At 39.8% G+C, this 922,746-nt stretch carries 969 protein-coding genes, 3 rRNA genes, 1 other RNA gene, 4 pseudogenes, 7 riboswitches and 4 other annotated features (1 of these 988 cut by a window edge); of the genes and pseudogenes, 695 read left to right on the forward strand and 282 right to left on the reverse strand.

Annotation, left to right across the window (positions count from 1 at the left end; all coding sequences use genetic code 11):
• The first annotated feature begins 39 nt into the window (after positions 1-39).
• A complete protein-coding gene (locus AC0VYV_RS03170) occupies positions 40-2,271 on the forward strand; it encodes a YhgE/Pip domain-containing protein (RefSeq protein ID WP_475374438.1) in 2,232 nt (743 codons plus the stop codon).
• Between the two features lie 49 nt (positions 2,272-2,320).
• Here the strand turns inward: AC0VYV_RS03170 and AC0VYV_RS03175 are convergent, their stop codons facing one another.
• The 3 genes from AC0VYV_RS03175 to AC0VYV_RS03185 all read right to left on the reverse strand — a co-directional run bounded on the left by AC0VYV_RS03175 (position 2,321) and on the right by AC0VYV_RS03185 (position 4,701).
• The gene (locus tag AC0VYV_RS03175) at positions 2,321-3,184 is read right to left on the reverse strand and encodes a formate/nitrite transporter family protein (protein WP_475374439.1); all 864 of its coding nucleotides are present in this window, start codon (positions 3,182-3,184) and stop codon (positions 2,321-2,323) included.
• Positions 3,185-3,372: 188 nt separating this feature from the next.
• The gene (locus AC0VYV_RS03180) at positions 3,373-4,131 is read right to left on the reverse strand and encodes a PRC-barrel domain-containing protein (protein WP_430246890.1); all 759 of its coding nucleotides are present in this window, start codon (positions 4,129-4,131) and stop codon (positions 3,373-3,375) included.
• Positions 4,132-4,191: 60 nt separating this feature from the next.
• Positions 4,192-4,701: an antibiotic biosynthesis monooxygenase family protein gene (locus AC0VYV_RS03185; protein ID WP_430246889.1), complete on the reverse strand. Its 510-nt coding sequence runs from the start codon at positions 4,699-4,701 to the stop codon at positions 4,192-4,194.
• A gap of 159 nt (positions 4,702-4,860) precedes the next feature.
• Between AC0VYV_RS03185 and AC0VYV_RS03190 the strand changes: the two genes are divergently transcribed.
• The 10 genes from AC0VYV_RS03190 (at position 4,861) to AC0VYV_RS03235 (ending at position 18,089) form a co-directional block, all read left to right on the forward strand.
• A complete protein-coding gene (locus AC0VYV_RS03190) occupies positions 4,861-7,050 on the forward strand; it encodes a transglycosylase domain-containing protein (RefSeq protein ID WP_475374440.1) in 2,190 nt (729 codons plus the stop codon).
• Positions 7,051-7,230: 180 nt separating this feature from the next.
• Positions 7,231-8,274, forward strand: coding sequence for a uroporphyrinogen decarboxylase (gene hemE, locus AC0VYV_RS03195; RefSeq protein ID WP_475366522.1), 1,044 nt, complete (start codon positions 7,231-7,233; stop codon positions 8,272-8,274).
• Positions 8,275-8,295: 21 nt separating this feature from the next.
• Positions 8,296-9,249: a ferrochelatase gene (hemH, locus tag AC0VYV_RS03200; RefSeq protein WP_194219984.1), complete on the forward strand. Its 954-nt coding sequence runs from the start codon at positions 8,296-8,298 to the stop codon at positions 9,247-9,249.
• Positions 9,242-10,654, forward strand: coding sequence for a protoporphyrinogen oxidase (gene hemY, locus AC0VYV_RS03205; protein WP_475374441.1), 1,413 nt, complete (start codon positions 9,242-9,244; stop codon positions 10,652-10,654). The genes hemH (AC0VYV_RS03200) and hemY overlap by 8 nt, the downstream gene beginning before the upstream one ends.
• Before the next feature lie 186 nt (positions 10,655-10,840).
• On the forward strand, positions 10,841-12,091 hold the full coding sequence (locus AC0VYV_RS03210) for an ATP-binding protein (RefSeq protein ID WP_475374442.1): 1,251 nt from the start codon (positions 10,841-10,843) through the stop codon (positions 12,089-12,091).
• Between the two features lie 10 nt (positions 12,092-12,101).
• Positions 12,102-12,677: a TetR/AcrR family transcriptional regulator gene (locus AC0VYV_RS03215; protein WP_194219981.1), complete on the forward strand. Its 576-nt coding sequence runs from the start codon at positions 12,102-12,104 to the stop codon at positions 12,675-12,677.
• Between the two features lie 188 nt (positions 12,678-12,865).
• Positions 12,866-15,193, forward strand: coding sequence for a YhgE/Pip family protein (locus AC0VYV_RS03220; protein ID WP_430246884.1), 2,328 nt, complete (start codon positions 12,866-12,868; stop codon positions 15,191-15,193).
• A gap of 187 nt (positions 15,194-15,380) precedes the next feature.
• Positions 15,381-16,520 carry an ABC transporter ATP-binding protein gene (locus AC0VYV_RS03225; protein ID WP_475374443.1) on the forward strand — a complete coding sequence of 380 codons (1,140 nt, stop codon included), beginning with the start codon at positions 15,381-15,383 and terminating at the stop codon, positions 16,518-16,520.
• On the forward strand, positions 16,513-17,175 hold the full coding sequence (locus AC0VYV_RS03230) for an ABC transporter permease (RefSeq protein WP_475374444.1): 663 nt from the start codon (positions 16,513-16,515) through the stop codon (positions 17,173-17,175). The genes AC0VYV_RS03225 and AC0VYV_RS03230 overlap by 8 nt, the downstream gene beginning before the upstream one ends.
• Before the next feature lie 14 nt (positions 17,176-17,189).
• The gene (locus tag AC0VYV_RS03235; protein WP_242057315.1) at positions 17,190-18,089 is read left to right on the forward strand and encodes a glycine betaine ABC transporter substrate-binding protein; all 900 of its coding nucleotides are present in this window, start codon (positions 17,190-17,192) and stop codon (positions 18,087-18,089) included.
• Between the two features lie 47 nt (positions 18,090-18,136).
• Here the strand turns inward: AC0VYV_RS03235 and AC0VYV_RS03240 are convergent, their stop codons facing one another.
• The 3 genes from AC0VYV_RS03240 to AC0VYV_RS03250 are packed head-to-tail and all read right to left on the reverse strand — an operon-like array spanning position 18,137 to position 21,114.
• Complete coding sequence (locus AC0VYV_RS03240) at positions 18,137-19,060, reverse strand: glycine betaine ABC transporter substrate-binding protein (protein ID WP_475366528.1); 924 nt, start codon at positions 19,058-19,060, stop codon at positions 18,137-18,139.
• Between the two features lie 11 nt (positions 19,061-19,071).
• The gene (gene choW, locus AC0VYV_RS03245; protein WP_194220255.1) at positions 19,072-19,905 is read right to left on the reverse strand and encodes a choline ABC transporter permease subunit; all 834 of its coding nucleotides are present in this window, start codon (positions 19,903-19,905) and stop codon (positions 19,072-19,074) included.
• Complete coding sequence (locus AC0VYV_RS03250) at positions 19,906-21,114, reverse strand: quaternary amine ABC transporter ATP-binding protein (protein ID WP_475366529.1); 1,209 nt, start codon at positions 21,112-21,114, stop codon at positions 19,906-19,908.
• Between the two features lie 334 nt (positions 21,115-21,448).
• On the opposite strand from AC0VYV_RS03250, the gene AC0VYV_RS03255 reads away from it, so the two are divergent.
• On the forward strand, positions 21,449-21,979 hold the full coding sequence (locus AC0VYV_RS03255) for a GbsR/MarR family transcriptional regulator (RefSeq protein WP_430246878.1): 531 nt from the start codon (positions 21,449-21,451) through the stop codon (positions 21,977-21,979).
• Positions 21,980-22,065: 86 nt separating this feature from the next.
• Here AC0VYV_RS03255 and AC0VYV_RS03260 read toward each other — a convergent pair whose 3' ends face one another.
• Complete coding sequence (locus tag AC0VYV_RS03260; protein ID WP_475366530.1) at positions 22,066-22,794, reverse strand: amino acid ABC transporter ATP-binding protein; 729 nt, start codon at positions 22,792-22,794, stop codon at positions 22,066-22,068.
• Positions 22,795-23,016: 222 nt separating this feature from the next.
• Here AC0VYV_RS03260 and AC0VYV_RS03265 point away from each other — a divergent pair, with 222 nt between their 5' ends.
• The 4 genes from AC0VYV_RS03265 (at position 23,017) to AC0VYV_RS03280 (ending at position 28,746) form a co-directional block, all read left to right on the forward strand.
• On the forward strand, positions 23,017-24,690 hold the full coding sequence (locus tag AC0VYV_RS03265) for an alpha-glucosidase (protein ID WP_475366531.1): 1,674 nt from the start codon (positions 23,017-23,019) through the stop codon (positions 24,688-24,690).
• 249 nt (positions 24,691-24,939) lie between these two features.
• Positions 24,940-26,940, forward strand: a complete 2,001-nt coding sequence (gene tkt, locus AC0VYV_RS03270; RefSeq protein ID WP_475374445.1) for a transketolase — start codon at positions 24,940-24,942, stop codon at positions 26,938-26,940.
• Between the two features lie 109 nt (positions 26,941-27,049).
• Positions 27,050-28,000: a sugar-binding transcriptional regulator gene (locus AC0VYV_RS03275; protein ID WP_430246875.1), complete on the forward strand. Its 951-nt coding sequence runs from the start codon at positions 27,050-27,052 to the stop codon at positions 27,998-28,000.
• A gap of 5 nt (positions 28,001-28,005) precedes the next feature.
• Positions 28,006-28,746: an MBL fold metallo-hydrolase gene (locus tag AC0VYV_RS03280; RefSeq protein ID WP_475366532.1), complete on the forward strand. Its 741-nt coding sequence runs from the start codon at positions 28,006-28,008 to the stop codon at positions 28,744-28,746.
• A gap of 283 nt (positions 28,747-29,029) precedes the next feature.
• Here the strand turns inward: AC0VYV_RS03280 and AC0VYV_RS03285 are convergent, their stop codons facing one another.
• Positions 29,030-29,224 (reverse strand): hypothetical protein, encoded by a 195-nt coding sequence (locus AC0VYV_RS03285; RefSeq protein ID WP_048313175.1) that lies wholly within the window; start codon positions 29,222-29,224, stop codon positions 29,030-29,032.
• Positions 29,225-29,394: 170 nt separating this feature from the next.
• Here AC0VYV_RS03285 and AC0VYV_RS03290 point away from each other — a divergent pair, with 170 nt between their 5' ends.
• The 10 genes from AC0VYV_RS03290 to paaX all read left to right on the forward strand — a co-directional run bounded on the left by AC0VYV_RS03290 (position 29,395) and on the right by paaX (position 37,890).
• Positions 29,395-30,384 (forward strand): lipoate--protein ligase, encoded by a 990-nt coding sequence (locus AC0VYV_RS03290; RefSeq protein WP_430246873.1) that lies wholly within the window; start codon positions 29,395-29,397, stop codon positions 30,382-30,384.
• A 244-nt stretch (positions 30,385-30,628) separates the two neighbouring features.
• Positions 30,629-32,155, forward strand: coding sequence for a fatty acid--CoA ligase family protein (locus tag AC0VYV_RS03295; protein WP_475366534.1), 1,527 nt, complete (start codon positions 30,629-30,631; stop codon positions 32,153-32,155).
• Positions 32,156-32,299: 144 nt separating this feature from the next.
• A complete protein-coding gene (paaA, locus tag AC0VYV_RS03300; protein ID WP_475367448.1) occupies positions 32,300-33,232 on the forward strand; it encodes a 1,2-phenylacetyl-CoA epoxidase subunit PaaA in 933 nt (310 codons plus the stop codon).
• 6 nt (positions 33,233-33,238) lie between these two features.
• Positions 33,239-33,580: a 1,2-phenylacetyl-CoA epoxidase subunit PaaB gene (paaB, locus tag AC0VYV_RS03305; RefSeq protein WP_303533085.1), complete on the forward strand. Its 342-nt coding sequence runs from the start codon at positions 33,239-33,241 to the stop codon at positions 33,578-33,580.
• Positions 33,580-34,356: a 1,2-phenylacetyl-CoA epoxidase subunit PaaC gene (gene paaC / locus AC0VYV_RS03310; RefSeq protein ID WP_475366535.1), complete on the forward strand. Its 777-nt coding sequence runs from the start codon at positions 33,580-33,582 to the stop codon at positions 34,354-34,356. The genes paaB and paaC overlap by 1 nt, the downstream gene beginning before the upstream one ends.
• A gap of 18 nt (positions 34,357-34,374) precedes the next feature.
• Positions 34,375-34,848: a 1,2-phenylacetyl-CoA epoxidase subunit PaaD gene (paaD, locus tag AC0VYV_RS03315; protein ID WP_194220244.1), complete on the forward strand. Its 474-nt coding sequence runs from the start codon at positions 34,375-34,377 to the stop codon at positions 34,846-34,848.
• Between the two features lie 25 nt (positions 34,849-34,873).
• On the forward strand, positions 34,874-35,194 hold the full coding sequence (locus AC0VYV_RS03320; RefSeq protein ID WP_194220243.1) for an EthD family reductase: 321 nt from the start codon (positions 34,874-34,876) through the stop codon (positions 35,192-35,194).
• Positions 35,195-35,213: 19 nt separating this feature from the next.
• Positions 35,214-35,987, forward strand: a complete 774-nt coding sequence (locus AC0VYV_RS03325; protein ID WP_430246864.1) for an enoyl-CoA hydratase/isomerase family protein — start codon at positions 35,214-35,216, stop codon at positions 35,985-35,987.
• A gap of 138 nt (positions 35,988-36,125) precedes the next feature.
• Complete coding sequence (locus AC0VYV_RS03330) at positions 36,126-36,902, forward strand: enoyl-CoA hydratase-related protein (RefSeq protein WP_430246862.1); 777 nt, start codon at positions 36,126-36,128, stop codon at positions 36,900-36,902.
• A gap of 94 nt (positions 36,903-36,996) precedes the next feature.
• Complete coding sequence (gene paaX, locus AC0VYV_RS03335; RefSeq protein WP_475366536.1) at positions 36,997-37,890, forward strand: phenylacetic acid degradation operon negative regulatory protein PaaX; 894 nt, start codon at positions 36,997-36,999, stop codon at positions 37,888-37,890.
• Positions 37,891-37,931: 41 nt separating this feature from the next.
• Here the strand turns inward: paaX and AC0VYV_RS03340 are convergent, their stop codons facing one another.
• Positions 37,932-38,456 carry a gamma carbonic anhydrase family protein gene (locus AC0VYV_RS03340; protein ID WP_475366537.1) on the reverse strand — a complete coding sequence of 175 codons (525 nt, stop codon included), beginning with the start codon at positions 38,454-38,456 and terminating at the stop codon, positions 37,932-37,934.
• Positions 38,457-38,626: 170 nt separating this feature from the next.
• Here AC0VYV_RS03340 and AC0VYV_RS03345 point away from each other — a divergent pair, with 170 nt between their 5' ends.
• From AC0VYV_RS03345 to AC0VYV_RS03390, 10 genes are all read left to right on the forward strand, one after another.
• Positions 38,627-39,595, forward strand: coding sequence for an NAD(P)H-dependent flavin oxidoreductase (locus tag AC0VYV_RS03345; RefSeq protein WP_194220239.1), 969 nt, complete (start codon positions 38,627-38,629; stop codon positions 39,593-39,595).
• Positions 39,596-39,823: 228 nt separating this feature from the next.
• Positions 39,824-40,795 carry an ABC transporter substrate-binding protein gene (locus AC0VYV_RS03350; RefSeq protein ID WP_475367449.1) on the forward strand — a complete coding sequence of 324 codons (972 nt, stop codon included), beginning with the start codon at positions 39,824-39,826 and terminating at the stop codon, positions 40,793-40,795.
• A gap of 102 nt (positions 40,796-40,897) precedes the next feature.
• Positions 40,898-41,932: an ABC transporter permease gene (locus AC0VYV_RS03355; RefSeq protein ID WP_475366538.1), complete on the forward strand. Its 1,035-nt coding sequence runs from the start codon at positions 40,898-40,900 to the stop codon at positions 41,930-41,932.
• The gene (locus AC0VYV_RS03360; protein ID WP_194220237.1) at positions 41,898-42,692 is read left to right on the forward strand and encodes an ABC transporter ATP-binding protein; all 795 of its coding nucleotides are present in this window, start codon (positions 41,898-41,900) and stop codon (positions 42,690-42,692) included. Before AC0VYV_RS03355 ends, AC0VYV_RS03360 begins: the two co-directional genes overlap by 35 nt.
• Before the next feature lie 213 nt (positions 42,693-42,905).
• Complete coding sequence (locus AC0VYV_RS03365; protein WP_475366539.1) at positions 42,906-43,301, forward strand: thioesterase family protein; 396 nt, start codon at positions 42,906-42,908, stop codon at positions 43,299-43,301.
• Positions 43,302-43,320: 19 nt separating this feature from the next.
• A complete protein-coding gene (locus tag AC0VYV_RS03370; RefSeq protein ID WP_194220260.1) occupies positions 43,321-44,427 on the forward strand; it encodes a Glu/Leu/Phe/Val dehydrogenase in 1,107 nt (368 codons plus the stop codon).
• A gap of 23 nt (positions 44,428-44,450) precedes the next feature.
• Entirely contained in the window at positions 44,451-45,515 is a 1,065-nt protein-coding gene (gene pdhA, locus AC0VYV_RS03375) for a pyruvate dehydrogenase (acetyl-transferring) E1 component subunit alpha (protein ID WP_475366540.1), read from the forward strand.
• Positions 45,512-46,507, forward strand: coding sequence for an alpha-ketoacid dehydrogenase subunit beta (locus AC0VYV_RS03380; protein ID WP_475366541.1), 996 nt, complete (start codon positions 45,512-45,514; stop codon positions 46,505-46,507). Before pdhA ends, AC0VYV_RS03380 begins: the two co-directional genes overlap by 4 nt.
• Before the next feature lie 14 nt (positions 46,508-46,521).
• Positions 46,522-47,673: a dihydrolipoamide acetyltransferase family protein gene (locus AC0VYV_RS03385; RefSeq protein WP_475366542.1), complete on the forward strand. Its 1,152-nt coding sequence runs from the start codon at positions 46,522-46,524 to the stop codon at positions 47,671-47,673.
• Positions 47,673-49,070 carry a dihydrolipoyl dehydrogenase family protein gene (locus tag AC0VYV_RS03390; protein WP_475366543.1) on the forward strand — a complete coding sequence of 466 codons (1,398 nt, stop codon included), beginning with the start codon at positions 47,673-47,675 and terminating at the stop codon, positions 49,068-49,070. Before AC0VYV_RS03385 ends, AC0VYV_RS03390 begins: the two co-directional genes overlap by 1 nt.
• Positions 49,071-49,125: 55 nt before the next feature.
• On the opposite strand, the gene AC0VYV_RS03395 is transcribed toward AC0VYV_RS03390, so the two are convergent.
• Both AC0VYV_RS03395 and AC0VYV_RS03400 read right to left on the reverse strand, forming a co-directional pair.
• On the reverse strand, positions 49,126-49,299 hold the full coding sequence (locus AC0VYV_RS03395; RefSeq protein WP_430246841.1) for a hypothetical protein: 174 nt from the start codon (positions 49,297-49,299) through the stop codon (positions 49,126-49,128).
• Between the two features lie 69 nt (positions 49,300-49,368).
• Positions 49,369-49,938: a helix-turn-helix domain-containing protein gene (locus AC0VYV_RS03400; protein ID WP_430246839.1), complete on the reverse strand. Its 570-nt coding sequence runs from the start codon at positions 49,936-49,938 to the stop codon at positions 49,369-49,371.
• Between the two features lie 111 nt (positions 49,939-50,049).
• On the opposite strand from AC0VYV_RS03400, the gene AC0VYV_RS03405 reads away from it, so the two are divergent.
• From AC0VYV_RS03405 to AC0VYV_RS03440, 8 genes are all read left to right on the forward strand, one after another.
• Entirely contained in the window at positions 50,050-50,754 is a 705-nt protein-coding gene (locus AC0VYV_RS03405) for an AzlC family ABC transporter permease (RefSeq protein ID WP_475366544.1), read from the forward strand.
• Positions 50,747-51,052 carry an AzlD domain-containing protein gene (locus AC0VYV_RS03410; protein ID WP_194220230.1) on the forward strand — a complete coding sequence of 102 codons (306 nt, stop codon included), beginning with the start codon at positions 50,747-50,749 and terminating at the stop codon, positions 51,050-51,052. Before AC0VYV_RS03405 ends, AC0VYV_RS03410 begins: the two co-directional genes overlap by 8 nt.
• Positions 51,053-51,143: 91 nt before the next feature.
• Positions 51,144-51,266, forward strand: coding sequence for a hypothetical protein (locus tag AC0VYV_RS03415; protein WP_255622949.1), 123 nt, complete (start codon positions 51,144-51,146; stop codon positions 51,264-51,266).
• Positions 51,267-51,469: 203 nt separating this feature from the next.
• Positions 51,470-52,342, forward strand: a complete 873-nt coding sequence (locus tag AC0VYV_RS03420; protein WP_475366545.1) for a Cof-type HAD-IIB family hydrolase — start codon at positions 51,470-51,472, stop codon at positions 52,340-52,342.
• Between the two features lie 132 nt (positions 52,343-52,474).
• Positions 52,475-52,726: a hypothetical protein gene (locus AC0VYV_RS03425; RefSeq protein WP_194220228.1), complete on the forward strand. Its 252-nt coding sequence runs from the start codon at positions 52,475-52,477 to the stop codon at positions 52,724-52,726.
• A 211-nt stretch (positions 52,727-52,937) separates the two neighbouring features.
• Positions 52,938-54,206, forward strand: coding sequence for a M48 family metallopeptidase (locus AC0VYV_RS03430; RefSeq protein ID WP_475366546.1), 1,269 nt, complete (start codon positions 52,938-52,940; stop codon positions 54,204-54,206).
• Positions 54,207-54,337: 131 nt separating this feature from the next.
• A complete protein-coding gene (locus AC0VYV_RS03435; RefSeq protein ID WP_404683982.1) occupies positions 54,338-54,760 on the forward strand; it encodes a YueI family protein in 423 nt (140 codons plus the stop codon).
• Between the two features lie 3 nt (positions 54,761-54,763).
• A complete protein-coding gene (locus tag AC0VYV_RS03440) occupies positions 54,764-55,300 on the forward strand; it encodes a redoxin domain-containing protein (protein WP_430246831.1) in 537 nt (178 codons plus the stop codon).
• Positions 55,301-55,357: 57 nt separating this feature from the next.
• On the opposite strand, the gene AC0VYV_RS03445 is transcribed toward AC0VYV_RS03440, so the two are convergent.
• The gene (locus tag AC0VYV_RS03445) at positions 55,358-56,695 is read right to left on the reverse strand and encodes a DUF2254 domain-containing protein (RefSeq protein WP_194220224.1); all 1,338 of its coding nucleotides are present in this window, start codon (positions 56,693-56,695) and stop codon (positions 55,358-55,360) included.
• A gap of 158 nt (positions 56,696-56,853) precedes the next feature.
• On the opposite strand from AC0VYV_RS03445, the gene AC0VYV_RS03450 reads away from it, so the two are divergent.
• Entirely contained in the window at positions 56,854-57,027 is a 174-nt protein-coding gene (locus tag AC0VYV_RS03450; RefSeq protein WP_430246825.1) for a hypothetical protein, read from the forward strand.
• A 97-nt stretch (positions 57,028-57,124) separates the two neighbouring features.
• Here the strand turns inward: AC0VYV_RS03450 and AC0VYV_RS03455 are convergent, their stop codons facing one another.
• Together AC0VYV_RS03455 and AC0VYV_RS03460 are read right to left on the reverse strand one after the other, a co-directional pair.
• A complete protein-coding gene (locus tag AC0VYV_RS03455; RefSeq protein WP_430246823.1) occupies positions 57,125-57,346 on the reverse strand; it encodes a hypothetical protein in 222 nt (73 codons plus the stop codon).
• The gene (locus AC0VYV_RS03460) at positions 57,346-57,906 is read right to left on the reverse strand and encodes a histidine phosphatase family protein (RefSeq protein WP_475366547.1); all 561 of its coding nucleotides are present in this window, start codon (positions 57,904-57,906) and stop codon (positions 57,346-57,348) included. Before AC0VYV_RS03460 ends, AC0VYV_RS03455 begins: the two co-directional genes overlap by 1 nt.
• 245 nt (positions 57,907-58,151) lie before the next feature.
• Between AC0VYV_RS03460 and AC0VYV_RS03465 the strand changes: the two genes are divergently transcribed.
• The gene (locus AC0VYV_RS03465) at positions 58,152-58,712 is read left to right on the forward strand and encodes a GNAT family N-acetyltransferase (protein WP_430246821.1); all 561 of its coding nucleotides are present in this window, start codon (positions 58,152-58,154) and stop codon (positions 58,710-58,712) included.
• Positions 58,713-58,775: 63 nt separating this feature from the next.
• Here the strand turns inward: AC0VYV_RS03465 and cls are convergent, their stop codons facing one another.
• Entirely contained in the window at positions 58,776-60,275 is a 1,500-nt protein-coding gene (gene cls, locus AC0VYV_RS03470) for a cardiolipin synthase (RefSeq protein ID WP_475366548.1), read from the reverse strand.
• 51 nt (positions 60,276-60,326) lie between these two features.
• On the reverse strand, positions 60,327-60,734 hold the full coding sequence (locus AC0VYV_RS03475) for a DUF948 domain-containing protein (RefSeq protein WP_283152996.1): 408 nt from the start codon (positions 60,732-60,734) through the stop codon (positions 60,327-60,329).
• 217 nt (positions 60,735-60,951) lie between these two features.
• Between AC0VYV_RS03475 and AC0VYV_RS03480 the strand changes: the two genes are divergently transcribed.
• The 4 genes from AC0VYV_RS03480 to AC0VYV_RS03495 all read left to right on the forward strand — a co-directional run bounded on the left by AC0VYV_RS03480 (position 60,952) and on the right by AC0VYV_RS03495 (position 63,506).
• The gene (locus AC0VYV_RS03480) at positions 60,952-61,650 is read left to right on the forward strand and encodes an AIM24 family protein (protein ID WP_283152995.1); all 699 of its coding nucleotides are present in this window, start codon (positions 60,952-60,954) and stop codon (positions 61,648-61,650) included.
• A 3-nt stretch (positions 61,651-61,653) separates the two neighbouring features.
• A complete protein-coding gene (locus AC0VYV_RS03485) occupies positions 61,654-62,424 on the forward strand; it encodes a GNAT family N-acetyltransferase (RefSeq protein ID WP_475366550.1) in 771 nt (256 codons plus the stop codon).
• Positions 62,425-62,515: 91 nt separating this feature from the next.
• Positions 62,516-62,956, forward strand: a complete 441-nt coding sequence (locus AC0VYV_RS03490) for a macro domain-containing protein (protein ID WP_194220215.1) — start codon at positions 62,516-62,518, stop codon at positions 62,954-62,956.
• 169 nt (positions 62,957-63,125) lie between these two features.
• Entirely contained in the window at positions 63,126-63,506 is a 381-nt protein-coding gene (locus AC0VYV_RS03495) for a KGG domain-containing protein (protein WP_194220214.1), read from the forward strand.
• 107 nt (positions 63,507-63,613) lie between these two features.
• On the opposite strand, the gene AC0VYV_RS03500 is transcribed toward AC0VYV_RS03495, so the two are convergent.
• The 3 genes from AC0VYV_RS03500 to ymzB form a co-directional block, all read right to left on the reverse strand.
• Entirely contained in the window at positions 63,614-63,811 is a 198-nt protein-coding gene (locus tag AC0VYV_RS03500; protein ID WP_194220213.1) for a DUF2188 domain-containing protein, read from the reverse strand.
• Positions 63,812-64,119: 308 nt separating this feature from the next.
• Positions 64,120-64,485: a DUF4870 domain-containing protein gene (locus AC0VYV_RS03505; protein ID WP_430246812.1), complete on the reverse strand. Its 366-nt coding sequence runs from the start codon at positions 64,483-64,485 to the stop codon at positions 64,120-64,122.
• Between the two features lie 107 nt (positions 64,486-64,592).
• On the reverse strand, positions 64,593-64,940 hold the full coding sequence (ymzB, locus tag AC0VYV_RS03510) for a protein YmzB (RefSeq protein WP_430246810.1): 348 nt from the start codon (positions 64,938-64,940) through the stop codon (positions 64,593-64,595).
• A 115-nt stretch (positions 64,941-65,055) separates the two neighbouring features.
• Between ymzB and mnmH the strand changes: the two genes are divergently transcribed.
• Positions 65,056-66,117 (forward strand): tRNA 2-selenouridine(34) synthase MnmH, encoded by a 1,062-nt coding sequence (gene mnmH / locus AC0VYV_RS03515; protein WP_475366551.1) that lies wholly within the window; start codon positions 65,056-65,058, stop codon positions 66,115-66,117.
• On the opposite strand, the gene AC0VYV_RS03520 is transcribed toward mnmH, so the two are convergent.
• Positions 66,080-66,544 (reverse strand): hypothetical protein, encoded by a 465-nt coding sequence (locus AC0VYV_RS03520; RefSeq protein WP_194220209.1) that lies wholly within the window; start codon positions 66,542-66,544, stop codon positions 66,080-66,082. The genes mnmH and AC0VYV_RS03520 overlap by 38 nt on opposite strands.
• A gap of 348 nt (positions 66,545-66,892) precedes the next feature.
• On the opposite strand from AC0VYV_RS03520, the gene AC0VYV_RS03525 reads away from it, so the two are divergent.
• The 5 genes from AC0VYV_RS03525 to AC0VYV_RS03545 all read left to right on the forward strand — a co-directional run bounded on the left by AC0VYV_RS03525 (position 66,893) and on the right by AC0VYV_RS03545 (position 74,108).
• The gene (locus tag AC0VYV_RS03525) at positions 66,893-69,025 is read left to right on the forward strand and encodes an ATP-dependent Clp protease ATP-binding subunit (protein WP_475366552.1); all 2,133 of its coding nucleotides are present in this window, start codon (positions 66,893-66,895) and stop codon (positions 69,023-69,025) included.
• A 359-nt stretch (positions 69,026-69,384) separates the two neighbouring features.
• Positions 69,385-70,653, forward strand: coding sequence for an ATP-grasp domain-containing protein (locus tag AC0VYV_RS03530; RefSeq protein WP_475366553.1), 1,269 nt, complete (start codon positions 69,385-69,387; stop codon positions 70,651-70,653).
• 32 nt (positions 70,654-70,685) lie between these two features.
• Complete coding sequence (locus AC0VYV_RS03535; protein WP_430246802.1) at positions 70,686-72,656, forward strand: hypothetical protein; 1,971 nt, start codon at positions 70,686-70,688, stop codon at positions 72,654-72,656.
• 137 nt (positions 72,657-72,793) lie between these two features.
• A complete protein-coding gene (locus tag AC0VYV_RS03540) occupies positions 72,794-73,090 on the forward strand; it encodes a Dabb family protein (protein WP_303533015.1) in 297 nt (98 codons plus the stop codon).
• 22 nt (positions 73,091-73,112) lie between these two features.
• A complete protein-coding gene (locus AC0VYV_RS03545; RefSeq protein ID WP_475366554.1) occupies positions 73,113-74,108 on the forward strand; it encodes a zinc-binding dehydrogenase in 996 nt (331 codons plus the stop codon).
• 52 nt (positions 74,109-74,160) lie between these two features.
• Here AC0VYV_RS03545 and AC0VYV_RS03550 read toward each other — a convergent pair whose 3' ends face one another.
• A complete protein-coding gene (locus tag AC0VYV_RS03550; protein ID WP_475366555.1) occupies positions 74,161-74,649 on the reverse strand; it encodes a hypothetical protein in 489 nt (162 codons plus the stop codon).
• Between the two features lie 167 nt (positions 74,650-74,816).
• Here AC0VYV_RS03550 and AC0VYV_RS03555 point away from each other — a divergent pair, with 167 nt between their 5' ends.
• The gene (locus tag AC0VYV_RS03555) at positions 74,817-75,485 is read left to right on the forward strand and encodes a DUF1836 domain-containing protein (protein WP_430246798.1); all 669 of its coding nucleotides are present in this window, start codon (positions 74,817-74,819) and stop codon (positions 75,483-75,485) included.
• Between the two features lie 64 nt (positions 75,486-75,549).
• Here the strand turns inward: AC0VYV_RS03555 and AC0VYV_RS03560 are convergent, their stop codons facing one another.
• Entirely contained in the window at positions 75,550-75,951 is a 402-nt protein-coding gene (locus AC0VYV_RS03560; RefSeq protein ID WP_430246796.1) for a BsuPI-related putative proteinase inhibitor, read from the reverse strand.
• Between the two features lie 237 nt (positions 75,952-76,188).
• Here AC0VYV_RS03560 and AC0VYV_RS03565 point away from each other — a divergent pair, with 237 nt between their 5' ends.
• The 3 genes from AC0VYV_RS03565 to AC0VYV_RS03575 all read left to right on the forward strand — a co-directional run bounded on the left by AC0VYV_RS03565 (position 76,189) and on the right by AC0VYV_RS03575 (position 77,794).
• Positions 76,189-76,815 carry an NUDIX hydrolase gene (locus AC0VYV_RS03565; protein WP_430246794.1) on the forward strand — a complete coding sequence of 209 codons (627 nt, stop codon included), beginning with the start codon at positions 76,189-76,191 and terminating at the stop codon, positions 76,813-76,815.
• 300 nt (positions 76,816-77,115) lie between these two features.
• The gene (locus AC0VYV_RS03570) at positions 77,116-77,319 is read left to right on the forward strand and encodes a hypothetical protein (protein WP_194220200.1); all 204 of its coding nucleotides are present in this window, start codon (positions 77,116-77,118) and stop codon (positions 77,317-77,319) included.
• Positions 77,312-77,794: an endolytic transglycosylase MltG gene (locus AC0VYV_RS03575; protein ID WP_475374446.1), complete on the forward strand. Its 483-nt coding sequence runs from the start codon at positions 77,312-77,314 to the stop codon at positions 77,792-77,794. Before AC0VYV_RS03570 ends, AC0VYV_RS03575 begins: the two co-directional genes overlap by 8 nt.
• 41 nt (positions 77,795-77,835) lie before the next feature.
• Here the strand turns inward: AC0VYV_RS03575 and AC0VYV_RS03580 are convergent, their stop codons facing one another.
• Together AC0VYV_RS03580 and AC0VYV_RS03585 are read right to left on the reverse strand one after the other, a co-directional pair.
• Positions 77,836-79,056 (reverse strand): hypothetical protein, encoded by a 1,221-nt coding sequence (locus AC0VYV_RS03580; RefSeq protein WP_475366556.1) that lies wholly within the window; start codon positions 79,054-79,056, stop codon positions 77,836-77,838.
• Entirely contained in the window at positions 79,056-79,589 is a 534-nt protein-coding gene (locus AC0VYV_RS03585; protein ID WP_475366557.1) for an RNA polymerase sigma factor SigX, read from the reverse strand. Before AC0VYV_RS03585 ends, AC0VYV_RS03580 begins: the two co-directional genes overlap by 1 nt.
• Before the next feature lie 206 nt (positions 79,590-79,795).
• Between AC0VYV_RS03585 and AC0VYV_RS03590 the strand changes: the two genes are divergently transcribed.
• Entirely contained in the window at positions 79,796-81,076 is a 1,281-nt protein-coding gene (locus tag AC0VYV_RS03590; protein WP_430246786.1) for an MFS transporter, read from the forward strand.
• Between the two features lie 91 nt (positions 81,077-81,167).
• Here AC0VYV_RS03590 and AC0VYV_RS03595 read toward each other — a convergent pair whose 3' ends face one another.
• From AC0VYV_RS03595 to AC0VYV_RS03605, 3 genes are all read right to left on the reverse strand, one after another.
• Positions 81,168-81,704, reverse strand: a complete 537-nt coding sequence (locus AC0VYV_RS03595) for a GNAT family N-acetyltransferase (protein ID WP_430246784.1) — start codon at positions 81,702-81,704, stop codon at positions 81,168-81,170.
• 84 nt (positions 81,705-81,788) lie between these two features.
• Positions 81,789-82,670: a protein-glutamine gamma-glutamyltransferase gene (locus AC0VYV_RS03600; protein WP_430246782.1), complete on the reverse strand. Its 882-nt coding sequence runs from the start codon at positions 82,668-82,670 to the stop codon at positions 81,789-81,791.
• On the reverse strand, positions 82,651-83,592 hold the full coding sequence (locus AC0VYV_RS03605) for a hypothetical protein (protein WP_430246780.1): 942 nt from the start codon (positions 83,590-83,592) through the stop codon (positions 82,651-82,653). Before AC0VYV_RS03605 ends, AC0VYV_RS03600 begins: the two co-directional genes overlap by 20 nt.
• Positions 83,593-83,797: 205 nt before the next feature.
• Between AC0VYV_RS03605 and AC0VYV_RS03610 the strand changes: the two genes are divergently transcribed.
• Positions 83,798-84,655, forward strand: coding sequence for an ABC transporter permease subunit (locus AC0VYV_RS03610; protein ID WP_475366559.1), 858 nt, complete (start codon positions 83,798-83,800; stop codon positions 84,653-84,655).
• Between the two features lie 24 nt (positions 84,656-84,679).
• Positions 84,680-85,723, forward strand: coding sequence for an ABC transporter permease (locus AC0VYV_RS03615; RefSeq protein ID WP_475373306.1), 1,044 nt, complete (start codon positions 84,680-84,682; stop codon positions 85,721-85,723).
• Between the two features lie 95 nt (positions 85,724-85,818).
• On the opposite strand, the gene AC0VYV_RS03620 is transcribed toward AC0VYV_RS03615, so the two are convergent.
• Together AC0VYV_RS03620 and AC0VYV_RS03625 are read right to left on the reverse strand one after the other, a co-directional pair.
• Complete coding sequence (locus AC0VYV_RS03620) at positions 85,819-86,448, reverse strand: hypothetical protein (RefSeq protein ID WP_475366561.1); 630 nt, start codon at positions 86,446-86,448, stop codon at positions 85,819-85,821.
• Between the two features lie 7 nt (positions 86,449-86,455).
• On the reverse strand, positions 86,456-87,019 hold the full coding sequence (locus tag AC0VYV_RS03625) for a sigma-70 family RNA polymerase sigma factor (RefSeq protein ID WP_430246772.1): 564 nt from the start codon (positions 87,017-87,019) through the stop codon (positions 86,456-86,458).
• Positions 87,020-87,238: 219 nt separating this feature from the next.
• Here AC0VYV_RS03625 and AC0VYV_RS03630 point away from each other — a divergent pair, with 219 nt between their 5' ends.
• A complete protein-coding gene (locus tag AC0VYV_RS03630) occupies positions 87,239-87,889 on the forward strand; it encodes an N-acetylmuramoyl-L-alanine amidase (protein WP_430246770.1) in 651 nt (216 codons plus the stop codon).
• Positions 87,890-87,948: 59 nt separating this feature from the next.
• On the opposite strand, the gene AC0VYV_RS03635 is transcribed toward AC0VYV_RS03630, so the two are convergent.
• Positions 87,949-88,116, reverse strand: coding sequence for a YfhE family protein (locus AC0VYV_RS03635; protein WP_084006653.1), 168 nt, complete (start codon positions 88,114-88,116; stop codon positions 87,949-87,951).
• Between the two features lie 137 nt (positions 88,117-88,253).
• Here AC0VYV_RS03635 and AC0VYV_RS03640 point away from each other — a divergent pair, with 137 nt between their 5' ends.
• Positions 88,254-88,568 carry a hypothetical protein gene (locus AC0VYV_RS03640; RefSeq protein ID WP_283152975.1) on the forward strand — a complete coding sequence of 105 codons (315 nt, stop codon included), beginning with the start codon at positions 88,254-88,256 and terminating at the stop codon, positions 88,566-88,568.
• A gap of 22 nt (positions 88,569-88,590) precedes the next feature.
• Here AC0VYV_RS03640 and AC0VYV_RS03645 read toward each other — a convergent pair whose 3' ends face one another.
• From AC0VYV_RS03645 to AC0VYV_RS03655, 3 genes are read right to left on the reverse strand one after another with little or no spacing between them, the layout of a single operon-like run.
• Positions 88,591-89,724: a Ger(x)C family spore germination protein gene (locus AC0VYV_RS03645; protein WP_475366562.1), complete on the reverse strand. Its 1,134-nt coding sequence runs from the start codon at positions 89,722-89,724 to the stop codon at positions 88,591-88,593.
• Entirely contained in the window at positions 89,721-90,809 is a 1,089-nt protein-coding gene (locus tag AC0VYV_RS03650) for a GerAB/ArcD/ProY family transporter (protein ID WP_475366563.1), read from the reverse strand. Before AC0VYV_RS03650 ends, AC0VYV_RS03645 begins: the two co-directional genes overlap by 4 nt.
• Complete coding sequence (locus AC0VYV_RS03655; protein WP_475366564.1) at positions 90,796-92,319, reverse strand: spore germination protein; 1,524 nt, start codon at positions 92,317-92,319, stop codon at positions 90,796-90,798. Before AC0VYV_RS03655 ends, AC0VYV_RS03650 begins: the two co-directional genes overlap by 14 nt.
• Positions 92,320-92,597: 278 nt before the next feature.
• Here AC0VYV_RS03655 and AC0VYV_RS03660 point away from each other — a divergent pair, with 278 nt between their 5' ends.
• The gene (locus AC0VYV_RS03660) at positions 92,598-92,798 is read left to right on the forward strand and encodes a hypothetical protein (protein WP_430246761.1); all 201 of its coding nucleotides are present in this window, start codon (positions 92,598-92,600) and stop codon (positions 92,796-92,798) included.
• A gap of 44 nt (positions 92,799-92,842) precedes the next feature.
• Positions 92,843-93,057 (forward strand) — a binding site (T-box leader).
• Positions 93,058-93,111: 54 nt separating this feature from the next.
• Complete coding sequence (gene argS / locus AC0VYV_RS03665; protein ID WP_475366565.1) at positions 93,112-94,797, forward strand: arginine--tRNA ligase; 1,686 nt, start codon at positions 93,112-93,114, stop codon at positions 94,795-94,797.
• Positions 94,798-94,827: 30 nt separating this feature from the next.
• On the opposite strand, the gene AC0VYV_RS03670 is transcribed toward argS, so the two are convergent.
• Positions 94,828-95,559, reverse strand: a complete 732-nt coding sequence (locus AC0VYV_RS03670) for a TraR/DksA C4-type zinc finger protein (RefSeq protein ID WP_475374447.1) — start codon at positions 95,557-95,559, stop codon at positions 94,828-94,830.
• Between the two features lie 150 nt (positions 95,560-95,709).
• On the opposite strand from AC0VYV_RS03670, the gene AC0VYV_RS03675 reads away from it, so the two are divergent.
• On the forward strand, positions 95,710-96,186 hold the full coding sequence (locus AC0VYV_RS03675) for a hypothetical protein (protein WP_283152968.1): 477 nt from the start codon (positions 95,710-95,712) through the stop codon (positions 96,184-96,186).
• 419 nt (positions 96,187-96,605) lie between these two features.
• Here AC0VYV_RS03675 and ctaG read toward each other — a convergent pair whose 3' ends face one another.
• Positions 96,606-97,511, reverse strand: coding sequence for a cytochrome c oxidase assembly factor CtaG (gene ctaG / locus AC0VYV_RS03680; RefSeq protein WP_194220179.1), 906 nt, complete (start codon positions 97,509-97,511; stop codon positions 96,606-96,608).
• Positions 97,512-97,800: 289 nt separating this feature from the next.
• Between ctaG and AC0VYV_RS03685 the strand changes: the two genes are divergently transcribed.
• From AC0VYV_RS03685 to AC0VYV_RS03730, 10 genes are all read left to right on the forward strand, one after another.
• Positions 97,801-98,127 carry an ArsR/SmtB family transcription factor gene (locus AC0VYV_RS03685; RefSeq protein WP_276511830.1) on the forward strand — a complete coding sequence of 109 codons (327 nt, stop codon included), beginning with the start codon at positions 97,801-97,803 and terminating at the stop codon, positions 98,125-98,127.
• Between the two features lie 114 nt (positions 98,128-98,241).
• Positions 98,242-98,364 carry a hypothetical protein gene (locus AC0VYV_RS03690; protein ID WP_276511829.1) on the forward strand — a complete coding sequence of 41 codons (123 nt, stop codon included), beginning with the start codon at positions 98,242-98,244 and terminating at the stop codon, positions 98,362-98,364.
• Between the two features lie 26 nt (positions 98,365-98,390).
• Positions 98,391-98,531 (forward strand): hypothetical protein, encoded by a 141-nt coding sequence (locus tag AC0VYV_RS03695; protein ID WP_194220178.1) that lies wholly within the window; start codon positions 98,391-98,393, stop codon positions 98,529-98,531.
• Positions 98,532-98,675: 144 nt separating this feature from the next.
• Positions 98,676-99,125, forward strand: coding sequence for an NUDIX hydrolase (locus AC0VYV_RS03700; RefSeq protein WP_475366567.1), 450 nt, complete (start codon positions 98,676-98,678; stop codon positions 99,123-99,125).
• A gap of 92 nt (positions 99,126-99,217) precedes the next feature.
• Positions 99,218-99,535, forward strand: coding sequence for an ArsR/SmtB family transcription factor (locus tag AC0VYV_RS03705; RefSeq protein ID WP_475366568.1), 318 nt, complete (start codon positions 99,218-99,220; stop codon positions 99,533-99,535).
• Between the two features lie 199 nt (positions 99,536-99,734).
• Entirely contained in the window at positions 99,735-100,307 is a 573-nt protein-coding gene (locus AC0VYV_RS03710; protein ID WP_475366569.1) for an SCO family protein, read from the forward strand.
• A 268-nt stretch (positions 100,308-100,575) separates the two neighbouring features.
• Positions 100,576-102,018 (forward strand): NADP-dependent isocitrate dehydrogenase, encoded by a 1,443-nt coding sequence (locus AC0VYV_RS03715; protein ID WP_194220174.1) that lies wholly within the window; start codon positions 100,576-100,578, stop codon positions 102,016-102,018.
• Between the two features lie 129 nt (positions 102,019-102,147).
• Positions 102,148-103,638: a spore germination protein gene (locus tag AC0VYV_RS03720; protein WP_475368403.1), complete on the forward strand. Its 1,491-nt coding sequence runs from the start codon at positions 102,148-102,150 to the stop codon at positions 103,636-103,638.
• 23 nt (positions 103,639-103,661) lie between these two features.
• On the forward strand, positions 103,662-104,756 hold the full coding sequence (locus AC0VYV_RS03725; RefSeq protein WP_475373309.1) for a GerAB/ArcD/ProY family transporter: 1,095 nt from the start codon (positions 103,662-103,664) through the stop codon (positions 104,754-104,756).
• Positions 104,753-105,835, forward strand: coding sequence for a Ger(x)C family spore germination protein (locus tag AC0VYV_RS03730; RefSeq protein ID WP_475373310.1), 1,083 nt, complete (start codon positions 104,753-104,755; stop codon positions 105,833-105,835). Before AC0VYV_RS03725 ends, AC0VYV_RS03730 begins: the two co-directional genes overlap by 4 nt.
• A gap of 40 nt (positions 105,836-105,875) precedes the next feature.
• Here AC0VYV_RS03730 and AC0VYV_RS03735 read toward each other — a convergent pair whose 3' ends face one another.
• From AC0VYV_RS03735 to AC0VYV_RS03745, 3 genes are all read right to left on the reverse strand, one after another.
• Positions 105,876-106,424: an NADPH-dependent FMN reductase gene (locus AC0VYV_RS03735; RefSeq protein ID WP_194220170.1), complete on the reverse strand. Its 549-nt coding sequence runs from the start codon at positions 106,422-106,424 to the stop codon at positions 105,876-105,878.
• Between the two features lie 135 nt (positions 106,425-106,559).
• Positions 106,560-107,207, reverse strand: coding sequence for a response regulator (locus AC0VYV_RS03740; protein ID WP_475373311.1), 648 nt, complete (start codon positions 107,205-107,207; stop codon positions 106,560-106,562).
• Between the two features lie 12 nt (positions 107,208-107,219).
• Positions 107,220-108,812, reverse strand: a complete 1,593-nt coding sequence (locus tag AC0VYV_RS03745) for a GAF domain-containing sensor histidine kinase (RefSeq protein WP_475374448.1) — start codon at positions 108,810-108,812, stop codon at positions 107,220-107,222.
• A gap of 138 nt (positions 108,813-108,950) precedes the next feature.
• Here AC0VYV_RS03745 and AC0VYV_RS03750 point away from each other — a divergent pair, with 138 nt between their 5' ends.
• From AC0VYV_RS03750 to AC0VYV_RS03765, 4 genes are all read left to right on the forward strand, one after another.
• On the forward strand, positions 108,951-110,300 hold the full coding sequence (locus tag AC0VYV_RS03750; protein WP_475374449.1) for a TrkH family potassium uptake protein: 1,350 nt from the start codon (positions 108,951-108,953) through the stop codon (positions 110,298-110,300).
• 111 nt (positions 110,301-110,411) lie between these two features.
• Entirely contained in the window at positions 110,412-110,903 is a 492-nt protein-coding gene (locus AC0VYV_RS03755) for a universal stress protein (protein ID WP_475374450.1), read from the forward strand.
• Between the two features lie 126 nt (positions 110,904-111,029).
• Positions 111,030-111,239 carry a helix-turn-helix transcriptional regulator gene (locus tag AC0VYV_RS03760; protein WP_430246735.1) on the forward strand — a complete coding sequence of 70 codons (210 nt, stop codon included), beginning with the start codon at positions 111,030-111,032 and terminating at the stop codon, positions 111,237-111,239.
• Positions 111,236-111,703 (forward strand): hypothetical protein, encoded by a 468-nt coding sequence (locus AC0VYV_RS03765; RefSeq protein ID WP_475366576.1) that lies wholly within the window; start codon positions 111,236-111,238, stop codon positions 111,701-111,703. Before AC0VYV_RS03760 ends, AC0VYV_RS03765 begins: the two co-directional genes overlap by 4 nt.
• A 3-nt stretch (positions 111,704-111,706) precedes the next feature.
• Here AC0VYV_RS03765 and AC0VYV_RS03770 read toward each other — a convergent pair whose 3' ends face one another.
• The gene (locus AC0VYV_RS03770) at positions 111,707-112,069 is read right to left on the reverse strand and encodes a YuzC family spore coat inner layer protein (RefSeq protein ID WP_430246731.1); all 363 of its coding nucleotides are present in this window, start codon (positions 112,067-112,069) and stop codon (positions 111,707-111,709) included.
• Between the two features lie 136 nt (positions 112,070-112,205).
• Here AC0VYV_RS03770 and AC0VYV_RS03775 point away from each other — a divergent pair, with 136 nt between their 5' ends.
• The 6 genes from AC0VYV_RS03775 to AC0VYV_RS03800 all read left to right on the forward strand — a co-directional run bounded on the left by AC0VYV_RS03775 (position 112,206) and on the right by AC0VYV_RS03800 (position 116,697).
• On the forward strand, positions 112,206-112,445 hold the full coding sequence (locus AC0VYV_RS03775; protein WP_194219929.1) for a hypothetical protein: 240 nt from the start codon (positions 112,206-112,208) through the stop codon (positions 112,443-112,445).
• A gap of 126 nt (positions 112,446-112,571) precedes the next feature.
• Positions 112,572-113,018, forward strand: a complete 447-nt coding sequence (locus AC0VYV_RS03780) for a GNAT family N-acetyltransferase (RefSeq protein WP_475366577.1) — start codon at positions 112,572-112,574, stop codon at positions 113,016-113,018.
• A 422-nt stretch (positions 113,019-113,440) separates the two neighbouring features.
• Positions 113,441-114,619, forward strand: coding sequence for a thiolase family protein (locus AC0VYV_RS03785; protein ID WP_475366578.1), 1,179 nt, complete (start codon positions 113,441-113,443; stop codon positions 114,617-114,619).
• A gap of 366 nt (positions 114,620-114,985) precedes the next feature.
• On the forward strand, positions 114,986-115,984 hold the full coding sequence (gene rsgA, locus AC0VYV_RS03790) for a ribosome small subunit-dependent GTPase A (protein WP_475367450.1): 999 nt from the start codon (positions 114,986-114,988) through the stop codon (positions 115,982-115,984).
• A gap of 29 nt (positions 115,985-116,013) precedes the next feature.
• Positions 116,014-116,511: a DinB family protein gene (locus AC0VYV_RS03795; RefSeq protein ID WP_430246725.1), complete on the forward strand. Its 498-nt coding sequence runs from the start codon at positions 116,014-116,016 to the stop codon at positions 116,509-116,511.
• A 63-nt stretch (positions 116,512-116,574) separates the two neighbouring features.
• Complete coding sequence (locus tag AC0VYV_RS03800) at positions 116,575-116,697, forward strand: YuzL family protein (protein ID WP_194219936.1); 123 nt, start codon at positions 116,575-116,577, stop codon at positions 116,695-116,697.
• Positions 116,698-116,817: 120 nt separating this feature from the next.
• Here the strand turns inward: AC0VYV_RS03800 and AC0VYV_RS03805 are convergent, their stop codons facing one another.
• The gene (locus AC0VYV_RS03805) at positions 116,818-118,236 is read right to left on the reverse strand and encodes an aminotransferase-like domain-containing protein (protein ID WP_475366579.1); all 1,419 of its coding nucleotides are present in this window, start codon (positions 118,234-118,236) and stop codon (positions 116,818-116,820) included.
• Between the two features lie 394 nt (positions 118,237-118,630).
• Here AC0VYV_RS03805 and AC0VYV_RS03810 point away from each other — a divergent pair, with 394 nt between their 5' ends.
• Entirely contained in the window at positions 118,631-120,331 is a 1,701-nt protein-coding gene (locus AC0VYV_RS03810) for a peptide ABC transporter substrate-binding protein (protein ID WP_194219938.1), read from the forward strand.
• An 86-nt stretch (positions 120,332-120,417) separates the two neighbouring features.
• Here the strand turns inward: AC0VYV_RS03810 and AC0VYV_RS03815 are convergent, their stop codons facing one another.
• The 3 genes from AC0VYV_RS03815 to AC0VYV_RS03825 all read right to left on the reverse strand — a co-directional run bounded on the left by AC0VYV_RS03815 (position 120,418) and on the right by AC0VYV_RS03825 (position 123,394).
• Positions 120,418-121,893 (reverse strand): amidase family protein, encoded by a 1,476-nt coding sequence (locus AC0VYV_RS03815; protein ID WP_475366580.1) that lies wholly within the window; start codon positions 121,891-121,893, stop codon positions 120,418-120,420.
• Between the two features lie 141 nt (positions 121,894-122,034).
• The gene (locus AC0VYV_RS03820) at positions 122,035-122,616 is read right to left on the reverse strand and encodes an ECF transporter S component (protein WP_242057313.1); all 582 of its coding nucleotides are present in this window, start codon (positions 122,614-122,616) and stop codon (positions 122,035-122,037) included.
• Between the two features lie 144 nt (positions 122,617-122,760).
• Positions 122,761-122,898, reverse strand: a riboswitch (FMN riboswitch).
• Between the two features lie 169 nt (positions 122,899-123,067).
• Complete coding sequence (locus tag AC0VYV_RS03825) at positions 123,068-123,394, reverse strand: c-type cytochrome (protein ID WP_430246915.1); 327 nt, start codon at positions 123,392-123,394, stop codon at positions 123,068-123,070.
• Positions 123,395-123,626: 232 nt separating this feature from the next.
• Between AC0VYV_RS03825 and spoIIP the strand changes: the two genes are divergently transcribed.
• On the forward strand, positions 123,627-124,799 hold the full coding sequence (spoIIP, locus tag AC0VYV_RS03830) for a stage II sporulation protein P (protein WP_475366581.1): 1,173 nt from the start codon (positions 123,627-123,629) through the stop codon (positions 124,797-124,799).
• A 28-nt stretch (positions 124,800-124,827) separates the two neighbouring features.
• On the opposite strand, the gene AC0VYV_RS03835 is transcribed toward spoIIP, so the two are convergent.
• The gene (locus AC0VYV_RS03835) at positions 124,828-125,400 is read right to left on the reverse strand and encodes a YitT family protein (protein WP_475366582.1); all 573 of its coding nucleotides are present in this window, start codon (positions 125,398-125,400) and stop codon (positions 124,828-124,830) included.
• Positions 125,401-126,055: 655 nt separating this feature from the next.
• Here AC0VYV_RS03835 and AC0VYV_RS03840 point away from each other — a divergent pair.
• The 6 genes from AC0VYV_RS03840 (at position 126,056) to AC0VYV_RS03865 (ending at position 135,418) form a co-directional block, all read left to right on the forward strand.
• Positions 126,056-127,972, forward strand: coding sequence for a putative bifunctional diguanylate cyclase/phosphodiesterase (locus AC0VYV_RS03840; protein WP_194219942.1), 1,917 nt, complete (start codon positions 126,056-126,058; stop codon positions 127,970-127,972).
• 408 nt (positions 127,973-128,380) lie between these two features.
• Positions 128,381-130,015, forward strand: coding sequence for a M4 family metallopeptidase (locus tag AC0VYV_RS03845; protein WP_475373314.1), 1,635 nt, complete (start codon positions 128,381-128,383; stop codon positions 130,013-130,015).
• Between the two features lie 258 nt (positions 130,016-130,273).
• Positions 130,274-131,878: a cation:proton antiporter gene (locus AC0VYV_RS03850; RefSeq protein WP_194219944.1), complete on the forward strand. Its 1,605-nt coding sequence runs from the start codon at positions 130,274-130,276 to the stop codon at positions 131,876-131,878.
• A 202-nt stretch (positions 131,879-132,080) separates the two neighbouring features.
• Positions 132,081-132,590, forward strand: a complete 510-nt coding sequence (locus tag AC0VYV_RS03855) for a GNAT family N-acetyltransferase (RefSeq protein WP_283152946.1) — start codon at positions 132,081-132,083, stop codon at positions 132,588-132,590.
• A 181-nt stretch (positions 132,591-132,771) separates the two neighbouring features.
• Positions 132,772-134,079: an ATP-binding protein gene (locus AC0VYV_RS03860; protein ID WP_194219946.1), complete on the forward strand. Its 1,308-nt coding sequence runs from the start codon at positions 132,772-132,774 to the stop codon at positions 134,077-134,079.
• A 124-nt stretch (positions 134,080-134,203) separates the two neighbouring features.
• On the forward strand, positions 134,204-135,418 hold the full coding sequence (locus AC0VYV_RS03865; protein WP_475374451.1) for a S1C family serine protease: 1,215 nt from the start codon (positions 134,204-134,206) through the stop codon (positions 135,416-135,418).
• A gap of 20 nt (positions 135,419-135,438) precedes the next feature.
• On the opposite strand, the gene AC0VYV_RS03870 is transcribed toward AC0VYV_RS03865, so the two are convergent.
• Positions 135,439-136,092: a queuosine precursor transporter gene (locus tag AC0VYV_RS03870; protein WP_194219948.1), complete on the reverse strand. Its 654-nt coding sequence runs from the start codon at positions 136,090-136,092 to the stop codon at positions 135,439-135,441.
• 1 nt (position 136,093) lies between these two features.
• A complete protein-coding gene (gene queF / locus AC0VYV_RS03875) occupies positions 136,094-136,510 on the reverse strand; it encodes a preQ(1) synthase (protein WP_226615987.1) in 417 nt (138 codons plus the stop codon).
• A gap of 192 nt (positions 136,511-136,702) precedes the next feature.
• On the opposite strand from queF, the gene AC0VYV_RS03880 reads away from it, so the two are divergent.
• Positions 136,703-137,212 (forward strand): YtxH domain-containing protein, encoded by a 510-nt coding sequence (locus AC0VYV_RS03880; protein WP_194219949.1) that lies wholly within the window; start codon positions 136,703-136,705, stop codon positions 137,210-137,212.
• Positions 137,213-137,302: 90 nt separating this feature from the next.
• On the opposite strand, the gene AC0VYV_RS03885 is transcribed toward AC0VYV_RS03880, so the two are convergent.
• Positions 137,303-137,386, reverse strand: coding sequence for a YjcZ family sporulation protein (locus tag AC0VYV_RS03885; protein WP_136948306.1), 84 nt, complete (start codon positions 137,384-137,386; stop codon positions 137,303-137,305).
• 96 nt (positions 137,387-137,482) lie between these two features.
• On the reverse strand, positions 137,483-138,208 hold the full coding sequence (locus tag AC0VYV_RS03890) for a glycerophosphodiester phosphodiesterase (RefSeq protein ID WP_194219950.1): 726 nt from the start codon (positions 138,206-138,208) through the stop codon (positions 137,483-137,485).
• A gap of 175 nt (positions 138,209-138,383) precedes the next feature.
• Here AC0VYV_RS03890 and AC0VYV_RS03895 point away from each other — a divergent pair, with 175 nt between their 5' ends.
• Entirely contained in the window at positions 138,384-138,719 is a 336-nt protein-coding gene (locus tag AC0VYV_RS03895) for a YmaF family protein (RefSeq protein WP_475366587.1), read from the forward strand.
• A gap of 95 nt (positions 138,720-138,814) precedes the next feature.
• Here the strand turns inward: AC0VYV_RS03895 and AC0VYV_RS03900 are convergent, their stop codons facing one another.
• The 6 genes from AC0VYV_RS03900 to AC0VYV_RS03925 all read right to left on the reverse strand — a co-directional run bounded on the left by AC0VYV_RS03900 (position 138,815) and on the right by AC0VYV_RS03925 (position 145,876).
• Positions 138,815-139,789: an ABC transporter permease gene (locus AC0VYV_RS03900; protein ID WP_303533234.1), complete on the reverse strand. Its 975-nt coding sequence runs from the start codon at positions 139,787-139,789 to the stop codon at positions 138,815-138,817.
• A gap of 55 nt (positions 139,790-139,844) precedes the next feature.
• On the reverse strand, positions 139,845-141,353 hold the full coding sequence (locus AC0VYV_RS03905) for a sugar ABC transporter ATP-binding protein (RefSeq protein ID WP_475374452.1): 1,509 nt from the start codon (positions 141,351-141,353) through the stop codon (positions 139,845-139,847).
• Positions 141,350-142,483, reverse strand: coding sequence for a sugar ABC transporter substrate-binding protein (locus AC0VYV_RS03910; RefSeq protein WP_475374453.1), 1,134 nt, complete (start codon positions 142,481-142,483; stop codon positions 141,350-141,352). The genes AC0VYV_RS03905 and AC0VYV_RS03910 overlap by 4 nt, the downstream gene beginning before the upstream one ends.
• Positions 142,480-143,544, reverse strand: a complete 1,065-nt coding sequence (mtnA, locus tag AC0VYV_RS03915) for an S-methyl-5-thioribose-1-phosphate isomerase (protein WP_475374454.1) — start codon at positions 143,542-143,544, stop codon at positions 142,480-142,482. The genes AC0VYV_RS03910 and mtnA overlap by 4 nt, the downstream gene beginning before the upstream one ends.
• Positions 143,545-144,756 carry an S-methyl-5-thioribose kinase gene (mtnK, locus tag AC0VYV_RS03920; RefSeq protein ID WP_475374455.1) on the reverse strand — a complete coding sequence of 404 codons (1,212 nt, stop codon included), beginning with the start codon at positions 144,754-144,756 and terminating at the stop codon, positions 143,545-143,547. It lies immediately after the preceding gene.
• A gap of 114 nt (positions 144,757-144,870) precedes the next feature.
• A riboswitch (SAM riboswitch) is annotated at positions 144,871-145,007 on the reverse strand.
• A gap of 86 nt (positions 145,008-145,093) precedes the next feature.
• The gene (locus AC0VYV_RS03925) at positions 145,094-145,876 is read right to left on the reverse strand and encodes a carbon-nitrogen family hydrolase (RefSeq protein ID WP_475374456.1); all 783 of its coding nucleotides are present in this window, start codon (positions 145,874-145,876) and stop codon (positions 145,094-145,096) included.
• Between the two features lie 108 nt (positions 145,877-145,984).
• On the opposite strand from AC0VYV_RS03925, the gene AC0VYV_RS03930 reads away from it, so the two are divergent.
• The 5 genes from AC0VYV_RS03930 to AC0VYV_RS03950 all read left to right on the forward strand — a co-directional run bounded on the left by AC0VYV_RS03930 (position 145,985) and on the right by AC0VYV_RS03950 (position 150,509).
• Positions 145,985-147,157 (forward strand): aminotransferase class I/II-fold pyridoxal phosphate-dependent enzyme, encoded by a 1,173-nt coding sequence (locus AC0VYV_RS03930; protein WP_475374457.1) that lies wholly within the window; start codon positions 145,985-145,987, stop codon positions 147,155-147,157.
• A gap of 83 nt (positions 147,158-147,240) precedes the next feature.
• A riboswitch (SAM riboswitch) is annotated at positions 147,241-147,350 on the forward strand.
• Positions 147,351-147,444: 94 nt separating this feature from the next.
• Positions 147,445-148,644 (forward strand): 2,3-diketo-5-methylthiopentyl-1-phosphate enolase, encoded by a 1,200-nt coding sequence (locus AC0VYV_RS03935; RefSeq protein WP_475374458.1) that lies wholly within the window; start codon positions 147,445-147,447, stop codon positions 148,642-148,644.
• Entirely contained in the window at positions 148,641-149,339 is a 699-nt protein-coding gene (locus tag AC0VYV_RS03940; RefSeq protein ID WP_475366595.1) for a 2-hydroxy-3-keto-5-methylthiopentenyl-1-phosphate phosphatase, read from the forward strand. Before AC0VYV_RS03935 ends, AC0VYV_RS03940 begins: the two co-directional genes overlap by 4 nt.
• The gene (locus AC0VYV_RS03945; RefSeq protein WP_475366596.1) at positions 149,302-149,925 is read left to right on the forward strand and encodes a methylthioribulose 1-phosphate dehydratase; all 624 of its coding nucleotides are present in this window, start codon (positions 149,302-149,304) and stop codon (positions 149,923-149,925) included. Before AC0VYV_RS03940 ends, AC0VYV_RS03945 begins: the two co-directional genes overlap by 38 nt.
• A 50-nt stretch (positions 149,926-149,975) precedes the next feature.
• Positions 149,976-150,509, forward strand: coding sequence for an acireductone dioxygenase (locus tag AC0VYV_RS03950; protein ID WP_475374459.1), 534 nt, complete (start codon positions 149,976-149,978; stop codon positions 150,507-150,509).
• 53 nt (positions 150,510-150,562) lie between these two features.
• Here AC0VYV_RS03950 and AC0VYV_RS03955 read toward each other — a convergent pair whose 3' ends face one another.
• On the reverse strand, positions 150,563-151,081 hold the full coding sequence (locus AC0VYV_RS03955; RefSeq protein ID WP_430246678.1) for a GNAT family N-acetyltransferase: 519 nt from the start codon (positions 151,079-151,081) through the stop codon (positions 150,563-150,565).
• 111 nt (positions 151,082-151,192) lie between these two features.
• On the opposite strand from AC0VYV_RS03955, the gene AC0VYV_RS03960 reads away from it, so the two are divergent.
• Entirely contained in the window at positions 151,193-152,074 is an 882-nt protein-coding gene (locus AC0VYV_RS03960) for an alpha/beta fold hydrolase (RefSeq protein WP_475374460.1), read from the forward strand.
• A gap of 8 nt (positions 152,075-152,082) precedes the next feature.
• Here AC0VYV_RS03960 and AC0VYV_RS03965 read toward each other — a convergent pair whose 3' ends face one another.
• Complete coding sequence (locus tag AC0VYV_RS03965) at positions 152,083-153,156, reverse strand: ATP-binding protein (protein ID WP_475366598.1); 1,074 nt, start codon at positions 153,154-153,156, stop codon at positions 152,083-152,085.
• Positions 153,157-153,418: 262 nt separating this feature from the next.
• Between AC0VYV_RS03965 and AC0VYV_RS03970 the strand changes: the two genes are divergently transcribed.
• From AC0VYV_RS03970 to AC0VYV_RS04040, 15 genes are all read left to right on the forward strand, one after another.
• The gene (locus AC0VYV_RS03970) at positions 153,419-154,591 is read left to right on the forward strand and encodes an MFS transporter (RefSeq protein WP_475366599.1); all 1,173 of its coding nucleotides are present in this window, start codon (positions 153,419-153,421) and stop codon (positions 154,589-154,591) included.
• Between the two features lie 161 nt (positions 154,592-154,752).
• The gene (locus AC0VYV_RS03975; protein ID WP_475374461.1) at positions 154,753-155,256 is read left to right on the forward strand and encodes a DoxX family protein; all 504 of its coding nucleotides are present in this window, start codon (positions 154,753-154,755) and stop codon (positions 155,254-155,256) included.
• A gap of 275 nt (positions 155,257-155,531) precedes the next feature.
• Positions 155,532-155,837 (forward strand): hypothetical protein, encoded by a 306-nt coding sequence (locus AC0VYV_RS03980; RefSeq protein WP_194219967.1) that lies wholly within the window; start codon positions 155,532-155,534, stop codon positions 155,835-155,837.
• A gap of 73 nt (positions 155,838-155,910) precedes the next feature.
• Entirely contained in the window at positions 155,911-156,252 is a 342-nt protein-coding gene (locus tag AC0VYV_RS03985; RefSeq protein WP_430246667.1) for a CHY zinc finger protein, read from the forward strand.
• Between the two features lie 271 nt (positions 156,253-156,523).
• On the forward strand, positions 156,524-157,843 hold the full coding sequence (locus AC0VYV_RS03990; protein ID WP_430246665.1) for a TrkH family potassium uptake protein: 1,320 nt from the start codon (positions 156,524-156,526) through the stop codon (positions 157,841-157,843).
• Between the two features lie 318 nt (positions 157,844-158,161).
• Positions 158,162-159,713, forward strand: a 16S ribosomal RNA gene (locus AC0VYV_RS03995).
• Between the two features lie 237 nt (positions 159,714-159,950).
• A 23S ribosomal RNA gene (locus tag AC0VYV_RS04000) occupies positions 159,951-162,880 on the forward strand.
• A gap of 115 nt (positions 162,881-162,995) precedes the next feature.
• A 5S ribosomal RNA gene (rrf, locus tag AC0VYV_RS04005) occupies positions 162,996-163,112 on the forward strand.
• Together the 16S, 23S and 5S rRNA genes form the textbook arrangement of a ribosomal RNA operon.
• Before the next feature lie 818 nt (positions 163,113-163,930).
• Positions 163,931-165,349, forward strand: coding sequence for a cryptochrome/photolyase family protein (locus AC0VYV_RS04010; protein ID WP_475368432.1), 1,419 nt, complete (start codon positions 163,931-163,933; stop codon positions 165,347-165,349).
• A 107-nt stretch (positions 165,350-165,456) separates the two neighbouring features.
• On the forward strand, positions 165,457-166,947 hold the full coding sequence (locus AC0VYV_RS04015) for a spore germination protein (RefSeq protein ID WP_475366604.1): 1,491 nt from the start codon (positions 165,457-165,459) through the stop codon (positions 166,945-166,947).
• 12 nt (positions 166,948-166,959) lie between these two features.
• The gene (locus AC0VYV_RS04020; protein ID WP_430243882.1) at positions 166,960-168,051 is read left to right on the forward strand and encodes a GerAB/ArcD/ProY family transporter; all 1,092 of its coding nucleotides are present in this window, start codon (positions 166,960-166,962) and stop codon (positions 168,049-168,051) included.
• Positions 168,048-169,109, forward strand: a complete 1,062-nt coding sequence (locus tag AC0VYV_RS04025) for a Ger(x)C family spore germination protein (protein WP_475366606.1) — start codon at positions 168,048-168,050, stop codon at positions 169,107-169,109. The genes AC0VYV_RS04020 and AC0VYV_RS04025 overlap by 4 nt, the downstream gene beginning before the upstream one ends.
• A gap of 136 nt (positions 169,110-169,245) precedes the next feature.
• Positions 169,246-170,754, forward strand: a complete 1,509-nt coding sequence (hutH, locus tag AC0VYV_RS04030) for a histidine ammonia-lyase (protein WP_475374462.1) — start codon at positions 169,246-169,248, stop codon at positions 170,752-170,754.
• 88 nt (positions 170,755-170,842) lie between these two features.
• Positions 170,843-171,337 carry an Lrp/AsnC family transcriptional regulator gene (locus AC0VYV_RS04035; protein ID WP_430243877.1) on the forward strand — a complete coding sequence of 165 codons (495 nt, stop codon included), beginning with the start codon at positions 170,843-170,845 and terminating at the stop codon, positions 171,335-171,337.
• On the forward strand, positions 171,334-172,515 hold the full coding sequence (locus AC0VYV_RS04040) for an aminotransferase (RefSeq protein WP_475366608.1): 1,182 nt from the start codon (positions 171,334-171,336) through the stop codon (positions 172,513-172,515). The genes AC0VYV_RS04035 and AC0VYV_RS04040 overlap by 4 nt, the downstream gene beginning before the upstream one ends.
• Positions 172,516-172,552: 37 nt before the next feature.
• Here the strand turns inward: AC0VYV_RS04040 and AC0VYV_RS04045 are convergent, their stop codons facing one another.
• Complete coding sequence (locus tag AC0VYV_RS04045; RefSeq protein WP_430243874.1) at positions 172,553-172,795, reverse strand: hypothetical protein; 243 nt, start codon at positions 172,793-172,795, stop codon at positions 172,553-172,555.
• 262 nt (positions 172,796-173,057) lie between these two features.
• Between AC0VYV_RS04045 and queD the strand changes: the two genes are divergently transcribed.
• The 3 genes from queD to queC are packed head-to-tail and all read left to right on the forward strand — an operon-like array spanning position 173,058 to position 174,931.
• Positions 173,058-173,534 carry a 6-carboxytetrahydropterin synthase QueD gene (gene queD / locus AC0VYV_RS04050; protein ID WP_226616375.1) on the forward strand — a complete coding sequence of 159 codons (477 nt, stop codon included), beginning with the start codon at positions 173,058-173,060 and terminating at the stop codon, positions 173,532-173,534.
• The gene (locus tag AC0VYV_RS04055; protein WP_475374463.1) at positions 173,527-174,255 is read left to right on the forward strand and encodes a 7-carboxy-7-deazaguanine synthase QueE; all 729 of its coding nucleotides are present in this window, start codon (positions 173,527-173,529) and stop codon (positions 174,253-174,255) included. The genes queD and AC0VYV_RS04055 overlap by 8 nt, the downstream gene beginning before the upstream one ends.
• Position 174,256: 1 nt before the next feature.
• Positions 174,257-174,931, forward strand: a complete 675-nt coding sequence (gene queC, locus AC0VYV_RS04060; protein ID WP_194220329.1) for a 7-cyano-7-deazaguanine synthase QueC — start codon at positions 174,257-174,259, stop codon at positions 174,929-174,931.
• Between the two features lie 128 nt (positions 174,932-175,059).
• On the opposite strand, the gene AC0VYV_RS04065 is transcribed toward queC, so the two are convergent.
• A complete protein-coding gene (locus tag AC0VYV_RS04065; RefSeq protein ID WP_475374464.1) occupies positions 175,060-176,145 on the reverse strand; it encodes a citrate synthase in 1,086 nt (361 codons plus the stop codon).
• A 115-nt stretch (positions 176,146-176,260) separates the two neighbouring features.
• Here AC0VYV_RS04065 and AC0VYV_RS04070 point away from each other — a divergent pair, with 115 nt between their 5' ends.
• Positions 176,261-177,139: a LysR family transcriptional regulator gene (locus tag AC0VYV_RS04070; RefSeq protein WP_475374465.1), complete on the forward strand. Its 879-nt coding sequence runs from the start codon at positions 176,261-176,263 to the stop codon at positions 177,137-177,139.
• Between the two features lie 140 nt (positions 177,140-177,279).
• On the opposite strand, the gene AC0VYV_RS04075 is transcribed toward AC0VYV_RS04070, so the two are convergent.
• Entirely contained in the window at positions 177,280-177,681 is a 402-nt protein-coding gene (locus AC0VYV_RS04075) for a hypothetical protein (RefSeq protein ID WP_475374466.1), read from the reverse strand.
• A 111-nt stretch (positions 177,682-177,792) separates the two neighbouring features.
• Here AC0VYV_RS04075 and AC0VYV_RS04080 point away from each other — a divergent pair, with 111 nt between their 5' ends.
• On the forward strand, positions 177,793-178,629 hold the full coding sequence (locus AC0VYV_RS04080; protein ID WP_475368439.1) for an SPL family radical SAM protein: 837 nt from the start codon (positions 177,793-177,795) through the stop codon (positions 178,627-178,629).
• Between the two features lie 54 nt (positions 178,630-178,683).
• Here the strand turns inward: AC0VYV_RS04080 and AC0VYV_RS04085 are convergent, their stop codons facing one another.
• Positions 178,684-179,847: a S1C family serine protease gene (locus AC0VYV_RS04085; RefSeq protein ID WP_475368440.1), complete on the reverse strand. Its 1,164-nt coding sequence runs from the start codon at positions 179,845-179,847 to the stop codon at positions 178,684-178,686.
• A gap of 22 nt (positions 179,848-179,869) precedes the next feature.
• A complete protein-coding gene (locus AC0VYV_RS04090; RefSeq protein WP_430243861.1) occupies positions 179,870-181,027 on the reverse strand; it encodes a zinc-ribbon domain-containing protein in 1,158 nt (385 codons plus the stop codon).
• Between the two features lie 697 nt (positions 181,028-181,724).
• Here AC0VYV_RS04090 and AC0VYV_RS04095 point away from each other — a divergent pair.
• The 8 genes from AC0VYV_RS04095 (at position 181,725) to coaW (ending at position 188,948) form a co-directional block, all read left to right on the forward strand.
• Entirely contained in the window at positions 181,725-182,309 is a 585-nt protein-coding gene (locus tag AC0VYV_RS04095) for a TetR/AcrR family transcriptional regulator (protein ID WP_194220336.1), read from the forward strand.
• 1 nt (position 182,310) lies between these two features.
• Positions 182,311-182,634: a DMT family transporter gene (locus AC0VYV_RS04100; protein ID WP_194220337.1), complete on the forward strand. Its 324-nt coding sequence runs from the start codon at positions 182,311-182,313 to the stop codon at positions 182,632-182,634.
• Between the two features lie 12 nt (positions 182,635-182,646).
• A complete protein-coding gene (locus AC0VYV_RS04105) occupies positions 182,647-182,964 on the forward strand; it encodes a DMT family transporter (RefSeq protein ID WP_194220338.1) in 318 nt (105 codons plus the stop codon).
• A 56-nt stretch (positions 182,965-183,020) separates the two neighbouring features.
• Positions 183,021-183,149 carry an RAxF-45 family protein gene (locus AC0VYV_RS04110; protein ID WP_430243857.1) on the forward strand — a complete coding sequence of 43 codons (129 nt, stop codon included), beginning with the start codon at positions 183,021-183,023 and terminating at the stop codon, positions 183,147-183,149.
• Positions 183,150-183,349: 200 nt separating this feature from the next.
• The gene (abc-f, locus tag AC0VYV_RS04115) at positions 183,350-185,206 is read left to right on the forward strand and encodes a ribosomal protection-like ABC-F family protein (RefSeq protein ID WP_475374467.1); all 1,857 of its coding nucleotides are present in this window, start codon (positions 183,350-183,352) and stop codon (positions 185,204-185,206) included.
• A complete protein-coding gene (locus AC0VYV_RS04120) occupies positions 185,203-186,009 on the forward strand; it encodes an AAC(3) family N-acetyltransferase (RefSeq protein WP_475366617.1) in 807 nt (268 codons plus the stop codon). The genes abc-f (AC0VYV_RS04115) and AC0VYV_RS04120 overlap by 4 nt, the downstream gene beginning before the upstream one ends.
• A 152-nt stretch (positions 186,010-186,161) precedes the next feature.
• A complete protein-coding gene (locus tag AC0VYV_RS04125; RefSeq protein WP_475368444.1) occupies positions 186,162-188,003 on the forward strand; it encodes a PAS domain S-box protein in 1,842 nt (613 codons plus the stop codon).
• 138 nt (positions 188,004-188,141) lie between these two features.
• A complete protein-coding gene (coaW, locus tag AC0VYV_RS04130; RefSeq protein ID WP_475366619.1) occupies positions 188,142-188,948 on the forward strand; it encodes a type II pantothenate kinase in 807 nt (268 codons plus the stop codon).
• Positions 188,949-189,007: 59 nt separating this feature from the next.
• Here coaW and AC0VYV_RS04135 read toward each other — a convergent pair whose 3' ends face one another.
• A complete protein-coding gene (locus tag AC0VYV_RS04135) occupies positions 189,008-190,120 on the reverse strand; it encodes a GGDEF domain-containing protein (protein ID WP_475374468.1) in 1,113 nt (370 codons plus the stop codon).
• 237 nt (positions 190,121-190,357) lie between these two features.
• On the opposite strand from AC0VYV_RS04135, the gene AC0VYV_RS04140 reads away from it, so the two are divergent.
• Entirely contained in the window at positions 190,358-190,858 is a 501-nt protein-coding gene (locus tag AC0VYV_RS04140; RefSeq protein ID WP_475366624.1) for a carboxymuconolactone decarboxylase family protein, read from the forward strand.
• 111 nt (positions 190,859-190,969) lie between these two features.
• Here AC0VYV_RS04140 and AC0VYV_RS04145 read toward each other — a convergent pair whose 3' ends face one another.
• On the reverse strand, positions 190,970-192,721 hold the full coding sequence (locus AC0VYV_RS04145) for an N-acetylmuramoyl-L-alanine amidase (protein WP_475366625.1): 1,752 nt from the start codon (positions 192,719-192,721) through the stop codon (positions 190,970-190,972).
• A 551-nt stretch (positions 192,722-193,272) separates the two neighbouring features.
• On the opposite strand from AC0VYV_RS04145, the gene abc-f (AC0VYV_RS04150) reads away from it, so the two are divergent.
• Positions 193,273-194,955, forward strand: a complete 1,683-nt coding sequence (gene abc-f / locus AC0VYV_RS04150; RefSeq protein ID WP_475373322.1) for a ribosomal protection-like ABC-F family protein — start codon at positions 193,273-193,275, stop codon at positions 194,953-194,955.
• Here abc-f (AC0VYV_RS04150) and AC0VYV_RS04155 read toward each other — a convergent pair.
• Positions 194,952-195,134 (reverse strand): hypothetical protein, encoded by a 183-nt coding sequence (locus AC0VYV_RS04155; RefSeq protein ID WP_098442379.1) that lies wholly within the window; start codon positions 195,132-195,134, stop codon positions 194,952-194,954. The two genes, abc-f (AC0VYV_RS04150) and AC0VYV_RS04155, sit on opposite strands and share 4 nt — an antisense overlap.
• Positions 195,135-195,266: 132 nt before the next feature.
• On the opposite strand from AC0VYV_RS04155, the gene AC0VYV_RS04160 reads away from it, so the two are divergent.
• Entirely contained in the window at positions 195,267-195,998 is a 732-nt protein-coding gene (locus AC0VYV_RS04160) for an MOSC domain-containing protein (RefSeq protein WP_475374876.1), read from the forward strand.
• 263 nt (positions 195,999-196,261) lie between these two features.
• Positions 196,262-197,953, forward strand: coding sequence for a M3 family oligoendopeptidase (locus tag AC0VYV_RS04165; protein WP_475366627.1), 1,692 nt, complete (start codon positions 196,262-196,264; stop codon positions 197,951-197,953).
• A gap of 69 nt (positions 197,954-198,022) precedes the next feature.
• Here the strand turns inward: AC0VYV_RS04165 and AC0VYV_RS04170 are convergent, their stop codons facing one another.
• The gene (locus AC0VYV_RS04170) at positions 198,023-198,304 is read right to left on the reverse strand and encodes a hypothetical protein (protein ID WP_194220351.1); all 282 of its coding nucleotides are present in this window, start codon (positions 198,302-198,304) and stop codon (positions 198,023-198,025) included.
• 171 nt (positions 198,305-198,475) lie between these two features.
• Here AC0VYV_RS04170 and AC0VYV_RS04175 point away from each other — a divergent pair, with 171 nt between their 5' ends.
• A complete protein-coding gene (locus tag AC0VYV_RS04175) occupies positions 198,476-198,964 on the forward strand; it encodes an NUDIX domain-containing protein (protein WP_242057330.1) in 489 nt (162 codons plus the stop codon).
• Between the two features lie 11 nt (positions 198,965-198,975).
• Complete coding sequence (locus tag AC0VYV_RS04180; RefSeq protein WP_303530393.1) at positions 198,976-199,383, forward strand: GNAT family N-acetyltransferase; 408 nt, start codon at positions 198,976-198,978, stop codon at positions 199,381-199,383.
• Between the two features lie 108 nt (positions 199,384-199,491).
• On the opposite strand, the gene uptA is transcribed toward AC0VYV_RS04180, so the two are convergent.
• A complete protein-coding gene (uptA, locus tag AC0VYV_RS04185; RefSeq protein WP_430243898.1) occupies positions 199,492-200,088 on the reverse strand; it encodes an undecaprenyl phosphate transporter UptA in 597 nt (198 codons plus the stop codon).
• 214 nt (positions 200,089-200,302) lie between these two features.
• Here uptA and AC0VYV_RS04190 point away from each other — a divergent pair, with 214 nt between their 5' ends.
• The 3 genes from AC0VYV_RS04190 (at position 200,303) to AC0VYV_RS04200 (ending at position 201,888) form a co-directional block, all read left to right on the forward strand.
• Complete coding sequence (locus AC0VYV_RS04190; protein WP_475368448.1) at positions 200,303-201,082, forward strand: hypothetical protein; 780 nt, start codon at positions 200,303-200,305, stop codon at positions 201,080-201,082.
• A gap of 86 nt (positions 201,083-201,168) precedes the next feature.
• On the forward strand, positions 201,169-201,666 hold the full coding sequence (locus AC0VYV_RS04195; RefSeq protein ID WP_475368449.1) for an N-acetyltransferase family protein: 498 nt from the start codon (positions 201,169-201,171) through the stop codon (positions 201,664-201,666).
• A gap of 66 nt (positions 201,667-201,732) precedes the next feature.
• Positions 201,733-201,888, forward strand: a complete 156-nt coding sequence (locus AC0VYV_RS04200; RefSeq protein WP_475366631.1) for a hypothetical protein — start codon at positions 201,733-201,735, stop codon at positions 201,886-201,888.
• Positions 201,889-201,958: 70 nt separating this feature from the next.
• Here the strand turns inward: AC0VYV_RS04200 and AC0VYV_RS04205 are convergent, their stop codons facing one another.
• Positions 201,959-202,594 (reverse strand): FMN-dependent NADH-azoreductase, encoded by a 636-nt coding sequence (locus AC0VYV_RS04205; protein WP_283152915.1) that lies wholly within the window; start codon positions 202,592-202,594, stop codon positions 201,959-201,961.
• 112 nt (positions 202,595-202,706) lie between these two features.
• Between AC0VYV_RS04205 and AC0VYV_RS04210 the strand changes: the two genes are divergently transcribed.
• The 4 genes from AC0VYV_RS04210 to AC0VYV_RS04225 all read left to right on the forward strand — a co-directional run bounded on the left by AC0VYV_RS04210 (position 202,707) and on the right by AC0VYV_RS04225 (position 205,555).
• Positions 202,707-203,282, forward strand: coding sequence for a DNA-3-methyladenine glycosylase I (locus tag AC0VYV_RS04210; protein WP_475374469.1), 576 nt, complete (start codon positions 202,707-202,709; stop codon positions 203,280-203,282).
• Positions 203,282-203,659, forward strand: a complete 378-nt coding sequence (locus AC0VYV_RS04215) for a DUF4937 domain-containing protein (protein WP_475374470.1) — start codon at positions 203,282-203,284, stop codon at positions 203,657-203,659. The genes AC0VYV_RS04210 and AC0VYV_RS04215 overlap by 1 nt, the downstream gene beginning before the upstream one ends.
• Entirely contained in the window at positions 203,656-204,258 is a 603-nt protein-coding gene (locus tag AC0VYV_RS04220; protein ID WP_475374471.1) for an SGNH/GDSL hydrolase family protein, read from the forward strand. The genes AC0VYV_RS04215 and AC0VYV_RS04220 overlap by 4 nt, the downstream gene beginning before the upstream one ends.
• Positions 204,259-204,325: 67 nt before the next feature.
• Positions 204,326-205,555 (forward strand): MFS transporter, encoded by a 1,230-nt coding sequence (locus tag AC0VYV_RS04225; RefSeq protein WP_475374472.1) that lies wholly within the window; start codon positions 204,326-204,328, stop codon positions 205,553-205,555.
• Here the strand turns inward: AC0VYV_RS04225 and AC0VYV_RS04230 are convergent.
• The 3 genes and pseudogenes from AC0VYV_RS04230 to AC0VYV_RS04240 form a co-directional block, all read right to left on the reverse strand.
• Positions 205,472-206,296 carry a helix-turn-helix transcriptional regulator gene (locus tag AC0VYV_RS04230; RefSeq protein ID WP_430243830.1) on the reverse strand — a complete coding sequence of 275 codons (825 nt, stop codon included), beginning with the start codon at positions 206,294-206,296 and terminating at the stop codon, positions 205,472-205,474. The two genes, AC0VYV_RS04225 and AC0VYV_RS04230, sit on opposite strands and share 84 nt — an antisense overlap.
• A gap of 21 nt (positions 206,297-206,317) precedes the next feature.
• Positions 206,318-206,935 (reverse strand): annotated as a pseudogene (locus tag AC0VYV_RS04235) (NUDIX hydrolase).
• 77 nt (positions 206,936-207,012) lie between these two features.
• A complete protein-coding gene (locus AC0VYV_RS04240; protein ID WP_475374473.1) occupies positions 207,013-207,390 on the reverse strand; it encodes a thiol-disulfide oxidoreductase DCC family protein in 378 nt (125 codons plus the stop codon).
• Between the two features lie 148 nt (positions 207,391-207,538).
• Here AC0VYV_RS04240 and fabG point away from each other — a divergent pair, with 148 nt between their 5' ends.
• The 3 genes from fabG (at position 207,539) to AC0VYV_RS04255 (ending at position 210,591) form a co-directional block, all read left to right on the forward strand.
• The gene (gene fabG / locus AC0VYV_RS04245) at positions 207,539-208,300 is read left to right on the forward strand and encodes a 3-oxoacyl-ACP reductase FabG (protein ID WP_475374474.1); all 762 of its coding nucleotides are present in this window, start codon (positions 207,539-207,541) and stop codon (positions 208,298-208,300) included.
• Positions 208,301-208,411: 111 nt separating this feature from the next.
• Positions 208,412-210,133: a pyruvate oxidase gene (locus AC0VYV_RS04250; protein WP_475374475.1), complete on the forward strand. Its 1,722-nt coding sequence runs from the start codon at positions 208,412-208,414 to the stop codon at positions 210,131-210,133.
• 71 nt (positions 210,134-210,204) lie between these two features.
• Entirely contained in the window at positions 210,205-210,591 is a 387-nt protein-coding gene (locus AC0VYV_RS04255) for a gamma-glutamylcyclotransferase family protein (protein WP_475368456.1), read from the forward strand.
• Between the two features lie 66 nt (positions 210,592-210,657).
• Here AC0VYV_RS04255 and AC0VYV_RS04260 read toward each other — a convergent pair whose 3' ends face one another.
• Positions 210,658-211,251, reverse strand: coding sequence for a hypothetical protein (locus tag AC0VYV_RS04260; RefSeq protein WP_475374476.1), 594 nt, complete (start codon positions 211,249-211,251; stop codon positions 210,658-210,660).
• A gap of 209 nt (positions 211,252-211,460) precedes the next feature.
• Here AC0VYV_RS04260 and AC0VYV_RS04265 point away from each other — a divergent pair, with 209 nt between their 5' ends.
• A complete protein-coding gene (locus AC0VYV_RS04265; protein ID WP_475368458.1) occupies positions 211,461-211,958 on the forward strand; it encodes an NUDIX hydrolase in 498 nt (165 codons plus the stop codon).
• Between the two features lie 73 nt (positions 211,959-212,031).
• Here AC0VYV_RS04265 and AC0VYV_RS04270 read toward each other — a convergent pair whose 3' ends face one another.
• A complete protein-coding gene (locus AC0VYV_RS04270) occupies positions 212,032-212,919 on the reverse strand; it encodes a DMT family transporter (RefSeq protein WP_194220368.1) in 888 nt (295 codons plus the stop codon).
• Positions 212,920-213,160: 241 nt separating this feature from the next.
• Here AC0VYV_RS04270 and AC0VYV_RS04275 point away from each other — a divergent pair, with 241 nt between their 5' ends.
• A complete protein-coding gene (locus tag AC0VYV_RS04275) occupies positions 213,161-213,985 on the forward strand; it encodes a DUF368 domain-containing protein (protein ID WP_475374477.1) in 825 nt (274 codons plus the stop codon).
• 37 nt (positions 213,986-214,022) lie between these two features.
• Here the strand turns inward: AC0VYV_RS04275 and AC0VYV_RS04280 are convergent, their stop codons facing one another.
• Genes AC0VYV_RS04280 through AC0VYV_RS04290 form a run of 3 tightly spaced genes read right to left on the reverse strand, consistent with a single transcriptional unit; the run spans position 214,023 to position 216,816 of the window.
• The gene (locus AC0VYV_RS04280) at positions 214,023-214,478 is read right to left on the reverse strand and encodes a GtrA family protein (protein WP_475374478.1); all 456 of its coding nucleotides are present in this window, start codon (positions 214,476-214,478) and stop codon (positions 214,023-214,025) included.
• A gap of 16 nt (positions 214,479-214,494) precedes the next feature.
• Positions 214,495-215,637: a glycosyltransferase family 4 protein gene (locus AC0VYV_RS04285; RefSeq protein ID WP_475366643.1), complete on the reverse strand. Its 1,143-nt coding sequence runs from the start codon at positions 215,635-215,637 to the stop codon at positions 214,495-214,497.
• A gap of 30 nt (positions 215,638-215,667) precedes the next feature.
• On the reverse strand, positions 215,668-216,816 hold the full coding sequence (locus AC0VYV_RS04290) for an NAD-dependent epimerase/dehydratase family protein (protein ID WP_475374479.1): 1,149 nt from the start codon (positions 216,814-216,816) through the stop codon (positions 215,668-215,670).
• Positions 216,817-217,249: 433 nt separating this feature from the next.
• Here AC0VYV_RS04290 and AC0VYV_RS04295 point away from each other — a divergent pair, with 433 nt between their 5' ends.
• Positions 217,250-218,428 carry an MFS transporter gene (locus AC0VYV_RS04295; RefSeq protein WP_475368463.1) on the forward strand — a complete coding sequence of 393 codons (1,179 nt, stop codon included), beginning with the start codon at positions 217,250-217,252 and terminating at the stop codon, positions 218,426-218,428.
• 43 nt (positions 218,429-218,471) lie between these two features.
• Here AC0VYV_RS04295 and AC0VYV_RS04300 read toward each other — a convergent pair whose 3' ends face one another.
• Positions 218,472-218,660, reverse strand: a complete 189-nt coding sequence (locus AC0VYV_RS04300) for a hypothetical protein (RefSeq protein WP_475366646.1) — start codon at positions 218,658-218,660, stop codon at positions 218,472-218,474.
• Between the two features lie 139 nt (positions 218,661-218,799).
• Between AC0VYV_RS04300 and AC0VYV_RS04305 the strand changes: the two genes are divergently transcribed.
• From AC0VYV_RS04305 to tyrS, 5 genes are all read left to right on the forward strand, one after another.
• Positions 218,800-219,003: a helix-turn-helix transcriptional regulator gene (locus AC0VYV_RS04305; RefSeq protein WP_475366647.1), complete on the forward strand. Its 204-nt coding sequence runs from the start codon at positions 218,800-218,802 to the stop codon at positions 219,001-219,003.
• Between the two features lie 8 nt (positions 219,004-219,011).
• Positions 219,012-219,380: a permease gene (locus AC0VYV_RS04310; protein ID WP_430243895.1), complete on the forward strand. Its 369-nt coding sequence runs from the start codon at positions 219,012-219,014 to the stop codon at positions 219,378-219,380.
• Positions 219,381-219,456: 76 nt separating this feature from the next.
• Positions 219,457-219,807, forward strand: a complete 351-nt coding sequence (locus AC0VYV_RS04315; RefSeq protein WP_430243802.1) for a hypothetical protein — start codon at positions 219,457-219,459, stop codon at positions 219,805-219,807.
• A gap of 376 nt (positions 219,808-220,183) precedes the next feature.
• The gene (hemH, locus tag AC0VYV_RS04320) at positions 220,184-221,119 is read left to right on the forward strand and encodes a ferrochelatase (protein ID WP_194220378.1); all 936 of its coding nucleotides are present in this window, start codon (positions 220,184-220,186) and stop codon (positions 221,117-221,119) included.
• 134 nt (positions 221,120-221,253) lie between these two features.
• Positions 221,254-221,477, forward strand: a binding site (T-box leader).
• Positions 221,478-221,533: 56 nt separating this feature from the next.
• Positions 221,534-222,781, forward strand: a complete 1,248-nt coding sequence (gene tyrS, locus AC0VYV_RS04325; protein ID WP_475368465.1) for a tyrosine--tRNA ligase — start codon at positions 221,534-221,536, stop codon at positions 222,779-222,781.
• A 37-nt stretch (positions 222,782-222,818) separates the two neighbouring features.
• Here tyrS and AC0VYV_RS04330 read toward each other — a convergent pair whose 3' ends face one another.
• Complete coding sequence (locus AC0VYV_RS04330; RefSeq protein WP_475374480.1) at positions 222,819-223,577, reverse strand: FixH family protein; 759 nt, start codon at positions 223,575-223,577, stop codon at positions 222,819-222,821.
• Between the two features lie 242 nt (positions 223,578-223,819).
• Positions 223,820-224,626: a GNAT family N-acetyltransferase gene (locus AC0VYV_RS04335; protein WP_475368466.1), complete on the reverse strand. Its 807-nt coding sequence runs from the start codon at positions 224,624-224,626 to the stop codon at positions 223,820-223,822.
• A gap of 115 nt (positions 224,627-224,741) precedes the next feature.
• Here AC0VYV_RS04335 and AC0VYV_RS04340 point away from each other — a divergent pair.
• Positions 224,742-225,422: pseudogene (locus AC0VYV_RS04340) on the forward strand (HAD family hydrolase).
• Positions 225,423-225,426: 4 nt separating this feature from the next.
• Here AC0VYV_RS04340 and AC0VYV_RS04345 read toward each other — a convergent pair.
• Entirely contained in the window at positions 225,427-225,954 is a 528-nt protein-coding gene (locus tag AC0VYV_RS04345; protein ID WP_430243792.1) for an isochorismatase family protein, read from the reverse strand.
• A gap of 175 nt (positions 225,955-226,129) precedes the next feature.
• On the opposite strand from AC0VYV_RS04345, the gene AC0VYV_RS04350 reads away from it, so the two are divergent.
• The gene (locus AC0VYV_RS04350; protein WP_194220382.1) at positions 226,130-226,549 is read left to right on the forward strand and encodes an organic hydroperoxide resistance protein; all 420 of its coding nucleotides are present in this window, start codon (positions 226,130-226,132) and stop codon (positions 226,547-226,549) included.
• An 81-nt stretch (positions 226,550-226,630) separates the two neighbouring features.
• Here AC0VYV_RS04350 and AC0VYV_RS04355 read toward each other — a convergent pair whose 3' ends face one another.
• Positions 226,631-227,470, reverse strand: a complete 840-nt coding sequence (locus AC0VYV_RS04355; RefSeq protein ID WP_475366651.1) for a transporter substrate-binding domain-containing protein — start codon at positions 227,468-227,470, stop codon at positions 226,631-226,633.
• A gap of 248 nt (positions 227,471-227,718) precedes the next feature.
• On the opposite strand from AC0VYV_RS04355, the gene AC0VYV_RS04360 reads away from it, so the two are divergent.
• From AC0VYV_RS04360 to AC0VYV_RS04370, 3 genes are all read left to right on the forward strand, one after another.
• Entirely contained in the window at positions 227,719-227,952 is a 234-nt protein-coding gene (locus AC0VYV_RS04360) for a hypothetical protein (protein WP_475366652.1), read from the forward strand.
• A gap of 197 nt (positions 227,953-228,149) precedes the next feature.
• Positions 228,150-229,739, forward strand: a complete 1,590-nt coding sequence (locus tag AC0VYV_RS04365) for a BCCT family transporter (RefSeq protein ID WP_430243787.1) — start codon at positions 228,150-228,152, stop codon at positions 229,737-229,739.
• 138 nt (positions 229,740-229,877) lie between these two features.
• Complete coding sequence (locus AC0VYV_RS04370; protein WP_303530348.1) at positions 229,878-230,231, forward strand: hypothetical protein; 354 nt, start codon at positions 229,878-229,880, stop codon at positions 230,229-230,231.
• An 83-nt stretch (positions 230,232-230,314) separates the two neighbouring features.
• Here AC0VYV_RS04370 and AC0VYV_RS04375 read toward each other — a convergent pair whose 3' ends face one another.
• Together AC0VYV_RS04375 and AC0VYV_RS04380 are read right to left on the reverse strand one after the other, a co-directional pair.
• Positions 230,315-231,124, reverse strand: coding sequence for a ZIP family metal transporter (locus AC0VYV_RS04375; protein ID WP_430243784.1), 810 nt, complete (start codon positions 231,122-231,124; stop codon positions 230,315-230,317).
• 180 nt (positions 231,125-231,304) lie between these two features.
• Positions 231,305-231,877 (reverse strand): thioredoxin family protein, encoded by a 573-nt coding sequence (locus AC0VYV_RS04380; protein WP_475366653.1) that lies wholly within the window; start codon positions 231,875-231,877, stop codon positions 231,305-231,307.
• A gap of 151 nt (positions 231,878-232,028) precedes the next feature.
• Between AC0VYV_RS04380 and AC0VYV_RS04385 the strand changes: the two genes are divergently transcribed.
• The 16 genes from AC0VYV_RS04385 (at position 232,029) to AC0VYV_RS04460 (ending at position 245,816) form a co-directional block, all read left to right on the forward strand.
• The gene (locus AC0VYV_RS04385; RefSeq protein WP_430243780.1) at positions 232,029-232,586 is read left to right on the forward strand and encodes a tyrosine-type recombinase/integrase; all 558 of its coding nucleotides are present in this window, start codon (positions 232,029-232,031) and stop codon (positions 232,584-232,586) included.
• Between the two features lie 15 nt (positions 232,587-232,601).
• A complete protein-coding gene (locus AC0VYV_RS04390; RefSeq protein WP_303530342.1) occupies positions 232,602-234,074 on the forward strand; it encodes a potassium/proton antiporter in 1,473 nt (490 codons plus the stop codon).
• Positions 234,075-234,245: 171 nt separating this feature from the next.
• Entirely contained in the window at positions 234,246-235,070 is an 825-nt protein-coding gene (gene nei / locus AC0VYV_RS04395) for an endonuclease VIII (RefSeq protein WP_475374481.1), read from the forward strand.
• Positions 235,071-235,148: 78 nt separating this feature from the next.
• Positions 235,149-236,138: a LacI family DNA-binding transcriptional regulator gene (locus AC0VYV_RS04400; RefSeq protein ID WP_475374482.1), complete on the forward strand. Its 990-nt coding sequence runs from the start codon at positions 235,149-235,151 to the stop codon at positions 236,136-236,138.
• A complete protein-coding gene (gene rbsK, locus AC0VYV_RS04405) occupies positions 236,131-237,021 on the forward strand; it encodes a ribokinase (protein ID WP_430243777.1) in 891 nt (296 codons plus the stop codon). The genes AC0VYV_RS04400 and rbsK overlap by 8 nt, the downstream gene beginning before the upstream one ends.
• Positions 237,018-237,410 carry a D-ribose pyranase gene (rbsD, locus tag AC0VYV_RS04410; protein ID WP_475374483.1) on the forward strand — a complete coding sequence of 131 codons (393 nt, stop codon included), beginning with the start codon at positions 237,018-237,020 and terminating at the stop codon, positions 237,408-237,410. Before rbsK ends, rbsD begins: the two co-directional genes overlap by 4 nt.
• Before the next feature lie 14 nt (positions 237,411-237,424).
• A complete protein-coding gene (locus AC0VYV_RS04415; RefSeq protein ID WP_194220395.1) occupies positions 237,425-238,915 on the forward strand; it encodes a sugar ABC transporter ATP-binding protein in 1,491 nt (496 codons plus the stop codon).
• Positions 238,908-239,861, forward strand: coding sequence for a ribose ABC transporter permease RbsC (gene rbsC, locus AC0VYV_RS04420; protein ID WP_194220396.1), 954 nt, complete (start codon positions 238,908-238,910; stop codon positions 239,859-239,861). The genes AC0VYV_RS04415 and rbsC overlap by 8 nt, the downstream gene beginning before the upstream one ends.
• A gap of 10 nt (positions 239,862-239,871) precedes the next feature.
• Positions 239,872-240,795, forward strand: a complete 924-nt coding sequence (gene rbsB, locus AC0VYV_RS04425; protein ID WP_194220397.1) for a ribose ABC transporter substrate-binding protein RbsB — start codon at positions 239,872-239,874, stop codon at positions 240,793-240,795.
• Between the two features lie 98 nt (positions 240,796-240,893).
• Complete coding sequence (locus AC0VYV_RS04430; protein ID WP_475374484.1) at positions 240,894-241,913, forward strand: phosphotransferase enzyme family protein; 1,020 nt, start codon at positions 240,894-240,896, stop codon at positions 241,911-241,913.
• Between the two features lie 64 nt (positions 241,914-241,977).
• Positions 241,978-242,913 carry an aldo/keto reductase gene (locus AC0VYV_RS04435; protein WP_475374485.1) on the forward strand — a complete coding sequence of 312 codons (936 nt, stop codon included), beginning with the start codon at positions 241,978-241,980 and terminating at the stop codon, positions 242,911-242,913.
• Between the two features lie 131 nt (positions 242,914-243,044).
• Entirely contained in the window at positions 243,045-243,236 is a 192-nt protein-coding gene (locus AC0VYV_RS04440) for a hypothetical protein (protein ID WP_430243771.1), read from the forward strand.
• A 6-nt stretch (positions 243,237-243,242) separates the two neighbouring features.
• On the forward strand, positions 243,243-243,665 hold the full coding sequence (locus AC0VYV_RS04445; RefSeq protein ID WP_475374486.1) for an NUDIX hydrolase: 423 nt from the start codon (positions 243,243-243,245) through the stop codon (positions 243,663-243,665).
• A gap of 145 nt (positions 243,666-243,810) precedes the next feature.
• A complete protein-coding gene (locus AC0VYV_RS04450) occupies positions 243,811-244,500 on the forward strand; it encodes a Na-translocating system protein MpsC family protein (RefSeq protein WP_430243768.1) in 690 nt (229 codons plus the stop codon).
• Positions 244,501-244,639: 139 nt separating this feature from the next.
• Positions 244,640-244,825, forward strand: a complete 186-nt coding sequence (locus AC0VYV_RS04455) for a hypothetical protein (RefSeq protein WP_194220403.1) — start codon at positions 244,640-244,642, stop codon at positions 244,823-244,825.
• A 25-nt stretch (positions 244,826-244,850) separates the two neighbouring features.
• The gene (locus tag AC0VYV_RS04460; RefSeq protein WP_475374487.1) at positions 244,851-245,816 is read left to right on the forward strand and encodes a PP2C family serine/threonine-protein phosphatase; all 966 of its coding nucleotides are present in this window, start codon (positions 244,851-244,853) and stop codon (positions 245,814-245,816) included.
• Positions 245,817-245,881: 65 nt separating this feature from the next.
• Here the strand turns inward: AC0VYV_RS04460 and chrA are convergent, their stop codons facing one another.
• Together chrA and AC0VYV_RS04470 are read right to left on the reverse strand one after the other, a co-directional pair.
• On the reverse strand, positions 245,882-247,069 hold the full coding sequence (gene chrA / locus AC0VYV_RS04465; RefSeq protein WP_475374488.1) for a chromate efflux transporter: 1,188 nt from the start codon (positions 247,067-247,069) through the stop codon (positions 245,882-245,884).
• Between the two features lie 12 nt (positions 247,070-247,081).
• Entirely contained in the window at positions 247,082-247,390 is a 309-nt protein-coding gene (locus AC0VYV_RS04470) for a PadR family transcriptional regulator (protein WP_430243765.1), read from the reverse strand.
• Positions 247,391-247,717: 327 nt separating this feature from the next.
• Between AC0VYV_RS04470 and AC0VYV_RS04475 the strand changes: the two genes are divergently transcribed.
• The 4 genes from AC0VYV_RS04475 (at position 247,718) to AC0VYV_RS04490 (ending at position 253,313) form a co-directional block, all read left to right on the forward strand.
• Complete coding sequence (locus AC0VYV_RS04475) at positions 247,718-249,202, forward strand: MDR family MFS transporter (protein ID WP_430243763.1); 1,485 nt, start codon at positions 247,718-247,720, stop codon at positions 249,200-249,202.
• A gap of 432 nt (positions 249,203-249,634) precedes the next feature.
• A complete protein-coding gene (ltaS, locus tag AC0VYV_RS04480; protein ID WP_475373342.1) occupies positions 249,635-251,593 on the forward strand; it encodes a lipoteichoic acid synthase in 1,959 nt (652 codons plus the stop codon).
• 214 nt (positions 251,594-251,807) lie between these two features.
• The gene (locus AC0VYV_RS04485; protein ID WP_475373343.1) at positions 251,808-252,629 is read left to right on the forward strand and encodes an MBL fold metallo-hydrolase; all 822 of its coding nucleotides are present in this window, start codon (positions 251,808-251,810) and stop codon (positions 252,627-252,629) included.
• 330 nt (positions 252,630-252,959) lie between these two features.
• On the forward strand, positions 252,960-253,313 hold the full coding sequence (locus AC0VYV_RS04490; RefSeq protein ID WP_475373344.1) for a cupin: 354 nt from the start codon (positions 252,960-252,962) through the stop codon (positions 253,311-253,313).
• Positions 253,314-253,389: 76 nt separating this feature from the next.
• Here the strand turns inward: AC0VYV_RS04490 and AC0VYV_RS04495 are convergent, their stop codons facing one another.
• Positions 253,390-253,590: a cold-shock protein gene (locus tag AC0VYV_RS04495; protein ID WP_098442444.1), complete on the reverse strand. Its 201-nt coding sequence runs from the start codon at positions 253,588-253,590 to the stop codon at positions 253,390-253,392.
• A 478-nt stretch (positions 253,591-254,068) separates the two neighbouring features.
• Between AC0VYV_RS04495 and AC0VYV_RS04500 the strand changes: the two genes are divergently transcribed.
• From AC0VYV_RS04500 to dhaM, 5 genes are all read left to right on the forward strand, one after another.
• A complete protein-coding gene (locus AC0VYV_RS04500; protein ID WP_475366667.1) occupies positions 254,069-254,881 on the forward strand; it encodes an STAS domain-containing protein in 813 nt (270 codons plus the stop codon).
• 319 nt (positions 254,882-255,200) lie between these two features.
• Complete coding sequence (locus tag AC0VYV_RS04505; RefSeq protein WP_194220413.1) at positions 255,201-255,836, forward strand: YczE/YyaS/YitT family protein; 636 nt, start codon at positions 255,201-255,203, stop codon at positions 255,834-255,836.
• Between the two features lie 128 nt (positions 255,837-255,964).
• Positions 255,965-256,963 (forward strand): dihydroxyacetone kinase subunit DhaK, encoded by a 999-nt coding sequence (dhaK, locus tag AC0VYV_RS04510; protein WP_475366668.1) that lies wholly within the window; start codon positions 255,965-255,967, stop codon positions 256,961-256,963.
• Positions 256,964-256,975: 12 nt separating this feature from the next.
• Positions 256,976-257,596, forward strand: coding sequence for a dihydroxyacetone kinase subunit DhaL (gene dhaL / locus AC0VYV_RS04515; protein ID WP_475366669.1), 621 nt, complete (start codon positions 256,976-256,978; stop codon positions 257,594-257,596).
• Entirely contained in the window at positions 257,596-257,982 is a 387-nt protein-coding gene (dhaM, locus tag AC0VYV_RS04520; protein WP_404682952.1) for a dihydroxyacetone kinase phosphoryl donor subunit DhaM, read from the forward strand. Before dhaL ends, dhaM begins: the two co-directional genes overlap by 1 nt.
• 55 nt (positions 257,983-258,037) lie before the next feature.
• Here the strand turns inward: dhaM and AC0VYV_RS04525 are convergent, their stop codons facing one another.
• The 5 genes from AC0VYV_RS04525 to AC0VYV_RS04545 form a co-directional block, all read right to left on the reverse strand.
• Complete coding sequence (locus AC0VYV_RS04525) at positions 258,038-261,205, reverse strand: bifunctional cytochrome P450/NADPH--P450 reductase (RefSeq protein WP_475374489.1); 3,168 nt, start codon at positions 261,203-261,205, stop codon at positions 258,038-258,040.
• A 73-nt stretch (positions 261,206-261,278) separates the two neighbouring features.
• Positions 261,279-261,851 carry a TetR/AcrR family transcriptional regulator gene (locus AC0VYV_RS04530; protein WP_475366671.1) on the reverse strand — a complete coding sequence of 191 codons (573 nt, stop codon included), beginning with the start codon at positions 261,849-261,851 and terminating at the stop codon, positions 261,279-261,281.
• 307 nt (positions 261,852-262,158) lie between these two features.
• Positions 262,159-262,638, reverse strand: a complete 480-nt coding sequence (locus AC0VYV_RS04535; protein ID WP_430243749.1) for a site-2 protease family protein — start codon at positions 262,636-262,638, stop codon at positions 262,159-262,161.
• Between the two features lie 226 nt (positions 262,639-262,864).
• Entirely contained in the window at positions 262,865-263,965 is a 1,101-nt protein-coding gene (locus AC0VYV_RS04540) for a M24 family metallopeptidase (RefSeq protein ID WP_475366672.1), read from the reverse strand.
• Positions 263,966-264,008: 43 nt separating this feature from the next.
• Positions 264,009-265,403 carry a sodium:solute symporter family protein gene (locus tag AC0VYV_RS04545; protein WP_475374490.1) on the reverse strand — a complete coding sequence of 465 codons (1,395 nt, stop codon included), beginning with the start codon at positions 265,401-265,403 and terminating at the stop codon, positions 264,009-264,011.
• A gap of 545 nt (positions 265,404-265,948) precedes the next feature.
• On the opposite strand from AC0VYV_RS04545, the gene AC0VYV_RS04550 reads away from it, so the two are divergent.
• A complete protein-coding gene (locus tag AC0VYV_RS04550; RefSeq protein WP_475374491.1) occupies positions 265,949-267,358 on the forward strand; it encodes an MBL fold metallo-hydrolase in 1,410 nt (469 codons plus the stop codon).
• A 40-nt stretch (positions 267,359-267,398) separates the two neighbouring features.
• Here the strand turns inward: AC0VYV_RS04550 and AC0VYV_RS04555 are convergent, their stop codons facing one another.
• Positions 267,399-268,562, reverse strand: coding sequence for an MFS transporter (locus tag AC0VYV_RS04555; RefSeq protein ID WP_194220423.1), 1,164 nt, complete (start codon positions 268,560-268,562; stop codon positions 267,399-267,401).
• Positions 268,563-268,745: 183 nt separating this feature from the next.
• Between AC0VYV_RS04555 and AC0VYV_RS04560 the strand changes: the two genes are divergently transcribed.
• Entirely contained in the window at positions 268,746-269,348 is a 603-nt protein-coding gene (locus AC0VYV_RS04560) for a TetR/AcrR family transcriptional regulator (RefSeq protein WP_194220424.1), read from the forward strand.
• Between the two features lie 144 nt (positions 269,349-269,492).
• Positions 269,493-270,257, forward strand: coding sequence for an alpha/beta hydrolase (locus tag AC0VYV_RS04565; protein ID WP_475374492.1), 765 nt, complete (start codon positions 269,493-269,495; stop codon positions 270,255-270,257).
• Between the two features lie 99 nt (positions 270,258-270,356).
• On the opposite strand, the gene AC0VYV_RS04570 is transcribed toward AC0VYV_RS04565, so the two are convergent.
• The 4 genes from AC0VYV_RS04570 to AC0VYV_RS04585 form a co-directional block, all read right to left on the reverse strand.
• The gene (locus AC0VYV_RS04570) at positions 270,357-270,602 is read right to left on the reverse strand and encodes a hypothetical protein (RefSeq protein ID WP_430243737.1); all 246 of its coding nucleotides are present in this window, start codon (positions 270,600-270,602) and stop codon (positions 270,357-270,359) included.
• On the reverse strand, positions 270,586-271,122 hold the full coding sequence (locus AC0VYV_RS04575) for an RNA polymerase sigma factor (RefSeq protein ID WP_430243736.1): 537 nt from the start codon (positions 271,120-271,122) through the stop codon (positions 270,586-270,588). Before AC0VYV_RS04575 ends, AC0VYV_RS04570 begins: the two co-directional genes overlap by 17 nt.
• Positions 271,112-271,477 (reverse strand): hypothetical protein, encoded by a 366-nt coding sequence (locus tag AC0VYV_RS04580; RefSeq protein WP_194220426.1) that lies wholly within the window; start codon positions 271,475-271,477, stop codon positions 271,112-271,114. Before AC0VYV_RS04580 ends, AC0VYV_RS04575 begins: the two co-directional genes overlap by 11 nt.
• 280 nt (positions 271,478-271,757) lie before the next feature.
• Positions 271,758-271,868, reverse strand: a complete 111-nt coding sequence (locus AC0VYV_RS04585; protein ID WP_475368484.1) for a PTS sugar transporter subunit IIB — start codon at positions 271,866-271,868, stop codon at positions 271,758-271,760.
• Positions 271,869-272,200: 332 nt separating this feature from the next.
• Here AC0VYV_RS04585 and AC0VYV_RS04590 point away from each other — a divergent pair, with 332 nt between their 5' ends.
• The 5 genes from AC0VYV_RS04590 (at position 272,201) to pruA (ending at position 278,656) form a co-directional block, all read left to right on the forward strand.
• Complete coding sequence (locus AC0VYV_RS04590; RefSeq protein WP_475373347.1) at positions 272,201-272,800, forward strand: hypothetical protein; 600 nt, start codon at positions 272,201-272,203, stop codon at positions 272,798-272,800.
• A gap of 296 nt (positions 272,801-273,096) precedes the next feature.
• A complete protein-coding gene (locus AC0VYV_RS04595) occupies positions 273,097-273,888 on the forward strand; it encodes an SDR family oxidoreductase (protein ID WP_475373348.1) in 792 nt (263 codons plus the stop codon).
• A 169-nt stretch (positions 273,889-274,057) separates the two neighbouring features.
• On the forward strand, positions 274,058-275,344 hold the full coding sequence (locus tag AC0VYV_RS04600; protein ID WP_430243733.1) for a PucR family transcriptional regulator: 1,287 nt from the start codon (positions 274,058-274,060) through the stop codon (positions 275,342-275,344).
• 816 nt (positions 275,345-276,160) lie between these two features.
• Positions 276,161-277,078, forward strand: a complete 918-nt coding sequence (locus AC0VYV_RS04605; RefSeq protein WP_475366679.1) for a proline dehydrogenase family protein — start codon at positions 276,161-276,163, stop codon at positions 277,076-277,078.
• Between the two features lie 30 nt (positions 277,079-277,108).
• Entirely contained in the window at positions 277,109-278,656 is a 1,548-nt protein-coding gene (pruA, locus tag AC0VYV_RS04610; protein WP_194220430.1) for an L-glutamate gamma-semialdehyde dehydrogenase, read from the forward strand.
• A gap of 291 nt (positions 278,657-278,947) precedes the next feature.
• Here pruA and AC0VYV_RS04615 read toward each other — a convergent pair whose 3' ends face one another.
• The gene (locus AC0VYV_RS04615) at positions 278,948-280,540 is read right to left on the reverse strand and encodes an ATP-binding protein (RefSeq protein ID WP_475368487.1); all 1,593 of its coding nucleotides are present in this window, start codon (positions 280,538-280,540) and stop codon (positions 278,948-278,950) included.
• Between the two features lie 217 nt (positions 280,541-280,757).
• Between AC0VYV_RS04615 and AC0VYV_RS04620 the strand changes: the two genes are divergently transcribed.
• Complete coding sequence (locus AC0VYV_RS04620) at positions 280,758-281,324, forward strand: hypothetical protein (RefSeq protein ID WP_475374493.1); 567 nt, start codon at positions 280,758-280,760, stop codon at positions 281,322-281,324.
• A 32-nt stretch (positions 281,325-281,356) separates the two neighbouring features.
• Positions 281,357-281,677, forward strand: a complete 321-nt coding sequence (locus tag AC0VYV_RS04625) for a YnfA family protein (RefSeq protein ID WP_475368488.1) — start codon at positions 281,357-281,359, stop codon at positions 281,675-281,677.
• A gap of 107 nt (positions 281,678-281,784) precedes the next feature.
• On the opposite strand, the gene AC0VYV_RS04630 is transcribed toward AC0VYV_RS04625, so the two are convergent.
• The 3 genes from AC0VYV_RS04630 to AC0VYV_RS04640 all read right to left on the reverse strand — a co-directional run bounded on the left by AC0VYV_RS04630 (position 281,785) and on the right by AC0VYV_RS04640 (position 283,719).
• Positions 281,785-282,411, reverse strand: coding sequence for a DUF2642 domain-containing protein (locus AC0VYV_RS04630; protein ID WP_475374877.1), 627 nt, complete (start codon positions 282,409-282,411; stop codon positions 281,785-281,787).
• Positions 282,412-282,681: 270 nt separating this feature from the next.
• Positions 282,682-283,140 (reverse strand): spore coat protein, encoded by a 459-nt coding sequence (locus AC0VYV_RS04635; RefSeq protein WP_475366683.1) that lies wholly within the window; start codon positions 283,138-283,140, stop codon positions 282,682-282,684.
• 33 nt (positions 283,141-283,173) lie between these two features.
• Positions 283,174-283,719 carry a hypothetical protein gene (locus AC0VYV_RS04640; RefSeq protein ID WP_475374494.1) on the reverse strand — a complete coding sequence of 182 codons (546 nt, stop codon included), beginning with the start codon at positions 283,717-283,719 and terminating at the stop codon, positions 283,174-283,176.
• A 215-nt stretch (positions 283,720-283,934) separates the two neighbouring features.
• Between AC0VYV_RS04640 and AC0VYV_RS04645 the strand changes: the two genes are divergently transcribed.
• The 4 genes from AC0VYV_RS04645 (at position 283,935) to AC0VYV_RS04660 (ending at position 287,040) form a co-directional block, all read left to right on the forward strand.
• A complete protein-coding gene (locus tag AC0VYV_RS04645) occupies positions 283,935-284,714 on the forward strand; it encodes a class I SAM-dependent methyltransferase (RefSeq protein ID WP_475374495.1) in 780 nt (259 codons plus the stop codon).
• Positions 284,715-284,747: 33 nt separating this feature from the next.
• Entirely contained in the window at positions 284,748-285,473 is a 726-nt protein-coding gene (locus AC0VYV_RS04650; RefSeq protein ID WP_475374496.1) for a class I SAM-dependent DNA methyltransferase, read from the forward strand.
• Between the two features lie 266 nt (positions 285,474-285,739).
• Positions 285,740-286,519, forward strand: coding sequence for a TerC family protein (locus tag AC0VYV_RS04655; RefSeq protein ID WP_475368490.1), 780 nt, complete (start codon positions 285,740-285,742; stop codon positions 286,517-286,519).
• Positions 286,520-286,623: 104 nt separating this feature from the next.
• Positions 286,624-287,040, forward strand: a complete 417-nt coding sequence (locus AC0VYV_RS04660; RefSeq protein WP_475374497.1) for an NUDIX hydrolase — start codon at positions 286,624-286,626, stop codon at positions 287,038-287,040.
• 54 nt (positions 287,041-287,094) lie between these two features.
• Here the strand turns inward: AC0VYV_RS04660 and AC0VYV_RS04665 are convergent, their stop codons facing one another.
• Positions 287,095-288,375: a histidine--tRNA ligase gene (locus AC0VYV_RS04665; RefSeq protein WP_475368492.1), complete on the reverse strand. Its 1,281-nt coding sequence runs from the start codon at positions 288,373-288,375 to the stop codon at positions 287,095-287,097.
• A 280-nt stretch (positions 288,376-288,655) separates the two neighbouring features.
• On the opposite strand from AC0VYV_RS04665, the gene AC0VYV_RS04670 reads away from it, so the two are divergent.
• On the forward strand, positions 288,656-289,579 hold the full coding sequence (locus AC0VYV_RS04670) for an aminoglycoside phosphotransferase family protein (protein WP_475374498.1): 924 nt from the start codon (positions 288,656-288,658) through the stop codon (positions 289,577-289,579).
• Positions 289,580-289,596: 17 nt separating this feature from the next.
• Here AC0VYV_RS04670 and AC0VYV_RS04675 read toward each other — a convergent pair whose 3' ends face one another.
• Both AC0VYV_RS04675 and AC0VYV_RS04680 read right to left on the reverse strand, forming a co-directional pair.
• Positions 289,597-290,259 carry a DUF4396 domain-containing protein gene (locus AC0VYV_RS04675; RefSeq protein WP_430243706.1) on the reverse strand — a complete coding sequence of 221 codons (663 nt, stop codon included), beginning with the start codon at positions 290,257-290,259 and terminating at the stop codon, positions 289,597-289,599.
• Positions 290,260-290,388: 129 nt separating this feature from the next.
• Entirely contained in the window at positions 290,389-291,375 is a 987-nt protein-coding gene (locus AC0VYV_RS04680; RefSeq protein ID WP_475368495.1) for a zinc-binding dehydrogenase, read from the reverse strand.
• A 199-nt stretch (positions 291,376-291,574) separates the two neighbouring features.
• Between AC0VYV_RS04680 and AC0VYV_RS04685 the strand changes: the two genes are divergently transcribed.
• Positions 291,575-291,727, forward strand: coding sequence for a hypothetical protein (locus tag AC0VYV_RS04685; RefSeq protein WP_475366691.1), 153 nt, complete (start codon positions 291,575-291,577; stop codon positions 291,725-291,727).
• Between the two features lie 30 nt (positions 291,728-291,757).
• Positions 291,758-292,156 (forward strand): NUDIX hydrolase, encoded by a 399-nt coding sequence (locus tag AC0VYV_RS04690; RefSeq protein WP_430243701.1) that lies wholly within the window; start codon positions 291,758-291,760, stop codon positions 292,154-292,156.
• 29 nt (positions 292,157-292,185) lie between these two features.
• Here the strand turns inward: AC0VYV_RS04690 and AC0VYV_RS04695 are convergent, their stop codons facing one another.
• Positions 292,186-292,602 (reverse strand): universal stress protein, encoded by a 417-nt coding sequence (locus tag AC0VYV_RS04695; protein WP_475366693.1) that lies wholly within the window; start codon positions 292,600-292,602, stop codon positions 292,186-292,188.
• A 165-nt stretch (positions 292,603-292,767) separates the two neighbouring features.
• On the opposite strand from AC0VYV_RS04695, the gene lspA reads away from it, so the two are divergent.
• Positions 292,768-293,229, forward strand: a complete 462-nt coding sequence (gene lspA, locus AC0VYV_RS04700) for a signal peptidase II (RefSeq protein ID WP_475374878.1) — start codon at positions 292,768-292,770, stop codon at positions 293,227-293,229.
• A gap of 69 nt (positions 293,230-293,298) precedes the next feature.
• Here the strand turns inward: lspA and spxA are convergent, their stop codons facing one another.
• Entirely contained in the window at positions 293,299-293,694 is a 396-nt protein-coding gene (gene spxA / locus AC0VYV_RS04705; protein ID WP_194220443.1) for a transcriptional regulator SpxA, read from the reverse strand.
• A gap of 260 nt (positions 293,695-293,954) precedes the next feature.
• On the opposite strand from spxA, the gene AC0VYV_RS04710 reads away from it, so the two are divergent.
• The 3 genes from AC0VYV_RS04710 (at position 293,955) to AC0VYV_RS04720 (ending at position 296,714) form a co-directional block, all read left to right on the forward strand.
• Positions 293,955-295,157 (forward strand): MFS transporter, encoded by a 1,203-nt coding sequence (locus AC0VYV_RS04710; RefSeq protein ID WP_430243697.1) that lies wholly within the window; start codon positions 293,955-293,957, stop codon positions 295,155-295,157.
• 85 nt (positions 295,158-295,242) lie between these two features.
• Positions 295,243-295,413, forward strand: a complete 171-nt coding sequence (locus AC0VYV_RS04715) for a hypothetical protein (protein WP_430243696.1) — start codon at positions 295,243-295,245, stop codon at positions 295,411-295,413.
• A gap of 173 nt (positions 295,414-295,586) precedes the next feature.
• On the forward strand, positions 295,587-296,714 hold the full coding sequence (locus AC0VYV_RS04720) for a M14 family metallopeptidase (RefSeq protein WP_475374499.1): 1,128 nt from the start codon (positions 295,587-295,589) through the stop codon (positions 296,712-296,714).
• A 44-nt stretch (positions 296,715-296,758) separates the two neighbouring features.
• On the opposite strand, the gene AC0VYV_RS04725 is transcribed toward AC0VYV_RS04720, so the two are convergent.
• Positions 296,759-297,058: an MTH1187 family thiamine-binding protein gene (locus tag AC0VYV_RS04725; RefSeq protein ID WP_226616259.1), complete on the reverse strand. Its 300-nt coding sequence runs from the start codon at positions 297,056-297,058 to the stop codon at positions 296,759-296,761.
• A gap of 180 nt (positions 297,059-297,238) precedes the next feature.
• Here AC0VYV_RS04725 and AC0VYV_RS04730 point away from each other — a divergent pair, with 180 nt between their 5' ends.
• Complete coding sequence (locus AC0VYV_RS04730; protein WP_430243692.1) at positions 297,239-297,535, forward strand: hypothetical protein; 297 nt, start codon at positions 297,239-297,241, stop codon at positions 297,533-297,535.
• A 79-nt stretch (positions 297,536-297,614) separates the two neighbouring features.
• The gene (locus AC0VYV_RS04735; protein ID WP_430243690.1) at positions 297,615-297,899 is read left to right on the forward strand and encodes a putative quinol monooxygenase; all 285 of its coding nucleotides are present in this window, start codon (positions 297,615-297,617) and stop codon (positions 297,897-297,899) included.
• Positions 297,900-298,053: 154 nt separating this feature from the next.
• Here the strand turns inward: AC0VYV_RS04735 and arsC are convergent, their stop codons facing one another.
• From arsC to AC0VYV_RS04750, 3 genes are read right to left on the reverse strand one after another with little or no spacing between them, the layout of a single operon-like run.
• Positions 298,054-298,476 (reverse strand): arsenate reductase (thioredoxin), encoded by a 423-nt coding sequence (gene arsC / locus AC0VYV_RS04740; protein ID WP_475366695.1) that lies wholly within the window; start codon positions 298,474-298,476, stop codon positions 298,054-298,056.
• Positions 298,477-298,503: 27 nt separating this feature from the next.
• The gene (locus AC0VYV_RS04745; protein WP_475366696.1) at positions 298,504-299,796 is read right to left on the reverse strand and encodes an arsenic transporter; all 1,293 of its coding nucleotides are present in this window, start codon (positions 299,794-299,796) and stop codon (positions 298,504-298,506) included.
• 13 nt (positions 299,797-299,809) lie between these two features.
• Positions 299,810-300,154, reverse strand: coding sequence for an ArsR/SmtB family transcription factor (locus AC0VYV_RS04750; protein WP_430243686.1), 345 nt, complete (start codon positions 300,152-300,154; stop codon positions 299,810-299,812).
• A gap of 267 nt (positions 300,155-300,421) precedes the next feature.
• On the opposite strand from AC0VYV_RS04750, the gene AC0VYV_RS04755 reads away from it, so the two are divergent.
• Positions 300,422-300,517, forward strand: coding sequence for a YjcZ family sporulation protein (locus tag AC0VYV_RS04755; RefSeq protein ID WP_142329528.1), 96 nt, complete (start codon positions 300,422-300,424; stop codon positions 300,515-300,517).
• Between the two features lie 130 nt (positions 300,518-300,647).
• Here the strand turns inward: AC0VYV_RS04755 and desB are convergent, their stop codons facing one another.
• Positions 300,648-301,700 carry a Delta(10) desaturase DesB gene (gene desB, locus AC0VYV_RS04760; protein WP_475368502.1) on the reverse strand — a complete coding sequence of 351 codons (1,053 nt, stop codon included), beginning with the start codon at positions 301,698-301,700 and terminating at the stop codon, positions 300,648-300,650.
• A gap of 163 nt (positions 301,701-301,863) precedes the next feature.
• Positions 301,864-302,110: a binding site (T-box leader), on the forward strand.
• Positions 302,111-302,156: 46 nt separating this feature from the next.
• On the opposite strand from desB, the gene AC0VYV_RS04765 reads away from it, so the two are divergent.
• Positions 302,157-303,155: a tryptophan--tRNA ligase gene (locus AC0VYV_RS04765; protein WP_475368503.1), complete on the forward strand. Its 999-nt coding sequence runs from the start codon at positions 302,157-302,159 to the stop codon at positions 303,153-303,155.
• An 86-nt stretch (positions 303,156-303,241) separates the two neighbouring features.
• Entirely contained in the window at positions 303,242-305,668 is a 2,427-nt protein-coding gene (locus AC0VYV_RS04770; protein WP_475374500.1) for an EAL domain-containing protein, read from the forward strand.
• A gap of 209 nt (positions 305,669-305,877) precedes the next feature.
• Here the strand turns inward: AC0VYV_RS04770 and AC0VYV_RS04775 are convergent, their stop codons facing one another.
• Together AC0VYV_RS04775 and AC0VYV_RS04780 are read right to left on the reverse strand one after the other, a co-directional pair.
• Positions 305,878-306,510, reverse strand: a complete 633-nt coding sequence (locus AC0VYV_RS04775; protein ID WP_475369040.1) for an STAS domain-containing protein — start codon at positions 306,508-306,510, stop codon at positions 305,878-305,880.
• 6 nt (positions 306,511-306,516) lie between these two features.
• Positions 306,517-306,720, reverse strand: coding sequence for a hypothetical protein (locus AC0VYV_RS04780; RefSeq protein WP_430243679.1), 204 nt, complete (start codon positions 306,718-306,720; stop codon positions 306,517-306,519).
• Positions 306,721-307,097: 377 nt separating this feature from the next.
• On the opposite strand from AC0VYV_RS04780, the gene AC0VYV_RS04785 reads away from it, so the two are divergent.
• Complete coding sequence (locus tag AC0VYV_RS04785) at positions 307,098-308,615, forward strand: BCCT family transporter (protein WP_475374501.1); 1,518 nt, start codon at positions 307,098-307,100, stop codon at positions 308,613-308,615.
• 122 nt (positions 308,616-308,737) lie between these two features.
• Positions 308,738-309,436, forward strand: a complete 699-nt coding sequence (locus tag AC0VYV_RS04790; RefSeq protein ID WP_475374502.1) for a Type 1 glutamine amidotransferase-like domain-containing protein — start codon at positions 308,738-308,740, stop codon at positions 309,434-309,436.
• An 85-nt stretch (positions 309,437-309,521) separates the two neighbouring features.
• On the opposite strand, the gene AC0VYV_RS04795 is transcribed toward AC0VYV_RS04790, so the two are convergent.
• Positions 309,522-310,343 carry an STAS domain-containing protein gene (locus tag AC0VYV_RS04795; RefSeq protein ID WP_430243673.1) on the reverse strand — a complete coding sequence of 274 codons (822 nt, stop codon included), beginning with the start codon at positions 310,341-310,343 and terminating at the stop codon, positions 309,522-309,524.
• A 124-nt stretch (positions 310,344-310,467) separates the two neighbouring features.
• Between AC0VYV_RS04795 and AC0VYV_RS04800 the strand changes: the two genes are divergently transcribed.
• Positions 310,468-310,797 (forward strand): winged helix-turn-helix transcriptional regulator, encoded by a 330-nt coding sequence (locus tag AC0VYV_RS04800; RefSeq protein WP_475366703.1) that lies wholly within the window; start codon positions 310,468-310,470, stop codon positions 310,795-310,797.
• A gap of 41 nt (positions 310,798-310,838) precedes the next feature.
• Here the strand turns inward: AC0VYV_RS04800 and AC0VYV_RS04805 are convergent, their stop codons facing one another.
• Complete coding sequence (locus tag AC0VYV_RS04805) at positions 310,839-312,413, reverse strand: peptide chain release factor 3 (RefSeq protein ID WP_430243669.1); 1,575 nt, start codon at positions 312,411-312,413, stop codon at positions 310,839-310,841.
• Between the two features lie 145 nt (positions 312,414-312,558).
• Between AC0VYV_RS04805 and AC0VYV_RS04810 the strand changes: the two genes are divergently transcribed.
• Together AC0VYV_RS04810 and AC0VYV_RS04815 are read left to right on the forward strand one after the other, a co-directional pair.
• Positions 312,559-312,981, forward strand: a complete 423-nt coding sequence (locus AC0VYV_RS04810; RefSeq protein ID WP_475368508.1) for a flavoprotein — start codon at positions 312,559-312,561, stop codon at positions 312,979-312,981.
• 217 nt (positions 312,982-313,198) lie between these two features.
• Positions 313,199-314,404: an MFS transporter gene (locus AC0VYV_RS04815; RefSeq protein WP_430243666.1), complete on the forward strand. Its 1,206-nt coding sequence runs from the start codon at positions 313,199-313,201 to the stop codon at positions 314,402-314,404.
• Positions 314,405-314,584: 180 nt separating this feature from the next.
• Here the strand turns inward: AC0VYV_RS04815 and AC0VYV_RS04820 are convergent, their stop codons facing one another.
• Positions 314,585-315,103: a DUF2202 domain-containing protein gene (locus AC0VYV_RS04820; protein ID WP_475366706.1), complete on the reverse strand. Its 519-nt coding sequence runs from the start codon at positions 315,101-315,103 to the stop codon at positions 314,585-314,587.
• A gap of 152 nt (positions 315,104-315,255) precedes the next feature.
• On the opposite strand from AC0VYV_RS04820, the gene AC0VYV_RS04825 reads away from it, so the two are divergent.
• On the forward strand, positions 315,256-315,921 hold the full coding sequence (locus AC0VYV_RS04825; protein WP_475366707.1) for a type 1 glutamine amidotransferase domain-containing protein: 666 nt from the start codon (positions 315,256-315,258) through the stop codon (positions 315,919-315,921).
• 76 nt (positions 315,922-315,997) lie between these two features.
• Here the strand turns inward: AC0VYV_RS04825 and AC0VYV_RS04830 are convergent, their stop codons facing one another.
• Positions 315,998-316,285: a hypothetical protein gene (locus tag AC0VYV_RS04830; RefSeq protein ID WP_194220463.1), complete on the reverse strand. Its 288-nt coding sequence runs from the start codon at positions 316,283-316,285 to the stop codon at positions 315,998-316,000.
• Positions 316,286-316,439: 154 nt separating this feature from the next.
• On the opposite strand from AC0VYV_RS04830, the gene AC0VYV_RS04835 reads away from it, so the two are divergent.
• Complete coding sequence (locus tag AC0VYV_RS04835; RefSeq protein ID WP_475373360.1) at positions 316,440-316,682, forward strand: DUF6007 family protein; 243 nt, start codon at positions 316,440-316,442, stop codon at positions 316,680-316,682.
• 44 nt (positions 316,683-316,726) lie between these two features.
• Here the strand turns inward: AC0VYV_RS04835 and AC0VYV_RS04840 are convergent, their stop codons facing one another.
• On the reverse strand, positions 316,727-317,197 hold the full coding sequence (locus AC0VYV_RS04840) for a nucleoside deaminase (RefSeq protein ID WP_430243655.1): 471 nt from the start codon (positions 317,195-317,197) through the stop codon (positions 316,727-316,729).
• A gap of 174 nt (positions 317,198-317,371) precedes the next feature.
• On the opposite strand from AC0VYV_RS04840, the gene AC0VYV_RS04845 reads away from it, so the two are divergent.
• From AC0VYV_RS04845 to AC0VYV_RS04860, 4 genes are all read left to right on the forward strand, one after another.
• Complete coding sequence (locus AC0VYV_RS04845; RefSeq protein ID WP_475374503.1) at positions 317,372-318,376, forward strand: SDR family oxidoreductase; 1,005 nt, start codon at positions 317,372-317,374, stop codon at positions 318,374-318,376.
• Between the two features lie 168 nt (positions 318,377-318,544).
• Positions 318,545-318,880 (forward strand): potassium channel family protein, encoded by a 336-nt coding sequence (locus AC0VYV_RS04850; RefSeq protein ID WP_430243652.1) that lies wholly within the window; start codon positions 318,545-318,547, stop codon positions 318,878-318,880.
• A 240-nt stretch (positions 318,881-319,120) separates the two neighbouring features.
• On the forward strand, positions 319,121-319,390 hold the full coding sequence (rpsN, locus tag AC0VYV_RS04855) for a 30S ribosomal protein S14 (protein WP_404682878.1): 270 nt from the start codon (positions 319,121-319,123) through the stop codon (positions 319,388-319,390).
• A 16-nt stretch (positions 319,391-319,406) separates the two neighbouring features.
• Entirely contained in the window at positions 319,407-319,745 is a 339-nt protein-coding gene (locus tag AC0VYV_RS04860) for a hypothetical protein (protein WP_430243650.1), read from the forward strand.
• Positions 319,746-319,794: 49 nt separating this feature from the next.
• Here AC0VYV_RS04860 and AC0VYV_RS04865 read toward each other — a convergent pair whose 3' ends face one another.
• The gene (locus AC0VYV_RS04865; protein ID WP_475374504.1) at positions 319,795-321,144 is read right to left on the reverse strand and encodes a dipeptidase; all 1,350 of its coding nucleotides are present in this window, start codon (positions 321,142-321,144) and stop codon (positions 319,795-319,797) included.
• Between the two features lie 399 nt (positions 321,145-321,543).
• On the opposite strand from AC0VYV_RS04865, the gene AC0VYV_RS04870 reads away from it, so the two are divergent.
• The 9 genes from AC0VYV_RS04870 to AC0VYV_RS04910 all read left to right on the forward strand — a co-directional run bounded on the left by AC0VYV_RS04870 (position 321,544) and on the right by AC0VYV_RS04910 (position 333,488).
• A complete protein-coding gene (locus AC0VYV_RS04870) occupies positions 321,544-322,854 on the forward strand; it encodes a glycoside hydrolase family 68 protein (RefSeq protein WP_475374505.1) in 1,311 nt (436 codons plus the stop codon).
• Positions 322,855-322,888: 34 nt separating this feature from the next.
• Positions 322,889-324,217 (forward strand): glycoside hydrolase family 68 protein, encoded by a 1,329-nt coding sequence (locus AC0VYV_RS04875; protein WP_475366712.1) that lies wholly within the window; start codon positions 322,889-322,891, stop codon positions 324,215-324,217.
• Between the two features lie 97 nt (positions 324,218-324,314).
• Complete coding sequence (locus AC0VYV_RS04880; RefSeq protein ID WP_475374506.1) at positions 324,315-325,895, forward strand: glycoside hydrolase family 32 protein; 1,581 nt, start codon at positions 324,315-324,317, stop codon at positions 325,893-325,895.
• Between the two features lie 276 nt (positions 325,896-326,171).
• Positions 326,172-328,157: a ferritin family protein gene (locus tag AC0VYV_RS04885; protein ID WP_475374507.1), complete on the forward strand. Its 1,986-nt coding sequence runs from the start codon at positions 326,172-326,174 to the stop codon at positions 328,155-328,157.
• Positions 328,158-328,259: 102 nt separating this feature from the next.
• Positions 328,260-329,132: an SMP-30/gluconolactonase/LRE family protein gene (locus AC0VYV_RS04890; protein ID WP_475373365.1), complete on the forward strand. Its 873-nt coding sequence runs from the start codon at positions 328,260-328,262 to the stop codon at positions 329,130-329,132.
• 87 nt (positions 329,133-329,219) lie between these two features.
• Entirely contained in the window at positions 329,220-331,220 is a 2,001-nt protein-coding gene (locus AC0VYV_RS04895) for a penicillin-binding transpeptidase domain-containing protein (protein ID WP_475373366.1), read from the forward strand.
• A 260-nt stretch (positions 331,221-331,480) separates the two neighbouring features.
• Positions 331,481-332,005, forward strand: coding sequence for a DinB family protein (locus AC0VYV_RS04900; protein WP_475366716.1), 525 nt, complete (start codon positions 331,481-331,483; stop codon positions 332,003-332,005).
• Positions 332,006-332,035: 30 nt separating this feature from the next.
• Complete coding sequence (locus tag AC0VYV_RS04905) at positions 332,036-332,932, forward strand: alpha/beta fold hydrolase (RefSeq protein WP_475374879.1); 897 nt, start codon at positions 332,036-332,038, stop codon at positions 332,930-332,932.
• A gap of 4 nt (positions 332,933-332,936) precedes the next feature.
• On the forward strand, positions 332,937-333,488 hold the full coding sequence (locus tag AC0VYV_RS04910) for a GNAT family N-acetyltransferase (protein WP_475366718.1): 552 nt from the start codon (positions 332,937-332,939) through the stop codon (positions 333,486-333,488).
• Between the two features lie 46 nt (positions 333,489-333,534).
• On the opposite strand, the gene AC0VYV_RS04915 is transcribed toward AC0VYV_RS04910, so the two are convergent.
• Positions 333,535-333,693: a Fur-regulated basic protein FbpA gene (locus tag AC0VYV_RS04915; protein WP_475374508.1), complete on the reverse strand. Its 159-nt coding sequence runs from the start codon at positions 333,691-333,693 to the stop codon at positions 333,535-333,537.
• A 141-nt stretch (positions 333,694-333,834) separates the two neighbouring features.
• Between AC0VYV_RS04915 and AC0VYV_RS04920 the strand changes: the two genes are divergently transcribed.
• Both AC0VYV_RS04920 and AC0VYV_RS04925 read left to right on the forward strand, forming a co-directional pair.
• Complete coding sequence (locus AC0VYV_RS04920; RefSeq protein WP_475374509.1) at positions 333,835-334,575, forward strand: alpha/beta hydrolase; 741 nt, start codon at positions 333,835-333,837, stop codon at positions 334,573-334,575.
• A gap of 13 nt (positions 334,576-334,588) precedes the next feature.
• Positions 334,589-335,086: an N-acetyltransferase family protein gene (locus tag AC0VYV_RS04925; RefSeq protein ID WP_475373368.1), complete on the forward strand. Its 498-nt coding sequence runs from the start codon at positions 334,589-334,591 to the stop codon at positions 335,084-335,086.
• Positions 335,087-335,099: 13 nt separating this feature from the next.
• Here the strand turns inward: AC0VYV_RS04925 and AC0VYV_RS04930 are convergent, their stop codons facing one another.
• Positions 335,100-335,429 carry a YciI family protein gene (locus AC0VYV_RS04930; RefSeq protein WP_430243632.1) on the reverse strand — a complete coding sequence of 110 codons (330 nt, stop codon included), beginning with the start codon at positions 335,427-335,429 and terminating at the stop codon, positions 335,100-335,102.
• Between the two features lie 381 nt (positions 335,430-335,810).
• Here AC0VYV_RS04930 and AC0VYV_RS04935 point away from each other — a divergent pair, with 381 nt between their 5' ends.
• Positions 335,811-337,400, forward strand: a complete 1,590-nt coding sequence (locus tag AC0VYV_RS04935; RefSeq protein WP_475374510.1) for a solute:sodium symporter family transporter — start codon at positions 335,811-335,813, stop codon at positions 337,398-337,400.
• Positions 337,401-337,465: 65 nt separating this feature from the next.
• Positions 337,466-337,717 carry a hypothetical protein gene (locus AC0VYV_RS04940; RefSeq protein WP_430243630.1) on the forward strand — a complete coding sequence of 84 codons (252 nt, stop codon included), beginning with the start codon at positions 337,466-337,468 and terminating at the stop codon, positions 337,715-337,717.
• 30 nt (positions 337,718-337,747) lie between these two features.
• On the opposite strand, the gene AC0VYV_RS04945 is transcribed toward AC0VYV_RS04940, so the two are convergent.
• Positions 337,748-338,620 carry an AraC family transcriptional regulator gene (locus AC0VYV_RS04945; RefSeq protein ID WP_475374511.1) on the reverse strand — a complete coding sequence of 291 codons (873 nt, stop codon included), beginning with the start codon at positions 338,618-338,620 and terminating at the stop codon, positions 337,748-337,750.
• Positions 338,621-338,850: 230 nt separating this feature from the next.
• Here AC0VYV_RS04945 and AC0VYV_RS04950 point away from each other — a divergent pair, with 230 nt between their 5' ends.
• The 15 genes from AC0VYV_RS04950 to AC0VYV_RS05020 all read left to right on the forward strand — a co-directional run bounded on the left by AC0VYV_RS04950 (position 338,851) and on the right by AC0VYV_RS05020 (position 356,178).
• On the forward strand, positions 338,851-341,106 hold the full coding sequence (locus AC0VYV_RS04950) for an alpha-galactosidase (RefSeq protein ID WP_475374512.1): 2,256 nt from the start codon (positions 338,851-338,853) through the stop codon (positions 341,104-341,106).
• Complete coding sequence (locus AC0VYV_RS04955) at positions 341,103-342,269, forward strand: galactokinase (protein WP_475374513.1); 1,167 nt, start codon at positions 341,103-341,105, stop codon at positions 342,267-342,269. The genes AC0VYV_RS04950 and AC0VYV_RS04955 overlap by 4 nt, the downstream gene beginning before the upstream one ends.
• A complete protein-coding gene (gene galT / locus AC0VYV_RS04960) occupies positions 342,266-343,798 on the forward strand; it encodes a UDP-glucose--hexose-1-phosphate uridylyltransferase (protein WP_475374514.1) in 1,533 nt (510 codons plus the stop codon). Before AC0VYV_RS04955 ends, galT begins: the two co-directional genes overlap by 4 nt.
• A gap of 173 nt (positions 343,799-343,971) precedes the next feature.
• Positions 343,972-345,381, forward strand: a complete 1,410-nt coding sequence (locus tag AC0VYV_RS04965) for a sodium:solute symporter family protein (protein ID WP_475374515.1) — start codon at positions 343,972-343,974, stop codon at positions 345,379-345,381.
• On the forward strand, positions 345,381-347,066 hold the full coding sequence (locus AC0VYV_RS04970) for a sensor histidine kinase (RefSeq protein ID WP_475374516.1): 1,686 nt from the start codon (positions 345,381-345,383) through the stop codon (positions 347,064-347,066). Before AC0VYV_RS04965 ends, AC0VYV_RS04970 begins: the two co-directional genes overlap by 1 nt.
• Positions 347,067-348,443, forward strand: a complete 1,377-nt coding sequence (locus AC0VYV_RS04975; protein WP_475373374.1) for a sigma-54-dependent transcriptional regulator — start codon at positions 347,067-347,069, stop codon at positions 348,441-348,443. It abuts the gene before it with no gap.
• Between the two features lie 138 nt (positions 348,444-348,581).
• The gene (locus tag AC0VYV_RS04980) at positions 348,582-349,811 is read left to right on the forward strand and encodes an NRAMP family divalent metal transporter (protein ID WP_475373375.1); all 1,230 of its coding nucleotides are present in this window, start codon (positions 348,582-348,584) and stop codon (positions 349,809-349,811) included.
• An 18-nt stretch (positions 349,812-349,829) separates the two neighbouring features.
• Complete coding sequence (gene pxpB, locus AC0VYV_RS04985) at positions 349,830-350,576, forward strand: 5-oxoprolinase subunit PxpB (protein ID WP_475374517.1); 747 nt, start codon at positions 349,830-349,832, stop codon at positions 350,574-350,576.
• On the forward strand, positions 350,563-351,336 hold the full coding sequence (locus AC0VYV_RS04990) for a LamB/YcsF family protein (RefSeq protein WP_475366730.1): 774 nt from the start codon (positions 350,563-350,565) through the stop codon (positions 351,334-351,336). Before pxpB ends, AC0VYV_RS04990 begins: the two co-directional genes overlap by 14 nt.
• Complete coding sequence (locus AC0VYV_RS04995) at positions 351,329-352,279, forward strand: 5-oxoprolinase subunit C family protein (protein WP_475373377.1); 951 nt, start codon at positions 351,329-351,331, stop codon at positions 352,277-352,279. Before AC0VYV_RS04990 ends, AC0VYV_RS04995 begins: the two co-directional genes overlap by 8 nt.
• Before the next feature lie 13 nt (positions 352,280-352,292).
• Complete coding sequence (accB, locus tag AC0VYV_RS05000) at positions 352,293-352,769, forward strand: acetyl-CoA carboxylase biotin carboxyl carrier protein (protein ID WP_475373378.1); 477 nt, start codon at positions 352,293-352,295, stop codon at positions 352,767-352,769.
• A gap of 10 nt (positions 352,770-352,779) precedes the next feature.
• A complete protein-coding gene (accC, locus tag AC0VYV_RS05005; RefSeq protein WP_475373379.1) occupies positions 352,780-354,126 on the forward strand; it encodes an acetyl-CoA carboxylase biotin carboxylase subunit in 1,347 nt (448 codons plus the stop codon).
• Between the two features lie 13 nt (positions 354,127-354,139).
• Positions 354,140-354,895, forward strand: coding sequence for a putative hydro-lyase (locus tag AC0VYV_RS05010; RefSeq protein ID WP_475373380.1), 756 nt, complete (start codon positions 354,140-354,142; stop codon positions 354,893-354,895).
• A gap of 172 nt (positions 354,896-355,067) precedes the next feature.
• Positions 355,068-355,262 (forward strand): hypothetical protein, encoded by a 195-nt coding sequence (locus AC0VYV_RS05015; RefSeq protein WP_430243606.1) that lies wholly within the window; start codon positions 355,068-355,070, stop codon positions 355,260-355,262.
• Positions 355,263-355,797: 535 nt separating this feature from the next.
• A complete protein-coding gene (locus AC0VYV_RS05020; protein ID WP_475373381.1) occupies positions 355,798-356,178 on the forward strand; it encodes a hypothetical protein in 381 nt (126 codons plus the stop codon).
• Between the two features lie 249 nt (positions 356,179-356,427).
• On the opposite strand, the gene dacB is transcribed toward AC0VYV_RS05020, so the two are convergent.
• Complete coding sequence (gene dacB / locus AC0VYV_RS05025; RefSeq protein WP_475373382.1) at positions 356,428-357,915, reverse strand: D-alanyl-D-alanine carboxypeptidase/D-alanyl-D-alanine endopeptidase; 1,488 nt, start codon at positions 357,913-357,915, stop codon at positions 356,428-356,430.
• Positions 357,916-358,185: 270 nt separating this feature from the next.
• A complete protein-coding gene (gene guaC / locus AC0VYV_RS05030; RefSeq protein WP_430243601.1) occupies positions 358,186-359,169 on the reverse strand; it encodes a GMP reductase in 984 nt (327 codons plus the stop codon).
• Positions 359,170-359,418: 249 nt separating this feature from the next.
• Between guaC and AC0VYV_RS05035 the strand changes: the two genes are divergently transcribed.
• The 11 genes from AC0VYV_RS05035 to AC0VYV_RS05085 all read left to right on the forward strand — a co-directional run bounded on the left by AC0VYV_RS05035 (position 359,419) and on the right by AC0VYV_RS05085 (position 367,059).
• Positions 359,419-359,850: a VOC family protein gene (locus AC0VYV_RS05035; RefSeq protein ID WP_475366738.1), complete on the forward strand. Its 432-nt coding sequence runs from the start codon at positions 359,419-359,421 to the stop codon at positions 359,848-359,850.
• A gap of 209 nt (positions 359,851-360,059) precedes the next feature.
• Complete coding sequence (locus AC0VYV_RS05040) at positions 360,060-360,458, forward strand: VOC family protein (protein WP_475373383.1); 399 nt, start codon at positions 360,060-360,062, stop codon at positions 360,456-360,458.
• A gap of 128 nt (positions 360,459-360,586) precedes the next feature.
• Positions 360,587-361,159, forward strand: coding sequence for a DUF4825 domain-containing protein (locus AC0VYV_RS05045; RefSeq protein ID WP_475368540.1), 573 nt, complete (start codon positions 360,587-360,589; stop codon positions 361,157-361,159).
• A 29-nt stretch (positions 361,160-361,188) separates the two neighbouring features.
• Positions 361,189-361,374 (forward strand): hypothetical protein, encoded by a 186-nt coding sequence (locus AC0VYV_RS05050; RefSeq protein ID WP_475368541.1) that lies wholly within the window; start codon positions 361,189-361,191, stop codon positions 361,372-361,374.
• 22 nt (positions 361,375-361,396) lie between these two features.
• Positions 361,397-361,690 (forward strand): TIGR04104 family putative zinc finger protein, encoded by a 294-nt coding sequence (locus AC0VYV_RS05055; protein ID WP_430243594.1) that lies wholly within the window; start codon positions 361,397-361,399, stop codon positions 361,688-361,690.
• A 242-nt stretch (positions 361,691-361,932) separates the two neighbouring features.
• The gene (locus AC0VYV_RS05060) at positions 361,933-362,196 is read left to right on the forward strand and encodes a hypothetical protein (protein ID WP_475374518.1); all 264 of its coding nucleotides are present in this window, start codon (positions 361,933-361,935) and stop codon (positions 362,194-362,196) included.
• A gap of 242 nt (positions 362,197-362,438) precedes the next feature.
• Positions 362,439-363,851: a M1 family metallopeptidase gene (locus AC0VYV_RS05065; protein WP_475374519.1), complete on the forward strand. Its 1,413-nt coding sequence runs from the start codon at positions 362,439-362,441 to the stop codon at positions 363,849-363,851.
• 79 nt (positions 363,852-363,930) lie between these two features.
• A complete protein-coding gene (locus AC0VYV_RS05070; protein WP_475366332.1) occupies positions 363,931-364,266 on the forward strand; it encodes a hypothetical protein in 336 nt (111 codons plus the stop codon).
• A 110-nt stretch (positions 364,267-364,376) separates the two neighbouring features.
• Positions 364,377-364,952, forward strand: a complete 576-nt coding sequence (locus tag AC0VYV_RS05075; RefSeq protein WP_303536498.1) for a histidine phosphatase family protein — start codon at positions 364,377-364,379, stop codon at positions 364,950-364,952.
• A 410-nt stretch (positions 364,953-365,362) separates the two neighbouring features.
• On the forward strand, positions 365,363-366,196 hold the full coding sequence (locus AC0VYV_RS05080) for a DUF6843 domain-containing protein (protein ID WP_475366334.1): 834 nt from the start codon (positions 365,363-365,365) through the stop codon (positions 366,194-366,196).
• Between the two features lie 560 nt (positions 366,197-366,756).
• A complete protein-coding gene (locus AC0VYV_RS05085; protein ID WP_475365790.1) occupies positions 366,757-367,059 on the forward strand; it encodes a hypothetical protein in 303 nt (100 codons plus the stop codon).
• Between the two features lie 203 nt (positions 367,060-367,262).
• On the opposite strand, the gene AC0VYV_RS05090 is transcribed toward AC0VYV_RS05085, so the two are convergent.
• The gene (locus AC0VYV_RS05090; protein WP_475365789.1) at positions 367,263-368,276 is read right to left on the reverse strand and encodes a DUF3231 family protein; all 1,014 of its coding nucleotides are present in this window, start codon (positions 368,274-368,276) and stop codon (positions 367,263-367,265) included.
• 402 nt (positions 368,277-368,678) lie between these two features.
• On the opposite strand from AC0VYV_RS05090, the gene AC0VYV_RS05095 reads away from it, so the two are divergent.
• From AC0VYV_RS05095 to AC0VYV_RS05105, 3 genes are all read left to right on the forward strand, one after another.
• Positions 368,679-368,843 (forward strand): hypothetical protein, encoded by a 165-nt coding sequence (locus AC0VYV_RS05095; RefSeq protein WP_475374520.1) that lies wholly within the window; start codon positions 368,679-368,681, stop codon positions 368,841-368,843.
• 132 nt (positions 368,844-368,975) lie between these two features.
• Entirely contained in the window at positions 368,976-369,473 is a 498-nt protein-coding gene (locus AC0VYV_RS05100) for a kinase (protein ID WP_475374521.1), read from the forward strand.
• Positions 369,474-369,676: 203 nt separating this feature from the next.
• Positions 369,677-369,871 (forward strand): hypothetical protein, encoded by a 195-nt coding sequence (locus AC0VYV_RS05105; RefSeq protein WP_475374522.1) that lies wholly within the window; start codon positions 369,677-369,679, stop codon positions 369,869-369,871.
• Between the two features lie 54 nt (positions 369,872-369,925).
• Here AC0VYV_RS05105 and AC0VYV_RS05110 read toward each other — a convergent pair whose 3' ends face one another.
• Entirely contained in the window at positions 369,926-370,264 is a 339-nt protein-coding gene (locus AC0VYV_RS05110; RefSeq protein WP_475374523.1) for a hypothetical protein, read from the reverse strand.
• A gap of 22 nt (positions 370,265-370,286) precedes the next feature.
• Positions 370,287-370,913 carry a hypothetical protein gene (locus tag AC0VYV_RS05115; protein WP_475374524.1) on the reverse strand — a complete coding sequence of 209 codons (627 nt, stop codon included), beginning with the start codon at positions 370,911-370,913 and terminating at the stop codon, positions 370,287-370,289.
• 518 nt (positions 370,914-371,431) lie between these two features.
• Here AC0VYV_RS05115 and AC0VYV_RS05120 point away from each other — a divergent pair.
• From AC0VYV_RS05120 to AC0VYV_RS05190, 15 genes are all read left to right on the forward strand, one after another.
• Positions 371,432-371,875: a hypothetical protein gene (locus AC0VYV_RS05120; protein ID WP_475366751.1), complete on the forward strand. Its 444-nt coding sequence runs from the start codon at positions 371,432-371,434 to the stop codon at positions 371,873-371,875.
• Between the two features lie 806 nt (positions 371,876-372,681).
• Complete coding sequence (locus AC0VYV_RS05125) at positions 372,682-373,767, forward strand: hypothetical protein (protein WP_475374525.1); 1,086 nt, start codon at positions 372,682-372,684, stop codon at positions 373,765-373,767.
• Positions 373,768-374,200: 433 nt separating this feature from the next.
• Positions 374,201-375,451 (forward strand): aminopeptidase, encoded by a 1,251-nt coding sequence (locus AC0VYV_RS05130; protein ID WP_475374526.1) that lies wholly within the window; start codon positions 374,201-374,203, stop codon positions 375,449-375,451.
• A gap of 210 nt (positions 375,452-375,661) precedes the next feature.
• Complete coding sequence (locus AC0VYV_RS05135; RefSeq protein ID WP_475365781.1) at positions 375,662-376,282, forward strand: VanZ family protein; 621 nt, start codon at positions 375,662-375,664, stop codon at positions 376,280-376,282.
• Positions 376,283-376,387: 105 nt separating this feature from the next.
• On the forward strand, positions 376,388-376,576 hold the full coding sequence (locus tag AC0VYV_RS05140; protein ID WP_475365780.1) for a hypothetical protein: 189 nt from the start codon (positions 376,388-376,390) through the stop codon (positions 376,574-376,576).
• Positions 376,577-376,844: 268 nt separating this feature from the next.
• On the forward strand, positions 376,845-377,588 hold the full coding sequence (gene map / locus AC0VYV_RS05145) for a type I methionyl aminopeptidase (protein WP_475365779.1): 744 nt from the start codon (positions 376,845-376,847) through the stop codon (positions 377,586-377,588).
• An 841-nt stretch (positions 377,589-378,429) separates the two neighbouring features.
• Entirely contained in the window at positions 378,430-378,984 is a 555-nt protein-coding gene (locus AC0VYV_RS05150; protein WP_257147693.1) for a sigma-70 family RNA polymerase sigma factor, read from the forward strand.
• Positions 378,977-380,542, forward strand: a complete 1,566-nt coding sequence (locus tag AC0VYV_RS05155; RefSeq protein WP_475365775.1) for a hypothetical protein — start codon at positions 378,977-378,979, stop codon at positions 380,540-380,542. The genes AC0VYV_RS05150 and AC0VYV_RS05155 overlap by 8 nt, the downstream gene beginning before the upstream one ends.
• Positions 380,543-380,567: 25 nt before the next feature.
• Positions 380,568-382,574, forward strand: a complete 2,007-nt coding sequence (locus AC0VYV_RS05160) for a peptidoglycan D,D-transpeptidase FtsI family protein (protein ID WP_475365774.1) — start codon at positions 380,568-380,570, stop codon at positions 382,572-382,574.
• Positions 382,575-382,613: 39 nt separating this feature from the next.
• Entirely contained in the window at positions 382,614-383,075 is a 462-nt protein-coding gene (locus AC0VYV_RS05165) for a hypothetical protein (protein ID WP_098444768.1), read from the forward strand.
• Between the two features lie 317 nt (positions 383,076-383,392).
• Positions 383,393-384,112, forward strand: coding sequence for an alpha/beta fold hydrolase (locus tag AC0VYV_RS05170; protein WP_475374066.1), 720 nt, complete (start codon positions 383,393-383,395; stop codon positions 384,110-384,112).
• Between the two features lie 127 nt (positions 384,113-384,239).
• Positions 384,240-384,635 (forward strand): hypothetical protein, encoded by a 396-nt coding sequence (locus AC0VYV_RS05175; RefSeq protein ID WP_194218912.1) that lies wholly within the window; start codon positions 384,240-384,242, stop codon positions 384,633-384,635.
• Between the two features lie 447 nt (positions 384,636-385,082).
• The gene (locus AC0VYV_RS05180) at positions 385,083-385,436 is read left to right on the forward strand and encodes a hypothetical protein (protein ID WP_475374527.1); all 354 of its coding nucleotides are present in this window, start codon (positions 385,083-385,085) and stop codon (positions 385,434-385,436) included.
• A 92-nt stretch (positions 385,437-385,528) separates the two neighbouring features.
• Positions 385,529-385,684: a hypothetical protein gene (locus AC0VYV_RS05185; RefSeq protein WP_404681165.1), complete on the forward strand. Its 156-nt coding sequence runs from the start codon at positions 385,529-385,531 to the stop codon at positions 385,682-385,684.
• A gap of 99 nt (positions 385,685-385,783) precedes the next feature.
• Complete coding sequence (locus AC0VYV_RS05190) at positions 385,784-385,972, forward strand: hypothetical protein (RefSeq protein ID WP_475374528.1); 189 nt, start codon at positions 385,784-385,786, stop codon at positions 385,970-385,972.
• A 1,302-nt stretch (positions 385,973-387,274) separates the two neighbouring features.
• Here the strand turns inward: AC0VYV_RS05190 and AC0VYV_RS05195 are convergent.
• On the reverse strand, positions 387,275-387,883 hold the full coding sequence (locus AC0VYV_RS05195; protein ID WP_475374529.1) for a hypothetical protein: 609 nt from the start codon (positions 387,881-387,883) through the stop codon (positions 387,275-387,277).
• 558 nt (positions 387,884-388,441) lie between these two features.
• On the opposite strand from AC0VYV_RS05195, the gene AC0VYV_RS05200 reads away from it, so the two are divergent.
• From AC0VYV_RS05200 to AC0VYV_RS05225, 6 genes are all read left to right on the forward strand, one after another.
• Positions 388,442-389,833: a M1 family metallopeptidase gene (locus AC0VYV_RS05200; protein WP_475374530.1), complete on the forward strand. Its 1,392-nt coding sequence runs from the start codon at positions 388,442-388,444 to the stop codon at positions 389,831-389,833.
• 119 nt (positions 389,834-389,952) lie between these two features.
• Complete coding sequence (istA, locus tag AC0VYV_RS05205; protein ID WP_475374531.1) at positions 389,953-391,524, forward strand: IS21 family transposase; 1,572 nt, start codon at positions 389,953-389,955, stop codon at positions 391,522-391,524.
• The gene (istB, locus tag AC0VYV_RS05210) at positions 391,521-392,285 is read left to right on the forward strand and encodes an IS21-like element helper ATPase IstB (protein WP_194221838.1); all 765 of its coding nucleotides are present in this window, start codon (positions 391,521-391,523) and stop codon (positions 392,283-392,285) included. Before istA (AC0VYV_RS05205) ends, istB (AC0VYV_RS05210) begins: the two co-directional genes overlap by 4 nt.
• 343 nt (positions 392,286-392,628) lie before the next feature.
• Complete coding sequence (locus AC0VYV_RS05215; RefSeq protein WP_475374532.1) at positions 392,629-393,198, forward strand: sigma-70 family RNA polymerase sigma factor; 570 nt, start codon at positions 392,629-392,631, stop codon at positions 393,196-393,198.
• Positions 393,188-394,261, forward strand: coding sequence for a hypothetical protein (locus tag AC0VYV_RS05220; protein WP_475374533.1), 1,074 nt, complete (start codon positions 393,188-393,190; stop codon positions 394,259-394,261). Before AC0VYV_RS05215 ends, AC0VYV_RS05220 begins: the two co-directional genes overlap by 11 nt.
• Positions 394,262-394,433: 172 nt before the next feature.
• The gene (locus AC0VYV_RS05225) at positions 394,434-394,886 is read left to right on the forward strand and encodes a VOC family protein (protein WP_394171874.1); all 453 of its coding nucleotides are present in this window, start codon (positions 394,434-394,436) and stop codon (positions 394,884-394,886) included.
• Between the two features lie 244 nt (positions 394,887-395,130).
• Here the strand turns inward: AC0VYV_RS05225 and AC0VYV_RS05230 are convergent, their stop codons facing one another.
• The gene (locus tag AC0VYV_RS05230; protein WP_475366756.1) at positions 395,131-395,730 is read right to left on the reverse strand and encodes an ATPase; all 600 of its coding nucleotides are present in this window, start codon (positions 395,728-395,730) and stop codon (positions 395,131-395,133) included.
• Positions 395,727-395,930, reverse strand: a complete 204-nt coding sequence (locus AC0VYV_RS05235; RefSeq protein WP_098443859.1) for a hypothetical protein — start codon at positions 395,928-395,930, stop codon at positions 395,727-395,729. The genes AC0VYV_RS05230 and AC0VYV_RS05235 overlap by 4 nt, the downstream gene beginning before the upstream one ends.
• A gap of 405 nt (positions 395,931-396,335) precedes the next feature.
• On the opposite strand from AC0VYV_RS05235, the gene AC0VYV_RS05240 reads away from it, so the two are divergent.
• Positions 396,336-397,253: a DMT family transporter gene (locus tag AC0VYV_RS05240; protein ID WP_475366757.1), complete on the forward strand. Its 918-nt coding sequence runs from the start codon at positions 396,336-396,338 to the stop codon at positions 397,251-397,253.
• 256 nt (positions 397,254-397,509) lie between these two features.
• Positions 397,510-397,644 (forward strand): hypothetical protein, encoded by a 135-nt coding sequence (locus AC0VYV_RS05245; RefSeq protein WP_430243909.1) that lies wholly within the window; start codon positions 397,510-397,512, stop codon positions 397,642-397,644.
• Positions 397,645-397,795: 151 nt separating this feature from the next.
• Here the strand turns inward: AC0VYV_RS05245 and ald are convergent, their stop codons facing one another.
• Both ald and AC0VYV_RS05255 read right to left on the reverse strand, forming a co-directional pair.
• A complete protein-coding gene (ald, locus tag AC0VYV_RS05250; protein ID WP_430243572.1) occupies positions 397,796-398,920 on the reverse strand; it encodes an alanine dehydrogenase in 1,125 nt (374 codons plus the stop codon).
• Positions 398,921-399,043: 123 nt separating this feature from the next.
• Positions 399,044-400,276 (reverse strand): PucR family transcriptional regulator, encoded by a 1,233-nt coding sequence (locus AC0VYV_RS05255; RefSeq protein ID WP_475374534.1) that lies wholly within the window; start codon positions 400,274-400,276, stop codon positions 399,044-399,046.
• Between the two features lie 297 nt (positions 400,277-400,573).
• Here AC0VYV_RS05255 and ppsA point away from each other — a divergent pair, with 297 nt between their 5' ends.
• The 4 genes from ppsA (at position 400,574) to AC0VYV_RS05275 (ending at position 406,514) form a co-directional block, all read left to right on the forward strand.
• Positions 400,574-402,940, forward strand: coding sequence for a phosphoenolpyruvate synthase (gene ppsA / locus AC0VYV_RS05260; RefSeq protein WP_475374535.1), 2,367 nt, complete (start codon positions 400,574-400,576; stop codon positions 402,938-402,940).
• A gap of 45 nt (positions 402,941-402,985) precedes the next feature.
• Positions 402,986-403,236: a binding site (T-box leader), on the forward strand.
• Positions 403,237-403,302: 66 nt separating this feature from the next.
• Positions 403,303-404,526 carry an MFS transporter gene (locus AC0VYV_RS05265; protein ID WP_475368544.1) on the forward strand — a complete coding sequence of 408 codons (1,224 nt, stop codon included), beginning with the start codon at positions 403,303-403,305 and terminating at the stop codon, positions 404,524-404,526.
• A gap of 314 nt (positions 404,527-404,840) precedes the next feature.
• The gene (locus tag AC0VYV_RS05270; RefSeq protein ID WP_475374536.1) at positions 404,841-405,407 is read left to right on the forward strand and encodes a copper resistance CopC family protein; all 567 of its coding nucleotides are present in this window, start codon (positions 404,841-404,843) and stop codon (positions 405,405-405,407) included.
• A 3-nt stretch (positions 405,408-405,410) separates the two neighbouring features.
• A complete protein-coding gene (locus AC0VYV_RS05275) occupies positions 405,411-406,514 on the forward strand; it encodes a copper resistance D family protein (protein WP_475368546.1) in 1,104 nt (367 codons plus the stop codon).
• A gap of 169 nt (positions 406,515-406,683) precedes the next feature.
• On the opposite strand, the gene AC0VYV_RS05280 is transcribed toward AC0VYV_RS05275, so the two are convergent.
• Positions 406,684-407,196, reverse strand: coding sequence for a DUF3189 family protein (locus AC0VYV_RS05280; RefSeq protein ID WP_475374537.1), 513 nt, complete (start codon positions 407,194-407,196; stop codon positions 406,684-406,686).
• A 129-nt stretch (positions 407,197-407,325) separates the two neighbouring features.
• A complete protein-coding gene (locus AC0VYV_RS05285; RefSeq protein WP_475374538.1) occupies positions 407,326-408,783 on the reverse strand; it encodes an MDR family MFS transporter in 1,458 nt (485 codons plus the stop codon).
• Between the two features lie 508 nt (positions 408,784-409,291).
• Between AC0VYV_RS05285 and AC0VYV_RS05290 the strand changes: the two genes are divergently transcribed.
• The 5 genes from AC0VYV_RS05290 to AC0VYV_RS05310 all read left to right on the forward strand — a co-directional run bounded on the left by AC0VYV_RS05290 (position 409,292) and on the right by AC0VYV_RS05310 (position 413,744).
• Positions 409,292-409,807: a GrpB family protein gene (locus AC0VYV_RS05290; protein ID WP_475374539.1), complete on the forward strand. Its 516-nt coding sequence runs from the start codon at positions 409,292-409,294 to the stop codon at positions 409,805-409,807.
• Between the two features lie 187 nt (positions 409,808-409,994).
• Positions 409,995-410,945: an ABC transporter permease gene (locus AC0VYV_RS05295; protein WP_475374540.1), complete on the forward strand. Its 951-nt coding sequence runs from the start codon at positions 409,995-409,997 to the stop codon at positions 410,943-410,945.
• Complete coding sequence (locus tag AC0VYV_RS05300; RefSeq protein ID WP_475366765.1) at positions 410,938-411,885, forward strand: iron chelate uptake ABC transporter family permease subunit; 948 nt, start codon at positions 410,938-410,940, stop codon at positions 411,883-411,885. The genes AC0VYV_RS05295 and AC0VYV_RS05300 overlap by 8 nt, the downstream gene beginning before the upstream one ends.
• Positions 411,882-412,640, forward strand: a complete 759-nt coding sequence (locus AC0VYV_RS05305; RefSeq protein ID WP_475374541.1) for an iron ABC transporter ATP-binding protein — start codon at positions 411,882-411,884, stop codon at positions 412,638-412,640. The genes AC0VYV_RS05300 and AC0VYV_RS05305 overlap by 4 nt, the downstream gene beginning before the upstream one ends.
• 144 nt (positions 412,641-412,784) lie before the next feature.
• Positions 412,785-413,744, forward strand: a complete 960-nt coding sequence (locus tag AC0VYV_RS05310) for a siderophore ABC transporter substrate-binding protein (RefSeq protein WP_475374542.1) — start codon at positions 412,785-412,787, stop codon at positions 413,742-413,744.
• 40 nt (positions 413,745-413,784) lie between these two features.
• Here AC0VYV_RS05310 and AC0VYV_RS05315 read toward each other — a convergent pair whose 3' ends face one another.
• Together AC0VYV_RS05315 and AC0VYV_RS05320 are read right to left on the reverse strand one after the other, a co-directional pair.
• Positions 413,785-415,293, reverse strand: a complete 1,509-nt coding sequence (locus AC0VYV_RS05315) for a PGAP1-like alpha/beta domain-containing protein (protein ID WP_475368552.1) — start codon at positions 415,291-415,293, stop codon at positions 413,785-413,787.
• Between the two features lie 260 nt (positions 415,294-415,553).
• A complete protein-coding gene (locus AC0VYV_RS05320) occupies positions 415,554-417,365 on the reverse strand; it encodes an LTA synthase family protein (RefSeq protein ID WP_475374543.1) in 1,812 nt (603 codons plus the stop codon).
• A 219-nt stretch (positions 417,366-417,584) separates the two neighbouring features.
• On the opposite strand from AC0VYV_RS05320, the gene AC0VYV_RS05325 reads away from it, so the two are divergent.
• Positions 417,585-418,031, forward strand: a complete 447-nt coding sequence (locus tag AC0VYV_RS05325; protein ID WP_430245684.1) for a DUF4385 domain-containing protein — start codon at positions 417,585-417,587, stop codon at positions 418,029-418,031.
• A gap of 227 nt (positions 418,032-418,258) precedes the next feature.
• On the opposite strand, the gene AC0VYV_RS05330 is transcribed toward AC0VYV_RS05325, so the two are convergent.
• Both AC0VYV_RS05330 and AC0VYV_RS05335 read right to left on the reverse strand, forming a co-directional pair.
• Positions 418,259-418,984 (reverse strand): Bax inhibitor-1/YccA family protein, encoded by a 726-nt coding sequence (locus AC0VYV_RS05330; protein ID WP_475374880.1) that lies wholly within the window; start codon positions 418,982-418,984, stop codon positions 418,259-418,261.
• An 81-nt stretch (positions 418,985-419,065) separates the two neighbouring features.
• On the reverse strand, positions 419,066-419,512 hold the full coding sequence (locus AC0VYV_RS05335; protein ID WP_475367460.1) for a GNAT family N-acetyltransferase: 447 nt from the start codon (positions 419,510-419,512) through the stop codon (positions 419,066-419,068).
• 203 nt (positions 419,513-419,715) lie between these two features.
• Here AC0VYV_RS05335 and AC0VYV_RS05340 point away from each other — a divergent pair, with 203 nt between their 5' ends.
• On the forward strand, positions 419,716-420,165 hold the full coding sequence (locus AC0VYV_RS05340) for a CBO0543 family protein (RefSeq protein WP_475366770.1): 450 nt from the start codon (positions 419,716-419,718) through the stop codon (positions 420,163-420,165).
• 64 nt (positions 420,166-420,229) lie between these two features.
• Here AC0VYV_RS05340 and AC0VYV_RS05345 read toward each other — a convergent pair whose 3' ends face one another.
• Complete coding sequence (locus AC0VYV_RS05345) at positions 420,230-421,429, reverse strand: cytochrome P450 family protein (protein ID WP_475374544.1); 1,200 nt, start codon at positions 421,427-421,429, stop codon at positions 420,230-420,232.
• A 480-nt stretch (positions 421,430-421,909) separates the two neighbouring features.
• On the opposite strand from AC0VYV_RS05345, the gene AC0VYV_RS05350 reads away from it, so the two are divergent.
• The 3 genes from AC0VYV_RS05350 (at position 421,910) to AC0VYV_RS05360 (ending at position 424,170) form a co-directional block, all read left to right on the forward strand.
• Positions 421,910-422,110, forward strand: a complete 201-nt coding sequence (locus AC0VYV_RS05350; RefSeq protein ID WP_475366772.1) for a hypothetical protein — start codon at positions 421,910-421,912, stop codon at positions 422,108-422,110.
• 143 nt (positions 422,111-422,253) lie between these two features.
• Positions 422,254-422,775 (forward strand): GNAT family N-acetyltransferase, encoded by a 522-nt coding sequence (locus AC0VYV_RS05355; RefSeq protein WP_430245693.1) that lies wholly within the window; start codon positions 422,254-422,256, stop codon positions 422,773-422,775.
• Positions 422,776-422,874: 99 nt separating this feature from the next.
• Positions 422,875-424,170 (forward strand): ATP-binding protein, encoded by a 1,296-nt coding sequence (locus tag AC0VYV_RS05360; RefSeq protein WP_475366773.1) that lies wholly within the window; start codon positions 422,875-422,877, stop codon positions 424,168-424,170.
• A gap of 21 nt (positions 424,171-424,191) precedes the next feature.
• Here the strand turns inward: AC0VYV_RS05360 and AC0VYV_RS05365 are convergent, their stop codons facing one another.
• The gene (locus AC0VYV_RS05365) at positions 424,192-425,025 is read right to left on the reverse strand and encodes a DUF2935 domain-containing protein (protein WP_475374545.1); all 834 of its coding nucleotides are present in this window, start codon (positions 425,023-425,025) and stop codon (positions 424,192-424,194) included.
• Positions 425,026-425,201: 176 nt separating this feature from the next.
• Here AC0VYV_RS05365 and AC0VYV_RS05370 point away from each other — a divergent pair, with 176 nt between their 5' ends.
• The 5 genes from AC0VYV_RS05370 to AC0VYV_RS05390 all read left to right on the forward strand — a co-directional run bounded on the left by AC0VYV_RS05370 (position 425,202) and on the right by AC0VYV_RS05390 (position 428,099).
• The gene (locus tag AC0VYV_RS05370) at positions 425,202-425,405 is read left to right on the forward strand and encodes a PspC domain-containing protein (RefSeq protein ID WP_430245699.1); all 204 of its coding nucleotides are present in this window, start codon (positions 425,202-425,204) and stop codon (positions 425,403-425,405) included.
• Positions 425,406-425,446: 41 nt separating this feature from the next.
• The gene (locus tag AC0VYV_RS05375) at positions 425,447-425,653 is read left to right on the forward strand and encodes a hypothetical protein (protein WP_371018103.1); all 207 of its coding nucleotides are present in this window, start codon (positions 425,447-425,449) and stop codon (positions 425,651-425,653) included.
• 193 nt (positions 425,654-425,846) lie between these two features.
• Entirely contained in the window at positions 425,847-426,695 is an 849-nt protein-coding gene (locus AC0VYV_RS05380; protein WP_475374546.1) for a MerR family transcriptional regulator, read from the forward strand.
• 129 nt (positions 426,696-426,824) lie between these two features.
• Entirely contained in the window at positions 426,825-427,532 is a 708-nt protein-coding gene (locus tag AC0VYV_RS05385) for an MBL fold metallo-hydrolase (protein ID WP_475374547.1), read from the forward strand.
• Positions 427,533-428,099, forward strand: a complete 567-nt coding sequence (locus tag AC0VYV_RS05390) for a TetR/AcrR family transcriptional regulator (protein WP_475374548.1) — start codon at positions 427,533-427,535, stop codon at positions 428,097-428,099.
• A gap of 64 nt (positions 428,100-428,163) precedes the next feature.
• Here AC0VYV_RS05390 and AC0VYV_RS05395 read toward each other — a convergent pair whose 3' ends face one another.
• Positions 428,164-429,003 (reverse strand): STAS domain-containing protein, encoded by an 840-nt coding sequence (locus AC0VYV_RS05395; RefSeq protein ID WP_475366778.1) that lies wholly within the window; start codon positions 429,001-429,003, stop codon positions 428,164-428,166.
• Positions 429,004-429,932: 929 nt separating this feature from the next.
• Here AC0VYV_RS05395 and AC0VYV_RS05400 point away from each other — a divergent pair.
• A complete protein-coding gene (locus tag AC0VYV_RS05400) occupies positions 429,933-430,712 on the forward strand; it encodes an SDR family oxidoreductase (protein WP_475374549.1) in 780 nt (259 codons plus the stop codon).
• Positions 430,713-430,764: 52 nt separating this feature from the next.
• On the opposite strand, the gene AC0VYV_RS05405 is transcribed toward AC0VYV_RS05400, so the two are convergent.
• A complete protein-coding gene (locus tag AC0VYV_RS05405) occupies positions 430,765-431,724 on the reverse strand; it encodes a sodium:calcium antiporter (RefSeq protein ID WP_430245711.1) in 960 nt (319 codons plus the stop codon).
• A gap of 243 nt (positions 431,725-431,967) precedes the next feature.
• Between AC0VYV_RS05405 and AC0VYV_RS05410 the strand changes: the two genes are divergently transcribed.
• From AC0VYV_RS05410 to AC0VYV_RS05425, 4 genes are all read left to right on the forward strand, one after another.
• Positions 431,968-432,255 (forward strand): DUF3784 domain-containing protein, encoded by a 288-nt coding sequence (locus AC0VYV_RS05410; RefSeq protein ID WP_475374550.1) that lies wholly within the window; start codon positions 431,968-431,970, stop codon positions 432,253-432,255.
• A gap of 108 nt (positions 432,256-432,363) precedes the next feature.
• The gene (locus tag AC0VYV_RS05415; protein ID WP_430245714.1) at positions 432,364-432,642 is read left to right on the forward strand and encodes a hypothetical protein; all 279 of its coding nucleotides are present in this window, start codon (positions 432,364-432,366) and stop codon (positions 432,640-432,642) included.
• Positions 432,639-432,830 (forward strand): hypothetical protein, encoded by a 192-nt coding sequence (locus tag AC0VYV_RS05420; RefSeq protein WP_226616702.1) that lies wholly within the window; start codon positions 432,639-432,641, stop codon positions 432,828-432,830. Before AC0VYV_RS05415 ends, AC0VYV_RS05420 begins: the two co-directional genes overlap by 4 nt.
• The gene (locus tag AC0VYV_RS05425) at positions 432,827-433,072 is read left to right on the forward strand and encodes a hypothetical protein (RefSeq protein ID WP_427392234.1); all 246 of its coding nucleotides are present in this window, start codon (positions 432,827-432,829) and stop codon (positions 433,070-433,072) included. Before AC0VYV_RS05420 ends, AC0VYV_RS05425 begins: the two co-directional genes overlap by 4 nt.
• Positions 433,073-433,117: 45 nt before the next feature.
• Here the strand turns inward: AC0VYV_RS05425 and AC0VYV_RS05430 are convergent, their stop codons facing one another.
• Entirely contained in the window at positions 433,118-433,993 is an 876-nt protein-coding gene (locus AC0VYV_RS05430; protein WP_475374551.1) for a LysR family transcriptional regulator, read from the reverse strand.
• A gap of 117 nt (positions 433,994-434,110) precedes the next feature.
• Here AC0VYV_RS05430 and AC0VYV_RS05435 point away from each other — a divergent pair, with 117 nt between their 5' ends.
• Entirely contained in the window at positions 434,111-434,644 is a 534-nt protein-coding gene (locus AC0VYV_RS05435) for a flavodoxin family protein (protein WP_475374552.1), read from the forward strand.
• 54 nt (positions 434,645-434,698) lie between these two features.
• Here the strand turns inward: AC0VYV_RS05435 and AC0VYV_RS05440 are convergent, their stop codons facing one another.
• The gene (locus AC0VYV_RS05440) at positions 434,699-435,127 is read right to left on the reverse strand and encodes a hypothetical protein (RefSeq protein ID WP_194220553.1); all 429 of its coding nucleotides are present in this window, start codon (positions 435,125-435,127) and stop codon (positions 434,699-434,701) included.
• Positions 435,128-435,273: 146 nt separating this feature from the next.
• The gene (locus tag AC0VYV_RS05445) at positions 435,274-436,566 is read right to left on the reverse strand and encodes an NCS2 family permease (protein ID WP_430245720.1); all 1,293 of its coding nucleotides are present in this window, start codon (positions 436,564-436,566) and stop codon (positions 435,274-435,276) included.
• 66 nt (positions 436,567-436,632) lie between these two features.
• Positions 436,633-436,733, reverse strand: a riboswitch (purine riboswitch).
• 200 nt (positions 436,734-436,933) lie between these two features.
• On the opposite strand from AC0VYV_RS05445, the gene AC0VYV_RS05450 reads away from it, so the two are divergent.
• Positions 436,934-437,104: an aspartyl-phosphate phosphatase Spo0E family protein gene (locus AC0VYV_RS05450; RefSeq protein ID WP_194220555.1), complete on the forward strand. Its 171-nt coding sequence runs from the start codon at positions 436,934-436,936 to the stop codon at positions 437,102-437,104.
• A 64-nt stretch (positions 437,105-437,168) separates the two neighbouring features.
• On the opposite strand, the gene glnA is transcribed toward AC0VYV_RS05450, so the two are convergent.
• Entirely contained in the window at positions 437,169-438,491 is a 1,323-nt protein-coding gene (gene glnA / locus AC0VYV_RS05455; RefSeq protein ID WP_430245722.1) for a type I glutamate--ammonia ligase, read from the reverse strand.
• A 335-nt stretch (positions 438,492-438,826) separates the two neighbouring features.
• Here glnA and AC0VYV_RS05460 point away from each other — a divergent pair, with 335 nt between their 5' ends.
• From AC0VYV_RS05460 to AC0VYV_RS05500, 9 genes are all read left to right on the forward strand, one after another.
• Positions 438,827-439,789, forward strand: coding sequence for an iron-hydroxamate ABC transporter substrate-binding protein (locus tag AC0VYV_RS05460; protein ID WP_475368564.1), 963 nt, complete (start codon positions 438,827-438,829; stop codon positions 439,787-439,789).
• A gap of 60 nt (positions 439,790-439,849) precedes the next feature.
• Positions 439,850-440,899: a FecCD family ABC transporter permease gene (locus AC0VYV_RS05465; RefSeq protein ID WP_430245726.1), complete on the forward strand. Its 1,050-nt coding sequence runs from the start codon at positions 439,850-439,852 to the stop codon at positions 440,897-440,899.
• The gene (locus AC0VYV_RS05470; RefSeq protein ID WP_475366784.1) at positions 440,899-441,933 is read left to right on the forward strand and encodes a FecCD family ABC transporter permease; all 1,035 of its coding nucleotides are present in this window, start codon (positions 440,899-440,901) and stop codon (positions 441,931-441,933) included. The genes AC0VYV_RS05465 and AC0VYV_RS05470 overlap by 1 nt, the downstream gene beginning before the upstream one ends.
• 12 nt (positions 441,934-441,945) lie before the next feature.
• Positions 441,946-442,947: an NAD(P)/FAD-dependent oxidoreductase gene (locus tag AC0VYV_RS05475; RefSeq protein ID WP_475374553.1), complete on the forward strand. Its 1,002-nt coding sequence runs from the start codon at positions 441,946-441,948 to the stop codon at positions 442,945-442,947.
• A gap of 15 nt (positions 442,948-442,962) precedes the next feature.
• Complete coding sequence (locus tag AC0VYV_RS05480; RefSeq protein ID WP_430245729.1) at positions 442,963-443,772, forward strand: ABC transporter ATP-binding protein; 810 nt, start codon at positions 442,963-442,965, stop codon at positions 443,770-443,772.
• Positions 443,773-443,944: 172 nt separating this feature from the next.
• Positions 443,945-444,361, forward strand: a complete 417-nt coding sequence (locus AC0VYV_RS05485; protein WP_475367461.1) for a GNAT family N-acetyltransferase — start codon at positions 443,945-443,947, stop codon at positions 444,359-444,361.
• A gap of 74 nt (positions 444,362-444,435) precedes the next feature.
• Positions 444,436-445,401, forward strand: a complete 966-nt coding sequence (locus AC0VYV_RS05490; RefSeq protein WP_475366787.1) for an aldo/keto reductase — start codon at positions 444,436-444,438, stop codon at positions 445,399-445,401.
• A gap of 118 nt (positions 445,402-445,519) precedes the next feature.
• Complete coding sequence (locus tag AC0VYV_RS05495) at positions 445,520-446,017, forward strand: SdpI family protein (RefSeq protein ID WP_475366788.1); 498 nt, start codon at positions 445,520-445,522, stop codon at positions 446,015-446,017.
• A gap of 235 nt (positions 446,018-446,252) precedes the next feature.
• Positions 446,253-447,197: a ribose-phosphate diphosphokinase gene (locus AC0VYV_RS05500; RefSeq protein WP_194220564.1), complete on the forward strand. Its 945-nt coding sequence runs from the start codon at positions 446,253-446,255 to the stop codon at positions 447,195-447,197.
• Between the two features lie 191 nt (positions 447,198-447,388).
• Here AC0VYV_RS05500 and AC0VYV_RS05505 read toward each other — a convergent pair whose 3' ends face one another.
• Positions 447,389-448,039, reverse strand: a complete 651-nt coding sequence (locus tag AC0VYV_RS05505; protein WP_475366789.1) for a class D sortase — start codon at positions 448,037-448,039, stop codon at positions 447,389-447,391.
• 61 nt (positions 448,040-448,100) lie between these two features.
• On the reverse strand, positions 448,101-448,514 hold the full coding sequence (locus AC0VYV_RS05510; RefSeq protein WP_303530082.1) for an excalibur calcium-binding domain-containing protein: 414 nt from the start codon (positions 448,512-448,514) through the stop codon (positions 448,101-448,103).
• Between the two features lie 269 nt (positions 448,515-448,783).
• Here AC0VYV_RS05510 and AC0VYV_RS05515 point away from each other — a divergent pair, with 269 nt between their 5' ends.
• Entirely contained in the window at positions 448,784-449,332 is a 549-nt protein-coding gene (locus AC0VYV_RS05515) for a FixH family protein (protein WP_475374554.1), read from the forward strand.
• Between the two features lie 86 nt (positions 449,333-449,418).
• Here the strand turns inward: AC0VYV_RS05515 and AC0VYV_RS05520 are convergent, their stop codons facing one another.
• Complete coding sequence (locus AC0VYV_RS05520; protein WP_371018191.1) at positions 449,419-450,177, reverse strand: Cof-type HAD-IIB family hydrolase; 759 nt, start codon at positions 450,175-450,177, stop codon at positions 449,419-449,421.
• A gap of 365 nt (positions 450,178-450,542) precedes the next feature.
• Here AC0VYV_RS05520 and AC0VYV_RS05525 point away from each other — a divergent pair, with 365 nt between their 5' ends.
• The 11 genes from AC0VYV_RS05525 (at position 450,543) to AC0VYV_RS05575 (ending at position 461,399) form a co-directional block, all read left to right on the forward strand.
• Complete coding sequence (locus AC0VYV_RS05525) at positions 450,543-451,970, forward strand: sodium/glutamate symporter (RefSeq protein ID WP_430244659.1); 1,428 nt, start codon at positions 450,543-450,545, stop codon at positions 451,968-451,970.
• 213 nt (positions 451,971-452,183) lie between these two features.
• Positions 452,184-453,209, forward strand: coding sequence for a pyridoxal-phosphate dependent enzyme (locus AC0VYV_RS05530; RefSeq protein WP_475366791.1), 1,026 nt, complete (start codon positions 452,184-452,186; stop codon positions 453,207-453,209).
• Entirely contained in the window at positions 453,199-454,884 is a 1,686-nt protein-coding gene (locus AC0VYV_RS05535; RefSeq protein ID WP_475366792.1) for a PucR family transcriptional regulator, read from the forward strand. Before AC0VYV_RS05530 ends, AC0VYV_RS05535 begins: the two co-directional genes overlap by 11 nt.
• Entirely contained in the window at positions 454,881-455,363 is a 483-nt protein-coding gene (locus AC0VYV_RS05540) for a hypothetical protein (RefSeq protein WP_430244650.1), read from the forward strand. The genes AC0VYV_RS05535 and AC0VYV_RS05540 overlap by 4 nt, the downstream gene beginning before the upstream one ends.
• Positions 455,364-455,412: 49 nt before the next feature.
• Complete coding sequence (locus tag AC0VYV_RS05545; protein ID WP_475366793.1) at positions 455,413-455,778, forward strand: nuclear transport factor 2 family protein; 366 nt, start codon at positions 455,413-455,415, stop codon at positions 455,776-455,778.
• Positions 455,779-455,976: 198 nt separating this feature from the next.
• Complete coding sequence (locus AC0VYV_RS05550; RefSeq protein WP_430244643.1) at positions 455,977-457,179, forward strand: M24 family metallopeptidase; 1,203 nt, start codon at positions 455,977-455,979, stop codon at positions 457,177-457,179.
• Between the two features lie 10 nt (positions 457,180-457,189).
• Positions 457,190-458,161 (forward strand): cyclodeaminase, encoded by a 972-nt coding sequence (locus tag AC0VYV_RS05555; RefSeq protein ID WP_475366794.1) that lies wholly within the window; start codon positions 457,190-457,192, stop codon positions 458,159-458,161.
• A gap of 13 nt (positions 458,162-458,174) precedes the next feature.
• A complete protein-coding gene (locus tag AC0VYV_RS05560; RefSeq protein ID WP_430244637.1) occupies positions 458,175-459,377 on the forward strand; it encodes a cystathionine gamma-synthase family protein in 1,203 nt (400 codons plus the stop codon).
• Between the two features lie 24 nt (positions 459,378-459,401).
• On the forward strand, positions 459,402-460,595 hold the full coding sequence (locus AC0VYV_RS05565) for a M20 metallopeptidase family protein (RefSeq protein ID WP_475368569.1): 1,194 nt from the start codon (positions 459,402-459,404) through the stop codon (positions 460,593-460,595).
• Between the two features lie 379 nt (positions 460,596-460,974).
• Complete coding sequence (locus AC0VYV_RS05570; RefSeq protein ID WP_427392031.1) at positions 460,975-461,172, forward strand: IDEAL domain-containing protein; 198 nt, start codon at positions 460,975-460,977, stop codon at positions 461,170-461,172.
• A gap of 71 nt (positions 461,173-461,243) precedes the next feature.
• The gene (locus AC0VYV_RS05575; RefSeq protein WP_475374555.1) at positions 461,244-461,399 is read left to right on the forward strand and encodes a hypothetical protein; all 156 of its coding nucleotides are present in this window, start codon (positions 461,244-461,246) and stop codon (positions 461,397-461,399) included.
• A 162-nt stretch (positions 461,400-461,561) separates the two neighbouring features.
• Here AC0VYV_RS05575 and AC0VYV_RS05580 read toward each other — a convergent pair whose 3' ends face one another.
• On the reverse strand, positions 461,562-462,239 hold the full coding sequence (locus tag AC0VYV_RS05580) for a DUF4352 domain-containing protein (protein ID WP_475374556.1): 678 nt from the start codon (positions 462,237-462,239) through the stop codon (positions 461,562-461,564).
• A gap of 65 nt (positions 462,240-462,304) precedes the next feature.
• Positions 462,305-463,756, reverse strand: coding sequence for an alkaline phosphatase (locus AC0VYV_RS05585; RefSeq protein ID WP_475374557.1), 1,452 nt, complete (start codon positions 463,754-463,756; stop codon positions 462,305-462,307).
• A gap of 286 nt (positions 463,757-464,042) precedes the next feature.
• Between AC0VYV_RS05585 and AC0VYV_RS05590 the strand changes: the two genes are divergently transcribed.
• From AC0VYV_RS05590 to AC0VYV_RS05605, 4 genes are all read left to right on the forward strand, one after another.
• Entirely contained in the window at positions 464,043-464,939 is an 897-nt protein-coding gene (locus AC0VYV_RS05590; protein ID WP_475374558.1) for an acetamidase/formamidase family protein, read from the forward strand.
• On the forward strand, positions 464,936-465,559 hold the full coding sequence (locus AC0VYV_RS05595) for a hypothetical protein (RefSeq protein WP_475373413.1): 624 nt from the start codon (positions 464,936-464,938) through the stop codon (positions 465,557-465,559). Before AC0VYV_RS05590 ends, AC0VYV_RS05595 begins: the two co-directional genes overlap by 4 nt.
• A gap of 164 nt (positions 465,560-465,723) precedes the next feature.
• Positions 465,724-466,707, forward strand: coding sequence for a Gfo/Idh/MocA family protein (locus AC0VYV_RS05600; protein ID WP_475374559.1), 984 nt, complete (start codon positions 465,724-465,726; stop codon positions 466,705-466,707).
• 200 nt (positions 466,708-466,907) lie between these two features.
• A complete protein-coding gene (locus AC0VYV_RS05605) occupies positions 466,908-468,287 on the forward strand; it encodes a Glu/Leu/Phe/Val family dehydrogenase (protein ID WP_475366801.1) in 1,380 nt (459 codons plus the stop codon).
• Positions 468,288-468,346: 59 nt separating this feature from the next.
• On the opposite strand, the gene AC0VYV_RS05610 is transcribed toward AC0VYV_RS05605, so the two are convergent.
• Entirely contained in the window at positions 468,347-469,753 is a 1,407-nt protein-coding gene (locus tag AC0VYV_RS05610) for an amino acid permease (RefSeq protein ID WP_475374560.1), read from the reverse strand.
• A 146-nt stretch (positions 469,754-469,899) separates the two neighbouring features.
• Between AC0VYV_RS05610 and AC0VYV_RS05615 the strand changes: the two genes are divergently transcribed.
• Both AC0VYV_RS05615 and AC0VYV_RS05620 read left to right on the forward strand, forming a co-directional pair.
• Positions 469,900-470,940: a zinc-binding dehydrogenase gene (locus AC0VYV_RS05615; RefSeq protein WP_475366803.1), complete on the forward strand. Its 1,041-nt coding sequence runs from the start codon at positions 469,900-469,902 to the stop codon at positions 470,938-470,940.
• Positions 470,941-471,091: 151 nt separating this feature from the next.
• Complete coding sequence (locus AC0VYV_RS05620) at positions 471,092-471,412, forward strand: DUF4306 domain-containing protein (protein ID WP_475366804.1); 321 nt, start codon at positions 471,092-471,094, stop codon at positions 471,410-471,412.
• Positions 471,413-471,470: 58 nt separating this feature from the next.
• Here the strand turns inward: AC0VYV_RS05620 and AC0VYV_RS05625 are convergent.
• Positions 471,471-471,701: pseudogene (locus AC0VYV_RS05625) on the reverse strand (nucleoside recognition domain-containing protein); the annotation flags it as partial.
• Positions 471,702-471,974: 273 nt separating this feature from the next.
• On the opposite strand from AC0VYV_RS05625, the gene AC0VYV_RS05630 reads away from it, so the two are divergent.
• Complete coding sequence (locus AC0VYV_RS05630) at positions 471,975-473,264, forward strand: GntP family permease (RefSeq protein ID WP_194220599.1); 1,290 nt, start codon at positions 471,975-471,977, stop codon at positions 473,262-473,264.
• Positions 473,265-473,338: 74 nt separating this feature from the next.
• Here the strand turns inward: AC0VYV_RS05630 and AC0VYV_RS05635 are convergent, their stop codons facing one another.
• From AC0VYV_RS05635 to AC0VYV_RS05655, 5 genes and pseudogenes are all read right to left on the reverse strand, one after another.
• The gene (locus AC0VYV_RS05635) at positions 473,339-474,115 is read right to left on the reverse strand and encodes a 3-hydroxybutyrate dehydrogenase (protein ID WP_430244605.1); all 777 of its coding nucleotides are present in this window, start codon (positions 474,113-474,115) and stop codon (positions 473,339-473,341) included.
• Between the two features lie 156 nt (positions 474,116-474,271).
• Positions 474,272-475,801, reverse strand: a complete 1,530-nt coding sequence (locus tag AC0VYV_RS05640) for a BCCT family transporter (RefSeq protein ID WP_475366806.1) — start codon at positions 475,799-475,801, stop codon at positions 474,272-474,274.
• A gap of 267 nt (positions 475,802-476,068) precedes the next feature.
• On the reverse strand, positions 476,069-476,497 hold the full coding sequence (locus tag AC0VYV_RS05645) for a hypothetical protein (protein ID WP_430244599.1): 429 nt from the start codon (positions 476,495-476,497) through the stop codon (positions 476,069-476,071).
• A gap of 315 nt (positions 476,498-476,812) precedes the next feature.
• Positions 476,813-477,250 carry an NUDIX hydrolase gene (locus tag AC0VYV_RS05650; RefSeq protein ID WP_475367462.1) on the reverse strand — a complete coding sequence of 146 codons (438 nt, stop codon included), beginning with the start codon at positions 477,248-477,250 and terminating at the stop codon, positions 476,813-476,815.
• A 72-nt stretch (positions 477,251-477,322) separates the two neighbouring features.
• Positions 477,323-477,553: pseudogene (locus AC0VYV_RS05655) on the reverse strand (NIPSNAP family protein); the annotation flags it as partial.
• A 286-nt stretch (positions 477,554-477,839) separates the two neighbouring features.
• Here AC0VYV_RS05655 and AC0VYV_RS05660 point away from each other — a divergent pair.
• From AC0VYV_RS05660 to AC0VYV_RS05670, 3 genes are all read left to right on the forward strand, one after another.
• Positions 477,840-478,751, forward strand: a complete 912-nt coding sequence (locus tag AC0VYV_RS05660; protein WP_475366808.1) for an ABC transporter ATP-binding protein — start codon at positions 477,840-477,842, stop codon at positions 478,749-478,751.
• An 18-nt stretch (positions 478,752-478,769) separates the two neighbouring features.
• The gene (locus AC0VYV_RS05665; protein ID WP_475374561.1) at positions 478,770-479,507 is read left to right on the forward strand and encodes an ABC transporter permease; all 738 of its coding nucleotides are present in this window, start codon (positions 478,770-478,772) and stop codon (positions 479,505-479,507) included.
• 115 nt (positions 479,508-479,622) lie between these two features.
• Entirely contained in the window at positions 479,623-480,366 is a 744-nt protein-coding gene (locus AC0VYV_RS05670; protein ID WP_430244590.1) for an SDR family NAD(P)-dependent oxidoreductase, read from the forward strand.
• A 34-nt stretch (positions 480,367-480,400) separates the two neighbouring features.
• On the opposite strand, the gene AC0VYV_RS05675 is transcribed toward AC0VYV_RS05670, so the two are convergent.
• Positions 480,401-480,796, reverse strand: coding sequence for a MerR family transcriptional regulator (locus AC0VYV_RS05675; RefSeq protein WP_430244587.1), 396 nt, complete (start codon positions 480,794-480,796; stop codon positions 480,401-480,403).
• Positions 480,797-480,907: 111 nt separating this feature from the next.
• Here AC0VYV_RS05675 and AC0VYV_RS05680 point away from each other — a divergent pair, with 111 nt between their 5' ends.
• Together AC0VYV_RS05680 and AC0VYV_RS05685 are read left to right on the forward strand one after the other, a co-directional pair.
• Entirely contained in the window at positions 480,908-481,645 is a 738-nt protein-coding gene (locus AC0VYV_RS05680) for an SDR family oxidoreductase (RefSeq protein ID WP_475366809.1), read from the forward strand.
• 437 nt (positions 481,646-482,082) lie between these two features.
• Positions 482,083-482,562 (forward strand): site-2 protease family protein, encoded by a 480-nt coding sequence (locus tag AC0VYV_RS05685; RefSeq protein WP_475366810.1) that lies wholly within the window; start codon positions 482,083-482,085, stop codon positions 482,560-482,562.
• A 59-nt stretch (positions 482,563-482,621) separates the two neighbouring features.
• Here AC0VYV_RS05685 and AC0VYV_RS05690 read toward each other — a convergent pair whose 3' ends face one another.
• From AC0VYV_RS05690 to AC0VYV_RS05700, 3 genes are all read right to left on the reverse strand, one after another.
• On the reverse strand, positions 482,622-482,972 hold the full coding sequence (locus AC0VYV_RS05690) for a glyoxalase superfamily protein (protein ID WP_430244579.1): 351 nt from the start codon (positions 482,970-482,972) through the stop codon (positions 482,622-482,624).
• A 270-nt stretch (positions 482,973-483,242) separates the two neighbouring features.
• Complete coding sequence (locus AC0VYV_RS05695) at positions 483,243-484,688, reverse strand: alanine/glycine:cation symporter family protein (RefSeq protein ID WP_475366811.1); 1,446 nt, start codon at positions 484,686-484,688, stop codon at positions 483,243-483,245.
• Between the two features lie 253 nt (positions 484,689-484,941).
• Positions 484,942-486,408 (reverse strand): flavin monoamine oxidase family protein, encoded by a 1,467-nt coding sequence (locus tag AC0VYV_RS05700; RefSeq protein WP_475366812.1) that lies wholly within the window; start codon positions 486,406-486,408, stop codon positions 484,942-484,944.
• A 215-nt stretch (positions 486,409-486,623) separates the two neighbouring features.
• Here AC0VYV_RS05700 and AC0VYV_RS05705 point away from each other — a divergent pair, with 215 nt between their 5' ends.
• The 6 genes from AC0VYV_RS05705 to AC0VYV_RS05730 all read left to right on the forward strand — a co-directional run bounded on the left by AC0VYV_RS05705 (position 486,624) and on the right by AC0VYV_RS05730 (position 493,376).
• Complete coding sequence (locus tag AC0VYV_RS05705; RefSeq protein ID WP_475374562.1) at positions 486,624-488,438, forward strand: sulfatase-like hydrolase/transferase; 1,815 nt, start codon at positions 486,624-486,626, stop codon at positions 488,436-488,438.
• 206 nt (positions 488,439-488,644) lie between these two features.
• Complete coding sequence (locus tag AC0VYV_RS05710; protein ID WP_430244567.1) at positions 488,645-489,484, forward strand: aldo/keto reductase; 840 nt, start codon at positions 488,645-488,647, stop codon at positions 489,482-489,484.
• Positions 489,485-489,682: 198 nt separating this feature from the next.
• On the forward strand, positions 489,683-489,901 hold the full coding sequence (locus AC0VYV_RS05715; RefSeq protein ID WP_194220615.1) for a DUF1659 domain-containing protein: 219 nt from the start codon (positions 489,683-489,685) through the stop codon (positions 489,899-489,901).
• 38 nt (positions 489,902-489,939) lie between these two features.
• Positions 489,940-490,158, forward strand: a complete 219-nt coding sequence (locus tag AC0VYV_RS05720; RefSeq protein ID WP_194220616.1) for a DUF2922 domain-containing protein — start codon at positions 489,940-489,942, stop codon at positions 490,156-490,158.
• Positions 490,159-490,228: 70 nt separating this feature from the next.
• Positions 490,229-490,390, forward strand: coding sequence for a YvrJ family protein (locus tag AC0VYV_RS05725; RefSeq protein WP_226616646.1), 162 nt, complete (start codon positions 490,229-490,231; stop codon positions 490,388-490,390).
• A 2,074-nt stretch (positions 490,391-492,464) separates the two neighbouring features.
• On the forward strand, positions 492,465-493,376 hold the full coding sequence (locus AC0VYV_RS05730; protein ID WP_430244563.1) for a zinc-dependent metalloprotease: 912 nt from the start codon (positions 492,465-492,467) through the stop codon (positions 493,374-493,376).
• 102 nt (positions 493,377-493,478) lie between these two features.
• Here AC0VYV_RS05730 and AC0VYV_RS05735 read toward each other — a convergent pair whose 3' ends face one another.
• Entirely contained in the window at positions 493,479-494,378 is a 900-nt protein-coding gene (locus AC0VYV_RS05735) for an ArsR/SmtB family transcription factor (RefSeq protein WP_475374563.1), read from the reverse strand.
• Positions 494,379-494,525: 147 nt separating this feature from the next.
• On the opposite strand from AC0VYV_RS05735, the gene AC0VYV_RS05740 reads away from it, so the two are divergent.
• The 3 genes from AC0VYV_RS05740 to secD all read left to right on the forward strand — a co-directional run bounded on the left by AC0VYV_RS05740 (position 494,526) and on the right by secD (position 497,139).
• Positions 494,526-495,452 (forward strand): alpha/beta hydrolase, encoded by a 927-nt coding sequence (locus tag AC0VYV_RS05740; protein ID WP_475374564.1) that lies wholly within the window; start codon positions 494,526-494,528, stop codon positions 495,450-495,452.
• 119 nt (positions 495,453-495,571) lie between these two features.
• Positions 495,572-495,778 (forward strand): hypothetical protein, encoded by a 207-nt coding sequence (locus tag AC0VYV_RS05745; RefSeq protein WP_194220621.1) that lies wholly within the window; start codon positions 495,572-495,574, stop codon positions 495,776-495,778.
• Positions 495,779-495,882: 104 nt separating this feature from the next.
• Positions 495,883-497,139 carry a protein translocase subunit SecD gene (secD, locus tag AC0VYV_RS05750; RefSeq protein ID WP_475368581.1) on the forward strand — a complete coding sequence of 419 codons (1,257 nt, stop codon included), beginning with the start codon at positions 495,883-495,885 and terminating at the stop codon, positions 497,137-497,139.
• Positions 497,140-497,263: 124 nt separating this feature from the next.
• Here secD and AC0VYV_RS05755 read toward each other — a convergent pair whose 3' ends face one another.
• On the reverse strand, positions 497,264-497,629 hold the full coding sequence (locus tag AC0VYV_RS05755) for a PepSY domain-containing protein (RefSeq protein WP_475368582.1): 366 nt from the start codon (positions 497,627-497,629) through the stop codon (positions 497,264-497,266).
• 182 nt (positions 497,630-497,811) lie between these two features.
• Here AC0VYV_RS05755 and AC0VYV_RS05760 point away from each other — a divergent pair, with 182 nt between their 5' ends.
• From AC0VYV_RS05760 to AC0VYV_RS05830, 15 genes are all read left to right on the forward strand, one after another.
• Complete coding sequence (locus AC0VYV_RS05760; protein ID WP_475368583.1) at positions 497,812-498,501, forward strand: response regulator transcription factor; 690 nt, start codon at positions 497,812-497,814, stop codon at positions 498,499-498,501.
• Between the two features lie 22 nt (positions 498,502-498,523).
• Positions 498,524-499,888, forward strand: coding sequence for a sensor histidine kinase (locus AC0VYV_RS05765; RefSeq protein ID WP_475368584.1), 1,365 nt, complete (start codon positions 498,524-498,526; stop codon positions 499,886-499,888).
• Positions 499,889-500,416: 528 nt separating this feature from the next.
• A complete protein-coding gene (locus AC0VYV_RS05770) occupies positions 500,417-500,932 on the forward strand; it encodes a DinB family protein (protein ID WP_430244550.1) in 516 nt (171 codons plus the stop codon).
• Between the two features lie 108 nt (positions 500,933-501,040).
• On the forward strand, positions 501,041-501,265 hold the full coding sequence (locus AC0VYV_RS05775; RefSeq protein ID WP_430244547.1) for a hypothetical protein: 225 nt from the start codon (positions 501,041-501,043) through the stop codon (positions 501,263-501,265).
• 34 nt (positions 501,266-501,299) lie between these two features.
• Positions 501,300-501,467, forward strand: coding sequence for a hypothetical protein (locus tag AC0VYV_RS05780; RefSeq protein WP_475366820.1), 168 nt, complete (start codon positions 501,300-501,302; stop codon positions 501,465-501,467).
• Between the two features lie 14 nt (positions 501,468-501,481).
• Positions 501,482-501,856, forward strand: coding sequence for a hypothetical protein (locus AC0VYV_RS05785; RefSeq protein WP_475366821.1), 375 nt, complete (start codon positions 501,482-501,484; stop codon positions 501,854-501,856).
• Positions 501,853-502,185, forward strand: a complete 333-nt coding sequence (locus tag AC0VYV_RS05790; protein WP_430244535.1) for a hypothetical protein — start codon at positions 501,853-501,855, stop codon at positions 502,183-502,185. The genes AC0VYV_RS05785 and AC0VYV_RS05790 overlap by 4 nt, the downstream gene beginning before the upstream one ends.
• Before the next feature lie 39 nt (positions 502,186-502,224).
• Positions 502,225-502,440 (forward strand): hypothetical protein, encoded by a 216-nt coding sequence (locus AC0VYV_RS05795; protein WP_194220630.1) that lies wholly within the window; start codon positions 502,225-502,227, stop codon positions 502,438-502,440.
• Positions 502,441-502,463: 23 nt separating this feature from the next.
• A complete protein-coding gene (locus tag AC0VYV_RS05800) occupies positions 502,464-502,637 on the forward strand; it encodes a hypothetical protein (RefSeq protein WP_194220631.1) in 174 nt (57 codons plus the stop codon).
• A 27-nt stretch (positions 502,638-502,664) separates the two neighbouring features.
• Positions 502,665-502,949, forward strand: coding sequence for a hypothetical protein (locus AC0VYV_RS05805; protein WP_475374565.1), 285 nt, complete (start codon positions 502,665-502,667; stop codon positions 502,947-502,949).
• Positions 502,950-503,090: 141 nt separating this feature from the next.
• Positions 503,091-503,948 (forward strand): SDR family oxidoreductase, encoded by an 858-nt coding sequence (locus AC0VYV_RS05810; protein WP_475366823.1) that lies wholly within the window; start codon positions 503,091-503,093, stop codon positions 503,946-503,948.
• A 298-nt stretch (positions 503,949-504,246) separates the two neighbouring features.
• Complete coding sequence (locus AC0VYV_RS05815) at positions 504,247-505,956, forward strand: ABC transporter ATP-binding protein (protein WP_475366824.1); 1,710 nt, start codon at positions 504,247-504,249, stop codon at positions 505,954-505,956.
• Between the two features lie 141 nt (positions 505,957-506,097).
• On the forward strand, positions 506,098-507,309 hold the full coding sequence (locus tag AC0VYV_RS05820; RefSeq protein ID WP_475367463.1) for a Bcr/CflA family efflux MFS transporter: 1,212 nt from the start codon (positions 506,098-506,100) through the stop codon (positions 507,307-507,309).
• A gap of 89 nt (positions 507,310-507,398) precedes the next feature.
• Complete coding sequence (locus AC0VYV_RS05825; RefSeq protein ID WP_475366825.1) at positions 507,399-507,878, forward strand: RrF2 family transcriptional regulator; 480 nt, start codon at positions 507,399-507,401, stop codon at positions 507,876-507,878.
• Positions 507,879-507,894: 16 nt separating this feature from the next.
• Complete coding sequence (locus tag AC0VYV_RS05830) at positions 507,895-508,281, forward strand: nuclear transport factor 2 family protein (protein ID WP_475366826.1); 387 nt, start codon at positions 507,895-507,897, stop codon at positions 508,279-508,281.
• Positions 508,282-508,412: 131 nt separating this feature from the next.
• On the opposite strand, the gene AC0VYV_RS05835 is transcribed toward AC0VYV_RS05830, so the two are convergent.
• On the reverse strand, positions 508,413-508,889 hold the full coding sequence (locus AC0VYV_RS05835) for a hypothetical protein (RefSeq protein ID WP_475374566.1): 477 nt from the start codon (positions 508,887-508,889) through the stop codon (positions 508,413-508,415).
• An 89-nt stretch (positions 508,890-508,978) separates the two neighbouring features.
• Complete coding sequence (locus AC0VYV_RS05840; RefSeq protein WP_475374567.1) at positions 508,979-509,650, reverse strand: hypothetical protein; 672 nt, start codon at positions 509,648-509,650, stop codon at positions 508,979-508,981.
• Positions 509,651-509,821: 171 nt separating this feature from the next.
• Between AC0VYV_RS05840 and AC0VYV_RS05845 the strand changes: the two genes are divergently transcribed.
• Positions 509,822-510,169: a hypothetical protein gene (locus tag AC0VYV_RS05845; protein WP_475374568.1), complete on the forward strand. Its 348-nt coding sequence runs from the start codon at positions 509,822-509,824 to the stop codon at positions 510,167-510,169.
• A gap of 101 nt (positions 510,170-510,270) precedes the next feature.
• Here AC0VYV_RS05845 and AC0VYV_RS05850 read toward each other — a convergent pair whose 3' ends face one another.
• Positions 510,271-510,651, reverse strand: a complete 381-nt coding sequence (locus tag AC0VYV_RS05850; RefSeq protein ID WP_430244515.1) for a carbonic anhydrase — start codon at positions 510,649-510,651, stop codon at positions 510,271-510,273.
• A gap of 423 nt (positions 510,652-511,074) precedes the next feature.
• On the opposite strand from AC0VYV_RS05850, the gene AC0VYV_RS05855 reads away from it, so the two are divergent.
• The 19 genes from AC0VYV_RS05855 (at position 511,075) to AC0VYV_RS05945 (ending at position 525,506) form a co-directional block, all read left to right on the forward strand.
• On the forward strand, positions 511,075-514,266 hold the full coding sequence (locus tag AC0VYV_RS05855) for a DEAD/DEAH box helicase (protein WP_475374569.1): 3,192 nt from the start codon (positions 511,075-511,077) through the stop codon (positions 514,264-514,266).
• Between the two features lie 162 nt (positions 514,267-514,428).
• Positions 514,429-515,280, forward strand: coding sequence for a dimethylarginine dimethylaminohydrolase family protein (locus tag AC0VYV_RS05860; RefSeq protein WP_475374570.1), 852 nt, complete (start codon positions 514,429-514,431; stop codon positions 515,278-515,280).
• Positions 515,281-515,340: 60 nt separating this feature from the next.
• Entirely contained in the window at positions 515,341-516,075 is a 735-nt protein-coding gene (locus tag AC0VYV_RS05865; protein WP_475368595.1) for a YqcI/YcgG family protein, read from the forward strand.
• Between the two features lie 554 nt (positions 516,076-516,629).
• The gene (locus tag AC0VYV_RS05870; RefSeq protein ID WP_475374571.1) at positions 516,630-517,199 is read left to right on the forward strand and encodes a GNAT family N-acetyltransferase; all 570 of its coding nucleotides are present in this window, start codon (positions 516,630-516,632) and stop codon (positions 517,197-517,199) included.
• Positions 517,200-517,288: 89 nt separating this feature from the next.
• A complete protein-coding gene (locus AC0VYV_RS05875) occupies positions 517,289-517,633 on the forward strand; it encodes a DUF4181 domain-containing protein (protein WP_475374881.1) in 345 nt (114 codons plus the stop codon).
• Positions 517,634-517,681: 48 nt separating this feature from the next.
• On the forward strand, positions 517,682-518,092 hold the full coding sequence (locus AC0VYV_RS05880; protein WP_430244502.1) for a hypothetical protein: 411 nt from the start codon (positions 517,682-517,684) through the stop codon (positions 518,090-518,092).
• A gap of 181 nt (positions 518,093-518,273) precedes the next feature.
• A complete protein-coding gene (locus tag AC0VYV_RS05885; RefSeq protein ID WP_475374572.1) occupies positions 518,274-518,462 on the forward strand; it encodes a hypothetical protein in 189 nt (62 codons plus the stop codon).
• Between the two features lie 18 nt (positions 518,463-518,480).
• Positions 518,481-518,669 carry a hypothetical protein gene (locus AC0VYV_RS05890; RefSeq protein WP_475374573.1) on the forward strand — a complete coding sequence of 63 codons (189 nt, stop codon included), beginning with the start codon at positions 518,481-518,483 and terminating at the stop codon, positions 518,667-518,669.
• A 79-nt stretch (positions 518,670-518,748) separates the two neighbouring features.
• On the forward strand, positions 518,749-518,952 hold the full coding sequence (locus tag AC0VYV_RS05895; protein WP_475374574.1) for a hypothetical protein: 204 nt from the start codon (positions 518,749-518,751) through the stop codon (positions 518,950-518,952).
• Between the two features lie 88 nt (positions 518,953-519,040).
• The gene (locus tag AC0VYV_RS05900; protein WP_475374575.1) at positions 519,041-519,463 is read left to right on the forward strand and encodes a DUF4181 domain-containing protein; all 423 of its coding nucleotides are present in this window, start codon (positions 519,041-519,043) and stop codon (positions 519,461-519,463) included.
• Between the two features lie 84 nt (positions 519,464-519,547).
• On the forward strand, positions 519,548-521,188 hold the full coding sequence (locus tag AC0VYV_RS05905) for a S9 family peptidase (protein WP_475374576.1): 1,641 nt from the start codon (positions 519,548-519,550) through the stop codon (positions 521,186-521,188).
• Positions 521,136-521,330, forward strand: a complete 195-nt coding sequence (locus AC0VYV_RS05910) for an alpha/beta hydrolase family protein (protein ID WP_475374577.1) — start codon at positions 521,136-521,138, stop codon at positions 521,328-521,330. Before AC0VYV_RS05905 ends, AC0VYV_RS05910 begins: the two co-directional genes overlap by 53 nt.
• 336 nt (positions 521,331-521,666) lie before the next feature.
• On the forward strand, positions 521,667-521,867 hold the full coding sequence (locus AC0VYV_RS05915) for a hypothetical protein (protein ID WP_475366838.1): 201 nt from the start codon (positions 521,667-521,669) through the stop codon (positions 521,865-521,867).
• A gap of 91 nt (positions 521,868-521,958) precedes the next feature.
• A complete protein-coding gene (locus AC0VYV_RS05920; protein ID WP_430244496.1) occupies positions 521,959-522,429 on the forward strand; it encodes a hypothetical protein in 471 nt (156 codons plus the stop codon).
• Positions 522,430-522,494: 65 nt separating this feature from the next.
• The gene (locus tag AC0VYV_RS05925; protein WP_475374578.1) at positions 522,495-522,923 is read left to right on the forward strand and encodes an HIT family protein; all 429 of its coding nucleotides are present in this window, start codon (positions 522,495-522,497) and stop codon (positions 522,921-522,923) included.
• 120 nt (positions 522,924-523,043) lie between these two features.
• A complete protein-coding gene (locus AC0VYV_RS05930) occupies positions 523,044-523,556 on the forward strand; it encodes a GNAT family N-acetyltransferase (RefSeq protein ID WP_475374579.1) in 513 nt (170 codons plus the stop codon).
• A gap of 40 nt (positions 523,557-523,596) precedes the next feature.
• Positions 523,597-524,151, forward strand: a complete 555-nt coding sequence (locus AC0VYV_RS05935) for a hypothetical protein (RefSeq protein WP_475374580.1) — start codon at positions 523,597-523,599, stop codon at positions 524,149-524,151.
• A 113-nt stretch (positions 524,152-524,264) separates the two neighbouring features.
• The gene (locus AC0VYV_RS05940) at positions 524,265-524,897 is read left to right on the forward strand and encodes a VC0807 family protein (protein ID WP_430244486.1); all 633 of its coding nucleotides are present in this window, start codon (positions 524,265-524,267) and stop codon (positions 524,895-524,897) included.
• 60 nt (positions 524,898-524,957) lie between these two features.
• Positions 524,958-525,506, forward strand: coding sequence for a 2'-5' RNA ligase family protein (locus AC0VYV_RS05945; protein ID WP_430244484.1), 549 nt, complete (start codon positions 524,958-524,960; stop codon positions 525,504-525,506).
• 64 nt (positions 525,507-525,570) lie between these two features.
• Here the strand turns inward: AC0VYV_RS05945 and AC0VYV_RS05950 are convergent, their stop codons facing one another.
• A complete protein-coding gene (locus AC0VYV_RS05950) occupies positions 525,571-526,644 on the reverse strand; it encodes an AbrB family transcriptional regulator (protein WP_475368603.1) in 1,074 nt (357 codons plus the stop codon).
• Positions 526,645-526,867: 223 nt separating this feature from the next.
• On the opposite strand from AC0VYV_RS05950, the gene AC0VYV_RS05955 reads away from it, so the two are divergent.
• The gene (locus tag AC0VYV_RS05955; protein ID WP_475374581.1) at positions 526,868-527,359 is read left to right on the forward strand and encodes a DUF2798 domain-containing protein; all 492 of its coding nucleotides are present in this window, start codon (positions 526,868-526,870) and stop codon (positions 527,357-527,359) included.
• Between the two features lie 320 nt (positions 527,360-527,679).
• On the forward strand, positions 527,680-528,504 hold the full coding sequence (locus AC0VYV_RS05960) for an STAS domain-containing protein (protein ID WP_430244478.1): 825 nt from the start codon (positions 527,680-527,682) through the stop codon (positions 528,502-528,504).
• A gap of 605 nt (positions 528,505-529,109) precedes the next feature.
• Here AC0VYV_RS05960 and AC0VYV_RS05965 read toward each other — a convergent pair.
• The 3 genes from AC0VYV_RS05965 to AC0VYV_RS05975 all read right to left on the reverse strand — a co-directional run bounded on the left by AC0VYV_RS05965 (position 529,110) and on the right by AC0VYV_RS05975 (position 531,027).
• Positions 529,110-529,952: an aldo/keto reductase gene (locus tag AC0VYV_RS05965; protein ID WP_194220660.1), complete on the reverse strand. Its 843-nt coding sequence runs from the start codon at positions 529,950-529,952 to the stop codon at positions 529,110-529,112.
• A gap of 207 nt (positions 529,953-530,159) precedes the next feature.
• The gene (sda, locus tag AC0VYV_RS05970) at positions 530,160-530,327 is read right to left on the reverse strand and encodes a sporulation histidine kinase inhibitor Sda (RefSeq protein ID WP_430244475.1); all 168 of its coding nucleotides are present in this window, start codon (positions 530,325-530,327) and stop codon (positions 530,160-530,162) included.
• Between the two features lie 58 nt (positions 530,328-530,385).
• Positions 530,386-531,027, reverse strand: a complete 642-nt coding sequence (locus tag AC0VYV_RS05975; RefSeq protein ID WP_475374582.1) for an HD-GYP domain-containing protein — start codon at positions 531,025-531,027, stop codon at positions 530,386-530,388.
• A gap of 11 nt (positions 531,028-531,038) precedes the next feature.
• Positions 531,039-531,122: riboswitch (cyclic di-GMP riboswitch) on the reverse strand.
• Between the two features lie 135 nt (positions 531,123-531,257).
• Between AC0VYV_RS05975 and AC0VYV_RS05980 the strand changes: the two genes are divergently transcribed.
• Positions 531,258-532,790: an FAD-dependent oxidoreductase gene (locus AC0VYV_RS05980; protein ID WP_475374583.1), complete on the forward strand. Its 1,533-nt coding sequence runs from the start codon at positions 531,258-531,260 to the stop codon at positions 532,788-532,790.
• A 25-nt stretch (positions 532,791-532,815) separates the two neighbouring features.
• Here AC0VYV_RS05980 and AC0VYV_RS05985 read toward each other — a convergent pair whose 3' ends face one another.
• On the reverse strand, positions 532,816-533,379 hold the full coding sequence (locus AC0VYV_RS05985) for a CBO0543 family protein (RefSeq protein WP_475374584.1): 564 nt from the start codon (positions 533,377-533,379) through the stop codon (positions 532,816-532,818).
• 205 nt (positions 533,380-533,584) lie between these two features.
• Here AC0VYV_RS05985 and AC0VYV_RS05990 point away from each other — a divergent pair, with 205 nt between their 5' ends.
• A complete protein-coding gene (locus AC0VYV_RS05990) occupies positions 533,585-534,004 on the forward strand; it encodes a VOC family protein (protein WP_475366849.1) in 420 nt (139 codons plus the stop codon).
• A 58-nt stretch (positions 534,005-534,062) separates the two neighbouring features.
• Here the strand turns inward: AC0VYV_RS05990 and AC0VYV_RS05995 are convergent, their stop codons facing one another.
• Complete coding sequence (locus AC0VYV_RS05995) at positions 534,063-534,593, reverse strand: YceI family protein (protein WP_283152717.1); 531 nt, start codon at positions 534,591-534,593, stop codon at positions 534,063-534,065.
• Positions 534,594-534,868: 275 nt separating this feature from the next.
• On the opposite strand from AC0VYV_RS05995, the gene AC0VYV_RS06000 reads away from it, so the two are divergent.
• The 6 genes from AC0VYV_RS06000 (at position 534,869) to AC0VYV_RS06025 (ending at position 540,351) form a co-directional block, all read left to right on the forward strand.
• Positions 534,869-535,462 (forward strand): superoxide dismutase family protein, encoded by a 594-nt coding sequence (locus AC0VYV_RS06000; protein ID WP_475366850.1) that lies wholly within the window; start codon positions 534,869-534,871, stop codon positions 535,460-535,462.
• Between the two features lie 447 nt (positions 535,463-535,909).
• Positions 535,910-536,563 carry an ABC transporter permease gene (locus tag AC0VYV_RS06005; RefSeq protein WP_276511837.1) on the forward strand — a complete coding sequence of 218 codons (654 nt, stop codon included), beginning with the start codon at positions 535,910-535,912 and terminating at the stop codon, positions 536,561-536,563.
• 16 nt (positions 536,564-536,579) lie between these two features.
• Entirely contained in the window at positions 536,580-537,572 is a 993-nt protein-coding gene (locus AC0VYV_RS06010) for an ABC transporter ATP-binding protein (RefSeq protein ID WP_303529872.1), read from the forward strand.
• 4 nt (positions 537,573-537,576) lie between these two features.
• Complete coding sequence (locus AC0VYV_RS06015; RefSeq protein WP_430244460.1) at positions 537,577-538,314, forward strand: ABC transporter permease; 738 nt, start codon at positions 537,577-537,579, stop codon at positions 538,312-538,314.
• Between the two features lie 17 nt (positions 538,315-538,331).
• Positions 538,332-539,243 (forward strand): ABC transporter substrate-binding protein, encoded by a 912-nt coding sequence (locus AC0VYV_RS06020; protein WP_430244458.1) that lies wholly within the window; start codon positions 538,332-538,334, stop codon positions 539,241-539,243.
• A 235-nt stretch (positions 539,244-539,478) separates the two neighbouring features.
• Positions 539,479-540,351, forward strand: coding sequence for a DMT family transporter (locus AC0VYV_RS06025; RefSeq protein ID WP_475374585.1), 873 nt, complete (start codon positions 539,479-539,481; stop codon positions 540,349-540,351).
• A 141-nt stretch (positions 540,352-540,492) separates the two neighbouring features.
• Here the strand turns inward: AC0VYV_RS06025 and AC0VYV_RS06030 are convergent, their stop codons facing one another.
• Entirely contained in the window at positions 540,493-541,242 is a 750-nt protein-coding gene (locus AC0VYV_RS06030; protein WP_475366852.1) for an SDR family NAD(P)-dependent oxidoreductase, read from the reverse strand.
• Between the two features lie 114 nt (positions 541,243-541,356).
• Positions 541,357-541,935: a DNA-3-methyladenine glycosylase gene (locus AC0VYV_RS06035; RefSeq protein WP_475374586.1), complete on the reverse strand. Its 579-nt coding sequence runs from the start codon at positions 541,933-541,935 to the stop codon at positions 541,357-541,359.
• Positions 541,936-542,132: 197 nt separating this feature from the next.
• Between AC0VYV_RS06035 and AC0VYV_RS06040 the strand changes: the two genes are divergently transcribed.
• On the forward strand, positions 542,133-542,900 hold the full coding sequence (locus tag AC0VYV_RS06040; RefSeq protein WP_430244445.1) for an SDR family NAD(P)-dependent oxidoreductase: 768 nt from the start codon (positions 542,133-542,135) through the stop codon (positions 542,898-542,900).
• Between the two features lie 94 nt (positions 542,901-542,994).
• On the opposite strand, the gene AC0VYV_RS06045 is transcribed toward AC0VYV_RS06040, so the two are convergent.
• Positions 542,995-543,570, reverse strand: a complete 576-nt coding sequence (locus AC0VYV_RS06045) for a DUF2087 domain-containing protein (RefSeq protein WP_475374587.1) — start codon at positions 543,568-543,570, stop codon at positions 542,995-542,997.
• Positions 543,571-544,099: 529 nt separating this feature from the next.
• Between AC0VYV_RS06045 and AC0VYV_RS06050 the strand changes: the two genes are divergently transcribed.
• Positions 544,100-545,707, forward strand: a complete 1,608-nt coding sequence (locus tag AC0VYV_RS06050) for a M4 family metallopeptidase (RefSeq protein ID WP_475374588.1) — start codon at positions 544,100-544,102, stop codon at positions 545,705-545,707.
• Between the two features lie 56 nt (positions 545,708-545,763).
• Here AC0VYV_RS06050 and AC0VYV_RS06055 read toward each other — a convergent pair whose 3' ends face one another.
• A complete protein-coding gene (locus AC0VYV_RS06055; protein ID WP_475374589.1) occupies positions 545,764-546,558 on the reverse strand; it encodes a hypothetical protein in 795 nt (264 codons plus the stop codon).
• A 489-nt stretch (positions 546,559-547,047) separates the two neighbouring features.
• Between AC0VYV_RS06055 and AC0VYV_RS06060 the strand changes: the two genes are divergently transcribed.
• From AC0VYV_RS06060 to AC0VYV_RS06080, 5 genes are all read left to right on the forward strand, one after another.
• Positions 547,048-547,191: a DUF3953 domain-containing protein gene (locus AC0VYV_RS06060; RefSeq protein WP_475367464.1), complete on the forward strand. Its 144-nt coding sequence runs from the start codon at positions 547,048-547,050 to the stop codon at positions 547,189-547,191.
• Positions 547,192-547,287: 96 nt separating this feature from the next.
• Positions 547,288-547,665 (forward strand): iron chaperone, encoded by a 378-nt coding sequence (locus AC0VYV_RS06065; RefSeq protein WP_475366858.1) that lies wholly within the window; start codon positions 547,288-547,290, stop codon positions 547,663-547,665.
• Between the two features lie 129 nt (positions 547,666-547,794).
• Positions 547,795-548,520, forward strand: coding sequence for a tubby C-terminal domain-like protein (locus tag AC0VYV_RS06070; protein WP_475374590.1), 726 nt, complete (start codon positions 547,795-547,797; stop codon positions 548,518-548,520).
• Between the two features lie 34 nt (positions 548,521-548,554).
• On the forward strand, positions 548,555-548,815 hold the full coding sequence (locus AC0VYV_RS06075) for a hypothetical protein (RefSeq protein ID WP_475374591.1): 261 nt from the start codon (positions 548,555-548,557) through the stop codon (positions 548,813-548,815).
• Positions 548,816-548,847: 32 nt separating this feature from the next.
• Positions 548,848-549,120: a hypothetical protein gene (locus AC0VYV_RS06080; protein WP_475374592.1), complete on the forward strand. Its 273-nt coding sequence runs from the start codon at positions 548,848-548,850 to the stop codon at positions 549,118-549,120.
• Between the two features lie 347 nt (positions 549,121-549,467).
• Here AC0VYV_RS06080 and AC0VYV_RS06085 read toward each other — a convergent pair whose 3' ends face one another.
• The 4 genes from AC0VYV_RS06085 to AC0VYV_RS06100 all read right to left on the reverse strand — a co-directional run bounded on the left by AC0VYV_RS06085 (position 549,468) and on the right by AC0VYV_RS06100 (position 553,305).
• A complete protein-coding gene (locus AC0VYV_RS06085; RefSeq protein WP_475374593.1) occupies positions 549,468-550,460 on the reverse strand; it encodes a Gfo/Idh/MocA family protein in 993 nt (330 codons plus the stop codon).
• A 98-nt stretch (positions 550,461-550,558) separates the two neighbouring features.
• Positions 550,559-552,094, reverse strand: a complete 1,536-nt coding sequence (locus AC0VYV_RS06090) for a multicopper oxidase family protein (RefSeq protein ID WP_475374594.1) — start codon at positions 552,092-552,094, stop codon at positions 550,559-550,561.
• Positions 552,095-552,248: 154 nt separating this feature from the next.
• Positions 552,249-552,788, reverse strand: a complete 540-nt coding sequence (locus tag AC0VYV_RS06095) for a 2'-5' RNA ligase family protein (protein ID WP_475374595.1) — start codon at positions 552,786-552,788, stop codon at positions 552,249-552,251.
• 214 nt (positions 552,789-553,002) lie between these two features.
• Entirely contained in the window at positions 553,003-553,305 is a 303-nt protein-coding gene (locus tag AC0VYV_RS06100; RefSeq protein WP_475366865.1) for a hypothetical protein, read from the reverse strand.
• Positions 553,306-553,483: 178 nt separating this feature from the next.
• On the opposite strand from AC0VYV_RS06100, the gene AC0VYV_RS06105 reads away from it, so the two are divergent.
• Positions 553,484-554,662 carry a hypothetical protein gene (locus AC0VYV_RS06105; protein WP_475374596.1) on the forward strand — a complete coding sequence of 393 codons (1,179 nt, stop codon included), beginning with the start codon at positions 553,484-553,486 and terminating at the stop codon, positions 554,660-554,662.
• 127 nt (positions 554,663-554,789) lie between these two features.
• On the opposite strand, the gene AC0VYV_RS06110 is transcribed toward AC0VYV_RS06105, so the two are convergent.
• On the reverse strand, positions 554,790-554,981 hold the full coding sequence (locus AC0VYV_RS06110) for a hypothetical protein (protein ID WP_475366867.1): 192 nt from the start codon (positions 554,979-554,981) through the stop codon (positions 554,790-554,792).
• A gap of 353 nt (positions 554,982-555,334) precedes the next feature.
• Between AC0VYV_RS06110 and AC0VYV_RS06115 the strand changes: the two genes are divergently transcribed.
• From AC0VYV_RS06115 to AC0VYV_RS06180, 14 genes are all read left to right on the forward strand, one after another.
• On the forward strand, positions 555,335-557,158 hold the full coding sequence (locus AC0VYV_RS06115; RefSeq protein ID WP_475374597.1) for a solute:sodium symporter family transporter: 1,824 nt from the start codon (positions 555,335-555,337) through the stop codon (positions 557,156-557,158).
• Positions 557,159-557,525: 367 nt separating this feature from the next.
• Positions 557,526-558,083 carry a hypothetical protein gene (locus AC0VYV_RS06120; RefSeq protein WP_475374598.1) on the forward strand — a complete coding sequence of 186 codons (558 nt, stop codon included), beginning with the start codon at positions 557,526-557,528 and terminating at the stop codon, positions 558,081-558,083.
• A gap of 240 nt (positions 558,084-558,323) precedes the next feature.
• Complete coding sequence (locus AC0VYV_RS06125; protein ID WP_430245144.1) at positions 558,324-558,587, forward strand: hypothetical protein; 264 nt, start codon at positions 558,324-558,326, stop codon at positions 558,585-558,587.
• A gap of 199 nt (positions 558,588-558,786) precedes the next feature.
• Positions 558,787-558,912, forward strand: coding sequence for a DUF3953 domain-containing protein (locus AC0VYV_RS06130; protein WP_475367466.1), 126 nt, complete (start codon positions 558,787-558,789; stop codon positions 558,910-558,912).
• 729 nt (positions 558,913-559,641) lie between these two features.
• A complete protein-coding gene (locus AC0VYV_RS06135) occupies positions 559,642-559,872 on the forward strand; it encodes a PF20097 family protein (RefSeq protein WP_283152820.1) in 231 nt (76 codons plus the stop codon).
• A 388-nt stretch (positions 559,873-560,260) separates the two neighbouring features.
• Positions 560,261-560,605, forward strand: coding sequence for a hypothetical protein (locus tag AC0VYV_RS06140; protein ID WP_430245140.1), 345 nt, complete (start codon positions 560,261-560,263; stop codon positions 560,603-560,605).
• A gap of 434 nt (positions 560,606-561,039) precedes the next feature.
• On the forward strand, positions 561,040-561,534 hold the full coding sequence (locus AC0VYV_RS06145) for a hypothetical protein (protein ID WP_430245138.1): 495 nt from the start codon (positions 561,040-561,042) through the stop codon (positions 561,532-561,534).
• A 144-nt stretch (positions 561,535-561,678) separates the two neighbouring features.
• A complete protein-coding gene (locus tag AC0VYV_RS06150; protein WP_475374599.1) occupies positions 561,679-562,104 on the forward strand; it encodes a bleomycin resistance protein in 426 nt (141 codons plus the stop codon).
• 93 nt (positions 562,105-562,197) lie between these two features.
• Positions 562,198-562,386, forward strand: a complete 189-nt coding sequence (locus AC0VYV_RS06155) for a hypothetical protein (RefSeq protein ID WP_475374600.1) — start codon at positions 562,198-562,200, stop codon at positions 562,384-562,386.
• Between the two features lie 160 nt (positions 562,387-562,546).
• Positions 562,547-562,726 (forward strand): hypothetical protein, encoded by a 180-nt coding sequence (locus AC0VYV_RS06160; protein ID WP_475374601.1) that lies wholly within the window; start codon positions 562,547-562,549, stop codon positions 562,724-562,726.
• 369 nt (positions 562,727-563,095) lie between these two features.
• Entirely contained in the window at positions 563,096-563,350 is a 255-nt protein-coding gene (locus AC0VYV_RS06165; protein WP_475366874.1) for a hypothetical protein, read from the forward strand.
• A gap of 688 nt (positions 563,351-564,038) precedes the next feature.
• Complete coding sequence (locus AC0VYV_RS06170) at positions 564,039-564,338, forward strand: hypothetical protein (RefSeq protein WP_475374602.1); 300 nt, start codon at positions 564,039-564,041, stop codon at positions 564,336-564,338.
• An 822-nt stretch (positions 564,339-565,160) separates the two neighbouring features.
• Positions 565,161-565,994: a GNAT family N-acetyltransferase gene (locus AC0VYV_RS06175; RefSeq protein ID WP_475374603.1), complete on the forward strand. Its 834-nt coding sequence runs from the start codon at positions 565,161-565,163 to the stop codon at positions 565,992-565,994.
• Positions 565,995-566,014: 20 nt separating this feature from the next.
• The gene (locus tag AC0VYV_RS06180; protein ID WP_475374604.1) at positions 566,015-566,215 is read left to right on the forward strand and encodes a hypothetical protein; all 201 of its coding nucleotides are present in this window, start codon (positions 566,015-566,017) and stop codon (positions 566,213-566,215) included.
• A gap of 273 nt (positions 566,216-566,488) precedes the next feature.
• Here AC0VYV_RS06180 and AC0VYV_RS06185 read toward each other — a convergent pair whose 3' ends face one another.
• Both AC0VYV_RS06185 and AC0VYV_RS06190 read right to left on the reverse strand, forming a co-directional pair.
• Positions 566,489-567,496: a hypothetical protein gene (locus AC0VYV_RS06185; protein WP_475374605.1), complete on the reverse strand. Its 1,008-nt coding sequence runs from the start codon at positions 567,494-567,496 to the stop codon at positions 566,489-566,491.
• Positions 567,493-568,443 (reverse strand): ABC transporter permease subunit, encoded by a 951-nt coding sequence (locus AC0VYV_RS06190; RefSeq protein ID WP_475366878.1) that lies wholly within the window; start codon positions 568,441-568,443, stop codon positions 567,493-567,495. Before AC0VYV_RS06190 ends, AC0VYV_RS06185 begins: the two co-directional genes overlap by 4 nt.
• Before the next feature lie 434 nt (positions 568,444-568,877).
• On the opposite strand from AC0VYV_RS06190, the gene AC0VYV_RS06195 reads away from it, so the two are divergent.
• The 17 genes from AC0VYV_RS06195 to AC0VYV_RS06275 all read left to right on the forward strand — a co-directional run bounded on the left by AC0VYV_RS06195 (position 568,878) and on the right by AC0VYV_RS06275 (position 581,795).
• The gene (locus tag AC0VYV_RS06195) at positions 568,878-570,077 is read left to right on the forward strand and encodes an iron-containing alcohol dehydrogenase (RefSeq protein ID WP_475374606.1); all 1,200 of its coding nucleotides are present in this window, start codon (positions 568,878-568,880) and stop codon (positions 570,075-570,077) included.
• Positions 570,078-570,101: 24 nt separating this feature from the next.
• Complete coding sequence (locus AC0VYV_RS06200; RefSeq protein WP_475373444.1) at positions 570,102-571,559, forward strand: CoA-acylating methylmalonate-semialdehyde dehydrogenase; 1,458 nt, start codon at positions 570,102-570,104, stop codon at positions 571,557-571,559.
• A gap of 164 nt (positions 571,560-571,723) precedes the next feature.
• On the forward strand, positions 571,724-571,879 hold the full coding sequence (locus AC0VYV_RS06205) for a hypothetical protein (protein WP_194220706.1): 156 nt from the start codon (positions 571,724-571,726) through the stop codon (positions 571,877-571,879).
• Positions 571,880-571,921: 42 nt separating this feature from the next.
• On the forward strand, positions 571,922-572,233 hold the full coding sequence (locus AC0VYV_RS06210) for a hypothetical protein (protein WP_475374607.1): 312 nt from the start codon (positions 571,922-571,924) through the stop codon (positions 572,231-572,233).
• A 113-nt stretch (positions 572,234-572,346) separates the two neighbouring features.
• A complete protein-coding gene (locus AC0VYV_RS06215; RefSeq protein WP_475374608.1) occupies positions 572,347-572,526 on the forward strand; it encodes a hypothetical protein in 180 nt (59 codons plus the stop codon).
• A gap of 135 nt (positions 572,527-572,661) precedes the next feature.
• Positions 572,662-573,636, forward strand: a complete 975-nt coding sequence (locus AC0VYV_RS06220; RefSeq protein WP_475374609.1) for a DUF2268 domain-containing putative Zn-dependent protease — start codon at positions 572,662-572,664, stop codon at positions 573,634-573,636.
• Between the two features lie 116 nt (positions 573,637-573,752).
• Positions 573,753-574,397 carry a hypothetical protein gene (locus tag AC0VYV_RS06225; RefSeq protein WP_475374610.1) on the forward strand — a complete coding sequence of 215 codons (645 nt, stop codon included), beginning with the start codon at positions 573,753-573,755 and terminating at the stop codon, positions 574,395-574,397.
• Between the two features lie 123 nt (positions 574,398-574,520).
• Positions 574,521-574,916 carry a VOC family protein gene (locus AC0VYV_RS06230; protein ID WP_430245108.1) on the forward strand — a complete coding sequence of 132 codons (396 nt, stop codon included), beginning with the start codon at positions 574,521-574,523 and terminating at the stop codon, positions 574,914-574,916.
• 466 nt (positions 574,917-575,382) lie between these two features.
• Positions 575,383-575,919: a small multi-drug export protein gene (locus AC0VYV_RS06235; protein ID WP_430245106.1), complete on the forward strand. Its 537-nt coding sequence runs from the start codon at positions 575,383-575,385 to the stop codon at positions 575,917-575,919.
• A 239-nt stretch (positions 575,920-576,158) separates the two neighbouring features.
• On the forward strand, positions 576,159-576,599 hold the full coding sequence (locus AC0VYV_RS06240) for an NUDIX domain-containing protein (RefSeq protein WP_430245104.1): 441 nt from the start codon (positions 576,159-576,161) through the stop codon (positions 576,597-576,599).
• Positions 576,600-577,020: 421 nt separating this feature from the next.
• Positions 577,021-577,530, forward strand: coding sequence for an RNA polymerase sigma factor (locus AC0VYV_RS06245; RefSeq protein ID WP_475368638.1), 510 nt, complete (start codon positions 577,021-577,023; stop codon positions 577,528-577,530).
• Between the two features lie 12 nt (positions 577,531-577,542).
• A complete protein-coding gene (locus AC0VYV_RS06250; protein WP_475368639.1) occupies positions 577,543-578,676 on the forward strand; it encodes a DUF4179 domain-containing protein in 1,134 nt (377 codons plus the stop codon).
• Between the two features lie 625 nt (positions 578,677-579,301).
• On the forward strand, positions 579,302-579,997 hold the full coding sequence (locus tag AC0VYV_RS06255; RefSeq protein ID WP_475366885.1) for a hypothetical protein: 696 nt from the start codon (positions 579,302-579,304) through the stop codon (positions 579,995-579,997).
• 397 nt (positions 579,998-580,394) lie between these two features.
• Positions 580,395-580,637 (forward strand): aspartyl-phosphate phosphatase Spo0E family protein, encoded by a 243-nt coding sequence (locus AC0VYV_RS06260; protein WP_194220715.1) that lies wholly within the window; start codon positions 580,395-580,397, stop codon positions 580,635-580,637.
• 189 nt (positions 580,638-580,826) lie between these two features.
• Positions 580,827-581,159, forward strand: a complete 333-nt coding sequence (locus tag AC0VYV_RS06265) for a hypothetical protein (protein WP_430245098.1) — start codon at positions 580,827-580,829, stop codon at positions 581,157-581,159.
• A gap of 62 nt (positions 581,160-581,221) precedes the next feature.
• Positions 581,222-581,407 (forward strand): hypothetical protein, encoded by a 186-nt coding sequence (locus AC0VYV_RS06270; protein ID WP_430245096.1) that lies wholly within the window; start codon positions 581,222-581,224, stop codon positions 581,405-581,407.
• Positions 581,408-581,489: 82 nt separating this feature from the next.
• Entirely contained in the window at positions 581,490-581,795 is a 306-nt protein-coding gene (locus tag AC0VYV_RS06275) for a hypothetical protein (protein WP_475367469.1), read from the forward strand.
• A gap of 218 nt (positions 581,796-582,013) precedes the next feature.
• On the opposite strand, the gene ltaE is transcribed toward AC0VYV_RS06275, so the two are convergent.
• The 3 genes from ltaE to AC0VYV_RS06290 all read right to left on the reverse strand — a co-directional run bounded on the left by ltaE (position 582,014) and on the right by AC0VYV_RS06290 (position 585,140).
• Entirely contained in the window at positions 582,014-583,036 is a 1,023-nt protein-coding gene (gene ltaE, locus AC0VYV_RS06280) for a low-specificity L-threonine aldolase (protein ID WP_475366886.1), read from the reverse strand.
• Positions 583,037-583,145: 109 nt separating this feature from the next.
• The gene (locus tag AC0VYV_RS06285; protein ID WP_475366887.1) at positions 583,146-584,327 is read right to left on the reverse strand and encodes a macrolide family glycosyltransferase; all 1,182 of its coding nucleotides are present in this window, start codon (positions 584,325-584,327) and stop codon (positions 583,146-583,148) included.
• Positions 584,328-584,546: 219 nt separating this feature from the next.
• The gene (locus AC0VYV_RS06290) at positions 584,547-585,140 is read right to left on the reverse strand and encodes a cupin domain-containing protein (protein WP_430245090.1); all 594 of its coding nucleotides are present in this window, start codon (positions 585,138-585,140) and stop codon (positions 584,547-584,549) included.
• A gap of 174 nt (positions 585,141-585,314) precedes the next feature.
• On the opposite strand from AC0VYV_RS06290, the gene AC0VYV_RS06295 reads away from it, so the two are divergent.
• From AC0VYV_RS06295 to AC0VYV_RS06350, 12 genes are all read left to right on the forward strand, one after another.
• Positions 585,315-586,406, forward strand: a complete 1,092-nt coding sequence (locus tag AC0VYV_RS06295; protein WP_475374611.1) for a YheC/YheD family endospore coat-associated protein — start codon at positions 585,315-585,317, stop codon at positions 586,404-586,406.
• Positions 586,407-586,675: 269 nt separating this feature from the next.
• The gene (locus tag AC0VYV_RS06300; protein WP_475374612.1) at positions 586,676-587,074 is read left to right on the forward strand and encodes a hypothetical protein; all 399 of its coding nucleotides are present in this window, start codon (positions 586,676-586,678) and stop codon (positions 587,072-587,074) included.
• 171 nt (positions 587,075-587,245) lie between these two features.
• Entirely contained in the window at positions 587,246-587,413 is a 168-nt protein-coding gene (locus tag AC0VYV_RS06305) for a YbaN family protein (RefSeq protein ID WP_430245084.1), read from the forward strand.
• A gap of 88 nt (positions 587,414-587,501) precedes the next feature.
• Positions 587,502-587,687 (forward strand): hypothetical protein, encoded by a 186-nt coding sequence (locus AC0VYV_RS06310; protein ID WP_475366891.1) that lies wholly within the window; start codon positions 587,502-587,504, stop codon positions 587,685-587,687.
• Positions 587,688-588,688: 1,001 nt separating this feature from the next.
• Positions 588,689-589,561 carry an HAD family hydrolase gene (locus tag AC0VYV_RS06315; RefSeq protein ID WP_475366893.1) on the forward strand — a complete coding sequence of 291 codons (873 nt, stop codon included), beginning with the start codon at positions 588,689-588,691 and terminating at the stop codon, positions 589,559-589,561.
• 562 nt (positions 589,562-590,123) lie between these two features.
• The gene (locus AC0VYV_RS06320) at positions 590,124-593,897 is read left to right on the forward strand and encodes a GH32 C-terminal domain-containing protein (protein ID WP_475374613.1); all 3,774 of its coding nucleotides are present in this window, start codon (positions 590,124-590,126) and stop codon (positions 593,895-593,897) included.
• A 239-nt stretch (positions 593,898-594,136) separates the two neighbouring features.
• Positions 594,137-594,751 carry a YesL family protein gene (locus tag AC0VYV_RS06325; protein WP_475368647.1) on the forward strand — a complete coding sequence of 205 codons (615 nt, stop codon included), beginning with the start codon at positions 594,137-594,139 and terminating at the stop codon, positions 594,749-594,751.
• 72 nt (positions 594,752-594,823) lie between these two features.
• Positions 594,824-595,798 carry a LacI family DNA-binding transcriptional regulator gene (locus AC0VYV_RS06330; RefSeq protein WP_475366896.1) on the forward strand — a complete coding sequence of 325 codons (975 nt, stop codon included), beginning with the start codon at positions 594,824-594,826 and terminating at the stop codon, positions 595,796-595,798.
• Between the two features lie 267 nt (positions 595,799-596,065).
• Positions 596,066-596,950 carry an ABC transporter permease gene (locus tag AC0VYV_RS06335; RefSeq protein ID WP_475367470.1) on the forward strand — a complete coding sequence of 295 codons (885 nt, stop codon included), beginning with the start codon at positions 596,066-596,068 and terminating at the stop codon, positions 596,948-596,950.
• A gap of 26 nt (positions 596,951-596,976) precedes the next feature.
• Complete coding sequence (locus tag AC0VYV_RS06340) at positions 596,977-597,864, forward strand: carbohydrate ABC transporter permease (protein WP_475368649.1); 888 nt, start codon at positions 596,977-596,979, stop codon at positions 597,862-597,864.
• Between the two features lie 19 nt (positions 597,865-597,883).
• On the forward strand, positions 597,884-599,488 hold the full coding sequence (locus tag AC0VYV_RS06345; protein WP_475373458.1) for an extracellular solute-binding protein: 1,605 nt from the start codon (positions 597,884-597,886) through the stop codon (positions 599,486-599,488).
• Positions 599,489-600,940 (forward strand): glycoside hydrolase family 32 protein, encoded by a 1,452-nt coding sequence (locus AC0VYV_RS06350; RefSeq protein WP_475374614.1) that lies wholly within the window; start codon positions 599,489-599,491, stop codon positions 600,938-600,940.
• A gap of 242 nt (positions 600,941-601,182) precedes the next feature.
• Here the strand turns inward: AC0VYV_RS06350 and AC0VYV_RS06355 are convergent, their stop codons facing one another.
• Complete coding sequence (locus AC0VYV_RS06355; protein ID WP_475373460.1) at positions 601,183-602,577, reverse strand: Mur ligase family protein; 1,395 nt, start codon at positions 602,575-602,577, stop codon at positions 601,183-601,185.
• Between the two features lie 192 nt (positions 602,578-602,769).
• Here AC0VYV_RS06355 and AC0VYV_RS06360 point away from each other — a divergent pair, with 192 nt between their 5' ends.
• On the forward strand, positions 602,770-604,107 hold the full coding sequence (locus AC0VYV_RS06360; protein ID WP_475373461.1) for a YheC/YheD family endospore coat-associated protein: 1,338 nt from the start codon (positions 602,770-602,772) through the stop codon (positions 604,105-604,107).
• Positions 604,108-604,272: 165 nt separating this feature from the next.
• On the opposite strand, the gene AC0VYV_RS06365 is transcribed toward AC0VYV_RS06360, so the two are convergent.
• Complete coding sequence (locus tag AC0VYV_RS06365) at positions 604,273-604,515, reverse strand: hypothetical protein (protein ID WP_430245072.1); 243 nt, start codon at positions 604,513-604,515, stop codon at positions 604,273-604,275.
• A 342-nt stretch (positions 604,516-604,857) separates the two neighbouring features.
• Between AC0VYV_RS06365 and AC0VYV_RS06370 the strand changes: the two genes are divergently transcribed.
• The 3 genes from AC0VYV_RS06370 to AC0VYV_RS06380 all read left to right on the forward strand — a co-directional run bounded on the left by AC0VYV_RS06370 (position 604,858) and on the right by AC0VYV_RS06380 (position 608,068).
• On the forward strand, positions 604,858-605,313 hold the full coding sequence (locus tag AC0VYV_RS06370) for a GNAT family N-acetyltransferase (RefSeq protein WP_430245070.1): 456 nt from the start codon (positions 604,858-604,860) through the stop codon (positions 605,311-605,313).
• Between the two features lie 593 nt (positions 605,314-605,906).
• Positions 605,907-607,337, forward strand: a complete 1,431-nt coding sequence (gene aspA / locus AC0VYV_RS06375) for an aspartate ammonia-lyase (protein WP_475374615.1) — start codon at positions 605,907-605,909, stop codon at positions 607,335-607,337.
• A gap of 554 nt (positions 607,338-607,891) precedes the next feature.
• Entirely contained in the window at positions 607,892-608,068 is a 177-nt protein-coding gene (locus AC0VYV_RS06380) for a hypothetical protein (RefSeq protein ID WP_475374616.1), read from the forward strand.
• Between the two features lie 92 nt (positions 608,069-608,160).
• On the opposite strand, the gene AC0VYV_RS06385 is transcribed toward AC0VYV_RS06380, so the two are convergent.
• The 4 genes from AC0VYV_RS06385 to AC0VYV_RS06400 form a co-directional block, all read right to left on the reverse strand.
• Complete coding sequence (locus AC0VYV_RS06385) at positions 608,161-608,313, reverse strand: hypothetical protein (protein ID WP_475374617.1); 153 nt, start codon at positions 608,311-608,313, stop codon at positions 608,161-608,163.
• 246 nt (positions 608,314-608,559) lie between these two features.
• Positions 608,560-608,883, reverse strand: a complete 324-nt coding sequence (locus AC0VYV_RS06390) for a hypothetical protein (protein ID WP_475366910.1) — start codon at positions 608,881-608,883, stop codon at positions 608,560-608,562.
• 178 nt (positions 608,884-609,061) lie between these two features.
• Positions 609,062-609,352: a hypothetical protein gene (locus tag AC0VYV_RS06395; RefSeq protein WP_475374618.1), complete on the reverse strand. Its 291-nt coding sequence runs from the start codon at positions 609,350-609,352 to the stop codon at positions 609,062-609,064.
• 146 nt (positions 609,353-609,498) lie between these two features.
• On the reverse strand, positions 609,499-609,777 hold the full coding sequence (locus AC0VYV_RS06400; RefSeq protein WP_430245042.1) for a hypothetical protein: 279 nt from the start codon (positions 609,775-609,777) through the stop codon (positions 609,499-609,501).
• A 104-nt stretch (positions 609,778-609,881) separates the two neighbouring features.
• Between AC0VYV_RS06400 and AC0VYV_RS06405 the strand changes: the two genes are divergently transcribed.
• The 11 genes from AC0VYV_RS06405 (at position 609,882) to AC0VYV_RS06455 (ending at position 617,573) form a co-directional block, all read left to right on the forward strand.
• Positions 609,882-611,279 (forward strand): Tle-like phospholipase domain-containing protein, encoded by a 1,398-nt coding sequence (locus tag AC0VYV_RS06405; protein WP_475374619.1) that lies wholly within the window; start codon positions 609,882-609,884, stop codon positions 611,277-611,279.
• 17 nt (positions 611,280-611,296) lie between these two features.
• Entirely contained in the window at positions 611,297-611,599 is a 303-nt protein-coding gene (locus tag AC0VYV_RS06410; RefSeq protein ID WP_475374620.1) for a hypothetical protein, read from the forward strand.
• A 340-nt stretch (positions 611,600-611,939) separates the two neighbouring features.
• A complete protein-coding gene (gene sigY, locus AC0VYV_RS06415; RefSeq protein WP_475374621.1) occupies positions 611,940-612,476 on the forward strand; it encodes an RNA polymerase sigma factor SigY in 537 nt (178 codons plus the stop codon).
• Positions 612,473-612,805 carry a YxlC family protein gene (locus tag AC0VYV_RS06420; protein ID WP_430245027.1) on the forward strand — a complete coding sequence of 111 codons (333 nt, stop codon included), beginning with the start codon at positions 612,473-612,475 and terminating at the stop codon, positions 612,803-612,805. The genes sigY and AC0VYV_RS06420 overlap by 4 nt, the downstream gene beginning before the upstream one ends.
• Entirely contained in the window at positions 612,792-613,001 is a 210-nt protein-coding gene (locus tag AC0VYV_RS06425; protein ID WP_159781743.1) for a transcriptional regulator, read from the forward strand. Before AC0VYV_RS06420 ends, AC0VYV_RS06425 begins: the two co-directional genes overlap by 14 nt.
• Before the next feature lie 5 nt (positions 613,002-613,006).
• A complete protein-coding gene (locus AC0VYV_RS06430; RefSeq protein WP_194220751.1) occupies positions 613,007-613,207 on the forward strand; it encodes a PLD nuclease N-terminal domain-containing protein in 201 nt (66 codons plus the stop codon).
• A 12-nt stretch (positions 613,208-613,219) separates the two neighbouring features.
• Entirely contained in the window at positions 613,220-614,113 is an 894-nt protein-coding gene (locus tag AC0VYV_RS06435) for an ABC transporter ATP-binding protein (protein ID WP_475373473.1), read from the forward strand.
• Positions 614,110-614,886, forward strand: coding sequence for an ABC transporter permease subunit (locus AC0VYV_RS06440; RefSeq protein ID WP_475373474.1), 777 nt, complete (start codon positions 614,110-614,112; stop codon positions 614,884-614,886). Before AC0VYV_RS06435 ends, AC0VYV_RS06440 begins: the two co-directional genes overlap by 4 nt.
• A 99-nt stretch (positions 614,887-614,985) precedes the next feature.
• Positions 614,986-615,501, forward strand: a complete 516-nt coding sequence (locus AC0VYV_RS06445; protein ID WP_475366917.1) for a CBO0543 family protein — start codon at positions 614,986-614,988, stop codon at positions 615,499-615,501.
• Positions 615,502-615,872: 371 nt separating this feature from the next.
• Complete coding sequence (locus tag AC0VYV_RS06450) at positions 615,873-616,616, forward strand: hypothetical protein (protein WP_475374622.1); 744 nt, start codon at positions 615,873-615,875, stop codon at positions 616,614-616,616.
• A gap of 69 nt (positions 616,617-616,685) precedes the next feature.
• Positions 616,686-617,573, forward strand: a complete 888-nt coding sequence (locus tag AC0VYV_RS06455; RefSeq protein ID WP_475374623.1) for a DUF7662 domain-containing protein — start codon at positions 616,686-616,688, stop codon at positions 617,571-617,573.
• A gap of 144 nt (positions 617,574-617,717) precedes the next feature.
• Here AC0VYV_RS06455 and AC0VYV_RS06460 read toward each other — a convergent pair whose 3' ends face one another.
• Complete coding sequence (locus tag AC0VYV_RS06460; RefSeq protein ID WP_475374624.1) at positions 617,718-618,980, reverse strand: competence protein CoiA family protein; 1,263 nt, start codon at positions 618,978-618,980, stop codon at positions 617,718-617,720.
• 288 nt (positions 618,981-619,268) lie between these two features.
• Complete coding sequence (locus AC0VYV_RS06465) at positions 619,269-620,255, reverse strand: DUF6236 family protein (RefSeq protein ID WP_475374625.1); 987 nt, start codon at positions 620,253-620,255, stop codon at positions 619,269-619,271.
• A gap of 275 nt (positions 620,256-620,530) precedes the next feature.
• Between AC0VYV_RS06465 and AC0VYV_RS06470 the strand changes: the two genes are divergently transcribed.
• The 15 genes from AC0VYV_RS06470 to AC0VYV_RS06540 all read left to right on the forward strand — a co-directional run bounded on the left by AC0VYV_RS06470 (position 620,531) and on the right by AC0VYV_RS06540 (position 640,966).
• The gene (locus AC0VYV_RS06470; protein WP_475374626.1) at positions 620,531-620,791 is read left to right on the forward strand and encodes a TIGR04540 family protein; all 261 of its coding nucleotides are present in this window, start codon (positions 620,531-620,533) and stop codon (positions 620,789-620,791) included.
• A gap of 20 nt (positions 620,792-620,811) precedes the next feature.
• Positions 620,812-621,423, forward strand: a complete 612-nt coding sequence (locus tag AC0VYV_RS06475; RefSeq protein ID WP_475374627.1) for a DUF1819 family protein — start codon at positions 620,812-620,814, stop codon at positions 621,421-621,423.
• Complete coding sequence (locus AC0VYV_RS06480; protein WP_475374628.1) at positions 621,420-621,986, forward strand: DUF1788 domain-containing protein; 567 nt, start codon at positions 621,420-621,422, stop codon at positions 621,984-621,986. Before AC0VYV_RS06475 ends, AC0VYV_RS06480 begins: the two co-directional genes overlap by 4 nt.
• A gap of 19 nt (positions 621,987-622,005) precedes the next feature.
• A complete protein-coding gene (gene brxC / locus AC0VYV_RS06485; protein ID WP_475374629.1) occupies positions 622,006-625,557 on the forward strand; it encodes a BREX system P-loop protein BrxC in 3,552 nt (1,183 codons plus the stop codon).
• Between the two features lie 18 nt (positions 625,558-625,575).
• Entirely contained in the window at positions 625,576-629,067 is a 3,492-nt protein-coding gene (gene pglX, locus AC0VYV_RS06490; RefSeq protein WP_475374630.1) for a BREX-1 system adenine-specific DNA-methyltransferase PglX, read from the forward strand.
• 83 nt (positions 629,068-629,150) lie between these two features.
• A complete protein-coding gene (pglZ, locus tag AC0VYV_RS06495; RefSeq protein ID WP_475374631.1) occupies positions 629,151-631,703 on the forward strand; it encodes a BREX-1 system phosphatase PglZ type A in 2,553 nt (850 codons plus the stop codon).
• A 17-nt stretch (positions 631,704-631,720) separates the two neighbouring features.
• Complete coding sequence (gene brxL, locus AC0VYV_RS06500) at positions 631,721-633,775, forward strand: protease Lon-related BREX system protein BrxL (RefSeq protein WP_475374632.1); 2,055 nt, start codon at positions 631,721-631,723, stop codon at positions 633,773-633,775.
• Between the two features lie 262 nt (positions 633,776-634,037).
• Entirely contained in the window at positions 634,038-635,147 is a 1,110-nt protein-coding gene (locus tag AC0VYV_RS06505) for a DNA sulfur modification protein DndB (RefSeq protein WP_475374633.1), read from the forward strand.
• On the forward strand, positions 635,144-636,163 hold the full coding sequence (locus AC0VYV_RS06510) for a DNA sulfur modification protein DndB (protein WP_475374634.1): 1,020 nt from the start codon (positions 635,144-635,146) through the stop codon (positions 636,161-636,163). Before AC0VYV_RS06505 ends, AC0VYV_RS06510 begins: the two co-directional genes overlap by 4 nt.
• Before the next feature lie 179 nt (positions 636,164-636,342).
• Positions 636,343-636,810, forward strand: coding sequence for a competence protein ComK (locus AC0VYV_RS06515; protein ID WP_475374635.1), 468 nt, complete (start codon positions 636,343-636,345; stop codon positions 636,808-636,810).
• A gap of 175 nt (positions 636,811-636,985) precedes the next feature.
• Positions 636,986-637,330, forward strand: coding sequence for a helix-turn-helix domain-containing protein (locus tag AC0VYV_RS06520; RefSeq protein WP_475374636.1), 345 nt, complete (start codon positions 636,986-636,988; stop codon positions 637,328-637,330).
• An 11-nt stretch (positions 637,331-637,341) separates the two neighbouring features.
• On the forward strand, positions 637,342-638,181 hold the full coding sequence (locus AC0VYV_RS06525) for an ImmA/IrrE family metallo-endopeptidase (protein ID WP_475374637.1): 840 nt from the start codon (positions 637,342-637,344) through the stop codon (positions 638,179-638,181).
• Positions 638,174-638,782, forward strand: coding sequence for a hypothetical protein (locus AC0VYV_RS06530; protein ID WP_475374638.1), 609 nt, complete (start codon positions 638,174-638,176; stop codon positions 638,780-638,782). Before AC0VYV_RS06525 ends, AC0VYV_RS06530 begins: the two co-directional genes overlap by 8 nt.
• Before the next feature lie 196 nt (positions 638,783-638,978).
• Positions 638,979-640,280 (forward strand): GTPase family protein, encoded by a 1,302-nt coding sequence (locus AC0VYV_RS06535; RefSeq protein WP_475374639.1) that lies wholly within the window; start codon positions 638,979-638,981, stop codon positions 640,278-640,280.
• Positions 640,281-640,642: 362 nt separating this feature from the next.
• Positions 640,643-640,966, forward strand: a complete 324-nt coding sequence (locus tag AC0VYV_RS06540) for a nucleoside triphosphate pyrophosphohydrolase (protein ID WP_475374640.1) — start codon at positions 640,643-640,645, stop codon at positions 640,964-640,966.
• A 36-nt stretch (positions 640,967-641,002) separates the two neighbouring features.
• Here AC0VYV_RS06540 and AC0VYV_RS06545 read toward each other — a convergent pair whose 3' ends face one another.
• Positions 641,003-641,914 carry a DUF5655 domain-containing protein gene (locus AC0VYV_RS06545; RefSeq protein ID WP_475374641.1) on the reverse strand — a complete coding sequence of 304 codons (912 nt, stop codon included), beginning with the start codon at positions 641,912-641,914 and terminating at the stop codon, positions 641,003-641,005.
• A 150-nt stretch (positions 641,915-642,064) separates the two neighbouring features.
• Here AC0VYV_RS06545 and AC0VYV_RS06550 point away from each other — a divergent pair, with 150 nt between their 5' ends.
• From AC0VYV_RS06550 to AC0VYV_RS06560, 3 genes are all read left to right on the forward strand, one after another.
• Positions 642,065-642,943 (forward strand): phosphorothioated DNA-binding restriction endonuclease, encoded by an 879-nt coding sequence (locus tag AC0VYV_RS06550; RefSeq protein WP_475374642.1) that lies wholly within the window; start codon positions 642,065-642,067, stop codon positions 642,941-642,943.
• Positions 642,944-643,076: 133 nt separating this feature from the next.
• Positions 643,077-644,657, forward strand: coding sequence for a hypothetical protein (locus tag AC0VYV_RS06555; RefSeq protein ID WP_475374643.1), 1,581 nt, complete (start codon positions 643,077-643,079; stop codon positions 644,655-644,657).
• A 15-nt stretch (positions 644,658-644,672) separates the two neighbouring features.
• Positions 644,673-645,086 (forward strand): hypothetical protein, encoded by a 414-nt coding sequence (locus AC0VYV_RS06560; RefSeq protein ID WP_475374644.1) that lies wholly within the window; start codon positions 644,673-644,675, stop codon positions 645,084-645,086.
• A gap of 144 nt (positions 645,087-645,230) precedes the next feature.
• On the opposite strand, the gene AC0VYV_RS06565 is transcribed toward AC0VYV_RS06560, so the two are convergent.
• On the reverse strand, positions 645,231-646,169 hold the full coding sequence (locus AC0VYV_RS06565; RefSeq protein WP_475374645.1) for a hypothetical protein: 939 nt from the start codon (positions 646,167-646,169) through the stop codon (positions 645,231-645,233).
• A gap of 165 nt (positions 646,170-646,334) precedes the next feature.
• Here AC0VYV_RS06565 and istA (AC0VYV_RS06570) point away from each other — a divergent pair, with 165 nt between their 5' ends.
• Both istA (AC0VYV_RS06570) and istB (AC0VYV_RS06575) read left to right on the forward strand, forming a co-directional pair.
• Positions 646,335-647,873, forward strand: a complete 1,539-nt coding sequence (istA, locus tag AC0VYV_RS06570) for an IS21 family transposase (RefSeq protein WP_475365777.1) — start codon at positions 646,335-646,337, stop codon at positions 647,871-647,873.
• Complete coding sequence (istB, locus tag AC0VYV_RS06575) at positions 647,870-648,625, forward strand: IS21-like element helper ATPase IstB (RefSeq protein WP_475365776.1); 756 nt, start codon at positions 647,870-647,872, stop codon at positions 648,623-648,625. Before istA (AC0VYV_RS06570) ends, istB (AC0VYV_RS06575) begins: the two co-directional genes overlap by 4 nt.
• A gap of 5 nt (positions 648,626-648,630) precedes the next feature.
• Here the strand turns inward: istB (AC0VYV_RS06575) and AC0VYV_RS06580 are convergent, their stop codons facing one another.
• Positions 648,631-649,668 carry a PDDEXK-like family protein gene (locus AC0VYV_RS06580; RefSeq protein ID WP_475374646.1) on the reverse strand — a complete coding sequence of 346 codons (1,038 nt, stop codon included), beginning with the start codon at positions 649,666-649,668 and terminating at the stop codon, positions 648,631-648,633.
• Between the two features lie 254 nt (positions 649,669-649,922).
• A riboswitch (SAM riboswitch) is annotated at positions 649,923-650,025 on the forward strand.
• Positions 650,026-650,124: 99 nt separating this feature from the next.
• Here AC0VYV_RS06580 and AC0VYV_RS06585 point away from each other — a divergent pair.
• The 12 genes from AC0VYV_RS06585 (at position 650,125) to AC0VYV_RS06640 (ending at position 660,990) form a co-directional block, all read left to right on the forward strand.
• Complete coding sequence (locus tag AC0VYV_RS06585) at positions 650,125-650,448, forward strand: hypothetical protein (protein WP_475374647.1); 324 nt, start codon at positions 650,125-650,127, stop codon at positions 650,446-650,448.
• 281 nt (positions 650,449-650,729) lie between these two features.
• Entirely contained in the window at positions 650,730-651,668 is a 939-nt protein-coding gene (locus AC0VYV_RS06590; RefSeq protein ID WP_475374648.1) for a DNA/RNA non-specific endonuclease, read from the forward strand.
• A gap of 195 nt (positions 651,669-651,863) precedes the next feature.
• Entirely contained in the window at positions 651,864-652,520 is a 657-nt protein-coding gene (locus AC0VYV_RS06595) for a hypothetical protein (RefSeq protein WP_430244973.1), read from the forward strand.
• 24 nt (positions 652,521-652,544) lie between these two features.
• On the forward strand, positions 652,545-653,141 hold the full coding sequence (locus tag AC0VYV_RS06600; protein WP_430244971.1) for a flavin reductase family protein: 597 nt from the start codon (positions 652,545-652,547) through the stop codon (positions 653,139-653,141).
• A 126-nt stretch (positions 653,142-653,267) separates the two neighbouring features.
• A complete protein-coding gene (locus AC0VYV_RS06605) occupies positions 653,268-653,789 on the forward strand; it encodes a DUF6141 family protein (protein ID WP_475374649.1) in 522 nt (173 codons plus the stop codon).
• 249 nt (positions 653,790-654,038) lie between these two features.
• A complete protein-coding gene (locus AC0VYV_RS06610; RefSeq protein WP_475366929.1) occupies positions 654,039-654,353 on the forward strand; it encodes a hypothetical protein in 315 nt (104 codons plus the stop codon).
• Entirely contained in the window at positions 654,350-656,053 is a 1,704-nt protein-coding gene (locus AC0VYV_RS06615) for an HNH/ENDO VII family nuclease (RefSeq protein ID WP_475374650.1), read from the forward strand. Before AC0VYV_RS06610 ends, AC0VYV_RS06615 begins: the two co-directional genes overlap by 4 nt.
• Before the next feature lie 13 nt (positions 656,054-656,066).
• Positions 656,067-656,489, forward strand: a complete 423-nt coding sequence (locus AC0VYV_RS06620) for an SMI1/KNR4 family protein (protein WP_475368681.1) — start codon at positions 656,067-656,069, stop codon at positions 656,487-656,489.
• A 335-nt stretch (positions 656,490-656,824) separates the two neighbouring features.
• A complete protein-coding gene (locus AC0VYV_RS06625; RefSeq protein WP_475374651.1) occupies positions 656,825-658,267 on the forward strand; it encodes an HNH/ENDO VII family nuclease in 1,443 nt (480 codons plus the stop codon).
• Positions 658,264-658,707 (forward strand): SMI1/KNR4 family protein, encoded by a 444-nt coding sequence (locus AC0VYV_RS06630; RefSeq protein WP_475374652.1) that lies wholly within the window; start codon positions 658,264-658,266, stop codon positions 658,705-658,707. The genes AC0VYV_RS06625 and AC0VYV_RS06630 overlap by 4 nt, the downstream gene beginning before the upstream one ends.
• Positions 658,708-659,092: 385 nt before the next feature.
• Entirely contained in the window at positions 659,093-660,514 is a 1,422-nt protein-coding gene (locus AC0VYV_RS06635; RefSeq protein WP_475374653.1) for an HNH/ENDO VII family nuclease, read from the forward strand.
• Positions 660,515-660,516: 2 nt separating this feature from the next.
• Positions 660,517-660,990, forward strand: a complete 474-nt coding sequence (locus tag AC0VYV_RS06640) for an SMI1/KNR4 family protein (RefSeq protein ID WP_430244964.1) — start codon at positions 660,517-660,519, stop codon at positions 660,988-660,990.
• 222 nt (positions 660,991-661,212) lie between these two features.
• On the opposite strand, the gene AC0VYV_RS06645 is transcribed toward AC0VYV_RS06640, so the two are convergent.
• Positions 661,213-661,296, reverse strand: coding sequence for a YjcZ family sporulation protein (locus tag AC0VYV_RS06645; protein ID WP_194222236.1), 84 nt, complete (start codon positions 661,294-661,296; stop codon positions 661,213-661,215).
• 173 nt (positions 661,297-661,469) lie between these two features.
• Entirely contained in the window at positions 661,470-662,054 is a 585-nt protein-coding gene (locus AC0VYV_RS06650; RefSeq protein WP_430241147.1) for a helix-turn-helix domain-containing protein, read from the reverse strand.
• 487 nt (positions 662,055-662,541) lie between these two features.
• On the opposite strand from AC0VYV_RS06650, the gene AC0VYV_RS06655 reads away from it, so the two are divergent.
• Complete coding sequence (locus AC0VYV_RS06655) at positions 662,542-663,174, forward strand: HNH endonuclease family protein (protein WP_475374654.1); 633 nt, start codon at positions 662,542-662,544, stop codon at positions 663,172-663,174.
• A gap of 53 nt (positions 663,175-663,227) precedes the next feature.
• Complete coding sequence (locus AC0VYV_RS06660) at positions 663,228-663,470, forward strand: hypothetical protein (protein ID WP_475374655.1); 243 nt, start codon at positions 663,228-663,230, stop codon at positions 663,468-663,470.
• 55 nt (positions 663,471-663,525) lie between these two features.
• Here AC0VYV_RS06660 and AC0VYV_RS06665 read toward each other — a convergent pair whose 3' ends face one another.
• From AC0VYV_RS06665 to AC0VYV_RS06675, 3 genes are read right to left on the reverse strand one after another with little or no spacing between them, the layout of a single operon-like run.
• Entirely contained in the window at positions 663,526-665,088 is a 1,563-nt protein-coding gene (locus AC0VYV_RS06665) for a SagB family peptide dehydrogenase (RefSeq protein ID WP_475374656.1), read from the reverse strand.
• 19 nt (positions 665,089-665,107) lie between these two features.
• A complete protein-coding gene (locus tag AC0VYV_RS06670; protein WP_475374657.1) occupies positions 665,108-667,054 on the reverse strand; it encodes a TOMM precursor leader peptide-binding protein in 1,947 nt (648 codons plus the stop codon).
• On the reverse strand, positions 667,044-668,975 hold the full coding sequence (locus AC0VYV_RS06675) for a putative thiazole-containing bacteriocin maturation protein (RefSeq protein ID WP_475366938.1): 1,932 nt from the start codon (positions 668,973-668,975) through the stop codon (positions 667,044-667,046). The genes AC0VYV_RS06670 and AC0VYV_RS06675 overlap by 11 nt, the downstream gene beginning before the upstream one ends.
• Positions 668,976-669,383: 408 nt before the next feature.
• Between AC0VYV_RS06675 and AC0VYV_RS06680 the strand changes: the two genes are divergently transcribed.
• From AC0VYV_RS06680 to AC0VYV_RS06700, 5 genes are all read left to right on the forward strand, one after another.
• On the forward strand, positions 669,384-669,623 hold the full coding sequence (locus AC0VYV_RS06680) for a hypothetical protein (RefSeq protein ID WP_475366939.1): 240 nt from the start codon (positions 669,384-669,386) through the stop codon (positions 669,621-669,623).
• The gene (locus AC0VYV_RS06685; RefSeq protein ID WP_475366940.1) at positions 669,601-669,921 is read left to right on the forward strand and encodes a hypothetical protein; all 321 of its coding nucleotides are present in this window, start codon (positions 669,601-669,603) and stop codon (positions 669,919-669,921) included. Before AC0VYV_RS06680 ends, AC0VYV_RS06685 begins: the two co-directional genes overlap by 23 nt.
• A gap of 410 nt (positions 669,922-670,331) precedes the next feature.
• On the forward strand, positions 670,332-671,552 hold the full coding sequence (hmpA, locus tag AC0VYV_RS06690; RefSeq protein ID WP_475366941.1) for an NO-inducible flavohemoprotein: 1,221 nt from the start codon (positions 670,332-670,334) through the stop codon (positions 671,550-671,552).
• A gap of 69 nt (positions 671,553-671,621) precedes the next feature.
• Positions 671,622-671,780 carry a hypothetical protein gene (locus AC0VYV_RS06695; RefSeq protein ID WP_194220805.1) on the forward strand — a complete coding sequence of 53 codons (159 nt, stop codon included), beginning with the start codon at positions 671,622-671,624 and terminating at the stop codon, positions 671,778-671,780.
• A gap of 153 nt (positions 671,781-671,933) precedes the next feature.
• Positions 671,934-672,488, forward strand: coding sequence for a DUF488 domain-containing protein (locus tag AC0VYV_RS06700; RefSeq protein ID WP_475366942.1), 555 nt, complete (start codon positions 671,934-671,936; stop codon positions 672,486-672,488).
• A 3-nt stretch (positions 672,489-672,491) separates the two neighbouring features.
• Here the strand turns inward: AC0VYV_RS06700 and AC0VYV_RS06705 are convergent, their stop codons facing one another.
• On the reverse strand, positions 672,492-673,523 hold the full coding sequence (locus AC0VYV_RS06705; RefSeq protein WP_475366943.1) for a hypothetical protein: 1,032 nt from the start codon (positions 673,521-673,523) through the stop codon (positions 672,492-672,494).
• Between the two features lie 343 nt (positions 673,524-673,866).
• On the opposite strand from AC0VYV_RS06705, the gene AC0VYV_RS06710 reads away from it, so the two are divergent.
• The 4 genes from AC0VYV_RS06710 (at position 673,867) to AC0VYV_RS06725 (ending at position 676,240) form a co-directional block, all read left to right on the forward strand.
• Positions 673,867-674,334: a GNAT family N-acetyltransferase gene (locus AC0VYV_RS06710; RefSeq protein WP_475366944.1), complete on the forward strand. Its 468-nt coding sequence runs from the start codon at positions 673,867-673,869 to the stop codon at positions 674,332-674,334.
• 121 nt (positions 674,335-674,455) lie between these two features.
• On the forward strand, positions 674,456-674,803 hold the full coding sequence (locus AC0VYV_RS06715; protein WP_475366945.1) for a hypothetical protein: 348 nt from the start codon (positions 674,456-674,458) through the stop codon (positions 674,801-674,803).
• A gap of 55 nt (positions 674,804-674,858) precedes the next feature.
• Positions 674,859-675,482, forward strand: a complete 624-nt coding sequence (locus tag AC0VYV_RS06720) for an HAD family hydrolase (protein ID WP_475374658.1) — start codon at positions 674,859-674,861, stop codon at positions 675,480-675,482.
• A gap of 386 nt (positions 675,483-675,868) precedes the next feature.
• Positions 675,869-676,240, forward strand: coding sequence for a DUF948 domain-containing protein (locus AC0VYV_RS06725; RefSeq protein ID WP_475366947.1), 372 nt, complete (start codon positions 675,869-675,871; stop codon positions 676,238-676,240).
• A 323-nt stretch (positions 676,241-676,563) separates the two neighbouring features.
• On the opposite strand, the gene AC0VYV_RS06730 is transcribed toward AC0VYV_RS06725, so the two are convergent.
• Positions 676,564-676,881 (reverse strand): heterocycloanthracin/sonorensin family bacteriocin, encoded by a 318-nt coding sequence (locus AC0VYV_RS06730; protein ID WP_475374659.1) that lies wholly within the window; start codon positions 676,879-676,881, stop codon positions 676,564-676,566.
• A gap of 408 nt (positions 676,882-677,289) precedes the next feature.
• Between AC0VYV_RS06730 and AC0VYV_RS06735 the strand changes: the two genes are divergently transcribed.
• The 6 genes from AC0VYV_RS06735 to AC0VYV_RS06760 all read left to right on the forward strand — a co-directional run bounded on the left by AC0VYV_RS06735 (position 677,290) and on the right by AC0VYV_RS06760 (position 682,219).
• Positions 677,290-677,817 (forward strand): DUF6773 family protein, encoded by a 528-nt coding sequence (locus AC0VYV_RS06735; protein ID WP_430241170.1) that lies wholly within the window; start codon positions 677,290-677,292, stop codon positions 677,815-677,817.
• Between the two features lie 6 nt (positions 677,818-677,823).
• Positions 677,824-678,024: a helix-turn-helix transcriptional regulator gene (locus AC0VYV_RS06740; protein WP_194220828.1), complete on the forward strand. Its 201-nt coding sequence runs from the start codon at positions 677,824-677,826 to the stop codon at positions 678,022-678,024.
• A 360-nt stretch (positions 678,025-678,384) separates the two neighbouring features.
• Positions 678,385-678,981, forward strand: a complete 597-nt coding sequence (locus tag AC0VYV_RS06745) for a DJ-1/PfpI family protein (RefSeq protein WP_475366949.1) — start codon at positions 678,385-678,387, stop codon at positions 678,979-678,981.
• A 49-nt stretch (positions 678,982-679,030) separates the two neighbouring features.
• Positions 679,031-679,486 (forward strand): GNAT family N-acetyltransferase, encoded by a 456-nt coding sequence (locus AC0VYV_RS06750; protein ID WP_430241176.1) that lies wholly within the window; start codon positions 679,031-679,033, stop codon positions 679,484-679,486.
• A 310-nt stretch (positions 679,487-679,796) separates the two neighbouring features.
• The gene (locus tag AC0VYV_RS06755; protein ID WP_475374660.1) at positions 679,797-681,194 is read left to right on the forward strand and encodes a DUF2254 domain-containing protein; all 1,398 of its coding nucleotides are present in this window, start codon (positions 679,797-679,799) and stop codon (positions 681,192-681,194) included.
• A 302-nt stretch (positions 681,195-681,496) separates the two neighbouring features.
• The gene (locus AC0VYV_RS06760) at positions 681,497-682,219 is read left to right on the forward strand and encodes a DUF421 domain-containing protein (RefSeq protein WP_475374661.1); all 723 of its coding nucleotides are present in this window, start codon (positions 681,497-681,499) and stop codon (positions 682,217-682,219) included.
• 77 nt (positions 682,220-682,296) lie between these two features.
• On the opposite strand, the gene AC0VYV_RS06765 is transcribed toward AC0VYV_RS06760, so the two are convergent.
• Positions 682,297-682,434 (reverse strand): hypothetical protein, encoded by a 138-nt coding sequence (locus AC0VYV_RS06765; protein ID WP_475368697.1) that lies wholly within the window; start codon positions 682,432-682,434, stop codon positions 682,297-682,299.
• Positions 682,435-682,659: 225 nt separating this feature from the next.
• Here AC0VYV_RS06765 and AC0VYV_RS06770 point away from each other — a divergent pair, with 225 nt between their 5' ends.
• From AC0VYV_RS06770 to kduD, 18 genes are all read left to right on the forward strand, one after another.
• Positions 682,660-683,349 (forward strand): copper homeostasis protein CutC, encoded by a 690-nt coding sequence (locus AC0VYV_RS06770; protein WP_475374662.1) that lies wholly within the window; start codon positions 682,660-682,662, stop codon positions 683,347-683,349.
• 36 nt (positions 683,350-683,385) lie between these two features.
• Positions 683,386-683,829: a hypothetical protein gene (locus AC0VYV_RS06775; RefSeq protein WP_475368699.1), complete on the forward strand. Its 444-nt coding sequence runs from the start codon at positions 683,386-683,388 to the stop codon at positions 683,827-683,829.
• Positions 683,830-683,860: 31 nt separating this feature from the next.
• Entirely contained in the window at positions 683,861-684,091 is a 231-nt protein-coding gene (locus tag AC0VYV_RS06780) for a hypothetical protein (protein WP_475368700.1), read from the forward strand.
• Between the two features lie 280 nt (positions 684,092-684,371).
• The gene (locus AC0VYV_RS06785; RefSeq protein ID WP_475368701.1) at positions 684,372-685,664 is read left to right on the forward strand and encodes an ABC transporter substrate-binding protein; all 1,293 of its coding nucleotides are present in this window, start codon (positions 684,372-684,374) and stop codon (positions 685,662-685,664) included.
• An 83-nt stretch (positions 685,665-685,747) separates the two neighbouring features.
• On the forward strand, positions 685,748-686,686 hold the full coding sequence (locus AC0VYV_RS06790; protein ID WP_226612502.1) for a carbohydrate ABC transporter permease: 939 nt from the start codon (positions 685,748-685,750) through the stop codon (positions 686,684-686,686).
• The gene (locus AC0VYV_RS06795) at positions 686,686-687,528 is read left to right on the forward strand and encodes a carbohydrate ABC transporter permease (RefSeq protein WP_226612072.1); all 843 of its coding nucleotides are present in this window, start codon (positions 686,686-686,688) and stop codon (positions 687,526-687,528) included. The genes AC0VYV_RS06790 and AC0VYV_RS06795 overlap by 1 nt, the downstream gene beginning before the upstream one ends.
• A gap of 88 nt (positions 687,529-687,616) precedes the next feature.
• On the forward strand, positions 687,617-688,633 hold the full coding sequence (locus AC0VYV_RS06800) for a LacI family DNA-binding transcriptional regulator (protein WP_430241189.1): 1,017 nt from the start codon (positions 687,617-687,619) through the stop codon (positions 688,631-688,633).
• Between the two features lie 36 nt (positions 688,634-688,669).
• Positions 688,670-690,016: a GH1 family beta-glucosidase gene (locus AC0VYV_RS06805; protein ID WP_475366956.1), complete on the forward strand. Its 1,347-nt coding sequence runs from the start codon at positions 688,670-688,672 to the stop codon at positions 690,014-690,016.
• A 135-nt stretch (positions 690,017-690,151) separates the two neighbouring features.
• Positions 690,152-690,946 (forward strand): hypothetical protein, encoded by a 795-nt coding sequence (locus tag AC0VYV_RS06810; RefSeq protein WP_475374663.1) that lies wholly within the window; start codon positions 690,152-690,154, stop codon positions 690,944-690,946.
• Positions 690,947-691,551: 605 nt separating this feature from the next.
• Positions 691,552-692,601 carry a TRAP transporter substrate-binding protein gene (locus AC0VYV_RS06815; RefSeq protein WP_322098425.1) on the forward strand — a complete coding sequence of 350 codons (1,050 nt, stop codon included), beginning with the start codon at positions 691,552-691,554 and terminating at the stop codon, positions 692,599-692,601.
• A 96-nt stretch (positions 692,602-692,697) separates the two neighbouring features.
• Entirely contained in the window at positions 692,698-693,237 is a 540-nt protein-coding gene (locus AC0VYV_RS06820; protein ID WP_475368704.1) for a TRAP transporter small permease, read from the forward strand.
• Positions 693,234-694,514 carry a TRAP transporter large permease gene (locus tag AC0VYV_RS06825; protein ID WP_475368705.1) on the forward strand — a complete coding sequence of 427 codons (1,281 nt, stop codon included), beginning with the start codon at positions 693,234-693,236 and terminating at the stop codon, positions 694,512-694,514. Before AC0VYV_RS06820 ends, AC0VYV_RS06825 begins: the two co-directional genes overlap by 4 nt.
• Positions 694,515-694,613: 99 nt before the next feature.
• A complete protein-coding gene (locus AC0VYV_RS06830; RefSeq protein ID WP_475368706.1) occupies positions 694,614-695,582 on the forward strand; it encodes a sugar kinase in 969 nt (322 codons plus the stop codon).
• 17 nt (positions 695,583-695,599) lie between these two features.
• Positions 695,600-696,256 (forward strand): bifunctional 4-hydroxy-2-oxoglutarate aldolase/2-dehydro-3-deoxy-phosphogluconate aldolase, encoded by a 657-nt coding sequence (locus AC0VYV_RS06835; RefSeq protein ID WP_475368707.1) that lies wholly within the window; start codon positions 695,600-695,602, stop codon positions 696,254-696,256.
• Entirely contained in the window at positions 696,253-697,401 is a 1,149-nt protein-coding gene (gene dgoD, locus AC0VYV_RS06840; protein ID WP_475368708.1) for a galactonate dehydratase, read from the forward strand. Before AC0VYV_RS06835 ends, dgoD begins: the two co-directional genes overlap by 4 nt.
• 6 nt (positions 697,402-697,407) lie before the next feature.
• Entirely contained in the window at positions 697,408-698,304 is an 897-nt protein-coding gene (locus AC0VYV_RS06845; RefSeq protein ID WP_194220866.1) for an AEC family transporter, read from the forward strand.
• Between the two features lie 73 nt (positions 698,305-698,377).
• Positions 698,378-698,644 carry an HPr family phosphocarrier protein gene (locus AC0VYV_RS06850; RefSeq protein WP_404682725.1) on the forward strand — a complete coding sequence of 89 codons (267 nt, stop codon included), beginning with the start codon at positions 698,378-698,380 and terminating at the stop codon, positions 698,642-698,644.
• Positions 698,645-698,738: 94 nt separating this feature from the next.
• Entirely contained in the window at positions 698,739-699,500 is a 762-nt protein-coding gene (gene kduD, locus AC0VYV_RS06855; protein ID WP_475368709.1) for a 2-dehydro-3-deoxy-D-gluconate 5-dehydrogenase KduD, read from the forward strand.
• A gap of 141 nt (positions 699,501-699,641) precedes the next feature.
• On the opposite strand, the gene AC0VYV_RS06860 is transcribed toward kduD, so the two are convergent.
• Positions 699,642-700,199 (reverse strand): GNAT family N-acetyltransferase, encoded by a 558-nt coding sequence (locus AC0VYV_RS06860; protein WP_475368710.1) that lies wholly within the window; start codon positions 700,197-700,199, stop codon positions 699,642-699,644.
• A 201-nt stretch (positions 700,200-700,400) separates the two neighbouring features.
• Here AC0VYV_RS06860 and AC0VYV_RS06865 point away from each other — a divergent pair, with 201 nt between their 5' ends.
• Positions 700,401-701,177 carry a DUF2628 domain-containing protein gene (locus tag AC0VYV_RS06865; RefSeq protein WP_475368711.1) on the forward strand — a complete coding sequence of 259 codons (777 nt, stop codon included), beginning with the start codon at positions 700,401-700,403 and terminating at the stop codon, positions 701,175-701,177.
• A gap of 127 nt (positions 701,178-701,304) precedes the next feature.
• A complete protein-coding gene (locus AC0VYV_RS06870; protein WP_475368712.1) occupies positions 701,305-701,577 on the forward strand; it encodes a hypothetical protein in 273 nt (90 codons plus the stop codon).
• A 62-nt stretch (positions 701,578-701,639) separates the two neighbouring features.
• On the opposite strand, the gene AC0VYV_RS06875 is transcribed toward AC0VYV_RS06870, so the two are convergent.
• The 14 genes from AC0VYV_RS06875 to AC0VYV_RS06940 all read right to left on the reverse strand — a co-directional run bounded on the left by AC0VYV_RS06875 (position 701,640) and on the right by AC0VYV_RS06940 (position 711,981).
• Positions 701,640-702,257 (reverse strand): sterol desaturase family protein, encoded by a 618-nt coding sequence (locus AC0VYV_RS06875; protein WP_475368713.1) that lies wholly within the window; start codon positions 702,255-702,257, stop codon positions 701,640-701,642.
• Between the two features lies 1 nt (position 702,258).
• Positions 702,259-702,945: a GntR family transcriptional regulator gene (locus tag AC0VYV_RS06880; protein WP_475368714.1), complete on the reverse strand. Its 687-nt coding sequence runs from the start codon at positions 702,943-702,945 to the stop codon at positions 702,259-702,261.
• Positions 702,946-703,138: 193 nt separating this feature from the next.
• Positions 703,139-703,948: a hypothetical protein gene (locus AC0VYV_RS06885; RefSeq protein WP_475368715.1), complete on the reverse strand. Its 810-nt coding sequence runs from the start codon at positions 703,946-703,948 to the stop codon at positions 703,139-703,141.
• A 428-nt stretch (positions 703,949-704,376) separates the two neighbouring features.
• Positions 704,377-704,721: a hypothetical protein gene (locus AC0VYV_RS06890; protein WP_283152571.1), complete on the reverse strand. Its 345-nt coding sequence runs from the start codon at positions 704,719-704,721 to the stop codon at positions 704,377-704,379.
• A 26-nt stretch (positions 704,722-704,747) separates the two neighbouring features.
• Positions 704,748-706,268 (reverse strand): T7SS effector LXG polymorphic toxin, encoded by a 1,521-nt coding sequence (locus AC0VYV_RS06895; RefSeq protein WP_475368716.1) that lies wholly within the window; start codon positions 706,266-706,268, stop codon positions 704,748-704,750.
• 15 nt (positions 706,269-706,283) lie between these two features.
• Entirely contained in the window at positions 706,284-706,562 is a 279-nt protein-coding gene (locus tag AC0VYV_RS06900; protein ID WP_283152569.1) for a DUF5344 family protein, read from the reverse strand.
• Complete coding sequence (locus tag AC0VYV_RS06905; RefSeq protein WP_475374664.1) at positions 706,559-706,927, reverse strand: YwqH-like family protein; 369 nt, start codon at positions 706,925-706,927, stop codon at positions 706,559-706,561. Before AC0VYV_RS06905 ends, AC0VYV_RS06900 begins: the two co-directional genes overlap by 4 nt.
• A gap of 56 nt (positions 706,928-706,983) precedes the next feature.
• On the reverse strand, positions 706,984-707,568 hold the full coding sequence (locus AC0VYV_RS06910; RefSeq protein WP_475374665.1) for a GntR family transcriptional regulator: 585 nt from the start codon (positions 707,566-707,568) through the stop codon (positions 706,984-706,986).
• A 298-nt stretch (positions 707,569-707,866) separates the two neighbouring features.
• Positions 707,867-708,286, reverse strand: coding sequence for a hypothetical protein (locus AC0VYV_RS06915; protein ID WP_475374666.1), 420 nt, complete (start codon positions 708,284-708,286; stop codon positions 707,867-707,869).
• Positions 708,276-709,085 (reverse strand): hypothetical protein, encoded by an 810-nt coding sequence (locus AC0VYV_RS06920; RefSeq protein ID WP_475374667.1) that lies wholly within the window; start codon positions 709,083-709,085, stop codon positions 708,276-708,278. Before AC0VYV_RS06920 ends, AC0VYV_RS06915 begins: the two co-directional genes overlap by 11 nt.
• A 29-nt stretch (positions 709,086-709,114) precedes the next feature.
• Positions 709,115-709,837 carry a hypothetical protein gene (locus tag AC0VYV_RS06925; RefSeq protein WP_371018470.1) on the reverse strand — a complete coding sequence of 241 codons (723 nt, stop codon included), beginning with the start codon at positions 709,835-709,837 and terminating at the stop codon, positions 709,115-709,117.
• A gap of 36 nt (positions 709,838-709,873) precedes the next feature.
• On the reverse strand, positions 709,874-711,322 hold the full coding sequence (locus AC0VYV_RS06930; protein WP_475374668.1) for a T7SS effector LXG polymorphic toxin: 1,449 nt from the start codon (positions 711,320-711,322) through the stop codon (positions 709,874-709,876).
• Between the two features lie 15 nt (positions 711,323-711,337).
• On the reverse strand, positions 711,338-711,616 hold the full coding sequence (locus AC0VYV_RS06935; protein WP_475374669.1) for a DUF5344 family protein: 279 nt from the start codon (positions 711,614-711,616) through the stop codon (positions 711,338-711,340).
• Positions 711,613-711,981, reverse strand: coding sequence for a YwqH-like family protein (locus tag AC0VYV_RS06940; protein ID WP_475374670.1), 369 nt, complete (start codon positions 711,979-711,981; stop codon positions 711,613-711,615). The genes AC0VYV_RS06935 and AC0VYV_RS06940 overlap by 4 nt, the downstream gene beginning before the upstream one ends.
• Positions 711,982-712,402: 421 nt before the next feature.
• Between AC0VYV_RS06940 and AC0VYV_RS06945 the strand changes: the two genes are divergently transcribed.
• The 6 genes from AC0VYV_RS06945 to AC0VYV_RS06970 all read left to right on the forward strand — a co-directional run bounded on the left by AC0VYV_RS06945 (position 712,403) and on the right by AC0VYV_RS06970 (position 715,695).
• Complete coding sequence (locus AC0VYV_RS06945; RefSeq protein WP_194220877.1) at positions 712,403-712,669, forward strand: hypothetical protein; 267 nt, start codon at positions 712,403-712,405, stop codon at positions 712,667-712,669.
• Between the two features lie 421 nt (positions 712,670-713,090).
• Complete coding sequence (locus AC0VYV_RS06950) at positions 713,091-713,618, forward strand: competence protein ComK (RefSeq protein ID WP_475374671.1); 528 nt, start codon at positions 713,091-713,093, stop codon at positions 713,616-713,618.
• A 54-nt stretch (positions 713,619-713,672) separates the two neighbouring features.
• Entirely contained in the window at positions 713,673-713,948 is a 276-nt protein-coding gene (locus tag AC0VYV_RS06955) for a hypothetical protein (protein ID WP_475374672.1), read from the forward strand.
• A 99-nt stretch (positions 713,949-714,047) separates the two neighbouring features.
• Complete coding sequence (locus tag AC0VYV_RS06960) at positions 714,048-714,245, forward strand: hypothetical protein (RefSeq protein WP_430241217.1); 198 nt, start codon at positions 714,048-714,050, stop codon at positions 714,243-714,245.
• A gap of 256 nt (positions 714,246-714,501) precedes the next feature.
• Positions 714,502-715,332 (forward strand): DUF2785 domain-containing protein, encoded by an 831-nt coding sequence (locus AC0VYV_RS06965; RefSeq protein WP_475368720.1) that lies wholly within the window; start codon positions 714,502-714,504, stop codon positions 715,330-715,332.
• Positions 715,333-715,506: 174 nt separating this feature from the next.
• Positions 715,507-715,695 carry a hypothetical protein gene (locus tag AC0VYV_RS06970; RefSeq protein WP_475368721.1) on the forward strand — a complete coding sequence of 63 codons (189 nt, stop codon included), beginning with the start codon at positions 715,507-715,509 and terminating at the stop codon, positions 715,693-715,695.
• A gap of 86 nt (positions 715,696-715,781) precedes the next feature.
• Here AC0VYV_RS06970 and AC0VYV_RS06975 read toward each other — a convergent pair whose 3' ends face one another.
• The gene (locus AC0VYV_RS06975; RefSeq protein ID WP_475374673.1) at positions 715,782-718,319 is read right to left on the reverse strand and encodes a heavy metal translocating P-type ATPase; all 2,538 of its coding nucleotides are present in this window, start codon (positions 718,317-718,319) and stop codon (positions 715,782-715,784) included.
• A gap of 11 nt (positions 718,320-718,330) precedes the next feature.
• A complete protein-coding gene (locus AC0VYV_RS06980; RefSeq protein ID WP_226612139.1) occupies positions 718,331-718,651 on the reverse strand; it encodes an ArsR/SmtB family transcription factor in 321 nt (106 codons plus the stop codon).
• A gap of 248 nt (positions 718,652-718,899) precedes the next feature.
• Between AC0VYV_RS06980 and AC0VYV_RS06985 the strand changes: the two genes are divergently transcribed.
• Positions 718,900-719,994, forward strand: a complete 1,095-nt coding sequence (locus tag AC0VYV_RS06985) for a hypothetical protein (protein ID WP_226612141.1) — start codon at positions 718,900-718,902, stop codon at positions 719,992-719,994.
• Positions 719,995-720,199: 205 nt separating this feature from the next.
• On the opposite strand, the gene AC0VYV_RS06990 is transcribed toward AC0VYV_RS06985, so the two are convergent.
• Together AC0VYV_RS06990 and AC0VYV_RS06995 are read right to left on the reverse strand one after the other, a co-directional pair.
• The gene (locus AC0VYV_RS06990; RefSeq protein WP_475368723.1) at positions 720,200-720,733 is read right to left on the reverse strand and encodes a hypothetical protein; all 534 of its coding nucleotides are present in this window, start codon (positions 720,731-720,733) and stop codon (positions 720,200-720,202) included.
• Positions 720,734-720,919: 186 nt separating this feature from the next.
• Positions 720,920-721,270, reverse strand: a complete 351-nt coding sequence (locus AC0VYV_RS06995; RefSeq protein WP_430241231.1) for a hypothetical protein — start codon at positions 721,268-721,270, stop codon at positions 720,920-720,922.
• A 179-nt stretch (positions 721,271-721,449) separates the two neighbouring features.
• On the opposite strand from AC0VYV_RS06995, the gene AC0VYV_RS07000 reads away from it, so the two are divergent.
• From AC0VYV_RS07000 to AC0VYV_RS07020, 5 genes are all read left to right on the forward strand, one after another.
• Entirely contained in the window at positions 721,450-721,785 is a 336-nt protein-coding gene (locus AC0VYV_RS07000; protein ID WP_475374674.1) for a GNAT family N-acetyltransferase, read from the forward strand.
• Between the two features lie 112 nt (positions 721,786-721,897).
• Positions 721,898-722,080 carry a hypothetical protein gene (locus tag AC0VYV_RS07005; protein WP_194220888.1) on the forward strand — a complete coding sequence of 61 codons (183 nt, stop codon included), beginning with the start codon at positions 721,898-721,900 and terminating at the stop codon, positions 722,078-722,080.
• A gap of 29 nt (positions 722,081-722,109) precedes the next feature.
• Positions 722,110-722,334 carry a hypothetical protein gene (locus AC0VYV_RS07010; protein WP_475366978.1) on the forward strand — a complete coding sequence of 75 codons (225 nt, stop codon included), beginning with the start codon at positions 722,110-722,112 and terminating at the stop codon, positions 722,332-722,334.
• Between the two features lie 38 nt (positions 722,335-722,372).
• Positions 722,373-722,726 (forward strand): SHOCT domain-containing protein, encoded by a 354-nt coding sequence (locus tag AC0VYV_RS07015; protein ID WP_430241237.1) that lies wholly within the window; start codon positions 722,373-722,375, stop codon positions 722,724-722,726.
• Between the two features lie 67 nt (positions 722,727-722,793).
• Positions 722,794-723,315, forward strand: a complete 522-nt coding sequence (locus AC0VYV_RS07020; protein ID WP_430241239.1) for a GNAT family N-acetyltransferase — start codon at positions 722,794-722,796, stop codon at positions 723,313-723,315.
• A 76-nt stretch (positions 723,316-723,391) separates the two neighbouring features.
• On the opposite strand, the gene AC0VYV_RS07025 is transcribed toward AC0VYV_RS07020, so the two are convergent.
• Positions 723,392-723,688, reverse strand: a complete 297-nt coding sequence (locus AC0VYV_RS07025) for a DMT family transporter (RefSeq protein ID WP_475366979.1) — start codon at positions 723,686-723,688, stop codon at positions 723,392-723,394.
• Positions 723,685-724,035, reverse strand: coding sequence for a DMT family transporter (locus AC0VYV_RS07030; RefSeq protein WP_475366980.1), 351 nt, complete (start codon positions 724,033-724,035; stop codon positions 723,685-723,687). The genes AC0VYV_RS07025 and AC0VYV_RS07030 overlap by 4 nt, the downstream gene beginning before the upstream one ends.
• A 141-nt stretch (positions 724,036-724,176) precedes the next feature.
• Here AC0VYV_RS07030 and AC0VYV_RS07035 point away from each other — a divergent pair, with 141 nt between their 5' ends.
• Positions 724,177-725,007, forward strand: a complete 831-nt coding sequence (locus AC0VYV_RS07035; RefSeq protein WP_475366981.1) for a LysR family transcriptional regulator — start codon at positions 724,177-724,179, stop codon at positions 725,005-725,007.
• Here AC0VYV_RS07035 and AC0VYV_RS07040 read toward each other — a convergent pair.
• Positions 725,004-727,169, reverse strand: a complete 2,166-nt coding sequence (locus AC0VYV_RS07040) for a PAS domain S-box protein (protein ID WP_475366982.1) — start codon at positions 727,167-727,169, stop codon at positions 725,004-725,006. The two genes, AC0VYV_RS07035 and AC0VYV_RS07040, sit on opposite strands and share 4 nt — an antisense overlap.
• A 193-nt stretch (positions 727,170-727,362) precedes the next feature.
• Between AC0VYV_RS07040 and AC0VYV_RS07045 the strand changes: the two genes are divergently transcribed.
• The 4 genes from AC0VYV_RS07045 (at position 727,363) to AC0VYV_RS07060 (ending at position 730,955) form a co-directional block, all read left to right on the forward strand.
• Entirely contained in the window at positions 727,363-727,707 is a 345-nt protein-coding gene (locus AC0VYV_RS07045; RefSeq protein ID WP_303529435.1) for a PadR family transcriptional regulator, read from the forward strand.
• Positions 727,694-728,647 (forward strand): hypothetical protein, encoded by a 954-nt coding sequence (locus AC0VYV_RS07050; protein WP_475374675.1) that lies wholly within the window; start codon positions 727,694-727,696, stop codon positions 728,645-728,647. Before AC0VYV_RS07045 ends, AC0VYV_RS07050 begins: the two co-directional genes overlap by 14 nt.
• A gap of 309 nt (positions 728,648-728,956) precedes the next feature.
• The gene (locus tag AC0VYV_RS07055) at positions 728,957-730,288 is read left to right on the forward strand and encodes a GntP family permease (RefSeq protein WP_194220898.1); all 1,332 of its coding nucleotides are present in this window, start codon (positions 728,957-728,959) and stop codon (positions 730,286-730,288) included.
• Between the two features lie 124 nt (positions 730,289-730,412).
• Positions 730,413-730,955 carry a CBO0543 family protein gene (locus tag AC0VYV_RS07060; RefSeq protein WP_475366984.1) on the forward strand — a complete coding sequence of 181 codons (543 nt, stop codon included), beginning with the start codon at positions 730,413-730,415 and terminating at the stop codon, positions 730,953-730,955.
• A gap of 46 nt (positions 730,956-731,001) precedes the next feature.
• On the opposite strand, the gene AC0VYV_RS07065 is transcribed toward AC0VYV_RS07060, so the two are convergent.
• The gene (locus AC0VYV_RS07065) at positions 731,002-731,922 is read right to left on the reverse strand and encodes a cation diffusion facilitator family transporter (RefSeq protein ID WP_475366985.1); all 921 of its coding nucleotides are present in this window, start codon (positions 731,920-731,922) and stop codon (positions 731,002-731,004) included.
• A 219-nt stretch (positions 731,923-732,141) separates the two neighbouring features.
• Between AC0VYV_RS07065 and AC0VYV_RS07070 the strand changes: the two genes are divergently transcribed.
• The 13 genes from AC0VYV_RS07070 (at position 732,142) to AC0VYV_RS07130 (ending at position 739,596) form a co-directional block, all read left to right on the forward strand.
• Positions 732,142-732,636, forward strand: a complete 495-nt coding sequence (locus AC0VYV_RS07070; RefSeq protein WP_475374676.1) for a CBO0543 family protein — start codon at positions 732,142-732,144, stop codon at positions 732,634-732,636.
• Between the two features lie 186 nt (positions 732,637-732,822).
• On the forward strand, positions 732,823-733,470 hold the full coding sequence (locus AC0VYV_RS07075) for a pentapeptide repeat-containing protein (RefSeq protein WP_475368727.1): 648 nt from the start codon (positions 732,823-732,825) through the stop codon (positions 733,468-733,470).
• Between the two features lie 174 nt (positions 733,471-733,644).
• Entirely contained in the window at positions 733,645-734,115 is a 471-nt protein-coding gene (locus AC0VYV_RS07080; RefSeq protein ID WP_475366988.1) for an N-acetyltransferase family protein, read from the forward strand.
• Positions 734,116-734,482: 367 nt separating this feature from the next.
• The gene (locus tag AC0VYV_RS07085; RefSeq protein ID WP_475368728.1) at positions 734,483-734,902 is read left to right on the forward strand and encodes a cytidine deaminase; all 420 of its coding nucleotides are present in this window, start codon (positions 734,483-734,485) and stop codon (positions 734,900-734,902) included.
• Positions 734,903-735,080: 178 nt separating this feature from the next.
• Positions 735,081-735,278: a DUF2197 domain-containing protein gene (locus AC0VYV_RS07090; RefSeq protein ID WP_475368729.1), complete on the forward strand. Its 198-nt coding sequence runs from the start codon at positions 735,081-735,083 to the stop codon at positions 735,276-735,278.
• Positions 735,279-735,302: 24 nt separating this feature from the next.
• A complete protein-coding gene (locus AC0VYV_RS07095) occupies positions 735,303-735,761 on the forward strand; it encodes a DUF4871 domain-containing protein (RefSeq protein WP_475374677.1) in 459 nt (152 codons plus the stop codon).
• Entirely contained in the window at positions 735,762-736,358 is a 597-nt protein-coding gene (locus tag AC0VYV_RS07100; RefSeq protein WP_475368731.1) for a nucleotidyltransferase family protein, read from the forward strand.
• A gap of 66 nt (positions 736,359-736,424) precedes the next feature.
• Positions 736,425-736,634 carry a hypothetical protein gene (locus tag AC0VYV_RS07105; RefSeq protein WP_475368732.1) on the forward strand — a complete coding sequence of 70 codons (210 nt, stop codon included), beginning with the start codon at positions 736,425-736,427 and terminating at the stop codon, positions 736,632-736,634.
• A gap of 88 nt (positions 736,635-736,722) precedes the next feature.
• Complete coding sequence (locus AC0VYV_RS07110; RefSeq protein WP_475368733.1) at positions 736,723-737,238, forward strand: nucleoside/nucleotide kinase family protein; 516 nt, start codon at positions 736,723-736,725, stop codon at positions 737,236-737,238.
• Positions 737,235-737,555 carry a hypothetical protein gene (locus tag AC0VYV_RS07115; protein WP_475368734.1) on the forward strand — a complete coding sequence of 107 codons (321 nt, stop codon included), beginning with the start codon at positions 737,235-737,237 and terminating at the stop codon, positions 737,553-737,555. Before AC0VYV_RS07110 ends, AC0VYV_RS07115 begins: the two co-directional genes overlap by 4 nt.
• Positions 737,556-737,676: 121 nt before the next feature.
• Positions 737,677-738,300, forward strand: coding sequence for a hypothetical protein (locus AC0VYV_RS07120; RefSeq protein ID WP_475368736.1), 624 nt, complete (start codon positions 737,677-737,679; stop codon positions 738,298-738,300).
• A gap of 415 nt (positions 738,301-738,715) precedes the next feature.
• A complete protein-coding gene (locus AC0VYV_RS07125) occupies positions 738,716-739,045 on the forward strand; it encodes a PadR family transcriptional regulator (RefSeq protein ID WP_430241274.1) in 330 nt (109 codons plus the stop codon).
• A gap of 5 nt (positions 739,046-739,050) precedes the next feature.
• The gene (locus AC0VYV_RS07130; RefSeq protein WP_475366995.1) at positions 739,051-739,596 is read left to right on the forward strand and encodes a DUF2812 domain-containing protein; all 546 of its coding nucleotides are present in this window, start codon (positions 739,051-739,053) and stop codon (positions 739,594-739,596) included.
• Between the two features lie 104 nt (positions 739,597-739,700).
• On the opposite strand, the gene mprF is transcribed toward AC0VYV_RS07130, so the two are convergent.
• A complete protein-coding gene (mprF, locus tag AC0VYV_RS07135; RefSeq protein WP_475374678.1) occupies positions 739,701-742,232 on the reverse strand; it encodes a bifunctional lysylphosphatidylglycerol flippase/synthetase MprF in 2,532 nt (843 codons plus the stop codon).
• Positions 742,233-742,430: 198 nt separating this feature from the next.
• Positions 742,431-745,493 (reverse strand): efflux RND transporter permease subunit, encoded by a 3,063-nt coding sequence (locus AC0VYV_RS07140; protein ID WP_475374679.1) that lies wholly within the window; start codon positions 745,491-745,493, stop codon positions 742,431-742,433.
• Between the two features lie 305 nt (positions 745,494-745,798).
• Between AC0VYV_RS07140 and AC0VYV_RS07145 the strand changes: the two genes are divergently transcribed.
• The 7 genes from AC0VYV_RS07145 to AC0VYV_RS07175 all read left to right on the forward strand — a co-directional run bounded on the left by AC0VYV_RS07145 (position 745,799) and on the right by AC0VYV_RS07175 (position 752,651).
• Positions 745,799-746,680 (forward strand): TetR/AcrR family transcriptional regulator, encoded by an 882-nt coding sequence (locus tag AC0VYV_RS07145; RefSeq protein ID WP_475366998.1) that lies wholly within the window; start codon positions 745,799-745,801, stop codon positions 746,678-746,680.
• A gap of 75 nt (positions 746,681-746,755) precedes the next feature.
• Positions 746,756-747,046, forward strand: coding sequence for a hypothetical protein (locus tag AC0VYV_RS07150; RefSeq protein WP_475366999.1), 291 nt, complete (start codon positions 746,756-746,758; stop codon positions 747,044-747,046).
• A gap of 328 nt (positions 747,047-747,374) precedes the next feature.
• Positions 747,375-748,187: an alpha/beta fold hydrolase gene (locus tag AC0VYV_RS07155; protein WP_475374680.1), complete on the forward strand. Its 813-nt coding sequence runs from the start codon at positions 747,375-747,377 to the stop codon at positions 748,185-748,187.
• A gap of 103 nt (positions 748,188-748,290) precedes the next feature.
• Complete coding sequence (locus tag AC0VYV_RS07160) at positions 748,291-748,671, forward strand: hypothetical protein (protein WP_430241288.1); 381 nt, start codon at positions 748,291-748,293, stop codon at positions 748,669-748,671.
• 640 nt (positions 748,672-749,311) lie between these two features.
• On the forward strand, positions 749,312-751,705 hold the full coding sequence (locus tag AC0VYV_RS07165) for an immune inhibitor A domain-containing protein (protein WP_475374681.1): 2,394 nt from the start codon (positions 749,312-749,314) through the stop codon (positions 751,703-751,705).
• Positions 751,706-751,846: 141 nt separating this feature from the next.
• Positions 751,847-752,191: a MerR family transcriptional regulator gene (locus AC0VYV_RS07170; protein WP_475374682.1), complete on the forward strand. Its 345-nt coding sequence runs from the start codon at positions 751,847-751,849 to the stop codon at positions 752,189-752,191.
• A complete protein-coding gene (locus tag AC0VYV_RS07175; protein ID WP_194220919.1) occupies positions 752,184-752,651 on the forward strand; it encodes an SRPBCC family protein in 468 nt (155 codons plus the stop codon). Before AC0VYV_RS07170 ends, AC0VYV_RS07175 begins: the two co-directional genes overlap by 8 nt.
• 167 nt (positions 752,652-752,818) lie before the next feature.
• Here AC0VYV_RS07175 and AC0VYV_RS07180 read toward each other — a convergent pair whose 3' ends face one another.
• Positions 752,819-753,724 carry a TetR/AcrR family transcriptional regulator gene (locus tag AC0VYV_RS07180; RefSeq protein ID WP_475374683.1) on the reverse strand — a complete coding sequence of 302 codons (906 nt, stop codon included), beginning with the start codon at positions 753,722-753,724 and terminating at the stop codon, positions 752,819-752,821.
• 209 nt (positions 753,725-753,933) lie between these two features.
• Between AC0VYV_RS07180 and AC0VYV_RS07185 the strand changes: the two genes are divergently transcribed.
• Complete coding sequence (locus AC0VYV_RS07185) at positions 753,934-755,442, forward strand: DHA2 family efflux MFS transporter permease subunit (RefSeq protein WP_475374684.1); 1,509 nt, start codon at positions 753,934-753,936, stop codon at positions 755,440-755,442.
• Positions 755,443-755,490: 48 nt separating this feature from the next.
• On the opposite strand, the gene AC0VYV_RS07190 is transcribed toward AC0VYV_RS07185, so the two are convergent.
• Positions 755,491-756,069 (reverse strand): CGNR zinc finger domain-containing protein, encoded by a 579-nt coding sequence (locus tag AC0VYV_RS07190; RefSeq protein WP_283152527.1) that lies wholly within the window; start codon positions 756,067-756,069, stop codon positions 755,491-755,493.
• Positions 756,070-756,180: 111 nt separating this feature from the next.
• Between AC0VYV_RS07190 and trxA the strand changes: the two genes are divergently transcribed.
• On the forward strand, positions 756,181-756,495 hold the full coding sequence (gene trxA / locus AC0VYV_RS07195; protein ID WP_194220923.1) for a thioredoxin: 315 nt from the start codon (positions 756,181-756,183) through the stop codon (positions 756,493-756,495).
• Between the two features lie 80 nt (positions 756,496-756,575).
• On the opposite strand, the gene AC0VYV_RS07200 is transcribed toward trxA, so the two are convergent.
• Genes AC0VYV_RS07200 through AC0VYV_RS07210 form a run of 3 tightly spaced genes read right to left on the reverse strand, consistent with a single transcriptional unit; the run spans position 756,576 to position 760,235 of the window.
• On the reverse strand, positions 756,576-757,721 hold the full coding sequence (locus AC0VYV_RS07200) for a Ger(x)C family spore germination protein (RefSeq protein ID WP_475374685.1): 1,146 nt from the start codon (positions 757,719-757,721) through the stop codon (positions 756,576-756,578).
• Entirely contained in the window at positions 757,718-758,806 is a 1,089-nt protein-coding gene (locus AC0VYV_RS07205) for a GerAB/ArcD/ProY family transporter (protein ID WP_475374686.1), read from the reverse strand. Before AC0VYV_RS07205 ends, AC0VYV_RS07200 begins: the two co-directional genes overlap by 4 nt.
• Positions 758,796-760,235: a spore germination protein gene (locus tag AC0VYV_RS07210; protein ID WP_475374687.1), complete on the reverse strand. Its 1,440-nt coding sequence runs from the start codon at positions 760,233-760,235 to the stop codon at positions 758,796-758,798. Before AC0VYV_RS07210 ends, AC0VYV_RS07205 begins: the two co-directional genes overlap by 11 nt.
• Before the next feature lie 106 nt (positions 760,236-760,341).
• On the opposite strand from AC0VYV_RS07210, the gene AC0VYV_RS07215 reads away from it, so the two are divergent.
• The 3 genes from AC0VYV_RS07215 to AC0VYV_RS07225 all read left to right on the forward strand — a co-directional run bounded on the left by AC0VYV_RS07215 (position 760,342) and on the right by AC0VYV_RS07225 (position 762,897).
• Positions 760,342-761,664 carry an NAD(P)/FAD-dependent oxidoreductase gene (locus tag AC0VYV_RS07215; protein ID WP_475374688.1) on the forward strand — a complete coding sequence of 441 codons (1,323 nt, stop codon included), beginning with the start codon at positions 760,342-760,344 and terminating at the stop codon, positions 761,662-761,664.
• 41 nt (positions 761,665-761,705) lie between these two features.
• Positions 761,706-762,023: a Rieske 2Fe-2S domain-containing protein gene (locus AC0VYV_RS07220; RefSeq protein ID WP_475368749.1), complete on the forward strand. Its 318-nt coding sequence runs from the start codon at positions 761,706-761,708 to the stop codon at positions 762,021-762,023.
• A gap of 79 nt (positions 762,024-762,102) precedes the next feature.
• A complete protein-coding gene (locus AC0VYV_RS07225) occupies positions 762,103-762,897 on the forward strand; it encodes a uroporphyrinogen-III synthase (protein ID WP_475368750.1) in 795 nt (264 codons plus the stop codon).
• A 52-nt stretch (positions 762,898-762,949) separates the two neighbouring features.
• Here the strand turns inward: AC0VYV_RS07225 and AC0VYV_RS07230 are convergent, their stop codons facing one another.
• The 3 genes from AC0VYV_RS07230 to AC0VYV_RS07240 all read right to left on the reverse strand — a co-directional run bounded on the left by AC0VYV_RS07230 (position 762,950) and on the right by AC0VYV_RS07240 (position 764,430).
• The gene (locus AC0VYV_RS07230) at positions 762,950-763,255 is read right to left on the reverse strand and encodes a DUF3243 domain-containing protein (protein WP_226612230.1); all 306 of its coding nucleotides are present in this window, start codon (positions 763,253-763,255) and stop codon (positions 762,950-762,952) included.
• Between the two features lie 374 nt (positions 763,256-763,629).
• Entirely contained in the window at positions 763,630-763,836 is a 207-nt protein-coding gene (locus tag AC0VYV_RS07235; protein ID WP_475374689.1) for a helix-turn-helix domain-containing protein, read from the reverse strand.
• Positions 763,837-763,857: 21 nt separating this feature from the next.
• Positions 763,858-764,430: a hypothetical protein gene (locus AC0VYV_RS07240; RefSeq protein ID WP_475374690.1), complete on the reverse strand. Its 573-nt coding sequence runs from the start codon at positions 764,428-764,430 to the stop codon at positions 763,858-763,860.
• A gap of 211 nt (positions 764,431-764,641) precedes the next feature.
• Here AC0VYV_RS07240 and AC0VYV_RS07245 point away from each other — a divergent pair, with 211 nt between their 5' ends.
• The 9 genes from AC0VYV_RS07245 (at position 764,642) to AC0VYV_RS07285 (ending at position 774,626) form a co-directional block, all read left to right on the forward strand.
• Positions 764,642-765,832 carry a DUF418 domain-containing protein gene (locus AC0VYV_RS07245; RefSeq protein ID WP_475374691.1) on the forward strand — a complete coding sequence of 397 codons (1,191 nt, stop codon included), beginning with the start codon at positions 764,642-764,644 and terminating at the stop codon, positions 765,830-765,832.
• Between the two features lie 12 nt (positions 765,833-765,844).
• Entirely contained in the window at positions 765,845-766,342 is a 498-nt protein-coding gene (locus tag AC0VYV_RS07250; protein WP_475373574.1) for a PH domain-containing protein, read from the forward strand.
• A complete protein-coding gene (locus AC0VYV_RS07255) occupies positions 766,339-767,835 on the forward strand; it encodes a PH domain-containing protein (protein WP_475374692.1) in 1,497 nt (498 codons plus the stop codon). Before AC0VYV_RS07250 ends, AC0VYV_RS07255 begins: the two co-directional genes overlap by 4 nt.
• Before the next feature lie 215 nt (positions 767,836-768,050).
• On the forward strand, positions 768,051-768,968 hold the full coding sequence (locus AC0VYV_RS07260) for an aldo/keto reductase (RefSeq protein WP_475374693.1): 918 nt from the start codon (positions 768,051-768,053) through the stop codon (positions 768,966-768,968).
• A gap of 95 nt (positions 768,969-769,063) precedes the next feature.
• Positions 769,064-769,531, forward strand: a complete 468-nt coding sequence (locus AC0VYV_RS07265) for a DUF2691 family protein (RefSeq protein WP_475367019.1) — start codon at positions 769,064-769,066, stop codon at positions 769,529-769,531.
• A 249-nt stretch (positions 769,532-769,780) separates the two neighbouring features.
• Positions 769,781-771,136, forward strand: a complete 1,356-nt coding sequence (locus AC0VYV_RS07270) for an arsenic transporter (protein WP_475367020.1) — start codon at positions 769,781-769,783, stop codon at positions 771,134-771,136.
• Positions 771,137-771,161: 25 nt separating this feature from the next.
• Positions 771,162-771,824, forward strand: a complete 663-nt coding sequence (locus AC0VYV_RS07275; protein WP_475374694.1) for a DUF2642 domain-containing protein — start codon at positions 771,162-771,164, stop codon at positions 771,822-771,824.
• Positions 771,825-772,034: 210 nt separating this feature from the next.
• Positions 772,035-773,543 (forward strand): M1 family metallopeptidase, encoded by a 1,509-nt coding sequence (locus AC0VYV_RS07280; RefSeq protein WP_475374695.1) that lies wholly within the window; start codon positions 772,035-772,037, stop codon positions 773,541-773,543.
• A gap of 141 nt (positions 773,544-773,684) precedes the next feature.
• Positions 773,685-774,626 (forward strand): ornithine cyclodeaminase family protein, encoded by a 942-nt coding sequence (locus AC0VYV_RS07285; RefSeq protein WP_475374696.1) that lies wholly within the window; start codon positions 773,685-773,687, stop codon positions 774,624-774,626.
• 49 nt (positions 774,627-774,675) lie between these two features.
• Here the strand turns inward: AC0VYV_RS07285 and AC0VYV_RS07290 are convergent, their stop codons facing one another.
• Entirely contained in the window at positions 774,676-775,017 is a 342-nt protein-coding gene (locus AC0VYV_RS07290; protein WP_430241315.1) for a DUF192 domain-containing protein, read from the reverse strand.
• A gap of 419 nt (positions 775,018-775,436) precedes the next feature.
• Between AC0VYV_RS07290 and AC0VYV_RS07295 the strand changes: the two genes are divergently transcribed.
• From AC0VYV_RS07295 to AC0VYV_RS07365, 15 genes are all read left to right on the forward strand, one after another.
• Positions 775,437-775,610, forward strand: a complete 174-nt coding sequence (locus AC0VYV_RS07295) for a Flp family type IVb pilin (RefSeq protein ID WP_475374697.1) — start codon at positions 775,437-775,439, stop codon at positions 775,608-775,610.
• A 71-nt stretch (positions 775,611-775,681) separates the two neighbouring features.
• Positions 775,682-776,182, forward strand: a complete 501-nt coding sequence (locus AC0VYV_RS07300) for an A24 family peptidase (RefSeq protein WP_475367024.1) — start codon at positions 775,682-775,684, stop codon at positions 776,180-776,182.
• Positions 776,179-776,553, forward strand: a complete 375-nt coding sequence (locus AC0VYV_RS07305) for a TadE/TadG family type IV pilus assembly protein (RefSeq protein WP_194220946.1) — start codon at positions 776,179-776,181, stop codon at positions 776,551-776,553. Before AC0VYV_RS07300 ends, AC0VYV_RS07305 begins: the two co-directional genes overlap by 4 nt.
• On the forward strand, positions 776,553-777,449 hold the full coding sequence (locus AC0VYV_RS07310; RefSeq protein WP_475374698.1) for a pilus assembly protein TadG-related protein: 897 nt from the start codon (positions 776,553-776,555) through the stop codon (positions 777,447-777,449). Before AC0VYV_RS07305 ends, AC0VYV_RS07310 begins: the two co-directional genes overlap by 1 nt.
• A gap of 21 nt (positions 777,450-777,470) precedes the next feature.
• Positions 777,471-778,034 (forward strand): Flp pilus assembly protein CpaB, encoded by a 564-nt coding sequence (cpaB, locus tag AC0VYV_RS07315; protein ID WP_475374699.1) that lies wholly within the window; start codon positions 777,471-777,473, stop codon positions 778,032-778,034.
• Positions 778,031-779,212: a CpaE/TadZ family protein gene (locus tag AC0VYV_RS07320; protein ID WP_475374700.1), complete on the forward strand. Its 1,182-nt coding sequence runs from the start codon at positions 778,031-778,033 to the stop codon at positions 779,210-779,212. Before cpaB ends, AC0VYV_RS07320 begins: the two co-directional genes overlap by 4 nt.
• 13 nt (positions 779,213-779,225) lie before the next feature.
• The gene (locus tag AC0VYV_RS07325; protein WP_475374701.1) at positions 779,226-780,557 is read left to right on the forward strand and encodes a CpaF family protein; all 1,332 of its coding nucleotides are present in this window, start codon (positions 779,226-779,228) and stop codon (positions 780,555-780,557) included.
• A gap of 1 nt (position 780,558) precedes the next feature.
• Entirely contained in the window at positions 780,559-781,518 is a 960-nt protein-coding gene (locus AC0VYV_RS07330; RefSeq protein ID WP_475367028.1) for a type II secretion system F family protein, read from the forward strand.
• Positions 781,519-781,521: 3 nt separating this feature from the next.
• Complete coding sequence (locus tag AC0VYV_RS07335) at positions 781,522-782,448, forward strand: type II secretion system F family protein (RefSeq protein ID WP_430241332.1); 927 nt, start codon at positions 781,522-781,524, stop codon at positions 782,446-782,448.
• A gap of 179 nt (positions 782,449-782,627) precedes the next feature.
• Positions 782,628-783,482: an MBL fold metallo-hydrolase gene (locus tag AC0VYV_RS07340; protein WP_475373577.1), complete on the forward strand. Its 855-nt coding sequence runs from the start codon at positions 782,628-782,630 to the stop codon at positions 783,480-783,482.
• A 46-nt stretch (positions 783,483-783,528) separates the two neighbouring features.
• Positions 783,529-784,347: an ABC transporter ATP-binding protein gene (locus AC0VYV_RS07345; RefSeq protein ID WP_475367030.1), complete on the forward strand. Its 819-nt coding sequence runs from the start codon at positions 783,529-783,531 to the stop codon at positions 784,345-784,347.
• 55 nt (positions 784,348-784,402) lie between these two features.
• Positions 784,403-784,780: a hypothetical protein gene (locus AC0VYV_RS07350; RefSeq protein WP_475373578.1), complete on the forward strand. Its 378-nt coding sequence runs from the start codon at positions 784,403-784,405 to the stop codon at positions 784,778-784,780.
• Positions 784,781-784,939: 159 nt separating this feature from the next.
• A riboswitch (SAM riboswitch) is annotated at positions 784,940-785,051 on the forward strand.
• Between the two features lie 163 nt (positions 785,052-785,214).
• Positions 785,215-787,038, forward strand: a complete 1,824-nt coding sequence (locus AC0VYV_RS07355) for an assimilatory sulfite reductase (NADPH) flavoprotein subunit (RefSeq protein WP_475374702.1) — start codon at positions 785,215-785,217, stop codon at positions 787,036-787,038.
• Positions 787,039-787,062: 24 nt separating this feature from the next.
• Positions 787,063-788,772 carry an assimilatory sulfite reductase (NADPH) hemoprotein subunit gene (gene cysI / locus AC0VYV_RS07360; protein ID WP_475367033.1) on the forward strand — a complete coding sequence of 570 codons (1,710 nt, stop codon included), beginning with the start codon at positions 787,063-787,065 and terminating at the stop codon, positions 788,770-788,772.
• 85 nt (positions 788,773-788,857) lie between these two features.
• Positions 788,858-790,072, forward strand: coding sequence for a threonine synthase (locus AC0VYV_RS07365; RefSeq protein WP_475374703.1), 1,215 nt, complete (start codon positions 788,858-788,860; stop codon positions 790,070-790,072).
• Between the two features lie 63 nt (positions 790,073-790,135).
• Here the strand turns inward: AC0VYV_RS07365 and AC0VYV_RS07370 are convergent, their stop codons facing one another.
• Positions 790,136-790,693 (reverse strand): MEDS domain-containing protein, encoded by a 558-nt coding sequence (locus AC0VYV_RS07370; RefSeq protein ID WP_404682635.1) that lies wholly within the window; start codon positions 790,691-790,693, stop codon positions 790,136-790,138.
• A gap of 173 nt (positions 790,694-790,866) precedes the next feature.
• The gene (locus tag AC0VYV_RS07375; protein WP_283152497.1) at positions 790,867-791,346 is read right to left on the reverse strand and encodes a site-2 protease family protein; all 480 of its coding nucleotides are present in this window, start codon (positions 791,344-791,346) and stop codon (positions 790,867-790,869) included.
• 269 nt (positions 791,347-791,615) lie between these two features.
• Here AC0VYV_RS07375 and AC0VYV_RS07380 point away from each other — a divergent pair, with 269 nt between their 5' ends.
• On the forward strand, positions 791,616-792,038 hold the full coding sequence (locus tag AC0VYV_RS07380) for a DUF1801 domain-containing protein (RefSeq protein ID WP_475367035.1): 423 nt from the start codon (positions 791,616-791,618) through the stop codon (positions 792,036-792,038).
• A gap of 141 nt (positions 792,039-792,179) precedes the next feature.
• On the opposite strand, the gene AC0VYV_RS07385 is transcribed toward AC0VYV_RS07380, so the two are convergent.
• Positions 792,180-793,436 (reverse strand): hypothetical protein, encoded by a 1,257-nt coding sequence (locus AC0VYV_RS07385; RefSeq protein WP_475373581.1) that lies wholly within the window; start codon positions 793,434-793,436, stop codon positions 792,180-792,182.
• A 320-nt stretch (positions 793,437-793,756) separates the two neighbouring features.
• Between AC0VYV_RS07385 and AC0VYV_RS07390 the strand changes: the two genes are divergently transcribed.
• The 11 genes from AC0VYV_RS07390 to AC0VYV_RS07440 all read left to right on the forward strand — a co-directional run bounded on the left by AC0VYV_RS07390 (position 793,757) and on the right by AC0VYV_RS07440 (position 807,418).
• Positions 793,757-795,898 carry a sensor histidine kinase gene (locus AC0VYV_RS07390; RefSeq protein WP_475374704.1) on the forward strand — a complete coding sequence of 714 codons (2,142 nt, stop codon included), beginning with the start codon at positions 793,757-793,759 and terminating at the stop codon, positions 795,896-795,898.
• A 15-nt stretch (positions 795,899-795,913) separates the two neighbouring features.
• Positions 795,914-797,245, forward strand: a complete 1,332-nt coding sequence (locus tag AC0VYV_RS07395; RefSeq protein ID WP_430241350.1) for a sigma-54-dependent transcriptional regulator — start codon at positions 795,914-795,916, stop codon at positions 797,243-797,245.
• Positions 797,246-797,328: 83 nt separating this feature from the next.
• Positions 797,329-798,171, forward strand: coding sequence for an ABC transporter substrate-binding protein (locus AC0VYV_RS07400; protein ID WP_475374705.1), 843 nt, complete (start codon positions 797,329-797,331; stop codon positions 798,169-798,171).
• A 571-nt stretch (positions 798,172-798,742) separates the two neighbouring features.
• Complete coding sequence (locus AC0VYV_RS07405) at positions 798,743-800,065, forward strand: lyase family protein (protein WP_475368763.1); 1,323 nt, start codon at positions 798,743-798,745, stop codon at positions 800,063-800,065.
• Between the two features lies 1 nt (position 800,066).
• Positions 800,067-801,587, forward strand: coding sequence for an aldehyde dehydrogenase family protein (locus AC0VYV_RS07410; protein ID WP_475374706.1), 1,521 nt, complete (start codon positions 800,067-800,069; stop codon positions 801,585-801,587).
• 18 nt (positions 801,588-801,605) lie between these two features.
• The gene (locus tag AC0VYV_RS07415; RefSeq protein ID WP_475373586.1) at positions 801,606-802,760 is read left to right on the forward strand and encodes a Zn-dependent alcohol dehydrogenase; all 1,155 of its coding nucleotides are present in this window, start codon (positions 801,606-801,608) and stop codon (positions 802,758-802,760) included.
• Between the two features lie 135 nt (positions 802,761-802,895).
• A complete protein-coding gene (locus tag AC0VYV_RS07420; protein ID WP_475368766.1) occupies positions 802,896-804,464 on the forward strand; it encodes a BCCT family transporter in 1,569 nt (522 codons plus the stop codon).
• 103 nt (positions 804,465-804,567) lie between these two features.
• Positions 804,568-804,795, forward strand: coding sequence for a hypothetical protein (locus AC0VYV_RS07425; protein WP_430241361.1), 228 nt, complete (start codon positions 804,568-804,570; stop codon positions 804,793-804,795).
• 161 nt (positions 804,796-804,956) lie between these two features.
• Complete coding sequence (locus AC0VYV_RS07430; RefSeq protein WP_475374707.1) at positions 804,957-806,156, forward strand: alanyl-tRNA editing protein; 1,200 nt, start codon at positions 804,957-804,959, stop codon at positions 806,154-806,156.
• 184 nt (positions 806,157-806,340) lie between these two features.
• Positions 806,341-806,667 (forward strand): PadR family transcriptional regulator, encoded by a 327-nt coding sequence (locus tag AC0VYV_RS07435; protein ID WP_430241381.1) that lies wholly within the window; start codon positions 806,341-806,343, stop codon positions 806,665-806,667.
• A 4-nt stretch (positions 806,668-806,671) separates the two neighbouring features.
• Positions 806,672-807,418 (forward strand): DUF1129 family protein, encoded by a 747-nt coding sequence (locus AC0VYV_RS07440; RefSeq protein WP_475374708.1) that lies wholly within the window; start codon positions 806,672-806,674, stop codon positions 807,416-807,418.
• 89 nt (positions 807,419-807,507) lie between these two features.
• Here AC0VYV_RS07440 and AC0VYV_RS07445 read toward each other — a convergent pair whose 3' ends face one another.
• Entirely contained in the window at positions 807,508-808,497 is a 990-nt protein-coding gene (locus AC0VYV_RS07445) for a DMT family transporter (RefSeq protein WP_475374709.1), read from the reverse strand.
• A 165-nt stretch (positions 808,498-808,662) separates the two neighbouring features.
• Here AC0VYV_RS07445 and AC0VYV_RS07450 point away from each other — a divergent pair, with 165 nt between their 5' ends.
• Positions 808,663-809,190, forward strand: coding sequence for a helix-turn-helix domain-containing protein (locus AC0VYV_RS07450; protein ID WP_475369047.1), 528 nt, complete (start codon positions 808,663-808,665; stop codon positions 809,188-809,190).
• Positions 809,191-809,228: 38 nt separating this feature from the next.
• Here AC0VYV_RS07450 and AC0VYV_RS07455 read toward each other — a convergent pair whose 3' ends face one another.
• Positions 809,229-810,680, reverse strand: coding sequence for a SulP family inorganic anion transporter (locus AC0VYV_RS07455; protein ID WP_283152483.1), 1,452 nt, complete (start codon positions 810,678-810,680; stop codon positions 809,229-809,231).
• A gap of 356 nt (positions 810,681-811,036) precedes the next feature.
• Here AC0VYV_RS07455 and AC0VYV_RS07460 point away from each other — a divergent pair, with 356 nt between their 5' ends.
• A complete protein-coding gene (locus AC0VYV_RS07460; RefSeq protein WP_098442909.1) occupies positions 811,037-811,234 on the forward strand; it encodes a helix-turn-helix domain-containing protein in 198 nt (65 codons plus the stop codon).
• A 66-nt stretch (positions 811,235-811,300) separates the two neighbouring features.
• On the opposite strand, the gene AC0VYV_RS07465 is transcribed toward AC0VYV_RS07460, so the two are convergent.
• A complete protein-coding gene (locus AC0VYV_RS07465; protein ID WP_475368770.1) occupies positions 811,301-812,641 on the reverse strand; it encodes a sugar porter family MFS transporter in 1,341 nt (446 codons plus the stop codon).
• A 194-nt stretch (positions 812,642-812,835) separates the two neighbouring features.
• On the opposite strand from AC0VYV_RS07465, the gene AC0VYV_RS07470 reads away from it, so the two are divergent.
• The 3 genes from AC0VYV_RS07470 to AC0VYV_RS07480 all read left to right on the forward strand — a co-directional run bounded on the left by AC0VYV_RS07470 (position 812,836) and on the right by AC0VYV_RS07480 (position 815,304).
• Complete coding sequence (locus AC0VYV_RS07470; RefSeq protein WP_194220975.1) at positions 812,836-813,456, forward strand: TetR/AcrR family transcriptional regulator; 621 nt, start codon at positions 812,836-812,838, stop codon at positions 813,454-813,456.
• 44 nt (positions 813,457-813,500) lie between these two features.
• Complete coding sequence (locus AC0VYV_RS07475; RefSeq protein ID WP_475374710.1) at positions 813,501-814,943, forward strand: DHA2 family efflux MFS transporter permease subunit; 1,443 nt, start codon at positions 813,501-813,503, stop codon at positions 814,941-814,943.
• 196 nt (positions 814,944-815,139) lie between these two features.
• Positions 815,140-815,304 carry a glycine zipper domain-containing protein gene (locus AC0VYV_RS07480; protein ID WP_430241371.1) on the forward strand — a complete coding sequence of 55 codons (165 nt, stop codon included), beginning with the start codon at positions 815,140-815,142 and terminating at the stop codon, positions 815,302-815,304.
• A 49-nt stretch (positions 815,305-815,353) separates the two neighbouring features.
• Here the strand turns inward: AC0VYV_RS07480 and AC0VYV_RS07485 are convergent, their stop codons facing one another.
• Positions 815,354-816,097, reverse strand: coding sequence for a MerR family transcriptional regulator (locus tag AC0VYV_RS07485; RefSeq protein WP_475367042.1), 744 nt, complete (start codon positions 816,095-816,097; stop codon positions 815,354-815,356).
• Positions 816,098-816,360: 263 nt separating this feature from the next.
• Here AC0VYV_RS07485 and AC0VYV_RS07490 point away from each other — a divergent pair, with 263 nt between their 5' ends.
• The 4 genes from AC0VYV_RS07490 (at position 816,361) to AC0VYV_RS07505 (ending at position 819,602) form a co-directional block, all read left to right on the forward strand.
• Positions 816,361-817,266, forward strand: coding sequence for an alpha/beta fold hydrolase (locus AC0VYV_RS07490; RefSeq protein ID WP_475367043.1), 906 nt, complete (start codon positions 816,361-816,363; stop codon positions 817,264-817,266).
• 34 nt (positions 817,267-817,300) lie between these two features.
• Positions 817,301-817,858 (forward strand): maltose acetyltransferase domain-containing protein, encoded by a 558-nt coding sequence (locus tag AC0VYV_RS07495; RefSeq protein WP_475374711.1) that lies wholly within the window; start codon positions 817,301-817,303, stop codon positions 817,856-817,858.
• 310 nt (positions 817,859-818,168) lie between these two features.
• A complete protein-coding gene (locus AC0VYV_RS07500; RefSeq protein WP_475368773.1) occupies positions 818,169-819,293 on the forward strand; it encodes a histidine kinase N-terminal domain-containing protein in 1,125 nt (374 codons plus the stop codon).
• 78 nt (positions 819,294-819,371) lie between these two features.
• Entirely contained in the window at positions 819,372-819,602 is a 231-nt protein-coding gene (locus tag AC0VYV_RS07505; protein ID WP_475367046.1) for a hypothetical protein, read from the forward strand.
• Positions 819,603-820,119: 517 nt separating this feature from the next.
• Here the strand turns inward: AC0VYV_RS07505 and AC0VYV_RS07510 are convergent.
• Positions 820,120-820,296, reverse strand: a complete 177-nt coding sequence (locus AC0VYV_RS07510; RefSeq protein WP_194220982.1) for a hypothetical protein — start codon at positions 820,294-820,296, stop codon at positions 820,120-820,122.
• Between the two features lie 381 nt (positions 820,297-820,677).
• Here AC0VYV_RS07510 and AC0VYV_RS07515 point away from each other — a divergent pair, with 381 nt between their 5' ends.
• The 4 genes from AC0VYV_RS07515 to asnB all read left to right on the forward strand — a co-directional run bounded on the left by AC0VYV_RS07515 (position 820,678) and on the right by asnB (position 825,018).
• Entirely contained in the window at positions 820,678-821,160 is a 483-nt protein-coding gene (locus AC0VYV_RS07515; RefSeq protein WP_475368775.1) for a DinB family protein, read from the forward strand.
• A gap of 165 nt (positions 821,161-821,325) precedes the next feature.
• On the forward strand, positions 821,326-821,931 hold the full coding sequence (locus AC0VYV_RS07520; RefSeq protein WP_475367048.1) for a peroxiredoxin: 606 nt from the start codon (positions 821,326-821,328) through the stop codon (positions 821,929-821,931).
• A gap of 190 nt (positions 821,932-822,121) precedes the next feature.
• Positions 822,122-822,682 (forward strand): class I SAM-dependent methyltransferase, encoded by a 561-nt coding sequence (locus AC0VYV_RS07525; RefSeq protein ID WP_430242405.1) that lies wholly within the window; start codon positions 822,122-822,124, stop codon positions 822,680-822,682.
• A 428-nt stretch (positions 822,683-823,110) separates the two neighbouring features.
• On the forward strand, positions 823,111-825,018 hold the full coding sequence (asnB, locus tag AC0VYV_RS07530; protein WP_475369048.1) for an asparagine synthase (glutamine-hydrolyzing): 1,908 nt from the start codon (positions 823,111-823,113) through the stop codon (positions 825,016-825,018).
• A 56-nt stretch (positions 825,019-825,074) separates the two neighbouring features.
• Here the strand turns inward: asnB and AC0VYV_RS07535 are convergent, their stop codons facing one another.
• Positions 825,075-826,460, reverse strand: a complete 1,386-nt coding sequence (locus AC0VYV_RS07535) for a DUF2254 domain-containing protein (RefSeq protein ID WP_283152468.1) — start codon at positions 826,458-826,460, stop codon at positions 825,075-825,077.
• A 223-nt stretch (positions 826,461-826,683) separates the two neighbouring features.
• Here AC0VYV_RS07535 and AC0VYV_RS07540 point away from each other — a divergent pair, with 223 nt between their 5' ends.
• The 5 genes from AC0VYV_RS07540 to ssrS all read left to right on the forward strand — a co-directional run bounded on the left by AC0VYV_RS07540 (position 826,684) and on the right by ssrS (position 829,329).
• A complete protein-coding gene (locus tag AC0VYV_RS07540) occupies positions 826,684-827,148 on the forward strand; it encodes a CBO0543 family protein (protein WP_475367050.1) in 465 nt (154 codons plus the stop codon).
• Between the two features lie 84 nt (positions 827,149-827,232).
• Positions 827,233-827,556, forward strand: coding sequence for a DUF3889 domain-containing protein (locus tag AC0VYV_RS07545; protein WP_475374712.1), 324 nt, complete (start codon positions 827,233-827,235; stop codon positions 827,554-827,556).
• Between the two features lie 131 nt (positions 827,557-827,687).
• A complete protein-coding gene (locus AC0VYV_RS07550) occupies positions 827,688-827,987 on the forward strand; it encodes a hypothetical protein (RefSeq protein ID WP_475368778.1) in 300 nt (99 codons plus the stop codon).
• 129 nt (positions 827,988-828,116) lie between these two features.
• The gene (locus tag AC0VYV_RS07555) at positions 828,117-829,031 is read left to right on the forward strand and encodes an AEC family transporter (protein WP_475374713.1); all 915 of its coding nucleotides are present in this window, start codon (positions 828,117-828,119) and stop codon (positions 829,029-829,031) included.
• A gap of 114 nt (positions 829,032-829,145) precedes the next feature.
• A non-coding RNA gene (ssrS, locus tag AC0VYV_RS07560) (6S RNA) lies at positions 829,146-829,329 on the forward strand.
• A 149-nt stretch (positions 829,330-829,478) separates the two neighbouring features.
• Here the strand turns inward: ssrS and splB are convergent.
• On the reverse strand, positions 829,479-830,507 hold the full coding sequence (gene splB / locus AC0VYV_RS07565) for a spore photoproduct lyase (RefSeq protein ID WP_475367054.1): 1,029 nt from the start codon (positions 830,505-830,507) through the stop codon (positions 829,479-829,481).
• Between the two features lie 11 nt (positions 830,508-830,518).
• On the reverse strand, positions 830,519-830,779 hold the full coding sequence (locus AC0VYV_RS07570; protein WP_475368779.1) for a transcriptional regulator SplA domain-containing protein: 261 nt from the start codon (positions 830,777-830,779) through the stop codon (positions 830,519-830,521).
• Between the two features lie 149 nt (positions 830,780-830,928).
• Here AC0VYV_RS07570 and AC0VYV_RS07575 point away from each other — a divergent pair, with 149 nt between their 5' ends.
• On the forward strand, positions 830,929-831,126 hold the full coding sequence (locus tag AC0VYV_RS07575) for a hypothetical protein (RefSeq protein ID WP_475374714.1): 198 nt from the start codon (positions 830,929-830,931) through the stop codon (positions 831,124-831,126).
• A gap of 89 nt (positions 831,127-831,215) precedes the next feature.
• Here the strand turns inward: AC0VYV_RS07575 and AC0VYV_RS07580 are convergent, their stop codons facing one another.
• From AC0VYV_RS07580 to AC0VYV_RS07590, 3 genes are read right to left on the reverse strand one after another with little or no spacing between them, the layout of a single operon-like run.
• The gene (locus tag AC0VYV_RS07580; protein WP_475367055.1) at positions 831,216-831,449 is read right to left on the reverse strand and encodes a hypothetical protein; all 234 of its coding nucleotides are present in this window, start codon (positions 831,447-831,449) and stop codon (positions 831,216-831,218) included.
• A gap of 4 nt (positions 831,450-831,453) precedes the next feature.
• Positions 831,454-832,647 carry a Ger(x)C family spore germination protein gene (locus AC0VYV_RS07585; RefSeq protein ID WP_475368782.1) on the reverse strand — a complete coding sequence of 398 codons (1,194 nt, stop codon included), beginning with the start codon at positions 832,645-832,647 and terminating at the stop codon, positions 831,454-831,456.
• A gap of 30 nt (positions 832,648-832,677) precedes the next feature.
• Positions 832,678-834,258 carry a spore germination protein gene (locus tag AC0VYV_RS07590; protein ID WP_475368783.1) on the reverse strand — a complete coding sequence of 527 codons (1,581 nt, stop codon included), beginning with the start codon at positions 834,256-834,258 and terminating at the stop codon, positions 832,678-832,680.
• A gap of 254 nt (positions 834,259-834,512) precedes the next feature.
• On the opposite strand from AC0VYV_RS07590, the gene AC0VYV_RS07595 reads away from it, so the two are divergent.
• The 9 genes from AC0VYV_RS07595 (at position 834,513) to AC0VYV_RS07635 (ending at position 842,163) form a co-directional block, all read left to right on the forward strand.
• Positions 834,513-835,004 (forward strand): CBO0543 family protein, encoded by a 492-nt coding sequence (locus tag AC0VYV_RS07595; protein ID WP_475368784.1) that lies wholly within the window; start codon positions 834,513-834,515, stop codon positions 835,002-835,004.
• Between the two features lie 57 nt (positions 835,005-835,061).
• Positions 835,062-836,147 carry a GerAB/ArcD/ProY family transporter gene (locus AC0VYV_RS07600; protein ID WP_475368785.1) on the forward strand — a complete coding sequence of 362 codons (1,086 nt, stop codon included), beginning with the start codon at positions 835,062-835,064 and terminating at the stop codon, positions 836,145-836,147.
• A 394-nt stretch (positions 836,148-836,541) separates the two neighbouring features.
• Positions 836,542-837,105, forward strand: a complete 564-nt coding sequence (locus AC0VYV_RS07605) for an HD domain-containing protein (protein WP_475368786.1) — start codon at positions 836,542-836,544, stop codon at positions 837,103-837,105.
• 26 nt (positions 837,106-837,131) lie between these two features.
• Positions 837,132-837,677, forward strand: a complete 546-nt coding sequence (locus AC0VYV_RS07610) for a phosphoglycerate mutase family protein (RefSeq protein WP_475368787.1) — start codon at positions 837,132-837,134, stop codon at positions 837,675-837,677.
• A gap of 400 nt (positions 837,678-838,077) precedes the next feature.
• Positions 838,078-838,323 (forward strand): biotin/lipoyl attachment domain-containing protein, encoded by a 246-nt coding sequence (locus AC0VYV_RS07615; protein WP_226612333.1) that lies wholly within the window; start codon positions 838,078-838,080, stop codon positions 838,321-838,323.
• A 265-nt stretch (positions 838,324-838,588) separates the two neighbouring features.
• A complete protein-coding gene (locus tag AC0VYV_RS07620; protein WP_475367061.1) occupies positions 838,589-839,779 on the forward strand; it encodes a dicarboxylate/amino acid:cation symporter in 1,191 nt (396 codons plus the stop codon).
• Between the two features lie 150 nt (positions 839,780-839,929).
• Positions 839,930-840,682, forward strand: coding sequence for a class I SAM-dependent methyltransferase (locus tag AC0VYV_RS07625; protein WP_475367062.1), 753 nt, complete (start codon positions 839,930-839,932; stop codon positions 840,680-840,682).
• A gap of 131 nt (positions 840,683-840,813) precedes the next feature.
• A complete protein-coding gene (locus AC0VYV_RS07630) occupies positions 840,814-841,269 on the forward strand; it encodes a hypothetical protein (RefSeq protein ID WP_475367063.1) in 456 nt (151 codons plus the stop codon).
• Between the two features lie 126 nt (positions 841,270-841,395).
• Entirely contained in the window at positions 841,396-842,163 is a 768-nt protein-coding gene (locus AC0VYV_RS07635) for a TIM barrel protein (protein WP_475374715.1), read from the forward strand.
• Between the two features lie 65 nt (positions 842,164-842,228).
• Here AC0VYV_RS07635 and AC0VYV_RS07640 read toward each other — a convergent pair whose 3' ends face one another.
• The gene (locus AC0VYV_RS07640; protein ID WP_430242379.1) at positions 842,229-842,912 is read right to left on the reverse strand and encodes a bacteriorhodopsin; all 684 of its coding nucleotides are present in this window, start codon (positions 842,910-842,912) and stop codon (positions 842,229-842,231) included.
• Positions 842,913-843,103: 191 nt separating this feature from the next.
• On the opposite strand from AC0VYV_RS07640, the gene AC0VYV_RS07645 reads away from it, so the two are divergent.
• A complete protein-coding gene (locus AC0VYV_RS07645; protein WP_475367065.1) occupies positions 843,104-843,730 on the forward strand; it encodes a 3'-5' exonuclease in 627 nt (208 codons plus the stop codon).
• A 47-nt stretch (positions 843,731-843,777) separates the two neighbouring features.
• Here the strand turns inward: AC0VYV_RS07645 and AC0VYV_RS07650 are convergent, their stop codons facing one another.
• The gene (locus AC0VYV_RS07650) at positions 843,778-844,407 is read right to left on the reverse strand and encodes a redox-sensing transcriptional repressor Rex (RefSeq protein ID WP_475374716.1); all 630 of its coding nucleotides are present in this window, start codon (positions 844,405-844,407) and stop codon (positions 843,778-843,780) included.
• A gap of 167 nt (positions 844,408-844,574) precedes the next feature.
• Entirely contained in the window at positions 844,575-845,237 is a 663-nt protein-coding gene (locus AC0VYV_RS07655) for a peroxiredoxin (protein WP_475374717.1), read from the reverse strand.
• A 167-nt stretch (positions 845,238-845,404) separates the two neighbouring features.
• On the opposite strand from AC0VYV_RS07655, the gene AC0VYV_RS07660 reads away from it, so the two are divergent.
• The 3 genes from AC0VYV_RS07660 (at position 845,405) to AC0VYV_RS07670 (ending at position 846,968) form a co-directional block, all read left to right on the forward strand.
• Positions 845,405-846,256: an MBL fold metallo-hydrolase gene (locus AC0VYV_RS07660; protein ID WP_475374718.1), complete on the forward strand. Its 852-nt coding sequence runs from the start codon at positions 845,405-845,407 to the stop codon at positions 846,254-846,256.
• A 68-nt stretch (positions 846,257-846,324) separates the two neighbouring features.
• Positions 846,325-846,579 carry a hypothetical protein gene (locus tag AC0VYV_RS07665; RefSeq protein ID WP_430242369.1) on the forward strand — a complete coding sequence of 85 codons (255 nt, stop codon included), beginning with the start codon at positions 846,325-846,327 and terminating at the stop codon, positions 846,577-846,579.
• 182 nt (positions 846,580-846,761) lie between these two features.
• On the forward strand, positions 846,762-846,968 hold the full coding sequence (locus tag AC0VYV_RS07670) for a hypothetical protein (protein ID WP_194221010.1): 207 nt from the start codon (positions 846,762-846,764) through the stop codon (positions 846,966-846,968).
• 84 nt (positions 846,969-847,052) lie between these two features.
• Here the strand turns inward: AC0VYV_RS07670 and thiM are convergent, their stop codons facing one another.
• The 3 genes from thiM to AC0VYV_RS07685 all read right to left on the reverse strand — a co-directional run bounded on the left by thiM (position 847,053) and on the right by AC0VYV_RS07685 (position 849,841).
• Positions 847,053-847,856 (reverse strand): hydroxyethylthiazole kinase, encoded by an 804-nt coding sequence (gene thiM / locus AC0VYV_RS07675; RefSeq protein ID WP_475367069.1) that lies wholly within the window; start codon positions 847,854-847,856, stop codon positions 847,053-847,055.
• Between the two features lie 106 nt (positions 847,857-847,962).
• Complete coding sequence (locus AC0VYV_RS07680) at positions 847,963-848,205, reverse strand: hypothetical protein (RefSeq protein WP_475374719.1); 243 nt, start codon at positions 848,203-848,205, stop codon at positions 847,963-847,965.
• Positions 848,195-849,841, reverse strand: coding sequence for an ABC1 kinase family protein (locus tag AC0VYV_RS07685; RefSeq protein ID WP_475374720.1), 1,647 nt, complete (start codon positions 849,839-849,841; stop codon positions 848,195-848,197). The genes AC0VYV_RS07680 and AC0VYV_RS07685 overlap by 11 nt, the downstream gene beginning before the upstream one ends.
• A 693-nt stretch (positions 849,842-850,534) precedes the next feature.
• Here AC0VYV_RS07685 and AC0VYV_RS07690 point away from each other — a divergent pair.
• From AC0VYV_RS07690 to AC0VYV_RS07705, 4 genes are all read left to right on the forward strand, one after another.
• Complete coding sequence (locus AC0VYV_RS07690) at positions 850,535-851,422, forward strand: diacylglycerol/lipid kinase family protein (RefSeq protein WP_475367072.1); 888 nt, start codon at positions 850,535-850,537, stop codon at positions 851,420-851,422.
• Positions 851,423-851,560: 138 nt separating this feature from the next.
• Positions 851,561-852,505, forward strand: a complete 945-nt coding sequence (locus tag AC0VYV_RS07695; RefSeq protein WP_475374721.1) for a nucleoside hydrolase — start codon at positions 851,561-851,563, stop codon at positions 852,503-852,505.
• 226 nt (positions 852,506-852,731) lie between these two features.
• On the forward strand, positions 852,732-853,340 hold the full coding sequence (locus tag AC0VYV_RS07700) for a serine/threonine protein kinase (RefSeq protein WP_475367074.1): 609 nt from the start codon (positions 852,732-852,734) through the stop codon (positions 853,338-853,340).
• Between the two features lie 9 nt (positions 853,341-853,349).
• On the forward strand, positions 853,350-854,453 hold the full coding sequence (locus AC0VYV_RS07705) for an AI-2E family transporter (protein WP_475367075.1): 1,104 nt from the start codon (positions 853,350-853,352) through the stop codon (positions 854,451-854,453).
• 43 nt (positions 854,454-854,496) lie between these two features.
• Here AC0VYV_RS07705 and AC0VYV_RS07710 read toward each other — a convergent pair whose 3' ends face one another.
• Positions 854,497-855,291 carry a peptidoglycan-binding protein gene (locus tag AC0VYV_RS07710; RefSeq protein ID WP_430242351.1) on the reverse strand — a complete coding sequence of 265 codons (795 nt, stop codon included), beginning with the start codon at positions 855,289-855,291 and terminating at the stop codon, positions 854,497-854,499.
• A gap of 252 nt (positions 855,292-855,543) precedes the next feature.
• Here AC0VYV_RS07710 and AC0VYV_RS07715 point away from each other — a divergent pair, with 252 nt between their 5' ends.
• The 4 genes from AC0VYV_RS07715 to AC0VYV_RS07730 all read left to right on the forward strand — a co-directional run bounded on the left by AC0VYV_RS07715 (position 855,544) and on the right by AC0VYV_RS07730 (position 857,975).
• Entirely contained in the window at positions 855,544-855,807 is a 264-nt protein-coding gene (locus AC0VYV_RS07715; protein WP_475367076.1) for a hypothetical protein, read from the forward strand.
• 111 nt (positions 855,808-855,918) lie between these two features.
• Positions 855,919-856,581 carry a type 1 glutamine amidotransferase domain-containing protein gene (locus tag AC0VYV_RS07720; RefSeq protein ID WP_475367077.1) on the forward strand — a complete coding sequence of 221 codons (663 nt, stop codon included), beginning with the start codon at positions 855,919-855,921 and terminating at the stop codon, positions 856,579-856,581.
• Between the two features lie 156 nt (positions 856,582-856,737).
• Positions 856,738-857,016 carry a hypothetical protein gene (locus AC0VYV_RS07725; RefSeq protein ID WP_226612359.1) on the forward strand — a complete coding sequence of 93 codons (279 nt, stop codon included), beginning with the start codon at positions 856,738-856,740 and terminating at the stop codon, positions 857,014-857,016.
• Between the two features lie 89 nt (positions 857,017-857,105).
• Positions 857,106-857,975, forward strand: coding sequence for an aldo/keto reductase (locus AC0VYV_RS07730; protein WP_475367078.1), 870 nt, complete (start codon positions 857,106-857,108; stop codon positions 857,973-857,975).
• A gap of 34 nt (positions 857,976-858,009) precedes the next feature.
• On the opposite strand, the gene AC0VYV_RS07735 is transcribed toward AC0VYV_RS07730, so the two are convergent.
• Positions 858,010-858,510: a cupin domain-containing protein gene (locus AC0VYV_RS07735; RefSeq protein ID WP_475368790.1), complete on the reverse strand. Its 501-nt coding sequence runs from the start codon at positions 858,508-858,510 to the stop codon at positions 858,010-858,012.
• A 242-nt stretch (positions 858,511-858,752) separates the two neighbouring features.
• On the opposite strand from AC0VYV_RS07735, the gene AC0VYV_RS07740 reads away from it, so the two are divergent.
• From AC0VYV_RS07740 to AC0VYV_RS07760, 5 genes are all read left to right on the forward strand, one after another.
• On the forward strand, positions 858,753-859,250 hold the full coding sequence (locus AC0VYV_RS07740) for a PTS sugar transporter subunit IIA (protein ID WP_475367080.1): 498 nt from the start codon (positions 858,753-858,755) through the stop codon (positions 859,248-859,250).
• An 80-nt stretch (positions 859,251-859,330) separates the two neighbouring features.
• Complete coding sequence (treP, locus tag AC0VYV_RS07745) at positions 859,331-860,734, forward strand: PTS system trehalose-specific EIIBC component (protein WP_194221023.1); 1,404 nt, start codon at positions 859,331-859,333, stop codon at positions 860,732-860,734.
• A gap of 92 nt (positions 860,735-860,826) precedes the next feature.
• Entirely contained in the window at positions 860,827-862,518 is a 1,692-nt protein-coding gene (treC, locus tag AC0VYV_RS07750) for an alpha,alpha-phosphotrehalase (protein WP_475368791.1), read from the forward strand.
• Positions 862,519-862,522: 4 nt separating this feature from the next.
• Positions 862,523-863,242, forward strand: coding sequence for a trehalose operon repressor (gene treR / locus AC0VYV_RS07755; protein WP_303535999.1), 720 nt, complete (start codon positions 862,523-862,525; stop codon positions 863,240-863,242).
• A 111-nt stretch (positions 863,243-863,353) separates the two neighbouring features.
• Positions 863,354-863,845 carry a GNAT family N-acetyltransferase gene (locus AC0VYV_RS07760; protein ID WP_430242330.1) on the forward strand — a complete coding sequence of 164 codons (492 nt, stop codon included), beginning with the start codon at positions 863,354-863,356 and terminating at the stop codon, positions 863,843-863,845.
• Positions 863,846-863,878: 33 nt separating this feature from the next.
• Here the strand turns inward: AC0VYV_RS07760 and AC0VYV_RS07765 are convergent, their stop codons facing one another.
• On the reverse strand, positions 863,879-864,019 hold the full coding sequence (locus AC0VYV_RS07765) for a hypothetical protein (RefSeq protein ID WP_475368793.1): 141 nt from the start codon (positions 864,017-864,019) through the stop codon (positions 863,879-863,881).
• Between the two features lie 170 nt (positions 864,020-864,189).
• On the opposite strand from AC0VYV_RS07765, the gene AC0VYV_RS07770 reads away from it, so the two are divergent.
• Positions 864,190-865,284, forward strand: a complete 1,095-nt coding sequence (locus tag AC0VYV_RS07770; protein WP_475368794.1) for an NAD(P)H-dependent flavin oxidoreductase — start codon at positions 864,190-864,192, stop codon at positions 865,282-865,284.
• 263 nt (positions 865,285-865,547) lie between these two features.
• Complete coding sequence (locus AC0VYV_RS07775; RefSeq protein WP_475368795.1) at positions 865,548-866,549, forward strand: zinc-dependent alcohol dehydrogenase family protein; 1,002 nt, start codon at positions 865,548-865,550, stop codon at positions 866,547-866,549.
• A 131-nt stretch (positions 866,550-866,680) separates the two neighbouring features.
• On the opposite strand, the gene AC0VYV_RS07780 is transcribed toward AC0VYV_RS07775, so the two are convergent.
• Complete coding sequence (locus AC0VYV_RS07780; RefSeq protein WP_475368796.1) at positions 866,681-867,532, reverse strand: glycine betaine ABC transporter substrate-binding protein; 852 nt, start codon at positions 867,530-867,532, stop codon at positions 866,681-866,683.
• Between the two features lie 132 nt (positions 867,533-867,664).
• On the opposite strand from AC0VYV_RS07780, the gene AC0VYV_RS07785 reads away from it, so the two are divergent.
• Positions 867,665-867,859, forward strand: a complete 195-nt coding sequence (locus AC0VYV_RS07785) for a hypothetical protein (RefSeq protein WP_194221031.1) — start codon at positions 867,665-867,667, stop codon at positions 867,857-867,859.
• Between the two features lie 83 nt (positions 867,860-867,942).
• On the opposite strand, the gene AC0VYV_RS07790 is transcribed toward AC0VYV_RS07785, so the two are convergent.
• The gene (locus AC0VYV_RS07790) at positions 867,943-868,581 is read right to left on the reverse strand and encodes a LysE family translocator (RefSeq protein ID WP_475367086.1); all 639 of its coding nucleotides are present in this window, start codon (positions 868,579-868,581) and stop codon (positions 867,943-867,945) included.
• A gap of 338 nt (positions 868,582-868,919) precedes the next feature.
• Between AC0VYV_RS07790 and AC0VYV_RS07795 the strand changes: the two genes are divergently transcribed.
• The 14 genes from AC0VYV_RS07795 (at position 868,920) to AC0VYV_RS07860 (ending at position 885,162) form a co-directional block, all read left to right on the forward strand.
• Positions 868,920-872,162 (forward strand): DEAD/DEAH box helicase, encoded by a 3,243-nt coding sequence (locus AC0VYV_RS07795; RefSeq protein ID WP_430242317.1) that lies wholly within the window; start codon positions 868,920-868,922, stop codon positions 872,160-872,162.
• Between the two features lie 80 nt (positions 872,163-872,242).
• Positions 872,243-872,530 (forward strand): HNH endonuclease, encoded by a 288-nt coding sequence (locus AC0VYV_RS07800; protein WP_194221034.1) that lies wholly within the window; start codon positions 872,243-872,245, stop codon positions 872,528-872,530.
• Positions 872,531-872,723: 193 nt separating this feature from the next.
• Complete coding sequence (locus AC0VYV_RS07805; protein WP_430242312.1) at positions 872,724-874,295, forward strand: glycine betaine uptake BCCT transporter; 1,572 nt, start codon at positions 872,724-872,726, stop codon at positions 874,293-874,295.
• Positions 874,296-874,510: 215 nt separating this feature from the next.
• Entirely contained in the window at positions 874,511-875,335 is an 825-nt protein-coding gene (locus AC0VYV_RS07810) for an STAS domain-containing protein (protein ID WP_475368797.1), read from the forward strand.
• 187 nt (positions 875,336-875,522) lie between these two features.
• Positions 875,523-876,236: an NAD-dependent deacylase gene (locus AC0VYV_RS07815; RefSeq protein ID WP_475369050.1), complete on the forward strand. Its 714-nt coding sequence runs from the start codon at positions 875,523-875,525 to the stop codon at positions 876,234-876,236.
• A 119-nt stretch (positions 876,237-876,355) separates the two neighbouring features.
• On the forward strand, positions 876,356-876,820 hold the full coding sequence (locus tag AC0VYV_RS07820; protein WP_430242308.1) for a GNAT family N-acetyltransferase: 465 nt from the start codon (positions 876,356-876,358) through the stop codon (positions 876,818-876,820).
• 47 nt (positions 876,821-876,867) lie between these two features.
• Positions 876,868-877,464: an LOG family protein gene (locus AC0VYV_RS07825; protein ID WP_430242306.1), complete on the forward strand. Its 597-nt coding sequence runs from the start codon at positions 876,868-876,870 to the stop codon at positions 877,462-877,464.
• Between the two features lie 179 nt (positions 877,465-877,643).
• Positions 877,644-879,206 (forward strand): fatty acid--CoA ligase, encoded by a 1,563-nt coding sequence (locus AC0VYV_RS07830; RefSeq protein WP_430242304.1) that lies wholly within the window; start codon positions 877,644-877,646, stop codon positions 879,204-879,206.
• A gap of 249 nt (positions 879,207-879,455) precedes the next feature.
• Positions 879,456-880,700, forward strand: coding sequence for a DHH family phosphoesterase (locus AC0VYV_RS07835; protein ID WP_475367092.1), 1,245 nt, complete (start codon positions 879,456-879,458; stop codon positions 880,698-880,700).
• A 342-nt stretch (positions 880,701-881,042) separates the two neighbouring features.
• Entirely contained in the window at positions 881,043-881,246 is a 204-nt protein-coding gene (locus tag AC0VYV_RS07840) for a hypothetical protein (RefSeq protein ID WP_430242300.1), read from the forward strand.
• 240 nt (positions 881,247-881,486) lie between these two features.
• Positions 881,487-882,167 carry a YknW family membrane protein gene (yknW, locus tag AC0VYV_RS07845; RefSeq protein WP_475367093.1) on the forward strand — a complete coding sequence of 227 codons (681 nt, stop codon included), beginning with the start codon at positions 881,487-881,489 and terminating at the stop codon, positions 882,165-882,167.
• A gap of 3 nt (positions 882,168-882,170) precedes the next feature.
• Positions 882,171-883,289: an efflux RND transporter periplasmic adaptor subunit gene (locus AC0VYV_RS07850; RefSeq protein ID WP_475367094.1), complete on the forward strand. Its 1,119-nt coding sequence runs from the start codon at positions 882,171-882,173 to the stop codon at positions 883,287-883,289.
• Entirely contained in the window at positions 883,286-883,978 is a 693-nt protein-coding gene (locus AC0VYV_RS07855; protein ID WP_430242295.1) for an ABC transporter ATP-binding protein, read from the forward strand. Before AC0VYV_RS07850 ends, AC0VYV_RS07855 begins: the two co-directional genes overlap by 4 nt.
• Complete coding sequence (locus AC0VYV_RS07860) at positions 883,975-885,162, forward strand: ABC transporter permease (protein ID WP_475367095.1); 1,188 nt, start codon at positions 883,975-883,977, stop codon at positions 885,160-885,162. The genes AC0VYV_RS07855 and AC0VYV_RS07860 overlap by 4 nt, the downstream gene beginning before the upstream one ends.
• 38 nt (positions 885,163-885,200) lie before the next feature.
• Here the strand turns inward: AC0VYV_RS07860 and recQ are convergent, their stop codons facing one another.
• Complete coding sequence (recQ, locus tag AC0VYV_RS07865) at positions 885,201-887,291, reverse strand: DNA helicase RecQ (RefSeq protein WP_430242289.1); 2,091 nt, start codon at positions 887,289-887,291, stop codon at positions 885,201-885,203.
• Positions 887,292-887,549: 258 nt separating this feature from the next.
• On the opposite strand from recQ, the gene AC0VYV_RS07870 reads away from it, so the two are divergent.
• From AC0VYV_RS07870 to AC0VYV_RS07880, 3 genes are all read left to right on the forward strand, one after another.
• Entirely contained in the window at positions 887,550-888,248 is a 699-nt protein-coding gene (locus AC0VYV_RS07870; protein ID WP_475367096.1) for a DUF421 domain-containing protein, read from the forward strand.
• Positions 888,249-888,264: 16 nt separating this feature from the next.
• Positions 888,265-888,444: a Fur-regulated basic protein FbpA gene (gene fbpA / locus AC0VYV_RS07875; protein WP_475367097.1), complete on the forward strand. Its 180-nt coding sequence runs from the start codon at positions 888,265-888,267 to the stop codon at positions 888,442-888,444.
• 257 nt (positions 888,445-888,701) lie between these two features.
• Complete coding sequence (locus AC0VYV_RS07880; RefSeq protein ID WP_430242421.1) at positions 888,702-888,824, forward strand: Spo0E family sporulation regulatory protein-aspartic acid phosphatase; 123 nt, start codon at positions 888,702-888,704, stop codon at positions 888,822-888,824.
• On the opposite strand, the gene AC0VYV_RS07885 is transcribed toward AC0VYV_RS07880, so the two are convergent.
• A complete protein-coding gene (locus AC0VYV_RS07885; protein WP_194222344.1) occupies positions 888,777-888,944 on the reverse strand; it encodes a hypothetical protein in 168 nt (55 codons plus the stop codon). The genes AC0VYV_RS07880 and AC0VYV_RS07885 overlap by 48 nt on opposite strands.
• A 337-nt stretch (positions 888,945-889,281) precedes the next feature.
• Here AC0VYV_RS07885 and AC0VYV_RS07890 point away from each other — a divergent pair, with 337 nt between their 5' ends.
• Entirely contained in the window at positions 889,282-889,524 is a 243-nt protein-coding gene (locus AC0VYV_RS07890) for a type B 50S ribosomal protein L31 (RefSeq protein ID WP_048310190.1), read from the forward strand.
• Positions 889,525-889,608: 84 nt separating this feature from the next.
• Here AC0VYV_RS07890 and AC0VYV_RS07895 read toward each other — a convergent pair whose 3' ends face one another.
• On the reverse strand, positions 889,609-890,091 hold the full coding sequence (locus AC0VYV_RS07895) for a sigma-70 family RNA polymerase sigma factor (RefSeq protein WP_475367098.1): 483 nt from the start codon (positions 890,089-890,091) through the stop codon (positions 889,609-889,611).
• 398 nt (positions 890,092-890,489) lie between these two features.
• Positions 890,490-891,374 carry a TetR/AcrR family transcriptional regulator gene (locus AC0VYV_RS07900; protein WP_194221049.1) on the reverse strand — a complete coding sequence of 295 codons (885 nt, stop codon included), beginning with the start codon at positions 891,372-891,374 and terminating at the stop codon, positions 890,490-890,492.
• Between the two features lie 223 nt (positions 891,375-891,597).
• Between AC0VYV_RS07900 and AC0VYV_RS07905 the strand changes: the two genes are divergently transcribed.
• The gene (locus AC0VYV_RS07905) at positions 891,598-894,762 is read left to right on the forward strand and encodes an efflux RND transporter permease subunit (RefSeq protein WP_475367099.1); all 3,165 of its coding nucleotides are present in this window, start codon (positions 891,598-891,600) and stop codon (positions 894,760-894,762) included.
• A gap of 163 nt (positions 894,763-894,925) precedes the next feature.
• Positions 894,926-895,759 (forward strand): STAS domain-containing protein, encoded by an 834-nt coding sequence (locus AC0VYV_RS07910; protein ID WP_475368801.1) that lies wholly within the window; start codon positions 894,926-894,928, stop codon positions 895,757-895,759.
• On the opposite strand, the gene AC0VYV_RS07915 is transcribed toward AC0VYV_RS07910, so the two are convergent.
• On the reverse strand, positions 895,754-896,089 hold the full coding sequence (locus AC0VYV_RS07915) for a hypothetical protein (protein WP_475368802.1): 336 nt from the start codon (positions 896,087-896,089) through the stop codon (positions 895,754-895,756). The two genes, AC0VYV_RS07910 and AC0VYV_RS07915, sit on opposite strands and share 6 nt — an antisense overlap.
• Positions 896,090-896,388: 299 nt before the next feature.
• Entirely contained in the window at positions 896,389-897,057 is a 669-nt protein-coding gene (locus tag AC0VYV_RS07920) for a haloacid dehalogenase type II (protein WP_475368803.1), read from the reverse strand.
• Between the two features lie 167 nt (positions 897,058-897,224).
• Here AC0VYV_RS07920 and lepB point away from each other — a divergent pair, with 167 nt between their 5' ends.
• Both lepB and AC0VYV_RS07930 read left to right on the forward strand, forming a co-directional pair.
• Complete coding sequence (lepB, locus tag AC0VYV_RS07925; protein WP_404682535.1) at positions 897,225-897,779, forward strand: signal peptidase I; 555 nt, start codon at positions 897,225-897,227, stop codon at positions 897,777-897,779.
• 308 nt (positions 897,780-898,087) lie between these two features.
• Positions 898,088-898,882 carry a CAP domain-containing protein gene (locus tag AC0VYV_RS07930; protein ID WP_475368804.1) on the forward strand — a complete coding sequence of 265 codons (795 nt, stop codon included), beginning with the start codon at positions 898,088-898,090 and terminating at the stop codon, positions 898,880-898,882.
• Between the two features lie 33 nt (positions 898,883-898,915).
• On the opposite strand, the gene AC0VYV_RS07935 is transcribed toward AC0VYV_RS07930, so the two are convergent.
• The 4 genes from AC0VYV_RS07935 to AC0VYV_RS07950 all read right to left on the reverse strand — a co-directional run bounded on the left by AC0VYV_RS07935 (position 898,916) and on the right by AC0VYV_RS07950 (position 903,766).
• Positions 898,916-899,590 carry a DNA alkylation repair protein gene (locus AC0VYV_RS07935; RefSeq protein WP_475368805.1) on the reverse strand — a complete coding sequence of 225 codons (675 nt, stop codon included), beginning with the start codon at positions 899,588-899,590 and terminating at the stop codon, positions 898,916-898,918.
• A gap of 313 nt (positions 899,591-899,903) precedes the next feature.
• Complete coding sequence (locus AC0VYV_RS07940; protein WP_475368806.1) at positions 899,904-900,749, reverse strand: STAS domain-containing protein; 846 nt, start codon at positions 900,747-900,749, stop codon at positions 899,904-899,906.
• Between the two features lie 208 nt (positions 900,750-900,957).
• Positions 900,958-901,986, reverse strand: a complete 1,029-nt coding sequence (locus AC0VYV_RS07945) for an SEC-C metal-binding domain-containing protein (protein WP_475368807.1) — start codon at positions 901,984-901,986, stop codon at positions 900,958-900,960.
• Positions 901,987-902,116: 130 nt separating this feature from the next.
• Entirely contained in the window at positions 902,117-903,766 is a 1,650-nt protein-coding gene (locus AC0VYV_RS07950) for a PAS domain S-box protein (protein ID WP_475368808.1), read from the reverse strand.
• A gap of 259 nt (positions 903,767-904,025) precedes the next feature.
• On the opposite strand from AC0VYV_RS07950, the gene AC0VYV_RS07955 reads away from it, so the two are divergent.
• The gene (locus tag AC0VYV_RS07955; RefSeq protein WP_475368809.1) at positions 904,026-905,060 is read left to right on the forward strand and encodes an LCP family protein; all 1,035 of its coding nucleotides are present in this window, start codon (positions 904,026-904,028) and stop codon (positions 905,058-905,060) included.
• Positions 905,061-905,203: 143 nt separating this feature from the next.
• Positions 905,204-906,055: a YihY/virulence factor BrkB family protein gene (locus AC0VYV_RS07960; protein WP_475374722.1), complete on the forward strand. Its 852-nt coding sequence runs from the start codon at positions 905,204-905,206 to the stop codon at positions 906,053-906,055.
• On the opposite strand, the gene AC0VYV_RS07965 is transcribed toward AC0VYV_RS07960, so the two are convergent.
• The 5 genes from AC0VYV_RS07965 to AC0VYV_RS07985 form a co-directional block, all read right to left on the reverse strand.
• Complete coding sequence (locus AC0VYV_RS07965; protein WP_475367108.1) at positions 906,052-906,852, reverse strand: sensor histidine kinase; 801 nt, start codon at positions 906,850-906,852, stop codon at positions 906,052-906,054. The genes AC0VYV_RS07960 and AC0VYV_RS07965 overlap by 4 nt on opposite strands.
• A 167-nt stretch (positions 906,853-907,019) precedes the next feature.
• Positions 907,020-907,226, reverse strand: coding sequence for a heavy-metal-associated domain-containing protein (locus AC0VYV_RS07970; protein ID WP_194221061.1), 207 nt, complete (start codon positions 907,224-907,226; stop codon positions 907,020-907,022).
• Positions 907,227-907,286: 60 nt separating this feature from the next.
• Positions 907,287-907,406, reverse strand: a complete 120-nt coding sequence (locus AC0VYV_RS07975) for a DUF6254 family protein (RefSeq protein WP_226612411.1) — start codon at positions 907,404-907,406, stop codon at positions 907,287-907,289.
• A gap of 58 nt (positions 907,407-907,464) precedes the next feature.
• Positions 907,465-908,310, reverse strand: a complete 846-nt coding sequence (locus tag AC0VYV_RS07980) for a polysaccharide deacetylase family protein (RefSeq protein ID WP_475368811.1) — start codon at positions 908,308-908,310, stop codon at positions 907,465-907,467.
• A 100-nt stretch (positions 908,311-908,410) separates the two neighbouring features.
• Complete coding sequence (locus AC0VYV_RS07985) at positions 908,411-909,685, reverse strand: NCS2 family permease (protein WP_475368812.1); 1,275 nt, start codon at positions 909,683-909,685, stop codon at positions 908,411-908,413.
• A 185-nt stretch (positions 909,686-909,870) separates the two neighbouring features.
• On the opposite strand from AC0VYV_RS07985, the gene AC0VYV_RS07990 reads away from it, so the two are divergent.
• Both AC0VYV_RS07990 and AC0VYV_RS07995 read left to right on the forward strand, forming a co-directional pair.
• Positions 909,871-911,169 carry a purine/pyrimidine permease gene (locus AC0VYV_RS07990; protein ID WP_475368813.1) on the forward strand — a complete coding sequence of 433 codons (1,299 nt, stop codon included), beginning with the start codon at positions 909,871-909,873 and terminating at the stop codon, positions 911,167-911,169.
• A 64-nt stretch (positions 911,170-911,233) separates the two neighbouring features.
• Positions 911,234-911,668, forward strand: a complete 435-nt coding sequence (locus AC0VYV_RS07995; protein WP_430242255.1) for a universal stress protein — start codon at positions 911,234-911,236, stop codon at positions 911,666-911,668.
• Positions 911,669-911,698: 30 nt separating this feature from the next.
• Here AC0VYV_RS07995 and rpiA read toward each other — a convergent pair whose 3' ends face one another.
• On the reverse strand, positions 911,699-912,364 hold the full coding sequence (gene rpiA, locus AC0VYV_RS08000) for a ribose-5-phosphate isomerase RpiA (protein WP_430242253.1): 666 nt from the start codon (positions 912,362-912,364) through the stop codon (positions 911,699-911,701).
• 346 nt (positions 912,365-912,710) lie between these two features.
• Here rpiA and gndA point away from each other — a divergent pair, with 346 nt between their 5' ends.
• Positions 912,711-914,123, forward strand: a complete 1,413-nt coding sequence (gene gndA, locus AC0VYV_RS08005; protein WP_194221066.1) for an NADP-dependent phosphogluconate dehydrogenase — start codon at positions 912,711-912,713, stop codon at positions 914,121-914,123.
• Positions 914,124-914,180: 57 nt separating this feature from the next.
• Here gndA and AC0VYV_RS08010 read toward each other — a convergent pair whose 3' ends face one another.
• The 3 genes from AC0VYV_RS08010 to zwf all read right to left on the reverse strand — a co-directional run bounded on the left by AC0VYV_RS08010 (position 914,181) and on the right by zwf (position 917,132).
• Positions 914,181-914,756, reverse strand: a complete 576-nt coding sequence (locus tag AC0VYV_RS08010; protein WP_475367112.1) for a hypothetical protein — start codon at positions 914,754-914,756, stop codon at positions 914,181-914,183.
• A gap of 84 nt (positions 914,757-914,840) precedes the next feature.
• Complete coding sequence (locus tag AC0VYV_RS08015; RefSeq protein WP_194221068.1) at positions 914,841-915,464, reverse strand: cyclase family protein; 624 nt, start codon at positions 915,462-915,464, stop codon at positions 914,841-914,843.
• A gap of 174 nt (positions 915,465-915,638) precedes the next feature.
• Entirely contained in the window at positions 915,639-917,132 is a 1,494-nt protein-coding gene (gene zwf / locus AC0VYV_RS08020) for a glucose-6-phosphate dehydrogenase (protein ID WP_194221069.1), read from the reverse strand.
• Positions 917,133-917,527: 395 nt separating this feature from the next.
• On the opposite strand from zwf, the gene AC0VYV_RS08025 reads away from it, so the two are divergent.
• The 6 genes from AC0VYV_RS08025 to AC0VYV_RS08050 all read left to right on the forward strand — a co-directional run.
• Positions 917,528-918,142, forward strand: a complete 615-nt coding sequence (locus AC0VYV_RS08025) for a hypothetical protein (protein WP_475367113.1) — start codon at positions 917,528-917,530, stop codon at positions 918,140-918,142.
• Between the two features lie 121 nt (positions 918,143-918,263).
• Positions 918,264-918,794, forward strand: a complete 531-nt coding sequence (locus AC0VYV_RS08030) for a DUF420 domain-containing protein (RefSeq protein ID WP_475368814.1) — start codon at positions 918,264-918,266, stop codon at positions 918,792-918,794.
• 228 nt (positions 918,795-919,022) lie between these two features.
• On the forward strand, positions 919,023-919,733 hold the full coding sequence (deoD, locus tag AC0VYV_RS08035) for a purine-nucleoside phosphorylase (RefSeq protein WP_430242248.1): 711 nt from the start codon (positions 919,023-919,025) through the stop codon (positions 919,731-919,733).
• 149 nt (positions 919,734-919,882) lie between these two features.
• Complete coding sequence (locus tag AC0VYV_RS08040; RefSeq protein WP_475368815.1) at positions 919,883-921,355, forward strand: spore germination protein; 1,473 nt, start codon at positions 919,883-919,885, stop codon at positions 921,353-921,355.
• A gap of 27 nt (positions 921,356-921,382) precedes the next feature.
• The gene (locus AC0VYV_RS08045; protein WP_475367116.1) at positions 921,383-922,471 is read left to right on the forward strand and encodes a GerAB/ArcD/ProY family transporter; all 1,089 of its coding nucleotides are present in this window, start codon (positions 921,383-921,385) and stop codon (positions 922,469-922,471) included.
• A protein-coding gene (locus tag AC0VYV_RS08050; protein ID WP_475368816.1) for a Ger(x)C family spore germination protein crosses the window boundary here: on the forward strand, positions 922,461-922,746 show its start. Its footprint extends 815 nt past the window's final position; the window shows 286 of its 1,101 coding nt (coding positions 1-286); the start codon lies at positions 922,461-922,463; its stop codon lies beyond the right edge, outside the window. The genes AC0VYV_RS08045 and AC0VYV_RS08050 overlap by 11 nt, the downstream gene beginning before the upstream one ends.

The following is a 922,746-nucleotide window of genomic DNA, read 5'->3' on the forward strand; positions in this document are numbered from 1 at the left end:
AGTTGGAGAATACATATTTTGACGAGTAGGAGCTTGTAAATGAAGAATATTTTAAGAATTTTCAAGAAAGATTGGAAGGGAATTGGAACGAATTGGGTAGCAGCGATTCTATTAGGTGGTCTCATTATTCTTCCTTCTCTTTATGCTTGGTTTAATATTGGAGCATCTTGGGATCCATATAGTCAAACGGATCAGCTTCCTGTTGGCATTGTCAATGAAGACAAGGGGGCAACCATTCGGGATAAGGAAATTGATGCAGGTGGAGAGTTAACGAAGGAATTGAAAGATAATGACAGTCTTGAGTGGCATTTCTCAAATCGAGAAGCTGCGATGGATAAGCTTGAGTATGGGGACTATTTTGCAGTGATCGTCATTCCAGAAGACTTTTCAGAGAAACTTGGGACAGTTATTAATGATGAACCCGAGAAAGCAGAGGTAGAGTACTATGTAAACGAAAAAGTAAATGCGATCGCACCAAAGATCACTGAAAAAGGTGCGAGTGTCATTGTTGATCAAATTACAAGTAACTTTGTATCGGTTGTGAATGGGACGATCTTTGAGGTATTTAATGATTTAGGAGTAGAATTTGAAAAGGATTTATCTGACATAAAACAGTTCGAGGAATATGTCTTCAAACTAGAAGAGAACCTTCCAGAGATCAATCGTTTGATTTCCGATGCCCTATCTGACTCGAGAGATGCTGAAGATGTGATAAATAAAGTTCAAGGACTTCTTCCGGAAGCTCAGCAAATTACGAGTGAAGGCATTAGTACGATTGATGAAACTACACAATTTTTAAACGAGTCAGAAGATCGCTTGAATAAGCTTGCACCGCAAGTAGAGGAAGATTTAACTAAAGCTCAACAAACAGCTGAGGATGTAAATAAGTTCTTATCGGATTTAAAATCGCCAGATATTGATTTATCCTCAGTAGAAGAAATAAGAAATCAGATAAATCAACAAGTAGATGAATCTGTTCAGCGTATTGATGATGTTGAAGTCGTATTGAAGCAAGTACAGGAAGCTAGCGATAATAACGAGAATGAGGAGTCGCAGGAAGAAGGAGAAGAATCTCCTCAAGAGCCGGTGCAGGAGCCTGCCGCTAACTCGCAGCAGCAAGAGGTTATCGATGAGGCAATCGCTGATCTTGATCAAGTTAAAGAACAGTTACAGACCATTAAAGCAGATAGTGATGAAATTGGATCTACCTTAGCTGATAAGCAAGAAGAAATAGATGATATTTTAACAACTCTTCAGGAAAAATCCGGAGAAACAGCTGATCGAATCGATTCATTCTTAAAAGAGTACAAGGAAAACATTGAGCCTCGTGTTCTTGCTGAAGTGGCAAGTGCGAAAAAGACGTTATCGAATGCTCGATCGACATTAAAAGAGGCGCAAACCACCATCCCTGAAGTGGAACGAATTCTTTCAAGTACTGAAAAGAATATCGGCGAAGGTCAGGATATTTTAGCATACATGTTAAATGAATATCCTTACGTAAATGATAAAGTGAACCAGCTTGCGGATCGAATCAGAGAGATTCAAGGAGAAACAGATATTAACGAGATCATTGATTTACTGAAGAATGATCCTATGGCAGAGCAAAGCTTTTTCGCAGAACCTATAGTGTTAAGTAAAAATTCACTCTTCCCGATTCAAAATTACGGTACAGGTATGACACCGTTCTATACTGTTCTATCGTTATGGGTAGGGGCACTTCTTCTTGTTTCATTACTTACCACTGAAGCCACTGGTTTTGAAGAAGCGTCGAATCGCCAGGTGTATTTCGGAAAATTATTGACGTTTATTAGCATTGGTTTCCTTCAGACGCTTGTTGTAACATCAGGAGATCTCTTTATTTTAAATGTAGATATCGTAAATCCTGTTCTTTTTGTACTATTTGGCATCGTGATTAGCTTTGTGTTCATGTTAATGGTTTATACTCTAGTTGCTGTATTTGGGGAGGTGGGTAAAGCGATGGCTATTGTCTTTCTTGTTCTTCAAATTGCTGGGTCAGGTGGAACGTATCCAGTTGCTTTGCTACCAGAGTTCTTTCAAGCAATCCATCCTTATTTACCATTTTCGTACGCAGTAGATTTAATGAGAGAAGCAGTAGGAGGAATTGTATGGGCACGAGCAAAAGAAGATTTATTCTTTTTGGGAATTTTTTCTGTTGTGTTCCTTCTCATAGGAGCGGTACTTAAGGAAGTTATCATTAAAAAGACGAAGTATTTAATGAAAAAGTCCAGAGAATCAGGGTTATTTCATTAATATCCTCTTTGAAGAAAAAGCAGCCTGTCAACTGACAGGCTGCTTTTTCTCACTCTGCTTCTTCTTTTGGAAGGCGTTCTTCGTTAATTTCTTCTTTAAATGCATACGTGAATGTTAGAGCAACGAGTACCCCACCGCCAATCAGGTTACCGATACTTGCTGGAACTAGATTAAAGAACAGGAATTCCATCCAAGAGTATTCAGAGCCATGAATAAAGGATGTGCTGAAATACCCCATGTTGGCTACACTATGCTGGAAGTTTCCGGCTACGAATATAATAACAGGAAGTGTAGTAGCAAGAACTTTACCTGTTAAATCACGAGCTGCAGTAGCAAGAAACGCAGCCATTCCAATAAGCCAGTTTGCAATAATACCTGAAAGAAGAATTTGAAACCACCCTACCGTTCCATGAGATAGAAATTTCATTTTGTGCTCTGTATATGTAGCTAATTCGCTATAGAATTCAGGGGATAATGATCCTGATGCAACGACAAGAGCACCTACCAGCAGGGCACCTAGTAAGTTACCAAAATAACATACTATCCAAAACTTTATTATATTCTTAGGAACCCAAAATCTTCTTTGGAGGATGTACGTAGGAAGGAGTACGTTAACTTCAGTAAAGAGAATGGCTCCTGAAATAAAAACAATCGCGTATCCTGTCACAAATCCTATTCCTGAAAGAAGATTACTAACACCTTCCGTTTCAACTCCCATAGCAATTAGAACAGAGAAAATAGCTCCGAACGTAACAAATGCCCCAGCTAGGATCGATAAAATAAATTGCCGATTCAGTGGCCTGGCGCTATGAGACTCCCCTTTTGCGATAAATGTTTCAACAATTTGCGCTGGAAAATAAAATTGTCTTTCGGGATATTTTACTTGTTTGTCTTTTTTATTAGAATTCGCCACAATAAATCTCCTATCTCTCTTTTTCTATGATTTCCCTTTTTGTCTTTGGGAATAAACTGACGAATGTGCCTCTACTATGGTGTGAATATAGGAAAGAAAGCTAATTTGCTGTCAACAAGGTAGATTTCCTGGGAAATCAACTCAAAGTTTGTCTGAAATAAGCGAGGTGGAAGGCCACCTCGCTTTCATTAAAATTTCCAGTATCCCGTTTTACCATAGTGCGTATGAAGGTCTTCTTCGAAACGGCGAGTAATGGGTTCGTTTAGACGAAATTCTGGTGATTGACGAACTTCTTCTTTTTTTATATTGACAACTACCGATCGATCCTGCCAGTGAATGTCATGAATCCATTTTGTAGAAAGCAGTACTTCTTTTCCGGAAAACCAGTTTTTAGTATCAACAATGATATATCGAAGCTGCCATGATTCTTCATCAAAAATGAAATCTTTAACATGACCAATTTCACCGTCAGTCGCCTGAATGTGGTATCCAGCTACTTCATTAGTACTTCGCAAGTGATTTTCTTCGTCTTGGTTAGAATGATGCAAAGTTGAATCAACATCAGGTAAATCATCAGCCATAAACGGTCTTGGATACATCCCGTTACCCCAAGCATTAGTTCCTACCCAATAATAAGGCCAGCTAAAATGGCGATTCAGTTCCATTTCGTGTTTTCTAGAAATAGGTTGATCGGTATCAATATCAGGGCTTTCACTTACTTCTTCAGATGTAAGCGAAACTGAAATAGCTTCATTCTCATGATTCAATTGCTCGATTGAAATCGGAGAAATCAATACCTTTCGACCAGGTAACCATTTGTGTGTATCAACAACAAGATACCGTATAGTCCAATGTTCATCATCGAAATAGAGCTCTTTTAAGACGCCTTTTTGGCCATCTTTTGTATCGATCGTGTATTTATTCACTTCACTCTCGCTTACTAACATGAGGCTCACTCCTATATGAATAATTCACTTAAGCTAAAAACTACCCGAACACGTTAAGAATTAAACCGAATCTGTTTTTTCGATTTGATAAGTTTTAAGATATGGCTTTCCTGAAAAGATCGTTTTTGGAAGTCCTTTACTTGTGTTCCGATTTTTGTGCGCTGTTTGATAAGCTTCAGAAGTTTGCCAATTCTTGAAGTCCTTCTCAGTATTCCAAAATGTGGCGACGATATATGGATCGTTATGAACTGGACGTAAAATTCGAATTCCTTGACACCCGGGTTCATTTTCCACTTTCCCAGCGCGGTTTTTAAACCTATCTTCAAATATCGCCCGTTCACTTTCCTCAACAGGTATATGGTTTAAAACAACAAAACCAGGATCAGTTACCTCGCCTTTTTCGTCCATTAATTCGTACTTCTTAGCGTTTTTGAAAAAAGTTTCGGAAGACGTTTCGTGATAAAGTGCAGCACCATCAGAATTAGAAAAAAGCTTTACATTTTCTCCATCATGATCTTCTTTTACCTTTGATAAATAGTCGTAAGTTCCATATGTAACGTAAACGTTCATCTTATTCATCCTTTCAATGAAGTGATCAGGGAGAATTGCCTGATACTTTACCCTTATTTGGCAAAAACTAAACAGAATCGTCATTGTATATAGTACAAATATAACATTATTTCATGTAAGCTTAGCTGTAATTAAGTTAATAAGGGAGTGCCTCATAGAATGAAAAAACTCGGCATAGGCTTAATCGCAACATTAGCTGTATTCCTCATTGGATTATTAGGGTATTTGGGGATATTACTGGCTGGAAACTATGTCATCGACGAAAAAAAGCTTGTGATGAATTCAGCTACCCAACTTGTTGATGAAGAGGGAGAAATTATAACTAAACTTTATTTTGAAAACCGTGAGCCGGTCTCAATAGATGATATTCCAGACCATGTTCAGGAAGCTTTCGTTGCAACAGAAGATAGCCGATTTTACGATCATCATGGTCTTGATGTAAAAGCAATTGGCCGAGCGCTTTATCGTGATATTCTTGCTGGAAAAAAAGTAGAAGGCGGAAGTACGATTACACAGCAATTAGCTAAGAATGTTTTTCTAACTAATGACAAATCTTGGTTGAGGAAAACGAAAGAAGCTGTTATCGCAATTAATTTAGAACGTAATTACAGTAAAAAGAAGATATTAGAAATGTATTTAAACCAGATTTATTTTGGACATGGTGCTTATGGCATACAGTCAGCTTCCATGTTGTTTTTTAATAAACCAGTATCAGAGTTAAGTGTTGAAGAAGGTGCCATGTTAGCTGGGCTTCCGAAAGCACCTTCAAATTATTCACCAATTAATCATCCTGAAGAGAGTAAAGAGCGTAGAGATTTAGTGCTATCTTTAATGGAGAAACAGGATTATTTAACACCAAAAGAAGCGGTTCGACTTCAAGGAAAGACGCTATCTCTTGATGTGGCAGAAGTAACAAAGGAGGCAGCTTTTCTTACGTACATTGATATGACGCTTCAAGAAGCGAAGACTCGATTTAATCTTTCGAATGAAGAAGTATTACGCGGTGGTTATAAAATCGTAGTTCCAATGGATAAAGATTTGCAGAAAGCAGCTTATGACCAATTTCAAAACGGAAAGCTTTTCCCAGGAAGTGATCCTAACAATCCGCCTCAAGGAGCTCTGACAATGATGGATGCAAAGAGTGGTGGAGTAGTAGCGGTTCAGGGAGGTCGTGATTATGTTCAGAAGGGTCTTAATCACGTGACCTCAAAGAGGCAGCCTGGATCTGCATTCAAGCCTATAGCCGTATATGGGCCAGCAATTGAGAAAAAGGAATACAGTCCTTACACATTATTAAAGGACGAAAAGACTGACTACGATGGGTATTCTCCATCTAACTATAATAACCAATACGCTGGTCAGCTCTCTCTTTATGATGCTGTCAGAGTATCTGCTAACGCACCTGCAGTTTGGTTATTAAATGAGATTGGAATTTCATATTCAAAATCTTTTCTTGAAAAAAGTGGCCTTTCAATTGAAGATAATGATTTAAAAATCGCTCTTGGAGGGATTGATAAAGGCGTTTCTCCCTTTGAGATGATGGAAGCCTATCGTCCGTTTGCTCAAGAAGGAAAGCATGTCGAACCCTATTTTATTAGTAGGTTATACAATAATGACGGCAAGGTAGTAGGTGAAGCAAAACAAGAGGAAGAGAAAGTATACTCCAAACAAACGGCGTGGTATATGACAAGAATTCTTGAAGGTGTCGTTAAGAATGGTACCGCCACAAGTGGAGATGCAGATGTTGCTATCGCTGGTAAGACTGGAACAACTTCGTATGAGGGAGTATCGGGTGGTTCGCGTGATGCCTGGTTTGTCGGTTTTACACCAGATTTGGTGGGTGCAGTATGGATGGGGTATGACCGGACAACGGATTCACAGTATCTGACGGGTGGAAGTGAATATCCGGTTCAACTTTTTAAAAAGGTGGTAAATACTTCAATCGATGAGAATAGTACTAAGGAATTTAGTAAGCCTTCAGGATTGAAAGATATGGAAAAACCTATTACCCTTCCAAAAGTGAATGATTTGAAGGCAGATTTTGATTTCCTTTATGGTCTTCCAGCCGTCAAATTGAATTGGACAGCATCCTCTGATGATCGTATTGTTTATCATATCTATGAAATGAAAGATGGGGAGAGAAAAAAGATAGCTGAAGTTGAAGGAAAAGGGGAATATACAAGAAACTCGATCTCATTCTTTGGATCTGTATCTTATCAAGTAGTTCCTTATAATCCGTTAACAGAGCAAGAAGGAGAGGCATCTAATGAAGCTTCCGTCAGTTTGTTCGATAGGTTTAAAGGTAATGAAGAAGAGAAAGAAGATAAAAAGATAGAGGAAAACAGGTAAGTGAGTGAGGATTTTCACTTAAACGCTCGGTTACTTATGGTAAAGTAGACGATGTAAACGGCTTCAAAGTTGGACGATTTTATGACTTTTTTCTTCAATATCTGTACACTGAAGCTTACGATCGCTATAGTATGTAAGGATGTAAAAAAGTACGTTTTGCAATTAGAAAGGTGGACAAGCATGAATAAAGCATCATTTAATGATCAATTTCTTCGGGCATGCCGAGGAGAAGCGACAGATCATACACCTGTCTGGTATATGAGACAAGCAGGTCGATACCAGGCTGAATATAGAAAAATCAGAGAAAAATATTCATTTCATGAAATGAACCTAAACCCAGAAGTAGCGGCTGAAGTGACGCGATTTGCCGTTGAGCAGCTTGGTGTTGATTCAGCGATACTATTTGCAGATATTATGACGCCACTTCCATCTATCGGGGTGGATGTTGAAATTAAATCAGGTGTAGGTCCTGTAATCGATAATCCCATTAAGAGTAGATCTGATATTGATCGACTAGGTGAACTTGATCCTCTGAAAGATATTCCTTATGTAATGGAAACTATTAAGATGCTACGTGAGCAATTGTCTGTTCCATTAATTGGATTTAGCGGAGCGCCGTTTACTGTTGCAAGCTATATGATTGAAGGTGGACCTTCTAAGAATTATCATAAGACTAAAGCATTCATGTATTCTGATCCAGAAGGCTGGTATCAGCTAATGAATAAGCTTGGGGATATGACAATTGCTTATCTTACAGCTCAAGTAAAAGCGGGTGCTCAAGCTATCCAGTTATTTGATTCATGGGTTGGTGCTTTAAATGATATGGATTATCAGACGTATATTGCTCCTGTTATGAATCGGATTTTCTCAGCTTTAAAAGAATTGAATGTCCCACTCTTAATGTTCGGCGTTGGAGCGAGTCACCTCATTCAGGAATGGAACAAGCTGCCTGTTGATGTAATTGGAATAGACTGGAGAATTTCAATTAAGAAAGCGAGAGAAGTTGAGGGGATTAAAAAGCCGCTCATGGGGAATCTCGAGCCTGCACTTCTACTTGCACCGTGGGAAGTTATTGAACAAAGAACAAAAGAAATTCTTGATCAGGGAATGGAGACGCCAGGATTTATCTTTAATCTAGGTCATGGGGTGTTCCCACAAGTTCAAGTTGAGACATTGCAGCGTTTAACGAATTTTGTACACGAATATACGCGTAAGAACAGATAATGGAAATGGGGGAGGTATGGCATGAAGCGAACCATTGGCCTATTAGTTATGGCTTACGGTACACCGCGAAGTGAAGCAGAAATTGAACCATACTACACACATATACGTCGGGGGAAGCGACCTACAGAAGAAATGTTGGAGGATTTGATTGAACGGTATGAAGCGATTGGTGGTATATCTCCCTTATCGGATATAACAACAAAACAGGCTCAGAAGCTAGAGGATCGTATGAATGAAGAATTTGGCGAAGAGGTAGAGTTTAAGAGCTATCTTGGCTTGAAGCATATTGAACCTTTTGTAGAAGATGCCGTTCGGAATATGCAGAAAGATGGGATTGAGGAAGCCGTTAGTCTTGTTCTTGCTCCGCATTACTCTACATTAAGTGTGAAAACCTATAATGAACGAGCGAGAGCTGAAGCAGATAAACGGGGCTTCCCCAATATCTATGCGATTGACCAGTGGTACAACGAGCCTAAGTTCATCCAATATTGGGTGAATCAATTACAATCGTGTTTAAGTCAGATTGATGCTAAGGAAAAAAAGAAAACCATTGTTATATTCTCAGCGCACAGTTTACCTGAGAGAATCTTGCAGAACGGGGATCCTTATCCTGGCCAGCTAGAAGAAACGGCAAAGCATATTGCTGAACGAGCTGGGATCGAACATTATGCTATTGGCTGGCAGAGCGAGGGCAATACGCCAGATCCGTGGATTGGGCCAGATATTCAAGATTTAACTCGAGACTTATTTGAGCAAGAAGGTTACACAGGATTTATTTACTGTCCTGTAGGATTTGTCGCTGATCATCTCGAGGTGCTATATGACAATGATTACGAATGTCAACAGATGACCAATGAGCTTGGTGCAGCCTATCATCGTCCGGAAATGCCCAATGCAACGGATGAATTTATAGAGATATTAGCCACAGTTGTGAAGCATGAACTAATAAAAAAGAAGATGATACAGTATGAGTAAACAAACAAAAAAAATCGTGATTATCGGAGGCGGGATTACTGGTTTAACCGCCGCCTATTACCTTCAAAAAGAGATGAGGAACGAAAATCAATCCTATGAAATCACGTTACTTGAAGGCAAAGATCGTTTAGGTGGAAAGATTCAAACGGATACGACAAATGGCTTTGTGATTGAACGTGGTCCTGACTCCTTTCTTGCTAGAAAGGAAAGCGCAGCACGTCTTGTGAATGAAGTGGGAATGGGAGATCAACTTGTTCCGAATTCCACTGGACAAGCCTTCGTATTAAATAATGACCAGCTCTATCCGATTCCAGGTGGAGCAGTAATGGGAATCCCAACGGAGCTTTCTCCATTTATCTCGACAAAGCTATTTAGCTTAAAAGGGAAAGCTAGAGCAGCAGGAGATTTAGTTCTTCCGAGGAGAGAACAGGGAGAGGGAGATCAGTCACTTGGACTATTCTTTCGAAGAAGACTTGGGAATGAGGTTGTTGAGAATTTAATAGAACCTTTACTGTCAGGTATTTATGCAGGAGATATCGATAAACTCAGCCTTATGTCAACTTTCCCTCAATTCTCAGAAGTGGAAAAAAAGTACCGTAGTTTAATTCTAGGGATGAAGAAGACGACACCACCTTCTCGCCGAAGCACTGGTAAGAAAAAGCCGGCTTTTCTTACGGTCAAATCAGGTTTACAGTCATTTGTTATGGGGATTGAAAGATGTTTAACAGACGTTAACATTAGAAAAAATGTTAAGGTGGATCAATTAAAGCAAAATGAGGTCGATGGATCTTACACGCTTAAGACAACAAACGGCGAGGAGTTATCAGCTGATTCTGTTATCATCACGACCCCGCATCAGCAGGTATATCATATGTTACGAGAACATCAGGAAGTAGCTCCGCTAAAGGAAATGCCTTCCACAACGGTTGCAACAGTTGCAATGGCTTTCCCTGAAGAAGCCATAAAAAAGGCAATGGACGGAACAGGATTTGTTGTATCTAGAAACGCTGATTATACGATTACCGCTTGTACCTGGACACATCGTAAGTGGCAACATTCTGCACCAAAAGGAAAAGTACTTCTTCGTTGTTATGTAGGTCGAGCAGGTAATGATGGAATTGTTGAGAAAAGTGATGAAGAAATCGTTCAGACAGTATTAAACGATCTGAATCAAATTATGGAAATTGAAGGCCACCCTGAGTTTTATCGAATTACGAGATGGAGACAATCTATGCCGCAATATGAGGTTGGCCACCGTAATAGAATTGAAACCGTCATTTCAGGAATTGAAAAGAAAATGCCGGGCGTTTTTCTAGCTGGAGCTTCATACAATGGAGTAGGTCTCCCTGACTGTATTGATCAGGGTGAGGCAGCTGTAGCATCAGTTCAAAATTTCTTCAAATAAAAAGAAGGTTCACCGAATGCGGTGAACCTTTTTTTTATTTCTCTTCTCTATAGAATACTTAATGAAGTGTATTTTGTATAAATTAACAAATGTTATACTGGAACTATTATCTATTTTTGTTAGTGCAGAAGAAATTCTAATGGTAGAATGTATATGGCAACAATTAGTAATAAAGGAGTACGAATCATGTCGGAAATGGCAAGGCCCTTACTTATTAATATTTCAATGCTCTTTTCAGTTTTATTTCTCTGGAATATGGTCATGCCATTTACAAGAGCAAGCTCGATTAACCTGAAAGAGAAAATAATTTATGGAGTGATCAGTTCCTTGATGGCTCTGCTTTGTATGCTCTTTCCGTTAGAAAAATTCGGAGATACAGTATTTGATTTGAGAGTTGTTCCTCTTATTCTTGTAACATTATATGGTGGCAAACTGCCTGGTCTCATTTGCATGATCACCATTTCTGTAACACGAACTTGGATGGGGGGAGAAAATGCTTGGGTTGGAGTACTTATTGCGATTGTTGGGTTTCTCATTGCAATTGGATTTATGAACTACTTTCAAAGATCAATCCGAAAGTGGAAAGGGATTATTTTCACAGGAATTCTATTTATCATTTCGTATATTGCCATCATTCTTATTTTCTTAGAACCGTTAAAAACCTATTTTTATCCGATCTATTTCACGTCATTTGCAATCGCCTATTTCATTATTTTCTATTTAACTGAACGACTTGTATTAATAAATATTCAACTTCAAGAAACAGTTTATCTTGAGAAACTATCAGTTGCGGGAAAAATGGCTGCTGCTATCGCTCATGAAATACGGAATCCGCTTACGACTGTTAAAGGTCTTCTGCAGTTTATTTCAGCTGATACAGCGGACACCAAAGTTCAAAATTATGCCCCATTGATGCTTGAAGAAATCGAGCGGACGAATAAAATCATTACAGATTATTTGATGCTGATCAAACCTTCAAAAAGTGACTGTGAACAAGTAGATCTGAATAAAATTGTCAGAGATACAGTTGCAATAACGGAAGTATTAGCCTCGTATTACGCGGTTAAGATTCAATATGATGAAAAAGGCGAATTTCATATATGGGGTAATCCCCAAGAATTAAAACAATGTTTAATAAACGTTATAAAAAATGCAATTGAATCAATTGAAGGAGAAGGATTGATTCATGTTGCTTTGCAATACGGAACAAAAAGAGGTACGGTAGATATCGTTATTCGTGATAATGGAGCCGGGATGAGCAAGGAAGAGCTTGAAAAGATCGGTCTACCATTTTATACAACAAAATCGAAAGGAACTGGCTTAGGTACAATGATCACGAACCGGCTAATTCGAAATATTGGTGGAAGAGTGAATTACACAAGTATACTAGGCGAAGGAACGACGGTTACAATAACACTACCAATCACAAAGCAATAGGGGGATAATAATGACGTTCGATCGAAGAAAAAGCATTTTAGAAGCAGCAGAAAAATCTTTTTCCATGTTTGGTTATAAAGCAACGACAATGGATCAAGTCGCTAAAATTGCGAATGTAGGAAAAGGAACCATATATACCTTTTTCAAAAATAAAGAAGAACTATTCAATGAAATTGTAAGAGGTATGGTGTTGGAGTTGAAGGGGCTTGCTCAAGATTCCATTCATAGAGAGGAGTCCTTTTTTGTCAATCTCCATCGTGCTCTTTATAGTGTGCTGGAACATCGGAAGGAGCACAAATTAGCTATAAAGCTATCTCAAGAAGTGCGTGAAATTGGAACGCCTGCAGCAATGGACGCCCTTGATCTTGTTGAGAAAGCCATTCTTTCTTTTCTGGAACAAGAAATCGAGAGAGGTATTTCTGATGGTGAAGTGAAGAAGTGTGATCCTTCTCTTACAGCATTTCTTATGTTTAAAATGTATATTGCACTCATTTTTGACTGGGAAAAAACTCATTCTTCATTTACGAAAGAAGAAATTGCAAATCACCTGGAATTTTATATGATGAGCGGGATTAAATTGAAGTAGCAGTATCCAAAGAAAGTGGACTACTGCTATTGCTATTCTAACGAAACGGTGTTATATTACTTTTTGTAGCAAAAAATGACCATAATTAAAAATTGGTCAATCGAGGCTTTTATATAAAAAGAACAATGCTTTTTTTTGGCTTAAAATGACCAATTGAGAAATTTGGTCAAATAGACAGGAGGACAAAAATGAAAAAATCATCTCGGCTATTTCGGTCAGAATGGTCGTCATTGTTAAAAAATAAAAAAATCTTAATTCCCGTTATTGCGGTGTTGTTTATTCCAGTAATGTATAGTGGAATGTTTTTGTGGGCATTCTGGGATCCTTATGAAAATTTAGATCAAATTCCCGTAGCTGTTGTAAATAGTGACAGTGGGGCAGATTTCGAAGGGGAACATCTTGAAATCGGTAATGAATTAGTAGATAAACTGAAAGATGAACCGGAGTTCAAGTGGGATTTCGTAGATGAAGAAGAAGCAAACAAAGGGCTTGAAGATCAAACTTATTATATGAAAATCCAAATTCCCGAGAACTTCTCTCAGAAATCGACAACTGTTCTTGATGAACACCCGGATAAACTAAACCTTGAATATGTTCCCAATGAAAGCTTTAACTTTCTAGCTGGACAGATCGGTGGAACGGCTGTTAGTGAAATTAAATCTCAAATTGCTGAGAACATAACTGAAAATTACAGTGAGCTTGTCTTTGATAAGTTCAGTGAAATAGCTGATGGTTTATCGGAAGCAACAGATGGTGCAGGTGAGCTTGCTGATGGCTCTTCCGAATTGAAAGACGGTACACAGCAGTTGAAAGACAACTTAGCCTCTCTCAATGAAGGGTCAATTGAGTTAACCAACGGCATTAGTAGTGCAGAAAACGGGTCCATTGATCTTGCAAATGGCATTAGTAAGGTAAATAAAGGTACAACCGATTTATTAAACGGTTTAAAAGAAAAACAACCAGAAGTTAGTGAGCTAGCTGATGGAGCTTCAAGAGTAAGTAATGGGCTTGGAGAACTTAGTACTAAAATGGGTGAATTTAAAGTTGGCCAAGAAGAACTTCTATCTGGTGTTAAAGAAAGCCGCGCTGGAACGAAGCAGTTAATGGCTGGATTAGATCAATCTGTTGCAGAATTAGAAAATAGTTCATTACCAGAAGTTGATACAGAAGGATTAAAACAGTCACTAACGAGTGGAGTAACGAATGCAACTGCAGTACCTAAAGAACTGCAAGGCGTAATTGAATCAATTCAAGCAAGTGATCAATATACGGATGAGCAGAAGCAGGCGCTAATTAGCCAGCTTCAACCGATTGCTGAGAAATCTGGTTCAGCGGCGAAGTCAGTTGGAGAAGTAGCAACGACATTTGCTAACGCTTCAGATAAACTTTCAGGTGTATCTTCTAAGATGAATGCTCTATTAGAAGGACAAAGGAAACTTGCTCAAGGTGCTAGTGGTCTTTATGAAGGACAAGGAAAACTAGAAGATGGACTCAGTGATCTTGGTGATGGCATTAATCAAGCAGAGTCTGGAATTGCTCAGCTTCAAGAAGGAGCAATGCGGGTTGCAGATGGTAACGATACTGTAGCGACTGGTTGGAACAGCATGATTGATAATGTTGGCACAATTAACTCAGGAATGAATGGACTATCAAGTGGTTCACAAGAGCTTGTGAGTGGGCTATCAGAACTAGAAGGTGGTTCGTCTGATTTATCATCCGGTGCAGGTCAATTAGCGGATGGATCTAAAGATCTTGACAGCGGGGCACAGAAACTCACAGATGGTACAACAGAGCTTCGTGATAAACTTGGCGAAGCGGCTGAGGAAACTTCTAATACAAATGCTGATGATGAAACGTACAATATGTTTGCTGATCCAGTAAATGTAGATACAGAAGCCGTCTCATCTGTACCAAACTATGGAACAGGTTTTGCGCCATACTTCCTTTCACTTGGTCTATTTGTAGGAGCGCTACTTATGTCCATTGTGTTCCCACTTCGTGATCCGGCTGGAAGCCCACGTACAGCAATTGGATGGTTTATGAGCAAATATGGCATTCTACTATCTGTTGGAGTGATTCAGGCGCTTGTGTCGGATGCGCTTCTATTATACGGATTGCAAATAGAAGTACAGAGTATTCCATTATTCCTACTCTTCTCTATTGTATCCAGTCTCGCTTATATGGCGTTGATTCAGTTCTTTGTAACAACGTTAGGAGATCCAGGGCGATTTGTAGCGATCATTGTTTTGATTTTACAATTAACAACAAGTGCAGGAACATTCCCGCTTGAGTTAATTCCAGAAGGACTACAAATCTTTAACACATGGTTGCCAATGACGTATACAGTTTCTGGTTTGAAAGCCGTCATTTCAAGTGGTGATTTTGACTTCATGTGGCAAAATGTATATGTTCTCTTAGGATTTATTGCGATCTTTGCTATTGGAACCATTACCTTCTTCTTTGTAGAATTGAAAAAGCGTAAAAAGCATGGCTTGGAACCAGCTATGAATGAATAATGAAACAAGGAGGCCGTCTCTATCATTTGATAGAGACGGCCTCTTTTCTTTTGATAAATGAATGGAAAAACGATACAGTAATAGTAAGAAAGTTGTGATGAAGCGCAATTGAGGGTTTCATATTAGGTTATGGAAGGGTAAGTATTATGAAGTTATGGATTTTTCGGGAGGCAGGAGAGGCGATAGAATGATTACTTTCGAGCATATTAGTAAGAAATTTGCTGATGGTACTGAAGCACTAAAGGATATTAATTTACATATTGAAAAGGGCGAGTTATTAACGCTCATTGGGCCAAGCGGCTGTGGAAAAACGACTACTATGAAGATGATTAATCGATTAATAGAGCCAAGTGGTGGACAAATTTATATTGATGGAAAACCAATATCGGATCAGGACCCGGTTGAACTAAGAAGAAGCATTGGATATGTCATTCAACAAATTGGACTTTTGCCACATATGACTATTGCTGAAAATATTGCCTTAATTCCCAAACTGAAAAAATGGGACAAAGATAAAATAGATAAGCGCGTCGATGAAATGCTTAATCTTGTAGGGTTAGAACCTTCTATTTTTCGGTCTCGCTATCCACTAGAATTGAGTGGCGGTCAACAGCAAAGAGTTGGTGTCATTCGTGCACTTGCAGCAGAACCACCAATTATTTTGATGGACGAGCCATTTAGCGCATTAGATCCTATTAGTCGAGAACAGCTTCAGGACGAGCTTGTAAAGCTACAGAAAGAAATTCAGAAAACAATTGTTTTCGTTACGCACGACATGGATGAAGCTATGAAAATCGCCGATCGTATTGCCATTATGAAAGATGGCGAAATACTTCAGCTAGATACGCCGGATCGCTTGCTACGCCACCCTAAGAATGAATTTGTCCGCAATTTCATAGGTGATGAACGAATGGCTAAAGGGCAAGCTCCAACAGCTGTCGATTTAATGATTAGAAAAGTAGCAACTGTGAAAGAAAGTAGAGGTCTTGCAGAAGCGTTCCGTCTAATGAAATCAGAGCGAGTCGATAGCCTGGTTGTAACAGGGCCAGAGCAGGAATATATCGGTGTCGTTACGCTAGAACATGTCCAAAACCATTATGGTGATGATAGGAAACGAATTGTGGATGTGATTGAAGTGATCGAGTCCATTAATGAGAGCACGCTCTACCCTGAAATAGCAAAACGATTTGCTGAAAATCAGCCGATCAGTATCCCTGTAGTTGAAGATAATAAGCTTACAGGATTAGTTACAAGAAGTAGTATGATGAGAGGGTTAGCAGGACTTGAGCAATATGATCAAAGAGAGGAGGGAAGCCTGAATGAATGACGAGAATTTTTTCATTCTATTTATTGAGACGATGCAGAATCGTTGGGATGATATACTAGTAGCACTTCAGGAGCACCTTTTCCTTTCGTTCATCTCTATTGTGATTGCGATATTAATATCTGTTCCACTTGGTATTTTTATTTCACGGAGAAAGAAGCTAGCGGAGCCATTCATTGCGGTTGCAGCTATCTTTCAAACAGTACCAAGTTTAGCCCTGTTCGGGTTTCTTATTCCATTTCTAGGGATTGGAAACATAACTGCTATTATTGCTTTAACGGTTTACGCGCTTCTTCCAATCCTCAGAAATACGTACACTGGCATCACTTCCGTAGATCATTCTTCTATTGAAGCTGGAAGAGGGATGGGTATGACGAATATGCAAATTTTGATGAAGATTGAAGTGCCTCTTTCTCTACCGGTTATAATGGCTGGTGTCAGAACAGCTACTGTCCTAACAATCGGAGTTGCCACTCTCGCTACTTTTGTAGGTGCAGGAGGACTTGGCGATATTATATATCGTGGTCTTACCTCGAATAAAGATGAGCTCGTATTAGCTGGTGCACTTCCTGCAACTATTCTGGCTCTTGGGTTTGATTTAATTCTAAAATTATTAGAAAATGCGGCAACTCCTAAAGGAGTTAAAGCAAAAAAATAAAGGGAGAGATTCGTTTGAAGAGAATTACCTTACTTTTACTAGGAGTTGTCATGGTTCTTGCTGCATGTGGAGGAGATAGCGGAAGTGAAGAAAGTGATCCGATCGTTATTTCCGGTAAGCCCTGGACTGAGCAATATATCTTACCACACCTTCTTGCGGAGTACATAAAGGCTAACAGTGATTATGAAGTAGAGGTTGATGCAGGTGTTGGTGAAGTAAATATTCTACAACAGGCGCTTATCGATGGTGATATTGACATGTACGTGGAATATACAGGTACAGGTCTTGAAGCGGTACTTAAGGAAAGTGCTGAATCAGATGAGTCAGCTGATGAGATTTTTAAACGCGTGAAAAAAGGATACAAAGATGAATATAATCTTGTTTGGCTTGAACCACTTGGATTTGAGAATGGCTACACGCTTGCTATGACTCAAGACACAAATAAAGAGGTAAATGCAAAAACGTTCTCGGACATTATCCCAGCTTCAGATGATATGGTATTTGGTGGACCACACACGTTCTACGAAAGAGAAGATGGTTACGATGCCCTAGTAGAAGCTTATGGTTTTAATTTCAAAGACGAAGTGAGTCTTGATCCGAATATCATGTACGATGCTTTAAATGAAGGTGAAGTCGATGTGATTCCTGCCTTTACAACTGATGGACGAATTGCTCGTTTTGATCTTGCAACAACTGAAGACGATAAGCAATTCTTCCCACCATATTATGCTGCGCCAATTGTTCGACAGGAAGTTCTTGATTCACATCCTGATCTTGAGAAGGTTGTGAACGAATTTGCTGGAAGTATTTCAGAAGAAGAAATGTCTGAAATGAATGCAAAAGTGGATATGGATGGAGAAGAGCCTGAGGATGTTGCAATGGAATTCTTGAAAGAAAAAGGATTGATTGATTAATAAAAAAAGCGAGATGAGGAATTCCTCATCTCGCTTTTTCATTTATGTTATTCAGCTGGTTTTAAATCTTCAATCGATTCAGCTTCAACGTATGATGGAACAACAAGTCCTGTTTTCGCACCTTCAAGGTTTACTCCAAGACGGTCCATGTTGTCACCATATTCATCTAGAAGGTCAGCGTGTGTAATTGGAAGCCATCCAGCTACCATTGCGTCAGCATCACCTTCAGAAACAGCGATGAACATAGAAGCTGCATCAAGTTGAGTTAATTTAACCTCATAGCCTACGCTCTCAAGAACTTTAGCTACTACGTTCGTACTTGCGATTTCAGAATCCCATGCTACATATGCAAGTGAGATTTCTTCACCGTCTACTTCATCAGCACCTTTAGTCCATTCTTCTACCATGTCGGAATGTTCGTCTACCCAGTTTTGTGCTGCTTCTTCAGGCTTAGCACCTTCCTGTACTTCGACCATAACATCGCCCATGTCTTCTGGAGTCCAGTTGAACTGATCAAGAATTGTATGAGCAGAAGGCTGATCTTCTTTTAACCCCATACGTGCAAAAGTTTCGATGTTTTCTTCTTCTCCATAAAGACCTTGTGGATCTTCAAGGTATTTAAGGTCGTATTTCGCGAACATCCAATGTGGTGTCCAACCAGTAACGATAATCGGTTCTTCATCATCAATTGCTTTACCAAGTTCTGCAGCCATAGCAGCTGAAGAGGACTCGATTAATTCCCAACCCTTAAGGCTATCGTACTCTTCAAGTGCAGATGTCGTAGCTTTCATAATACCAGCGCCTGGTTCAATTCCTACGATTTCGTAATCTACTGCTTCTCCAACGTTAGTACCGCCTTCGCTGGAACCTTCACTGCTATCTCCGCCATTGTTACCGCCACAAGCAGCAAGAATCAATGTGAGTGACAAAAATAGTGCAAGTCCTGTTAACCCTTTTTTAAAGTTAAACATGTAATTCCCCCTTAATTTTTTGTTTTACCTATATTTTGAGAAATCCGGTCAAGCATAATCGCTAGAATAACAATTGCAAGACCAGCTTCAAAACCAATACCAACTTTGATCTGCGTTACAGCACGATATACGTCTGCTCCGAGACCTGGTGCACCTACTAGAGATGCAATAACGACCATTGATAGTGAAAGCATGATGCTTTGGTTAATTCCTGCCATGATCGTTGGAGTAGCAAGTGGGAGTTGTATTTTAAACAACTTTTGTTTTGTTGTAGATCCAAATGCATTAGATGCTTCGATTAAATCTTCAGGCACCTGACGAATGCCGAGATTCGTAAGACGAATCGTAGGAGGCATTGCAAAGATAACAGAAGCTATGATTCCGGGTACCATACCAATCCCAAAGAATAGAATAGCTGGGATGAGATATACGAATGCAGGCATTGTCTGCATGAAATCCAATATCGGTGTGATAATTCCTCTTACACGGTCACTTTGTGATGCCCAGATCCCAAGTGGTACACCGAGAATAATCGATATGATGACCGAAGTTAAAACAAGTGCTAGCGTTTGAATAGTTGGGTCCCAATAACCGAGATTATCGATTAACAGAAGTCCAAGTAACGTGAATACAGCTATTGGCCAGCGACTAGACCACCATGCCAGAATCGTAAAGATTGCAATGAGAACAAGAGCTGGCGGGAAACCTAGTATGGAAACGATCCCTTCTACGAACCAATCAATCCCAGATGTAATACTATCGAAAACTGGTTCAAGGTTATCGGTTAACGTATCAACAATACTATCAACCCAGTCAGCTAGTGGTATTTTAGGAAAAAGTTGCATTTAGTTCACCTCGCCTTTCGTGGATTCAGTTTCGTGGCCTGCGAGTGCCCCGATAACTGCTCCTCTTACAATGATGCCTTGAAATTTATCGGCTTCATCGACAACGGGGAGAGGAAGGGATGAGTCTGCCATTTTCACAAACATATCCGTTAGTAAAGTCTCTGGTGATACAGTAGGAAGGTCTGTAATCAAAATGTCATTTATATCTTTCTTTTCCTCAATAGCTTTTGCCGTAGCATCTGCTGTAATAGCGCCTAACAGCTTTTTCTTTTTATCAACAATATAAATACTGGATAATTTTTGTTCTCTCATAAGCTCCAGCGCAACACGTGGCCCACGATCAGCTCGTAGCGTTTCAGCACGTTTCATTACGTGTGAAGCTGTTAACACTTTTGAAAGATCCACATCTTCAACGAATCGTTCAACGTAGTCATTTGCAGGATTTGTCATGATTTCTTCTGGAGAACCAATTTGAACGATAGAACCGTCTTTCATTAATGCAATGCGATCTCCAATGCGAAGTGCTTCATCGAGGTCATGTGTAATAAAGACGATCGTTTTTTCCATTGATTCTTGAAGTTCAAGGAGCTCATCTTGCATGTCTTTACGAATAAGCGGATCTAGTGCACTAAATGCTTCATCCATTAATAGTACATCTGGATCGTTCGCAAGAGCACGAGCAAGACCAACACGCTGCTGCATACCACCACTTAATTCAGAAGGAAAACTATTTTCATATCCTTTCAAACCAACAAGTTCAAGTGATTCTTGCGCTTTTTTTGCTCGGTTTTCTTTGCCAATACTTTGTACCTCTAGTCCATATTCCGTGTTTTCAAGAACAGTACGATGTGGAAAAAGAGCAAAGCGTTGGAATACCATACTAAGCTTCTTTCTTCTCACTTCACGAAGCTGTTCAGGTTTCATCCTGACGATATCTTCATCATCAATGAGAACCTGACCTGAAGTTGGTTCAATTAATCGATTGAGTAGACGAACAAGCGTAGATTTACCACTACCTGATAGCCCCATGATGACAAAGATTTCACCGGGATATACATCGAAGCTTGCTCGATTTACACCCACAGTATTTCCAGTTTCTTTAAGTATTTCACTTTTTGATTTGCCCTGATCTAATAGCTTTATAGCTTGTTTGGGCGATTTGCCAAATACTTTTGTTACGTCTTTTACAGTAATTTTGGCTTTTTCCATAGTTTCACCTCTGCCTTTATTAATAAATTTCAACGGTTAAAGTTACAAAAATCACTGAAATATGTCGAAATTTACGATAATCAGTCATTTACTAGTCTTTTTTTACCGACCTATTAAGTATAGAGCGTAGGTACTTAATACTACAAACGTCGTGAGAGCTCAAAATCAGTTAATTCAGTACATACAGAAAAAACTGTACAAACTAAACAGGTAAATGCTTAAGTATCGTCAAGGATGCTAGTATATGCTACACGGTTCACATGTAAACTTTACAATCAACGAGGTTAACACTAAACTATGAAATGACAAACGATTGGAAAAGTAGGTGCATAGTTTGCGAGATAATAGAGTAGAGAATGCGAGAGAACGTGTTATTGAATCCATCTCTAAAAATATGGATATATATAGCGTCACGCCTTCTGTGGGGCGACTATACGGAGCAATGTTCTTTGAGAAAGAGCCAATGACTCTTGATGAAATGAAGGATAAACTTCAAATGAGTAAGACAAGTATGTCTACCGGAGTAAGAACTTTAATCGACTTAAATATGGTTGATAAGGTATGGAGAAAGGGCGAGCGTAAAGATCTTTACGAGGTGAAGTCAGATTGGTATCAAACCTTTACAGATTTCTTTTGTATTCACTGGCGTAAAGGAATTGAAATGAATAGAGATGCTTGTAGAGAATCCATTTCTGAACTTATGGACGTACTGGAGAATGATATTTCTAACGAAGAAAAAATGACGGCAGAAGCAGATTTAGATAAAATGTCTTATGCGTTGGGATACTATGAGTGGTTGAATAAGGTAGTGGATTTATTTGAATCTAGAAAGATATTTGATGTTATTGATAATGAAGAAGAGTAGAGGGAATTAGCAAGATATTGCTTCATGAAAATTTTGAATACGTTCTACATAATAACAAAACGTGCAGGTTTTCCCTGCACGTTTTGTTATAGGATTTTACTTAAGAAAGCTTTCGTCCGTTCGTTTTGAGGATTTGAGAACAGTTCATTTGGAACATTTTCTTCAACGATATATCCCCCGTCCATGAAAATCACACGATCGCCTACTTCACGAGCAAACCCCATTTCATGTGTGACAACAACCATCGTCATACCTTCTTTGGCAAGGTCTTTCATGACTTCTAGAACTTCACCAATCATTTCAGGGTCAAGTGCAGAGGTTGGTTCATCGAAAAGCATAACTTTTGGCTCCATAGCAAGAGCCCTTGCTATAGCGACACGCTGCTTTTGCCCCCCTGATAGTTCCCCTGGATAATTATTGGCTTTATCTTCAAGGCCAACTTTTGCGAGAAGCTCCTTCGCCTTTTGGGCTGAGTTTTGTTTGTTATCCCCTTTGACTTTAATTGGGGCTAATGTCACATTTTCAAGTACGGTTTTATGAGGGAAAAGGTTAAAATGTTGAAAAACCATTCCAACATCCTGTCGAACTTTGTTGATATTCGTCTTAGGGTCAGCTATGTTGTGGCCGTTTACGATCACACTACCACCAGTTATTTCTTCTAATTTATTTAAACACCGAAGAAAGGTACTTTTACCTGAGCCAGAAGGACCAACGACGCATACAACCTCTTTTTCTTTTACGTCTGTATTAATATTCTTAAGTACTTCTAAATCTCCGAACGATTTCTTTAGATCTTTTACTTGGATGATGCTCATTGTTGCTCCTATCTCCTCTCGTTCTACATTCTTCCTTCGTTTGGAAGGGTTTGCCGATAAATTCTATTATACCAATCCTTGATTCATTTATAAAAGAACTTGTCCTTATTGAGGGGAAACTAGGGATTGTTAGCTGTTGTACTATAATCAGCATTCTTTTATAATAGTTAGTGAAAACGTTTGCGCAAATTAAGAAATTATCTTTTTCTAGGAGGATGCAGCATGGCACAGCAGTGGTGGAAGGAAAGCGTCGTTTATCAAATATATCCTCGAAGTTTTAATGATAGCAACGGTGATGGCATTGGAGATATTAAGGGAATTACGGAAAAGCTCGATTATTTAAAAGAGTTAGGAATAGATGTCGTTTGGCTCTCACCAGTGTATCAGTCACCGAATGATGATAATGGATATGATATAAGTGATTATCGAAACATTATGGATGAGTTCGGTACGATAGAAGATTGGAATGAGATGTTAGAAGAGATGCACAATAGAGGGATTCGTCTAGTTATGGATCTCGTTGTTAATCATTCTTCTGATGAGCACAAATGGTTTTCTGAAGCGAGGAAATCGAAGGATAATCCATATCGTGATTACTATATATGGCGAGAAGGAAAAGGGGATCAGCCTCCTAACAATTGGGGCTCCTTTTTCGGTGGGTCTGCATGGCAGTACGATGAGGAGAGTCAGGAATATTTTCTTCATCTATTTTCAAAAAAGCAGCCTGATTTAAATTGGGAAAATGAAAAATTGAGAGAAGAAGTCTATGATCTGATGAAATTCTGGCTAGATAAAGGGGTGGATGGATTCAGAATGGATGTCATTAATTTGATTTCCAAAACCCCTGGTTTACCAGATGCCGAAGTAACAGCAGATTCTCCTTATCAATGGGGAGGAGAGCATTTTGTAAATGGACCTAAATTTATTGATTATATGAATGAAATGAATGAAAAGGTTCTGAAGAAATTCAATGCTATGACTGTTGGTGAAATGCCAATGGCGACACCTGAGGATGGAAAAAGGTACACAAATGAAGACACCGGTATTGTAAACATGCTCTTTCAATTCGAACATATGGATGTGACGAGTGGACCTGGTGGGAAGTGGGATCAGCAGCCATGGAAACTCACTGATTTAAAGCGGATTATTTCAAAATGGCAAACTGAGCTACACGGAAATGGGTGGAACAGTCTTTACATGGAGAATCACGATCAACCTCGCTCAGTTTCCGTATTCGGTGATGACCAGGAATATCGAGTAACATCAGCAAAAATGCTTGCAGCCTGGCTTCATTTTCTTCAAGGTACGCCTTATATTTATCAAGGTCAGGAGCTTGGTATGACGAATGTCTACTTCAATTCAATTGAAGAATATGAAGATATAGAAACGCTTAATATGTATACAGAAGAAGTTATTGAAAAAGGAGAAACACCAGAGAAAGTTTTAGAGGCGATCCATAAAAAAGGTCGTGATAATGCGCGAACCCCTATGCAGTGGACTGAAGAGGAGAACGCTGGATTTACGACGGGTAATCCGTGGCTAAAAGTAAACGACAATTATCATGAGGTTAATGCGAGAAAGGCTTTAAGTAATGAAGATTCTACTTTTTACTTTTATAAGAATTTGATTCGACTTCGAAAAGAACTTCCAGTCATGATCCATGGTGATTATCAGCTGCATTTAGAAGAAGATGAGAATTTGTACGTGTATACAAGAAGCTATAATGGTAGAAGCTTACTTCTTGCAGCAAACTTCTCAAAAGAAACATGTGAGATGAAGCTGCCTCACACCCTAAGTGGTGGAGAGTTACTGGTTCATAATTACGAGGAAGTAAGTCATCTCTTGCAGAATGAATCGATTATGAGACCGTATGAAGTGAAAGCATATTTACTATAGGAAGAAACGTGGGCATTCGCTCACGTATTCTTTTGTACAAGCTATCATAGGCTTATTTAGTTATCATTTTATTGGTTTTAAAAGGATTGAATTCTCTGTTTCGAGGGAAGCTAATTTTGGGAAAAAGAATTTACATGAAAAGTGATCGGTTTCCTTTTTCTTTTTGATTAAGTCATGTATAATAACAAATGTACATTTGTTCATGAGTGTGTTTACTAAATTTCAATATAAAAAAAGGAGTGTATACATATGACAACGACTCAAATGGATTCACTTGCTGTTAACACGATTCGTACGCTTGCAATCGATGCGGTTGAGAAAGCGAACTCGGGACACCCTGGGATGCCGATGGGTGCTGCACCAATGGCTTATACGCTATGGAGCCAATTTTTAAATCACAATCCTTCTAATCCAGAATGGTTTAACCGTGATCGCTTTGTTCTATCTGCAGGACATGGTTCTGCTCTTCTATACAGCATGCTACATTTATTTGGTTATGATGTTTCAATGGAAGACTTAAAATCATTCCGTCAATGGGGAAGCAATACACCAGGACACCCGGAATTTGGTGAGACACCTGGAGTTGACGCAACGACTGGTCCACTTGGACAGGGACTTGCTATGGCAACTGGTATGGCGATGGCTGAGCGTCACTTAGCAGCAACATATAACCGTGACGACTTCAATGTTGTGGATCATTACACATATAGCATCTGTGGTGATGGTGACTTAATGGAAGGTGTATCTTCAGAATCAGCTTCTCTAGCTGCTCACTTGAAATTAGGTCGTCTTATAGTAATGTATGATTCTAATGATATTTCTCTTGATGGTGATCTTGATCAGTCCTTCTCAGAGAACGTACAACAGCGTTATGAAGCATATGGCTGGCAAGTTATCCGTGTTGAAGATGGTAATGACATGGATACAATTGCAGACGCTCTTAAACAAGCGAAAAGCAATACTGAGCAACCAACACTAATTGAAGTGAAAACTACAATTGGTTATGGTTCACCAAACAAAGGCGGCAAAAATACTTCTCACGGTGCTCCTCTTGGTAAAGATGAAATTGCACTTGTAAAAGAGAACTATAAGTGGACGTTTGACGAAGACTTCTTTATTCCTAAAGAAGTGAAAGGTCAGTTTGCTGAACTTAAAGAAGCTGGCAGTAAGAAAGAACAGGAATGGAATGAATTGTTTGCACGCTATGAAGAACAATATCCTGAGCTTGCGAAGCAATTAACTGCTGCTCTAAATAATGAACTTCCTGAAGGATGGGATAGTGAAGTTCCTACTTATGAAAGAGGAACAAGTACAGCATCTCGTGCGGCATCTGGTGAAGTTCTAAACGCACTTGCTAAAAACAATGCGCAAATCTTCGGTGGATCAGCTGACCTTGCATCTTCTAACAAAACAATGTTAAAAGATGAGCAGGACTTTTCACCAGCGGATTATAGCGGACGCAATATCTGGTTCGGAGTACGTGAATTCGGCATGGCTGCGGCGATGAACGGAATCGCGCTTCATAAAGGTCTTCGCATCTTTGGAGCAACGTTCTTCGTATTCTCTGACTATCTTCGCCCTGCACTTCGTCTATCTGCATTGATGGGAGTACCGGTAACATACGTATTCACTCATGATAGCGTAGCGGTAGGAGAAGATGGTCCAACTCACGAACCTGTTGAGCAACTAGCTTCACTTCGAGCAATGCCAGGTCTTTCAGTTATTCGTCCTGCAGACGGTAACGAAACGGCTGCTGCTTGGAAGCTATCCGTTGAAGAAACAAATCACCCAACTGCTCTAGTGCTTTCTCGTCAGAATCTTCCAGTTGTGACAGATTCACATGATCAAGCATACGAAGGTGTTAAGCGTGGAGCTTACGTTGTAGCTGGTGGAGAAGACGCTGAAGCGATTCTTCTTGCATCTGGTTCTGAAGTAGGTCTAGCTGTTGAAGCTCAAGAACTATTAGCAAAAGAAGGTATTTCTGCATCAGTTGTCAGCATGCCAAGCTGGGATCGCTTTGATAAGCAGTCTGCTGATTATAAGCAAAGTGTACTACCTGACAATGTAACAGCACGTCTTGGTATCGAGATGGGCGTTTCATTTGGCTGGGATAAGTATGTTGGCCAAAAAGGTGATATCCTTGCAATTGATCGCTTTGGAGCTTCTGCACCTGGCGATACGGTAATCAAAGAGTTTGGGTTCACGCCTGAAAATGTTGTAACTAAAGTTAAGACAATGCTCTCTAAATAATACAATAGGTTTTAGTTGAGAGTGAGAGGCTTTCAGAAGGCGAAAATGGTCTTTCTGAAAGCCTTTTTCTTACCAAAAGATAACCAATTTTGAATACACAGGTGTTGCTATGGAAAAGGATAAACTTACAAAGGTAGTAGAGGCCGCACGCTTATACTACCAATTAGACTATAGTCAACAGGAAATCGCTAAGAGACTTGAGGTTTCAAGGCCAACTGTTTCCCGTTTATTAAAGCAAGCGAAAAGAGAAGGAATTGTTGAAATCAAGATTCATGATCCTTCACAGGATGTGCATTTGCTTGCTACCGATCTTGCAGAAGCTTATGGACTTTTAGATGCCAGAGTCGCAATTGTTCCAGAATTTGAAGATCAACTTGTAAAAAAACATATCGGTAAAATTGCAGCTGATTATTTAAATGCAACTATTCAAGATAATGATTTAATAGGAGTTTCCTGGGGAACAACTCTGAATGAAATCGGTAAGAATCTTCGTCATCAATTACTTAAAAACGTTTCAGTTGTACAATTAAACGGAGGAATTAGTTATTCCGAAACTAACACATACGCTTACGAAGTCATTCAAATGATTGGTCGTGCCTTTCATGCTACAAGTCACTTCTTGCCTGTTCCGGCTATTGTAGATCACCTTCTTGTAAAGCAAACAATGGAAGAGGATAGGCACATTCGGCGTGTGCTTGATATGGGCCGAAATGCGAATATCGCTCTTTATAGTGTTGGAATTCCAACAAATGACTCTGTTATTGTTCAAGCTGATTATGTGTCAGAACAAGAGCTTGAAGCGATTCATTCAAAATCTGTAGGAGAAATTTGTTCACGCTTCTTTGATGAAAAGGGAATGCTTATTCATGAGGAGTTAAATGAACGAACAATCGGAATTGATCTTGAAGATCTTTCAAGGAAAGAGAAAGCAATATTAGCTGCAGGCGGTCCGAAGAAAGTTGAAGCGATTTACGGGGCGTTGCAAGGTGGCTACGCAAATGTTTTGGTAACGGATCATTATACGGCTCGTGCCTTATTAGAGAAAAAACAGGGGAGGTAAAAAGCATGAAAATCACTGTTTTAGGACCATGGGGGGGATACCCTAAGGCTGGAGAAGCGAGTGCAGGATATCTCATTCAGAGTGAAGGGTACAACCTGTTAATTGACTGTGGAAGCGGAGTTCTATCTCAACTCCAACATCATCTATCTGTAGAAGAGCTTGATAGTGTAATCATTAGTCATTATCATCCTGACCACATTGCAGATACAGGTGTTCTTTACCACGGTCGCTTAATTCAATCAAAAATTAAATCTGAGCTTCCTGTGTTGCCAATCTATGGTCATCCATATGATGAAGCTGGATTTAATAGCTTGGATCATAAGCCTTATACAGAAGCAAGGGAATATAGAGAAGAAGATATTTTGGAACTTGGTCCTTTCTCTATTACTTTTCAAAAAACAAAGCACCCAGTTATTTGTTACGCAATAAGGGTAACAGATGGAGAGCATAGCATGGTGTTTACTGCAGATTCTAGCTATATAAAAGAATTTGAAACGTTTTCTGCTGGAGCTGACCTACTCATTTCCGAATGTAATCTATACAGTGATATGGATGGCTCTCAGATGGGACACATGAATAGTACGGATGCTGCTAAAATTGCAAAAGAAGCGGATGTATCTACACTGATGCTGACACATCTTCCGCACTTTGGTGATTTATCAGAACTTGAGAAGGATGCTAAACAACATTTCGATGGTGAAGTGATGCTTGCATCTACGGGGCTCGTGTGGAATTCAGAAAAATAGTTATAGTGAAAAACCAGAACGATATTGCCGTTCTGGTTTTTTAATGGGAAGTATGCAGCGGGCAGGGTCTCGATCGCTTCAGGCCTTCATCCGAACACAAAAACCGTGTTCAAATGAAGGCCCTCCAGCGCTTGTCGAGGCTAAACGGGCGCTTCCGCTTTTCATGTCTAGCTGCAGCCTCCAGACACTTGGTCACTTCACCCTATAACTCGAACACAAAGAGCGTGTTCAAGTTATAGGGCTCCAGTGCCTGCCGTGTCTAAACGGAGGCTTCCGCTTTTCTTTATTCCCCTAATGTTGAGTCTAGTTTTCCGTTCATGTCCATTAGGAAGCCGATTTCTCGGCCGAGTAGTCTGGCTAGTTCTTTGGATTTTTTTTCGCCTTCGGATTTGATTTGTTCAATGGTTAGGCTTGAGTTTAGGTTTGATGCCCCTACGATGACAGGGATTTCACCTTTTTCGTAATAAACGATTTTCATATTGCTCCTCCTCATAGTACGTTTGTTTACAATATTCGTAGAGCGAGAGCGGGGAAAGGGTAGTGTAGGTGGGGTTTTTCGTTCTTTTGTCAGGGTGTCATAAGTATCAGGTTTTGATTCCTTACTGATATTTCATTAGAATAGAAGAAGAATAAACAGGAGGTAAGGCTATGCTTTATATAGATAATGAAAACATCATGGATGCGGGGCTTAATCTGGCAATAGAGGAATACATTTTGAAGGAGCTTGATCCTGAGGAAACGTACTTGTTGTTTTACTCGATGAATCCGACAGTGATTGTAGGAAAAAACCAGAATACGATTGAGCAGATTGATACGAGTTATATACGCGAAAATAACGTGGATGTGATCCGTCGTCTTTCTGGTGGTGGAGCCGTCTATAACGATCAAGGTAATTTAAGCTTTAGTATTATTACAAAGGATGATGGAAACAGCTTTCATAACTATAAGAAATTTACGGATCCGGTTGTGAGGGCTCTTGGTAAGCTCGGTGTCGACGCAGAGCTAAGTGGACGAAATGATTTGCTCGTGAATGGCAAGAAAATTTCAGGCAATGCTCAGTTTTCGACAAAAGGTAGAATGTATAGTCATGGTACGCTTATGTTTAATGTCAACTTAGAGAATGTCGTAAAAGCACTTAAAGTAAACAAAGAAAAAATCGAGTCGAAAGGGATTAAATCAATTCGAAGTCGTGTTACGAATATTAGTGAGCATATGGATCAGGAGATGACGCGAGAAGAGTTTAAACAAACGCTACTTCAGTATATTTTCGAAGAGAAAGAGGAGATCCCATCTTATAATCTGAAGGAAAAGGATTGGGAGGCGATTCACAAAATTGCTGAAGAGCGCTATAAAAACTGGGATTGGAATTATGGTCGTTCACCGAAGTTTAATGTTCAGCATTCCAAACGCTTTCCGATTGGTTCGATTGATGTTCGACTTGAAGTTAAAAAAGGATACATCGAACAGGCTACCATTTTTGGAGATTTCTTTGGTGTTGGTGATGTAAAAGAACTTGAAAACAAATTAGTTGGTGTTCGTTATGAACCTGGTTCATTGGAAGAAGCACTTCAAAATTTAGATGTTTCTCATTATTTTGGGAAAATAACAAAAGAAGAGTTTATCGATCTTCTTTATTAAATGAAAGAAGCTGGGAGGCCAGCTTCTTAATTTTTTTATTTCATGTGAGATTGGCTTTCTAACTAGCTTACTAAAACGAGGGAGAATTGCTTTTTAACACGATTATCACTAAAAGATACTTTTGCTGTTTTGATTTAAATTATGAACTTTGCTCTGTTCCCCTTGCTACTGAAATTTTCTTCCAATATAATATATTTAGAAAATTAAAAATGAATGATTACTCATTCACATAGGAGGAGAGCGAATGAATTTATCTCAGCAATTAACAGAGACAGCTGCCACTTATCCTGAGAAACAGGCATACATTTATCAAGATAATGCTGTATCTTACAAAGAGTTTGAGCATAAGGTTTCTATGTTTGCTGCGAATTTATCGGCAGAAGGAGTAAAGAAAGACGATCATATAGCCCTTATTTTAGGAAACTCGCCGGAATTTCTAATTAGTTATTACGGTGCATTAAGAGCGGGTGCAGTCATCATTCCAATCAATCCTATCTATACCCCTGATGAAATCGGCTATCTCCTTCATAATGGAGATGTGAAAGCAATCGTGACGTTAGAGCAGGCACTACCTCTCGTTGAAAAAATGGCCGACCAACTTTATGGTGTAGGTCTAGTTGTTTATACAGGAGAGGGAACAGAAAGTAGAATGATTTCAAACATCAAATTGAAAACGTTTACAAATATGATTGAAGATCAAGGTAGGTCACTACCGGAAATAACCATTAATGAAGATGATCTTGCTGTTATTCTTTATACATCCGGTACTACCGGAAAACCAAAAGGTGCAATGCTTACCCATAGGAATATATTTAGCAATGCATCAGATACAGGATCATATCTCCAAATCTCCTCACAGGATGTGGTGATTACAGCCCTTCCGATGTTTCATGTATTCTGCATGACTGTTTCAATGAATGCACCGCTTATATCAGGCGGAACCATTGTCATCCTTCCTAAGTTCAGTCCTCAAGAAGTTTTTCGTGTTGCTGAGAAATACAAAGCAACAATTTTCGCAGGTGTACCAACAATGTATAATTTCCTCTATCAATATCCTGAAGGCCGTGCTGAATATTTTCAACATATGCGTATTTGTATTTCTGGAGGGTCTTCCTTGCCTGTCGCCCTTCTTCACCGTTTTGAAGAAAAGTTTAACGTCCGCATTTCTGAGGGATATGGGTTATCAGAAGCGGCTCCCGTTACGTGCTTCAATCCATTAGACCGACCTAGGAAAGCTGGTTCAATTGGTCGTAACATTACTAATGTCGAAAACAAAGTAGTTGATGAACTTGGGCAAGAGCTTTCGGTAGGGATGGTTGGTGAACTGGCAGTTAAGGGACCTAATGTGATGAAGGGGTATTATAAAATGCCGGAGGATACAGCCGTTACCCTTAAAGAAGGTTGGCTCTTTACAGGCGATTTAGCAAGAATGGATGAAGAGGGATACTTCTATATAGTGGATCGCAAAAAAGATATGGTAATCGTCGGAGGTTATAACGTTTATCCAAGAGAAGTAGAGGAGGTTCTTTACAAGCACCCAGAAATTGTAGAGGCTGCAGTTGTCGGGATACCTGATCCGAATTTTGGGGAAGCAGTGCAGGCTTTTGTTGTAACGAAGCAAAAGATTTCAGAAGAAGAAGTTATGAGCTTTTGCAAAGAACATTTAGCGAAATATAAGTGTCCCACGACAATCGAATTCATTGAAGAACTTCCGAAAAACACGACTGGGAAAATTCTGAGAAAAGCTCTTAGAAAACAAATGAACGTCTAAACCAAAAAGCTGATCCTAGTGGGATCAGCTTTTTATTATGAATAATCAGAAAACGATTGATATTTGTATGACAATAAAATATAATGACGTTAAATAAACGTTATATAGGTGGTGTGTGGAATAGTGGTAACTTCAGAACATCAAATGGCTCAGTTTATGGATCGTATTGATAATGGAGAAAAGATTGAAGCGGATGATTGGATGCCAGATGATTATCGAGAAGCCTTGATTAGGTTAATTTCAATGCATGGAATTAGTGAAATCATGGGGGCGTTACCAGAGAAAGAATGGGTTCCTAAAGCCCCTACCCTTTATAGAAAGCTTGCGATTATGGCTAAAGTACAGGATGAAATGGGGCATGGACAGTTACTGCTCCGTGTAGCTGAGGATTTAATGGAACCACTAGGAAAAGGTCGCGATGACATTATGCAGGACCTTTTTTCTGGAAGGTTGAAATTCCATAATGTTTTTCATATGGAGGCACCGACTTGGGGAGATGCTGGAGTGATTGCTTGGTTAGTAGATGGAGCGGCAATTATTTCGCAAACGATGATGTTAGGAACTTCTTATGGACCGTATGGCCGTGCTCTGAAACGCATCTGTGCGGAAGAGGTGTTTCATGCTCAGCATGGGGAAAGCATCATTATGGCTCTAGCGGAAGGAACAAAGGAGCAGCGTACCTTATTACAAGATTCTATTAATAATTGGTGGCCATCTCTTCTCATGTTTTTTGGACCGAAATCAAAAGCGGATACTGGTCACACGAATCAGGATAAGAATATGCGCTATAAGCTCCGAACGAAAACAAATGAACAGCTGAGACAGGAATTTCTTACGAAGTATGTTCCAAGAGTTTGGGCCTTGGGCTTAACCATACCAGATGAGACGTTAACGTATGATGAAGCAACTGCTGAATGGACGTATCAGCAGCCGGATTGGCAAGAATTTAAGCAAATTGTTAGTGGAAATGGACCTAAATCGAAAGAGCGATTAGCACTTCGCGTGCGTTCGTATGAGATGAATAGCTGGGTAAGAGATGCACTCGGTTCAAGCGTAAAAACGAATTTAGTGAGGTGATAGGGTGTGAGTGAAGAAAATAATCAGTTTTATGAAGTTTATGAGGTTTTTAGTAAGAAGACGGATACCGCATCACTACAGCATCAGTTTAGTCTTCTTGCACCTAATCGTGAGCTCGCCTTTATTATGGCGAAAGAAAATTTTTTTAGGAGAGAGCAGGCAGCTGATATTTGGGTAGTGAAACGTGATCATATTAAACGGATGAGTCAAGAGGAACGAGAGGCAATGAAGCATCTGGAGAAGAATTATCGTGAGACTAAGGGATACGGCTATTTAAGGAAAAAGTGGCGTCAGTATGAGCAAGAACAGCTCACTGAAAAAGACATTATGGGAGGAGGCGAGGGGTAATGAAGTCTGTGGAATATCAACAATGCTTAATTGAACTAATCTATCAATTAGCAGATGATGACTTTATTCTAGCTTATCGGGGTTCAGAATGGCTCGGCCTCGCTCCTCATATCGAAGAAGATGTGGCGTTTGCATCGATTAGCCAGGATTTAATGGGGCATGCAGCACTTTATTATTCATTGTTAGAAGAGCTTGGTGAAGGCGAGACTGATGTTTTAACACATCAACGATCAAATGAGCATTTTCGTAATTCTGTGCTTGTGGAGTTACCGAATGGAACGGGGACCTATTTAGAAAATCCATCGTATGATTGGGCTTTTACTGTTGTCCGAAATTACTTTTATACTCTCGCAAAAAAAATCCGGCTTGATTCTATTAAACAAGAATCCTATGAGCCTCTTCAACACATTGTTCAAAAAATCTCTATTGAAATGAGCTACCATATGATGCACTGGGAAGTGTGGTATGAACAGCTAATGAATAGCACTTCTGAAGCGAGAATCAGAATGGAGAAGGCGATCAGCATCGTACTTGAAGATCTAAGTGGCGTTTTTTCATACGGTCGTTTAGGAGATCAAATGGTGCGCCTCTCGCTTATTGAAGGCGAGGAAATTCTTAAGCAACGTTTTATCGAATACTTAAATAAAAAAGAGTCTACTTTTACAATGGGCATGAAGCAAGGAGATGGACGAAACGGGATTCATACAACGCATTTAATGACAGCATTGCTTACTCTTTCAGAAGTCTATCAATCTGTGCCTGCAGCTGAGTGGTAAGGAGGGGGACAACATAGAATGTTTCTTAAAGAAAGAGTCATGGAGGTTCTTGAAACTGTAAAGGATCCTGAAATTCCAGTTGTAAGCGTTGTTGATCTTGGGATAATACACGAAGTTCACACCTCCAATCACCGAGTGACAATTGAAGCTATGCCGACATTCTCTGGCTGCCCTGCCCTAGATATGATCAAAAGGAATATTGAGTTGGCTGTAGAAAGTATTCCTGAAGTGGATTTTGTAACTGTCACTTTCATTCGGTATCCGATCTGGACAACGGACCTTGTTTCTACAAAAGGAAGAGAAGCGTTGAAAAAGTTTGGCATTGCTCCCCCAGAAGAACACGATGGGAAGGAATGGAGAGTACCCTGTCCTTATTGTGAATCAGTTTATACAACGATGGACAATATTTTTGGGCCAGCTGCTTGTCGAAGTATATTGTATTGCAGGTCGTGTAAGAATCCATTTGAAGCGATGAAGCCTGTGTCGATTTAATTAAAATGAGAGAGGTTGATGAAGAATGGTCAAATTAATCGCATTGTACAAACAACCGGAAAATGCTCAAAAGTTCGATGAACACTACTTTAATACACATGCTCCGATTACATCAAAAATTCCCGGTCTTAAAAAAATGGAAGTAACTAAAATAGTTGGTTCACCAATGGGGAAAAGTGACTACTATCTTATGTGTGAAATGTATTATGAAGATCACGAAGCGATGAAAGCTGGCATGAAGTCGCAAGAAGGAAAAGCCTCAGGGAAAGATTTGATGGGGTTTGCGGGAGATCTTGTCACACTAATGGTTGGCGAAGAAGTTGGAGAGACAGCAGATACAAAGTAGAAGAGGCGGTGTTAATAAGATGTTCGAAACGATTGAGTATGAAGTGAAAGATCGTGTAAGTTGGATTCGTCTAAATCGACCGAATAAATTGAATGCGTTTACATCTTTGATGAACAAAGAAGTAGCGAAAGCGGTCAATCAAGCAACAAACGATCAAGAGGTTCGCTGCATTGTTATTACAGGTAATGGAAGAGCTTTCTGTTCTGGTCAAGATTTAAGTAGCGTTGAAGAAGGTGTGGATCACGCGGAAATGCTCAGATCTACTTATAACCCAATGGTGAAAGAAATAACGTCATCAAGTAAGCCGGTGATCGCTGCTGTGAATGGAGTAGCGGCGGGTGCTGGAATGAGTCTTGCTCTAGCGTGTGATTTTCGGTTAGCTCATGAGCGTGCAAGCTTTATTGAGGCTTTTGTTCATGTTGGGCTTGTTCCTGATTCTGGGAGCACTTACTTTCTACCGCGATTACTTGGTCATGCGAAAGCACTGGAGCTTGCTATGCTTGGAGAGAAAGTAAGTGCTGCAGATGCCAAAGAGCTTGGTCTTGTGACAGACATGTTCTCAAATGAGTATTGGGAGCAAGGAATGAATCAGTTTGCCAATCGCTTAGCTAGTCTTCCTCCTAAAGCGGTGCAGCACATTAAGCAAAACTTTCAAAGAAGTTGGGAAAGTAATCTTGATGAAGTACTTGAGATGGAAGCTGTGACTCAAGGAGAAGCCGGAAAAACGAACGATCATCTTGAAGGCATTCAAGCTTTTACCGAGAAACGTAAACCAGTTTTTCACGGCAGTTAAGTTATGAGAGAAAAAAGCAGGAAAATGGGGGTAAATCAAGAATAGATGCTATAGAGTGAAAGTAGCCGTGGTGGTTGATTGCGCAATCAGCTCCCCCGGCTCTTTCCTATGCTTACAAACATAGAGGAGGTTTTTTTAATGGCTGTCGTTACATATGAAATGAAAAACCATGTGGCATACGTAATGTTAAATCGTCCAGATGTATTAAACTGTTTTAATTATGAAACACTCTCAGTTCTTCAAGGCATTGTTGATGATATTTACTCGGATCGAGAGGTGCGAGCCGTTATTTTTATGGGAGCTGGTGAAAGGGCTTTCAGTGCAGGGGCGGACTTAAAAGAAAGGCGAACACTTTCTGAGAGTGAGGTGCGGCGAAATGTGAAGAAGATTCGTGAGGTTTTCTCCTCTGTTGAATCGCTTCCCCAGCCAACGATCGCTGCGCTGAATGGTTTTGCTTTTGGGGGAGGGTTTGAGCTCGCTCTTGCATGTGATTTTCGATTTGCCGTCGAAGGAACAAAAATGGGCTTAACTGAAACGAGTCTTGGCATCATACCTGGTGCGGGAGGAACGCAACGGTTACCTCGTTTGATTGGAACAGCGAAAGCAATGGAATTAGTTTTAACTGCTCGCAAACTATCATCTGTAGAAGCCTACGACTACGGAATTTTAAACGGTGTTACGACTCGTGAGAATTTACTAGGTACGTGTGAAGAGCTAGCGAGAGAGATCTGTCAAAATGCTCCTATTGCGGTACAGCAGGCGAAATTTTCCGTTCGTGAAGGTATGAATGTAGACCGTCATACTGGTATGGCTATTGAATCTAAAGCATATGAAGTAACGATTCCAACAGAGGATCGTCTCGAAGCGTTAGATGCTTTTGCAGAGAAAAGAAAACCAGTGTTTAAAGGAAAGTAAAAGTTGCTTTGGACCAATGGCTCTGGTAGTATAACATCATATTTAAGCGACGTATTCATAACGGAATGAAGTTATGACGAGCGGGGGTATGATGATGAGTGAAGGTTTAAATACAAGATCAATGATTTTTACACTGTATGGAGAATATATCAGACATTATGGAAATGAAATTTGGATCGGAAGCCTGATTCGTCTTTTGAAAGAGTTTGGTCATAACGATCAATCTGTTCGAGCGGCCATTTCAAGAATGAGTAAACAAGGTTGGGTGGAATCCAGGAAAGAAGGTAACAAAAGTTTTTATTACTTAACAGACCGCGGTGTTAGAAGGATGGATGAGGCTGCGCGAAGAATATTTAAGCTTCAACCTTCAGAGTGGGACGGAAGATGGCGAATGTTGCTTTATAACATTCCTGAAGAGAAACGTCATATTCGCGATGAGCTGCGTAAAGAGTTAGTGTGGAGCGGTTTTGGAAGTTCTTCTGCTAGTTTATGGCTATCTCCCAACCATCTTGAAGAACAGGTGAATTTGCTAATTGAGCAGTATGATATTCGTGATTATATCCATTTCTTCATAGCCGATTACAAAGGACCGCACGAGAGCATGGCTCTTGTAGAGGAATGCTGGGATTTGAATGAAATTAGTAATAAATATCGTGAATTCATCCAAATGTATAGTGAGCGCTATGTGATTGATCGAAGTAAAATTGAAAAAGGTAAGATGAGTGATGGGGAATGCTTTGTTGAACGGGCAAAGCTGGTTCATGAATATAGAAAATTTCTCTTCGTTGATCCAGGACTTCCCTCAGAACTATTACCTGAAGAGTGGCCGGGTGAGCATGCGGCTACGTTATTTAGTGACTATTACAGAACACTTGCCCAGCCGGCTTCTCGCTTCTTTGAAGAAATCTTTAAAGAAGGAAATGAGTTAACAAACAAAGATAACGGTTATGATGCATTACAGCATCCTCTCTTAACGGATCGCCTATAAAAAGAAGGAACGGAGGATTAACCTCCAGTTCCTTCTTTTTTCTATTCTTTTATTTCGAACGAGCTTTCTTTAAATTCTTTCCCTTTTGTTTTATAAGTTTCAATGGTTAGCTTAATCAGTTCTCTATCTTTATCTGTTAGTTCACGAATTACTTTACCTGGTGAGCCAAGCACCATGCTGTTTGGCGGGATTTTTTTACCTGATGGAATGAGTGTATGTGCCCCAATTAAAGAACCTTCTCCAATATCAGCTCCATCAAGAATGATCGCCCCCATCCCGACTAGAGCACCTTTTCGAATGGTGCAACCATGAAGAATGGCGTTATGACCAACTGATACCTCATCCTCAAGAACGAGAGGATACCCTTCAAATAGATGACAGGTGCAATTGTCCTGAATGTTGCATCCTTTCCCGATACTAATCGGTGCTTCATCACCTCTTAAAACAGCGTTAAACCAAACTGTAGAGTCCTCTCCGATTGAGACATCTCCGATGATTTTTGCGCCGGGTGCGACAAAAACATTTGGAGCGAGAGTAGGTGCTATACGATTATACGAAAATAACATAGTTGCTCTCCCTTCTTTTTTAGCTTGCAAACTATTTTTTCATTGTTTCAAAATAGAAGTTTCATATTAAGCAGGAATTATGTTGATCTTCTTTGAATGTTATTAATAAGTATAACACGAATGTTTTGTTTCGTATCATTATCGTTATATGAATGAAAGGAGGGATATAAATGAAAAGAGTCTGTCAGCTATTTTCCATTCGTTATCCAATTATACAGGGGGGAATGGGGAATATTTCGAGTCCGATTCTTGCATCGGCGGTATCTGAAGCAGGAGGACTAGGAACGATTGGAACTGGAACGCTTAGTCTTGAAGAAGTGGAGAGCCTCCTTCTTGATATGAAACAGCGAACAGCTAAACCATTTGCTCTCAACATACCAATTACTGTTACAACAGATTTAAAGGGGATGTGTGAACTTGCAGTAAAACATGCTGTTCCTATTGTTTCTCTTTCCGCAGGAAATCCTGCACCTTATGTTCCCTTTCTTAAAGAGTGCGGTATAAAAGTTATTTGTGTAACAGCTAGTGTCAAACAAGCGAAAAAAGCAGAAGAATCCGGTGCAGATTTAATCGTAGGAGAAGGGTATGAAGCAGCTGGAATTAATTCTCCACTAGAGATTACTACGATGACCCTGATTCCTCAGCTCGTCGCAAGTGTGCAAATACCAGTTATTGCAGCAGGTGGGATTGGAGATGCTAGAGGGTTTGCTGCAGCCTTAGCTCTTGGGGCAGAAGGAGTACAGATGGGTACACGATTAATTGCGACAGAAGAATCGCCATATCATGAGCGATATCTAACAAAGCTTCTAGAAGCTAACGATACTGAAACAGTTATCGTTGGGAGATCTGTTGGAAAAGTGAGAAGGGTTTTGAGAACTGAATACGCAGATCAGTTATTAAAAGCTGAATTAAGTGGAGTAAAGCCTGAAGACTTTGCGGCGATGACTGATGAAGAGAAACATCGGATAGGAGCAGTAGAAGGACGACTTGGAGATGGATTTATTAATGGAGGACAAATAAGTGGGATAGTCAAATCTATTCCTTCTGTCCAGAAACTATTTGAAGACATGGTTGAAGGAGCATTACTAATTTATAAAAATAAACTGGAAGAGTTTGAGAAAATATCTATGAAGAAGTAGTCATATATCAAGTGTTATTTTTAAAATATATTAAATAATTCAAATTGTTTGAATACTCGTTGACAAGCTAGAATAGCAAGTGTACCATAACGATACGATATCCCGGTTTAGTCAAGAATTTTCAGTGGATAAAGAATATAACAACAATAAGTTTAGAAAACTTATTTGGGGGAGGACAGGCGTTTGAGATCCTGGAAAAAATGGTTAGGTATTTCTCTAGTTAGTGTGATGGCTCTTACGGGTTGCGGAACGAACAATTCCTCATCAAACACGGATTCTAGTAGTGGAGAAGCAGAGGATAAGGAGTCTTATACAATTGGCGTGACTCAAATTGTTGAACATCCTTCTCTAGATGCTGCTTATGAAGGATTTAAAATGGCGCTTGAAGAGAATGGATTTAAAGAAGGCGAGAACATTTCCTACGATGTTCAAAATGCGCAGAACGATATGAACAATAGCAATACGATTGCACAAAATCTAGTTGGAGATGAAGTGGACCTAATCTTTGCTAATTCAACACCAAGTGCACAATCTGCATTAAATGCGACCTCAGATATTCCAATTCTTTTCACATCCGTGACTGATCCAGTCGGTGCAAAGCTTGTTGAAGATTTTGATAAGCCAGGAGAGAACATTACGGGAACGACTGATACACATCCAGAAGCCATTCCGAAAACAATTGAATTTATAGCAAGTGAATTTGACGCAAAAAATGTAGGACTCATCTACAATGCTGGTGAACAAAATTCTGTTGCGCAAGTGGACATTGTAAAAGAAGCGATGGAAGGTACAGATATGAAGGCTGTTGAGAAAAGTGTCTCTACTTCAGCTGAAGTTAAACAGGCTGCAGAAGCACTTGTTGGTAAGGTGGACGTGATCTACATTGTAACTGACAATACTGTCGTATCAGCACTTGAGTCGGTAATCAGCGTAGCGAATGATAAAGATATTCCGATGTTCGCAGGAGAATTCGATTCTGTTAGCCGAGGAGCATTTGCAGCATATGGCTTTGATTATAAAGATATTGGATATGAAGCTGGCCTGATGGCTGCGAAAATTTTGAAGGGGGAAGAGACGACGGCAGATATCCCCGTTCAATACCCTCAGAATTTAAAACTTAAAATGAATCAAACAGCGGCAGAAGAAATGGGCATCGAAGTGAAGACAGAATGGGAAGAGATGGGGGAATATATCGAGTAGATCATTAGGTTCGAAAAAGAGAGAGCTTCTTTTTCGAACCTATTTTTATCAGATGGACTATGAACGTGCTTTCAAATGATAGGGAAGAGGAGGGCGCTTAAGATGGGCTCAGCAATGTTTGGGGCAATAGAATCTGGCATTATATATGCCATTATGGCACTTGGAGTGTATTTATCATTTCGAATTCTTGATTTTCCAGACTTAACTGTTGATGGAAGTTTCGTAACAGGGGCAGCCATTGCTGCTATTCTGATTGTAAACGGGACTAATCCCTTTTTTGCTACGCTTGTAGCCATTGGAGCAGGTTTCTTAGCGGGTTGTGTGACGGGTCTTCTACATACTAAGGGGAAGATTAATCCTCTTCTTGCGGGAATCTTAATGATGATTGCTCTTTACTCAATCAATTTAAGAATAATGGGGAGATCGAACGTTCCGCTCTTAAATGAAGAATCCATTTTCACAAAGATAGAAAGTTTTTTTGAGACATCGGGACTTGATTCGGTTTTAAATAATATGGCATCAGGTATTGGCTTAGGAAATCTCACTTCAACATGGGCTATATTAATAAGCATGCTTGTTGTTACGACAGTGATTAAAATTTTGACTGATCTTTTCTTACGTACTCAAATTGGTCTTGCCCTCAGAGCGACAGGTGACAATAAACGAATGATTCGGAGTTTCTCAGCAAATACGGATAGGCTAACGATTATTGGACTTGGACTTTCAAATGCACTTGTTGCGTTAGCAGGAGCGTTAATTGCTCAGTATAGTTCATTTGCAGATGTGGGTATGGGAATCGGAATGATCATTATTGGTCTTGCGTCGGTTATTATTGGGGAGGCTATCTTTGGAACAAGGACGATAGCTGTGACCACATTCGCAGTTATAGGTGGCGCAATTGTCTATCGTATTGTTGTGAGTCTTGCCCTCCGAGTGGATTTTCTTGAAACAGGTGACATGAAATTAATTACGGCAATTATCGTTATTGCTGCACTTGTTCTTCCACAATTAATTGATGGTCAGAAAGAGCGAAACCGTAAAAAACGAAAACGCCTCCAGCAAGAAGTGAAATTGAAAGAAATGAAGGAGGGGGACGAAGGGTATGCTTCAACTAAATCAAATTCACAAAGTATTTAACGAAGGGACTCTGGATGAAAAAGTAGCGTTAGAAGACATTAACCTAACCCTTAAAACCGGCGATTTTGTAACCGTTATTGGAAGTAACGGGGCTGGTAAATCGACTTTAATGAATATGGTATCTGGCGTCTTAACACCTGACGTTGGGGACATATTCATTGATGAAAAAAAGATTACAAGTTTACCAGAATATAAGCGGTCAAAATTGATCGGGCGCGTTTTTCAGGATCCGATGGCTGGAACAGCGCCATCGATGACGATACAAGAAAATTTAGCATTAGCTTATAATCGAAATCGGAGACGAACGTTAATGAAGGGCGTGACGAAGAAACTGAAAACAACTTTTCAGGAAGCGCTCGAAACACTTCACCTCGGCCTTGAAGATCGCTTATCCGCAAAAGTTGGTTTGCTTTCAGGAGGAGAAAGACAAGCGCTCTCCTTATTAATGGCGACCTTTACAGAACCAAAAATGCTTTTATTAGATGAACATACTGCAGCACTTGACCCAGCAAGAGCAGCCCTAATCACAAAACTAACCGGAGAAATTGTGGAGCGAACGAACTTAACGACACTCATGGTTACTCATAATATGCAACAAGCCTTAGATTTAGGGAACCGTTTAATTATGATGGATAGCGGTAAAATTATCTTAGAAGTAGAAGGAGAGGATAAACAGAACTTAACGATTGAAGCGTTACTTCATGAATTCCAGCGAATAAAAGGGGCCAAAATGACAAATGATCGCGCCCTGTTAGGATAGTGAAGTTAGATAATAAGAGTAAGAGCCCCCACTTAGCGAAATATGAAGTGGGGGATTTGTTCCTATAATAGCTCGTCAATTGACTCATAATCTTGAAGTTCACTTTATTGTTTTGATTTTTTTGACAATTTATTGACGGTTAATATACGCAATGTTATTATATCGTTAAATAAACGTCATATATTATAGTGTGATGTTAAAGGGGTGAAGCAGGTGAAGAGTGGTATTACGATCGGCCAAAGTACTGTTATTCAAATAGAGGTAACCCCTGACATGTATGCAAAATTTGAAGGAAAAGTAGTCCACAAGGCATATTCAACTGTTTCGATGGTTTACCATATGGAATGGGCAGCAAGACAGCTAATTCTTCCTTTTCTTGAAGAAGAAGAGGAAGGCATTGGTGGGGGGATTGAAGTAAAACATCTAGGGCCAGCTTGCGAAGGACAAATGGTCGAGATCTTTGCCGTTATCATTTCGCTAACACACAAATCTGTCATTAGTCGAGTAGACGTGAAAAGAGGATCAGAACTTATCGGGACAGGGAAAGTGATTCAGTTCATTCTTCCTAAGAACGTTATCGATGAAAAATTAGCAAGCACTAAAATGTAAGCGATTTCATAAAGGGGTGATAATCGTGTTTGATCGAATCATAGAGCATGAACAGTTACTTTTTTGTAATGATGTCGATACAGGTCTAAAAGCCATCATTGCCATACATAACACAACGCTTGGTCCGGCGCTTGGAGGCTGTAGAATGAGACCTTATGAAACGGTCGATGATGCGATAGAAGATGTGTTAAGGCTGTCAAAAGGGATGACATATAAATGCGCTGCAGCAGATGTTGACTTTGGTGGTGGAAAAGCAGTCATCATCGGGGATCCGCTAAGAGATCGAACTCCAGAGCTTTTTCGCGCATTTGGCCAGTTTGTCGAATCGTTGAACGGGCGGTTTTACACTGGTACAGATATGGGAACGACTCCTGATAATTTCGTTCATTCATTAAGAGAAAGCAGCTGCATTGTCGGTGTTCCGGAAGAGTATGGCGGAAGTGGAGATTCGTCAGTTCCAACCGCTAACGGTGTGGTCTATGGAATACAGGCTACAAACAAAACTGTGTTTGGTTCAGAAGAGCTAGGAGGGCGCACTTACGCTATTCAAGGGCTTGGGAAAGTTGGATATAAAGTAGCAGAACTGCTTCTAGAGCAAGGTGCAGATTTAATTGTTTCAGATATTAATCAGCATGCGATTGACCGTTTGATTCAAAGAGCTATTGACCTAAACCGTGGGGTGAAGGTTGTTTCTGGAGACGAAATCTATGAAGCGAATGCTGATGTATTTGTTCCTTGCGCCCTTGGAGGAATAATTAATGACCAAACGATTCATAAGCTTAAAGTACGGGCAGTTGTTGGATCTGCTAACAATCAGCTTTTAACAAATGAGCATGGTGATTTGTTAAATGAACGCGGCATACTTTATGCTCCTGATTATATAGTAAATAGCGGCGGTTTGATTCAAGTATCTGATGAGCTTTATACGCCAAATCCAAAACGAGTATTGCAAAAAACCAAAGCCATTTATGACACCTTGCTATCTATTTTTGAGCAAGCAGAGACGCATTCTTTTTCTACGATAAAAGCAGCGAATCTTTTTTGCGAAAAGCGTTTGGAAAGTAGGAAACGAAGAAATAGTTTTTTTGCACATAAGAAACCTGGAAAATGGACAGTTCGCTCTTAAAATAGAATGAAAGGTGGATGTCAATGGATCTAGCTGAGCAGTTTCCGTTGAGACAACTCGTTAATGGGGAAGGTAGGCAATTGGAAGAAAGTGAATATGTCACAGTAGAGAACGCCAGGCGCTTTTATGAGCAAATGACGTTCTCACGCATGTTTGACCGAAAAGCAGTCAATCTTCAGCGTCAGGGACGAATTGGTACGTATGCTCCATTCGAGGGTCAGGAAGCTTCTCAAATCGGAAGTGCGCTTGCTTTAGAAGATGGAGACTGGATGTTCCCAACGTATCGCGATCATGCTGCAACAGCTGCTTTCGGACATTCCCTCGTTAATATTTTTCTATATTGGAAAGGGTGTATTGAGGGGTGTGTCCCACCAAAGGGTAAACATATTTTTCCGCCATCTGTACCTATCGCATCGCAAATTCTTCATGCTACAGGTACAGCGTGGGCGGAGAGGAAAAAAGGAAGCGATCGAGTTTCTATAGTGTATTTCGGTGACGGGGCAACATCTGAAGGGGATTTTCATGAAGGGCTAAACTTTGCAAGTGTGTTTCAAATCCCAGTTGTATTCTTTAACCAAAACAACGGGTATGCGATCAGCGTTCCTCTTGAAAGACAAATGAACTCTAAGACGATAGCTCAGAAATCACTTGGTTATGATATGCCAGGCGTACGAGTGGACGGCAATGATGTCTTTGCTGTTTATAGTGAAACATTGAAAGCCGTAGAGCGAGCGAGGAAGGGCGAAGGGCCAACGTTAATTGAGGCCGTTACGTGGCGCTATGGGGCACACACGACGACAGATGAGCCTTCGAAATATCGCGATCAGGGGGAAAGTGAACGGAGAAGACAGGTGGAAGATCCAATTAAGAGAGTGGAGGAATATCTTAAAGCTCGAAATGCTTGGGAATCTGATTGGGTGGGACAGATCAAGAACGAAGCAGAAGATCGATTAAATACTGCTGTCTCGGAAATGGAAAAGACAAAGAAATCAGATGAAGCTCTTATGTTTGATCATGTGTTCGGCACTAGCGTTTGGCCAGTGCAGGAACAAAAAGAGCGCTTTTTTCACAAGGAGAGTGAAAAATGAGTATAGCGGTGAATATGAAAAAGCTAACGATGGTGCAGGCCATTACGGAAGCTTTAAAGGTGATGCTTGAAGAAGATGAGTCCGTTCTTGTGCTAGGGGAAGATGTTGGGAGAAATGGCGGTGTTTTCAGAGCCACAGATGGGCTTTATGAACTTTTTGGTGATGACAGAATCATAGACACGCCGCTTGCAGAGTCAGGCTTAATAGGAACTTCGATAGGACTTGCGATGAATGGTTTTATACCAGTTGTGGAGATTCAGTTTCTTGGCTTTATTTATCCAGGATTTAATCAAATTATGACACATGCGACGAGAATTCGAACGAGAACACAAAGTCGTTATACAGTACCACTGACGATTCGAGTGCCTTATGGAGCCGGTGTAAGAGCACCAGAAATTCATAGCGATAGTACAGAAGCGCTATTTGCTCACATACCAGGGTTGAAAGTTGTCGTGCCATCAACGCCACATGACGCAAAAGGGCTCCTTATTAGCAGTATAAAAGATCCTGATCCAGTCCTGTTTCTTGAGCCTATGAGGATGTATCGCACAGGCAAAGGTGATGTACCGACGGGAAGTTATACGATACCACTAGGCAAAGGGTACAGACGGCGTAATGGTAGTGATGTTTCTCTTTTTGCTTGGGGAGCTATGATGAAAGTGGCTGAGCAAGCTGCTGAAAAAGCAGCTTCCAATGGGATTGAGTGTGATGTGATTGACCTCAGGTGTCTCTATCCTCTTGATAAAGAATTGATCTCTGATTCAGTCCAAAAGACTGGGAGAGCGGTTATCATTCATGAAGCTGCATCATCTGGAGGAGTAGGAAGTGAAGTTATCTCAATCATTAACGATACTTCGTTTCTCTATATGAAGTCACCGATAAAAAAAGTAACGGGCTACGATGCGCCAGTGCCGTTATTTACGCTTGAAGATGATTATCTACCTGATGCTAGTAAAGTTCTGCAGGCGATTGAAGAAACAGTTCGCTTCTAAAGGAGGGATCGTATATGGACGTGAAATTGCATGACATTGGAGAAGGAATGTCAGAAGGTGAAATTGTACAGCTTCTTGTTAAACCAGGTGATCAAGTCATAATTGATCAGCCGTTGGTCGAAGTGCAGACTGATAAAGTAACCGCTGAGCTTCCATCTCCGCTAGCGGGGAAAGTAGAAAGAATTCATGTAGCAGCAGGTGAAGTAGTTGAAGTGGGGGGTACGTTATTAACCATCTCTCCAATCTCTCAACACGTGGAGCAAACGCTTATTCCAAACCGAACGAAACGAATTTTAGCTGCCCCATTCACGAGGAAAATAGCGCGAGAAAATGACGTTGATATCGAGAGGGTAACAGGTACCGGGCCAGGGGGACGCATTACAGACGAAGATGTTTTAAGACATATTGCCACGTTACAAAGTCCTCGAGAGCCTCAAGAGCAAGAAAAAGCAAACGAAACGAATCTATTACAAACTGATACCATTCCATTTTCAGCGAGACGGAAACAAATCGCAGCAAAAATGAAAAAATCCACTCTCACAATTCCTCATGTTACACATTTTGACGAAGTAGATGTGACGAATGTATTAGAGATGAAAAAGACTCTTCAAGAAAAAAGTGGCGTATCTATTTCTGTTGCTGCCTTTTATATTAAAGCAGTATGCCTTGCACTTAAGGAATATCCCATTTTCAATTCGGAATTAAAAGAAGAGGAAGGTCTCATTTATTTAAACCCTGATATCCATATTGGTTTAGCAACGGATACGGAGGAAGGGCTCATTGTGCCTGTTATTCACGACTGTGACAGACTTTCAATTAAAGGCATTCACACTAAGATGAAAAACCTCCATCAATCTGCTATGAGTAATCAGCTCAAGAGCAAAGACCTTTCATCTGGTACATTTACGATTAGTAACGCAGGACCGCTTGGTAGCACTGGGGCTACGCCGATTATTAATTATCCAGAAGCGGCTTTACTTGCTTTTCATAAAACAAAAAAAATGCCAGTTGTTACGGAAAAAGACGAAATCATTATTCGCTCAATAATGTCGATATCAATGACGTTTGATCATCGTATCGCAGATGGAGGGACATCTATGCGCTTTACGAATCGCTTTATTGAATTGATCGAACAACCTTCTCTATTTATAACGGAGCTTGTCTAATGGTTGTAGGTGAGATCATTCATGAAAAAGATGTTGTCGTGATTGGCGCAGGGCCAGCTGGTTATGAAGCCGCTCTTCGACTTGCGAAGCATGGAAGAGACGTTACTATGGTAGATCGATCTCGATCAGGTGGGGAATGTCTTCATAGAGGATGTATACCATCAAAACTACTGGCATCTTCAGCGAGAAAAATGAAGGAAACGGCTCCAGGGGTAACGATAGCTTCATCGTTTTCTATGGAAAAATGGCATAGCGAGAAAAATCGCATGATCGATTCCATGGAAAAAGGTCTTGAGATGCGCTTTAAGTCAAATAACATTGACTGTGTAAAGGGACATGCAGCGTTTTTATCTTCTGAGCGAATTGGTGTAGAACAAGGGGAGAAATTTGAAGTTTGGTCATTTAACGATGCGATTATTGCAACAGGGAGTCGACCCAAAACCCCATCCTTCATTTCAATCGGAAAAGAAAACATTTTTCCTGTAGAACAGCTCTATGCGTTATCCTCCCTGCCTAATCGACTTGTTATTTTTGGAGCAGATTATCTTACGGTAGAGGCGGCGAGTACGTTTCGCTCGCTAGGTGTAGACGTATCGATTGTGACAGACCAAGAAGCGATTCTTTCTGAATGGGATGAAAGCATTCAACGTGAATGCAAAAGGCAATTTAAAAAGCAAAAGGTTCAGGTGTTCAGAGGAGTATCTGATTGCAGTGTAAAGGACGATGGTCTTGGATTGATATTCCGTAACCAAAACGGAGAAAACGTTGAATTAGAAACAGAAATAATTGCCTATTCGATTGGAAGGATTCATAATAGTGATTCGCTTGGATTGGATCAAGCGGGAATAGACTTACAAGATGATGGATATATTCACATTTCTGAGGGATGTGAAACGTCAATACCAATGATCTATGCCTGTGGTGATGTAACTGTGGGACCCTCGCTTGCTGCGAAGGGAATTAAGCAGGCGAAGACGGCGGCGGATCGTTGCTGCGGTATAAAAGCCGCATTTACGCTCGATTGTCTTCCGCAAGTCATCCAAACTCAAATTCCGGTAGCATCTGTAGGTTTAACGGACAAAGAAGCGAAAGAAGCAGGGTATGAGTTTATGACGGCAAGTTCTTCTATGCAAGCAAATGGTTATGCAACAGTCATGGGCCATAAAGAAGGTCGGATCAAAGTCATTCGAGATCGACAAAGTCATGTGCTTCTAGGATTTCATGCTGTGGGTGCTGGTGCTGTTGAACTGATCGAAAAAGCAACGCTAGCTCTTGAGATGGGGGCAAGAGACGAAGATTTTATCTATCCTTATTCCCCGCATCCAGGATATGGTGAAGCCTGGACAGAAGCGGTTGAAATGACTGTTGAATCAGTAGTGAAAACAAAAGTTAGATGATAAAAGACCAGGCGAGCGAAAATATTTGCTCGCCTGGTCTTTTACATGGGGTAATTCAATGTTTTTTAATACTAGTCGTTCGGTTCCTTGTAAAAATAGCTAGTAAGAGTATAGCAACTAATCCTGTCATGTTGATGATTGTTTGTAGGGAACTGTTTTCGATAAAAAGGTTGATGGAGAAAGAAGCTACTACAATCAGTAGAGTCACTATAAATAAAGCTTTCCTCATCACAAAGACCTCCTAAAGAACTTTCTGAACTAAATGGGGAGAACTATATCTTCCGTATAACTCTCTGTCTTAACGTATAGAACTCGGATAGTGAATGATCATCATAGCTTTACATGATTCACTGTAAGGATTTCGATAATAATGTGGATAATTTGCAGTGAATCTTAAACTTTCTCCACTAGAAATGATGTATGACTGCGTATCAACCTCAAGGGTCATACTGCCTTCTTCAATAAATAAATATTCTTCAACACCATCAGGATGTGGATTAGAATGATAGTCACATCCTGGTTCAAGTTCAATATAAAACGTTTCAAACGATTTTCCTGGTTCCATCGGAAAGAGCGGGACCACCTTCATTTTTCCGCTTTCTTCAATTAATGGTTCGATTTCAGATCGATTGACTTTCTTGATAACAGGCTGTTCTTCATCGATGAATGCCGTGAAAGACACGCCAAGTCCATTTGCAATTTTCCATAGTGTATTAACGGTTGGGTTTGAAGCACCTCGTTCGATTTGAGCAAGCATTGGCTTGCTTACTGAGCATCGAGCGGATAGTTGATCGAGACTTAATTTATTTTCAAGACGAAGCTTTTTTAGTTTTTCGCCAATTTGTTTTGTTAGGGATTGGTTTTCCATTGAATACTCCTCTTTTAGTGTTACATATTTATCCTTATATTGAAAATTTGTTTAATATAACATACAATAAGTTTAATATATTGAACAATTTGTAGCAATAGGAGGGATAAAGTGGAGGCTATCGTAACAAAGAGTCATTCTGATTTTGTAGATGGATTAAAAGCAGGTGTAAGCATAGCGGTCGGATATATGCCGGTTGCTCTCACATTTGGCTTACTTGCAAGAACAACAGGACTAACGCTTTATGAAGCGGTCCTTATGAGTATTCTCGTCTTTGCAGGGGCTGCTCAATACATTACGCTTAGCTTAATTGCCATTGGGACAGGTGCCTTTGAAATTATTTTTACAATCTTTATTGTTAATATTCGCCACCTATTGATGAGTGCCTCTATAAATGAAAAAGTAGAGGTAGATACTCCATGGAAAAAAGCCGTTTACGCCTTCGGAATTACTGATGAAACGTTTACCGTTTCCGCAACAAAAAAAGGTGCTCTCACGACAGGTTATATGTTTGGATTATGTCTGATTTCCTACTCGAGTTGGGTCATCTTTACAGGGGGAGGATACATTGCTGGGGCAAATCTACCTGAAGTGATTCAGCAGGGTATGAGTGTTGCGCTTTATGCCATGTTTGTAGGGTTACTTATTCCGTCTGCTAAAAAAAGTCGGAAGGTGCTTTTTCTTGCAGGGTTAGCTGCAATATTTAATAGCATTCTTACGTTGGCTCAGTTTCCAACAGGTTGGGCTATCGTGATTGCCACTCTGCTGTCATCCATAATTGTTGAATGGTTTATAGGGAGGGGAACGAATGAGTAATTCTATGATCTGGCTTATTGTCGGACTTGCAGTTGTCACTTATATTCCAAGAATGATTCCACTCGTATTCTTTAATTCTGATAAAATACCGCCTGTTATTCAAAATGTACTAAAGAACGTTCCCTTCGCGATTTTGGGTGCGCTCATCTTTCCGGGTATTTTAACAATCAATGATGATATGATGTTTGGTGTTATTGGGGCAGTGGCAGCAATCGTTGCAGCATACCTTGGGGCGAATTTAATTGTTGTTGTTATGTTTGCTGTTGCAGTGCTCAGTACGTATGCCTATTTTATTTAGCAAATGTGAAATTAATTGATTTGAATTTTTTGATTTTTGTGATATAAATAAATCAAACCTAATATCGAGAGTTAAAGAGGAGGAATGAAACATGCATTTGTTTCGTATTTTGATGGTTGGGTTTTTCTCAATGACCGCTGTGTCACTCGTCTGGTTCCAATCTGTCGAAGTAATATCCTCATTCATTGACTTTTTCTTTCAAAATAAAAAGTAACGTTTTGTTAAGAGCTTTCTTGAAAGCTCTTTTTTATTTGTTTAGAGCTATATTCGATTTTCGGTTCATTCGATCGTTCGTCACAGGGGTTAAATGAGCCAAATATCAACATCGTTTATTTTTTTATACAAGCATTACGTTTGCTATACTATTTAAGAAGTTTGAAAGAAGGATTGGACCAAATAGAAAAGGATGTTGCCCTAATGAGATGTATCTCAATTGATATGGATGGAACACTTTTAACGAATGAACAAACAGTCAGCTTTGAGAATGTTAATGCGATTAGAGAGGCACAGAGTCAGGGGATAACAGTTGTTCTTAACACTGGTCGGGCCTATGATGGTGCGATGAAGCCACTTGAAGGAAGTGGATTGGAAGTTCCTGTTATTTGCTATAACGGCGCAGAGATTCGCTCTGTTGAAGGAGAGATCTTGCACGCCATTTACCTTGATCGTCAACAAGTCCAATCGATTAAACAAATACTTGATAGTGAAGAGATTTATTATCAGCTATTTACAAATAAAGGTGTTTTCACGCACGATTATGAAGGAACGATTGATTTAATCATGGATATGATGAAGAGTTCGAATCCCGCCCTAACTCCAGAAGAATTGAAGATTGGAGCAAAGCGTCAGTTCGAAAGCTTATCACTTAAAGCCATTAATGATTTTGATGAACTACTAGAAGATGAAAGCCTACATGTGTATAAATTCCTTAGTTTCTGTTTTGATGAAAGTCGATTAGGGCGAGCGGCATCTGCAGCTGAAAATGTACAAAAAACTGTGGTTACTTCTTCAGGTAAAGAAAACTTGGAAATTAATCATGAAGATGCTCAGAAGGGACTTGCGCTTGAAACATTTGTAGCGCAAATGGAGCTGGATATGAAGCAAACCGCCGCAATTGGCGATAACTATAATGACGTTTCGATGTTCAATAAAGCCTTCTATCCTATTGCAATGGGAAATGCGGACGAGCAAATAAAAAAACAGGCTTCATTTGTTACAAAAACCAATGAGCATGATGGCGTTGCTCATGCCATATATAAATTAATGGACGAAGATTTACTGTCTAATTAACCTTGTGAAAGATGTTTGATTTTTTTCACAACGGGAACCCTCTTTACAGGAAGGGATTCCCAGTTTTATTGGAGGTTTTCCGGGCCTTGTTTCTGCAGTCTTTGAATTACTCTGCTAAAGGAGCTGGAAAAAATGACATTAAAGCCAACCGAAATTGAAGAAAAAGCAACGTGTCGAATGTGTGAGACTGAGTATACGTGGTTTATTCCAATTGCAAAAGAACATGTATCTATGGAAGAACGGGTTGAGGCAACTGGAATTACGACGAAAAGTAGTCAGGCGCCAATTGTTGAACTGCAAGTTCTTGCAGAGTGTCCCGTTTGTGGGATTCTCAATCGATTTGATCACAGCTATGATAGAACGAACGCGTACGCGGAAAGCTAATAAAAGATATAGAAAGCCGACAGGTCACTCTGTCGGCTTTCTATATGGAAAGAGTGAAAGAAAGATTTGGTTAGGCTTGAAAGAGAATGGCATGTTTTGTAGAAACTACATAGAAGAGTAGTTAGTATTCGCAATCGTTAAGGGGAAAGGTTCTAAAAAGTTGTTTTGCTCGTACTATTGATAATGAGATCGTATCGGGAGGAGAATGAAGATGAAGAAACGCATAACCTGGCTCATTCTGGGATTCTCCATTTACGCCCTGATCCTGGGACTCTATTTATTTAATTGGGCGGACTTCGGGGTACCTGAAGCATACAAGGGAACAGCGGCAGATCCAGCAACATTTATGACAGACAGGCAGTTAGAATTATCGGAGGAATATTCACGCTACAGAAGCTTTCTCTCGTTTATTGCGATTCCATATGAATGGCTCATCTATCTTGGCGTTCTCTGGTTTGGATTATCAAAGCTCTTTAAACAATTCGGTGAAGGTATTTCAAAAAAACGGATAGTCGTTGTTCCGTTGTATATCATTTTATTAACGGCTTTTACATGGTTACTAACATTTCCACTGCACTATTGGGCGAGGTCTTTATCCGTTAAATATGGGATTAACACGCAATCCTTTTCGGGTTGGATGAAGGATGATATGATCTCATTCTGGATTGATATTTTGCTTACCTCCCTTATTATCGGTGTCCTTTATGCACTAATGAATCGTTTTAAGAAAAAGTGGTGGCTCATTGCGTGGGGATTAATGGTTCCGTACCTTGCTTTTATGATGTATATTCAGCCGGTCGTAATTGATCCTTTATACAACGACTTTACATCATTAACAGACAAAGAATTAGAAGAAGAAATACTCAGTATGGCTGATACGGCTCATATTCCTGCAGACCGTGTTTTTGAAGTGAATATGTCAGAAAAAACGAATGCAATGAATGCTTATGTATCTGGTATTGGCGACAATTTACGAATTGTTCTTTGGGACACGACCTTAAATAAGCTTGATGATGACGAAGTGCTTTTTATTATGGCACACGAAATGGGTCATTATGTTATGAATCATCTATATGGAAATTTAGTTGGCGCTCTAGCAACGAGTTTTATAGGGTTATACCTGGCATATCGGCTTCTCGGGAAGATGATTCGAAAATGGGGCGACTCATGGGGGATTCACTCAGAATCAGATCTTGCATCTTTACCAGCATTATTGCTTCTTTTCTCGATCATGTCTTTTATTGCGAGTCCGGTAGAACTTGCGGTTTCTCGGCATGCTGAGATGGAGGCAGATGAATATGCCATTGAAATGACCAGTGATGTGGATGCAGCGATTGGTTCCTTTCAAACGCTGACGGTTAATAGTTTAAATGAAGTAAATCCGCCTTTCATTGTGAAATATTTTAAATATGGTCATCCAACGATGATGGAACGGTTGATTATGTTGAATGACTATGAAGAAGATGCCCCCACGGAATGATGGGGCATCTTTTTGCATTGAATCATCTTTAGTTTGAGAGGGAATCCTGTTTCAAGATACATGCCTTCATTTTTAACAGAACCTTCACTTTAAGAATGAGTGGAGATAGTATAGGATGAAGGTAGAAGTCAATGAAACAAAGCAATTTACATGATGAGGTGGCAAACGTGAACGAAGATATTAAGAGAGTACTTGATGCTGGAATCTATGGTGCGCCAGAATTAAAACCGGCAGAAAAAGCGTTGTTCTTATCAACTTTTAGAGAGCGTGTATATGTTGCTCTTACAAAAAGGCAGGTTGCACAAAACAACGTATATCAAGAAGTGATTAATGAAATGAAGCGTATTCGGAATGGCATTCTATATTTAAATGGGGATTTATCTTACTCTATGCTTTCAAAATATATTAAAGAAGCGAGCAAAGCTTCCCTATCATTCACGATTGTGAATGATAAAGAAACAGATACTCCACTTGGACTTGTCCTAGCCTCAAAGCAGGATGCGATTGAACGAGAAGAGATCTTTGTTCGTGATGATCGCTTTTCGTTGGACTAGAGTATGAATAAAAAAGATCGAATGAAAATGATTAAGAAGTTTGTGCTAATCGTTCTCGCGATTGCTCTTCTATGGGGGATTTATAATACAGTTATCGCCGATCGAAGTGTAGGAACGGAAGTTGGCGATAAGGCAGCAGATTTTAACTTAGAAACCCTAGATGGAGAAGAAGTGAGTCTTTCAGATTATGAAGGGGAACCCGTTTTTCTTAATTTCTGGGCGACATGGTGTCCACCCTGTGAAGAAGAAATGCCGGATATCCAAAAATTTGCTGATGTTCATGGTGAGGAAGTAACAGTTCTATCCGTTAATTTCACTAAATACGAGCCAAAGAAAGAAGCGATTCCAAAATTTGTTGAATCACATGAGCTTCGCTTCCCAGTTCTTATGGATCGAGAAGGTAACGTAGGTGAGAATCTCTACCAGGTTATTTCTATGCCAACTTCGTTTATGATTGATGAAGAAGGAATTATTCGTGAGAAACGAGTGGGGCCTCTTACGCTGAAAGATATGGAAACATGGCTTGATCAAGTAAAATAATAGCAAAAAACGGTCTCTCTGGTGAGACCGTTTTTCTTATGGAGATTTCTAACGGGGCTATTCATGTGAGATCGGATGAAAAGCATCTTGAAAACCAGTTGCGTTCGCGAGTCGTTCAAGCTTTTCATTTATATAGCGATGATCGAACTTATCGAGCACTTTTGGATCAAAACCTCTAATTACAAACTGACCAAACTCCCATATAGTTTCGTGCGTATCATGTTTATTTCCGTCTGCTGCTAATTCTAAAGAATGAAGAATCGAGCCAAGAACGGATACATCCTCTTTGGCATAATGCCTAATTTGATAGAAACTTTTATAGAGGTACGTATCATACGTAATAGGTTTTGTGATCACCCGTAAGTTTTTCTTTTCATCATGATACAGGGGGTGTGGGATGTGTTTTTGGCCAAGACGTGATAAAACTCTCCCAAGACGGTTGATGCAATTAATGGCTGTATTGGGATCATTAATCCCAGGTGAGATCGCTCTTAATGCAATTTCAACTAATTTTTGGATGCCATATTCTATGTCTTGATCAGTTGTTCGTTCTGTTCCAAGAGATAACGTATTAAGAAGGATATGAGAATCAGGAGAAGAATCCATTGATGCCCAATAAGAAAAAATCACCGTACCTTCATCAATATATTCTCCGATATCTCTCTCGAGGCGAATGATAAAATCTTTGTTTGTAGCAACCGAAATCAAATCAGGTAAATCAATATTTTGTAGGTACCCTGATTTAGTGGATCGAATGGCAATAGGTTTTTTCATCTTAATTTCATCCAATTCCCAAGAATCCCATGAGGCGATATCACCATGATTGGCTTCTTCAAAATCTAAAAAAGTACGGTCGATTGTTGTTAACGTATTAGTAGTGATATGTTGTATCAAATTGCCAACGAGAATCCAATTCGATACGTGATGGATAAAGAAAACGAAATAGGCGACACAGACAATGGCATAGATCACAGCGAAAACAGGTGCAAGATAGACAACATCTTCTTGACTGCTTTGTTCAATTAGGAGAAGAAGAATAATAAAGTAAATAATTCCTCCAACAAAAATTCCAAGCACTCTTTTCGTAATACGATCGGTAATGAAATTCTGCAATGTTCGTGGTGAGAAGTTCGATAAATACGTTGTTAAGACAACCATAATCGTCGAAAACGTAATGGTAGTCATTGTTAACATGGAAGATACGAGCGTGCTTAAAATAGTGACGCTTGTTTCATAGGAAGCAAAGAAAAAATAAGGAAGAACCATCGCGCTACCTTGGATGATCGTTCGGTCTATAATGAGCGTGATAATAGCTGCGAGAAAAGCGCCAACACCATAAAAAGTTGGAATAAACCAGAAGCTTGATCGGATTCGCTTGAATTTATTGTGCTCCATACCCCTTTTCCTCCAAAAAAGAATGATTTTGGATAGTATGTGAAGAAGGGGCAGTGTTTCATGCATTATCATTCTAAACGTGATAAAAGTAAAATAGGTAATTAGGCATTATTTAATTAGGGTATAGTCATAGAAAGGATACTAAGGAGGAAAAGCAGATGAAGATTGATCGGACGGGCATCGTTGAAAATTTCTCCGAAAAGAGATATGAGTACTGGGTAGTTGAGAATAAAGAAGTGAAGGTAATGGCTTCATGGATTAGCTGGAGCCTTCCTCAAGAACAAATAAATAAATGGATGGAAGAGATGCAGCTATCAGGTACCTCTTCTTGAACGAATGACTCACATTGATGAGAATAGTGACTCGTTAGTTAATGCGGTCTAGAAACCTCCTCTTAGGGGAGGCATCTTTTTATGTTTTTTGATAACTTCACTCAGTTTTCTTAGAAGAAGGATCATCCACCTTTTCTAGTGATTTCTCTTTCTCCATTTTTTTCTTAACAACTTCTTTTGGTTCCCAACAGTTAAACTGGTAGGTAGGCTTCGTTTCAAAGCCGAGTCTTGCGCATCGATAGCTTGTTGTTTCTGCTTTCACCACTTCAAAATGAATGCAAGTAGCGCAACAGTGGAAACGAGAATAGAGTTGAGACATTACAATGGTTCCCCCGATAACTTAACGTTTTGAATGGATTCGATCGTATTATTATGAAAAGTAAGGCAGAAGACGTCTGGATTCCGAAGTTTCTTCCATGTGTTGAACTGATAATCTGTATTAAAATGATGCAGTATTAAGGTTAATAAATTCCCATGTGTCATGACAAGACAATATTCTTTCGTATAGAGAAGGGCGTCATTTAAAACCGCAATACTCCTAGAAATGGCTTGCTGGCTTGATTCTCCGCCTTCAATGGTGTAAGACAGATCCACAAATGTTTGCTCAAGTTCTTCTAACCAGTTTTCAATAGGAACAGCAGATAACTTTCTCTCTTCTAGCCGATCATCAATAGTAATTGGTTTATCTAATTGAAGAGCGAGTGGCTCAATCGATTGAAGGGCACGTCTAAAAGGTGAACTATATAATTTATCAAATGGAATATGTCCAAGAGATTGTGCTAATTGAGTCGCTTGATTGCGTCCTTCTGCCGTTAAGGAAGCAGTAGATTCTTGTCCTGAGGCGCTACAATGTCTGACCAAGTATATTTTTTTCTTCAATGTGATCACTCCTAGAATCGTTTGAGCGTGCTTATAATCTATTTTACCATTCAGGTAGAGTGAAGAAAATTATTCATAGAATATTGAAACTTTTAATAGCGCTTATTCGTTATAAGATAGACCCCTTTTTTAAGAGATATTTTACCCCCTGTTTGCTTAAAGAATGCCAGCCATTCTTTAAGCATTTTTTTATATGAAGTGTTATTGGGTGTAAATAATTCAAATGAGATATAGGAGTGGATGGCATGGAGATGGAGAGTTTTCCAGAACTAACTACAAATCGATTAAGATTAAGAGAATTAAGAGAAGATGATGCTCCTGTGTTATTGTCGATATTTTCGAATCCTCACACGATGAAATATTACGGAAGTGAGCAAATGAGCGGTCTTGAAGAAGTAGAAGGAATGTTAATGAGCTTTAAGAAAGGGTTTGAGCAACGGCAGGCGATGCGATTTGGAATAGAGGTTAGAGAGAGGGGAGAATTGATTGGTACTTGTGGCTTTCATAATTGGGCCAAGCGAGTCAATCGCATTGAAATAGGATATGAATTAAAACAAACTGAAGAAGGAAAGGGGTATATGACGGAAGCTTTATCAGCCATCATTCCCTTTGCCTTTCAGCAGTTAGATATGAATCGTATTGGTGCATTGATTCATCCAAACAATGCATCTTCGAGGAAACTTATAACCAAACTGGAATTCCAACAAGAAGGACTATTGCGTGATTATGTTCTCGCTGGTGGAGAGTATATGAATCTAATCATGTATTCTTTATTAAAAAGTGAATGGGAATCTTCTCGTCCATAATATCTGATTAAAATCATGCAGCTTCATAGTAATCAAATACCTCACGTTGATAGTACCTTCTCGTTATAATACCGGTGAAAACAGTCGGGCGAAAGATTCTTTTGTGCGGTGCTTAAGTCCACGCTTACTATAAGAGTCTTTTGTCACGCTTACTGAATCATTCAAATCATTTTGATAAGCTGCTACAAGGTCATGAACCGTTTTGGATTGAAAAAGAAACATATTTACTTCGAAATTTAAATTCAATGAACGCATATCCATATTTGCTGTGCCGATTGTGGCCAGATCATCATCAACAATCATAATTTTTTGATGGAGAAATCCTTTTCGATACATATAAATTTCTACCCCATAATCAAGAAGCTCTGAGAAGTAGGATCTTGTTCCGTATTGGGTAAGAAAGCCGTCACTTACTTCAGGAACAATGAGTCTCACTTCAATACCTCTCATAGAAGCCATGGCTAGAGCGGTACGGATGGCTTTGTTTGGAACAAAGTAAGGAGTAGCAATCCAAACTCTTTTTTTTGCAGAAGTTATCAAACTGAAATATAGATCGGACATAGCTCCTCGTTTTGTATCTGGCCCACTAGCCACAAGCTGAGAACCACCATCACCTTCGACATCATATGTTTCGAGGTACTTGCCATTTAGGAGTTCCTCACCACACATATAGGACCAATCCATTAAGAAAACGCCATGGAGGGCAGAAAGCACCTCTCCTTTAACAAGTAGGTGAGAATCACGCCAGAACCCCATTTGATTCATATCTCCAGCATACTCGTCACCGATATTTAAGCCACCTACAAAACCGACTTTACCATCAATGACAATGATCTTACGATGATTTCGAAAATTTATGGTTTGATTGACGAATCCATATTTAATTGGGAGAAATTGCTGTACACTTGCACCAGCTTCCCTTAGGGCTGTTTTAGAAGCTCTTGAAAGGTTATGGCTTCCGATTGAATCATAAAGAACCCTTACCTCCACACCTTCTTTGGCTTTATTAACGAGTAGGTCAATGATCGAGAGTCCGAGTTCATCCGAACGAAACGTATAATATTCCATATGTATGTACGTTTCAGCTTTTTGAATTTCATTTTTAATCGCCGTAAACGTCTCTCTACCGTTTAGCAAGAGGTCCGTTGTGGATCTCATACTAATAGGACTTGCAACCATCGTGGCAATAAGGTTTGAGAAATTTTGGTTTCGCTCACTTAGGTCATGCCATTTTTCAGAAGCTGGAAAGTTTACGTACTTCTTGAAAAATTCAAGGCCGTTCGTACGTTTCTCTTTAAATAAATGTCCCTTTACTTCTAGTTGACCAGAAAATAAAAAGAAAACATAACCTACAATGGGAAAGAAGATTAATACGTATATCCATAAAAGCGATTTGTATGGAGATCTACCTTCTAGTAAAAGTACGAATAAAATAGAAACTAGAATGGCTACATAAAGAATACCTGCAGCCCATTTCCATGATGGTGATAGTGATGTGAACAAGATGATCGAAAGTGAAGTTGTCATTAGAAGAAAGAAAATGATTTGTCTTGCTTGTTTCATAATATAGCCCACCTCATTTGAATTTGACCAAAAAAAGTAAGGGCATAGCCCTTACTCCGCATGTTTTGATTTCCGTTTTAGACGATATCTTCCCCATAAGTCAACAAGTTGATCACCAATTTCAGTTAACTGTGAATCTCTAGCTTCACGCTGCGGATTTGGCGTGTTTTTAATTGATGAAACAAGGTTTTTAAAGGGTTCAGGTGTGCCTTTGGCAACTTGAATTACGCCTTGAACGGTTTCTTTTTTCGATTGGATGCCTTCAGAAATGGTTGTAGTGGTCGCTGTTAATTGATTTGTTTCCTCAGTGATTTTATCTACTTTTTCTTGAAACCTCGCTGCGGTCTCAGATAAATCATTTAAAGATTTTTTGGTTTCTTTGAAATTTTGAAGGGCTATGTATCCCAGGTAAATAAGTGAAAGAACTACGATTGCAATACTAATGTAAACGATAACCATATGATAACCTCCTACTCGCGATTATAGTTAATGTTACCTTACCCTTAACATGATATGTGCAAACAATTTGATGAAAAAGAGATGAGTATAAGCAGAATTTACTTATTAAATACAAAAAAATGAGTAGTAAGAGTTCGAATTTTACTGAAAATTACGTAGAAAATTGAAACGTATTGCAGTAGCTATTCGTAATAGTTAATTAGAAGGAGAGATGAAAATGAATCGATACTCAATAGAAGAATTTATTCAGTCAACAGAACAAAAAGATAAAGGAGAAGGATTTTTCGAGTTAGAAACGCCAAGAATGTTAGAAGTTAATCTCGCTGGGCGTGTGTGGGCGAAATCTGGCGCTATGATTACTTACAACGGTCAGATTAAATTCGAGAGGGAAGGAATTCTTGAACACGGCCTCGGAAAGATGTTTAAAAAAGCCCTTACAGGTGAGGGAGCTTCGTTAATGAAAGCTGAGGGGAATGGAAAGTTATATCTGGCGGATTCTGGGAAGAAGATTTCCATCCTACATTTGCAACATGGTGAATCAATTAGCGTAAATGGAAACGATCTACTCGCATTTGAAGATGGCATCCAGTGGGATATCAAAATGATGAAACGGATTACTGGAATGATGGCAGGTGGATTATTTAATGTCACTTGTCAGGGTCCGGGAATGGTTGCCATTACAAGCCACTATGAACCACTAACAATTCGAGTAACTCCGGGAAAACCAGTCATTACAGATCCTAATGCAACGGTTGCCTGGTCAGGTCAATTGCAGCCGAATTTTCAAACAGATGTGTCGCTGAAGTCCTTCTTTGGAAGAGGCAGTGGTGAATCGGTTCAAATGAGATTTGAAGGAGAAGGGTTTGTTGTCGTTCAACCATTTGAAGAAGTATATATGCAAAATAATCAGGGGTAACGTATGGTTTTCTCATTGAATGAACATGAAAAACAGCTAGGTGTCAAATTACTTGATGGAAGACCTTACTACCTTTCAATCGAAGGTGTAGATAAACTCAAGCATAGTCCTGAATTTGATTTGTTACTTGATCGGTTGAATGTTGCTCTAGAATCAAAAGAGGTTCTTCACTGTACGGTAACGGTAGAAGCATCCTCCGAATTAAAAATACAGGTGCTAGAAAATAATTTTTTTGCTTTAAAGTCTGAGTCCATCGACTATTATAAAAGTTTTCAAATGGAAAAAATGCATTTTAATCACAATAGTAGTATTACTTATAAGCTAGTTGATGAGAGGGATATCAAACTCTTTCTTGAATTGTGGCAAGCATGTTCAGAGGGAACACTTAATGCTCCTTCCGCTCACCCTATCGAAATGCAGTATGAAGCGATGAAGCAAGAAATTGGTGAGCAGTACAAATCTAGCTGCTACTCTGTTTATTGGAATAAATACCTCTTAGGCGTAGTTATTCCAATTATCGAACCGGGCACGGAAGAAGAAGGTAGACTATTTTACATGGGTGTATTGCCCCAGCAGCGTGGGAAAGGATTCGGGAAGCTATTACATCAGCTGGGTTTGTTTCTTTTGCAAGAAAAAGGCGCCACTTATTATATAGGTAGTACAGGTATAGAAAACAAACCAATGCAGCAAATATTTCAATATAATGACTGTCATCCAGTTTTTCATACAGTTACGTATACAAAAGCGAGTTCAGAAGTGCGAAACTTATCATAATATGCTGAAGGAAGTAAAATATTCCTATTGAAATTAATAGAATTTTCTTTATAATCATACAAAAGGGTTCTTTACGAAGGAGAGTGCATGTATGATTCGTTTTGAAAAAGGCAACCTTCTTAAAAGTGACTGTACTGTAATTGCACATCAATGCGACTGTTTTAATGCAATGGATGTTGGCATTGCGAAATCAGTAAAAGAAACGTACCCTGAAGCCGCTAAAGCAGATGAAGACTTTCCGTTTTCTCCGAAGAAGAAGTTAGGTAAATGCTCGTTTGCTTTAAGTCGAGATAATAAGCGTATTATTGCTAATCTGTATGGACAGTATAAGCCAGCTGGACTTCAAACCAATTATCCCGCCTGGTTGAAATCATTTGAACATATGATAAAGGAACTGAAACCGTTCGAGGAAAAAGGGTTTAAAATCAAAATCGGCTGTGGCATTGATAAAGACGATTTGATCAATGTCAAAAAGTCTCTTGAGAAACTTTCTAAGAAATATGAGAAACCAATCCATGTTTACTATTCTTAATTTAAACGCTCCCAATGTTGGGAGCGTTTTTTGTCGGATAAGAACTAGTATTAGTAAGATAGAATCAAAAATGTAAAAAGAAACCATTTTCCCGTTTATCAATTGAGTAAGGTGGAATACAACAAGTGTAGCGCAAGATGTAAAAAAATTACTAGAGGAGGTTTTTTAAATGGCTAACAATAGTAATGACAAAATGAGCAGAGAAGAAGCAGGACGTAAAGGTGGCAAAAAAACATCAAGAGAACATAACAAAGAGTTTTATCAGGATATTGGAGAAAAAGGTGGAGAAAAAACAGCAAAAGAGCATGATCAAGAGTTCTATCAAGAGATAGGAGAAAAGGGCGGTAATAAAACGGCTCAAGAGCATGATAAAGAATTCTTCGAGGAAATTGGAGAAAAGGGTGGTAAGAAAACCGCTCGAGAACACGATAAAGAGTTTTATCAAGAAATTGGAGAAAAAGGTGGAAACCAAACATCCAAAAATCAAGATAAAGAATTCTATGAGGAAATTGGGAAAAAGGGTGGAAAAAAGAGCGGCGGAAACAAATAGAAACAGTAAAGAGCGAAGGGATTTCCCTTCGTTCTTTTTAATGAAATCCTATTTGAAATAAAAATAAAGAAGCCCTCCGTAAGCTACGGAGGGCTTCTTTATGTAGATTAAAATGAGCGTTCTTCTTCAACTTCATGCTGTTCATTTAAAATCAATAGGCGACTTGGAGAATCTCCTTTAGCCATTTCCTCTGCTTTTTCAATAGCTGTTGAGCGCATATCGTAGAGGTCTGTTGGAGCGACGTCCTCAATTTTAACATACCAACCTGTTACATCTTTATTTGGTGCTACTGTAAATTCCTTCATGAATAAATCCTCCTTTAAGCTGTGTATAAGGAACAATTCCCATCATATGTAGTGATGAAACCTGCTTTTAAGAGAATTAAAAAAACCAGCGCATTGACGCTGGTTTTACTGTGGACGTGAAATTATGTAGAAACCAATAACAAAAGCAATAGGAACGATCCAAACCATAAAGGCAAGTGCCCATACAGTAAAACGGTTCCATTCTTTTTCCTTAACAGCCAAGAGCAGACCCTCCACATCATAAGTTTAGTTTCATTATAACATGGACATACCTAACTTATGTGTAAACGCTTGAAATTCTTGAAAATTCAAGATACAAATCGAATGGTTAAGGGGTAGCGATATAAAGTGCCCTGATTCGACTTGACCGATGCAATCACAATAAAGATAAGGTGCATGACAAGTAGAATAGGGAGAAGGATAAGCCCTATAAGGACTAGACTTAAGATCCCAGCAATGACTAGATAGAGTGTCATGCTTATTTGGAAGTTAATGGATTCTTTTCCTTGCTCATCGATAAACGGTTCATCTTCTCTTTTAATTGACCAGAGGATGATTGGACCAATAATATGTCCCAGAGGAATTAAATAACCACTCAATGCAGAGAGATGAACATACATAGCCCATTGTCTTATTGTTTGATCAGGAACCGTTGTTACGTCTTTATTATCCATCTCAATACCTCCCTATATAGCTCATCTATGATCAGCATATTACTCATTATTTTAAGATATGCCTTTAATAAAGTAGGCAATAAAAAAAGGAACCACCTTTGGTTCCTTTAATTGGAATTGTAGTTGATGTGATAAGACGCGCGTTCTGTAAGTACGATCAGCTCGTCTGAATGCTTTTTAACATTGTTTATATCTTCTAAAGGAATTTCAAAAGTGGAGTGTGGAAGAGGGGCTGTAGCTTCGTCTGAAATGACTTTGCCCTCGCCTTTAAGTTGAAGGAGTGTCGAAGCCGTGTAATCATCGACGGTCTCCCCTCTGTGTTGAAATACAAAATCTTCGAGTTTCATGATGGTTTTATCGAGATCGTCTTGTTCTTTTTTCTCAATGATAAGATGTCCGCCTACCCATTCAGTAAGCGTGTTACGAACTTCTGTTAGCATAGTTGACGCATTCATTTTATCACCTCACTATCAAATTTCCCCATTTATACATTGGATAAACAGTACAAATGAACTTGGCAAAGAGATGATGATATACTTGTGCTATGTAAATATATAAAGGATGAATGTCATGAAAACAATAACAATCGATGAAGTTTTGGAAAGCAAGATGCTCTTATTGGATGTTCGTACACCGGCAGAATATGAAAAGTTTCATATCCCAGGTGCTGTGAACCTACCTATTTTCTCTAATGAAGAAAGAGAAATTGTCGGAACAACATATAAGAAAAAAGGAACTGAAGCAGCGAAGGAATTAGGGATTTCTCTTGTTTCGCCCTTACTTCCTGAGTTTTATAAACGAGCGAAGGAAATAACAAAAGGTAAAGAATTTGCTATTTACTGCTGGCGAGGCGGAATGAGAAGTAAAAGTTTGACAGTTATTTTTGACATGATGGGACTGCCATGCCGACAGCTAGAAGGAGGTATTCGTTCCTACAGACAAAAAGTGACGGCTGGTTTAGAATACTTAGCGAATCAGACGACACCCTATCTTGTTTTGGAAGGACTAACCGGTACATCTAAAACTGAAATACTGAATGATTTAGAAGAGAAGGGCTATCCTGTTCTTGATCTTGAGGGACTTGCAGCTCATCGAGGTTCTGTATTTGGAAGAGTTGATTTGCCTGAAAGAAGTCAAAAAGAATTTGAAGCCATGCTATACCATAGATTAGGAGAAATTGGAGAAACGTCTTATTACATCATTGAATCTGAAAGTAAGCGACTTGGAAATATTATCATTCCAGAGTTTATTTTAGAAGGCAAACAAAAAGGGACGCGTATACAAGTCCACGCCCCGCTTTCTTATCGAATTCGTACGATCTTAAATACGTATCATCCTGAACATCATCACGAAGAAATCACAGGAGCTATTAACAAAATTGAGAAGCGATTTTCGAGTGAAGATAAAGAAGTAATTGCCGATGCTCTTGCTGAGAATGACTATGCCTTGATTGTTGAACGGCTCCTGATTTATTATTATGATCCTCGTTATGAATACAAAGCATATGAGAACGAAGGTAACATTATTAACCTAACGTATGATTCACTTGAGGAAGGAACTAAACTTGTCCAGAATGAAGTAGATCGCTTCGAGATTAAGCTTCGATCAGAAGGCGAGAAAGTTTCGCTTTAATGGATTTTCTTTCTTCAGGAAGCTGTTCATTGTTATACCGTTCAATAAGGTCATCAATGCGTTTAAAATACAAGTGACTTACCCATGCGACATAGCTTCTGTAAACGGGCGACTTTAGAAAATGAATCAACATATTGTCGTCGGGGCCAAAGTAGTATGTTTTATCATCAAAGAAGGTAGAAAAGCGTCTGAAGGATAATTTGGTGAATGAGTTGTCCAATTCAAATCGAAATTTGTTGAGGGCATCCGGAATTAAACGAATTGTGAACACATCATCATTATCAAACATTTCCTTAGGCGTGGGTAAGATTAAATATGGATATTCCCGATCATCAAGGGCAATGAAGAAATCCTCAGGCGTCTCGTGACAGCTAGGCACTCGTTTGACGGTTGTTTCAACAATCAATTGATAGACTGAATCATTCATAAGATATCCTCCCTTTGTAATCTATCATCATTGTTACCGTACTAGTAAACTTGTATACCCCTTTGTCGAAAAGTAGTTATTACAATCTATTATCCAACCTCTGAAAAAATTCCTCTATTTCAAATATTACAAATATTTTTAAGAACCATATATGAATGATATTTTCCTGAGTCGTTAATCAGTTAGAAAAAAATAAAATTTGGATGAGCAAAAGACTTGAAAGTCAAAGATAGTCAAATTATAATTTGGTTACAAGGTCAAAGATAGTCAAAGTCAAAGCGAGTATCTTTCACCTTTTATCTTAATTTCATAAAATGTACGTTATATATATTATAAGGAGGCCATCATATGCTTTGTGATCATTGTCAACAAAATCAAGCATCGGTTCAACTTAATGTCCAGATGAATCAGAATAAGAAACAAGTACACCTTTGTAGTACGTGTTACGCAAAAGTGATGAATGGTCAAACTGCATCATCACCAAAAGGTCAAATGGATGAGTTCTTTCAATCCTTTATGAACCAATCAGGTCAACATGGATTTAACGCACAACAGGAGGGGCCGCAAACCGAGTTTGGAAATGGAAAAGGTGGCTTACTTGATGACTTGGGACGAAATCTTTCTGACGCCGCAAAAGCTGGATTAATTGATCCGGTTATCGGGAGAGAGAATGAAGTATCAAGAGTGATTGAGACGTTAAACCGCCGAAATAAAAACAACCCTGTCTTGATTGGGGAAGCTGGTGTCGGGAAGACAGCCATAGCGGAAGGCCTTGCTCTTCGGATAACAGAGGGCAATGTCCCTTCTAAGCTAAAAAACAAAGAAATTTATTTACTTGATGTAGCTTCACTCGTTTCAAACACAGGTGTTCGTGGTCAATTTGAAGAGCGGATGAAACAGTTAATTTCTGAGCTTCAAAGTAGAAAGAATGTTATTTTGTTCGTGGATGAATTACATCAAATCGTTGGAGCTGGATCTGCTGAAGGCTCAATGGATGCAGGTAACATTTTGAAACCAGCGTTAGCTAGAGGTGAACTTCAGTTAATTGGGGCAACCACTCTCAAAGAGTATCGCCAGATTGAGAAAGACGCAGCGCTTGAGCGTCGCTTCCAACCAGTTATGGTTAATGAGCCAACGGTAGATGAAGCCATTGAAATATTGAAAGGTTTGCAGTCTAAGTATGAAGACTATCATGAAGTCAAGTACACAGATGAAGCCATTAAAGCATGTGTAACATTGTCTAATCGTTTCATTCAAGACCGCTTCTTGCCAGATAAAGCGATCGATTTAATGGATGAAGCAGGGGCGAAATTGAACTTAACGTTTGCAGAGTCTAGCCACGATGAAATTCAGCAACGTCTAACAGAAATAGCTGCTGAAAAAAATAAAGCAGCCGAAGCAGAAGATTATGAGCGTGCTGCCAAGTTAAGAACTGAAGAATTACAGCTTGAGGAGCAGCTTGAGCAATCGCTGAAAAATAAATCAAGTGTGAATCATTTAGTGTCTCTTGAAGAGATTCAACACATTATAGAAGGAAAAACAGGTATTCCAGTACGTAAACTTCGCGAAGATGAACAAACGAAAATGAAAAATCTTGCGGATCGACTTAATGCGAAAGTAATTGGTCAGGAAGATGCCGTAAATAGAGTCGCTAAAGCGATTCGCAGAAGTCGTGCCGGATTGAAACGTCAAAATCGTCCAATAGGTTCCTTCCTATTCGTTGGACCAACAGGAGTCGGTAAAACAGAGCTATCCCGATCACTTGCAGAAGAAATGTTTGGTGATCGTGAAGCCATGATCCGTCTTGATATGAGTGAGTATATGGAGAAACACTCTGTATCTAAGTTAATCGGCTCGCCTCCTGGTTATGTTGGTCATGAAGAAGCTGGGCAATTAACCGAGCGAGTAAGACGTAAGCCATATAGCATCATATTAATTGATGAAGTTGAAAAAGCTCATCCTGATGTTCAAAATATGTTCTTACAAATTCTTGATGATGGACGATTAACTGATAGTCAAGGTAGAACTGTTAGCTTTAAAGATACGGTTATTATTATGACAAGTAATGCTGGAACGTCAGAGCGCAGAATTACAGTTGGTTTTGAATCAGCTGAAAGCTACACGGATGTGATGGAGAGTCTTGGTGGTTACTTTAGACCTGAGTTCTTGAATCGCTTTGATGGAATTATTCCATTTAAATCACTCGAACAATCCAGTCTCGTTACAATCGTTGATTTAATGATTGAAGATTTGGATGAGAGTCTCGAGGAACAGAATATTTCTCTTACAATTAGCGATGAAGCGAAAGAGAAGTTAGCTTCACTTGGCTATAATCCGCAGTTTGGTGCGCGACCACTTCGCAGAGTGATCGAAGAACATGTTGAAGATGGTATTGCCGATATACTAGTGGATGAAGGAGACCTTCAGTCAGTTACAGTTGAAGTTGTAGAAGATAAACTCGTCGTATCAAAAGAAAAATAAGTCACATTCTTGAAAGTCGTTCCAATGGAGCGGCTTTCTTTTTTATTAGCTATAGTAGCTTATATTATTGATATCTCGTTTTTTGGCTCATTCGCGAGTGAATTCAAAAAAAGAAAAGAAAAAACTTTGTTTCCATGGTTTTTTTTGTTACTTTTTTACAAAAAGAGGGAAGGTATAATTATGGTATCCTGACTGTACTTTTTCTATAGCGTTGTCGAATGGTAAAGTATTGTGACTTGTTTTGTATTTATAGGTCGAAAAGTCAGAATATTAGTTAAAATTAGTCTTCAAATCTGCTACGTTAGATAAGGAAGGTCAGGAAAGACTTCTCTACTATTTCATAAAGGAGCGAGAACAAAATGGAACTGGATCAACTAGAAATGAACCAGACGTTACAAGAAAGTCAGCCAGAAGGAAAGACAATTCCATATTTAACAGCATTGATTGGATGGAGTCTTCCCGCAATTGAGGCCTGTGACAAGTTGAATCGGCCTTTTGTAGTGGTTGGTCCTCCTGATTTTAAGGATTATGCCGAGAAGCATGACATCACTTTCGTAGGTTGGGAGTTTGATAGATTGAATGAAGGATCAGACAAACTCTATAAGCAACTTAAAGCTTTAGGCGCAGAGGTTGCTGTCCCCCTTTATGAAGAGTGTGTGGAATGGGCAGGAGCTCTGAATTCTCGCTTTAGAGAAGAGCCTAGATTATTTAACCGTTCTCTATTGTTAAGAGATAAAGGAATGATGAAACGAAAGGCACAGATGGCTGGTATTAAAGTAGGTGTTTTCGAAGAAGCAAGAGACAAGGAAGATGTAAAGCGCTTTCTTAAAAGGGTCAACGATGCTCTTTTGAAAGTGGATGGAGATAAATACGAGCCGATTCATTGTAAGCCTTTAGATAAGGCTGGTTCAGTAGGACATCGAGCCATCGATGATCCTGCAGATATTGATGCATTAACAGATACTGATTTTCCTTTATTAATGGAAAGTCATTTGGATGGGCAGGAATTCTCATGTGAGGTTTTTGTACATGATGGGAAAATTCAATTTCTTAATATAACAGAATACGTAAAACTTGGGTACTCAAACTTTGTTCCACCTTCTCCTTCTCTTGAAGAGAAGCGTCCCGTTATCCGGAAAGCGATTGAACAATTAATCGAAGCGTTCGAAGTGGAGAACGGCGTGATTCATCCTGAGTATTTCATTATGCCTGATGGCACACTTCACTTCGGAGAAGTAGCTGCTAGAGTACCAGGTGGCCATATTTTTGATCTAATTGAACGCGCTTACGGTTTTAGTGCTTATGAAGCTCAAATTCTATGTAGTGATCCAAATACGACTGAAGAAGAGTTAAGAAAATTCTTTCCTGGCGAAGATGAAGCTATGGGATATGCGGGTTGTTTAATGGTACATCCACATGTGAATTACATTGAGGAATTAAATATTCCTGAAGAGCTTGAGGAACATCAATTCTTTGAGAAGCATGATATGTTTACTCCTCCGCAGGGGAAAGTAGCTGAGCGGGTCGGTTTCGGTAATCATTATGGGACCATTTTCTTCTTCGGAGATGACAGTGCGGAGATGACGCGGTTACTTGTAGACTACGAAAAATATGATTTCTATCTGTAGATAATTATTTTTACCATAAAGGAGAATTTAGCATGCCATCTGAAGTAACAGAAGGAAAGATTGCAAGGTTTTCCAGATCACTCACTCGTCTTGAAGAAGCACCATCCTATGCGAAATCTCGCTATCAGACAGACGTTTTCCAGGAAGCGAATCGGCTTTTGGAAACCGATGAAGGTCTTGAGTTTCTATATCAATACGCTCAACGTTTTGATGAAGCGGGAGTATTCCAGGATGGTCCATGGGAAGATCCCTCAAAGCTCCAGCCGCCTCTTGTTGCAGGATCGCTTCAAGCAAAGGGTCTTCCTTACGTGATCGAAATGCTTAGCGATCTGCGTATGCTTGCGATTGCGGAAGGAAAGGGAAGTCATCCAAAGGTCTCACAAGAAATGGCGATGGACTTTTTAAACGAAGTTATGGCGTTAAATCTAGATATCCTTTTCCCAAATGCTTCAGAAGCTTCCCGAATCGAGGAGAAGGAGAATACGATTGAAACACAGAGGCTGTTTCAATTTATATCACAGTATCTCTCTTCAAGTGCTTTATCAGAAACACTGATCTATGAGATTGAACGTTTAACCGCTCAACGACCAATTACGGTTAAAAGAACAGTGTCCATGATTAAAATGGCTAAGGAAATGTTGAGGTCAGAAACCAGTGAAGAGCAGCGGTCTACTCTTGAAGGATACGTGGCTTCGATTGAAGGCCCTTCTGAATTAAGTCACACTTATCAGTTGCCGAATGAATACCGTAAACAACTGATGGGACTATCAACAGAAGAGCTTCGAAGAGAAAGTGAGTTACTCGGTCTTTCTATGAGAAAAACCGGTCTTTGTTCTCCACACCATAGTGTGCTTGCTCGCTTCTTAAGTCGAAAATCACCTCACCTTCTACCTGTATTACTTCAATTAACTGGGAAGGGGAAGGCGAATCTTGAAGAACATGGGGAGCTTATTTATCAGCTCATTAAAGTTGCGCTTTTTCCGTCTACTTGCCAATCCGTCTATGGATTAGCATTGTTATTAGAGAGAGGGGTGCTTTCGGCTTCTCCAGTTATGCCTGGATTAAGACGTATGATTGAGCTAGATATACGTCCAGAAGTTCGAAGCGCATTATTCAATACAGTTGGAGAAGGTGAAGGGTTAACGGCTAATAGCATTTTGCTTGCAGGTGTCATTAGCGTCCTTGGACAGCCGCTCGGTGTTGGTCAAGGACTTAATCCAACATGTCAAGCGGCAAGAGGAATAAGCCTATGGGCTCAGCATGCTCCTGGCTATCTACTTGAGATCATTCCAAGAGCTGCAAGAGATGGTGACATTGATATGGTGTTTGAAGGTGTTCAAATTCATTCGAAAGATCTTCAAGGTGGTCTCGCTCCTGATCTTCACCCAGAGCTTGACCCGGTGTCGCTTGTACTCGTTCCACATCTCGATCGAATATACAGTGAGATGATGAGCAGAGTAGCGCTAAGAGGAGAAGATGGACATCGCTGGGTCAACCCTGCTTTTTATGGAAATTGGGTTCAAAAAGGCTTTAGTACCGTTATCGAGCCGATTACTGGCAGCGTAACAGACTATCCTGGTTTCGTCAGATTGTTTTATGCGACGCATCATCCTGAATACAACGATGAATACGAATTAATTTATCCGAATCCAGTTGGGATCTTCATTACGAATGTTCATGGAAAAATGCTTGGGTTCCATGCTGTTTCCATCCAAAGAATCGCAAAGAGTCCTGATGGAGAGTATCGCGTTTATTTTTATAATCCGAATAATGATGGTTCCCAGAATTGGGGTCAGGGAATTGAATCCACTGTTATGGGAAAAGGGGAGCTTTCAGGAGAAAGCTCGCTACCATTTGAAGAATTTACATCGCGTTTATATGCGTTTCATTATAATCCTTATGAACAAGGAGATGCGTATGCGGTTGAAGCCGAGCACATCTCAATTGTGAAATCACTCGCAATAGATAGCTGGGGACACGAGTATACCTGGCTAAGTAAATAAGAGGTTATAAATCACGGTTTTTGGGGAAATATATAAGCAGAGGTGCCAGGGATATCATTTGTTTCCTGGCGCTTTTTTTGATTAACTTAACTTGTCATATTGAATTGACAGGCTTGATATAAGAAGGAGGAAATAGAGTGATTGAACACGTTGTTTTATTTAAATTCAGTGAAGAAACGACCATGGATCAGAAAGAAGAGGGCATGAGAAGATTAATTCAAGTTAAGGAGAAAATTCCTGGAATTATTGATATTCAAGCAGGAAATAACTTCACTGATCGTAGTCAGGGCTTCGAAAGTGCTCTAACGGTTCGGTTTGAATCAAAAGAAGCGCTAGAAGCATATGGTCCACACCCGGCGCACCAAGAAGTAGTCGCATACTTGAAAGAGGTTGGAATGAGAGATGTCCTTGCACTAGATTTCGAATGTCTATAAATATGGAAAGGAGCTTTTACATATGAAAGGATTTGTTCATGGCAATGAAGCAGGTCATAAAGGGCTATCGCTTAAAGATCATATTGTCGAGTCGGAGCCTCGCAAAGGTGAAGTGAAGATTAAACTAAAGGCAGTGGGGTTAAATCACAGAGATCTATTTATACCAGATCGTCACGATCCGAAAGATCCAGACGTTATTCTTGGTTCAGACGGTGCTGGTGTTGTCGTTGCAGTTGGTGAAGGCGTTGATGAGATTCATGAAGGTGATGAAGTGATCATTAACCCCGGTCTTGGTTGGGAAAAGAATTCTCCTGTTCCTCCAGCTGGATTTCAAATTGTAGGCTTTCCAGGTGATGGTACATTTGCTGAAACGATCGTTGTTCCAGCTGAAAATGCTGTGAAAAAGCCAGAAAACCTTACCTTTGAAGAAGCATCTGTCATAGGTTTGGCCGGATTAACGGCGTATCGTTCATTATTTACAAGAGGGCAACTTCGAAGAGGACAAACTGTTTTTATTCCTGGAATTGGTGGAGGCGTAGCAACGTTCTTGCTTAAGTTTGCGAAAGCGGCTGGTGCGAGAGTGATTGTTAGTTCCAGAAGTGAATCTAAGCGAAAGGCCGCTCTTCGACTTGGTGCAGATCGAGCTCTTGCCGATGAAGAGGATTGGACTGAAGCAGCTGAGGGTGAAAACGTTGATTTGGTTATTGAAAGTGTCGGTGCAGCTACGTTCAATCGATCTCTCGGAGTACTGAAAAAGGGTGGAACCATTGTTATTTTCGGCTCTTCAACAGGGGATGCAATTGAATTTGACTTGCGCTCATTTTTTTACGGCCAATATAACTTGCTTGGCTCAACGATGGGAAGCGCTGAGGAATTTCTAGAGATGGTATCTTTCGTAAATGAACATTCTATCAGGCCAATTATGGATGAAGTCTATTCTTTTGACGATATTCAAAAGGCTTTTGCTCATTTGAGTGATAGTTCCCAATTTGGGAAAATTTCATTAAGTATGAGGTAGTGTTTTTTGAAATATTCATAGAAAAAAGGAAGCCGTTTGGCTTCCTTTTTTCTTAATAGTAATATGGCGGATAGCCGTAGGGATAATAGGGGCGATAGTAAGGAATGAGACTAAGAGCTGCAATTCCAGCTAAAGGAAAGAAAAAGCGCCCGAATCTGCGATAGCGATAGCGGCCATATTGTCTATCCGTATCTTGACCTTCGCTTTCTTCTACTTCTTGAGGGATCATCATACCCATGTGCTCATCATCTGAGTCCATAATAATTCCTTCATACTCCATCCCATCCTGCATTCTTACTTTAGCATGATAGGTGTTATACCTTTTGCATAACTGTTTCATATCACCCATAAGCTGTTTTTCTTCTCCAAACATTGCCCCTTGAACGGCGTTGTTTTGCATATTCGGCCCCTGCATGGCCCCTTGCACTGCCTGGTGAGGCATTTGATTACCCTGCATGGCTCCTTGAACTGCCTGATTCGGAGAATGTCCCTGCATCGCACCTAGAACGTTCTGATTCATTTGGTTCCCGTACATGTTCATAAGCGATTCCTCCTTTACACAACACAGGATATTCACCTAGATATGAATCAGTTACTAACACAAGTGCAATTTTGAGCCCAAATATCTCATTTATGTGTGCCCTTCTTGAAATTTCCATAAAGAAACTATACGATAAGTTCAAATGACCTTAAATGTAGAGGTGGAAGATGAGAGACTTTTATTTAACTAGAACTGAAATGGGAAATTTTCTTCAGACGATTCGCGCAGAGGAAAAGCCAGATGAAATTTTATTGAGAGCGATGAAAAGGTCCGGAAAAGGAAGAACAGAAATACCAGCTATTTTTGATAAGTTATTGAAAGTGACTGAAGGTGCTTTCGGCTTATCTATTAATGAAATTGTAACGCTTGGTAATCAGCTAGAGTATGCAAGTTTCCGATCCACTGCTGTTCAAAATTGGGTGAAAAGAGATATTAAAGAGTGGATTGGTCCACCACAATTAGGTAAGAAATACGCAATAGAACAAGCGGCAATTTTATTTATTGTAGAAGACTTGAAGAATACGCACGATTTCGAAAGCATCCGCCTTCTATTGAAATTTGCTTTTAATAACCCGGCGGATCGAAATGATGACTTAATCGATCCATTAACCTTTTATACTGCGTACTCGCAGCTTTTTGAAGTGATTCATACGAAAATAAAACCTTCAAAGGAAGAGTTTAAAAAGAAGTCAATTGAGTTGTCTAATGTTTTCCATGAAGTAACGGAAAATCAAAAAAAAGATATTGAGAAACTACTTATTTCTGCCGCACTCTCTGTTCAAGCTGCTTACTATCAAACGTTATCGAAGCAATACCTTGATGATGTTTGGAAATAAGAACTGATGAATGAGGAAGAAAGAACGAGCTGGAACCTCATAAAAGGCGCCAGCTCGTTTTGTTTTAATCGATTGTAAAATCAATGGATTGTTTGAACTGGCCTTCTCCATCTGTTGCTAGCCAAACTTCTAGTGTATAGGATCCTGGTGTAAGTTCATCTACAATAATGGAGTACTCGAGTGATTCAGCTTGTTTTAATGTAACGTTCTCTTCTTCTTTCAAAAAGCTTTTGGTAGCGGAATAGGTTTTAATTACTTCTCCTTGCTCATTCGAAAGTGTATAGTCATACTTTTGACTACTTGGAAAGTGGATAGATTGGACTCTCTCTGTTTGGTTTTGAATACGATATAAGAAAGTTGCCGCTCCGCTTTCCGTTGTTTCAAGCTGCAGGGTAGGTTCAAGAGATCCAGCTACTATGCCAGAAGAACCAGATACTTGCTCACTTGTATTGTTGTTTGTATTCATAGTTGCGTTCTCCTCTCCACATCCGGTCAAAGTAAGGAGTACCATTGTTCCTATCATCACATATTTAAGCATCCCATCACTCCTTTGTTTATTAGACGAGGTGACATCCTAGAAAGTTACAATTCAAAGGAATGAACTTAAAACCTTATTTCAATCTTCAAAGACAAAGTGGAGGATATACCGTTATAAATGCCATATAATAGAGTGAGATAAGTTCTACAGAAGGAGTTCGATAGAATGAAGCCATCGTTAGTAGATATTCAAGCTAGGATAAATGGCAGAAGTGCAGAAGTCCTTGGAAATGAGCGCTTTTATAAATTTGCCGTTCTCTTGCCTTTAATAGAACGGAATGGAGAGCTACATGTATTATTTGAAGTTCGAGCACGGTCGTTAAGAAGACAGCCGGGAGAGGTTTGTTTTCCGGGTGGTAAAGTAGATCAGCACGACAAAAACCCGAAAAATGCAGCAGTAAGAGAAACTTGTGAAGAGCTCGGTGTTTTAGAAAGAGAAGTTACTGTAATGGGGGAACTTGATTTCCTAGTTACATCATTCCAATCTATCGTATACCCGTTTGCGGGGATGATCCAATCAGACTCTGAATTATCACCTAATCCAGATGAAGTAGAGGAAGTGTTTACAGTTCCTTTATCTCATTTTAAGAATCACCCACCAGAGCGACATGATATACGTGTACATGTACAGCCAGATGAAGGATTCCCGTTTCATCTTATTCCGAATGGTGAAGAATATAATTGGTCATCCTCAAGTATGCCGGAGTTCTTTTACTATTATCGTGACTATGTCATCTGGGGGATGACGGCAAGAATACTGTATCATTTCATTCAATTGGTGAATGAAGAATAAGAGAAGAAGCGTTTTTCCATTAAAGGACTATTGTCAATTGAAGCAAATATAGGTAAACTAGAAAAGGTCGATTTATGTCGGTTTTTTCTAGTTTTTTTGTGATTTCCTTTTTCGGAATGTTGAAACTTTGATGAGTTTACTAGGTTATATATTTATTAGGTAACTTAACTTATTTACTATAGGTGATAAGTTTAAATTAAAAACGACAAAAACCTACAGATCGACGCGAAAGAATTTAGTTGGATTATAATAAGTGCAATACATAGAGAGAATGCCAAACATTTAATAGGGGGAAAAGCAATGTTAACGATTATTTTTGTTTTACTTGCCGCTTCACTTGGTTTCTTTATTTACTCGTATTTTGTTAAGGACTACGCTAAAGAAGTGAAAGGTCAGGTTGATGACGTTTATATCAACTTAATGAAAGAGTTGAAAACGGTTAAGAAACGTACTGAAATGCTAGAAAGCAAAACAAAATCTGTAAGTGGTGGTCCTAATGAGTAAGCAAGAAGCAAAAGGAATTGGGGCTGGTCTTTTATTCGCTGCGCTTTTGTTAACGGCCTATTACTTTTTGTTTTCTCCAGCAAAAGCAGAGGATGGCAATAAGTTAACAGAAGCTGCCGTTGAACAGCATTTAGAAGAAAAAGGCATGGTTATGGTTAAAAAGGAAGAGTATGATTCTTTGAAAGAAAAAGAAGTGACTCAGAATCAACAAGTGAGCGAAAATCAGGCTCCAAAAGAAAAGGCAGAGAAAGAAAAAATCTCTGATCAACCTGAGAAAATCACCTTTACTATTAAGGAAGGAATGACTAGTCAGGAAGTTGCTCAAAGTCTAGAAGACAAGAAGCTAGTAAAGAAATCGGATGATTTTATTAAATCGCTTCGAGACATGGACAAAGAAATGGCAGTTCAGCCAGGTGAATATGAACTTCAAACGGATATGTCTTCTGCAGATATAGTGGAAGAGATTACTAGATAAACGAAACACCCGGCATAAATTGCCGGGTGTTTTGTTTATTTTCATCTCGAAATAGCGTTGGGAGAAGAAGGAATGGTTAGGGATTGATCGAGTGAATATCCACCGATTTGATCAAAGCCAGTGTTCTCAAAACGAATCGTCTGATAGTTATATTGAGAAGCAGTAAGCATTATGGCTTCGATTGTTTGCATCGCTTCCTCTTCTGATTGAAATTCACTTTCTTCCGTAAAGGTAATTGTTGCTTCAGCACCGTCTCCGTCGAATGAATAGATGTCTACGTTAGGAGGGATCGCTGGCATATAATAGGGCACGTTAGGATCGCCTTCTTTCATAAGCGAGAGAGCGACATCGAGTTCAGCACCTTCTTCACCTGAAAGGGATGGTCCTTTTACGAGAAAACGTAATTCAGAACTTGATTCATATAGGTAATATGGAGAAGGTTTTTGATTCACTGTCGTGTCAGCTGAACCGAAATTTCCGAGAGTGTAGCCTTCCTCTCCATTCGTTTGCCAATTGATTTGATCGGCACCGAGACTTTTCGCTAACTGTTGAACACTATCGTTTATCATAATTGATTCCGTCGATGAAAGGCTATCACCAGACTCTTTGAAGCTAACTATGAGTGTTTTAATTCCATCAGTATCAATCAAATCTAGAGTTGTATCAACTAGTGGTGAGCGTTCAAGACCAAATTCCGAAACATCAAAAGTAGATAAAATTTCTTCTAAGTTTTCTTGTATGCTTTTGTTTTCATCTAAAGTAAATGAAAGCGGAATGAGAAGTAAGCTTTCAGGATCTGGGAAAGAAACGACAACGTTTGCTCCTTCAGACTGCTGAAATGCTGGAATGTAGCTGTCAAAAGTAGTCGGTTCTCTTGTGAGTGTTGGCGGCTCTTCCTTAACAGTATCACTCGTTTGATCTGATTTCTCATCTGTAGGTGCTAATGTTGTGCTTTCAGATTTTGAATCATCTCCTGAGGCTGAAGAGTTTGCTGTATCTGAATTGTTTGAGTCTGATTGTGTAATGGCCATATTAGAAGAGTTATCATTTTGATTGAAGAGACCAGGCGTAATTAGAACGGCCAGGAATAGGACCACAATAGCGGCAATACTAGGAATAATCCATGGCGTTTTCTTCTTTGTTCGATGTCTTTGTGATTGTTCATTCTTTTTTTTCTCGATGTTGTGATAGATCGATTCTTTGCTTCTATGATCTTTGACTTCAGGTAGTTGAGAAAGAAGGGATTTTGTTCGATCACTCATCATAAGACCCCCTTTAGTTGGTTTTTGGATGGATCATCTACTAGCTCGCGGAGCGCTTTAATAGCCCGATGCTGAGTTGTTTTCACTTTACTAACACTCCAATTTAATATTTCGGCTGTTTCGTTTATCGACAGCTCTTGAATGTAGCGAAGAATTAGCACCTGTTGCTGATCAAGTGTGCATTCTCTTAAACATTTATAAATGGCTTGGACTTCTTCTTTTTGAAGTAGGATTTCTTCCGGAAGTGGAGATTCATCAGTTGGCTGCTGCTTGTTAAAATCGAACTTACTAAGCCACCTTGAGGTTCTTCGATTGTGTGTACGTAAATAATCAATGGCTATATTTCTCGCAATGGCAAACAACCATGTCTTCTCATTGCTGCGTTCTTCATACTTGTCATAAGAACGTAGCACGTTAATATAAACCTCTTGCACTAACTCTTCCGCAATTGCTCTATTTTTTACCATATAGAATAAAAATTGAAATAAGTTCGTGTGGTAGCGATCATATAAACGTTCAAATGTCTTATCCATTCTTCAGCCCTCCTTCTTCTATTTATTAAAACGATATATCTACTTAAAAGGTTACAGCAAGATTACAAAAAGAAATAGAACAATCTATTTTGAGGTTGTAGGAATGAATGAAAATAACGATATATGGATGACAAAGCAAAGTGTTTTAGTATTTAGCTTTTCTTCGATAGAATGTTATTTAATGACAGCTTGAGAGGAGTTATTGGATGCAGTTATTTTCGAAGCAGCAAAACTCATCCTTTTTTTATGGATGGTATATTGTGATGGCAGCAGCCATTGGCGTCTTTTTTTCAGGACCAGGTCAAACTTACGCCGTATCTGTGTTCATTGACTATTACATTCAAGATTTTGGCTGGGGACGATCGCTTGTATCAGGCATTTATTCTTCTGCTACGCTGGCGGCTGGACTATTGTTATTTGTTGTAGGGAGATTAGTAGATAAACATGGACAGCGGCGAATGATGCTCATAATGGGGGCTTTGCTAGCAGTCGCATGTTTTTGGAATAGCTTTGTTATTGGACCTGTCATGCTATTTATTGGTTTTTTTATGCTTCGTTTATTCGGACAAGGTTCAATGACGTTAATTCCGAATACACTTGTGCCTCAGTGGTTTGTAGTAAAGCGTGGGCGAGCACTTAGCTTTATGGCTATTGGTGGTTTTTTAAGCTCAGCTTCTTTTCCTCCACTTAATACATGGCTAATTACAACGTTTGGATGGGAAAGTGCCTGGAGAATACTTGGACTCGCACTCATTGTTATTTTTCTACCTGTTGTGTTTTTTATTGTTAAAAATAAACCTGAAGACATCGGACTTCTTCCTGATAATGCTATTTCGAAGAAAAGACTTGCACAACGTCGAGAAGAGAAAATGGAAGAAGAGGAGCAAGAAGAGGGCTTCGAAACGAATTGGACTGTGAAAGAAGCGATGAGAACGAGAGCATTTTGGTTTATTCTTTTTTGCGTTAGTATTCCTGCACTTGTCAATACCGGTTTAACTTTTCACTTATTTTCTATTCTAGGTGAGCAAGGTGTACCAGGAAGTACAGCTGCCATCATATTGAGTATCATGGCGATTGTTGGCTTCCCTGTCACAATGGCTTCTGGATTTATTCTCGAGCGCGTGAACGTTCATATTGTTCTTGGTTTATCGTTTATTGGCCAAATGGTATTTATCTTATTGTTAACTCAGGTGCATACTTATTTACTTGCTATTGTGTTTGCCGTTCTTTGGGGAATGATTGGAGGTATTGAACGGATTACATTAAACATTATATGGCCGAATTATTTTGGTAGGGAACATCTAGGGAGTATTAAAGGAATTGCGACAACGACGATGGTCATAGGCTCTGCTTTTGGACCACTTCCATTTGGTATTGCTTTTGACGTTTTTGGAGGGTATACAGAAATATTATTGATTATACTTATCTTTCCAATTCTCGGTACAATTGCTGCATTTATGTCTCCACCGCCTAGTAAACAAGTATAAAGAAACGCTTCTTCAGGTATTATCTGAAGAAGCGTTTTTTTTTGCACATTTAAGGAGTGTGAGCGGAAGTAAGGAAATTACCTATTAGATTTTATTGGAATAGAGAATAAACGAGCACATGATAATACTGATTTCTTAAATAGACGTGATCTATAAAGCGTCCTTCTTCATGAAAGCCAAGCTCATCTAAACGCTTAACAGCGGCACGGTTGTCTTCTATTGTTTGCGCATAAATTTTGTGAAGTTTCATTTGTTCAAAACCGTATTCTATAACGGCTTTTGCTGCTTCGGCTCCATAACCACCGCTCCAGTAATTTCGAGACAGAATGGCACCAATTTCTGCTTTAGAAGAGGTGCGATCCCAGTTTTGGAAACCTGCCGTACCAATTAATTTGTTTGAGGTCTTCAATCGGACACCCCAACGTATTGTATTGGTCAAAGATATCGATGTGGTATCTTTGAAAGCACGTATATAGTGAAGGGCCTGTGTAGAGGTTTTCATAACTTTTCCACCATCATAATAGGTGACAAGTGGATCTGCGAATATGGAAAAAAGTGAACTACGATCTTCTTCTTTAAGTGCTGTTAAAACAAGGCGTTCAGTTTGAATTTCAGGGAATTCTTTCAATGCGTTCACCACCCGTTACTTTACCATATGCATATGTGAAAACGGGGTGGAGGGCTTATGACCCGGGAGTTAGCCTGATTTTATTCAAGAGCTATTTCCAATTCGTATCGTTATGAAGTTTTTTAGAAGTTCTTCATGCTTTTCTTCATATTCATCAATTGACATTGTTGATCGCTGTAAGGTGTCATCGAACAACATAATAGGCGTTGTTCCTTCTTTTCTATTGGATGAGAATTGATACAAGTAGGAAAACCCAGGTCTAGTAGCAGGAAGCATTAAATAAGGCATCCGCGTCGCACCCGGCCGTCTTCTTAATGCAAGGGCTTCAATCATACCTTCAACGGTTCGAAAGCCTAAACCGTGTCCAAAAAAAGTACCGTCCCCTAAATCTACAACATTCTCACCTTGCCATTCTGGCGTAAGAGGATTCACGTCAGGATTTTTTACATATCGAATATCCCCAGGAAGGTAGTCAGGAGGAATGTTATGAACGATTTGCAAATCTTGATCGTATTTCCATCCCCAAAGCCGTATGTTTGAAAAAAGTCGATTAAACTGTGCGGGAGGGAGCATTTTGACTGCTGCGTGATAGAGAATAATAATCATAGCGGTGGCGCATTCAAACGCATATAGTCTCCCATTTCGGTAAATATCGAGTATTGCTTCAGATGCCGGAACGCCCATTTTTAATTGAAAGGCGCCATCTGGGAGGAGGTTCCAGAACATAGGGTTACATCGCGATCGATAAAAGTCTGCAAATTGAACACCGCTATAGTAAAGTTCACGTGAACTGTCTGTGATGGCTACTCTAAATCGAATTTCAAATAATAAGGCATCCATCGAGCGATAGGAATACGTATAGGGACTTGCATACATGACATGAAGTATCGTTTGTTCAAGAGGTCGTACGATACCAGCGTTTATCGCATCGTCTTTATTTAAACTATTACCTCCTATAGTAATCATGATGAACCTCCTCAATGAGCGTCAATTGGGCATCGAGAGGTCGATTGATCCACTCCTTCCATTTGTTTCGAGATCTTTTTCTCATTTGATAGGAGAAGTTGGCAAGATCTTCTTTTTCATCTTCGGTTAACGTATGAAATCCTTTATCTCGATGGTATTCCGATGAAGTGTTTGAATGATGTTCACGGTATTTTGTGTAGTGATCGATAATATAAGGTGAAAGTTCAGCTGTTAATTCATAGCTATTTTCATTATGAAGAAGGTATGGGAGGTTCTCTTCATACCAACCCCTAAAATAGGCATACTGATCAGAGCTTTCTTCTAAACCGGAAATGAAATGAAGCAGTTCTCTTGCAAACTCAACTTCTTCTTCATGAGAAGATAATAGTTTTTCACCAATAGGGAGGAGACTAGACATGTTTCGTGAAGAAAAATAAGACCATGTTAAGTAATGTGTAGAGTGGCCCTCGCTGTTTCTCTTGAATAATAGTTCTGAAACAAGGGAGAGGTCTTCCGGGTTTTGATAGATGGTTGTCAATAGCCCAGCAGCGCGGTCAATAACAAGTCGATAACGAGCATTCAGTTTATCCTCTTTCCCAGTTTCGACCATCCATCTGAGTACAGAGTGAATGAACTGTGGAAGATCGCAGACTGAATATGGAAAAGGAGTTGCTGGTGTACGTTCTGTAGCAAGGATATCTCTTTGGATGGACAAAGCTACTTTATTCCGATCTGATAAGTTCTTTGTGAGACTGTGTTCGCGAATAACCTTTGATAAGACATAGAGAGTGGGATAAGTGAGGTCCTCGTCATTGATGCGTGAAATGGCTAATTTTGCATCATGCTGAATCAACTCTCTTATATACAGATCAAGACGTTTAATGCCTTCTGTTTTCCGGATTATCTCAAGTGAGGTAGACATGTTTAAGGGAGGCCTCCTTTCGAAAGTGCGCTGTTAACAGCGTATTCGGCAGGGGGGAGTTTCATCACATGTAATAAAAAATGATTCTTTATGCTCTATCTGAAACTTTTACTTATTTGCTCCGTCTTTAAGATAGACTAAGTTAAATCAAGAAACCTACACGATCAGCTATGAAGGAAAATTGAATTCATTAGGGGGATACCGTATGGAGAATAAGGCTGTTCGAACTAGTCTTAAGTTTATTACTGCATTTATTGGTGTGCTGTTACTAGGGGCGTTACCGGGGTTATTCAATGGCATGAAGCTTGATTTTTCTGGATATTTGAAGAGATTAGTTAAGACATTAGAGGAGTTGATCCACTATCAAGATATAACGTTTCGCTCTGGGAATGCGAATTATCAATTGTTCCCAGAGGTCTTTGATTATGCGACATATTCCATAGTCATTTTATTCAGTGCCTTATTTCTTTCGTTTGTTGTAGGATTTGTTTTTACATACGTTACCTACAGATTTACGCCTCCTATGCGAAAATGGTTTAAACGATTTGCGTTTCTAACTGAATCTTTTCCAGATGTATTTATTCTCGTAATTGTTCAAATTGGAATCATCTGGTTTTATAAAAAAACCGATATTTTGTTAATGGATATTGCAGTATATGAACGAATTTATACGATGCCTATATTAGTGCTATCTATATTACCAGCTTTCCTATTCTACCGAATTATGATGCAAGTTTTCGAAGAGGAATTTGAAAAGCCTTATGTTGAGCTTGCGCGAACGAAAGGCGTGCAATCAACAGTCATTTTCCTTGTCCATGTTTTTCGGAATGCGATTTTATCGATTTACTTCCATTCGCGCTCCATTGTCTGGTTTACGTTATCTAATTTATTTATTATGGAATTCGTCTTCAATTTGAACGGATTAATCCGCTTTATGTATGAACATCCTACGCCAGAAATTTTCACGGTAGGCGCTTTATGTCTTTTTATCCCTATCTTCTTGGCGTTGACACTTTACCAGTTTGTAGCGGAGCAAGTTTCAAAAGAAGAAGCGTTACTATAGTTCGGAAGTGAGGGAAGAAGGATGTTGAAAAGTGCGTTGCGAAATCCAATGTTTATGTTCGGAATGATCATTATCGTTCTCTTACTAGGTAGCAGTATTTTTTATTCGCTCGTTTACCATGATGACATTCCTCAAACGTTTATGCTTTATGACGACGATGGAAATTTAATTGACCGATCGCCTCTTTCACCTGTACAAGTTCTTCCATTTGGTACAGATAAGTTCGGCTACCATTTGTTTGAGCAAATTATCATTGGTGCGAAATATACAATTGGAATTGCCTTTCTTGTTGCTTCAATGAGAATGGCGTTATCGTTTGTTGCAGGTGTAATTGGAGGGACTTATTTTCGCCGAACGCTTAGAAGCACAGCTGGAGTGGTGGATGCGATGCAGTATATCCCTATTTCGTTATTATGTTACTTTATTCTCCATGGAGTATTAATGGAAAACGGGATGGAAGGAACGTTTTCATACTCTTTCACTGAACGCATGGTTTTTGAAGTGATTATCTTGACAGCGGTCGCTATTCCTACAACGACGATTCTTATTTCAAATGAAACGAACGCCATTTGGGGTAGAGAATTTATTGAAGGAGCACGAACGTTAGGAGGCTCTAGAAGACATATTCTTTCAAAGCATGTACTACCACACTTAGGACCACGAATGATGATTATTTTTCTTCAGCAAATTGTTAACGTTCTGATTCTTTTGCTACATCTTGGATTGTTGAAGTTGTTTTTTGGTGGAACGTTCTTTAATCCAGACCCTATGTTAGGTGATGAATATCGCTCGGTTTCTGGAGAATGGTCAGGGTTAATTGGATCCACCTTTAGATTCCTTTCATATGAAACATGGATTCCGTTGATTCCCATCCTATGTTTTGTTCTTGTCATACTGGCACTGAATTTTGTTTTAGAAGGCTTCAAGCAAGTGTTAGATAAGCAGTCGTATAGTAGAAGGATGAAGAATGTTGAACTTCCTGAAACAAAGACAGAGATCGATTCAAGTTCCTTTTCTTTTGTTCATAATCATGGCGAAATGATGGAGAGGAAAACGGCAAGTAGATAAGAAAAAGCACAATTCAAGATTGTGCTTTTTCTTTTATGATTGTTTACAACGTTACTATGATCTACGAGTAGCGGATAAAAATTCATACAGGTTAGTTAATTAGATGGAGAGGACCAACTCATACTTGCTTCCTTTATCCTCTTAGAACCTTTAAGAAAAAAGGTACTATCTTCTTCATCCATAAAGGCTAAAGAAGGGTAATCGCTGTTTGGTTTAATCGTAATTTCTAAATGATAATAATCCCATATTTCCCCCAGTTGATCATTTTTCAATTGATATAAATGAGATAACACCTCCAAATATTGTATTGTTAGTTCCTTCATTTTTTTATTTGAAAAACTGTCTGACACCATGATATCCAGATAGATCGTTTTATCCATTGAGAAATAGGTTACATCGAGAATATCTAGGTCACGTTGAGCAATTTCTGATGCCCGCTTCATATAAGCTGCACTTACGTATGGGGCCTCTTGTAGTTTGTTAGAAGCTTCATGTTTTATAGGAGGATCCAAATCAATATCAATGACTGTGAGAGTGACTGTCATAAGTAGTGCCAAACAGACCGCAAATCCAACCAATGCTAGAAAGGTGCTTCGTTTCTTCTTATGGTCAGCGTAATGAGCAATAAGGATATTTTCCATAATTCTTTCTTTTTTTCTTTCTGTTAAATGCTCTTTAATGAATAAAGATTCTTTCACTTTTTCTTTTAATCTATTTTGGTTCATTTTTCATTCACTCACTTTCATTATTCAGTCTTGATTCAAGAAGGCGACGAGCCCTGTGCAATCTGGATTTTATAGTTGCCTCTTTTGTGTCAAGGAGTGAACTAATGTCCCTAATGGATAAATCTTCATGATAGTAGAGAATAAATGCTTCACGATATTTTAATGGAAGTTGTAAAATCGTTTGGCGTAACATATAAGATTCTTCTTTTGTTATCGCAATAAGTTCTGGGGAAGGCTGATGATTCTTAGAGAAATTTAAGATCATGTTACTTGGAATGATGTTTTTAAAAGACCAGCTTCGTACATAGTCATGACAACGGTTAATCGCAATGCGATAAAGCCAGTTCTTTAGAGAAGCTTCTCCTCGAAAGGTATTTATCTTTAAAAAGCAAGTCAGAAAAACCTCCTGTATGATATCTTCTGCTTTACCCCAGTCCTTTACATAAGTATAAGCCAGTCTTAGCAGAGCTTCGCCGTATTGATCCATTAATTCTTCGACTAACTCTGTTTTTTGCAGTGTTGTATAGGTAGAGAAATCTGCATTAAGTTTAAGAGGGGAATTATCGTTCATATCATCATCCTTCGAAGGTCATTTAGGGTTGGCACTGAATAGCAATTGAAACTAAGACCTTTCCTATTAAGACGAAGGATCAAAAGAAAGGTTGCAGAATTTGTAAAAATTATCTGTTAATGCCCCTTTTATCTTTTTCAATTCGATATATAGCATAAGGAGGCAGCGATTGGTATCGAGAATAATCGATACGAAAAAGGAATAGAGGGGGAATGAAAAGTGATTATCATTGATGCAGGACATGGCGGGAATGATCCAGGAGCGGTGGCGAATGGCGTGAAAGAGAAGGATTGGACTATGGAAGTAGCGCTTCATCAATATGAGTTTTTGAAGAATCTTGGCATACCGTGTGCGATCACAAGAACGACAGATATTGATCTATCTTCTGAAAAGCGTTCTGCACTTGTGAAAGGGTCAGGTGCTTCGATTTGTTTGAGTAACCATTATAATGCGGGAGGAGGAAGTGGGGCTGAAGTTATTCATTCAATTTACGCAAAGAGTGATTTGGCAGGCAGTATAGCAGAAGGTTTGAAAAAAGCCGGGATGGGATTGCGAAGGGTATTCTCTAGAGAAGGAGCGGATAGAAAAGATTACTACTACATGCATCGATTGACTGGAGATGTAGAGACAGTAATAATTGAATACGGCTTTTTGGATTCTTCGTCGGATGTAAAAAAATTAAAGGCTCGTTCCTATCGCCTTCAGCTCGCTGAGGAAGCTGTACTTGCGGCCGTGCGGTATTTAAAAGGTGCGCTTCCACAGTCACTGTATTACGTCCAGGCCGGCGCTTATAAGGAGAAGGCTAGCGCTGATCAATTATGCCAGAAATTGAAAAAGAATGGGTACGACGCATTTGTGAAAAAGGTTTGATGAAGTCTAAGTACTGCATAAATAAGGAGCCATGCAATCAGCATGGCTCCTTAGAGTCATTATTTAAGTAGATCAGGATTTTCGCTCTTTGCCCTTTTCACTTTAGGCTTACGAATTCCGCCTGCAATATCTGCTTTCTTAAATTCTTTCGCATAAGCTACTTCTTGAGCATCACTTAGTGAGAAACCACTCTCATGAATTGGTTGGTATTGAGAATTCTTAGCCATTTGTAATTCCTCCTTGTATCGTCTCTTATAATAAATGGTACCCGTGTGAAAAAATCATTAAACATCCTAATCTAACTTTGTTAAAATACTAATGTTTGTGGTAACTTAATACTAAACATGTTCAATACGGAGGCACTATGAATAGAAAGAGAGCATTAAATATATCGATTGCAAGTATCGTCGTACTTGTCAGCCTTTTTTTAATTGGAAAGTATACCTATGTTCATGAAAAACATATTGAACATGGTGAAGTGATTAAGAAGGAAAGCACAGATCATCATTTCTATGTTTTTGTTCAGCCTGAAGGAGAAGGAGAGGCCATTGAACTTTTGGTTGAAGATGAAATGGCCTGGAACCTTGTGGATGAAGGGGAATATTATGAAGTCGCCTATTCTTGGTATGGTGCAAAAGAACCGGCGATTGAAGAGATGAAGCAAATAGAAAGAGAGTAAGCGTTGTGCGCTTACTCTCTTTCTATTTAATTATTCCTGTTTCAGCGATCTTTACCTTTACGTTTGCCTGAAGATCTAGTTTTGGATAGTCATTATCCCACTGTTTTTCATTCCATGCTTTGTGGTGATAAGCATTTAAATCACGACCAATACCTAGGAAGTCACAGTTGGCTTCTTGAAGTTTATGAAGAATATCATTCGCTCTTTTTGTTAACCGTGTGGATAATTCATCTGCAATATCATGTACCATTCCTTCTTTAAACAGATGGTTTTGAGGATATTCTTCTACATTTCCTCTTATTTCAAGATTGATAACGCCTTTATTTAATTGTTGATCTTGAAAAGAATATTCATTAGATGCTTTGGCATTTCGGACGTTTATAGTAACGGTTTTGGTGAGAAAACCTTCATTGTGTTCTTCACCAATATTTTCTGTAATACTTGCTTTTTTACTTTTCCTATCAGCCATAAGGAGTAGTAAGGTTGCGTCTATTGGAGGAAGAACAACTCCTGTATAGTTGGCGTGATGAAATAAAGCAATTCCGTTTATTTCAGGTGCGCCCACATCCTTGTTGAAACTAATATATGGAAGGGCGTAATCTTGTCCAACATCTTTAGAATAACGAAATGTTTTTTCGATCGTCATTCGCGGGGCTTCTGTTTTATTTTCAGCACCTTTAATAAGATCTGACATAAATTCTGTAATGAGAGTATCGCCAATATGGTCTAAATTTAACATGTCTTCGGCTCGTCCATCGACAACTCCGACTCTAGCGTCTAGTGGACCTTTTGGATCTCTGTACAGGACATCAAAAATGTGGTCAATGTCTTTTTTGGCTATCTCTTTCCCTAAGAGAATGAGCTGATTTTTTGAAGCTGTTACTTGCTTTGATAAAACTCGATCCACTTTAATTCGCGTATCTCTGGGTGAAGACCCTGAAACGGAAAGAATGCGATTAGAGTATACGCCCCCTTGACTAACTGGAATACCAAGGTTCCGAACGGCGAACGTTGTGCGAATTTCATTTTCATTCTCATAATCCAATCCAGCCCCATAAATCAGCTTCGATTCTTTTAAAAGTTCCTGATCCCAGCAAGAGGTCAGAAATAACAGGCTGAGCGAAAAAATGATGGAAAGATGTTTTAGTTTTTTCATCGTGACTCCTCTTTCTTCTTAAATAAAAGACTAATGAGCAAAAGCAGGAGAGGGAAGCCAAGGGCAAAAAAATAACTTGCTTTCGCATGATAACTAGAAATCATTTCCACAGTATATCGATCATGTGAAAACATTGAGAAAAACAGTGCAATAAAGGCGGCAGTCAAAATGGGACCAGTTGTTTTTTTTCTTTTTGTTAAATATTGAATGCCTCTTCCTGCAATATATATATACGATACATAGGAAGTCATAACAGAAACGATCCAGATCGAAAGAAAAAGGAGATCCACTCTATCCACAATTACAAAGGATACACCTTTTAACATATACACGAGGGGTTCAGGAATCATTTCAAGCTGAGAAGGGCTAAAAAAGACGTACGTTGCAAATGTTAAAAAGCTATATAATAATGTTACTGCTATATTAGCCAGTGTTAAGCTTTTTAGTGCTGCTTTCCCTTTTGTTTGAACGTAAGGGTAAATGAATAATACGATTTCAAAACCCAGCATGGATACTATCCCTTGCTGTGTTGCTTTTAGGATTGTTCCTACGCCATTTTGACCAATTGGCAAGATATAACGAATATCCGCGTCCTTTAAAGTATAGGCGGCCATAATGATCAGAGGAATAATTAGAACTGAAACAAACTGATAAAATCTCCCCATTACTTTGATTCTGCCAATAGCAAGGTAAGTGCCACTAATAGTTAGCAATAAAAAGATGACAATCATGGGTGTTCGAAATAAGATCCAAGTTTTTATTGTGGTTTCAAACAATTCCAATACAATGACCGCTGTTGAAATAGCGAATAGTGTGTAAAGAAGTGAGACGACGAATGCTACATATTTGCCAATGATTTTAGGCCCATATTCAAAAAGCGTTAATGATGGGAAACGGTTGCTCAAAAAGTAAAGTATAAAAATAATTAGTTGGATAGCAACACCAGTAACAAGAAGAGTAATCCAGCCATCAGTTCCAGCTCCTGCATATAAGGAAGAGGGAAGAGAGAGTACGCCTACGCCAACTTGTGTTTGGAATATGATGAAAAAAAGCTGCGCCGAATTAATTTTGCTACTCGTCTTCATTTTGTTTCCACCTTCTTGAGACCCACTCCTGTGTTCCATGCTGTGCACGAACGTCTGACGGTCGCCTACCGAGTAACCATCTTGGAAGGCGAATAACAGAATCTTTTAGTTCGTTGAAACGAAATGGTGCAAGCGGGGAGAAATAAGGTGTGCCGAAAGTTTCTAAACCACATAAGTGGATTAAAATGATGGATAATCCGAAGACAAGCCCAATAAATCCAAATGCTGCAGAAAGGAGCATGAGTGGAAAACCAAGCAGCCTGATTGACATACTCATTTCATACGATGGAACTGCAAAGGATGATATAGCCGTCAGTGCGACGACAATAATCATCATATTCGATACAAGGTTAGCTTCTACAATCGCAGTCCCAATAACTAAACCCCCAACAATACCAATTGTTTGTGCAATAGGACCTGGTAGTCGTATAGCAGCTTCTCTCAATAATTCAAGAATAATTTGCATAATTAAAGCTTCTAGTAATGGTGGGAATGGAACGTTTTCAAGCGAGCTTTTAATATTTAAGATTAACTCGGCAGGTAGTACCTCTGGGTGAAAAGATACGGTGGCGATATATAATGAAGGCAACCCTAATGCAAAAATAAAGCTGGCTACTCTTATGAGTCTTAAGATAGATCCAATATACCATCTGCTGTTGTAGTCTTCAGGCGATTGATAAAAGGCAAAAAAAGTTACTGGAAAAATTAAAGTTGCAGGGCTTCCTTCCATTAGGAGACCGACTCTTCCTTCCATGAGGTGAGCAGTCATTCTATCAGGTCGTTCCGTACTTAGCATTTGGGGGAATGGAGAGAATGGTGCATCCTCAATAAACTCTTCTACATAGCCAGGCGTTTGAATGGAATCCGTTTTAATAGATGTGATTCTTTTTTCTATTTCTGCGATAAGATCAGGGTTTGTAAGGTGCTGTAAGTAAATAACAGCTATTTTCGTGTCTGTTGTTTTACCAATTTTAAAGAACCTAATCACAAGGTTAGGATTCTCAATTCTTCTGCGAAGCATTTGTAGGTTTTGCATAATATTTTCGACAAAACCTTCATGTGAACCGCGAACGACTTGCTCATTAATTGGCTCAGATATTGCTCTAGAATTTCCTGAGAAAGCTTCTAGTAAATAAAAATGTACTTGTCCATTTATTAGTAGAACGACAAATCCTTTTGTTAATCCTGTAATAGCTTCATTTAAATTTTTTGATCGCCGGTATTCCTTTGATGTGACTGTATCCTCGATGTTTAACTGATTTGTCTCAAATAATGGTTTCATAATCGTTCTTTGTAGCTTCTCTTCATCAACTAAAGGATCTAAATAAGCAAGTAGGCATTTCACATCCTGAACCGTAATATTTCTGAATTTGATATCTTCTGTATTATGAAATTTTGCTTTTATATATTCTTTGTTCTCTTCAAGAGAATAGTATGCATCATGTGATTCAGTAGCAGTTGGAATTTGGTAGGACTCATTTCGAATTGATTTTCGTTTGCTTCGTCTCACAATGCACCCTCCTCAATAAAATTAGATAGGTATAGGTTGTTATAATAATTGAGAAGTTATGTATACGAATTGAAATGAATCATTCATAAATGATTTAAAAGAGTTATAAATGCCTTGTGATAGGTCTATAGTCTTTGTTATCCCGTGATTGTTCTCGTCGTTTACTGGTCTTTTGTAGGGTTTTAACATAATTCAAATCGAGTCTTGTCGAATGAGTGCAAATACATTGTTAAGGTGGTGTATAATACGGATAACTTATCCGGAAGGTGGTTCTAACGATGACGATTAAAAATGTTCAAAAGGAAAAATTGGCAGTTGATCGGTGTATGAAGCATTTAGAGGTCGTGAACGTAGAGCCAAAAGTAAGACAGCTGATTTCCATGTACTTAACATCCATTTATCGAGAAGGGTATCAGGAAGGTTTTGCTGATGGTGAAAAAAATGGATATTCTGAATCGGAAAAAGGACTTATAAAATAAGTGGTTGAATTTATATGGAAGTCGGCTATAATAAGACTAATATTGTATCGTCAATGCGAAAGAGAGTAGTGTTTGTATACGGATAAAGCGATCCGGGGATGGTGAGAGCTCGGAACCTTAGCAGGCATGAACCGGACTTTCAAGACACTGTTTTGAATTAAGTAGAAGCAGTCGGACTCCCCGTTATAGAGTGAAGTAGGCTCAAATCGTTTTATTGAGCAATCAGAGTGGTACCGCGGAATTCATCTCCGTCTCTTTTATAGAGACGGAGATTTTTTTATAGGCAAATGGATATACAAATAGGAGGGAATGTATGAATTACAAAGAATTATTTGCACAACAACTTTATCAAGCATGTGAAGAAGAAGTGAGCTTTCTTAATATTCTGCAGCGAATTGAACTGCCTAAGCATGACTCTTTAGGTGACTATGCCTTCCCATGCTTTGATCTTGCCAAAGTGAAACGAATGGCTCCTCATCAAATTGCGAAGGAGCTTGTTACTGACATTCATGAGTCAGCCTTTGAAAAAGTAGAAGCTGTTGGGCCTTATGTTAATGTGTTTCTTAATAAAAAAATGGTTAGTACTGAGGTAATAAGTCGCATTGTACGTGAGGGAAGTGAGTACGGTGCTTCTAATGTAGGAAAGGGAGGTGCCGTGACGATTGATCTTTCCTCACCTAATATAGCGAAGCCCTTCTCAATGGGCCATTTACGCTCAACCGTTATTGGAAATTCATTAGCGCTAATTGTTGAAAAAGTCGGCTATCGCCCCATTCGCATTAATCATCTTGGGGACTGGGGAACTCAGTTCGGCAAATTGATAACGGCCTACCGAAAGTGGGGGGAGGAGCAAAAGGTTCGTGAGCAAACGATTAAAGAACTCCTTAAGCTCTATATTACATTTCATGAAAAAGCGGAATCAGATAATGGTCTTGAAGATGAAGGACGTAAGGCATTTAAAGAATTAGAAGAAGGTAACCCAGAAGCCGTTTCATTATGGAAATGGTTCCGTGAAGAATCTCTTAAAGAGTTTGATCGAATTTATGAGCTTATGGGGATTACCTTTGATTCAACAAATGGGGAAGCATTTTATAATGATAAAATGCAGAGTGTCATTGATCTACTTGAAGAAAAAAATCTCTTAGTTGAATCTCGTGGCGCCATGGTAGTAGAACTTGGAGAGAGCTTACCACCATGTCTAATTAAGAAGAAAGATGGTGCCACACTTTATGCAACCCGTGATCTCGCTGCAGCCATTTATCGCTATGAAACATATGGATTTAGTAAGGCTCTCTATGTCGTAGGAAATGAACAGAGTCTACATTTCAAACAATTATTTGAAGTATTAAAGAAAATGGGATTCGATTGGGCAGATCAAATGCACCATATTAACTTCGGAATGATGTTAAAAGATGGAAAGAAAATGTCGACAAGAAAAGGGAAAGTAGTATTGCTAGAAGAAGTGTTGACTGAAGCAATCGAGCTTGCAAAAGTAAATATTGAAACCAAAAATCCTAGTTTAGAAAATAAAAACGCGATTGCTGAACAAATTGGGGTAGGGGCCGTTTTGTTTCATGACTTAAAGAATGATCGTCGAAATGATATAGAGTTTTCACTTGAAGACATGCTACGTGTTGAGGGTGAAACTGGTCCGTACGTGCAATATACTCATGCGCGTGCTTGTTCTATTCTACGCAAAGGGGATTTTCATTCCAATGATCATATAAAAGGTCTCGAAGATGAAGAAGCCTGGTCAGTTGTGACAAAGCTGCTTAGTTTTCCAAATGTAATTGAAAGAGCAGCAGCTGAATACGACCCTTCTCAAATCGCAAAGTTTGTCCTTGACCTTTCACGTTCTTTTAATAAATACTATGGACAGATTCGTATCTTAGATGACCCATCCTGTAAACAAGCGAGATTGCAGCTGGTGTCAGCTGTCTCCATTGTTTTACAAGAAGGCTTGCGATTGTTAGGACTACATGCACCAGAAGAAATGTAATAAGACAGCCCGTTTTTAGGGCTGTCTTATTTAGATGAGGTCACTATCTTCGATTGTACCCTGACTTGCCTTCTGGTCATGATCATCCAGTAAGTCTTCATAACGTTCATGACGTTGATTTGGAATCACTCCAGATGGTTTGCCATCTAGATCGGCTGATAAAAATGATTCGATTTCCTCGACATACCCGACAGGCTCATTGGAATCAATATACATTTTGTCATAGTTCATTTCCTGAGCGTTAAAGTCTGAAGGTGTTTCGGATGTTCCATACTTCGCAGCTCGTTGCCATGAATCTTCAGCGTCAAAAAAGGTAGCATCGTTAGTGTCGTTTACATGTTCCTCCAAGGAATTGCCAAGTACACCTTCTTCTGCTGGTCTTCTGTCTGATGTCTTTTGTGATGGACTATGTTCTACACATGTGGAAGCTGTTGGAAGGGCAGCGAGTCTTTCTGTTGAAATATCATTTCCACAAACTTCACATATGCCATATTTTCCATTTCCAATTCGTTCAAGGGCCTTTGTCAGTTCTGCTAATTCTGTTTTTGCATGTTCATTTAGTGATAGATCTTTCTCGCGTTCATATAATTCTGTCGCCGTATCGCCAGGGTGATTATCGTAATTGGATAGTTCACCTGTAGAATGTTGAGCAAAAGACTGAGAAACACCAAATTCATCGTTTTCATCTAATTCATCACTAAGAGCCAGGATGCGTTCTTGAATCATTTTCTTATATGAACGAAGTTGGTTCGTTGTTAACATAGTCAATTCTCCTTTCTTTTTCTTATATCCGTAGTATGGATCAAAAAGAAGGGTGCTACTTCTGAAAATAATTCCATGAGAGTTGGATGAAATACCAGTAATATGGAAAAGGTAAAAATGTAGCTGAGACAATAAGAAGCTGGTGATGGGATGAACAGAAAAGTAAATCCAATTGAAGTTCTCTTGTGGAGTATTGCCTTTCCCGGGTTTGGACAAATCATTAATAAGAATTACATAAGAGGTGCTTTTTTTATTGGGCTTGAGTTTTTGATCAATGTGAATGCAAATCTTAATATGAATATTCTCTATAGTTTTCAAGGTAAGTCCGTCCAGGCAATTTCAGTTACAAATTATGAATGGGCTATGTTTTATCCTTGTGTTTACATGTTTGCGATTTATGAAAGCTATCTAGGTGCTATTGAAAAAGCAGGGAAACTACCAGGTGATTACCTGTCTTTACCCTTTGTATGTGGAGCGTATTTTTCTACGGTGGCTGTGATTGTATCGAATTTAAGAACAGAGCCTTTTGTTATTCCACCGACCTTTGTTGCTATTATAGGTATTGTTATTGGGGTAGTAATTGGGGGCGGATTACGACAATTGTTAAGACGGAAGGGTATGCAATAACAAAAGCCATGAAGCAAAGTGCTTCATGGCTTTTTGAACGGGACGGTTTTGGTTTTCGGTGTCTAGCTACAGTGGGCAGACACTCGGTCACTTCACCTTTTCATCCGAACACAAAGACCGTGTTCAAATGAAAAGGCTCCAGTGCCTGCCGTGTCTAACCGCCCACTTCCGCTTTTCGGTGTCTAGCTGCGCGGGCCAAATCCTCCGGCTGTTTCGCCCAATCGAATGAGACAAAGAGCGTCTCAATCTCATGGGCTCCAACATCCTGCGGATTTAGGCGGGCCCGCTCCGCTTTTCGGTGTCTAGCTGCAGTGGGCAGGGTCTCGATCGCTTCAGCCCATAAAATGAACACAAAGACCGTGTTCTTTTTATGGGCCTCCAGCGCTTGTCGACCCTAACCGCCCACTTCCGCTTTTCGTTTAAATCTCACTGATTCGGAATTCTGGTGATTGTAGTTCTTCGGCGTCTTTTTCTCGTTCTCTTCTTGCCCATTGGAAGAAGATGTAGCCTAGTGCGGTGCCGTATGAGAGTTCTTGGATGATTTTCATGATGATGCCGCCTAGCTGTTGGTCTTCCATGATGCCTAGTGGTTTGAATTGGTCAAATAGTTCAGGTGAAACGGTCGTGCCGGTTGGTACGCAATATCCCATTGCATTAGCCCAAATCGTTGGATCTGTATATGTAGCGTATAATGGAGTAGTTGCGAAAATAATGAGAGCACATGCTGGTGTGAGTAGGACACCATCTGCGAAGATGTATCCAAGTTTTTTAACACCTGATAACGTATCGTATTCTGGTATTGGACAAACAAGTGGCCACCACATAGCAAAGGCTGTCAGGATTAGAGCGGCTTTATAGAAATTCTGAGCCGTATAGTGCACCATTAAGTAATCAAAGATTTCTGGGATATGATAGAAAGAAAATAACCCGTTAAATAAAAGCAGTGAAATAATAGGGAATGTGAAAAATTTAAAGATTTTACGAATCACTTTGATATTTAGCAGTGGACGTAGCAACCATGCTGGGGTGCCTACTATCATGAGTGGTGGAGCGACTAAATATACGAGCGCCATCTCAGTCATATGGATGCTGAGTAATAAATGCCCCATAAGTGATAGTGGACCGCCAAGTCCGAGATAAAATAAGAAAACCCCGATTAAGAAAAAGATCTTTTTGTAAAGGGGAATCGGTGCTGAGTCTTTAAAGCTATTTTTCCAAGGTCCTGTTAGAAGTAAGTAGAATCCAGCAATAACGATTGCAGCTACCATAATTCCAGGACTCCATAAAGCACTAAACGAAAATGTGCTCGATAATTGTTCCCACATTAGGAACACCTCCATCTATGATCATAATGCCTGACAGTAAATGTTGACCGTTTTCATCATACCATATCATCTTCTTGCATCCTATCTAACGATAAGAAAGCCTTTACTTTTTCTTCTTACTCTATTGTAAAAAGGATTTCCCATTAACTCAAGGCGGGTTCTACATTTTGTGTGAAGGAATCGTGACAGGCTTCCTCATCTAAGTTGACAATAGTGAAAGGTCTTTCATACAATGGCAACAGAATGGTATATGAATGTATGTTCATGTAATGAGGGAGAGGGGATCGTTTTGGATAATCATGGGCAGGATGTGGCAAAAGAACAATTGGATCTAGATGAAGAAACACTTTTTATTGTTTCGCAAACTTTTAAAGCTTTGGGAGATCCAACGAGGATTCGGATATTAAACTTGTTGGCAGATCGGGAATGTGCTGTAAGTGAAATAGCGGATGCTCTGCATCTTTCTCAATCGACTGTTTCTCATCAGCTTCGCTTTTTGAAGAACTTACGCTTAGTAAAGTTTAGAAGAGCCGGCACGAGTATTTTTTATTCTCCTGATGATCAGCATGTGATGGCACTGCTTCACCAGGCGATCCACCATGCCTGTCACGATTAATCGCTCTGTATGGTAGAATTGTACGGAAACGTTCAAGAAAAATGGACGGTAATGAAGTGAAGTTTCGTTATACTATTATTTGAGTGATTGATAAAGTGAAAGGAGAATGGCTTCTTGTTATCTAAAATTAAACAGCATAAAACAGAATCCGCTGTTATTTTCCTGGCCTTTGTTCTGCCTTTTATAACGATGATGGTCATTGGAGTATTATCCATCTATTTATCATACAGCGGGTAGTACGGAATTAGAAAGGTGGACAAAATATGGATATAGGGTCGATTCTAGTTTATATGTCAACAGGGCTATTTTTTGTAGTGTTTGGTTTATTTGGGTTTTTCTTGTATATGTTAAAGAGAAAAGAAAAAACGGTAGAACATGGGGAGATGGACAACCATGAGAAATAAAAATATTCGCCTTCTTATTATTTTATTAGTTCTTTGTGCTGTCTGGGGTGTAGCCTTCTGGGTTTGGGCGTTTGCCACCGCATAAAAAGCCTTTTCGAGAGATCGAGAGGCTTTTTGTTTGATTTCAATTCTTTAGGAGGTACTATGGACTATATTCAACAAATAAGAGCGTTAGTTGGGAGTCGGCCATTAATTCTACCTGGTGTTGCGATTTTATTATTTGATCATACGAAGAGCAGGCTATTGTTACAGAAGAGAACAGATAATAAGCTATGGGGATTAACAGGTGGATTTATGGAGCCGGGAGAATCTTTTGAAGAGACGGCTGTACGTGAAACGTTTGAGGAATTAGGAGTAGGTATTAAGGAGTTAACGTTTGTTTCCCTCTTTTCTGGTGAAGAGTTATATTACCGATATCCAAATGGAGATGAGGTTTATAGTGTTATTGCTGTTTATAAGGGACAATGTGAGAGTGAAGCTTTTAAATTAGATGGAAATGAAGTATCAGAAGTGAAATATTTTCCAATAAACGAGTTACCTAAAGAAATGAACCCAAATCATAAGGTAGTCTTGGAAAAGTTAGGTTATTTATAACCGTAACCGTTTATTGACAGGATAGAAGGATTCCTATATGCTGAAATCAGGTTATATGTTTAAACACTTAAACGAACAGGAGGCTTTCTGCTATGAATCAGAAAAATGAACATCAGGAAGCGATCCAACTTTTTCGCAAAAGCACACCAATCTTCCAGGCGCTTGGTGATCCCTATAGACAGGATATCATTATGCTACTTAGTGAACACGATCCATTAAGTGTGAATGAGATTACGGAGCGATCGACTTTATCACGTCCTGCTATTTCTCATCATCTGAAAATTTTGCGTGAAGTTGGGCTTGTTTCTGTTGAGCAGAAAGGCACAACGAGATTCTATTCTCTACAATTAGAGGATGGTGTCACAACGTTAAAAATGCTGCTAGCAAAAGTAGAAGAGACTTGCTATTAGTCCTTCTACTCTATTTTAAATACTTATAGTTCAAAAGTTTAAACTTTTGGACCTTAAAAAAGAAAGAGGCTTTTTTGAGAGATACAGCTTTTTGTTCATGAAATTCTCAAAACCGATATTTACGTCGTATAGCATCTTTCCTTATTTTGAGATAAGGTAAAGAGAGCGCTTAATTTTATTTTTATTGGAGGTAACCGTTATGAAGAATCGACTGTTATTAGTAACAGTAATAACTCTTCTTGTCGTACTAGCTGCATGTGGAAAAGATGTTCCTGACGATCTCGATTGGAAAGTACAAGATTTTACATATACAGACCATACAAAAAGTGAGTTTGGATTAAATGATTTAGAAGGAAAAGTGTGGATAGCCGATTTTATTTTTACAAATTGTGAGACGGTGTGTCCCCCAATGACAGCGAATATGTCACAGCTTCAGGATAAGCTAAGTGAAGCGGATGTAGATGTAGAACTCGTTTCATTTTCAGTAGATCCTGAACGGGATACTCCTGAACAGCTTGTGACATTCTCTGAAAAATTTGATGCTGATCTATCTAACTGGCACTTCTTGACTGGATACAATGAAGACGAAATAAAAGGTTTTGCGGAAAGTAGTTTTAAAACGGCTGTAGATGCTGACCCAAGTTCAGATCAATTCATTCATGGTACTAATTTCTACCTTGTTAATAAAGAAGGGATTGCCGTTAAGAAGTATTCTGGCTATTCTAACGTTCCATTTGAAGAGATCGTGGACGACGTCAAAGCGCTTCAATAATGATCAACCAGTCCTCTTCCTTTAGAGGCTGGTTTTTTTTGAAGCGGCGATGGCAGAAACTCTGTAAAATTGACAAAAAAGCACATGATTTCTATAATAACCTTGGAAAGCGATAACAAAATGTTGGTTTATTCCATGATTCAAGTCCAGAGTTGAACGATCTTGAGAAATGGATATTTCACTGTATCTGAAAGATCCGGTGTTCTCTAATTGAGCCTACCGGGTTTTTCAATTTGTATTGATAGACCAGAGAGAAGGAGAGAAGATCATGGCAGAAAAGCGCCCAATTACGGTAGCAACAGGAGACGGCATTGGTCCAGAAATTATGGAAGCAACCTTGCACATCTTAGAACAAGCTGGGGCTGAAATTGAGCCTGAATTTATTGACGTTGGAGAGAAAGTATACCTTTCTGGAAATTCAACGGGAATCCCTCAGGAAGCATGGGATTCGTTGCGTCGAACTAAAGTACTTCTCAAAGCACCTATTACAACACCACAGGGTGGAGGATACAAGAGCTTAAATGTAACCATTCGTACCGCTATGGGTCTATATGCAAACGTTCGCCCTTGCGTTTCTTATAACCCTGTTGTAGAAAATAAGCATCCTGACATGGATCTTGTCATTGTTCGAGAAAATGAAGAAGACCTCTATTCAGGAATTGAGCATCAGCAAACACCGGACGTTGTACAAAGCTTGAAGCTTATTTCACGACCGGGATCTGAGCGTATCATTCGTCATGCATTTGAATATGCTCGTAAAAACAATCGCAAGAAAGTAACATGTCTCGTGAAAGATAACATCATGAAATTAAGTGATGGTCTTTTCCATCAGGTTTTCAAAGAGATTGCGGCTGAATATCCTGAAATTGAATCTAATAGTTATATTGTTGACATTGGTATGGCGCGCTTAGCTGATTCGCCTGAAGAATTTGATGTAATCGTTACATTGAATTTATACGGTGATATCGCTTCTGATATTGCCGCTCAAATTGCTGGAAGTGTAGGTTTGGCGGGATCAGCCAATATCGGTGATCAAATTGCGATGTTTGAAGCTATTCACGGAAGCGCTCCTGATATTGCAGGTAAAGGTATTGCGAACCCATCAGGTCTTCTGCACGGTGCGATTATGATGCTTGTTCATATTGGTCAGCCTGAAGCTGCAGAGAAAATTCACAATGCATGGTTGAAAACAATTGAGGATGGCGTGCTAACAGGCGATATTGCAAAAGGAAAAAATGCTGTTGGAACGAAAGAATTCTCTCATGCAGTAGTTGAACGTCTTGGTCAATCTCCTTCAGTACTCGAACCGGTTGTATATCGTAAAGAAGTATTGGAAGAGAAAGAAGAAACGAATCGTCCAAATTATGTTCCTGAACGCGAGCTTGACGGAACAGATGTATTCTTATTTAACAACACCCTAACAATTGATGAAATTGCAGAGAAGCTAACGCGTGCAGCGGCAGAAAGCAATCATGAATTTGTGATGATGACAAATCGTGGTGTGAAAGTATATCCCAATGGATTCTCTGAAACCTTCTTATCTGATCATTGGCGCTGCAGATTCCAGCCAGTTGAAGGTAAAAAAGAAACTCAAGGAGCTATCCGTGAGCTACTAACACAAATTGAATCAGAAGAGTTAGATTGGATTAAGATCGAGAACTTATATCGTTTTGACGGTAAGATTGCATACTCACTAGCACAAGGACAATAAAGGGAAAAGCGTGTCGTAATGACACGCTTTTTTATTTGGTTTGATTTCATTGATGAAGCCTGGAGGTGGATAAATTGATGTGACTTGTAGAAACTACAAGGAGAACATGAGAATGTGTGGTGACTGAAAGTGCTTCGATGGTTTAAAAAAAGTCGATCTCCCGATAAGTTGAAAAACTTGCCTGAGCTAATTAAAAGCTTAAAAGACTCCGATGATTTTTTGCATTTTGAAAATAAGCAGGATAACAGCTCTTTCTTCTTATATTATTTTAAAACGCTTATTCATGAGAATGAATTCAACGACCACATTTTACCCTATCTCGTGAGAGAACCATTGAAGTCACTTGATGAGGTGAAGAAAAGGGTGCCCGTGCCAGGCGTCATCATTTCAGAAGACCTTAAGGTGATTTGTGAAAAAGTGATGATGGGTTTTATTATCATTCGCTTGAGTGAGTCTGCAACGAAATGTGCCATGATACCTTGCCAGGTCAAAAAAGCCCGAGCGATCACACAACCTGAAGTCGAGTTTACAGTTGTCGGCTCAAAGGAAGCATTTGTAGAAGCACTAGATACCAATATCCATTTAATCCGAAAACGATTACCTGTGCATGAATTAAAAGCATATGAGTTAACGATCGGTAAGCTGACAAAAACGAAAGTAGTTATTCTCTACCTGGAGGGAATCGCGAACGAAGAAAATGTAAACACTGTTAAACAGCGTCTTAAAGACCTTAAAGTAGATCAGGTTGTCGATAGTTCAGTTCTTATGCAACTGATCTCCGATAATAGAAATTCTCCTTTTCCGCAACTGATTGATACCGAAAGACCTGACCGGGCAACATCTGTGTTATGCGAAGGGAAAGTAGTGATTCTTTCAGATGGATCACCTCAGGCTTTGATTGGGCCAACGACGCTTGTCGAATTCTTTTCAGCATTTGAAGACTATTTTGTGAATTGGATCGTCGCCTCAAGTGCTCGCTTGATCCGTATTTTTGCGATTTTATTTTCAATACTTGTGACACCCGTTTATGTAGCAACATTAACCTATCATTATGAACTGATACCGAAAGATCTACTCGGCACCCTCGTTAGCTCCAGGCAACGTATACCGCTACCTCCCATTCTTGAAGCCATATTTTTGGAGTTAGCCATTGAGTTGCTAAGAGAAGCTGGAGCACGATTGCCGACAAAAGTCGGTCAAACGATCGGTATTGTAGGCGGTATTGTTATTGGGACTGCTTCAGTTGAAGCAGGATTAACAAGCAACGTCCTATTAATTATCGTGGCACTTTCTGCCCTTGCCTCCTTTACAACTCCTGTCTATCGAATGAGCAACACTATTCGCTTAACAAGGTTTCCTTTCCTGTTTTTCGCTCATCTGTGGGGGCTCCTTGGTGTAACAATTTGCTTTAGTTTTTTAATAGCTCACCTTCTCAAATTAAAATCGTTAGGTAGACCATTCCTAGAGCCAATCTACCCATTACGTGTTCAGGATTTAAAGGATGCTCTTATTAGGCTTCCGTTGAAATTTCAAAATAAGCGACCTATTCAATTACAAACAGAGGATACAGTACGTTTTAATCCAGTAACGAAGAAAGAGAAAAATGATTTCCATGAGTAAACGTAGAAAGGAGATGCTTTTATATGGCTGGACCAGAAGTGAAAGATGAGTATAAAGTATCTCCATTTCTAGTGTTTTACCTTGTTCACTCCGTTCAAGTTGGGGTAGGAGTTATGGGGTTTCAAAGAATCAGCGCAAAGTATGCAGGAAATGATGCTTGGATTTCGGTACTAGTTGCTGGCCTTAGTCTAAATGTGATTATTTTTTTGATATATAAAATCATGCTAAAGGAAAAAGGGGATCTCATTTCGTTACATCAAAATCTTTTTGGGAAATGGTTAGGAGGATTATTAAGCTGGATTGCTATTGTTTATTTCATTGCGATGAGTGTGACTATTCTACGTACATATATCGAAGTAGTTCAAGTATGGATGTTTCCAGACTTAAACAAATGGATCTTCGGTTCTGTGTTTCTACTTTTAGTCTATTATTGTTTATCGGGTGGGTTTAGGGTAGTTGCCGGTATAGCTTTCTTTGGAGTCGTATTGCCATTTTATCTTATTCTAACGATGATTTTTCCGATGTTTTATGGACACTTCCGAGACCTTCTGCCGATATTCAACCACTCTATAATCGAAATGTATGAGGGAGTTAAGGGGGCTTCCTTATCTTATTTAGGTTTTACAACGCTTTTTATGTATCTCCCATTTGTGAAAGACCCCGAAAAATCTCATCGATGGGCGCAGGCAGGGAACTTATTTACGGTTTTTATTTATACAACAGTCATGATCACAACGATCGCCTTCTTTAGTACCGAACAGTTACAAAAGACCATTTGGGCGACGCTAACAACATGGAAAATTGCAGAAATGCCTTTTGTTCAGCGTTTTGAGTACATTGGTATTACCTCGTGGGCACTTGTGATTCTTCCAAACCTTTGTATTACGATATGGGCTGGAGGTAGAGCAATTAGGAGGTTATCAAATATCAGTCAACGAAATGTGACGATCCCTCTTCTTTTTGTCATTTTACTGGCTAGCAGTGCCTTTGCTAGGAGAGAGAGCATTGATTTACTAAATCAGTATACGAGTCAAATGGGGTTCTACTTTGTTTATCTCTATGTACCATTCTTATTCGTAGCTCAGTATATCAAAAGTAAGGTGGGGAGGTCAGAATGAGACTGATCCTGGTATTCGTAATATGCAGTGTCCTACTTACAGGGTGTGTGGAAAGTAGTATTCTGGATGATATTCAAATGGTGACGATTATCGGTTATGATCTTCCTGATGATGACAATGAAGAAAGTTTTATTAAAGGAATTGCAGTAGCTCCCCAATATCAAGCTAATGGTAGGGTTGATAATAGCATCTTTATCCAGACAGCTGAAATTAGTAAAGAAATTCGCAGTCAATATAATTCCGAGTCATCAAAATCATTTGTAAGTGGAAAACTGGAGGTTGCTCTCTTTAGCAGGGAAATGGCAGAATCAGAAGGTATTATTGAATTGGTTGATACACTCCAAAGAGATCCAGCGATCGGTTCAAGAGTGTTCTTGGGCATTTCTAACAGTGACATGGAAACATTATTAAGTACCAATTATGGGAACGTGGATACCGGTACATTTATACATGACACTTTAAGTCATAATACTAAGCACGGCATGCTGCCACAAACGAGTTTGCATAACTTTCTGTACCATTATTACTCAGAAGGAAATGACCCGATTCTTCCGTTGGTTGAACAAGATGGAGATAAGGTGAAGATTATCGGTATTGCTTTATTTAATGGAGATAAGATGGTTACTACCATTGACTCACAAAGTTTGTTTACATTCAAAATTCTGTATGAGAAGTTTTCTAGTAATGATTCATTTACTGTGAGACTTAATGAGGAGGAGCATGCCGCTATTTATAATATTGCTTCTAAAAGAAATCTTAATTTTAAGAAGGCTGGACGCAATAAAGTTGAAGTTCATGGTAAGATTTTAGGAGTAATCAAGGAGTATTCTGGAAAGAAGTTAACTCCTCTAAAGCTTAAAGAAATTGAGAAAACGATGGAGAAGGAAATTGAGAACAGAGGAAATGAGATGATTCAAGAATTCCAACGGCTAAAGATCGATCCTCTTGGACTTGGGAATGCGATTCGTAGTGTGACTCGAGGTGATTTCAGTCATGAGGATTGGATGGACCGTTATCCTGATATGGATATCGAATTTCATATGGATGTGAAAGTAACAGAGTCGGGAGTCATAGAATAGGCGAAAAGAACCCGATAGAGAAACGCTATCGGGCTCTTTCTTACTGTACTTCTATTTTATTTTCTATAGTTTGGGATAGGGAAACTAGTTCATCTATAACGATTGTCAGACGTTCTTTCGCTTTTGTTTCCACCATGTAACCTTTCTCATCAAAGCATGTGGGATCTGCGCAGAATTGATCAGGGAGGACGAGAGCATATAACCCTCTCATAACTGTTCTCATATTGTTCAATGCGTTAATACCGCCTTTTCCACCACCGCCAACAGAAGCAAGAACAGTTGGCTTATGTTTGAAATGAGAACCACCTAAAAAATCGAGTGCGTTTTTTAAAGCTCCGCTCATGCCATTGTGGTATTCAGGAGAGCAAATAACAAATGCATCAGCTTTTGTTGCATGGTTTATGAGGCGCTGCACCTCTGGATGATCAAGATCTTCTTTTCTACCTTTAAACAAAGGGAGGTCATGGAATCCTGCGTCGAATGTGAGCACTTCAATTCCCTTTTCATCTAATTGATCGGTAACTGTATTTGTTAAATTCCTCGTCATAGATTTGTCTCTTGGACTACCGTTCATCACCATTACTTTCATAGGAAAGCTCCTTTCTCATACCTCTATATTCTTTTATTACCTCAAATGTGAGTATTTCAATCTAAGTGTATTTTAAATTCTTGTATCGGGCATCGGAGGGAAGAAGGAATTCAGTCTCAGCCTTTAGTTGTAGATTTAATTTTCAAACCAGTTCTGCTTTGTCGCGAAGAGAGCAGCCTGTGTCCGATCGTGGAAATTTAATTTGGAAAGAATACTACTTACATGAGTTTTTACTGTTTTTTCAGTAATATATAAAGCGGCAGCAACCTCTTTGTTGCTCTTCCCAAGAGTGATTTCTCTTAATACCTCTTTCTCCCTTGGTGTAAGGGTTGTGATTCTGCGTTCATCATCGACTTGATCTTTCTTAGTCATATGAGACATCAGCTGATTTGTAGCGAGTGGATGAAGTTGGCGTTTACCGCTAAATGCTGCGCGTAATGTATAAACTAACTCATCAGGGTCAATATCTTTTAATTGATACCCTTCAGCACCAGCGCTAATGGCTGGAAGAACATGATCCTGATCTGAAAAACTTGTTAAGATAATAATTTTGATGTGTGGGGCGTTTTTTTTCAATTGCTTAGTTGCTTCAATTCCATCCATTTCAGGCATAACTAGATCCATTAAAATAACGTCAGGACTGAGCTCATAAGCAAGCTTCACGGCTTCAACTCCATTTTTTGCTTCCCCAACAATTTCAATATCCTCCTGTGTTTGTAAGAATAAGCGAAGTCCTTTTCGAACCATAAGATGGTCATCAGCAAGAAGTAATTTAATTTTCATCATATCCTCCTCTCATATCGGCAGTATAACTTGTACTGTTGTCCCAAAGTTTCTTGTACTTGTGATGGATAAATGGCCACCGAGTATTGCCGCACGTTCCTTCATTCCTCTAAGACCAAGTGTGCAATCCCCAACAGTCGTTTGATCAAAGCCAACACCGTGATCCACAATTGTTAAGCTAGCATCGGTTTCAGAAAATGCCAGCTGAAGTGATACTTCTTTTACAGCAGCATGCTTATGTATATTGTTGAGCGCTTCTTGACCAATCCGGAAAAGCGCCTCTTCTATTGGTGTAGGGAGGAGTTTAAGACCTGAAACATCACAAACGGCTTGAAGACCTAGTCCTAGTGCATAAGTTTTAAGGGACGTCATCACACCGGCTTCAATTCCCACAGGTCGAAGCTGCCAGATTAATGTTTTCATTTCTTGCATTGCTTGCTGAGATAGCTGTTGAATATCGACTAATGCCTCATTAAGAACTAGAGGGTTGTCTTGAATACTCTGTGCACCACGTGCTGTCATTGATAATGAGAACAGTTTTTGGCTAACGGAATCATGCAAGTCTCTTGCAAGTCTGTTTCGTTCTTCAGAGAGGATTAGCTCCTGTCTCTTTTCATTTACTCGTGATTGCTCAATCGCAAGAGCCGTGTGATCAGCAACAGCTTGTAAAATTTCTTCATCTATTTTTGAGAGCCTTACATCGTTGTGACTAAGAGCAAATAGAATACCTATTTGATCATTTCGAATCGTAACCGCTCGGGCATGAATTTCAGTGATTTCCGCATCAATTGGAAGATGAAACGTGTGAGGTGTAACTGGAATTTCTTTATCCACTGCTTCTATAAGTTCTTTTAGTGTATCATCAGAATAAGGCATGTTCAGTACGTTTAATTTGTTTTGATCGTACAAAGAGTGGAGAACATGCTGGTGACCGCTATTATGGAAATAACCGACGATAGGCCAGTTAAAAGATTGAGCGGTTTGCCGTACAATCCCGTTAATGATCTCCTCAGTATGTTCGCACTTCCATAATTCTCTTGTAAGTGATTCAAGTTTCGAATAGTTTTCTGCACGTTCTTGCTCATCTTGATATAATCGTACTCGTTTAATAGCTGTTCCAATTTGAAAAGCAACCGATTCAAGTAGAGTAAGTTCTTCCTCAGAAAACTTTTCTTTACCAGGAGAGCCAACATTTAAAATACCAAATGATTCCCCGGCGGCAGTTAATGGAACGGTCGCATGATGAGTTAATCCCTCTGTATCACCGGTTTTGTGATGAATGGCATCTTCAATTCGTTTACATTCAATGATGTTAACTGCTTCGTTCAGTCGTCCATCCCAAAATTTATTTAAGCACCAGCAAGTTCCTTTACACATTGGTTCCTTTTCTTTCAATGCAAGAGCTTCAGGAAGTCTTGCATCGGCTGTACAAGTAAACTGCTTCTTATAGTTTGATAAGAAAATCCATCCTGTTTTGAGTCCGGTGACGTTCAAAAGCTCTTCAAGAACAGATTGAAGCATTGTTTTCAGGTCGGTTGAACGATTTAATGTTTCGGCAATGGTTTTCATGGTGAGTAATTCACGCTCGTATCGTTGATCATCCACAGTAGTTCCCCCAATATTTAAACAATTGACATTTTTAATTATACTATTAACAGGGTTATTATCTAAACAGTGAGATTTACAAGAATACGATGTTCGTAATAATCCAGTCATAGATCAGAGAGGCTGAGGAGGAATAAGATGAAAATCAAAGAAAAAGCAACAGAACTTTCTTCCGTCCAGCTGATTGTTCTTTTCTATTTTGCGGCTGTAGTATTATCGACGGTTCTGTTAAGTCTTCCGATTGCCCATCAAGCTAATGTTGAATGGAACTTTATAGATGCTTTATTTACAGCTGTAAGTGCAATTAGTGTTACAGGACTAACTGTCGTTTCTACTGCAGATACGTTCAGTACAACCGGCACGTACATCCTAGCTTTTGTCCTTCAATTCGGTGGAATTGGGATTATGACTCTTGGCACTTTTATTTGGTTATTAATGGGGAAGAAAATAGGAATGAAAGAACGTCAGCTTATTAGTACAGATCAAAATCGTGGTACATTAGCTGGCCTTGTAAGTTTAATGAGGCAAATCCTCGGGCTTATTCTCTTATTTGAAGCGATAGGGACAATTATTCTTGGGATCTATCTGCTAAAGTATTATGATACGTGGCAAGACGCCTTTTTGCAGGGATTCTTTGCTTCAGTAAGTGCTACGACAAATGCAGGGTTTGATATTACTGGGAGTTCACTTATTCCATATGCAAATGATTATTTTGTGCAATCCATTAACATGATTCTGCTTATATTAGGCGCAATAGGGTTCCCTGTTCTTATCGAACTGAAGGATTACTTATTCCAAAAGAAAGAAACGGTAGCGTACCGCTTTACGTTGTTTACAAAGGTTACGACGGTTACTTTCTTTGCTCTAATCTTAATCGGTACCGCCCTTATCTGGATTTTAGAAGCAGGAAATTTCTTGGCTGATAAGTCATGGGATCAATCGCTATTCTATTCATTGTTTCAATCTGTTACAACGAGAAATGGTGGTCTCGCAACTATGGACGTGAGTGAATTCACTCTGTCTACGCAGTTAGTGTTAAGTTTACTTATGTTTATTGGCGCATCTCCAAGCAGTGTCGGCGGAGGGATTCGAACGACTACTTTTGCTGTTGCTGTATTAACAGTCGTTCACTTCGCAAGAGGTCGAAAAAGTGTCAAAGTTTTTGGGAGAGAGCTTTTACATGATGATATTATCAAATCGTTTATCGTCATTTTTACAGCGACTGGTCTTTGTGGTTTGGCAGTCGTTAATCTTTCAGCAACAGAACCATTCTCATTAACTGCCATTGTATTTGAAGTGACTTCAGCCTTTGGTACAACGGGTTTATCCCTTGGCATCACTCCTGAACTAAGTACTGCGGGTAAATGGGTTATTATCTTTCTCATGTTTGTTGGAAGAATTGGGATTATATCGTTTCTACTGATGATGCGAGGAAATGCTCCTCTCGAACGTTACCATTACCCAAAAGAACCTATTATTACCGGATAATGAGGCTAATGTAACAAATATATCTATATGAATACGTTTTCAATAATGGCGTTATTTTCCTCTCAGTAGGGGTATATCCATACTACTTCAAATACTGAGGAGGAAAGTATCATGTATACCAAAATTGTAGTAGCTTATGATCGTTCTGAGGATAGTGAAAAGGCTCTCCACCAGGCAGTTAAATTAGCAGAACTAAGCAAAGCTTCTATTCATTTAGTACATGTTGCGAAAGAATCACATAAACTTTCAGCTCAACCGGCGACGAGAATTCCTTATGGCACTGGAAGTATCGGTAATGAAGGACATGCTGGTGTCCCCACACCGATTCCTGAAGAGCAAAGTGGCGTATCGGTTGAACGAAGTGATGGAGAAGCAATGCTTCGAGAAGTGAAAGAAACGCTGCATCATATGGGTGTGAATGTTTATTCCGATGTAAGAAGTGGCGATCCGGCGAAAGAAATCGTGGATCTAGCCGTTATGACAGAAGCAGATTTAATCGTTATCGGGAGTCGAGGGTTGAGTGGGATTAAAAAATGGATGCTTGGAAGCGTAAGTGAGAAGGTTGCTCAACAATCGCCATGTCCTGTCCTCATTATAAAATAGATAGCCTGGGAAACCAGGCTTTTTTCTTTGGACAAAAAGTTAATTATTATTAACTTTAAGTTAGGTTTACTTAACATTTTGTTTGGTGTAGAATACATATAAAGGAAATGTGAGAGAGGGGTTCAGGTGACATTACAAAATCGAATTAGAGAACTAAGAGCTCGTTTTCAGTTAACGCAGCAGCAGCTTGCTTCAAAAGTAGGGGTAACGAGACAAACGATCGCAGCTGTGGAAAAGGGTGAGTATGTTCCGTCATTATTACTAGCTATGAATATTTGTAGAGAATTTGACATGTCGGTGGAGGAAGTATTTCAACTACAGGGGGAATCGGAGTGAAATTATCTTTCGTTTATTTAATGAACTTGGTTATACTTGGTCTGTTTGGTTGGGCAATGGTTACTTATTTCGATGCAGCTTCGCAATTTCAAACTATAATAAGTGGAGACGGAAATGAAGTTACGATTAACCTACTCCCTGTTCTTTTGACTATTTTGATCACGAGTTTTATTGGCTTTATATTCACTCGTAGTAAGAGAAGAAAGAATAAGGGTTGGAAAGAAGCGCTTTTGCTTCCTTCCGAACTGTGTGAAGATGATGAACGGGAAAAAGCTTTAACCGCCCATGCGTGTCGCAATGCTTATATTGGGATGATGTTTGTCACGCCTATTTTAATTGCAGCAATGACTTTTCAACCGTTTATATCTCATTATTTTTCAGCCTACCCGATCCTAATATTGCTACTATTGCCGTTCGTTCAGGTTAGTGTTTTTTATTTTTCTCTTCGGAGGAAGTTAAAGTAACGTTTACCAGCAGAGCTTTAGCGTTAATTCACTGCAATTATCTTGATTACCTGCTGTGAGATCGACGCGAATGGCGTCTGGCGTATAAGCTATGTGAAAGGGAGAAGTCACGCCAGCACGTTGAATCAGCATATGAACATGGGAATGATCATTTTTCTGAGCGGCGTCTTTTAATTCATGAGCAAATTGAGCGTCGTTTTCCACTTTATTAAGCAGCTTCTCTCCATCTGTCATTAGCTTCGAACACGTCTCGGCTGATTTTTGGAAACGAGTCACTTCAATTGGAGGGAAAGGGCGATAATAAGAGGGATAACAAGGTGAATACGGATTAGGCCATTCGTTGTATCTGTAATGTTTAAATGACATCATAGGCCTCCTGAATATGTGATGCTATTACCCTATGGTTTTATAAAAAAAGGGGTGCATCTTTCTTTAATTTGTGAAATTTGATTACAACAGGTTACAATAATTCAGAAGACGTTTGGAGAAGGAGCATGGTGTTTTGAAGAAATACGTTATTTTTACGATCAGTCTTATTAGTTTCTATTTCATTTTGAATTTAATCATTGGTTCGATTGTTAATGCTATATTTCAACCAGATTGGTTGATGGCCTGGGCTAAGGGGCAACAGGTGACAGGCACCGTTACGTTTGGCCTTCTATATAATCCTATTGATCTTATAAGTTTGATTTTGTCGCTAGTGATCAGTGTTATCATTACATCTAAAGTCAAACCTTCTTAAATCGTGCCGAGGCACGATTTTTTATTTTTATGGTGTTTGAAGGCATTGTTCATAAAAGAATAGAATGATTAACTTGTGAAAAAGAACAAAGGTAGGATGAAAATGACTGAGTAAGGAGGTTTTTTGATGAAGATAATGCAAATAAAAAAGGGTTTTCCTTATGATCTTCTACTTGATGCTGATCCATCTCTCGATCATATTGAACGTTATCTAAAAGTTGGGAGTTGTTATGTTGCGGTTGAGGAGCAAGAAGTGATGGGAGTCTATGTGTTAGTAGAAAAAGAAAAGGAAATAATGGAGATCATGAATATAGCAGTAAGGGAGGATAGAAGGGGAAACGGAATAGGAAAAAAGCTTATTAACGATGCTATCCAAAGATCAGAGGCGCTTGGAGCGACTACGATAGAGATTGGCACGGGTAATTCAAGTCTGGATCAATTAGCTCTCTATCAAAAATGTCACTTTCGAATAACAGATGTTATTGAAGGTTTTTTTGATAGCTATCCTGAAACGATTATAGAAAACGGTATTCCTTGTCGGGATATGATTCGGTTAAGCTATAGCAAAATATAAATTGACTTTTCCATTGTCTAATCGGAGTAAATGGAGTTTTCTGTAAGTTTTCTCGTCACTTAAATAGAAGAATGACTTTAAATCAATGGGCAGGTGTTTGTTCCGGAGGAGTTGAGATAACAAGTGATTATAGCGAACAACTAGAAAGGCTATCAGAAGCAAAAAACAAAAATATCTTAAAACACTGTCTCACAAGGGTAGTCTCTTTTACTGAGGTAAAGCAAAGGTTTATTTACAAGAAGATAACTAGTTTTTTTGCGACAAGGCAAAAGGAATTACAGGTCAGGCAGTGGTCATTGATGGAGGATACACGGCACAATAATGGATTCAATTAGTGAAAGAGAGTTAAATCTTTTCTCTCTAAAAAAACTTGTAAACGCTTTCCTTTTGTTTGTAAAATAGAGAAGAATGGAGGGGAGAACATGAAAGATGTTTTTATTTTGGAGGGTGCCAGAACGCCATTTGGAACGTTTGGAGGTTCACTTAAAGATATTAGTCCAACTGACTTAGGAATTACGGCAAGCAAGGAAGCGCTAGTAAAAAGCGGGATAGAGGCTAGTGAAATTGATCTTTCTGTTATTGGGAATGTGATTCATTCAACATCAAATGCTTCTTATCTCGCACGTCATATTGCTCTTGGAACAGGAATACCGATCGAGAGCCCTTCACTAACAGTGAATCGTTTATGCGGTTCTGGAATGCAGGCCGTCATATCAGCTGCTCAATCTATTATGATGGGAGACGGTCAAACGGCCCTTGCCGGCGGAGCGGAGAATATGAGCTTATCGCCTTATACGTTAAGAGGAAATCGTTTTGGAGCTAAAATGGGTGCTCCTAAAATGGATGATATGCTGTTGGCTACGTTAACAGATGAGTATACTGGAACAGGAATGGGGATAACGGGAGAGAATCTTGCAGTAAAGTATGGGATTTCTAGAGAAGATCAAGATGAGTATGCAACCCGAAGTCAGCAAAAAGCAGCCGAAGCAAGAGAGAAAGGCATTTTTGTGGAGGAAATCGCCCCTGTTGAGATAAAAGGGAAGAAGGGGGTTGAAAGCTTTGCGATTGATGAGCATATTCGAGAAGGTACTACAGAAGATAAGCTAGCTAGTTTAAAGCCAGCTTTCAAAAAAGATGGAACTGTCACTGGTGGAAATGCAAGTGGAATTAATGATGGGGCAGCTTCGGTCGTATTAGCAGGAACAGATTACGTTACGTCTAAAAATCTCAAGCCTCTTGCTCGAATCGTTTCTTGGGGAATAGCGGGAGTAGATCCTTCAATCATGGGGATTGGTCCTGTTCCTGCCATTCGACAGGCACTAGATAAAGCAGGTATGACATTGCAAGATATGGACTTGATTGAAGTAAATGAAGCTTTCGCAGCTCAGTATCTGGCTGTTGAAAAGGAGCTAGAGCTTGATCGCTCACGAGTGAATGTAAACGGGGGTGCCATCGCGTTAGGACACCCAGTTGGAGCAAGTGGGACACGTGTTCTTTATACTCTCATAAAAGAATTAAAGCGCAGAAATGGAAGATATGGTGTTGCCTCCCTGTGTATTGGCGGAGGACAAGGTATTGCCGTAGTAATCGAAATTAGTTAATTTGTCAGAAAAGATTGCCAATTCACACGATGTTGCGTATACTAAAAGTATTAACTAACGGAAAGGGGCTGTGCATTATGGTAAATAACAAAAAGAATTCATCGTTAATTGCATATTGTGCACAGTCCCATTGGTAGGGTAGGAACCTTTTCTTACTTCTGATTAATAAGATCAAAAACCATGGGCTGTGCGACTGTGTCTATGGTTTTTTATACTTTATCAGCTAATTACTTACGCTGATTGTATGATAAAAGCCGACATCATTGTACGGCTTTTTGTCATATTTACACTTATTAATCAGGAGGCTTTCAATTGAAACGAATAAAATTAGGATGGAATTCATACTTTGAAGAAAATTATCAAGCTATGACAGAAGATGGACTTATACCAGCTCGAGTTAAAATGGAACATCGTGGAGGTTACAGCGTTTCAACAGGAGAAAGTTCTTATGCAGCAGAACTTTCAGGTAAGTTCCGATTTGAAGTAACACAACGTGATGCTTTGCCAGCGGTTGGTGACTGGGTACTGATTACTCCAAAATCAGAGAATAAAGCGATCATTCATCAGTTGCTCCCAAGAAAAAGTAAGTTCTCTCGAAAAATTGCTGGAACGACGACAGAAGAGCAAATTATCGTAGCGAATGTCGATACGGTTTTTCTTGTAAACGCATTAAATCAGGATTTTAATCCAAGTCGAATTGAGCGATACCTTTTGATGGCATGGGAAAGCGGGGCAAACCCCGTTATTGTTCTAAGTAAAGCAGATCTTTGCGATAACGTCATGGAGAAAGTGAATGCATTAACTGGGGTCGCAGTTGGAGTACCAATTCATGTGGTTAGTTCAGCGACTGAGATTGGGATTGATGAATTAACTCCTTATTTAATTGAGGGAACGACAACCGCTCTTCTTGGTTCGTCAGGAGCAGGAAAGTCCACGCTTATAAATAAGTTATACGGACAAGATATTCAAGTTGTCCAAGACATTCGTGAAGAAGACGGTAAGGGTAAACATACGACGACAAGTCGAGAACTGATTTCTCTTCATACCGGAGGCGTACTGATTGATACGCCAGGTATGAGAGAACTTCAATTGTGGGAAACGAATAACCTGTCTCAGAGTTTTCCTGATATAGAAAGCCTTGCGGAACAATGTTATTTCAGGGATTGCAAGCACGAAGGTGAACCAAAATGTGCTGTAAGAAATGCTATTTCTGATGGAACGCTAGAAGAAAGAAGGTTTGAGAATTATAGTAAGTTCAACCGAGAGCTTGCTTTTCTTGAACGTCAAACGAATAAGAAGGCTCAGCTCGAGGAAAAGAAAAAGTGGAAAAAAATCGCTGGAGATCGAACTAGAAAGCATCGCTAGGCTCTTTAATTTAGGAAGGAGTAGATGAGATGACGGATGAGCGTTCAATTTTAAACGAATATGCTTCATTGACGAACTGGTTAGAAACGACGGCGATGGAGATGAGTGAGGAAGTGTTTTTTAAGCCTATTAAATCAGGTAAATGGTCTCCAGCTGAAATTCTCTCTCACATCATGAAATGGGATGATTATCTATTAGAAGAGCGAATTCCATACATGAAGAGTGAAGCGATTTTGCCAAAGCTTGAAAAGGTAGAAGCAGTGAACAATCGTGCAGCCAAATTTGCTAGATCTGGGGTTACCCAAAAGGAATTAGTGAAGGAAACGATAAAATCAAGAAAACGAGTAGTCGAGAGACTTCTAGAATGGCGCCCATTCGAATGGGAAAACACGTTTTATATTGATAAGTATCCTCTCTGTCTAACAAGTTATATTAAAGGATTAATTGAACACGATGAGCATCACAAACTTCAAATAGAAGTTTTTATGAATGAACAGGGAATACCTCACTCTCTTTTCTTAACATAGTTGTGAAAGGTATCGGATAATAAAAAGAGGCACGGGAGAGTCTAAAAGGTGGAGGTGAGAAAAATGGCAAAACATAAAGCAAACCCCACTACAAATGGACTTGCTTCATCTCAGCCAGAAGGACAAGGAACTGGTATTGAAGTTGGAACAGCCCGTGATTCTCAAAGAAAAAAGAAAAAGAAGTAACCAAAAAACGCTGCCTCGCACGAGGTAGCGTTTTTTTTTGATTATTTGTCTTTATCTGTCCAACGAAGAATTGTTCCCCGGGAGGATCGGTGTTTGAATGGAAATCATTATCGCCAACTATTAGTAAATTGCTGCGAATTGTCTCACGTGTAATGTATTCAAGACACTGATTAGGCGACTTGTCCCTTCTAAGAGCTGCTCTTTTGTTACATAAGAAAGCGGTAGTCTCATTCTTACAGCATGCTCTTGCTTATGTGGCACAAGCAGGACGTTTGATTCTAGTAGCGTATCAAATAATTCCTGGCGATTAAGTGATGGCTTGAAATCAAACCAAATAGAGGTAGGGTCTTCTATTTGAAGTATCGTTATGTGATCTTTAAGAGTATTAAGCTTATGCAGGACTTTCTGCTTTCGTACATACAGTTGGTCTTGGATCGTATCAATATGATCATGAAGTTCATCAGAATTTAAAATGTTATCAACGATTTCGAGCAATACCGGAGGAGGAGTCATGCAAAGTTGCATTTGAACCTCTTGTATTCGGTTTACTACATGCTCTGGCCCAAGAACCCATCCTAAACTTAGGCCGGGGGCTATGCCTGTGAAGTGGCCAATCTGAACAACAAATTCACGATTCGATCCTAATTCAAAAAAAGAAGGGAGAACGTTTCCTACAGAATTAGTAAGTAATGATGTTTCAACAATTTCGAGAATAGGAATGCCTACTTTCTCACATTGAGAAAGCAGTTTTTTTCTTTGTTGTAAAATAGTTGAATGACTTAAGGAATGATCGTAAATGTTGTTGGAGTTGGCAATTACAAGTTTAATGCTTTCTTTTTGAAACATGTTTTGTGTTAATGGCTTGTCTGTTGAATACTTAATAACTCGGATCCCTGAGACAATTAGGATATTTAAGTGTGAGTAATTCACAGGTTCTTCCATAGCTATCGCATCCCCAGGGTTTAGAAAACATTTAACTGATAAGAGCATCGCTTGTTCAAGGCTTGATGTGAGGACCATGTGTTCACTTAGAGATGATTGTTTCATAAACCGACAGATCGAGTGAGTGACGCGCTCTTTCGTTGGTGGAGCATTATCAAGCTTAGTTGTAAAAGGTGTTAATTCATGAGCAGATTTTGCCAGGCATAAATCTTCCGCTATTGATCCTGATATTAGATTTATTAATGATGGGTCTTTTAAATACTCGTAATGTTTTCCATACAAAGAAGAGTCTTCAGCTAAATGTTGATTTCGTAGTTTATTCCATGTCATTGAATGATCAGGAATTAAATCTGCAGCCTCAGAACTTACGCGTGTGCCACTTCCTTGTCTGGATGTTACATAGCCATTTGCACGTAATTCGGCGTATGCTGTCGTAACGGTGCTCCGATTCACACCTAGTTGGACAGCCAGGTCACGCTCAGCTGGAAGGGCATTACCAGTTTGAAGAGATCCATTTATAATCGAATTCTCATAGTAATCAACGATTTGTTTGTACAACGGTTTGCTGCTCTCTGGATTGAGTATAAATCTCGCCATTGTCCACCACCTCACTCCTATTATAGTGAATTTTAGATAAAATTGTATAAAATTTTCAAAAAAATTAACAATTAAATATTCTCTATAAACACAGGTTTTAAGCCATTTGACGGATATTTTTGTAGGAAAAGACAAATTGGATGGTATACTTTTGGCTAAATTGGATGGTTACAGAAAGTTTTTTGAAATTTAAAATAAATTTAATCATTCAGTTAATTGTTAATATTCAAACGAATAGTCGGCATTGGTTTACATAGGTTGAGTGATATGACCTCCCTGTTATAGATCTCACAACGTTTTCCGTCGAATGTATTCGTTTGAATGATTAACTGTGAAGAGTCTACATTGTGCTAGATCTTCAACTGAATGGTACAAACAAATAGGGGGTAACACAATGAAGAAAAAGTTTTCGCTTCTGCTTTCGGTCATCTTGTTGTTAAGCCTTTTCCTTGCAGCGTGTTCTGGTAACTCAAACACGTCTAGTAACTCGAACAGTGAGGGAGAAGCAACCAGCGGAGACAGCGATAGCTCTGAGGGATCAGCTGAACAGGTGCTAAATTTAACGGATACACAGGATATACCGACTATGGATTCAACACAGGCTACAGATACAGTAGCATTTAACGCAATGAACCAGGTATTTGAAGGGCTGTATCGTCTAGATAAAGACAATAAGCCAGTTCTAGGTATGGCAGCTGAAGAGCCACAAGTTGAAGAAAAAGACGGAGAAACTGTTTATACTTTCAAGATTCGTGATGATGCGAATTGGTCTGATGGTACTCCAGTTAAAGCAGATGATTTCGTTTATGCATGGCACAAAATTATTCACCCAGATACTATGGGCGGATATGCATCAATGATGGGTGCTGCAGGAATTAAGAATGGTAACGAAATTATCACTGAAGGCGATCCTTTATACGGTAAGGTAGAAGAGCTTGGTGTTAAAGCAGTAGATGAGAAAACACTTGAAGTAGTAGTGACTCAAGAGGTTCCTTACTTCTTCGACCTTTTAACATTTGCATCTTTCTATCCACAGCCAAAAGACTTTGCTGAAGAGCAAGGCGAAAACTATTCTCTTGAATCTGATACAATGCTTTACAACGGTCCATTTACACTAGCTGAATGGAATCATGGCGACGGTTGGAAGCTTGCTAAAAATGATGGGTACTGGGATGCAGATACAGTACAACTTAAAGAAGCGAATTACAAAATCGTAAAAGACGAAGCAACTCGAGTTAACCTTTATGAAACTGGAAAAATTGATCGTGCTGGTCTTAGTGCAGATTTCGTTGATCAGTTTAAAGATCGCGAAGATTTCACAACAATTCTTGATACAACTATTTACTTCCTTCGTATGAACCAGAAGAACGAAGCACTTGCGAACAATGACATTCGTAAAGCGCTATACCTTTCTTATGATCGCGACGGTCTAGTAAATGTATTGCTTAACAATGGTTCAGTAGCTGCTCGCTATCTTGTACCAAAAGAATTCCTATTCTTTAACGATGAAGATTTCCGTGCACCAGCTCCAGACGGCTATCTTGCAGATCAAACAGCAGACGATGCTGCTGAGTACTGGAAGAAGGGGCTAGAAGCTCTAGGTACTGACAAAGTTGAACTTGAATTCCTTACAACTGATAGTGACCTTGCATCCAAAATTGCAGAGTATGCGAAAGATCAGTTTGAGTCTAAGTTAGACGGTCTTACAATTACAATTAACAAACAGCCTTGGAAGCAGTTCCTTGATCTTGAAGATGCAGGAGACTTTGATATCTCAACTGGTGGTTGGGGACCAGACTATCCAGATCCAATGACTTACATTTACATGTTTGAAACAGACGGCGCTTATAACCGCATGGATTATTCTAACGAAGAGTATGACAAGCTAGTTTCAGATGCAAAAACTGAAACGGATGAGCAGAAGCGCTGGGAAATGATGCAAGAAGCTGAGCGTATTCTAATCGAAGAAGATACAGCGATCTTACCAACTTATCAAGGTGGTTCCGCTATTATCATGAAAGACTACGTGAAAAACTACCACATCCACAAGTTTGGTGCTGATTCTTCTCTTAAATGGGTAACAATCGAGAAGTAATCCTAAAAAGCGCGAGCCGAGAGGCTCACGCTTTTTATTTGGTGTGAAAAGGAAAAGTTTGATCATGGCTCTTTAATAAATGATTGTCATCTTGTCTCATGTGTCGTCTGGTTATTGATAAACAAATGCGGCAATCTTCGATGATGTGTATGCTGTTCGAAGACGTAAGCAAGTTTAATAAGCTGTGGTTCACTAAATGCTTTACCAGTCAGAGTGATGCCAAAAGGTTTGTTATTAGAAGTGAAACCAGCTGGTACGGTTATAGAAGGGTAACCTGCTTTTGCGGGAAGTGTTGAACCGTAAGAGCCTGCGAATAGTAATAAATCTAGATCTTCTCTTTCCATAAGTTGATCAATACCTTCATCCTTTGCGTATTTGAAATCTTGGAGTCGACTTTTAAGATAGGATGGATCAAATAATGTTCCTTGCGTTTGGTTTGATTCGATAAGAAGCGATTGACCAAATGGCAGAGAAGTCGACTGATTTTGGTTATAGTAATCAATAATTGTTGATAGATCTAGTGGAACAGAAGAGGTTGTTTCCTTAGCAAGGTAGCTGTTCACCCCTGATTTGAATTCGTGGAGAAGGACCTGGTAGTCTCTCTCTAACGCTTCCTGATATGGACTTATTTCTTTCACTTCTACAATAGAGCAACCTATCGTTTTAAGATCTTCCATGGCTTTAGCCAATTGTTCTTGTTCTTCCTGATGCATCGCATCATAATAGCCTTTTTTAACGACACCTATTCTTAAATTCTCAAGTAATGTAGGGAAGAGATATGGCGTATAATCATGGTACTCAGGTACAAAATGCGTCGCTTGATCTTGTGAATCCTTTCCTGATAACACACCGAGAAGGATTGCAGCATCAGTGACATTGCGTGTCATTGGGCCAGCGGTATCCTGTGAATAAGAAATAGGAATAATTCCAGTCCGGCTAATAGATCCCACGGTTGGTTTTATACCAACACCAGCATTAGAGCTTGATGGGCTAAGAATAGAGCCATTTGTTTCTGTTCCTACAGCAGCCGTAGCGAAATGACAGGCAACAGCTACAGCAGAACCAGAGCTCGATCCTCCGACGTCAAGTGTTCCAGGCCCATAGGGATTAAAGACTTGACCGCCTCTTGAACTAAATCCATTAGGCATTGTTTCACTCATGAAATTAGCCCATTCGGTCATATTGGTTTTCCCGAGAATCACAGCACCAGCGTGGCGAAGATTTTTTACTAGAAAAGCGTCATTTTTGCCATAAGAAGAAGCTAATGCCATAGAACCTGCACTTGTATGCATGTGGTCATCGGTGTTGATGTTATCTTTGAGCAGGATTGGGATTCCGTGTAATGGACTTCTGGGTCCATTTTGTTTGCGTTCACGATCAAGAGATTCTGCAATAAAAAGGGCGTCAGGATTGATTTCTAGTATAGCGTTTACTCGTGGATTATAATTTGCGATTTGTTCAAGATAGTACTGTACGAGCTGGAGAGAAGTAAGGTTGTCTTCTAACATTGCTTGCTGAAGATCAAGGATCGTTGATTTTTCTAACCATTCTAATGACAGCATATAGTATCCCCCATGAGAATCCTTTTTGTAACTATTTCAACAAAAATTGGTAAAATCCTTTTGCAATAGTCAGTTCTTGAGCGTTCGTTTTCAATTCACATAAAAAACCCGAATCTCTTTGTAAGATTCGGGTTTTGATATTTATGCAACTCTCGTTTGACGAGCAAACCAAGGTTTTAATTTTATAAAGAAGGCAACGAATATACTTGCTATAATAGCGCCTTTTACAAGGTTGAATGGTGTAATTCCTGTTAATACGAGAGCCTGACGAGCTGATGAAGACATTTCTTCAAAGCCCATAAACCACGTATATGCTGGAAGAATAATTAAATAGTTCAACAGTCCCATCACTGCCGACATTAGAATCGTTCCGAGCGTCAATCCCAGTGCTAACCCTTTCTGAGTTTGATTAAATTTACGGAAGATTAAAGAAGTTGGTACGATCAAGAAAACTCCTGCAATGAAGTTTGATATTTGACCAATTGGTACTCCGGTGAAGCTTCCTTGAATTCCAAAGTGAATGAAATTCTTAATCGCTTCTACAAGTATCCCAGCAACTGGACCATACAGAATGGCAACAAATAGTGCTGGAATTTCACTGAAGTCTATTTGTAGAAAAACAGGAAATCCAGGCAGTGGAAAATCTAAAAGCATTAACAAGTAAGAAATACTGCTGAACATCGCAACGACAATCATACGTTGCGTTTTTGAAACACTTTTCATTTTGACATTGCTCCCTTTTTTTCGAACCACCGAAAAAGGAGATGTGGCCCCAGTGCACACAAAAAACCATGAGTATGGGGCTCATGGTTACGGCATGGGGAAATAAGCAAGCTTCTGTTATAATTCAAAGAAAGCTTACTACTCCACCATCTTCTCCCATCCAGACTATACTGTCGGCTCTGGAATCACACCAGATCCTGCCCAAATTACAGGCTCGCGGGCTTGAGGAATTACTTATCCTTCACCGCCGGTCGGGAATTACACCCTGCCCCGAAGATAGTTCGTTATAATATTTACAAGTTCATTATACAGCGAAAGTAGCGATATCTCAATGAAAACATCTTGAACATATGCTATTTTGTGATAACGCTTTCTTTTTAGGGGGGCTAGCAGAGACATAAACTTAAAAGCTCTCCATCTTTGAAGAGGGAGAGCTTAAAATAAAGCGCTATTATTTTTTCTCAGAGAGCCACGTTGCGACCTTTTCAGCGTCTCCACCTTGGATGACACCAGCAGGCATACCGCCGCCTTTACCATTCTTAATTATTTCTAGAATTTCATCTTTTGAATACTTGCCACCTACTGCTTCAAGAGCAGGACCAGCACCGCCTCCAAGGTTTTCACCATGACATGACGCGCAGTTTTGAGAGAAGATTTTCTCGGCTTCTCCTCCAGCTGAATCTCCACCGCCTTCTTCAGACTGTTCACTATGGCCGGCTTCATTTCCACCAGCATGTTCTTCGGTTGTGGATAGCCAGTATGTAAAGCCTACAACCATAACTAGGAACAAAATTATTGCAGTAATATATGCGGATGATTTTCCCATTCTGTTCACCTCCTGTATCCTCATCTTTATCATACTTTTCAAACATTCAATTATCAAATATATTTTGCTTATTTCTTCCTGAATTATGTATGCGTTTCTATGATCACTAGTGAAAAAATCTTCTATTTTGGGGTGCGGATTCATAGACATAGAGTATGACGTTTAAGGAGCGGGGGGACAGGAAATGAAGAGCAGCTCACGCATGCTGTTTAGTGATACAAGCAGTAGACAAATTAGGTTTGTTTCTTTCTTTTCAATTGTAGGACTTATTCTCCTGTTTATTGTAGCAGGAATGATTTCCTCATCAGAAACGAAGTATCAACTCTCCTCTTCTGTGTTACATGATTGGATTACAAGTTTCTCGACTGAAGCTCTCGTTTATGGAATGGGGACGGAAAACCATTACTTGACTCAAGTACTACCAGAGGAAAGTGAGCCGCCAGCGCTGTCCTTAGTTGCCTTTCAGTTTATTACGAGTGTGAAACCCGGGGATATACGTAGTCTTTTGGGTGGGGAGCTACCAGGGTTTGCATTATATGATGCTAAAATCCACGTAGCCGGTGAAGGGACGAATTTCACTAATCTCCCTATTGAATCAACTCCTGCATTAGATGAATTGTTAAAAGAACGTGAAGTTCCAACTGAAAAATTACAGATAAATGATTCCAAGGATCAAGTAACACCTCCTCTTCAAACAACAAATGGCCGAAAAGTAGCTTTTATTTATCACTCTCATAGTTATGAATCATATCTGCCATTACTAGGACTTGAAGGCAACAAAAATGCAAATCTTGCAAATGATGGAAAAACGAATATTACGTTAGTTGGTAAGATGCTCGGAGAAGAACTGGCTGAGAGAGGGATTGGAGCAAAAGTAGATGATTCAAATATAGGCGCACTTTTAAATGAAAAAGGTTGGGAACACGGTAAAGCATATGATGTGTCTAGAACAATCGTACAATCGGCTGTGGCAGGAAATGATGATTTTAATTTGTTTATTGATATTCATCGAGACTCCTTAAGAGAAAAAGATACGACAGTGACAATTAACAATGAGGAATATGCTCGTACGGTCTTTGTTATTGGAGAAGAGAATCCAAATTACGAGAAAAACTTAGCACTTGCAAAGGATTTACATGTAGAATTAAAGACCAAGTATCCTGGGCTCAGCAGGGGAGTTATTGGTAAAAAAGGTCAAGGGGTAGACGGTATCTACAACCAGGACATATCTCCTAACGCTATGTTAATTGAAATAGGGGGCGTAGATAATAACCTCGAACAGCTGAGTCGAACAGTTAAAGCGATTGCGGATGTCGTTAGTGAACACTACTGGAAGACCCAAAAAGTAAATAACTAACAAAGCGCTGTGCATATGCACAGCGCTTTTAAGCAGCTTCTTTATTTAATGTTAGTAAGCTAGTCGCAATTCCAACTGCAAAAATAGTTATGGCAGAGTATAATGTAGCATTCAATCCAATCGTCTTTGAACCGATAATAATAACAACCCCATCGATGAGAAAGATAATGATACCAATATTCAATGAGAGGACACGGGAGATGAACTGAGCAAGCAGATCTGTTCCGCCGGTGCTTGTATCATATCTCAACATAATACCAATGCCTGATCCAACAAAAAAGCCGCCAAGGACAGCGCTAGTAAGGATCGGAAATGAAAACGTATATCGAAGGGGAGAGAGAATATCAATAAAAAATGAAGAAAGTAATAAACCATGAAGGCTATTGTAGAAGTAAGGCCGAAAATATAGAAACGCAATAATATAGAGAGGTACACTTAAACAAATAATGGTAAATCCTGTTTGATAGCCCCAAATGTATTTGATAATGAGGCCAATTCCGATCATTCCCCCATCGATGAGATGGTTCGGTACAAGAAAGGCGTTAATGCCAGCACCAACTAGGATGCTTCCAGATATTACTGCAGCGATTTTTTGATACATATCATACTCACCTGCTTGGTCGTGGTTGTATCATATTTATGTAAGAATGGCTGAGTTCATAACGGGTTTCTCTAATATCTGTTCAATAGCAATGGATTATCCCAAAATACTATGAAAACGTCTGTCTTCGGAGAGACATAGAAGAAAGTCGGAGGATTTAATGAAGTCAATCATCTCGTTATATCAATTAGAATATATATTTGTTATTTTGGGTTTTCTTGTCTCTTTTCTTACCTTCTATGGCGGGCTCTCATTCATCCGTCTTTTCTTAAAGAAAGAGCGTGAACAACCAAAATGGAAGATTGGGATAGTTTCATTCGTATTAGGAGTTTTCTTTTATTCTATTAATATAATGGTGAATCTATCTGTTTTGGAAATAAACGATAGAGAAGTGTTGGTGTTTCACGGACTGATTATTGTGTTATTAAGCAGTGTGATTAGTTATATTGTTATAAGGATAATTTTGAATAAAAATTGGAGAGGGCGATTTTTACTCAGGGGTGGATTCCTAGTAGCGGGAGGTATCTTTTTAACTTTTTTTATAGGGAACCTTGTGTATTTCAATAAAGTTATCGCATTCAATTTCGTTCAATTGATATTAGCTTTGTTGCTTATTATAGGGTTTTCTCTATGCATTGTTAGGTTTCTTCATCTTATGAATAGTGATGAAAACTTATTAATTAGTTTGGGCTGGAATGTGTTAGGTAGCCTTGCTTCAGGAACGGTCTTTTTATTTTTACCGTACCTCGTGTTTTATGGAATGATCGAGGAAAAGTTGATTATTAATCTCGATCAGCAAGGTGATCCCTATCTTATTGCACTTGCATTCAACCTGTTGTGTATCGGTCTACTTATTTATATTCCTGATCGGTATGGAGTTTTGAAACAAATGGAGCAGTCCGAACAGTTAGTCAAGCACGAGCAACAGTTTCAAACTTTGTTTCATCATAACCCTGATGCTGTATTTTCTGTTGATCCGAATGGAAAGTTTATAAGTGTAAATTTCATTGCTTCGGAATATACCGGCTACTCCATTTCAGATCTTAAGAGAATGACATTTGAAGATGTGGTCGCTCCGGAGAATGCAAATCTTGCTAAAGGTATGTTTAAGCGTTCTTTACAGGGAGAGGTTCATCAATTTGAGGTTCTAATAAAGACTAAAATAGGAGACTATAAAGAGCTATATATTTCCACAGTACCTATTATGATCAGTGGGCGTATTGTTGGTGTTTATGGGATTGCGAAGGATGTCACTGAGAACAACCGCGCAGAGAAAATGATTCATTATTTAGCTTATCATGATGAGCTGACGGGCATGGCAAATCGCAGATATTTTAATGAAGAGCTAGAACGTTTATTAATGCATGAAAATCAGGTTTCATTTGCGATTATGTTGCTCGATTTTGATCGATTTAAACGAATTAACGATTTATTTGGTCATGAATTCGGAGATCGAGTCATTCAAGCAATCGGAAAGCGTCTTTCTGAAGTATTAGATGATCGTTTTGTTGTTGCACGTCTTGGGGGAGATGAATTCACCATTATAGTGACAGGCAATTTGGGAGAAAGGGGTGTGTCACTTCTTGCACAGCATGTGCTTGAGTCATTTCAATATCCACTCTTAATCGATCATCAGGAATGTTTGTTGACGGCAAGTATTGGTATTTCGCTTTATCCGCAGCACGGGAAGGATGCAGCTGAGCTGATAAAGTATGCGGATATGGCGATGTATGATGTGAAAGACAAGAGCACCAATAACTACGCTTTCTATAAAGAAGAGATGAGTAATCAAACCTTACATAAGATCGTATTAGAAAACGATTTGCGTCGTGCCATTGATGAAGACGAGCTGATCCTACACTACCAACCTAAGATCAATACGAGGTCGAACAGTGTGATTGGATTTGAAGCGCTTGTTAGGTGGCAACACCCGTCTATCGGATTGATTTCTCCGGATGAATTTATCTCCGCTGCTGAAGAAACAGGGTTAATCATACCGATTGAGAAGTGGGTAATGAGTCAGGCTTGTCAGCAACTGAAAAAGTGGCAGTGTTATTTTGGAGAGAATCTAACGATGGCGGTTAATCTATCACAGCGCCATTTTTATCAAGAGGATATCGTTTGTACTATCTCCTCTATACTGCAAAATGTGGGGCTTGCGCCTTCGTCACTTGAATTGGAAATTACAGAAAGCATGGCTATGTTTAATGAAAAGGAAACGATCGAGAAATTGAACAGGCTAAGAGAGTTAGGACTAGAAATAAGTATGGATGACTTCGGAACGGGATATAGCTCGTTAAGTTATATGAACAAGCTTCCGATTAATCGCTTGAAAATCGATCGGTTATTTATTCGTGATATTACGAGTAACTCAGGAGACCTAGCCATCGTGACAACAATTATTTCAATGGCTCATCACCTTGGGCTTGAGATTATTGCAGAAGGGGTAGAAACGGAAGCGCAGCTACGGATTTTGCATGAGTTAGATTGTTATGAAGTTCAGGGATATTTTTATAGTAAACCTCTCTCGGTTGAAGGGGTAGAAGAGTATATGCATAGTTATATGAAGTGAATTTTTAAATTTGGACATTCAGAAAGGTGGAAACATATTCGAAACATGTACTAGTTAAGAGATTACGATTGAAAAAAGTAGGGTAGAAATGCTAACATCCGAGAAATGTTACTTTAATCAAATGTAGTACCATTGGTAGATAAATAATAAATCATCACTTTCTAGACAGGCCATTGGTCTGTCTTATTTTCATTTAACCACCCATTTATGTAATAAATTTACATTTTATGATGAGCACAAGAAAATTATACCACGTAGATTACAAAGTTGTTATTGGGAAATTCAAAGTGAAATAACGACTTATAAACTCATGTTTTCCTCTATATTTCCCAATACAAACATTAAGAATTCTGTGATAATCTACAAATGTACCAAAAATTCTCACTATTCTGAAACGGAGGAAATGAAATGAAAAAAGGAATTGCCGTTGTACTTGCAACAGGTCTTGCGTTTGGTTCAGCTCTCCCGTCTGCTTCTGCTGCTTCTTCTAACAACTTAAATGCGGAGCAGAAACAAGCCCTGGAAAAAATGGAAATTGTAAAGCAGGATTGGGAAAGTGAACGTAAGGTCCCTTCATTCCTTTCTGGTAAACTATCAGAAAAGAATGTGAAAACAGAGAAAGCCGTGAAATCATATCTTAAGTCAAACGAATCTCTCTTCAAAGTGAAAACGAAAGATTTGAAACTAGTGAATGAAACGACAGATGAGCTCGGAATGACACACTATGAATATGTTCAAACAGTAAAGGGTGTTCAGATCGACGGAGCAAAATTCATCGTACATACGGATGAAAAAGGCGAAGTTACAGCTGTAAATGGAGACCTTCATCCAGAAGCATCTAAGAATTATAAAGGAAGTTCAGATGTAAAGCTTTCTGATAAAGAGGCACTTGAGAAAGCATGGGATCACATTGATGTAAAACCACAGAACGTTGTGAGTGATGAACCAAGCTTTGTAAGAAAATCTGATGCTTTTGATATGGTAGAAAAAAGTGAGAAAGTTGTTTATGAGAAAGATAACAAGTACTACCTAACTTATAAAGTACAGCTTCAATTCATCGACCCTTATCCAGCAAACTGGCAAGTTTATGTGGATGCTCGCGATGGATCGATCGTAGACGCATATAATGCAGTGGCTGATGGAGCAGAAACAGGATACGGGTATGGCGTCCTTGGCAACTATAAGTCCCTCAACACGTATTATTCAAATGGCACCTACTACCTTTATGACACGACGAAGGCAATGAGCGGTGTGATTGAAACAAGAACAGCTAATAACGGAACATCCCTTCCAGGAAGCTATGCGGTAGATAGCAACAATGCGTTTACGTCTAGTTCTCAAGGTGCAGAAGTGGATGCTCATTACAATGCTGGTGTTGTGTATGACTATTACAAGAATACACATAATCGCAATAGCTTTAATAACAATGGAGCCACGATTCGTTCAACTGTACATTATGGATCGAATTACAACAATGCGTTCTGGAATGGCTCACAAATGGTTTACGGTGATGGAGATGGATCAGTATTCGCTCCGCTATCAGGTGCACTTGATGTAGTGGCTCATGAAATTACTCACGCCGTTACGGAAAGAACAGCTGGACTTCAATATCAGAACCAATCAGGGGCTCTTAATGAATCGATGTCGGACGTATTTGGCTACTTCGTTGAGCCAGGAGACTTCCTAATGGGTGAAGATGTCTATACACCTAACAAGGCAGGAGATGCATTAAGAAGTCTATCTAACCCAGAAGCGTATGGACAACCATCTCATATGGATGACTATTATTATACGTCTTCTGATAATGGAGGAGTTCATACGAACAGTGGAATTCCTAACAAAGCTGCATACCTAACAATTCAAAGCATTGGCAAAGCCAAGGCTGAGAAAGTTTACTATCGCGCACTAAGTCTCTATTTAACGCCTACAAGCAACTTTAGTTCAGCCCGTTCAGCACTACTTCAAGCGACATCAGATCTATATGGTACAGGTACAACATACAATGCTGTTGCAAGCGCCTGGAATCAAGTTGGAGTAAATTAAAGTTAGAGAAGGAAGAGTTCAAACATTGAACTCTTCCTTTTTTTGTTTCGTTCAAGCCAACGATCATGAGCACTTTAGGCAACAGTGAATTTTCGAGCATGATTCATAAAGTGCAGGAGATAGTAAAGAAGGTAGAGATCAGGTATGCTTTTACATTGTTTTGATCACCGCATGTTTATGAAACAGAAGTAAAAGGAATTTTCCAATACTGTGGGATATTGGTTATAATGAGAAGATACTTACGATCGGAGGCTCTATATGGAACATTTAGATATGCATCATATTTTTGAACTTGGACTTATCCTTACTATGATTGCAGCGGGTATTACAGCGATAGCTAAGAAACTGAAGCAGCCTTATCCGATTGCCCTTGTGATTATTGGCACTTTAATCGGATTGTTTAACATTCCCGTACTTGAACCGCTTAAAATGTTTATTACGGAGGGTGACGTTTTTAATTTTGTTATTTTAACGATTTTCCTTCCTGCACTTCTAGGGGAAGCAGCGCTAAAATTGCCTTTCTCCCATTTAAATCAAAACAAAAAGCCGATCATTGCCCTGGCTTTTGGTGGAACCTTCCTTTCCTTTCTAGTGATCGGATTCTCAACACACTTTCTTCTTGGATTATCAATTCCAGTTTCGTTCGTCTTTGCTGCATTAATGAGTGCAACAGATCCCGTTAGTGTATTATCGATTTTTAAAAGTATGGGCGTAAATCACAAACTCTCTACAGTAATTGAGGGAGAGAGCTTATTTAATGATGGGCTTGCAGTTGTTTTATTTAAAATATCAGCCTTCTCTCTTTTAGCTTATCTTGATATGGGCTGGGGCGGCTTAACGAGCGGTGCTTTTGAATTCATAAAAGTTGTTGCTGGTGGATTGCTTGTCGGTGGAGGATTAGGATATGCGATTTCAATCCTTACAAAGTACTTTGATGATTATCCACTTGAAATTATTTTTAGTATTCTCCTTTTCTATGGTTCCTATTTAACTGCAGAAAGTATCCATGTTTCCGGGGTTATTGCAGTAGTTGTAGCAGCTTTAACGTTTGGTAATTTTGGTTCGAAAGTTGGAATGAGTCCAACAACAAGATTAAATATCAACAACTTTTGGGATGTTGCCGCTTTATTAGCAAATTCCATTGTTTTCTTAATGGTTGGTCTTGAAATTACTCGAATTAATTTCGCCGATCAGTGGGGTACGATAGGACTTGCGCTTTTAATTGTTCTAATAGGTAGAAGTATTGCAGTCTATGGAAGCACCTTACTTGTTAAAGGTCTTCCGTGGTCATGGAGACATGTCCTTAATTGGGGCGGTTTAAAAGGGTCGTTATCCATAGCGCTAGTCCTTAGTCTTCCGGGAGATTTTGCAGGACGAGACACCGTTTTGATTCTTACATTTAGTATTGTTTTATTTTCATTAGTTGTTCAAGGTCTAACGATTAAACCACTAATTAGCTACTTCGGTTTAAGAGCGAAGCATAGCGGATCGAAAGAGTATGAAGACATTGTTGCGAATCTGCATCGTCATGAAGCTGGAGTTGCAGAAATTAAAAAACTGAAGACACAGCTATTCGTTCCCGAACCAGTTTTTTCTGAATTGTTGACAAGTTACCAGAATGAAATTGACAACAGTCATCGTGAACTTGATGCTTTATTAGATCAATATCCTGAACTTAAAAAAAGTCAGTTAATTACGTTACGAAAGCACTCACTTTATGCCCAGTACGATAAAATTAACGAGCTAGAACAAGAAGAAATCATTTCAGGTGAAATAGCTGGAAAGTATAAAGAACTATTAAATAATGGCCTGGCGGATTTTGAAGAAGAAGAAGTTGTGAAAGATTCGAAAAGAAAACATTAAGCTGCTACATTTGTAGCAGCTTTTTCCTTTGGCTTGCATATCCTAGTAAAGAAAGGGACAAAGCACGTGCAATGATGGGAATATTCCGTTTATTATTAAATGATCGGGGTATTGTTTACAGTAAGTAAAGCAATAAGGTATAGTGTAAAAAGTCATTTTCAACCACAAGAAAATAACTCATAAGGAGGACTTTTGAGAGAAAATGCCTTATCTTCAGACCGATCGTCTGACCATTATTCCTTTCTCATTTGATTTAATTAAAGCTATGACTGATAAGAAAGAATTAGAGAAGCTGTTACATGTTGAAGTACCTGAAGAGTTTAAAAATGTGCAGTTCGAAGAATTCCTACCTTTTCATCTAAATGACTCTGCTATTTCAAGAGTGAGTCACAAGTGGGAAGGCATATTGATTCATACTTCTGATGAAAAAGTAATCGGCACGATGGGATATAAAAATATGGAAGCGTCAAGTAATCTTGAAGTTGGGTATCATCTGATACCTGAGTATCGTAACAAGGGGTACGCCATTGAAATGGCCAGCGCCCTCGTTAACTGGGCATTTCCAGACGAAAAAGTGAACAATAAAGTGTCTTCAGAAGAAGTAAACAACGTCATGGAACGAATTGGATTATCAAAACTAACGGTTGAACCACCTGTTGTTAAAAACAAAATAGATGAAGAAAAATTCATGAAGGAAAATGAATATATGTAAAACCCTACAAAAAAACTGTAGGGTTTTTTTATGTGAATTTCGCGTGATAATCATTAGAATCCATACCTTCAGTGATACTTACAAAAATAGAGGAATTTGGAGATTTTTGTCGAATATTTTATGGTATAATCATCATTGCTTTGAAAAATATGTAACTGCATGAGCGGGGTAAGGAGCTAATATGCGTTCACCTATACGTAATGAAATCAAGATTGAGGAAGAAAGACGGGCAAATAAGTTATTTATCTTTCTGTTTTTTGTATCCGTTATTTTATATGATGTGTATCGGTTTATTATTAGTCCTTTAATCGATCCCGATACGACTATGATCTTGCTAAATGAATCGAAAGAACTCATTCCACTAATGATGATCTATGCCATCGAATTTTCATTAATTCCTATTTCCAAGTGGTATTCAAATAGAGAGCAGCCTTTTGCTACAAAATATCTCTTTTTTGTAGTATTCATGACGACTGCCCTCATTACAGAGATTTTTCGCTACATTGGAACAGACGAGATGTATGCTAGCGGAAGCCCGGTGGAATTATTCTTTGTTTTGTTCTCTCCTTTGTTCGTGAACAAACGGTTTTATATCACTGTTGTGGCTGGAATAACAGGAAAGTATGCCATAATGGGCTTTCTTACGATGTCGCCAGTCGTTGTATTTCCGATTCTTATACTTCTTTTATTTTCGGGAATTACGTTTATTATTTTAAATCGCTTCCAATCCTATTTAAACACAATTGTGAAATCGTATGAGCAAGCTGCGCATAATGAGAAGTTAGCTTTTATTGGAAGGATTGCGACTGGAGTCACTCACGAAATTAAGAACCCTTTAACTTCTCTTAAAGGGTTTGTACAGCTGCAAGAATTGGAGCAAACCTACAACCCGAAATATTCTAAAATCATGCTACAGGAGTTAGAACGATTAACGATAATCGTCAATGATTTAATGGTGATTGGCAAGCCACAATCAATTAATTTGAAGCCGATTAGCTTAACGAATTGCCTCGAGTACGTTGTCAGTTTATTGCAGCAGGAAGCAGAAAATAAGCAAATCACGATTTATACTAACTTTCCTGAAGAGCAAGTTCAGATCATGGGGGAAGACGTTAGGTTGAAACAAGTTATACTCAATTTGGTGAAAAATGCGATGGAAGCGATGCCTGATGGAGGAGAAATTCGCTTGAAGCTTGTTAATGATGGTGATTGGACAACTATTCATATTATGGATAGAGGAGTTGGAATTGCCGAAGAAGACATTCCGCATTTAGATCAAGCTTTTTATACAACCAAAGAAAATGGGACTGGGCTTGGTTTAATGGTCAGCTATAAAATTGTAGAGGATCACCATGGTAAAATTGACGTACATAGTGAAGTGAATCACGGGACAACTTTTTCAATTAGCTTTCCCATACTGTCACATTCCTTAGACAACACAGTAGTTAATTTGGCGTCATACCAGGGAAATAAAGAACATACCCTGTAGAAAAAAATGAAATGACGTTAAATATCAAACAATATCAAAAATATCACATATTTAGGAAACGACCGTCATCTCTCGTTACAATAGAACTATAAACAAATCAAAAGGGAGAAAGGGTGACCGGGGAATGGGTTACTATGACGATAATCAATCAAGAGCGAAACAGACAAAAAGAGGTATGAATTGGTTTTTACCGAGCACTTTCGGCGCAATTGTCGGAGCATCCGTTATGCTTGTTGCGGCGCCGCTCGTCTCGAATGTAGAACAGTCTTCAACAAATCAAGCGGCGGTAACCACTACTGCAAGTGGGGATGTTGAAACTTCCAATGTAGCATACAATGTCTCATCTGATATAACAACGGCTGTTCAAAAAGCACAGGATGCTGTCGTAAGTATTACAAGCTATCAAAACCAGGGTAGTGGATTTTCTTTAGAAGATCCATCTGGCCAATCGGGACAGGCTGCAGCATCAGGGTCTGGTGTTATTTACAAGAATGAGGGCGGAAAAGCATATGTTGTGACTAATAATCACGTAGTTGAAGGGGCATCTTCAGTAGATGTAACGTTAAGCAATGAGAAAAAAGCAGAGGCGAAGGTACTAGGTACGGATGCGTTAATGGACTTAGCTGTGTTAGAAATTGATGCGAAGAATGTTGAAGCAGTTGCGGAACTGGGTTCTTCTTCTAGCCTACAAACAGGGGAACCTGCTATTGCGGTTGGGAACCCATTAGGTTTCCTTCAAGGATCTGTGACGCAGGGAATTATTAGTAACCCAAGTCGAACGATTCCTGTCGATCTTGACCAGAATGGACAACCTGATTATGAGGCGGATGTTATTCAAACAGATGCATCGATTAATCCAGGGAACAGTGGTGGTGCATTAATTAATATAAAAGGTCAATTAATTGGTATTAACTCATCCAAAATTGCAGAAGAAACAGTTGAAGGCATTGGATTTGCGATTCCGATTGACGATGCGCAACCGATCATTGAGCAGCTTGAAATGACAGGTGAAGTGAAGCGTCCAGTAATGGGGGTTACACCTGCCTCGTTAGCTGAAGTTCCAACACAGTATTGGACTGGTACGCTTAATCTACCTGAAGGTGTAGATAGCGGAGTTGTTCTTATGGGCATTGCTCCTAATTCCCCAGCTTCAGACGCCGGATTGAAAGAAAGGGACGTCGTCGTTAAGCTTGATGATACGGAAGTAAAGGATTCAGCCGCACTTCGTAAGTACTTGTATTCCAATAAAAAAGTTGGAGATAAAATGGATGTCACGTTCTATCGTGATGGAAAACAACAGACTGTTACAATGACTCTAGCTAATCAGAATGGACTGTAAATATCAAAAAACCCTCTGGATCATGCATCCAGAGGGTTTTCGTTATGAATGGGCTTTTTAGCACCATTGATTTTTGTGAGAAAATAGAAGACAGGCGTATCTAAAAGAGCAAGCGCCATTTTAATCACAAATTGTGAAAGAATCATGATCCATATGTTTGGGACAGTTCCGATAAACGCAATTGTGATGAAAATGGTTGTATCAAGTAGCTGTGATGTCAGTGTACTCGCGTTATTCCGAAGCCACTTATGACGGTCAGCTGTACGCTTCTTAATCGCAGAGAAAATATAAACGTCTACGTGTTGCGAAACGAGATAGGCTGCAAGGCTGGCAAGAACAAATCGATAATTCTGACCTAGTAGAATTTCATAGGCTGCCTGCGTATCAGTTGCAAAAGGTGCTACAGGTAGAAGCATACCAAGATAAATCATAATACTAGCAAAAATTTGCGCAATAAATCCATACTGAACGGTTCGTTTTGCTTCTTCTTTCCCGTAGTTCTCGTGAATGATATCTGTGAATAGAAACGAAAAGGCGTACATCACAACGGCCGCGGGAATCACGAAACTTCCGATCATCACCACTTTTCCTGCTAGTACGTTTGCGATCACAATGGAAGTCGCAAATAACACGTTAAACAGAACAAGTTGACGGTCGATGTATTGGTTCGTCATATTATGATGCTGCTTTCTCACGAACAGCTGTTGTTTTTAGCTCGATACCGCCTCGTGCTGATTGATAAACAGTAATTGTAACTTTCAAAGGGTCGATTGCGTAGACAACATCATCTGCGATGCGGGCAGCTAGTGTCTCGCAGAAGCTTCCTTCGTCACGGTAAGACCAGAGGTAAAATTTCAGTGATTTTGACTCGATGCATTTTTCATCGGGTACATATGAAATTTCAACTCGTCCAAAATCAGGCTGTCCTGTTTTGGGACAAACTGCTGTGAATTCGAGTGCATTAAACGTGATTTCCTGAACGTTTGGTGCATCAAATGCTTCGTTTTTTATTACTTCTCGTGCTTGTTCTACGCTTTCCGGACGAGGCATTGGTCCGGAAGAAGGTAGCCATGCTTTATCCATGCTATTCATTCTAATTCCTCCTTTAGTTTTGATGAAGCAGGAAGGTTACGAACTGCTGTCATACAACGTTGTCTATTATAACAGAGCAGCATTCTGATGCGAAGAAGGAAGTTCATGTCAAATTTTTTAGTTTAGCTTTTAACATAAAGGGAAAGAAAAAACTAGCTAAGTAAACTAAGAAAGACAATAGGAGGAATCGTCATGCAAACGACAACGACAGTAAACGAAGAAAAGAACGGAAAGCTTGTTAAAGGTATTTTGGTAGGCGCGATCGTAGGTGGCGCTGTAGCTATGCTTGATTCTACAACTCGAAATAAAGTACGCTCAACAGCAGGAAACGTAAAGGATTCTTCAAGAGGTTTCTATACACGTGTGAAAGAAAATCCAGGTGAAGTGAAGGACGACTGGATGGATCGTATTCAATCAGCATCTTCCGTATTAAAGGAAGCTATGAACGATGCACAATCACTTTATGAAAAAGTAAATGATGAAGTGGTTGATCAGGTGAATCAGGTAAAAGAAGATTCAACAGAAGTGATTTCAACAGCGAAAGAAGCTGGAGAAGACCTGCATGAAATTGGAAGTAAAGTAAAAGAAGCAGGTCAGGAAGTATCTGATTCTAGTGAAAATCAATATGAGCCAACAAATATTCCAGGAAGCGAAACGCGTACACCTGGAAATACATCTTCCAATCCGAATACGAGCTTGTAATTGAACGAACATCACGATATAAAAGATTAATGAAGGATTAACAAAGAAGGCTTCCGCTTATAAAGAGCGGAAGCCTTCTTTTTAATTTAGTTACGAAATGTAAGATGCACCAATGATTATTAAAAGAATAAACAAAACAACGATTAACGCAAAACCTTGACCGTAACCACTCATGATTGTTCCTCCCGTCAATATGTGTCGCTTCTTTACTAACGTATGTTGGGAGGTGGAAATGTGGACGTAGGCATTAGCCCTTTTTGGGTGGGCAGGCTATATCGTTTGGATAGCAGAAGCAGGGTAGTCCGTAAATATCGCTGAACAACCGAGTTTTTGGAGGTTGGATACTTGTAGAGGATCATTTACTGTGAAAGCTCGCACAGGAATTCCGCGCTTCTGGGTGTTTTTCATTAAATGTTCATCCACTGCCTGCCATTCTATGTGAAGACTTTGAGCTCCAACGCGTTGAAGGTAGTCCCATGGATCAATGATTTTTTCCATTAAAAGAACTGCTGTTTCAATTTTATCGTTTTTTTGTGCGAGTTTCTGAATACTATAATGATTGAAGGATGACAGAATGGTTCGGTCGCAAAGCTTATAGTAAGTAAGAAGATCCAGGACGCGATCTTCTAGACTATTATACGGAAAGACGCCATTCTTTAGTTCAATGTTTAGGAGTAAAGAAGTGGAAGAAACCCATTCCAACACGTCTTTTAATGAAGGGATCGACGTGCCCTGAAAGCGGTTGGAGAATGTTAGGCCAGCGTCTAATCGGATAAGATCTTCGTAAAGAAAGTCTTTTACAAAACCGATGCCATTCGTTGTTCGCTCAACTCGTTCATCATGAATAACAACAGGGACAAGATCTTTAGTTAATTGAACGTCGAGTTCGATTCCGTGAGCACCAGCTCTATGAGCAGCCTGGAATGAAAGGAGTGTATTCTCAGGGTGCGTACCTGATGAACCGCGGTGTCCATAAATTTGAAATGAAGAAGCCATAGGTCACCTCTTTCTGATTTGGATTTAGAAATCCATCTATGTAATGTATTCGCTCATGGATTCATTTTTCCTTTGATTTCATATATCAAGTTCATGCTAAAGGAGAGTTTGAATCAATTTGAATGGATTATGATAAAGGTGTGTTATGCCTGTTATAAGGAAGGGAGAGAATAGTGTGTCTAAAGGAGTTGCTTTACCTGAAGCTCACTCTCATTATTTTCGTGGGAGCATCGAAAACCGATACAATCATCACCATTTAAGTATGATAGGTTTTAGTTTGCCTGTAAATGGGACTTCGTTTGATCAACATGTTCACCGTATTGAAGGGATTACGGTAATGGATCAGGGTCACCAACACCGTTATAGCGTTCGATCTAGTCCGCCGATTACATTACCTGGTGGTGGTCATTATCATACGTTTAGCGGTGAAACGATATCAAAAGAAAAGCATGAGCATTATTTCTCTGGTCAAACGAGTCCTCCTATAGGAAATCCTCCAGCGGATTGGTAGATCAGTTAAATGGGGTGTTTTCCTTCAATGAATTGAAACCTAAGCCTCATGATTGGCAGTTATTAAAAAAGGCGATGCACATGGCATCGCTTTTTTTACATTTTAATTTCTCGTTTGTTTTGATAAAACGTGAATGCTAGGGCACCAATCAGAATCGTGCCTTTAATAATATCTTGAGCATAATAAGGAACATTCAACATTGTTAGCCCATTTAATAGAATTCCAATTAAGACAGCTCCAATGAACGTACCGAATGCATTTGGTTTTCCGGAACCAAGTACAGAATAACCAATCAATGCTGCGGCAACGCCGTCCATAAGTAAAGGTGCACCGGCAGAAACCTGACCAGTTCCAATTCTTGAAGCAAGAACAATTCCAGCAATTCCGGCAAACAGTCCGCTAAGTACGTAGGCGAGCGTACGATATCGTTGAACCGCAACACCTGATAATCTTGCAGCTTCTCGATTACTGCCTGTCATGTAGAGTAATCTTCCCGCTCGTGTATAAGTGAGAAAAAGGTGAACGAGAATGACGCAAACAATCATAAAAATCGCTGGAAAAGGAACGCCCGCGATTTCACCCTGGCCAATAAAAAGAAAAGATGGAATGAATTTGCCTGGGGCGGTTGTCCCGTCACTCATAGGCATATTGTTGTAAATGGAAAAACCTTTCGTATAAGTTAGTTGAATCCCATTCACGATATACATAACGGCTAGCGTTGCAAGAAGATCAGGGATTCTTATTTTAATTGTTATGAAGGCATTTATTAAGCCAATCAATACCCCGATCAGAATAGGAATGAGTAGAGCGACGAGAAGTTCTTGCCGATACCAGACTAAGGCAGATGCGCTCGCAACAGTAGCGAGACTAACGGTTGAGCCAACAGATAAGTCAAAACCTCCAACAATTAATGTAAAGGTAACACCGAGTGCAACGAGTGTCACAATTGAAATGGAGCGAAGGATATCCGCAAAGTTACTGTAAGTAAGAAAGCGATCGTTAAGAATAGTGAAGATGAGAATAAGTCCAACGATGACGAGTAACGTACCATATTTGACGAAAAAGCTGATCACTTTATCCTTGAATGGTGAGGCGATCCCTCTTTGATTTTGTGTTTGTACGAGTTCAGCTGCTGATTTCAATCTTCCTACCTCCTGTAGCTGCTTGCATAATGGCTTCCTCTGTCATCTCTTCACCTGTGAGCGTGGCAGTAATTTCGCCATCGTACATGACAAGGATTCTATCTGATAGATCAAGAAGCTCTTCGATTTCGCTGGAAAAATATAAAACCCCTTTCCCTTGATCGGCAAGCTCTTTTATTAGAGCTATCACTTCGGCTTTGGCTTTCACATCAATGCCTTTTGTTGGTTCATCAAAGAGAAATACTTTCTGATCATCGTATAACCATTTTCCGATAGCTGCTTTCTGTTGATTTCCCCCACTGAGATGATGGATCGGTTCTTTAGGTGAAGCTGCTTTAATGCCGAGCTGCGTTATTTGCCTGGATGAATAATTTTCCTCTTTTTTTCGATTAAGGAATCCTCTGAGCGAATGACGCCGTAGAGAAGGGAGCGTTAGGTTTTCTGATAATGAGAAATCGAGTAGAATACCCGATTTTCTTCGCTCTTCTGGTACAAGACAAATCCCGGCTTTAATCGCGTCAGCTGGAGAGCGAAAGCGGTATGTTTGGTTGTTAATGTGAACACATCCTCTTGTATGCTTTGTTGCTCCAAAGAGGGTTAATGCTGTTTCCGATTTTCCTGCACCTACAAGTCCTGCAACGCCAATGATTTCTCCATGATTCAATAAGAAATTCACTGTTTTTCCAGTCTCGGGTATAAAGAGATTCTCAGCCCGCATTAAAGCATGACTCGTGCTCTTTGTTTGACGGGGTTCTTTTTTTCTAAGGGTTGATCCAACCATACTGGAAATGATCTCATCCGCTGAAACAGTTTTTGTTTCAGCGGAAAGATGAACTTTGCCGTCTCGTAAAATCGTAAAACGGTCGCTTATTTCTTCTATTTCTGGCATGCGGTGAGAAATGTAAATCATCCCCACGCCTTTCTTCTTCAGTTTGTTAATAAGATGAAATAATAGCTTTGTTTCCTCTACACTAAGTGGAGCAGTTGGTTCATCCAGGATCAAATATTGCGTCTCCTGTGCCATTGCTCGAGCAATTAAGATCATTTGTTTCTCTGACAGCGAGCATTCGCAAGCCAGTTTATCAGGTGTTAAAGTAATACCAAGAGAGTTAAGTAAATCTCTTGTTCGTTGCCGTTCTTTGTTAGAAGAATAGCGTTTGAAAGGAGATTTATTCATTGAGTCAGCCCAAATATTTTCAGAAACGGATAGGGTAGGAAACAAAGCCGTATCGACTTCTTGTACAACTATTCCGATGCCAGCTTTTTTTGCATCGGAAGGTGTATGAATCGGTAGAGGTTCTCCGTTAAGTAAAATAGAACCGCTGTCTCGTTCATAGTCTCCACAAACCATTTTCATAAGCGTGCTTTTACCAGCTCCATTCGTACCGAGCAGGGCGTGCACTTCGCCTGAACGAATCGTTAGGGAGACGTTTTTTAATACAGGGATATTTCCGAATGATTTAGAGATGTTTTGAATGTATAACTCACTCATTTGCTATCATCCTGTTGCGTTAATTTCTCCATCCACGGAGAAATAGCTGCGTCAGAAGAGCCCCAGTCATCGACGTAATTGCCTAATTCACTCATTGAAATGGTTTCGTCTGGTAAATCAGATTGTTTTACTAGATGCGGATCAAGTGAGAAAATCTCAGGCGTTTCTTCTCCAGCAATTTTCTGATAAGCAAAACGTACTTGAACACGTCCTACTTCCGCCGGATCAGTAGCGGCAGATGAAAGCCATGGGCTATTATCCTTTTGCATCATTTGGAGATCTTCGTCACTCATGTCGATGCCATAAACTTTGATTTCTTCTCGACCAGCTTGCTCAATGGCACGAGTAGCGCCTTTCGCAAATTCATCCCATGGGGCAAATACAGCATCAATATCTCCTTTGTTTGGATATTGCTTTAGAATAGTTTCCATTTGGGTTTGGGTATCAAGAGCTGTATTAGCACTCGCGGTCCCGAACTTAGCGATTTCATTGATTTCTGGATAGCGCTCCTGGAAGGCCTCATAAATCGCATTTCGTCGCTCCATGGGCGCAAATCCTCCTACCCACACATAGACAATATTTCCTTCACCATTTAAATCTTGAGCAAGCGTTTTTAATGTATTCCATGCAAGACTATAATCATCTTGATCAATAACTGTTACACCTGGCACGTTAATATCGCTATCAAACACAACGACAGGTATGCCTTTATCAACGGCTTTTTTCACTCCAGCTTCGAGTGCATCTGCTCGGCCATGATCAATTAAGATCGCATCGACTTTTTGGTTGATGGCTGTATCAAGGTGTGTAGCCATCTTGGAAAGGTCATTATCAGCATTATAAACTTGAACGCTTCCGCCAAATTTTTCAACCTGATCTTCAACTCCTTTTACGTACTGGGAAGAAAATGTACCGAGGGATGCTTGCATAATCGCTGCTATTTTGATAGGTTTTTGAACTTCTTTTGGAATGTCTGAAGAAACTTTAGACGTTTCTTCACCCGTGTTCGCAGTTGCCTCACTTGATTCCGTATTGCTTGCTTCTGGTGCACTTACGGCATCTTGCTCACTCGTACAAGCTGCAAGCACGACGAGAAGAAGAATGGATAAAATAAGTCCTAAGCGTTTCATGAATGTACCTCCGTGTTTTTAGCGTGTGGGAAAGCAAGATGAGCAAGGTTTTCAGCATACGGTGTTCGAACGATACCGTGCTCCGTAATGATTCCGTTAAGTAATTCATTTGGCGTCACATCAAAAGCAGGATTAAATACACCAATGTTTTCAGCTGCAACACGTTCACCTTTATAGTGCGTGACTTCTTTCGGGTCTCGCTCCTCAATCGGAATCGCTTCTCCGTCAGGGATCGAGTAGTCAATTGTTGAGATGGGTGCAGCAACATAAAAAGGAACGTTGTATGCTTTTGCGATATGGGCAAGGCCGAGCGTACCAATCTTATTAGCTGTATCACCATTTGCAGCAATCCGATCAGCACCGACTATAACTGCAGCGATTTTCTTCGTTTTTAAAACGTGAGCTACCATACTGTCTGTAATAAGCGTAACGTCAATACCAGCACGCTCAAGCTCCCATGCGGTTAATCGAGCACCTTGTAGAACTGGTCTGGTTTCCGTCGCAATTGCAGAGATGGAGAGACCGTTTTCCTTTGCCAGATGGAGAGGCGCAAGAGCAGTCCCGTATTTTGCTGTTGCGATCCCACCTGCATTGCAGTGTGTGAGGATGGTATCCCTATCATTTAATAGCTTCAGACCATGTTCTCCAATACGCTGACAGACAAGTTCATCCTCTTTATGGATAGTAAGTGCTTCGTGCAGAATCGCTTCTTTCATTTTTTGAACTGTTGGTAAGGAAAAGCTAGCTCGGATGATGCGATCGATCGCCCAAGAGAGATTAACTGCAGTGGGACGAGAGGAGGCAAGATATTTTCCTTGGTTGACTAGCGCTGTCTTGAACGCTGTTGCTTCGTTTGTTTGAACATGCTGACTCCAAAGAACAAGACCATACGCTGCGGCGATTCCAATGGCTGGTGCTCCGCGGACCACAAGGGCAGAAATGCTATTCCAGACATCCTCGATTGCCGTTTGCTTAAGGTAGATCTCTTGTTGTGGAAGATGCCGTTGATCGAGGAGTAAGAGATGATCACCTTTCCACTGGAGTGATGAGATAACAGTCATTTAAATGACCTCCTTGATTGCTTTAATGTATTGTTCAATCGAAGTGATGCTTTTTCGGTCTAAAATAAGTTTTTTTCCAAGGGTAAGCCCCTTTTTTTCCACAGCGAGTTTTACTCTTGGATCACTGATCGTCTCGATCTCTTCTACATGAGCAAGTCCAATCGTTCTTCGGATGATTTTACAGCCGGAAAATCCAATGCTATCGACAAAAATAGATTGTAGAAGAGCGTCTAGGTATCCTCTCGAATAACGATTATCTTCTGAGAGATGGTCGTCCCATAATGATCGGAAAGTAGATTCAAATACGTTCCAAACCTCGGTAGTGACGCCAAATAAATAAGCGAGGTATCCTTCTTTCTCTTCTTCTGATCTATGGGCCTCCTGCGACAGGATACTAAGCGCAATATTGGCGATAAAAGCACCGACATCAAAACCAGCTGGCCCATAGAAAGCAAATTCTGGATCGATTATTTTGGTTGAGCTTTCCGTAACAAACAGGCTACCTGTATGTAAGTCCCCATGTATCAAAGCTTCTCCTTTTGTTAAAAAAGAGTGTTTGAGGGAGGGCACTTCAGTGAGGAAATCGTCATCTTCCCACAGCGATTCAACATCTGCTCGAAGCTCTTCTGTAAAGGCATTGCTTTCGGCATTGTAGAAAGGATCTGAAAATACGAGGGTTTCTGTTATGCCACATAAGTCTGGATTACTAAACCGTTTGGCAAGCTCTTTCTTATTTGCCGAACCAAGACCGTAGTCAGAAGTGAAAAAGAGCGTATGAGCGAGGTAGGTACCGACGTTTCTTGCAAGTTCAGGATATATACGTCCTTCAATAAGTCCTTTGCGTAAAATAGTGTGCGTTGATAAATCTTCCATAACCGTTGCGGCTTTTTCAGAGTCATGCAAATAAACGATTGGAGAAAAGTCAGGAACGAGCGAGTGAGCTTGCTTGAGCGCCTCGCTTTCAATTCTGGACCGATCAAGTGTAAGCGGCCAGGATTCGCCAACTACTTTGGCATAAGGCAAGGCTTGTTTGACGATCCAGGATTGTCCAGTTTTCTTGTGTTGAACATGAAAGACATAATTTAAATTGCCATCGCCAATTTCCTTTACATGAACAGGAGCGGTGCGATCCAAAAGCTCGTGATGCTCTAAAAATTGCACAACTGTTTCGCTTGTAAACGGTGTGTACCCTGAAGTGATCTGAATACCCATGTAAAATTCCCCTTTCAACTATTTATGGTTGTTGTATTGCATGAAGATCGGAATTTCGGCATAAAAAAAGCCTCTTTCCGAAGAAAGAGGCTTGAAGACAGAGATACTTCACACCTCTTATCTTCCAGAATGAATATCATCCTGTTGGAAGTAGCACCGTGCCATTTAAGTCATGGATTCATCTGGACTTAAAAATAGGTCGGTTGCTGGGCGTCATAGGGCCAAATCCCTCAGCCTGCTCTTGATAAGAGAAAGTTTATGAAATTATTTTACAATTTTTTCGCTTGAAATGTATGTTACAGAGAAAGGAACATGTTTGTCAATAATATTTTGAATATTATTTATAAATATCTGGACGTCGATCTTCAAAGATAGGAATGCGACTCCGGATTGATGACATTTCCTCTTCGTCAATAGAACCTGTTAAAATAACTTCTTCTTCTCCTGCTTCTGCGATAATTGTTCCCCACGGATCAATGATCAATGAGTGTCCTCCAAACGTATTATCAGGATCTGCCCCGACACGATTACAAGCAATCACGTAGCACTGATTTTCAATCGCGCGACTGATAAGTAATGCTCGCCAATGATCGGTGCGTTGCTTTGGCCATTCTGCTGGTACGAACAATACTTGGGCACCTTCAACTGCATGAAGGCGAAGCCACTCAGGAAAGCGAATATCATAACAAATGAACCCGGCACATGGGAGTTCTTCAAGTGTGAAATGACTTTTTTCATTTCCAGAAACGAGGAATTTCTCTTCATTCATCAAACGAAACAGGTGCGCTTTGCTATACTCATGAACGAGCTGCCCATCTCGATTGAACACAAGCATGGTGTTCGTTACTTCGCCGTTATGATGCTTAGCGATGGAGCCCCCGACAATATTTACGTCGTTTTTTTTTGCGAGGCGAGATAGAAAAGCAATCGACTTTTCTGCATCAGTATCTCCAATTTCATCAAGACGAGATAAATCATAACCTGTGGACCACAATTCTGGTAAAACGATGATATCTGGTTTGTCACTCACCGCCTTAGAAACAAGCTCTTCAACTTTAGAGAAATTCTTTTCTGGATTGCCAAAAGCAATATCAAATTGCAACAGGGCAAGGTTTTTCATTGATTTGTCCTCCTTACATGTTTAGAAATTGACCTTTACATGGTTGTGTATCCAAGATAACATAACTTATTAGAATTTCTCGAAAATTTTAACAGGATGTGATTCCATTTGAAACAATTTCAAACTTCAGATGCACTTAAACGTTTACCAGAACAATTTTTTGCGAAGCTTGCTGGAAAAGTGAACCGTTATGTAGAGGCGGGATATGACATTATTAACCTTGGCCAAGGAAATCCTGACCAGCCGACGCCTGCACATATTATCGAGTCTTTGCAGCAGGCAGCTGAAAACCCTGCATACCACAAGTATCCGCCATTTAGGGGGCAGCCTTTTCTGAAACAAGCCGCGGCTGAATTCTATAAGCGAGAGTTTGGTGTTGAGCTTGATCCGGAGAAAGAGGTAGCCGTCCTCTTTGGTGGAAAAGCTGGCCTTGTAGAAGTCAGTCAATGTTTGTTAAATAAAAGTGACGTGGCGCTCGTGCCAGATCCTGGCTATCCTGATTATTGGTCTGGAGTTGCGATGGCTGAAGCGGATATGCAAATGATGCCGTTACTTGAACAAAATGATTTTCTGCCTGATTATAGCGCGATCCCAGAGAGTGCTCTTGCAAAAGCAAAGCTCATGTTTTTAAATTATCCAAACAATCCTACCGCTGCTATAGCAACGAAAAGCTTTTTTGATGAAACGGTTAGGTTTGCGGATGCCAATGACATCTGTGTCGTTCATGATTTTGCTTATGGAGCGATCGGATTCGATGGAGAACGTCCTAAAAGCTTTTTGGAAACAGAAGGTGCTAAAGATGTGGGAATTGAGATTTATACTCTTTCCAAAACGTATAATATGGCAGGATGGCGTGTTGGGTTCGCTGTCGGAAACCCATCTGTAGTGGAAAGCATCAACCTGCTTCAGGATCATTTCTACGTTAGTTTGTTTAGTGCAGTGCAAGAAGCAGCTGCAGAAGCTTTACTAGGTTCACAGGAATGTGTTGAGAACCTTCGCCAAACGTACGAATCTAGACGGAATGTATTGATACAGGGGCTTCACGATATTGGCTGGGATGTAACCTCTCCTGCGGGGTCATTTTTTGCCTGGTTAAAAGTACCTGAATCATTTACTTCAGAGGGATTTGCGGACTACTTGCTTGAGAATGTTCAAATTGTAGTTGCGCCTGGGAACGGCTTTGGAGAGTATGGGGAAGGCTTTGTGAGAGTAGGCTTATTAACTTCCGAAGAGAAACTCAGGGAGGCAGTTGAACGAATTAATTCTCTTAATCTCTTTTGATTCAGAAAAGTAAAAAAATAGATTGACAGGATTTCCTACGTCTGGCATAATTCGAATCAATTACTTAAACGAATAGTTGCATACTCTTATCCAGAGAGGTGGAGGGACGAGCCCTTTGAAGCCCGGCAACCGATTTTCAAGGTTACTTGAAGACACGGTGCTAATTCTCGCAGCAAAAGCTGGAAGATAAGAGGAAGAGCATGGTGATAACGACCTCTTCCTCGTGAAGGGGTCTTTTTTGTATGATCAAAGATTGAGGACTAGCGCGATGGAAAGGAATGAGCATGATGAGTCATCTTGTGGCAACTTACCTTGTTAAGAATGACCAACAATTATCTAAGCGCGCTGAAGCGATCGCCCTTGGATTAACGATTGGGACTTGGACCAATCTACCGTTATTAGAAAAAAAGCAGTTAAAGAAGCATAAGGGTGAAGTCGTTCACGTAGAGGAAAAAGGGGAAAAGGGCATCATCGCGATTGCTTACCCCACCATCAATTTCAGTGCGGATCTACCTGCGATTTTAACAACAGTCATCGGTAAGCTTTCACTTGATGGTGAAATTAAGCTGGTTGATTTAGAGTTCTCTGCAGGGTTACTAAATCAATTCCCAGGTCCAGCATTTGGAATAGACGGTATTCGAAATCTTACAGAAGTATACGATCGACCGCTCGTTATGAGTATTTTCAAAGGAGTTATTGGAAAATCGTTAGGCGAATTGCAGGAACAAATGAAACAGCAGGCGCTTGGTCGAGTCGATTTTGTGAAGGACGATGAAATCCTTTTTGAAAATGAGTTAACCCCTCTTGAAAAGCGAGTACCCGCCTTACGAAAAATGCTGGATGAAACGGCTGAATTGACAGGAAAGCGAACGCGTTACGCAGTGAATTTAACAGGAAGAACGGCAAACCTCAGTGATCGAGCAAAGCTTGCTGTGGAATTAGGAGCAGATGCGCTTCTGTTTAATGTTTTTACATATGGACTAGATGCATTGCAATCACTTTCAGAGGACTCGGATATTCCGGTTCCAATCATGGCACACCCTGCATTCTCTGGTGCAATGGCTGCCTCAAGCACACATGGGGTAAGTTACTCCCTATTACTTGGAAAGTTGCTTCGAACTGCTGGGGCAGACTTTTCCCTTTTCCCTTCGCCTTATGGGAGTGTAGCGCTTGATCGAAGAGAGGCGCTCGCAACAGCAGAAGCCTTAACGAGAAATAATAAGCTGAAAAGAACATTCCCTGTTCCTTCAGCGGGCATTCATCCTGGACTAGTACCGCTTCTTATAAAAGATTTCGGTATAGACAGTGTGATTAATGCGGGAGGTGGCGTGCACGGGCATCCCGATGGAGCAGCTGCAGGCGGAAAAGCTTTCCGAGATGCCATTCAAGCTGTTTTAACAGAGCAACCTCTTGAACAGGCCTCTCAAAATAGTGAGGAACTTCATCAGGCTCTTACAAAGTGGGGGAGCGGGGAGGTAGTGCGATGAAGCAGCCGATTATTTTTTGCGATTTTGATGGCACCATTACGAAAAGTGATAATATCGTTTCTTTGATGAAACGGTTTGCTCCGAAAGAGTGGGAGCAAATAAAAGATGATGTGCTCGCTCAAAATATTTCCATTCGTGAAGGGGTCGGAAGGATGTTTCACTTAATCCCTTCCAAATTGAAACAGGAATTACTCGATTATTTAGTAGCTACAACTGAAATCAGACAGGGTTTTAGCGAATTCGTAGACTACACGAGGCAAGAAGGGATCGAGCTCTATATCGTCAGTGGAGGGATCGATTTCTTTATTTACCCTCTTCTTAAGCCATACGGTATTCCAGAAGAAAATATCTTCTGTAATGGCAGTGATTTTACTACTGATACCATCTCAATAACTTGGCCGTATGCCTGTGGAGACGATTGTACGAAAGATTGCGGTTGTTGCAAGCCAGGTATATTAAATCGTTTTGATAAAAAGGCTAACCGAAAAATTGTGATTGGAGATTCTATTACCGATTTAGAAGCTTCAAAGCAAGCAGATTTTGTGTTTGCTAGAGATTTTTTAGCGGAGAAGTGTCAAGAACTTGGCATTCCAGCCGTTTTATTTGAAACGTTTGATGATATCGTCGAAAAGTTAACTGAAGAAAGGGGGAAGAATCATGTGCCAAGTGGAGAATCGATGGAACGAACTTGCTGATATTAAAGATGAATTAGCAGCAAGAGATTGGTTCCGTGGAACAAGTGGAAATCTTTCAATTAAGGTAAGTGATTCGCCGCTTCAATTTTTAGTAACGGCTAGTGGAAAGGATAAAAGAAAACGAACAAAAGAAGATTTCATTCTAGTGGATAGACAAGGGCAGCCAATTGAAGAGACTCTATTGAAACCATCAGCAGAGACCATTATTCATCAGGCGATCTATTCAAAGACAGATGCAGGCTGTTGCTTACACGTGCATACAGTTGAAAATAATGTTATATCTGAACTTTTTGCGGGAGAAGGAGAAGTTACGTTTCAAGGACTGGAGTTAGTTAAAGCTTTTGGTTTATGGGGACAGAATGACAAAGTGACAGTACCGATTATCGAGAATTCAGCTGATCTTTCTCTACTAGCTCATGATGTGGTGCACGTGCTTAAGAATGACACGAAAGCCATTTTGATGCGAAATCATGGGATTACAGTATGGGGACGTAATGGTTTTGAAGCAAAAAAATATCTGGAAGCATTTGAATTCCTTTTTGAATATCATCTTAAATTACGAAGCTTTCAAGCAATTGTAAGTTAATCAGTAATCAACAAAGTTTCATTAGCTTAACAAAAGAGGAGGAAGCATTAATGGCAGTAATTAAAATACGAAATACAAATGAAGTTATTGAAGGTCAAGATCGAGTAGGGGCATTTCTTCAGAATGAAGGAGTGTTATATGAACATTGGGATGTTGAGAAGCTACCGACGTTTCTTAAGGGGAATTGTCATGTTACAGAGGAACAGAAAAATGAAATTCTGAGTGTATTTGATGATGACATTCGTTCTCTAGCTAAGCGAAATGGATATGGAAACTGGGATGTGGTGGCACTTTCTGAACAAACGCCTGATCTTGATAAGATTCTGAAAAAATTTGAACAGGTTCATGTGCATACTGAGGACGAAGTAAGAGCGATAACGGCGGGACATGGGATTTTTATCATTAAAGGTAGCGTGGGGTATTTTGATGTTGAGCTCGATCCGGGTGACGTGATTTCTGTACCGGTTGATACACCACACTTCTTTACATTAATGGATGATCGGCAAGTTGTAGCCGTACGCCTTTTCATCGATCCATCAGGATGGGTAGCCCATCCATATGAAGAAAAAGAAAGTGTGAAGTGAAAAAAGGGCCGTGAGCAGTCACGGCCATCATTTTTGATTTTGCTTCAATCCCTTTAGCTACAAAATCCAATTAATTCATTCAGGTCGTTCCAACCAAAGCCGGTTTCTTTAAATGTCTTACCTGCAATTTCTGTTTCTTCCACGGCAATTTGAAGTGGATGAAAACTTTCGTAGAATTGAGAAGCTGGGTTTCCATTCAGTACCCAAACAAGCATAGACTGATAAGATTCGCTTCTAAGATGTTTAGCTACCGAGCACAGAAGTTGTTTGCCAACTCCCTTTCCCTGTGCTTCTTCAAGAAGGTATATCGCATAAAGTTCTCCATCGAATTTGTAAGCAGCTGATCTGTTTTTTCCGCCATTCGCAAATCCTATTATTTCCCCTTCTTCGACTGCCACAAGGATAATACTTCCATTTTCAATTCCTTTCCGCCAACGAGCCTCGCGTATTTGAACGTCTAATGAATTCAAATAGTCTTCTGAGATAAGCGCACGGTAAGTCGTTCTCCAGCTGTTTACATGAACATTTGCTATCGCTAAAGCATCATCTACGACCGCTTTTCTGATTTCCATTGATTACCTCCATCTCAATTTGATTTTCCTATCAGACTCATTTCGAGAGAGAGGGAATGAATCCTGCTAGTCGAATATATGAAGTAAGTCATAGTTTAAAGGAAAAGTGAAATGAAAAAAATCATAATAGAAATAGATGGCAGTTATGTTCATTGTTTTGAATGGGGAGATAGGAGTCAGCCAACTGTCATTCTTCTTCACGGTTTAACGAACAATGCATTTGGTTTTAGTGAGATGGCAGAAGGTCTTAAGGATTACTTTCATTTAATCTCGATTGATCTACCAGGCCATGGTGAGACGCCTCCATTTAATGAAGATAAGAGTTATTCTTTTGAACTTCTAACAGAGTGGCTTCATAAGGTTTGTACATCATTAAGTGACGTACCAGTCTGGCTCATTGGGCATTCGTGGGGAGCTGCCCTGGCACTTCATTATAGTAGTCAATTCTCTAAAATGGTAAAAGGTATCGTGATGATTGATGGCGGTTATCTTCATTCTTCTGATGATCCGTCACTAACGCTTGAAGAACTTCTTGAACAAATGTCTCAATGGGTGGTAGAAAATCATTACAGAAAATTGGAAGAATATGAACAAAAGAAGAAAATGGAAATCGGAAGGTGGAGCAAGTATTTAGAGCAAATGGTACATAGGGATATGGAGGAAAGGAAAAATGGCGTAGCCTTAAGGGCTAGTGGTAGTACAGTAAGAGCGATTATGAAGTCCCTCTATCAAGAACCATGCAAAGAAATTTTTCATATGGTAAATGTTCCTATCTATCTCCTAAGGGCAACACTTCCTGTAGCAGATGAAACTAATAGAAAGCATGCAGCAAACGTGATGCGGAATGAAGTGAAAGGTGAATGTAGAATTGACGCTATTCCACAGACAGGTCATGTTCTACATTGGCAAAAACCTAAAGAAGCTTTATATATGGTAGAGAGATGGTTAAAGGAGCAAACAAAGCAAAAGGGCCATACGCAAGGCCCTGAATAACAGGGGGGTTAATTGCCAACCCCCTTTGGAAAAGTGAGCGTAATGATCGTGCCCTTCCCCTTATTACTTTCGATAGTTAAGTTCCCTTTATGTTTTTTTACTATACGTTTGCATATCGTAAGCCCAAGTCCAGTCCCGTTCTTTTTGGTAGTGAAAAACGGAGAGCCGAGTTTCTCAAGCTCTTCATCTGTGATTCCGCTACCATTATCAATGATTCTAATTTGTAATTTATCGTTACATTCTCGGGCTGAGATTGTAATTTCTCCCTCTTCACCGATAGCATCCATCGCATTTTTTATCAAATTAATAAAAACTTGTTTTAATTGATTACTTTCACAATAAATCTCTGGGAGAGAAGAGTGGTACTCTTTTGTTAGAATGATTGCTTTCATATTAGCCTGGCCACTTAGCAATTCAATGACTTCATCTAATATGAGATCGATTCGATTATAGTTAAAATTAATTTTTGTTGGTTTTGCAAGAATAAGAAATTCATCGATAATCTGTTCGATCCGATGAAATTCTGAATCCATCACCTGGGCATAGCGATCAATGTCTTGATCAGAGTTTTTGAACTGTATTAATTTTAAGAAACCCTTTAAAGAAGTGAGCGGGTTTCGAAGCTCGTGTGCGATCCCAGCTGCAAGTTGTCCAACAATCGATAGCTTTTCGGATTGAGCAAGGTGCTCTTCATTCATTCTTTTCTCGGTAATATCTTTCGCAATTCCAATGATCCTCGAAACATTCCCCTCTTCTACAAGTGGCACTAGTGTAATATCAAATAGCTTGTAGCCCTGTTTTGGGAAAGAATAACCTTCTTCAAATTGAATGGTTTTCTTACGAATCATGGCTTCTTGGAATCTTTTAATCGCTTGTATTCCTTGGTCAACCCCTAGAAAGTCTTCGATTCTCCGCCCAGATATGGCTTCTTTGGAAGTCTCATAACTTGCTAGATAAGCTTCATTTACAGCTTCGATTTCATAATGGTGAACATCGATCACACGAATTTGGAAAATAAGATCTGAAATATGGTGAAAAATAATATCTAAATTCGCCTCTTGTAGCTCGCTTCCATTTTTCATAGAAATCCCCCATAATCAGCATTTTAACTTAGTACTAATTGGATATTTCTACAAGATATGCGTATCCCCTTCAAATTATGATCGATATTTGTAATAGATTGGAAATTTTTGGCGTTCGAAGTGGTTGATAAGGTAGGAGAATATAGTAATAATAATGGAACCAATCCCAATGAAAGCGCATTGCAATTCAATTGTACTTACTATAGAGTTAGAAGAAGTATTTTGAGCGCATCACATTTAGCAAGGGAGGACGGCTTAAAAGATGACCAAAAGAGACTCTGTCTTTTTCCTTAGTCTGTTCTTGTTCTTTTTTCATGGAGCAAATACAATCATCATTAGCTATATGCCAGTATATTTTCAACAAAGTGGTATGTCTGAGAGTAAAATTGGATCTATCCTAGCGATCGGACCACTTGCAGCCATAATGGCTCAACCGTTTTGGGGTTACATAAGCGATAAATTCGGAACAATTAAAAAGGTTCTACTCGTAACGTTAGTTGGCGTTGCCATCATTAGCATTTTTCTTCTAACGAACCATAACTATGTGTTTATTCTCATCTCCGCTGCGGCGTTCTATGTTTTTATGTCCCCAACAGGGGCTCTTGGTGATAGTCTAGCTGTTAAAACAGCAGCTAGCGTGAATAGAAACTTTGGAAGTATTCGAACCTGGGGCTCAATTGGTTTTGCAGTTTCAACTTTAGTAGTTGGTCAGTTTTTTGCTTTTTTTGGTATAGCTTTTATTTTGGTTCCTTTTATGCTCATGATTTTGCTTGCTTTTTTTACAGCTATGAGAGTATCAGATGTCGAAACACATAATAAACCTGTTACTGTATGGGATGCCATACGGATTGGAAAGAATCCTCGCTTCCTACTCTTTTTGATTACGATCATGTTTTTAACCATTCCGCATCGAGCAAATGACAGTTTCATAGGGATTTATATCACGGATCTTGGTGGAAATGAATCTCAAATAGGACTAGCCTGGTTCGTTGCAGTTGCTAGTGAAGCTCTCATATTTGCGACAAGTCATTTTTGGTTTAGGCGTTTTAATGAAGTGGTCTTTATCTTAATAGCAGGTTTGATCTATGCTGTCAGATGGATAGGGTTAGCTTACGTTGGAGGACCTCAAGCAGCGATACTTCTTCAAGTTTTTCACGGCGTAACGTTTGGTGTATTTTACGTTGCGGCCTTTCAATACGTGACCAAATTAGTTCCAGAGCATTTACAGGCGACAGGCCATTTGTTATTTATTTCGGTGTTTTTTGGTTTGTCTGGCATACTAGGTTCATTGCTTGGAGGAATGATTTTTGAAGAAACTTCTGGTGCTACTTTGTACAGTGTGATGGGGTACGTGACCTTAATTGGTTGTCTTGCATTACTTTTCTATCGTGTAATCGATAAGAGAAAATCCAAAAGAGACGAAAGTTATGCATAGGATAGAAGAGATTCTGTCCTATTTGAATTATCCAGTTATTTCATACCCGAATCGTAACTATATAAAACAGTTAGATTAATAGTGATGTAATTCACATAATGTTTTTAGAAGCTCCCTTACATTAAAGGTGTGTTAAGAATAAATAGTGGGGAGTGAGAGAGATGTTTGTTCATTTTCTAAGAGAAAATAAAGCAGCAGCTGGTATACTCTTTTTTATTCGGATATATCTTGATTATCAATGGGTGACATCTGGTTGGACAAAAATCACTAATGGTTTTGATGCAAATGGCTTCTTACAGGGGGCAGTAGCCAACGCTAGTGGTGAGCATCCTGCAGTTCTAGGGTGGTGGGCTACATTCTTAGAAGGCGCAGCAATTCCAAATGTCGATTTCTTTAATGTTTTAATTCCTTGGGGCGAATTCTTTGTTGGTCTCGGATTACTACTTGGAACATTTACAACACTTGCCGCTCTTATGGGAGTAATCATGAATTTTGCCTTCCTGTTTAGTGGCACGACCAGTACAAATCCAATGATGGTCATTCTTGGAATATTATTGCTCATTGCTGGTTACAATGCAGCTAAGTTCGGGCTTGATCGTTGGATTGTTCCTTATTTAAAGAAGAATATTAAAACACACCAAAGTAAGCCCATATTCCATCACTAAAGCGAAAGGTTCCGCATAAAAGCGGAGCCTTTTAAATTTCTATAAGTACGAATCAAACTATTATTAAGAAGGTTAGATGAAAAATTGATACTAATCTCACTCTTGGTATGTCGAATATTACGATCTTTATTTGTTACCCGATTAGTAAAAAGCCTTCTTCAGAAAATAAATTACATTTAGTTAAAAAATGACTGGTATCTGTAATAAATTGTAAAGAGGGGGAGCGAGTGTCACGACGAAAATGGTCTAGTGATAAATAAGTGGGAGGCTAGACTATGATCGGTATTTTCAAAGAAAATGAAGAACGTTATTTAAACTGGTATCGTGCTAATCCGGAAGGATATGTATTTAATCATTTTAAAGGGAGCGATCCTGATTATAATAAAATTCATATCGCCACATGTCGAACGTTATGGCGACAAAAAGACGCGGGTGTGCGAACGAAAGTTGAAAAGATTTGTTCAAGTAATCTTGATGAACTTATACAAATGACTGCGAATGTCAGAGACAAAAAAGGTTTTTCTTTTTGCAAAATTTGCATGACCGACCATGTGATTAAAAATGATCTATCAGTTAATTAATCATTTTTCTAGACAATGGAAGATAATGATAGAATGATACGTAATAGAAGATGGAATTAGAGAGGGATATAAAATGGGTTCTGAAGAGGTTGTTATAAAAGGAAAAGTTGTAGATGATGAAACTAGATGCCAACATTACTATAGTAAACGGGACATTATTGCGATTAAATTCAAATGTTGTGGTACATATTATCCATGTATCTATTGTCATGAAGAAACAACGGATCATTCTGTTATAAAGTGGCCCAAACACGAATTTGATGAAAAAGCTGTACTTTGTGGGAATTGCAAGTCAGAACTAACGATACAACAGTACATTTCTTCAAACTCAATTTGTCCATACTGTCAGTCTCTCTTTAATGATGGTTGTAAGCTTCACCAACATCTTTACTTTGAGCAGATCGACGCTAAATGATTTTCTTTACTTGTGGGTAGTCTGGATGTATTATTATTTCAATCCTATTGAGAAATCCTTTATTGTGTCGAAAGCATAGGGATAAAAATAACATCAGGCTTTGGTATAAAAAGAACTTTAATGGGTTATATCTTCGTGTCAAACACAGATTTCCTGTGTTTTTTCTTTTTGTTTACTTCTATATAAATGAATCGTTTTAACGCTTTTGATGTGGAAAGTATATTTCGAGGGGTTTGCGTGGCTGTTCTTAAAGAAGAAAGAGGGGTATGTCTTGAAATACAAAAAGGTTTTACTTCATCCGCCTAGAGCTTTGTTGCTTCTATTTCTATTTGTTAGTACGATCGGAACGTTTCTTCTAAAGCTACCACAGGCAACCACAACGTCAATTAGCTGGCTAGATGCCTGGTTTACGGCAATATCTGCTATCACTGTTACTGGTCTAGTAGTAGTGGATACGGGCAGTGTGTATACTATTTTTGGTCAGCTTGTTATCATGTTACTCATTCAAATTGGCGGGCTTGGCATTATGTCATTTGCAGTTGTGATCTTTCTATTAATAGGGAAAAAAATCGGGGTTTCTCAAAGGCTCTTAATTACTCAGGCATTAAATCAAAAAGGAATGGGAGGCATTGTTAAGCTCGTTCGAAGTCTACTTTTATTTTCGATCATAATAGAAATGATTGGAGCCATTATTCTTTCGGCGAGGTGGATACCTGAATACGGAGTAGGAAGCGGAATTTACGCAGCAATTTTCCATTCTATTTCAGCTTATAATAATGCTGGCTTCTCGATTTGGTCAGACAGTCTTTCTTCATATGTTGGAGATCCCGTTATCAATATTGTTATTACTCTCTTGTTTATCTTAGGTGGAATTGGCTTCACGGTTTTAATCGATCTTAAGAATAAGAAGCATTTTCGTGAATGGGCCCTTCATACGAAATTGATGGTAATAGGGAGTATCATCATAAATGCACTTGCTTTTATCGTGATTATCACGCTCGAGTGGAATAACACTTCTACAATTGGGCAACTAAATGGTCCAGGAAAAGGATGGGCTGCATTATTTCAGGCTGTAACTCCTCGAACAGCAGGTTTTAATACGGTAGATATCGGTAGTATGGAAGAAGCTTCTCTCTTTTTTATTATATGTCTTATGTTCATAGGGGCTGGAAGTGCTTCTACTGGAGGTGGAATTAAGCTTACTACCTTCATCGCTATGCTCCTTTCAGTTAATACCTTTTTAAAAGGTAAAAACGAAGTAACCATTTTTCATAAAACGCTCGCTTTCTCTATCATTATTAAAGCTCTTGCAATAACTGTGATTTCAACAGGGGTTGTTATACTCGGAGTTTTTATTCTTGAACTAACGCAGGAATCTCCTTTTTTAGTTAATTTATTTGAAGTTGTATCCGCATTTGGAACAGTAGGACTTTCAATGGGATTAACAGGCAGCCTAGATGGAATAGGAAAAGTAACAATTATTGTCATCATGATGGTTGGTAAACTTGGTCCCCTGACGCTTGCCTTCATCTTTGCTTCTAAGAAGACTTCTAAAATAAGATACCCTGAAGAAGAAGTACTTACAGGATAAAACTGCCCCCTTCCATTGATGAGGAAGGGGGGATGAAAATTAATTCCCATAAATGGTTGACGCCATTGTTATCACATGGTAAGATGTTTCTTGTCACTTCGAAAAACAAACAACATCTTACATACAAATTACATACAAAAATGTTTTAAAAAAAGACATTGACTTATATGAATGTTGCTGGTAAGATAGAAGTTGTCACTCGGGAGAACAACACCGAGATTAATAGAATTAAATCGATCTTTGAAAACTGAACGAAACGCCATGTAAGTAGTTGTTTCTACGGAAACAAAACATTGTTTTAAAGCTAGATTAAGCTTTCTATCGGAGAGTTTGATCCTGGCTCAGGACGAACGCTGGCGGCGTGCCTAATACATGCAAGTCGAGCGAAGAGATGGGAGCTTGCTCCCTGATCTTAGCGGCGGACGGGTGAGTAACACGTGGGCAACCTGCCCTGCAGACTGGGATAACTCCGGGAAACCGGAGCTAATACCGGGTAATACATCGCACCGCATGGTGCAATGTTGAAAGTTGGCTTTCGAGCTAACACTGTAGGATGGGCCCGCGGCGCATTAGCTAGTTGGTAAGGTAATGGCTTACCAAGGCGACGATGCGTAGCCGACCTGAGAGGGTGATCGGCCACACTGGGACTGAGACACGGCCCAGACTCCTACGGGAGGCAGCAGTAGGGAATCTTCCGCAATGGACGAAAGTCTGACGGAGCAACGCCGCGTGAGTGACGAAGGCCTTCGGGTCGTAAAGCTCTGTTGTTAGGGAAGAACAAGTACCGTTCGAATAGGGCGGTACCTTGACGGTACCTAACCAGAAAGCCACGGCTAACTACGTGCCAGCAGCCGCGGTAATACGTAGGTGGCAAGCGTTGTCCGGAATTATTGGGCGTAAAGCGCGCGCAGGCGGTCTTTTAAGTCTGATGTGAAAGCCCACGGCTCAACCGTGGAGGGTCATTGGAAACTGGAGGACTTGAGTGCAGAAGAGGAGAGTGGAATTCCACGTGTAGCGGTGAAATGCGTAGATATGTGGAGGAACACCAGTGGCGAAGGCGGCTCTCTGGTCTGTAACTGACGCTGAGGCGCGAAAGCGTGGGGAGCAAACAGGATTAGATACCCTGGTAGTCCACGCCGTAAACGATGAGTGCTAGGTGTTGGGGGGTTCCACCCTCAGTGCTGAAGTTAACACATTAAGCACTCCGCCTGGGGAGTACGACCGCAAGGTTGAAACTCAAAGGAATTGACGGGGGCCCGCACAAGCAGTGGAGCATGTGGTTTAATTCGAAGCAACGCGAAGAACCTTACCAGGTCTTGACATCCTCTGACAATCCTGGAGACAGGACGTTCCCCTTCGGGGGACAGAGTGACAGGTGGTGCATGGTTGTCGTCAGCTCGTGTCGTGAGATGTTGGGTTAAGTCCCGCAACGAGCGCAACCCTTGATCTTAGTTGCCAGCATTTAGTTGGGCACTCTAAGGTGACTGCCGGTGACAAACCGGAGGAAGGTGGGGATGACGTCAAATCATCATGCCCCTTATGACCTGGGCTACACACGTGCTACAATGGACGGTACAAAGGGCAGCAACACCGCGAGGTGAAGCGAATCCCATAAAGCCGTTCTCAGTTCGGATTGCAGGCTGCAACTCGCCTGCATGAAGCCGGAATTGCTAGTAATCGCGGATCAGCATGCCGCGGTGAATACGTTCCCGGGCCTTGTACACACCGCCCGTCACACCACGAGAGTTTGTAACACCCGAAGTCGGTGGGGTAACCTTTATGGAGCCAGCCGCCGAAGGTGGGACAAATGATTGGGGTGAAGTCGTAACAAGGTAGCCGTATCGGAAGGTGCGGCTGGATCACCTCCTTTCTATGGAGAATTACGAAGGTAACTTACGTTACCAACCTTACATGAGCGTTTCGTTTAGTTTTGAAAGAATGATTTATTCTTTCAAACCAGGTGAAGTGATGAAGCTTAGGCGGATTCAAACAGTAGCCTTGTTCCTTGAAAACTTGATAGCACAAACAACGACATCCAATAATTATTTTTTATGCAATAACTTAGTAATAACTGATGCGTTATGGCAGCAATGCCTAACAAATCGAAGGTTAAGCTACTAAGGGCGCACGGTGGATGCCTTGGCACTAGAAGCCTAAGAAGGACGGGACGAACACCGATATGCTTCGGGGAGCTGTAAGTACGCTTTGATCCGGAGATTTCCGAATGGGGGAACCCACCATCTTTAATAGGATGGTATCCATTTCTGAATACATAGGGAATGGAAGGCAGACCCGGGGAACTGAAACATCTCATTACCCGGAGGAAGAGAAAGCAAACGCGATTTCCTGAGTAGCGGCGAGCGAAACGGAATCAGCCCAAACCAGAGGGCTTGCCCTCTGGGGTTGTAGGACGTCTCTTTGGAGTTACAAAGGCACGGATAGACGAAGCGACCTGGAAAGGTCCATCAGAGAAGGTAACAATCCTGTAGTCAAAATCCGATGCCCTCCGAGACGGATCCTGAGTACGGCGGGACACGTGAAACCCCGTCGGAATCCGGGAGGACCATCTCCCAAGGCTAAATACTCTCTAGTGACCGATAGTGAACCAGTACCGTGAGGGAAAGGTGAAAAGCACCCCGGAAGGGGAGTGAAAAAGAACCTGAAACCGTGTGCCTACAACTAGTTGGAGCCCGTTAATGGGTGACAGCGTGCCTTTTGTAGAATGAACCGGCGAGTTACGATCCCGTGCAAGGTTAAGCTGAGAAGGCGGAGCCGCAGCGAAAGCGAGTCTGAATAGGGCGAAATAGTACGTGGTCGTAGACCCGAAACCAGGTGATCTACCCATGTCCAGGGTGAAGTTCAGGTAACACTGAATGGAGGCCCGAACCCACGCATGTTGAAAAATGCGGGGATGAGGTGTGGGTAGCGGTGAAATGCCAATCGAACCTGGAGATAGCTGGTTCTCTCCGAAATAGCTTTAGGGCTAGCCTCGCGGCAAGAATCTTGGAGGTAGAGCACTGATTGGACTAGGGGTCCTTACCGGATTACCGAATCCAGTCAAACTCCGAATGCCAACGATTTATCCGCGGGAGTCAGACTGCGAGTGATAAGATCCGTAGTCGAGAGGGAAACAGCCCAGACCACCAGCTAAGGTCCCAAAGTATATGTTAAGTGGAAAAGGATGTGGCGTTGCTTAGACAACCAGGATGTTGGCTTAGAAGCAGCCATCATTTAAAGAGTGCGTAATAGCTCACTGGTCGAGTGACGCTGCGCCGAAAATGTACCGGGGCTAAACGTATCACCGAAGCTGTGGATTGTCTTACGACAATGGTAGGAGAGCGTTCTAAGGGCTGTGAAGTCAGACCGAAAGGACTGGTGGAGCGCTTAGAAGTGAGAATGCCGGTATGAGTAGCGAAAGACAAGTGAGAATCTTGTCCGTCGAAAGCCCAAGGTTTCCTGAGGAAGGCTCGTCCGCTCAGGGTTAGTCGGGACCTAAGCCGAGGCCGAAAGGCGTAGGCGATGGATAACAGGTTGATATTCCTGTACCACCTCCTTTCCGTTTGAACGACGGGGGGACGCAGAAAGATAGGGAGAGCGCGCTGCTGGAAATGCGCGTCCAAGCGATTAGGCTGGTGAATAGGCAAATCCGTTCACCATGAAGGCTGAGTCGTGATGGCGAGGGAAATTTAGTACCGAAGTCCTTGATTCTACGCTGCCAAGAAAAGCCTCTAGTGAGGAAAAAGGTGCCCGTACCGCAAACCGACACAGGTAGGCGAGGAGAGAATCCTAAGACGATCGGGAGAACTCTCGTTAAGGAACTCGGCAAAATGACCCCGTAACTTCGGGAGAAGGGGTGCTTCCTCGGGTTTATAGCCCAGGGGAGCCGCAGTGAAAAGATCCAAGCGACTGTTTAGCAAAAACACAGGTCTCTGCAAAGCCGTAAGGCGAAGTATAGGGGCTGACACCTGCCCGGTGCTGGAAGGTTAAGAGGAGGGGTTATCCCTTACGGGAGAAGCTCTGAATCGAAGCCCCAGTAAACGGCGGCCGTAACTATAACGGTCCTAAGGTAGCGAAATTCCTTGTCGGGTAAGTTCCGACCCGCACGAAAGGTGCAACGACTTGGATACTGTCTCAACGAGAGACCCGGTGAAATTATAGTACCTGTGAAGATGCAGGTTACCCGCGACAGGACGGAAAGACCCCATGGAGCTTTACTGTAGCCTGATATTGGATTTTGGTACAGCTTGTACAGGATAGGTAGGAGCCATAGAAGTCGGACCGCCAGGTTCGATGGAGGCGTCGGTGGGATACTACCCTGGCTGTACTGACATTCTAACCCAGCACCGTGATCCGGTGCGGAGACAGTGTCAGGTGGGCAGTTTGACTGGGGCGGTCGCCTCCTAAAGTGTAACGGAGGCGCCCAAAGGTTCCCTCAGAATGGTTGGAAATCATTCGCAGAGTGTAAAGGCACAAGGGAGCTTGACTGCGAGACCTACAAGTCGAGCAGGGACGAAAGTCGGGCTTAGTGATCCGGTGGTTCCGCATGGAAGGGCCATCGCTCAACGGATAAAAGCTACCCTGGGGATAACAGGCTTATCTCCCCCAAGAGTCCACATCGACGGGGAGGTTTGGCACCTCGATGTCGGCTCATCGCATCCTGGGGCTGAAGTAGGTCCCAAGGGTTGGGCTGTTCGCCCATTAAAGCGGTACGCGAGCTGGGTTCAGAACGTCGTGAGACAGTTCGGTCCCTATCCGTCGCGGGCGCAGGAAATTTGAGAGGAGCTGTCCTTAGTACGAGAGGACCGGGATGGACACACCGCTGGTGTACCAGTTGTTCCGCCAGGAGCATAGCTGGGTAGCTACGTGTGGAAGGGATAAGTGCTGAAAGCATCTAAGCATGAAGCCCCCCTCGAGATGAGATTTCCCACAGCATGAAGCTGGTAAGATCCCTTAGAGATGATGAGGTAGATAGGTTCGGGGTGGAAGCGTGGCAACACGTGGAGCTGACGAATACTAATCGATCGAGGGCTTAACCTAAAATATTGGAAAGTTGTGCGTGCTATCTAGTTTTCAGGGAACACCTGAAATAAGGAAGTTCGATTAAGTGCCACCACGTCCTGTGGTGAACACCGAACGGCTAACATCCTGTTAGTCTAGTGATGATGGCGAAGAGGTCACACCCGTTCCCATGCCGAACACGGAAGTTAAGCTCTTCAGCGCCGATGGTAGTTGGGGGATCTCCCCCTGCAAGAGTAGGACGTCGCTGGGCAACATAAGAGAAGCGAGAGACCTGAGGGTCTCTCGCTTTTTTGTATTCAAAAAGTGTAGTAAGCTCGTAAGAGAAAAAAGCTGCAGGAAAGACAATCAAAGACTTCTTCGAAAGCTTCGTAGGGGTGGGAGAAGCAAGAAATTCGAGGAAGCAAGTGATGTCAGACCGGAGTGGATATTCGAGAGATCCATGAGGATCTGGCATCGCGCAGCTGACGAAGAAGTTCGCCGCTTATCGCGCCCCGTATGAGAACACGGAAGTTAAGCTCGAGCGCCGATGGTAGTTGGGGGATCTCCCCCTGCAAGAGTAGGACGTCGCTGGGCAATGAAGAGAAGCGAGAGACCTGAGGGTTTCTCGCTTTTTTATATGTTTTTTTACGTTCGAGGAATTAATCTCAAATGCGCGGAATTATTACGGAAAAGCGCGGGAAAAATCCGGATTTCGCGGAATTATATAAAATATCGCGGAATTAATGGGTAATGATAAGCTTCTTGGTATTATAAAATTGATAGAGATTTCTTAAAAGATCAGGTGAATTGTATAAAATAATGCTTTAAAATCGAGGGGAAGAACTAGAATCTACTATTAATGGAGTGAACCCTTTTGGAACAGCTTCTTTTCAATCTTAATCATTGTAATAACAATTTGGTTAATGATTAAAGTGTTACATATCGCGTTTAAGAGATTCGAATAAATTATTCATTTGTCTTATAGGTAGACCACTTATTTAGCTACAATATCGTTAGTTGGCATCTATAGCACATTCAAACTGTATGCCTCCCTTTCTTCGAACTAAAATGATAGTAGAGGTGAATGTGATGAGTGAAATCGTTATCGTTTGGTTTAGACGGGATTTTCGTTTAAACGACCAAACTGCTCTTGAAAAGGCTATCGCCTATTGTGAAGAAAATGATGCTAACTGGGTAGGGATTTTCCAGCTTGATCCCCATTTTACGAATACAATCGATCTCCACCATGATTATTTCTTTCGGACGGTGGCTGAATTTCAAGAACGCTGTAAAAATGAGAAACTTCCCTTTCAAATTAGCTACGGAACTCCAAAAGACGTATTTGATAAGGTAACGGCTCGTTTAAATGTAACGGCCATTTTCTTTAATGAAGATGAAGCAGGTTACGGAGCGAGGCGCGATCATGAAGTGAGTAACTTGCTGAAAGAGAAGGGCATTAAAGTATTTTCTTATAAAGATTACTACCTTCATGGTTCTAAAGAAGTTAGGAAACATGATGATACGATGTATAAGGTATTTACGCCCTATTATAAGCAATGGCGGACGCTAAGAAAGCCACCAGTCATTCAAAATGATTTTAAGAAGGTTAAGAAGTATGCTCATTCGTTAGATCATACACTTGATCCCGAATCTGAAGCCGAATTTGAAATCATACTAAATAAGTGTGAAGCAAATTGGCAAGCGATTGGTGAAAAGAGTGCAAATCAACGGGCGAAGCGTTTTGTGAAAGAAAGAATCAAGGATTATGATAATCATCGAGATGTTCCTTCATTTGTGGGGACGAGTAAGTTATCACCGTATTTAAAGACAGGTACTCTCTCTGTCCGAACCCTTTTTCATATGGTAGCGGAATATGATCATAAAGGGGCAGAAACGTTTATTCAGGAACTTTCTTGGCGTGATTTTTATGGAATGGTTCATTCAGAGTTTCCTGAATTTCGAGATCGTGAATTTCAGTCCAAATATCGAAGCATTCCGTGGAATGACAATGAAGAAAAATTCCAGAAGTGGAAAGAGGGTAAAACAGGCTTTCCAATCGTTGATGCTGGAATGAGGCAACTAAATCAGGAAGGATGGATGCATAATCGACTTCGTATGATTACGGCTTCATTTCTTACAAAAGATTACCTTATCGATTGGAGACTTGGTGAGCGTTACTTTGAGGAAAAGCTGATTGATTATGATGAGTCTTCCAATACTGGAGGATGGCAGTGGGCTTCTTCGACTGGTACAGATGCTGTCCCTTATTTTCGCATCTTCAATCCGACGACTCAGGCAGAACGATTTGATCCGGATGGTGTTTATATTAAGAAATACGTTGAAGAGTTAAAAGGTGTGCCTAAGAAGTATATCCATCAACCATCAAAAATGACTGAAGAAGAGCAAAAGGAAAATAACTGTGTCATTGGGGAAGATTACCCACTTCCAACTGTGGATCATAAAGTACAGCGCCAAAAGGTGCTAAGTGTTTATAAAGAAAGAACGTGATAAAAAGGTCAGGTGCTATATACGCGCCTGATCTTTTTTTGATGGATAAGAGGACAAGAAATGCGCATGCTAATTGGAAGAGAATGCTAAGTGCGGAGCTGATTCATGTGAAATGGTTTAAGAAAGGCGCTTCTGAAAAGCCATCTACGTTAGAGGAAATGATAAAAGACCTTAAACAATCGATCGATTTTGTAGCATATGAAAATAAAGCGAGCGATCAGCCTTATCGGTTAATCTATTTTGCATCGCTTGTTGATTCTGAACAGCTCCACCGTGACATATTGCCAGTAATTAAAGAATGTAAGTCAAAATCACTTGAAGACTTAAAAGGTATTCTTCCAATCGAAAATATTGAGATTTCATCAGAGCTATCAGTCATCCAAGAACGGTTGTTAGAAGGTTATCTTGCCATCCAACTTTCACGAGGTCAAAAGGTTCTCCTTGTAAACATTAGTCTTCGCAAATCAAGAGATTTATCTGCTCCTGAAATTGAATTTAGTGTGATGGGACCGAAAGAAGGTCTAGTCGAAGATCTTCATACAAATATGAATTTAATTCGTAGAAGAATCCCTCATCCCAGGTTGAGAATGAAAGAGATTACCGTTGGAACGATAAGTAAAACGAAGGTTGTCGTTGCCTTTATTGAGGGTGTGGCTAGTGAACAGAATATTAATACCGTTATGCAGCGTCTCGAAGATCTCGATTTTGATATTATTTCTGACTCTTCCTTTATTGGTCAGATGTTAGAAGACAATTCTCTGTCTGTTTTTCCGCAAATGATTGATACGGAACGAACGGATCGTATTACAGGACATATGAATTTTGGTGCATTTGCGATCTTAACAGAAGGCTCTTCTAATGCTCTAATTGGTCCAATTAATTTTGGGCAATTGTTAGTTTCCTTTGAAGATTACTATCTTGGATGGAATATTGCTTCCTTTTTTCGTGTCGTCCGCATGATTGCCATTCTAGCGTCGATTATCGCTACTCCTTTGTACGTTGCAGTTTTAACGTATCATTATGAATTATTTCCTTCTAAGTTATTAGCAACGTTAATTTCATCAAGAAGTGACATCCCTTTCTCTCCTGTTATTGAAGTGTTTTTTCTTGAAGTGACAATCGATTTGTTACGAGAGGCGGGGGCAAGGATGCCGACGAAGGTTGGGCAAACACTCGGTATTGTAGGAGGTATTGTTATTGGAACGGCTGCTGTTGAGGCTTCTTTAACTAGTAATATTCTGTTGATTTTGGTTGCCTTATCAGCTCTTGCTTCTTTTACAACACCAGTTTATCGCATGACTAATACGATTCGTTTTTTACGCTATCCTTTAATTGTGTTCGCACAATTTCTTGGCTTAATCGGAGTAGCGCTGTTTGGACTATTTATTCTAACGCATATGATCAGGTTAACATCATTTGGAAACCCATATCTCGCGCCGCTTTATCCTCCGAGGGTAAAAGATTGGTACGATTCTTTCTTTCGTTTACCTTATGTCATGCAAAAAAACAGATTTCAATTTTTTCGAGGGAAACAGACGAAGCGATTTGAGGATAAGAAAAAACGCCAAGAGCATCATTTGGATTTCGATGAGCAGTAGAGGGTGAGTTGCATGGAACAGAGCAAGCGAAATGATCTTCTTATATCTCCCTTCCTGATCATGTTTATTATTCACAGTAATCAGGTGGGAGTTGGAATACTAGGCTTTCCTCGCTATATTGCGGCCTATGCAGGAAATGATGCCTGGATTGTCGTTATAATTACAGGTGTTATTTTTCACGTGTTTATATGGATGATGTATCGTGTTCTTAGTGATGGTTCTTATGACATTATTGATCTTCATCATAAGTGGTTCGGAAAGTGGATAGGAGCGTTTTTTAACATTGCACTAATGATGTATTTATTGCTAGGGACGATTGTTATTCTTCGTACGTTTATAGAAGTCATTCAGGCCTGGATGTTTCCTGAATTAGCCACTTGGATACCTGTCGGAATGTATTTGTTGTTAACGTATTATGTGCTTGCTGGAGGTTTTCGAACTGTAGCAGGCATCTGTTTCTTTGGAGTGGTTATTCCAGTGTGGCTAGTATTTACGGCAACGGCTCCATTGAAATTTTCTACATTTAGCAACATATTCCCTATCTTGGATCATTCGTTGCAGGAATTTGCTCTTGGAACAAGGCAGATGACGCTAAGCTATGTTGGCATAGACATCTTATTACTTGCTTATCCATTCTTAAAAAATCCGAAGAGCTCTCGTATATGGGCACACATGGGCGTTTTATTAACGACATTGATTTACACGATGGTTATGGTAATTTCTCTTGCATTTTATAGCGAGGGGCAACTTCAGCAGTCTATTTGGTCTACACTAATTGCATGGAAGGTTGTCGAGTTGCCATTTGTAGAGCGATTTGAGTATCTTGGGATAACATTCTGGTGCTTCGTTGTTTTTCCTAATATTTGCTTAACGATGTGGGGGGCAAGTCGAGTTGGAAAAAAGGTGTTTCATATAAAACAAAAGTACTTTGTTCTGGTTTTGATTGCATTTGTTTTTACAGCATGTGTGATGGTTACGAATCGTGATCAGGTGGACTATCTGAATACGATAACTTCTATTATAGGAACCTACGTTTATTACTTTTATATTCCATTTATTTTCTTATACAGCATGATTTGGAGGAGAGTGAAGAGGCGAACATGAAATATTTCAGCTTAATAGTTCTTTGTATGCTTCTGACAGGTTGTGTAGCAGAGGAAATAATTGATGAAGTTCCCATTCTATTTATCGTTGGCTATGACAACGGCGAAAAAGGGAAAATCAAAGGAACGATTTCTCTCCAAACATTTGATCCAAATCAAGAAGTTGAGACAAGGTCATTTGAAGCGGAGGCATATACAAGTAAAGGACTTCGCAATCAATTAAGTGGTTTACCTAAGCCAATTTCGATAGGGAAGATGGCGGTATTGTTATTTAGTGAAGATATGGCTGAAGAGGGAATCATAGATGTGTTAGATAGTTTTCTAAGAGACCCAGCAGCTGGTCGTCTCATTTACGTTGGTGTAGTAGAAGGAAGTGCAGGCGAACTCATAAAAAATGAATTTCAATATTTACAGGGAATCGGCCCATTTCTACAGAATCTAATTAAACAATCGATTGAGTATGGAAATATGCCCCAAAATAATATTCACTTGTTTGATTACAAATATTATGGCGATGGGATGGATCCAGTTGTTCCTATACTTAAGAAAGAAAAGACTGAAGTGAAAATAACTGGTCTCGCTTTGTTTGAAGATGAAAAGATGGTTGGGAAACTGAACTTGGATGAAATGTTTATGTTCGCATTAATTAATAAAAGTTACAGCGCTGGTTTATATGAGTTGGAGCTTCCAGATGGAGAATATGCAAACCTACAAAAGATCAAATCAAAAGTGAAATATAAGGTGAAAAATGGGAATACCAATCCTTCAGTAAACATAACAATTAAGTTAAATGGAAATGTTGTAGAGTACACAGGGGATAAGTTGAGTAAAGAGACAAAAGAAGAAATTGCAGAGACGCTTGAACGTAACGTGCAAGCTCAAGGTAATGAGATGGTTAAGAAATTTCAAGAATTAGGAATAGATCCTTTCTCAATCGGTGATCATGCTCGTAGTCAGACTAGAGATTTTGATTTTAAAAAATGGTATGACCGTTATCCTGATGTTCCTGTAACGATTGATGTTAAAGTGAATATTGGAGAATCAGGAATCATTGATTGAGGAAAGGTGTGAAGGGCTCATGAGCAATTACACACAATATAGGAATAAAAAAACTCGTTTTAAAAATCGATTCGATTTTTAAAACGAGTTTTTTATGTACCTTTACTTAGATAATATGGTAGAGGAGTGGTAGTAAATGATTTTACTCGATGGTTATCAGTTATCATTAAATGATCTTAGAAAACTTTTATATAACGGTGCGCGTGCTAGTTGTTCGAAAGAGAGTCTAAAGCGTGTTGATCAAAACAGAAAAGCAGTGGAAACGATTGTTGCAACCGGGGAGACAGTGTACGGTATTACAACAGGATTTGGCAAGTTAAGTGATGTTCATATTCAAATTTCAGATGTTGATCAGCTTCAGTTGAACCTTATTTATTCCCATGCATGTGGTATCGGTGAACCCTTTCCCCCCCTTGTATCAAAAGCTATGCTTTTGCTGCGAGCGAATGCTTTACTGAAAGGATTTTCAGGGATTAGGCGTGAAGTGATTGAAAGACTATTGCTATATGCCAACGAAGAAATTCTACCCGTTGTACCGCAGCAAGGATCACTTGGAGCAAGCGGTGACCTGGCCCCTTTAGCTCATCTTGTTCTTCCGTTATTAGGTGAAGGAGAGGTATTCTACCGGGGAAAGCGAGAGAACGCGACTGTTCCAATGAAAGAGAAAGGAATCGAACCGATTAAATTAACCGCTAAGGAAGGTCTTGCGCTTATTAATGGAACACAGGCGATGACGGCGATGGGCGCTGTCACTTATCTTGAAGCAGAAAAACTCGCCTACGAAGCGGATGGGATCTCATCTCTTACATTAGAAGCCTTGAGAGCTATTACAGACGCCTTCGATGAGGACATTCATTTGGTCAGAGGTTACCCTGAACAAGTGGATGTGGCTAGAAGGTTAAGAAAGCTATTAAAAGGGAGTCAGTTAACAACGAGGCAAGGAGAGATAAGGGTTCAGGATGCTTATTCCCTCAGATGTATTCCTCAAGTACATGGTGCCTCCTGGCAAGCCCTTGCTTATGTAAAAGAAAAACTTGAAATTGAAATGAATGCCGCCACGGACAACCCACTTATTTTTGATGGGGGAGCGAAAGTACTATCGGGAGGAAATTTTCATGGACAGCCCATTGCTCTTGCAATGGATTTTCTTTCGATTGCGATGGCTGAATTTGGGAGTATTGCAGAACGTCGTATTGAACGTCTCGTGAACCCGCAATTGAATGATCTTCCTGCATTCTTAAGTCCCAAACCAGGGTTACAATCAGGCGCAATGATTATGCAATACGCAGCAGCATCACTTGTCTCAGAAAACAAAACCCTTGCCCATCCGGCTTCAGTTGATTCCATTCCATCCTCAGCCAATCAGGAGGATCATGTTAGTATGGGAACGATTGGCTCTCGACACGCTGCCCAAATTACAACAAATGTGAGAAGAATTCTAGCGATTGAAGCGATTTGTGCAATGCAAGGAATTACCTATCGAGATTCCACGAAGCTTGCACCAGAAACGAAAAAAATATATGAGGCAGGAAGAGGCATTGTTCGAGAAATAGACTGCGATCGCATTTTTTCATATGATATCGAACGATTGACCGATTGGTTAAAGGAAAATGGGGATATCGAGAAAATTGTGGTAGGTGTGTAGGAACATCCTTCCGTGCAAATAACAAAATGAAATAAAAGTAGAAGAATGATATAGTAGATGAAATAGATGGAAAGCAGGGGGCAATACAGTGAATGAAAAAGAAATCGAAATCCTAGAAATTTTAGAGGATAATGCACGCGTACCAATGGATGTTTTAGCTGATATGGTTGAATTATCAGTTGAAGAAGTAGAGAAAATCATTAAGAAACTTGAAGAACAGGATATTATTTTAAGCTATTCATCCGTCATTAATTGGGATAAAACTTCTGGCAAAGACGGTGTTGCAGCCATGATTGATGTGAAGGTAACCCCAAAAAGAGATGTTGGCTTTGATGAGATTGCTGAGCGTATTTATCGTTTTCCGGAAGTGAAAGCGGTGTACTTAATGTCAGGAGCGTTTGATTTGTCTGTTCAGATCGAAGGGAAAACGATGAAGGAAGTTGCTTTCTTTGTTTCTAACAAGCTTTCAACACTTGATTCAGTTTTATCGACAACAACGCATTTCTTACTTAAAAAATATAAACACGACGGTGTGATTTTTGAACCGGAACAGAAGGATAAGCGGATTGTGGTGTCACCATGAAGGAAGTTCAACAGCAGTATATTTCTAAAACAGCTTCTCAATTAAAACCTTCAGGTATCCGAAAATTCTTTGATCTTGCTTCCCAAATGGATAATGTTATTTCACTTGGTGTTGGTGAGCCAGATTTTGTTACACCGTGGAATGTATGTGAAGCGGGCTACGCTTCACTTGAAAGCGGCTATACAGCTTATACGGCAAATGCAGGTCTGCTAGAGTTAAGGGAAGAAATTTCGTCTTACTTAGATGAACAATTTTCACTGAGCTATTCAGCTGAATCACAAATCATATTAACTGTTGGAGCAAGTCAGGCGATTGATCTGGCTTTTCGAGCGGTGATTGATCCGGGTGATGAGGTTATTATTGTCGAGCCAGGTTTTGTTGCATATTCACCAGCTGTAACGCTCGCAGGTGGGACACCTGTCTCTTTGGAAACAAAGGCAGAGGACGAGTTTAAAATAACGCGTGAGTCGCTTGAAAAAGTGATTACGAAGCGAACAAAAGCGATCCTTCTGTGTTTCCCGAGTAACCCTACTGGTGCCACAATGTCTGAAGCAGAATTGAAGAACGTAACGGACATCATTGAAGAACATGACCTACTCGTACTTTCGGATGAGATCTATGCGGAATTAACGTATGATGAGACGCATTATAGCATTGCCCGAGCTGATGGCATGAAAGAGCGTACAATTCTTATTTCAGGTTTCTCGAAGGCATTTGCTATGACGGGCTGGAGACTTGGTTACGTGACGGGTCCTGAAGAAATCATTGCGGCGATGTTGAAAATTCATCAGTATACAATGATGTGTGCGCCGACAATCGCTCAGCACGGGGCACTCGAAGCTTTGAAAAGTGGAAGAGACGATCTTGAGAGAATGAAGAAAAGCTATCGTCAGCGAAGAAACTTTCTTGTTAAAGCATTTAACAACATCGGACTTTCCTGTCATATGCCAGGTGGTGCATTCTACGCATTTCCATCCGTACAGGCAACTGGGATGACATCAGATGAATTTGCTGAAAAGTTATTAGAAGAAGAGCAAGTCGCTGTTGTGCCAGGGCATGTCTTTGGTGCTGGTGGAGAAGGCTATGTGCGCTGTTCTTACGCAACGTCAATCGATTCTTTGCAGGAAGCTGTTAAGCGAATCGAACGGTTTGTTAACCGTCACAATTCAAAAGGATAATTAGGAACGCCGTCCTCAGTGAGGACGGCGTTATGTATTAATAGGAAGTTGGATCCTCTTTGCTTGTTGAAATACTTGAAGACGTTTGTTTGGAAAGTAACTGTCTGAGCAATTCATTCTGCTCTTGATCAGCAGCGTTCTTTCTTTTCATATAGCTCATCGCTTTAAATAGGAATACGATCGTTAATACCACGATAAATAAAATAATGACCATATATAGAAAACCAAATAATTCAAAAAGCATGCCAAATCCATCCATGCCACCACTATTAGACATCATCAAATCACCTCCTCATCTGATGTTGATTTCACCACTATTTTCTAAATTTTAAACCCGGTATTTTCCTTCAATAGAAGAGCTTTAGCATACGTCTCCTTTTCTAATATGACGTGTTATGATATTATTATAAAGTTGGAGAGTTCGTAATTCCCTCCTCTCGTAAAACAAAACTAGGGACCGTGAAAAGTGTAGCCCAGTTCTCTGAATGGAGATGGGGTTTTTCATGCGTCTCCCTTACTGAATAAAGAAGGGGGCTTTTTTTATGTCTTTTATGATTCCAAAGAAAGTAGAAGTACTTGGAGAAGATATTCAGAAAAGCGAATTAAAGTATCATCATAAACGAGTAGCGGTAACAAAAGAATTTACATTTGATGCTGCGCATCATTTGCACTGCTACGAAGGTAAGTGCAAAAGCATGCATGGCCATACGTATAAAGTCGTCATCACAATCAGTGGATTTGTAAATGAGATTGGCATTTCAGTTGATTTTGGTGAGATCAAAACCCTATTTAAAGAAGTGATTGATTCGAAGTTGGATCATCATTATTTAAATGAAGTGCTTCCGAACATGAACACGACCGCTGAAAATATGATTGTTTGGATGTGGGAGCAGTTAGATCAAGCTCTGACTGAGCGCAATATGAAAGATCTTGGTCAGCGCATTGAAGAACTAGTTCTCTATGAAACACCAACAAGCTACGCAACGCTAAAGCGGGAATGGATGGAAGAAAATGAGTAAATGGGTGCTACCGGAACAATCCGAATATATGAAGTGGGAACTACCGATGGTGGAGGTATTTGAGACAGTAGAAGGAGAGGGAACGCGCGCTGGTTTTCCAACAGTATTTGTACGCGTCTTTCACTGTAACTTGCGCTGTAGCTGGTGTGACACACCTTATAGCTATGCACCGGATAAAGCAGAATACACAGGTTCAATTGCCTCGATTATCGATCAAATCAAACAATATAATAGCCGTCACATTTGTTTTACAGGAGGGGAGCCGTTAATTCATCGTGAGAAATCAATGGCGCTTATTCAAGCGATGGTAGATCTTCCGCATATTGAAGACATTCATATCGAAACGAACGGAGCGATTGATCTTACGCCATATGAAGCGGTTCGAAAAGACGATGAAGCCTGGCAGGAGAAAGTTCGTTTTGTGATGGACTATAAGCTGCCTGATTCTGGTGAACAGCATCGCATGCTTCATGAGAACTTTGATCTTCTTGATACACATGATGAAATTAAGTTCGTGATCGGCTCTGATGAAGATTTCACAGTAGCGACTGAAGTTGTCTCACAAAATCATCAAAAAGGTCAGGTATTGTATAGTCCAGTGTGGGAAACGATGCCTCCACACAAACTTGTTGAAAAAATTCTAGAAGCAGGACTAAGCAAAGTGAAGCTAAGTATGCAGCTTCATAAGATTATTTGGGATCCTAATAGAAGAGGTGTGTAACGTGAATAAAAAAGCAGTGATTGTATTGAGCGGTGGTTTAGATAGTACAACATGCATGGGAATCGCGAAGGAAAAAGGCTATGAGCTTTATCCGATTACATTCCACTACGGCCAAAAGCATAACCGAGAAGTAGAGCAGGCGAAGAAAGTAGCGGAATATTACAATGCACCCGATCATCGCATTGTGAACATTAGTTTTCTAAATCAAATTGGGGGCAGTGCCCTTACAGATGATTCCATTGATGTACCAACAGATATGGATGAAGATGAAATTCCAGTTACTTACGTACCAGCTCGTAATATGATCTTTCTTTCTCTTGCCTCTGCTTACGCAGAAGTGATTGGAGCTGAAGCGATCTACATCGGTGTATCTGCCGTTGACTATAGTGGATACCCGGATTGCCGACCAGAGTTTATTGAAAGTATGAATGAAACGGTTAATCTAGCTACAAAAGCTGGAGCAACAGGTAGTGAAATGAAGATTGATACGCCGTTAATTAACTTGACGAAAGCAGATACGGTTAGTGAAGGCTTACGTTTAAGCGTTCCTTATGAACTAACGACATCTTGCTACAATGGTGAAGAAGAAGCATGTGGCGAGTGTGATAGCTGTCGTCTGCGTCTGAAAGGCTTTGAAGAAGCTGGAGCGGTAGATCCGATACCTTATAAAGTGTAATAAAAAGCTGCCGGAGGATACTCCGACAGCTTTTTATGTTTTGGACAATAAACTTCCAACGGAGGAGTGGTTCGACATATAGCGCGGGTGACAGGCACCCGCGCCGACCGCCGAATCCGCACCCCTGCTTACTCAGGCATTTCCCCGCTATAAACAGAAGATGGGCGGATGATTCGGTTATTGTCATTTTGCTCGTACACGTGTGCGATCCAACCTGCCGTTCTGGCTGCTGTAAATGTTGGGGTAAACAGTTCTGTTGGTAGCTCGATCGCTCTTAAGATGGCTGCTGCATAGTACTCCACATTCGCATAAAGTTTTCTGTCAGGTTTGTACTCCTGGAGAAGGCGTACGGCCGTGTCTTCTACTTCGTGTGCAAGTTTAAACTCAGCATCGTCATAGAAGTCTGAAGTAATCTCGCTTAAAGCGGCGGCACGGGGGTCACGCGTTTTATAAACCCGATGTCCAAAGCCCATTAGCTTCTCACGATTTTCAAGTTTACGTCGCAATACTTTCTCAGCATCGCCGTCGCGCTTAATTTCTTCTAATAAATCAATAACCCCAGTTGGCGCTCCGCCATGAAGAGGTCCTTTCATAGCGCCAATAGCCCCTGTAATAGCTGATGCGAGATCACTTTCAGTTGATGAAATCACCCTAGCAGTAAAGGTAGAGGCGTTTAATCCATGCTCCATCGTTAAAATGAAGTAGGCAGTTAACGCTTTAATGTGATTTTCCTGAGGACGTTCTCCTGTCAACATATATAAATAGTTCCCAACGTGAGACAACGTTACGTCTGGATCGATTTGGGATAATCCATTTTGAGTGCGGTAGCGATAGGCAATAATAGTGGGAACGATACTCAGTAGGTGAATTCCCTGTTCCTGTGTCGCTGGGAACTGATATGAGTGATCTCCCATGGAAGATAAGACCGTTCGAATAACGCTCATCATCTCCATTTTTTTAGGTAAACGATTTATGATTTCCTTCTGGTTTGGTGATAAGTGTCTTGCTTCACCAAGTGCGGAGGTGAAAGCAGTTAGCTGTTGTTCAGTAGGAAATGAACCATTCCATAGGAAGTAGGCAGCTTCTTCGAATGATTTTTCTTTCGCAATTTCTTTTGCCCAGTGTCCTCGATAGACAAGCAAACCGTTCTCTCCGTCTACAAGGCTGATATTGGAATCAGCCGCAATGATTCCTTCTAATCCGGCATGAATCATAAACTCAACTCCATTTCATTCGTCTTGTATCTAGTGTATCGATTCGATATGATTATGACTAATAAATAATTACTGAATAATTAATAGAGAAACGCTATCAATAAGGGGGGTAAGAATGAATCTAAACTGGTTGAAAACATTTGTCACAGCTGCTTCGTATGAAAATTTCAGGGAAACATCTGAAAAACTCTATCTTGCTCAACCTACTGTTACGGTTCACATTCAACAACTCGAAAAGCAGATTGGCAGTAAGCTATTTATGAAGAGCGGTAGAAGAGTGGTGCTCTCCGAAGCAGGAAGACAATTTCTTCCGCATGCCAAAGAGTTAGTTGAACAGTATGAGACTAGCTTACGTCATATGAACGGGTGGAGGCAGGGGTACCATCGAAAGTTGAAGATTGCTGTATCTCCTTTAATTGCTGCTACGGTTCTACCTAATGTCCTTCAGCAATTTATGAAAGCTTATCCATCGATTGAGGTAGTTGTAAAAGTAAGTGAGTCTAATGAAATTGGAGAGATGATCACCAAGAATGATGCAGATTTCGGTCTTTCAAGAATGAAATCTTTGCAGGCCTATGTGAAAAATGAACAAATTGGAGCCGATCCAATTGTTTTAGTTGTGCCACACGATGGGGGAGATGCGGAAACAAGTCTGCCTTTAACTTTAAGTGAGTTTTGTTTGAGATCAACGTTACTCACACACAATCATCCTGATTATTGGGAAGATCTTTTAGTTGAACTACGTTCTAAATATGACGGTGTTCGAACGATGGTCGTATCCCAAGTACACATTACAAAGCGATTTATTGAGGAAGGGATTGGGTTCTCTTTTTTACCATGGTCATCTGTTCGGCGTGAGGTATTTGAAGGGAGAATTCTTCAAGTCGATACTGAGGAAATCAAACTGTCTGAGGTTCACACATACATGGTCTATCAACATCTTTCGGAGGAAACAGAAATATTTAAACAATTTATTGAGAAAAGCATGAATTAAGCCCGATCAGCGTCCTGATCGGGCTATCCTCTTATTTTCCGAGTGTGAAATAAGAGTGTGGGATGGTTGCGTGTCATAGATCCTAACGGCTAGCTTACACGCATGAGTAGTATGTGCGAAGTAAAATAAAGTATACACATTTAGTAAGTAGTTAGTCCCCAAACTTTCCACCCCTTTTCTTCTTTAGAAGCAAAGAGGTGCATGCGCACGGGGAGTTGAGAAGATTTCTTTGTGACGAGTACATCAATAAGGTAAGTGTGATTTGCGACTTTTTTTTCACAGGTTTTAACGGCTGGCGCGTAATAGGGTGACTTCTTTTTTAAAGGGGACATGCTAATGATTTGCCATGAATTTGTATAGGGAGTATTGGCCATTAAGCCTGAAAGAATCGTTGTAGCTTTCGTTGTAAGTCCTTTTGTTGATGCTGATTGATCTAGTGATGTTGGACACTTTCCTTGAATGAGCTGAATCGGACCAGCTGCATGTGCATGAATTGGTAAAAGAAGAAGTAAGAAAAGGAGACAGCTTACTGAACGTTTCATCAATGTATACCACCTTTCACCTTTACCGTGCCCGATTAAGGAAAAATTATTCGTAATAATCGAATGTACGTTCGGTTTGTGGTACACTAATCGAAGAAGGAGGGATCGCCATTGCAACCTTCAATTCAGAAGCGAACATCTCGGTCTATTTTAACAAAAGGTAGTGGATTTCTTAATGGATATAGTCACACTCTGAACCCTTACGCTGGATGTGCCTTCGGATGTTCGTATTGCTATGTAAGAAGAATGCCGATTGCCCTTTTTAGGGAAGAGGATTGGGGAGAATGGGTAGATATTAAAGAAAACGCTGTGGATCTTGTGAAAAAAGAGATTCCGAAAGCTCGGAAAAAAGGAGAAGTATCGATTTTTATGTCTTCTTCGACAGATCCTTATCAGCCTATTGAATTTAAGACTAATTTAACAAGAGGATTACTTGAAGCTATGGTAGAAGAAATGCCTGATTTTCTATTTCTTCAAACCCGCTCACCACTCGTCACTAGAGATATTGATTTGTTAAAAAAATTCGGCAAAAAGGTTCTGGTCAGTATGACAGTAGAAACAGACCTTGATTCAGTGCGCAAAATTTTTGCGCCATCAGCTCCGCCAATTGCTGCAAGATTAAAGGCGCTACAAACGTTACGAGCAAACGGTATTCCTGTACAAGCGGCAGTCGCACCACTTCTCCCGTGTTCTGAACATTTCCCTAAGAAGTTAGCTGAAGTAACGGATCGCCTCACGCTTGATGACTTTTTCATGGGTGATGGGAGCGGTGGTAAAAGAACAGAGCAGCTTGGCATTCGCAAGCTCTTTGAAGATGCGGGTCTAGAAGATTGGTATCAACGTAAAGCCTATTTGAAAATAAAGAAGCGATTACAGGCCTTTTTTCCTGATAGCGCCATTTATATTTCTCAAGAAGGTTTTTCACCTCCGGAAGAGGGATCGTATTAATATAAAACAACAAATAGGCTAGAGAATGTATCTCTAGCCTATTTGTTGTCTAACTTATTTTAATTTTTCAGCCTTACCACTTAAAATTTTCAATTGGTCATTTTCATAACCAACCTGGTAAGTGACGTTATAAAGAGAAGTAGTTGTCTTCTTATCCTCGGTTCGTTCTTGTGCTTTAATAGTAGCTGTTACCTTTACTTGATCATTCGTTTGATTTAAACTTCCGGTCATATTTGAAACTTCCACGTCAAGGGTATGGATATAGCCACTTCGAAAATCTTCATACAGCATTTCACTCTGCCAGCGACTGCCAAGTAAGGAGTAGCCAGTGACATAGTCTTGAGTAGATAAGCTTTCATAGAAATATCCAATAAGATAGGTAGCATTATTTTTAAAATCTTCTCCTGTGAGTCCTTGTGGTGTTGATACTTCTTCCTTACTTTCATCATCTACCGTTATTTCTACTGGGTCATCAGACCAATTTTTAATTTGCTCAATAACGTTGGGGAGCGGAATGCTAAAGCCGATTGCCCCTGAGTCTGTTCCTGCGGAATTAATGGCGATTGCCTCTCCTGTATTTGCATCAATAAGGGGACCTCCGCTGTTACCTTTTGTAATTGGGGCAGAGATTTGATAGATATGCTCATAGCGATAGGGCTCTAAGATGAATTCTCGATCGAGACCACTGACAATCCCTGTTGTAACGGTGTTCTGAAGTCCGAGTGGGCTACCAAGAGCAATGATATCGTCCCCAACTTCCGCCATGCGCTCTTCTGCAACAGGTAGGGGATCATTTCCCTCTAGTCCTGGAACGCGAATTACCGCAACATCTATCGTATTACCCATACCAATGATTTGAGCTTCGAATTGTTTAGCATCAGAGGTTTTAACGATAATCTTTTGAGCGCCTTCGACAACATGAGCGTTCGTAATGACGTCTCCGTTCGCATTGTAGAGGAAGCCTGATCCTGAAGAAGTGCCATCTTTTAAGGCGACTTCAATTTGCACAACGCTTTTTTGTGTCTCATGAATGACGGATTTTAAGTCTGAAGCATTCTTTTGGTTCTCTGGAGCATTTGTTTTCTCTCCTAGAGAAGATGTCGCTTCAACGGTTGTATTCGAATAGTAATCATGTAAAAAATAAAAACCTGCGCCGCCCCCAATCAGAATAAAGAGGGAGCTTGCAAGGGATAGTAGCAAAGCCAATTTCTTAGACATCCGTCTTGAATACTCCTTTCTGCTAATCCAAGTACCATGTGAAATGATCAATTTCGACTGTGAATTGATCAAGATCCTTCACGTCTTCACCTACATCGTAGATCATAAAGTCAAATTTACCTGTATCGTCAGGATAAAGTTTGTCGGGGTTAATATAAACCTCCCCTTTATCAAACTCTTTTCCATCTCCGTCCAATACTTTATAAGAAGCCCCGATCGAATTGACGGGAACAGTGGCTTTGCTTGTGACCGTACCTGTTACTTTTAATTCATTGTAATCTGTCACCTTTGTTTCTAATTCATTGAGCTCAATCGCGCTTGTACGATTCATTTCTTCTTCTTTTGCTGCAGCAACCATAGCATGTTCAATTCGCTTTTGTTGCTCCTCCTCAAACGAATTTCGTCTCTTTTCAATTACGGTTTGGAGGTTTGATAGCTTTTCGTTACCTTTATTGATTTCTAAGCCTTGTTCTACTGAGTTTAATGCTTCCGTAAAGTGGTTCTCTTCCAAATAACCATTTGCTTCATTAATTGAAAAGTCGACAATTTGATTTCGAATTTGTCCGGCTATGTCTTGGGCTTCATCCACTTGTAAACTTTCAGCCCTTGTTAACACAGGTTTCAATTCATCAATGGATTCTTTCCCTTTCATATCATACTTTAATTCGGCAACCATCACAGTTGTCCGAACCGTTCCGATGTCTTCTTGTAAAGTAGAGAAAAGATCACCTTTATAGGATGCTGAGGTTTGCTCAGCTTCTTTAATCAAATCTAAGGCTTTACTGTAATTATCTTTTTTTCTTGCGGTTTCCGCCTGTTTTAAAGTCTCTTCAACGTTTAATGCGATCGTTACAATATTTTCGTTTTTTTTGGCAGCGGGGAAACGAGGTCGGTTTTGTTGAGCCTCATTAAATTCTTTTTGTGCTGCTTCGAGCTTGCCGTTTTTAGCTAATTCCTCTCCCTTTTCAAAAGAGCGAATCGCTGCCTTTGACGTTGATTCTTCATAAAAATAATATCCGGCAAGTGTGCTAGAAAGAAGAAAAAACACCATCACTGGTAACCAACGCCACAGAATGGATAGGCTATGCTTAGATTTATTTTGAGTGACTAGTTCTTTTCCACAAGAGAAGCAAAATTGCTCATCATCGCCTCTTTTTTTTCCACAATGTGGACAGTACATCCTTATTCCACCTGCTTTCAATCTCAATTGCTAGTTATATTTTGACACATTTCCCTTGTAAGGGAAATATTTTTCAGTAGGTTGTTGGGGAATTGAAATATAAAGCAATTTTCGCTCAAATCGAGTAAGAGCTTACTTATAAAATAGCCTATAAAGAGGGGGAGGGATTGATTCAAAAGACATATTTCTTCTTGTTATGATTAAAAGTGAATAGATTGTACTAGTTCAAAGGACATCAAATCATGAAAAAGAAGTTACTTCGTTCGATTGTACCGGTATTGAAGGACCTGTTCACACCTATACCCCTTTGATAAGATGATCCTAAGACCCCCTTTCAAATATTCCGTTACCAGGAAGACCGGCATTTGCCGGTCCTTTTTTTTGCCCCGATATATGTGTAGCATTCATTTTCACTATGGTGGATCAATAACTCATCACTTTCTTTTTTTAGATAATCCTAGAATAAGAATGAAATGAAAAAATCTTCTTTTTTTGAAACCTCATGAGGTAGTTGCTCGTCTAATTAGTTGAAAACCCTTATTCCCTTAGATGTAGCCACTACGATATTTACCTAGTGGCTGCTTTTTTTTGTGATCGTTGCATAAGATAGGAATTGTTGATATAATAACTAACGAGTGGTAGGCAAATGCCTGCGTTTTTTATTTGTTAACAACTAACGATCGGTAGGTAATGTTATATGAAAAAAGAATCGACTCAGGATCGAATTAAAGAGGTGGCCCTCATTCTATTTGCACGTAATGGATTTGAAGGGACATCCCTTTCGGATATTGCTAAAGGAGTAGGCATAAAAAAACCTTCCTTATATGCGCATTATAAAAGTAAAGAAGATTTATTTTTAGGTGTGATTCATAAAGTATCAGTTGATTACAATGCGTTTTTTGTAAAGACGGCTGAACGATTAAGCAATCAATCACCTGAGAAACAATTATATGACCTTCTTCGTGAAAATACAGAGTATTTACGGAATGATGAAATGGGACTTATTTTCAAAAGAATGATGCTATTTCCACCAGAGTCGTTACGGAAGGAAATCGCTCAAATGTTTGAAAAAACGGAGAATGTGATGAAGAGAGTGATTAAGTCTATTCTCGAGCAGATGCTCCCAAATGAGGAATGGGAACGAGTTTTTGATGCTTATTTATGTTTACTTGACGGTATGTTTGAACAAATTTTCTACTATTCACCTGAAGAACATAATAAACGGTTAGAAAATTCCTGGACTCTATTTATTAGAGGCGTTCATAGTAAGGAGGAGAAATAAGATGGCATGGATCTATCTTGTGATCGGTGGTCTGATGGAAGTATTATGGGCTATTGGATTAAAATATTCAGATGGCTTTACGAAACCACTTATAAGCTTGTTAACGATCGTTGGTATTGCAACAAGCTTTTACTTTTTCGCTAGAGCATTAAAATATTTACCTGTAGGTACAGCATACGCCATATTTACAGGATTAGGCGCAGCAGGGACAGCTGTGATTGGAATGATGTTCTTAAATGAATCGATTAGTTTCATAAAACTATTTTTTATCTTATTGCTTATTTCTTCTATTATCGGTTTGAAGTTAAATGCAAAGGAAGCTTAGGAGGGAAGCAAAATGGCATGGATTGCATTGTTAATCGCTGGTCTAGGTGAAGTTGGCGGTGTTATTAGCTTGAAGTTATCAGAAGGGTTTACAAAATTAAAGCCTTCTATTTTTACAATTCTTTTCGGAAGCATGAGCTTTTTTATGTTGTCTTTATCATTAAAAGCTCTACCGGTAGGCACAGCCTATGCGATATGGACTGGCATAGGATCAGCGGGCAGTGTATTGATCGGTATGTATTGGTTTAAAGAACCCAAAAATAGAATGCAATTAGTGTTAATATCTTGTGTTGTCATTTCTGTCATTGGTCTTCGCGTAGCAGAAGGTTGATTTTGTCAGAGCATTCAGATAGAATGAAAGTATTAATTTAAGGAGGTGAGGAAGGGATGTCTAACGCTTTTGTACGTACGGAATTTATGGATTATGTATCAATTTGCCGTGCGATTTTTCATGAAGTAGCTGCCGAGGGGACAGGTGTGTCCAAAAACAGCAACTTCATAAGAAACAAAGCGTAAGGCTCTCTTACCCTGCTTCAGGCGGAATGTATAAAATTACTGGAAAGAGAGCGGCAAATTTGTCGCTCTTTTTTATTTGCTTTAAGTATCTTAAGGTTTTAGTAGACTTAAAGTGAAATGATGCCAGATTCAACCACAGGTGAGGTGTATCCTTATCTGTGGTTTTTTGTATGCTTATCTGAATGAAAGGACTGATTATAATGATCGTTACAGCACAATCAATTAGTAAGATGCTTGGTGGAACTCTTATTTTTGAAGATATATCTTTTGAGATAAATGCGAAGGAACGTGTAGGTATTGTTGGAAGGAATGGTTGTGGAAAGACGACTCTTTTTCAATTGTTAGCAGGTGTTGAGCAGGTAGATGATGGAATGATTTATTATAAAAAAGGGGCAGAGATCGGATACTTAGCCCAAATTCCAAATTATCCAGGGGTACTGGTAGAAGATGTCTTAAGAAAAGCTTTTAGTGATCTTGTAGAAATGCAAGAACGAATGAATGTACTTGAATCTCAAATGGCGAATGGGCAAGAAACCGAACGTGAACTTAAAGAATATGGGCAATTACTTGAGAGTTTTACTCGTAGGGGAGGATATGAAATAGATTCATCTATTCAAAGTGTCGCGAATGGACTTGGTATTCAGCATTTGTTGAATGCATCATTCGATCGTTTGAGTGGAGGAGAAAAGACAAAAATAAGTCTGGGGTTACTGTTATTAAAAGAACCAGATTTGCTCTTACTTGATGAACCAACAAATCACCTTGATGTGGAAGCGGTTGAGTGGCTTGAAAGTTTTTTAAAGCAATATAGTGGAACGGTCTTAATGATCTCACACGATCGGTATTTTCTTAATGAAGTGGTTACGAAAATAATGGATCTTGAAGATGGTGAGTTAACCGTCTATCACGGATCTTATAGTGAGTTTGTAAAGAAAAAAGAAGAGTTGTTGCTCACAGAGTTTGCTGCCTATCAGGAACAGCAAAAGAAGATCAAAAAAATGAGAGAAGCGATCAAACGTTTAAGAGAATGGGCTAATCAAGCTAATCCTCCGAATGCCGCCCTTCATAAGCGTGCAAGAAATATGGAACGTGCTCTAGAGCGTATGGACAAATTGAGACGTCCGGTTTTAGATCGGAAGAAAATTAGCCTGGACTTTGACGTGAAGGAGCGCAGTGGAGAAGATGTTCTCACTTTCGAAAATGTTACAGCGGGTTATAAACAAAACGTATTATTTACTGAAGTTGATTTGCACGTAAGGTACGGTGAGCGGGTCGCTATTGTTGGGAGAAACGGAAGTGGAAAGACAACGCTTCTAAATGTTCTGCTCGGAAATGTAGATCCTTCAATTGGACAAGTAAAGGTAGGCGGAAGTGTGAAAATCGGTTACCTTTCTCAACATGTCCTAGAAGATCGTGGAGAAGAACGTGTCATTGATGTCTACCGTGAATCAGCAAAAGTATCAGAAGGAGACGCTAGACATGAATTAGCTCGATTTTTATTTTACGGATATGACGTTTTTGCTAAGATTTCTTCCTTGAGTGGTGGCGAGAAGATGCGTTTACGTCTTGCTGAATTGATGAGTAAGGATCTAAATTTATTAGTTCTTGATGAGCCAACAAATCATCTTGATATTGACTCCAGAGAGGTATTAGAGGATGCGATTGAGCGCTTCTCTGGGACGATCGTTTGTGTCTCGCATGATCGCTATTTTCTGAATAAGTGTTTTCCAGTGACATTTTGGATTGAAAATCAACACCTTTACCAGCATTTGTATAGTTATTCAGAAGCTAAGATAAAGCACGAGGAAATGATTGATGGTTGGAGGTCAAGGAAGAGTATAGTCCCGTCACCTCCCATTCAGAAGGTGGAAAATAAAACGAAATCGAATTCAATAGAATGTGAGCTTGAGGAAATTGAGTCCCTGATTGATCAAATCGATCAGAAGCTTAATGAAATGAAGGAACTTACAGAGCTTCAAGCCTTATTTGATGAAAAAGAGAAGCTGAGCATCAAACGAGAATCATACTATGACATCTTACTGGAGGAAGAATCATGACAGAGAGAAATGTAATGAATAAGGTATATTTCCCCCTTACAATCGATAGTCTTGAAAAAGATTTGAGAGAGCTTGGGGTAAAGGACGGAATGACATTAATCGTTCATACATCTTTAAGCTCTTTAGGATGGGTATGCGGGGGTGCAGAAGCTCTTATATTAGCATTGATAAGAGCTGTTGGAGAAGAAGGAACGATTGTCATGCCAGCGCAGTCAGCGAGTAATTCAGAGCCAGCAGACTGGATGAATCCGCCAGTTCCAGAAGAGTGGTGGCCTATTATTCGAGAGAATATGCCAGCATTTTGCTGTGATACCACTCCTACGCGTGGCATGGGAGTGGTAGCGGAGTTGTTTAGAGCATTCCCAGGTGTCGTGCGCAGTTATCATCCGATGTACTCGTTTGCTGCCTGGGGCAAACATAAATATTTCATTACAAATGACCATTTAATCAAGAGTGGCTTTGGAGAGGAATCACCTCTTGGAAAGATATATAAGCTTGATGGAAAAATTCTTATGCTTGGAGTAGGTCATGATAGTAACACTTCATTTCACCTTTCTGAACACGCTTCAACCAAGAAGGAACGCTCAGAAAAGTCTGCAGCAATAATCGAAAATGGTGAGCGAGTATGGAAAACATATACAGAGATTGATTATGATTCAGATTGCTTTGATCAAATTGGGTTTCAATTTGAAAAGAAAGAACACTTTAGAAGAATGAAGATAGGTGCTGCCATATGCAAACTTTTTAATCAACGAGATCTCGTTGATTTTGGACGTAGGTGGTACGAAGAACGTTCTAATTGAACAAAGGAGGAGAAGATAACGTCATTTGTTATCTTCTTTTTTTGAATTAAAGAATAGTTGCAGGAAAACGGCTATTTTTAAAGAAGATATGTAAGTATTCATATCCCTCAAAAGACCCGCTGCACGAATATCATATTTTAGAAGGAGAAGCTATGAATCATAACGAGAATACAGCTATCTATAGACGTTCGGGCCCTCCTCCTGAGAATGAAACTAAGGAACAGAGGGATGATAAATTAGCAGGATTAGTTAAGTACTACGAAAGTTCTACTACAGCACTAGTGGTTCAAAAAGAAGAAAAGTGGCTTTATTTAAATGATGCGGCCGTTCATCTTCTCGGGTTTGATCACTTTAGTGAACTCGAAGGTAAGTCAATTTGGGAGACGGTTCATCCAGAAAATAGAGAGGTTGTTTCAAAGCGGATCGAAGCTTCTATTAATGGTGTTAACCCTGGAGTTCTCGTTCAAAGATGGTTGAAAAAGGACGGGTCCTATATCTCTGTTGAAGTTACTGGGATTCCTGTGGAGAATTTTCTTGGGCAAACGACAGCGATTATTAAAAAGGTTGATTATGATCGTGCCAATGTACAAAATACTCTTGAAAACTATCAACTCATTACAGAGAATATGAATGAAATTATAAGCTTACTTGATCCGAAAGGAAATCTACTATACGTTTCACCTTCATATAGAGCATACGCAAGAGAAGGAATTGAAGATGAAATTGGACGTAGTTCAATTCGATATGTGCATGAAGAAGACAAGGAACGTGTAAGAAAAGAATTTTTTAAATTAGTCAAATATCGACAGCCCCTTATCATTCAATACCGCATGCAACGTAAGGATGGAATATATCGTTACATTGAATCACAGGGGACATGTATTTCTGATGAAAATGAGCGATCTTATGTTGTCGTTTCAAGAGATGTTACGGAGAGGCATGAGGCCGAAATGCTGCTTCATTGGAATGAAAAAAAGCATCGTATGATTCTAGAACATAGCAATGATTTAATTTGTATGATGAATAATGAAGGAACATCTGTTTATGCATCACCTTCTTATAAGGAAGTATTAGGATATGAACAGAATGAAGTTGTAGGAAAAGATATTTTGACATTTATCCATCCTGATGATTTTGAAAAGTGTCAGAGAGCCATTCAGAAATTAACTGAAACCAAACAGCCTATTACGACTATTTATCGTAAACTGCATGCTTCTGGACATGATATTATACTTGAAGCAAAAGGAATGGCCGTTATTGATGAAGAGGGAAACGTCAATCATTTCGTGTTTATTTCAAGAGATATCACTGAAAAGATTCAACTTCAACAATATCGCGAAAATATTGAGAAGCTTGCATTGATAGGAGATGTAGCAGCAGGATTTGCCCATGAAATTCGGAATCCTCTTACTTCCATAAAGGGGTTTGTAAAGCTTCTAGCAAGGCAGGAGGAAAGTGACCGTACGTATCACCAAATCATTGAAGATGAGCTTACCAATATCGAAGAGGTTGTGAATGGCTTTATTTCTCTTGGTAAGCCTGAGGCTTCTGAGGTAGCTGAAGTAAGTTTGCTGAAGCTAATAAAAAACGCGATTACAGTCCTTACGCCACAAGCTTCATCAAAAAACATAAGAATTAATATAAGTAGTCAGCTCAAGTCAATTGTTATTCGATGTCAGAGAAACCAAATGAAACAGGTATTTATCAATATTCTTAAAAATTCGGTTGAAGCCATTGAGCAAGATGGACAAATTGATGTGATTCTTGAAGAAAATCAGAATGGGGTCATCATTGAGATTCATGATAATGGCATGGGAATTGACGAAGAACGTCTCGAGCGGATCGGGGTCCCTTTCTATACCAATAAAGAAAAAGGAATTGGGCTTGGGATGACCGTTAGTAATAAAATCATAACCGAGCATAGAGGACGACTTAAAATTGAGAGTAAGCCAGGACAGGGTACAAAGGTATTAATTCAACTACCGAAAGAGTGATCCATTCATTCGTGCAAAGCCCCTCTATTCTTTCAAAGGATAGAGGGGCTTTGACTCTGTCTGACTATGTTTTACTTGTTTAAACGAACTGGGATAGAATAAAACTATCTCATTAAGATAGGGAAAGAAGGGGTGAGTATGGCAAACAAAATAGGCATCGATGCTGGTGGGACATTAATTAAAACTGTGCATCTTGAGAATGAAAAATACTGCTATCAGACTTTTTCAACGAGTGATATAAGTGATGTTGTGTCATGGGTGAAAAGCCATGAGGAAGCAAAGTTAATGATTACTGGTGGGAAGCAAATGGCTCTTGCTAAGCTTGTGGATAATGAAGTCGAAATGGTTCCGGAATTTGAAGCGACTACATCAGGCATCCGAGCGCTAGTGGATCAAGCAAAGCTTCATTTACCTGATAACTATTTAGTAGTGAACGTTGGAACTGGTACATCAATTCATTCTGTTAATGGCCAGAGTGCTGAAAGACTTGGAGGAACTGGAGTAGGCGGTGGAATGCTCATGGGACTTGCTTACTTATTGACAGCGCGAACAGATTTTCAAGAGATTACTCGACTAGCAGAAAAAGGCGATCGAAATGGTATCGATTTAAAGGTGAAGGATATTTATGGAGATGCCTCCCCCATTGGCGGTGATTTAACTGCCAGTAATTTTGGTTTCATTGAGCGGATGAAGCAGCAAGAAGTAAAGGATGAAGATGTGCTGGCAAGTTTAATTGGAATGATTTCTGAATCGATTTTAATGATGGCTATCCCATTTGCGAAAACCATTTCTACGTCAAACATTGTATTTATCGGTTCTACTTTTCAATCGAATCCATTATTTAGACAGCAGCTTGAACGTTTTGAGGAATTATTTGATATCAAAGCTTACTTTCCACATCTGGGGCAGTTCAGTGGAGCGGTCGGAGCATTATTATATCGTTAAACAGGGTTCATATAGAATCATGAGATAGGAAATGAAAAAGGGGCAGGAAGCCCCTTTTTTTAATACTCATAGACTTTCATGGTATGTTCATTTGAACAGATGCGATTTCGTCCACTTCTCTTTGCGTGATAAAGGGCTTCATCTGCTTCTCGATAAAGCTGAGCAGGAGATGGAACAGTTTCGGGAAAAGTACTTGCACCGAGTGAAGCGGTGATATGAATACTTAAATCCTTATTGATTGCAAAAGAATTTTCCTCAATCATGGATCTGACCCGTTCTCCAATCTCCAAAGCCTCACTATTAGTGCAATCCCCTAATAAGATGGTAAATTCTTCTCCACCATTTCGAGATACAACATCGTTTAATCTAGCAGCACTTCTTAGTGTCTTACCAAACTGTTTTAATACGATATCTCCAGCTGCGTGGCCATATGTATCATTCACTTTTTTAAAATGATCGATATCAATGACTAGAAGTGACAATGGCTTGTTATCGTCCGTAGCTGCTTCTTGTATCGCGCGATTTAACGCTTCATCAAAGCTTCTTACGTTGTTTAACCCGGTAAGGGGATCGATAGTAGCACTCTTTTTGTATTCTTTAAACAGATGATTTATTTTTCGTAAATGCTCTGTTGTGTAAATCGCCATTACTCCTGTCACAGTTGATGTAATCCAGAAGAGAACGTTGATTTCACTAAATAAGCTTTTTATATCAAGTAGCAAGTAGACGATTAAGATACTGAAGACGAGATTGGAATAAAGGAGCATCCAGAGAGCTTTGATGAAAATCCCAATCTTCCATTCTCTAAAGATAAGGTAACCGATATAAAGAGAAGTTAGCAAACCAAGTGAAACAAAGGAAGAAAGATTTATTCCAATGATAAAGCGCGTTATTTGGATCACAATAAGAGCAATAACTCCAGGAACTGGACCTCCATATAAGGTGACTAGTAAAAGAGGGATATGTCTTAGATCGACAATGGTCGTTGCATCAACTTGAATGCTATATATCATCAGGAAAACCCCGATTATTCCTGCATACAAACCACTAAGGGATTTTCTTTTCAAAGAAGATGTTCGTGATAGATTTTCTTCTCTAAAAAATTGATAATAAATAAAAAGTAGAGCTAGTATAATCATCATATTTACAAAAAAGTCATGTATTAACTGCATTCGACTACACCTCGAATTTCTGGTGATTTCTTTCGACTTTATTTTACCATTTTCAATAAATAACCGGTTCAATATTTCCTCAAGATCTTTTACGCAATGATCGGAAAGTATCGTCGAATGAAAAAAGAAACGTTTTAAAACCAACTCATCCCACTGTGCTTCTTAGCACAGTGGTTTTTTTGGGGAAACAAAATTATTTGTTATGATAAAGAATGGATAAAGAAGGGATGATAGAAAATGCCATGGATTAAACCAGCTAAACAGTCAGATCTAAAGGATCTTGAAATCTACAAAGATCTTGAACACCCTGTTCCTGTTTTTAATCGACTTATTGCGAAAAGTCCTGACGTTTTTTCAGCGTTTATGCCTTTAGCAGCAGCTGTTAAAGCAGGCGTATTGAATGAATTTGAAACGGAAGCAGTTGTCGTTTTTGTTTCTCATTTGAATGGTTGTGAGTTTTGTTATACGGGGCACGGAAACTTATTAAAAGAAATCAGTGGAGATGAGTCTATTCTTGCAGAGCTTGAAAGATATGAAAGCTCAAATGCTTTTGAAAGTCATATAAAAAGTATTCTAAGCTATGCCGAGAAACTTGTTACGAACCCGAAGAGTCTGGAGAAAGCGGATCTTGAGAAATTAAAAGAACATGGATACACTGAAAAAGAAATCGTTGAGATTAATCAACTTATTGCATATACGTCTTATACTAATCAGACTTCGATTGGCCTTGGGTTATAAAGAGGACTTCGCTGACTTCGGTTGGGCGTAGGCTTCGCCTACACCGTATTATTGTATATTTAAGAAATAAAAAAGGAGCCTCCTGGATAAGTGGAGGCTCCTTTTTGACACTTACTTCGTTTTATAAAAATCTAATACACCTTGATAAATGCCCTCAGCAAGTTCTTCACGATAGGATTGTGTAAGAAGAAGTTTATATTCTTCATTATTTGTTAAGAACCCAACTTCTACAAGTACACTTGCCATTCTAGATTCGCGAATAACGGAGAAACTCTGATTTTTGACACCACGATCTCTTGCTTCTGTTACTTCGATCAAACGTTTTTGGATGCTTTCTGCTAAGGCTTTGCTTTCTGCAGAGCTATATTTGTCATACCAATATGTTTCAATGCCGTGAGCAGCTTCACTTGCTGCATTAGTATGCACGCTAATAAATGCGTCGGCATTCAAATTATTAGCGATATTCGAACGTTCTCTCAGTTCTAAGAACGAATCATCTCTTCTCGTCATGACGACGTTCGCTCCAGCTGACTTAAGTTTCTTCTCTAAATAAAGAGCTACATCCAGATTGATGTCTTTTTCAAGGAGCTTCCCATTGCTTGCGCCCGGGTCATGGTCACCGTGGCCAGCATCCACAACGATCGTTAAGTTGTTTAAAGAGTTACTACTTTTGGGTATCAAGTAAGCACTGTGCACGTAAGCTACTTGTCCCTGATACTTAATTTTAGCCCAATCGCCTGAATAACCATAAATATCAACTTCAGCGTTACGTGGCAATGCACCGATTCTTGTTCCATTCATTTCTGGGGAAGTTCGAACATTCAAGCTTGAAGCTGTAACAATTCCTGTTTCTAAAACAACTTCTTCAACTTTCTCTTTCATTTTATAAGAATCTACGATACTAGAAGGAATAGCTGCTTCTCCGCCTAACACCATCAAGGAAGAAGCGTTTTGATAAAGATAAGTTTGAACGTCTGGAATTGGTCTCGTATTGTGAGCTAATACAACTGGTGCTTTAAATTTCTCTGCTAAGGAAGCGGCAGCTACAGCATCTGGATAATCTTCTTTATCTTGTTGCACCGAAGTTCCTCTTGCTAAAATATAAGAAGAGTTTGATGTGAAGAAGGCTTTATTGACTGCAATGTTTGTTAGGAAACGATCGTCACCAGCAAGGCGAACAACCTTCTTACCTTGCTGTTCTAATTTCTTTATAACAGCGTCTGAAAGAACAGCATTTCCTCCAATTACATAAACAGTCTTAATATTTGTAGGAAGCGATGGCGCTTTTGTCTCTGTTGTTAAATAGATTGGATAATTTTTCATAGCAGCTACGCTTGATGCTGATAGGGAGTCTGCTACTTGATTTCCATTTACCACAATAGCTGTAGATGAGTGATCAAGGCCTGATGCTTTATTAATAGCGTTGGCCGTCTCGTAACGGTTTGATCCCTCAACTCTCGCTACTGTATATGTCCTTTTTAATTCATTTTCAATCCCCTGACTAATGGCAGTTGTTCCTCCAAGGATATAAACCTTTTTCGCGCCAAGACGAGCGAGTTCATCCGATACTTTGTCATCAAGTTTAGATGAGCCTGTTAATAATATCGGTGCTTGTTTTACTCCCGCAAGTCCTGAACTTGCTAAAGCATCAAATGGCATATCTGAACGAGTGAGGATAACAGCCTTTTCAGCTGATGCAAGCTTACCTGGTGATACCTTCTTAGAAATTTCAAGAGCAGTATCAATTCTGTTTGGACCACTGATACGTTCGATTTCACCACTTGCAGATGTTTTTTCTGGAAAACTCATTCCTGTAAAAATTAAAATAACGGCCATAATAAACGTAAGAATTTTACTCCGCACGATGTGTATCCCCCCATATTCTATGTTTCTATTTTTCTTATGTACGCAGTGACGTGACAACAACGGACGAAATGGCCCCCCTTCAAAATATTATCAAATGGAAAGTATTTCTTAACTATTTCTAATATCGGTCTGGAATATGAGACATTATAGGGTCCTTTTGTACTAAAAAAGGATAAAAATCGACTAATTTTCTAAAAGTCCTCAACAAAATTCGATTTTTTAAAGGCCATTCATTTTATAAATGGCTAAAAAAGAATTTGACATCGCTTACATAATTCTTTAAAATAATGGCAACTAAAGACGAAGGGAATGGTTAAGAAGCGATGAAGAACTAATCTTATTTATTCAGATCTAATTTCAAATTGTGAAATTGATTTTCTGGAGAATAGGATTAGTCTGCCCTTTTTAATCACTTGTGCTGGCGAAAACATGCTTCTTTGTGATGCATTTTTTCGGTGGTATGGGAAATTGGAACGACAGGCCTCTCCAGGTAATGGGGAGGTTTTTTTCTCCTCAAAGCATTGAACTGAAAATTTGGGGGAGATACTGTGAACGTTATTTCGATAAGAGGATTGAAAAAAAGCTTTAATGAGAACTTGTTATTTAATCAAGTGAACCTTGATATTCATAAGGGAGAGCGCATTGGAATTGTTGGACCGAACGGTGCTGGTAAAACAACTTTAGCAAGAATAATCGTAAAAGAGATCGAGCCAGATGAAGGGAGAATTACTCTCAAAGATGATATCGGCTATCTGAAGCAGTCGGTTGACCAGACAGGGATGGTTGAGCAATATGGGCTGGAAGTCGATTCTTCTGACTTTAAAAGGGAAAAGGAGTTAGGATTACGCCCTATTCCAACTAGTGAAGGAGCGGAACATTTAAGCGGTGGGGAAAAGTTAAAACTAGCGCTCACAAAGATTTGGTCGACTCATCCGGATTTATTAATACTAGATGAACCAACAAACCACCTAGATGGAAAAGGCGTAAGTTGGTTAATTCGAGAGCTTCACTCTTTTAAGGGTGCTGTTCTTGTTATATCTCATGATCGTTATTTTCTCGATCAAGCGGTTGGCAGAATCCTTGAAGTTGAAGGTGGTAACATATGCGACTATCAAGGAAATTACACGGCATATCGAGCCGAAAAGCAAAGAAGATACGAAGACCAGCTCCATCATTATGACGAGCAGCAAAAAGACATAAAGCGAATAGAAGGTCAGCTTGCAGGATTAACGAATTGGTCTGAAAAAGCACACGGTGAGTCAACAAAACAGGAAGGGTATAAGGAACATTACCGCATGAAAGCAAAGAAAATGGATCGTCAGGTGAAGTCGAAACAGAAGAGACTCGAGAAGGAACTGCAGAAAAATAAAGTGGAAGAACCTGATCAGGAGAAAGAAGTACGCTTTCAATTTCAGGCGAATGATACACGTGGTAAACGGGTATTAGAAGCGACTAATGTCGGAAAACGTTTTGAAGAACGATGGTTATTTCAAAAAAGTTCTTTCTACATGAAGTCTGGGGAACGAGTGGGGATTGTTGGTGAAAATGGTTGTGGGAAAACCACCTTATTGCGAATGCTGCTTGGAATGGAGGCGCTTAGCGAGGGAGAACTGTGGAGTAGTCCAACGCTTCAGATTGGCTATCTGTCACAGGATGTGCATGATCTTCCTGAAAAAAAAACTCCGCTTGAAGTTTTAAACGTAGCAACTAAGGAAGAGATCTTTCGGGCAAAATCGATTTTTGCTTCGATGGGAATGGGGAGAGATCGAATCCATGCCACCATTAATCAACTCAGTCTTGGAGAGAGAACAAAGCTGAAACTGACGCGTATGTTGATGAACAAATATGATCTTCTGATACTCGATGAGCCTACAAACCATTTAGATTTGCCTTCACGTGAGCAATTGGAAGATACACTGCGAGAGTTTCCGGGAACTCTTCTCATTGTTTCGCATGATGTTTATTTTATGGAGAAAATGTGTGATCAGCTTCTTGTATTTGAGAATCAACAGATTAAAAGGGTTGAGAGGAATTTAGCGGAATATCGAAAAAGAGTGCAAGAAAAAAGCTCTTCTGTTTCTTCAAAAAAGGAAGAAGAACAAAAGATGCTTCTTGATAACGAAATATCTGCGCTGATTAGTAAGATTAGTCTTTTATTACCTGGTGATCCTGAAATAGCTGAGATTGATCAAAAATTGGCCATATTACTTGAGAAGAAAAGGTCATTTTAGACGTCTTCTACTGCAAAAAAACGTTCTACCGAATATAAGTCTGCTTTCGGATGATTGCGAAGAAGAACATATCCTTCACGCTGTGCCTCTTCGAAATTATCATATTCATCTTCTGAATGAAAGATCGCTCTTCGTCTTTCATTATAGAGGGTAATGGAGTAGTATTCTTTTATTTCCATTCGGATCTCTCCTTTTTTCCTTTGTTTCTACTAGTTTTATGCAAATCTCTCATTGTTTATACTAGACTTATAGAAAAAAATGAGATTCTGTCTCTTTGGTTATACTAAGGAGGCAGAAGGGAGCTGATGATCATTCAAGTTGGAACAATTAGTGAGTTGATGCGTCATCCTGTGAAGTCGATGACAGGAGAACGCGTTACTCAGACAATGGTGATGAACTACGGCCTTTATGGCGATCGAAGTCATGTGATATTAGATGAGAAAGAATCGTTTTTTACGATTACACAATTTCCACCACTCGTGCGTTACCAAGCATCATTCAGTGCGCCGGAATCACTTGATGCTTATCCTGAACCGGTCATTACCACACCAGAAGGAGAAACGTATAAGTGGTCTGATTTGACCTGGCTACGTGAAATGGAAGAAGAATCTTCAAAGCAGCTAACGAAGAAAGTTTATCATCCGGAAAATGTTCCAATAGGGCCGATTGAAGAAGAGCACATTTTGATTGTGACGGATGCTTCTCTTGATGCGTTATCATCTTCCTGGGGTAAAAAAACAGATGAAAGACGCTTTCGACCAAACCTTAAAATCTCTTTGTTGGAGAAAACGCCATTTGTAGAAGAAATGTGGGAAGGGAAAGTTCTACAAATCGGAAAAGAAGTGATGCTTGAAATCGTAAAACCCTGTGAGCGATGTATGATTATCACCGTTGATCCTGAGACTGGAGGAAAACATCCGGACCTCTTGAAGAAGGTTGCCAAAGAACATGGTAATTTATTTGGGATGTATGCGAAAGTGATTCAAACGGGAAAAATTAATACGAATGATGAAGTGTGGCTAGTCGATCAGAAAGAAGGATAATATTTCAATTAACGAATTGGCGTTTTTACGTTATAGATCATAATGATACGGGTACAAGCATGAATGAAGCCCCGTCCTTGGATGGGATGCTTTGTTTTCCACACAGGAGGGGTCCCATCCACGGGGTGGGGTCCCATTTTTGTGTTTTCCGATTTAAGCCTTTCATCAATGTGGACTCATGAGAAAGGTTATGACATATCCTGTCAGAAAATTCTGTGGTAAACTATGAACTGGTACATAAAAGCATCTTAAGGGGGAAGTTGATGAGTACGTTTTATGTTGAAAAGTATGATTTTAAAAATCCTTCTATTCTTGAAGAAGAGTTTAAAACGCTCCTCAATCAGTCGATTCATTCTGCTGATGAATTAGAAAAATGGGTGATGAGCTTATCTTTATTAATGGATGGTGTGGCAGAAGGACTTGCCGGACACTATATTGATTTCCAGTGCCATAGCAGCAGTGAAGAAGCAAAAAAGACAATCGAGCACGATCAAGAATACATAGAACCTATGGTAAAGCGATATGAGGGGCTTTTTGATGAAAAGTTTCAGGAGTCGCCTTACAAGTCGCAGCTGAACCAAGAGTATTATAAACAATTTCTTCTTCGGAAAGAAAATGCAATGACGCTTTTTAATGAGGAAAATATTAACTTAGAAGTTGAAGAAGATCGCATTGTTAATCGTTATTTTGAGCATACAGGTAGTCTCTCATTTCATTGGGATGGCGAAGAAAAAACACTTAGCGAAATGTTTTTAATGATGCAGGATGGGGATCGCGAAGTTCGCAAAAGCGCTATGGAAGAAATCTTCACGACGCTCTTAACGAAAAAAGACGACTTACAGGAAATTATGGACGAGCTGATTCAGCTCCGTCAGAAAAAAGCTGAGAATGTGAATCTCGATAATTACAGAGATTATATGTTTAAGAAATACGAGCGGTTCGATTACACGCCAGAGGATTGTAAATCTCTAGCCGAAGCAGTTCGAAAGCACGTTGTTCCTCTAAAAGAAAAGCTGCAAAAAAAGCATCAGCAAGAGCTTGGTATTGAGGAGTATAAACCATGGGATACGAGGGCTGTTCCGAAAGATAAGCAGCCGCTTCGTCCATTTAATAAAATCGAAGAGCTAATCAAAGGCACATCTGATATTTTCGATAAGCTTTCTCCGCGCTTCTCTTATCTTTTAAACGAGATGAATGAAAAAGGTGCACTTGATCTCGAAAGTCGGAAAGGAAAGGCGCAGGGAGGTTTTTGTGAGTATCTTCCGGTTTCTGAGCTTTCCTTTATCTTTATGAATAGTACAAAGTCACAGGATGATTTTATTACGCTTCTTCATGAGATGGGTCACTGCATTCATAATGATTTTAAGCGTAATCAAATGCTATCAGCTTATCAAGATACGCCTATGGAGTCAGCTGAGCTAGCAAGCATGTCGATGGAACTCTTAACGATGGACTACTGGAATCTTATGTATCAGGATGAAAAGGAATTGCTAAGAGCTAAGAAAGATCAGCTTGAAGGGTTAATCCTCTTCCTTCCTAGTGGTATCGTGGTGGATCAGTTTCAGCACTGGATGTATGAGAATCCAAATCATACGAGCAAAGAACGTAGCGAGAAATATATGGAGCTATCGCGCACATATGATTCCTCATATGTAGATTGGACAGGGCAGGAAGAATGGATTCAGAATAACTGGCAGTTGATTCTGCATATTTTTGAAGTGCCGTTCTACTATATTGAATATGTTATTGCCCAACTTGGTGCGATTCAAATGTATCGCCAGTATAGAGAAAATCCAGAACAGGCTCTAGAAAATTACAACCGTGCCTTATCACTCGGAAGCTCTGTATCGTTATCCGAAGTGTATGAAGCGGCAGGTATCCATTTTGATTTCTCTGAACCAATGATCAAAGGATTGATGGATTTTATTTCAGCTGAATTAGAAGAACTATCGTAATAAATAAGAAAGCCCTTCTCAAACATCGAGAAGGGCTTTTCGATATCGTTTACATTCATAAACGCTTCTTTACTTGTCATCAATCGTCCATACTTTGCAGCTTGGGCACTGGATGATTTCAAAACGATCTTTTTTAAGTTCATCCATCCACTCTTCCCAGGAGTTATGCTCAGGTGACATTTCCAGCGTTTTAACTGTTTGCAATTCGTCTCCATCGCTATTCGTACAGGTGCATTCAACAATCGCAAGCTGTGACTCTTGATAGTCATCTTCTTTCGTATTTTCAACTGACCAGTTGATTAATCGCTCATTCATTGGATTGCGTTCTTTGTAATGTGTGCGGGTTAACATGGTATCACTCCTTTTCCTAACTTGGGCGGTATGACTTACGCGATCATGCCTTCTATATTGGATGTTACCCTGTTTCTTAAAAATCATTCATCATAGTATAGTAGGTTCCTAACTCAGAATGATATATACTGTCATCATAGACGAAGATAGGATTTGCTGGAGGTGGAATGGATGACAACGATAAAAGCTACTTTACTATCCATGGTTATTTTACATAATAGAGAAAAAGATGAAATTCTCTTACTGAATCGACCTCCTGAAGCAGGGTTTCCTGGCTATATCGGTCCAGGCGGGAAGATTGAACTCTCAGAAAGCTTTGCCGAAGGTGCTGCAAGAGAACTTTATGAAGAAACGGGATTTATTGTTCATCCTTGCGATCTTACATATAAGGGAGTCGATGAATTTATTATTCCAGATGAAGAGTTTCGGTACATCGTGTTTAATTATGTAGCTACTTCCTACTCTGGTAGTAAGCACCCCGATCCACCAGAAGGTGAATTAATGTGGGTGAAGAGAAATTTAGTTCATACGCTTCCTATGCAAGATTGGTTTAAACAGAGACTGCCAAAGTTCTTTGAGGAGGGAACGTTTGAAGTTTCCGTAGAATACGAGAGAGGAAGCGAGATTCCAGTTAAGGAAACAAGAAGAACGCTCGGATGAGGAGGATTTGAATGATACAAAGAAGAGATGAGTCACGAGATTTCATTCGAAAGAACGTTGTTGAATATAACAAACAGAAGCTTTCATCTGCAGTTAAAACTCCGCTTGAAGAAATCGCATTCGTTATGAAAGAAGAGGATGAAGTGATTGGCGGGATTTCGGCAACATTGTTCTGGCAGCACCTTCATATCGATTTTCTTTGGGTGACAGATGAGAAGAGAGGGAACGGTGTTGGAAGGAAACTTCTCCAACAAGTTGAAAGACTTGCAGAGGAAAAGGAATGTCGACTTATATTGCTTGATACATTCAGTTTTCAAGCACCTGGATTTTATCTAAAGGAAGGGTATGAAATTTGTGGTAAAGTAGAAAATCATCCTCAAGGTCATACCCAATATTTCTTGCAAAAAAAACTTAGCTAGTGCACTAAGTGCCTCATCATTAGTCGTAAGAGAATGGGATTAGGTGTATAGGTAAACTTTGCTTGAACGATTGCTTAGTATACTTACCGCGGGCAATTTTTGTTAGAATTAGCCAATGCGTCGCCTCTTCATAATAAGTAGAAAGATGTAACAGATAAGAAAGAACCCTGCTCCGAGACTAACTGGTAACGTATAAATTCTTGCAGCAGAATGAATCTGGGACCAGTTGTCACCGAGCTGTATTCCAATATATAGGAATAGAATGGACCACGGAATCATAGCCAGGATCGTATAGAAGGTAAATCGCATGATCGACATTTTAGCAATACCTGCTGGAATAGAGATCGCGTGACGAACGACAGGAATAAAACGAGCTGTAAAGATGACGCTCACGCCATTCCGATCGAACCAGGTTTCAGCAATGGCAAGATGCTTTTGAGAAATAAACAGGAATTTTCCATAGCGTTCTAAGAACGAACGTCCACCAAAACGGCCGAGCCAGTATAAAAAGAGCTGAGCGACTGTGCCACCGATCGTCCCAGCAATAACAGCACCAGTAAAACGTATCGTTCCTTCAGATACCATATATCCTCCATAAGCGAGTACGAGTTCACTCGGAATGATTTCAATCATTAGAGCAAGGGCGATGCCAGGGTAACCGAGCTGTAGCAGCCACTCTAAACATTGATGAATAAGGGTTTCTATAGTTAACAACTCCTTTCATGGACAAACGAATGACTTGTTTTCAAGTGTATTGTCCACATAGGATTGTTAGACCTTCGAAAAAAGCTATCCTCGTAAAATAGAAGGTGCTTTCGAACAATTATAGAACCCGGAATGTAAGCAATCCGGGTAATGTTCGTTCTCAGAAGAGGATGACAATAGAGTAGAGAGGTGAAAAGTCAGGATGTTAACATCCATGAAGAAATTTCTTGCGACACTAGATCAGCCTATGCAAGCTAAAACGGGTAAAGAAAAAGTACTAACGGTTCTTTCCATTATTGGATTCATTTTATTATTATATCTTGTGGCGTTTTCCCCATTTATGTTCAGGTTGTTCTTAACGTGTCTTAGCGTCGGCGTTTCGCTATATGTTATTAAAAAAATTCATGATTTTGATGCAAAGTTAAAGGGTGAGCGGGTAGAGGATACGGCTACTTCAACTACTACAGCAGATGATCAGCTTTCATTTTCACTTGAAAACACGGTTATCGAGGCAGAATCGATGGAGGAAGCTGAGAAAGAGCGTGAACTTGAGCAGATCAATAGTGATAAAACGATGCTTTTTGAAGAGCTTCTTTCTAAAGCGGATCTCGATGAAATAGAGAAAGAAAGCTATCGTAACAGAATGCAGCATAAGGAATCTGAAAGCAATCGGATCAAGCAAGAAGTGCTTCTGTTTAAAGATAAAATTCAAAAAGCAGTCATTGATAAGAAGGGACTTTTCATTAAAGAAACCCCTGATATGAAGCTGGTTGCTGAGTTAATTGGTATTGATTCTGTTGAATCTAGTTCATTTGTTGAGTTAAATGAAGAGCTTCGACTCATTTATAACGACATTCCAGAATCAAAGCGGAACACTTTAATCGAGTATGAGCTAGTGAACGATGAGTTTGAATTAACGAGACTCGGATATAAAGAACTTATGAAAGAAGTAAGAAAGCTAGAAAAGAAAACAAGGCCGGTTGTTGAGCAGTAAAACAAGGGAAAACGCGTATAATCCTTTATACGCGTTTTTCTTATGGTAAGCTGTAAAGACCAGTTATAGGAAATGAGGACAAACAAATGAAAATTAGACAAATTAGCCCAGATGATGCCGAAGCATTTGTGAAGCTAATAAAAGGTGTGGAGAGCGATTCCCCATTTATGCTCTTTGAAGACGGCGAGAGAAAGACGACAATAGCTGAGCAGCGTGAGCGGATTGAAAAAATGGAGAGTGATCGTCATTCTCGTATATTCGTAGCTGAGAATGCTGGTGAATTGATCGGCTATCTAATTGCGGTGGGCGGACAGGCGAAGCGCAATCAACATAGCGCCTATCTAGTGATAGGAATTAAAGAAGAGTATCGAGGACAGGGAGTGGGATCCGAGTTATTTGTTGAATTAGAGAAGTGGGCAGTGACTCAAAGCCTACACCGCCTCGAATTAAATGTGGTCACACGAAATGAAGGTGGATTAGCTCTTTACAGGAAAGCAGGTTTTGAAGTGGAGGGCTTGAAACGTCACTCACTGTTAATAGATGGTGAATTTGTTGATGAATACTATATGTCGAAGCTGCTATAGAATTGCAACTAGATCTCATAATTAGATCGTTCTTCAACCATACTAGAAATGGAAGGAGACGATGAAATGTTTGATCATACACAACATATTCCGCTAGAGGGTATACCAGGAGAAATGAACGTGAGTGAAGTCCCCCATCAGAATGAAGAGATCGCTGAGATGAGCTTCCCTTTTGATTACAGTTTAATGATTCCGCTCGACCACTCGTTAAGGGATGAATAAAAAAGCGCAATGTGCGCTTTTTTATTTTGGGGAAATGCTATTTCAGAGGCACGAACGAATACTGTATTTCTTAGAAAGTCTTTGCAGCTTGTTTCGCTTCTTCCATCGCCTTTTTCTTGATTTCTTCAGCTTTCTCAGGCATTTGTGCCATTCCTTCAGCAATGACTGATTCAACAGAAGGGATGCCTAGGAATCCAAGTACAGCATGTAAGTACCGATCTCCGAATTCCATTTCTTTTGCTGGCCCTTCTGAATAGATGCCACCTCTCGCCTGGATGTGAAGGGCTTTCTTATCAGTTAGGAGACCAACTGGGCCTTCTTCTGTATATTTAAAAGTCTTACCAGCAATAGCCACTGTATCAATGTAAGCTTTTAATTTAGGGGGAAAGCTGAAATTCCAGAATGGCGTAACAAAGACATATTTATCTGCTGATATGAATTGATCTGTAAGGTCGTTGATTTTACTTACTTTAAGCTGTTCGTCTCCTGATAAATGATCAAATGCATTTCCCTGTTGCAGCTTGCCCCATCCGTTAAAAACGTCAGTATCAATATAAGGAAGATCAATATTATAAAGATCTAGCTTTACGACGTCATCATTCTGATGTTTTTCCTGGTAGGTTTCAAGGAAAACTTCCCCTATACTTAAACTGAAAGATTCTTTTACCGGTTTTGGATTCACGGTAATATAAAGCAATCTAGCCATCACGATCATCTCCTTTGTTATCGCCACTTAGTATGGCTAGCGTAGGAGAAAGTATTCAACTGGATTAGCGTTAAGAAATTGTAGGCAACTAGCCTTTATTGGAGGTAACATTATGAACCGTTGTGCATGGGTGAATGAAGAAGAAATTTATAAAGAGTATCATGATCATGAGTGGGGAGTTCCTGTTTATGACGATCAAAAACTTTTTGAAATGCTCATTTTAGAAGGAGCGCAGGCGGGGTTAAGTTGGATTACGATTTTGAAAAGAAGAGAGAATTATCGAGCTGCTTTTGATCAATTTATTGTTGAGAAAGTAGCGACTTATGATGAGGACAAAATACAAGAGCTACTCCATAATGAAGGCATTATACGGAATAAATTAAAGGTGCGCGGAACGGTAAAGAATGCGAAAGCATTTATGGAGGTTCAAGAAGAGTTCGGAAGCTTTTCATCATACATATGGGGTTTTATGCAAGACACTCCGATCATTCACGACTGGAAATCGTTAGAGGAAGTACCTGCAGAAACAGAACTTAGCAAGAAGATTAGTAAAGATATGAAAAAGCGTGGTTTTACGTTTGTAGGTCCTGTTATTATATATAGCTTCTTGCAAGCTGTTGGTTTAGTCAATGATCATACAACTGACTGCTTCAGACATCCTGATTTTAGTGAAAAGGCTCAACTGTGATGCTGATTAAAAAAATAGTTTGCAACGTGCGAGAAGGTCAGGAAGCAACTTTTTCTAGTGGGCAAGAACGCTGGATTGAATTGCGAAATGACGAAGGGTTTATAGCTCAGTACGGTGGCTGGTCAGAAGGAAACGTGGCGATTATTATTGGTTTTTGGAAAAGCACCCAATCCTACAACCGTTTTATGAATGATGATCATGATGCCATCTATCTAAAAACAAATCAACAGGGAAGTATTGAATCGATTGATGTTCAACTTGAGGAAACCGATGTGAGGGATATTGAACAATACTCAAAAAGCTGGATGTTAGAGCAGCATAGTAAGGTAAATGAGCGATGGACCATTACGACTGAGAACCTGGAGGAGCTTAGATGAAGTGGTTGTTTATCGGGGATAGTATTACGGATTCAGGCAGAAACCAGGACCCTGAAGGACTTGGTTATGGATATGTAAGGATGATTAAGGAAGAGATAATAAAGGAATTCCATGTGGAGATCATCAATAAAGGCGTGAGTGGTGATCGAATCACTGATCTTGAAAGTAGATGGAAACGGGATGTTTTAGCGTTGGAACCTGATCTGATTTCCATTTCCATTGGCATTAACGATGTGTGGAGACAATTGGATCATTCTGAGATGGAGCAGGTGTTGCCAAGTGAGTTTGAGGAGGTATATGAACGACTTTTAAATAAAGTAAATGATGGTATTGTGCAAATTGTCCTAATGGAACCAACGATTATTGAAGAGAATATCTATTCAAAAGGAAATCAGTTGCTTATGCTTTATGTTGAAATCGTTCGGAAGTTGGGAGCTAAGTTTGGCGCAATTGTTGTTCCTACTCATGGAACTTTCCTACAAGCGCTAAGGGAAAAGAAAGATACTCTCACAACGGATGGCGTTCATATGACTTCAGTAGGCAATCGTCTTATGGCTGATACATGGCTGAAATCATATAAAGACAATTTATTGAGCTAAATTGTAGCAAGATCTTATAAGATAAATCACCTCTTTCTTTTTATGATAGAGAGAGAGAGGTGATTTTATGTATATCAAATTAATGTTCAATCAAAACATAAGGTACTACTTGCTCGGAGGAGGGATTTCAAAGCTAGGCGATGTTCTTTCAGGTATGGCGTTTCTTTTTCTTGCTTATGAGATAACCGGATCTAAGGTATTGACGACTGGAATGGCGATTGCGGAAACGCTCCCTTATTTACTCTTTGGGTTGATAGGAGGGGTGATCTCTGATTGGGTACAGAAGAAGAGAATGCTCATTATTTTAGATTTTGTCAGGATTCCATTAATTGGATCTATTGTTTTGTTCTATTACGCAGATTTGTTAGGATATGCTTATTTACTGTTTGTTAGTTTTCTCATTCAATCGATTGGTTGCTTCTTTAACCCAGCTCATCGTGCTTTACTGCCTCTTATGACAGCAGAGAAAGAACGAACATCGGTTAATGGATTGAATGATACACTTCAAAGAGGCGTTACGGTCATAAGTCCTTTTCTTTCAATATGGATTCTTACAACGCATGGTGCTGTCCATTTTTTTACTATTGACGCCATAACTTATGGATTGAGTGCATTCTTTCTTATGAAATTACAAGTGAAAGAAACCACTTATAATGGGGAAAAATCCTTGAGCGGAGTCTGGCGCTCAATCGGATCGTTTACTAAATGGGCTGGTGAGAATATCACCTTGAAGCATTTGTTTCTAAGTACTTTTTTAATTGTCTTTCTTAATACCTGGGTTTGGGAAGTGGGGCTCTTACTCGCGCTTTCAGACATGACTTCGAGGAGTGAAGAGATTTATAGTTTGATACTAGGTTTGTTTGGTGCAGTTGTGATTGGAACGAATTTAGTCATTCCTTATATTGTAAAGGAAATGGATTTAAAAACATATATGATTGGTGCTTTCATTTGGGGAGCGGGCGTATTTTATTATGGCGTATTATACGAGTTAGAACATTTTTTTGTAGGTGCTATTCTAGTAGGAATCGGGATTCCGATAGCTGGACTTGCAAGAGTTTATCTCCTGCAAACCATCGTACCGAAAGAACAGCTTGGAAGAGGCTTTAGCACGAACGCTGTTCTACTCTATCTTGCTAATACCCTTTCATTGGCTCTATTTGGTGTATTCGCTGTACTTCTGCCAATTCAAGTTATAATGGTTGTTAGTGGAATGTTAATGATGCTCATTAGTATCGTCTATCTTGTAGGAACTACTGCGAAATTGAGAAGGAGATTTTCCATACAACTTTTTAAATAGATGATTGTAAGAAGAAAGATTCTTGAATCCTGATGAAAAAGCAATTGATAGAATTGATTCACTAGAGTGAAGAAGCTTTTCCTGACTTTTCATAATGCGATAAAGTTGCAGGAATGAATAAGGCGAAATACCAAACGCTTCTTTAAAGGAGTGAGCGAATTGATATTTCGAGAGACCTGTCAGGTTTGCGAGCTGCTCAAGCGACCAGTCTTCTTGAAATCCTTCTTTCATAGCTGTGATAGCAGTAGTAAGCGGGAACTTCGCTGAAGGGATGGAGAGCTCCTGTTGATGCAATCCTGGAGCAAGCTTAAGCATGAGGATAACAAGTTGTACCGCACTGTGCTCAAGGAAGTAAGTGCTTTCTTCGGATTGCAAACCGTTCCCCATACAATCTCGTACAAAAGAAGCCCACTGCTGAAACTGTGGATGACAATAAGGAATAGACGCAAATTCAGGACAGCGTACACTGAGGTTGAGATCTTTTGCTACTTCTTGAAAAATCGTTTCATCTAGTTCGATTAGAAATTTTTCATCCGTAACGTTAAGTTGGCGATGGGTATCGCCGGGGTTAAGAATATAGAACTGTCCTTTATCAATTGAAATATCACCACGTGGTGTTTCGTAAAGCCCTGACCCCTGGTGAGAGAATATAAACTTATAACAATTATCACTTCTCCAGCTTCGTTCTTGTAATTTGTCTTTCCTCATAAGAAGAAGGCCATTGTTAAATGGTTTAATCATTTTGATAGCTCCTTATTTCACCTAATCAAAAACAGGTGGAAGGGTAACGTTGTTATGGAGATTATAAAGCATCCCAACCTGTGATTCAGTAATTCTGCCAGTCGACAAAGGGGGAAGCTCGTCTTGAGCGAAAAAACCACTGTCACTTGTTTCGATACTTTCGGCCGCATCTCCACCGACTAGCTCACACTCAATCATCACCTTATAAATATGATAAGGCGATGGTGGGTGAGGGTGTTTTTTGTGATCGAGCACGGCAAGAAGTCGCCGTGCTTCTACAATGTAGCCTGATTCTTCTTGAACTTCTTTTACCGCTACTTCTCCTGGCGTAAAGCCTACATCACCCCAGCCGCCGGGAAGGGACCACTTGCCATCAGCTTTTTCTTTAACGAAAAGCAAATTACCTTCATGAAAAACAGCTGCACGAACGTCTACTTTAGGCGTTTGATAGCCAGTTTCATTCGTGAAAAGTTCGCTAATTGTTTACATATCATAGTCCGTGTAGGTTTCCATGATTTCAGCACTTAGCTGTCTCAGTTCAATATATCTTTCATAATCATAGTTATCCTGCGTATAAGTTAGCCCTGCTTGAGCAATGGATTGTATTTGTTTCGCCCAGGTAAGCCATTTTTCTTCCATATCAAAGCATCCTTCCAAACTAATTCTCTGATAAATAGTATTCTAGAAAAAAGTATAAACGCCTGCTTTTAAAAAAATTATTCAAAACGGGGCTCTGAATAACGTCCAAACCAATCATAACGGTTTTTTGAAAACCAGATATAGAATGGTGAACCAAGCTTATCAATTAAAGGTAAGTATAGTAGTAAAGAGAGAGGTACCGTTACAGGAAGTGCCATTAACAGTCGTCTTACCGTATAAAAGCCTGCATGAAGGTTCCCAGATGTCGTGAGCATATGAATTTCATCATACATTCGTTTGTGGCGAAACTGCATATAAGGATAGTCTTCTGGGTGTTTCTCAATTTCTTGGACCGGTATCCATTCGATCTTATTAAACCAATCCAGTTTGCGAAGTGATTTCTTTATATAAAAACAAAAAGGACATTCAGCATCATAGAAAACGAGATGTTTCATCGCGATAGCCTCCAATATAAATAATTCATTCTCCTACTCTTTTCACTTATTATCCTAATTTTAAACTGGATGACAATAGTTGACAGAAAATTATAGTATTATTATAGTTTAATTAGAGTTAAGAAAACGCTTACAGGAGTGAGGTTGAGTGAAACGACTTGAAGGTAGAGTGGCATACATAACTGGTGGAAGCAGAGGGATCGGTGCGAGCATTGCAGAAAAGTTTACAGATGAAGGGGCTAAGGTATACCTTGCCGATGTGAACGAAGAAGCCCTTTCCACAACTAGAAAGAAATTAGAAGGGAAAGGCTTCTCAGTTATGACAGGAGTTGTGGATGTTACACAGCGAGAGCAGGTAGAGTCAAGTATGAAAGAAGCGGCTGAAGCATACGGCTCAATTGATATTCTTGTAAACAACGCTGGAGTTATTCGAGATAATCTATTATTTAAAATGAGTGATGAGGACTGGATGACGGTCATGCAGGTACATCTTACTGGGAGTTTTTATGCTTCAAGAGCGGCACAAAAGTATATGGTTGACCAAGGATATGGTCGCATCATAAGTCTATCCTCTACTTCTGCACTAGGTAATCGTGGACAAACGAACTATGCAGCTGCCAAAGCGGGCATTCAGGGGTTAACCAAAACGCTCTCACTCGAGCTTGGTAAATATGGCATTACGGCCAATGCTATCGCGCCAGGATTTATTGAAAGTGATATGACAAAAGTAACGGCCGAACGTCTCGGTGTTGAATTTGACCAGTTTATTGAATATAACAAAAAGCAGATTCCAGTAGCTAGAACAGGGAAACCGGAAGACATTGCGAATGCTGCACTCTTTTTTGCAGATGAAAACTCATCCTTTGTTAGTGGACAAGTTCTTTATGTTGCAGGTGGACCACGAACGTAATATCGATAAAAGCAGTCCAATTGGGCTGCTTTATTCTTTTCTCTGACGTTTCACTGATCCTATAGAGGGGTACTTTCCCATTATGGATAAGGAAACGAAGGAGGAGTCATGATGTTTGATAAAAATGCTGGCGAGATTTTACTGAATACACTCTCTGAATGGGGAGTAGATCATGTGTATGGTTTACCAGGAGATTCGATTAACCACTTTGTGGAAAATTTAAGAAATGCTCAAGACCGTATGAAGTTCATTCAGGTTAGACATGAAGAAGTTGGTGCCCTTGCAGCAGCATCGTATGCGAAAATAACAGGCAAAATAGGTGTCTGCCTTTCGATTGCGGGACCAGGAGCAGTTCATTTGATGAATGGTCTTTATGATGCAAAGGCTGACGGTGCACCGGTTCTCGTTATTGCTGGACAAGTCGCAAGCGACCAACTTGGAACGGATCAATTTCAGGAAATTAACCTTGAACGAATGTTTGATGATGTATCTGTATTTAATCGCAGGGTGGAAACTGCGGCATCGTTACCGGACTTAACTCATCAAGCTATACGAACAGCTGTTGAGAAAAAGGGCGTAGCAATCCTTACAATTCCAGATGACCTTGCAGCTGAGAAGGTAAAACAAAAGGTGGAGAACACCTCTCTCATTCGCTCGAAAGCAGTCGTTCATCCACATGACTCCAATTTAAACGAAGCAGTCGCTATGTTAAATGAAGCGAAGCGACCGGTCATTTTAGCAGGAAAAGGCTCTAAACATGCGAGAGAAGAACTGTTAAGCTTTGCAGAAAAAGCAGGGGCACCGGTTATTTTAAGTTTACCAGGTAAGGGAGCTATTCCTGACGTTCATCCTTATAACCTTGGTCAACTCGGTCAGATTGGAACGAAGCCTGCTTATGAAGCAATGGAAGAAACTGATTTACTCATCATGGTCGGTACGTCATTCCCGTATCGCGATTATTTACCAGATAAAGCAAAGGCGATCCAGGTTGATATTGACCCAACTCAAATCGGGAAACGTTACCCTGTAACGGTAGGATTAATAGGAGATGCCAAGTGGACGTTATCTTACTTAACCGACCATACTACCTACCAGGAAGACCGTGAATTTATTGAGAAATGTCAGGACAATATGAAAAACTGGTGGGCTCATCTTGAAAAGATTGAATCGGAACAGTCTATACCGATTAAACCACAGCAAATCATGCCACAACTTCAAAAAGTTTTGGATGATGATGCCGTCTTGTCAATCGATGTAGGGAATGTGACAGTTTGGTCAGCAAGGCATTTACGCATTACGAATCAAAAATTCATCATTTCCTCATGGATGGCGACAATGGGTTGCGGTCTTCCAGGAGCGATTGCAGGTAAGATAGCTCATCCAGATCGTCAGGCCGTAGCGATTTGCGGTGACGGTGGTTTTACGATGGTGATGCAAGATTTCTTAACAGCTGTTAAATATAAGTTACCTATGATGGTTGTCGTCTTTAACAACGAACGTCTTGGCATGATTAAATATGAACAGCAGGAAATAGGGAACATTGATTATGAAACGGAATTAAAAGACTTTAACTTTGCCGCATTTGCTGAAACAGCTGGCGGGGAAGGTTACCGAGTCGAAAAGTATGAAGAATTGCTTCCGGCTTTTGAACGAGCTGCGAAATCACCGAAGCCTGTCATTGTCGACATTGTGATTGAAGAGCAACCGCCTCTTCCAGGTAAAATCACGTATGAACAGGCAGCAAGCTATTCGAAATACATGCTCAAAAAAGCATTTGAAGAACAGGAAATTGATATGCCACCGCTTAAAAAGGCATTGAAGCGAATTTTTTAATAAAGTTACTGGGGAGCCCGCTTATTGGCGGGCTTTTCGTTATAGCTATGGAGATAAAAGGAGAGAGAATCATGCATCTTGTGTTTTGTTATGGAACATTACGATTAGGAGAAAGCAATCATGGTGTCATAAAAGGAGCTGCTCTAAAAGAAAGCTTCTGTTGGACAAAGGGACAGCTGTATGACACACAAGATGGTTACCCTGCTTTAGTTCAAAGCGAGGAGCATAACGTATATGGAGAAGTCTATGAAGTCGATAATCAGTTACTAGAAAGAATTAATATTCTCGAAGGTTATCAGGAAGGGCGCGATCATAACTTGTATGATTGTGTCATACAGGAAATCGAAAGTGAGCAAGGGAGTTTCCAAGCCATTACTTATATCATGAAAAATCCAGAAAAGCGTTTTATCGAAATACCAGGTGGAGACTGGATAGCGTATCGCAAAGATAAAAGGTAACCAATCGAGACTAGCACAATGAAAGAAAGCACACCTCCAAAAATGGAGCGTGTGCTCTTTGAAAAATTAGTCCGTTAGAATCATATAATCTTCAGGAATGTGAAGGGTTGTTTCATAATAAGCCTCATCTGAGTAGTGATCTGAAATGTTTTTTTCAATCATTCTGTAAGTTAAATAGGGCTGTTGAATTGGTTCTTTTACAATCGTCGCTTCAACAATTTTTTCTTGTTTTTCACCAGTATCCGTAGTGGTGACTAACTCGATCCAAATTGGAGATATGTCATCATCTACATAATTTGATTTTATGCCGTTATTAGGGTCTTTCAGTAATTGAGAAAAATCCTCTACTTGTTCGTTGTGCTCATGTAAAGACTGAAGATAAGGTGCGAGTGTATTTTCTTCCCATGATTTCTCGTCCATTGAAAAATCATAGCTGTTTAACGTGTACGATAAATACCCTATGATGAGTAAAATGATGAACAGGAAGGCTCCTCTAAATAGAAATTTTGATGGGGATAAGAATTTCCGGTTACGGATCAGGTGCATAATGAAAATGAGTCCAACGATGATCCATAATACCTCGGATATGATGGTGAGTGGAGCATCTGAGAGCTTTTCCACTTCATTATAGCTTTCAATGACTTGATTGATTGTTGGCATGCTTACTTTCCTCCTGAATGTCAGAGAAACATTAATTGTTCCTTTTATTCAACTCTACTATCGTTTTAAGACGACTTGCTCATTGTAACAGTAATTTAACTGTTTTATCCATATGGAGTGAATGTTTAGTAAAATAGATAGGCAATTGCTTTAGGTTTTTATCAAACTTATTTAATTGGATCAAATTATGAGAAACTAGGTGACGATACATGCTTCAATATACGATTTGTTTTATCAAAAGAAATCAAGATTTTCTCTTATTAAATCGACGCAAAGCCCCAACAATGGGTCTCTGGAACGGCGTTGGTGGGAAGCTAGAACAGAATGAAACGCCGTCTGAGTGTATAATAAGAGAAACCTTTGAAGAGACAGGGATTGAATTAGAGAGCGTTATCTATGCAGGGAATGCTCTTTTTTATAGTGAGCAGGGCAACTCAGGTATGTACATTTTTCTGGCGGATTTACCAGAAGGAATGATTCTTACTACTCCTTTAAATACGGCAGAAGGAATACTAGACTGGAAACGAATAGATTGGATTCTAGATGAAGATAACCAGGGTGTAGTAAGCAATCTGCAGAAGTTTTTGCCCGAAGTACTTGGAGGAAACTATTTACAGGAGCACAGGTTTATCTATCACCATCATCAAATGCAATCTTATTCGGTCTCTCCAATAGTAGAGAGTGAAGTTAAAACAGTTCACAAATGAATCAGTGTCATTGGAAAACAAAAAAAGAGAGGCAAACTTAAATAGAAGTTTGCCTCTCTTTTTATTATGTGAATCAATGCGAGGTTTGTGGTTGTCTCTTCTCAACCTTTTTCGCTTCTCGGTTGTTACGTATAAACATATAGAACGAAGCTGAGAAAATGATAATATAGCCAATAATACTCCAGGCATCAGGTATTTGACCGAATAGTACAATGCTGATTAAAGCAGAGTAAACGACGGTCGAGTAGAAGAAAATCGAGATTTCTCGAGCAGGTGCAAATTTATAGGCTACGGTGAGCCCAAATTGTCCAAGCGTTGCGAATACGCCTGCTAATAATAGATAGATCAGCTGTTTCGTTTCCATTGGTTCATAGAAGATAATCACGAATGGCAATAATACTACTGTTGAGAAGAATGAGAAATAGAAAACAACTGTATAGAATTTTTCACGCTGTCCAAGAACTCTGAGTACCGTATAGGCACCTGCAGCAAAAATAGCAGAAAGCAGGCCGGAAATATACGGAACTGTCTCGACTGAGAACTGTGGCTTTATAATTAATAGCGTTCCGATGAAAGCGATGATGATCGCAATGATCTGGAACCGTTTCGCTTTTTCTTTTAAGAAAAGAGCGGAAAAAATAATTAATAAGAAAGGACTAAGCTTATTGAGCATGTCGGCATCAGAGAGGACAAGGTTGTCAATCGCATAGAAATAGAAAATGATTCCTAGTGTTCCAAGCGCTGATCGCAGGAGCAAGAATTTCTGGTTCTCCTTTTTACCGAAGAGTCTTTCTTTGTAGTACATCACAAAGCCAAATGAAATGATGGCAGAGACGGCATTTCGAAACATCGTTTTTTGAATCGTAGGCACGTCACCTGATAGCTTTACAAAAGCAGCCATCATCGCAAATCCAAATGATGATATTAGCAATAGGATAATTCCTTTATTTCGATCACTCATCAAATTCCTCCAGTTTGTCAATCACTTCTATCACTTTACTGCAAAGGGATCCTCTTTTTCAACTACAGAGCTTAAAGTAGGAAATGTCACAAAATTGATTCATTCTTTCTTGAAGGGATTGTGGCATAGTAGAAGGGTGATCGAACCTTTCTTAAATCGGGTGATAAAAATGCTCGGTTAATAAGAGGGTATATATGGGTAATGTAGGTACTAGACATAAAGCAAAAGGAGAAACGTGATCATGTTTGTATGGCGCAATATTTATCGAGGATTATTAATGGGCGTAAGTGATTTAATCCCTGGCGTAAGCGGTGGTACGATTGCCATGGTGCTTGGCATTTATAGAAGACTGATTAGCGGTATTAATGGATTGATGAGTAAGAATTGGAAAAAAGAACTTGGGTTTTTTATTCCCCTTTTAATAGGCGTAGGACTTGCTTTACTGCTCGTTAGTCAGCTTATGGAGAAACTGCTCGAGCATTATCCACAGCCTACGTTCTTTTTCTTTATTGGCTTAATTATTGGGGTTGTCCCTTTTCTATTAAGAAAAGTAGACTATAAGAAAACGTTCGAGCCTTTCCATTATGGATTGTTAATTGTAGCGGCGATTTTAATTGCTTCCACTTTGTTTCTAAAAGGGGACGGATCAGGAGAGGTGATGAAATCGTTAAGTATGGTTGATTACGTCATTCTGTTTTTCTCTGGCTGGTTAGCTAGTACAGCGATGATTCTTCCTGGAGTAAGTGGCTCTTTTGTCTTATTACTGCTTGGGTCATATCAGACTGTTATCCATGGTCTTTCATCGTTTCAAATTCCCCTCTTACTAACGGTAGGAGCAGGCATTATTATTGGATTAAGCTTAACAGGTAAGGTCATTGCTCACTTACTTTCAAAATATACGGTTTCGACTTATGCCGTTATGATTGGTTTAGTGATCGGCTCAGTCGTTGTGTTGTATCCAGGATTTCAGTCAGATGTTGGACTTGCGGTAGCGAGCCTCTTAACATTATTGGGGGGACTTGGCGCAGCTATTGTACTTGGAAAAATTGAACATAAGGAAGAATAACAAAAACCGCAGGAAAACCTGCGGTTTTTTGTGTGATTTATTGCTCTTCTTGATTTGGTTTTGTACGAGGAAACACAAGATGTTTCATCATAAAGAAGCTTGAAGCAGAAGAGAGGAACATGGCTAGTCCTTTTGAAATATTACGTTCAATGTAGCGTGGCAGCGTGATCCATTCGAATATCAAGAGAGCGCCATAAAAGACAAGGTTGCTAATACCAAGTGCGATGATGGCCTGAACTAGAAATAACAGCACCTGTTTTTTGTCATGGATCGCTTTTGAAGGGAACGTGAGCTTGGCATTCCAGAAATAGCTGTTAATGATCGCCAGAACGTATGAAATTGTGTTGTACATAATAAGCTGGATTCGATCATCTGTTGGAAATAACAGCATGAGCAGGTTTAAAGCACCTATATCAACTAGTGCATTCATCACACCAATTACACTGAAACTCATCACCTGTTTAGAACCCTTGCCAATTCTCTGCTGCTTCATATACTCATCCTTCTATCTATTGAATCGCCTGCTGCTGTTCTTCTTGCTTTTGCTCAATGGCGGACTCATAGAAATCAAGTAGCTGTTGAGCTGGACCTCGCCAACCGTAATCTCTAGAATGCTCGTAAGCTTCTTTTGACATTTTTTCTAATAGCCCTTTTTCCTGAAGGCGATTAATGACTTCAGTGAGGTTACCGTTCGTTCCTGAACGATAGAGTAGTCCTGTTGAACCATCCTCAACCTGTTCGTTCGTTGGACCAGATTCTGCGGCAATAACAGGAAGGCCACTTGCCATCGCTTCAAGTATGACAAGCCCGAGCGTTTCAGTCGTTGATGGAAACATAAAAGCATCTGCAGAAGCATAAGCCCTTGCTAGCTCTTCTCCGTGTAGAAAACCAGTAAATGATACGTTATCAAGATGACCAAAGTTCTTTTCAAGTTCACCTCGATAAGGGCCATCCCCAACAATCGCCAGGTGAGCATCTGGCTTGTCTTCAAGCATCGGAACGAGCGAATCGATTTCTTTCTCGAATGCAAGTCTTCCGACAAAGAGGAGAAGGGTTTTATCTGGATTGTCGTTTGATAACCGGCGTCTCATATTGCTGTCACGAAGTTCAGGATTAAAGCGTTCAGTATCAACACCGCGTTTCCACAAATGCATGTTATAGAAGTTTTGTTCATTTAACTCTTCTAATATGGCTTGTGACGTACAGAGGTTAATATCCGCTTTGTTGTGCATTCTTCTGAAGTGCCACCAGAGAAGAGGTTCCGACCATGACATATTGTAGTGATCAGCGTATTTAGGAACGTGAGTATGATAAGAAGCAATAAGCGGAACGCCGAGTTTCTTACCATACTTGATACCAGAATAGCCCATAAAAGCCGGGTTAACGACATGAACAAGATCAGGATCAAACTCCTCTAAATAGGTTTTAATCACACGAGTTGGCATGCCGAATTTCCGATGTTTATATAGAAAGAATGTACGAGGCTGAACTCCATCAAAACGAATATTCCGATAGCTGCGCACTCCTAAATCTGGAGCAATGACCTGAATATCATGCCCTTGATCAATTAAATAATCGATCGATGCACGAAGTCTTGTCACCACGCCATCTGTTGAAGGAAGGAATGTCTCTGTTACGATGGATATTTTCATAAGAACACCTCAGTTAGTATTGTGCATCTTTTACTTCCAGGTCACGTTAGGAAGAACGTTTTCTTTCAGTACGCGGTCTTTGTATTTGAGAGCTGTATCAAGCGTTCTCGAAATGTGTTCATCTGTTAAAAGAGAAGGCTCAAGACCAAGATCAATTAAGCTCGTGTTTACAGCGTGATAGTAGTGCTCTTCTTTCTCAACACGAGGATTCTCAAGGTGATCGATGTTAACTTTGAGTCCTTTAGCTTCAGCTACACGCTGAACTTTCTCAGCCAGTTCAAGTACAGAAAACTCTTCAGTAAACTGATTGAACACGCGGAATTCTCCTTTGTCGGCCGGTTTTTCTGCTGCAATTTCTACACAGCGAATCGTGTCCTTAATGTTTAAGAAAGCGCGCGTTTGTTTACCTGATCCGTACACTGTTAAGTTATGGCCAATGGCTGCTTGAATGATGAAACGGTTAAGGGCTGTACCAAATACACCATCGTAATCAAGGCGATTGATTAAACCTTCATCAAGTTCATCTTCATCTGTATGAAGTCCATAAACAATTCCCTGATTTAAGTCTGTTGCACGAATGCCCCAAATTTTGCAGGCAAACTGAATGTTATGGCTATCATGTACTTTTGATAAATGATAGAACGATCCCGGTTGTTTCGGGAACGGAAGAACGTCTTCACGTCCTTTATGTTCTATTTTTATGTATCCTTCTTCGATATCTATGTTAGGCTGTCCATACTCACCCATTGTGCCCAATTTAATTAAGTGACAATCAGGTGTAACTTCTTTAATCGCATAGAGCACGTTCAAGTTACCAACAACGTTATTCGTTTGTGTAAATACCGCGTGCTCACGATCGATCATAGAATATGGTGCTGAGCGCTGTTCAGCAAAGTGAACAAATGCTTCGGGCTGTACTTGCTTGAAGATTTCTTTTAAGAAGTCATAGTGCATCAAATCACAATCATACGTTGTGATATGCTTACCTGATTTTTCTTCCCATAATTTCACACGTTCTTCAAGGGGTAAGATGGGGGTGAGTGAGTTCGATCGAAGCTCATCATCCCATTTACGGCGTACCATGTTATCAATGATCGTAACCTCATGGCCCTGTTTTGATAAGTAAAGTGCGGTTGGCCACCCACAGAAACCATCTCCGCCTGCTACAATAATTCTCATAGATTTTACCTCCATCACAATGGTCGATTTAGTTGTAGATATCCTTGCTTTATCAAATATTTACGATAGCATTCCTCAAGATGGCATTCAACTCGCAACAATCAATTTACGAAATCTTTAAACCAATCCGAAAATGTATCATTATTTCTTTCCCTAAAAAGAGTATCACTACACCTTTTAGTTTGCATGAAACGCTTCATAAAAACAATTAATTAATTTAGAAAATTCAAAACGGTCATTTTAGGAATATGGTAAAATAATAAAAAATGCTTTCAAACGAATTATCTCATCATAACGCCTACTATTTTTTCATTCATACTAGCAACTGTTATCTGGACATTTAAAGACATTGAAGAATAGGAGTGATTTTCCCTATGTAAACTGACTACCCTTTAGTTCATTTGTAAGACCAAAATAAAAAGGGGTAGTTATGATGAGACTACGTTCATTTCGTTTCTTGTGGATTGGCCAGGGGTTTGCCAACACGGGAGATGTTCTATATATTGTGGCGCTAATAGCTGTTCTTTATCAATCAACAGGTTCAGCACTTTATCTTTCCCTGCTACCATTTACTATTACGATCGCTCGATTTGTAAGTGGAATGTGTGCACCGCTAGTCTTGAACCGCTTTTCGTTAAAAGGATTACTAGTCGGATCACAAAGTATAAAGACAGTGTTGTTGGGGATGCTTGGCTTGTCTTTATGGCTTTTTGATCCTTCAATACTGATTATTTTAGTTCTTGTTTTTATCATCGCTTTTCTTGATGGGTGGGCCGCACCTGCTCGAAATGCCATGCTCCCTCAACTCGTTACGGAGGATGAGCTTGCGAAAGCGAATAGTTTTGTAGCGGTTGTTGATCAGTCCATTCAATTTGGCGGTTGGGCACTCGGTGGTATTCTTGTAGCAGCAACGTCAGGCTCCTTCGTTATATGGGTTACCTTTGTGATGTACGTGATTTCCACACTGATGATGGGGTTAATTGTTGTGAGGGATCACAGAGAAAGGAAGACGAAAATTCATATGATGAGCGGATGGAGGTTGATTTGGAAGCATCCTGTTCTGCGTATATTTCACATTATGATTTTTATTGAAGCGATAGCAAATGTCGTTTGGATTGCTGCTATCCTTTATATTTTTGTCGAAGAAGTTCTTATGAAATCAGAAGCGTGGTGGGGATATCTTAATGCGTGCTTTTTCATCGGCTTGATAGCAGGTGGAATGGCCGTATCCAAATACACGAATTGGTTTGAACGTTATATGAAAGAAACGCTTCTCGCCACGTGCTTCGCGATTAGTATTTTAACGTTTGTTTTTGGTTTAATAAGTGTTCCTGTGATTGCACTTCTGTTAACTGTGCTCTCAGGAATGGTGGAACAAATAAAATCAATTGCGATGGTGACATTCATCCAAAAGAAATGCCCGAAAGATTCACTTCCTGAAGTTTTTAGCGCTCAAAGCGCTCTGATATCCATTACGTTTGGTCTTGGCTCTTTGCTATACGGTTTTCTTGCTGAGACGATTAGTGTTCCATTTGTTTTTGCTTTATCAGGAGTTTTACTATTAGCATCGGCTTTTTACTTATTGAAGAGCATGCACTACTTAACAGAATAATAAAGTAGAGCCCCTTTGCTAGCAAAGGGGCAGTTTAAGTTGGTTATCGATTTTTGTCCTTATTCCCCGTTACATCAATGGCAGGTGTATTGTTTCCGAGGTAGCTCGTGGGTTGAGCTGGTTCTTCGCCATAGAAGTCTTCATTGATCTTTTCATCAACATTGACAGGTGCTTGTCCTTTGTAAAATGAATCGTTTATCTTTTTGTTTGCTTGTGTTGTGTCACGCTTCATTTTTTACCTCCTGATTTCGTTAGGATCTTTCTAGCATGTGTAGTGAACGGAGGATTATGATTCATCTCGATGTAAAGTAAGCTTTACGTAAAGTGAGCTTTACCTTATAATGTAAATGAGAAGTGAGGAGGCTTTTTAGTTGAAAAATGTACTCCGTGAGAAAAGAACAGAACAAGGGTATTCCCAGGATCGCCTAGCCGAAATACTTGGTGTATCAAGGCAAACGATTATTTCAATTGAGAAAGGAAAGTACAATCCATCTTTACCGCTCGCACTTGAAATGGCGAGGTTGTTTGGAACGATTGTGGAGGAGATTTTTTATTTGGATTCTGAGGGGGATTAGAAGTGGCAATGAATAAAACGTATATCGGATTTGGCGTCTTTTTTGCGTTGAATGCTTTATTACTGATTAGTGTTGGTCTTGGCACAGGAAATGAACCTATTCCTGCAAGTTATATGATGATGAGTATGTCTATTATGACCTTTTGCTTAAGCTATCTTCAGCCGCAGTTTAAGGCACGGGACGAGCGAAGTCGAATGATTCGAGAGAAAGGGATGTTTTATTCGTACTTTGCTGTACTAGGTTATATCATGGTGTTTCTTTTTCTTCTACAATTCAACATAGTGAATATTAGCTCAGTAACAGTGCTGAGTGCATTAGCCGCCATGCTGATTAGCACAGTCTTTGTTTCCATGGTGATCGTCGCTAAAAGACATTAATTTTTATCACGATGATTAAAGATGGCAAGAATCGGGAAACCCTTTTTGTGAGATCATAAAAAGGAGTTGGATTGACATGAGTAAATCATTACAAGCTTATTTTACAACAGAGAACGATGCAGAGAGTGCAAAAGCTGATTTGCAGGCTTATTCGGTAAGTCAATTGTCAGTTGAACATATTCCAGAAGATCAAAAGCTTAGTATCGATACACCAGTTCAGGGACAGGGAACTGCTACCCCGGCTGGAGCGAATAACGATTTGTTTTTCTCTAATGAAACGCCAACAGGCAAGCAAGAAGAAAATGCTGATCCATCTGAGGAAGCGGACAGAGAGTTTCGCTACGTGTTAGTTTTTAATACAGAAGAGCAAGACGACACGGATCTGCGTGAAGTTGTATCGAAGCATAATGGCGCAATGGAAAAATAGATAAATTGGAAAAAGCTGCGCAATGATGCGCAGCTTTTTTTTGTGGGGGGAAGCGGGGGGCACGCACCTAACCCCAGCTTCACTACCGCGTTATTCAACCACAGTATGAAATCTGAAAATGGTGGATAGGATGAAATAGAAGTGGAGGAAGAGAAAGACAGAACGCTTAATGTTCGCTATACTGTGATAGGAAGCGCATCGGAAGTGGCAAAATACATAAAGGTTTGCTTCAATAGGAGTGACACAAAACGTTACGAATTTATAGTCAGATTCCTTTGATTCAGGGGAGAAAAAAAGGTATACTGATACCTAGATGATAATGATTATAAAAAGATAGTTTATTTAATTAATCACTGTATGAGAGGGGAACACATTCATGGCTAAAAAGACAATGGGATTACTTGTAATGGCGTATGGAACGCCTTATAAAGAAGAGGATATTGAACGTTATTACACACATATTAGAAGAGGCCGCAAGCCATCTGACGAGCAGCTAAAAGATCTTCAGGACCGATACAAAGCAATTGGTGGAATATCGCCACTTGCCAAAATTACGGAAGATCAGGCGAAAGGGCTTGAAGCTCACCTTAATGAAATTCAAGATGAAATTGAGTTTAAGCTTTATATCGGATTAAAGCATATCGAGCCTTTTGTAGAAGATGCGGTACAGCAAATGCACAATGATGGTATTGAAGAAGCCGTTAGTATTGTGTTGGCGCCTCACTTCTCTACATTTAGTATCAAATCTTATAATGGACGAGCAAAAGAAGAAGCTGGAAAACTAGGTGGCCCAGTTATTCATTCTGTTGAGAGCTGGTATGACGAGCCTAAATTTATCTCTTATTGGGCGAAGCGTATTAAAGAGATATTTGAAGGGATGGCAGATCAAGAACGCGAGAAATCTGTCCTCATCGTTTCCGCGCACAGTTTACCTGAAAAAATCATTGCAAATGGAGACCCTTATCCAGACCAATTGAAAGAAACGGCAGATCTTATCGTAGCAGAGTCAGGTGTGAAGAACGTGGCAATAGGATGGCAAAGTGAAGGGAACACTCCAGATCCATGGATTGGCCCAGACGTACAGGATTTAACAAGAGATCTTTATGAAAAACAAGGTTTTACATCGTTTGTTTATGCTCCAGTAGGATTCGTAGCCGATCACTTGGAAGTATTATTTGATAATGACTATGAATGTAAAGTTGTAACAGATGAAATCGGTGCAAATTATTATCGACCAGAAATGCCAAACGCACAGGAAGAATTCATCGATATTCTTTCAACTGTCGTGTTAAAAGAATTAAATAAACAATAATGAAAAAGGCGCAGTCTTACGTTTGTAAGGCTGCGTTCTTTTTTGTGAGAAATTCCAAACTGCTCTTGAAGAAACAAATTGACAACTAGCGTAAAAGAAGATAAAGTAATGAGAAATTCATGCATCGTAAATAACAATAGGCTAGGAAGAGGAAGCAGTAGCGTGTTATGACGAGTAGTGTCAGAGAACCAGTGGTTGGTGTGAACTGGTACAGTCTAACCGTGAATTACCCCTCAGAGCCTTCTTGATGAACAGAGTGATCTAACTAGTCAGGAACGGGAAAACCGTTATCGTATTCGAGCCGGAAGAAGTTATTTCTTCAATCAGGGTGGTATCGCGTGTAAGCCACGTCCCTACTATATAGAGGGGACGTGGCTTTTAATATGAAATTTAATAATTAGGAGGTCGACAGGAATGAACTCAATCATGGATCAATTAACAGAAGAACAAAGAAAGGAAATGGAAAGGCAATATGCGGTTTATACACATGGAACGAGTCAAGTCATTCCTGGAGATGAACTTAAACATAAAATAGCTACTTCGATTTTTAAGAATAAGCCACTTAAAGTGAAATTGGGTCTTGATCCTTCTGCGCCCGATGTCCATATTGGTCACACCGTTGTGTTAAATAAGTTAAGGCAGTTTCAAGAAAATGGCCATATCATCCAACTCATTATTGGAGACTTTACAGGTAAAATTGGTGATCCTACTGGAAAATCAACAGCAAGAGTGCAGCTAACGGATGAAGAGGTGAAACGAAATGCTGGAACTTATCTTGAGCAGTTTGGTAAGGTTCTTGATCAAAGCAAAGTGGAGCTCCACTACAATGCGGCGTGGCTATCTGAACTAAAGTTTGAAGACGTTATTGAACTCGCTGGAAAAATAACGGTTGCTCGTTTACTTGAGCGCGATGATTTTGAAAATCGAATGAAGGCGAATAAGCCTGTCTCGCTTCATGAGTTCTTTTACCCTTTAATGCAGGGCTATGATTCTGTTCATCTTGAAAGTGATATTGAGCTCGGTGGAAATGATCAATATTTCAACGTTTTAATGGGGCGTCACCTTCAAGAGCAGTTCGGAAAAGAGAAGCAAGTCGTCTTAATGATGCCTCTTCTAGAAGGATTAGACGGGATTGAAAAAATGTCTAAATCCAAAGGGAATTACATTGGGATTACAGAGAAGCCATCAGAGATGTATGGAAAAGCGATGTCGATTCCTGATGAGCTGGTCGTCAAATATACCGAATTAATCACGGATCTATCTCTAGAGGAAAAGCTTACGGTTCGTAAAGAAATTGAACAAGAAGAAATCCATCCAAGAACAGCTAAAATGAATTTAGCTAAGACGATCGTTCGCATGTTTCATGGAGAAAATGCTTCTGAAAAAGCAGAAGTGGAGTTTCAACAAATCTTTCAGCAAAAGCAGCTTCCAACTGATATTGAGGAAGTCATATGGGATGGAGATCGGATGGTAACTGTGCCAACATTGATCGCTAAACTAGGCATGCTACCTTCAACAAGTGAAGCTAGACGAATGGTGAAGAATGGCGGTATTAAGCTAAATGAGGTAAAAGTAACAGAAGTGAATGAGGAAATTGAAGTGAAAAATGGATTGGTCATTCAAGTGGGCAAAAGGAAATTCAAGAAAATAAAACTAGCATAGTAAAAATTTCCCCCTCGAATAGAGGGGGAGGATTTTATTATTCTGTAATGGTGACACTTTCTTCGGTATGTTCATGAAGACCTTCATCGTTCTCTACATGGATGGTAACGGTGTAGTCACCAGCTTCTTTAAAAGAAGTCGTTCCTTCATATTCCCCATCCTTCATTTCTTCAGCGTCAACCCACTCAGCTTTTTCTTCATCTACTTTCGAAATTTCAAAGCGAACGTCAGCACCAGTTAAGGCTTCTTCGTCTTTTTGAAGGTGTGCCATGAACGAAACATCTTCATTCGCTTTTATCTCTTCGGGCTTCATAAGATGGATGGATACGTCGCTTTCGTGTTCGTGCGCGTGTTCATCAGTTTCAGAAGCAGCTTCTTCTTCAGAACCGACCATCATTTCATTTTTCGGCATCGTATGTAGGTCACGAGCTGTCACGTGAGATTGAACGAAGTATTTACCAGCATCGTCGAGTTCCTTTTCAGCAGTATAAACGCCTTCACCATCATGAGAAGCTTCGATCATTTCACTATCTTCTTTGGAGCCTTCTTTCCATACTTCAAACATAACTTCGTCAGCATCGTCTACCTTTTCATCACCCTGTGTAACCGTTGCAGAAAAAGTAATCTTTTCACCTTTTTCTACTTTTTCAGGAGTATCTAGTGCAACATCAAGTGTTTCGACCTGAATTTCCTCTGCCGTCGAGGCGTTGTTAGACTCATTTGCATTATCCTGTCCGCACGCTGCTAGCACCATAGAAATGCTAAGGATAGATACCCACGATCCGATTTTTTTCATAACAATTTTTCCTTCCCTTCATTTCTTACGTCCATTTCTGAATAAACAGTATGGCCACTTCAGTAATCTTGTAAACCTTTATCCACACTTTAATAGTAAGAAAGTTATAACCTAATCTCAAGGCTAATTCATGAATAGTTGTGTCTAGCTGGCAACAAAAGAGATTGATAGAAGTTTTATACGAGTGAATTTAAAAGAGACAATAAAAAAACGATCCTTATTGAAAGGAAGGATCGGAGAGATTAAACAAGAGCTTCTTTTGTTTCAAAATGAATCATCATCCATTTCTCGATATCTTGAAAGCCTATTCGCTTGTAAATGTTTCCTGCCTCTGGATTATCATAGAAAAGACATAGGACTTTTCCTTCCTTAAGGACGTCATAACAAAGTTTACTTGTACATTTTGAAGCATAGCCTTTTCGTTTATAATTTGCCAATGTACAAACACCAACGATCATCGCTGATTGAGAATTTTCTGCTGCGGTAGAAGCTGCTGACACAAGCTTCCCATCTTCCTCAATAAAGTATGTTCTTGATACTCCTTTTTCCTGATTTCGTCGCTTTTCTTCTACGGTCTCAGATGAGTCAAACTCACCAATTTGTTCATGAAGAGAATGGATGTGACTTAGGTCAAGCGATGAGGCGACTTGTACATTGTTGATGTTATCGAGGGCAAGTTCGTTAGTACTCTCACATTTCGCATAGAACAATTCACGACTTGAGCGAAAAGGATGGGAAACAAAGGGTTGTATTTGACTTGTGACCCGTTTAAGTCCTGACATCATAAAGAAATCGCTGTCTTCTGAAATCACTTTTGCAAAACCTTTTGCGTCAAAATCCTCAGGTGCAAACGGAATATAGTTTTTTTCATATTTTAATAAAACAGCTCGCAATGTACCATCCTCTAAGAAATCACCCCAAAGCTTCTGGAAAGGTTGATCATACCCATAAGCTTCAATATCTCCTAAAATGAACAAGTTCTCTGCAGCGTGTGGTGTTAATAAGGAGAGGCATTGAAGATGATCATTTTCAGTTAATCTTCTAATCAATTGATAGTTTCCCCCTTTCTAATTCTAACAACCAATTTTACATAAAATAACACAAAAGTAAATAGATTATGAAAATTTATGTTAATCTAAAAATATAGTGGGATTTAGAAAGGAAATGAGGCAATTGATAAAAGGGATTCTTTTTGATTTTGATGAGACGCTTTTGAATAGGAAAGACTCAGTGAATAGCTTTATTCATGACCAATATAAACGCTACCTCACATCTTTAGCAGACATAGAGGAAGAACAGTTTTGCTCACGTTTCATTACTTTAGATAACAATGGGTATACGTGGAAAGATCGCGTTTACGAACAGCTAGTAGATGAATATGAACTAACAATAACTTCAGAAGCGCTTCTAGAGGATTATATTTGTTCCTTTCACCTTCATTGTAAACCTTTCAATGGTTTGATCGATATGCTAGATCGCTAAAAAAGCAGTGGGTACTTACTTGGTTTAATCACCAATGGAAAAACAGCATTCCAGTATAGAAATATTAGTGCTCTGGGAATTGAAAACTATTTTGACGTTATTCTTATTTCTGAACAAGAGGGCGTGAAAAAACCAGAGAAAGTGATTTTCCAGCGTAGCCTTGAGCGGCTTGATTTAAAAGCTTCTCAAACCGTTTTTATAGGGGATCATAAGATAAATGATATAAAGGGTGCTAGTGACGCTGGAATGAAAACAATATGGAAGAAAGGGTTCAATACATCCGAAGAGTTAGGAGACGCCTCGATCCAATCGTTATTAGAAATTCCACAAGTGTTGAATGAGTGGAAGCGATTAGGCATGTAGAAATTTAGCGTAATCTATCAACAAATTGATCTGTTGAGATCGGATCTGCAAACCATTGAAGTGTCTGGTTATGATGCTGGATGATTTTTTTAGCGTTTAGTAGAGACGTATCCCAAGTACTGTGAGCATCTTCAATTAAACTGATAGAAAATCCTTTACTATAGGCGCTCCTACATGTTGAATCTACACATACTTCTGTTTGAATACCAGTTATAAGAAGATGATTGATGTTTTTAGAATGGAGTTTTTCTTCCAGGCGAGTGAGATGAAAGGCATCTGGTGTTGTTTTGTAAATCACTTCATCTTCCTTTTCGATGGTGAAAAAGGGATGAAGCTCCCAATCAATCGTGTTCCGCTTTAGGTGATTTCCATTTGTTTCATGCTGGATATAGTAAACTGGTATGCGTTCTGATTTAGCGGAGGCTGTGATTTTTTTTAAGTTGTATAGTAGCCTGGCATCTTGGTAGACGGAAGACCCGCGATGAAACATTCCATTTTGGACATCAATGAGAAGCAGAGCAGTAGTGTTCAATCATATTCCCCCTTAAATAAACGAACAAATGTTCTTGTTCAATCATACCCCGTATTTGAACGAAAATCAACCGATATATGGAATGAAAGCATGCATTTGTAAAAGTAAGACGTTTAAAAGAGAGGAGAAACGGGGACATTTTAATTGTATGCAAATTAGAAGGAGCTGATATTCAATGAGTAATGTAATGTTTACTTCACAAGCAACTGCAGAAGGCGGACGTAATGGACAAGTTAAATCTTCGGACGGTTTAATTGACTTAAATCTTGTTATGCCAACAGAAAAATCAAGCGAAACTGGCTCAAACCCTGAGCAACTGTTTGCTGCTGCTTATGCGGCTTGTTATGATGGTGCATTAAATCTTGTGGCATCTAAGAAGAAGATGGATATTGATTCGAAAATCACAGCAGATGTTAGCTTATTGAAAGATGAAGCTGACAATGGCTTTAAAATCGGCGCAGCTTTAAATGTAGAAATTAAAGGTGTAAGCCAAGAAGATGCAGAAATGCTCGCAAAAGAAGCTCACAAAGTATGCCCTTACTCCAAGGCAACGCGAGGCAACATTGATGTAGAAATTAATGCAAAAGCTGTGTAACAGATGAAAGCCGTTCTCCAACAAAGGAGAACGGCTTTTTTTCTTGTCTAAAATCTGCTTTTTAACTATAAGAGACGTAAGTTATTTTTGGAATTCAATATCTTCTGGGAGTTCTGTTACATCAGCCCCGTTAAAGAACGTCTTTGATAGATCACGAATCGTTCCATCTTCAAGCATTTCTTCAATTACTTCATTCACTTCAGTAATAAGCTTTTCGTTTTCCTTATTCATCAAAAGACCGCCTTCACTTGGCATATATTGAATAGCAGGGTGAATGGTAAGGTCAAGTTCAGGAAATGCCGCTAGAGCCAATCGCTGCAAGTAAACATCATTTAAAATGACATCGGTTCTTCCGTTGTCAACGTCGCGAAGGTATTGCTCATTTGTCGCATTATCATAGATTACTTCTTCAGCGCCTTTTTCCTTTGCGAGTTTCATGAAGTTCGTTGTAGCTGCACCGGCTGCTTTCTTTCCTTCTAAATCGTCGATTGAGTCTATACCAGATAGATCCTCCGCACGAACGATAGCCGTGCCGTAAGAATGTTTGTATGGCGTAGAAAGTGCAAATTTTTCTTTGCGCTCTTCTGTAATGCCGATATCATTAGCAGCCATATCGACTTTTCCTGTTTGAACAGCTGTCAGCATTCCGTCAAAACCCATTTCAACAAATTCCACTTCTAAATCCAAACGGTTGGCCAGTTCTTTCACAATTTCTACATCAAAGCCAGTTAAATCGTTTGTTTCTTGCTCATGATAAGAAGTTGGATAAAGTGTACCAGAAGTCGCTATTTTAATTGACTCAGCATCCTGGATCTCTTCCCAAGCAGTGTCTCTTTCTTCTTCAGAGCTATTATTGCTGCACGCTGCTAGAATTGATACAACTATCAAAACGAGCAACAGTAAAAAACGATTCGATCTCATGATCATGTCCCCCTTTTTTAAATCAGAACATTACCATAGCAAAGCAGCTTCGGCTTAAGCAAGAGATTTGTCCTAAATATTTCTAATTATAAGACTGGTGAGAGGGACTACCGTATAGGTTTGGATGAGAAGAATGATTCGGGCGAGACGTAATACCCAGTTTAGTTTATAGAAGATGGGGTAACTGTACCGTAATTAATTTTTTATGGAAGTTATTTCATTAATTCACTAACGGAAGGGGATTAGCTGTGAAACATTCTGTGGGGACTTTTACGCATCGGTATTCCGTTGTGCATCATCAAACACAGGTCGCGATTCAACATTCGAGACGATTATCTAAGAAGAAGATAGATATTCGGAAGCTTTCTCAAATGACCGGCTTTTCTGAAGAACAAATTCTTGAATCGATGGAGTTCAGTGATCCAAGTGTAAAAGTTTCTCGTCCGACTCTTCCTAAGCAAACCCTTTATTTGGATGTATAATAGAAGGTCACATAAGTGATGTTTGATTGAAATCGACTGCTAAAGTCGATTTTTTGTTTGTCTAAAATTTGGAGAAAAAAGGGTAAATCTGGTTAGTTTGAATTTTATAAGGGTAAATGATAATGTAGTCAGACTAGTGAAAAAATGATTGGGATATGTTGAATTTGATTTTGCTACCAATCTGAAAGGAGAGATCTATGAAAGAAAAGGAAAGTCAAAGAAAGAACCCGGTCTTTTGGGTATCGGGTATAGTCGTATTGTTACTTGTGATTTGGGGAGCTGTGGTACCTAAGTCATTTGCATCCGTAGCTAGCTCAGTTTACTCGTTTACAACGAATGCATTTGGCTGGTTTTACTTAATAGCGGTTATTTTCTTCGTGGTTTTTTGTTTCTATTTAGCTATTAGTAAATACGGTAAAATTCGCTTAGGTCCAGATGATGAGAAACCTCAATATCCATTCTTCACCTGGATTGGCATGCTGTTTAGTGCTGGTTTTGGGGTAGGTCTTGTTTTCTGGGGTGTCGCAGAGCCAATGACGCATTTCGCTAACCCACCAGCAGGTTTTGGTGTTGAAGGAGAGACAGAGCAGGCAGCAAAGCTTGCCATGCGCTATTCTTTTTTTCATTGGGGAATTCACCAGTGGTCGGTCTTTACGGTTGTAGGGCTTGTGATGGCTTATTTCCAATATAGAAAAGGTCGTAAAAGCTTAATCAGTGAAACGATTTCAAGTAAGTCTAAATCAGGAAGTAAGGCATCGTGGAAGAAGATCATTAACATTCTTGCGGTCATTGCAACCGTGATGGGTGTAGCCACATCACTTGGATTTGGTATTTTGCAAATCAATGGTGGGCTGGATTATATGTACGGACTTCCGCAAAATGCAGTCGTTCAAATTAGCATTACTGCCATTCTTTTCGTCTTGTATATGGCATCTTCAACTACAGGATTAAACAAAGGCATCAAGTACTTAAGTAATTTAAATTTGGCTTTAGCTCTTATCTTAATGCTATTCGTTCTTTTTCTTGGACCAACTGTTTTTATACTTGAGAGCTTTACATTAGCATTAGGTGGGTATATTCAGAAGTTCATTGAAATGAGTTTCTTTATGACCCCTTATCAAGGTGGAACATGGGTGAAAGAATGGACCGTGTTTTATTGGGCATGGGTCATTGCGTGGTCGCCATTTATTGGAGCTTTCGTTGCTCGTGTCTCTAAAGGACGTTCCATTCGCGAAATGATTTTTGGGGTGCTGATTGTCCCACCGTTTATTGCTATGGTGTGGATAGCTGTATTCGGAGGAGCGGCTTTCCATCTCGATCTATTTCAAGGAACAGCGATTGCCGATGCTGTTAATGAGGATGTGACAAGTGCATTATTCGTGACGCTTGAACAATTTCCGTTAACTCAGGTGTTATCGACGCTATCTATCTTTTTGATTTGCGTCTTTCTTGTTACTTCTGCGGATTCGGCTACTTTTGTTCTCGGTATGATGACCTCTGACGGTGATTTGAATCCTTCTTTATTTTCAAAGCTTGTTTGGGGAACGCTTATTGCTGCTATTTCAGCAGTATTGATTATTAGTAGTGGTCTTCAGGGACTTCAAACAGCTTCGCTTGTTGCTGCGTTACCGTTTACAGTAATCTTGATTATCATGTGCGTTAATCTGTTTAAATCATTACGTAATGAAGCGAAAGAAGCAGAAGGAAAAAGAGAAAAAACGTTACTAAAAAAATTAGCCGAAGCTTCTAAAGAGAAGAAAGAAAATCGTCAAAAACAATCTTCTTAAACTCTGATTTCCTCAGAAATTAAAAAGTAACTATATCCCTATTGCCTATGTTTCTTGTAGACTAAAGGTGTATGTGCTTAGTTTCGAGGTAGACTTAGGCTCCTATGTCACGAACTTGTGAACGAAAGAGGATTGAGAATGTCGGATATTTTATGGATTTTGTATCTTGGAGTACTTGGAGCACCAGCGATAGGATTTTTGTTAAAAGGAAAGTATAAGACCGCTTCAATGAAGATAGACTTTCTCGTGTCAGCAACAACTTGGACAGGGTTATTTGGATATGTTACTGAAATCAGCATAGGCCCAGCGCTATTATGGAAATTTGTTTTTTTCCTTGGTTTACTTTGGGATCTTCTATTTGTCCTCTACTTTGATCAAAGTGATGAAGCGATTGAGGGAATGAGTGAGAAAACAGTAAAGATGACAACCGTTATCTTTTCGATCATAATGCTTATTCCACTCTATTATGGACTATTTCGCTATGCATTTTAAAATGCTGTGCTAAAACCAGAAACAGTTACTAAAGGTATTAGAAAAGGCGCATCATCCTATTACGGATGATGCGCCTTTCTTTCTTAACCTAGTGCTACGTCAAGGACCATCATGACTGAAAAACCGATCATTAATGAGATGGATGCGATCTGCACATTCCCCTTTTCTTGTGAGCCAGGGATGATTTCTTTTGCTACTACGAAAATCATTGCTCCAGCAGCAAAGCTTAGTGCATACGGTAGTAAAGGTTGAATGTAGATAACCGCTAAGGCACCCACTACGGCAGAAATTGGCTCAACAATTCCTGATAGCTGCCCGTAGAAAAAGCTTTTGGCTCTGGACATACCGTCACCTCGAAGTGGAACAGCAACGGCGGTTCCTTCAGGGATATTTTGTATCCCGATACCGATTGCAAGCGCAATGGCACCAGCAAGTGTGGAGGTTGAAAATTCTGCAGCAACAGCTCCGAATGCTACACCAATAGCTAGACCTTCTGGAATATTGTGCATTGTAATGGAGAAAACAAGCATCGCTGTGCGGTGTTTTGCTTTTTTATCTTTAATTTCTTTAAAGTACAAATCCTCATTAATGTGAGGCAAGATGCGATCTACGAGAAGAAGGAAAAACCCTCCTAATAGAAAACCAACAACTGCAGGAATATAGCCTGGTACTCCTTGTTGTTCAGCCATTTCAATTCCGGGACTGAGCAGGGACCAAAAACTTGCAGCGATCATAACTCCGCCTGCGAATGCGAGCATACCATCAAAGACTTTCTGATTGACGGTTCTAGTAAAGAATACAAAAGATGCCCCAAGTGCTGTGGCGCCCCATGTAAACAACGTAAATAAGAATGCCTGTGTTACAGGGCTTAATCCAACAATCCAATCACCCATGAGTAAACTCTCCTTCTAAGAATCTATCTATTATTTCCTATCGTCATATTTTTTGCCTTCAGGAAAAATCTATACCCTCAAGTCTAATGCGACTGGTGTCGACTGTCAACATTAGTGAATTGCATAGAGCATTTTATAATGGCATGAAAAAAGCCCGGCATTTGCCAGGCTTTGGATTTATTATTTTGTGACTGTTACCGATTGACTCAGCATTGCGAGCATATCATCCTTTATATGCGTCCACATGTCATGATCAGTCGTAAAACGTTCAGTCGTTTCGCTTATAAAAGAAAGAAAGGCCTTTTTAAAGTTCGGATCTCCTTTTGGAGGAAGGGCCTGTTTGGCTTGGTCCACATAAGCTTGAACTTCAGGAGCACGTGGTCCCCATCTTCCAACTTCATTACCCTCTGAATCAATTAAAACGATGATTGGAATCGATCTCGCTGTTCCATTCGTTAAATAGAGATCCATCAATTCAAGATAGTTATCGCGGATAAAATATTTGCATTCTATTAAGGCCTCATTAGCCATTCTCATGAAAATAGGAAGGTTTACCATCGCATCACCGCACCAGTCAGCCGTTATCACAAGGGCACGTAGTTTCTCAGATTGAAGAGAATGAAGAAATTCAAGATTGGATTTTTCGAGCTCGAAATGATTGTAGATGGTTAATAAATCACCTTTATGCTCGTCCATACTATGAATGTATTGTTGCATCGTCATACCCTGGTCAAACCAATTTGTTAGATTCATTGAGAGCCCTCCTTTATTCCTACACAGTTATTATACTACGAAAGAGACACGAATTCCTTTTTACAGAGGAGCATTCTTTCAAAGAAGCATATCAATAGTGACATAACCTATGCTGTGATACAATTGAGTCACATTAAAGGATGTGATAAGAGTGAATGCCGTCGAAGCTATTCAAAATACAAAACAGATCTATCATTTAAAAGAAGCGTTAATAAATCGATCAAAACGAGATTATTTGCTTTTTATTCTCAGTATTAATACCGGTATTCGTTTAACACCTCTTTTACATCTCACTCTTCATGATGTTATGAACAATGAGTCTTTCAAAGATTATCTTGAATCCTCTATCACAGAAACTACAGATATTTACCTCAATACAGAAGTAAAGCGCGCGCTTACACGCTACATGGATAATCGACCTCAAAAGACAAACTATTATCTTTTTCATACGAAAAAAGACCCGACACACCCCATTACAAGACAGCAGGTTCATCGAATCTTATCCCAAGCTGGGAAAGAGGCGGGATTAGATCAACCGATTAGCTTCCATAGTTTAAGGAAAACATTTGGTTATCATGCCTTTCAACAGGGAGTTGCTGTGTCATTAATTCAGAAGATATATGGTCATGCAACTAGAAGTGAAACATTAAAATATATTGGTATAAATTCTGCTCAGATTCCGAAACTGAAAATTGATGTTCATTTATAGAAGGGAGGGAAATCGATGGAGACGAATATAGTCATTTTATTTAGCGCCATCTTTTTAATTGGCGGAGTTTTCATGGCGAAGTTTTCTTCTCGCTTAGGCGTACCGGCACTCGTATTATTTATTATCGTTGGAATGATATTTGGTAGCGACGGACTGGGGTATATTTATTTTGATAACGCGTCACTCACGCAGTCACTTGGGATATTAGCACTCGTACTCATTCTATTTGATGGTGGTTTGCAAACCGAATGGCGTCGTACAAAGGCTGTTCTTCCTATTTCATTATCATTGGCAACAGTAGGGGTCCTTGTGACTTCAGGCTTATTTGGTGTAGCTGCCAAAATGATTTTGGATGTTAATTGGAATGAAGCGCTGCTTCTAGGTGCGATTGTAGGCTCAACAGATGCTGCCGCTGTTTTTGCCGTATTGAAGGGAAAAAACATTAAGCGGAAACTACAATCTACGCTCGAAGCTGAATCGGGTTCGAATGATCCGATGGCGATGTTTCTAACACTTGCTTTATTACAACTTGCCATCGGAGAGAAAACATTTGGTGCATCTGTGATTCTTTCATTCTTCTGGCAAATGGGAGCTGGACTCTTATTAGGCGTACTATTCGGGTATTTAGCATCCTGGGCAATGAAGAAAGTTGAGTTGGGATCGAACGGTTTATATCCTGTTCTTTCGATTGCCATTGCCTTAATTACATACAGCGCGACAGATTTGATTAACGCAAGCGGTCTGCTTGCCGTTTACGCTGCTGCCCTTGTCCTTGGTAATACGAAAAGTCTTCCGTATGGACAAGCGATTTTCCGGTTTCATGATGGAATTGCATGGATGATGCAAATATTGATGTTTATTATGCTAGGTCTCCTAGTAAATCCTTCTGAATTATTCTCAACTTGGATTGTATTAAAAGGATTAGCCCTTTCTCTCATCTTGATTTTTATTGCTCGTCCGATTGCAGTGTTTCTTTCGAGTCTTCCGTTTAAATTTACAATAAAAGAAAAAAGCTTCCTTGCTTGGGCAGGATTAAGAGGGGCTGTACCGATTGTGTTAGCAACCTTCCCACTACTTGAAGGGTTAGAAAATAGCCAGCTTTTCTTTAATCTCATATTCTTTATTGTCCTTACATCAGCTCTTGTTCAAGGGGCAACCATTCCATTTGTGGGAAAAAAGTTAGGTTTAACAGGTCCTGAGGTACATGTGCCTTCTCATTCTCTAGAGCTGGTTTCATCGACAACGGTAAATGCAGAAATGATTCCCTATACGATTACTTCTTCTTCTAAATTGATTGGAGAAGAACTATCAGATATATCCTTCCCGGATAAAGTGCTCGTTAGTGCGATTATTCGAAGAGATGAGCTGATTGCGCCATCTGGAGATACCAAAATCAAAGTCAACGATGTGCTTTATATTCTCGTGGAGAATCAAAAGAAATCAGAGTTAGAAAAAGTATTAGGGATCCGCAAGACCATTGGTGGATAAGAAAAAAAACTAGTAGGTATCACTGAAGGGGTTCTCCATTGGAGAGCCCCTTCAGCCGTTTAGTTTATAGAAGGAAGGGGAAAATTTTATCATTGAAGGATTTTGTTCCTAAACTATCCCTCTTCAAATCAAATGAAAAAATCTACGAATCCAGAAAGAAGGTCATAGATTATGCCTGAAGGTCCAGAAATTAGAAGAGCTGCTGATCAGGTGGAAAAAGCATTACTGAAAGGACGCGTGATGGATGTTTTCTTTGCATTCGAACAGCTAAAGGGCTATGAATCCTTATTAAGTGGAGCGGAGGTAAAGAGGGTAGATACGAAAGGAAAGGCAATGCTCATTCGTTTCGATAACGGCTATACAATCTATTCCCATAACCAGCTATATGGAAAATGGGTGATTCGTAATGCCTACAACTATCCAAAAACAAATCGGCAGCTTCGCTTAGCGCTACATAATGAGAAGAAGTCAGCTTTGCTTTATAGTGCATCAGATATTGAAGTTCTACGCGATGAAGAAGTGCCTCTTCATCCATTTATAGCAAAAGTTGGACCGGATTTGCTTAGTGAGGAAGTAAGCGCTGAACAATTGAAGGAACGATTTGAATCACAGGAGTTTCGTAGAAAAAAGTGGACATCATTACTATTAGATCAATCGTTTATAGGTGGAATTGGTAACTATTTAAGAAGTGAAATTCTCTTTCTGGCAGGAATTCATCCTGATTTACGTCCAATGGACTGCACAGATCAGCAATTAGACAAAGCTGCTGAGGCAACGATCACTCTTGTTGAACGGTCATATAAGCATAACGGGATTACAAACGATATTGATCTTGCTATGAAGTTAAAAGAAAAAGGGCAGGCGCGTTCGACATACAGGCACTGGGTCTTTAATCGTGAAGGAAAGCCGTGCCGAATTGATGGAACAGAGATTCAAAAAATCAAAGCGGGATCAAGAAGATTATACTTCTGTCCTACATGTCAGTCGAAAATATAAGAAAAAAACTTGCAAGCGGATTCATGCTTGTGGTAAATTATCTGTAACCGGTTACACAATGTTGAAGGAGTGAAGCAAATGGCTACAATTCGAGATGTAGCAGAGCAAGCAGGCGTATCTGTTGCTACCGTCTCTCGTGTATTAAACGATAATGGTTACGTTGGTGCAGAAACGAGAAAACGCGTGATGGATGCGATCAAAAGCTTGAACTACAGTCCAAATGAAGTAGCGCGCTCACTCTATAAACGAGAATCACGGCTTATCGGACTGCTTCTCCCAGATATTACGAACCCTTTTTTCCCTCAGTTAGCGAGGGGGATAGAGGATGAAGTCAATCGAGCAGGATTCAGGTTATTACTTGGAAATAGCGATGAAGAAGCAACGAAAGAGTTGGATTACATTCAAACCTTTTTACAAAATCAAGTTGTTGGTATGATTTCAGCAACAAACAATACAGACAATGAGAATTATACAAATCTTGATCTACCTGTCGTCTTTCTAGATCGTGTGTCAACACAACATCCATCTGTTTATGCAGATGGAATCGAAGGGGGGCGGCTTGCAGCGAGAGCACTAGTTGAGAGAGGCTCCAAAAGAATTACTCTCATTAAAGGGCCTGCACATGTAAAGCCTGCCATGGATCGCTTTCAAGGAGCACTTGCAGAATTAAGTGAAGCAGAAGTTGATTTCTCTGTTCTCTCGACAACGTCTTATGCATTTGATGATGCGGGCAAATGGGCTGAAGAGCTTTTTGCAAAGCATCCAGATACGGACGGAGTGATTGCAAGTAATGATATTGTTGCCATTGCGATTTTGCATGAAGCCCTTCGTCTTGGAAGAAGCATACCTGACGACTTACAATTAATTGGTTACGATGATATCCCATTCAGTAGCCTGTCCTACCCGTCTTTATCAACGATCAGGCAGCCTGCATACGAAATGGGAAAAGAAGCAGCAAAGTTACTTTTGCGAATGATCCGCAAAGAAAAAGAAATTGATCAAACGATTCAATTACCAGTGACATTAATAGAACGAAATACGACAAGAAAGGTTGATCCAAATGCGTAAAGCTAAAATAGCGGTCATCGGAAGCTCTTCAATGGATCTAGTAGTTACTTCTAAGAAACGTCCAGGAGCAGGAGAAACGGTATTAGGAGAATCATTCAAAACTGTTCCAGGGGGTAAAGGGGCTAATCAGGCCGTTGCTGCAGCGCGTCTTGGTGCAGAAGTTTATATGATTGGCTGTGTAGGAGATGACCATTACGGTGAGGCAATCTTAAATAACTTTAAGAAGAATGGTGTTAAAACCGACTATGTGGAACCGGTTACAGGTGTGGAGAGTGGAACAGCTCATATTATTCTTGCAGAAGGTGATAACAGTATTGTTGTTGTCAAAGGAGCGAATGATCATATTACCCCTTCATATATCACTAAAGCAGCTAAGCTCATTGATAGCTGTGATCTAGTGATGATTCAGCAAGAAATACCTGAAGAAACGGTGGAATATGTAGCAGAGCTATGTGAGGAAAAGCAGGTTCCGTTGCTACTTAATCCAGCACCTGCAAGGGAAATCTCACAAAAGGTGATTGACGGTGCAACCTATATCACACCAAACGAACATGAAGCGGACGTTCTTTTTAATGGTCAGCCTCTTAGTGAATCGTTACGTACTTATCCTGAAAAAGTGTTCATTACGGAAGGGGCAGCTGGCGTACGCTACTTCAATGGGAAAGAAGAGGTGCTAGTTCCTTCCTTTAAAGTGAAAGCTGTTGATACGACAGGGGCAGGAGATACGTTCAACGCAGCGTTTGGTACAGCGATCGCCGAAGGCAAGGACCTGATAGAAAGCATTACGTTTGGCAATCGTGCCGCTTCTCTTTCAGTTACTAGTTTTGGAGCACAGGGCGGCATGCCTACCCGTGAAGAAGTTGAAAGGAAGCTATCAGAATGAAACGAAGAGGAATGTTAAATAGTCATATTTCGAAAGTACTTGCAGATCTTGGGCATACAGATCAGATTGTCATTGCAGATGCTGGTCTCCCGGTTCCTGACGGTGTGAAGAAAATCGACCTTGCCTTAAAACCAGGGCAGCCTGCTTTTACTGACGTTGTGAACGAACTTCTAAATGAAATGGTTGTTGAACGCGTCACGCTTGCTAAAGAAATAGAAGGCAATCAGAAGGTATATGATTGGCTAAAAGGTAAGCTTCAAGATACAGAACAAGATTATGTGGATCATGAAGTATTTAAGGAGAAAACGAAGCAATCAAAAGTTGTCATCCGTACAGGCGAGACAACGCCATATGCCAACTGTATTCTTCATTCAGGGGTAATCTTTTAAACGAGGTGAGCAGCATGCAAATTAGCATGAAGGAAATTCATAAAGCATTTGGCGCAAATAAAGTACTTGAAGGAGTGAACATTGACATCCAGGATGCCGAAGTTCATGCGCTTATGGGAGAGAATGGAGCAGGGAAATCGACGCTCATGAACATTCTTACAGGGCTTCATAAGAAAGACAGCGGAACAATCGTGATAGATGGACAAGAACGCGTTTTTGATAACCCAAAAGAAGCAGAAGAAAACGGTGTCGCTTTTATTCATCAAGAGCTGAACATCTGGCCTGAGTTAACGGTATTGGAGAACTTATTCATCAATAAGGAACCGGTTACATCTTTGGGACTCATTCATACGAAAAAAATGAAAGCGATTGCGAATGAGCAATTTAAGAAGTTAGCTATCTCGATTCCTCTTCAGCAGGAAGCTGGGAAATGCTCGGTTGGGCAACAGCAAATGATTGAAATTGCCAAAGCGTTAATGACAGATGCAAAAGTAATTATCATGGATGAGCCGACTGCAGCGTTAACAGAACGCGAAATACAAACGTTGTTCCAGGTTATTCGGTCTCTAAAGAAAAGCGGTGTTTCCATCGTCTACATTTCTCACAGAATGGAAGAGATTTTCACCATTTGTGACAGCATTACGGTTATGCGAGATGGAAAAACAGTCGATACAAAGCCTATTCCAGAAACGAGCTTTGACGAGGTTGTTCGCAAAATGGTGGGGCGAGAATTAACGGATCGTTTCCCGGAACGGTCACCTAAGCTTGGAGAAACGATGTTGGAAGTAAAGGGTTTATCCAGAAAAGGTGTGTTTGAGAATGTTAGTTTCTCAGTAAGATCAGGGGAAATTGTTGGTGTATCCGGACTAATGGGTGCAGGAAGAACGGAAATCATGCGTACCATTTTTGGACTCGATGGGAAATACACTGGTGACATTCTACTGAATGGCAAACAAGTTGTTATTAAAAGTCCCCACCAGGCTGTTCAGTTGGGGCTAGGTTTTATTACGGAGGATCGGAAAGAAGAAGGTCTTGTGCTCGATTTCTCGCTAAAAGATAACATTGCTTTACCAAGTCTCTATAGCTTCGCACCAAAAGGGTTAATCAATGAGAAGAGTGAAGAAGATTTCGTGGAGCTGTTGATTAAACGACTAACGATTAAGACGGAGTCAGCTAAAACAAGTGCCAAAAACCTTTCTGGAGGTAACCAGCAAAAAGTAGTTATTGCGAAATGGATTGGTATCGGTCCAAAAGTCCTTATTCTTGATGAACCAACTCGAGGCGTTGACGTCGGCGCCAAACGCGAAATCTATCAGTTAATGAATGAGTTAACCGATCGAGGAGTGGCGATTATCATGGTTTCCTCAGAGTTACCTGAAGTGCTCGGAATGAGCGATCGCATTCTTGTTTTCCGTGAAGGTCATATGACTGGTGAAGTATCAAAAGAAGAAGCAACGCAAGAGAAAATAATGACGCTGGCAACAGGAGGTCAAGAAGATGAATAATGCGCTAAAAACAAACCATGTTGGGAATATCATGCAGAAGCTTGGACCGCTATTAGGCTTACTCGTTTTAGTTGTAACCGTTTCCATCATGAACCCGAGTTTTTTAGAACCACTGAACCTATTGAATTTACTTAGACAAGTAGCGATCAATGCTTTAATTGCTTATGGTATGACATTTGTTATTTTAACAGGTGGGATTGATTTATCTGTTGGTTCGATTCTAGCGCTATCAAGTGCGCTTATGGCAGGGATGATGGTATCCGGAATTGATCCGATTCTAGCTATTCTCATTGGTTCATTGCTTGGTGCTTTAATGGGTATGGTTAACGGACTATTGATTACAAAGGGAAAGATGGCACCATTTATTGCAACGCTCGCAACGATGACGATGTTCAGAGGGTTAACGCTAGTGTACACGGATGGAAATCCGATTACAGGTCTTGGCGATAGCTATGCTTTCCAACTTTTTGGAAGAGGTTATTTCCTTGGTATTCCGGTTCCAGCGATTACGATGCTGCTTTCTTTCGCAGTGCTTTGGATTATCCTTCATAAAACACCATTCGGAAGAAAAACTTATGCCATTGGTGGTAATGAGAAAGCTGCCCTTATTTCAGGCATTAAAGTCGATAAAATTAAAGTGATGATCTATTCACTTGCAGGTCTACTGTCAGCTCTTGCGGGGGCAATTCTAACGTCTAGATTGAATTCAGCACAACCGACGGCAGGTACATCTTATGAGCTTGATGCCATTGCGGCCGTAGTACTAGGCGGAACAAGCCTTTCCGGAGGACGAGGATTAATTGTTGGTACGTTAATCGGTGCCTTAATTATCGGTACGTTAAACAATGGTTTAAATCTACTTGGAGTATCTTCATTCTTCCAGATGGTTGTTAAGGGTATTGTTATTATCATTGCTGTGCTAATTGATCGTAAAAAAGCAGCTTAGGAGGATTACTATGAAAAAGCTATTGCCACTTCTGCTTAGTTTGTCACTGCTTGTGCTTGGAGCGTGTTCGCTTCAGCCACCTGAATGGGCCAAACCGAGTCAGGAAACGGATATAGAAGATATTAAAATTGGTTTATCTGTTTCAACGTTAAATAATCCATTTTTCGTTTCGATGAAAGATGGCGTCGAAGCAGAAGCAAAGGAAAATGGAATGGATGTTGTGGTTGTCGATGCGCAAAATGATGCGGCAAAACAGATTAACGATGTAGAAGACCTTATTCAACAAGGAGTCGACGTTCTATTAATTAATCCAACGGACTCAGCTGCGATTTCAACAGCTGTACAATCAGCGAATAGCCTCGGTATTCCCGTCGTTACTCTTGATCGCTCAGCTGAAAAAGGTGATGTGGCGACTCTCGTATCCTCTGATAATGAAAAAGGAGGAGAAATGGCTGGAGAGTTTCTTGTTGAACAGCTAGGTGAAGGAGCTAAAGTAGCTGAGCTTGAAGGTGTACCGGGTGCTTCCGCTACTCGTGAACGTGGTCAAGGATTCCATAATATTGCGGATGAAAAGCTTGATGTTGTGGCAAAACAAACAGCGAACTTCGATCGTACGGAAGGGTTAAATACGATGGAAAACTTGCTTCAGGGTAATCCGGACATTAAAGCCGTATTTGCTCATAATGATGAGATGGCGCTAGGCGCTATTCAGGCAATCCAAAGCTCAGGTAAAGATGTTCTAGTTGTTGGATTTGATGGTAACGAAGATGCGATTAATAGCATTAAAGATGGTAAGCTATCTGCAACAGTGGCACAGCAACCTGAAGAGATCGGTTCTCTTGCTGTTCAGGCAGGCGTCGATGTACTAAAAGGAAACGAAGTAGACGAAACGATACCAGTGCCTTTGAAACTTGTTACAGAAGAGACAGAATAACAGTTAACGCTCCCACTATTGGGGGCGTTTTTCTGTTTAAAAGGAAATGTGAGACGAGAGTCGAAATTATTATAGTAGAAAACAAGGAGGTTGTGGAGATGGAAGCGTGGATTGAAGCAATGTTCTCCCAAACGTTTGTCGATGAAGCGATTGATCGGTTTGGTATTCAGAAGATAGGTGTGAAAAAGCTAGGGGATTTCGAAAACTATGTCTTTGAAGTAGAAGAAAAAAACAACTTCTGGATCCTTCGCTTTACTCATAGCTCACATCGCACAATAGAAGAAGTGAAGTCGGAACTCGTATGGGTCAATCATTTATACGATGAAGGCGCTCATGTAGCACGCGCTTATCCTTCAAAATACAATAAAATGATTGAGATCTTTTCGTCAGAAAATGGGCAGTTCTTTGCCTGTCTATTTAATAAAGTACCGGGAAGAGCGGTTAAAGTTTATGATCCTATATTTGGATCTCCCTTGTTCGAAGCATGGGGAAAGGAAATTGGGAAACTGCACGGTATTTCCATGAGAAATCAGGTTTCAGTTCAGCGACAGAGATGGGATGCAGGTGACCTGCTTCAATTCGATCGGTATCTTTCAAAAACAGCGGATGCTCGAATTATTATAGAAGGTAAAAGATTAATCGAAGAGATACAGACCTTTCATGAAACGGGAAAAACGTTTGGTCTCATTCACTCAGATGTCCATTATGGCAATTTTCATTTTGATGGTAAGAGTATTCATCTCTTCGATTTCGACGATAGTATGTATCACTACTATATTAGTGATATTGCGATCCCCGTTTATTATGCTGTCTGGCAAAAATGTGGAACAGCTTCGCTTACGGAGCGTTCAACCTTTGCGACAGAATTTTTACGTTCATTTTTGAAAGGATATCGAGAAGAAATTCACGTCTCAGACGAGTGGCTCAAGACCATTCCTTACTTCCTGCGTTTAAGAGACTTTGAGCTTTATACTGTGTTTCATAAAAAGTTTGATGTTGAACGGATGAATGATAAGGAGAAAGGGATGTTGGATGGCATTCGTTCGCGTTTGATGCGATCCGAATTAATAGCGAAACCAGCTTTTGAAGAATTAAAAAATCGTATTGAAAACGCGTAGCGATGTTTTCCAATTAGTAAGAAGTGGTAATGTACTTTTGCGAAGCTTTTAATAGAAAGGATGAATGAAAGTGGCAAAAGTACAAATTGGAAAATCAGGTTTACAAGCAAATCCGATCGGATTAGGTACGAACGCAGTTGGTGGACATAACATTTATCCGAACTTAAATGAAGAAACTGGGAAAGATCTCGTAAGGGCAGCACTTGATAATGGCATTAACTTACTTGATACAGCCTATATATATGGACCAGAGCGTTCAGAAGAGCTCGTTGGTCAAGTCATTAAAGAGCGAGGCAGTCGCGACGATATCGTCCTCGCTACGAAAGGGGCTCATGTATTTAAGGGGGAAGAGGTTGTTTTAAATAATTCACCAGCTTTCTTGAAGCAATCAGTTGAGAATAGCTTGAATCGCCTCCAAACAGATTACATCGATTTATTTTACATTCATTTTCCTGACGAAGATACTCCGAAAGCCGAAGCAGTAGGAGCTCTAAAGGAATTGAAAGATCAAGGCAAGATTAAATCTATTGGTGTATCTAACTTCAACTTGGAGCAGTTGAAAGAAGCGAATAAAGACGGCTATGTTGACGTTCTTCAAAGTCACTATAACTTATTCCATCGCGAAGCTGAGGAGGATCTCCTTCCTTATACGGCAGAACAAGGCATTTCTTTTGTTCCATATTTCCCTCTTGCCTCAGGACTTCTAGCTGGTAAGTATGATGAGAATACAACCTTCGATGATATTCGTGCTAAGGATCCTTTATTCCAGGGGGAGGCATTTAAAGAGAATCTTAGGAAGGTTGACCAGGTTCGCGAAATGGCAAACGCAAAAGGCGTTGAAGTTCCTCATATGGTGCTGGCATGGTACTTAACTCGTGATAGCATTGATGTCCTAATACCAGGAGCCAAACGTCAAGAGCAGGTTGTTGATAACTTAAAAACGCTTGATGTGAAGTTAACGAGTGAAGAAGTACAGCGAATCGATCAAATTTTTAAGTAAGAGAGGGATTAACCAGAGGATGTAATGTCCTCTGGTTTTTCAGTGTCATTAAGGTGCTTTAAGTGGTAATGTGTATGTGAAAGTAGATTATTTCCGCGGTCATCTTACTTGCCTAAAAGGAGGACTTCGAATTGAAAAAAGGTGTGCTCTTTTCTCTTACTCTTTCTCTCGTTCTCATTGCTATTCTGCTTATTTTCCTGTTTGAAGATGATCGAGCGGCACGCCCTGGAATGATCATGTCTCTCGGTGCCCTTGCTGTGGTATTTCAGCGCGTCGTCTGGTTAGTGATGAAGAGGAAAAAGAAGAATCAAAATAGGAGGTAACTCGATGTGATTAAAGTGAAAGCGCTCGGCCTTCTATTTAGAGAAGATAAGATTCTTGTTGAAGCATTTTATGGTAAGCACTCAAATGGTTTAGGAGGTTATTATCGACCATTAGGTGGGAATATAGAGTTAGGAGAGCCCTCTAATGAAACGGTTGTGAGAGAATTTAAAGAAGAGCTAGGTATTGATATAAAAGTAGAGAAATACATAACGTGTCTCGAAAATAGGTTTCAAATCGATCAGAAATGGTCTCATGAATTGATTCAATTGTATACGGTTTCGTTTATTGATGAGGCTCATTATATGAAAGAAAGATTTTCCTTTATTGAAGGGGATGCTGTGGCAGTGTGGTTAGCGGTCGAAGACATACTTAATGATATAGAATACTGTTACCCTAATGGATTAGATCAAGTGTTGAATCAGTTCTAATAGGAATTTTCTTTCGTTCACAACACACTGTCATCTAATTGAAATATCAAAATCAATCCATATTCTTTCATTGATTAGGAAAGACTACTATAATGATTACTGGACGGGGAATACTATGTTTCTGTCTAAACAAAGGATGAACTTAATGGAACGGAAATCAAATGAAGCTGAAATTGCCAGCTATGTTGGCAAGCTGTTAAGAGATAATTTTGGAAAAGGGCCATCGTCTGTTTATGTGTCGATTCAAGAGCCTTACATGACAATCTATTTTCGTGACTTTCTAGCACCTATGGAACGCGTTCTAGTCGATCAGAAAGAAGATATGCGTGTAGAAGAAACAAGAGATCTTCTCATGCTTGGATTACTTCCTGAGATCAAAGCGTCTATCCGTGTGATGGCGGATATTGAGATTGAATCGTTCTACCATGATTGGTCGCTTCATAACCGATCAGGTATCATTGTTGGTGTGATGAAAGAAGTGAATTCATTTGAAGGACGCGAACTTGAAGGGTATAAAGAAAAAGAGCAAGTTCATGATCAGATCATTCGCGTTAGTAAGCTTGCAGAAAAAGCACCTGAAAACGTAGACTCTTGTAAGTTGAATGATCGTACGTTAGTTGTTCTTCGAGAAGGTATTCTCGTTCGGATTGAAAAAGAGTTAATTCGCGATGGTTTTGAAGAGGAACTCAAGTTAACGAAAAGACGACTTGAAAAAGGGTTGTTACACGATCATCAATTCGAATCGATTCTTTCCGCAAAAGTGGAGGATATCTTCGTAGACTGGGATTTTACTTTAGATAAAAGCTACATTACGATTATTATGAAACCAAATTAAGATTAGGTGGAAATAAACTGGGCGATAGAACCAGTGATAAGCCGAAAAGAACCAGGAACCTGGTTCTTTTCGGCTTTTTTTATTTTCTTCCTAGTTTGTTAAGTACCTATCATCCAAAAATGATTCAAGGAGGAAAATGATGAAATATTTAATTGATCACTCAAAACGAGTGATTCATCGCACGCCTTTCGCTGGAGATCAATGTGAATTCCATACTACTCCAGTTCAAGAAAGGGAGGGGACACATGACCCTTTGTATCTTCGAAAACTGGTTGAAAAAAAATCTTATGAAATATGCAGTTTTTGTAAGGGGAGTCTTCAATAATATAAAGAAAGAAGGAGGTTCCCCCTTGAGTTACGAATGTTGTAAGTATGTTAAAGCAGTCGGATTAAGGGGGAACATTAGTGTTAAGAAAAAGAGCGGGAGTTATTTAAAGACTTTGAATGTATATCCGGAAGAACTGGCCCAATCTCTTGCAATCCATAAGGGTGAAACGGAGCTCAGTGAGAATAACCGTAGTGAAGGAAACAGTATACGATGGGTAGGTAGTGAGAAAGCATATCTAGATGAGCCCTCGTGTTCTCAAGTTGGGAAAGTTCACGTGGGGCGATTTGGTGGAAATTCATCAGCTGGTCAAACGAAGAACGAAGATGGATGTCTTGTTTGGAATGGCGGTGATTGGGAATTAGCCATGGTTTTAGATGCGCATAAAACCGCCAGTAGTGCAGGGCTAATTCTAGATGAGTTTGAGCGGAACCGTTCGACGATCTCAAGCATTATAGCCAAAGAAACGAGAGAAGCGATGAGTGAATTGCAGCCAGCAGTCTTAGCGCTTTTCCAAGATGAAGACTTTAAACAAAAATGCAGGGAAGTAGAAGGAGAAACGGCATGCTTGCTCGTTGTTAGAAAAGGCAAGTATTTATGGTGGTTCTCAGTTGGGGATTGTTTGTTGTTTCTATTGCACGCTGATTTAGAGGGGCTTGGGGAAGCGATTCAAAACCATCGCAGTTTCTATGAGTGGATTGGTGAAGTGAACACCTTTGATACGATCGTTCCATGCTTTAGCACAGGAACAAAGGAGCTGAGAAAAGGTATAAATCGTATCTTTTTAACAACGGATGGACTTCTTGAATGTCCGAATTCGAATTTTCATCAATCAGAGGAAGTGACCGATCGATTGAAGGGCGATTTTATTAAGGAGGATATCCATAGGTTATTAGAGGAAATAAAGAATAAGAATGTAAGAGACAGTACGACGATTTTAGCGTGGGACATTACCATATGTGAAGATGGTTTGATGCCAAGTGATCAATAAAGACTCACATGGAAGTAACGATGGTTAAATGAAAGAAGACGTCGCTATTGCGACGTCTTCTTTCATTAACTTATAAGCTGAATCACATAACCACCGATGACTCCGATTAAAACGATCATCCATGCGGGGAGTTTCCAAATTGAAAGGAGAGCGAATAAAATCGCTGCAAGGGCAAAGTCTTCTCCTTTTATTATGGCACTTTTGATAACGGGATCATAAAAGGCAGCCAATAGTATTCCAACAACGCTCGCGTTCACGCCGATTAATATTTTTTGGAATGAAGCACGCTGTCGTAACTCGTTTAGAAAAGGAAGTGCTGCCGTGATCAAAAGGAAAGAAGGTAAGAAAATCGCCACTGTGACGACAATAGCACCTGTAAACCCTTCTAACATTGTACCTAGGTAGCTTGCGAACGTAAACAGTGGACCTGGAACAGCCTGGGCCATTCCATATCCAGCTAAAAATTGATCAGCTGAGAGAAGTCCCTGTGGAACAATTTCGCGTTCGATCATCGGAAGCACAACATGACCACCTCCGAATACAAGCGCTCCAACTCGAAAGAACATGTCAAATAAATGAAGCAGAGCGTTATCGGTAAACCGGTTGAGTATAGGTAATGCGATTAAAAGCGTTACTAAAAGGATAAGCGCACATACACCAACTTTTTTTGATAAAGAAACAGGAAACGGTTTTACGTTAGATTCTGTCTTATCATTGAAAAGACGTAACCCAAGCAGTCCAGCGCCTACGATAATAAGGAGTTGCATCCATGCTGAGGGATAGAGGAGCATAATGAGTGCTGCCGCTAATGCGATCGCGATTCTCGTTCGGTCAGGTGTGAGTTTCTTTCCTAGGCCAATGATGGCATGTAGAACGACAGCAGCCGCGACAATTTTTAAACTATGAATGAAAATCCCATCTCCGAGTGAGAAGGTTTGATAAAGCATGGCGAAGATGACAAGAATAAGAATGGATGGGATCGTGAAGCCAAACCAGGATAGGAAACCACCGAGCATCCCGCCGCGCATCATTCCGATTGCAATTCCTACCTGACTACTTGCAGGTCCAGGCAAAAATTGACAAAGAGCAATAATGTCAGCGTACATTTTATCATCAAGCCACTTTTTTCGATCGACATATTCATTTTTAAAATAGGCAAGATGAGCAACTGGCCCTCCGAATGAAGTAAGACCAAGTCGCGATGATACAAGAAGTATTTCAATAAATGATTTGAAGCTATGTTTACCAGGCATGTTTGTCCTCCGTTAGTCTTTAATTTCTTTAAATAGCTCATAGGCTTTTGATTGAGCTTCTGCTAAGACTTGTTCACCTTTATCGGTCGTGCGATAGTATTTTCGAATTTTCCCATTTACGTTGCTTTCTGCTTTGGTCAGCAGTTCGTCTTTCTCCATACTGTGAAGGATCGGGTATAAGGTCCCCGAGCTCATTTCATAGCCATGTTCACGCAGTTCTTCAAGCATCCAGGTTCCATATATCGGTTCTTCCTTAGCATGATGGAGAATATGGATTTGAATGAAGCCTAGAAAAAGCTTTCGCAGAATTTTATTATCCAAAAGTAGCCACCTCTCTGATATTGCAAATCGATATCGAATTGCGATATTGGTATCGCTATTATTGTATAGTGGAGTAGGAAGTTAAACAAGGTCTTGCCAAGCTTATTTACAAACCTTTAATATTTCGTTCTGATAAGTATTGGAGTGAAGGAGCAGTAAGCTGATTCAATAAATCCTAATCTTAAAAGAAAGAATAAGCTAATTTCTTTTATTACTTCTTCAGGTATAGTAAGATATGGACTGTTGTTTAGAAGACATTTGAACGGTAAATCCTAATAGAAATACATCTTTTTGTACGCAACCGTCATAGAAAAAGGAGGGGAATAGATGGAGGAAAAACAAACATACGAATTCTTGGCTGACGATCCGAATTTCAACGTCAAACCAGTCATGATCTCTCTTATAATCGGAGCGTTTTTTGCCATCTTAAATGAAACACTTTTGAATATCGCGTTAACTACTTTAATGGAGAAATTTAGTGTAACGCCTGCCACAGTTCAATGGATGGCTACAGGATTCTTGCTTGTGATGGGGATATTAACTCCAATCTCGGCGCTTCTTCTTCAGTCGTTTACAACGAGACAGATGTTTATCGGCACAATGACCGTATTTACAATAGGAACGCTCATATGTGCAATTGCGCCAACTTTCGGCGTTCTCTTAAGCGGACGGCTTTTACAAGCAGTTGGTACTGGATTATTAATTCCAATTATTTTTAACACGTTTCTTCTTATATTCCCGCCAGAACGACGCGGTACTGTTATGGGGACAGTTGGGCTTGTTATTATGTTTGCTCCTGCAATTGGACCAACTCTTTCAGGCATTATCGTCGATCAGCTCGGCTGGCGTTATCTCTTTATTACGGTTATTCCATTCGCGTTATTTTCAATCGCATTTGGCTATAAATTCCTAAAAAATGTTGGAGAGGTAACAAAGCCAAAAGTAGATGTGCTTTCCATCCTTTTATCTACTATTGGATTTGGGGGAATTGTTCTAGCGTTTAGCTTTGCCGGAGAGGGAGAGGTTGGCTATTTAGCACCACAAGTCTTTTATCCTCTCGTTATTGGAGTTATCTCCCTCGTTATTTTTGTGATCAGGCAGCTGAAATTAGAAGAGCCGATGCTGGATGTGCGAGTGTTTAAATATCCGATGTTCACTGTAGCCGTATTGTTGTTTATCATCATCATTATGGCCATGTTCTCATCAGAAATTATCCTTCCGATGTACATGCAAGGACCGCTAGCATTAACTCCTCAAACGGCAGGGTTAATTCTCCTTCCGGGAGCGCTGTTAAATGGACTGATGTCACCGGTGATGGGGAAATTATTTGATAAGTTTGGTCCAAGAAAACTAATTATCCCAGCAACGTTTGTCCTTGTAGGTGTGATGTTTACATTTAGTAAGCTAGGGATAAATACATCGATTACATTAATCGTTGTAACTTACATCTTACTCATGCTATCGATTTCAGCGATCATGATGCCAGCTCAAACGAATGGATTAAATGGTCTTCCGAAAAAACTTTATCCGCATGGCACGGCCATTATGAACACGCTACAACCTGTTTCAGGAGCGATCGGTGTCTCTGTTTTCATTAGCATCATGACAACGCGACAACAGACTTATCTCGATAATGCTTCAAACCCAGCAAACCCACAAACCATTAGCGAGTCACTCGTATCAGGAGTTGAACTTGTCTATCTTGTAGCATTTGGATTTGCTATAGTTGGTTTCTTAGTGGCTCTCTTTATTCGAAAAGCATTACCTGAAGATCAAACAGGGCAACCTGAAGCACAAGCTGTAAATGAATAAGAAAAGCGTCTCTCTTGAGGCGCTTTTTTAGTTGTCACAACTCTGTAACCAAATATGCGACTTTATGCTTTTTTGTAGAAAGTGAAAATGTAATATAATTGAAAAGATGTAGATGGTTTAAATGAGTTTAAGAAAGAGAAAGAAATTAATGGAGGTATTTTACATTTACATCCCAAATAATGTATGCTCCTTTCCTTATTTTCTCTATTCTTTAACAGTAGGGTTACGATTTGCGAGGTAACTTTACTAATGTGTTAAAAGAACGTTTTCATAGAAGGACAATGATTTATGCTCTCCTAGAGTGGAAGTTGACATTAAATTTTCTAGGGAGTATTATACTCAAGTATTAGGATTTAAAAAGAATTTACAAATTTACAATTAAAATAGATTAAAAAGATATTTGTATCACATACAAGGAGGTCTTCAACTGACATGCGAAATAAATTAAGCAGTCAGATTAATAAGCCATGGACACTGTTCATTGGCGTGATTCTATTATTCTGGTTAAAAATGTACGCTGTCTATCAGACTGAATTTGATCTTGGAATTCAAAATGGTATGCAATCGTTCCTATTAGTCTTAAACCCAATTAGTTCATTACTTCTATTCTTTGGATTTGCGCTGTTCTTTAAAGGACGTAAACGAGCATGGGCAATCCTCATTATTGATTTTGTACTTTCATTTATTCTCTATGCAAACGTTGTGTACTACCGATTCTTTAATGACTTTATTACACTACCGACTGTGATGCATACGAATGATGCAGGAGAATTAAAAGATAGTGCTTTTGCTTTAATGCAGTTCTCGGATGCTTTCTATTTCATTGATACACTGCTTATTCTTAGCTTGATTTTGTTTAAAGTTATCAAGCCACAAGTAGCGATGAAAAAGAAGAAAATCGCGCTTGTTTTCGCATCAGCAGCAGTATTCTTTACAGTGAACCTGGGGCTTGCTGAAGCTGATCGTCCTGAATTACTAACGCGTGCTTTTGATCGTACGTATATTGTGAAGTATCTTGGACAGTTCAATTACCAAATCTTTGATGCCGTGACGACAGTTAAGTCAAGCTCTCAGAGTGCATTCGCAAGTAGCGATGACTTAACGGACGTAAGAAACTTCGTAGAAGCAAACCGTACAGAACCAAACCCAGAGTATTTCGGTAAGGCTGAAGGGATGAATGTGATTTACATTTCATTAGAATCACTTCAAAGTTTCGTGATCGGAAGAGAAGTAGATGGTCAGGAAGTAACACCATTCTTAAATAGTCTTATTGAAGATCAGAATACGTTCTATTTTGATAATTTCTTCCACCAGGTTGGTCAGGGGAAAACGTCTGACGCAGAATTTATGATGGCGAATTCTCTCTATCCATTACCAAGTGGATCAGTAGCAATGGAAAAAGCGCGTAACACTTACCAGGCACAGCCTGCGATTCTTGAACAAAAAGGTTATTCCACAGCTTCCCTACACGGTAATGGGAAAACATTCTGGAACCGTGATGAAATGTATAAGTCATTTGGTATTCAGAAATTCTTTGATTCAAGTTATTACGATATGAATGAAGAAGATGTTCATAACTATGGTCTTAAAGATAAGCCGTTCTTTGAACAATCCATTCCATATCTTGAAAGTCTAGAACAACCGTTTGAAGCGAAAATGCTTACTTTATCAAACCACTTTCCGTTTACTATGGACGAAGGTGATGTTGATTTCCCAACACCTGAAACAAATGACTCAGTCGTAAATGGCTATTTCCAAACAGCTAAATATATGGATGAGTCGATTGAACAATTCTTTAATGATCTGAAAGAATCAGGTCTTTACGATAATACAATGATTGTCATGTATGGTGACCATTATGGTATTTCTAATAACCATAATACGGCGATGTCAGAGGTAATGGGAGAAGAGGTCGGCGCATATGAAAATGCTCAATTACAGCGTGTCCCTCTTTTCATTACAGCCCCTGGCGTAGAAGGAAAGCAAGTACATGAATATGGTGGTCATATGGACGTTCGTGATACGGTTCTTCACCTACTAGGTGTTGAAACAGATGATTTTATCTCATTCGGATCCGATCTTCTTTCAGATGACCACCGTGAGATTGTACCTTTCCGAAATGGTGATTTTGTAACACCAGAAGTAACATCTGTTAACGAGAAGTGCTATGCGAATCCTACAGGAGAAAAAGTAGACGCAGAGGCATGTGAGCAGGCAGGACAGTTTGTCGAAGAATCACTGGAACTATCAGATAAAGTCGTCTATGGTGATCTACTTCGTTTCTATGAACCTGATGGCTTCACTCCTGTTGATCGTAACGATTACAACTATACAGTGGATCAACTGGAACCTGTACAAGAAGATCCAGCTCAAGAAAAAGAACAGAAATAATGACAAAGCAACCTGCCTAATGTGGCAGGTTGCTTTTTTATATGCAAGATTAGTGCATGCTGGTGATTCACCATTTTTGGCTTATTCAAGTTAAACATAGCCTATCTCCATCTAAAGTTGTAGATGAAAATAAGTAAATAGCTAGAGTTTTTGTTTCTTTAAGTAGGTTATCATTTCCATATAGATATCAATCTTTGGAAAGAGGGAGATAGGAATGAAGCGACCGATCTGTATCACTTGTGGGACGCAATATGAGATGATGGAAAAGAATCCGGATACATGCCCTATTTGTAAAGAAGAAAGACAATACGTTAATCCTGAAGGGCAAGAGTGGACAACACTGGAGGAAATGCAAGCAGCTCAATTTCAAAACCAGATCATTGAGGAAGAAAAAGGACTACATAGTGTGACGACAGCACCCACTTTTGGGATTGGACAAACAGCATACTACATTCAGAGTAAGGGATTTAATCTGCTTTGGGATTGCATTTCTTATATTGATGCGGATACTATTCAAAAGATCAATGATCTTGGTGGCTTAGATGCAATTGCTCTTTCACATCCCCATTATTACTCTGCACAAGTCGAATGGGCAGAAGCCTTTAACGTTCCCATTTACATTCATGAAGATGACTCTGAGTGGGTGATGAGAGAGTCTGAAATGATTCGTTTTTGGAGCGGGGAGGAATTAAAGCTAACTTCGGATTTAACAATATATCGCCTTGGCGGCCATTTCCTAGGAGGAGCAGTTCTTCATGTACCAGAAGGTAATGAAGAAAGGGGCTTGCTTTTAACAGGAGACATTATTCAAGTTGTAGCTGATCAGGAGTGGGTAAGCTTTATGTATAGCTATCCAAACCTCATCCCTTTGCCAGCATTAAAGGTGGAAGAGATGGCCCGAAAGGTGAAGTCGTTAAAATATGATCGACTATACAATGCGTTTCATCGTAGTGTGAAATTCAATGCTGATCAATCTGTTCAGCTATCGGCGACTCGATATATAAAAGCGCTTGAAGGTAAGTTGTTTCATACGTGAAGAGAAAGCCTCCTTATAAAGGAGGTTTTCTTTTGTAAAAGCTTTGGTAGTTTATACTGTTGATTCTCGATTATTGGCTCAATCGAGTGTAAATGGTCATAAAATCAATAATGTTTATCGCCTTGGTAAAGTACAAATTAGCAGGGAAATTCCATTATTAATCGAATACGGTTAGAAGAATGACCGAATGAGGAGGGGAATGAGTAATGTAAGGAGGTTTCAAAATAGGAATAAGTGGAAATAAAACATTACTATGGTAATATAGAACGGTCCTTCAAAGCTACTGTAGAAAAGATGAAGGTGCTAGGTCTATATGAGGAGGTAGCACATATGAAGATTTATCATTTTGGTGAATCGGCAGGAAAAGAAATAACGAAGTTCGGATCAAACTTCATCATGTCCCGAATTTCACAAACAGAGGGAAGCGTACATATTGGAGTTATGTATTTAGACAAAGAAGGGATAATTGGGTTCCATCAAGCTGTGACGCCTCAATTATTGTTAATCATCAAAGGTGAAGGTATTGTGAGAGGAGAAGAGGATGAGTTAATAAAAGTACGAGAAGGAGATGCTGTTTTTTGGAATATTGACGAATGGCATGAGACCACATCAGAGAATGGATTGACTGCCATTGCGATCGAAGGGGAAGTGGATCCAGAGTTATTTATGAAGGAGAAGGAGTAACCGGAAGTGTAAGAAAGAACAGTTAAAAAGATAATAAAAAAGCTCTTCCACCGGGGAAGAGCTTTTTCTATATGATTTACGCTTTAACTACGTTAGTAGCTTGTGGTCCGCGGTTACCTTGCTCAGTGTCAAAAGTAACTGTTTGACCTTCTTCAAGAGTTTTGAAACCTTCGCCTTGAATAGCTGAGAAATGTACGAATACGTCGTCTCCGCCTTCAACTTCGATGAAGCCAAAACCTTTTTCTGCGTTAAACCATTTTACTGTACCTTTGTTCATGTGTGTATCCTCCAAGTGCATTTTGCACAAATATTACTATTACTGCTCTACATAATCATTTGAGATGTAAGTACTTCCTAAAGTAGCCTGCTCTTTAATAATCAGTACCGAACAACAATAATTAACCTTAGTATAACACGTCTCCCAAAAAAAGCAAACCTCTTCTGAAAAATCGTTCTTTTTTACTTCCAAACAAAGGACTGTATGGGTATGTTCGAATACTGTTAGTTAGTGAAAAACATTGATCAAACAGACTCTTAGTGTCGTTCTACCAATGAAGATATGGTAAAAATTCTAATCAAATATTATTTGTGTGAAGCAATTGGTCGTCATAGGTTGTAAAAGAACCTCAAACCAACTGTGACTATCGACCGTATCTACAAATATTAATGAAGATGGAATGAAATTTTTAATGTAAAATGAAATAAGTTCATCTATTATAGAGAAGAGATTCGATTTATCATCGGAGGTTGAAGATATGCCAGTTCAAGAATCGATCATTGAACAGGAAGTTCAAATGATTGGGAAGCAACTAGAAGCAAGAAAGTTAGATATTGCCAAAGGCTTACTTAAGCCAGGCGCTGATAACGCAGAAGCATTGCAATTACATACTGAGCTTGTTCAGCTTTGCGCAGATGCGATTCTAAGTGGTTTAGAAACAACAATGCCGCGATTAACAAAGTGGGGAAGAGACACGGGGGAGCTTGCCGTTCAATACGGCTCTGAGTTAGATCAGTCACTAAAAAATACTTCAGAAGTTCGACAGGCTATTTGGTCGGTGGTTGAACTTGTGACGATCGAAGCGAATCATACTGTCCAAAGTGTTTTTAGAGTAGGGAAAATCATTGATAACTTGCTTGATCATGCTGTTTATGCCTATAGCACAGCATACGTGGAATCATTTAAGAATACGCTTAGCCATGCACAGGAAGTTTTTCTTGAGCTATCTGTACCGGTTGTTCCGATTCTTGATGGTGTTGCAGTATTACCAATTGTTGGCGATATTGATACGCATCGTGCGAGTCTTCTGATGGAAACAGCTCTAAGAGAATCAACTGAAAAACGATTAACGCATTTATTTATTGATCTTTCTGGCGTAACCATCGTGGATACGATGGTCGCAAATAACATCTTTAACATTATTTATTCACTTGAACTTCTAGGAGTGAAAGGGATTTTGGCAGGTATAAGACCAGAAGTTGCTCAAACAATGATTCATCTCGGAATCGATTTTTCTTCCATCCAAACACATAGTACGTTAAAACAGGCTCTTGCTAAGCATATTTTTTAAGAATAGATGAGCAAGATTATACTAAATAATCCATAATGTAATGCTGTCCAATACGGGCAGTATTTTTTTGTACTAACGAAAAAATTGGAATGTTTTTTTAAAGTAAAATCGATTGACGTTGAAGTCAATCGCTAATAAAATGGTCTCGAAAAATCTTAGTAAGATCCTCTCTTCCAAAAGTATGAACATGTCGTCTCAAAGGACAGGCGGTATGCAACGCCTGATTGGCTTAGCCAGTCAGAAGAGGGAATTAAGATGCTTTCTCTAAGCGTCATGCTATCAGATTTTCTTTATTTTTAGTGGAAGGGAGGAGGTCGTAATGTTTTATCGAATTACGGTTTATCTTCTAGGTATGTTTATTAACTTCTTTGGTGTTGCACTAGTTATTCATGCAACGCTTGGCGCAGGATTTTGGACTTCGTTCTTTATAGGTCTTTCCGATTTAGCTGGGTTAACAGTTGGTTTCTGGTATGGTTTATTTCAAATACTGGTTATATTCCTAAATGGGAATTTAATGAAACAAAAGCCAGAGTATGGAGCCATCTTACCAATTATATTAGAAAGTTTTATTTTGGACTTCTGGTTAGAGATTGTATTTTCATCCGTTCAGTTAGCATCAGCACCGCTGATGGCAAAAGTAGCGATTCTTATTGCTGGGATGGGAGCGATTGGGCTAGGAGTGGCTATCTATATATTGCCACAGTTTCCACGTGCACCGTTTGATCAGCTGTTTCTCGTTATTAGCTCTAGATTCAATCTTAGCTTACAAATGGGACAGACGATTGTGGCTGTTGTTATGGCTTCACTTGCATTAATGATCGGAGGGCCTGTCGGCGTTGGGACTATTGCACTCGTATTTTTACTTGGCCCAATCATTCAGTTCTGGTATGAAAGAGCTTATCCGCTGTATTACGTGCTATACCCAGCGCAAGCACCACATGAAGAATATTTATAAAATCATACGTTAAAGGCGCTTTTCTGAAAAAACAGAAGCGTCTTTTTTATAGAGAGAGGTCTTTCCTTTTATTTTGACTTTTGCGAAATCTAAAACACGGGTATAACCATTCTGGGAGGGATAAACTGATGAAGAAAATAATCAATCAACCAGACGACGTTGTAAGCCAAATGCTGGACGGAATGGTGAAAGCTCATCCCGAATCCTATCAAAGACTGGAAGGTACAACAGTTCTCGTAAGAAAAAATCTGGCGGAAAACAAAGTAGGTGTTGTTAGCGGTGGCGGAAGTGGACATGAACCTGCACATGCGGGGTTCGTTGGAGAAGGTATGCTTGATGCTGCTGTGAGTGGAGAAGTGTTTACATCTCCTACACCAGATCAGATCTTAGAAGCGATTAAGGCGGTTGATCAGGGTGCTGGAGTTCTCCTTATTACTAAAAATTACACTGGGGATGTTATGAACTTTGAAATGGCGGCCGAGATGGCTGAAGACGAAGGTATATCTGTCGAACAAGTGATTGTTAATGATGATGTTGCGGTAGAGGATAGTACTCATACGACAGGTCGAAGAGGCGTAGCAGGAACTATTTTCGTTCATAAGATTGCAGGGGCAGCTGCACAAGAAGGTAAAACACTGAAAGAAGTGAAAGCGCTTGCTGAGGAAGTGGTTCAAAATGTCAGATCAATGGGCGCAGCGCTTCATCCGGCCCAGGTTCCTGGCTCAGGAAATCCAGGATTTGATATTAAAGAAAATGAAATGGAGCTTGGAATTGGTATTCATGGTGAGCCTGGGATGGAAACGATCGGACTGGTTTCGGCCGATGAATTGGCAGAGCGTCTTGTAGAAGAAGTGCTACCCGAACTAGAACTAAAACAAGGCGGTGAAATAGCGGTCATTGTGAACGGAATGGGAGCAACTCCATTAATGGAACTATACATTTTAAATAATCGTATTCATGATCTCTTAAAGGAAAAAGGCATTAAATCGGAATTGACGTTAGTGGGCAACTATATGACTGCCCTAGAAATGGCAGGTGCTTCTTTAACAGTTCTAAAATTAACGAATGAACTAAAGAAATACGTGACAAACCCATGTCAGACGATTGCATGGACGATAAACGACTAAGGAGGGTCATGTATGTTTACAGCAGAGATGGCTAGACAATGGATCAAAGAGTCTGCTAAAAAGATAGAATCGAATAAAGAACAGCTAACTGATCTTGACCAGGTACTGGGTGATGGAGATCATGGGCTTAACATGACAAGAGGCTTTAAGGCGGCTGTCGAACAGCTGAATGAAGAGACGGATGAACCAGGGAAAGTACTGAAGGCTGTTGGAACGAGTCTGTTGTCTAAGATAGGCGGTGCTTCAGGACCGCTTTACGGCACTCTTTTCATGAAAGCTGGAAATCAGTTAGAAGGAACAGAAGTGCAGATTAGCGACCTTTCTTCAAGTCTTCGAGTTGGCGTGGATGGAATGAAGAAACGAGGTAAGGCTGAGCGTGAAGAGAAGACGATGGTCGACTTACTTGAACCTGTAATTGAGTTAATGGAAGAGAAGGGAAATGAGCTTACACCTGCTCATTTGATCGACAAGGCGAAGGAAGCGCTTGAGCATGTAAAAGAGTATGAAGCCAAGAAAGGCAGAGCGGCTTACTACAAAGAAAAATCAAAAGGTAAACAGGATGCGGGGGCGCAGTCTTCTTATTATCTAATAGAATCCCTTGCGACAGTTCTCGATAAGGACGGTGAAGCTTAATGGTCAGTCTTGTCTTAGTATCACATAGTCCTGATATTTCAAAGGGATTGAAAAAGATGCTAGATGAAGCACAGCCTGAAGTTACTGTGCTCGATGCTGGAGGAACAGATGATGGTGAAATGGGAACGAGTGCTATTAAGATTCAAACTTCTATTGAAAAGGCAGACCATGGCGATGGCGTCGTTATTCTCGTGGATTTCGGAAGCTCAGTCATGAATGCAGAGATGGCGATCGATTTAATAGAGGATGCTCATTCCGTCAAGATTGCAGATGCGCCATTGATTGAGGGCGCCTATAGTGCGGTAATGGAAGCTGGATTTGGCAAGTCACTAGATGAAGTGGTGAAATCAGCAGTTCATGCAAAAGATATGAAGAAAGTGCAGTGAAAAGAAGAATTGAAAAAAACAGCGCATCCGCCTGGATGCGCTGTTTTTCTAAATTTTAAGCGCCAGCCCATACGTCTTTCGCATATCGGCCGTCTCGCTCAAGTTCTTCTAGCCATTGAATCGCTTCTTGCTCAGTTGTTTCATACATTGATTGATAGCTTGTGATCATCGTTTGCTCAACTTCAGGAGCCATGTGGCTACCGTCGCCGCAAACGTACAAGCGTCCACCTTCTTTTAGAAGTGGGATAACATCTGTAGCGTTATCGGATACAAGATGTTGAACATACGTTTTTTCTTTTCCAGGGCAACGAGAGAAAGCAGTGTGAAGGGTAACAAGTCCATCTTTTTCAGCTTGCTCTAGCTCTTCCTGGTATAAGTAATCATGTTCAGGATTACGACAGCCGAAGTAGAGGTGAGCAGCACCAAGCTTGACGCCTTGCTTGCTTAATTCACGACGTGCTTGAATGAACCCTCTAAATGGCGCAATGCCAGTTCCAGGTCCAATTAAGACCATTGGTGTTTCTGGATCTTCTGGAAGCTGGAAGTTGGACTGTGGCGTGTTAATGAAGCAGGCCACTTTGTCACCAAATTCAAGCGTTGCCAGGTAGTTAGAGGCAACACCTTTGTACTCTCCTTTACCATTCCATGCAGTGTCTCGAACGACACTAACTGTCATGCTCGCTTCTCGCTCTTTGTAAAGCGGAGAACTAGAAATGGAGTAGTAGCGAGCTTTCAATGGTGGAAGCAGTGCAATGAATCGCTCAAATGGAATCTCACAAGCCATGTACTCCTCAACGAGTTCAAGCATCGTAACGCGTTTCTCAAGAACTTCTTTTTTATATATGTCGTCTTCAAGTAATTGCTCGAGCTCCACAACATGCGGTGGGCAAACTGTATGTGCAGCTAGCGCACGTATTTGAGAACGAGTTGCTGGTTCTTGAAGCTCTACATAAGAAGAAAGAAGTTCCTGGAGTTTCACTGGTTTGTCAGTAGGAAGATGCGCTGCTTTACCAGAATCTCCAGTCAGTAGCACGTGATCATGACCATTTAAAGAGAAGCGCTCGAGGACGCGGTTAACCATGTTATCACTGTTTTGTGGAAGGATACCAACATGATCACCTTCCTGGTATGAAGCGCCATCAGGAAGCATAAGTTCAATGTGGCGCGTGCTTCTGCCGCTCTCTGTATGCTGTAATTCTACATTTCGATTAATAATAGCAGTGAAAGCATGATGTGTTCTAGCGAGAGGTGTATCACTTACGCCACTCACGAAGCTCATAGAGATCGCGCTGTTTTCTGCGTTATTTTCATTTAATTCTATATTCATCGCTTCTGCGAGATTTGGCCAAAGCGTTGCTTCCCATTTCTCATAATCGCCTTCAAAGTCATCACTTGCGTCGCCAAATCCAGTTTCAGCCATTCGCTTTGCACCTTTTTGAGATAATTGCTCGTCGATGAAAGAAGGAATGCGTTGATAAGTGTTTGCCCAGTTACGGTCACCGCAACCAAATACAGCATATTGCACACCATTTACTGCTCCATCTTCCATCTCATCAAGCCACTGTACAAATTCATCCGCATTGTCTGGAGGATTTCCGTTATAGGAAGCAGACACAATCAGAACAGCTCCATCCTGTGGAAGTTCATTCACATAATCATTCAGTGGCCCAACTTGAGAGCTAAAGCCTTGTTGTCGACCAGTCTCAGCAAGGTCACGTGCAATTCCTTCAGCGGTGCCAAGGTTTGAACCATATAAGACAAAAAGAGGAGTGCCGTGCGCATTTTCAACGGGTGTTGGCGCGGTTTTCTTATCTTTTTGAACAGGCTCAGAAGCTTGAGTTACAAAAGAAATCGAATCTTTTCTTGGTTTCACCTTCATTTTCATGCCGTCAGGTTTTAGTGTTAATGTTTCTTTTACTTCTAGCTGATAATTCGCATGGTCAATCAGGTCGAAATTCTGGATGATCATACCAAGCAATAGCGTAGATTCATGAAGAGAAAACTGTTGTCCGATACAAGCACGCTGTCCATTACCAAATGGTTTAAAAGCATGCTGAGGGATAGATGATGGATCTTCAAATCGCTCTGGAATAAATGATTCGACATCTTCACCCCAGATGGATTTATCACGATGAAGTTCTGGTAAAAGAAGTGTGAAATCATCACCTTTTTTCACATCATATTCACCGTTTAACGTGGTGTCTTCTTTCGCATAAAGAGTAAACGCAGGAGCCGTTGGCCATAACCGAAGCGTTTCATTTAAAATCATTCGGACATATTTAAGCTGTTTCACTTGCTTATAGTCAGGAATGCCATCTCCAACAACGCGATCGACTTCTTCTTGGGCTTTTGCTAGTTTGTCAGGGTTGTTCATTAAGTAGTAAAGGGTAAATGAAAGCAAACCGCTGGTAGTTTCATGGCCAGCTATTAAAAAGGTGATGATTTGGAAACGAATGTTTTTATCATCAAGAGGTTCACCTGTCTCTGGGTCTTTTCCTTTTAACATATGAGAGAGAAGATCATCTTCACCCTGATCCCCGTTTTTCTTACGATCGGCGATTAAGTCATCGACAAGATTGAACATATAGTCAATGTCTTCTCGAAACTGCTTTTTAGATCTTACCATTAGCTTATCTTGAACACCGAGACGTTGTGATTGATTCATTGCTTCATCTAGCGCACGAACCATAGCATCGACAAATTCATGATTATTCTCTCTGTAGAAGCTATTAAAACGAAAGTCGAATCCACAAAGACCAATGGTATCAAGCGTTAAGCGAGTCATGTCTTCAGATACATCGACCTCTTCATCAGGATTCAATCGTGCCCATTTTTGAATAAGCTGTGTGGCAATATCAACCATTTTATTATGATAGCCCTTCATGGCCTGTTGGCTAAAGCTTGGTAGAAGAATATTATGGGCTTTTTTCCAATTTGGTTCTTCCGTTTCGCTTGTAAATAGACCATCTCCACCGAAAGCACGAACTTTTTGGAGGGCAGGGCCTATTTTTTTGTCAAACCGCTTCTCGTCGGTAATTTCAGCGACAAGATCTGCGCTGGAAACGAATGTACTTGTGCGGCCAGGGAATTGAAATTGGTAGATTGGCCCGAATTCTTTTGCTAGCTTCATAAACGATTGAATAGGTTTTTCTTTATCAATAAGAGGAATGCTTCCTAAAGGTCCATATGTTCGGGGCTGTGGGAACGATTTCTTAGTAGTCATGTTTAAATCACCTCATCTATAAATTAGCGGAATGAACGTTCATTCATTTCGCTTTATGAAGAGCAAATGCTCTTCACGAATGTGATCTTACGGAATCCCATAAGCTATTCTCAATACCTGAAAGAAGCTCTGGGTTGGGATGAAGTTCACCTGCTCTTACAAGATTCTGAAGTTCTAGAAAAGCTCCATAAAGGATGGCGATTAAGGCTTCAGAAGGCAGGTTTCGAATTACTGATTGTTGTTTACCAATATCAAAGAAGCTTCTTAATAGGTTAAGCAGCTGTGTGAAATCTTCCTGACTTTGACGATCTAGGAAGTGTGCGGCACTATGCTTTTTAATAAAATAGAGCGCATGTTCATTTTGATTTGTAAACAAAATCATGGCTTTAAATATATGGTGAAACTGATCACGAACGGACTGATGATAAGGAAATTGATCCTCAATCGTCTTTGTAAATGTTCGAACATAATCTTGAAAAAGGGTGTTAACGAGCACCTCTTTATTCTCAAAATAACGGTAGATCGTGCCAGCACCCACATTAGCTGAGGTGGCAATCATTGGCACGGTAGTCGCATCAAAACCTCGCTCAGCAAATAAAGCAAGAGCGCTTGTCATAATGTTTTCCCGCTTATTTTGGGTCGTCACAAGCATCCCCCTTTCTTACACAACATACGGAATGAACATTCATTCCCTTTCTATTTTAAACCTATTGGAAAAGCTTAACAATAAAGCAGAGGACCTAAAAAGATTGAAGATCTTGTTAACTAAAGGGTCTTAAAACCTATGAATATGCAAATGATTGGAAAAATAATCTTCTGAAACCATGATGTGGTATTTAAAGGGGATTATTTTTCCTTTAATGTCCCTCATCATAGAAGGGAGATTCTCAAGTCAAAGAAAGAGCCACTCTTCGGACGAAAAGTGGCTCTTTCTTTGAAAGTTATGTCATCGATCAATCGATTGGATCTTGAGCTTTTCCGTAGCGGAGTACATCAATAATAGCCATGCCATCGCTTGGTTTACCAGAATCATTTCGATAAGGCATGAGAGAAAAGAAGATAAAGTAGATGGAGAAGTAAGTGAATTGATAGAAAAATAGGTCTACTGGAAGGACTTCCGCATAAATCAATGCGTTCATAATAAGGACGACAATGATGTTAAATAAACTACCTGCCGCATAGATGGCAACGTGTGCCCATGTCTTGTTATAAGTGAGATCCTCGTACTGACACCATCCTTCCATAAAGTACTTCTTTTTTACTTCTAGAGGTCCGATATTAAAAATGGTCTTGCCAGTTCCGATACAGAACTTAATTTTTCCTCCGAAAACCCTTGCAACAAGAACGTGACCAGCTTCATGTAGTAGAGTAATGATCGGTAATATAATGAAAAAGTTCACGAAGAACATTGGGATATCGCTTAAGGTAAACATTTAAAACCTCCAAAGTGGTATTGTGATAAATATAAAGTGCTGTAAGAAAAGCGTTCCCGTATTTAATACGTTTGTAACACGATTAGAAGATGTTCTATTTATCAAAAAGTTTAGCTTACGTGAATGATGGAGATGAGAAAACAGTCATGTAGACGAACAAAACTAAACACTAGAAGGACTTCACCATATAAAAAGGAACGCCCTATGAAAGGCGTTCCACCGGAGCTTATTCAATAATTTGAAGTTCTTTCGGATACTTTGTTAATGTTTCATACCCTGTTTTCGTAACAAGAACATCATCTTCAATTCGAACTCCGCCTACTTCAGGTACATAGATGCCTGGCTCGATCGTATATGTCATTCCTTCAATTAGAAGAGAGTCGTTGTTTTCACTCATAGATGGATATTCATGAACTTCAATTCCAATTCCATGACCGATGCGGTGAGGGAACTGGTCTCCATATCCAGCGTCTGCAATGATTTGTCTCGCCGTTTTATCAAGATCCCCAAGTCTTGTTCCAGGTTGAGAGATATTGAGCGTTTCAAGCTGAGCGTTCAGTACGACATCATAAATTTCTTTTTGCTTTTCATTCACTTCTTTGTAAGCAACTGTTCGCGTAATGTCTGAACAATAGCCATCTAACACCACACCAAGATCGAATAAAACGAGGTCGCCTTTTTTCAACTTACGATCGCCTGGATTACCGTGTGGCTGTCCAGCTTTTTCACCGAAAAGCACCATTGTTGAAAAGGACATTTCACGAATTCCTTTTTTCTTAAGTTCGTACTCAATCGTTGCAAGAACTTCCATCTCAGTACAACCTTCTTGGAGCGCTTTAACTCCCGTCTCTACCCCGAAGTCTGCTAGTTCAGCAGCTCTTCTTAGAATCTCTAATTCTTGCTCATCTTTAATTAAACGTAGTTCGTGAAGTTTCTCTTCAGCACTTGTAAATGAAACAGATGGATAACGTTTCATGATTTGTTCAGCACGTCCATAAGAGAGTGTTTCTTTCTCAATAGCTACCTGACTCGCTTCTTTAATACCGCGACTCTTCAAGGCATTATGGATAAATTCCCATGGATCATCGGCATCTCCATGTCCGATAATCTCATATTTCCACCCTGCATCTCTTGCTTGAGATACTTCCATACCCGGACAAACTAGAAACGGTTCTGCATCCGGGAAAATAAATAAACCTAATAGTCGTTCATGTGGCTCACATTCAAAGTTGGAAAGATAGAATACATTGGAAGAAGAGTGAACAAACGCAAAGGTTTGTTCAGTTTCTTCTAGCCACTTCGAAAATTTATCTAAACGCTGATTCATTTTTTCTCACAACCTGTTCTTAAAAATTTTAATGATGACTAACTTATTCAGACTTTGTTTTGTTGGTAGTTACTAAAGTTACGACAATTAATACGATAACTGCTACTGGAACAGCGAAAAGAACACTATTTAGTTCAAATGGTTTTGCAAGTGGGATTTCCCAAACAAGCGTTGTCACAACTCCGGCGATCATAGACGATACACCGCCATAAAGGTTGACACGTTTCCAGAAGAAGACAGCTAATACGGCAGGAGTAATACCAGCTCCGTAAACGGTATAAGCATACATTTGAACAGATAATACGGTAGGGAAGAAGCTAATAATGACATAAGCAAGAACCCCGAGGATGACGATGAACCATTTGGTCATGACTAACAGCTGCTTATCAGTCGCATCCTTTTTTAAATATTTTCCGTACAGATCATACGTGACGTTTGTAGCGGCGGAAAGAAGGTAAGAGTTACCTGTAGTGATAATAAAGGCTGTTGCTGCCGTTAATAAAATACCGCCGACAAACGTTGGCATCACGACAGTTGTTGCCATCAGTGCCATCCCTGGATCAATATCAGGGAAGATTGAACGTGCTGCAAATGCGATTAAACTAATTGTTGGAGAAATCAGAAGCATCGCCACGAGCCAACCAATTTGGGCTTTTTTCGATGAACGATCTCCACTTGATGAAGCCAACCGCTGATACATGTTCTGGTCAGCCAATAATAGAAAGAGGGAAGGTAATAAATAACCTAATAATTGAATGTTCGATAACTGACCGCTAAATGTTAAGTGTTCTTTTGGTACATTCGCCAGGATGCTGTCCCAACCACCAGCAATAATAAATATGGTCGGTAACGTGATTCCCAGCCCGACAACCATTAAAATAGCACTCACAGCATCAGTAGGAGCTACCGAGCGTAATCCACCAATCGTTGCTAGGAAGATGATCAGAGCAGCACCGATAATAGTACCTGTTTCAACTGAAATACCTGTTGTCAGATTCAGAATGAAGCCAAACCCTTTCATCTGATAGGAAACAATTCCTACATAGGCAAGAATAATGATAATGCCTGCCAGCGTCCTCGCGAATGAACCGTATTTCTCTTCAAGTATTGAAGATACTGTATATTTCCCAAATGCTCGGATTCTTGGAGCAATGATATAAAGAATCAAGATACCTACTATCGTTGGAATGGCCATTAGAAACGCCGGAATAATTCCATAGCTATACGCCATAGACGTTTCGCCACCTGAAATGCTTCCACTACCTGTCCAGGTTGCTAGCAGTGTACCCGTTAATACTAGAGCACCAAGTCCTTTACCAGCGAGAATAAAATCCTCACTATTTGACACTTTTTTAGAGAAATAAATTCCAAGTCCCACCATGAGAATGCCATAAGCAATAACAAACCATAGAAGGTTAGGATTGTGTGTAATTTCCATTACGTAAACGTCACTTCCTTGTCTTAGTTGTGTTTTTTCTTAGGTGCGCACCGTTAAATATGCTATCACAACAATTTGGGTATTAAAAAAAGTGGGAAATAATCTCTATGGAATACTTTGGGAATAAACCTGATGACAATCTAAATACACACTTCTTTCTTCACCTATTATTGGTTATTATTTGTATTTAATAGAAAATAATTCAAATAAAGTGGTTATATAATACTGAATCGAAAAACTTTATAGATTAAATAAAAGCGCTATTATTTGGATTTTTACTATAATTTAAACAATTTAAGGATCGATAAACATGTGAATTGAAGTAAACACTAGAAAATGACGTTCTGTTAAGAGCTATTTATTGTGTTCAAGATTGAGAATAATGCAGAGCACTCTTTTTTTCTTTAGAAGGGGAAAATGATGTTTTGGTGAACTAGTTATTCAGGGTATAAAGCAAGAAGGTTGATGAAAAGTTTAAAAAAGTTTATGATGAAATCAAATACCCTGTAGGGTAATTAACAATACGTTTTCGGGAGGATTAAATCATGTATTTACGTACTTTCTTTGATGAGAAATTGGCACAGTATTCTTATATGATCGGTTGTCAACGAACTGGTGAAGCGCTTGTGATTGACCCGGCGCGTGACGTAACACCGTATTTAGAAACAGCGAAAAAAGAAGGCTTTCATCTTGCGGCCGCAGCTGAAACGCATATACACGCCGATTTTGTATCAGGCGCTAGACAATTAGCTGAAAAGCATGACGTGAAATTATATTTATCAGATGAAGGAGATCAAGACTGGAAATACGGTTATCTAGAAGGATTAAATGTCGAACTAGTAACGGACGGTTCGATTATTCGCGTTGGTCATGTAGAACTTCGCGTGATGCATACCCCAGGCCATACCCCGGAAAGCATTTCGTTCGAACTCACTGATCGCGGTGGTGGCTCAGAAGTACCAATGGGCATTTTCACAGGAGACTTTGTCTTTGTTGGTGATATTGGTCGTCCGGATTTGCTTGAAAAAGCCGCAGGCGCTGTTGGCACAGCGGAAACTGGAGCGAAGGCGATGTTCCAATCACTTCAAAAATTTAAAGAGCTACCAGAATTTCTAACGGTTTGGCCAGGACACGGTGCAGGCAGTGCTTGTGGGAAATCTCTTGGTGCTGTGCCACAATCAACAGTGGGCTATGAGTTACGAAATAATTGGGCCTTGAAAGAAGAGAACGAAGGGGAATTCGTTAAAGAATTATTAAACGAACAGCCAGAAGCCCCAACATACTTTGCGATTATGAAAAAGGTGAATAAAGAAGGTCCTAACGTGTTATCAGGGGAAGAACTAGAAAAGATTATGAATGTTGATGAGTTCCGTGCGCTTGCATCGAAGGACAACACAACAATCGTTGATACACGTCCTGCACAGGATTTTGCAGATGGGCATATTGATGGAGCGATTAATCTTCCATTTAATAAAGCCTTTACGAATTGGTCAGGCTGGGTTCTAGATTATGAGCACGATCTTCTCCTCATTGCAGACGATGAGCAGAAAGATGAGATTGTGAAGGCCTTACATTCGATTGGCATCGACCATATACGTGGCTATGCAAGTCCAGAACTTCTTTCCCAGTGGGACGATCTAGAGGGATATTCCTTTATCTCAACGGAACAATTGAATGATGTTTATGACAAAGACGATGTTTATGTTGTAGATATTCGAAAAGAAAATGAATGGAACTCAGGTCATATTCCTGGAGCTAATCATCACATGCTTGGCTATTTAGAAGATCAGGCGAATGATATTCCAGAAGATAAAACAATTGTCGTTCACTGTCAGTCAGGCACTCGTTCAGCAATCGGAACAAGCTTACTACAATCACTCGGTTTCAAGGACATTTTAAACTATAGCGGTGGTTTTGCTGCATGGGAAAAAGATGGAGATAAAATCGAAAAATAATCAAAAAAGCGTAAAGCAGACACTGCTTTACGCTTTTTTCTTATGCACTCATTTCAGTTTCTAACGTAGCCGGCTTAGGCTTCATTAGCATTAATCCGATTCCTCCAGCACTAAGGACAGCTGCAACGAGGAATGGTGCGTGAGCTGATACTCCTTGACCAATCAAACCGGAAAGGACAGGGGCAATGGCAGCACCGAGCCAGCGGAGGAAGTTGTATCCTCCTGACGTAATGCTTCTTTCATATGGAGAAACCTCCATAACGTAGCTTGTAAATAACGCGTTATTTAGTCCAGAAGCAAGACCTGAGACGATCACGACAGTAATCAGAAGAGGTGTTGATGGAACAACAAATAATAGTGCTAGTAAGATAGCAAAAATCAATAAGCTATACGGAAGAATCTTCTTAGGTAGAAACTTCTTCTCAAGCTGGTGACTTAATATGGCTGATCCATAGGCGAGCATTAATCCCCAGCCAAAGAAGACAAATCCAATTTGAATCGCATTAAGTCCGATAATTAGTGGCGTATAAGCCAGAACTACGAAAAATCCATAGTAATAAAGCATTGCTGCAAGAGCGGAAGTTAGGAATGGCTTGTATGAGAAAAGTCCTTTTAACTCACTCATTCCAACAGGTTTTCGTTTTTGTTTGCCATTTGGTTCAAACACAAAGAATAGAACAAGGCAGAATGCAGCTAGAATTAAGATGGACGTTGCAAAGAAAGGGAATCTCCATGAATAACCACCAAGAACACCACCTACAAGTGGTCCCCCCGCCATTCCTAGTCCAATAGCTGCCTCATAGTAGCCAACGGCTTTTTGCGGGTCTTTAGATAAAGCGATTAAAAGCGTCATGGCTGTCGCGAAGAACATAGAATTACCAAATCCCCAACCTGCTCTAAAAATAGATAGGCTTGCGATTCCATTTGAAAGAGCGCAAAGCAGTGCAAAGACCGTAACGATGAATAAACCAAATACCATCATGCGCTTATCACCAAATCGACTTGCAAAAATTCCGGCTGGAATCATCATAATCGCCATTGTCAAAATGTAAGCAGTAAACAGCATTTCAACCTGCCAGTGGTTCGCGCCAATTTGCTCTGCGATCGTTGGAAGAATCGGATCGACAATCCCGATACCCATAAACGCAAGGAAGGTGGCGGCGATCGTTATCCATCTTGCTTTCGTGAATTTTTTTTCATTCATTCAACTTAACCTCCTATAAAAATCGTTCAAAAAGAACAACGGTTGTTATTTATACAACAAGTGTCGTAAAATATTGTAACAGAGTCATGAAATTGAGCAATAATCAAGTTTTCGAGAAACGTTGTCTAAACGACGTGTTTTTAAATTTTGTTGAGAAAAAGTTTAATTTGGAGGAGATTTCTTATGAAAGAGAAAGAAGACCCACGTGTTACCCGAACACGAAAGCTCTTACAGGATGCGTTTATCCACCTAATGGCAGTAAAAGAATATGAGAAAATTACAATTGCTGATATTACTAAAGAAGCCACTGTTAATCGCGCTACTTTTTATTTGCATTATCAGGATAAAGAAGAGTTACTACTTCAAACGGTTGATGAAATGCTGAGGCAGCTTTTTGGCGAGGCGCTGACGATCCCACCTGGTAATTTACCAATTGATGATTTGCAACGATATATTGCAGAGCACATTTTCTCAAGCATTGCCGAATATGATAAGTTTTTTCACGTCATGTTAATCAAAAAAGGAATGCCGAACTTTCTTGATCATATGCGTAGCTTTTTCTTTGATTTCTATGACAATCGAATTGCGAAAGGAAGGTTCGATCCTTTGCCGTTACCAAGTGAAGTCATCGCAAGCTATATCGCTTCTGCTTATACAGGTATGATTTCCTGGTGGCTTGAAAATGACATGCCCTACACACCAAAGGAGATGGCTGAGCAAATGATTCAGTTGAATCAGAAGGGACCAACTGGGATTTTGAAGATGCATGTGAGGAAGCGAGAGTAGGAGTACCTTCCTGAGCAAATTAAACATCATGGTAAAGCTAGTCTCCTTTTCCAATTGGAAAACGAGACTAGCTTTTTTAGTGTCAATAGAGGAACCGTGAGATTTTGATAGAAAAGGAAAGGAAGCAGAGGCGGTGTATGAAAAATGTTAGTGAAAATTAAATATTGGATTCCGGTGTTTCAGGAAGAGAGGATGATTCGCGTCTATTTGCCTCATGAGTACGCTCATACAGATAGAAGCTACCCGGTTCTTTATATGCATGATGGACAAAACGTATTTGAAGATCAGGATGTAGTTGGTGGAAGTTCGCTGAGGTTGTTAAACTATTTGGAGCAAAAAAAGTTTCAGCTTATTGTTGTTGCTATTGATTCAGGAGCTAAACGAATGGAAGAGTATTGCTTATGGCGGCATGGTCAATTAAGTGAAGAGCTAACAGGTAAAAGTGAGATCGTAAAAGCGAAGGGTCGAGAGTATATCGCATATATCGTAAAAGATTTAAAACCAGCCATCGACGCTACATACCGAACGCTTAGAAATACAAATTATATGGCGGGAATTTCTTTAGGTGGATTACTTACTACATACGCCCTCTGTCATTATCCTACTGTTTTTAGTAAAGGAGCTTGCATCTCTTCCGCTTTTTTTCGAAACCAAGAAGAATTGGAGGGATTTATCTTGGAGTCCGAACTAACAAATCGTAGTTGCTTTTATTTGGATTGCGGAGATAAGGAATCTGGAGACGAGCGGATTGATAAAGCATTTCTGAATTCAAATGATCGAATATATCAATTGCTCGAGGAGAAAGCTTCATGTGTGCAATTTCATTTGATAAAGGATGGGGAGCATAACTATAAATCATTTCGTACCAGAACGGATGATTTGATGAGTTTTTTTATGAATGAGAGATAGAGTGAATGAATGTTATATCTAACACTTTAATGGTAAAAGAAGGAAATTGTTAAAGTGAAGGAAAAGGACCTTCAAAGGAGGTCCCTTTCGAATTGATATCTAAAGAAAGAATAAGAAACCTGCTGACAATGCAATGGTTACGACGATAGGAGCTAATTGGATTTTTAGTAAAAGACCAGGCGTCATGGAGTGATTTTCTAGTGGGTTTTGTACTGGCATAGCTAAAAAATCAGCTAGTCGATCGCTTTTCTGCTGTTTATAAGGAATAGGAGGAACATCGACAGTATACTGGTCGAGCTGTTCACGGAGTTCTTCAGGTAGGTCGTGCTTATAGTGTGATTTCATCATTTTGCCCCTCCAATAAATCTCTTAAGTGTTTGATCGCTGTAGATAATCTTGATTTAACGGTTCCAACGGGGATATCTAGAACGTTGGCGGTTTCTTCTTGAGTCATATCGTGATAATAGATGAGAAGGATAACCGACCGATGTTTTTCTGAAAGTTCCTTAATAGCCCACTGAATTGTCATCTTCTCAACAGTATCACTAGAGAAACTTTCCTCTCCCTTGACTAGAAAGGGAAGGAGTGATTGCCACTTTTTTCTCCGTTTAATTTTATTGATCATCAGGTGATAACCGATTTTAAATAGATACGTTTTAAGCGATGCTCTTGAGACATCATAGCGGTTCTGGTATTTATGGAATTTAACGAATGTATCCTGCACAATGTCGATACTCAACTGCTCATCCCGCGTATACCGATAGATGAATCGATAAAGAGGGTCTTTGTACATAAGATAAATAGTCTCAAATGTCATAGATACGGCTGCTTCGAAGGAATAATCGCCACTTTCCTTAAAACTCATTCGGCCAGCGCTCTTTTATCCCTTTATAGGTGTAAGCCAGTCGAAAAATAAACCAGAGAAACGTGATAAGTGGAAAGACAAACGTTTGATGTAGAAAGAACTGAACAAATGGATTTTCGATATTCTCACCTTTAATTAGAAAAACAAATAGCCCTGTAATGCATAGGAATGAGTAAATGGACGACGCGATCATGACATAATCCCAGCGTGACCAGTAGAAATAAAGATTTGTTTTTTGAAAGTCAATTCTCCCATTCGTTTTGTGAACATGCTTTTGAAGCGTTGCAATTAAGACGGCAAAAATGGTTCCGAGAACTCCAGCCATCACTAACCCCATGATCCAACCGATTGCCATGTATTTCACACCTTTCTTTCTATATTTTCACATATTTATACAAATGAAAGGGAATGAAAGTTCATTAATAAATGATTTTTTTCTTAATTATTAATTTAACTTAAAAAAAGAGGCGCGACTGGTTGTCGCACCTCTCTTATATGATGATTAATTTGAAGCCTTTTTAAGAAGCATTTGATTCTTTCATAATTTTATTAATCTCATTTTTGTACAAATCAGAACGTCCACCGAAAATAGCTTGGATGTTTTGATCGACTTTCACAACACCAGCTGCTCCAAGTTACTTTAGGCGATTTTCGTCAAATGCTTTTACTTTCGTTACTTCTACACGAAGGCGAGTAAAGCAGGCGTCAACATGCTTTATGTTGTTTTCGCCTCCAAGTGCTTCCATGATTTCCAATGCTAATTCTTTGTTCTTGCCTTTTCCTGGATTATTCTTGTTGTAGTCTTTACTGGTGGCTGATTCGAATTTGCCGATTCTAAAGGTGCAGTTGTATAGTACCTTTCAAGATTCCACTATTTTCGAATATAGTCAGATTTATTTTAAGAGTGATGAGTATAAATTTACTTTGCGAGCTTCTCGACCAGGAAATTAACGTAAAGTTTGACCACGAAAGCGACAGTTGTGTGATAAGCACCTGTCGCTTTTGTATGAAAAAACAAACATATATGGATGTAAAAAGGAGAACCTAGGTGAAAAGTGGTTAACAGGGAGGATGTAACTTGAATAAACTTGGATTTCTCTTCGTTTGGATATTAGTCGTCAGCACTTTAGTTGGTTACTTGGATAAGGTACATGCTACTAATGAAATGGAAGAAAGTGCCCAACAAGAACCAGATCTCAGTGAAGTAACCTATTTCAAATCAGAAACAAAAAGAGATATGGAGCTTGAAAAAGTTTTTTCTAAAGAGTTGGGTTTAAAGAAGGGTGTAGACTCCGTTCGCTATTACTACAATAAGATAGACCTGAACGATGATCAGGTTCCTGAGACATTTGTTTATTTAATAGGTCCCTCTGTCTGTGGGAGCGGAGGATGCAGTGGTCTTTTACTAGAAAAGAAGGACGGAGCATACTTTGTTAACACGCGCTTTTCATTAGTAAGAACTCCCGTAATCATTCAAAATGAAACAACTAATGGATGGAAGAACATTGTGATGTACGTTGCGGGTGGGGGAATAGAACCAGCCTACCATAAGCTGAAATTAGATGGAGAAAGCTACCCTGAAAATCCATCTGTTGCACCGATTGTGAAAGAGAAAAAGATAAAAGGTATAGGGATCATAAACGATGAAATCGCTGATAATACTGGCATCGCTTACTGAAGAAAAAACCGAGGACAAATGAGAGGATTTGTCCTCAATCTTTTTTTATGTAGGAACGGGTACATATTGCATCTAATGCTATACTTCTTATCGACTCCAAGATTGAGCAATAGTGGTTGTGGTATATTGTTGGCGGCATTCTAGTTGCGGTTTTGAGTGGAGAACGATGAAAAGAAAGTTCAGGTGTGAAATCAACTCATAAGAATGAAACGTTTTTGATGGTATATTATAACGAAAATGAACTTAGAGTGATAGAATTGTAGAAAATAACATATTAAAAATGGAGTGTTCTTGCTATGGATTTAAACCTACAAGAAAAATCAGTTGTCGTAACAGCGGCAAGTAAAGGACTAGGAAAAGCGTCAGCACTGGCTTTTGCAAGAGAAGGCGCACGCGTCGTTCTTTCTAGTCGAAGTGAAGAAGAACTTAAGAAAGCTTGCGAAGAAATGATTGAAGAAACGGGAAATGATCAGATTACATTTCGAGTTTGTGATGTCACAAAAGCGGATGAGATCAAACAATTGATGACGTTTGCAGCTGAAACATACGGTAGTGTCGATGTATTAATTAATAATGCAGGCGGGCCTCCAGCTGGTAAGTTTGAGGACTTCAGCGATGAAGATTGGCAGAATGCTTTTGAACTAAATTTATTAAGCTTCGTTCGAACGTCACGAGCCGCTATTCCTTTTATGAAAGAACAGGGCTGGGGACGCATCGTAAATATTGCCTCTTCTTCTATTAAGCAATCGCTAGATAATTTGATCTTATCGAATACATTTCGTGCGGGTATCGTAGGACTTGCAAAAAGTCTTTCACAGGAATATGCCGAGCACAATATTCTTGTGAATACGGTTGGACCTGGACGTATTGGGACGGATCGAGTTGAACAGTTGGATCAAATCAAGGCAGATCAGTTAGGGATGGATGTGACTCATCTCAAAGGACAGGCGGAGCTATCAATCCCAATGAAACGATATGGGGAGCCTGATGAATTTGCGAAAACAGTTGTTTTTCTTGCTTCAGGAGCAAATACGTATATGACCGGGCAATCACTCGTTGTCGATGGCGGACTTGTAAAAGCACTGTAATAAGAAAAAGGACGTAGCGCTTACGTCCTTTTTCTTTTGTCATTCTCGCCAAATCATTTTTCTTTTAGAGATAAATCTATATAATAGAAGAAGATGAAGAATTACTAATTCTGGTATTGCTAAACCCTTTGGTTTTAATGTAATTGGCGGTACAGGGGAGGGTTAAATAATGGTAGAAGCAAAAGAGCGCATTCTTGAAGCGACAGATATTCATAAAGCGACTGAGATGATCAGTGTCGCAACGAATAAGCCGGTCATTATTGAAAACAAAAACTTTGAACTCATTTCATATAGCACGGCATCGGAGAGCTTTGATCAAACGCAGCAAAAGACGATTCTCTATAAGAAATGTCCAGTGTTTATTATTGATCGTTTGAAAAAAGAAGGGATCGTTCAGCAGCTTGAGAACAACGAAGCTCCGATCCGGATTGCTCCAATTGAGGAAATTGGTTTTTATCAACGTATTGTTGTGAAAGCGATTTATGAAGAGCGGACGATGGGATATCTCTGGGTGCAAGAAACGAATAGTCCTCTGACGGAAGAAGAGGTTGCTTTTCTTACTGAAATCACACCTCACATTGGAAAGCTTATTCATGATTCTTATCAAAAAGGGAAAGAGCATGAGGGGAAGCAGGAGAAATTGCTTTGGAATGTGCTTCTTCATGAATACGAAAGTGAAAATCAAATGCGGCGTAAAGCTCAGGTGGCGAGCTTACCATTACCTGAGCGCTTTTCCGTACTCGTCATGTCAATTGCTGAGCCTACCCAGGAGCCCTTGTTAAATGAAGTTCTCGAGCTTTTATCCCGTTTTAAGAGGCATAAAATTCAAGTACTGAAAACTGAGCTTCAAATCGTTGCTGTTATTTCAGGTGATAAAAATAGAAAAGGCTCAGCGATTGAAAATAGCCGAGAGCTTATAGAGTATGTAAAAAGTGCGTTAACTCATGAAGAATTTTATTCTTTCTTGATTGGGATTGGGAAAGAATATACGGAGCTCATTGAGATGAGGAAGAGCTTCTTAGAAGCATTAGAAGTGATTGAGACAGCTGACTTCATTGGTCCAAGGCCAGATGTCATGCCACGTGAGTTCTCAAAGCTTGGCGTCTACCGATATCTTGCCGCCCTTTATGAGAAAAACAATACGGAGCATTATTTTAATCAGAATTTGCTTAACTTGATGGAAAAGGATTCAGTTAGTCACTCCAGTCTGTTAAAGACGCTAGAAGTGTATTTATCGAACAACGGTAAGGGGAAAAGCACCGCGGCTGAGCTGTTTATCCACCCAAACACGCTGAACTATCGCATGAAGCAGATTCAGGACTTAACGGACATTGATTTTGATGATTTTAATATGAAAAGTCACATATATATCGAGTTGTTGTTGCTAAACAACATACCGTCTTACTATAATCGGTACCTTTCTGCAGTAGAGGAGCAGAAAAGTACTGCGAAGTAGCCTATTTGAGTGGGCTGGGAGCTTGTTTATTGACCAAACTGGGAAGCTGCACATTGTGCAGCTTCTTTTCTGTTGTTTAGGGCTGGAAAGTGTGGCGCAATAGCTGGTTTTCGTGGGGGGAGTGTGGTTTATTGGCCAAAATGGAGATATATTGTCCAAAATCAGAATATATTGGCTAAAATCCAGATATATTGTCCAAATCGGAAATTCCGCTCACTAAACGGGGGCTCCGCTTTTCACGGCTCCAGTGCCTGTCGTGTCTAAGCGCTCGTCTCCGCTTTACCTGAGATCCAGCTGCGCGGGCCAAATCCTCCGGCTGTTTCACCCAATCGAATGAGACAAAAAGCGTCTCACTCTCATGGGCTCCAACATCCTGCGGATTTAAACGGGCCCGCTCCGCTTTTCGTGAGATCCAGCTACGACTCGCAGAAACTGCGATATTTCACTCTTTCACCAGAACACAAAGGGCGTGTTCTAGTTCAAGAGTTCCAATATCTCCGTTTCTAAACGCTCGTCTCCGCTTTTCATGAGATCCAGCTGCAGTGGGCAGACACTTGGTCACTTCACCATTTCATCCGAACACAAAGGGCGTGTTCTAGTTCAAGAGTTCCAATATCTCCGTTTCTAAACGCTCGTCTCCGCTTTATTCATTGTGTTTAAACCACAAAATCTCAGCAAACTATTGTGTCGTGACCACGTTGCCAGATGGGGGTTAAAATCGATATAATTTTCACAAGAAAACAAAAACTTTCTTTGAAGTATTTCACAAGCTTTGTGAATGATTGGAGATATAGGGTTAAAAGGAGCGTGGTAGAGTTGGAAGCCATCAACAAGAGTTTTTTCCTTTTTCTCGCTAGCAGGCCCTCGCTTGATCGGCTCGCCAAACGATGGGGTAGTAAGTTTGGGGCGGATAAGATTGTTGGGGGTGAGACTTTTGAGCATGCGGTGCCTCTTATTCAGAATTTGAATAGTCAGGGGCTTCGGGTAACGGTGGATCATCTTGGTGAGTTTGTTTCTTCTGAAATAGAAGCGAAGGAGCGGACTCAGGAGTGCATCAATACCATTCGCATGATTAGTGCTCATCAACTAAATTCTCAGATGTCTTTGAAAGTCACTTCACTTGGTCTGGATATTAGCCATGATCTTGTATGGCGTAACATGATTGAGATTATGGAAGAAGCGGTAAAGCATGATGTATTCGTTACGATCGATATGGAAGATTCGACACGAACGGAGGCGACGCTTCAGCTTTATAAAGACCTGAAGAGAAAGTACGACAATATTGGAACGGTTGTTCAGTCTTATTTATACCGATCCGATCAAGATTTAGATGATTTAAATGAAGTAAAGCCGAATTTACGTCTTGTGAAAGGGGCGTATAAGGAAGCCGCGAAGGTTGCTTTTCCAGCGAAATCAGATGTGGATCATAACTTGAAGCTGCTGATAAAGAAACATTTATTGAATGGGAATTTTACAGCCATCGCTAGTCATGATGATGCCATCATTAACTTTACGAAAGAATTCGTGAAAGAACATGATATTCCGAAAGATCAATTTGAGTTTCAAATGCTTTACGGCATGCGAAGCCAGAGTCAGCTAGATCTTCTTGCTGAAGGTTATGCGGTAAGAGTATACCTACCTTATGGGAACGATTGGTATGGGTATTTTATGCGGCGGTTGGCGGAACGACCTGCGAACATCGCCTTTGCTTTCAATGGATTATTTAAAAAATAAACTTCTTATATTTGAAAGGGGAATTTACTCATGGTAGTACCATACAAACACGAACCGTTTACTGATTTTACTGTTAAGGAAAACAAAAAGGCTTTTGAAGAGGCTCTTAAACTAGTAAAAGAAGAACTTGGAAAAGACCATGATCTTCTCATCAATGGTGAGCGAGTTAGCACGGAAGATAAAATTGTTTCCATTAACCCTGCGAACAAGGAACAAATCGTTGGTCGCGTATCAAAGGCAACGAAAGAGCATGCGGAACGCGCGATTCAAGCTGCAGATGAAGCATTTGAAGGTTGGAGAAAATGGTCGGCTCGCTCTCGTGCTGAGCTTCTATTCCGCGCAGCTGCGATTGTACGACGCCGCAAGCATGAATTCTCTGCTTACCTGGTGTACGAAGCCGGTAAACCTTGGAAAGAAGCGGATGCTGATACTGCAGAGGCAATCGACTTCATGGAATACTATGCTCGTCAAATGATCGAGCTAGGTGAAGGGAAAGCGATTGAAAGCCGTCCTGGAGAGCAAAACCGTTACGTTTATACGCCAAGCGGAGTTGCCCTTGTTATTCCTCCATGGAACTTTGCATTTGCGATTATGGCAGGGACAGCAGTAGCACCACTTGTTACAGGAAACACAGTACTTCTTAAGCCGGCAAGTGCAACACCGGTTGTTGCAGCGAAGTTTGTTGAAGTGCTTGAAGAAGCTGGGCTTCCTAAAGGTGTATTGAACTTTGTGCCAGGTAGCGGAGCTGAAGTAGGGGACTATCTCGTTGATCACCCGAAAACATCGATCATCACATTCACTGGTTCTCGTGAAGTTGGTACGCGCATTTATGAGCGCGCTGCGAAAGTACAGCCGGGTCAACAACACCTGAAGCGAGTGATCGTTGAGATGGGTGGTAAAGATACGATCGTTGTGGATAAGGATGCTGATCTTGAACTTGCTGCGCAGGCCATCGTTGTCTCTGCATTCGGCTTCTCAGGTCAGAAATGTTCTGCAGGCTCCCGTGCGGTCATTTTGAAAGAGGTATATGATCAGGTTCGTGATCGCGTTGTTGAATTAACAAATGAGCTTACACTAGGTGAAACGACAGGTCCAGATGTGTACATGGGACCAGTTATTGATCAAGCATCATTTGATAAAATCATGAGCTACATTGAAATTGGAAAAGAAGAAGGCCGCCTCGTTGCTGGTGGAGAAGGCGATGATTCGAAAGGGTTCTTCATCAAGCCAACTGTATTTGCAGACCTAGCTCCTAAATCACGCATGCAGCAGGAAGAAATTTTCGGGCCAGTTGTTTGCTTAACGAAAGCAGATAACTTCGATGAAGCGATTGAAATTGCGAATAATACAGAGTACGGCTTAACTGGTGCTGTGATCACGAATAATCGTGCACACATTGAGCAAGCGAAAATGGACTTCCATGTAGGTAACCTATACTTCAACCGGAACTGTACGGGCGCAATTGTTGGGTACCACCCATTTGGAGGATTCAAAATGTCCGGTACAGATTCAAAAGCAGGTGGACCGGATTATCTTGGACTTCACATGCAAGCAAAAACTGTTTCAGAAATGTATTAATTAGTAAACACGATTAGTTTAAAAAGGCTGTTCCCCTCTGCTAGGGGAACAGCCTTTGTTTGGTTTTAGTTAGGATGAGAAATATGGAATAAAAAGGGATTTTATCTATTTGAAGATTAGGGCTGCCATTGTCTTCACGATCGGTATTATCCTTGTTCTATCTTTCTTGATTAGAACCAAAAGGCAAGAGCTTAACAGAATGGCAAAAGTATGGATTAGACGCACTAGCGATTGGGATTTTACTCCTTACGTTCATCGTCGTGTTGAGCATGTGAGGAAAAAAAGAGAAGCTCAGTTCTCTTCTTTATGGTAAGGGAGAATGAGCCTGGCTTTTGTACCTTTTCCTATTTCTGAATCAATGGCTATTTCTCCATTATGAGCCTCCATAATATCAAAGCAAATCGATAGTCCAATCCCAAGCCCGCTTCTTTTCGTACTAAAGAAAGGGGTGCCTAGCTGTTTCACTTCTTCTTCGCTCATTCCTTTGCCGTCATCTTCAATGGAGATAACCGCATTTTCCTCGTTTTTTGTTAAATGAACCGAGATTTCTCCGCCTTCAGGCATAGCTTCGATCGCATTCTTGATAAAATTAATGAGCACTTGTTTGATTTGTGAGGAATCCATACAAACCGTAATATTCTCAGTGTTCGCATCGAATTCAAGTTCGACATTATGTAAGTGAGCATTGCTTTTCATTAATTCTACCGTTTCAAATACAAGGGGATTTAACTGTTTTAGCGTTCGCTCGCTTACCGTTGGTTTCCCCATCATAACAAATTGATTTACAAGATTTTTCATACGGTCGAGTTCAGCCCTAATGATACTAATGTAATTGGCTTGTTTCTCATCTACATCTAAAAGTTGTGTAAAGCCAATAATTGATGTAAGTGGGTTGCGGATTTCATGAGCAAAACCAGCACCTAGTTTTCCGATTGCAGAAAGCTTCTCAGATTGAATGACCTGTTCTTGTAGTTGATAATAAGAAGTCATATCTCGGAATTGAGCGAAAGCTCCGCTTAGCTGTTGATTGTGATCGTAAAGAGGCAAAATATCGAGTAAGCATTTACGTTCATCGTTTTTAAAAAAAGTGATTTCGATGTCTTCGATGCCCTTTTGTTTCGAAAACACATGGTCGAAAAACGGTTTAAGAGTAGGGATTTCGGTAATTGGATAGCCAATCATTTTGGTTTTATTAAGTCCCGTTAGTTTTTCAGCACTTCGATTGAATTCTTTTATTTGCCCATCTTGATCCGAAATGACAATTCCGATAGGAGTGGCACGCATAAGCATCTGGTTATAGAGATGGAGCTGTTCGTTTTGCTTGTTAACCTGGATCTCCCGTTCAATCGTATCTATAGAAGATGAAAGCAAGCCTAGATGCAATTGAGAGGCATATTTCTTAGTTGTCATGAGGGAGATCGTACCGATAATCTCCCCATTATGATATGCATATGGTGCTGAGTAGCAAGCCACATCTTCAAAGCAGTAGTGATAATGATCATCCCCAATGAGATGAATCGGTTCTTGGTGTTTTAAGGCAAGTGTAATGGCGTTCGTACCAGCTGTTTCTTCATCAAACTTAACGCCATTTTGAATGCCGAGTGACGCTGTCATTTGTTCGAAGGATTCATCGCCATATGAATCTAATACATAGCCTTCGTGATCAGTTGTTACCACCACGGTTGGGGTGTCAGATAAAAAGCTAAGAAGCTTTTTCATGAATTTTTGTATGATGGAGAGAGAACATGAATAATTTTGTAAACGAAGCGCTAACTCTTCTTCTGAAAGTAAAACGTGAAGAACAGGAATTGAGTTTGGATCCAATTGATAGACATGTTCGCATGTGTTTTTAGAATGTTGGATTTGAATTTCACGTTGCGTCATGAGGCATCCTCTTTTCCTGGAAGTAGTAATGGTTTTATGTGAAAAGTATTATTTTTGCATTTAATAGAATCATTTTTTTATAGATTATCATACTTTGGTCCCTACTGGTTAGTTTTTACCATTAGTAATACGTGATTCTACTTGATGTTGTCGAAAAAAATTGTAATCGCATTCTTAGATACTTTATAATGAAGCCATTTAGATTGGAGGGAAAATTATGCTTGAGTATATAGAAGAAATCGAAATTAGAAAAGAGACGGATCATACGGGGAAGGGACTATTGTATACTGTATTGAGCAATAAAAAAGGAATAGGTTCAATTGAAGAAATCCCTTCAGATAGTCCATGGAATTGGTTTTTAAAGGTTTTTACCTTGCGCCAGGCTGTTAGTCGTGAATTACATCTACATTTGCCTAACGGACCGAATACATCTATTGATAAAGATCGCGGTTACTACAAAGACATCTTCCTTTATTCAGCAAGCGAATTAATTGGAACGATCAAGTCTGAAGTAAAAGTGAAATCGCCAAAAATGACGGTTGTTGACACAAGGGGGAGTACCATTATGCAAGCCCTTGGAAAGTATGGTGCTACAGATTTTTCTGTGTATGGCGTTGAATCAGTTCATCGTGTTGGTACGATTAAGAAACGATCTGCAGTTTATCAATCCATGAAAGATAATCTTTTGAATGAAGATCATTATTTTCTTGATGTTCGTCACCTTAGTTATGAAGAAAAGGTAGTGATGATCGGAATGACACTAGCGCTTGATTTGTATTTTTAACATTAATTGCATTGTGAAGGAGGGTAGCGGAAATGAAAACAATTCTCTTATTTATTTTAGCTGGGCTTGCAGAGATAGGAGGAGGTTATTTAATCTGGCTTTGGCTTCGTGAAGGGTACTCGAGCGTATTTGGACTAGCTGGTGGAATCTCTCTAGCTCTTTATGGTGTGATTGCGACTTTGCAAGTATATCCGGAATTCGGTCGCGTGTATGCGGCGTATGGTGGTGTGTTTATAGTGATGTCCGTCCTTTGGGGATGGGGAATTGATAAGGAAGTCCCTGATAGCTATGATTTAATTGGAGCGTTTATTTGCTTAGTAGGTGTAACGGTGATGCTCTTACCGCGGAACTAAAGGAAGTTCATTTAGAAGTCTTCATCAAGACATAATAAAAAGCCCGTTTTCATGGAACGGACGAATGAGGCTGAGATATAACCAATGAGTGAATCGATGTCTTGATTTTAAGGGAAATGAACGCATTTTATATGGTGAAAATTAATGAAAACTTGACCCTCTTTTGCCGTCATTAACGTGACCTGGTTTTCCTGAATACTTGTTAATTTCCCTATTTTGTTTTGGTTTTCATATATATCGAAAATGACTATTTGATTGGTTACTTTTTTTAGCTGCTCTTCTAATGTGCGTGATAAGGAGAGTCCAATTGGTACAACGGGGAATTCTGAATGTGTTAAGTGATATGGTCTTTCGTTACCTTGATAAGGGATCAGCCACTTTAGATGTTTCATGGATATATACATCGTTTTGTGAATGGGACTTTGGAACACAAAGTAATCGTTCATAATACTAGTGATGTATCCATGAAGAGAGTGATGGCCAGTAACATAAATCTCTGTAAACATTCCTTTTGATTCTTGTAGTGCTTTACGAAGCGAAATCGAATTTAACGTTTCAGGTTCTTCAAATAGCGACTCTTTTGGAAGTGGAATTTTTTCATCTTCTTTCGTACATACATCATAATGCTGAACATGGTATTGGGAGACATAGATGAAGTCTTTGCCGTTATATAAGACAAGAATGTCATTTCCTGAGTCGATTAGCACACCGATAATGTCTTTTGTTCCGTTCATTTTTAATCGAATGGTTTCGTTCGTTAAATCTGATGAATTTCTCACTTTTGACCTCCTTTCATATGAAAAAACCAGCTGTGCCATATAAACAAGTGATTCTGATAGGACGATCATTTTTCTACATAAAAAATAATTGTGAGGAGGAAGATGACTGTACAAATAACTATGAATTTAAAGGCGAGTCATTTCCTCATCACATGAAGTAACTTCCGAAATGCGTAAGGAGAGATATAGTCGATCATGGCTCTCTCTTCCTCTCAAGAATACGAGTTAAGCCTCGGCGATTTTTGCAGGAACTTCTTTAATCACCGTTTCGATAGTACTGAAGCTTTTAATATGGAAAAGTGTAATGCGAACGAGTTCAGCTTTCACTAATAGAAGAATATGGTCGCTTGCTACATTGAGGAGAATACCTTCAACATGCTCGGGACCGCCACGATTAATCTTTACCCATTTATAATGGAGCGCCCCTAACACTTCTGTGATAGAGCTTCCTTGGATTGGATCAAGAAACGTATTCCCAGTGATTTCCGGCATAGTAGTTGTATCTAAGGAAATTGATTTAACATGGTCAAGGTTGTAATAAATCATTTCTTTCTCTGTTTGTAGCATAAAGTGGTCCGTTGCAACCTGAAAGAGAATACCTACTTTTGCTTCAGGTCCTTTTAAATTGACTTTAACTTGCTTACCTAGCAATGGCACGAGCGTATCGCTATTTAAATTGGCCATCATATATCCTATCCTTTCATAAGCATTCGCTATTTATTTTTTTGAAACGGGCTGCCAGTAGTTAGAAAAGAGGTTTTCTCTTCTGCTTTCTCCTCGGTTTTCTTTTTGATTGTCTTCTTGATTGTTGCTAGACTCTTCTTGTTGAGTCATTTTAACGACCTTACTAACGCTTTTTACATGAAACAGTGCAATGTGTACCAATTCTGCTTCCTTCCCTACGATGATGTGATCATCGTTCACTTCAAGTAAAACACCTTCTACTTTCTCTGGGCCACCGCGATTAACTTGAACAGAACTAAAGACTAATTCATCAAGAACTTCTTGAAAACTTTCTCCACTTTCAAATTCAAGAACAGGTTCTTCAATTGGCACAATAACTTCTACTTCCTCTTTCGTATTGATTGTGACGCTTTTGATGTGAGTAGCATGGAAATAGATAACGTTATTTTTTTGTCCAAGCATAGTTAAGAAATCCTGTTTAAGCTCAAGAAGTTTTCCTTCCTGACTTTCAGGTCCTCCACGGTTGATTCGAACATTCTTGCCGATGTAGCTCTCAAGTTGTGAAAAGTTCATTTGCACATTCATGCATCCTTTCTTCCTTTTTATATAAACGCTTGTAATGGCATAGTATGTATCTCGGAGGGACAAAGATCAGTATATTTGTCTATCATTTGGAAAATGTGTGTTTGTCCACCGTGAGATTAGCCTAATCATTGGGGAATTTAGGAGCAGGGTTTTTACTAGTTAAACAGAATAGGAGAACGAGAGTGATTTTAACTAAGTGAGGGAAGACAATGAAAACAAATGAGTATAACAGTCAGATTTGGGATAAGAAAGTGGAGGATCAAGTTGTTTATACAAAGCCAGTCACTCAAGAAATGATCAAAGAAAGTAAAGCAGGGAATTGGCATATCACTGTTACGACGGAGAAAGCTGTTCCGCGTCATTGGTTTCCAGCTAATCTGAAGGGCTTGCGCATTCTCTGCTTAGCATCTGGTGGTGGACAACAAGGTCCAATACTTGCAGCCGCAGGGGCGGAAGTGACAGTTGTTGATCTTTCTGAGAAACAGCTAGAACAGGACAGATTTGTAGCTGAAAGGGAGAACTTGCAGTTAACTGTTGTTAAAGGAGACATGACGGATTTATCCTTTTTAGAAAATGGGTCATTTGATGTGATTGTGCATCCTGTTTCAAATGTATTTGTTGAAAATGTATTACCTGTCTGGAAGGAGGCGGCAAGAGTACTGAAGGAAGGGGGCACACTTATTTCAGGATTTACGAATCCACTATTGTATCTTTTTGATGATGAGCAAGAGGATAAAGGAATTCTGGATGTGAAGAATAGCATCCCATACTCTCCCCTCGAATTGTTAACGAAAGAAGAACTTCAGAAATACAAAGTGAGTAACTTGGCCCTTGAGTTCGGACATACGCTGGAAGATCAAATACAGGGACAGATTGATGCAGGATTTGTCATTAAGGGTTTTTATGAAGATGATTTTGGAGGGAGTCGCCTAATCGATCAATATATTAAAACCTTTATAGCAACAAAGGCGATAAAAAATGCAGGTTGAACTAGTCACTTATTTATAAAGGAGATACTGAAAATGGAATATAGCGGTTCGCGGGTTTATGATGATCACGATTTTTTTGAGAACTATATGGCTAGACGACATAGGGAAGAAAGCCCGAATAAAGTCATCGAGTATCCTGCTCTTATGACATTACTAGGCGATGTTCGGGAGAAGACCATTCTTGATCTTGGTTGTGGAGATGCTTCGCTCGGAGAAGAATTACTAAAGCAGCAGTGCGATCGATATGTCGGGATTGATGGTTCAAAAAATATGTGTCACCAAGCAGAGTTGAAGCTAAAGGGAACGAAGGGGAGCGTTGTCCAGTCAAATCTAGAGTCGTATGGTTATCCATCACAGACTTTCGATTGCGTCGTTTCACAATTAGTTCTTCATTACATAGAAGACCTTGATCATATTGTTAAAAAAGTATACGACACGTTAAAACCAGGTGGAGAATTTGTATTTAGCGTTTTGCATCCAGTTATGACCGCTTCTTTCAAAAGTATGACAGGTAAAAAAACCGATTGGATTGTAGATGATTATTTCCAGACGGGGAGAAGAATAGAGCCCTGGATTGGAGAGAGCGTTGTGAAATATCATCGTACGATTGAGGAGTATTTCTTGCTTCTGCAGCGAACTGGTTTTACGATTCAAGGTCTTAGAGAGGGAACGCCGCAACGAGAAAACTTTCAACATCAGGAAGAGTATGAACGAAGACAGCGCATTCCGCTATTTCTTCTACTTTCTTGTATAAAATAATAATTGACAGCGATAGAATATTAGATTATGATCATTTCAAATAATAAAAATTTCATACTGCAACTCCTAAAGGGGAGTAGCTTTTACAGCAAAGTCGTCATTCCAGAGCTTCACTGCTCTCGGCTTTGTTGGCAACATTCGTGTTGTTAGCAAGACCTTTACTTTTACGGTAAAGGTCTTTATTTGCATCAAAAACCTTTGCCAATTAGGCAAAGGTTTTTTTGTGAAGAACAAAGCAGTATGGATGAAAAAAGGGGGATGTACAGATGGATGCTTCAATGTTACTAGAATATGGATGGGTTTTGCTGCTTCTGATTGCTCTTGAAGGGCTGCTTGCGGCAGATAATGCACTTGTCTTAGCGATTATGGTGAAGCATTTACCAGATGAGGAACGTCAAAAGGCTCTATTTTATGGTCTTGCCGGTGCATTTGTTTTTCGATTTGCTTCATTATTTGCTATTTCTTTTCTAGTCAACGTATGGCAAGTTCAGGCGATCGGTGCGTTATACCTCTTGTTTATTGCGATCAATCATATCGTTCGAAAACAGATGATTCACAAAGGTAAGGAAGCGCCAAAGAAACAGAATAAGAAACAGGCAGGCTTCTGGGGGACTGTTTTTAAGGTAGAGCTAGCGGATATCGCTTTTGCCGTAGATTCCATTCTAGCAGCCGTTGCATTAGCCGTCACATTGCCAAATACACCCCTACCGCATATTGGTGGTTTAGATGGTGGGAAATTCCTTGTTATTTTCGCTGGTGGATTAATTGGATTAGTCATAATGCGATTTGCAGCAAATTATTTCGTGAAGCTATTAAAAGCAAGGCCCGGTTTAGAGGTTGCTGCGTTTATGATTGTAGGATGGGTTGGAATTAAACTATCAGTATATACACTCTCGCATCCTGATTTAGGGGTGCTCCCTGAAGCATTTGCAAAGTCTCCAGGATGGAAAATAACGTTTTATACGGTGTTACTTTTGATTGCAGTCGGTGGCTGGTTTTTATCGAATTCGAAAAAAACTGAAGCATCAAAGGGAGAAACACTGTAAAAACATGAATCTCAATCTTTTCCCCATTGTGAGAAAGGGATCTGGTAAACTATAAAGGTAAAAAATGGTTTTTGCGCTTTGTTGATTTTTGATTAGGATGGGGAGTGTTCAAAATAATAAGAGTTGATGTGGTATATACGCTACTTTACAACGAAAAAGAAGATCAAGTGTTAATGGTTCAAAATATCAAACATAATAACTGGTCTTTACCAGGTGGATCGGTGGAAGATGGAGAGACCGTTGCACAAGCTGCTATTCGCGAAATGAGAGAAGAAACAGGATTAACCGTAGAAGTAGAAAATCTATTGAGTGTTAATGAAGCGTTTATGACGAATTACCATGTCCACTTCTTTACATTTAGAGGAAAAATATCGCGTGGACATTTATCTATTCAAGATACGGAAACAATAGCGGACGTCAAGTGGATGAACAGAAAAGAAGCAGACAAATGGATGCCTTATCATCAAGGGGGAATTGAGAGCTTACTTCATACTTCAATTCCTTACGTCTTACAGGGATAATGTAAAGTAGCCTTAAGATCCTCGGGGGATCTTAAGGCTATATTTATAACAGTTTTAAAATTGGAAGGGAATGCGCTCCTCCGTTCCTTGATCTAGTGTTTTTACGATGATTTCATTGTTTTCAACTTCCTTATCCCCAATGAGAATTACTTTTTCTATTCCTCTTTTACTTGCGCGTTCGATCGATTTACCAATCCGTTTCTCACTCATATCCACCTCGATCCGACATCCTAATTTCCTATAAGCAGAGGCGACGATCAAGGCTTCGCGTTTAGCATCAATGGGGATGATGACATATTCAGGCTTTTCATTTGTCACAAGTGAAGTAGCATTCTGTTTCAATGCGGTTAAAATTACATCTAGGCCGAATGAAATCCCAACAGTTGAAAAAGGTTCTTCACTACCGAGTAATCCACCTATCGCACTATCGTAGCGACCACCGCTTCCAATGCTGGATGTAATGGATTGGTTACTTAAGAAAATCTCATAAATCGTCCCAGTATAAATATCGAGCCCTCTTGCAAGGAAAGGATTGAACTGACATTTTTGAACGAGGTTGAGTCCATCCAGGTAGGAAGTCAGTTCTTTAAGTTCATTTAACCCCTCCCGTACAGTTGAATTCGCAGATGCGAACTGTTCAAAATAATAGAGGTCTTGATTAATCCACTCTTTTGCATAGCGCTCAACGCTATTAATGGCTTCAGAGCAGATATCTTTTTGGAAGAGCTCTTCCTTAACGCCCTCCATCCCGATTTTCTCGAGCTTATCCATCGTGAGAATCACATCATTTAAGCGAAGTGTAGGAATAGAGATCGACTCTAGCATACCTGCAAGCAGTTTGCGGTTGTTATACTGAATCGTCACATCAAGTTCGAGTTGACTGAAAAGATCGAGAGCCATCTCCATTAATTCTGCTTCGGCCATTTGTGAACTCACGCCGGTTATATCCACATCGCACTGAGTGAATTCTCTAAAACGCCCTGGTTTAACTGGTCCATCTCGAAACACCTTTCCGATTTCATAACGCTTGAATGGCATGGGTAAATCTGGATTCATCGCAACAACTTTGGCGAACGGGATGGTCAAATCGTATCGAAGGGCAAGTTCTCTCTCTCCACGATCAGAGAGGGTGTACATTTCTGCTAAAATCTCATCGCCACCGGCATACTTTGAAGCCATCAATTTCCGATCGTTAAGGATCGGTGTTTCAAGTGGAGAACAGTTGTATTGAATAAATGTGTCTTCTATTATTCTTCTTACTTTGCGCCGTATGATTTCATCTTTAGGTAAATAATCCATCGTTCCTTTGACATTCTGATCTTTCAGCTTTTTCATAGTCCTCATCCTTTCGTTTTTGAATACAAAAAACCGCATGAATGGGAGAAATGTTCTTCTCAATTCATACGGTTACGAGTAATAGCCTTCCTATACGCGATTATTTTGCAATCGGATAGCAAGGCTAGCTGTGATGCTGAAGTTGTACGATGAATAATTGTCTCATATCGCTCACCTCTTATTTCAAAATATAGTAGCACATGAGAACCATTTCAGCAATCTTTCTTTTTTTCTGAAGATTTGATAGGATAATATTTCCTATAGAAAGGCGGGGAATTGCTTGAGAAGTCTTACGGAAGAGGAAGTCATAGCGCATATTCCTGAACTATCGAATGTTACGTTAAGAAAGATTACAAAGGGGTATTCTTTTGATTTGAAATACGTAACAAAGTGGAATGGAAAGGACGTATTGCTTCGATTATATGAGTTGGATTTACGTGAGCGGGTTCAAGAGAAAGTTGAGAAGATGAAGGCTTTTAAGAAACTAGGAGTCCGCTGTCAGGAAGTATATGCGTTCGGTGAAGTTCCTGAAGAAAACTTCTGTTATACGATTTTTTCTTTTCTGGAGGGGGAAGATGGCGAAGCTGCTTTAGCGAACTTAACAATGGAAGAACAGTATGCTGCTGGTTATGAAGCAGGATTAGATCTCGTTCACATGCATCAACTTCGAATCGAAGCGTCAATGCCGGAACATATGGCCTTTATTCAAGAAAAATTTGAGAAAGCGGTAGAACGGTATTATAGACTTGATATACAAATCCCTTATGGTAGAAAGACCATTGACTATGTAAGAAACAATATCCATCTTATCGGTGAAAGCAGGCTCGTCTTTGCTCATCATGATTTTCATGCAGGGAATTTGATTATCTCTCAGAAAAAATATGCTGGTGTGATTGATTTTAATCGATGCGGTGTAAATACGGCCTATTCGGAGTTTGATAAGCTAGAATTATTCTCAAGTCGTTTAAGCATTCCTTTCTCAAAAGGGGTTATTCATGGTTACTTTATTGATTGTGTTCCTGAACTGTTTTGGAAAATCCGATCGGTTCATATGGCTCAGCTTCTGATCTACCATATGAATTGGGCAACAGATTACTTTCCAGAAGATCTTCCTCAAGCGAAAGAGGCCATTCAGTATGTATGGGAGATGTATGAAGGCTTCGATCGGACAATTCCGAAGTGGTATGAAGAAAGCCAGGCCTAGGGCCAGACTTTCTTCAGTTACATCGCTTCTTTTATTCCTTTCTTTACTAACCACCAGTTTGCAGGATAGCTTGTCGCAAATCCAAGAATCATCGCAATTTGCATCATAAACCAGTAGACAGCCGAGTCGGGTTTTGGTGGCTCGGTAAATAAAACAAAATGAACGATGGCCATCCAACCAAACATGCCAACTTCAAAAGCGATCAAAGAAAGCGTGTCGGCTTTCGCAGCTTCTTTAATCGCATTCCACGCACCATTCTCTTTGTTCATCGGGTAAATGGCATAAAATTGAAATAGAATACCAAACCCATATGCCAGAATGAACTCGACAAGATAATGAGTATAGAGAATGGAACCAAGTAGAGCAAAACCTGTTAAGGCAACAATCGGAACGCCTACCGCATCACCAAGTGTACAACCGGCAGAGCAGTGACTTGTGGACATAAACACTTTGGCAGACTTTCCGCGATTGTCTTCTAGATCCAAATTCTTCGCTTTCAAACGCCCCCATTTAAAATAAGCCCAGATAGCGAAAGGTCCAAGAAACCATCCGTTAATCGGCCAGACCACATTCATGATTTTCATCATTTGAGGATGATGAATGATGTCTATAAGAATGACGATGGAAGAAAGAAGTCCAATTGATAGGGCAACAATGGATATAAGCTGTAAAGTAGTCAAATCATCTCACCTCTAAAATAAGTATGTACAAAACAATTACCCTCTGGGGGTATAGGATAAACGAATGATTCGGAAGATTCATGATCAGAAAAAGACTCGCCCTTTTTGAAAGAGAGCGAATCCAGTAGGTTATTCCTGTTCGATTTCAGCTACAATTTTCCCTGTAACATGACGTTCTGAAAGCTCAACCAATGCTTGCGGAATTTCTTCAAGCGATATTGTCTTCTTGATCATTGGATCGACATATCCACCCAACAGTAGGTTGATCATCTCATCACCCATCATGGCAAGATCCGCTTGCTCAGCTTTATTAGAGGATTGATAGACACCACCAAGTGCGATTTGATGGAACGAAAGAGGACGAGCAAAGGAAACGCCCTGCGCAAAGTCGGGTGCACCTGCAATATAAGCCATTTGCCCATTAAACGTAAGTGTGTCTAGCGATTTGGTTGCATTATCACCACTTACCGCATCTAGTACAGCGTGAACACCAATTCCATTTGTTATTTCAAGCGTTCGGTTCACAAAATCTTCTTCTTTATAATCAATGGCATAATCAGCCCCGAGTTTTTTTACAAAATCATGATTGTGGCGGGAAGCAGTTGTAATCACCGTTAATCCCATGTATTTGGCCATCTGTATAGCATAGCCTCCTACGCCGCCAGCGCCAGCATGGATGAGTATGGTTTGACCTCGTTGAATATGAAGTTTGCGGAATAGCGCCTGATAGGCTGTATAACCAGCTGTTGGAATTGCAGCCGCATGAACGAATGAGATCGACTCAGGAAGTTTAGAGATGGTATGAGCTTGTGCAATCGCATATTGTGCGAACGTTCCTTTTCTCATCAGGTCACCGTGATAAACGACTCGGTCGCCGGCTTGCCATTCAGTTACCTCATCACCAACTTGGTCAATAATACCAGCACCATCAAGTCCAAGAATGTGCGGGTATTCCCAGTTTGGATTCCCGTTAGTTGCTGTCTTATAGTCAACTGGGTTCAAGCCCGCAGCGTGGATTTTTACAAGAACTTCTCCTTTTCCAGGTGAAGGGGTATCGATTTCTTCAACACTCATTGAATCCCATTGTCCTTTAGCTTTTAGTAAAAGAGCTTTCATTATGAAAATCCTCCTTAAAATAGGTTCAGAATATGAATATGTTTCACTTGGGGAGCTTTTAGTAAACCTTCTCTCCCGTTTTCCCATTATAAAGTTCATGAATTTTTTTGGTAAGTAGGCACTTTTTAGTAATTATTTGAAACAATAAGGCGCCGTGAATCGTAGAATAATGAGAGAGTTTAATGGAGGAGGGGACAAATTGACGTTAATCGGTTGGATTTTCTGGGGTTTGATCGCTTCGATTCTAATGATTGGTTTTATCATCCAAAAAAAATATGGAATGAAAGCACCTGAAGAAACAAATCATCAGGTTTCTAGTTCAGAACACGTTAAAAGTCAGACGAGTCCCTAAATACATAATGGAAGCTAAAGGGTGAGTAGAATGCAGGAATGGTTTGGAGCAGCTGCTGTATGTATCAATGACCAGGGAGATTTACTAATGATTCGTAATGAAACTGACGAATGGGCCGTTCCTTCTGGTGAGATCGAGAAGGGAGAAACGCCTGAGATGTGCTGTGTTCGTGAAGTGATGGAAGAGACGGGGTATCAAGTAGCCATTGAGAAACCTTTGTTCGTTAAAGATCAGGATGTGAATGGAATGAATGTGACGACCTATTATTACGAAGTAAATGTGGTAGGTGGTATGCTTTCTCTTGACGATTCTGAAGAAGATGTGAAGGAAATTGAATGGAAAACGATTGATGAAGTAGAAGAAATTCCACATGCCTATCCTGAGGACGCAGCATATTTAACGAATTATTTATACGAAAAGACTCCTTAAGCTAAGGAGTCTTTTCTCTGCTTCATTCATTATTTGACAATAAGTACAGGGCAGCTTGCCTTTTGGATGACTTGATGACTTACACTGCCGATCACCATTTCTTGAAGAACATTAAGTCCTCTTGTGCCCATAACTACAAGATCACTTTTTGTTTCATTTGCATGATCAATAAGAGTTGTGGAAGGAGATCCATGTAGAATAGTCACATCATAAGAAACGTTTGTTTCTTCAGCAATTGCTTCTGTGGAGCTTAGTTTCTCTCTTCTCTCCATATCAAGACCGGGGGAATCGGCATGACGTAACGCATCGTGCTTAGATGTTTCACCATCAATGACATAAACGATTTCAACATGTCCACCTGTTAAGCTTGCTAATTCAAAAGCCTTTTCAGCTGCTTTTACTGAATCTGTGGATCCATCCGATGCAAGTAAAATCTGTTGATACATTATCACAAAACCTCCAGAGTAATTGACTTGTTACTAGGTTCTATAAGTCCTTACCCTGTATAGAAGTGTGTCAATCAAGCATAAAAGACGAAATGATTGTCAGAGAAAGCGGTCATAAAGGATAATGGTTGAAGAGTAAAAAAGGATGTGGGTACGGTGAAACGGATGATCACGATGGTGACCATTTTGCTTGTTATGGATCTTGTAACTAAGCGATGGATTGACTCGATCTTAAACTTGAATGAACAAATTGACGTGATCAATGGATTTTTAACCTTTCAGCTTTACTACAATACAGGAGCTACAAGAGGATTGTTAGAAGGATACACAGGTTTATTAATTTTTCTACAAGCGAGTATCGTACTTCTTCTTATTTATGGATACATACGTGCTACCCCAAAACGCTTTGCTGTGCAGCTAGCTTTTGGCTTACTCATTAGTGGTGGACTTGGAAACTTGATTGATCGTATTCAATATGGTTATGTGATTGATTTTATGAAAGTGAGCTGGAGCGAAGGGATTTTTAATCTTGCTGATACTGAGATCAGATATGGCTTTATTTTAATCCTCGTTCTTTATTTTATGAAGAAATTTACGATTCAAGGATTTGATGATCAGGAGAAATAGCGAAACAAAAAGCGAGAGAGGATAAACCTCTCTCGCTTTTTGTTTCGCTTACTCTAAAGGGACAATTTATTATTTTGCTTCTTGAAGGATTTGTTCAAGTTGAAAAGCTCGAACTTTTCTAGGGAGAAAACTTCTGATTTCGTCCTCGTGAAAGCCTACTTGAAGTCGTTTTGTATCAAGTAAAATCGGGCGTTTTAAAATGCCAGGATTTTCTTTAATTAAGCTGTATAGTTCCTGAAGTGTAAGCTCATCAACCTCTTTATCAAGCGCATCAAAGGCTTTTGAACGCTTTGAGATGATTTCTTCGGTACCTTTTTCAGTCATACGAATTATAGCTTTAATCTCATCTTCTGTGAGCGGCTTTGCGAACATGTTGCGCTGTTCATAAGGAAGGTTGTGCTCTTCCAGCCACGCTTTTGCCTTTCTGCACGAAGTACAGCTTGGTGATGTGTAAAGTGTAATCATATGTTTGACCTCCAAATGGATTTTACATGGTTCATCTCCATGTTAAGTATACTAAAAAAAGTCGTTGCCTGACTGTAAGTTATGTTACACATTTTCGACGATTATCTATGTGTTAAATTCCTCTTGGTCAAAGTTATTCGATCTAAATAACAGGAATTTCTTCTAAATGATTAATAATAATAGCCAGCTTTTACTAAGGTATACCCGCTAACGAGAGCAGGCAAACTACGTAAGAAGTTAAGTTTTATTGGAGGATGCTCATGGATGATAAAAAGAAGTGGGATTTGATATCACTTGCTTCAATTCCACTTGTGATGACGCTAGGGAACTCAATGCTTATTCCAGTCTTGCCTATAATTGAAAAGAAGCTCAGCATCACATCCTTTAAGGTTTCGATGATCATTACGGTTTATTCTATTGCAGCCATTTTATTAATTCCAATTGCCGGTTATTTGTCCGATCGATACGGAAGAAAAAAAGTGATCATCCCGAGTTTGTTTATCGCTGGGATTGGAGGGCTCGTCACAGGCTGGGCATCATGGTCTCTAGAAAATCCATACGTCATGATTCTTATAGGAAGGGTACTTCAAGGGATTGGATCTTCTGGAGCAGCCCCAGTTGTTCTTCCTCTCGTAGGAGATTTATTCAAAAATGATAAAGATGTAAGTGCGGGATTAGGCTTAATTGAAACATCAAATACAGTCGGGAAGGTGCTGAGTCCCATTCTTGGAGCTCTTCTGGCATCCTTTCTCTGGTACTTGCCCTTCTTGTCCATACCTGTTTTCTCACTTATTTCAATATTACTTGTCATATTCCTTGTTAAGTCACCAGAAAAAAAAGAGAAGCCACAAACTTTTTCCTGTTTTTTGTCATGCTTAAAAAATATTTTTCGAAAAGATGGAAAGTGGTTAACGGCGATTTTTGCAATTGGCGGTGTGATAATGTTTGTTCTTTTTGGCATTCTATTCTATCTTGCCGGGTTTTTGGAAAATGAATTTCAAATTGTAGGTGTTAAAAAAGGTGGGGTTATTGCTATTCCACTTGTTGCTCTTTCATTAACCTCTTTTGTGACGGGAAAACGTATCGGTGAGAATAAGAAAACGATGAAATGGTGCATTTTCATTGGTTTATTTATTCTGGCAGCAGCGACACTAAGCGTTTCATTTACAGAACGACTCTGGTTGATGTTACTGATCTTATTTGTGGGTGGAGTAGGAATTGGAATGTCTCTACCTTGTCTTGATGCCCTCATCACAGAAGGGGTAAAAAAAGAAGAACGTGGAACAATTACATCTCTATATAGCTCGACTCGCTTTCTTGGCGTAGCGGCTGGTCCACCAATCTATGCATTGCTCATGAAGCAGTCTCATGAAGTTGTTTTCTATGCTTCAGCAGGTGTAACAGCAATTGCGATCTTTCTTTGCTTTGTTTCCATTAAGCCTGAAACCAATACAGATGTTTAGAGTGGCGAAATAAAGGGTAAATATATAACCCCCACACGATAAGCAAAAAGTAAGGAATAAATGGAAAAATAGAAAGAGGGAATGAATGATGTCATTAGAATTAATACTACAGTTTTTAATGTTAAGTATAGGCTTTATAGCGGTAGCGGCACTATTTCTCAACGTTGATAAAAAGCGTACACAAAAGCGTTTAGAATTAGAACTTGCTGAATATGAACAATCGCATCAAGTATCAAAATACGAGAAGAACAAATAAGATGGAGACTCTGAAACGAGTTTTCATCTTTTTTTGTATCTTGCTTAATGGAAAGATAGAAAGTTACCGGGTATTTGAACTCTTAGAAGTTTGATAATTACGGATAGTGGTATGAAAAGGTTAGATAACCAATTTAGCAACGGTACAATAGAACGCAAAGGAGATTATTCGTTATGACACTTCAAACAGATCACTATTTTGCTAAAAATTATGAACAGTCACGCGAGACATTTCGCAATCATCTTGATAAAATCCAAAAGAAATGGCCTTCCGCAACCTTATCAACAAAGTCAATTGGGAAAGAAGAAGATAATACAATCGATATGATTTCCTCTGAAGCCCTTACATCAAACGATCGTGTCTTATTCTTTACTTCAGGTGAACACGGGATAGAAGGGTATGCTGGAGCAGCGGTTATCCATATGTTCGTAGAAGAATATCTTGATCAAATCGATCCTTCAACGACTGGGATTTGCCTGATTCATGCCCTTAATCCGTGGGGAATGCGTCATTTCCGACGGGTTACGGAAAATAATGTTGATCTCAACAGAAATTACTTTTATGACGAAAATTCTATTCGTAGAGACGTGAATAAAAATTATGCTAAGGAAAGCGACTTGTTTCTTCCAGATGGTAAAATCACTGACTTACAAGCAGAGAAGCACAAGCTATATGCACAGTTGATTAAAGGTCTCGCAAAGGAAGGGTACGCAGGATTAAAAAAGGCAAAGGGAATGGGACAATTTGAATTTGAGCGCGGTGTCTATTACGGAGGTTCAACAGCTGAAGAATCAGCTCTTTTCTTGAAGGATATACAAGAAAAGTTGTTAGGAACTTATCCTGGTGTTGTCCACATGGATTGGCATACAGCTCTCGGACCAACAAATGAAATAACGATGGTGATCTCAGAGAATGATGGAAGAGACGTGAAGGAGTTACAAGAAGCGTACAATCTTAACAACGTCGAAAAGTATACTCCTGAAAAAGTTAAAGGGGATTCTACGAATCATTTCTACAAATTAAAAGAAGAAGCATTTCCAGAAACATATCTTCTGTCGGCATTGTTTGAGTTCGGAACGTTTGGGACAGATAAACAGGCTGAAATTCACGAATTTACGACGATTATTTTGGAAAACCATTTGTATTTTGAAGGGGCAGAATCAGTTGATGATATTCAATGGATTCTAGGAGAATTCGAAGCGATGTTTTACCCGGATGATTCCGAATGGAGAGAATCAGTTGTCAATGAGGCACGCCATGGAATAGAGGGAGTTTTAAAGAAAGAAGAGATTCTAAGTTAGAAATAAAAGGAGGGAGCGAATCATTCGCTCCCTCCTTTTTGTTATTACCCAATTGAACTTCGAACTTCATTCACTTGACCATCAATTGAAAGAGGCTGGTCTTCTCTTTGTTCAATCTTAATATTTGTGATAACACGATCTGTACCTTTTCCTAGAGCACTTGTATGAATGTCTCTTGCTAATTCAAAGAGTTCATCGACGTTTCCTTCAAAGACAGTAGAGGTTGGTCCAATATGGTAAGTGAATCCTTCTTTCTCAGCTAACTTTACAGCTTCTGTTACAAAATGATTCATGCTCGTTTGACTTGTCCCTACAGGTGTTACACTGATTTCTAATAGTGCCATAATTAATCCTCTCCTTCTCTTATGGTCATAGTAGTCTATTGACGTATTTTCTCTAATCCAAACGTTAATAGAAGGATACGATGTAAAAAGAATTAATGAAACTTCCTTTATTTTCAAAAAAACGAAACGAAAGAGACCCCTCATTCGTATAAATAGAAAAGAGCTCGGGAGGAATGCTGCATGATGAACTTGTTTCTTATGTTGGTAGTTATTGTTGCATCTTTAACTGGCTTCAATTGGTTAATGGGCTATCGGAAAAATCATATCCAGATTGACCTGGATGAACGCTATATCGACTACAATGAATACGTAAGGGCACTTAAGAATGAACTGAGTGCGCAAGGAAAAGATGTGGAGTACCTGGGTAATCGTAAGTTTAAGATCGATGGTAAGAAGTATCTGTTTATTGAACGAAACGTCACCATGGGGGGAGTCCCACTTCAGCGCACTATCTTGAAGCCAGCCCCTAATTCATAACAAGCACATCAATTGCTATAATAAGTTGAAGCTACTATGCTTATCCTATTCTTAAATAAGCATTGGAGGTAGTAAACTTATGGAACAAATTGCGGTTACGGCGATTTTAAAGCCTAAAACAGGTAAAGAAGAGAATGTCTTAAGTGTTCTTCAAGAAGTTCTGAAAGGTTCAAGGAATGAAGAAGGTAATATTCAATATGACGTTCATCAATCTATAGAAGATACAACATTTGTGATCTATGAAGTGTGGGAAAATCAACAGGCGATTGAAACGCACATTAACTCAGAGCATTATGAGAAGTATCGCAAGGATATCGGTGACCTTATTGATAGCCGAGAAGTTTATAAAATGAAAAAGCTTTAAAGTCATTTCCGTTTCATTTCCGCGGAAATAACTGAGATATCGGGGATATAGTTTGTTTTTCGTGGGAATAATGACGAAAATCGCTGAATGAGCCAAAAATAATAGCATTAGAAAAGCACCTCGGATTCGGGATCCGAGGTGCTTTTCTAATAAATTAACGTCCTTCTTTTGCAAACCGTGCGATACGTTCTTCGATTTCATCACGTACTCGCTGGAAGAAAGCCCATTTTTCTTCTTCTGTGCCTTCTGCTTTAGCTGGGTCATCAAATCCCCAATGTTCACGCTTTACATGCGCTGGTGTTCTCGGGCATTTATCATTCGCATCTCCACAAAGCGTAACTACAAGATCCGCATTGTTTAAAAGATCCATATCAATCATGTCGGAAGTTTGGGCGGAAATATCAATATCGGACTCTTTCATTGCTTTAACAGCATTAGGGTTGAGGCCATGGGCTTCAATCCCCGCAGAATAAACATCGTATTCATCACCTAAGTGTTTTTTACCGAATCCTTCAGCCATTTGGCTTCTGCATGAATTACCTGTACATAAGAAATAAATTGATTTTTTGTTAGACATATATTGTTCTCCTTTTTAAATTAAAATTTAGATGATTAGTAGCCAGAAGTAAAGGCCAAGTAATGTAATGAGTAGAGTTGGTACTGTTAAAATAACACCAATTTTAAAGTAGTATCCCCACGATATTTTGACGCCCTTTTGGGAGAGAACGTGGAGCCATAATAGTGTTGCAAGAGACCCAATTGGCGTAATCTTTGGACCTAAATCAGATCCAATAATATTCGCGTAAATAAGGGCTTCGCGCATTGTACCGGTCGTTGAAGTCGCTTCGATCGCTAGTGCATCAATCATAACAGTTGGCATGTTATTCATAATTGAGGACAGGATTGCAGCGATGAAGCCCATCGAAACGGTTCCTACGAGCAAACCTTGATCTGCTACTGATTGGATGACATTTGCAAGAATATCTGTTAGTCCCTGGTTACGAAGGCCATAAACGACCACATACATTCCGATTGAGAAGAAAACAATCGCCCATGGGGCCCCTTTGATGACGTTCATCGTTTCAACCGCTTTACTGCGTCTCGCCATTAGTAGAAAGAAGATCGCGACGATTCCTGCGATAATCGATACAGGAACTCCGATAAATTCACTGGAGAAATAACCGACAAGTAGAATCGCAAGGACAAACCAGGAGAGCCTAAACATTCTGCTGTCTTTAATTGCTTCATGTGGAACGCGAAGCTGGTTAACGTCGTAATTTCCAGGAATGTCTTTTCGGAAGAACAGATAAAGGACAAGGATACTTGCGCCTAAGGAAAATAAGTTTGGCACAATCATACGTGATGCATACTCAACGAATCCGATATCAAAGAAGTCAGCGGAAACGATGTTCACAAGGTTACTCACAACAAGTGGAAGTGAGGTTGTATCGGCAATAAACCCACTTGCCATGATGAATGGGAAAATCATTTTTTCCTTAAAGTTCAAGTTCCGTACCATCGCAAGAACAATTGGCGTGAGAATAAGGGCAGCTCCGTCATTTGCAAATAAAGCGGCAACGACTGCTCCGAGTAACGAAACGTAAATGAACATGCGAAGTCCGTTTCCTTTGGCGATCCGTGCCATGTGAAGCGCCGCCCATTCAAAGAATCCAATCTCATCAAGAATAAGAGAGATGAGAATGATGGCAATAAAAGCAAAGGTAGCATTCCATACAATCCCAGTTACGGTGATGACATCTTGAAAATCTACCACACCGACTAATAAAGCAAGCAATGCGCCGCCACACGCAGACCAGCCAATACCCAGGTTCTTAGGTTGCCAAATAACGAGTACTAACGTAAGTATGAAAATAAGAATAGCGAGTGTGACTGTCAATCTAATACCTCCATTAATCGCAACAAATGCGTAGTCCTTTTTTTTCTAGTTCGTAAAGTTTATCCTTTTGGTCAGGAATGAAGGTTAAAATACTCTGAATCACTAAAAAGGCTTCATGATCTGCATTTAATGAATAGAATACCCATTGGCCCTTTTTGCGTTCTTTCACTAAACCAGAGTCTCTCAATTTTCTTAGGTGCTGACTGATAGAAGGTTGGCTCATTTGCAATACTTCTACAAACTCACAGACGCAGCATTCACCATCTTTTAAAAGGCCCACTATCGTTAAACGCGTTTTATCGCCAAGTAATTTAAGGACAGAAGCAGCCTGATCGATTTCAATCATAGTGTTCTCCATTTCTTCACCTCCACAAATCATTATATAAGCATATACTTATATAATCAAGCAGATTTAAAATGTTGAGAAATTTAGAAAACGGAGCAAGAGTCATTGGTAAACGTTGCTTCGAAATTCTTGTTCGATTAGCATTCTTTCTTGTAGGCAACTGCCTTATGCTTAACAATATGGTTAGAAAAGTAACGATAAAACTAAACGAATGCCCATCCATTCAATAGGAAGCTGCATAGTATGAAGTAATCCAAGATGGAAAGGAGGTCATACTCCATGGGATACGGTTACGGCAGTGGGTTTGCTCTAATTGTAGTGCTGTTTATTCTCCTTATCATCGTAGGTGCAGCTTTTGTTGGAGGAGGCTACTAATTCTCGGAACATAAGCTGTATTCAGCAGGGAATTCCTGTTGAAGGAGCACGGGTTGAATAATAAATGCGCAAGAAGGCTGATTACCTTTAAATCAGCCTTTTCTTGTATAGAAAGATTGAACAAGCTCCTTCAATCTGTTGTCTTTTTTTGGAGTATGGATTTTGGGTATAGCTTGTTACCTAATGAACCGTATGTCTCACTCGTTCTGGGATCAATTAAATTTGTCTGTTCATGATAAACTCGAGGCGTATGCCAGAGAGTGATTAGGGCTCTTGTCATTGGCATCTCGTGGTATCGTTCTGGCCACATTGTTTTAATATGCTCTTTCACAAGTGGATAATATTTCGGATTCATCCCTGGAAACAGATGATGCTCTGTGTGATACGAGAAGTTGAAATGTAGGATGTCCACTATTTTTGGTACTGTAACGGTGAGACTGTTCGCAAGCGGATCATTGATAGGTGTTAATGGATTTAATCTGTGATTTGTTGAGATATAAGCCATTACGATAAAGTTTGCGATGAGAAGTGGAATGAAATAAGCAAATATCCAATTCCTTATTCCGATCACGAAGATAAGACTGATCCATGTTACCCAGGGCAAAATCATTTGTAGAAAAACGTCACGTTGCTTTTTTGGCGCAAATTCTTTTACATAAGTAAAAAACATTTTAATCGAATGGGCGGTAAATTGAACCGTTAATGAAATAAAAGCAAAGAACGAACGGATAAATAACGGGAGTCCGTAAATCCATTTGAACATTTTCATTCTCGAAATACGTTCTAGGGTTGGCCATGCATCTGGATCATTAGCATCATGCTGAGTATGTACATGGTGATTTAGGTTGTGCCATTTTCTCCAAAGTTTTGGGCCAGTACTTAATGGCCAAAACGCAATCGCGCCTAGAATATCACGTAGCAAGGCATTTCTTACAACTGTTCCATGTAGAATTTCATGGCCAAGAAAACCAAGTCCGGCAAAGCAAGCGCCTATCATAAATGAAAAGACAAGTGCTATGAGGGTAGGTAAAGGATTGGAGGCAATGATTAAGAAACAGGTCAATGTGATGACGAGATATGTAAATCCCCCGAAGAGTCGTACTGGAACAGGCTTAAAAGCTTCAGGTGGAAGGTGTTTCTTAATCCGAGCAGCATACCAGCTGAATGAGTGTAGATCGTTCATCATAATCTCCTTTCGAAATGCGAGAATGCTATAGAGCAACTGTTATTTAAGTGTAGAAATAAGCATATAAGTCAATCATGTACCTGAGTAAGAAGAAATATTCAAATGAAAATCAGGAAATGTATTGATTTCAAATAAGCGTCACGATAGAATAAGAAAAAATAACTAGGCAATGAAGAAGAAGAGTAGTCTTGAGCGGCACTTTAGAGAGCTGGTGGTAGGTGAAAACCAGTGTGCGCAACAGATGAATGGGCTTCTGAGCTACCGAACTGAACAGTAAAGTAGGATTCGGCGGAACGTCTTACCGATACAAGAGACACCTTATTGAAATAGGTTTCATTCTGTAAGGGGTAAGCGCGTTTACGTTTGTAAACGAATAAAGGTGGCACCACGGGTCTCTCGTCCTTTTTAGAGGATGAGGGGCTTTTTGTGTTGTCTAAAATGATGGAGGGACATATGAAAAAGACGATCTTAACAGGTATTAAGCCGACTGGAAGAGTTCATTTAGGCAATTACATTGGAGCGATTAAACCAGCTTTAAAACAAGCGATGAATGAGGAACTTGACCCTGTTTATTTTGTCGCAGATTACCACGGATTGACGAAAATTCGAGATCAGCAGCAGATGGAAGAATTATCGTACGGGATTGCAGCTACGTGGCTTGCACTTGGACTTGATCCAACAAAGGTGATTCTCTATCGTCAATCGGATGTACCAGAAATCTTTGAATTATCGTGGATTTTGGCTTGTTTTAGCCCTAAAGGATTAATGAATCGGGCGCATGCCTACAAAGCAATTGTGGAGAAAAATCGTGAGGGAGATCGCGAAGAGGATGAAGGGGTGAATATGGGGTTATTCACTTATCCCATTTTAATGGCGTCTGATATTCTAATGTTTCAAACCGATTTCGTCCCTGTAGGCAAAGACCAGATTCAGCATGTGGAAATCGCAAGGGATATAGCCGCTGCTTTTAATTTTCAATTTGGAGAAACGTTCACGTTGCCAAGCTATATTGTCGATAAAAACACGTCCGTACTTCCTGGGCTTGATGGTAGGAAAATGAGTAAAAGCTATCACAATACGATTTCATTGTTTGAAGAGCCAGATAAGCTTAAAAAGTTAGTTAATCGTATTACAACGGATTCTTCTGACCCAACAGAACCAAAGGATCCGGATACATCAACGGTATTTGCACTTTATAAAGAATTTGCTAGTGATGCCGAAACGATTGAAATGAGGAAAAAATTCAAAGAAGGGATCGGATGGGGAGAAGCGAAAAAAGAACTTTTTCATGTTATGGATGATTTCTTAGCTGAACCTCGAGAGAAGTACCGTTACTATATGGCTCATAGAGATGAGCTTGACCAAATTCTTGAAGAGGGAGCAAGGAAAGCAAGAGCTAAAGCGCAGCCGTTCTTGAAAGATGTGAAAAGCAAGCTAGGCATTCGACGATAGCAAGCTAGAAAACTTAACGTATTGTTCCTATATGCCGATAAAGATCATATATAGATTTCTTATGATAACTTCGGAGGCACAACACTATGATTGAAATGATAGGAGAATATAATTGGTGGATCGTCTTACTGTCAGTAGTCATCGCGGTCTTTGCTTCATATAGTGCGCTAGATCTCGCAGGTAGAGTTTCTTATTCGAAAGGGATTCGCAAATGGGTATGGGTCATTGGTGGGGCTGGCGCAATGGGAGTTGGAATATGGTCGATGCACTTTATAGGCATGCTTGCTTTTTCAATGTCGATGCCAATGACCTATGATGTTCCCCTTGTTGCTCTATCTACTTGCGCGTCTTTCTTTGGATCTTTCATTGCTCTTGTCGCAGTTGGAGGGAAGGAGCTAACGATTAAAAGGTTAGTTGTTGGAACGATCTTTATGTCTGGGGCTATTATCGCTATGCATTATATAGGTATGGAAGCGATGGAAAATGTTAAGATCGTTTACAATGATTGGTTGCTCGTTCTTTCAACACTTATCGCTATGTGTGCTTCATTTACAGCGCTAAAACTAGCCTTTACCCTTTCTAGATCCCAAAAATACCGTCACTTAATTTTACTAAAGATAGGCAGTGCGGGAATCATGGGAATTGCTATTGCGGGGATGCATTACGTTGGACTTGAAGCTGCGACCTTCTATATGTCTAAAGTACATCATCAACCAGTTGTAGAAGGATTAGACACGTCCGCTCTTTCCATTGCTATTGCCGTCGGTACGTTGTGCGTTCAAACGATTTTGATTTTTGGTGTTGTGACTGAACGGAAATTGATTAAGCAGTCAATTGAGATGAAGGGTAATGACTATCGTTTACGATCACTGCTTACATATAGCATTGATGCGATCCTCACTTTGACAGTAGATGGAAAAATCCGTTCGCTCAATCCGGCAGGTGAAAAACTATTCCGTGTGAAAAAAGATGAATTAAGTCATGTAAATCCAATGGATTTTTTCGAAAGTGAAGAATTAGAGAGAGTGAGTCACTATTTTCTTTCGGTGCATGACACAAGGCAGGCTGTCAGTTTCAATACGAAGGTCTTTACGTTTGACGGAGGGATAAACGATTTAAATGTGACGTTCGTTCCCATTTATTTAAATGATCGTCTTGATCGGATCTATGCTATTACAAAAGATATAACGAAGCAAAGAGCAGCAGAGCAAAAAAACCATCAAATGGCTTATTTTGATGCCTTAACGTCATTACCAAATCGTCGCTCATTTGTTGAATACCTAGAGAACTGCCTTAGGAAAGTAGATGAACCAGCAGATCTTGCTGTTATGATGCTCGATCTTGATCGTTTTAAAGTTATTAATGATGCTCTTGGTCATAACACAGGTGATCTTTTTCTATGCGCAGTTTCCGTGCGTCTGCAAGAATGCGTGGACCCATTTGGTTTTCTCGCACGCCTTGGAGGGGATGAATTTGTGATTGTCCTCGACGGATTTAAGCACATTTATCCTGATGAGCTTGCGAATCAAATTATTGAAGCATTTGAGAAGCCATTTCAGGTTAGTGGCCACGAGCTGTCCACTTCGGTAAGTATTGGCATAGCAGCAGCACCTGGTGACGGAACAAACGTTGAATCATTGATGAAGCATGCCGATATTGCGATGTATTCTGCAAAAGGACGTAATCGCAAGAAATATCAATTCTACTCGGCATCCATGGGACAAAAAAGTGAATTGAGATTAATAGAAGAAAGTTCGCTTCGAGCGGGACTTATCAACAAAGAATTTATTCTACATTATCAACCTCAGGTGAAATGCACTGATGGTTCACTGTCAGGAGTTGAAGCCCTCGTTCGCTGGAAAGCAGGAAAGGAAGAACTCCGCTACCCAGGCGATTTCATTTCACTAGCGGAAGAGACAGGTCTTATCGTTGAACTCGGCCGTCAAGTGCTTGATATGGCTTGTGAACAGGCGAAGAAATGGTGTGAGAGCGGTTATCCTCTTCGTGTTTCAGTGAATCTTTCTGCTAAGCAATTTCAGAGTGATGAACTAATTACAACGATTAAAGAAACGCTAACCAAGTATTCTCTTGATCCAGCATTGTTAGAGCTTGAGGTGACAGAGAGTATGACAATGGAAAACTCTACTCGCTCATCGTGGATGATTACTTCTCTTAGAGAACTCGGGGTGAGTATTTCTATTGATGACTTTGGTACAGGTCATAGTTCGTTAAGCTATCTCAAAGACTTTTCGATCAATCAGGTGAAAATTGATAAATCCTTTATTGATGAGTTAACACAAAATGTGAAGTCCGACCAAATTACGAGTGCGATTATTGCCATGAGCAAGCAATTAAAACTACACGTCATTGCAGAAGGGGTAGAAACGATTGAACAAGCTGATTTTCTATCATCAAAAGGGTGTGATAGTATTCAAGGCTATTACTACAGCAAGCCGGTTCCCCCTCAACAAATTGAAGATACTTATTTGAACTTGGAACCATCACCAGCTTAATCGTTTTATTTTACCTTATGCTGTGGATTCTCGATTCTTGGTTCAGGCGATTGGTTTTCAATTCTTTTGATATGGGTTTTATAATAATGAAGAGTCATTCGAACATGTCCAAAATGTATGCAGCAGGATGTTTACAACGATAGAAGAAGTTTCTTATTCAAGAAATTCAACATAAAAAACAAAGACTACCAACTGGCAGTCTTTGTTTTTTATTTTTTAATTAAGCTGTATCCGATCCAATGCAAAGCCTGTTGAAGATTTGATTTTACAACAATTTGGTCAAAGTCACTTGAGGCTTGAACCGCTTTTATAGCTAGATCCGGACGAATACCTGTTACGATCATTTGAACTCCAACAAGTTTAAGAGAATCTCCTATTTTAAGAAGATTGGTCGCACTTTGGCTGTGAATATTAACAAGTCCTGATAAATCGAAAATGAGATAATCAAGGTTGTTCTTTGCACTTTCAGCGAGAGCACGTTCCATTAATCGTTCTGTTCGAATTTCATTAACGTCTCCAATGATCGGAAGAATGGCTACTTCTTCTGAAATGGGAACAATAGGCACAGATAGTGATTCGATCTCAGTATTTGCCCTTTCTAATTCAAGGACATTTCCAAGAAGGTTAGCCATCGCTTTAAATAAATCAACGTGATCTTCATTGTAATGAAATGGTTTAAGATCAAGTCCACATAAAGTACCGTAGTTATCACCGTTACGATAATAAATAGGTACACCAATTAATGAGCCACCACCGAGATTTTTGGTAACTTCCATATTTTTTGTTGAATCATGGGCTGCCAAATCATCAATAATAAGGGGTTCACGACCGCCTTTTACGATGAATTGTCAGTAGGAATCGCGATATAAGGTTTCAAAACCTGACTCCAGGATAATTTCATCACGATTGAATGAAGAAATAATATCTACATCTGTCTTATCGTTTTTGGCTACAAAAAATGTATTTACGCCTACGAATTTACTAATAACCTCTAAGACATCTTGAGATGCATCTTCAATGGAAGTATAGGTAGGGATATTAGAATGAATCATATCATACACCTCGTTTCTAATTCATCTAAACAAATCTTATATTTCTATACTATCTTATCATTAAGCTGATAGATAGAAAAATCACTATGAAATATGATTGGAAGTCGAATGATTACTAACGGTAGAGGAGTAAGAAGAGAAGTTATGAAATAAATTTTCATTCATTTCACAATTTCTGGATTAGATTTTGATGATTAGGGTATCAGTAAAATTGGGACATTGAAACTGCAGAAAAGACACTACCCTAAATAGATAGATAAAAGTGTGGATTGTCTCATTCTCCTTTTTAAATGTTTCGATCAATAATGGTAAAGCGTTTAGTTTTCTAGTAGGATAGGGATTTTTACATAGAAAATATCAGTACGAGAGGTGAGTTAATGAAAAATGCTACATTAGTTTTTTGGTATAGTCTCATTGTATGTTTGCTCGTTGTTTTGTGGGGAGCGATTTTGCCTGAGCATTTACAGGAGGTAACATCTACCGCAACTACTTACATATCTAGTCGATTTGGATGGTACTATCTTCTGATTGTTGTGGCTATTCTAATCTTCTGTATTTATTTGATTTTCTCTAGATTTAAAGACATTAAGCTTGGTGGAAAAGACGACAAGCCAGAGTTCAGCTTGCCAACTTGGTTTGCTATGTTGTTTAGTGCAGGAATGGGAATGGGCATGGTGTTTTGGACAACCGCAGAACCAATTTCTCACGCCTTCAAAAGCAGCCCGAGTGGTGAATTAGGAACAGAACGAGCTATTGAGGAATCTCTACAGTTTTCTTTTTTTCACTGGGGTGTACACGCATGGGCTGTCTACGCGCTCGTTGCTCTCGTGCTAGCTTATTTTAAGTTTCATAAAGGATATCCTGGATTGATTAGCGCTACGTTAACCCCTTTGTTTGGAGAAAAGAGGATGCAGGGGACGCTAGGGTATATGATCGATACTCTTGCTGTTGTCGCAACGGTAGTAGGCGTTGCAGCTACACTAGGATTCGGATCTGCCCAAATTAATCAGGGTCTTAAATTCTTGTTTAACACACCAGCAAACTTCTCTGTACAGTTGCTTATTCTCGTTATTTCAACAGCACTATTTATTGCCTCTGCATGGTCGGGATTAAAAAGAGGAATCAAATATTTGAGTAACATTAATATGATACTTGGATTTGCGCTTATGATTCTCCTCCTTATTGTAGGGCCAACGCTCTACATTATGAACATGTTTACGGGCTCCTTAGGCGGTTATATCTCAAACTTTTTCGATATGAGTTTACACATTGAGCCGATCAACAATGATCAACGTTCTTGGGTCGATAGCTGGACGATTTTCTACTGGGCATGGTGGATTTCTTGGTCTCCATTTGTGGGGATATTTATTGCAAGAATTTCAAGAGGTCGAACGATAAAAGAGTTTATGCTTGGGGTTTTATTTGTTCCATCTATTGTCTGTTTTATTTTCTTTGCGGTGTTTGGAGTCTCAGCGCTCGATCTTCAGCAGAGTGGAATTGCAACGATTTCGGATTATTCGATTGAGACGGCAACATTTGCGGTTTTACAAGAGTATCCTCTTGGCACGCTAATGTCCTTTATCACGATTTTCGTGATTGCCATTTTCTTTATTACATCAGCTGATTCAGCAACGTTTGTATTAGGAATGCTCAGTACGACGGGTTCATTAAACCCATCCGCGATGATTAAGATTGTCTGGGGTTTAACTCTTTCCAGTATGGCTGCCATTATTGTGTACTTCGGTGGAACACAAGGATTGCAAAACATGCTTATTCTTGCGGCATTGCCATTTTCCATCGTCGTTCTCCTCATGGGGTATTCCTTCTTTAAGGCAGCAAGCAAGGAAGTATTATCAAAGAGAAAACGAGAAAAGATGCAACAAAAAGCAGTGTAATTGGATGAAGAGCTGTGTACCTGATGAGGGTGCACAGCTTTTTTTTGCAGGGATCAAGTCATTGGATCGGGAATTAGGAACACAGTAAGTCAGATTGTTCGTATAGAAAGGAAGAGGGAAACGTGAAGCAAATTATAGCCATGGGAGGCGGCGGTTTTTCGATGGAACAGGATAACCCACTCTTAGATGCATACATTCTTAATCAAGCAAAGTGTACGAAACCTAAGATATGTTTTATACCAACAGCAAGCGGTGATGCGGAAGGATACATAGCGAAATTCTATGCCTTCTTTGAAAATCAGCTCTGTATTCCTTCTCATTTGTCTCTATTTAATCCGCGTGCAAATATTGAAAAATTTCTATTAAATCAAGACATAATATACGTTGGTGGTGGAAATACCAAAAACCTAATGGTGCTCTGGAAAGAATGGGGCTTAGATCATACATTGAAGAAAGCCTGGGAGCAAGGCGTCATTTTAGCTGGAATTAGTGCAGGGGCAATCTGTTGGTTTGAAGAAGGACTCACGGATTCTTATGGAGATAAGCTCGAGTCACTGAAGTGTCTTGGGTTTTTAAAGGGGAGTTGCTGTCCCCACTTTGATGGAGAAGAAGAACGAAAACCTGCCTATCATCAAATGATTAATAATGCGCAAATGCAACCAGGAATCGCCCTTGATGATGGAGTAGCCGCTCATTTTATTGACCAATCGCTTAAAGTAGCTGTCAGTTCAAGAAAAGAAGCGAGTGCATATAAGGTTAATAAAAATGAGTCAACTGAAGAAAAGATTGAAACCATATACCTTGGTGCAGACGGACAATGATAAAACAAGGAAATGATTCTCAGAAAAGCCCCATCTCTTTGCGTGAGATGGGGCTTTTCTGAATTCTTTTTTTACAGTCGGGAGCTTAACCCTCCAACATTCCTAAAGACTTTAATGCACCTTCTAGGTTCTGCTTGATTGTAAGAGATTGCAAATCAAGTCCAAGTGATACTACACCTATAGCGACATCAGAACTTACACCTGTCACAATAATTTCAACACCCATCACTTCAAGAGAATCAACGATTTTAAAGAGATGCTGGGTCATCATCGTATCTAGTGTGGCTACGCCTGATAAATCAAGAATCAGAGAGCGGATTTTCTTCGCACTTGATTCCATTAACGTGCGTTCAAGAATGAGATTCGCGCGTTTTTCATCTATTTCACCAATGATCGGACAAATGGCTACTTTAGAAGAGATTTTAATGATTGGGACAGTTAGTGCATCGTCTTGAATATACTGTTTCTGAAGGCTACGAGTTTTCTTATCAAGGTAGCTTTCGGTAAAAAGGTTAATGGAATGATCAATCAAGGGATCTATTAATTTCGATATAGTAATAACGTCAGACACTGTTAAAGAAAATGTATGTTGGTGATCTTCCATATAAGTCAGTAACGACTTTTTCATCGCTGTAATGCTCATTAAGATCGTATCTAAATAAGCAGGGAAGTTTTCTTCCTCTTCAAATCTTTGGAGATCTTCAGAGGGATAAGAAATTTCTCCTGCTTCAATGGACTCACCTAGTGAAACTAGAATTTGTTCAGTGAAAGTATATGACTCACCTGGTAGGCTCTGTACTTGAGTGTTCATATCAATTAAATGTCTAGTGTTGGCTGTGATATCATCTATGTTTTGTAGAATAGATTGTCCTAGGCGATGGATAGAGTGAGAAAATTGTTCGGACATAGAAACTCCCTTCTAGCATTACGGTCTACTTGTGGTAAAATAAATTTAATATATGCTTATCTTACTACAATGCACTGTTTTGTGAAGAAGTATATTACTATATACCTGGAGGTGCAGCTTAAATTTGAACAGGTCTGTAGAAGATATGAAAACGACACTTGATGTTGTCTGTGGGAAGTGGAAAGCCGTTTTGCTGCTAGAATTAGTGGAGAAGCCTCTTAGATTTAGTGAGATCAAAAAGGTGATTCCGCGCATACCTCATCAAACGCTTATTAAACATTTGAAAGAGCTTGAAATGGATGGGCTACTTAATCGTAAAGAATCAAAAGATGTCCCTCCCAAGGTAGAGTACTCTTTGACATCATATGGGTATGAGCTTGAACCACTGCTTCACGAAATGGAGAAGTGGGGAAAGATTCATCGCACTCGTTCAGAAGAAACGATTGCAAACTAAAAGGAGCGTGCAGATGCACGCTCCTTTTTGGATATTATGGTTTATCTTGATTCTCTTAATGGAATATCGGGATTTTTATCCTGGAACCATCTTAGAGCAAAGTCGTTTTGGAACAGAAGAACCGGGCGCTTTAGCTGATCATAGACAAGCATATTACGAATGCTATCTACCTTGTCTTCCGGATTATCTGTTTCAATCCAACGTGCATGCTGGTGAGGCATTGTATCGAATTGAATATCAACATTGTACTCACCTTTCATGCGGTATTCAAAAATCTCAAATTGGAGACGTCCGACAACGCCAATAACAATTTCGTCCCAGTGTGCGGTCCGATAAACTTGAATGGCACCTTCTTCAGAAAGCTGTTGCACACCTTTGTAGAAGTGCTTTTGCTTCATCGCTTTTTGTGCCCGTACTTTCGCGAAATGCTCAGGTGGGAATGTTGGTAAAGCTCCGAACGAATAAACGTTTTTAGAGCCTACGAGCGTGTCGCCAATTTGATATGTTCCTGAATCATAAAGACCGACAATATCTCCAGGGTACGCTTTTTCAACATTACCTCGGGAGGAGGCAAAGAAAAGTTGGCCTTGAGAGAGCTTCAAACTTTTACCTGTGCGCTCAAGCCATGCTTCCATTCCTTTTTCAAAAGTACCCGATACAATTCGTAAAAACGCAACGCGGTCACGGTGAGCAGGGTTCATGTTCGCCTGGATTTTAAAGATAAAGCCTGAGAATGTTTCTTCATCGGGCTTTACTTCGCCTTCAGAGCTCTCGCGAGGAGCTGGGGAAGGAGCAAGATCAAGAAAGTGATTTAAGAATGTTGGAACACCGAAGCTTGAAATCGCACTTCCGAAGAAAACTGGTGTCTGCTTCCCTGATTGCAATGCTTCTTCACTATAAGTTGCACCTGCTTCATCAAGTAGCATGACGTCTTCTTGAAGTTGATTAACAAGATCTTCGCCAGCTTTTTCTTTAAGGACGGGATCATCTAAATCTGAGATTTGGATCGCCTGTTTATTGTCGCCTTCTGTATCGTAGAATTCAACGGCTTTCTGATGACGATCGTAAACGCCCTGGAACGATTGACCAATACCGATTGGCCAGTTCATAGGGTAAGATTCGATGCCAAGAACTTCTTCAATTTCTTCAAGTAGCTCTAAAGGCTCACGGCCCTGACGATCCATTTTGTTTATGAACGTGAAAATTGGAATACCATGCTCACTAACAACTTTAAAAAGTTTCTTTGTTTGAGACTCAACACCTTTTGCAGCATCGATAATCATTACAACGCTGTCAACGGCTAGAAGCGTACGATACGTATCTTCACTGAAGTCTTCGTGTCCTGGTGTATCCAGAATATTAATCGTGTGTCCCTTGTAGTTAAAGTTCATAACACTCGATGTAACAGATATACCACGCTGTTTCTCGATTTCCATCCAGTCAGACGTCGCGTACTTGGATGATTTTCGTGATTTAACTGTTCCTGTTGAACGGATCTGACCGCCAAGGAACAAAAGTTTTTCAGTCAAAGTCGTTTTACCAGCATCGGGGTGAGAGATGATCGCAAAGGTCCGTCTCTTCTTTATTTCTTCTTGTAATTCTTTATGGTTACTCATTATGTCAATTAGTCCTTTCAATATCACTTCTTATGTAATATAACATATTCTTACGGTTGTTCCTATTGCGTGAAGGGTACGAAAATAGTGAGAAAGGATTCGATGAAAATAGATCGAAATGAATAGCGAAAGGGGAATGAGCGATATGAGTGGATTTGAAGGATTTTTAGATGATTTCCTATCAAGCTGGCGGAACTCTTCGTTAGATGAAATAAAGTATAAAATAAGCGATACGTATGAGGCGAGAGAAATCTCAAGCCAATCTGAGCTATATGATTTTGGGTATGAGGAGTCGATTCAAGGCTGGGATCAAGCTTTTTCGGCTTTTCAAAAAGACAGAACGAAGTGGGTACTAAAGAAGCTCGCTGTCACTCCAATTCGACGAAATGAAATGCTTGCGATTATTTTTGCTTCTATTGAGGTAGATGGCAAACAAAGTGAAACTGGGAGTGTCTTTTTTGATACTTTTCGAAAAGGGGTACAAGGGAATTGGAAGCTTGTGAGAAGTTACATTGAAGCTGGGGTTCCGATTGAACACATCGCAGCGTTTCAGACGGAAGAAAAATAGTTAATACATTTGAAGCTCCTGATAAACGGATCCGTTTATCAGGAGCTTTTTTGTGTAGAGAGCTTGTTATGACTCATTAGGCACTTGCAGGTACCTATATTACACCAAAGTGCGTACTTACATAAAGACTTGGAAGGTTGCATAATCAGTTGTACAGCTGAGAGAAAAGACGTCTTTCTACTCGGCACTTAAAAAATTTCAAGGAGGAATTCGCTTTATGAGTTCTCAAACACATACAATGTCACACTCGAAAGAAAAATCTAGTGGTACTCTAGCCCTTTTAGCGCTCGCGATTAGTGCATTTGGAATTGGAACAACCGAATTTGTTCCTGTTGGCCTTCTTTCTTCTATAGCAGATGACTTATCGATTTCGATTACACTTGCTGGCTTATTGATTTCAGGTTACGCCATTGGAGTAGCAATTGGTGCTCCCGTTCTAACTGCTTTAACTGGAAAAATAAATCGGAAGACACTCCTCATGTCATTAATGGTCGTTTTTATCATTGGTAACCTTGTAGCGGGAATATCCACATCCTTCGGTTTACTACTCGTTGCACGGTTTATTACAGCATTTTCACACGGGATTTTCTTCTCAATCGGTTCAACGATTGCAGCAGATCTCGTTCCAGAAAATAAACGGGCAAGTGCGATTGCCTTTATGTTTACAGGATTAACCGTTGCAACCGTGACTGGCGTTCCGCTTGGTACATTCATTGGCCAAGCCTTTGGGTGGAGAGCAACGTTCCTTGGTGTCGCTCTTCTTGGTGTGATTGGGATTATCGCAAGTGCGATTCTCGTACCGAAGGATTTAAAAGAAGCACCGCCAGCGAAATTTAGTGAACAGGTGAAGATCTTAACGAATGGAAAATTACTCTTAGCATTTGCGATTACAGCACTAGGTTACGGTGGTACGTTCGTTGCCTTTACGTATTTAGCTCCGCTACTTGAAGATGTAACAGGACTTAGCGCGAAATTTGTTAGTGTGATTTTACTAGTTTATGGTGTTGCCGTAGCGATTGGAAATGTCATTGGTGGGAAAGCGTCGGATAAGAACCCATTAAAAGCACTGTTTTGGATGTTCGTGATGCAAGCAATCATTCTCTTTATCATGACATTTGCCCTTCCATTTAAAGTGGCTGGAATAATTTCGATTTTCTTCATGGGTTTGTTTGCCTTTATGAATGTTCCTGGTTTGCAAGTACTTGTAGTGAATCTTGCTGAAAAATATGTACCATCTGCCGTTAACGTGGCATCCGCGCTTAATATCGCTGCGTTTAACGTTGGTATAGCGATTGGCTCATTTGTAGGTGGCATCATCGTTGATTCCATTGGTCTGATTCACACTCCGTGGATTGGCGGCATTATGGTTGTCGGAGCGGTTGCGCTTACGGGATGGCTACGAGCTATGGAGAGAAAAGCATAGGAGAATGATGTAGAAAGTTCTTTAGTATTCAAACCTATCTATTTAGCGTCTAAAAAATTTAAGTCAATCTTCATCCAATTTCCGCATTTCGTATTACATTAGTTTGCTAGTGAAGGAACAATTGAATGATTGCTGAACAAAGCGATCCCTACCACGAATATAGTGGTAGGGATCGTTTATTCATTCATACTGACTTAAGCCTTTTTTAAACGCAGCAAGATGATTTTTTGAGGCATCACCAAGCCTTGTCATAACGGTTTTGACATCCTGCGGCAGGTCGGGTAGATCCGCTAATTTCTCATACATGGCTATGTTGTCAACTTCTCCTTGAACGCCAGATTCGAACGCTTTTTTTAACGTTTTGGGGGTGGTTGTATACTGGCTAGCATTATTTTCGGGCGCGGTTATGTTATACCTTGTAAATAAGGGGAGAAGAGCTGTAATGTGCCTTTGCTCAGCCATTTTAATTTGAGAGAAAGGTCTTATGTCACCGAATTCTTTGATGATAGCATCATATCTTGCCTGTGCCAGATACTCATCCTGAATCGCATACGTTAAGGCTTCCTTCAATGTAATGGAAGAGTCTTGTAGTGCTCCTTTTGCACCGTAGTCTTCTGGAAGAGCTTCTGCATTCGCTTCAATAAGATTGAAGTTGAAGAAAATGAAGCTGATGATCGCAATAATCGCTACTTTTTTCAATTTGCTCACCTTGCCTTTTTGTTGATTAACCTTCCTACAAAAGAGGAGTTTTATGTAATTTTTAATTGGTGAAGTCATTTTGTTTGATTTCCCTTAAAGAACAGCATATGATCTTAACTGTAAAGTGTTAAATTACAGTAGGAGGAACAGTCGTGAGCAAACGTATATTAATGGTTGTTACAACCGCAGATACAATGAAAGAAGGACATAAGACAGGTCTCTGGTTATCAGAGTTTGGGGAAGCGTATATCGAATTTGAAAAGCTTGGCTATCAAATCACAGTAGCTAGTCCGCTAGGCGGAAAAGCGCCTGTTGATGATCGCAGTCTTGAAGGTGGAGAAACGCCTCAAGAAATTCTCGATACTGCCAAATACCTTGAAGATACAGTGAAGCTCGAGAAAATCGTTGGCGCGTCTACTTTTGATGCGATCTTTATGCCTGGTGGGCACGGAACAATGTTTGACCTTCCGGAAAACGATAAGCTTCAGCACTTGATTCGTGAGTTCTATGAATCAAACAAAATTGTTGCTTCTGTCTGCCATGGTCCCGCTGGACTCGTTGGCGTAACTCTTTCAGATGGTAAGCCACTTGTTTCAGGTAAAACGATTACGGCGTTTACAGACGATGAAGAAAGAGAAACAACGCTTGATCAATTCATGCCTTTCTTACTGGAAACTCGTCTTCGCGAACTTGGTGCTGACTTTGTTACAGAAGATAACTGGTCAGATCACATGCAAATAGACGGTAATTTAATTACTGGTCAAAATCCGCAATCAACTACTAGTGTTGCGAAAGAAGTAGTCGAGAAACTTAGCTAATGATTAAGATCCCTAGGAGATAGATAATATAAACGAAAAGGACTCCGAGTTTCGGAGTCCTTTTCGTTTATATTTTTTACTCTTTATCTTTGTCTTTTTTCTTACCGAAAACCTTTTTAGTAGCACCTTTAAATACATTAGAGGCCGTATCAACTGACTTACCAACGACTTTGTTCCCTGTTTTACTCACATTTTTAACAAAGTCTGTTGAAGCGTCAGCGGCTTTCCCTACAAGACCGCCTTCTCCGCTAACTGACTTGACAATATCGTTCGCTGTGTCAGCGGATTTATTCACAAGATCACTTGCGGTTTTTGATGTCTTCTTCACAATATTATCTTCTTTCGTTGAATTTCTCTCAGACATCTCAATCCCCTCCTTCGCGAATTTTGATACAACACTATGCTATGAACGGAATGGTATAAATATGATTTTCAAGTAAAACGTCATTTGAATTTGGAATTTTCTCCACCTAACTGCGAAAAGAGGAGGTATTCGATAGGAAGAAGTGGAAGAATTATTGAACGACCATTTCTATAAGGAAGTGAAAGGATATATGAATCATCAGTTGGATGTACGTGGGTTATTAAAGGGCATTGCCATATGGGAAGTAGTATTGTTTCTTCCGGCTATTTTGTTGTTTTCTTATCTGCCTGATGATCGACTGATCGACATCTTTATTAACGTATTTATTTTCTTTGGTTGTACAATTGGTCTGTTTACGATATCAAGGTATGTTCAGCGGTTTGTGAAGAGAGGATAATAAATTACTAAAAAGGAGGATGCGCATAGTGCACATCCTTCTTTTTAGTAGTCTATTCGATTCTTATGCTTTTCCCAGCTTTGAAAAGGTTCGTTCTTCTCATCCATTTCAATATGGTGAAACGGAATGGTTCTTTGTTCAGGTTTTTTCTCAATTTCGTTATAAATCACGGCATCATCAAAACCAGCGTCAGCAGCTTCATTTCTCGATGCAGCAAAATATACACGGTCTGGGCGAGACCAGTAGATTGCTCCAAGGCACATCGGGCAGGGCTCGCAGCTTGCGTAAACAACACAGCCTTCAAGCTGATGCGTCCCGAGTTTTTGACAGGCGTTTCGTATTGCGACAACTTCTGCATGGGCAGTAGGATCATGATCCGTTGTCACTTGATTGAATCCTTCGCCTATAACAACGCCATTTTTGACGACGATTGCACCAAATGGCCCGCCGTTATGTTCAGTTACGCTTATAGATGCTAGCTGGATTGCATGTGTTAACCAATCTTTCTCCGTCATTTCATCACACTCCTGTACACTAATAATTAGACATATTCCACAGCATTCCCTATCTGATCAAATAAATTTCCATACAGGAGATTGGAATGTTAAGGCGAAGTGTTTTCTTAACGACTAAAGAGCGAGGGGGGGAATTTTTGATTAATGTTATAACAAAATAAGGAGGGAATGAGAATGGAGCTATTAATCCTTGGTGGAACACGTTTTATTGGAAGATATGTAACAGAGAGAGCTTTAGAGAATGGACATACGGTTACGCTATTTAATAGAGGGACTAATAAGCAGCAATTTTCAGAGGTTGAAACGATTATCGGAGATCGTGATGGAGATTTATCCAGTCTAGCGGGAAGAAAGTGGGATGCCGTAATTGATACGTCAGGGTTTATTCCGAGAACAGTGAATAAATCGACGAAGCTTTTACAGGATAGGGTTAACCATTATACATATATATCGAGTGTTTCAGCTTATCAAGATTTCGGAGAAAAGCCATGTACAGAAAGTTCGCCTCTTCAGGAAATCTCAGATACGGAAGCGGAACGTATCACGGCAGGAACAGCTGGACCGATTTACAACGAGCATTATGGTGCACTAAAAGCGAAGTGTGAAGCTGTTGCAGAAAAGAATTTGAGTGGCCGGGTTCTTCATATTCGACCTGGACTCGTCGTAGGGCCGTATGATTATTCAGATCGCTTTACTTACTGGGTTAAGCGAATTCACGAGGGTGGTGAAGTTCTAGCGCCAGGAAACCCTGAGCGTCCGGTACAATTCATAGATGTGCGAGACCTTGCTGATTGGGTATTGCGAATGACGGAACAAAGGGTCGCGGGCGCGTACAATGTGACCGGGAGAGAAAGAATGAATACAATGGGGGAAGTGCTTGCGTCATGTAAAAAGGTGAGCGGAAGTAATGCGGTTTTTCGTTGGGTAAACGAAGAGTTTCTTCTTGAAAATGAAATAGCGCCGTGGACTGAATTACCGCTCTGGCTTCCTGAATCAATGAGCGCAGCTGAGACGAATATTGATCGGGCGCTTCGTGAGGGACTGAGCCTTCGTCCTCTTGAAGAAACGATTCACGATGTTTTAAACTGGCTACCCATTCGAAATGATGAGAACCCATTCAAAGCTGGACTTACAAGAGAGAAGGAGAAAGCCCTTTTACGTATGGCAGAATCACGATGAGTTTTCCCCTCCGAAAATGAGGCGATCTTAACCGAGTGAGTTAAAAGGACAGAGCCTGGCGGCGATCCGTCAGGTTTTTGTTGTTATGCTAGAATAATCTATTGTATGTAGTTGAACGATGTGAGGGAAGAATACTCGGTTTCATCAACGAAACAGAAGGAGGTCAAGATGATATCATTTCTTCTTACTTTAAAGAGGATGTTGTCAGCATTATGGAAAGCGATAAAGGATAAAGAATTTCAAGTTCTTTTCTTTCTTACAACGATTACACTCGTCTCAGGAACAATTTTCTATCACACTGTCGAAAGCTGGTCCGTGTTAGATTCGCTTTACTTTAGTGTTGTTACGCTAACAACTGTAGGGTTTGGGGATTTTAGTCCACAAACCGATTTTGGGAAAATTTTCACGATCATTTATTTATTCACAGGAGTTGGTCTAATTCTTGGATTTATTAATAAGCTTGCTTTACATATGGGGAGAAGTAAAAGGAAACAAGATTTATAGATAGTGATGATAAAGGGAGGGCTCAACTGGAAATGAAGTTGGGCTTTTTTTATCATTCATTAGGACGCACTCAATGCGGAGTTTGATTCCTTGCGTTATAACGAATACAAGCATATAATACAAAACGTAATGTTTACGATTTGTAAAAAGCGAGCTATTGGTATAGGTTGTGGATAATTGCTCTATGCACGGTGCCAAAACGAATAGCATAAATTAGAATAGATGAAGGGATGAATTAGGTTGGCTAAGAAATCGAAAGTAGTAAAAGAACAAAAGCGGCAGGAGCTCGTCATGAAGTATGCTGAGCTACGAAATGAATTGAAGGCAAAAGGAGATTTTGAAGCGTTACGAAAGCTCCCACGTGATTCATCACCAACACGCTTGAATAATCGGTGTGAAGTAACTGGTCGTCCGAAGGGGTATTTAAGGAAATTTAAAATGTCTAGAATTGCGTTTCGTGAATATGCTCATAAGGGGCAGATTCCTGGGGTGAAGAAGTCAAGCTGGTAAAAGGGTAGGGGAAGATATGGAGTGCAATGAACATTTGTTGAAGATGCTCGTTCGTGATATCGTGGCGAAGCTCCCTGAGAAGGAGAAAGCCCTCTATCAGTTCATCGATGAACTGGAAGTTAGGTTAATACAATCAGCGGCTACACCGGATCAATACCTTAACCTTCTGAAAAAGTATTCCCCATATCATGAAGCAGCTAATGAGTTTGGTATCTCAGCTTATAAGGCGAGAACAATGATGCATCGGATTGAATGGAAGATTGCCGCAAGATTGGATGAAAAGCTTCAGCGTATGAAATGGTTGGAGCAACCTTCAAGTGGAAAAAGAGTCATAAAAGGTTATCTCACGTTCTAAATGAAGAGAGGCAGCTCGCAATCGAGCCGCCTCTCTTTTTCATTAGGAACTACAGTGATTTGAAGTAGGTACAAACCGTTTCAATTCCTTTTGTGAAATTATCAATGTGAAAATGTTCATTTGGAGCATGCAAGTTTTCTGATGGTAAGCCGAAGCCCATAAGGACGACGGGTGCTTCGAGAACGCGAGCGAACACTTCTACGATTGGTATTGATCCCCCTTCTTTAGGGAAGAGAGCGCGCTCGCCGTATACTTTTTCATAAGCATCGGCCGCTTTTTGAATCATAGGATCATTCGAATCAAGCGAGACTGGGCGTGCTTGAATAAATTGATTAACGGTCATCGTAGTACCTGCAGGTTGATGCTCGAGCAGGTGTTTTTCAATTAATTCGTAGATGTGCTGAGGATCCTGCTTCCCAACGAGACGACAGCTAATTTTACCAGTTGCTTCTGATGGAACAATCGTCTTAATTCCATCACCCTGGTAGCCACCTGAAATGCCGTTCAATTCGAGCGTCGGGCGAATGCCTGTCCGTTCCTTGAAGGAGAATCCTTTCTCACCAAATAAGGAAGTTAGTCCGAGCTCTTGCTTCATCGCTTCATCATCAGATGGAATACGAGCAATCTCTTCTCTTAATTCTTCTGTTAGTTCTGGTACCCCTTCGTAAAATCCTTCAACAGCAATGGATCCATCTTCGCTATGAAGACTATCGAGTAGCCGAACAAGGGAATGAACCGCGTTTGGAACGCCGCCACCATAAACTCCTGAATGCAAATCAGTATTCGCTGTTTTCACCTTCACCTCCATCGCAAGGGCGCCGCGTAGAGACGTACAAATGGCAGGTAATCCTTCTTTAATAAAAGAAGTATCTGAAATCACAACCGCGTCAGCAGCGAGCTTATCAGTGTTTTCTTCAATAAAAAGTCCAAGATGTGGACTTGCGATTTCTTCCTCACCTTCTATACAGAACTTCACATTGACGGGTAGCTTGTTATCTTCTTGCATCAGCAGTTCCACCGCTTTGATATGAATAAACAGCTGCCCTTTATCATCCGTTGCACCGCGGGCATAGATCTTATTATCACGAATAACGGGTTGAAATGGCGGTGTTTCCCAAAGTTCGAGTGGGTCAGCAGGCTGTACATCATAATGGCCATAGATAAGAATTGTCGGTTGATCTTCCGCATAAAGCCAGTCGGCGTAAACGATCGGATGGCCGTCTGTTTCGATGACTTCAATGTTTTCCATGCCAGCTTTTTCTAAAGAATTTGCGACCCACTCAGCCCCTTTTTGAACGTCTGACTTATGGGTGGGAACGGCTGAAATACTTTGGATTTTTAGAAATTCTTCTAGCTCGTTAAGAAACGCATTTTTATGTTGTTCGATGGCTTTTTGCATATAGGTTTTCCTCCTCTATTATGTTGTCCTTATTATAGTCGAGTGTGGCTTATTTTTACATTGAAGCGTATTATAATGATGGATAAAAAAGGTAAACTGATAACAGTGCCTTGAATTTAAGATTAAAATTATTACATTCACATTAATTAGTTGTCATATTGAGTGAGTCTAAATACCTCCATGTGGAATCGATTCCTGATACGAAAGAACTATTTATTTTTGGTTTGGAAACCTTTTCAATACACGATTGCAAACCGCTTTCTTTTCTGTGAGAGTAGGGTTTACGTATCAAAAGTTGTGTATGAAATGTGACTTTTCGAGCTTGTTGACGTGTTCACATATTTTCCATACAGTTATGGCGAACGAAACAATCAACTAAAATTTTGAGGAGTGTGGCAGATGGGGAACGTGAAAAAGTCTTCTGTTTTTAAGGGGATTGCACTATCGACAATTATGCTAGTAAGTGGATTTGCAGGTACACCATTAACAACGAATGCAGCTGAAAATGAAGCTGAAACAGCTGTATGGTCACGTCAAGATGCGCAGGATTATGACTTATCAAAAGATAACACTGCACCTAACATTGACAATGTAGATGAAGTCGCTCCAGACTATTGGGTTTGGGATACATGGCCGCTACGTAACCGTGATGGATCAATTGCTCAGATAAACGGTTACCAGGTTGTTTTTGCACTTACAGCATCTAGAGAATATACATGGGGTGGCCGACATGACGAAGCTCAAATTCGCTACTTCTACTCGAAGAACGGGAAAGATTGGAAGATGGGCGGACTTGCTTATGATTCAGAAGATGCACTAGGTGCTCGCCAATGGGCAGGATCAGCTATGATGGATGACGATGGAAAGATACACCTTTTCTATACAGCAACTGGACGTAAAGGCGAAGAACAAACAACATTTGAACAGCGTCTTGCGAAAACAACGTTTGATATCGAAGCAGATAAGAAATCAAAATCTGTTGAACTAAGCAACTTTGGCGAACACGAAATTCTTGCTGAAGCAGACGGTGAGTACTATGAAACGCAAGAACAAAAAACTGGTAATATCATTTATTCATTCCGTGACCCATGGTTCTTCCAGGACCCTAAGACAGGAAAAGAATACTTAATCTTTGAAGGAAATACAGCTGGAGACGACAAGTCACTTGATCCAGAAAACATTGGCGATGCTGATTTCCGTTCTTCTCACGATGTACCAGCTGGCGCTGAAGATTACAACGGGAACGTTGGGATTGCTGAAGCACAGAATGAAGATCTAACAGACTTTGAATTGCTTCCACCACTACTTGAAGCAAACGGTGTTAACCAGCAGCTTGAACGTCCTCACCTTCTTGTTAAAGGCGGAGACTACTACCTCTTCACAATCACACATAAATTTACGTTTGCTCCTGGATTAACTGGTCCTGATGGTCTTTATGGCTTTACGAATGATTCTCTTCGAGGAGACTACGAGCCGCTTAACGGCAACGGTCTTGTTGTAGCAAACCCTGAAGATGATCCTTTCATGACATACTCTCATGCAGTTATGCCGAACGGTACAGTTATTAGCTTTGTAAATGAGTATCGTGATGAAAATGGTGAGCTTCAATATGGCGGTACATTTGCACCAACGCTTAAACTTTCGATCCATGGTAACGAAACAAAAGTAAACGGCGCACTTAAGCCAGGGCAAATCATGCCATCACACTAAAACTGGGAAACCAGACTAAAGGAGACTTACAAACATGAATAAGTTTTCAAAAACAGTAGCGACTTCCGTACTCGGATTCGCTACCCTGTTTTCAAGCTTTGCTCCGGCAACAGGCTTTGCGGCTGAGAGCGAAACGTCGAACTGGACAAGAGAAGATGCAGCAAAGATTGTGCAAAACAAGGATAATACAGCACCTGAAATTAATACAAAAGATCTTGAGCAGATTGCGCCAGATTATCATATCTGGGATACGTGGCCTCTTCGAAAAAAGGATGGCTCCATCGCAACTGTGAACGGATATAAAGTGATCTTCTCACTGACAGCACCAAGTGATGTATTGCCTGGTAAGCGTCATGATATCGCTGAAATCCGCTATTTCGTTTCAAAGAATGGTAAGGACTGGGAGCTTGGTGGAACTGTTTTCAATGAAGAACAGGCACTAGGTTCACGTCAATGGGCAGGTTCTGCCATGATTGAAGACGGCGAAATCAATTTCTTCTATACGGCAACTGGTCGTAAAGGCGAAGAGCAATTGACTTATGAACAGCGTCTTGTAAAAGCTTCTGCTGATGTGGATGCATCGAAAAAAGGAGTCGAATTTACAAACTGGTCTGATCATGAAGTGATTCTTGAGCCAGATGGCGAATACTACCAGACAATGGAACAAAGTAAGCAGGGCGACATCGCTTATGCATTCCGTGATCCATGGTTCTTCGAAGATCCTAAAACAGGCGAAGATTATATTTTGTTTGAAGGAAATTCCGGAGGCACGCCTGCAGAGCGCTCGGTTGAACAAGAACACATTGGTTCTGAAGACTTCGCTACTGTAGACGAAGTACCAGAAGTATCAAAGCTCTTTAACGGTAGCATTGGTATCGCAAAAGCAGAGAACGATGACTACACTGAGTTTGAAATCATGCCTCCGTTGATGGAAGCGAACAGCCTGAATCAGGAACTTGAGCGTCCGCATATCGTGACAAAAGGGAATAAATATTACCTTTTCACTGATACGCACAAGAACAAATTCGCTCCTGGAACGAATGGTCCAGATGGTCTCTATGGCTTCGTATCAAACTCTCTAACAGCGGACTATGAACCTCTTAACGGTAGTGGTCTTGTTGTAGCGAATCCAGAGAATGAACCATATCAAACGTACTCATGGATGGTAATGCCGAATGGCACAGTGGTTAGCTTTGCGAACTTCTATGACCTAAATGGCTTAACGATCGATGAACTTGGAGCGCAATCAGAGCAGTACCAATTTGACCACTTTGGTGGCACACTAGCACCATCTCTTAAACTTTCCATTCATAATGATGAAACGAAGATTGTGAAAGAAATGGATGCTGGCGTATTTAAATAATCTTTTATGGTAACTGTCGGGGGACACACTTCGGCAGTTACTTTTTTATTCAGAGATATCCTATTCGTAAACTCGATGGACAGGAGAGCTTGATACGATGAGAAAATGGTTGCTAGCTGTCGGAGCTATCTTAGTAATCGGCATAATTATACTCATAATGAGCTGGAATGAAAACAATGAATCTTCCAGGCAAGACGAAGTAAAAGAAGCGGGGATCCTAGAAGACTACAATCAATCGTATCGACCCCAATTTCACTATACGCCGATGCAAAACTGGATGAATGATCCAAATGGAATGGTCTTTTTTGAAGGACAATACCATTTATTTTATCAACATAATCCTTCTGGAAATGAATTTGGCAACATGGGCTGGGGCCATGCGGTTAGTGAGGACCTTTATAACTGGGAAGAGAAGCCAATGGCGCTAGAGGCGGATGATCAGGGAATGATTTTCTCGGGTGGTGCGGTCTATGACGAGAACAATACGAGCGGTCTTTTTAAAGAAGGAAAAGGGGGTCTCGTAGCGTTCTATACAATCGCTGGTGAAGAACAAACTCAGGCGCTTGCTTATAGTGAAGATGGTGGCGAAACATGGAAAAAGTACGGTGGTAACCCAATACTTCCGAATCCAGGAATCAAAGATTTTCGAGATCCAAAAGTGATCTGGCACGAGGAGTCTGAAAAGTGGATCATGCTTCTCGCTGCTGGAGATAAAGTTATCTTTTACGGTTCGGATAATTTGATCGATTGGCAGCAGCTTAGTGAATTTGGTGTCGATCAGGGAGCGCAGGGTGGCGTTTGGGAAACACCAGAGTTATTTAAACTACCTGTCGATGAGGATTCGGAGAATGAAAAATGGGTGCTACAGGTGGATATGAATCCAGGCAGCATCGCCGGCGGATCCGGTGGACAGTATTTTATCGGTGATTTTGATGGAGAGACGTTCACGAGAGAAGGCGCAAAAGAAGACATTAACTGGGTCGATTATGGAACTGATTTCTATGCGGCTCAAGCCTTCAGCAATCATGAAGGTAATCCGATTTGGATGGCGTGGATGAGCAATTGGAAGTATGCGACTGATTTGCCAACGGATCCGTGGAAAGGGGCGATGTCTTTACCACGTCAGGTTTCTTTGAAAGAAGTGAACGGAGAAACGCGTCTTATCCAAGAGCCTGCGGGTGAGATTGAGTCAAATCGTTCTAAGAAGTTAGTGGATTTATCGGATAAAGAAGTGGAAGGTCGAATGCCGCTTGATGATTTTAAAGCAGATACGTATGAGGTGATCGCTGAATTTGATTTAGACACGTCAGGTGAATTCGGCTTCCGCGTTCGAAAGGGAGATGAAGAGGAAACGATTGTAGGTTATGACTCCAAGAATAATCTCGCGTTTGTTGATCGGCAAAATAGTGGCGATACAGGATTTCATGAACAGTTTCCTGGTGTGTATCGAGCTCCGCTTGAACCAACGGAAGATGGCAAAGTGAAGCTCCATCTTTTTGTTGATCGCTCTTCCGTTGAATTGTTTGTGAACGATGGAAAGCGTGTTATGACAAATCGGATCTTCCCATCTGAGGAAAGTGATGGTTTTGAGATCTATGCGATGAATGGCAAAGTGACACTTGATTCTTTAGAAGTGTATAAGCTTGATTCTTCGTGGAAAACGGGTGGGGAAGAGTAAAGGTTACATGTTGAGAGCGGTCATCTGCGATAAAGATGACCGCTTTTTCGTATTGGAGACTTCTTGTTGAGAGGTGAATCTCGTTATTTCCGCGAATTCTGGAATATATCCGCGATATTTTATTTTATTCCGCGAAAAACGTGATTTTTCCGCGATATTCTTAATTATTCCGCGAAATGCTCGATAATCGAAAATAAATAGGTCCATAGAAGGGGTTTCCTTTTCTTGGATTGGGGTACAAATAGCTATCTTGTAAATAATGGGGGATGTATGGAAATGGAATCATCATTTTCAAATTCAGAACAGCAAAAGTTTGTCAGTACTCTTCAGTCATTCAAGGAAAACCGTCAGAATCCAGTTGTGTTAGAAGAACTATTATCAGACGCTGCCGTTCTCATTGACCAGAATAATCTCGAATCCCTTTATCAACTCGCTAGTGACTATGATAAGGCGGGCGTTTTTGAAGGTGGACCATGGGAAGAACCTCGTAAATTACAACCGCCTCTTGTAGGGGGATCTTTTAAAATAGACGGAAACTATTCGATTTTTGAAGTACTAAGTGAGCTTCGTATGCTTGCGATTGCGAAAGAGGAATATACTCATCCAGATGTTTCGAGCGAACAGGCTCGCACTTTTCTAAACAAAGTCATGGCGCTAAATCTCCAAATGATTTTCCCAGCTGAGACGGAGGAAGCAAGAATCAATCAAGGTCAAGAACAAAAGAGGGGCATGAACCTTTTTCAATTTTTAGCTGAAAAGATGTCGCTCGGATCGCTGTCGGCTACGTTTGTGGATGAAATTGATCGACTAACCGCACAGCGCCCGATCATGGTAAAGCGAATTAAAGAAATGATCGGTTACGCTGAAAATCTCTTGTCTTCAGAGGACTTAAGCACAGAAGGACGCGCGAGCATTCAGCGCTATCTCGATAGCGTGCATGCTCCGACGGAACTGAGTCAATCCTATCCGGACTTTATGGACTATCGCGATCAATTCAATGCGTTATCTGAAATGGAGAAAGAGTTAGAAGCGGAACGGTTCGCTGATGTCATGCGTGATACAGGTCTCGTTTCTCCCATTCACGCACAGCTTGCTCGTACCCTTGCTGAGGAGGACGCTTCTCATCTACTCGTCCTCACGCTTGGATTAACTGAAAAAGGTGAAGCTAATTTAAATGAGCATTTTTCTTTAGTAAAAGAGCTCATTTTACTATCCATCTATCCTGTCACAGCTCAGTCCCTCTATGGACTTGCGCGCATGCTTGAGCGTGGGGTTTTATCTTCTCCTCCGGTAATCCCAGGGCTTGAAAGGATCATTGAAATCGATATGCTAGCAGAAGTAGAAAAGGATTTAATGGCTTCACGGAATCATCCTGATGATGTGACGCCTGTGGGGATTTTACTTTCAGGTCTACTGAGTGTGCTAGGGCAACCGCTTGGCATTGGTCAGGGGATGAATCCTACATGTCAATCTGCGCGAGGAATCAGCCTTTGGTCACAGCACGACCCTGGATTCCTTCTAGAACTTGTTGCAAGAGCGTGTCGGGATGGTGAAGTTGATATTTCGTTTGAAGGGGCTGAAATTAATTCTTCTCTCATCTTAGGAGGTCTAGCTCCGGATCTTCACAAAGAGCTTGATGCCGTTTCTCTTATCCTCGTTCCGCATCTTGATCGCGTTTACGATGAAATGATGAAGCGCAGTGCCTTTCGTGGGGAAGATGGTCATAAATTTGTGAATCCAGAATTTTACGGTCAGTGGATATCCAAAGAGTTTTCTTCTGTTATCAATCCAGTTACTGGTGGCGTGTCAGATTATGAGCAGTTTGCTCGGCTTTTTTACGCGACGCATCATCCAGACTACAACGCAGGACATCAGCTCATTTATCCAAACCCGGTCGGAATTTTCGTTACGACGGCTAATGCGGACTTACTCGGGTTGCATGCCATTTCGATTCAACGTATTGCTGCGGATTCATCCGGACAAATGAGAGTTTATTTCTATAATCCGAACAATGATAGCGGTCAAGATTGGGGGCAGGGCATTAAGTCAACGGTTCGGAATCACGGCGAAGAGGAAGGGGAAGCGAGCCTTCCATTTGATCAATTCCTTTCACGTGTTTATGCCTATCACTATAACCCAAACGAGATGGGCGATTTAGCGGTCGTTCCAGATGAATTGATTGATCGGGTGACATCTCTCGCAAAAGAAAGCTGGGGACAGAAATATCAGTGGGCAGATTTAACGAATCCGTTTTTAATTTAAAAGGTTGATGGGTTCCCTTCTTCTTCATAGAAGGTGGACCCTTTTCTTATTAAGGGGTAGAGTAGAGAGAATAGATGATTCACTAATTAGGAGGTACATAATATGGAAGCAAAACTAGTGATTGATGCACGCGCGATACTTGGAGAAGGTCCTTGCTGGGATGATCAAAGCCAGCTTCTCTATTGGGTGGATATTGAAGGGAAGAAGGTTCACGCCTACAATCCAATGACCGCAGGCAATATTGAGACGCAACAGGAGCAAATGGTTGGCACAATTGCTCCGCGAGAATCAGGCGGACTTGTGATGGCGATGGCCGGTGGCTTTTATGCGATGAACCTTTCTACGGAGAGCGTGGAAGCAATCACCGATCCAGAAAGCCATTTACCAGATAACCGATTTAATGATGGCAAGTGTGATCCGGCAGGCAGGTTTTGGGCAGGTACGATGCACTTAGAAGGATTAAAAGGAGAAGGAGCGCTTTATTGCCTTGATGAAAACCTTGAAGTGACGAAGAAAGTTGATCATGTGAGTACATCAAATGGTTTGGCATGGTCACCTGATACGCGCTACATGTACTTTATTGATACACCAACGAAAAAAGTTGTCCGCTATGATTATGATTTTTCTACCGGTGATATTCGTAACCCCGTTGAGGTGATCACTATTCCAGACGGAGAAGGGATGCCGGATGGGATGACGAGCGATGAAGAAGGAAATCTGTGGATTGCCCACTGGGGTGGATCTAAGGTAACGAGATGGAATCCTGATACCGGTGAGCGAATGCTAGAAGTAAGCGTCCCTGCATTGAACGTAACATCATGCGTATTTGGTGGAAAAGAGCGGAACGAGCTCTACATTACTACTGCTAGAACGAATACGAGTGAAGAAGAGCTAAAGCAGTTTCCGTATGCAGGCGGAGTGTTTCGAGTGAAAACAAATGTGATAGGCAGTCGAACCTACTCGTTTAAAGGTTAGTCCTTTTCCCTTCCTTCTTGTTTAAAAGTCTTCTATAATAGTAGGAAAATAATAGAAAATGAATGGAAAAAGAAGGGGAGGCTGAGTGTGAAACTAAAATCACTCATCGCAATGGGGCTTTTTTTATTGCTGCTTGCGGGTTGTTCGGATCAACCATCAGCGGTTGATGCGTTCGATACATATGTTAAGGACTGGAATAAACAAGAATTTAGCAGCATGTATAAGAAGTTATCACCTGCTATGCAAAAGGAAATATCAGAAGAAGACTTTGTTGATCGCTACAAATCTATTTATGGCGATGTAGAAGTCGAGGATTTGAAAGTTACTTTTAAGAAACCGGAAGAAGAGCCTGAGCCAAATGATGAAGGAGAAGTGACGTTTCCTTTTTCAGTGTCGATGCAGACACTAGCTGGCGAAGTTTCGTTTGATAACGAAGCAACGCTAGTCCTGACTGAAGGAGACGACGCTGATTCTTACGGTGTGAACTGGAATCCTTCGTTTATTTTTAAAGAATTGAAGGAAGGTGATGAGGTCGCCATTCGTTCTTCAGTTCCGGTTCGTGGTGAATTGACCGATCGGAATGGAGAGGGCTTAGCGATCAATGGTACGGTTAAGCAAATTGGCGTTGTGCCGCAGGCCATTGAATCTGATCAAGAAAAGATTGTGAATGAGCTTAGTGATGCGTTGAAGGTGAGCGTAGCGGATATTGAGAAAGAGCTTAATCAGGGGTGGGTGCAGTCTGATCCAACACAATTCGTTCCGCTAAAAAGCGTGATGGAATCAGAGGAAGAGTTACTTGCTGAAGCAAGTGAGATTACAGGCGTTCAGATAAACAATACGACTGAAAGAATCTATCCTTTTGGTGAAAGTGCTGCACATTTAACAGGCTATATTCGTCAGATGCAGAAAGAAGATCTAGAGAAGTATGCAGGAAAAGGGTATTCCAGCTATGAAAGCATTGGAAAGGCTGGCCTCGAGCAAGTGTATGAAGACGAGCTTCATGGTGTAACGGGCTGGTCGATTGAAGTAAAGGGAGCAGATCCTGAGAAAGTGATTGCCAGTAAGGAAAAGGTTGATGGCGAGAACATTCAAGTTACGATCGATGGCACTGTCCAACAGAAGTTGTTTGAAGAGCTTGGAAAAGATCCGGGAACTGCGGTAGCGCTCCATCCAACAACAGGTGAGACGCTTGCATTAACAAGCTCCCCTGCCTATAATCCAAATGATTTTACACTTGGGTTTGACGAAGGCGAGTATGCGAAGTTAGCTGATAATAAGGATCTTCCTTTTTCAGCGAAGTTTAATAAAACGTATTCACCAGGCTCGACGATTAAGCCGCTTACTGCCTCGATCGCACTACGAGATGGGGATTTAGATCCGAATGCAGTTGAGAAAATTGATGGTTTGAAGTGGCAGCCAGACTCAAGCTGGGGTGGATATAAAGTGACGCGCGTGAAGCCTGCAGATCCGGAAGTAAACCTTGCAGAAGCGCTTATGCATTCGGACAATATTTATTTTGCACGTAAAGCGCTGGATCTTGGCGCAGATAAGTTCCAGAAAGGATTGGAGTCGTTCCAGGTTGGTCAGGAAGTTGAGTTTCCTTTTCCAACTGAAAACTCTTCGATCTCGAACGGAGGGCTCGATGATAATGACATTCTTTTAGCTGACTCTGCCTATGGACAGGGGGAGCTACAGATTTCTCCTTATCAGTTAGCGATGACCTATACGACGTTTGCGAATGATGGCGTGATGCTGAAACCGACGCTTCGAACGGGAGAAGACGAGTCAGCGGAGGAGTATGAAGTGATTTCTCCTCAAATCGCCTCGATTGTGAGCGATGATCTTGCGAAGGTGGTTTCTGATCCTGAGGGTACCGCTTATGATCCAGTGGTTAAAGGCATTTCGCTCGCTGGTAAGACAGGAACGGCTGAGTTAAAAGCGGCAGGCGAAGAAGAAGGCCCAGAAAATGGACTGTTTGTCGCGTATAATACGGACAAGAACGACTTACTTGTCGCGATGATGGTCGAAGGTGCCTCAAGTCACGATATTACAGGCAAAGTAAAAGACGTTTTCGCTGAAATGCAGTGATGTTGGATGGACTTTGGCTGGCTGATCGCGGTTTATTGGCCAAATTCCTGATATATTGGCTAAACTGAGATTTTATTGTCCAAAACGCGAATATATTGTCCAAAATCAACTATTATTGGCCAAACATACTAAAGCCTCGATTCTCACACAGAATCGAGGTTTTTTTCTGGAAAAGTAAGGAATCTTAAAAGGAATTCTCGGCACTCTCATGGAAAGTAATAAGGATAAGCTAGATTCAATCGAAAGGGGGGTGTCGAACGATGCAGCATAATGATCTTTGTATGATAGATCGATTAGAAGGGTTCACGCCTGAGGTTAGTAGATTGGTTTCGATGATGAATTACGCTAGATATACGACGGAAGAGACGATAAAAGGATTAACTACCGAACAGCTCGATTTTCACCTTGATGAAAAGAGCAATTCAATCGGCATGCTGCTACAGCACATGGCTTCGGTTGAAAAGGCGTTTCAAATTATGACATTTCAAGAGCGAGAGTTAAATGACGAGGAATGGGAGGAGTTTGGGACAGGGATTGAGCTTGGAGAAAAGGCAAGATCAGTCATTCGAGGGCGCGATCTGGATGATTATTGGAGTGAACTCAGTCTTGTGCGTGCTCATACGCTGGATCACCTGCGAAAGAAGGACGACAAATGGCTCGAAAAAGTCACACCGTTTGGTTGGGATGAAAAGGCTAACCATTATTTCAAATGGTTTCACGTGATGGAAGATGAAATTAGTCATCGCGGGCAAATACTCTTAATTAAAAGAAGAATAAAGAGTTAGAGGTGAAACAAAGTGCATAATGGAACACTGATGACAATACGAGACAAAGCATTATATGTAGAAGTGCATGGTTCAAAAAATAACCCGCCTCTTCTTTATCTACACGGAGGACCAGGAGAGAGCTGCTTTGATTTCTCTTACCATCAGACGGATCGACTGAAAGAGAATTTCAGAGTGATTGCGATTGATCAGCGTGGCGTTTGCCGTTCAGAAGCGGTGATTAATGATGAAGAATTTGGCTTGATGGATTTAATCGAAGACTGCGAAGCGATTAGGAAGCAATTTGAATTAGAATCGTGGTCAGTGCTCGGTCATTCGTTTGGTGGCTATCTTGGTGTCCTCTATGCCAGTCTTTATCCTGAATCAATTGATCATTTACTGCTTGAATGTCCGACGTTTGATTTTACGTTAACATCGAGAAGCTTGTTGAAAAAAACGAGTGCGCTCTTAGACAAATATGGGGAGCATCAGAAAGCAAAAGAGAGCTTAGAAATCGCCAAGGATTCTGATATTAAGAATCGAGAGCTTGCAGAGCTTTATGGAACATACAGTGATTACCTTGAAGAGAATCGAATGGAAATATACATTTACAATTCGAACGAGCCTACAGACTATAGCTATTATAGTGAGGCGAAATGGGATGAGCTTTATGATAAATCAGAAGTTCACTATAACCTGTTAAGAGAAGAAGGAGAAATCTTTCATTCACTCATTCCACATCTATCAAAGCTTACGATGCCAACTCTCTTATTAACAGGAGAGCACGATCCTGTGACATCTGAAGAACAGATCGACGCTTTCAAGAAGTACGTTGAAAATGGGGCAATCTATCATTTTGCAAACAGCGGCCATACTCCCCATGATGAGGAAGCCGATCACTTTGCTCACGTTATAACTCAATACATAGGTGATAAAAGAGGAGAATAGACACATGTTTACATATCAAATTAATGACGATCTTTACCTAAGAATGTATTCGCTAGAAGATGCAGAAGCACTTTATCATTTAATCGATGAATCAAGAGATTACTTGAAAGAATGGTTAGCGTGGGTTGATTACAATACAGATATTGAGGCTTCCCGAGAGTTTATTCAAAGTACGCTAAAAGGCGTTAGTGAAACAGGAGGATATCCGAAAACGCTCGGCATGTTTTATAAAGGTGAGCTTGCTGGAACGATTGGGTTTAATGAAGTGAATCGAACTCATCAGTACGCGACAATTGGATACTGGCTAAGCGAAAAGTTTCAGAAGAAAGGCATCGTAACGGAGGCGTGCCGTGGGATTATTAATCTAGGATTTAATGAAATCGGGCTCAATCGGATTGAGATTCGTGCGGCCTCAGGAAATAAGAAAAGCCAGGCGGTTCCAGAACGACTAGGTTTTACGAAAGAAGCGGTGGTACGGGAGGCGGAGCTCGTTAATGGACAATTCTATGATCACATTGTGTACGGAATGCTAGCGAGAGAGTGGTTAACAAAATAAAAAGAGGCATAAAAAAACTCCAGGGGGAGAGAATCCTCTGGAGAAATTAAGGTAGATCAACTTTCCTCATTAAATACTCTAGTTCTTCCATTGTGCACTCATAGAGCTGTTTATCTTTTAATTTATAAATTCCACGGTCTAATAGACGTTGAATGAAGGACTGTTTTTGTTTAGGATCTTGCTCGGCATTGCTTAGGTGTGACACGTTTCATTCCTCCTGTCAAGTATATCCAGGTAATATGTTCCACTTTGGGTCCATGCTCAAACCTTAATGAGCACATTTCTAAAAAAGGATAAAGCGCTTTCGTGACGAATGCTAGATGATAACGATTAGGGGGGATACGATATGGCGAAATATGACGTACTACTAGGGGCAGAGCCTTTTTACTTTGAAGGGAATCACATTGGTGTACTTGTTCTCCACGGTTTTACAGGTTCGACGCAAAGCATGCGTTATCTTGGGGAGCAATTGGCTTCAGAAGGGTATACGGTTTGTGGTCCGAGGTTGAAAGGTCACGGTACTCACTATGAAGACATGGAGCAGAGTACATATGAAGAATGGATCCAGTCTGTTGAAGATGGTTATCAATGGTTAAACGAACGATGTGAGGAAATCTTTATTACAGGCCTGTCGATGGGCGGCACGCTAACGCTTTATTTAGCTGAAAAACATCCTGAAGTGAAAGGGATCATGCCGATTAATGCTGCGATCGATTTACCAGGTCTTGAACAAATGAGAGGAAAAACAGAGCCGCGTTTCCTTGATGCAATTGGATCAGATATTAAAGCGGAAGGTGTCGATGAGCTCGCATACGAGAAAACGCCTACGAAGTCGATTCAAGAGATTCTTGTTTTAACCGAGATTACACGAAAGAGGCTTGAAACAATATCGGCGCCGACATTAATTTTTAAATCACTAGAAGATCATGTTGTGCCGCCAGAGAATTCGACTACGATTTATAATGAAATAGCTTCATCGAATAAAGAAGTGATCGAACTAAAAGATAGTTATCACGTAGCGACGCTCGATCATGATAAAGAGTTGATTGCAGAAAAGTGTAAAGCATTTGTGAAAGCTCTTCTATAAAGGAGGTTTTAAGATGGAAGTCAGACAGCTAACAGCGGATGACGCTGAAGCTTATTGGGAACTTCGGTTAGAAGCGTTAAAGAAAAATCCAGAAGCATTTGCCTCAAGCTATGAAGAGGCGATTCAAAAAGATGATCCGATTAAAAGTACAGCGAGAAACATGGAATCTGGTGCCACTTTTGGAGCTTTTGATCAAGAAAAACTAATTGGTGTGATCACTTTTGTCAGAGGCAGCGGCATCAAGGTTCGTCATAAAGCTGATTTATTTGCTGTTTACGTGACGCCAGAATATCGTGGCAAAGGGGCAGGGAGAGCACTTCTATCCCGCGTGATGGATTATGCGAAAAGTCAGGATGCTCTCATTAAGTTAAGCGTTTCAGTTGTATCTACGAATGAACGGGCTAAACATCTGTACAAAAGCTATGGATTTAAAACCGTTTACATTGAAGAGAAGGCCCTTTATGTTCAGGGAAGGTTTCTAAACGAAGAACATATGGTGCAATACTTTTAAGAACTAGCAGACGTCACGATGACGTCTGCTTTGTTGTGAAATCTTCATTATAAAGAGCAACGCTGTAGGGAAAGAGCTCAGCTGTCATCATTCCATCTCGAACAGCGGGATCACTTTTCATAAGCGCTTCTGCTTCTTTTTCAGAAGAAACCTGAATGACAACAATTCCAAAAGAAGAAGGGTCGTTGTTTAACGTTCTGCCAGCCATAATGAGCATATTATTCTTCAACAGCTGCTGAAGGGCATGGAAGTGCTCTGATACAATACTGTTCTCTTTGTCAGTCCAGTTGCTTTCTTCTAGTAGTTCGGGAATGAGCGTTAGCTTGTATAGAAATTGTTTCATTTGTAACCTCCATAACTGGCAAATCAGAGGCACAAGGCTCTTCTGATTAAAAAGTCACCATGTATAGTTTGTTTCTCCATTAAAGAAAGAAATCCTCTATTTTGGGGAAGGTTGTGCTCGCAATTACTAGAAATATGAACAGAAAAATAGCTAGAAACGCTTCATAGCTTAAATTTTTTAAGTCGAACCACTGTTTCCTCTTTCAGAGCAGTGGTTTTTTTGTGCTTCGGTAACGAAATAAAGCAAAAAAGTGCATAACTTTCTGTTTTTTTTACCGTTGAAACGCTTACAGAACGCAGTATAGAATATTAACCAGACATTAAAACGCATACATAACTGTGCGGATCACTTTGATTCCGCTTACAAAAAGGAGAGGCAGCAATGAGTTTATTTACAGTCGGTTCATTTCTATTTTTTACTGGTATGGTAGCCGTGATCTCCTACCTAGTGACAAGAAAGGAAGATTTAGCAACACAGGATGGATATTTTCTAGGAGGAAGAAGTCTAGGCGCATGGGTCATTGCAGGTTCATTGATGCTGACGAATCTTTCAACTGAACAATTAATAGGTTTGAATGCTCAAGGGTATTCAGACACTATTGCGGTTATGGGGTGGGAAGTTGGTTCAGCCATCTCACTTGTGATCGTGGCTTTCTTCTTATTGCCACGGTATCTTAAAGGTGGTATTACGACGATTCCAGATTTCCTAGAGGAACGGTATGATTTTGGGACTAAGCAAATTGTTACCATTCTCTTTCTTTTTGGATATGTTTTCAATTTGCTCCCACCTATTCTTTATTCAGGGGCGGTGGCGCTAAATGGACTTTTCAATATTCCGGAAGTTTTAGGTCTTGGTCGAATGGCAAGTCTTTATGTAACCGTTTTTGCAATCGGAATTATTGGTGCGATTTATGCGATCTTCGGTGGTCTTAAAGCCGTTGCTGTATCAGATACGATTAATGGTATTGGTCTTTTAATCGGCGGGTTAATGATCCCGATTATCGGACTGTATGTGCTTGGAGATGGTTCGTTTCTTGGAGGATTTAGCACGATTGTTGAGGACTCTCCTGAGAAATTAAATTCGGTTGGTGATAAAAACAGTCCAGTTCCGTTTGGGACGATGTTTACGGGTATGCTTCTTGTTAATCTATTTTACTGGGGCACGGCTCAGCACATTATGCAGCGAGCGATTGCAGCTAAGAATTTGAAGGAAGGTCAGAAGGGCGTCTTGATTGCTGCCTTCTTAAAACTACTTGGACCTGTGTTTCTTATTTTACCTGGAATTATTACCTTTAATATGTTTGGACCTGGTCTTGAACCAACGGATGCTTACCCGATGCTAGTGAATGAAGTATTACCAAAGCCGCTTGTTGGCTTCTTTGCAGCAGTGTTGTTCGGTGCAATTCTATCATCTTTTAACTCTGCTCTAAATTCATCGGTGACGCTCATTGCTCTTAACATTTATAAACCTTATTTTAATCCAAAAGCGCCGGACAATATAGTTGTACGAAAAGGAAAATTCGTTGGAATTATTCTCGCTATTTTTGCAATGTGTATCGCTCCAATGATTGATAAAGTTCCTCAAGGATTCTTTCAATATTTACAAATCGTAAACGGTTTCTATAACGTGCCGATCTTTACGATTCTCATTGTTGGGTATTTAACGAAACGTGTCCCTTCGATCGCAGCGAAGGTTTCTCTGTTTGTTTTCATAGCGGTCTATGCGACAACTCAACTTATTTGGGATACAGGAATTCACTTCTTGCATATTCTTGGTATTTTGTTTGTGGCTTGTACGATTCTGATGCTCGTGATTGGAAAAATTGCGCCACGTGATAAGGACTTTGTACTTGAAGAGAATGCGCAGGTAGAAATGTCTCCATGGAAGCTTCTGTATCCTGTAGGTATTGCAGCGACAGTAGCGATGATTATTATTTATACGTTGCTTTCACCAATTGGCATCATTTCGTAATGTTCCATTGGATTTCCATTTGATATAATAGGAACAATGTCAAATGGAATGAAGGATGATGTGGGATGAGTAAGGCGAATGAGCCAATCGAATCGCTATATCACAGCGTTTACGAATCATTAGAAAAGCTACAAAAGGAAGTAACTGAGCAAGAAGAGAAGCTGGATCTTGTGGACCCAGCTGATATAGAGAAGCTTGATCGCACACAGTTTGCACTGCAATTGTCCAAGGATGTTCTTGAGAATTTCGTAGCTTCAGGGAAAAGCATGACCATTAATTATGACAAACGCTCGATTACAATTGAAGTAGCGAAATAGAACAGGACCGCGCTTAGGCGGTCCTGTTTTTCATTTCTGTAACGAGACATTTGTGTTCGTTCGGTATTTTCCTGGTGAAGTGCCTGTCACTTTTTTGAACACTTTATTAAAGTAATTGGCATTTTTGTATCCAATGAGAATAGCGATATCCTCTGAAGAATATTTGGTATTCAATAGGAGCTCTTTTGCTTTTTTAATGCGAATATCTGTTAAATACTGTATAGGCGTTTGGTTCGTATATTCCTTGAACTGCCTAGTGAAATGATAACGAGACATGCCGGATGAAGCCGCCATTTCATCTGGGCCTATTTCTTCATTATAATGATTCATTGCATACATCGAAGATTCCACGATTGCCTCAGGCCACTCAGACAGTCGCTTTTCTAGGTTTGAACAGTACGTATAAAGCATCATTGTGAATTGATAAGCCTTACCGGAAGCTTGATGAGCATTAGAAATCTGTCGGTTTGAAGCCATACTTAATAGATTAAGTAAGTAGTGAACCGGCTCCGAATTTGGTTGGAAATGGATAATGTGTCCAATTTGATTTTGAATTTCATCCCAATACTTTTTCACGACATCTCCGTAGAGAGTAAGGTATATAAACTCCCAGCGATCACTATCTTCAGGTAAATAGTAGCGGTAGTCACCTGGAATATTTACGATAAATCCCTGACCAGGTGTTAATTCATGACTTTGTCCATCAATGTCGATGCAGCCCTTACCAGAGATCGTATATTGAAATATGTATTTTCCTGTATCGCGTCGATTTGTCCCGTCCCAATCGTAGAGAGAAGTGGTTTGTTCATCCCATCCGAGTGACCAGATTTGGGCGATGTTCTGAAGTGTAGGATCTGAAAAACGATAGCCGTAAGATCCGTATTGTAATGATTTTTCTTCCATATGATCCCTCCTTAACAAGCAAAATAGTACCATTTATTTAACGAGAACGTACAGGTGAATCATACTCTAAATAGCATTTTAGCTTATATAGGAAAAGAAGTCTAAGCAATAAAAGGCATTATACTTAAATTTATTTACCATTGATCAGATATAGGGATTTTTTTAAACTAGATGTGGATACGAAAACGAGGATGTGAAAACGTTTTCGATTAGAAGACGGAGGTAAGTATATGCCAGTCATGATTAATGATCAAACACTTCAGTTTCACTTACAAGGAAAAGAAGTCAGCTATGTATTTCATGTTATGAAAAATGGGCAGCTCGGACAGCTGTATTTTGGGAAGAAAATCCGAAATCGATCAGATTTCAGCCATTTATCTAAACGAGAATCTAGAGTGACATCCTCTTACATTTACGATGATGACTCAACCTTTTCACTAGATTTAATAAAACAGGAATATCCAGGGTATGGAACGTCAGACTATCGAGAGCCTGCTTTTCAAATCGAACATCCAGATGGAAGTCGCATTTCAGATTTCACCTATCAATCATATGAACTAGTAAAAGGAAAGCCTCGTTTATCAGGTTTGCCCGCTACATATATTGAGGACGAAGAGGAGGCAGATACGTTAGTGATTCATTTGTACGATAAAGTGATGAATCTTTCTCTTTCGCTGATGTATTCTGTTTACCATGGAAGAAATGTCATCACTCGCTCTGCGTTGTTTACAAATCATGGAGAAGAGACTCACGTAATCAAACGAGCACATAGTGCCTCAGTTGATTTTCCAGATGCGGATTATGAAATGATTCAGCTATCAGGTTCGTGGTCGAGAGAGCGTCATATGTCCGAGCGGAAGCTTAGCCCAGGTATTCAAAGCATTCAAAGTACGCGTGGAACAAGCAGTGCACAGCACAATCCGTTTCTTGCATTAAAAAGACCAATGACAACGGAACATACTGGAGAAGTCTACGGATTTAGCTTCGTCTATAGTGGGAACTTCCAGGCGCAGGTCGAGGTAGATCATTACGAGACGGCAAGAATGACAATGGGGATTAATCCATTTGATTTCTCATGGACGTTAGGAAGTGGCACTAGTTTTCAAACACCTGAAGTAGTGATGGCTTATTCCAAACATGGGTTAAATGAGCTCACCCAAACATATCATGATCTCTATCAATCTCGTCTTGCGCGTGGAAAGTGGCGGGATGCGGAACGTCCTGTTTTACTAAACAATTGGGAAGCGACGTATTTCGATTTCGATGAGAATAAACTACTTAGCATTGCTGAAAAAGCGAAGGAAACAGGGGTCGAACTGTTTGTATTAGATGATGGATGGTTTGGTAAGCGAAATGACGATCGGACCTCTCTTGGTGATTGGTTTGTGGATTCTAAGAAGCTTCCTGAAGGATTATCAAATCTTGCTTCAAAGATGAATGATATGGGGCTATTGTTTGGACTCTGGTTTGAACCTGAAATGGTATCAAAAGAAAGTGAACTCTATCAGAAACATCCAGATTGGGTCATTCAAGTGCCGGGACGCTTAAAGTCTATTGGGCGGCACCAGCTTGTACTTGATTTTGCGAATCAGGAAGTGGTGGATTACATCTATGAACAGATGGCTACGATTTTAAATGAAGCGAACATTGACTATGTGAAGTGGGATATGAATCGCTACATGACGGAGATCGGTTCGCTATCGCTTCTGAAAAATCAGCAGGCGGAAGTACCACACCGCTATATTTTAGGTGTTTATGAGCTGTATGAACGTTTAATCGAAGCTTTTCCACACGTCCTGTTTGAATCATGTGCAAGCGGCGGGGCAAGATTTGATCCCGGTATGCTTTATTACGCCCCACAGGCGTGGACGAGTGATGACACAGATGCAATGGAGCGACTTAGCATTCAATATGGAACATCGTTGGTTTATCCGCTGAGCAGTATGGGAGCGCATGTATCAGCTGTGCCGAATCATCAGGTGAAACGAATTACGTCGCTTGAGACAAGAGCGAATGTCGCTTACTTTGGCGCGTTTGGATATGAGCTCGACGTGACAAAGATGAATAAAGATGAGTTGAAGGAAATGACGGAGCAAATCCGCTGGTATAAAGAGAATCGCCAACTCCTTCAATACGGAACATTCTATCGATTAAAAAGTCCGTTTGAACAGAAAGGAAATGTCACAAGTTGGATGAGTGTATCAGGCGATCGAACGAAAGCTATCGTTGGTTATTATCAAGTACTTGCGGAGCCTAACCCGTCATTTAAACGTTTGTACTTAAAGGGGCTTGCTACAGAGAAAGAATACGAAGTAAGCGGCTATGAAGGAACTTACTTTGGGGATGAATTAATGAGCGCTGGAATTCAATTATCAAGCGGTTATGATGGATCACAAACAGGTGGTTTGGAAGAATCAGGAGATTTTTCTTCTCACGTATTTGTATTACTCGAGACGGATCAGAATAATAGAGGTGGAGAAGTATGAAGAAACTTGAACAGGAATTTATTGAACAATTCGGAGAGGAAGGAGAGAGAGCTCTCTATTTTGCTCCTGGGCGAGTGAATTTAATTGGCGAGCATACGGATTATAACGGGGGACACGTCTTTCCATGTGCCTTAAGCGTTGGTACGTATGCCGTTGCAAGAAAACGTGAGGATCAGAAGGTCAGGTTTTATTCCATGAACTTTCCAAGTCATGGAATCATAGAATCTTCATTGGACTCGCTCGTTTATAACGACGAGGATGATTGGGCGAATTATCCGAAGGGAGTCATCGCTCTTTTTCAACAGGACTATTCGATTCCGCATGGCATCGATATTGCCTATTACGGCAATATTCCAAATGGAGCCGGTCTATCATCTTCTGCATCAATCGAGCTAGCCACGTCTGTCGTACTGAGGGATCTTTTTCATGTTCCAATTGAAATGGTTGAAATGGTAAAGCTTTCTCAAAAAGCAGAGAATGAGTTTGTTGGAGTCAATTGTGGAATTATGGATCAGTTTGCAATTGGTATGGGGAAAAAGGATCATGCAGTTCTTCTGAATTGTGACACGCTTACGTATAAGCACACCCCGATCCGTCTAGAAGATCATTCATTGGTTATTGCGAATACGAATAAGCGTAGAGGACTAGCCGATTCCAAATACAATGAACGCCGATTGCAGTGTGAACAGGCTCTCAAAGCTTTGCAAGAAGAGCTTGACGTTAACTCGCTAGGTGATGTGACAGAAGAGCAATTCGAAGCTTATAAGCACTTGATTCTAGATACTAAAACTCGTAAGCGTGCGCGTCATGCGGTTTATGAGAATCGTCGCACGATGAAAGCTGTTGATTTTCTGAACGAAGGCGATGTTGAGGCGTTTGGAAAGCTCATGAATGAATCGCATGTCTCATTACGTGATGATTACGAAGTAACAGGGAATGAATTAGATGCGATGGTGGAAGCTTCTTGGAAAGAAGGGGTCGTTGGGTCACGAATGACAGGCGCTGGTTTTGGAGGCTGTACGATCAGTATTGTGGAGAAGGAAAAGGTCGAGGCCTTCATTAAAAACGTTGGTGAAAGCTACAAACATCAAACGGATCTTGAAGGAGACTTCTATGTTGTTGAAATCGGTGACGGCGCTCACAAGGTGGTGGAAGGAATATGAGGCATCAAAAGAGACCGAATATTTATTTAGAGATTGAGCGCCTTCTACAATACGGTTTGCAAAAACAGCTGATCGAAAGTATGGATGCCGATTACGCTCGAAACGCTCTTCTACACCTTTTTGAATTAAATGGAATTGAATCGTTTCCGCATCCACACGAAGAGCAGCTCGACACACCAACATCTATCCTTGAGAACATGCTTGATTATGCAGTGATGACAGGTTTAATAAAAGAAGACACCGTTACCGAGCGTGATCTGTTCGATCCTAAAATTATGAATACAATCGTTCCACGACCGTCAGAGACCATACGTCAGTTTTATGAAGATTACGGGTACAGTCCAATCAAAGCGACAGATACTTTCTATCAGCTTTCGAAGGATTCGCAATACATTCGAACGAACAGAATTGCGAAGAATGTGCATTGGTATAGTAAGACAGAGTATGGTGACCTTGAAATCACGATAAACTTATCAAAGCCTGAGAAAGATCCTAAAGCGATCGCAGCAGCAAAAGCCAATCCATCTTCAGCCTATCCGAAATGCTTGCTTTGCAAAGAAAATGTCGGGTATGCCGGAAGACTTGATCATCCAGCGCGCGATCAGCATCGAATCATTCCAGTGAACCTTGAGGGAGAAAATTGGTACATTCAGTATTCTCCTTACGTTTATTACAATGAGCATGCAATCATTTTATCTGAGTACCATCGTCCGATGACGATCTCTAAAGAAGGTTTTGATCGTTTGCTTCATTTTACTGAACAGTTCCCTCATTACTTTATCGGTTCCAATGCGGACCTTCCAATTGTCGGTGGATCGATCTTAAGTCACGATCATTTCCAAGGAGGGCATCATGAATTCCCAATGGCGAAAGCGGAGATTCAGGAAGAAGTTCACATTAACGGCTATCGGGATGTGACGATTGGGATTGTAAACTGGCCGATGTCCGTGCTTCGCTTACGAGGAAGGAATCGGAAGCGTCTAACGGAGCTTGCGAATACAATTCTAACGTCGTGGAGAGGATATACTGATCATGATGTCAATTTAGTACATGAAACAGATGGAGAACCCCATAGTACGATCACCCCAATCGCAAGAATGCGCGGAGATCAATTCGAGCTAGATCTTGTGTTACGAAATAATCGAACGAGCGCGAAACATCCAATGGGGATTTTTCATCCACATGAAGAAGTGCATCATATTAAGAAAGAAAACATTGGCTTGATTGAAGTCATGGGTCTTGCGGTTCTGCCCGGGCGTCTTATAGAAGAAATGGAAAAGCTCGCTTCTTATATAGAAGATCATCTTCTTGATCGCGCATTTCATGATGAAGTGGTAGCGAAGCATGTACCTTGGGCAAAAAAGGTGATGAAGAAACATGGATCTCTATCGAAGGATCAGTTACGTGACACGCTTAGACATGAAATTGGTTTAACCTTCTCGACTATTCTAGAACATGCGGGAGTATTTAAACAAGATGAAGCAGGTCAGCAAGCGTTTAGACGTTTCATAAACCAGGTGACTAACTAAATAGATCAAAAAAGTCGTTATCAAAAGGTAGCGGCCTTTTTTGTAGTTCGAACCCCATCATTCCTTCGTTTCTGGTGTCTCAACAATATGTTGTATATAATGAAACCTGAAACGAATGAGCTATTTTACGCTAAGGCATCCATAGATTTACGACGTTTGAAGGGAGGAGCTAAATGGATGAATTACTTTATCTAGGTGTTTTCCTCATCTATACTATTGCTATTCTTATCTTTGGTAAACACGGTTTCGATAAAACGGATGAGCTGAAAGGGTATTTTCTAGCGGGAAGAAATCTGCCTTTGTTTCCGAGTATTGCGTCCTTTTGCGCGACATGGTTTAGTGCAGCATCGCTTCTTGGTCTCCCAGGTTTGATTTATGAAGGGGGTATGTCCGTTATTTGGACAACGGCAATCGCCTGGTTGCTTGGATTAATCGGCTTGTTTTTTATTTCAACAAAACTCTATACATATAACGTTGTAACGGTTCCAGAGTTTTTCTTAGTACGTTATGATTCAAAGCTACTGCAAGTTTGGGTTGGAATTATTCTTAGTGTTAGTTATCTCTTATACGTTGTGATCCAAATCCGAGGGTTTGGTATTGTGGTTAGTCAAATGCTTGAAGTGCCTTATACGGTAAGTGTGTTTTTGATCTATATTTTTGTTCTGTACACGACGTTTGGTGGTCTTCATTCTGTTGCCCGTACGGATATTTTTCATTTCTGTTTAATACTGTTTGGAACGATGCTAGGAGCTCTATTTATTGTGGGTGAAATAGGAGGGCTATCTGAATTGATGACGGGCCTATCAGCGATTGCGGATCGAAGGGATGATTCTTATTTGGCTCTGTTTCCTGAGGGGGGCTTATCGTTCTGGGCGCTAGTGAGTGCGTTCTTATCACTCGGCATTGGTGTTGCGGCAAATCCTCAATACGCCGTGCGGATCCTTTCGTCTCGATCAAAAGAAGTGGCGTTAAAGATGGTTATCTCGAGTACGGTCTTTTTAGTTCTTATCTATTTTTCTATTTTTGTCATTGGGATAGGTTCAAGAGTATTGGATCCTAACGTCTCGTTTAGTAGTACAGATGAAATTTATCCTTTTATTATTACGTATTTACTCCAAACGCCTTTGAAGGGGATTTTGCTTATTAGCGTTGTCGCTGCTGCCATTTCTACGGCTAATTCTCAGCTTCTTATTATGGCGACGAGCTTTGTGTATGATATCACGCTTCCGATCCGCAGGAAAAAAGCGATTGATCTAAAGGTGATTTCATGGACGCGCTGGATGATTTTTATATTTGCGACGTTTTCGCTCATTATTGCATTCACTCCGCCGGAGGGAATCGTTCCATTTAGCGGACATATATGGGGGATCATTGCCGTTTCGTTGTTTTTCCCTTTATACGGGGGGCTGTACACGAAAGTGGCGAAACGAAATGCCCTTCGTTCATCGTTCGTCGGCTTATTCACCTATCTTATTGCCTTTCTTCTTCTTCCACAGGAGGTTCAGGCAACTTATCATCCCGTTCTACCGTCCCTTGCGATAGCAGGACTGTTCTTCTTTTGGAAAGGGGGTAGATCTTCCTAATGCGTCATTCTATTGAACGTAAAATATTAGTCCCTTTCTTAATTATCGTTCTGCTACCGATCTTTATCATTGGTGCTGTCTCGATGTGGTCGAGCTATCAGTCTGAGAAACAATTAAAACAGGCAACAGCTCAAGAGCAGTTGATTAGTCTTAATCGCTATGCGGATAAGCTCAATGAACGTGTTCAGAACGGAGATATGAGTGAAGAAGATGCGAAGTCATTGATTAAAATCATGATTAATGAAACGAAAGGTTTGTATGTAGAAGAAGAGGATGGCACCCTATCTTCAGAGGGGGAAGTCGTTCAACCGAATGAAATAGATTGGTACAATGGAGAAGCTAGGTCCAATTTATGGACAGAAAACACCGTGCTAACAGAGCAGCTAGAGCAGTGGAACTGGACACTTTATCATCCGCTGACATTCTCTTTCTATTCCGGATCACTCCCGAATATTCAAAAATATACGCTGTTAATTAGCATTTTTACAGGTGTGATTGCCGTTCAGTTTACAATTATTCTTTCGTATCACCTTTCAAAACCAATCAAAAACCTTGCTGCTTTTTGCAAAAGGATTGCTCTTGGTGAGAGAGAGGACGATCTTCATATGAAAGAGAATCGTAAAGATGAAATTGGTGTGCTTTCAACCTCTTTAAAAGAAATGGTGCAAACACTTGATGAAAGAAACGTCCAAATTGAGAAAATAAAGAAGTTGAATGAAACGATATTGGATAGTGTTCACGTAGGCATCGTTCTTGTAATAGAAGGAGCTAGCTCTGTCTACAATGAAGCGGCTCAGACGATGATGAAGGAAGACCCTCTTTTAAGAGAGCGGTTTGAGAAATTAACGATTCACGAAACAAAAAAAAGAAGTGAAGAAATTTGGAATCATAAACGACATGAAGAGAAAGTGTTCTATGCGGTGAGTTATAAAGTCTTAAACACAACAGAAAAGCAGCGATCCATTATTACATTTGAAGACATTACACATAGAAGAAAATTAGAGCAGCGAGTGGAGCGAATGTCTCGCCTTGCTTCATTAGGTGAAATGGCGTCCGGGATTGCTCATGAAATTAGGAATCCACTAGCTGGCATTAAAACGACGACAGAGCTATTAACACGAAGACTTGAGTTGTCAGAAGATCAGCTTGCGTTGACAGAGAACATGATGTTAGACATTGATCGTGTGAATAAAATCATCACCAATATTCTCCAATTCTCAAGACCAATGGATACGAATCCTTCTGTCATTCATGTAGATGATGTCTTTCATTCACTCGTCTTACTGATGAAGACAATGGCGAGCGAAAAGAATGTCACGCTAGAGATTGAACGAAACGAAGATGAAATCATCGTAGACCGCGATCATCTTCGTCAAATTCTATTGAATTTAATTCTAAATGGGATCAACGCTATGCCTGATGGCGGCAAACTGACGCTTTCAAGTTACCGAAGCGGAGCGAATGTAACGATGACGATCTCAGATAATGGCATAGGTATGGAAGATTCTGTGATGGAGAAGATCTTTGATCCATTCTTTACAACACGTTCTGAAGGAACAGGGCTTGGTTTGTCGATCGTTCATCAGCTAGTCGTTCAGAATAATGGGGAAATGGATGTAAGAAGTACCCTTGGAAAAGGCACGACGTTCTTTATCACATTTCCAACGAGGAAGGGGGAGGTTTAGATGGCCGTGAAAGTAGGGATTATAGACGACGAAACAACGCTTCGTCTTACACTCCAGATGTTCCTTGAAGATGAAGGTTATGAAGTGCGAGTCGCCTCAACGCTTGAAGAAGGCTGGACGTTAGTGGATGAATTTAGTCCTCAAGTGCTGCTATTAGATATTCGCTTACCAGATGGGAATGGTCTTGATTCCCTGCACAAGTGGAAAGAGCATTATCCCGAAATGGCTGTGATGATGCTCACGGCGTACGGTGATGCAAAGACGGCCGTTCGTGCGATCAAGGAAGGGGCTTTTGATTATTTAACAAAGCCTTTTGAACTCGAAGAACTGAAAATCACCCTAGAAAAATGGATGAAACAGCACCATCTTGAAAAAGAAGTGGAGCGATATAGAGAAGAGGAGCGAAGAACCAAACTAGTTCGAATGATCGGCGAAAGTGAACAAATGAACGAGTTGAAAGACAAAATTTCTCTTATTGCAGAGAGCAATGATACGACTGTGCTCGTAAGAGGAGAGACGGGGACAGGGAAGGAGCTTGTGGCAAGAAGTATCCATCAACAAAGCCATCGTCATGAAGGACCTTTTGTTGCAGTGAACTGTGCGAGTATACCTTCAGATCTCATTGAAATGGAACTTTTCGGTCGAGAAAAAAATAGTGCACCAGATCAGTCTCAACCGAAGATCGGGTTAATGGAATGGGCAGATGGCGGAACACTATTTCTTGATGAAATCGGTGATTTATCACTCGATATTCAGGTAAAGCTCCTGCGCTTTTTAGAAGATAAGAAGATTAAGCGAATTGGCAGTGTGCACGATATTGAAATGGACGTGCGTGTGATTGCTGCAACGAACCGTTCTCTTGAAAAGATGATACAGGAGAAGGAGTTTAGGTCCGATCTTTATTATCGATTGAACGTCGTACCAGTGAAGCTACCTCCCTTACGTGAACGTGAGAATGATATCGTCATGCTAACAGATTATTTCCTAAATGAATTTTGTCAGCAAATGAGGAAAGAAACGCCAATGCTCCGAGCGGATGCGAAAAAGCGACTGTTGAACTATGATTGGCCAGGTAATGTCAGAGAGCTCAAAAATACGATTGAGCGAATTGCCATTTTACACCGAGAAGATGAGCTTGCCGCTCATCATTTTGACTTCTTAAACCCAGTTGAAGGACAAGTAGAAGGATCGAAATCAATTGAAGAGGTTGTCTTCGATAAGGAATTTTCATTAGAAGATCATATTGAATCAATTGAAAAGAAATATATTGAGAAAGCGATTCAAGACGCGAAGTGGAATATTACGCAGGCCAGTAAGCTACTAGGCATTAGTCGGTATGCCCTGCAGCGTCGAATTGATAAATACGATATAACATGAGCGAAATCGCCCGATATGGGCGGTTTTTTTGTGCGGAATCTTATAAAATTATCTGAAAATTACGTGATATCGTAGAGGTAAGAGAAAAAACGCATCGATTCATGTAACGGATGAATCATATAAAAAAGGGGGAATTTGATGGCTTCGAAAAATAAAGAACCTTTATCAATAGAGAATCGTCCAACGAAAAGCAAATGGGGTGTCATTCTTGGCGCTGCCTTCTTAATGGGCTCATCAGCTATTGGACCAGGTTTTCTAACCCAGACGGCTGTCTTTACCGAACAACTTCTAGCAAGCTTTGGGTTTGTTATTCTAATGTCCATTATTTTAGACATTGGTGTACAAGCTAATATTTGGCGAATCATTGCAGTATCTAAGAAAAAAGGTCAAGACATCGCCAACATGGTTGTCCCTGGACTCGGCTATTTTCTTGCGTTCGCCGTAGCGCTTGGTGGACTTGCCTTTAATATTGGGAACGTCGGTGGTGCCGGACTCGGAATGAATGTTCTCTTTGGCATTGATCCTCGTATCGGTGCAGCGATTACAGGCGTGATTACGATTGGGATTTTCCTTTCGAAGGAAGCTGGCGTGGCGATGGATAAAATCGCACGAATTCTCGGTGGAATTATGATTTTACTTACATTGTACGTAGCGTTCCAAAGTAATCCACCAGTCGGAGATGCGATTACGCATACATTTGCGCCAGATAAAATTGATGTGTTTGCGATTATTACATTAGTCGGTGGAACAGTTGGCGGATACATTACGTTTGCAGGGGGACATCGTCTGCTTGATGCCGGGATTTCAGGTAAAGAAAACCTCCATCAGGTGACGAAAAGCTCTGTTTCAGGAATTTTAATTGCGTCGATCATGCGTGTCTTTTTATTCCTTGCGGTGTTAGGTGTTGTTTCAACAGGATTTAAATTAGATCCAGCCAACCCGCCTGCTTCTGTATTTCAACAAGCAGCCGGGGCGATTGGTTATAAAATGTTTGGTGTTGTTCTTTGGGCAGCAGGAATTACGTCAGTCGTTGGCGCGGCGTATACATCTGTTTCGTTCCTAAGAACGCTATCGAAGAAAGTGGATCGTCATCATTCAGGAGTAACGATTGGATTTATTGCCGTATCGACGATCATTTTCACTTTCATCGGAAAGCCGGTTCTGTTACTGATCCTTGCTGGAGCATTTAACGGATTGATTTTACCGGTTGCTCTTGGGACGCTCCTTGTAGCTGCTTATAAGAAATCAATCGTAGGGGATTACAGGCATCCGCTATGGCTAACGATCTTTGGTGGGTTTGTCTTCCTTATTACCGCTTATTTAGCCATCGTTACACTTATTGATAAAGTGCCACAGCTTTTTTCTTAATTGTTAGGAGGAACATGTGTGAAACTTGATTATTATCCGCTTGGTGATACGGGCATTCAGCTTGTATTTGGTACCGAGATATCAGAAGAAACGAATCAGAAAATAAGAATGTTTGCAGACGAACTTGCGCAGCACCCTATTAATGGAGTGGAAGAATGGGTGCCAGCTTATACAACGTTAACGATCTATTATCTTCCAAGCAAAATTTCTTACAGTACAATGAAAGAAAAGCTTGAGGAAATGAACGAACAACAACATGGAAGAGAAGCAGAATCTGCTTCTCTTGTTTATATCATCCCAACCTATTATGGGGATGAAGTAGGATCCGATTTAGAGTTTGTAGCGGAGCATAACGGATTAAGTAAAGAAGAAGTGATCTCAATTCACGCTGATAAAGATTACCTTATTTACATGATGGGCTTTGTCCCTGGATTTCCTTATCTAGGAGGAATGTCTGAAGAAATCGCAACGCCAAGACGTGAAAATCCACGTGCTGAAATAGAGCCTGGATCTGTTGGTATTGCTGGAGCTCAAACGGGCGTCTATCCGCTAGAATCACCAGGTGGCTGGCAGCTTATTGGACAAACGCCTGTTAAGCTGTATGACCCGACAAGTGAGTCACCGATCTTATTAGAATCAGGTCATTACTTACGTTTTGTTTCTGTTAGTAAAACAGAATTTCTAGAAATCAAAGAAGCGATTAAGCGTGGAGACTATGTTGTTGAAACCGAAGAGAAGAAGGTGGGATATCATGAAGTCAGTTGATTTAAATAGTGATTTAGGAGAAAGCTTTGGGGCGTACAAAATCGGTAATGATGAGAATGTTCTTCCTTTTATTTCATCAGCCAATATCGCGTGCGGTTATCATGCGGGAGATCATAATGTCATGATGAAAACAGTCGAGTTAGCCAAGTCTCTAGGGGTATCCATTGGTGCACATCCGGGATTTCCTGATCTTGGAGGGTTTGGCAGGCGAGATATGAACATGTCACCTGATGAAGTATATAACCTCGTCGCATATCAAGTTGGTGCCATTCAGGGTGTTGCGAATGTCCATCAAGCCACTGTTTATCACGTGAAGCCTCACGGTGCGCTTTATAACAAAGCATCGAAAGACGCTGCTATAGCCAAAGCGATTGCAAACGCTATCTATGCCGTTAACCCGAACCTCGTTTTATACGGATTAGCAGGAAGCGAATTAGTGAAGGCAGGAAGAGCATGCGGGTTAACCGTTGCGGAAGAAGTTTTCGCTGATCGTACGTATCAACAAGATGGTACGTTGACTCCAAGAACGGAGCCGAATGCGATGATTCATGATGCGGACGAAGCTGTGGAACGAGTCATTCGCATGATAACAGAAGGGAAAGTAACCGCCGTCAATGGCAGCGATATTAGTATTCAAGCTGATACGATTTGCGTGCACGGAGATGAGCCTGAGGCGCTGCTTTTTGTTCGGAAATTGAGAGAACGTATCGAGGAAAATGGAATAGAGATCAAACGTGTTGGAGTGAATGCCAGTGTCTAACTCACTATTTAAAGTAAAAAAATCAGGTCTTTTATCCACCATTCAGGACGATGGGCGAAAAGGATATCAGCAGTATGGCATTGTTGTATCAGGAGCCATGGATCCTTTTTCCATGAATATCGCTAATTTTCTTGTTGGTAACAAAGGGAATGAAGCGGTTCTTGAAGTAACAGTTATGGGCCCTGTATTAGAAGTGTTAAATCAGGCTGTTATAGCGATCTGTGGCGGTAACCTTTCCCCAAAAGTGAACGGTGAAGAGGTTCAAATGTGGAAGAGCTTCGAAGTAAAAGAAGGAGATCGGCTTGAATTTGGGCAGCCGCTTTCAGGAGCAAGGTTATATATCAGCGTAGCAGGCGGCTACGATGTTCCATTCGTTATGGGCAGTAAATCCACCTACTTAAAAGCAGGGATTGGCGGTATTGAAGGACGAGCTCTTGAAAAAGGTGACGTGCTTTGTCGTGCGGAAGAAATCAAAGGAGTTAGCGGACGTGCCCTTCATCCTGAAGAAATTCCTGACTACCATAGAGAGCTCGATATACGCGTTGTCATGGGACCTCATGCTTTTACTGAAAAAGGGACCGATACCTTTCTATCTACCCCTTATGAAGTGACGCCGCAATCAGATCGAATGGGCTTTCGCTTGAAAGGTGAGAAAATCGAGCACGCGGATTCAGCCGATATTATTTCTGAAGCCATTCCGCTTGGCGGGATTCAGGTGCCTGCTAGTGGCGATCCAATTATTCTTATGTCTGATCGTCAAACAACCGGCGGTTATACACGAATCGCCACTGTTATCTCAAGTGACATTCCATATCTTGCTCAAGCGATGCCAGGTAGCACGATTCGTTTTCGTGAAGTAACTGTAGAAGAAGCGCAAGAAGCTTATGAAGAGAATGATCGTTTTATGCGTACGTTAGGTAAAGTGTCTAATCCCCGTCGATAAAGGAGAATACAACATGTTAAGTTCAAAAGAAATTATTGAAATGATTAAATATGTGGATGGTTCAACTGTAGATGAGGTTCATTATGAACATGATAGCTTCGTAGTAAAAGTGAAAAACCAGAATCCTTACGGAGATGGCCAAGTTAAAAGAGAAGAGCAGGAGTCTGCTAATGTCACACCAACGGCCGTAGAGGAGCGCGGGCAGGCTAATGTTATCCCGAGTCAAGACGAGGAAGAGATCTCAGAAAGCACTCATACCGTTACGTCACCAATGGTTGGGATGTTCTACTCCTCACCTTCACCTGATGATCCCGCCTTTATCCAAGTAGGGGATGCTGTTCAGGAAGAAACCGTTGTTTGTGTACTAGAAGCGATGAAGATGTTCAATGATGTGCAAGCAGATGTGAATGGAGAAATCATCGAAATTCTTGTCGAGAATGGTGACCTTGTTGAATTTGGTCAACCGCTATTCTTAGTAAAGCCAGAATAGGAGGGATCAGATGGGTATTCATAAAGTACTAATTGCAAATCGAGGCGAGATCGCCGTTCGCATTATTCGCGCCTGCCACGAGCTAAACCTTACTGCTGTAGCGGTATATTCAGAAGCGGATCGGGACGCGCTTCATGTTCAACTAGCAGATGAGAGCTACTGTATTGGACCAACATCTTCAAGTGAAAGCTACTTAAATGTTGGGCATATCATGACTGTTGCCGTAAATAGCGGCGTAGATGCTATTCATCCGGGATACGGTTTTCTTGCAGAAAATGCTAGTTTTGCAGAGATCTGCGAAGACTGTGACATTGCGTTTATTGGTCCTAGTAAAGAAGCCATTAATCGCATGGGAACGAAAGATGTTGCGCGAGCGACGATGGAAGAAGCAGGTGTTCCAGTTGTTCCTGGTTCAGACGGCATTATTGAAACGAAAGAAGAAGCGCTTGAGCTTGCGAGTGAAATGGGATATCCCATTATTATTAAAGCAACTGCAGGCGGTGGCGGCAAAGGAATTCGCGTCGTACATGAGGAAGAAGAACTGATTAAAGCGATTAACATGACGCAGCAGGAAGCAGAGAAAGCGTTTGGTAATCCGGGTGTCTATATTGAAAAGTTCATTGAGGATTTTCGCCATATCGAAATTCAAATTATCGCAGATTTGTATGGTAACGTGATTCATCTCGGTGAGCGAGACTGCTCGATTCAAAGACGTATGCAGAAGCTCGTTGAAGAAACACCTTCACCTGCTTTAGATCAATCGATTCGTGAAGCGATGGGAGATGCAGCTGTTCGGGCAGCTAAAGCTGTGAACTACGCTGGGGCAGGAACGGTCGAATTTATTTATGACGTTAATGGAAACTACTATTTTATGGAGATGAACACACGGATCCAGGTGGAGCATCCTGTAACAGAGATGGTCACTGGCGTTGATTTGATTAAAGAACAAATTAAAGTGGCCGATGGTGAAAGACTTTCCCTCACACAGGATGAAGTGAGTTTGAAGGGATGGTCAATCGAATGCCGGATCAATGCAGAAGATCCTGAAAACGGTTTTATGCCATCACCTGGGAAAGTAGAAATGTATTTACCTCCAGGCGGTTTTGGCGTGAGAGTTGATTCAGCTGTTTATCCAGGTTACGTGATTCCACCGTTCTATGATTCGATGGTAGCGAAGCTTATTACATACGGCGCTACTCGTGAGGAAGCGATGCAGCGTATGAAGCGGGCACTCAGTGAATTTATGATCAAAGGTGTGAAAACAACGATTCCCTTTCATCAAAAATTACTAAGGCATGAGAAGTTCGTTGAAGGTGATTTTAATACAAAGTTTCTTGAGATCTATAAAGAGCTATAAAGGAGATGACGTGTTGGAAACCCCTTATACACAGCGACAGCAGTATCGTGAAAATCTAGATAGTGGAACGACCTCAGGTAAATGTGATGGTTACTTACAGGCGAATATGATTACGCTTCCGGCTGAGTATGCGTTCGAGTTTCTTTTATTTTGTCAGCGCAACCCAAAGCCATGCCCTGTCGTGGATGTTCTTGAAGCAGGTCAGGTTACACCTCGTATTGCTGATGCCGACATTCGAACAGATCTGCCCAAGTATCGCATTTATAAAAATGGCGAGCTAGAAAGGGAAGCACTTGATCTAAAAGACGTCTGGCAAGATGATTTCGTTACGTTTCTGCTTGGATGCAGCTTTACGTTTGAACGAGCGCTCGTTGAAAAAGAAATCAGCTTGTTGCATCAGGAAATGAACCGCGTTGTTCCGATGTATCAAACGACGATTCCTTGTGAAGACGCGGGTCGCTTCAATGGGGAGATGGTTGTAAGCATGAGAGCGATTAAGAAAGAAGAGCTCGATGAAACGATATGCATCACATCGAAGTTTCCGCTTGCGCACGGAGCGCCGATTCATGTGGGCCATCCATCAGAAATAGGCATTGAAAACATAGAGAATCCGGATTACGGGGAATTTACCCCTTTTGACGAAGAAGAGCGAATCCCAGTTTTCTGGGCGTGTGGCGTTACACCTCAATATGTTGGGTTAAACGTGAAGCCTGAGATTATGATCACGCATGCGCCAGGACACATGCTCATTACCGATCAAAAAGAATAGTTGGCAGTATTTTGATGAAAAAAGTTCGGTTCGATAGCACAGTAAATAAGTTGTGCTAACGATCGAACTTTTTTAGATTGTCTTCGTTATGAGAGATTAGGTCATTTAGATCATATGATAAAATAAAAGAGATCGATTGAACGTTTCGCCAAAAGTGGGAGGGGTGTGAATCATGACAATTGTTAGCTTCTTACTTATTGGTTGGATCTTAAGCTGGTTTAAATTTGAACAGCTGTTTATTCAAGCTTTTCAAGAGCTTTTTAATAAAACGATTACGAAAGCAAGCTACTACTTTATTTTTTTCTGTATCGGATTGATCGGAGATATTGTGCTGCTATTGAATGGGAGTTTTCTTGAAATGATGTAGTTTTAGATAAAGGGGAAAGCACGAAATGGTGAGAAGATCAATTGGGAATATAGCTGGGTTATACAATCTATTAATAGCACTCGGAGCCATTTCGACAGGCGTTTATATGTTAGCTGGCATGGGCTTTTTTTTAGTTATCCACCGGAATGGCAGGGGATTCTTCCTTTTTAAAATTGAGGAGTGCTCCCCCTTATTACGATCGTATTGTTTGGGTATGGCAATGTTACGGCATCGATATCCAGCTTTACTAGGAAGCATAGTAAATCCTATCCCTTCTCTCTTCTTATGGGAGCGGCACTGCTTTTCTGTATCGTGTTGCAAGTGATTATGCTCGGGGAATGGTACTTAGCCTCCATTGAGCTATTGCTTCTAGGTCTGATCGGAAAGACGCTAGGTTCTTTTGTCTTTCGATTTTCAAAAGAATAAATTTTAGTAAAAAGTCACTTCCAAATAGGAATGGCTTTTTTATTTTATAACTTTACAATGACAAAATAACGTATAAGTGAAAAAATGGAAAGGGGAGGTGTTAACTATAATGACAAAAGCTAATCGGCTTTCTGTTGGGATGTTTTGTCTCATTTTGATCAGTATAGGAACAGTGATGATCTTTATTTATTGGCGAGATGGATACGCGTATTCAAGCGAAATGGTGCTCGGGTGTTTAGGTGTCTTTTTTCTTTCTATTTTGTACTTTGTAATTTCAACTATTTGGAAAATGAGACTGCTAAACAAGTACGAATTAAAAGAGAGGGCAGGCACATTTCTCAAATGGTTTGCGGGTCTAAGCGTTATGAATCTATTGTTCTCATATTTTACTTCATCGGAGATAACCGGATATGAATTTTTCACCTCATTTGGACTAGCGATGGGCATCGCATTTAGTGATGTGATGTTTCTCAAAAAGAAATCTTATTAAAAAACATTTGAAAAAGGAGAATACATAATGAATGTTGCCCTAAAATGACGAAAAAGAGCAGTTCAGATAGCATTATTGTCATTATGATATCCTGCTTATTCCCCCAAATGGTATAGCAGCGATTTTAACGAAGTGTACTTCCCTAGAATAAAAAAGATGCCCCAAAAAATTAACGTGAAACTCTGGGGGCATCATGTGTTTCAATTTTCTTTTTTTTGGATTTCAAAACCGAACGGCTTCCTGTGAATCTTATTCTTTTCCTTCAGTAGAGTACTCTGCTAGCACTATAGCGATTTCGTCTTCAATGTCCTTGATGTCATCTTCTTCAACAAATTGATTCAGTAAAATGGAAAAGACGAGGCCGCTCCCTTGTTCCACATATCCTGAAAGGGAAGAGACGCCGGTTAATGATCCGGTTTTGGCATGGACGATTTGTTCTGCAGCTGTGTCTCTCATGCGATATCGTAGCGTACCGCCCTCAGATCGATCTGAATCGCCTGCAATTGGAAGAGAACGATAAAAGGGGTCAAACCAGCTTTCGGTTTGGACGTTAAATAGAAATTTGGAAAGCTGATTTGGTTTAACTAATGTAACGTGAGAGATACCTGAACCGTCTCGCAGACGCATATCGTCGGTGTGAAGGCCTTGCTTTTGAAGAAAGTCTGTCACTACTTCCAATCCAGCTTCCCAACTGCCTTCATCTTTCTTCACTTTCCCCATCTCTTTCACTAATATTTCAGCATGACCGTTATTGCTTAGCTTCATAAATGGAATAAGAAGCTCCGATAATGGCATGGATTTCTTTTCAATGAGAAGAGTCGCATCTTCAGGTGTTTTGCTTTGTTGAATGTCACCCTTGAATTTAATTCCAGCTTCTTTTAGTGATTGGTTCATTAAGCTCAGTGCATATTGCGGGGGATCCCATACCGCAATCCATTCACGCTTACGTGAGGCATCTTCAGAAATTTCACCTTCTACTAAAATTGTATTCGATCCATGTTCTCGTGAAATAGTTAATTCGGCATCCTTGTCCGCCTTGACTGTTATGGCACGGTTTTCAACTGTTAGGACATCGGAAGAAGGTGAAAGTTGAACATCAGCTTGATCGCCAGGTTGTTTTCCAGGATAAACTTCAACAATGATCGTACCCGCGTCGTAATCTTCGTTTGGTGAAGCTGTTAATGCTGAAACTTTGGCACCATAATAGTTGTCTTCATCCGACCAAACCATATCCTGTGAGAGAGCTTCTTCGTCATACCAGCTGTTATCGCCTATGAGATCACCTTGTATCTTATGTACACCTTTTTCTTTTAAAGATTGTGCAAGTTCATCAAAGTCTTCTTTAAGAAGGGTAGGGTCTCCTTTTCCTTTTAGATAAATGTTTCCTTTAAGGTTATTTTTTTTGAGTTCTCCATCAGTGAGCAGTTCAGTGCTAAACCGGTAGTCTGGACCAAGTGTTTCAAGTGCAGCTCCGGCGGTGAATAATTTCATATTAGAGGCAGGAGTGAGCCGGGTTTCGCCATAGTTCTCATAGATTAACTCACCTGTATTAGCCGCTCGGACGCTTATCCCTGCGATTGCGCCATCTAGAAGTTTATTTGATAGGATATCATTTAACTGTGTTGAGAGAGTACTGTTTGTTTTGTCTGCACTTGCATCTTGATGAGAAGTGAGAGGGGGGAAGATAAGGAGGAATAGCAGCGATATGATTAAGCAACTTTTCAGTGTTTGTTTCAATTCATCATCTCCTCGTTGTTTAGTATGATCAAATATGGTTTCAACTAAAATACATTGTAGAAGGAACTCTACTTAATTTTGTTCACCTCCGTTTAATTAACTAAATGGTCGTTACAATTTAAACCTTTCGTGTAACACATTCAAATCCCCTTTCATTTCAACAAAGTTGAATCTTTTTACACATGCCCTAGCTGAGAAAAATAGTGAAATAAGCCTATAATCATGAAAACACAAAAAAGCAGCTGCATATTAGCAACTGCCCCCACTTCATTAATATACTTTATCTCCATTAAAAATGGAGTTCTTCACTACGACATAATCTACCGTACGAATTGATTCTAGCTTGTCTCCGCCTGAATAAGAAATCGCCGATTGAAGATCCTGCTCCATCTCTGTAAGCGTGTCTTGAAGATCTCCTTTATGCTCAACGAACATTTTCTTACCTTCAACGTTTTTCTTCTCGCCTTTTTGAAATTCAGAGGCAGAACCGAAGTATTCTTTGTATAGCTTGCCATCTCGTTCGAACGTTTCACCAGGTGATTCTTCGTGTCCTGCAAAGAGAGAACCGATCATCACCATCGAAGCACCAAAACGAACGGATTTAGCGATATCGCCATGCGTACGAATACCGCCATCTGCAATGATTGGTTTTGTTGCTGCTTTTGCACACCAGCGTAGAGCTGCGAGCTGCCAGCCACCAGTACCAAAGCCGGTTTTAATCTTCGTAATGCACACCTTACCAGGTCCGATGCCGACTTTCGTAGCGTCAGCACCTGCGTGCTCTAACTCTCTGACAGCTTCAGGCGTGCCAACATTTCCAGCAATCACAAAGCTTTCTGGGAGGTGCTTCTTAATATGACCGATCATTTCAATGACCGCATTTGAATGCCCGTGGGCGATATCAATCGTAATATAGTCAGGTGCTAGGCCCTGCTCTTTAAGCTGTTCAATAAACGTGTATTCTTCCTCTTTGACGCCCACGCTAATAGAGGTGATGAGCTCACGAGCGTTCATATCACGAATAAAAGCGATACGCTTTTCCGGTTCAAAACGGTGCATCACATAGAAATATCCTTTTTCAGCCAGAGTAACGGCAATTGTTTCATCAATAATCGTCTGCATGTTTGCAGGTACGACCGGCAATTTAAATGTATGCTTGCCAAGCTTAATGGAAGTATCACATTCTGATCGACTGTTTACGACACACTTAGCGGGAATTAGTTGAATATCTTCATAATCGAATACGTTTTCCATGAGATTCACTCCTAAAAACGAATAATACGTTTTAATTTAATTTAAATGTTCGTCCATTTGATAATTTACAGGAATTCATTGTAATTGTCAAAGATTTTCTTGAAATCCTTTACATATGAGGAGGAAAAGAAAGGGATTCGAACGAAGAATATGGAAAATTAGAAGAGGAATCAAAAGAAATACGTCTAGTGGAACAGTATAGTAAAAAGTGTTTTCTAGAAAGAGTGAGCATAAAAAGGAGTTGGTCTTATGATACGAGTTGGCAGTATTTTTATACCAGTCACGGATCTTGAAAAATCAGTGAAATGGTATGAAAAGCATCTAGGTATTCATAAAATTCAAGAGTGGGGAGAAGGATTGGCTGAAGGTGTCGGCTTCTATTTTCCAAATGATTCGACTCAGCTTGCGTTAGTGAAAGTGGAGAACGTTCAGCCAACTGAATTTCACATCAAAGCAGAACGTCGGAATAGCTATTTCAATTTTCTTGTTGATGATATTGAAGCTTTTTATGAGAAGCTCAATAAGAGCGGTGTTAAAACGAATGAGCTTGAACAATTCGGGGGCATGACATGTTTTGATTTCTTTGACCTCGATGATAATTCTTTTAGCGTAGTTAGTGAAGTGGTAGATTCCCCGTTTCATGCTGATCAAGTCAAAAAGATGCAGGGTATGAAACGATGAAGGAAAATGAAAAAAGTTGCCCTGAGTGTGGCGAAAAAGAAACGAGAACAGGAGAATTTACTGGGTACGGCTCATTATTTAAGAAAAAAGGATTTGCGAAAAGTTCTCCGGTTGATGCTTGTTTCTGTGTTAATTGCGGTACAATCCTTTCTCTTAAGGTGAGGAACCCAAAGAAGTTTATTTAGTAAAGCTTTTAAGGAGGAGTAAAGATGGCGACTGATTTGTGGATGAACCTTCCTGTGCAAAATGTAGAAAAGTCGAAAGCTTTTTTTACAAAGATCGGATTTGCTGCTCAGGCCATTGGAGAAGGTGTTCAAGTAGTGATCGGTGCTCAAGGGACGAAGGTTATGCTGTTTCCTGCTTCAAAATTTGAAACGTTTACCCATCACAGAGTAGCGGATTCTATGAAAGCGACGGAAGTGCTTTTTTCAATTGGAGCGGAAGATCGAGAAGAAGTAGATGCAATGATAAAGAACGTGGAAAAGGCAGGGGGAGCAATCTATGCCAAACCCGGCTTAACAGATGGATGGCTCTATGGAGCAGGGTTCATTGATTTAGATGGTCATCGATGGAATGTGTTGTATATGGACATGGAGAAAATGCCGTAATCAAATGTGCGGGCTTTAAAGGTAACTCTCATCACAGTAGAGTTACCTTTTTGGTTAATTATTGAAACTTCCAAGTAGTTTCCATCGTAAATAAAGTAGGATAAAAGAATATCAGTAAGGAGAATAAGATGTACTTTAAACAGACGAAATGGTTGTCGATCATACTCGTTTTTCTGTTAGTGACTGGATGCTCCAGTGGAAATGCGTCGTCGGATAAACAGAGTGTGAAAACGATTGGTGGAATCGATCAGGTGGAATTGCTGAAATTTAGCGGGACATATGTTGGGGACAATTCAGCTGTTCTAGCCATTCTAGCGCAACTTCCGGGAAGCGGAACAGTTAATAAATTTGATTTATCTGATCAAAAGATAAGCGTGACATATGACGAGGAGCGAGCAAGTTCTGAATTAGACTTCAATTCTACCTGGTTTGATGGAGCAAACAGCGCTCAGAGGATTTTCCATTATAACGCGATTTACTTAACGATCTTAGTGCCGAACGCCAAAGAATATGAATTTCGAGTGCAAGATGAGAGCTTCCGAATAACGAGAGATGAAATGGTAGCCACATTAACGAGCAAATTTGGTGAATTTCCAAGCGAGGAGCAGCTTATGGAGGAAACATTCGCCGAGGAATATGTGAAAAAGCATGAAGAAGAATTAGAGAAAATGGCAAATAACTATGAGGACTATTTTAATTGATTAGTGATGTAAAAGTAGGTGTTAAATAAATGAAGAAAGTTCGTTACATCATGGTCCTTCCGCTAGCATTTATCCTATTGATAATTGGATTGGCGTCTTATAATAACAACCGAGCTATGGATATGGCGGTTGAAGGATGTAAAGAAGTAGGAGGAAAAGTCAATTTAGAAAAAGATCTTTTGGGCATAAATTGGCGTTTTTCTTGTGAGAAATAAAAGAAAGAAGGGAGAAGAGATCATGCCAACTTGTCAGACTTGTGGCTATACATGGAAATGGAAGGAAGCATTAAGATTAATTTATCGCGCAAAGGCCAGGTGTCCAAACTGTGACGCAAACCAATATCTATCTGCAAAATCGAGAAAACGATCGAGTTATACATCAATGCTAGTCGTTATTCCTCTTGCGATTACTTCAATTTATAGGCTTTCCTTATGGTTCTATTTGAGTTTTTCCTTTGCTTTACTAGTACTCATTCTTCTTCTTTCTCCTTTGTATTACCAGTTAAGTAACGAAGAGGAACCACTTTGGTGAATGAGAGGAAGTCAATTGGATTTTCATCAGTTGATGATGCTTCTCACGAGGGTAGATGGAATGTAGTAGGTATAGAAAGGGCATTTAAGAGAGGGTACATATATTAATCAATAAAGGATTAGTAGGTTGTTGTAGTCTTCAAGATAAGGGCAGTTTAATTGAATAACGAACCTTAATTCATAGTGTTATACTTACTGTAATAAAATGTAATAACACTACAGAAATCTATAGGAGGTTATTTTATGAAAACAAAACCTATTTCTACTCTCGTGTTAGTGGGAGTTATTGCACTTTCAATAGGCGGCTTGAAAGACTTTCAAAGTACCGAAGTATCGGGACAAGAAAAACAAGCAAAAGTAGAAAGTGTACAAGCATTCAGTAATGAAGGCGATGTTTTGACTGTTATAACAGCTGAAGAACAAAATATGATAGAGGATTCATCATTATCATCAGGATTTTTGCAACAAGAAAATGGAACTGGTGTTTTTTTTGAAAAGGTCAGGTAAACCTATAAGGATTTATTAAACAAAAAGAAGCGATTCTATAGTTTAGAATCGCTTCTTTTTGTTGCGACTAAGTTTTTTGTGCTTCTTTGCTAGTTATTAGGTGTTTCTGTTGAATGTATAGATTTAGAATTGAGATTCTGATACATTTATAGTTACTTCCAGTTATATACATACAAGGTCGCTAGGTAATAAACAGGCGTCAGCACCTTCTTTAAAGTTTGCTTTTTAATGGGGGATTACGTGTGAAGAGACTGAAGTATCTAGTTTACCTTCTTTCTACCCTGATATTTTTGTGTTCTTGTGAGGCACCTTTTAATCAGGTGATAGATCAAAATCATTTAAAGGCTTCAGAGTTTAACGCTGTAGGAATTCCACCTGGTACTGAAAGCAAATATGATTTAATGATTGAAATGGACAATAACGAGACCTTCACTGTAAAAGCCTCTATTTTGATAAAGAATATTTCAAACGATACTTGGAATGAAATCCCTTTTTATTTCATACCCAATATGTTCACCGCAGAAAACTCTCCTTCGCTTGAAACACCTTCAGATCTTAGTATGATTGAAGTTTCTTTAAATGAAAAAAAAGTAGAGTTCACGCTCCAAAAAGATTCGCTAACGATACCATTAACTCCAGCATTAGCACCTAATGAAACAGTAAATGTAGAATTTTTATATAACTTCACACTTCCAGAAAAAGGTCTGAGGTTTACTAAAAAAGAGTCGAATTTTTATTTAGCGCAATGGTATCCTATGGTGCCAACATATCGAAATGGGTGGAATAAGGAGGATTACCGTTTCAAAGGAGAATCCTATCATACACCATACAGTGATTTTCTCCTGACCTATAATGTTCCTTCAAATTATACGGTCGTCACCACTAGTGAAGCAGATGGAATACCAAGTGATAACGGAAGTGCATTTAAAATTGAAAACGTGAAAGAAGTATTTCTAGCATTGCTTGAAAGTCCCTATGTCGTTGAGAGGCAAGTGAATCATACAAATATTAGAGTATTTGGGGTCGATGGTCATTCGAAGAATGAGGAAGAAATTGCTGCTATAGCAAAAGATGCTCTTGAATACTTTCAAGAACATATAGGCATCTATCCAAACAGCCAGTTGGATATTATTCTGGATAGCATAGGTATGGAATACCCAGGGGTCGTCACCGCAGGTTCCTATTATAATACGAAACAAGTTGATACAGATTCACTCAAGAGTATGGTGGTCCACGAAATGGCTCACCAGTGGTTTTATGGGATGATAAGCAATGATCCCTATAATGATGCTTGGTTAGATGAGGGTTTGAGCGAACTAGCTACTATGTTGTTTTATTCAGATCTAGGGGAAACTGATTTTTCTTTTGAATTTGGAAATGAAATAAGTAAAGACTTTCCTTTGCCGGTTAATCTACCATTGGATGAATATCTAATGGGAGAACAAAGCTCATATATTTATGGAAAATCAACGGCAAAGTTAGGAATGTTATTTCAGAAGTATGGTGGGAAGGAAAAAGCCGAAGATTTTCTGAACGCCTATTTCGATCACTATCAGTATAAAGAAGTTGATACAGAAGAATTTGTAAGATTTATTAAGTATTACTTAAACCTTGAAAATAATGATGAATTTGAAGCTTGGTTGGATGGTTACTGAAAAGGTTTTATTAAGCAATCTCGGAGCGTTTTCTTAATATTGGATTTAGGGAAAGAAGCTGTAAGATAGGAGTGTTCCTATGAAGAGAAGCTCATCGTTTGGCATTGTAATGGCTACTTTACTATTTGGATTGGTAAGCTGCGCTGGAAATGTTTCTGAGAAAAAAGTCGAGAGCGGAGTAACAGTTAGTGATGAAATAGCCGAAAAGAATGGCACATTATCTAAGGATAATGCAGAAGTTATGATTTTTAATAAACTAAGTGACGAAGAAAAGCAGAAATACACCGTAGACTTTATTAAAGAAGAAGGAACAAAATATTATATTAGAGTTTACGATCATAGTAGTGGCGAAGTAAAAGTAAAAAAGATCTATACTATTGATTTTCAAACAAAAGAAATTGAACAAATTGAATAAATGGACCAATGAGTTCTCAAAAATTTTATAATCCCACATCATTAAAGGTTTTCTTTCTTCCGCAATCTCGGAGCGATTAAAGAGTAAATAATAAGTTTAGGGAGGGAATTATGGAACTAATATTTGTACGACATGGTCAAGGACAGCATACACTAGATACACCTAATAGTTTACATATGAAAAATCCTTCTCTAACAAAAGAAGGAAAAGAGCAAGCATATTTATTAAGAGATACTTTTCATCTGAAAAGTGAAGACACGCTCATTATAAGTCCTACTCAAAGAACGCTAGAAACTGCTCAAATATGGATAGGAAGTGCGAAAGTTAAAGCAATTGTTAGTCCCCTGGTTTCTCCAAGAATGTTTCCACAAAAACAAGAATGGCGAACGCTTCCTTGTGACATAATGATGAAACGGGAAAACATTGAAAAGGTATTTCCTGAATTTAATTTAGATCACCAGGTTTCTGAAGAGCTTTGGAAAGATGGTATAAATGCTTTACCAGAGAAAGAGTTTCGGATTATTGGAGAAGAATTCTTGAGAGGGTGCAAGCAAGAAGAGAAAGGGAATATTTATGTCGTGTCACACGATGGAACGATCACATCCTATCGCCAGTTAATCTCAAAACGATTACTTACTAGAGATGACTTTCCCAAGGATGCTGGTTGGATAAGGATTCAGTATTAAACAAACTCGGAGCGATTTTTGAATAAGTGGGGAAACCAGTTTTGGACGGGTTTCCCTTTTTAGCTCCAGTATCAACAACCGCTAATGGACCGCAACCTTGCACCCTGTTTTCATATACAATAGTGAATATCAAAATGAGAAAACTTTTTAAACTTTCCAAAACTGATCGTTCCTGTAACTTTTTGTGACAGATTCTCTTAATCATTCCTTTGCTACGAAGCATTTCAGTCTTTTAATCGGATCAGACCTTTTTCTACAAGAGTATTAGAAATAACCCTATTTGTGATAAAATGCTAATGTGAATTAATTCACATTAGCATTTTATTAAATGGTTAACAAGGGAGGAGAAACCAATTAAAAATAAACTTCTGTCCGCTGTATTTACTACGTTATTTATGGGGTTATTGTGGATGCTAAGTGGGTTTATTGGTTCAAGTGAACCATTTGGGATTGATGATTTCATGTTTATAGTGGTCATTATGGCTTATACAGCCTTTGGTACTTTAATATTTGGAATTCCCGTATCTCTTTTATCTGATTGGGTTTCGAACAAATTATCATCCTATCGCTTTATCGTCGCTGCATTTATTCATCTTTCTTTAGCGGTTGCTACATATTTTGTAATTGAGGATTTATCAGTTGTTGCTGTTGGAGCTGCGGTCTTTTTCTTTACAGCGGAAGAATGGCAGAATCGCAAACTTAGAAAGTTTCAAACGAAATCTTTTATTAGCAACACCTTGTTCGTCCTAGTGTTGTTTGCAGGGGTATGGGGTTTTTATCAACTCGATTTAGAACAAAAGACTGATATGCAGTATCTCATTCCTAAGGGGTATGAAGGCGTTATTGTCGTCAAATATAACCAAGAAGAGGAACCTCGTCTGGTAAAAGAAAAGGGTAAAAAAGTAATTCAAGTCTCTAAAGAAGAATTAGAATATACAAGTGTAGAAGATCGTATAGAATACGGTGTAGCAAAGACATCTTCTGATGAGCCTAAAGGTATGATAAATGATGAGTTTTATTACGTTACTAGTGATGGCAAAAGAACAAGGATTGATGATTCTTGTATTTATCGGAGTCGCTCAGGTAGTATTCATTTTGATGGAAAAGAAGGTCAAAGCTATGAAGTTCATCACGTAACAAACACAAACTGTGGAGACCAATTTAGTATTACGGGTAACCCGCTCTATAGTGATCAAGAATATGAAGTCATCGAACATTTATTTTCCGATTTCTACAAGTATTAGCTTTTTCGTTTCGAAGCCCTAATCACTCCCAGTTCTCTCTCTTGAGTCTTGTGCGTAAGGTATGAATACTATAATCCCCATACAATAGCAGATATGAAAGACTTTTTAGCAAGTATAGACGCATCGCCAGCGTTTTTCCGGTCTTTATAACACATAACTAATATAACTGCTGCAGAGTAAAAACTCTCCATAAGATTTACGCATATTTAGAATAACAGTACTAGAGGGACAAAAGATTCTTGAAGATGTAACCAAAGATACGTAAGGATTCCACCGAATTTAATTAACGAAAAGAAACCATATATATTACGAATCCATAAAAAGGTTTAGAAATGCTATCTCTATATCAATTTTTGTGGTCATCCTGTTACCTTAATAATAACGACTAAAGAACTCTTGAGTGATCTTCAACAATCTCGGAGCGCTTGCTGAATAAATGGTAGGCGCTCTATCCAGGTTTGGGTTTGAGATAACTTAATAATACTGAATGAAGGATTAATATCTTAATTTATTGAAATTAAGTAATAGGTTAGCATAACTAAAGAATAAGGGGTTAATCCATGACATTTAAAAAGAAGCTAAATGAAATAGTTGATTTTCAAGCTACTTTAGAGGATGGATATAGGGATATTATTGAATTATCGAAGAGATGTAGGTTTTCTAATTGCTCTCATACGAAAGAAACAAATTGTGCTGTGAAAAATGCGATTGATGAGGGAATTATTTCGAAGGAAAAATTCATTTCATATTATAGAGAGAGGAACGAAGCTTTATATGTTTCAAATCAAAGTAATAAAACTAAAGCTAGCGAGTATATGAAAAAAAGGGATCTTTTTCGAGATCCACCTATGAATTTTGAGTAGATGAAGAATATCAACCGATTTATCTCAGTTTCAAGTCATCGATTAAATCGGAGCGAATCATGTTTGATTTAACGTTAAATAAGGTTTCCAAAACTATAAACAAGAACCCTTATAATATTTTTCCGTTTAGGATACGTGCAAAGCCAGGTAATGTATTACTCCAAAATATTGCTTCAAGAACTTTGCTTTTATCCATTGCTGCGTCACTGTTTTAATAGTTCATCACGGTTTAAAGCCCGTGGAGGTTCTTCCATCCATCCATGTTTAATCAAAATCTTAGCCCCGTCTTCAGCGTATTTTAATATTTCTGCAATTAATCGGCTATACATAACCCCAATATCCCTTCTTGGACTCATGGATATGCTTCCCCCGTAGTATCCTACACTAAGTGCAATTAAACTTGTTGTATAAAACATCATTATTCTGTCAGAAAAAGTGTGCGTAATAGAATCAGTAACCTCTGTATCCAATGTCATAGGGGAGGGTAAATCACTTTCTTTTAAAAATGAACCAAATATTTCACAATGCTTATTTGCCATTTCCTTTCCTCTTAACAGAAATTGTTTTACTTCTTCATCCTGTGCAACTTGGCTATAACCAATCAGTGTGGCTGCCCCTAATGCGTTTCTTTGAAAATTGGTGTATAGGTTTGTGATTTCGGTACCAGTAAGGGGTCTTTTTTCTCCAAAAAAGCCTGCCAAAAAACTTTTCTGTTTTACAAAATCATAGGATTCAGGTTTTGGGAGGTATGGTGACCTAGTATACAACCCCTTTGCCAATAATAAATCATTCGTTTGTTTAATAAGATTGTCTGATTCCCGTAAACACTGACTAAAGAAGCTATAAACATCTTCTCTGACTGCTACAGTTGTTGCCGTGCTATACACATTTATACCAATTTTACCAAGATAATTAACATTATTTAATAAATAAGTATCAGAAAACAACCTCGGGGCAGTCACATCAACGTCTTCATTTAATTCAAAACCATGAGGAACAGGATAACCTTCCTGAGTAAAAATCTGTGTTATTGTGTTCACGTGCAATTGTGAAATGTCTAATGCATATTGAATAACAGATTTAATTTCAGTATCTTCCACTGTATTAAGATAGTATTTTAGATGGCAGATGGAACCACTGTCATTCATGTATGTAGCCCATAAAGTTGTTATCTCTGCTGATGTTAATTTGATACCGGTACGTTGAATGAACTCCATTGTCTTCACTCCAAATCAAATATGGTCTAACCTTCAGTTTATCCTTTATGTAACTATATATGTAAGATGAAGTTGTGGCTTATCCTATAAAGATCGCGAAAATAGGATCCCTATACGAAAAAGACAATTGATCATAAGCATTTTGAAAGAAGGTGATATTCAAGGTCTACCTAACCCATATTCTGTGCCATTAATTAAGTAGTTTTTGAAGGCAATTCAAGGATATTGGATCACGTCCTTTGTTCCGTTATTTCGGAGCTTATCTGTAATTAGGATAAGCTCTAATTTGAATAAAATAAAGATTGAGTTAGTCATTGGAATTTGAAATAATTGGTATTGAAATGATTGAGTAGATAAATGGAGTAAATAGAAATAATTAAAAGGAGAAGGTAGTGGATAATGATGGATAAACTTCTCTTGGTTCTATTGTTACTTGTTGGTGCTATTTATCTTGGTTTCAACAGCGCTGGTTTAATGGCTGTTTTATTTAATGATGTTTTACGTGTCTTAATGCTAGTTTACATTTATACAGAAAGTGATGTGAAACCAAGTTATTCTCTTTATTGAATTAAATCGGAGCGATAGCTGCACAATATAGCTAGTGCTCATTAAGCTAACAGGGTAGTTATGTCCAAGAGCGAACATTGATTGTATATTCAAGTTTAACTAAGCAAGTAAATAAATATTGGTGGGGAATCTATGGAATCTAAACTAATAATCTTACGAGGAAATTCAGGGAGTGGAAAAACGACAATTGCAAAAAGCCTTCAAGATCATCTAGGTCAAGGTACGCTCTTAGTATCTCAGGATGTTGTTCGTCGTGATATGTTAAAAGTACACGATAGAGATGGAAATCCTTCAATTGATCTAATACGTCAAATCGCAGAATATGGTAAGGATAATTGTGAATTTGTTATAGTTGAAGGGATTTTAATTAAGCGCCGTTATGGTGATATGCTGAATAACTTAATTCAGTTCTATGGACAAAAGGCACATACATATTATTTTGATTTATCCTTTGAAGAAACAGTTACACGTCATTACACACGCTCTCAAAAGATGGAGTTCGGTGAAGACTCCTTATTGTCCTGGTGGCATCCAAACGATTTTCTTGGAGTGGAGGGAGAAGTGCTAATTACTAATGATATGTCCCAAGAGGATATACTGAAGCAAATTTTAAAGGAATTACAAAAGTGATTATTGCTTTGGATACTTCACTGTATGACTGCGTTAGTTAGAGATTTACTTGTAAGTATCTCAATATCGAGTTTTAAACTAAATCGGAGCGCTTGTTTAATTAAAGGTTAAGCCTCCATATACGATAATGCTTAGTTTAGTTGAATATCTATTAGGGAAAAATTATTGAGAACGGTATAATTCGCTCGTTAGGAGTTGATATTTTGTTAGGAAATATTGCTTGGTTTTTCTTATTAATTATATTGTTTTCTTATGTTGCTTGGAGGAAATACAAAAAGCATTATAATGAAAAAAAACAGTGGAAAAATGATAATCTAAACGAAAATACCGAAACAACTGAGGAACAAAGACAAAACGAGAACAAGCATCGTAAGCCAGGCGGATTTTTCGGATTTTAGTATATATTTAATCCTTTGAACACAAAAACAAGCAGAGGGTATTCCCCCTGCTTGCTATTTTCCTGCATTGTTAGCTTGTTCAGGCATTTTTTCTTTTGCAATATCAGCGTAAGCTTTATCAACATTCTTCTCAATAGCTGCCTTGTGTTTTTCGTAGGCTTCTTTTGTACCTTTCCAAATGACATCGCCATTTTCATCAACAAATTCAATATCATAATTAAGTGGTTTTATTTTACCGTTTTTGATCTTATTAGTCATGTCTACAGTGGAATGTTTAATATGAGAATGGTCTGAAGAAGGATTTATATTTGCTTCAGCAGAGTCATATATAAAAATTCCACCTGCTGTTAAAATTCCTAAAGCTAATGTACTTGTAATTAATTTTCTTTTCATGGTTGATACACACTCCTTCTATTTATTCATTCATTCGGAAATGATCATTTGAAGCTACTTGGTCATAAGGATAGTTATACCCTGTAGTCCAGCCTGCATTATAAGTCCACATTTCTCCGTGCATTTCTACTTGTTCATCCCAAGTATAAGAACTTGACCAACTTTTCCATGGAAACTCAAAATAATAATCAGCTTCTTGCCATTGAGAAATCGCATCTGATGAACTAGCACCATCCCCAAAAGTCCACATTACTTGTCTATTTCCATATTTATTTGTGGAAACAGTAGCAGTTAAATGATCTTCATTTGTATCATTTTGAAAGCTTGATGGATATACATTAGGCATTATTCCAACATAATTTGTATCCCAACCAAATTTGAACCAAGGAACGATTTCCTTTGTAGACTCATTTTCAATTAAGACATTGAATATCATCTCTTCACCATATGTAAGGTTAGTTGTAGGACTCTCGTTCAAATAGAACCCAATATCATCTCCATGACCGTGAGCAGAATAAGAATCATCACTACCATTATAACTGTTATAAATCACAGTGTCTGGATAACTCAAATCTGCTGATACCTCACTACCAAAAGGAATTATAGTCGTAATTATTATTAAAGAAAATATTACAGAAAGTTTTCTCATTTTAATTTTCCCCTTTTTTTGTAACACTTTCGTAATGCTATCAGGTCAAAAGTATTTAAAAAAGTGAAATAAGTCACCGTTATTAAAATGTGACTAAATTCACCGTTACTTTGATTGCTTTTATTTTGTGTTATAAATAGAATATTCGTAAATTATGGCTAAATAAATTTTATACCATTCACTGTAATAGGCATTGTAGCACTTCTTGGTTTTTAATTATTTTAGGGAGAAGAGTTACACAACGCATGGAGAATTTCAACAAATCAAAATGTCGAAAGACTTGAAAGGGAATTGTAGAGTCATAAAAATAAAAAGTATTCACGAGATTAAAATTTCTGGACTCGAGTCTTCAACTATATCGGAGCTTATCTGTAATAAGATAGGCTCCTTTTTAATTTGAAGTAAAAGATTGAGTTATCCGCACTAATTTGAAATAATTGGTATTAAGGGATTAGTCGTATTATAGAAAAATTAATTTTAAGTAAATTGGAAATCTATTCAGAAGGGGGGATGAAATCTTGAGGATAAGATTTTTTATGCTTGTATTGTTGATAGCTATTAGTTTAGCAGGTTGTATTCAGTGGGAAGAAGAAGGTGAAAACAGTCCAGAAAAGGCAATAGATGAGTACGATAAATTTAAAGATGTGAAGATTTATGGTTCTCATCAAGTAGCCGATGATTTAACTTTGGTGGTACTAGAAGGGACATATACACAAAAGGGAATTTGGGTTGCGGAAGTTCATTTCATAGAAAAAGATAATAGGTGGAAAGTGAACAACATTACACACCTAATGGAACCAAATGAAAATTGGAGCCCTTTTGAAATAATGTTAGAGAGCGATGAAGGATATCGTGTAGGCTTTTTAAAGAGTGATTCAAAAAACAAGGAGATTGAAAAAGTTGATAAAGTAATCAACATAGAAGGTTACGATAATTGGAAGGTTTGGATACAAAAAAATTGATCGGTTGAAAGTAGAGATTGATTATAAACTGTTTGGTGACTGATATTCACTGTTCAGCAATCTCGGAGCAATTCTTTAATATCATATTTGCGTAAATGTTAAAGAACGATCTTGATCAATAGGGCGCAATTCCGTACTAAGAAATTACGTCTTTTCTTTAAGGAAAAGGTTGAGCAAGTGAGCGAATTTTGAAATAAATGAACGACAATAACCTTGATACGATAGATGGTATCCGTTTAAAGATGAATCGATTGATAAAAGTTCCTCCATCCTCTCTTTGTGGGTTGTTGTTGTGGTGAGTTTATTCTACCAAAGAGAAGGTCAATTTGTGTTTTTATAGCTAAATGACATTGTATGACCAACGTTATATCAAGGCTTCCCTTTTTTAAGTAGCGGAAGTTGAGTTAGCCATTTTATTAAGAGCACCTTGCGCTTTATATTTAACCTCTTATTACAAATAAAAAAAGAACACCAACTACAGCTGCAGTATTTGCAACTCGTAATTAGTGCCCTCGGTTTTCAATAAACTTACGTATTTTTAAGATTAATTCTTCCTTAGATAATTAAATGTGTATATAGATGTGGTCAGCGATAACCCAACTACAAGAAAAACCCAAAAAATTTGAGGAAGTAAATTAGAACTTGAAAACAACATGTTAAATAATGGTTTTACTAATGCGCTAAAGAGGAAAAAATTAGCTATAATATTTACAATAAAAAGAAAATTAACCATATACTGTTTACTCTCCTTTGATTTTACTTTACGCTTATATATGTTAACAATTTTTTGAAAGGGAGAGATAGTTTTGAAGAAAAAAATTGTAATTGGTACAATAGTCGGTGGGTTGTTAATCACACCTTTTTCTCTGAATTTAACAAACCAATCTAGTACTGCCCCAACTCTTGAGATTAAAAAAAACACTGCAGATGCAAAAGTTGCAGACTGGATCAAAAAGTTAGCTTGGCCAATTGCTAAAAAAGCTGGTAACTATTTTTACAACGTAGACGCATCTTTTTCTAGCGGTCAGTATGCAGATACAGTAACACCTGGTTCAATATACTATAATAACGGCACATATGGTACTTCCTCTTATTTTGATTTTAATATCGTTTCTTCTTCTCATTCAATAAATATGTACGCGGATACAGCTATCTGGAACTTTGGATCGAACATCTCCGTTATTTTAACTAATCCTTATGGATCGTACGTTAGAAATCGTTCAGTTGACCCTACACAATGGACAACCTATAGCCCTGGAGTAACTGGTACATATAGAGCACAATATGTAGTTAATAAAAAGGAAAAATGGACTCCTTACTTAGTATATAGAGCCGATGAGGGCTTTGTAAGTTCTGCTAGGACATCATCAAAACTAAATAGTACACAAGTTTCGCAAATCAATGGAACCATAGATATAACGGACCATTTTGCTACAGATTCAAAATATGGAAATATTATCACTCCATCAGATGAACACTCTAATATAAATGAAAATACCCTTCGTTCATTTAGTGCCAGTAATTCTAAAGGTCCTTTAACAGCAGAAGAGTTAGATAATCAATACTATGATGAGAAATTGAATGTTCACGTATACTCTATGAAGGATTATCAAGCAGGTGACACGGTGTATTTTGAAGACACTATACAAAACATAGAGTATAATAAAGAAGAAAACCAAACTGTATTTACTTTTCACGGTGAAAAAGAAGAGCAAAAAGTTAAATTCAAAGGTGATATAACCGGTTCCTATAATGTAGGAGAAAAGCTTAAACTAGATTTTGAAGTACAACAATTAACCAATGAATATCCAAATCTATCAGTAATTGATTACTTAAAACATGTATTAGATAATAATGAAGTGCCTGAAATTGATAATTATCTAAGTAAATAATTTACTCCTAAGGCCTGCAATTCAGCAGGTCCTTTTTAATTGGTGTCTATATAAAAATAAAATGTGTTTGAACAACAATCGGGACATTTACTAGAGGGAGATATTTGTGATTGGTTTATTAGAGATTATATTTCAAGTATCAGGAGTGGTGTTGATCATATGTGCAATTTATTATTATTTTCATTTTAAGAAAATCAAACGGGAAAGGAAACTGACTCCAGTTGAGTTAACAGTTTACGTTGTAACTCAATTTGCATTTCTTCTTTTAGGAAGTAGTTATTTACTGCTACTTTTGGATAAAAATTATTAAACAAACTCGGAGCAATAGCTGCACATTGGCTATCGCTTGTTGTGCTAACGGTGCAGGTTATTTAGAGTAGATCAGGATTTTGCATTAAAATTATACAAGAAATCACAGGGGAGATATTAATCGATGAAAGGAATATATGAATCTATAAGTGAAGGGCAGTTAAAAAAGTATGCAGAACTTGCTGTGCGAGCTGGTGTAAACCTGCAGAAAAATCAATTATTGATTATTCATAGTGATATACAACATGCTACGTTTGCACGTTTAATCCAAACGGTGGCCTACGAGGCAGGAGCGTCCAATGTATTTATAGACTGGACAGATGAACAGTCTACCACAGAGTTTTTCTTACACGCAGCAGATACTGTCATCGATGACTATCCTAATTGGCAGGCTTCTCGTTTTAAGGAATGGGAGGATGCAGGTGCTGCTTACATCCATATTATTTCTGAAAAATTAGAGGTCTTTAAGGAAGTTTCTACAGAAAAGATAAATCGTTTCCAAAAAGCTTCTCGTACCAAATTGAGGGATCATCATGCGAAAATTAGGTCACACGAGGTGCGCTGGTGTCTTCTAACTGTCCCGAGTGTTGGATGGGCAATTAAAGTATTCCCCAACCTAAGTAAAGAAGAAGCTTTACAATCCTTATGGAATTTAATCTTAAAAGGGTCTCGGGCAAATGGGAAAAGCCCTATAAAAGATTGGGAGAGTCACAATAGATCCTTCAAGTCTCGAAAAAGGATCCTAAACGAGAGTCAATTTGAATCCCTGCATTTTACAAATAGCCTTGGAACTGATTTAGTAGTTGGTCTACCTAAACATCATCTCTATATCGGTGGGGGTGTCATAGATAAAGATGAAATACCTTTCTTTCCGAACATTCCTACGGAAGAAATATTTACTGCTCCTCATAAAAATAAGGTGAATGGAAAATTGGTAGGTACTAAACCTCTTATCTATGGAGGAAGTGTGATCGATGAATTTTATCTGATTTTTAAAGATGGACGAATTACCGACTATTATGCGGCAAAAGGCCAAGAGGTGTTACAAAACCTCATCGAAACAGACGAAGGATCACAGTATCTAGGTGAAATTGCCTTGGTCTCTAATAAATCTCCTCTTGCTCAGGCAGATACTCTTTTTTACAATACCGTGTTTGATGAAAATACGTCCTGTCATATCGGAATCGGAAATGCATCTCCTTCCAATATTCAAAACGGCATTGACCAATCTGAGGAAGAGTTGAAGGCAGCTGGTCTGAATACTTCACTTTTGTCAGTCAATGTGACCTTTGGTACCGAAGATATGAAAGTAGAGGGTGTTGAAGAAGATGGAACTGAAGTCCTGCTAATGAAGGATGGGGATTTCGAATTCTAAAACATCTCCAACTTAAAAACAGTAAAAACTGATTTCTGGGGGATTAACTTAGTGCTAGTTATAGTGAAAACAAACTGGTGCATTAGGTAAAGATCCGTTTCAATATCTCGAAATCAAGTCTTCCGTATTATCGGAGCGATGTTTGAATAACAAAGGGAAGCTCACTTTTAGAATACATTATTCTCACTGTATTAAGGATGGTTGATAAGTTTGTTAGTTGATGGAGAAGTGGTTATTGTTTTTGGAATAATATGTTACATAGCGGTGAGGGGAATATTCGCATTAAAACTTAAATACAAAAAGTCTTTTATATGGTTGAAAGAATTATTAAGAATGCTAGCTGTAATATACATATTTGTGGTTATTTCAGTAACGCTATTCCCATTGGTATTAGGTGATAACACGTACGGAATGAATTCTTTTAGGTCATTAAATTACACTCCTCTTACCTCTATATTCAGAGACATTGAACAAATAGGTACAGCTTATAATGGAGATACACTGTTTATGCTCAAGCTGATAGTGAAAAATGTTGGTGGTAACATACTATTGCTGATGCCGTTGGGATTCTTTGCTCCGATGTTATTAGATATGTACAAGAGGCTAAAGAATACACTTTTACTTGGACTTCTTGCCTCTTTATCTATAGAATGCCTACAATTTGTTGAACTTCTTTTAGGAATTGGATTGGGACGCGTAGTCGATATTGACGATGTTATTTGTAATGTACTAGGGACTGTTTTGGGTTTCCTTGTTTATAAAATGATATTTGCTAAATTGAGTAAGGCTATGACACCATCCCAACGATCAAGTGGACTAATGAATAATTGAATTTCCCTTTATTAAAGTATCTCAGAGCGATAGCTACACAGTGGTTATCCCTTAGCAATCTGGTGCAAGATTTGACGAAACGTTATTCTATTAAGGGGTGAGGTTATGGGGTTTTGGTATTTCTTAATATTATTTGTAGGAATATTTTTAGTTGTTAAGGGGCTACTTGGGAATAAAAGAAATGGCTTGGTATTGATAGGTGTCATAAGTATTGCGTTCTCAATATTTATGTTTACACCAGGAAGTGATGAAATCGTTTCAGAACTATTAAATTTTTTTGGTATAGATATATGAGTAATCTCCTACTAGGTATTTTCACTAATGGTTACAGTAATCGAGTATTGGAAGTAATATGACAATCTTCCACAAACTCGGAGCGTTAATCTAAAAAGGATTACGCTCCTTTTTGTTTAAGTTAATAACAGGGAAGTTTAACGGAATAAGAGGTTGTTATATTCAATCCATAAGAGGGCCAGAGATTGTTGAAGAAAAACCTGTTCAGTTTATGCTAGAAACTAAATGGAATACTAATCATAAAATACATTAAAAAGTGGGGATATCAATGGTTGCAAAAGCTAAAAAGGATTTAGATGGATTGAAAATAATTGGTGAAATTTGTGGAGCGATTCGTGATGAATTGGTCCTTAGTACGAAACCCGGAATTACCACAAAAGAACTGGATGAAATTGCAAGAGAGATGTTTGAAAAGGCAGAAGCTCAATCTGCGCCAAAAGGAGAATACGATTTTCCTGGGTATACGTGTATTAGTATAAATAATGAAGTGGCGCATGGGATACCGAAGAGAAAACGGGTCATCCATGAAGGAGATTTAGTGAATATAGACGTTTCAGGTTCAAAAAACGGATATTATGCAGATACTGGAATTTCATTTGTAGTAGGGAAAGGAGACGCGGCATTACAAAAAATATGTGACGTTTCTAAAGAAGCATTCCATGCTGGACTTAAGCAGGCAAAGCCAGGTTCAAAAAAAAGTGCTCTTGGAAAGGCTGCACACAATGTAGCGAAACGCCATGGGTTAACAGTAATAAAAAATCTTACAGGACACGGTATTGGACGTTCGCTTCATGAAGAACCTAAACATATTTTTAATTATTTCGCTAGTTGGGATGATGAAATCTTAAAAGATGGTGCGGTAATTGCCTTTGAGCCTATGATCTCTACATTTGAAGAGGAAGTTTTCCAATCTGAAGATGGATGGACTTTCTTAACCAATGAAAGCTTTGTGGCTCAATACGAACATACGGTTATTCTTACAAATGAAGGACCAATTATTACTACATTATAAAAAGCACAATACGGCAATCGAGCGCAATTCAAGAATATTAATTAAGTCCTTTGTTCCGTTATCTCGGAGCTTTTTACGGAGCAAAAAACGTTTTTAGAGCTTGGAACCATATAAGCCGTACCAAGCTCTTTTTTGAGATATTAGCGAGTAACACATTTAATTTTTACTGCTGGTTGTCTTTTGATCTATAGTCGGTAATCCTGAATAGAATTTGTTGTGACGAGAAATTTTTTAAGGTCCAAAAAAGAATTCTGGAACCATAGCCCACAAGCTAATTAGGAGCAATACAATAGTTGGTGCAGCCCAATAAACAGTGTCTACGCCCTTTCGTTCCATTATGTATAATATCAGGACCAATACAATCATCAATAGTGGTAACAAAGGGTAGGCTCCATTTGCTACAATCTGATAAATCCATATGATAGTAATAAGAATGCCTGACAAGATATTAAAAATATGAGGTTTTTTCAAGATCTACCTCCTTTTGGATGGAATTTACCATTTCGATTATACACTACAATAGTTATACTTCTTATTCAATATAATCGGAGCTTATCTTCAATAAGATAAGCTCTTTTTTCTATGGAAATTTTCCTTGCTTTCTATGATTATTGAATTGGTTATGCATAGTGTTATACTTTTAATTCTGTTCTTCTCATTACCGAATAAGAGCGATCCATTTATCTAAGGGTCAATACATATCTAACTTCTATTGATTTCGTGTGGTGTCCTCACTTTAAGTATCCTTTCAAAATCCAGCAAAGAAAATTCATCATAACCTTCAGAAAAAAATACAACCAAATGAGCTATGTTCCGTCTAATAGGTGAAAGGGTGTGAAAGATGATTACTAGTAAAAAACGGGATGATGAATATGAAGATGATCTCAGCAAAGAAGAGCGAGTTGAATGGTTAATGAACGAGTACGGAAGAAATATCACTCGCTTAGCATTTACCTATACAAAACAACAACAGCTTGCTGAAGATATCGCACAAGAAGTTTTTATTAAATGCTATAAAAATCTAGATAGTTTTCGAAATGATTCAACTTATAAAACTTGGATTTATAGAATAACTGTAAATTTATGCAAGGATAAGCTGAGAAGTTGGTCCTTTAAAAATATCGTTTTAAATGATTTCTTTTCAAAGTCTCGTCATACATATGATACTCCGGAAACTGAATTGATAAATTTAGAAAGTAAAAGAATGCTTTCTGAACAGGTTATGTCGTTACCAGTCAAGTATCGAGAAGTGATTATTCTCTATTATTATGAAGAACTATCTTATAACCAAATCGTTGAGTTGTTGCAAATACGAATGCAAACAGTGAAGTCTCGTTTACACAGAGGACGTATTTTGTTAAAAAAACGACTCGAAGGAGGTAAAACAGATGGATGATTTCTTAAAGAATCTTAAAGAGGATATGAATGAAACAGTGTTAAAAGATATTGATTTTGACAATAAACATAAACGAAACGTCAAGAATGCCATTTATTACAATCAAAAGAAGACAAGAATCAACATCCAGCAAAGATTAGGGTTTTTGTTAAGTATAGGATTTACGGTAATTGTTATGTTTGGAATTGGTTATTTAACTCTGGATAAGTTGGGGTTCATGGCTCTTGATGAAGCATCTCCAACAAATGAAACAAGTGAATTAAAAAGCGATATAAAGGCGGGCGATGAGGATAACTTTTTCACTCCCCCGGCTCAGGATGAACTATACGATGATTTGTCAAAAGAAGATGTGTCTACAAAAATGCTGAATACTGTTGATTATTTTAGTACAGCATCAGGAGAATTTGAATTACAAAATGTATACGATGATAACTCAGAAAGCAATGAAAGGATCGAGTATACGGTTAGCTTGGAAGAACATGTTGGAGAATCTGTGATCTCAACCTCTTTTTATGATGAAGAGATAATGGGAGTTAAGTCCAATATAAATAAAACATTTTATGATGGACAAAAGGTATGGAGAATTGACAACAATAGAGAGGAATATTATGTGAATGAACCTGAAGTTAACGGCAAACAGCAAACCGTTTATCCAAACGAAGTATTCCAGGTGGAGTTAAGAAAGCTCTATGATTCTCCTGGCGTATTCAGGCAAAGTCCACCGGATAGCAGTGCCCATATCTCTTTGTTTCCATATGAAAAAGTAGCTTATTATTTAAGAGAAGAAAATCTTTGGGATATTGAAAAACAAAACGAAGAACTACTCGGCCATAATACAATTGTTTTATATGGCGAGATACCAAAAAGTGATACAGATCGAATGAAAGGTAACCAATTTCGTTTTTGGGTAGATAAAGACACAGGTATTCTCGTGCAGTATGAAGTATACGATCAAAATGGAGCGGTGACTAGCTACCTACACCCAGAACGTTTAGAAATAAATCTACCAATTTCCTCAAAAGAGTTTATACCTAATCTTGAAAATTATAGTGAGATGGAAGTAGATCAGCCTTCTTATGAAGATTCGAAAGAAGCAGATATAGAGGTAGTGGATCACGCGGATTATTATCCAGAGGAAGTCGATGTCGTCTTGACGAGACTTGAGAAAGAACTACCATTTTTATATGAATTCAAGAATAAGGAGTTGGAACTTTATTCTGCTAGTTATGAAAAATATAAAGACTATAAACAGGCCTATCTAACTTATAGCTATAAAAAGGATGAAGATGAAGATGGCTCAGGATCCAAACTTTTATACGTTCGTCAGTATCATAAAGATGCTGTTGTTCGTTCGATAGGAGATTTCGATACAGGAGCGAAAGATAAGCTTGAAGAGTTTGATTTAAATGGGATTCATTGGGTTAGCTACAAACTTAACAATATTCCGGAATCTCATTTTATTGGAAAATCTGATGATTACAAATACGAAATCGTAACCCAGGATATTTCTGCAGAAGTAACGAAACGATTATTAGCCTCATTCAAAAAGAATGATTGAAGTAGGATAGTTTACAGGGGGCATCATGAATAGCATAAAGAAAGAAAAAAGGAGTCATTTACCATACCGGCTAAATATATTGTTTTTGTTCGTATTCTTACTGTTTTCTGTTTTAATTTTTCGTTTAGGATATCTCCAATTAGCTCAAGGTGATGATTTTGAAAATCAAGTAGAAGAAACAGATAATGTGGAGGCTAAAACAACTTCCCCTAGAGGTATGATGTTTGATCGTTACGGTAGAGTTGTAGTAGATAATAAACCTACCTTTATTATTACTTATACTAAGACACAGGGGACTACTCAACAAGAAAAACTGGAAGTGGCAGAACATCTTTCAAAGTACATTGAGAAAGGGACTGAAAAAATAACTGAAAGAGACTTGAAAGATTATTGGATTATTACTCGTCCAAAAGAGGCAAGATCGAAGTTAAGCGATAAAGAAACCAAAGATCTTAGTGACAAAGATGCGTATCAGTTACAGTTAGATCGTATTAAAGAATCAGATCTAAATAAAATCTCAAAAAAAGAATTAGAAATTGCAGCCATTAAACGTGAAATGGATGGTGGATACGCATTATCTTCCCAAACAATTAAACAGGATTTGACGAAAGATGAAATTGCTGAAGTGAGCGAACATCTGAGTGACCTCCCGGGGATAGAAGTTGCAGCTGATGCGATTCGTGAATACCCTTATAATGAAACAATAAAAACTCTATTAGGAAATACAGGACAAATTGCCGAAGAGGAAGTAGATGCTTATCTTCAAAAGGGTTATGGATTAAATGATAATGTGGGAATTAGTTTCTTAGAAAGACAATATGAAGAGTATTTAAGGGGACAACCGTCAAAAACAAAATTTGTAACTGATAAAGAAGGAAATCCAATTGGAGATCCAGAAGAAATTCCGGGCTCCAGAGGCGGAGATCTAGTGTTAACTTTAGATATGGAGCTTCAACAATCTGTAGATGAGATTTTAAAAGAAGAGATACAAGAAGCACGCTCAGAAGGAAATTATTCGTTGGAACGCGCTTATGCAGTAATGATGGAGCCAAAAACTGGAGAAATATTAGCAGCTTCAGGACAAGAACTAACAAATAAGGGATTTGAAGATCGTTCATACGGAGCATTTATGGATGCTTATGCAATGGGATCTACTGTTAAAGCAGCTACTGTATTAACGGGCTTTCACTATAGGGCCATTCAACCAAATACTTATTTTTATGATACTCCACTATATTTTCCTGGAACAGAACCAAAGAAATCATATGTGAACATGGGGAGTATTAATGAATTAACTGCCCTTCAACGTTCATCCAATGTCTATATGTTTAATATTGCAATGGAAATAGCTAATCATAAGTATGAAAAAAATCAAGGCGGGGCTTTCGATATAGAAGCTTATTCAAAAATGAGGAATGTGTTTTCTCGATTTGGTTTAGGAGTAAGCACCGGAGTGGATATCCCTTCTGAAGCAACTGGTTATGAGGGGAATAGTAATATATTAGGTAATTTGCTTGATCTCAGTATTGGTCAGTTTGACACTTATACCCCTATTCAAATGGTTCAATACATTTCAACCGTAGCAAATGATGGACAAAGGATGGAGGCACATTTACTCAAAGAAGTGCATGAAGCTAATAATGGAGATGAGCTTTCAAACAATATTTTATATCAGTATACACCCAAAGTAATGAACACTGTGAATATTGATCAAAAGTACTTTGATATAGTTAAAAAGGGCCTATGGATGGTTACACATACTAATCAAGGCACGGCCAATTTTTTTAGTGATAAATCTTATAACCCCTCCGCAAAAACTGGAACTGCAGAGTTTGGAGAAGATAACTATAATTTAACTCTTGTAGGGTATGCTCCTTCTGATGATCCTGAAGTCGCTTTTGCAGTTGTAGTGCCAGATATCGATAACACTAATGAAATTAATCATGATATTAGCGAACGGATAATGGACAAGTATTTTGAAATGAAAAAATCAGGACATCAGATGGAAGTGAAAGATAAAGGAAATGACTAAAACATATCTCTATTCAAATCTTGAATCGAGGAGAAATCAGTGCAAAAAAAATCAGTTTATTTACTTGTAATATCAATTCTTGTATTTAGTGTTTTTGTATACTATATATATGGACAAGAATATAGATACGCAAAAGAATTCGCGAATGAACTATATGAGTATTCAATTCCTCCAAACACAGTACTAATTGAGAAAGGTTATGATTTTGCCTACAACTATGGAGGAGGGCCTAGGGGTAATGGAGGATATCCAACGGTAGTCGCTTTCATGAAATTATCATCTTCTCTCAGTGAGCAAGAAATATTCAATTACTACAACCAAGATGATATTGAAGTATATTTTGACTGGTGGGTGGAAGAGGAAAAAGGCAAAGAGTGGTACGAGGGGATAAAACCAAAACCTCAAAAGCTAAGTGATAAGGAAAATATCAATAAAACTATTAAAGTCGTTATTCAAAAAAGAAGTCTCCTTGTCACTCCTTATGGGGAGGTCGTTTACTAAGTTAAATTTATCAAAATGGTTAATTAAGATATGGAAAACAAACTTATCTCAAATTTGAGTCTTCAACAATCTCGGAGCGATTCTGCAATATCATAGCAGCGTAGAGGTTGAGAAACGATCTTCATTAATTGGGCGTAATTCCGCACTTAGGAATTACGTCTTTTCTTTTAAGAAAAGGTTGAGTAAATAGTTCTGGTTTGAAATAATTGGAATTGTAGAATTGATTATTTCTGTTGAATAAGCTGTTTACGTACCGAGTTAAATTTGACCAAAGAAATAATTTATTTAGATACTCACATGATGGGGAGGACGATTAGTTGATTTTGCATACCGAAATATATGGAGAAGGGGAGCCAATTGTTTTTTTACATACTGGGTTACAAACTGGCAATAGTGATTTTGTGAAACAAAGAGAAGAACTTCAAAAAAGCAGAAAAGTAATAGTACCAGATTTAAGAGGACATGGGAAATCAGTAAGTGTTGATTTTAGCAACTATTTTGAAGATGCTGCAGAGGATTTGAAAGAAACAATCGATCATTTACATATTGATAAACTTCATTTAGTTGGTTGCTCTATTGGAGGATTAGTAGGTTTAATATTTGCAAAGAAATACCCTAGCAAAGTATTTAGTTTAATTTTATCAGGGATCACAGCCGATAAGCCGAGTAATTGGAAGGAAATGCATCTACAAGAGGTTAAATTCCAACAAGAACTATTGGAGAATGATGAAGTGACTAATCAACTAGACCTGATACATGAATCTGATTGGAAAGAATTTATTTATATGGCTAGAGACGAAAACTGGTATCCCTTTGAATATACATCTGACTTAGATAATATTAGTGCTCCAATCCTATATATGGTGGGCGAAGGAAATAAAGCAGAAGTGGTTTCTGCTGCAAAATACCAAAGTAAACATAATAATTTGCATGTGAGTGTTATCCCATTTGCCTCGCATTTAGTCCATGAGCAAAAGCCAGAAATGTACACTAATATCCTATTAGAATTTCTTAGTGAAATTCAAATTAAACAATAAACTATCTTCCGTTATCTCGGAGCATATCTCGAAATAGATATGTTCTTTTTTTGTATAAGAGATGGATTTTTCAGAACTATTTTGAAATAATTGGTATTGGAAGAATAAATAAATGGAGGGATATATTTTGAAAGTTGAATTTACAGGTCATGAATTAAACCCAGGACACGACATGAAGAAATTATCGATAATGACGGCACAATGCCTAGTAGAGGAAATGCAAGATGGAGTCGAGGATCAGAGAAAGATTCAAATCACTACATCAAATTCCTTAATCATTGCAGATAAACTAAATACCGCAGAGCCAAATGAGAGCAAGATGACGTTACTTGATAAGGCGCTATTGAAATCTGAGGATACTATGTTCCCTCTAATAAATGAAGGCAGCGTGACAAACTTTAACGGGATGCTTGTTTTGAGTAATGTAAAGATTGTCCCATTTGCTAACCCTGACAATGTCATTGAGTATGATAGTTATGCTCTTTATACTGATCATATTATGGGGTTCGGTCTAACAGAGTAGTGGAAGAAGAAGTTTTGCTTTAGTTCTTCCACAAAATCGGAGCTATACCGTAAGGAGGAATAAAATGTTTAAGACTAAAAAAATGAACTTAATATACGGTTTATTGTTAATAATCTTATCACTAAGATCACTAGGATATATTTTAAAAGCTGAATATGGTTTGTTAGGATTACATATTATCGTTTTTTCTTTATGTCTACCTGGAGGTATTTATTACATCTATTCAACTTTATTAAATAAAGAACGAAATCCATAATCTCGGAGCTTATCTGTAATGGGATAGGCTCCTTTTAATTTGAAATAAAAATTGAGTAATGTAGGTGGGTTTGAAATAATTGGTATTAGAGGTATACGTAGCATAGGTGAAGATTTAATTGATTGGGTTAATATGAAGAAAGAAAACTCAAATAAGGTTCCAAAGATATTAATATTGGAAAGAGAGGCGCTATGAAATATTTTAAATGGTTTCTTTTAATAATAGGTGCATCAGCTACAGAAATGGCTATCTTGATGAATGCAGAATCGCTAAGTGCGGAAATGATTTCTTTAAACTATTACTTTGTAAGTTCTTTGGTAGTTATATTAATGATTTATCCATTAAGTGATTCCCCCTCAAGAAAACAATACAAATTAATCTTGGGATTAATTGTCATCGCTTTTGCTATTCTAGCTGCAGGGGTACTGAGAAACTTTGATTTCCTCCGTGAAGAACAAGCATTACTTCCTATGTTGGTAGGTTTGGTCGCTTACCTCATATTAGCATTTTTAATAATGATGAAATTCAGGAAAAAAACTAACTAATTTTAAAAATGGTTTACTTTGTTTTATAAAATTCCCCTTTATATATTGAACAGTCGTTAACATATCAGAAAAAATTATAGGGGGGAATTAAATTGCCAGTAGAAATTATGAAAACCGAAAAACAGTACTTAACACCCGAACAAGTTAGAGCGAAGGTTGTAGAAGATTATTCTTATAGCTATCAAAATATTGCTCTCTCAATGGCAAGTGTTACCATCGGTGCATTAACGTCAGTGGCTGGAAAATGACGATATTCCATTATCTCGGAGCGATAGCTACACAGTGGTTATCGCTTAGCAATCTGGTGCAAGATTTGACGAAAAGTTATTCTAGTAAGGGGTGAGGTTATGGGGTTTTGGTATTTCTTAATATTATTTGTAGGAATATTTTTAGTTGTTAAGGGGCTACTTGGGAATAAAAGAAATGGCTTGGTATTGATAGGGGTCATAAGTATTGCGTTCTCAATATTTATGTTTACACCAGGAAGTGATGAAATCATTTCAAAACTATTTAATTTTTTTGGAATAGATATATGAGTAATCTCCTACTAGGTATTTTCACTAACGGTTGCTAAAGCAAAAGTAAGAACAGTAATCGAGTATTGGAAGTAAAATGACAATCTTCCACAAACTCGGAGCATTTACAGAATAAAAAGTCTGCTCTTTATGTAGGTTGACTTTCAGATTTAGGACTGGAGTGAATGAATTGAGGAATCCAAATGAGTTATCTAAAAAGAGGAGATATCAGCAAGGGTTTGCAGTTATTTATTTAGTTATCGCAATAATTTTGGCAACGGTATTATTTGATGATTATAACGTATTCATAGTGGGTGGGGTCACTATTTTGTTATATCTATTGCTTCGTTTTCTCGTAGGAGTATATGTAGATAAGAAAGTGGAGTGAATACATTACTCTACAATCTCGGAGCATATCTGGAAGAGGGATAGTCAACTGATGGAATCAAATTTTTTTAAAAATATTGGGTGGAGGCTTTAAATTGTATAGACTACTATTAGTAATTTCTTATTTATTATTCTTGATTCCCGTTTTATTCATCGCTAATTTTTTCTTGGATTTTATTACGCTCAACAAGCTGCAAGGATTGCCTATATTCTTTCCATTACTATTTTGCACAATAGGGCTCCTTTTCGCGGCGAAGGCTTTGGGTTATAAAAAGAGTGTTTTTTCAATAGCTGCTATAGTAGGAAACGGCGTCTTAATAATGTTCCCCTTTATTTATCTCTTCTTTGGCACTCTGATATTTGGCACTTGAATAAATGTGACTTGAATATAGACTTTGTTACGATGGCTAGTAGATAATAATTCAATCTTCCGTTAAATCGGAGCGATTACTGCACAATTTATTGAAAGGATGTTGTGATATATTCAAGTCAGAGCTTACTAACAAAGTAATGGACTTAATAGCGTGGATACTTCTATATTGTTTTGTTATTAGTCAAGTCGATATATTTTTGAATTCATTTACAAGTGGTTTATTTATTATCGCTACTGTATTGGGGCTGTTTAAAGTAATACGTAATATCAGAGGAATAATAAAAGTAACTAAGAATAACAAAAGCAGAGTCAACAATAATTAAGAATTCATTTTAATCGATAATCTTTTATGCTGAATAATAGTAGATAACCAATCTTCTGTTATCTCGGAGCAATTCTGAAATATCGTAGCAACGTAATCGCTAAAGAACAGTCTTCCGTAATACCTCAGGAGAGCTTGTGGAATAATACATGGCTTCCAGTCTATGAAGCTCCTTTCTTGTTCCAACATAGTCAGTTATTTCCGCGCCAACAATAGGTGTTCAGAATTTATTCAGGATACATTATTGATTACTTATTAATGACAACAAAATTGTTGAATGCATTTCTTTAGAAAATCTTTCATCAAATAGTTCAGTCGTTTCTAATTGGTATACATATTTTCCATCAGACCAAAAATAGGCATTATATCCAAGTCCCATACCTTTTAGATCATTTTCACTTGTTACGACATTAATTTTCATATCTTTCAGAAATAAATCATCATCATGAAAACGTCCATAATGAAGAATAGCATAACGGTGAGAATATCTCATGATTTCTTTGTTAGGTTCAATTTCCTCAACAATTAAGTTAGCGTATTTATTCTTACCAGGTTGCTCATAAAGAGTTTTTATTTGGTCTGTATCTACATCTGCATTACTAGATATGGATTCTGATTTTTTACTCTTTTCACCAAAGGTAAAGATAACTTTTAAGGGTTCATTTTTTTCCTTGATCTCTTTAATACTTAATAAATCCCATTCAGTAGGTATTAAAAAAGGGTCAAGAGCTAAGCTTAAGTCAACTTCTTCAAAGACTTCTGAGACTTCATTTGAGTCATTTAGAAGGAACAGGGTAGAAAAGAATAATGTAATTGCAGTAATAACAGTAATACATTTTTGTTTACTCATCCAATAGCACCTCCCTTAATAATAGGTAAATATAATATCTACTTCGCTCCAATCTTTGATGTTCCTTTTATTTGATAATATGGAGCATAACGAAATATATTAACTATTATTTAACATAGCTTATGAAATAAAAGAATGAGATCCAAACATCTTTTTGAAATAATTGGAATTAAACAATGGTAGCGGTAGTGTTGAATAAATTATTAAGAAGAATTTGGTCATTATTGGGTTTTAAATAGATTTTTCCATTCCAGTTGCTCTGGTTTAACAACAATCAGTTTATTATTTAGCATTTTCATTAACGGTTTATTGAATAAGTAAATATCTCTTTCTATTCCACTGAATCGGAGAGGTTCTGTAGTAATGAATCTCTTCTTTTTGTTGCGACTAAGTTTTTTTTGATTCTTTGCTACTTATTAGGAGTTTCTGTTGAATGTATAGATTTAGAATTGAGATTTTGATACATTAATAGTTACTTCCAGTTATATACATATAGAATAGGTGAAAAAACATGCTTCAGCACCTTCTTTAAAATCTACTTTTAATGGGGGATTACGTGTGAAGAAACTGAAGTATCTGGTTTTCCTTCTTTCTACCTTGATATTTTTGTGTTCTTGTGAAACATCTATTAATCAGGTGGTAGATAAAAACGACTTAAAGACTTCAGAGTTTAACGCTGTAGGGGTTCCACCTGGTACTGAAAGCAAATATGATTTAACGATTGAAATGGATAATAGCGAGACTTTCACTGTAAAAGCATCTATTTTGATAAAGAATATTTCAAATGATACGTGGAATGAAATACCTTTTTATTTCATTCCCAATATGTTCACCGAAGAAAACTCTCCTTCGCTTGAAACACATTCAGACCTTAATATGATTGAGGTTTCCTTAAATGAAAAAATAGTAGAGTACACGCTTCAAAAAGATTCGTTAACAATACCATTAACTCCAGCAGTCGCTCCAAATGAAACAGTCAATGTCGAATTTTTATATAACTTCACACTTCCAGAGAAAGGTTTGAGGTTCACTAAAAAAGAGTCAAATTTTTATTTAGCTCAATGGTATCCTATGGTACCAACATATCGAAATGGGTGGAATAAGGAGGACTACCGCTTCAAAGGAGAATCCTATCATACACCATATAGTGATTTTCTCCTGACCTATAATGTTCCTTCAAATTATACGGTCGTCACCACTAGTGAAGAAGATGGAATACCAAGTGATAACGGAAATGAATATAAAATAGGAAATGTGAAAGAAGTCTTTCTAGCATTGCTTGAAAGTCCTTATGTCGTTGAGACACAAGTGAATCATACAAATATTAGAGTATTTGGGGTGGATGGTGGTCCAGAGTATGAAGAGGAAATTGCTGCAATAGCAAAAGATGCTCTTGATTACTTTCAAGAACATATAGGCAGCTATCCAAACAGCCAGTTGGATATTATTCTGGATAGTATAGGTATGGAATACCCAGGGGTCGTCACCGCAGGTTCCTATTATAATACGAAACGAGTTGATACAGATTCACTCAAGAGTATGGTGGTCCACGAAATGGCTCACCAGTGGTTTTATGGGATGATAAGCAATGATCCCTATAATGATGCTTGGTTAGATGAGGGTTTGAGCGAACTAGCTACTATGTTGTTTTATTCAGATCTAGGGGAAACTGATTTTTCTTTTGAAATTGGAAATGAAATAAGTAAAGACTTTCCTTTGCCGGTTAATCTACCATTGGATGAATATCTAATGGGAGAACAAAGCTCATATATTTATGGAAAATCAACGGCAAAGTTAGGAATGTTATTTCAGAAGTATGGTGGGAAGGAAAAAGCCGAAAATTTTCTGAAAGCCTATTTCGCTCACTATCAGTATAAAGAAGTTGATACTGAAGAATTTGTAAGATTTATTAAGTATTACTTAAGCCTTGTGACTGCTAAACTAAAGTAGACAGTTTTCGCTATATAAGATGAAACACTTATTTACCCTAATATACCAGTTAAATAGAAAGCTCTACCATTGTATGATTAGATAGTTTATATCATAGATCAATGGAGGGCCGAACAAAGGTGGATAAGTGGGAAATGTATATGGAAATTCAACAGCTAATCAAACAGGGGTTTAGTAAGTCTAAAGTGGCAAACAAACTAGGAGTATCAAGATCGACTGTCTATCGACACCTTAAGAAATCTCCTTCGGACATGGCCGTATGGGTAGAATCCTTACAAACAAGAAAGAAGATTCTAGACCCTTATAAGGAGTTAATCTTATCTTGGTTGAATGAGCATCCTGATCTTACAGCAGCCCAGGTACAAGATTGGTTAATTGAGAGGCACAAAGATCTTAAAGTTGGTGAGAGCACGGTTCGTGCTTTCGTAAGAGAGTTACGGAAAGACTATCAAATAACGAAAGAAACGTCACCAAGAGAATACGAAGCGATACCTGATTTACCCATGGGGCAGCAGATTCAAGTTGATTTTGGTCATACAAAACAAAAAACATCTGATAATAAAGAAATGAAGCTAAACTTTATTGCCTTTGTTTTGTCTAACTCAAGATATAAATATCAGGAATGGTTAGATCGACCATTTACCACTCAAGATGTCATTCAGGCACATGAAAATGCGTTTCAATGGTTCAGTGGAATTCCAAAAGAATTAGTTTATGACCAGGATAGCCTTATAGTGGTGAGCGAAAATGGTGGCGATCTTATTTTGACGAAAGAGTTTCAGCAATATAGAGAAACGAGGAAATTAAACCTACGGGTTTGTCGTAAAGCTGATCCAGAAAGCAAAGGAAAGATCGAAAATGTGGTCGGGTTTATCAAGTACAATTTCGCCAAACATAGAGTGTTCCAGAATATTGAGGCGTGGAATGAACAAGGGTGGGAGTGGTTACATCGAACAGGTAACTATAAAATCCACAATACAACAAAAAAAAGACCGGTCGAAGTGTTCTCCTTGGAAAAGCAACACTTAAGACCAGTCAAAGGAAATGTCCATTTCCTAAACAATTATGAAAACAGTATAACAAGAAGCGTGCGTAAGGACAATACCATACGGTATTTGTCTAACAGGTACTCTCTTCCATTGGGAACGTTTCATAAATATGAAACTGTCTCCATCAAGGAAACAGATGATCGACATCTCTTAATCTATTACCGTGAGACAGGAGAACTTCTAGCCAAACATCACATCCCGGATGGCAAAGGTCAGCTAATGAAAGATCGACAGCATACGAGAGATCGTACAAAAGGGATCGATGCCTTTATAGATAACGTAGCTAATCGGTTTGAAGAAACAACAATGGCATTTGATTACCTGGATAAACTTCGTGAGAAGTATCCACGATATATTCGCGATCAGTTACACATGATCCTAAGAGAAACAAAACAACAAAACGCACAGATTCTAACGGCAGCTCTACAAGAATGTATAAAAAGAAACTTATACAGTGCAACAGATTTCAGCGATATCATTTTATATCTTCAGCGACAACGACAGGATCACGAGACAACGAATGATAACGCTGAGATTGTTTCGCCATTAAACAGCTTATCTGGTTGGATGATGGAAACAGAAGCACAAAAAAGAAACGTAGATACCTATACGGTTTTATTGGAAGAAGGTGAGGCAAATTGAGTCAGTTCCAGCAAGTACAAGATTTACTAAGGTCTCTACGACTAGCTGAGACGGCAAATCAGTTGCCCGAATTGATCAGAGAAGCTGAGAAAAAGGACTTATCCTTTACTCAGTTTCTCCTAGATCTAGCCACCTATGAACAAAATCGCAGAGATGAGAAACAGCTGGAGAAACGTTTTAATTGGGCTACCTTCCCTTTCCATAATACGATCGATGATTATGACGTAAAAGAGCAAAAATCCTTAAGTAGTAAGAAGTTAAATCAATTAAAAGATTTAACATGGATTGAGCAGCTCTATAACATTATTTTTCTTGGACCGCCAGGTGTCGGAAAGACCCACCTTTCGATAGGTCTGGGTATTGAAGCATTAAATCAAGGTTATAAGGTGATTTTCACGACCATGGGAGATCTTATTCAAGCGTTAAAAACAGAAGAAATCACGAGGAAATCGAAAACAAGGATGAAGCGAATTAGAGAAGCAGATTTAGTTATCATAGATGACTTGATGTTTATGGCGATGAATAAGCAGGAAGCGAATATGTTTTTCCATCTGATTAACAACCTATACAATCAAACTTCGATCATATTAACGTCAAATAAGGGGCCAAAAGAATGGGGAGAACTATTGGGCGACCAAGCGATTACGACAGCTATCTTGGACCGAATCTTACATCGAGTAGAGATTATTCATTTAAATGAAGACAGTTGGAGAATGAAGCATAGAAAAACGATTTTTGGTGAACAAAGTGTTTCAAATTAATCAGCAGAACTTGTGTCATTCTACTTGACGGTCACAAGCCTTGAAAATAATGATGATTTTGAAGCTTGGTTGGATGGTTACTGAAAAGGTCTTATTAAGCAATCTCGGAGCAATTGCGTAATAAAAATTTGCCCTTTAAGTAGGCAACTAAATTAAATAAGCTCAAGCAATTTTCAGCTAAGCTCAGAGTTATTGAACTCCGAGCTTTTTTTGTGTGAGGTTTGTAAATTAGTCCTTGAATTAAAGTCATATTACTTTATTAAAAATATTTAAGAAAATGAAACTGCTTTGATAAATGTATAGTCTATAAGGTGCAGGATGAAGGTTGAAAGGAGGTTGAAAAGTGAAAAATAGAGATTCATTATTTGATAGGGAAGGATTTGGCGATGAAATTGCTAGTGAAACGGAGATTGATTTGTTGATCAAAGAACACTCAAAGCAAGTGTTTATTTTAGCTTTTTCATATGTGAAAGATCATTCTTTAGCAGAGGATATAGCCCAAGAAGTTTTTTATAAGTGTTACAAAAACCTACATAAATTTAGAAATGAATCATCAATAAAAACTTGGATTTCTCGTATCACAGTAAATACTTCAAAAGATTTTTTGAGAAAACGAAAATATAATTTATTTTATTCCCCCTCTCATCTTATGGAGGTGCTTGTTAAAAGGAAAAGTTCAGAAGATGAGTTTCTTGAGAAAGAGAATAGACAAAGTGTGATGGACATCGTTCTGTCTCTTCAGCCAAAATATCGAGAAGTTATTATCCTTTTTTATTTTCAAGATTTCAATACAGAAGAAATATCGCTGGCTTTAAAACTGAATAGGAATACAGTTAAAACGAGATTATCTCGGGGGAGACTTCTTTTAAAAGAAAAAATTAGTGGTTTGGAAGGAGGCAACTATGAAACGTGAAGTTCAAAAAGGGAAAATCGAATTAGACGAGCAATTTTCTTTAGATAGAGAAAACAGAATTAGAGAAAGAGTGAAAGAAAGGATTAGGGAACGTGATAATCCACCCTATATCAATTATAAACTTATCTATATATCCTGTGCTGCAGTCTTGTTATTTGGTTTAGTTGTCAGTTTATCATTCGTTTCACCATCAATGGCTTCTGTTGTTTCTAAAATACCGTTTCTAAATGAATTGATGGAGAAGGAAGATTCCATCGGTGTCGATTCCATCGGCGATCTCCTGATCCATGAACTAAAAGAAGACAACTTTAAAGTTAGTCAGGGAACAAATATTAATTTTAGGGAAAAAACCATTTACGTAGGAATAGAAGGTACTAACGAATATTATCAAAAAAACCAAAAAGATATTATTGAAAAAAGTAATAGCATTTTAGATGCGCATGGTCTTGGAGCATACACTGTTGAAGTGACCAATCCTCAAGTAGAAAAAGAGCCATACGACGATGGCATTACAGAAGAAATGCAAAAGAAGTACGATGATTATGAGAAGAGAAGTCTTGCTATTAGCGATAAAATCATGAGTGAACTAAACGAGCAAAACTATCAGGTTCAATCAGCTGATGTTCGAATTAATGACAAAGAGAGGTTTATACCACTTGAAATCCCTGTCTCTGAAACAAGAGTAGATGAGATTAAGGATATTGTAAGGAAAGTTGCAGAAGAAAAAGAACCAGGTGAATTTAAAATAAAAGTTTATACATTTGATCCTATAAGAGAAGAAGCACAAGTACGATGGAGTCCTGTTATCGATACTCTAACAGAAGGATTAATTGGAAAAAGAGAGCTTAAAGTAGAATTAGTTGGTTTTACATTCTATTCAGATCCTTATACATTATCAGTTGACACTTCAATCGATAAGTCTAATCCTAATGCTTCAATGTTGGCAAATGAGATTGAAGATGAGATGAACACATTTATTAACTCAAAAGAGATAAAGAAAGTTGTAAAAGGAGATGAATATCAGATTATTGTTAAAAGCAAAGACGGTAAAAAAATAAATTAAATCATGATATATTTGCAAATTAAATGTAGCTTAATATTTATGACCGATCGATCTTCAACAATCTCGGAGCTTATCTGGAAGACCAAGAACGTTATAACTTAATATAAATTCACCTGAGTCCGGTGCTACTAGTCGATAGCTTTGATCAAAATTAAGAAGGAGTGATCTAACTATGGCAAAAAACAAATTACTAAGAATGGACAATGTTGGCATCGTTGTAGAATCCCTTGATGACGCAATCTCATTCTTCGAGGAGATTGGCTTGAACCTCGAAGGGCGAGCCACTGTCGAAGGTGAATGGGCTGGTCGCGTAACAGGATTGGGTTCTCAGTGCGTAGAGATTGCTATGATGGTTACCCCAGATGGTCACAGCCGACTTGAACTTTCGCGATTTCTCACCCCACCTACTATATCAGATCACCGGACTGCTCCTGTAAACGCCCTCGGTTATCAACGCGTCATGTTCACCGTTGAAGACATTGACGAAATGGTATCCAGACTCACTAAGTATGGTGCTCAGCTCGTTGGAGAAATGGTTCAATACGAGGACTCGTATCGGCTCTGCTACATTCGTGGAATCGAAGGACTTCTAATCGGTTTGGCAGAACAACTCGGTAACAAATAAGTAAGCGAGGTATTATAAAGAGCCTTTACTGAAATATAAATTACTGAAGTAAAAATTGAAACAGACAAGCAGTGTGAAAGTAATTCGAAGAAGTAGGGAAGCAGATTCACGCGAAAACGTTATATGCCAATCCGTCTCGATTCGAAGGGAATTCTTATTCAACAATCTCGGAGCGATTGTTTAGTTTGTGTTCATTCCTTAGTTACATTAAAAAGCTTCTTCTATGAACCAATAGAAGAAGCTTTCACCTTAGAGTATTAAATTTCTGTTTTATAGGGTCTGCCCAGTCAGGTATCTCATCAGTTTCGAAGGTTAATTGGTTATTAGATATTTCTAAAATCAATTCTCCATCTGATTTGCTGTTATCGATAACGACGAGGTTGTTAATGAGTGACAAGTGTTGAAGTAGGTTTTCTTTGGAAGTGATATCTCTTTTCAGGATGTCCTTTGTTGGGATATGATGGCCACCATTCCTCACTCGTAATGCGACTCGCTCAATGTTTTGCGTGACGTGGCTTAATCCAACATAAAACATTGTAATTTCAAATCCTTTTTCCTTGGCTTTGGTCATTTGGTGAATCGCATTTTTTCCAGCGAGCGTCGTTTCAATTGAAAAACTCTTTTCTTCTTCAATGCACTCGTAAATCAGTCTTACGGCTGCTTTACCTGCTGCTAATTGTTTCGTCTCAGGTGATTGTGGATCCAATCTACGCGCAATGGAATCAGGATCAAGATTAATGTCTATGCCTAACTTATCAATTAGAAGGTTACGTAGCGTGCTTTTTCCACTCCCATTGTTACCAGCAAAAACATACATCATGGGAGGGAGCTTTGGCTTTGTCATTCAATATCACCATCTGGTTTTTGGTCAAACTTTACAACGGTTCCATCAGGATACTCTTTCACAAGGCCATTTTCTGTATCATAAACGATATAGGTGTTATTTACCTTGGCATCAATTTTTGCACGATCACCAGTCATTTTTGCCCATTTACCCACCCAAGCAAACTTTCTTCCTTGTGATTCACTTTCACGTTCTAACACATAAACCACCACCTTTATTTTGTAATTTAATTATATCAGATGAAATGAATATTTTCATAAGGCTCCACAATAGCTGACTACTGAGGTGCCAGAAATGGAACGACAATCACTTGAGGAAGAAATGTCTTTGAAATAACAGTTATTAAACAATCTCTGAGCTTATCTGTAATAGGTAGGCTCCTTTTAACTGTAAATAAAGATTGAGTTATGGGGAATTTTTTTGAAATGATTAGTATGGAAATTTGTGCGGCATTCTAGAAAACTTGGATTTGAGATAATTTGCGTAGATTTGTTTAATTGTTTGATGTCTGGACCTTAATTTATACTTACTTAAATCCAGATATGGTTTTGAAGGGGAATTAGTCCTGTGTTAGTATAAATGGATTATAGATAGGAGGGATGTTGATGGAAAGTAAATCGGCATGGCTACTGATTGCAATCGGAGCTTCACTATGGGGAGTAATAGGGATTTTCGTAACGTACCTTTATGAGATAGGATTTACGCCGCTTGAAGTCGTAGCAATGCGAGTGTTAACGGCTTCCATCTTCATGGTCCCTTATGTTTTTATAAAGAATCGTCATCTGTTCAAAATAAAGGTGGGGGACTCCGGGTATTTCATAGGTACCGGTATTATTAGTATTGTTCTTTTTAATTGGTGTTTGTTCAGTTCTATGAAAGAGTCTTCTATTTCGATTGCATTCATCTTACTTTATACAGCACCGGCGTTTGTTACGATTCTATCTCGAATTCTCTTCAAAGAATCACTGACCGCTCGCAAGGTCACTGCCCTAATGATTACGTTGATAGGGTGTTCCCTTGTAATTGGAATCTTTTCTAGCTCCACCGCATCCATTTCGCTATATGGATTAATCGTTGGACTAGGATCAGGATTTTTCTATGCCCTTTACAGCATATTCGGAAAAGCAGCACTTTCGAAATATGACTCACTAACCGTTACGGTGTACACGTTTCTTTTCGCTTCATTCGCAATTGTCCCTTTCAGTGGATTAGGTTCGAGAGTTTCTACTTTGACCGATCTAAAAGTGGTAGGACTCGTAATCGGACTTGGCTTTCTTTCTACGATGCTCCCATTCATTTTCTACACGAAAGGTCTTCAATATGTGGAATCAAGCCGTGCCTCGATTATAGCAACGATTGAGCCAGTCGTCGCCTCTGTCATCGGGTTCTTCATTTTCAACGAAACCTTATCGACGTGGCAATATATCGGAATGATCATGGTGATCAGCTCTGTGATCATCGTGCAGGAATCAAAGAACCAAAAAATAAATCGCCCACAGCAATATAACCGTATCGAAGCGTGATTCATTTGACGGTGCCTGTCACGACTCGTTACCAAATGCAGTAAAGCCTATTTGGTGCGTTAGTTGAAAATCTTGAGGATATCTCGAGATCAAGTCTTCAGTAATTTCGGAGCAAGTTTTTAAGAACTAGAAGTACATTTTTTGTGAAATAAGTGTTCAAAATAAAGATTACTGCTGTAAAATAAGGTGTATTATATTGTTGAATAGATTCTCTTGTAAGAGAAGAAAAGTGGTGAGCAAAGTGGGAAGATATCAATTGGATCACAAAAGTAAGGTAGCTGTGACAAAGTTTCATGAGAAACAGCCGTCTGCTAAATTTGATAAAAAGAGTCATCTTGAAAAAATACGTGCGGAGTATTTAAAAAAGAAGCAAAAACAGACAGATAAATAATGTTGTGGAAAACAGAGGGAGATTAAATTCGTCCTATGTTTTTCTTATGACAAGTTATATTTCGATATTTTTTGCAAAGTTGGAGCTTTAATTGAATGAAAAAAAGGGGAACTCCATTCTCATTGGAGTTCCCCTTTTACAATTTAACGGTTTAAGCATGCGTGCCAAGCAAAGCATCGTTTGCTGAAACATAGTCATAACCAAGGTCACGTGCAACGGCTTCGTAAGTAATCGCTCCGTTTGCTACGTTCAATCCTTTTTCAAGTGCCGGGTTGCTTTGGATCGCAGCCGTTACGCCTTTATTTGCGATTTGGATCGCGTAAGGAATCGTTACGTTTGTTAGTGCGATCGTTGATGTTCTTGGAACTGCACCAGGCATGTTCGCTACGGCATAATGAACAACGCCGTGCTTTTCGTAAGTTGGGTTATCGTGCGTAGTAATGTGATCAACTGTTTCAATGATTCCGCCCTGGTCAATCGCAACATCGACAAGAACAGATCCAGGTGTCATGCTTTTCACCATTTCTTCGGTTACAAGCTTCGGAGCTTTTGCTCCTGGAATGAGTACGGCTCCAACAACAAGGTCCGCTTCTTTAACAGCTTGTGCGATGTTGAGTGGATTAGACATAAGCGTATTAATCGCATTTCCGAAAATATCATCAAGCTGACGAAGGCGCTCAGCGCTTAAGTCAAGAATCGTCACATCTGCGCCAAGACCCATCGCGATTTTCGCTGCGTTTGTACCTACAACGCCACCGCCGATAATGGTTACCTTGCCACGCTTCACTCCTGGAACGCCGCCAAGCAAAATGCCTTTTCCGCCTTTAGGCTTTTCAAGAATTTGTGCACCGATTTGAGAAGCCATGCGTCCTGCCACTTCACTCATTGGTGTTAGAAGTGGTAATGTTCCACGATCGACAACTGTTTCGTACGCGATCGCTGTTACGCCGCTATCTTTAAGAGCTTTCGTTAGTTCAGGCTCAGCTGCTAAATGTAGATAAGTGAAGAGAATGAGTCCTTCACGGAAATAAGTATATTCAGAAGGAAGTGGTTCTTTTACTTTCATCACCATTTCTTGATTCCAAACAACGGCTACATCTGTCGCAATTGTGGCGCCAGCTTCTCGATAGTCGATATCCTCGAAACCGCTTCCAATTCCTGCTTCAGTTTCAACTGTTACGTGATGACCAGCCTTTGTTAGTGCGATGACGCCTGCTGGAGTAATCGCTACACGATTTTCATTATTTTTAATTTCCTTTGGAATACCAATATACATCATTTCATCCCCTTAGCCTTAATTAATGATCAATTACCTACGATTATAGACGCCCTATTTGGATTTCACATTGTGTAAATAAAAGAAAATAAAAGGGGGTGTTTGTGTAATTACACAAACACCCTATAATTTCATTTGTTCTATTTTTAAATCGAGATAGATTGTGACTTTTTGATTAGCGTCTTTTAGATCAAGATTTGCTACATCAGTGATGCGTTTTAACCGATAGTTTAACGTATTCGTATGAACATGGAGAACCTGAGCCGCGGCCTTCACGTTGCTATCGTGCTGCAAATATACTTCTAGCGTTTCAAGTAGCTGTGTGTGATTAATGGCATCGTACTGCTTGAGCATTTCAATATAATTGTTTTGATAATGCTTGCGCTCTTTATAGAGAAGATCAATAAATTGATAGATCCCAAGATTTTGATAGCTATAAATTGACATCACTTCACGCTTGAATCGTTCTTTAATGGATAACACATGAAGTGCTTCACGGTAGCTATCTTTAATCGAAAGAGGACTTTGGTAGAGCGTACCAGCTCCGCCTTTTAGTGTATCAACACCAAGGCGATTACTAATTTTCTCAACAAACACCTGTACAAATTCTGATAGCTGCTCGGCCGTGTTTTTTTGATCAGTTGGTCGAACGAGCAGAATGAGCTGATTCTGATCCAACGTACTATAGATTAATTCGATTTGGTGAGAAGCCTGAATGTAATAGTTCATATGGCGTTCGAGCGATTGTTGAATTTCATCATTAAACTCAAAGACAACGATCGCCATTTCACCCTTTATCTTAATTTGGTAGGTGGAGGCTTGATCTAGTATATTTGCTTCTTTCGTATAATGTCCCGTAAGCAGTTTCCAGAAAAACTCGCGATGACCTTCTTCTGAATGTCGCTTCTTTATTTCAAGTTTAAGAATTTGATTTTTAACGACTTTAGCCGCTTTTTTTAGAAGCGCTAATTCTTCTTGCTTTACTTCCCAATTAAGTTGAGCCCAAATAAAGCCGAGAAGCTCTTCGTTTTTTCGAACCGATATGGCCACTCTTTGTCCTAGCCCTACTTCTGGGATCGCCGGGATAATAACCGGATCATCACTCTCAAATAGCTGAGGGATAATGCCTTTTTTCCATAGGCTTTTGATCACATCTTCTGGAACTTTTCGTTTCATGATAGTAGCAATACGAGCAGGGTCCACATTTTCATCGTGTGAACTATACGCTAGAATGCGATGATCTGAATCTTCAATCGTGACGGGGCAGCCAAGGTTTTCTCGAATGCAGTCAGCTAAATCTTCTAACGAACGGAATGGCCCCTGAAAAGGGTTATGACGTTCTTGATCGGTATGCATTTTCTACCACTCCTTTCTTATGACTCGTAAACGATGTCCTTACATTCATTACTTCTGATTAAGAGTATACAAGAAAATGAACACCTTTGTGGGATTTCACAAAGAGAAGTTAAGAAATTGTTAGGATTCACAAAGGAAAGTGGGCACGTATCATGGCCGAGGTGAGAAAAAATGACGAAAATAATAACCTATCAACCTATAAGTTCATCATTATTAAACTTTTAAAATAAATAGTATGACATAATTAAATTAATGTGTTATTCTGATAATCGAATCTAGTAGGGAGGCGTTGGATAAATGGTGGAGCAAAGTGCGATTCGATGGTTTCATGAAATAAGAAAGGAAGATATTGCTCTTGTCGGTGGTAAGGGAGCAAATCTTGGAGAGCTTACGCAGAGTGGTGTACACGTACCGCCTGGTTTTTGTGTAACAGCTGAAGCGTATGCCACGTTTATCTCTGAACGAGAACTTGATCAGTCGATTCTTCAAAAAATGAAGACGCTTGATTATGAAAATAATGATCAGCTTAATGAGGTGAGTGCTGAGATCAGGGAATGGATCCTACAGACAGATATGCTTGAATCTCATGAAGTAGAGATCCGAAATGCTTATGCAGCGTTTAGTGAGGATCTTAACGTAACGGACCCGTTCGTTGCCGTTCGAAGCTCGGCAACGGCTGAAGATCTTCCGGAAGCCTCTTTTGCAGGTCAGCAAGATACATATCTTGAGATTTCTGGGATTACAGCACTTCTTTATCACATCAAGAAATGCTGGGCGTCGCTCTGGACATCACGAGCTATTTACTATCGCGAAAAACAGCAGTTCAACCATTTCGATGTCTCTCTTTGTGCGGTCGTACAACTAATGGTGAATAGTGAAAAATCAGGTGTTATTTTTACAGCGAATCCAATTACGGGTGAACGAGAGCAGATGATGATTAATGCGAGCTGGGGACTTGGCGAAGCGGTTGTCTCAGGGATGGTTTCACCAGATGAGTACATCGTCGATAAGAGAACGTTTAAATTAATCGAAAAGCACGTAGCCGAAAAGAAAGTGCTTGTCGTAAAGAAAGCCAACGCAATCGGAACGGATACGGTTGCCGTGAAAGAATATTTAAGTGAGAAGCACGTCAATCAACAATGCTTAACGCAAGCTGAAATCGCTCAGCTTTCACGTGACGCTGTTCGAATTGAAGAACTTTATCAAACGCCTCAGGATATTGAGTGGGGCCTTGATTGCCAAACAAATGAACTTTACATTCTGCAAGCTCGTCCAATAACAACACTAAAAGAGGAGGAAACAAAAGTGGTTGAAAAGGTTGAAACGCCAAAGAAGATGCTCGTTCGAGGATTAGCTGCCTCACCTGGTTCTGCAAGCGGAAAGGTTCGTAAAATCAAAGATATTAGTGAAGTTTCTCTTGTAGAAGAAGGCGACATTCTAGTGACCATTATGACGAATCCAGATATGATTCCTGCTATGAAAAAAGCGGCAGCGCTCGTTACAGATGAAGGCGGACGGACGTGTCACGCCGCTATTGTTTCACGTGAATTCGGAATCCCGTGTATTGTTGGATCTTCGATTGCAACAGATGTGTTAATGGATGGAATGGAAGTAACGGTTGATGCGACGCGTGGAGTTGTATATGAAGGAATTCTAAATGACGCTGATCCAGCGAGTAAGAAAGAATCGGCTACTGAAGCGACGAACACCAACGAAGGGTTTAACGAAGCACTTCTTCATCAGCTTGCACCGATTACAGGAACAAAGATTTATATGAATCTCGGTGAGCCTGATCTAATCAATAAATACAAACACTTGCCGTTTGACGGCATTGGGTTAATGCGAACGGAATTTATTTTTTCAAATATCGGTATTCACCCGATGCATTTGCTTAAAACCGGACAAGAAGAGATGTTTATTGAAAAAATGAGCGAAGGAATCACGAAGGTGGCGCAGGATATTTACCCGAAGCCGATGGTTGTCCGTCTAAGCGACTTCCGCTCGAATGAATTTCGTGGCCTCATCGGGGGAGATGAAGTGGAACCAGTTGAAGCAAACCCGATGATCGGCTGGCGAGGTGTTTCACGCTATATTTCTCCTCAGTATGAAGAAGGATTCCGTTTGGAGTGTCGAGCGATTAAAAAAGTTCGTGATGAGTACGGCCTAATCAACGTTTGGACAATGCTTCCATTTGTTCGGACAACGTGGGAAGTGGAGAAAGTGAAGAAGATTATGGCAGAAGAAGGACTAGTTCAAAATCAGGAATTCAAGATTTGGATTATGGCGGAAGTGCCGTCTGTCATTTTTGAAGCGGAGGAATTCGCGCAGCTTGTGGATGGCTTCAGCATCGGAAGCAATGATTTAACACAGCTTATTCTTGGATCGGACCGTGACTCTGGCATTCTGAACAGCATGGGTTATTTCGATGAGAGAAATCCTTCCGTAAAACGAGCGATTAAACAGCTGATCCACGGAGCTCATAAGTATGGTAAAACCGTTTCTATTTGTGGACAGGGGCCGTCGACTTACCCTGAATTCACAGAGTTCCTCATTCAAGAAGGAATTGATAGCGTGAGCATTAATCCAGATACGGTGGCAGCGACAAGAAGATCAGTTGCGTCTGTTGAGCAGCGTATGATTTTAAATAAAATAAGAGGCTTGTAAATAAGCATTTACAAGGTGTAGCCGTACTGGTATTATATAACAAAATCAAGTGCGATGATGAGAAGAGTAGATGATGCGACCTTACACAGAGAGCTCCGGTAGCTGAAAAGGAGTGAAGGTAACATGATTGAACCAAACCTCTGAGCTGTACATCGGAACCGAACGTGGGGATGGTGTAACGGGAGCTCCCGTTAACGAGCTATGGTATAAGCAGCTTCTGCCGTACCTGATAAGAGTCATGTGGCGACACATGACTGAACCGGGGTGGCACCGCGATAAGCAATCTCGCCCCCGGGACTATACGTCCTGGGGGTGAGATTTTTTTATTGGTTAAAACTTATCGCGATTGGAGCTGACAAGTTATGAAGCGTCTTAGTACTATTCGGAAGAACGATCTATTGTTGCTTACAACAATGGGAGTGTCAAATATCGGAGGATGGGTGTACCATATTGCTCTCAATCTCATCATCTTAAATCAAACAGGGTCAGCTCTTGCTGTGACAGGGCTATACTTACTGAAGCCATTCGCAACTTTATTCACAAATCCATGGGCTGGAAGTCTAATTGATCGCGTGAACAAACGTTGGCTTATGATTGGGGTGAATGTCACTCAGGCATTAGTGATGCTTATTCTCCCGCTACTATCAAGCTTATGGATGATTTATGCTCTTGTATTTCTGATCAACATGGGTAGCTCGATTTTTCATCCAACATCAATGACTTACATGACGAAGCTTCTTCCTAAAGAAAGGCGAATCCATTTCAATTCTCTTCGAAGCCTGGTCGATTCAGGTGCATTTGTAATTGGGCCAGCGATTGCTGGTGTGCTATTTATTATCGGAACGCCAACCAATGCCATTTACCTTAATGCAGTTGCATTATTTCTTGCTGGCATGTTGTTTCTCTTGCTACCTGATATAGAAGCTGAAACTAGGATGAACATATCTGGTGTGATTTCATTTCAAATGATTAAAGAAGATTGGCGTGTTGTCTACATGTTTAGTCGAAGCGCTATTTTTGTGATTCTCATTTATTTTCTAGTGAGTGCGGTTGGCGTGATGAGTTGGGGAGTCGATTCACTTGAAGCGAGCTTCGCAACAGAAGTTCTTCATCTGACAAATACCGAATATGGTTTTCTCGTAAGTATCGCTGGAATCGGAGTTCTTTTGGGAGCCATTCTTAATACCGTTATTGCAGAAAAAAGAGATCCCCTGTCGTTAATAGGAGGCGGGGCCATTGTGCTTTCCATTGGGTATCTGATATTTGCTTTATCGTCATCCTTTCAGTTAGCTGCGATCGGTTGCTTTGTTCTTTCCTTTTCTCTTTCGTTCATGAATACTGGCTTTTACACTTTTTATCAAAACAATATTCCCGTTGATGTCATGGGGAGGATTGGCAGTTTGTTCAGCTGGCTTGAGGCGGTTTTTGTTATCGTCGTGATGATTGGCTGTGGCATCGCTGCAGAACTTATATCTATACGTTTTAGCGTTATAGTAGGTTCAAGTGTGATGCTAACCTTTGCATTACTTCTTTTAGGAGTTGTTTTGAATACGAGGTCGGTGAAAGTACACAGGATGGCTAAATAGTAGCCATCCTTTTCAATCAATTCAGGTGTTAAATAACGATCGAAAGGACAAAAGTCAAGGCAGAACACCTGTCTTGAATGAAAAGTAAATATTGCTTCTATTCTCACTGAGAAAGTTCATGGAATATCCAAAACTGTTTTTTTGTAAGCATTGTATTCACCTTTAGCGTTTCTCATAATGAAACTATACTGTTGAAGAATGTGATGAGTAGTGAAAGATTCACATATTTTATTCAGGTGTGTTTTCCGATTCCTTTTTCATATAGGAAACGGAGAATCATTCTGCCAGCAGAAATAACTAATGGAGGAACGATAATGAAAAAAATATTAGTTTTAACAATTGCGTGTTTACTCACATTTGGGAATATGACTTACGCCCATACTGGATTGGAAAGTTCTAACCCTGAAGATGGAAGTACAATTACAGAGGAGTTAGACATAGTAACCCTCACTTTCGAAACAGAAATTGAGGAAACAAGCTCTTTTGAATTACAAAATGCGAGTGGTGAAACCGTAGCAGTTGATAACATCACAATTGAAAACAACACAATGACTGGAACTTTTGATCAGCCAATTGAAAACGGAGAATATGAAGTGCCATGGAAAATTATTGGAGTTGATGGTCATCCAATTGAAGGAACGTTTTCTTTTTCAGTAGACGCACCTGAATCGGAAGTGAAGGAAGATGAGTCATCATCTGAAGAAACAACGAAAGATTCAGAAGAAGAAAAAGAGAAGGAAGAACAAATGAATAAAGAAGAAGAGACTAAGGCAGATACCGCTGAAGAAGAAAATTCTAGTGGTACAGTAATCGGCATCGTTATTGGTGTCCTGGTTGTTGTGCTTATTGGTAGCGTATTGTTAATGAGGAGGAAAAAATAATCAATGTTTTTCCTAACAGTAATCAGTGAAGCACTGCTTTATATTAGCTTTGCGTTACTGATTGCGGATTATCTTTTCTTATTTATTTCTCACGATAAAAAGCCGGTTATTCATGTTCCTAAGAAAATTCGCCTATTGGCTGCAGGAGGAATTGCGCTTTTTTCCTTCATGCCGATTTTGGATTTACTTCTTTATTTATATGATGACTATGGAATAGGGCAAGCTCTGTCGTCAGTATTATTCACATTTAAAGTAGGTCAGGCTTGGACTTTTACGGTTCTGCTGTCGATTATGTTAAGCTTATTTATTCTCTTCGTTGATGATGGGCAGGAGAAGAGATATCCATTCATTGGTATGGTTCTTCTTCTGTTTCTCATTCTAGCACTAGGGTGGGCGAGCCATTCAAGCTCTCTTCATCCAGTTAAAGGTTTCATTATTCACACGATACACTTTACGGCTGTTATTACCTGGGTAGGAGTACTTTTTGTCATAAGCTGGCTTTCAAAAAACGCGGCAAACTGGACGCAATTTCTGAGATGGTTTCATCCAACCGCTATTATCTGTTTCATAGTAGTAGGGATCACAGGGCTATTGTTAATGCAGTTCGTTATTCCATTACAAGATTATCCTGATGCATGGATGGTTTCTTACGGACAAAGCTTGTTAATCAAACACTTGCTCATTGTTCCACTACTCGGATACGCCTTTCTGAATGGTGTTATCATGAAGAAAAAGCTTAAAGAGAATAAATCGTTTGATCCAAGACCGTGGACAAAAGTAGAATCCGTTATGGTGTTACTGATTTTTGCCGCTACGGGTGCGATGAGCCACTCTTCACCTCCAAACAATCTGGCTTCTCTCATTCGTCTTGAAGGCGTATCACCGCTGTTTACGCTATTCACAAACGGATTAGTTCGACCTGGTGTCTCTATTGAATTAGTCGTTAACGTGAATACGCTATTGCTTGGCGCTTTAGCCGTAGTGTTTATAGTGGTGATGATTGCTGCATTTATGAAAAAGATGGCACCAATTTTTTCATTTCTAATGAGCGTGTTGTTTATCATATCAGCTTATTTAGCTTTGCTACAAAGCGTTCAAATGATGTAAATACGAACCCCCGAGAGCCTTGCTCTCGGGGGTTCGTATTTAATTTATCTATTAGCTATAATGGCTCTAGTTTTTAGATTTCCTTCTTTAACTACAACTTAGAAAACACCTAGACTGAAAAATGCGCGTTGATCCAAACGATGGTTCAACGGGCTACAAGTAAAACTATTTAAATCTTAAAATGCTGATTCTCGAGTAGGAGCACTTTTTCCGTCGTTTGGTGAGCTTGTTTTTTCGTATGCTCAACGAGATCATGAATGAGCGGACTGCACTTTTTAGCCCCATTGATGAGAAGCGGTACTCCGAGAGTATCGATGCCAAGCCCTCGAGAAAGACCTCCTCCTATTGACATAACAAACGGGACGGTTGGTGACGTGTTTGAGAGGATAATCTGATCATCTACTTGAAAATGGTCAAATAGCATTAAAGTCATATCATATAAAGCGGGCACGATCAGTTTCGACGATTTTTTGCCAATTGTGTAGACTTTATGGCCATCTGAATCCCGACCGTGGAAAAGGAGTCGTCCGGCGTCCTTTTTCGTTAATTTGTTAAAAAAGGGCACGGCAAGAACTTCTTCACTTGTTAAAGGAAGAGAAGAGGGCTTTAAAAGATGTAAATGAAAGGCTGCAGCTATTGATGTGGTGTGTGTCCCACCGTAGTCATGATAAATGTAAATCATATGCTCATCCCTGTAATTGAATTTACTAACAAGTATTACCTGATTAGCGGGAAACAATCCTTTGATCAACCTTTCAATTATAAAAACCGCTCAGTCAAATGACTGAACGGTTGAATGAAAAATGTTCGTTTAAGCATTAACAGACTTAGGCTGATTCCGGTTGTTTGCAACTGGAGCTTCATTCGATTGCTCGTATTCTTGTTGAGGCGCGGTCTTTTTCACAAAAAACGAAAGCACAAGCGCCACAATCGTGAGAGCAAGAATGACGAGAAATGCGATATTTACGCCATAAATATCTGGTCTTGAGATAGATGGCTGCTGCTGAGCCGTTTGAGCGGTCGTTGTCATGACCGTCACTAAAATCGCCGTTCCGACTGAAGCCGCAATCTGTCGCAGTGTATTATTCATGGCAGCCCCGTGTGGAATAAGGTGTTTCGGCATTTGATTCAATCCAGCCGTTGTGACCGGCATCATGACCATCGATAAACCAAACATACGAATCGCATACATTACTGTTAAGAACGTAATGGTTGTCGATGTATCGAGAAATGAGAAGCCGAGCGTTGCGCCAGTTACAATTGTTAAACCAACAATTGCAAGGAGACGCGCACCGATTTTATCAAAAATCCGTCCTGTAATCGGGGACATAAATGCTGTAATAACGGCCCCAGGAAGTAGGACAAGTCCGGACTCAAATGCGGTAAAGTCTCTCATGTTTTGCATATATAGTGGGATCAACGTTTCTGAACCAATTAATCCAAGAAACATCATCATCCCGATGATCGTCGTAATGGTAAAAATCTTATCTTTAAACACTCGAAACTCGAGCATCGGCTGTGAAAGACGTAGCTGTCTTAATATGAAAATCGTCAGCGTGACGACACCAACGATAAGAACGACGATCGTTCTCATGCTGCCCCAGCCTATGTTCCCTGCACTCGTGAACGCATAAAGCAATCCGCCGAAACCAATCGATGAAAGAATAATGGAGATCGGATCGACTTTTGGAAACGTGAGCTCTGTCACATTTTTCATAACGAAATAGGCAACTGCAATAATCATAATCGCGAGTGGCAGCATTGACCAAAAGAGTAAGCGCCATGAATAGGCAGCTGTAATCCAACCAGACAACGCGGGACCGATGGCGGGTGCAAATGAAATCACGAGCCCGATGTAACCCATCGCAGCGCCGCGTTTGTTCACTGGAAAAATCATCAGAAAGACGGTTTGCATAAGTGGCATCATAACCCCAGCACCGGCGGATTGAATAACACGCCCAATTAACAACATGCCAAAGTTCGGCGCGAATCCGCCAATAACCGTTCCCACTGAGAAAATACTCATCGCGGAAATAAAAAGCTGTCTCGTTGTAAATCGTTCAAGAAGAAAAGCACTGATCGGGATCATGATTCCATTCACTAGCATAAAGACTGTCGTCAGCCATTGTGCTGTATTCGCGGTAATGTTCATTTCCTCCATGATCGGTGGAATCGCCGTAATCATAAGAGTTTGGTTCAAAATTGTAATAAACGCTCCAGCTAGCAGAAGCGTCGCAATTAACACTTTATTATAAGGTTTAGTGGTCACGATAGGACTCCTCTCGCAATTTCTTATCATCTTCATTAGTAGTAGTTAAGTAGTTTTTCCCTCAATCAATTATCAAATTATACTCTCATCATCGTCTCGTTACAAACGTCTTGATTGTAAAAATTTCATTAAGGAGGAGGGGTGGTTATTCCATATAATGGTATAATTAGGTGTAATGATTCTAGTTAGCGAATAAACTTGGATTTTGTCCAATATATTTCGATTTTGGCCAATAAAACCGCAATTTGGCCAATAAATCTTGAATTTAGCCAATAAACCTGTCGCGGGCAAGCTCTCGCATGTTTTTTGGAGGTTCCTCCCTCTCCGATCTAGAAGTCTACAGGAGTGGCTTATGCTTATGGAAGAGAGTTGCGGACCATCTTCCATGATTTCGAGCCCATTGAGATTAAGAGAGCGTATCCTTCTAGTGGAACTTTTAGCGTAGAAGGTCTGTGGGCAGCGTTATTTAGAATACGAGATTAAATTAAAACTAATTGAGGTGACCACAATGAGGAAAGTAGAAGTTCAGGAGTTCAATGAAATTTGGCGTGAGTTGTTTTTGTTAGAAGCTCAGAAGCTTGAACGCGTATATGGCGATAATATGATCGAAGTTCATCATATTGGAAGCACCGCGGTTGAAGGGTTGAAAGCGAAGCCTGTGATCGATATCATGCCAGTTGTGAAAGATCTTAGTCTAGTGGATCAAAAAAATGAGTATATGAAAGAACTTGGATATGAAGCGCTTGGTGAAAATGGGCTGACTGGCCGCCGTTTCTTTCGGAAGGGTGGAGATCAGCGCTCTCATCATGTGCATCTATATGAATTAGGAAATCCGGACATTGATCGCCACCTGGCATTTCGAGACTACTTAATGGAACATCGGAGTGATCGCCTGAAATATGGACAGACAAAGGCTGAGCTAGCAATGCGTTATCCTGAGGATATGGAAGCTTATATTGATGGTAAGAATACACTTGTAAAAGATATAGAAAAGAAAGCACTCGATTGGTATGTATCAAAATAAATAGGTTATTGAAAGAAAGAGAGAAAGCGAGCTAGAAAATTGGCTGCTATTCTCTCTTTTTTATGTCTATTTATTTCTAATGAAAAGACAGAAATAGGTTGCATGACGAAGTGATAATGATTATCATTATAAATTAGATGCGTGTGGTAAGAGCGATTTAACCAAATCTAGTAAAGGGAAGAGTGAGATGAAGAAGAGATACTTAATTAGTTTATTTATTTTATTATCCTTTGTATCCCTGTTTATTGGGGTCAAAAGCATGTCACCTCTCGAGGTGTTTAATTTTACGGATGAGCAGAGTCAGGTGTTCTGGATTAGTCGGGTTCCTCGTCTCGTTAGTATTATTATTGCCGGGGCAAGCATGAGTATTTGTGGACTTATTATGCAGCAGCTTAGTCGTAATAAGTTTGTCTCTCCAACAACGGCGGGTACGATGGATGCTGCTAGACTTGGGATTCTCGTTTCCCTTATCTTATTTTCCTCCGCTAGCTTAATGCAAAAAATGATGATTTCGTTTCTGTTCGCTTTAGCGGGTACGTTCCTTTTTATGAAGGTGCTCGATCGAGTGAAATATAAGGATGCGATCTTCATTCCACTAGTAGGGTTGATGTTTGGGAATGTTCTCGGGTCAATTACTACGTTTTTCGCGTATAAGTATGATTTAATGCAGAGCATCGGTTCATGGCTGCAGGGAGATTTCTCAGTCGTATTAAAAGGACAGTATGAACTATTATACATAAGCGTTCCAGGACTTATCATCGCCTACATTTACGCCAATCGATTTACGATTGCTGGAATGGGTGAAGACTTCTCAGTTAATCTTGGCTTAAAGTATAAACAGATTGTTAACATCGGACTCGTTATCGTTGCTTTGGTGACGACGGTTGTGATGTTAACAGTAGGAGCCATTCCATTTCTCGGTTTGATTATCCCTAATATCGTCTCGATCATGATGGGGGATAATCTGAAAGCGAATCTGTTTCCAACTGCCATGTTGGGCGCAGTATTTGTGTTAATTTGTGATATTCTTGGGCGATTGATTATTTATCCATATGAGATATCGATTGGTTTGATGGTTGGTGTAATCGGAAGTATTCTATTCATTTACTTGTTGTTAAGGAGAAGAGCTTATGTCTAAACGTATGAAAAACAGTCTCCTTTTTGTGCTCAGTCTCCTGCTCATTAGCGCGTTTCTATTGATCGACCTGGGAGGAAATGTAGGCTATATTTTGCCGAGGCGTGCAATCAAAATTGTGGCTATTATTGTGACAGGAAGTGCCATTGCATTCTCTACGGTTATCTTTCAAACAATCACAAATAATCGAATTCTAACACCTAGCATTATTGGGCTTGATTCTCTCTATATGCTCATTCAAACCGTCATTGTCTTCTTATTTGGATCAATGAACATTTTAATCTTAAATAAAAATATTAATTTTCTTTTGTCAGTTGTCTTAATGATGGTGTTTGCAAGTCTATTATTTAAGCTCCTATTTCGAAAAGAAGGACAGAATATCTACTTCCTGCTTTTAATTGGATTAATCTTCGGTACCCTATTTGGAAGTCTCTCATCGTTCATGGAAATGTTGATCGATCCGAATGAATTTCAGGTTGTACAGGATCGGATGTTTGCGAGCTTCAATAATGTGAACACAGATGTCTTACTTGTATCGATTGCTGCTTTCGTCATTGTATTGGTTTATGCCTGGAAATACATAAAGTACTTGGACGTGCTATCACTAGGGCGTGATCATGCCGTGAATCTAGGCGTCGATTATGATCACATCGTGAAACGATTGTTAATTGTCATTTCGATTCTTGTATCAATTTCGACCGCACTAGTTGGCCCAATTACGTTTCTCGGACTACTCGTAGTCAATGTAGCACATGAGTTTCTTAAGACGTATCAACATAGCTATCTCATATCAGGATCAATTTTTATGAGCGTGATTGCTTTAGTCGGAGGACAGCTTATCGTCGAACGCGTTTTTACGTTCTCAACATCGATCAGCGTCATTATTAATTTTATTGGCGGCGTGTACTTTATTTATCTTCTACTGAAGGAGAGGAAATCATGATTGAAATCAAAAATGTCTCAAAATCATATGGTAAGAAAAAAGTTGTTCAGAACGTCTCTCTCACTGTTCAAAAAGGGACGATCACTTCCTTCATCGGTCCAAACGGAGCAGGAAAAAGTACGCTAATCTCAATGGTGAGTCGCTTGCTTTCATGTGATGAAGGAGAAGTTTACATCGATGGGAGTAACGTTACAAAAACGAAAAGCAATGAGCTTGCAAAGAAAATCTCGATATTGAAACAATCTAATGAGCTAAACGTTCGGTTAAAAGTACGTGAATTGGTTTCATTTGGTCGTTTTCCTTATTCCCAGGGACGATTAACGAAAGAGGACTGGGCGTATGTAGATGAAGCGATTCGCTATATGGAGTTGGAAGAAATCCAAGATCAATTTATTGATCATTTAAGCGGTGGTCAGAAGCAGCGGGCTTTTATTGCCATGGTTATTGCACAGAATACGGAATACATCATTCTTGATGAGCCGTTAAATAATCTTGATATGAAGCATTCTGTTCAAATTATGAAGGTGTTAAGACGCCTGGCTGATGAATTGGGAAAAACCGTCTTAATTGTGATTCATGATATTAACTTTGCATCGGTTTACTCAGACCAAATCGTTGCGCTTAAAAATGGATCGCTAATACGAGAAGGGCGAACCGAAGAGATGATTACGACAGAAGTACTGCAAGAAATTTATGATATGCATATTCCTATTGAACATTATGGTGATCACCGTATTGGAATTTATTTCTCATAAAATTCAAAATCTATATTGACAAATGATACTGATAATCATTATCATTAAGTTAAATGATTCTGGTCATTCTTTTTTATTGTAAATGATTGAGAATTGATATCAATTCTATCAACACTTCAAAAAAGAGATAAGGGGAGAAGAATAATGAGGAAATGGATTTTGATTTTAGCTCTATCAGCTCTAGCACTGATCGTATCTGCATGCGGTACGAATAATTCTGAAGCAACAGAAGCAAATGCAGAAGCGAAGGGATCATCAGAAACAGAAGAAGTAACCGTGAAGCACGACCTTGGAGAAACAACGGTTCAAAAAAATCCAGAGAATGTTGTTGTCTTTGATTTTGGTACACTAGATACTCTCGATAAACTGGGTGTAGAGGTAGCGGGTGTTCCACAAGCTAATATTCCATCTTACCTTTCAAAATATGAATCAGATACATACGAAAACGCTGGCGGTTTGAAGGAACCAGATTTTGAACAAATCGCAGAAATGAACCCAGGGTTAATTATCATTTCAGGCAGACAGTCGGATGCCTATGAAGAATTAAGTAAGATTGCACCAACGATTTATATGGGAGTCGATACAACAGACTATATTCCTTCATTCAAAAAGAATGTCACAACGCTTGGTGAGATTTTTGGGAAAGAAAAAGAAGCGGAAGAAGAATTAGCGAAAATTGATGAAGAAATTTCATCTGTTCAGGAGCTTACATCTTCTTTAGATGAGAAAGGATTAATAACACTCGTGACTGGTGGTAAGGTAAGTGCTTACGGAGCTGGGTCAAGGTTTGGACTCATTCATGATGTGTTAGGGTTACCTGAAGCGGATGGTGATCTTGAAGCATCGACGCATGGCCAAAGCATTTCATTTGAATATATCGCAGAAAAAAATCCAGCTTACCTCTTCGTTGTTGATCGTGACGCTGTTGTAGATGGAGCAGAAACATCGGCGAAAGAAGTAATAGAAAATGAACTTGTGAAAAATACAGACGCTTATAAAAATGATCACATTGTTTATTTAGATCCAAACTACTGGTACTTATCTGGTGGCGGACTGGAGTCAGTGACAGAAATGATTAGCGAGGTTAAAAAAGGAATCGAGTAACATGAAAGCCCCCTTCGAACGTTCGAAGGGGGTTTTTTGATTAAGGCTGATACACCTTACCATCCGCATCAATGTAAACCGTATGAAGAATGGTTCGCTCAAATGAAGCTCCTTTTTTAGTATCACCGTTCACATCAAGCATGATGTGATAAACGCCTTCACCAGCATTTTTAATAGGAAAGGACTTTTGAGCACTCAATTTTTCCTGTGACACTTTCTTTTGTTTCGTTTTTCCATTTTTACTATATTGAATCACAATATCTCCTTCGATTGAATCTTTCACTACATTGTTTTCGTCGATATTAAGCTTCACTACTTTTGCAGAGCTTTTCAGTTGGAGCTCTTGATTTAGTTCACTTTCATAAGCAACTTGCATCACGTAACTTTCTTTCTTTGATTGCTTTACTTTTAGTTTCCATGTGCCAGATTTAGGGAGGTCTACCTTCAGTTGGTGATGAAACGCTCCTTCAAACATCGCCTCATCTTGAGATGTTTCTGTCACCGCATACGTTTTCTGATCAGGCCCTTGAAGAGTGATCACCGAATCCTCGTTTTGACTCATCCAATCGAGCGTAATGCTTTTCGTATCTTCTTCTACATCAAACTTTTCCACTTGCGTTCCCTTAAATTCACCGCCCCGAATGAGGACATTAGCTTGATCAGAAGCAGCCGTTTCATTGATAGAAGTGCGCGGGGCAAAGGCAGGGATCGACTGTGTTAAGTAAGGTTCAAATAAGTTAAGCGTAGCGCTCCCAGTTCGAATGGACGAGTGATCCCAATTCCCGATGCGAATCTCATTTCCATAGGGAAGTCTCGAACTGTTCACCGTAACGGCGCCATCATTTGAGCCATATTGTCGTAAATACAAACCGCCCCAATAGAGCGCGCCACCGAAACTCCCCCAACTAGTGCCCCCAAACGTGTAGTAAGGTGTGGATGAAATGTTCGGTTTTGCATCAGTAACGGATCGGAAATAGCTCATATAGCCGGTCTGTAGTGAATAGGTGGCGTCATTTCGATTTCCGATAATTGCAGCTAACCACCCGGCCCAGCTGCTGTGGGCAAGATCAGCTAGCTGTGAACCTTTGTGTGGGGTGGAGAGGGTAATGACTTTATCAACATATTGCTGCGCATTTGCATGAACGATGGCAGCCTGTGCATCAACCCCACCTTTACTGTGGGTAACAAGAATCACTTTCTTCCCAAAGTACGCGTTGATCTCTGCTAGTTTGCTAGCAAGCAGCTGCCCGTTGTCCCACATGTTTTTCGTAGGGTATAAATCAATGAAAGCCGTTTGGTAGTTCTTGCTGTATGTAAGTTCATCCATATCGTTTTGATCAATCCAGGTGTTTGACGAGCTGTTCAATCCGTGTACAAATACGAGTGGAAGAGAGCCAGGCTTGACGGTCGTGGGTTCATCTCCAATGTACCATTCGCCGGGTGTACCAGTTGCATCACCTTTTCCTATAATGCCGGCTTGTGCGTCGTGAGCGAAAGGGGGAGCGAGCAAGAAGATCATCACCAATAGTGACACCAACCATTTCTTCATAAAGCCCTCCTATTTGAAATGAGTCTTATACCACTTCAACTATAAGAATATTCAGTTTATTAAACAAGGAGCGTTTTCACTAACTTACTTAGTTGGAGTATAGGTCAATAGAACGGCAATCGCTGTTCATTCGACGGGTTTCTATGAAGTTCTTACAAGTGTTTCCTCTCTCATTGAAAAGCTGTGTCAAAGGTACTATAACAACCTTCCAGAAAAAACGATCCAGACCTTTAAAGGTCTGAACCGTCAATTCTTAGTTTCTATTCGTTTTCTTTTTCAAGACCATTCTTTTCTATAATCGCATCAGAAAGGCGGAGTTGCTCTGTTACCTTTTCAATTTGATCATCACATTTCCTAAGCGATACTTTTTCTTCCGTAGAAACGTTATAGCACGTTCCGTTTCCAGCATCTTTTGTTAAATCAGCTTCGTAATAATAATCACGATATCGGAAAGACCCATCTCGAAATGCAGTGAGGTTTGGCTGATCATCAAGAAGAGAATTTCCCATCATATACGGCATTTCCATATTTAACATGTCGACAATTGTTGGGGCGATATCGATTTGCCCGCCGTTTTCTTTGATCACCTGGCCACTACCTTCATTCGGTTTCTTAATGAAAAGGGGTACTTGACGATCGAGTTCAAAAGCGTCTACGGCGCTTTCAACATTGGCTTCCTTTCTCATCTCGCTGCCTTCGTTCGTCAGTCCGCTATCATGGTCACCATAGAAGATCACGAGGGAGTCTTCCCACATCCCTTTCTGCTTTAACTCATCAACCATTAACCCAACGGCCTGATCGACATAATAAACTGTTTGATAGTACCGTTTTAACATCGGATCCTCATATCCCGATAAATCCAACTCTCTTTCTTCTTCCGGAATTTCATATGGCGTGTGGCTCGTTAATGCCACCATGAACGCAAAGTATGGTTCTTTTAACGTTTCCATATGTTCAATAGAGGTGGTCAGAAAGTTTTTATCATTTAAAGCCATGCCGATTTTTTTCTGATTAGGGTAATCTTTGTTGCTGAAGAATTGATTAAATCCGATATTCTCATACACTTTGTCGCGATTCCAAAATCCTTTGTCATACGCATGCATAGCTGCTGTGTCATAGCCATTTTCTTTCAGTAGCTCCGGTAATGATCCAAATTCATTTTCTGGAAAACGTGTATAAACGGATCCCGACTTCAAGGGATAGAGGGACGTATTAGTTATAAATTCAGCATCAGAAGTCCTTCCTTCATGTGTTTGATGATAAAACGAAGAGAAGTACAGCGTTTCTTCTTTTAGCTGATTTAAGTTGGGGGTCAGTTCTTTCCCGTTGATTTTCTGCCCAATGAGCGATCCTTGAAACGATTCCAATTGAACCAAAAGGATATTAGGTTTCTTAACGGAACCATCTTTGTTTTCTGCAGCGTTTTTCTCTAGCATTCTTTGTTGCGTTGCGGTTAGATCCTCTTCAGAGTTAAGCACCGCCATTACACCTCTCCAAAGATCAACACCGTGATAGCCCCAGAAACCAAGGTGATAGTAGTCCCGCATATCTGAGACGGATTGATTTGGCGACTGATCTTCTTTAACAGCGCTAAAAATTAACGGTGTCGCAAACAGAACGACTCCAATTAGAAATGTGGCACCTGCTGTTACTCTTCGTTTTTTCTTCGTTACTTCAAATGGTTTCTTTCTCGTGAAAAAGAGTACCAATAGAAAGATCACAACATCAGCGAAAAGGAAAAAGTCTTGAAAGCGAATCAGCGCCATAAAACCACCGCCGACATCACTCATTTGAAGCATTTGTGAAAAGAGTGAGACGGACAGCATATCTTCAAAGTATCGGTAGTACCAGAGATCGGATATAAGAAGAAGACTATGTAAAAACAACAGTGTCAGCCATATCCATCGGCGTTTCTTCCATTGAATCAGAAGTGTCCAGCTAGATAAAAGTAACATGCCGGCAAGATTCATAAGGAGAAAATCCAATGGAAAAGCTGTATTTGTATAGAAGCTAAATAGTACAAATTTTAGAACGGCGAGAAATAAATAGAAAGCATAGCCGAAAAATATCATGGGATCCTCCTAACGTCTGTCATCATTGTCGACTAATCTTTACCCAAAAATGCATGAGGAGGAACGTTAGAATGTGCTATAAGTGTATTTTTTCCATCGAGTGTAAGGAGCATGCGTCTTTTGAGGAGATTTTGAATCTGCATGTAGAGCTTTAATATGCCCTGGCTTGTTTACCCTCTGCCTCATACTGGGAATACCCTTCAAAAAGGAGTGGTACCGATGGCATTTGACTATGATCTTGATTTTGACAATATTAATTTTCGAGAGCAGCCTGAAAAATACCGCGTTGGACGCGGTGAGCAGGGGGTTCTGATGATAGAACCTTATAAAAGTGAGATCCTTCCACACTGGCGCTTTAAAACGCCTGATATTGCGAAGAAGTCTTCTGAAAAAATCTATCAAATGTTTCGAGACTACCAGGAAAATGATGATTTCGTAGGGATGGATATGGCGCGCAAATTTATTCAGATGGGCTATACAAGAGCTCGTCGCTATGCGAATTATAAAGGCGGCAAGAAATACGACAGCGACGGTGAGGTGAACGAGCGGGATATTGATGAGGAAAAAGCCGAATCAGCGAGGATTTTTGAAGAGAAGTGGAAGGTTGTCCGTACAGATGAAGCTTATTTAGAGAAGAAGAAGGAGCATCAGAAGAAGTACGGCTGATCCGAGCGATTACAGTGGTTTCGCGGAATTAATTTAAATATCGCGGAAAAACCGGTGTAATTCGCGGAATTAATGAGAAAAGCGCGGAATAAATTTGATTTTCGCGGAAATCTCCCCTTATAGGGGGCTTTATTATGATCTCTCTACTTATTAAGTATTGATATAGGTAATTGCTGAATGCAATGATAATAAGAAAGCCACGTCCTCAGGACGTGGCTTTTTGGTCGTTATCGTCTTAATTTCTGTAGTAAATGAAGAATCTCAATATATAACCATACGAGCGTAACCATTAGCCCGAATGCGCCATACCATTCAAGATGCTTTGGTGCACCGCGGTTTGCTCCCTTTTCGATAAAATCAAAATCAAGTACAAGGTTGAGCGCAGCGATGGCCACAATGAATAGACTAATGCCTATCCCTACGACGCCATTCGAGTGTAAGTAAGGAACGTTGGCGTTCAAGAAGAGATTCAGCCCAAGGTCAATAATATATACAACAAAAATCGCAAGTGTTGCGGATACGATCATTAATCGGAAGTTCTTTGTAACCTTTATAATGCGAGCAGCATAAAGGAAAAGCAGTACGCCCATTACTGAGAAAGTTAAAGCGGCGGCTTGAATAACGATTCCGGGATATCGGGCTTCTAGAATCGCGGATAAACCACCAATGGCAAAGCCTTCAAGCGTAGCGTAGATTGGGCCTGTGATCGGTGCAGCACGATGAAAGAATGCTGTAATTAGTGCAAAGATCAGTCCACCGATCGCACCAATGACCATCATCGTATACACATCTTCTCCTTGAGCATAGCGGTACCAGGTATAGATGGATGATCCGAGTAAAAAGAGGAATAAGAAGAAAGTCTTCGCTACCGTTCCTCCAATTGTCATCGCTTCACCTTGATCACGTGTTTTGTTAAAGGTATTATTTTTTAAAACGGGATTTCCGCTTCGCATCATGTATACTTCATCCTTTTCGTAAGAGTAGATTCATTCTAATAGATATGTTCCCAATTTTAATTCTAATCTAACTTACGATTAAAGAGCTGAGAAAGTTTCAGGTAGTATTTTCCTCATGAGAATGTGAGGGATGCCATCTTCCATAAAAACATCTGACTTTGTTTCGTAACCAAGCTTATGATAAAAGCCCTCTGCCTGTACCTGGCCATGTAGCTTTACATTCGTAATGCTTTTCTTGATGGCAAGTTCTTCAAGTTTATGTACGATTAAATTACCAATCCCAAGCTTGCGGTGTGACTGTAAAATACAAATACGTTCAAATTTCCCCACGCCGTCAACGATGCGCCATCTAGCCGTGCCCACTGCTTTTTCTTCATCAAGAACGAGAATATGTTCGGCTGTATCGAGTGAATCAAATTCGTCATACTCTTCATCCTCTGGCGTTCCTTGTTCGTCGATAAAAACTTCTTTACGTATCTTAAAGGCTTCCTTTAATGCTTCTTCTGTTTCTATTCTTACTGCAATCATTCGTTAATAGCCTCCTCATTCCAACCTATTGTATAGATTGAGTATAATCATTTTCTACGATATCTGTAAATGAAGACGATATGTTGATTTCTTGATTTTTGCTCAAACCGATCGATGATTTGAACCGGATAGAGCAAACTATAAGAATATGTATAAATCTAATCAAATTCGTGCATTCCTTATATGAGGAGTGATCGAAAATGCTATTTAACATTGTTGCTGCGTTTGTAATTCCGTGGATCGCTGGAATTTATCTTGTGAGAAAAGATTTTACGCTTTTTCTTCTGATTGCCCCTTTTGCAGCCTTTGTAGCGATTATTTTTGATGTGCTTGGAATACATTTTGATTTCTGGCGCATTGACCCTGAATATGAAATGGAAACCATTGCAGCGATGCCGATGTATTTTGGTGTTTATCCGATTCTAGCAGGCTTTTTGTTTCTAACTATTAAACGAACTTCCTTTCATCCTCTCGTCATTATCCTACTTTTTTCTCTGATCACCACGATCATTGAGGGGATTGGCGTATGGATTAATCTCGTTCACTATTCTAATGGGTGGACGATCTACTGGACATATGTTTCATACTTGCTTGCCTATCTCGTATGCTATGGATACTTTTTATTATTAAAAAGGCACGTGCCGATATAATGAAACCAAAAGCCCTTCCTACAAAATAGGAGGGGCTTTTGATTTAAGCTAGAGGTTACAACAACTAGAGCTGAACTTTAAGTTCTTCTAGTCCACGTAATAAGAACATATTGCGCCATTTAGCATCCTCAGGAGCTCCTGCTAATTGAATCGAAGGGAAAGCAGAAAGTAATTTTTGATAAGCAATCTTTCCTTCTAACCTTGCTAGTGGAGCACCAAGGCAGAAGTGGATGCCATAGCCAAATGCGATGTGAGGATTTGGTTTACGAGTAATATCAAACTTATTCGGATTGTCGAACTTCTTCTCATCGCGGTTAGCAGATGAGATGGAGGCGAGGATCATATCTCCTTTTGTTAATTGAACGCCTTTGAATTCAAAATCTTCTTCTGCCCAGCGAGCGGTCGAGAAATCGACGGGACTATAATAACGAAGCGCTTCTTCAATGGCGCTCTCTGTTAAAGAAAAGTCGCTTTGTAACAGCTCGAGCTGATCTGGATGTTCGAAAAGAGCGAGCATACCGTTGCCAATTAAGTTAACAGTCGTTTCATGACCGGCAATAATGAGTAGAAAAACCATTGAATAGAGCTCATCCGAACTTAACTTTTCTCCATCTTCTTCATGTTTAATAAGGTTTGAAATCAAGTCATCTTGTGGATCAGCTTTTCTTTTGTTAAAGAGAATTGTAAGATATTCGGTAAACTCCTGAACATCCTTCATGAATTCGCCTTCCATATTGTCGGAAGCGGAGACGATGGAGTTGGACCATTTTCTGAACTTATCTCGATCTTCCGTTGGTACACCAAGCAATTCCGAGATGACGATAATTGGTAGAGGAAAAGCAAAATCGTCAATTAAGTCCACGACATCATTCTTTTGCTTCATTTCTTCAATTAATTGATCAGCAATGGTTTCTATACGGGGAGCTAGTTGTTTAATCGCTTTAGGGTTAAAACCAGGCTGAACAAGTTTTCGTAACCGCGTGTGATCTGGTGGATCAACATCTAGCATCATATGATGAAAAATCTTCGTTTCCATTGGCTCGTCTTCCATACGAGCGCTTTTTGAGAAGAGTTTTGATTGGTCTTTAATAAAGGAAGGACGTTTTAGCAGCTCAAGAACATCATCATAAGATGTGACGATCCACGTATTGTTACCATTGGAGTTTCCAATGGACGTAATCGGCTCATTTTGGCGCAAGTTTTCGTAGAAAGCATATGCCCCTTTTTTAAAGTTGGATTGATAGACAGATTCAACGGATTGCATACAATGTTCCTCCTTTATTGTTTTAAACCATTAGACTGACTGGTCAGTCAATATGGTTAGTATAGATGAAAAACTAAGAATTCTCAATAAACAGTAATAAGTGTCACACGATCCTCAGATTTCATAGAGAAGACGTTTTCATTATGGCGAATTAGGAACAAGTAGAACCAGGAACTGGTTGAGGGATAAAACCAGTCTTACAATTTACCTATATTGTGAAACAATGACCATTAGATTTGAATTGAGAACTATGGAAAAAGAAACATTTGTAGGATTGCTCATTTCCTTTCAAAATGAACCTATAAAAGGAAGTAAACCCAAAGAAAACCAATTATTATGTCGACTACAAAAGTTTCTAATCAAAAATTGTAAAAATTCAGTTTTTCTTATTGGAACAAAGGCGTAAGAGTGGTAGGTTAAAGGATAAGGGAGTGATGCTCCTCTCTTCTCTCATCCAAGAGAGGAAGTGGCCGAAGCTCGATGAGTCAACAGCTATTAAGCAAGTATACAAAGATTATGTATCAAGCAATGGTAGCCATTCAATTCATTAGGCAGCATCAGAAAAAAACATGTGACATAAGACAAATCTCCATATTAACCGGCTTTTCAGAAGAGGCCATATTGGAGGCGATGGAGTTTGGGGATCTTGATCAGCAAAATCGGCACGAGGAAGCTCTTTAACAAACGATCAGGATGAGGAAGAGAATGAGCGTCCTCCTATTATGGGAATGAATGTTTTATTTCATCACAGTATAAGATAATGATAAAAAGAGTTACAATCAAGTTTTGATTGTAACTTTTTTACTGCCATAGAGGTGAGTTATATGACAGCACAAGTTCTTTCCACGAATCGACTGATCTTAAGAAAAATGAGGGAGAAGGATGTTGATTACCTTTTAGAGATTTTTTCTGATAAGGAAGCAATGAGGTACTATCCTGCATGTAAAAGTAGAGAAGATACGATGAAATGGGTGGAATGGACGCTGCATCAATACAGTGTTTATGGTTTTGGCATGTGGATCGTTGAAGAGAAAAGAAGTGGCTGTTTTCTTGGGCAATGTGGGCTTGTACTTCAAAAAATGGACGGCTGTGTTGAAGTTGAGATCGGTTATCTTTTTGCTAGAAGGAATTGGGGAAATGGTTATGCAACGGAAGCCGCGATGGCTTGTAAGAAATATGGTTTTGAGCAAATAGGTCTTTCGAAGCTAATTTCATTAATTGATCCTGAGAACAAAGCTTCTATCAAAGTGGCGAAACGGATTGGGATGTCCTATGAGAAAACGATTCGTAAATGGGATAAAAAGCTTGATCTATATGCCTGTATTCCGAAAGTGGAAGAAAGGTGAGTCATCTATAACAAAGAAAATGCTTCATTATCAATAGAAAAGAATAAGATTACACATTTTGTAAAGAGGAATTAGAAGGAAAGATAAAGAATATTTACTATGACAACCTTACTAATCATTAGAAAAGTGGTGGCAATGACGATGATCCTAACTGCAAAGAGCTTCCTACTAAACTTATTACTCGTTTTTGCACCGTTAAGTATTATTCAGATTCTTTATCTACTGAAGCAAACTTCCTTTTTAAAACGATCATCAGGTTGGTTGCTTGCGATATTTCCCCTCCTTTCCGTTATTCTCTGTATGATGTATCCCATTGTGATTAACGAAAATTTTATATTAGATTTTAGAAGGATCCCTTTTATTCTTGGTGCTTTGTATGGCGGGAAATGGGTGTCGCTTATCTATTTATTCGTTTTATTAAGCTATCGTTTTATGCTTGGAGGTAGCGGTTTTTATCCTACATTGCTTTCATTTTCACTCGTTGCGATATTCACTTCACTAGTATCAAAACACTTTCTTAAATTGGACCTCAAATGGAAGTTAGCGGTTGCTGCTGGGTTAGATGCCTGTCTTGGGAGTATTTCAACTGGAGTGTCGCTTGTTTTTTTTGAGTCGCAAATAAACATAGAAACTTGGATATTATTCAATTTCGTTAGTTTAACTGGTGTCGTTCTAGCAACGCTTATTTATGAAGTATTTATGAACCAATTTAAATTGCTTCATTCGGTAATGGAAAGCCAGAAGTTAGAGGTGGCGAGTCACCTTGCCGCAAGCATCTCACACGAAGTGCGCAACCCCTTAACCGTTAGTCGCGGTTTTCTCCAAATGATCAACAGTGACTTAGAAGATAAGAAAACGAAGGGGTACATGGAGCTTGCTATTGATGAGCTTGATCGAGCAACAGAAATTATTAATGATTATTTAACCTTCGCCAAACCTTTTCCAGAAAAGGTAGAGAAAATAAATGTAAAAAGTGAACTTGAGCAAAGCCTTAGCGTCATTCAGCCTCTTGCTACAATGTCGGATGTGACCATTAACTCAAAAATTGATATATCCCCCACTTATATTCAATCAGAAAAGCGTAAATTTCAGCAGTGTCTGCTAAATATTTTAAAAAATGCCATTGAAGCGATGCCGGATGGAGGAGAATTAACTGTTGATGCTTTACATAAAGGTTTTGAATTAAAAGTTAGCATATCTGACACTGGCATTGGTATGTCGGAAGAGCAGGTAGTAAGAATGGGGGAGCCTTTTTTCACTACTAAAGAAAAAGGGACAGGGTTAGGGATGATGGTCTCGCATAGCATTATGAAGGCCATGAACGGGGAGATCATTTATGAAAGCTCCCCTAATAAAGGGACAACCGTTATCCTTCTTTTTAAAATAGAAAAATGAAGGGGCATAATTGATGCGTCTTCATTCTTTTGGTGGCAAATAGGAAGGTTTCGTTAATGAACAAGAAGGCGCTGGAATCGATGGAGCATAGTGGCTAAGATGAGCTAGGAAATAACAGCTTTCAGGAAAATGATGTTCAAGAAATCGTAATGTCGTATTGTTTAGAACTTCATCGATTTTATAAAGAGACATCACTTCTTCAACAAGAGCGTTTAAATCTTGAATCGAATGAGCGACTTCATCTGCAAATCGTTGCTGAGCTCGAAAGCCAGTTGGTGTAAATCGAAGAAAACCGCGCATGGCTCTGTTTTTTGAGATATACACACGAAATTGGTTTTGAATAGTTTGGGCTTTCGTGATGAATTCGACTTCAATCGGATCGAGAATATCAATTAATAGCGAGGCGTGGCCAACTTGATCAGTTAACCATAAGTCCATTAAGTCGAGAAGAGAAAGAGGGGGCGGCACCTTTCCTTCAATGTAGAAAGTAAGCAGACGCAAATATTCTTCATTCTCATCTAGCGTTCCATTAAAGTAAGATGGACTTAGGTTAATGTTGATTTCGTTCCGAATTCTAAGCCGTTGTATCGTGCCTTCGAAATTGAAATAGGCCCTTGCCAGGTGATAAGCTTTACGTGAAAAGGAAATCATAGCGTCAGAGCTTGCAGGTTCGTCACGCTTAAGAGGTGTGAGTTGCTCGCGAAGCTCTTCGAAGGCCATAGCAAACTGATTCGCTTCATTCACAAATTTATGTTCCGACGGGGATAAGTAATCACGTACAAAGATCGCGTGATCAGCAAGAATTTCAATCCAGAAATGATGTTCTTGCCATGGAGTAAGTGATGTCTGGACCAAGTGGGGTGCCTCCTTTGGGCGTAGTCTTTTAGTTTAAAGTATGAAGCATAGCTCAGGTTATACCAATGAACGCTCTTTCTGATTCATCATTTAACGAATGATTTTGTTGTAATTGAAACTAATTCGCTTTGAATACGTAAAGAATAGTAAGAAACAAAATGAATGGAGAGTGCCGTATGAAGAAAATCTACAAATCAACGACGAATAAAAAATTAGCGGGTGTTTTAGGCGGATTAAGTGAGGTAATGAATGTAGACGCTAATATATTAAGGATTGCTTACATCGCACTAACGCTCTTAACATCTGGAATCTTTGTGCTAGTTTACTTTGGAGCTGCTCTTATGCTCCCTTCAGATCAGGATGTTAAGTTTAAAGATTAACAAGAAGGATGCTTACGTTAGTCTTTCTGTTGGAGGTTTAAATGAAGAAAAACGGTTTTTATTACATCGTGGGAATGATTAGTTCTTTCTTGATATTCTGTTCTGGACTCTTTTCCTTGTTTGGATGGATCGACTTAGTCTCAATCTTTCTTTCTGTGATTTTTGCAGTGATGGGATTCCTCGGGGTTCTTACAAATAGTATGCAGCTGAAGATGGCTTTGAAAGAAAGCTATACAAATCAGCAATAAGGAAAATTGGTTTTGTAATAACGATCATATTTCCTTCATTGTGTAAGATAAGAAAAAGGGCTTAGCGATTATGCTAAGCCTTTTTTAAGTTGAAGATTGCTTGTGAAATGAACATAATGAAGAGAATGAATGATAACTAATTCTGGTTCATTTAATTCATCACAACACGTTAACGATTAGGAGGGAATGGAGCATGGATCATAAGTTTACAATTGGCCAGATGTCAAAACTCCATGATATTCCTGTAAAAACTCTTAGATATTACGATGAAATTGGGCTTTTCAAGCCATTTCAAGTCGATGATCAGACAGGTTATCGCTACTATTGTTTAGAACAATTTAAAAAATTGGACATGATTTGGTATTTGAAAAAGATGGGCATTCCGTTAAAAGAAATAAAGAAAAAAGTAGAGCATAGCACCGTAGATGAATTTATTGAAATACTATCTGAATATGAACGAATTAATGATGAGAAAATCAATGAATTAGTAAAGATGAAGAAGCATTTGAAAACGAAGATAGTGGATTTAAAGCAATCGAGGGATATTCATTTTATTGGTGAACCGCAAATTCGTACACTCCCTCATCGCTATCTATTAGCCATTCAGGGGCAGTTCCATACGCTAGATGATATTGAAAGCGTGCTTCGCGGTTTAAAGAAGGAAATTGATCATGTTACTCCGATTATGGTTGGGAAAGTAGGGTTTATTCTATCAGTGGATCATATGAAAACACGAGAAACGATGGAGTATGACGGATTGTTTATTTTAATTGAAGATGATAGTGAAATAGATCAACAAAAGATTATGACACTTGAAGAGGGGGAGTATGCGAGTGTTTATATGAGAGAAGGGAGAGAGAAAGATAATGCTTATTATCATACCCTATTGAACTTCGTATCTGAACAGGGTTATGAGCCAGATGGACCTTTTTTCATTCGACAAATTGTTGACTCGTTTATCTCACATAAAGAGAATGAACGTTTGCGAGAGATTCAAATAAAAGTACGAGCTGTAGGAGAGAAGAAGTCCTTCCTAAAATAGAAGACACCTCTTATTTTTTTCTTTTGTCCACCTATCCTTAATATATATGTTCGGAAAATATAGCTTGTATAACTAATGGTGTTAGTTATACTTAAACTAACACCATTAGTTTAAGGGGGAGAATAAGACATGAGAATAATAAAGGAACAAACCGTCTATCAGCTTTCTTTCATGGCCAATTGGTTCCCTGTTAATTGTTATTTCGTTGAAGAAGAGGAGAGCTTAACGTTAATCGATGCAGCCCTTTCTTTTAGTAAAAACGCTATTCTAAAGGCGGCCGCTCAAATTGGGAAGCCGATCAACCGCATCATTATTACACATGCACATACGGATCATATGGGAGCACTTGATGGGTTAAAGGCAAGTCTTCCTCATGCGGAAATTCTTCTTCCTCAAAGAGAGTTAAAATTGTTAAACGGTGATTCATCACTCGAGCCTGGTGAAGGAGATCTTCCAGTGAAGGGTGGCGTACCTAGAAACAGTAAGACGCAGCCAGATGTTCTTCTTAAAGAAGGAGATATGGTTGGCTCACTGATCGCGATTGAGGCTCCGGGACACACGCCTGGCATGATGGCTTTTATAGATAAACGAAATCAAATACTAATAGCCGCAGATGCGCTCCAAACGAAGGGAGGCATAGCGATAGCTGGTGATTTGCGCTGGCGGTTTCCATTTCCTGCTCTGGCTACGTGGGACAAGGAGCGTGCGATTGCCACAGTGGAAAAGCTAGCTTCGTTTAACCCATCCGTTATTGGTGTGGGGCATGGAGATTTTCTATATGAACCAGAAGCGTTGAAAAACGTCATCCTTCAAGCAAAAAAGCGGGTGAAGGGATAAGTGAAAATCACAAAGAATATCGTGATTCAAGAAGCACTCGACATTGCAGAGCGAGAAAGTTATTCAAAGGTAACGATGGCAACCATTGCTCGTCGTCTATCGATAAAATCTCCTTCCCTTTATAATCACTTCAATGGCTTAGATCACATCAAAAATGGTATGGCCGTTTCAGCGTTGAACCAGTTCTTCAATTGGTTGTCAGAGAAGACTGAACACCAGACGGAAGGGAGAGAAACCATTCTAGCCTTAGCAGAAGCGTACATATCCTTTGCACTTCAGCACCCAGGTTTGTATGAAGCTACGTTAATGGCGGCGAATCCTCTTCAGTCTGACGTCCAAGAAGCTGGAGAAGCGATTGTCACCTTAACGATGAAGGCGTTTGAGCCATATCACTTGTCAGAAGTGGAAAGAATCCATATCGTTCGAGGGCTTCGGAGCTTTCTACATGGCATGGTTGATTTGTATCGTAAAGGCGGTTTTCAGCTACCCATTGCGTTGGAAGAATCTTACCGGATGATTGTTGAGACCTATTTGAGTGGATTAGTAAATCAGAGAACAATAGAATGAGAAAGCATCATAAAAGGAGAAGACCGTGAGACGGCTTTCTCCTTTTTAGTATGATTTAATTGTGTTAAGAAGGTGTTGCCTCAGCTGAAATGGCCTGCGCCAGGTTTGAAGTGATGCGAATTTCACCGAAGTCGATGCCTAGTTGAACGGCGGTTTGAGCAATTTCGGGACGAATACCAGATAGTGTAGCAGTAACACCAATTAATTTAAGCCCAGTAATCAGCTGGAAAATTTGTTGAGCTACCCGTGTATCGACGAGATACACGCCAGATAAGTCTATGAAAAGGTGATCGACTCGTTTACTTGTACACCCTTCAAGCGTGTTCTCGAAAATGGCCGATGCTCGATCGGAGTCAATGTCACCGACTAGCGGCAGGAGAGCTTTTCCGTTAGGCAGGTCAATCAAGGGGGAGCTTAGTTCATTAATCGTTTGTTGTTGTTCTTCAATACGGGCGTTCAAATGATTTGATTTTTCTTCAACGACGCGGGTCATGAGCACATCAATGGCTTCAATCACAGCATACTTCCAGATATCAATACTTTTCTGTGAGACAAGATCTTCTGCTTCTTTTATATACAGATCAATGAAGTCCATATATTGCTCGCGTACGCGCAGAAATTCCCTCATAATCAGATGAGTGGGAGTGTTCAAATGTTCAGGATCACGTCCAATTTCTCGTACCCAGTCTTCGAATTCCTCAAAGAATTCGTCTTTCTTCATAATGAAGATTTTGCACAAATGTAGGTGGAATTCAAAATTCTGAGCTTTAAGTCCTTTAATGACTTCTGGATCAGTAGAAGAATAAACACCAGTTCCACTTTTATCAAGTGATGCATACCAATCTTCTGTTAATTGTTCTGCTTTATTTAATAAAAATTGATAAAGTTCTTTGTTTCTTTGCATGAATAAGTGCTCCTCTCGATCCTTTATAATTGTTTCGTTTATTTGGACGGTAAATCGTTGTGCTCACTCTATCTGTAGCAAAATGAGAAATTTCCTTCTTTGTATTCATTATACCAAGCTTTCACCTGATCAACGATTGGATTTACTTATCTAGTTTAAACTATTTCTTAGATTGTCTCAGGAAATAGAAAGATACTCTCTTATAATAGAACATAAAAGGAGTACCTTTTGATGAAGCTCTGTTTTTATTTAATAGTAATTGTTGAATTATGAGACGCTAGAACGATGAGTATTGGTAAGCTTGAGGCAAAGTTTGGTTATGGCTATGGAGAGGTGTTTTTCATTACTAAGTAGTCTAGGCGAGGTCCAAATCTGAGTGAAAAGCTTCGTGATTATTTCTTCGTGATCAGATCGAGGAGTGTCACTATTGCATAGGATGCGAGAGACATGGTGAATATATGTATCATACAATTCATTCAATGAACTTCTGTCTTTGGAAATAAGCTTTTGAATGAGTTGATTTTGGCTCTGCATGTTTTAGCTCCTTAAAATAATAGTCATAATTTTGTAATTCCACTGCAACAATTATTTCAAACTCTAAATTCTTGAATTCGAGATATATAATGTGCGATTTATGTTTAATAGAGAGTTTATTTTACGGAATTTTCTTGAAATGACAGACAACTATTTGATATAGTGAATGCGGAGATGTATGGAGAGGGGATCATGAACATGTGTGGACAAATCCTGTAATGGTTTAGATTTATTGATAATCCTATTTAAGTAGGGATGGGTATGTCAATGGAACCTATACAGGGGACACCGCGTTCATGATTGATAAATGATCAGGACAGGGCCTTAGGCTGCTGTCCTTTTTCGAATCATCTCCTTTCACATTGGTCAGGTGTTCCTCATAAGGAGGAAATTAAATGAATAACCAAAGGAATCGCATTGCCATTGTTACAGGCGTTAGCCGTCCGAACGGGATTGGTGCTAGCATATGTCGTGAGCTTGCTAGGAAGGGCCATGATATTTTCTTTACTCATTATTTGAAGTATGACGTTAGCACAGGTTATAAGGATGCTATCGAGACGTTCCCAGTCATCTTTAAAAAAGAGCTGCAGGAAATGGGCGTTATAGCTGAAGAAATGGAACTGGATTTAAGTGAGCCTAATGCATCAGAGGACCTTATAGCACAAGTGAAGAAAATGACCGGAGAGCTAGCGATTCTAGTGAACAATGCGACCCATTGTGTAGAAGTGGATCATGATGAATTATCAGCGGAAATCATTGATCAGCACTGTGCTGTTAACGTAAGAGGAACGTGCATGCTGGCTGTTACTTTTGCGAAGCATTTAAAGAAGCAACAAGCGGAAGGCAGAATCATTAACTTTGTTTCTGGGCAGGACAAAAGCCCACAGCCTGGCAATCTTGCCTATATTACGACAAAAGGAGCGATCTCAGCTTTCACGACATCGCTCTCAACTGAGCTTGCTCCTTACAACATCACAGTGAATGCCATTGATCCTGGACCAACTGATTCAGGGTGGATGGATGATGAACTCCAAACTTTTCTAAAGCCGAAGTTTCCGACAGGACGTATCGGCACGCCTGATGATGCGGCGAGACTGGTTGGTTTTCTAGCGAGTCATGAAGCAAGGTGGATTACAGGACAAATTATTCATTCAGATGGCGGCTTTCGAGACTAACGTTTTTGAGATTATCAAAAAGCGTGCTGACAACAAGTCAGCACGCTTTTCATTAGAATAATACATAGGATACAACAACATATAATAACGCCATCACAAGCGAAGGAGCAGCATAGCGCCACTGACTTCGGAGTGTTTGTGGACGTAGAAGCAAGTACATAATCACGATCGTCATTAACAAACCAAGTCCTGCAATGAAGATGTGAGACAGATCAACTGCAGCTAGAATCGGTCCTTTTCGATAGAGAACATCAGTTAGGGCTAATAGCTGAATGTTAAAGAGATTGCTTCCAAGAATCGAGCCAATCGCCATATTGTAGTTTGCTAGTTTGAAAGCAGCAAGCACTGTGACAAGTTCTGGTAAAGAGGTTGAAGCAGCAATGAGAAAGCTACCGACAAAGCTTGCATTCATACCCGTTGCCTCAGCTAGTCTGTCTCCAGCAATCGATAAAATACTTCCTGATACGAATACAATGAGTGCTGCGACGATAAAGCCAATGACGGCAGTGCGAAGAGAGTAATCTTTTGTAGGGACGTCATCTTGCTCCCCATCGTCGCTTGAAATGTATCTCATTGATAAGACATACAATAATACAATGACAATCATTTCAACCCCGACACCAAATATGGAAATCGTTCCTGGAATTAACAGAGAGACGATTAAAATGACGAGGAAAAGGAGACCGACGAGGGCAGATGGGACATTTGCCTTCGTGTTTACCTTCTGAAACAATCTTCGTCGTCTATAAATTAAGTCTACTACAGCTAAAATTAAAAGGTTAAAAACGTTACTTCCAAGCATGTTACCGACTGCGATATCAGGATTATCGATATACACAGCTGTTAAACTTGTTGTTAATTCTGGAAGTGACGTGGCTCCCGCAATTAAGAATGTCCCTACAACAGCTCCACTTAATGAAGACTTCTTACTAATAACATCACCGAACTGATTCAGGTAAATAGCGGCACCGACAACTACGGCAGCTGCAAGAAGAAAGATAAGAATGATCATATGTAACTCCTCTCCGCCAGCGCATACAAAAAACCCTGGCACAACAAAATTGTACCAAGGTCTTGCGTACTAAATAGCTTAGCCCGATGAACCAGGTATCGTAATACCGTATTGATGATTCATCAGCCGTTACCGGTCGCTACTCCCCTTGTTACTTTAACTATAGCTCGGTTTAAATTTAAAGTCAACGAGAAGGATTGAACATTGTGTGAGTTTAATAGTAAAAGAAGGGAGGCAGTTTGGATGAATCTAAATTTGTTAGTGATTGGTATTTTAATTCTAATTGTTTCTTATTTGGTAGGCGTAATGAAACAAACGTGGTTATTAGCTGGATTTAATGAAAAAGCGATTCGTGATAAAGCTAGGTTAGGAAGGGTGGTTGGCGGGGGATTTTTACTCCCTTTAGGGGTGATACTTATTCTTCATAGTTTCATTGTTTATCCATATGATCAATGGGTTCTTGCCTTTGCTATGATTATTTTATTACTGATCGTTTCTGTGTATATCAATCAAAAATTAGTTGAGAAATAGCGGTTAATAGAGAATGGAACTTCCCTCTTCTTCAAAAAATGAATGAAACTTCTTTCTCATCTCAGTCGTAAAAGAAGAAAGCGATTTATTGAGAGAGGAGGTAGAGAGATGATCGAAGTAATCGTAACGATTATTTTCTCAATCGTCTTTTTAATAGGGATCTATGTACAAGTAACGAGAAGAAAACGGATGGGTTTAACGGGCTTTAAATCAGCTATTTCCCCGAGTTGTTTCTTGATCAGTGCTGCGCTCAATCCTTTAGGCTACTGGTTTGGTTTCCTCGGATTATATAGTTTACTAGGATCAATGCTTTTTCTATTAATAGGAGCTTACTTTGTAAAAGAGATGCAGATGCCAAAAGCACATGAAAGAAGGGAGAACGTATGAAGGGGAAGGCTATACTATTTACAGCATTACTTATGTGCATTACGATGATGAGTTTGCTATCCATTTACTACATACATAAACCTTCCGATGGTATTGCCATTGAAGTAATGATCTCTATGGCTGTTGGTGGAACGTTCATACTACTACAGTGTAAGGGGAGAGGTCGTAGTGGGGAGGACAAAGAATGAAGTTGCTAAGAGTTTTCTTGTTGGTTGTTATCATTGGCGCTGCTAGCAGCATCGCTTGGCTCGGTTTTTCTGGTGGGAACGAAAACCTGTTTCGATTAGTCATCAGCATCACCGTATTCGCATCTCTTTGTTTCTTTTATATAGAAGAAACAAAGAAAAAGCAGCGAAGAGTGACGCTGATTTTCATAGGACTTAGTCTTTTTTCAGTAGTAGCTGGAATTGTTCAATTAATGAATAGCTAACAAGCGCAATAGGTCAACAGAGTCCCTAATGGATTCTGTTGTTGTCTACTTCTCCATCAGATCGATAAATTGTTGCAGCGGTGGTGAAATCCATTTTCGTTTTTTGTATACAATCTGCGTGTAGAGAGTGATGTCATTCGAATGAAATGGAAGAACGGCAACAAGCCCATTTTGAATTTCTCGTTCAACCGCTATTCTTGGTAGAAGCGCAATTCCGAGTTGATCAGCGACACATTGCTTAATGGCTTCAAGACTACTGAATGAAATGATCGACTTCGCTTGTACGTTTGCATCTTTTAGCCATTTTTCTAGAAGAACTCGATAGGCGCAGCCTTCTTCGGTCAGAATGAGCGTTTCCTCCTCTAATTTCTTTAAATCCAATTCATCAAGTTTTGTGAAGTGATGTTGGGGAGGGGCAATTATGACCATTTCTTCCTGACGAATGGGGATCATTTTTACATCAGGATGATGTTGTAATTGGTCTAACAAAATAGTGATGTCGTACGTGCCATCTACTGTGCCGCCAATTAAGTTTTGACACTGACCCGATTCAAGTCGGATGCGTAATTCAGGGTGCTTTTCTTTGAGCGCTTTAATATAAGGTGTAATATAATACGCTGCAAGTGTTTCGCCAGTTCCAATGCGAATGGTCCCTTTTAAATTGGCATCAGTTCGAAGGTGAGCCTCTGCTTCATCTGCAAGCTTGATGATTTCCTTCACGTAATCATGAAGCTGTTCTCCTGATGGCGTTAATCTCATTTTCCTTCCAACACGCTCAAACAATTTCACGTGATAAAAGTCTTCAAGCTTCTTGATTTGCGTCGTTACACTGGACTGAGCATAACCGAGTTCTTCTGCTGTTTGTGTGTAGCTTCCTGATCGAACGACTTCATTAAAAGTATAAAAGTAATTTAAATCCATCAAACCCTCCATTAATAATTTCGATAGTTAGTATCAATTATTATAGATAACGTTGATGTTTGTTGCAATGATATACTTCTAATGAATAGACGCTTCACTGTAAAAGGAGAGTGTAGTATGAAGGTTTTGGCACTATTAGGGAGTACTCGTGAAAATGGTAACTCAGAGTACCTAACAAAAAGAATGCTCGAAGGTACGAACCATACGATCGTTTCTCTTGCAGATAAACACATCAATTCCATTGTCGATGAGAGACATTCAGAAGAAGGGTTCTCACCAGTAGAGGATGATTATGAGGAGTTGCTTGAACTAGTGTTAACGCATGATGTTCTCGTTTTCTCAACACCTCTATACTGGTATGGGATGAGCGGTCCAATGAAGAATTTCTTTGATCGCTGGTCGCAATATTTACGTGATGAACAATTAAATTTAAAAGAAGAGCTAGCAAAGAAAAAAGCATATGTTATCGTAACAGGCGGAAGCAGTGCGAAAATGAAAGGACTTCCTCTTATTCAGCAATTTAGCTATATCTTTGAGTTCGTGAAAATGGAGTTCGTCGATTACGTCATCGGTAGCGGTGTGAAGCCGGGGGAAGTAAAGGAAGATCTGTTAGCGCTGGGTAAGATAGCGAAGTGGAGAAGTGAGTTTTAGAGAAAGCACGGAAAAGGACGAGATCACTGAGATCTCGTCCTTTTCCGTGCTTTTTTATTGTCCGTTTTGAAACTGCTGATCGAGTTCCCTTAATTTATCGTACGACTCGACTAGGTCATCTGGAACCAATTTCCGCCCAAAATCCCAGGCATTTCGTTCGATTTCAGCAAGAAACTTTTGCTGCTCCTCTTCTTCCTCATACATTAAAATCCTGAGGTCATGTCTGTGCTTCTTAAAATCTAAGTAGTACCCGATCTCATGATATAAAAGGATTTTCGCGATATTTTCTTCGGTTTCTTTTAGTTTGAAATTTACTTTGGCTTGATAGCCGTTCAATTGTAAGTAGTTAAACTTAATTGTATTCGTCGATACGTTATAGCTCATAGGAGCGTTTAGCTCATTGTTAAATTCATAGTTGATTGGTAATTGGTGAAATGCCAATGTGTCTTTAACCAATTCTTCAATATCCCATATATATAGCATGTTTTTAATCACTACCTTTTTTGTAAAGCTTTTCTCGTTAATGCCTTATTTTAAACCATCCACCGCAATACTACCACTATTTTTTCAAGTTGAAACAGTGTGGATTAAAAAAAGGGACATTTCAGCTGAAATGTCCCTTTGTAACGTTATAGAAAGATAAAGTAAAGAATGAACAAAGCACCGAGTGTATACATGATCGGATGAACCTGCTTCCATTCTTTTTTCGCGATCATTGCAAATGGATAAAGAATGAAACCGAGGGCGATCCCTGTTGCCACGCTAAACGTGAGTGGCATCATGATGATGGTGACAAAAGCAGGGATCACTACTTCTAATCGGCTCCAATCAATTTGCTTCACTTCTGTTGCCATAAGGGCACCAACGATAATTAAGGCTGGGGCCGTTACTTCAGGTGTTATCACGCCAAGAATGGGTGAGAAGAAGAGAGCGATGAAGAAGCAAATGGAAATAACGACAGATGTGAATCCAGTTCGGCCACCAACGGCAACGCCAGCAGATGATTCTACGAATGAGGCAGTCGTTGATGTACCGAAGATCGCTCCAACAACTCCAGATGTAGAATCAGCAAGTAGCGCGCGTCCCGCATTCGGAATTTCGTTGTTTTTCATAAGTCCGGCCTGACTTGCCACGGCGATAAGAGCACCCGCCGTGTCGAAGAAGGCAACGAATAAGAATGTGAAAATAACTGCTAGAATTTCAGGCGAGAAAATATCTCCTAAATGTTGAAAGACAACACCGAAAGTTGGTTCAAGGCTTGGCACCTGTCCAACAACCGAGCCTGGTACCTGCACAAGACCAATAATCATTCCAATAATCGTAGTGATGACAATTCCGTAAAAAATACCACCGCGAATGCCGCGTATTAACATCATTAAGGTAATAACAAACCCAAAAGCAGCTAAAGCCGTCGTAGGATTTGTAAGCTGTCCGATCGAAATAAACGTTTCTTCGTTTCCAACGACGATCCCTGCATTCTTAAGTCCAACAAAAGCGATAAAGAAACCAATTCCAGCTGCAATGGCGTGCTTTAAGTCTTTTGGTATGACGTTAATAATTTTCTCTCGTATTTTAAGTAAGCTAAGAATCATAAAGATAATCCCGGCTATAAAGACGCCTGTGAGTGCAATTTCCCAATCAATTCCCATCCCAATTACAACGGAGAAGGTGAAGAAAGAGTTTAATCCCATACTCGGAGCAATGCCGACAGGGAAGTTTGCGAGTAGGCCAATTAGTAAGGACCCGACGATTGCAGATAGAGCAGTTGCTGTGAAGAGTGCGCCTTTATCAATGCCTGCTTCACTAAGGATAATGGGGTTAACAACTAATATATATGCCATGGATAGAAACGTTGTAACCCCAGCTAACGTTTCTTTTCGGTAATTCGTTTCCCGTTCAGTGAACTGGAAGAAGTTTTTCATGATGGACCCTCCTGATCAATAAAAAAAACTCTGGCCAGCAACCAGAGTCAAATCACAAGGAATATGAATGTATTCATTATTCCTTGTAGACAAGCCATTTTCGGTAGCTGGTAGAAACGTTCAGGCCGTATTCCTGAACTTATACAAGGTTTATTTAGATGAAATTTATAACGAGAATCATAACAATGAAAAAAAGGAGGGTCAATCATTTTAATGAATGTTCCAGTATTCAATGTTTTCACACTTGTATTACAAATGTGTTAATGATTAGCGAAATGTTAAAAATTATGTAATTTGTAAGAATATGAAACAGTCAAGCTTTTTTTGTGGTAATGTAATAAAAAGACAAATGATAAGGGAGAGCGCTATGTTGCTACAAAGCCTTGAAGATGAAATTCATACGCTGCGAATGGTGCTTTATGATCTAGGACAAGAAGCTGACGATTATTCAAGTGGGAAAATACTTCTCTTAAGTAAACGATTAGATGAGAAAATAGTGAAGTATCAAAAGCTGAAAAAATACACACGCAACCATTAAGCTTACATCATATAACAAAAAACAAGCTACCTCATCGAGAGGTAGCTTGTTTTTTGTTTACTTATTACTTATTCATGTAGCGGTCAACTTCCCACTGACTTACGTTAAGGGAGTATTCGATCCACTCTTTTTGTTTCTCTTCAATATATACTTTTGAAGTATGATCTCCTAATGCTTCCATAACTACCTTATCTTCACGAAGTGACTTGATTGCTTCTTTCAAGTTAGTTGGAAGTGTTGGAACGTCATCTGTGCTTACTTCATACAGGTTACGCGTTTCTGGTGCGCCAGCATCAAGATCATGACGAATACCTTCAAGTCCAGCGTGGATAACAGCAGCTAGCGTTAGGTAAGGGTTAGCTGTTGGATCTGGGTTACGAATTTCAAAACGAGTACCCATGCCACGAGTTGTTGGTACGCGAATCATACAGCTTCGGTTAGAGTGAGACCATGCCACACTTACTGGTGCTTCATAACCAGGAACGAGACGCTTGTATGAGTTAACGTTCGGGTTCGTAATGGCAGCAAGACCATTTGCATGTGAAAGAATACCAGCCATAAATTGCTTCATTGTTTTAGAAATGCCCTCTGGATCGTTCTCATCATAAAATGCGCTTTCGCCTTCAGTGAAGAGGGAAAGGTGACAGTGCATACCAGAGCCGTTCTCACCTGCGATTGGCTTCGGCATGAAAGTAGCATGATAATCGTGACTTGTCGCAACATCTTTTACAACGTTTTTGAACGTCTGGATGTTATCAGCTGCTTTAATGACGCTATCGAAACGGAAGTTGATTTCATGCTGTCCCTGAGCTACTTCGTGGTGGGAAGCTTCCATTTCAAATCCAAATTTCTTAAGTGTACGGACGATGTCACGACGTACCTGGTCACCTTTATCTTTTGGTGAAGCATCAAAATAACCTGCGCGGTCATTCATCTTACGAATTGGATAACCGTCTTTATCTAGCTTGAAAAGGAAAAATTCTGGTTCAGGGCCAACGTTTACTGTATAACCCATATCCTCAGCTTCCTTCATCGCTCTTTTCAAAATGTAGCGTGGGTCCCCTTCGAAAGGTTCGCCGTCTGGTGTATGAATATCACAGATAAAGCGAGCGATACAATCCTGATCAACAGCGTCCGGTAGGACTTTGAATGTTTCAAGGTCAGGGAAGAGATACATATCACTTTCCTGAATATCAGAAAAACCTGCAATGGAAGAGCTGTCAAACATTGCTTCATTATTCATAACGCTTTCCAGTTCTTCAATTGGAAGTTCAACGTTTTTTGTTTCACCAAGCATGTCCGTAAATTCAAGACGAATAAATTCGACTTTCTTTTCTTTTGCTTCCTTCATGATGTCCTGTTGAATACTATTCTTTGTTAGTGTCATGGATTAAATAACCTCACCTTTAATTTTTTTGTTAGTGTCCATTCTAATGATATTTACAGATAATTGTGTTTTTATGTAAGGATTCCTAACATAAAAGTTAAAACACAACAATTTATTTGAATATGTCAGTAATAATAACCTTAGATAAGAGGGGATAAACCACTTTTTTTCTCACAAAAATTTCATAAAGAGACAGAAAGCGTATACAAAACCTTCTATGAAGCCATTTTGAAGAATTAAAATTGTTCGTTGATATCTAGACACATCTATTGAGAAGTGTTATCATTCTAAATGATAATGAATCTCAATATCACCAAAGGGGAGAGATACATATAATGAAAGTTACAAAAAAGAGGGTTACTTTTATCTTGATGCTTGCGCTCGTTCTAATGTTAGCAGCGTGTGGGAACGAGAATGAGAAAAGCGAATCAAGTGAAGGTGAGAAAACCAATGAGATGAAAACTTTTACGTTGCCTGATGGGCAAGAATTTGATATTCCAGCTAATCCTGAACGAATTGTTGCAACCGATTACGTTGGCTATTTCCTGGCGCTTGGAATTACTCCAGTAGGAGCTCCAGATCAATTTGTTCTTGATAATCCTTATTTTACAGAAGAACAAATTGCGGATATTGAAGATATTGGTACGCCGCCATCTGTTGAGAAAGTAACGTCGCTTGACCCGGATTTAATCGTTGTGACGGACCAAGAACAATACGATCTCCTTTCTAAAATTGCCCCAACTGTCCTAGTTCCATTCGGAGCATATGATTCACTAGATGAAGAAGTAACGGCTATGGGAGAAATCGCTGGTAAAGAAGACGCAGCGAAAGAGTGGATTGAACAGTTTGATGAAAAGGCAGCCGCAGCGCGTGAAGAACTAGACGGTGTGATTGGGGAAGACGAGACGGTTGGCATATACGAAGTACAAACAAAAGATTTCTATGTTTTTGGAGATAACTTTGGTCGTGGTGGTCAGGTCATCTACGACGCTCTTGAGTTAAAAGCACCTGAGAAGATTCAAAAAGAAGTGATTGAAGGAGACAACTGGAAACAGATTTCACTAGAGGTATTGCCTGAATATGCAGCGGATCATATGTTTTATACCGAGTATGCCGCTGAGGATAATCAAGATGTACTAAAGGAAACGAAGGAAAGTGCTCTTTGGCAGAACCTCGATGCTGTGAAGAATGGTCATCTCTATGAAATGAACTTTGAAGAAATGTATTACTATGATCCAATTGCAGTAGAAGGTCAGCTAGACCAAATCGTGAAAACATTTAAAGAAAACAATGAATAATGAAGAAATCCTGGTGCCTGGCACCGGGGTTCTTTACTACATAAAGCAAGGAGTTATCACATGTCAAAGAAAGTTGAGCCGACTGCAAAAATAGAAGATCAGCTAGCTGTTCAGTCGCGACCTGTTACGGCTATGCTTATTTTAGTTGCTGGTAGTGCGGCCCTCATTCTGAGTCTTGGACTATCAATCGCGCTTGGAGCAGCGGATATAAAGTTAATGACAGTGTGGCAGGCGATTTTTCAATTTGATCCAACCTCAACAGAACATTCGATCATTCGGGAATTTCGAATGCCGCGTTCAGTTGCAGACATATTAATTGGAGCAAGTTTTGCCGTTGCTGGTGCTATCATGCAAGGGGTAACGCGAAATCCTCTTGCTGACTCAGGGTTACTAGGTTTAAATGCAGGAGCAACTTTGATGATTGCGCTTAGCTTTGCCTTTTTCCCGGGTTTATCTTATAACAATTTGATGCTATTTTCGTTTATAGGTGCTGGTATTGGGGCTGGACTAGTGTTTGGTATCGGTTCCTTATCAAGAAATGGTCTGTCGCCTGTTCGGCTTGTGCTTGCAGGGGCTGCTGTGAGTGCTCTCTTTACTGCCGTGAGTGAAGGAGTCGCCATTCATTTTCAGCTATCACAGGACCTTGCCTTTTGGTTTGCCGGAGGAACAGCTGGTTTGAAGTGGCCACAAATTCAGATTCTATTGCCGTGGATCATTGTAGCCCTCATAGTGGCGCTGTTTCTTTCCAAATCGATTTCGTTACTTAGTCTTGGAGAAGATGTGGCTGTTGGTCTAGGGCAACGTACGAAATTAATAAAAGCGCTAGCAGCAGTTGTTGTACTAGTGTTAGCAGGTGCTGCCGTGTCAGCTGTTGGTCCAATAGGGTTCGTGGGCCTAGTAATACCACATATAGCAAGATTTCTTGTTGGTGTTGATTATCGCTGGATTGTCCCATGCTCAGCCGTTCTTGGAGGACTCTTGATGATTGTTGCCGATATGGGAGCAAGAATGGTTAATGCGCCATACGAAACGCCAATCGGAGCGATATTTGCTCTTATCGGTGTTCCTTTCTTCCTCTTTGTAGCGAGACGTGAAGGGAGGGAGTTATAGTGGATCTAGATTCTTTATTTGACGCACAGCGGAAACGGAATCGCCGCCGGTATTTCATTATGGCGACTTTTCTCTTATTGATCGTTATCACCTTTTTAATTAGCTTGAATACAGGATTAACGAAATTAAGTCCTCTTGAAGTATTGAACACGCTAGTTGGAAATGGAACAGAGCAACAATCGTTGATTCTATTTGAATTTCGCTTACCCAGAATTGTGATTGCTGTTCTCGTCGGTGCTGGTCTTGCCATTTCAGGCTGTATCCTCCAAGGCATCTCCCGAAACGCCCTTGCAGATCCGGGGATCCTTGGAATCAATAGCGGAGCAGCCTTAATGGTCGTGATTTTCATTTCTTTCTTCCCAAAAACAACGGATGCACCCATTCTACTCATGCCGTTTCTTGCATTAATTGGTGGATGTGCAACGGCCATCATCATTTATGCCCTTTCTTATAGTAAAAGAGAAGGGTTGATGCCCCAGCGGTTAATTCTAAATGGAATTGCCATCGCCGCGGGTATTGGTGCCCTTATTACAATCTTAACGCTGCGAATGGATCCATTCGATTACCAGTTCATTGCCATTTGGCTTGCCGGTAAGATCTGGGGAACGACGTGGGTTCATGTTCTAACGTTACTGCCGTGGATTATCGTTTTATTTACGTTCATATTCTATAAAGCGAGGACTCTAGATGGATTAACTTTTGGTGAAAAGCTTGCGACCGGAATGGGTGTGAAAGTAGAGAAAGAGCGTTTCTTGCTCCTAGGTGCTTCTGTTGCCCTTGCATCTGCTTGCGTGTCAGTTAGTGGTGGAATTGGTTTCGTTGGTCTTGTTGGCCCACATCTTGCTCGACAGTTAGTCGGCAATGATCACCGATTCCTATTGCCGTTGTCGGCTCTTGCTGGTGGACTTGTCCTTTTAGTAGCTGATACGATTGGTCGAACGATTCTCGCACCATCTGAGATTCATGCCGGTATTATGGTTGCGATTATAGGAGCTCCATACTTTTTATATTTACTTGCTAGAGCAAAAGCTTAGGAGGCGAACGATGTGAAGAATGAAATATATGACGTGACGATCATTGGCGGAGGACCTATTGGCTTATTTACAGCTTTTTATAGCGGTATGCGCGAGCTTAAGACGAAAGTCATTGAATACCTTCCGCAAGTTGGTGGGAAAGTGACCTACTTCTATCCAGAGAAAATTCTACGAGATATTGGAGCAATTCCTGGCGTCTCCGGAGCTGATTTGATTAAGCAGCTTGAAGAACAGGCGAGCACATTTGATCCAACAATGGTGTTTGGGGAACGAGTAGACGATCTTGAGCGAGCAGAGGACGGAACCTATATCTTAACGAGTCATAATGGAGAAAAGCATTACACACGGACCGTTATTTTAGCGATAGGACATGGGACGCTTGGAGTGAAAAAGCTTCCAGTTGATGGCGCGGAGCATTTTGAAGGGAAGAACCTTTATTATGCCGTGGATCGTGTGGAAAGCTTCAGAGGTAAGCACGTTCTGATTTCTGGAGGAGGCGATTCGGCGATCGACTGGGCGAATCGGCTTGAACCAATTGCAGATAAAGTAACGATTGTTCATCGCAGAGAGGCTTTTACTGGTCACGAAAGTAGTATCACAGAGATGAACAACTCGGAAACGCACATCAAATGTTCGTGCTACGTATCTGACGTCATTGGTAAGGAGCGTATTGATCAGGTTGTTCTTACTCATGTCGACACAGGTGAAAAAGAAGTAGTTGAAATCGATGCCCTCCTTGTTAATCATGGATTTAATCTCGACTTAGGCGGCATTCAAAATTGGGGAATGACGATGAACGAAGGAAAAGTCGTTACGGATGCAAAAATGGAAACGAGTATACCAGGTGTTTTCGCAGTAGGAGATATCGTCACATATCCCCATCGTTTAACGCTCATAGCAGGCGGTCTTGCGGAAGGACCTAAGGCGTTAAATAGTGCGAAAGCCTTTCTTGATCCTGAGGCTGAAACGATGGCGATGTATTCTACACACCATAAAGATTTTGTAGAAGTATAAGCGGAGGGAGTGAGTGTGGTGATTCAAACAGAAGATCTTAAAATCGGTTATCAGGAAAACATCATTGTAGATCAGCTGAATTTATCCATACCTGAAGGAGAGATTACGGCTCTTGTTGGAGCGAATGGATCAGGAAAGTCGACCATTCTCAAAACGCTATCTCGATTAATGAAGCCAAAAAGTGGAACGGTTTACCTTGATGGACGTGCCATTCATGAGCAGAAAACGCGGGACCTTGCGAAGGAGTTAGCGATCCTTCCTCAAAACCCCACGGCACCAGAAGGGCTAACGGTTCTAGAACTTGTCACATACGGGCGCTTTCCACATCAGAAAGGACTAAAAGCTCTTACGATAGAAGATAAAGAAAAAATTGCCTGGGCGATCGAAATGACGGGCATCGGAGAGTTTGCCAACCGTCCGATTGACCAGCTTTCTGGTGGTCAGCGCCAGCGCGCCTGGATTGCGATGGCGCTCGCTCAGGATACGAAAATTCTTTTTCTAGATGAGCCAACCACTTTTCTCGATATGGCCCATCAGCTTGAAGTGCTTGAGCTTCTTCAAAAGTTAAATATTCAAGAAAACCGCACGATTGTCATGGTCGTTCATGACCTCAATCACGCCAGCCGCTACGCTGGTCATATGGTGGCGATCAAAAAAGGGAAAGTGAAGAAAACGGGCACTCCGCTTGAAGTGATGAAATCTGATGTATTAGAAGATGTGTTTGGTGTTCGAAGTGATATCATTTATGATCCTCGTTCTGGCCAACCGCTTTGTTTACCTTATGGATTATGTAACGAACTAAGTTATGCTGCTGTGAATGAATGAGCCTGTCCTATTATGGGGCAGGTTTTTTTGATGAGAGACGGAAGGTTATTCTGATAAGAAGGATCAGTTTCTTGTCTGGCGAATGCCTATAGTCATGGAGTTGGGCTGGGGAATACTTTGGTTTCATTATCCATTATTTTTATTCACCGGAGGGATATTCTTGATTAAAGAAATGAAAACGAAGGAACAGTGGCTTGATGTCTATCAGATTATGAAGGAGCTTAGGTCGCATTTGGATGAGAAAGAGTATCTCGCTTTAGTGGAAGAAGCTCAACGTAAGGATATGTACCGACTTTTCGCTCTTTACAAAGGAAAAGAAATCGTGGCGGTGACTGGATTCAAGCCGATGATTACACTTTACTACGGACGGTTTGTTTGGGTATGTGATCTTGTCACTAGTGAACAACATCGTTCGAAAGGGCACGGTGAAAAGCTGCTATCGTTTGTTGAAGAGTGGGCAATTGAAAGTGGGTATGGTGCAGTGGCTCTTTCTTCAGGCATTGCTAAAAAAGAGGCTCATCGCTTTTATCAAGAAAAGATGTCGTATGATCAGGTAAGCTATGTGTTTAAAAAGGTATTGAAGTCATAAACTCTGATCTTAGTAGATTTGTTTCACTGAATGCTATACTTGGTTATAAGACTAATGAAGGATGTGGCAAAGACGTGAGAAGACTAGGACAGACAAATTATGAGATTTCTCCGATCGGCCTCGGAACGTGGCAATTTAGTCAAGGTAGCGGCTTAATTGGAAGCTATTTCTCTACGATTTCTGAAGCCGATATGGACGCAATTGTGAAAATGAGCTTAGACGGCGGGATTAACTGGTTCGATACAGCGGAAGCTTACGGAAAGGGAAAGTCAGAAGAAGCCCTTGCTGGAGCGTTAAATCGTCTTGAAATAAAAGAAGAAGATGCGCTCATCGCGACTAAATGGTGGCCGCTTTTGCGTACAGCAGGATCGATTACAGGAACGATTCAAAAACGAAAAGACGCATTAAAGGGTCGGCGTATTGACCTTTATCAAGTGCACCAACCGTTTTCCTTCTCCTCGCCAGAAAAGGAGATGAATCAAATGGCCTCGCTCGTGAAAGAGGGTCATATTGGCGCTGTTGGTGTAAGTAACTTCAATCGCGATAAAATGGATCGTGCGATTCAAGAGTTGAACCGTCACGAAGCAAGCCTTGCTTCTAACCAGATGAAGTATAGCTTACTCGATAGAAGAATTGAGACAAACGGTGTACTCGATCTTGCGAAGCAAAACGGTGTGACGATCATTGCCTATTCTCCACTTGAACAGGGGATTTTAACTGGAAAATTCCATGATCATCCCGACTTAGCAGCAAACCTTTCTGGACCGAGAAAGCATATGTCTCAGTTCAAACCACAGGGATTAGCTAGAACGCTGCCACTTATTAATGTGTTAAAAGAGATTGGGAATGCTTATGGCGTGGGAGCAGGACAGGTGGCATTAAACTGGCTCGTTCATTTCCATGGAGACACGGTTGTAGCCATCCCAGGAGCTTCGAAATTAAAGCATGCAGAAGATAATGTGAAAGTGTTAGGATTTAAGCTGACACAAGACGAGATGAAGAAAATTGATGAAGAGTCAAGAAAAGTTGCGAAGATGTAATGGAAAGTATGTGTTCTAGCCCGCTCACTTTTATTTTGAGAGCGGGCTATATTTTTAGCATGCTTGTTCTGAAACTAGAGTTACCCTAGTAACGTAAGTAATGAAAAGGGGGGGTTAAATGACTGATCGTCCGATAATTAAAATTGAAAAGTCGATACTTCAGAAACTGTTTGATATAGCTGGATTGGTTTTCTTATGTCTTTCTCTTGGTTATCTTTTGTTAAATTGGTCAGGTCTCCCATCAGAAGTTCCCATTCATTTTGATGTAGCGGGTCAAGCAGATCATTGGGGAAGTAAACTGGTGCTGTTCTTTCTACCTATTTTTGGCATTTTACTGTGGGGTGGATTATCTATGTTAGAGCGCTATCCGCACGTATTTAATTATGTAGTTCACATTACAAAAGGCAATGCTGAGCTACAGTATCGAACGGCAGTTGCTCTTATTCATTTTTTAAAGAACACAATCGCTCTCATGTTTTCAGTTATAACAATCGAAACCATATCAATGGCAAATGGTTCACAGGTTGGCTTAACACCATGGATTCTTCCTGTATTCCTCACGCTTATATTTGGCTCAATTATCATATGTATCATTCAATCAATTAGGTGGAGGTAAAGGGGAAAGTTCCCATCTGATTTGGAGTGAACGAAATGAAGCGTATACATATGAAGAAGAGTAATAAATATGTGGTTTTTGATAGAAATTCCAAAAAAAATCTGCAGAAATTGAGCTTCCGTGTATGGTATAGTGGAGGAGAAGTTTAAACTAAATACATATGTAAATGCTTCATACACAGTTGTATTGTGAATGGAACATTCGTGGGATAAACGAAAGATAAAGGAGCTACGCTATGCTACGCCATGAAGAAGATGTGAAAGTGTTCGCTTTGAACTCAAATCCGGAGTTGGCTCAAGAAATTGTAGAGACACTTGGGGTTAAAGTTGGAAATTGTTCCGTTAAACGCTTTAGTGACGGTGAAATCCACATGAACGTTGAGGAAAGCATCCGTGGTTGCGATACATACCTTGTACAATCGATCGCAGGCTCAGGAAACGACTATTTGATGGAGCTCTTGATTATGATTGATGCATTAAAACGAGCATCAGCTAAAACCATTAATGTTGTGCTACCGTATTATGGATATGCAAGACAGGATCGAAAGACGGGACCAAGACAGCCGATCACAGCAAAATTGATTGCGAATATGCTAGAACGTTCGGGCGCAACGCGCGTGTTAACAATTGATTTGCATGCCAATCAAATTGAGGGATTTTTCAATATCCCAGTTGACCAAGTTTCTGGTATTCCGATCCTTGCTGAATATTTTGAGAACAAGAATTTAGAAAATGTTGTTGTTGTGGCACCCGACAATAGCAGTGCGCTTCGTGCACGTAAATTAGGGTCAATGCTAGACGCGCCAATCGCTTTGATTGATCGTCGCTCTTATGACACAGGAGAACCATCCACTGTGAATGTTATTGGTGATGTTCAAGGGAAAACAGCGATTATTATTGATGATATGATTGATACTGGTAGAAACGTTACGTTTACGTCACGCATTCTTGAAGAGAACGGTGTGAAAGACGTCTACGCGACATTTACCCACGCTGTTCTTTCTGGTCACGCAACGGAAGAAATTGCTGAATCGAACATTAAAGAAGTGGTTGTAACGAATACCATCTCTCTTCCAGATTCAGAAGATCTTGATAAAATTAAAGTCCTATCGATTGCTCCGCTACTTGCTGAAGCGATTCGAATCGTTCAGGAAAAGCTTTCGATTAGTCAAATACGCTAACATGATGAAGGGAACTGATGACTCAGTTCTCTTTTTTTATATGGAATTGTTAATGAATGTTGTTGATTGTGGTCATCAGAGAGCTGAAAGGCGAGTGAAACTATAATTTCACTCAAATGAGCCAATATCGAGGTATCAACAATATAAGCTAACATAGCTATTTTGTTGCGGCATTTCGAATTAGGGGTAACTCAGGATTGCGAGTCACTCCCGTCATCGACTTGTATTAAACTTGCCTGAATGATGTAACGATCTGGTGCGGAGCCGAGGTAATCAAACGGATAGCACGTAGTGAGTGTGAGAGTGGGGGAATTCTTATCCACAATAACGCTACGATCATGCTCGTCTGTAATCCACGTTTTGCGGATTTGATATTCATATGTTGTATCGTCTAATGTGAGGTAAAGACGATCACCTTTTTTTAGTTGATCAAGGCCGTCAAAAACGGTATCGCGGTGTCCTGCAAGTGCAGTGTGGCCTGCTTGACTTGGTAAAGTTGTGAAATCTGTGTCATACATACCAACTCCCTGTTTCAACGTTTGTTCATCGGTTCCCCAATAGATCGGGTAGAGATATCCTAATTGAGGGATTGTTAATTCACCGATTTTTTCCCCTGTTTTCGCATGAAATGCTTCACTTGATGGTGTAGCATCACTTGTCTGAATCACTTCTCGATTAACTGTCTTTTGATAACCAGTTTCCTCCCAATTCCTTGAAATGGCCTGGGCTTTTTCAGGTTGAAAGGTTGTGACACTCTTCTGACTCCACCATTCATATCCGCTCCAGCCGGTTAAAATCAGACCGATTAAAATGAGTAGAATACTGAGCTTGTTTACCACCATTGATCACCTTCTTTAGAAATCGAGATAGGCGTTCGCCTATCTCGATGGGATGGTATGTGTATTAAGAGTGGACGCGTCTTTTTAATAGTAGAAGAGAGCCGAATGCTGCGATAGCAAGTCCAAGCAACATATAAACAGGATAGCTAGTTGCTGTATCGGCCATTTCAGCGCCTTCGCTGTCAGCTGCTTCTGAGCTTTCTTCACTAGTCATTTCTTCATCGGAAGATTCGCCGCCTGATGTTGCTTCTTCATCAGATGAAGTAGATCCACTATAGGAATGAGTTTCACAAGCTTCTCCATCATTGTCACGGTCAAGGCCGCTTGGGTCCGCATCAGGGTCATTGCTTTCATAATAATTTTGCGCTTCTTCTTGAGAAGAGAAGTCATCACAATTCTTATCATCCGCTGCATACCCTACGTTCGTAAATCCAAATACCAATAAGAAAGTTGCTAACAAAGAAACGAGTTTTTTCATCTTCTTCCTCCCCGGATTAAGTATTTTTTTGCCATCCCTTGTTATATGGTAACAGTTTCCAGTGGATAGTTCATGTAATATGTCGGAATAAATAGAATAAAGAGAATATTTTACTACGGTTAGAAAATGAGTTTCAATAATGAGGGAATACCTGGGGAATTTAATTCTTCCAGTGATTAAGTGATCTATGCTGATCTTTTTTCCGTTAGCTTTGTATAAAGAGAAACTTCTCTAGGCAGGGAAATTAGGCCGAAAAGGAGATGGATCGAGTGAAGAGACTATCACTTACTATAGGGATTACCTGTTTGTTAGCGCTAGGCGCATGTTCAGGAGCTGGGGATGAGGCTGGCGGAGGAAATGACGCCACTAATTCTAGTGAAGAGGCGAGCCAATCTAGTATGAACAGTGAAGAGGCTGGTAGTATGTCGAAGAATGAGGAGACTGAGTCTTCAGAAGAAGAACAAATGGATGAGTCTTCCTTTAAGGTTATGATCTCTGAAGAGAAGACAGATGAGCACGAAGGTCATGGTGCACACGTTAGCATCTCTCTTGAGAATGATGAGATGAATCCAGGTGTTCTGATGACAACAATTACTGAAGAGGAAGAGCTCCTTCCAGAAGCTAATGTGCGTTTTGAATACTGGAAAGAAGGAGGGGAAAAGCATACCTACACAGAAACAGAAGAGAACGGTGAAGGTATGTATGAAGGAATGATAGAAATCTCCGAGCCAGGAACGTACAAGCTGAAAGTTCATGTTGAGAAGGGGGAAGAGCTTCATACACATAAACCTTATGTGCTTGAAGTCACGGAGAAATAAGCGTGAAAAGGAAAAGGCGCAGTGGAGTAAATCCACTGCGCTTTTTTCGACATTTATTGAGTTTATTCGGGCGGTGACAGGCACCATTATCCCTTCAATACTTGATCTATAGCGTAAGCAACGCCGTGCTCAGTATAGTCTTTAGTCACCCAGTTTGCGGCTTCTTTGACGCGGTCTTGAGCGTTACCCATTGCGACACCAAAGCCAGCTTCGCGTATCATCGCAATGTCATTCATGCTATCGCCAACGGCCATGACATTCTCCATTGAAAGGTCAAGCCAGTCGCAAACTTTCATGAGTGCTGCAGCTTTATTAACGCCAGATGGATTGATTTCAAGGTTTGTTGGGCTTGAATTCGTTACTTCAAACGCCTCATTCGCTGTGACTTCATCAGTAATGATTTTGCGAATATCATCGTCTTTAATATCAAAGCCAAATTTCAACCATGTGTAGTCATTGATTTCTCGGTCAAACGGCTTTTGTGTATTAAATACGCCTTCTGTTGTAGATGACCAGAAATACACATCATGCTTCACTTTTAGTTCCCACAAACGTTCAACAAGTTCATAATCCAGGTGAGAGCTATCAACTAGGTTTAGTTCTTTATCAAAAATCTGTCCGCCGTTTACTGTAACTAAGTAAGCGGAGTGTCCAAGTTGTTCTGCGATATCTCGGCAGAAAGGCAGTGAGCGTCCCGTGCTTAACACGACGTGAATGCCTTTCTCTTTCGCGCGCTGAACAGCCGCTTCATTTTCTTCTGACACGTCTCCGTCATGATTGACAAGAGTGCCATCCATATCTAATGCAATTAGTTTGATTTCTTTTTCCATCTCTACCACTCCTATTTTTCGCTATCTCTATTTTAATACACTTTTTTGTCGAACTGTAGTCGTGATCCCTAAGACCTGATATTGCATTTAACGATTATAACATGATTGTGCCTAAGAGGTTAGAAAGCAGGGATATTAAAGCTTTATCTCATTTGTTAGGAGGGTGCGTAGCCATAATCTCGTTTTTTCATCGGAAAATAGATGAAAAATTTTAAATTTTCACAACGTATTTCTACAAAAAAACCTATAACTAATTTCCAAAAATAAGTTTTATCGTTTCTTTTTCGAGGAACTGAAAAAGTGGACTGTTCGTATCACCAATTTGGTGAAGCAGCTGCCTCATTAGCTGAGGAATCATAAAAACCAAAGAGGTGAAAGAAATGAATCCGGAACAAATTGGATTCGCGTTGTTGTATATCGGTGTTTTTCTTCTAATAGGGAAGATCATTCGTTTGAAAGTAAAGGTCTTACAGAACTTATTCTTACCTTCCTCCATTATCGGTGGATTTATCGCATTGCTTCTCGGGCCACAAGTGCTTGGGAAAATTATGCTGAACTTCGTTTCTGAAGATCATTTTCTCGCAAATGGAATTATGACGGGCACAATTATAGAAGTATGGTCAGCATTACCAGGTTTAATGATTAATGTTGTCTTTGCATCACTATTTCTTGGAGCAACAATGCCAAAGCTCCGAGATATTTGGACATTTGGTGGTCCACAACTAGCATTCGGTTGGGCGATTGGCTGGGGACAATATGTGATCGGTTTACTCGTCGCCATTCTAATCTTAACCCCATTCTTCGATATACCGGCTATGGCTGGGGCGCTGATTGAAGTAGCGTTCGAAGGTGGTCACGGTACGGCTGCAGGTATGGCAAGTACATTTGAAGAGCTCGGATTTGAAGAAGCATTTGACCTCGCTATCGGTCTTGCGACGGTAGGTGTGCTTTCAGGTGTTATCTTCGGTATTATTCTAATTAACTGGGCCGTTCGTAGAGGTAAAACCAAAGTGATCAAAGACGTGAATGGCTTCTCTGATCTACGTAAGCAGGGCATTATGGAATATCAAAATCGTGAACCAGCGGGTAAAATGACGACTCGCCCTGAATCAATTGAACCTCTATCGTTTCACTTATCAATTGTGATGCTTGCGATTCTGATCGGTTGGTTAATTCTTCAGGGGTTAATTGGTCTAGAAAGTATTACGATTACAAATTGGACAGGCTCAAGCTTCATGAAGTATATACCGCTATTCCCGATCGCGATGTTCGGTGGTATTATTCTTCAAGTCTTCTTCAGCAAGAAAGATAAATACAATCTTGTTGATCGTCGTATGATCAATCGTATTCAAGGACTTGCGCTTGATGTGTTAATCATCACAGCCATCGCAACAGTTTCCCTTGATGTCATTGGTGAGTATCTCGTGCCATTCTTAATATTGGCTGTAGCAGGAATTTCATGGAACTTATTTGGTTTCCTTACCCTTGCTCCAAAAATCATTCCAGACTACTGGTTTGAACGAGGTATCGGTGATTTCGGTCAATCAATGGGTGTTACAGCAACTGGATTGCTACTAATGCGCATCGTTGACCCTGATAATGAATCTCCAGCATTTGAAGCATTTGGTTACAAGCAGCTCGTCTATGAGCCGTTCCTTGGCGGTGGACTAGTAACGGCGCTATCTGTACCATTCATCGTTCAATTTGGTGCGGTAGCTGGCCTGATTTTCTCGATCATTATGGTGATCGTAGGGATCTTATCAGGTATCTTCTATTTTGGTAAAGGAAAGCATATTAAGAATAAATAAAAGCAAGCGCCATTCCTATTTTTGGGAATGGCGTTTTTTTCGTGAGAAAAGTGAGCAACAGTTGGGATCGTGTGAACCTTATGAAACGATCTCCCTTTTGAGAAATGAAGTTCTAGTAAATTAGAAACTTTTCCCTAATTGCGATATAATTAACAGAATATATCGAATTTGCAACATATCATTTAAACTCTCCCAAAGGAGGCATCATTGCATATGGTCACTTCCCATAATCGCCTTCAACCAATAACCGTAACCCCGCCTTCGCTCCAAGATATTTGGATCGCTAAGAAGCGCATTGCATCATTTATTAAAACAACCCCTCTCGTTCAATCAGAAAGACTTTCAAGTGTAAGTGATACAGCGGCTTATCTTAAATTAGAGAACCTTCAGGAAACGGGTTCGTTTAAATTGCGGGGAGCAGCCAATAAGATTCTGAGTTTGTCAGAGGAAGAACGGAAGAAAGGTGTTACGACGTTCTCTACCGGTAATCACGGATTAGCGGTGGCTTATGTAGCAAGGCTGCTTGGAGTGAGAGCACATATTTGCATCTCGAATCGCGTTCCTATAAATAAAGTGAAGAAGCTTAGTGAGATGGGAGCGGAAGTTCGAAAAGCTGGTCAAAATCAAGATGATGCTGAGGCGTTTAGCTATGAACTGCGAGATCGGGAAGGGATGACGGTTATTAAACCATTCGATGATCCTGAAGTCATCGCTGGACAAGGAACGATTGCACTTGAACTACTTGAAGAACTTCCGAACCTCGATACGTGCGTGATCCCTTTGTCAGGAGGAGGCCTTCTATCAGGAATTGCACTCGGATTGAAAGCGACGAATCCGAACATTCAGGTAATCGGAGTTTCAATGAAGCGTGCAGCTGTGATGTACGAAAGTGTTCGCGCGAATCGTCCCGTGATTATACCTGAAGAAACAACGCTAGCTGATAGTTTACTAGGTGGGATAGGGACGGATAATCGATACACGTTCACGATGGTGAAGAATTACGTGGATGATATCGTGTTGCTTTCAGAAGAAGAGATTGCGCGTGGCATGTCCTTTCTATTCCGACACCATCAGATTGGAGTTGAAGGAGCTGCAGCAACAGCTGTTTCAGTCCTTTTACATAAAAAAACGAGAAAAATAGGGTTGAGAACAGCGGCGCTTGTAAGCGGGAGTAATGTGGATGTTGACCGTTTGCTTGAGATCATTTCCGCACACAAGGATGATGAAGATGGCTGTTAATCTTTGGGAAATCACAACGTTACCAATGCTTGCGGATGCAAGAGTCCTTTCTGGAAAGTCTCATCTCGAACAAAAACAAGTCGAGTGGGTCTCAGTAATTGAAACACCTGTTGAAAATTTTGTGCGTCAGTATGAGTTCGTTCTTTCCACTGGCGTGGGTCTTGGCAACGATTCAGATGCTTTGCTTCGTTTTGTCCAGGATGTTTATGAATCAGGCGCTTCAGCCCTTGCCCTTGCAACAGGTCGACATTTATATGATATTCCAAAACGGGTGATTTCCTTCGCAGAACAGAGGGGTTTTGTTCTTATTGAAATGACCTGGGAAATTCGGTTTTCCGATGTGATTCATTCTTGTATGGAGAAAATTAATCACTATCAGCAGGAAGAGCTGAAGCGATCAGAAGAGGTACAGCAACGTCTCTTAGAAATGGTTCTTCAAGGCGGGAGCTTTTCAGATATAGCTCGTTATGTTCATAAACATCTCAGCTCTCCTGTCCTGATCACTGACCCTTTAGGAAGAGTGAAAGGCAAAGCAGGGTGTACCACTGAACATGTTATTCATTGGCAACGCCACTGTGAGTGCCATGTGACCGTTGTTCATGATGGAAATCTTCATCCTCTTCATAAAAAAATGGAGAAAATCGTCATTGGTGATACTCCTGGACTGTTGATGAGAATTCAGTCTGCAGGTAAGGAACAGGGTCAAATGGTGATATTTTCCGTTAATCATCCGAACAATTTGGATACGAATCTTCTTGAGCATGCCACAACTGCTGCGGCCCTTTCTTTTCTAAAAGATAGCGCGATTGAAGAGACGGAAATACGATTAAAGGATGATTTTATTCTTAGTTTAGCAAATGGAGAATTTGTATCGAAAGAGCGTCTTCTTTCAAGAGGAAAACTCCTCGGATATAACCTCACGCTACCCTATGTTTGTGTTGTAGGGGAACTTGATAATCTTGAGGAGCTATTCAGAAAAAATCAAGATGGATTTGCTTCTTACCAACACTGGTTTGAAAGTATGATCTATTATGTGAGCGAGGAAATTCTTCTTGCTGGAGAAACGATTCAGAAGAGAGTTCTGACAACCGTTCAAGAATCGAAGCTACTTATCTTTCTAGAAACGACCCCTGGAACGAATGAACTTGTGAATCAATACCTCGACTTATTGGAGAGGAGGTTGAGCCGATTGCTTCCTGGGGTCTTGCTTACTTGGGGGATCGCGCAGCATGGTGATGGCGTGATTGTTTTCGAAGACAGCTACAGTAAAGCATGCGTAGCTCTAGAGCTTGGAAGAAAACAAAAAGGCGCGGGCAGTCGAATTGATTATGAAGATACGAAAATCAATCGTTTGTTGCAACGTCTCTCGTATGATAAGGATGTGCAGGAGGTTACGATGTCAACGATCACCCCGCTCGTTGATTACGATGAGAAGCGAAAGATGGATCTTATCGGTACGTTCACTGCCTATCATTTAAATAATGGGAACGTAAGTCAAACCGCTCGAAAGCTCAATCTTCATAGGCAGTCTCTTCTGTATCGACTAAGAAAAATTGAATCGTTGACAAGGCTATCTTTAGTGAATCCTGATGACGTGTTTTTACTTGATTTAAGCATCAAAATTTGGTCGGTTGGGTTAAGAGATTCCGACGTTTTAAAGGAGGGACGCTTTTGACTTCAACGGAATTAAGTCATGATCATTTGAAGCTGAATGAATTAAGCTATATTAAGATAAATGCGCTTCTCCTACTAGCTATTCTTCCGTTATCAATTATTGGATACTTTCTAGCGGTATCGAACGAATCGTTGTTTTTTGTTTACGAATGGTCCCTTGTCGTCCTACTTTCTTGTACTTTCCTATTGTCGATTGTTACTGCATTGGTGTACAAAAGTTCCTTACTATGGCTATCATTCTCTTTTTTAGCTTTCATTCTTCAGTTTGCAGTGTTCTGTCTGTTTATAGGCCCTTATACATTTTATCCGCTGTTCTTTGCTTACTATGCAATGGCTACTATTTCGTTTATTGTTTCGATTATCACTTTTAAAAAAGGTCTACCTTATAGGTTTATTACGGTGATTTTCATGATTGTAACGGTCATTATGACATTTTATATGATTCTATTGCACAGTCTATGGGGAGTGAACTGGATTTAGGAGCTGTCTTATTTGAACATACTTTAAACGTAATGGAGGCGAATGAGTGATGGCGACTGCGAAAGGCAAATTACTTCAGGAGTTTAACGAAGCATTTATACGAGGGAATAAGGAAATTGTTTTAAATAGTGTGACAGATGATATTAAGTGGAATATGGTAGGCGAAGATGAAATTAGTGGAATAGATGCATTCGAGAGAGCGTTTCAGGAGATGCCTCGAGAAGGAAAGATTGAATTAACCATTAAGACGATTATTACGCATGGCATCACTGCCGCTGTCGAAGGAACAATTCATACAACGAATGACTTAGAAGAGAAGAAAGTCTATGCTTTCTGTGAAACCTATCGATTTAATAAGTTCAAGGATGGAAGAATTAAAGAAATAACAACTTATATTATTGAAGTAAAATCGTAATGTTCAGAAGGTGGTACCCGGGTGGGGGTACTGCCTTTTTTGTTTACAAGAGAACTCTCATGATTAAAATTGTCTAAACCGAAAAGGTAAACTTCATACAATTTAGCGGATGTCTTAAAAACCTCCTGTTAGGTATGATGAATGTAATTAATTAACTAAATATTCAGAAATAAAATAGCGGGAGGGGGAATGATCTCGATGCAATCATTTGAGATGAGTGAATTTCAGGAGCGGATTCAGCGCACGAAGAGACGGATGGAAGCGGAAGGGCTTGAAGTGTTGTTGATCACTGATCCAGCAAATATGAATTATCTCTCTGGTTATGACGGTTGGTCCTTCTATGTTGATCAGATGGTCGTTGTCATCATTGATGAAGAGCATCCGCTCTGGATCGGCAGAAAAATGGATGCGAATGGTGCGAAAGCGACGACGTGGCTCTATCGTGAGAACATCATTTCCTATACGGATGACTATGTTCATTCAGACGTCAAGCATCCAATGGATTTTGTAGCAGATATTCTGCGACAAATTGGTCAGGGAAATCGCGTCATTGGTGTGGAGATGGGGGCTTATTATTTCTCGGCCCTTGCGTTCGAACATCTAAAAAAAGGACTACCGAATGCGGTTTGGAAAAACGCGACGCTGCTCGTCAATCATGTGAGGATGATCAAGTCAGATCAGGAAATTGCGTATATTCGCAATGCGGCAAGACTTGTTGAAGGTGGCATGACAAAGGCGATTCAGTCCATTGCAGAAGGGGTTCGTGAATGTGATGTGGTTGGCGATATTTATCAAAGTTTGATTCGTGGTACGCCTGAGTTCGGCGGTGATTATCCTGCTATTGTGCCCATGCTCCCTTCTGGTGAAAACACATGTACACCGCATCTAACTTGGTCTGATAAAAAGTACCGAGATAAAGATCTCGTTATTATTGAGCTGGCTGGCTGTTATAAACGATACCACTGTCCAATGGCTCGAACGGTATCGATCGGTCCTCAGGAAGATCGAGTGAACGACATCGCAAGTGTTGTCGTTGAAGGATTGAATGAAGCTCTTGCATTTGCGAAGCCAGGCGTCACGTGCGAGGAATTGGAGGAAGTTTGGCGCAGAACAATTGCGAAGTACGGTGTTATCAAGGATTCGCGGATTGGGTATTCCATGGGGTTGAATTATCCGCCAGATTGGGGTGAACATACGGCGAGCATCAGACAGGGGGATCGAACAGTATTGAAGCCGAATATGGCTTTTCATATGATTCCAGGAATCTGGTATGACGATTTTGGTATTGAAATTAGTGAGTCTTTTTACGTCACTAATTCAGGCATTGAGGTGCTGGCAAACATGCCGCGAAAACTAATTACCGCAACAAATCTTTTTGCGATGGATAATGATGCGGTGTAGGAGTGATGTGATGATTCTTTTAACAGAGGAAGAGATTCGAAAGCATGTTGGTCTGAATGCGGAGACCATTCAAGTAGTGGAGGATGCGTTCACGAGTCTTGCTACAAAGCGAGTAGAGATGCCTCCGATTATGCGGATCGATATTCCTTCTTACAACGGAGAAGTTGATGTGAAATCAGCTTATGTGGAAGGACTAGATTATTTCGCGATCAAAGTATCAACGGGTTTTTTTGATAATGACAAACGAGGATTACCTAGTGGAAATGGTCTTATGATGCTTTTTGACTCACAAACAGGAAAGCCTGAGGCGCTCCTTCTCGATAATGGATATTTAACGGATATTCGAACTGCAGCCGCAGGGGCAGTGGCGGCGAAGCATCTTTCAAGAGAAGACGCACGAACGGCAGGAGTTATTGGATCAGGAAGTCAGGCGCGCTATCAGCTTGAGACGATTTCACGCGTACGTCCAATTGAAAGACTACTAGTGTATGGGCGGAAGGAAGAGAACGTTGCGCGCTATATGAAAGACATGGAGGCTGGGCTTGGGATAAAGGTTGAGGCAGCGAGCGCGGAAGACGTTGTACGGAATAGCGATATTGTGGTGACAACCACCCCTGCGACAACCCCGATTATCAAAGAGGAATGGCTGCACAGCGGCCTTCATATTACCGCGATGGGATCAGATGCCGAAGCGAAGCAGGAGCTTGAAGCGGGAGTTCTAGAAAGGGCGGACCTTCTTGTATGTGATGTGAAAAATCAGTCTCGTATACTAGGAGAAATTCACCATGCGGTTAATAAGGAACAAATGATGAAGAAGGCAATTGAAATTGGTGAGATTACGGCGGGGCGTATGAAAGGCAGAGTGACTAACGAGCAAGTAACGGTATGCGATTTAACTGGAACGGGTGTCCAGGACACAGCGATCGCTCTGTATACGTACAACTTGCTTAAGGAAAAGAAAGCATGGGCATCCATTCACTAGTTAGAAAAAGGAGATGATGAAGATGAAGAAAACAAACAATGGGACAAAAGCGGTATGGGCAGGGGAAAAGGATTATCTTGTACATGGGGCCACTCAGGTTCCGGTCGTTCTTAGTGTAGCTTATGGGTATGACGATATGGACGAATGGTATGAAGTTGCGGTTGGAAACAAGAAGGGACATATTTACGGACGAAATACGAATCCAACTGTTCAGGCTTTTGAAGACAAAGTGAAAGCTCTTGAAGGGGCTGAGTCAGCTACTAGTTTCTCGACGGGGATGGCCGCCATCAGCAACACTCTCTCGACTTTTCTTTTGCCTGGCGACCGTATCGTATCCATTAAGGATACATATGGAGGTACGAATAAAATCTTCACCGAGTTTCTGCCAAGGTTGAACATCGAAGTCGTGTTATGTGAAACAGGAGATCACGAGATGATTGAGGAGGAAGTAGCAAAGGGATGTAAGATTCTCTATCTCGAGACGCCAACAAATCCAACGGTAAAAATTACGGACATCAAGCGCATGGCGAAAGCAGGTCACGATGTTGGTGCACTTGTCGTGGTAGATAATACGTTCGCTACGCCAATTAATCAAAATCCGCTCGAGCTCGGTGTTGATCTTGTGCTTCATAGCGCAACGAAGTTTCTCGGTGGCCATGCCGATGCACTTGGAGGCGTTATTTGTGGAAGAAAAGAACTGATCGAGAAAATCTACCACTACCGAGAAATCAATGGAGCGACAATGGATCCGATGGCCGCATATCTCCTTTTAAGAGGTATGAAAACATTGCATCTAAGGGTGAAGAAACAGTGTGAAAACGCGATGAAGGTTGCGAGATATCTCCAAACTCAGGAGCTTGTAGAAGCCGTTTTTTACCCGGGGCTTGAAACGCACCCAGGCCATGAGATTGCGAAGAAACAGATGAAGGATTTCGGAGGAATGTTCAGCTTCTCTGTGAAAGGCGGCGTTGAAACGATGCGTCAGTTACTTCCAAAATTAAAATATGCCAACCGAGCGGCGAATCTCGGGGCGGTGGAAACGACAGTAGGACCTTCTCGTACAACGAGCCATGTTGAATGTACGCCAGAAGAGCGGGCACTTATGGGCATTCCAGAAGGTCTCGTCAGATATTCAGCGGGAATTGAGGATGTTGAGGATTTGATTGCTGATCTTGAACAGGCGTTCCAATCCGTATCCAGCGAGGCGAAGGTGTAGACAGAAGGCAAAGGAGGGACGGTCATGGCGCCGAAGCATACGGAAATGGAGCGAGCGGAGGCGATGAAGGAGGAGTTAGTAAGGTTTCGGCGAACGCTTCATGCGCATCCTGAACTGAGCTTTCAAGAGAAGCAAACGGCTGAATTCGTTGCTACAACTTTACGGGAAATCGGTGTGCCTCACATTCACGCGTGTGGGGGGCATGGAGTAGTTGGAACAATTAGTGGAGGAACAGGACCAACCATTGCCATTAGAGCTGACATGGATGCCCTCCCTATTCACGAATCAGGTACTCACGCCTATTGTTCGAAGCACGATGGCGTGATGCACGCCTGTGGTCATGATGCTCACACGGCGATGTTACTTGGCGTTGCGAAGCTGCTAGTTGAGGATCTGCGTAATGGAAGTCTTCATGGTACGGTGAAGCTCATTTTCCAACCTGCTGAAGAAGCAACGGATGAGAGCGGCCTTTCAGGTGCTTCTTATATGATTTTGGATGGGGTGTTAGACGACGTGGAAGCAGCTGTTGCGCTTCATGTATGTCCATGGCAGCCGGTAGGTGTTATTCAAGTAAATGATGGAGATAGCATGGCGAATGTCGACATATTTGAAGGAGTGATAACTGGCTCAGGGGGGCACGGAGGGTATCCTCATTTGGGATCGGATCCGATCTGGATGTTATGTTCTGTGCTTCCAGCGCTCTATAGCATTGTGAATCGTCGCATTTCGCCCCTTGAGACAGCAGTGGCAAGCATTGGTGAGATTCACGCTGGCAGTGCTAGCAACGTTATTCCAGATGAAGTGAGGATAGTTGGAACATTTCGGTCTTATTCTTCAGAAGCGAGAGAGAAATTAACCATAGAGCTTGAAAAAGCATTTAAGATAGCGGAGGCACTTGGCGGGACATATGAGTTTCATGTTGAGCATGGCGAGCCTGCTCTCAGAAATTCACCGCGCGTGAATCGCATCATTGAAAAGGTTGTGACTGAGTTAGATCCAGAAATGGAAATTGCGCATGGACCATTTGGCCTGGGCGGTGAAGATTTTGCCTATATGGCAGAGCGAGTGCCGGCAGCGATGTTTTTCCTTGGTAGTGCAATAAGAGACGGGATTAGTAGGGAGCTTCATACACCTATATTTGATATTGATGAACGCTGTCTTCCGATTGGAACAGCGATTCTAACGAAAACAGCGCACGAAATGCTTCAATCAATCTAAACGGAGGTGTCACAAGTGGCGCATCGCATCGCCTTCATAGGCTTTGGGGGAGTTGGTCAGGGACTCGCCGACATTATTTTGAATTAAGGTCGATTATCAGGGTTTTATAGTAGAGCGCTATTTATTTCCCTTAGAAGGCACCATAAGGAAAAGGAGCGCTCTCTGATCGAAACGACTTCTGCACAAATTGCTGCTTCCAAGCAGGAAGATGATCACTAAGACTTTCTAAGCTCTAGTCTAGTAAAATAGTACAAAATTCGACTTCATTTATTAGAATCTTCTAAACTATTGTTTAAATTTCGTAAAAATCGGTTAAACTGTAATTAATCGCATAGAAAACGTTAACACGTTTCTATAAATATGAATGGAGGATTGGATGATGGAGAATCGAAACGTCTACCAAAATCAGATTTCGGAAAAGAGACAGGAAATGGTCGAACAGCTCATCGCACACATCAATGCTTCCAGTATCGAACAAAAACAGGACATTCTAAAGAAAGAAATTGACCAGGCCCTTGATTCTCGTGACCGCGAGTCATTCATGCAGCTAACCGATCGCCTTAATTCACTCACATAATGAAAAAGTTGGTATATATTCCAAACCGCTTGCTTATAATCTAGTAATCAAACACTCTGGAGGAGATGTGGATGCTAGATTTGGCAGCGGTTTTTTATGTTGTGATGGACTGGATATCCGAAAACAAAGGGTACAAACTTCAATCAGTCTTTCTCTTCGGTGGGCTAGGTCTATCTTTTGTAACTTATTTCTTATGGTACTTAAAAAAGGGATATAAAACGGTATGAAGTAGGAAGATGAACTGAATCTGATAGGGAACTTAACAGCTTATTTCCGCGGAAATTGAAATAATTCCGCGATAATCGGTTTTTTTCCGCGAAAACATCACTTAATTCCGTGAAACGCTCTTTTTATCCGCGAAATATAAAAAGACACCCCGTAGGGCATCTTTAAAAAGGAATCGTGATCTCCTTACTATTCGTGATCGTTTCTTTCTGGTCATCGAATACGTTGCTCGTGTGAATCGTAAGCGACTGGAGATTCTCAACGTCAGTTTCGTTCAATACGAAACCGAGCTGACCGATCCGTTCTTCACCCGGAGCAAAATCTCCGTAAAGACTCTCCAAGTAAAAATCATCGTCGTATCCTTTTTTCTCTCCATCACTCGTTTCAAGTAAGGAAACAGGAGCGAAGTTAACCGTTTCATCCGATGTGTTTTTCATATTGACCCGAACCTTCACATAGTTGAATTTCTCTTCATTCGTAGAATATCCGTGGAAGAAATCAATCAAGTCAGGGGAGGGCTCGTATTTCATTACTTTAACATCTGAAATGGTTAACTCAACATCACCAATTTCTGTTTTCTCGTTATAATCAGAAACAGCTTTTAACTTAATGGAACCGTCTGCATCCTGGAATGTTTGACCAACTTCTGTTAGCGAGCTGTCATCAGGCGCCTGAGGGCTGTCGATTACACTAGTATTCTCTTTTTGTTCACTCTTCGTTTCAGACTTTTCGGTAGTTGTAGAATTCTCTGTTTGTGATTCCGCACCCTTTTCAGTATTGTTCGCTGCACACCCTCCGAGAAAAAGGGATGCTGATAAAAGCGCAACAAGTACATAATTCACTTGAACCAAACTCCTTCATCAGTAAGAAAAGTCCCGATGCATTTAAAGCAACGGGAGTTTCTTCCTTATTTGTCTTTCTTGTGGTGATCGTTGTCATGGTCACGATCGTCATCTTCATCATGATCGTCGTCTTTCTCGTGATCGCCTTTCTGTTTCGCATTTAGAAGATCCATCACCAATTGCCCTGTTTCACTATTGTCGTGAAGACCTGCGAACTTTTCAGATTGTGGACCGTAAGCATAGACGTTCACGTCAACACCAGTATGTCCGCCAGTTGTCCAGCCAGTACCTGAACGGAGATCAAAGATTTTTTCAATGGCATTGTCAATTTCCACAACGTCATTCGTTTCAGTGGCTTTTTTGACAGAAGTGATTTCTTCAGATGTTAAGTCAAGATCGATGTTTTCGGTAAGTGTTTTCTCAACATCAGCGCCATCAGCGATCTGTGCTGCCATGTAGTCAGGTGTCTTTTTCGCTGCTTTTAGTGGGGCAGGATCCCATTTGTATTCACCGTCACGTCCCATTGCGAAGCCACCAGTAGAGTGGTCAGCCGTTGTAACGACGAGCGTATGCTTGTCCTTTTTCGCAAATTCAATCGCTGCTGCGTAAGCTTTCTCGAAGTCTTCCATTTCACTCATCGCTGCCACAGCGTCGTTATCATGACCAGCCCAGTCAATTTGACTACCTTCTACCATAAGGAAGAAGCCATCCTTATCTTCACTTAAGCGGTTAAGCGCGGCATCAGTCATTTCTTCAAGAGATGGTGTATCTTCTGTACGGTCGATCGCTTTATCCATTCCTTTTGGAGCGAAAAGGCCAAGGATTTGTTCGTTCTCATCTTTCTTAAGTTCATCCTTCGATGTTACATAGCTGTAGCCATCTTCTTGAAATTCCTTTGTTAGGTTGCGATCTGAGCGCTCGAAGTAAGATGTTCCTCCGCCAAGTAGTACATCTACTTTATGCTCACCGTTAATCATCTCATCATAATAATCGTCAGCGATGTCGTTGTAGTTATTGCGATCTTCATCATGCGCACCGAATGATGCTGGCGTTGCATGGTTAATTTGAGAAGTAGAGACAAGACCAGTTGCTTTCTTATTTTCCTTAGCTTCTTCTAGAACCGTCTTTAATTCATTTTTGTCCACGTCAACTGAAATCGCGCCGTTATAAGTCTTCACCCCTGCAGCCATAGCCGTTCCTGCTGCAGCAGAGTCCGTGACGCTTTCTTCAGGATCCCATGAATACGTTTCTTGAGCGCCTACTAGATACTCATCAAAAGCTGTTTTTTCCATATAAGGTGTTGTTTTATCATCCATAAATGAGCGGTAAGCCGTTGTATAGCCCGGCCCCATACCGTCACCGATTAAGAAAATGACATTCTCGATTTCATTATTATTTTTTTTGCTGTTATCGGATTTCGCTCCTGTATCTGTAGATACACCAGCATATCCTGCAACGGCTAATGATGAAATCACAGCGAATGGAATGAGTTTCTTTTTAACATTTTTAGTAAACATGTGTAGGTTCCCCCCGAATCATTTTTTCTCACAGCCCATAGTCTACGTGATAGATTTGAAGTGAATATTAATAGATTGTAAGGATGCTATTAAGAAAATCGGGATTAAATAACTAGTCGTAATAAGATAGTGACCTGCGAATGACCGAATAAACTTGCGGTTTCGAGACTATTTTCACAGAACTAGTTATTTGAAGAGTACTTAGGAGTTAAGCGAATAAAGTAGTCAAGGACGGTTTCAAACTGTTAAAATTATCTTAATAATGAAACAGTTGGAGGAATGCTAAATGGATTTACTTATGAACGATTCTGTTATTTATGATTTTAATAAGTCTCATAAGCCAGTAAAAGTTGTTCCATCAGGCGCGACGATAGAAATTGTAACGTATGACTGCTTTGAAAATCAGCTTCAAACCGAAGAAGATGAGATTAGCGGGATTGATTGGAACCGAGTGAATCCAGCGACTGGGCCAATCTATGTGAATGAAGCAAAACCTGGAGATGTGTTAAAGGTGACGATTGAAAAGCTCGAGATTGGAGATCAGGGTGTTATGGTCGTTGGACCGGAGCTTGGTATTATGGGGCACCGTTTGAAAGAGATGGAGTCTAAGATTATTCCTATTCAAGATGGCGTAGCCCACTTCAATGGCCTTATGATTCCGCTCAATCCGATGATCGGAGTGATTGGAGTTGCGCCTGAAGGAGAAGGCATTTCATGCGGCACCCCTGGGCCTCACGGTGGAAACATGGATAACAAGATGGTAACAGAAGGAGCCGTGCTGTATTTCCCAGTATTTGCGGAAGGAGCACTGTTTGGATTAGGTGATTTCCACGCAGCGATGGGGGACGGAGAAGTCAGTGTATCGGGCATTGAAGTGCCTGGAAGAGCGACCGTTAAGCTTGAAGTGTTAGAGGGAGAGCCACTGGTTCAACCAATGTTAGAAAACAAAGAGGTTGTGACACAGATTGCCTCGGCCGAAACGCTTGATGATGCCGTGAAGCTTGCGACAGAGCTAATGGTTGAGAGGGTTGCTGAAAAAACAGGCATGTCCATTGGGGAAGCAACAATGCTGATGAGTGCCGTTGGTCAAGTGGAAGTCTGTCAGGTAGTGGATCCATTAATGACAGCTAGGTTCGCTGTACCGAAATGGCTAGAGCAGCAGCTTGGGGTGCGCTTGATTTGATTCGACAGCGTTCGAGGGGATTCGGGTGGTGCCTGTCACTCGTAATGTCACGTAAAATGAAGCTTGCGATCTTATCTCTCATTGGCGCTCTTGTGCTTTTCTTCGCTATCATCACCTGGTTTTACCCTTATTCTTCTCTTAGTTTGCATCGATCAATCTCCTACAGCCCGGATCCTTATCTTGTAGAAGATTATACCGAGAAAATGAATGGATTAAGCAAGAAGTATGCTGAAGGTTCAGGGGATGATCTAACAATGGATCGTCTTCAATATATTTTGCAGATGTACGACCAAGAATGGCTTTTGAGTGAGAAGGCGGTCGTCATGACGAAAGAGGATCTTGATAATGTAGCTTTTGATGTCAAGCAAGCGAGAAACGTATTAATCGATTTGTCTTTTGAAGAGACGTATTCCGCCGATGTTAAGAAACAATTGCGCCTTTCTATTGAGAACTGTCTTGCGATTGAAGAAAGTGTAGAAGAGCTAAAGGATGCGAATTTTTTAACTCGAGATTTAGCGCAAATTCAATACGGTAACCTTCATGGTACGTTTGATAGTAGCTTGAGGACACTGGAAACGATGTATGCTAGGTATGAAAGGGAAATAGAAGAAAGCGAATAAACAAACGCAATGCTTATGCAGCATTGCGTTTGTTTGATTCATTCATTCATTACCATTGAAACGATCTACGGACAGCGTTAAACTAAATCTAATTACATAATGTGACACATTTCGGCGTAAGGCGGGCGGTGCTTTCACCTGCCGAACAAAATAGGAGGAATACGATGGTACGTTTTGGTGTGGTTGGCACGAATAAGATTACGGATAATTTTCTCGCGGGGGCAAATGAGCTTAGCGAATTTAAGCTAACGGCGGTTTACTCTAGAACAGAAGAGAAGGCGCAGGCTTTTGCTGAGAAGCATGGGGCAGAAGCGACGTTTACGAGTCTCGAGGAGATGGCTAACAGCGATGTGATCGACGCGGTCTATATCGCGAGTCCGAATTCGCTTCATGCAGAGCAGTCGGTTATTTTCATGAATGCTGGGAAGCACGTGCTTTGTGAGAAGCCGATGGCGTCAAATAAGCGCGAGGTTACACAGATGGTTGAGGCTGCTTCTCGGAACGGGGTTCTTCTAATGGAAGCAATGAAGTCCACTGTTATGCCAAATATGCAAATGGTGCGAGAGAACTTGCATAAGATTGGACAGGTACGCCGATTTGTGGCGAATTACGGTCAGTATTCATCTCGCTATGATGCTTATAAAGAAGGAACGGTGTTAAATGCCTTTAACCCGAAATTCTCCAATGGTTCACTGATGGATATCGGCGTGTATGGTGTGTACCCCGTTGTCTCAATGTTAGGAATGCCAAAGTCGATTAAAGCAGAAGGCGTTATGCTCGAGTCTGGCGTTGATGGAGAGGGTAGTATTTTGCTTAGATATGAAGACAAAGAAGCGGTGATCATGTACTCCAAAATCACAGATTCTCATCTTCCATCCGAAATTCAAGGAGAGAATGGTAGCATTCTAATCGATAAAATAGGTTCACCTCTTGATGTGAAAATCCACTATCGGGATGGATCAATTGAAGATCTTACACAGACCCAGTCTCATACGATGATGTATGAAGCGAAGGAGTTTATTGAGCTCATTCAGTCTGGTCAACTGGAGTCTTCGATTAATTCACACGAAAATTCTCTTCGGTCAGTGGAAGTCATGGATGAAGCACGTAAGCAAATCGGAGTCGTCTTTCCGGCTGATCAACGTTAAAAGAATCAGATCTTTAAATTCCAAGCCTGGCATGAGCGTTTTCCGCCTCATGCCAGGCTTTTTTTTATCAAGCGTTGCTAGGTAGTACGGTGGAATTTTGATTGTGTTAAAAAAATTAGTAAGCCTTTTCATCCAGCCCGTTTGAACTAGTTTCAAAAGGGTACGATATTAATAGACTAGAAAATAATGGAGGGATGAAATTGGCTAGTAAATATGGAGAAGTTGTTCAAGAATCATTAAATGCACTACTCGAAGATGAATCGTTTTTACCAAATTTCAAGGACGAAGATCGTGAGAATGCGTTCAAGTCGCTTGAATCGATTCTCTCTACACCGAACCAAATTCAAAAATCATTTCTTCGCGTTCCTCTTGAGAACGGCAAGATTTTACGAATTCCCGCTTTCCGCGTACAGCATAATAATGCTGTCGGCCCGTATAAAGGTGGTATTCGATTCCATGAAACAGTTGAAGAGGATGAAGTGATTAACCTCGCGACGCTGATGACGCTTAAGAATGCGCTTCACGATGTACCATTTGGTGGAGGAAAAGGCGGCGTAGTGATCAATCCTCGTGAATTCTCTGAAAAAGAATTACATACGATTTCGAAAACGTACGTTCAAAATTTTTGCGATATATTAGGTCCGGATAAAGATATCCCTGCGCCAGATGTGGGAACAGGTGAACGAGAAATGGACTGGATGATGGGCGAATACAAAAACATTCATCAAGGTCGTCCTTATCGCGGAAGCTTTACTGGAAAAAGTCAGGTGAACGGTGGGTCGCTTGGTCGAAGAGAAGCGACTGGAAAAGGGGTTTACTATACGCTTCGTTACATGCTTCATAATTTTGTGAAGGAGAATGAAGAGTGGTTTAAGAAAAATGAGAACCGATTTGCGAAGACGGCGCTTGAGCATTCGAAACGCCCTCTCACGATTGGTATCCAGGGGTTCGGTAACGTTGGGTCTGTTGCGGCACTTGAATCCTACAGCTGTAACTATTTAGATACTAAAGTTGTAGCGGTAAGTGATCGTAACGTTACGCTTTATAATGAAGATGGACTTGATGTGAAGGCGCTTATTGAGTTCACTTCTAATCATGATGGAGATTTGCCGACAACGGATGAAGCGTTGAGCCAAAATAATATTAAAGCTGACATTCAAGATCGGGAGGATGTGCTTTATCTTGATACAGATATTCTGATTTTAGCTGCACTTGAAGACCAAATCCATGAAGACAACGTCGATAAAGTGAAAGCGCGTATGATCGTAGAAGGAGCGAATGGTCCGATTACGCTTGGTGCCGACCGAAAGCTTAGTGAAGATGGTGTGCTCGTTATTCCAGATATCTTGGCGAATGCCGGCGGTGTTATTGTTTCGTATTTTGAATGGCTCCAAGGAAGAGAAACACAGTTCTACAGTGAGGAAGAAGTATTCTCGCTTCTCTTTAAGAAAATGAAGGAAACGATGGACGAAATTTATCCGCAGTTCTTTAGTGATCCATTTGCCCTTAGACAGAATTGTTATATTCACACCGTGATGAAGCTTTCGAATATTCTTTATCGTCATGGGAAGCTCTATTAATTTAGGAAGAGAGCCCTCTGTTATTTTCGACGGAGGGCTTTTTTTGTTTTGTGATGCCTTCATTCGCGAGTAGATCGTGTCTTCTTTCTCACAAAAAAATACGAAATGAAAATAATCGCCATTATCCCAATGCTAATAAATAGCCCTATCCGTTCACTTTCTTGAAAAGCAGCCCCAGCTATGACGATGAAGATGAGAACAATGCCGAGAATAGAGGTGAAGGGCGCTCCAATCATTTTAAAGTATCTTTTCTTCGTTGGTGTTTCAATGTAATGACGGCGGTTTTTGATTTGGGAAGAGAGGATGACCACCCAGTTTAGAATCAACATAATCCCTGCTGCTGTTGTTAAGTATTCATACACTTTATCGGGTAACACGTAAGATACGAAAATCATGATGCCGAGTGCGATAGCATTCAAGGCCAATGCCCGTGTGGCAACGCCCTTTTTCGTGTGTTGATCAAGTAATTTAGGAGCATCTCCAGCGTGACTAAGAGAGACAAGCACCTTCGTAATGGAAAATAAGGCTCCAACCATAGTGGAAAAAGCTGCGGTGATTAAAATGATCGTAAATATCGATCCGATAAAAGGAATTTGAAACTGCGAAAGGGCGGTGACGAATGGGCTTTCCTCTTCGCTAATCACCGTCCATGAAACCATATAGAGAATAAAGAAAATCGATAACAAATAAAGAACGGTCAGAATCACAACGGTAGCGAGTCCGGCTTTGGGTGTTTCATCTTTATGTTTAAGCTCGCTCGACATTAACCCTACGACCGCAATCCCACCAAATGAGAAAAGAACGAAGATCATCGCAGACCATGTACCCATTAAGCCGTTTGGAAAAAGGGAGATCATCTTCACTGTGTCGGTTTGAACAGAGGACGCTGGTGCAACTACATCAAATAAAAAGAGTAAGCTAAAGCCAATAAATCCGATGAGTGTGGCTAGTTTTACTACAGCAAACAGTGATTCTAGCGTACTGAAATTGTTCACCCCTAAGAGATTAATCCCTATCCCAAGTGCTGTATAGAGGATCATCAATAGCCAGAGCGGTGCAGACGGGAACCAATACTGGGTGAAAAGCCCTAGCGCTGTAATTTCACTCGCCATAATGAGCAAGCCTGACACCCAGTACATCCATCCGCTCATGAATCCCATTGAATGACCGAAAGCCATTTGAGCATACTTTCTAAAAGAACCCGTCTCTTTGTCATGGACAGACATCTCAGCGAGTGCGCTAAACACGAGAAAGGCGATAACACCGGCAATTAAGTAGTCGATAAGAACAGAAGGACCTGCTCGTTCAATGGATAGACCGGTACCAAGAAAAAATCCAGCTCCGATAATAGAGCCTATTCCAATGAGCGTTAATTGCCACCAGTGAAGCTGATGGTCATCGCCTTTGTTCGCTTTCTTTTCCTGAGCACGCTGAACGGTTTGCTGAACAATGTGTTCATTTCTCATACGGACTACCTACTTTCTCAATCAAATGAATCACCCTATTACTACTATCTTGAGAAAGAAACTGATAAAATATCCAACAAGACATAATGTGACAAATATCGGGTGGTGACAGGCACCGCCCTCTGCTGAATGGAGGAAATAAATGAATGAAAGCAGTTCAAGTAATGGGGTACGGTGATGTGGATCAATTAGAGGTGGTGGAGCAAGCGATACCTGAACCAAAAGCGGATGAGGTGCTCGTTAAGGTGAAAGCATGCGCCATCAATAACACGGAAATTTGGATGAGAGAAGGAGCTTATGGAACAGGTAAGAAATCTGGATGGCGTCCAGAAGGAGTTCAGTTTCCAAGAACGCCAGGGTCTGATATTACCGGAACAATCATAAAAGCCGGCAATGAACATAACGAGAAGATGATCGGAAAAGATGTTGTGCTTTTTCCATTTACCTCTAGTGGAGAAGAAGGATTGGAGCATATTTCTGAAGATATGTCATTCATTGGCTCTGAATACGACGGTGGCTATGCTGAATACGTCGTTTGGCCGGCGGAATTATGCTTTGATATGCCTCTTCCAGACTTTACAGAAAGCGCTGTTTTCTCTGTAAGTGGAATGACGGCCTGGCACATGGTTGAACAAATTCAAGCCAAGCCAGGTGAAACGATCATGGTAACTGGGGCGAACGGTGGCGTTGGATCGCTCAATGTTCAAATCGCTTCTCGCGTATTCGGAGCTAAGGTGATTGCGATCGTTGGCGACCTTGCCCTAGAAGATCAGCTTAAAGAACTCGGTGCCACTCATGTGCTTTCCTATAAATCGAAGCAGCTCGCTGAAGAAATCATCGAAGCAAACGGTGGTCCGATTGATTCGGTATTAGACGTAGTAGGAGACGCTCTGTTTGCAACGTCGCTTCAAGTATTAAAGAAAGGCGGCAAGTTTTGTACATCAGGATCAGCTGGTGGCCAGAAGACAGAACTTGATTTTAGAACAATGTACTTAAAGCACATTACTCTTTACGGCTCTGTTCTTGGGAAGAGAGACGAATTCAAACGCATGCTTGAAGCGATAGCGGAAGGTAAAATCAAACCCGTTATAGATCGAACTTTTCCGTTAGAAAAGGCGAGAGATGCGCAGGTATATTTTAAAAAGGCGGGTAAATTAGGCAAGATTGTTCTACTTCCAGAAGAATAGAGCGTTTGAAACACCTATTTCCAATTTGGAAATAGGTGTTTTCTTGAATTGAAGGGAAACGCTTTGTACGAGCACACCAATTTCAGGAAAATACAGGAATATTCACCTTAGTCATCGAATAAATACAGTATAAAATCATAGAGGTGATGGTGTGAAAAAAAGGGGTTTCTTAAAACTTTACTCGATGCTTTGTCTCGTTACTGTCTTTGGGTATTCGTACTGGGCTACCTCCTGGACGGCAAGTCAATTATCGACTCTGTCAGATTGGAAAAGCCATCTCATTTTCACGCCAGGCACAGTCGTCGCTTCGAAAGATATTTATGAAATTGACATGTTTCTCTACGCTTTTAAAGTGGCTCCACTCATGACTGGGGTTTGTCTGCTGTCGTTCTGTTTGATCGTCGGCCTACTAGTTTACTTTGTGAAAAAGCAGCTTTCTTATGTAGAGAGAAAGAATATAGCGAGTTCATAACGGATGAATAGGAAAAAGCATGCCTGCGATGGGCATGCTTTTTGATTCGCCGAGTTCTCTAAACCCATCCCATTCCTCTTACTAATTGAGCAACAGCAAATGTAACGCCTAGCGCAATAACGGTTGGAATGATGAAGGCAACAAACGTCCATTTGCAGCTTTTTGTTTCTTTATAAATGTTAATCAACGTTGTGCCACATGGATAGTGAAGCAAGGAAAATAACATCATGTTAAGAGCCGTTAACCAAGTCCAGCCTTGATCAAGAAAAATGTTCTTTAAGTCGGCCAGATTATCAACTTCTAGCATCGATCCAGTGTCAATGGTTATTACTAAAGAAAGCGGGAATGTTTCGATATTTTTTACTTTTTTGAATTTCGTTGAATAGGAGATAAAAGTGATAAATAGCGTTTTACATTGAAAATTAACGGGTAACATCATTCGAGTGAATTCGAGTAAATGCGGGTGGTGACAGGCACGCGCAAGTCGGCTTATGTCGATTTAGATTTGCCTGGATTGGACATAGTAAAACAGACAGAAGATTTTTGAGGAGGCAAATCAGCTATGATTAGTATTCTTGTAGGGCTCGCTCTTTTGATGCTCTTAGCTTACCTCGGATGGTCGATTATTTGGATCGCCCCGTTGGTATCAGGTATTGTAGCAATTTTGAGCGGTATGAACATTCTCGAAGCCTACACTGGAACATACATGCAGGGCTTCGTTGATTTTGCGAAAGCATATTTCCCGATTTTCTTATTTGGTGCCATTTTTGGGAAATTAATGGAGGACACAGGAGCAGCACAGTCTGTTGCTTATAAAATTTCAAACTTGATTGGTGAGAAACGTGCGATTCTCGGTATGCTTATCTCAGCAGCCATTCTTACATACGGAGGCGTAAGTCTTTTCGTTGTTGTATTCGCCGTTTACCCACTAGCCGTAGCGATGTTCCGTCAGGCAAACGTCTCACGTAAATTACTTCCATCTACATTCGTTCTTGGGGCATTTACGTTTACGATGACAGCACTCCCAGGAACGCCGCAGATCCAAAACATTATCCCAATTAATACGTTCAAAACGTCTACAATGGCCGCGCCTATTCTTGGGATTGTAGCTGGCTTAATTATGGCAGTTGGCGGTTATTTCTATCTGAAGTTCCGCGAGAAACAACTCACGAAAAATGGTGAGGAATTTACAGAGCCTAAGGGCTCGAACGAAGTAAAAAGCATTAACGAAGATGAGCTTCCAAACTGGATTCTTTCCGTTATTCCGTTAATTGCTGTAGTTGTAACATTAAACGCTTTTGAAAACTTAAGTATTCTCGTTGCGTTAGGTATCGGAATTCTACTCATCATGCTCTTTAATATTAAAAATTACAAGCAATTTATAAAAGCGATCAACGGAGGCGCATCTGGTTCCGTTATGGCGACGATTAATACAAGTGCTGCTGTTGGTTTCGGCTCTGTCGTGACAGCATCACCTGGGTTTGAAGCAGTGAAAGACCTCATTTTCGCTATTCCACTCAGTCCGTATTTCTCAGAGGCCTTTGCAGTACAGCTCCTGGCCATGATTACTGGATCAGCTTCTGGTGGTATGGGAATCGCACTTGAAGCCCTCGGGCCGGAATATTACGATATTGCGATTAATAACAATCTTAGCTTAGAAGCTTTCCACCGGATCACGGCAGTAGCTTCAGGAGCGTCGATTCTCCCGCATAACGGTGCACTGTTAACATTGTTCACTGTTACTGGACTAACACATAAAGACTCTTACAAAGACGTATTTGTCGTTGGGTTGATCATCCCGATGATAGCGACCATTGCGATTATCTTCCTTGCAATGATGGGTGTTAACTAATTGTCTCAAATGTAAAAAGTGAAAACCCCCGGTCTCCTTATCAAAAAAGGAGACCGGGGGGTTTTTGCGATATTTTATTGTGCTGTATATCCACCATCAATAACAGCTGCTTGACCTGTAATGCTCTTCGCTTTTTCACTCACTAGAAAAATCGAATAGTCGGCTACTTCTTGAACTTGAATTAACCGCTTCTGAGGGACGAGTGGATAAATCACTTGCTCAAGAGCTTTCTCTTTCTCGATGTTACGAGTTTTGGCAAGATCCTCAAGCTGATTCTGAACGAGTGGTGTATCAACGTACCCAGGACAGATCGCATTAACAGTAACCCCATAATCAGCGCCTTCAAGGGCTGCAACCTTCGTTAACCCTATCACGCCGTGCTTCGCGCTATTGTAGCCAGCTTTACCAGCAAAACCAATTAGCCCATTAATCGAAGCCATATTAAGAATGCGGCCATATCCCTGTTCCTTCATTATAGGGAAGGCATGCTTGATACCGTAAAAAGGTCCTTTGAGCATAATATCAAGAATTAAGCTATATTTCTCACTAGGGAATTCTTCGATAGGGGCAACATGCTGGATGCCAGCATTGTTCACGAGAATATCGATGCGACCAAACTTCTTAACTGTTTCATCAATCGCATTCTTCACATCTTCTTCTTTCGCAACGTTAGCTACGACACCTTCAACGGTAAACCCTTGAGACGTTAAACTTTCAACGGACTCTTTAAGCGTGTCCTCGTTAATATCATTTAACATCACTTTCGCTCCGGCCTTCGCAAACTCTGTTGCAATCTCTAGTCCAATACCTTGACCAGAACCAGTAATTAACGCACATTTACCTTCAAGCATAGTCATATCCTCCTTAAATATCATAACTCAGCTCTTAGGATACCCAATTTCACCGCATATATTTCGACTTTATTCGAGCTAAAGCGGGCGGTGACAGGCACCACAACACCAAAAAGGCGCACTATCGTAAGATAGTGCGCCTTCTCAATTCTTCTCTTATTTTATGATGTTCTGATCTCTCGCCATTTCTCTGGCTACTTTAGGAGCGAGCCAAACCATCGGCAGGAGAATGAGAGAGACGGGAACAGCTGTTACAACAATGAAGTTCTGTAGCTGTGTAATACCGCTGTCTCCAGTAATGAGTAGGATAACGGCAACAGTTCCCATAAGAATAGCCCAGAATACGCGAAGCCATCTTTGTGGATCGCCTTCGCCTGTAACGGCCATCGCAATCGTATAAGACATAGAATCACTTGTTGTGACAACGAAAAGAATCGTTAGAATCAAGAACAGTGGTGAAACAATGCTTGCAAGTGGGAATTGTTCTGTAATGGCAAACATCGCCGCTGGGTTACCAGCAGCATTCAATGCTTCTGAAATGGAACCTGGGTTAGAAATTTCAAAGAAAATCCCTGATCCGCCAAGTACCGTGAACCAGAACGTTGAAATAACTGGTGCAAAAATAGAAACGGCAATAATGATGTCGCGGATCGTACGTCCTCTTGAAATACGACTCACAAGAATGGCCATCATTGGACCGTATCCGATAAACCAGCCCCAGAAGAAGACTGTCCAGAATGAAAGCCAGCCAGTATCAGCACGGAATGTGCTCATTGTGACAAATTGATCGACATAAACACCAAATCCAGAGATAAAGTGGTTAAAGATAAAGCCACCAGGTCCGAAAATGACGATAAACACCATTAATCCAATAGCGAGTCGAACGTTAAAGCTACTTAAATATTGAATTCCTTTGTAAAGTCCAGTTACCGCTGAGATCGTGGAAACCACGACAACCGCTAAAATAATCGAGAACTGCGTGCTGAACTGATTTGGAATTCCGAAGATTTCTTGCAATCCATAGCTTGCTTGTAATCCCAAGAATCCAATTGGTCCAATCGTTCCTGCTGCAACTGCGATAACAGAAAACGCATCAATAAGCGTTCCAAACCAGCTGTGGCGAAGTCTTTCACCAAAAATAGGATAGAGAAGCGTACGTGGCTTCATCGGCATGCCTTTATGGTAGTGACCATACATCATAACAACAGCACTGATCGTTCCAAGGATTGCCCATGCGAGAAAGCCCCAATGCATGAAGCTTTGTGCAAGTGCCGTATCAATCGCGCCCTGTGTACCTGCTTCAATACCTTTCCCATCTTGAGAAGGGGGAACAGTTAAGAAGTGATACATCGGCTCAGCCGCTGCCCAGAACACACCGCCACCCGCAAGTAGCGTCGCCATAATAATGGATAACCATTTATAGAGGCTTAGTTCAGGCTTGTCCATACCGCCAAGTTTTATCTTTCCATATTTTGAGAAAGCCAATCCAATACCTACGAAGAACGTCGCTAGCATTAATACTTGCCAAAAACCTCCGAAAAACCTCGCAGACCAGGCAAAGCTTGAGCTAACAATGTTTTCTACCAATGAAATATCAAAAAGTGCAAGAATAACGAAGAGAATTAACACTCCACCGCTTATTCCAAAGACGGGCCAATCAATACGCCCATTTTCTTTATTGTTCATAGAAGACTCCTTTAATCGCTTTTTAAACACAATTACTTACTCTATCACTACCGTTAGTATGGTGTAAAGAGAGAAGTTTTAATCTGATTAGTTACTTTATTAATGTAAGGTGAATTTTCAGGTAATCGATTCCATTAACCCCCTTTTCTGTAAAATAAAATCGAATTCAGTCGAAATTGTGTTTTCAATTCATAAATACCCCATGGAAATAAAATAAAACCGGAAAGAAACAGCTATTTCTTCCGGTTTTACAACTCCTATTTTCAGTTATTTAGACCAATGACCATCCTTCAATCGATATCCGTAATTTTTCATTTTAAAATAGTAGACGCCGAGCACCACCACAAAGCTAAAGAAAAAGTTAATGAGCGTTATAATTAGAGCAGTGATGAGGCTATCATCATAACGAACATAATTACCAACGAAAAAAAGAATAAAGAGAGGAATGCCGACAAACCATGGGTGTTTCTTCATATTGAATTTGCGATCAGTTGGTGTTAGAAAGTTTTCGTCAGATTGTTTAATGACTCGCCTTGATATGTAAGCGATAAGAATCAGTAGAGCGAGGGCAATGGGAAACCCAATGTTAAAACCCAAATAATAAAAGGCAAGAAATCCGCCACCGAAAAGAACCCCAAACAGTGAGAACATAACGAGAAACTCTTTAAAAGGTGATAACACTTTTTTCTTCAGCATTTTCAGCCCTCCAAATAGATTAATTTATGATCGTTAGTGACGTAACCATCTCCAAAGAAATATGCAGACGTTGAAAGTTAGAATACCAAGAAAAAGGGAGATGTTTTTTGAGGAGAAAATCGGTTCATTGTTCAAAACAGTCAAGATGGGAATGAAGAGAATCCCAATTAACAGCAATTCTAAAACTTTACGCCAAGAGGATTGCATCATCTATCATCCTTTTCATATGTAAATAAATACCTTTTAAAACGAGAAAGTAAACCAATTTTGCCCATATAAAAACCGCCTCTCGATTAAGTGGCGGTTTAGTGATTATTAAAAAGCGACACAAAAAGGATGCTGCGCTTCATTTAAACAGTATTCAATTCGCTGTCTAAAGTTTTTCCACGTTACCATTTCGAGCGCTGTAGGAATGGGAAAGAAGCCAACTTCAAGACTTTCGGGTGTAGTTGTGAGTTCGCCGCCAACAAACCTGGCTAAGAACATATTATTTGAGATCGAGGATTTCACATTTTGGAACACACCACAGAATTTAACGACTTCAATATCTGCGCCGGATTCTTCCTTCGCTTCACGTACAGCCGCATCGATCAAGGATTCTCCTTCTTCAACCTGACCTCCAGGCATCTCCCATCCTCTACGCGGGCCTTTGATTAAAAGCATTTCATTCTCTTCATTTAAAATAACAGAAGCTGCGGACACGATATGTTTTGGCGGGTGATACGTATAAGGTTCAGCTGTTGAAGTTAGCATTTCCTCTCGGCTATCGAGGTAAAGTTCTCCTAATTCGGCTCTTCGTTCTTGTGCTTTTGTATGTAAAGAGCTTTGTCTAATGCTACGTTCGATCTCCTTATATTGCTCGATGCTATCATACTGCCATGTGGCTGTAATTTCATTTTCGCTTTCATTAACCCATCGCCCAATGAGCTTTGCACCATGCTTCAGTTGATTAGGGTAGAGGTAAGTATGAAAAAACTCATTGAACTCGTTAAGCTTTTCGGGTTGTATAGCATACGTTTTTCTTCTGTAAATCAATGGAATGACCCCTCGTTTCATATAAAATAGTTAATGTCATTATTTTACTGTTCACTATATTATTTCAAATAGTAGATATTTTCGCAATATTAATAGAGGTTTCTTACTCCGCTCCGTAGTAGTAATGAAGATGTATAGCGATATCGAATGTAAGTGGAGGCTTTTATATATATATTAAGTAAAAGTTGATTCATTTTCTTGAGAAGCCTAAATGCTGTGAAAAGAAACTTTTCATCATTTCGATGCGTACTTGTAATTGGATAGAAGACAGTAGTCTTTATGATCTTGAGAGGAGGGAGTTTGGCGAATGATTGATGTGATAAACGTAAGTAAACAATACGGTCCCATTCGGGCGCTAGATGACATTAGTTTTAGCATAAAGGAAGGAACGTGCTTTGGTCTTGTTGGTCCCAATGGAGCTGGGAAATCCACGTTAATGAAAATACTTTCGGGCATTTTAATGCAGTTTGAAGGAGAAATGTCGGTGAATGACCATTATGTATCGAAAGACCGGCAGGCGATCAAGAAGGAAATCGGCTACGTGCCACAGGAAATTTGTTTAGAAGAAACCCTCACAGCAAGAGAAAATCTGAGTTTATTCGGTCATCTTTATGGGTTGAAAGGGAGAAATCTTCAGGCTCGGATCGATGAGGTGCTTGATCAGATTGGTTTGAAAGATCGGGGAAAAGATAAGGTGCTTACTTATTCTGGGGGAATGAAGCGCCGATTGAACATTGGATGTGCTTTGCTTCATAAACCGTCCATTGTGATTATGGATGAACCCACAGTCGGTATTGATCCTCAATCGAGAAATTCAATTTTTTCGATTATCCATCATTTAAAGTTAGAAGGAAGCACGATTATTTATTCGAGTCATTATATGGAAGAAGTGGAACAGCTGTGTGATAGCATCGGCTTAATCGATAAAGGTAAGCTGATGGAATACGGAGAACTGGCTGAATTACTTGAGAGACATAGTAAGCCTTCGCTATTCATTTCTGGAGAAGGCATTGCAGAAGAAAGCTTATCTCCTTTCGGACACCCTGAAAGAAAAGGAAATGGCTACTTATTAACGTCAGAGAATCCACTTGCTACGCTTGAACAAGTTATTGGACGTTTTCGAGAAGAGGGGATTGAGCCTCGAAGATTGGAATTATATCAACCGAGATTAGAAGATATTTTCTTTCATTTAACAGGAACTCAGCTGCGTGATGTCTGAAGGAAAGGAGGAATGCTCATGTGGGCTATTGTTAGAACTGAACTAAAGAAGACAGTGCAGGATAAAGGGTTATGGTTTTGGACGTTTATCTTACCGATTGTGTTTATTGTGGCGTTTGTCGGCATCTTCTCTGGTAGCGGAAACTATAAAGAAGTGGTTACACAAATTATTCCAGGATATACGATCATGTTTGCTTTCTATATTATGATATCGATGGTCATCACTTTTGTTAAAGATAGGGAGAGGGGCATGGTTGCTCGAATTGCGAGTACGCCGATTTCGATCATCCATTATTTTATTGGAAAATGGATACCGTTCGTTATTATTGTCTTGATTCAGATTACGGTATTGTACGGGTTTGGAATTCTTGTTTATGACCTTTCGTTAGGAGATCCGTTTGCCATCATTATTTTATCTCTCGCCCTTTCCTTCATCGTCACGTGTTGGGGAATGGCGATGGCCGTGCTAGTGAAAACGGAAAACATGGGGATTGCTCTCACGCAAATCATTGCACTCGGCGGAGCTTTGCTCGGAGGACTGTGGATGCCAGTTGAAACGATGCCAGAATTTATGCAGAACATCAGTAAAGGATTTCCCCAATACTGGGCGCTTGATGGGTATAAGGAAATCATTCTTCAGAACGGTGTAGTAAGCGATGTTTGGTTTAATCTGCTTATCCTGTTTCTAGCTGGTACCGTAGGCGCAGCTATCGCTTTCTCAGGCTATCCACGGTTTTTGAAAAATTCTCGAAGCTAACATAAAGCTATGGCGGGCGATTTTCGTTCTGTCGTAGCTTTTTCCATGTGCCTTTGTATGAATTGTAGAGTTATTTCGTGTAAACTTTAGTTAAAATGCTGAAGGAGAGAGAGAAATGCCAGAGTTGAACGGCGAAGTCATTTTAATTACAGGCGGTAATCGCGGGCAAGGAAAGGCCATTGCCGAGCATCTCGCTTCATTAGGAGCACGTGTTGTTATTGGAGCTCGTCAGTATGAAAGCGCAAAGGATGTGGCTAGTTCTATTGGGGAAAGCGCCTACCCTGTGCAATTAGATGTTACGAAGCAAGCGGATTGGGAAGCAGTGATGGATGAGATTGATGAGGAATTTGGGCGCTTAGACTCGCTCGTTAATAATGCCGGTATATTAAAAAGAAAACCATTTACCAACTTAACGATCGACGATTATCAGGAAATGGTTAACGTAAACCAGTTCGGAGTATTCCTTGGAATGCAGTCTGTCGTTCCTTTCATGGAAAAGCAGCAAAAAGGTTCAATCGTAAACAACGTTTCAATATCAGCTTTTGCTCCGATTGGGCAATCTACTGCCTATGCGGCCACAAAAGCAGCTGTTGTCGCTATGTCGAAAGCAGCGGCGATTGAGTTAGGCCCAAAAGGGATTCGGGTTAATATGATCCATCCCGGAGGCGTTGAGACGGAAATGGCTACCCAAGGGGAAGGGGTTCCTGATTTTTATCAGTCCATACCACTTGGTCGGATCGGTCAGCCGGTGGAAATTGCCAGAGCCGTCGCATTTTTTGCTTCGAACGAGAGCTCCTATTGTACAGGAACCGAAATGGTAATCGATGGGGGGATGACGCTCGGTTCTGCTGATGTATAAGGTTTTGTAGAGAGGGTTTTGATCCCTCTCTTTTTTAATGAATTTCACAGGCAATTGTCTGCAAATCCGTCGTAACATCGTCATATAGAGCGATTTTTTTTGAGATTCTTTTTAAATATTTTTGTTGCAGCTTCACTTCTTCTGCAACTTTTTGCTGATGATCGTGAAGAAGCTTTCTTCTTTCTTCTATCGTTTCCTCCCCTTGATGATAGAGATTTACATACCATTTAATTTCAGCGATAGACATATTCGTTGAGCGAAGAGCTAGGATAAAGTGAATCCATTCAAGGTTTTGATCATTGTATCTTCTTACACCTTTCTGATTTCGTTCAATGAAAGGTAAGATTTTTTCTTTTTCATAGTAGCGAAGGGCTGATGCGGTAATTCCGGTTTTCGATGTTATTTGCTTCATAGAGTAGTGATTATTCATTAGAACCTCCTGTCTCGAGCCAAATCATTTGTGTTAAACCGCACTTTAACCTATAGAGTGTGAAATATCAATTGTACTGATTGATGAATATAATGTATGGAGGTTCTACCAATGGCACAAGAGAAAGTTGTTATCATTACTGGAGCATCCAGTGGAATTGGTGAAGAAACGGCGAAGCTACTATCTGGAAAAGGTGCAAAGCTTGTTCTAGCTGCTCGTCGTGAAGAACGTTTGAAAGAGCTTAAGCAACAAATTGAAACGAGCGGTGGTGAAGCGATCTATCAGGTCACAGACGTGACGTCTTCTGAAGAGATGGAGTCATTAGCCAAATATGCGTATGATACATTTGGTAAGATTGATGTTATTGTGAATAACGCTGGTTTAATGCCACTCTCTCTCCTACACAAGAAAAAGTATGATGAGTGGGACAAAATGATTGATGTAAACATCAAGGGTGTACTTTACGGTATTGGGGCAGTTCTTCCTTATATGAGAGAGAAAAAGGAAGGGCATGTTATTAACATTTCATCCGTGGCTGGTCATGAGATTTCCCCAGGTAGCTCTGTATACAGTGCAACGAAATTTGCTGTAAGAGCCATTACGGAAGGGCTTAGAATGGAAGAATCCGTTGGAAATAACATTCGAGCAACGATTATTTCTCCAGGTGCAGTTAGCACTGAGCTAACTGAAACGATCACAGATGATGATGTGAAGTCCTCGATCGATGCAGTATATAGCGGTGCGATTAAAGCAGACAGCATTGCACGTACGATTGTGTTTGCAATTGAAGAGCCTGCTGAAGTAGCGATCAATGAAATCCTAGTTCGTCCTACTAATCAAGAGTGGTAAGGAAAGAAGGAGAAGCTGAATGTGGCTTCTCCTTTTTCCTTGCATTTTTTTAACTTGTGCCGTTACAATGGATAACTGAGACTGAAATAAAATGTTTGGTCTTTTAAAGCACGACTTTTACAGCAAACTCATCTCGGTGATGTGGTGCACAACTTGTATCTTCATACTCATGCTTAAATCACCAGGTTGAGCAATTTGATATACTGACAACCAAACTCAAAGAGAAACAAACATATATGTAAGGTAGCAATGATCTGGACAATTAGCATCAGACATAAGCCGAAAAGGAGAACGACTCCTTTTCGGCTTTTTTTATGCCTTAAAAACGAAGAGATGGTCAGTTTTGTGGAAGTCATTTTGAGCCAACATCATGTAAAAGCGTATTTGCAAGATTACTAAAATGGGCTAACATAGGCCGAAATTAATGGAGGTTATACATGTTTACGTTAAGCGATATCCCGATGTTTTTTGTGAATTTCTTTATTATTTTGCCAATCGTTACATTGGTCCACGAAGCTGGTCACGTACTAGTAGCGAGAATCTTTGGTGGGAGAATTAAATTTTGTATCGGAACTGGTAAGAAATTATTTGATATAGGGCCTCTAGAGGTCAGGAAGAAATATTTTATGGAAGGCTGGTGTCAATACGATAAGTTAACTTACAACCAAACATGGGCACACGTAGCCATTTATCTTGGTGGTAGCCTCTTTAACGTTTTACTCATACTGATTATTAATTATCTCATTCTCATAGAAGTGCTACCGAAAGCTCTCGTATTTAGACAGTTTGTTTACTTTTCTTTCTATTTTGTCTTTTTCTCTTTAATGCCTTATAAAAACGATGATGGAAAACCAAGTGATGGCATGGCGATCTACGATGTTATTCGCTATGGCAAAGCAGAAGATCCAATTGACTAACTAAAGGCGCGCCGACAGCGTTCGACAAGAAGCGGGAGGTGACAGGCACCCGCTCCGAGCTACTTCTCTTCATAGAACGTAATCCGGTTTAAGAAAGGATCGGTGACGGTCATTTCGATTGTTTTCCAGGGAGTGTGTTTCATGCCAGGGTTGGCATAGGCGTATTCTTTTTGAGTAAGGGTGTGATGATAGTCTTCGACGTTGGTTAATTTCACCCTTATTGAACTTCCTGGAGAAGCATCTCCATGGTGTTCTGTAAGGTGAATAAGGGCGTCATGGAAGGAAACCTGAATGTATTCGGGCATATTATCTTCGTATCGATGCCTCCAATCAACGTTGAAGCCGAGGAAATCTCGATAAAAGTCAGTGGCCTTTTCAGTATCAAAGATTCGGAAAATCGGTGTAATCATAAGTAGAAAGAACCTGCCTTTCTTCGTAGTTTACAACATATTCCATTATCTAAATAAGGTTATCCACCAAAATAACTGAGTGGGATGTCTAACCTTATTCTTATCATATAACGAATGAGGAACTATAAAAAGGGGATGTCAAAAAAAGGGTGAAGAAGTTATGAAAGCCTCCCTGTTGGGCAATCTTCAAATTTCTAACGAAAAGATAGTGATGGGCGCATAAGTAAAGAGCCCGGCTGAGTGTATACACCGGACTCTGAAATTTCGCTATTAACCTACTGCTTCTTCTTTTTTAGATTCCTCTTCATCTTCTTCCTCATCTTCGATCCAAGCATCTGCATCCTTGATGCCAAGCTTAGTTGGGTTGAAGTCTGGGTTTTTGCCTTGCTTGCGCTGATTTTCATAGTCTTTCAATACTTTGAATGCAATCTTACCTAGTAACCCGATTGCAATTAAGTTAATGACTGTCATCAATGCCATGAATAAATCGGCCATTTTCCAAACAAGACTTAAGCTAGAAACGGAACCAATAAGCACAAATGCCATCGTTGCGAGACGGAAAATAAATAGCGCAGGCTTGCTTTCTTTAATAAACTCAATGTTAGTTTCACCATAGTAGTAAGAGCCGATGATTGAGCTGAAAGCAAATAGAAAGATAGCTACTGAAATAAAGATGCCTGACCAACCGCCAACGTGGCTGTTTAGTGAGTTCTGAAGCAATTCAATACCCGTTACATCACCCGTTTGGAAAACAGGGGCAAGTAAGATGATAAACGCTGTTGACGAACAAACTAAGATTGTATCGACAAATACACCTAATGATTGAATCAAACCTTGTTTAGCCGGGTGTGAAGTCGTTGACGTAGCCGCTGCGTTCGGGGCACTACCCATACCAGCTTCGTTCGAGAATAGTCCTCGTTTCACACCGTTCATAATGGCTGCACCAATGGCCCCACCTAAAGCTTGTTCAAATCCGAATGCACTCTTAACAATTAAAGCAATAACTGACGGTAATTCAGCTACATTCATAATGAGAACAATCATCGCAATAACAATGTAAAGAATCGCCATAACAGGAACAATCACACTAGATAAATTCGCGATGCGATGAACGCCGCCGAAGATCACAAGACCTGTAATCGCTGTAATGATTAATCCGATCACAAGACGATTAATACCAAAGGCATTCTCAAATGCTAGTGAGATTGTGTTACTTTGTACTGAATTGAAGATTAGTCCGAAAGTAATCGCGATTAGAACGGCAAAGATAATGCCAAGCCATCTTGCTTTAAGGCCCTTTTCAATATAGTAAGCTGGTCCACCGCGAAACGCGTTTTTCCCTTTCACTTTATATACCTGAGCGAGTGTGCTTTCAATAAAGGCAGTCGCCCCACCTAGAAGTGCCACAATCCACATCCAGAAAACAGCACCAGGACCACCGAGCGTAATGGCCACTGCCACACCTGCTAAGTTACCTGTTCCAATACGCGTTGCTGCACCGACGCAAAATGACTTAAAAGGGGAGATGTTTTTGGAGTCATCTTTGTAATCGGGTTTTTCTCCTAATACGCGGAACATTTCTCCGAAAAATCGAAATTGAACAAATCGTGAAGCAACTGTAAAATAAATTCCGATTCCTAGTAATCCTGCAATTAATACATAACTCCATAGAATGTTATTTGAAAAATCAATAATACCGGATAGAAATTCAGCCATAGTTGTGTCGCTCCTCTAGTTGTTTGTTATTTTCTGAAAATTCAAATCTATTTTTAATTATACAGTAAATTGACAAATTATCAATAAATTCCGACAAATTACAACATTTATACAATATGTAGTAATCGTTACCAGTAACTTGGCTTGAAGGGGAAGTCTCCTTATTTATTAGGTTTATTAAAAGTACACAAAAAAACCGTTAAGAAGCCACCTGACTTATTTAAGGTGGTTCTTAACGGATGATCCATTAGGCTTACTCATCCATGTTCACTTCATAAGCTGCCCGCAGGCCAGATTCGATGGCGCCTTCCATCCAACCGTGAAAAGAGGATGTGTGCTCTCCGGCAAAATGGAGCTTTCCCTCAGGCTGCTTAATAATGTCACCGAGGTTGTTTTCTTGACCGGGGGTAAAAAGGGTGAAGCACCCAGCAGAGTAAGGGTTTTGACTCCAATTAAAAGGAACGACTTTGATGAATTCTGTGTACACTTCGTCGCCGTATATTTTGGCGAGGTCCTTTAGCAAGATACGCGTCAGTTCTTCATGCGGTAAACTTCCCCACAGAACAGCATCTTCTCCCCAGGAATAGCTTGCTAATAAGACAGCAGGTCCTTTTGAACCAATCCCTTCACTCGGCACATAACTAAATCTTGTCGGTAAATCCGCTATAGCATTTCCAACGTTGTTTTTCTCCCAAAAGCGATGACGAAATTCAATTCCAATTTTCACTGCAGGAACATTGACGAGTTCACGTATAGCCTGCCATTTTTTAAAGGAGACGGAGTTGTAGGGAACAATGTCAATAAATTGAAGAACGGAAAAAGGAACGGTAACGATAGCGAGATCGCCTTTCACCCGGTACCGTTCATTCGTTTCTGGATTGAGTGTTGTAACAGTAACGCCTCGCTTTGATTGTTTGATCTTAATTACTTTTTGATTAAGGTAGATTTGATTTTGCAACTCGTTTGCGAATGAGTAAGGTAGGCGATCATTGCCACCATCAATTTGAAAGAACTGAATTTCTTTACTGAAAATCGGATAGATGATGTCCGTTAGAATATCTGTGAAAGAAAACTCTGGAAAGCCTTCAATCCCAAGCATCACACCAATGTAACGAATGGCGTTAAGTGATAATGGTTTACCTAGTGGATTGTACTGGAGAAATTCGCCCATTGAATATTCTCCGTATTCCGCTACGAGCTTTTCTTGCTCTTCAGGTGTACTTTGCTTGTAAAGGTCGATGAAGGGCTTTGTTGCTTCAAGAAACAGAGCAGCAGCTGTCTTTCCTTTCTCGCTTTCTTCTACAGGAAACCTGAGAATATCGGGATTTTTTTCGTATTCCGCTCGCGTTGTTAGCACATTGTTCATGAAAATTAAGTCTTCTGGTGTGGCATTAATAAATGAATGAGTAGGGAGCTGAAAACGTCGGATGTATTCATGTGCAAGAGCATGATTATCTGGAATTCTCATTGCACCGGCGTCCATGTATTGTCCCGGTGTAAAGGGTTCTCGTAATGTATAAACCCTTCCCCCAATGCGATCATTCCCTTCTAAAATGGTCACATGATGTCCTTGTCTCTGTAGCAATGAACCTGCGACTAATCCGGACAGTCCAGCTCCAATTATGATGACGTGTTTTGGACTGCTTTTTCCCGGTAGACCATGTTGAATGAGAGACAGCAAGTCTTCTGGGTAGCGTAATGAAGAGAACGGTTGATCCATACTTTAGCCAAGCCTCCTCTTGAATGCTATGAATCCCTCTAATATTTTCCTTTCTTAATGTATGTGATAGAAAAATAGGTTATGAAAAATAGGGCATTCGTTGAAAGAATTAGGTGGATTGCGGCAAGACTGATCACTAAGAAGCACCGTTTACTGGGCGCTTACATAGACTACGGAATAGAGCGTTAAGGGTTATTTGAAGGAGGAACGGAATTATGAGGAAAGATCATTCGAAGCCTCGCACCTCTCTTTTTACAAAACGGTGTAAAAAGCCGAATTTTCTTATATTAATGGTGGATGAGCAACGCTATCCCTCTATTTATGAAAATGAGGATATAAAGAAGTGGAGCAAGGAAAATCTGTTGGTGCAAGAGTTGCTGCGAGAAAATGGATTCGAATTTAAAAATCACTACGCTGGAAGTACGGCTTGTTCACCAAGTAGAACGACATTATATACAGGACAGTATCCTTCTCTTCACGGAGTCACGCAAACGAGTGGTGCAGCAAAGACGCCATTTGATCCAGATATGTTTTGGCTCGATCCCAATACTGTTCCAACAATGGGAGACTATTTGCGTAAAGCGGGATACCGTACGTACTGGAAAGGGAAATGGCATGCTTCTGAAGTGGATATTATTATTCCGGGGACAAACAATGCCCTACCAAGCTATACTTCTACGGGCGTGCCTGATAAAGAAAATGTTCAGGAGTACCTTGAAGCAAGTCGGTTAGATGGATTTGGCTTTAACGGATGGATTGGACCTGAACCACATGGTGCGAATCCTCGTAATTCCGGTTCATCGGCTGCCATCGGGGTCAGCGGACGAGACGTAGTGTATGCTGCTGAAGTGGTGGACTTAATTCAGTGCCTTGAGCAGGAAGAAAAAGAGGAAACGCCTCCGTGGATGATCATGAGCTCGTTCATTAATCCACATGATATTGCTCTCTTTGGCGTGATCGCTGAGCAACTTCCTCTTTATAACTTTGAAATCGATTCCTCTGTTCCGTTCATCCCTAAAGCTCCTACATCTTTAGAATCTCTTCACACAAAACCTCGTGCACAAAGGAGCTATCGCGACGTGTATCCTAAAGCCTTACAGCCTTTGATCGATACGCCTTTTTATAGAAAGCTCTATTATTCCCTACAGAAACAGGCAGATAACGAGATGATGAAAGTTTTTCAAGCGTTGAAAAAATCGATATTCTATGAAGATACGATTGTTCTTTTCCTTTCAGACCACGGCGATCTTCTTGGCGCGCACGGAGAACTTTATCAAAAATGGTATAACATGTATGAGGAATCGATTCATGTTCCACTGATTATTCATAGTCCGTCTCTTTTCTCAGGTAAAGAGAGCACAACGATGCTAACGAGTCACGTGGACGTTCTGCCAACTATGTTAGGGCTTGCGGGAATAGATGAGGAAGAGGTTCAAGAGATGCTAAGTCTTGATCATACAGAAGTTCATCCTCTTGTTGGAAGAGACCTCACCCCATTATTGTCAGGTAGGAAACGATTTTATCGTGCTAATGAACCACTATACTTTATGACGGATGACGACGTGACGAGGGGTCCGAATCAAGTGACCGTAACGGGTGAGCCTTATGAGTCCGTTATTCAACCGAATCATATTGAAGCCGTTATTACTACGCTTCCTACTGGAAGCGATAAAAAGAAAGAAATCTGGAAATATGGACGGTATTATGATAACCCGCAGTTTTGGAGTAACCCTGGAGTCTCGGACGTTACGGTCACTCAATCCGACCCTGTTCCACCAAATGCGGATGAACAGTTTTCGGAGTGCATCACGACAACGAAAACAACGCCGGTGCCAGATGAATTCGAATTGTATAACTTAACACTTGACCCGCTAGAGGAGAAAAACCTCGCTCACCCTGACTTTGAAACACCGAAATCAAAAGAAGTACAGAAAATCTTAAATCTCGTATTAGAAGAACAATGTCGCCAAAAACGCCTCTCCCCGTCGAGTGGAGCAGTACCGGGGTTGCCGCCATGTGAGTTCACTTAAGAAAGAGCTTTAATGTTGCTATGTACTAGAAAACGAAGGAGGAAGAGCAAATGCTCTTCCTCCTTCGACATGAAACGCCAAATAACGGGTGGTGACAGGCACCCTCCACTTCTAAAATGCGTTTAACGTGATTTTCTCGATGAGAAGATTTAAAATTACATTTACGGGTAAACCAATGAATGGAGTATTGAAAGGAGTTATTTATAATGTCTGTTCAAACAAAAACACTAAACAACAATATTGAAATGCCGGAACTAGGTTACGGCGTATTTAGAGTAGAGGAAGGCCAAGAATTAGTCGAATCAGTGAAGACGGCTATTAAGAAAGGCTACCGCAGCATTGATACAGCAGCGATCTACGGCAACGAGGAAAGTGTAGGTCGCGGTGTGAATCAGGCGATTGAAGAAGGTCTCGTAACAAGAGATGAGCTCTTTATTACTTCGAAAGTATGGAACGACGGGCTATCTTACGATGAAACGATTCAAGCTTATGAAACAAGCCTATCTAAGCTAGGTCTTGAGTATTTAGATCTTTACCTCATTCACTGGCCAGGAGATAACAAATACCAGGAGCCTTGGAAAGCACTTGAGACGCTATACAAAGAAAAGCGTGTTCGTTCAATTGGTGTTAGTAACTTCCACGTGAATCATCTTGAAGATCTTCGTAAAAACTTCGAGATTACACCGGTGATTAACCAAATCGAATTCCACCCTCGTCTGACACAGCTAGAAGTCAGAACGTATTGCGAAGAGCACAACATTCAAGTGGAAGCATGGTCTCCGCTAATGGCTGGTGAGTTGTTAAACAATGAAACAATCTCAGGTATTGCTGAAAAGTACAACAAGTCTGTAGCGCAAGTCATTCTTCGCTGGGATCTGCAACATAACGTGATTACAATTCCAAAATCAATGAACGAGAAGCGCATCGAAGCGAACATCGATCTCTTTGATTTTGAACTCACTTCAGAGGAAATGAAGCAGCTTGATGCATTGAATGACAATGCTCGTAGCGGCCCACACCCTGATGAATTTGATTTTAAAATGTAATAGCGATGATAAAAGAAGGACCGCATTTTTGATGCGGTCCTTTTGTTTGGACGTATTCACAGATTCCTAATAGCATCTTTTAACGAAGCCGGTCCCATTGTGGGGTCGGCTTTTTCTCGTTCTAGAAAATTTTATTTCCCCCCAATGTCCCTTTTTCCACTTTCCAAACGATATATAAGGTGAAAGGAGGTGATCGACATGGCAACATCATCCCTCATGGATACGCAGCTTCGCATGGTTCTTGAAGTAGGCGTTGATGAAAACGGCAAATCCATTTTCCGCAGCAAGAACTTCAACAACGTGAAAACATCCGCTACGCCTGATGCGCTTTTTGCAGTCGCATTGGCACTAGCACCGCTTCAACAGCACAATTTGTTCGCGGTTGAGCGCAATGATTCATCTGATCTTCAATCGTAAGCCGTCACCAATAAAGGTAAGAAAGGAGGGAACCCCAAATGGCTAAAACACTAGAACTTCAATTCAACACGCGTGACAACAAACCGTTTTCCATCACTCTAAGTGATCCAGTCGAGCCCGTAAATCCAGCTGCAATCGCAGCGGCGATGGATACGCTTATTACGCAGAACTGTTTTACAACGAGCGGAGGCGATCTTGTTTCGAAAAAAGGCGCTCGCATCGTTGAACGTAACGAGAACGACATTATCATCGGTTAAGTAATTCAGAGGAAGGGCAATTGTCCTTCCTTTTTAGTAAGTCTATTAAACGAACGAGGAGGGAGAAGGAATGGAGTCCTGGATGTCTCTTATTAGCGATGTAGGCTTTCCCGTTGTGGTGACGCTTTATTTGCTGCACCGCATTGAACAGAAGCTCGATACGCTGAACGATACGATTCTGCAGCTGCCAGATCACTTAAACGCTCGAAGTTCGAATCAACAGACAGGGTGATGTATTGCACAGGAGAGAAGGTGAATGCCTCTCTCCCATTTTTCCTATTACATAATGGCGCGACCCAACTTCATACAGAACAGCGGCTTCCCAATCTCTTTTTAAAATCCAGGGATGGTGAGGTTTCTTCAAGTGCGTCGCTAATCAGAACGTGGAACGCCTACCACACGTTCGAAAACAAAACTTGTCAGGTGAGCTGAAGCCGATGCAGAAAATTCAGCGTTCTCAAACATACACAGTTCCCGGTTTCTGTGGTGAGAAGCTATGGCGTGAACGGCCGTTAACGGTTCGGGTGGTAACCAGGCGTACTACGGTACGGTAGCAGCGCGCAGATGGCGCACATTGGGCTGGTTTAATGTGTAGAAAGCGCGGTGTTGAAGAAATTCAAGCGTTCAAATCGGGTGATACGGTGGAAACCTCAGAAGGTCTCAGTATACTTCAGTAGTAATGAGCGGCTACCTTTACAGCGCTGATGCTTCTTGTCGGCGCTGTAAAGGTAGTCATTCTCTGTCCAATGTTTCCTATCTGATCTAGTGCCTTCAGCGGTTGAAGAGCCTAAAAGATATGAAAGATAAATAGAGAAGAAAGGTGATAGGGAAGCAGGGGGAAGCGGATCAGAGTTTGACGTTAGGTGAAAAAAGAAAATGGCTACCTCTTATTTTGATAGCGGTGTATTAGTCGGTAATATTCATCAGCTGAAGTTCATTGCACTTATTTAGCATCAATCGGGAAGTATCATGGACCAGGACGGGAATATCTTCATATAGATAGTGGGTTATGTACACATTGTGTTTATCATGGAGGTGTTTTCCGTAATTACCTATATTAATGAATAGTACATTTTAGAGTGTCTATATGTTTCATCTGTTTCGAGGGACGATTAAAATCTTACACTTGAGAGCAAAGGGATGGAAGAAGATTTTAGAGCAAACACATTATCAGTAATTCTAGTAGTTGTATCCAGGTTTTCCTGAATGACTTCTTACAAAAGTAGTTCTCGTTTGAGTATGATATTTACTTGAAAGTAGTTTGGAGGAAAGTTAGGAGGGGCAATGAAAATATGGATATAACTTTAAATAATGAAAGAAAGATCCCTTCTTTCGGAGGGATCTCTTTTCATTTCAGTACACTCGACAAAATCTATAACCATTCGAGTGGTTTTGGGTGGTGACAGGCACTATTCTCAAGGAGTTTAAATTGTTGTAATAATGGTTGCTGTAGCACCATCTTGTAATGCTTCTCCGCTACTATGTGTTACTCTTACTGATAAAAGATCACATTGATTAATTGATAAATTACCAATTGCGGTAGCACAGCAATTAGGTGTATTTGCATTATTTGGTCCCATAACTGTTGCGATTATTCCAGTAGGGGTAGAAGTGAATCCACAATCAGAACTTTTATAAATTTCAGCTGTTACACTTTCATTTGCAGTTAATATCTCATCACGAATACTAAAGACTAATCCAGTGATAAGACCGCTAAATGGAACGACTACAGTTGTTTCTTCAAAGTTAAGATCAGCTGTCCCAACTCCAATAAAGTGTCCGCTCGGTACTGTTTCTGCAGCTAAATAAATCGTGTTTAAGCTAGGCCCTGTAGGTCCAGGAGGTCCAGGAGGCCCGGGAGGCCCAGGAGGACAGATGCATTTGCAACAGTCACACTTTCTACATTTACAATGTTTTTTATATGTTGAGCTCCCTATGCATTCATGATTACAAATAAGGGAACAACATTTCGGGCATCTTATGCTATCTATTTTTAATCACCTCTTTCATTCATAGATGAAATAGTATATGAGTTTTTAGAGGGAAATGATATAAAGACAAGCTAAATTGGGGGGAGTCATTCTAATTATTTTGCTTCATTTTCTGGAACTTGAGTGAACCTTTGAGATGAAAAAATGAATGATGATCCTCTTAATAAATGTCAGTGTTAAGTTTTTGTTAAGAAAAACCGTTCTTTTTTCCCCTGGAAAATATCGGTTGATTTCTATCTATTGGCCCCCGCGAAGTGTCGAACCCATGTGATAGATTAGGAGATGTGTTAAAAATACTTCTCAGGGGGAACACGTATGAAACGTAAAGGACTTGTAGCATTGACGCTTGCATTATCAATCGCTATCGTACCAGGATTCGGGGAAACAAGTGCAAAAACAGCAGAGCTAGATTCACAGGGGTCAGAGGTTACGATCGGTCATGAACTTCCCAAAGCCAAAACAAAAGGGAAAGAGAAGTTTGATCGTCCAGCTGAAGTGGAGAGTTCTTCAGTAGCGGATGTTTTGGATGAAAAAGGTAAGAAAATCGGAGAAAAGAAAATCAAGAAAAATGCGGATGAAAAAGCAGACAAACAAAACAAAAAGAATACTAAAAAACAGGTTAATGAAGAAGGCGAATTGTGTATTCTATTATGCGGTAACGGAGGATCAACTGGAGGTTCAGGCGGAACCACAACACCAACTGCAACTGGCGCTAGCGTAGTGACCGTATTGATTGCTGCGGATGAAGAGTATCGTGCTGCACATAGCGACTGGCAAACTCTCACGCAAAACATTGTTGAGAACGCGGATAATGGGTTTACACGTGATCATAACATTGATTTTGAGATCAAAGCTCTTGGTGAGTGGACTTCTGAAGGGGCAAATGCATCTGAAATTCTTCAGGACATGGACAAGGACTGGAATGGAAATGGATACGACTTTGTAGTGGGCTTCACGAGAGATGCTAATTTCAATTCAGGCGGTATTGCTTATGTTTATCCGAACTCTCCTTATGGTAGTGCAGTATCAGTTAACCTCGATCAGGGCGCAACGAATACATGGCACGCGGCTCAGCACGAATTCTCTCATAACTATGGACTAAGTCACGATGCTCAAGGCAGTGGGATTAAATGCATTATGAACTATGACTATTCTTATAGTGTTGATTATTGGGACGAAGATCATGATAAGTTAATAGAAGCACATAAAGGTTGGTATGGAAATTAATACATATCAGTAGCAATAGGTGAGAGCGCTCAAACGATTCGTTTGAGCGCTCTTTTCATTTAAAAGGCGTAGATTAGCCGAATTATCAGGTGGTGACAGGCACTATTTAAGAAACTGATCCACCTTCTTACGTAACTCTTCTGCGATTTCTATGTTTGTGCTGTAATAAAATGTGTTCCGCTTATCCCTGACGTGAATATTCAATAATCCAGCCCCTCTTAAAATGGAAAGATGATGATGGATATTCCCTTTCGCCATGCCAAATTCCGAAACGATATTGGTGAAAGTAGTGGGTTCGTGAGATAAAAATTTCATTATCTTTAATCGTTTTTCATCCCCGAGCGCTTTCGTTAAACGAAGAACTTCAGTTAGTTCATCTTTCGCATCTTTAATAGGATAAGTGATGTATAGCGTATCTTTCAAATGATCGATAAACGACATAGGTTGAAGGTGAATCGCAGGAATCAAACAAACGCTTTTCACACTAGGCGTTTCAATGATGTAACGACTAGCTTCCAAAATAACATCCTCTTGCGATTGATTCTTAAGCTTATGTTCCTTCTCTTTTGCGTCACGATTTAATCGATCAGAAATATCGCAATCTAGGAGTTGAAAATATTGCTCATTCCAGGCTTTTAACAACGTGAGTGATTGATCTCTTTGTGATGATAGATCAGCAGGAAGTGTTCGATCAACGTCTAATAAAGGAGCGATTCGTTCAAAAAGCTCACCGCCAGATAGATTCCCTAACCATTCAAAGAAGAGGTCGATTTTGTCTTTGTATGGTGATAGTTCAATAAATAAAACTAATAAGTCTTCAAAGAACATGTTCTCTTTTGAAGCAATCAAATAATGTAACTCAGGGGAAATGGACAATTCAATATCCTTAGGCCACTTTGCGCCAAGATCTAAATATTTCATTAACGTTTGCCTTTTATATAACGAAATGCTTAATAAGAGTTCATAAACAGGTGAAGAAAGCGTTCTAACTTGCAGTGTCATAGGTGCCCCTCCATATCTTTCTTTTTTTCATATCTTACCATACGATGTTCTTAATTAGAATAATCAAAATATTAATTTTCTATTCATTGACTTAATATAGTAGTTCAATTAGTATTGAACTACTTAAACTATTGGGAGGTATTTACAATGAGGTTTGCTGATCTACAAAATCGGGTGATAGAACTTGCTGATAGTAAAGAAAACGAAGAAGCTTTGCGTGTTATGGAAGAAGCGAAAGAAATGTTTCCTCATAAAAGAGATCGGTTGGGTCATTGGAAAGCGAATATTTATGTAATGGAAGGAAAGCACGAAGAAGGTGTTGCTGAACTAAAAGAAGTTCTCAAACATGGACTGTGGTGGAACCCAGAAATTCTAACATCTGATCCAGAGTTGAGCCCCTTGCAAACCCATCCAGAATTTCAGTCGATCGTAAGTCAATGTCATACAATCTTTGAAAACACAAAAGCATCTACACAAGCGGAGTTAACCATTCAGGGGCATTCTGAAGCGGATACGGTCATTTTCCCTTTGCACTGGAAAGGCTCTAATGCGAAAGACTTTTCGGAGCAGTGGTCTGATGAGAAACTCGTCACCAAGTACTTGATGGGATTTCCTCAATCTTCTCAACTTTTCAGCTACCAATGTTATTCATGGGATGATGAAGCGGTTGCTTATAATGATGTAAAAAAGACGTATTATGAATTTACTAAACGGGTTGATGTGTCAGATAAAAAACGAATACTAGCCGGTGCATCTCAAGGAGGAAGTATCGCAACTCAAATGAGCTTAAGTAATGATATGGAAGAATTTAATTTATTTATTGCTGTTGCACCAGCTTTCGATATCCATTCACTAAAAGAAATTTTGCAAAATCAGCTGAACCCTCATGCAAGAGGCTGCATCATTACAGGAGATCAAGATCCTTTCTATGAAAATGCATTGGAAGCTGCTCAACTTTTTGAAGCTTATCAGATCCCTTGCAAACTAATTGTAAATGAAGGCATCGGGCATGAATGGCCGAATGAATTTCCAAATGTGTTAGAAGAGGCGATTTGTTTTGTAACGAGGCAGTAAGGACGTTGCTCAAAAATGACTTATACAATTATTGTTTATATGGAAAATGAAACCAAATAAAAATGAGATCGTACAAGTAGTATAGAAAGTCATTGATCATCGAAAAAGGAGTGGGGGAAATGGAGTCTAGAAAACATCTATTATCGGAACCTTATTGGATGATAAATACACTGGGTCTCATGCTTTTTATACTTGTAGGTATGCTCTTAATTTTGAATGACAATCTCATTGCTTTCACGATCGTAGCAGTTTGCTATGGATTTGCTATGTTTATCGGTAACTCGTTGTATCGCTCATATCGAAAGCGAAAGCAAAATAATGCTTAAATGATTTTACGAGACTCATAGTGAAATTTCCATGAGCAGCTAGACAAGCCAGGGACAGGCATGGAATGAATTCTCTACTCTCACAAAAAGGTGTTTGTTACGTAATGAAAAAAAGCTGGATCATTTCCACTACGATCACCATCTCACTCATTTTTCTCTTAATGATTTCAACATCTGAAAATATTCTAGAAGAATTAAAGATCGGGCTAGATTTACAGGGCGGATTTGAGATCCTTTATGAAGTACAGGATCCTTACGAAGAAAAAAACATAGCAGAAGAAGAGCTTGTAAAACAAACAGCTGCTCTGATCAGTGATCGGATTGATTTGCTAGGTATTAGTGAACCGGTCATTACGATGGAAGATGAGGATCGTATTCGCATACAGGTTCCTGGCGTGAAGGATCAGGAGGAAGCGCGCGAGTTTATTTCCATTGGCGGGAATATTACGTTTCGGGATACGGATAACAATCTTGTCATTTCTTCCACTGATTTCAAATCTGTTGGAATAGAACATCCTTCTCAGGACCTTGCCCCCGTCGTCACCATCGAGTTCGGCGACTCCATTGATATGAGAAACGTGACTAAGACTTATGAAGATCAAAGTCTCGCTTTATGGCTTGATTACGTTGACGGAGATGCGTATATAAAAGAGAGAGCAAAGGAAGATTCAAAGATTCTTTTCGAAGGACATATAGATGAGACCTGGACAAAAAATTCCGGGATGGCGATTTCAGGTAAATTCACCCAAAAAGAAGCAGAACTCCTTTCCAAAGCGCTTAGCACTGGAGATCTCCCTGCTCCTTTGGAAGAGATTTCTTCCCAATCTGTTAGTGGTCAGCTTGGTGAACAGGCGTTGAAAAATACGATGGTAGCGGGAATCATAGCTATGACGCTTATCTTTTTATTTATGATTTGGCGCTATCGTTGGCTAGGCTTGCTCTCGATAGTTTGTATGATCAGCTATCTTTATCTAGCTATAGGGATTTTCGTTTTTCTTGAAGGCGTTCTAACATTAACAGGACTTGCCGCTTTCATTCTTGGTCTTGGTATGGCAATAGATGCGACGATCATTACGTTTGAACGTTTAAAAGAAATAGAGGATCGTCGTTTGTCATTTGAAGAGCGAGTGATGCAAGCATCGAATCGAACGTTTCTTACGATTGCGGATGCGCATCTTACAACATTAATTGCTGCGGCAGGACTTTTTGTATTCGGCGTAGGCAGTGTGAAAGGTTTTGCGACGATGCTATTGATTAGCATAGTTGCTGGATTTCTAACATGCTATGCGCTATTACGACTTCTGTTGTATATGATCGGGGAGACAAAGCTCGTGGAATGGAATCAGGAAAGAAAGTCTTAAATGAAGAAGTGCTGTACAATGTTGAAAATAGTCTTATGTTGTAAAGGAAAGCTTCCTATTTTTGCACGTTACAAAGCAAGCTCACCAAGAGGTTGATGTGCTTGCCATGTGACGTGTCTTTTTGTTACTTAGCAGACTCTTCCTTCTGCTCCTTATCATCGTCCTCCTCATCATCTTCAACTTGAATAATATCGCCATTCATCCCGTCAATCTCAACTTCTTTCTCGCCGGTATCGGTTTTGATGTCGAACTCATAAACGATCTTCCCGTCTTCTTTCTCGACTTCTTTCTCAATCACGTCTCCGGAAACCTCTTCCAATGCGATCTTTTCAGCTTCAGCTTCAGAAATTTTAGCTTCCTCAATTAGTTTGCTTTCGTTATTGCCCGAAGCTAGCACATTCTCTATACCGTCTGATCCTTGATAGAGAAGAGCTCCTCCAGCTATGCCTAATGCGGTTCCGCCGATAATAAGTGTTTTTTTCATATTCATTAGTTATCCTCCTTGAACTGTTTTTTCTACAATTCTTATAATACGGATCGAATCTAATAAAAAAAGGACAGCAGCATGAGAAGTGGATGAGCTTTTTCTCATGAAATTCTCATTTTCTATTTAATGTTTCTTACGTTAAGGGTAGTTACAATAGAGGAAGATGAAATAAGGGGTGAGGAGAAATGGAGAAAGAATCAATTCTTCTTGTAGAAGATGAAATAAATGTTATTCAGTTCATGAAGTTAGAGCTTGAGCATGAAGGGTACGACGTGACAACGGCGCGTGATGGAGAGGAAGCGATGGCTCGATTTCAAGAAAAAGAATGGAGCGTCATTTTATTAGATTGGATGATTCCGAAGCTTGATGGCCTTGAAGTATGTAGGCGGATACGTAAAACGAGTTCCGTTCCGATTATTATCCTTACTGCCAGAGATTATGTTGGGGATAAAATTCTCGGTCTTGATCGTGGGGCGGATGATTACATTACAAAGCCTTTTGAAATTGAAGAATTGCTTGCGCGCATTCGTGCCGTATTACGACGCGCTCAGTCTCAAAGTAAGCAACAGGATGAAGACAAGTTAACGATTGCGAATCTTGAAGTGAACGTAAAAAGTCGTCGCGTCGTGCGGGAAAACAATGAAATTGAACTCACTCAGCGAGAGTTTGATTTGCTTGTTTTTCTCATGAAACATGAAGGCAAGGCGCTCAGTCGCGAGTGGCTTCTCTCAGCGGTTTGGGGCTACGACTTTGTGGGAGAAACGAATGTGGTCGACGTCTACATTCGCTATCTTCGCAACAAGTTAGATCGAGACTACGAACCAATGCTTATTCATACGATAAGAGGTATTGGCTACATCCTTCGCTCTTCATAAGCGTTCAATTGGAGGGAATCGCATGAAGAAACAACGAAACCAATCGCTGCTTCATCAATTTACCTCATGGTACGTGTGGCAGTTTATTATCGCCCTAATCCTAATCGGCATTGTTGTCCTTGGGGCCATCGGCTTTTTCTTGATAGATCGAACACAGGATGATGTTGGAGCGATGGAAGAAAAATTGCTGATGATTGTACAGGAAGATGAAGTCCAGGAGTCACTTGATGAAGTGTTGTATCCGGATCATGCCGATTATTATGTTGAAATCCGTGAAGGTGGGAAACTTCTCGCACAATCGAGAGGAGACGATGAAACACTAGATACAAGTGATGAAGTAAGCCTGCCATTGTTTGATCAGTTTATATGGAATAAAGAGGAAGGGTTATTCTATCGAAGCGATGTATCTTTTACCGATGGCAACATCCATCTGAAAGTCCATATGGAAGATGAGTTTGAATTCATTCAGCTTATTTTCTTTATCCTTCTCTTCACGGGGATATTAAGCATTATAATTGGCTCCATTTTGATTTATCAATTTACAAAAAAGAAGCTGCGACCGCTTCTAAACATGACGGATGAAGTGAGTAAAATAGACGGTTCTTCAGATCTGCAGAAGCGGATTCTTGAACCTTCGAATCCTAAAGAGTTGAAGGAACTTGCCGGTACGTTCAATCAGCTACTTCAGGAGCTAGAAGAACAGTTTGAACGAGAGAAAAGCTTTGTTTCCAATGCTTCACATGAATTAAGAACCCCACTAACCGCATTTCGTGGTCATTTGAATTTAATTAAAAGGTGGGGGAAAGACGATCCAACTGTTTTGGAAAAGTCGATTCAAGCGTTAGATGATGAAAGTAACCGAATGAAGCATATTTTAGAACAAATGCTCACGATCGCTCGTAATGAACATTTAGAAAGTAGGATGGAGAACGTCAATCTTACTCATATCGTTGAGCATGTGATCAGTCAATTCGAAGGAAATAAGGAAATCCCTCTTATCGGAAATCTTGAAAAGAATGTCACTGTGTTAGGAGATGCTGAGCAGCTTCGGCAAATTGCGGTTATTTTAGTTGAAAACGCCATGAGGTATACGGAGGTAGGGACGATCACGGTTGACTTAACACATGATGATGGTGCTGTACTAAGCGTTTCCGATACTGGTATCGGCATTCCAAAAGAGGAACAGTCGAAAATCTTTTCACGCTTCTATCGCGTTGACAAAAACCGCTCACGTGAAACGGGAGGAACCGGACTAGGGCTTTCCATTGCAAAGGAGTTAGTGGAGAACCATCAAGGTAAGCTCCATGTAAAAAGTGAAGTCGATGTGGGAAGTACGTTTACAGTCTTATTGCCTCTGAAAAAAGTTTCTGCAAGCATCGCGGAATGAATCCTCTTAGGAGGGTTCTTTGTTATAGATTCTTAATGAGTAGAATTGCGCTAAAAATACGATGATTCCATTGAGTTTAATTGGGATCATCGCCGTGATCCTATCCGTCGGATTAATGTATCCTCTCTTTTCAATTAGTGAAGTATTCCTGTATGTGATTGCGATTGTGTTTCTATTCGTCGTGATAGGTGACATAAGGAAAGCATCGTCAAACGAAAAAGGATCACAGTTTCCACTAAAGTATATTTTGATCGGGATAGCCTTTTTACTAGTAAGCTTTCTCTCTTGATTTTGAGAGGAAGCTTTATTTCTATTTTTATAATGAAAAAAGATGAGATATTGCCCAACATGTAACTCCGTAATTAGTTCAAATGTCATGTGAATTTCTATGATTTGAGAGCAAATTCACTATAAAAGTATAGGTTTAGTTCACCGTTGAAAAGGAATAAAGAGTAGAAGATAGAAGCAATAGTTTGAGACGGTCGAGTGACGGACAGAAGTCACTTTAAGATAACAGGAGGAAATGCAATGAACGTACTAAAAGAGCAATATGATTTAGTTAAACACACGCGTAAAGTTCTCTTTCATTTCTGTGAGCAAATCAATCAGGAGGATTATTTAAAAGAAGTAGATGGATACGGATGGGGTTCGATTCGTAATTTACACGTTCATATCGCAGAGTGCTATGAAAGCTGGTTAGGTCGCTTTGCTTTGGAAATGCAAGAGCCAATCGTAGAAGTGAGCGATGTAACGGATGTAAATGAAATGAGAACCGTGTTTGAGCTTGTTGATCAGCTCGTCTATCGTTTTCTAGAAGAATACGACGAGCGATTTGATGAGAAAATAAGTCGCAAGGTATCATGGCAAGAAGAGGAAGAAGAGCTGTCTCCGCTATGGTTAATGACGCATACAATCACGCATGAGTTTCATCACAAAGGGCAGATCGTAACACTTGCTCGAGCTCTCGGTTACGAACCGACGGACACCGATCTCTTAACGCCATCTGACATCAACCGTTATTTGGACTATCCTGAGCAAGGATGATTTCTCATAAGGATAATAGAAGCGACGACTCGTAAAGGGCTATAGCCATTATGAGTCGTCGTTTTTTTATTTTTCTCAATGGAAATTACCTTAATAATGAGAAAATGAGTGAAACAGAATCATTGGAAAAATGGTAAAATTAAGGTGGGGATCGAGGGGGATGTTATGAAATTCATGTTGGCCGGCTTTTTAGGCTTATTCGGAATGATTTTACTTGGATTATCCTTTGAGAGTTTTGGCGAAGTGGGGAATATGTTACTCAAGTTTATTGCCATCATAAGTGTAGTGGCTAGTGTTCGTATTGCGATGAATAAAAAAAGTATGCGTAAGTAGCTATTTCATACTACTAGAGAGGCGGGGTTTTCCGATGGGAGATATTCTCTTTCAACTTGTAGCATTTCTTTTAATGTTTGGCGTTCTGGGTGGGATTGTCTTCATCGTTGTGAGTTTCAGAAAGAGAAACTCAAAGCTTGATCGATTAGAACATAAGGTTGATCAGCTGCTTGAGAAAGACAAATCTCAGTCTGATAGATAGAAAGGGAGAGGAGTATGGTTTGGGCAAAAGCGATAGAGGGTTTGTTCCTTTTTTCTATCACAACGTTATTGATCTATGATTATTTTCCAGATATGAGTTTACAAGAAACCTTTCCTTCATCCATTCTACTCCTGCTTATGTTTGGGACTGTTGTTGCATCGTTTCTTTTCAAACGCTTGAGAGAATATACAGTAAAAGAGTTATTTCAGTCTCAGCTGTTTATGATCGTCTATTTGCTGTTCCTGCTAGCTGTTTTGAAATTAGCCGGGGGTGAATCGACTTTAGGCATTTCATTTAGTAATCTCGGTGTTTGGGCTATCGTCATCATCTCACTTCTTCAGTTAGTCGTTCTGTGGAAGAAGTTAAAAAGGGAGAGAGAATTTCAGTGAGCCGAATAGCTCAATTAAAAGTATTTTCATTGTTGTTGGTGTTATATAGCGTGATGTGTCTCATTCTATGTCCGATCCTATTCTTTAACGGCATGTTTCTGATGAATGATGGGGTGGTTTATAGTAAAGGTGTGGAGAGTAGCCTGCTGGTAAAACTTTATCTTTTATTAATGCTACCGAACGCTGCGATCCTGTTGGTTATTCATAAACGTTATGGTAAGTCACAGCAAATCCGTGTCATGAATCTTGTTTTCTTCATAGTTGTAACCTTAACATTCGGCTACTTTTCATTAAACTTTCCGTTTGATTACATTCAGCAGTTTGATTAATAAGCAATCAGTATGAAAAAGATCAATAGGAGGAGATCGATGAAAAGAGTTCAGATCATCATTGCGATTCCTTCCTGCTTTTTATTGTTATTCTCCCTTCTAACCAGCTATAAAGCGGGATTAATCATCGCGATGGCTGGTCTTTTTGTTGGGCTTATACTAAGGCAAGTTCGCCTGTGGAAATATCGAGCGATTCTCGACCATCCGAGTCGACGGTATAGTAGCGAGGAGAGCTTCGGTGATTCAGAAGAATAGAGCGTTCAGTTGGAGGTGTGAACATGAGTCAAGTGCAAGGAGTGATGTTGGGACTTGTCATAGGCATTGCGTTAGCGATTGGGTTTGCTCTTGGACAAGAGTGGACGGATAACACGGTTATCAGTATCGTCATCGCTTTAATCGCTGGACTCCTCGCTCGAGTAGTGGGGAAGAATTTGATCAAGAAAATGAAATGAGAAGACTTGAATTGAAAGGAGATGGAAATGAAGGAAAATCACAAGGGGAAGAAATTGCGCAAGATATTAATGGGACTCATTTATGCCGCTCTTTTCATTGGAGCTATTCAATTTTTGTTTGATTCAGATCCATTTAATGATTATATAGGCTGGGGTTTTTTACTAACGTTTTGGTTTATTCGATTGCTCCTTACTGGATTAAAAAACATAGTGGATGGTCAAAAAAATCTTGCGATGTTAAACATCGGTTTGTCTATTATTGCTGGTATCGCCGTCGCTGCCACATGGATAACTTATTTCTTCGGTATTTAGACTATAGCAACTATTGTCTAATCCATTTTTACTCTTTTTGATTTGGATTCGCTTACAAAAGTTTACACTTTTTCCTTACGTGGTATTTCATTAAAACAGCATAAAAAACTCACTTAATGAAGAGAGAAGGAGAGAGATCACGTGAACAATCAAAATGGACAACCAAAACAAACGCAGCCTGAACAGCCTGGTATTGAATCTGAAATGACGCCAATGCCGGATCAACCCCATGATTACATAGGCAGTCACAAATTGGATCAAAAAGTAGCGCTCATTACTGGCGGTGACAGTGGAATCGGTCGCGCGGTTGCGATTGCTTATGCGAAAGAAGGTGCGAACGTTGCGATTAACTATCTTGAGAAGGAACAGAGCGATGCCGATGAGACGAAGAAGTTTGTTGAGAAGGAAGGCGTCAAATGTCTGTTGATTCCGGGGGATGTCTCGGAAGAAAAAGAATGCAAGGATTTAATCGATAAGACGCTCGATCACTTTGGTAAGCTTGATATTCTCGTCAATAACGCGGCGATTCAGTATCCAACGGAAAGCATTGAAGACATTTCCTACGAGCAGTGGGATCAAACGTTTAAAACAAATGTTTATTCTGTTTTTAACATGACGAAGTACGCAGTGCCACACTTGCAAAAAGGAAGCTCGATTATTAACACGACTTCCATTAATCCTTATACAGGAAATAAGGTGTTAATTGACTATACGTCAACAAAAGGTGCGATCGTGGCGTTCACGCGCAGTATGGCTGCGAACCTTGTAGACAAAGGCATCCGTGTGAATATGGTGGCACCAGGGCCGATCTGGACACCGCTCATTCCATCTACATTTGACGAAGATTCCGTTGCAGAATTCGGAACGGATAATCCGATGGGACGCCCAGGTCAGCCGTCTGAACTGTTCGGTCCATACGTTTTACTAGCATCTGATGACGGTTCTTACATGACAGGCCAGTGCATTCACGTAAACGGTGGGGACTATATGTCCTCCTAATGCGTGTAGACGGCCCGGCGTTAGGCCGGAAGCTCCGTTTATTGGCCAAAAATGAAATATATTGGCCAAACTGAGATTATATTGGCCAAATTCGAGATATATTGGCTAAAATCACAATTTATTGGCCAAACCGCCTTTACTAAGAAAAGCCGCACACTCATGGATCAGCATTCATGAGTATGCGGCTTTTTTAAGCGAATAAAAGATTGTATTCAGTCTGTTAAAACTCTATAATTGATAATGGATCTCAATTGTGAAAAGTTTCATTGATTCGATCATGTTATAGGGAGGTTTTTCTTTGCTCAAACGCTTCTTTTCTTATTACCGGCCATACAAATGGCTATTTATTCTTGATTTCGTATCAGCCATCATCGTCGGAGTGTTGGAGCTTGCTTTTCCACTTGCGGTGAACCAGGTAATCGATCGGTTACTTCCTGAGGGGAATTGGGGCATCATTCTTCTCGCGTGTGCAGGATTGCTCCTCATTTACTTAATAAATACAGGCCTGCATTTTATCGTCACCTACTGGGGACATAAGCTCGGGATTAACATTGAAACAGATATGCGTCAGAAGCTGTTTACGCATATGCAAAAGCTATCATTTGGTTACTATGATAATAGTAAAACGGGTCACAGCATCTCAAGACTTACAAAAGATCTCGAAGAAATTGGCGAGGTAGCACATCACGGCCCAGAGGATGTATTTGTGGCGCTTATGACGCTGCTTGGTTCATTTGGATTAATGCTGATGATTAACTGGAAGCTTGCCGTTCTTTCCTTTATCGTTATTCCACTTCTTATTATTCTAGCCATCTACTTTAATAAAAAGATGACGAAAACGTTCAGGCGCATGTTTCAAGATGTCGCTGAAATTAATTCCCGTGTAGAAGATAGCATCGGAGGGATTCGCGTCGTTCAGGCATTCGCGAATGAACACCATGAACAGGAGAAGTTCCGTCAAAACAATGAGAGCTACCGTTCAACTAAGCTTCAATCGTATAAAATCATGGCGCAGAACGTCATGTCGAACTATTTGTTAATGAGAGTCGTTACGCTATTTACGCTGCTGTTCGGTACCTTTTTCGTTATATCAGGGGAGCTCACGTATGGTGAATTCGTTGCGTTTATTTTATTATCAAATATTCTCATCGGACCGATTCAGAAAATTAATGCCGTTATTGAAAGCTATCCGAAAGGGATCGCTGGGTTTAAGCGTTATACCGAAATCATTGATACTGATCCAGACATTCAGGATTCGGAAGATGCGATTGAAATGGCGCTTAGCGGAGAGATTCGCTATCAAGATGTTTCATTTGGCTATGAGGGCTATGCGCCTGTATTAAATCAAATCAACTTATCTATAAAGCCGGGTGAGACGGTGGCGTTTGTTGGCCCGTCTGGAGCTGGCAAAACAACGCTTTGTAGTTTGCTGCCTCGCTTTTATGAAATACAGGGTGGTTCGATAACGATTAATGGCATTGATGTAAAAGAACTAAAGCTATCCTCTCTCAGAAGTCAGATTGGAATCGTGCAGCAGGATGTGTTCCTGTTCTCAGGAACGTTTCGCGAGAACATCGCTTATGGAAATCTTTTAGCTGGAGATGAAGAAATTCTAGAAGCAGCGCGGAAAGCAAAGCTAGATGAGTTTATTTATAGTCAGCCGGACGGATTGGATACGGTGATTGGTGAAAGAGGTGTGAAGCTTTCTGGTGGTCAGAAACAGAGGCTTGCGATCGCGCGCATGTTCTTGAAAAATCCACCGATTCTTATTTTAGATGAAGCGACTTCTGCCCTCGACACGGAAACGGAAGTAGCGATTCAAAAGTCACTGGAAGAACTAACGGAAGGGCGCACGACGCTTGTGATTGCCCATCGACTTGCAACAATTAAGAATGCTGATCGGATTATGGTTGTGACGAAAGATGGGATTGCCGAGCAAGGAAACCATGCGGAGCTTATCGAATCCAGCGGTATATACAGCCGACTTCATAAAGCCCAGTTTGGATGATGAATGACACGATTCCTATGATACGTAGGAATCGTTTTTCTTTTCCAAATCGGGGTCTTATCAATTGTAATGAAAATGCTCGTTTGCTAAAATCTATTGGACGACTAACTGATGCATAGTGCAAGAAAGGTGTTAACATTCATGCTTCAAAACCCAACAGGAAAAGAACGGTTTGGTCTCGCGTTATTGCTTGGGATGCTCGGAATATTAGGTCCGCTTAATATTGATATGTACCTACCGAGTTTTCCAGGAATTGCGAGTGATTTAAATGCGAGCGCTTCGCTTGTTCAGCTTAGTTTAACGACCTGTCTGATCGGATTAGCGGTTGGACAAATTGTCGTTGGACCCTACAGTGATGGACAGGGGCGACGCAAGCCGTTGCTCATTTTTATTTTCTTATTTGCGGTCGCTTCGATTCTATGTGCCGTGGCACCGAACATCATAACACTAGTCATTGCCCGGTTTATTCAGGGCTTTACAGCTTCAGCGGGAGTTGTGCTCTCACGTGCTGTCGTTCGTGATGTTTTTAGCGGGAGAGAATTAACAAAATTCTTCGCTCTTCTTATGGTTATCAATGCGACAGCGCCAATGATCGCGCCCATTGCGGGAGGGGCGATTTTACTATTGCCGTTTGCGACTTGGAACACGATCTTCTATTTCCTTGGAATTCTTGGACTCATTATCGTGACGGTTATCGGTTTCCGACTACCAGAAACGTTACCGCCTGAGAAACGGCTGCCAAGCACGGTGAAGCAATCAGTGCGAACGATGGGAAGTCTGCTTAAGGACCGCTCCTTTATCGGATATGCGTTAACGATTGGATTTGTTCACGGTGGTAGCTTTGCATACGTATCTGGCACTCCATTCGTTTATCAAGGTATTTATAACGTTTCACCTCAAGCCTTCAGTATTCTGTTTGGAATTAACGGACTTGCGATTATTTCTGGGAGCTTCATGATTGGCAGGTTAAGTGCTTATTTTCATGAAAGAAGTCTTCTTCGTACGGCGGTTATTACAGCAGTCACGGCTTCATCGTTTCTTCTTCTCATGACGATTATTGAAGGGCCACTTGCAACGCTCGTCATCCCGATCTTTATTTACATGACAGCTATGGGAATGGTACTTACAAGTACTTTCACGCTTGCGATGGAAAAGCAGGGCCACCGCGCCGGAAGTGCAAGTGCGGTATTAGGCATGCTGCCGCTGTTATTCGGTTCGATGGTGTCACCGCTTGTTGGAATTGATGAATCAACTGCGGTTCCAATGGGAGCGATTTTGTTCACAACGTCTTCAATTGGTGCGATCATCTTTTTTACACTTACGAAAAAAAATCAAGTTCAAGCGACTTCCTAATCGGAGTCGTTTTTTCTTGCTTTTTTATTGTGGAAATTATATAGTGTATAAAGTAGATAAAGATTATCCAGTTTAAGAGAGGTGTTTCTATGCAAATGAAAACAGGTGTGGAGCAGGGCGTTTATGCCATCCTCATGCTGACGTTTTTACCGGAGAAAGCAGTTCTACCTGGAGAGGTGATTAGCTCTCAACTTGGTGGGTCTCCCACTTACTTTCAGAAAATATTAAGGCATCTCGTTAATGCGGACTTGATTGCATCAGTGCCAGGTAAAAAGGGTGGTTTCAAGCTTAAACAAAAAGCGAGTGATATTCGAATCTATGATGTTTACCTTGCGATCGAAGGAAAGCAATCGCTGTATTCGTCGACGGGACTTTTTCAAGATTTGCTGAACATAAAGGAAAAAGAGGTTGATCTGCTATCGAATTTAATGGATGAAGCAGAAGGTTCCTGGCAGTCTATTTTAAAAAGGGAAACGATTGGGTCGCTTCATGAGGAAATCATGAAAAAGTGTCCCCCTGAAAGTCTTGAACAATTACGAGCTTCGATTTACGAGAAAATGGTTTTATAAACAAGGAGGAGCAATAATGGAAAATCTAAATAAATATTTTGATCTTTTTGATCAATCGAGAACGAGTGACAAAGCAATGGAAGAATTAAACGGACTTTTCTCAGATGATATGGTGTTCGTGTTAAATGGCCAAAAAAAAGAAGGGATTGAGAATTGGAAGCTCTTTATGGAGCGCGTGTTTAGAAATAATAGTGATATTAAACACATGTATGAGGGATGGAAAAAGGTCGAGGGAAGCGATTTGTATGAAACTCCATGGGCTGTTTGTGGCAAGCTCTCCACAGGAAAGGTTTACACTCAGACCGGGAAAGACATCGCGAAATTAAATGAAAACGGGCAGATCACGTATTTAGAGAATGTTCCCGATCAAAAAGATATGTTTCAATCGTATAAAGAGTTATAAAAGTGGAACATGCGTGTGACGCGGGTTTGGTTATATCTTGTCTAGTACTATGTGAGAGCAACCGTCGTTACACGTTCTATTCATTCCAAACGCATCGTTCACTAAAAAAGAGGTAAACCAGAGGGCTATTATCACCTCTCTGAATTTACCTCTTTTTTATTCATTTTAGTAGGGAGAGGCGTCTCCTCTTGTTGGGAATTCTTGTCTTCATTCTTCGAGTCATTCGCTGTCTTGTATCGCTGCTGCTGTCGGTATCCGTATGTTGAGGAAAGAACTACTTCTTCATCTTCAAGGGCGGATCCAAGTGCGCCGATAATAATCGAGATGCTCGTAGCTGTCCACGTAATGTAGAAATAATTATCGTATCCAACAGAACCTGATAATTGCGATTCCAGCAGTCCCATCGGAATAAGAGCTATGACCGCTACGGCGAACATAAAAAATAGAATAATATAATAGAAACTAACCGTCACAAGCAGTGTTAGGATCGTTGCTACATTATAGAGGTTTCGAAGATATTTCGCTCGATCCTGCCTAGGTTTTTCCCATAGATTATGAGCTAGGACAAGCCAGCCAACCATTAAGAACGAGGAGACAATCATAAGCATAAACATTCTCCATAAACCGTAACTGTTACTTAACTGCCAGAGGGTAGGAAACACGAGAGCATAGGATCCAGTCGCAAAAGCAAAAATAATCACCTTTTTAAAAGCGGGGAAGATAACCACGGTCGGTTTGCTCTTACCATTCCAGTTAAGATGCGAATGGCGCCACTTAACCGTGACTTTACGATATATCTCACATCAATAGATGTTTCTTCTCCAGGCCTTACACGTTTAATAGGAGAAAACCGTTCGAATCCCCCTTTTTTAAAGAGCCTCTTCGACCCTTTTTCCTTCAAGTATTCGTATTCTTCATTTTCTTTTGCTTGTAATCGTCTTTGCGCTTTTTCTCGATCTTCCTCTGGGCTACCATAGTACATTTCGTTGACTAATTGTAGAATAGATTGCCTGATTCTTTTTACCATAGGGGTTGATCCTAATCCTGGAAGACTGATAATGGCTACTTTTTTATTTGTAGAAGCTTCTGCCAAAATAGGTTTTCTATCTTGAAAGAATGGTAAGTCTGTTAAACAAACGATGTAGTCCCAATCTTCTTCTTCCTTTCTCTTATAACCTGCTTCTAGAACTTCTTCAGGTTTTTCAGTGACTCCTGTGAGAGGATCAACGGTTGAATCTACATGCCATTCACACTCATCTTCTACGTAATAGCGAAGGAGCTTAGGCAATTCGCTACTTAATTGTTTACTTAGCTTTTCTGGATATCCAGGTGGGGTAACTAATCCAACCGACATCTTAGCTTGACTCACTTTTTCTTCCTCCCACTCCAATTTTATGTAACTATCTAGAAGAATGAATTCCCTATTTTATCAGAGTAAAACTGTTTCTTAACTGAATGTCGTAAGTTTACCATTTATCATTGAAATGGTTCCTTATATTTGAAATGATAGTAGGGAATAAATGGAATGAGGAGTGTGCTTGTGAGTAGTACCGTCGATTCAATTGTTACACTAAGCCTGATATACGGCTTTCCTATGATTGCGGTCATAATCAGGTATAAGAAGATGAATGCGAAAGAAAAAAAAGAAGTTCGCGAAAGTTTTGGCACACTAGAGTTTTTGTGCACTGGTGGCTTTCTCATAATTGGAGCGTTTCTATTATCAGTTGGCAATGTTTTTGAGTTTTTCATTGCAAAAGTAATGGGGCTCGTCTTTATTGTCCCTGGTGCGATCTTAATGACGATTAGAGTTTGGAAAAGAAGCAAAATGCGAAGTATCATCTTCTTTCTTTTCTTTAGTGTGATGATCTTTCTAGGAACGTGGTTTTAAAGTATTTGAAGCGAGAAACAATAAATGTTGGTGTTCTTAGTAAGGCAATTTGCTTCTACATACGTTGGGCCATCTCCTACAGCTGGAGACGGCCCTTTATTTTATTCACAAACAACCTCTACCCGGCCATACTCATCCACCCAGAGACCAATGACCCAAACTGGAAATCCCCATGATTTAACAACTTGGGTGGAAGCAGCGATATCTGCAAAGTGTTGGCGCTTGCTTACGGGATTGGCAGCACAGTCGCAATGACCAACGACCGCAATAACCTGAGAAGCATGAGCAGTGAGTGAAATAAGCGAGTTTTCTCTAATGCGCTCGATGTCACATCGTGGACCATGAGACAATACGCGATCCATACCTGGCTCTGTAATAAGATCAACGTAATCAAGACAATATTGTGCTTTTAGCCACTGTGTGACAGGGATTTGTGTTCGTCCATCTATGCAGTTCAATGCCGTTCCGAATCGTTTCTCCATGTTACACCTGTCTTTCATGCGCAATTCTTTCATTGCCAAATTGTATTATTAAGGGCGGTGGAAGGTGCTCTGGCTGTGGTGAAAGCCATAACCAGGATGGTAAGTTGTTTGCCCGTGATGGTAACCATAGCCAGGATAATAACTTCCGTGTCCGTGATGATAGCCGTAGCCGGGATTGTAACTGCCATGGCCATGATGATACCCGTAACCAGGATAGTAGCTTCCATGTCCGTGGTGATAATATGGTCGATACACGATCGTTTCCCCCTTAATTAGTTGTACGATAGTGTATGAGAACAAGAATATGATCGTATAGGCATTGGACCGTAAGTGCCTGTGACATATGCTAAAATGGAACTAGAAAACGAGTGGATAAGATGGAAGCGACCATCACGTTATTTATTTATGAAGGATCGGGATAACATGGATATTCAACTAAACAAAAATCGAATCAAAGAAATGTGTGGGGATCTCTCTTTCAAAAAAGGGGAGGCTTATTACCGTTCAAATAAAGTATCCTTTCAAAGTGATCAATCTGATCAATGTGAGGCCACCGTTCATGGAACAGAAGATTTTTTCGTATCGGTAATCAAGGATCAAGATGGCCAGCTTCAAACGGAATGCAGCTGCCCTTCCCTTGCAACTTTCCAAAAAGACTGTCAGCACATTGCGGCTGTCCTCATTGCGATCCAACAGCTTCAGCAAGCACAAGAGGAAAACAAGACTCATAATAGAGAGCTTACAGAAGACTTTATGACGCTGTTTACGAAGGATGGTTCTAAAAAGAGTGGCCATCAACGCTATTTTGAAAAAAGAAAGATGCTTGATGCGGTATTTACATGTAAACCTGTTTCGCTAAACGATCAGGCTATGCTTGGGATAGAAGTAGCGATTGAACAAACAAAAGTGCCTGGCATTCGCGACTTTCTTTCTCATGTGAAACAGGGGAAGCCTAGTGAAATCTCCGCGAACTTTACATATGATACAAATCTTCACTGTTTTTCAATTGAAGCAGATGCGATTCTTCATCACCTTATTCGAGTCGCTAGTGATGAGGAGGCCTTTCTAGAATCAGCGCCATACACATCCACAGACCATACGTCGAGAGACACCTTGATCATCTCGCCATCTTCGTGGATCAGCCTGATCCCTTTGTTAACAAAGGCACCAGACGTTAAGCTCCAGCATAACGGTCGTTTCTTTGAGCGTCTCAACGTGATCGACGGCTCACCACCGATCCGGTTTATCGTAGATGAGTCGGATGCGGACAGTTGCCAAGTCACGATTAAAGGACTCGAACGCATGACCATTTTGAATGCGTATCAATCGATGATCTATCATGGAACGGTCTTTCAATTAGAAGAGAGAGATTTTCATCGAATCGTTGAATTGAAGCAGATGCTCCCGTCACCCGGGACAAATTCTATTCCCATTCCTTACACACAGATTGATCATTTTCTTGAAAAAGTTGTACCTGATTTGAAACGAATGGGAAATGTAGAACTTTCGAGAGCCTTCCGTGAAAAATTTATGAAAACACCGTTAAAGGCGAGACTTTACTTAGATCGCATTAGAAATCGTCTGCTAGCAGGGCTTGAATTTCAGTATGAAGAAGTAGTGATTCAGCCGTTAGAGAATCGCGATGTGCCGGGTTCAACGATCATTCGAGATGTTGAGAAGGAAGAAGAAATTCTTGCGATGATGGAAGAGAGCGGATTTTCCAAAACGGACGGTGGCTATTTGATGCAAAATGAAGAGCTTGAGTATGAATTTCTCTACCATACCGTTCCAAAGCTTCAATCGCTGCTTCAGTTATATGCGACGACTGCTGTTCGAAATCGTCTTGTTCAAAAACCAACTTATCCTAAAATCAACGTGAAGGTGAAGAAGCGAGAACGAACAAACTGGTTAGAGTTTAAATTTGAAATGGACGGCATATCCGACAATCAAATTAAAGAAATCCTAGCTGCATTAGAAGAAAAGCGGAAATACTATCGTCTTCGAAGTGGATCACTCTTATCGCTCGAAACGAAAGAAATGGAGGACATTCACAACTTTTTAACGACCGTTCCTCCTCAAGAACAACTGGAACCGTATTTTTCGCTCCCCGTTACGAAAGGCGCAAATTTGATGGATGTGATTGAGCAGAAGAACATTTTTCAAGCAGACAAATCGTTTCGTGAATTTCTCGATTCCATGCGGCATCCGAGTAAATTGGAATTTGAAGTACCGCCCGAATTAGAAGGGGTTTTACGTGATTATCAAATTCAAGGATATGAGTGGATGAAAACACTTGCGAGCTATGGATTTGGCGGGGTACTCGCAGATGATATGGGACTCGGGAAAACGCTGCAGAGCATCACCTTTATCGTATCTGAGCTTACAGCCATTCGTGAACAGAAAAAGCCTGTTCTTATCGTCTGTCCATCATCTCTTACGTATAACTGGTACAATGAAATGAAAAAATTTGCTCCAGAGCTTCAAACGCTGATCATTGACGGCAATCAATCAACACGTGACAAGCTTCAGCAAACGGTCGAAGGAATGGACGTTATCATCACGTCTTATCCGTTACTTCGTCGCGATGTGAAATGGTATGAAACGAAATCCTTCCACACCGTCTTTTTTGATGAAGCACAGGCATTCAAAAACCCTTCAACTCAAACCGCCCGTGCGGTAGAGAAAATCAACGCCGATCATCGCTTTGGACTCACGGGTACGCCTGTTGAAAATGCGATTGAAGAGCTCTGGTCGATTTATCACGTTGTTTTCCCTGACCTTTTCAAGGGGATAAAAGCTTACGGTAACTTAACGAAAAAAACGATCGCGAGAAGAGTGCGACCGTTCTTACTTCGAAGAATGAAAGAGGATGTTTTAGCAGAGCTACCGGATAAGCTCGAATCTCTAGAGTTAACAGATTTATTACCAGAGCAAAAGAAACTATACGCCGCTTTCCTTGCGAAGTTAAAAACCGATACGCTCAAACACCTTGATCGAGATACGATTAGTAAGAATCGCATCAAAATCTTAGCTGGCTTAACAAGACTGCGCCAAATTTGTTGTCACCCCGCCTTGTTCGTTGATGGATATAAGGGGAGCTCTGCTAAATTCGAGCAGCTGCTTCAAATTGTCGAAGAATCAAGGCGTTCTGGTCGGAGAATATTAATTTTCTCTCAGTTTACGAAAATGCTTCAAATCATTGGGAGGGAGCTAGCCGCTCGTGGACAAAACTTTTTCTATCTTGATGGGGAGACGCCATCTATGGAAAGAGTGGAGAAGTGCAATCGGTTTAACAACGGCGAACGAGATGTTTTTTTGATTTCTTTAAAAGCTGGTGGCACAGGACTGAACCTAACTGGAGCGGATACGGTTGTGCTTTACGATCTTTGGTGGAATCCAGCCGTTGAAGAGCAAGCGGCAGATCGTACGCACCGTATTGGCCAGGAGAAAGTTGTCAACGTCATGAAGCTAGTAGCCCGCGGCACGATAGAAGAAAAGATGAACGACCTTCAGGAGAAAAAACGCGAGCTCATCGGGGAGATCATAGATTCAGACGAAAAGGCTAATACAAACTTAACGGAAGAAGATATACGAGAAATATTGATGGATGCTTAAATAGAATAAAAGCAAAATACTAAACCCCTGCGCACAGCGCGGGGGTTTTTTTAGATGGGGATTTATATCTTCCAATTTAGCGTTCACTTATTTTGATTATCCAGGTTTTAGGTAGGTCGACAGAGGGAAGAAAGACGTAAATGCAAGATGGAGGTAAGGGACATGAGCGAAGTAGCGATCAAACAAAGCATAAAGTGTAACACTGAATATACGAGTCTAAAAAAGGTATTAGTCGTAAAACCATCCTTTATGAAAATAACTGAAATTATAAATGAAACGCAAAAGCATTATGAAAGAAGTAACATTAACGTTCCTAAAGCATTACAGCAGCACAGTGAATTTGTTCACGTTCTTAAAGATCACGATGTTGATGTTCATGAACTTGAGGCGAACCCGGATTTTCCCGAGCAAGTCTTTACTCGGGACATTGGGTTTACCATTGGTCAAGAGCTATTCGTCGCTTCAATGAGTGAACAAGTTCGCCAGCAAGAAACAAATACACTAAAAACATGGCTGAAGGAAAGCTCGATCACTTATCAAGAAGGATTGCCACTCTCAATGGAAGGGGGCGATGTTGTCATTGATAGGTCGACCGTTTACGTTGGGGAAAGTGGACGAACGTCTAACTTAGCCATTCAAGAACTACAAAAGCGCCTACCTGATTATCAAATTGAACCGCTAACGTTAAAGGATGATATTCTTCATCTAGATTGTGTGTTCAACATCATTAGTGAAAAGGTTGCGCTCGTCTATCCGCACGCTTTTACTAGTGAGGATTTAAAGAAGTTAAATGCTCGTTTTCATTTGATTTACGTGTCAAAAGAAGAACAGTTTTATATGGGCCCAAATGTTCTTTCGATCGGTCAAGGTAAAGTCGTTAGCCTCTCGCAAAACAAACGTTTAAATCGCGTATTGGAGTCTGAAGGCTTTACCGTACTACCTGTAGACTTCTCTGAAATCATTAAATCGGGCGGTTCGTTTAGGTGCTGTACTCTTCCACTTCTACGAGGATAAGACCATGCCCAGTAGTGGAATGGTCTAAACGGTAATTTCTTATTAAAAGGAGAGAAACCAATGCTAAAGACAGAAAGTCGTTTCCTGTTAACGAAGGAAGATATTGAGAATCGAGAAGATCTTCCAGAATGGCTCTTAACAGAATATAAGACGTTCAGTGAGTTAGTTACAGATCCAACATTTCCTTGTTTTTTCGGTAGAACAGCTCAACTTAAAGGGGAGCTGCGCTATTCTTACATTGAACACGATGATTGGGCCAACTTGCCTGACGCGGTGGAAAGCTTTCTTAGCTTATTTCGTGAACCTACGAAAATAAGACATGGATTATTTATTTTTGTAGAGCCGGAAAGGGAAGAAAAGTCGATTGACTACTATCGTTCTTACTTCTGGGACATTCTACAGTATCTACATAACCAGGATCGTTTTCCATGGCCAAGTGAAGCACCAAAGGATCCAGAGCACTTTTTATGGGATTTTCACTTCGCGGGAGAGCCGATCTTTACTTTTGGAAACGCACCTGCCTATAAACAACGCAAAACGCGTAACCTTGGCAACAGCCTGATCTTAGGATTTCAGCCTAGAACGATTTTTCAAGGATTGGAAGGAACCGAAAAAGGCGGCATCATGTCGCGTGACAAAGTGCGTGCGCGTGTAGAGAAATGGGATAACCTTCCGAAGCATCCGGATATTAGCCACTTCGGAGATCCTAACCATAATGAATGGAAACAGTCGTTTATCGGGGATGACATAGAGCCAATCGTCGGAAAATGCCCTTTCCTTCATAAAAATAGTTAAGTTGAATTCTAGATGAATATGAAATAAGTAACCTTAACGACACATGAGCCGGCTCATGTGTCGTTTTATTAATAACCTATCATTCTTTTGGATTCCCACGTGGAATAATATGTTAAAATGGTACAAATCCAGCGGTTTTAAGAAAAGAGACGTTAGTAATGTAAGGGTTACCATAGTAAGAACTGAATAAAAAGCTCCTGGAAATGGATTGACTATTTTACAGATTCATTTGGGAGGTACTCAGATGGAGGGTCAAAAGAAAGAGAAGAAGAGTTTCTTTAAAATTCAGAATGAGTATAGACGAAAAATAAGGAAGAAACAGGAAGAACCTTCGCCGATAGCGGAAATGAAAAGCATCATACTAATCTTATTTACTTTGCTTTTTATGAAATTTTTATATTTATGGATGTAAGTAGAGCAATGAATCAAAACACAGCATTAAGATATGAATAGGTATTCGATTGAATACGAAAATATGGATTTAATCAATGTTCTTTAAAAGAATGTGTTCCTGAAAAAATACGTTACATCGTCATAGAATGGGGGGCTAATTATTGAATTCTTTAAAAATACCACAGTTAGAAACGGAACGCTTGATTCTACGAAAAATCACCGAGGGTGATCTTCAAACTATTTATCAATACGGCTCCAATCCCAATGTATCACAGCATGTAAGCTGGGAAACGCACCAGTCTATAGAGGATACGAAAGGATTCGTTCGAATGATCCTTGACGGTTATCGTCAAGAAACCAAAGCACTATGGGGCATGGAGCTAAAATCTTCTGGTCAGCTTGTCGGTACGATCGATTTTGTAACCATTGAGAGTAAACATCGAAAAGCAGAAATAGGCTATGTACTTGCTGAAGATTGCTGGGGCAAAGGGTATATGACCGAAGCGGCTAAGAAAATCATAGATTATGGATTTCATGTATTAGAATTAGAGCGAATTCAAGCCAGGTGCTTTGTCACGAACAAAGGATCCGCTAGAGTGATGGAAAAGGCGGGCATGACGTTTGAAGGCATTATGAGAAAAGCGATGTTTGCGAAGGGGAAGTTTCATGACTTTAAGATGTATTCAATTCTTTCGGATGAATTCAATCAAAGAGCAAAACGTCTCAAATAAATTCACTACAATAATTAATTTAATAGGCGAGGTGATTTCAGCTGAATGTCCCTACAATTGTAAGTCTTGTCATTCTATTTGCTGTATACATATGGGTTAGTGAGTATTATTTTAAAAGGCGCCTTGGTATTAAAGACCAAACGAAGTGGATGATGTCTAAGGATCGCAATAAAGTTGCCAAGGTCATTGATCTAGTATTAGTTGTTCTATTCATTTATTGTAATTTTGATTGGAATGTGGGACCTAATAGCGAAAACTATCCTGTTATGATGAAAATCAGCCCTATTTTTGCGTTGTTTTTTCTACACAATATGAATCAAGGAATCGAGGAACTTCTTAAAAATCGCTCTGGAAAATCGTATTACCATTATTGGTTAGGCTCTTTGATGAGCGTTCTATCTTTTTTGATTTTGTGTATAGATCAATATTCATAACCTATTCTCACTACATAATAAAATTAAATATGAAAAGTGGTGAACAAAGTGAAAGGCAAATGTCTCATTCTGTTAACAATTTTCTTGGCCTCTTGCTCTAATCCATCCTCATTATCAAATCTACCTGATGGGATTCTAGCTGGAACGAGCGAAAATTGGACTGTTCAATACGATCTCCGTGAAGAGAATGGAGAAGAGTTTAGAGGAATAATGCTAGAATATATTGGCGATGGTGAAATTCCTTCTACAAATATTACATATGCTTTTAGTGGTGAAACAGCTTACGATGTTGATTGGCAGAAAACCGGAGAAGTAGAAATGAATAACTCTAAGATCGAGATTGAAGATACATTAGGCTGTGCCTACCCCTGTGATGAGCTTCAGCTCGACAAGGGAATCCATACAGTCATCGAGTGGGACGGTCAAATGGAAGAGTTCGTTTTAAAAGGGAACAAGTAACGCCATTATAGAGACATGAAAAAAGGTTGAGCATTATACTCAGCCTTTTTGTTTACGGAAAAAGCGAAACGATTCTAAGGTGAACTTCGTATAGTTAGTAAGGGAACGCGGAACTTCTTTGTGAGAGGGAGAGGATGATAACAATCGAATTAAGAACAGGATCGCTAAAAGGATGTGAGAGTTGAATGGGGATGGGAGGTTTTTCGGTTGCATTAGTGGCGCTTCTATTCACCGTACTTGGCGCTTTAGTCGTCTTTTCGTTATTCAAATGGATTTTGAAAAAATAGTTTGCTCCATTCATGAACATAGAGAATTCAGTGAAACAAATGGAGTAACGCTTAGTGAGAAGCCGATCGGGAAGAAGCATTAACTGTATTGAGGTGATCTCTTGAAACGAATCTTCTTTTTTATCTTTGAAATTGCTGTGTTTGTTTTAATCATCTGGTCAAATATTCAAGAAGGTATTAAGTTCGATGATTTTACTGGCGTCTTTGTAAATGTAGTTGGCATTGTAGGAGTATTTGTTTGTATAGGTGGCATTGTGAGTGAACTACGGAAAATAAGAACGAGCGAATGAAAGTATTCCTTCATTAATTTGTTAGTGCAATCATACATATCCAAACCATGTTTCAACTCTATCAAAAGGGGCGAATGGAATGATGTTTAGAACGTTAACACGCTTAGGGAAAGTCAATTTTGCAGCAGGTGTTTTCTTTATCATCGCTGGGGTTATTTTGTTAGCAATAAAGGTGAATGAAGGCAGTGTAAAAGAGGATCAATCGATGATCTTAGCCTCTATATCTCTAGGACTAGCGCTGTTTTTCTTATCACTTCTTTCTAGAAAGAACCAACAGGAATAAACCGATAAGAGAGGGCTAGGGAAAAGTTGAAAGATAGTTATGAATTCTATGTTCATGTGTTGTTACTTTAAGATTTGAGGGTGATGTAGTGGAAACGTTTTTTCCAAAGGTCATCATAATGATGACGGTTGTTGGAGTGGCGCTTTATTTCATAAATAAAGCCCTAAGAAAATGGCTTAAGGTTGAAAAGAAACAGATCTTCTCGTATAACCATGTGAATGAACTACATAAGAAATGGGATTGGGGCATTCGGATTAGTTTTATCGTTTTATTGATCATTAGTTTTGTCGTTCATATTTATCGAGGTTTTCATGATCCTATTTGGTACCTACAAACACATATTCTTTTGTTTGTTTTTATTATTGCGTCGGAAGCGGTTCGAGTCATTATGGAGAAGAAGTATGCAGCTAATAAAAATGATTATATTTTCACATCGATTCAATTGGCGCTCATCATTATCTTCTTAACATCAATGTTTTCAACAAACTTTTTTGGGTTGTTCACTGCTTAGTATTAGTCGTTTTTTGAAGTGAATAAAAACTAAAAATAGTAGCTGATCAAAGGACTTAGAGTTAAGTCACGAAGGGAGAACACGATGATTCAATTTGAAAAACCGGATGTTGAACAATTCTTTCGAACGTTTGGAATTCAGACATTTGCCGTTAGTCCAGACGAAGAACAGTTGGTGTTCAGTACGAATTTAAATGGAACGTACAATTTGTGGGCTTTGGATCTTCCACACACGTTTCCTTATCCTTTGTCATTTAAGAATCAAAGCTGTCAGGAACTCATTTATGACAAAAGTGGGGCGTATGTTATCGCCGTTATGGATAAAGATGGCGATGAGAATGGACAGATTTATGCTGTTTCCGCTAAAGGCGGACAGGTGAAAACGCTAAGAGAAGCAGAAGGCTTTAGTCATCACATGCCAATCCTATCAAATGATGGGAAGCAGTTATTTTATACTTCGAATAAAGAAGATCAAACGTTTATGAAAAGCTATGCTTACAACCTTGAAACAACTCTGGAGGAGACGATTCTCCATGGAGAAAAAGCGATTACGTTATTGATGGTCAAAAGTCCTGAGGAAAGCAGTATTCTTTATGGAAGATTCTTTGGAAATACCTATTCACTTCCTTACGTGAAGGTTGGAGAGGAACAGATCTTAGTAACCCCTGATCGAAGCCCAGAGCATACATTTGCTGGGGCTGTGTACACTTCGGAAACGGAAATATACTTGCTCACGAACTATCGAGAGGACTTTTCATATCTTGCGAAGTTCGATCTTACAACGAGAGAATTCCAAAAGGTCGTACAGCTTGAAAATGAAGATTTATCGGATATCCAGTACTGTAGTAAGGATCATCGTCTTTACCTCGTTAGTCAAAAAGGTGTAGTAGATGCATTCTATGAATATGATCTTCATTCTGGTGAACTTAAAAAGATTGATGCCCCTGTGAGCATCATCGAAAAAGTGGTTATTGGTGGAAATGGTGGCGTTTATCTTCTTGGTTGTTCGGCGACTATTCCCTTCAATATTTATCAAAAGTCGAATCAGGGCTGGTCACGGTTAACAAACTATAGCGTTCCAGGCGTAGCTAGGGAAGAAATGGTTGTGCCTGAAACGGTTACTTATCCTTCTTACGATGGTCTTCAAATAGAAGCTTTGCTTTTCCAGGCAAGGGAAGAAAACGACAATGGACATACGATACTGTGGCCGCATGGAGGTCCACAAGTTGCTGAACGGGCTTCGTTTCGTTCACTCTTTCAATTTTTGCTGCATCGTGGCTATAGTATATTTGCTCCAAACTTTAGAGGCTCATCAGGTTATGGCCTTTCTTTTAAAAGATTAGTAGAAGGCGATTGGGGTCATGGTCCACGTCTTGATAACATTCACGGACTAGAATGGTTGATTGAGCAAGGCTATGCTGATCGAGAGAAAATCATGCTGATGGGCGGTAGCTATGGAGGGTATATGGCGCTTCTTCTTCATGGTAGGCATCCTGACTATTTTAAAGCGGTAGTGGATATCTTTGGTCCTAGTCATTTATTTAGTTTTGTCGATTCGGTGCCTGAGCATTGGAAGCCTGCGACGAAGAAGCTTATTGGAGATCCAGTGAAGGACAAAGCAAAATTAACAGAGGATTTCCCCGCACACCTACGTAGAGACGATGACAAAACCAATGCTCGTGATTCAGGGAGCACAGGATCCTCGCGTGGTGAAAGAAGAATCTGATCAAATTGTAAAAGCTCTGAAAGAAAGAGGAAGAGATGTTGATTATCTTGTGTTAGAAGATGAAGGGCATGGTTTCTCAAAAAAAGAAAATGAAATGGCTGTCTATCGAAAAGTGCTCGCGTTTTTTGATCAATATAGTTGAAGGAAATAAAAAGAGTGTGAGGCTATCACATGAGCAAGGCTTTTATAGAAGGAAGGGGATCTACTGGGTAGTAAAGCAGCTTTCATTGAAAACATAAAAAGAAAAATCTTTGCTGGATCGTTCACGATTCTTCTGTTATCAAGTATTTATTTCATTGTTTCTGCGGTTCTTATAGACGCTACGCTAAGTAGCGGTCTCGCAGAGCTTCAAGAAGATACGGCGTATATATACATCATTCTGTTCTATGGAGTCTTTTTTTACGGAGTGCCGGTTTCGCTAATAAGTGATTCGTTGGCTAAGTCGATTGCAATCACAACTCGTCAAAAGGATATATATATGACGACTATTCTGCACTTGCTAGCTGGCTCTATAGTAGGCTTAGGTAGCCTCATTCCTGCCGTAACGTTTTTGGTTATCGATCGATTATTAATAAGGAAACCTATCCACTTTCGGTTTGGTGCAATCATGTTCATTTCCTTATGTGCGATGACATATATGATCGATGTCAGCATTAAGGAAGTGTTTGGACTTAGCTGAATGATAGGTGAAGGAATGGTTTCTCTCAAATGAGTCAAAATCGAGAAACAACTTAGGGTGTGAATTTTCATAAGACGTAAGGGGATGGCATATGACGAAACGTTTATTACTCTTCCTTCTGATTGCATTACTAACTGCTTGCAGTGGGGAATTGAACGGTGAGGAAGCGCCTAAACCAAAAGTGGAAGTGTGGAATCTTGATAAACAAGCGAAAACTGAAATAGCGCACAGCGCAAAAACGGTGTGCTGGAATGACTGTGTCATGGTAACAAAAGCTAATAATGAATCACAGAAAAACCCCGAAATTGTCGATATCGGCAAGCAATCCATAGGCATCAGTTTTGACGAGATGGAGCCAGCGCCATCTACGATCAATCTCATAAATGAAACGACGGGCGAACATATTAAATTGGATTCAAATAATATTACCATTAGCCCTTCGACTAATGGTGAAACAGTCTATCGTCTTCATTTCTTCTGGAATGGGAAAGGCGGTAAGTCTTTAGGAGAATCAACTTATCGGTTTGGTGTAAAAACGAGTAATGATTACCAGGTGAAGTAAAGGTTGGCTAGTAAAAGAAATAAGGTATTGCAACAAATAAATGCGATTAAGCAAAGGGGAAGAGAATGTCTATGGTATCAGCATGCTTAGGCTGTCAATTGGCAAACAAAATCGAATCGGTACATGTTGTATACGAAGATGATGATGTTTGTTGCTTTTTAGATATTGAGCCGTTTAACGAGGGTCATACGTTAATTGTACCTAAGAAACACTTTTTAGATGTGGAAGAGTTAGACATGAAAACAGCCAATGCGATCATGGTTGCTTCAATGAAAATTTCCCGAGCAATCAAAGCACTTTACGCGCCTGATGGAATCACAGTTTGCCAAAATGGCGGGACTTTCAACGATTTGAGTCATTACCATATGCATGTGATCCCGAGATATGAAGGACAAGCTTTCTATCATGAAGAAGAGAGCGAGAATGGTAAGGAAAAAGCTAACTTAGGAGTCACGAAAGAGAAGTTAATGAAACAAATGGAAATGATGTCGTAAAGTGAAAAGTTGGTTTTTCATTAGAAGAACTTAAATGGCACTCCTGTGAAATGATTGAATTTTATTGTTTGTTTTGAAATAATTGGAATTATATATTAATGAAAAATATTGTTCAAACCATTGCTACGGATAGGAGGGAAATTCCTGAAAACAGAAAGATGTTATCTCCGCTTATTTTCGGAGAGAGATTATGAGTCTGTTAAACAGCTTTATGAGAATGAGGATGTGCGAAAATATTTAGGTGGAACAGTGGAGGAAGAGGGGTTTAAGCATCATTTCACACATATGCTTCACGCAAAGAAAGGCCGCTACTGGGCGATCTTTCTAAATGACAGTCATGCGTTTATCGGTTTTGTTTTTCTTGATTCTTATCATGATGGTGCTCGTACAGAGATCGGATATCAGTTTCTACCACAGTACTGGCGGAAGGGTTATGCGAGCGAGGTCGTTACTTATGTAATCGAGTACGGGTTTAGTGAATGGCAGCTACAAGAAATCGTCGCCGAGACACAAACGCGAAATATGGCGTCATGTAAGCTTTTGCGAAAAGTGGGTATGACGTGTGAAGCCCAATTGAAGCGATTTGGTGAAGAACAATCGGTGTTTAAACTCTTCAATCCTACCGCGAGCTAGATACATAGTGTGAAATCACTGCAATAGAGGAGCTTGCGAAATGAAATGGAATAGAAAAATGGTTACACTGAGCGTGGTTACTTGTTTGATGCTAGCTGCGTGTGGAAAAAATTCAGCCGGTGAGCAAGCCGAGTCGAATGGCTCGAATGAAATGGTTAATAGTTCGAGTGAAGAATCCGACACTTCGATGAATGAAGAAGCAAGCACCGAAACGAGCGATGAAGCTTCTACTGATGAAGAAGGAACGGAAGAAGGCGAAGCAACATCTGATGATCCGAGTGACGAGGGTACAGAAGAGAGTACGAATGATCATACAGAAGGTGATTCTAAGGAGGAGACTTTAGAATCGAGCGAGGTCACTATAACTTCTGGTACTTCGGCTGTCGATTATTTGAAGCGTGAATTAGAAGCTGATGAAACACAAAACATTGATTTTGAAGATATCGTTTTTAGAGAGATGGGACCGATTCAAACAGATGACGGGGGACCTCATTATACTGTGCAACTTACTTCCAAATCCCTTAAGGAAAAGGGTGGTTCTGGAACGGTAGGGTTGTACAAAGTGTATGAAGATGGAACGTATGAATTGAACTGATCACTCGTTTGATTTCTAATACGATGAAATTTCTAAGGAAGAGCTTTTCCGGGACGAGGAGAAGCTCTTGTTTTATAATCACAAGCGTTAGTACGGAGGAGGATGAACAGTTAGTGAATCGAAATATTCTCATATGGGATCTCATTTGCTACGTTGTATTTCCGATTGGCATTTGGCACCTGTCTCGAGACATCATTGGTGATTACTATGCTATGCTTATTTCAACGATTCCAGGGTTTATTTATAGTATTATCCGCTTTGTTTTACTGAAGAAAATAAACTTTTTTGGGATTTTTCTCATTGTGACGTTAGCAACGAGTACGTTAGTAGACGTTCTTTCAGGGTCTGCCATTCAAATGCTTTGGAATCACGTGGTCTATTCTTATGTAATCGCATTGATTATGATCATTAGTATTTTGATCAATCGACCTATTTATTTATTGTTTACAGTCGATATTATGGAGCTCCAAGGAAGGAGCCGTCGCATTCTAAAACAGGAGTTTTACCAGAAGAAAATCTTAACGATATTTAAGCTCATCACTTTTGGTTTTGCGTGTAAGGATATCATCGTAGCGTCGATTAATGTTTGGCTAATCTTGCAATATGGGGTAGATTCTTTTGATAAAGGTATTCTTCTGAAACAAATAGTCGGTTGGGGGATTACGCTTATCTCCGTCTACGGGTTTTTCCATATTGCCAAATTACTACAATACAAAAGCAACAAAGAATTGGAACAAACGTTATAGCAAAATTGTATGAGAGAAGGCTTCGTAACAAAGGGGTAAGAAGAGAAAGGCGGCTAAACAGTGTACTGGTTTATAGCATTATTTGATGAGAAGACGGAACAGCAGGTGAAAGACATATGGAATGACCTGAGTGAGCAATCCATTTCTTTCTACGCAGAGGAAGTGAAGGATGGTAGACCGCATATTACATTAGGAAGCTATGAAAGCTTAGATAAAAAGAAGTTCATAGACGAAGTGGATGATTATTATAATGAAAAAGGTGGTTTTGAGATTACGTTTAATACAATCGGATCTTTCCTAGATTATGGAGCGATCTTTCTAACGCCTACAGTGACGCAGGAATTGCTTACGTTTCATGCGGATCATTATCAAAACCTTGGCGAATTCAATGAAACAGCTAACTCTTTATATTTACCTGGAAAGTGGATTCCTCACTGTACGTTAGCTAATGATCTTTCTCATGAAGATTTAGCGAAGGTCTATCACTACTGTATTGAACGGAATGATACGATCTATGGCAGAATCGAAGAAGTGGCACTGATCGAATTGGTTGAAGAAGATGAGGACGGAATGAACGCGCCGATTATTTACTCCAAAAGGTTAAAATGATGAACTTCTATGAAAATCATAAGAAAAAGCAGGTCACACTAAATTGATGTGAACCTGCTTTTTCTTATGTGTTTTCTTGTCCGCTTATTTCATGACCTTGCTCTTTAGATACCAGAAAAGGAACGAGCATTGGAATAATTAACACAAGCACGAGCAAGCGAATGACCTGCATGGCAGCGACGATGCTGGCATCTAAGTCAAGAGATGCTGCAACAGAAGACATTTGCGGTGCGCCAGCTGGAACGATCGCGAGTAGACTTGTAATGAAATCGAGCGGTGTCATGAGATAGAACACAAACGTTACGACAAATGTTAAGAAAAAGAATGAGAGAAGAATCCAAACACTTGTCCACCCAATTTCTTTGATCTCCTTTAAAGCTTTGCGATCAAATCGCACTCCGATGATGACGCCTAGCATCGCCATCCCCAAACCTACAAGGAGATTCGGCATGGTTGGAAGCTGTTGGATAAACGTGTGAAAGAGAAATCCAATAATAATCGCGTATAGAAAAGGGGCGATCGGAATGCGCCATTTCTTTGCGAGGAAAAGGGTGATTCCAATTAACAAAAGGTAGAAAAGAATAGCAAATCCCATCGGCATATTCACTTGAGAAGTGGCTTTCATCGCAGCGCCCTGTACTTCATCTGTTGATAGAAAGGAAGACATAAAACCAGCGACGAGCGGGATAGTTGAGACGAGCATCATGATGCGAACCGTTTGAAAGGCAGCAACCATACCTAGGTTCGCCTTGTATTCGCGGCTCAGAGCCATCATGACCGATGCACCGGCTGGTAAACAGCAGAATAGCGCTGTTTTTGAATCAAGATTTGAATAGTTATTTAGAATTTTTCCTAAAACCCAGCTTGCAATTAATAAGATGATCATTGAGACGGCTAGAGGGAGTAGGTAACTTGCGACCTCCTGAAACATTTTCGCTTTAATACTTAAGCTGATGCTGACACCGATCACGGCTAACGAGAGGTCAAACAATAAATTCGGATATGCCATATCATCAATCATAAGTCGATAGAAGGCTCCAACAAGCATTGCACCTAGTAACCATCCAGCTGGAATGTTGATAAGATCAAAGAGAAACCCAACGGTAAAAGCTATGAAGAGTAGTAGTCCTTTTTTCATTCAAACAGCACCTTCAAAAAACAATATCGTTGTATGTCGAGAAGACCAGATCGTAACAGTCTTTCTCTTGAATCGAGAACAGTGATTTTCATCAGTGTAGCATATCTTCATTAGCATATTCATGCGATACGGTTCGCTTTAAATGTTCACAAAATGTTCACTTACGAGCGCGAATTGAAATGACTATACTTGTCACTATGCTAGAAAGAAAGGATGAGTTGTTTTGCCAGAAACGAAAAAAGAAGGTTTTTATTTTGGATTAATGATGTGTTTTGGAATGGTATGTGTGATGACATTCTATAACTTATCTACGAATGGATTATTGGGAGAAATGGCTCTTATAGAATTGCTGATGAGTCTATTGCTTGGCTATATTATCGCTTTGTCATTTGAATTTATTGTGGTAGCTCCCATTGCGAAGAAAATTACGTTTAGTTTGCCTTTTAACAAATCTCATAAATGGAAGGTCATTTTAATTCTTTCAACTTGTATGGTTATCGGTATGGTATTCTTTATGTCTTTTTACGGATTAATAATGTCATATGCTAATATCGGATCTATGGAGCATTCCTTCCTAAGAGAGTATGTTTCGTTATTTATGAAGAATGTCATTGTAGCCTTCCCGTTACAGCTCCTTATTATGGGCCCACTCGTTCGGTGGTTGTTCGTGAAGTATGTAAAAACGAATAAACCAATGAGTGCTAGAGCGCAGTAATGGAATAAGTAGCGGTGAATTTGGTTTATTGGGGAAGTGAACAACTTCGTAAAGAAAAAAGGATGCGCTTCTGGAGTAACGGGTTATGTTTTAAGGTGAAAATCATCATTTATAAGCTATTTTAGAACAGAAAATAACTCTAATAAAAGTCTCACAATTATATCCTTAAAATAACTCTTGAAAAATCACCGTTAGGTGGTTTTTTTTGCGTCTAATAATGAATTAAGTATCTTAAAAAAACCTAGGAGGATTTACTGCATAATAGTATAGCTTGTTTTATAATAAAAGCAACTAGTTTATAACTATAGGAGGAGAGGCAATTGCAATCGATTACGTATGAAGATTCTTTCCAATTCATCGAATTTTTCGAAGCAAACATCCAAGTCTTTACAGATACGCTCCTAAAGGAAGCTGTCAACGTTAAAGATAAGATCTATGAAATACTAAGAGTAGGCAATATCGATCTTGTTACTAATGCTCAAACACTCGTAGTTTATATCATTGAAGAGAATGATCAGGACCTTCACGCATTTGCGGAACAAGAAGGAATTGCCTGGGCAACACATTCCCTTGCTATCTCTTTTAAATTAGAGTGGGTACAAGCTATACGTCGAACACTGTGGATGTTTTTTCAAAAATATACCGAGGAAAGTAATGATAAGGATTTTAATTTCTTTGAAATGGAAAAACAAATTAACAACCGAGTAGACTACTTTTTGAATTCCTTTTTCATAAGTTATACGAAATATAAAGATTCGCTTATAAAGGCTCAGAGAGAACTAGTTGAAAATCTTTCAGTACCAATTATTCCAATAAACCACTCAGTAAGCATTCTCCCTTTAATAGGAGCAATTGACGCTCAACGAACCGAAATACTTGAGGATAAGGTATTATCCGTAATAAGCGAAATGCGTATCCAAACTTTGATTATGGACTTGTCCGGAGTTGCAGAAATAAGGCGTGAAGAGGTTTACCGATTGATTCAAATCATTGATGGCGCCTCACTAATGGGGTGTAACACTGTCATAACCGGATTAAGGAAGGAAGTTGTAAGGAAAGTAACGGAGCTTGGCATTAAATTAGGTGAAGAAATCAAAACGTTAGGTACGTTACAGCAGGCATTAGGGAAATATTTTATTGCTTAATGATGCTTACCTGTGTTTATAGATACTATGATAATAAATTAAAAGACGGACCCAAAAGAACGATCCGCCAATTATATATCTAGTTATTCTGTTTTTTAAAGCAACCGTTCGTAATATAAAGTTAGCCAGACTTTTCTGGTTAACTTTTTTATATGTTCTTACTATAGCGGTGATGGGGGCTGAACGTTGCGCATCTGAGGCTCTATTCCCGTTAGGTAAACAGTTCACTCCCTACTTGTACATACATAAGGCTTAAAATCCAAGCTCCCTTTAACTAACCTTCGAGTTAATCGAAGAAAAGAAGTTTCTCTCTTTTTACATTTCACCATATAATTTCCATATTATCCATTCATTATCTACCGAAATTGAAGTCGATTTCAAGTACTAATTCTGAAGCGTACAATGGATGTCTAAATGATATTCTAAAAATGGTTGAAAGATACAACCAAAACAGCAACACCATGGAAAAGTAAAGAGTCTGATTTAGCTATCAAATCAGACTCTAGAACAGTATATATTTGTATATTTGCAGCTCTAAACAGAACCTGTTATGGCTGCAGGGCATCCTATTCTAGTTGGTTAGTTGAATCGTTAGATGGAGAAATTTAAAATTCTTCATAAGTAGCTGGATCTTGATCATTCAATCGTCCATTTGGTTTCGTTAATTCAGCCATCATCGCCATTTCTGTTTCATTTAAAGAAAAGTCAAAAATAGAGAGGTTCTCAAGCTGACGTTCTGGAGAAGAAGATTTAGGAATCGGGATGGATCCTAATTGATAATGCCAGCGTAAAATCACCTGAGAGACTGATTTGTTATGTTGATTTGCAATTTGACTGATCGTTTCATTTTCTAAAATGTCAGTCACTCGAGCTAGCGGACTCCAGGATTGTGTTTTGATGTTGTTTTGTTGATGAAATCTTCTCTGATCTTCCTGGTTGAAGAAGGGGTGTAGTTCGATTTGATTGATGCTTGGCTTTACGCCGGTTTCCTTTTCCAATTGCTCTAGATGCTCCGGAAGGAAATTACATACGCCAATCGAGCGAATGAGTCCCCATTTCTTAGCGTCAATTAAAGCTTGCCAAGCTTCTGGATAAAGACCTTGTTTAGGGTTCGGCCAGTGAATGAGGTACAAATCGTAATAATCCAGGTTGGCTCTATATAACGACTCTTGAATGGCTGTAACAGCTTTCTTATATTCTTGATAGCGACCTGGTAATTTAGAAGTGACGCGCAGTTCATTTCTAGGAACTGTACTTCGACGAATGGCTTCGCCTACGGTTCCTTCGTTTTCGTAATTGTAAGCTGTATCGATGAGGCGATAGCCAACGTCAATCGCACTATTAATAGCGGTTGCCCCTTCATTTCCATTTAGCAAGTAAGTACCGAAACCGATAGCGGGTAGTGTAAGTCCATCATTCAACGTTAGTTCTGGGATTGATTCCTTCAACAAAGATCATTCCTTTCAATAATAATTAACTTTTTTATCTCACTTTAAATCTACCACTTCCTAAAAAATGCAAACATATGTAAGCGTATTAACAGTAAATTTATTTGTGAAGGGAGATGAAATCAATTAGAATTCATCAAAAAAAGCTTATTGGCCAGTTGTGACCAGATAAGCTTTTTTTATATAGCGTCATGAGAGGCTGTCTCATCAAGTGAAATTGGCGATTTGTTCGTAACACTCCGTACGTGTTTGGGGAGGATTGATGCCTCTTCGGATGATTTCGCTCGTTAACATTTCAATAAAAGCTTCATCTAATTGAAGAGTATACGCATCACAAAATGCAATTAGTAAATCCTTAGTTGATAAGAGTCGCAATCTATTCGCCCTCCCTATTGTATTTGGTTTTGTTTAAACGGTTATTGAATAGCGCTGCTTAATTTTGACGTTTGGCATAATCAAAATAATGAAGCAGAACCTTTTTCCCTTTTAGCCGTTTTTCCAAATAAGAGATAAACAAGGAGGTAGTGGATGGCTCATAGAAGTTATTCCGATGAACGTTAATTTCATGAATGGCTGATTGGTCAGAACGTTTTGGACGATAAGCTCGATCAGACGTCATCGCAATGAAGCTATCGATGACTCGAAGAATCGAAACAAATCGAGGAATTTGCTCATATTGTAATTGATAAGGATAGCCAGTACCATCGCTATTCTCATGATGATTTAGTATAAGAGACGGCTCAATATCAATCTCTGGAAAATCATTAAGTAGCTCTATTCCAAACTCTGGATGCCGCTCGACATACTCTTTCTCATAAAGGGTTAGTGGGCTCTTTTTTTGAAGAATTTCTGTTGGGACAAGTAGTTTACCGATGTCATGTAGCAAAACAGACTCAAGAAAGCGCCGTTTCAACAGTGATCGGAAATTGTAATGCAAACAGAAATCAATAAAGTAGCTCGTAGTTTGTACTGAATGGAGAAAGCTATGAGGGTCGTGACGTCTTAGGAGTTCCATCATTCGCAGTGTGTGTGATGAAAATAAATTAGCGTGCCCGTACAATGTACACTTTTCCATGTTCATTCTCCTTTTTAAGGAGCCGGTTGCACTACTTGCTCCCTATCACTCAAGTGCCCAGGCTAGAATGATAGTTCATCGCATTCTCTTTTTTTGTGGTTCTCTTACTGAGGTATCTTGACATAAGGATATACTTATATAATAAATACCATAAAAAGGTGAATTTGTTAACTGTTTTCTTTGATTTTTCAGTTTTTTTATTTGGAATGCCAATGAAAGGAGATTGAGAAATGAGTTCTGACGTACTAATTGTTGGCGCAGGTCCTACGGGTCTTGTATTAGCACTCCACCTAGCGAAATATGGAGTTTCATTTCGGATCATCGAGAAAAATGAGGGACCCGGAGAAGCATCGCGTGCGCTAATTGTACACGCTAGAACCCTAGAATTTTATAACCAAATGGGCTTCGCGGAAGAAGTCATCCACCGGGGGATTAAATTGAAGTCTATCCAATTTCGAGAAGGAATGAAAGCAAAAGCCAACATCAATTTTCACGATCTTGGAAAAGGATTAAGTCCTTTCCCATTTGCCCTAAGCTATCCGCAAGATGATCACGAGCAGCTGCTAATTAACAAATTAGCCGACGAAGGCGTTGAGGTAGAATGGAAGACAGAGTTGGTTTCATTTATGGATGAAGGGGACCATGTTCAAGCCGTTATTAAAAAAGATAATAAGGAAGAGCGGAGTGAGTTTTCATATATATGCGGGTGTGATGGAGCACACAGTACCGTTCGAAGAGAAGTTGCTTTTGATTTTCCAGGTGGAACGTATGAGGAACTGTTTTTTGTGGCAGATGTTAAAGCGAACACTGGCCAGTTATCTGAAAGTAGTTTAAATGTGTATTTAGATTCTGACACCTTTTACCTGTTCATGCCAGTTAGAAGCACGGGAATGGAGCGGATTATTGGAATAGTTCCTCGCCATTTAACCGATCAAAGCTCAGTTGCGTTCAAGGATTTCCAGTCGCTGATCGAGCAGAGAACAGGCATAACGATTCAGCATGTGAACTGGTTCCAAACGTACAAAGTTCATCATCGCGTTAGCAGTCATTTTAGAAAAGGACGTGCCTTTATTGCCGGAGATGCTGGGCACATTCATAGCCCGGCTGGCGGACAGGGCATGAACACCGGGATTGGGGACGCGGTGAACTTAGCGTGGAAGCTAGCCGCAGTGCTGCTTCAGAAAGCGGATGAAGCTATTCTTGATACGTTTGAAAAGGAGCGCATTGGCTTTGCGAGAACGCTAATCGATACAACAGATCGAGCATTTACTTCTATTATAGGCGATCACATGACGAGCAGATTACTGCGCAAAATCGTTATACCGAACGTGGCTCCATTTGCGCTTCGTTCCTTTTCAATTGCTCGAAAAGCAGCCTTTAGAAGGCTTTCTCAAATCAACATTCATTATCGCGAAAGTCATCTTAGTGATGGTACAGCGGGGGAAGTTCATGGTGGAGATCGCCTGCCATGGATTCAAACAAATTCATGCAATAATTATGGAGCGCTTAAGTCAATGGATTGGCAGCTTCACGTATATGGTCAGGCAAATGAAGCCGTTAAGGATTTTGCCAGGGTATCTGGATATGCTCTATATGAGTTTAGCTTTGAAAAAGCAATGACGAAAAAAGGATTGCAGGAAAATGCGCTGTACCTGATCCGTCCGGATGGTTATGTAGCCTTAGCGGATAGTGAACAGAAAGTGGAAAGATTGAAGCAGTACGTATCAAAATTCAATATTTTATCTTTATATAAGGAGACTTAAGTGCAAAGTTCAGTTATTTTTGTCCTTAAGTCTCCCTGCTTTGTTTAGACATTGTGATGAAAATATCGGTAATCACTTTTGCTACATATATAACGAATAAGTAAGCCCCTAATAAAACAAACCAATTCGTGTATAACTTAAAGAGGTCGAGCCAAATTAAAATCGGTTTGAAAATAAATGTGAATCCTAAAGCAGAAAGCGTGCCATATAACCAATAGTTTTTCTTATGTGATAAGCACCACTGATAAAGCAAAATAAAGTATACAGGGACAAGAGCCCCATCGATACTAATGCTTGCAGGTAATTGCGGAATCGCAATATAAGGGTAGTCCCACCAGGATTTACGAACACCTAATGCATCCACATAAGCAGCTATGACGTGAACGGAATACCCAAAAAATCCAAGCAGAAAAATGTTGCGCCGATCGATTCGAAAATAAAGAACCACAAGCGGCACTAAGATGAACGCTAAAATAAGCCAGAACTGCCAGGTTGTATAGTCAGAATAACTTTGCCAATAATGATTCGCTTTCTCTTCAAGCTCTCTTCGCAACGATACAAGTTGATCAAACTGCTGTTGTCGATCCATGATGAACACCACCTTTAGGGATAGTATTCATCGGACAAATAGTTGTTATTACGATTTTCAGAAAAATTTTTATGGCAAGCACTTAACAGTGAAAGTGGTGATTTTTCTTATTTTTTGTGAAAAATCATTTATGCATAAGGAGTTTGAGTTTTTATAGCGAAATGATTTAGAAGTGGAGTTTCATTATTCTAAAGGGAGTGATCGAATGGTTCAAACGGCGAAGCACGTGTTTGTGAATTTACCAGTCAAGGATCTCGATAAATCCATCGCTTTTTTCTCTGAAATTGGCTTTGAATTTAACCCACAGTTTACAGATGAGAATGCGACGTGCATGGTGATCAATGAAAATACATTTGTTATGTTACTTGTAGAGGAATTCTTCAAGACATTTACGAAGAAGAACCTTACGAACGCCAGAGAATCAACGGAAGTCATAATGGCCCTTTCTGCAGAAAGCAATGATGAGGTGGATCAAATGGTGAATCGTGCGCTTGCAGCTGGAGGTAAAGCTTCGAATGATCCCATCGATCATGGATTCATGTATGCCTGGAGTTTTCAGGACATTGATGGGCACTTGTGGGAAGTGATGCATATGGATGAAAGTGCAATTGAGCAGGGAGAATAGCTTCATAAACCAAAACACCTCATCCGTTAGGGGATGAGGTGTTTCCGTATGCTTTCACTTATTCAGCTACAACAAACTCAAAGTTACCTTCGAATTTCACGTCTTTCCCAAGCAAGAACCCGCCTGTTTCCATCGCTGCATTATACGTCATGCCGTAAGCTTCACGATTCACCTTACCGGAAACGTCAAAACCAGCTACTGTGCTACCGTCAAGTGGGCTTTTGGATTTGCCGTTATATTCGACTGTGAACGTTTCTTCTTTCGTTACGCCTTTAATCGTGAAATCTCCTGTTACATCGTACTCTTCGTCAGATTTCTTAGTAATCGACTTACTTTGGAAGACCATATTTGGGTATTGATCCGCTTCAAAGAAATCGCCAGAGCGAAGATGACCGTCACGATCTTCGTTACCTGTATCGATTGATTTTACAGAGATAGTGACTTTAATGTTTGCGGAAGTCAGGTTATCAAGATCGCCGTTGAAATCGACGTCAAAGTCAGTAAATTCACCTTTTGCTTTTGATACCATCATATGCTTGATTTGAAAATCTAAACTGCTGTGAACCTTATCTAGTGTTAAAGTAGCCATTGAAAAATTCCTCCTCAGGATTGTTGCTTTTAGTATAGATTAAAGATAACGTAATTTTATCTCGAAGTCAAGATACTTTAAGTTAAGACATTATAAATATTCTTTCAATATTTCGTGGAACTTTTTATCCATGTTTAAAACGTCTTGCCTCATACTAAAGCCTCTTTTTAGTCATAATCCGGTAGTTAATTGGAAGGAATTTGGATTTGTCGGGTTTACTGAATGAAAAGTGGTGTCATGATGGTAAGTATAAAGGGAGAAAAGGAGCTGTTTCGATGAAAAGATGGACGATTCTTTTACTAATGATGAGTGTACTACTTGTGTTAGCCGCCTGTGGAGGAGGTAACGAAGAAGGAACAACAGATAACGAACCGGAAACGACAACGGAAAATGCTGGTGAAAGCGAGCAGGAGCAAATGGATACGATCACTGTGACTATGAAGAATCAGGACGATGAAGAGATTGGGACGGCCGAGTTGATGGAACATGACGGCGCAACGATGATCAGTCTTGATGTTAGTGATTTACCAGAAGGAGAGCACGGTTTTCATATTCATGAGACTGGATCATGTGAAGCGCCAGATTTCAAATCGGCAGGCGGTCATTATAATCCAGGGGATAAGGAACATGGTACAGAATCTGATGATGGACCACACGCAGGAGATATGGAAAATATCGAAGTGGCCGAAGACGGAACACTACAAACCGATATTATGAATGATAAAGTAACCCTAAAAGCAGGAGAAGAAAATTCGTTGCTAAAAGAAGGCGGAACAGCCATTGTCATTCATGCTGGTGCAGATGATATGGAATCACAGCCATCAGGAGATGCCGGAGATCGTATTGCGTGCGGTGTGATAGGTGAATAAGTGAGAAAAGGTGAAAAAGGATTTCATGGGTTTTGAGCCGTGGATCCTTTTTTATGTATTTCAAGCTATGGAAAACAGAGGACAAGTAGGTGGAAGGGCGTTTGTGAGCCACCCTTATTTGTTGTTTGGCCAATAAAATCATATTATAGCCAATATACAGCGATAAGCATCGCAAAAGCCACTGATTCCGTGGTGGGAGAGCGCTACTTTATTAAAATGTAAGATTTTCACACATGAAAATTAAAAATTCGCAGAAAATTCAGGGTTAGTACTTTGGCATTAGGGTATTAAGTTAGAGTTAACTCGAAAACATTATTATAAACAAATGTTTGTCAATACGAGCGAAAGAGACAGTTGATCAAAGAGGGTGAAAGTTCGTTCGTAGGTTGGTAATTTGTACCTAATTTGATACAATGTTGAAATTGAATGAAAAAGGAGGTTATCGTATTGGACAAGTGGATGAAATTTCTCGAGGTAAACGCTCCTCGTATTTTTGATTTAGCGATTGAGCACGCGATACTCGTCGGATTAGCGATCATTGTTGCGCTTATCATTGGCGTTCCTCTAGGCATTTATTTAACAACAAATGATTATCTAGCTGAGACGATTCTGCAGATTGCTTCTGTCATGCTTACGATTCCGAGTATTGCTTTATTCGGTATTATGATTCCGGTCTTCTCGATCGTCAATCAGGGAATTGGTTTTGTTCCAGCTTTTGTAGCACTGGTTCTGTATTCGCAGCTCCCCATTATACGTAATACCTATACCGCAATTCGTAACGTAAACCCTGAAATGCGAGATGCAGCAAAGGGTTTAGGGATGAAAACGAGTCAGCGACTGCTTCGCGTCGAAATTCCGAATGCGTTCCCCATCATAATGGCAGGTATTCGAACAGCCGTTGTACTTAACATCGGAATCGGTGTCATCGCTGCTTATATTGGTGCAGGAGGACTCGGTGTTCTTATCACTCAGGGCATTTCACGTGGGGACAATTACTTAATTATTAGTGGCTCAATTGCCGTTGCCATTCTTGCTATGATCGCAGATGGTATCTTGTTATGGATTCAAAAACGCTATACACCAAAAAGCATTGCGAATTAAGGAGTGAGGTGAAGAAATGATTACATTTGATCAAACAACCAAAACATTTGAAGGCGGCGTAACAGCTGTGAATGGTGTAGACTTCACCGTTGAAAAAGGACAAATTGTGGTTTTATTAGGACCGTCAGGCTGTGGGAAAACAACCCTGCTTCGAATGGTGAATCGTTTGGAATCGATTTCAGATGGAAAGATCACTATTGATGGTGAAGATTCTATGTCTTTAGATCAAATTGCTCTTCGAAGAAAAATTGGCTACGTCATTCAAAGCAATGGTCTATTTCCGAATATGACGATTGAAGAAAACGTGATGATTGTTCCCGACCTTTTAGGTTGGAAAAAGAAAGAGAAGCGCAATCGTTTTAATAAATTGATGGAAATGATCGGATTAAGCGGTGAGAAATTTGGTAAACGTTATCCGCATGAGCTTTCTGGAGGACAGCAGCAGCGTATTGGTGTTATTCGCGCATTAGCAGCTGACCCGCCCGTTATGCTAATGGATGAGCCATTTGGCGCACTTGATCCGATTATTCGTGAGAAAATTCAAGATGAATTTCTTCAAATTCAGCGTGAAGTAAAGAAAACAATTCTTTTCGTTAGTCATGACATTGACGAAGCGATTAAAATGGCAGACAAAATCGTTCTATTACGCGGTGGGGAAGTAATGCAATACGATACGCCATCTGAAATGCTTGTTCGTCCCAAGAATGAATTTGTTCGTGAATTCTTCGGGAAAGACCGTGCAATCAAGAGCTTAAGTCTTCATACTATTCAAGATATTCAAGAAATCATTGGTCTTGTTAATGAAGATGAAACGATTGAGGATACCATTACGATTAATGTTCACCACGATTTACGAAATACGTTATCAATGCTTCTAAATCAAGAAGCGGATCAAGTCATTGTAGTTGATGATGACGGTAACAAACTTGGCGCCATTACGATTGATCTCGTTCAAAAGTATCTTCATTTTGAAATTAAGGCAAAGCCTACCCTGGTGCAGAAGGGGTGATTTGATGAATAAGAAAAAAGTTATGAGCCGTATTGTAAGCTTTCTCGTCTACGGAATAGTGGCCGTGTTCTTTATTTGGGCCATCAGCAACAGCTATTTTGACTATATTTTCAGTCAAACTAGTACGTTTCTTCACTTATTGAAGCAGCATATGCAGCTTGTACTTGTTTCTTCTTTCCTAGCGGTTATCGTAGCGCTACCTGTTGGTATTCTTGTCACGCGTAAAAGCTTTCGAAGAGCCGAGTGGGTCGTTTCAAATACGGTCAACCTTGGTCAAACGATTCCAAGTCTTGCTGTTCTTGCTTTGATGATTAGTATTCTAGGTATCGGATTTAACACGGCAGTATTTGCCCTATTTATCTACTCGCTGTTACCGATGTATCGGAATACGGTTGCGGGAATTGATTCCATCGATGAGAATTTAATCGATGCAGCAAGAGGAATGGGCATGAAGCCAATCCAAATACTCTTTCGAATTGAATTACCGAATGCATCGTATTCGATTCTTGCAGGTATTCGTACAGCCGTCGTATTAAATATCGGAACGGCTGCACTTGCTTATGTTGTCGGCGGTGGCGGACTAGGCGTATGGATCTTTACCGGCATCCAGTTATTTGATAACGGTTATTTAATTTCTGGTGCTATTCCAGTAACCTTACTAGCTATTTTTGTAGACTATCTTCTTCGATTACTTGAACGAAAGATTGTACCAAAGGGATCTAGACCACCACAAGAAACGTAACGATAGGAGGTGTTTGTATGAAAAGAAAACTATTTCGTATTATCGGAATCATTTCCATCCTTTCCATGCTAGCCTCGTGCTCAAGCGTAGGGATTGGCGGGAAACAGATTTCGGTTGGTGGCAAGAACTTTACAGAGCAATACCTACTTTCCGAAATGACCGCTTTTCTTCTAAAGGAGGAAGGGTTTGACGTGAAGCAAATGAACAACCTGGGGAGTACCGTTGTTCGTAAAGCGCTCGAAAATAGTCAGGTTGATATGATGTGGGAATATACCGGAACGGCACTCATTACATATATGGGCGAAGAGCCGATTGCTGATCCAGTGGAAGCATTTGAGAAGGTCAAAGAGTTAGATGCCAAGAATAATGATATCCATTGGATGAATATGTCTAATGTTAACAACACCTATGCTCTCGCTATGAAGAAAGAGCAGGCAGAAGAATTAGGGATTGAATCGATTAGTGATTTAGCGAAGTACGTGAATGAAAACCCAGGAGAGCTAACGATGGCCTCAGACGCAGAGTTTGCGAATCGACCTGATGGATTGCCTGGCGTAGAGAAAACATACGGGTTTGAATTTGATTCCAGTCAAATTAAGCTGATGGACCTTGGTTTAACACAAAGGTCTTTAGACAATGGGCAGGTCGATGTCTCGGTCGCATTTGAAACAGATGCTACTATTGTCGAGTATGACCTTGTTACCCTGAAGGACGATAAAACCTTCTTCCCGCCATATAGAGCGGCGGTTAGTATCAATGAGGATGTATTCGAAAAGTATCCAGAAGTGGAAGAAATCACAGCGCGTTTAGGTGAAAAACTAAACAGTGATATTATGCGTGAGTTGAATTATAAAGTCGATATTGAAGGAAACAGCGTCTCTGTTGTTGCTCATGATTGGTTAGTAGAGAATGGTTTACTAGATGAATAATAGTAATAAAAGCTCATCCTGAAGAAAGAATCAGGATGAGCTTTTTTATGTATGATGGAGAATACGCTCAATTATTGGCGAATTCCTAAGTTATCGTATAATTATTAAACTATTATGGCGTTGTAGTAAAAAGTATGGAATATGAACGGGTTTGCATGATTTTGGTTTTAGTGTTTAAGAGAGTGGGAATTTCCTCCAAACAGGTCATAAAGGCTTCATTTTAGGAGGGTATAAAATGCATTTATATAATATAGGCTATGTTATCATGGCAGCCGTTTTGTGGGGGATTTCCGGGGGATTAGCCGGCATATTAATGGATAAAGGTTGGGATCCGCTGGTGATCTCATTCTATAGAGGATCGATAGGGTTTGTTTGTATTTTTGTATGGCTACTTCTTCATCGAAAAGGAAATAAAATAAAGTATTCAACGAAGACGATGATGTGGTCAGTACTAGCAGGTTTAGCGGTCGCTGGGAATTTCAGTTTTTACTTTCTTAGTATTTCGGAATCTGGTGTAGCGGTAGCGTCAACTTTGATGTACACGGCACCATTGTTCGTGCTGTTTAGTTCATTTCTTTTTCGAATAGAGACCGTCACCCCATTTAAGGTCATTGCAATGGTTATTGTGATGGGGGGAATCAGTTTATTAACAAACGTTTATGAAACGGGACTTGGTAGTTTAAATATTCTTGGAATTACGAGTGGACTATTATCAGGTCTTTCGTACGCTCTGTTTATTTTTGGTTTTAAGAACGCTTCTAAAGAAGGCCGCCCGCCTTTTGTCCTTAGTATGGCTTTTGCGACATTTACCATTGTTATGTTTCTATTTATTGACCATAAGGAAGCGCTCGACGCCTTGTTTTCTGAGGATCTGATTTGGTTCATCACTCTGGGGATCATCGGCGCAGGTATTTCTTTCTACTTATATATAGAAGGTTTGAAGAAAACGTCAGCATCCGTTGCGGCGATCATCGCGATGGTCGAACCGGTTACGGCTTCTCTATTTGGATTAGTTATTTTGGGAGAGGTTTTGACTTTAACGCAAAGTATAGGGCTAGTGATCATCCTTATTACGATTACACTTTTGAGTCGAAAACAAAAAAGTTAACAAAGGATCAGTGGAAGTAGTTTGGATAAACGAGATCTTATTACTAAAAATGGCCGGCACATCAATCGAGTGTGCCGGCCATCTTCACTATATTTTATACTTATGAAAATGGGTGTAGTGATTTATCATCTTAACTAAACCTTACTTCGTATTCGTAAACCCACCATCGATGCGAATGACTTCACCATTGATGTATTGCGCTTTTGAAGTTAAGAGGAACGTTACGAGCTCAGCTACTTCTTCAGGAGTACCGAGACGCTTCTGAGGAATGCCGGATTCCGCATTTTCTTTCATTTTAGGATTCGCTTCATAGAAGTCCTTCACCATTGGAGTTGCCGTTGGTCCCGGAGCGATTGCGTTTGCGCGTAATCCGTCCTTCGCATATTCAGCTACGATACTTTTCGTTAGTCCAATAATACCGTGCTTTGTGGCAGAGTACGTGACTACAGAATCTTGACCAATCACACCGGCACTTGAAGCTGTGTTCACAATAGAACCTCCACCATTTTTGATCATAACATCAGCTACGTAACGAACACCATATAAGGCGCCCATCAAGTTAATGTCTACGATTTTTTCAATTTCTTCTACTTTCGTATTTAAGTAATATTCACCGCTACCGGAGATGCCGGCGTTATTAAAGAAATAATCAATTGAGCCAAAGGCTTCAACTGTTTTATCAACATAATTCTTTACTTCATCTGCTTTGGATACATCAGCTTTTATGAAAAGCGCATCAACACCCGCTTTTTTCGCCAGGTCTACCGTTTCATTACCGCCTTCTTCGTTAATGTCTACTGCAACGATATTAATCCCTTCATCTGCTAAACGAACAGCAGCTGCTTGTCCTAATCCACTTCCTGCACCTGTAATAACTGCGACTTTACTCATGCATAAAACCTCCTGATTAGTTGATTGAAGATGATATCTTGTTGCTATAGTACTAGTATAGACCTTTAGATTTTGAAAATAAAAGAAAGCGACTTGAGGGAAGCATATTGCGAGCTACCTCGATACATACGGGTTTCCAGTCACCCAGAATCTCCACGGATAGTCACGAGCTTCTCCTGAGTTATCAATTCCGATTCGTTTTCCTTCAGAGATGTAATCTGGTGTATAGCCATGTTGAATATATAGGGGAGGGCGCACTAAGGCGTGCCCATAATCGCTTGGATCAATCCCTAACGCTTTAGTTAATTTTCCGGGACCATCCGTCCATTCCTTTTGTTTTCGTCCAGGTCTTCGCTGCTCCATTAAGTCTAATCCTTTAACAGGTTCAACGGCGCGAACGAGAATGGCTTCAGGGACATCGGTGTCAGCACTGACCACATTGAATAAACAGTGCGTGTGCATCACGTACGTATAAGCATTCCCTGCAGGCCCGAACATCACTTCAGTGCGTTTCGTTCGTTTGTTGTTGAAGCTATGGGCGGCTTGATCCTGTGCGCCCAAATAAGCTTCCGTTTCCACAATATATCCTGATGCCACGCCTTCATCCGTTTCCTTCACTAACTCGCAGCCGAGAAGAGCCTTCGCTAGTTCTAATGTCGGTTTTTGGTAGAATTCTCTAGGTAAAATAGACATGTTCATTTCCTTTCATAAGTCGTTATAGTTGAAAGAGGGTCTTTTTTTTTTGTAAGCTCTACACATTAGTTTTCCACAAGCCTACGTTGGCTAAACGAAGAGCGGCGTATGGTTCATAAAGGATCATAGAAATACAAATTGTGAAACATTCAACATACTTATGAATTAAAGCTAGATTATAAAAGGAAGTGAAGATCATGGATTTATTTAAAAACACCGGGAAAGTTTCGATCGTAACTGGTGGCGGTAGCGGAATCGGTCGCCTTATGGCAGAAACGCTTGCAGAAAGCGGATCAAAAGTCGTTCTGCTTGGACGTTCACTAGAAAAGGTTGAAAATGCAGCTGCGGAAATCGCTGATCAAACTGGCGCAGAAGTTAAAGCCTATTCATGCGATGTGACAAGTAAGCAGGACATTGAGAAAGTAACCGCAGCAATCAATGAAGAGTATGGACAAATTGATATTCTCGTTAACAATGCAGGAACGAATGCACCTGGCACGATCGAAAATCTCGACGAAGATGGCTGGGATAAAGTGATGGATACTAATGTGAAGTCTGTCTTCTTTATGAGTCAGGCAGTTGTGCCATATATGAAGAAACAGGAATATGGTCGCATCATTAATACCGCTTCTGTTGCAGGAGATGTAAGTCTATTCTTCAGCTCAGTCTATGGGACAAGTAAAGCAGGCGTTATTCACTTAACGAAGCAATTAGCTAACGAATTAGCTGAAAACAACATTACCGTAAATGCGATCAGTCCATGGATGTTTAAGACGGATTTCATTAAAGATTCCTTAGAAGACCCAGAGTTTAAAGAGATGATTAATAAAAGAACGCCCATGAAACGAATTGGAGAGTTGGATGAACTGAAAACTTCCGTTCTTTACTTCGCTTCTAAAGGATCAAGCTACATTACCGGACAAAATATTTTCGTTGATGGTGGCGTCACAAATTACGGATTGTAAAAAGAAAACGGATTTCCTCACTTATGAGGGAATCCGTTTTTTAAATGAATTATTCCTTAGTACCTTCAACAGAATTCAAATAATGGTCGTGCGATTAATCGATCGTCGCCCACATTTCTTCTGGATTTAGTTCGTAAATGTTATTTTCTCGGTACATAAAATGATTGATAATAAATTCTCGACGAATGGTTGCGAAGTCGGGATGGAACTTTTTGATATACTCATTTATTTCTTTCTCAGGGTACTTTTTCCCTCGTTCTAATCCGTTGATCAAGTGCTTAAGAATAATGATTTTTTTCTTTCGTTGAGAAGGGAGGTGCTTGAGCGTACCATCTGGTGCTAAGAAATTATTAATAACAGCTTGCGTTTTCACAGAATCGTCCTCCTTATCGTAGTCAGGCTGGTAAAGCATAGTGGGCAGGGCTTCTGAATAAGAGCGGAATTTCTTCTCATCTATGTAGTAATAGATGGTGTTTTTATCCTTACGTGGATAAACAATGCCGGTGTCTCTTAATTTCGTCATATGATGAGTGATCGTAGGTGCTTTTAATCCAAGTTTGCCAGCGATGGCTTGGCCGTGGAGAGGACCTTTAGCGAGCAACGAAAGAATGCGAATTCGAGTTGGATCCCCGAGTGTTTTATGGAAATTAACTAATCGGTTTAACTGCAATATACGACCCACCTTTCTATAAGTTAGATTATCATCTAATTAGATACTAATCTAACTAGAGTTGTTCGTCAACCAATGAACCGTTCACATATTGCCTGAACTGGTTTCCAATTCGTTACATAGAAACCTCTATATTGTCTTCTCTGAAATAATACTGAAATAATTATTATTGAAATGTATTTTGTATTATTTGTTGCGAGTTAAAAGGGGAAATACTTTTTAGATGGTAGGGCGCCAAGATTGTAGTACGAAATGACTGCCCTTTACACTCAATTATATCAAGTCATCAGACGATAGATGGTTAGATTTTCATGTGATTTCTATAAAAAGAATATTTTTCCAATCATTAAATGTTCTAGATCAAGCTTATCACGTAAAGCTCTAGAAAGTTATTGGGAAATGTTATGGCAACATAGTGAGTATATGGGCGTATCGTCTTACGGATTTCCCAATACAACCTCCAGAAATTCTATGATAGGCTACTAGTGTATTCAAAATTCAAAACATTCCGAGAAGGGGAGGAGATTTTTTGAAAAAGGGAATCGCCGTCGCACTTGCGACAGGACTTGCATTTGGGGGCGCACTACCAACTGCATCAGCTGCTTCACCAAAGGATTTGAACGTGGATCAGAAGCAGGCACTTGAAAAGATGGAAATTGTAAAGGAGAGTTGGGAAAAGGAGCGGAAAGTGCCATCTTTCTTATCTGGTAAACTATCAGAACAAAAGGTTGCGAGTGAAGGAGATGTCCAGCAATATCTACAGGAAAATGAAGCCTTGTTCCAGGTGAATGAGAATGATCTTAAGCTGATCGATCAATCGAAAGATAAGCTAGGCATGACTCATTACACATATGTCCAAACGGTAAATGGAGTACCACTTGATGGAGCGACATTCATCGTACATACAGATAAGGATGGGGAAGTTGCAGCCGTGAACGGCAATTTGCATCCAGACGCTGTAAAGAAATTTGAAGGAAGTAAGAATGCGAAGGTATCTGAGGAAGAAGCGGTTAACACGGCATGGAACCATGTTGATGTACACCCTGAAACAAGTCTTCGTGATAATAAAAATATGACGGATAAGGGAGAAAAAGTCGTTTATAAGGACGGCGATCGCTATGTTCTTGCTTATAAAGTGCAGCTGAACTTTATTGATCCTTATCCTGCTAACTGGCAAATCTATGTGGATGCTCGCGATGGTTCCGTTGTAGAAGCGTATAATGCACTAGCTGACGGCGCTGAGACAGGAACAGGAACGGGCGTATTGGGTGATCAGAAAACGCTAAATACAGTATCACAAAATGGTAGCTATCTTCTTCGTGACGTGACAAAAGGTAGCCTCATAGAGACGTATAGTGCGAATAATGGATCAAGCCTTCCTGGCGCGATCGTAACAGATGATGACAATCAGTTTGTTTCTTCAGATCAAGCGGCAGCTGTTGATGCGCACTACAATGCAGGCGTTGTTTATGACTATTATGAGTCGACACATAATCGCGATAGCTTTGATGATAACGGTGCAACAATTCGTTCTACAGTTCACTATGGCTCAAACTATAACAACGCTTTCTGGGACGGAACGCAAATGGTTTATGGTGACGGCGATGGGACCACTTTTGCTCCATTATCAGCAGCGCTAGATGTTGTTGGTCATGAAATAACGCACGCAGTAACAGAACGCACAGCGGGACTACAGTATCGTAACCAATCAGGAGCACTGAACGAATCAATGTCAGATGTGTTCGGATATTTTATCGAGCCTGAAGATTATCTTATGGGGGAAGACGTCTATACGCCTGGTACACCTGGAGATGCGCTAAGAAGTCTATCGAATCCAGAAGCATACAACCAGCCGTCTCATATGGATGACTACGTTCAAACGTCTCAAGATAATGGTGGCGTTCATACGAACAGTGGTATTCCAAACAAAGCGGCATATTACACGATCGAAAGCATTGGGGATAGCAAAGCAGAGCAAATTTATTACCGTGCTCTCACCACATACCTCACTCCAACGAGTGACTTTAGTGACGCAAGATCGGCTTTCCTACAATCAGCAGGTGATTTATACGGCGCCGGATCTACTACGTACAATAGTGTCGCGTCAGCCTGGGATCAGGTAGGCGTTACTGAATAAAGATTTACGCAAAAAAAGGGCTCATGGCGAGCTCTTTTTTTGCGTGCAAGTGAAAGTTATTTCATAATGAGCTGCGTTTCAGCTTGTAGGTAACGATCAAATGAATCGGGTGTTTGATAAGGATCCCCGTTCACCAACTGATTGATATCAATGCTGAATTCATACGGGAATAAGCGTACGCTCCAATTCTCATCAGGGTGAATTTGATGACTATAACCCCCATTAACGTGAAGAGCATGTGTATTTAGTTCCTCGCTCTCTTGAATCACACCAGTAAGCGTTTGGATGATGCTACGAACCTTGTAGTCGCCCCAGTCATTTTTTAAGTTTTGACTTAGAACGACTCGTTCCGCTGGAGAAACATAAAAGGAATTTGCCTCTTCCGACGGGGTATTCGTATACTCGTAAGCGATCGTTCTAGTCTCCCCGGTTTCAATGTTCTCCGCAACGACAAGCTGCTTTCCGGTTAACGAGTTTGCCTCTATGTTGTAATCATCTCCAAGCTCAGGCAAAGCGAAGCTAATCACATCATGTAATCGCTTCTTGGGCACTTTCTTCCATTCCATCACAACATTTACGCGATATTTCCCGTTTTCTAGTGCCTGTACATGTGTGGTCAAAAGCTTATGTGAGGTCTCAGCGCTATTCCATGTGGTTTTACTAGTTTGAGTGGATAATAGAAGGGTGTTTGTTTTCTCTCTATATTCTCTAGCATTGGATTGCCGGTTGTTTTCCGGTGAAGTTTTCGTTTTTTCAAGGGAGAATTCTTTGTTCACATTAGCGGCAAGCGTGTCTTCTATAGGAAAGAAGACAAATAAACATACTAAAAGCAGGGATAATAACTTCTTCAAACAATCAACCTTTCATTTATTTCTTTATCAAGTTTAAAGGAAAATAAGGGAGGGTTCTAGGTCTAATCGAAAATATTTGTGCAATAGTGCTTTCATTAATTGTCTCGAATGAAAAATAATAATTGGCGAAAGATGGTATTATTTAGGTTGAGGGTTTTTATGATTAATATGGCAAACGGGAGGGGCGCATTTGAGGTATTTTATCGTGATACCACTAATCTTGTTAGGTAGTTTTTTGATAGGATTAAGAGTAAACGACTTCGGCAACATCGGTAATTTCCTCATGAATCTTATAGGATTTGGCTTCGTGGGGTTAGGAGTTTTAATAAGCAGACGTAAGGGGTGGAAAGCTAGTTTATAAATGATAGAAGTACGTATGAAGAGGAGGTGGATGAGATATTAAAAAGAACTAGGATCGGTTTAGCGGTCGTAACGTTTTCTATAATTGTATATGCGAGTATTACGGAGGATTATGCGGCAATACCTTATATGCTGCTGTTTCTAGGCAGTCTTAAGTTGGTTATGGGGATAGAATGTTGTAAAAAAGAGGCTACGCCCTACTTAGGTTATTTCTTTTTCGTTACCGCACTCTTTAATTTTTATGTATCTATCAAGAGTTATCTAATAGGTTAGTGTTTTTAAGCGCTTTACGAAAGTGGAGGCACGGGAGCAATTCAATCTTTCTTGCTAGTGCGGTGACTTATTTTAAAAATAAGAAGGAGATGAACCATGCAATATGAAGCGAAAACACCAGAGGAATATTTCGAAAAGCTAGAGGATGATTGGAGGAAGGAAAAGCTCCTTACAGTACGACAGTATATACTCGAAAATGCTCCAGAGCTTGAAGAAGGCATTCAATATAAAATGCTTTGCTATAAGGGGAAATCGAGCGTGTTGTTTAATCTTAATGCTCAAAAGTCCTATGTAAGCCTTTATGTAGGAGATATTAAGAAAATTGATCGAGCAAGTGAATTATTGAATGGTTTGGATTGTGGGAAAGGATGTATCCGGATTAAAAAATCAATTGATTTACAGGAAAGCGGCGTGGAGGAATTTGTGAAAGAAGCGATTAATCAATGGCGAGCTGGTGAGGATCTTTCTTGTTAGAGGGTGGGGATAAGGGCTAGCCTGTGATAAGGTGTGAAACTTTCATTAAATCGATTCGTAAGTAGTAGTGTAACAAAAATGGAAATTTTGTTAATCATTGGATTGTGTTTGGCGAGAAAGGAGTTCATTTTGGGTAAACTACTTTTACTATTTGTTGTAGGGTTTATAGGGTTAGCTCTACGCTATTTGTTTCTAGGGAAATTCGAGGTGGATCAGCTCTTGTTGCTAATGGGTTTTCCGGTGGCGGCTATATTGATTCTTTTTGTGATGAAGTGGCAGCATAAGAAGGATCTTGCTTTTCAGCCAGAAGCGGATGAAGAACGTATGGTGACACGCCTAGGTAATCGAGTATCGGCAGCGCCGAAACGAGTGTTTGACGGACAGGAACTTGTTGGAGAATACAAGCGATTCTATAGCAAGCCGTGGAAGCGAGTTGTCGCAGATATTATGGACAGCCCAGGAAGATGGTTTCTTAATCTAGCGTTTTCGTCAGAAGATGGTCATCGCATCGTTTTAAAAGGTAAAAATGAAAATAGCATTCGCGGAACAAATGAATGGCTGATTTTCTCCAATAACGATGAAGTAGGCAGCATTCAAATGGACTACTCAGTCAAAAATGTCGCCAAGTTAAAGGAAAGTCTCTATCTTAACTATCGTGATCACACCTATCATTATCAGTCATTTGGGGTTGGGTCTAAAACAGTGATTCGTAGAGATGACCATAAGATTGCTGAAGGGAAAAGAGCGGAATTAGGAAATTCGATTTACGAGTTAGACATGGTAGATACATATAAGGAAGAAGCTGACGTTTTATTTATGGGATTTGTGCTATTTAACTATCATTTTAGTCAGTGAGCTAGTTTTAAAAAGTGCTTTGGTGGTGAAGCTTGTGAACAATCATTTAGGATTGCTTTTTTATACTGCGATAGGATCTGTTGGCATGGCGTTTGTAGGATTAGGAATAATCAAGCTAGCCATCGTTTACGATGATCAACAAGGCTTCTGGATCGGTTTCTTAGGACTTTCGTGCTGTGCCATGTACTTTAGACATTTAGAAAGCCGGATTGGTATTCATAAGAAATATCGCTGGTTAGGACACGGTTTATTTATCGTTGTGTTCAGTGTGCTATCGGTATGGTTGTATTTATAACTGTTTGAAATGAGGAATGGGGGAATGTTGACGTGACGGAGATTGTCCTTATAGGCTTGTTAGCAGCTGTTTTTTATCTCGTTTTTCGAGTAAGTTCTCAAATGAATAGCCTTAGTGTACGAATGAAAAGTATGCACGATCACTTAAATCGTATGGCTCAGCATATGGATTTACCTGAACATCCGATTAACGATGAATTACGAGAGCTCATGAAAGAAGGAAAAATGGTAGAAGCCGTGAAAAAGGCGCGAGAAGAATTTGGGTTATCGCTGTTGGAAGCGAAGGAGTATGTGGACGGGGTTTGAAGTAGTAGTTGAATAATGAATGCACCCTATTTTATAAGATTGTTGGTGAATGATCATGGGCTTGTTTTTTGAAAACAGGAAATCTACTAAAAGTGAAAATGCTTTTATTGTAATCATGCTATTGAACACTATTATTTCTGGGGTCGGTTACTTTTGGGACATCCAATTAACCTGGCTTAATATTTTTATGCTGGTTGTCACGGCTAGTGCCTTGATCGTCGTTTTGATGGAGAGAAAGAAGCGGCGAGTAGAAAGGTAGAAATCGTTTATAGTGTAATTGAAAAACTCCGTAGCAATCTACGGAGTTTTTTGTGATTAGAAAATGTGAACGAATTAGTATGGATTTGTTAATCTAACGTCTTCAAAATCCGATCGATCAACGCCATCGTACGAATGTTATCTTTTCCATCTGAGCGGGGCGTCTCATTTGTTGTACAGCATGAGACGAAGTGCTGCATTTCACCGACAAAGCCGCGGAGGTAAAGATCTCTCATTGAGCCTGACATCGTTGAGGCGGAAGGACTGTATACGAAATCGGATTCAGCCGGTGCTTTCCACGGGAGTTCGTTAAAGGGTTGAGATTTGTGCACGGTTAGGGTGTGAATCTCATCGGCTGAGGCGAACCCGTGATCAAACGTAACCGTCAGTTTCTCGCTTTCTCTAGACCATGCTGTCATTCCGGTGAACGAAAGGGTGCCGACTGTTCCGCTTTCGAATTGAAGACTAATGCTTTGATTGACGTGTGAACTTGAGCTATTTTTAAATCCACTTACAGCTGCTGTTTCTCCAAATAGGTAGCGAACTAAATCAACGATGTGAATGGCAGCAAACTTTAGGAATTCTTCATCATTCTGGCAAAAGGGTGTTGTATCAACGGCGAATCGTGCTTCGAATGAACGAACTGATCCTAGTTCTTCACTTGTAATAAGCGAGTGAAGCTGCTCATAAATCGGCGCATAGCGCTTCATAAAGCCAACCATGAGCTTTACGCCAGCTTTCTCCGCAGCATCTGCCGCTAGTTCTGACTCTTCCGTTGTCATGCCGAGCGGCTTTTCGACATATACATTCTTTCCTGCTTGAATACAGTCCATAACAAGGGCTGCCTGGTCTGTTGGCTGTGCGACAACGATGACGCCGTCACATGATTCTTGTTCTAGCATTTTCTTGTGATTATCATACGGCGTTCCTTTGCTTCCAAAACGAAGGAGTGTTTGCTCTGAGCGTTCTAAGTTTCGTGTAGCAACAGCCGTAATCAATGCACCTGTTTCGACAAGAGCGGGATAAATGTTCGTCGTTGCATGAAAGCCTGCGCCAATCACGCAAATAGATGGATTCGTCATATGTAGGCTCCTTTTATGTAAGCTATTATCGGTATAAGAATACCATTATGAGGTGGAGAAATACAAAGAGGGGGTCAGGTACGTACCTGACCCCCCTCTTATTTTTTGACCACTACATAAGGTCGCATCATTTCATAATCTTCATGCTCGAGAATATGACAGTGCCATACAAACAAACCTGCATAAGGTACGAACTTCATGATGATCCGAGTAATTTCTTTTGGGTTTGCTCGCACGGTATCTTTCCATCCCTGTTCATTGGGATCTGGCTTCATGCGTGGGCCGGTTGGTACGACTTTTCCTTGCTTTTCATACAGATTCTGATCAAAAGGCTGCCGATCAAGAATTTGGAAGCGAACGAGGTGAAGATGAATCGGGTGAGTTGCGTGTGTGACATTGACTAAACTCCATATTTCTACATCACCTAACTGTGGTTTTTCACTGATTGGATCAGACCATAGCTGATTGTTTAATAGGTGAATCGATCGTTTGTATTGATCAGGTCTCATGTTAAGGAGAAGGTTTCGTTGGTTGTTTGATTGTTGTTCGTTTATGAGCTGGTACCGAGACAATGTCTGAGGAACTACGCTTTGATCGGGACGAGAGAGCTTCTTCTTCACACGGAACTGCATGATTACTCCCGTTGTTTTTGGATTCGGAGATTTCCCTTGAGGATAAGGGGAGGCGGCATCGTTCATTAAGGTAAGGGTTTCACCTGCCGAGCGACTGAAATCAATAACGACGTCGACACGTTCAGCAGGAGCGATCAAAACGCGGGTGACAGGCACCGGCTTTCCTAGCAGCCCCTGATCTGTGCCGATTTGAACGATTGGGAGCTGTTTGGATAGGGAGAATCGGTAGAATCTTGCGTTTGATCCATTTAGGATTCTAAATCTGTATTTCCTCGGCTCGACTTCCAGATAAGGCCATACCATCCCGTTAACAAGATTGGCTTTCCCGAAGAAATCTGGAAGGACCGATGGCGTAACGCCTTCTATAGGAGGGTCTGGCTCAGCGGGATAGTACAAAGAGCCATCACGATGGAAAGAACGATCCTGAAGAAGAAGTGGGATATCAAACTCACCTTCCGGTAGACTGAGGGATCGCTCTTCTTCGTCATGAACGATATACATTCCAGCGAGACCCGCATAGATATTTAATCGGGTAATCCCCATCGCATGGTCGTGATACCAGAGGGTCGTAGCTGCTTGATGATTTGGATATTCATAAATGGGATCGGTGAAATAGGGTCCTCCCTGTTGAAATCCTCGAGTGAACCACGCCTCAGGATAACCATCGCTCGTATCAGGTGTAACCCCACCGTGAAGATGCACAACAGTACGAACTTCAGGAACGTTTGTGCCAGCCCCATGAACGGTGTGGTCAATTGGGAGAAAATGATTTTCAGGTAGCTCGTTTTTCCAAAGAACACGAATCGGGTGATTTCGGTGAACTTGAAACGTAGGTCCAGGGTATTGCCCGTTATATCCCCAAACGCGTGTTGCTGGCAAATCGCGATGAAGCTTTTGAAAACTTTCCTTCATAGCTACTTCATAAACGGGAATCCCGTGATTTATTTTAACGGGTTGAATGATTGGCATGATAGGGAGGCGATCTACGAATTTTTCGAGCATCTGGACCACTCCTTTCGAAACGATGCATTTGTTCATCTTATGTTACAGAGAGAGGATCTTTCATTTCTTTTCCTCTTATTGAAGCTGAGAATCTTGTGAGATTAAAAAATAGAAGAACCCCTGCGTCTTGAAGAAACGGAGGGGTTTAGATAAGTTATAGATCTGCTCCTAGCGGAAGATCTACATAAGGTTCGTACCGCTTGCTGCTAGGCTTTAATTCATAAATACGAATGGATTCTACTGTGAACGTTGGATAGGGCGTGAGTTCCTGTTCTGCTAAAAGCTCCATATCCTTTAACTCAGATTTCGATATACCGTACTGTTCTTTGCCGAGAGTTAAATGCCCAACGTAGTCATCTAATTCAAAGTAGTGCTTGATGAGCTCTTCGGGTGGAGAAATCGCCTTTACAATGGCTTCATGGAGCGGAAATAACTGAGCGGAAGTGACGCTTAGGTAAAGAATATTGTCTCCGAAGTAGTGAGGTTCTGCTAATGCTACTGTGAACGGCTGCATCCTTTTACATACGTTCTCCACTTTTTTGATCCATTTCTTGTCGGGAGTTAGTCCGCCCTGTGCCTTCAGAGTAATATGTGGTTCTACTCCTAGGAAGTTGATCCGTTTTCTTTGGAAATGTTCAACTTTGGCCAGATAGTCGGGTGGTGGTGTGATACCAATAAAGTATTGATTTGGCATTGGATTCAGTCCTTTTAGTGAATTTCCTTTTATTGTATTTTATCACGAAGCATGCTTGGTTAGGATGTTCTTTTGTTAGAAAGAGAATAGACTTAAGGGATGTTAGCATATGGAAGCTGTCCATAAACAAGCGTCTTCCCATCCGTAAAAGGGAAGACGCTTGTTTTGTTTAGTGATTTTTATGAGTGACGTTTTTGGTTTATATTCAATCAGCTTATGCTAGCCGAAGACCCACATAGATAAAGTAAGCGATTACAGCGATATTGAAAAATGTAAGCAGCAATCCGATCGTAGCCCATCCTTTTTTCTCATCGCTTGTTCGATAAACAACGAATGCCATTAATATCGAGAGCGCACACCCAACTAAAATAAAAATCATGATATATAGAGCGGCAGATTCGCCGGAGCTAGAAGATACCGGATCAATCAAAAACATGGCAAGCGTTGTAAGCGCGCTGATAAAGATGAAGAAAACCGTTCTCCAGGTTGTCATTTTAGAGCGATATGTCGTAAACATGTCGTACTCCTTTCTAGCCTGTTAAGTAGCTTACCCTCCATTATAGTGGAGTTAAAAGGAGATCACAAACCGCCATAGAGTGACGATTAGATGGAGTGGCCCGTTTCGACAATGTTCGAGTGAAAACGGGTGGTGACAGGCACCATCACTATGATACGGTTTAGATAGGAGGTGAAACATGGAAAATTTGATTTGGTTGTTATATTACGTTCTCATTCTAATAGTTCTCATTATTATTTTTCGGAAAGCGGCTGATTCTGAACACTATTTGTTCTTAAAGCTGATCGGCTATACGTTTCTTGGGGGATTTTCGTTGCAACTCAATGATTGGCGGCTTCCACTCGGCGCCCTCGTATACTTCTTGTTTTTCACTAAAACTAAAGTAAATGTGAAGGCTAAGAAGCGTGCTGTTTATGTAGGTTTATTTATCTTCGTAACATCATCAATTGCTCCTTGGGTTCAAACGTTCTTGTATGAACAACCTCAGGAGGTCGCTCTTCTTAATACTAATTTCTATAGTGGCAGTTTAGCGGAAGAATGGAAGAACATACATAGTAAGCTCGGAGATGAAAATGATTCTTCAAAAGTAATCGATTTTAATATGGAAATCAGTGATGAAGGAACAATGAACGATTTCAATATGGTTGTAGAAGAGAACGCTTCTCCCGAGAAGGTTCACTACAATATTGAACTTGCAGCTAATGATAAGGAATTTATAGTAGAACGAACGAAGGTTGGAAGTGAGGGAATACATTTTGCGGGTCAAACGCTGACGGAAGCGGATTTTTTCTTGAAACAAATCGACCTTATAAAGAAACCTATGCTTAAAGAAAAGGATGTGGATGCTTTCTATTTAAGTGCGAGCGGTCAACGAACAAATCACCCTCAGACAGATGACGAATCCTACATAATTAGTACTGCAGGTAAGGAAAAGGTAGAAAGTAGTGAATTACCAGCTGATGCGCTTGTGGTCGATGTTTGTGATGCGGATTGCGATTATCGTGAGTACTTTCTTTTTGATCTCTTAGAGAAAAAGCCGCAAATCACGGAAGCCAATATCCTGGATATCGCTCAACAAAACTCTACCGAAGTAGAAAATTGGTTAGAGAGTCATACGGGGGATAACATTGGCTATGAGAAAGATGGAAAGTACATTCTAAAGAAGAATGGTGAAGAGAAGGTCGTTACTGAAGAGGAATACATACGCGTACGAAAAGAAACCCCAAAAACCAACATCCAACAGTACGAGTCCACATGGGAAGTAGAGGTGGAAAATCAATATGGTGACGCACCTCATTTAATGAAATTTTCATTTAATGAAAAAGTGAGAGAGATTACGTGGGTGGGCTTTGAATAAGTAATCAATGAAAGTGCGATTTATCATAAATATCCAAAAGACACATCCAGAATGCAGCTTGGATGTGTCTTTTATATTTTAGAATAATGGTTTGCTTGTGATTAAATTCCTTCTTTTTATTCCGTTTTCAACCCATACTCCCCCGCTGTTCATGATAATAACGCACGGCTTCTTTCAGCTTTTCATTTTCCTCTTTCAACTGATGAATCTCGCTTTTTTGCTCTTTAACACGTTCATGATAGATCCTCATCCCAAAGCATAGCATGATAAATGCGAAGTAGATCACAAATTCAAATGTGCTCATACCAGTAGCATACATGCACTCACCTCTTTTCATAGTGATAGAGTGATTCTTGATAGGAATTTTCTATTTCTGTTGTAGATCGTAAAGGTATAGTATTTTGTTGTGTCAGTGTATAGGGAAAGGGGTAAATGCGCAACATTCACTTTTTTCTATTAATTATGTTAGAAAATCTTCTGATTTACTAGGAAGAACTATATGCTCTTTTTTATATGAGAGATTATCTTCCGAATTCCACTCCTTTTTTACTAACTTTCACCTGTTTTCTACCCCAAATTTCAAATAAATGTTTACTAATATAATAAAAAGGATATTCCATCTACTACAATTATACGAGAAAATTTTTTTCTTGGGGTAGAGGAGGAGTCAAGATGCAGTCACTATGGTTTACATTGCTTACGTGTATAGCATTCATGGTGCTTGTTGGATACATAGCTTATCGCAAAACAAGAGGAACAACGAATGGGTCAGAAGGTTATTTTCTGGCAGGAAGAGGATTGAGCGGTGGGTTTATTGCAGGATCGCTTTTGCTAACGAACCTTTCTGCTGAGCAGTTAGTTGGATTAAATGGTCAGGCGTTTCGGACGAATTTATCGAACATGGCCTGGGAAGTAACGGCAGGGGTAGCGGTTGTTCTCATGGGACTTTATTTGCTACCAAAATATTTGAACATGTCAATTACAACCCTTCCTGAATTTCTTAGTAAACGGTTTGATGAAGGGGTACGTCGCTATACTGTCGTTTTATTTATGGTTGGGTACGTACTCGTCACGATTCCTTCGATGCTCTACTCTGGGGCTCTAGCCGTTCTGAAATTGTTTGATGTACCATCGATTTTAGGCATTACATACACCCAGTCGATCTGGGTTGTAATTTGGGGGATCGGCATCATCGGTGCGGTGTATGCGATCTTCGGCGGGTTAAAAGCCGTTGCCGTTTCCGATACAATCAATGGAGTCGGTCTACTCATTATCGGAGCGCTTGTTCCGATTCTCGGACTTGTCGCACTTGGAGATGGCGCCTTTCTAAACGGTGTAAAAACCATCACAACGACAAATCCCGAAAAACTGAATGCGATTGGCGGAGCGGATGATTCGGTTCCATTCGGTACAATTTTCACCGGTCTGATTATCGCTAACATGTTTTACTGGGCAACAAATCAATACGTCATTCAGCGCACGCTCGGTGCACAGAACTTAAAGGAAGGCCAGAAAGGCGTTATTTTTTCCGGATTCTTTAAGCTTCTCATTCCGATTTTCATGATGATTCCGGGTGTTATCGCTTTTCACCTTTACGGTGGGAATCTTAAGTCCGTTGACCTGGCGTATCCTACGCTCGTAACCAATGTGCTGCCACCTTACTTATCTGGCTTTTTCTTAGCTGTATTGCTTGGGGCCGTCTTAAGTTCGTACAACTCCCTATTGAATAGTGCTTCAACGATGTTTGCACTTGATATTTATAAGCCTGCGTTTAAAAAGGATGCCTCAGACGAAGAGCTAATTAAATCAAGTAAGTGGTTTGGCTCCATTATTGCACTCGTGACGTTTTTCGTGTCACCGATGTTGATGTACGCACCGAACGGACTATGGGACCTGATTCGAAAATTCACAGGCTTTTTCAACATCCCTATTGTGGCTGTTGTATTGATCGGAATTATCTCGAAGAAGGTGCCGGCATTAGCGGCGAAGGTAGCGATTGTTTTCCATGTGGTCGCTTACTACATGATGGTGTGGGGAACAGAACAGCTCTTTGGTCTTCCGCTCGACATTCACTTTATTCATATTTACGGTATTCTATTTGTCGCTGAAGTGGCGATCATGTTTGGGATTGCTTACGTTAAGCCACAGAAAAAAGCTTATGTTTTCCCGAAGGCTTCAAAGGTCAACATGACGCCTTGGAAATACAGCGCGCCAGCTGGTATTTTATTAATCGCAAGCATTTGCGAAACGTACATCCTTTTCTCACCAATTGGTGTAGCTTATGCAGATGGGGTGATCTCGCCTTCATTCCTACCAGCCACTGGAGCTCTTTCGGTTGTAACGCTTATTGCATTCGCTATTGCAACGAAGAGTTGGGAGCGTAAATACGGTCATGCTGTTCGAAGAGCGAAGGAAGCTGTGAAAGAAACAGGAAAAGAAGTAGGGGGCCAAAAGCAAAGTCCTCAGATGAACTATCTTTCTGAAAAAGATTTTTAATAAATGATGTTCATTGAATTAAAAAGGGGCTCGCTTCAACTTAGGTGATGAAGCGGGCTCCTTTTAATTTGCTTATATGGGAACATGACTAGAGACTGTTTTCCTTTCCTTAAACATCTTCTGAAGTTTGGTGAATAATGCTACTTTGAAGTGCTTCTTTAAAACTGGTGCATGAAAAGACCTGTGAGTTGTAACAGGGCTTATAAATTTGATAGATCTATTTTATGGTAAAATAAGGATGGGCGAATGGTGTGGAAGGTTCAGTCTTAGGGCAAGTTTCTTGAATAAGCGGGTTAGTTATAAAGGATATATATAGATGGATTGGGTTAATGTGTTATGAATTTGAAGAATGGGAGGGAGTTAAACAATGAAAACAATGAAGAAGTACTTTCTACCTTTTATAATGCTGGGAATCCTTCTAATAGCTGTCGGTTGCGCGAACTCCGAAGAAACGGGTAACAGTTCAGAGGGGAGTGAACCGAAAGTAGACAAATCAAAAGAAGCTCAGGAAAATATTAAAACAGTGTTGGAAAATATGTTTACTGGTCCAAATGAGGAACAGGAAAATATATTAGAATCTAACGGAGAAATGGCTGAAAATCTCACTGACTATAGAGAAGAAAAATTCAAGCCATATGTGACTGATGATTTTTATGGGAACGACATAGTAAAACTTAGTGGAGGAGTAAGGTTCTTGCAAGCAGCTCATCCTAACAATATTTTAAAGGTTGAAGAAGTCGCACTTGAAGAAGATGATAAAGAGGGTGAATATGACTTCAAAATGAAGGTTACTTATACTAATAAAGAAAATGACGAAAGCAAAACGATGGATGTTGAGGGTATGGCTTCTACAAATGAAGAAGGAAAAGTAAAAGACATTCGATATATAAACGATGAAGAATTTAGAGATGCTTTGAGAGAGTAAAGTTAAGAACTCACGACTTTACATCAAACATAAGACAGAATTATTCAAGTAATTCGGAGCGTTAATCTAAAAGGATTACGCTCTATTTTGTTTTAGCTAGTAAAGAGTTAGTTTAAGGAGGGACATGGATTCTGAAGTTCTAAAAAAACGGGCAGTTAAATGGAATAAAAGGTTGTTAATATGAGCTCACAAAAAGAGCCGGTTCATTGAATTAATTTTGTCGATCAAGGGAGTGGAGATATGAAGATATTTGAAGCTACGTATGATGGCCATCGAATTCAGGTGGAAAATAAATGGAAAGGTGAAAAGTTATATGTAGATGGAGAATTACAGGATGAAAATATTGGGCTAGCTTTAAGAGCGACGTTAACTGGAGAATTAAAAGCTGATAATAATGAAGCTAAATGCATAAAAGTTACTCTCGGCGGTTTTTTAAGTATTCATTGTAAAATATTTGTTGATTATGTATTAGTTCGATCTTATCGAATTAAAAAAAGAATTTAAACATTCTTTGAGTGATATTGGACCACATTCTTTAGCTAAAGTGCACAAGATAAGAAAAAGAGATTTCGCTTATTCTTATCTAATCGATTAGAAAAGAGTTGAAACTTTTTTGAAATTGCTTAGGATTATATGCGCCTTAATAATAGGTGTACTAGGAGGATATGCCAAGGTTACAGGTAATCATAATTTACTACCTTATTTGTTTATATTTCTATTACTAATGATTTTAGCGACGGGAATAGATGAGCTTAAGAAAGGTAATAGACGTAGTTCATTTTTCTACTTTGTTGCTACATCGGCGATAATAATACTTTTACTTGCATAATAAGCAAATTTCGGACCGATAGCTGATGATTTGCTTCAGTATCTCAACAGGTAAAGCAGTGGTCGGGTTTAATCGTTGCCTTTGTTATGAGATTGTTTTAAATCTTAATGATAAAAGAAAAATAAGAAAGAATTTAGAATGAGCGAGAATGACGTATAGAATAAAAGGAATTGATTTCGCTTCTTTCAATATATTCGGAGCTTATCTATAACAAGATAAGCTCTTTTTAACTTGAATTAAAGATTGAGTTATCCGGTTTTGTTTGAAATAATTGGTATTATATAGGTGGATTGTGAGGTTTCATATGACTTTGTGTAAAAGGAGTTGGGGTTTAATGGAAGAAATGACTGGCAAAATATTATATTTAATAATAACTTGTGTTTTGTTATACGGATTCTTTAAGATCATTAGATTTATTTATAACAAATATATACCTTACAGTTTTGCAACAGATGCAATCGGAATAATAATATTTGTTATCTTTTGCATTCCTGCCTCACTAGTAATAAGCCATAAATTGTTAAATTCAGCAGGGAAATATTGATCATAATGAGAGTACTAGAAAGTGTGATGAACTTATATCTTCAGTTATTTCGGAGCTAATACTTTATAAAGTACTCGTCCTTATGACATAATCATCGGGCAAAATAAAAGTTAATTTAAAATTGAAGGTGCAGGCTAACCAGTTATTCCATTAAGAACGCTACGATGAAGGTGGTGTAATTAACAATGGACGATGTTGTAATGTGTCCTGAATGTGGTAACCAATTGAAGCAAGGATATATTTTCTCTCCTCGAAGAATTTGCTGGTCAGACTCACCTGATTCCATCTTTGCGGATTTTGGAAGTGAAATATTAATAGGTGATGCATGGTTAAAAGTCAAAAAAGTTCCAGCGTTAAGGTGTGAAGAGTGTAGTGTAGTTATTTTCAAACATGGTGAAAACAAAGATATAAAATAGCAGTAAAGTAATTTTGAATTGAGTTTATTGTTTGGTTAAATCGGAGCTTTTGCTGAAGATAAGGTAAGAGCTCTATACAGATAGTGCAGGGCGTGCGGTATTGATAGGAGGGATAATATGGGGATGGGCGGAATGAGCATAGCATTAATTTCTCTAGTTTCAATCATTCTAATAGTAGTTGTCATACTTCTTATAATGCGAAAAAGGAGATAACTCTTAGAAGGATTATTCCTTTAAATCGGAGCTTATCTGAAATAAGATAAGCTCTTTTATATATGAAGTAAAGATTGAATTCTATGTCCGGATTTGAATTAATTGGTATTAAGTTTTTGCACAGGATTGTGTGAAGTGCAAGCACTATTATTAATGTACTTAAGGTGGGTTCCAAGTGTTTAAAAGCAAGATAACTTTCATTATCGCAACTTTAGCTATTACTTTGATAGGTTGCTTTCAGGTTGAAGAAGCAACATTTATTGAAGGAGAGATAACTAAAATCAACAATGAAAGTGGGGAAATGGAGATCAAAGTCGAATCTTGGTCAACAATTAGTGATGCAGAATCATCTAGCACGCCATATATATTTGAAGAGATGCCAGATTCACATACTATAAGAGTATCCAATCCAGATCAATATGATGAAGGGAAAGAAGTACAGGTGAAAGTTATTAAAAATTATGAAGAGGACGTATGGGATTTAAATAGGTTGAAATTTGAAGTAGAAAAGGCAACTTAGAATATTATTCTATTGATTACATTATCTGAGAGTCCTGAAGAAATGTCGAATTTAAGTCTTCCGTATGAAGATAGGTGAAAACTACAGTAGGATTCGTTACCATCTTCCGTTATCTCGGAGCTTATCTTTAATAAGATAGGCTCCTTTTTAATTTGAAGTAAAAGATTGAGTTATTCGGAGCGATTTTTGAATAACTTAAGGGGACATCACTTTGGATAGGAGTCCCCTTGTTAGCTATAAAATAGATTGCTTATAAATATAAGATGATGAATAAAGAGTTGTTTTGAAATAATTGGAAAGGGGAACGGATACAAGACTATAGTAGTGAAAGCAAAGAAAGAATTACAGATGGTTAGAGAAGTGACTATTTGTTGAAGATGCTCTGAAGTAACACTGTTCAATTAATTAAAAATGTAATGGAAGGGATCAAATAGATGGAGGAACGAAAGTGGGACATCCAAGAAATAAAGCAGATAAAAAAGAAGCTGTTAATAATAAACAACCTTGTCATGCTTTTGCTTATCGTTTCGTTTGGCTTTTATATAGAGCTTGGGGGATCTTCTACATTCCTTATAGGTTTTTGCTGTGCAGTTTTATGGATTTTGGTAGTGAATGCTGTCTATACGATTTGGACCGGGAAGGTCATAGGTACAAAGACAATGCAAAAAGCTTTGAACTTCAAGATCTACCGTCATGGAAAGAGACAGTGGAAGATAAAAGCGATTATAGGATTAATCTTCTTATTCGCATTTAGTGCTGGTTCAACAATATTATTTTTCCAATTCGATTTAGAGGCTTTAAACATAGATTTTCCTCAAGATAGTATAAGTTTATTTGCCGTTTGGCTCTTTTTTAATATCGGGGAAATGAGAAGAATAAAAAAGCTAAACGAGAATTACGGGGGAAGTTTAAAGCGATTCGATTCATAATTGAAAGATATCCCGTATTATTTTGTTCTCTTATGTTGAGCGCATTACATGAAGTTAAGGTAAAGTCATACCTTAGAGTATCCCAGAATATCGGAGCTAATGTGTAAGACTACTGATTTTTATAAAATAACGGAGGAAGCTACTTTGCACAAACTAAATGCATTAATACCTGAGTTGTCAGTTTCAAATATTGAACGAAGTTTAGAATTCTATTTGGAAATTCTTACTTTCAAAATTGAATATCAGCGACCAGAGGATAAGTTCGCTTTATTATCATTAAGTGATTGTCAGATAATGATAGAAGAAGTAAATGGTCACTGGGATACTGGCGAGTTATCTTACCCTTTTGGAAGAGGAATTAATTTTCAAATCACAGTAAATGACATTGATCCAATCTACAGAAATTTAATCAAGCATGATTATCCGATTAAGTTTGATATTCAAGAAAATTGGTATAGAGCAAATACAATAATTAAGGGACAAAAAGAGTTCTTAATTATGGATCCAGATGGATATCTATTAAGGTTTGTTCAAGATTTGGGCGAGAAAAATATAATGGTAAATGATTAAAAGTTTACTAGGCTACCTCCATAATCTCGGAGTGCTGGTTCAATATTATGATACATAATTTTAGTGATTTATATATAAGAAGGAGATCTTCTAATGAATAAACGAATTAAAGAGGGTATTATCTCTGCACTCGTTTTTGCAGTCGTTGCTATTCTCTTTGGATATTTCATATACGGAGAAATAAAATGGACAGTCGTAATAGGACTAATGATAGGCGGTTTTATTTCTTGGTACTTTATTATTCCTAAGATAAGTAAGCAAGTGGATGGAGAAAAATATTGAATATATCTCGTTTTCGAGTCTTCCGCAAACTCGGAGCTTACCTCTAATAAGGTAAGCTTCTATTTTATTTAAGAAACGATTGAACTGTTTTCAGTGATTTGAAATAATTGGTATTAGATGTGTTGAGAGGTTAGTTAAGCCTAGATTTTGGAGGTAATGAATGAAGCTGAAAATAAAAATTTTCTTTCTAGTTTTTTTCCCACTATTACTTCTAGCATTGAGTATCCTTAAAGTTTCAGGAACCCTGAATCCGACAACAGGGTTCATCGTAACTTTGCTATCTGCTCTTTCAGGTTTAGTTGTGAATCGATTTAAGAGAAATAAGAAAGATACCTACTAAATTGAAATCGCCGTTTTCTTAATTCACCAAATGAGTGCGGTTATGTAGGTAAATATAGTTGGCAATATGAGGATGAGCATGAATAATGGATTTAAAATTATAAAGCATGATTTGGAAAGAAAAAGGTGTGTGTTCTTATTAAAATAATCGCCAACAGGACTTTGCCCGTAATTTTTATGTCCTTAGGTTTTTTAATAGGTTTTCTTTCATTTGGCCACAAAATGTTATTCTATCAGATATTCCGGTATCATTTACAACTTCTGAAGCCCTTTTTTCAAAATTGTTATTCTCTTTTGCTACATCATCTAGTAAAAACCTAGTATAGTCTGACTTAAAAACATTCAAAAATGTAGACGGGGAGGCATTGATTTGAAAACGGCAGGAGAAATACTCCAATTTACCTTACTTTCATTAATTACAGGGCTAGTGTTAGAAACTATTTTTAAGTTTTCCCTGTCATTATTCTTAGTGGCGGTTGGTGCATCAATTGTCTACACTTTGGTACGAGTTCAATTCAAGAAAAAGTATGGCGCACATACTGGCCGTAACTTCACAGTCGTTATAGGAGTAGCTCTAGGCATTATCGTTTCACTGAATGTGTTGATACCCATGTTTCAGAGCTAAATGAGAAAAATAGGAGTCAAAATTGTTCTTTGCTTATTCAAGTTTTTTCGGAGCTACTTTTAATAAGTTAGGCTACCTATTAGTAAAGTGCCTCAGCTCATTGAGGCATTTTTTGTCATGTTCAATTGGTCTAAAGGAACTTCAAAACTTTTCAATCGTAAAGAAAGAGGCAGAGATAATTAAAGTCTTTTAACTATTGGAGGAAAACATGAGTGTCTTTTTAGAATATTTTGTAGGCGTACTTATCTTACTGGGGATTTTGGGAGTATGTTTTTTTATGATGTATATTGGCTTGAACGGATTACATAAATATTTCAAAAGATAAAACAGGTTAATCTTGAGTTTAAGTCTTCGCTAAAAGTAGCCAATTCATGACTAAATACATTTTGTGTGAGGAAGTGAATTTATAAGAGAAGGAGTGAAGCAGTTTGTTAACTTTTATACTATTAGTAATAGGCGGGATTTTTGGTTGGCTATTTACCTATTTAGTTGAGATAGGGACAGGTTGGCCAGGGTTGGGTACTAGCGTTTTAATCGGCAGTTCACTGGCTCTATTAATAAAAATTAGCAGCCAGCTAAGCAACATCGAAAAAAGAGAAAACAAAAAGTGATGGCTACAGTTAGTTTTACAACATAAAGTCGTATCTTATTTGTCATGAGTTAGGCTCCGATTACAGGGGATCAACGATTGAGTTATGTGAATACATTTGAAATAATTGGTGATAGAGATTTGTTTATAAAGGGGAAGGTAGAGATTCAGATGAAAAAGAAGAAACTCGCCCATTCCGAATGGAGATTTAGTGTGATGCTACTAGCGGCAATGCTTGGGACATTTATAGGCATCTTTGTCACCCAACGTGAACTAAATCCAACATTTGCGATAGGGTACATAGCCCTTTGGGTATTAGTGGTGATTATTAATGCGATTTACGTACGCTACAAGAGAACGAATCATAGCGTGTCAAAGAAGAATCATAAGGGCAGATAGATCTACAGGAACTAGAGAGAATAAGTTGGAAATTTGGATGGAGGCTTTAAAGTGTACAGACTCTTTTTAATCATTTCTTATTTGTTATTCTTTATTCCCGTTTTATTCATTGCTAATTTTTTCTTAGACGTTATGACGCTCAACAAGCTACAAGGATTTCCGATATTCTTTCCATTACTATTTTGTACAGTGGGGTTTTTATTCGCAACTATTGCTTTGAAATATAAGAAGAGTGTTTTTTCAATAGCTGCAATGGTAGGAAACGGCATTTTAATCATGTTTCCATTTATATATATGTTCTTTGGCACTCTGATATTTGGACCTTGAATAAATCTGAGTTATATTTAGTGTTTTGTTACAACATCTCATAGATAGTCATTCAATCTTCCGTTCATTCCGAGCTTATCTGTAAGAAGGTTGCAGGAGATGTCATTAGGATTTGGAGGTTCTTATTATCAATTCTATTAGAGAAATTTTTTCTTCTAAGTGGTTTGGTTATCCTTTAATTTTTGGGTTACTTTTTGGGGCTTATTCTAAATATGGGGTAATTAAGATTGTTTTATCTACTATTCTGGTCGCATTATTCATTTCCGTGTTTGCTTACAATTATAAACATAACAGCTTATATAATTTAGTTACTAAAAACAGAAAAAATTCTGAGTAGCTAGTTGTATTAATAAGATTCCATCACAGTATTATTATTCTACTATCTCGGAGAAGAGTGAAATAAAGTTAGAGAAATAATTGATGATCTATCAGAAATGTTGTAAATGGTTGGGATGAATTCCAGTGGTTTTTGTTATTTCCGGGGGAGGGTTTTAATTGATTCGTGAACTTGATAAAGCTGAATTCTATAAATGCGAGAAGTTAATAAATGATGTAGGACATTTAGAAGTTAAAGCTGTAATAGAAGGGAATAACCCTGGTAGGATTTTTGTAGATCAAATTAATTCTCCTAAAACAGGTCTTATCTGGTTGGGTAATAATGATGGGTTTTTCTTTATTGGAGATGAGAGAAATGAGTTATTTAACACCCATATAAATGATTTTATTGATAAAGTAATCTTTCCTGAAGCAAAGAAGCTCGGATTAAATAGTTTTATAGCAATTGGTAACCATTCCAGATGGGATAAGATAATAGAAAGGATTTTTGAACATCGTCACATACAACGATCACATCAAAATGTTTATAAGTTGAGAGGTCATTATAAAGGTGATAGTGAACTTTCAATCAAACGTGGTTATGACATATTAAAAATCAATGAAGAGCTGTATAGGAATAAGGAAAAAAACCTTAAAAACATAGGAATTTTACACTCGAAAGTTTTGGGATTCTGGGCTTCTCCTGAGAAATTTTTTCGAAAAGGTATTGGATATTGTATTGTCTACCAAAACATGATTGTGAGTTTATGCTTTTCAGGATTTGTAGCTGAAAATGTTCACGGTATAGATATAGAAACAATAAAGGAGTATCAGGGGAATAAATTAGGTCAGAAGGCAGCCCACTGTGTTGTGAAAGATTGTGTGAGCAAGGGTATGATTGCTTACTGGGATTGTGAAGAGGCAAATAAGCCTTCAAATGTAATTGCTAAAAATATAGGGTTAGAGAATTATTTGAATTATTTAGTGTATATTATACCGCTTGATGAAGGTTGATTGTTTTATGGAGGTGTGTGATGAAGGGTGCTTATATGTCTAAAATAGATAAATGGCGAGAAAAGTATGGAGCAATAGCTATAGCATTCAGTTGTCTAATTAGCGCGATCACTAGTTGGGGAGATCATTGGATTCTTACGAGTGTTTTATTATTGGGCGTATTGGTGTGTGGAATGATAGGTTTTTTTGATATGAAAAGATCCAAGGTGGAAGAACACTAAACATGACAGGTAGGTAAGTTTTTTATTTGTGTTTGGACTAGAAGCTATTTCTGAAGCTAGTTTTTTAAGTATCTCGGAGCTTATCAATAATAAGATAAGCTCCTTATTTCATTTGGTTTTGTAAATGAAGTTCTTCTGAAGTTATGATGAGTGAGCAAGATCAGATTCGTGATAGAGGATCTCAATACCTTCGCCTTCCTTTCCGACGTTACAAAAAAAAATGAAATGAAAAGGAGCCATTCTTGATTGAATGACTTCTTGTATGAGACTGGTTTAACTTTTGAATTCGAAACTTTCCGGTGGTATAGCATTTTTTATCGTTGAAGTATGCAGCTTCTTTTTCTTTCTTTTCAATTTGAGAGGCTTAGGAGAGGTTAAGTCATATACAATACAGTTCACTGCTAGAATGGTTAATGCAAAGGCGGTAACGGGCGCAAGAATCATCCATGGAAAAGAAGAGGCGTACTGGAAATTTTGAGCGATCAGCCCTGCCCACTCATTCGACATCGAAAATGAGTCCGTGAAGGCTTTTCCAGTTTCCATATCATACTCAATGATTCTGACGTCTGTGCCGCCTATGAATACTTTCAAAAGACCAAGATGAGCAAAGACAACAAGGACCTGTCCAACTTGTTGAACGAAAAGGAGTAGTAACTTAGGATTCAGGAAAGGTGCTAGATGGTTTTTGAAAATATGAAATTTACTTCCGCCCATAGTTCTGGCGCTTTCTATGAATTCCTTTTTAGATATGAGATCGAGTTCGTTTTGAATGTAAAGGGAAAGTACTGGTACACTGATGAAAATAAGCACGAGCATTGGGAAGACGACTTTCGTGACGGTATCGTAGCTCCAGCTAAAGGTTAACACAACGGGAGCGATCAATATGTAGGTGAAAATCGTAACCGGCGCATAGTGAAGCGCATCTGCAAGCCCAGCTAACAGTTTTCGAAAAGCACTCGGTAACCTAAACAAAAGATATCCGCCTAAGAATGAGAATACCATTCGCCCAAAGGCAACGATGATGGATAGTCCAATGGTATACTTGGCCCCCTCTAGTAGCATGAGTAAGAAGTTATTTCCATCGAGATCACTCCCTAATGGAAACTGTAGGGAGGGCGGGAAAGGTGCTAAGGCAATGGCATTATGATTCTCATCATACAATACTTTTTCAGGTGGAGCCGGATCTGCAAACGTGGTGTATACGAAACTTCCTATAAGGAGGAATAAGATAAAGAGAGTGCCTCCTATTAACAACGGGCGTTGGATTAATTGTTTCTTCATATATTCTTCCCACCAATATTGAAGTAGTGTTCTAGCGTAACTTTTCCTGTTGTGAACATGATAAAAGAAGGGATAAATACCATAAACAGCCCCATGGTTAGTATTTCAGGATTCAGTACCCCATTCTCAAAAATAAAGGTCATAAACCCATTAATATTAAAGATAATCTCCAACATTAATAAGTTAGCGATTGCAAAAAGAAAGACACCCTTAAAATGGTTAAATAAGGTTAAAATGGAGTTCCTAAAAACGTGTAACACTAAAATTCTTGATCGCTTTAATCCCTTTCCTCGTGCTAGTTCTACGTAAAGAAGCTTCTCCTCTTCTTCAAAGGACAACAACAAATACTTATATATGTATATACCAGGCAGTAGTGATAGAACTAGGACCGGAAGAACGATCGCGTTTTCATCGAAACCGCTGGAAATGTTAAAAAGGAGAAAGTTTGTTTTTTTATAGACCCAAATAATGCCTAATTGTGCAACTAAAATCACGAAAATGTCCGGCAATGATTCAATAATAAAAAGAAAAGCCTTAGGAAGAGTTCTTTTATGAACTGGAAGTAACATTGTAAGGAATGTAAGAAGGATTCCTAAGATAAGAGCTAGGACGATAGAAATGAATAGGTAAAACATAGAAGTAAGGTAAACATCCATGAATTCCGGGAATAAAGGTAACTCTCTCCCCCGAACGTAGTACTCAATGGTATTGCCAGTTAGGATGACGTTTAAGAGATGAAGCATGTGATGAACGTATGCATCAAAATTAAGTACGATGGTGTCATATAAAAACGAAGTATTGTTTAACGAATTGTTATCAATCATTTTGAGCACGTTTAGTTGCGATTTCATATTAAAAAACAAGTAAGGAAGTGAGCCAATTAGTAGGATGCCTATTGAAGTTAATAGAAATTGGAATGCAATCTGCAAGGTAAGTGACTTCTTCATCACGGCCCTCCTTTCATAATTGAATGATCTTAGTTTTCGCTGGTAAGCTCTCTAACTTATTCCTATTACGATGTGCAGTGATATTTCCATTATTATCGATTTGAAATAGCAGCATAGATTTTAATGGAACTTACATAATATGTATTCGGAATAAATGGGGTGGATCCTTTTTTCTCTTTTAACATTATGTTAGGTACCATCATCCTAAAACATGTTCTATCAGTTTATTTACCTAGCAAAACGGAACTCATTTAATCTTAGGATGCTTTTTATTACCAGCTGTTGAACGAAACAAACGATGAAATTCTCACCGATGAGTAGGAATGAGCTCCTCATATCAAGAAAGTAGTGTAAAGAGACAAGTCAATATTGAAAACATCGCAGATAACAGCACGTTCTTCATACTTAAGGAACTTAAGAAAAGGAGAGATATGGTGGAACAGTTTGCGGTTTTTCGTACACCTCAAACGATTCTCTATGGAAGAGATTCGTTTAAACAAATTGGCGCAGAAGCAGCTCGTCGCGGTCAGAAAGCCCTTATTGTTAGTGATCAGGTGATGATGAATCTCGGTTATGTCACGGATTGTCAGGATTATTTGAAGCAGGTGGGAGTGGAAAGTGAGATCTACACGGGTGTTGCGTCTGAACCAACGGACGATTATGTGTCTGAAGCGCTTGTGCTTTTCCGAAACACGAACTGTGAGATCGTTATTTCATTAGGTGGGGGAAGTTGTATCGATACGGCGAAAGCCATCGCCGTTCTTGCGACGAATGGAGGATACATAGGTGACTATCGCGCGAACAGAACGATGGCAGAGAAGGCGCCGATTCCGCATCTCGCTATTCCAACAACAGCGGGAACTGGCTCAGAAGCAACGGACGTGACCGTTATTACGAATACAACGACTGATGTGAAAATGATGATCAAACAGCCCGCCTTCATGCCGGCAGTTGCGATTGTGGATCCGTATCTCTCGCGCTCATCGCCACAGCAAGTAACCGCGGCGACAGGGATTGACGCCCTCAGTCATGCGGTGGAAGCGTATCTCTCAAAGCAAGCTCATCCGATGACAGATACGCTTGCTTTATCTGCGATTGGACACATTATCGGTCATATTAAAAGCGCTTACAATGATGGAGAGAATCTCGATGCACGAGAAGCGATGAGTTTAGGTGCTCTTCAGGCGGGTATGGCTTTTACAAATGCTTCCGTCTGTCTTGTGCACGGCATGTCGCGTCCAATCGGTGCTCTTTTTCACGTGCCGCATGGATATTCAAACGCGATGCTGCTTCCAGCTGTACTCGAATACAGTAAGGATTCTTGCATCGATCGACTCGCTGATCTCGGGAGACTGTTTCAGACAGAAGAAAGCGAGGCGCTCTCAAATGAAGAAGCGGCTGATGTGGCGGTTTCTTCTATCAAAAGTCTTTGTGCCTCATTAAATATCCCGAACTTCAAATCTTGGGGAATTGATGAGACGGCGTTCAAGCAGGTTATTAGCAAAATGGCAGCAGACGCATTAGACAGCGGGAGCCCAGCGCATCATCCTCGCTTGCCTACACAGGCGGAATTAGAAGAACTTTATGAGATTTGCTATGACTACGAATTTATAAGTGAAGAAAAGGTTCGCTAACACAACTGGAAGGGGAATGAAAACATGGCTACGACGGCAACGAACGTGCTACAAAACTATATTAATGGTAAATGGGTCGATGCGAAAACCGATCAATTTCAAGCTGTACCAAATCCGGCAACAGGGGAGGAGCTTGCTCAGGTTCCGATTTCAACAAAAGCAGATCTTGATGAAGCAGTGAAAGTAGCAAAGGCTACCTTCAAAACCTGGAGTAAAACGCCCGTTCCGAAACGCGCGCGCATTCTATTTAAATACCAGCAGCTGCTCGTCGACAATTGGGACGAGCTTGCGAGATTGCTAACAAAAGAGAATGGTAAAAGTTTTAAAGAAGCACAAGGTGAAGTGCAGCGCGGGATCGAATGCGTTGAATTTGCAGCTGGTGCGCCATCGTTAATGATGGGCAAGCAGCTTCCGGATATCGCAACGAATCTCGAATCAGGCATGTATCGCTATCCTGTTGGCGTTGTTGGCGGCATCACGCCATTTAACTTCCCGATGATGGTGCCGTGCTGGATGTTTCCACTTGCGATCGCCATGGGGAACACCTTCGTTCTTAAACCTTCTGAGCGAACGCCATTACTCGCAAACCGCTTAGCAGAGCTCTTTAAAGAAGCGGGCTTACCGGATGGCGTTCTGAATATTGTTCACGGAGCACATGACGTTGTGAATGGGCTTCTAGAGCACAAAGATGTGCCTGCGATTTCCTTCGTCGGCTCACAGCCCGTCGCCGAATATGTGTACAAAACAGGGGCTGCGAATGGTAAACGCGTTCAGGCACTTGCCGGTGCGAAGAACCATTCCATCGTAATGGCTGACGCTGATCTTGACGCTGCGGTTAAAGAAATCATCGCTGCTTCATACGGTTCTGCAGGCGAACGATGCATGGCTTGCTCCGTTGTTGTGGCGGTAGATGATGTTGTGGAGCCACTGCTTCAAAAGTTAAACGAAAAAGCCGATGAAATAAAAATCGGCAACGGCCTTGATGAAGACGTATTCTTAGGACCGGTTATCCGTAAAGAACATAAAGAAAGAACGGAAAGCTATATCCGTAAAGGTCAGGAGGAAGGTGCTACGCTCATTCGCGACGGCCGAAACGACGAAGCATACAACGATGAAGGCTACTTTATCGGACCAACGATTTTTGATCACGTAAACTCCTCTATGCAAATCTGGAAGGACGAGATCTTCGCGCCAGTGCTATCAATTGTGCGAGTGAAAAATCTAGAAGAAGCGATCGAGCTCACGAATGAATCTGATTTCGGAAACGGGGCTTGCTTGTTTACTAAAGACGGAAGCAACGTTCGATATTTCAGAGAAAACATCGAAGTTGGCATGCTGGGCGTAAATATAGGCGTACCAGCCCCAATGGCTTTCTTCCCGTTCTCAGGTTGGAAAAATTCCTTCTATGGCGATCTTCATGCGAATGGATCAGACGGAGTGGAATTTTATACGAGAAGAAAGATGTTAACGGCCAGGTGGTAAGCAACAAGAATTAAAATAATACAAAAGGTGCAGAGAGGAGAACCTCTCTGCACCTTTTGTATTATGGGGAGAAGGAATAATGTGGTAAAGATGAAACATTTGATACGTTTCATTCGTATAACGAATTAAGATAACAAAAGGGATAAATGTTCAAGGAGTGCGCTATGCAAACACTATTTCATTCAGTTAAGAATTTGTTTCTAGACTTATTTGCCATGGGAAAGGGATTAGTCTATGGTTTTCTATTGGTTGGATTGCTTACTTTCATTGGTGGAGCGCTACTATACGGCTTTTTGTTCTTACGTCATTTGTTTGTTTAATATTTTTGGATATTAACTTAATGAGAAGAAGGGGAGATATGTGTGAAAAAGGTCATTGTAAGGTCAGTGATTGCATCGCTTGTGATCGGTATACTCGTATGGGCTGCAAGTGTATTCATTTCTTTTTCATTTAGTGAATGGAGCTTCTTTATTGCTCTAGGGCTTACCATTGTGCTTTACTTCTTTAACAGTAGCGGAGGATTTTTATCAAAAGGGGCTACTGCTGAGGCAAGCGAGGCAGGGTGGAAAGTTCAAGAAGATAATGAACTGAAAGTAAATGTAGGTGCCGTTTTTTACGGTTCAGTGCTATTTACGATTTTTAGTCTTGTCTTAACCATTACCACATATTATTAAGGGGATTTTAGTAAAGAGGAGCTCTTATAGAAAACAGACTTGCAGCTCCGATCGAAACAACTATATGATTGTGTAGCATATGCAATCACTAATCACATTAGGGGGATGAAAAATTGGGTTTATTCTTTTATCTTACGATCGTCGTTGGTTTATCGCTCATCTATTATGGCTATGTTAAGAAAACAGAAAAAGATATAAAAATGAAAGAGCTAGAGCTTGAAGCTAAGAAGATTGAGTTGGAAATAAAGAAGTTAGACTATCGTAAGGACAGTAATGAGTTAGAAGAAAAGTAATCGCTTAGGTTTTGAGCGATTATTTTTTATGAGGAGTAATAGGATGGCAGCGGATGTGTGGTTCATTTCGTCATCTTCTATTGAAGCCAGATGAAACTAAGTGAGATAGAAACTGCGGTAGGAAAGAGGGATTGAATGGGAAAGCTTATGAAGAAATTAATTGTATGTCTAGCCTTAATAGTCATCGTTGGTTGCTCTAGTGATGGGGATGAAATTCCTTCCCAATCTTCTATGAAATTTGAGGTGGGTGGCCAAAGTTTCAAAATCATTTCTCTATACGAAGAAGTTCTTGATTATACTAACGAGGCTATGGAGAATACCGAACTGAATACGAGTGGGGAGTATTATAGTAAAGTGACACAGCCTTTTCTAGAATCTGCTTCTCATGAAGGAGCGAGCTTAACTGGTGGACTCGATTATTCTACTTATTTCTCCCCTACGACAAGTGTTCAGGCTTTAAATGAACAGACAGGTGAGCTACTAAAGAAGCAAGAAGAAGTTAATAAAGCGATCAAAGCAGCACTTACTAAGTCGGGCAAAAGTCTTGAAGGCGAAAATAAAACCATTTATGTTATGCCGGTAAATCCAGACTACAAAACTATTCAAAACGAGATGAAGGGAGTTAGCGCGATCACTGTAAGTAAAGATGTTATCGTTCTATTTTTATCACCTACATATGAAAAAGAAATGCTAGAATATGCCGTTGCGCACGAATACCATCACGCCGTTTTTCTAGAGAATCCAAATAGAGCGGGAGGTATGAATCTGTTAAACGGGTTTGTTTTTGAGGGAAGAGCTGATTCCTTCGCATCTCAATTGTATCCTGAGGCGAACCCGCCCTGGTCAGAACCGCTATCGACTGAAGAAGAAAAGAGAGTGCTAGAGGAACTTAGAGAAAAGAGCGATTCCACGAATGCGGAGTTATATGATACATTCCAAAACGGTGACTGGAAGAAAGATATACCAAAGTGGTCCAATTATAAACTGGGTTTTAAAATAGTCGAAAGTTATCTACGTCATCATCCAGAAGCTTCTATGAAAGAATGGACGATGATGGATGAAAGGGAAATAGTGCGAGGAAGCGATTATAATGAACTTGTTAGTGATTAAAATGATTGAAAAAGTAGCTGCTCGATCATGGAAGAGCACTCGCTTCTGAATTTAAGCTAGAGATTACGGAGATGAAAGCCTAACTAATCGATTAGAAGAAAGATGGAGGAACAAAGATGAAACGATTTATCACTTTACTAGGAGTATTTCTGCTTCTAGCAGCATGTACGAATGAAGGCAGCAATGAAGGGAAGCAGGAGGAGAAAGGTTCTACTCAAGAGACTTCTGCAAGTTCCTTACACATTAAGCCTGCCAAACTATCAAAACGTGAGCAAAGCATCGTGAATCAAATGGGAGTCGATTTCAAAACCTTTTATACGGTGGATGGGACCGTAGGAGAAGGAGAAGCGCTCGTGACTTCGATCGTTGTATACAAAGACGGAGAAGATGGAAAAGAAGAGTTTGTTACCTGGGGTGGAGATTATAAACAAGAGCGTTTCAATAAAGCTCTTCACTCATTCCAACTTCAAATGGAAGAAAAAGTAGCTTACTTTACAATGGGGTCACCGGATGGATACAGCAAAGGATCGACCAATATGCCTAAAGAGCTGGGCGCATTTATCTTTGAACAGATAGAAGAAGAAGTCACGATCACAAAAGGAGAAACGGTGTATTTGGCATACTTAATTGGATCAAGTGAGAACCAAATGTCGTCAGTGAACGATAGCGATGTCAAAACTTTGCCTGAAACGGTAAAAACGGCGGAATATGCGATTGTAGCTCAATTGGAATGGAAAGACAATTTGGAGAAGAATGAGTAATTGAACCAAAAGTCGTAAAGGAGTATGACATGATGACTCGAATATAGATACGTGAAGGATACATAAGAACAGATTTCATAACCGAATGTCCTTCTCAAATCTTGCTGAAATTAGGAGGGAATTATGGGACGAGTTGTTCATTTTGAAATTCATGTAGATGACATGGAACGGGCTAAGAAGTTCTACGGGAACGTATTTGATTGGAAGTTTGAAGACTGGAGTGAATATGCCGGCATGCCTTATCTTGGCGTGGTGACTGGTGATGCAAAAGAACCAGGAATCGATGGAGCGTTGATGAAACGGCAAGGTCCACCTCCTGAAGGTAATGCTGCAATCAATGGGTATGCTTGTACAATGGGCGTGGAAGATTTAGATGCTACTGAATCGAAAGTTCTTGCTAATGGTGGCAAAACAGCGATGGCCAAATACGCATTGCCTGGAATGGCGTGGCAGGCCTATTACCTTGACACGGAAGGAAATATCTTTGGTCTTCATCAACCGGATGAGAATGCAAAATAATTTAGTAAAAACAGTTGAGAGAGCCCTTTTTAAAGGGTTCTTTTTTAAATGCTAATTGATGGAGAGTTTTGAACGGATGAAATAGTGAAGCTTGGACGATTTATTTTGGACTGTTAAAAAGTTTTCCATAGTTATCAAAATAAAAGATTGAGTTATCTAGTTAGATTTGAAATAATTGGAATTGGATTATTGGCGTAAAATTGCGAATTATTTATTTCTAGTTCGCTATTAAGTAGTATTTTCGAGATGAAAGAAGAAGGAGAGGAGGTGACGGTACTTAGTCCGTGAAAGGTCTTCAAGGTTAGATAGGTGGCGAAGGTAATATGGCTTTTCCTATTAATTAAGTGCTCTTAATACTTGAGGATACGAATGGGTCCTTACGAATAGTTTAGGTATAGGGATAATTGTTCGTGGAATAATTGGCTACTTAGTGAGAAATGACTTATTTTAGAGGGGAATGGAGACGATGTTTTTATCGTATTTTTTAGTGTTTCTTATGGCAGCGATTCCGTTATTTGAACTTGTTGCTGTAATCCCACTAGCGATCATCGGTGGGCTGTCGCCAGTACTAACAGGCATACTTGCTTTTTTAGGAAATGCTTTGACAGTTGTTTTGTTAATTGTATTTGTAGATAAATTTAAAGTATGGCGGAAGAAACGAAAACAAAAGCGTACGAAGGATGTGGTTCAGGAGGAGGGCGAGACGACAGAAGCACATGTCGAGGAAATGCAAGAGTCGAAGAAGGAGAAACGCGCACGCGTTCTTTTTGATAAGTATGGTTTGCCAGGCTTAACGATCATCGGTCCCTTTTTCGTCGGGTCGCATATTTCAGCGTTTATGGGAATGAGCTTCGGTTCAAAAAGAAAGCTGGTCACCAGCTGGATGATGACGAGTTTAGTACTTTGGACTGTGATTATGGCTGTAGCATCAAGCTATGGAGTTGGATTTTTTGTACATGACGTGGAAGATGATGGTGTTTTAGTTCGTCTATTCACTAACTAGCATGATGATGTGAAAATACCTTTAACTTTATCGTTATGTGTTGTAAAGTAAATATGAACTGGAAAATTGTAGCTAGGGTTCCGCTATCGAGGTAGGCTAGTGACCGAGGGCTACATCTTTTACATAAGTAAAAGGCACCTATTGACATAAAAGGTCCGAGGGGAAAGATTCAGCGTATTTGTACTGCGCTGAAATCTTTCTCGTCGGGCCTTTTTTATTATTTAAAGGAGGTATTGTTTATGTCGACAATCGATGAACTAAAAGCTGGTGTTGCAGTGATTATTTTGAATGAAGAAAACGAGGTTTTATTACAGAAAAGAACCGATGTGGGGCAATGGGGGATTCCATCGGGTCATATCGAAATAGGTGAGACAGTCTCTGAAGCAGCCATCAGAGAGGTAAAAGAGGAAACAAATTTGGATATAACGATTACCAGGATCATCGGTGTTTACTCTGATCCTACTTCACAGGTTTTTCATTATCCAAATGGGAAAGTTGTTCATTTTATTACAACATGCTTCCTTGCTGAAGTGACAGGTGGAGAACTTCGATGCAACTCTGCCGAATCACTTGATGTTCAATTTTTTGGACAGTCACGTTTACCACAGAACTTATTAACCATGCACCCTCGATGGCTGACGGATGCACTTGAGAAAAGAGATCTTGCATTTATTCGTTAAATGAAGATGCCGTCATCTCTTTCTGTGTGTCGGCATTTGTCAGCTGTTCTGATTACAAGTTAAGTAGTCTTAGCTTTGACAAAGTGGGATGGAAGGAGGGAAAAGCGTGAAAAATCAACAAGCTTTAATCTGGGTAATAATAGCGATCTTATTAGTATTGGTTTGGGTTTTCTTGAGGTAATACATAGATGAGTGGAATGGTGTGACTACGGGAGGGTATATCGAAATTAGTTTTTCGAGAAAAAGGCTGTTCATTTATAATGAAGCAGACCGCTTATTCATGTAATTAATTATTGAACAATAAAAAATCTTTAGGAACTTCGTATTTATGAAGTTCCATTTTTTGTTTAATGATTTTTTTGGACAATCACCAATAAAACTTGATGCTGAATCGTCTACTTAGTGTGAAGGGAGGAGGCAAATGAATGAAATGAGTATGCAACAATCAGAAAAGCCTATTGAAAGAATTGATGAGTTTAAGCAATTATTCAATGATCATAAGAAAAATGTATTTGCTATGGCATTATCGATATTAAGAGATTTCGAATTGGCTGAAGATGTTCTACAGGAAGTATTTATCAAACTCTATCAGCATTTAGAACATCATGAAGTTTCAAATGTGAAGGCCTGGTTAATTCGTGTTTCTAGAAATACGGCTATGGATCTCTACCGAAAAAAGAAACGAGAACTAACGGGTTTTGATAAAGAGTATTTTGAACGAGTGCCTTATTTTTCAGAGGACCCATTAGATCGAATTGTATTAGCGAAATACTTAGAGGTACTCAATAGCGAAGAGAGACAGATTGTTATTATGAAGGATATCTCTGGATTAAAGCATAGGGAGATCGCGAAAGTGTTAGAGCTTCCTCTGGGTACAGTAGTTTGGAAGTATAGTCTGGCATTAAAGCGGATGAAAAAAGACTTAGAGTAAGGAGGGATTTTCATGAAGGAAGACCAAATTAAAAAACATTTGAATAATGCAATTGAAACTCACATTCCAGATGTCTGGAACGATTTGGAGCAAAAAATACATAAGAAAGAAAATTTGCAAACCCTAAAAGAGCCCATTCCAGTCAATAAAGTCAAAGAAAATAGAAAAAGGACATTATCTAAAAGATTATCAATAGCTGCGGCTTTATGTTTAATTGTTTTTTCTACTTTGACGTTTACACCAGCTTTAGCTGCTATTCAAGATGTTTATGAAAAACTATTTTCAAGTAAACAAATTGATGATATTGGGGTTAGAAATGCAATCGATTTGGGTTATGGCAAATCGATTGATCAAACCTACTATGATAAACAACATGATATAAAAGTGCGATTTGAGAAAATAATGACGGATGACAAAGAAACAAAACTTTTACTCATTTATCAAAGTGAAACGACCAATTTAGAGAACTATTATATAGACTTATTTGAAGGCTATAGTTCAATTAACGTAAAGGTGAATGGCGAGAAAAAAAATAACCTGGCTACTGTTGGTTGGGGTAGCAGATATTATGAAGAAAATGAAAATAAAGTAGTCGAAGCATTATCTTTTGAATCAATAAAACCCTATGAGGGAATGGACATTCATTTAGAAATCGAGAATTTAACTATACATGATGAAAGTTCGTCCAAAGAGGTAGAAGCAATTTGGCCACTTGACTTTAAACTTGATGCATCTGCAGTATCAGACAGGGAAAAAGTGAAAATAGATAAAGAATTCACTTTTGAAGATGTCACCTATCGCATTAAGCGTGTGGAATTTTCGGCACTTGAAACGAGAGTGGTTGTTACTGGACCTGACACGAAAATATTGACTGACGAAACGGGAATGCGATATGAAGTTCTTAGTGAGTTAGAGCAACAATTTTTAAATGCAAGAAAAATAGATGATGAAGAAGGTTATATTGTAAATGAGAAAAAATCGGGAGTGTTTATAAGATCAGCTGGTAAAAGGGTTGACCCGATCTTCAGTAAAGGCGAGGTACAGGGTGAAGATGATGAATATATTATGATTTTTGCTCCAGTTGAGGATCGTAAGGACAGTATTCTTGAAGTTGGTGAGGATATTAAAATTCCTCTAACTAAATAAGGAGTTATGACCTTTAATAGCATCATTCCAGTTGAAAGCAGTTCGATGTTTGTTTAGATATCCAGGTTGGAAGAAGAGTTAGTTATTTGATGAATTTGCTTATAGATGTAATACACATCCTTACTTACTATTTTAGGAGCCTATCTGTTAAAGGTAGGCTCCTTTTTTTGCATGGAAATATAGATTAAAAAAATGATTTGAATCAACGACAATTAAGAATTAAGGAAGTGTATTTATGAATTGAAAGAAGCTTGGAAGGGTGATTTAGAAATATGACAGGAAACCATCATTGAGGAGAATGAAAACAGAAGAACTTTAGTACTTACTATTCATAAGTATGTTTCTTGTACACTGAAGGGCAATAGTCTCCTTTCGTTGATTAAAAGTAAGTTCCTCAGAATAAGGTTTGAACTAAATGAAATTGATACTTGAGTTAATGAGAATAATCTGAAATAATGGATGATAGTGTGGAAATTAATTGTAAATTTAGGGAATTTTTATGGGGAGAAAATTTGCAGAGGCATTTGGTACAGGCACTTAGATGATCGTGATGTTGATCGAATGAGATGATTTCATTTTTTATTACTAATCGTTAGACAAGATAATAAATAAAAGGAATGATCGAATGAAGAAACAGGTAAAGCTTTTTTATTGTCATATGTCCTTATTATTGTTTATTCTATTACTTGCAGGGTGTTCAGATAATACGAATGCCAAATTAAATGCAAATGCTGCTGAGAATGACGCTTCTTTATCAACGGAAGAAGCGACTGAAGTGGAAGAGGGTAATCAAGTAAACGAAGATGCATCTTCATCAACGTCAGAAGACACTTCTCAGGAAGATGATAAAGAAACCTCTTCTGAAGAACCAAAAAGCGGTGAGTCAAATTTCGCAGATGAAAATGAAGAAAATCATGCGTTAGATGATTACTCCTCCAAGGAAATTGAATACGCTCGTGTCTGGTCACAGCTAGGACCGAATCAAGAAGTAGATGAATTAAATGTTCAACTTATATCCGCTGGTTCCCCTCTTGATCCTGATGATGAGAACAGTCTCACTTATCCAGAAGATGTTGTTCAATTACGTGGTTCCCGTATCGTAGATGGCATCGTTACGTATAGTGGTAACGGAGATGGCACGATTAATGTATATAACGTTCCTTTGCGCTGGTATGGTGGCTTTCCTCCTCCTGAAGATATAGATAAAGAAGAAATTCAGAAGGAAATGGAAGATATCATTACCAATACAAAGCTTGTAAACGTGGATACAGGAGATAATGAAGAAATCATAGAGATTATCAACAAAATGAATAGTCAGTAATCTGAGTAGCGGATTTATGTTAATCAGTGTTTCGTTTTAGAAGGCATAATGTGCCCACACTATGTTGGATATGAAAATAAGATTAAGACAATTCTCTATCCCCAACAGGTTAAAATTTGAAGACAATTGAAGCCATGATGCCATAATCGTTATAAAGTATGGTAAGTTAGCTATTGGAGTTAGCACAAATATTTCTTTCGCAATATTTCTTTTTTTATATTTTCTTTTTGCAAAATATAGTAAACTATTACATGAATTACTATATTATCGTACTAATTTAATAGCGTTATATACATGTTGATTAATGAACTTGTAGGAATGAAAATCTTTATATTTTATATTTTGAGCACTATTATTTGGCCCATTCCTTAGAATCCATATATAGCACGCTGTTTATATGTACTTCTGGTTCTCCAACATTAATTTAGGAAGGGAAGCGTTTAAATCGCCAATCAAATGCTATAATCGTGCAGATCTTCTTGATCTGATCGATGAAAAAAAATCTCTTTTATCTTTAAAGGTGTTAGCTCATGGCTTTACACATAAACAGACATTAATGGCTAGCCAGGAGCTTGATCGACTACTTAATCGCTACCAATTTGGAGAGTATAAAGAAAGTCAGCCAACATACTCAAATTAAATACAAACTGTTATTTTAGGAAAGCAAAAGCTAGCCGCTATAAATGTGTAATATGTAAATTTGAGATAGATTAGTTTTGTTCATGATTGTTAAGCGAACAAAGCATAATTCTATCTCATTTTTTTTAGGAGACGGCTTATTGAAGAGATTAGTTATAAGAGTCTATTTTAAATAGAAGAGGTGGTAAAAATGTTAAACGAATGGGCTATTTCTATATTTGTTAGCTTTATTCTATTTTTAATTATTGGCTGGTTTACTGGAGATAAAGAGTATGGAAGTGGTTCAAAAACCAATGATGAACGCTCTCGATTCATTAAACAAAAAGCGATTGTAGGAAGTTGGATTTTCTTACTAACCGTCTTTGTGATAAATGTGGTCTTAAGCTTTTTCGACTTAAGAACAGGACCTCTAGAAAACGCTCCATTTAATCATCCAGAGTTATTCTATTTACTTCTTTTGGTGGGTAGCTATTTTGTATGTTATTGGATGTATAGTAAGCGAATCAGTGGGAAACGAGAGTAATAGAGACGAGGGGGGTTACGAAAGTTGATTAACTTCTATCAAGAGGAGGAGGGAGATTCTCTATGAACAACGAAAACGAAAATAAACCATTCAATGATGCTATAGCTCATAAACAAAACATTGAAGGTTATCCAAAATCAAGAGGTGGAAAACTGCCCTTACCTATTAAGGTAATCGGATATTTTCTGTTTGGGAGTTTGATTATCATGCTATTGATTGGATTGGTTGGGAATTTCCTATTCGATTAAAAGAGGTGGAGCATTTTTGTTATAAAAGATCCATAAGTAGATATTGAGTGGCAGGTATGATCTTGGGGGAGGAGATTTGATTATGTGGATAGCTGAGACAATAGCACCTCTTGTCTTAATGGGCATAGTAGTTGTCTTTGTGATTGAAAGCCTAAAGTATAAATCTAATAAAGGCAATCTGGGGAAGAAAAATTCAAAAGCTGCTCAACTTTTATTAGATAGTCTCATCCCAATCGGAATGCTTTTGGGGGCTGGTATTGGTGTAGTGGTTGGTATGTATTTCTCGTTCTCATTACTATCTTCCGTTAATTTAGGTGCGGCACTAGGTTATTTAGTTGGATATTTTGTTTATGAAATTTATAGCAAGGAAGGAAATAAATATCCATAAGTAGCTAATAATATCTTGCGAAGGTTCATTCGTAAGGGTTATTTTAAGTAGGGATAGTTTCAGATTCTATCTCTTACCTATGTATCTTATTTCGGTTAAACTTTTCATCGCATTACATGTGAAAAATTGATTTATCAACATAAAAGACCCACAAAATGAATGATGATTTTGTGGGTCTTTTTTCAATCTATAAACATGTGAAATGAATAAATTGGAATTTAACTTACAACTTTTCGGACAGCCGTTAATGCAGCATCAATGTCTTTCTTCGTAATCCCATTATTCGTTACAAATCGAATCACGTTCAGACCAAACGCACCCGCTAAAACGCCTTGTTCTTTTAAACGGTGGATAAAGTCTTCTGTCGTTTTCTTCGTATTCGTAATATCAATTAAGAGTATGTTTGTATCCACTTGATTGACAAGGTTAACCCCTTCAATATTCTGAAGACCATCAGCAAGATACTTCGCGTTCTCGTGATCCATCTCAAGATGCTTCACGTTTTCTTCGAGAGCAATAATGCCCGGTGCAGCGAGAACACCTGCTTGTCTTAAACCACCGCCAAGGCGCTTACGCCATTTTCGAGCTTTCTCGATAAACTCAGAAGTACCGGCAATCATGGAACCAACTGGTGCACCGAGCCCTTTTGATAAGCAAAACTGAACAGAATCCGTATACTTCGCGAATTCTTTTACGGGAATTTGAGCTGCTACAGAAGCATTGAATAATCGTGCCCCATCTAAGTGAACAGGGATCTGATGTTTCCTTGATAGTTGATAGATTTGTTCCATATTCTCAAGAGGAACAATTGCGCCGCCTGCTTTGTTGTGGGTGTTTTCGATGCAGATTAATCCTGTTTCCGGCTGATGAATATCTTCGCCTCGGATAGCTGCTTCAACATCGCCTGGATTCATCGCACCGCGGTTCCCATCGATCGTCTTAATTTGTACACCAGCAAAGGCGGACAGTGCTGCCGCTTCATATAGGAATAAGTGCGCCTGAGATTCCATGATCACTTCTTGACCAGGCTGACAGTGGACTAAGCCAGCAATTTGATTTCCTTGCGTGCCGCTCGTGACAAATAAAGCCGCTTCTTTTCCTAGCGTTTCTGCAGCGATTTGTTCGAGCCTGTTAACCGTAGGATCTTCTCCATACACATCATCGCCTACTTCAGCTTCGTACATCGCTTTTCTCATTTGTTCATTTGGTTTCGTTACCGTATCACTGCGCAAATCGATCACGATTCGTCCTCCCCGTCTTCATTAAGTAATAGTCTACTAGTATCCATCAAAAGTATACGGTTATTTCATAAGTGAATCAACTTCGTAACGGGGAGGCTTTATGATCCTGTTATCTCGACGCAAGGTGGCGATCGATGATTTCTAATGCTTCATTAGGTCCGCCACAGGCTTGAAAGCTCTCTTTGATCTTTCGGATGCCTAGCTGATAGTTCGCGTTATGAATGACTTGATTCACTGCATGCTGTAGCGATTCGATTGTTACGTTCGGTGGGAAAATAGGATATCCGGCTTGTAGTTCTGCGAGGCGTGCAGCGACCAAAGGCTGGTCCTTATCATGAGGGAGCACCACCATCGGAACTTCAAAGTAAATCGCTTCATTAGTGCTGTTCATTCCTCCGTGGGTAAGGAACACGTTCGTATGCTGCAACACATCTAGCTGAGGAACATATTTTCGAATAATGAAGTGATCGGGAGCTTCTTTTATTTTAGTGAAATCAGCACTTGATCCTGCTGAAATGACAACTTTCCCTGGAAAATCTGTAAAGGCGTCGATGCACATATTAAAGAAACTCTCAACATGATCGAGCACTGTGCCCATAGAAATAAAAAGAACCTGCTCGTTTTCAAGCTGGTCAAGTGGGAAGTCAGTCGCGTCTTTTCGTTCCGGGAAGCTAGGACCAATAAAATGATACCCTTCACCAAATTCACTTAAATGAGGTTGGAAATACTCGCTTGAATAAACCATCGTTTGCTCGCCTTGATTTTGCATAAATTGCAACATGGTTTTAGGAGCGACGCCAAACGCTTGCTTCATCTTAGCTAATAAAGCTTTCCCTTTTTCATCGAGTTCAAATGACACCGACGCGTCTGGGTGAAGGGGGAGGTTTTTCTTATAATCATCTGGGATTAAAAAGGATGATGAAGAAGAGAAGCCTGGTACTTGTAAATACTCTTTTACTAATTCACCAGGACCAAAGGCATCGTAATAAACAAAATCAATCGCTACTTCTTTCGCTAACTCTTTTGTAAGCGAGAGGATATCTAAAGATGAGCGTATAAAGAAATGTAGAAAGTTATTGATTCCTTCTGAACTACCATGATTGATGTGTAAACCATCTAATCGATCCTCATGAAGAATCACATTGGCTCCTACGCCTTCTAGGCGGTCTTTGAATTTTTCAGTTGAAATATAATAGACGCTGTCTCCCCGATCTCCAAAAGCTTTTGCCATGCCTAAGCTTGGGTTAACATGTCCTTCACCTGGGATATTAAGCATTAGAATGTTTGCCATAAGTCGTCACCTCTTAAGTCTTTTTATCGTTACATAATAAAGGATAATTGTTTTCCAGTAAGGATGAAACCAAATTCCTTTGGTTGCTCTCTTCCATATTCGAACGAATTTAAAACTTCATTCCACCCATATCCTCCCAAAGTAATAGCATCAAAAATAACCTTAGGTAATCCTACCTAAGGTTTCGTTAAGGGAACCTATTACAAAGGTCTGTCTCGTTTATCTTCGCCTGCGACGTTTGCGTGATAAAGGGGGTGGCGGTCCGATAACGACAGGACTTTTCCCTTCAATTGGATCTAGCGCTTTTTCCATTGTTTTCGGGTCTATGCGATACGCTTCTTCATAAACCTTCAGAGGGGTTTTCGTCAGCATGCTAGAGCCATCTTGCGTTTGGAAGCGGTCGTTGTTAAAGAATAATAACAGCAAGGTCTCGTCCGAATCTGCCTTAATCCAGTGCCAGTAGCCCATTGGAATAAAGACCGTTTCACCAGCTTTTCGTAGCTGATACGTTAATAATTGATCATTGTTCGGGTTGAGGATGCCGACGGTTGCGGATCCAGAAGCGAGGTATACCAATTCCCATGAGTTTGTATGCCAGTGCGGCTCGCGTACAGATCCTTTCGACATTCTTAATTCGGCAAGTGAGCCGCCGATCATCGCTGGCATTTGCGCTGAGGATAAGAGATAGATGAGGTTTTCCGGATCTTTCTTAAATGCAACATTATCCTTTATATCATAAAAAAGGTTCGGGTTTCCTTTTCGACCTACTAAGTTTCGGTTATCCGTAATATAGCCTGATACTGGAGTTGTCATATATTCTCCTCATTTCTGTTTCAATTCTCTACTATTCTATGAAAAAGGATAAGCCCGGTGTAGGTGCCAGTCCACTGGCTATGAAATAGGGCGGAGAAGCGCCTATAAATGCACTCGACCAGGCACAACACGGCCCCTATTCGCAATAGATTAAAGCGAAGGGGGCAGATCGTTGTGAGCGATCACTATCTAGGTATTATCCTTCCCAAATCAACGTATGAGGCGATGCCTGAATTACAGGGTGGCACGCGCAGCATGTTTATGATTTGGGAGAAGTCAGCAAGAGAACTTGGCATAATCCCTTGTTATTTTCGATTCTTTGATCTAAAGCCAGGCGTCGCGACGGTGAAAGCCTATGTGTATGAACAGGAAACGTTTGTCGTGAAAGAAGTTCCAGCGCCGAAAGTCATTTATACACGCGTGCTCGATTACTTGCCAGCTTACCGTTCGCACATCAAGTCTTTAATGAAGGAAGGGCGCGTCGTTTACAATGTGCCGAATTATGATGTGGAGAAGCATAAAGTTCACGAAGTCCTGATCAAGCATGACAATCTTCGAGACCACTTGCCTGAGACGGAGCTCTTTACGATCAACAACTTAAATAAAATGGCTGCACGCTACAAGCAATTCATTCTCAAGAAAAGCTATGGCGAATTCGGCATTGGCGCGATGAAAGTTGAGCGGGTTAAGAAAGGATGGCGCCTCTTTTATAAAACAAAAGAAGGCGAGCTCAAACAAGTTGATTTCAAAAAGACGCTGCCTGCGGTGCTCGTTAACCGACTCCGTACGCATACGTACATGATTCAGGAGATGATTCCGCTAGCTGATTTTAAAGGCCATCCGTTTGATTTGCGCGTCGCGGTTCAAAAGAATCGAAACGGGAATTGGCAGGTGTCAGGCGTGATGTGCAAGGTAGCCAATGGGGGAGACTTTCTAACGAATGGAGCACAAGGGGGAACGACGTACACGTTTGAAGCTGTTGCGCCTCATTCCCATCCAGGAATTTCGTACGAAGCGCTCCTACAAAGCATTGAACAGCTAGGACTTCAAACCGCCCGCGTACTCGATCACCATTTTCCGAAGCTAGCCGATCTTGGATTCGATATTGGCATCACAAAAGCGGGTAAGCCTTATTTTATTGAATGTAACTTTATCTCAGACTATGTGAGCGGATTGTTTGAGGATGGAGAACTCCTTCACGATAAGTGGGAAGCGGTCTTCAGAACGCCGATCGAGTATGGGAGATATTTAATGGATCGGATTTAAGTCGCGCAGTAATCATAACGGGTCCTGTTATCTATCACGAATAATGAATATGTACTAGAACAGAGGGAGGAATTGTACATCGATTCCTCCCTCTTTGTTTGTAGAAGTGGGGTTTAACGAAAACGGAATGTTGAAATTAACAGGGGTGAGATGGTGTAATATGTAAAAAAGAACTGAAATCATATGCCCAGTTTGCTCGTTATGAATAGTTCGATTAAGAGGACATACGATATCCCTAAAACAACTTCTTTGCGAAGGTGGGATTTGTAATGAAAAAAGCAATGATAGTTCTGCTTCTACTAGGGAGTGTTTTTTCTGTATTCTATTACTTTGCTATAGAGAATAATAATGATAAGCCGGTGGGCGCCAGGAGCACTCCATTAACGGATCTTGAACTAATGGATGTTACAAATAAAATAACGGAAATTAATTTTACTAGTAAGGTTGTAAATGAGTTAGAGAATCAAGGTTACCAAGCAGAGGGAAAAATACATTATTCAATATACGACGCAAAGAAAAAAGATGTTATATTTGTCATTTCAAATAGTGAATATAAAGGGGAAAAGTCGGAACAGGAAATAAACGCAATCATTGATAAGCTTTCAAAATCAAGTGAGCTAGGTTCATTTAATGTCATCTTTCAGAAAGAAGAAAAAGCTGTAGATTAACCTTTCAAGCATAGGCGATTCAGCCCCATTTTATGAAAGAGACGAGGAGCTTATCTGTCATAAGATAGGCTCCTTTTAATGTGAATTAAAGGACTGAGTTGTTCATAACAATTTGAAATAATTGGTATTGGAGATATAGGGAAGAGATTACTTAGAAAAAGGGGGAGTAAGGTGCTTGCAAAAATATTAGCGTCAATCATGATGTTAATTAGCGTAGTTTATATTGCGTTTTTAGTAAAAAATCTTATCGTGACATTATCTTTATTGATTTTATCAGGGATGTCTATTTTTTATTTGTTTTATGAAAAGGATGAGAAGGAAGACCAGGATAATTTATGACAATAATTATCTGTTCAACAATCTCTGAGCGGTTGCTAAATAGTTTAACTTTGTGAATGAGAAAACAATTTATTTAGGAGGAATAACATTGTTTAATAGAACATTTGTTGCATTGATAGGTAGTTTTCTTGTTTTGGCTGTTGGATTGTTTAGATTAATGACGGAATCGTTATCCACCACACCTCTGTTTATAGCTTATGTATTTATTATTACTGGGCTAATTGGTGTTGTTGCTAATGGAATAAGGTTAGGTAAAACGAACAGCGGTCGGTAGTGGTTTTTCATAGTTTGAAAATCCTGCCTAATACCCATTCATATCATTTATACAAAAAATAAAGATTGAGTTGCTCGTATTAATTTGAAATAATTGGTATTAAGTAGAGAGGCACTATTGTTAAAAAGACGGTGTAGATGAATTGGATAACACTTATTACTTCTTAATAAATCAACCAGAAATAAAGTCTATAAAAATTGACCTACCAATAACAAGGTACAAAGATGAAAATAAAACAATCGAATTCATATCTGGCAAAGGAAATATTTTTAAAGTATTAGAAAATGGAGAATGGAAGGATTTTAATAATATTCAATGAAAGTTAATGCAGGTTATTATCCCAGGAGTATCGTAACTGTTAAGTACATATTCGAAAGGAAGTGAATTACTTGGCTCTCTGGAAAGAATATTTCATTACACTTATTGAAATCATTAGCTTTTTAATTGTTGGCTTTCTCTTAACTGAGCTTGTTTTTAGTAACTTCTATGAAAGTGTAGATTCAGTGTGGATCAGCATTTCCTTTATACTTTTTTCTTTATACACGTTGTTTAAAGTATATGTCCTTTCTAAAAAAAGTCTATTGTTGAATGATCGCGTTACTTCTCTTACTTTTTGGGGGATATTCATATGGTCAGTGTATTCTGTGAGTTCTCCTTTTGTATAATAACTAAACAATCGAGGAGCTTATCTGTAACAAGATAAGCTCCTTTTATAATGAAAGAACGAAGTAGGTTATTGATGCCAATTTAAACTAATTGGTATCAATAACTTGAACAAGGTAATTAAAGAGGAGTAACATGTTATTTGCTGATAATGATTAAATGGGAAATACAATGGTACAATCACTATGAGTTACGAATAGATTCATAGATCCAGAAACTTTATAAACCGTTAGAGACGAAAATATTGTCGTTAAGAGTGAAGTGAGAGATCAGGTGTAAAAGAATACGCCGTTTAAATTTAAAAATAGAAGATTTATAACGAAAGAAGGAGAGTCACAATGCTAACGAACCCAAAAGCTATTTTCTTAGATATGGATGGTACGATCTTGAATCACTATAACAAGGTGAGTGAATATACGAAGCAAGTGATTGATGAGTTACGAGAGAATGGCATATACGTCTTTATCGCAACAGGCAGAGCTTCGGATGAGATTAATGAGCTTGTCCCTGAAGGGTTTCAAGTGGATGGCATTATCTCTTCAAATGGGATGGCAGGGTATGTTGAAGGTAAGGCCATATTTGAACATTCACTCGAGCTTGACTTAGTTGAAAAGATTATTGAAAAAGCGCGTGAGCAGAAAATTTATTATGAGCTCTTTCCATACGGAGGAGATCGCATTGCTTTAGAACAAGATCGTCACTATATGGAAGAGGAAATTAAAGATCCTCAGCCAGAAGGCGTCGGGCTGAATGAATGGCTTTCGCGTCAAGAAGCGATCAAAGAAGCGATCAACTGGAAAGCTCAAATTGAAGGAAATAAGTTTTCCAAATTCTATTTCTTCGCTCGTACGAAAGAACATATCAATCAATGGAAAGATGAGCTAGAAAATATCAAGCAGGACATTGATTTTACAACGTCAATCTCTTCAGCGCATAACGTCGAAGTAATGGTAGCCAATGTAAACAAAGCGACTGGCATTAAAGAAATGCTCCAGCATTTTGATTTGTCAGGTGTAGAGACGCTTGCCATAGGCGATAGTAACAACGACTTACCGATGTTCCAGTTTGCCGATTATGCTGTAGCCATGAAAAATGCATCGGACCAAATTAAAGAAATCGTCGACGATGTGACGGAATTTACGTGTGATGATGACGGTGTTTATCATTATTTGAAGTCGATTGTCGTGCGAGATTCTATTAGAAATACATGATTATTGATAAAAAACTCGGTTAAATTCGAGAGAAGGCTAATGAGATTTCTTTATTCACTAAAGAGAAACGATTCTGCAACATCATAATAGCCTAGTTATACAACAATAATCTTCAACAATCGGACGCAATTCCTCATGTAGGAATTGCGTTTTTTATTTCCAAAAAAGATTGAGGATATGATTGAATTTCGAAATGGTTCTAAACAAGAAAATGTAGGTCATACCGTTTAAATAAGGCTCGAGTCGATAGCTTAAATAACATTTCGCTAGGTGTAATAACTGTTATTCTTGCGTCGTTAATGCTTAATATCTTTCATTCAATTTAGTATTGCCTCAGTTATTTATACGGTAAGGAAGGTGTCTTCTTCTATCAAAATAAAAGTTATGTCAACCGGTTGACACCTGAAAGCGCTTACGATATATTATTCTGTAATAAAAGGATTTTTTAATCTGTTTGGCGTTGTAGATGTTTCGTATGAGAGTCAACAAGTTGGAATAAAGAAGGTGATTTAAGGTAAAGCAAGATGGTTAACCCCATTAAATATAGTGAGGAGTTATGCTTTTGAATCGTTTAATGAATAATGATGAGATTGTTCGCAAATTTCTTATATTTACTGCATTCGGGTTAATGATAATGTTGTTGATCTGCAATAAGGTAACGGCAGAAGTGCAAGCAGAGCGTACAAAGGAAAATGAGGAGGTTTCAGCAATTAAAGCATCAACAAATTTAACGGATTTGGTCATTCATGGTGAAGGTACACTTGAAGATACAGTACAAGGGTTAAAGCTTACTTCGGGAGCAAATGAGAATGTAATGGCGATTTCAAACGTTCAATCAGAAAATTTTATATACCAATCTGATATACAGATATTAGATCAATCAGCAGATGCTACGTTGATATTTCGATCTAGTGAAGATGGCTGGGATTCCTATATGGTTCAAATAGTGCCGGATGCAGGACTGATTCGTCTACGTGATGCTCGGGACGAAAGTAGGTTAATAGAGGAATTTGACGTTAACATTCAAGAAGGTGAAATCTATCATTTAAAGGTGAAAGTAGTAGAAGACAATATTAAAGTATATTGGGAAGATCTATATACGCCAGTGATAGATTCGAATGTATCGCTTCATCATCATGGATACCTGGGGCTGAATGTTTGGAATGGGTCTGCACTATTTCAAAACGTGAAAGTGAGTGAACTTGCAACGAATTTGGGTCAGTCTCTAGTGGAAGAAGGAGATTGGGAACCAAACATTAAAGGATTAAAAGGAATAGCGCGAGAGAATGAAATAGTTAAGAAAATATATGACACACAGGCCAACAACTTCGTGTTAGAAGGTAATGTCTCCGTTGATGAAAAACAAATGGAGGCAGGTTTTACATTTCGCATGAATGAGGCTGGAACAGAGGGCTATCGAGCTTTGCTTAAGAAGCAAGGGGATGAAGTTGCAGTACAATTACAAAAAGCAGATGGTACGGTACTCGGGGAATCTAGTCGAAGTTTCAAGTCACAAACCAATACTAAACACCACTTGGAAATCATAGTGAATGACGAACAAATCACAATCTATCTAGATGGCTACGCAGATCCCGCAATTGAATTAACAGATAGTAGTTATACTAGTGGTTTAGCAGGATTGATGGTTTTAAGAGGTGCAGCTTATTTTCAAGATGTTTACTTAGTTTCTTCAGATAGTTATTATAAAGAAAATTATAGGCCTGATTATCATTATACACCGGCTCGAGAATCGGCAAGTGATCCAAATGGGCTAGTCTATTTTGAAGGTGAATATCATCTGTTTCATCAGAACGGTGGACAATGGGCACATGCAGTTAGTGAAGATTTAGTTAATTGGAAGCATCTACCTATAGCTTTGCCATGGAATGATTATGGTCATGTATGGTCAGGATCTGCTGTGGCAGATTTAAATAATGATTCCGGCCTATTTTCAGATACTGGGGGTAAAGGACTGGTAGCATATTATACTTCTTTTAATCCAGATGCCGATAATGGCAATCAACGAATTGGTCTTGCGTATAGTACGGATCGAGGTCGTACGTGGGAATATTCAGAAGAACATCCGATCGTTATAGAGAATCCTGGAAGTAATGGAGAAAATCCAGGCGGTTGGGATTTTCGTGATCCCAAAGTGGTGCGTGATGAAGCGAATGACCGCTGGGTGATGGTTGTTTCGGGAGGAGATCATATTAGATTTTTCACTTCCCATGATCTTATTAACTGGGAACACACCCAGAACTTCGGCTATGGTGACTACATTCGTGGAGGGGTATGGGAATGTCCGGATTTGTTTCAGCTTGAAGTCGACAATACAGGAGAGAAGAAGTGGGTCCTCATGCTTAGTACAGGAGCCAATCCGAATACAGAGGGATCAGATGCAGAGTATTTTATTGGAGACCTAACACCTGACGGCAAATTCATCAATGACAATCAACCTGGAGAGGTATTGAAAACAGATTATGGGAAGGAATTTTATGCCTCTATGTCGTTTGCAAATATGCCGGATAACCGTCGTGTTACGATGGCATGGATGACGAATTGGGACTATCCATTTGCCTTCCCGACAGAAGGATGGAATGGTCAACTAACGATTCCAAGAGAACTACGACTCACCTTAACAGATATAGGCATTAGACTAGCACAATCGCCGATTAAAGAATTAGAAACAATTCAAAGAACCGTTTTTGAAACAGAGAATAAGCTTGTATCTCCAAAGAATGACAGTAATTTATTAAACAAAGTAAACGAAGCTTCCTATCAATTAGAAGCGGAAATTGAAATTCCTGCTGGTAGTGATGTGACAGAGTTTGGTTTTCACGTTCGTGAAGGTTCTGAACAAAAAACTGTTGTTGGATATAATAATGCGGAACAGAAATTATTTGTGGATCGTTCCGAGTCAGGCAGGACGGATTTTTCGAATGAATTTACTACAACCCATACGACAGGATTACAAGCGAAAAATCAGCGAATTAAATTAAATATACTAGTGGATAACGGGTCTATTGAGGTTTTTGCTAATGATGGGGAGACAGTTTTTTCAGATCTCATTTTTCCGGATGCAACGAGCAGGGGAGTTAGCTTTTATACTGAAGGTGATCAAGTTCAAATTATTTCCTTGAAAGTACACTCTTTAGAGGATATTTGGGATCGGGAAATGGAAGATGGACCCCAAATTGTACTTGATAAACGTGAAAAAGAAATGAATATTGGGGATAAGCTAGCTGTTAATGCGGCAACTAAAGGTATTAACGGGAATGGAACGAAAAAACTTAAATGGAAAACGTCTGATTCCGATATTGTGAGTCTTCGCTCTTCTACTAATAACACTGCCTTAATTGAAGCTGCAAGCGCTGGAAAAGCGACGATTACAGTTTCTACGCCAAATAACAAGGTGTCTGAGAGTTTTGAAGTGAATGTATTTGAGGGGGATTTTAATACTAATCTTACTGGTTGGAAGTCAGATGTTGATACCGTCAAATGGGTTGCAACTGAAGAAGGAATTCGGGGATTACATACCGGTGATTCCAATTATATAGCTGAGAATACTGGGGGCGACTTTGTTTATGAAGCAGAAATGACACTTCATGAATCGGGAGGTGCCGGTGCTATTCTTTTTCGTGCCAGTGAAGATGGTAGAAGTGGTTATTATTTTAATTTAGATCCTAATATGAACGCTTTCCGTCTTTTTTATAAAATAAATGGAAGCTTTGAAGAGCGTATGGTAATCAGTAAGGTTCCAACATTTATTCAGCCAGGGAAGACCTATAATGTGAGAATATCAGCTACTGGTCCCCGTATTCAAATTGATGTAGATGGAGAAAAGATAATGGATATAAGAGATGGAACCTTTGCAGAGGGACATTTTGGTTTAAATGTATTCGGAGGCAGAGCGGTCTTTCAAAATGTAAAGGTTAGTAACGTTTCTGAAGCTGCTTTACGTGAAACGACCTTTATTAATCAAAGAACAGGTCAATCTCTTTATGCAGCTTCTTCTCAAAATGGGGTGCCTGTCACTGCTAATGAAGAGCCTACGACCTGGACACTTATACCAACTGGTGATGAGCATGACTCTTATTCCATACGAGCGGAAGCTAGCAAAGCAATTGATTTTGATTCGGTACAGAAGAAAATTCAATTATACGACTACCTTGGTTATGATAATCAGAGATGGATCATTCAAGAGAATGACAATCAAACCGTCACCATCTTATCTGTGTTCAATGATGAGGCAATGACTATATCAGAGGATGGGAATATCATGCTTCAACCATATGATCCAGAGAATACACGCCAACAGTGGGTTACATCGAATTAAGAATACTAGAATCTTAATTTTGTTCTCTCTCCTAGTTTCTAACGGGTGTGCTGTGGATTATTAAATGAAAGAGGAAGTTGAGAGTGACTTCCTTCTTTCTCAATTGGTTAATTGCGTTTGGGTTCAGTCAATTAATAACAAACTAATGATAAAGTATTGTGAAAGATTTATTTGGATGAAATTTCGTCTGCCCTTTCGTTTTCACTAAAGATTTATCAAATCAGTGGAGGGTTATGATCATGGTAATGTCACGCTGGTATTTAAGACTTGGCACCTGGGCGTTTAATCTGTTTTTGTTGAATTTATTATGGTTTTTTTTCACATGTACTGGCTTGATCGTACTGGGGATATTTCCAGCTACTGCGGCTCTATTTGCTGTTCTTCGGCGCACTATTATAGAAGATAATGACCTTCCAGTATTGAAGCTTTTTGTAAGGAATTTTAGAACGGAATTTATAAAGGCTAATCTTTTGGGGTATCTTTATGTTTTATTTGGATTGGTGTTGTACATGTATTTTCAAGTTGTTCAGCTTATCTCCTCCAATCAATTGCAAAGCATTATGGTTAATATAACGGTTGTTATCAGCGTCTTGTATTTCATTACGTCTTTGTATGTCTTTCCGTTATTTGTCCATTTTGACCAAAAGAGTTTTCAGTACTTGAAAAATGCTTTAATATTAGCGGTAGGTAGGCCGGTACGAACGATAATGATGCTCCTAGGACTACTGTTATTAACGTATATATGTTTCCGTATAACAGTACTCATTCCTGTAATAGGCATTAGTTTGTCTTGCTATGTTATTATGTGGACCGCTTTGAAATCGCTACCAAAGGAAACGAAAACCCTAGAATAGACAAAGGGTTGATTTCTCAAATAGTTAAGTAATTAGTGAATTGATATGGAAAAAGTTGCGAGGAGATGGATGATGAAAAGGGTAAAGTTAGATGATGTTGCAAAAGCAGCAGGAGTAACGCGCACAACAGTTTCTAGAGTGATTAATAATCGCGGATATATAAGTGAGCGTACGAGAAAAAAAGTAAAAGAAGCGATGGAAGAATTAAATTATTATCCGAACGATCTGGCGCGGTCTCTTTATAAAAAAAAGACGCGCTTTATAGGATTAATCGTACCTACTATAAGCAATCCGTTCTTTGGAGAGCTGACTTTTAATGTTGAAAATATGTTGGCGGATTTAGGCTATAAGGTTATTTTGTGTAACAGTCTGGATAATCAAGAAAAAGAAGAGTCTTATTCGGATATGTTGATTCGCCATCAGGTCGATGGAATAATAGTTTGTTCCCATAACAGAGGAATTAGTACTTATCAACGCCAAAACATCCCTGTTGTAGCCGTTGATAGGTATTTATCAACAACAGTTCCTGTCATATCTTCGGATAATTACCAGGGAGGGAAGATGGCTGTCGAGCATTTGATAGAAAAAGGTTGTAAGAATATTGTACATATTAATGGCCCGGCTCAGCTAGAGACCCCTACACAGTTAAGAAGAAAAGCTTACGAGGATATTATAACAAATCCTATTACTTATGAAATTCAGGATGTATTTGATGTGCAGCAAACGATAGAGCTTATACGAAAGATCTTTGCCGAAGTTCCGCAAGTGGATGGCATTTTTGCAAGTGATGATATGATTGGCGTTTCTTGTTTAAATGTTGCTAGAGAGATGGGGATTGAGGTTCCAGATCAATTGAAAATTGTCGGCTATGACGGGACAAAAACACTAATGAATATTCAACCCAACTTAACAACCATCAGGCAGCCTATTGAAAGTTTGGCTAAGAGTACAGTGAACACCCTTCTGAAATTAGTTGACGACCCGGAAGCAACAGTTGATTTAGAAACGGTACTACCGGTCCAATTACTGAAAAACAGAACAACTTAAATTTTTGAATCGCTACTACTTTTTTTATGTCAACCGGTTGATATTTGTAAGCGTTTGCTATATGATATGAACAAATAATGTAAATTTTTAAAAAAAGGGGGGGTTACATCATCACAATATGTCAACCGGTTGACTTAAATCACATTCTTATTTGAAGGGGGAGATTTTTTGGAGAATAAAAACATTTTATCCAACACCTTGCCAAAAACAAGTCAAGCAATAAAGCGTAAAGAAAAGTCACAAACAAAACGTCAACATAAAAAAAATATGCGCACCAATTATATCCTCTATCTATTTCTGCTTCCCGCTATCATCCTAACACTTGTCTTCCATTATGTGCCCATGTATGGAACCGTTATTGCATTTAAGGACTTCAGTCCGACAAAAGGAATTTGGGGAAGTGATTGGGTCGGGCTAGAGCACTTCACTAACTTTCTACAGTCGCCCAATTTTCTGAGTATCTTGATGAATACAATAAAGCTCAGTTCTTTCGATTTGATCATTGGCTTTCCTATTCCGGTCATTCTGGCCCTCATGTTAAATCAGTTAAAACGGGCTCAGGTCAAGAAGAACGTCCAATTAATTCTTTATGCACCGCATTTTATTTCAGTAGTAGTAATCTCAGGAATGTTGTTTATTTTCCTTTCTCCCACAGGGCCGATAAACAGTATAATGACACTTTTCACTAATGAGCCATATTCATTTATGTCTGATCCAGATGCATTCCGATCCATTTATATTTTCTCGGGGGTATGGCAGAGCGCTGGATTTGCATCGATTATCTATGTGGCAGCATTGTCGAATGTTGATCCACAGCTCCATGATGCTGCTACGATTGATGGAGCATCTTTGCTCCAAAGAATAAGACATATTGATCTTCCTACACTAAAGCCAGTTATGGCCGTATTGTTCATATTGGCTGCGGGTGGAATTATGGCTATTGGATTTGAAAAAGCCTATTTATTGCAAACAAGTATGAACTTGCCAGCTTCAGAGATTATACCAACCTACGTTTATAAACGCGGATTACAGGCTGGAGATTATTCATTTGCAACAGCCGTAGGATTATTCAATGCCGTTATCAATGTATTCTTACTGTTCTTTGTGAATTATGTCGTCAAGAAACTTAATGATGGTGAAGGTCTTGTGTAAAAAGCGCTAGAGGGAGTGGGAAGAAAATGAACAATATAATTAACAATTCACGGAAAGACCGATATCTACTCATTATCAACAAGATTCTTTTGTCAGTTATTGTTTTAATCGTGTTAGTACCTCTTTTGTATGTGCTGCTGGGTTCTTTTCTCCAGCCGAGTATCTTGTTAACTAAAGGGTTCTCACTGAATCCCGATCATTGGACAATTGATGGCTATTCACAAATTTTTGCCGATGGGACGATTATGAGGGGATTCTTTAATTCCATATTATACGCTACTACATTTACGTTTATATCTGTACTAGTTGCAGTGCTTGCAGGATATTCCTTATCCGTTGACAATCTGGCTTGGAAAAAGAGCATCATGTTTTTCTTCTTACTTACCATGTTTTTCAGTGGCGGGTTGATTCCTACATACTTGGTGGTTCGAGGTCTTGGATTGTTAGATACGATTTGGGCAGTTATTCTACCCGGTTCCGTCTCTGTCTGGAATATCATTTTGGCAAGAACTTATTTTAAAGGGCTTCCAAAAGAATTAAAAGAAGCGGCCAGGATTGACGGTGCCTCCGATTTTATGATTTTCGTAAAGATCATTATTCCATTATCTAAGCCGATTATATTTGTGTTGGCACTATACGCTTTCATTGGTCAGTGGAATGCTTACTTTGAGGCAATGATTTATTTGGATGATCAGACTAAATACCCGCTGCAGCTCATTTTGCGATCTATATTAATACAAAATGAAGTCCAACCTGGGATGATCTCAGATCAACTGGCTATGGCTGAAATGCAAAGGTTATCAGAAATGATTAAATACTCATCCATTGTGCTAGCTAGTTTACCTTTACTAGTTATGTATCCATTTTTTCAGAAGTACTTCGAAAAGGGTGTTATGGTAGGCTCATTAAAATAATGAAAAGAGGAGAAATGTTATGAAAAAGGTAAAGAACGCGTTGTTTGGAGTGGTGTTAGGGTCGTTGCTACTATCAGGATGCTCAAATGAACAAAGTGCTGCTAAGGATTACGAGCTATCAAATATTACCTTCCCAGTTGAAGAGGATGTTACGCTTAAGTTTATGACTGGAAGCTCTCCGATGGCTCCGGAAGATCCAAATGATAAATTAATAAGTCAACGTTTGGAAGAGGAAACAGGTGTGCATATTGAGTGGGATAGTTATTCAGGAGAAGCGTTTGTTGAGAAGAGAAATTTAGCAATGTCAAGCGGTGATTTTCCAGATGCGATTATGAACTCTGGATATAGTGACTATGAATTATTAAACCTTGCAGATGATGAAGCGATCATTCCTGTAGAAGATTTAATTGAGGATTATATGCCAAATTTACAAAAGGTGTTTGAACAGGCACCAGAATATAAGGAAATGGTAACTGCACCAGATGGTCATATCTATTCTTTTCCATGGATTGAGGAGCTAGGTACTGGTAAAGAAAAGATTCAGGCAGTAGAGGGCACAGGTTGGATTAATGTGAAATGGCTGGATGAATTAGGACTGGAGATGCCTCAAACGACGAAGGAATTAGAAGAAGTACTCAAGGCGTTTCGAGATCAAGATCCTGCGGGTGAAGGACAAACGATTCCTATGTCCTTTATTTTAAACGGGGGACAAGAGGACCCTGCCTTCTTATTCGGCTCGTTTGGTGAAGGGGACAACTGGAATCATACGGTCGTTTCAAATGATAAAGAAGTCGTATTCACGCCAACTACAGATGGTTATAAAGAGGCGATTAACTATTTACATGGTCTTTATCAGGAAGATTTAATTGACGTGGAAGCGTTTGAGCAGGATTGGAACAATTATGTTGCCAAGGGTGGTAACGAACGCTACGGTGTATATTTCACATGGGATAAGAATAACATCTCAGGTGAAAATTATGAGATGTTGCCTGCTTTGGAGGGACCGGATGGTCAAAAAAATGTAGCCGTAAGCAACTCGCTTGGTTTTGATCGATCAAGAATGGTCATTACGAGTTCTAATCAGAATCTGGAGTTAACAGCAAAATGGATTGATCAGATGTATGCTCCACTTCAGTCCGTTCAAAATAATTGGGGCACATATGGAGATGAAGAGAAACAAAATATCTTCGAATATGATGAAAACGAGGAGATGTTAAAGCATTTAGAACTAGAAGGAACTGCTCCAGTTGAATTACGGGAACAATCAGCGCTTGGTGGTCCGTTAGCTATACTGAATAGCTACTTTGGCGAAATTACAACAATGCCAGATGATGCTGCCTGGAGAATGGACTTACTTCATGAGAAGTTAGTCCCTTACATGAACGCAGATTATACGTACCCAAATGTATTTCTTGAACTAGAAGAACTCGAAACAATTTCTGAAATTGAGGCAGATTTATTTCCTTATGTGGAAAGAAAGCGCTCAGAATGGATTGTCAACGGTACAGTGGATGAAGAATGGGAAGCTAGCTTGGAAGAGTTGGAGCGTTTAGGCTTAACGGAATGGATGGAAATTAAGCAAAATGCATTTAACAAATATATGGAAGCACAGGAGGACAAGTAATTGAAAACGCAAGACTTGCTAACATATAGACCTTACTTACATTTTGCTCCTAAAAAGTATTGGTTGAATGATCCCAATGGCATGGTTTACTTTAAAGGCGAATATCATCTGTTTTTTCAGCACAATCCCAAAGACTGTATACATGGCCCTATGCACTGGGGCCATGCAGTAAGTAAAGATATGATCACTTGGGAACAACTGGATATTGCTTTATACCCTGATGAACTTGGAACGATATTTTCTGGGAGTGTCGTGGTGGATTGGAACAACACATCTGGATTCTTTCCGAATGAACCTGGTTTAGTGGCGATATTTACCCACCATTTACATGAAGAAGGGAAGATGCCCGTTCAAAGGCAAAGTCTCGCATTTAGCCATGACGACGGGAGAACCTGGACAAAATATAAGCATAATCCAGTCCTTGTTGACGATACAATAGTAGACTTTAGAGATCCAAAAGTTATATGGCATAACGATACAAATCGATGGGTGATGGTTGTAGCAACTGGTCAAACGATATCAATTTATTCATCTATCAATCTAATAGACTGGAAATTTGAGAGTGAATTTGGAGAATCGGTAGGGTCTCATGAAGGAGTATGGGAATGTCCTGATTTGTTCGAGCTACCGGTCACTGGAAGTAACAAATCCGAATGGGTGTTGCTAGTTAGCATTGGGGATAATCCGGAATTTGAGAATGGTTCGCGCACTCAATATTTTGTCGGCTCCTTTGATGGCCAAAACTTTTCAACCCATCATGAAGATATTAAGTGGTTAGACGCAGGAAAAGATAATTATGCCGGGGTAAGCTTTTCTGATATTCCTGAGAAGGACGGGAGGAGGATTTACCTTGCCTGGATGAGTAATTGGCGCTATGCAAATGAAGTTCCTACCTATGGTTGGAGAAGCCAAATGACGTTACCGCGCGTTCTTCAACTCCAGCAAGAGCATGAAAGCTATACAATTATTCAAACCCCTGTGCAAGAGCTAGATTCTTATTTTACTGAATCCAAAACCCTAAGGAATGTGGGTGTCTCAGCTGATTCACCGCTAAAGCTTAAGTTGGATGAACCGTATTTTAAAATGAACTTTGTTATTGAGAGTATGGATGCTGAAGCTTATAAGGTTATGTTACATCACTCTGCTGAACATTTTACCTCCATTCACATCGACACGAAAAAGGGAGAATTGTCACTGGACAGGAGTGCATCAGGGGAAGTGGATTTTTCTAGAAATTTCACTCATGTTCAAACAGTAAAAATCGATCGTACGGAGGAGATGAAACTTACGGCAGTGGCTGATGCTTCTTCCATAGAGTTATTCATCAATGATGGAAAATACGCATTAACCAGTCTGATCTATCCTGACAAAATATGCTCAGAGCTTTCTGTATCTAGTGTAGGAGGGGAAATTAACATAGCTAAAGGCACTCTTTCAGTGCCAAGTAAGTAGGTTTCTCTTCAAGATAAAGTTTGACGCAAATGAAGAATAGATAGAATTTACCGCCAACTAGAATGAAGCAAAGATTAACTAAACAAAAGCCTCATCTCAATTATAGAGCAATTGAGATGAGGCTTGTTTTTTTGCATAGCCTTGTATCAAAAACAATCATAGTGGAATTTCAGTACATATTGCTTTACGTTTTCAGCTGAAAAATACGGTTTTACGATAGAGAACGGAACTCATTATGCTTGTTAATTTCTTTTCGATTTCACTACAAGTGATTGTAGCGTATCGCTAAACGATCTTCGCATCGATGTTTTTAAAAGAATCGACGTTTGAGGGGAGGCGAGCTGATCTAAGAGCGTGAGCAGCTGCGATTGCGTTGTCACGTTATGAATGGCTGACGGATTCATGCCTAACTTAGCGGCCTCGCTACAAATCGGATAGGCGTTTTTCCCGACGGCGATTAGCGCATCCACGTCTTTCTTCGCGACAAGCGCACCGACTTTGCGATGCTCCTGCTCGGCGTAGTGACCGAGCTCTTCCATTTCACCGAGGACGGCAACTGTTTTTCTTCCCTGAGCGGTTTCAATGAGAACTTCCAATGCCGCTTCGATAGAAGTTGGATTTGTATTCCACGTGTCATCAATAAGCAGGCTGCCCTTTCTTCCTTCATGAAATTGCAGATGACTTTTGACGTGGTGAAAGGACTTCAAGCGACGGATGGCGTCTGGAATCTTCACGCCAACGAGGGAGGAAGCGGCGATCGCTGCGAGCGCATTGAAGACGTTATGCGTGCCGTATCCTGGTACAAAACAAGAAAATTCACCTTCACGACAAACAAGGATAAAATCCATGCCGTTCTTCTGAAGATTGAACCGAATGCTGCGTGCTCGGAAATGAGCTGACGAATCCTGTCCATAGTAAAGAACCTTACCGGTAAATTCGCTTAGATCAAGGTTTCGGATCGTTTCGTCGTCTCGGTTTAATAGAATCGTCCCGTTCTTTCCAACGGCTTTTAACATCTTCGCTTTTTCCGCGATATACGCATCCTGACTTAGAAATCCCTCGATGTGATCCGTACCAATGGCTGTGATAATACCGATCTGTGGCCGGAAATAATGGGCGGAATAAAGAAGCTGATTAGACCCAGAAACGCCCATCTCAAACACAGCACTGTCTGTTGCACCATCGATTTCTAGTAAATAATCGAGGTTTCTCGCCAGTCCATTATGACTTAACTTCGTACTAACAACGCGATCTCTTTCCTTCAAAATCCACGTGATCATTTCCTTCGTCGTTGTTTTACCGCAGGTGCCTGTCACTCCAATGACAGGTAGCTGAAATAAGCCTCTGTAAAACGAAATAAAGCGATAATACGCTTTTCTAACGTCTTCTACATAAATGACCGTAACGTCTTCTTTCACATTCTTAAGAGCTTTCGGGTTAGAGGTGACAACCATAATATTTTTCGCTTTATCTGGTAAAGACATGGACGACTTTCGTTTAAGCATAAAAACTAACGACTGATCTGTAATAAGGTGCTCTCCATATTTTGCGGCGTTTTTCACTGTTTTTGCGGTGCTTCCAGATAAAACCGTTCCTTCTAGAACAGGAAGGAGCCGTGGTAGTGGAAGATGCTTCATATTAACCACACTTTCGCTTTAGACTTACTCCTATCTTATTCCAGACAAGGGGGAGGTGTACGGGCATATCTCTCCTGTCATTCTACCAATCTTTTAGGAGCACATTCCTATTTACTTCCAAATGCATATACTACCTTCGTAGTCAGTCGGAAGAGAATGATATGTTTTATGCAATGGAGCGGAGGGAGTAGGATGTTAGGCGTCAAATCGTACCTTCAGAAAAATGATCGGTTGATTGTATCGAAGAAATCTCACATTAGTCGCGAGGTACAATCGGAAAAGACTTATCGTATTCAATTTGGCATCAAATACTGGAACGTCACTGTATATCATTCAGATTATGCGAAAGAAGATGAACTCCATCTCTCAACGAACGTAATCGAAGAGCTCGACCTCCCATTATCGTGTCATTATGATGTTATCGTGCAAGGTGACACGATCATTATCGGTCCATTTATTGGGATTCTTTGCGAATTAACAAACAGAAAGCTAGTCGAACTAGTATCCACATACAAAAGCTTCGTCAAAGGCTACCGCGCGATCGGCGGAGCGGTGATAGTCTTCTCTATCGAAGGGATTCAGAAAGAAAAGCGAATGATCAACGGCTTTCTTTATCATCCCGTGAAAAAAGTCTGGGAAGTTATAAAGCTCCCTTATCCTGCCGTCGTGATGTCCATTGCCGAGCCAAGCTTAACGTCCTCCTGGGAGAAGTTTCACGAGTGCATGACCGATTTTGAACTTCGTTTAGGAGGAAGAGTGTTTAACTATCCCCATTTCTCAAAATGGGAAATGTATCAAATGTTGCGTCCTGAATTTAAAGAATATCTGCCGGAAACCGTGCTGTACGAGGATGTGCAGAGCGTCCGCAACATGCTGCGTAGACATGATAGCATCTATATCAAGCCATTAAACGGCCGATTAGGGAAAAGCATATTGAATGTGAAGAAGGAGAAACATCACATTATCGTGAAATACGATGAGAACCGAAGAAGCCGCGAAGAACGTTTCGAAAATCAAGAAGAGAGCGATGCCTTTTTCCGAAAGCATCTTGAGACAAATAGCTTTCTTATTCAGCAAACGATCCCACTCAAAACATACGAACAAAGAGTTATCGATTTTCGCGTGATGACTTCAAAGAATCATAAAGGAATGTGGGAAACAATCGGGATCTATTCACGCTATGGCGCAAAAGGGCAAATCGTCAGCAACATTACGGCCGGCGGTCATACCGAAATAGCGAGGGCAACGTTAAAAAACGTCTGGAAGCTACAGGACAAAGAAATTCAAAGGGTAGAAGAAGAAATGAAACGCGTCGTGTTAAACTCGATTCAGAAAATCGAAGAACAGGGCTACCATCTAGCCAATATCGGCGTTGATATCGGATTAGACGACAACTGTCAGATCTCAATCATTGAAATCAATCATCAAAATCCCGATCCGTATATTGCGATGATGGCGAAGGATCGACTGGCGTTCTATACGAGCCGGTATCAGAATATGAGATATGCACGGTATTTGGGTGGGTTTTAGGTGGGGGATAATTTATGTAGAGAAAACTTCAGTTGGTGTGGGTTTTATAGGTGAATAATTAGAAATAAGCTAGCTATCCTTTTAAATCTTCTTACAAAAAGCTAATCGAGATTAGCACATAAGAAAAGGATAGCTATATTACTCTAATGACATTCTTCAGACGCTTCATTGATTGAACCTTTCAGCAAATTCAACTATCGGATCGACGCGGAAACAAAGCGGCTTCATCTCTTTAAACGAACACATCACTTGATCGGATGATTCATCAAAGAAGACGATCGCATAATCATCATCACTTTCCGAGAAAACACGCTGCCCATAAGGTAGCGAATCATCATGTTGAAGTGTAATATCCTCTATATCAAATGTTGAATAAATCCATTCTTGTACTCGCTCACGAGCTTCCATGTTTTAACCTCCTTTAGTAATCACTACTCCTATTGTTACCCGGATTAAATGATGATTAAGCCATTTTTATGTTATTTTAAGTAACAGAGACCTTTTTTAGATGGGTGAAAATGGCACGTAATAGGCGGCGAACTAACGGTTGAAATCGGACGGAATGAGGTTTTAGATCCTAGAGGAAGAGCATTTAGCGAGATTAGTATTAGTGAATGTTAGAATGATTCTAGTTAGCTAATAAAAAGTGATTTTAGCCAATATATTTCGTTTTTAGCCAATAAAATGATAAATTAGCCAATATATTGGTATTTCGGCCAATAAACAGCCGTTTACCGGAGGAGAGACGTTATGAAATTTCATTTTGTTCCAATCTCATTCGAATCTGCACAGGAGATTGATGATTGGCACTATGAGGGAAAGTTTGCTGACCTTTATATGACCCCTTACTTTATATCTGGTGAGAAAAATGGTGTTTTCACAGGTCCTGGGGGCTGCGATGGATTTGTCGCTATGCATGAAGGGACTGTTTCAGGTTTATTTGAGTTTACGATCGTCGATGGAGGATTGGAGATCGGACTTGCTTTAGCTCCTGATTTAATTGGAAAGGGAATAGGTCCCGATTTCGTGAAACAGGGCATTGCTTTCGGTTTAGAGCAATATGAAGGCGTGAACGATTTTATCCAGTTAGAAGTGGCTGCCGCAAACAAACCGGCCATGCGCGTGTATGAGAAGGTAGGGTTTGTGAAGACAAACCAGTCCGCAGATCAGGTTGAAATGAGGCTTCCCGTAAAGCAGAAGCTTTAATACTGTATTAAAAAAACTATGGTCTATCAGTACATAATCGCCTCTCACTCTTTCGCCCCATTCAAGCATTATTGAATGGGGCCATTCGTTGTGTTTCGGAAAATGGGGAGAGGGATTGTCTCTTCGATTTGAGCGATAGAACGGAGGGGATGCGGTATCCCGATTCATAACTAGCGTAGTTAGCTAGGCTAAGGTGGTCAGCCGTTGCTTGTATGGACCAATTCCTTAGTTCCGTTAAATGTTTTAGCCTCATATAAAACGCGAGCTATAGAAACTTTTTACATAGATTAGCTTAACCAAATAAAAGCTTCTATAAAAAGGTACGCCTATTATGTCCAAAAGCCTTGAACTATTTCATGAAGTAATTATAATGGGGAATGTTGATACGCGTTACACGAACTATTTCAAGTGATGGAAATGTTATTTATGAATAAATACTAGGGGGGAACCATCCCCCCGCTAGAAGCAGAGAATGGGTAAATTTCAGGCATATCTGTAGAGAAATTGGTGCAGTTTGTGAAACCACCTTTTGCCGGAATTTTAACACGACAGTTCGATAGATTAGAAGACGAAGCATAAGAAGGAGAATCATCATGCCGACAACAATGAGCAACACAAGAATCGAATCCGATTTTTTGGGAGAAAAAGAAGTTCCGGTTGATGCCTATTATGGCATTCAAACGCTGCGCGCGGTGGAGAACTTTCCGATCACGGGGTATCGCATCCATGAAGAATTGATCAAAGGGTTCGCCATGGTGAAGAAAGCGGCGGCGCTCGCCAACATGGAAGTGAAGCATCTGTATGCTGGAATCGGAAACGCAATCGTTGAAGCAGCGGATGAATTGTTGGAAGGAAAGATGCATGATCACATCATCGTCGACCCGATCCAGGGAGGCGCTGGTACTTCCATTAACATGAACGTGAACGAGGTTATCGCGAACCGTGCCATTGAATTGTTAGGCGAAGAAAAAGGGAACTATATCGCTTGTAGCCCGAACACACATGTGAATATGTCACAGTCAACAAACGACTCGTTTCCAACAGCGATTCATCTGTCCGTCTTAAATATGATGGAACAGTTGCTAAGCACAATGGAAGACATGCATGCTGCTTTCGAACAAAAAGCAGAAGAGTTTAACCACATTATTAAAATGGGACGCACCCATCTTCAGGACGCCGTGCCGATTCGACTTGGTCAGGAGTTTCAAGCTTACAGTCGCGTGATTGCGCGCGATATGAAACGGATCAAACAATCCCGTCAGCATTTGTATGAATTGAACATGGGCGCAACGGCAGTAGGAACGGGACTGAATGCCGATCCGCGCTATATTGAATTCGTCGTAAAAGAACTAGCGGAAATTAGCGGTTTACCACTCGTAGGAGCGGAAGATATGGTCGACGCCACGCAAAATACCGACGCCTACACCGAAGTTTCTGGCGTGTTAAAAGTGTGTATGATGAACATGTCAAAAATCGCAAATGACCTAAGGCTAATGGCGTCCGGACCACGAGCAGGATTAGGCGAAATCAGCTTGCCAGCAAGACAGCCCGGATCTTCGATTATGCCTGGTAAAGTGAATCCCGTCTTACCCGAAGTTATTAACCAGGTCGCTTTCCAGGTAATCGGAAACGACAACACGATCTGCCTCGCTTCAGAAGCAGGGCAGCTCGAATTAAACGTCATGGAACCCGTGCTCGTCTTCAATTTGCTTCAATCACTCAGCATCATGAAGAACACGTTCCGCACGTTCACAGACAACTGCCTAAAAGGCATCGAAGCAAACGAAGACCGACTCAATGAGTACGTCGAAAAAAGCGTCGGCGTCCTAACCGCCGTAAACCCGCACATCGGCTATGAAGTAGCCGCGCGAATCGCCAGAGAAGCAATCCTAAGCGGCGCCTCGATCCGAGAGCTTTGCTTGAAGTACGATGTGCTCACAGAAGAAGAACTAAACTTAATCTTAGATCCGTACGAAATGACCCATCCAGGAATCGCTGGTGTGTCGTTGTTTGATCGAGAGTAAGCCGAACGGTGTTTGAAAGATAGATCGAGAATAGGGAAAAGCCGTACTTAGCGCTCGCGCGAGGTGCGGCTTTTTTGTAGTGGTGATGGAGGGCGGGCGGTGGTTAGGTTGGGGGGCGGTGGTTAGAATGATTCTAGTTAGCTAATAAAATGGAATTTTGGCCAATATATTTTGGTTTTGGCCAATAAAAATGGGAATTGGCCAATATAATCGGATTTTAGCCAATATAGAGGCTGTCACTCGTAATAGGACGGAAGACGACTACATAAATACCAACACATCTGCGCTTTACACGCATTTTTCATCTCGCTCCAATGAAAAGTTCCACAATGGCTGCTGAAATGAAATAGATAACTCTCAACATTAGCTGATGACTAAGCGGAGGAAGAGGTTTTCGTGATTAAGTGAAGCAAGCTAGAAGAGCGAGAGATAGTTGATTTGCTAGTCTCATTACGATAGAAAAGCATGTTTCGTATATGGGGTAAAGTGGTAGTTAAGATATAAAGTTACAATATTTGGATGGTGTGAGAATAGGAGCTTTGAAGGAGGTAAACATGTCTTTTGGTAAGAGGTTCCTTATTACATGGTTGGTTGTAATGGTATTAATGAGTATTGAGTATGTATTTTTGCCTGATCACGTCATTATAAAGGGTCTTGCACTAGGTTTACCAACCATGACAGTTGTGACCGTCTTGAACAAAATGTATCCCAAAAAAGAAAAAACGAATTGATCTGCATAGCTAGATATGATTCTTCCTAAGCTAAACGAATAAAAGCCATACAAATCCCATGAAGTGGTCTGTATGGTTTTTATGGGTCCTCTTTACGAACCACAAATCTGTTCTTTACAAGCTTCTTTCATCTCTGGAAACCCTTCCCCTAATCCTAAACTTCCAGCAGTAAAATCATTATCGATTCCAGCTGAGAACCTAGCTTCACCACCATTGACCGTTCCATCTACATTTAGTCCACCCATTTCGCTTTGATAAACTTTAGTGACCTCAACGGATTCAATCTCTTCATAATTATTCGTGATAAATTTCTCAATAGAAGCCTTTGCTTTTTCCTGTGTTTCGTCGTCATAATCCTCGCTCTGCGTATGGAAGCTACAAGCAGCTAACAGGAGAAGAACGACAAGGGGAAACGTTTTTAATGTAGAAATAGAACCATCTCCTAACCTTTAGCGCGAATATGGAGCAAGCGCATTGAATGTGAGAAACAATTAATCGTCACATAATCTCTCCAAACATTCTTCTTTCTTTTCAGGAAACTGTTCACTTTGAATCGCTACCCCAGCTACCATCAGATCAGTGTCCAGGCTTACAGAAAAAGCTTCACCGTTTGCTTTACCATCCACGGTCATAATCCCCATTTCTGCTTCATAGGGCTCGGTTACTGTAAGGGTTTCGATGTTAGCGTAATTGTTTTCTATGTAACTCGTCACGTTTGCTTGTGCTTCTCTCACTGTTGTTTCGCTGTATTCTTTCGTACTACAACCAACTAATAAAATGAGCGATACAATGGTGTAAATACGGATGAATTTCATTTGAGCATCACCTCGAGATGAATCATTTTATGTATAAATTTCAATCGGCTAGCTTTATGCATTTTCTCGTTTAGTCTAAACAGTATAAAAGGGAAGAAAGTAGCCCACATACTGCAAAAAGAAAACCTGCTTGCACAGACAAAATCTGTGGCAACAAGCTGAGAGAGCACTATCTTTATTACTTACTTATTTCATAGTCACAAGATTGCTCTTTACATTCTTCTTTAGGCTCTGGAAAGCCTTCCCCCATGCCAATACTTCCAACTGTAAAATCATCATTCACTCCGATATTAAATGTCGCTTTTTTATTAACAGTACCTTCAAGAACAAGTCTACCCATCGGTGCAGAAGGAGACTCTTTAAACTCTACCCTTTCGACATTGTGATAATTATTTATAATGTAACTTTCTACGCTCGCTTTCGCTTTTTTGATAGTTTCTTCGCTATAGTTTTCACTGTTAGAGTTCACACTGCAGCTCCCTAATAGTATAACAACGGAAAAAATTAAAATGAGACGAGAATACAAAAAATCACCTCATATGATAGTTGGAGTGAAAATTTAAGATAAAGAAGATACAAGGAATTTTCCGTATTTCATATTTGTGTATAACAGTCTTAATCACAAATCTGTTCTTTACATTCTTCTTTCATATCAGGAAATTTTTCTCCTGGACTTAAATTACCGATAGAAAAATCATTTCTAACTCCTGCTTTAAATTCAGCTGCCCCGTCATTAACAGTACCCTCAATATTTAATCCGCCCATTTCACTTTGATAGAGTTTAGTGATTTCAACGGAGTCGATATCTTCATAATTGCTAACTACGAAACTTCTAACTGCTTCTTTCGCTTTTTCCTTAGTTTCATCATCATAGTTTTCACTTTGTGAGTTCACACCACAACCTCCTAATAGTATAATCAATATAATGGGTAAAAATAACAGTTTGTAGATAGGATAACCTCCTTAACTTTCGTTTCAAACAAAGGGAGAGATTTATTATGATAAATGAAATGACTGCTAGTGAAATTTCGGAAATAGCATATGACGACATTAAATCTGAAGTTTTAGTAAAAGTGTCTCCAACTAATTATGTTGTTTGGAAGAAGATTGGTACTATTGAAAACACAGAAACTGGGCTTTTTGGATACGTATTAAAAAATTCTAATACTGAAGATATTGTTATTAGCTTCAGAGGAACTGAAATGCCCACATTTGTTGAAACAAAGGTTGAGTCAAAATACGTTGGAACCCCTTCCCAAGACGCGATGTTAGCGACCGGTGATGCAAGCATCGAAAATGGAAATCTCGTATATGAGAAAAACACCATCAATAAAGCAGACATTGCTGAATCGTATAAAGATGTTAAAGAAGACCTCGAAGGCATCGTTTTAGGCAATTCCAATTATACCAAAAAGAGGTATGGGACAACAGCCTATTTAGGAACCCCTTCGCAGGATGCGAGTCTAGCAAGTGGTCGAGCTGAATTAGATCCAAAATCTGAAACCATTTCGTATATACATAAGAATCAATTTACTGAAGCGGAAGAAAAAGTGGATCACTATGTGGAGAAGTTTGGAGCTAAAAACATCACCTTTGTTGGTCACTCACTTGGTGGCGGATTAGCGCAGTATTTTGCGGTCAATCACGATTCGAATGCCGTCACATTTGCAGCTGCAGATATTTATTCACTATTAACACCTGAGCAAAAGCAAAACGCGATTAATGGGGAGTACAAAGATAATGTTATCAGCTATACCTATCCTGATGACGTGGTAGGCACCTATTATGAGAAATCGGTTGGATCCGTTTATTATATGAATGATCCAGGCCAAGCGGGTATGCCTGGTGTTGCCATGCACGGGATTAAAAATTACTTAGATACTAGTTTGTATGATGACGAAGGCTACTTTGTCCCACAAGTGCTCTTCGACGAAAAACTTCAAAGTCAACTCAACCTATCCCCACTAGCTCTAAAAAACAGCGGTGTCTCTGACTTCCATATCCAAATCCAAGAAGCCTTAATGGAAATGTATGTACAAGAAATGAAGCAGAGCGAGGAGCAAATTGAAGCAACGAAACAGGCGTTGCTCGAATTCCTTGATGTGTACATGAACACGATGCGCGACATGAAAAGCAAATACATCAATTCGGTAGGAAGCGGACAATTCGATAAATTAAATGCCTCCGACGTGGAGAGCTACTTTCACGAGTTTACGAAAGCGCCAGTTGACGGTGTGCCGATGCTATTTGATATCCAGATGTTCGATAGCTTAATGGCGTCACTTGGTGATACGCATCAGGATACAGCGGATATTGCTTACAACATGGAACGAATGAGTCAAGACTTGATGCGAGCTGATCAATATCTCGCACAGTGGCTACGATACGAATCATAAAGAGAAGAGGTGAAGAAATGGACTTTGATTTTGACTGGTGGAACGATTACTGGGAAAGGCAGCGGCAAAAAGATGCCTTAAGAACGCAGATCAAAAGTGATCTAGAAGCGGAAGCAAATCTATTAAACACTCATTTAGAACATTGCTACGCGGTCGGTTCCCTTAGTGAACGTCATAAAGCAATTCTTAACCAGATTGAACATAACTTCGATGGCCAGGCAAATAAGGCGCTGGTGCAGCGGTTTGAAGAGAATGAGTTGAAGTTAATGAAGATGAAGATGATGTATGAAATGTTGCATGACAGTATAAAGGTAAGGTGAAGGACGTCTCGGAATCGGGAGGTCCTATTATTTTTGAATTTTGTAAGTTAGTAGAGTAAGAGGTGTAGGGTACACACAGTGAATAGATAGGTTGTATGGAGACAAACTTCTATAGGTGCAATTGAATGGAGAGCCGATAGCTTATTGTCATTTAACACGCTCAACTTGGTTTTGAAGCGTTGAAGAAGGAAAGATAGAGAGGCTAACTTCTGAAAGACGGAGGTTAGCTTTTTATGTATCATTTGTGGAAAGGGTATTGATCAAGCTAAATAAATTTAATTCAAATGAACGATTTCTAAGAGGACAGCGTCATATAGGTGCAGGTAAAGGAGAGGGTTGTATGGAACGCGAGGAGGGAATTCAATTAATTCAGCAGGCACAAGCTGGAAACGATGATGCGTTCACTCAGCTTTTTCAGTGCTATTATGCTTTCCTCTATAAGTATCTTTTAAAGCTAACCTTAAATGAAGAGAACAGCGTGGATCTTGCTCAGGAAACCATGATGAAGTGTTACGTCAAACTTTCTTCTTATAAAGGAGAAGGGAAGTTCTCGACGTGGATGATTTCGATCGCTTCTAGGCTGTACATTGACATGCTTCGGAAAGAAAAACGAGAAAAGAAATGGGTGGATGAAGAGAAGCGTACCTTATCGCGAAAGTTAGCGTGGGAATCGAGTACAAAAGGAATGAATTGGAGCGATCTTTTCACAGATTTTAATACGTTAGACTCCACGCTCAGAGTTCCGATCTTGTTACGGCATTATTATGGCTACTCGTATGATGAAATTGGGAAAATGCTCGGGATACGCTCAGGAACAGTGAAATCCAGGGTGCATACTGGTTTACGGAAGTTACGAAAGGAGTTGGATACGCCGTGAATGACAAGGAAGAAGAAAAGATTGTGCAACACCTTAAACAGGATTGGCAGCATATCGATGATCTTGGAAAAGGTTCACTTTCTCAGCTTGATATGGAGAAACAACTAGTCCTGTTTCAACAAAAAAAGAAAAAAGCGTTTTACATCGAAAGTACGCTCTTCTTGTTAACAGCGGTCGTGATTTTAACCGTGGTTATCGTAAGTCTTTTTGAAGCTCCACTTTTCTTTCTATACTTCCAGATCGTTGCAACTCTGATTGCTCCTTTTGCTGTCTATTTCACTTATAAGAAAGTGAATAAGAAAGGAATGTTTGATTATGACAAATCTTGAGCTCTACGTCTTTGTTCCGATTCTTATTCTCTTGTTACTCACGCAAAGCATGCTTCTCTTTGTAGATGCAAAGAAAAAAGGGAGTTACCCGTGGCTATGGGGGATCTGGGGATTGATTCAATTACCGATGCCGACCTTATTTTACTTGCTGTTCGTCGTTTGGCCATATAAACGAAGGCTAAAAGGGAAGAGGTGAAAAAAATGGACATCTTGAACGATATAAATTGGGCGTTAGTGGCGCCATTGCTGATCTTGCAAGCGATCTTAACCATTTCAGCGCTTGTTAGTTGTATCAAACAAAAGGAAACAAACGGACCAAAGTGGATGTGGATCCTTCTTATTCTCTTTGTGAATCTCTTTGGGGCAATCCTTTACTTTGTGATCGGACGTAAAAACAGTTAGGCGGTGAATATCATGCTAGTTAAAATCGACAATCTATCGAAACAGTTTAAAGGTAAAAAAGCTGTCTCGAATCTCTCCTTCACCATTCAAGAGGGAAGCTGCATGGCCCTATTAGGTCCTAATGGAGCGGGTAAAACAACGACGCTGCAAATGTTAGCGCGAATGCTCACACCTGACTCAGGATCCATTCAATTTAAGGGGTATCCGAATAAAGACTACCGGCCATTGATTGGCTTCTTGCCTCAGCATCCGTCCTTTTTTAATTGGATGACAGCCAAAGAATTTCTTTCTTTCGCCGGTAAGCTATCGTCGATACCAAAGGCAGAGCTTCATGATCGCGTAGTGGAGGTGCTAGCGTTCGTCAGCTTAGAAGAGGCGATGACTACAAAAATCGGTGGCTTTTCAGGTGGAATGAAACAGCGCCTCGGGTTAGCGCAGGCCTTGCTTCACAAACCGAAGCTTCTCATTCTAGACGAACCGGTATCTGCGCTCGATCCAAAAGGAAGACGAGACTTTTTACAACTGATCGAAGTACTGAAACAGAACATGACGGTTTTATTTTCGACCCATATCTTACACGATGCCCAGCAAATTTGCGATGAAGTTCTTATTCTGCAAGATGGCTGTTTAAAGTGGAAAGGGTCATTACCTTCCTTACGTAAAGAATTTGATCTATTGCCGATTAAATTACAAACCGAAGAACCGATGAATGGAATCATCGAACAGCTTGAGATCATCGAAGCTTATGAATACATGGATCCTAAAACTGTGAAAGTAAGACTTCCTGAGCATGTTCACCCAAATGAGCTGTTACAGGAGCTCATTAACCGGAATAAAGCAGTAACTCACTTTGAAATGATGCATGATTCATTAGAAGATGCTTATATGAAGGTTGTGAGACAATGAATCGGTTTCTAACGCTATTACACAAAGAAATCACTGAACTGATGCGGAATGGTAAGTTGATTTGGCTCCCGGTTGTGCTGATGATCATCGGTATCTCCCAACCTCTAACAAGTTACTATATGCCACAAATTCTCGATATGGCCGGTAATCTACCAGAAGGAGCTAGTATCTCGATCCCCACACCTACGGGTGAAGAAGTATTGAGCGGCGCCCTCTCTCAATATGGCACGATCGGTACCCTGCTGTTCGTTCTCGCAACCATGAATGTGATCGCTCAGGAACGACAAAACGGTTCCATTACGCTTGTTATGGTGCGCCCCGTTAACGAGTGGCAATACTTAGGCAGTAAGACTGTTGCCCAGCTTGCCCTCTTGCTCTTATCACTTCTATTAAGTTACTGCCTCACATGGTATTATACGAATTTATTATTTACTTCAGTAGACTGGAAGCTCATGATGAGTAGCCTCGTCATTTACTCCTTTTGGGTTCTCTTTGTCGTCGCAGTTACTATTTTTGTCGGAACAATCCTCCAGCATAATGGCGGAATAGCGGGCGTCAGTATTCTCTTCCTCTCGCTGCTCAGCCTGCTAACGTCATTACTTCCGAAATTCATTGAATGGAGCCCAGGGAATATACGGGGAGAAGCGATGAAGGTTTTAGTCGAGCAACAATGGACCCAATCAACATGGGTCGTCATCGGTAGCACGACAATCTTATCGCTCTTACTGTTTATTGCAGGTGTTATGGTGCTGAAGAGGTATAAACATTATTAATAGCGGGTGACAGGCACCCGCGAATTCCCTACGACTAACGTATAAAAGATCCAAGCGGCGTCAATAATGAAACGACTTAATACGATTGAGGTGGGTTTTATGTATTTATTATTCGTGATGGTCGTTTGGATCTTTTTTGCTTATAAATTTATCGACTGGTCACAGTGGAGAAAGCAGTATGCTACCATTCTCTTTTTCATAGTGGTGAATCTTACATATAATTTCCTCTATTTCAATCACACACTGTGGGCGTTCAGAGGGGTTACAGCCGAATGGATCAATCATTCGATCATTAACATGGCCTTCACTTTTTTTATCTGTCCCGTCGGTCTCATCATCTACCTGCAACGCTTTCCGAAGAAAAGGATCAATCAATTCAGTTACATCGCTATATGGGCTGGATTCTACACGGTGCTTGAGACGATCTTCGCCTATAAAGGATTGTACGTCTATGATAACGGTTGGAACGGGTGGTTAAACATTCCCTTAAATATCATCCTGTTCTTGATGATTTATATTCATTATCGAAGTCCGGTGAAAGCACTCATCATCTCCATTCCTCTCGCCATCCTTTTCTATTTATTCTTCCCCGTCCCATTGGACAGTCTAAAATAATAAAGGAGTGGAGCAGTCGTTATGATGATTCGTGATGTTCTATCTGTACCCGTCTTTTTGATATTAGCGATGATCACGTATAGTGCCATGTGGATTTATTTGCGTAGGAAGAAAGTGAATAAGGATGAAGAATGAAGAGGGGATTAAACTTTTGCAGGATGTCGAGGAGGTTCGATGTCCTGTTTTTTGTTTTGGCCGAGTTGCGTGACAACCACAAGTGAATACTATGATGAAAAATGATTTTTTTACCATTATTTCTTTCGATTACTTCCAGCTAATAGTAAAATAATAGAAAATTGATCTGATTTGACATATCAAAAACGTAAGCTGTTAGACATAGTACATATGCATATATAGTTGGAGGGATTAAAGTGGCCATCGCGACCTATTCAAAATTTACTAGCTTCAAAGAATCGATTCATTCCCTAACAAATCCTGTTGATCAGGAAGAGCTAATGAACGAAACGTTCTTACTTGAACGAGACGAGAAAAAGAACTTAGAAATGTATTATGCCCCGTTCGAACATGTGAATGAACATGCGAAAATCGTGATTGTCGGAATTACTCCTGGACTTCATCAGATGAAGAAATCATTTGAAACAGTTTGGAATAACAACGGTGAAGAAATTGGAGATGAAGAAGTTTTACAAAAGGTGAAAAACCATTCCAGTTTCGAAGGTCCAATGAGGAAAAACTTGATTGCGATGTTAGATGAATTGGAACTACATACATACTTAAACCTGGCCTCTACAAGTGAGCTATTTGGTCGCGCCAGTCATCTCGTCCAAACTACTTCAGTTCTTCCTTATCCAGTATTTTATAAAGGAAAGAACTTCAGTGGCTCCACCCCAAACATATTAAAAACGGAAGTACTTCATCGATATGCCTTAAACCATCTACCGATCGAGTTAGAGAAGTTAAACGATCCATTGATCGTGCCTTTAGGTGTCAATGTAACGAAAGTACTGATGCATCTAGCTGAGAATAACTTAATTTCAGCTAACTCGATCGTAAACGGTTTTCCACATCCTTCTGGAGGAAATGGCCATCGGCATCGTCAGTTTGCAGAGAACAAAGAGGGAATGAAGGAAACGATTCGCAGGTATTTTAGCTAATCGAATAGATTCTTTTTACGATTATCGGTTTTAGCACAATAACTAGAACATGAACGGAGGCTTTTCATATTGAGTATTTCTACTGAAAGAGGAAAGTACGCATCGTTACAGGATTATTTAAAGAAGAGATCTATAGAAGAGGGGGGCGTGAAGTTAACATTCGAAGAAATAGAAAACATACTTGGTTTTTCTTTACCGAAATCAGCATCTACCTATTCAGCTTGGTGGGCAAACGAAATGAAAACTCATTCCCACGCAAGAGCCTGGCTTGAAGTTGGCTATATGGTAGAGAGTCTGAAATTAGGGGTATCAGTAACATTTACTAAAAAGACAAGTGGTAAAGTAGCGGATGAGCTCGATTTAACTACTCCTAATACGTCCTATAGGTTTTTCTATACACCGCTAAACTTTGTCACAACAGGTGAAACAAATCTCTTTGCCAGGAAGAATAATCGTACAGTGGAAGAAACGCTATTACATAGTCGCTATAGCCATCTGGATAGTGAAACAAGGAAGAAATACCCGACTTCCTTACCAATGCAGCTTGGAGATTTTTTATTAGACTTAAAAAATAAAGGCGATCAATACTATAAAAATTTCTTGAATCAGTATGGCGATCTTGAATATGGTAGATTTCTAATGGAAAGTGAAGAAGATAAGCAGTTAAAAGGTCTTTATGCATATGTGACTGCAGGGAAGGTTAAATACATTGGTCGCTGTTTAGATCAGTTCGGAAAAAGAATAAACCAGGGTTACGGCGTCATTCATCCAAAGAATTGCTTCAAAGATGGACAAGCTACAAACTGTCATCTTAATGCCCAGATCATAAAAGAACAAAAGGTGAATGAGATATCTCTTTATTTGCTACCAATGACAGAGGATGAAGAAATAAAAACGCTAGAGTTGGAGTTAATAAGGGCTTACCGTCCTGAGTGGAATGTTAGTGGGAAGAAATAGGTATTTTTTTATTTTATGAGACGAATGAAACTCCCATTAATTTCAGGGAGTTTTTTTGAAATAATAGATCCTTTACTTCTGTTTCAAGTCTCTCAAAGTAAGTTTGATGTTCAGTTTAGCGTTTCCAATCTTTTAATCAATAGCTTACTTACCTATTAATCTACTTTCCAATTCTTTGTACGATTTGCATTTATATAATTCTACTATTCTCCAAACTTCTATAGGTTCCATTCCTGTTGCTTCTAAATAATCTTGTATGTGGTTCTTCTCATGGGAATTTATTTTAATTCTTACTCGTAATAAATCATAAAGTAAATCATTGCTCATCTTAGTTTTCTTACTGCTATTTATTTTTTTATTACTTGAAGTTGAAATTAAAATAGATGGCGTTGTTTGCTTGATACTCTTTTTTCTATCTTCTTCTTTCTTACGGACTTCCTGTCCTCTTTCTTCTTCGAATTTTTGTAATTCTAAGTGGTTGTCTAAGAAAGCTTTTCTGTTAGATAACTCTTGCTGAGGATCACAAAGTAGAAGTTTATTTTGAGGGGTTACTGAAAGTGCATCTGCCAGTGATAGACTATACCCCTCATGTAATAAAAAAGCTCGATAAGGTCTATTATTATGATCCTTCAAGAACCTTTTAACATTTATAATGATTTTGTCGTTTTCATCATAAAGATAGTACAGACTACCGGTTTCCAATTTGTTTAGTCGTGTGGACAAAGGATAATTGTAAAGTTTAAAAAAGCTTGGATTTGGGCGAAGTTCTTTTAATGAATTTTCCCATTCTCTATCTTCACTAGTGTAGGATGCAATCGTATGCTCCGCTTCCCAAAGAACAATACTATTTTTTTCTTTCTCAATGGCGAGTTCTTTTCGTTCAATAAACCAGATCGGAAACAAATTTTGTTCTATAAAGTAACGGTGCCTTTTAATGATTTCCTTTGCTAAGCTTTCGTCTTTGCTGGGATTGACGTTCGTGATAAAGGAAAGGGCGATGTCTTTACGATCAATTGTTAATAAAATATCTGGAATAACCTTAAAGTTTGGCTTTGCTCTAAAACCAAATTCAACGGATAGGTGGCGATTGATTTTAGACTGAGCATTTAATTCATCGTAGACGATGTCGATGATAGCTCGATGTTTTTTTGTTTCGCGTTGGTTTTGTTTATTGTATCTTGTCAAAGCTCGATCGGTTTGTTTCGATTCCATACAAGCTTCGGAATGTAAATGTGAGAAATACATTCCTCGCTCTTCCCCATACTTTACTATTAGATTAGCTTTACAATCAGGACATTGATAGATTCCTTTATTAGCAAGTTGCTTATAATTTGAAACATCCCCTTTATTCACTTTATAAGGAAGGTATTCTAATTCGTTATCGATTGTATGTAGCGCATATCTCAATAGTAGTAACCCCCAGTGTTTTACAATAATAATCTTACAATAAATGGGTTTGGTCAAGAGGGTTCTTACTTTAGTTAAAAAAGTTCTTGCGCTAATGATTGGTGAAATCTATTACATGGCAACTATGTCATTTATCAAAAGTGAGAAAAATACTATTGTTAAAATCGGTTGAATTCCTTTTTTTATTTTAGTAAATATATTCATCTTTATAGTCTAATGCAACCAGTTGTTTGACTAATTTGGCTTCGCTTTGAAAACGTATTTAGCAAATCACTAAACAAAATGAAACTATAAGTTCTTATTTACATGATGCAAATATGTTAAAGGATTTCTATCTTGTATAGGTTTACTATGTTTTGATCTTATAGATTGAATTAATACTGAGGTGGTAGTTGCGGCTGCTATAGCAGCTAAGTTTGTATAATTGTCGTTATTTATCAAAGGAATGATGCTTGGTAATTGTGGGATGGCAATTTCTAAAGTAGATAGAGTTACATCAATACCGAATGCATTCATTAAACTAGTGAATTCATTTCGGTATAATTCAAACTCATCTTTAAACATACTAAGATTAGCAGATTCATCTTGAACCTTTAGGGTCCAATCATGGAGGTATTTTCTGAACAATAATAGATCGTTTTCATACTTTATTTTAAATTCAATAATTTCTTCAAGAGTGTTATAAGCAGAAGGGCTTGGGATATTTTCTAATATTAAGTTGAGGTGAAAATCATCATTGAGAGTCGTACTTTTGTTATAAAGAATATTTTGATGTATCAGTTTGTCAGTTGCCGTTGTGTATTCTGGATTTGAAGTAGTAGAATGTTGGGCTAATAAGCTCATATATAAAAGTCCTAAATTTTTTTCAACAAATACAGAATTTGAAGATTCATAATTTAAAGAAGCGACCCTGTTTTCAAGAAGGAACGTTTTAGTTTCTTCGCTCATCTTGCTCGTGTAAATTTCATAACTAATAGGTTTCTCTGAATAGGTATTTCGTATTTCATCTAAAGACGTTTCATCTAAAATATTTATTAAATCGTTTAATATATAATTCTGAGTTTGTCTATTCAAATGCTCTGGTCTTGTATATTCATATAATCCAAGAGACTGTAAATAATTCATATCAGTAATAGATATCTGTTCTTCCTCACTATCCAAGTCATTATTAGTGCTATATGGATAAATAGAACTTATTTTATTACTGTACAAAATGGTCTTTTTTAACCAATCACTTGGTATTAATATGCCTGGATAGTATATAACCTGTCTCATGAAACTTCCTCACTTTCACCTAATTAATAGTATTAAGTATGGATGTGAAAAATTTTTATTAAGTATGTTAATTTAATGCTAATAAATCGTTTCCATGAATAATCTATACGACGACATTAGAGTAAGTACCTTCTTTTTTTAAATGTTTAAGGTATTAATCTTACTTAGTTCATTAATTTGAGAAAATGAAACAAGAATTTGAAAGTGACTAGAGACTTCCCATTGTGGTAGTAAATTAGTAAGAGTATAATAAGAATAAAGTAAGAAATATTGAGGTGGATTCATTGGAAGTTAAGCTCTTCTATAAAACTCAACGAGAACTGGCTACAGCAGTGAATAAGGTCATTGATGCTTATTGGGCTGATGAAATAAATGAAAAGGATTTAATGGGGAACATCAAAAACTTATACATAAATAATGGCACTAAGATGTTAAAGGATAGGGATTTTACAACGGTATTAAGGCAACAATGTGGAAAAAGAAGACTTGAAATAGTATCCCATATTCTCTCCTTGAAACAAGAGGGACAAGTTTAAGAAGAGGTGTAACGCTACGCATGGAAAGAGAAATAGAATACAGTGCTAACCTAACACGAGTATACTTCTTATTTTATGAATTAAAGCAAGTAATTACACTTGACCGTAAGGGTTTGAATAACACTGAAATTATGAAAAAGATTGTTGAAGAAAATGTTTTCCAATATAGGCATCCTTCAAGTATAAAGAGGATAGCTCCTACGATATTAAAAAGAGTTTATGTTTTGGACAATTCTTTAAGAGAGATGGTACTTCAGGAACCTCTGGAAACTGGAAAGGCCATTAACTTATATGCGATTATGAAAACAGACAAGCTCTTTTTTGAGTTTATGGATGAAATAATAAGGGAGAAGTTAGAAACTAACGACTATATAATTGATAAAAAAGACATTAATTTATTTTTTACATCAAAAGCTGAGCAGGATTCAAAGATAGCTGGATGGACTGAAAGTACTTTTAACAAATTAAGACAAGTATATTTCAAGATATTATTCGAATCCGGAATTTTAATTGATAAGAAAAAAGGGTCGATTGGCCAACTTCTCTTAGCAGAAAACTTGCATGAGCACATGAGAAATATAGGAGACATTGCTTTTCTAAAAGCAATGGGAGATGATGAGGTATTAAAATGAGCAATATTTATAGAAGATTGGACAAGATCTTACCTAAAATTAAAGAGGAGAAGTTCATCGAAGGAAAAGGGTTAGGGAATGAAATAAGTTTTTATGTTTTTGATTATGAACCAGAACATGAACTAGTAGTACGAGATTATATTCTACATATCAAAAAAGAATTTAGTCATGAGAATTCAAACCGAAAAGTCATAGAGTTTGACCTATACGAAATGATGATTGAAATTGCAAAAGAAAAGGGGATCTTTGAACGAGTCCTACAAATGGAAGAAAGACAAGGGAAAGATGCCTTATTTAAAGCTATGAGAAATTTTACAAAGCCGGATATATTTTTGAATAAAATTGATGAGCAAATGGAAGATCATAATGTATTGCTAATCACAGGGGTAGGTAAAGTTTACCCATTTGTACGCTCACATAATATTTTGAATAATTTGCAGGAAATATTGGATAAAACACCAGTTATTTTGTTTTTCCCAGGGGAGTATGATGGAGCATCATTGCAGTTATTCGGGAAGTTTAAAGACGATAACTATTATCGGGCTTTCCGATTAGTGGAATAGTAATAGGGGGGATTTTAACATGGAGATTCGTGAAATGTTTGAAAAGAAGATAGATAGACCTTTAAAAGGAGTCATTAAAGTAGCTCAAACGGATGAGGATAATATCTATCAGGAATTGGAGGAGTATGTAGTAACAAAAGAGCTACAAAAGCACTTCTCCAAGTTTTACGATAAATATCAAGATGGAATTGATGGTTATACAGATAAGATGGGAGCGTGGATTTCAGGTTTCTTTGGATCTGGTAAATCCCATTATCTGAAAATACTCTCCTATCTTCTTGAAAACAAAGAAGTGAAAGGAAAAAGAGCTTTAGACTACTTCGAGAATAAGATTCAAGATCCTATGGTGTTAGCTAATATGAAGCGTACGGCAAATGTGGATACAGAAGTTATTCTTTTTAATATTGATTCTAAAAGTTCGCTTGATGGAAAATCGAAAGAAGATGCCATTTTGAAAGTGTTCATGAAGGTATTCTATGAACATAGGGGATATTATGGAGATATACCTGGTGTGGCAGAGATGGAAAAATACCTGGATCAAAAAGGAATTTATAATGACTTCAAAAGAGAATTTAAAAAGTTAGCTGAAGAAGAGTGGGTAGATCGAAGAAACACTTTTTATTTTGATGCAGACTATGTGGTTGGTGCTTTGAAAAAAGCAACGGCTATGTCGGAGGAATCCGCTCGCAATTGGTTCGAAAATGGTGTGAATAACTATGAAATAAGTATTGAAAAGTTTGCCAAGGACGTAAAGGAATACACAGAACAAAAAGGTGACAATTTCCATTTGGTGTTTCTCGTAGATGAAATAGGTCAGTACATAGGCGACAGTCGTCAATTGATGTTGAACCTTCAAACGCTCACAGAAGACATAGGAACGTATTGTAATGGGAAGGTATGGATCATTGTAACAGCTCAGGAAAGCATTGACAGCTTGATGAAAGTAAAGGGAGATGACTTTTCACGTATCCAGGGTCGCTTTGATACGAGGCTTTCTTTATCCTCCATTTCCGTTGATGAAGTGATTAAAAAACGTATCTTAGCGAAGAAAAACTTTGTTAATCTGAAGCTGAAACAAATTTATCTTGAAGACAGCAACAATGCGAAACTGAAAAATCTTATTTCTTTTAAAGAAAGCACGGCGGATTTACGTGGTTATGATGATGCTAATGAGTTTGCTGACGTGTATCCATTTGTGCCTTACCATTTTAAATTGCTTCAAAAAGTATTTGAGCAAGTGCGTAAACATGGATCGTCTGGAAAGCACTTATCAGAGGGGGAGCGTTCAATGCTTTCTGCTTTCCAAGAGTCAGCTCTACAATTTAAAACGTTTGAAGAGGGAACTCTAATACCATTACATGCTTTTTATGAGACGATTCGTGAATTTTTAACTCCGTCAGTTGCGAGGGTTATTGAAGGAGCTTATGAAAATCCAGGTTTGAAGGATAATGACTTCAACATGGAAGTTCTTAAAGTGTTATTTATGATCAAGTATATTGATGACTTGCCAGCTAATTTGGACAACATTGCAACCTTAATGGTAACAAAAATAGATGAAGATAAACTTAACCTTAAAGAACGAATCAAAGTTGCGTTACGAAAACTGGTATCTCAAAACTTAATTCAAAAAAATGGGGAAGTTTATATCTTCCTTACTGATGATGAACAAGATATTAATCGAGATATTAAAGCAACCAAGGTTGAAGAAGAAATTGTAAAGCGTGAGATCGCTAACTACATCTACCAGGACATTTTCGATGATCGGAAATTCAAATACAAAAATAAATATTCATTCAACTTCAATCGGAAAATGGATGAGAAAAATTATGGTAATCAAACAGCATCACTAGGTATTAACTTCATTTCACCTTTATCCGACAATTATCCATTATCCGATCAAGAGCTATATACGCAGACCTATGGAAATAACGAGCTTTGGATCCGTCTTCAAGGTAATGAGGGATATGTAGAAGAAATGGAAGAAGCTCTGAAAATCGAGGAATACCGTAAACAAAAGAGTATTCAGCAGATGCCTGATAATATGCAGACTATCTTGAATAATAAACGTGTTGAAGCTACTCAAAGGAAGAGAAGAGTAAAAGAATTGATTTCAGATGCAATCAGGTCAGGTCAATTCTTTATCAATGGAGAGCAAGTAAATGTAAAAGGTTCTACAGTTAAAGAAAAGATTGTTGGGGGTATGAATCATTTAGTCGAAAGCGTCTATACAAAACTAGAGCATATCAAATCCCATGTAGAAAATGATAATGAGCTATTAGCTATTGCTCGAAGTAGTGAAGAACAAATGACTTTAGATGTTGAAGTAGAGTCAAATGAATTGGCACTTCAAGAAATGAAAGAATTCATTAATTTACAACATGAGTTCAGTCGACAGGTACGTACCAAGATCTTGTTAGATCATTTCAATGCTAAGCCTTATGGTTGGCGTGAATATGATACGGCTGGCTTGATAGCTACATTACTTAAAGACCAATTTATACGTATTACTTATAACGGTTCATATGTTGAGCCTGAAAGTAAAAATATTTTAAGTGCATTAATTAAGTCAACAGATGTAGACAGAGCCATTATCACTAAGCGAGTTAAAGTCGATGATGTTTTATTGAGAAAATCTCGGAATATTGCAAAGAATGTATTTAACAAGACGGATTTACCAGATGATGAAGATGGTTTGGTGAATGAAATCAAACGTTTAATAGATGATCAGAAGAAGAAAATTCACACTTATAAAAACCGATATGAGGGTAGGAAGTATCCAGGGGAAAGTTTATTGGATAAAGGGCTCGAATACTTTGAGCAATTTACTAATCAAATGGATAATGCATCTTTCTTCACTAAAATAAATAAGATGGAAGACAAATTATTGGATTGGGAAGAAGATGTCACTTTGGTTAAAAGTTTTTTTGGAAATCAGAAGACACTTTTTGATCAAGGTTTGGACTCATTATTAAAATATGAAGAAAATGAATCTTATCTTGATGATGATAGCACCCAAGAAACGGTTCAACAGTTAAGGTCAATTGTTAATGATCCTATTCCTTATAAACAAATTAAAGATATACCTGAACTTGCACATAAGATTGACGAGGACATAAAAAATGTGCTTTCCAAGAAAAAAGCAAGAGCAAAAGAGGAAGTACAGCTTACCTATGATAACTTGTTGCTTAACACTAATTCTGATGGAGTTACTGAGGAAACCATATTAAAAATAAAGCGCACGTTTGATGACCTCTTAGATAGCATTGATAGATTTGTCAATATATATAAAGTGGATGCAGTCATCACTCAAAGTAACACTTTTAAAGATCGTTTCGAACGAATAATAGCTGAAGATATTATAAAGAAAAAAGAAATGGATAATGAAGACGATATTGGTGGCGAAAGGACAGCATCAGTACCTCATAAACCATCTACAAAGAAAATAAGAATTAAGGACTTGGTTAATGTCTCCAAGTTAACCTCAGAGGCTGATGTTGATAGGTATGTGAATTCATTAACTAATGAGTTAAAACAACTAATCAGAGAAAATAACATTGAGTTTATTGATTGATAAAGTGGGGGCCTTAAGATGAATAAAACTGCGTTACGCACGTTTGCTACAAATGCACGAAGAGAGCTTCTTGATAAGGTGAAAGCAAAGGCTATGAAAATTGGTATCACAGAAGAAAAGGTAAAAAAAACAGGTGTAGAAAGTTCGGATGCCGTCTTTATTGACGGCAGACAACTTTCAAGTGAGGAAAAATCTCAAAGGATTAACTTAATAAAAAGGGTAGAACAAAAAGGCTTTAACCAAGTTATGGAGGAAGTAGCATACACGTGGTTTAACCGTTTTACAGCATTAAGGTTCATGGAAGTAAACGAATACTTACCTTCCAATATAAGAGTATTATCTTCATCTAATCCGGAAGATCCCATTCCTGATATTATCAAAGAAGCTATGTCGTTAGACTTTGATATTGATAAAGAATGGGTATATGAAAGAAAAGTTAAAAACGAAAATGATAAGCTATTTCAATATCTAATTATCAAGCAATGTAATGATCTGTATGATTATATGCCTTTCATGTTTGAAAGAATAGATAATTATACTGAGATATTATTTCCAGAAGGGTTATTATCTAAAGGTACTTTCCTAAAGCAAATGATAGATATATCAATCATACCCGAAGAAGATTGGGAAGAGGTAGAAGTTATAGGTTGGCTATACCAGTATTACATTGCTGAGGAAAAAGACCGTGTAATAAAGGCAAAAAAACGATATAAAACTGAAGAAATTCCCTTTGCTACTCAGCTGTTTACTCCTGATTGGATAGTACAATATATGGTTCAAAATTCACTGGGTAGATATTGGGTGGAAAACCATCCAAATCAAAAAGATCTAATAAATCAATGGCAATATTATTTGGAAAATCAAAATATGAATTTTGAAGATCATCTCTTACCGTATTTAAATAATGAGTTAAAAGTTGAAGATATTAAGTGCTTTGATCCTGCAATGGGAAGTGGACACATACTTGTGTATATGTTTGATGTACTCTATGAAATATATAGTAAATCAGGATATTTGGAGAAAGAGATTCCAAGACTTATTATTGAAAATAATTTATATGGATTAGATATAGATGATCGTGCTTATCAACTTGCAAGTTTTTCAATAGTGATGAAGGCAATGAAATATAATAGACGTTTCTTAAGAAGTATAAAGAGAAAGCACTTAAATCTAAATTTTACATCAATGCAAGAAACCAATACCTTCGATGATGAAAAAATTGTATATTTGGTAGGTGAAGAAGAGGGAGAATTATTTGAGTACACCAAAAAATTCATCTATCAATTTAAGCATGCTAAAACGATTGGGTCTTTAGTTCATATTGAAAATTATGATAGAGATTTACTAATTAAACAATTGAAAAGTATAAACGACAATCCCGTTGTAGATCTATTTAAGGAAGAAATTAGAAATGAAGTATTGAACATACTACCCAAATTAATAAAGCAAGCTGATCTACTTGTTAAAAAATATGATGTTACTATAACTAACCCTCCGTATATTGGGTATAAATTCCTTCATCCTAAACTTAAGGAATTTATTGATTTATATTATCCGAATTATGGTACAGACTTGTTTAGTGTTTTTATGAAATATGTGCAGGGGGTTACAAAGAGTGATGGTCAAATAGGTTTAGTAACGCCATATGCTTGGATGTTTATTAAGAATTATGAAACATTAAGAATTGAAACTCTAAGAAAAACAACGTTAAGTTCACTAATTCAGTTGGAACCTAACGCTTTTGAAACTGCGGCAGTACCTGTCTGTACCTTCACTTTAAGAAATTATAAAGTAGATAATGTACCTGGTGAATATATTAGGTTACATGAATTTAAAGGTGTTCATATTCAAAAAAACAAAGTATTAGAAGCAGTCGAAAATCCAACTGTAGAATATAGATATTCAGTTATTGATAAAATATTTAAAGATATACCTGGGAGAAGAATAGCTTATTGGATTTCAAATGAATTTAGAAAGTTATTTACTAATAACAAAATACTTAATGATGTAATAGATATTTCTGGCTCGCAAAATATTACCGGAAATAATAAAAAATATTTGAGGAATATATGGGAAGTAAAAAGGTCGGATATTATTACCAATAGGTGGAGCCTTTATGTTAAAGGTGGTAGCTATCGAAAATGGTTTGGGAATATAGAACTTGTTGTTGACTGGTCAAAGGAGGCAAGAAAATTTTATAAAGGTAATTCAACGTCAAATTTATTAGACGAAAAATACTGGCATAAAGAAGGGATTACTTACAGCGGAGTTTCGTTACGAGGGTTTACAGTTAGGTTAGTTGATGAAGCGATTTATGATAAAGGTGGCCCTACACTACATGTAGAAGAAAGAGACCTACTTTATTATATCTTGGCTCTTCTAAATACTAAAATATCATCAACGATAATTAATCTATTTAATCCTACTCCCAACACTCAGGTGAATGATGTAAAGTATATTCCATTTATTTTAACGAGTGATAAAGAAAAGAAAAGCAGAATTATCGCTTTGGCAAAAGAATGCTATAGTATTGCAAAAAAAGACTGGGATGAGTTAGAAACTTCTTTTGACTTTAGAATAAATCCTATTATGAAGTTCAAATCACATACAAATGTAATAGAAGATGCCTACCAACAATGGGTGTACGAAAAAGACAAGGATTTTGAAAAACTAAAAGCAAACGAAGAAGAGTTGAACCAAATATTTATAGATATATATAACTTAGAAAAAGATTTTTCCCCAAAAGTTTCTAATAATGATATTACTCTTGTAGCACCTGATTTACAAAAAGATATCAGACACTTTATCTCCTATGCAGTGGGAATCATATTGGGCCGTTTTTCATTAGATACAGAGGGTGTTGTATTTGCCGGTGGAGAATTTAATATAGAAAAATATAACGCATTTAAGGTTGATAAAGATAATATATTGCCTATAATATCAGACTCCTTTTTCGAAGATGATATAGTATCACGCTTTGTTGATTTTCTTAGCATATCATTTGGAAAAGACTCTTTAGAAAGAAATATTACCTTTATTGCATCTAATTTAGGTAAAAAGAAAAATGAAACAGCTTTAGAAACCATGAGACGTTATTTTATGAATGACTTTTATAAGGATCATATGAGTATATTTAGCTCGCGTGGAAGAAAAGCACCAATTTATTGGTTGCTTTCTTCGGGAAAACATAAAGCTTTTAATTGTTTAATCTATATACACAGATACGATTCAACAACTTTGGGAAGAGTACGTACTGATTATTTGCATACTTTACAAACACGATTGAATGTAGAAAGAGAGACCTTAATAAATACTATTGAAGGTGACTCCACTTCACAAGAAATTACTCAAGCAAAAAAGGATTTGAACTTGGTGGAAAAGAAAATTGAAGAACTGAAAACCTATGATGAAGTGCTTCATCATTTGGCGGATCAGCAAATCGAGATAGAATTAAACGATGGTGTGGAAGTTAATTATGAAAAGTTCAAAGGTCTACTGGCTAAGAAATAGTTGAATAATAACAAGATGAAGGATATATCAGTTAAACCTGGTATATCCTTGTACATAGCAGGACTTAATAAGGTGGCATATCTATGGAAATTAATGAAATAATACTGACACTTCAAAAAACATATGAACACCCTCTTGAAGATCATCAAAATAGAAGAATTGTCTTTTGGATGGATAAAGACCAAGAGTTTACTGATGTGATAGATGAAATGCAAATTTCTGATGTAAAAGTACAAAAATTAAACCAAAATAATAGCTTTTATACCAAGTATTTATTGGAAGAAGAAGACACACGATCAAACTTCTTGATTTACACGACTGAAGACCTCTCTTCAGAGAATAACTGGCTAATGGATACGTACCTCTATTCACAGAGTTTCTATGCGGACAAAGTATCCATTATCATGAAAGAAATTGGTATAGATTCTTCTTTGAGAGCTTTAGTGAAGAAGTATAAGAAGTTCTTTAATAGTAGTAAACGCATAAGTAAGTTGAAAACATTTGGCATCTCAAAATTTACAGAAGAAACCTTTGAAGTCGCTCTTATGAGTGTACTATGCAATGTGAAAAGTCCATCTTTTGATGATGTCATGAAAGCGGTACTGATGGATACAATGCATGATACAGAAAATAAATTCATCATTGAAATGGATAAATTCTTCGATATCAATTCATTTTGGAAGTATGTCAACAAATACTATGGCTTTGAACAAATTCATCCATCCTTGAAAAAGCTGATGACACATCTTTCTGTGACAGCTCTTAGTCAAACGGTAAATGAGGAATATTTAGTTAATGTGAAAGATTACATTGCTTCTCACAATAAAACAAACTCTCTTATTTTTATTGATCGATGGATGTATCATGCAGAAGATGCCAATAGATATGATCAATATGTTCGAGATATTGAGAGCGACATTAATATCAAAGACATCGTCCAACAAATGAAAATTGATGAGTTTAAAAAGACAGACATCTTTCCTTACTTGGATCAAGCAATCATCCAATATATTTTCAATGGGATTAAAGCTCAACTTGAAGATTATGATGAATACAAAAGCCTTATTCGTTTACGTCGTGCCAAACACTTTTATAGAGAAAACAAGGCTATTTATGAGGCGTTGTTCAACACTGTAGAAATGTTTGGATTTAAAAAACAATATCCATTAGGTATTCCGAAACAATCAATGAAGGATATGCATAAGTCTTATCTTGATCGGTATTACAAAATGGATGCCTATTATCGAAAATTCTATAATGCATTCGATGAAGCTGAAACAAGCGAATACATGGATGAACTTCAAAGAATGGCCGAATATGTGTACACAAATTGGTATATGAGCGAATTGAACAACCATTGGTCAAGTTCCATTTCGGAAGAGATAGAAGATGAATGGGCAATAGATGGCGTATCAAAACAACAAAATTTCTATCAGCACAATGTGTCTCCAATAGTAAAAAATGGAGAGAGAGTCTTCGTGATCATATCTGATGCACTTCGATATGATATAGGGGTAGAAGTTGCAGAATATTTAGATACAGAAACCAGGGGAAGTAGTCAAGTCGAAACTATGTTAAGTGTCCTACCCTCTGTAACAAAATTGGGAATGGCTTCTTTATTGCCACATCGTACATTAGAGTTAGATTTAAACCAAAATGTAATGGTTGACGGTAAAGCATCACAAGGAACTTCTGATCGAAAAAAAATTTTACAGAATGCTCTTGAAGAAAGCACTGCCATCAGCTTTACTGAATTAGATACTATGAGTAAGAATGATCGGAGAGAATATTTTAAAGGGAAGAAAGTAAGTTATATTTACCATAACGCGATTGATGCTACAGGCGATCATGCATCAACCGAAAAAAATACATTTAATGCTGTAGATAAAGCGATTGAAGAAATATATAAGATTGTAAAAATCATTCGGGATGAACTGAGCGGTACGAATATTTTCATCACTGCAGATCATGGCTTCATTTATCAGAGAAATCCTCTTGAAGAAAGCGATAAAATCGAAAAGGTTGATTTCACGATTAATGAAATGAAACGTCGCTATATATTATCTGAAGATAAAGAGACTGTGGATGGCTTGTTAAGGATACCGCTTAAAGGCATTATATCGAACCAACAAGAATGCTATGTACCAAAATCAACAATCCGTTTTAAAATGAAAGGTCAGGGAGTTAATTTTGTACATGGTGGAGCCAGTTTACAGGAAGTGGTTGTACCTCTTATTACGTTTAAAAATGCGAGAAAAGGTCAATCCCGAAGTAGAGAAACACAACAAGTAGATATTAAGCTTACTAATACTTCACGTAAACTGACAAACAGCATCTTCCATCTTAATTTCTTCCAGACTGAAAAAGTCGAAGGGAAGATGACGCCAAGAACGGCTAATATTTTCATGGTAGATAATCAAGAACAAAAGATATCAAATGAAGAAGTCGTTATTGCGGATAAAGCTACTGGTAAACCAGAAGAGCGTATGTTTAAATTACGGTTTGTTCTTAAAACGCAGGACTATGATAAAAATAAGACGTATTATTTAATAGTGAAGGACATGGAAACGGGAATTGTTTTAGAACGCATTGCATTCACCATCAGCTTAGGAATTAGTAATGAATTCGACTTTTAAGAAAAGGGGTGAAGCCGATGGGAAATGAAGGATTGTCAGATGCAATATCGCTAGATCAAAAACTGAATGAAGTGTTTGCAGGAAGAGTGGTCAGAAAGGATTTAACTAAGCTGATAAAAGAGGGAGCTAATGTCCCTGTTTATGTACTTGAATACCTTCTTGGAATGTATGCTGCTACTGATGATGAAGAAAGTATTCAAGAAGGGGTCAAGCGAGTGAAGAAGATCCTTTCTGAAAACTTTGTTAGACCTGACGAGGCAGAAAAAATAAAATCTCGTATACGTGAAGTCGGGCAGTATTCGATCATTGATAAAATCACTGTTAAACTGAATGCTAAAAAAGATTATTATGAAGCTGAATTTTCGAATCTTGGATTAAAAGGAGTACCGATTTCTTCTAACTATATTAAAGAGTACGATAAGCTATTAGCGGGTGGAATATGGTGCATGTTAAAGATGGACTATTATTATGATGAAGAACAACGTGATATGAATCCATTCAGCATAAGTAATCTGAAGCCGATTCAGATGCCTAATATGGATGTAAATGAAATATTTGATGGGCGAAAACAGTTTACCAAAGAAGAATGGATTGATGTATTAATCCGTTCTACTGGTATGGAGCCAACACAATTAGATGATCGAGTAAAATGGCATTTGTTACTTCGGCTTGTACCATTGGTAGAAAACAACTATAACATGTGTGAATTAGGTCCAAGAGGTACAGGTAAATCCCATGTGTATAAAGAGATTTCACCCAACTCTGTATTGGTGTCAGGAGGTCAAACTACTGTCGCCAACTTATTTTATAACATGTCTTCCCGACAAGTCGGTTTAGTTGGTATGTGGGATACGGTGGCTTTTGATGAAGTAGCAGGTATTAGGTTTAAAGATAAAGATGGTATTCAAATTATGAAGGACTTTATGGCTTCTGGGTCCTTTTCAAGAGGAAAAGAAGAGAAAACAGCTTCTGCCTCAATGGTGTTTGTAGGAAATATAAATCAAAGTGTGGACTCATTAATTAAAACATCCCATCTCTTCGCTCCTTTTCCTGAAGAAATGTCAAACGACTCTGCTTTCTTTGATCGGATGCATTACTATCTTCCAGGATGGGAAATTCCAAAGATGAGACCTGACTTTTTTACTGATAAGTACGGTTTTATCGTAGATTATATGGCAGAGTATTTCAGGGAGATGAGAAAGCGATCCTTTGGAGATTCAATCGATCGTTTTTTCAAGTTAGGAAACAATCTGAATCAACGAGATGTGATAGGTGTAAGAAAAACGGTATCAGGATTAGTTAAGCTACTATATCCACATGACGAATACACAAAAGAAGATATTGAAGAGATCCTGCAGTATGCTCTAGAAGGCCGTCGAAGAGTAAAAGAACAGCTCAAAAAGATTGGTGGCATGGAGTTTTATGATGTCATGTTCTCCTACATACAAAAAGATTCCTTGGAAGAGGAATATGTATCTGTACCAGAACAAGGTGGAGGTAAATTAATACCAGAAGGACTTGGGAAACCAGGCCATGTTTACACTGTAGGTTATGGCGAATCCGATATGATAGGTGTATTCAAACTCGAAAACCAGGTTGTTTCTGGATCAGGTAAGTTTGAAAAGTCAGGAGTCGGCTCTAATAGAGATGTTAAAGAAAGTTTGGATACGGCTTATAGATATTTCACCTCTAATAGCAAGAGCATAAGCGGAACAATTAGTGTGAAAAACAAAGACTATTTAATGCATGCTACCGATTTAAATGGAATTGGTTTAACTAATCAAATGGCCATAGCAGAACTAATTGGATTATGTTCAGGTGCAATGGAGAAGCCTGTACAAGAAAGTTTGGTTGTATTGGGTAACATGACAGTAGGTGGTACTATAAATAAAGTAAATAATCTCGCAAACGTACTGCAAGTGTGTGTGGATTCGGGTGCTAAACGAGTTTTAATACCAGCTTCATCTGTAGTAGATTTACAAACTGTTCCTCCAGACCTTTTAATAAAAGTACAACCCATGTTTTATTCGGACCCGATTGATGCTGTTTTTAAGGCTTTAGGAGTAGGGTGATAAATCTATTCTTCAGTAGGCTAACTAAAATGTTTAAATAACTTGTATTCAAGCCCTAGGACTAATCTTGATTAGGTTACTAGGGCTGTTTTTATTATTCTGAGAAACCTAAATATTATACATTAGAATTCCTCAAAAGCAAGCACCAAAGAACGATTCTAACTCCGAACCCCATCAATCACAACAAAATATTTTTAAACTCAAAAAACTATTTGCAAATATCTAACAATTCACTATAATCAATTCAGGAGGTGGAAATAAATTGGATTATAGGAGTATAGTAACGACATTAAAAGGAGAAGTGACATCTCAATTCGGAAAGGCCACGCTCTCCTGCCAAATGCCTCTGCGCATGTTGAAGTCTCTTTTCGACATTGATGGAAGAGTCCAGCGGGAGCTTGATATCCGAAAGCGTAAGATGATTCGGGATTTTATTATTGATTGCCTAGATAAAGATCAGCCGTTTTACTTTGGGGCATTTGTGTTCTCTGCGAGAGGGCAGCTACATAAGAGCCATAATGGAGAAGGGTTTGAACTTGTACCAGGAAGTAAGTTATACATTTGCGATGGACAACATCGCATGAGGGCTTTGATTTCTGCAATGAGCTATCTTAGTTCCTTAGTTGAGCATAGCGAAGAGTTTACACCAAATGACCCTAAGATTGAACAATTAAGAAGTTCAATTGAGTTCCTTGAGAATTATCCCATCTCGATGCAGATTTTCTTGGATCTCAATCAGAAAGAAGAAAGGCAGCTGTTTACGGATATGAATACAGAGCGATCGGATGCTCATGCTGGTCTCGTGATGCAGTTTGATCAGCGAGACGAATACACGAGAATTGCTCGCACTGTAGCTGATCAGTTGCACGATACGCTTGATATTGAAATGAAACTTTCCAGGTTGACCGTTCAAAATTCAGCGATTACCTCTCTTGCCATTATTAAGCGGTGTATGGTGGCAATGTTTGAAGGTAACGTTAATGCCAAAACAGGTCTACCGTACTTTCAGGGATTAAATCCTAATCAAGCGGCTGATATTGCGAGCGCTTTCTTTAAAAAGTGGGTGGTGCTTTTTCCTGTTCGAATGGATGATCGACAGGCCTATGTATGTGGTCTCGCTGGTATCCAGGTTGCCCTTGCTTATACCGTTTATCAACTTACGAAAAATGAAAAACTCTCACACCTCGAAGCGATTGATCGGCTTCAGACTCTTTCACACTACTGTACATGGCGCCACGAAGATCCCCTCTTTCGTGATTACTACGATCCTTCCGCCAAAAAGATCAAAAACTACTCTCACACTACCGCTACTGTAAAACTTGCTCAACACTTTTTACACTTAATGAAAACAGAAGAGGAGGTTCGAATTTGAACGGCATTATCGCACCGCAGCGGATGGAAAATGTCGCTGTACTAGATCTTATTGAATTAATTCAGCATAACCTCATCAACTTTAGAGATTACCGACAAGGAAGAGTGAAAACGATTAAGGATTATCTCGAAAATAACTTATTAGAAGAAACCGTTTATTTTCCTGCGATTACCGTAAATATCACAGGCGACCGGTATGAAATGATTGATGGGTCAAAGCGAGTACAAGCTATTTACCAGGTGTACAACGAAATAAAGACAAGGATGAAAAGCGATCAACCTCAGGAAGTCAAAAAAGCTCTGCAAATGGATCGATTCTTAGAGTCATCATATCTAAGTGTTCAAATGTTTGAAGGATTAACACAAGTAGAATGTGATCAGCTGTACGTTGACTTTAATACGAAAGGAAAAAAGGTCGCTTTATCCAAACGAATTGCCTATGATTCCAGAAATAGCGTCAACCAAATTACAAACGAATTGCTTCACGGGAATCCTGACTTAAAACGTGCGGGAATCGAGATGGAAAAGCAAGCGGTTGTGAAACCAACAAATTCGAACTTCTTATCTTTATCTCAGCTAAGACAGTTGACGATGATATTTCTCACAGGGAGCATTCCTACTGGAAAGGTAAAGGAAAATCAGTCATTTTCAGTTTCAGAAGAGGATGTTTTAATTGTGATGAATCACTGGTTGAAAGAATTGTTTTACCTCCATTCCAGTGAAACGATTGGCAATTACCGAAGGACGATGTTAGCAAGCTATGCTGTGTTGCAAGCGTTAGCTTTCTATACAGTGGAAGGGCTAAAAGGAAAAAAAGTGGAGGATCAAAAAAGAGAAATATCGATGAGGATGAAAAAGCTCCATCAGATTGACTGGCAGCCAGAAAACCCAATTTGGGAGACGTTCAAGGGAAGTAGAAAAGGGCGTGAGCAGTATTATTTTATTGATAAGGACAAGTCCACCCTTCACTCTATTGCTTCCTGGTTTCAACATGTGAAGGAGGTGGAGAATGTGTGAAATAATAAGAAAAAGCCTCTGAATGATAAGTCCGGGAAGACCCATTCAGAGGCATCTCGTTAGTCGAGAAACTAACTTATTTTTAGTATAACGTGTTCGGTTCATAGTGAAAAGCGCTAAAAGTTACATGAATGACCAAGAAATAAAAACAAAATAATGTACTTAGGAGGAAAGAATATATGGATAGTCAAGAAGACGTATATCCGGACTACGAAATCAATCCCAAGACACTTGCACTAAGAGCAGCAAAGACGGTGGAGTATGGAACGAGAGTGTATGAAGAAAACGGTATTTACCTAACAGAAAAGTCTCCAATCCAATTAATTGAAGATGCCTGCTTGCAGGGAGGGAGTACGTATGAAGGAAGACGCCAAGCAACCGTATATCACCTCAATTATGTTCAATCAACGCCGGTGGTGCTAAACCCATATTGGAACATCTTCGCACTGCCTTCAGAGTCACCTGAAAACCTGAATTGTGTATGGGTCATGTTCCAACATATTCGTTGGGCAAGAAGCGTCACAAAAACATCTTCTGGCATTCATTTTCTTAATGGATTGTTTCTCGATGTGCCAGTGTCTGTTGATCGGATGCAGAAACAGATTGAGCGAACGGGGATGTGGAAGAGTCATTATTCGAATAGGTAAGTGAACATAGAATGGCCTTCTGAATGAAGGCTATTTCTAATAACATCGGGTTGTTCGTGTATGGTAGAGTGCAACTTTGTGAACAATATGGATGATATTTTATTTAATGAGTAAACAATTCGTTGACAATTATTTTGGTTTCTACATATACTTAACTAAAAAGGACGTGAACCATATGACGACACTCTTTGAACAAATAGGAGAAAGAATTAATCAATGGTTAGTGGACAATGGTCAGACACAATCCTTTTTCGCAGAGCGGATGGGAATTTCAAAGCAGGTCATGAGTAAAATCATTAAGGGTAAGAAAGCTACGAACATAGAAGAAATTAAGAAAATCTCAGATATTATGGGAATCTCGATAGATGAATTGTTAACCTCACATGAGGAGCCACCGATTCTTCAGGATCCTGTCCTGTATTTGATGGGGGAAACAGATAATGAAAATACGAAGGAGAAACTTCAATTTTTGAATCATGTTATGAATGAAATGATTGAATTAGAAGATCTTCTTCAGTAAGGTGGTGACTTATGAAATCCGTTCAAATATTATCCTCACATGAGATAAAGGATATCGACTCAAAGGTACGAGCTAAGCTTGGAGAAATGCAAAAAACGCATCGGGTTTTAAGAGAAGAAGTGTGGGACTTACTAGAGCAAGAAGCAACACTTCTCAAATATCCCATACAAGACGACGAGCTATGTGCATTTGTTTGTGTGAAAAGTAACCGGACGTTTGTCTATATTAATACGTATCTTCCTAAAGAAAAACAGTTATTTGCAGCTGCTCATGAGCTGTATCATATTTGGTTTGATCAAGATCGACTAAATCAAAGTGAAATGCTAAACTCCAAAATATTAGAGAACGATACAGAAGATGTAACTGAATTAAAGGCGAACCTTTTTGCGGCCATGTTCCTTGTTCCAACGAATGTTTTACAAAGCGAATTAAAGATAAGAGAGCTACATCCAAATAGTATTAAAGTTGAAGACATTGTAAAATTAATGGCTTTATTTTACGCTCCATACAAGACCTTAGTTAGAAGGTTACATGAGATAAATTTCATAACAGATGCCCAACTTGAATTTTTCTTGTCAGTACCTGATCGAGACGAGATGAGCGGAGTCATGCTAGTACGTAAAAAGTTACAGTTAAATGATGCGACCCAAGATCGTACGAAAGATATTTTCTTCGAAGGTTTCGTTGAAAATTCTATTACAGCCTTCGAGAAAGGTGAAATTTCAGAAGAAAAACTACGTTACCATTTATCACTAGTAGATCAGTCACCTGAGGATTTTCAATTGTTCCCAACAGTAGAAGAGGATGATAATTGGGAGGACATTATGGAGGATTATGACGGGGATGACTGAGTGTATATGGAAAGAAGCGATACTGGATACTGATTTTGCGTTAAAGTTAGAAAAAGCAAAACAATTCAATGCTATTGAGAAATATGTTCCAAGGTTGGTTCATAAGCTTTTTGTCCATCAGTATGTTTACGAAAATGAAATACTGGTTCCTAAAAGAACCAAAGAGCAGATTAATTATCTTGTAAACCAGGGCAGGGCAGTTGTTGTAGATGCTCAGTCATTGAAGAATGAGAATCCACTAGCAGCAAAAATCTATCAACAAACCATTACCCACTTGGAGAAAGTAGCACCTGGAACGAAATATAAAGGGAAGAATTGGGGAGAAACGGTCTCCATTGCCTATGCTCGTGCAACTGGGATTCCTTTTATTTTCTCTGATGAGAGTGAACTTCAGCTGTTACTAGATGAAGAGGTTAATAGTGACAGTGAATCAGATTTATTTGTTATTCGATTACGGGATTTCATTATTGGCATGAAAGATATGAGTTTAAAGAGGAAAGAAGCATATATCATTTGGTGTGCAGCCCATCAGGGGAATAAGAGAATAATAGAGTGGGCTAAGCGGGAATTTAAAGAAGAGTTATGGCCGATCGATACTTAGAGCACAGGATTCTTGGAAAGAATCCTGTGCTTTTTAGTGGCCAAAAGTAATTATAACCTGTGATAGTAGTTTGAAGTTAAAGATTTTTCTGAAATATAAATGTAACAATGATTTAAGTAGTCTTATTTATACCTTATTTGTATATTTTTGTATGTTAAAATAGAAGAGAAATAATATTATGAAGAGGTGGTTTTCTGTGAAGAAAAAAGTATTGGAAAATAGATTAAGTAGAATTACTAATATATACGATGATTTAGATAATATAATTGAATCCCTGCCTTTAGACCTTCCAAAAGGGGCGAAGGATAAAGTTAAAAATATTATCTTCAATAATAAAGAAATTAATGAAGTTATCTCTGGACTAAAAGAAAGAAGACCTCCTAGACTTATCATGATTGGGCGAACGGGAGTTGGGAAGAGTAGCTTAATTAATGCGATTTTTGGGAAGTATATTGCCAAAACTAGTCCAGTTGAAATTGGTACAAAACAATTAACCCAATACCGTTACGAATCTAATGGAGAGATTCTCTTTGAGGTTATTGATACAAGAGGAATTGCTGAATCAACAAATAAAAGTGAAACAACTGCAGAAGACGATCTTAAGAATGCGATTCTGAATTTTGAACCAGATGCAGTTCTGTTCCTATCAAATGCAAAAGAAAGAGCACGTATGGATGAAGATGTAAAATATATCAAAGAGATTTATGGCGATATTGGTATAGATATCCCTCTAGTAAATGTATTAACTCATGTAGATGAGTTGCATCCTTCAAGAATTAAGGAATCAGAAAAATATTCCTCGGAGAAAATGCAAAATATTGCTGATAAGAAAAATCAAATGGAGATGTTATTGAACGAACTTGGCGTTAATTTCACTGCAATAATCCCAGTCTCTACGTACTTAGAATGGGATAGAGAAAATCCTGAATTGTTAAGCGCTGAGGAGCAAAAGAATTTAAAAATTGATTTCGACGGTAGATATAACTTAGATGAATTGTTGGATTTTTTAGAAAATAATATGGATTTTCGAGCAGCAATTCATTTAATGATGAGTACGAGAATTGATAGAGCAGTATTAAAAATTTCTCGGGCATTAACGAATGGATTTGCGACTGCTAGTGGGTCTGTAGCTTTATTGCCTATCCCATTTAGTGATATCGCATTATTGATACCGATACAAATGGTTCTTGTCATTCTTATAGGTTATTTAAGCGGCGCTGATATTAATAACGAAACACTTAAAGAATTTTTTGTCAGCATGGGAGGTGTAGGTATTTTAGGATATAGTTTGCGTACGTTAGCTCAACAAGGTACTAAGTTAATAAATTTGAGTGCACCTGTCTTGGGAAGTGCTATAAGTGGGTCACTAGCATATTCTGGCACATATATGATTGGAAGGGTAGCACAAGCGTATTATATTGAAAAGAAAGATAAAAAAGAAATTGAAGATATTAAAAAGAAAGCTAAAAAGGAAGCGAAGCAAAAAGTTAATAGTTAATATCTTATTTGAATGAACTAGAGTTTGGAAGATCCCCACAAGTATATTCTGAGAGTGCCAACCCAGAACTTATATTTTTTGTGAATTGATTAGGCTCATGGGTGAATACGAAGAATAAATGAAGGATCTTTCTAATGCAGCAGAAGTTATTTTAGAAAATCAACAGGTAAAAGAGCTGCTTGAGCGAATGGAGAATATTTCTCCGTAAGTCAGATGTTTTGAGTGGTATACAGCGTCGTTGTGGATTCTACCAGATGAAGAAAAGCAAGGTAGCTGTTTCATCTTTTGTTAGCAATTCCTTCTCCAATTAAGCTAGACTTATATTATCATTTAACTAACCCAATGCGAAGGAGAGAAGGGAAATGCCTACTTACAACAAACTAGTAAGAGACCGCATCCCAGAAATCATTCGTGCGAACGGAAACATGTTCAATACTAGAATTCTTGATGAAGCAGAGTACAAAGAAGAGCTGCAGTTGAAGCTAAAAGAAGAACTCCAGGAGTATCTTGAGGCAATGGAAGATAGTCATGCGGTTGAAGAGCTAGCTGATATGCTAGAGCTGATCTATTCGTTAGTTGAGGTGCATCATTCTTCTTTTGATGAACTGGAAGAAGTACGTAGGGAGAAAAGAGAAGTCCGCGGTGGATTTGATGAGCGGGTTTACTTGATTGATGTAGAAGATTAAACAAAGCGAGCACTCTTCAGCGGAGTGCTCGTTTTGTTAGCTAACATCATAGCTCATATGAATGTATCGTTTCGCTTTCTCAAAATCTTCATCGTTATAAATAGTTAGTTCCAGATCCCCGGTACCGTAGTGACCGATGTTGCGCACATCTCTACTAAACTGGTCTTCTAATGTAATTGTATCGGGATCAATTTTCAGAAAGAGCACGATCTTGCCGTTCTGAGGATGTACTTCCAGACATACGAAGTTTTTGATTCGCTTAAATGCTATGTAATATTTCAATGTCTTCATCTGAACGTCATCGCCTAAAGCCATCATATAAGACTTTATCGCTTCGAACCGATCTTGTAGCTCAGTGGTCGATTGTCCGAGATAATTACTGACGGTTTTGTATGCGATTTGCTTGGTACTGTTTGTTGAGGGTGATAGCTCAGTCGTTTGAGCAGTTGTCGCGTTAACAAGGTCTAACAAGATAAAGCCATCATGATAGTGCTTGTATTGATAAAGCTCTATGTTTCGATTAATTTGCTGAACGGCATGTTCATCGTATTTTGTGAAGCCGCCCGCAATACAGAGTAGACGTGGACTACTCCAGTCGATTGCATCAGCTAAGGTACTGCCATACTTCCGCATGACCATTAATTCAAACTCCGCTTTATGATCAAGCAGCCAGTCTAAATAAAACAACCCCTGGTTAATGACGTTCTCATTAATTGATCGTTTGTATTCAATAATAACGGGCGCATTGTTTTCATCGATACCCAGTGTGTCAATTCTTCCAGCATGCTTTTTGCCTGTTGTATACTCTGATGCAAGAAAGCGTACACCTAAGAACGTTTCTAAATGTTGCTCCATAATTTCTTGTAATGATTTTTCCACTGAAACCGACTGCCCTTCTAGTTCAGTAACGGATTCAGTGCCCAACTTAAATAATTTAATGTCTCCCAACGCTTTCACCTCCACCGTTATTATAGCATTCCATTTCATCCAGAACTTGCCATGAACATTTGTTTATCTCAACTTTTTAATGAAAGATGATATAATTTTAGTAATGGTAGATTCATCCATAATCCTCATACATAACTAGGAGTTTTTTCAATGAACGAGCATACTCTAAAAGAAACGATTAATACGCTAAGCATCTGGAAAAAAGGCAATAAGCGTGCACCTCATAAACCACTTCTTCTGCTCTATACACTTGCCAGGTTGCAAAGTGATAATTCACAGTTCATTCCATATAAAGAAGTGAAAGAAAAATTAACGAGTCTCTTAATTGAGTTTGGGCCAAAGCGGAAGTCCTATCATCCAGAAGAGCCGTTTGTAAGGTTAAAGCATGATGGGATTTGGGAGTTACGAACAACTTTGGAGCTGGACACTCGAAATCCAAATAATCGATTATTGTTAGATCATCATGTAAGTGGTGGATTTACTGATGAAGTCTATCATTTGTTAAAAGATAACCATCAGCTTTTATGTGAGATAGCAGATATACTACTTCGTAACCACTTTCCAGAAACGTTGCATGAGGATATTCTGGCTCATGTTGGACTGGATCTGGAATATAAAGGCAAGCGTTCAAGAGACCCTTACTTCCGAGAAAGAATCCTTAAAGCCTATGAATATAGCTGTGCGGTTTGTGGATTTAATGTTCGACTTGGAGACAAGCTTGTTGGCGTGGAAGCAGCGCATATTAAATGGCATCAGGCTGGTGGGCCTGATGTAGAGAACAATGGGATTGCTCTTTGTTCCATGCATCATAAACTTTTTGATCGAGGCGTTTTTACGTTGTCAGAGGAGAATACGTTTCTCGTAGCTGAGCAGGCACATGGAACAAGCGGTTTTCAAGAGTGGCTGCTGCAATTTCATGGAAGGGATATTCGTCGTCCAATTCATCCGGATTACTTGCCGAAGGATCGTTTTTTGAATTGGCATGTTAGGGAAGTTTTTAAGGGGCCGGAAAGGTACTATACATTATAATGTGTAATCTCCATATATTTAATAGACTTTTTTAAGTTCATTCTATAACTAGTAAGAAAATACTAGAAACATATTGAATACTTTTCTCTTTTACCCCATAATTTAACTAACGATGGGGGAGGGAAGCGGGGATATGACAACGAAAGAAGGGATTTTAAAGATCCTGGACAACGAGCTTACGACTTATATCAGCCACATAGAAAATAATGAACTTGAATTGAATAAAAAAATTGATCATTTAAAGAAACGAATTAAGTTTTTGGAAGCAGATAATGTTCAAATGCGAACTCAACTAGATAACGTGGAGAAAACTGATGGATTCAATTATTATTTCGATCGTTTAAGTGAAGGGATAACTTACCAACTTCTGGATAGGTTATGCTTATCTTCTTCTATTCAAGATGCCAAATTGTTGTTACATATCGCCAATAAGCTATGGGTTGATAATGATTATGAAATGTTAAGTTACTTATTGGAATTGCTGGGACATAATCAAACTGCATTAAGTCACAACGATCAGGAATTAACAGGAAAATTTTTTCACCTTAGTGAAAATATTCTTTTGGGAGACCAAACTTCCAGTGACCCAGAAACAGATAAATTACTCGTCTTCCTTTTAGAACTAATTTCTCAACTTTTTGGTACTCCTATGCAACAAAAGATTCTTCCATTCTTATTAACCAATGAATCAACGATTTTTGATAATGTTCTAATTACAAATAATCCAGCTATCATTATCAAATATCTACGAGTATTAAATGCATTTGAACGTCGTGACGAGTTGAAAGCCGCTTTAATTCATTTATTGGATGTAGAATGGTCATTTATCGAAAGTTCCTTAACGAATGAGGATATGATTTTCTTGCTGTGGTATTGCTATTTATTTAATTTTGATGAAGATTTGATAGAAATAGGGTCGATGAATATACAACAATTTGATGCCAGTATTGGTGACGTTGCATTGTACTTTTATATTAGTGAAGAAAAGCGTTTTGTGAAAGATATCGTCGATCGGAAGTTTCTTCAATTTAATAAAGGGACAATACTAAACAGTAATGAGAAAAAACAGGTTTTACAAAAGGTAAGAAGTTCGATTGAGTCAAGCATTGTCATTCAGAAAAAAGCTCATGTCTCCTACGATCCTGTTTTTCTTTTGCAGGATAACTGGAGAGAGTATTTCTTTGGGAAGAAAGAGTTAAGAAAAGAATTTATTTCCTTGCCTCTTTATCAAGATAAAAACAGTAACCTGGTAAATGATTTTGCTGAAATGGATGTACTTATCGATAAGTGGAATAAGGAAATCTACATAACGGAAGATCAGCTAAAGCATATCGTTAATGCCTACGGGTTGTATCCTAAAATAAAAAAGGATCATTTGATCAATTTTGTTTGGCCTTCTACAGAAGTAAAAGAAAGCAAACAAGAGACAGACAAAGAAGAAAAGACTTTAAATGAAAAAAGTGCCTTGATGCTAATGGGGTATAAAGTGAGCGGAAACCTCACGCGTGTGAAGCGATGGGAGATTCTCCAAAAAGCTGTTCCAAAGTTAGGATTAAAGCGCGTTGCATATACCATTTCCTATAACGTGAAACTACGTAAAGGGCAGAAGAATGGTGAAGAGAAATTCGTCAATGCTATCACCGAATGGGAGCATGACCTAAATAAGTTGAAAGCCACTTATTATAAGAAGGACTTTAAATGGCCAATTATATAAAAGGGAGATAGATTTATGTTACATACTAGAATGAAATTAGTAAACGAACCCGCATTAGAAGAGTTATTAATGGATATTGTTAGAACGGCATATGATCAAATTAAAAACTTATCCATGTTGTTGTCCGTTGAGCATGAGATGGATGTTCTTATAGCAACGGAAGGACATAAAACGTTTGATGATGTGATTAAAGAAAACTTCATTCTTGATGAATATGGTGATATTGAAGATCAAAAAGGTTATCAACAACTAATCGATGATTTGCAAGTGGCGTTTGTCGACATGCATAAAAGATCCGGACTATTTGATTATTTTCCTGCGGGAGAGTATGAGGTGAATGGAGAAAAACGGTATCAACCTGATGCAATGCTTGCGCCAGTGGGAAGATTCTATGCACCGTTTGAGGATGCGGTGATGGTCGTGCATTAACTTTAAATGTAGGAGTACCATTAAATTCATATATCTCTTTATTTTTAAGTAGAAGTAAATCACCTACCTTCATTTTATATTTATGAAAGTAGGTGATTTTTGTTTGTGATTAAAATAAGTCAATTAATATTGAGAGGTTAATTTTCATAGTTCAGAGATGATCTGTAGCATGCCCTGATTCTTCTCTTGTTCAAACAAATATTTCATTACTTCAAAAATTTCCTCTTCATCATTCCAGTCTTTAATCACTTTAGCAAGCGAATATAACCTTGTATATTTCGCCGAAGGAAGCTTAGAACGACTGGCAACATTAATACCCTTTGCTTCGAGCTGTTCTAAGAATGCAATTCTCTTTTCAGATTCTAACGGACCCAGCTCAAGCGTGAGTTTTAAACGGTCATCATTCAAACGTTCAAACCAGAACATCAGCATATGATTTAACCACCAATTTTCAAGTGGTTTTCCGTACGTAGCTTCTAACTTTTCGAAAGAGTGAAGTACAAATGTACAATGTTTACTCGTATAGCGATATTTAAGAATTTGGTCGTTGTAGTGCTCAACGAATTGATCAAACGCTTTGCTGGGGATGAAGGATGATTCAATGCCAGGGTCTCTTTCTATTTCAATAGTTTCTTGAATATCTGAATGCAATGATTCAACCGCTAAAGCAATTGATTTTAATATTTTCCTCGTTTCATCACTATGATAAAGCTCATCAATTCCTTGCAACACTTGTTCTTTATTAGCCCAATCTGCAATTTCCACCGTTTGTGAATGAATCCTCGTAAACTTCTTTCCTTCTATTTTTGCAGTAGGTCTAATTCGAATCCCTTGCTGTTCTAAGGCATTTAAGAAAGGTAGTCTCTTCTCATATGGAGTTGGACCAACCTCAATTGTTAGCTTTAAGCGCTCATCCCATGTTCGCTCATACCAGATAACCAATCCATGCCCAAGCCAGTAAGGGATCGTTGGCTCACCGATTGTTTCGGTAAACTCTACCCAATCTGGAAGAATGAAATAAGGTAAACGAGAATCAGCTTGATACACTTCTTCTGGAAATTCTTCTTTAATTGAATATTGCATGGTGAATGAGCCACTTATGCGCAAAATTAAACCACCGATTGCGGAAGATAGAGCCACCATTTGCGGAGTAGAGAGCCACAAAAACATATTTTCACAATATACCTCCGGTATACTTAAGGGACATGCCTATAAAGCATGACACTTGTGTAGAAGGAGGATTTTTTTATGGTTAATTATCGGAAGATTCTGGGGATGGAGTTCGATGGCATAAGCCAGAGGACGATCAGTTCCAGTACCGGCCACTCGCGAAATACAATCGCTGAAGTTGTCCAGCGGGCTAAGGAAAGAGGGTTAAGGGGGTTAGAGGATTCCATGAATAATCAGTGGCTTGGGACTTACTTGTTCCCGGAGAAACAAGCAATTGAAAAGGGATACTGCCCCGTTGATTTTGAGTGGGTTCACAAAGAACTACAAAAGAAAAATGTCACCCTGACGCTTCTGCACAACGAATATGCAAGTGCAGCTAGAGAAGATGGAAAAGTCCCATATGCCTATCGGACATTCGCTGAAAAATATGGGAACTTCGCAAAGAAGCATAAGCTGACCATGCCAATTAGAAGAAAGCCAGGCGAGATTTTAGAGGTGGACTGGGCAGGAACGACGCTTAAAATCATGGATAATTCGACCGGAGAGGTTATACCAGCGTATGTGTTCATTGCCACTCTTCCCTACAGTCAGTTGAGTTATGTAGAGGCATTTCTTGATATGAAATCAACTTCCTGGCTGCGTGCACATATTCATGCATTCGAATATTTTGGAGGCGTTACCGAGGCATTGGTACCTGATAATTTGAAGACGGGCGTGACTAAGCCCCACCGGGGCGACCCAATGATCAATGAAGCTTACCGGGAATTAGCCGATTACTACCGGGCGGTTGTGGTGCCCAGTCGCGTCAGAAAGCCGAAAGACAAAGCGAGTGTAGAAGGAACTGTCGGATACATATCAAGGCAGATCATTGCATCATTACGAAACTATCAGTGTTTTCATCTCGAGGATTTGAATGCACGAATCTTTGAAAAGCTGGAAGAAATCAATACGATGAATTTCCAAAAGCGCGAGGGTTCTAGGTTCAAAGTGTTTGAAGAAGAGGAGAAGAGCCACCTTCATCCTCTACCTCCAACACGGTTCAAGATGACGGAATGGGCAACTGCCAAAGTTCAACCGAACTACCACGTTCAAGTGGACTATAAGTTCTATTCCGTCCCCTATGAATACGTCCGCGAGGATGTCGATGTCCGAATCACTGCGGATGTAATTGAATTGTACTTTAAAGATGTGCGGATTGCATCCCATCCACGTAAACAAAAATCAGAAGATTCGTATGCCACAAATCCGGATCACATGCCAGACCACCATCGGCTTTATCTCGATCACAATCCAGAAAACAACCGTAAATGGGCGAGGACTGTCGGACCGAATACGCAACGTCTGGTTGAACATATCTTGAAAACAAATGTTGAAAAGAAAGCTTTGAATATATTGAACGGATTGAGAAGTACAGCCTCTAAAAGAACGGAATCAGAGCTTGAGGAAGCGACCAAGACCTTACTGGAGATATCCTCCCATCCCACCGTTGCCGTTCTTAAAAGCATCTTGGAGAGGCAGAAGAAAAAGCAAGCGAACAAACAGCTAGTTGGGGAACCGCAGACAGAGGACTATGGTTTTACCAGAGGCGCTACCTATTTTGGGAGGGATAAAAAATGATCAACCAAGAAACCTTACGAAAGTTAATGGACATGAAGATGAGTGGAATGGCGGACTTATATCAACTACAGAATGAAAATAAAGACTTCCAAGGCATGGATTTTGATGATCGTTTTAACCTATTGGTGGATACGGAATATGATCGCAGAAGGTCGAATAAGTTAGACCGATTGATTAAACAAGCCACATTTGATGACTCGAGCGCAGCCGTTGAACTGATCGAGTATCACGCTGACCGTAAGTTGGATAAGCAGTTAATTTTAGAGCTGGCGTCCGGCACCTATCTTCAGAAGCATCATAATATTATCCTTATGGGCGCTTCAGGCAATGGAAAGACATGGATATCAAATGCTTTCGGCATTCAGGCCTGCCGGCAGTTCTACAAGGTGAAATATATCCGATTGCCCGAATTATTGGATGAACTCGCAGTTGCCAAACATGAGGCAGATGGAAGTTTTCGCAAACTGATTAAAAAGTACAGATCGATTGATTTATTGATATTGGATGAATGGCTCCTGAGTGAGCTGTCTCAAGATCAAGTACTCCACGTTTTAGAAATTATCGACGCGAGGCTCAAGCGGACTTCTACCATCTTTTGTTCCCAGTTCTCACCCGAAGGGTGGCATTCCAAACTCGGACAAGCCCAGGTAGCTGATGCGATTCTTGACCGGATTGTCCATGACTCTTATAAAATACTAATCGATGGCCACATATCAATGCGTGAAAGGCATAGTTTAGTCGCTCCTCGTTGACCATATTAAAGAAGAGAGTCACTAGTGAAATTTACCCGGTGGCTCTCTTCTATGCATTCACTGGCTCCATTCTCCGCAATTGATGGCTCAAAACTTCGCACAAGTGGCTTTTTCGTTCCGCAATACTCATTAATCGCAAAGGATAAGAAAGCCTGACGGAGAACATTGCTGCCTATACGATAGACATAATCGATTGCTTGCTTTTGTTTTTGATAAATACGGTGTAGTGACGATTTCGTACTGTCATCAAATGAATCAACTTGTTTGAATAAATCATTATATCGGTGATGTTTTCTAAGCTCTTCATGATGAGGAGCGTATAGCAGATCGATGGCTTCTTGATTCGATTGATAAACATTGAGTGCTAACGTAATATCTTTTTCATCTTCAACAAGTTCTTCTTTAATGATTGATATGTAATATGTTAAAAAATCATAGACTCTGTCAGCGATAGACTCCTGGTTTAGAGAAAGATAAATTTGCAGAATATCTAATAAATCACTGTAATCGAGAATCCAATATTCGTCATGAGATGGTGCTACGTTATTTAATGTTAGGAAAATAGGGATAATCGTATAGCCTTCATATTCTTCTTTATTTCGAATGAAGTGAAGGTAATCCTCCAGCTGTCCGACAGATTCTCCAGCATGAAACTTATTTTCGATAATCAAAACTGTTTTCTGATCATCTGACTTTGCGACTAGATCAATATAACGACCAGTCGTTGTACGTACCTCGCGAAACACTTCCAGGTCAGCATAAGAAGCGAAATGATAGTTTAAATAATCAAGAGATTGATTTTGGAAACGTTCTTCGTTCTCAGAACGGGTGAAAATACGGGAGAGAACTTTTTTTACAAGAAAATCTCCTAGGTTATGATTTTCGGATGGATCTAATAACCAAGCTAGAACATTCGAGTGTCGGATTTCAAATTGTTCAATACGAAGTACCTTAAGCGGATTAAAGCTGTTGAATTTACTGTTTAGTTGTGCAAATGCTTTAGAGTGATCAAGGTGAGCAATTGATTCTAAGGAATAAGTCATCATTTTCTCCTATCTATAAGGATTATATTGTCATTCCTATTATAGTGGAAAAAAGAGGATGGACCTACAAATTTTTCTGTTATAATCTATTGGATGGTTAAGTATAAGTAGAGCTAAGGTATTCAAAAAGATTGAAGAATTAAGTGGTAGATTCAATGAGTACTACATCAATCATCAAATAAAATAAGAAACTTTTGAGGAATTTATTTTTGGACACTTATTGGAATATTAAGTAAACTATTACCAACTAAACAAGGTTATCACGAGTGAACGAGAGTACGGGCTCACTGACTTCACAGCAACCTGCCAGGCGGTAAGGTGCTCCAACCTGCAAAGCATTGCTTTGAATGATAACGCACGGATAGCGGAGGCTCTTTGTTGCATTCATTTGCGATGAAGGGCCTTTTTTGTTCATTTGTTGAATACCTTGTTTATAAGAATAAGGGGGATGAGCTTGTGAACGTAAATCGATTTGCACGAAGCGTCATGGCGAAAAGTTATGATGGTGAAAGTTTTTTATTACACGTGGCAGAAGTCATGGAACGTCAACTGAAGGAGTGGGATGAAGCGTATGAAGTGATCGTGATGAAGATGATCGACTACGAGGTCACTGTTAAAAAGGAAAACCGCTCTTATGAACTGTTGCTTACGGAGGATGCATTGCTTTCGCTACAACAGAAATCCCCTTATGCGCTGGATCGATATTTGTGGCTGGAATTAGAGAAGCAGGGGCTTCAAATTGTGAGAGGAAATGGGGATTATATTGAGAGTGTGATGTGAGCCAATGTCGATAGAAGAGGATTTTGCCAATTCATTTTGATGATTCGAAATCGTGGATGTTTGGGGATTAGACTTGGATGCTTTTAAGAATAAGCGGTAAAATTATTTTTGAAATGAATCGTGTATTTTTTCTGAATGCTTTTGAAGTTATTTAATGTGGTAAAATTAAACTATCAATGTAATGGATAATAAAAGTATTAGAAGAAATTATGATTCCATTTTTACTCTTTCTTTTGATTTTTTAACATTACGAAATTTCCCTATTATAGGAGCGTTCTAATATGAAAACGAAAATGAACTATTTCATCTTACTTTTAACGATCATTTTTATAGTTGGTTGTACCAATTTAGAAGAGGCACCCAATAAAGATGCAGAAACAAATACACAAGAAGTAAGTACAGTTGAAACAAATGAAAATAGTGAAAAAGAAGAAACGAACACTACGGTTGTGGATGAACCAGTAGAAGACGAAACACCAGACCCAACAGATGATGAACAGTTCTCAGGATACGAACTTATTGAAGTTGATGGTGGAGATTTGTCTGGACATCGAGAACCTAACGTCGTCGTTGATATTGGGTACGGTGACCGTGAATATTGGGCATTTACGAATGAATACGGACAACTCGTACGTGTCGTTGCTGACGAAATCATTCTACAAGATGATGGTAACGAACCTGTATTATCGTCTGGACGGTACTATTCTGATGAGGCAAAGGTTCCGGGCGTCGAAAGTGACGTGTTAGACGAAGGACATATTATTGCTGATTCTCTCGGAGGGGTATCGAATGCTTATAACATTACCCCACAAGAGAGTACACTTAACCGACATGGTGATCAAGCTTATATGGAAGACGCGATCCGTAGCGCAGGTGAAGCTACTGATTTCGAAGCCATTATCACCTATTCGGATACGGAAAAGCAGATACCTTCAAGTTATCAGTACACGTATACGATGAACGGAAATGAAACCGTTGATACATTTGATAATGTGAACCCTGATGAAGTCAACGCATCACTCGGCTTAACTGAGAGCGAGCCTGACGATTCAACTCCTTCAGACACAGAGGGTGATATTTCTAGTATTGATACAAACGGGAATGGACAAGTGACGATTAAAGAAGCAGAGGCAGCAGGTTATAGTATGCCGATCATGAGTGATCATTGGTTATATCCTTATATGCGTGATAATGATAATGACGGTATGGTTGGTGAATAAGAGTCTAGAAAAATATAGAAGGTGATACGTAAAGGGTATATCGGTTCGCCGGGACGGTTTTTATGATGCGATATTTCGAAAAAAGGTAGTGGAGCATTAATTATTAGTATAATTGATGCTCCTTTAATTTTGGAGATGGAATCGATAGAACCGTCCCGACGATTCTAAGACTTAACAGAATCGGAGGTTTTTATTGTGAAATCGATAGTTAAGCTCGTTTTCTTATGTATGATTCTCTTTATAGGAGGTTGTCAAATAGGAAATGACAAACCAATCACGAATCCCGAAAAAGTGTCTACTGAAGATTTACCTGATACTAGAGCGATGCAGGATGAATTTACGAGAAGTTTTTTGAAATCAACGGAAGAGGTAGAGGATGGTTATTACTCATTTGTTTCTGGTATTAATCGTTATGAAATGAATTTCCCGAAATCGGGAGTAATCGGTGAAAAAGGTTATTCGAAAGACGAGGGATTTGAACAGCTTTCGATTGGCATTGAAAGTTCATCTTATAATATTGGGATTACTTCTGAGTATATTAGCCATTTAAAAAAAGATAATCTAGAGACGAATATATCTCTTTTAGGTAGCATTGCTGAAGATGTAGATTTTCAACAAATAGACAACGATACGGCTGATCTTCATTATGGGAAATTTAATAGAAAAGATAACTATGGGTATCTAGCGTACGTACAAAACTCGAGAGATACGGGTGGTATTCTTATTTCTTATTACATTCAATGTCTAGAAACCAATAATAGCTGCAAGGATAATAGTAAAGAAGATGAGTTCCTCCAATGGTTGAAGAGTATTAAATTCAAGGAAAAAGAGCTTAGTGAAAATAGTGCATAAGTCATCACATGAGGAGTGAAACCAATGGACGTAACCCCTTCCGACTTAAAAACCAAAGATATCTACAAACTACTGACCGGCTCCGTTGTTCCAAGACCGATCGCCTGGGTATCAACCGTGTCTGAAGACGGCGTTCATAACTTAGCACCATTTAGTTTCTTTACCGTTGCTTCCATCCGGCCTACCATTCTCGCGATCTCCATCGGACCAGGGACGGGGGAGCGTGAGGGTACGGATAAGGATACGCTCGCAAATATCCGATCGCAACAAGAATTTGTCATCAATGTGGTGTCGAGTTCGCTTGGAAACGAAATGCAAAAAAGTGCAGAGAACGTACCTGCGGAAGTCGATGAATTTGAGCATGCTGGGTTAACACCGATCGATAGTAAGACGGTGCAACCGAAGCGGGTGAAAGAAGCGGCGATTCATATGGAATGCAAGCTCCATCAAATTATTCCGCTTGGATCGAATGCCCTTGTTCTTGGGGAAATGAAGCACTATCATATTCAGGATGAGGTGTATCTAGGAAACTATAAAATCGATCTCGAAAAGCTTTCTCCTCTTGGCAGGCTTGCGGGGAACTATAGTGAGAGTAAGGGGTTTTTTACGTTGCCGAGATGAGGTTAACAAAGTTACTTTCATCAACCTGCTTTCTAACTTGAGTCCCTGTAGCATACTTTAAAGCGTGATGGAAGAGTATCTGTTCGCTCAGGGTGTCATTTTTAGTATAGGGATAGGGAGGGGCTGATGATATTGAACCAGGAAATCCACTACAAAGAAGTCCAGCGTCCAAACCAGGTCTGGATCTGGGCGATTGTAATAGGCATCGCGATATTAATGTGGATTGGCTTTTTCCGTCAGGTCGTGATGGGCATTCCATTTGGGAGTAAGCCAGGTACTGATATGGAAGTGATCATGTTATGGATTATTTTCGGAATTGCTTTTCCAATCGTTATGCTCGGATGGCTGCGACTCATTACTGAGGTGAGGGATGATGGGGTTTATGTGCGATTTGTCCCATTTCATCTGACACCCCGTGTTTTCTTATATAAGGATATAACGCATTATGAGAGTTTGAACTACCGGCCACTACGAAGGTTTGGTGGATGGGAGATCCGATGGAATTTTAGTGGTGAGAAGGCTTATTCCATTAGCGGGAAGCAGGGCGTTTTGATGGAAGTGAACGGTGAGAAGGTTTTGATTGGATCACGGGAACCGGAGCGTTTGGTGGAAGTGATGGATCGGGTGAGTAGAAACGAAAGTAAGTAGATACGCTTGTAAACAGCATAAGAGGTTCATAGGAATAGTCCTTTTCTCTTGGTAGAAAAGGACTATTTTTGTGGAATGCGTCGAAAGACATAGAAAAGGAGGGAAAGAGAGGGTATTCTAAGTTTAGAAATTAATGGAAGATATTAGAGCGTGCATTTCCTGCTCGACAATACAGCGGCTATACCTAACCAGACGTACCCATAGACTTTATATGTGGTGAAGCGAGGTTTGGTCGAAAAGGAGGTTGCGGTGCTAAACGAACTAGAAGAGTTTAAACGTTATTTGGAGCGCATGAAGTATCGGGCAGAAGCCGAGGCGTTGGAAGCGTATCTAGGAAAGGTAAGGGAAGCTAGATTTGATATCGATGATAGTAAACGAGTCTTTGATCACCATCATTCGACTTATTCGACGAATTGGGTTGGAGAGTCGCGACAAGCTTTCGAGACCCTCATGGGAGAACTCGAACAAGCCTCTCAAAGTGTGTATGCGGTTCATGAGGAACTGACCTCTGCGATTAACGAAGAAATCGACCGACTTCTTCAGAAAGCGGAGGGCTTGAAGTGACAAGAATAGCGATAAAACCAGAACAATTAGATCAGCTGGCAAGCGGCATCCAGGATGCCGAGCGAAAAGCAGATGAAGCGATCAGCGATTTTAAATGGAACTATCAATCTCTTCTAATGAACATCACGGGCGCGAACACCGGTAAGATTGATGCCCTTCAAGCGGAGTTGCAATATGAAATGCGCAAATACCGAGACAAGCTCCATGACCTGCAGGCGGCAGTGAAATTAACTGAGAGAAAAATGACGGAAGAAGATCACTCGCTTTCGGCAAAGTTTGGTCTTATGGCATTAAAATTTAGTGGTTTAAACAAGCTGTTTCAGAATAATGATCCTATCACGGGAGAAGCATTAAGCTGGAGCGAACGTCTTTTTGGAAAAAATCCACTGACGGCTTCATACGGTGGTGCATTTGGAGAAGTGTTTCCAGATCTGCAATATACCTTAAACCCAAAGGTGATTCAGAGTAGGATGAAGCAAACGTATGAAAGTGTCGTGCTTGATCCTTTATCAAAAACGACGACTTATCTAGACGATGTCCGCCAGGATGTGTCGCATAGTGTGGTCAGGTACTCAAACTATGTGGATCGCTGGTGGGGAGAGACGCAGCAGAAGATTGATGAAGCGCGGAATACGGCACGGAGCTTTTTGGGTGATGTGGTAAAAGGTGTGCAGGTTGGAAGCGGGAATGCCGTGGAAGATATGATTGAGGGATTTAAGGATCTTAACGCATTAGGTGAAAAAGCATTCGGACCGAACCTTGCTGTATATCGCGATGAAGAAGATCTCCCTGAATTACTATTTAAAAGCTTAGAAACGATAAACTTCTATAAGAACATCTTTGGTGATCCAAAAGGCAACGTTCAAAAGGTGTTGGATGTACCGAAATACATGTGGCAAGGATTTAAAGAAGCCTGGGATCGAGACTTTGTGAACGGGGATGCCGAAAGTCGAACGGCATTCATTACTTACGGTCTAACATCATTAGGAATTGGAGCCATAGGAGATAAAGGTCTCGGCAAAATCGGAACAACAGCAAAAACAATTGAAGACGTTGCGGATGCCGCGAAGAATGTTAAAGTTGAAGGGAAGGGTGCTCAACCGGCGTTAGCTGGAGCGGGTGCAGGGGGGGCTTCTAGAGGTGGCGCTCCTTATAATGTGTGGAATGATCCGGTTTCTCGGATTAAGACTGAGATTGATCGGGTTTATGGTGGGAAGGATAGTAATAAAAGTTACACTAAGAAATCCACTAAAAAATCAAGTTTGAGTGGGAGAGAAGTAGAGCTTGATTGGTTAGGTGAAAAATATAAAGCAATAGAGGTTGAAGGCACTGTTAAAGTAAGCGGTAAAGAAATGGATATTTCTAGACGGGTTTATCAAATAAACGATATCGATTGGAATTACACTCCTAGTCACCCACTAGCTAAGGGTCTTTCAAATAGGGAATTGATCGCTAAAGGTCGGTCACCATATGTTATTGATAAAAACGGATTAGAGGTTCAAATTGAACTTCATCATTTAATTCAAAAGGAATCTGGAAATATGGTAGAGATAGTTGCAACAACTCATGATGATTATAAGAAAATATTACATGGCTTAATAAAAAACGGGGATAGCTTTAGGAATGATGAAGTTCTAGATAAACAATTCAATAATTTCAGAAAAAAATACTGGAAATGGCGTGCAAATAATTTAGATTGAGGGGAATATGCTTATGAATAATAACATTCTAAATATGATAAATGAATATATTGAAGCTGGAGACTTTAGTGGAGAAGTATCTGATGAGATTTTAACAAAAACAGAGAATACATTGAAAGTAATGTTCCCGATGGACTATAAAGAGTTTATCAAGAGATTTGGTTCTGGAGGAATTTGTGGGGTTGACATTCTAGGTGTTGAAAGAGAAGATTACGCATCGGTGGTTGAATATACAATTCGATATAGAAAATTAGGTTTACCAAGTAACTACATTGTTATAGAGGATGTCGATGAGTTTTTATATTGTTTAAACACAGTCGAAGAATATTATGTTATACGATGGGATGATATAAGTAAAAAAGAAATTAAAAGATATAAATCGTTTACTGACTATTTAGATGATAGTTTCCAAGAGGCGATTGATAATGTAGATTAAGATTTTGTGGGCAATCGCATAGCATTGTGGGGCTGGTATTCATGATGCGCTTTTAGAAAAAGGTGATAGGGAGAAATCTAGCCGTGGGGACAGGTACCTCGTCCCACTAAAGAGAGAAGTAGTGTGAAAAAACCGCCCTATGTTGTTTTTTTCGCTCCATCATTGGGGGTACGTTTCTCATGATACAAAATTCGAAATAAAATGAAAGGGAGCATTAATTAGTGGGATAATTAATGCTCCCCTTTTTTTATGGGATTAACTCAACAGAACCGTCCCGATAATTACAATATGAAATGCGCAAATACCGGGACAAGCTCCATGACCTGCAGGCGGCAGTGAAATTAACCGAGAGAAAAATGACGGAAGAAGATCACTCGCTTTCTGCGAAGTTCGGTCTTATGGCATTAAAATTCAGTAGCTTAAACAGGTTGTTCCAGGATTATGATCCTGTTACGGGTGAAGCGTTAAGCTGGAGTGAACGTCTTTTTGGGAAAAATCCACTAACGGCTTCATACAGTGGTGCATTTGGAGAGATGTTTCCAGACCTGCAACATGCCCTGAATCCACAGGTCATCCTGAGTAGGATGAAACAGACGTATGAAAGTGTCGTGCTTGATCCTTTATCAAAAACGACGGCTTATCTAGACGATGTGCGCCGGGATGTGTCGCACAGTGTAGTTAGGTACTCAAGCTATGTGGATCGCTGGTGGGGAGAGACGCAGCAGAAGGTTGATGAAGCGCGGAATACGGCACGGAGCTTTTTAGGTGATGTGGTAAAGGGTGTGCAGGTTGGAAGCGGGAATGCCGTAGAGGATGCGATTGATGGGTTTAAGGAGCTTAACGCGTTAGCTGAAAAAGCATTTGGACCGAACCTTGCTGTGTATCGCGATGAAGAAGATCTCCCTGAATTACTATTTAAAAGCTTAGAAACGATAAACTTCTATAAGAACATTTTTGATGATCCAAAAGGCAATGTCCAGAAGGTGTTGGATGTACCAAAATACATGTGGCAAGGGTTTAAGGAAGCCTGGGATCGAGACTTTGTGAACGGCGATGCCGAAAGTCGAACGGCATTCATTACTTACGGTCTAACATCATTAGGAATTGGAGCAATAGGAGATAAAGGTCTCGGCAAAATCGGAACAACCGCAAAAACGATTGAGGATGTTGCGGATGCCGCGAAGAATGTTAAGGTTGAAGGGAAGGGTGATCAACCGGCGTTAGCAGGGGCGGGTGCTGGGGCAATTTCTAAAGGTGGCGCTCCTTATAATGTGTGGAATGATCCGGTTTCGCGGATCAAGACTGAGATTGATCGGGTTTATGGTGGGAAGGGTAGTAAGGTTACTAATGGTTCGGATAAATTAAAGTCAGCAAAAGATATTTATAAAGTTTCACCTAAAAGTGTTAACCAAGCGCTAGTAGGATACGAGCAAACTCATAAATTCACAGCACAATTTAGGGGATTTGAAGTAAAAGCACAGCGTTCCTTATCACATATGTCTGATAAACAATTGATATACTTATTTAAAAAAGGTTACTCACCAAAGGATGGAGCAAATGATACAATTATACTTCATCATCATGAACAACAAATTGAGGGACCAATGATTGAGATGCCTAATAGATACCATGATTTAGGTAATAAGAGACAACATCCATTTGGAAATTCAGGTGGAGTTGGCAGTGGAGAAGCTAGGATTGAATTTAATACTTGGCGTAAAGAATATTGGAAGGCAAGATACGCCAATGAAATGATTAAAAGGGGGATCATTGAATGAAGATAGAAATATTAAATGCTATCGATGAAGAAGTCGAAATGTGCCCAGAAGCCTTTGGGGGACCTCTTAATATTGAGGAAGTAAACCAAGCAGAAGATGAACTAAAAGTAAAATTGCCAGAGGATTTTAAAGAATTTCTTTTGAGATATGGTTCTGGAGCAGCTGGTGAGGCTATTATTTTGGGATTGAAAGAGGCAGAGTTTGTTGCAACACCATCATTTGTAGAGAAATCTTTACATTTTAGAAAAGTACTCCCTAAAGGGTATGAAAAATTTACTGCTATTGGTATTGACGGTGCAGGGAATCCCGTAGGATTTAATTTCCCGAATACAGAGATTATTACATTTGACTTGAATTTTGGTGGGAAAAATATTATAGCAGAGAGTTTTGAGGAGTACTTAGAGAAAGCAATACGTGAAGAATTAAATATACATTTTTAAAATCCAAGATATAAATTGCAATAAGATAAACTAAAGTAAATTAACTGTAAGCATTTGATTGCATATTAGGCAACAAGTGCTTTTTTGAGAGAAATTAAGGCTTTTGGCAAGATAAAATGCTTGTATACATCACAAAGGCGGTTCCAAAGGAAATTAATTATGAGAATATTAAAGGTTATGCGGACAGGTACCTCGTTCCACTAAAGAAAGACAGAAATAGAGGGAATAAACCAACCTATGTTATCTTTTCGCTCCACCATCGCGTGTACGTTTCTCATGATACAAAAATTCTAAATAAAGTGAAAGGGAGCATTAATTATTCCACTAATTAATGCTCCCTTTCTTTATGCGATGGAGACAACAGAACCGTCCCGACGATTATGAAATGCGCAAATACCGAGACAAGCTCCATGACCTGCAGGCGGCAGTGAAATTAACTGAGAGAAAAATGACGGAAGAAGATCACTCGCTTTCGGCAAAGTTTGGTCTTATGGCATTAAAATTTAGTGGTTTAAACAAGCTGTTTCAGAATAATGATCCTATCACGGGAGAAGCATTAAGCTGGAGCGAACGTCTTTTTGGAAAAAATCCACTGACGGCTTCATACGGTGGTGCATTTGGAGAAGTGTTTCCAGATCTGCAATATACCTTAAACCCAAAGGTGATTCAGAGTAGGATGAAGCAAACGTATGAAAGTGTCGTGCTTGATCCTTTATCAAAAACGACGACTTATCTAGACGATGTCCGCCAGGATGTGTCGCATAGTGTGGTCAGGTACTCAAACTATGTGGATCGCTGGTGGGGAGAGACGCAGCAGAAGATTGATGAAGCGCGGAATACGGCACGGAGCTTTTTGGGTGATGTGGTAAAAGGTGTGCAGGTTGGAAGCGGGAATGCCGTGGAAGATATGATTGAGGGATTTAAGGATCTTAACGCATTAGGTGAAAAAGCATTCGGACCGAACCTTGCTGTATATCGCGATGAAGAAGATCTCCCTGAATTACTATTTAAAAGCTTAGAAACGATAAACTTCTATAAGAACATCTTTGGTGATCCAAAAGGCAACGTTCAAAAGGTGTTGGATGTACCGAAATACATGTGGCAAGGATTTAAAGAAGCCTGGGATCGAGACTTTGTGAACGGGGATGCCGAAAGTCGAACGGCATTCATTACTTACGGTCTAACATCATTAGGAATTGGAGCCATAGGAGACAAAGGTCTCGGCAAAATTGGAACAACCGCAAAAACGATTGACGATGTTGCGGATGCCGCGAAGAGTGTTAAGGTTGATGGGAAGAGTGCTCAACCGGCGTTAGCTGGAGCGGGTGCTGGGGGAACTTCGGTTTCTAAAAGTGGCGCACCTTATAATGTGTGGAATGATCCGGTTTCTCGGATTAAGACTGAGATTGATCGGGTTTATGGTGGGAAGGGTACTAGTAGGAAATTCAGTGGGTATAATTATTGGGATAAGACTATTGAATTTAATCATATAAAAGTTTATCAAAGAGACGATATTATTAATCCTAATAAAAAAGATGCGCGAGGAAGAACAAATCTCGATAGGATGAAAAAAGGTTTAGCTCCACTTGGCCCTGATGGAAAATCAATAAATCTTCATCACACTACTCAGCGAAATGAAAGTTCTATAGCAGAGGTTACATCAACCTTTCATAAAGAAAATAGTCTCGTAATTCATATCAATCCAAATAAAATCCCTTCTGGTATTAATAGGAAAGAATTTAACAAATGGCGAAGTGAATATTGGAAAAATAGATACAATGACTATATATTTGGGAGTGAATCATAAAGATGAGTATTGATCATTATCATAAAGCAAAAAAATATATTTTAAATGAAGAGGATACAGCCGACTTTGTTGGAGGTCGTTCAAATGAATTAATACAGTTAGCGGAGCAAGAGTTAGGCTTTAAGTTTACCGGCGCATATCTTGACTTTTTAAAAACATTTGGAGCTGGTAATTTTGGTTCTCAAGAGATCTATGGAATAATTGACCGAGATTTTGAAAATTCTGCGGTTCCGGATGCAATATGGTATACATTAACAGAACGCAAGAATATATATCTTCCTAATCACCTTTTAGTTATTTACGATAGTGGATTCGGTGAACTATACTGTTTGGATTTTAATCAACTGGATGATACGGGAGAACCACAAATAGTTTCTTTTGATACGGGTGTAGAAATAGAGAATCAAATTTATGAGTTAATTGCGAACGACTTTGGAGATTTTCTACTTGATTTAGTGATGGAAGAAATGGAGTAATTATGTTGCATTAAGAATTATCGCTTTAGCCTCGTGGGAACGGTTCTCATGATGCAATAAATTGAGCATCTAAGCATCGCGGGGATGGTTCTCATAATGCAATATTTCGAAAAACGTTAAAAGAAGCATTCATTATTCCAATAATGAATGCTTCTTTTATTTATGAGGTGGAATCACCAGAACCGTCCCGGCGATTCCGGCGATTCCCCTTCATTGGTATTATCAGTTTACAAAAGCAACGCCGACGATGATCAATAGAACGAACAAGACAACAATTAGGGCGAAGCTGTTATTGTATCCAGACATAGTTATCACTCCTGTGATTTTCAAGTTAAGAGGTAATGGATCACTCTCATTAATAGAATATGCAATGGTTTGAAAGGAGTGAGGACAAGTAGTGAAAATAGTCTTTAGTGGTTTAATGTATCGGGGGTCAGGTACGTGCCTGACCCCCTCTTTAGTTCCGGTTCACAAAAAGCTCATATCAGCTGATAATACAATCCGAATTTCGTATCATACCACAATAATTTGCCATGCTTGCTTTTAGGAAGGCGTGCTTGTAAATTCCATTCCGGATATTGCTTCATAATTCGAACTTGATCTCCGGTTGCAAAAGCAATGAATGAGATATAGTGATTTTTAGACATCGGATGTTCGCTAGAAATATACCATTCATTGTCAATATCCATGATGGTAAGTTGGTTTTCAGTTGTTGCTTTCTTTGCTTCTAATCGATCTAATTTTCTTCCGCAGCAAGATATGGAAATATCTCCAGTTGCTAAAGCGATATTTTGACATAATTCACATACAAAGTAATTTGATTTTTTCATATTTCCTCCTACAAAATCATTTGACGCTAAATCACCATCTAAGATACTTTCAATGTTAACTCCTAACAGTTCAGATAACTGTGGTAATAGCGAAATATCTGGACAGCCATAACCTCGCTCCCACTTTGAAACGGTTCGATCAGAAATGTTCATTAGATCGGCTAATTGCTTCTGAGTAAGGCGTTTTTCCTTCCTCAAACTATAAATTAGTTCTCCCACTTTGCTATTGTTCATCGTATTCTCCTCCTACTACGTTTCTATCTTATAAGCTAAAAAGCTCAGTAACAACAAACGTTCCGTAGAGTTTTTTATAAAGAAACAGGGTGACGATTCGAGATTGAAAAAAGGTCTGATTTGGTCTTAATAGTTTAGGTCATTTTATCGTGGGTGATTCGCACTGATTTTTTCATATCATCCAAAGGTCACGCTTTTTATGAAGCTTGTAAAAATTGTTGGGAACATCTACTTAAAAATGAGAGAACGCTCACTAGCTCATATGAACCAACTTTGATTATATGTCTTTGAACGGTAGAACATTGTTTGAAAATTATGCTAGATTTAAGTCGCGCTCATACATAAAAGAAACATACTGCTTGATAAAAGAGGTTACTACGCTTTGTTATGTCTCAGTTCTCTTTTTGACTTAAAAGACTATTAATATCTCTTTCGCCTGAACGAAGGTGTTAGGACATAAATAATCAAAAAAGTAGGAGGCATTACTATGTTAAAGAAATCGATTTTAGTTGTTTTTACGTTGGTTCTGTTGTTTAGTGGATATCAATTTGGTCTTCCGTCGGCTCTTGCGATCCCTCCTGGAACGCCGTCAAAGTCTGCCGCACAATCTCAATTGGATTCCTTGACTGTACAGTCTGAAGATTCTATGTCTGGATACTCACGTGATAAATTCTCACACTGGATTGGACAGGGAAATGGCTGTGACACGCGTCAGTTGGTGCTGCAGAGGGATGCTGATTATTACAGCGGTGACTGTCCTGTAACGTCTGGTAAATGGTACAGCTACTTTGATGGCGTGCAAGTGTATGACCCGTCTGATTTAGATATCGACCATATGGTTCCGTTGGCAGAGGCGTGGCGTTCAGGAGCAAGTAGTTGGAGCACACAAAAGCGAGAGGATTACGCGAATGACCTTGATGGTCCGCATCTTATTGCAGTAACGGCAAGCAGCAACCGCTCCAAGGGTGATCAGGATCCGTCTACTTGGAAGCCAACGCGTTACAGTGCTCACTGCGGGTATGCAAAGTGGTGGATCAATACGAAGTATGACTATGATTTAAGCCTTCAGTCTTCAGAGAAATCGGCTCTTCAAAACATGCTGAATACGTGTAGTTATTAATTCGGGTTAGTGGATAGTTTGATCGTTTCGACAAGCTGAGGAGGTGCGCTCAAATGAAACAAAAGTCTTCCATTTTCACTGCAACTCACGGTGTTATGACCGAAGAAGTAGGTGTGATTAGCGGGGAGCTTGAACTGGTGACTTCCTGTGATGAGAAAGGCGATCTCACGCTTCGCATCACGTATGTAGGAGCAGAGGAGTGGTACACGCTCCCTGGGAAAGAATACCGCTTACACGATGTGCGTGACCATGAAGTCATGCACCGTTTGCTCGTATCGGTGCTTGAGCGCTCTTGAAATTCGACAAGTGACAGGCACCAAAAGGGGTCAGGTGCGTACCTGACCCCTTCTCCTAACTATGCATACCCCCAACCAACCAACTTTTAGCACGATGAAACCCCACAGGAATTTGAATAATTGTCGTTTTCTGTGCAGCTTCCAGTTCATAAATGTCATCACAACCATTGATATCAAAACCAAGCAGGGGATGACCGTTCATGCCAAGTGCGCTGGCCGTTAATAATAGTTGCTGAAGAAGCATCCCAGCTTCCATATGTTGAATGCGATAGCCTCTGTAGCCAAGTTCTGCTTTGTGATACGTGCAATCTCCGACTAAATGCAGGCAGATCGGAACTTGATGCAGATTAACGTTGTGAAGGGACATTCCAGCTTGGAGGTCTAAACGAAAGTCACCCTCTTTAATGGTTAAAAGGGAATGTGAAGTAGGGTCATACCGATAAGCCCCGTTCGGAATGCCATCTACTTGATAAAAGCACCCGTAAAGAGAGACGCGTGACAATTGGTTTTCTTCCTTATCTAAATCGTTAGCGTACCGGTAGGAATCGGTGCTTTCCTTCAGAAGGGAAGCGAGCTGAATCTGATCGATTCTTTGTCCGTTAAAATCCATTTCTGGTGAATAGCGATTCTGACAAACGTGAGCTAAATCTTTGGTTATCTCTCTTGCTTTAGGCAAAGCAATCTTTGGCTTTTTTTCCAGTTTTTCTTCGCTTTTCTTAAGACCTCGGATTAACTCGGTTGTTTCAAGCAGCGTAGCATGATGAACCAGTGCGATTTCAGGAAACGGTAAGACGTTTTGAGAACGTTGGTAATGCGTTGTTTTGATTTTAGGAATTTCTTTAACCAACTCTGCTGCTGAACATTCTCCAGGCGCCTCTTCATGCACAATATTATGCTTTGATAGCGGAATGACCGCGTAAGTACTTTCCTCCAGTTCTTCTAGCCCCAGTAAGTGATTGATCGCTGAATCTAGAAATTGAAAATGAACCTTCGGATAGAAGCGAAAACATTTACTAACCTCCAATAGCTGACCAATAAGTGCCCCCGCATCCAATCCTTGAAGACGATAGGAAAAGTTGTTGTATTTAAAAAAGTTCTTCCAAAACATCGTCGTGATGATGACGGCCCCAAAACAGCTCGAAAGGTTAGAGCTACTTCCTAGTGCGCTGTTTAAGTAAGAATCAAAATAACCTTTACGTAACAAAAGAAGACGATGATGGGCAACATCATAATGGTAAATCCCATTCGGTAGTTCATCTAGTTTAAGATATAGATACAGTTCACTTGGATATAAGCCGCCTCCTGATGGGGGGAAGCGGCGGAATGATTGCATCGTTTCCGTTGATTCGCCACCCTCGTCAGATGGAAAAGCTGTCTGACTAATCTGAGACAGCCCATAAACATACCAGAGAAAATAACCGATTGTTTTCAGATCGGGCGTTGGGTGAAACGATGATTCTTGAATAGCGAATGGAACATCATGAGCAAGAGCGTATTCCGGCAAATGACGATAAATCTTAAATGGAAGGGGAGCATCGTCCCAATTCACTTCCCAGTTCGGTGGCGTCACTAGGTCATTTCGGAAATGCAGTTGATGTAGGAACAAATCAAGATTCATCACTAACCTCCTCGCCACGTTAAGGGAACGGATGCGGATAAGGGTTAAGCTCCTCAACTGTTAGTTCGCGATCAACATATCCGAGTTCTTTTGGAACTTTTAATACTCTGCTTAAGCCTGTGATGCGTCTCAGGTGATGGCCAAAAGTCATCGGCAGCATGCCTGGAATGATGACCTTTGCGCAGTGAAGTCCGTTCCGATGAATTTCAGGTGTAGTTTGATCAACGACGATGACATCCAAGTCCAAACGGCGAAAGGTTTGTAACATCGTATTTAGATCATCCGTGAGGTCGGCATGATGTTTTGCCGGTTGAAAAGCTTCTTGGAATGTTTGCATAGGTCGATTCTGATTTAGTAAAAAGTGAAGGCGTTCTTCCGCTTCAGGAAGTCCGTATACCATGCCGTGATCATCCATTTTCTTCACGAGAGAAGAGTCGTGATACATGGCTAGAAATTCATCTTTCTTGTTTTTAAAATCTTTATTTAACGGTGGGATCAGTCCAACACTCTCAAAGATTGCACTTTTTACAGCTCTCACAGGGTCGAGATGTGCGCCAGCCGCACACATCAGATTTAAGCGATCGGTATGAGAAGTGCGGTTCTTCGTAATCGTTAAGATGCAGGGGATGTTGTGTTCCATCGTTGCATTGTATAAATAAAGATCATAGCCTAGTACTTCTCGCATGCGGTCGATCATCAAATCGAGCTCTTCGTCATTTGATGAGACTGGATCAATCCGAGGAAGAGAGAGCTTTGCATACCATGTTAATAGAAAAGAGTCGCGTTCAAGCACTTCCATCATGCCGTAGAAAATCGCTTCTTCAAGACTTCCTCCGATCGCACAGCCATTAGACGTTTCAAACACAAACCCGTCGCCGCAGCCCATGCTGTAATAAGCGAGCCGCTCTGGCACGAGAATCGGCTTTTTTTCAATAAGAGAGTAGCCCCACACCCAGTTCATTTTTCGATCAGTATGAAATGGAGCGAATGGATAGCCTTGCTCTGCATACTGTTCATCGGCATGAACGCCGAGCTTAAGAGGGTTCAAGGCTCGATCCAGATTGCGATAGGAATCGTGAACAACGGTTCTTTTACCTTTTGGATCAATGCCACAAGACCGCTCCAACCCTTCCAATATCGCTGTCATTTCACTCATCGCATACGAATTTGTTCTTCCTGCAGAGCCTTCATTTCCATTAAACAGAGGAAGGTTAACGATCGCATCAGCATACGGTGTTTCAAAATCGATCATAAGACGATTTAATAGACCTGTTCGTGGATCGAGATAATCTCTTGAAAGTACGTTGCTTAAGTCGTCCATCGAACGACATCGATAGCTATCTTCACTAATTTTCAAACTTGGTTTAAGCGTAATCACCGCATCCGTTTCGGAGTCTTCGGGCAAATGACTGCAAACGGAACAATAGGCGTCTGGTAAGATACGATGGCGAGAGCTCTCAAGGGAACCTAAATTGGTAAATTGAATCACCCTTTCTAATTGAGGAGACTTAAGATGTACCACATTGTGCACTTCATTTTTGATTAGTTGAGCCATTTGAAGAAGTCCCGTTTGAGAGAGCCATTCATCACGAATATCGCCATCGGCCTTGCTTAAAACCTGTTGAATTTTCCATAGATCTTCCCGGTCGTTCGCTGCCATCATCTTTCTTGTATCCGCACATTGTGAACAGCCTTCACGACCGGGGCGAACGAGCGGACCAACGACACCTTCACCAAATGATAAGAAGCCCCGTAGCCAATCGATACCGTGCTCCCGCGCCACTTCCTCCGCAAGTTTATGGATCGATGGATTCCAATAGTCATGGATGACGAGCAACAATGTCGTATTCTTAGGAATCGCCTTCTCTAAGTCTGGAAGGAGAGTGAGGTGATGGAAGGGAGCCAGTTCTTTCGCTACGCGTTGTTGTAACATGCCATTTCCTACTAGTGTAATATTAGCGCTCACGTCGTCTCCCCCTTCCTAACAACACACCGTAGACATCTAGATATCCATCTTTTTCAAAGGTTTCGAGATTTATTTTTACAATGGAAAGCTCCTTTTTTTGTTGTTCGAAAAGGTCCACCACGGAACGAAGAATGTTAGCCTGGTCGTTCGTGTCATAGGCAGGAATATCAATGGATTGAACTGCTTTTTCTTCAAACTGAATCGTTGAAAAAGACGGAGCTGCCGAAGTTGATTTGTTTTGTGCCTCTTTAACTGCCTGAAGAAGCGCGCCGCGCAAAGCCAGCGTGAGAGTAAATCCGATAGTTCCGTACCAGCGGTTATCTTCCGCTTCCCTCCATACGACAGGAAGTCCGTACACATCTTTCCCTAAGCCTAGCTCCGGCACTTTCTTCATGGTCGATAAAACTTTCAAATAGTAGTTACAGAGATTGTCTTCAACTTGATCGAAGGAAAGTTTGGATATGTTTGCAGTGCACTGATCCGCTTTCTCATTCCACTCCTCTTCAAGTGTTTTTTGCAGAGCCCGGCTAACTCCTTCAATGAACGTTTCTCCAGCTCCAATATGAAGGTCGGTTTGTATATAAGGACAATTCTCCAATTGAGAGGGAAGTGATGAGATGATCTTCTCCTTTAAAGGAAGTACGTACTGCTCAATTCCGGTCAAACCAGCTTCTCGCCTCGCTTCTTCGTGGGTTAAAGCGGCAATTAGGATACTCGGATGTCGTAAAGAAGGGTCATCTGGTTGTATGTTAACCGTTTGAATTTCACATTGAGCTAAAGGTAATTGATTCAGCTCGCCTTCTTCCCACTTATGGAAAATACCTAACTCGCTTGAGGTTAACTGACTGAAATAGTAGAGAAGTTCGTTTTGAGCTTTTTTTCCATCATTTGTCCTTATCTTTTCTAATACGTTTTCTACCCTTATAACGTCGAGCTTTGCTGATACGAGCGGATGAGGTTGATACGGATGCCATTTGCCTTCAAGTGTCTCGAGGTTAAGGAGATACATTTGGTTGTGCGACAGCACAGGGATGCCCGTGCTCTTTTTAAATAATTCAAATACGATCACATTCGCTAGCATTGCACCTGCTGGGGAAGAGAGTGAGCTCGTTTGTTCGTTCCGGTTCATGCTTCGCCATGCAGATTCCCAGCAGCCGGAATCGGGGCTTACAAGTGGGCCAGCCACACCAACCTTTCTAGGGCAGAGTGCTGGGATGAATAGTTTTCTTTTTTCTTGGCAGGCATGAAGGATGGTTCGTAGTTCTTTGACATTTCCTTCTTGTGATACGTATAAAATCGCATCGAATGGCTCGACCAGGGCATCCCATGAGAGCGGATCATTATCCTTTGTTAATGTGAGTTCAATAGAAACTTCAGGGTCTGTTTGTCTCGCAGCCGCCTCTAATTCCCTTATTCTTTGTTGACTGGTGTTCGTGTTTGTTAGTAACGTATGGAACCGGGGCAAGCCGGATGTAAGTAAAGATGACACTAATCCAATTAACATGGATTCTTCTCCGATAGCTAAAACGTTTTGCTCTCGGTATCGTTGAAACCGGTAAGCTCCTGAATCACAGAAACTTTCGATGTATTCAATCTGTGCAGCGAATTTCTCCACCACATGTGGTTTCAACTGATGGGAGCGGTCTTTACTAATGTCATGAAGAAACCCATTCGTAAAGAGGGAATCGGTAATCTCGTAAACACGATTACGATAGGGATCTGGTAATCCATCTGTTAAGCAAGCTAGCGAATATTCCCCGTTATACATTGGAATAAGCTTTTCTATCCATTGATGAATCGTGCTACCTTCCATACGAAACGAACCTGAATTGTTTCTAAAATAAACGCTCCCGTTCGGCTCTGGCATGAAGAAAGTGCCCTTCTTTAGCTTTAAACGCATAGAAGGATGAATATTCATCATCAGACACCTCCTGATTCACTGATCTGACTTCATACTAGGAGTCTATGTTCGTTGCTTTGTCTCATATGTGTGGACAAAATCGCGACACCACGGCTGACGAATTTCAAATGAGTTTACTGACACAAAGTAAGGATAGTTTAAGTAGGATAAGGGGTTGGATATTTATGTTAAAGTTGAGATGGAAAGTGAAAAAGTTATTTCTGAAAAGGGCAGCAATTTTCAACAATTTGCTAAGAGATAATAGACAATTTGAAACGAATGTTCATGCCTATTTTATGAAGAATGAGAGGCCATACGCATGGACTATTTGAGGGGATTCTGTCTCCTATAGGCAATGGCATTCAAAACAACTCCTTCAATAATGCGATAACCGAAAATGAAACCGAAGAATGAAGGGAGTCTTTAATAATGAAGAAAAAGAAGAAACTCATCCATTCCGAATGGAGATGGAGTGTGCTGGCTTTGGCGGTTTTCATCGGAGGGAGCTTTGGAAGTCAACTCGTCTTTCTGCCTGATGTTCCCTATTTACCTCCTATCTATGGGGCTTTAACCGGTTCTTTATTACTAGTTATCGCGAATGTGATTTACGTTCTTTATAAGAGAAAGAAAAATACCAGGGCGGGGGATGAGAAACAAAACCACATGTAAGTTTGTGGCAGATGAACGAGAAGAGTTCGTGAACGCGACTAATCGTGCAGTGGAACTTGATGATCAAAAAGTGATTAAAACACCTCCAGTCTTGACTTACGATCTTATTACGGATGAAAACACTTACCAAACATTTCATTTATGGATGACTGAAACCGGAGAAGGATTCATTCAAAGTCTTTTGTTGGAAGATCGTTTCACTTACCGATTGGAGGAAGGAGCGGTAACCGATTTAACCACCTTTTTGAACAACGAAGGAAATGTTGATCTTAGTACTCATATTGAGTTTGAACAATAAAGAACTTAGAGACATTCCTCTCTAACAAAGCATTTCTCCGAGATGGAGAAGTGCTTTTTTAATGAAGGTAAAGGTTGAGAAGAGGGAGAGTTCGAAACGTCCTTTGGTCTATAAACTAGCGAACAGGATGCTTAATGAGCTATCTACAGAACCCAATAGAAATATAAGTCTTCCCTCTTCTGAAATGTGTCCATTTACTTAAAACCTTCCTATGCGCATTGATTTTAATATAGATGTCTATTACCATAAAGATGTATTCAAAATACTTCTTTAAAAACCGGTTCATACACCTGTTCTTTTATCCGGCATCTACTATCACGGTTCATTAAGTGATCGATTGATTGAAAAAGCAAGAGAGGTGTATAAGGACTAGAAACATTGCCAACATTAGATCAGAAAGGGGTTATGACATGTTAAACGAAAATACAATTAAGATCGTCAAATCAACTGCTCCGGTATTGCAGGAGCATAGCCAGGAGATCGGGGAAAGATTCTATGAATTGTTATTCTCGCGCGTACCAGATCTATATAATATGTTTAACCAAACGAATCAAAAATTAGGTACTCAACAAGGAGCACTTGCGTACGGCGTTTATTTAGCTGGAGCCAATATTGATAATCTAGAAGAAATCGAGTCAATGGTAGAGAGAGTGACTGAAAAACACCGGGCTCTAGGTGTTCAGCCTGAACAATACCCAATTGTAGGGAAAACGTTACTTGAAGCAGTTAAAGATGTTCTGGGCGATACGGCAACAGACGAGATTATCGATGCCTGGGGAGAAGCTTACACAGCTATTGCAGATATTTTCATTAAAACAGAAGCTAAGCTCTACGAACAAACAGATCAGAAACAGGGTGGATGGATCGGAAATCGTTCTTTCTATGTCGATCGTAAGGTGAAAGAAAGCGATGTTATTACTTCATTTTATTTAAAACCAGAGGACGGTGGTCCTATTGCGTCTTATAAACCTGGCCAGTATCTCACGTTAGAAGCCAATATAGAGGGTGAACAATATTCTCATATGAGGCATTATAGTTTGTCAGATGCTCCTAATAAAGATTATTACCGAATTAGCGTTAAACGTGAGGATGCCGTAGACGATGCACCAGCCGGAATAGTATCAAACTATCTTCATCATGATATTTCTGAAGGTCACACACTATCTATTGCAGCACCAGCAGGGGATTTCACCTACACAACTGACGACCAACCGATTGTGTTGATTAGTGGAGGTGTAGGAATTACACCGATGTTGAGCATGCTGAATAGCCTGGTTGAGAACGGTTCGAATCGTGAAATCACGTTCATTCATGCTGCTCAAAATAGCAATGTACATGCAATAGGGGAGCACGTAGAGAAGTTAGCGAAAGAAAATTCAAACGTTTCTTATTATGTGTGTTATTCTGATCCAACTGAACAGGATCGCGCTGAGCTTCGCTTTGATAAAGAAGGGTTGATTGATTTAGATTGGCTTCAATCGGTCTTATCTAATCATCAAAAAGACTTTTACTTTTGTGGTCCCCTTCCCTTCTTGAAATCTGTAAATGAATCGCTTAAAGAATGGGGAGTACCAGCAGAGAGACGTCACTATGAGTTGTTCAGTCCTGTTAGTACAATTGAGGAAGAATAGCTCCCTACTAAAAGTGATAGATAAGCCGATCTAATGTGGCGCATAGATACGTTGAAGGGAGAGGTATTTATGGAAACGAAAGAAAATGAAAAAGTCCTCCGCTTGCAAACGGTGCTTGAAGAAGCTTTAAAACCGATTACTACAAAATTGGAAACGTTAGAAAGAGATGTAGCATCGGTACAAAAAGCACAAGAAGAATTAAAAAAGATGGTGCAAAAAGAAAAATAAGCTATTACTCCAAACGTAGATACGATAGTTATTCTCGATATAAATAGATAAATAGTGCCTGACTCCCTATGGGTGACAGGCACTATTTATCTATTTGAATAAAGGTGAAGAGAAAGAGTTTTTAACATGAAGTTGGAGAAAGGAGGACAGTTCGTGAAAATCTATACGATTGGACATTCCAATCATTCCAAGGAATATTTTCTGGACATGTTGCGAGAAGCTGACATTTCCTACGTGGCGGACATCCGAGCTTTCCCCGGAAGCCGGAAGCACCCGCAATATAAGAGCGAAAATATGAAGGAATGGCTTCGGGAAGCAAAGATAGAATACGCACACTTTCCTCTTCTCGGTGGGAGACGACGTCAGTCTAGCTCTGTTGGGGCTGAGTTGAATGAAGGGTGGAAAAACCCTTCATTTCACAATTACGCTGATTTTACGTTGACGAACGAATTTATTGAAGGAGTAAAGAAACTTAAGACGCAGGCGAAGAAAATGAACGTGGCCTACATGTGTTCTGAACGTCATCCCGCCAGATGTCACCGTTTGCTCATCAGTAATTGGTTACAGGCAAACAATTGGGAAGTTCTCCACATCATCGACGATTCTAAAAAAACAATAAAGCTCGTTAAGCATGAGCTTGGAAAGTGGGGGGCCATGCCAATAATTGAAAAGGATGGCACCGTCGTGTATCCAAATTTATATGAATAAAGGTTACTCCTGTAATGTAGTAGGCTCCTTTTCTCTCAGTGAAAGGGAGCCTATCCATAAGATGACCTCTAGACAAAGAAGAAGGATAACAACCCAACTCCATAAGAATATAAAATGGTGTTGAAACTGATCGATTAAAGCGATCGAACTTTGTCGCTCGGGCAATGCTATTGAAAAAGCGTAAAACATCCCAAACGTAAAGTTCCTCGACCACTGACTCACATCATACGTGAATAATCCCTTTCTCCAACCGAATGCTTGAACTCTCTTGACTGCTCTTATGATTTCGATCGTTTCAACGCTAAGCAAGATAAGAAGAACCGCTATCCACATAAAGAGAAGGCTAGTTGCCGACAAAGCCTGAGTGGACACGAGTGCTAATCCAGTAATCGATAATGCCCCGTGAAGAATGCAGTTTGTATTCTTCCAATCGTCTTTCAACGACCAGTTTCTTCCGCGCAAATAACGTAAGCTTAAACACCAAATTCCACATAGATAGAAAAGCCCACCTAAAATCACACCAAATAATAGAACCTCAAGAGGTAAGGAAAACATCTTCGCCCATGTAACGACAAGGGCTTGAGTCGTCACAGTTGATAGCAAAATAATTCCATGTATAGAAGAGGTGGATTGTTCTTTCAATAGAGAATAAAAATGAATAAGGCTACCGCCTAAGAACAGGAAGCTTAGAAATGTATTTAAAATGACAAGTATTTGAATGACGTAAAATGATTCAGGAAAATACTTTAACGTTACCTGACAAAGAACAAATATCCCCGCAACCCACGTCCCCATCATAAAAAAACGAACGGGATGGTGGAGGACTGTTTCCCTCCATTCTCTACGAGAAAACTGTAGCACTAATGAAGATAATAAGCCCACACTAATTAGCCAAACGCCAATGAGTAACATCCCACCAAAATTCCGTGCAATGAGAGGGAAAGCCTCGACGTCTGCATAGAGGAAAATCCCAAGTGCCATTAGTATCCCGCCCGATGCCGGATGAATTTCTCTTCTCTTTATGTTTGCTTTCATAAAAATCACTCGTTTCTTATTGGTCACGAGTTCCATGATATAGCTTATTGGCATATTCCAAAAGGATTTTTTCTGAGGTTTTTAACTCGGATCGAGTTGATTTCAAAAAGCTATCAAAGGTGAAAGCGATCTGAATAAGAGATTTTTTTTTATGAAAATAGAGATTGAGTAAATGACTATAATTTGAAATAATTGGTATTGAGGTTAGGGATGATGTTAGCTCATATGACAATTTCTTGGGTAAAGGATAAGGATATTACTACCCAAGATACGATTGAATTTTTGATTTATGGAATCATTCCGGATTTATTCTTTTGATATCGAAAGAAAGAGGTGAATCCAGGTGTTAAATTATAAAACCATAAATATAGCTAAACATCGTAAAGAAGTCATAACGTTTCGTAAGGATTCCTTTCTAGTGAGTTTTGGAGATTTAACAAACTTTGGAGATGAAAATAAATACTTAAATTGGTTAGAAAATAAGGTGAATGAATTTCCAGGTGGTTTCGTTATGGTAGAAAAAGAGTCTGAATTCATCGGACAGCTCGAATTAACTGTAAAGGAATATGAAGGTAGGAAAATTGGCTATGTGAACTTATTTTATTTAGTCCCAGAAAGCCGTGGCATCGGTATTGGCAAAGAGTTACACAAATACGCTTCCAATTATTTTGCGGATCAAAATCTTAAAGAATTTCACTTGAGAGTATCACCGTCAAATCCATCTGCATTAAGGTTTTACCATAAACTTGGTATGGAAGAGATGGGTTTAGAGTTGGATGGAACAGTGATAAGGATGAGAGGGTTTATCTAAACGGCTAGTTAAAGAATAGAGAAGCGCTTGCTGATTAAAAGGTAAGCGCTAAACGTACGTTTAGAGCAAATTGGTTGAATAAATCATCAAAAAGGGATTGATCATTATCGGGTTTTCACTAGTGTTTTTAATGGTTTTAGGAACTATTGCCATTTTGACATTTATCGTTACTCCAATTAGAGCTGCTAGAAATAATGAGAAAGGAAAACCACCTCGAAAAATTTCTTATGTTATCGTAGGTTTGTTGGTTTTGCACTGGGGATTTTTCTTATGGGGTGGTTACGCATTATTACCTGTGAATATAGCAGATGCCCTATTTATGCCTGTATGGGTAGTGCTATGTGTCGCAGGTTTAATAATAGCGATCTATGAGTTTAAAAGTAACAAAGTTTTTTCAATTCCCGTGGCTGGTTTTACAGCAATCAGCTTAGTATTTAGCATCTTCATTAATGGCATAACGAATATGTAAGGAGTTCATTCCACTGAAATAGAAATTTTTAATTTTTCGAGAGGTGAATCTAAATATGGATAGTATTATTTTTGATTTAGACGGAACGATTTGGGATCCGATTGATACTGTACTTGATGCGTGGAATGGCTGCATCGGGAGGCATAGTCAAATTAACAGAGAACTAACCCGAACTGATTTTGAAGGAACTTTGGGGCTACAAGTGCACGAAATTAGTGAAAAATTGTTTCCACATTTGGCAAAGGAAGTGCGTGACCAAGTGATGCAAGAGTGTTTAAATACCGAGGAGCATTACTTAAAGAAACAAGGGGGGCAACTTTTCCATAAGGTAGAGGATGTCCTTAGTTTACTTTCAAAGAAATACAAACTATATATCGTTAGCAACTGCCAGGATGGATACATCGAATCGTTTTATGAGTTTCATAACTTAGGCGAGTATTTTTCGGACTTTGAGAATCCAGGGAGAACCGGGCTATCTAAAGGGGAAAATATTAACTTGATTATCGAAAGGAACAACCTAACTAATCCTATATACATAGGCGATACAGAAGGTGATTTAAAGGCATCAAGATATGCTGGGATACCTTTTGTTTATGCAAAGTATGGGTTTGGAGAGGTAAGTGAATATGATGAGGTTATAGATAGGTTTGAAGAGTTGGTGGAATTATATGGATCTTAAAGGGGCCTTATGAGGAATAGCCTTGTAATTCTCGGGAGCTAAGTTTAATGATACTCTCCGGAACATCAAGTATAGCGATGGAGAAAATACGCAAAGTTAATAGTTCAATCAGAAAAACGTACTTTCAAAAATGCGTCTTCTTGAGGAAAGTTGCTTTTATTTTAGTCTAGATCGCTCATCTTGAATAAGAAATATCGTGTTCTACAGTTTAAACGGTAGGCACTGCATTTAAGAGACTGCTAATCCTTTAGAACTCTCCAGCTATGGCGACTGGTACCCTCTAGAATCAGGTCATTTTGACCTATCTTACATTGATAAATTTCATCTGTTTCCAATAAAGGAATGTCCTAACCCCCACCTTCATAGACTTAGAGAAAAGAAGGGAGGTGGTCTCAATAATTGAGTGGAGTGTTACCCTTGTAGCCATCGCGTTTATTGTTCTTGTCGTCTATTTGGTGTTAACATTACGAAAAGTTATGACAACATTGGCAGAAACAAAGGAGACGTTGTCTGGCGTCCGTAATTCAGTAAACGGCATTTCAGATGAAGCAGAGGAACTGATTCATAAAGCCAATGAAATTTCGGTTGATGTCAAAGGGAAAATGGAAGCCGTTGACCCCTTAATCGAGTCCGCTCATGATGTGGGCGATATGATACACGATGTAACAAGCTCAATAAAAAGAACGGCACTGCAGAAGAACCGTAAGAAAACCATCCATACACAGGAAAGTAAGCCTGTACACATTAAATTGAAATAAGGAGAAAGAGACTGGGAATAGGTAGTGACCCCTGAAAGTTAGAGTTAAAACTAACTTCTGGGGTGCACTACCAAACCGGTCTCTTTTTAAATTTATGAGCTTCCGAGGCTAGGATTTATCTATATTGTATAGATATTTTTAGGCTGTTCACTATATCATTAGTCCTGTACGACGGCCATGCAGCTTTAATGAAATGAAAAAGAGCTTGGAAGCATTGTGCCTCTAAGCTCTTTTCTGTGGGGTTTTAGTTTATGATGTAATTCGTTTATCAAAAGCGTGATTAAAATCAATCCAATTTCATTTTATGTTAGGAATTGATCCGATCAGCGTCCACCACAACGACCACCGCAACGACCGCCACCTCCACATCTTGCGGCACAACCGCCGCATCCAGCGCATCGAGCACAACGCGCGCAGCCGCCGCCGCACCCGGCACACCCCGCACATCCAGCACAACCCGCGCATCCAGCGCAGCCTACACAACCTGCGCATCGGAAGCAGCCATAGCAAACAAACCCGATTAAGCGGGAATCATTTGGATCAACATTTGTATGATAGTTGACTTGCTCACATGGTACTAAATTTTGGGCATGGTATTCTCCGACATCTAAGTGTTGAAGATCATTTTGAAATTGATTCATTTATGTCACCTCCACCGACGTTCTTTTCTAATGGTTTGAATATCCTAGTCGATTATCTAGTGAAACACTTTCTCCAACAAAATATGTAGAGTGACTGGGTAATGTTCCTAATTAAGGAGCGGAATACATCGGTACAAACTAGTTGGAGAAGGGACATTTATGAATAATCGCATCGTGTCAACGGTTCGCAGGATGCCTAACAGTCAGATCAAGTCACTCATTTATTAAATCTCTCAAGAATGCTCAACCAGGACCTCATGGTTAAATCCCCCCTTTTAATTTGTGGTAAAACCCTTGAAAGAAAATTAAATACGTCTAAATGAACAATATATATTGCAAAACGACATTAATAATATATAATGGAAAAAGAAGGATAAATTAAATTTATAAAAGGGAGGAAGGGTAATAATGGGATTTGGATTTAAGGGGAAGCAGAAAGACGAACGGCTGACGACTCTTCAAAATAAGATTTACCGGGAAATGTATATTCTCATTGTGGTGATTTGTGCCTTATCAGTTTTGTATAAACAGTTTCTGGTTGAGGACGGAATACAGCATGTATGGACGGAGATTATTATTTTTAGTGCCAGTTCTGGGTATTATCTTATACGATCAACGATCCTTGGAATTTTTTCAGATGAGGTAGAGATGCACGATCGATCGAGGAAGGTGAGCTTTAGTAAACGGAATTTCTTGATCAGTCTTCTCTTGGGAGTGGGGTTTTCTCTTTTCCTTGCGGTTAGAAACTCTTTGAAGTATGGAGAAGGTGCTGAGGAAACATTTTATTTTTTTCTCAGTATTTTATTAGGGTGCTTAATGATTTACATTCCTGTCTTATTTGTCATAATGGTGGTACCTTATGCGGTAGCGAAGTATAAAAGTGATAAGATAAATGAGCAGGAATTAGAAGAGTTGGATGATGAAGATGTGCGGTGATCAGTTGTGAAAAATGTGAGATTAAAAATGGCAAGAGTGGAGCATGATCTCTCCCAGCAGGAGCTTGCCAAAAAGGTTGGCGTGTCGAGACAGACGATTGGGCTCATTGAGCTCGGAAAATATAACCCGACGCTGCAGTTGTGCTTGTCTATTTGTTGGGCGTTAAATAAATCGCTTGATGAGCTGTTTTGGATGGATCCTGAATAGAAGAGAAGCTACGTTGTTCTACGAGTTGTAGAGTGACGTAGCTTTTTTAGTCTTATTTTGTTTTCTTACCGAAATTTTGGGCAAGCGAAATAATGCCTACAAGATAACAAGGAAAACTGACGAGTATTGCCTCAAACCATGAATTTCCGATTGTACGGTATAAGAGAATGACGAAGATTGCAGCGATAAAGTAAGTAGGTATGAATTTTTTTGATAAAAGTAATTCACTCAGAATGAAACAACTCCTCTTAATCGGAACTATTTTTTCCGTATCCGGTTATTTTATCAGAAATGCCACCTCATAATATAGTAAAGTTAATCTATCGAAAAGGAAATCGATTAATCATGGAGGTCAAGTAAATGCGGCAGCGTCTTGTTGGTATTTTACTGTTTAATGAGGTGGAAGTCTTGGATTTTGCGGGTCCCTTTGAAGTGTTTTCGGTTACAACTTTACTAGAGTCGAACGTAAAGCCTTTTGTGGTTAAAACAATCTCGGAAAATGGGGAAATGGTTACGGCGCGTAATGGGTTGAAGCTGCAACCAGATTATAGTTTCGACGACCACCCTTCGTTTGATATCGTCATTATTCCAGGTGGGTATGGCGCTGAACAGATTGAAATCAACAATCCTCGGATAATTGCATGGATTCAAGATCAGAACTCAAAAGTGGAGTTGATGACATCGGTTTGTACGGGAGCTTTGCTGCTGGCGAAAGCAGGTGTGCTTGATGGAAGAAAAGCGACAACTCATTGGATGGATCTTGATCGATTAGAAGAGGAATTTCCAGAGGTCTCCGTTCAACGGAATGTCAAATTCGTCGATGAAGGTTCGATTTTAACATCAGGGGGCATTTCTGCAGGCATCAATTTGTCGTTCCATATGATCGCTAGGCTACTTGGTAAGGAAGTCGCGTTAAAGACAGCGAAACAAATGGAATATGATATTACGATCGAGTGATTTGTTAATCATGAAAAGCGAGCAATGTACCGATAAAGGAGTGAATTCAGTGGAGATTATAGTAGATGATTTAAGAGGACCTGAAGTGGCTAAATTATTGAATGACCATATCCAAAGTATGCAAAAGCATTCTCCACCGGAGAGTAAGCATGCGCTGGATCTAGAGGGGTTACGGAAGCCTGAGATTACGTTTTGGAGTGCTTGGGAAGCGGGTGACTTAATTGGATGTGTAGCGCTTCAAAGATTGAACAGCCTCCACGCTGAGATTAAGTCCATGAAAACAGCTTCTGCTCATCTAAGAAAGGGTGTCGCAAAAAGACTTCTTCAACACGTTATTGATGAAGCGAAAGCGCGTGGATACGAACGGTTGAGTCTTGAAACAGGTTCAATGGAAGTCTTTCAGCCGGCCAGGCGTTTGTATGCAAGCTTCGGATTTCACGAGTGTCAGCCGTTTGCGGGGTATAGGGAAGATCCGAATAGTGTGTTTATGAGTTTGGAGATGTAAGATTGTTTTCTATGATGTGTCATTTAGAGAGAAGTAAAAGGAGTGCTAATGGTTCAGTCAATTAGCACTTCTTTTCGTTGTAGGGTGGCATCTTGTATTAATTCAGAGTAATTTTCCTTTTTAGGAAATACGAAAAAGCGTTCATCGATAAGATAATCGTATAAAACAGGGTAGCCTGTATGGGCCGCTGGAGTTTTTTTTATGTTTTTATGCTCCTCTTGATGGAAACAATAAAATCCAGGTTAGTTTACTCCTGACAAGGGTAGTTAGTAGAAGTGATATAAACTCTTAAGAACAGAATGGTGATCAAATGGGGTTCTTTTACTATATAAAGAAATATTTAAAAATGTCGAGACGTCAGCGGAAAAGTGAATTGAATTCAACCATTTGGTTTATGCCATTTTGGTATATTGTTGGAGCTGTAGGTTTATCTATTTTTACCTATTATCTCGACTATGTTGTGGATGTTAGCTTGTATCTGCCAGTTGGAATTGGCTTTAGTGGACAGACGCTACAGGTTCTATTGAGTGCACTTGTAGGAGGGGTGCTGACACTAAGTGCCTTTACACTTAACTCCTTACTTGTTGCCCTGACGACGTTTAGCGGGCAGTTTTCTTCTAAAATGCTTGTCAACTTCGTTAGTGACCGAGCGACGCAGCATGTACTCGGTATTTTTAACGGAAGTTTTATTTACGTCCTCTTAAACTTCTTATACGTGACGCACGGAGAAGAGGAGTATGTAGTTGCGACACCTGTTTTATCCATTCTGACAGCTATTACAGCCGCCATAACGTTTATTTATTTCATCAACCATACTGCTACGTGGATGCAAGTTCATAATATCAGTTTCAATATGAATGCTAAGTCAAAATTAGTGCAGGCTTCTCTTGAAGAAGAATTAAAGCCTTATCACCTTGAGAAGGAAGTACAGAAGGAAGACATTCCTTCAGATCCTGATGGAAAAGTTATCAAAACCAACCAATCTGGTTATCTTCAAGTCGCTGACTTTTCAAGGTTGATTAAACAAGCGAATAGAGACGACGTTCTCCTCAGGTTCGATGTTAGAATTGGAGAATTCGTCATAGCAGGCACACCACTGCTTACTTATTGGGAACATGGACAAGTGATGAATCCAGACCGCTACTTGAAATCCATTGAAATCGGGGTCAAACAAACAGAGATTCAAGATCTGGAATATGGTCTTATTAAGCTTGCCGAATTAGCTATTAAGGCTTTGGGTCACAATGATCCGCTTACGGTGACGAATACCATTCATCAGATTGCTGATTTGTTGAATAGTATTGGCAAATCAAAGAATTTCTCTCCCTACCTTTTTGATCAGGAAAAGAAGCTACGAATTATCTTAAATCAAAAAGATTTTAGTTATTACCTTCACAAGGGATTTGCTTCCATTCGTGAATATGCCAATCAAAACACAACAATTATAACGGCGCTTTTAACGATGATTGCCCAGCTAAGTAAAACAATGGATGAGGAAGCACACAAAGATCTATGGGAATTTGCCCGCCAGACGATTTTAGGGTTTGATAACTACAGTCTGTACGAAAATGATTGTCTGCACATTTTAGAGCCTTTATCCGTACTTGCTAAAAAGACGGGTAATGAGAAGGATTATCTGTTCCTACTTGAATACATGCTGGAGCGGGTTAGTTCGAAGAGTGCTTCTAAGATGCCTTCTTCAAATTAAGCTATCATGAAAAGGAACAACCACGTTAAAGGTAGTTTATTTACTGGTAGGTATTGAAAAAACGATAAAAGACATCCTGCCGTTTTTCTTCGCAGGCATTGTGATTGTATTGCTTGTTACCTATATTCCATCTCTAACGCTTTGGTTGCCTGAGCTGTTTGAGTAAAGGAAATTGTTGGATACAAATGAGAAAAGGACTTATCCGTAGAAACGGGTAAGTCCTTTTCTCATTTATTTTGAAAGTACTGGCTTCCCAACTTTCTGGCCATACTGAGGCTATTCGTTAAAAAGAGGTGGGTCTTATGGATATATTGATGGATGCCTTGAAGGTTATCTTCCGGATAGTAACGATTCTTCCGTTCATGCTCGCCATCGGACTCTATATGGGGAAGCGATCTATTGGAGAACTACCTGTATTTGATTTTCTAGTCGTTCTTGTATTTGGCGCTGTGGTAGGAGCGGATATCGCTGATCCTGAGATTGATCATATTCACACGGTTATTGCGATGATTGCGATCGGATTGCTACAGAAGTTAATTTCAAGGATAAAGATAAAGCATCAGAAGTTAGGAAAGCTTCTTACGTTCGAGCCTACCGTTGTCATGTACAATGGAAAATTCCTTAAAGACAACATGAAGCAGATTCAATATTCGATTGATAATGTCCTTCAGATGCTTCGAGAAAAGGACGTTTTCCATACAGAAGATGTCGAGCTTGCCATTGTGGAGGCTAATGGAAGACTTAGTGTGAAACTATATCCAAGTAAAGAGAGCGTTGTTCGTGAAGATATGGCGATCGATAAGCGGGCGAATGATGTTGAGATTCCTGTTATTTTGGATGGGCGAGTACAGAAGGATATACTGCAGCACTTAGGGCTTACTGAAGCATGGCTAATGGATCAGCTTGAAAAAAGAGGGGAGCCTTGTGCATCTTCGTTATTTTACGCCGGAGTTAATGCAAAGCATGAGTTAGTTATTTCTAGGAAGGATCAAGCGTCAAATCATGTTCCGCCTTTTCGACACTGAACAGAGGGAGCGGCGACTAATACAAGAGGTTTGGATAGAAGCTGCATAAAGAAACTCAGGCGTTGGCCTGAGTTTCTTTATGATTTCCGCTTTGATTTGGTTTCTAGTGGACGACCAGCTTGTTCACCTTGAGAAGGAGCCAGATCGGCTTCATTCGTGTACGATTTCTTACTAGCAAAAGGCTGATTAGCATATTGTTTCTTGTTAAGTTTCATTTGAATCACCCCTGATTGTTAGAGTGTCTAATAGGAGCGAAACTATACATAGAGCTTAATCGACAAGTAATGACAGGAATCGGGAGGTGACAGGCACTCGCGACCTCGCGAATTCACCAAAACCCCGTGCATCCTTAAATGGAAAAAGCTATGATGATAGTGGAACATTTAAACTCAGTGAGAACGATACAAAAACATCGAGTGAATCAGATAGGAGATGGAGAAATGATCGAAGTGATCGTACAAAACAGAGAAGAAGCAATCGAGGCAGAAGCCTTTGGAGCAGGTCGAGTAGAACTTGTAACAGGGATTGAAGCTGGAGGTTTAACACCGAGTTATGGAACGATAAAATCGGTATTAAACAGTGTTACGATTCCCGTTCAGGTGATGATTCGTCCAAACGGATATAGCCACTGCTACAGCGATGAGGAGAAAGAGGTTATTCTTGAAGATATCCGCATCTTAAGTGAACTCGGAGGCAAGAGGATTGTTATCGGAGGAATTACGAAGGATCATACAATTGACGAAGAGTTACTTGAAACAATCATTCAGCAGCAGCCGGATATCGACATCACCTTTCATCGAGCGTTCGAAGAACTCTCTTCTCAAAAAGAAGGGTTTAAAACCCTTGCTCAATACCGAAATGTGAAGCGAATTCTTACATCCGGTGCCAATCAGGAAGGGGAAGAACGGATCACTCAGCTTCAAGAGCTTGTGCGCTACTCGGAAGAAAGCGGTCTAACGATCATGCCAGGATCAGGACTGTCACTCGCAAATATCGAAGACATCCATCAAGCCGTACTGGCAGAAGAATATCATTTTGGCAAAGCCGTAAGAGTAGAGGATGACTTTTCAAACCACTTCAGCAAGGAAGCGATCAGGTCCATTGCTCACGTGTTAGAGCGGACTAGGTAAAGTTTACAATAAAGAAGCAAAAAGGGGTTCATACATATGCTTTTCAGCAAATTCAAAACAGCCCTGGTGACCGCCCTAATCACGTGGGTATTCGGCATTGTATTAACAACGGTAGGGGGTCTTATCTATCTAATGAGCGGGGGAGAAGGAGATATTTCTGTCGCTATTGGTAGTGCTTTTTTAATGATTATTTATCTGCTACCGTTCCTATTAGTAGTAGGAATTGCGATTTCAATCGCCTCTGATGAGCTCACACGCGAAAGTAATCGCCGGAAGCGATATGCCTATTTTGTCCACGTCGGACTCGGAATGATGTTATTCTCGTTTATCTTTCCGATTACAAAAGTAGTAACGGACTTCGGTTATTTCATTAGTACGAGTCCCTGGCTGTTTATCGTGATTTTTACCGCTTCAGTCTTTTGGAAATTTGATGAAAAGGCAAAGGGAAAGTTAGCGCGTACTTCTTTCCAGGTTTCGTAAACTCAATACAACATGTCAAGGTGATGAGCAAATGGATGACGCAAAACGGAAAGAGAAAGAAAAATGGAATGTGACGGTGCTTGTGGTTTTAGTCTTCCTATCATTCCTTTTTCAAGTCTCAATCGTATATGGCTTCTTAGGCTATACTATCTATTTGTTTATCAGCTACTTTTTCTTTTATAAACCAATACGAATGTGGGATGTTGTTTTTTATTTAGGTATGGTTATTGCTTTATTTATTGCACTTAAATTAACCACTTAGCGCTACCAATGTAAACAGCGACCCTCTCTCTAAAACAACTGTAGCAAAGGGATTTATCGTTCCAATCAGGATTCCGCCATCGATGCTTTTAGTTTCAATATTCTAAAAACATTTAAGAAACCGGTTTACAAATTTTTAGAATAATGTTGCTTTTCTAACGATATAATCTTATAATCAGTTTATGAAAACGCTTTACTTTGATGTGAATCGTTCATTTTTTTATTCATTTAGGAAACCGGTTTCCAAGCGTTTTTAAAAATCGCATGAGGGGGAAGTAACGGTGAAAAACAAAAGCAAAAAGAAGTGGTTGGGGTTAGGACTGGCGTCGCTGCTTGTATTTTCTTTAGCAGCTTGTAATGGAAATGACAGTACGTCTGGCGATGGCGGTGATGAAGAGGTTACGTTGAATTTCTGGGCATTTGGTGCAACGAATTATGAAGAGCTTGCGAAGGAATACGAAAAGGAACATCCGAACGTGACGATTAAAGTGAGATCTGCAGAATCAGCCGAGCATCATGATGCGCTTTTTACAGCTTTGTCTGCTGGTAGTGGGGCACCTGATATTGCGGCTTTGGAAGTGGATCAACTGGATCGATTCAAAGAAGCGCAGGGACGTTTTGAGAATTTATATGATCTTGGTGCGAAGGATGTGCAGGATCAATACTTAGATTGGAAATGGGAAGCTGGCGCAAATCAAGAAGGCGATTTCCTAATTGGTCTACCGACGGATATTGGCCCGAAGGCACTGTATTACCGCACGGATCTCTTTGAAGAAGCTGGACTTCCAACAGAGCCAGCGGAAGTAGAATCTCTTATTAATTCCCCTGAAGCGTTTAAAGAAGCGGGAATGAAGCTGAAGGAAGAAACAGGAAAACCATTCGTGGATAGTATCGAAATGGCTTATCGCGCTTATTTAGATGCTTCTGAAAAAACATACTTAAATCCTGACGGTGAACTATTGCTAGGTGAAGAAGGAAACGACGTGAAAAAGGCATATGACTATGCTGTTGAGTTAGATGAAGCAGGCATTGTTGGCAAGCTTGAAATGTGGACACCTGAATGGGCGAACGGCGTAAACAAAGGTGAATTCGCAGCAGAGCTTGGAGCAGGATGGTTGAAGGGATGGATGGAAGGAAATGCCCCTGACGCGGTAGGAAAATGGCGCGTGGCAACACTTCCAACTGAATTCGCAGCGAACTGGGGAGGCTCTTATATTTCCATTCCAAGTGAAACCGATCATCCACAGGAAGCATATGACTTTGTCGAGTGGCTTGTATCCCCTGATAATCAGCTGAAATCATTCCAGAGCAAAGGCTTATTCCCTTCCGCTACTTCTGTCTATGACATGGAAGAGTTCAAAACGAACGAAGATGAGTTCTTTGGTGGGCAAGTAACATCAACTGTTTTTGCTGAAGCGGCACAGGATATTGATGGCGCTGTCTTCAAAGGCGTGAAATACTTCCCTGTTCATCAAGAAGTATTAAATGCGCTTCATAACGTTCAAGAAGGTGGCGATCCTGAGAAAGAATGGAAAGCTGCGATTAAGCGTGCTGAGGAATTAATAGACCGATAGAAGCAGTATTTGTGATGGGATATGGTGGGTAAACCCACCGTATCCTACTTAATCACCGGAAGTGGGGAGAAAGCGTGATTTCAATGAGTGGACAGGAAAGAGGGGTTAAGAAGAAACGATATCGATCTGAAAAGAAAAAGGATATGATTTCAGGCTATTTGTACGTAGCGCCTTTTTTCATTATTTTTGGAGTGATTGGTCTTTATCCCGCTATATTCAGCGTTTATCTTGCGTTTCAGAAATGGAACGGATTAAGTCCAATGAGCTTTGTTGGGCTCGATAATTTTCGGATCGTTTTAGAGGATCCTCTTTTTTGGAAGTCAGTATACAATACGATCATCATGGGATTAATGGGCACGGCGCCACAAATAGTCGTCGGCATTGTGTTGGCGTTTCTATTAAATCTTACATTCCTTCGATTTAAAAATTTCTTTCGAATTACGATCTTTATGCCGTATATCACCTCGATGGTGGCGGTTGCCCTTATATTCAGTGTGTTATTTAGTAATCACGAGTCATCACTCGCCAACTACATGCTAGGCGTCTTCGGATTTGATCCGGTGAATTGGTCCACATCTGAATGGGGAACGAAAATCGCGATTTCCATTATGGTGTTCTGGCGCTGGGTTGGGTACAATACGATCATTTACTTAGCGGGGATCCAAAGCATCTCAAATGATTTATATGAAGCCGCAACGATTGATGGCGCGAATAAGTTTCAGCAGCTTCTCTATATTACGATGCCTTTGCTGAAACCGTTTATCATCTTAACGGTGTTCTTCTCAACAGTTGGGGCACTACAGCTCTTCTCTGAGCCGACGATTTTCTTAGGCGCTGGGGCATTTACACGAGACGAAGCACTAACGGTCGTTATGTACTTGTACCGAGATGCCTTTAAGCTTCAATCCTTTGGTACGGCCTCTGCGACAGCGATTATCCTGCTTGTGATCATTCTTTTCTTTGCAACAATCAATACGCTCATCACATCAGGCAATGGCCGTAAGAAGAAGGGGGTAAGGTAATGGCGAATCGAAAGGAACGAAAAAAAGTCTCTTTCAGTAAAGTGCTCATCTATCTGTTTCTAGGACTCGCTTCACTCTTATCCTTGTTCCCGTTCTACTGGATGTTTGTGATGGCGACGCGTCCGAGTGCAGCTTATAATTCAATCCCGCCTACGATCACGCCAGGCGGCATGCTAGTCGAGAACTTCCAGAAAGTCCTGAATCAAATTGATTTCTTTCAAGCGATGTGGAACTCCTTTCTCATTTGTTCCATCGTTACGCTTGTTGTGCTGTTTATTAGCTCGCTAGCAGGATTTGCGTTCGCAAAATTTAAATTCCCGGGCAAGAACGGATTATTTATCGCAATTTTATTAACGATGATCATTCCCCCACAATTGGGATTGATTCCACAGTATTTTCTCGTATCGAAAGCTGGCCTTCTCGATACGCTTGCTGGGGTTATGGTTGTGTTCTTCCTTAATCCGCTCGGCATCTTCCTCATGAGACAATATGTGAGCGAATCGGTACCCGATGAGCTGATTGAGGCAGCGAAGCTCGATGGCTGTTCGAACTTTAAAATTTATCGAAGCATCGTTGTCCCGATTATTCTTCCGGCTTTTGCAACGCTTGGCATCATTGTGTTTACAGCGGTGTGGGGAGAATTCTTATGGCAATTTACTGTCTTAAGGGACCCGGAGAATTATACAATCCAGGTTGCATTAGCTTCCTTAAGTAACACGTTTAATATTGATTTCGGAATGATCCTCTCAGGCGTGTTCTGGGCAACGATTCCATTGCTCATTATTTTCTTACTGTTTAATCGCCTATTTATTTCGAGTATTACAGAAGGATCAGTAAAATAGAGGCTCAGCCGATATAGAAATTGCTTCACATAGCGTTTCTTAGTAAGCTATCAGTATAAATTCTATTATGATGTCAGAAGGGATAGCGATGAGCCTAACGATTAAAGATATTGCACAAATGGCAGGAGTATCAAGAGCGACCGTTTCGAAAATTATTAACAATTACGGTGGCATTAGTGAAGGAACGAAGAAAAAGGTTCTTAAAGTAATCGAAGAAACAGGCTTTCAGCCAAGCTTTTCAGCTAAGGCGCTAGCGACAAAAAAATCGAATCTCATTGGCCTGATCTATGCTGGCCGAGTGAACGTTGATTTTACACATCCTTTCTTTATGGAAGTTGTAACCGCATTTAAGAAAACAGTCGGGTTACTAGGATATGACATCTTGATGTTCTCGAATGAACAGTTTTATCAGGACAATGGAAGCTACCTTGCAAGGTGCAGGCATTTTCATGTGGATGGCTGTTTGATCATCACAGGTGAGGAAATTGAGGATGCCATTTATGAGCTAGTGGAAAGCGACATCCCGTGTATGGGCATCGATCTAGAACTCAATGGCCCAAGCTCAAGCTATGTGATGACAGACAACATTAACTTGTCTACGAAAGTGATTCAGCATCTGTATCTTAATTCGGTAAAAGATATTGCTTTCATCGGTGGGGGATCAGATTCTGCGATTTCTAACTTGCGAGAAAAAGGATTCCTACAATCGATGAATCAATTTGGTCTAGAAGTGAGAAAAGAGTGGATTCAGTACGGTGATTTTCATGAAGAGAGCGGTTATGCAGCAATGAATCGCATTCTCCAAGGAGAGGCTAGACCTGAGGCGGTATTTGCGGCTTCCGACATGATGGCCTTTGGTGCGCTAAGAGCAATTAAAGAAGCTGGACTCTCGGTTCCTGAGGATATCCGACTAGTTGGATGTGATGATATCGATGCCTGCCGCTACAGTGCTCCGCAGCTCACGACTGTAAGGCAGAATAAAGAGCTGCTCGGTAAGCTTGCTGCTCATATGCTTCATGATTTAACAAATGGTAAAACAGAATTGAAACCCGTTTTTATTGATTCAGAATTGATCGTGAGAGAATCTTGTGGAAGTAAAGTATAACGAAACAGTTACTGACGTGATAATGGAGGGAAGACAATGGCAATTATACAATTTCCAAATGATATGAAGTGGGGCGCGGCAACCGCAGCCTATCAAATCGAAGGGGCCGTAGATGAAGGTGGACGTGGCCAATCGATTTGGGACACCTTTTCGCATACGCCTGGAAATGTGAAGAACGGAGATAATGGAGATGTCGCTTGTGATAGCTATCACCGTTATGAAGAAGATATTGCATTGATGAAGGAGCTAGGCATTGAAATGTATCGCTTCTCCGTCTCCTGGCCGCGTATTTTTCCGAATGGCACAGGGAAGGTCAATGAAGAAGGTCTTCAGTATTACCATCGTTTTGTTGACGCCCTACTCGATCATGGCATTGAACCTATGTGTACACTTTATCACTGGGATTTGCCGCAGGTCCTTCAGGACAAGGGTGGATGGGCAAGCAGAGAAACGACGGATGCGTTTGCTGATTATGCCGAGCTTATGTTTAACGAATTTAATGGGAAAATAAAGCACTGGATTACGATCAATGAACCATGGTGCGTGTCTTTCCTATCAAACTTCATCGGCGTTCACGCACCAGGCAATCAGGATCTCCAGCTTGCGACTACTATTTCACATCATCTTCTATTAGCGCACGGCAAAGCGGTTACGAGATTCAGAGAGTTAGAAATGGAAGGTAACATCGGGTATGCCCCAAACCTCGAATGGAATGAGCCTTTTAGTAATAAGCAGGAGGACATTGACGCCTGCAATCGTGGGATGGGCTGGTTTATCGAATGGTTCTTTGATCCAGTCTTTAAAGGACGGTACCCGGAATTTATGCTGAATTGGTTTGAGAAAAAAGGCGTTTCCCTTACGCTTGAAGATGGCGACCTTGACGTTATTAGTCAGCCTATCGACTTTGTTGGGATCAATTACTACACAGGCAGCGTCGGAAGGTATAAAGAAAACGAGGATTTATTTGATTTAGAGAAAATCGATATCGGCTATAATAAAACGGATATTGGCTGGAACGTATACGGAGAAGGATTCTATAAGGTCCTTAGCAAATTAAAGGATCAATATGGTGATGTCCCGATCTACATTACCGAAAACGGTGCCTGCTATAACGACGGCGTTGAAGATGGTCAGGTTAAAGATGAGCGTCGGATACAGTATTTAAAGCAGCATCTTACTTCGTTAAGTCGAAGTATAGAAGCAGGCGTGAACATTAAAGGCTACTTAACATGGTCTTTGCTTGATAACTTCGAGTGGGCAGAAGGCTATGATAAACGCTTCGGACTCGTCCACGTTAATTTCCGTACGCTAGAAAGAACGAAGAAGGATAGCTATTATTGGTACAAGCAGACGATCGATAATGGTTGGTTTGATATGGAGTAGGATTGTTCCCCTCACCGTGTGGCGGTGGGGAATTTTGATTTACCGTAGAGTCTCATACTCTATATTAGTCGAATGATGGAAAAAAAGAGGAGGACCCTTAAGAGAAATCGAAATAGCAAGACGGAGGGATTGTATATGAACTATGCCGTATCGGTAACAGATACAACAAAAACAAATGAGATTGAAAAGAGCGGACTACAGCTATTAGCATTTCTTGATACATATGAGAGTGCGCTGCAAGAAATTACGACCGTTGAGGAGCCGCCAAGAGGGATTGTTTTCCACGATTTAGAATCAGCCACAAAGCTGTATTCGACGATTCCATTGCCCGCCTACACTTCGAGAGACTTGATCCACTTAACCCCATTACGAGACACGTGGAAGGATATTTATCTATCCACGGTAAAAGATGTGAAAGAGGCAGCGGATTATTATGAAAACCTTGAAATGGTCGATGTAGCAGAGCTTGTTGCCCATGAATTCACGCACCACGCTGACTTCTTCCATTCAGAATTCGATGATTGGGAAGAAGAGAATGCGAATGATATGTGGTTCGAAGAAGGGATTTGCTTCTACTTACCTCGAAAACTCTTAATGTCAGAAGAGCGATTTGAAAAACTGATGAAGGTGGAGCGATTGTTAATTGACGCTCATAAAGAAAAGTATGGGGAATACACGCTAGACGCATTTGGAGAAGCGGGATATCGAGGTGGAGACGACTTTTCTTATTCGGCTGCGTTTTATGATTATTGGAGAAGTACGAATACAGTTGCTGAGCTAATTGATAGCTACTGCGAAGGCAATGTACGTGAGCTTATTCGCTTGTATCGCAAGTGGGTAGAAGGCGGAGAAAAAGGCCGCCTTCAGGATTACTTTATTAATAGGTTTGGACTTTCGGATGAAATGGCAAGAGTGCTTTGGTTGAGGTGAAGTAGAGTAGTAGTTTGGTTCGACATATTATGACGTAAAGCGGGTGGTGCCTGGCACCATCCGCTTTATGTCTTTGAAAATAAATTTCACTATATTTCTGATAATTAAAGAGGTTACTTAGAACATAAAAATATTTTATTCCCCTAAAAAAGTAGTGGAGACGGTGAAATCGCTATGAATTAATACCTCTCTTAATCCCCGTAGAACAACGACCTTTCCACTAATTCAAAAGTATTTTCATGATTGCGAGAATAATATTTCTAATAATTTTATTTTTGAATAAATATTTTTTCTTAAAACTGTTGTATTAAAAATATATTCATGTATAATCAGATTTACAGAATAAATATTTCACTAAAGAGTCCTTACAGGGGGGATTGAAAGGGAGTCTGGTTCAGCAAAGCGTTAAAATCGCTGTTTTTTTTACTAGGTGTATGAAAGCGGTTACTGAGGTTTGCTGGATTGATTGAAACTTGTCACTTGTCGCAGGGGTCTTATGAAATTGAGAGTTGGGAAAAGAATGCTCTCGCTGTTTTCACTCGGTCTACTTTTAAGTTAGCGACCGAGAAATGAAAAAATAAACTACATAAAGGGGAATGAGTATTTTGAAAAAATTAGCAATGGTACTATCTACTATTCTATTAATTGCCATGCTTGCAGCTTGTGGAAATAGTGGGGAAAAAGCAAGTAGTAATGGCGGAGATGAAAGCGCTTCAAATGGTGGGGAGTCGAAGGTAATTAAAGCAGGTATTGGACTAAATGATCAGCATCCACAGTACAAAGGGTTGTTGAAGTTTAAGGAAATCGTTGAAGAAAAAACAGACGGCGCGATTACAGTTGAAACTTACCACAGTGGTCAGCTAGGCGATGACCGTTCGATGACAGAAGCACTTCAGCTTGGTACTCAGGAAGTAACTGTTCCATCAACAGCACCACTTGCAAACTTTGTTCCAGAATTTAGCGTATTCGATATTCCGTTCCTTTTCCCGAATGAAGAAGTAGCAGATACAGTACTTGATGGGGAAGTTGGTCAGGAACTACTTCAAAAGCTAGAAAGCCAGAATCTTGTTGGATTATCTTACTGGGAGAATGGTTTCCGTGACCTAACAAACAGTAAGCGTGCAGTTGCTACAATGGAAGATTTCGACGGTCTTAAGATCCGTACGATGGAAAATGATCTTCACCTTGACGCTTTTAAAGCACTTGGAGCAAACCCGACACCGATGGCATTTACTGAGCTTTTCACTGCATTGCAACAAGGTACAGTTGATGGTCAGGAAAATCCTTACGCTACAATCTACCTTCAAAAGTTCTATGAAGTACAAAACCATGTTTCAAACACGCACCACATTTACAGCCCGTTCGTATTCTTGATGAGCAAGTCATTCTACGACGGTTTGACAGAAGATCAGCAGAAGATCATGAAAGAAGCTGCGGTTGAAGCTGGTAAGTATGAGCGTAAATTGAACCGTGAAGCAAATGATAAATATCTTCAATCTCTTCAAGATGAAGGCATGGAATATACAGAAATTACACCTGAAGCACGTGAAGAAATGGTGAAAGCTGTAGCACCAGTTATTGATGAATATAAAGGCCAAATTGGTGAAGAAACAGTTGATAAAGTTTACAAAGCAATCGAAGAAGCACAAAAGTAAGTCAATATTGTCAGAGTATACGTTGTCGAGTAACGACGACGTATACTCTTTCTATCTAATTCATTCGTTAAATTGAGAATCTGTTGAGGTGAAAGTATGAATATCATTCGAGCTATAGATCGTAGACTGGAAGAATTCCTGCTCGTAGTCTTTTCAACGTTGATGGTGAGTGTTATTTTCCTGCAAGTTGTGATGCGGGTCACTGGAAACTCCCTATCATGGTCAGAAGAGCTCGGGCGATACAGCTTTATTTGGTTAGTGTACATAGGAATTAGCTACGGTGTGAAGAAGCAGCGACATATTAAAGTGGAAGTCATGCTTCTCTTACTGAAGGAAAAAGGAAAGTTAATCGTCGCAATGATTGCGAATATTTTATTCTTCGTTTTTTGTCTTTACGTCGTTTTCTATGGCTACGATATCGCCAGCCAATTGTTAAGCTTTGGGCAGAAGTCGCCAGCCTTACATATTCCGATGGGGGCCGTATATATGGCAACGCCGATAGGTTTTGGGTTATCTGCCATTCGATTATTACAAAATCTCTATGTTCAGTTCAAAATGCTAACAGGTAAGCAGGAGCTTCAAGTTGAGGACGAGCGTGAACGCATGATGAAACAGGAAGGAGACGATGAGTCATGACAACATTGATACTATTTGGTTCATTTGCCCTTCTCCTGTTCTTAAGTGTACCGATTGGAATTGCGCTTGGCCTTTCAACACTCGTTACAATTTTGTATACAGGAGCTATCCCGATTCCTTTCTTAATGAAGGAACTCGTTACATCCGTTGATTCATTCCCATTAATGGCTGTGCCATTCTTCATCTTAGCAGGTGAAATTATGGGGAAAGGCGGAATCTCGGAGCGACTCTTTAACTTCGCGAATGCGCTTGTAGGAAACAAAACGGGTGGATTTGCGATGGCGACGATCGTAACGTGTATGTTCTTCGCTGCCATTTCTGGTTCAGGTCCCGCAACGGTTGCGGCGATCGGTGGAATTATGATTCCAGCGATGGTGAAGCAGGGATATGATAAGAAATTTGCGACTGCAACAGTTGCAGCTGCTGGTTCGATTGGGGTTATTATTCCTCCAAGTATTCCGATGGTTATCTATGGTGTCGTAGGTGGCGCTTCTATTGGTGACATGTTTATTGCAGGGATTATTCCAGGACTACTAGTTGGGCTTTCACTAATGATTTGGGCATATGTGTATTCGAAAAAACATAATTACCGTGGCTCGGAGCAAAAGACAACGCTAGCAAACGTGTGGAAAACTTTTTGGGAAGCGAAATGGGCTCTTGTGATTCCAGTCATTATTCTTGGTGGGATCTACGGTGGTATCTTTACTCCGACAGAAGCCGCTGTTATCGCAGTTGTGTACGGCATTATTGCAGGATTGTTCTTATACCGCGAGTTAGCATTTAAAGACTTGCCGAAGTTATTAGCAGACGCTTCCTTAACAACGGCAACAGTTCTTATTATCGTAGGATCTGCAACAGCTTTCGGACGTTTGCTAACGATTGAGCAAATTCCAACGCAAGTGGCAAACTTCTTACTCTCCATCTCTGATAGCGAGATCGTTATTATTCTATTAATTACCGTTCTCCTTCTATTAGTAGGTTGTTTCATGGATACGTTAGCAGCAATCATTATTTTAACGCCGATTCTACTCCCAATTGCCGTTAATATCGGGTTCGATCCGATTCACTTCGGTATCATCATGGTTGTTAACTTAGCAATTGGATTTATCACGCCTCCTCTAGGTGTGAACCTTTTCGTTGGTTCAGGTATTTCCGGGCTATCCATTGAACAGTTATCAAAGGCCATTATTCCATATTTCTTCGCGATGGTATTCTCGCTCTTAATGATTACCTTTATACCGGAATTGTCTCTATGGCTGATTAGTTTTGGAGAGTAGCGAGGCATAGTTCTCATTTATTTCATAAATCCCTTGCTTTCATGCAAGGGGTTTTTGTTACATAGTAAAGTCGAAAATAGGAAAAGAGTGGTGATCCCCTTGAAGTCACTGGATGTTGTGACGTTAGGTGAAACAATGGTGTTATTTAGTACGAGAGATCAGGTATCTCTTGAGTATGCTCATCACGTGACGAAGCAAATCGCTGGGGCAGAATCCAATGTCGCGATCGGTTTGTCACGTTTGGGTGTGAAAACGGGATGGATTAGCAAGCTTGGAGAAGACCCTTTTGGTCGCTATGTTCATAAAATCATTCGTGGTGAAGGAGTGGACACGAGTGAGGTTCTGTTTACAGATGAAGCGAATACCTCCGTCTTTTTTAAAGAAAAGGTGTCTGCAGAGAATGTGAATGTGTATTACTATCGGAAAGATTCGGCGGCAAGTCTGCTCAAGAAATCTGATTTGAACGAAGACTACCTGTCATCCGCACGATTTTTACATGTGACAGGCATTACTCCGGCTCTCAGTGAGTCGTGTAAAGAAGCTGTTCTACATGCAATCCGTCTCGCGAGATCAAATGGGTTAACGGTTGTGTTTGATCCGAATATTCGCTATAAGCTTTGGAAAGATCAGGAGGAAGCTCGTAACGTTCTCCTTGAAATCGCTTCTCTATCAGACTATATCCTGCCAGGGGTTGATGAGGCGCACTTTCTAACGGGTGAGCATGACTACAACAAGGCCGCAAATGCTCTATTAACGCGAGATGATCAAACGGTTATTATGAAACTTGGAGCAGAGGGCGCTTATTATTCTTCCAAACACGAATCGGGTGAAGTGTCAGGTTATCCGGTTAAGCGTGTTGTGGATCCAGTTGGAGCTGGTGATGGCTTCGCTGCAGGTGTGATTAGTAGTTTAGTAGAAGGGTGCACAATTCCAGAAGCTGTGGAACGCGGCAATGCGGTTGGCTCATTCGTCGTTCAAATGAACGGTGATGTGGAAGGGCTTCCAACTATGAAGCAACTTGAACAATTTATGACTTCGGGAAAACGTCACGCCGACGTTGAACGGTAGGAAAGGTGGCATGTAAATTGGAAAAAGCGAAGAAGCTGATGCAAATTCAATCTTCAGGGGTCGTTGCGGTAATTAGAAGGCAGCGTCCGGAAGATGTTTTACCTCTGGCTGAAGCCCTCGTTAAGGGTGGAGTAACAACACTTGAGGTCACAGTGGATAGTGAACAGTCGTACCAATTAATTGGAGAGGTGAAAAAACGTCTAGGATCAACAGCTCTCGTAGGAGCGGGGACCGTACTTGATGCAGAAACGGCCCGTACCGCTATTCAGGCGGGAGCCGATTTTATTTTCTCACCAACATATAACGCTAGTCTAATTGAAATGGCAAAACGATACGGAGTCATCTCCATTCCTGGTGTTCTAACGCCGAGTGAAATGGTGGAAGCTTATCAAGCAGGAGCTGATATTGTCAAAGTATTTCCGGCTTCCGCTTTTGGTCCATCTTATATTAAGGATCTACAGGGGCCACTTGGACACATCCCGATGATTCCGACGGGCGGGGTCAATGTTGAAAATATCGGAACTTATATAGCGAATGGAGCAATAGCGACAGGCGTTGGTGGATCACTAGTGAATCAATCGTTCATCGACAATCAGGATTTTGGAAGCATTACAACTCTTGCTGAACAATTTGCGGAAGCTGTTAAAGAAGCTAGAACGGAGAGTGAATCATGAAAATTATGAGTATCGAAACATATGTCGTGCCCCCGAGATGGCTGTTTCTAAAGATCACGACAGACGAAGGCATTGTTGGATGGGGAGAACCTGTGATTGAAGGACGCGCGGCCACGGTTGAAGCTGCCGTTCATGAGCTGAAGGATTATCTGATTGGAAAAGACCCGCTTCCTATCGAAGATCATTGGAATGTGATGTATCGTTCTGGTTTTTACCGAGGTGGACCGATTCATATGAGTGCGATCGCTGGGATAGATCAAGCGCTCTGGGACATTAAGGGGAAATTCTACAATGCGCCGATTTCGGAGCTAATGGGCGGCAAGTGTCGCGATTCGATCGACGTGTATTCCTGGATAGGAGGAGACCGTCCTTCAGACGTAGGCCGTGCAGCGCAAGAAGCTGCAGAGAAAGGGTTTCGCGCGATTAAGATGAACGGTACCGAAGAATTGCAGTACATTGATTCTTATAAAAAGGTTGATGAAACGCTTGAGAGAGTGGATGCGGTACGTAAAGCTGTTGGAAAAGATGTAGGAATCGGCATTGATTTCCACGGTCGTGTACATAAGCCGATGGCAAAGATTCTCGCGAAGGAGCTTGAAGCGTATCGCCCGATGTTTATCGAGGAACCTGTTTTACCAGAAAATAATGAGGCTCTGAAGGAAATCGCTTCCCACACGTCGATTCCGATTGCGACGGGAGAGCGGATGTATTCACGCTGGGATTTCAAAAAAGTACTTGCTGACGGGTATGTTGATATTATTCAGCCGGATTTATCTCATGCTGGCGGAATTACGGAGTGTAAGAAGATCGCAACGATGGCGGAGGCTTATGATGTAGGACTCGCACCACACTGTCCGCTTGGACCGATTGCGTTAGCATCTTGCTTGCAAGTCGATGCCACGTGTCACAACGCGTTTATTCAAGAGCAGAGCCTTGGCATTCATTACAACCAGGGAAGTGATTTGCTCGATTATATTACGGATTCGTCTGTTTTTTCTTACGAGAATGGCAAGGTTTCGATGCTGACTGGACCTGGTCTTGGCATTGAAATTAATGAAGAGAAAGTCGTTGAGATGGCTCGAGTTGGTCATCGCTGGCGCAATCCTGTCTGGAGGCATTCAGATGGTAGCGTTGCCGAGTGGTAAGCAGAGATGACGGTATTTATTCAGGTTGTATTGCCTGTCCTACTTGTGTTTGGTGCAGGTTATTTACTTCAAAAATTAGCTAAATTAGATCTTAAATCTGTTTCGACAGTAGCGCTCTACATCATGCTTCCGTGTCTTGTGTTTAAGACGTTCTATAACGCAGACTTAAACGGTGAATACGTCATGATGCTCGTATTTTCTGCCCTTCTTCTTGTGAGTATTTTAGTCATTAATAAAGTGGTGGCCAAAGTAAAAGGCTATGATGCATCAATGGAGAGCGGCTTAATTTTATCAACGGCATTTATGAACTCGGGTAATTACGGCGCACCGATTATTCTTTTTGCTTTCGGTGAAGCAGGGTTTGTCTATTCCGTATCCTTTCTCGTTCTGCAAGCGATCATTATGAATTTCTTTGGCGTGTACTATGCGGCGAGAGGAAAATCAGGGCTCCGTATGGCGATTGTCTCTGTGCTGAAGATGCCACCGACCTATGCGGTGATTGTGGCACTAATTATGAACCTTGGTTCTATAAAAATGCCTGGGAATCTTATGTCGAGCGTAGATCTACTTGCAAATGCCTCCATTCCAATGGTTATGGTCGTTCTAGGTATGCAGCTTGCGGGTATTTCTATCAAGAATATGGATTGGTCGAAAGCTTCCTATGCTTCCGTCGTGCGATTGATTGCATCACCAGCCATCGCATTTGTGTTAACACTCCTTTTACCAATGAGTGATTTAATGGCGAGCGTGCTCATTGTCTCTGCTGCTATGCCATCTGCTGCAACGACAACCATTTATGCTGTGCAGTTTGATTCAAAACCAGAGCTAGTATCAAGTATTACCTTAATGACAACGTTGCTTAGTGTGATCACGATTCCGCTTCTATTGATGATGTATATCTAGCGAAGCGATCTGTTATTTGAAAAGAAGATGCAGCATGTTTTGCTGACATCATAAATGAAAGGGTGAAGAAATAATGGAGAATAAAGTAGAAAAGAAAATTCCTGTTTATATGACAGAATCTCAAACGATCATCGAATTGAGCCAAATTATTCAGCAATACGACGCAGAAATTATTCTTAAGAAGAATGTGAATGGAAGCATAATTGAAGCGAACTTAAAGAGCTTTCTAGGATTAATCAATCTTCGTTTACATGACGGCGATGAAATCGTCGTGGAATGTGTGGGAGAAGATGCGAAGGAAGCGCTTAGTGAAGTGGAAGTGTTTTTGAGTAAGGGATGATGAGGACGGATGGGGGACAGGTGCGTACCTGTCCCCCGTTCCGTTCCTGCGTTACCACGTTATGACATTAAATACAAAAAGGAGCGATCAGATCATGGGAATGAATTTATTTGATTTAAGTGGCAAGGTGGCAGCTATTTCAGGGGCTACAAGAGGAATCGGTAAATCAATGGCACTTGCTTTGGCGGAAGCAGGAGCGGATATTGCTCTCCTTCAGCGCAATACAGAACAAACGGATGTAAAAGAAGAGATTGAGAAACTGGGAAGAACTTGCGCAATCATTCCGTGTGATTTAGAAAAAACAGACGAAGTAAAGGCAGCCATACCAACCGTAGTCTCTCGGTTTGGAACAATTGATATTCTTGTGAATAATGCAGGGATACAGCGCAGATCACCTTCTGTTGATTTCTCTGAAACCGATTGGGACGAAGTTCTGGATATTAACTTAAAAACGGTATGGCTATTATGTCAGGAAGCTGGCCGTCACATGCTTCCAAAAGGACAGGGGAAAATTATTAATGTTGCTTCGTTACTTTCGTTCCAAGGTGGCATTAACGTTCCAGCTTATGCCGCTGCAAAAGGTGGCGTAGCGCAATTAACAAAAGCACTATCGAATGAATGGGCCAAGCATCATGTGAATGTAAATGCCATCGTCCCAGGATATATTGCAACAGATATGAACACCGCGATACTTGAAGACGAGAAGCGGAACGCTCAAATTCTTGACCGCATCCCAGCGGATCGTTGGGGCAACCCTGATGATTTCAAGGGAACTGCTGTGTATTTATCCTCATCTGCCTCTAACTATGTTCACGGCCATCTTGTAGCAGTTGATGGTGGATGGCTTGGACGATAATCGAATAGTGAATTGAGAGGGAGAGGCATACGATCTTATCTCACATGAATAAGAAAGCGGCTGACAAATATTTTGTCAGCCGCTTTTCATTTAAACGACAAATAGTGACATAAAGCGGGTGGTGACAGGCACCTTACAACCTTACAACTTCTTCCACTCCGACCTTAACATCGCATACTGATATTCATCTACCCACTGCCCTTTGGACATAAAGTTCTGTAGTAAATGGCCTTCTCGTCTCATATTCAATCTTTCCAACAAGGCGATCGATTTATGGTTGCGAACATCAGAAAATGCGATCACTTTGTGTTTCCCTAACGTCTCGAAAATATAGCGGAATAACGCTTCGACAGCTTCAGTAGCATACCCTTTCCCCTGAAAACCCTGGGAAATAGTGAACCCAACTTCAACGATCCGTGGTTCATCTAATAGCGTGTGCAGTGCACAATCTCCAATCAACTGATTTGTATCTGCTAAAGCAATAGCAAATTGAAACCAGCTACCAGGTTGATTTGGCTCTTGAGTAAGCTGACTCTTAACGAATACTTCAGCATCTTCATACTGATAATTATCCCAGGACTGGTACTTAGCAACCTCTGGGTGTGAGCGATACGAGTAGAACGGTGGAATATCTGACATTTGAAATCGTCGTAAAGTCAGGCGAGGAGACTTAACGAAAATTTGGCTAGCTTTTATCATTGTTCTTACCTCCGGAAATCAATGGCGTTTACATTTGTGTTCTCCCACTGAATTATCTCAAAAATCATGAGTGTTTACTATGTTTTGTAAAAAGAGGGGATTTGCATAGCAATGAATGCTTCTTTTTCCCAAAAAAGGTTGCCTCGCCCCAAATGGTCACGTATCCTTAAAAAGCATGAAAATAGGAATTGGGGGAGTACGATGAGTTGGTTCAATCGAAATAAGAATGACATTAAGTGGACAGAGCTTGATGAAGAAACACGTGAAGAGATGCTGGCATTTACGGGTAAAAGGGATAAAGTTTATAAAAAGAAGTGGGAAAAGTTATCGACTAAGAAGTCACCTATTTCGTGGAACTGGGCATCATTTTTCTTAAGCTTGTTTTGGTTTACATACCGTAAAATGAACGTATTTGCATACTTGTTCCTCGGTATTATCGTCATAGTGGACGTTTTATCGATTGTATTTTTTAAGAAAGCATTACCAGGTTCAACGATAGCGCCTGCTTATATTGTTTTGGCTCTGTTTGGAAATAAGCTCTATTTTGATTTTGCGTTAAGCAAAGTAAAGAAGCTGAAAGACCTTTATCCCGATCGTGATGAGCGTCTTGCCGTGATTAAAAAGCGTGGAGGCGTGAGCTGGTTATATGCGCTTCTATTTGTGGTCGTCATGATGATCTACGGTTTTGGAAGTGCGGCTCTAGAAGAGGAAGTTTACTATTCCTACATGGAACCTAAATTCACAGAAGCTGCTGAATTACAGGATTCAGGTAAATTAGATGAAGCGATGGGCATTTACAATGACATCGAAAATGACAACATACCTGTGCCATCCATTCACTTTAACAAAGCGCTTATATATGAAGAGCAAGGAGAATTTGAAAAAGCGTTAATTGAGATGAATACATACATTGGATTAGAGCCTGAGGATGGGGAAGCAATGGAAATTAAAGAAGAGATTGAGGCGAATATGAAATAGAGGGAAGAGAGATGGGGTCAGGTGCGTACCTGACCCCCTTCGCGTACATTTGTCTTTTTCATTTACATATTTCTCCTCTTTTAATCAATAATAAGAAAAAAACCGGATGATTAAAGGAGTGGGTATTATGGATGAAATAAACCAGCAAGTGTTACGAGAAGCCCATCAGGCATGCGGAGATATTGAAACCATTCGTCAGCAGTTGATAGATGCGAGGCAACGAGGAGAACTGGCGTTAGCGCAACGATTTGAAGAAGAATTAATTCGAGCAGAGCAAGTCGCCAGAGAGTGCCAGCGGAAGCTTCAACAAACTACAGCAGGAAGTCTTGAGGGGGAGCAAATTCTCCAGCAGATCACTCATGACTTAACGACGTGTGGTCAAACATTGCGTCAACAATAAGAATGAATAATCCATAGAAAAAGGGGCTGACATGAGAATGTCAGTCCCTTTTTGAGATTTTGCTACGGACGCTGCTCTAAATCCTTCGCCGTCTGACTCATTTGTACATCCTTTTCATTTTTTAATGTGCCAAACAGTACATCAACGAACGGAGTAGAAACACCGTACCAATAATTTTCGTTTTTATAATGATGCAAAATGTGCGTTTTCTTGATCCACTGCCCAAACCTTGTTTTGGGCTTAAACGGTCGATGGGCAATGTAATGTTTCCATTCGTAGACGAAGAACATAGCGAGCAATCCTGTGCTAAAGGAAAGTGAGAGCAGTAGAGATCCAGACAGGACATAGAAGATCAAACAAAGGAGCAGCAAATTCGGAAAGCTATACCAGATCGGTAGAAATAATAATTTGAGATCATTCGGCATTTTGTGATGGTCGTAGTGCAACCGTTTAATAAGCTTAAGAAGTAATGGATTGTTAGGTGTTTTAATGTGAAACAAAAAGCGGTGTGTGAGGTATTCACTAAACATATAGGTGACAATCCCAATGATTATAAACACTGGGACAAGGTGAGAGAGGGTCATTGTCAGTAAGAAGCCAAGAACGATGAGAAATAGGATAAACATGATCAAGATATCAAGGTGGAAGAAAAAATCACGATACAATCCTTTTGCTTTCAAGTTATATGCCCCCGTTCATTTTCGTTTTCCAGAGTTCCAGGCTCGTAGACATCATCTCTTTCGTCAGAGACTCTGCGTGATCAAGATCTCCTTTTAACGTAGCTTCGAGAAACTGCTCATAATAGTGCTTTGATGCTTGACGATGAGAAGGGTCTAGAAAGTACTTTTCAGCCATTTTGCCATAGATGTCTTGAAAACTATTAAGGATTAGAAGAAAGATGGGATTATGTGAGAGCTCAGCAATGTTTTTCTGTAGACTCCAATCAAAATTAGCGTATGATTTCGGATCGTCTGTTAGCTCTTCAAGTGGGATGAAAAGCGAAATGATTTGGAGTCTGTGATGAAGAAGAGCATCCCGGACATAAGCAGGTGTTAACGTAATACGTAGCTCGAGCATGTAAACGATAAACTCATCAGGTATATCTTCGTGGTGCTGGAGGATGTTCACGATCGTCATTAAATTGCCATGCTTCCAGTAATCATTTACAATCGCTGGCGCACCTTTACGAATCGTTATCCATCCATCACGCTCTAGTCTCTGTAAGGCTTCACGAATGGTAGGGCGACCTACTTGATAGTGGGTAGCGAGTTCTCGTTCAGGAGGGAGCGGATCGTTAGTCGCCCATTCTTGTTCTAAAATAGAGTGTATGAGCTGTTTAGTGATTTTTTCGGACGATCGTTCTTTCATTGAGTGTGATCACCTCGATTCTGGTAAGACCAGAGTTTTTGTTGGTAATACCATTATAATATAAGGGAAAGGGAATATGTGGGTTTTTGTTTGAAAATTCTGTTTTGTAATTAATGATAGAATACAAAAAAACTCTACAAATGAAATTTTTGTAGAGTTTATCAAAAGAGGTATTCGATAGAAAGGGAAGTTGTCAACTATTTTCCATTTGATAAGAGGCATACGCCCCTATATCCTTGAGAGTGTTTTCCCACTGTTCTTGATCAGCCAAATAAATATAAACGGGTTTCTTAGGGTCTTCTGTATATTCACTAATCCAAACGCCTTTTGATGAAGGGAGGAAGAAAATGATATTTTCTAGATAAATTTCTTCTTCAGGTGTCACGATGTTAAAGTTGGAGATGTTGAATAGAGTCCAGTCGAATTGTTTAAGGTCCTCTGTGAAACAGTTAAAACTAGTTTCTTCTGATGGTGTGAATTTAGATTTCTTTCTTACTTTATCTATTTTGTTAGGATTACTTAACAGATCAAATGATCGATCGCTAAGAGAAAACGGCTCTACTTTTTCATAGTTTTCGAATGTAATGCCGTAAAATGCTTTCATATGATCTGAAATCTCTTCGGAAGAGATCAGAGAAAACTCATGAATGATATCCCGATCAATAATATGGGAGAGCCATTCGTCTCCTTCATAATGATGGAGCATTAAAACAGCTTTTTGTGGAGCGTTTGAACAACGAATCATCCGTTTAGAAGCGACGTACTTCGTAAGAAAATCAGTTGTTTCTTTCGTAAGAGGATTTTCTCCTTTTGCCTCTCGTTCTTCATCCCACATTTGCTTTAAAATTAGTTGTTTACTAGTTGCTTCTAAAATAGCAATCCATTCTTTTTCAGACTTTTCACCGATTGCCGACTCCGCTATTCCTTTAGCAACACTTTGATGGCCAATCGCACTAACCATAAGGGCTAGCTCTTCTGTTGTGCAGGTTAGTAGGTGGTTCATTTATATACCTCCAATTTTTCATAAAAAGATGGCTTTTAAAGATCGGTAGATAACTTGATACACAATGATAGATAATATGATTTGAATTATCAAAGCTGACAATAGGTAGATTTTTCTTAGGAACCAATTATATTTTGCGGATTTTGAATACCAATAATAACCAGAACCGATCGTTATTTTCATAGAAAAATTCATTGCTTTATGAATTATATTACTAGGGTTTTGGACAAGGGTAGATAAGTAAAAATTCACCATAGTTCTTTCGAGTAATAGAATAGTGACCCCATACATAACTTGTATCCCTAATATATAGAATAATAAAATTCTGATAATTTCTATAAACTCATTCATTGTAAATCCCATTTTTTGCTCCATTTTTATTAATCAAATGATCAAGCTGTAACATATTAAACTGAATCTGCTTAGTGTTATAAGAATACTGCTTTCATCGATCTATATATAATTTGATAAATAACAATAGATAAAACCCCTTGAACAAAGAGTGCAATTGCAAAGAAGGTTTTTCTTAAAAACCAATTGTAATGTGCTACTTTTTTGTAAATAAAATAAGCAGAACCTGTTACTGACATGGATATAATATTTAATGTTTTCTCTAGAAAATTACTTGATTTTCTGTCTATATCAAAAACATATGTATTAATCATTATTCTTTCAAGTAAAAGAACACCCAGTCCAAACATAAATTGTATCCCTAATAGGTACAAGATTAATATTCTCGCTATTTCAATAAATTCTCTGATGGTAAATCCCAAAACGTTCACCTTCTTAAATATGTTTATTAATTAAACCAACTTGTAACAGATTTTCCAACTTTGTTTATCATACCATCAACACTTTCTCCTATCTCTTCTCCTAAATCTTTTATTTTATCACCATATTTCGAACTAACAATACCACCTACTAATCCGCCAATTGCACCTCCAACCACAATACCAACTGGTCCTCCAACGCTTCCAATAGTTGCACCGACCTTAGTGCCAACACCAATAGCAACAAAATCAGTGCCAAATCCGAAAAATGCTCTTCCAGCCTTTTCTGCAACACTCTTATTTGCATTTTCAGGAGCAGAAAATTCACCTAAATTAGATACTACAGAAATTCCTAAACCTACAATTGAAATCCCTTTAGCAGCTCCACTAAAGCCTTTTGCACTTGCAGTGTTTGCTAAAATATCTTTAGTCCCGGTTTTCATTCGATCTACGGTTCCTTTTAATAAATCTGACCCACTTAATTTATTAAAATTCTTAGGAAAGCCTGCAACATGCTTATAAAGGTGTGCTGGACTATCATATGAAGATACAAATTTATGCATCGGTTTCATGAATGGATTTGTAGGAGAAGAGGCTCTTGAAAAATCTAAGATTTTTTTTGCAAGAGGTGAACTATGGCCTCCTCTACTTGTCCAAGAGGGATCTGTTTTTACACTGAATTCATAGTTTCCTTTTATTCTATTCCAAATAGTTGGTTTGCTACCGAAATAATGAATATCTAATTTTCTTGATACTAAAAGTGTTGTTGCAGATGCTAAAGTTTGATAACCGACTAACAAGTTATCTCCAAAGCTCATTTGCTTATTGATGTAATCAAATGGAGACGTAAACATATTACCATAGCTTGCTAACTTTTGATTTGTTAGTTGGGATTGGAGACTATTGTAGCTTGATAAGTTATCTAACTGTTTGTCAGAATAACTATTGATGTTTATACTCCCGCCATTAAACATCTCCCGAACGTCTTCAATAAATGCTTTAATAGTATGCAAATCTTTCTCAACATTGTCTAATGCTTTCGTTTGAGCTTGATCGAATTTCATTAAATCTTCAACGGTTTGATCAGATTCTTTTAATGCTTTTAGGTATGTACTATGGAAACGATCATCATCTAACTTTGGAGCATAAATAATATCGCTTACGCCGCCAATAATTGCGTTTGTTTCAGTAACTAGTTGTGATGTATTGTTATTCGCTTTGTTCAATCCGTTGGTTAAATCATTTTCGATGAAGTCTTGTCTTATGAAACCTTTTTCGGAAGACTCAAGAGTCAGTTCAGCATCTTTTATTTGCGTAAGGGCATTTGAGTAACTCTCTAGAGCATAGGAAAAGGCTTCAAGAAGTAAAAAGTGGAAGTCTTGATAAAAAGAACGGACTGATTCACCACCCTTACCACCAAACGCATCATCTAAGTTAGCGAACTCTTTTATATTATCCATTAGACTTTGAAGTTGATCATTTTGAGTTGATAATGCTTTTTCTAAATGATTGATATCAGATTGAAAAGACTCAGCATCTAAGACTTTCATAAACTCATATGCCTCCTATCGCAATTTAATGGACGAAGATAGTTGTTGATCAGTATTTTCCATATCTGATAGAGCTTTGCGGACAGATTCATTATTTGCCACAAGAACTTCTTTGTAAGAGTTACCTATTTCAGTTAGGAGCTGGTTCAGTTGATTCATTCGATCAACAACGTCTAATCTATTTTCTGTTGCAAGGTTATGTGGTACTTCTGTTTTAAGGGAATGCAGTGTTTTTTCAATTCTTGAAATGGATTGTTCTACTTCACCATATTTGATTCGTATCTCTTTACTCATTGAACGGATGTCCTTTCTTTTTCTTCGTTTTTAAGCCGTAGTTTTTCGTGGGAAATACTTGATTCTACCATTCCTATTTCTATACGCAGTCTCGTTATTTTGTCTTCTAATGTTGATAGGACTGAATTAAGTTGAGAAATCGATATATCGTTATAAGCTTCTTTCTTGTCTTCACGGATATTCTTAAAAGAATCTGCTAACGTACCGTGCCAGGTGGAAGGGGTCAATTCAGGATCGTCAACCATATGTCGATTATGTATAAATTCATTCTGTATACTATCAAGCTTTCTAGTACATGTTTCCAATCGGGCTAATTGTTCCCTTTTTTCAGTTAGGTCTGTTTGTAATTGAGATAAATAGGACATTTGCGGTATCCCCTTTGTATGGTTGATAAGAAAAATCATACTCAAGAGAGAGGGGGTCAGGTGCGTACCTGACCCCCTTCGCGTGATGCTTGACGATGAGAAGATTCTAGAAAGTATTTCTCAGCCATTTTGCCATAGATGTCTTGAAAACTATTAAGAATTAGAAGAAACATGGGATTATTGGAGAGCTCAGCAATGTTTTTCTGTAGATTCCAATCAAAATTAGCGTATGATTTCGGATCGTCTGTTAGCTCTTCAAGTGGGATGAAAAGCGAAATGATTTGGAGTCTGTGATGAAGAAGAGCATCCCGGACATAAGCAGGTGTTAACGTAATACGTAGCTCAAGCATGTAAACGATAAACTCATCAGGTATATCTTCGTGGTGCTGGAGGATGTTCACGATCGTCATTAAATTACCATGTTTCCAATAATCATTTACAATTGCTGGCGCCCCTTTACGAATCGTTATCCATCCATCACGCTCTAGTCTCTGTAAGGCTTCACGAATGGTAGGGCGACCTACTTGATAGTGGGTAGCGAGTTCTCGTTCAGGAGGGAGCGGATCGTTAGTCGCCCATTCTTGTTCTAAAATAGAGTGTATGAGCTGTTTAGTGATTTTTTCGGACGATCGTTCTTTCATTGAGTGGGGTCACCTCGATTCTGGTAAGACCAGAGTTTTTTTTGGTAATACCATTATAATATAAAGAGTGGGAGATGGGTGGTCTTTGTTTGAAGATTCTTTCTTTTGAAGAGGTGGGAGCGGGAAGGAATTAAAAGTTAGCAATAAAAAAACTCTGCAGATGAGGCTTTTGCAGAGTGTTTATGTTCTGTGATATAAAGAATAGAGATCTCCTACGGAAAAAATCATTTAATATAAACAAAAAATTAAACAACCACTTATTTATCATTAGGGAATTTTAATACGATTGTTTTTTACTTTATTTACGTTCCTCTAGGAACTGAAGAACCTCATCTATGTCTGTGGAATACAAAAGAGTGTATTCAAAGTCAAACATAGTTAGTTGATTCACTACAAGATACTTATCCGCCGGTATCGCGTTAATAAACCTCTTCCACTTATATTTCTTTTCCATCTTCAATATTTCTTGATCAATTCGCTCCTGATCTATTTTTAATACAGCGAAACTTTCAGTAACGATTTTTTTGTTTGGAAATTTCCTTTCCAAAATCTCAATAAATTTGGGTATGAGATTAGCGTCAGTTACAACATCCACATTACCAACTAGATCAATTTTATCAAACATTTCATCATGGAAGCGGTCGTCATTGGAAGTAGGATTAGTAAAAATAGCTACACAAAAACGATCTTTTTTTCCTTTAGGTTTATTAAATACCATGGGTTTTCTCCTTGCTAACTTTTGATGGTACTTTAACTCTTTCCATTACACTAAGAATCTCCTGGAGTAGATTTGTTCCTGAAGATTGCTTTGCCTCAAGCCACTCACATCCATCTTGATTAATCATTTTTAGGGTCCAGTTATATGAAGGAGAAGAGAGGACGTGTACACCCTCAATATTCCATACATCATCTTGTTGATAATATATGATCAAGCGATTAGAGTAATGATAGCGTTGAATAGCGCGTTTAAATTGAGCAAGTAGCATGCTGTTTTTATTCAATTGGTTGTTTTGTATAACTTCGTCAACATTATGTATCCTTCGCTTTATTATGTACTGATTATAATCAATTGGATCCAAGAATAGTTCTTGGTTAAGTCTATGTGGTAAATGTTCTAAGCCCATTAACATACGAGGCACTATAACTTGTCTCCATGTAACCTCTGGAGATGAATGAACGTATACTTGATATTTGCAGTTATTGTGTTTTCTACACTCAATAATTTGATCATCACCAAAATAGAATAAGCTCTGTCCTTTTAGGTCAGTTGTGATTTCTACTATGAGATTTGTTTTTGCCAATACCCACATGGCTTGGATAAATGATTCTTCAAATTTCAATTCTTCATCTGTATAATTCACAAGATTTTTGGCATAAAGCTTTTTAAATGTCTCTTCCCAAGCATGCTTCATTTCATTGGGATTATCAAAAGGTGAAGAGATGCCAATTAAGACTTTTCCTCCAAGAAATTTTACTATTAAATAGATTTCTTTTTTGGATAGGGTCCATGTTTTCATAGCTTATCTCCTTTTAGTATATAAAGTCCTTACCTCATGTTCTTAATATAATTTTCCCTTTCACTTTTCGAAAGATTAAAGTCCGGACGTAATTTTTTAACAGTATCATAATTCTGCTTGATGAAAATATATTTCTGGATCCATGTTGATAAGAACGATGTTAACACTGTAAATATTGCTAATATTAATATAAGTACTATCAGTTGAAGAGAATCAGTGACAAACGAAGACATTAACAACTGTGCAATGATATACCCGAAGCTGGACATAACTACGATAGGTGCAACATTAATTTTAATTCCTTGTTTTTGATTTTTTTGGAAAGTCCGTTTCTTTAACATCTTCCTATAATAAATGTGAAAGAATAATAGCAACGAAATAATAGCTACAAGCCCAATATAAAAGTAGTAGTTTTGTTTTACACCAATATTAAAGAATAGGAACTTTTGAATAACTAGAAAGTAAATATAGGTTGTTACTAATCCAAGAACGCCAAAAAATAAGTAGAAAGCATGTTCAAATTTATAGGGAGCAATAAAGCAGACAAGTCCCCAAAGGTTAATTGCTATGATAGGAATAATGCCAGCCCAAAATAATTGGATAGAAAAAGGAGCACTTATCAAGGGGATAATCCCCATAATATCTAAGTAAATAAACAAGAACCCAAAAATATAATGCCGATTATTTTTGGGTAGTTGTAGTTTACTAATATAGGAAAATGTGAACTCGTCGATGTCTTTACCTTTTTTCAAATGTCGTCACCTCATTTGTTATAGATTAAAATTTGATTAATCAAACCAAGGCACAATAGAATTAATACCTTCTCCAATATCATCTAATAATGCAGTTGTACCTTTCTTAATAGCATCACCGATGGAGTCCAATTCTCCATCATTATCAACATCCATGAATTTAAGATCACTCAAAGCAGTAGTAATGAAGATTCCTGCTAACGCACCAGCTAATGCTCCGACTGCAAGTCCAACTGGACCTCCAATAACGCCTCCCGCAAGAGCACCAGCATATGCTGAAGCTACTATTGATGACCCAGCAATTACAACATCCCCTGCTACATTGCCGGCGATTTCGCTGGCTGTTTTTTCTTGTTGAATGCCATGAATAATATCACCAGTTACAGTGGCTGCTACTCCCACAACACCAATTCTATTTCCTGCCCATTTAAAGGATGCTTTAATGTTTGTCATAGGATCAACTAACTTATAAAGTTTTGGATAATTGGTAGCGTTAGTACCAGAATAAGTTTTCTTATTGAATCCCATTAATTCAGGATTCGTCACATGAATTCTTGTTTTAGTAGCACCTTGGGCAGTTAAGTAGAATTCCCTTTTAACCCCAAAGCCATTAAAATTTTTATTAATACTCTTTGCGGTAGTGTAACCGGTAGCGGTCGCTACACCAAGATTCGTAGCCGCATTAATAGAATTCTCTCGCCAAGATTCAAAATTTAAACCTAGAGTAGGAGAAGGGTCCCAATTCATCTCGTTGTTGAAATCGGAAATACCTACACCATTTGATATGACTCTAGGGTGTTTCGTAATAGAAGAAAAAGCATCGGTAGATATAATTGGTTTTTCGGAAATTTGATTATAATCATTATTCGATTGATATGTATCAACTGATAATTGTCCACTTTCAAAAAGTTCGTGGATTTGATTAATATATTTATTCATTAACTGGATATCTTGATCAACTTTATCTAGAGAGATCCATTGATTTTGGTCAAATTGAAATAACTTTTCTACTGTTTCATCTTTATGTTGCTTTGCCGATCTAAGTTGTTGATGGAATCTATTATCATCTAAAGGTGGTATTGAGATGATGTCATTTACACTATGAATCGTTTGATTTGCATCATTGGTAATATCGATTACCGTATCTTTTGCATATGTTAATCCAGTCTCTAAATCTTGTCCTAGAAAGCTTTCTCTTATTAATCCATTCGAAGATGGTTCGTAAGATTCCATCTCATTCTTTAAATCGTCCAAAGTTGATTCATATGTTTCTATTACCTGGTTATAAAATTCTAGAAATGAATGGTGTGCATCGTTATAGAAAGCTCTTATTGATTGGCCTCCTTTTCCTTTGAAGGACGCTTCAGTAGAAATAAAGTCTTGAATAGCAGATTGGATATTACTTATTTGATCTTTTTGCTGTTTAAGATCTCCTTTTATTTTAATTAGTCCATTTTCAATTGATTTGACATCCAGGGTCTTCATTATAGCATTCATCTCCTAACGTAATTGGATAGAGGAGGAGAGCTTTTTGTCGGCGTTCTCTAATTGTTGAACCGAATCTCGTACGGTCTGGTTGTTTTCGGTAAGAATCTGTTTGTAGGCATTTCCGACCTCTGTTAGCATGTGATTTAACTCATTTAATCGGTTTACGACGTCTAGCGTATTCCCTTCTCCGGTGTTCTTTGGTAGCTCTGCGTTAAAGGAGGTCAAGCTCTTCTCAATGCGACTGATCGATTGTTCAACTTCACTGAACGTTACTAGCAATTCGTTACTCAATTTGCATTTCTCCTTTCCCTCGCTTCTTCTTCTAAACGATGTGTTTCCTGGGTTATGTTTAATTCCAATGCTTGTATTTCACGACGAAGATAATCTGCTTTATTTTCCATTGTCGTAAGTGCGAAGTTTAACTGATTGATCGATAAATCTTGATAAGCCATCTTCATATCTTCGCGTATATTTTGGAACGAGTTCGCTAATTCCCCGGCCCATGTAGCGGGGGAGAGCTCAGGTTGATCGACAAGCTGTTTATTTTGGAGAAATTCACTCTGTAACCCATCTAGCTTCGTTAAACTAGCTTGAAGGCGGATGAGCTGAGCTCGTTTTTCCGCTACTTCAGATTGTAAATAAGATAAATAGGACATTTGCGCTATCCCCTTTGTATGGTTGATAAGAAAAATCATACTCAAGCAGTAGTATATGGTACCAAATGGAAGGGTTCTGGTAAATAGGTTGTTCTACCTGTTCGTGAGACTGACGTACGGGGTACTTGTACCTATACCCGTTTCCTGATTCTTAGTAACCATATTTTTGTAAAAATGGTAATAGTGTTAATCGGTGGTTTTTTATAGCTTCATAGAGTTTACGTAGCCTTCACTAACAGGTTTGATTATGAAAAGGAGTTAGATGTTAAATGGTTAGGGTGTTCGTTTATCGGGAAAGTACGGAGTAGACTCTGTTAAAGAATGTTCATACTTTTGCCATAACAAAAACGAGATTGGCGCTGTTATAATTAGGATAGAAGTCATGAATCAGTTCACCTAGAAAAGGAAAGAAGGAAAAATGATGAGCACAGAATCTGAATCTAAACTATTGTTTTCATTGAGCATTGTGCAGTTTATCCTATCTGCGTTAATACTTTTACTTCCGATTATGTATCTGATTACTCCTGAAGAGGAGAATTTACTATTATACGGCATTATGGGATTTGGCGTAATTAATTTACTTGCTGGTATTTCGAAACGTATCAAAGGGGAGCACCGTTCTGGTATGTTTTACTCCATCGCGGGAGTTGTCCTGTTTGCGATTGGTGTAAGCATGTTGATGTTTTAATAGATTCTTATAGTAGACAGACCTATTCTCATGTGAGAGTAGGTCTGTTTTTGTATGGAGTAGGGAGAACGTTTGGCTGCATCTCTTCATTAAGCGCAGGTGATTCGACAGGAAGTTACATAAAGCGGGTGGTGACAGGCACTCGTGGGTCTTATCTACTAAAAAAAGTATTTGAATATTTCGGAATATTATCTATAATCAAGGTAAAGGGTGGAAATATTTACAAGGGTATACAAGGGCGATTTGAAGGCATGTATTTCTTGCTTTTGAGGAGGTGATGAGAAAAGTGAATGGATACATAAAAGCCCCAGAATGTTTTGTCTTGGTGGACACATTCTGGGGCAGTTGTTGGCGTGCAAACCAACATTGATTTTAGTATACCCTGTATTCAAGCAGAGGGGAACCGTAATGGTGAATGCGAATGAATCTTATACCCGATTTAAAGGGACGGAAGGGAAAAGTAGGCATGGTCAATAACGAAGTAGAAATCTTAAATGACTATGAAATTAGTAAAACGACCAGGGCGATTGTAGTGGCGAAAGAGGTTGGGTTTAGTTCGAGAATTTATGATCGATGCGGTATCTATTTATCAACAACATCTCCAGTAGATTTAATTAGGCAGGCTTGTCTTGAAGCTGGGGTTACGTATGAAGGGCGAAGAAAGGCGGTTATCTATCATTTGAAGTACGAACAGCAGACGCCCATCATCGTTTCCAATTGGAATGCGATTTCGGTTTTTCCAACAGAGTCACCTGAAAGCATCGATTGCTGCTGGGTATTTTACCAGCATGTTAGAGATGTGTATGCGATCACGAAGAATACTACAATGATTTTGTTTCAGGATGGTTTTGAGCTCCTGGTTCCTGTCTCAAAGGGCAGACTACAAAAGCAAATGGAGCGAATGGGGCGCTGGATTAGTCATTATTCGAATAATCCTGTTTATTGTTGAGAGCGTTGGAGGGGTCAGGCACGCGCCTGACCCCTTCCAGAGAAAAAGGTGGCAGTGGATGGTTTTGATCAGGATGGTTTGCTTGATGTGTTTCCTGGAGGAGGTTGTGATCCTTTATGGATCGCAGTGATGAGAGTTAATCAGGAACGTCTTGGTGAGGGAATAAAGAAAATGGTGAGAACGAAGCGTTGGAAGTATTTCTTCAAAGGTATTCCTGAGGAAGAGTATGAAAAAGTGGAGGATGTCCTTCACTTTGACCCGAAAGAGGCAGTTCTTCAATCAGGGAATCTATCAGAAGTGAGAGCTTTTCTGCAGAAAAAAATGAGATAGAAGTACGTACCAACCACATTACCAATTACTTGAAGGATTGAAACAAGTAAAACGAGAAGTAGTTAGTGTGATAGATCATGGTGTTGGAGGTGGAGGTAGATGGAAGATACAGTGTTCTGGATTATGATCGGCGGTGGTTTACTGTCCCTCATTGCCTGGGGATGGTATTATGGGTCACTCGGAAAACGAATTGCGAAGGAAGAAGAAAAGGCAGGACGAGATCTCACGTATGAAATCAATCCGTTTACGGGGAGTTCGCACGGTGTTGATTCGAAGAAGAAGCAGGATTGTAAATAAGGTGATACTCTGCTAAGTGCTTGGAGATTTTGGTTTGGTGATCAGTTTGTTCTTGATCCTCACTTATATTGAATTCCTGAAAAAGAAGGCGGGATTAAGTAGGAAATACAGATGGACGAGAGCGATGGGATCGATGATGTTTTTTACTTGTCTCACCATCTATTCGTATCTGAAATAGGCAGAAGGAGTGAAAAAGCTGCGTTGTAGCGCAGCTTTTTTCTGTCGATTATTTTCATGTGGAAAGGGTGAACGAATAGTGGATTTGAAGCTAGCATTGGAAAAATTGAATTTGAACGATAGGCAAGGAGATCTTGATCACCTTATTAATAATATGCTTCAGCAAATCGGTAGTACAGATCCTGTTTTAAGAGATGAACTCATTTATACGACGTTTGGCAAACTGGTTATGATGGATTTCTTAAATGAAGAACAATTGACTCATCTATTGAACGTTTGTCTTGATCAAGATCACCTTTTTTATGAAATGGGAGAGCGAGAGACAGACTCGGTTTTCACACGTTCTTTCTCGGCTTTGGTGGTTGCACTTGTAGTCGAAAAAGATCGCTCAAATCGTTTCCTTAAGAAAGAACAAATCGAAGCTTCGATAGAAGGAATTATACGTTATTTACAAGCAGAGCAGGATACGCGCGGGTTTGTAGCGTTAAAGGGGTGGGCGCATAGTATTGCTCACGGAGCAGATGCTCTTGCGGAATTAATCAGACATCCGTTTTTTGATAGGGAGAAAACGGTTGAATGTCTTGATGCGATTCAAGAGTGCCTTTTCAAAGAAGGTACATATGTGGACGATGAGGACGAACGGCTTTTGTTTGCGATCGAAGCGCTTTTGGAGAAGGGAATGAAGGAGGAGTGGCTGAGTAATTGGGTGACGTCACTTAGTGACAATCTTGAATCCCTTTTTGAAGTGGAAAGGTATAGTGTGGCATTCTTTCATAAGAAGGGGAACGTCTTAAGTTTCCTGAAAAGCTGTTATTTTAGGCTGTTGATCAGGGATACGTGTTCTGATGCGAGGAGTGTAATTGAAGACGTCGTGGAGAAATGGACGAGGAAGATTTATTTAGGAGATTGAGCGTGGTACATAAGAAGCGGTGTTACAACGATCTAAGCGTTATGGAATAAACCCTTAGAAAGGAGTAGTCTCAGTACCAAAATTATTACCAGGAAAGCTAGTCTTGTTTGTACTAGGAGTATTTGTTGTTCAGATCATAGTTTTTGTATGAATCAACACTTGGGAGGTAAAAGAATGATGGGAATCGTATTAACGATAGTACTGTTTATTGTCAGTCTGTTTATTCTATATGTCGTCATCGAATCAGCCGTTAGAAGAGGGATTAATAGTTCCGTTATTGGGAAGTATCTTGAGGAAAACCATGGAATGAAAGAAGAGCATAAACCTTCTTTTTTAGATCATGATCTGGATAGTGATGAGTGAGCGTTCGTTCAGAAAGTTGAAGTCAGCAAGCAATAACACACAGGAAAAGGAGGTGTTTCTCTCGATGAGAAACACCTCCTTTCTACTTAATGCTTAAATTTCAATAATCTGAGTGCATTTAAAATAACGATTAAGGCTGCGCCGGTATCGCTTAATACAGCGATCCAAAGTGTGAGCCAGCCCGGGAAGATGAGGGCAAGCGCGATCACTTTAATAATGATTGAGAACCAGATGTTTTGTTTAATAATTCTTAATGCTTTTTGGCTTAACTTCATTGTATGTGGAAGTTGATCAAGATTATCGGCCATAAGAATAATATCGGCTGTCTCCATCGCTGTGTCAGTTCCAGCGCCACCCATCGCAATACCTAGGTCGGCAGTTGCGAGTGCAGGAGCGTCATTGATGCCATCTCCAACCATGGCTACTTTGTACCCTTCCTGTTGTAGCTTCTTAATGGCGTCTACTTTATCTTCAGGAAATAGCTCCGCAAAATAACGATTCACATTTGCTTCTGAAGCAATCGTTTTGGCCGTTCCTTCATTATCTCCAGTTAGCATGACCGTTTGTTTGATGCCGCTTTGTTGTAATGCGTGTAAAGCCACGGCAGATGTATTTCGGATTGTATCAGAGACGGCAATCGTCCCAAGAATTCCTTGCTGTGTTCCGATAATGACGACGGTTTTACCGTTACGCTGCATTTCTTGTACATCTTTTTCTATATCTGTTAAGGGAATAGACAGTTCATCGAATAATTTTGGATTCCCGGCGTAATAGATCGTGCCATTGATTGTGGCTTGAACGCCTTTACCAACGATGTTTCGAAACAGCTCACCATGCTGTGGTTGGATGCCTTTATTGTTTGCATAGTTTACAATCGATTTTGCAATCGGGTGAGTGGAATGGTTTTCTAATGTTAAGGCGATGGATAGTAATTCTTGTTCTGATCCGTTTGACGCCTTAATGTCGGAGACTTTCGGCTTACCTTCTGTTAATGTTCCTGTTTTATCAAATGCAATAGCGGTGATCGCACCTGCTTTTTCTAAAAATGTACCGCCTTTAATTAATACGCCATTCTTAGCAGCATTTCCAATTGCTGACACGATCGCAACAGGTGTTGAAATAACGAGTGCACATGGACAAGCGATAACTAGTAATTCAAGCCCTCGATAAAACCATTCTCCCCAAGTTCCGATGTTGAGTATTGGTGGTAAAACCATAACGGCTAAGGCGAGCACGAACACGATCGGTGTATAAATTGCTGCGAATTTATCGATGAAGGCTTCCGTTGGCGCTTTCTGTTCCTGTGCTTCTTCAACGAGATGAATAATTTTGGCGATCGTCGTATCGTCAGCTAACTTCGTAACTTTAATCTCAAGAGAGCCGTGTTCATTCATGGATCCAGCATAGACGGTATCGCCGATTCCTTTATCAACAGGAATTGATTCACCTGTAATCGGAGCCTGATTAACGCTTGATTCTCCTTGAATGATTTCCCCGTCCAATGGTAGTTTATCACCTGGTTTAACGACGATAGTTTCACCAACAGTAATACGCTCTACAGGTTTCTTCACCATTTCTGAACCAGCTTTAACCCAGGCTTCTGGAGGAGCTAGATCCATCAGGTTATGAATCGAATTTCTCGTTTGTTCGATGGATTTTGTTTGTAGGTAGTTTCCGATAGCAAACAGCCAAACCACGACAGCCCCTTCAAGCCATTCACCGATTAACGCAGCGCCAATCGCAGCGGCAGACATAAGAACGTTCATGTCGAGTGAACGACTTTTGATTGCATAGAAGGCACTTCTAACAGGTTTAATACCACTGATCACAATCGCAATGGCGTATAGAATGGTTGAAACGATTGAAGGGATGATCGTAAAAGAACTTATGAGACCTAGCGCTATTAAACTACCAGAAACGATCACTGAAGCATTTTCATTATTCTTCTTAGTATGTGTTGATTTTATAGTATCTGGAACCGCCTTGAATCCAATTTTGGAAACTTCTTTCATAATGCTTTCCTCTTGAGTAGAAGCGTCAATTTTCATTTTCCCTGTGGAAAAATTAACGCTCACATCTTTAACGGTCGGCAAGGTGTTAAGGTGATTTTCGATACTTTTGGCACAGCTGCCGCAGTCCATTCCTTCAATATGAAATGTTCTATAATCCTTTTTCTGATTGATCGGTTCAACGGAATATCCAAGTTTTTTGATCTCTGCCTCAACCGGAGTAATGGCATCTACAGAACTTGCGGCTACTTGCAGTTTTGCTGTACTGTAATTGACCTTTACTTCAGTCAGGTTCTTTAATTTACTTAACGCTTTTTCAATGGTTTTCGCACAGGCGGGGCAATCCATTCCATGAACTTGATAAGTCTTTTTCTCCTCAGAAGTATCGGTGGAATAAGCGTCTGTTTTCTCTAGCTGTTGTTGTTCGCTACTGCAACAGCTTGTTTTTTTTGAGTTGGTGTCTTCAGTTACATCAGCGTTACTACTGCAACACTGATCCGCTTCTTGCTTGTATTCATTCTGTTGAGAAGAACTGCAGCAGCTTGCTTTTTCGATAGAAGAATCGCTGCTACATGTGTTTTTTTCCTTATTATCGTTACAACATTTATCCGCCAAAGAAAGTCCTCCTAATCAACGTGACGTTCACAGCAAGCTACATCATTTTCAACATCATCTAGTATGAGATCGAACATAGTAAGTAGATCTCGAATTTGTTGGTTTCTTAAACTGTAGTAGCAATACTTTCCTTCATTTCGACCTACTATAATCCCGCAACCTTTCAAACAAGCAAGATGCTGTGAAATGTTTGACTGGTTTCCATTTACTTCTTGAACAATCTCAGAAACGGTTTTTTCAACATCCTTTATGCTTTCAAGAATTTGAATTCGTGTTTTATTAGAAAACCCGTGAATAAGCTTAACTTTCATATCAATATTAACGGTTTGCATATGTGCCCTCCTGACATATTAGTATAAACGAATATGTATGTTCTCTATCATATTAGCAATCTCTAATATGTGTGTCAAACTAGTGTGAATTTTTTCGAAGTTAGACAGTGAAGGTGCAATAGGTGATGTCTATATGAAATAAGAGATTGAGTTATTTGTATGATTTTGGAATAATTGAAAATGGAAGTCATTGCGAGGTAAAATGACATTTCATAAAAAGAAGATAGTGTGAAGGAGTCATATGACCGATGAGGTTGCTTACATCAAAAAGGGTGGCAGAGTTTGAACTTATTCAACAGGCTTTAATCAATGAAGGCTTACCAAAGTTGTCAGATGACGCAAGAATCAAGAGGTTAGGAGAAGGTGCCTGGCACTGTGCGTATTTGCTGGAGCGGGAGGGGCTTGTTCTTCGCATACCTAAGAAAATAGCTTACGAGCGAGAGGTGATTTTCAATCGTAAGGAGTTAATAGCGGAGTATGCTGCAACAAAAGTTTTTTATGAGCATGCTAATAAAGCTAAGAATGGCATTTGCCCTAACTATTTTAAGTACAGCGTCAATGAAGAATTAACGTACACGCTTGAAACTTACGTAGGACAATCAATTGATCTTAACACCCAGACGATAGAAGATGGGAAAAGGTATGGAAGAGAGCTAGGAGAGTTCTATCTTGCTCTTGAATCATTCACACCACCATTTAACGGAATCGGATATTTGCATCTTGACGAAAAAGAAGAATTAACAGGCGCATATGATCTAACTGTAAGTGAGTTTCTACTTGAAGAAACAGAAGAGTATCGCGAAGAGTTACATACGCTGCTTGCAAGTCCATACAATTTTGATAAAGAGAAAGTAAAGGGAACCGGGGAAGCGCTTATTTCTACTCGCTCGATTGACTGCGAGTCAATTATTTTCACAAATCAAGATGCTTCACCAGAGAATCTCATTTTCACGAAAAGTGGCGTTAAAATGATCGATCCTTATCCTCTTCTAGCTACTGGAACGTCGCTTGCTGCTAATTATGTTTTCAACTATGAGACGTTATTTCCTACGTTTTATAACACAAAAAGGTATCGGAAAGGGAATTACCATCAACATGTTTCAAAGCTAAAAGCGAATGCAGAAGGATTTAGGGAAGGGTATATCAGTCACTTGGAGCAGAAGCATGAAGCACTACATGTTGAGGTGTTTTTAAAACTTCTAACGATGACGCATGATCATCTTCTTTTGCTGCAGAAAGAATCTCTCACACGTGAAGAAGTAATCCGTTATGGGACGAAGGGGCAAGTGGAGGAGCGTTTCTTGCTTTATTTGAAGGAGCTTGAGAAATATCCGTACTTATAGGTGAATGATTAAAAGAGGCCGGACGATTCATCTGATGAATCGTCCGGCCTCTTTGATGGAATGGTTATTTCGATCTCTCTTCGTTCTCATCCATCTCCCATGAATATCCCGATTTTCCCATATAGTAGAGAAAACCAGCAGACGATAAGATCGTTAGAATCGCAATGATTAGTCCGATGAAGAGCCCTCCTTTGAATAATGGTCCTTAATTTCTTTGTGCAATAATCGAGTTTGCGATTTCTACCATGTCTTCCTTCGTGAATGGAGGTTCTTCTCCTGATGGCGTGAATCCAATCACTTTGTATAGAGCATTTTCGTTTTTACTTAGCCACGTAATCGTTAAGAGGTGACCCTCTTCAGCTTCGGTGTATGCGCCACTTACATCTTGATCAAGTTCCTCGTTCGTTTCCCCAATAGAGGCATCGATTCCCTTTTGATCCTTGATCATAACGTTTAGGTGTTTATCATCTTCTCCATAATAAAAATCCATTCCATATGGCTCTAATTCCGTTTCGGCTACAGCTTCCACATCATTTACTTCTAATGGGATTTTCTCCATATTAGGTACGGTAATTTCGCTTCTAAAATCTTCAGGAAGTTTCTCCACTTCAGTCTTAACCTCAGGGTAATTCTCTTGAAGGGAGTCTAGATGATTTTCAGTAGACCCTTCTTCCTGTCCACCGCAGGCTGCGAGGATAAGTATTAATCCGAATAGAACTGATGCTAATTTCAATTTCATATGTATCCCTCCTATTCTGTACTACGAAATACGCTAGGAAAAGTTTCGGATTAATGCCATTTGTTAGGTTTAATGGTATTAAATTGGGATTTTTATAAATAGAAGAAAAGATCTCTTCACTACAAAAACCTCGCTCATCTTTTCATGATAGCGAGGTTTTTTAGTTCACATTAATCTATTATTCTTTTAAGCCAATAAACGCTCATAAATAACTTCTTTCGTCTCTAAATCAATAGCATCTACTTTGATTTTCACTACCTGGTTATCATCATTTTTCTTAGCGCCCCAGAGACGTATGTAGTTATTACTATTATGATCCAGGAAATTCACCTGAACGGTTCTAACATCCCCGATTTCTACTTGTTTGTCCTCAATCCAACACTCTTGAAAGACCATTGTTTCTTGGGGTTGGCTTAATAGGTAGTCATGCATGAACTTTTCAAACTCAGGAAAATTCATCTTTTGATCTTCAATACAAACCTTGTTAAATTCATCGCGATCCGTAATATGGTAATTTGCTTTTGATTCGTTATTCATTGTATTTCCTCCTCGTAAACACGGTTGATAGATAGTTATTTCCCCGAAAAAGATCTAGGTAAAACATCGAGAAAAAGGAAAGGTACTGATCGGTTGGGAAGAGAAGATTACTTCCGGTTTTGCGAATGTCAACCAGCGAAGCATATGTACAGTTATGTTCATTAGCCGGTTGGAATAATATGAATTTTTCTGTGGCGGAAAAGGAGGTTCATCAATCTATTTATGCAACGGCGGTATCTTATGGAGAGGAAGTTATTGGCATGGCTCGTATCGTTGGTGATGGAGTGATGTATTTTTATATTCAGGATTTCGTCGTTCACCCTCTGCATCAGGGGAAGGGAGTAGGGAAAATGTTAATGAACCAGCTTTTCTCCTATTTGAAGGAACATGCTCCTACGCAAGCCTTCATCGGTCTTTTTGCAACAGAGGAGGGAAGTCACTTATATAAGCAGTTTGGCTTTGAACAACCGGGTGATATGAATGGAATGTTTCGCTTAACCCCTATTGAATCATAATGCACCTAGACGGTGGCGGTGTCTTCGATAAGAGGATATCGTCACTTTTTAATGGTAATATTTGAAACTTTATAGGGGTTCCACACGTAATTAAACAAAAGGGGGAATGGAAATGACAGCATTTATTGTAATATTACTCGTTATTGCATTTATCGCATCTGGCTTTTCAAAATCGTCGTCAACGCGACGTTCTCCAGGTGGAACGGATCATTCAAGCTATTATAGTGGTGGGCATCAAAGCTCAGGATGCGATAGCTTCGGTGGAGATGGTGGGGGATGCGGTGGTGGTGAGTAATCAGGAAGCTTAGTTGTTGAGGTGAGAGAATGTTGAAAGGAATCAAACGTATATTGGCGCTCATAACGCTAGCTTTAGCGGTAGCTGCTTTCGTGAAGGGTAATGTTGCAATGCTTGCCCCTATGCTCCTTTCTCTGGGTCTTTTTATGGCTGTTTTAGGGATTGAAGAGCGTGGAGAAAGGCGAAGAAAGAAAGCTGGAGTGATTTTTTTAGTGTCAGCTCTGATCATTCTGACTTCTGTTTATATCTTTTAAGGATGTGTGAAAAGGTCATTTCAAAAGGAGGGATTGTCATGAGTTCTCATTTTCGTGTAAAGCCTAGTAAAGTTAGTTCCATGATCGGAATGATTGCTGGCTTTATTTTTGTAATTATCGGTATTGCATTTGTTTCGCAAATAGGCGCATTCGGTATTGTTTGGACTGTGTTTGCGATCCTTATCACGGGATACCATGCCCTGAATGTTTTTAGTAAAAATGGCGTTTCAACGTATCAAGCTGATGTTGATCGTGACGATGATAAGGGTGCGGCTTCCGATCAAGACTACGAGTCGAAAATACGTCAACTTCATCGTTTGAAGGAAGATCACATCATTACGGACGAAGAGTACCAAAAAAAGAAAGCAGAACTCTTGAATCGTAAGTGGTAGAATAAGAGTAGCGAATTAAATACATAAGAGACATGAAGGTTGCTTGCCATGTTGAAAGGAGCACCATGTGAAGACAGAGATCATAAAGTTAACGAAACCAACTGCTCAATTTGTTGAAGTCCTGAATCGGTGGGAAAATGATCGAGAATTGATTCCGCTGATTCGCCCGAATAAAAGCAGGGAGGAATTAGAGCGGCGCGAGACGATCACTCTTGAGGGAGTGAGGGAGCGTCTTACGTACCAGCAGATATTCCAGATCTTTGTGAATCACGAGATGATCGGAGAAATGAATTACATGGTGGATCCTCCACACCTTTTGAAGCAAGAACCAGGAACGGCATGGATTGGAATTACGATTGGCGAACCTGAAGGTAGAGGCAAAGGAATTGGATATGAAGCAATCCAACATTTAGAAGAGCAAATTTACCAGCAGGGTTTTAATCGGATTGAACTAGGCGTGTTTGAGTTTAATACGAATGCGCAAAAGCTCTACCGAAAGCTTGGATACGAAGAGATTGGCAGGTTAGAAGATTTCACCTACTGGCAAGGAAAAATGTGGTCAGATATTCGAATGGAAAAGTACTTATAAGAAAGCGCCGATCAATTAGTGGTCGGCGCATTTTTTGATTACGGTGGGCCCAGGTACGTATCTAACCCCGTTCTAATTATAATATAACCACACCAATGATGATAAACGCTATAGAAAGAAATTTCCTTCTTGTAGCTTTTTCGTTGAATAAGATGAGACCGGCAATGGTTGTGCCGGCGATAGAGCCGCCGGACCAGATCGCGTAGGCTAGTCCGATTTCAATAGATTGCACAGAAAGGGTGAGAAAGTAGATGCATAGCCCGAATAAAACAAATGAGGCGATGCCTGGAATTTTACGGGTGAATCCAGCTGATAGCTTTACGGCAATACTGCCTATAATGGAAAAGGCGAGAGCTAAAATTAAAAAAATCATATCGTTTCCTCCCCTTTTTCTCTATAGCGAGACTTTGTATTTAAGCCAACGATGCCAATCAGAATGAGGAAAATAGCGAGAAATTTTGAGAATGACGTAGACTCTTGAAAGAGGAGGATTCCAGCTACGGCTATAATCACCGTACCGCCCCCAGACCAAAGTGCGTTAATGATGCCCAATTCGTGATCTTTCGTTAGAAAAATATAAAAGAGGATCGCGATAGCATAACTCAAGATCACTATTAAGCTTGGTCCCCACTGGGTAAATCCATTACTGTATTTCATGAATGTCGCCCCGATCACTTCAAATACAATAGCGATACTGAGCCAGATATAAGCGCTTTTCATTGTTATCCCCCAGTTCTTGATCATATTCTAATTCTAGAATAACGTGTGATCGAGGAGAGTGGGTAATATCAATAAATGATGGATCTATAACTTCAGGTTATAATATAGGGGAGAATCATATGAAAGAGGAGAGTGTTTATCTTGCTTCCGAAGTTAGCGTACTTTATTAAAATTGCTGACGAGAGAAGTTTCACTCGCGCAGCAAAAGCTTTATTTGTTTCCCAGCCGGCTCTCAGTAAACAGATGAAGAAGCTTGAAGAGGAGCTTGGTTTTTCTCTTTTTAACCGATCAATTAAAGGAGTAGAGCTGACTACTAAAGGTCAAGCTTTTTACGAAGATATTAAACCGCTGTTTACGCAGATTAATCAGACGGTCGATCGCTATAAGAAATTTGATCAGATACGATTTGGCTCGACACCGATCTTAAGCACCTATTTTTTGCCTGGATACTACGAGCAGCTTCAGTATTCGAATGTTCATGTTACGGCTATTCGAGAAGATAGTTTGGATTTGGTGCCGCTGTTAGAATCTCATGAAATTGATGCGGCGATTGTTCAGAATACCTCAGCGATTGAAGGGATGTATTCAACATTTTTATTTTCTGAACCTTTTGTTGCGGCTGTACCGGTTTCTCTTTCATTAGCGAATAAGAAAGAAGTGACCCTAGAAGAATGTTTCCGGTATACGCAAATCATCCCTCCTACCGGCTATCTTTCTGAGCAAGTAAGAGGGCTATTACATGACCATTCATTTGAGGGAGACGTGCTAGAAACGCACTATCTCGGGATGGGGGGACTTGTCTCGCTTGGAATTGGGATTGCCTATCTTCCGAAAATGATGGGAGAGGCGATTGAACAGAAAGGAGTTGTTTTTCTGCCTATAAAAGGAGAGGCGCTTAGTAGAGATATGCATCTTCATACGAACAGCCCGGCTCTTCTTTCTCTTTTATCAACATCATTTGAACGGCGTTAACGTTCGAGTGGCAATGAAATGGTAACAACGGTTCCTTCGCCAACAGAACTATCAAACAGAATGGCCCCCTTGTGTTCGTGAATGATTTTATAACAGACGACTAGTCCAAGGCCAGTACCAGTATCTTTATTCGAAAAGAATGGCTCACCAAGTCGGTCTAATCGTTCTTTCGGAATGCCTACGCCTTTATCAGCAATTTTGATGATCAGGTGCGTATCGGAGTTGCACGTCGTGATAGAGAGTTGCCCTCCATCTGGCATCGATTCAATACCGTTTTTGATAATGTTCATAAGGACCTGGGTCATTTGATTTTTCTCACAGCGCATCATGAGGGATGGCATATGGAAAGTCGTCTTCACATCGACATTGTTTAATAAAAGCTCTGGCTCCATGAGTGAGACGACGTTACGGGTTAGCGTCATAATATCAGTTTGTTGGTACGTAACGGCCTGTGGTCGCGCGAGTGATAGGAATTCATTGATGATTGATTCAATCCGATCCATTTCAGATAACATCAGCTGCAATATATCATTATGGATCCGATCTTTGTACAGCTGAATAAATCCTTTTACCGATGTTAATGGATTGCGAACTTCATGAGCGACAGCTGCTGCTAGCTGTCCGATTGCAGAGAGCTTTTCTGAACGAAGGAGAAGCTCTTCTGTTCTCTTACGATCGCGTATATCTCTTGTAATAGCGGACATTGCCATGATGTTCCCCTCATGGTCTTTAATCGGTGAATAGGTAATGCTTACGTCGATTAGCGTTCCATCCTTTTTCTTCCTTACCGTTTCGAAATCCACAACACCGTCACCGTCAGTAACAGCTTCTATGATCTGATCAGCCTCTTCTTTATTGTCATCAGGGTAGATGTCATAAAGATGACTTGTCATGTTCTCATCTTTATAGCCGTAAAGTCGCTGGAAAGCGGGATTTACTTTAATGATTTCTTTATCAAGGTTACTAACCGATATAGCATCAGCATTATTTGTGAAAATGGAGGCAATAAGCTCCTGTGTTTCAACAAGTTCCTTTTCCACCTCTCTGCGTGCTGAAATATCCCTTCCAATAGCGATTAGATATTTCCGATCACCATCAGCGTTGTACGTTGGGGCTTTAATAATTTCAAATGTGCCTGTCTCTCCATTAGCTAGTTCAAGCTCATATTCGTATTCCACCTTTTTTTCTTCTTCCCAGGCAATCCAATCTGTTTTTGCATTGTTCTTAAGTAGATGGTGAGCATCAACGCTTCTGCATTTTAACTCATCACACGTTTTTCCTTTGTATGCTCCCTCTTCGATCCCAAATATTAATTTCGCATACGCATTCATTTCAAGAATTCTTCCTTGTTTATCTTTAAAGATAATGAATTCAGGTATGGAGTCAATGAGCGAGCGCAATTGTTCTGCTTGATCAATTGTATCGAACTGAGCATTTTTGAACTCAGTGATATCTTTTACGATTTTATAAGCACCGCGGAAGTGTCCATTTGTATGAATGGGAATGGTTTTGATCATAAGGTGAACCTTATTGCGGTAAATGTCATACGCCTCAATTTCGTAAGAGCGTTGATCTCCATATAAGGCTAATTCGAAATGTCTACCGATCTTAGAAATCGCTTCCTCATTTACCACATGTGTAGGTGCTTTGATCAAGTCTTCCAATGAATAGCCAAGCATTCTGTGAAGGGCTTGATTGATTAGGGTTAGCTTTAAGTGTTGATCAACAAAAGCAATCCCATCAGGGTTTTCATCAATTAATGAGTGAAACCGCTGTTCAAGCTCTTCGGTAGGAATGCTTTCATTGTTATCTGAAGGTTCACCGGTAACTTCCTTGTAGAGAGCCTCTTTATCCTCAACAATGACAAGGGTCACATGGTTCGAATCTATTGGAGAGAAACGAATCGCTTCTTTCGTAAAAGGTAGAGGGAGTTCAATAAATTTTCCCGGCTCCATTGTAAAAGCTCGATCGAGGTGTGCTTGGATTTGGTTCTGTTCGATTGATAAAATACTTTCAATGCACTGTATGGATTCTGCTTTTTCATAAGAGGAGAATCTTGAAATCGCATACTCATTACGATGGACGATGCCCCCGTTTCGATCAAGAACCACGAGGGGCAGAGGAATGGCATCGTAATGGGCGTAATAGGAAGCAGTATTCATAAATGTAACCCTCCAGATCTCGTAAACTATTTTACTATTATAACAAATGAAAAGGGGAGGGGGGTCAGGTACGTACCTGACCCACTCTCCTTTTTTAAAATGTTATCAAATCCACATTGCTGTTTATCACATAACACTGTATGATACATAGTATATATAGTGTATGACACACAGTAAGAAGGTTGGTGAGGGTGTGACGTTATTAAATTCATTCATAACGGAGCTCAGAAGAGGCACGTTAACGCTTGCGGTCCTAAGTCAATTAAGAACTCCTCAATATGGCTATTCTCTCGTTCAATCGCTTGACAAATCAGGCATATCCATTGAACAGAGCACGCTGTACCCTCTGCTTCGGAGGTTAGAGAAGCAGGAGATGGTGACGAGCAGTTGGGATACAACGGAAAGCAGACCGCGTAAGTATTATGTATTAAGTGAGTATGGAAGAGAAATTTTCGAACAGCTGAAACTAGAGTGGGAGAAAACATCGAGCGAATTAGCTACCTTGTTGAAGGGGGAGGACGAACGTGAATCTGATTGAGGTTTACATTGGTGAAGTGACGAGACGACTTCCTGAATCCATTCGGGAGGACATTGCGCTTGAATTAAGATCAACGATCGGGGATATGCTGCCGGATGATCCTTCAGAAGAAGAAGTGAAGAGCGCCCTTAATGAACTTGGGAGCCCGGTACAAATGGCGAATGGATTTCGGGATTGGCCAATGCATCTCATTGGCCCTCAATATTTTGAACTTTACATGAAGATTATCAAGATGGTGTTACCTATTTCGCTCGTTGTCACATTTATCGGGTTTATGACGATTAATGTGATCGACTACAATGGCACAAGGTCACTTGGAGACGTCTTTTTTAATCTGATTGGTGATGCTATTGGAGGCTTATGGAATACCGCAATTCAAACACTGTTTTGGATCACCCTCATTTTTGTGATTTTGGAACGGACCGATATAAATATAAACCGAGCGCTAAAAGGATGGTCAGCGGATGAATTAGAGAAGGTAACCTCTGTGCCCAAAAAGAAGAAAGTTGCGAAATCGGAGCTATTCGCAGACCTTCTCTTTGCGGCAGTTTGGGCAACGCTTTATTTTAACGCAGACAACTTACTTGGCATCATTCGAAACGGTAAGGTGGATGTGCCTTTCTTTAATAATGATGTGCTTTTATCTTACTGGCCACTTGTAAGTCTGACTCTTCTAACGACGGTGTTGCTAGCTTTATATAAAGTGATTGTTGGCTATTGGACGAAGCGTTTAGCGATGGCTAATGCTATTCATCATGCCTTTGCGACGACAGTAATTGTGATTATGTTATTAAATGATCAGCTGATTCATCCAGATCTAACGAACCTATTGTCTCTTTCAGAAACGTATCAAAATATGATTCTTGCAGCAATTGGGCTATTCTTTATTCTGAGTGCCGGCATGGATATTGTAAAAGGATTTTGGAAAGCGAACTTGTAAGTTTAGTGCTTTTTTTCTTGGAATATTTAAAAATAGTGCTAGAAATGCAAGGGTTTAATTAACTGAAAAAAATAAATTTTAATAGAATCGCAGAAATTGCGATTCTTTTTTTCGTGATGTAAACCCTTTATTATCAAGGGTTTTTAGGGATTTTCTATCAAATAGAACCGTCTGTTTCATAATTAACAGAAAAATTTTTTAAACGTTTCCATTGATTTATGAAATAATAATTCCTATAATGAAGAAAGTTGGAAGGGTTTTCAATCGAATTAATGTAAACCCTTTATTTTAGAAGAGGTGGGAGTTATCATGGAAATCTACTTATTAGCAATAACACTCATATCAATTGCAATCGTAATTGTAGGAGTTTCTGTATTTCAGTGGCATGCTTTCATTGGTTTAACTGTAGCGGCTTTATTCCTGGCAGTCATGTCGGGCATGGAATGGGTCGATATTATAGGTTCATATGAAGCGGGTGTTGGTGGCGTACTTGGTCACTTAGTTGGTATTCTAGCACTTGGTACGATTCTAGGAAAACTGCTGTCTGAATCCGGTGCAGGGTTGCAGATTGCGAATTTCTTTATTCGCGTCTTTGGAGAGAAAAAGTTGCCATGGGCGATGTTCTTCTCAGGATTTATTATCGGAATTCCAGTATTCTTTGAAGTTGGTATTTTAATTCTATTACCACTCGTTATTTCGATTCAAAAGGCAACGAAGAAAAACATTTTATTGATTGCGCTACCAGCTGTAGCAGGTTTGTCGATTGTGCACGGATTGATTCCGCCGCATCCGGGTGCCGTTGCTGCGATTGGTATTTATGAAGCGGATCTTGGTAAAGTTCTATTGTATTCACTAGTTATAGCGCTTCCAGCTGGTATTCTTGGTGGTCCGGTATTTGCCAAATGGATTAACAAGCGCGTAGTTCCTGTAGGTGAGCCTGATTTGATCAAAGTGGAAGATCAGCAGGATCCATCTAAACTACCTGGTACAGGCATTTCATTTACAACAATCATTATGCCGGTGTTTTTACTTGTTCTAGGTACGTTCGCTCCGTTCCTACCGTTACCAGGTAGTGCGGAAGGGATTTTAGAATTTATCGGTAGCCCACTTGTGGCACTGTTATTATCTTGTTTCTTTGCATTCTATTTCCTTGGATTCCGTCAGGGATTAGACAAAAAACAAATTAAGAAATACGTAGAAGAATGTATTCTACCTGTTGGATCAATCATCTTGATCATCGGTGCAGGTGGTGGCTTTAAACAGATTTTGATCGATAGCGGAATTGGAACGATTATCGGGAATCTTTCTCAAGATCTTTCGTTATCACCACTCGTTCTTGCCTTTATGATTGCAGGTCTTATTCGAATTGCTACAGGTTCCGCAACTGTTGCTTTAACAACAGCAGCTGGAATTGTGTCACCGATCATCGCAACGATGTCAGGTGTGAATCTAGAATTGCTCGTTATTGTTACAGGTGCAGGTTCACTTATGTTCTCACATGTAAACGATGCTGGTTTCTGGATGGTGAAAGAATATCTAGGCTTAACCGTTAAAGAAACGTTTAAAACGTGGACTGTGTTGGAAACCGTTCTTTCCTTTGCAGCATTTGGCGGAGCATTAATTCTGAACATGTTTGTATAAAAGCGAGAGGGGGTCAGGCACGTGCCTGACCCCCTCTTTTTTTCATTCCAGCATAAAACGCTCCTATTTAGGAAATGTTAACCATATCAAATACGATAGGGTACATGATGGGATGTTGAATGAAGTGAAGAATAAGATGATTGAACTTCATACTTCAATCGAAAAATTAAACGATGGATATAGCACCCTTTGGAAAGAAGAAATGTTTCTTGCCTGGCAATGGTGGTTGAACGTTTTACTTCTTGTAGGACCGTGGGTTATTTGGCTGATTCTACGAAAAAAGGAATGCACGAACCGTTTATTATTAGCAGGATTATTCGTTTATGTGATTACATCAACGCTGGATTCGATGGGCGTTGCTTATGGTCTATGGTTTTATTTGTATACACCGCTACCGTACATACATACGTTTTTTATGCCATGGGATTTAAGTTCTTTCCCAGTTATGGTAATGTTGCTTATTCAATACAAACCAAACTTCAGTCCACTATTGAAGGCGGTGTTCTTTTCGCTAATTTGTGCGTTTGTATTCGAGCCGTTATTTATTAAATTAGACGTATATGTTCCTCTTAAATGGGAGTTATATTATGGGGTGCCAGTCTACATTATCATTTATCTTATTGCCCACCGTGTTAGTAGGAGAGGTAATTTCCACGAGTTAGAATAGAAAAGGGGGAGCAGGTACGAACCTGCTCCCCCTTTTTTGGATTCTATTACTCGTTACAGTTATTTTCTCGGTCTTTTATTTCTGATGTTTCACATTCGATTTGAATGGTAGTGTGCGAGAGGTCAAATTGATCATGTAGTTTTTGCCCAGCGATCTTAAGCATTTGATCTCGATTTACCCCCTGGTTAACCACAAGGTGACAGGTGAAAGATGGAAAGTCGGAGGTAATGTTCCAAATATGCAAATCGTGAATAGAATTCACCCCATCGATTTCAACTAGCGCTTTTTTCACTTTTTGAAGATCGATATTAGAAGGGGTTCCTTCCATTAATACGTGGAAAGAGTCCTTCGTGACTCGGATCCCGCTAATTAAAACGAGTATAGCGACAATCGCACTCGCAATTGGATCGGCGTAATTCCAGCCTATGAACATGATGAGCAATGCGGCAATGATTGCGCCGATTGATCCAAGTAAATCACCTAATACATGGAGAAAAGCACTTCGTAAATTGAGATTCTCAGAAGTGTCTCCTTTCATAAGGATCCAAGCTACGAGAATATTGACGATCAGGCCAATAGTAGCGATGACCAGCATACCTGTGCTTGCTACATCCGGTGGATCGATAAAACGATTAATGGATTCCCATAAGATATAGAATGAAATCGCAATAAGCGCAATCCCGTTTAAGAACGCCGCAAGAATCTCAAATCGCTTATACCCATATGTTTTCTCAGTATCAGATTTCTTCTCACCGAGTTTAAAGGCAAGTAAGCTCATACCTAAAGCGACGGCATCGCTAAGCATGTGACCGGCATCAGATAAGAGTGCGAGACTGTTGGTTATAATTCCTCCAACAACCTCTAGGATCATAAAAGTGGCGATAAGTATAAAACTAATGAGTAGTGCTTTTTTGTTTGCTGAATGAGTGTGTCCGTGATCATGAGAATGATTATGATTATGCCCCATCGTAATGCCTCCAGTCGATTAACAATAAAACGTTATACATGAGTATATGTTCATATACTGATTATACCACTAATGCAAGTTGTTTTAAACGTCTTTTGAAGGGGTCAGGCTCGGGCCTGACCCCTTCAAAAGACAACTGTATCTATAAGGCGGATTTTCGCTCAATTAGTATGTATCAAAAGACCAAACTTGGGGACTTTAATGTGATAGAGGAGCGTGATGAAGGTGTCAAAGGACAAGGGTATTCTTTATTTGATTTGGATAGTGACTGCAGCACTTCTATATAAATATATCCCGAGAAATAAAATTCGACACGGTCTTGTAGCCATGTTTTTTAAGCAGTTTGTTACATGGTTTTTCGGTTTGCTTGTTGTTGAGAAAGGACTTATTCAATATCCTGTTCGACTTTTTAAGAAATCAAACCGTACAAGCTTCACATTCGAGTATTTTGTTTATCCCGCGTTTTGTGCCATCTTCAATTTGAATTATCCGGAAAATAGAAATAAATTCACTCAGCTTCTTTACTATGTTTTTCATGTTAGAGTCATTACGATAGGAGAAGTGATCGCGGAAAAATATACGAATCTAATAAAGTATGTTAAATGGAAGTGGTACTGGAGTTTTATTACGCTTTCGCTGACGAATTTTAGTTCACGCATGTTTTATCGCTGGTTTTACAAAGATGAGCTTAAGACAAAGGAATCAAATGAATAAGTCATTCTCAGCTTCCTCATTCTGGAGGCTTTTCTTGTGCAAACAGAGAGAGGGAGTAATTAATATTCATGCTGAGAAAGCAAGGCAAAGTTTGTACATACTTCTTTCCAAAAAGACAGGCTTATATTTACTGTCACTCATATGATATCTTTCTTATGACCAAACTGAAGTAAGAAGGGTGTTACGATGAGCAAAAACATAAAACTAGAACGTCCAAAAATTCCGGCTATCCTTGAAGAAGGTCATTTTCATGCGATTTATAATGATGAAGACTTAACGCTAATGAATTGCGAGATTATAGGTGAAGCGGTGGACGACGTTGAGCTTGACCGTGTGATCTTATCGAAAGTGGTGTTTAGAAACGTTACATTTACAAACGCCACGTTTCCTCAAATTGATATGATTGATGTTATATTCGATAATTGTAACCTTTCCAATGTGAACTTCACTGAAGGCATCATTCATCGCGTGAAGTTCACGGACTGCAAGTTAATGGGTGCTGATTTCTCGGAAGCAAACCTTGGAAACGTTATGTTTGAGAATTGTATGGCAAATTTCAGTAGCTATGTGGATACCAGGCTGAAACAAGTGAAATTTGAAGATACGTCTTTGCAAAGCGCGAACTATCATAGCTGTCAGTTTACAAAGACAATTTTCAACAGGTGTGACGCAAACGATGTTAATTTCGTACAAACGCTCTTAAAGGGTGTCGATCTTAGCACATGTACATTTGAACGCCTTCATGTTGATTTGGAAAGCCTAGATGGATGTGAAGTTTCACAGGATCAGGCGATTGGGTTTGCGAAGTTGTTAGGATTGAAGGTAGTTGAATAGCGGGAGGGGGACAGGCACGTGCCTGTCCCTCGCTGCGTTACTTCATAAAAGAAGTGATTGAGGAATGGGCGGATATTTGAAATAATTGTTAGTGGATATAACCTGCGATAGAATATTGGGATTTACATAAAGAAATAAGTGGTTTTAGACAAGCTGCTAAGATTGGAGGGTTTTATGAACATTCGCCATGTGAAGCAATCAGATTACTATATGATTTCTCCACTGATCAATGAATGGTGGAGTGGAGGACAAATGATCGACAAGCTTCCTAAAATGTTCTTTGATCATTTTACGAATACGAGCTTTATTGCAGAAGAGAACGGTGAGATTGCCGGGTTTCTAATTGGTTTTCTTTCACAAACTCATTTAGAAGAAGGGTATATTCACATTGCTGGTGTTCACCCTTCTTATCGAGGTGGTCACATTGGACGTCAACTTTATGAGTCGTTCTTTCAAACAATGAAAGTTTATGGCAGAAGCTTAGTGAGGTGCGTCACCTCGCCGGATAATAAGAATTCGATTGCCTACCACTTTAGAATGGGTTTTGAGATTGAAGGAGGAAACCGCGTCGTGAATGGAATTGCGGTTCACTCAAATTATGACGGACCAGGGCGTGAGCGGGTTGTGTTTGTGAAGCGCGTATAAATGTCCGTGGCGGGGGTCAGGTGCGGACCTGACCCCCGCGCTTTTTTTACAGGCAATTGAAACTAATTCTCGTTCGTTTCGTATGTAGTAATACGCAGAAAAATTAATCAGTCTATATTCTCTAATAGATTTACTCTGAAAAATACGTAAGGCATTGGAGGAGGATTTATGGCAGAGGGGATGTTTTTGCTTATGATTGTGTTCATTACGGTTTTTATTATTGGAAAAAAGAAGAAAAAATAATTTGTAGGTTTGATTCTTTTCTTAAGGGAGTGTTTGCTAAGTTTATCGCAAACGCTCCTTTTATCCATTAGGTCATTTACATAGCACAAAAGTGAAACTTTATTCTGAGGAAGGGTTGAATTTAATGAAAATAGAAAGCAAATTGTATGAGGAAGCAGTGAGTTTAATAGAGTCTCGTTACCCGTCTGGTTGGGGAGGGGCTGCGGCGATGTATACAAGTGAAGGTTCTATTCTAACGAGCGTTTCTCCAGAGAACATAAATGCTTCTACAGAGCTTTGTATTGAAACGGGGGCTATCCTAGAAGCCCATAAATTAAATATAGAAATCACGCATTCCATTTGCGTCGTACGTGAAGATGAAAATGCTCAATATGTGATTTTAACCCCGTGTGGCATTTGTCAGGAACGACTCTTTTATTGGGGATCACATGTGAAAGCAGCTGTGTTCACAAAAGACGGAACGCTTACCTTTAAAACATTGAAAGAGATCCAACCTTATCACTGGTATGAAGCATATGAGGGAGAGTCATTAGATAAGAAGTAGATGGGCGTTAATCTCAGGAATCAGTTCCATGTCCAGGAGCTAAAAGCAAAGTGTTTATTCGTATAGGGTTAATCAGGTGGTTGAAGGAAGAGACAATTTCAGGTTTCTATAGAAGGGATTTATTCCCTTTTATAGAAATGTATTTGTGATAAGTAAATCCTGGAAATGAGGGATGGCGATGATTGAGACGCTCTGCTTTTTCTGTAAAAAGAAATTTCATATTAAGCCTTCTGATTCACAGTTTCGGAAATTGAAGCAGAACCCTGGTGCGAGCTATGTGTGTAAGGCGTGTAACCAATCGATGCAGCGAGAAGCACAGCAAAGCACGGGAATTCATCCAGACCAAATTGATCAGTATGATAAATTATTCCGTTAAAATGACCGGAGGGAGTGAAGATGTATGAAAAGATGGCTTGCATTCTTGCCCGCTCTTCTCATTCTACTCACCAGCTGCAATGGAGATGGTCAGGCTGTGACGAAACAGGTTGTTCAAAAAGAAAATCAAGCAGAAGTAAGTAACACTTTCACATCAGGCTCTTATAAGATGATTGGTGAAGAAGAGCGGATCGGCTTTATATATGATGATGCGTCAGCATTCAAAGCTGGTGAACCTAATAAGTACATGTGGCACTTGTGGGGAGATGAAGACGAACTAAATGGTTCTCTTAAAGTAATCGGAACCCATCAGGAGACAAATGAGGAGATCGTGGTTTTTGAATCAGATGAGTTGGCGGGTCCGCATAACGGAGCGGATGCTCACGTCCCTTCAACGATGCAACTTCCTTCAACAGGTGTTTGGGAGCTAGATGCTTATGTTGGGGAAGAATTTTTTGGAACCATTGTAGTGGAGGTCATGTAATTGCCTTACTTTAATCAAGAAATAGGTGTACAAAAAGAAGCGTTAGAACACATTCTTTATCAGAATCCAGCCATTGAAAAGGCTCTCGGTGTACTAAGGGAAGAGTTCGATCATGCATACATCGGAGCAGGGTGTATTGTGCAAACGGTTTGGAATGACTTAACGAATCGGCCGTTGGATTACGGCATCCATGACCTCGATGTTGTGTATTACGATGATCAGGATTTGAGCTTAGAAAAAGAGGTCGAGATAGAAGAGCATCTTCGGAAGTTGCTTTCCGACATTCCTTATAAAATTGACGCCAAAAACGAAGCGCGCGTTCATCTCTGGTATGAAGAGAAATTTGGTCAGCGTATCGCCCCTTATTCTTCAGTAGAAGATGCTATCAATAGCTGGCCTACTACTGCAACATCAATCGGTGTCAAAGTAGGAGAGGATGGTGCGTTTCAGGTATATGCGCCATACGGATTAAGTGATTTGTTTGGGTTAATTGTGCGTGCAAACAAGTTGTTAATTACCCGCGATGTCTATGAAGCGAAAGTGGAAAAATGGACGCGGAAATGGCCAGAGCTTGAGGTGATCGCTTGGGACAAGTGATGAAGGTGCAAAAAGGAGTACTCTAACAATTTATAGTGGTCTCTTATCTACTGTTTGGAGGCAATAATGGAAGCGAAAAAGTTCTTATCTTTACTAGGGTGGGTGATGCTTGGATCGTGGCTCATTCATTTTTTTATTTACTATTTAATCGATTTAGATCGAGAAATCTATTCTGTAGAAAAGATCGTCTCAGGGATTGTGTTTATTCTTATCGCAGTACCAATCTATTTTACTGGTGTTCACCTGTATTATAAATTTAGCGAGGAGCGTTCATAAGATGAAAAGGGCTTGGAGGAGATCGAGCTTACATAAAATAGGAATTATAAAAGGAAACCGATGTGGTATGACGCATTTTGATTTAGAAATGATACTACCAAAAACCCCACTAAAGGAACCCTTTCTACTTGGGATCGATGGGTTAAGTCGGTCAGGTAAAACCACGTTCGTCTCCGAGTTAGAGCACTTACTTGAAATGTCAGGGTATCGCTCTGTTACATTTCATATAGATGATTACATAGAGCCAGAGCAAAAGCGGTATAACACAGGCCACGAAGAGTGGTACGAATACTATTTTTTGCAGTGGGACGTCGCTAAGCTAAAACAGCAACTTTTTGACAGCATAATGGAACGAATACCGCCCGAAAATTTGAAGGTAGATTTGGTGTTAATCGAAGGGGTTTTTCTGCAAAGAGACGAATGGCGTTCTGCGTTCGATTGCGTGCTTTTCTTACAATGTGAAAGAGATGTGCGGTTTGGACGAGAGAAAGAAGAGACTCAGAGAAATCTAAAGAAATTTGAAGAGCGATATTGGAAAGCAGAAAAGTATTATATGGATACCGTTAAGCCTTTGGAGAGAGCGGATTTTGTGATTGAGTCATGATCGTTCAAGAAAGGAATAAACGGATTAGCATTCCTTCAGTAGGCTTATTCTTGCAATTGTTCCTTGTTTTATTTGTCACTGCGCTAAACGGTTTACGAACTTCACTGATGAATCATTTTTCAATTTACCCAGTTGCCCTTATGGAGCTAACGATTGGCGTCATCAGCTTATGTTTTGGTGTCTACGGGCTCATTCAATCAAAGTATTCCACTCTTTCGTGGATCGTTGTCATGATCGGTGCAATATCGTGCTTTCTATTTGTTTTTGTGTATCTACTTCCAGAGGCAGGTACTCCGCCTCTCATCGGTTGGTTATGAGGTCATTTGAATCCAACGAGCGAATGTTCGTAGCGCCTAAAAAGATAGCTGATTATGACATGGAATGGAACGATGTGTATCAAGAAATAGTAGAGGCTGCATTAAAATTGGAGGAAAACTAGTGAAAATGAAAGTTCTGGCTCCTTTCATTCTATTAGGAACGTTACTGTTATCAAGCTGTGCGAATAATGAGAATAAAACGGCTGAGATTAAACCGATGCCTGATTCGGATTATGTAAAAACATTCGAAGAGTTGAACCTTGGTAACCTATTCGATTTTGAATTCGAATTAGAGAACGCGGATAAACGCTGGGTAAGGCTTTGGGTTGAGCGGTATCAAGATGGGGAGAAGGATCGTGAACCTATCACGGAACTTATTTACGGTGAGAGTCCGATTCCTGATGAAACGTCCAAAGGGCATTTAGGGTTTGGGATCATTCAATCTAATGAAGGTGAACCGTCTTATTTTCTTTATGCACCAGGCGTTAGCTCAGCTCCGAATAAAAGCGTTGAAAAAACGAAGTCAGAAACATCAATGTCTACATTTGACTATGCGTTTCCAGATGAAAAGGTGGATTTACTATTGAACGAAGAAAAAGTGCTTGCAGCGTATCGGAGCACTTCATCGAATCAAATGAGAACCTATGATTTAGGAAACAAGGATGATGTTAAGAAAATGATTCAAGAGGATACGGAGGTTTTGTTGTTAAAAATCTTGATTGAAGAAAGTGATGAGGATAACTAATGGTTTTTGTTGTGTCGGTTTAATAGTCATAGGATTTTAGTATGCTGAAACTATAAAGAGAATTTAACGAAATAGAGGCGTTTTTGTGGGAAATGTATTCTTTTTTGGAGGACTAGGATTAATATTTATAGTTGCTATGTTTCTTATAACATGGGGCGTCACTGCTCTATATAAATTAATGGCAAAGTAAAGAATGAAATTCCGTCTATCATTATGAGGGAAATTTAATAATAAAGTGAAGAACAGAGCTTGGAATGGCTTTTACGCCTCCAAGCTCTATTTTTATGTGATTTTACGTTTTCACCTCTGAAAAAAAATGAATGTATTTTCCAATTAGTGGTTGCTTTATATATCATTACCTGATATATTACATTTATTGATATATCATTAAACGATATATGATTGGAGGAAGCTAATGCCAAGAAATGATTCTCTTGAAGTGGGAGAGCTAACAGATACATCTTATTACATTCTCCTATCACTGATGGAGCCTAAACACGGATATTTAATTATGAAAACAATTGAGGAAATGACAGACCACGCGGTTGTGGTCGGACCGGCGTCTATGTATACCACGATCAAAAAGCTACTTGGGGCAGAACTGATTGAGCTGCATGATAAGAGTGATAAGAAAAAGGTGTATGTAACGACAGAAAAAGGTGTTCAGCTAGTAAAAAAAGAAATCGAACGAAAACGCCAAATGATTCAGCACGGGGAAGAAATCCTCGCAAATAAAGGAGAGTGAGTATATTGGGGAAAAAGAAATATGTGATGAGCAGCGGTTTAGCTTTTTTTGAAGAGAAAGAGATGGAGCGGCTCGGTAAGTTTGCGCAAAAAGGATGGTTTTTAGAGAAGTTTGCGTTCTCAGGTTTTAAGTTACAAAAAGGAGAACCACAGGACGTGATTTATTCACTAGACTATCAATCGGAAGCAGATGAGGAGTATTTTAGTTACTTTGAAGAAGCGGGATGGAAGCATGTTTGTACTGGAGCGGGTGAAATGCACATCTTTTCGGCCGCACCAGGCACTACCCCAATCTATTCAGACCAGGCTTCCGTCAAGGAGAAATATAAAAGGGAAAGCCAATCAATGAAAAAGGTCGCCCTGCCAGCATTTCTAATAGCTGTTATGCTAGTCGTGTTGCTGTTTAGTAGTGAGAATGGATTTCTCCCTACTGTTGTTGGGGATATAAGTGAATATGCAAGTTACGCGGTTTATATTGTGTTGATCTTCACAGGAATGCCCTATCTTTCGTATCAATATAAGTTGAGGAAGTTGGAGAAGCGTAATGTTTAATAGGGGACAGATGCAAATAAAGTAATAGAACTGTCCGTGGTGATGGGACGATTGTTTGTAATGGGGGTCAGGTACGCACCTGACCCCCATTACGTTTTTTACACTCATTTTCTCTTCATCCCAATCAACAGCGACACTTGCGCCATTGTAAAAGGCAGGGATGATTTCTTTCGATAGGCAAGGTACTTGCGTTCCCAGGTGTGGGCGTATTTCCCTTTGAACTTTCGTAGGCCCTGGAAATGATAGAAGATATGCCCATGAAGAAAGATTTGGGCGGCGATTCGCTCACTTAGGAAAGAGAACTTCGACTGACCCACATTCGAAAGTGGAGCCATTCCTAGATTAAAGCGCTCGTAGCCTTCTGACTTCGCCCATTCAAATAAAGAGAGAAACATGACGTCCATTGTGCCTGAAGGGGCATCGTGTAGAAAACGCATTAAATCAACAGATACCGTTTTGTTGTTATCGTAGACAGGCATAAGACTAGTAAAAGCAATGATCCTATCGTTTTCTTTCATAACAGCGATCTCTGATTTGTTTAGATAATCCACATGATAGAATCCGAGCGAAAATCCTTTCTCATTTCTTCCCTGTAGCCATTCATCAGATACGTCTTTTAGCTTCTGCAAAAGATCTTCACTGTGCGGAGGCTTTACTATTTCAACTTGAAAATTCTCTCGTTCGAATTTGTTTTTAACAGCACGCAATGCTTTCATTCTCTTTCCAGATAGCGTGAACTGATCTAAATCTACGAATGCTTCTTCCCCAAGCTTAAAGAAACCAAAGCCTTTTTCATGGAGAATGGGAAGCAGGCTGTTACTAACTTCATAGAATACTGGGGTATAACCCTGGATATCTGCCAGGTGCTGAAACTCTTCGATAGCTTCAGGAAATGCTTCTTTCTGTCCGATTGGATCGCCGAGAACGACGAGTTTATCGGATGATTTTTGGAAGCAGATTAAGACTGTTCTATTGGAGTTCCAAAAGATTGATTTATCGTGCAGGAAAATTAAGTGAGCTAACGTATTTCCACCGTAGGTTTCAAGGTGCTCTTGTATTTCATTATCATGTTCAGGTGATGATTCCTTGATTGGGTTTCTCGGTTTAATCACGGCGGTTCCTATCACAAAAACAATCAGCGCAATCATTAAACCAATTAATGCACTATAAAACAGCGTGTGGTAATCTGTAATAACATATGGCAAGACTTGTGGTGGAATAACGCCGTTTGATGAAGGCAAGCTTAAATATCCAATTAACACATACATCGACGTGATGAATAGGATCACTAGCCCATCAATAATGGTTTTGCTCCACGTTAATACATAGCTCTCGCGATAGAAGCGCGTTCTCGACATATAGAGAATGAAGGCAACGAGTAAGAGAAAGATTGCTTCCTCATAATCGATCCCTTTAGAGAAGGTAAAGGCAGCTGCTGCGAAAAGGACGACGATGGTGAGATAATATGCTCTTTTCACCTTGTACTCAATTCCTCTTGATAACCCGAGTAAAGCAAAGCCAGCTCCAACGGAAAGCTGATGAGAAAGGTTAACAAGAAACGGTAGAGAATGCATTTCTTCTAGAATTTTTAACCGATCGATTATACCAGGTAAGGCTGCAGACAATAGTAAAATTAAGCCCGAAATAAACACGAGCAGCGTAAGCATCACATGACTTAGCCTTTGAATAAGGGCAAGTGGGAGGCTATCCCAGTTTGCATTCCATTTCTCCCAATAGTCTCTTACAAAAAGAATCGCAGCGAGTAAGAATGGAAAGATAAAGTATCCAACTCGATAGAGAATGAGTAGAAAAAGGACTTTCTCATCTTGGACACTAACAAGCTGGGTTCCCCAAATGAAGATCAAATCGAACGAACCGAGTCCGCCCGGGGTCATGCTCACAATCCCAACGCATGAAGCGACAACAAAGATAGGGAATAACTCGTGAAAAGAAATGCTCAGTTCAAGTATGTTTGCTAGTAACCAGACGGCAAGGAACGCAAATGTCCACTCAAGGAGAGAGACGGCGATGAGCTGGAATTTCGTTCGTGAACCAAAGAACCGAGGAGAGCTTTTATCACGATGACGAACGAATTGAAAAAGCAGGACAGGCGGATACAGTCCAACCGCTATAACAACGACATAAAGCCATAGGAACTTTTCCATAAGAAGATTATCTCTATAAGCAACAAGAATTGTGACTGCAAGGAAAGATAACCCAGTCAAATAAAAATACGAAATGTTTCCAATGGACTTAGATAGTTTCTGTTTATCTACCTCATAAGTTTGATAAAAATATTTTCTAAGCATTCCGCTAATAATTCCACCAGATCCGATCAGGTTAGAGAAAGCATTGACGATAAACGATTGCTTCAACAGCTGCTTTTTCGGAAATGATTTTTGAAGTGATTTTAAGAGCAATGAGTCGTATAAGAACATCGGGCTAACGGCTCCCATAGAAATTAATAAAACGAGAATAAGTTTGCCGATGTTAAACTGATTAACTTCATTTCGGAGAAGCTCCGGGTTGATGCTAGACATGAAAGGAAGGCTTTCAATCACTGCTAGCACAAAAAGAAAAAGAGGTAAGATGAATTTCAAATAATGAAATAAATACTTGTAAAAAGTTGTTTTCATAGTTCACTCCTTTATCTTGATTTTACATGAATCTTAGAAAGTTCACTCAATAAATTTGAAAAAGGTGAAAGTTTTTGCCTTTAGGAAGAAAATCATAAACCATCCCCGTATAAAAATATGTATCGAAAAGTGTAGTATAGCAGAACGATTCACTCACACAAAAAAACGTTCAGAGGATTTCCTCTGAACGTTTTTTACTTACATTTCTTCTTGTGCTTTTTTCTTGCCTCTAAATCGATACAAAACAAGGTAAAGCATCGGAACCATAATCAGCGTTAAGACAGCTGAGAAAAGGATACCTGATATGATCGTAACGGCAAGCGGTGTAAAGAGCGCATCGCCACTTACGGCAACTGGGATAAGGGCAACGATTGATGTAATCGCGGTAAGGAGAATTGGTCGTAAGCGAACACGACCGGACTCAATAACTGCGTCTTTTACATCCATGCCTTTTTTCAGTGCTTGTTCGATAAATTCAATTAACACAACCGAGTTTCTTACTACGATACCGGTGAGGGATACCATTCCCATAACACCAAGGAAACTGATTGGCGTTTGGGTAACGAATAGTCCAAGAATCGCACCCGCGATTGCGAGGTATACGGCAACGAGAACTAGGAACGGAAGTGAAAGTGAATTAAATTGCAGGGCAATCAATAGGTACACTAGGAAGAGTACGATGATGAAGAGTACGGTAATTTCAGCAAAGAAATCACTTTGAGCTTCGTTTTCACCGCCAAGTGTAATGCTGTAATCAGCATCCTCAAGCTGATCGCGCTGATCTTCCACAATTTCTGTTACGTTTGCTTCATAATTCTCCTCGTCCTTAGGGAAGGCACGAAGCGTAATCGAGCGTTCACCATCAATGTGAGGAATCTTTTGGATTTGTTCACTTTGTTCTGTTGTCACAAGCTCATCTAATGAGATGAGTTCAGGTGGTCCACCTGTTGATGCGGCTGGAAGCTCAAGGCTTGAAAGATCGACTTCATCTTTGCTACCTTCTAGCACGATATTCATATCACGCTTTACAACGCCATTATCAAATGCTTTTAGTGGAATACCTGCCGTTGCAAGTCGAATTTGCTGGCTGATCTGATTGACCGTAATGCCATTTTCTTCGAGTGCATCGCGATCTGGTACATATTCGAGCGAAGGTTCAAAGTCACCTACGTTATCAACGACAAGGTCTGTTTCAAGTCCTTCGATCTCTTTTGTTAGCTCATCTCTAAGGTCGATAAGCTTATCGATTTCTGGTCCAGAGACGGTAACGGTCACAGGTGCTCCTGCAGGAGGTCCCTGCTGGATCGTTTCCATAAAAATCTCAGCATCCGGGTACTCATTTCTGAGCTTATCTGTCCAGTCGTCAATGAGTCCTTGCGTTGTCTGGTTTTCTCGATCGACTCTGGCAACGATTTGGCCAGTATTTTCACCAGTGCTCGTTAGCGAGCTGTTGAAGAGACCAGGAGTACCTGTGCCTGTGAAGACGCTTGTTTCATATACGCCGTCATCTGTTTTCAGTTTTTCTTCGATTTCTTGAAGCGTATCGTGTGTGTCTTCGATCGGCGTACCAATTGGTAGCGTGATGTCGACCGTTACTTCTTCCTTATCAGCAGCCGGGAAGAACTCAAACGGTGTTAAGACGACTAATCCGAAGATCGCTGTCGTGAGCACAAGACCAAGAATAGAAACAAGAATTGGTTTTTTTGAAAATTTCTTTAGAAGCTTGTCGGCATAAACATCGGCAAGCTTATTTAACGGTTTGCCAAGAAGTCCTGGTGCATCTGACATTGGCTTCTTCGATCGACGGCTTAAGAAGTAGCGCAAAATCGGTACGAAAATGAGTGCCACTAATGTTGATGCAATAATTGTTGTAATGAGCACTGTTGGCAACGCGCGTATAAATGCCCCATTACCACCTGAAAGGAAAATAAGTGGCAGGAAGGTAAAGACGATCGCTAGAGAGGAGGTCACGATGGACACCCAAATCTCTTTCACGCCATTAACGGCTCCCATTAAACCTTTATCGCCGAGCTTATATCTTCGCTGGATGTTGTCGTTTATGACGATCGAGTCATCAACGATAATCCCGAGTGCGATGATTAACCCGATGACGGAGATCTGGTTTAGATCCACATCAGCAAAAGGTAGTGGAATAAAGCCCATCAGAACGGAAATCGGAACAGCAAGTGCTACGACGAGCGCACCCGATCCAGATAGTCCGAGAGATGTTGCCACAATAACGGCAAGCACAGAAATCGCTAGGGATAGGAATAGGCCATCAAAAATGTCCGTAACGATTGAAGCTTGAGAGTAATAAGATTCCAGTTCTACGTTCGAAGGCAGGCTTTCTGAAAGCTCATCCACTTTATCGCTCACACGCTCGTCAACAGTTGGGATATCTTCTCCGGACTTTACGTAAGCGGTGAAGGAAACAGACGGCTGTCCTTCAAAAGTGATAATATCTTCAACGTCTTTTGGACTAACTTCAACGCTTGCAATGTCTTTTAAGTAAACCGCGTCTCCATCAGGGTTTTTACCTACAAATAACTCTTCCATTTCATCGAGTGAATCGTAGTTTTCAACAGAAAGCTGAACAACTTCCTCATCCATTTTCTGTTTTCCTAGAGGAGTTGGGTAGTATTCATTATTAATGGCACTTTGAACATCGGTAACGTTCAAGCCGGAATCTTTTAATTCCTCTTGTTTTAATTCAATTAAAATTTGTTCTTCAGGCAGTCCTTTGATCGTAACGCCAGAAACGCCAGATAATTCTTCGACTTCCTCTTTCCATCGATTTAATTCTTCTTCAAGAGAGAGGAGGTTGTCGCGGTTATCGCTTGTAAGATGGTAGGAAACAATCGGCATTTTTGCCGTTGATTCATTTACATCTGGTTCGAAAGCTTCGTCAGGAAATGAAGTCGAGGCATCGGAAACGGCCTGGCGTACGTCACCAAACACTTCCTTCTTACTTTCTCCTTCCGCTACTTCGATCACAATGTTCGAAAAGCCTGCTGCTGAAGAAGATGTCACTTCAGCGATGCCATCGATCGAACTGAGCGATGACTCGATTGGGTTCGTAATTGATCGTTCAACTGTGTCCACCGTTGCACCAGGATAAACGGTGCTAATCGTTCCGATATTTACTGTTGTTTCCGGAATTTCACGCTGTGGAAGTTGAATGAATGTAAACACTCCAACAATGACAAATAATAGAATAAATATCATAAAGAGCTTGGACCGTTGTAAAATCCATTTCAACATATGAGAGCCTCCTCTGTTCGTTTTCGACTGTTCGGTCAATCTGATGTCATTTATACCCCATATTTGTTGAAATATAAAGTTTTAATGTGCTTGACTCAATAGTCATTTTTACTGAGATTAGCTAGGAAGTCAAGAAATGAGTGTGCTAGAAAACGAATTCGAAAGGGTGAAGGTTAGTCAGGTATGATTAAGTAAACTTCTTCTTTTAATCGAGATATGCAGTTTAAGCTCGAGGGCATATTGTGACTATCATTCCACTCATCAAGTAGTGTATTCTGATGGAAGAAGATATCGAGGTGAACGATATGGATAAACGAAAAGCAATATTAGAAGCGGCGGTTGAGTTGATCGCAGAGAAAGGATACACGCATACATCGATGCAGCAGATTGCTGATAGTGTGGGTGTCTCAAAAGGTTCGCTTTACTCATTTTTTCCATCAAAGGAAGATTTGATTATTTCGATTTATGAACACTATCAACAGCTCGTTTTTGAACGTGCTTTTGTTGTCGGATTAGACGGTAATCTACCACCTTATGAGCGGTTTGCAAAACAATTCCAGGTCCAATTCGAAGGGATATTGGAATATAAATCTTATATGAAAATGCATATGCGCGGGGAATCCGCTCAAAGCAGTGAGAAGCTTGAAGGAATGGGCCATCGAATGAGGGGTCGACTTTTTAGCTGGCTAGAACGAAATTTGATTGATTTATATGGGGAGAAGATTGCCCCATATAAATGGGATTTGATGTGGATGACGCAATCCATTTATACCTCCTACACAGGTCTTATGATTTCTTCTGAGAGCCTGCTTTCTCCAGAAAAGCTTGGAAAGCACATCGTTAGGCAGATTGATATTCTAGCATCGGATTTTCTAGCAGGAAATAGCGCGCCTCTTCTAGATGATGAAATGATGCGTCCTTTTTCCGTAGGGATGGATCGAGAAGGTGCTTTTACATCGTTTGAGAAAAGAGAGAGTGCCTGGAAGGCGCTCTATAATAATATCCATGAATTAAAGCAGCCTCAATATTATCTAGAGGTAACGGATCGCATATCAGAAGAATCTAGAAAGTCAAAACCTGATGAGATTGTGATGAGAGGGCTGTTTCATTTACTGAAAGAAGAAGATGTGCTGAAAAGAAATGCACAAGCACTAGAGGCACAAATCCTTCCGGCGACAGAACATTAGGATGGTTATTTTCCAATTTTTTCGGGTAAATAGGGTGTAGAGAGAGATGGTTATCACCAAAGGAGAGAGAGACAAATGTCAGAGAAACCTTCATCAATCAATGGAAGCAGTACCTTTATTGCAATTGTTTCCATTGTAGCGGGCTGTCTTGCTGCTATCATTGCAGGAAGCTTCCTATCCGGAGCTATTGAACTAGCAACAATTGAAATCTTCCCTATATTCTTCCCCATCATTATTTGCGCTGTCGGCATTTTTCTAGGAGTGGTTGCTTTTCGCATTTCAAAAAGAAGACTTGCAATAATGGGGATTGCCTTAAATGCTGTTGTTCTTTTATTACCATTAGGCTTTTTAGTCGTGAAGTTATAGAGGAATTATCAAGGTTTGAAAATTTAATAATAATGCTAGAAGCGAAGATTTAAAGAGGGTGTCACTAAAGTTATACTTTGGGACATTCTTTTTTTGGTCAAACCGAAATGCTTTTTTCTAGTTGAAGGTGAGGTATGGGTACGTACTTCCTACTCATTGCAAAGTTCAAGATAGAAGTGTGAGTTCTCTAGTACTCTCTGTTTATTAAACACTTATTAACTTAACGATTTTCTTCTTTCAATCTCCTCCCATTCACGGTTATACTAATGCAAGAGTATTGGTTCAACTATGGGAAACAACACCCCTTATACAGAGAGGATTTAACAGCATGCTTGATTATAAGCTTTACAAAAGTAAGAAGGCGAACTGCAGTGAAACGATCGTGTTGATTCACGGTCTTGGTGGGAACTATGGGATCTTCTGTAACCAGATCTCCACATATAAAAAAGAGTATGATGTGCTTGCTATCAACCTACCGGGGCATGGGAAATCACCGAGTACTGACAGTTATGACATGCCTTTCAATAGAGAATTAGTCGCAGACGAAGTGATTCTGCTTCTAGATGAGTTGAAGATTTCTAAAGCACATTTAGTAGGTATTTCACTAGGCTCTGTTGCCGTGCATCATTTGCTTCAACGAGTTCCTGAACGCATTCAGAGTGCTGTACTAGGAGGCGCAATCACACGATATTCACCTCTAGCTACCTTCATGCTCCGCGCTGGAAATGCAGTGAAAGCGTTTGTACCATATATGTGGCTATATAAAATGTTTGCTTATATTATGATGCCTAAAGCGAATCATGCTAGCTCTAGAGAGTTATTTATCAGAGCAGCCCTTAAAATGAATCGAAAAGACTTTCTAGCTTGGTATGCGTTAACACCTCAAGTAAATGCAGCATATGCGAACGTTCAACAATATAGCCAAAACATTCCGAAACTCTACATTTCTGGAGAACAGGATCATCTCTTCTTAGACCCTTTATTAGAAGATACGAAAAGCGATGAACAGGCACAGCATTTGATCTTAAAGCAATGCGGTCACGTTTGTAACGTGGAAAAACCAAGGGAGTTTAACGATGCTTCGCTTGCATTTTTTAATCAGCATAGCTCAACCCAGTCTTCCATATCATCCGCCTTATAAATGCTTAGAGTGCCTGTCACCAAGCAAATTTAGACCTATTTGTAACCTTTTCACCGTTTAACTCGTTTAGATAGAAAAGGGTGAGCGAATGGAGGGCTTAATGGTGAAGATCAAGCTTCTACCGATTTTATTGGGAACCTTATTATTCGTTGGGTTAGCCGGCTGTGGAAATAATGAAGCTCAAACCGTAAACACATCAAAGGATGACGTGGGGGAAGAGACGACAGCTCCCGCTACATCAGAAGGTGACTTCTCTCAAGAAGCAAGAATGATGGCGAATGATGAGAAACTTATTGAAATGCTAATGTCTACAGGAGTGATCAAGGAAAATGCGACGCCAAGTGAGATACAGAAGGCGTTAGAAGAGTACTTGAAGGAGAAAGCAGAAGGGATTGACCAGGGCGCAAAACCAAGTGAGAAATATATCGAGGATTTGAAGAAACAAATTCAACAAGACTTAGAAAAAGAAGGTTCGAAAGAGTAATCTTAGACGAGAGCTTTGGTTCTAACAGTTCAGAAAAGGAGTGCATTGAATGGCCTCCTTTTTTGAACTTTTTTTGTTCATTTTAAGAAGTAAAGAACACGGAGCTTGGAACGAAAAGTTAACTGGTAAATATATGGTATTATTAAAGTAGTATAGTACTAGATGGGAGTGAGTGAAGTTGAATAAACCTGTAGTCATTTGCCTTCTCCTTTTTAGCGCACTGTTTTTAAATTTTCAAGACAGCGCATTAAGTATAATGATCTATAATTGGTTGCTAACGCTACTGCTGATGTTCTACATATATACGATTCAAGGTGAGGAAATAGATGGATATGAATCAGTCACATTCTAGCAAAAGCCCTGCAAACGGATTCTCTTATTTGTAGGGCTTTTGCTATTTTTTACTCAATTTAACGTGTTGAAGCGTTATTGCGAAAAAACAAAATAGTGATGAGCAAATGGTGCTTTTGATCTGATTTATTAGTGTGAAAAATGGCTCACTACTTGAAAAAATAGTCATAAAAAGGAGGGTTTTAGGAAATATTGAGACTTTTGTATCATTCAAATTTTTCTGAAAAAGGATTATAGTATGATTATTGTAAAACTATTGTAAAAAACATTTTTTAGGGGGAATGAGATTTTGAAGGGGAAAAATGTACTGTCAATGGCGATGATTGCTGCGCTAACGCTAAGTGCTTTCACAGCACCTGGAGCGAGTAGTCAAGCTAGTGTAGACACGCCGCAAGTGAAGCAAGAAGTGAAGGAAGAAGTTGTACATAAGCAAGGTCCGTTTGATCTAGCGATTGCAAATGAAGAAAAGCTAATTGAGATGCTGAAAGAGAGTGGGAAAATCTCTAAAAATGCATCTGCGAAAGAAGCAGAACAAGCATTGGATGTGTTTTTGAAAGAAAAGTCTGAGTCGCTTATGGAAAAAGACACGACCGGGGAATTAGAAGATGAAAAGCTTGAAGTTGAAGCTGACATTAAAGAAAAGTTAAAGAATGATAACAAAGGTAAGGGAAATGACAACGGGAAAAAAGGCGGCAAGAAACTTGATAAAGTCGTTGAAGAAGACTACCACGGTGATGTTCGTTCTGATAACGTCCTAGTCCTTTTAGTCGAATTCCCTGATTTTCCACATAACAGTATTAAGCCAGATGAATCTGATATGTATTATGAAGATTACGTGAAGGAACACTATCAAGATATGATTTTCGGTGAAGATGGGTATGAAGGTCCGAATGGTGAAGATCTTATCTCTATGAAACAATATTATGAAGAACAATCAAATGGCGCTTACACGGTAGATGGCACTGTTGCTGGATGGTATATGGCATCCAAAAATGCAGCTGAATACGGTGGTAACTATCCGACAGAAGATGATAGCGACAAGAATGCGCGTGGTCTTGTGAAAGAAGCTTTGAATGCAGCGGCTGCTGATCCTTCTGTCAATCTAGCAGAATATGATCAAGAAGATCGCTATGATCTTGACGGTGACGGTAATTTCCGTGAGCCAGATGGTCTTGTTGATCACTTGATGGTAGTTCACTCAGCAGTTGGAGAAGAAGCTGGTGGCGGACAATTAGGATCTGATGCGATCTGGTCTCACCGTTGGAATCTTGGTAGTATTTTCCCAATCGAAGGATCACCAGAACCAGAGGAGGATTACTTTGGTGCAGGTTCCATGTATGCATATGACTATACTATTGAACCAGCTGATGGAGCAGCAGGAGTGTTCGCTCATGAATATGGTCACGATTTAGGTTTACCGGATGAGTACGATACACAATATTCTGGGGCTGGTGAAGCAGTATCTTACTGGTCAATCATGGCGAGCGGAAGCTGGGCTGGTGCACTTCCTGGAACAGAACCTACTGGTTTCAGCGCATGGTCTAAAGAATTTCTTCAGGCTGCTCAAGGTGGAAATTGGTTGAAGTATGATGAAGTTGATTTAGATGAGATTGACAAAAAAGGTTTGGAAGTTTATTTGGATCAAGCGAACACGAAAGGGACAAACCTTGACGCGCTTCGTATCAACCTTCCAGACAAAGAAACAGAAATTAATACGCCATTTAGCGGCGAATTCGAGTATTTCAGTGGGAGTGACAATGATTTAGATAATTCCGCTGTGATGAATGTCGATCTTTCAAATGCGTCATCAGCCGAATTGACGTTTAAGACATGGTATGACATTGAAGAGGACTGGGATTATGGTTCGATTCAAGTAAGTGAAGATGGTGAGAACTGGACAGCGATCCGGGGAAATATCACGACAGAAACTAATCCGTATGATAATAATCCTGGACACGGCATTACCGGTCTATCTAATGGTTGGATTGATGCTACATTTGATTTGAGCGCTTATGCAGGAAAAGATGTACAAGTGAAAATGAACTACTGGACAGATGGAGCTGCAATTAATCCTGGCTTCTATGTTGATGATATTCGCGTAACAGCGGATGGGAACGAGCTTCTCTTTGACGATGCAGAAGGCGAGCCTAAAGTGGAGTTAGATGGTTTCACAAAGGATAAAGGAGTGAAGGTTTCAGAACACTACTACCTTCTTGAATGGAGAAATCATCAAGGTGTCGATGAAGGACTTGATCACATTCGTCGTGGTGCTAGCTTGATGTCTTATGATCCTGGTTTAGTTGTTTGGTACGTGGATAACAAGTATTCTGATAACTGGACAGGCGTTCACCCTGGCGAAGGGTTCCTTGGGGTTGTGGATGCGGATCAGCACGAATTGTTCTGGAGTGACGGAACGGTGGCCCAAACACGTTACCAAATTCATGATGCTGCATTCAGCCTTCGTAAAGATGAGAAGATGTTCATTGACTACAGCGAGCTTCTTGGTCGCACAATGACAGATAAGAAAAATCAATTTGTGAAAGAATTCAACGATAAGAAAAGTTATTTGAATGAAGCCATTCCTGATGCAGGACGTAATGTACCCCAATATGGCTTGAAATTCAAAGTAACAGGTGAAGCAACGGATCGTTCAGTTGGACGTGTGTTGATCACAAAAAAATAAGAAGTGAGGGGACGCTTAGAGATAAGCGTTCTTTTTTTTCGTTAAGTAGAAGGGGATATCTCTAACACTGGCCAAAATAATTGTTGTAGTGTACTTGACTAGGTGGTGTACCCCGCAGTTTAAGATTAAGGGGGAGGAGACATGTATAAAATAAGTGAGTTTGCCCAGTTAACAGGGTTAAGTAAAGAAACGCTTCGCTATTATGCAGAAGTTAAGCTATTAGAGCCTGCCTATATTGATCCGAAGAGCCGTTACAAATACTACGATGATGGCAGTTATTTTCTTGCCTTATTATTAGGAAAGCTACGGAGATTTGGATTTACAATTCAGGAAATGAAATCTGTGATGGATGATGAGTCGTTTGCTCATTTAGAAGATCTTTTGAGTCAAAAGAAAACGAGTATTTTGGAACAAATCAACGATTTGCAACTTCAACTTAACGACATTGATGAGTTTCTTAAATCAGGGAGGGAAAAGAATGATTAGCTGGAAAGAGGAGAAGGTGATTCGTGTGCCGATCGAAACGGTTTGGGATTTGTTTAGAGACGAAAATATTCAAACGATCATGCCAAAAGTTGAGGAGCATGTATTAATGGAATTGGAAGAGGATCAAGTCGGAGCGAAGCATCGTCAAACGTATCGGGAAGGAAAAAGACTTGAAACTTACATGGTTGAGACGATCGCCTACGAGGATCGAGAAGAATATAAAGAGAAACGGATTAGTTTTGTGTTAGGAAAGGCGTTTGAAATATCGCTTGGTTTTATACTAGAAAAAGTGAGTGAAAGCGAAACAAAATTCATTTACGAAGGTCAAAATAAAGGCGTGAATTTTGTGGGGCGCGCCATGCTTAAGCTAAGCCGTCAAAAGGATCAAATGAATGTTGTTCAGGAATTTATGGACCGAGTGGAAAGTGAAGCGATTAAACGAAATGAGGTCCAGATTTAATCCGGGTAGTAATTATTGAGACCTTTTATTCAATTTGATACTAAGTGGAAGAGGAGAATGGAGTAAAATCGGCATAATTTTAATCTTTGTACTATCGTAAAGAAGTCAGTTAGTATGAAAGCCGCCAAGGCAAACTGGGCGGCTTTTTTCAATGGTATTGGTGCTCATTATGTGTTTGAACGTTCGCAAGCTTCAGCCACTCTCACAAAATACCCTTTTACTAATTCATCGAGCGTAGCAACGGATTTTTGGTCAAGCGTTCGATCGTCCCTCAATGAACAAAGAACGCTTTCAATGAGAAATTCTCGTGACTTCTTAGAATGAAGAAACTCATCCTGGATAAAATCTAGAAGTTCTATTGATTTTGTGTGTTTCTCGTTCAAGCCCCTCTTCAGGGTTGCGATTGTTTGCTGAAGTTTTTCTTTAAAATCTTCATCGGAATTCGTCGCATTTGGTAGCCAGGTACTCATTTGTTCAGGTTTGTTCAGCTGTTCTCCTGCAGCAGCGGCATCGTTAACGATACTAACGATACGTTGGACGCTATAGTGTACTACTGGGGAAATGTCTACGCTCGGACCGTTTGCAATGGAATAGTACTTAACATTGTGGTGAAGTATGCCCAGAAACATGATCGCCCCATCAAGTAGATATGGTCGCTTATCTTCTCCGAATAGCTCAAGAAAACGAGTGAATACCCACTGAATCATTCTCTTTTGTCCTTCTTTTAGGAAATCCTTCAAATCCTCATCATTCGAGACAAACACTTCTTCGAAAAGTGTAATCAGCTTGTTTTTCTTATTCGTATTCATTTGCAGTTCAATTTGTTTAATAAAGATAGTAAGGTCAGCACGATCTTGGCCGATCATCAATTCATCTCGGCTTGTTTCCATTGAGCCATAAAGGGCCTTGAAAAGAGCGATTAATAACTCATTTTTCGATGAGAAGTAATTGTAGAACGTGCCTTTTGAAATGCCGCTATATTCTAGGATGTCTTGAATGGATGTTGCCTGAAAGCCTCTTTCAATAAAAAGCTGATGCGCCATCTTAATAACGTGCTGTTTGCGATCGTTCATTCTATCACCTTTTACTTCGTTTTATTTAAATGAAACTTATTATTGTACTGCCGGTATAAAACTGATCATACCTTATTTCTTGATTAGAAACAAATCCTTTCAAATTGGGAAGAAATAATGATTGCAAAAGTTGAACTCATGGTATATGATATTAGAGATTTGAACCGATGGTATAAATAATTGAACTAAAGGTATATGGGGGAATGATGATGAGTCAATCAGTGAAAGAGACGCCAAAACCAAAGTACGGCATTCTTGCGATTCTGATTGTTGGTGCGTTTATTGCGTTTTTAAATAATACATTGCTTAATATTGCGTTGCCATCGATTATGACAGATTTACAAATTGAAACGGCTACGGTTCAGTGGCTTACAACAGGATTTATGCTTGTGAACGGTATTATGATTCCGGCAACGGCATTTCTTATTGAAAAATATTCCGTGCGTCGCTTATTTCTTGTTGCGATTGGATTATTTACAATCGGTACAGTTGTTGCGGGGATGGCGGAGATCTTCCCGGTTCTACTTGGAGGAAGAATGCTTCAAGCTTCAGGTTCAGCGATTATGATGCCGCTCTTGATGAATGTTATGCTCGTTAGCTTTCCAATTGAAAAAAGAGGGGCGGCAATGGGTGTTTTCGGTTTAATTCTCATGGCGGCGCCAGCAATTGGTCCGACGCTCTCTGGTTGGATTATTGAAAACTACGATTGGAGAATGCTTTTCCATTTCGTGACGCCAATTGCTATTACGATTTTCCTACTTGGTTTCTTCTTGTTGAAAGATAAAAAGGAAAAGGTAAACATTCGTCTCGATCTCTTTTCACTGATCTTATCAAGTATTGGTTTTGGAGGTATTCTTTACGGCTTTAGTTCTGCAGGGAATAAAGGTTGGGATAGCCCACAAGTTTACTTAACGATTGGAATTGGGGTTATTTCTCTGACGACGTTTATTATTAGACAGTCGAAACAAGAACGACCAATGTTGAATTTTTCGATTTTCAAATATCCAATGTTCGCTCTTTCATCTTCCATTACAATGGTTTTAAATATGGCGATGTTTTCAGGAATGCTGTTGCTCCCGATTTACGTGCAAACCATTCGAGGCATTTCACCACTTGATGCAGGATTGATGATGCTTCCGGGTGCACTTGTGATGGCATTTATGTCTCCGATTACAGGTCGCTTATTTGATAAAATTGGCGGACGCATTTTGGCGACAACGGGTCTAGCTATTACAGTTGTCACAACATACCTGTTTAGTACATTGTCTATGGATACGACGTATAACTACATTATGATTCTTCATGCTGTGCGCATGTTCGGAATGTCAATGGTTATGATGCCTGTATCAACGAATGGATTAAATCAGCTACCAGCTCGTTTTTATCCGCACGGTACAGCGATGAACAATACGTTGAATCAGGTAGCGGGCGCCATTGGTACAGCGCTTCTCGTTACGATTATGTCTAACCGAACAGAATCCGCTGCGGCTGATCTTGCGAGGGAAGCAGCGACGAGCGGAGCGGTAGATCCTACGATGCAGCAACAAATTGCCATGCAGGCGATGCTTGAAGGGATTAACTTTGCCTTCTTTGTTGCTACATTTATTGCAGGTCTTGCGTTTGTGCTCTCATTCTTCATTAAGCGCGCTGGCCGTGAAGAAGTGAAGCAGCCGATAGTGCCAGAATCCAAGCCAGTTGAGCTTGTGACAAATTCATAATCAATCAACTACAAAAACGGATGAGATCCCTAGGGATCTCATCCGTTTTTATTCGTTAGAAGAAGCTGTTTTCGTTTTATTATGATAATGCTTTTTGGCTTTTGTCCGATTTCCGCAAACCTCCATCGAGCACCATTTGCGCTTTCCCTTCTTGTTGACGAAAAAGGCCAGGCAATTTTCACTTTCGCATGCTTTTACTTTATCCAATACACCACTCGCTTCATGATCAAGCATCTGATAGGCAATGAGTGAGAGTAAACCTTTCGTTCCACCCTCAATAGGGAGCGGGGTAAGGGACTTTTCATCGATCGTAAAAGAAAGTGGGGTCGCTTTTGTCACATTACTTAGCAATTCGAAAAAATCGACTTGAGAAAGGTTTGAAGCGAAGTATTCACGACATTGATTCCGAAAGTGTTGAATGTCATTTGTATAAATAGGATCCTTCTTAATGAATTCTACTTGTTTCTTGTTTAACAACCCCTTGTTTTCCATTAATGTGATCCACTGAACGACGTTCTCTTCCGTTAATAGCAGATCGATAGGGTTTTGATTTTGTATTTTTAATGTGTTCATTAAGTTAATAAATAGGAAATTAGAAAAATGGGAAAAACTCGTTTCGAGTATCATGTTGAAACACACCTTTTGCTTTATCGTTGACATCGATTATAACATAATGTAGTATTCTAACCACTAAATTAGTTTTTAGTAGTTATAAAATAAGGTAAGAGGAGAGATATAATGGCAGTACAAAAAGTAACGGACCAAAACTTCGAAGAAGAAACAAATCAAGGACTCGTTCTAGCAGATCTAGGAGCGCCCTGGTGTGGCCCATGTAAAATGATCGCGCCAGTGTTGGATGAACTAGATGAGGAACTAGGCGAGCAATTAAAAATTGTCCAACTTGATGTGGATTCAAATCCAGAAACAGCAAGAAAGTACGACGTGATGAGCATTCCAACATTGCTTTTCTTTAAAGATGGCGAACTTGTTGAGAATGCGGTTGGATTTCGAACAAAAGAAGAATTAGCAGGTATTGCTAAAAATCACGGCTAACTTACTAATAGATAAAGCAGCGCTTCTTATGAAGAGCGCTGCTTTATTTATTGATTACGTATGAAGTTGATTGGCTCTCATTAATTAATATCCTGAGTCCCATAACCTGTTATGGTGAGATTCACGTCTACATTAACAGTAAGGGAAGGGAAAATGCTTTCCCAATTTTTCTCGTGTTCCTTCCAGTACCTAGGTTGTTTGATTTTTACCCATGTGCCAATTTCCAGAAAATCGAGTTGCTGTTCTTTCTGTGCGATGGAAAGAACGCGTTCAATATCTTTCTTGACGACTTGTTGTCCCTTTTCTTGGAGTGGCGTTTCCCATCCTTCTTTGAAAACGTCGCGTTCTATATCCCAGTCCTCCGCAAGTCGCAAAGAACTTTCTACAATAAGGTCGACGGTTAGCTTTCCGTTTTCTACATTTGGCTTAACGGTTGTGTTCGATTTCATTATTTCTAGGACAACTTGATCTTCTCTGGACTCTCCCGCTTCAATGGTTACGAGCCCACCCTGAACTTCATCTGTCACCCATTTGAATCCTCCAACTTCTTCTGGTGAAAGCCAGCCAACTAATTTTTCTTTTTTATTTGATATAATTCCGCCCCCAAGCAATCGCAGTCTATTTTCGTGAATTCCTACTTCAGGAATGACGAAGCTTGCATCTTCTGTAATCCTATTGGAGGCTTCTCCGAATTTAAGATTATCCAATACATAAAGACTCCGCTCTTTGTTTTGAGTGAGCTCCTTCAACTGCACAGCAGGAAACATTTCTTTTGTTGGTTCGACATTTAGTATCGAAGCGGCAGGCTCCCTTGAAATAAATAAGGAAACGGTTCTCCTAAATTCATGATCACGCAAAAAGAAGCTGATTAGTTGCTTGATCGGTTCTTTTCGTAGAAGCTCTTCCGAGAGAACCATTGATTTGAGATGTGTATAGTTAGGTGGTCGATCAGTTTCAAGTGAATTTTCTCGAATCACTTCAAAGAAATTATTCCCATTTAAAGTAATGTTCTGATAGGGTTGATCTCCAGTCGTACCGGTCTCTGTTCCCTGGATGTTATTTGGAACGACGTATTGGTTTGTTAAGGCAAACACTTCCTCTTTGTCTTCATGATAATCAAGTCCAATCCCCATGATCATGCCGAGATCTTCAATTTCGTTACTATCCCAGCACGCCGTTAGCAAGATGAGTGGAAGAACAGCTAGAAATAAGGAAATTCTCTTCATTGAGCAGTCCCCTTTCCAAGCGAGAGCGCTAGAAGCAATAGGGGGAGCGCGATGAGAGCGGTGTAGGATAAATAATTCACGTATGTCCCGTATGAAAATAGTTCAGTAATGCCTGATGGTAATAACGAGAGCATCAGAATGATGAACCCAATAATCATAGTCATAGGGAGAGTGTTTTTTACCTGAAACGTTTTCCTCATGCCAAGCACTGCCGAATAGTAATAGGCGGCTAAAGTCGTGAAGATCGTAATGATCCATCCGAATAGGAAGAGAAGTTCGAATCGCTCAAAGAAGAATCCCTGAAATTCGATTGCTTTTGCCATTTCAATTGTTGGAAATGTAATCACCTTCAGTTCCTCGATACTAAGGACACCGATGTTCAGAATGAAGAAGAGGACATAAATCACACAAACACTCCCAATGCTGATGCTGAAAATGGTGAGTATTGGTTTCCATTTCGTAAACGTAAATTTACCTGACAACACCATGATCAGCTCATATCCTACAAATGAAAAAAAGGTTGTGTGAGCTCCTTTTAATATTTCGATTCCATCAAAATAGAAGATGGGGCGTAAGTGGGTTGGTTCAATATTTTTGATACTAAGAAGAGTTAAGACAAAAAACATAAATAAGATGATTGGAAAGTACAGTTGAAAAAATAGCATGATATTGGAAAGTCCGCTTGATACAAGATACATACACGAAACGACAAGTACGAGTAAGACAACAAACTTGGGCGTTTTATCAAGCAGGTAGTAATTCACAATCTCGGCCATTGTTCGAATGATGTAGGATGAGATTACAATCATATAGGCAACAAAAATGAGGTTAATCCCTTTGCCGATCCATTTTCCAGTTAGTTCAGTTCCTATATCAAAGACTGTTTTCATAGGGAAGCGCTTAATGAGCATAAATAGAAAAATCGCATTTATAAATGCAATGCCGGCTCCTAAAATAACGCTCATCCACATGTTAGATTGACCGACGACTGCTGCGGTTTGTCTTGGCAACGTGACAATTCCGACACCGACGATCGTTGATATAATGAAAATGATGATTGGAAGGGAGGTATGGTTATTTTTCATGTAGTTTCCTATCCTTCTTTCCCACACGATAATAAAGACGTACAAACGAATCTTTCCAGCTTTTCAGCTGAATCGGCGCAAATGGCTCCATGTATGGCGTTCCGAAACTTCTAAGTTTAATTAAATGAGTTGTTACGATGAAAATGGCGATTAGCAAACCGTATACACCTAGTATGGCTGCAGAGAACAGGAAGAAAAAACGAATGGTTCTTAACGCCAGGCTGAGCTGGTAATTCGGAATCGCAAATGAACAGATCGCTGTGAATGAAATGACCATGACCATCATTGGACTAACGATGCCCGAACTTACCGCCGTTTCACCGATAACAATAGCTCCTACAATACTAACTGTAGATCCGATTGGTTTTGGTAACCTTACTCCTGCTTCCCGTAAAATCTCGATCGTAAGCTCCATAATAAAAGCTTCAATTACCGATGGGAAAGGTACACCTTCTCTTGTTTTAGATAAAGAAACGGCCAGGCTAGTGGGAATAAGCCCGTGGTGAAACGAGACTAAAGCAATGTAAGTTGCAGGCAATAGTACAGAAATAAGTGCAGTAAAATAGCTTAATAATCGAATTAATGAAGCGGGAATCCATTTAAAGTAGTAGTCGTCAGGTGTTTGAAGAAGCATGTTAAGCGTTGTTGGGGCAATCAGGACAGTGGGAGAGCCGTCTGTCATAATTGCGACACGCCCTTCAAGTAAGGCGTTTGCTACCTTCGTTGGATGCTGTGTTGATGTTAATTCGGGAAAGACTGACAGCGGATTTCGCTCAAGGAGCTGTTCAAGTATCCCTGCATCAGTTATATAATCTGCATTAATTTCGTTTATTCGTTCTCTGGTTTCTTCAATTAATTTTCGATCTGTTTTTCCTTGCAAATAAGTTAAAGAGATGTATTTCACAACGTCTTTTCCAATCAGATGTTGTTCAAATAAAAGATCGCTTGTTTTTAAGTGAGCACGTAATAATGCTTTGTTATCTTGCAGGCATTCTATAAAACCATCCCGTGGACCGCTAATCGTCGGTTCATTGACCGGTTCATCAGGTGAGCGCTTCACAGAATAGGTCGTTTTCACAGCGTAAACAGTGTCAATGTCTTCCTCACGAGCAATAATAACGGTGCATCCATCCATGAGGTGCCTTGAAATGAGGCTATTATCTTCAATGTTGTTAATCGCAGCCATAGGAATAAGATCAGGAAGATCAGCTGCGCTAATCTTTGTTTGATCGTCTGAAATGGTAAGAAGTGGACTAATGATCGTCTTTTGAATCACCATTCGATCAGAAATATCGTCAAGATACACAAGTGTCAGTGTGAGCCCATCGAGTTTAACGGTTTTTAGCTTGAGGTCTTCGGTGTTATGAAACTCCTGTTTTATTTGATCCTCAATCAATGAGGAGGATCGTGGAAAACGCCTTCTTTTCATATCAACATCACTCCGAAAGTTATCTTCCTTTATCATTAACGGAATTGGAGAAACTATCCGTTCTTTCCATCATGTATTGAAAACTCTGTTAGGATATATGACCAATTTGTTATTTTCAATTTTCAAACATGGTACGATTTTGCATATTGATACAGCTTTGAAAGAAGGGGATAGTGTGAAGAAACGACTTGTCGTAATCGGAAACGGCCTTGCTGGAATTCAATTTCTTGAACGCTTGCTATCGAGAAAACCGTCAAGTTTTGAAGTAACCGTCATTGGAAAGGAGCCTGCTTATAAGCGATATCTTTTATCGCGCGTTCTACAGAAGGAAATACCCTTTGAAGACGTCAAATTGGAGGATGATGGTTGGTATCTAAAGCGTGGGGTACGTTTGTTAAAGAATGAAACCGTTGTGACAGTTGATCCCCTCGTACGGCATGTGAAAACCGATCGAGGTCGAAAAATGACTTATGATCTTCTCGTATTTGCAACAGGTAGTCATCCGCATCTCCTTCCCGTCAAAGGAGCAGGGAAGGAGGGCGTGATGACCTTTCGAACGATTGAAGACTGTATGACATTAATGAACGCTCCAAATCATTACCAAAAAGCAGCGGTCATTGGAGCGGGTATCCTTGGGTTAGAAACGGCGATGGGACTCGTTCAGCGCGGAATAAAAACAACCGTAGTGCATCATCAGCCGAATGTGATGAACAGACAGCTAGACCGGCTTGCGTCTGAAATGCTTCAGGAAGATTTAGAACGTATGGGTATCCAATTTTCATTAAGTAAGCGAGCGAAGGAGTTCATTGGAACTTCGCATGTAGAAGGGATTCACTTCTCCGATGGAACGAGTCTGCCAGCTGATCTTGTCCTCATGTCTGTTGGAGTAAAATCAAATATTGAACTTGCTAAGAAAAGTGGGCTAGATGTTCACCGTGGTATTCTTGTGGATGATTATCTTCAAACGAGTGATCCATCGATTTATGCTATTGGAGAGTGTGCAGAACATCGTGATATGACATACGGTCTCACTGAACCGATTATTGAGCAAGCTGAATATCTTGCAAGAACGCTCGCAGGATATCCAGAGCCGTACACAGGCTCAATCATGTCTACAACCTTAAACATTGAAAGCGTAAAAGTGTTCTCAACAGGGCATGTTCTTGAAACAGAGGAGACAAGAACTTTTCAATGGATTGACCCGATTCGACACATTTACAAAAAAATTGTGACCTTACATGGACGAGTGATTGGAGCGATTCTTTATGGTGATACTTCAGAGGCAGCTTTAATAGCAAAGCTTGTGAATAGCCATGCTCCCGTTTCTGAAATTCCAACCAATCAGCTATTTCCAGAACCAAAAATAACGCGCAATACGTTAGCCCTTGTCCCTAAAGATGGGAGATCATCTAAAACGGCGCAAAGCTAATGATGCATGTGTAAAAAACATTGATTGGGAGGATGTTTCTGATGCCGGTTCATGCCGTAAAGATCCACGTGGGAAGAACGCGTGATTTTACCCCTAATTCTAGTCGAGCGATTGATTTACTCCAGCTTTCGATCGCCGTTATTTGCTTGTCGGATGGCACGTTCCATGCTATTCACAATCGTTGTCCATATGGTGGAACGGTTGTGAGTGGGAAGATCAGCGATCATTCTATAATATGTACAAACCACGACTGCCGCATTGATGTTAGGACAGGTAAACTCCTTTCCCCGCATATTGGCGAGGTAGAGACATTTCCGATTGAAATAGAAGATGGTTTGATCTACGTTACGCTTGAGTGATTTGTAGTTGATCATCTCATTGAGGTGCTGTACGCTCTATTTACGTATAAGTGAAGGAGATGGTACAGTCGTGGGCTTAATGAACAAAACCATAGCGGTTACCGGCGGACGAAAAGGGGAAGAAATGCGTGCACTTATCGAAAAACAGGGTGGAAAAGCGCTCATTCGACCTGCACAAGGGACTGTTTTTACGAATGAAGAGCATGTCGTTCATTCTTTACGAGAAATAATTGAAAACCCTCCAGATATGTTGATTTATACGACTGGTATGGGAGAAAAAAGAATGGCTGAGCTTGCGGAATTAGCTGGGCTAGAAAAAGAATACGATCATTTGCTTCGCTCGATTCCAATAGCAGTTCGAGGTACGAAAACGCTCCAGCATTTTAAACAAAAGGGCATTACGCCACAAACGGTGGCGGATCGCGGGACGATGAATCAATTGGAGAATGCCTTAACGATTGAGAATCAATCGGTTGTTCTCCAAATGCATGGTGAAAATGTGCCAGGGTTTATTGAGTCGCTTGAAGCTGCGAACAATACGGTTACGACAATTTATCCATACGAGCATACACCTCCAGAGCAAGCGGTGCTTCAGCAGTTAATTGAGGAGATAGAAAATGGACAGCTTGATGCGGTGGCGTTCACAAGCGCCATCCAGGTACGGTACTTTTTTGAATATGTTGATAGGGTTAAGAAAAGAGAAAGGATCCTAACTTCTTTAACAGAAACGATTCTTCCTGTAGCTGTTGGAGAAGTAACAGAAGAGCATCTAAAAGCTCAAGGAATCGAGCATGTTCTCACACCAACTACACCACGTATGGGCGCGATGGTGATGGAAATGGCTAAGTATTATAGAAATCTAGCATCATCATAAAAAACGCCGCCATCCTTTCAATAAGGGTGGCGGCGTTTTGCAATTTAATCATTTAGTTCGTTTGATCTGCTAGCTTAACGAGAACATGTGCCATATGCTTACGTTCTTCTTCGTTTGCTACGTTCCAAAGCTCGTTGAGTACTTTTTGTTCACGGTTACGCGGATCTTCATGCTTGGCAAGATAATCTCCAACGCGCTTAGCACCTTTTGAGAGTCCTTCTTCGCCAAGACCGAGCTTCTCACCTTTGTTTACTTGATCTCCAAGATAGTCTTTAAACGATTGGAAGTTCTGCATGATGTCTTCTTTCTTATCCTCACTCATGTTAGCTACTGCTTGTTTTGGATCTTTCTCTGCCATTTTCTTTCATCTCCTTTTTGTTAAGTACATAGGGTATGTAACCGGAATTGAGAGGTAATAAACCCATTAAATGGCTTGTGAGCACATTGGATGTGCTGACATGTTTTTAGTGCATATCCAGAGAACTGTCAAGCTGAAGGTTGAAAGAAAAAGGCTATGTAAATGAACGTTGTTGATTTTTGGCTCATTTACGCTCTGTGATGACCAATCACTTCGAGCAAATTCATTTGCTCAGGCGATTGGTCATCACAGAGCGACCTTTCAGCAGAGCTGAAAGGCGAGTGAGATAAAGACTTCACTCGAATGAGCCAAAAATCGAGAATTCACAGCATAAGCAAACATAGCTAAGAAAAAAGAAGAGTGGTATTCACTCTTCATTCATCCTCTATATATTCCAGTAAATCTCCAGGTTGGCAATCCAGAGCCTGACATAGCGCATCTAAAGTCGTAAACCGAATGGCTTTTCCCTTTTCATTTTTTAGAACCGACAAATTCGCTGGTGTAATCCCAACAAGTTCAGACAATCGGTTCAGCGACATTTTCCGCTCTGCCATCATGACATCTAGTTTTATTCGAATCATCGTAAATCGCCTGCTTTATTGTTAGATTGTTTGTTTATTTTCTTCCACTGCGCTAACCGCAAATTTAAGAGCAGAAGCGATGAGAAGGAGAACGACGCCGCCTATGATGGTGTCGAGATAGGCACCAGTAGATAGACTAATTTGAGCGTTGGTTATTTTCAGTAGATCGAGAACTTTTAAAGCTAACTGTTCTTCAGTATAAGTTGATAAGGTCCCCAAGAATAAGATTGTATATCCTAATTTTGATATAAGAGAGACATTTTCGTATAGAAAGAGATTTTCTTTGTAAATATTCATTAATAGTTTTTGAAGAAACCATAAAAATAGCAACAATAAGCTACAAAAAGCAGTTGTTGAAACAAACGATAAAATTAAGAAAGAACTATTATTGAACAGCTCTGGTTGCTTATTAAAGGAGAGATCAAAGTAAGTAAATATAGGTTCATATACACCGAATGATTTTTCAAAACTACTTCCAGAAAACCAAATTCTCGTTATATGTTCCATTGTGGTAAAAATAGTTAAAAAAGCAATTAGGTAAAACAAAATCAAACAAATCCTAGACAATAGCTTAAAACCATATTTCCATTTCATCGTAAAACTCCTTTATAGATTATTTCAGTGTGGCTTATCTAAGATCTTACTATAAAAACATCCCTTTATCGATACTTTTTTATTGATAAACAATAAAAATATATTGAAACTAGAAAGTTTAACTGTTATCTTTGATTTAGGAAATATAAGGAATATCATTTAAAACATGGAAGTGGAAGTATGTGAGTTTCTAATTTAGGAGGTAAACAATGTGACAAATGTAAAAAGAAATGGACTTGTGGATGCATTAAGAGGATGGAGTCTTTTCGGGATATTGTTAGCAAATCTATTAATCTTTCAATATGGGATATTTGGAAAAGAGGAGATCTCGTTTTTTAACCTGTCACCAGTAGATTATGGTGGCTATTTTGCCATTAAAGTCCTTATAGAAAATTCATTTATGCCGATCTTTACATTTCTATTTGGGTATTCTTTGATATTGATGAGAGATCGTTTGAGGCAAAGAGAGCGACGAGTAAAATGTCATTTATTTCGGAGGTTTTTGGTTTTAATTGGTTTGGGTGTGCTACATAGTACTTTTCTATGGGAAGGCGATATTCTTTTCCTTTATGGGATGATGGGCATGCTGCTTCTTTTCTTTGTTAATCGAAAGCGGAAAACGATTCTTGTCTGGTGTGTGATCCTGTTCTCAATCGTAACGTTTGTTAGTTATTTAGGAGGCGGGGAAGAAGTGCCTCTAATGAGTGAAGCGGAGATGACTGTTTACATGAACGATATGGTGAACATTTATAGCAGTGGGAACTATCAAGAGATCAAGAATCATCGGCACAATGTTGATCCAATGGAGTTAAGTGTGGGGGAAGAGATTGCTATGATGCTCTTCGTTCCTATTCTCCTTCTTCCTATGATGCTTTTGGGGATGTATGCAGCACATGCTCGTTGGCTCGCTCCAAGTAAGTTAAAACGGTTTTGGTACGTGTCAGTTCTTTTTATTCCGCTTGGTCTTCTCTTAAAAGCCTCATTGTATTTATCGAGGGAGATTAGTGGGGTACCGGATATGAGTTTAATCGGGGGAAGTGTGCTTGCAATTGGATACATCGGTTTATTTGGGTACATATACTGCCGTACTCAAGGAAGTCAATGGATGAGAGGATTTGAAAGTCTTGGGAAGCTATCTCTGTCCAATTACATCTTACAAACGATAATTTGCACAACGATTTTTTATGGCTATGGGATTGGTTTATTTGGAAAGACGGGCGTGGTGGTTTCAATTTTATTCGGAATCATTCTATTTATCTTCCAAGTAATAGGAAGTACGTTCTACTTGAAACATTTTAAACAGGGGCCGCTTGAGAAAGTGATGCGTTTGTTAGTTTATTTGGAAAATCCTTTTCGAAGGAATCAAAAGCGTCCGATGAATGATGAAATCAAAGTAAGTTAGAGGAGTGGCAGTATGTCGACAGAAATTAGCAATCCAAACCGCCAGTTAGCAAAGGAGGCTGTGCGTGTATGGACGATAAATGCAATCATTGGAAACAGTATTGGTTTTCTTGTCTTGGGTCTTCTTTTTTATCTTGATAATCGGTTCACCTGGTGGGGATGGGTAAGGTGGCTATTAATGATAGCGTTGATTATTACGATAGTCATGACGATGTGGGATGTTTTTATTCATCCTAAGTTGAAATATAAGTACTGGCGATATGAAATAGATGAAGAGTACTTGAAGCTTAGACATGGGGCAATCAATGAAGAGCATCAGCTTGTGCCAATGAGCAAAATTCAAGCGGTTGCCACTAGTCAAGGTCCCCTATTAAGGAGATATCAGTTATATGCGCTATCGATTGAGACGATGGGTTCATCACATATGATTCCAGCGTTACCTAAAGAAGAAGCCTTTCAATTGCGGAATGAAATTGCCCGATACGCGAAGGTGAAGGAGGAGGGGGAATGAGATCTTTGCAAAGGTATTCCCCATGGCTACTCTTATTTGATACGTGGAAACTTGGAAAGAGCGCTATTTTCTTTCTAGTCTATTTCTTTCTGATCAAAGGTGGTTCAGATTCCTTTTTCTTTGAATACGGACGCCCCGCAGTCCTTATTCTACTTGGATTATCGCTCATTCGGATTGCACTGAAATGGTTATCGAAAAAATATCGTCTTGATGACGCATTCCATCTTCATGAGGGGATCTTTACGAAATCAAAACGAACGATTCCGTTCTCGAAAATTGAAAACATAAACGAGCACACGTCTTTCTTTCATCGCTTAACTGGGACCACCTCCTTGACCTTTGAAACGGGTATGAGGGGAGATGAGGCAGCGGTAGAATTTGATGTTGTTTCACGAAACCATGCTGAGGAGTTGAAACGGTATGTTTCACTCCAATCAGTAGAAGACTCTGAAGCAGGGCCAATGATTGAAACAGTATCGGAAGGAAAGGAAGACAAACAGCAACCAGATCGGATTGTTCATTTTCGGGCTCAAAAAAAAGATTTGGTTAAAGCTTCGTTTACATCTTTAAGTTTTCTTTTCCTTATACCTGTTGTTGGAGGGTTTTATACTAAACTTGACGATATTTTCGGTGTGGAAAAGGATGCGGAAGGTTTGATTGGCTTTCTTCTTCAGTCAGGTTGGGTGATCGGCACCATCGCCTTCGCTGCTGTGATCATATCCATTGGTTTTGGTCTAACTCGTACGTTTCTGAAGTACGGTGGTTTTGAAATTTTATCAGATAACGAGCGGATCTACATTCAAAAAGGGGTTCTTGACACTACGAAATTTTCGATATCAAAACATCGCGTTCAGGCGATCGAAATTAATCAAACATTTCTTAAACGTTTGTTGGGCCTTGCGGAGGTGAAGTTAACGAGTGTTGGTGAGTCACGAGCGGAAGAGGAAAAGCTTGAAAGCAACTCACTCTACCCATTTCTACCTGTTCAACGAGCTTATGAGATGATCGAAGAACTATTGCCAACGTATCAGGTGACAGAAAAGATGGATCAATTGCCACGATCTGCCCTCTGGATTCGCGAACTGCGACCAAGTTTTCTGTGGATGATTGGAACGGGATTATTGTGGTACTTTAAGCCGGATGTTCTGAATGTCCCCTGGTGGATTTTCTCAGTATTGCTTCTTGTGATCGTCGGTCTTGTGAGGTACTTCGATTATCGCAATACGAAATATACTTTAAACGCTTCATTCGCTCAATTCAAAACGGGAGGGTTGTCCACTTCTTTATTTGTATCAAAAAGAAGTAAAGTGATTGAAGTTAATGTAACACGAGGCTTTATTCAGAAAATAGCTGGACTTGCATCAGTTGGGATGATTAACCGATCAAAGCCTGTTCATCATTCGGGAATTGATGATGTGCCGCTTGAAATAGCCGGTTCTTTTTATAAATGGTATCTAGCTAGAAGAGATGAAATAGATTTGGTTAACAAATAGAGGGGAGAAACAATGGGTGGATTTCAGTAGTTATCTAGTTCCTATTGAGGTAAACGTTGATTCAAATTACTACTTCTTCAAAGTGGGAGAAAAATGGGTACATGGGTACAAAATATATTTATAACATTGAAAGCGCTATAACAAAAAGTCTAAATATTACCTTTTCCTTTACCTGAATGATAGGATAGCAGTATCAATTAAACGAGGTGATTGCTTTGAAAAAGATTAAACTAGGTACGAGTGATTTAGAAGTTGGCGAGATTTCACTAGGTTGTATGCGCATGAACGAACTTAGTGAGAAGGATGCAGCTTACGTGATTGAGAATGCGATGGATCATGGAGTGGATCTGTTTGATCATGCTGACATTTACGGTGGCGGGAAATCGGAGGAAGTATTCGCAAATGCGATCTCTGCAAACGATGATCTTCGTGAGAGAATGAAGATCCAAACGAAGTGCGGTATTCGTAAAGGCTTTTTTGATTTTTCGAAAGATCATATTCTTGAATCGGTTGATGGAAGCCTAAGTCGACTAAAGTCTGACTACGTTGATACGTTGCTTCTTCATCGCCCGGACGCTCTATTTGAGCCTGAGGAAGTAGCCGAGGCCTTCTCACGTTTGAAAGAAAGCGGAAAGGTGCGTCACTTCGGCGTAAGTAATCAAAATCCGATGCAGATCGAACTGCTGAAAAAGTATTTGAAGGATGACTTAATCATCAATCAGCTTCAATTGAGTATTGTACATACGCCAATGATTGATGCTGGATTTAATGTGAACATGCAGAATGATCCAGCGGTCGTTCGCGACAGCAACATTCTCGAGTACTGTCGTTTGAACGATGTTACGATTCAAGCGTGGTCTCCATTCCAGCACGGCATGATTGAAGGGCCATTTGTCGGAAACGACGCATTTCCAGAAGTAAATGCAAAGCTTCAGGAACTTGCTGAGAAATACAATGTGACTGATTCAACGATTGCGATCGCATGGATTTTACGTCACCCTGCTAACATTCAGCCTGTTGTAGGCACGATGAATACAGAAAGATTAAAAGATATTTCAAAAGCTTCTGATATGGAGCTTACGAGAGAAGAGTGGTATGAGCTTTATCGTGCAGCTGGAAATAAGCTTCCATAAGATAAAATGATTGTTAGTTTTAGAGCGTAATTCTGATGAAAAGGAATTGCGCTTTTTTAGATTTTCTATGTTACTTAACAGAAAGAGGAGAGTTAATGATCAGGGGAATTACTTTTGAGGTGCCAAATAAACGGGGTTACACTCTGAGGGATATATTGGCCCCAATCGATGTGTCAGCTTTTAATTGGCTGATCGAGAATGAAGAGGCTTACTATGTAGTTGATGATGAGTTAGGTGAGCCGCTGTTTAATCATAGAATCTTGCATTTGGAAGGTCAGCTTCTTCAAAAGAAAATAGAAGAACAGATGTCCTATGTGATTTTTGCTGCTCTAAAAGCTTTTCCGAAAGGTTCGGTACCTAAGGAATTAGAGACGTATAACGATTTTAAGGAAAGCGATTGCGAGCTTGTTCTACTTATCGTTGATGGCACTTTTGTTACCGTATATTGTAAAGATAACGTACTAAGTGAAACGTTATTCTATCATGCTAAAAGAAAGGGATACCTGGACGTAGCCTATATAACTGATGAAAATGATGAGAGAACAGGACTTTCTGTATGGTAAGAACGAAAGCGTAGTACAAAATAACGATAAACAAGCTAGAATTCCTTTAGTAAAAGGCGTTCTGGCTTGTTTTTTATATGGAGTTTTATTTATGGACGAGTATCTCGACCGGACATTTGCCATGGAGAGCCAAAGGTACATTTTAGGGTTTTAGCTTCAAAAACCTATCCCTTTTGACGCGAAATGAATATAACTATACAAGGTGGGACATGCAAAAGCTTTTTACTAGATTAAGAAAGGCGGCTAGATATGTCATTAGGCATAGGAATACCCATATTTGTGTTCGTCGTAACAATGATGGTCATATTTTGGAGACCGGGTGGGATAAATGAAGCGTGGCCAGCCTCGATCGGAGCCCTCATCATCTTAGTAACTGGAACTGTGTCCCAGGGAGATATAGCAGATATCCTTAGTAAAATAAGTGGCGCATCCATTACGATTATGGCGACGATTGTCATGGCTGTTATATTAGAAAGCTTTGGTTTCTTTCACTGGGCAGCTGCAAGACTAGCTGTACTATCGAAGGGATCGGGCTATCGTTTATATTGGTACATTCAGTTACTCTGTTTCTTAATGACCCTTCTTTTCAATAACGATGGGAGCATCTTAATTACAACTCCAATCTTAATATTGCTACTGAAAAACCTTCGTTTAAAGCCACATCAAATGATTCCTTATTTGTTAAGTGGTGCACTCATCGCGACAGCTTCCAGTGCTCCGATCGGTGTGAGTAACATTGTTAATTTGATCGCTTTAGAAATTGTCCATATGACGCTTTATATGCATACGGCCATGATGTTTGTGCCTGCAACATTAGGATTGATCTTTATGTCATCATTTATGTTTTTCGTCCTGAAAAAGAAGCTTCCTAAAGAACTTCCGGGCGCGGCTTATGACATTGAAGAGATGTTCTTTTCGAAGCATTTTCATCCGTTAAAAGGGAAGATTTCCGTAGAAACGAAAAAGAAACGCACGCAGTTTATGATCAAGCTTCTCCTATTTGTTTTCATTATGCGCTGCCTTCTCTTTGTTGCTTCTTACTTCGCGATCCCAATTGCGTTCGTCGCGGTTCTTGGATCAGTCGTATTACTAGTGTGGAGGTGGTATGCACTCGGCACAAATCCGATTGACATTATTAAAAAGACCCCGTGGCACATCTTAATCTTTGCTTTCTCCATGTACGTGATTATCTACGGACTTCATAATGCAGGGTTTACCGCGCTACTTGTGGACATGTTAAATCCGATCGTTAATCAAGGATTGTTAGCAGCGAGTTTCATTATGGGAGGGTTGGTCTCCGTTCTTTCCAACCTTTTTAATAACCACCCGGCTCTTATGGTTGGAACAATTGCGTTAACGGAAATGGGGTTAGACCCAATCACATTAAAAACAATTTACCTAGCCAATATTATCGGAAGCGACATGGGGTCATTGCTATTGCCAATCGGAACGCTTGCATCCTTGATTTGGATGCATATTTTGAGACAGTATCATATCAAAGTGACGTGGAAAGATTACATGAGCGTATCTTTTATCGTCATCCCCCTAACGACTGTTTTTACACTGTTTCTACTATTCTATTGGGTGCAGCTGATATTTGGGTAAGAATCTTGGAGAGGAGCCTGTTTGAATGGATCGACTAGTTAATTTATTAGGAAAACATGTGGAAGTGAAAATTTCTGGAGGCACAACGTTTATCGGCATTCTAACCGATATTGGACCAGACATTCTCGTCCTTTTCAACGGGGAAAATTATCTCTACTTACCGCTGCTGCATGTTCACAAAATATATCGCTATACGAAATCAGATGTGATCGAAAGTCCAAGTACATCTTCGCTATCTGATGACATCGATTCGATTTCGTATCGGAAAATACTCATGAATGCGAAAGGGATTTTTACTGAAATTTATGCGACAGGAAACTTATCTTTCCATGGATATATTACGAACGTCTTGAGTAATTACATCTCATTTTATTCCCCAGTTTATAAAACAATGTATCTTCCATTAAGTCATATAAAGTGGATAACCCCATACAGTCAAAACAATACACCCTATACGCTTTCAAACGAAAAACTACCAGTTAATCCATCTAACATCCCGTTGCTTCGATCGTTTGAAGAACAGCTAAAGAAAGAAGAAGGGAAGCTCGTCGTGTTTGATGGTGGGAGTGACCCGAATAAAATTGGCTTATTAACAAAAGTAGAAAATAATTTCGTTGAGTTGGCTAATGCCAGTGGAGAGACTGTTTATTTAAGATTAAACCATATTAAATCTGTGCAATTGCCTTAAGGGGGTCAGGTTCGTACCTGACCTTTTTTTGTGCGTTTAGCAGACAAACTTCCTATGATGGATGGTCTAGTAAGAGGTGAATGAATGGGAATTCACTTCTTACACCTACGAAATAACTAGATAATTTTTCCATAAATGAGTCGTTTGTTTCAAGGTAACCCCTCCTTAAATCCAGAAATTCTTAAGTGAAATAACTAAGGAGGGATTTGTGTGAAGGGAAAGCGAGTGATGAAGCAGCTTCTTCAGGGGGTTGCTGCAGGTAGTTTATTAATGGGGCTTGCGCTACCAGCAAGTGCAGCTGAACCTGATACGAAGGAATTGATGCTTGAGGGGGAGGGGGCTTATGTTCCTACTGATTCGCCTAGCATTCAATTACCGAAGCAGCCGTTTCAGCTTCAAAAACCATCGAAGCAAGAAGGCGTACTTGGCCCAACAAAGCCTTCGTATGTGATGGATGTGGATTATAATGCCACGACGCACAAAGTAAAAGGAACGCTTGAAGTAACGTTCAAAAACAACATCAAAAACAATTTAAGTGAGTTATACTTCAACCTATGGGGAAATGCGGAAACATTTGAAGAGAATGGCGGAAGTATGGATGTTTCCAAAATCAAAGTAAACGGTAAGAAAGCAACGTTTGAGGTAAACGAAACGGCACTACACATTCAAGACCTTTCGCTACCAAAAAATAAAAAATCAACCGTTACGATGAACTTCCAAGTGAGTTTACCAGAACAGCAGGATCGCTTTGGCTGGTATGGCGATACCGTTTCAATGGGGAACTGGTTCCCGATCTTAAGCGTTTACGATGATGAAGGCTGGAATGTCGATCCGTATTATCCGTACGGTGAAGCGTTCTATTCTCTCTCTGGAAAGTATGATGTCACCGTAACGACTGATAAGGAACAAGTTATCGCGGCAACAGGAGAAGAAGTTGGAAAGCCTGTTATTAAAGGAGATCAGGCGACGCATCGCTATAAGGCAAAGGATGTTCGCGACTTTGCGATGGAAATGAATCCGAATTATCGTGTCATTTCTTCGAAAGTAAATGGCATAAAAGTGAATGTCTATTATTCTAGTGAGCATGCGAAATATGCTGCGTCACTCCTCGAGTCTGGTGTTGATAGCCTCGCACTATTCAGTGAGAAATTCGGTAAATATCCGTGGCCAGAGCTTGATATCGTGACGATGGAAGGCTGGTTTGGTGGCATGGAGTACCCTCAGCTCGTGATGATTAGTCTAGCAGGAGATCGGCCGCTTGATTGGGCGAAGTCAGTAAATGCTCATGAAATTGGACATCAGTGGTTCTACGGAATTATCGGAAACAACGAATATGATGAGCCGTGGCTAGACGAATCATTCGCAAGCTTTGCGGCGGCACTTTATGATGGCGATCTAGATGATCTAGATGTCGCTCCTCATCCGGATCAAGATTATCACCTATCCAGTCAGATCGCAGACTTCACTGCCCGTGCTGATGAAGGAGGGATCAGCGCTTATTATTATATGATCTATAACTATGGATCAAGTACGATCAACGACCTTCGTCAGGAGCTAGGAGATGAGACTTTCTATGACGCAATGCAGCGTTATTTTAAGCAACAGAAATTCGGCATTTCGACTACAAGAGACTTTATTTCTTCGATGGAAAAATCAACGGATCGGGATTTGATGCCGTTCTTCCGAGATCATCGGGTGTATTTATCCGATCAGGAATAAAGTAGATAAGGAAAACCCTCCCATCAACATGGGAGGGTTTTCGCTATTAGGTAACTCAAGCTTTGTACTAGAATGAATCTGTACGCTTAAAAACTATTGTTGCTGATTGTGAGCTTAGTTTCATCAATAAAGGAGGAGCAAATGAACATCATTTCAGGGCAAGAAATCGAACAAAACCTATCTATGCAAGAAGTAATCGAATCAATTGAAACGTATTACTTAACAGAAGAAGATCAAAAGGAGAAGACACCAGAGCGAATGCATGTAGAAGATGGCGACAATACGTTTCTACTTATGCCCTCATTCTACGGGGACTACCAGGCTACAAAACTAGCGGGCGTTGCTCCTGACAATTGGAAGCATGGGAAAGAAACCATTCACGGAATGATGATCTTAAATGATCGCAAGACCCTTGCGCCATTGATGTATTGTGATTTTATGAAAATCACAGCTCTTCGCACAGGAGCATTAGGTGGGCTTGGAATGAAATACTTATCAAGACCAGACGCGACATCACTGGGCATCATTGGCCTCGGTACGCAAGGATGGAGTCATCTTCAAGCGGCCGTGGCGGTTCGACCGATTGAGAAGGTGTACGTGGCAAATCGAAGCAAAGAAAAAGTAGCGTCGTTTATAGAAAAAGCTAAAGAAGCGTATCCTCACTTAATGGTAGAAGAGGTTCAGATTGAAACGTTAGTCAAACAGTCAGACATTGTCGTCACAACGACAACATCAACGAAGCCTGTGCTACCTGATCTTGAAGCTTCAGAGTGGAATGGTAAATTGGTAGTGGCTGTCGGCTCTTTTAAACCAGCTATGCAGGAAATACCTGATTCGTTCCTCCGATTTGCAGACGGTGTGTATGTGGATACGAGAAGAGGCTTTCATGAATCCGGTGATTTAATCCGTGCGCGGGAACTCGGCAGACAGGAGTCTGATTCTCTTGCTTTAGAAGAGATCATTCAACAGAATCATCGACCAGACAATCTGATTGAAAAAGGATTACTCTTTAAAACAGTGGGCATCGCGATTTTTGATTTGATTGTGACGAAGGCGCTTTATGAAAAGATGAATGCAAAGTGAAGATGAGAGCGACAGTGCCTGGAAGGGTACTGTCGCTTTTTAAATAGATTTAAAGTTTCAGAAATTCACCAGACTTAATTGCATGTTCTTCAATCGATCCTTTCGGTAATTCAAGAGTGGACTTTGCCCCTTTAACCGGTGCTATAAAACCCCAGGGTTTAAGACTTTGAACAACCTTTACAACCTCGTTCTCTTCGTTTAAAAAGACAACATCGATCGAAAAGAACATAAAACACATGTGAATGGAATTGCAAGGCGTGATCAGAAGCGCTTCGTGTTGAAGAGGCGTTTTTCGAAACATTAGTCCTTTTAGTCTTTTTATAAAAGTATCAGCCTTCAGCACTCTCAGTGGAAGTGTTCGATATAGTGTATCATCATTTCTCTCCAACATGACTATTCTCCTAAATTATGACGTTATCTATACTATAATAGATGTCTATTTAATACTCAATAACGAATATATTACTATAAAAATTGTAAAAACAAGAAAAAAAGTTCAAAAAAGGACTTTACAAATTCTCTATAACGAATTATTATGTATTTAAGGTTGTTCGATAAAAAGAACAAAATAATATTTGATAGACACTATAGTGAACAAAATCTTACTTTAGATAATGTTCGCCGTTTTGAAAGGGGGAACCAGAGGATGAAATGTTTCAGCTGCTTTCTTAGAGCAAGAGGAGGTTAACTGAAGTCACTTCGCGATCATCTACGTAACTGGTTTCTACTAGTAAACAGTCGATTTGTATTCTGGTATTTATGATTTCTTAAATATAACGACTAAAACAAAACTCTAAGGGGGAAATAAGAATGTTGAAGAAAATGGGACAATTCGTAAGAGAAGAAGAAGGACAAGGTATGGCGGAGTATGGATTGATTTTAGCGGGGGTTGCGGTTGTGGCAGCAGGAGCATTTTTAGCGCTAGGGGGAAAAATTACGGAATTTATTAATAGTATTGCTGCAACGTTAAAATTAAATAGTTAATATTAAATAAATAGCAACCCTGGCCCCACTTACTCAAGTGGGGCCAAATTTAAAAGCAAAGAGGGACTGCGATGCTATACAGTATCCTGGGCATTGTCTTACTTATTTCGTTTATAACAGATGTGCGGAAACGGCGCATTTTAAATATCGTTACATTCCCTGCAATGGGAATTGGTTTATTTTACTACACGTTAACTCTTGGTTGGAAAGGTTTTCTATTTAGTGGTGCTGGACTTCTTGTCGGATTCGCACTTCTTCTGATTCCATATTTGTTAGGGGGAATGGGGGCGGGAGATGTGAAGTTGCTTGCGGCGATTGGCGCCTTAACGGGCACTTCGTTTGTTCTTCACTCTTTTTTTTATACAGCATTAATTGGTGGAGTAATTGGTCTTATTTTAATTATGAAAAGAATGGAGTTTTGGAAGTTCATCAAATCTCCAACCTATACGCTATATTCTTTAATGAATCTGAAAGGTTATAAATTTAATAAAGAAAGCAATCTAACCTATCCTTACGGCGTAGCCATTACGTTCGGAACCTTGTGTGCTGCTTTTTTAGGAGGGATGACATGAGGTCTGAAAAAGGTCAATCAATGGTAGAGTTTGCGCTTGTCCTTCCAGTTCTTGTAATGCTTTTGTTTGGCATTATCGATTTTGGTCGTATTTTTCATACGTATCTTGCGATTGACCATGCAAGTAGAGAAGCGGCAAGGACGGCAAGCATCGGAGAGAACGATGCGACGATCGTCTCTACGGCAGTTTCGAGCGCCTCCAGTATACACCTCACTTCTGGTCAGGTAGCGGTTTCACCAGGTGGTGCGAAATCTTCAGGAAGTGATGTGACTGTTACGATCACTTATCCGGTTCGTTTTCTTACACCAGTTGTTTCAAGCGTAACCGGACCGATTACCTTATCCAGCTCAACTGTTATGAGGGTTGAGTGATGAAAAAGACTCGCTTCTTTTTCACGAATGAAAGAGGGAATGTGGCCGTTATGCTTGCGCTAAGTTTAACCGTTTTACTTGGCGTAACCGCTATGGTCATCGATGTTGGGCGACTTTATCACGAGAAAAGAATTCTTCAAAATGCGATGGATGCAGCGGCACTTTCCGGGGCTCAAGGATTGTTAACGAGTGAGGTAAGTGCTGCTTCTATTGCAAAGGAACTTGCTAGTAAAAATACATTTCCAGTCGACGATGGTGATCTAACGATTACAAGTCAGTCGATCAAAGTATCAAAACAGTCGATTGTTCCGATGACGTTTGCACGCGTATTTGGAATCCAAGAAGCTTCAGTCAAGGCTTCAGCCAAAGCTGAGGTCGGTTTGTTGAAGTCTGCCAAGCGCGTTACGCCTATTGCGATCGAACATACCGCTATTCCGAATGAGACAGAGTTAAAATGCGAAAATACTGGAAAGCATCACGGGAACTGTGGGTACCTTGATATCAACAGTAATGGGGCAAGCGGTTTAGCTGAGAATATCATCAACGGTGTAGAGCTTGAAGTTGGGACGAATGTCCAAACAGAACCCGGGCAAAAATGGGGGCCTGTCAAAAACGCGATTGAAACACTCATTAGTAAGGATGCTGGCAAAACAAAATGTCAGGCTGCGGCCACAGCAGATTATTCCTGTGCGCGTATCATTATCATTCCGCTTATTGATTCATGGGATGGCGTGAATGGAAAGTCGAGGGTTGAGGTTGTCGGGTTAGCTGCTTATTGGATTGAACGTTTAGATGAACCGAAGCGAATTGTTGGCAAATTTAAAAAGGTTGTTACTACTGGTGAAATAGGCGGCTCAGGGCCGGGTAATTTATATGGCGTGAAGCTGGTTGAATAGGTAGAAGTGAGGGAGAAGGGTATGAAAACAAAAAGAATTTGGATGTGGTCCATCGTATTTGGAGCATTCGCAACAATCATTGTGTATGTTGCCCTATTCACGAATCTAACTACAGACGCAGAAACTGAGGTTAAGAAAGTAGAGGAACCTGAGGTTGCGGCAGAGACGACGGTTTCGAAGCGAGAAATACCGAATTCAATGGTTGAAGTGAGCGAGGGACATCGCGCGATCTCGCTAAATGTTGAATTAGCGAGCGGAGTTTCAGGTTATGTACAGCCGGATGACTTCGTTGATGTCATTGCTTATGAAACAAAGATTGATGAAGAAAAGAAGGAATTTAAATCTGCGGTCCTTATACTGCAAAGTGTAAAAGTACTAACGTCAGGTAAGGCGCCTGACACCATGGAAGAAGCTCTCCATTATGAAACAGTCACTCTTGAAGTCACACCTGAGCAAGGAGTGAGCTTAAGTCTAGCCGCTAAGGATAAGGACGGATTTTACCTCATGTTACGGAATGGTGAAGATGATGGAACAGTGAAAGAAGGACTAAAAGAAACAAGACAGGTTTATAAGGAGAATGAATGACAATGGACCTAAACTGGTATTTTTACTCTGACACAAATGCGCGTGCAGATGAATTAGAAGCGCTACTTATGAAGAAGAGTCATACTTTAAAAAGCTTTCAACTGTTAGAGGATCTTTTTCATCAGCTTGAGCGAATGCCTCATTCTATTCTTTTTCTTAAAGCTAATACGACTTACAACGTATATGATCTTTGTCAGGAAATTTCAGTTAAATTCCCTTCCACCTATTTGATTATTATCGTACCTGAAAATATGGAAAATACTAAAAAAGCGATGCGAGTTGGAGCTTCAAATATGCTAACGTATTCTTCTGATTCAGAAGAGGTCAATGAAGTGATCATTCAAGCACAAACATTTGTGAAACAACGTGCTGACCAGAAAGGAAACACTCATCCTCATCTCCAAAAGAAAAATAGTCGAGTGATGTCAATATGTAGTTCTAAGGGTGGGGTTGGTAAAACCACATTATCTGTCAATCTAGCAAATGCTTTTGTGAAAGACGGAAAGAGCGTAGTGATTTTAGATGCAAATTTTCAGTTTGGAGATGTTTCGATGTACGTGGACTTGAAGCCGAAAAGGTCGGTCTATGAATGGGTAAAGGAGGGGGTTGAGCGAGAACGCTATGGAATTGAAAATTATTTAACGCATCACTCAAGTGGTGTTGCCATTCTCTCTACACCTCCTAGACCGGAATTTTTTGAAATCATAACAGAGGAGCATCTGGAGCTTGCCGTTAGTGAACTACGTAAAAGCTATGATGTTATTCTGATTGATACCCCGACGTACATTTCCGAGATTCATCTCAAAAGTCTTATGCTCTGTGATGAGATCCTCTTAGTCACGACGGGCGATTTACCAGTACTAAGAAATACGAAACTTTACTTGGATATGCTGGAATCCCTACAACTAAATGAGAAGGTTAAGATTATTTTAAATAGAGACTCCAAGCACCGCGTCATAGAAGCGAAGCGAATGGAAAGCATTCTTCAAGAGCCAGTCTATGTTTCGTTGCCAGACCAAGGAGTACACATAGCTACAACGATTAATGAAGGTCTTCCACTAGTGATGAAAAATGGGCGGAATGCTTTTTCTAAAGGTATGTTCATCCTTGCGCATCAATTAATACCTGTTAGTAGTGAAGTAGAGAAAAAGCCAAAACGATTCGCTCTGAGTCGATGAAGGGGGAATTTCGTTGTCACTTTTCAAACGATATGCTGAAGAAGAGACATCAATAGTTGAAGAACGAAAAGAAGTGCCGATCGTGAATACGGTTGAATACAAGCAAGTAGAAACGAAATTGCAAGCTTTTTTGCTAGATGAACTAAAAAAGCACCAGTTTCAAGCTGAAGAAGAATCGAAGAAAATTCGAGAGTGGGGGAAGCTCTTTTTAGATAACGAAGCTGAAAGGCTTACCTTTGAAGAAAAGAAACGAATACTTGAATCAGTAGAGCACGAATTGCTCGGGTATGGGCCGATTACGCCTTTATTGGAAGATGACACTGTTTCAGAAGTGATGGTGAACGGGGCGGAGGCCATTTATTATGAACAGTATGGAAAATTGAAGAAAAGCTTTCTAACTTTTCGCGATGATAATCATTTAAGTCGTGTGATCGAACGAATTGTTTCTCCTCTCGGAAGAAGAATCGATGAAAGCTCTCCGATGGTAGATGCGCGACTTCCTGATGGATCACGTGTAAATGCCGTTATTCCACCCCTTTCCTTGACAGGGCCGTCCCTTACGATAAGAAAATTCTCTGCTACGCCTCTTCAAATGCACGATCTCATAAATTATCAGACTCTAAGTGAAGACATGGCGGAGTTTCTAGAAATTTGTGTTCAATCGAGATTAAATGTTTTTATTAGCGGGGGAACCGGCTCGGGAAAGACATCAACACTTAATGTGCTTTCTTCCTTTATCCCGAATGATGAGCGAATTGTAACGATTGAAGATGCAGCGGAGTTGAACTTATCTCAGGAGCACATTGTTTCATTAGAATCGCGGCCTCCTAATATTGAAGGCAAGGGGGAGATTTCGATTCGAGAGCTTGTCCGGAATGCGCTGAGAATGCGACCTGATCGAATTGTTGTTGGTGAGGTCCGTGGGGCGGAGGCGCTTGATATGCTTCAGGCGATGAATACAGGGCATGACGGCAGTCTTAGTACAGGACATGCCAATTCACCAAGAGATATGTTGTCACGACTTGAAACAATGGTGCTGATGGCTGGGTTTGATTTACCTTTACGAGCCATTCGAGAGCAAATTGCTAATGCACTGGATCTTATTGTTCAACAGGCTAGAATGAAGGATGGATCGAGGAAGATCACCCGTATTACCGAGGTGATTGGTATGGAAGAAAACATCATTGTTCTTCAAGATTTGTTTGTTTATAAGGAAACGGGACGAAACAGCGATGGTAGCGTAGTAGGGCATTTTGAAACAACCGGGGTAAGACCGAATGTATCAGAACTTCTTGAACAAAATGGCTACAAGATTTCATCATCTTGGTTTAAAGAGGTGTGGTGAAATGAATGATTGGGTTCTCCTTGTAGTGATTTTTGTTTCAGTGACCTTACTCTTTTATTTGATTTCCAAAGGGGTTATGAGAAAGAAAAAAACCAATGAGCGTATTAAGAGGTTTATCCCACAAGCCGTCGCTGTCACTGAGGTTAAGGAAAAGCAAAAGAATGAAACATTTAGAAAATGGATTGGTTCATTTGCAAAAGCATTTTCTGGCATACAGTTTAGCCAAAAAACAAAGAAATCTCTTGAACAATCGGGAAGTTCATTAAAAGCAGAAGAGTTCTTTGTTATTCGCATTTTAAGTGCGATGGCAGTGGCTGGATTGCTCTATGTCCTTGGTGTACCATGGTTTGTTAGCATTCTATCGCTTTTGATCGGTTTTATTATTCCTGGTATCTATATCACGATTAAAGCAAAGAAGAGAATCAAGCTACTATCCTATCAGCTTGTTGAGGCGCTTGGTACGATGTCCAACTCGATGAGGGCAGGGTTTAGTTTCGTGCAGACGATGCAACTCATTGGGAAGGAAATGCCAGATCCGATTGGTCCAGAATTTGATCGTACTGTTCGTGAAATTGGAATGGGTATACCTATGGAAACCGTGTTTCAAAGCCTGTTAGAACGTTTACCAAATAAAGAGCTTGAAGTTGTTATACAAGCTATTCTTGCACAACGTAAAAGTGGTGGGAACCTGGCGCAGCTTATGGATACGATGGAAGATACTATTCGAGGGAGGATCCGGATTCTCGAAGAACTAAAGACGCTGACGGCACAAGGAAAGTTATCATCCTGGATCATTACTGCTCTCCCTCTTGTGATGGGAATCTACCTCTATTTTGTAAGTCCTGAATACCTTGAACCAATGCTTACCTATCCATTGGGCTGGTTTCTTCTAGTAACAGGGGCGATTTCACTATTCATCGGCTGGTTTTTAATTCAAAAGATTGTTCGGATTGAGGTGTAACCAATGATTGCTATTCTGTTTATGCTTTGTACGATGGTTTGTTTCGTATTGTTTATTGCTGCCCTTCTTAAAACCGTTTATCGAAAAGAACTTGCTCTTGAATCTCGCGTTGAGCACTATTTTGGCAAGGAAGAAAAAATTCAACGTAAAACCGAAAAAAGAGAAAGTGGATCTTACCATCCACTACTTCGTAAATATTGGGGAATGGGTATTGAACAGGTGAGTAAAACATTTGCAAGAAAGGATCGAAAGAAGTTAGATATGCTCCTCCATGAGGCTGGATATGGAAACCGTTCGGCAGTTGAATTCCGACTTATTCAACTTCTTCTCAGCATCGGTGGAGGGTTCTTAACTTACTTGCTTATGGTGCCTGTGACGGATGGAAATGCTTCTATGACACTTGTATTAGCACTTGGGGTTGTTTTCTTATTTTATCGATATCCTTTGTTTTACCTAGCGAAGAAAAAAACGCAGCGCGTTAAAATAATCGATATGGAAATGTCCGATTTCTTTGATATGGTAAGTCTACTTCTTGAAGCAGGCGTAGGACTTGAAGGGGCGATCAAAAATGTATGTGCAAGAAAGTCTGGCCCACTTGCGGATGAGTTTAGTCAGGCATTAGATGAGATGAAGCGAGGGAAATCGCGACGAGAAGCATTTTATAATCTGAAAAAACGTGTTCCTTCAGATTATTTTCAAAGTGTGATGATGTCGATTATTCAAGCCGATCATCTTGGAATCGGAATGTCAAAAGTTATTAAAAATATTACGGCACGCATTCGTGAACAGAGACGTGAACGAGCACGCGAGCAAGCGATGAAAGCTCCAGTGAAAATGCTCATACCTATGGTTCTCTTTATTTTTCCACCCCTCTTTATCATTATCCTTGGACCGATGGTAGTGAAAATCGTCGTGGATGGCTTTGGTTAAGAGAAGACGAACACCTCCATTTCTACTGCAATGCGAAAAAATCACCTTTCCTAAACGACGCTTCCATTTGGAGGTGTCTATTTTTGTATGTAGTAGAAAAAATACGAATACAAAACTTCAAAATGATAAAATGGAAATAAGAAATTTCATCGAGGTTTGTATTTTAAGGAGGACAATAAATGCAACAGATTAAACAAATTGGCAATCGCTTTTACTATCAAACACCAGTTTCCGAAACGGACCGACCGATTCTAGGAATGGTGATTGGAGATAGAAAGTCTCTGATGATCGATGCTGGGAATTCAGAGGACCATGCTCGTTATTTTCTAAAAGAACTATCGGAAAAAGGATTCAAGGAACCGGACATGGTCGCGCTCACTCATTGGCATTGGGATCATATCTTTGGACTATCAGCGCTGAAAGATGCTGTCTCCTTATCCTCGCATCAGACGAAAGAGGAAATTAGTAAGCTTATTCCATTAGGATGGTCTGATGATGAGTTGGATGAGCGGGTGAAAGAAGGCACTGAAATTGAATTTTGTGCAAATGCGATCAAGAAGGAATTTGTGGATTCTCGAGACATTACGATTACGCTACCAGATGTAACGTTTGGTGAGAAAATGGAGATTGATCTTGGTGGTGTCACGTGTATTCTTCAGCCTGTTGGGGGCGATCACGCGGCTGATTCGGTTGTGATTTATATGAAGGAAGAGAAAATCCTTTTTCTTGGAGACTGCTTTTATCCTGATATTTTTTCAGAAAAAGTCAACTACACTGTTAACATAACAAATCGACTGCTTGATCAGTTAGAAAGCTTTGAGGCAGAATGGTTCATCTTATCACACGGGGAGGCAATCTCTAAGGAGGATTTTAAGAACGAAGTGAACCTTTTACGTGCTGTTGCTTCTATTACTGAGGAGTGCAATGGTGATGTTACACGTATGCAAAAGTTGTATGAGCATAACGTTGGCAGAGACTCACGCGAAGAGGAGCTTGAAGTGATTCAAGAATTTGCTAACGGGTATACGATGTAAAAAGCGCTAGTTGGAATGACTTTCTTCAAAGAACGGAGTGGGATGTATGGCAATCATTCATGTAGAAAATGCTTATTACACACGTGAGAAACAGATGATTTTATCCGATATTTCTTTTTCCGTAGAGAAAGGCCAGCATCAGGCCATTATCGGATTAAATGGATCAGGTAAAACGACACTACTTCAGTTAATTCACGGCTCGATCTGGCCACTGCTTCGCTATGATCCCGTCGTTGAAGTATTGGGGTATCGTCTTGGAAAAACTGATTTGAGTGAACTTAGAAAATCTATTGGCTGGGTGAGCAACGCTTTCACTGAGCGTATCTCTCCGATGCAGGAAGTGACAGATGTTGTGATTAGCGGGAAGTTTGCCTCAGCTGGACTTTATGAGCAGGTGACGGAACAGGAAGAATCGCAAGCGATGAAGATGATGCAGGAATGGGGGATTGCTCATTTACGCGGTAAACCTTTTCGAATTTGCTCTCAAGGTGAGAAGCAGAAAGTCCTGATAGCGAGAGCTTTGATGTCTTCGCCAAAGCTTCTTATTCTAGATGAACCGTGCAACGGACTTGATCTGTATTCACGCGAACAGTTATTAGCTCAGGTTGAACGCCTTGGAAAAGAGGAAGAGGGTCCAACCATATTGTATATCACTCATCATATTGAGGAGATTTGTCCCGTATTCACTCACGCTATGATTATGGAAAATGGTCGAATTGCAGTGAATGGCAAGAAGAAAGATGTGTTAACAGCTGAACATCTTAGTAAAAGTATGGGCGTCCCTTTAGAAGTGACGTGGAACAGAGAGCGACCTTGGGTTCAGGTGATTTCAAATGAGATGAAGCCAGCTTATCCATCTGCATAAGGACCGTGTATCTCAAAAATGGCCAAATTCGTTCATCGTCAAAAGGAGGTATGTATTGAAGGATTTTGCTTCGCTAACCCATAAAGAAATTGCGATTCGATATACGGTATTGACGCTGTTTCTATCGTCTACCATTTTTATAGTGAGTTACGACCTTCCACTCTGGGCGTATGTCATATGCATGCTTCTATCGATATTTGGTATTGCGGTGAACTTGTTGAAATGGAAACGTGGGAAAAAAGTTAACGTCACATTTAAAGATCATGTCATTCGCTCCTGCGTTTTTTCTTTCATAGCTTTTCTCTTGTTGGTGCTGCCTTTTGACTACTCCAGTTGGTTGATGATTCTTATGATTCTATCTCTTGTCATGGCGAATACGATTGATTTCATGCGCATGCGGAATAGGATACAAGAGGGACAACGGCAGGGATAAAAGACCTGAATCATTTGGATTATTTTTCATGAAGATGGCTGGTGTTATCGCCATTTAGTTAATTGAATGATGATAATTTTCTAATAATATATTGACTTTTATTCGATCTCGAGATAACATTTGAACCAATCATTGTCATATACAATTTGATAGCAACATTTCTTATCAAGAGAGGTGGAGGGACTGGCCCTATGAAGCTTCGGCAACCGATGAGATGATCCTTCATCTCATACTGTGCCAAATCCAGCAGGTTTATCCTGAAAGATAAGAAGACTGGCTTCGTACTTACAAACCTTTCTTCTTATGTTTTGAGAAGAGAGGTTTTTTGTGTTGAATGGGTTAGGGGGAATGCAGACGAATTAATTTGCTATTAATTCCGAGTAAACTACTTTAATTACATTGAATTAAATTTGAGTATTGTGAGGTGGATAGTATTGCAGTTACAGGTTGTGAATAGCCCTTTTGACAAAGAACAAACGGAGCTTTTAAATCGTCTCTTACCAACATTAAATGAGACGCAGAAAATATGGCTGAGCGGATACCTTTCCGTACCAGGTAGCTCTGAAGCTGCGGCAGCTACTGAGACGGTTGCTCAAGGTGTTTCTGCTTCAGAAGCATTCTCTAAACAAGAAGCAAAAACACGTGAGCTTACGATTCTCTATGGCTCACATACTGGCAATTGTCAGTCACTAGCGGAATCTTTCTTTGAGCGATTGGAAAACGAGAAATACAACGTTACCCTTTCATCGCTTGATGATTTTAAGCCAAAGTCGCTTAAAAAAGTAGAAGATTTATTATTGATTACAAGCACCCACGGAGATGGCGATCCTCCTGATAATGCGTTAAGCTTCCATGACTTTGTTCAAAGTAAGAGAGCCCCTGAATTAAATGGTCTCAGATTCTCAGTCTTATCACTTGGTGATAGCTCCTATGAATTTTTCTGCCAAACCGGGAAAGATTTTGACAAGCGCTTTGAAGAATTAGGTGCAACAAGGCTCTATCCTCGTGTAGATTGTGATCTTGATTTCGAAGAGCCGGCAGAAGAGTGGTTCGAAGGCGTGACGGGAGTATTGAAAGAAGATCAGTCTACGAGAGAATCGACTTCTGAAACAAAACCTGATGAGTCGAATCAGACGTATTCCAGAACGAATCCATTCAAAGCCGAAATTCTTGAGAATGTTAATTTGAATGGACGTGGATCGAATAAAGAAACACGGCACATTGAGCTTGATCTTGAAGGATCGAACCTTGATTATGAGCCGGGTGATAGCCTTGGTATTTACCCGGAGAATGATACTGCTCTTGTCCGTCAGCTAATCGATGAACTGAACTGGAAGCGAGAAGAACAGGTTATGGTGAACAAAAAGGGTGACGTTCAGCCACTTGAAGAAGCTTTAACGAAAACATATGAGATTACGAGTCTCACAAAGCCATTGCTCAAGAAGATTGCAGAGCTGACATCAAGTTTTGAGCTTAAGCGCATGGTTGAAGCGGAAGGCGAAGAACTAAGAACATACCTTTACGGTAGAGATTTAATTGATTTGGTGAAGGACTACGGACCGTGGACCGTCTCGGCACAGGAGTTTGTAAACGTTCTGCGCAAAATTCCGGTTCGTCTTTATTCGATCGCAAGCAGTTCAAAGGCAAATCCAGATGAAGTTCATCTCACAATTGGGGCACTAAGGTATGATGCACATGGTCGAGCTCGTACGGGCGTATGCTCTGGCCAATGCGCAGAGCGCTCACAAGCGGGGGTTACACTCCCAGTATATGTGCAGCGAAATCAAAACTTTAGACTTCCGGATCATCCTGACACCCCTATCATTATGATAGGCGCAGGTACTGGCGTAGCGCCGTACCGGGCATTCTTACAAGAGCGAGAAGAAAGTGGCGCAAGTGGAGAAACGTGGCTATTCTTTGGTGAACAGCATTTTGTCACAGACTTTCTTTATCAAGTCGAATGGCAGAAGTGGTTGAAAGATGGGGTGCTTTCTCGTATGGACGTGGCGTTTTCTCGTGATTCAGAAGAGAAAGTGTATGTTCAGCACCGCATGCTCGAGCGAAGTAAAGAACTATACGAGTGGCTGCAAGAGGGTGCGCACGTCTACGTATGTGGAGATGAAAAGTATATGGCAAAAGACGTTCACGTGGCACTCGTTAACATCTTAGAGCAACAGGGGAATTTCAGTGAGTCAGAAGCAGAAGCTTATCTTGCAGATCTACGTAACGCGAAACGCTACCAGCGCGATGTGTACTAAGCGCATCAGGGAAGGAGATTGATCATGTCGAAAAAGACGGTAACAGAAGACGGCAAACCGAGTGAAATGGAGAAAATCAAAGACGAAAGTGATTACTTACGCGGATCGCTTGTGAAAAGCTTTGCGGATCCCATCACCGCTTCCATCCCAGACGCAGATACAAAACTATTAAAATTTCATGGGAGCTATATGCAAGATGATCGCGATATTCGTCAGGAGCGAAAACAGCAGAAGCTTGAACCAGCTTATCAGTTTATGGTTCGAGTGCGACTACCTGGTGGAGTAGCTAACCCAGAGCAATGGCTAGTAATGGATGATCTTGCGAATCAATACGGAAATGGGACGTTAAAGCTAACGACGCGCCAAACGTTCCAAATGCATGGGATCTTAAAGTGGAATATGAAAAAAAGCATTCAGGCAATGGACCAGGTTCTGATGGATTCTCTTGCGGCATGCGGTGACGTGAATCGGAATGTGATGTGTAATGCCAATCCCTATCAATCGGATATTCATGCCGAGGTGCATGGATGGGCACGGAAGTTAAGCGATGATCTCTTACCGAGAACGAGAGCGTACCATGAAATCTGGTTAGATGAAGAAAAAGTGCTTGATCGAAAAGAAGAGGAAATTGAGCCGATGTATGGCCCACATTACTTGCCAAGAAAGTTTAAGATTGGGGTCGCTGTCCCTCCATCAAACGATGTGGATATTTTCTCACAAGATCTTGGCTTTATTGCGATTCTTGAAGATGGCAAGCTACAAGGATTTAATGTCGCGGTAGGCGGCGGCATGGGTATGACGCATGGAGACACAAGTACGTATCCTCAGCTATCCCGAATGATTGGATTTTGTACACCCGAAAAGATTGTTGATGTTGCTGAGAAAATCATTACAATTCAGCGGGATTATGGCAATCGGTCAGAGCGGAAGAACGCTCGTTTCAAATATACGATCGATCGAAGAGGACTCGACTGGGTTCGGAACGAATTGAATAATAGACTGGGCTATGAACTAGAAGAAGCTCGTTCTTATCACTTCGATCATAATGGTGATCGCTATGGATGGGTGAAGGGTGACGGCAAATGGCATTTAACGCTCTTTATCCAAAATGGTCGTATTGTGGATTTAGAAGATTATCAGATTATGACAGGGCTTCGTGAAATTGCAAAGGTTCACGAAGGAGATTTCAGACTAACGCCGAACCAGAATCTCATTATAGCGAATGTATCAGAAGAAAAGAAAGCAGAGATTGATGAGCTTGTGGCAACATACGGTCTTACAGATGGGAAACAAAATTCAGCACTGCGCCGTAATTCGATGGCTTGCGTGGCGTTCCCAACATGCGGTCTAGCGATGGCAGAAGCAGAGCGATATTTACCTTCTCTCATTGATAAGATTGAAGAGATCGTGGATGAAGCGGGACTGAGAGAAGAAGAAATCGTGATCCGCATGTCAGGTTGTCCAAATAGCTGCTCACGTCCGACGCTTGGGGAGATTGCCTTTATTGGGAAAGCACCTGGTAAGTACAATATGTACATGGGAGCAGGGTTCGTTGGGGATCGTCTCAGCAAGCTTTATAAAGAAAACATTGGCGAAGAAGAAATCCTTGCGTCATTAAAACCGATTCTATTTAACTATGCGAAAGAAAAAGAGGTAGATGAGCATTTCGGTGATTATGTGATTCGAGCAGGATATGTTGAAGAAGTGCGATCAGGACTTGATTTTCATAGCTAGTTATATCGAAATGAAGCCCGAAGTTCATCAGCGTGTGAACTTTGGGTTTCAACACGTCTTTTACTAAATTGTCGGAGGTGCTTCAATGCCATATAGTATGGTTTGTCATTTATCATGTCCAAAGTGCAACGAGACATATGATTCAGATACGATTCAACAGCTTTGTGTTTGTGGTTCACCACTTCTTGTCGAATATGATCTTGATGAGGTGAAAAAGTGTCTTACAAAGGAAATGATTGCCGGACGAGAACAGTCGCTCTGGCGCTATCATGAATTACTTCCGGTTAAAGAAGAAAAGAATAAAGTTAGTTTTGAAGAAGGGTTGACCCCTTTCCTGCCACTACCATCCCTTGGTCAGAAAATGAATCTCTCAAACTTATACATAAAAGACGAGGGAATGGTGCCGACGGGTTCATTTAAAGCTCGGGGAGCGGCAGTCGGCATTTCGAAGGCAAAGGAGCTTGGCGTTCAGAACCTTGCGATGCCGACAAATGGAAATGCTGGAGCTGCCTGGTCACTTTATGCAGCAAAGGCTGGGTTGGACGCTCATATCGTTATGCCTGTTGACGCACCTGAGATTACGAGAAAAGAAGTGAGTATTTCTGGTGCTCATCTTTATCTAGTCAACGGGTTAATAAGTGACGCTGGTAAAATAGTTGGTGATCTCGTGAAAGAGCAAGGATTTTATGATGCATCTACCCTAAAAGAGCCCTATCGCATTGAAGGTAAAAAAACGATGGGGTATGAAATAGCGGAACAGCTGAATTGGGAGCTTCCTGATGTAATTCTTTATCCAACAGGCGGTGGCGTTGGTCTTATTGGGATCTATAAAGCGTTTCTTGAGCTTCAGAAGCTTGGTTGGATTAAGGATCAAAAGCTTCCAAGATTAGTTGCTGTGCAATCGGAGGGGTGTGCCCCTATTGTGAAGGCATTCGAAGAAGGAAAAACTGAGTCTGAGTTCTGGGAAAATTCAACGACGCATGCGTTTGGTATCAATGTACCTAAAGCGATCGGAGACTTTCTTGTATTGGATGCGATCTATCAAACAGACGGGTGTGCCGTTGCTGTTTCTGAAGAAGATATTCGAATCTCTCAGCGAGAAGTTGCTGCGTTAGAAGGGCAATTTATTTGTCCCGAAGGAGCGAGTACATTCGCTGCTGCGGAAAGATTAAGGGAACGAAATTGGATCAAAGAAAATGAACAGGTTATTTGTTTAAATACGGGCCTTGGTATTAAATATCCAGATGCTTTTGAAGTAAATGTGAAAACAATGGAGACGAATGAAAGAATCAACGTCTAATATCTTAGCCATACCAAAGGTAATGCACCACTCTGAGATTTTCTTAGAGGGGTGCATTTCTATTTAAGCTAAATATTGTTTTGAAGTGAAAAATTCTTCTTCCATTAACACGTAAGGGTGAGTTTCCATCAAAATGTTAATGAGGTAATCAGGCATTCTTTCTCCATCGTATGCACAAATAAGAGGGAAGGAAAGATCGTTAACTGCTTCGTCTACAATTTTTTCGAAGTCTTCTATAAGGTGAAGAGGGTCTTCCATCGAGGCCCATTCCACATGTGCCCATGAGCGGAAGGAGAGATTAGATTCCACATAAGGTTGAACGGTCTTTTTGAAATATTCATGAATAGCAGGAGGATGATAACTGCCGCTAGAAAAGTAAAAGTCGAAGCTGTTCACTCTGTGGACAAACTTCATTTCGTTAGCCGTTAACCTTGAGGTTAATTCTTTCTCAATCATCGGATACAGGCGATCATTTTCGATTAAGATGACGTAATCTCCGTTCGCGACTCCTTTTTCAGTATAACTAACGACTTGTTCGAGGTAATTCTTCATCCCATGGTAGGCATAAAGCACATGAACACTTTTTTGCTCCTCGAACAGCTGATTCATCTTGCTAGTCAAGTGATCACCCCTTCGTTTTCTTCTACTTTTATTTTACTACAATTCTTCGAAGAGATACATGGCGGTATGAGTAGGCATGAGGTTTTTATTTCGGTAAAGGTGAGAATGATGGTGCGATATGAAAAAAAGCCAGATTCTGTGTGAGAACAGAATTTGGCTTTTATCCTTTACGTTTAATCAATTGGATCGACGGATTTTCCGTATCGAAGAACATCGAATACGGCCATCCCATCACTAGGTCTGCCATTGTCATTACGGAAGGGCATAAGTGAGAAGAAAATAAAGTAGATAGAGAAATATGTGAACTGATAGAAAAACAGCGTTACAGGTATTGTGTTTGAGGTAATCAAGTAGTTAATGATTAAAATCACAATGAGATTAAATAGACTGCCACCTAAATAGATCGCAACGTGTGCCCACGTTTTGTTGTAGGTTAATTCTTCGTATTGGCACCAGCCTTCCATGAAATACTTTCTTCTAATTTCCAGCGGTCCTATATGAAAGAGCGTGCGTCCTGTACCGATGCAAAATTTCACTTTGCCTCCAAATAGCCGCGCTATGAGCACGTGACCCGCTTCATGGACAAGAGTGACAATTGGTAGAATAATGAAGAAATTCACAAAGAACATGGGAATATCATTTAAAGTAAACATGGTTATACCTCCGAGATGTAAGTATCAACTAAAGTTTGGTATGACTATAAAAAGGAACGTTCCCGATTTACTCGTTTCCTAACTGATTTTCGATAAGAAACATGAAACGGTAATAAAAGAAATGCTTTTGATACATCTTTACTTGTAAGGGCATAGCAGTAATAAGCTTTCGAAATTTGCGATTGTTGAACTAAGGAAAATAAAAAGGAATTAACGAAAGGGCGGAGTAAATAGTAAGTGAAAGGTGAAGAAATAAAGGGGGTATTTTGATGTATGAACTGAAAACGAAAGAAACGGATAACAGTGTGATTGAATTCATCGAAAGCGTTGATCATCCAAAGAAGCGGGAGGATGGCTATCGTTTGTTAGATCTTTTTACTGAAACGACAGGGTATGAAGCGAAAATGTGGGGACCAAGTATTATTGGGTTCGGAAGTTATCATTATAAATACGCTACGGGACATGAGGGGGATGCACCGCTCGTTGGATTTTCTCCTAGGAAGGCTAAGATTAGTTTGTATCTCGCTCAAGGAGAACCAGAGCGCGAGGATGCTTTAGCTCGATTAGGAAAACATACAACAGGGAAGGCCTGTGTTTATGTAAATAAGCTTGCGGACATTGATCTTGAAGTACTTAAAGAGCTAATATGTCAATCAGTCGAATATTTGAAAAAGCTGTACCCAGAAAAATAAGGTAGATATTGCATAGTAAGGCGGAAACATAATAATTTATATTGCTAGAGAGAATGGTACGATGAGCCAATTGGTGAAATATCAACATAAGGGTCAGGCGCAGATGTGCCTGACCCTTATGTTGGTTTCAAAACCTTTAGATTATTGTGCTTGCACGGTTTCAAGCGCTACTGCTTTAATGTCACCTTCTTTTGATTCTGAGACGAAAGAAAGTCTGTTTTCACCAGTATGATATACATGCAAATATTCGTTATCCAGTTCATTAAAGACGACCTCATCAGGTTCTCCAAATTGACAAACGACATCTGTGTAAGGGATAGCGGGTCCTTCTGATAACGCGTTATAACGTAAATGACTTACCGTTTCGTTTGCAGTTAAGTAAGCGTACTTTTCATCATAGAATCCAGGTGTTCCTTCATAGAACGTTTCATCATAAGTCATCTCTGGCTTTATTTTCTTTAAGGCTTCTTCAGACATTCCAAGAAAAATGGAGGCATCCTTCAGGTGACCTTGCTCTGCAAAATTCAGTAATTCTGAATGGAACGGAGCTTTTTCACAGGAAGTAGGGGTATTCTCGGCTGATGTTAATGGTTTTTCATCTGTCATCGTATAATCACCATTAAACCCAACAGCTGCGTCATGGTAACTAAGACAGGCTTCTTCAATAAATGTAATGACGTCATTCGTTCGAATAAACGTACCGGAACAAGACGGATCTTCCGTATCCTCAAACGTTGCTTCATCACCGTTTATTGTAGCTGTACCATTCAATTTCCCAACATCCGATCCACTACTTACGTCGATCGTAAACTGAAAGGATTCCTTCGTCACGTTTGATATGCTTAAATTCCCCTGATCGAACGCAGGATCAATATAAAGTGCTTCTTTCCATTCAGAAGAACTTTCTTCGTTCGCTGCTTCATCTTTCGGATTGGATTCCAGTTCAATTCGAGTGTATACGCCTGTAAAAGAAGCGCTATTCTCATTCATTGATTCACACGCTTCACTCGTATCGATGGCTAATCGGTCCTCCTTCCAACCAAACGAGGCTTTGCAAGCATCGTTATCAGGGTGTGTGAAATGAGCCATTTCTCCGTCGACTTCAGCAGTTCCTGAAAGCTCTCCAACATTTTGACCATCATAGGATTGAAGCATAAACGTAAATGAAGTAGAAGCTGAATCTGTTATATCGAGACCCCCATGGATTTCTCCATCTTTCTCCCACTTGTACGTGCCATCTTGAAAAAGAATGTCTTTTTGTACGGTTTCCTCTGCAGACTTGTCCACCGTTTCTTTCTCCGCTTCTACCTTTTCCGATGAGTCAGAAGTAGTTAAGAAGTTACATGACGTGACGATGAGTAATAAGATAAACACCAATACGTGACGAAGCGTTTTCATAAGATTCCTCCCTACTGAAGTAAGTTGATGCCATCATTATACATAACGTTCCGTAAAAGAATGGGATAATGGTGTCGAGCGGGGAAAAAATTCCTTGTCTAGTTTAAGCGAATTCTTTTGTAATTTAGTTGACCATTTCCGGGGAAATGAATGGAAGAAGTCGAATGCAACATTACTTTTCGTTCCGATGGGGAAGAATGTGTTGAAAATAGGGAGCAAGGTATAATATCTAAATATTCTATTGCCAATTGAGCGAGTGGACGATTATGATGAATTTAAATGAGACAAGTTCGTCATGTCATAACAACTGGTGGGATGGAATGAAAACCTTAACAAAACAGCTCATTCGTTTATTTGAATCAGTTCATGGAAGTATTTTAAGAAAATCTGTCATGATTTTTGTTTTCATTCTAGTTATTCCAACGTTAATGATCTATCAGCTGATCATCAACTATGCGGAAGAGATGATTGAGCAGGACATTATTAGTGAAAATGTCGCGAACACGGAAAGTATCGTGAAGCGCGTAAATAATGAAATTTCCAGTGTTGTTTTACAGCTGCATTTAATGGCAGGAAATGGAGAAGAAAACGAAATTAACGCGGAACGTATGTATGAGCGATCCAGACAGGCGATTGCCCAGAGCTCTATTATTCGGTCTATCTATTATCTAGATGACACTAGTAACGTCATATTTGAATCTCCTTTTGCCCCTGAGCTTGAAGGTGTCTCCTATCACTATCCAGAGTTTGATCGAATTCAATGGACGCACAATTATGCTGTTTCTAGTGTTATTCAAAATTTTAGCGGTGAGGATATTGTTTCGGTGGGGATTCCAGTCTTTGACGAAAAAAATGATTTTCAAGGTGCTTTAATTGCAGAATTTAGTCAGGATTATTTATCTGAAATCGTCAGAAGTATCAGCATGAGTGAAGGACATTTTGGGATGATGGTTGATCCAGAAGGAATTGTCGTGGCTTCTACTAATGAACAATCAATCGGAACAGCTATTTCAAGTGATTTGCCTTCTGAGCAAATATTTGAGGAAGTTTCAGGGGTTGCACGTTCATCTTATGGAGGGGATCAGAGCATCATCGCTTATCAAACACTGCGTGATGAATGGGGTCTCGTTTACGGAGTGTCAGAAGATATTGCCTTTGCCCCCGTTCGAAAACTATCGCTAGTGCTTACGTTATCTTTTCTCGGGATTCTCATTCTTTCTTTCTTTTTCATCGTTGCCGGTATTCGAAATATTGTTTATCCCATTATTCGATTAACAGATTATGCAAAGGATTATAGGAAGAAGGTTTTTTATCAGGAGCATGATCCATCTCAAAGTGTCCGAAAAGATGAAGTGGGAGAATTGACTCGAACGATCATTTCCGTCGGCAATAGTAATTATGAGAAGCAGCATCAGCTAGAAGAAAGTGAACGCTACTTAAATGACATGATTGAAGGAATCCCTTATGGCATGATTACGATTAATGATCACGCGATCGTAACGCATGTGAACAAACAATTCGAAAACCTTATTGGGTTTAGTAGAAATGATCTCGTCGGAAAGTCATTATCAGAACTTCCAATTAAAAGTACAGATGAAGACTTTATGTTGTTAAAAGCCTTAATCTCTGAGGAACCTAGCATCGAATGTGAAAGCTACATTATCGACGCAAAGGGAAGGCGTCACATTGTGAATATCGCTACGTCTCGTTTCTACAATGCTCAGAATGAAATTATTGGCAGCATTGCTGTGCTACAGGATATTTCACAAATGAAGATGCTAGAGTCACGGTTGAAACAAAATGATAAGCTTGCATTGATAGGGCAAATTACCACGGGTATTGCTCATGAAATCAAAAACCCGCTTGCGATTTTAACAGGATCTTCTGAGATGTTAAGAGAAGAAGTGGAGGAAGCTAATAGTTCAGAAGAGATTCTTGAATTATCGCGTGATATTGATCAAGTCGTGAAACGAATGAAGACGATTGTGAATAATTTCTTGAATTTTGCAAAAGTGAACAAAGCCGATGCTCGACCAATTCAGTTGAAGAAAGTGACTGATGAAGTCCTACATCTAGTGAGATTTAAGCTAAAAGAATTAAATATAGAGGTCGTAAAGCACTATGAGACAAGCGGAGACCTCGTCGGTTTCTATGATGAGTTAATTCAAGCCTTTTTAAATATCATTCTTAATGCAACAGACGCAATGAAAGAGGAAGGAACATTAACCGTTACGATTGAAGAGGACGAGAAATATGTTCATGTCGCTATCGGAGACACAGGAACGGGCATTATGACGAGTAATCTTGAATGGCTTTTTGATCCATTCTTTTCGACTAAGGAAGAAGGGAATGGACTTGGATTAACGATCGCGAGAGATATCATTAAAGAAAATAATGGCGATCTTACGGTTGAGAGCGTAGAGGGTGAGGGGACAACAATTCATTGTTGGTTCCACCGATAGAAAAGGGGTGGCGTTATGGAGAGAACCGTTTTGATCGTAGATGATGAGATGCAGCTTGCGAAGCTAATCGGCAGGAAATTAACGAAGGCAGGCCTATCGTCAGTTTTGGCTCATACGGGAAGTACTGCTATCGACTTATTTAAAAGAAAAGAAATGGCAGTCGTGATTCTGGATTATATGCTACCAGATATGACGGGTCTTCAAGTATTGGAAGAAATGAAAAGGCTGAAGCCAGATGTGCCGGTCATTATGATGACGGCTTATGGAAATGTCGAGAGTGCTGTCGGGGCAATGAAACTGGGCGCCGTCGATTATTTGAACAAACCGATGGAGCTCGAAGAAGTAAAAGAGTTGGTTATGAAACAACTCGATACAAAGGTAGAGGCTCCGCCAAAAGAAAACGATCCATTTGTATTTCAAAGTCCTGAGATGAAGCGTGTGATGGCATTTCTAGGTCAGGTGAAGGATACGGATGCAAGTATATTAGTGCTAGGTGAGAGTGGCGTTGGCAAAACGGCTCTTGCTCATTGGATTCATTCAAATAGTTATCGTGGGGCGGGCCCAATGCTATCGATTAACTGTGCGGCTATACCTGAGCACCTTCTTGAAAGTGAGTTGTTTGGCTATCAGAAGGGAGCATTTACGGGAGCTGCAACAACGAAAATCGGAAAATTTGCTGCTGCAGATAAAGGGACGATTTTTCTAGATGAGATTGGAGAGATTTCTCCTTCCATGCAAGCGAAGCTTCTTCATGTCATTGAAGATAAAAAGGTGATGCAGCTAGGTAGCAATGAATATCGCACAGTAGATGTACGAATCATTACAGCGACGAATAAGGATTTAAAAAAATCCGTTGCGGAAGGTACGTTTCGTGAGGATCTTTACTATCGTCTAAATTTAATCGAAATTGAGATCCCTCCCCTACGTGAAAGGATGGAAGATATCCCCCTTTTCATTCAATCACAAATGAAGAAATTAAATGGAAAGTATAAGAAACAAATTTATATAGCAGAGGAAAGCATCAACCTTCTCCTCCGTCATACGTGGCCAGGTAACATTCGCGAGCTACTCAATATGCTTGAACGCATTCATATCGTAAAACGAGAAGGAACAATTATGCCAGAAGACCTTGCGCATGCATCTCTTATGTCGATACCAAAAGATGAACCAGTAGGATCACAGGACTTCAGTGGAAGTCTTTCCGAGGTGCTAGAAGATATAGAGGAAAAGATGATTCGACAAGCGCTTGGAGAAACAAATGGCAACCAGACGAAAGCAGCAGACCGACTTGGAATTGCCAGGCATACGTTAATTTACAAAATGAAAAAAATCGGCATCAGTCTATGAGAAGGTTTCTTCTAATCGTTGGATGCCTTACTTTCCTTATTTCTTGTCAGTCAAAAGAAGAAATAAAGCAGGAAGATGCGAAAGTGAACGCTCATCTGACTATTAAACTTGGATCCAAAGCATTTACCGAACAATACCTTTTAATGAAAATGACTGCCCTTCTTTTAATGGAAGAAGGATTTGATATTGAAGAAATGCGCTTTCTTGATAGTCCTTCCATTCGTGATGCATTTGAAAACAAAGTAATTGATTTGTATTGGGAATACACGAACACTGCTAAAACGATTTATCATAAAAGTGGTCCAGGTTATGATTCGCTCGAAGCTTATGAATCTGTTAAAAAAGAAGATGAAAAAAGCGACATTATTTGGTTAGAGAAAAGTGATTTTAATAGTTCATGGGGGCTCATCATGAAAGAGTCCTTTGCTAAGCAGCATCAACTTGATTCGGTCAGTGATCTTGTCACGTATATGAGCAATCAGGAACACCCATCATTAAAAATGGCGACAAATGACGAATATTTAATAAGAGAAGACGGTCTCAGTCATTTAGAAGACGTGTATCAATTTTCGGTGAACAAAGATCAGCTTCTTGCGGTTGATTCAGAATTGCTGAGTCTCGCTGTAAAAGAGTCTCGAGTACAGGTAGCTGTTGGAATGATCACAGATAGTCGCATTGAAGACTACCACCTCGTTGTATTAGAAGATAATCGCAAAGCGTTTCCACCATATGATGCTGCTCCAGTCGTGCAACGGAAAATGATTGAGCAATATCCAGAGATTCAAGAGCCACTTGAAAAGCTTTCTGCTTCCATTACAAACGAAGAAATGATTAGTCTAAACTATCGAGTGGACGTTTTGCACCAGGATATAGGAAAAGTCGCGAAGGCTTTTCTACAAGACCAAGGGTTGTTAAGAGTGGACTAGAGGGTAGAGCTTCCAGTGGCTCTTTCATCATCAAAAGACAGCATCCTCCTTCTCTGATGGAAGGCTTACTTTGTGGTAAGCTGTTGTTAGATGTTGATTATGATAGAAAGGTAGTTGAGTGATTCTGGACTTTATATCAAATAATATTGTGTTGCTTGGCATCGCCTGTATTATTATTGCGCTGCTATTAGCGAAATTCACAAAGAAGAAGTAAGGCGCTGTTCAATGGAACAGTGCTTTTTTTGTGTGAAAATGCGACACTGTAGGAATTTTCTACAGTTAAAGTGTAGAATTTTTCTACACTTTTAGTAATTGTGGGGAACAATTCGCACTGTTATAAGGATTTAAAAGTTGGCACAATACTTGCATTATATAACAGTGAGAAATTCAAGTTAGATTCAAGGAGGATTTAATGTACTTTTAAACTTATTGTTCGCGTGAGTGTGAATGTTCTTAACGTATAGCAAAATGAAAACGCTTTAATTGATTTAGCATAAACATTATTTGTTTCTATCGCATTCAGTCAGTCTCGGGTAGATCCAACCGCCTATTCGTGAAAGAGGGTTTTCAGATGAGATATGAGCAAGATGAGTTTGGCACTGTCAAGATTCCAAGCGATGCTCTCTATGGGATCCAGACAGTTAGGAGTACTGCAAATCTAAGCTATTCAGAAAAAAAGCTTACAGATTATCCTGATTATGTGAAGGCACTAAGCATTGTAAAAAAGGCTGCTGCGCTTGCAAATGGTGAGGCGGGAGTGCTACCGAAGCGAATTCAGGATGCCATTGTTACAGCATGTGATGAGCTTATTAGCGGAAAGCACGTAGAACATTTTCCAGTTGATCCTTATCACGGAGGAGGTGGTATTGGATCGAACATGAACGTGAATGAAGTTGTATCGAATCGAGCGAATCAAATTCTTGGATACGAGATTGGTAGCTACGAAGAAGTGCAACCCAATGATCATGTGAACGCTTCCCAATCCACTTCGGACGTTTGTCATACGGCGATTCGTCTTACGATTGCAAGGCAACTGGAGAAGCTCCTTGCTGTTGTGAGATCGTTGCAACAAAGCATAAGAGAAAAAGCGAATGAGTGGTCGGATGTAATGACCATTTCGCGCACCTGTTTACAGGATGGAATGAGGGTACCGCTCGGAGATTCGATGTCAGGTGTTGTGGCGTTACTTGATCGCCGCATGGAGTCACTACAAAAAGCTACAGAACAAATGGACCGCATTAATCTAGGAGGAACGGTTATCGGTTCTGGGATTGGAGCGTCTGAGGGATACCGGAAAAACATTTTGCATTATTTAAGGGAAACGACGAGTCGGAACGTAATGTATCGTGACAATTTATTTGATGCAGCTCAGCATCTTGATGACCTTGGAGATGTATCAAACGAGCTGAGGCAGCTGGCTAGTGGTTTGATTAAATTCGGAAAAGATCTACGCATTCGCGCTTCTGGTCCTGAAACAGGTTTTGGAGAACTATCGCTACCGGCAGTACAGGCGGGCTCATCGTTCTTCCCTGGGAAAGTAAATCCAGTAATACCTGAAACGCTCATTCAATGTTGTTTCAAGGTACTTGGGTGTGATCGTACTGTCCAGGCAGCACTAGAGCATGGAGAGCTTGATCTTAACGTGTTCGAAGGCGTAGCCGGGATGGCGATAATAGATGCGATCCAAATGTTGACAAATGTGCTGCCAGTTTTCGAAGAACGTTGTGTAAAAGGAATAAAAGTGAATGAAGCAACGTGCAGAGATTATGCAAACACCACAATTCCGCTAGTTGTTGATTTAAAAGAACGCTTTGGTTATGAAGCTGTCTCAAACGCAATGAAAACAGATGGTAAAGATGGGTTACTTCAACTACAAGCAAATGGGGGATATTGATATGAAAAACATTCAAACGAAATTTGAAGGCATTAAGCAGCCAAAGTTAGAGTGGGCGAGTCAATGGCTCGAGAAACCAAAAAAGCTTTATATAAATGGACAGTGGGTGGAAAGCAGTAGCGGAGAAACGATTGAATCCATTAATCCTGCGACTGGAAAACGAACTGGTTCAATCCATAGCGCCAAAAAAGAAGACGTCGATCAAGCAGTTTCGGCAGCTAGAGAGGCGTTCGATCATGGCACATGGAAAGAAACAACGCGAAAAGAAAGAGCAAGGATTCTACGCGAGATTAGTGCCCTTATTATTGAACACCAGGATGAGTTAGCAACGCTTGAGTCTCTAGATAATGGAAAGCTTTATACGGAAGCTTATAACGATGATGTTCAAGAAGCATCAGATCTCTTCCAATATTACGCGGGATGGACGGATAAGTATTATGGAGAAAACAATCCGGTGGAAGGGAATTTCTTAAGCTATACAACGCGAGATCCGATCGGCGTTTGTGGTCAAATTGTTCCATTTAATTTTCCAATTGGTATGGCTGTATGGAAGCTATCGCCAGCGCTTGCGATGGGGAATACGGTTGTTTTGAAGCCTTCTAGTACGACATCTTACTCAGCGATTCGTCTCGTTGAAATCATTCATGAAGCGAAGCTATTACCGCCAGGCGTTCTAAATCTAATTCTTGGTAAAGGCTCGATTGGATCTTACATTAGCACGCACATGGATGTTGATAAAATTTCCTTTACAGGAAGCACGGAAGTTGGGAAAAAGCTCGTTCATGACTCAGCGGATTCGAACTTGAAGCCAGTCACACTGGAGCTAGGAGGTAAGTCACCAAATATTATTTTTGCAGACGCACCAAATCTTGAAGGGGCGATTGAACGTTCATTCTATGGGTTGTTTACCCATAAAGGCGAGAAGTGTTCTGCACCAACACGACTTTTTGTGGAGCGCCCAGTTTATGATGAGGTAGTTGAAAAAATCGGTGAATATGCAAGCGTATACAAGTGTGGTGATCCATTTGATCCTGAAAGTGACCAGGGACCACAGGTTTCAGAGGCTCATATGAACAGTATTCTTCATTACATTGAAAGTGGAAAACAAGAAGGGGCACGGCTTGTCGCCGGAGGAGAGCGTGATATTGAGGGTGAGAAAGCGAATGGATTTTATATTAAGCCAACTATTTTCGCTGACGTGACAAACGGTATGACGATAGCACAGGAAGAGATATTTGGACCTGTCCTTTGCATCCTGCCATTCGATTCGGAAGAAGAGGTTATTCGAATGGCGAATGATACGATTTATGGTCTTGCTGCTGGTCTATGGACGAATGATGTCTCTCGAGCGCATCGCGTAGCGAAAAAGCTTGAAGCTGGTATGGTATTCGTAAACAAATATGGCTGCTACGACTTTGCTAGTCCATTTGGAGGCTGGAAACAAAGTGGTTGGGGCAAAGAATATGCCGTGCACTCGCTTCAATCGTATACAAAAACAAAAGCAATCTGGGTTGCTTACTAAAAGAGCGGAGGAAAGAGTATGAAAATGAAAGCGGCTGTAATGACGGGTCTAGGTGCACCACTTGAAATTCAAGAAGTGGAGTTAGCTTCACCGAAAGCAAATGAAGTCCTTGTAAAAATTGCGGCGACTGGGGTCTGTCATAGTGACCTCAACGCCGTACAAGATCCATCGACCCCGTTCCCAACCATTCTTGGTCATGAAGGCGCTGGTACAGTTGTTGAGGTAGGTCCTAACGTCAAGACGGTTAAACCTGGTGACAAAGTAGCGCTAAGCTGGGTTCCCTACTGCGGGACGTGTGAGTTTTGTGTCACTGGTGCTATTCATCTTTGTGAGTCAGCCTTTGGCCCAATGTTTAACGGTACGCTTCTCGATGGAACTTCTCGACTTAGTAAGGATGGTCTTCCGCTTTTTCATAATTCTCTTCTTTCGACATTTGCTGAATATGCCGTCGTTCCTGATATGTCTTGTGTGAAATTACCAGATGCGATGCCGCTCGCTCAAGCATCGCTGATCGGATGTGGCGTTGCCACTGGCTATGGCGCAGCGGTCAATGCCGCTAAAGTAACTCCCGGTTCAACCGTTGCTGTGTTTGGCATCGGAGGTGTAGGGGTGAATGCGATTCAAGGTGCGAGAATCGCCGGTGCTTCGAAAATCATTGCCTGTGATATGAAGCCAGCGAACCTTGAAATCGCGAAGCAATTTGGGGCTACACATACTGTGAACGTGAGCGAGGGGGATGCACCTGAAATGATTCGTGCGATAACGAACGGATTTGGTGTTCATTATGCGATCGACTGCTCAGGACATACAGCTGCTACCGCTAACGCCTGGAATGCAACTCGTAAAGGTGGAACGATTGTAGTTGTTGGTGCCTTTCATCCTGAAATGTCACTTAGTCTGCCTGCGGGTGGTTTTCACCGAGTTGGAAAAGTGATCAAAGGAAGCTTCTACGGAGATACCCAGCCATATCGTGATTTTCCTAAAATTGCTGAGCTTTACCTCGATGGTAAGTTTATGCTTGATGAACTTGTGATTAATCGCGTTTCCTTGGATGAAATCAACCAGGCCTTTGACTCATTTCATGATTGCAACTGCGTGAATGTAGGTCGATCTGTGATTGATTTTCAAAGAGAACCGGTGATCAATGCAGAACGATATACAGAATTGATTTAAGGTGTAAAAGGCCGTTCGATTACAATGCGGACTCGTCCAAAGAGAAATATCAAAAAAAGGTGGATGCAGTCAAGAAACAACAGTTTTACTTGCGGTAACGGTTAATTGAATAATCTCATGGGAGGGGTTCATGTTATGAAAAGTTTTAAGCATCCGGTTTTCTGGCCACCGTTTCTTCTATTACTTGCAGCGGCCATTGTTAGTTTTACAAATAAAGAGGCCTTTATTTCGACGGCCACTAATATGAACAACTGGGTGATTGCCAATCTTGGCTGGCTATTTAGTATCGCAGGGTTATTAATGGTCGTAGCCTGTGTTGCTGTATACTTCTCACCACTAGGAAATATCCGAATTGGCGGAGACAAAGCGAAGCCGATGTTGAAACCAATGACTTGGTTTGCCATCACCTTAACGACTACGATTGCGGCAGGTCTGACGTTTTGGGGAATTGTTGAGCCACTATACCATGTATCGGCACCTCCAGAATCGCTTGGCATTGATCCGAATAGTCCAGAAGCAGCCATCTTCTCACTTTCTACAATGTACTTGCATTGGACGATTACACCATATGCGATTTACTGCTTACCAGCGATCGTCTTTGCATTTGCTTATTATAATATGAAAAAGCCTTTTAGCTTAAGTTCAACATTAGCTCCCCTATTCGGTAATCGCATTTCGGGTAAATGGGCGAATGTGATTGATGCTCTTTGCCTTTACACTCTTGCTCTTGGGATGGCGGCATCGATGGGAACGAGCTTATTGAACCTTGGCGGTGGCGTTAACTACATTAGTGGAATTGCGAGTTCACCAACCTTATGGGCTGCGATTGCCATTGCGTTAATGGTAACGTTTATTATTTCAGCGTCTACAGGTTTAATGAAAGGGATTCGAGTTCTTTCCAATATCAATATGAGACTTTTTATAGGTATTATCATCTTTATGTTTATCGTGGGACCAACTTCTTACTTATTAAATTTAGGAACAGAATCAGCGGGGAATTATTTTACGAATTTCTTTAACAAAAGTCTTTTCACGGGTGCATCTGCTGGCGATCCATGGCCACAATCGTGGACGACGTTCTACTGGGCAAGCTGGTTCTCATGGGCAGCGATTACGGCTTTATTCCTTGGAAGAATTTCATTTGGCTACAAAGTGAAACACATGATTATCGTCAATTTTGTTCTACCGGCATTTTTCGGAGGATTATGGATGACGATCTTTAGTGGAACAGCAATTAACATGGAGATGACGGGTGCTGGACTTGCTAATATCATGAATACAGTAGGTGCAGAGGCTGCTCTCTATGCGGTATTTGATGCTCTACCACTTGCTGCAATTGTGATTCCGATTTATGTGTTTATCGTCTTTATATCCTTTGTTACTGCAGCTGATTCAAACCTTGCAGCCATGGGTGGTATTTCTTCAACAGGAATTACACCTAGTAGTCCTGAACCAAGCGTGCTCATAAAAGTTGTTTGGGGGATCACAGTAACGCTAGTAGCGTGGATTATGATCAGCTATGCGAATATTGATGGAATTAAAATGTTAGCCAATCTCGGTGGTGTTCCGGCCCTATTCTTATCCCTATTCGTTCTCGGTTCTCTTATGAAAATCATTCGTAATCCTAAGAAATTCGAGAAGTTTGATGAGTCAGAAGAAGTTGGAGGATTAGAAGAACAAAAGCCAAAAGATAAAGCTGTATAAACGTAAAGAACAGACAAACCGTCTGTTCTTTTTTACTTGAATGGACTACCGCGTGAATGAATCGTGCTAAACTAGTAGTATAAGAAGAGAGGAGTGAAGGCAAGTGGGGAAATGTACAATCGATCACTCGTACGGAGACGTTATGACAAAGCTTGAGACCCAGTCACCTTATATGCCAGATGAACTTGTGCAGGATACATATCGCTTCTTACAACAAACAATTACACAAGAAACATTGAACGAACTGTTTCACCTGTTGAAGAAATATGATCTCGCTTCGGAGGAAGTGCGCCAAGAACGGAATGCCGGGCTTCAAAAACTGATGAGGTAAACGGTTCAAACTTATATTCGATTTTTCTACGAAAACTTCATTCATTCCGCGCTATTTCAAATAACTTTTTTAACGAGATTGATACAGCGGCTCTCAAATTTGATAAATGATAAGCTAATCAATAGTAACTTATTTACTAGTACAGAAAGAAGTGAAATGCAATGACGACTAAATTATTCTATCAAGACCCATACATAACAACCTTTACCGCTGAAAAGTGGGAGCAGTTCACAGATGATGCGAATCGCTCTTACGTTGTTCTAGATCAAACGGCTTTTTATCCAACTGGTGGAGGTCAGCCATATGATAGTGGAACGCTTAATGGTGTACAGGTTCTTGATGTAGAAGAGGTAGATGGAGAAGTCCGTCACTATGTTGACGGCAAGCTTCCTGAGGCAGAACATATTCACGGAAATATCAACTGGCCTCGAAGGTTTGATCACATGCAACAGCATGCAGGGCAGCACATCCTTTCGGCAGCTTTTGAAGACCAACTTGGATATAGTACGGTGAGCTTTCATCTAGGTCAGGAAGTTTGTACGATCGACCTTAACGTTGCCACTCTTGATGATGATGAAGTTAGAGCAGCTGAAAAATTTGCGAATAACGTTGTTCAGCAGAACTTGCCGATTGAAACGAAGTGGGTAAGCGAAGAGGAGCTGGCGAATTATACCCTTCGAAAGCAGCTAGCCGTCTCGGAAGACATCCGTCTTGTAATGATTCCAGACGTAGACTATAGCGGATGCGGAGGGACACACCCTTCTTCGACAGGCCAGGTACAGGCAGTATCTATTTTGAAAATAGAAAAGCAAAAAAAACAAACGCGCATCCATTTTGTCTGTGGCGAGCGAGTAACTGATGAACTTCGGAAGAAACAGGGTATCATCCTTGGACTCACGAACGCTCTTAGCGTTCCTCAATCAGATTTAGTAGAAGCGGCAGAACGAGTGCTCCTTCAGTCGAAAGAATATGAAAAAACGATTGAAGAGCTAAATGAAAAACTACTTTCTTATGAAGGAAAGGAATTACTTCATGGTGCTGATACCATTCATGACCAAAAAGTCGTGCAGATGATTTCCAAACAACATGGAATGAAAGAACTGCAAAAGCTAGCGAAGATGGTGCTGAAAGAAGATCCACATGTGATCGTCTTTTTCATAAGTGAGGCAGAAGATAAGCTGCAAATTGTTTGTGGAAGAGGAGAAGCTTTATCTTATGATATGAACCTTTCTTTAAAAGAAGTTCTTCCATTCATTAATGGAAAAGGTGGAGGAAAGAAAGACTTTGCGCAAGGCGGGGGAGAACCGGTTCGTTCTGCAGAAGAGGTTTTGATTGAACTTGTGAAAGTTACGCTACATTAAAAAACGAGCGCCCCTAAGCATTACTGGGGCGTTTTTTCTATTTTGGTAAAAATATGAATATAACTCTTGTCATACAAGATAGCTTAGCATATACTACGTATATACCTTGCTTTGCAAGATAGCTGGGTGATTTCTATAACTCTTGTATAACAAGAGTTATAGATTGGAAAGATTGGTGAAGCACATGCAAACAACTCAAATGTTAAAAGGAATCATTGATGGCTGTATTTTATCGATTATTAGTGAAGGAGAAGTATACGGATATGAGCTTGCCTCAAAGCTTGATCATTATGGCTTTGAAGCATTTAGTGAAGGGACAATTTACCCTATCCTTATCCGTTTACAGAAAGATCAGCTCATACAGTCAACGTTAAAGAAATCAACAGCAGGACCGAAACGAAAGTACTACGCGTTAACGAAAAAGGGAGAAGAAGAATTGAAAAGTTTTCAGAAACGGTGGATTCATTTAAGCACAACGGTCAATCAGATTTTAAACAAGGAGAGTGAATGAGGAGATGACGAAAGAAAGCGAGAAATTTATTCAAGATATGCGTGTTTATCTGATTACGAAAGGAGTAGATGAAGAGGAAATCGATCGCTTCTTAATGGAAGCAGAAGATCACTTGATGGAGGGGGAACGCGACGGAAAGACAGCGAAAGATATCTTTGGAAAGGATCCGAAAGCTTACGCAAAAGAATTGATTGATTCGATGGATCAGTCGCCACATGATAATCGGAAATTAATTGCGCGTATGATTGCAGGAGTTTTTGGTATCTTTTTAGTATCACAGTTTATAGATGGGAATACATCATTTTCACTAATTGAAATCATCGGTTATCCTATTTCAACGATTGTATGGTTGGTTGCTCTTATAGGGGCCCTTCGGATGAGTTCTTTCCATACAGGTGTAAAGAGCTTTCTGATTGTTTATGGCATCGTTATGGTCCCGATGATTTTCACCGTAGGGGTTACGGTTCTTCACATAGAATTTGGGAGAGACATATTGTTTCTCAGTCAACCAGTTGCTTTAACTGTAGGCGGTATCATTATAATTGGTCTAATTGCTAATTTTAATTCTCTTATTGGTTTGTTATCGAGTCTTGTCTTAATGCTGATTCTTTTTGGAGCTCAGCTGCTGTTTAGTTTGCTTCATTTGGAAGGTTTTGCATGGGAGATGGGGGCTTATGTAATTAGCGTCGTTGGGCTTATCGTGATGATGAGTCTTCGGAAGCAATTACCTAAGACGATCATAAAGGGATAGAGAGTTTGAAGAGAAAAAGTACATGACACTTCATAAAATGACCAATCATTAGGAAATGACTGGTCATTTTATTTTAGTAGGAAGCTTTTCTAAACCGTTTTCTGTTGATCTACTTGTCGATGGTCGGGAGTGCTGGATACGTTCAGCTTTTTAACATTAAAGCTATGAAGAACGATGCCGACAATAATGAGGGCAATGCCAACCCATGCGATGTCGGTAGGAAGTGGGCTCGATAGAAGCAGTCCCTCTCCTGCGATCACAAACAATACCTGAGTTGACTGAGTCGCTTCAACAGAGGCAAGCTTTCCCTGGTGAAGTCTCACGCGGTCTGTTGCGATAAAAAATAATGTTGTGGCAATAACGCCTGAACAGGTGGCAACGATCAGCGATTGAGTGAGCTGTTCTCCTGAAGGAAGGCCAACCTTATTCCAGGCGATAACACTTAAAATAATCCAGAACGGAGTGCTCCCAAGCGTCATGCCTAACACTCGTTGAAAGGTATCGAGTCGTCCATCACAAAGCTCCATCATCTTTCGGTTTCCGAGTGGATAAGCAATTGCCGCAAAAAGGACAGGAAGAACGCCAACCATCACTTCGTTTACAGTCATTTCATTTGCTTTTTGCCACTGAATTAACATGACACCAGCAAGAATCACGATGGAAATAAGGAGGGCTTTTTTTTGAATGCGGTGCCGTTTTTTTATCGATCCACTAGACGTTTGAACGGTTGAGTAAAAAAGAGGAGCTACGAGAATTCCCCCTACGATCGTCATTTGCCACGTTCCTGCCACTAGCCACCCTGCGCCATAAGCGGCAGCATAGGTTAAAGGGGCATAAAATAAAACGAATCCAACAAAACTCCAGAGTAACCACTGAAAAGGGTTCCTTCGCATTTCAATAAAAACTTGTTTCATATTCCGTCTAACGAGTACAATTAATAGAAGAAAAGGAATCATGAAAAGGAAGCGGAGGGAGGAGCTCCACATCCAGCTTCCTCCGGCTAACTCCATTGAACGATTCAAAATAAATGTAACTGCAAAAAACATTGAGGCGAGAATACCGATCGCAATTTCCCTCATATTACTTAAACACGCCCTTTGTTAAGTATAGTATATTATGTTTTGTGTATATTATAATATACTATAGGGTGTGGTGGAAATATACAAGAGAAAGATAATGGAGAGGATTTATTAGTGGATGAAAAAAAGATAACAGCTGCAGAAAAGCTTGCTCAGCAGGTTGGTATGACGTTAAGAGCCATTCGAAAAAAACGTGAGATAAGCTTGCAGGATCTAGCAACGTTAACAGACGTGAGTAAGCTTACGTTAGGTAAAATTGAGAGAGGAGAGGCGAATCCTTCTTTAACGGTGATATGGAAAATAGCGAATGGTCTTTCCATCCCGATCTCAAGTCTACTAGCAGAAAAGGAAGAAGTCGTCATTTCAAGGAAAAATGAGGGCAATAAAGTATTGAGTTCAAATGAAGCTTTAACGTTAGAACCCATGTTTACAGATAGTGGCTATGGCTCTCTTGAAACGCACCGTGCTTTTTTAGAACCTATGGGAGAGTATTACGCAGATGCTCATCAAGAAGGGGTCATTGAGTATGTAACAGTGATGGAAGGAAAGGCAACTGTACAAGTTCAGGAACAAACGTATGAATTAAATACGTATGATTCGATTAAGTTTAGAGCGGATCAGAAGCATGGTTACTTAAATCTTCACAGCGAAGGTGCTGTCTTACATTTCGTTATGATCTATACAAACGCATAACATAGAAAAAAGCCACAGCAGTGGCTTTTTTCTTGCGCTTATTTATTATAAACAGCTAAGCGGTCGATAAGCTGTGAACTTTCCTGGTTAACACCAGTCACTTTCACATCGATCTCGTTTTGTCTGAATTTCATGATGGCTTTATCAACGGCGCCAACACCTGAGTCATCCCAAACGTGAGCATCTGATAAATCAATCTCGACCGTTTTAATACCTTCTTCTTTATAATTAAAGCTATTCACAAAGTCAGTAACAGATGCAAAGAACAGCTGACCATGAATGTGGTAAATCTTTTTCTCCGCGTATTCGTCGATCTTTTCTTCAACGCGTACTTTTGAAATCTTAGAAGCGAAGAATAAAGCACTTAGAATAACACCGGCAAGTACACCTTTTGATAAATCATGCGTTGTGACAACAGTAATGACGGTAACGACCATCACGGCTGCGTCAGATCGCGGCATTTTATGAAGATTTTTAATGGATGACCAATCGAATGTTCCAATGGATACCATAATCATAACGCCAACTAGAGCTGCCATAGGTATTTTAACGAGTAAATCGTTTAATACTAAGATCAGAATCATTAAGAAAACGCCGGCAACGAAAGTGGATAAGCGTCCACGTCCACCTGATTTCACGTTAATAACGGATTGTCCAATCATCGCACAACCAGCCATTCCTCCGAAAAATCCGGCTACAACGTTCGCCATGCCCTGACCTTTTGCTTCTTTATTCTTATTGCTATCTGTATCTGTTAAATCATCAACGATTTGTGCTGTTAAGAATGTCTCAAGTAAACCAACAACTGCTAGAGCCATTGAATATGGGAAAATAATCGCTAATGTTTCAAAGTTCAATGGAATACTTGGAATTAGAAATAATGGTAATGCTTGCGTTAATTCACCCATATCCCCAACCGTTCGAACGCCACTACTAGTTGTAATCGCAACAATTGTAATCACAACGATCGCAATGAGTGGTGATGGAACAGCTTTCGTGAATCGTGGAACGATATAAATAATTGCAAGAGCACCTGCTACCATCAAGTACATTGGCCATGATTCACCAACGAAATGCGGCAGTTGAGAAGTGAAAATCAAAATCGCAAGTGAGTTCACAAACCCAATCATAACGGAGCGTGGTACGAACTTCATAAAGCGAGCAAGCTTAAACACGCCAAGGAAGAATTGAATAACCCCTGTTAAGATCGTTGCTGCAAGTAAATATTGTAGTCCATGATCCGCTACAAGCGTCACCATTAGAAGCGCCATGGCTCCTGTTGCTGCAGAAATCATTCCTGGTCTACCACCAACAAATGAAATTACTACGGCGATACAAAAGCTCGCATATAATCCAACCATCGGATCTACGCCTGCGATAATGGAAAAGGCAATCGCTTCTGGTATTAAGGCAAGTGCGACAACGATTCCGGCGAGGGTATCGTTTTTCACATTGCCAAACCAATCTTGTTTAATAGAAGATAAGTTCAATGTTGCACCTCTTTCTAAATCTAGTATTGTGATGACTCCTAACTCTCATAGAAGTCGGGTCCGTTTACAACAAGATGAAGTTTAGCATAGAATCTATGAAAATGGAAATGAGGATGTAAGCGAAAATCATACGGTAAAAACTTTAATTTACTCTTATTTACTCTCGAATACGCGTGCGTTTAATTTTGATAATTTAATAGTAGAACACTAAAAGCGGATGATTCATTCATCTTTTGATCTAATTTAACCTAATTTGATATAACCTGTTATAATGAGTTATCGTATTAATAGAGTTTGGGTCCATAAGTGGAAGAACTTTGTTAGAATAGGGTGATAGATTGATAAGGAGCGATAACATGAGTCAGGATAATGAGCATCATGATATTATGACGATCTCTCAAGTGGCGAAATATTTTCAAATTAGTGAGATGACCACATATAAATTAGTTCAGGATGGCAAAATCCCGGCGTTTAAGATTGGCAGTCACTGGCGTATTCAAAAATCTGATCTTACCGAATTAATTAAAAAGCTTAAGAATGGTGAGCGGATATAACGGAGACGTTGCTCAAAAAGAAGACCCGCTGATCCAATGTGGATGAGCGGGTTCTGTATGCTTGTATTACGTTGAAGCTTTTCCTCGGAGGTCATTTTCAATATCTTCAAGGCTTCTTCCTTTTGTTTCTGGTACATATTTCATGACAAAGAAGAAGGCAAAGACACCGATAATGGCAAAGATTACGAATACCCATGCTGTTCCGAGCGCTGAGAGTAGAACAGGAAAGAATAAGGAAACAACTAAATTCGATGCTGATAGAAGAAGTGTTGTAAATCCAGTCGCTGCACCACGGGCTTTATTAGGGAAAAGTTCCGGTAGCATAACCCAAACAACTGGGCCCCAAGTGGCGGAGAAAAAGATGATAAAGAGCCCAAGAAAGATGACGGTTAGCCAGGCAATTGTCGTTGTAAGTTCTGCTGTAAAGAGAATCGTTGCAAGAATAATTAAGCTTAACGACATCCCGATATTTCCTAGTAGCAACAGTTTTTTTCGACCTAGCTTATCAATCGTAGCGATCGCTACAAGCGTCATCAACACATTCATGATTCCTATTCCAAGCGTTCCGAGAATAGAAGCTGAATCTCCAAGACCAGCTTTAGTGAAAATGGTTGGTGCGTAGTAGATCACCGCATTAATACCAATAAGCTGCTGGAAGATGGCGATACCGCTTCCGACAAGAAGCATTGGACGTATCCATTTGGATTTAAGTACATCCCACGTGCTTTCCTCAGTTTCCTCAATTTTTTTCATTTGCTTCATTTCTTCATCTATTTCACTTTGTTCTCGCGTTAATGCCATCACTTTTCTGGCCTCTTCTTCACGGTTGCGCTTAATGAGCCAGCGCGGACTTTCAGGCATAAAGAGAACACCGATCATTAATACGAGCGCTGGAACGGAAGCAAGACCAAGCATCCAACGCCATCCCTCAATTGGTGCAAATGCATAGTTAATGAGGTAAGCGAGCACAATTCCAATCGTGATCATTAACTGATTAAGCGATGCTAGTGCGCCCCTTGACCTTGTTGGAGCCATTTCTGATAAGTAGACTGGTACAATCGCTGTCGAACCACCAACAGCAAGTCCAAGTATGATGCGGCCTATAATGAGAACGGCTGCGTTAGGAGAAAGAGCTAAGACGAGTGAACCAATCAGGTAAATGAGTGCGATTGCAAAAACGACGCGCCTCCGTCCAAATCTATCAGATACATACCCACTCATTCCGGCACCTACAATAGCCCCGCCTAATAATGAACTAACGACAACCCCTTGTAGAAAATCGGATAGGGGAATATCATGTTCAATAAATAATAAGGCACCGGAAATAACTCCTGTGTCATATCCGTACAGTAAGCCTCCGAGAGCCCCGAAGAAGAAAATCCATCCCTTGCTAATGTTTCTGTTCATCACAGTAACCACCTTTGCATAACATTATTCCTAAAAAATAGTTTCCACTCTTTTTTTGAAAGCAAACATTATCATTTAATAGAGTGTGCTGCTTATTTATGGAGTTCACTTTTCTTGACATGTGACACTGTGTCACATATAGTAGGTTTGGCGATATGACACGGTGTCATAATTTTAGTGGTAGGTGATTCAATGTGCCAAAAGCAACCTTTTTTAATTTGAAAGAAGAGAAAAAGCAAATACTAATTGATGCAGCAAAAAAAGAGTTTTCTAGAGTATCGCTCTATGATGCATCGATTTCAAATATCTTGAAAACCGCAGGTATACCAAGAGGGAGCTTTTATCAATATTTTGAGGATAAAGAAGATGCTTTCTTTTATTTATTAAATGAACATGCAAGAGAACGTCATGAACATTTAATTGCCAATCTAAAGAAGTTTGAAGGAGATCTCTTCAAAGCAATTAGTGAGATCTTTAGATCTACATTAGAGCATTCAGAGGATACTGGTCAGAGGGACTTTATTCGAAATGTACTGCTTAATATGAACTATAAGATTGAGAATACGTTCTCGCAGTATTTAACCGAGGATGTAACAAACCATCGCTATGATGACATTTATGACCTCGTTGATCATGAGAACTTAAATGTTTCAAGTAGGAAAGAGGTGTTTCATATTATGCAGATTTTAACAGCCGTTACGTTTCATAATTTGATTCACAGTATCTCTAATAACTTATCGATTCCAGATGCGATGGCAAAATACCAGACTGAGCTTAGACTTCTTCAATCCGGTCTACTTCGAACACCTTCCTGAAGGACATCGGGAAAATAGAGAATCATTGAGAAAGAAGGGAGAACATGAACGACACTAAACAATCATCAGAAGGAATCGGTTCTTTTAATAAAGTACCGCTCTTAATCGTGCTATTGTCAGGTGCATTTGCAGCGATTCTAAATCAAACGCTGCTTGCGACGGCATTGCCACATATCATGGTCGATCTAGACTTGGAGGCAAGTACAGCCCAGTGGTTAACCTCGATTTTCATGCTAGTTAATGGCGTGATGATTCCAATTACAGCTTTTCTAATAGGTAAATTCACAACAAGAACACTATTCTTAACCGCGATGGGGCTATTTGCGGTTGGTACAGCTATTTGCGCCGTTGCCCCGAACTTTCCACTCTTGATGGTAGGGCGTATCATCCAGGCATCTGGAGCCGGGATTATCATTCCGCTTATGCAAACGATCCTCTTTTTAATTTTCCCTGTTGAAAAAAGGGGTACAGCGATGGGGATGTTTGGGCTTGTGATTTCCTTTGCACCAGCGATTGGGCCGACTTTATCAGGCTGGCTTGTGGAGCAATACCCGTGGAGAAGTTTGTTTTATGTGATCCTGCCGATCGTGATTATTGACTTCTTTATTGCGTATTTGATTTTGAAAAACGTGACAGAGCAAACGAATCCGAAGCTAGATATTCTATCGATCGTTCTTTCATCGTTAGGTTTCGGTGGATTATTGTATGGGTTCAGTAGTGCTGGTACAAACGGATGGGGAAGTGAACAGGTGATTATCGCCATGCTCATCGGTAGTGTGACATTGTGCTGGTTCATCTTACGTCAGTTAAAACTCAAGCAGCCTGTGCTTCAATTTAGAGTGTTTCAATATAAGCTATTCACATTAACAACTGTGCTTGGGATGGTTGTCTTTATTGCCATGATCGGCGCTGCGACTGTTCTGCCGCTTCTTATGCAGAATATGCTTGGATTCACCGCATTTGAATCAGGATTAATGCTATTGCCAGGGGCTCTGATTATGGGCTTTATGAACCCGATTACTGGTAGGATATTCGATAAATTTGGAGCAAAGTGGCTTGCGATCATTGGTTTGATTATCGTAACGGTGACGACATTTATGTTCACAAATTTAACAGCAGAAACGACGTTCGCTTATTTAGCTATTGTGAATGCGATCAGAATGTTTGGGGTAGCGATGGTGATGATGCCAGTTACAACGGCAGGATTAAATCAGCTTCCTGCTCACCTCATTCCACACGGCACAGCAATGAACAATACAATGCGTCAAGTTTCAGGGGCAGTTGGAACCGCGCTACTCGTAACTGTGATGTCTCAGGCAGCTCAGCCATCACGTGGAGTTGAGGGTCTTGTACATGGCGTTAACGTTTCCTTTATCGTAGCAGGTATTTCAGCTATTATTGGACTTGTTTTAGCTTTGTTTATTCGAAAACCGAAAGCTACTAATGAAGATTCTGTTCAGAAAAGCAAAGTGGCTACTGAAAATTAAAGCAAATAGCTAGCGAATTAAATTATGCAAACATTATTCTAAGAAATGAGAATTGCCCTCTAGAAGAAACTCTTCCTAATATAAATAGGAAGAGTTTCTTTTGTGAGAGGAAACCGTCTGGCTGTCCCGAAAGATGTAACCTTTTTCCCGCTCATTCGTAAAGAGTAAGACAATCCCTTAATAAGGAGAGATATTTGTGAGTAAACCAAAAAGTGAAAGCAGGATGGGTTTAGGCGTTGGTCTTGGAATAGCAATTGGAGCAGGAGTAGGTGTCGCCTTGGATAATATTCCACTTGGACTTGGTGTTGGAATCGCCCTTGGGGTTGGGTTTGGTTCTACTAAAGGAAAAAAGAATGATTAAGAAAAGAGCTCAACTTCTTAAGAGGTTGAGCTCACCTGTTTGGTGATTTCTACTTGTGTTGATCAGCATACACTTTCATGGCATCTCGCATAAAAAGCGCGAGACCTTCTCCATATTGATCAATATTTTTCGTGAAGCGCTCATCGTCTACATACATTTGACCAAGTCCTTCAAACGCTTCAAGCGTATAACGGTATCCGAAATTTCCATTGAGAAATTCATACCAATCGTGAATCGCTTTCTGCGCTTCATCTGCTTCCGGTGAACCCTTTCTAAGATCAGCCAGTCTTTTATAAATGGAATCAAATGAGTGACCGAGCGCATTTTTTTCGTCCTTTGATAAGCTGTTGATCTTTTGCTTAGAACGATTGATGGCTTCATCTCCATAACGCTCGCGTGCCTCTTGTTCATATGGGTTCTGGCTAAAATCGAATCCAGCAAATCTCTCTTGATCTGTCATTGATCTTTCTCCTTTCACATTTTGGATCGTTTTATCAATCATGGTGATCATCTTATCCAGACGTTGTTTTTTTTCATGCAGAATTTCTTTTTGATAGTTGAGCGCTTCCATTCGATCAAAATCAGGTTCCTCTAGAATGGTTTTGATTTTCTTCAGCGAGAAATCAAGTGCTCTAAAAAAGAGAATTTGCTGAAGCTTCTCAAGATCGTCCTTCGAATAAAGACGGTAACCAGCTTCTGTAGTAGCTGGTGTTAAAAGTCCGATTTCATCGTAGTAATGAAGGGTTCGAACGCTGACTCCAGTTAATTCCGCTACTTCTTTTACTCGTTTCATCTGCTAAATGTCCCCCTTTCAAATTTAACTTTAGTGGATAACGCAACGTAAGGGTCAAGAGGTAAGAAGAATTCATTTATGATCTTTTCAATTTCAGTGTTTTCCTTCTATTCTGAGCGTTCTTTTTAATTTCATCAAATTCCCAACTAAAAATGTTATTATTTAGGGGAGATAGCAAGCTTTACTGTAGGGAAAGAAAATAATTGTTAGTGCTGTTCACCTTCTCATCCATTTTGCGATAGGACAACCACAAGGAGGGGCTTATGCAGGAGAAGTCGATGGTTTTAAGTGATGGAAGAAAACTTGGCTATTGGAAGTATGGCGATCCTACTGGTATACCGATTATGCTTTTTCATGGAACACCAGGGTCACGCATCTGGTTTTTAGAAGATGATGAACTAGCCAAAGCGATGGGGATTTACTTAATTTCAACAGATCGACCGGGTTATGGGCTCTCCACTTTTCAAAAAAATAGAACGATCCTTGATTGGGCTGTGGATGTAGAGGAGCTCGCTACGCATATTGGTTTAAGGCATTTCTCTGTCTTGGGTGTTTCTGGAGGAGGTCCATTCGCTGCGGCATGCGCTTATGCATTGCCTGAACGAATCCAAAATACAGCTCTTGTTTCTTCAGCTACGCCATTTAAAAAAGGTAGAGCCCCAAAGGAAATGGCGAAAGAAAATCGGATTGCCTTTTTTTTATCAAAGTATTTTCCTTGGCTCATTAAGAAAGCGAATTTAGCTCAAAAGAAAATGCTTGAAAGTCATCCACATAAGTATCGAAATGCTATGTTAGCTGGGAATCATCGTCATCTTTCTGAGTGGGACCGTGCCTTTTTGAGAGAAGAGGCTCTTGTGGAAACAGGACTATATCACGCGAAGGAAGCTTATAGACAGGGTGTAGAAGGAGTCATCTATGAAACGAATCTCTTATCGAAAGATTGGGGATTTGAGATTAGCGAGATTAAAGGGCCGTTAAGATTTTGGCACGGAGAGAAAGATACGTTATCACCTGTAAATGAAGTTCGTAAACTAGCGAAACGAGGACCTTTAATAGAGATGACCCTCATTCCGAACGGAGGTCATTTTCTCACAGAGAATGAAGATTTATGGGCGGATATGTTATTTTATTTAAAAAATTGGACTGTGAACACAACGGTTTTATCGTGAATAACCATTCTTAGAGGAGATAGGAGCGAGTTATATGAGGTCAGAAAAAGAAAAAATGATCAGGGGAGAATATTATCGACCAGAGGATGAGCAATTGCAGAAAGATCGTCTTCATGCACGCAAAATAACTAGGTTATTCAATCAAACAATAGAGACAGATATAGAAGTTAGAACGCGGTTATTGAAGGGGTTCTTTGGTTCTACGAAAGAAAATCTCTATATTGAACCGACTTTTAAGTGTGATTATGGTTACAACATTCACGTAGGAGAGAACTTTTTTGCGAATTTCGACTGCGTGTTTCTCGATATTTGTGAAATACGCTTTGGTGACAATTGCATGCTAGCACCAGGTGTCCATATATATGCAGCAACACATCCGCTAGATCCGACGGAACGCAATTCGGGTCAAGAATATGGAAAGCCGGTTTTCATTGGAGACAACGTATGGATTGGTGGAGGCGCCATCATTAATCCGGGCGTTACAATCGGAAACAATGCTGTTATTGCTTCAGGTGCTGTAGTTGTGAAAGATGTGCCGGAGAATGTCGTGGTTGGTGGGAATCCAGCGAGGGTAATCAAAGAAATCGAATAGGTAAGAGTATCAGTAAAGCGCTTTATTTTGCATGTGAGAGTTGTAAGACAATCACCAATACTACATGCATTGAATACCTTTTAACGACTTGTTTTACGACAGTTGTAGAGATATTCACTTTTGGCTTATATCGTTCGAATTACTTTTATAGGAAAGAAGAAGAGAGATTTTCTTTCATTGATTGACGATCTTTATCCACCAATAATAGATTATCTCTCTACAATGCATCTATAAAATACCCTCTATTTACTGTTATACTTGAAAATATAACCATGAATCACCGACTAAGGCAGGAAGGGGTGAAGGAAGTATGGCTGTTCGAGAGCAACTACTAGACTATCTCGATCATAATCTTGAAAGCTATCTTATCAAATGGAAAGAAAAAATACGGATTTCTAAGACAGACATACACCGAGATAAAGTGGAAGCCAATGGTATTCTCATGTATCGTCTTGTTCAACAAAATATAAAAGAGCCAATTGCTCATGAGAAGATTGTGACACTTGCGCACAAAGTAGCGGTTGAGCGAGCGGAAGCGAATGTAAACATAGGAGATTTTATTTATAACGTGAATGCTGGAAGAAGCGTTCTCATGAAGCATATAACGTATTCTAAAGTGAATGTGAATGATCTTCAGAACACTCTTGACTCCATAAATGATTTATTTGATCTGTTTTCTTATCATGCCGTAACCGAATATACAAAGCTGAAGGAAAATGAATTGCAGGAAAAGATTTCTTTTATAGATGAAACCCATCAGGAGAAGCTTTCCATCCTGGGCCAGATGTCTTCTAGTTTCGTTCATGAGTTCAGGAATCCCCTTACAGCCATTATAGGATTTGTGAAGCTTCTACAAAGAGAGTATCCCGATATGAAATATGTTGAAGTGATCGATCATGAGCTGCAACAGCTAAACTTTCGCATTGCTCAATTTCTGCATGTCTCCAAAAAGGAGATTGATAGCGGACAGGAAGAGTGGCTGGAGGTTAAGGGTCTGTTTGACTCGATTATTGCCTTCATTTATCCGAGTATTATTGATATTGATGTGCGAATTGTTAATGAATTTCCAGCGAATCTTTCTGTATATGGACAGCAAGATAAACTACGACAAGTATTCTTGAATATTCTTATGAACTCGTTAGATGCTCTTAAAGCTGAAGGTTCTCCTCGCCTAATACGGATCACGGGAGAACAAGCAGAAGGAATGTTAACCATTCGCATCACAAATAATGGACCAAAAATTTCAGACAAAACCCTGGATCGCATTTTTGAACCCTTTTATACGACAAAAGAACTTGGCACGGGCATCGGATTGTATGTGTGTCAAAAGATCATTCAGAATCACCACGGGGAAATAAACTGTCATTCTAGTGAAGAAGAAACGACATTCACGATTCGCTTACCGTTTGTTGAGAAAAAGGATGCGATAAAGTAACCCCTTAAAAATTGCTTTCTGATCAAGAAGCCTACTATAATGTGGGCAAGCAACATCTTGATGTAAGGAGTGAGAAGAATGATTACTAAAAACGCGGGAACGCTGAGTAAAGCCTATTTTAAATCTTATATGGAGCTCGTGATGAGTGCGAGAGAATGTTCATTGGAAGAAGCGAAAGGTTATGCGTTTGAGCAGCTTTTTCAAAATAATGAACAGGCAAATGGGCCTGAAACATACGAGAAGTTTAAAATGGCTTACGCAGAGCTGTTGGATAAAGTGTCTGCTGAGGAAACTGATACATTAAAATGAAAATGGATTGGGATTAAATAGAGGCTTAGTGAAGTCTCTTTTTTATTCCCTTTATTAATGATAGGGGGCATAGAATTGTTTGGATGGGAATACGTTCCTGATTGGTTCCCCTGGTTTGCGGGCGTTGTGGTCTTGCTGTTTGTTTTATTAAGTGAATGGTGGATTAGAAGATAATATAAGAAAGGACAGGGGAGATTGAACTGCCCCTGTCCTTTCGGTGTTGTTTCATTAGGCTCCAGCGCTTGTCGGACCTACCGGGCGCTTGCGCTTTTCTGATCTAGCTCCAGCGCCCAGGTCCTCGAGTCGCTTCGCCTTTTACTCTGAACACAAAGGGCGTGTTCAAATTAAAAGGCTCCAGCGCTTGTCGGACCTACCGGGCGCTTGCGCTTTTCTGATCTAGCTCCAGCGCCCAGGTCCTCGAGTCGCTTCGCCTTTTACTCTGAACACAAAGGGCGTGTTCAAATTAAAAGGCTCCAGCGCTTGTCGGACCTAACCGGGCGCTTGCGCTTTTCTTTTATTAAAGCATTTTATATTCTTCGTGTCTTACGACGATTCGTTTTGATTCGTCTTCTGAGTATTCTTCCCATTCGGCTACAATCGTATTGTTTAGTAAGCTAACGACTTTAGCTTTTCGGTTATCGATTTCGACTAGACTTCCGATTTCAGGGAGAATGATTTCCTGTTCTTCCTCCATGTAAATCCCTCTTTTCCATTTAAACTGATTTATATAATAACATAATTCATATAGGATGCCTAACGATCTGAAAAAATCAATTGTATTTTTGTTGAAAAACCACTTTGGGGTTGATAAGCCTCGATAAATACAAGAAATATCGAGCTTAATCGCCAAGTTTCGCGAAATCCTCCGTTACAGCTAACATAGCTAAGAGGAAAGAAGGTTTTGTGTTTTAGCATATGAAGAGATGTATTAGCATAGAGTGATGTATAGCCTATTCTCTCCCCCCTCTTTGTGAGGGGTATTTTTGTTTTCTGAACGTTTCTCACTTTATTTGCTCAAGAATGAGGTGTAAAATGAATGAAGTAAAGAATGAATACATATTCAGGAGGTTATTTGATGTTTCGATCACTTGAAGATTTTGTACGAACATGGGAACGTGAGACGACTCAAACAGTTAAACTAATGGATCATCTAACAGATGAATCTCTTTCACAGCAAGTAGCGCCAGATCATTTTACACTTGAAAAGCTAGGTGTTCACTTGTCACAAGCGATTACTTATATGATGTCGAGTGCTGGGCTCGATCTTCAACCGATGAAGGAACGTGAATCCTTTAAGGCAGAAGAAATCTCAGCTTTGTATAAAAAAACTGCTGAAGAGTTCGTGAGCACTCTTCAGGAGCAGTGGAATGATGAGAAGCTAACAGAAACAACCACATTCTTTGGCAGTGAGACAACTTACGGAACGATTCTTCTTCTCTTGCTCCAACATCAGACGCATCATCGAGGACAAATGACAGTGCTTATGCGCCAGGCTGGTCTTACTGTACCTGGAATGGTCGGACCATCTCGTGAAGAATGGGCAGCAATGAAAGGGTAAACCTTTAAATGAAAGAGACTTTCTTTAGTAAAAAGAAAGTCTCTTTTTCTATGATATAAAACGCTTTAAGTGAACGGTTATGATCGTTAGGGATTAGAGGAATAAAAGAAACAGACAAATGGACAGCCTCTTGTACATATACTGCCTGTGAAAAGAGGTGGGGACGTGGAGCATGAAGAGCAGCAATTTTATCAACGACTAAACTGCGCACAAACAACAGACAAGGCGCCATTATTTCGTGCTGAGGCCTTTGATCCGATTCAAAAAGAAATAAAGAGAATCAGCTTAGAGGATTACCGGGAGAAATGGGTCATTCTTTTTTTCTATTCTAGCGACTTTACGTTTGTCTGACCGACAGAATTAGCAGCGGTCGCTGCTATTTATCCTGAGCTTCAGGCTATGAATACGGTAGTCTTAGGAATTAGTACAGATAGCGTTTACGCACATAAGGTTTTCACCGAAGTATCCCCGGCTGCATCGAAAGTGAATTATTTGCTTGTGAGTGATCGAAATCATAAAATCAGTCGAGATTACCGTGTATTAAATGAAAATGCGGGTGCTACCTATCGAGGAACGATTATTATTAACCCAAAAGGTGTGATCGTCTCAAAAATGGTTTATCCTGTTGAGGTAGGTAGAAATGCATATGAGATTCTAAGACTAATTCAGGCACTTCAATATAATGAGAAGACAGGAAAAAGCGTTCAAGCCAATTGGGTACCTGGTCAGCAAGGGATCAATCGGAACGCAACTTATATAGGAAGAGTATAGAGCTACGGTTTACCGTAGTTTATTTTTTCGCGGTTTTCCCATCTAACTATTGAATTCTTGGTATCATCATAAATAGAGTTCCTTTTAAGGGTAGGAATGGTCATAACTATCGGACTTTTGATCAAGGAAGGCAGGATGATTCATTATTAATCCAACCAAACAATCAAAGATATTCGACAAGCACGCAAAGATGTATGAGAAAAGAAGAAAGAAAACAACCATAGATACAAAATTTCGAAAGAAACTTTTAGCTAAAGCGAGTGGTGATGTTTTGGAATTATCGGTGGGAACAGGAACGAATTTCCCACTATACCCTAACATTCATTCACTAACAGCAGTTGATTTTAGTGAAGAGATGGTTCGCTATGCAAGAGAGGCTGCAAAAGAAACGCAGTATCCCTGTACGATCGTCGAGGAAGATGTAGAAATGGTTGATTTCAAAGAAAATACCTTTGATACGGTCGTCTCTACCTTATCTATGTGCTCCTATCCTCATCCCAACGTTGTATTGGAGCAAATGGCGAAGTGGTGTAAACCAGGTGGACAAGTATTACTGTTTGAACACGGAATAAGTTCGAATCGCATAGTTTCACATCTTCAAAGGAAGTTTGATCCAATAGTATCAGAAAAAATCGGATGTCACCTTGATCGGAATATAGTCCAACTTGTAGAAAATTCTAGTCTTCGTGTGACAGCAGTGGAAAGCCATTTATTGGGTATATTTCATCTCGTTTTTGCAACAATAGAATGATAAGTAAACCTCTCTCTGAGCTACATAATGAGAGAGGTTTTTTTCTATAGATTTTATTCAATTCCTCTAATTTTGTCGAAAGTTGACTTCTTTTCGGATTAGCTTTCGAATTGAAAGTGGAGTGTGATTTAATAGAAGGGATCACTTCCAATTAATTTCCTAGATAAGACGAATGACTTCTTTCCACTAATTGATAACAACCTACTTCTCCTACTACCTCTCAAATAAAGAAAGCTACCGCATTTATAAATCAGATGAAACATTTAACAAGTTGAAATCGTTTAATAGATTGATTCTTTTTGAATAAATTGACATATACTGTCATAAAAACAGTCGATCTAACGAATTTTTATAACGATAAGGTTACGGTTAGATTACAACCATGTTACAATGGGAGTGTTAATTCAAACGAAAGTGTGGCTACAACTATGTGTGGTTTTGTTGGAGTGTTACGTACAGAACCAGGAAAATCGGACCGTTACGATCATTCGGATTTTGTGAAAAGGAATCAAATTATTACACACAGAGGACCAGATGACGAAGGTTATTATACAGATGAATCGATTTCTCTTGGTTTTAGAAGGCTTAGTATTATTGACCTTGAAAGTGGGCATCAGCCTTATCATTACGAAAATAAGCGATATTGGATGGTTTTCAATGGGGAAGTTTATAATTATGTAGAACTTCGTGAACAGTTGAAGAGAGAAGGTTACACGTTTGACACGGAATCGGATACAGAAGTGGTTCTTACGTTATTTGTACATAAAGGGGAGAAGGCGTTCGCTGACTTAAGAGGAATGTTTTCGATTCTTATTTGGGACAAGCTAGAAAAGAAATTAGTGGGCGCACGCGATCCTTTTGGAATTAAACCCCTTTACTATATGCAGAATGATGAGGAGCTGATTTTTGCTTCAGAGAAAAAAAGTATTACAATGATAGAAGAATTCGAAGCCGTGAATCCTTCTGCTCTTCAACATTATTTAAGTTTTCAATATGTACCAGAACCGCTAACGATGACGGAAGGAATAAAGAAGCTTGAGCCTGGTCATTATTTTGTTAAAAAGCATCATGAGCCCATGGTGATGAGACGCTATTTCCATGCGACATTTAAACCGATCACGACAGAACGAAATTGGGTGAAGGACATTCAGAATGTTCTTTATGATTCCGTTAATGTTCACATGCGAAGTGATGTCCCAGTTGGCTCGTTTTTGTCTGGGGGGATAGATTCTTCCATTATCGTTTCGATGGCCAAGAAATTTAATCCTCAAATTAAAACATTTTCTGTTGGCTTTGAACGAGACGGATATTCAGAAGTTGATGTTGCCAAAGAAACAGCTGATAAGCTGGACGTTCCAAATTATTCTTACATGATTTCTGCAAAAGAGTATGTTCAAAAGTTACCAAAAATCATGTGGCATATGGATGATCCACTTGCTGATCCAGCTTGTGTTCCGCTTTATTTTGTTGCAAGAGAAGCACGGAAGCATGTAACGGTTGTCCTCTCAGGTGAAGGGGCAGACGAGCTCTTTGGTGGATACAACATATACCGCGAGCCCGATGCGCTCCGTCTTTTCAAGCCTATGCCGGTAATGATGAAAAAAATGGTAAATCGCGTTGCTCAAGTTTTTCCTGAAGGAATGCGAGGAAAGAGCTTTCTTGAGCGTGGATCCACACCGCTCTCAGAGAGATATATTGGAAATGCGAAGATGTTCGAAGAAAGTGAAAAGAAAGAGCTTTTAACGACTTATTATCAAAACGAGCATTATCAAAAGATCACAAAACCGTTCTATAAGAATGTGAAGAAAGATAATCTAGTGAATCAAATGCAATATGTTGATATTCAAACGTGGTTACGAGGAGACATTCTTTTAAAAGCGGATAAGATGACAATGGCAAATGCGTTAGAACTTCGTGTGCCGTTTCTTGATAAAGAAGTGTTCCGAGTAGCACGTGAAATTCCAGTTTGTGAAAAAATTGCAGATGGCACAACAAAATCAATTCTTCGTAAGGCGGCACGAGGTGTTGTGCCAGACCATGTTCTTGACCGAAAAAAACTTGGTTTTCCTGTGCCGATACGTCATTGGCTAAGGCAAGAATTGTACGAATGGGCGAAGCAGCTTATTCATGTGAGTGAAACAGATTATTTGATTGATAAATCACTTGTGATGAGACTTCTTGAAGCGCATAAAGCTGGAAAAGGTGATTACGCAAGGAAAATTTGGACCGTGCTAATCTTTATGCTCTGGCACCAAATATTTGTTGAAGGCGTGTATTCCTTTGAAGAGCTTCAGCAGGAAGATGAAATTGTAAGCAAAGTAGCAACATATCGCTAAATAAAAAAGGTGACCTCTGGAGGTCACCTTTTTTATATGAATTTTGGTTTGTATCCTTACGAGTGCCGTTGTTCAATTTGGATTAAACGTTTCTCAATGGGCTTGTAATCTTCCTGATGCCCTGTAAATACAGCGAGATCATAGAGACGCTGCAGGAGATAATCTCGATCAAGATCATAGATGAATTCTTTTGGAATGTGATCCATTGAATTTTTGGCGAAGTTCCATACAACATCCAGTTTGTCCTTACTAATGGATTGTGAAACCATGCTAAGTGCTGAAATGATTTCCGTAATGATTGGATAGTTATCACCGGCGTAGTGTCTTAAGTACCCAAATCCTCGATATAGGTAATAACTGAAATCTTCAGCATCCATCACAACTCTTACTTGTTTTTCATGATCGGCAAGGTACGGCGTGAAGGTAATGTCTCGTTCCACTTCAAGAAGGAGGTCAGCCATTTGATGAATAATGGTGATTGAAGTTTGGGGGTCATCGTTACCGAGTGATTTCACACCAATTTCTGATAGCTTGGTCATCCCCATCTTTAGGTCCTGAATCTCTGTTTCTTTATAACCTAATTCAATAAAGCTGCAATATTTTTCTGGGTTAACTCGTTCAGCCCCGGCACCCCAATATGAGAAGAAGCGGTTACCTTCTAGAACATAATCTCCTACTTTGTTATGGAGTTTAATAATGACTTGGTCTTTCCGAGCTTCGTCAATCATCGTTTTGAAATCAATGAGCTGAATATAGCCAGATTTAGGAGCTGTAATAAGCGTTTCGGTCTCCCGTTCTTTTTCCATTAAATCTCCTGGTTCTTCAGCACGGAATTGTTCGAGATCGTTTCGAAGCGTTTCTCTTACAATGGAAATGGATTCTTCCTTCATGTTTGTAGCTATATTGTGTACTTGCATCCAACTCGTAGCGTGGTTAATAAAGAAAATAAATGTCACAACGGTTATAAATGCGAGTAGTACGGTCATGCCGGGTATGGCTACAAAATATTCGTCTTCTTTGCTCGTAATAAATAAGAAAATGACGAGAACATAAACAAAGCTACCGTGGAATATTCCAATGAAGTGCTGTGTCGTTCGGTCAGCAACGAAGTTAAGAAGCATTCTAGGTGAGAATTGCCCGCTGAACGTTGTGAGAACAACGAGTAACGAGTTGAGTGTAAAGGCGCTAAGAGTTAAAATACCGCCTATGAGGGCACTAATTAGCAATCGTGTTGGCTGAGCTGTTGTGCGAAACATCTCAGGCGCATATCTAGATAGTTCAAAAACTAAATCAAAATAAAGTGTGACAGCTACAAATACAAAGGCTCCTAAAATGTATAAGCCAGGCATATACCAAAGCGTGGCCTGAAGTTCATGCTTTCGAATGCGTTTAGACATTTCGAAATATTTTCGTAGCTGCCATGGTAATAATTTTTTTATCATGGCAAGGGGCTCCCTTCAATTTCATCACTAACACTTTAGGATTCCCCTAAGAGTGCGGCGTTAAACCGTGTGAGCAGGAATTCCTTTCTTTTTTTTATATCTGGTTCAAAGGATGGGTATGATGTTCCAAGGGATAAACCTTGTCCCTCGTTCAACTGTGAATATGAAGATGGGATAGAGGAGATAGTAATAGAATAGAGGATTAAATTGAAGGTGATGAATCATGATATCAGAAGTATCAATACTGTGGATTTTAATTGGTATTGGTGTTCTTTTGTTTGCTTACAGTCTTAGAAAGCCGCCAATAAAGGAATGGCTTCTCTTCTTTTTGTTAACTGGCTATTTGTCATCGATTATTGGTGTCATTGTGGTTGAAGAGAATTTGCTTTCCTATCCAGTGAACTTGTTTAATACGCATTTCGATTCCAGTTTTACATATGAATATATCTTATTTCCTGTATTAGGCGTTTACTATTATCAGAGTACTTATCGATCTGGATGGATCGGTTTTATCATGAAGGCTGCTGTTTATTCTTCTATTATTACCATTGTGGAATACTTTTTAGAAAGATACACCAACCTTATACACTATATAAGCTGGACTTGGATGTATACATTTATCAGTACAATCTTTGTGTTAGTGCTCATCCGTATGATTGTCAAGTTCCTGCCACCCGTTAAAAATTAGCGAAGGGATTTAACTGGTATGTGCATGATTAGAAGGAAAGGAATGAATACTATCTTCAGAGTAAACTGAATGGAGGTAGTTACTTTGTTAAATAAACTGATTGCCGTCTTAGGAATAACTTTCATACTCTTTGTTCCGATCGCACAAGTTGGAGCTGAACCACCTTCTTATGCGAAGTGGGGGAAAACAGCGATTCAAGAGACGAGTCAAAGGTATCCCGATCAACAAATTACAGACTACAGATATGATGGGAAGGTTTTTATATCCGATGTTCGAGAGCAATACGATTTTGAATTTAAGTTAAAGGAAAATGGACATTCAAGGGAAATTAGAGTCTATGTCCTCGTTAACCCTAAGAAGGACCAGTTAATCGATGTGAAATATGATGAGATTGAAGAATTTCAATAATCGTAATGAAAAGGTCAGCCATACCGGCTGGCTTTTTGTTGTGTTTTTAGGAAAAAAGGAATTTAGCGAGTTAAATCGAATGATATATGAATACAGAGAGGGTTATTTATTGAGAAGAGGAGAGGAAGACCATGAACATTATTAAGCGTAAAACAGATGTTGAGACGTTGTTGAAGAATTTTGAGCAAATTGCTGAATTTGACCAAATAGGTCAAAAACATTACTTCGTTTTTGACGATACAGAAAAAGAAGGACAGTGTACGGTCATGAAATATCAAGGTGCTTCATTTTCCGTGCATTGCAAAGGAGCCTCTTATTGTGATGATCAGGAAAAGTATTTAGATGATCGTGCACTAATAGGTTTCTTATGGAAGCGACGTAAGGCCGTTAACATGATTCTTCGAGAAGCACTTAAGGAAAAGGTTTCTTAACAACCGCAGCTTCAATCGTGTGGAATCATCTAGGAACTCTTTCGAATAAGCATCCGTCCTGAAGAAATGCTCTCTTTCATGTAAACTGTATACGTAGATAAAATGCAGTACTGAATTGAGGGACTCTTTGTGATTGGTGTATTTATTAAAATTATTGTACCCGTGTTCATTCTCATTGGCATCGGTGTTTTACTGCATCGTATTTTTCAATTTGATTTGTACACACTTGCGAAAGTAAATATTTATTTCATTGTGCCAGGCTTTATTTTCTTGAAACTGTATGAAACAGCTTTTTCGCTATCGTTGTTTTTATCGGTGCTTACTTTTTTTAGTTTGTTAATTGTGATTTTATATGTTGTTTCTTATTTAATTAGCCGTTTATTCGGCTATAGTAGAAGTGTACGCGCATCGTTTACAAACAGCATCTTATTCTACAATTCAGGAAACTATGGCGTACCGGTAAATGATCTTGTCTTTAAGCATGATCCGTTTGCTATGTCGATTCAAGTTATCATCTTAACGTTTCAAAACATTCTCACGTTCTCGTGGGGAATCTTTTCTTTAAAGACGGTAGAAGGAAATAAATTAAATGCGCTTCTTGGGTATTTTAAAATGCCTGTTTTATATGCGATGGTTCTTGGAGTCGGATTTAATTTACTCCATGTAGAACTGCCTGAATTTGTATTAATTCCTGCAGGGTACATTGGTGATTCGATGGTGGCAATCGCTTTGTTAACGTTAGGAGCTCAGGTGGCCCAGCTTCGGTTCGCTAAAAATTTATCTGTTGTTTATGTAAGCTTAATGCTACGTCTGTTGCTTGGACCTGCCATTGCACTGGGGATTATTTTTGTACTAGGTATTGACGGGATTACGGCCCAAGCGTTATTGATATCATCAGCCATGCCGACAGCCGTCAACAGTGCTATTATTGCTCAAGAATATGAAAATGAGCCGGAACTCTCTGCACAGATTGTACTTGCTTCAACCGTTCTCAGCATGATCACAGTCACGGCTGTAATTTCATTAAGTCGCTGGTTGTTTTAGATGGACTGGTACTCTTTTGTCCTACTATTTAAAGGGAGAAAGTGTACGGAACTGGAAATCGCAACCATTGATTTTTAGTAAACGAAGGTGTAGAGTATAGTCATAAGCAATACCCATTTCCTGCAACGCACGTTAACAACGGTTGTCTCAAACCGATGCTAGTTTTCCGGGAACTCTAAATCCAGTTGCTAATAACAAGCCGGCCTTCTGAGCGGGACGTTAAAGGTAGCTGTGCGGGTACCCACCTGCTTTTACGCGGGCTTTGAGACACTTATAGTGACGACGAAGCGGGGTTGGGTTTAAATTTGCTTATTTTTTCTTTTTAAATTAAATGGTGCTGTACATATAAAAGGCATGGAAGCGACTTCGCTTCCATGCCTTTTTTGAGTATTGGTGTTTCGACAACGTTCGAGTTAAAACGGGCGGTGCCTGTCACCGCCTAAGACCTTACGTGAAATACTCTAGCTTTGCATTTGGAAAGAACTTATCTATATAGCTTCCGAATGTGTCTTTCATGTCCTGCTGCTGATCCTTCTGATAAACGTACTTTCCAATACCATATTTCCCCCATTTATAAAGGCGATCTTCTTCTTCCATTTCAAGCTTAGACATTGGGTAATTTTTTTGAATAACGCGCTTAGCTGGTTTTGTGAATCGATGCTGGATGAGTTCAAATGTTAAGTCTTTCGTTGCGCTCTTAGGAAGTTTGGCTTCTAACTTCTCAAATAGAGTCAGATAGCCCTGCTTCCAATCATCGTACAAATAGATAGGCGCGATGATGAAGCCCAGTGGGTAGCCTGCTTCAGCGACTTTAGCGGCTGCTTCGATGCGCTCATCAAGTCTGGAAGTTCCGGGTTCTAGAAATTTAATAACGTAATCCGCATTCATACTGAAGCGGAACCTTGTTCTTCCCTGATGATTCGCATCTAGTAGATGATCCACATGTGCAAATTTCGTCACAAATCGAAGACGTCCATGATCAGATTTTCCAAAGTATTCAATCGCACGTTTCAATGTATGCGTTAAGTGGTCAATGCCAACGATGTCCGATGTACAGGATGCTTCAAATCGGGTAGGTTCAGGTGCTCGTTCTTGCATGTACTTTTCTGCAGCATCAAAAATATCATCTGTATTTACATACGTGCGTATGTAGGGTTTGCTGCCCATCGTTGTTTGGAGATAGCAATAATGACAGTGCCCCATACAACCAGTTGCAAAAGGGATCGCATATTCCGCGGAAGGTTTAGACGTATCAAATTTCAACGTTTTCCTTACCCCAACGACGAGAGTAGATTTAGCGACTCGATATTGCTGGAAGTGATTATCCCCAGGAAGGTTTCGTACTTGATTGTGTGATGTTGTTTCCCTAATCTCAATATCCATTTTAGAGAACTTCTCGTGTAGTTCCCGTCCAAGTGGATATTCTAACGCTCGTGGTTCCATGTAGACGAGCTGTGGTACAAAGGGTTTGACCAATGGAAGCCCTCCTATTCTATGGATCCAAAGTATGTGGCATAGGCCTGTTCAGCTTCTGCTTCTGAATGATAGATCGCCATATCAGAATCAAGCGGGTAGTATGTTTCATACAAAAATAAGGCAAGCTTACCAGGTTCATCAGGATCGTTCACAACGGCTGCTTCCTGAATGTTAGCCACGCTGTACGTATGAGGATTGCGGTACATCACATAGACAACATCACCTGCTTGGTAGTCTTGTCCTGACTCGTAATTGGAATCGTGCAAGTCCATTCTTTATCACTCCTTCAAGTTCTTCTTCCTCATTGTTCCACAAGAGTGACATTTCCTTTCTGGTAAATAAAGCCTATTTTAGTCATGAAGTCTAAAACGAGCGCATACGATGTTCTGTTGACTTGAAAGTAAGGGAGGTGCGTGAAGGCATGATGAAATACTTGAGGAAACTATTGCCTTCACTAAGTTTTAGTGACAGAGTATTTGCTCGTTTGAAGCTATATCGAAAAATGAGAGGTGGGGTATGGTACAAAGTTTCTGATCGTGTCGCTCCGAAGAAAAGCACATGGATGAGAAAATTAGAAAATCCAGAAGCGTATTATGTATGGAAAAGAGAAGGACATTAGAGCTATTACAAAGACGCCGAATTCAACGGCGTCTTTGCTTATATACGACACAATATGACAATTAACGGGTGGTGACAGGCACCACCTGCCTATTGCAACCATCCATACAATACGTTACTCAATGGTTCGAGTATGAAATTCACGATCGTAAGCGGGGTTGGGATATGGATGTGAAGTTTATTTAGAACTAAGAAAGTAAAACTGATACATAGAAGGATGCTATATACCCAAAGGTCTTTCAATTGCTTTTTCTTTCGTAATTTGGCTGCTTCCATAACGGTAACTAGAATCGAGGCTACACCGACAGCGATAATAAACCACATCGTTTTACTCACCATCCTTTCTTTGAACAGAATCGGTGATGTTTCCGGTACGTTGAATGGTGGCGTGGATGGTGTAATCCACTTCGACGTTTTTAAATTCCTCATTCCAATGATTTTTCAACATTCGCCACTGATCTGGATGTTCGCGATGAATGAGGGCACCAAAACCTAAGATGTCACTGTTGAATTTATCTTGACTTGCAGAAACAGCTGACTCCATTTTAGATTGAATGTCTTTTTCGACCATTGCTTCAAACTTTCTTATTGTCTGTGGATTGGTAATATCAATGTCGCATTCCACATCTCCTACGTTTCCATCTACACGCACGATTGCATCGATATGAGGAGTGTTATTCTCTAAGCTTGCTTTTAAAGATGTTTTTGTTCTAATGACTTCAATACCTGTACTACTGTTGGAACAAGGAACATTGACAATGGTACTCGTGACATTGTCTGTAAAATAATTAAACCCTTTACTTTCATCCTCATTAAACCAGCCGATTAATTTATCATTTTTAAAAACACCAATATGATCAATTTGAACAGTTGTAGGAGGCTCTGTTTTTTCAAGACTTCTACTATCTTTTCCTAGATCAGGATTACCTTTAATAAAAATCCCAGTAAGGACGGCTTCATTCCCATCGGTAGAAAGTTTATACATAAGTTCGTCTAATTTAACGGTATGAGTTGGCGCCCAGTTTCTTTCAGACATATAAAAGGAGGAAACGATCTTATTGGACGAAATTTTATCCATAGGCGTTAGAATATTTAGGAGTTGATCAGCGAGCGTGTCTTTTGCGATAACAAGAAGGAAGTCCGTTCTCATCTCGTGGTCTCTCGAAAGAAAATCAAGAGGCTGGACAATGCCACTTTTCGCTGCTTCTTCCCCAAACACCACGATTTGAACATGAGAAAAATAAACCTTTCGAGGTGCTTGTACGGTTAATCTCCGAAAAGCTTCAAATAGCGTTTCTCCAGAAGAACGATATGTTGTCGTAGCCGTCCGATTTGTTGGGCTATCTGAGGCGATTTCTCCTGGATTAATGATTTGAACGGTCAGCAAGTAACCCTCATCGCTTTTGTCAATTCCGATGGCTGTAGCAATCGCTATTTCGTTAAGCTCTTTACTACTCCAACAGCTTGTTAACAGAAATAAACATGTTAACAAAGTCGCAAGTCGATATACGTAAGCTGTCATGTCCATGATCACCTTCTCATTATCCTAAAATTAATCTGATTCTGGTTTTGGTGGAGGAGTGATATTTCTTGTTTCATCGCCTTTGCTAATGAAGGAAGGGCGTGTTCGTAGTTTCCATAGCGGCGCACGTAGAATACTATCTTTTTGGTCTTTCGGGATAATAGGCGCCATAGGAGACATATATGGCACGCCAAATGAGCGCAAACTGCATAAGTGAAGGACCATTGCGATAATACCGATGATGATCCCAAATAAACCAAATGTAGCTGCAAGCAACATGAACGGAAAGCGAAGCACTCGAAGAGAAATGGCTAAGTTAAATGAAGGCATAACAAAGCTACTAATAGCTGTGATTGAGACGACGATTACCATTGCAGAAGAAACGATACCTGCTTCAACTGCAGCTTGTCCAAGAACTAGTGCGCCAACAATAGATATAGCAGAGCCAACTGCGCGAGGCATACGAATACCTGCTTCACGTAACACCTCAAAGGTAAGTTCCATTAACAAAGCTTCTATGAGTGCTGGAAAAGGCGTCCCTTCTCGCTGTGCCGCTAAGCTAATGAGAAGGGAGGTAGGAAGCATCTCTTGATGAAAGGTTGTTACAGCAATATAAGCTGAAGGTGTTAACAAAGCAAGGAAAAAGGAGATATATCGCAATAGACGAACCATTACGCTAATATCAAAACGTTGATAGTAATCTTCACTTGATTGAAAGAATTGAACAAATAAAGTTGGAACAAGAAGGACAAATGGTGTTCCGTCAACTATTATGGCCACTCTGCCTTCTAATATGCCAGCTGCAATCGTATCAGGTCGTTCAGAGTTGAAAATCGTTGGGAAGGGAGTGTAGGTATTATCCTGAATATATTCCTCAATATAGGCACTTTCCAAAATGCTATCAGTATCAATTTTCGTTAACCGTTCGCGCACTTCTTTCAAGATACTTTCATCAACAACGCCTTTTAAATAAACGAGGGCAACATCTGTTTTGGTCTTATGGCCGATGGGGTTCGTTTCGATCCAAAGAGAGGGATCTTTGATTTTTCGTCTAAGCAGCGCGGTGTTCGTTCGAATTGTTTCCGTAAAACCATCTTTCGGCCCTCTAATGACAGTTTGGGAAGTGGGTTCATTAACGTCGCGATCCTTCCAGTTTCTTGAACCAATAGCAAATCCTTTAGACTCACCTTGAATAAGTATGATTGTATCTCCAGAAAGGAGATGATCATATAAGGGTTGAAAACGATGAATCTCTGTTAATTCACAGGCAGCAAGAGAGAAATGCTTTAGGATCTCATAAAAGCTAGCATGTTGTATGACGTTCATCGCTATATCCGTTTTTCGAATATCGAGCATCAATGGATCAATGACGCTTTCCTGGACCATTACTTTGTCTGCAAGTCCATCAATAAAAATGACAGCGATAAGTTTTGTCTCATCTGTACCAGAATGAATCTCTCTAATCGTTAAATCAGAACTTTCTCCTAGCATTTTCTTTATGTTCACTATGTTTTTTTGAAGATCCAGGCTAATGTCTTTAGAAGTACTATCGGTGGAAGAGTCCTTTTCATTACGTTTTTTGGTTTCCCTTAATCGCCTTATGCGTTTCATCACAAATCTCCCACATTATTTTCTTCATAAGTAGGTTTTCACATCGAATGGTTTTTATCCACCTCAACGTCATAAATCGATATGGGCATAAAACTGAGCGAAAATTCCCCTATTATGCATAAACGGCTCCGAAAGATGCATACTACTTTTGTATAAATATGTAAAAATGTTTTTGCTATGGTAAGTAGCGTATCTTTATCCAAAATAAACATGATGATACGAAACACATACCGTTATGAATTAGGAGAATAACAATGAACATTGTCCTCATTATCACGCTACTGTTTTTTGTTTTTTGGAAAGGCGATTGGAGAAATTGGGAAAAATACTATCCTAGTATGCTTTATATTGCTTTAGCAGCAACCGTTTATGAAACGATATCGTATGAAGAATTTCATCTTTGGGAGTTTAAAAAAGACATTTTCTTTAGTAAATTTAATGTTCATTTACTACATAACCTCGTTGTTAATCCTTTAGTTGTTCTACTTTATCTGTCTAATTATCCAATGCGAAAAAGAAGGTTTCTATACAATGTGAAATGGATTTCAGGATTTTGGCTTGTGGAATGTATAGCTTCTAAAGCTGAGATGATTACTTATCACAATGGATGGAACCTGGCATGGTCACTATTATTTATTATTGTGATGTTTCCGATGGTGCACCTTCATCACCGGAACAAAACGATTGCACTTCCATTATCGATAGGCATCTCGATGCTTCTATTAGTCATTTTTCATTATGTTTAGTCGATAAGAGAGAAGTAAAACAATAAGGTTCCAGCTATCAAAAGGAGCGTCTGAGCGATGGCAAAGGAAATCATTAATACGCGTCAATTCTCATGGTTAGTTGCCTTATACATAATTGGAAGCTCCATCTTAATTATTCCTGCGGGTCTAGCTGCTGTAGCAAAACAAGATGCGTGGATTTCAGCGATCGTTTCAATTGGAGTCGGAACAATGCTCGTTGTTTTTTATGGGTATTTTATGAAGAAATTTCCTGATATGACGATTGTGGAAGCGAGTGAGAAAGTACTCGGCAAATGGATTGGTCAGATTGCATCGCTTTTATTTTTCACCTTTCTCTTTCTTCTTGCAGCTCTTGTCCTCAGAAATATTGGAGACTTTTTAACGACCCAAATCTTGATTGAAACGCCGCTATATATTATTTTCACCATCTTTATGATCGTCGTTATTATGGGCGCAAGTCTGGGGATAGAAACCATTGCAAGAGCATGTGAAATCTTTTTCCCTTGGATTTTCTGTCTGCTCATTTTGCTAACCGTTCTCCTAGTGCCTGAAATGCAGTTTGAAGCGATTAAACCGATAATGGAAAACGGTGTTAAGCCAATTATCAAGGCTTCTATTCCCTTTATTGGTTTGCCATTTCTCGAATTAGTTGCCTTTCTGATGATCTATCGACACGTAGACAAACATAATAAATTGAGCATTTCATTCTTAAAAGGAACTGCGATGGGTAGCGTCGTTTTGTTTGTTATTATTTGTGCCACAATCCTTGTATTAGGAGCGGATTTCACAGCAAGATATACGTATCCTACGTATATTCTTGCAAAGAAAATTAGCATCGGGAAAATCGTCGAACGAATTGAAGTCATCGTGGCGATTGTTTGGATGCTTTCTATTTATTTTAAGTTAGTTCTTTTGTTCTACACCTCAGCACGTTCGTTAACGCATATCTTTCGCGTTCAAAACTATCGACTGCTGTTATTTCCTCTTGGAATAGGGAGCTTGGTTTTAGCACAAATTAGTTATCCTGACATTATTTATATGCAGGATTTTGTATCGAAAACATGGACCCTTTATGCATCGATCTATGGAGTTGGATTCCCCATGTTATTAATTCTAGTTGCAAAAGGTAGAAAGTTGATTTAATAGAACGAATTGGAGAAGAGCGTGCTAGCCTTAGTGTAGGTTTACCGTTGGTTCTTTACCATCTCCGTCCTAAAAGAGATAAGACCTATATACTCTCTGCAGGTGGTACCTTTAGGTATCGCCTGTTCTCTTTTTTACTATGGAGAAAAAGGTAATGATAATGGAATAATATGGTTGGTGATTAGCGAACAACTCATAATTAAATGTTGGTAAAGTTAAATGTTTGTATCTAAGAGTCATCTTACGACTATTTTTGAATGGAAAATCGACTTTTAAGGGGACGAAAGAGAGATTAGTTACATATAAAGAACAATAAGCAATGCTACAATCACGATTTTTCGCACTTACTGACTCAAGGATGTCACAGCATCTTGGAAGAAGGAGGATATCATTCATGGATGCTTATCAAATGATTACGTTCATTAAGGAACTTGAAAGATTAAAGGATACGACAAGAACTGCCTACATGAGAAGCGGTCGACGAGAGAGCGTGGCCGAACATTCCTGGAGGCTCGCAATGTTTGCTTTTGCTTTAAGCGATCAGTTTCCAGAGCTTGATACAAAACGAGTACTGATTATGTGCCTTGTTCACGATCTTGGAGAAGCATATGACGGGGATATCTCTGCTACGGTTCAAGTCGATCAAAAGGAGAAAGTACTAAAGGAAGAAGAGGCCGTTCAGCGTCTCACATCATCTCTTAGTGATAAGGGGAAAAATGACATTCTTACAATTTGTCAGGAGTATAATAGAGGCTCAACGAAAGAAGCTAAGTTTGTAAAAGCACTCGATAAAATGGAGACGATTATACAACATACCCAGGGCACGAATCCCCCTGGTTTTGACTATGAATTTAACCTTACTTATGGGAAAGAGTATGTGAAGGATCACGGTATAATGAAATCCATACGTGAAGAAATTGATAAAGCAACGATAATGAAAATGAATGAGGAAGCATGAGCTAATAAAGGTAGGGATGGGATTAGGTGAAAATAAGTTTAATACGACATGGAAAATCGGCCTGCGATTTTTCGAACCGGTTAACTAGTGAGGCTTATTGCCAATGGGTTAGTCAATATAATAGAGAAGGCATATGTGATGAAGCTCCGAAACATGTTCAAGCTATTTTACAACAAGCACCGTTAGTATTAACGAGTGACTTGCCGAGGTCTCTAGAATCAGCGCAGCAGGCAAGTACGATTCAAAGCGATCCCATCTTCCGAGAACTGGAACTCCCCTTTTACAACATACGCTTCCTAAAGATCAAACCTCAAATGTGGACAGTCTTTTATCGGTTTCTTTGGTTTATTGGTTTATCAAACCAAGCAGAAATTCGAAAGGAAGCGAGAAAGCGTGCCAAGTTAGCCGCTGATGTTTTAGAGGAATGTGCAATGGCAAAGGAATCTCTCGTTTTAGTTGGGCATGGCTTTTTCAATCGCTTTATTGGACGGGAGTTAGAGAAGCGAAGCTGGAAGTTACAGGGAGATAAAGCCTCAGCCAATTGGGCTTGTGTTACGTATTGGAAAGAATAGAACGAATCATTTCACTTTTTATTTTTTGCTCGGATTTTACTATGTTGAAATATTTTCAGCAATGTTGTGTGCTTCAATAAACACTGTGTAGCTAATATAATATGCGAGGTTATAAGATTACTAGTTACATGAAGTGATGAATCAAATAATAATTCGCAAGAAAGAGACGCTATCTTAGCAAAATGTAATTGGTCAATTATTAAATTAAATCTGCTAGTTTATAAAGGGTTTTCATAAAATAGAGGGGTTGTCAAAAAGAAAAAAGCAGGTAAAATGGACGCAAGGTTAAAGAAAACATTCGTTTTGCATCATAGAAAAGCATGCGAAACATATCATGGAAGTATAGAAAACAAACTGTTCCATACAGGAACTATTACAAGCTGGAAAGGGGAAAGAAACCATGAATCGTTCAGTGGTCTGTCCATGTGAGGGAGTTATCGAGAAAGTATTCGTCAAACATGCATCTCGAGTATATGAGTGGGAGCCAATGTTTGTCATTCGCAATGGACAGGGCAATACCGAGAAAATTACGCTTGGAGTAAGCGGGGAAATTTCTGAACTTCATGTGAAGGAGAATGATCGCGTAACTGGCGGTTACATTCTTGCCTCAATGAAAGAAGATGATTTTGTAACAGGAAGCGACTGATGCTCGCTCATAGCTGAGCACTGTGCTTGATGATCATAGAAGGAGCGAGATCTGACGCAAGCATGTTACGGTTTACCGTAGCGCTTGCGTCTTTCGTTTTTTTGATCCGATATGAGAATAATATCCAACTTATCCATATAATACTTTGTTGATCAAACTTTCTTATTTGTTTCTAACGAATATGTCTTGCAGGATGACTCTTTTTTTAGTAAAGTACACATATATTACACCCGAGATGGACAAATGTTTTTGTATGGAGGACACTATGAAGAAAATTGGACTGTTGCCACGTATTCTTATTGCCATTGCCCTTGGAATTGTTATTGGAGCTTATTTCCCTGAATGGACCGTACGATTATTTGCTACATTCAATGGGATTTTTGGAAACTTTCTAGGTTTCGCGATTCCTCTCATTATTATTGGATTTATTGCACCGGGAATTGGTGAAATTGGGAAGGGTGCAGGGAAGTTAATTGGGGTTACAACGTCAGTTGCGTACCTTTCTACGTTTCTAGCTGGTTTGCTAGCTTTCTTTGCTGCACGAAATTTATATCCTTTATTCCTTGAAACCGGGGGAGCCGCTTCAGAGATGGCGAATCCTGAAGAATCGTTATTAAAGCCTTTCTTCGAGGTTGAGATTCCTCCTATGATGGGCGTTATGACGGCACTCGTTCTAGCGTTTACACTTGGACTTGGCATGGCTGCGATGAAGGGGAATATGCTAAAAGGGGTTATGATTGAGTTTAGAACAATCGTTGAGAAAGTGATTAGCTACGTCATTATTCCATTACTACCGCTTCATATTCTTGGCATTTTCGCAAACATGACAAGTGCTGGACAAGTCCAAACAATCTTAAGTGTTTTTGCCAAAGTGTTCGTCATGATTATTCTTCTTCATATGACAATGCTTTTGATTCAATATAGCATTACTGGTGCAGCGACATCTCGTAATCCTTTTAAGCTTCTGAAAGGAATGATGCCAGCGTATTTTACAGCGCTCGGTACTCAGTCTTCAGCGTCTACTATTCCAGTCACGCTAAGACAAACGAAAAGGAATGGTGTACGAGAGAAAATTGCTGATTTCAGCGTTCCGCTCCTTGCGACTATTCACCTTTCCGGAAGCACGATTACGATTGTCTCGTGTGCGATGGCGGTTATGCTTTTGAATGGACAGGAGCCTACATTCGCTGCGATCATTCCATTCATCCTTATGCTTGGGGTTACCATGATTGCGGCGCCTGGTGTACCAGGTGGTGCTGTTATGGCGGCGATCGGACTGTTAGAAACAATGCTTGGATTCGATTCAACGATGATCTCACTAATGATCGCTTTATACCTTGCACAAGATAGCTTTGGTACAGCTTGTAACGTAACAGGTGATGGGGCTTTGTCAGGCCTTGTGGATCGATTAACATCGAAGAAAGCAACTTTGAAAGACACTGCAAAAGCAGGATAACATTTAGGACAGGCAGATGCCTGTCCTTTTTGATGTTCTCTCGCAATCTATTTCGTTCATAATAAGCCACCATTGCTGTAAGGTTTGTTTGAGAAAAAGGATTCTCCTATTATCCTCTCGAAATGAAAGTAGTTGGAGGAGGAGAGGAATATGAAATATACGATTTTGGAACAAAACAAAGGAAGTTGGAATAAAGTTGCTCATCATTTTAACGGGGTAGATGCGTTACCTGCGTATGGCCCTTTTGCTCAAACGGAGAACGAGCTCCAGCTATTTGATCAGCTTGAGAAAAGTAAAGTACTTGAGGTTGGGTATGGTAGTGGGCATTCATTACGGTATATGGCGAATAATGGAGCAGAAGAACTGTGGGGCGTCGATTTATCTGAAGAACAAAAACATAAGGCTGAGGAAACGTTATCAGGTTTATCCCCCAATCTTTTTTGTGCGCCAATGGAAGAAGAGATTGGCCTTCCTAAAAACTATTTTGATCATGTATTTTCTATTTATGCGATTGGATGGACAACAGATCTAAGGAAAACTTTCGCATTGATTTACTCTTACTTAAAAGAGGGAGGAAGCTTTGTTTTTAGCTGGGATCATCCTTTATATGTTCATTTGAAAAGTAAAGAAGGAGCAGTGACACTTAACGGTTCTTATCAAAATGAAGGCCTTCATACATTTGAAGACTTCAAAGGTGAAGGCGTCACCATGACGATCCATAAACGGAAAATGTCCACTTACATAAATGAATTAATCCAGGCGGGGTTTACGATAAAAACGGTGATTGAAAGTGATGTTTCTTCTTCTATGTCTGAGGAAGACATAACTGTTTCAGATCGATATTATTCTTTGTACAAAGCAAAGAAATTTCCAACTACGATGATTATTAAAGCGGTTAAATAAGTTAGTAAGCTCTGGATTTTGAGGGAGATATTATAGTTTTTCTATCGAATGATATGGAACTTATTGTAAGCTGATCCGTACTTTAAGAGAAGCGTTTCTTTCGAAGCAGAAGCCACTATCTCTTAGAGGGTGTGATTAATCTGGTTGTAAAATTCTTTTTTTGCATGGGCTTTTTAATAGTAGCTGTTTCAGTAGCAGGAGCGTTAAGTAAGATTTCTGCGTTCATTGAAAAACATTTGTTAAGTAAACTTGGCTCTTTTAACCGGTATGGGTTGCTTCTCGTTGTTACGCTACTGTTTGAGAGTGGATTAGTGGCCGCCATATCGGTCATGAGCGGCTGGAATTTCATCGATTCATGGTTCGTAGGAAGTATTTTGCTTATAGCTATTATTTGGCTACCCGCTTATTTTAGACCCTTTCAAGAAAACGCAAGTCGCACTGTTGGAAAGTTTCATAGTGGTTTTGAATCAGGTGCGGTTGCCATACATAGGGGAGGATCACGTCATCCCTTTTTTGTTGAAACACTTCTTTTTACGACGGTTGGACTCTTTGTTTCTTTCGGATATTATTTTCCATATTTCATTTAACGAAACGAGCACTCTTTGAAAGCAGATAAGTAGAGATGATTACCTTAATAAGTGTAGGAAACACCTATAAAAAAGGTGCTTAAGAAGTGAAATGGACCGTCATAACAAATAATAGGAGCTGAGTGATTGTTGAAATATTCTCTTTGTATCGGTGCTTACCCTGGTAAAGATGTGATTACTCATTTGGAGAAAGTGAAAGAACACGGCTTTCATGGACTCGAATATTATGATTGGACAGAGCTCGATCTAAAAGAAGTGGCTAAAGCACAACGTCGTATTGGGGTTGGAATTACAGCAACATGTACAAGGTCTTTCAATCTAGTTAATCCTGAAATGAGTGAGCTTTTTCTTAGTGGACTAACTGAAACAATTGAAGCATGCAAAAGGCTTGGAACAACTTCAATAATTACACAAACGGGGAACGTTATGATCGATGCGCCAATTAAGATGCAACAAGATGCCATGATTGATACTCTTAAGCGGAGTGCAGCGCTATGTGAAGAGTCTGGAATGGTGCTTGAAGTAGAACCTTTAAATGGCCTTGTTGATCACGAAGGGCACTTTCTTCAATATTCAGATCAAGCGATCTCGATCATCGATCAAGTTGATAGTCCTCATGTAAAGCTTCTTTTCGACGTTTATCATCAGCAAATTACGGAAGGGAATGTGATTCGAAACGCGACGAACTATCGGAATCGTATCCATCACTATCATATCGCTGATAACCCTGGGCGAAATCAGCCAGGGACAGGTGAGTTAAATTATACGAACATCTTAAAAGCAATTAAAGAGACAGGGTTTGATGGTTTTGTTGGATTGGAATGCGGCTACACGATAGAAACGGATCGAGCTTTAGCGGAATTTAGAGAGACCATTTTAGAGCACGTTGAATAGTGGTTAGAAATCATAAAGAGCTACAAAAACCAGTGTTCCACTGGGAGTTGTAGCTCTTTATGGTATTATCCATTTAGTTTTCGTAATCCGTGAAGGTCGAGTAGACCAAATCCTACTTTCGAGAATATCGGAAGAACGATAAAGGCTAGAGTATCAATAATGCCTGCAGTTACGCCAACTCCTGATGACCCGAAAAACCATGCGGTAGGGTAAAGAACCCAAAAAGATGTTAAGTAAATCGCTACTCGCTTATAATGCTTTGCAAGTTGCTCGTTTGAACCATCCGCTATTTTCTTGAGCGGTCCCCATATAATGACTAATATGATGACGAGAGCAACTAGTCCCATTGTGTACCAAACATATTTTAGTGATTCAGATGAAAAATCTGCAATGAGACCAGTTAAAATCATGAATACATCAGCTGCAATCAAAGAAGCGATGAGTGTGCGATTGATTTTACTTTGGTAGAACATAGCAGTTAAGGCAAGTGATAGTAGTAAGAGAGGAGTCGAGACGACCCAATCTAAATAGCGTGCAAAATAAATCGTTTTTTCCGGTCTTTCTAATATTCCTTGCCCTAAAGCAATCGATAAATAAGCGACCCCAGACCATCCTGTGATTAGAATGGCAACAACATATTCATACAAGGGAACGCCTTTTGGGTTTCGACTTAGGAGATAAAAATAAATGGCGCTTGAGATCATGACGATAAAATAAAAAATGTGTAGCGAAATATCAATTGAATTCATGGTTTCACCTCTATATTCTTAACGTGATATCCATTATTGGCTTTGGGAAAGAATTTATTCATTATTAATAGAGTAATTATGGAATTTTGTTACTAAATACAAAGACTAGTTATATTGAAACAATCAAATAGGTAGACGGATTAAGGAGAACATTTTAAGATGGAAGTATTGAGTGATAAAGGAGTTACGATATGAATTTCGTTGCACTAGATTTTGAAACGGCTAATTCGCAAAGAGGAAGCGTTTGTTCCATTGGTCTCGTAGAATACGAGAATGGGGAGCTTATTCGAGAGTACTATCGATTGGTGAGACCAAAACAAAATTATTTTGCAGGCATTAACATTAGCATTCATGGGATTACAGAAGAGGACGTAGCCGACGCGCCTGAGTTCGACGTTCTATGGAAAGAGGAAATTCGTGAGTTAGTAGAGGGGAAATTCCTTATCGCGCATAACGCTCAATTTGATATGAGCGTCTTACGCGCTGTTCTCGATCAATATAGCCTACCTTACCCGATACTTGCTTATAACTGTACGGTGAATTTATCGAAAAAAACGTGGACATTACCCCGATATAAATTAAATGTTGTGTCTGATTACCTTGGGATCGATCTTGATCATCACCACGCGCTGGATGATGCACGTGCTTCGGCTCTGATTTTCTTGAAAGCGGCAGAGACATTAAATGCAAGCGATGTAAATGAACTCGTGGAGAGAACAGGTACGGCAAACGGTGTGTTGTTCGATAATGGGTATGAACCAGCAAAGTTAAATAAAAAACGAGTGACAAAGAAAACCCCATCACCAAAAATTCGCTAACGAATTTGGTGATGGGGTTTTCTAACCTATTTTACTTCTGCAATCGTTTAGAAGAAGTGAATGAGGAAGGATAATGTATCAAGCTCTCTCGCCAAATCAATTTGCTGTAGGTGAACGTTGGCGGGAAGTTGCAAGTAGGCCGAAGAAAAATTCATTATCCCAATAATTCCTGTCTCAGATAGTTTTTCAGAAATTAACTGTGCTGAAGCGGCAGGAATAGCGAGAATAGCAACGGTGACGGTGGGGGTTAAGCGGTCATACATTTCATCGATATGATAGACCGGAACACCAGCAATCGTTTTGCCTACTATTTTTGGGTTATTATCAAACGCCATTTTGATTTTAGGAGTCGACTTTCGTAAATGGTTATAGTGAAGAAGTGCTGTCCCAAGGCGACCGGCGCCAATTAGCGCAGCTTCAGGTTCAGTATTCTCGTTCACGATCAGGTGAAGGTGGTTGACTAACTTTTTCACTTCATATCCAGCCCCTTTTCGTCCTGGGGCTTTTATCTTAGAAAAATCTCTCCTTACAAGATCTGATTTATAATTAAGTGCATTTCCAATCTCTACAGATGAAATCGATTTTTGTCCCGATTTCTTAACGCTTTTTAAGTAAGAGAGGTAGAGTGGGAGCCGCTTAATGGTTGCATTTGGAAGCTTATTCTCTTCCTTTTTCATAACATTACCTCCGTCAAACTAATACGCTTTCCCTTCTATTATAATCTTAATCTAGCAAAGTGCAATTTGGAAAATAATCCAAAAGAACTAGAGGGGATAACGTGCAATAAAAAAGTTAAGTTAATCCCCAAAAAAAATCGGCCAATTAGGCCGATTTGATAGCAGCTTTATTCATTAAGTTCTTTTTTACATAAATACCAGTCGATGCATTCGAGATCATCGTCATTTTCACGTTGCTTCATTGCTTCCTGTGTCTTAGGAGGAGAAACGAGCACTTTATCTCCTGGTTCCCAGTTTGCAGGAGTTGGTGAACCGTGATCATCGGTTGTTTTCAAAGCTTTAACTAATCGCATGATTTCATTCATATTCCGTCCAGTAGTAAGAGGATAATAGATAACAGCTCGAACAACCTGCTTATCATCTACGACGAATACGGCCCGACTCGTTTCAGTTTGACTTTCATCAGGCATAATCATGCCGTATCGTGTTGCTACGTTGCGATCAAGATCCGCTATTACGGGGAACTCAATTTCGGTGTCAAAGTTTTTCTCGATGTTACGCACCCATGCAAGATGAGAGGAAACGCTATCTACACTGAGTCCAATTAGCTCAACGTCAAGTTTACGCAACTCAGGATAAATTTCCTGAAAAGCGACAAACTCTGTTGTGCATACAGGTGTGAAATCTGCAGGATGGGAAAATAGGACAAACCATTTACCTTTATAATCGTCTAATGAAATCTGTCCGTGAGTTGAGTTTGCGGTAAAATCGGGGGCAGGTGAACCGATCCTTGGAAGCTGGTATGTGACTTCAGTTTGTTGTTCTGACATCTCAAAACATCCTCCTTCAATTTGAATCTATGAATGGTGTTCCCTTCTCATTTTGAAATAAACAGTCGATTTTGTGACAATTGTTAAAATTAGTCTTTTTCTTATAGAAAGGAAAAGATAGAATGAGAGAAGTAAATGATTCCAAATTATGAGAGGGGAGTAAGAAGATGCAAATCGAATTTCTTGGCACTGGTGGCGCTATGGCGATCCCGCGCCCACTCTGTCAATGTGACGTATGCAAGGAAGCAAGAGAAAAGGGACTTCCTTACAGTAGATCTGGTCCAAGCGTGTTTATTCATGGGCCCAATGTTTTGATTGATACACCTGAAGATAGTTATATGCAGTTAAATCGATCACGTATTTCAAACATTGATGGCGTTTTTTATTCCCATTGGCACCCCGACCATGTGATGGGGAGACGAGTACTCGAATCAGTGAATGCCGATTGGATTAATCATCCTGCAAAAGGAACAACGACGGACGTTTATCTTCCAGAACAAGTAGCCATCGATTTTCAGACAAGATTAGGTACAGCTGAGCATCTAACTTTCTTTGAAAGTCAGAAGTACATATCGCTTCATGAACTGAGTGATGGAGAAAAGGTGAGTCTTAATGGGATAACGATTACACCGTTTCGGCTTTCGGAGGACTATGTTTATGCCTTTTTGTTTGAGGGGGAGGGCAAACGTATTCTCATTGCGCCTGACGAGTTATTTGGTTGGGAGCCACCGGAGCTTGGGGAATTGGATCTTGCGGTGCTGCCTACAGGTGTATGCGAATTTCATCCGATTACTGGGGAGCGCCAAATAAACGCTGATCACCCTGTACTCAAAGAAGAAGCAACGTTTCGTCAGACGCTTGAAATCATTGAGAAGCTTCAAGTGAAAGAAGTCTTCCTAACACATATCGAAGAACCCGATCAATTAAGCTTTGATGATCTAAAACAAGTGGAGAGCACCATTCTACAAAACAAGAAGATATCCTTTGCATTCGATACGTTAATCGTTGATCTCACGTAAACACCATAGATGTCCAGTTTAGAATGAAAGACAAAAGGGAAACAGTTTTCTAGAAATGAGGTGAGCGTATGGAAATGTCATTTGGCTTTATTGTAAATGTGGTTATCGCCATTTTCTTATTTATAGATGCTAAAAAACAAGATAAGAGTTCCTTCTTTTGGGCCATTATCGGTTTGATATTTGGACCAATCGTACTTGGGATTTATTTCATTCAAACAGGTAGAAAAGGAATCGGTTGGCTTATCGTTGTTCTTGCGGTGATCTGGTATATTATCGCCATCGTCTTTGGCATCCTGGCCGGAATTATTGGCCTCTTGTTTTAGTACGAACCTGAAGCCTTTGCTTCAGGTTTTTACATGAATTGGGATATTCTTTGAAAGTAATAATAGAAAAACGAGTGAGATATGTCTTAAACAATAGAGCACTTTCGGTGGATGGGCGTCATGGTGTAGAGAAGAAAGTGTAGTACACATTCACCTATCAGTAAGTTCTCGAGGGGGAAGTAATGGATGAGGAAGCAAAAGTGATCGATTGGATCACTTCCGAAGTCGAAACAGAATCATGCACCATGCAGGATTATCCAGTGTATCATTGGGGTAAACGAGTCATCGATCGAAGCGGAGATTATCTCATTGTTTACTTCCATCCGTTGCTTGAAAAAGTAGTCTATACATTCAAAGGCGTGGAGGATTGCTTTTTTATTGCTCATTGATAGGAGTATGTTTTTTGATGAAGAAGAGGTTGATTCCTTGAACGAAAAGGGGAGCGCGAATGTTGATTCGCGCTCCCCTTTTCGTTAGTTCGGCATGAGTTGAATGCTTTCTTCAATTTCTTTTGATGAGAGCAGAGAGAGTTGGTTAAGTAATTCAATTTGAAAATCTCCAGGCCTGTTTCCAACAAGATGAGCGGCTTTTTCACTAGCCACTCCATAGAAAGCAAGAACGCCATAGGCTGCGAGCATAGGGTCTGGTTCAACGGCTGCAAATGCCCCAAGCAGGGAGGAGAGAAGACATCCAGTGCCGGTTACTTTCGTTAAAATGGGATGACCATTTCCTAGTCTTATTGAAGTGTTGCCGTCTGAAATGGTATCAATTTCCCCAGTTACAATCACAACACAGCCAAACATCTTGGCAGCTTTTCTAGCAAGAGCTTCGCGATTTCCGTCCCCTTCGATGGAATCAACGCCTTTAATTGACCATGTTTTTCCTGCAACATTAGCGATTTCTGCGGCATTTCCTCGCAAATATTGAACGTCGACTTCTTTTAAAATGCGGCGAGCAGTTGACGTTCGATAAGGAGTAGCACCGGCTCCAACTGGGTCGAGTATAACAGGGGTGTTCAATTCATTTGCTGCTTTTCCTGCGAGTAGCATCGCTTCAACGGTTTCCTTTGTAAGTGTACCAATATTTAAGACGACAGCTCCAGCAATTCTCGCCATATCTGCCGCTTCCTCTCGTGCATACGCCATTACAGGGCTAGCCCCTGCGGCAAGTAAACCATTTGCAGTATAGTTCGTAACAACTGTATTCGTTATATTGTGAACGAGAGGAGAAGTCTCTCTTACTTTTGTAATTAGTTCTGCTGCGTGTTGCTTATCCATGGCGCACACCCTTTCTTGTGAATCAATGATAAGTGGTTTCATTTCCTCATTGTACCAATAAGAGGAAGAAGTGAAAATAAAAAAGAGGGGAATGCTCCCTCATCTTCTATGGTTTTGAATACCGATTCCAGAAGCGCAGAATCCATGAAAATGGAAAAGGCAATCGATAGCCTGCTCTTTCAAGTTGTTTAAGAAGGTTAATAAAGGCACCGCCAACGCGTCGTTTTTGCTTGAGCTTTTCTTCATTTCCTTTCACTGTAATACGATACCCATCTTGAAGACCTTCCACTTTCACTTCAGAGCGTCCGAGCTTTTCTGTTGTTTCCTTCATTACTTTTTCATCCTTCATTTTTACTGCTCCTTTTTTTCCATAGTCGCTTCTCGAAGGTGCCTGCAAGAAGTATGACGAGTAAACTGATTCCTCCAGTAATCATAGTAGGGAGGAGTAACGATTGAATTTCAAAGGCTTCACTAATAAAGAATCCGATTAGACTGAGGCAAAAAAGGATAAATCCATAATGCTTATTCCACAACATGCTTTTTGCTTTAACTTCTCGTTGCTTCATCGATTCTACCCATTTTCGATGTTGGTTGAACTCATCAGACAATCGGTCAAGAGGGTTTTCAATGGAAGTGATTCTCGCATAAAGTTGTTTCAAAATTTTCTTAGGATCATAGCGCTTATCAGTTGATTCTTCCCGGTTGATCCATTCCTGCACAATCGGCTTTCCTTCTTCAATTAAATCAATCTCTGGGTCCAATGTGTACAGAATACCTACAATTGTTGATATCGCTCTTCCTAGAAAAGCGAATTCACTAGGGAGTTGAATGGGCTGTTTATTCACAAGGGTTTGCACTTCTGTCAGCACTTGATCTGCCGTATCTTCATCCATCATCGTTAAATCTTGTTCGACAAATAACGTGACAAGTGTCTGGATAGCTTTCTCAATCTGACGCTTGTCTGAATTAGGAAGAAGAAACCGAAGTTCTTCAAGGGCATCCGTGACATCACGATACTGACTTAGTACGATTCCAGTAATCAGCTTGCGAATCGATAGAGCATCTCTTGCTTCAATATGACCAACCATTCCAAAATCGATAAAAACAACTGTGCTATCTTCTTGGATTAGAATATTCCCTGAATGTGGGTCGGCATGAAATTGTCCCTCTTGAAGAAGCTGTTCAAGATAGCCCTTCAAAAGTTTACGTGCGAGCTCTTGTCGGTTTATGTCCTTTTCTTCAATGTAAGAAAGATTCGTAATCCGCGCGCCTTCCATCCATTCCATGACAAGGACTTTTTTCGTTGACCATTCAGATACGTAATTCGGTACGCGATAACCTGGGCTGTCTTTGTAACGTTCCTGGAAGTGTAGTCCGTTTTTTAGTTCCTTTTTAAAATCGAGTTCATCTTCAATCACGCTTCGAACTTCATCATAAAGTCTACTAAGATCGAGCTGTTTTCCATAAGAAGTGAATGTATCCATTAACCAAAAGACAATTCGGAGCGCTTGAAAGTCAGCTCGTATGATTTTACGGATATTTGGACGACGGATTTTGATAGCAACATCTTCACCTGATTTTAACGTTGCTCTGTATACCTGACCAATAGAGGCAGAAGCAACTGGTCGTTCAGAAAGCTGCTCAATGACATCTTCGTAATCAGATGACCATTCTTCTTCAAGAGTCTTTTTTGCTTTCTCCCAAGAGAAAGAAGGGACGCGGTCAACAAGATCTTCAATTTCTTCAAGAAAAACTCTTGGAAGAATATCAGCTCTTGTAGAGAGGAACTGTCCGAGTTTCACAAGTAATCCTTCAAGACGAATCGCTTTTTCCTTATATTCTCTCGCTTGTTTCTTTAACAGCTTCTGCCAGCGTTCCTGGTCCCATGAATGCTTGCTTTTTCTTCTGAAATGCTCGAGTTGAATGAAGAACTTAACCGACATCCAAACGATCACAATGATCCGATACAGCGAATGATATTTCATATGCGACTCCTACTCCTGAATAAATGGCGTTTAGTGTTTAACATAGCCTATTTTCGTTCATTAGAAACAATTATTACAGCTAAAGAACACATTGAAAATCCCTATCTCTACAAGAGACAGGGATGAGGATTATCTTTCCTATTGCTTCAAAAGATGTTACCTATTAATAAACCTTATTAAATAACTTTGTTAGCTCATTCGAGTGAAATCTTCATTATTTTCGTCTCTTACTGAGCCACTTTTGAATAAGAAAAGCTATGACGGCTGAAACCGCCATGATAATGATCGTCACAAGAAAAGAATTCTCTGCGCTCGTATAGTTTCCAAAACTTGTATAGGAGGGGGATTCGACTAACATTGTTAATATGATCCCCGATAGAAGTTGGAGAAAAAAGAATAATAAAATAAAACTACTTGCAAAATACATATAATTCCTCACTTGAAAAGTTCCTTTCCGTGCTCTAAACAGCATCTTTAATCAAGTTTCTCTTTACATGAGTTCGAATACCCCATTCTATTATAGGGGAGAGGAAATGTTTGTCATATGGTTTTATGAAAAATCTTATATAACGACTAATCTGAGAAGGATTTGTATGCATCCACCAATTTGATGAAATCCTACTGTTTCAAGGCTTAGAAAGAAGGGAACGAACTAAATAGATTTATTATTTCTGTTTTAGGGAGGACGTTGCTGTGAAGCGAGCCATGTTGATTATTAATCCATCTTCAGGGAAAGAAAAAGCGATGAAATATGAAGATGAGGCTGTAGCCATTTTAGAACAAAACCATGTAGACGTGACGGTGAAGTACACCGAAAAAGAGGGAGATGCTGTTCGTTTTGCAAGAGCTGCTTGTGAGAATCACTTTAATACAGTTGTTGCAATGGGAGGAGATGGAACGATTAATGAGGCGGTGAATGGTTTAGCGCGTGAAACAGAACGCCCTGATTTTGGTTTCGTGCCCCTTGGAACAGTGAATGACTTTGCAAGAGCACTCAACATACCGATGCAACCTAAGAAAGCGCTAGAGGTTCTATCTGAGCAGCATACAAAACCGGTTGATATTGGACGTATAAACGATCAATACTTTATGAATGTACTTGCTGTTGGCGCTATTGCAGAAGCTGTATATGACGTTTCAGCTGAGCAAAAATCCAAATTTGGTCCACTGGCTTATTTAATTGAAGGTGGAAAAGCTTTAAAGGATAAAACACCATTCGACTTGAACATTACATACGATGGTAAGCAATGGGATGGGAAAGCTTATTTAATGCTAATTGCGTTAACAAACTCAGTTGGAGGGATACAGTCATTCGCTCAGCATGCAGAGGTGAACGATGGCTACTTTCATGTCTTTATATTAAGAGAGTTTTCTCTACCAAAAGTGTTTAAAATCATACCAGATCTCTTCATTGGAAAGTTGCAAAATAATGCTCAAGTAGAGTATTTTCCAGCCTCGAAATTAAAAGTGGAATCGGGTCATGAACTTGTTGTAAATATCGATGGCGATGAAGGCATTCACCTTCCGTTCGAAGCAGAAGTGATGCATAACGAATTAAATATTTTTGTACCAAAAGAGTAGGGAAACCTACTCTTCTTTAGAGCTTATTAATATGAAAAAGCTTTTCCTCCTAATATTCACCTATCCAATTGCCTTGCTTCTTAATTTACAGCGATGTGAATATGTTAGTTATGATAAGTATGGGGATGAGGTGAAGGAATGGGGCAAAAGGTTTTGTTTTTTGGAGATGTAGGAATCGATGACACGGTCGCGCTTTTATTTGCTTATTTATCAGAAGGTGTGGATGTTATTGGTATTGTAGCTTGCTACGGAAACGTATCAAAAAAACAAACGACCCGTAACGTTCGCTACTTACTTGAAGAAGTTGGCCGAACGGATATCCCTGTAATGGGTGGGGCAGAAAAGCCTATGACTGGAGAGGTGCCGATTTATTATCCTAATGTACATGGACCGGAAGGATTAGGTCCTATTACGCCACCGCCAAATGAAGCTGCCCCTTTAGAGAATTTCTTTCAAGTGATTTCAATAATTGAAGAGTATGACGACCTTGTGATTGTTAATGTTGGGAGGATGACTTCTCTTGCGACGCTCTTCCTCTTGTATCCAGATACGATGAAAGGAATTAAAACATTTTATATAATGGGCGGTGCATTTAACGTACCAGGAAACGTGACGCCGAGTGCAGAAGCTAATTTTTATGCAGATCCAGTTGCGGCAAATATTGTGATGAAATATGCTGAGCATGTTTTTTTATTTCCACTAAATGTGACGGAGCATGCGATTGTAACGCCGGGAATGGTTAATTATGTTCATGCAAAAGGGAAGGCGCCTCTTATTAAGCCACTTTTAGATTACTATTATGAGGAATTTTATAAGAAAATGGTTCCAGACATTGAAGGTAGTCCTGTTCACGATGCGCTTACGTTAATGGGGGTTGAAAAGAAGGACATTTGCACATTCTACCGCACTCGCGTAGCAGTAGAAATTACCGGAGAAGCCCGGGGCCTTAGTATTGGTGATTTTAGGAAATCCTTTGAACAAGATGAATTTGATGGAAGACCCATTCATTCAGTCGCAATATCAATGAACTATTTTGCTTTCTACCAATTATTTATGAGTACGATGACCGGAGAAACTTTCTAGAGATCTGAAACATTTCCTTGTGTTCTTTCGTAAATGGTGTAGGATAGTCTTAAAAATGAGATTTCTCTCAAACAAAGATTATACCTCTTGTGTACCTAAGCTATTATATATACTTGGTTTCTATTGCGATCCAGGCGGTTCACCCTTATACCATGCCATCTGTTGCGAATAGGTGTAAAGATAGAGATCGCGTAACAAATGCGAGAAATGAAGAGGGTGTTGTCATTTGAATGACATTGGAAGAATGGTTCAGCAAATTGAGATATCTGGAACAGAGGTTCTTCGAAAACCAGAAGAGCTGAAGCTAATCGGTAGAGGTAGAAGTGCAGTCGTATTTAGAATACCTAATGAACAAAAGGTTCTTAAGGTTTTCTATCCTGACTGTGCTCATCTTGCTATGCAGGAAGCTTCGATTTATCAAGTACTTCAAGAAAATAACCACTTTCCTTTTTATTATGAGGGAGGAGAGGGGTATGTGGTTTTAGAATACTTGGACGGCATTACATTCTACGAGTGCTTAAGACGAGGGATTATCATCACTGATGATATGCTACTGCAGGTGGATGTGGCGCTCCAGTATGCCCGTTCTAAAGGGTTGAATCCTTCCGATACACATCTCCAAAATGTGATGCTTCTCTCGAATGGAGAAGTTCGCGTCATCGATGTTGTTCGCTTCCGTCAATCAAAGGAGTGTACGCACTGGGATGACTTAAAGATGGCCTATGATCGCTACTACCGACGTCGCTTCTTTCCGAAGAAATACCCCGTTTGGTTTATCGAGATGATCATTCGTCTCTACCGTAAAGGCTTCATCAAAATGAATGAAAGGAAGTGATGATCGATCATGCAGCAATCACGATTGTTTCGATTTTTTATTTGGCTCCTCCTTATTTTTACAGTGATTTGGGTAGGGAGTAAAATCGAATTTATTTTTCGTCCACTTGTGATACTTGTAACAACTTTAGCATTCCCAATCATCGCTGCAGGGGTGTTTTATTATATTCTTAGACCTGTTATCGCCCTTTTAGAAAAGTGGAAAATTCCTAGACCGCTTGGTATTCTCCTTGTCTATCTTGCCCTTGCTGGTGGTGTGACTGGTTTAGTTCTGAGCATTGGTCCTGTTCTAGTTGATCAATTTAATAGTCTTGTCCAAGGTGCACCGACCCTTATCAATGATCTACAAAAGGCGACCAATGAATGGCAAAGCAACCCATACATAGCGAGAATTCTTCAAAGTGAAATGGTTGATATCCAGGAGTTAACGGATCGTATATCTGGTTCTATCGGAGAAATTAGCTCCTCTTTCGGAAACTACATTTTCTCCATATTAAATGTTGTGACGAATGTATTAGTAGGAATTGTGCTTCTTCCTTTTATTCTGTTTTTTATGTTGAAAGACGGGAAGAAATTGATGCCTTCTTTACTTAGCGTTGTGCCTCGAGCTCATCGAAAAGAAGGGGCGAAAATACTAGAAGACATGGATGATGCGTTAAGTGGCTTTATTCAAGGCCAGCTGATTGTAAGTATCTTTATTGGAACCTTTGTTTACATTTGGTACGTTATTATTGATCTTGATTATGCCTTAATTCTAGCGCTCATTGCCCTGTTCCTTAATGTTGTACCGTTTATCGGTCCTATCATTGGGACGGCACCTGGGGTTATTGTAGGATTAATTCAATCACCGCTTACTGCTCTATGGGTTGTTCTTGGTGTGATCGTAATTCAACAAATAGAAAGTAACCTTGTTTCACCTCTTGTGATGGGAAGAAAACTTGATATCCATCCACTAACGATTATTTTATTACTATTGGTTGCCAGCAGTCTCGCTGGATTCCTAGGACTCATTCTTGCGATTCCAACTTATGCGGTGTTAAAAGTAATCTTTACACATACGTATCGATTAATTAAACTGCAGCAGCGGGGAAAGCATGCAACGAATAAATCATAAAGAAAGAACAGGCACTCCAAATATGGAATGCCTGTTCTTTTTCTTATTCAATGACGCGTATTTTAACATCTTTTCGTCCCCAATTGAGGGCGGCTTGCTGACTTGGAATAAACACATCAATACGATTGTGATTAATATCGCCACCAATGTCTGCAGCAATGGCAGTACCATATCCTTCAACTTCCACAATGGAGCCAAGTGGAATCATATCCGGATCAACGGCGATCACTTTGGCGTCCGGGTATTTGTCTAAATTGATTCCCATCTTAGTCACACCGGAACATCCGGTGCAATCGGCTGTATATGCGGTGCTTTCTGCCGTGAATTCTTTCCCTGCAGCTGAACCTGGTGCAGCCATTTGATCTAACGCTCTACGTGTGGATGGCCCTGCAATCCCATCAGCTGAAAGGCCATTGTCTCGTTGGAATTCCTCTACAATTGTAGCTGTACCTGAACCATAAATCCCATCTGCATCGCTCTCATATCCCGCTTGATTAAGCTGGCTTTGTATATGTATGACTTGTTTTCCAATGTCTCCACGTCTTAGGACTTGAAGGGCCTGTTTTGTTTCTGGTCCTGCAATCCCATCTACTTGGAGATTGCGATTCATCTGAAAATTCTTCACGGCTTTTTCAGTGATCTCTCCGTAATAGCCTGTTGCAGTGTGGTAGGGGAATAGCCCTTTCGTCATAAGATAGTCTTGCAGTTCCTTAACTTCTCCACCTGAGTCGCCTTGTTGGTTGACAGAATCAAATGCTGCAGAAGCAAATGAAGGCGTGGCTACAAAAATGATGCTAGAAATAAGTAGCGCTGCTACGAGTTTCATTTTGTGTTTCATCTTTATTCCTCCTTGAATGATTGTCCTCTACAAGAGACAGCATTCGGAGGAAAAGGAGTCTATTCGACGATTTTGATCAAATACCCGACGATATGATTAGAAAAAGACCAAATTATGGAGCAGAAAGAGTGAAGAAAAGAAGGATGCTGTTTGAAAAGCCCTCGTCAAATTGATCGTTGACTCTTCATCAATAGAGATGGAAAATAGAATAGTTAGTGAAATCGGTTCTTTCAGAAAGGAGATACATTTCTAGTGAAAGCTCTTGAAAGAAAATGGATTCATCTTATCAATATTATTCTTGGAGTCATTATTGTTCCATACTCTATTTTAGAACTCCTCGGTGTTTTAAAGTTAGTTGAAAATAATAACTATCTGTTCGTTCCAATCGGATTATTTGTTCTTTGGATCGTTCTTTATATCCTCCAAATTAAGAAGAAAAACACTCTTCTTGTTATGAGTGCCATCTTTCTCAATGTGTTCTATTTGTTTTTCATTATCCCTCAATTGTTATATTAGAAAATTTTCTGGATTCTTCAAACCCATGAATACTTTTCTGAACATCGGGTATTGTACTAAAGTGGTCATAAAGACTAACAAGTACTTAGAAGATAAAGGAGAGGAATTCATATGACTAAAGTATTAATGGTCGTAACAAATCATACAGAAATCGATTCAGATCACAAAACAGGACTATGGCTTGAGGAGTTCGCTGTCCCTTATAACATCTTCAAGGAAAAAGGGTATGACATCAAAGTCACTTCCATTCAAGGTGGCGAAGTAGAGCTTGATCCAAATAGTATCCCAGAAGAAGATCCGAAAGAATGGGAAGACGCTCAAAACCAACTGAAAAATACAACTAAGGTAACAAAAGAAGATGCAAATAACTTTGACGTTGTCTTTCTACCGGGCGGTCACGGAACGATGTTTGACTTCCCTGATAGCGAAGTTCTTCAACATATCCTTCAGGAACAAGCTGAAGCAGATAAAATTATCGGATCCGTTTGCCACGGTCCAGCAGGACTTGTGAACGTAACTTATAAAGACGGTACACCTCTTGTAAAAGGGAAGAAAGTAAGTGCCTTTACTGATTCTGAAGAGCGAGAAATGGGGCTTGTTGAACAAATGCCATTCTTGCTTGAAACCAAATTACGTGAAAAAGGTGCTAACTTTGAGTTAGGCGAGAACTGGTCAGTTTATACCGTTCGTGACGGTAATTTAATTACAGGACAAAATCCACAATCAAGTGAAAGTGCTGCAAATAAAATTATTGAAGCGATTGAAGGCAAATAAAGAAAAGATAAAATGATTGAGCTTAATGCTTATCATTAACTGATACGAAAGAAGGGGGCGGACCAGTAAAGGTCTGCTCTTTTTCTTTATTACCCTTTCTCTTAAAGAGGAACTGAGTGATAATATGTAGAATGATAGAAGAATAGGATGATGAACTTGAAATTTATTTTATCTCACCCATTTATCAAGGTAATTAGAAAAATGGAACGTACGGAACAGAAAACGCTAGAGCAGGAGCACGATTTAGAACTATATGAAGATCGGATAGTTGTTGGACATAAACATTTTGCGATCAAAGATGTCTTTGATATGTCCTATCGATTTCAATCGACGCTTTATGGTTTTTTATATCTTCATACAAATAGTGGTGTTGAATCATTTATTATCAAAAAGGATCCCACTGTTTTTATTAATGAATATCGCAAGCTTGTGTAAGGAATAGCGTAGCTTCTTAAGAAATAGTTTAGAGAAGGAAGTCAGATTTATTTAGAGAGTAAGGTGATTGAAGAAGGAGGCGAAATAAGATGGGGATTGAGAAAACGGTTGTTCTATCAAACGGTGTTAAAATGCCTTATCTTGGTTTTGGTGCTTTTAAACTAAAAGGGGAAGATGCCTACAGCGCTGTTAAAGTTGCCATTGAAACCGGGTACCGCGGCATTGATACAGCTTCCTATTATGAGAATGAAGAAGCAGTAGGTCGTGCGATTAAGGATTCAGGAATTCCACGCGAAGAGCTGTTTATTACTTCTAAAGTTTGGAACGATGAACAGGGCTATAATGCAACGCTTGCTGCTTTTGAAAGATCGTTGGAACGATTGAGCACTGATTATCTTGATTTGTATTTAATTCACTGGCCAGTTCCTCACTTATTTCTTGAAACATGGCAAGCGCTAGAGAAGCTCTATCATGAAGGAAAGGTATGTGCTATTGGTGTTAGTAACTTTGAGACGCACCATCTAGAAGCCATTTCTCGTATCTCAACCGTCAAACCTGTTCTCAATCAAATTGAGTTACACCCTGAGTTAATACAGGGTGAACTAAGAGATTACTGTCGATCAAAAGGAATTCAGGTCCAGGCATGGTCACCGTTAAAACGAGGTCAGGTGTTAAAGAATCCGGTGATTCAAGCAGTTAGCGAACGTTATGGTAAAACACCTGCACAAATTGTTCTTAGATGGTGTCTTCAGCATCAGATTTTGTTGAATGTGAAGTCCTCCCATAGCGAGCGGATTAAAGAGAATGCAGCTATTTTTGATTTTAATTTAACTGATGAAGAGATGCTTTCCATCGATTCTCTTCATTCTGACAGCCGTATAGCGCATCATCCTGATAACCTGGACTTTTACGAAAGAACGGTGCCAGGTTTTAAGAAATCTGAATATACTTCTTCCTAAAAAAGACGCCTATAAAGGCGTCTTTTGCTATGTTCTAGCGGCCCCAAACGTCAAGTAGTGGTCCATTAACACCAAAAATTGGATCCGTTGCAGGTAATGGAACGTTCTCAATGTTATCGATGGCTTCTTTTCGTTCATCGGCTTTTCCTGTTCTAAGATCGTGGGGCATACCGTTTGGATAAGCCCCTACTACGCGGAAATCGGTCGAGGATGCTTCTTTTTTATGTCCCACACCAGCTGGAATGACTACGACATCTCCTACTGTGACTTCAACTGTCTTTCCGTTTTCTCCTCCAAATGTGATGGAAGCTGATCCTTCGATCACCCCAAGTACTTCGTGGCTGTTACTGTGATAATGATGGTAAGAAAACACGCCATTCTCCCACGCATTAGTCCAATTGTTTTCTTTGAAAATCTTCATACAATTACCGGGATGATCTAGCGCTCCTGGATAGAGAATAAGCGGATGGAACGGGTTGTTTGGAATGTTACCATCATCTTCAAACGTTATCGTTTTTATTTGGTGCTTTTCCATATGATCACTCCTTAGTCCTTTTGTATACGTTTTCGAGAAATTTGAAACATGTATCAGCGTTTAGGATATGACAATCAGGGAAATTATTTATCGAATCACATCTTCCCCCCTTAGAAATGTGATTTAAAAGTTGAGTATTATAGTTGACTAACTTGTCTATACAAGATAAACTGCATGTGTAAGCTAAACTTGTATAGACAAGATAGAATATAAATGAAAGCGGTTGAAAGGGGAATGTTCTTATGTTGAAAAAACTATTTGGTAAAAAAGAAAAGCCTTCAGAAGAGGTTATTTTCGCTCCTTTAAACGGAGATGTTGTTGAACTTGAAAAAGTTCCAGATCCAACATTTTCACAAAAAATGATGGGAGACGGTGTTGCGATTGAGCCAAAAGACGGAAAAGTCGTTTCACCAGTCAACGGGAAAGTAATCCAGTTCTTCCATACGAAGCATGCAGTTGGAATTGAATCTGAATCAGGTCTTGAAATTTTAATCCACGTTGGTTTAGAAACAGTTAACATGGGTGGAGAAGGATTTGAAGGTCACGTAAAAGAAGGCGACAAGGTAAAAGTTGGCGATCCTCTCATCACAGTTGATCTTGATCTTGTTAAGGAGAAAGCAGCGAGTACGATCACTCCTGTGATTATTACAAATGCTGATGTTCTTGAAAATGTTGAGAAGAAATATACAGTCGGCGCATCAAATGAGACTGAAATTATGACAACCAAAGTAAAAGGATAAAGTTATGAAGTTCCTAAGAGAGTGCGCTATACATCAACTCTCTTAGGATCTATCTAATTATTTCTAAGGGGGAAGAAAACATGGCGATTAATCGAGAGTCTGTCGAACAGATCCTGGAAGCCATAGGCGGTAAGGAAAATATTTCGACCGCAACACATTGTGTAACCCGTCTGCGTCTTGTTTTGCATGATGAAAGTAAAGTAGATACAAAAGCACTTGAAGAGAATGAGCTTGTCAAAGGTTCTTTTTCGGCGAATGGGCAGTTTCAGGTAGTTATCGGTCAAGGAACCGTTGATAAAGTATTTAAGATCTTTGCTGAGATGGCAGATATTGAAAGCGCGTCCAAACAGGACGTGAAAGATGCGGCTGCAAGTAAACAAAATATCCTCCAGCGCGGTGTGAAAACACTTGCTGATATTTTTATACCGATTTTACCTGCAATCGTAACAGCTGGTTTGCTTCTTGGGATTAATAATATTCTCACAGCACCGGATATCTTCTTTAGTGATCCACTTGTAGAGGTGTATCCACAGTGGGCAGATTTAGCGAGTATTATTAACCTGATTGCTAACACAGCCTTCGTCTTTTTACCTGGCTTAATTGGTTGGTCAGCAGCGAAGCAATTTGGCGGAAGTCCATTGCTCGGTATTGTACTAGGTCTTATTCTTGTTCACCCTGATCTCCTCAATGCATGGGCATATGGAGAAGCCGACGATATTCCAACATGGAATTTGTTTGGACTTGAAATAGAGAAGATTGGGTATCAAGGGCAAGTCTTGCCTGTTCTTGTGTCAGCTTATATATTAGCCAAAATTGAAACGTTTCTTAACAAGCGGATTCCAGATTCCATTCAAATGCTCATAGTGGCTCCTGTTGCCCTTCTTGTAACTGGATTCCTAGCGTTTACTCTTATTGGACCGGTGACATTCTGGATTGCGAATCTCTTAACGGATGGTTTTATTGGATTATTTGATTTTGCACCAGCTATTGGTGGATTAGTGTATGGGGCTTTATATGCGCCACTCGTTATCACGGGAATGCACCATACGTTCCTTGCTGTAGATTTGCAGTTAATCGGCAGTACGGGAAGCACATTCTTATGGCCGATGCTAGCACTTTCCAACATCGCCCAGGGTGCAGCGGCACTTGCGATGATGCTGATTACACGTAATGAGAAAACGAAAGGACTTGCAGGTACTTCGGCTGTCTCTGCTTTCCTTGGCGTCACTGAACCTGCGCTATTCGGTGTGAATTTACGCTTTAAGTTCCCGTTCTTTGCAGCAATTATTGGTTCAGCTGTGGCTGGTCTTGTTATTACGGTTAGTGGTGTTGAAGCGACATCGATCGGTGTAGGTGGTATACCAGGCTTCCTTTCAATCTTTAAAGAATACTGGGGTGCTTTCTTTATGGGGATGGCCATCGCACTCGTCGTACCATTTGTTTTAACATTCTTGTATGGGAAAGTTAGAAAAGTAAGCGAGTAAATAAAAAGGAGCGATATCATCAGGCACTTAAGCTGCTCCGATGGTATCGCCTTTGTTTGTTTTTTCAAGTATACAATTAGGAGTTGATTGATATGCAACAACCATGGTGGAAGAAGTCAGTCGTTTATCAAATTTATCCGAAAAGCTTTAACGATACGACTGGTAACGGTACGGGGGATATTCAAGGCATTATTGAAAAGCTGGATTATTTAAGTGAACTTGGAGTGGATGTCGTTTGGCTAACACCAATCTATGATTCACCTCAGAATGACAATGGATATGATATTCGAGACTACTTTAGTATTTATGAAGAGTATGGAACAATGGAGGATTTCGATCGTCTTCTTCAAGAAGCCCATTCAAAAGACATTAAGATCATTATGGATATCGTTGTGAATCATACGTCTACCGAGCATCAGTGGTTCGTCGAGTCTCGTAAATCAAAGGATAATCCTTATCGAGACTATTACATCTGGAAAGATGGCGTAAATGGAGCAGAACCAACAAACTGGCAGTCAAAATTCGGTGGTAATGCGTGGCAGTTTGATAAAGAAACCGGTCAATATTACTTACATCTTTTTGATGTCACACAGGCTGATCTTAACTGGGAGAATGAAAAAGTAAGAGATGAAGTGTATGATATGATGACATTCTGGTTTGAAAAAGGGGTCGATGGTTTTCGTCTCGATGTGATTAACCTTATTTCGAAAGATCAGAATTTCCCAAATGATGATGGTTCTGTAGCTCCTGGAGACGGACGTAAATTCTATACAGATGGTCCAAAAGTGCATGAGTATATGAACGAAATGAATCGCAATGTGTTTATGAAATATAACAGCATGACGGTTGGAGAGATGTCTTCCACAACGATTGACAACTGCATTAAATACTCTAATCCTAAGCGAAATGAATTGAGCATGACATTCAATTTCCATCATTTAAAAGTCGATTATCCTAATGGCGAAAAGTGGTCTGTAGCCGATTTTGATTTCCTAAAGCTAAAAGAGATTCTATCAACATGGCAGGCGGAAATGTATGAAGGTGGAGGCTGGAATGCCCTCTTCTGGTGTAACCATGACCAGCCCCGAATCGTATCACGCTACGGGAATGACGGGGAGTACAGACGTGAGTCAGCCAAAATGCTAGCGACAACAATGCACCTGATGCAAGGTACTCCGTATATTTATCAGGGAGAAGAAATTGGGATGACGAATCCAAAGTTTGATGCGATCTCATCTTATCGCGATGTAGAGTCGTTGAATATTTACTCCATTCTTAAAGAGGAAAAAGGGTATAGTGAAGAGGAAGTACTCGAGATTTTGCGTCATAAATCAAGAGATAACTCAAGAACGCCTGTTCAATGGAATTCAGAAGCTAACGCTGGGTTTACAACAGGGGAACCATGGATACCCGTTGCGAAAAACTATGAAGACATTAACGTCGAAGATACACTTAATGAGAGTCATTCAGTATTTGAACATTATCAGAAGCTAATCGCACTTAGAAAAAATATGGATTTGATCACATACGGTGACTATGAGCTTCTTTTAGCTGAACACCCACAGCTTTTCGCTTATGTAAGGAACGGTGAAAATGAAAAGCTTCTTGTGATCAATAATTTCTATGAAAGTGAAGTAACGTTTGAACTTCCGGAAGATGTGGAAGTAAATGGTTATCATGCAGAGGTTCTATTATCGAATTATGAAGACACCCCTAACACTTTCAAGAAAGTGTCATTGCGACCATATGAGTCGATTGCTTATCATCTAACTAAGGCAAGGTGAGTCTATGAAGCAAACCAAGTACCAGCAAATATATAATGATCTCTCTCTGAATATACAAAATGGTACCTATCAACCGAATACTAAATTACCTTCAGAACACGAGTTAGCGGAAGCGTACGGAACATCGCGAGAGACGATTCGTAAAGCTCTTAATTTGCTTTCTCAAAATGGTTTGATTCAGAAAATTAAAGCGCGAGGATCTGTCGTTCTCGACCTTAACCGTTATGAATTTCCGGTTTCTGGTCTTGTGAGCTTTAAGGAAATCTCTCAAAAAATGAATCGCTCTTCTCGTACTATCGTTCATGATCTAGAAAAAAAACTTCCGTCGAAATGGGTTAGTGAGCAGTTGGAGCTAAAAGACAATGCACAAGTATGGCATGTTGTAAGAGCTCGTGAAATAGATGGAGAGAAAATTATACTTGATCGCGATTATTTTCCAGTAGAATTTGTTCCAGAGCTCACAAAAACAATTTGTGAGAATTCGATCTATGATTATTTAGAGAATGACCTTGGCCTTGTCGTAAGCTATGCTAAAAAGGAAATTGTAGTGGAAGAGGCGGATGAAGAGGATCGTCTCTACCTGGATTTGCATGATTACAATCATGTTGTCGTGGTTCGAAACTACGTTTATCTAAATGACACCACATTAATTGAGTATACTGAATCAAGGCACCGGCTTGATAAATTTAGATTTGTTGATTTTGCTAGACGTGAAAAGCAATGAAAGAAGCGCTCCTATAATTAGGAGCGCTTCTTTATCTTACTGTCATATTGAATTCTCTTAGTTGACGAGTAATAATGAACAAAAGAGTTAGGTTGGAGAGGAGTCTTTCATGTGAGGGTTAAAGAAGAAAACATCTATCTTGTGAAAGCTGAAAAAGATCATATTAGTGCATTGAAATCATTCACTCTAGATGAAAGGCAGCTCGCTTTCACGTCGATGCCAGTCCCTGCATATGAGAAATGCCAGATCGATCATGATCGCTTTCCTGTGGTTATTATGGAAAAGGATCAGCCAGTTGGCTTTTTCGTTCTAGATCGTGGGGATGATACCTTCTCGTATTCAGATAATACTAAGGCCGTTCTGTTAAGAGCGTATTCAATCAATCGACCTGAGCAAGGAAGAGGGATTGCGAAAGCCTCTTTACAGCTGCTAGAACAGTTTGTAAAAAGGCATTTCCCTAATTGTCATGAAATCGTTCTTGGGGTTAATGAAGACAATGAAGCAGCTAAGAAGATTTATTTAGGAGCGGGGTTTATTCATACTAATAAGAAAAAGAACGGGCGCTCAGGGCCTCAGGCTATTCTAAAATATCCAGTTATATAGCTTCGTTCTTTGCAACTAAAAAGCCAGGAGAATTTACTCCTGGCTTTTAATACACGCTTTTTGTAGGCTATATTCTATTAAGAATGCTTGGAATTCTTCTTTAGTGACATAAGCTTCCATTGCTTCTTCCACGACAACATGCCATTCTTCAGGCAAATAAGCGTTTTCTTTCAAGACTCATTCCCCCCTGCGACAATAATGTTAACCATTTATGTATATTTGGTTAACATTATCATAGCGGTAGATCAATCGAATTGCAATATAAATTCCTCAGCGTAATTTGAAGGAGTCATTCTTTTTATAAAGAAGTATTTTAAAGGGCAAAGGAAGAGATAGAAAGGAAGATGGTAGTCTTGTGGAATGAAACTCTCGTAACTTCCATATTAAACATCGAATATCCGATCGTACAGGCGGGAATGGCCGGAGGGGTGACAACACCTCAATTAGTTGCTTCTGTATCGAATACGGAAGGCTTAGGCAGCTTAGGGGCTGGGTACATGACACCTGATCAAATGAGGGTCGCGATAAAAGACATTAAACAGTTCACGTCAAGGGCTTTTGCTGTTAACTTGTTTATTCCTGAGGAGGATCACTCCTCCAATGAAGTGGTGGAGCAGACGAAGCAGGTGCTTCAGCGCTATGCTACAAAACTTGGTATAGAAGACTATAGTTATAAAGAGAAGACTTTTTCGGTTTTAAAAAAAGAATACAAAGAAAAGCTTAAGATTTTAATAGAGGAAGATGTACCTGTATGTAGCTTTACTTTTGGAATTCCTTCAAAAGAGGATGTCCAGCAACTAAAGCGTAAAGGAATTATCCTTATCGGAACGGCAACGACGGTAAATGAAGCCATTATCAATGAAGAAAGCGGAATGGATCTTGTGGTGATGCAAGGGGCAGAAGCGGGTGGACATCGCGGCACTTTTGAAAGTGAAGTTGATTCTTCACTTGTCGGTATTTCCTCTCTTATCCCACAAACGGTTGATGTCATAAATATTCCTGTTATAGCGGCTGGTGGAATCATGGATGGACGAGGAATTCTCAGTATGCTTGTTCTGGGAGCTGGAGCTGTTCAGATGGGAACAGCATTTGTGACGTGTCAAGAAAGTGGGGGTCACCCTCTTCACAAACAAGCGATATTAACGAGCACGGAAGAACAAACAATGATCACACCCGTATTTAGTGGGAAGTCTGCTCGTGGTATAAAAAATGATTTTATGACCGAAATGACTGAATCTAACTTACCCATGTTTCCTGGTTACCCAGTGTTAAACACTTTAACAAAAGAGATTCGTAAACAAGCAGCTGAGCAAAATCATCCTGAATGGATGTCATTGTGGTCGGGGCAAAACCCACGGTTGAGTACTTCGAAATCCGCGGAGGAAATAATTCGAGATAGCGTCTCAGAGGTAAATAACATCATCAATAGGATTTCGTAATCAAGATACATCCAGCTTACTAACCATATCCAAATGAACGTGAAGAAGCCCTTCTCAAACTAGTGAGAAGGGCCACTTCAATGACTTGCATTGATAGGCCGGTCATCTGACAGCACCTTTTATTATGAAAAGATAATGACCGGCTGTATAATGAGTTTGGTCATAAATTCTGAATGAAATACCTGTTTGTTTAGAAAGATATCGGGGAAACGCAGAAGAATGAACAAGGTAATTTGAATTAGAACCAGGAAGGGTGTTTAGTCATGAAAGCAGTTGTGATTAACGAATTTGGAGCACCATCAAATTTTCGTATAGAAGAGCTCTCATCAAGAGAATTAAAAGCTGGTGAAGTGAGAATTAACGTGAAAGCAACAAGCGTTAATCCAGTGGATATGAAAATACGATCTGGTCAAGCAGAAGCGTTTGCTCCAGCATTTCCAGCCGTTCTACATGGAGATGTAGCTGGCATTGTGGAGGAAGCATATGAAGGAAGCGTGTTTAAAAAAGGTGACGAAGTATTTGCTTGTGCAGGCGGAGTAAAAGGCCTCGACGGAGCACTGCGTGAACAAATGATTGTTGATCAAAAGCTTGTAGCTAAGAAACCAGCGCGTTTATCTATGAAAGAAGCTGCCGCATTGCCGCTCATCTCTATCACGGCGTGGGAAGCGCTCATTGATCGAATCAATGTAAAGCCAGGACAAAATGTTCTTATTCACGGTGCGACAGGCGGCGTTGGGCACATCGCTATTCAGATTGCTAAATCACTAGGTGCCATCGTCTATACGACAGCTTCAACGAATGAGAAAATGAAGCTGGGTCAAGAACTCGGTGCTGATTACGCGATCAATTATAAAGAAACGTCTGTCGAAGAATATGTTAATCACTATACAGATGGAAAAGGTTTCGATGCTGTTTTTGATACAGTAGGCGGAGATAACATGGAAAAGTCATTTCAAGCAGTGAAAAATGGCGGCGACGTTGCCTGTATTGTTGGCAGTGGTGAACACGATATGACACAACTTTATGTGAAAAGTGCTTCGTACCATGGTGTTTTAATGCTCGTTCCGATGTTAACGAATGAAGGAAGAGAGCATCACGGAGACATTCTAAACCGCGTTGCGCATATGGTAGATCACGGCATATTAAAGCCGGTTTTGGATGAACAAAGCTTTACTTTTACTACGATCGGTGACGCTCATGCACGACTTGAATCAGGAAAGACGATTGGCAAAGTTGTTGCAGAAAATGATTTGACACATTCTTAAATATAATGTCAAATCACGAAAAGGAACCCATTCGGGTTCCTTTTCATATTGGTTAGTCAAACAAATGAACTAAAAAATAAAGCCATTCATGAGAGCTAATAGATAAAGAATTCGAAGATGAGTTCAGGCCGTTATTCAGTCCATTGAGAGACAAGCTCTTCGTTCTCTTCAACCCACCGCTTTGCGCCTGTTTCGGTGTCGTCAGCATTCTTAATCGTTGCCATTAGACTACCGAGTGAATCATCATCCATCTTCCAATTGTTCATCCACTTAACGATTTCAGGGTGATCGTCACTGAAATCTGTTCTTGTCATAAAGTAAATATCGTCCGCTTCACCATAAACATTTTTGGGATCTTCCAGGTACTTTAAGTCATATTCTGCAAAAGCCCAGTGAGGATTCCACAGCGTGACAATAATAGGTTCTTCGTCTTCATAAGCTTTCTTAAGCTCACTCATCATCGCTGGACCAGAGCTATCGACAAGGTCATAATTTAATTCATATTCATCAACAGCCGTTCTGCTCATTTCCATCAAGCTAGCGCCCGGATCAATTCCAACAATTTGCTCTAATCCAAGTTCGCTTTTTTTGTCGTTCAGTTCTTCTATACTATTGATATCCATATACGAAGGGACAACGAGGCCAAGACCAGTACCCTCATACCATGTTTCTTGCATCTCAACATCTTCTTTGTACTCTTCATATAGTGGCTTATCAGTCGTAGGTAGCCAAACCTCTGCTGCTACATCAAGGTCGCCCTGTGAAATACCAGCCCAAACTGGTGACTTTTCCATTGATTTTAGTTCAATGTCGTATCCTTTTTCTTCAAGTATCACTTTCCACATATTTGAAACGGCGATATTTTCAGCCCAGTTGTTTAATCCAAACGTAACCGTTCCTTTCGACTCTTCACTTTCTCCAGATCCACAAGCTGCTAGAATTGAAAGTGCTGCAATGACTAGGACTAAGATTCCTCTCCTCATAGATACTCTCCTTTTTCTTTCTTATTTTTTGTGCGAAAACGCACATGTTTTCTATCATAACAAATGTGTCACACTTTTGCAGGTTTATTACAGAAAGGAGACAGTGTATGATGAAGGTAGGGAGGGATGGGGATGATCACAATTGCAACAACGCTTATTGTTATTTTTCTTGTTATTATTTTAATTGGTACGCTAATGGTTGCCGGAAAAAGTGATCCTGGGTATGGGAAGAAAGCGAAGAATACAACGGTTACCATTTCCGCTATTTATCTTCTTGTAAGCGTTCTCGCTATAGCAGGCATTGCAGCTTATGTTTATTTTACGTAAACGCATCATTGTAACGAGAATGCTTCTTCAAAAACATTCGTAGTCAAAATGAAGACGTAATAGGATTGGCTGCATAGCCAATCCTATTTTGAAGCAACGAAAATCATTTCAGCTGCAAGGTAGCCGAACCGTAAACCAAAAAATAATAATACGAGACTGGCGGTTACACTAATCGCGCGGAGCGTTCGAGGTTTCATTAGTGATTTTCCGAAGTGGACGGTCATACAAAGATTGACATTCCAAAGGCCGATCCCAATGAAAACGAGTGCAGATAAGAAAAAGGCCTGCCATTTGTCTGGTTGTTGCAGTGAAACGCTAAGCACTGATCCGTAAATACCGAGCCAGAAAAGAAGGTTCATTGGATTAAATGCAGCGATCATAAAACCGGTTGCGTAGGAATGAAATAAACCCGTTCTTTCTTTGTCCTCGTCTTCATCAAGACTTACTTGAGATCGAAAGCCTTGAATCCCTGAAATCGTTAAGATAATGGCTCCGAGAATCATTAAACTAATTTGGACAATAGTCAGCTTAACAAAAGTTGCAATACCGAAGTACATCAAATACATGAGTACAAGGTCTGCACTCATTCCACCTGCTCCTACGAAGAGAGAAGACCAGAACCCTTTATGAATTCCTCGCTTCATGATTTCAATGTTTATTGGACCGAGCGGAGCAGCAATTGATAAGCCCAAGATAATGTGAGCAATAGCAATTTCTAGCATGGCGAGCAATCTCCTTTTATCTATGTATTCTGATTCAGGATAAATACTTTTGAGCAGGCTGTTGGAGTGGATAGATAGTTGATTTATTCGAATGAAGTGAAGGGTTCACTCGAATGAGCCAAACATCTAGAGATCATTAATCGTAACGAATGTAACCTTGAAATAAGGAATTCCTCTTTCTTTAATACATGTCCAAACGGCCTAAATTAGAAGTCTCATTTTGAATTCAGGGAAAAATATGCTATTATGCTCTTTTGGGTCGCGCAATATTTTGAAGAAGATGTGGAAAATTGTATAATGAAGGTTACTACTACCATTGGAATTGATGTGATGTGGATATGAAGCATTTTTCTATGTTTACTAAAAGTGAAATAAAAGAACGTTTTCCAGTGAGCTTCTATCAAAGAGGTCTCACCTATTTTCAGAATGGGCGCGTATCTGAGCTTACATATGATAAAGAAGATCAGTCTTATCGAGCTTATGTAAACGGAAGTTCTGAATATGGCGTGTTAATTGAGCTACTTGGTGATAACTGGTTTGGGTCTTGTGAGTGTCAAGCATTTGAAACATATGGCACTTGTAAGCATCTTGCTGCTGTGCTTATTGCAATCAGCGAGAAGGGGCCGGAAGAAAGTGAAAAGGAAAAACCATCACAGGTACCTCAATCACCACGAAGCTACAGTGAAACAAATCAGCTCATTCAAGTATTAAGTGATTATCAACCCGAAGCGAATCGCTCAAGATTGAGATCGGATCAGTTGAAGATTGAGTTTACATTGAAAGCGAGCTCTTACCCAACGCTTCGTAAATCTCAAGGGGATTCTCCGTGGACACTTGAACTTAAAGTGGGGATAAACCGTTTATATGTCGTGAAAGATATTCGCGCATTTCTAGATGCGGTTCTTGATGAGCAATCTTATTTGTTTACGAAAAAGTTCAGTTATGAACCAGATGAACATACGTTTCATGAACTCGATGAGCCTTTTATTCAACTTCTACTCGCAATAAGAAGGAATGAGAAGGTTTATTTGGATTTACCTGATAACTGGGGGCGTTTTACTGAAAACCGTGAATTGATTTTACCCCCACTGACAGCGAACGAGTTTCTTTCAGAGTTTTTAAAGCAAAATCGATTGATTCGGTTTGAATACAATCGGACGCTTTATGAAGAGACCGAGCTTTTTGATGGTGGGTTACCATTTTCGTTTGAAATTGAACAGCGGGATGATGATTACGTACTACAGTTAAATGGGTTTCAAAGTGCCGCTTATTTTCCTACTTATGGATGGTTATTTCATGATGAGAAGCTTTACAAACTGTCGAAAAAACAGCAGTCCTTATTAAGGGATCTGTCTCATTTTCGAAGTGCGGCTAGAAAAAGTGACTTATCCATTTCTCAAACACAGATTGAACCATTCCTTTCTCAGGTCGTTCCAGGTCTCAAAAAGCTTGGGGATGTAACGATCTCTGAACAGATCAATGAAAAAATCATTAACCCTGATTTGCGTGCGAGAGTCTATGTAAATGCAGAAGGACAGCGACTTCTAGTTAACGTTGAATATGAATATGGCGAAGATGTGATCAATCCTTTTAAAGATGATTCCCGGATCGTAAATGACCAGGGAGGCATTGTCTTAAGAGACAGTGAAAAGGAACAAACGATTATGTCTCTTATTGAACAAGCATCACTAAAATTCAACGGTAAAGAGCTATATGCAGAAGATGAAGCGGTGATATTTGACTTTCTTTACTGGACGATCCCAGAACTAAATGACCTTGCTGATGTGTTTCTAACAGAATCTGCACGGGGTTGGTTATTGGATGAATCATCGGCTCCAGTAACATCAGTAGATATGGATCATAGTGGAAATTGGCTTGATGTAAGCTTTGACATGAAGGGATTGGATGAAGAAGAAATCTCTCATATTCTTAAAGCCGTGATCGAAAAAGATCGCTATTATCGCCTTGCGAATGGTGCCTTCGTTTCAATTGAAAATGAAGATTTTCAACATGTTAGTCAGCTATTCGACGACCTGAATATAAAAGAAAAAGATATCGAAAGAGGAGAGCTTCATCTGCCACTCTATAGAGGACTCCAGCTCGACGAAAGAATGAGCGGTGGAAAGCACGCTTCACGTTATAGCAAGGCTTTCCGAGACCTTATCTCTCGTTTAAAGCACCCAGAAGACCTTCAGTTTGATCTTCCTACAGGGCTAGAAGCTGATCTTCGCTCGTACCAAATGACGGGCTATCAATGGCTAAAAGCACTTGCCCATTATCAGTTGGGTGGGATTCTTGCAGATGACATGGGACTAGGTAAGACATTGCAAAGCATTGCCTACTTGCTGTCTGAGAAAAAAGATAATCCAGAAGCGATGGCGCTAGTTGTCGCACCAGCATCACTTATTTATAACTGGAAAAAGGAGTTTGAGAAATTTGCTCCTGGACTTCAGATTGAAGTGAATACTGGTACGCCAAATGAGCGGAAAGAGCTTCTAAGTCAAGGGCTTCAGCCAGATGTTTGGATAACTTCATATCCGACGCTCAGGCAGGATATTGCCCATTATGAAACCATTCAATTTGATTCCGTTATTCTTGATGAGGCTCAGGCAATTAAGAATCCTGCCACAAAGACCTCACAAGCTGTGAGACAGTTAAGTGCTAAGAAGCGGTTTGCACTCAGCGGAACTCCAATTGAGAATTCACTTGATGAACTATGGGCACTTTTTCACTCGATTATGCCTGGATTCTTCCCGGATCAATCCACGTTCAGAAATTTACCACATGAGCGAATTTCGAGAATGGTAAAGCCATTTATTCTAAGACGTGTGAAGAAGGATGTACTTAAAGAGCTTCCTGATAAGATTGAGACGGTTCAAGTATCAGAGCTAACAAAACAGCAAAAAGAACTGTACATTGGCTACTTGCACCGTATTCAGCAGGAAACTAAAGAGAGCCTTGCAGGCGAAGGTTTCCAAAAAAACCGCATGAAAATACTAGCTGGACTTACTCGTTTAAGGCAGCTATGCTGCCATCCGTCTTTATTCGTTGAAAATTACCAGGGTCAATCGGGTAAACTTGAGCAGCTTTTAGATATTGTTACGACATCAATCGAAAACAAGAAACGTCTCCTGATCTTTTCGCAATTCTCGAGCATGTTAAAGATCATTCATCACAAGTTAACGGATTTAGGCTATTCCGCTTTCTACTTGGATGGTCAGACTCCTTCGAAAGATCGAGTTGAAATGACCGAGCGATTCAATGATGGTGAGAATGAAATTTTTCTTATCTCATTGAAAGCAGGAGGAACAGGTTTAAATTTAACTGGCGCCGATACGGTTATTTTGTATGATCTGTGGTGGAATCCAGCTGTTGAGGAACAGGCTGCGGGACGAGCTCACCGAATCGGACAGAAAAAAGTTGTTCAAGTTATGAGGTTAATTACCCAGGGTACCATCGAAGAGAAAATTTATGAGCTTCAGCAAAAGAAAAAAGAACTCATTGAGAAGGTTATCCAACCTGGAGAAACGATGATCTCTAGTCTATCTGAAGATGAAATAAAAGATATTTTGAGCATTTAATCGCTAGAACTTAAGGGTTTTACTTGGTTTGAATAGCCCTTATCAAAGTAACAAACACTACCTTATAGAGGGGTGTTTAGATGGATGTGTGTGAATTATGCGGAAGAACGGTTACCAAATGCACGCTTCACCATTTAACCCCTAAAGAAGAAGGCGGTTCTTTCAAACCAACCGCCTGGCTATGTGTGCCTTGTCATAAGCAAATCCATGCTCTTTATACGAACAAGGAGCTTGCTATTAGGCTCAATACCATTCCACAGCTCAAAGAAGACGATCGAATTCGTCGTTATTTGAAGTGGATAAAAAAACAGCCAGGAACGAAGAGTGTTAAAACGAAGAAGGCAAACAGTCGAAAGCAGAAAAAATAAATTTTCAAGTCGGTTTTTTATTTAAAATCCTTATAAAATGCAACGTTAATTGAAAAATCTCGAAAATGAGTTAGTTTAGATTCAAAATTCGGTGTTTCGACATTTTTTATAGTGGTATATGTAGATATAGGTAAAAAGGTACTAATTCTTAAGCTATAGGAAAAGAAAATTATTTTAAGTAGAGGTGAAGTGTATGAGAGGAAAAGTATCCTCCGTGTTTTGGAGCACGCTCATTATAAGTTTATTAATGGTTGCTTGGGGAGCGATCTCTCCAGACACATTACAGTCGTTGACGGCGAGTGCCCAAACATTTATTTCGAATAAGTTTGGGTGGTATTATCTAATTCTTGTAACACTGTTAGTTATTTTTTGTGTGTTTATTATTTTCACACCGTACGGGAAAATTAAGCTAGGAAAGCCCGACGAGAAGCCTGAATTTACAAGGTTAAGCTGGTTTGCCATGCTATTTAGTGCTGGTATGGGTATTGGACTGGTTTTCTGGGGTACAGCGGAACCGATGTCCCATTTCGCTGTTAATGCGCCTACGGCAGAAACTGGTTCACCCGCTGCCATTAAGGAAGCTTTGCAGTATTCGTTTTTCCACTGGGGTATTCATGCCTGGGCAATTTATGCCATTGTGGCGTTAGTTCTTGCATACTTTAAATTTAGACATGATCGTCCCGGCTTAATTAGTGCGACTTTATATCCAATTTTTGGTGAGCGCGTGAATGGTCTTTTTGGTAAAGTTATTGATACGCTAGCGGTTTTTGCAACAATCGTTGGTGTTGCGACAACATTAGGATTTGGTGCCGTTCAAATTAACGGTGGTTTATCGTTCCTAACAGATGTACCAAATAGCTTTAGTACACAGCTGATTATTATCGGCGTCGTTACGGTACTATTCATGATTTCAGCCTGGTCAGGGATCGGAAAAGGAATCAAATACTTAAGTAATGCGAATATAGGATTAGCAGGAGTTCTTTTCCTAGCGATGTTCATTCTAGGACCTACTGTTTATATTCTGAATATGTTTACAGATACAATCGGTTCTTATCTAACCAATTTAATGGCAATGAGCTTCCGTATTGCGCCATTAAATCCAGAGAACCGTGAATGGATTAATAACTGGACAATTTTCTATTGGGCCTGGTGGATTTCATGGTCACCATTCGTAGGGATCTTTATAGCCCGCGTATCAAGAGGAAGAACGATCCGAGAATTTCTCGTAACTGTACTTCTTGTTCCTTCGATTGTTGGCTTCCTATGGTTCTCAACATTTGGGATTTCGGGTATCAACATTCAACAGCAGGGAATTGCTGATATTGCGTCTCTAGCAACAGAGGAATCTCTCTTCGGTATGTTCCAGAATTACCCTCTAGGGCTTATTTTATCAATTATAGCGATAACCCTAATCGGTACATTCTTTATTACTTCAGCTGACTCCGCAACGTTTGTTCTTGGAATGCAAACAACTTACGGTTCCTTAAATCCTGGTACAAGCGTGAAGCTAACGTGGGGGGTTACACAATCAGCTATGGCTGCGGTACTTCTATACACTGGTGGATTACAGGCGTTGCAGAATGTATTGATTCTCGCAGCATTGCCGTTCTCCATTATTATGATATTAATGACCGTGTCCTTCTATAAAGCTTTAAAGAAAGAGAAATATTTAGTGGCGAAAGATCCAAAGCCTAAAAAAGAAAAACGAAAAGAAAAAAAAGCAGGTTCTGAACCTACAGATTCAACTGCACCTGCTACAAAATAGAGATTTGAGGCGATAAGGATTTCCTTATCGTCTTTTTTCTTTTTTGCATATACTAATTTGACTCATTGAATTGATTAACATAAACCGTAAAGAATTCAATATGTCACTATCCTCATTCATTAACTCAGGTGTCGGTCGCTCAATCTTTACTTTTACCCTCCGCCGTTATAAAATGATTTAGCATATAGGATATTATGGATAAGTGGGGATGAAAGATGACGGTAAGGTTGCAATCCACAAGTGAAAAAATCCTCGATCGTAAAGAGGAAATTGCACATTTAATTACAGTAGAGCAAAATAAAAAATTCCCAGATCAATTGGAGAGTCTATCTAATGAACTGCTCCCAATGCGTATTGAATTGGTCACCGTCTATGCTAAAGCGTTAGCGCTTGATGACGTTGAGAGTGAGCAGAAGATTAAAGAGTGGGGTATTGAGACTGGGGAAGAGTGTGCAAGAATCGGAACAACGCTTGATGCGATGTTAAGTGAGGTGCCTCATTATCGCAATTTTATAGGTGAAGTATTGAAGGAATATGCGATTGAGCAAGGCATGGGCATTGAAGAGCTTTATGAAATGATTTCAAAGCTAGATTATACAATGAATTTGGTCGTTTATTACTTTAGTATTCCTTATGTTGACTATCAAACAAATTTACTTGAGCAGTCTCGTAAAGAGATTCTTGAATTGTCAGCACCAGTCGTGCCTATTATGGATGGCGTTGCCGTTCTACCTTTGATTGGAACGATTGATACATACCGGGCGAAGTTAATCATGGAGGAATCTCTTCATCAATCCGTGAATCTCAATCTTAATTATTTTGTAATCGATCTCTCAGGGGTTCCCATCGTTGATACATTTGTCATTCAACAGCTCTTTCAAATTATTGAAGCTCTTAAGCTTGTTGGAGTGGAAGCGAGAATTAGTGGAATCAAACCAGAAATAGCCTTATCAGTCGTAAAGCTAGAAACAAATTTTGGTCAGGCCAACACATACTCAACATTAAAGCGAGCACTAGCCGATTTAGTGAATATGTCTTAAGTGAAACTGCCCTCACATTATGTGAAGGGCAGTTTTTATCAAGGTTGATAACCCCACTCATCCATATTAAATTGTAAAAAAAGATAAAACGACCTTACGATTAGATAACAAAAAACGGGACAAGTGGTTTAGAAAGCGGAAAATATGTGAATGGTTAACTATTGGATAAATGAAAGCTGGTGATTCTATGCTTACGGAACTATTTAATAAATCCAAACATACTGTTGTTTTAACAGGGGCAGGGATGAGTACAGAAAGCGGTTTGCCTGACTTTCGATCTGCACTCGATGGAATGTGGAATGAGGTAGACCCGCTTCAATTTGCAAGCAGAGATGCGATGAAATACGAACGAGATTTATTTGTTCGATTCTATAAGCAACGAATACAAAAGCTAAACGAAGCTTCTCCTCATAGTGGTTACTATCATCTTGCTGATTGGGAACGAAGCGGAAAGCTTGGTTGTATTCTGACTCAAAACGTTGATGGGTTTCATCAGTTGGCCGGTAGTCAAAACGTTGCGGAAATGCATGGCTCATTGCGATCGATTTATTGTGATGAATGTGGAGAAAAAGCTTCAAGTGAAAGATACATGAATGATGATTTTGTCTGCCACTGCGGGGGATTGAACAGACCTGGCATTGTATTATTTGGTGAACCACTTCCAATGAACGCGATTCATCAGGCGAAAGTGGAAGCGAAGAAGGCTGATCTATTTATCGTTCTAGGATCTTCACTAGAAGTATCACCCGCGAACGTATTCCCGATGGAAGCGAAACGTAACGGTGCTAAGTTAGTTATTGTTAATCAGGAGGAAACAGGGTATGACAGCGCAGCTGACCTTGTTATTCATGATAAAATAGGCAAGGTTCTAAATGATCTTGCAGAAGCTAAAGCACAATAGAACATGGAAACATAAAAAAATGCCGATGGATATCGGTGTTTTTTTATGGTCGAATTTACACTATTTTTCAAACATATTTAATAGTAAGATAAAAAGAGATAGAAAGGAGATGTCGGTGTTTGATAGTATTACAACCAATGAATGATTATGATTATAAACAATTTCTTGAAGTTTCGATTGATAGTTATGCAGCAGAAAAAGCTTCGGCAGGAAACTGGAAAGAAGAAGAAGCGTATGAAAAGTCTAAGCAGGAATTTGAACGATTATTGCCTAAAGGAAGGCATACCGAAGATCATTTCCTGTATACCATTGTAAATGCAGCTATAGAGGAAAAGGTAGGAATCTTATGGGTAAAGGAGGATAACGAAGCAAAGGAAGCATTTATCTATGAGTTTGCAGTAAATGAAGATAAACAAGGTAGAGGCTTTGGAACTGAAGCCATAAAGGCACTGGAAGTATTGTTAATGGAAAAAGACATTGAAGGACTTTCGCTTCATGTTTTTGGTCATAATACAAAAGCAATTCGCCTTTATGAGCGATTAGGATTTAAAACAACTAATATTAATATGAAGAAAAGCTTATAACTAAATTCTTATTTGTCTAATTGAAATGATGGGGGGAGGGTCTAAAATTGAATGAACTGAAACGGATGACTGTTTTTTGTGGATCTAGTGAGAATGTTGATAACCACTATTTTGAAGCCGTTGAGCAGCTTGGCAAGGAGCTTGCAGAGAAGGATATTGAAGTGGTTTACGGTGGGGGAAATGTCGGGCTAATGGGGGCGCTAGCAAGATCGGTTTTAAAAGCTGGAGGCAAAGTGACAGGGATCATTCCTCGTAAAATATATGATAATGTGACTCACATAGAGCTATCGAACTTAGTTATAGTCGATACAATGCATGAACGTAAAGCCAAGATGTATGAGTTAGGAGATGCTTTCATAGCGTTACCTGGTGGAATTGGAACCCTTGAAGAATTAACGGAGATATTCACCTGGTATCAGCTTGAATATCATAATAAACCGATTGGACTCCTGAATACAAAAGGCTATTATGAACGCTTTTATCTCATGCTTGAGCACATGGTAGAGGAAGGCTTTCTTCATAAGCAATATATGGAGCCGTTGCTTACAGAAGAAAACCCTGAGAAACTTGTTGCGATGATAAGTCGACATTCGGTTCCTATGATGAATAAATGGAAGCAGGATGATATAAGTGATCGCATTTAAATACCGGACATTCCGGTATTTTTTTGTGCTTTCCTATACTTAAAAGTATGATTGTTTATTCAATAAACACGCCTGAATTAATTAAGTATTCAGACGAAAAAGAAGGGATTATCTCTGTGAAAATGGAACTATACATACGCAAACCAAATATAAGAGAAGAAAGATGTGGAGGTTTCTAAATGTATATAACCATCGGTTCTTTATTCCTTCAAACGGTAAAAAAGTATGGTAAGAAAGAAGCGCTAGTTGATGTAGATCGAAATATAAGATGGACGTATAAGGAATGGAATAGTGAAGTGAATCGCCTCGCTAATGCTTTATTAGATGCAGGAGTTAAAAAGGGAGATCGGGTATCGACCTTTTTATTTAACACTGTGGAATTAGCTACGCTTTATTTTGCTAGTGCGAAAATAGGAGCTGTCATTAATCCAATTAATTTTAGATTGAAATCTAATGAGATCGCTTACATTATTGAAGATGCGAAGCCATCAATATTCCTATTTGAACGTGCTCTCGAACCGATTGTTTCAGAGATACAGTCTCAGTATCCGAATGTTTCTTTCTGGTCAATCGATGATCATGAACCCTCATACGCCGAGAGCTACGAGAAACATGTTCGTCTTTCGCATGATCAAGAGCCAGTAGCTGAAGTAGATGAGAACGATACGTATGCGATTATGTATACGAGTGGAACGACTGGTAGACCTAAAGGTGTCATGCATCGCCATCGTAATATGTTAGAGCAAAGCATCTTATGTGGAGCCTCTTTAAAGCTTACACAAGCCGACCGGGGACTTGTGGCAGCGCCAATGTTCCACTGTGCAGAATTGCACTGTAACTTTTTACCGAGAGTACACTTTGGTGCAGCAAATGTTATTGTTCATCACTTCGAACCGAAGAAAGTACTTGAAGTCATTCAAAACGAGAAAATTTCAGTTTTCTTTGCGGCTCCAACGATGTGGAATATGATTCTTCAAGAAGATTACGGTAAATATGATCGAAGTAGTTTAAGGGTAGGGCTTTATGGTGCTGCCCCAATGGCGCCTTCTCTTGTCGTTTCGGTAAAAGAAAAGCTTGGTATTCATTTAATTCAAGCTTACGGGATGACTGAAATGGGCCCAGCTGTAACATTTCTTGATGAGCACGAACAGTTAACAAAAGTAGGTTCTGCAGGAAGAGCAGCCTTAAACCATGAAGTAAGGGTTGTTCGTCCAAATGAACGAGGTCCTTCAGAACCTGATGACGTGCTTCCTCCTGGAGAAGTAGGTGAAATTATTGTAAAAGGACCATGTATGATGATGGGATATTTTAATCGCCCTGATGCATCGAATGAAGCGATGTATAAAGGGTGGTATCATTCAGGAGATCTCGGCTATATGGATGAAGATAGCTACCTTTACGTTTCGGATCGGGTGGATGATATGATTATTTCCGGTGGGGAAAACGTCTATCCGAGAGAGGTGGAAGATGTTCTCCATGGTCATGAAGGAGTTTTAGATGTGGCGGTACTAGGGCAGCCAGATGAGAAGTGGGGAGAGATCGTCACTGCTATTATTGTGAAGAAAGCGGAAGGGTTAACAGAGGCAGAACTCGATCGTTATTGTAAAGAAAGTCCAAACCTTGCTGACTATAAGCGCCCTCGGAAATATTTATTCTTAGAAGAACTTCCGCGAAATGCTAGCGGCAAAATACAAAAGTTCCGCTTGCGAGAAAAGTATCAAGTTAAAACAAATGAATCCTAAACGCTAAAACTAGCTAAGAACGGGGATGCTATTAAAGCAATATTAGATAATAGTGTTAATCCTTCGATAAATGACTCATTCACGTGTAAATGGATTTTGTTCTTTTATATTGGACAGGGATTGCGAAAGACCTGTATAATTGAAAAATTGTAGGAAGGAAGCGGGCATTCGCTCGCTTTTTTCAATGATTCGTATATTCATGAATTTTGAAATGGCGTACATACTAACATCGAATAGGAGGAGTTGCTCATGATTAAATTATTTACGGATAGTGATCTTGATGGAACGGCCTGTGCTCTTATTGCCGAGTTGGCATTTGAGAATGAAGCTGAGATCACACATTGTACATATCGTAATTTAGATGACAGGGTAGAATCATTTCTTCTACAAAACAGCGGAGATCCGGTGTTCATTACTGATTTATCTGTGAATGAGCATGTTGAAAAACATTTGGAGGAGCGTTATCAAAAAGGAAGTCATGTCCAAATGATCGATCATCATGCTACAGCGATGCATTTTAACGATTACGAATGGGGTTTTGTTGATCCAGGTGAAGATAAAAAAACGTGTGCCGCAACACTTTTTTATCAGTTTCTGTTGGAGAAAGAGAAAATTGAGCGCTTGGAATCGTTAGAACAGTTTCTTGAGCTTGTACGAAAGTACGATACTTGGGAATGGGAAGAGGATAATGAGGTCGATGCGAAACGATTGAATGATCTATTTTCTATTATGGGAAGAGAAACATTTAAATCCGAGATGCTGAGGCGTTTAACGCGAGATCCCGATTCCTTTGCTTTCAATGAATCAGAAGAAATGATTCTTGATCTAGAGGAGCGGAAAATCGAGCGTTACATTCATCAGAAAAATCGTCAGCTCGTTCAAATGGAAGTGGATGAATACTGTATCGGTCTTGTTCATGCTGAATCGTATCATTCAGAACTTGGTAATGAGTTAAATAAGCGAAATCCACATCTTGATTTCATTACGATCATCAATGATGGAAGCCGACGACTTGGTTTTCGAACGATTCATGATGAAGCAGATGTCTCTGAATTTGCTTCACGTTATGGAGGCGGAGGCCACCCTAAAGCTTCAGGTTGTGAAATGAATGAAGACACGTTTGGTATTTTTGTAGCGCCATCATTCGCTCTTAAGCCACTTCGTAAAGATCCTGAACGGAATAAGCTCAATGAGCGAAACAGTGAAAGTGGCTCTTTCTATGAGAATCATGAAGGGAAAATCATCTACATTCGTCCTAGTCGAAATGATCAGTGGGAAATCATGTGCCGCGGCGAGGTTGAAAAGAACGACTTCGAACACTTTGAGGATGCAGAACGATACGTCAAACGCTCTTATCATGCGTGGCTCCGTTCTGATAAGGAAGTCGTGGAAGACTTTGTCCGTATTCTTCCTCTTACAAAGAAACAAATCATCGATCGCTATCACTATATGATCAAGTCAATGCTTCATCAAGAAGAAGACGCTCTTAGCTGAGCGTCTTTTTCATATAGAATTCACATCGATTTTTCATCATTTTGTTTTCTTATTTCGTTAAAATAAAAGGATAGAAAGAGGCACAGTCGTTTTGTGTCTATGAGGTAATCCTGAATGAAAAAAGCTAGCTTCCTATTTGTTTTCTTCCTATTATTTTATTTGTATGGTAGCATGCGAAACCACGAAGCCATTTTTGAAGACGACGAGGGAGAGAACTCTTGGCGCTGATCAGTGCACAAAATCTGTTTCTTTTCTTTGATCCCGGGGTATAGAAGGTTACATGCCCATGGCACTCAACCATAGCGTTGCGAGCATGCATAATGGGTGTGAAAGGAGAAATCAGTGAAGCGAATGATCTTTAACAATCGCTATTCGCAAGTCCTTTACCAGACACAGAAAGCCAGGGAACGATGCTTAAAGTTTGAGAAGAAACCGTACATTAGGACGATCGCGACCGCTACTGGATTCTCAGAAGAAGAGATCTTAGAATCTCTCGAATTTGGTGATGTCGATTACATCATGAAGCTGCGTTTGCACTATAGCTAGACGTAACGTTGTGCGTTGTAGAGCCATTAGGGCATGTAACTCTTAGGTGAACTTTGTTCATAAAGAGAGCGGCTATCAGTGTAGCTGGAGGCTGATTATTTCAAAATGAAATAATCAGCTTTTTTTGTGTTTTTAACGTGACGCCTTTTAGAAAAAATAACTATTTTTCAAAAATAATGGAACCTTTTTCTGTTAGAGTCGTAGAAAGAGATGACATTATTTTGAAAGGTTGTGTACATAATGAACGAAGATTATGAAGAAAAAGGAAATGTAGCAAAGCCATCACTACTTGGAATGATTTGGAGTCCTGGAGAACAGTTAAGCCATATCCGACAAGCTCCTAAAGTATGGTTGCCCTTACTCGTTGTTACGGTATTATCACTGATCGGCGGGTGGTTGATGATACTTGGGCCAGGATTCGAAGAGCAGTTCGCTACAGGGGATTTACAGGGAGAAAATGTTGACGGTCTTATTTTATTTACTAAAATCATTACAATCGTGTCGGTTGGCGTTGGTCCGGTATTATCCATCCTCGTTGGTAGCTTTATTCTTTGGTTGATTAATAAAGCAACAAGCTCAGAAGCTACGTTCAAACAATTCTTCTCGATGAATACGTATATTGGGTTTATTGGAGCAATAGGTGCTGTTCTTAATGGACTTATTATTGCTATTGTCGGAGGCACAGTTGATAAGCTCTACACAAGTCTTGGTAGTTTAGTAAGTGGAGATGGATTTCTAGGTGGATTTCTGAATGGTATTGAGATCTTTGGAATCTGGACGATTATACTGACGGCTCTAGGTCTTCGCATTACTGCTAAATGGCCCAAAGGACTCGTATGGACAATCGCTATTATCCTTTTTGTTTTTACAATTGGCGGCGCCGTAATCACTGGTGTAACGAATAATATGTCAGGAATATAAGCAATGAAAAAGAAGATTTGGATTGCAATCGCTGTTGTTTTAGTCATTGTTATTGTAGTAGGTGTGAACATTTATCGGACTTATGCGGATAGCACGGCTACTGTTGAAGCTGAAAAAGCTATAAAGGAAGAAATAAATTCCACAGTTATGACTCCTGGAACGTTAGCAATGGCTGATGAAAGCACCCTTTATCAGGATCCTGCTAAGGGTGAAGTGAAGGAGGTTCTTGTTAAAGAAGGAGACTCCGTAAAAAAAGGAGATTCAGTACTTACATACGAGAATCAGGATTTAGAAATGGAGAAAGAGCAGAACGATATTAACATCGAGTCGCTATATCTACGAATCAATTCACTTGATAAACAAGAAAAGCGTTTAAACGAGAAAAAAAGCGACTTAGCTGATAAAGCTGGAGAAGAAGCAGCAGAAACGATGGAAGCAGAGCTTGATCAAGTGAAAATGGATAAGCGGATGGCGAATCTTGACTTACGTCAGGCATTATTGCAGCAAGATCGTTTGAAGCAGAAAATAAGCGAACTTGAAGTAACAAGTGACATTAGCGGTGTTGTGTTAGAAGCCAATGATGCAAACGCACCGCAGTCGACTCAAATGGAAAAGCCTCTTTTGCGAATTGGAAGCATGGAAAACCTTATCGTCGAAGGAACGCTTTCTGAATACGATACGTTGAACATTGAATCAGGTCAAAAAGTTACGATTACAACAGATGTGCTACCTGACGAAAAATGGGAAGCGGAAGTAATGGATGTAGGCTATTTACCGGAAGCATCGGGTGCTGAATCAAACGCTTCTGCTGTTCAATATCCGGTTACGGTTACATTAAAGAAGCCAGAAGAGTTGAATTTAAACCCAGGGTTCCAGATGATTCTTGAAATTGAAACGGAATCGCATGAAGCATTAACACTTCCATTTGAAGCGGTTCAGCAAGATGGGGAAGAATCATTTGTCTTTATTGTGGAGAAAGGCAAAGCTGTGAAACGCGAAATTGAAACAGGTTCTTCTACAACGAAGCGGATTGAAATTACGAAAGGGATCTCGACGGAAGAACAAGTTATCATCAATCCGCCGGATAAGCTTAAAGACAATATGGAAGTGACCGTAAAATGATCCAACTTGATGAGATTACAAAAAGCTATACCCTTGGTAAGGAATCGGTCAATGTTCTTAGAGGAATTAGTTTGGAAATTAATAGTGGTGAATTTGTTGCCATTATGGGCCCGTCTGGATCAGGTAAATCAACCTTAATGAATATAATTGGTTGCCTTGATCGCCCAACAACTGGATCTTATTTCTTAAATGAAGAAGATGTGTCGAAACATAAAGATCAGGAGCTAGCGAAAGTTCGAAATCAATCCATTGGTTTCGTGTTTCAACAGTTTCAATTATTACCAAGACTAACAGCGCTCAAAAATGTGGAACTTCCTATGGTTTATGCTGGTGCTTCGAAAAAAGAACGAGAAGAGCGCGCTAGAGATGCTTTGACGAAGGTCGGACTACAGGATCGAGTCGAACACCTTCCAAATGAACTCTCAGGCGGCCAGAAACAGCGTGTCGCTATTGCAAGAGCACTTGTGAATGATCCGTCTCTTATTCTTGCTGATGAGCCTACAGGAGCCCTTGATACGACTACTAGCGTTGCGATCATGGATTTGTTCGTTCAGCTTAATAAAGAAGGAACGACGATTGTTGTCGTCACACATGAACCAGAAGTAGCCGAGTATGCAAACCGTGTGATCTACGTGCGGGACGGTTTGCTAGGGCAGAATCCTCTTGCGAACAGGGGGCATACAACGTGAGTCTTTGGGAAAATATCAAAATGGCTTTGACGTCAGTCAAAGCCCATAAGATGCGTTCCATCTTAACGATGCTTGGCATTATCATCGGAGTTGCTGCCGTGATTGTCGTTGTTGCTATTGGGCAGGGCGGAGAGGCGATGCTTAAGTCTCAAATAGCCGGTGATGGAAACACGATTGAAGTATTTTACCAGCCTTCTGAAGAAGAAATGCAGCAGGGGAAATGGGAAGATAATCCCTTTACACAGGAGGATATCCGTCAGTTAGAGGGAGTGGAAAAGGTCTCGAATGTTGTGGCCTCTTCCTCTGAATTTTCTACCGCTCGACTTCGAGAAGAAGAAGCCGAAACTTCAATTACAGGTATCAATGAAGCTTATTTAGATGTGAACCAACTAAAAGTAGAAGAAGGACGTTCTTTTACAAGTGCTGATTTTCTCGGTGGTCGAAGAGTAGCCGTTGTAAGTGCAGCGATGCAGGAAGAATTATTCGAAGGTAAATCACCAATTGGAAAAATCATTCGAATTGGTGTTCAGCCTGTTGAAGTGATTGGGGTGCTTGAGAAACCAACAGGGCTTTTTGCGTTCGGTTCAGTAGAAACGTACATTCCTTGGACGGCAATGCGAAATATGCTCGGAACGAGTAACTACAGTCAGGTGACACTTCAAGTCGAGAACGCTGATGATATTCAACCGATTGGAGACCGTGCAACGTTATTATTAAATCAGCTACACGATACAGATGATTCTTATCAAGTTATTAATATGGAAGAAATTGCGCAAGGAATTGGGCAGGTAACGACCATTATGACAACCATAATTGGAAGTATTGCTGGAATTTCGCTTCTTGTAGGTGGCATTGGTGTGATGAACATTATGCTCGTTTCTGTAACGGAGCGAACGCGTGAGATTGGAATTCGCAAGTCTTTAGGAGCGACAAGGCAACAAATCTTGCTTCAGTTCCTCGTCGAATCCATTATTTTAACGTTAATTGGAGGAATCATTGGTATATTGCTAGGATCTGGTACAGCTTATCTTGTCTCCTTTTTTGCAGACTGGCCATCGTTAATCTCATGGCAGGTCGTTTTAGGAGCCGTCGTCTTTTCCATGTTTATTGGGATTGTATTTGGTTTATTACCAGCGAACAAAGCCTCAAGATTAGACCCAATTGATTCCCTTCGTTATGAATAATAAGAAAGAGGATGAGCCGGCTCATCCTCTTTTTTGCGTTAACTATTCGAAGTTTGACGATGTTTTGTTAAAGCGACCTTAATTTGAAAGTAAGTAAACGATTCGGGTAGTGCTTCTTTAATTGGCTTTAGTTTATCAAACCCTACATCTGCCGCTTTCTCAAGAATCTGATGCTCTGTTTCCTGATCGATGAGACGGCTTGTATCTTCAAGTAAACCTTCTTCCATTGCCTTTAGTAGATGACTCTCGACGGTGGTTGGACTTAACGAACGCGCTGCTGAGATGTTTGGAATGTCTTTACCTTCATCAAATAATTTTAATGAGGCTTTATGACTCGCATCCTCTGAAGACGTAGGTTTCGCTGATTTTGCCGATGAGAGTAGCTCTAGAAAGACTTCGCCATATTTATCAAACTTCATATCCCCGACGCCCTTGATCTCAAGCATTTCTTCACGTGTGGAAGGGATTTTGGCGCTCATTTCTCGCAAGGTACTATCGGCAAACACTACGTATGGTGGCACGTTGTCACGGTCGGCAATTTGCTTTCGTAGCGTCCGCAGCTGAGTAAAGAGCTGATCATCCTCTTCAATCGCTACTGGTTTACGAGCTACTTTCTTATAAATGTTTTCCTGGCCTTTTAACACAGGTAATGTTTTCTCCTGTAGAACGAGGGTGGGGTACTTACTATCAGTTAAAAGAATATATTGTTCGGCTGTTAGAAAATCAATCATATCCACAATATCCTGCTGAGTGAGATGTTTTAATAAACCAAAAGTTGAAACGCTGTCGAGTCGAAGTTCGTTCAAGCGTTTTGATTTTGATCCTTTCAGAACCTGTGCAATGATTGTTTTCCCAAATCGTTCATTCACTCGTTTAATCGTTGAAAAAATCATTTGGGCTTCACGGGTAATGTCAACCGCTTCTCTGTCATCAACACAATTGCTACATTTACCACATTGATAGCCTGGCCGCTCATCTCCAAAATAGTGAAGAATGGTTCCTTGGAGGCATTTTTCAGTATGACAATAATCTACCATCGCTTTTAATTTGGCGAGATCAGCGGATTTACGTTCAGGTTCATGTTGGTTCTGATCAATGAGAAACTTCTGCACATGAATATCACCAGGAGAAAAGAGAACAAAGCAATCACTTTCTTCTCCATCACGCCCAGCTCGCCCTGCTTCCTGGTAGTAAGATTCCATGTTCTTTGGAAGGTTGTGATGAATCACAAACCGAACATTCGATTTATCAATCCCCATCCCAAAAGCATTAGTTGCGACCATAACGGAAATGTTATCGAATAGAAATTCCTCTTGCGCTGTTTTGCGCTGCTTTTCTGTCATACCAGCGTGGTACTTGCCAACTTTGATGCCCTGTTTGTGTAAGGAAGCGTAAAGCTGATCTGCTTCCTTTCTAGTGGCGGTATAGATAATACCGGATTCAGAAGCGTTTTGGCTAAGGTATTTATCGATAAATGATTTTTTCTTCTCTCCTTTAATAACAGAGAAGTGCAAGTTTTCCCTGGCAAATCCGGAGATAAAGGTTTGCTCTGGGGTTATGTTTAAGATTCGCTGAATATCCTGAATAACTTCAGGTGTTGCCGTAGCTGTTAAAGCAACGACGGGAGGCTGCACTTCAAAGTGATGAAGCATCTGGCTAATCTTCATATAACTAGGTCTGAAATCATGCCCCCACTGGGAAATACAATGGGCCTCATCGACGGCAATTAGCGAAATCTTAGTCCGCTTAAGCAACCGCTGAAACGTTGGTGCTTCTAAGCGTTCTGGAGCGACGTACAGTAACTTTATTTCTCCACTTTCAGCTTCAGCCATACGGTCTCTAATTTCAGTCTCTGTAAGTGAGCTATTAATATAGGCAGCTTCTATACCGTATCCGGCAAGCGCATCAACCTGATCTTTCATTAGTGAAATTAGCGGTGAAATGACGATCGTTAATCCATCTGATAGAAGAGCAGGAATTTGGTAACAAATTGATTTACCTCCACCAGTAGGCATAATGCCAAGCGTATTATAGTTAGATAGAACACTTGAAATGATCTGTTCCTGTCCACCTCGAAATTGATCATACCCAAAATGATGTTTAAGTTGTTCTCGTGCTTGTTGGAGCATCGTATCTTCCTTTCTGGTTCGTCAGAAGTTCGTTTGCTTTTCTCATCTTACCGTACCCGTTGAATTGTGTATAGACAACCTCCGTGATTCTTTAAAAATGGAAATGATCACTGCAAAGGTTAACGAACAAGATTACTAAAAGCAGTCATTAATCATTCTTTCAGTATTAATATAGGATAAATGTTTAGGAAATGGGCAAAATGGTAGAATGTGCAAATAAAAAGTGGTTTTTAAGCGTAATCAAAGGGGAACATGAGTATGGTGGACTGGTTTGAAGTTATACTAAGATCTTTGTTTATTCTTATCGGACTATTTTTCATCACAAAGCTTCTAGGGAAAAAGCAATTATCTAAACTTTCCTATTTTGAATATATTGTTGGCATCATTATTGGTGACATTGCCGGTAGTTTATCAATGGACATCGAGGTAAGCGTTATTCACGGTATAACGAGTCTGTTAATATGGACGCTTGTTTCTGTGTTACTCAGCTATTTATCGATGAAAAATAAAAAAGTAAGAGATTTCGTGGAAGGAAAAGCACGAATTTTTATAAAAGATGGCAAGATCCTTGAGGACAACTTAAAGAAAGAGCGTTTTACAATTGATGAACTGCTAGAAATGCTCCGCAAAAAAAGCGTCTTTTCTGTAAATGAGGTAGAGTTTGCACTATTTGAAGCGGATGGAGAGCTCAGCGTTTTACTAAAGCGAGATTATCGGATGATACGACCATCAGAACTGTGGCTTCATCTTCCCGAAGAGAAAGAGCCTAAAACCGTAATTATGGATGGAGAAATCATTAAAGGAATGCTCATTGAAGTAGGGAAGAGCGAAGAGTGGCTGAGAAGCTACCTAATAGACAAGCAGGTGGTAGTAGAAGATGTTTTTCTTGCGCAGCTTCACTCTGATGGAAAGCTAACGCTTGATTACTATGAAGATGGTATTTCGGAAGTTGAATAGCACAATGGAGGATGTTATGGAAAAAGAAGGATCGTTCCGATCAAAAGAAGAGCTTATCGTGCTTCTTCTAGATCGTGGAATATATAAAGTGAAGCACAAGCAATTATACGAGTGCTCCCAAACAGAATTGTACTACTACTATCTTTCTATAACGAGAGATAAATTACAACGATTAACTACAAAGGTTAGTTCGTAACAGCTTCTATTTAGAAGCTGTTATTTTTATGAATGAATGGTCTTATAATAAGAATTTGTTCGAATAGTGTAAAGAACATTTTAATAAAGAAATAGAGTCATTTTGTCTAGTTTTGGCGAAAGCCTTCACAAGTCATAAAATAATTTGGATAATAGAGCTTGTACTTAAACCGATAGGAGGGGTGACGAACTTTGTTATATGTTAAACAGGACGCAAAAGAAGAATTGCTTCACTGGATAAAGCGTAAGCAAGAGGAAATGATTGAGATTGGTACATCTAAAGGAATTTCACATAAAGAAACTTTACAGTGTAGTCAGGAGTTGGATGATTTACTAACTTCGTATCAACGTTTGGCCTCCGTCAACCAACTTAGAAGTTAACCTTTGGATCGAGTGAAAAATGGCTTCCTTAACGACTGGTGGATAATCGTTTTGGAACTCACGAATACAATCACGAATTTGTTGAATTAGTATAATCTCCTCACGAACTGCATCGTTCATTTCAACATCCTCCTCGAGATTCAGTTTATACACCAATCATGACAAATTAGATGCTAAATCGTCAATCCTTTTTACTTAAAATCGTTCAAATGTTCTTATAAAATTCATTATTTTCTGTTAAATTAAGTCTTTTGTACTATATGGCTTGTATGACCTACATAATGTTCTTTAATTTTCTTAAAAAAATTTCATACAATGTTTGAACAAATGGCTCAAAAATTATATACTAGAAAGGACGGGTTTTGGTGCCCATTAATATGTGGCCCCAAACCTCTGTTTATTTCTATAACATTCATTTAACGTAAATGATGATTTGATTGATAAAGGAGGTCTAGCAATGAAGGAAGGAATCCATCCAAAATACCAGCAAGTTGTATTTTTAGACGTTAGTACTGGTTTTAAGTTTCTAACTGGTTCTACTATGGGATCTAACGAAACGATTGAGTGGGAAGACGGTAGCGAATATCCACTAATCAAAGTTGATATTAGTTCTGAATCTCACCCATTCTACACTGGTCAGCAGCGCTTTAACGATGCTGGTGGTCGTGTTGAAAAGTTCAAAAAGAAATACAACCGCTAATAAAAGTAGAAAACACTCTGAGGAGTGTTTTCTTTTTTTGACTAAAAATATACGATGAAAGTGATCGGAGCATTTATAAAACTTTCAAAACGATAAAAGCTGTTTTCGTAACTTTGATAATGCGCTTTTTCTCCAGGATTTCACTGCTTCAATGCTCACTCCTTCAACCCCAGCTAATGTCTTAAGGGATTCCCCGCCCAAAACGACCATGTTCACCCATTTACTCTGCTTTTCTGTAAGATTACTTAAGTCTAGTTCAGGTAATAGAGTTTGTTGATGAACTGGTAGCCTTTCTTCATATTCACTCCAATCTGAGTGAAGAGCGAGCTGTTTAGACAATCGTATTTCTTGGCGACATTCATCAATTAGCTTTCCACGGACTTTCATGTAGGCGTAAGATGAAAAACTTCCTTTCCCATGTTGATAGCTTTCAGCACATTCCCATAGGGCGATCATGCCTACCTGTTCATATCTCATATAATGGTTTGTAAGATGAAGCTTTTTAATCTGACTTTTGATGAGTGGCATGTATTGTTCAACCAAATCTTCAAATACGCTATCTTCCAATGAAATTTTCTCCTGAAATCAGGTGCACCTTACTTTTATTCCGCCGGTAAATCAGACGATACGTGAATAAGAGAGAAGAGTCATATGAGCAAACTTAGAGTTTTGTCTAGGAGAATCGGTATGTACATCACGTCATGCTTGTGAGAATGGGGAGTACAGCTATACTCATAATTACCTAACAGGGAATCTTTCCTTTTTCATATTCGGTATACCAAAATCTTAAAGAAACATAAAAAAACGATCTAAGATTAGATCGTTTTCGGAGGAGAGGACTTATGCTTTTCGATAGCAAAGCTGGGCGTTAATGCCTTTTAATTGAAGTTCGCGGACAATACGTCTTAACTCTTCTTTTGTTAGGAGCGGCTCTTTCACAATCTTCCACCTCCACTAATTTGGGATTACTGATCGAGTTCCAGTGCGTCAATAAGTGCAGTCTTATATAAGTCAAGTTCGGAGAATCCTTCAAACTGATGTAGCATTCCTTTAAAGATAAAGCGACGCGGGTTTGGATCACTTACTTCCTTCTTCAGAAATTGAATGGTTTCAAGCAGCTCTTTACGCTGGTTTTCTTGAATGTTCATTCGATTAATCAACGTAGCCATTTCATTCAATATATGAGAAGGGGATTTTCGCTCGCACCCATCTGAATGACTCATGTTCTGGAAGATTGCAGAGGCATGATCCAATGAGAGGAAGGGGGCAGTGTTATTTTCTAACATACCGCTTACCATGTCATTCAAGCGACTTAATATAAAGCGTGGAAGATACTCCAGGTCTAAGTCAGCATTCTGTAAGACAATTAGCTTAATATAGGAGGAGTACATACCATCTAGGAGCAAAACACAGTCCGGGAGAATCGGAGTAATCCGATCGCCATATAAGTCTTGAATGCTACTCGCTAACGTTTCAAGGGACTCCATTCTTATCTTAAGAATTAAATCGTCTATTTCTTTGTTCATCGAAATAGCTTGTTCCCTGAATTGCATAATAATAAACTCTTTATGATGCAAAATTTCTTGTGCCTGAACGTAAAGCAGCTTCTCAAGCCGTTCTTCAGGGGTGAAGGAATCTAATTTCGCTTCTGATATTTTCTTTTTTAATTTCTCATAATAATAAGCGAAAATGGAATAAAGCACATCATCTTTAGATTGGAAGTGGAGATAGACGGCTCCTTTAGAAATTCCACTTTCATTAGCGATTTCCTGTATAGACGTGGAATGGAATCCTTTTTTGGCAAAAAGCTGCATCGCCGTTTCAAGGATTACTTTCTTTTTTTCATTCATCTTACACCTCTGTTCGCCAGTAATTTTACTGACCGGGTTTTGATGACCGATTGGTCACATCTATTATATCATGTTCAAGATTTTTTTCCTAATCTCATTTTTTACGTATATTTTACAGTGATTTGTAAACAAAATAACTTGAATTATAACGTTTAATTAAGTATAGTTATTGTGTAATGACCGGTCAGTCATAGCAGAAGTAGAAAAAAGGAGTGGAAGCTGCTTGAGAAAGCTGATTCAATTTTCATTAAATAATAAGTTTGCAGTTTGGTTATTAACGATTATCATAACCGCTGCCGGATTATACTCAGGGTTTAATATGAAGATGGAGACTATTCCAAATATTAATACCCCGCTCGTGTCCGTGACGACAGTGTATCCTGGTGCAACACCAGAAGAAGTGTCTGATAAAGTATCAGAACCAATTGAAAACAAAGTGGAAAGTCTCCCAGGAGTGAAGGTCGTTAGTTCATCTTCATTTGAAAATGCTTCGAATGTGCAAATTGAATATAATTTCAGTAAAAACATGGATGAAGCTGAAGATGAAGTAAGGGAAACCATTCAGTCACTTTCATTACCTGAAGAAACGCAAGACCCAGACGTGTCACGACTAAGTTTTAATGCTTTCCCAGTCATGTCACTAAGCGTTTCAGAGAAAGATCGTTCACTTACAGAATTAACCCAGCGTGTAGAAGATGATGTACTTCCAGCTGTTGAAGGCGTGGAAGGCGTTTCTTCTGTATCGATTGCTGGGCAGGAAGTCGAAGAAGTATCCTTCTCATTTAAAGATGAGAAAATGGAAGAGTACGGTTTAGACGAAGAGACTGTTAAGAATCTCATTAAAGGTTCTGCTGTTAACATTCCTCTTGGGCTATATAACTTTGACGATAATCAAAAAGCCGTTGTTGTAGACGGTAATGTATCGTCATTAGAAGATTTAAAAGAACTTGAAATTCCAGTCATTCCATCACAGCAGGGTCAGGGAGCTCAAGCAGGCTCAGCTCCTCAAGCACCTTCATCAACTGATGGTGCACAAGCCCCGTCCGCTTCTGCTGAAGGAGCTAGCGAAGCTCAAGCACCACCGAAAGTTCCAACCGTTCAGCTTCAGGACATTGCAGACATTGAATTAGTTGGGGAAGCGGAATCAATTTCACGTACGAACGGTCAAGAATCGATTGGTATCCAAGTTACAAAGAGCGCAGATGCTAACACTGTTGATGTTGTAAATGGTGTGAAAGATAAAATTGCATCACTTGAGGATTCGAATAGCGACATTAGTATTGTGACGATATTCGACCAAGGAGAACCTATCGAAGAATCTGTTAGTACAATGTTGAATAAAGCGATTATTGGAGCGATTTTCGCAGTACTAATCATCCTATTGTTCTTGCGTAACATTCGCTCAACTTTAATCTCAGTTATTTCAATACCGCTGAGTTTGTTAATCGCATTGTTAGTTTTAAATCAATTAGATATTACACTGAACATTATGACGCTTGGTGCGATGACGGTTGCGATCGGTCGTGTTGTCGATGATTCCATTGTTGTCATAGAGAATATCTATCGACGTATGGCCATTGAAGGCGAGAAGCTACGAGGGAAAGAACTCATTACAGAAGCTACGAAGGAAATGTTCGTTCCAATCATGTCTTCTACCATTGTAACCATTGCCGTATTTCTACCACTTGGCCTAGTACAGGGGCCAGTAGGTGAACTATTCTTACCGTTTGCACTAACGATGGTATTCGCTCTACTAGCATCATTGCTTGTTGCGATTACCATTGTGCCAGCGATGGCTCACTCTCTCTTTAAAAAAGGGCTTGTGAAAAAAGAAGGAAAACCTTCTCATAAAGAAGAAGGCAATAGTCGTCTTGCGAACGGTTATAAGAAGATGCTGAATTGGGTACTCAATCATAAGCTGATTACATTTGGAGCAAGTCTACTTGTATTAGTAGGAAGTCTTTTCCTCGCACCGATTGTTGGCGTAAGCTTCTTACCTTCCGATCAAGAGAAAATGATTGTAGCGACCTATAATCCAGAGCCTGGTGAAACGACTGAGAATATCAATGATCTCGCTCTTGAAGCGGAAGATTATTTCCTTGATAAGGAAGATGTTGATACAATTCAGTTCTCAGTTGGTGGAGAAAATCCAATGAATCCAGGTGCAAGTAACCAGGTTCTCTTCTTCGTAAGTTATGATGAAGAAGCAGAAGGATTTGAAGAAGAACGCAAAAACGTTCTTGAAGATTTGAAACAAATGACTGAAAAAGGTGAATGGGGCTATCAGGACATCTCTGCTTCTGGTGGAAGTAACCAGATCACATTAGTTGTGAATGGAGAAACAATGGATGACCTTGGTCCAGTTGTTGAAGATGTAACGGCCGTTCTAGAGAAAGAAAAAGATCTAACAAATATTAGTTCTAGTATTTCTGAATCCTACGATCAGTTTACGATTGTAGCAAATCAAGAAAAACTAAGTGAGCTAGGGCTATCAGCTGGTCAAATAGGAATGGAGCTTCGAAACACAGGGGAAGCACCAGTTCTTACAACTATTGAAAAAGATGGAGAAGAAATAAATGTCGTTCTTGAAGTGAGTGAGAAGACATATAAAGATCAAGAAGATTTAGAAGGTACAACGATTACGTCACCACTTGGTATGGATGTACCTCTAAGTGAGATTTCAACGATTGAAGAAGGGGAGTCTTCTAACACAATCACTCGTCGCGATGGCAAAGTGTATGCTAACGTGACAGCGGAAGTACTTGATGACAATGTTGGTCAAGTTTCTGCAGATGTGCAAGAAGCCATTGATAACATGGACTTACCGGACTCTTCAGAAGTAAGTCTCGGCGGAGTAACTCAGGATATTAATGAGTCCTTTACTCAGCTCGGTTTAGCAATGCTTGCTGCTATTGCGATTGTGTACCTGGTTCTTGTTATTACCTTCGGAGGTGGTCTTGCACCACTTGCGATCTTGTTCTCACTTCCGTTTACCGTGATTGGTGGACTAGTCGGACTATTGATTGCTGGAGAAACAATTAGTATTTCTTCCCTAATTGGAATGCTCATGTTAATCGGTATTGTTGTAACAAATGCGATTGTACTGATTGACCGCGTGATTCATAAGGAAAAAGAAGGATATACAACAAGGGAAGCGCTACTTGAAGCTGGTGGTACGCGACTTCGACCGATTCTAATGACTGCACTTGCGACAATTGGCGCATTAGCACCACTTGCATTCGGTTTAGAAGGCGGAGCGCTCATCTCTAAAGGACTTGGGGTCACTGTTATTGGTGGTTTAACAAGTTCAACTCTTCTTACGCTAATTATTGTGCCTGTTGTGTACGAATTCTTCATGAAGTTTAGAAGGAAACCCAAAAGCGAATAGAGAATAAAAGATGGAGGCCGGTGGGGCCTCCATTTTTTGTGCTTTGAATGGGTAAATAAACATACGAATCGCACTGTTTTACTAAATAATTTGTCAGATGTGTACAAAATGGTATTTTCGGGAAACAATGAACTATTAATGAGTAAATAGGAGAGACATAACAATGGAAAAAGTGGAAGTAATGTATGTCGAATATTTTCATGAGCGTCTAGAAGAGATCGGAGACAAATGGACGAAGCGCCTACAACTTTTGGTTGATGAGAGAGAAGCAACCGATACGGCAGTTCTTAAATTACCGGAATTAAAAAACGAAATTCAGTTATTCTGTTCGGATTTTGTAAAACAAATGATTTTTCTTGAATCAAATAGCAGGGATGTTCTAGGGTGGGCTGAAAGAATGGTAGGGATTTTTTCGAATCACACCTTTTCTCTACAGCAGTCAGTGGCAAGCTTAACCTATCTCAGACAAATTCTTTGGGACGTGATGGTAGAGTTTAGTGCACAAGAAGATCAGCTGATTGAAGCAAGTCGATTAGCTGAGTGGGGTAGTTACATGAACAAGTCGTTTGATTTGCTTCTTCATAAGGTGACTGTCTATACCAATCAATTAAATGAAGAACAGATTGCAGCTCAGCAAACGAAGATTACCGAACTAAGCGTGCCAATCATTCCGATTTCAAAAGAAATTGGCGTTCTCCCTCTGATTGGAACGATTGACACATACCGTGCATCTCTTATTCAGCGCAAAGGGATTGAACGTAGTGCTGATCTACAGCTATCTTATCTTGTGATCGATTTATCAGGTGTACCAATTATGGATACGATGGTAGCAAATGAGATCTTTCAGCTCATCAACATGCTTGAACTCTCAGGTATTGAATCGATTTTAACGGGTATTCGGCCTGAAATTGCGCAAACAGCTGTTCAGCTTGGAATTGATTTTAATAATGTGCATACTTATGCTCACCTGCATCAAGCTTTGAGTGCTATTCTATAGCATGCAGGTGAGGTGATCATTAAGCAATTGATAATTGCCATGCTTCAACAAAAAGAGAGCTATGATGTATTTGCTATTACGCTTAAGGATGCTAATGTTATAAAAAAATTGCTTTGAAAGCTCGCGATAAGGTAATTTTCTCGACTTAAAAATACTGCTTACAAGATCTTCCGTTGAAGCTAGTTTAAAGGCTATTTCTCTACACAAGTCTCGAGTCGCATGCTCTGCCGGCGTACTAGCCGGCAGTTTTTTAAGTGAAATACGAAATAATCGTAGCTGTTCCTGATAGCGAATGATTTCCTTCTGAATTGAATAATTTACATTAATCATAGTCCAAGCACCTGGCTTCTTTCTCTCAAATTTTAGTAAATGAACGCTTTGATGTGTAGATTATACGGCTAAGCATTGTGCTGGTCAATGGGCCTATTTTGGTGAATGGGTGATTTGGCAGTGGGTCTAAAGTATTGTTCGTGTTGAAGAACGCTCTTGTAATCTCTGATACAAGCATGGATAACAATATCAATACGAAAACCTGAACTTTCGTTCAGGTTTTCGGAAGTATATTTAATTCTTTTATTTTAAGGCAAGGGGCGAAACGTGAAGAAATCCATATGATCTCGAATGAAGTGCTACGACCAGTTCGCTATACCACTTAATTCATGGTAGATACTATCTGGTTGAAGGTTTAGCTTTTCAACAGGGTTTTCGTTACGATTAATCCAGGCTGTATGAAAACCGAAGTTCTTGGCACCAGATATATCCCATCCATTTGAAGACATGAACAGAACTTCTTCTCGCTTAAGCTCAAGGAAGTCAAGTGCATGAGTATAAGCAGCAGGTGATGGTTTGAATTGTTTAATGTCATCTGCGCTTATAATGTAATCCAGGTGTTCAGATAGAGGAGATTGCTTTACGAGCGGATCGAGCATATCGTGTGAACCATTTGAAAAAATAGCAAGCGTCATACCTTGTGCTTTTAATTCTTGAAGTACCTTTGGAACCTCTTCATACACATCTAGTTGCTGATAAGCTTCGAGAAGAATTTCCTCATTCTCATGACTTAATTCTGTCTCTGCTTCTTCTACAGCATAGCGAAGGGCATCTCGAGTAACCTCCGAAAAAGGTCGGTAGTTTCCCATCATTTGTCTGAGATAGCTATATTCAAGCTGTTTTTTTCTCCAACTTTGACTAATTTGATCTCCTTTACTAGGAAACAGCTCTTCACACTTTTTAGATACTGAATAAACATCAAACAACGTACCATATGCATCAAATACGAAAGCCTTTATATTTTTCATAAGAATCCTCCTTTAAGGATGTAACTTGATTAAGTGTTCCACAAAAAGAAGGGAAGATAAAACTTTTTGCTCAAAATAGGCTGAAAGACAGTGGTATTCATATGGAACTTTATAGGAAAATTATGCTAGACTTAATATAGAATCTTGATTGAATGCTGGAGGGCGAAATGAAAACAGAAATAGAAGCAAATTGGCTAAAAGATTGGGGTGCACCTCTCCTTTTTGCTATTATCCTGGCATTTGTGATTAAAATGTTTATCATCGCTCCATACATTGTAGAAGGAGCTTCAATGGATCCAACCCTACATGATGGAGATCGTCTGCTCGTTAACAAATTCATCTCCTATGTGCAGGAAGAGCCAGCAAGAGGAGACATTATTATTATTAAGGATGAAGATGCAGAGAAGCATTATGTGAAACGAGTAATTGGATTACCTGGAGACATTATCGAAATGAGTCAGGATAACCTTTATGTAAACGACAAACAGCTTAAAGAACCTTACTTAGACGGAAATCGTGCTGATGCAGAAACAATGGGAATGAGATTAACCGAAGATTTTGGTCCGATCGAAGTACCCGAAGGTCAGCTTTTTGTGATGGGTGATAATCGTTTGAGAAGTATGGATAGCCGAAATGGTCTTGGGAAAATTGAGTTGGAAGAAGTCGTTGGAAAAGCAGAAGTGGTGTGGTTTCCCTTTAAAGAAGTGAGGTCAACAAATTGAAGTAAACAAGAAGGGCGTAATCGCTCTTCTTGTTTTTGTTACGCTTTTGAAACAGTTGAAATGAAACGTTAACAGTAAGCAGCCTCCTAATATATGGATTTTTTACCAAACTTAAAGTTTCAAGTATATTAAGAGATTCTGCTCATAACCGTTGATATAAAAGGGTTATTATGAATAATTAACTTGATTTATACGAAAAATCACCTGGTATGAATTACTAGCATAGGAAGTTATTATGGTCTTTTAGACTAGCAATCTTATGATATTCTCAGTGTGTAAGAAATTTCACCAATCAGGGAGGAATCACATTGAAAAAGTCAATTATTCTAGGTGTCACAGCGGCAGCAGCCCTGCTGGCAGCAAACCCATCAAATAGTTCTGCTAATACAGGCGACCAACACGCTGTCAAAGCAGAAGTTAATGCGCAAACATTCCAGGTCAACAATATAAATGAGTTGCAGTCTATTCTGGATCGTTTCGAAAAACAATATAATATTTCTATTAAAGATTCTATTAATCTAGATCAGATTTTCCAACAGCAAGGTAATACTGAACAGCCAGCACAAGAAGAGCAGGCTGAGAAATCTGAAACTCCTTCTGAAGAGCCAGCTAAAGAACAAGCCGAAGCTCAAGAAGCTACACCTTCTGAAGCACAGCCAGAAGAAGCGCCTGCACCAGAGACAGAGCAGGCAGAACCAGCTAAAGAAACTAATGAAGACACAGGATTATCAGAATTTGAACAACAGGTTGTTAATCTTACAAATGCAGAGCGTGAAAAAGCTGGATTGCCTGCACTTGAAGTAGATACTGAACTTAGTAAAGTAGCACAAGCAAAGTCTGAAGATATGAGAGATAATAACTACTTTGCTCACAATAGCCCAACGTATGGCTCACCATTCGATATGATGAACCAGTTTGGCGTAGATTATCAATCAGCTGGAGAAAACATTGCTAAAGGACAACAAACACCAGAAGAAGTTGTGAACGCTTGGATGAACAGTGAAGGACACCGTAAGAACATTATGAACGGTAGCTTCACACATATTGGTGTTGGTTATGTAGAAGAAGGAAATATTTGGACACAACAGTTTATTGGTAAGTAATAATAGATTGATAACCCATCTCTAGTAGATGGGTTATTTTTTTTGCTTGTTAATAAACTTACTAGCTTCACGTTTGCTAAGAGGGGGTAAAGTATAATTCTCTAAGAAGTTTTTCACGATTTCAGAATCTATTTTGGAATATTCTCTGAGCGACCAGCCGATCGCTTTTTGGATGAAAAATTCATTTGAATCTTTGAGTAGTAGGATGTATCTTTTGAGTCGATCGAAATCTGTGGAATCTTTATAAGAAAGTTGAAAAAGAAGCGCACTACGGTTTAGCCATAAGTTTGGACTGTTCACCCATTCCTCTATTATCGGTGCAATTTGATCAGGATATTGTTGAAAGTAAATACCTGCACTATGGACAGCAAGTCCATCTACAGTATCCCACCAGGATTTTGTGATAATAAGTTGCTCAATAAGATCGATATAGTCTTTGGGAAAACGTTTGACTCGGTCAAGAAGATCGAGGGCGGCATTCTGATACTCTCGTTCTGGTAATGCCCATAGCTTTTCAAGAAGTTCTTTAAGGGTATCGAGATCTGGTTTTCCATGCATTTTAAGCGCATTAATAACAGCTTTCCTTCTTTCTGGTGTCTTAATGCCGAGAAAAGGAAATTGATTTCGCATATACTTTTCCATTTTTTTAGATTGCTCTGGATTTTGGAGCGGTTCAAGCTCTTTTTGAATAATGGATACAGTTAACATGTTTCTTACCTCCTTCCTACATTTTACAAAATATTTGGTTTTTATTGGAATGATGATAATATACTTTAATAAAGTTTTTTCTGCAAATAGAAGAAGGCGCGTCTTTTGACGCGCCTTCTTCTTTACTAAAATAAGGAGGTTTCCCGGGGGAGGGAAGGGATGCATTAATTTACTATACGTTGGAACCAGAGAAGCTTTCCGGGTTGGGAGAAAGCTTCTCTGGAATGACTAAAGTATAGCAGGCTTTCATGAAAATATGAGGATTATGGGATGTTTTTGATAAGAATGACAGATTTGTGAACAGCGTAATGAACTAAACAGAAGGATTAGGAAGAACGGCTAATTCAGTAAGTGCATTGTGAAGACTGGATTTGATGGTTAGTTTGTGTAAATCAATTCCTAACTGTACAGCTGAAATCGATATCGAAGGACTTATGCCGGTCAGTGTCACCTGAACTCCCATAAGGCTTAGCGCTTCTGTTATGTCAAACAAGTGTTTTGCGACCATCGTGTCCATTGTCACAACTCCTGACAAGTCAATGATCATATGGTCGAGTTCAAGTTTACGAGATTGATCAAGCGTTTTCTCCATGATTAGTGTTGCGCGATACGTATCAATATTACCAACAAGTGGAAGAATAGCGAGATTTTGAATAATAGGAATGATCGGTGTAGAAAGTTCTTCCAGAGTCGAGTTATATTTAGTTTCAAGCTGCTGATTACTAGTGATATAAGAACTCCCATAGCTATACACAAACTGGTCAAGAAGAGGATCTATCCTACTTGGTAATTGAATGACATCCCGTGGTTTCATATTTAAATTTTCAACGATTGGTTCGATTGCCTCCCATATCGCTTCTCGAATGAGAGGTACAGTCACAATTAGAGAAATGATCATTTCATTTTCGTCTTGAACGAGTTCGCCAGATTCTTCTCCAAATTCTTCGATTGCTGCAAATGCGTTCACAGTGTCTTTTTGAAGACTTTTACCAATCAATTTTATAAGATAGGTCGTGTTTTTTATGGAAAGTTTCGGTTCATTATTAAAATCTGCGTCATCAAGGTCCTGGCGCTGACGTTCATATGTACTTTGTGCAATCTCCAAGGCTTGTTCAAGTATATAAGTTCCTACTTTTTGAGTAGATGTTTGATCGGTCACTTCAGTTCCCCCTTTTTCGTGTTAGCCATGTTCGTTTCTATTGTTGATTCTACCTTTTGCTCGAAGCGATTGGTTATCACAGAGCATTAAGCATTTGAAAACAACAATGGTCCTTAACATAACCCTTTTATTATATCTTATATGTAAATCGAAATTAATGAAAAAGCTGGCTTAAGGTTAAACCAGCTTAAATGTGTGATCATTAATTTTAGTTCATGACAGGGATAAAGCGTTCGTGGAAGGCTTTATATTTACTAGAAATACTAGAAGCAGATGTTCCATATTTTTTCGCAAGAGCACTCTGGCTGATTGAAGTGTCATAAACTTTGGCAGCAAGATATTCAAGAGATGCTGCAAAGATAGAAGCTTTTCTAACAATAGGCTTTTCATCATCAGCATATTTCTTCCAAAAACGAAGGATTTCTTGAAGTTGTTCCTGAGAGTACTCATCACTAACCTGCTCCATAAAGAGTGAAGCTACTTCTGCATCTTCTTTTCTAGACCAAATCATTTCAATCGATTCGTTTGATTCTTCTGAACCGTTGCCGTGCTTCACAATTTGACTAAGTACTTCTGGGAAATCACGTTGCATCATGGAACGAACATTGTAGTTCGCTTCTTCTGATGAAAGTTTCTTTTCCACCATTTCCATAGCATCTGGTGCGATTTTAAGAAGTTCAATAAATGGCATGGCACCATTTTTGACAGGGAGAAGAATGCCTGCTAGACTTTCTCCGCTAGTAAGGATCACTTCTTCATGTAAAAGGATACTGATCGGTTGGTTTGACCCGAGTTCTTTTACGACCGCTGTGTGACCTGATGCTTCTTCCACTGTATAAATAGACATGTATGCATCGCGCCAGTCGTTCACAGTTTCTTTAACTTTCTCAGTAGAAAAGGTGTGCGAATAAAGTTGAAGATATTCTCTAATAATGGTTTTGTTCCACTGGTTAAGAGATTGATGGAAAATGGCCCACGGGAAAATACCGTGCATATAAGCTTCCTCAAGGTTTTTGGGGATTTCAAAACGGTTGAATAAATCATTTGCTAGAGAGACCATTTTTTGATCATGTTCACTCATAGCATACTCTACAAGCTGTGCTTGAATTGTATATAGTTCTTGTGTATAGAGCTGTTCTTCTAATTGATCCTGTGCACTTTCAGATGTCATACAGCATTTTTTATATTTTTTGCCGCTGCCACAAGGACAGGGATCATTTCTTTTTGTTTTTTGCAATGTTGCTTCCTCCTTCAGGTCAAGCTTATTCGAGAATAAGAGACGAATGATATTTTAGCATAGAAATGGCTAGAAGCACAAAAAATGGACAAAATCCGAGCGGAAATGACTATTTTTTTATTCATTCCTATCATGTCTCACGTTCAATCGGAAAGCAAACGGTCACAGTGGTTCCAATTCCGACAGTACTATTAAAATCGATTTTTCCTTGATGATTCTCAATAATTTTAAAACTAGATAGCAGACCTAGACCAGTGCCTTCTTCTTTTGTTGTGTAGAAAGGTTCTCCAAGTGTTTTTAGTTTGTGTTCTGGGATACCAACACCTTCATCGACGATGATCACGTTAATGCTATTGTCTTTTACTACAGTTTTTAATCGTAATACGCCGCCATCAGGCATCGCTTCCATCGCATTTTTGATTAAATTAATAAAAACTTGCTTCAGCTGATTCTCTTCTCCATATAGAGATTCGTGACGTTCGGTGAAGTCTGTTATAAAAGAAATGTTGTACAGAGATGCCTGTGTACTTAAAAGCTGCATGACATATGAAAGCAATGCATTTACATTAAAAAATGTAAAATGCTCAGCCTGAGGCTTGGCAAGGACTAGCAAATCTTTAATAATCGAATCCATCCGGTCAATTTCAGATAGCATAATGGAAAGGAACGGCGTCTTATCTGCAAAATCATTATCACTAGTTAGAAGCTGAATGAATCCTTTGACAGATGTTAAAGGATTTCGTATTTCATGAGCTACGCTAGCGGCAAGTTGGCCAACAGCAGATAGTTTTTCTGTTTTTAGCAGAGCATCTTCTGTCTTCTTTTTGTCTGTTATATCCATAAACGCAGCCATGATCCCATTGATCTGACCATTTTCATCTTGGATAGGCGCTGTAAACAAAGCTGTAAAGACGACTGATCCATCCTTACGCATCCGTTTGACTTCTTTATTTACGATATGTCCATATTCAATAATTTCAGGAATCGTAATATCCTTTTCCTCTACTGGAACAATGGGGCTTTTCTTGCCGATCACTTCTTCGCTTTTCCATCCAAATATTTTTTCGGCAGCTGGATTCCACAGTCGAATGTTTGACTCCATGTCGAGGGCAAGAGTGGCGATAGGAGAAGCGCTAATGATCGCTTGTATGAGTTGTTTCGCTTCCCAAAGTTCTTTCACAGCTTTTTTTCGTTCTGTGATGTCTCGAGTTTGGATGATCGTGGTGGATTTGTGATTGAATATAATTGGAATCAGCGTTGATTCGACATCTATGACTTCGTTATTTGAACGCAACAATTGGTATTCAATTGTTTCAGAAGACGGTTCCTCTTGAGCGTGTATTTTACTTAGTAGGCCTTTGAACCTCTCAGTATCTTCCGAGTTAGCGATAAGTGATTGACGATTAACATAGAGGTCTTGAATCGAGTCAACGCCTACCATTTGGAGTCCAGTATGGTTTGTATAGGTGATTTCATCCTTTTCCATAAGACAAATGGCATAAGGAGAAGATTCAACAAGCCTCCGATATCGTTCTTCACTTTCAAGAAGCTGATTTTCCATAACTTCATTTTTATAGAGAAGGTGTTTCAATAGGAAATAAAGAAACAAACAAGTTAGTAAAATAAAAAACCAGCCTTTATATAGCCCAATTTGCTTATTTGCTAAGAAGTCGGAAGAGAAGTGATACAGAATTGTATCAGAAAGCAATATCCAAACTGAGCCGAATAGAAAATAGCTTCCTATAATGATCCAGGGGATTGATTCGGTTTTAATATGCACTAGAGTTTGTCCTTTCTCTATAGCTTCTTATTGTATTCTACATATATCTTAAGATTATTACAAAGTACTCCCAACTAGTTGGTAAAATATTTAGGTAGAAAGTCGTAATAAAGAGTGATACATTTATAGTTAGGATTATTTCAGAATAAACCTTTTACAATGGAATCGGTCAGCGAAAGACCGACGATCATTCGGTTTATGATACGAATGATCTAGGCATGTAGTAAAAGAAGATTTATATTGAAGGAGATAATTTTCTATGAATGATGAACATATGGAACCTCGAAGTCGATATAAGCCTAAGAAAAAACGACGTGGATTAAGAATAACGCTATTCATTCTATTATTTATTATAGTCGGTTTTGGTGGGTATGCGGGATACCTTTATTATAAAGTTTCCAGCGTTTCAGACCAATCAGTGATGCAGCCAGAACGTGGAAACCAGTCAGATCTTAGAAATGGCGCGGTTGATATGGGGAAAGATCATTTTTCTGTGTTATTACTCGGTGTTGATGATGAAGAGGATACATCGAATGGCCGCAGTGATTCGATGATGGTAGCCACATTTAATCAAGATAATAAATCAATGAAGCTTCTTAGTATTCCTCGTGACTCGTATGTTAACATTCCTGGAAGAGGAATGGACAAGATCACTCACGCTCATGCTTATGGTGGAATTGATTTGACCATTGATACAGTGGAAGGTTTGTTAGGAATTCCAATTGATGAAGTTGTCAGAGTTAATTTTGATGCTTTCAAAACAGTGATTGATGAAATGGGCGGAATCAAAGTTAACATTGATTCGCAGCTTATCGCAGATCAACTATACAAGGAATCTAAAGGGAAAATTGATTTAGAAGTAGGAGAGCAGACGCTAAATGGGAAAGAGGCCCTTGCTTTTGCAAGAACCCGTAAGGCTGATTCAGATTTGAAGCGTGGTCAGCGCCAAATGGAAGTGATTACTGCAGCCATTGATAAAGTCAGTTCACTTTCTTCTATTCCGAAGTATGGGGACTTAGTAGATCGTATCGGTGAGAACTTAACGATGAGTTTTACCTTTAACGAAGCTCTGGGACTTTATCCATTTATTTCGAAAATCGATTCAATTGAAAAACTACAGTTAACAGGTACTGATTTTCAACCGGCTGGGACTTATTATTTCAAACTCGATGATCAGTCGCTAGCGACGGCGAAAACGGAGCTTAAAACCCATTTGAACCTGGAAGATCAAATTGAAGATCCCAATGGGAATATGAATGCTATAGAAGAAGAGCAGGATTCAACAACGCCTTAAATGGAATGCTCGAAATTAAATTAAGAGTAAAAATAAGGTCTAAAGGGAGCAGACAACGTGTCTGCTTCCTTTTTATGTTAATGATTACAGTTAGTCATAATAGGGAATGGAAGGGAAGAACTGTAGAAAGGGGACTAATGAAGATGTCAGGGATTGCATTCGTTAAAAAATTAGGTAAAGAAATAGGAGAAGATCGCGTAACAAGTCTTGCAGCAGAATTAGCATACTACTTTATGCTCTCGATTTTTCCTTTACTTATTTTAATTCTTTCAATTCTTCCATACTTATCGATTGACAAACAGGAAGCAGTGGATTTTCTTACAAAATATGCTCCGGGAGAAACCGGAAGTATACTTCAGGATAACGTTCTATCAATCATAAGTGAGCCGCAGGGAGGGCTCTTAACGATTGGTTTACTTGGGACTCTCTGGTCTGCATCGAACGGTATGATGGCTCTGATGCGGGCTCTTAACCTTGCATATGACGTTGAAGAAACGAGATCTTTTATTAAAGCTAGGTTGCTTTCAATTTGCCTAACAGTTGGACTTATACTTGTCTTTATTGTCACACTTGTTCTACCTGTTTTCGGTGACGTCATTATAGATGCTGTTACTTCGACACTTAATCTTCCGAGCTCGACTGAGTTTCTTTTCCGTATTTTACGTTGGGTTATTGCTGTAGGAATAATGGCGTGTATTCTGGCAGCTCTTTATCGATTTGCTCCTAATAAGCATTTTCCATTTAAAGAGGTTATTATTGGAGCGATCGTTGCCACGATTGGCTGGCAAGTGATTTCTCTTGCTTTCGCTTTTTACGTAAGTAATTTCGGTAACTATTCAGCAACTTACGGTAGTCTTGGTGGTGTTATCATCTTAATGCTCTGGTTCTATTTAACGGGCATCATTCTTCTCGTAGGCGGTGAGGTTAACGCGCTTCTCCATAAGAACAGAAGGAGAGCAACGACTTCAGTAGAAAGCGAACAAATCGGATTTTAGTGAGTCAGTGGTAATTGAATAGTGAAAGTTGTTCCATACGATGGGGCACTACTTACCTTAATCGTTCCCTTATGATTTTGAATAATTTGTTTACAGAGGAATAGGCCAAGTCCTGTTCCTTTTTCTTTTGTTGTATAAAAAGGTTGGAAGACCTTTTGTTGAGTGGACGTATCCATGCCAGCTCCGTTATCACTAATTTTGATCGTAACGGAGTGAAGACGCTTTGCAATTGATAATGAAATTTTTCCGCTTTCTTTATTACTACTACGAATGGATTCCATACTATTCTTGATCATATTTAAGAACACTTGCTTAAATTGTCCTGAATCGATCGTCACTTCGAGTGGTTCTGTAAAGTGATTTAGATTCGTAGTAATATCACATCTGTTCAAAGTCGCCTGGCTATGGAAAAGAAGAATAATATTTTTTAGGAAAGGAACAACATCAATACGCTCTTTAATATGTTCTATAGGACGTGCAGCTTGAAGAAATTCTTCAATCAATGTATTGGTTCGATGGATTTCTGATAATAGTAAATCAGCTATGTCGTTTTTGTGTAGTTTATCTAAATCGGGTTTAATGAGCTGGAGGAAACCTTTCATGATGGTAAGAGGATTTTTGATTTCATGTGCTACACCTGCTACAAGATAATGAACGGTGCTGAGTGTTTTATTTTCATAAGCTAAAGCTTCAAGCTTCTCGATTAACTCGTTGTATTCCTCTAATGAGCAAGGTGATGGATAATGTTCTGGCATTAGAGGGAGTTTTTTTTCGACTTTCAGGTTAGTGTGATCCACTCACGCCACCCCTTTCCTTAACTTTTCATTAGCGCATAGTTATACCTTACCACCATGAAAATGCGAAGATTGAAAGTTCATAGGAAAGAATTCGAGTTTTTTTGTTGATCTATGTAGAATATCGTCACTAAAAAAAGAGCCTGCAAGTTGCACAGACTCTAACGAAGCTACGAAGGCTGATAGCCAGCGTCTTCAATTGTTTGCATGATTGCCGATGGATCAACGGCATCTTCATCATATACAATGGTCACTGTTTCTTCATTCAGATCGGCGAGAGCTCGATCGATACCGTTTAAAGAGAGAAGCGCAGATTCAATGCGTTGAATGCAGTCTTCACCTTTCATGCCGGATACAGATACCGTCATTTCATTCATAAAACAAACTCCTTTCTTACTCTACTTGCCTTTACCCATATTAGAAGGAGTTTAATCGAACTAAGGTTTATTCGGTGTTTCGTTAGCAAGCTGTTCAAGCGACTTAATCTTGCCGTGTGGGTTTTGCGCTTCTTTTCTTTTTCGAAATTGCCTTTCACGCTGGCCTTTTGATTGACTCATGTGTTGTCACCCCTTATTAGTTGTTCATTCATAAGGTGACCATTCAGAACAATTGTAGTCACTGCAAATTCTGGTTGTGAAGTTGAACAAAGGTAAAACCTTTCTCTTGGAGAATAGGAACGGATAGTTTCACGCCTTCTGACGTTCCACTTTTTGGTTGATTCATATGTAACAAAGCGATATCGCCAGGTTTGGCCGTCATAAGAGCGTTTTTCACTTGTCCGCTTGTAAAAGTCGCACCAGCATCTCCAAGAATGGTATAGTTTACAATTTGTATACCAAGATCCTTAGCGATTTGAACTGCCACTTCATCGTAATAGGCCGTTCCTGACCGAAACATAGTTGATTTCGATCCTGTAAGTTGTTCGATTTTCTTCTGGTTTTCTTTGACTTCCGCAATCACTTCTTTGACTGAACCCGTTCCTGAAATACCCCACGCGGAATTACCGTTTACAGATAGAGGTTGATGATGGGTGCCATGATTTTCAATCTGAAATAGCGGATCAGTAGCGAGCTGCTGAAATAGTTTGGTGTTTTCTTCAATCCATCTGCTATTAATGAAAAGGGTTGAAGGGACCTGCTCTTCTTTTAAAAATCTGATAAGTTCACGGTCGACGTTATTGCCATGTGGTCCACCACATGCATCGAAGGTAAGAGCGATTTCTTTTTCTGATGTTTCAAAGTGCGTTTGGACCCCTGTGACGCGTTCCCCCCATTCATTTGGCTTAAGCGTTTCGTATTTTGAACGAATTAGTTCGGTTGGCACTTCACGATGCATATAGGGAATAGGTCTTTTAATGAAGGATGCTTCAGAAAAGGAGTGTTGGGCTTCTCGTTGCTGACAAGCAGAGATAAGAAGAATGGATAGTATAAGAAAAGCTGTTTTCATATTCGTCAATTTCATCACCTTTTCAAGCTTATCACACAATATTTGGATGTAGTGATGGATATTAAAAAAACCTCCCAACAAGGGAGGTTTCATTCATACTTTTATAACGTTAATCTTAGATCGTATGCAAAAAGAAGTTAATGAAAAATAAACTCGCGATAATATACATTGGAACAGGAACTTCTTTTGCTTTTCCTAAAGCAATTTTAAGAAAAGGATAGGCAATAAAGCCAAATGCAATACCGTCTACAATACTATACGTGAGTGGAATCATCACTATGATTAAGAACGCCGGAAACCCTTCAGAGAAATCTTGTAACGAGATGTTCTGAATGGATGTGATCATCAGTCCGCCTATAATAATAAGAACTGGGGCGATCGCAGAATCAGGAATCATCTTGAAGACAGGTATGAAAAAGAGAGACGTTAAGAACAATAATCCTGTTGTGATGGACGTTAAACCAGTACGACCTCCTGCAGAAATACCTGAGGCGCTCTCGACAGTTGAAACGGTAGGACTTGTGCCGAAAAGTCCAGACGAGATAGCTGAAATGGCATTTGCTTTGTAAGATTTATCGAATTTCGATTGATCTGGAAGTAAGCCGTGAAGCAAGCCCATATTCTCAAAAACAAGAATCATCGCCATTGAAAAGGTTGCGATCCAGAAAGGGAGCATAAGAATATCATCGAATGACATCGCTCCAAAGACAGCTCCGTATGAGGAAAAAGAGAAACTTTCCTGTTTTCCGGTTGAAATTAAGCCAAGTGACCAGGCAAGTGCTGTCCCGAGAAGCATGCTAATTAAGAAATGACCTTTTACATTTCGAATAAACAGAATAGCTGCTATTGCAAGCGTTACAAGAGTTGCCATAACATGAGCAGATCCAAGGTTTCCAAGTTCTACAAAAGTCGAATCGCTAGAAACGACAATGCCACCTTTTTGTAATCCGATAAATGTTAAGAACAAACCTATTCCGACAGTAATGGCTTCTTTTAATGATCTTGGGATTGACTTCGACAGGACACCTGAAAGTGGTGTGAATGCCGTGATGGCAAAGAGAATCCCTGCAACAAAGACGGAAGCAAGCGCCACCTCCCAACTTAATCCCATTGATTCAACCATTGTATACGTAAAGAACGCATTGACACCCATTCCTGGTACGAGGATAATCGGTGCATTTGCATAAAAACCAATTAACAGGCAGCCGAACACTGACGTCAGGACTGTTGCAATCATTCCTGCTTCGAAAGGAATTCCTGCATCAGCAAGGATTGACGCGTTAACCGCTGCAATATAAACAATCGTAAAAAATGATGTAATGCCTGCAAGAATTTCTTTCTTCAGTGAAGTATCGTGAGCCTGAAAATCAAAATTAATTTTCGTTTTCACTTTATTCCCTTCTTACTTGTGTTTCCCTCTCCCACCCGTGTATTTGATTAAATCAAATCACCAATAAAATAGTATAACAGAGCCTTGATCTTTTTTATAGTGGAAAAATACGTAATGACCTCATTCAGTCACTTTGATAAAATAAGTGGGGTATATAATTTGTTATAAGGAAAGAAGGCTTTTACATGCGTAATACATTATCTGCTCTTCAATGGGCCGTTTTTATGATTGCAGGGTCAATCGTTGCTCCGGTTGCTATCGCTAGCTTGTTCCATATGGATCCTCCCATGGCAGCAGGCTTCGTACAAAGAACGATGTTTGTGCTTGGCGTAGCCGGAATACTTCAAGTAACGTTCGGTCATCGCTTACCTATTAATGAAGGTCCTGCCGGGTTATGGTGGGGAGTATTTGTGCTTTATGCAGGATTAAGCTCTACCCTTTTCGGATCTGATATAGAGACGCTACAAGCACTTGAGCTAGCAATGATTGCAAGCGGAGTGATCTTCATTCTTCTTAGTGCGTTTGGATTAGTAGAAAAGTTATCTCGTCTCTTTACACCGGTCGTGACAGGAATTTATCTCTTGCTTCTTGTTGCTCAACTTAGCGGATCGTTTCTAAATGGAATGATGGGTGTGGGTTATTTAAAAGAAGGCATTGATCTTAGAATTGCTGGACTATCGCTTTTACTTGTATTTATCTCGATTTGGTTTTCACGTTCTATGCCTGCTATGATTCAACAATACAGTATTCTCATTATCCTAATTATAGGGTGGATCATTTTTGCGGTGCTTGGACTAGCCAAACCGATCGTTGTTCCTGAGGGAGGAATGATTGAGCTCCCTGAGGTACTTGCATTTGGGTATCCTACATGGGATTCCGGCATGATAATCACAGCTTTTCTAGTCACGCTGCTTCTTCTCACCAACATGATTGCAAGTATTCGCGTAGTCGAAGAGGTGTTGAGTAAGTTGGCAAATACAAAGCCAATGGGACGCTATAGACAAGCAGGTTTTGTTTCAGGTATAAATCAATTACTTGGAGGCGTTTTTTCTGCGGTGGGAAGCGTGCCGATCTCAGGTGCCGCTGGATTTATATTAACAACAGGATTAAAGCAGAGACTTCCTTTTGTACTTGGAAGTGGATTTATTATTATCATTAGTTTGTTTCCAGCTTTAATGGGCTTCTTTGCAGCGCTACCGGAACCGGTTGGGTATGCTGTTATCTTTATTGTATTTGTGAATATGGTTGGAATTGCTTTCAATGAGTTTAAGAAAGATCAGTCAGAGGGAAAACCATTTATAATAGGGATTTCCTTTATGGTTGGTATTGGAACTATGTTTATTCCGCCCGAAGCCTTTCAGCAAGCACCTCCAATTGCGGCGTCTATTCTAAACAATGGACTTATTCTCGGTTCCATTACTGCGATTTTGACAGAGCAAATTCTCTACAAAAAACACCGTAAGGAAACATCTCTTCGTGATTAATGTCACAGGACTAGTTCTTTTCTTATGTTAAAATGAAAGTAGAACAGGGGAGGAGAATGTTGCAATGAAAAAATACAATAAAATTCTTGTAGCCTTTGATGGATCTGACCTGAGTGTTAAAGCATTAAATGAAGCGATCGCTATGGCAAAAGAAAATGACTCTCTTGAAATTGACGTTGTCACAGCATTAAATCCTACAGCGCAAATTAGCTCTGCTGTTGTTTACGCGAGTATCTTAAATGAACTCAGAAAAGAAGCGGTGGATATGCTGAAGGGGATTAGCGAAAAGTTAGACGTTCAGCTACCAAATCATAAAGTGAAGACAATGGTTCTTGAAGGGAACCCTGGAAATGAAATTGTGAAATATGCAGATGAGCATCATCGTGACCTTATTATTATGGGGAGTAGGGGGCTGAACGGATTACGTGAGTGGTTCCTCGGAAGCGTGAGTCATACGGTCCTTCAGCGTTCTCATTGTCCCGTATTAATCATTAAATAACTCAAAACCCGGCATTTCTGCCGGGTTTTATTATTTCTCCACATATGTAATTGTGTTTTCCTGACCAATAATTGCTTTAGCAGCATAGCCAATAAAAAGCCCGTTGTCTACAACACCTGGAACCTGATTAAGATTGTCGTGCAAAGTAGAGGGGTAATTAATTTCTCCGAACTGACAATCGACGATGTAGTTGCCATTATCCGTGACGTAAAATGAACCTTCTTTTTTTCGTATGGCCGTTTGACATCCAAATTTCTTTAAAGCGTTAATGGTTTTTAAATATCCAAAAGGAACGATTTCTACTGGAAGAGGAAATGTCCCAAGCTTTTTCACAAATTTATTAGAGTCAGCAACAACGATCATATGTGTCGAATGATAAGCGATAATTTTTTCGCGAAGTAAGGCACCGCCCCCTCCTTTTATAAGGGTTAAATCTTCTGTTAATTCATCTGCCCCATCAATCGTTAAATCAATGGAGGACACTTCTTCAAGGGATAGAAGGGGAATGCCGTTTTCACGAGCGAGTATTTCAGTATTAGTCGATGTTGCTACTCCCTTAATATCCAATCCCTCTTTAACCATTCGCGCGATTTTGAGGATTGTCCAATAGACAGTACTGCCTGTGCCAAGCCCAACAATCATGCCATTCTGAACATAGTTAGCGGCTTCTTCGCCTGCGCGTTGTTTTTCGTTCAAAATTCAACCACTCCTTTTCTATCTATGCTAACCCATTAATTATAATCGTAATGTACCCCGTTTCCCAATAATGAATTTTGTAAGCGCATACTTCATTGGTGTGATAAGGATCTCTTGAATATGCCATTTTCTATCATGATATTTATAGGTTATTTATACCATGTTGTTTAGTTACTAATCTTTGCACGGTTAGCAGGAAAGACGTATAATGCATACTGTCAGACTGTTCGCGTGACTAGCTTGATAGCAGGTGAACATACTATTTCAATAGGGTGATTCACTTGTAACAAAATGGTTTGCGATAGGTGAGTTAACGAAAAATAGGAAATGAGCTGGAGGGAATAAGATGTCAAAACAACAAATTGGTGTTATTGGATTGGCGGTCATGGGGAAGAACCTCGCGATGAACATCGAAAGTCGCGGCTATTCTGTTTCTGTGTATAACCGATCTGAAGAAAAAACAAAGGAAATGATGTCAGAAGTTGAAGGACGAAATTTTCAGGATACATACAGCATTGAAGAGTTCGTTCAATCTCTAGAAACACCTAGAAAAATTTTGCTAATGGTGAAAGCTGGCATGCCGACGGATGCGACGATTGACCAGCTGCTTCCACATCTTGATAAAGATGATATCATCATTGATGGCGGGAATGCGTTCTTTAAAGACACGCAAAAGCGTAGCGAAGATTTGAAAGAAAAAGGTATTCGATTTATTGGTACTGGTGTTTCTGGTGGAGAAGAAGGCGCACTTAATGGTCCTTCTATTATGCCTGGTGGACAACCGGATGCGTTTAGTGAAGTTGAAGATATCTTTAAGGCGATCGCTGCAAACGTAGATGGCGATCCTTGTACAACATATATCGGTCCAGATGGAGCAGGTCACTATGTGAAAATGGTGCATAACGGCATCGAGTATGGTGACATGCAGCTAATCGGTGAAGCTTATTACATGATGAAGAACGTGCTTGGTCTTTCTACTGATGAGCTTCACGAAGTATTTAAAGAATGGAATAAAGGTGAGCTTGATAGCTACCTTATCGAAATTACAGCTGATATCTTTACGAAGAAAGACCCTGAAACAGGCAAAGCGCTTGTAGATGTCATTCTTGATACAGCTGGACAAAAAGGTACAGGTAAATGGACAAGTCAAAGTGCTCTTGATCTTGGTGTACCACTTTCAATCATTACGGAATCTGTTTTCTCCCGCTTTATTTCTGCAATGAAAGAAGAGCGTGTGAAAGCAAGCAAGCTTCTTGCTGGCCCTAATGTACCAGCGTTTGATGGTAATAAAGAAGAACTAATTGAGAAGATCCGTAAAGCTCTTTACTTGAGTAAGATTTGTTCTTACGCACAAGGCTTCGCACAAATGCGTTCTGCTTCAGATGAGTATGATTGGAATCTAGATTATGGTTCAATCGCTATGATCTTCCGCGGTGGTTGCATAATCCGCGCTGGTTTCCTTCAAAACATTAAAGAAGCCTATGACCGTGAGCCTAGCTTAACGAACCTTCTTCTTGATCCATACTTCAAGGAAATCGTTGAATCTTATCAGGGTGCTGCTCGTGATATCGTTTCACTTGCTGTACAGCGTGGAATTCCTGTTCCTGGGCTTGCAAGCGCGATTGCTTACTATGACAGCTATCGTAGCGAAACTCTTCCAGCAAACCTTCTACAGGCGCAGAGAGACTACTTCGGCGCTCACACGTATCAGCGTATTGATCGCGAAGGTGTGTTCCACACAGAATGGCTTGAAGACTAAAAGTTAAACAAAAACCGCTAATCACTTCCTTAAGGGAGGGTTAGCGGTTTTTTACTTTCAGTTTTTAAATTTATACACCATCTTTTTACCAACTTGAATGAATCGCAATAGACCGCCAATGAGTATGAGTAAAAAACTAGCATAAATGAATGACCATTTGATTGAGGTGAAGAACGGTGCAGCCCATGAAATGAATGGGAACGTAGTTGGATAAAAATACATCACAGCAGATGTTGAAATGTTTTCTAAGTAATCAAATAGAACACCGAAAGAGGGGAGTAAGTTTAGAAGTAGCCAATTTTCGTTGGAAATAGTTCGAAAGAGAACAGTAATCGATGTGGTTAAAAAGAACCAGTAAACGAGTGGCCAAATAATATCAAAGCTGAAACGCTCTTTAATATAATAGCTTCTCCCGCTTTCTCCATATTGCTCTGCAACGCTATAAAGCTTTTCAGGAGTATAAAAGAAAGAGCCATCAGGAGAATCACTTGTCCTAGTGACTTCATACGATCTTTCCGATACTTCAGGAAGAATAAATGCGAGGAATAAGGCGAAAATGACTACAGAGAGAAACCAAATACTTGGAGTCAATCGAGAACTTAACTTTCTAGAAAGATAAAGTAGGGACTTCATGAAAACCCTCCATATTATCAGTATGGGTATATCAATCATAGAAGGTAGTAAGAAAGCCAGGGATTCACCCTGGCTTTCTTTGTACTATGCTTCTTTTAATCCTTCAAACAATAAAACGCGAGCAGGTGATGCATCTGTTCCCTGAAGTTTTAAAGGTGCGGCAACCATGAAGTATTCTCCAGCCGCCACGTCTTTTAGGCGTAAGCCTTCCATGATGATAACATCCTTTTCGAATAAAGAGCGGTGTGTAGGGTGTTCAGGCTGGCTGCGTTCAATACCAAGACCATCTACGCCAACTCCGCGGATGTTTCGCTCTGCAAGGTAGCGTGCAGCGTCTTCACCAACGAAAACGAAGTCAAAGTTAAATTCCTCTTCGAAAGAGTTTTGTGATTTGAAAAGGATAAAGTCTCCTTCTTGGATGTCTTCAGCTTCAATATCTTTATCAGATATCGCACCTTTTACATTGGTGACGTCGATTACTTTGGCTTTTCCAACAAGATCTTCTTGATTAATTGATTCAATCGTTGCGCCATCATTCATCATATGAAGCGGAGCATCTACGTGAGTGCCCGTATGTACATCAAGAGATAGACGAGACTCTGTTACATGGCCATTCGTCGTCGTGTTGATTTCAGGCTGTTTTTCTTCCTTGTTCTTATAAACGGCCATTCCATTAAAGATAGGTGCACTTACATCATACATTTTCATTAAGAAACACTTCCTTTCAAATAGTAGTGTATATGATAAAGAAAGATACGTGAAGCACGTATCTTTCTTTTGTCATTTTGAATCAATTACGACGAATCGCAGAAACTACGATGTTTGTCGAATAGGAACACAAAGCACGTGTTCAATTTATAGAGTTCCAGTGTCTCGATTACTTTACTCTTTCGGTAGGGGCCACCAGTGTAAGTTATCATTTTCAAGAAGTTTATCTGCTGCTTTAGGTCCCATAGATCCAGCCGGGTAGTTCGGGAAGTCTTGTTCTTTCTCGTTAGCCCATGTCACGGAAATAGGGTCAATGAACTGCCATGAGAGAGCTACTTCATCCCAGCGAGCAAAGTTTGTTGCATCCCCACGCATCACGTCATGAAGCAAGCGTTCATATGCTTCAGGGGAGTTCATGTTGTTTTCTTGATCGTTATTGAAATTCAACTGGATCGGTGTTGTTTTACGCATATCGCCTGTATCTTTGGCATTCAAGTGAAGCGTAATGCCTTCTTCAGGTTGAATGTGAATGACCAGGATATTCGGTCCGAGCTTGCCACTTTCATTCTTATAAAGGTTCATTGGCAAGTCTTTGAACTCAATCAGAATTTTAGTAGATTTATTTGTCATTCGTTTACCAGTGCGAATATAGAATGGAACACCAGCCCAGCGGAAATTATCAATCATTAGCTTCGCTGCAACGAATGTTTCTGTATTTGATTCTTCATCCACATTATCTTCTTCACGGTAGCCTGGTAATGTCTCTCCATCTACTTCGCCTTGTTTGTATTGACCGCGAACGAAGTAGTCATTTACTTCTTCCGGTTTAACTGCACGAAGCGCGCGAAGCACTTTAACCTTCTCACCGCGAATCTCTTCTGTTGAGAGGCTAACAGGTGGTTCCATCGCTAGAAGTGAAACCATCTGTAGGACATGGTTTTGGACCATATCACGTAGAGCGCCAGATTTTTCATAGTATCCACCACGTGTTTCGACACCAACCGTTTCACTAGAAGTAATCTGGATATTTGAAATGTGGCGACTGTTCCAGAGTGGTTCAAACATTGAGTTGGCGAAGCGAATCGCTTCGATATTCTGCACCATTTCTTTTCCAAGATAGTGATCGATACGATAAACTTCATCTTCAGAGAACACTTGGCGAATTTCATCATTCAGCTTTTGAGCTGATGGGAAATTGTGGCCAAAAGGTTTTTCGATAACGAGGCGATTAAAGCCGTCACCATCTGTTAAACCTTCAGAGTCTAGATTTAATGCAATTGTTCCAAAGAATTCTGGAGCCATCGCCATATAAAAAATGCGATTTCCTGGAATATTAAATTTCTCATCAAGCGATTGTGTTAATTCATTTAATTCCTGGTAAGATTCTTTCTTCGTAACATCAAATGGTTGATAGAAGAAGTGACTGCTAAATTCTTCATGCTTGTCATCTTTATCCATGCATGCTGTATGTATAACAGAGTCATGAACATTTGAACGGAATTCTTCATTAGTAAGTTGTCTTCTTGCTACTCCAACAACAGCGAAATCCTCTGCAAGTACTCCCTTGCAATAGAGGTTATAGAGTGATGGAAATAGCTTGCGTTTGGCAAGATCTCCTGTTGCACCGAAAATCACGATAACAGAAGCCTGTTTTGATGGTTGATTCATCTTTGTGACCTCACTTTTTGATTATTGCTGTTCCAGAGGGAACTTATGGAAGGAACAGTGAATTCCTTAATTCATCAGTAAAGACTGTTAATGATAAAACGTCTGCTGAAATTCTATCGATCCCGTAATAGAAGATATTACCGGGTTCCCAAGTAAAAATTTTATAGCTTTTTCGCGTTAAAATCAAATTGTGTGATTGAAGTTACAGTAGGATTTTGAAAAATAAATATAATGGTATATGGCTGTAAGCGATACCAAGCTGATTCCTTTGCGGAAAGGTGTGTGCAAGGATTTTGAAGGGAAGATTCGTAAATTTTTTTGAAATAGAATGAATGGATTCAATTACGGCGAATATAGTAGGTAAGTGATTGAGAAGAAAAGGGAGGATGAGTACAATGCTTAAAAAACTGGTCATCTTCTTCCTGCTTATTGCTTTCAGTATTTCATGTTCAACTGTTGAGGAGAAGTCTCAAGATTCAGGAGAAGTGGAAGCAGAGCGCACAGAATCTGTTCAAAGTATCGTAATGAAGCAAGGGTATAACGTGTTAAATGCGATTAAATCGAAAGATGGCAAAGAGCTTTCTAAATTTGTTCACCCAAAAAAAGGTGTGCTATTTTCTCCCTATGGAACGATAGAAGTAAAACGAGCTCAAGTGTTTATGCCAGCTCAACTAAAAGAGTTCTTTAAGAACTCTAAGCAGCTTGAATGGGGAACAGAAGCAGGAAGAGGCGATCCCATTCGTTTATCGCCTGAGGAATATTTTAATGCATATGTATACGATGTAGAATTTAGCGAGACGGAAATCGTTACGTTTGATGGCATTCATCGGGAAACAAATAGCATACAGAATATTAAGGATGTGTTTCCGGAAAGTCACTATGTAGAATTTTTTGTGCCCGGATCGGAAGAATTCGAAGGAATGGATTGGAAAAGTCTTAAATTGGTATTCTCTGAATATAACGGACAATTCTATTTAATTGGAATTATTCATGATCAATGGACACCTTAATGTGAACAAATCGTGTCACGAATTTGAAATTTACGTGTGAGATGTACCTCATTGGTTGCTCAATCCGAGAAACTTTCTTATCCTTAAAAGGTAGATTATTGTGATAAGGAGAAGAAATCTAATGAATGAAGTTAAACAACGGAATTATACACCATGGATTGTCGGGCTATCAATTGCAGTGAATGTGCTCGTTGTTGTCCTTTTTTTCCTACCTGAGTATAGTGGTGACGTAGGATTTGATATTACGCTGCTCCCTTTGCTAAATGCTGTTTTTAATAGCTTTACATTTGTTTTCTTAGTAGCAGCGCTCATTTTTATTATGCAAAAGAATATTAAAATGCATAAGCGGTTTATTTTTGCTGCTTTTACAACAACGGCACTCTTTCTCGTTTCATATGTGACGTATCATGGGCTTTCTGAATCCACTTCGTTTGGAGGAGAAGGCATCATCGTTCCCATTTACTTCTTTATTTTAATTACGCACATTATTTTAGCTGCCGCTATTGTTCCTCTGGCTTTAATTACGGTTACGAGAGGATTAAACATGCAAGTGGCTAAACACCGTAAAATCGCTAGGTGGACGATGCCGATCTGGCTGTATGTTAGTATTACAGGTGTTGTCGTTTACTTGATGATCTCACCATATTATTAAGGCCTTATATAAAAAGTCTGAAGCGTCCGCTTCGGGCTTTTTTTATGACTAAGTTAATGAGTGGGGGAAAGATTAACAACAGTATAAATAGCATTTAGTAAGCTCGCTAACCTCCTGTATAGTGTGTTTTAAGGAAGGATAGGCTACTATTATATGATTGCGTGTGGCATAAGAGCGGATCTTATGCTACTTTTGTTAGTGTACGTATTATATCAAGGAGGTACGACTATGAGTGTTCATATTGGTGCAAAACAAGGGGATATTGCGGAAACGATTCTACTACCAGGAGATCCGCTTCGTGCTAAGTATATCGCAGAGACATTCCTAGAAGATGTCGTTTGCTACAACGAAGTAAGAGGTATGCTTGGATATACAGGTACATATAAAGGCGAACGAATTTCTGTTCAAGGAACTGGAATGGGTGTTCCATCTATTTCGATTTATGTGAACGAATTGATTCAGAGCTATGGTGTTAAGAATCTTATTCGTGTTGGAACATGTGGAGCATTAAAGAAGGAAGTGCAAGTAAGAGATGTTATTCTTGCGATGAGCGCGACATCGGATTCAGGTGTGAATCGCCTTCAGTTTAACGGTATGGATTTTGCTCCTACAGCTGATTTTAATCTTTTGAAAAACGCTTACGACGCTGCAGCTGAAAAGGAAATGAGCGTTCATGTAGGGAATGTGTTTACAAGTGATTCCTTCTACCGTGACAATCCGGAAATCTTCCAGCAGCTTGCTGACTACCAGGTACTTGGTGTAGAAATGGAAACTTCTGCTCTCTATACAATTGCTGCGAAGTTCGGCGTGAATGCCTTAACGGTGTTAACCGTTAGCGACCATATCGTAACGGGGGAAGAAACGACCTCTGAAGAACGACAAACAACCTTTAAAGAGATGATGATTATTGCCCTTGAAGCGGCATTAAAACAAAAATAAAACGAGAAGAAGACGGCTAATAAAAAGCTCGTCTTCTTTTTTTGTTTTCATTTAGCATTAATTGCTTTTGTGACTCATTTATCCCAAGAAATGCATATTTCATACGTTATCTCCAAAAGCTAGAACTAACGTATGAGGGGGGATTTACAATGGTTAGAAGGAGAACAATCAAACGACTTCATAAATTGAAAGAAATGGATCAGCAATCGGATAACCAACAAAACAACAAAACCACCCTTCAAGTGCTTATTTTAGATAACTTCAGCGATTGTGATGACCTTGTTCATCGAACTTTCCCGGAGCTAAGCATTTCAATTATTTATTTCCTGCATTTAGTTAACGATCAACTGCTGAAGATGGAGTTGCTTGAACCCCTTTACCATGCTTCTGAAGAAGCTTCCCTACCTTTCCTTAGAAGATCGAACTTTCACAAATCAGATGATGAGAAGAAGCTAATTGATGGCATTTTAAAGGGAGAGGCTGTTGTTTTTCATAAAGAACAAGCTTATTTAATTAATATTTCTGGACCAAAGCAGCGTGAAATTCAGCCTTCCGAAACGGAAACAACGATTACAGGACCACATGAAGGATTTGTGGAGAGCAGTGAAATCAATCTCTCTATGATCCGAAGACGTGTGAGAAGTTCACACTTAAAGATTAATGAAATTCCAGTAGGTGAAGTGGCAAAAGGAAGCGTCTATGTTCTTCATATTAAAGGAATTGCAAATGATGAAATCGTTCAAGATTTGACTAATAGGATTGAAAAAATTGAAATTGATGCCGTTTATGATTCACATATTCTTACTCAATTAATTGAGGATCAGCCTAATGCGCTTTTTCCGCAATTTATGTTAAGAGAAAGGCCGGATGCGATTGCAGCAGCACTTGTAGAAGGAAAAGTCGTCATTGTTATGGACGGTAGTCCTGCAGTGATTATTACCCCTTCAAGCTTCTTTGACTTCTTTCAAACGGGTGATGACTATTACCAAAGGTGGATTACTGGAACGGCCACAAGACTACTGCGCTTTGGTGCATTCATGATTACGATTGGATTTACCGCCCTATACGTTGCCGTCACATCCTTTCATTATGAAATGATTCCACAGTCACTTCTAACAACTCTTGCCGGTTCAAGAAGCAAAGTACCATTTGATCCTTTATATGAAGCGTTAATTATGGAAGTTACTCTGGAATTTTTACGTGAAGCAGGTGCTCGCCTGCCTACAAAAGTAGGACAAACGATCGGTATTGTAGGCGGTATTGTCATAGGGCAAGCGGCTGTTCAGGCTGGTATTACAAGCAACGTTCTCATTATTGTGGTGGCAAGCTCTGCCATTGCTTCTTTTGTAGTTCCAAGTTATGTAATGAGTGCAAGTATCCGTCTAACGCGGTTCGGTTTAATTCTACTCGCAGGATTACTTGGCAATCTCGGAATCGTGATTGGATTGACGATTCTTGTGATTCATTTAAGTAGCTTAACGAGCGTTGGAGCACCATATTTAGCACCCTTATCCCCATTTTTCAAGAAAGACTGGGGCGACTTCTTATTAAGGGCTCCTTACTCATTAATGAAAACGAGACCAGCTATACCGAGAAGTTCAAATAAGAAAAAAGTGAAGTAAGTAGCTGATAGAAATTGAGGGATATTAATGTCGGAAAAAATAGCGCCATTCCACCTCGCCATCCTGATTTATATGATTCAATCAGGTGTAACGCTATATAAATTACCTCGAATGCTCGCGGTGAGTTTCGGAACAAACGGCTGGGTTATGATTCTCATTATTTCCCTCATTGCTGGATTAAACATCTTTCTCGTTTCTCTTGTGAATCGTTTTCGGAGGGGAGAGAATGTATTTGAAATTATGGAAGGGCTTGTTCCGCAAAAGGTTCTTGCCCCTTTTTATGTCATATTAGCGCTTATATGGTCAATTCTCCCTCTTCTTGTAGGAAAAGACTACATGCTCATCACGCAAGTCCTTGCTTTTCAAAATACCAGTTTGCTGTTGCTGTATAGTATCATCTTGCTCCTCGCCTTATATCTTGTCGTTAAAGACATTTATACGATTACGAAAACAACAACCGTTTTCTTTTTTTTGACGATTTGGATGACGTTCATGCTTATTTATCATATTCCTTATTCTTCTTTGATGCGCTTAACACCATTTATCTTTAAAGATGGGAGTAATCCTATTCAAGGACTGATCGAGGTCTATACTGCCTTCTTAGGCTTTGAAATTGTGCTCTTTCTCTTTCCTTATATTGATCAAACAAAGCCTAAATGGTTTCGAAGTGTTTATGTTGGACATGTAATTACAACAGTTGTCTATGGGCTTACATGTTTCGTTTCATTTATGTATTTTTCATTTGATCAGCTTAAATTAACTAGTTTTCCAGTGCTGAATTTGATTGCTTATATTGAAATCGAGCTTATTGAGAGGATTGAAAGTCTTGTTTTCAATTTGTTCTTAATGAAAATTCTTATAACCGTCGTTATGTATTTATGGGCAGCGAAGCTCCTGCTCAATAGAGCAATACCTGCTATTAATGAAAAGTGGTGTGTATTCATTCTCATCTTTGTGGCCTATTTGATCACGTTAAAGGTGGATGTAGCATACGAGCTAGCGCCCTGGCTATTAATTTTTGGATTAGCAGCTGCAGGGATTGCATTTGGGCTTCCTATACTATTGCTCGTAACGCTTTGGATCAGAAGTATAAGGAGGAAACGACATGCGGAATAACAAAAAGCTATGTATTGTTATCTTAGCCGTGATCGTTCTGACAAGTTGTAATGACAAGAAAGTAATTGAAGACCTGGCGATTATTAGTATGATTGGTTTTGATCGAATAGAAGGGGAGGAAGGAAAGTTAAAAGTAACGGCTTCATTCCCCGATTTATCAAGTGAGACATCCCAGCAGGACGAAATCATTGATACGGTAGCCAATTCAAAAAAAGAAGCTGAAGATCTTCTCTCATCCAAAACGAGGCAACAGGTTGTCAATGGACAAATTCATT

It is taken from the genome of Anaerobacillus sp. QJM3NY_17 (genome assembly GCF_056173665.1).

Bases quoted from the DNA above. Each gene is read 5' to 3' on its own strand.
- AC0VYV_RS03170 (WP_475374438.1), top strand. From the start codon at position 40: ATGAAGAATATTTTAAGAATTTTCAAGAAAGATTGGAAGGGAATTGGA.
- AC0VYV_RS03180 (WP_430246890.1), bottom strand. From the start codon at position 4,131: ATGTTAGTAAGCGAGAGTGAAGTGAATAAATACACGATCGATACAAAA.
- AC0VYV_RS03185 (WP_430246889.1), bottom strand. From the start codon at position 4,701: ATGAACGTTTACGTTACATATGGAACTTACGACTATTTATCAAAGGTA.
- AC0VYV_RS03190 (WP_475374440.1), top strand. From the start codon at position 4,861: ATGAAAAAACTCGGCATAGGCTTAATCGCAACATTAGCTGTATTCCTC.
- hemE (WP_475366522.1), top strand. From the start codon at position 7,231: ATGAATAAAGCATCATTTAATGATCAATTTCTTCGGGCATGCCGAGGA.
- hemH (WP_194219984.1), top strand. From the start codon at position 8,296: ATGAAGCGAACCATTGGCCTATTAGTTATGGCTTACGGTACACCGCGA.
- hemY (WP_475374441.1), top strand. From the start codon at position 9,242: ATGAGTAAACAAACAAAAAAAATCGTGATTATCGGAGGCGGGATTACT.
- AC0VYV_RS03210 (WP_475374442.1), top strand. From the start codon at position 10,841: ATGTCGGAAATGGCAAGGCCCTTACTTATTAATATTTCAATGCTCTTT.
- AC0VYV_RS03215 (WP_194219981.1), top strand. From the start codon at position 12,102: ATGACGTTCGATCGAAGAAAAAGCATTTTAGAAGCAGCAGAAAAATCT.
- AC0VYV_RS03220 (WP_430246884.1), top strand. From the start codon at position 12,866: ATGAAAAAATCATCTCGGCTATTTCGGTCAGAATGGTCGTCATTGTTA.
- AC0VYV_RS03225 (WP_475374443.1), top strand. From the start codon at position 15,381: ATGATTACTTTCGAGCATATTAGTAAGAAATTTGCTGATGGTACTGAA.
- AC0VYV_RS03230 (WP_475374444.1), top strand. From the start codon at position 16,513: ATGAATGACGAGAATTTTTTCATTCTATTTATTGAGACGATGCAGAAT.
- AC0VYV_RS03240 (WP_475366528.1), bottom strand. From the start codon at position 19,060: ATGTTTAACTTTAAAAAAGGGTTAACAGGACTTGCACTATTTTTGTCA.
- choW (WP_194220255.1), bottom strand. From the start codon at position 19,905: ATGCAACTTTTTCCTAAAATACCACTAGCTGACTGGGTTGATAGTATT.
- AC0VYV_RS03250 (WP_475366529.1), bottom strand. From the start codon at position 21,114: ATGGAAAAAGCCAAAATTACTGTAAAAGACGTAACAAAAGTATTTGGC.
- AC0VYV_RS03260 (WP_475366530.1), bottom strand. From the start codon at position 22,794: ATGAGCATCATCCAAGTAAAAGATCTAAAGAAATCGTTCGGAGATTTA.
- AC0VYV_RS03265 (WP_475366531.1), top strand. From the start codon at position 23,017: ATGGCACAGCAGTGGTGGAAGGAAAGCGTCGTTTATCAAATATATCCT.
- tkt (WP_475374445.1), top strand. From the start codon at position 24,940: ATGACAACGACTCAAATGGATTCACTTGCTGTTAACACGATTCGTACG.
- AC0VYV_RS03275 (WP_430246875.1), top strand. From the start codon at position 27,050: ATGGAAAAGGATAAACTTACAAAGGTAGTAGAGGCCGCACGCTTATAC.
- AC0VYV_RS03280 (WP_475366532.1), top strand. From the start codon at position 28,006: ATGAAAATCACTGTTTTAGGACCATGGGGGGGATACCCTAAGGCTGGA.
- AC0VYV_RS03285 (WP_048313175.1), bottom strand. From the start codon at position 29,224: ATGAAAATCGTTTATTACGAAAAAGGTGAAATCCCTGTCATCGTAGGG.
- AC0VYV_RS03290 (WP_430246873.1), top strand. From the start codon at position 29,395: ATGCTTTATATAGATAATGAAAACATCATGGATGCGGGGCTTAATCTG.
- AC0VYV_RS03295 (WP_475366534.1), top strand. From the start codon at position 30,629: ATGAATTTATCTCAGCAATTAACAGAGACAGCTGCCACTTATCCTGAG.
- paaA (WP_475367448.1), top strand. From the start codon at position 32,300: ATGGCTCAGTTTATGGATCGTATTGATAATGGAGAAAAGATTGAAGCG.
- paaC (WP_475366535.1), top strand. From the start codon at position 33,580: ATGAAGTCTGTGGAATATCAACAATGCTTAATTGAACTAATCTATCAA.
- paaD (WP_194220244.1), top strand. From the start codon at position 34,375: ATGTTTCTTAAAGAAAGAGTCATGGAGGTTCTTGAAACTGTAAAGGAT.
- AC0VYV_RS03320 (WP_194220243.1), top strand. From the start codon at position 34,874: ATGGTCAAATTAATCGCATTGTACAAACAACCGGAAAATGCTCAAAAG.
- AC0VYV_RS03325 (WP_430246864.1), top strand. From the start codon at position 35,214: ATGTTCGAAACGATTGAGTATGAAGTGAAAGATCGTGTAAGTTGGATT.
- AC0VYV_RS03330 (WP_430246862.1), top strand. From the start codon at position 36,126: ATGGCTGTCGTTACATATGAAATGAAAAACCATGTGGCATACGTAATG.
- paaX (WP_475366536.1), top strand. From the start codon at position 36,997: ATGAGTGAAGGTTTAAATACAAGATCAATGATTTTTACACTGTATGGA.
- AC0VYV_RS03340 (WP_475366537.1), bottom strand. From the start codon at position 38,456: ATGTTATTTTCGTATAATCGTATAGCACCTACTCTCGCTCCAAATGTT.
- AC0VYV_RS03345 (WP_194220239.1), top strand. From the start codon at position 38,627: ATGAAAAGAGTCTGTCAGCTATTTTCCATTCGTTATCCAATTATACAG.
- AC0VYV_RS03350 (WP_475367449.1), top strand. From the start codon at position 39,824: ATGGCTCTTACGGGTTGCGGAACGAACAATTCCTCATCAAACACGGAT.
- AC0VYV_RS03355 (WP_475366538.1), top strand. From the start codon at position 40,898: ATGGGCTCAGCAATGTTTGGGGCAATAGAATCTGGCATTATATATGCC.
- AC0VYV_RS03360 (WP_194220237.1), top strand. From the start codon at position 41,898: ATGCTTCAACTAAATCAAATTCACAAAGTATTTAACGAAGGGACTCTG.
- pdhA (WP_475366540.1), top strand. From the start codon at position 44,451: ATGGATCTAGCTGAGCAGTTTCCGTTGAGACAACTCGTTAATGGGGAA.
- AC0VYV_RS03380 (WP_475366541.1), top strand. From the start codon at position 45,512: ATGAGTATAGCGGTGAATATGAAAAAGCTAACGATGGTGCAGGCCATT.
- AC0VYV_RS03385 (WP_475366542.1), top strand. From the start codon at position 46,522: ATGGACGTGAAATTGCATGACATTGGAGAAGGAATGTCAGAAGGTGAA.
- AC0VYV_RS03390 (WP_475366543.1), top strand. From the start codon at position 47,673: ATGGTTGTAGGTGAGATCATTCATGAAAAAGATGTTGTCGTGATTGGC.
- AC0VYV_RS03395 (WP_430246841.1), bottom strand. From the start codon at position 49,299: ATGAGGAAAGCTTTATTTATAGTGACTCTACTGATTGTAGTAGCTTCT.
- AC0VYV_RS03400 (WP_430246839.1), bottom strand. From the start codon at position 49,938: ATGGAAAACCAATCCCTAACAAAACAAATTGGCGAAAAACTAAAAAAG.
- AC0VYV_RS03410 (WP_194220230.1), top strand. From the start codon at position 50,747: ATGAGTAATTCTATGATCTGGCTTATTGTCGGACTTGCAGTTGTCACT.
- AC0VYV_RS03415 (WP_255622949.1), top strand. From the start codon at position 51,144: ATGCATTTGTTTCGTATTTTGATGGTTGGGTTTTTCTCAATGACCGCT.
- AC0VYV_RS03420 (WP_475366545.1), top strand. From the start codon at position 51,470: ATGAGATGTATCTCAATTGATATGGATGGAACACTTTTAACGAATGAA.
- AC0VYV_RS03425 (WP_194220228.1), top strand. From the start codon at position 52,475: ATGACATTAAAGCCAACCGAAATTGAAGAAAAAGCAACGTGTCGAATG.
- AC0VYV_RS03430 (WP_475366546.1), top strand. From the start codon at position 52,938: ATGAAGAAACGCATAACCTGGCTCATTCTGGGATTCTCCATTTACGCC.
- AC0VYV_RS03435 (WP_404683982.1), top strand. From the start codon at position 54,338: ATGAAACAAAGCAATTTACATGATGAGGTGGCAAACGTGAACGAAGAT.
- AC0VYV_RS03440 (WP_430246831.1), top strand. From the start codon at position 54,764: ATGAATAAAAAAGATCGAATGAAAATGATTAAGAAGTTTGTGCTAATC.
- AC0VYV_RS03445 (WP_194220224.1), bottom strand. From the start codon at position 56,695: ATGGAGCACAATAAATTCAAGCGAATCCGATCAAGCTTCTGGTTTATT.
- AC0VYV_RS03450 (WP_430246825.1), top strand. From the start codon at position 56,854: ATGAAGATTGATCGGACGGGCATCGTTGAAAATTTCTCCGAAAAGAGA.
- AC0VYV_RS03455 (WP_430246823.1), bottom strand. From the start codon at position 57,346: ATGTCTCAACTCTATTCTCGTTTCCACTGTTGCGCTACTTGCATTCAT.
- AC0VYV_RS03465 (WP_430246821.1), top strand. From the start codon at position 58,152: ATGGAGATGGAGAGTTTTCCAGAACTAACTACAAATCGATTAAGATTA.
- cls (WP_475366548.1), bottom strand. From the start codon at position 60,275: ATGAAACAAGCAAGACAAATCATTTTCTTTCTTCTAATGACAACTTCA.
- AC0VYV_RS03475 (WP_283152996.1), bottom strand. From the start codon at position 60,734: ATGGTTATCGTTTACATTAGTATTGCAATCGTAGTTCTTTCACTTATT.
- AC0VYV_RS03480 (WP_283152995.1), top strand. From the start codon at position 60,952: ATGAATCGATACTCAATAGAAGAATTTATTCAGTCAACAGAACAAAAA.
- AC0VYV_RS03485 (WP_475366550.1), top strand. From the start codon at position 61,654: ATGGTTTTCTCATTGAATGAACATGAAAAACAGCTAGGTGTCAAATTA.
- AC0VYV_RS03490 (WP_194220215.1), top strand. From the start codon at position 62,516: ATGATTCGTTTTGAAAAAGGCAACCTTCTTAAAAGTGACTGTACTGTA.
- AC0VYV_RS03495 (WP_194220214.1), top strand. From the start codon at position 63,126: ATGGCTAACAATAGTAATGACAAAATGAGCAGAGAAGAAGCAGGACGT.
- AC0VYV_RS03500 (WP_194220213.1), bottom strand. From the start codon at position 63,811: ATGAAGGAATTTACAGTAGCACCAAATAAAGATGTAACAGGTTGGTAT.
- AC0VYV_RS03505 (WP_430246812.1), bottom strand. From the start codon at position 64,485: ATGGATAATAAAGACGTAACAACGGTTCCTGATCAAACAATAAGACAA.
- ymzB (WP_430246810.1), bottom strand. From the start codon at position 64,940: ATGAATGCGTCAACTATGCTAACAGAAGTTCGTAACACGCTTACTGAA.
- mnmH (WP_475366551.1), top strand. From the start codon at position 65,056: ATGAAAACAATAACAATCGATGAAGTTTTGGAAAGCAAGATGCTCTTA.
- AC0VYV_RS03520 (WP_194220209.1), bottom strand. From the start codon at position 66,544: ATGAATGATTCAGTCTATCAATTGATTGTTGAAACAACCGTCAAACGA.
- AC0VYV_RS03525 (WP_475366552.1), top strand. From the start codon at position 66,893: ATGCTTTGTGATCATTGTCAACAAAATCAAGCATCGGTTCAACTTAAT.
- AC0VYV_RS03530 (WP_475366553.1), top strand. From the start codon at position 69,385: ATGGAACTGGATCAACTAGAAATGAACCAGACGTTACAAGAAAGTCAG.
- AC0VYV_RS03535 (WP_430246802.1), top strand. From the start codon at position 70,686: ATGCCATCTGAAGTAACAGAAGGAAAGATTGCAAGGTTTTCCAGATCA.
- AC0VYV_RS03545 (WP_475366554.1), top strand. From the start codon at position 73,113: ATGAAAGGATTTGTTCATGGCAATGAAGCAGGTCATAAAGGGCTATCG.
- AC0VYV_RS03550 (WP_475366555.1), bottom strand. From the start codon at position 74,649: ATGAACATGTACGGGAACCAAATGAATCAGAACGTTCTAGGTGCGATG.
- AC0VYV_RS03555 (WP_430246798.1), top strand. From the start codon at position 74,817: ATGAGAGACTTTTATTTAACTAGAACTGAAATGGGAAATTTTCTTCAG.
- AC0VYV_RS03560 (WP_430246796.1), bottom strand. From the start codon at position 75,951: ATGAATACAAACAACAATACAAGTGAGCAAGTATCTGGTTCTTCTGGC.
- AC0VYV_RS03565 (WP_430246794.1), top strand. From the start codon at position 76,189: ATGAAGCCATCGTTAGTAGATATTCAAGCTAGGATAAATGGCAGAAGT.
- AC0VYV_RS03570 (WP_194220200.1), top strand. From the start codon at position 77,116: ATGTTAACGATTATTTTTGTTTTACTTGCCGCTTCACTTGGTTTCTTT.
- AC0VYV_RS03575 (WP_475374446.1), top strand. From the start codon at position 77,312: ATGAGTAAGCAAGAAGCAAAAGGAATTGGGGCTGGTCTTTTATTCGCT.
- AC0VYV_RS03580 (WP_475366556.1), bottom strand. From the start codon at position 79,056: ATGAGTGATCGAACAAAATCCCTTCTTTCTCAACTACCTGAAGTCAAA.
- AC0VYV_RS03585 (WP_475366557.1), bottom strand. From the start codon at position 79,589: ATGGATAAGACATTTGAACGTTTATATGATCGCTACCACACGAACTTA.
- AC0VYV_RS03590 (WP_430246786.1), top strand. From the start codon at position 79,796: ATGCAGTTATTTTCGAAGCAGCAAAACTCATCCTTTTTTTATGGATGG.
- AC0VYV_RS03600 (WP_430246782.1), bottom strand. From the start codon at position 82,670: ATGATTACTATAGGAGGTAATAGTTTAAATAAAGACGATGCGATAAAC.
- AC0VYV_RS03605 (WP_430246780.1), bottom strand. From the start codon at position 83,592: ATGTCTACCTCACTTGAGATAATCCGGAAAACAGAAGGCATTAAACGT.
- AC0VYV_RS03610 (WP_475366559.1), top strand. From the start codon at position 83,798: ATGGAGAATAAGGCTGTTCGAACTAGTCTTAAGTTTATTACTGCATTT.
- AC0VYV_RS03620 (WP_475366561.1), bottom strand. From the start codon at position 86,448: ATGAACCAAAATAGATTAAAAGAAAAAGTGAAAGAATCTTTATTCATT.
- AC0VYV_RS03625 (WP_430246772.1), bottom strand. From the start codon at position 87,019: ATGAACGATAATTCCCCTCTTAAACTTAATGCAGATTTCTCTACCTAT.
- AC0VYV_RS03635 (WP_084006653.1), bottom strand. From the start codon at position 88,116: ATGGCTAAGAATTCTCAATACCAACCAATTCATGAGAGTGGTTTCTCA.
- AC0VYV_RS03640 (WP_283152975.1), top strand. From the start codon at position 88,254: ATGAATAGAAAGAGAGCATTAAATATATCGATTGCAAGTATCGTCGTA.
- AC0VYV_RS03645 (WP_475366562.1), bottom strand. From the start codon at position 89,724: ATGAAAAAACTAAAACATCTTTCCATCATTTTTTCGCTCAGCCTGTTA.
- AC0VYV_RS03650 (WP_475366563.1), bottom strand. From the start codon at position 90,809: ATGAAGACGAGTAGCAAAATTAATTCGGCGCAGCTTTTTTTCATCATA.
- AC0VYV_RS03660 (WP_430246761.1), top strand. From the start codon at position 92,598: ATGACGATTAAAAATGTTCAAAAGGAAAAATTGGCAGTTGATCGGTGT.
- argS (WP_475366565.1), top strand. From the start codon at position 93,112: ATGAATTACAAAGAATTATTTGCACAACAACTTTATCAAGCATGTGAA.
- AC0VYV_RS03670 (WP_475374447.1), bottom strand. From the start codon at position 95,559: ATGTTAACAACGAACCAACTTCGTTCATATAAGAAAATGATTCAAGAA.
- AC0VYV_RS03675 (WP_283152968.1), top strand. From the start codon at position 95,710: ATGAACAGAAAAGTAAATCCAATTGAAGTTCTCTTGTGGAGTATTGCC.
- ctaG (WP_194220179.1), bottom strand. From the start codon at position 97,511: ATGTGGGAACAATTATCGAGCACATTTTCGTTTAGTGCTTTATGGAGT.
- AC0VYV_RS03695 (WP_194220178.1), top strand. From the start codon at position 98,391: ATGGATATAGGGTCGATTCTAGTTTATATGTCAACAGGGCTATTTTTT.
- AC0VYV_RS03700 (WP_475366567.1), top strand. From the start codon at position 98,676: ATGGACTATATTCAACAAATAAGAGCGTTAGTTGGGAGTCGGCCATTA.
- AC0VYV_RS03705 (WP_475366568.1), top strand. From the start codon at position 99,218: ATGAATCAGAAAAATGAACATCAGGAAGCGATCCAACTTTTTCGCAAA.
- AC0VYV_RS03710 (WP_475366569.1), top strand. From the start codon at position 99,735: ATGAAGAATCGACTGTTATTAGTAACAGTAATAACTCTTCTTGTCGTA.
- AC0VYV_RS03715 (WP_194220174.1), top strand. From the start codon at position 100,576: ATGGCAGAAAAGCGCCCAATTACGGTAGCAACAGGAGACGGCATTGGT.
- AC0VYV_RS03725 (WP_475373309.1), top strand. From the start codon at position 103,662: ATGGCTGGACCAGAAGTGAAAGATGAGTATAAAGTATCTCCATTTCTA.
- AC0VYV_RS03730 (WP_475373310.1), top strand. From the start codon at position 104,753: ATGAGACTGATCCTGGTATTCGTAATATGCAGTGTCCTACTTACAGGG.
- AC0VYV_RS03735 (WP_194220170.1), bottom strand. From the start codon at position 106,424: ATGAAAGTAATGGTGATGAACGGTAGTCCAAGAGACAAATCTATGACG.
- AC0VYV_RS03740 (WP_475373311.1), bottom strand. From the start codon at position 107,207: ATGAAAATTAAATTACTTCTTGCTGATGACCATCTTATGGTTCGAAAA.
- AC0VYV_RS03750 (WP_475374449.1), top strand. From the start codon at position 108,951: ATGAAAATCAAAGAAAAAGCAACAGAACTTTCTTCCGTCCAGCTGATT.
- AC0VYV_RS03755 (WP_475374450.1), top strand. From the start codon at position 110,412: ATGTATACCAAAATTGTAGTAGCTTATGATCGTTCTGAGGATAGTGAA.
- AC0VYV_RS03770 (WP_430246731.1), bottom strand. From the start codon at position 112,069: ATGTCATTTAAACATTACAGATACAACGAATGGCCTAATCCGTATTCA.
- AC0VYV_RS03780 (WP_475366577.1), top strand. From the start codon at position 112,572: ATGAAGATAATGCAAATAAAAAAGGGTTTTCCTTATGATCTTCTACTT.
- AC0VYV_RS03785 (WP_475366578.1), top strand. From the start codon at position 113,441: ATGAAAGATGTTTTTATTTTGGAGGGTGCCAGAACGCCATTTGGAACG.
- rsgA (WP_475367450.1), top strand. From the start codon at position 114,986: ATGACAGAAGATGGACTTATACCAGCTCGAGTTAAAATGGAACATCGT.
- AC0VYV_RS03795 (WP_430246725.1), top strand. From the start codon at position 116,014: ATGACGGATGAGCGTTCAATTTTAAACGAATATGCTTCATTGACGAAC.
- AC0VYV_RS03800 (WP_194219936.1), top strand. From the start codon at position 116,575: ATGGCAAAACATAAAGCAAACCCCACTACAAATGGACTTGCTTCATCT.
- AC0VYV_RS03805 (WP_475366579.1), bottom strand. From the start codon at position 118,236: ATGGCGAGATTTATACTCAATCCAGAGAGCAGCAAACCGTTGTACAAA.
- AC0VYV_RS03810 (WP_194219938.1), top strand. From the start codon at position 118,631: ATGAAGAAAAAGTTTTCGCTTCTGCTTTCGGTCATCTTGTTGTTAAGC.
- AC0VYV_RS03815 (WP_475366580.1), bottom strand. From the start codon at position 121,893: ATGCTGTCATTAGAATGGTTAGAAAAATCAACGATCCTTGATCTTCAG.
- AC0VYV_RS03820 (WP_242057313.1), bottom strand. From the start codon at position 122,616: ATGAAAAGTGTTTCAAAAACGCAACGTATGATTGTCGTTGCGATGTTC.
- AC0VYV_RS03825 (WP_430246915.1), bottom strand. From the start codon at position 123,394: ATGGTTGTAGGCTTTACATACTGGCTATCCACAACCGAAGAACATGCT.
- spoIIP (WP_475366581.1), top strand. From the start codon at position 123,627: ATGAAGAGCAGCTCACGCATGCTGTTTAGTGATACAAGCAGTAGACAA.
- AC0VYV_RS03835 (WP_475366582.1), bottom strand. From the start codon at position 125,400: ATGTATCAAAAAATCGCTGCAGTAATATCTGGAAGCATCCTAGTTGGT.
- AC0VYV_RS03840 (WP_194219942.1), top strand. From the start codon at position 126,056: ATGAATAGTGATGAAAACTTATTAATTAGTTTGGGCTGGAATGTGTTA.
- AC0VYV_RS03845 (WP_475373314.1), top strand. From the start codon at position 128,381: ATGAAAAAAGGAATTGCCGTTGTACTTGCAACAGGTCTTGCGTTTGGT.
- AC0VYV_RS03850 (WP_194219944.1), top strand. From the start codon at position 130,274: ATGGAACATTTAGATATGCATCATATTTTTGAACTTGGACTTATCCTT.
- AC0VYV_RS03855 (WP_283152946.1), top strand. From the start codon at position 132,081: ATGCCTTATCTTCAGACCGATCGTCTGACCATTATTCCTTTCTCATTT.
- AC0VYV_RS03860 (WP_194219946.1), top strand. From the start codon at position 132,772: ATGCGTTCACCTATACGTAATGAAATCAAGATTGAGGAAGAAAGACGG.
- AC0VYV_RS03865 (WP_475374451.1), top strand. From the start codon at position 134,204: ATGGGTTACTATGACGATAATCAATCAAGAGCGAAACAGACAAAAAGA.
- AC0VYV_RS03870 (WP_194219948.1), bottom strand. From the start codon at position 136,092: ATGACGAACCAATACATCGACCGTCAACTTGTTCTGTTTAACGTGTTA.
- queF (WP_226615987.1), bottom strand. From the start codon at position 136,510: ATGAATAGCATGGATAAAGCATGGCTACCTTCTTCCGGACCAATGCCT.
- AC0VYV_RS03880 (WP_194219949.1), top strand. From the start codon at position 136,703: ATGCAAACGACAACGACAGTAAACGAAGAAAAGAACGGAAAGCTTGTT.
- AC0VYV_RS03885 (WP_136948306.1), bottom strand. From the start codon at position 137,386: ATGAGTGGTTACGGTCAAGGTTTTGCGTTAATCGTTGTTTTGTTTATT.
- AC0VYV_RS03890 (WP_194219950.1), bottom strand. From the start codon at position 138,208: ATGGCTTCTTCATTTCAAATTTATGGACACCGCGGTTCATCAGGTACG.
- AC0VYV_RS03905 (WP_475374452.1), bottom strand. From the start codon at position 141,353: ATGAGTGAGTTATACATTCAAAACATCTCTAAATCATTCGGAAATATC.
- AC0VYV_RS03910 (WP_475374453.1), bottom strand. From the start codon at position 142,483: ATGAAACGCTTAGGACTTATTTTATCCATTCTTCTTCTCGTCGTGCTT.
- mtnA (WP_475374454.1), bottom strand. From the start codon at position 143,544: ATGACTGTTATCTCATCACTCCAGTGGAAAGGTGATCATCTCTTACTC.
- mtnK (WP_475374455.1), bottom strand. From the start codon at position 144,756: ATGGGTATTCAGATCACTTCAGGGTACACACCGTTTACAAGCGAAACA.
- AC0VYV_RS03925 (WP_475374456.1), bottom strand. From the start codon at position 145,876: ATGAAAAACCTTGCCCTGTTGCAATTTGATATTGCTTTTGGCAATCCA.
- AC0VYV_RS03935 (WP_475374458.1), top strand. From the start codon at position 147,445: ATGAGTCATCTTGTGGCAACTTACCTTGTTAAGAATGACCAACAATTA.
- AC0VYV_RS03940 (WP_475366595.1), top strand. From the start codon at position 148,641: ATGAAGCAGCCGATTATTTTTTGCGATTTTGATGGCACCATTACGAAA.
- AC0VYV_RS03945 (WP_475366596.1), top strand. From the start codon at position 149,302: ATGTGCCAAGTGGAGAATCGATGGAACGAACTTGCTGATATTAAAGAT.
- AC0VYV_RS03950 (WP_475374459.1), top strand. From the start codon at position 149,976: ATGGCAGTAATTAAAATACGAAATACAAATGAAGTTATTGAAGGTCAA.
- AC0VYV_RS03955 (WP_430246678.1), bottom strand. From the start codon at position 151,081: ATGGAAATCAGAAAAGCGGTCGTAGATGATGCTTTAGCGATAGCAAAT.
- AC0VYV_RS03960 (WP_475374460.1), top strand. From the start codon at position 151,193: ATGAAAAAAATCATAATAGAAATAGATGGCAGTTATGTTCATTGTTTT.
- AC0VYV_RS03965 (WP_475366598.1), bottom strand. From the start codon at position 153,156: ATGAAAAATGGAAGCGAGCTACAAGAGGCGAATTTAGATATTATTTTT.
- AC0VYV_RS03970 (WP_475366599.1), top strand. From the start codon at position 153,419: ATGACCAAAAGAGACTCTGTCTTTTTCCTTAGTCTGTTCTTGTTCTTT.
- AC0VYV_RS03975 (WP_475374461.1), top strand. From the start codon at position 154,753: ATGTTTGTTCATTTTCTAAGAGAAAATAAAGCAGCAGCTGGTATACTC.
- AC0VYV_RS03980 (WP_194219967.1), top strand. From the start codon at position 155,532: ATGATCGGTATTTTCAAAGAAAATGAAGAACGTTATTTAAACTGGTAT.
- AC0VYV_RS03985 (WP_430246667.1), top strand. From the start codon at position 155,911: ATGGGTTCTGAAGAGGTTGTTATAAAAGGAAAAGTTGTAGATGATGAA.
- AC0VYV_RS04010 (WP_475368432.1), top strand. From the start codon at position 163,931: ATGAGTGAAATCGTTATCGTTTGGTTTAGACGGGATTTTCGTTTAAAC.
- AC0VYV_RS04020 (WP_430243882.1), top strand. From the start codon at position 166,960: ATGGAACAGAGCAAGCGAAATGATCTTCTTATATCTCCCTTCCTGATC.
- AC0VYV_RS04025 (WP_475366606.1), top strand. From the start codon at position 168,048: ATGAAATATTTCAGCTTAATAGTTCTTTGTATGCTTCTGACAGGTTGT.
- hutH (WP_475374462.1), top strand. From the start codon at position 169,246: ATGATTTTACTCGATGGTTATCAGTTATCATTAAATGATCTTAGAAAA.
- AC0VYV_RS04040 (WP_475366608.1), top strand. From the start codon at position 171,334: ATGAAGGAAGTTCAACAGCAGTATATTTCTAAAACAGCTTCTCAATTA.
- AC0VYV_RS04045 (WP_430243874.1), bottom strand. From the start codon at position 172,795: ATGATGTCTAATAGTGGTGGCATGGATGGATTTGGCATGCTTTTTGAA.
- queD (WP_226616375.1), top strand. From the start codon at position 173,058: ATGTCTTTTATGATTCCAAAGAAAGTAGAAGTACTTGGAGAAGATATT.
- AC0VYV_RS04055 (WP_475374463.1), top strand. From the start codon at position 173,527: ATGAGTAAATGGGTGCTACCGGAACAATCCGAATATATGAAGTGGGAA.
- AC0VYV_RS04065 (WP_475374464.1), bottom strand. From the start codon at position 176,145: ATGATTCATGCCGGATTAGAAGGAATCATTGCGGCTGATTCCAATATC.
- AC0VYV_RS04070 (WP_475374465.1), top strand. From the start codon at position 176,261: ATGAATCTAAACTGGTTGAAAACATTTGTCACAGCTGCTTCGTATGAA.
- AC0VYV_RS04075 (WP_475374466.1), bottom strand. From the start codon at position 177,681: ATGAAACGTTCAGTAAGCTGTCTCCTTTTCTTACTTCTTCTTTTACCA.
- AC0VYV_RS04085 (WP_475368440.1), bottom strand. From the start codon at position 179,847: ATGTCTAAGAAATTGGCTTTGCTACTATCCCTTGCAAGCTCCCTCTTT.
- AC0VYV_RS04090 (WP_430243861.1), bottom strand. From the start codon at position 181,027: ATGTACTGTCCACATTGTGGAAAAAAAAGAGGCGATGATGAGCAATTT.
- AC0VYV_RS04095 (WP_194220336.1), top strand. From the start codon at position 181,725: ATGAAAAAAGAATCGACTCAGGATCGAATTAAAGAGGTGGCCCTCATT.
- AC0VYV_RS04100 (WP_194220337.1), top strand. From the start codon at position 182,311: ATGGCATGGATCTATCTTGTGATCGGTGGTCTGATGGAAGTATTATGG.
- AC0VYV_RS04105 (WP_194220338.1), top strand. From the start codon at position 182,647: ATGGCATGGATTGCATTGTTAATCGCTGGTCTAGGTGAAGTTGGCGGT.
- AC0VYV_RS04110 (WP_430243857.1), top strand. From the start codon at position 183,021: ATGTCTAACGCTTTTGTACGTACGGAATTTATGGATTATGTATCAATT.
- abc-f (WP_475374467.1), top strand. From the start codon at position 183,350: ATGATCGTTACAGCACAATCAATTAGTAAGATGCTTGGTGGAACTCTT.
- AC0VYV_RS04120 (WP_475366617.1), top strand. From the start codon at position 185,203: ATGACAGAGAGAAATGTAATGAATAAGGTATATTTCCCCCTTACAATC.
- AC0VYV_RS04125 (WP_475368444.1), top strand. From the start codon at position 186,162: ATGAATCATAACGAGAATACAGCTATCTATAGACGTTCGGGCCCTCCT.
- coaW (WP_475366619.1), top strand. From the start codon at position 188,142: ATGGCAAACAAAATAGGCATCGATGCTGGTGGGACATTAATTAAAACT.
- AC0VYV_RS04135 (WP_475374468.1), bottom strand. From the start codon at position 190,120: ATGCAGTTAATACATGACTTTTTTGTAAATATGATGATTATACTAGCT.
- AC0VYV_RS04140 (WP_475366624.1), top strand. From the start codon at position 190,358: ATGCCATGGATTAAACCAGCTAAACAGTCAGATCTAAAGGATCTTGAA.
- AC0VYV_RS04155 (WP_098442379.1), bottom strand. From the start codon at position 195,134: ATGGAAATAAAAGAATACTACTCCATTACCCTCTATAATGAAAGACGA.
- AC0VYV_RS04165 (WP_475366627.1), top strand. From the start codon at position 196,262: ATGAGTACGTTTTATGTTGAAAAGTATGATTTTAAAAATCCTTCTATT.
- AC0VYV_RS04170 (WP_194220351.1), bottom strand. From the start codon at position 198,304: ATGTTAACCCGCACACATTACAAAGAACGCAATCCAATGAATGAGCGA.
- AC0VYV_RS04175 (WP_242057330.1), top strand. From the start codon at position 198,476: ATGACAACGATAAAAGCTACTTTACTATCCATGGTTATTTTACATAAT.
- AC0VYV_RS04180 (WP_303530393.1), top strand. From the start codon at position 198,976: ATGATACAAAGAAGAGATGAGTCACGAGATTTCATTCGAAAGAACGTT.
- AC0VYV_RS04190 (WP_475368448.1), top strand. From the start codon at position 200,303: ATGAAGAAATTTCTTGCGACACTAGATCAGCCTATGCAAGCTAAAACG.
- AC0VYV_RS04195 (WP_475368449.1), top strand. From the start codon at position 201,169: ATGAAAATTAGACAAATTAGCCCAGATGATGCCGAAGCATTTGTGAAG.
- AC0VYV_RS04200 (WP_475366631.1), top strand. From the start codon at position 201,733: ATGTTTGATCATACACAACATATTCCGCTAGAGGGTATACCAGGAGAA.
- AC0VYV_RS04205 (WP_283152915.1), bottom strand. From the start codon at position 202,594: ATGGCTAGATTGCTTTATATTACCGTGAATCCAAAACCGGTAAAAGAA.
- AC0VYV_RS04210 (WP_475374469.1), top strand. From the start codon at position 202,707: ATGAACCGTTGTGCATGGGTGAATGAAGAAGAAATTTATAAAGAGTAT.
- AC0VYV_RS04215 (WP_475374470.1), top strand. From the start codon at position 203,282: ATGCTGATTAAAAAAATAGTTTGCAACGTGCGAGAAGGTCAGGAAGCA.
- AC0VYV_RS04220 (WP_475374471.1), top strand. From the start codon at position 203,656: ATGAAGTGGTTGTTTATCGGGGATAGTATTACGGATTCAGGCAGAAAC.
- AC0VYV_RS04225 (WP_475374472.1), top strand. From the start codon at position 204,326: ATGTATATCAAATTAATGTTCAATCAAAACATAAGGTACTACTTGCTC.
- AC0VYV_RS04230 (WP_430243830.1), bottom strand. From the start codon at position 206,296: ATGATTAAACCATTTAACAATGGCCTTCTTCTTATGAGGAAAGACAAA.
- AC0VYV_RS04240 (WP_475374473.1), bottom strand. From the start codon at position 207,390: ATGAAACATCTCGTTTTCTATGATGCTGAATGTCCTTTTTGTTTTTAT.
- AC0VYV_RS04250 (WP_475374475.1), top strand. From the start codon at position 208,412: ATGTTTGATAAAAATGCTGGCGAGATTTTACTGAATACACTCTCTGAA.
- AC0VYV_RS04255 (WP_475368456.1), top strand. From the start codon at position 210,205: ATGCATCTTGTGTTTTGTTATGGAACATTACGATTAGGAGAAAGCAAT.
- AC0VYV_RS04260 (WP_475374476.1), bottom strand. From the start codon at position 211,251: ATGCCAACAATCAATCAAGTCATTGAAAGCTATAATGAAGTGGAAAAG.
- AC0VYV_RS04265 (WP_475368458.1), top strand. From the start codon at position 211,461: ATGCTTCAATATACGATTTGTTTTATCAAAAGAAATCAAGATTTTCTC.
- AC0VYV_RS04270 (WP_194220368.1), bottom strand. From the start codon at position 212,919: ATGAGTGATCGAAATAAAGGAATTATCCTATTGCTAATATCATCATTT.
- AC0VYV_RS04275 (WP_475374477.1), top strand. From the start codon at position 213,161: ATGTTTGTATGGCGCAATATTTATCGAGGATTATTAATGGGCGTAAGT.
- AC0VYV_RS04280 (WP_475374478.1), bottom strand. From the start codon at position 214,478: ATGAAGCAGCAGAGAATTGGCAAGGGTTCTAAACAGGTGATGAGTTTC.
- AC0VYV_RS04285 (WP_475366643.1), bottom strand. From the start codon at position 215,637: ATGAAAATATCCATCGTAACAGAGACATTCCTTCCTTCAACAGATGGC.
- AC0VYV_RS04290 (WP_475374479.1), bottom strand. From the start codon at position 216,816: ATGAGAATTATTGTAGCAGGCGGAGATGGTTTCTGTGGGTGGCCAACC.
- AC0VYV_RS04295 (WP_475368463.1), top strand. From the start codon at position 217,250: ATGAGACTACGTTCATTTCGTTTCTTGTGGATTGGCCAGGGGTTTGCC.
- AC0VYV_RS04300 (WP_475366646.1), bottom strand. From the start codon at position 218,660: ATGAAGCGTGACACAACACAAGCAAACAAAAAGATAAACGATTCATTT.
- AC0VYV_RS04310 (WP_430243895.1), top strand. From the start codon at position 219,012: ATGAATAAAACGTATATCGGATTTGGCGTCTTTTTTGCGTTGAATGCT.
- AC0VYV_RS04315 (WP_430243802.1), top strand. From the start codon at position 219,457: ATGAGTAAATCATTACAAGCTTATTTTACAACAGAGAACGATGCAGAG.
- hemH (WP_194220378.1), top strand. From the start codon at position 220,184: ATGGCTAAAAAGACAATGGGATTACTTGTAATGGCGTATGGAACGCCT.
- tyrS (WP_475368465.1), top strand. From the start codon at position 221,534: ATGAACTCAATCATGGATCAATTAACAGAAGAACAAAGAAAGGAAATG.
- AC0VYV_RS04330 (WP_475374480.1), bottom strand. From the start codon at position 223,577: ATGAAAAAAATCGGATCGTGGGTATCTATCCTTAGCATTTCTATGGTG.
- AC0VYV_RS04350 (WP_194220382.1), top strand. From the start codon at position 226,130: ATGAGTAATGTAATGTTTACTTCACAAGCAACTGCAGAAGGCGGACGT.
- AC0VYV_RS04355 (WP_475366651.1), bottom strand. From the start codon at position 227,470: ATGAGATCGAATCGTTTTTTACTGTTGCTCGTTTTGATAGTTGTATCA.
- AC0VYV_RS04365 (WP_430243787.1), top strand. From the start codon at position 228,150: ATGAAAGAAAAGGAAAGTCAAAGAAAGAACCCGGTCTTTTGGGTATCG.
- AC0VYV_RS04370 (WP_303530348.1), top strand. From the start codon at position 229,878: ATGTCGGATATTTTATGGATTTTGTATCTTGGAGTACTTGGAGCACCA.
- AC0VYV_RS04375 (WP_430243784.1), bottom strand. From the start codon at position 231,124: ATGGGTGATTGGATTGTTGGATTAAGCCCTGTAACACAGGCATTCTTA.
- AC0VYV_RS04380 (WP_475366653.1), bottom strand. From the start codon at position 231,877: ATGAATCTAACAAATTGGTTTGACCAGGGTATGACGATGCAACAATAC.
- AC0VYV_RS04390 (WP_303530342.1), top strand. From the start codon at position 232,602: ATGGAGACGAATATAGTCATTTTATTTAGCGCCATCTTTTTAATTGGC.
- nei (WP_475374481.1), top strand. From the start codon at position 234,246: ATGCCTGAAGGTCCAGAAATTAGAAGAGCTGCTGATCAGGTGGAAAAA.
- AC0VYV_RS04400 (WP_475374482.1), top strand. From the start codon at position 235,149: ATGGCTACAATTCGAGATGTAGCAGAGCAAGCAGGCGTATCTGTTGCT.
- rbsK (WP_430243777.1), top strand. From the start codon at position 236,131: ATGCGTAAAGCTAAAATAGCGGTCATCGGAAGCTCTTCAATGGATCTA.
- rbsD (WP_475374483.1), top strand. From the start codon at position 237,018: ATGAAACGAAGAGGAATGTTAAATAGTCATATTTCGAAAGTACTTGCA.
- AC0VYV_RS04415 (WP_194220395.1), top strand. From the start codon at position 237,425: ATGCAAATTAGCATGAAGGAAATTCATAAAGCATTTGGCGCAAATAAA.
- rbsC (WP_194220396.1), top strand. From the start codon at position 238,908: ATGAATAATGCGCTAAAAACAAACCATGTTGGGAATATCATGCAGAAG.
- rbsB (WP_194220397.1), top strand. From the start codon at position 239,872: ATGAAAAAGCTATTGCCACTTCTGCTTAGTTTGTCACTGCTTGTGCTT.
- AC0VYV_RS04430 (WP_475374484.1), top strand. From the start codon at position 240,894: ATGGAAGCGTGGATTGAAGCAATGTTCTCCCAAACGTTTGTCGATGAA.
- AC0VYV_RS04435 (WP_475374485.1), top strand. From the start codon at position 241,978: ATGAAAGTGGCAAAAGTACAAATTGGAAAATCAGGTTTACAAGCAAAT.
- AC0VYV_RS04450 (WP_430243768.1), top strand. From the start codon at position 243,811: ATGGAACGGAAATCAAATGAAGCTGAAATTGCCAGCTATGTTGGCAAG.
- AC0VYV_RS04455 (WP_194220403.1), top strand. From the start codon at position 244,640: ATGAAATATTTAATTGATCACTCAAAACGAGTGATTCATCGCACGCCT.
- chrA (WP_475374488.1), bottom strand. From the start codon at position 247,069: ATGCCTGGTAAACATAGCTTCAAATCATTTATTGAAATACTTCTTGTA.
- AC0VYV_RS04475 (WP_430243763.1), top strand. From the start codon at position 247,718: ATGGAGGAAAAACAAACATACGAATTCTTGGCTGACGATCCGAATTTC.
- ltaS (WP_475373342.1), top strand. From the start codon at position 249,635: ATGCGAAATAAATTAAGCAGTCAGATTAATAAGCCATGGACACTGTTC.
- AC0VYV_RS04485 (WP_475373343.1), top strand. From the start codon at position 251,808: ATGAAGCGACCGATCTGTATCACTTGTGGGACGCAATATGAGATGATG.
- AC0VYV_RS04490 (WP_475373344.1), top strand. From the start codon at position 252,960: ATGAAGATTTATCATTTTGGTGAATCGGCAGGAAAAGAAATAACGAAG.
- AC0VYV_RS04495 (WP_098442444.1), bottom strand. From the start codon at position 253,590: ATGAACAAAGGTACAGTAAAATGGTTTAACGCAGAAAAAGGTTTTGGC.
- AC0VYV_RS04500 (WP_475366667.1), top strand. From the start codon at position 254,069: ATGCCAGTTCAAGAATCGATCATTGAACAGGAAGTTCAAATGATTGGG.
- AC0VYV_RS04505 (WP_194220413.1), top strand. From the start codon at position 255,201: ATGTTTTATCGAATTACGGTTTATCTTCTAGGTATGTTTATTAACTTC.
- dhaK (WP_475366668.1), top strand. From the start codon at position 255,965: ATGAAGAAAATAATCAATCAACCAGACGACGTTGTAAGCCAAATGCTG.
- dhaL (WP_475366669.1), top strand. From the start codon at position 256,976: ATGTTTACAGCAGAGATGGCTAGACAATGGATCAAAGAGTCTGCTAAA.
- dhaM (WP_404682952.1), top strand. From the start codon at position 257,596: ATGGTCAGTCTTGTCTTAGTATCACATAGTCCTGATATTTCAAAGGGA.
- AC0VYV_RS04525 (WP_475374489.1), bottom strand. From the start codon at position 261,205: ATGACTACTAAGAAATCGTTCCCACAGCCCCGAACATATGGACCTTTA.
- AC0VYV_RS04535 (WP_430243749.1), bottom strand. From the start codon at position 262,638: ATGTTTACCTTAAGCGATATCCCAATGTTCTTCGTGAACTTTTTCATT.
- AC0VYV_RS04540 (WP_475366672.1), bottom strand. From the start codon at position 263,965: ATGAATCAGCGTTTAGATAAATTTTCGAAGTGGCTAGAAGAAACTGAA.
- AC0VYV_RS04545 (WP_475374490.1), bottom strand. From the start codon at position 265,403: ATGGAAATTACACACAATCCTAACCTTCTATGGTTTGTTATTGCTTAT.
- AC0VYV_RS04550 (WP_475374491.1), top strand. From the start codon at position 265,949: ATGTATTTACGTACTTTCTTTGATGAGAAATTGGCACAGTATTCTTAT.
- AC0VYV_RS04555 (WP_194220423.1), bottom strand. From the start codon at position 268,562: ATGAATGAAAAAAAATTCACGAAAGCAAGATGGATAACGATCGCCGCC.
- AC0VYV_RS04560 (WP_194220424.1), top strand. From the start codon at position 268,746: ATGAAAGAGAAAGAAGACCCACGTGTTACCCGAACACGAAAGCTCTTA.
- AC0VYV_RS04565 (WP_475374492.1), top strand. From the start codon at position 269,493: ATGTTAGTGAAAATTAAATATTGGATTCCGGTGTTTCAGGAAGAGAGG.
- AC0VYV_RS04570 (WP_430243737.1), bottom strand. From the start codon at position 270,602: ATGAAATCACACTATAAGCACGACCTACCTGAAGAACTCCGTGAACAG.
- AC0VYV_RS04575 (WP_430243736.1), bottom strand. From the start codon at position 271,122: ATGAGTTTTAAGGAAAGTGGCGATTATTCCTTCGAAGCAGCCGTATCT.
- AC0VYV_RS04580 (WP_194220426.1), bottom strand. From the start codon at position 271,477: ATGGCAATCGGTTGGATCATGGGGTTAGTGATGGCTGGAGTTCTCGGA.
- AC0VYV_RS04585 (WP_475368484.1), bottom strand. From the start codon at position 271,868: ATGGAAGCACTTGGAGGCGAAAACAACATAAAGCATGTTGACGCCTGC.
- AC0VYV_RS04595 (WP_475373348.1), top strand. From the start codon at position 273,097: ATGGATTTAAACCTACAAGAAAAATCAGTTGTCGTAACAGCGGCAAGT.
- AC0VYV_RS04600 (WP_430243733.1), top strand. From the start codon at position 274,058: ATGGTAGAAGCAAAAGAGCGCATTCTTGAAGCGACAGATATTCATAAA.
- pruA (WP_194220430.1), top strand. From the start codon at position 277,109: ATGGTAGTACCATACAAACACGAACCGTTTACTGATTTTACTGTTAAG.
- AC0VYV_RS04615 (WP_475368487.1), bottom strand. From the start codon at position 280,540: ATGACGCAACGTGAAATTCAAATCCAACATTCTAAAAACACATGCGAA.
- AC0VYV_RS04620 (WP_475374493.1), top strand. From the start codon at position 280,758: ATGCTTGAGTATATAGAAGAAATCGAAATTAGAAAAGAGACGGATCAT.
- AC0VYV_RS04625 (WP_475368488.1), top strand. From the start codon at position 281,357: ATGAAAACAATTCTCTTATTTATTTTAGCTGGGCTTGCAGAGATAGGA.
- AC0VYV_RS04630 (WP_475374877.1), bottom strand. From the start codon at position 282,411: ATGAACGGAACAAAAGACATTATCGGTGTGCTAATCGACTCAGGAAAT.
- AC0VYV_RS04635 (WP_475366683.1), bottom strand. From the start codon at position 283,140: ATGGCCAATTTAAATAGCGATACGCTCGTGCCATTGCTAGGTAAGCAA.
- AC0VYV_RS04645 (WP_475374495.1), top strand. From the start codon at position 283,935: ATGAAAACAAATGAGTATAACAGTCAGATTTGGGATAAGAAAGTGGAG.
- AC0VYV_RS04650 (WP_475374496.1), top strand. From the start codon at position 284,748: ATGGAATATAGCGGTTCGCGGGTTTATGATGATCACGATTTTTTTGAG.
- AC0VYV_RS04655 (WP_475368490.1), top strand. From the start codon at position 285,740: ATGGATGCTTCAATGTTACTAGAATATGGATGGGTTTTGCTGCTTCTG.
- AC0VYV_RS04665 (WP_475368492.1), bottom strand. From the start codon at position 288,375: ATGAAAAAGCTGAAAGATCAGAATGTCAAAGGAACGATGGATTATTTA.
- AC0VYV_RS04680 (WP_475368495.1), bottom strand. From the start codon at position 291,375: ATGAAAGCTCTTTTACTAAAAGCTAAAGGACAATGGGATTCAATGAGT.
- AC0VYV_RS04690 (WP_430243701.1), top strand. From the start codon at position 291,758: ATGCAGGAATGGTTTGGAGCAGCTGCTGTATGTATCAATGACCAGGGA.
- AC0VYV_RS04695 (WP_475366693.1), bottom strand. From the start codon at position 292,602: ATGTATCAACAGATTTTACTTGCATCGGATGGATCCACAGATTCAGTA.
- lspA (WP_475374878.1), top strand. From the start codon at position 292,768: ATGATCACGATGGTGACCATTTTGCTTGTTATGGATCTTGTAACTAAG.
- spxA (WP_194220443.1), bottom strand. From the start codon at position 293,694: ATGATTACACTTTACACATCACCAAGCTGTACTTCGTGCAGAAAGGCA.
- AC0VYV_RS04710 (WP_430243697.1), top strand. From the start codon at position 293,955: ATGGATGATAAAAAGAAGTGGGATTTGATATCACTTGCTTCAATTCCA.
- AC0VYV_RS04715 (WP_430243696.1), top strand. From the start codon at position 295,243: ATGATGTCATTAGAATTAATACTACAGTTTTTAATGTTAAGTATAGGC.
- AC0VYV_RS04720 (WP_475374499.1), top strand. From the start codon at position 295,587: ATGACACTTCAAACAGATCACTATTTTGCTAAAAATTATGAACAGTCA.
- AC0VYV_RS04725 (WP_226616259.1), bottom strand. From the start codon at position 297,058: ATGGCACTATTAGAAATCAGTGTAACACCTGTAGGGACAAGTCAAACG.
- AC0VYV_RS04730 (WP_430243692.1), top strand. From the start codon at position 297,239: ATGATGAACTTGTTTCTTATGTTGGTAGTTATTGTTGCATCTTTAACT.
- AC0VYV_RS04735 (WP_430243690.1), top strand. From the start codon at position 297,615: ATGGAACAAATTGCGGTTACGGCGATTTTAAAGCCTAAAACAGGTAAA.
- arsC (WP_475366695.1), bottom strand. From the start codon at position 298,476: ATGTCTAACAAAAAATCAATTTATTTCTTATGTACAGGTAATTCATGC.
- AC0VYV_RS04750 (WP_430243686.1), bottom strand. From the start codon at position 300,154: ATGGAGAACACTATGATTGAAATCGATCAGGCTGCTTCTGTCCTTAAA.
- AC0VYV_RS04755 (WP_142329528.1), top strand. From the start codon at position 300,422: ATGGGATACGGTTACGGCAGTGGGTTTGCTCTAATTGTAGTGCTGTTT.
- desB (WP_475368502.1), bottom strand. From the start codon at position 301,700: ATGAACGATCTACACTCATTCAGCTGGTATGCTGCTCGGATTAAGAAA.
- AC0VYV_RS04765 (WP_475368503.1), top strand. From the start codon at position 302,157: ATGAAAAAGACGATCTTAACAGGTATTAAGCCGACTGGAAGAGTTCAT.
- AC0VYV_RS04770 (WP_475374500.1), top strand. From the start codon at position 303,242: ATGATTGAAATGATAGGAGAATATAATTGGTGGATCGTCTTACTGTCA.
- AC0VYV_RS04780 (WP_430243679.1), bottom strand. From the start codon at position 306,720: ATGATTCATTCTAATATCCCTACCTATACTTCCATTGAAGATGCATCT.
- AC0VYV_RS04785 (WP_475374501.1), top strand. From the start codon at position 307,098: ATGAAAAATGCTACATTAGTTTTTTGGTATAGTCTCATTGTATGTTTG.
- AC0VYV_RS04795 (WP_430243673.1), bottom strand. From the start codon at position 310,343: ATGTCCGAACAATTTTCTCACTCTATCCATCGCCTAGGACAATCTATT.
- AC0VYV_RS04805 (WP_430243669.1), bottom strand. From the start codon at position 312,413: ATGAGTAACCATAAAGAATTACAAGAAGAAATAAAGAAGAGACGGACC.
- AC0VYV_RS04810 (WP_475368508.1), top strand. From the start codon at position 312,559: ATGAGTGGATTTGAAGGATTTTTAGATGATTTCCTATCAAGCTGGCGG.
- AC0VYV_RS04815 (WP_430243666.1), top strand. From the start codon at position 313,199: ATGAGTTCTCAAACACATACAATGTCACACTCGAAAGAAAAATCTAGT.
- AC0VYV_RS04830 (WP_194220463.1), bottom strand. From the start codon at position 316,285: ATGTCTGAGAGAAATTCAACGAAAGAAGATAATATTGTGAAGAAGACA.
- AC0VYV_RS04840 (WP_430243655.1), bottom strand. From the start codon at position 317,197: ATGACGGAGAAAGATTGGTTAACACATGCAATCCAGCTAGCATCTATA.
- AC0VYV_RS04845 (WP_475374503.1), top strand. From the start codon at position 317,372: ATGGAGCTATTAATCCTTGGTGGAACACGTTTTATTGGAAGATATGTA.
- AC0VYV_RS04850 (WP_430243652.1), top strand. From the start codon at position 318,545: ATGATATCATTTCTTCTTACTTTAAAGAGGATGTTGTCAGCATTATGG.
- AC0VYV_RS04860 (WP_430243650.1), top strand. From the start codon at position 319,407: ATGGAGTGCAATGAACATTTGTTGAAGATGCTCGTTCGTGATATCGTG.
- AC0VYV_RS04865 (WP_475374504.1), bottom strand. From the start codon at position 321,144: ATGCAAAAAGCCATCGAACAACATAAAAATGCGTTTCTTAACGAGCTA.
- AC0VYV_RS04870 (WP_475374505.1), top strand. From the start codon at position 321,544: ATGGGGAACGTGAAAAAGTCTTCTGTTTTTAAGGGGATTGCACTATCG.
- AC0VYV_RS04875 (WP_475366712.1), top strand. From the start codon at position 322,889: ATGAATAAGTTTTCAAAAACAGTAGCGACTTCCGTACTCGGATTCGCT.
- AC0VYV_RS04880 (WP_475374506.1), top strand. From the start codon at position 324,315: ATGAGAAAATGGTTGCTAGCTGTCGGAGCTATCTTAGTAATCGGCATA.
- AC0VYV_RS04885 (WP_475374507.1), top strand. From the start codon at position 326,172: ATGGAATCATCATTTTCAAATTCAGAACAGCAAAAGTTTGTCAGTACT.
- AC0VYV_RS04890 (WP_475373365.1), top strand. From the start codon at position 328,260: ATGGAAGCAAAACTAGTGATTGATGCACGCGCGATACTTGGAGAAGGT.
- AC0VYV_RS04900 (WP_475366716.1), top strand. From the start codon at position 331,481: ATGCAGCATAATGATCTTTGTATGATAGATCGATTAGAAGGGTTCACG.
- AC0VYV_RS04905 (WP_475374879.1), top strand. From the start codon at position 332,036: ATGACAATACGAGACAAAGCATTATATGTAGAAGTGCATGGTTCAAAA.
- AC0VYV_RS04910 (WP_475366718.1), top strand. From the start codon at position 332,937: ATGTTTACATATCAAATTAATGACGATCTTTACCTAAGAATGTATTCG.
- AC0VYV_RS04920 (WP_475374509.1), top strand. From the start codon at position 333,835: ATGGCGAAATATGACGTACTACTAGGGGCAGAGCCTTTTTACTTTGAA.
- AC0VYV_RS04925 (WP_475373368.1), top strand. From the start codon at position 334,589: ATGGAAGTCAGACAGCTAACAGCGGATGACGCTGAAGCTTATTGGGAA.
- AC0VYV_RS04930 (WP_430243632.1), bottom strand. From the start codon at position 335,429: ATGAAACAATTTCTATACAAGCTAACGCTCATTCCCGAACTACTAGAA.
- AC0VYV_RS04935 (WP_475374510.1), top strand. From the start codon at position 335,811: ATGAGTTTATTTACAGTCGGTTCATTTCTATTTTTTACTGGTATGGTA.
- AC0VYV_RS04940 (WP_430243630.1), top strand. From the start codon at position 337,466: ATGAGTAAGGCGAATGAGCCAATCGAATCGCTATATCACAGCGTTTAC.
- AC0VYV_RS04945 (WP_475374511.1), bottom strand. From the start codon at position 338,620: ATGGAAGAAAAATCATTACAATACGGATCTTACGGCTATCGTTTTTCA.
- AC0VYV_RS04950 (WP_475374512.1), top strand. From the start codon at position 338,851: ATGCCAGTCATGATTAATGATCAAACACTTCAGTTTCACTTACAAGGA.
- AC0VYV_RS04955 (WP_475374513.1), top strand. From the start codon at position 341,103: ATGAAGAAACTTGAACAGGAATTTATTGAACAATTCGGAGAGGAAGGA.
- galT (WP_475374514.1), top strand. From the start codon at position 342,266: ATGAGGCATCAAAAGAGACCGAATATTTATTTAGAGATTGAGCGCCTT.
- AC0VYV_RS04965 (WP_475374515.1), top strand. From the start codon at position 343,972: ATGGATGAATTACTTTATCTAGGTGTTTTCCTCATCTATACTATTGCT.
- AC0VYV_RS04970 (WP_475374516.1), top strand. From the start codon at position 345,381: ATGCGTCATTCTATTGAACGTAAAATATTAGTCCCTTTCTTAATTATC.
- AC0VYV_RS04975 (WP_475373374.1), top strand. From the start codon at position 347,067: ATGGCCGTGAAAGTAGGGATTATAGACGACGAAACAACGCTTCGTCTT.
- AC0VYV_RS04980 (WP_475373375.1), top strand. From the start codon at position 348,582: ATGGCTTCGAAAAATAAAGAACCTTTATCAATAGAGAATCGTCCAACG.
- AC0VYV_RS04990 (WP_475366730.1), top strand. From the start codon at position 350,563: ATGAAGTCAGTTGATTTAAATAGTGATTTAGGAGAAAGCTTTGGGGCG.
- accB (WP_475373378.1), top strand. From the start codon at position 352,293: ATGTTAAGTTCAAAAGAAATTATTGAAATGATTAAATATGTGGATGGT.
- accC (WP_475373379.1), top strand. From the start codon at position 352,780: ATGGGTATTCATAAAGTACTAATTGCAAATCGAGGCGAGATCGCCGTT.
- AC0VYV_RS05015 (WP_430243606.1), top strand. From the start codon at position 355,068: ATGACAATTGTTAGCTTCTTACTTATTGGTTGGATCTTAAGCTGGTTT.
- AC0VYV_RS05020 (WP_475373381.1), top strand. From the start codon at position 355,798: ATGACAAAAGCTAATCGGCTTTCTGTTGGGATGTTTTGTCTCATTTTG.
- guaC (WP_430243601.1), bottom strand. From the start codon at position 359,169: ATGGAAAACGTATTCGATTATGAAGATATTCAACTAATTCCCGCTAAG.
- AC0VYV_RS05035 (WP_475366738.1), top strand. From the start codon at position 359,419: ATGATACGAGTTGGCAGTATTTTTATACCAGTCACGGATCTTGAAAAA.
- AC0VYV_RS05040 (WP_475373383.1), top strand. From the start codon at position 360,060: ATGGCGACTGATTTGTGGATGAACCTTCCTGTGCAAAATGTAGAAAAG.
- AC0VYV_RS05045 (WP_475368540.1), top strand. From the start codon at position 360,587: ATGTACTTTAAACAGACGAAATGGTTGTCGATCATACTCGTTTTTCTG.
- AC0VYV_RS05050 (WP_475368541.1), top strand. From the start codon at position 361,189: ATGAAGAAAGTTCGTTACATCATGGTCCTTCCGCTAGCATTTATCCTA.
- AC0VYV_RS05055 (WP_430243594.1), top strand. From the start codon at position 361,397: ATGCCAACTTGTCAGACTTGTGGCTATACATGGAAATGGAAGGAAGCA.
- AC0VYV_RS05060 (WP_475374518.1), top strand. From the start codon at position 361,933: ATGAAAACAAAACCTATTTCTACTCTCGTGTTAGTGGGAGTTATTGCA.
- AC0VYV_RS05070 (WP_475366332.1), top strand. From the start codon at position 363,931: ATGAAGAGAAGCTCATCGTTTGGCATTGTAATGGCTACTTTACTATTT.
- AC0VYV_RS05075 (WP_303536498.1), top strand. From the start codon at position 364,377: ATGGAACTAATATTTGTACGACATGGTCAAGGACAGCATACACTAGAT.
- AC0VYV_RS05080 (WP_475366334.1), top strand. From the start codon at position 365,363: ATGCTAAGTGGGTTTATTGGTTCAAGTGAACCATTTGGGATTGATGAT.
- AC0VYV_RS05085 (WP_475365790.1), top strand. From the start codon at position 366,757: ATGACATTTAAAAAGAAGCTAAATGAAATAGTTGATTTTCAAGCTACT.
- AC0VYV_RS05090 (WP_475365789.1), bottom strand. From the start codon at position 368,276: ATGGAGTTCATTCAACGTACCGGTATCAAATTAACATCAGCAGAGATA.
- AC0VYV_RS05095 (WP_475374520.1), top strand. From the start codon at position 368,679: ATGGATAAACTTCTCTTGGTTCTATTGTTACTTGTTGGTGCTATTTAT.
- AC0VYV_RS05100 (WP_475374521.1), top strand. From the start codon at position 368,976: ATGGAATCTAAACTAATAATCTTACGAGGAAATTCAGGGAGTGGAAAA.
- AC0VYV_RS05110 (WP_475374523.1), bottom strand. From the start codon at position 370,264: ATGAAAAGAAAATTAATTACAAGTACATTAGCTTTAGGAATTTTAACA.
- AC0VYV_RS05115 (WP_475374524.1), bottom strand. From the start codon at position 370,913: ATGAGAAAACTTTCTGTAATATTTTCTTTAATAATAATTACGACTATA.
- AC0VYV_RS05130 (WP_475374526.1), top strand. From the start codon at position 374,201: ATGAAAGGAATATATGAATCTATAAGTGAAGGGCAGTTAAAAAAGTAT.
- AC0VYV_RS05140 (WP_475365780.1), top strand. From the start codon at position 376,388: ATGGGGTTTTGGTATTTCTTAATATTATTTGTAGGAATATTTTTAGTT.
- map (WP_475365779.1), top strand. From the start codon at position 376,845: ATGGTTGCAAAAGCTAAAAAGGATTTAGATGGATTGAAAATAATTGGT.
- AC0VYV_RS05150 (WP_257147693.1), top strand. From the start codon at position 378,430: ATGATTACTAGTAAAAAACGGGATGATGAATATGAAGATGATCTCAGC.
- AC0VYV_RS05155 (WP_475365775.1), top strand. From the start codon at position 378,977: ATGGATGATTTCTTAAAGAATCTTAAAGAGGATATGAATGAAACAGTG.
- AC0VYV_RS05160 (WP_475365774.1), top strand. From the start codon at position 380,568: ATGAATAGCATAAAGAAAGAAAAAAGGAGTCATTTACCATACCGGCTA.
- AC0VYV_RS05180 (WP_475374527.1), top strand. From the start codon at position 385,083: ATGAAATATTTTAAATGGTTTCTTTTAATAATAGGTGCATCAGCTACA.
- AC0VYV_RS05190 (WP_475374528.1), top strand. From the start codon at position 385,784: ATGGGGTTTTGGTATTTCTTAATATTATTTGTAGGAATATTTTTAGTT.
- AC0VYV_RS05195 (WP_475374529.1), bottom strand. From the start codon at position 387,883: ATGAGTAAACAAAAATGTATTACTGTTATTACTGCAATTACATTATTC.
- AC0VYV_RS05220 (WP_475374533.1), top strand. From the start codon at position 393,188: ATGAAACGTGAAGTTCAAAAAGGGAAAATCGAATTAGACGAGCAATTT.
- AC0VYV_RS05225 (WP_394171874.1), top strand. From the start codon at position 394,434: ATGGCAAAAAACAAATTACTAAGAATGGACAATGTTGGCATCGTTGTA.
- AC0VYV_RS05230 (WP_475366756.1), bottom strand. From the start codon at position 395,730: ATGACAAAGCCAAAGCTCCCTCCCATGATGTATGTTTTTGCTGGTAAC.
- AC0VYV_RS05240 (WP_475366757.1), top strand. From the start codon at position 396,336: ATGGAAAGTAAATCGGCATGGCTACTGATTGCAATCGGAGCTTCACTA.
- ald (WP_430243572.1), bottom strand. From the start codon at position 398,920: ATGTATATTGGTATTCCAAAGGAAATTAAAAATAATGAAAATCGTGTA.
- AC0VYV_RS05255 (WP_475374534.1), bottom strand. From the start codon at position 400,276: ATGCATACCGATCAAGAACGTCATAACCCTTTTCAGGGGCCATTCCGT.
- ppsA (WP_475374535.1), top strand. From the start codon at position 400,574: ATGGTGGAGCAAAGTGCGATTCGATGGTTTCATGAAATAAGAAAGGAA.
- AC0VYV_RS05265 (WP_475368544.1), top strand. From the start codon at position 403,303: ATGAAGCGTCTTAGTACTATTCGGAAGAACGATCTATTGTTGCTTACA.
- AC0VYV_RS05270 (WP_475374536.1), top strand. From the start codon at position 404,841: ATGAAAAAAATATTAGTTTTAACAATTGCGTGTTTACTCACATTTGGG.
- AC0VYV_RS05275 (WP_475368546.1), top strand. From the start codon at position 405,411: ATGTTTTTCCTAACAGTAATCAGTGAAGCACTGCTTTATATTAGCTTT.
- AC0VYV_RS05280 (WP_475374537.1), bottom strand. From the start codon at position 407,196: ATGATTTACATTTATCATGACTACGGTGGGACACACACCACATCAATA.
- AC0VYV_RS05290 (WP_475374539.1), top strand. From the start codon at position 409,292: ATGAGGAAAGTAGAAGTTCAGGAGTTCAATGAAATTTGGCGTGAGTTG.
- AC0VYV_RS05295 (WP_475374540.1), top strand. From the start codon at position 409,995: ATGAAGAAGAGATACTTAATTAGTTTATTTATTTTATTATCCTTTGTA.
- AC0VYV_RS05300 (WP_475366765.1), top strand. From the start codon at position 410,938: ATGTCTAAACGTATGAAAAACAGTCTCCTTTTTGTGCTCAGTCTCCTG.
- AC0VYV_RS05305 (WP_475374541.1), top strand. From the start codon at position 411,882: ATGATTGAAATCAAAAATGTCTCAAAATCATATGGTAAGAAAAAAGTT.
- AC0VYV_RS05310 (WP_475374542.1), top strand. From the start codon at position 412,785: ATGAGGAAATGGATTTTGATTTTAGCTCTATCAGCTCTAGCACTGATC.
- AC0VYV_RS05315 (WP_475368552.1), bottom strand. From the start codon at position 415,293: ATGAAGAAATGGTTGGTGTCACTATTGGTGATGATCTTCTTGCTCGCT.
- AC0VYV_RS05320 (WP_475374543.1), bottom strand. From the start codon at position 417,365: ATGATATTTTTCGGCTATGCTTTCTATTTATTTCTCGCCGTTCTAAAA.
- AC0VYV_RS05325 (WP_430245684.1), top strand. From the start codon at position 417,585: ATGGCATTTGACTATGATCTTGATTTTGACAATATTAATTTTCGAGAG.
- AC0VYV_RS05330 (WP_475374880.1), bottom strand. From the start codon at position 418,984: ATGCGAAGCGGAAATCCCGTTTTAAAAAATAATACCTTTAACAAAACA.
- AC0VYV_RS05340 (WP_475366770.1), top strand. From the start codon at position 419,716: ATGCTATTTAACATTGTTGCTGCGTTTGTAATTCCGTGGATCGCTGGA.
- AC0VYV_RS05345 (WP_475374544.1), bottom strand. From the start codon at position 421,429: ATGCAATCCGTTGAATCTGTCTATCAATCCAACTTTAAAAAAGGGGCA.
- AC0VYV_RS05350 (WP_475366772.1), top strand. From the start codon at position 421,910: ATGAGTCAACAGCTATTAAGCAAGTATACAAAGATTATGTATCAAGCA.
- AC0VYV_RS05355 (WP_430245693.1), top strand. From the start codon at position 422,254: ATGACAGCACAAGTTCTTTCCACGAATCGACTGATCTTAAGAAAAATG.
- AC0VYV_RS05360 (WP_475366773.1), top strand. From the start codon at position 422,875: ATGACAACCTTACTAATCATTAGAAAAGTGGTGGCAATGACGATGATC.
- AC0VYV_RS05370 (WP_430245699.1), top strand. From the start codon at position 425,202: ATGAAGAAAATCTACAAATCAACGACGAATAAAAAATTAGCGGGTGTT.
- AC0VYV_RS05375 (WP_371018103.1), top strand. From the start codon at position 425,447: ATGAAGAAAAACGGTTTTTATTACATCGTGGGAATGATTAGTTCTTTC.
- AC0VYV_RS05380 (WP_475374546.1), top strand. From the start codon at position 425,847: ATGGATCATAAGTTTACAATTGGCCAGATGTCAAAACTCCATGATATT.
- AC0VYV_RS05385 (WP_475374547.1), top strand. From the start codon at position 426,825: ATGAGAATAATAAAGGAACAAACCGTCTATCAGCTTTCTTTCATGGCC.
- AC0VYV_RS05395 (WP_475366778.1), bottom strand. From the start codon at position 429,003: ATGCAAAGAAACAAAGAACTTTATCAATTTTTATTAAATAAAGCAGAA.
- AC0VYV_RS05400 (WP_475374549.1), top strand. From the start codon at position 429,933: ATGAATAACCAAAGGAATCGCATTGCCATTGTTACAGGCGTTAGCCGT.
- AC0VYV_RS05405 (WP_430245711.1), bottom strand. From the start codon at position 431,724: ATGATCATTCTTATCTTTCTTCTTGCAGCTGCCGTAGTTGTCGGTGCC.
- AC0VYV_RS05410 (WP_475374550.1), top strand. From the start codon at position 431,968: ATGAATCTAAATTTGTTAGTGATTGGTATTTTAATTCTAATTGTTTCT.
- AC0VYV_RS05415 (WP_430245714.1), top strand. From the start codon at position 432,364: ATGATCGAAGTAATCGTAACGATTATTTTCTCAATCGTCTTTTTAATA.
- AC0VYV_RS05420 (WP_226616702.1), top strand. From the start codon at position 432,639: ATGAAGGGGAAGGCTATACTATTTACAGCATTACTTATGTGCATTACG.
- AC0VYV_RS05425 (WP_427392234.1), top strand. From the start codon at position 432,827: ATGAAGTTGCTAAGAGTTTTCTTGTTGGTTGTTATCATTGGCGCTGCT.
- AC0VYV_RS05430 (WP_475374551.1), bottom strand. From the start codon at position 433,993: ATGGATTTAAATTACTTTTATACTTTTAATGAAGTCGTTCGATCAGGA.
- AC0VYV_RS05435 (WP_475374552.1), top strand. From the start codon at position 434,111: ATGAAGGTTTTGGCACTATTAGGGAGTACTCGTGAAAATGGTAACTCA.
- AC0VYV_RS05440 (WP_194220553.1), bottom strand. From the start codon at position 435,127: ATGCTATATATATGGGATATTGAAGAATTGGTTAAAGACACATTGGCA.
- AC0VYV_RS05445 (WP_430245720.1), bottom strand. From the start codon at position 436,566: ATGAAAAACTTCTTCCAGTTCACTGAACGGGAAACGAATTACCGAAAA.
- AC0VYV_RS05450 (WP_194220555.1), top strand. From the start codon at position 436,934: ATGTTGCTACAAAGCCTTGAAGATGAAATTCATACGCTGCGAATGGTG.
- glnA (WP_430245722.1), bottom strand. From the start codon at position 438,491: ATGACACTAACAAAGAATAGTATTCAACAGGACATCATGAAGGAAGCA.
- AC0VYV_RS05460 (WP_475368564.1), top strand. From the start codon at position 438,827: ATGAAAGTTACAAAAAAGAGGGTTACTTTTATCTTGATGCTTGCGCTC.
- AC0VYV_RS05465 (WP_430245726.1), top strand. From the start codon at position 439,850: ATGTCAAAGAAAGTTGAGCCGACTGCAAAAATAGAAGATCAGCTAGCT.
- AC0VYV_RS05485 (WP_475367461.1), top strand. From the start codon at position 443,945: ATGAAAACGAAGGAACAGTGGCTTGATGTCTATCAGATTATGAAGGAG.
- AC0VYV_RS05495 (WP_475366788.1), top strand. From the start codon at position 445,520: ATGACTGATCGTCCGATAATTAAAATTGAAAAGTCGATACTTCAGAAA.
- AC0VYV_RS05500 (WP_194220564.1), top strand. From the start codon at position 446,253: ATGCTACGCCATGAAGAAGATGTGAAAGTGTTCGCTTTGAACTCAAAT.
- AC0VYV_RS05505 (WP_475366789.1), bottom strand. From the start codon at position 448,039: ATGGTGGTAAACAAGCTCAGTATTCTACTCATTTTAATCGGTCTGATT.
- AC0VYV_RS05510 (WP_303530082.1), bottom strand. From the start codon at position 448,514: ATGAAAAAACTCGTTTCTTTGTTAGCAACTTTCTTATTGGTATTTGGA.
- AC0VYV_RS05525 (WP_430244659.1), top strand. From the start codon at position 450,543: ATGAATCCGGAACAAATTGGATTCGCGTTGTTGTATATCGGTGTTTTT.
- AC0VYV_RS05530 (WP_475366791.1), top strand. From the start codon at position 452,184: ATGGTCACTTCCCATAATCGCCTTCAACCAATAACCGTAACCCCGCCT.
- AC0VYV_RS05535 (WP_475366792.1), top strand. From the start codon at position 453,199: ATGGCTGTTAATCTTTGGGAAATCACAACGTTACCAATGCTTGCGGAT.
- AC0VYV_RS05545 (WP_475366793.1), top strand. From the start codon at position 455,413: ATGGCGACTGCGAAAGGCAAATTACTTCAGGAGTTTAACGAAGCATTT.
- AC0VYV_RS05550 (WP_430244643.1), top strand. From the start codon at position 455,977: ATGCAATCATTTGAGATGAGTGAATTTCAGGAGCGGATTCAGCGCACG.
- AC0VYV_RS05555 (WP_475366794.1), top strand. From the start codon at position 457,190: ATGATTCTTTTAACAGAGGAAGAGATTCGAAAGCATGTTGGTCTGAAT.
- AC0VYV_RS05560 (WP_430244637.1), top strand. From the start codon at position 458,175: ATGATGAAGATGAAGAAAACAAACAATGGGACAAAAGCGGTATGGGCA.
- AC0VYV_RS05565 (WP_475368569.1), top strand. From the start codon at position 459,402: ATGGCGCCGAAGCATACGGAAATGGAGCGAGCGGAGGCGATGAAGGAG.
- AC0VYV_RS05570 (WP_427392031.1), top strand. From the start codon at position 460,975: ATGGAGAATCGAAACGTCTACCAAAATCAGATTTCGGAAAAGAGACAG.
- AC0VYV_RS05575 (WP_475374555.1), top strand. From the start codon at position 461,244: ATGCTAGATTTGGCAGCGGTTTTTTATGTTGTGATGGACTGGATATCC.
- AC0VYV_RS05585 (WP_475374557.1), bottom strand. From the start codon at position 463,756: ATGTTTACTAAAAATGTTAAAAAGAAACTCATTCCATTCGCTGTGATT.
- AC0VYV_RS05590 (WP_475374558.1), top strand. From the start codon at position 464,043: ATGGATTTACTTATGAACGATTCTGTTATTTATGATTTTAATAAGTCT.
- AC0VYV_RS05600 (WP_475374559.1), top strand. From the start codon at position 465,724: ATGGTACGTTTTGGTGTGGTTGGCACGAATAAGATTACGGATAATTTT.
- AC0VYV_RS05610 (WP_475374560.1), bottom strand. From the start codon at position 469,753: ATGAGAAATGAACACATTGTTCAGCAAACCGTTCAGCGTGCTCAGGAA.
- AC0VYV_RS05615 (WP_475366803.1), top strand. From the start codon at position 469,900: ATGAAAGCAGTTCAAGTAATGGGGTACGGTGATGTGGATCAATTAGAG.
- AC0VYV_RS05630 (WP_194220599.1), top strand. From the start codon at position 471,975: ATGATTAGTATTCTTGTAGGGCTCGCTCTTTTGATGCTCTTAGCTTAC.
- AC0VYV_RS05635 (WP_430244605.1), bottom strand. From the start codon at position 474,115: ATGCTTGAAGGTAAATGTGCGTTAATTACTGGTTCTGGTCAAGGTATT.
- AC0VYV_RS05640 (WP_475366806.1), bottom strand. From the start codon at position 475,801: ATGAACAATAAAGAAAATGGGCGTATTGATTGGCCCGTCTTTGGAATA.
- AC0VYV_RS05645 (WP_430244599.1), bottom strand. From the start codon at position 476,497: ATGCTGAAGAAAAAAGTGTTATCACCTTTTAAAGAGTTTCTCGTTATG.
- AC0VYV_RS05650 (WP_475367462.1), bottom strand. From the start codon at position 477,250: ATGCTAACTTCAACAGCTGAACCTTATACGTATCACCCGCCAAAACAT.
- AC0VYV_RS05660 (WP_475366808.1), top strand. From the start codon at position 477,840: ATGATTGATGTGATAAACGTAAGTAAACAATACGGTCCCATTCGGGCG.
- AC0VYV_RS05665 (WP_475374561.1), top strand. From the start codon at position 478,770: ATGTGGGCTATTGTTAGAACTGAACTAAAGAAGACAGTGCAGGATAAA.
- AC0VYV_RS05670 (WP_430244590.1), top strand. From the start codon at position 479,623: ATGCCAGAGTTGAACGGCGAAGTCATTTTAATTACAGGCGGTAATCGC.
- AC0VYV_RS05675 (WP_430244587.1), bottom strand. From the start codon at position 480,796: ATGAATAATCACTACTCTATGAAGCAAATAACATCGAAAACCGGAATT.
- AC0VYV_RS05680 (WP_475366809.1), top strand. From the start codon at position 480,908: ATGGCACAAGAGAAAGTTGTTATCATTACTGGAGCATCCAGTGGAATT.
- AC0VYV_RS05685 (WP_475366810.1), top strand. From the start codon at position 482,083: ATGTTTACGTTAAGCGATATCCCGATGTTTTTTGTGAATTTCTTTATT.
- AC0VYV_RS05690 (WP_430244579.1), bottom strand. From the start codon at position 482,972: ATGATTACACCGATTTTCCGAATCTTTGATACTGAAAAGGCCACTGAC.
- AC0VYV_RS05695 (WP_475366811.1), bottom strand. From the start codon at position 484,688: ATGGCTGAATTTCTATCCGGTATTATTGATTTTTCAAATAACATTCTA.
- AC0VYV_RS05700 (WP_475366812.1), bottom strand. From the start codon at position 486,408: ATGGATCAACCGTTCTCTTCATTACGCTACCCAGAAGACTTGCTGTCT.
- AC0VYV_RS05705 (WP_475374562.1), top strand. From the start codon at position 486,624: ATGAGGAAAGATCATTCGAAGCCTCGCACCTCTCTTTTTACAAAACGG.
- AC0VYV_RS05710 (WP_430244567.1), top strand. From the start codon at position 488,645: ATGTCTGTTCAAACAAAAACACTAAACAACAATATTGAAATGCCGGAA.
- AC0VYV_RS05715 (WP_194220615.1), top strand. From the start codon at position 489,683: ATGGCAACATCATCCCTCATGGATACGCAGCTTCGCATGGTTCTTGAA.
- AC0VYV_RS05720 (WP_194220616.1), top strand. From the start codon at position 489,940: ATGGCTAAAACACTAGAACTTCAATTCAACACGCGTGACAACAAACCG.
- AC0VYV_RS05725 (WP_226616646.1), top strand. From the start codon at position 490,229: ATGGAGTCCTGGATGTCTCTTATTAGCGATGTAGGCTTTCCCGTTGTG.
- AC0VYV_RS05730 (WP_430244563.1), top strand. From the start codon at position 492,465: ATGAAACGTAAAGGACTTGTAGCATTGACGCTTGCATTATCAATCGCT.
- AC0VYV_RS05735 (WP_475374563.1), bottom strand. From the start codon at position 494,378: ATGACACTGCAAGTTAGAACGCTTTCTTCACCTGTTTATGAACTCTTA.
- AC0VYV_RS05740 (WP_475374564.1), top strand. From the start codon at position 494,526: ATGAGGTTTGCTGATCTACAAAATCGGGTGATAGAACTTGCTGATAGT.
- AC0VYV_RS05745 (WP_194220621.1), top strand. From the start codon at position 495,572: ATGGAGTCTAGAAAACATCTATTATCGGAACCTTATTGGATGATAAAT.
- secD (WP_475368581.1), top strand. From the start codon at position 495,883: ATGAAAAAAAGCTGGATCATTTCCACTACGATCACCATCTCACTCATT.
- AC0VYV_RS05755 (WP_475368582.1), bottom strand. From the start codon at position 497,629: ATGAATATGAAAAAAACACTTATTATCGGCGGAACCGCATTAGGCATA.
- AC0VYV_RS05760 (WP_475368583.1), top strand. From the start codon at position 497,812: ATGGAGAAAGAATCAATTCTTCTTGTAGAAGATGAAATAAATGTTATT.
- AC0VYV_RS05765 (WP_475368584.1), top strand. From the start codon at position 498,524: ATGAAGAAACAACGAAACCAATCGCTGCTTCATCAATTTACCTCATGG.
- AC0VYV_RS05770 (WP_430244550.1), top strand. From the start codon at position 500,417: ATGAACGTACTAAAAGAGCAATATGATTTAGTTAAACACACGCGTAAA.
- AC0VYV_RS05780 (WP_475366820.1), top strand. From the start codon at position 501,300: ATGGGAGATATTCTCTTTCAACTTGTAGCATTTCTTTTAATGTTTGGC.
- AC0VYV_RS05785 (WP_475366821.1), top strand. From the start codon at position 501,482: ATGGTTTGGGCAAAAGCGATAGAGGGTTTGTTCCTTTTTTCTATCACA.
- AC0VYV_RS05795 (WP_194220630.1), top strand. From the start codon at position 502,225: ATGAAAAGAGTTCAGATCATCATTGCGATTCCTTCCTGCTTTTTATTG.
- AC0VYV_RS05800 (WP_194220631.1), top strand. From the start codon at position 502,464: ATGAGTCAAGTGCAAGGAGTGATGTTGGGACTTGTCATAGGCATTGCG.
- AC0VYV_RS05805 (WP_475374565.1), top strand. From the start codon at position 502,665: ATGAAGGAAAATCACAAGGGGAAGAAATTGCGCAAGATATTAATGGGA.
- AC0VYV_RS05820 (WP_475367463.1), top strand. From the start codon at position 506,098: ATGCTTCAAAACCCAACAGGAAAAGAACGGTTTGGTCTCGCGTTATTG.
- AC0VYV_RS05825 (WP_475366825.1), top strand. From the start codon at position 507,399: ATGCAAATGAAAACAGGTGTGGAGCAGGGCGTTTATGCCATCCTCATG.
- AC0VYV_RS05830 (WP_475366826.1), top strand. From the start codon at position 507,895: ATGGAAAATCTAAATAAATATTTTGATCTTTTTGATCAATCGAGAACG.
- AC0VYV_RS05835 (WP_475374566.1), bottom strand. From the start codon at position 508,889: ATGCTTATGATTGTCTCCTCGTTCTTAATGGTTGGCTGGCTTGTCCTA.
- AC0VYV_RS05850 (WP_430244515.1), bottom strand. From the start codon at position 510,651: ATGGAGAAACGATTCGGAACGGCATTGAACTGCATAGATGGACGAACA.
- AC0VYV_RS05855 (WP_475374569.1), top strand. From the start codon at position 511,075: ATGGATATTCAACTAAACAAAAATCGAATCAAAGAAATGTGTGGGGAT.
- AC0VYV_RS05860 (WP_475374570.1), top strand. From the start codon at position 514,429: ATGAGCGAAGTAGCGATCAAACAAAGCATAAAGTGTAACACTGAATAT.
- AC0VYV_RS05865 (WP_475368595.1), top strand. From the start codon at position 515,341: ATGCTAAAGACAGAAAGTCGTTTCCTGTTAACGAAGGAAGATATTGAG.
- AC0VYV_RS05895 (WP_475374574.1), top strand. From the start codon at position 518,749: ATGATGTTTAGAACGTTAACACGCTTAGGGAAAGTCAATTTTGCAGCA.
- AC0VYV_RS05905 (WP_475374576.1), top strand. From the start codon at position 519,548: ATGATTCAATTTGAAAAACCGGATGTTGAACAATTCTTTCGAACGTTT.
- AC0VYV_RS05910 (WP_475374577.1), top strand. From the start codon at position 521,136: ATGCTCGTGATTCAGGGAGCACAGGATCCTCGCGTGGTGAAAGAAGAA.
- AC0VYV_RS05915 (WP_475366838.1), top strand. From the start codon at position 521,667: ATGACGACTATTCTGCACTTGCTAGCTGGCTCTATAGTAGGCTTAGGT.
- AC0VYV_RS05920 (WP_430244496.1), top strand. From the start codon at position 521,959: ATGACGAAACGTTTATTACTCTTCCTTCTGATTGCATTACTAACTGCT.
- AC0VYV_RS05925 (WP_475374578.1), top strand. From the start codon at position 522,495: ATGTCTATGGTATCAGCATGCTTAGGCTGTCAATTGGCAAACAAAATC.
- AC0VYV_RS05935 (WP_475374580.1), top strand. From the start codon at position 523,597: ATGAAATGGAATAGAAAAATGGTTACACTGAGCGTGGTTACTTGTTTG.
- AC0VYV_RS05950 (WP_475368603.1), bottom strand. From the start codon at position 526,644: ATGAAAAAAGGACTACTACTCTTCATAGCTTTTACCGTTGGGTTTCTC.
- AC0VYV_RS05975 (WP_475374582.1), bottom strand. From the start codon at position 531,027: ATGGAAAAGTGTACATTGTACGGGCACGCTAATTTATTTTCATCACAC.
- AC0VYV_RS05980 (WP_475374583.1), top strand. From the start codon at position 531,258: ATGAGTTCTGACGTACTAATTGTTGGCGCAGGTCCTACGGGTCTTGTA.
- AC0VYV_RS05985 (WP_475374584.1), bottom strand. From the start codon at position 533,379: ATGGATCGACAACAGCAGTTTGATCAACTTGTATCGTTGCGAAGAGAG.
- AC0VYV_RS05990 (WP_475366849.1), top strand. From the start codon at position 533,585: ATGGTTCAAACGGCGAAGCACGTGTTTGTGAATTTACCAGTCAAGGAT.
- AC0VYV_RS05995 (WP_283152717.1), bottom strand. From the start codon at position 534,593: ATGGCTACTTTAACACTAGATAAGGTTCACAGCAGTTTAGATTTTCAA.
- AC0VYV_RS06000 (WP_475366850.1), top strand. From the start codon at position 534,869: ATGAAAAGATGGACGATTCTTTTACTAATGATGAGTGTACTACTTGTG.
- AC0VYV_RS06010 (WP_303529872.1), top strand. From the start codon at position 536,580: ATGATTACATTTGATCAAACAACCAAAACATTTGAAGGCGGCGTAACA.
- AC0VYV_RS06015 (WP_430244460.1), top strand. From the start codon at position 537,577: ATGAATAAGAAAAAAGTTATGAGCCGTATTGTAAGCTTTCTCGTCTAC.
- AC0VYV_RS06020 (WP_430244458.1), top strand. From the start codon at position 538,332: ATGAAAAGAAAACTATTTCGTATTATCGGAATCATTTCCATCCTTTCC.
- AC0VYV_RS06025 (WP_475374585.1), top strand. From the start codon at position 539,479: ATGCATTTATATAATATAGGCTATGTTATCATGGCAGCCGTTTTGTGG.
- AC0VYV_RS06030 (WP_475366852.1), bottom strand. From the start codon at position 541,242: ATGAGTAAAGTCGCAGTTATTACAGGTGCAGGAAGTGGATTAGGACAA.
- AC0VYV_RS06035 (WP_475374586.1), bottom strand. From the start codon at position 541,935: ATGTCTATTTTACCTAGAGAATTCTACCAAAAACCGACATTAGAACTA.
- AC0VYV_RS06040 (WP_430244445.1), top strand. From the start codon at position 542,133: ATGGATTTATTTAAAAACACCGGGAAAGTTTCGATCGTAACTGGTGGC.
- AC0VYV_RS06060 (WP_475367464.1), top strand. From the start codon at position 547,048: ATGCTGCTGTTTCTAGGCAGTCTTAAGTTGGTTATGGGGATAGAATGT.
- AC0VYV_RS06065 (WP_475366858.1), top strand. From the start codon at position 547,288: ATGCAATATGAAGCGAAAACACCAGAGGAATATTTCGAAAAGCTAGAG.
- AC0VYV_RS06085 (WP_475374593.1), bottom strand. From the start codon at position 550,460: ATGACGAATCCATCTATTTGCGTGATTGGCGCAGGCTTTCATGCAACG.
- AC0VYV_RS06090 (WP_475374594.1), bottom strand. From the start codon at position 552,094: ATGCTCGAAAAATTCGTAGATCGCCTCCCTATCATGCCAATCATTCAA.
- AC0VYV_RS06095 (WP_475374595.1), bottom strand. From the start codon at position 552,788: ATGCCAAATCAATACTTTATTGGTATCACACCACCACCCGACTATCTG.
- AC0VYV_RS06100 (WP_475366865.1), bottom strand. From the start codon at position 553,305: ATGTTTACGACATATCGCTCTAAAATGACAACCTGGAGAACGGTTTTC.
- AC0VYV_RS06105 (WP_475374596.1), top strand. From the start codon at position 553,484: ATGGAAAATTTGATTTGGTTGTTATATTACGTTCTCATTCTAATAGTT.
- AC0VYV_RS06110 (WP_475366867.1), bottom strand. From the start codon at position 554,981: ATGTATGCTACTGGTATGAGCACATTTGAATTTGTGATCTACTTCGCA.
- AC0VYV_RS06115 (WP_475374597.1), top strand. From the start codon at position 555,335: ATGCAGTCACTATGGTTTACATTGCTTACGTGTATAGCATTCATGGTG.
- AC0VYV_RS06120 (WP_475374598.1), top strand. From the start codon at position 557,526: ATGAAAACAATGAAGAAGTACTTTCTACCTTTTATAATGCTGGGAATC.
- AC0VYV_RS06125 (WP_430245144.1), top strand. From the start codon at position 558,324: ATGAAGATATTTGAAGCTACGTATGATGGCCATCGAATTCAGGTGGAA.
- AC0VYV_RS06135 (WP_283152820.1), top strand. From the start codon at position 559,642: ATGGACGATGTTGTAATGTGTCCTGAATGTGGTAACCAATTGAAGCAA.
- AC0VYV_RS06145 (WP_430245138.1), top strand. From the start codon at position 561,040: ATGGAGGAACGAAAGTGGGACATCCAAGAAATAAAGCAGATAAAAAAG.
- AC0VYV_RS06155 (WP_475374600.1), top strand. From the start codon at position 562,198: ATGAATAAACGAATTAAAGAGGGTATTATCTCTGCACTCGTTTTTGCA.
- AC0VYV_RS06160 (WP_475374601.1), top strand. From the start codon at position 562,547: ATGAAGCTGAAAATAAAAATTTTCTTTCTAGTTTTTTTCCCACTATTA.
- AC0VYV_RS06180 (WP_475374604.1), top strand. From the start codon at position 566,015: ATGAAGGGTGCTTATATGTCTAAAATAGATAAATGGCGAGAAAAGTAT.
- AC0VYV_RS06185 (WP_475374605.1), bottom strand. From the start codon at position 567,496: ATGAAGAAACAATTAATCCAACGCCCGTTGTTAATAGGAGGCACTCTC.
- AC0VYV_RS06190 (WP_475366878.1), bottom strand. From the start codon at position 568,443: ATGAAGAAGTCACTTACCTTGCAGATTGCATTCCAATTTCTATTAACT.
- AC0VYV_RS06200 (WP_475373444.1), top strand. From the start codon at position 570,102: ATGGCTACGACGGCAACGAACGTGCTACAAAACTATATTAATGGTAAA.
- AC0VYV_RS06205 (WP_194220706.1), top strand. From the start codon at position 571,724: ATGCAAACACTATTTCATTCAGTTAAGAATTTGTTTCTAGACTTATTT.
- AC0VYV_RS06220 (WP_475374609.1), top strand. From the start codon at position 572,662: ATGGGAAAGCTTATGAAGAAATTAATTGTATGTCTAGCCTTAATAGTC.
- AC0VYV_RS06225 (WP_475374610.1), top strand. From the start codon at position 573,753: ATGAAACGATTTATCACTTTACTAGGAGTATTTCTGCTTCTAGCAGCA.
- AC0VYV_RS06230 (WP_430245108.1), top strand. From the start codon at position 574,521: ATGGGACGAGTTGTTCATTTTGAAATTCATGTAGATGACATGGAACGG.
- AC0VYV_RS06235 (WP_430245106.1), top strand. From the start codon at position 575,383: ATGTTTTTATCGTATTTTTTAGTGTTTCTTATGGCAGCGATTCCGTTA.
- AC0VYV_RS06240 (WP_430245104.1), top strand. From the start codon at position 576,159: ATGTCGACAATCGATGAACTAAAAGCTGGTGTTGCAGTGATTATTTTG.
- AC0VYV_RS06245 (WP_475368638.1), top strand. From the start codon at position 577,021: ATGAATGAAATGAGTATGCAACAATCAGAAAAGCCTATTGAAAGAATT.
- AC0VYV_RS06250 (WP_475368639.1), top strand. From the start codon at position 577,543: ATGAAGGAAGACCAAATTAAAAAACATTTGAATAATGCAATTGAAACT.
- AC0VYV_RS06255 (WP_475366885.1), top strand. From the start codon at position 579,302: ATGAAGAAACAGGTAAAGCTTTTTTATTGTCATATGTCCTTATTATTG.
- AC0VYV_RS06260 (WP_194220715.1), top strand. From the start codon at position 580,395: ATGTACTTCTGGTTCTCCAACATTAATTTAGGAAGGGAAGCGTTTAAA.
- AC0VYV_RS06265 (WP_430245098.1), top strand. From the start codon at position 580,827: ATGTTAAACGAATGGGCTATTTCTATATTTGTTAGCTTTATTCTATTT.
- AC0VYV_RS06270 (WP_430245096.1), top strand. From the start codon at position 581,222: ATGAACAACGAAAACGAAAATAAACCATTCAATGATGCTATAGCTCAT.
- AC0VYV_RS06275 (WP_475367469.1), top strand. From the start codon at position 581,490: ATGTGGATAGCTGAGACAATAGCACCTCTTGTCTTAATGGGCATAGTA.
- AC0VYV_RS06285 (WP_475366887.1), bottom strand. From the start codon at position 584,327: ATGGCAAACATTCTAATGCTTAATATCCCAGGTGAAGGACATGTTAAC.
- AC0VYV_RS06290 (WP_430245090.1), bottom strand. From the start codon at position 585,140: ATGACAACTCCAGTATCAGGCTATATTACGGATAACCGAAACTTAGTA.
- AC0VYV_RS06300 (WP_475374612.1), top strand. From the start codon at position 586,676: ATGAAAAAAGCAATGATAGTTCTGCTTCTACTAGGGAGTGTTTTTTCT.
- AC0VYV_RS06315 (WP_475366893.1), top strand. From the start codon at position 588,689: ATGCTAACGAACCCAAAAGCTATTTTCTTAGATATGGATGGTACGATC.
- AC0VYV_RS06325 (WP_475368647.1), top strand. From the start codon at position 594,137: ATGGTAATGTCACGCTGGTATTTAAGACTTGGCACCTGGGCGTTTAAT.
- AC0VYV_RS06330 (WP_475366896.1), top strand. From the start codon at position 594,824: ATGAAAAGGGTAAAGTTAGATGATGTTGCAAAAGCAGCAGGAGTAACG.
- AC0VYV_RS06335 (WP_475367470.1), top strand. From the start codon at position 596,066: ATGCGCACCAATTATATCCTCTATCTATTTCTGCTTCCCGCTATCATC.
- AC0VYV_RS06340 (WP_475368649.1), top strand. From the start codon at position 596,977: ATGAACAATATAATTAACAATTCACGGAAAGACCGATATCTACTCATT.
- AC0VYV_RS06345 (WP_475373458.1), top strand. From the start codon at position 597,884: ATGAAAAAGGTAAAGAACGCGTTGTTTGGAGTGGTGTTAGGGTCGTTG.
- AC0VYV_RS06355 (WP_475373460.1), bottom strand. From the start codon at position 602,577: ATGAAGCATCTTCCACTACCACGGCTCCTTCCTGTTCTAGAAGGAACG.
- AC0VYV_RS06360 (WP_475373461.1), top strand. From the start codon at position 602,770: ATGTTAGGCGTCAAATCGTACCTTCAGAAAAATGATCGGTTGATTGTA.
- AC0VYV_RS06365 (WP_430245072.1), bottom strand. From the start codon at position 604,515: ATGGAAGCTCGTGAGCGAGTACAAGAATGGATTTATTCAACATTTGAT.
- AC0VYV_RS06370 (WP_430245070.1), top strand. From the start codon at position 604,858: ATGAAATTTCATTTTGTTCCAATCTCATTCGAATCTGCACAGGAGATT.
- aspA (WP_475374615.1), top strand. From the start codon at position 605,907: ATGCCGACAACAATGAGCAACACAAGAATCGAATCCGATTTTTTGGGA.
- AC0VYV_RS06380 (WP_475374616.1), top strand. From the start codon at position 607,892: ATGTCTTTTGGTAAGAGGTTCCTTATTACATGGTTGGTTGTAATGGTA.
- AC0VYV_RS06385 (WP_475374617.1), bottom strand. From the start codon at position 608,313: ATGGGTGGACTAAATGTAGATGGAACGGTCAATGGTGGTGAAGCTAGG.
- AC0VYV_RS06390 (WP_475366910.1), bottom strand. From the start codon at position 608,883: ATGAAATTCATCCGTATTTACACCATTGTATCGCTCATTTTATTAGTT.
- AC0VYV_RS06405 (WP_475374619.1), top strand. From the start codon at position 609,882: ATGATAAATGAAATGACTGCTAGTGAAATTTCGGAAATAGCATATGAC.
- AC0VYV_RS06410 (WP_475374620.1), top strand. From the start codon at position 611,297: ATGGACTTTGATTTTGACTGGTGGAACGATTACTGGGAAAGGCAGCGG.
- sigY (WP_475374621.1), top strand. From the start codon at position 611,940: ATGGAACGCGAGGAGGGAATTCAATTAATTCAGCAGGCACAAGCTGGA.
- AC0VYV_RS06425 (WP_159781743.1), top strand. From the start codon at position 612,792: ATGACAAATCTTGAGCTCTACGTCTTTGTTCCGATTCTTATTCTCTTG.
- AC0VYV_RS06430 (WP_194220751.1), top strand. From the start codon at position 613,007: ATGGACATCTTGAACGATATAAATTGGGCGTTAGTGGCGCCATTGCTG.
- AC0VYV_RS06435 (WP_475373473.1), top strand. From the start codon at position 613,220: ATGCTAGTTAAAATCGACAATCTATCGAAACAGTTTAAAGGTAAAAAA.
- AC0VYV_RS06440 (WP_475373474.1), top strand. From the start codon at position 614,110: ATGAATCGGTTTCTAACGCTATTACACAAAGAAATCACTGAACTGATG.
- AC0VYV_RS06445 (WP_475366917.1), top strand. From the start codon at position 614,986: ATGTATTTATTATTCGTGATGGTCGTTTGGATCTTTTTTGCTTATAAA.
- AC0VYV_RS06465 (WP_475374625.1), bottom strand. From the start codon at position 620,255: ATGAGACAGGTTATATACTATCCAGGCATATTAATACCAAGTGATTGG.
- AC0VYV_RS06475 (WP_475374627.1), top strand. From the start codon at position 620,812: ATGGAAAGAGAAATAGAATACAGTGCTAACCTAACACGAGTATACTTC.
- AC0VYV_RS06480 (WP_475374628.1), top strand. From the start codon at position 621,420: ATGAGCAATATTTATAGAAGATTGGACAAGATCTTACCTAAAATTAAA.
- brxC (WP_475374629.1), top strand. From the start codon at position 622,006: ATGGAGATTCGTGAAATGTTTGAAAAGAAGATAGATAGACCTTTAAAA.
- pglX (WP_475374630.1), top strand. From the start codon at position 625,576: ATGAATAAAACTGCGTTACGCACGTTTGCTACAAATGCACGAAGAGAG.
- pglZ (WP_475374631.1), top strand. From the start codon at position 629,151: ATGGAAATTAATGAAATAATACTGACACTTCAAAAAACATATGAACAC.
- brxL (WP_475374632.1), top strand. From the start codon at position 631,721: ATGGGAAATGAAGGATTGTCAGATGCAATATCGCTAGATCAAAAACTG.
- AC0VYV_RS06515 (WP_475374635.1), top strand. From the start codon at position 636,343: ATGGATAGTCAAGAAGACGTATATCCGGACTACGAAATCAATCCCAAG.
- AC0VYV_RS06520 (WP_475374636.1), top strand. From the start codon at position 636,986: ATGACGACACTCTTTGAACAAATAGGAGAAAGAATTAATCAATGGTTA.
- AC0VYV_RS06525 (WP_475374637.1), top strand. From the start codon at position 637,342: ATGAAATCCGTTCAAATATTATCCTCACATGAGATAAAGGATATCGAC.
- AC0VYV_RS06530 (WP_475374638.1), top strand. From the start codon at position 638,174: ATGACTGAGTGTATATGGAAAGAAGCGATACTGGATACTGATTTTGCG.
- AC0VYV_RS06540 (WP_475374640.1), top strand. From the start codon at position 640,643: ATGCCTACTTACAACAAACTAGTAAGAGACCGCATCCCAGAAATCATT.
- AC0VYV_RS06550 (WP_475374642.1), top strand. From the start codon at position 642,065: ATGAACGAGCATACTCTAAAAGAAACGATTAATACGCTAAGCATCTGG.
- AC0VYV_RS06555 (WP_475374643.1), top strand. From the start codon at position 643,077: ATGACAACGAAAGAAGGGATTTTAAAGATCCTGGACAACGAGCTTACG.
- AC0VYV_RS06560 (WP_475374644.1), top strand. From the start codon at position 644,673: ATGTTACATACTAGAATGAAATTAGTAAACGAACCCGCATTAGAAGAG.
- AC0VYV_RS06565 (WP_475374645.1), bottom strand. From the start codon at position 646,169: ATGCAATATTCAATTAAAGAAGAATTTCCAGAAGAAGTGTATCAAGCT.
- istA (WP_475365777.1), top strand. From the start codon at position 646,335: ATGGTTAATTATCGGAAGATTCTGGGGATGGAGTTCGATGGCATAAGC.
- istB (WP_475365776.1), top strand. From the start codon at position 647,870: ATGATCAACCAAGAAACCTTACGAAAGTTAATGGACATGAAGATGAGT.
- AC0VYV_RS06580 (WP_475374646.1), bottom strand. From the start codon at position 649,668: ATGACTTATTCCTTAGAATCAATTGCTCACCTTGATCACTCTAAAGCA.
- AC0VYV_RS06590 (WP_475374648.1), top strand. From the start codon at position 650,730: ATGAAAACGAAAATGAACTATTTCATCTTACTTTTAACGATCATTTTT.
- AC0VYV_RS06600 (WP_430244971.1), top strand. From the start codon at position 652,545: ATGGACGTAACCCCTTCCGACTTAAAAACCAAAGATATCTACAAACTA.
- AC0VYV_RS06605 (WP_475374649.1), top strand. From the start codon at position 653,268: ATGATATTGAACCAGGAAATCCACTACAAAGAAGTCCAGCGTCCAAAC.
- AC0VYV_RS06620 (WP_475368681.1), top strand. From the start codon at position 656,067: ATGAATAATAACATTCTAAATATGATAAATGAATATATTGAAGCTGGA.
- AC0VYV_RS06630 (WP_475374652.1), top strand. From the start codon at position 658,264: ATGAAGATAGAAATATTAAATGCTATCGATGAAGAAGTCGAAATGTGC.
- AC0VYV_RS06635 (WP_475374653.1), top strand. From the start codon at position 659,093: ATGCGCAAATACCGAGACAAGCTCCATGACCTGCAGGCGGCAGTGAAA.
- AC0VYV_RS06640 (WP_430244964.1), top strand. From the start codon at position 660,517: ATGAGTATTGATCATTATCATAAAGCAAAAAAATATATTTTAAATGAA.
- AC0VYV_RS06645 (WP_194222236.1), bottom strand. From the start codon at position 661,296: ATGTCTGGATACAATAACAGCTTCGCCCTAATTGTTGTCTTGTTCGTT.
- AC0VYV_RS06650 (WP_430241147.1), bottom strand. From the start codon at position 662,054: ATGAACAATAGCAAAGTGGGAGAACTAATTTATAGTTTGAGGAAGGAA.
- AC0VYV_RS06655 (WP_475374654.1), top strand. From the start codon at position 662,542: ATGTTAAAGAAATCGATTTTAGTTGTTTTTACGTTGGTTCTGTTGTTT.
- AC0VYV_RS06660 (WP_475374655.1), top strand. From the start codon at position 663,228: ATGAAACAAAAGTCTTCCATTTTCACTGCAACTCACGGTGTTATGACC.
- AC0VYV_RS06665 (WP_475374656.1), bottom strand. From the start codon at position 665,088: ATGAATCTTGATTTGTTCCTACATCAACTGCATTTCCGAAATGACCTA.
- AC0VYV_RS06675 (WP_475366938.1), bottom strand. From the start codon at position 668,975: ATGATGAATATTCATCCTTCTATGCGTTTAAAGCTAAAGAAGGGCACT.
- AC0VYV_RS06680 (WP_475366939.1), top strand. From the start codon at position 669,384: ATGAAGAAAAAGAAGAAACTCATCCATTCCGAATGGAGATGGAGTGTG.
- AC0VYV_RS06685 (WP_475366940.1), top strand. From the start codon at position 669,601: ATGAGAAACAAAACCACATGTAAGTTTGTGGCAGATGAACGAGAAGAG.
- hmpA (WP_475366941.1), top strand. From the start codon at position 670,332: ATGTTAAACGAAAATACAATTAAGATCGTCAAATCAACTGCTCCGGTA.
- AC0VYV_RS06695 (WP_194220805.1), top strand. From the start codon at position 671,622: ATGGAAACGAAAGAAAATGAAAAAGTCCTCCGCTTGCAAACGGTGCTT.
- AC0VYV_RS06705 (WP_475366943.1), bottom strand. From the start codon at position 673,523: ATGAAAGCAAACATAAAGAGAAGAGAAATTCATCCGGCATCGGGCGGG.
- AC0VYV_RS06720 (WP_475374658.1), top strand. From the start codon at position 674,859: ATGGATAGTATTATTTTTGATTTAGACGGAACGATTTGGGATCCGATT.
- AC0VYV_RS06730 (WP_475374659.1), bottom strand. From the start codon at position 676,881: ATGAATCAATTTCAAAATGATCTTCAACACTTAGATGTCGGAGAATAC.
- AC0VYV_RS06735 (WP_430241170.1), top strand. From the start codon at position 677,290: ATGGGATTTGGATTTAAGGGGAAGCAGAAAGACGAACGGCTGACGACT.
- AC0VYV_RS06745 (WP_475366949.1), top strand. From the start codon at position 678,385: ATGCGGCAGCGTCTTGTTGGTATTTTACTGTTTAATGAGGTGGAAGTC.
- AC0VYV_RS06755 (WP_475374660.1), top strand. From the start codon at position 679,797: ATGGGGTTCTTTTACTATATAAAGAAATATTTAAAAATGTCGAGACGT.
- AC0VYV_RS06760 (WP_475374661.1), top strand. From the start codon at position 681,497: ATGGATATATTGATGGATGCCTTGAAGGTTATCTTCCGGATAGTAACG.
- AC0VYV_RS06765 (WP_475368697.1), bottom strand. From the start codon at position 682,434: ATGAAACTTAACAAGAAACAATATGCTAATCAGCCTTTTGCTAGTAAG.
- AC0VYV_RS06770 (WP_475374662.1), top strand. From the start codon at position 682,660: ATGATCGAAGTGATCGTACAAAACAGAGAAGAAGCAATCGAGGCAGAA.
- AC0VYV_RS06775 (WP_475368699.1), top strand. From the start codon at position 683,386: ATGCTTTTCAGCAAATTCAAAACAGCCCTGGTGACCGCCCTAATCACG.
- AC0VYV_RS06780 (WP_475368700.1), top strand. From the start codon at position 683,861: ATGGATGACGCAAAACGGAAAGAGAAAGAAAAATGGAATGTGACGGTG.
- AC0VYV_RS06790 (WP_226612502.1), top strand. From the start codon at position 685,748: ATGAGTGGACAGGAAAGAGGGGTTAAGAAGAAACGATATCGATCTGAA.
- AC0VYV_RS06795 (WP_226612072.1), top strand. From the start codon at position 686,686: ATGGCGAATCGAAAGGAACGAAAAAAAGTCTCTTTCAGTAAAGTGCTC.
- AC0VYV_RS06800 (WP_430241189.1), top strand. From the start codon at position 687,617: ATGAGCCTAACGATTAAAGATATTGCACAAATGGCAGGAGTATCAAGA.
- AC0VYV_RS06805 (WP_475366956.1), top strand. From the start codon at position 688,670: ATGGCAATTATACAATTTCCAAATGATATGAAGTGGGGCGCGGCAACC.
- AC0VYV_RS06810 (WP_475374663.1), top strand. From the start codon at position 690,152: ATGAACTATGCCGTATCGGTAACAGATACAACAAAAACAAATGAGATT.
- AC0VYV_RS06820 (WP_475368704.1), top strand. From the start codon at position 692,698: ATGAATATCATTCGAGCTATAGATCGTAGACTGGAAGAATTCCTGCTC.
- AC0VYV_RS06825 (WP_475368705.1), top strand. From the start codon at position 693,234: ATGACAACATTGATACTATTTGGTTCATTTGCCCTTCTCCTGTTCTTA.
- dgoD (WP_475368708.1), top strand. From the start codon at position 696,253: ATGAAAATTATGAGTATCGAAACATATGTCGTGCCCCCGAGATGGCTG.
- AC0VYV_RS06845 (WP_194220866.1), top strand. From the start codon at position 697,408: ATGACGGTATTTATTCAGGTTGTATTGCCTGTCCTACTTGTGTTTGGT.
- AC0VYV_RS06850 (WP_404682725.1), top strand. From the start codon at position 698,378: ATGGAGAATAAAGTAGAAAAGAAAATTCCTGTTTATATGACAGAATCT.
- kduD (WP_475368709.1), top strand. From the start codon at position 698,739: ATGGGAATGAATTTATTTGATTTAAGTGGCAAGGTGGCAGCTATTTCA.
- AC0VYV_RS06860 (WP_475368710.1), bottom strand. From the start codon at position 700,199: ATGATAAAAGCTAGCCAAATTTTCGTTAAGTCTCCTCGCCTGACTTTA.
- AC0VYV_RS06865 (WP_475368711.1), top strand. From the start codon at position 700,401: ATGAGTTGGTTCAATCGAAATAAGAATGACATTAAGTGGACAGAGCTT.
- AC0VYV_RS06870 (WP_475368712.1), top strand. From the start codon at position 701,305: ATGGATGAAATAAACCAGCAAGTGTTACGAGAAGCCCATCAGGCATGC.
- AC0VYV_RS06880 (WP_475368714.1), bottom strand. From the start codon at position 702,945: ATGAAAGAACGATCGTCCGAAAAAATCACTAAACAGCTCATACACTCT.
- AC0VYV_RS06885 (WP_475368715.1), bottom strand. From the start codon at position 703,948: ATGAACCACCTACTAACCTGCACAACAGAAGAGCTAGCCCTTATGGTT.
- AC0VYV_RS06895 (WP_475368716.1), bottom strand. From the start codon at position 706,268: ATGAAAGTCTTAGATGCTGAGTCTTTTCAATCTGATATCAATCATTTA.
- AC0VYV_RS06900 (WP_283152569.1), bottom strand. From the start codon at position 706,562: ATGAGTAAAGAGATACGAATCAAATATGGTGAAGTAGAACAATCCATT.
- AC0VYV_RS06905 (WP_475374664.1), bottom strand. From the start codon at position 706,927: ATGTCCTATTTATCTCAATTACAAACAGACCTAACTGAAAAAAGGGAA.
- AC0VYV_RS06910 (WP_475374665.1), bottom strand. From the start codon at position 707,568: ATGAAAGAACGATCGTCCGAAAAAATCACTAAACAGCTCATACACTCT.
- AC0VYV_RS06915 (WP_475374666.1), bottom strand. From the start codon at position 708,286: ATGGTATTTAATAAACCTAAAGGAAAAAAAGATCGTTTTTGTGTAGCT.
- AC0VYV_RS06920 (WP_475374667.1), bottom strand. From the start codon at position 709,085: ATGAAAACATGGACCCTATCCAAAAAAGAAATCTATTTAATAGTAAAA.
- AC0VYV_RS06930 (WP_475374668.1), bottom strand. From the start codon at position 711,322: ATGAAGACCCTGGATGTCAAATCAATTGAAAATGGACTAATTAAAATA.
- AC0VYV_RS06940 (WP_475374670.1), bottom strand. From the start codon at position 711,981: ATGTCCTATTTATCTTATTTACAATCTGAAGTAGCGGAAAAACGAGCT.
- AC0VYV_RS06945 (WP_194220877.1), top strand. From the start codon at position 712,403: ATGAGCACAGAATCTGAATCTAAACTATTGTTTTCATTGAGCATTGTG.
- AC0VYV_RS06950 (WP_475374671.1), top strand. From the start codon at position 713,091: ATGAATCTTATACCCGATTTAAAGGGACGGAAGGGAAAAGTAGGCATG.
- AC0VYV_RS06960 (WP_430241217.1), top strand. From the start codon at position 714,048: ATGGAAGATACAGTGTTCTGGATTATGATCGGCGGTGGTTTACTGTCC.
- AC0VYV_RS06970 (WP_475368721.1), top strand. From the start codon at position 715,507: ATGATGGGAATCGTATTAACGATAGTACTGTTTATTGTCAGTCTGTTT.
- AC0VYV_RS06980 (WP_226612139.1), bottom strand. From the start codon at position 718,651: ATGCAAACCGTTAATATTGATATGAAAGTTAAGCTTATTCACGGGTTT.
- AC0VYV_RS06985 (WP_226612141.1), top strand. From the start codon at position 718,900: ATGAGGTTGCTTACATCAAAAAGGGTGGCAGAGTTTGAACTTATTCAA.
- AC0VYV_RS06990 (WP_475368723.1), bottom strand. From the start codon at position 720,733: ATGAAATTGAAATTAGCATCAGTTCTATTCGGATTAATACTTATCCTC.
- AC0VYV_RS06995 (WP_430241231.1), bottom strand. From the start codon at position 721,270: ATGAATAACGAATCAAAAGCAAATTACCATATTACGGATCGCGATGAA.
- AC0VYV_RS07000 (WP_475374674.1), top strand. From the start codon at position 721,450: ATGAATTTTTCTGTGGCGGAAAAGGAGGTTCATCAATCTATTTATGCA.
- AC0VYV_RS07005 (WP_194220888.1), top strand. From the start codon at position 721,898: ATGACAGCATTTATTGTAATATTACTCGTTATTGCATTTATCGCATCT.
- AC0VYV_RS07010 (WP_475366978.1), top strand. From the start codon at position 722,110: ATGTTGAAAGGAATCAAACGTATATTGGCGCTCATAACGCTAGCTTTA.
- AC0VYV_RS07015 (WP_430241237.1), top strand. From the start codon at position 722,373: ATGAGTTCTCATTTTCGTGTAAAGCCTAGTAAAGTTAGTTCCATGATC.
- AC0VYV_RS07025 (WP_475366979.1), bottom strand. From the start codon at position 723,688: ATGATTTTTTTAATTTTAGCTCTCGCCTTTTCCATTATAGGCAGTATT.
- AC0VYV_RS07030 (WP_475366980.1), bottom strand. From the start codon at position 724,035: ATGAAAAGCGCTTATATCTGGCTCAGTATCGCTATTGTATTTGAAGTG.
- AC0VYV_RS07040 (WP_475366982.1), bottom strand. From the start codon at position 727,169: ATGAATACTGCTTCCTATTACGCCCATTACGATGCCATTCCTCTGCCC.
- AC0VYV_RS07055 (WP_194220898.1), top strand. From the start codon at position 728,957: ATGGAAATCTACTTATTAGCAATAACACTCATATCAATTGCAATCGTA.
- AC0VYV_RS07065 (WP_475366985.1), bottom strand. From the start codon at position 731,922: ATGGGGCATAATCATAATCATTCTCATGATCACGGACACACTCATTCA.
- AC0VYV_RS07070 (WP_475374676.1), top strand. From the start codon at position 732,142: ATGAAGGTGTCAAAGGACAAGGGTATTCTTTATTTGATTTGGATAGTG.
- AC0VYV_RS07075 (WP_475368727.1), top strand. From the start codon at position 732,823: ATGAGCAAAAACATAAAACTAGAACGTCCAAAAATTCCGGCTATCCTT.
- AC0VYV_RS07080 (WP_475366988.1), top strand. From the start codon at position 733,645: ATGAACATTCGCCATGTGAAGCAATCAGATTACTATATGATTTCTCCA.
- AC0VYV_RS07085 (WP_475368728.1), top strand. From the start codon at position 734,483: ATGAAAATAGAAAGCAAATTGTATGAGGAAGCAGTGAGTTTAATAGAG.
- AC0VYV_RS07090 (WP_475368729.1), top strand. From the start codon at position 735,081: ATGATTGAGACGCTCTGCTTTTTCTGTAAAAAGAAATTTCATATTAAG.
- AC0VYV_RS07095 (WP_475374677.1), top strand. From the start codon at position 735,303: ATGAAAAGATGGCTTGCATTCTTGCCCGCTCTTCTCATTCTACTCACC.
- AC0VYV_RS07105 (WP_475368732.1), top strand. From the start codon at position 736,425: ATGGAAGCGAAAAAGTTCTTATCTTTACTAGGGTGGGTGATGCTTGGA.
- AC0VYV_RS07110 (WP_475368733.1), top strand. From the start codon at position 736,723: ATGATACTACCAAAAACCCCACTAAAGGAACCCTTTCTACTTGGGATC.
- AC0VYV_RS07115 (WP_475368734.1), top strand. From the start codon at position 737,235: ATGATCGTTCAAGAAAGGAATAAACGGATTAGCATTCCTTCAGTAGGC.
- AC0VYV_RS07125 (WP_430241274.1), top strand. From the start codon at position 738,716: ATGCCAAGAAATGATTCTCTTGAAGTGGGAGAGCTAACAGATACATCT.
- mprF (WP_475374678.1), bottom strand. From the start codon at position 742,232: ATGAAAACAACTTTTTACAAGTATTTATTTCATTATTTGAAATTCATC.
- AC0VYV_RS07140 (WP_475374679.1), bottom strand. From the start codon at position 745,493: ATGTTGAAATGGATTTTACAACGGTCCAAGCTCTTTATGATATTTATT.
- AC0VYV_RS07145 (WP_475366998.1), top strand. From the start codon at position 745,799: ATGGATAAACGAAAAGCAATATTAGAAGCGGCGGTTGAGTTGATCGCA.
- AC0VYV_RS07150 (WP_475366999.1), top strand. From the start codon at position 746,756: ATGTCAGAGAAACCTTCATCAATCAATGGAAGCAGTACCTTTATTGCA.
- AC0VYV_RS07155 (WP_475374680.1), top strand. From the start codon at position 747,375: ATGCTTGATTATAAGCTTTACAAAAGTAAGAAGGCGAACTGCAGTGAA.
- AC0VYV_RS07170 (WP_475374682.1), top strand. From the start codon at position 751,847: ATGTATAAAATAAGTGAGTTTGCCCAGTTAACAGGGTTAAGTAAAGAA.
- AC0VYV_RS07175 (WP_194220919.1), top strand. From the start codon at position 752,184: ATGATTAGCTGGAAAGAGGAGAAGGTGATTCGTGTGCCGATCGAAACG.
- AC0VYV_RS07180 (WP_475374683.1), bottom strand. From the start codon at position 753,724: ATGAACGATCGCAAACAGCACGTTATTAAGATGGCGCATCAGCTTTTT.
- AC0VYV_RS07185 (WP_475374684.1), top strand. From the start codon at position 753,934: ATGAGTCAATCAGTGAAAGAGACGCCAAAACCAAAGTACGGCATTCTT.
- AC0VYV_RS07190 (WP_283152527.1), bottom strand. From the start codon at position 756,069: ATGATACTCGAAACGAGTTTTTCCCATTTTTCTAATTTCCTATTTATT.
- trxA (WP_194220923.1), top strand. From the start codon at position 756,181: ATGGCAGTACAAAAAGTAACGGACCAAAACTTCGAAGAAGAAACAAAT.
- AC0VYV_RS07200 (WP_475374685.1), bottom strand. From the start codon at position 757,721: ATGAAGAGAATTTCCTTATTTCTAGCTGTTCTTCCACTCATCTTGCTA.
- AC0VYV_RS07205 (WP_475374686.1), bottom strand. From the start codon at position 758,806: ATGAAAAATAACCATACCTCCCTTCCAATCATCATTTTCATTATATCA.
- AC0VYV_RS07210 (WP_475374687.1), bottom strand. From the start codon at position 760,235: ATGAAAAGAAGGCGTTTTCCACGATCCTCCTCATTGATTGAGGATCAA.
- AC0VYV_RS07220 (WP_475368749.1), top strand. From the start codon at position 761,706: ATGCCGGTTCATGCCGTAAAGATCCACGTGGGAAGAACGCGTGATTTT.
- AC0VYV_RS07225 (WP_475368750.1), top strand. From the start codon at position 762,103: ATGAACAAAACCATAGCGGTTACCGGCGGACGAAAAGGGGAAGAAATG.
- AC0VYV_RS07230 (WP_226612230.1), bottom strand. From the start codon at position 763,255: ATGGCAGAGAAAGATCCAAAACAAGCAGTAGCTAACATGAGTGAGGAT.
- AC0VYV_RS07235 (WP_475374689.1), bottom strand. From the start codon at position 763,836: ATGATTCGAATAAAACTAGATGTCATGATGGCAGAGCGGAAAATGTCG.
- AC0VYV_RS07240 (WP_475374690.1), bottom strand. From the start codon at position 764,430: ATGAAATGGAAATATGGTTTTAAGCTATTGTCTAGGATTTGTTTGATT.
- AC0VYV_RS07250 (WP_475373574.1), top strand. From the start codon at position 765,845: ATGTCGACAGAAATTAGCAATCCAAACCGCCAGTTAGCAAAGGAGGCT.
- AC0VYV_RS07255 (WP_475374692.1), top strand. From the start codon at position 766,339: ATGAGATCTTTGCAAAGGTATTCCCCATGGCTACTCTTATTTGATACG.
- AC0VYV_RS07265 (WP_475367019.1), top strand. From the start codon at position 769,064: ATGATCAGGGGAATTACTTTTGAGGTGCCAAATAAACGGGGTTACACT.
- AC0VYV_RS07270 (WP_475367020.1), top strand. From the start codon at position 769,781: ATGTCATTAGGCATAGGAATACCCATATTTGTGTTCGTCGTAACAATG.
- AC0VYV_RS07275 (WP_475374694.1), top strand. From the start codon at position 771,162: ATGGATCGACTAGTTAATTTATTAGGAAAACATGTGGAAGTGAAAATT.
- AC0VYV_RS07285 (WP_475374696.1), top strand. From the start codon at position 773,685: ATGAACATCATTTCAGGGCAAGAAATCGAACAAAACCTATCTATGCAA.
- AC0VYV_RS07290 (WP_430241315.1), bottom strand. From the start codon at position 775,017: ATGTTGGAGAGAAATGATGATACACTATATCGAACACTTCCACTGAGA.
- AC0VYV_RS07295 (WP_475374697.1), top strand. From the start codon at position 775,437: ATGTTGAAGAAAATGGGACAATTCGTAAGAGAAGAAGAAGGACAAGGT.
- AC0VYV_RS07300 (WP_475367024.1), top strand. From the start codon at position 775,682: ATGCTATACAGTATCCTGGGCATTGTCTTACTTATTTCGTTTATAACA.
- AC0VYV_RS07305 (WP_194220946.1), top strand. From the start codon at position 776,179: ATGAGGTCTGAAAAAGGTCAATCAATGGTAGAGTTTGCGCTTGTCCTT.
- AC0VYV_RS07310 (WP_475374698.1), top strand. From the start codon at position 776,553: ATGAAAAAGACTCGCTTCTTTTTCACGAATGAAAGAGGGAATGTGGCC.
- cpaB (WP_475374699.1), top strand. From the start codon at position 777,471: ATGAAAACAAAAAGAATTTGGATGTGGTCCATCGTATTTGGAGCATTC.
- AC0VYV_RS07320 (WP_475374700.1), top strand. From the start codon at position 778,031: ATGACAATGGACCTAAACTGGTATTTTTACTCTGACACAAATGCGCGT.
- AC0VYV_RS07330 (WP_475367028.1), top strand. From the start codon at position 780,559: ATGAATGATTGGGTTCTCCTTGTAGTGATTTTTGTTTCAGTGACCTTA.
- AC0VYV_RS07335 (WP_430241332.1), top strand. From the start codon at position 781,522: ATGATTGCTATTCTGTTTATGCTTTGTACGATGGTTTGTTTCGTATTG.
- AC0VYV_RS07340 (WP_475373577.1), top strand. From the start codon at position 782,628: ATGCAACAGATTAAACAAATTGGCAATCGCTTTTACTATCAAACACCA.
- AC0VYV_RS07345 (WP_475367030.1), top strand. From the start codon at position 783,529: ATGGCAATCATTCATGTAGAAAATGCTTATTACACACGTGAGAAACAG.
- cysI (WP_475367033.1), top strand. From the start codon at position 787,063: ATGTCGAAAAAGACGGTAACAGAAGACGGCAAACCGAGTGAAATGGAG.
- AC0VYV_RS07365 (WP_475374703.1), top strand. From the start codon at position 788,858: ATGCCATATAGTATGGTTTGTCATTTATCATGTCCAAAGTGCAACGAG.
- AC0VYV_RS07375 (WP_283152497.1), bottom strand. From the start codon at position 791,346: ATGTTTACTTTAAATGATATTCCCATGTTCTTTGTGAATTTCTTCATT.
- AC0VYV_RS07380 (WP_475367035.1), top strand. From the start codon at position 791,616: ATGTATGAACTGAAAACGAAAGAAACGGATAACAGTGTGATTGAATTC.
- AC0VYV_RS07385 (WP_475373581.1), bottom strand. From the start codon at position 793,436: ATGAAAACGCTTCGTCACGTATTGGTGTTTATCTTATTACTCATCGTC.
- AC0VYV_RS07390 (WP_475374704.1), top strand. From the start codon at position 793,757: ATGAAAACCTTAACAAAACAGCTCATTCGTTTATTTGAATCAGTTCAT.
- AC0VYV_RS07395 (WP_430241350.1), top strand. From the start codon at position 795,914: ATGGAGAGAACCGTTTTGATCGTAGATGATGAGATGCAGCTTGCGAAG.
- AC0VYV_RS07405 (WP_475368763.1), top strand. From the start codon at position 798,743: ATGAGATATGAGCAAGATGAGTTTGGCACTGTCAAGATTCCAAGCGAT.
- AC0VYV_RS07410 (WP_475374706.1), top strand. From the start codon at position 800,067: ATGAAAAACATTCAAACGAAATTTGAAGGCATTAAGCAGCCAAAGTTA.
- AC0VYV_RS07415 (WP_475373586.1), top strand. From the start codon at position 801,606: ATGAAAATGAAAGCGGCTGTAATGACGGGTCTAGGTGCACCACTTGAA.
- AC0VYV_RS07420 (WP_475368766.1), top strand. From the start codon at position 802,896: ATGAAAAGTTTTAAGCATCCGGTTTTCTGGCCACCGTTTCTTCTATTA.
- AC0VYV_RS07430 (WP_475374707.1), top strand. From the start codon at position 804,957: ATGACGACTAAATTATTCTATCAAGACCCATACATAACAACCTTTACC.
- AC0VYV_RS07435 (WP_430241381.1), top strand. From the start codon at position 806,341: ATGCAAACAACTCAAATGTTAAAAGGAATCATTGATGGCTGTATTTTA.
- AC0VYV_RS07440 (WP_475374708.1), top strand. From the start codon at position 806,672: ATGACGAAAGAAAGCGAGAAATTTATTCAAGATATGCGTGTTTATCTG.
- AC0VYV_RS07445 (WP_475374709.1), bottom strand. From the start codon at position 808,497: ATGAGGGAAATTGCGATCGGTATTCTCGCCTCAATGTTTTTTGCAGTT.
- AC0VYV_RS07450 (WP_475369047.1), top strand. From the start codon at position 808,663: ATGACGTTAAGAGCCATTCGAAAAAAACGTGAGATAAGCTTGCAGGAT.
- AC0VYV_RS07460 (WP_098442909.1), top strand. From the start codon at position 811,037: ATGAGTCAGGATAATGAGCATCATGATATTATGACGATCTCTCAAGTG.
- AC0VYV_RS07465 (WP_475368770.1), bottom strand. From the start codon at position 812,641: ATGAACAGAAACATTAGCAAGGGATGGATTTTCTTCTTCGGGGCTCTC.
- AC0VYV_RS07475 (WP_475374710.1), top strand. From the start codon at position 813,501: ATGAACGACACTAAACAATCATCAGAAGGAATCGGTTCTTTTAATAAA.
- AC0VYV_RS07485 (WP_475367042.1), bottom strand. From the start codon at position 816,097: ATGAAACGAGTAAAAGAAGTAGCGGAATTAACTGGAGTCAGCGTTCGA.
- AC0VYV_RS07490 (WP_475367043.1), top strand. From the start codon at position 816,361: ATGCAGGAGAAGTCGATGGTTTTAAGTGATGGAAGAAAACTTGGCTAT.
- AC0VYV_RS07495 (WP_475374711.1), top strand. From the start codon at position 817,301: ATGAGGTCAGAAAAAGAAAAAATGATCAGGGGAGAATATTATCGACCA.
- AC0VYV_RS07500 (WP_475368773.1), top strand. From the start codon at position 818,169: ATGGCTGTTCGAGAGCAACTACTAGACTATCTCGATCATAATCTTGAA.
- AC0VYV_RS07505 (WP_475367046.1), top strand. From the start codon at position 819,372: ATGATTACTAAAAACGCGGGAACGCTGAGTAAAGCCTATTTTAAATCT.
- AC0VYV_RS07510 (WP_194220982.1), bottom strand. From the start codon at position 820,296: ATGGAGGAAGAACAGGAAATCATTCTCCCTGAAATCGGAAGTCTAGTC.
- AC0VYV_RS07515 (WP_475368775.1), top strand. From the start codon at position 820,678: ATGTTTCGATCACTTGAAGATTTTGTACGAACATGGGAACGTGAGACG.
- AC0VYV_RS07525 (WP_430242405.1), top strand. From the start codon at position 822,122: ATGTATGAGAAAAGAAGAAAGAAAACAACCATAGATACAAAATTTCGA.
- asnB (WP_475369048.1), top strand. From the start codon at position 823,111: ATGTGTGGTTTTGTTGGAGTGTTACGTACAGAACCAGGAAAATCGGAC.
- AC0VYV_RS07535 (WP_283152468.1), bottom strand. From the start codon at position 826,460: ATGATAAAAAAATTATTACCATGGCAGCTACGAAAATATTTCGAAATG.
- AC0VYV_RS07540 (WP_475367050.1), top strand. From the start codon at position 826,684: ATGATATCAGAAGTATCAATACTGTGGATTTTAATTGGTATTGGTGTT.
- AC0VYV_RS07550 (WP_475368778.1), top strand. From the start codon at position 827,688: ATGAACATTATTAAGCGTAAAACAGATGTTGAGACGTTGTTGAAGAAT.
- AC0VYV_RS07570 (WP_475368779.1), bottom strand. From the start codon at position 830,779: ATGGACTTGCACGATTCCAATTACGAGTCAGGACAAGACTACCAAGCA.
- AC0VYV_RS07575 (WP_475374714.1), top strand. From the start codon at position 830,929: ATGATGAAATACTTGAGGAAACTATTGCCTTCACTAAGTTTTAGTGAC.
- AC0VYV_RS07580 (WP_475367055.1), bottom strand. From the start codon at position 831,449: ATGTGGTTTATTATCGCTGTCGGTGTAGCCTCGATTCTAGTTACCGTT.
- AC0VYV_RS07585 (WP_475368782.1), bottom strand. From the start codon at position 832,647: ATGACAGCTTACGTATATCGACTTGCGACTTTGTTAACATGTTTATTT.
- AC0VYV_RS07590 (WP_475368783.1), bottom strand. From the start codon at position 834,258: ATGAAACGCATAAGGCGATTAAGGGAAACCAAAAAACGTAATGAAAAG.
- AC0VYV_RS07595 (WP_475368784.1), top strand. From the start codon at position 834,513: ATGAACATTGTCCTCATTATCACGCTACTGTTTTTTGTTTTTTGGAAA.
- AC0VYV_RS07600 (WP_475368785.1), top strand. From the start codon at position 835,062: ATGGCAAAGGAAATCATTAATACGCGTCAATTCTCATGGTTAGTTGCC.
- AC0VYV_RS07605 (WP_475368786.1), top strand. From the start codon at position 836,542: ATGGATGCTTATCAAATGATTACGTTCATTAAGGAACTTGAAAGATTA.
- AC0VYV_RS07615 (WP_226612333.1), top strand. From the start codon at position 838,078: ATGAATCGTTCAGTGGTCTGTCCATGTGAGGGAGTTATCGAGAAAGTA.
- AC0VYV_RS07620 (WP_475367061.1), top strand. From the start codon at position 838,589: ATGAAGAAAATTGGACTGTTGCCACGTATTCTTATTGCCATTGCCCTT.
- AC0VYV_RS07625 (WP_475367062.1), top strand. From the start codon at position 839,930: ATGAAATATACGATTTTGGAACAAAACAAAGGAAGTTGGAATAAAGTT.
- AC0VYV_RS07640 (WP_430242379.1), bottom strand. From the start codon at position 842,912: ATGAATTCAATTGATATTTCGCTACACATTTTTTATTTTATCGTCATG.
- AC0VYV_RS07645 (WP_475367065.1), top strand. From the start codon at position 843,104: ATGAATTTCGTTGCACTAGATTTTGAAACGGCTAATTCGCAAAGAGGA.
- AC0VYV_RS07650 (WP_475374716.1), bottom strand. From the start codon at position 844,407: ATGAAAAAGGAAGAGAATAAGCTTCCAAATGCAACCATTAAGCGGCTC.
- AC0VYV_RS07655 (WP_475374717.1), bottom strand. From the start codon at position 845,237: ATGTCAGAACAACAAACTGAAGTCACATACCAGCTTCCAAGGATCGGT.
- AC0VYV_RS07660 (WP_475374718.1), top strand. From the start codon at position 845,405: ATGCAAATCGAATTTCTTGGCACTGGTGGCGCTATGGCGATCCCGCGC.
- AC0VYV_RS07665 (WP_430242369.1), top strand. From the start codon at position 846,325: ATGGAAATGTCATTTGGCTTTATTGTAAATGTGGTTATCGCCATTTTC.
- AC0VYV_RS07670 (WP_194221010.1), top strand. From the start codon at position 846,762: ATGGATGAGGAAGCAAAAGTGATCGATTGGATCACTTCCGAAGTCGAA.
- thiM (WP_475367069.1), bottom strand. From the start codon at position 847,856: ATGGATAAGCAACACGCAGCAGAACTAATTACAAAAGTAAGAGAGACT.
- AC0VYV_RS07680 (WP_475374719.1), bottom strand. From the start codon at position 848,205: ATGAAGGATGAAAAAGTAATGAAGGAAACAACAGAAAAGCTCGGACGC.
- AC0VYV_RS07685 (WP_475374720.1), bottom strand. From the start codon at position 849,841: ATGAAATATCATTCGCTGTATCGGATCATTGTGATCGTTTGGATGTCG.
- AC0VYV_RS07695 (WP_475374721.1), top strand. From the start codon at position 851,561: ATGGGGCAAAAGGTTTTGTTTTTTGGAGATGTAGGAATCGATGACACG.
- AC0VYV_RS07705 (WP_475367075.1), top strand. From the start codon at position 853,350: ATGCAGCAATCACGATTGTTTCGATTTTTTATTTGGCTCCTCCTTATT.
- AC0VYV_RS07710 (WP_430242351.1), bottom strand. From the start codon at position 855,291: ATGAAACACAAAATGAAACTCGTAGCAGCGCTACTTATTTCTAGCATC.
- AC0VYV_RS07720 (WP_475367077.1), top strand. From the start codon at position 855,919: ATGACTAAAGTATTAATGGTCGTAACAAATCATACAGAAATCGATTCA.
- AC0VYV_RS07730 (WP_475367078.1), top strand. From the start codon at position 857,106: ATGGGGATTGAGAAAACGGTTGTTCTATCAAACGGTGTTAAAATGCCT.
- AC0VYV_RS07735 (WP_475368790.1), bottom strand. From the start codon at position 858,510: ATGGAAAAGCACCAAATAAAAACGATAACGTTTGAAGATGATGGTAAC.
- AC0VYV_RS07740 (WP_475367080.1), top strand. From the start codon at position 858,753: ATGTTGAAAAAACTATTTGGTAAAAAAGAAAAGCCTTCAGAAGAGGTT.
- treP (WP_194221023.1), top strand. From the start codon at position 859,331: ATGGCGATTAATCGAGAGTCTGTCGAACAGATCCTGGAAGCCATAGGC.
- treC (WP_475368791.1), top strand. From the start codon at position 860,827: ATGCAACAACCATGGTGGAAGAAGTCAGTCGTTTATCAAATTTATCCG.
- treR (WP_303535999.1), top strand. From the start codon at position 862,523: ATGAAGCAAACCAAGTACCAGCAAATATATAATGATCTCTCTCTGAAT.
- AC0VYV_RS07770 (WP_475368794.1), top strand. From the start codon at position 864,190: ATGGTAGTCTTGTGGAATGAAACTCTCGTAACTTCCATATTAAACATC.
- AC0VYV_RS07775 (WP_475368795.1), top strand. From the start codon at position 865,548: ATGAAAGCAGTTGTGATTAACGAATTTGGAGCACCATCAAATTTTCGT.
- AC0VYV_RS07780 (WP_475368796.1), bottom strand. From the start codon at position 867,532: ATGAGGAGAGGAATCTTAGTCCTAGTCATTGCAGCACTTTCAATTCTA.
- AC0VYV_RS07785 (WP_194221031.1), top strand. From the start codon at position 867,665: ATGATCACAATTGCAACAACGCTTATTGTTATTTTTCTTGTTATTATT.
- AC0VYV_RS07790 (WP_475367086.1), bottom strand. From the start codon at position 868,581: ATGCTAGAAATTGCTATTGCTCACATTATCTTGGGCTTATCAATTGCT.
- AC0VYV_RS07795 (WP_430242317.1), top strand. From the start codon at position 868,920: ATGAAGCATTTTTCTATGTTTACTAAAAGTGAAATAAAAGAACGTTTT.
- AC0VYV_RS07800 (WP_194221034.1), top strand. From the start codon at position 872,243: ATGGATGTGTGTGAATTATGCGGAAGAACGGTTACCAAATGCACGCTT.
- AC0VYV_RS07805 (WP_430242312.1), top strand. From the start codon at position 872,724: ATGAGAGGAAAAGTATCCTCCGTGTTTTGGAGCACGCTCATTATAAGT.
- AC0VYV_RS07810 (WP_475368797.1), top strand. From the start codon at position 874,511: ATGACGGTAAGGTTGCAATCCACAAGTGAAAAAATCCTCGATCGTAAA.
- AC0VYV_RS07815 (WP_475369050.1), top strand. From the start codon at position 875,523: ATGCTTACGGAACTATTTAATAAATCCAAACATACTGTTGTTTTAACA.
- AC0VYV_RS07830 (WP_430242304.1), top strand. From the start codon at position 877,644: ATGTATATAACCATCGGTTCTTTATTCCTTCAAACGGTAAAAAAGTAT.
- AC0VYV_RS07835 (WP_475367092.1), top strand. From the start codon at position 879,456: ATGATTAAATTATTTACGGATAGTGATCTTGATGGAACGGCCTGTGCT.
- yknW (WP_475367093.1), top strand. From the start codon at position 881,487: ATGAACGAAGATTATGAAGAAAAAGGAAATGTAGCAAAGCCATCACTA.
- AC0VYV_RS07850 (WP_475367094.1), top strand. From the start codon at position 882,171: ATGAAAAAGAAGATTTGGATTGCAATCGCTGTTGTTTTAGTCATTGTT.
- AC0VYV_RS07855 (WP_430242295.1), top strand. From the start codon at position 883,286: ATGATCCAACTTGATGAGATTACAAAAAGCTATACCCTTGGTAAGGAA.
- recQ (WP_430242289.1), bottom strand. From the start codon at position 887,291: ATGCTCCAACAAGCACGAGAACAACTTAAACATCATTTTGGGTATGAT.
- AC0VYV_RS07870 (WP_475367096.1), top strand. From the start codon at position 887,550: ATGGTGGACTGGTTTGAAGTTATACTAAGATCTTTGTTTATTCTTATC.
- fbpA (WP_475367097.1), top strand. From the start codon at position 888,265: ATGGAAAAAGAAGGATCGTTCCGATCAAAAGAAGAGCTTATCGTGCTT.
- AC0VYV_RS07880 (WP_430242421.1), top strand. From the start codon at position 888,702: ATGATTGAGATTGGTACATCTAAAGGAATTTCACATAAAGAAACTTTA.
- AC0VYV_RS07885 (WP_194222344.1), bottom strand. From the start codon at position 888,944: ATGAACGATGCAGTTCGTGAGGAGATTATACTAATTCAACAAATTCGT.
- AC0VYV_RS07890 (WP_048310190.1), top strand. From the start codon at position 889,282: ATGAAGGAAGGAATCCATCCAAAATACCAGCAAGTTGTATTTTTAGAC.
- AC0VYV_RS07900 (WP_194221049.1), bottom strand. From the start codon at position 891,374: ATGAATGAAAAAAAGAAAGTAATCCTTGAAACGGCGATGCAGCTTTTT.
- AC0VYV_RS07910 (WP_475368801.1), top strand. From the start codon at position 894,926: ATGGAAAAAGTGGAAGTAATGTATGTCGAATATTTTCATGAGCGTCTA.
- AC0VYV_RS07915 (WP_475368802.1), bottom strand. From the start codon at position 896,089: ATGATTAATGTAAATTATTCAATTCAGAAGGAAATCATTCGCTATCAG.
- AC0VYV_RS07920 (WP_475368803.1), bottom strand. From the start codon at position 897,057: ATGAAAAATATAAAGGCTTTCGTATTTGATGCATATGGTACGTTGTTT.
- lepB (WP_404682535.1), top strand. From the start codon at position 897,225: ATGAAAACAGAAATAGAAGCAAATTGGCTAAAAGATTGGGGTGCACCT.
- AC0VYV_RS07935 (WP_475368805.1), bottom strand. From the start codon at position 899,590: ATGTTAACTGTATCCATTATTCAAAAAGAGCTTGAACCGCTCCAAAAT.
- AC0VYV_RS07955 (WP_475368809.1), top strand. From the start codon at position 904,026: ATGAATGATGAACATATGGAACCTCGAAGTCGATATAAGCCTAAGAAA.
- AC0VYV_RS07960 (WP_475374722.1), top strand. From the start codon at position 905,204: ATGTCAGGGATTGCATTCGTTAAAAAATTAGGTAAAGAAATAGGAGAA.
- AC0VYV_RS07970 (WP_194221061.1), bottom strand. From the start codon at position 907,226: ATGAATGAAATGACGGTATCTGTATCCGGCATGAAAGGTGAAGACTGC.
- AC0VYV_RS07975 (WP_226612411.1), bottom strand. From the start codon at position 907,406: ATGAGTCAATCAAAAGGCCAGCGTGAAAGGCAATTTCGAAAAAGAAAA.
- AC0VYV_RS07980 (WP_475368811.1), bottom strand. From the start codon at position 908,310: ATGAAATTGACGAATATGAAAACAGCTTTTCTTATACTATCCATTCTT.
- AC0VYV_RS07990 (WP_475368813.1), top strand. From the start codon at position 909,871: ATGCGTAATACATTATCTGCTCTTCAATGGGCCGTTTTTATGATTGCA.
- AC0VYV_RS07995 (WP_430242255.1), top strand. From the start codon at position 911,234: ATGAAAAAATACAATAAAATTCTTGTAGCCTTTGATGGATCTGACCTG.
- gndA (WP_194221066.1), top strand. From the start codon at position 912,711: ATGTCAAAACAACAAATTGGTGTTATTGGATTGGCGGTCATGGGGAAG.
- AC0VYV_RS08010 (WP_475367112.1), bottom strand. From the start codon at position 914,756: ATGAAGTCCCTACTTTATCTTTCTAGAAAGTTAAGTTCTCGATTGACT.
- AC0VYV_RS08015 (WP_194221068.1), bottom strand. From the start codon at position 915,464: ATGAAAATGTATGATGTAAGTGCACCTATCTTTAATGGAATGGCCGTT.
- zwf (WP_194221069.1), bottom strand. From the start codon at position 917,132: ATGAATCAACCATCAAAACAGGCTTCTGTTATCGTGATTTTCGGTGCA.
- AC0VYV_RS08025 (WP_475367113.1), top strand. From the start codon at position 917,528: ATGCTTAAAAAACTGGTCATCTTCTTCCTGCTTATTGCTTTCAGTATT.
- AC0VYV_RS08030 (WP_475368814.1), top strand. From the start codon at position 918,264: ATGAATGAAGTTAAACAACGGAATTATACACCATGGATTGTCGGGCTA.
- deoD (WP_430242248.1), top strand. From the start codon at position 919,023: ATGAGTGTTCATATTGGTGCAAAACAAGGGGATATTGCGGAAACGATT.
- AC0VYV_RS08040 (WP_475368815.1), top strand. From the start codon at position 919,883: ATGGTTAGAAGGAGAACAATCAAACGACTTCATAAATTGAAAGAAATG.
- AC0VYV_RS08045 (WP_475367116.1), top strand. From the start codon at position 921,383: ATGTCGGAAAAAATAGCGCCATTCCACCTCGCCATCCTGATTTATATG.